661 protein-coding genes, 9 tRNA genes, 45 pseudogenes and 1 riboswitch (1 of these 716 running past the window's edge) are annotated in these 679,310 nt (G+C 74.6%); of the genes and pseudogenes, 447 read left to right on the top strand and 268 right to left on the bottom strand.

The genetic code is table 11. The features are described from left to right. The 4 genes and pseudogenes from JKP75_RS19840 to JKP75_RS18470 all read left to right on the top strand — a co-directional run. A pseudogene (locus JKP75_RS19840) lies at positions 1-668 on the top strand (hypothetical protein); the annotation flags it as partial. An 825-nt stretch (positions 669-1,493) separates the two neighbouring features. Further along, positions 1,494-1,655: a hypothetical protein gene (locus tag JKP75_RS18480; protein WP_200493355.1), complete on the top strand. Its 162-nt coding sequence runs from the start codon at positions 1,494-1,496 to the stop codon at positions 1,653-1,655. Positions 1,656-1,827: 172 nt separating this feature from the next. Beyond that, positions 1,828-2,139: a hypothetical protein gene (locus JKP75_RS18475; protein ID WP_200493354.1), complete on the top strand. Its 312-nt coding sequence runs from the start codon at positions 1,828-1,830 to the stop codon at positions 2,137-2,139. Positions 2,140-2,673: 534 nt separating this feature from the next. After that, positions 2,674-3,024 (top strand): hypothetical protein, encoded by a 351-nt coding sequence (locus JKP75_RS18470; protein WP_200493353.1) that lies wholly within the window; start codon positions 2,674-2,676, stop codon positions 3,022-3,024. A gap of 1,892 nt (positions 3,025-4,916) precedes the next feature. Here JKP75_RS18470 and JKP75_RS22070 read toward each other — a convergent pair. Together JKP75_RS22070 and JKP75_RS22065 are read right to left on the bottom strand one after the other, a co-directional pair. Then, positions 4,917-5,195 (bottom strand): hypothetical protein, encoded by a 279-nt coding sequence (locus JKP75_RS22070; RefSeq protein ID WP_242473640.1) that lies wholly within the window; start codon positions 5,193-5,195, stop codon positions 4,917-4,919. A 331-nt stretch (positions 5,196-5,526) separates the two neighbouring features. After that, a pseudogene (locus tag JKP75_RS22065) lies at positions 5,527-5,910 on the bottom strand (ATP-binding protein); the annotation flags it as partial. Between the two features lie 275 nt (positions 5,911-6,185). Between JKP75_RS22065 and JKP75_RS18460 the strand changes: the two are divergent. From JKP75_RS18460 to JKP75_RS18450, 6 genes and pseudogenes are all read left to right on the top strand, one after another. Next, positions 6,186-6,557, top strand: coding sequence for a phage holin family protein (locus JKP75_RS18460; RefSeq protein ID WP_200489875.1), 372 nt, complete (start codon positions 6,186-6,188; stop codon positions 6,555-6,557). Between the two features lie 236 nt (positions 6,558-6,793). After that, a pseudogene (locus JKP75_RS22060) lies at positions 6,794-8,080 on the top strand (NAD-glutamate dehydrogenase); the annotation flags it as partial. A 109-nt stretch (positions 8,081-8,189) separates the two neighbouring features. Next, positions 8,190-8,624, top strand: a complete 435-nt coding sequence (locus tag JKP75_RS22055) for an NAD-glutamate dehydrogenase domain-containing protein (protein WP_242473384.1) — start codon at positions 8,190-8,192, stop codon at positions 8,622-8,624. Beyond that, a pseudogene (locus JKP75_RS23170) lies at positions 8,606-9,088 on the top strand (NAD-glutamate dehydrogenase domain-containing protein); the annotation flags it as partial. The gene JKP75_RS22055 and the pseudogene JKP75_RS23170, both read left to right, overlap by 19 nt. Before the next feature lie 58 nt (positions 9,089-9,146). After that, positions 9,147-11,514 (top strand): annotated as a pseudogene (locus tag JKP75_RS22045) (NAD-glutamate dehydrogenase domain-containing protein). Between the two features lie 99 nt (positions 11,515-11,613). Further along, positions 11,614-13,317 (top strand): DEAD/DEAH box helicase, encoded by a 1,704-nt coding sequence (locus JKP75_RS18450; protein ID WP_200489876.1) that lies wholly within the window; start codon positions 11,614-11,616, stop codon positions 13,315-13,317. Here JKP75_RS18450 and JKP75_RS18445 read toward each other — a convergent pair. The 4 genes from JKP75_RS18445 to JKP75_RS18430 all read right to left on the bottom strand — a co-directional run bounded on the left by JKP75_RS18445 (position 13,314) and on the right by JKP75_RS18430 (position 18,283). Continuing rightward, complete coding sequence (locus JKP75_RS18445) at positions 13,314-15,473, bottom strand: SpoIIE family protein phosphatase (protein WP_309229984.1); 2,160 nt, start codon at positions 15,471-15,473, stop codon at positions 13,314-13,316. The genes JKP75_RS18450 and JKP75_RS18445 overlap by 4 nt on opposite strands. Positions 15,474-15,638: 165 nt before the next feature. Beyond that, the gene (yaaA, locus tag JKP75_RS18440; RefSeq protein ID WP_200489877.1) at positions 15,639-16,385 is read right to left on the bottom strand and encodes a peroxide stress protein YaaA; all 747 of its coding nucleotides are present in this window, start codon (positions 16,383-16,385) and stop codon (positions 15,639-15,641) included. Positions 16,386-16,388: 3 nt separating this feature from the next. After that, complete coding sequence (locus JKP75_RS18435) at positions 16,389-17,192, bottom strand: exodeoxyribonuclease III (protein ID WP_200489878.1); 804 nt, start codon at positions 17,190-17,192, stop codon at positions 16,389-16,391. A 68-nt stretch (positions 17,193-17,260) separates the two neighbouring features. Then, complete coding sequence (locus JKP75_RS18430; protein WP_242473380.1) at positions 17,261-18,283, bottom strand: acyl-ACP desaturase; 1,023 nt, start codon at positions 18,281-18,283, stop codon at positions 17,261-17,263. Positions 18,284-18,475: 192 nt separating this feature from the next. On the opposite strand from JKP75_RS18430, the gene JKP75_RS18425 reads away from it, so the two are divergent. After that, positions 18,476-20,002, top strand: a complete 1,527-nt coding sequence (locus tag JKP75_RS18425; protein ID WP_242473378.1) for an LCP family protein — start codon at positions 18,476-18,478, stop codon at positions 20,000-20,002. Here JKP75_RS18425 and JKP75_RS18420 read toward each other — a convergent pair whose 3' ends face one another. Both JKP75_RS18420 and JKP75_RS18415 read right to left on the bottom strand, forming a co-directional pair. Next, positions 20,003-20,392, bottom strand: coding sequence for a VOC family protein (locus tag JKP75_RS18420; protein ID WP_200489880.1), 390 nt, complete (start codon positions 20,390-20,392; stop codon positions 20,003-20,005). Continuing rightward, complete coding sequence (locus JKP75_RS18415) at positions 20,377-20,688, bottom strand: helix-turn-helix transcriptional regulator (RefSeq protein ID WP_200489881.1); 312 nt, start codon at positions 20,686-20,688, stop codon at positions 20,377-20,379. Before JKP75_RS18415 ends, JKP75_RS18420 begins: the two co-directional genes overlap by 16 nt. Positions 20,689-20,759: 71 nt before the next feature. Between JKP75_RS18415 and JKP75_RS18410 the strand changes: the two genes are divergently transcribed. Next, complete coding sequence (locus JKP75_RS18410; protein ID WP_207147069.1) at positions 20,760-21,287, top strand: N-acetyltransferase; 528 nt, start codon at positions 20,760-20,762, stop codon at positions 21,285-21,287. Between the two features lie 79 nt (positions 21,288-21,366). Further along, a complete protein-coding gene (locus JKP75_RS18405; protein WP_200489883.1) occupies positions 21,367-21,567 on the top strand; it encodes a hypothetical protein in 201 nt (66 codons plus the stop codon). Here JKP75_RS18405 and JKP75_RS18400 read toward each other — a convergent pair. The 9 genes and pseudogenes from JKP75_RS18400 to JKP75_RS18365 all read right to left on the bottom strand — a co-directional run bounded on the left by JKP75_RS18400 (position 21,564) and on the right by JKP75_RS18365 (position 31,772). Further along, complete coding sequence (locus JKP75_RS18400) at positions 21,564-21,920, bottom strand: hypothetical protein (protein WP_200493352.1); 357 nt, start codon at positions 21,918-21,920, stop codon at positions 21,564-21,566. The genes JKP75_RS18405 and JKP75_RS18400 overlap by 4 nt on opposite strands. A gap of 249 nt (positions 21,921-22,169) precedes the next feature. Further along, positions 22,170-22,520, bottom strand: a complete 351-nt coding sequence (locus tag JKP75_RS23165; protein ID WP_309229983.1) for an ATP-binding cassette domain-containing protein — start codon at positions 22,518-22,520, stop codon at positions 22,170-22,172. An 82-nt stretch (positions 22,521-22,602) separates the two neighbouring features. Then, positions 22,603-22,887, bottom strand: a pseudogene (locus JKP75_RS23515) (ATP-binding cassette domain-containing protein); the annotation flags it as partial. Next, positions 22,884-23,447, bottom strand: coding sequence for an FtsX-like permease family protein (locus JKP75_RS22035; protein ID WP_242473377.1), 564 nt, complete (start codon positions 23,445-23,447; stop codon positions 22,884-22,886). The pseudogene JKP75_RS23515 and the gene JKP75_RS22035, both read right to left, overlap by 4 nt. Before the next feature lie 748 nt (positions 23,448-24,195). Then, a complete protein-coding gene (locus tag JKP75_RS18385) occupies positions 24,196-24,657 on the bottom strand; it encodes a DUF4383 domain-containing protein (protein WP_200489887.1) in 462 nt (153 codons plus the stop codon). A 132-nt stretch (positions 24,658-24,789) separates the two neighbouring features. After that, positions 24,790-26,454 carry a carbamoyltransferase C-terminal domain-containing protein gene (locus JKP75_RS24180; protein WP_200489888.1) on the bottom strand — a complete coding sequence of 555 codons (1,665 nt, stop codon included), beginning with the start codon at positions 26,452-26,454 and terminating at the stop codon, positions 24,790-24,792. Beyond that, positions 26,451-28,079: a RecQ family ATP-dependent DNA helicase gene (locus tag JKP75_RS18375; protein ID WP_309229981.1), complete on the bottom strand. Its 1,629-nt coding sequence runs from the start codon at positions 28,077-28,079 to the stop codon at positions 26,451-26,453. Before JKP75_RS18375 ends, JKP75_RS24180 begins: the two co-directional genes overlap by 4 nt. Before the next feature lie 373 nt (positions 28,080-28,452). Next, positions 28,453-30,345: an HNH endonuclease signature motif containing protein gene (locus JKP75_RS18370; protein ID WP_200493351.1), complete on the bottom strand. Its 1,893-nt coding sequence runs from the start codon at positions 30,343-30,345 to the stop codon at positions 28,453-28,455. 146 nt (positions 30,346-30,491) lie between these two features. After that, a complete protein-coding gene (locus JKP75_RS18365) occupies positions 30,492-31,772 on the bottom strand; it encodes a DUF2786 domain-containing protein (protein WP_242473633.1) in 1,281 nt (426 codons plus the stop codon). 91 nt (positions 31,773-31,863) lie between these two features. Here JKP75_RS18365 and JKP75_RS24175 point away from each other — a divergent pair, with 91 nt between their 5' ends. The 15 genes and pseudogenes from JKP75_RS24175 (at position 31,864) to JKP75_RS18295 (ending at position 45,724) form a co-directional block, all read left to right on the top strand. Further along, positions 31,864-32,256 carry a molybdopterin-binding protein gene (locus tag JKP75_RS24175; protein ID WP_200489891.1) on the top strand — a complete coding sequence of 131 codons (393 nt, stop codon included), beginning with the start codon at positions 31,864-31,866 and terminating at the stop codon, positions 32,254-32,256. A gap of 50 nt (positions 32,257-32,306) precedes the next feature. After that, positions 32,307-32,990, top strand: a pseudogene (gene modA / locus JKP75_RS22020) (molybdate ABC transporter substrate-binding protein); the annotation flags it as partial. A 625-nt stretch (positions 32,991-33,615) separates the two neighbouring features. Next, positions 33,616-33,888, top strand: a pseudogene (locus tag JKP75_RS22015) (molybdate ABC transporter permease subunit); the annotation flags it as partial. A gap of 32 nt (positions 33,889-33,920) precedes the next feature. Next, positions 33,921-34,937, top strand: coding sequence for an ABC transporter ATP-binding protein (locus JKP75_RS18345; protein ID WP_207147489.1), 1,017 nt, complete (start codon positions 33,921-33,923; stop codon positions 34,935-34,937). Positions 34,938-34,981: 44 nt separating this feature from the next. Beyond that, positions 34,982-35,575 carry an NTP transferase domain-containing protein gene (locus tag JKP75_RS18340; protein ID WP_200489894.1) on the top strand — a complete coding sequence of 198 codons (594 nt, stop codon included), beginning with the start codon at positions 34,982-34,984 and terminating at the stop codon, positions 35,573-35,575. After that, a complete protein-coding gene (locus JKP75_RS18335) occupies positions 35,572-35,994 on the top strand; it encodes a molybdenum cofactor biosynthesis protein MoaE (protein ID WP_309229980.1) in 423 nt (140 codons plus the stop codon). Before JKP75_RS18340 ends, JKP75_RS18335 begins: the two co-directional genes overlap by 4 nt. A gap of 25 nt (positions 35,995-36,019) precedes the next feature. After that, positions 36,020-36,898: a MoxR family ATPase gene (locus tag JKP75_RS18330; protein WP_200489895.1), complete on the top strand. Its 879-nt coding sequence runs from the start codon at positions 36,020-36,022 to the stop codon at positions 36,896-36,898. Further along, positions 36,891-38,054: a VWA domain-containing protein gene (locus JKP75_RS24170; RefSeq protein WP_309229979.1), complete on the top strand. Its 1,164-nt coding sequence runs from the start codon at positions 36,891-36,893 to the stop codon at positions 38,052-38,054. Before JKP75_RS18330 ends, JKP75_RS24170 begins: the two co-directional genes overlap by 8 nt. An 11-nt stretch (positions 38,055-38,065) precedes the next feature. Next, positions 38,066-39,187 carry an XdhC/CoxI family protein gene (locus tag JKP75_RS18320; protein WP_200489896.1) on the top strand — a complete coding sequence of 374 codons (1,122 nt, stop codon included), beginning with the start codon at positions 38,066-38,068 and terminating at the stop codon, positions 39,185-39,187. Between the two features lie 120 nt (positions 39,188-39,307). Beyond that, a complete protein-coding gene (locus JKP75_RS18315) occupies positions 39,308-39,784 on the top strand; it encodes a (2Fe-2S)-binding protein (RefSeq protein WP_200489897.1) in 477 nt (158 codons plus the stop codon). Continuing rightward, on the top strand, positions 39,781-42,276 hold the full coding sequence (locus JKP75_RS18310) for a xanthine dehydrogenase family protein molybdopterin-binding subunit (protein ID WP_200489898.1): 2,496 nt from the start codon (positions 39,781-39,783) through the stop codon (positions 42,274-42,276). Before JKP75_RS18315 ends, JKP75_RS18310 begins: the two co-directional genes overlap by 4 nt. A gap of 28 nt (positions 42,277-42,304) precedes the next feature. Beyond that, complete coding sequence (locus tag JKP75_RS18305) at positions 42,305-43,309, top strand: FAD binding domain-containing protein (RefSeq protein WP_309229978.1); 1,005 nt, start codon at positions 42,305-42,307, stop codon at positions 43,307-43,309. Next, positions 43,242-43,568: an SRPBCC family protein gene (locus JKP75_RS22005; protein ID WP_309229977.1), complete on the top strand. Its 327-nt coding sequence runs from the start codon at positions 43,242-43,244 to the stop codon at positions 43,566-43,568. The genes JKP75_RS18305 and JKP75_RS22005 overlap by 68 nt, the downstream gene beginning before the upstream one ends. Next, a complete protein-coding gene (locus tag JKP75_RS22000) occupies positions 43,565-43,945 on the top strand; it encodes a hypothetical protein (RefSeq protein WP_242473375.1) in 381 nt (126 codons plus the stop codon). Before JKP75_RS22005 ends, JKP75_RS22000 begins: the two co-directional genes overlap by 4 nt. A gap of 150 nt (positions 43,946-44,095) precedes the next feature. Continuing rightward, positions 44,096-45,724, top strand: coding sequence for a GAF domain-containing SpoIIE family protein phosphatase (locus tag JKP75_RS18295; protein ID WP_200493349.1), 1,629 nt, complete (start codon positions 44,096-44,098; stop codon positions 45,722-45,724). Here the strand turns inward: JKP75_RS18295 and JKP75_RS18290 are convergent. The 4 genes from JKP75_RS18290 to moaA form a co-directional block, all read right to left on the bottom strand. Next, positions 45,721-46,233 carry a histidine kinase gene (locus JKP75_RS18290; protein ID WP_200489901.1) on the bottom strand — a complete coding sequence of 171 codons (513 nt, stop codon included), beginning with the start codon at positions 46,231-46,233 and terminating at the stop codon, positions 45,721-45,723. The genes JKP75_RS18295 and JKP75_RS18290 overlap by 4 nt on opposite strands. Before the next feature lie 65 nt (positions 46,234-46,298). Beyond that, entirely contained in the window at positions 46,299-46,502 is a 204-nt protein-coding gene (locus tag JKP75_RS18285; protein ID WP_200489902.1) for a hypothetical protein, read from the bottom strand. 98 nt (positions 46,503-46,600) lie between these two features. Next, a complete protein-coding gene (locus JKP75_RS18280; protein ID WP_200491282.1) occupies positions 46,601-46,843 on the bottom strand; it encodes a MoaD/ThiS family protein in 243 nt (80 codons plus the stop codon). Between the two features lie 2 nt (positions 46,844-46,845). Continuing rightward, the gene (gene moaA, locus JKP75_RS18275) at positions 46,846-47,901 is read right to left on the bottom strand and encodes a GTP 3',8-cyclase MoaA (protein WP_200489903.1); all 1,056 of its coding nucleotides are present in this window, start codon (positions 47,899-47,901) and stop codon (positions 46,846-46,848) included. Between the two features lie 153 nt (positions 47,902-48,054). Here moaA and JKP75_RS18270 point away from each other — a divergent pair, with 153 nt between their 5' ends. Together JKP75_RS18270 and JKP75_RS18265 are read left to right on the top strand one after the other, a co-directional pair. Beyond that, entirely contained in the window at positions 48,055-49,308 is a 1,254-nt protein-coding gene (locus JKP75_RS18270) for an MFS transporter (protein WP_200489904.1), read from the top strand. 74 nt (positions 49,309-49,382) lie between these two features. Next, a complete protein-coding gene (locus tag JKP75_RS18265; protein WP_200489905.1) occupies positions 49,383-50,213 on the top strand; it encodes an aldo/keto reductase in 831 nt (276 codons plus the stop codon). A gap of 101 nt (positions 50,214-50,314) precedes the next feature. On the opposite strand, the gene JKP75_RS18260 is transcribed toward JKP75_RS18265, so the two are convergent. Both JKP75_RS18260 and JKP75_RS18255 read right to left on the bottom strand, forming a co-directional pair. Next, the gene (locus tag JKP75_RS18260) at positions 50,315-50,455 is read right to left on the bottom strand and encodes a hypothetical protein (protein WP_200493348.1); all 141 of its coding nucleotides are present in this window, start codon (positions 50,453-50,455) and stop codon (positions 50,315-50,317) included. After that, positions 50,424-51,050 (bottom strand): hypothetical protein, encoded by a 627-nt coding sequence (locus JKP75_RS18255; protein ID WP_200493347.1) that lies wholly within the window; start codon positions 51,048-51,050, stop codon positions 50,424-50,426. Before JKP75_RS18255 ends, JKP75_RS18260 begins: the two co-directional genes overlap by 32 nt. Before the next feature lie 89 nt (positions 51,051-51,139). On the opposite strand from JKP75_RS18255, the gene JKP75_RS23150 reads away from it, so the two are divergent. Continuing rightward, positions 51,140-51,271, top strand: a complete 132-nt coding sequence (locus JKP75_RS23150) for a hypothetical protein (protein ID WP_255523327.1) — start codon at positions 51,140-51,142, stop codon at positions 51,269-51,271. Positions 51,272-51,798: 527 nt separating this feature from the next. On the opposite strand, the gene JKP75_RS18250 is transcribed toward JKP75_RS23150, so the two are convergent. Continuing rightward, entirely contained in the window at positions 51,799-52,608 is an 810-nt protein-coding gene (locus JKP75_RS18250; RefSeq protein WP_200489907.1) for a DUF3097 domain-containing protein, read from the bottom strand. Between the two features lie 347 nt (positions 52,609-52,955). Between JKP75_RS18250 and JKP75_RS18245 the strand changes: the two genes are divergently transcribed. Then, positions 52,956-53,861 (top strand): DUF2382 domain-containing protein, encoded by a 906-nt coding sequence (locus JKP75_RS18245; protein WP_200489908.1) that lies wholly within the window; start codon positions 52,956-52,958, stop codon positions 53,859-53,861. A 55-nt stretch (positions 53,862-53,916) separates the two neighbouring features. Here JKP75_RS18245 and JKP75_RS23145 read toward each other — a convergent pair whose 3' ends face one another. Next, positions 53,917-54,501 carry a hypothetical protein gene (locus JKP75_RS23145; protein WP_255523387.1) on the bottom strand — a complete coding sequence of 195 codons (585 nt, stop codon included), beginning with the start codon at positions 54,499-54,501 and terminating at the stop codon, positions 53,917-53,919. 118 nt (positions 54,502-54,619) lie between these two features. Next, positions 54,620-55,228 (bottom strand): annotated as a pseudogene (locus JKP75_RS23140) (M18 family aminopeptidase); the annotation flags it as partial. Positions 55,229-55,290: 62 nt separating this feature from the next. Between JKP75_RS23140 and JKP75_RS18235 the strand changes: the two are divergent. The 5 genes from JKP75_RS18235 (at position 55,291) to JKP75_RS18215 (ending at position 59,321) form a co-directional block, all read left to right on the top strand. Continuing rightward, the gene (locus tag JKP75_RS18235) at positions 55,291-55,890 is read left to right on the top strand and encodes an MOSC domain-containing protein (RefSeq protein WP_309229976.1); all 600 of its coding nucleotides are present in this window, start codon (positions 55,291-55,293) and stop codon (positions 55,888-55,890) included. A gap of 27 nt (positions 55,891-55,917) precedes the next feature. Further along, positions 55,918-56,262: a phosphotransferase gene (locus tag JKP75_RS23135; protein ID WP_200489910.1), complete on the top strand. Its 345-nt coding sequence runs from the start codon at positions 55,918-55,920 to the stop codon at positions 56,260-56,262. After that, on the top strand, positions 56,249-56,593 hold the full coding sequence (locus JKP75_RS23130; RefSeq protein WP_200489911.1) for a phosphotransferase: 345 nt from the start codon (positions 56,249-56,251) through the stop codon (positions 56,591-56,593). Before JKP75_RS23135 ends, JKP75_RS23130 begins: the two co-directional genes overlap by 14 nt. Positions 56,594-56,664: 71 nt before the next feature. Continuing rightward, positions 56,665-57,441 (top strand): hypothetical protein, encoded by a 777-nt coding sequence (locus JKP75_RS18220; RefSeq protein ID WP_200493346.1) that lies wholly within the window; start codon positions 56,665-56,667, stop codon positions 57,439-57,441. Further along, positions 57,438-59,321: an AAA family ATPase gene (locus JKP75_RS18215; protein WP_200489913.1), complete on the top strand. Its 1,884-nt coding sequence runs from the start codon at positions 57,438-57,440 to the stop codon at positions 59,319-59,321. Before JKP75_RS18220 ends, JKP75_RS18215 begins: the two co-directional genes overlap by 4 nt. A 22-nt stretch (positions 59,322-59,343) precedes the next feature. Here the strand turns inward: JKP75_RS18215 and JKP75_RS18210 are convergent, their stop codons facing one another. Then, positions 59,344-60,474, bottom strand: a complete 1,131-nt coding sequence (locus JKP75_RS18210) for an NDMA-dependent alcohol dehydrogenase (protein WP_200489914.1) — start codon at positions 60,472-60,474, stop codon at positions 59,344-59,346. A gap of 158 nt (positions 60,475-60,632) precedes the next feature. Here JKP75_RS18210 and JKP75_RS18205 point away from each other — a divergent pair, with 158 nt between their 5' ends. The 3 genes from JKP75_RS18205 to JKP75_RS18195 all read left to right on the top strand — a co-directional run bounded on the left by JKP75_RS18205 (position 60,633) and on the right by JKP75_RS18195 (position 62,732). Then, positions 60,633-62,066, top strand: coding sequence for a bifunctional 3-(3-hydroxy-phenyl)propionate/3-hydroxycinnamic acid hydroxylase (locus JKP75_RS18205; protein WP_200489915.1), 1,434 nt, complete (start codon positions 60,633-60,635; stop codon positions 62,064-62,066). Positions 62,067-62,212: 146 nt separating this feature from the next. Beyond that, positions 62,213-62,476 carry a hypothetical protein gene (locus JKP75_RS18200; RefSeq protein ID WP_200489916.1) on the top strand — a complete coding sequence of 88 codons (264 nt, stop codon included), beginning with the start codon at positions 62,213-62,215 and terminating at the stop codon, positions 62,474-62,476. A 58-nt stretch (positions 62,477-62,534) separates the two neighbouring features. After that, a complete protein-coding gene (locus JKP75_RS18195; protein ID WP_200489917.1) occupies positions 62,535-62,732 on the top strand; it encodes a hypothetical protein in 198 nt (65 codons plus the stop codon). A gap of 4 nt (positions 62,733-62,736) precedes the next feature. On the opposite strand, the gene JKP75_RS18190 is transcribed toward JKP75_RS18195, so the two are convergent. Then, the gene (locus JKP75_RS18190) at positions 62,737-63,198 is read right to left on the bottom strand and encodes a GNAT family N-acetyltransferase (RefSeq protein ID WP_200489918.1); all 462 of its coding nucleotides are present in this window, start codon (positions 63,196-63,198) and stop codon (positions 62,737-62,739) included. A gap of 58 nt (positions 63,199-63,256) precedes the next feature. After that, a complete protein-coding gene (locus tag JKP75_RS18185) occupies positions 63,257-63,493 on the bottom strand; it encodes a hypothetical protein (protein WP_200493345.1) in 237 nt (78 codons plus the stop codon). Positions 63,494-63,581: 88 nt separating this feature from the next. Between JKP75_RS18185 and JKP75_RS18180 the strand changes: the two genes are divergently transcribed. Continuing rightward, entirely contained in the window at positions 63,582-63,833 is a 252-nt protein-coding gene (locus tag JKP75_RS18180) for a hypothetical protein (protein ID WP_200493344.1), read from the top strand. Between the two features lie 78 nt (positions 63,834-63,911). On the opposite strand, the gene mftD is transcribed toward JKP75_RS18180, so the two are convergent. Continuing rightward, a complete protein-coding gene (gene mftD, locus JKP75_RS18175; protein ID WP_200489920.1) occupies positions 63,912-65,150 on the bottom strand; it encodes a pre-mycofactocin synthase MftD in 1,239 nt (412 codons plus the stop codon). A gap of 132 nt (positions 65,151-65,282) precedes the next feature. Beyond that, on the bottom strand, positions 65,283-65,882 hold the full coding sequence (mftR, locus tag JKP75_RS18170; protein WP_200491284.1) for a mycofactocin system transcriptional regulator: 600 nt from the start codon (positions 65,880-65,882) through the stop codon (positions 65,283-65,285). A gap of 12 nt (positions 65,883-65,894) precedes the next feature. Between mftR and mftA the strand changes: the two genes are divergently transcribed. The 5 genes and pseudogenes from mftA (at position 65,895) to JKP75_RS23120 (ending at position 69,616) form a co-directional block, all read left to right on the top strand. Next, on the top strand, positions 65,895-66,134 hold the full coding sequence (mftA, locus tag JKP75_RS21990; RefSeq protein WP_309229975.1) for a mycofactocin precursor MftA: 240 nt from the start codon (positions 65,895-65,897) through the stop codon (positions 66,132-66,134). Positions 66,135-66,162: 28 nt separating this feature from the next. Beyond that, a complete protein-coding gene (gene mftB / locus JKP75_RS18160; protein WP_200489922.1) occupies positions 66,163-66,459 on the top strand; it encodes a mycofactocin biosynthesis chaperone MftB in 297 nt (98 codons plus the stop codon). Next, entirely contained in the window at positions 66,456-67,688 is a 1,233-nt protein-coding gene (gene mftC, locus JKP75_RS18155; RefSeq protein WP_200489923.1) for a mycofactocin radical SAM maturase, read from the top strand. The genes mftB and mftC overlap by 4 nt, the downstream gene beginning before the upstream one ends. Before the next feature lie 355 nt (positions 67,689-68,043). Further along, positions 68,044-69,000, top strand: a pseudogene (locus JKP75_RS23125) (diguanylate cyclase domain-containing protein); the annotation flags it as partial. 106 nt (positions 69,001-69,106) lie between these two features. Continuing rightward, on the top strand, positions 69,107-69,616 hold the full coding sequence (locus JKP75_RS23120; protein ID WP_255523386.1) for an EAL domain-containing protein: 510 nt from the start codon (positions 69,107-69,109) through the stop codon (positions 69,614-69,616). A gap of 1 nt (position 69,617) precedes the next feature. Here JKP75_RS23120 and JKP75_RS18145 read toward each other — a convergent pair whose 3' ends face one another. Further along, positions 69,618-70,097 carry a pyridoxamine 5'-phosphate oxidase family protein gene (locus JKP75_RS18145; protein WP_200489925.1) on the bottom strand — a complete coding sequence of 160 codons (480 nt, stop codon included), beginning with the start codon at positions 70,095-70,097 and terminating at the stop codon, positions 69,618-69,620. A gap of 53 nt (positions 70,098-70,150) precedes the next feature. Then, on the bottom strand, positions 70,151-70,528 hold the full coding sequence (locus tag JKP75_RS18140; RefSeq protein WP_200489926.1) for a YchJ family protein: 378 nt from the start codon (positions 70,526-70,528) through the stop codon (positions 70,151-70,153). Positions 70,529-70,568: 40 nt separating this feature from the next. Here JKP75_RS18140 and mftE point away from each other — a divergent pair, with 40 nt between their 5' ends. Next, positions 70,569-71,264: a mycofactocin biosynthesis peptidyl-dipeptidase MftE gene (gene mftE, locus JKP75_RS18135; protein ID WP_200489927.1), complete on the top strand. Its 696-nt coding sequence runs from the start codon at positions 70,569-70,571 to the stop codon at positions 71,262-71,264. Between the two features lie 22 nt (positions 71,265-71,286). Here mftE and JKP75_RS18130 read toward each other — a convergent pair whose 3' ends face one another. Continuing rightward, the gene (locus JKP75_RS18130) at positions 71,287-72,279 is read right to left on the bottom strand and encodes an iron-siderophore ABC transporter substrate-binding protein (protein WP_200489928.1); all 993 of its coding nucleotides are present in this window, start codon (positions 72,277-72,279) and stop codon (positions 71,287-71,289) included. Between JKP75_RS18130 and mftF the strand changes: the two are divergent. The 4 genes and pseudogenes from mftF to JKP75_RS18110 form a co-directional block, all read left to right on the top strand. Next, positions 72,278-74,491, top strand: a pseudogene (gene mftF / locus JKP75_RS18125) (mycofactocin biosynthesis glycosyltransferase MftF); the annotation flags it as partial. The gene JKP75_RS18130 and the pseudogene mftF overlap by 2 nt on opposite strands. Before the next feature lie 64 nt (positions 74,492-74,555). Further along, positions 74,556-75,128: a hypothetical protein gene (locus JKP75_RS21985; protein ID WP_242473373.1), complete on the top strand. Its 573-nt coding sequence runs from the start codon at positions 74,556-74,558 to the stop codon at positions 75,126-75,128. Continuing rightward, the gene (locus JKP75_RS18115) at positions 75,129-76,376 is read left to right on the top strand and encodes an MFS transporter (RefSeq protein WP_309229973.1); all 1,248 of its coding nucleotides are present in this window, start codon (positions 75,129-75,131) and stop codon (positions 76,374-76,376) included. It begins immediately after the preceding gene. Between the two features lie 76 nt (positions 76,377-76,452). Next, on the top strand, positions 76,453-77,559 hold the full coding sequence (locus tag JKP75_RS18110) for an SRPBCC family protein (RefSeq protein ID WP_200493342.1): 1,107 nt from the start codon (positions 76,453-76,455) through the stop codon (positions 77,557-77,559). 60 nt (positions 77,560-77,619) lie between these two features. Here JKP75_RS18110 and JKP75_RS18105 read toward each other — a convergent pair whose 3' ends face one another. The 3 genes from JKP75_RS18105 to JKP75_RS18095 form a co-directional block, all read right to left on the bottom strand. After that, the gene (locus tag JKP75_RS18105) at positions 77,620-78,054 is read right to left on the bottom strand and encodes an alpha/beta family hydrolase (RefSeq protein ID WP_242473372.1); all 435 of its coding nucleotides are present in this window, start codon (positions 78,052-78,054) and stop codon (positions 77,620-77,622) included. Positions 78,055-78,237: 183 nt separating this feature from the next. Then, complete coding sequence (locus tag JKP75_RS18100; RefSeq protein WP_200493341.1) at positions 78,238-78,906, bottom strand: HAD-IA family hydrolase; 669 nt, start codon at positions 78,904-78,906, stop codon at positions 78,238-78,240. Then, on the bottom strand, positions 78,903-79,580 hold the full coding sequence (locus tag JKP75_RS18095) for a DedA family protein (RefSeq protein ID WP_200489932.1): 678 nt from the start codon (positions 79,578-79,580) through the stop codon (positions 78,903-78,905). The genes JKP75_RS18100 and JKP75_RS18095 overlap by 4 nt, the downstream gene beginning before the upstream one ends. Before the next feature lie 72 nt (positions 79,581-79,652). Between JKP75_RS18095 and JKP75_RS18090 the strand changes: the two genes are divergently transcribed. The 3 genes from JKP75_RS18090 (at position 79,653) to JKP75_RS18080 (ending at position 81,876) form a co-directional block, all read left to right on the top strand. Next, positions 79,653-80,951: an amidohydrolase family protein gene (locus JKP75_RS18090; RefSeq protein ID WP_200493340.1), complete on the top strand. Its 1,299-nt coding sequence runs from the start codon at positions 79,653-79,655 to the stop codon at positions 80,949-80,951. 92 nt (positions 80,952-81,043) lie between these two features. Continuing rightward, positions 81,044-81,394 carry a metalloregulator ArsR/SmtB family transcription factor gene (locus JKP75_RS18085; protein ID WP_309229971.1) on the top strand — a complete coding sequence of 117 codons (351 nt, stop codon included), beginning with the start codon at positions 81,044-81,046 and terminating at the stop codon, positions 81,392-81,394. Then, the gene (locus JKP75_RS18080; protein ID WP_200489933.1) at positions 81,391-81,876 is read left to right on the top strand and encodes an SRPBCC family protein; all 486 of its coding nucleotides are present in this window, start codon (positions 81,391-81,393) and stop codon (positions 81,874-81,876) included. Before JKP75_RS18085 ends, JKP75_RS18080 begins: the two co-directional genes overlap by 4 nt. A gap of 272 nt (positions 81,877-82,148) precedes the next feature. Here the strand turns inward: JKP75_RS18080 and JKP75_RS21980 are convergent. After that, positions 82,149-82,640, bottom strand: a pseudogene (locus JKP75_RS21980) (MBL fold metallo-hydrolase); the annotation flags it as partial. Here JKP75_RS21980 and JKP75_RS23115 point away from each other — a divergent pair. From JKP75_RS23115 to JKP75_RS18050, 6 genes are all read left to right on the top strand, one after another. After that, positions 82,606-82,734 (top strand): hypothetical protein, encoded by a 129-nt coding sequence (locus JKP75_RS23115; RefSeq protein ID WP_255522510.1) that lies wholly within the window; start codon positions 82,606-82,608, stop codon positions 82,732-82,734. The pseudogene JKP75_RS21980 and the gene JKP75_RS23115 sit on opposite strands and share 35 nt — an antisense overlap. Positions 82,735-82,743: 9 nt before the next feature. Further along, positions 82,744-84,252 (top strand): TldD/PmbA family protein, encoded by a 1,509-nt coding sequence (locus JKP75_RS18070; RefSeq protein ID WP_200489934.1) that lies wholly within the window; start codon positions 82,744-82,746, stop codon positions 84,250-84,252. Further along, a complete protein-coding gene (locus tag JKP75_RS18065) occupies positions 84,249-85,637 on the top strand; it encodes a metallopeptidase TldD-related protein (protein ID WP_200489935.1) in 1,389 nt (462 codons plus the stop codon). The genes JKP75_RS18070 and JKP75_RS18065 overlap by 4 nt, the downstream gene beginning before the upstream one ends. A gap of 250 nt (positions 85,638-85,887) precedes the next feature. Further along, positions 85,888-86,193, top strand: coding sequence for a hypothetical protein (locus tag JKP75_RS18060; RefSeq protein WP_200489936.1), 306 nt, complete (start codon positions 85,888-85,890; stop codon positions 86,191-86,193). A 288-nt stretch (positions 86,194-86,481) separates the two neighbouring features. After that, positions 86,482-87,510, top strand: coding sequence for a C40 family peptidase (locus tag JKP75_RS18055; RefSeq protein WP_309229970.1), 1,029 nt, complete (start codon positions 86,482-86,484; stop codon positions 87,508-87,510). 40 nt (positions 87,511-87,550) lie between these two features. After that, positions 87,551-89,020 carry an APC family permease gene (locus JKP75_RS18050; protein WP_200489938.1) on the top strand — a complete coding sequence of 490 codons (1,470 nt, stop codon included), beginning with the start codon at positions 87,551-87,553 and terminating at the stop codon, positions 89,018-89,020. 6 nt (positions 89,021-89,026) lie between these two features. Here the strand turns inward: JKP75_RS18050 and JKP75_RS24165 are convergent, their stop codons facing one another. Next, positions 89,027-89,602, bottom strand: coding sequence for a YdeI/OmpD-associated family protein (locus JKP75_RS24165; protein ID WP_309229969.1), 576 nt, complete (start codon positions 89,600-89,602; stop codon positions 89,027-89,029). Between the two features lie 101 nt (positions 89,603-89,703). On the opposite strand from JKP75_RS24165, the gene JKP75_RS18040 reads away from it, so the two are divergent. The 4 genes from JKP75_RS18040 to JKP75_RS18025 are packed head-to-tail and all read left to right on the top strand — an operon-like array spanning position 89,704 to position 93,263. After that, positions 89,704-90,444 carry a histidine phosphatase family protein gene (locus tag JKP75_RS18040; RefSeq protein ID WP_309229968.1) on the top strand — a complete coding sequence of 247 codons (741 nt, stop codon included), beginning with the start codon at positions 89,704-89,706 and terminating at the stop codon, positions 90,442-90,444. After that, a complete protein-coding gene (locus JKP75_RS18035) occupies positions 90,425-91,336 on the top strand; it encodes an NAD(P)H-hydrate dehydratase (protein ID WP_200489939.1) in 912 nt (303 codons plus the stop codon). The genes JKP75_RS18040 and JKP75_RS18035 overlap by 20 nt, the downstream gene beginning before the upstream one ends. Positions 91,337-91,373: 37 nt before the next feature. Then, positions 91,374-92,723: an NADP-specific glutamate dehydrogenase gene (gene gdhA / locus JKP75_RS18030; RefSeq protein ID WP_200489940.1), complete on the top strand. Its 1,350-nt coding sequence runs from the start codon at positions 91,374-91,376 to the stop codon at positions 92,721-92,723. A 9-nt stretch (positions 92,724-92,732) separates the two neighbouring features. Next, positions 92,733-93,263: a gamma carbonic anhydrase family protein gene (locus JKP75_RS18025; protein ID WP_200489941.1), complete on the top strand. Its 531-nt coding sequence runs from the start codon at positions 92,733-92,735 to the stop codon at positions 93,261-93,263. Between the two features lie 96 nt (positions 93,264-93,359). On the opposite strand, the gene JKP75_RS18020 is transcribed toward JKP75_RS18025, so the two are convergent. From JKP75_RS18020 to JKP75_RS17985, 8 genes are all read right to left on the bottom strand, one after another. After that, on the bottom strand, positions 93,360-94,433 hold the full coding sequence (locus JKP75_RS18020; RefSeq protein ID WP_200493339.1) for a homoserine O-acetyltransferase: 1,074 nt from the start codon (positions 94,431-94,433) through the stop codon (positions 93,360-93,362). Between the two features lie 16 nt (positions 94,434-94,449). Continuing rightward, entirely contained in the window at positions 94,450-95,742 is a 1,293-nt protein-coding gene (locus JKP75_RS18015) for a bifunctional o-acetylhomoserine/o-acetylserine sulfhydrylase (protein ID WP_200489942.1), read from the bottom strand. Between the two features lie 44 nt (positions 95,743-95,786). Continuing rightward, positions 95,787-95,905: riboswitch (SAM riboswitch) on the bottom strand. 176 nt (positions 95,906-96,081) lie between these two features. Continuing rightward, positions 96,082-96,834 (bottom strand): amino acid ABC transporter ATP-binding protein, encoded by a 753-nt coding sequence (locus JKP75_RS18010; protein ID WP_200491289.1) that lies wholly within the window; start codon positions 96,832-96,834, stop codon positions 96,082-96,084. 38 nt (positions 96,835-96,872) lie between these two features. Continuing rightward, positions 96,873-97,826 carry an amino acid ABC transporter permease gene (locus JKP75_RS18005; RefSeq protein ID WP_200489943.1) on the bottom strand — a complete coding sequence of 318 codons (954 nt, stop codon included), beginning with the start codon at positions 97,824-97,826 and terminating at the stop codon, positions 96,873-96,875. 17 nt (positions 97,827-97,843) lie between these two features. Further along, positions 97,844-98,767, bottom strand: a complete 924-nt coding sequence (locus JKP75_RS18000) for an ABC transporter substrate-binding protein (protein ID WP_200489944.1) — start codon at positions 98,765-98,767, stop codon at positions 97,844-97,846. Between the two features lie 85 nt (positions 98,768-98,852). Then, positions 98,853-99,383, bottom strand: coding sequence for a hypothetical protein (locus JKP75_RS17995; protein ID WP_200489945.1), 531 nt, complete (start codon positions 99,381-99,383; stop codon positions 98,853-98,855). Next, positions 99,380-100,279 carry a mechanosensitive ion channel family protein gene (locus JKP75_RS17990; protein ID WP_309229967.1) on the bottom strand — a complete coding sequence of 300 codons (900 nt, stop codon included), beginning with the start codon at positions 100,277-100,279 and terminating at the stop codon, positions 99,380-99,382. Before JKP75_RS17990 ends, JKP75_RS17995 begins: the two co-directional genes overlap by 4 nt. A gap of 87 nt (positions 100,280-100,366) precedes the next feature. Next, a complete protein-coding gene (locus JKP75_RS17985; RefSeq protein ID WP_200489946.1) occupies positions 100,367-101,173 on the bottom strand; it encodes a thioesterase family protein in 807 nt (268 codons plus the stop codon). A 272-nt stretch (positions 101,174-101,445) separates the two neighbouring features. Here JKP75_RS17985 and JKP75_RS17980 point away from each other — a divergent pair, with 272 nt between their 5' ends. Further along, positions 101,446-103,113 (top strand): BCCT family transporter, encoded by a 1,668-nt coding sequence (locus tag JKP75_RS17980; protein ID WP_309229966.1) that lies wholly within the window; start codon positions 101,446-101,448, stop codon positions 103,111-103,113. Between the two features lie 66 nt (positions 103,114-103,179). On the opposite strand, the gene JKP75_RS17975 is transcribed toward JKP75_RS17980, so the two are convergent. Next, positions 103,180-104,184 carry an ABC transporter substrate-binding protein gene (locus JKP75_RS17975; protein WP_200489947.1) on the bottom strand — a complete coding sequence of 335 codons (1,005 nt, stop codon included), beginning with the start codon at positions 104,182-104,184 and terminating at the stop codon, positions 103,180-103,182. A 126-nt stretch (positions 104,185-104,310) separates the two neighbouring features. After that, positions 104,311-105,786 carry an MFS transporter gene (locus tag JKP75_RS17970; protein WP_200489948.1) on the bottom strand — a complete coding sequence of 492 codons (1,476 nt, stop codon included), beginning with the start codon at positions 105,784-105,786 and terminating at the stop codon, positions 104,311-104,313. 132 nt (positions 105,787-105,918) lie between these two features. Between JKP75_RS17970 and JKP75_RS17965 the strand changes: the two genes are divergently transcribed. Next, complete coding sequence (locus JKP75_RS17965) at positions 105,919-106,482, top strand: TetR family transcriptional regulator (RefSeq protein WP_309229965.1); 564 nt, start codon at positions 105,919-105,921, stop codon at positions 106,480-106,482. A gap of 9 nt (positions 106,483-106,491) precedes the next feature. Here JKP75_RS17965 and JKP75_RS17960 read toward each other — a convergent pair whose 3' ends face one another. From JKP75_RS17960 to JKP75_RS17930, 7 genes are all read right to left on the bottom strand, one after another. Next, a complete protein-coding gene (locus JKP75_RS17960; protein WP_200489949.1) occupies positions 106,492-107,334 on the bottom strand; it encodes an ABC transporter ATP-binding protein in 843 nt (280 codons plus the stop codon). Next, entirely contained in the window at positions 107,331-108,416 is a 1,086-nt protein-coding gene (locus JKP75_RS17955; RefSeq protein ID WP_309229964.1) for an iron ABC transporter permease, read from the bottom strand. The genes JKP75_RS17960 and JKP75_RS17955 overlap by 4 nt, the downstream gene beginning before the upstream one ends. Beyond that, positions 108,413-109,471, bottom strand: a complete 1,059-nt coding sequence (locus JKP75_RS17950) for an iron ABC transporter permease (RefSeq protein ID WP_200489950.1) — start codon at positions 109,469-109,471, stop codon at positions 108,413-108,415. Before JKP75_RS17950 ends, JKP75_RS17955 begins: the two co-directional genes overlap by 4 nt. 78 nt (positions 109,472-109,549) lie before the next feature. After that, entirely contained in the window at positions 109,550-110,044 is a 495-nt protein-coding gene (locus tag JKP75_RS17945; protein WP_200489951.1) for a glutathione peroxidase, read from the bottom strand. Positions 110,045-110,080: 36 nt separating this feature from the next. Further along, on the bottom strand, positions 110,081-110,476 hold the full coding sequence (locus tag JKP75_RS17940) for a DUF2237 family protein (protein ID WP_200489952.1): 396 nt from the start codon (positions 110,474-110,476) through the stop codon (positions 110,081-110,083). A gap of 64 nt (positions 110,477-110,540) precedes the next feature. Beyond that, positions 110,541-111,041, bottom strand: a complete 501-nt coding sequence (locus tag JKP75_RS17935; protein ID WP_200489953.1) for a hypothetical protein — start codon at positions 111,039-111,041, stop codon at positions 110,541-110,543. Next, positions 111,038-111,385: a PadR family transcriptional regulator gene (locus tag JKP75_RS17930; RefSeq protein ID WP_200489954.1), complete on the bottom strand. Its 348-nt coding sequence runs from the start codon at positions 111,383-111,385 to the stop codon at positions 111,038-111,040. The genes JKP75_RS17935 and JKP75_RS17930 overlap by 4 nt, the downstream gene beginning before the upstream one ends. Positions 111,386-111,468: 83 nt before the next feature. Between JKP75_RS17930 and JKP75_RS17925 the strand changes: the two genes are divergently transcribed. After that, positions 111,469-113,430, top strand: coding sequence for an acetoacetate--CoA ligase (locus JKP75_RS17925; protein ID WP_309229963.1), 1,962 nt, complete (start codon positions 111,469-111,471; stop codon positions 113,428-113,430). 140 nt (positions 113,431-113,570) lie between these two features. After that, a pseudogene (locus JKP75_RS24790) lies at positions 113,571-113,846 on the top strand (acyl-CoA dehydrogenase family protein); the annotation flags it as partial. On the opposite strand, the gene JKP75_RS21970 reads toward JKP75_RS24790, so the two are convergent. Beyond that, positions 113,768-114,025: a hypothetical protein gene (locus JKP75_RS21970; RefSeq protein ID WP_242473370.1), complete on the bottom strand. Its 258-nt coding sequence runs from the start codon at positions 114,023-114,025 to the stop codon at positions 113,768-113,770. The pseudogene JKP75_RS24790 and the gene JKP75_RS21970 overlap by 79 nt on opposite strands. 32 nt (positions 114,026-114,057) lie before the next feature. On the opposite strand from JKP75_RS21970, the gene JKP75_RS17915 reads away from it, so the two are divergent. Further along, on the top strand, positions 114,058-114,831 hold the full coding sequence (locus JKP75_RS17915; RefSeq protein ID WP_200493338.1) for an acyl-CoA dehydrogenase family protein: 774 nt from the start codon (positions 114,058-114,060) through the stop codon (positions 114,829-114,831). A gap of 150 nt (positions 114,832-114,981) precedes the next feature. On the opposite strand, the gene JKP75_RS17910 is transcribed toward JKP75_RS17915, so the two are convergent. Both JKP75_RS17910 and JKP75_RS17905 read right to left on the bottom strand, forming a co-directional pair. Further along, complete coding sequence (locus JKP75_RS17910; RefSeq protein ID WP_200493336.1) at positions 114,982-116,718, bottom strand: alpha-glucosidase; 1,737 nt, start codon at positions 116,716-116,718, stop codon at positions 114,982-114,984. A gap of 17 nt (positions 116,719-116,735) precedes the next feature. Next, positions 116,736-117,125 carry a VOC family protein gene (locus JKP75_RS17905; protein WP_200489956.1) on the bottom strand — a complete coding sequence of 130 codons (390 nt, stop codon included), beginning with the start codon at positions 117,123-117,125 and terminating at the stop codon, positions 116,736-116,738. 137 nt (positions 117,126-117,262) lie between these two features. Between JKP75_RS17905 and JKP75_RS17900 the strand changes: the two genes are divergently transcribed. The 3 genes from JKP75_RS17900 (at position 117,263) to JKP75_RS17890 (ending at position 118,967) form a co-directional block, all read left to right on the top strand. Beyond that, on the top strand, positions 117,263-117,655 hold the full coding sequence (locus JKP75_RS17900) for a VOC family protein (protein WP_207147471.1): 393 nt from the start codon (positions 117,263-117,265) through the stop codon (positions 117,653-117,655). Positions 117,656-117,733: 78 nt separating this feature from the next. Then, a complete protein-coding gene (locus JKP75_RS17895; RefSeq protein ID WP_200489958.1) occupies positions 117,734-118,111 on the top strand; it encodes an FKBP-type peptidyl-prolyl cis-trans isomerase in 378 nt (125 codons plus the stop codon). 157 nt (positions 118,112-118,268) lie between these two features. Further along, positions 118,269-118,967, top strand: a complete 699-nt coding sequence (locus JKP75_RS17890) for a DsbA family oxidoreductase (protein ID WP_200489959.1) — start codon at positions 118,269-118,271, stop codon at positions 118,965-118,967. Positions 118,968-119,040: 73 nt separating this feature from the next. On the opposite strand, the pseudogene JKP75_RS24785 reads toward JKP75_RS17890, so the two are convergent. Both JKP75_RS24785 and JKP75_RS17880 read right to left on the bottom strand, forming a co-directional pair. Next, positions 119,041-119,941: pseudogene (locus JKP75_RS24785) on the bottom strand (NAD(P)H-dependent flavin oxidoreductase). Positions 119,942-120,068: 127 nt separating this feature from the next. Further along, positions 120,069-120,263, bottom strand: coding sequence for a hypothetical protein (locus JKP75_RS17880; RefSeq protein WP_200489960.1), 195 nt, complete (start codon positions 120,261-120,263; stop codon positions 120,069-120,071). 73 nt (positions 120,264-120,336) lie between these two features. On the opposite strand from JKP75_RS17880, the gene JKP75_RS17875 reads away from it, so the two are divergent. From JKP75_RS17875 to JKP75_RS17850, 6 genes are all read left to right on the top strand, one after another. Continuing rightward, on the top strand, positions 120,337-120,666 hold the full coding sequence (locus tag JKP75_RS17875) for a helix-turn-helix transcriptional regulator (protein ID WP_200489961.1): 330 nt from the start codon (positions 120,337-120,339) through the stop codon (positions 120,664-120,666). Continuing rightward, positions 120,663-121,163 carry an SRPBCC family protein gene (locus JKP75_RS17870; RefSeq protein ID WP_200489962.1) on the top strand — a complete coding sequence of 167 codons (501 nt, stop codon included), beginning with the start codon at positions 120,663-120,665 and terminating at the stop codon, positions 121,161-121,163. Before JKP75_RS17875 ends, JKP75_RS17870 begins: the two co-directional genes overlap by 4 nt. 198 nt (positions 121,164-121,361) lie before the next feature. Next, the gene (locus JKP75_RS17865; RefSeq protein WP_200489963.1) at positions 121,362-122,576 is read left to right on the top strand and encodes an MFS transporter; all 1,215 of its coding nucleotides are present in this window, start codon (positions 121,362-121,364) and stop codon (positions 122,574-122,576) included. Beyond that, positions 122,576-123,835: an alpha/beta fold hydrolase gene (locus tag JKP75_RS17860; protein ID WP_200493334.1), complete on the top strand. Its 1,260-nt coding sequence runs from the start codon at positions 122,576-122,578 to the stop codon at positions 123,833-123,835. The genes JKP75_RS17865 and JKP75_RS17860 overlap by 1 nt, the downstream gene beginning before the upstream one ends. Further along, positions 123,832-124,500 (top strand): acVLRF1 family peptidyl-tRNA hydrolase, encoded by a 669-nt coding sequence (locus JKP75_RS17855; protein WP_200493332.1) that lies wholly within the window; start codon positions 123,832-123,834, stop codon positions 124,498-124,500. The genes JKP75_RS17860 and JKP75_RS17855 overlap by 4 nt, the downstream gene beginning before the upstream one ends. A gap of 224 nt (positions 124,501-124,724) precedes the next feature. Beyond that, positions 124,725-124,904, top strand: coding sequence for a hypothetical protein (locus JKP75_RS17850; protein ID WP_200489965.1), 180 nt, complete (start codon positions 124,725-124,727; stop codon positions 124,902-124,904). Between the two features lie 2,266 nt (positions 124,905-127,170). Here JKP75_RS17850 and JKP75_RS17840 read toward each other — a convergent pair. Both JKP75_RS17840 and JKP75_RS17835 read right to left on the bottom strand, forming a co-directional pair. Next, positions 127,171-128,001: a YhjD/YihY/BrkB family envelope integrity protein gene (locus JKP75_RS17840; protein WP_200489967.1), complete on the bottom strand. Its 831-nt coding sequence runs from the start codon at positions 127,999-128,001 to the stop codon at positions 127,171-127,173. 28 nt (positions 128,002-128,029) lie between these two features. After that, a complete protein-coding gene (locus JKP75_RS17835) occupies positions 128,030-128,203 on the bottom strand; it encodes a hypothetical protein (RefSeq protein ID WP_200489968.1) in 174 nt (57 codons plus the stop codon). 378 nt (positions 128,204-128,581) lie between these two features. On the opposite strand from JKP75_RS17835, the gene JKP75_RS17830 reads away from it, so the two are divergent. The 3 genes from JKP75_RS17830 to JKP75_RS17820 all read left to right on the top strand — a co-directional run bounded on the left by JKP75_RS17830 (position 128,582) and on the right by JKP75_RS17820 (position 131,350). Then, entirely contained in the window at positions 128,582-129,550 is a 969-nt protein-coding gene (locus tag JKP75_RS17830) for a C40 family peptidase (protein WP_309229962.1), read from the top strand. A gap of 115 nt (positions 129,551-129,665) precedes the next feature. Then, positions 129,666-129,992 carry a DUF3817 domain-containing protein gene (locus JKP75_RS17825; RefSeq protein WP_200489970.1) on the top strand — a complete coding sequence of 109 codons (327 nt, stop codon included), beginning with the start codon at positions 129,666-129,668 and terminating at the stop codon, positions 129,990-129,992. A 35-nt stretch (positions 129,993-130,027) separates the two neighbouring features. Beyond that, on the top strand, positions 130,028-131,350 hold the full coding sequence (locus tag JKP75_RS17820) for a serine hydrolase (RefSeq protein WP_200493331.1): 1,323 nt from the start codon (positions 130,028-130,030) through the stop codon (positions 131,348-131,350). Positions 131,351-131,433: 83 nt separating this feature from the next. On the opposite strand, the gene JKP75_RS17815 is transcribed toward JKP75_RS17820, so the two are convergent. Further along, a complete protein-coding gene (locus JKP75_RS17815) occupies positions 131,434-132,081 on the bottom strand; it encodes an MSMEG_1061 family FMN-dependent PPOX-type flavoprotein (RefSeq protein ID WP_200493329.1) in 648 nt (215 codons plus the stop codon). Between the two features lie 145 nt (positions 132,082-132,226). Here JKP75_RS17815 and JKP75_RS24160 point away from each other — a divergent pair, with 145 nt between their 5' ends. From JKP75_RS24160 to JKP75_RS17780, 8 genes and pseudogenes are all read left to right on the top strand, one after another. Further along, on the top strand, positions 132,227-132,478 hold the full coding sequence (locus JKP75_RS24160; RefSeq protein ID WP_309229961.1) for a DUF3253 domain-containing protein: 252 nt from the start codon (positions 132,227-132,229) through the stop codon (positions 132,476-132,478). 185 nt (positions 132,479-132,663) lie between these two features. Beyond that, positions 132,664-133,827: a pyruvate dehydrogenase (acetyl-transferring) E1 component subunit alpha gene (gene pdhA, locus JKP75_RS17805; protein WP_309229960.1), complete on the top strand. Its 1,164-nt coding sequence runs from the start codon at positions 132,664-132,666 to the stop codon at positions 133,825-133,827. After that, positions 133,824-134,495: pseudogene (locus JKP75_RS21955) on the top strand (alpha-ketoacid dehydrogenase subunit beta); the annotation flags it as partial. The gene pdhA and the pseudogene JKP75_RS21955, both read left to right, overlap by 4 nt. Positions 134,496-134,589: 94 nt before the next feature. Then, positions 134,590-134,829: a transketolase C-terminal domain-containing protein gene (locus JKP75_RS21950; protein WP_375539257.1), complete on the top strand. Its 240-nt coding sequence runs from the start codon at positions 134,590-134,592 to the stop codon at positions 134,827-134,829. A 1-nt stretch (position 134,830) separates the two neighbouring features. Next, positions 134,831-136,243: a dihydrolipoamide acetyltransferase family protein gene (locus tag JKP75_RS17795; RefSeq protein WP_200493327.1), complete on the top strand. Its 1,413-nt coding sequence runs from the start codon at positions 134,831-134,833 to the stop codon at positions 136,241-136,243. A gap of 159 nt (positions 136,244-136,402) precedes the next feature. Continuing rightward, the gene (locus JKP75_RS17790; RefSeq protein ID WP_200489974.1) at positions 136,403-136,864 is read left to right on the top strand and encodes an SRPBCC family protein; all 462 of its coding nucleotides are present in this window, start codon (positions 136,403-136,405) and stop codon (positions 136,862-136,864) included. A 193-nt stretch (positions 136,865-137,057) separates the two neighbouring features. After that, positions 137,058-137,225 carry a hypothetical protein gene (locus JKP75_RS17785; RefSeq protein ID WP_200489975.1) on the top strand — a complete coding sequence of 56 codons (168 nt, stop codon included), beginning with the start codon at positions 137,058-137,060 and terminating at the stop codon, positions 137,223-137,225. Between the two features lie 240 nt (positions 137,226-137,465). Next, positions 137,466-139,523 carry a sensor domain-containing diguanylate cyclase gene (locus JKP75_RS17780; protein WP_200489976.1) on the top strand — a complete coding sequence of 686 codons (2,058 nt, stop codon included), beginning with the start codon at positions 137,466-137,468 and terminating at the stop codon, positions 139,521-139,523. An 8-nt stretch (positions 139,524-139,531) separates the two neighbouring features. On the opposite strand, the gene JKP75_RS17775 is transcribed toward JKP75_RS17780, so the two are convergent. The 12 genes from JKP75_RS17775 to JKP75_RS17725 all read right to left on the bottom strand — a co-directional run bounded on the left by JKP75_RS17775 (position 139,532) and on the right by JKP75_RS17725 (position 147,894). Beyond that, the gene (locus JKP75_RS17775) at positions 139,532-140,362 is read right to left on the bottom strand and encodes a tyrosine-protein phosphatase (protein WP_309229959.1); all 831 of its coding nucleotides are present in this window, start codon (positions 140,360-140,362) and stop codon (positions 139,532-139,534) included. 32 nt (positions 140,363-140,394) lie between these two features. Beyond that, positions 140,395-140,871: a hypothetical protein gene (locus JKP75_RS21945; RefSeq protein WP_242473369.1), complete on the bottom strand. Its 477-nt coding sequence runs from the start codon at positions 140,869-140,871 to the stop codon at positions 140,395-140,397. A 432-nt stretch (positions 140,872-141,303) separates the two neighbouring features. Beyond that, positions 141,304-141,465, bottom strand: coding sequence for a hypothetical protein (locus tag JKP75_RS17765; protein WP_200489978.1), 162 nt, complete (start codon positions 141,463-141,465; stop codon positions 141,304-141,306). 204 nt (positions 141,466-141,669) lie between these two features. Next, positions 141,670-143,514, bottom strand: a complete 1,845-nt coding sequence (locus JKP75_RS17760; RefSeq protein ID WP_200493325.1) for an acyl-CoA dehydrogenase — start codon at positions 143,512-143,514, stop codon at positions 141,670-141,672. Between the two features lie 156 nt (positions 143,515-143,670). Next, positions 143,671-144,039, bottom strand: a complete 369-nt coding sequence (locus tag JKP75_RS17755) for a LapA family protein (protein WP_309229958.1) — start codon at positions 144,037-144,039, stop codon at positions 143,671-143,673. Next, the gene (locus JKP75_RS17750; protein WP_200489979.1) at positions 144,036-144,206 is read right to left on the bottom strand and encodes a hypothetical protein; all 171 of its coding nucleotides are present in this window, start codon (positions 144,204-144,206) and stop codon (positions 144,036-144,038) included. Before JKP75_RS17750 ends, JKP75_RS17755 begins: the two co-directional genes overlap by 4 nt. Positions 144,207-144,244: 38 nt before the next feature. After that, positions 144,245-144,691, bottom strand: coding sequence for a hypothetical protein (locus JKP75_RS17745; RefSeq protein WP_200489980.1), 447 nt, complete (start codon positions 144,689-144,691; stop codon positions 144,245-144,247). A 49-nt stretch (positions 144,692-144,740) separates the two neighbouring features. After that, complete coding sequence (locus JKP75_RS17740; RefSeq protein ID WP_309229957.1) at positions 144,741-145,367, bottom strand: TetR/AcrR family transcriptional regulator; 627 nt, start codon at positions 145,365-145,367, stop codon at positions 144,741-144,743. Between the two features lie 163 nt (positions 145,368-145,530). Beyond that, positions 145,531-145,665: a hypothetical protein gene (locus tag JKP75_RS23095; RefSeq protein ID WP_255522513.1), complete on the bottom strand. Its 135-nt coding sequence runs from the start codon at positions 145,663-145,665 to the stop codon at positions 145,531-145,533. A 92-nt stretch (positions 145,666-145,757) separates the two neighbouring features. Beyond that, positions 145,758-146,666: a metal ABC transporter solute-binding protein, Zn/Mn family gene (locus JKP75_RS17735; RefSeq protein ID WP_200489981.1), complete on the bottom strand. Its 909-nt coding sequence runs from the start codon at positions 146,664-146,666 to the stop codon at positions 145,758-145,760. A 70-nt stretch (positions 146,667-146,736) separates the two neighbouring features. Next, positions 146,737-146,886 (bottom strand): hypothetical protein, encoded by a 150-nt coding sequence (locus JKP75_RS17730; protein ID WP_200489982.1) that lies wholly within the window; start codon positions 146,884-146,886, stop codon positions 146,737-146,739. An 84-nt stretch (positions 146,887-146,970) separates the two neighbouring features. Next, positions 146,971-147,894 carry a ribokinase gene (locus JKP75_RS17725; protein ID WP_200489983.1) on the bottom strand — a complete coding sequence of 308 codons (924 nt, stop codon included), beginning with the start codon at positions 147,892-147,894 and terminating at the stop codon, positions 146,971-146,973. A gap of 155 nt (positions 147,895-148,049) precedes the next feature. Between JKP75_RS17725 and JKP75_RS17720 the strand changes: the two genes are divergently transcribed. From JKP75_RS17720 to JKP75_RS17705, 4 genes are read left to right on the top strand one after another with little or no spacing between them, the layout of a single operon-like run. Further along, the gene (locus tag JKP75_RS17720) at positions 148,050-148,391 is read left to right on the top strand and encodes a DUF3140 domain-containing protein (protein WP_200489984.1); all 342 of its coding nucleotides are present in this window, start codon (positions 148,050-148,052) and stop codon (positions 148,389-148,391) included. Between the two features lie 10 nt (positions 148,392-148,401). Then, positions 148,402-149,193 (top strand): methyltransferase domain-containing protein, encoded by a 792-nt coding sequence (locus JKP75_RS17715; protein ID WP_200489985.1) that lies wholly within the window; start codon positions 148,402-148,404, stop codon positions 149,191-149,193. After that, positions 149,190-150,218, top strand: a complete 1,029-nt coding sequence (locus JKP75_RS24155; protein WP_200489986.1) for a type III polyketide synthase — start codon at positions 149,190-149,192, stop codon at positions 150,216-150,218. The genes JKP75_RS17715 and JKP75_RS24155 overlap by 4 nt, the downstream gene beginning before the upstream one ends. A gap of 50 nt (positions 150,219-150,268) precedes the next feature. Further along, positions 150,269-150,946, top strand: a complete 678-nt coding sequence (locus JKP75_RS17705) for a response regulator transcription factor (RefSeq protein ID WP_309229956.1) — start codon at positions 150,269-150,271, stop codon at positions 150,944-150,946. Here the strand turns inward: JKP75_RS17705 and JKP75_RS17700 are convergent. From JKP75_RS17700 to JKP75_RS17670, 7 genes are all read right to left on the bottom strand, one after another. Continuing rightward, a complete protein-coding gene (locus JKP75_RS17700) occupies positions 150,943-152,583 on the bottom strand; it encodes a GAF domain-containing protein (protein ID WP_200489987.1) in 1,641 nt (546 codons plus the stop codon). The genes JKP75_RS17705 and JKP75_RS17700 overlap by 4 nt on opposite strands. An 80-nt stretch (positions 152,584-152,663) precedes the next feature. Beyond that, complete coding sequence (locus JKP75_RS17695) at positions 152,664-153,218, bottom strand: universal stress protein (RefSeq protein WP_200489988.1); 555 nt, start codon at positions 153,216-153,218, stop codon at positions 152,664-152,666. Between the two features lie 174 nt (positions 153,219-153,392). Further along, positions 153,393-153,463: transfer RNA gene (locus tag JKP75_RS17690), tRNA-Gly, on the bottom strand. 71 nt (positions 153,464-153,534) lie between these two features. Continuing rightward, positions 153,535-154,776 (bottom strand): phosphotransferase, encoded by a 1,242-nt coding sequence (locus tag JKP75_RS17685; RefSeq protein ID WP_200489989.1) that lies wholly within the window; start codon positions 154,774-154,776, stop codon positions 153,535-153,537. Between the two features lie 29 nt (positions 154,777-154,805). After that, complete coding sequence (locus JKP75_RS23510) at positions 154,806-155,771, bottom strand: methyl-accepting chemotaxis protein (RefSeq protein ID WP_200489990.1); 966 nt, start codon at positions 155,769-155,771, stop codon at positions 154,806-154,808. Position 155,772: 1 nt separating this feature from the next. Then, positions 155,773-156,351, bottom strand: coding sequence for a PAS domain-containing protein (locus JKP75_RS17675; protein ID WP_200489991.1), 579 nt, complete (start codon positions 156,349-156,351; stop codon positions 155,773-155,775). Between the two features lie 169 nt (positions 156,352-156,520). Further along, positions 156,521-159,226 carry a S8 family serine peptidase gene (locus JKP75_RS17670; RefSeq protein WP_200489992.1) on the bottom strand — a complete coding sequence of 902 codons (2,706 nt, stop codon included), beginning with the start codon at positions 159,224-159,226 and terminating at the stop codon, positions 156,521-156,523. Positions 159,227-159,389: 163 nt separating this feature from the next. On the opposite strand from JKP75_RS17670, the gene dcd reads away from it, so the two are divergent. Beyond that, a complete protein-coding gene (gene dcd, locus JKP75_RS17665) occupies positions 159,390-159,974 on the top strand; it encodes a dCTP deaminase (protein ID WP_200489993.1) in 585 nt (194 codons plus the stop codon). Here dcd and JKP75_RS21935 read toward each other — a convergent pair. The 6 genes and pseudogenes from JKP75_RS21935 to JKP75_RS17650 all read right to left on the bottom strand — a co-directional run bounded on the left by JKP75_RS21935 (position 159,971) and on the right by JKP75_RS17650 (position 165,008). Further along, entirely contained in the window at positions 159,971-160,453 is a 483-nt protein-coding gene (locus JKP75_RS21935; protein WP_242473368.1) for a hypothetical protein, read from the bottom strand. The two genes, dcd and JKP75_RS21935, sit on opposite strands and share 4 nt — an antisense overlap. A 157-nt stretch (positions 160,454-160,610) precedes the next feature. Further along, positions 160,611-161,129 (bottom strand): annotated as a pseudogene (locus JKP75_RS21930) (MFS transporter); the annotation flags it as partial. A 143-nt stretch (positions 161,130-161,272) separates the two neighbouring features. Beyond that, positions 161,273-162,031 carry a (Fe-S)-binding protein gene (locus JKP75_RS21925; RefSeq protein ID WP_309229955.1) on the bottom strand — a complete coding sequence of 253 codons (759 nt, stop codon included), beginning with the start codon at positions 162,029-162,031 and terminating at the stop codon, positions 161,273-161,275. Between the two features lie 82 nt (positions 162,032-162,113). After that, positions 162,114-162,287, bottom strand: a pseudogene (locus JKP75_RS21920) (heterodisulfide reductase-related iron-sulfur binding cluster); the annotation flags it as partial. 92 nt (positions 162,288-162,379) lie between these two features. Then, positions 162,380-163,699, bottom strand: a complete 1,320-nt coding sequence (locus tag JKP75_RS21915) for a (Fe-S)-binding protein (protein ID WP_242473367.1) — start codon at positions 163,697-163,699, stop codon at positions 162,380-162,382. A 307-nt stretch (positions 163,700-164,006) separates the two neighbouring features. Then, positions 164,007-165,008, bottom strand: coding sequence for a type IV toxin-antitoxin system AbiEi family antitoxin domain-containing protein (locus JKP75_RS17650; protein WP_200489996.1), 1,002 nt, complete (start codon positions 165,006-165,008; stop codon positions 164,007-164,009). Positions 165,009-165,289: 281 nt separating this feature from the next. Between JKP75_RS17650 and dnaK the strand changes: the two are divergent. The 6 genes and pseudogenes from dnaK (at position 165,290) to JKP75_RS17615 (ending at position 172,329) form a co-directional block, all read left to right on the top strand. Continuing rightward, a pseudogene (dnaK, locus tag JKP75_RS24780) lies at positions 165,290-167,154 on the top strand (molecular chaperone DnaK). Beyond that, complete coding sequence (gene grpE, locus JKP75_RS17640; RefSeq protein ID WP_200489998.1) at positions 167,151-167,846, top strand: nucleotide exchange factor GrpE; 696 nt, start codon at positions 167,151-167,153, stop codon at positions 167,844-167,846. The pseudogene dnaK and the gene grpE overlap by 4 nt, the downstream one beginning before the upstream one ends. Positions 167,847-167,868: 22 nt before the next feature. Beyond that, entirely contained in the window at positions 167,869-169,083 is a 1,215-nt protein-coding gene (gene dnaJ, locus JKP75_RS17635) for a molecular chaperone DnaJ (RefSeq protein ID WP_200489999.1), read from the top strand. Positions 169,084-169,175: 92 nt separating this feature from the next. Then, positions 169,176-169,529 carry a heat shock protein transcriptional repressor HspR gene (locus JKP75_RS17630; protein ID WP_200491299.1) on the top strand — a complete coding sequence of 118 codons (354 nt, stop codon included), beginning with the start codon at positions 169,176-169,178 and terminating at the stop codon, positions 169,527-169,529. Continuing rightward, complete coding sequence (locus JKP75_RS17625; RefSeq protein ID WP_200490000.1) at positions 169,526-170,005, top strand: MarR family transcriptional regulator; 480 nt, start codon at positions 169,526-169,528, stop codon at positions 170,003-170,005. Before JKP75_RS17630 ends, JKP75_RS17625 begins: the two co-directional genes overlap by 4 nt. Positions 170,006-170,109: 104 nt before the next feature. After that, positions 170,110-172,329 (top strand): MFS transporter, encoded by a 2,220-nt coding sequence (locus JKP75_RS17615; RefSeq protein ID WP_242473366.1) that lies wholly within the window; start codon positions 170,110-170,112, stop codon positions 172,327-172,329. Here the strand turns inward: JKP75_RS17615 and JKP75_RS17610 are convergent. Next, positions 172,304-172,738: an OsmC family protein gene (locus JKP75_RS17610; RefSeq protein WP_200490002.1), complete on the bottom strand. Its 435-nt coding sequence runs from the start codon at positions 172,736-172,738 to the stop codon at positions 172,304-172,306. The two genes, JKP75_RS17615 and JKP75_RS17610, sit on opposite strands and share 26 nt — an antisense overlap. 85 nt (positions 172,739-172,823) lie before the next feature. After that, positions 172,824-173,279 carry a MarR family winged helix-turn-helix transcriptional regulator gene (locus JKP75_RS17605; protein ID WP_200490003.1) on the bottom strand — a complete coding sequence of 152 codons (456 nt, stop codon included), beginning with the start codon at positions 173,277-173,279 and terminating at the stop codon, positions 172,824-172,826. Positions 173,280-173,470: 191 nt separating this feature from the next. Between JKP75_RS17605 and clpB the strand changes: the two genes are divergently transcribed. Together clpB and JKP75_RS17595 are read left to right on the top strand one after the other, a co-directional pair. Next, entirely contained in the window at positions 173,471-176,062 is a 2,592-nt protein-coding gene (gene clpB / locus JKP75_RS17600) for an ATP-dependent chaperone ClpB (protein WP_200490004.1), read from the top strand. Between the two features lie 86 nt (positions 176,063-176,148). Continuing rightward, on the top strand, positions 176,149-176,862 hold the full coding sequence (locus tag JKP75_RS17595; protein ID WP_200493323.1) for a hypothetical protein: 714 nt from the start codon (positions 176,149-176,151) through the stop codon (positions 176,860-176,862). Here JKP75_RS17595 and JKP75_RS17590 read toward each other — a convergent pair whose 3' ends face one another. Continuing rightward, positions 176,863-177,324, bottom strand: a complete 462-nt coding sequence (locus JKP75_RS17590; protein WP_200490007.1) for a hypothetical protein — start codon at positions 177,322-177,324, stop codon at positions 176,863-176,865. Positions 177,325-177,435: 111 nt separating this feature from the next. Here JKP75_RS17590 and JKP75_RS23080 point away from each other — a divergent pair, with 111 nt between their 5' ends. Then, a complete protein-coding gene (locus tag JKP75_RS23080; protein WP_200490008.1) occupies positions 177,436-179,025 on the top strand; it encodes a molybdopterin-dependent oxidoreductase in 1,590 nt (529 codons plus the stop codon). 7 nt (positions 179,026-179,032) lie between these two features. Here JKP75_RS23080 and JKP75_RS17580 read toward each other — a convergent pair whose 3' ends face one another. Continuing rightward, the gene (locus JKP75_RS17580) at positions 179,033-179,497 is read right to left on the bottom strand and encodes a TspO/MBR family protein (RefSeq protein WP_200490009.1); all 465 of its coding nucleotides are present in this window, start codon (positions 179,495-179,497) and stop codon (positions 179,033-179,035) included. Between the two features lie 33 nt (positions 179,498-179,530). Here JKP75_RS17580 and pyrE point away from each other — a divergent pair, with 33 nt between their 5' ends. The 6 genes and pseudogenes from pyrE (at position 179,531) to JKP75_RS17550 (ending at position 185,202) form a co-directional block, all read left to right on the top strand. Continuing rightward, positions 179,531-180,085, top strand: a complete 555-nt coding sequence (pyrE, locus tag JKP75_RS17575) for an orotate phosphoribosyltransferase (RefSeq protein ID WP_200490010.1) — start codon at positions 179,531-179,533, stop codon at positions 180,083-180,085. A 198-nt stretch (positions 180,086-180,283) separates the two neighbouring features. After that, a pseudogene (locus JKP75_RS24775) lies at positions 180,284-181,706 on the top strand (FAD-binding oxidoreductase). A 12-nt stretch (positions 181,707-181,718) separates the two neighbouring features. Then, positions 181,719-183,071, top strand: coding sequence for an FAD-dependent oxidoreductase (locus JKP75_RS17565; RefSeq protein ID WP_200490012.1), 1,353 nt, complete (start codon positions 181,719-181,721; stop codon positions 183,069-183,071). A gap of 3 nt (positions 183,072-183,074) precedes the next feature. Then, positions 183,075-183,782 carry a pentapeptide repeat-containing protein gene (locus tag JKP75_RS17560; protein ID WP_309229950.1) on the top strand — a complete coding sequence of 236 codons (708 nt, stop codon included), beginning with the start codon at positions 183,075-183,077 and terminating at the stop codon, positions 183,780-183,782. Beyond that, complete coding sequence (gene fbaA, locus JKP75_RS17555) at positions 183,746-184,780, top strand: class II fructose-bisphosphate aldolase (protein ID WP_200490014.1); 1,035 nt, start codon at positions 183,746-183,748, stop codon at positions 184,778-184,780. Before JKP75_RS17560 ends, fbaA begins: the two co-directional genes overlap by 37 nt. A gap of 2 nt (positions 184,781-184,782) precedes the next feature. Beyond that, positions 184,783-185,202, top strand: a complete 420-nt coding sequence (locus JKP75_RS17550) for a DUF3151 domain-containing protein (protein WP_200493321.1) — start codon at positions 184,783-184,785, stop codon at positions 185,200-185,202. A 128-nt stretch (positions 185,203-185,330) separates the two neighbouring features. On the opposite strand, the gene JKP75_RS17545 is transcribed toward JKP75_RS17550, so the two are convergent. The 3 genes from JKP75_RS17545 to JKP75_RS17535 are packed head-to-tail and all read right to left on the bottom strand — an operon-like array spanning position 185,331 to position 187,902. Next, entirely contained in the window at positions 185,331-186,152 is an 822-nt protein-coding gene (locus JKP75_RS17545; RefSeq protein ID WP_200490015.1) for an ATP-binding cassette domain-containing protein, read from the bottom strand. After that, positions 186,149-187,258: an ABC transporter permease gene (locus JKP75_RS17540; protein ID WP_309229949.1), complete on the bottom strand. Its 1,110-nt coding sequence runs from the start codon at positions 187,256-187,258 to the stop codon at positions 186,149-186,151. The genes JKP75_RS17545 and JKP75_RS17540 overlap by 4 nt, the downstream gene beginning before the upstream one ends. A gap of 29 nt (positions 187,259-187,287) precedes the next feature. Then, complete coding sequence (locus tag JKP75_RS17535; protein ID WP_200490016.1) at positions 187,288-187,902, bottom strand: hypothetical protein; 615 nt, start codon at positions 187,900-187,902, stop codon at positions 187,288-187,290. A 91-nt stretch (positions 187,903-187,993) separates the two neighbouring features. Here JKP75_RS17535 and JKP75_RS17530 point away from each other — a divergent pair, with 91 nt between their 5' ends. The 3 genes from JKP75_RS17530 (at position 187,994) to JKP75_RS17520 (ending at position 192,331) form a co-directional block, all read left to right on the top strand. Next, positions 187,994-189,283, top strand: a complete 1,290-nt coding sequence (locus JKP75_RS17530) for an adenylosuccinate synthase (protein ID WP_200490017.1) — start codon at positions 187,994-187,996, stop codon at positions 189,281-189,283. A 148-nt stretch (positions 189,284-189,431) separates the two neighbouring features. Then, a complete protein-coding gene (locus JKP75_RS17525) occupies positions 189,432-191,000 on the top strand; it encodes a hypothetical protein (RefSeq protein ID WP_200490018.1) in 1,569 nt (522 codons plus the stop codon). A gap of 230 nt (positions 191,001-191,230) precedes the next feature. After that, positions 191,231-192,331, top strand: a complete 1,101-nt coding sequence (locus JKP75_RS17520) for a hypothetical protein (RefSeq protein WP_200493313.1) — start codon at positions 191,231-191,233, stop codon at positions 192,329-192,331. A 565-nt stretch (positions 192,332-192,896) separates the two neighbouring features. Here the strand turns inward: JKP75_RS17520 and JKP75_RS17515 are convergent. Then, entirely contained in the window at positions 192,897-193,937 is a 1,041-nt protein-coding gene (locus JKP75_RS17515; protein WP_200493312.1) for a glycerophosphodiester phosphodiesterase family protein, read from the bottom strand. A 265-nt stretch (positions 193,938-194,202) separates the two neighbouring features. Between JKP75_RS17515 and rsgA the strand changes: the two genes are divergently transcribed. The 10 genes from rsgA (at position 194,203) to JKP75_RS17465 (ending at position 204,342) form a co-directional block, all read left to right on the top strand. Then, complete coding sequence (rsgA, locus tag JKP75_RS17510; RefSeq protein ID WP_200490020.1) at positions 194,203-195,234, top strand: ribosome small subunit-dependent GTPase A; 1,032 nt, start codon at positions 194,203-194,205, stop codon at positions 195,232-195,234. A gap of 24 nt (positions 195,235-195,258) precedes the next feature. Further along, positions 195,259-196,530, top strand: a complete 1,272-nt coding sequence (purD, locus tag JKP75_RS17505; protein ID WP_200493311.1) for a phosphoribosylamine--glycine ligase — start codon at positions 195,259-195,261, stop codon at positions 196,528-196,530. 49 nt (positions 196,531-196,579) lie between these two features. Beyond that, positions 196,580-197,887 carry an adenylosuccinate lyase gene (purB, locus tag JKP75_RS17500; RefSeq protein WP_200490021.1) on the top strand — a complete coding sequence of 436 codons (1,308 nt, stop codon included), beginning with the start codon at positions 196,580-196,582 and terminating at the stop codon, positions 197,885-197,887. After that, on the top strand, positions 197,884-198,753 hold the full coding sequence (locus JKP75_RS17495) for a phosphoribosylaminoimidazolesuccinocarboxamide synthase (protein ID WP_309229948.1): 870 nt from the start codon (positions 197,884-197,886) through the stop codon (positions 198,751-198,753). Before purB ends, JKP75_RS17495 begins: the two co-directional genes overlap by 4 nt. 193 nt (positions 198,754-198,946) lie before the next feature. Next, entirely contained in the window at positions 198,947-199,774 is an 828-nt protein-coding gene (locus JKP75_RS24150) for a DUF559 domain-containing protein (protein WP_200490022.1), read from the top strand. A gap of 122 nt (positions 199,775-199,896) precedes the next feature. After that, positions 199,897-200,136 (top strand): phosphoribosylformylglycinamidine synthase subunit PurS, encoded by a 240-nt coding sequence (gene purS / locus JKP75_RS23495; protein WP_200490023.1) that lies wholly within the window; start codon positions 199,897-199,899, stop codon positions 200,134-200,136. A 13-nt stretch (positions 200,137-200,149) separates the two neighbouring features. Next, positions 200,150-200,821, top strand: a complete 672-nt coding sequence (gene purQ, locus JKP75_RS17480) for a phosphoribosylformylglycinamidine synthase subunit PurQ (protein WP_200490024.1) — start codon at positions 200,150-200,152, stop codon at positions 200,819-200,821. Between the two features lie 5 nt (positions 200,822-200,826). Beyond that, positions 200,827-203,112: a phosphoribosylformylglycinamidine synthase subunit PurL gene (purL, locus tag JKP75_RS17475; protein ID WP_309229947.1), complete on the top strand. Its 2,286-nt coding sequence runs from the start codon at positions 200,827-200,829 to the stop codon at positions 203,110-203,112. Between the two features lie 12 nt (positions 203,113-203,124). After that, positions 203,125-203,514 (top strand): sterol carrier family protein, encoded by a 390-nt coding sequence (locus JKP75_RS17470; RefSeq protein ID WP_200490026.1) that lies wholly within the window; start codon positions 203,125-203,127, stop codon positions 203,512-203,514. Between the two features lie 57 nt (positions 203,515-203,571). Beyond that, on the top strand, positions 203,572-204,342 hold the full coding sequence (locus tag JKP75_RS17465; RefSeq protein WP_200493309.1) for an acyl-CoA thioesterase domain-containing protein: 771 nt from the start codon (positions 203,572-203,574) through the stop codon (positions 204,340-204,342). A 54-nt stretch (positions 204,343-204,396) separates the two neighbouring features. Here the strand turns inward: JKP75_RS17465 and JKP75_RS17460 are convergent, their stop codons facing one another. Beyond that, positions 204,397-204,546: a hypothetical protein gene (locus JKP75_RS17460; RefSeq protein WP_200490028.1), complete on the bottom strand. Its 150-nt coding sequence runs from the start codon at positions 204,544-204,546 to the stop codon at positions 204,397-204,399. Beyond that, a complete protein-coding gene (locus JKP75_RS17455; protein ID WP_200490029.1) occupies positions 204,543-205,949 on the bottom strand; it encodes an OFA family MFS transporter in 1,407 nt (468 codons plus the stop codon). Before JKP75_RS17455 ends, JKP75_RS17460 begins: the two co-directional genes overlap by 4 nt. A gap of 194 nt (positions 205,950-206,143) precedes the next feature. Here JKP75_RS17455 and JKP75_RS17450 point away from each other — a divergent pair, with 194 nt between their 5' ends. After that, entirely contained in the window at positions 206,144-207,235 is a 1,092-nt protein-coding gene (locus JKP75_RS17450; protein WP_200493304.1) for an S-(hydroxymethyl)mycothiol dehydrogenase, read from the top strand. Next, positions 207,232-207,840, top strand: coding sequence for an MBL fold metallo-hydrolase (locus JKP75_RS17445; protein WP_200490030.1), 609 nt, complete (start codon positions 207,232-207,234; stop codon positions 207,838-207,840). The genes JKP75_RS17450 and JKP75_RS17445 overlap by 4 nt, the downstream gene beginning before the upstream one ends. Positions 207,841-207,874: 34 nt before the next feature. Here the strand turns inward: JKP75_RS17445 and JKP75_RS17440 are convergent, their stop codons facing one another. Further along, positions 207,875-208,534 carry a DUF5701 family protein gene (locus JKP75_RS17440; protein WP_309229944.1) on the bottom strand — a complete coding sequence of 220 codons (660 nt, stop codon included), beginning with the start codon at positions 208,532-208,534 and terminating at the stop codon, positions 207,875-207,877. Positions 208,535-208,638: 104 nt separating this feature from the next. Between JKP75_RS17440 and JKP75_RS24145 the strand changes: the two are divergent. Next, a pseudogene (locus JKP75_RS24145) lies at positions 208,639-209,307 on the top strand (amidophosphoribosyltransferase); the annotation flags it as partial. Here JKP75_RS24145 and JKP75_RS21885 read toward each other — a convergent pair. Beyond that, complete coding sequence (locus JKP75_RS21885; RefSeq protein WP_242473639.1) at positions 209,277-209,471, bottom strand: hypothetical protein; 195 nt, start codon at positions 209,469-209,471, stop codon at positions 209,277-209,279. The pseudogene JKP75_RS24145 and the gene JKP75_RS21885 sit on opposite strands and share 31 nt — an antisense overlap. Positions 209,472-209,566: 95 nt before the next feature. Between JKP75_RS21885 and JKP75_RS21880 the strand changes: the two genes are divergently transcribed. Continuing rightward, positions 209,567-210,238: a phosphoribosyltransferase family protein gene (locus JKP75_RS21880; RefSeq protein WP_309230020.1), complete on the top strand. Its 672-nt coding sequence runs from the start codon at positions 209,567-209,569 to the stop codon at positions 210,236-210,238. Then, the gene (gene purM, locus JKP75_RS17430; RefSeq protein ID WP_200490032.1) at positions 210,235-211,302 is read left to right on the top strand and encodes a phosphoribosylformylglycinamidine cyclo-ligase; all 1,068 of its coding nucleotides are present in this window, start codon (positions 210,235-210,237) and stop codon (positions 211,300-211,302) included. Before JKP75_RS21880 ends, purM begins: the two co-directional genes overlap by 4 nt. Before the next feature lie 149 nt (positions 211,303-211,451). Here purM and JKP75_RS17425 read toward each other — a convergent pair whose 3' ends face one another. Both JKP75_RS17425 and JKP75_RS23490 read right to left on the bottom strand, forming a co-directional pair. Beyond that, the gene (locus tag JKP75_RS17425) at positions 211,452-211,742 is read right to left on the bottom strand and encodes a DUF3073 domain-containing protein (RefSeq protein ID WP_200493384.1); all 291 of its coding nucleotides are present in this window, start codon (positions 211,740-211,742) and stop codon (positions 211,452-211,454) included. A 191-nt stretch (positions 211,743-211,933) separates the two neighbouring features. Next, the gene (locus JKP75_RS23490) at positions 211,934-212,578 is read right to left on the bottom strand and encodes a Glu/Leu/Phe/Val dehydrogenase dimerization domain-containing protein (protein WP_200493299.1); all 645 of its coding nucleotides are present in this window, start codon (positions 212,576-212,578) and stop codon (positions 211,934-211,936) included. Between the two features lie 153 nt (positions 212,579-212,731). Between JKP75_RS23490 and JKP75_RS17415 the strand changes: the two genes are divergently transcribed. From JKP75_RS17415 to JKP75_RS17380, 9 genes are all read left to right on the top strand, one after another. Continuing rightward, positions 212,732-213,718: a sugar ABC transporter substrate-binding protein gene (locus JKP75_RS17415; RefSeq protein ID WP_200490035.1), complete on the top strand. Its 987-nt coding sequence runs from the start codon at positions 212,732-212,734 to the stop codon at positions 213,716-213,718. 23 nt (positions 213,719-213,741) lie between these two features. After that, on the top strand, positions 213,742-214,800 hold the full coding sequence (locus tag JKP75_RS17410; protein WP_309229942.1) for an ABC transporter permease: 1,059 nt from the start codon (positions 213,742-213,744) through the stop codon (positions 214,798-214,800). Beyond that, a complete protein-coding gene (locus JKP75_RS17405) occupies positions 214,797-215,618 on the top strand; it encodes an ATP-binding cassette domain-containing protein (RefSeq protein WP_200493298.1) in 822 nt (273 codons plus the stop codon). Before JKP75_RS17410 ends, JKP75_RS17405 begins: the two co-directional genes overlap by 4 nt. A 110-nt stretch (positions 215,619-215,728) precedes the next feature. Next, positions 215,729-217,048, top strand: coding sequence for a peptidoglycan DD-metalloendopeptidase family protein (locus JKP75_RS17400; RefSeq protein ID WP_200490037.1), 1,320 nt, complete (start codon positions 215,729-215,731; stop codon positions 217,046-217,048). A 107-nt stretch (positions 217,049-217,155) separates the two neighbouring features. After that, positions 217,156-217,740 (top strand): MBL fold metallo-hydrolase, encoded by a 585-nt coding sequence (locus tag JKP75_RS21870; protein ID WP_309229941.1) that lies wholly within the window; start codon positions 217,156-217,158, stop codon positions 217,738-217,740. Then, positions 217,679-218,026: a hypothetical protein gene (locus JKP75_RS24140; protein WP_309229940.1), complete on the top strand. Its 348-nt coding sequence runs from the start codon at positions 217,679-217,681 to the stop codon at positions 218,024-218,026. The genes JKP75_RS21870 and JKP75_RS24140 overlap by 62 nt, the downstream gene beginning before the upstream one ends. After that, positions 218,023-219,336 carry a class I adenylate-forming enzyme family protein gene (locus tag JKP75_RS17390; protein WP_200490038.1) on the top strand — a complete coding sequence of 438 codons (1,314 nt, stop codon included), beginning with the start codon at positions 218,023-218,025 and terminating at the stop codon, positions 219,334-219,336. Before JKP75_RS24140 ends, JKP75_RS17390 begins: the two co-directional genes overlap by 4 nt. Positions 219,337-219,353: 17 nt before the next feature. Then, a complete protein-coding gene (mftG, locus tag JKP75_RS17385; protein ID WP_200490039.1) occupies positions 219,354-220,847 on the top strand; it encodes a mycofactocin system GMC family oxidoreductase MftG in 1,494 nt (497 codons plus the stop codon). A 70-nt stretch (positions 220,848-220,917) separates the two neighbouring features. Beyond that, positions 220,918-221,901 carry a phosphotriesterase gene (locus tag JKP75_RS17380; RefSeq protein ID WP_200493296.1) on the top strand — a complete coding sequence of 328 codons (984 nt, stop codon included), beginning with the start codon at positions 220,918-220,920 and terminating at the stop codon, positions 221,899-221,901. A gap of 58 nt (positions 221,902-221,959) precedes the next feature. Here JKP75_RS17380 and JKP75_RS17375 read toward each other — a convergent pair whose 3' ends face one another. After that, entirely contained in the window at positions 221,960-222,211 is a 252-nt protein-coding gene (locus tag JKP75_RS17375; RefSeq protein ID WP_309229939.1) for a hypothetical protein, read from the bottom strand. 214 nt (positions 222,212-222,425) lie between these two features. Between JKP75_RS17375 and JKP75_RS17370 the strand changes: the two genes are divergently transcribed. After that, positions 222,426-223,112: a phosphodiesterase gene (locus JKP75_RS17370; protein ID WP_200490040.1), complete on the top strand. Its 687-nt coding sequence runs from the start codon at positions 222,426-222,428 to the stop codon at positions 223,110-223,112. Positions 223,113-223,278: 166 nt separating this feature from the next. Beyond that, positions 223,279-224,307 carry a glycosyltransferase gene (locus JKP75_RS17365; protein ID WP_200491305.1) on the top strand — a complete coding sequence of 343 codons (1,029 nt, stop codon included), beginning with the start codon at positions 223,279-223,281 and terminating at the stop codon, positions 224,305-224,307. A gap of 43 nt (positions 224,308-224,350) precedes the next feature. On the opposite strand, the gene JKP75_RS17360 is transcribed toward JKP75_RS17365, so the two are convergent. The 7 genes from JKP75_RS17360 to JKP75_RS17335 all read right to left on the bottom strand — a co-directional run bounded on the left by JKP75_RS17360 (position 224,351) and on the right by JKP75_RS17335 (position 227,172). After that, positions 224,351-224,424, bottom strand: a tRNA-Phe gene (locus JKP75_RS17360). A 22-nt stretch (positions 224,425-224,446) separates the two neighbouring features. After that, positions 224,447-224,523: transfer RNA gene (locus JKP75_RS17355), tRNA-Asp, on the bottom strand. Positions 224,524-224,546: 23 nt separating this feature from the next. Further along, a tRNA-Glu gene (locus JKP75_RS17350) sits at positions 224,547-224,619 on the bottom strand. 87 nt (positions 224,620-224,706) lie between these two features. After that, positions 224,707-225,042, bottom strand: coding sequence for a hypothetical protein (locus JKP75_RS17345; RefSeq protein WP_200490041.1), 336 nt, complete (start codon positions 225,040-225,042; stop codon positions 224,707-224,709). A gap of 23 nt (positions 225,043-225,065) precedes the next feature. Continuing rightward, on the bottom strand, positions 225,066-225,824 hold the full coding sequence (locus tag JKP75_RS21860; protein WP_309230019.1) for a metallophosphoesterase: 759 nt from the start codon (positions 225,822-225,824) through the stop codon (positions 225,066-225,068). Continuing rightward, positions 225,772-226,584, bottom strand: coding sequence for a hypothetical protein (locus tag JKP75_RS24135; protein ID WP_309229938.1), 813 nt, complete (start codon positions 226,582-226,584; stop codon positions 225,772-225,774). Before JKP75_RS24135 ends, JKP75_RS21860 begins: the two co-directional genes overlap by 53 nt. A gap of 51 nt (positions 226,585-226,635) precedes the next feature. Beyond that, positions 226,636-227,172, bottom strand: coding sequence for a GtrA family protein (locus JKP75_RS17335; protein WP_200490042.1), 537 nt, complete (start codon positions 227,170-227,172; stop codon positions 226,636-226,638). Between the two features lie 182 nt (positions 227,173-227,354). On the opposite strand from JKP75_RS17335, the gene JKP75_RS17330 reads away from it, so the two are divergent. Together JKP75_RS17330 and JKP75_RS17325 are read left to right on the top strand one after the other, a co-directional pair. Then, positions 227,355-228,236: a Rieske (2Fe-2S) protein gene (locus JKP75_RS17330; protein WP_200490043.1), complete on the top strand. Its 882-nt coding sequence runs from the start codon at positions 227,355-227,357 to the stop codon at positions 228,234-228,236. 212 nt (positions 228,237-228,448) lie between these two features. Next, positions 228,449-228,589, top strand: a complete 141-nt coding sequence (locus JKP75_RS17325; RefSeq protein WP_200490044.1) for a hypothetical protein — start codon at positions 228,449-228,451, stop codon at positions 228,587-228,589. A 105-nt stretch (positions 228,590-228,694) separates the two neighbouring features. Here the strand turns inward: JKP75_RS17325 and JKP75_RS17320 are convergent, their stop codons facing one another. Next, positions 228,695-228,901, bottom strand: a complete 207-nt coding sequence (locus tag JKP75_RS17320) for a hypothetical protein (protein ID WP_200490045.1) — start codon at positions 228,899-228,901, stop codon at positions 228,695-228,697. Between the two features lie 316 nt (positions 228,902-229,217). Here JKP75_RS17320 and JKP75_RS17315 point away from each other — a divergent pair. Continuing rightward, positions 229,218-229,290 (top strand) — tRNA-Lys (locus JKP75_RS17315). 9 nt (positions 229,291-229,299) lie between these two features. On the opposite strand, the gene JKP75_RS17310 is transcribed toward JKP75_RS17315, so the two are convergent. Next, complete coding sequence (locus JKP75_RS17310) at positions 229,300-229,551, bottom strand: hypothetical protein (protein WP_200493295.1); 252 nt, start codon at positions 229,549-229,551, stop codon at positions 229,300-229,302. Between the two features lie 4 nt (positions 229,552-229,555). Beyond that, on the bottom strand, positions 229,556-229,846 hold the full coding sequence (locus JKP75_RS17305; protein WP_200493294.1) for a hypothetical protein: 291 nt from the start codon (positions 229,844-229,846) through the stop codon (positions 229,556-229,558). A gap of 220 nt (positions 229,847-230,066) precedes the next feature. On the opposite strand from JKP75_RS17305, the gene JKP75_RS17300 reads away from it, so the two are divergent. From JKP75_RS17300 to JKP75_RS17290, 3 genes are all read left to right on the top strand, one after another. After that, positions 230,067-230,267, top strand: coding sequence for a hypothetical protein (locus JKP75_RS17300; protein WP_200490047.1), 201 nt, complete (start codon positions 230,067-230,069; stop codon positions 230,265-230,267). A gap of 371 nt (positions 230,268-230,638) precedes the next feature. Next, on the top strand, positions 230,639-233,269 hold the full coding sequence (locus JKP75_RS17295) for a bifunctional diguanylate cyclase/phosphodiesterase (protein WP_200493293.1): 2,631 nt from the start codon (positions 230,639-230,641) through the stop codon (positions 233,267-233,269). Between the two features lie 296 nt (positions 233,270-233,565). Beyond that, positions 233,566-234,183: a hypothetical protein gene (locus JKP75_RS17290; RefSeq protein WP_200491436.1), complete on the top strand. Its 618-nt coding sequence runs from the start codon at positions 233,566-233,568 to the stop codon at positions 234,181-234,183. A 9-nt stretch (positions 234,184-234,192) separates the two neighbouring features. On the opposite strand, the gene JKP75_RS17285 is transcribed toward JKP75_RS17290, so the two are convergent. Genes JKP75_RS17285 through JKP75_RS17275 form a run of 3 tightly spaced genes read right to left on the bottom strand, consistent with a single transcriptional unit; the run spans position 234,193 to position 237,553 of the window. Beyond that, positions 234,193-235,272, bottom strand: a complete 1,080-nt coding sequence (locus tag JKP75_RS17285) for a YbhN family protein (RefSeq protein ID WP_200490048.1) — start codon at positions 235,270-235,272, stop codon at positions 234,193-234,195. Continuing rightward, positions 235,269-235,841, bottom strand: coding sequence for a hypothetical protein (locus tag JKP75_RS17280; protein WP_309229937.1), 573 nt, complete (start codon positions 235,839-235,841; stop codon positions 235,269-235,271). Before JKP75_RS17280 ends, JKP75_RS17285 begins: the two co-directional genes overlap by 4 nt. After that, positions 235,838-237,553, bottom strand: a complete 1,716-nt coding sequence (locus JKP75_RS17275; RefSeq protein WP_200493290.1) for a phosphatase PAP2 family protein — start codon at positions 237,551-237,553, stop codon at positions 235,838-235,840. Before JKP75_RS17275 ends, JKP75_RS17280 begins: the two co-directional genes overlap by 4 nt. 94 nt (positions 237,554-237,647) lie before the next feature. Between JKP75_RS17275 and JKP75_RS17270 the strand changes: the two genes are divergently transcribed. Next, entirely contained in the window at positions 237,648-238,553 is a 906-nt protein-coding gene (locus JKP75_RS17270; protein WP_309229936.1) for an ABC transporter substrate-binding protein, read from the top strand. A 10-nt stretch (positions 238,554-238,563) separates the two neighbouring features. Here JKP75_RS17270 and phaZ read toward each other — a convergent pair whose 3' ends face one another. The 5 genes from phaZ to JKP75_RS17245 all read right to left on the bottom strand — a co-directional run bounded on the left by phaZ (position 238,564) and on the right by JKP75_RS17245 (position 245,138). Beyond that, a complete protein-coding gene (phaZ, locus tag JKP75_RS17265) occupies positions 238,564-239,388 on the bottom strand; it encodes a poly(3-hydroxyalkanoate) depolymerase (protein ID WP_200490049.1) in 825 nt (274 codons plus the stop codon). After that, a complete protein-coding gene (locus tag JKP75_RS17260; RefSeq protein ID WP_200490050.1) occupies positions 239,372-241,075 on the bottom strand; it encodes an alpha/beta hydrolase in 1,704 nt (567 codons plus the stop codon). The genes phaZ and JKP75_RS17260 overlap by 17 nt, the downstream gene beginning before the upstream one ends. A 74-nt stretch (positions 241,076-241,149) precedes the next feature. Then, positions 241,150-242,331 (bottom strand): acyl-CoA dehydrogenase family protein, encoded by a 1,182-nt coding sequence (locus JKP75_RS17255; protein ID WP_200490051.1) that lies wholly within the window; start codon positions 242,329-242,331, stop codon positions 241,150-241,152. Between the two features lie 145 nt (positions 242,332-242,476). Next, positions 242,477-243,526 carry a YihY/virulence factor BrkB family protein gene (locus JKP75_RS17250; RefSeq protein ID WP_200490052.1) on the bottom strand — a complete coding sequence of 350 codons (1,050 nt, stop codon included), beginning with the start codon at positions 243,524-243,526 and terminating at the stop codon, positions 242,477-242,479. 106 nt (positions 243,527-243,632) lie between these two features. After that, complete coding sequence (locus JKP75_RS17245; protein WP_200490053.1) at positions 243,633-245,138, bottom strand: MFS transporter; 1,506 nt, start codon at positions 245,136-245,138, stop codon at positions 243,633-243,635. A gap of 214 nt (positions 245,139-245,352) precedes the next feature. Here JKP75_RS17245 and JKP75_RS17240 point away from each other — a divergent pair, with 214 nt between their 5' ends. After that, positions 245,353-245,502, top strand: coding sequence for a hypothetical protein (locus JKP75_RS17240; RefSeq protein WP_200491437.1), 150 nt, complete (start codon positions 245,353-245,355; stop codon positions 245,500-245,502). Between the two features lie 126 nt (positions 245,503-245,628). On the opposite strand, the gene JKP75_RS17235 is transcribed toward JKP75_RS17240, so the two are convergent. The 3 genes from JKP75_RS17235 to JKP75_RS17225 form a co-directional block, all read right to left on the bottom strand. After that, positions 245,629-247,425, bottom strand: coding sequence for an acyl-CoA dehydrogenase (locus tag JKP75_RS17235; protein WP_200490054.1), 1,797 nt, complete (start codon positions 247,423-247,425; stop codon positions 245,629-245,631). A gap of 93 nt (positions 247,426-247,518) precedes the next feature. Beyond that, positions 247,519-249,270: an MDR family MFS transporter gene (locus tag JKP75_RS17230; RefSeq protein ID WP_200490055.1), complete on the bottom strand. Its 1,752-nt coding sequence runs from the start codon at positions 249,268-249,270 to the stop codon at positions 247,519-247,521. Then, positions 249,267-249,767 carry a MarR family winged helix-turn-helix transcriptional regulator gene (locus JKP75_RS17225; protein WP_200490056.1) on the bottom strand — a complete coding sequence of 167 codons (501 nt, stop codon included), beginning with the start codon at positions 249,765-249,767 and terminating at the stop codon, positions 249,267-249,269. The genes JKP75_RS17230 and JKP75_RS17225 overlap by 4 nt, the downstream gene beginning before the upstream one ends. Positions 249,768-249,960: 193 nt before the next feature. Here JKP75_RS17225 and hrpA point away from each other — a divergent pair, with 193 nt between their 5' ends. Together hrpA and JKP75_RS17215 are read left to right on the top strand one after the other, a co-directional pair. Next, positions 249,961-253,899 (top strand): ATP-dependent RNA helicase HrpA, encoded by a 3,939-nt coding sequence (gene hrpA / locus JKP75_RS17220; protein ID WP_200490057.1) that lies wholly within the window; start codon positions 249,961-249,963, stop codon positions 253,897-253,899. A 92-nt stretch (positions 253,900-253,991) separates the two neighbouring features. Beyond that, positions 253,992-254,156, top strand: coding sequence for a hypothetical protein (locus JKP75_RS17215; protein WP_200490058.1), 165 nt, complete (start codon positions 253,992-253,994; stop codon positions 254,154-254,156). Between the two features lie 87 nt (positions 254,157-254,243). Here JKP75_RS17215 and JKP75_RS17210 read toward each other — a convergent pair whose 3' ends face one another. Further along, entirely contained in the window at positions 254,244-255,578 is a 1,335-nt protein-coding gene (locus tag JKP75_RS17210) for a sulfate adenylyltransferase subunit 1 (protein WP_242471210.1), read from the bottom strand. Between the two features lie 68 nt (positions 255,579-255,646). On the opposite strand from JKP75_RS17210, the gene JKP75_RS17205 reads away from it, so the two are divergent. Next, the gene (locus JKP75_RS17205) at positions 255,647-255,871 is read left to right on the top strand and encodes a hypothetical protein (protein WP_200490059.1); all 225 of its coding nucleotides are present in this window, start codon (positions 255,647-255,649) and stop codon (positions 255,869-255,871) included. Here the strand turns inward: JKP75_RS17205 and cysD are convergent. The 6 genes from cysD to JKP75_RS17175 all read right to left on the bottom strand — a co-directional run bounded on the left by cysD (position 255,862) and on the right by JKP75_RS17175 (position 261,540). Further along, on the bottom strand, positions 255,862-256,770 hold the full coding sequence (gene cysD, locus JKP75_RS17200) for a sulfate adenylyltransferase subunit CysD (RefSeq protein ID WP_200490060.1): 909 nt from the start codon (positions 256,768-256,770) through the stop codon (positions 255,862-255,864). The genes JKP75_RS17205 and cysD overlap by 10 nt on opposite strands. An 84-nt stretch (positions 256,771-256,854) precedes the next feature. Further along, positions 256,855-257,592 carry an inositol monophosphatase family protein gene (locus JKP75_RS17195; protein WP_309229935.1) on the bottom strand — a complete coding sequence of 246 codons (738 nt, stop codon included), beginning with the start codon at positions 257,590-257,592 and terminating at the stop codon, positions 256,855-256,857. A 2-nt stretch (positions 257,593-257,594) separates the two neighbouring features. After that, a complete protein-coding gene (locus JKP75_RS17190) occupies positions 257,595-258,305 on the bottom strand; it encodes a PaaI family thioesterase (protein WP_200490061.1) in 711 nt (236 codons plus the stop codon). A gap of 22 nt (positions 258,306-258,327) precedes the next feature. Then, a complete protein-coding gene (locus JKP75_RS17185) occupies positions 258,328-259,860 on the bottom strand; it encodes a cell wall metabolism sensor histidine kinase WalK (RefSeq protein ID WP_200490062.1) in 1,533 nt (510 codons plus the stop codon). Further along, the gene (locus JKP75_RS17180; protein ID WP_200490063.1) at positions 259,857-260,615 is read right to left on the bottom strand and encodes a response regulator transcription factor; all 759 of its coding nucleotides are present in this window, start codon (positions 260,613-260,615) and stop codon (positions 259,857-259,859) included. Before JKP75_RS17180 ends, JKP75_RS17185 begins: the two co-directional genes overlap by 4 nt. A 133-nt stretch (positions 260,616-260,748) precedes the next feature. After that, the gene (locus tag JKP75_RS17175) at positions 260,749-261,540 is read right to left on the bottom strand and encodes a siderophore-interacting protein (protein WP_200493289.1); all 792 of its coding nucleotides are present in this window, start codon (positions 261,538-261,540) and stop codon (positions 260,749-260,751) included. Positions 261,541-261,772: 232 nt separating this feature from the next. On the opposite strand from JKP75_RS17175, the gene JKP75_RS17170 reads away from it, so the two are divergent. Then, complete coding sequence (locus JKP75_RS17170) at positions 261,773-261,982, top strand: DUF2945 domain-containing protein (protein ID WP_200490064.1); 210 nt, start codon at positions 261,773-261,775, stop codon at positions 261,980-261,982. Between the two features lie 39 nt (positions 261,983-262,021). Then, entirely contained in the window at positions 262,022-262,507 is a 486-nt protein-coding gene (locus JKP75_RS24130; protein ID WP_309229933.1) for a DUF2795 domain-containing protein, read from the top strand. 16 nt (positions 262,508-262,523) lie between these two features. Here JKP75_RS24130 and JKP75_RS17160 read toward each other — a convergent pair whose 3' ends face one another. After that, the gene (locus JKP75_RS17160) at positions 262,524-264,767 is read right to left on the bottom strand and encodes an arylsulfatase (protein WP_200490065.1); all 2,244 of its coding nucleotides are present in this window, start codon (positions 264,765-264,767) and stop codon (positions 262,524-262,526) included. 93 nt (positions 264,768-264,860) lie between these two features. Then, positions 264,861-265,658, bottom strand: a complete 798-nt coding sequence (locus JKP75_RS17155) for a hypothetical protein (protein WP_200490066.1) — start codon at positions 265,656-265,658, stop codon at positions 264,861-264,863. A 182-nt stretch (positions 265,659-265,840) separates the two neighbouring features. On the opposite strand from JKP75_RS17155, the gene JKP75_RS17150 reads away from it, so the two are divergent. Continuing rightward, positions 265,841-267,667 carry a LytR C-terminal domain-containing protein gene (locus JKP75_RS17150; RefSeq protein ID WP_309229932.1) on the top strand — a complete coding sequence of 609 codons (1,827 nt, stop codon included), beginning with the start codon at positions 265,841-265,843 and terminating at the stop codon, positions 267,665-267,667. A 139-nt stretch (positions 267,668-267,806) separates the two neighbouring features. On the opposite strand, the gene pstB is transcribed toward JKP75_RS17150, so the two are convergent. The 6 genes from pstB to JKP75_RS17120 all read right to left on the bottom strand — a co-directional run bounded on the left by pstB (position 267,807) and on the right by JKP75_RS17120 (position 273,654). Beyond that, complete coding sequence (gene pstB / locus JKP75_RS17145) at positions 267,807-268,586, bottom strand: phosphate ABC transporter ATP-binding protein PstB (protein ID WP_200490068.1); 780 nt, start codon at positions 268,584-268,586, stop codon at positions 267,807-267,809. 42 nt (positions 268,587-268,628) lie between these two features. After that, positions 268,629-269,705 (bottom strand): phosphate ABC transporter permease PstA, encoded by a 1,077-nt coding sequence (gene pstA, locus JKP75_RS17140; RefSeq protein ID WP_200490069.1) that lies wholly within the window; start codon positions 269,703-269,705, stop codon positions 268,629-268,631. After that, a complete protein-coding gene (locus tag JKP75_RS21850) occupies positions 269,705-270,202 on the bottom strand; it encodes a PstC family ABC transporter permease (RefSeq protein WP_242473365.1) in 498 nt (165 codons plus the stop codon). Before JKP75_RS21850 ends, pstA begins: the two co-directional genes overlap by 1 nt. 529 nt (positions 270,203-270,731) lie before the next feature. Next, positions 270,732-271,844 (bottom strand): phosphate ABC transporter substrate-binding protein PstS, encoded by a 1,113-nt coding sequence (gene pstS, locus JKP75_RS17130; RefSeq protein ID WP_200490070.1) that lies wholly within the window; start codon positions 271,842-271,844, stop codon positions 270,732-270,734. Between the two features lie 177 nt (positions 271,845-272,021). Next, entirely contained in the window at positions 272,022-272,915 is an 894-nt protein-coding gene (mshD, locus tag JKP75_RS17125) for a mycothiol synthase (protein ID WP_200490071.1), read from the bottom strand. Positions 272,916-272,922: 7 nt separating this feature from the next. After that, a complete protein-coding gene (locus tag JKP75_RS17120) occupies positions 272,923-273,654 on the bottom strand; it encodes a response regulator transcription factor (RefSeq protein WP_200490072.1) in 732 nt (243 codons plus the stop codon). A gap of 168 nt (positions 273,655-273,822) precedes the next feature. On the opposite strand from JKP75_RS17120, the gene JKP75_RS17115 reads away from it, so the two are divergent. The 6 genes from JKP75_RS17115 (at position 273,823) to JKP75_RS17090 (ending at position 277,705) form a co-directional block, all read left to right on the top strand. After that, positions 273,823-274,749, top strand: coding sequence for a hypothetical protein (locus JKP75_RS17115; RefSeq protein ID WP_200490073.1), 927 nt, complete (start codon positions 273,823-273,825; stop codon positions 274,747-274,749). A 10-nt stretch (positions 274,750-274,759) separates the two neighbouring features. Then, positions 274,760-275,452 carry a DUF2993 domain-containing protein gene (locus tag JKP75_RS17110; RefSeq protein WP_200490074.1) on the top strand — a complete coding sequence of 231 codons (693 nt, stop codon included), beginning with the start codon at positions 274,760-274,762 and terminating at the stop codon, positions 275,450-275,452. 30 nt (positions 275,453-275,482) lie between these two features. Continuing rightward, on the top strand, positions 275,483-275,926 hold the full coding sequence (locus tag JKP75_RS17105) for a thioredoxin family protein (protein WP_200490075.1): 444 nt from the start codon (positions 275,483-275,485) through the stop codon (positions 275,924-275,926). 150 nt (positions 275,927-276,076) lie between these two features. Further along, positions 276,077-276,511: a DUF4395 domain-containing protein gene (locus JKP75_RS17100; protein WP_200490076.1), complete on the top strand. Its 435-nt coding sequence runs from the start codon at positions 276,077-276,079 to the stop codon at positions 276,509-276,511. Between the two features lie 64 nt (positions 276,512-276,575). Further along, on the top strand, positions 276,576-277,403 hold the full coding sequence (locus tag JKP75_RS17095) for a sulfurtransferase (protein ID WP_200490077.1): 828 nt from the start codon (positions 276,576-276,578) through the stop codon (positions 277,401-277,403). An 8-nt stretch (positions 277,404-277,411) separates the two neighbouring features. After that, positions 277,412-277,705, top strand: coding sequence for a DUF1416 domain-containing protein (locus tag JKP75_RS17090; RefSeq protein ID WP_200490078.1), 294 nt, complete (start codon positions 277,412-277,414; stop codon positions 277,703-277,705). A 117-nt stretch (positions 277,706-277,822) separates the two neighbouring features. Here the strand turns inward: JKP75_RS17090 and JKP75_RS17085 are convergent, their stop codons facing one another. From JKP75_RS17085 to JKP75_RS17075, 3 genes are all read right to left on the bottom strand, one after another. Next, positions 277,823-279,064 (bottom strand): SpoIIE family protein phosphatase, encoded by a 1,242-nt coding sequence (locus JKP75_RS17085; protein WP_309229931.1) that lies wholly within the window; start codon positions 279,062-279,064, stop codon positions 277,823-277,825. A gap of 97 nt (positions 279,065-279,161) precedes the next feature. Next, positions 279,162-279,887 (bottom strand): DUF4184 family protein, encoded by a 726-nt coding sequence (locus tag JKP75_RS17080; protein ID WP_200490079.1) that lies wholly within the window; start codon positions 279,885-279,887, stop codon positions 279,162-279,164. Further along, positions 279,888-280,565: a TetR/AcrR family transcriptional regulator gene (locus JKP75_RS17075; protein ID WP_200493284.1), complete on the bottom strand. Its 678-nt coding sequence runs from the start codon at positions 280,563-280,565 to the stop codon at positions 279,888-279,890. Positions 280,566-280,691: 126 nt separating this feature from the next. Here JKP75_RS17075 and JKP75_RS17070 point away from each other — a divergent pair, with 126 nt between their 5' ends. The 4 genes and pseudogenes from JKP75_RS17070 (at position 280,692) to JKP75_RS21845 (ending at position 283,997) form a co-directional block, all read left to right on the top strand. Further along, positions 280,692-281,621: an NAD-dependent epimerase/dehydratase family protein gene (locus tag JKP75_RS17070; RefSeq protein WP_200490080.1), complete on the top strand. Its 930-nt coding sequence runs from the start codon at positions 280,692-280,694 to the stop codon at positions 281,619-281,621. Positions 281,622-281,756: 135 nt separating this feature from the next. Beyond that, positions 281,757-282,293 (top strand): FABP family protein, encoded by a 537-nt coding sequence (locus JKP75_RS17065; protein WP_200493282.1) that lies wholly within the window; start codon positions 281,757-281,759, stop codon positions 282,291-282,293. After that, a pseudogene (locus JKP75_RS17060) lies at positions 282,290-283,492 on the top strand (DUF885 domain-containing protein); the annotation flags it as partial. The gene JKP75_RS17065 and the pseudogene JKP75_RS17060, both read left to right, overlap by 4 nt. 79 nt (positions 283,493-283,571) lie before the next feature. Further along, positions 283,572-283,997, top strand: coding sequence for a DUF885 family protein (locus tag JKP75_RS21845; protein ID WP_242473604.1), 426 nt, complete (start codon positions 283,572-283,574; stop codon positions 283,995-283,997). On the opposite strand, the gene JKP75_RS17055 is transcribed toward JKP75_RS21845, so the two are convergent. From JKP75_RS17055 to JKP75_RS17045, 4 genes and pseudogenes are all read right to left on the bottom strand, one after another. After that, positions 283,918-284,754, bottom strand: coding sequence for a hypothetical protein (locus JKP75_RS17055; RefSeq protein WP_200493280.1), 837 nt, complete (start codon positions 284,752-284,754; stop codon positions 283,918-283,920). The two genes, JKP75_RS21845 and JKP75_RS17055, sit on opposite strands and share 80 nt — an antisense overlap. A 317-nt stretch (positions 284,755-285,071) precedes the next feature. After that, entirely contained in the window at positions 285,072-285,992 is a 921-nt protein-coding gene (locus tag JKP75_RS17050) for a Na+/H+ antiporter NhaA (protein WP_255523383.1), read from the bottom strand. Between the two features lie 118 nt (positions 285,993-286,110). After that, a pseudogene (locus tag JKP75_RS23070) lies at positions 286,111-286,362 on the bottom strand (Na+/H+ antiporter NhaA); the annotation flags it as partial. 200 nt (positions 286,363-286,562) lie between these two features. After that, complete coding sequence (locus tag JKP75_RS17045; protein WP_200490084.1) at positions 286,563-287,411, bottom strand: aminotransferase class IV; 849 nt, start codon at positions 287,409-287,411, stop codon at positions 286,563-286,565. Between the two features lie 38 nt (positions 287,412-287,449). On the opposite strand from JKP75_RS17045, the gene JKP75_RS17040 reads away from it, so the two are divergent. The 7 genes from JKP75_RS17040 (at position 287,450) to JKP75_RS17010 (ending at position 292,357) form a co-directional block, all read left to right on the top strand. After that, positions 287,450-287,920, top strand: coding sequence for a Fur family transcriptional regulator (locus tag JKP75_RS17040; RefSeq protein WP_200490085.1), 471 nt, complete (start codon positions 287,450-287,452; stop codon positions 287,918-287,920). After that, the gene (locus JKP75_RS17035) at positions 287,917-289,038 is read left to right on the top strand and encodes a folate-binding protein YgfZ (protein WP_200490086.1); all 1,122 of its coding nucleotides are present in this window, start codon (positions 287,917-287,919) and stop codon (positions 289,036-289,038) included. The genes JKP75_RS17040 and JKP75_RS17035 overlap by 4 nt, the downstream gene beginning before the upstream one ends. A gap of 29 nt (positions 289,039-289,067) precedes the next feature. Continuing rightward, on the top strand, positions 289,068-289,625 hold the full coding sequence (locus JKP75_RS17030; RefSeq protein ID WP_200490087.1) for an aerial mycelium formation protein: 558 nt from the start codon (positions 289,068-289,070) through the stop codon (positions 289,623-289,625). Further along, a complete protein-coding gene (locus JKP75_RS17025; protein WP_200490088.1) occupies positions 289,622-290,596 on the top strand; it encodes an asparaginase in 975 nt (324 codons plus the stop codon). Before JKP75_RS17030 ends, JKP75_RS17025 begins: the two co-directional genes overlap by 4 nt. 88 nt (positions 290,597-290,684) lie before the next feature. Then, positions 290,685-291,188 carry a helix-turn-helix domain-containing protein gene (locus tag JKP75_RS17020; protein WP_200490089.1) on the top strand — a complete coding sequence of 168 codons (504 nt, stop codon included), beginning with the start codon at positions 290,685-290,687 and terminating at the stop codon, positions 291,186-291,188. Beyond that, entirely contained in the window at positions 291,185-291,994 is an 810-nt protein-coding gene (locus JKP75_RS17015; protein ID WP_200490090.1) for a hypothetical protein, read from the top strand. Before JKP75_RS17020 ends, JKP75_RS17015 begins: the two co-directional genes overlap by 4 nt. 78 nt (positions 291,995-292,072) lie before the next feature. After that, a complete protein-coding gene (locus JKP75_RS17010; RefSeq protein ID WP_200490091.1) occupies positions 292,073-292,357 on the top strand; it encodes a DUF2516 family protein in 285 nt (94 codons plus the stop codon). A 21-nt stretch (positions 292,358-292,378) separates the two neighbouring features. Here the strand turns inward: JKP75_RS17010 and JKP75_RS17005 are convergent, their stop codons facing one another. Then, positions 292,379-293,047: a fused MFS/spermidine synthase gene (locus JKP75_RS17005; RefSeq protein WP_309229930.1), complete on the bottom strand. Its 669-nt coding sequence runs from the start codon at positions 293,045-293,047 to the stop codon at positions 292,379-292,381. Between the two features lie 168 nt (positions 293,048-293,215). Further along, a complete protein-coding gene (locus JKP75_RS17000; protein ID WP_200490093.1) occupies positions 293,216-294,181 on the bottom strand; it encodes an NAD-dependent epimerase/dehydratase family protein in 966 nt (321 codons plus the stop codon). 84 nt (positions 294,182-294,265) lie between these two features. Between JKP75_RS17000 and JKP75_RS16995 the strand changes: the two genes are divergently transcribed. From JKP75_RS16995 to JKP75_RS16975, 5 genes are all read left to right on the top strand, one after another. Next, the gene (locus tag JKP75_RS16995) at positions 294,266-295,537 is read left to right on the top strand and encodes an aspartate aminotransferase family protein (protein WP_200490094.1); all 1,272 of its coding nucleotides are present in this window, start codon (positions 294,266-294,268) and stop codon (positions 295,535-295,537) included. Further along, on the top strand, positions 295,534-297,120 hold the full coding sequence (locus tag JKP75_RS16990; protein WP_200490095.1) for a gamma-glutamyltransferase family protein: 1,587 nt from the start codon (positions 295,534-295,536) through the stop codon (positions 297,118-297,120). Before JKP75_RS16995 ends, JKP75_RS16990 begins: the two co-directional genes overlap by 4 nt. A gap of 87 nt (positions 297,121-297,207) precedes the next feature. Next, positions 297,208-297,717 (top strand): SigE family RNA polymerase sigma factor, encoded by a 510-nt coding sequence (locus tag JKP75_RS16985; RefSeq protein ID WP_200490096.1) that lies wholly within the window; start codon positions 297,208-297,210, stop codon positions 297,715-297,717. Then, entirely contained in the window at positions 297,714-298,601 is an 888-nt protein-coding gene (locus tag JKP75_RS16980) for a hypothetical protein (protein ID WP_200490097.1), read from the top strand. Before JKP75_RS16985 ends, JKP75_RS16980 begins: the two co-directional genes overlap by 4 nt. Then, positions 298,601-299,320: a hypothetical protein gene (locus tag JKP75_RS16975; protein ID WP_200490098.1), complete on the top strand. Its 720-nt coding sequence runs from the start codon at positions 298,601-298,603 to the stop codon at positions 299,318-299,320. The genes JKP75_RS16980 and JKP75_RS16975 overlap by 1 nt, the downstream gene beginning before the upstream one ends. 198 nt (positions 299,321-299,518) lie before the next feature. Here the strand turns inward: JKP75_RS16975 and JKP75_RS16970 are convergent, their stop codons facing one another. Continuing rightward, complete coding sequence (locus tag JKP75_RS16970; RefSeq protein WP_200490099.1) at positions 299,519-300,382, bottom strand: class I SAM-dependent methyltransferase; 864 nt, start codon at positions 300,380-300,382, stop codon at positions 299,519-299,521. Positions 300,383-300,416: 34 nt separating this feature from the next. Here JKP75_RS16970 and JKP75_RS16965 point away from each other — a divergent pair, with 34 nt between their 5' ends. Further along, entirely contained in the window at positions 300,417-301,427 is a 1,011-nt protein-coding gene (locus JKP75_RS16965) for a UDP-N-acetylmuramate dehydrogenase (protein ID WP_200490100.1), read from the top strand. Positions 301,428-301,496: 69 nt separating this feature from the next. Here the strand turns inward: JKP75_RS16965 and JKP75_RS16960 are convergent, their stop codons facing one another. Next, entirely contained in the window at positions 301,497-302,285 is a 789-nt protein-coding gene (locus JKP75_RS16960) for an SDR family oxidoreductase (protein WP_200490101.1), read from the bottom strand. 104 nt (positions 302,286-302,389) lie between these two features. Here JKP75_RS16960 and mshA point away from each other — a divergent pair, with 104 nt between their 5' ends. The 6 genes from mshA (at position 302,390) to JKP75_RS16935 (ending at position 308,073) form a co-directional block, all read left to right on the top strand. Beyond that, the gene (gene mshA, locus JKP75_RS16955; RefSeq protein ID WP_200493279.1) at positions 302,390-303,727 is read left to right on the top strand and encodes a D-inositol-3-phosphate glycosyltransferase; all 1,338 of its coding nucleotides are present in this window, start codon (positions 302,390-302,392) and stop codon (positions 303,725-303,727) included. Further along, positions 303,724-304,230, top strand: coding sequence for a YbjN domain-containing protein (locus JKP75_RS16950; RefSeq protein ID WP_242473363.1), 507 nt, complete (start codon positions 303,724-303,726; stop codon positions 304,228-304,230). The genes mshA and JKP75_RS16950 overlap by 4 nt, the downstream gene beginning before the upstream one ends. A 75-nt stretch (positions 304,231-304,305) precedes the next feature. Then, positions 304,306-305,883: an MFS transporter gene (locus JKP75_RS16945; RefSeq protein ID WP_309229929.1), complete on the top strand. Its 1,578-nt coding sequence runs from the start codon at positions 304,306-304,308 to the stop codon at positions 305,881-305,883. 102 nt (positions 305,884-305,985) lie between these two features. Continuing rightward, a complete protein-coding gene (locus JKP75_RS16940) occupies positions 305,986-307,152 on the top strand; it encodes an aminotransferase class I/II-fold pyridoxal phosphate-dependent enzyme (protein WP_200493274.1) in 1,167 nt (388 codons plus the stop codon). Then, complete coding sequence (locus tag JKP75_RS23065) at positions 307,140-307,274, top strand: hypothetical protein (RefSeq protein ID WP_255523325.1); 135 nt, start codon at positions 307,140-307,142, stop codon at positions 307,272-307,274. Before JKP75_RS16940 ends, JKP75_RS23065 begins: the two co-directional genes overlap by 13 nt. A 46-nt stretch (positions 307,275-307,320) precedes the next feature. Then, positions 307,321-308,073, top strand: coding sequence for a phosphoglyceromutase (locus tag JKP75_RS16935; protein WP_200490103.1), 753 nt, complete (start codon positions 307,321-307,323; stop codon positions 308,071-308,073). A gap of 141 nt (positions 308,074-308,214) precedes the next feature. Here the strand turns inward: JKP75_RS16935 and phoU are convergent, their stop codons facing one another. Next, positions 308,215-308,880 carry a phosphate signaling complex protein PhoU gene (gene phoU, locus JKP75_RS16930; protein ID WP_200490104.1) on the bottom strand — a complete coding sequence of 222 codons (666 nt, stop codon included), beginning with the start codon at positions 308,878-308,880 and terminating at the stop codon, positions 308,215-308,217. 185 nt (positions 308,881-309,065) lie between these two features. Here phoU and JKP75_RS16925 point away from each other — a divergent pair, with 185 nt between their 5' ends. Together JKP75_RS16925 and JKP75_RS16920 are read left to right on the top strand one after the other, a co-directional pair. Continuing rightward, a complete protein-coding gene (locus JKP75_RS16925) occupies positions 309,066-310,301 on the top strand; it encodes a cell wall metabolism sensor histidine kinase WalK (RefSeq protein ID WP_200490105.1) in 1,236 nt (411 codons plus the stop codon). Then, a complete protein-coding gene (locus JKP75_RS16920; protein WP_200490106.1) occupies positions 310,298-310,984 on the top strand; it encodes a response regulator transcription factor in 687 nt (228 codons plus the stop codon). The genes JKP75_RS16925 and JKP75_RS16920 overlap by 4 nt, the downstream gene beginning before the upstream one ends. Before the next feature lie 19 nt (positions 310,985-311,003). Here the strand turns inward: JKP75_RS16920 and JKP75_RS16915 are convergent, their stop codons facing one another. Both JKP75_RS16915 and JKP75_RS16910 read right to left on the bottom strand, forming a co-directional pair. Next, positions 311,004-311,198, bottom strand: a complete 195-nt coding sequence (locus JKP75_RS16915; protein WP_200493272.1) for a DUF3072 domain-containing protein — start codon at positions 311,196-311,198, stop codon at positions 311,004-311,006. Between the two features lie 10 nt (positions 311,199-311,208). Further along, complete coding sequence (locus JKP75_RS16910) at positions 311,209-311,430, bottom strand: hypothetical protein (protein ID WP_200490108.1); 222 nt, start codon at positions 311,428-311,430, stop codon at positions 311,209-311,211. Positions 311,431-311,512: 82 nt separating this feature from the next. Here JKP75_RS16910 and JKP75_RS16905 point away from each other — a divergent pair, with 82 nt between their 5' ends. From JKP75_RS16905 to JKP75_RS16895, 3 genes are all read left to right on the top strand, one after another. Further along, positions 311,513-312,607, top strand: coding sequence for a helix-turn-helix domain-containing protein (locus JKP75_RS16905; RefSeq protein WP_200493271.1), 1,095 nt, complete (start codon positions 311,513-311,515; stop codon positions 312,605-312,607). Positions 312,608-313,344: 737 nt separating this feature from the next. Further along, on the top strand, positions 313,345-314,289 hold the full coding sequence (locus JKP75_RS16900; RefSeq protein ID WP_200490109.1) for a hypothetical protein: 945 nt from the start codon (positions 313,345-313,347) through the stop codon (positions 314,287-314,289). Then, positions 314,289-315,257: a hypothetical protein gene (locus JKP75_RS16895; RefSeq protein ID WP_200491314.1), complete on the top strand. Its 969-nt coding sequence runs from the start codon at positions 314,289-314,291 to the stop codon at positions 315,255-315,257. Before JKP75_RS16900 ends, JKP75_RS16895 begins: the two co-directional genes overlap by 1 nt. A gap of 31 nt (positions 315,258-315,288) precedes the next feature. Here JKP75_RS16895 and JKP75_RS16890 read toward each other — a convergent pair whose 3' ends face one another. Continuing rightward, on the bottom strand, positions 315,289-315,852 hold the full coding sequence (locus JKP75_RS16890; protein WP_242471214.1) for a type 1 glutamine amidotransferase domain-containing protein: 564 nt from the start codon (positions 315,850-315,852) through the stop codon (positions 315,289-315,291). 79 nt (positions 315,853-315,931) lie between these two features. Here JKP75_RS16890 and JKP75_RS16885 point away from each other — a divergent pair, with 79 nt between their 5' ends. The 6 genes from JKP75_RS16885 to JKP75_RS16860 all read left to right on the top strand — a co-directional run bounded on the left by JKP75_RS16885 (position 315,932) and on the right by JKP75_RS16860 (position 320,545). Further along, positions 315,932-316,678, top strand: a complete 747-nt coding sequence (locus JKP75_RS16885; protein ID WP_200490111.1) for a hypothetical protein — start codon at positions 315,932-315,934, stop codon at positions 316,676-316,678. Next, the gene (proC, locus tag JKP75_RS16880) at positions 316,675-317,493 is read left to right on the top strand and encodes a pyrroline-5-carboxylate reductase (protein WP_200490112.1); all 819 of its coding nucleotides are present in this window, start codon (positions 316,675-316,677) and stop codon (positions 317,491-317,493) included. Before JKP75_RS16885 ends, proC begins: the two co-directional genes overlap by 4 nt. Positions 317,494-317,961: 468 nt before the next feature. After that, on the top strand, positions 317,962-318,177 hold the full coding sequence (locus tag JKP75_RS24770) for a helix-turn-helix domain-containing protein (RefSeq protein ID WP_091770394.1): 216 nt from the start codon (positions 317,962-317,964) through the stop codon (positions 318,175-318,177). Positions 318,178-318,427: 250 nt separating this feature from the next. Continuing rightward, on the top strand, positions 318,428-318,526 hold the full coding sequence (locus JKP75_RS16870; protein ID WP_012854759.1) for a 30S ribosomal protein bS22: 99 nt from the start codon (positions 318,428-318,430) through the stop codon (positions 318,524-318,526). 41 nt (positions 318,527-318,567) lie between these two features. Further along, complete coding sequence (locus JKP75_RS16865; RefSeq protein ID WP_309229928.1) at positions 318,568-319,644, top strand: NAD-dependent epimerase/dehydratase family protein; 1,077 nt, start codon at positions 318,568-318,570, stop codon at positions 319,642-319,644. After that, on the top strand, positions 319,637-320,545 hold the full coding sequence (locus JKP75_RS16860; protein WP_200490115.1) for a lysophospholipid acyltransferase family protein: 909 nt from the start codon (positions 319,637-319,639) through the stop codon (positions 320,543-320,545). The genes JKP75_RS16865 and JKP75_RS16860 overlap by 8 nt, the downstream gene beginning before the upstream one ends. A 56-nt stretch (positions 320,546-320,601) precedes the next feature. On the opposite strand, the gene JKP75_RS16855 is transcribed toward JKP75_RS16860, so the two are convergent. The 4 genes from JKP75_RS16855 to JKP75_RS16840 all read right to left on the bottom strand — a co-directional run bounded on the left by JKP75_RS16855 (position 320,602) and on the right by JKP75_RS16840 (position 324,716). Continuing rightward, positions 320,602-321,513, bottom strand: a complete 912-nt coding sequence (locus JKP75_RS16855) for a DUF559 domain-containing protein (RefSeq protein WP_200493270.1) — start codon at positions 321,511-321,513, stop codon at positions 320,602-320,604. Between the two features lie 137 nt (positions 321,514-321,650). Then, on the bottom strand, positions 321,651-322,574 hold the full coding sequence (locus JKP75_RS16850; RefSeq protein ID WP_200490116.1) for an HAD family phosphatase: 924 nt from the start codon (positions 322,572-322,574) through the stop codon (positions 321,651-321,653). Positions 322,575-322,666: 92 nt separating this feature from the next. Continuing rightward, on the bottom strand, positions 322,667-323,809 hold the full coding sequence (locus tag JKP75_RS16845; RefSeq protein WP_200490117.1) for a DUF5667 domain-containing protein: 1,143 nt from the start codon (positions 323,807-323,809) through the stop codon (positions 322,667-322,669). Between the two features lie 112 nt (positions 323,810-323,921). Next, entirely contained in the window at positions 323,922-324,716 is a 795-nt protein-coding gene (locus JKP75_RS16840) for a sigma-70 family RNA polymerase sigma factor (RefSeq protein ID WP_200490118.1), read from the bottom strand. A gap of 187 nt (positions 324,717-324,903) precedes the next feature. Here JKP75_RS16840 and JKP75_RS16835 point away from each other — a divergent pair, with 187 nt between their 5' ends. The 14 genes from JKP75_RS16835 (at position 324,904) to JKP75_RS16765 (ending at position 339,599) form a co-directional block, all read left to right on the top strand. Then, complete coding sequence (locus JKP75_RS16835; protein WP_309229927.1) at positions 324,904-326,505, top strand: AMP-binding protein; 1,602 nt, start codon at positions 324,904-324,906, stop codon at positions 326,503-326,505. Next, positions 326,495-326,755 carry a glutaredoxin family protein gene (locus JKP75_RS16830; protein ID WP_200490119.1) on the top strand — a complete coding sequence of 87 codons (261 nt, stop codon included), beginning with the start codon at positions 326,495-326,497 and terminating at the stop codon, positions 326,753-326,755. The genes JKP75_RS16835 and JKP75_RS16830 overlap by 11 nt, the downstream gene beginning before the upstream one ends. A gap of 270 nt (positions 326,756-327,025) precedes the next feature. After that, positions 327,026-327,685 (top strand): redox-sensing transcriptional repressor Rex, encoded by a 660-nt coding sequence (locus JKP75_RS16825; RefSeq protein ID WP_242471216.1) that lies wholly within the window; start codon positions 327,026-327,028, stop codon positions 327,683-327,685. After that, entirely contained in the window at positions 327,682-329,046 is a 1,365-nt protein-coding gene (locus JKP75_RS16820; protein WP_200493269.1) for a glutamyl-tRNA reductase, read from the top strand. Before JKP75_RS16825 ends, JKP75_RS16820 begins: the two co-directional genes overlap by 4 nt. Further along, positions 329,043-330,044 carry a hydroxymethylbilane synthase gene (gene hemC, locus JKP75_RS16815; RefSeq protein WP_200493268.1) on the top strand — a complete coding sequence of 334 codons (1,002 nt, stop codon included), beginning with the start codon at positions 329,043-329,045 and terminating at the stop codon, positions 330,042-330,044. The genes JKP75_RS16820 and hemC overlap by 4 nt, the downstream gene beginning before the upstream one ends. Positions 330,045-330,126: 82 nt before the next feature. Further along, positions 330,127-331,671 carry a uroporphyrinogen-III synthase gene (locus JKP75_RS16810; protein ID WP_200490122.1) on the top strand — a complete coding sequence of 515 codons (1,545 nt, stop codon included), beginning with the start codon at positions 330,127-330,129 and terminating at the stop codon, positions 331,669-331,671. Next, complete coding sequence (gene hemB / locus JKP75_RS16805; protein WP_200490123.1) at positions 331,668-332,672, top strand: porphobilinogen synthase; 1,005 nt, start codon at positions 331,668-331,670, stop codon at positions 332,670-332,672. The genes JKP75_RS16810 and hemB overlap by 4 nt, the downstream gene beginning before the upstream one ends. Before the next feature lies 1 nt (position 332,673). Next, positions 332,674-333,153, top strand: coding sequence for a hypothetical protein (locus JKP75_RS16800; protein ID WP_200490124.1), 480 nt, complete (start codon positions 332,674-332,676; stop codon positions 333,151-333,153). After that, positions 333,150-334,481 (top strand): glutamate-1-semialdehyde 2,1-aminomutase, encoded by a 1,332-nt coding sequence (gene hemL / locus JKP75_RS16795; RefSeq protein WP_200490125.1) that lies wholly within the window; start codon positions 333,150-333,152, stop codon positions 334,479-334,481. The genes JKP75_RS16800 and hemL overlap by 4 nt, the downstream gene beginning before the upstream one ends. A gap of 37 nt (positions 334,482-334,518) precedes the next feature. Next, a complete protein-coding gene (locus tag JKP75_RS21840; protein ID WP_309229926.1) occupies positions 334,519-335,727 on the top strand; it encodes a histidine phosphatase family protein in 1,209 nt (402 codons plus the stop codon). A 1-nt stretch (position 335,728) separates the two neighbouring features. After that, positions 335,729-336,601, top strand: a complete 873-nt coding sequence (locus JKP75_RS16780; RefSeq protein ID WP_200493267.1) for a cytochrome c biogenesis protein CcdA — start codon at positions 335,729-335,731, stop codon at positions 336,599-336,601. Continuing rightward, entirely contained in the window at positions 336,598-338,208 is a 1,611-nt protein-coding gene (locus JKP75_RS16775) for a cytochrome c biogenesis protein ResB (protein ID WP_309229925.1), read from the top strand. Before JKP75_RS16780 ends, JKP75_RS16775 begins: the two co-directional genes overlap by 4 nt. A 207-nt stretch (positions 338,209-338,415) precedes the next feature. Continuing rightward, positions 338,416-339,162 carry a c-type cytochrome biogenesis protein CcsB gene (gene ccsB / locus JKP75_RS21835; protein WP_309229924.1) on the top strand — a complete coding sequence of 249 codons (747 nt, stop codon included), beginning with the start codon at positions 338,416-338,418 and terminating at the stop codon, positions 339,160-339,162. Between the two features lie 137 nt (positions 339,163-339,299). Beyond that, the gene (locus JKP75_RS16765; protein ID WP_200490130.1) at positions 339,300-339,599 is read left to right on the top strand and encodes a hypothetical protein; all 300 of its coding nucleotides are present in this window, start codon (positions 339,300-339,302) and stop codon (positions 339,597-339,599) included. A 42-nt stretch (positions 339,600-339,641) separates the two neighbouring features. Here JKP75_RS16765 and JKP75_RS16760 read toward each other — a convergent pair whose 3' ends face one another. Beyond that, positions 339,642-339,857, bottom strand: coding sequence for a hypothetical protein (locus JKP75_RS16760; protein ID WP_200490131.1), 216 nt, complete (start codon positions 339,855-339,857; stop codon positions 339,642-339,644). A gap of 221 nt (positions 339,858-340,078) precedes the next feature. On the opposite strand from JKP75_RS16760, the gene JKP75_RS24125 reads away from it, so the two are divergent. After that, on the top strand, positions 340,079-340,405 hold the full coding sequence (locus JKP75_RS24125) for an Lrp/AsnC family transcriptional regulator (RefSeq protein WP_309229923.1): 327 nt from the start codon (positions 340,079-340,081) through the stop codon (positions 340,403-340,405). After that, positions 340,398-340,730 carry a DUF4229 domain-containing protein gene (locus JKP75_RS16750; RefSeq protein WP_200490132.1) on the top strand — a complete coding sequence of 111 codons (333 nt, stop codon included), beginning with the start codon at positions 340,398-340,400 and terminating at the stop codon, positions 340,728-340,730. The genes JKP75_RS24125 and JKP75_RS16750 overlap by 8 nt, the downstream gene beginning before the upstream one ends. A 45-nt stretch (positions 340,731-340,775) precedes the next feature. Here JKP75_RS16750 and JKP75_RS16745 read toward each other — a convergent pair whose 3' ends face one another. Together JKP75_RS16745 and menE are read right to left on the bottom strand one after the other, a co-directional pair. Beyond that, positions 340,776-341,648 carry a 1,4-dihydroxy-2-naphthoate polyprenyltransferase gene (locus tag JKP75_RS16745; protein ID WP_200490133.1) on the bottom strand — a complete coding sequence of 291 codons (873 nt, stop codon included), beginning with the start codon at positions 341,646-341,648 and terminating at the stop codon, positions 340,776-340,778. A gap of 1 nt (position 341,649) precedes the next feature. Beyond that, a complete protein-coding gene (menE, locus tag JKP75_RS16740; RefSeq protein ID WP_200490134.1) occupies positions 341,650-342,786 on the bottom strand; it encodes an o-succinylbenzoate--CoA ligase in 1,137 nt (378 codons plus the stop codon). 146 nt (positions 342,787-342,932) lie between these two features. Here menE and JKP75_RS24765 point away from each other — a divergent pair. From JKP75_RS24765 to menD, 3 genes and pseudogenes are all read left to right on the top strand, one after another. Then, positions 342,933-343,457 (top strand): annotated as a pseudogene (locus tag JKP75_RS24765) (enolase C-terminal domain-like protein); the annotation flags it as partial. After that, the gene (locus JKP75_RS24760; RefSeq protein ID WP_375539256.1) at positions 343,357-343,899 is read left to right on the top strand and encodes an enolase C-terminal domain-like protein; all 543 of its coding nucleotides are present in this window, start codon (positions 343,357-343,359) and stop codon (positions 343,897-343,899) included. The pseudogene JKP75_RS24765 and the gene JKP75_RS24760, both read left to right, overlap by 101 nt. Further along, positions 343,896-345,560 carry a 2-succinyl-5-enolpyruvyl-6-hydroxy-3-cyclohexene-1-carboxylic-acid synthase gene (gene menD / locus JKP75_RS24755; RefSeq protein WP_200490136.1) on the top strand — a complete coding sequence of 555 codons (1,665 nt, stop codon included), beginning with the start codon at positions 343,896-343,898 and terminating at the stop codon, positions 345,558-345,560. The genes JKP75_RS24760 and menD overlap by 4 nt, the downstream gene beginning before the upstream one ends. Here the strand turns inward: menD and JKP75_RS16725 are convergent. Beyond that, on the bottom strand, positions 345,557-346,798 hold the full coding sequence (locus JKP75_RS16725; protein WP_200490137.1) for an isochorismate synthase MenF: 1,242 nt from the start codon (positions 346,796-346,798) through the stop codon (positions 345,557-345,559). The two genes, menD and JKP75_RS16725, sit on opposite strands and share 4 nt — an antisense overlap. A 35-nt stretch (positions 346,799-346,833) precedes the next feature. On the opposite strand from JKP75_RS16725, the gene JKP75_RS16720 reads away from it, so the two are divergent. Then, positions 346,834-347,556 (top strand): demethylmenaquinone methyltransferase, encoded by a 723-nt coding sequence (locus JKP75_RS16720; RefSeq protein ID WP_200493266.1) that lies wholly within the window; start codon positions 346,834-346,836, stop codon positions 347,554-347,556. Between the two features lie 9 nt (positions 347,557-347,565). Here the strand turns inward: JKP75_RS16720 and JKP75_RS16715 are convergent, their stop codons facing one another. Next, a complete protein-coding gene (locus tag JKP75_RS16715) occupies positions 347,566-348,279 on the bottom strand; it encodes a VOC family protein (RefSeq protein ID WP_200490138.1) in 714 nt (237 codons plus the stop codon). 94 nt (positions 348,280-348,373) lie between these two features. Here JKP75_RS16715 and JKP75_RS16710 point away from each other — a divergent pair, with 94 nt between their 5' ends. The 21 genes and pseudogenes from JKP75_RS16710 to JKP75_RS16615 all read left to right on the top strand — a co-directional run bounded on the left by JKP75_RS16710 (position 348,374) and on the right by JKP75_RS16615 (position 370,911). Continuing rightward, positions 348,374-348,517, top strand: coding sequence for a hypothetical protein (locus JKP75_RS16710; RefSeq protein ID WP_200490139.1), 144 nt, complete (start codon positions 348,374-348,376; stop codon positions 348,515-348,517). Between the two features lie 2 nt (positions 348,518-348,519). Then, positions 348,520-349,164: a phosphoribosyltransferase gene (locus JKP75_RS16705; protein ID WP_200490140.1), complete on the top strand. Its 645-nt coding sequence runs from the start codon at positions 348,520-348,522 to the stop codon at positions 349,162-349,164. Positions 349,165-349,236: 72 nt separating this feature from the next. Then, on the top strand, positions 349,237-350,814 hold the full coding sequence (locus JKP75_RS16700; protein ID WP_200493265.1) for an HNH endonuclease signature motif containing protein: 1,578 nt from the start codon (positions 349,237-349,239) through the stop codon (positions 350,812-350,814). 288 nt (positions 350,815-351,102) lie between these two features. After that, positions 351,103-352,371 carry a geranylgeranyl reductase family protein gene (locus JKP75_RS16695; protein ID WP_309229922.1) on the top strand — a complete coding sequence of 423 codons (1,269 nt, stop codon included), beginning with the start codon at positions 351,103-351,105 and terminating at the stop codon, positions 352,369-352,371. A gap of 99 nt (positions 352,372-352,470) precedes the next feature. Then, on the top strand, positions 352,471-352,830 hold the full coding sequence (locus JKP75_RS16690; protein WP_200491317.1) for an NADH-quinone oxidoreductase subunit A: 360 nt from the start codon (positions 352,471-352,473) through the stop codon (positions 352,828-352,830). A 22-nt stretch (positions 352,831-352,852) separates the two neighbouring features. Then, positions 352,853-353,404, top strand: a pseudogene (locus JKP75_RS21805) (NuoB/complex I 20 kDa subunit family protein); the annotation flags it as partial. Positions 353,405-353,541: 137 nt separating this feature from the next. Next, positions 353,542-354,303, top strand: coding sequence for an NADH-quinone oxidoreductase subunit C (locus JKP75_RS16680; RefSeq protein WP_242471217.1), 762 nt, complete (start codon positions 353,542-353,544; stop codon positions 354,301-354,303). Continuing rightward, positions 354,300-355,619 (top strand): NADH-quinone oxidoreductase subunit D, encoded by a 1,320-nt coding sequence (locus JKP75_RS16675; RefSeq protein ID WP_200490144.1) that lies wholly within the window; start codon positions 354,300-354,302, stop codon positions 355,617-355,619. Before JKP75_RS16680 ends, JKP75_RS16675 begins: the two co-directional genes overlap by 4 nt. Next, positions 355,619-356,548: an NADH-quinone oxidoreductase subunit NuoE gene (nuoE, locus tag JKP75_RS16670; RefSeq protein ID WP_200493263.1), complete on the top strand. Its 930-nt coding sequence runs from the start codon at positions 355,619-355,621 to the stop codon at positions 356,546-356,548. The genes JKP75_RS16675 and nuoE overlap by 1 nt, the downstream gene beginning before the upstream one ends. Position 356,549: 1 nt before the next feature. Continuing rightward, the gene (nuoF, locus tag JKP75_RS16665) at positions 356,550-357,878 is read left to right on the top strand and encodes an NADH-quinone oxidoreductase subunit NuoF (RefSeq protein WP_200490146.1); all 1,329 of its coding nucleotides are present in this window, start codon (positions 356,550-356,552) and stop codon (positions 357,876-357,878) included. Continuing rightward, the gene (locus JKP75_RS16660) at positions 357,875-360,376 is read left to right on the top strand and encodes an NADH-quinone oxidoreductase subunit G (RefSeq protein WP_200490147.1); all 2,502 of its coding nucleotides are present in this window, start codon (positions 357,875-357,877) and stop codon (positions 360,374-360,376) included. The genes nuoF and JKP75_RS16660 overlap by 4 nt, the downstream gene beginning before the upstream one ends. Continuing rightward, positions 360,376-361,845 (top strand): NADH-quinone oxidoreductase subunit NuoH, encoded by a 1,470-nt coding sequence (gene nuoH / locus JKP75_RS16655; RefSeq protein ID WP_207147062.1) that lies wholly within the window; start codon positions 360,376-360,378, stop codon positions 361,843-361,845. Before JKP75_RS16660 ends, nuoH begins: the two co-directional genes overlap by 1 nt. After that, positions 361,838-362,473, top strand: a complete 636-nt coding sequence (gene nuoI, locus JKP75_RS16650; RefSeq protein WP_255522517.1) for an NADH-quinone oxidoreductase subunit NuoI — start codon at positions 361,838-361,840, stop codon at positions 362,471-362,473. Before nuoH ends, nuoI begins: the two co-directional genes overlap by 8 nt. Continuing rightward, positions 362,470-363,237: an NADH-quinone oxidoreductase subunit J gene (locus tag JKP75_RS16645; RefSeq protein ID WP_200490149.1), complete on the top strand. Its 768-nt coding sequence runs from the start codon at positions 362,470-362,472 to the stop codon at positions 363,235-363,237. The genes nuoI and JKP75_RS16645 overlap by 4 nt, the downstream gene beginning before the upstream one ends. Next, entirely contained in the window at positions 363,234-363,533 is a 300-nt protein-coding gene (gene nuoK, locus JKP75_RS16640) for an NADH-quinone oxidoreductase subunit NuoK (RefSeq protein ID WP_200490150.1), read from the top strand. Before JKP75_RS16645 ends, nuoK begins: the two co-directional genes overlap by 4 nt. Before the next feature lie 22 nt (positions 363,534-363,555). Then, positions 363,556-364,491: pseudogene (locus JKP75_RS23060) on the top strand (proton-conducting transporter membrane subunit); the annotation flags it as partial. Positions 364,492-364,573: 82 nt separating this feature from the next. Further along, the gene (locus JKP75_RS23055; RefSeq protein WP_309230018.1) at positions 364,574-365,464 is read left to right on the top strand and encodes a proton-conducting transporter membrane subunit; all 891 of its coding nucleotides are present in this window, start codon (positions 364,574-364,576) and stop codon (positions 365,462-365,464) included. 57 nt (positions 365,465-365,521) lie between these two features. Further along, entirely contained in the window at positions 365,522-367,180 is a 1,659-nt protein-coding gene (locus JKP75_RS16630) for an NADH-quinone oxidoreductase subunit M (protein ID WP_200490152.1), read from the top strand. Beyond that, positions 367,177-368,733 carry an NADH-quinone oxidoreductase subunit NuoN gene (gene nuoN, locus JKP75_RS16625; protein WP_200490153.1) on the top strand — a complete coding sequence of 519 codons (1,557 nt, stop codon included), beginning with the start codon at positions 367,177-367,179 and terminating at the stop codon, positions 368,731-368,733. Before JKP75_RS16630 ends, nuoN begins: the two co-directional genes overlap by 4 nt. Beyond that, the gene (locus tag JKP75_RS16620; protein WP_200490154.1) at positions 368,733-369,788 is read left to right on the top strand and encodes a polyprenyl synthetase family protein; all 1,056 of its coding nucleotides are present in this window, start codon (positions 368,733-368,735) and stop codon (positions 369,786-369,788) included. The genes nuoN and JKP75_RS16620 overlap by 1 nt, the downstream gene beginning before the upstream one ends. A gap of 298 nt (positions 369,789-370,086) precedes the next feature. Further along, positions 370,087-370,911, top strand: coding sequence for a sorbosone dehydrogenase family protein (locus JKP75_RS16615; protein WP_242473358.1), 825 nt, complete (start codon positions 370,087-370,089; stop codon positions 370,909-370,911). On the opposite strand, the gene JKP75_RS16610 is transcribed toward JKP75_RS16615, so the two are convergent. Continuing rightward, the gene (locus JKP75_RS16610) at positions 370,848-371,525 is read right to left on the bottom strand and encodes a pyridoxamine 5'-phosphate oxidase family protein (protein WP_309229921.1); all 678 of its coding nucleotides are present in this window, start codon (positions 371,523-371,525) and stop codon (positions 370,848-370,850) included. The genes JKP75_RS16615 and JKP75_RS16610 overlap by 64 nt on opposite strands. Before the next feature lie 186 nt (positions 371,526-371,711). Here JKP75_RS16610 and JKP75_RS16605 point away from each other — a divergent pair, with 186 nt between their 5' ends. Then, on the top strand, positions 371,712-373,100 hold the full coding sequence (locus JKP75_RS16605; protein ID WP_200490156.1) for a PLP-dependent aminotransferase family protein: 1,389 nt from the start codon (positions 371,712-371,714) through the stop codon (positions 373,098-373,100). Between the two features lie 25 nt (positions 373,101-373,125). On the opposite strand, the gene JKP75_RS16600 is transcribed toward JKP75_RS16605, so the two are convergent. Beyond that, a complete protein-coding gene (locus tag JKP75_RS16600) occupies positions 373,126-374,226 on the bottom strand; it encodes a 2-oxoacid:ferredoxin oxidoreductase subunit beta (RefSeq protein ID WP_309229920.1) in 1,101 nt (366 codons plus the stop codon). Further along, a complete protein-coding gene (locus JKP75_RS16595; protein WP_242471218.1) occupies positions 374,223-376,220 on the bottom strand; it encodes a 2-oxoacid:acceptor oxidoreductase subunit alpha in 1,998 nt (665 codons plus the stop codon). Before JKP75_RS16595 ends, JKP75_RS16600 begins: the two co-directional genes overlap by 4 nt. A gap of 163 nt (positions 376,221-376,383) precedes the next feature. On the opposite strand from JKP75_RS16595, the gene htpX reads away from it, so the two are divergent. The 3 genes from htpX to JKP75_RS16580 all read left to right on the top strand — a co-directional run bounded on the left by htpX (position 376,384) and on the right by JKP75_RS16580 (position 378,251). After that, complete coding sequence (htpX, locus tag JKP75_RS16590; RefSeq protein ID WP_200490157.1) at positions 376,384-377,262, top strand: zinc metalloprotease HtpX; 879 nt, start codon at positions 376,384-376,386, stop codon at positions 377,260-377,262. Between the two features lie 343 nt (positions 377,263-377,605). Next, entirely contained in the window at positions 377,606-377,836 is a 231-nt protein-coding gene (locus tag JKP75_RS16585; RefSeq protein ID WP_200490158.1) for a hypothetical protein, read from the top strand. 16 nt (positions 377,837-377,852) lie between these two features. Further along, positions 377,853-378,251, top strand: a complete 399-nt coding sequence (locus JKP75_RS16580; RefSeq protein WP_200490159.1) for a type II toxin-antitoxin system VapC family toxin — start codon at positions 377,853-377,855, stop codon at positions 378,249-378,251. A gap of 322 nt (positions 378,252-378,573) precedes the next feature. On the opposite strand, the gene JKP75_RS16575 is transcribed toward JKP75_RS16580, so the two are convergent. The 4 genes from JKP75_RS16575 to JKP75_RS16560 form a co-directional block, all read right to left on the bottom strand. After that, a complete protein-coding gene (locus JKP75_RS16575; RefSeq protein ID WP_200493262.1) occupies positions 378,574-379,233 on the bottom strand; it encodes a hypothetical protein in 660 nt (219 codons plus the stop codon). Positions 379,234-379,362: 129 nt separating this feature from the next. After that, positions 379,363-379,572 carry an AlpA family transcriptional regulator gene (locus JKP75_RS16570; protein ID WP_200490162.1) on the bottom strand — a complete coding sequence of 70 codons (210 nt, stop codon included), beginning with the start codon at positions 379,570-379,572 and terminating at the stop codon, positions 379,363-379,365. 1,324 nt (positions 379,573-380,896) lie between these two features. Further along, positions 380,897-381,019 carry a hypothetical protein gene (locus JKP75_RS23050; protein WP_255522519.1) on the bottom strand — a complete coding sequence of 41 codons (123 nt, stop codon included), beginning with the start codon at positions 381,017-381,019 and terminating at the stop codon, positions 380,897-380,899. A gap of 167 nt (positions 381,020-381,186) precedes the next feature. Beyond that, positions 381,187-382,002 (bottom strand): HDOD domain-containing protein, encoded by an 816-nt coding sequence (locus tag JKP75_RS16560; protein WP_309229919.1) that lies wholly within the window; start codon positions 382,000-382,002, stop codon positions 381,187-381,189. 1,092 nt (positions 382,003-383,094) lie between these two features. On the opposite strand from JKP75_RS16560, the gene JKP75_RS16555 reads away from it, so the two are divergent. From JKP75_RS16555 to JKP75_RS24115, 8 genes and pseudogenes are all read left to right on the top strand, one after another. Further along, complete coding sequence (locus JKP75_RS16555; RefSeq protein ID WP_200490165.1) at positions 383,095-383,811, top strand: PilZ domain-containing protein; 717 nt, start codon at positions 383,095-383,097, stop codon at positions 383,809-383,811. A gap of 1,650 nt (positions 383,812-385,461) precedes the next feature. Next, positions 385,462-385,866: an ArdC family protein gene (locus tag JKP75_RS24750; RefSeq protein ID WP_375335627.1), complete on the top strand. Its 405-nt coding sequence runs from the start codon at positions 385,462-385,464 to the stop codon at positions 385,864-385,866. Next, positions 385,772-386,002, top strand: coding sequence for a hypothetical protein (locus JKP75_RS16550; protein WP_200490166.1), 231 nt, complete (start codon positions 385,772-385,774; stop codon positions 386,000-386,002). Before JKP75_RS24750 ends, JKP75_RS16550 begins: the two co-directional genes overlap by 95 nt. A gap of 483 nt (positions 386,003-386,485) precedes the next feature. Beyond that, entirely contained in the window at positions 386,486-386,809 is a 324-nt protein-coding gene (locus JKP75_RS16545) for a GAF domain-containing protein (RefSeq protein WP_200490167.1), read from the top strand. Next, positions 386,806-386,883, top strand: a pseudogene (locus JKP75_RS24745) (hypothetical protein); the annotation flags it as partial. The gene JKP75_RS16545 and the pseudogene JKP75_RS24745, both read left to right, overlap by 4 nt. Before the next feature lie 112 nt (positions 386,884-386,995). Then, positions 386,996-388,041, top strand: a pseudogene (locus JKP75_RS24740) (putative bifunctional diguanylate cyclase/phosphodiesterase). A 439-nt stretch (positions 388,042-388,480) separates the two neighbouring features. After that, the gene (gene mobF / locus JKP75_RS16520) at positions 388,481-392,140 is read left to right on the top strand and encodes a MobF family relaxase (RefSeq protein ID WP_200493260.1); all 3,660 of its coding nucleotides are present in this window, start codon (positions 388,481-388,483) and stop codon (positions 392,138-392,140) included. A 178-nt stretch (positions 392,141-392,318) separates the two neighbouring features. Continuing rightward, positions 392,319-393,437: a site-specific integrase gene (locus JKP75_RS24115; protein ID WP_200490170.1), complete on the top strand. Its 1,119-nt coding sequence runs from the start codon at positions 392,319-392,321 to the stop codon at positions 393,435-393,437. A gap of 30 nt (positions 393,438-393,467) precedes the next feature. On the opposite strand, the gene JKP75_RS16510 is transcribed toward JKP75_RS24115, so the two are convergent. Further along, the gene (locus JKP75_RS16510; protein ID WP_200490171.1) at positions 393,468-393,959 is read right to left on the bottom strand and encodes a YajQ family cyclic di-GMP-binding protein; all 492 of its coding nucleotides are present in this window, start codon (positions 393,957-393,959) and stop codon (positions 393,468-393,470) included. 85 nt (positions 393,960-394,044) lie between these two features. On the opposite strand from JKP75_RS16510, the gene JKP75_RS16505 reads away from it, so the two are divergent. Beyond that, positions 394,045-394,126 (top strand) — tRNA-Tyr (locus tag JKP75_RS16505). A gap of 58 nt (positions 394,127-394,184) precedes the next feature. On the opposite strand, the gene JKP75_RS16500 is transcribed toward JKP75_RS16505, so the two are convergent. After that, positions 394,185-394,616: a pilus assembly protein TadG-related protein gene (locus JKP75_RS16500; protein ID WP_200490172.1), complete on the bottom strand. Its 432-nt coding sequence runs from the start codon at positions 394,614-394,616 to the stop codon at positions 394,185-394,187. 152 nt (positions 394,617-394,768) lie between these two features. On the opposite strand from JKP75_RS16500, the gene JKP75_RS16495 reads away from it, so the two are divergent. From JKP75_RS16495 to JKP75_RS24110, 9 genes and pseudogenes are all read left to right on the top strand, one after another. After that, a complete protein-coding gene (locus tag JKP75_RS16495; protein ID WP_200490173.1) occupies positions 394,769-395,047 on the top strand; it encodes a hypothetical protein in 279 nt (92 codons plus the stop codon). Beyond that, positions 395,044-397,086, top strand: a complete 2,043-nt coding sequence (locus tag JKP75_RS16490) for a hypothetical protein (RefSeq protein ID WP_200490174.1) — start codon at positions 395,044-395,046, stop codon at positions 397,084-397,086. The genes JKP75_RS16495 and JKP75_RS16490 overlap by 4 nt, the downstream gene beginning before the upstream one ends. A gap of 484 nt (positions 397,087-397,570) precedes the next feature. Beyond that, positions 397,571-400,102: a bifunctional diguanylate cyclase/phosphodiesterase gene (locus tag JKP75_RS16485; RefSeq protein ID WP_200490175.1), complete on the top strand. Its 2,532-nt coding sequence runs from the start codon at positions 397,571-397,573 to the stop codon at positions 400,100-400,102. A gap of 66 nt (positions 400,103-400,168) precedes the next feature. After that, positions 400,169-400,241: transfer RNA gene (locus tag JKP75_RS16480), tRNA-Thr, on the top strand. Positions 400,242-400,302: 61 nt separating this feature from the next. Next, positions 400,303-400,376 (top strand) — tRNA-Met (locus JKP75_RS16475). Between the two features lie 104 nt (positions 400,377-400,480). Continuing rightward, positions 400,481-400,646: pseudogene (rpmG, locus tag JKP75_RS16470) on the top strand (50S ribosomal protein L33). Between the two features lie 30 nt (positions 400,647-400,676). Next, entirely contained in the window at positions 400,677-401,117 is a 441-nt protein-coding gene (locus JKP75_RS16465) for a MaoC family dehydratase N-terminal domain-containing protein (protein WP_200490177.1), read from the top strand. Beyond that, positions 401,114-401,539 (top strand): MaoC family dehydratase, encoded by a 426-nt coding sequence (locus tag JKP75_RS16460; RefSeq protein ID WP_200490178.1) that lies wholly within the window; start codon positions 401,114-401,116, stop codon positions 401,537-401,539. Before JKP75_RS16465 ends, JKP75_RS16460 begins: the two co-directional genes overlap by 4 nt. Positions 401,540-402,116: 577 nt before the next feature. Continuing rightward, positions 402,117-402,944, top strand: coding sequence for a M1 family aminopeptidase (locus JKP75_RS24110; protein ID WP_309229918.1), 828 nt, complete (start codon positions 402,117-402,119; stop codon positions 402,942-402,944). Positions 402,945-402,946: 2 nt separating this feature from the next. Here JKP75_RS24110 and JKP75_RS16450 read toward each other — a convergent pair whose 3' ends face one another. Beyond that, positions 402,947-404,200: a pyridoxal phosphate-dependent aminotransferase gene (locus JKP75_RS16450; protein ID WP_200490179.1), complete on the bottom strand. Its 1,254-nt coding sequence runs from the start codon at positions 404,198-404,200 to the stop codon at positions 402,947-402,949. A gap of 201 nt (positions 404,201-404,401) precedes the next feature. On the opposite strand from JKP75_RS16450, the gene JKP75_RS16445 reads away from it, so the two are divergent. The 20 genes from JKP75_RS16445 to JKP75_RS16350 all read left to right on the top strand — a co-directional run bounded on the left by JKP75_RS16445 (position 404,402) and on the right by JKP75_RS16350 (position 428,566). Then, positions 404,402-404,477 (top strand) — tRNA-Trp (locus tag JKP75_RS16445). 70 nt (positions 404,478-404,547) lie between these two features. Continuing rightward, complete coding sequence (gene secE, locus JKP75_RS23485; RefSeq protein WP_200490180.1) at positions 404,548-405,066, top strand: preprotein translocase subunit SecE; 519 nt, start codon at positions 404,548-404,550, stop codon at positions 405,064-405,066. Between the two features lie 43 nt (positions 405,067-405,109). Further along, positions 405,110-405,982: a transcription termination/antitermination protein NusG gene (gene nusG / locus JKP75_RS16435; RefSeq protein ID WP_200490181.1), complete on the top strand. Its 873-nt coding sequence runs from the start codon at positions 405,110-405,112 to the stop codon at positions 405,980-405,982. A gap of 57 nt (positions 405,983-406,039) precedes the next feature. Continuing rightward, positions 406,040-406,468, top strand: coding sequence for a 50S ribosomal protein L11 (gene rplK, locus JKP75_RS16430; protein ID WP_200493254.1), 429 nt, complete (start codon positions 406,040-406,042; stop codon positions 406,466-406,468). A gap of 90 nt (positions 406,469-406,558) precedes the next feature. Beyond that, positions 406,559-407,278, top strand: coding sequence for a 50S ribosomal protein L1 (gene rplA / locus JKP75_RS16425; protein WP_200490182.1), 720 nt, complete (start codon positions 406,559-406,561; stop codon positions 407,276-407,278). A 404-nt stretch (positions 407,279-407,682) separates the two neighbouring features. Next, the gene (gene rplJ / locus JKP75_RS16420; protein ID WP_200490183.1) at positions 407,683-408,297 is read left to right on the top strand and encodes a 50S ribosomal protein L10; all 615 of its coding nucleotides are present in this window, start codon (positions 407,683-407,685) and stop codon (positions 408,295-408,297) included. Between the two features lie 17 nt (positions 408,298-408,314). Beyond that, on the top strand, positions 408,315-408,707 hold the full coding sequence (gene rplL, locus JKP75_RS16415; RefSeq protein WP_200490184.1) for a 50S ribosomal protein L7/L12: 393 nt from the start codon (positions 408,315-408,317) through the stop codon (positions 408,705-408,707). A gap of 327 nt (positions 408,708-409,034) precedes the next feature. Beyond that, on the top strand, positions 409,035-410,174 hold the full coding sequence (locus JKP75_RS16410) for an ABC transporter ATP-binding protein (protein ID WP_200490185.1): 1,140 nt from the start codon (positions 409,035-409,037) through the stop codon (positions 410,172-410,174). A 104-nt stretch (positions 410,175-410,278) separates the two neighbouring features. Continuing rightward, the gene (locus JKP75_RS16405) at positions 410,279-410,986 is read left to right on the top strand and encodes an ABC transporter permease (protein WP_200491323.1); all 708 of its coding nucleotides are present in this window, start codon (positions 410,279-410,281) and stop codon (positions 410,984-410,986) included. A gap of 74 nt (positions 410,987-411,060) precedes the next feature. Then, entirely contained in the window at positions 411,061-411,855 is a 795-nt protein-coding gene (locus JKP75_RS16400; protein WP_200490186.1) for an ABC transporter permease, read from the top strand. An 8-nt stretch (positions 411,856-411,863) separates the two neighbouring features. After that, positions 411,864-413,300 carry an MCE family protein gene (locus JKP75_RS16395; protein WP_200493252.1) on the top strand — a complete coding sequence of 479 codons (1,437 nt, stop codon included), beginning with the start codon at positions 411,864-411,866 and terminating at the stop codon, positions 413,298-413,300. Further along, positions 413,297-414,361, top strand: coding sequence for an MCE family protein (locus JKP75_RS16390; RefSeq protein WP_309229917.1), 1,065 nt, complete (start codon positions 413,297-413,299; stop codon positions 414,359-414,361). The genes JKP75_RS16395 and JKP75_RS16390 overlap by 4 nt, the downstream gene beginning before the upstream one ends. Further along, on the top strand, positions 414,361-415,389 hold the full coding sequence (locus JKP75_RS16385) for an MCE family protein (protein ID WP_200490188.1): 1,029 nt from the start codon (positions 414,361-414,363) through the stop codon (positions 415,387-415,389). Before JKP75_RS16390 ends, JKP75_RS16385 begins: the two co-directional genes overlap by 1 nt. A 195-nt stretch (positions 415,390-415,584) precedes the next feature. Further along, positions 415,585-416,619, top strand: coding sequence for an MCE family protein (locus JKP75_RS16380; RefSeq protein ID WP_200493250.1), 1,035 nt, complete (start codon positions 415,585-415,587; stop codon positions 416,617-416,619). Next, entirely contained in the window at positions 416,616-417,923 is a 1,308-nt protein-coding gene (locus JKP75_RS16375) for an MCE family protein (RefSeq protein WP_200490190.1), read from the top strand. The genes JKP75_RS16380 and JKP75_RS16375 overlap by 4 nt, the downstream gene beginning before the upstream one ends. Further along, the gene (locus tag JKP75_RS16370) at positions 417,920-419,053 is read left to right on the top strand and encodes an MCE family protein (RefSeq protein ID WP_200493249.1); all 1,134 of its coding nucleotides are present in this window, start codon (positions 417,920-417,922) and stop codon (positions 419,051-419,053) included. Before JKP75_RS16375 ends, JKP75_RS16370 begins: the two co-directional genes overlap by 4 nt. 219 nt (positions 419,054-419,272) lie before the next feature. Further along, on the top strand, positions 419,273-419,908 hold the full coding sequence (locus JKP75_RS16365; RefSeq protein WP_200490192.1) for a hypothetical protein: 636 nt from the start codon (positions 419,273-419,275) through the stop codon (positions 419,906-419,908). 149 nt (positions 419,909-420,057) lie between these two features. Beyond that, a complete protein-coding gene (locus JKP75_RS16360; protein ID WP_200493248.1) occupies positions 420,058-420,720 on the top strand; it encodes a hypothetical protein in 663 nt (220 codons plus the stop codon). A gap of 456 nt (positions 420,721-421,176) precedes the next feature. After that, on the top strand, positions 421,177-424,566 hold the full coding sequence (gene rpoB / locus JKP75_RS16355; RefSeq protein ID WP_200493381.1) for a DNA-directed RNA polymerase subunit beta: 3,390 nt from the start codon (positions 421,177-421,179) through the stop codon (positions 424,564-424,566). A gap of 94 nt (positions 424,567-424,660) precedes the next feature. Next, positions 424,661-428,566 carry a DNA-directed RNA polymerase subunit beta' gene (locus JKP75_RS16350; protein ID WP_200490194.1) on the top strand — a complete coding sequence of 1,302 codons (3,906 nt, stop codon included), beginning with the start codon at positions 424,661-424,663 and terminating at the stop codon, positions 428,564-428,566. A gap of 166 nt (positions 428,567-428,732) precedes the next feature. Here JKP75_RS16350 and JKP75_RS16345 read toward each other — a convergent pair whose 3' ends face one another. The 3 genes from JKP75_RS16345 to JKP75_RS16335 all read right to left on the bottom strand — a co-directional run bounded on the left by JKP75_RS16345 (position 428,733) and on the right by JKP75_RS16335 (position 431,007). Further along, complete coding sequence (locus JKP75_RS16345; protein ID WP_200490195.1) at positions 428,733-429,779, bottom strand: LLM class F420-dependent oxidoreductase; 1,047 nt, start codon at positions 429,777-429,779, stop codon at positions 428,733-428,735. Between the two features lie 64 nt (positions 429,780-429,843). Then, positions 429,844-430,059: a hypothetical protein gene (locus tag JKP75_RS16340; RefSeq protein WP_200490196.1), complete on the bottom strand. Its 216-nt coding sequence runs from the start codon at positions 430,057-430,059 to the stop codon at positions 429,844-429,846. Positions 430,060-430,116: 57 nt separating this feature from the next. Next, positions 430,117-431,007, bottom strand: a complete 891-nt coding sequence (locus JKP75_RS16335; protein ID WP_200493247.1) for a hypothetical protein — start codon at positions 431,005-431,007, stop codon at positions 430,117-430,119. A 676-nt stretch (positions 431,008-431,683) separates the two neighbouring features. Here JKP75_RS16335 and rpsL point away from each other — a divergent pair. The 38 genes and pseudogenes from rpsL to truA all read left to right on the top strand — a co-directional run bounded on the left by rpsL (position 431,684) and on the right by truA (position 454,532). Next, positions 431,684-432,058, top strand: a complete 375-nt coding sequence (gene rpsL / locus JKP75_RS16330) for a 30S ribosomal protein S12 (RefSeq protein WP_200490198.1) — start codon at positions 431,684-431,686, stop codon at positions 432,056-432,058. Then, the gene (gene rpsG, locus JKP75_RS16325) at positions 432,058-432,528 is read left to right on the top strand and encodes a 30S ribosomal protein S7 (protein WP_200490199.1); all 471 of its coding nucleotides are present in this window, start codon (positions 432,058-432,060) and stop codon (positions 432,526-432,528) included. The genes rpsL and rpsG overlap by 1 nt, the downstream gene beginning before the upstream one ends. Positions 432,529-432,627: 99 nt before the next feature. Beyond that, complete coding sequence (fusA, locus tag JKP75_RS16320; RefSeq protein ID WP_200490200.1) at positions 432,628-434,727, top strand: elongation factor G; 2,100 nt, start codon at positions 432,628-432,630, stop codon at positions 434,725-434,727. A 92-nt stretch (positions 434,728-434,819) separates the two neighbouring features. Continuing rightward, positions 434,820-436,013 (top strand): elongation factor Tu, encoded by a 1,194-nt coding sequence (gene tuf / locus JKP75_RS16315; RefSeq protein WP_200490201.1) that lies wholly within the window; start codon positions 434,820-434,822, stop codon positions 436,011-436,013. Between the two features lie 123 nt (positions 436,014-436,136). Beyond that, positions 436,137-436,442 (top strand): 30S ribosomal protein S10, encoded by a 306-nt coding sequence (gene rpsJ, locus JKP75_RS16310; RefSeq protein WP_014377994.1) that lies wholly within the window; start codon positions 436,137-436,139, stop codon positions 436,440-436,442. A gap of 15 nt (positions 436,443-436,457) precedes the next feature. Further along, positions 436,458-437,123, top strand: a complete 666-nt coding sequence (gene rplC / locus JKP75_RS16305) for a 50S ribosomal protein L3 (RefSeq protein WP_200493246.1) — start codon at positions 436,458-436,460, stop codon at positions 437,121-437,123. Continuing rightward, a complete protein-coding gene (gene rplD / locus JKP75_RS24105) occupies positions 437,120-437,704 on the top strand; it encodes a 50S ribosomal protein L4 (RefSeq protein WP_309229916.1) in 585 nt (194 codons plus the stop codon). The genes rplC and rplD (JKP75_RS24105) overlap by 4 nt, the downstream gene beginning before the upstream one ends. Then, positions 437,586-437,897, top strand: a complete 312-nt coding sequence (gene rplD / locus JKP75_RS21765) for a 50S ribosomal protein L4 (protein ID WP_309230016.1) — start codon at positions 437,586-437,588, stop codon at positions 437,895-437,897. Before rplD (JKP75_RS24105) ends, rplD (JKP75_RS21765) begins: the two co-directional genes overlap by 119 nt. Next, positions 437,894-438,196: a 50S ribosomal protein L23 gene (rplW, locus tag JKP75_RS16295; RefSeq protein WP_091770151.1), complete on the top strand. Its 303-nt coding sequence runs from the start codon at positions 437,894-437,896 to the stop codon at positions 438,194-438,196. Before rplD (JKP75_RS21765) ends, rplW begins: the two co-directional genes overlap by 4 nt. Before the next feature lie 71 nt (positions 438,197-438,267). After that, a complete protein-coding gene (gene rplB, locus JKP75_RS16290; RefSeq protein WP_200493245.1) occupies positions 438,268-439,101 on the top strand; it encodes a 50S ribosomal protein L2 in 834 nt (277 codons plus the stop codon). A 31-nt stretch (positions 439,102-439,132) separates the two neighbouring features. Continuing rightward, complete coding sequence (gene rpsS / locus JKP75_RS16285) at positions 439,133-439,414, top strand: 30S ribosomal protein S19 (protein ID WP_029340037.1); 282 nt, start codon at positions 439,133-439,135, stop codon at positions 439,412-439,414. 20 nt (positions 439,415-439,434) lie between these two features. Then, positions 439,435-439,788: pseudogene (gene rplV, locus JKP75_RS16280) on the top strand (50S ribosomal protein L22); the annotation flags it as partial. A gap of 113 nt (positions 439,789-439,901) precedes the next feature. After that, the gene (gene rpsC / locus JKP75_RS16275; protein WP_200490204.1) at positions 439,902-440,825 is read left to right on the top strand and encodes a 30S ribosomal protein S3; all 924 of its coding nucleotides are present in this window, start codon (positions 439,902-439,904) and stop codon (positions 440,823-440,825) included. A gap of 3 nt (positions 440,826-440,828) precedes the next feature. Next, a complete protein-coding gene (gene rplP, locus JKP75_RS16270; RefSeq protein WP_104523783.1) occupies positions 440,829-441,245 on the top strand; it encodes a 50S ribosomal protein L16 in 417 nt (138 codons plus the stop codon). After that, a complete protein-coding gene (gene rpmC / locus JKP75_RS16265; RefSeq protein WP_097194642.1) occupies positions 441,245-441,478 on the top strand; it encodes a 50S ribosomal protein L29 in 234 nt (77 codons plus the stop codon). Before rplP ends, rpmC begins: the two co-directional genes overlap by 1 nt. Further along, entirely contained in the window at positions 441,475-441,768 is a 294-nt protein-coding gene (gene rpsQ, locus JKP75_RS16260; protein ID WP_200493244.1) for a 30S ribosomal protein S17, read from the top strand. The genes rpmC and rpsQ overlap by 4 nt, the downstream gene beginning before the upstream one ends. Positions 441,769-441,973: 205 nt before the next feature. Further along, positions 441,974-442,342, top strand: coding sequence for a 50S ribosomal protein L14 (rplN, locus tag JKP75_RS16255; RefSeq protein ID WP_091770139.1), 369 nt, complete (start codon positions 441,974-441,976; stop codon positions 442,340-442,342). A 35-nt stretch (positions 442,343-442,377) separates the two neighbouring features. Then, a complete protein-coding gene (gene rplX / locus JKP75_RS16250; protein ID WP_091982735.1) occupies positions 442,378-442,692 on the top strand; it encodes a 50S ribosomal protein L24 in 315 nt (104 codons plus the stop codon). 32 nt (positions 442,693-442,724) lie between these two features. Further along, complete coding sequence (rplE, locus tag JKP75_RS16245) at positions 442,725-443,279, top strand: 50S ribosomal protein L5 (RefSeq protein ID WP_242471648.1); 555 nt, start codon at positions 442,725-442,727, stop codon at positions 443,277-443,279. A 19-nt stretch (positions 443,280-443,298) separates the two neighbouring features. Then, entirely contained in the window at positions 443,299-443,484 is a 186-nt protein-coding gene (locus tag JKP75_RS16240; RefSeq protein WP_040338541.1) for a type Z 30S ribosomal protein S14, read from the top strand. A 154-nt stretch (positions 443,485-443,638) separates the two neighbouring features. Next, positions 443,639-444,049: a 30S ribosomal protein S8 gene (rpsH, locus tag JKP75_RS16235; protein WP_200490207.1), complete on the top strand. Its 411-nt coding sequence runs from the start codon at positions 443,639-443,641 to the stop codon at positions 444,047-444,049. Positions 444,050-444,063: 14 nt separating this feature from the next. After that, positions 444,064-444,603 carry a 50S ribosomal protein L6 gene (rplF, locus tag JKP75_RS16230; RefSeq protein ID WP_200490209.1) on the top strand — a complete coding sequence of 180 codons (540 nt, stop codon included), beginning with the start codon at positions 444,064-444,066 and terminating at the stop codon, positions 444,601-444,603. After that, a complete protein-coding gene (gene rplR / locus JKP75_RS16225; protein ID WP_200490211.1) occupies positions 444,603-445,010 on the top strand; it encodes a 50S ribosomal protein L18 in 408 nt (135 codons plus the stop codon). Before rplF ends, rplR begins: the two co-directional genes overlap by 1 nt. Positions 445,011-445,059: 49 nt before the next feature. Next, the gene (gene rpsE / locus JKP75_RS16220; protein WP_200490213.1) at positions 445,060-445,689 is read left to right on the top strand and encodes a 30S ribosomal protein S5; all 630 of its coding nucleotides are present in this window, start codon (positions 445,060-445,062) and stop codon (positions 445,687-445,689) included. Position 445,690: 1 nt separating this feature from the next. Next, entirely contained in the window at positions 445,691-445,870 is a 180-nt protein-coding gene (gene rpmD, locus JKP75_RS16215) for a 50S ribosomal protein L30 (protein WP_200490215.1), read from the top strand. A gap of 19 nt (positions 445,871-445,889) precedes the next feature. Then, entirely contained in the window at positions 445,890-446,327 is a 438-nt protein-coding gene (gene rplO, locus JKP75_RS16210; protein WP_375335645.1) for a 50S ribosomal protein L15, read from the top strand. 128 nt (positions 446,328-446,455) lie between these two features. Next, the gene (gene secY, locus JKP75_RS16205; protein WP_200493239.1) at positions 446,456-447,766 is read left to right on the top strand and encodes a preprotein translocase subunit SecY; all 1,311 of its coding nucleotides are present in this window, start codon (positions 446,456-446,458) and stop codon (positions 447,764-447,766) included. Further along, entirely contained in the window at positions 447,766-448,386 is a 621-nt protein-coding gene (locus JKP75_RS16200; protein WP_200490219.1) for an adenylate kinase, read from the top strand. The genes secY and JKP75_RS16200 overlap by 1 nt, the downstream gene beginning before the upstream one ends. A gap of 12 nt (positions 448,387-448,398) precedes the next feature. Further along, complete coding sequence (gene map / locus JKP75_RS16195) at positions 448,399-449,268, top strand: type I methionyl aminopeptidase (RefSeq protein WP_309229915.1); 870 nt, start codon at positions 448,399-448,401, stop codon at positions 449,266-449,268. 246 nt (positions 449,269-449,514) lie between these two features. Then, entirely contained in the window at positions 449,515-449,736 is a 222-nt protein-coding gene (gene infA, locus JKP75_RS16190; RefSeq protein ID WP_012950459.1) for a translation initiation factor IF-1, read from the top strand. A 71-nt stretch (positions 449,737-449,807) separates the two neighbouring features. After that, on the top strand, positions 449,808-449,921 hold the full coding sequence (gene rpmJ, locus JKP75_RS16185) for a 50S ribosomal protein L36 (RefSeq protein WP_012950458.1): 114 nt from the start codon (positions 449,808-449,810) through the stop codon (positions 449,919-449,921). 14 nt (positions 449,922-449,935) lie between these two features. Further along, positions 449,936-450,310 (top strand): 30S ribosomal protein S13, encoded by a 375-nt coding sequence (rpsM, locus tag JKP75_RS16180; protein ID WP_091770117.1) that lies wholly within the window; start codon positions 449,936-449,938, stop codon positions 450,308-450,310. Positions 450,311-450,426: 116 nt separating this feature from the next. Further along, positions 450,427-450,835: pseudogene (gene rpsK / locus JKP75_RS16175) on the top strand (30S ribosomal protein S11). Between the two features lie 35 nt (positions 450,836-450,870). After that, positions 450,871-451,497 carry a 30S ribosomal protein S4 gene (rpsD, locus tag JKP75_RS16170; RefSeq protein ID WP_200490224.1) on the top strand — a complete coding sequence of 209 codons (627 nt, stop codon included), beginning with the start codon at positions 450,871-450,873 and terminating at the stop codon, positions 451,495-451,497. 106 nt (positions 451,498-451,603) lie between these two features. Then, positions 451,604-452,683 (top strand): DNA-directed RNA polymerase subunit alpha, encoded by a 1,080-nt coding sequence (locus tag JKP75_RS16165; protein WP_200490225.1) that lies wholly within the window; start codon positions 451,604-451,606, stop codon positions 452,681-452,683. A 131-nt stretch (positions 452,684-452,814) separates the two neighbouring features. Then, positions 452,815-453,162 (top strand): annotated as a pseudogene (gene rplQ, locus JKP75_RS21760) (50S ribosomal protein L17); the annotation flags it as partial. A 242-nt stretch (positions 453,163-453,404) separates the two neighbouring features. After that, the gene (locus JKP75_RS16155) at positions 453,405-453,680 is read left to right on the top strand and encodes a hypothetical protein (protein WP_200490227.1); all 276 of its coding nucleotides are present in this window, start codon (positions 453,405-453,407) and stop codon (positions 453,678-453,680) included. 6 nt (positions 453,681-453,686) lie between these two features. Continuing rightward, positions 453,687-454,532 (top strand): tRNA pseudouridine(38-40) synthase TruA, encoded by an 846-nt coding sequence (truA, locus tag JKP75_RS16150; RefSeq protein WP_200491326.1) that lies wholly within the window; start codon positions 453,687-453,689, stop codon positions 454,530-454,532. A gap of 1 nt (position 454,533) precedes the next feature. On the opposite strand, the gene JKP75_RS16145 is transcribed toward truA, so the two are convergent. The 3 genes and pseudogenes from JKP75_RS16145 to JKP75_RS24735 form a co-directional block, all read right to left on the bottom strand. Then, positions 454,534-455,196, bottom strand: a complete 663-nt coding sequence (locus tag JKP75_RS16145) for an SDR family oxidoreductase (protein ID WP_200490228.1) — start codon at positions 455,194-455,196, stop codon at positions 454,534-454,536. Positions 455,197-455,205: 9 nt separating this feature from the next. Further along, positions 455,206-455,583 carry a molybdenum cofactor guanylyltransferase gene (locus JKP75_RS24100; RefSeq protein ID WP_242473353.1) on the bottom strand — a complete coding sequence of 126 codons (378 nt, stop codon included), beginning with the start codon at positions 455,581-455,583 and terminating at the stop codon, positions 455,206-455,208. A 58-nt stretch (positions 455,584-455,641) separates the two neighbouring features. Then, positions 455,642-455,770: pseudogene (locus JKP75_RS24735) on the bottom strand (NTP transferase domain-containing protein); the annotation flags it as partial. Positions 455,771-455,832: 62 nt separating this feature from the next. On the opposite strand from JKP75_RS24735, the gene fdhD reads away from it, so the two are divergent. Continuing rightward, a complete protein-coding gene (gene fdhD / locus JKP75_RS23030; RefSeq protein ID WP_200490230.1) occupies positions 455,833-456,663 on the top strand; it encodes a formate dehydrogenase accessory sulfurtransferase FdhD in 831 nt (276 codons plus the stop codon). Positions 456,664-456,818: 155 nt separating this feature from the next. Here fdhD and JKP75_RS16130 read toward each other — a convergent pair whose 3' ends face one another. The 3 genes from JKP75_RS16130 to glp are packed head-to-tail and all read right to left on the bottom strand — an operon-like array spanning position 456,819 to position 459,018. Beyond that, entirely contained in the window at positions 456,819-457,307 is a 489-nt protein-coding gene (locus JKP75_RS16130; protein WP_200490232.1) for a molybdenum cofactor biosynthesis protein B, read from the bottom strand. Beyond that, positions 457,304-457,771, bottom strand: coding sequence for a cyclic pyranopterin monophosphate synthase MoaC (moaC, locus tag JKP75_RS16125; protein ID WP_200490234.1), 468 nt, complete (start codon positions 457,769-457,771; stop codon positions 457,304-457,306). The genes JKP75_RS16130 and moaC overlap by 4 nt, the downstream gene beginning before the upstream one ends. Continuing rightward, positions 457,768-459,018 carry a gephyrin-like molybdotransferase Glp gene (glp, locus tag JKP75_RS16120; RefSeq protein ID WP_207147060.1) on the bottom strand — a complete coding sequence of 417 codons (1,251 nt, stop codon included), beginning with the start codon at positions 459,016-459,018 and terminating at the stop codon, positions 457,768-457,770. The genes moaC and glp overlap by 4 nt, the downstream gene beginning before the upstream one ends. Before the next feature lie 22 nt (positions 459,019-459,040). Between glp and JKP75_RS16115 the strand changes: the two genes are divergently transcribed. The 12 genes and pseudogenes from JKP75_RS16115 (at position 459,041) to tsaE (ending at position 469,264) form a co-directional block, all read left to right on the top strand. Further along, entirely contained in the window at positions 459,041-459,532 is a 492-nt protein-coding gene (locus JKP75_RS16115) for a carbonic anhydrase (RefSeq protein ID WP_200490238.1), read from the top strand. Positions 459,533-459,685: 153 nt separating this feature from the next. Continuing rightward, entirely contained in the window at positions 459,686-460,129 is a 444-nt protein-coding gene (gene rplM, locus JKP75_RS16110; protein ID WP_200490239.1) for a 50S ribosomal protein L13, read from the top strand. Continuing rightward, the gene (gene rpsI / locus JKP75_RS16105; RefSeq protein WP_200490241.1) at positions 460,126-460,545 is read left to right on the top strand and encodes a 30S ribosomal protein S9; all 420 of its coding nucleotides are present in this window, start codon (positions 460,126-460,128) and stop codon (positions 460,543-460,545) included. Before rplM ends, rpsI begins: the two co-directional genes overlap by 4 nt. Positions 460,546-460,556: 11 nt before the next feature. Beyond that, entirely contained in the window at positions 460,557-461,900 is a 1,344-nt protein-coding gene (gene glmM, locus JKP75_RS16100) for a phosphoglucosamine mutase (protein ID WP_200490243.1), read from the top strand. A 109-nt stretch (positions 461,901-462,009) separates the two neighbouring features. Then, the gene (glmS, locus tag JKP75_RS16095; RefSeq protein ID WP_200490245.1) at positions 462,010-463,872 is read left to right on the top strand and encodes a glutamine--fructose-6-phosphate transaminase (isomerizing); all 1,863 of its coding nucleotides are present in this window, start codon (positions 462,010-462,012) and stop codon (positions 463,870-463,872) included. 134 nt (positions 463,873-464,006) lie between these two features. Next, complete coding sequence (locus JKP75_RS16090; protein ID WP_200490247.1) at positions 464,007-464,396, top strand: holo-ACP synthase; 390 nt, start codon at positions 464,007-464,009, stop codon at positions 464,394-464,396. Positions 464,397-464,470: 74 nt separating this feature from the next. Next, positions 464,471-464,950, top strand: a pseudogene (locus tag JKP75_RS21750) (NAD(P)H-hydrate epimerase); the annotation flags it as partial. 172 nt (positions 464,951-465,122) lie between these two features. Then, entirely contained in the window at positions 465,123-465,878 is a 756-nt protein-coding gene (locus tag JKP75_RS21745; RefSeq protein ID WP_309230014.1) for an NAD(P)H-hydrate dehydratase, read from the top strand. Beyond that, positions 465,875-467,020, top strand: coding sequence for an alanine racemase (alr, locus tag JKP75_RS16080; RefSeq protein WP_200490251.1), 1,146 nt, complete (start codon positions 465,875-465,877; stop codon positions 467,018-467,020). Before JKP75_RS21745 ends, alr begins: the two co-directional genes overlap by 4 nt. Continuing rightward, positions 467,020-468,180, top strand: a complete 1,161-nt coding sequence (locus tag JKP75_RS16075; protein WP_200490253.1) for an alpha/beta fold hydrolase — start codon at positions 467,020-467,022, stop codon at positions 468,178-468,180. The genes alr and JKP75_RS16075 overlap by 1 nt, the downstream gene beginning before the upstream one ends. 2 nt (positions 468,181-468,182) lie before the next feature. Beyond that, on the top strand, positions 468,183-468,821 hold the full coding sequence (locus JKP75_RS16070) for a uracil-DNA glycosylase (RefSeq protein ID WP_200490254.1): 639 nt from the start codon (positions 468,183-468,185) through the stop codon (positions 468,819-468,821). Then, complete coding sequence (gene tsaE, locus JKP75_RS16065; protein ID WP_200490256.1) at positions 468,818-469,264, top strand: tRNA (adenosine(37)-N6)-threonylcarbamoyltransferase complex ATPase subunit type 1 TsaE; 447 nt, start codon at positions 468,818-468,820, stop codon at positions 469,262-469,264. Before JKP75_RS16070 ends, tsaE begins: the two co-directional genes overlap by 4 nt. 12 nt (positions 469,265-469,276) lie before the next feature. Here tsaE and JKP75_RS16060 read toward each other — a convergent pair whose 3' ends face one another. Together JKP75_RS16060 and JKP75_RS16055 are read right to left on the bottom strand one after the other, a co-directional pair. Continuing rightward, a complete protein-coding gene (locus JKP75_RS16060) occupies positions 469,277-471,427 on the bottom strand; it encodes an acyltransferase family protein (RefSeq protein ID WP_200490258.1) in 2,151 nt (716 codons plus the stop codon). 135 nt (positions 471,428-471,562) lie between these two features. Beyond that, the gene (locus tag JKP75_RS16055; RefSeq protein ID WP_309229914.1) at positions 471,563-471,988 is read right to left on the bottom strand and encodes a GtrA family protein; all 426 of its coding nucleotides are present in this window, start codon (positions 471,986-471,988) and stop codon (positions 471,563-471,565) included. 85 nt (positions 471,989-472,073) lie between these two features. Here JKP75_RS16055 and tsaB point away from each other — a divergent pair, with 85 nt between their 5' ends. The 3 genes from tsaB (at position 472,074) to tsaD (ending at position 474,254) form a co-directional block, all read left to right on the top strand. After that, positions 472,074-472,706, top strand: a complete 633-nt coding sequence (gene tsaB / locus JKP75_RS16050) for a tRNA (adenosine(37)-N6)-threonylcarbamoyltransferase complex dimerization subunit type 1 TsaB (RefSeq protein WP_200490259.1) — start codon at positions 472,074-472,076, stop codon at positions 472,704-472,706. Between the two features lie 14 nt (positions 472,707-472,720). Next, positions 472,721-473,152: a ribosomal protein S18-alanine N-acetyltransferase gene (gene rimI / locus JKP75_RS16045; RefSeq protein WP_200490261.1), complete on the top strand. Its 432-nt coding sequence runs from the start codon at positions 472,721-472,723 to the stop codon at positions 473,150-473,152. 67 nt (positions 473,153-473,219) lie between these two features. Beyond that, entirely contained in the window at positions 473,220-474,254 is a 1,035-nt protein-coding gene (gene tsaD / locus JKP75_RS16040) for a tRNA (adenosine(37)-N6)-threonylcarbamoyltransferase complex transferase subunit TsaD (RefSeq protein WP_200493237.1), read from the top strand. Between the two features lie 30 nt (positions 474,255-474,284). On the opposite strand, the gene JKP75_RS16035 is transcribed toward tsaD, so the two are convergent. Next, complete coding sequence (locus tag JKP75_RS16035; RefSeq protein WP_200490262.1) at positions 474,285-475,520, bottom strand: 50S ribosomal protein L11 methyltransferase; 1,236 nt, start codon at positions 475,518-475,520, stop codon at positions 474,285-474,287. Between the two features lie 199 nt (positions 475,521-475,719). Here JKP75_RS16035 and groES point away from each other — a divergent pair, with 199 nt between their 5' ends. Next, positions 475,720-476,031, top strand: a complete 312-nt coding sequence (gene groES, locus JKP75_RS16030; RefSeq protein WP_200491328.1) for a co-chaperone GroES — start codon at positions 475,720-475,722, stop codon at positions 476,029-476,031. Between the two features lie 128 nt (positions 476,032-476,159). Continuing rightward, positions 476,160-477,803, top strand: coding sequence for a chaperonin GroEL (groL, locus tag JKP75_RS16025; RefSeq protein WP_200490264.1), 1,644 nt, complete (start codon positions 476,160-476,162; stop codon positions 477,801-477,803). Positions 477,804-477,976: 173 nt separating this feature from the next. On the opposite strand, the gene JKP75_RS16020 is transcribed toward groL, so the two are convergent. Then, positions 477,977-478,276, bottom strand: coding sequence for a WhiB family transcriptional regulator (locus JKP75_RS16020; RefSeq protein WP_091981649.1), 300 nt, complete (start codon positions 478,274-478,276; stop codon positions 477,977-477,979). Positions 478,277-478,642: 366 nt separating this feature from the next. On the opposite strand from JKP75_RS16020, the gene JKP75_RS16015 reads away from it, so the two are divergent. Next, on the top strand, positions 478,643-479,356 hold the full coding sequence (locus JKP75_RS16015; RefSeq protein ID WP_200491330.1) for a response regulator transcription factor: 714 nt from the start codon (positions 478,643-478,645) through the stop codon (positions 479,354-479,356). A 164-nt stretch (positions 479,357-479,520) separates the two neighbouring features. On the opposite strand, the gene JKP75_RS16010 is transcribed toward JKP75_RS16015, so the two are convergent. Continuing rightward, positions 479,521-479,937 carry a DUF5319 family protein gene (locus tag JKP75_RS16010; protein ID WP_200493234.1) on the bottom strand — a complete coding sequence of 139 codons (417 nt, stop codon included), beginning with the start codon at positions 479,935-479,937 and terminating at the stop codon, positions 479,521-479,523. A 135-nt stretch (positions 479,938-480,072) separates the two neighbouring features. On the opposite strand from JKP75_RS16010, the gene guaB reads away from it, so the two are divergent. Genes guaB through guaA form a run of 3 tightly spaced genes read left to right on the top strand, consistent with a single transcriptional unit; the run spans position 480,073 to position 484,300 of the window. Further along, a complete protein-coding gene (gene guaB, locus JKP75_RS16005; RefSeq protein ID WP_200490266.1) occupies positions 480,073-481,587 on the top strand; it encodes an IMP dehydrogenase in 1,515 nt (504 codons plus the stop codon). A 2-nt stretch (positions 481,588-481,589) separates the two neighbouring features. Beyond that, positions 481,590-482,738, top strand: a complete 1,149-nt coding sequence (locus JKP75_RS16000; protein ID WP_200490268.1) for a GuaB3 family IMP dehydrogenase-related protein — start codon at positions 481,590-481,592, stop codon at positions 482,736-482,738. Next, entirely contained in the window at positions 482,738-484,300 is a 1,563-nt protein-coding gene (gene guaA, locus JKP75_RS15995; protein ID WP_200490270.1) for a glutamine-hydrolyzing GMP synthase, read from the top strand. The genes JKP75_RS16000 and guaA overlap by 1 nt, the downstream gene beginning before the upstream one ends. Position 484,301: 1 nt before the next feature. Here the strand turns inward: guaA and JKP75_RS15990 are convergent, their stop codons facing one another. The 3 genes from JKP75_RS15990 to JKP75_RS15980 form a co-directional block, all read right to left on the bottom strand. Next, positions 484,302-485,081 carry an META domain-containing protein gene (locus tag JKP75_RS15990; protein ID WP_200490271.1) on the bottom strand — a complete coding sequence of 260 codons (780 nt, stop codon included), beginning with the start codon at positions 485,079-485,081 and terminating at the stop codon, positions 484,302-484,304. Positions 485,082-485,180: 99 nt separating this feature from the next. Next, the gene (locus JKP75_RS15985) at positions 485,181-485,423 is read right to left on the bottom strand and encodes a hypothetical protein (protein ID WP_200490273.1); all 243 of its coding nucleotides are present in this window, start codon (positions 485,421-485,423) and stop codon (positions 485,181-485,183) included. Next, positions 485,416-486,357 carry a PspC domain-containing protein gene (locus tag JKP75_RS15980; protein WP_200493233.1) on the bottom strand — a complete coding sequence of 314 codons (942 nt, stop codon included), beginning with the start codon at positions 486,355-486,357 and terminating at the stop codon, positions 485,416-485,418. The genes JKP75_RS15985 and JKP75_RS15980 overlap by 8 nt, the downstream gene beginning before the upstream one ends. Before the next feature lie 124 nt (positions 486,358-486,481). Here JKP75_RS15980 and JKP75_RS15975 point away from each other — a divergent pair, with 124 nt between their 5' ends. From JKP75_RS15975 to JKP75_RS23475, 3 genes and pseudogenes are all read left to right on the top strand, one after another. Further along, positions 486,482-487,675, top strand: a complete 1,194-nt coding sequence (locus JKP75_RS15975; protein ID WP_200490275.1) for an ATP-binding protein — start codon at positions 486,482-486,484, stop codon at positions 487,673-487,675. Between the two features lie 29 nt (positions 487,676-487,704). Next, positions 487,705-487,953, top strand: a pseudogene (locus tag JKP75_RS23480) (response regulator transcription factor); the annotation flags it as partial. A 109-nt stretch (positions 487,954-488,062) separates the two neighbouring features. After that, positions 488,063-488,326, top strand: a complete 264-nt coding sequence (locus tag JKP75_RS23475) for a helix-turn-helix transcriptional regulator (RefSeq protein WP_309229911.1) — start codon at positions 488,063-488,065, stop codon at positions 488,324-488,326. Positions 488,327-488,519: 193 nt separating this feature from the next. Here JKP75_RS23475 and JKP75_RS15960 read toward each other — a convergent pair whose 3' ends face one another. Genes JKP75_RS15960 through sigJ form a run of 4 tightly spaced genes read right to left on the bottom strand, consistent with a single transcriptional unit; the run spans position 488,520 to position 491,223 of the window. Next, a complete protein-coding gene (locus tag JKP75_RS15960) occupies positions 488,520-489,116 on the bottom strand; it encodes a serine hydrolase (protein ID WP_200490277.1) in 597 nt (198 codons plus the stop codon). A 37-nt stretch (positions 489,117-489,153) separates the two neighbouring features. Continuing rightward, positions 489,154-489,519 carry a serine hydrolase gene (locus JKP75_RS15955; RefSeq protein ID WP_200490279.1) on the bottom strand — a complete coding sequence of 122 codons (366 nt, stop codon included), beginning with the start codon at positions 489,517-489,519 and terminating at the stop codon, positions 489,154-489,156. Between the two features lie 58 nt (positions 489,520-489,577). Then, positions 489,578-490,318 (bottom strand): PIG-L deacetylase family protein, encoded by a 741-nt coding sequence (locus JKP75_RS15950; RefSeq protein WP_200490281.1) that lies wholly within the window; start codon positions 490,316-490,318, stop codon positions 489,578-489,580. Then, positions 490,315-491,223, bottom strand: coding sequence for an RNA polymerase sigma factor SigJ (gene sigJ, locus JKP75_RS15945; RefSeq protein ID WP_309229910.1), 909 nt, complete (start codon positions 491,221-491,223; stop codon positions 490,315-490,317). The genes JKP75_RS15950 and sigJ overlap by 4 nt, the downstream gene beginning before the upstream one ends. A 46-nt stretch (positions 491,224-491,269) precedes the next feature. On the opposite strand from sigJ, the gene JKP75_RS15940 reads away from it, so the two are divergent. Then, positions 491,270-491,563, top strand: coding sequence for a hypothetical protein (locus tag JKP75_RS15940; protein WP_200490285.1), 294 nt, complete (start codon positions 491,270-491,272; stop codon positions 491,561-491,563). Between the two features lie 12 nt (positions 491,564-491,575). Here JKP75_RS15940 and JKP75_RS15935 read toward each other — a convergent pair whose 3' ends face one another. Then, entirely contained in the window at positions 491,576-491,860 is a 285-nt protein-coding gene (locus tag JKP75_RS15935; protein WP_200490287.1) for a chorismate mutase, read from the bottom strand. 217 nt (positions 491,861-492,077) lie between these two features. Between JKP75_RS15935 and JKP75_RS21735 the strand changes: the two genes are divergently transcribed. Together JKP75_RS21735 and JKP75_RS21730 are read left to right on the top strand one after the other, a co-directional pair. Further along, positions 492,078-493,814, top strand: a complete 1,737-nt coding sequence (locus JKP75_RS21735; protein ID WP_309229909.1) for a UvrD-helicase domain-containing protein — start codon at positions 492,078-492,080, stop codon at positions 493,812-493,814. After that, positions 493,705-494,376 (top strand): 3'-5' exonuclease, encoded by a 672-nt coding sequence (locus JKP75_RS21730; RefSeq protein ID WP_309230013.1) that lies wholly within the window; start codon positions 493,705-493,707, stop codon positions 494,374-494,376. Before JKP75_RS21735 ends, JKP75_RS21730 begins: the two co-directional genes overlap by 110 nt. Here JKP75_RS21730 and JKP75_RS15925 read toward each other — a convergent pair. Beyond that, positions 494,373-495,290, bottom strand: coding sequence for a M23 family metallopeptidase (locus tag JKP75_RS15925; protein WP_309229908.1), 918 nt, complete (start codon positions 495,288-495,290; stop codon positions 494,373-494,375). The two genes, JKP75_RS21730 and JKP75_RS15925, sit on opposite strands and share 4 nt — an antisense overlap. A 145-nt stretch (positions 495,291-495,435) precedes the next feature. Continuing rightward, on the bottom strand, positions 495,436-496,323 hold the full coding sequence (locus JKP75_RS15920; RefSeq protein WP_200490291.1) for an alpha/beta fold hydrolase: 888 nt from the start codon (positions 496,321-496,323) through the stop codon (positions 495,436-495,438). Between the two features lie 177 nt (positions 496,324-496,500). On the opposite strand from JKP75_RS15920, the gene JKP75_RS15915 reads away from it, so the two are divergent. After that, complete coding sequence (locus JKP75_RS15915; RefSeq protein WP_309229907.1) at positions 496,501-497,448, top strand: hypothetical protein; 948 nt, start codon at positions 496,501-496,503, stop codon at positions 497,446-497,448. Positions 497,449-497,471: 23 nt separating this feature from the next. Further along, positions 497,472-497,804, top strand: a complete 333-nt coding sequence (locus tag JKP75_RS15910) for a cobalamin-dependent protein (protein WP_200490293.1) — start codon at positions 497,472-497,474, stop codon at positions 497,802-497,804. Here the strand turns inward: JKP75_RS15910 and JKP75_RS15905 are convergent. Continuing rightward, positions 497,794-499,650 (bottom strand): CocE/NonD family hydrolase, encoded by a 1,857-nt coding sequence (locus JKP75_RS15905; protein WP_200490295.1) that lies wholly within the window; start codon positions 499,648-499,650, stop codon positions 497,794-497,796. The genes JKP75_RS15910 and JKP75_RS15905 overlap by 11 nt on opposite strands. 159 nt (positions 499,651-499,809) lie before the next feature. Here JKP75_RS15905 and JKP75_RS21725 point away from each other — a divergent pair. The 5 genes and pseudogenes from JKP75_RS21725 to JKP75_RS15885 all read left to right on the top strand — a co-directional run. Further along, positions 499,810-500,379 (top strand): annotated as a pseudogene (locus JKP75_RS21725) (ATP-grasp domain-containing protein); the annotation flags it as partial. Between the two features lie 214 nt (positions 500,380-500,593). Continuing rightward, on the top strand, positions 500,594-500,974 hold the full coding sequence (locus JKP75_RS21720) for a hypothetical protein (protein ID WP_242473577.1): 381 nt from the start codon (positions 500,594-500,596) through the stop codon (positions 500,972-500,974). 32 nt (positions 500,975-501,006) lie between these two features. After that, a complete protein-coding gene (sucD, locus tag JKP75_RS15895; RefSeq protein ID WP_200490299.1) occupies positions 501,007-501,885 on the top strand; it encodes a succinate--CoA ligase subunit alpha in 879 nt (292 codons plus the stop codon). A gap of 169 nt (positions 501,886-502,054) precedes the next feature. Then, positions 502,055-502,660: a hypothetical protein gene (locus JKP75_RS15890; protein ID WP_200490301.1), complete on the top strand. Its 606-nt coding sequence runs from the start codon at positions 502,055-502,057 to the stop codon at positions 502,658-502,660. Then, the gene (locus JKP75_RS15885; RefSeq protein ID WP_200490303.1) at positions 502,657-503,274 is read left to right on the top strand and encodes a hypothetical protein; all 618 of its coding nucleotides are present in this window, start codon (positions 502,657-502,659) and stop codon (positions 503,272-503,274) included. The genes JKP75_RS15890 and JKP75_RS15885 overlap by 4 nt, the downstream gene beginning before the upstream one ends. Before the next feature lie 307 nt (positions 503,275-503,581). Here JKP75_RS15885 and JKP75_RS15880 read toward each other — a convergent pair whose 3' ends face one another. Continuing rightward, positions 503,582-503,764, bottom strand: a complete 183-nt coding sequence (locus JKP75_RS15880) for a hypothetical protein (RefSeq protein WP_200493232.1) — start codon at positions 503,762-503,764, stop codon at positions 503,582-503,584. Positions 503,765-504,561: 797 nt separating this feature from the next. Here JKP75_RS15880 and JKP75_RS15875 point away from each other — a divergent pair. From JKP75_RS15875 to purH, 4 genes are all read left to right on the top strand, one after another. Then, positions 504,562-505,032 carry a hypothetical protein gene (locus JKP75_RS15875; RefSeq protein ID WP_200493231.1) on the top strand — a complete coding sequence of 157 codons (471 nt, stop codon included), beginning with the start codon at positions 504,562-504,564 and terminating at the stop codon, positions 505,030-505,032. Positions 505,033-505,117: 85 nt separating this feature from the next. Beyond that, positions 505,118-506,314, top strand: a complete 1,197-nt coding sequence (locus JKP75_RS15870) for a DUF6350 family protein (protein ID WP_200490309.1) — start codon at positions 505,118-505,120, stop codon at positions 506,312-506,314. Between the two features lie 19 nt (positions 506,315-506,333). Further along, positions 506,334-506,948 (top strand): phosphoribosylglycinamide formyltransferase, encoded by a 615-nt coding sequence (gene purN, locus JKP75_RS15865; RefSeq protein WP_200490311.1) that lies wholly within the window; start codon positions 506,334-506,336, stop codon positions 506,946-506,948. Beyond that, complete coding sequence (gene purH, locus JKP75_RS15860) at positions 506,945-508,495, top strand: bifunctional phosphoribosylaminoimidazolecarboxamide formyltransferase/IMP cyclohydrolase (protein ID WP_200490313.1); 1,551 nt, start codon at positions 506,945-506,947, stop codon at positions 508,493-508,495. Before purN ends, purH begins: the two co-directional genes overlap by 4 nt. A 10-nt stretch (positions 508,496-508,505) precedes the next feature. Here purH and JKP75_RS15855 read toward each other — a convergent pair whose 3' ends face one another. Further along, a complete protein-coding gene (locus JKP75_RS15855) occupies positions 508,506-509,012 on the bottom strand; it encodes a hypothetical protein (RefSeq protein WP_200490315.1) in 507 nt (168 codons plus the stop codon). Between the two features lie 95 nt (positions 509,013-509,107). On the opposite strand from JKP75_RS15855, the gene JKP75_RS15850 reads away from it, so the two are divergent. The 5 genes from JKP75_RS15850 (at position 509,108) to JKP75_RS15830 (ending at position 513,642) form a co-directional block, all read left to right on the top strand. After that, positions 509,108-509,977 (top strand): bifunctional methylenetetrahydrofolate dehydrogenase/methenyltetrahydrofolate cyclohydrolase, encoded by an 870-nt coding sequence (locus JKP75_RS15850; protein ID WP_200490317.1) that lies wholly within the window; start codon positions 509,108-509,110, stop codon positions 509,975-509,977. After that, positions 509,974-510,279 (top strand): DUF3017 domain-containing protein, encoded by a 306-nt coding sequence (locus tag JKP75_RS15845; RefSeq protein ID WP_200493230.1) that lies wholly within the window; start codon positions 509,974-509,976, stop codon positions 510,277-510,279. The genes JKP75_RS15850 and JKP75_RS15845 overlap by 4 nt, the downstream gene beginning before the upstream one ends. 57 nt (positions 510,280-510,336) lie before the next feature. Further along, positions 510,337-511,290 (top strand): malate dehydrogenase, encoded by a 954-nt coding sequence (gene mdh, locus JKP75_RS15840; protein ID WP_200490319.1) that lies wholly within the window; start codon positions 510,337-510,339, stop codon positions 511,288-511,290. Positions 511,291-511,332: 42 nt separating this feature from the next. Continuing rightward, positions 511,333-512,547: an NADP-dependent isocitrate dehydrogenase gene (locus JKP75_RS15835; RefSeq protein WP_200490321.1), complete on the top strand. Its 1,215-nt coding sequence runs from the start codon at positions 511,333-511,335 to the stop codon at positions 512,545-512,547. Between the two features lie 192 nt (positions 512,548-512,739). After that, positions 512,740-513,642, top strand: coding sequence for an endonuclease domain-containing protein (locus JKP75_RS15830; protein WP_200493229.1), 903 nt, complete (start codon positions 512,740-512,742; stop codon positions 513,640-513,642). Positions 513,643-513,699: 57 nt separating this feature from the next. On the opposite strand, the gene JKP75_RS19830 is transcribed toward JKP75_RS15830, so the two are convergent. After that, positions 513,700-514,593 carry a CAP domain-containing protein gene (locus JKP75_RS19830; protein WP_309229906.1) on the bottom strand — a complete coding sequence of 298 codons (894 nt, stop codon included), beginning with the start codon at positions 514,591-514,593 and terminating at the stop codon, positions 513,700-513,702. A 225-nt stretch (positions 514,594-514,818) separates the two neighbouring features. Here JKP75_RS19830 and JKP75_RS15820 point away from each other — a divergent pair. Further along, positions 514,819-515,988 (top strand): annotated as a pseudogene (locus tag JKP75_RS15820) (hemolysin family protein); the annotation flags it as partial. A gap of 129 nt (positions 515,989-516,117) precedes the next feature. Here the strand turns inward: JKP75_RS15820 and galE are convergent. Beyond that, positions 516,118-517,020, bottom strand: coding sequence for a UDP-glucose 4-epimerase GalE (gene galE / locus JKP75_RS15815; protein ID WP_309230012.1), 903 nt, complete (start codon positions 517,018-517,020; stop codon positions 516,118-516,120). Here galE and hisC point away from each other — a divergent pair. From hisC to JKP75_RS15800, 3 genes are read left to right on the top strand one after another with little or no spacing between them, the layout of a single operon-like run. Then, positions 516,907-518,226: a histidinol-phosphate transaminase gene (hisC, locus tag JKP75_RS15810; protein ID WP_309230011.1), complete on the top strand. Its 1,320-nt coding sequence runs from the start codon at positions 516,907-516,909 to the stop codon at positions 518,224-518,226. The genes galE and hisC overlap by 114 nt on opposite strands. 16 nt (positions 518,227-518,242) lie before the next feature. Beyond that, the gene (gene trpS, locus JKP75_RS15805; protein WP_200490327.1) at positions 518,243-519,277 is read left to right on the top strand and encodes a tryptophan--tRNA ligase; all 1,035 of its coding nucleotides are present in this window, start codon (positions 518,243-518,245) and stop codon (positions 519,275-519,277) included. Next, on the top strand, positions 519,274-519,852 hold the full coding sequence (locus JKP75_RS15800) for a 2'-5' RNA ligase family protein (protein ID WP_309229905.1): 579 nt from the start codon (positions 519,274-519,276) through the stop codon (positions 519,850-519,852). Before trpS ends, JKP75_RS15800 begins: the two co-directional genes overlap by 4 nt. Here the strand turns inward: JKP75_RS15800 and JKP75_RS15795 are convergent. Continuing rightward, complete coding sequence (locus tag JKP75_RS15795; protein ID WP_309229904.1) at positions 519,833-521,089, bottom strand: serine hydrolase; 1,257 nt, start codon at positions 521,087-521,089, stop codon at positions 519,833-519,835. The genes JKP75_RS15800 and JKP75_RS15795 overlap by 20 nt on opposite strands. A gap of 266 nt (positions 521,090-521,355) precedes the next feature. Here JKP75_RS15795 and JKP75_RS15790 point away from each other — a divergent pair, with 266 nt between their 5' ends. From JKP75_RS15790 to JKP75_RS15755, 8 genes are all read left to right on the top strand, one after another. Then, positions 521,356-522,390, top strand: coding sequence for a BMP family protein (locus JKP75_RS15790; protein WP_200490329.1), 1,035 nt, complete (start codon positions 521,356-521,358; stop codon positions 522,388-522,390). A gap of 190 nt (positions 522,391-522,580) precedes the next feature. Next, entirely contained in the window at positions 522,581-524,158 is a 1,578-nt protein-coding gene (locus JKP75_RS15785; protein ID WP_200490331.1) for an ABC transporter ATP-binding protein, read from the top strand. After that, a complete protein-coding gene (locus JKP75_RS15780) occupies positions 524,155-525,336 on the top strand; it encodes an ABC transporter permease (protein WP_200490333.1) in 1,182 nt (393 codons plus the stop codon). The genes JKP75_RS15785 and JKP75_RS15780 overlap by 4 nt, the downstream gene beginning before the upstream one ends. Beyond that, on the top strand, positions 525,333-526,613 hold the full coding sequence (locus JKP75_RS15775) for an ABC transporter permease (RefSeq protein WP_309229903.1): 1,281 nt from the start codon (positions 525,333-525,335) through the stop codon (positions 526,611-526,613). The genes JKP75_RS15780 and JKP75_RS15775 overlap by 4 nt, the downstream gene beginning before the upstream one ends. Further along, complete coding sequence (locus tag JKP75_RS15770) at positions 526,613-527,032, top strand: cytidine deaminase (protein ID WP_200490335.1); 420 nt, start codon at positions 526,613-526,615, stop codon at positions 527,030-527,032. Before JKP75_RS15775 ends, JKP75_RS15770 begins: the two co-directional genes overlap by 1 nt. Further along, positions 527,032-528,312, top strand: coding sequence for a thymidine phosphorylase (locus tag JKP75_RS15765; RefSeq protein ID WP_200490337.1), 1,281 nt, complete (start codon positions 527,032-527,034; stop codon positions 528,310-528,312). The genes JKP75_RS15770 and JKP75_RS15765 overlap by 1 nt, the downstream gene beginning before the upstream one ends. Positions 528,313-528,339: 27 nt before the next feature. Next, complete coding sequence (locus tag JKP75_RS15760) at positions 528,340-529,242, top strand: ABC transporter ATP-binding protein (RefSeq protein ID WP_200493228.1); 903 nt, start codon at positions 528,340-528,342, stop codon at positions 529,240-529,242. Beyond that, positions 529,239-530,060 (top strand): ABC transporter permease, encoded by an 822-nt coding sequence (locus JKP75_RS15755; RefSeq protein WP_200490339.1) that lies wholly within the window; start codon positions 529,239-529,241, stop codon positions 530,058-530,060. The genes JKP75_RS15760 and JKP75_RS15755 overlap by 4 nt, the downstream gene beginning before the upstream one ends. 33 nt (positions 530,061-530,093) lie before the next feature. Here the strand turns inward: JKP75_RS15755 and JKP75_RS15750 are convergent, their stop codons facing one another. Beyond that, positions 530,094-530,951, bottom strand: a complete 858-nt coding sequence (locus JKP75_RS15750) for a hypothetical protein (RefSeq protein WP_200490341.1) — start codon at positions 530,949-530,951, stop codon at positions 530,094-530,096. A gap of 129 nt (positions 530,952-531,080) precedes the next feature. Here JKP75_RS15750 and JKP75_RS15745 point away from each other — a divergent pair, with 129 nt between their 5' ends. Both JKP75_RS15745 and JKP75_RS15740 read left to right on the top strand, forming a co-directional pair. Further along, positions 531,081-532,157: an adenosine deaminase gene (locus tag JKP75_RS15745; protein ID WP_200490343.1), complete on the top strand. Its 1,077-nt coding sequence runs from the start codon at positions 531,081-531,083 to the stop codon at positions 532,155-532,157. A 240-nt stretch (positions 532,158-532,397) separates the two neighbouring features. Next, positions 532,398-533,858 carry a DEAD/DEAH box helicase gene (locus tag JKP75_RS15740; protein ID WP_200490345.1) on the top strand — a complete coding sequence of 487 codons (1,461 nt, stop codon included), beginning with the start codon at positions 532,398-532,400 and terminating at the stop codon, positions 533,856-533,858. 77 nt (positions 533,859-533,935) lie between these two features. On the opposite strand, the gene JKP75_RS15735 is transcribed toward JKP75_RS15740, so the two are convergent. From JKP75_RS15735 to JKP75_RS23020, 6 genes and pseudogenes are all read right to left on the bottom strand, one after another. Next, on the bottom strand, positions 533,936-535,330 hold the full coding sequence (locus JKP75_RS15735; RefSeq protein WP_200490347.1) for a hypothetical protein: 1,395 nt from the start codon (positions 535,328-535,330) through the stop codon (positions 533,936-533,938). Positions 535,331-535,378: 48 nt separating this feature from the next. Beyond that, positions 535,379-536,887: an MFS transporter gene (locus tag JKP75_RS15730; RefSeq protein ID WP_309229902.1), complete on the bottom strand. Its 1,509-nt coding sequence runs from the start codon at positions 536,885-536,887 to the stop codon at positions 535,379-535,381. Next, complete coding sequence (locus tag JKP75_RS15725; RefSeq protein WP_309230010.1) at positions 536,884-537,756, bottom strand: aldehyde dehydrogenase family protein; 873 nt, start codon at positions 537,754-537,756, stop codon at positions 536,884-536,886. Before JKP75_RS15725 ends, JKP75_RS15730 begins: the two co-directional genes overlap by 4 nt. Further along, positions 537,753-539,195, bottom strand: a complete 1,443-nt coding sequence (locus JKP75_RS15720; RefSeq protein ID WP_200490348.1) for an aldehyde dehydrogenase family protein — start codon at positions 539,193-539,195, stop codon at positions 537,753-537,755. Before JKP75_RS15720 ends, JKP75_RS15725 begins: the two co-directional genes overlap by 4 nt. Positions 539,196-539,198: 3 nt before the next feature. After that, on the bottom strand, positions 539,199-539,528 hold the full coding sequence (locus tag JKP75_RS23025) for a hypothetical protein (protein ID WP_255523323.1): 330 nt from the start codon (positions 539,526-539,528) through the stop codon (positions 539,199-539,201). 103 nt (positions 539,529-539,631) lie between these two features. Further along, positions 539,632-539,970 (bottom strand): annotated as a pseudogene (locus JKP75_RS23020) (deoxyribose-phosphate aldolase); the annotation flags it as partial. Between the two features lie 416 nt (positions 539,971-540,386). Between JKP75_RS23020 and JKP75_RS23015 the strand changes: the two are divergent. From JKP75_RS23015 to JKP75_RS15705, 3 genes and pseudogenes are all read left to right on the top strand, one after another. Further along, a pseudogene (locus JKP75_RS23015) lies at positions 540,387-540,476 on the top strand (uracil phosphoribosyltransferase); the annotation flags it as partial. Between the two features lie 82 nt (positions 540,477-540,558). Next, positions 540,559-540,960 (top strand): uracil phosphoribosyltransferase, encoded by a 402-nt coding sequence (gene upp / locus JKP75_RS15710; RefSeq protein WP_309230009.1) that lies wholly within the window; start codon positions 540,559-540,561, stop codon positions 540,958-540,960. 2 nt (positions 540,961-540,962) lie between these two features. Next, positions 540,963-541,853, top strand: coding sequence for a Gfo/Idh/MocA family protein (locus JKP75_RS15705; protein WP_200490352.1), 891 nt, complete (start codon positions 540,963-540,965; stop codon positions 541,851-541,853). 9 nt (positions 541,854-541,862) lie between these two features. Here the strand turns inward: JKP75_RS15705 and JKP75_RS15700 are convergent, their stop codons facing one another. From JKP75_RS15700 to JKP75_RS15675, 6 genes are all read right to left on the bottom strand, one after another. Continuing rightward, a complete protein-coding gene (locus JKP75_RS15700; RefSeq protein ID WP_200490354.1) occupies positions 541,863-542,423 on the bottom strand; it encodes a dihydrofolate reductase family protein in 561 nt (186 codons plus the stop codon). A gap of 91 nt (positions 542,424-542,514) precedes the next feature. Then, the gene (locus JKP75_RS15695; RefSeq protein WP_242473351.1) at positions 542,515-543,126 is read right to left on the bottom strand and encodes a hypothetical protein; all 612 of its coding nucleotides are present in this window, start codon (positions 543,124-543,126) and stop codon (positions 542,515-542,517) included. A gap of 296 nt (positions 543,127-543,422) precedes the next feature. Next, entirely contained in the window at positions 543,423-544,004 is a 582-nt protein-coding gene (locus JKP75_RS15690) for a DUF6318 family protein (RefSeq protein WP_200490358.1), read from the bottom strand. Between the two features lie 189 nt (positions 544,005-544,193). Further along, complete coding sequence (locus tag JKP75_RS15685; protein ID WP_200493227.1) at positions 544,194-545,825, bottom strand: phospho-sugar mutase; 1,632 nt, start codon at positions 545,823-545,825, stop codon at positions 544,194-544,196. 15 nt (positions 545,826-545,840) lie between these two features. Next, positions 545,841-546,659: an NAD(P)-dependent oxidoreductase gene (locus tag JKP75_RS15680; RefSeq protein WP_200493226.1), complete on the bottom strand. Its 819-nt coding sequence runs from the start codon at positions 546,657-546,659 to the stop codon at positions 545,841-545,843. Continuing rightward, positions 546,656-547,468, bottom strand: a complete 813-nt coding sequence (locus JKP75_RS15675) for a purine-nucleoside phosphorylase (RefSeq protein ID WP_200490360.1) — start codon at positions 547,466-547,468, stop codon at positions 546,656-546,658. Before JKP75_RS15675 ends, JKP75_RS15680 begins: the two co-directional genes overlap by 4 nt. 71 nt (positions 547,469-547,539) lie before the next feature. Between JKP75_RS15675 and JKP75_RS15670 the strand changes: the two genes are divergently transcribed. The 8 genes from JKP75_RS15670 to JKP75_RS15635 all read left to right on the top strand — a co-directional run bounded on the left by JKP75_RS15670 (position 547,540) and on the right by JKP75_RS15635 (position 558,615). Beyond that, a complete protein-coding gene (locus JKP75_RS15670; RefSeq protein ID WP_200490362.1) occupies positions 547,540-548,745 on the top strand; it encodes a glutamate--cysteine ligase in 1,206 nt (401 codons plus the stop codon). Further along, positions 548,742-550,034, top strand: a complete 1,293-nt coding sequence (locus JKP75_RS15665) for an amidohydrolase (protein ID WP_200490364.1) — start codon at positions 548,742-548,744, stop codon at positions 550,032-550,034. Before JKP75_RS15670 ends, JKP75_RS15665 begins: the two co-directional genes overlap by 4 nt. Beyond that, positions 550,031-551,962 (top strand): methylmalonyl-CoA mutase subunit beta, encoded by a 1,932-nt coding sequence (locus JKP75_RS15660; RefSeq protein WP_200490366.1) that lies wholly within the window; start codon positions 550,031-550,033, stop codon positions 551,960-551,962. The genes JKP75_RS15665 and JKP75_RS15660 overlap by 4 nt, the downstream gene beginning before the upstream one ends. Further along, a complete protein-coding gene (gene scpA, locus JKP75_RS15655) occupies positions 551,959-554,184 on the top strand; it encodes a methylmalonyl-CoA mutase (RefSeq protein WP_200493225.1) in 2,226 nt (741 codons plus the stop codon). The genes JKP75_RS15660 and scpA overlap by 4 nt, the downstream gene beginning before the upstream one ends. 23 nt (positions 554,185-554,207) lie before the next feature. Further along, positions 554,208-555,224 carry a methylmalonyl Co-A mutase-associated GTPase MeaB gene (gene meaB / locus JKP75_RS15650; protein WP_200490369.1) on the top strand — a complete coding sequence of 339 codons (1,017 nt, stop codon included), beginning with the start codon at positions 554,208-554,210 and terminating at the stop codon, positions 555,222-555,224. Between the two features lie 319 nt (positions 555,225-555,543). Next, on the top strand, positions 555,544-556,626 hold the full coding sequence (locus JKP75_RS15645; protein ID WP_200493224.1) for a glycosyltransferase family 2 protein: 1,083 nt from the start codon (positions 555,544-555,546) through the stop codon (positions 556,624-556,626). Beyond that, a complete protein-coding gene (locus JKP75_RS15640; RefSeq protein ID WP_200490371.1) occupies positions 556,623-557,702 on the top strand; it encodes a UDP-N-acetylglucosamine 2-epimerase in 1,080 nt (359 codons plus the stop codon). Before JKP75_RS15645 ends, JKP75_RS15640 begins: the two co-directional genes overlap by 4 nt. Next, entirely contained in the window at positions 557,689-558,615 is a 927-nt protein-coding gene (locus JKP75_RS15635) for a glycosyltransferase family 2 protein (protein WP_200493223.1), read from the top strand. Before JKP75_RS15640 ends, JKP75_RS15635 begins: the two co-directional genes overlap by 14 nt. 589 nt (positions 558,616-559,204) lie before the next feature. Here the strand turns inward: JKP75_RS15635 and JKP75_RS15630 are convergent. Beyond that, a complete protein-coding gene (locus JKP75_RS15630) occupies positions 559,205-559,507 on the bottom strand; it encodes a hypothetical protein (RefSeq protein ID WP_200493222.1) in 303 nt (100 codons plus the stop codon). A gap of 53 nt (positions 559,508-559,560) precedes the next feature. Here JKP75_RS15630 and JKP75_RS15625 point away from each other — a divergent pair, with 53 nt between their 5' ends. The 3 genes from JKP75_RS15625 to JKP75_RS15615 all read left to right on the top strand — a co-directional run bounded on the left by JKP75_RS15625 (position 559,561) and on the right by JKP75_RS15615 (position 564,259). Beyond that, positions 559,561-559,983 (top strand): hypothetical protein, encoded by a 423-nt coding sequence (locus JKP75_RS15625; protein WP_200493221.1) that lies wholly within the window; start codon positions 559,561-559,563, stop codon positions 559,981-559,983. Continuing rightward, positions 559,976-561,619 carry a hypothetical protein gene (locus JKP75_RS15620; RefSeq protein ID WP_200493220.1) on the top strand — a complete coding sequence of 548 codons (1,644 nt, stop codon included), beginning with the start codon at positions 559,976-559,978 and terminating at the stop codon, positions 561,617-561,619. Before JKP75_RS15625 ends, JKP75_RS15620 begins: the two co-directional genes overlap by 8 nt. Before the next feature lie 93 nt (positions 561,620-561,712). Then, entirely contained in the window at positions 561,713-564,259 is a 2,547-nt protein-coding gene (locus tag JKP75_RS15615) for an LGFP repeat-containing protein (protein ID WP_200490377.1), read from the top strand. 21 nt (positions 564,260-564,280) lie between these two features. On the opposite strand, the gene JKP75_RS21715 is transcribed toward JKP75_RS15615, so the two are convergent. From JKP75_RS21715 to JKP75_RS15595, 5 genes and pseudogenes are all read right to left on the bottom strand, one after another. Further along, the gene (locus tag JKP75_RS21715) at positions 564,281-565,522 is read right to left on the bottom strand and encodes an acyltransferase family protein (RefSeq protein ID WP_309229901.1); all 1,242 of its coding nucleotides are present in this window, start codon (positions 565,520-565,522) and stop codon (positions 564,281-564,283) included. A gap of 121 nt (positions 565,523-565,643) precedes the next feature. Further along, positions 565,644-566,438, bottom strand: a pseudogene (locus JKP75_RS24730) (acyltransferase family protein); the annotation flags it as partial. 167 nt (positions 566,439-566,605) lie between these two features. Next, on the bottom strand, positions 566,606-568,714 hold the full coding sequence (locus tag JKP75_RS15605; protein ID WP_200493219.1) for a hypothetical protein: 2,109 nt from the start codon (positions 568,712-568,714) through the stop codon (positions 566,606-566,608). Further along, positions 568,711-569,232 carry a hypothetical protein gene (locus JKP75_RS15600; protein ID WP_200490386.1) on the bottom strand — a complete coding sequence of 174 codons (522 nt, stop codon included), beginning with the start codon at positions 569,230-569,232 and terminating at the stop codon, positions 568,711-568,713. The genes JKP75_RS15605 and JKP75_RS15600 overlap by 4 nt, the downstream gene beginning before the upstream one ends. A 502-nt stretch (positions 569,233-569,734) precedes the next feature. Continuing rightward, positions 569,735-569,878: a hypothetical protein gene (locus JKP75_RS15595; protein ID WP_200493218.1), complete on the bottom strand. Its 144-nt coding sequence runs from the start codon at positions 569,876-569,878 to the stop codon at positions 569,735-569,737. A gap of 173 nt (positions 569,879-570,051) precedes the next feature. On the opposite strand from JKP75_RS15595, the gene mptB reads away from it, so the two are divergent. The 5 genes and pseudogenes from mptB (at position 570,052) to JKP75_RS15575 (ending at position 575,114) form a co-directional block, all read left to right on the top strand. Next, positions 570,052-571,011, top strand: a complete 960-nt coding sequence (gene mptB, locus JKP75_RS15590; RefSeq protein WP_200493217.1) for a polyprenol phosphomannose-dependent alpha 1,6 mannosyltransferase MptB — start codon at positions 570,052-570,054, stop codon at positions 571,009-571,011. A gap of 47 nt (positions 571,012-571,058) precedes the next feature. After that, the gene (locus JKP75_RS15585) at positions 571,059-571,811 is read left to right on the top strand and encodes a polyprenol monophosphomannose synthase (protein ID WP_200490391.1); all 753 of its coding nucleotides are present in this window, start codon (positions 571,059-571,061) and stop codon (positions 571,809-571,811) included. A gap of 67 nt (positions 571,812-571,878) precedes the next feature. Further along, positions 571,879-572,985: pseudogene (locus JKP75_RS15580) on the top strand (NAD(P)H-quinone dehydrogenase); the annotation flags it as partial. 61 nt (positions 572,986-573,046) lie between these two features. Further along, positions 573,047-573,283, top strand: coding sequence for a hypothetical protein (locus tag JKP75_RS21700; protein WP_242473565.1), 237 nt, complete (start codon positions 573,047-573,049; stop codon positions 573,281-573,283). A gap of 145 nt (positions 573,284-573,428) precedes the next feature. Next, positions 573,429-575,114, top strand: coding sequence for a reprolysin-like metallopeptidase (locus tag JKP75_RS15575; protein WP_200493216.1), 1,686 nt, complete (start codon positions 573,429-573,431; stop codon positions 575,112-575,114). A gap of 81 nt (positions 575,115-575,195) precedes the next feature. Here JKP75_RS15575 and JKP75_RS15570 read toward each other — a convergent pair whose 3' ends face one another. The 4 genes from JKP75_RS15570 to JKP75_RS15555 all read right to left on the bottom strand — a co-directional run bounded on the left by JKP75_RS15570 (position 575,196) and on the right by JKP75_RS15555 (position 579,508). After that, entirely contained in the window at positions 575,196-576,956 is a 1,761-nt protein-coding gene (locus JKP75_RS15570; protein WP_200490397.1) for a biotin carboxylase N-terminal domain-containing protein, read from the bottom strand. A 57-nt stretch (positions 576,957-577,013) separates the two neighbouring features. Then, positions 577,014-577,532 (bottom strand): Maf family protein, encoded by a 519-nt coding sequence (locus tag JKP75_RS15565; protein ID WP_309229900.1) that lies wholly within the window; start codon positions 577,530-577,532, stop codon positions 577,014-577,016. 87 nt (positions 577,533-577,619) lie between these two features. Next, positions 577,620-577,877 carry an acyl-CoA carboxylase subunit epsilon gene (locus tag JKP75_RS15560; RefSeq protein WP_200490400.1) on the bottom strand — a complete coding sequence of 86 codons (258 nt, stop codon included), beginning with the start codon at positions 577,875-577,877 and terminating at the stop codon, positions 577,620-577,622. A gap of 2 nt (positions 577,878-577,879) precedes the next feature. Continuing rightward, entirely contained in the window at positions 577,880-579,508 is a 1,629-nt protein-coding gene (locus JKP75_RS15555) for an acyl-CoA carboxylase subunit beta (RefSeq protein ID WP_309229899.1), read from the bottom strand. Between the two features lie 97 nt (positions 579,509-579,605). Here JKP75_RS15555 and JKP75_RS15550 point away from each other — a divergent pair, with 97 nt between their 5' ends. Both JKP75_RS15550 and JKP75_RS15545 read left to right on the top strand, forming a co-directional pair. Further along, positions 579,606-580,442 carry a biotin--[acetyl-CoA-carboxylase] ligase gene (locus tag JKP75_RS15550; protein WP_200490402.1) on the top strand — a complete coding sequence of 279 codons (837 nt, stop codon included), beginning with the start codon at positions 579,606-579,608 and terminating at the stop codon, positions 580,440-580,442. Positions 580,443-580,597: 155 nt separating this feature from the next. After that, positions 580,598-581,164 carry a PH domain-containing protein gene (locus tag JKP75_RS15545; protein WP_200490404.1) on the top strand — a complete coding sequence of 189 codons (567 nt, stop codon included), beginning with the start codon at positions 580,598-580,600 and terminating at the stop codon, positions 581,162-581,164. A 163-nt stretch (positions 581,165-581,327) separates the two neighbouring features. Here JKP75_RS15545 and JKP75_RS15540 read toward each other — a convergent pair whose 3' ends face one another. Then, positions 581,328-581,645: a hypothetical protein gene (locus JKP75_RS15540; protein WP_200493215.1), complete on the bottom strand. Its 318-nt coding sequence runs from the start codon at positions 581,643-581,645 to the stop codon at positions 581,328-581,330. Here JKP75_RS15540 and JKP75_RS15535 point away from each other — a divergent pair. The 5 genes from JKP75_RS15535 to JKP75_RS15520 are packed head-to-tail and all read left to right on the top strand — an operon-like array spanning position 581,611 to position 588,054. Then, positions 581,611-582,660, top strand: a complete 1,050-nt coding sequence (locus JKP75_RS15535; RefSeq protein ID WP_200493214.1) for an acyltransferase — start codon at positions 581,611-581,613, stop codon at positions 582,658-582,660. The genes JKP75_RS15540 and JKP75_RS15535 overlap by 35 nt on opposite strands. Further along, entirely contained in the window at positions 582,657-583,925 is a 1,269-nt protein-coding gene (locus tag JKP75_RS15530) for an acyltransferase (protein WP_255523376.1), read from the top strand. The genes JKP75_RS15535 and JKP75_RS15530 overlap by 4 nt, the downstream gene beginning before the upstream one ends. Positions 583,926-583,935: 10 nt before the next feature. After that, a complete protein-coding gene (locus tag JKP75_RS15525; RefSeq protein WP_242473346.1) occupies positions 583,936-584,778 on the top strand; it encodes an exonuclease subunit SbcD in 843 nt (280 codons plus the stop codon). Then, entirely contained in the window at positions 584,735-585,097 is a 363-nt protein-coding gene (locus JKP75_RS21695) for an exonuclease SbcCD subunit D C-terminal domain-containing protein (RefSeq protein WP_309229898.1), read from the top strand. The genes JKP75_RS15525 and JKP75_RS21695 overlap by 44 nt, the downstream gene beginning before the upstream one ends. Then, entirely contained in the window at positions 585,094-588,054 is a 2,961-nt protein-coding gene (locus tag JKP75_RS15520; protein WP_200493212.1) for an AAA family ATPase, read from the top strand. Before JKP75_RS21695 ends, JKP75_RS15520 begins: the two co-directional genes overlap by 4 nt. A gap of 27 nt (positions 588,055-588,081) precedes the next feature. On the opposite strand, the gene JKP75_RS15515 is transcribed toward JKP75_RS15520, so the two are convergent. Continuing rightward, entirely contained in the window at positions 588,082-588,606 is a 525-nt protein-coding gene (locus JKP75_RS15515) for a GtrA family protein (protein ID WP_200490410.1), read from the bottom strand. Between the two features lie 142 nt (positions 588,607-588,748). Here JKP75_RS15515 and JKP75_RS15510 point away from each other — a divergent pair, with 142 nt between their 5' ends. Genes JKP75_RS15510 through JKP75_RS15500 form a run of 3 tightly spaced genes read left to right on the top strand, consistent with a single transcriptional unit; the run spans position 588,749 to position 591,654 of the window. Continuing rightward, on the top strand, positions 588,749-589,960 hold the full coding sequence (locus tag JKP75_RS15510; protein ID WP_200490412.1) for a 5-(carboxyamino)imidazole ribonucleotide synthase: 1,212 nt from the start codon (positions 588,749-588,751) through the stop codon (positions 589,958-589,960). 34 nt (positions 589,961-589,994) lie between these two features. Continuing rightward, positions 589,995-590,474, top strand: a complete 480-nt coding sequence (gene purE / locus JKP75_RS15505; protein ID WP_200491339.1) for a 5-(carboxyamino)imidazole ribonucleotide mutase — start codon at positions 589,995-589,997, stop codon at positions 590,472-590,474. Positions 590,475-590,496: 22 nt separating this feature from the next. After that, a complete protein-coding gene (locus JKP75_RS15500; protein WP_200490414.1) occupies positions 590,497-591,654 on the top strand; it encodes an acyl-CoA dehydrogenase family protein in 1,158 nt (385 codons plus the stop codon). Positions 591,655-591,658: 4 nt separating this feature from the next. Here JKP75_RS15500 and JKP75_RS15495 read toward each other — a convergent pair whose 3' ends face one another. The 7 genes and pseudogenes from JKP75_RS15495 to JKP75_RS15465 form a co-directional block, all read right to left on the bottom strand. Further along, positions 591,659-592,435 carry a sulfite exporter TauE/SafE family protein gene (locus JKP75_RS15495; protein WP_309229897.1) on the bottom strand — a complete coding sequence of 259 codons (777 nt, stop codon included), beginning with the start codon at positions 592,433-592,435 and terminating at the stop codon, positions 591,659-591,661. A gap of 234 nt (positions 592,436-592,669) precedes the next feature. Then, entirely contained in the window at positions 592,670-593,524 is an 855-nt protein-coding gene (locus JKP75_RS24095; RefSeq protein WP_309229896.1) for a rhodanese-like domain-containing protein, read from the bottom strand. 109 nt (positions 593,525-593,633) lie between these two features. Then, positions 593,634-594,047 (bottom strand): annotated as a pseudogene (locus JKP75_RS24725) (MBL fold metallo-hydrolase); the annotation flags it as partial. Positions 594,048-594,120: 73 nt separating this feature from the next. Then, positions 594,121-594,387, bottom strand: coding sequence for a metal-sensitive transcriptional regulator (locus JKP75_RS23010; protein ID WP_200493375.1), 267 nt, complete (start codon positions 594,385-594,387; stop codon positions 594,121-594,123). Between the two features lie 89 nt (positions 594,388-594,476). Then, positions 594,477-596,045: an arabinosyltransferase C-terminal domain-containing protein gene (locus tag JKP75_RS15480; protein ID WP_200493211.1), complete on the bottom strand. Its 1,569-nt coding sequence runs from the start codon at positions 596,043-596,045 to the stop codon at positions 594,477-594,479. A 58-nt stretch (positions 596,046-596,103) separates the two neighbouring features. Beyond that, positions 596,104-597,606 (bottom strand): annotated as a pseudogene (locus tag JKP75_RS24720) (arabinosyltransferase domain-containing protein); the annotation flags it as partial. 74 nt (positions 597,607-597,680) lie between these two features. After that, entirely contained in the window at positions 597,681-598,481 is an 801-nt protein-coding gene (locus JKP75_RS15465) for a TIGR03089 family protein (protein ID WP_200490420.1), read from the bottom strand. Positions 598,482-598,572: 91 nt separating this feature from the next. On the opposite strand from JKP75_RS15465, the gene JKP75_RS15460 reads away from it, so the two are divergent. From JKP75_RS15460 to JKP75_RS15445, 4 genes are read left to right on the top strand one after another with little or no spacing between them, the layout of a single operon-like run. Then, positions 598,573-599,121, top strand: coding sequence for a phosphatase PAP2 family protein (locus tag JKP75_RS15460; RefSeq protein WP_200490422.1), 549 nt, complete (start codon positions 598,573-598,575; stop codon positions 599,119-599,121). Further along, positions 599,118-600,104 (top strand): decaprenyl-phosphate phosphoribosyltransferase, encoded by a 987-nt coding sequence (locus JKP75_RS15455; protein ID WP_200490424.1) that lies wholly within the window; start codon positions 599,118-599,120, stop codon positions 600,102-600,104. The genes JKP75_RS15460 and JKP75_RS15455 overlap by 4 nt, the downstream gene beginning before the upstream one ends. Beyond that, complete coding sequence (locus JKP75_RS15450) at positions 600,097-601,452, top strand: FAD-binding oxidoreductase (RefSeq protein ID WP_200490426.1); 1,356 nt, start codon at positions 600,097-600,099, stop codon at positions 601,450-601,452. Before JKP75_RS15455 ends, JKP75_RS15450 begins: the two co-directional genes overlap by 8 nt. Beyond that, positions 601,449-602,204: a decaprenylphospho-beta-D-erythro-pentofuranosid-2-ulose 2-reductase gene (locus JKP75_RS15445; RefSeq protein WP_200490428.1), complete on the top strand. Its 756-nt coding sequence runs from the start codon at positions 601,449-601,451 to the stop codon at positions 602,202-602,204. Before JKP75_RS15450 ends, JKP75_RS15445 begins: the two co-directional genes overlap by 4 nt. 16 nt (positions 602,205-602,220) lie before the next feature. Here JKP75_RS15445 and JKP75_RS15440 read toward each other — a convergent pair whose 3' ends face one another. From JKP75_RS15440 to JKP75_RS21670, 5 genes are all read right to left on the bottom strand, one after another. Continuing rightward, positions 602,221-603,741, bottom strand: a complete 1,521-nt coding sequence (locus JKP75_RS15440; protein ID WP_200490431.1) for an LCP family protein — start codon at positions 603,739-603,741, stop codon at positions 602,221-602,223. A 178-nt stretch (positions 603,742-603,919) separates the two neighbouring features. Then, on the bottom strand, positions 603,920-605,656 hold the full coding sequence (locus JKP75_RS15435) for a hypothetical protein (protein ID WP_200490433.1): 1,737 nt from the start codon (positions 605,654-605,656) through the stop codon (positions 603,920-603,922). A 29-nt stretch (positions 605,657-605,685) separates the two neighbouring features. Then, positions 605,686-607,008, bottom strand: a complete 1,323-nt coding sequence (locus JKP75_RS15430; protein ID WP_200493209.1) for a methyltransferase domain-containing protein — start codon at positions 607,006-607,008, stop codon at positions 605,686-605,688. Beyond that, positions 607,005-607,916 (bottom strand): hypothetical protein, encoded by a 912-nt coding sequence (locus JKP75_RS15425; RefSeq protein WP_200490437.1) that lies wholly within the window; start codon positions 607,914-607,916, stop codon positions 607,005-607,007. Before JKP75_RS15425 ends, JKP75_RS15430 begins: the two co-directional genes overlap by 4 nt. Then, the gene (locus JKP75_RS21670; RefSeq protein WP_200490439.1) at positions 607,913-608,932 is read right to left on the bottom strand and encodes a glycosyltransferase family 4 protein; all 1,020 of its coding nucleotides are present in this window, start codon (positions 608,930-608,932) and stop codon (positions 607,913-607,915) included. The genes JKP75_RS15425 and JKP75_RS21670 overlap by 4 nt, the downstream gene beginning before the upstream one ends. 188 nt (positions 608,933-609,120) lie before the next feature. Between JKP75_RS21670 and JKP75_RS15415 the strand changes: the two genes are divergently transcribed. The 4 genes from JKP75_RS15415 (at position 609,121) to JKP75_RS15400 (ending at position 614,048) form a co-directional block, all read left to right on the top strand. Further along, positions 609,121-610,101, top strand: coding sequence for an ABC transporter permease (locus tag JKP75_RS15415; RefSeq protein WP_200490441.1), 981 nt, complete (start codon positions 609,121-609,123; stop codon positions 610,099-610,101). A 5-nt stretch (positions 610,102-610,106) separates the two neighbouring features. Next, positions 610,107-611,354: an ABC transporter ATP-binding protein gene (locus JKP75_RS15410; protein ID WP_200493208.1), complete on the top strand. Its 1,248-nt coding sequence runs from the start codon at positions 610,107-610,109 to the stop codon at positions 611,352-611,354. 85 nt (positions 611,355-611,439) lie between these two features. Beyond that, positions 611,440-612,600, top strand: coding sequence for a glycosyltransferase family 4 protein (locus JKP75_RS24090; RefSeq protein ID WP_200493207.1), 1,161 nt, complete (start codon positions 611,440-611,442; stop codon positions 612,598-612,600). Continuing rightward, positions 612,597-614,048 carry a glycosyltransferase family 4 protein gene (locus JKP75_RS15400; protein ID WP_200490448.1) on the top strand — a complete coding sequence of 484 codons (1,452 nt, stop codon included), beginning with the start codon at positions 612,597-612,599 and terminating at the stop codon, positions 614,046-614,048. Before JKP75_RS24090 ends, JKP75_RS15400 begins: the two co-directional genes overlap by 4 nt. 75 nt (positions 614,049-614,123) lie before the next feature. On the opposite strand, the gene JKP75_RS15395 is transcribed toward JKP75_RS15400, so the two are convergent. The 3 genes from JKP75_RS15395 to JKP75_RS15385 all read right to left on the bottom strand — a co-directional run bounded on the left by JKP75_RS15395 (position 614,124) and on the right by JKP75_RS15385 (position 617,342). Beyond that, the gene (locus JKP75_RS15395; protein ID WP_200490449.1) at positions 614,124-615,113 is read right to left on the bottom strand and encodes a GDP-mannose 4,6-dehydratase; all 990 of its coding nucleotides are present in this window, start codon (positions 615,111-615,113) and stop codon (positions 614,124-614,126) included. A gap of 1 nt (position 615,114) precedes the next feature. Beyond that, positions 615,115-616,095 (bottom strand): GDP-mannose 4,6-dehydratase, encoded by a 981-nt coding sequence (locus JKP75_RS15390; protein ID WP_200490452.1) that lies wholly within the window; start codon positions 616,093-616,095, stop codon positions 615,115-615,117. A gap of 140 nt (positions 616,096-616,235) precedes the next feature. Continuing rightward, positions 616,236-617,342, bottom strand: a complete 1,107-nt coding sequence (locus tag JKP75_RS15385; protein WP_200490458.1) for a glycosyltransferase family 1 protein — start codon at positions 617,340-617,342, stop codon at positions 616,236-616,238. 31 nt (positions 617,343-617,373) lie between these two features. On the opposite strand from JKP75_RS15385, the gene JKP75_RS15380 reads away from it, so the two are divergent. Then, positions 617,374-618,477: a glycosyltransferase gene (locus JKP75_RS15380; RefSeq protein WP_200493206.1), complete on the top strand. Its 1,104-nt coding sequence runs from the start codon at positions 617,374-617,376 to the stop codon at positions 618,475-618,477. Here the strand turns inward: JKP75_RS15380 and JKP75_RS15375 are convergent. Then, positions 618,474-619,766 carry an acyltransferase gene (locus tag JKP75_RS15375; RefSeq protein WP_200490461.1) on the bottom strand — a complete coding sequence of 431 codons (1,293 nt, stop codon included), beginning with the start codon at positions 619,764-619,766 and terminating at the stop codon, positions 618,474-618,476. The genes JKP75_RS15380 and JKP75_RS15375 overlap by 4 nt on opposite strands. 142 nt (positions 619,767-619,908) lie before the next feature. On the opposite strand from JKP75_RS15375, the gene JKP75_RS15370 reads away from it, so the two are divergent. The 5 genes from JKP75_RS15370 (at position 619,909) to JKP75_RS15350 (ending at position 625,760) form a co-directional block, all read left to right on the top strand. Then, on the top strand, positions 619,909-621,063 hold the full coding sequence (locus tag JKP75_RS15370; protein WP_200490462.1) for a glycosyltransferase family 1 protein: 1,155 nt from the start codon (positions 619,909-619,911) through the stop codon (positions 621,061-621,063). Positions 621,064-621,068: 5 nt separating this feature from the next. Continuing rightward, a complete protein-coding gene (locus JKP75_RS15365; protein ID WP_200490464.1) occupies positions 621,069-622,037 on the top strand; it encodes a glycosyltransferase family 2 protein in 969 nt (322 codons plus the stop codon). A 35-nt stretch (positions 622,038-622,072) separates the two neighbouring features. Continuing rightward, the gene (locus JKP75_RS15360; RefSeq protein ID WP_200490466.1) at positions 622,073-623,173 is read left to right on the top strand and encodes a mannose-1-phosphate guanylyltransferase; all 1,101 of its coding nucleotides are present in this window, start codon (positions 622,073-622,075) and stop codon (positions 623,171-623,173) included. Between the two features lie 80 nt (positions 623,174-623,253). Next, entirely contained in the window at positions 623,254-624,831 is a 1,578-nt protein-coding gene (locus JKP75_RS15355) for a hypothetical protein (protein WP_200493205.1), read from the top strand. Continuing rightward, positions 624,828-625,760 carry a DNA-3-methyladenine glycosylase gene (locus JKP75_RS15350; RefSeq protein ID WP_200491341.1) on the top strand — a complete coding sequence of 311 codons (933 nt, stop codon included), beginning with the start codon at positions 624,828-624,830 and terminating at the stop codon, positions 625,758-625,760. The genes JKP75_RS15355 and JKP75_RS15350 overlap by 4 nt, the downstream gene beginning before the upstream one ends. A 42-nt stretch (positions 625,761-625,802) precedes the next feature. Here the strand turns inward: JKP75_RS15350 and rfbA are convergent, their stop codons facing one another. Genes rfbA through JKP75_RS23005 form a run of 4 tightly spaced genes read right to left on the bottom strand, consistent with a single transcriptional unit; the run spans position 625,803 to position 628,652 of the window. Next, positions 625,803-626,669 (bottom strand): glucose-1-phosphate thymidylyltransferase RfbA, encoded by an 867-nt coding sequence (rfbA, locus tag JKP75_RS15345; protein WP_200490468.1) that lies wholly within the window; start codon positions 626,667-626,669, stop codon positions 625,803-625,805. 28 nt (positions 626,670-626,697) lie between these two features. Beyond that, positions 626,698-627,762 carry a coenzyme F420-0:L-glutamate ligase gene (locus JKP75_RS15340; protein ID WP_200490470.1) on the bottom strand — a complete coding sequence of 355 codons (1,065 nt, stop codon included), beginning with the start codon at positions 627,760-627,762 and terminating at the stop codon, positions 626,698-626,700. Continuing rightward, complete coding sequence (gene cofD / locus JKP75_RS15335) at positions 627,755-628,528, bottom strand: 2-phospho-L-lactate transferase (RefSeq protein WP_309230008.1); 774 nt, start codon at positions 628,526-628,528, stop codon at positions 627,755-627,757. The genes JKP75_RS15340 and cofD overlap by 8 nt, the downstream gene beginning before the upstream one ends. After that, positions 628,494-628,652, bottom strand: coding sequence for a 2-phospho-L-lactate transferase CofD family protein (locus JKP75_RS23005; RefSeq protein ID WP_309229895.1), 159 nt, complete (start codon positions 628,650-628,652; stop codon positions 628,494-628,496). The genes cofD and JKP75_RS23005 overlap by 35 nt, the downstream gene beginning before the upstream one ends. Before the next feature lie 404 nt (positions 628,653-629,056). On the opposite strand from JKP75_RS23005, the gene JKP75_RS15330 reads away from it, so the two are divergent. Beyond that, entirely contained in the window at positions 629,057-629,311 is a 255-nt protein-coding gene (locus JKP75_RS15330; RefSeq protein ID WP_200493374.1) for a WhiB family transcriptional regulator, read from the top strand. An 82-nt stretch (positions 629,312-629,393) separates the two neighbouring features. Continuing rightward, the gene (locus tag JKP75_RS15325) at positions 629,394-630,233 is read left to right on the top strand and encodes a hypothetical protein (RefSeq protein ID WP_200490476.1); all 840 of its coding nucleotides are present in this window, start codon (positions 629,394-629,396) and stop codon (positions 630,231-630,233) included. Here the strand turns inward: JKP75_RS15325 and JKP75_RS15320 are convergent. Genes JKP75_RS15320 through JKP75_RS15310 form a run of 3 tightly spaced genes read right to left on the bottom strand, consistent with a single transcriptional unit; the run spans position 630,230 to position 632,426 of the window. Then, the gene (locus JKP75_RS15320) at positions 630,230-631,138 is read right to left on the bottom strand and encodes a hypothetical protein (protein ID WP_200490478.1); all 909 of its coding nucleotides are present in this window, start codon (positions 631,136-631,138) and stop codon (positions 630,230-630,232) included. The genes JKP75_RS15325 and JKP75_RS15320 overlap by 4 nt on opposite strands. 36 nt (positions 631,139-631,174) lie before the next feature. Next, on the bottom strand, positions 631,175-631,642 hold the full coding sequence (locus JKP75_RS15315) for a metallopeptidase family protein (RefSeq protein ID WP_200490479.1): 468 nt from the start codon (positions 631,640-631,642) through the stop codon (positions 631,175-631,177). 31 nt (positions 631,643-631,673) lie between these two features. Continuing rightward, complete coding sequence (locus JKP75_RS15310; protein ID WP_309229894.1) at positions 631,674-632,426, bottom strand: SDR family NAD(P)-dependent oxidoreductase; 753 nt, start codon at positions 632,424-632,426, stop codon at positions 631,674-631,676. 83 nt (positions 632,427-632,509) lie between these two features. Here JKP75_RS15310 and JKP75_RS15305 point away from each other — a divergent pair, with 83 nt between their 5' ends. The 15 genes and pseudogenes from JKP75_RS15305 (at position 632,510) to hpf (ending at position 648,289) form a co-directional block, all read left to right on the top strand. Next, entirely contained in the window at positions 632,510-632,878 is a 369-nt protein-coding gene (locus JKP75_RS15305; RefSeq protein ID WP_207147056.1) for a DUF3499 domain-containing protein, read from the top strand. A 202-nt stretch (positions 632,879-633,080) separates the two neighbouring features. Continuing rightward, positions 633,081-634,292 carry a phosphomannomutase/phosphoglucomutase gene (locus JKP75_RS15300; protein ID WP_242473340.1) on the top strand — a complete coding sequence of 404 codons (1,212 nt, stop codon included), beginning with the start codon at positions 633,081-633,083 and terminating at the stop codon, positions 634,290-634,292. Further along, the gene (locus JKP75_RS15295; RefSeq protein WP_242471229.1) at positions 634,289-634,522 is read left to right on the top strand and encodes a Trm112 family protein; all 234 of its coding nucleotides are present in this window, start codon (positions 634,289-634,291) and stop codon (positions 634,520-634,522) included. Before JKP75_RS15300 ends, JKP75_RS15295 begins: the two co-directional genes overlap by 4 nt. Further along, positions 634,519-635,658, top strand: coding sequence for an SIS domain-containing protein (locus JKP75_RS15290; RefSeq protein WP_200490483.1), 1,140 nt, complete (start codon positions 634,519-634,521; stop codon positions 635,656-635,658). The genes JKP75_RS15295 and JKP75_RS15290 overlap by 4 nt, the downstream gene beginning before the upstream one ends. 63 nt (positions 635,659-635,721) lie before the next feature. After that, positions 635,722-636,672, top strand: coding sequence for a DUF808 domain-containing protein (locus tag JKP75_RS15285; RefSeq protein ID WP_200490484.1), 951 nt, complete (start codon positions 635,722-635,724; stop codon positions 636,670-636,672). A gap of 17 nt (positions 636,673-636,689) precedes the next feature. After that, positions 636,690-638,504, top strand: coding sequence for a glycerol-3-phosphate dehydrogenase/oxidase (locus JKP75_RS15280; RefSeq protein WP_200490485.1), 1,815 nt, complete (start codon positions 636,690-636,692; stop codon positions 638,502-638,504). 27 nt (positions 638,505-638,531) lie between these two features. Then, a pseudogene (locus tag JKP75_RS21660) lies at positions 638,532-638,930 on the top strand (type I phosphomannose isomerase catalytic subunit); the annotation flags it as partial. A gap of 181 nt (positions 638,931-639,111) precedes the next feature. Beyond that, positions 639,112-639,708 (top strand): hypothetical protein, encoded by a 597-nt coding sequence (locus JKP75_RS21655; RefSeq protein ID WP_309229893.1) that lies wholly within the window; start codon positions 639,112-639,114, stop codon positions 639,706-639,708. A gap of 103 nt (positions 639,709-639,811) precedes the next feature. Continuing rightward, entirely contained in the window at positions 639,812-640,792 is a 981-nt protein-coding gene (locus tag JKP75_RS15270) for a DUF1524 domain-containing protein (RefSeq protein ID WP_309229892.1), read from the top strand. Positions 640,793-640,966: 174 nt separating this feature from the next. Then, positions 640,967-642,463 carry an adenosylhomocysteinase gene (ahcY, locus tag JKP75_RS15265; RefSeq protein ID WP_200490487.1) on the top strand — a complete coding sequence of 499 codons (1,497 nt, stop codon included), beginning with the start codon at positions 640,967-640,969 and terminating at the stop codon, positions 642,461-642,463. 82 nt (positions 642,464-642,545) lie between these two features. After that, complete coding sequence (gene mtrA, locus JKP75_RS15260) at positions 642,546-643,262, top strand: MtrAB system response regulator MtrA (RefSeq protein WP_200491345.1); 717 nt, start codon at positions 642,546-642,548, stop codon at positions 643,260-643,262. A gap of 40 nt (positions 643,263-643,302) precedes the next feature. Beyond that, complete coding sequence (mtrB, locus tag JKP75_RS15255; RefSeq protein WP_200490488.1) at positions 643,303-645,015, top strand: MtrAB system histidine kinase MtrB; 1,713 nt, start codon at positions 643,303-643,305, stop codon at positions 645,013-645,015. Then, entirely contained in the window at positions 645,012-646,748 is a 1,737-nt protein-coding gene (locus tag JKP75_RS23470) for an LpqB family beta-propeller domain-containing protein (RefSeq protein WP_200490489.1), read from the top strand. Before mtrB ends, JKP75_RS23470 begins: the two co-directional genes overlap by 4 nt. 84 nt (positions 646,749-646,832) lie before the next feature. Then, entirely contained in the window at positions 646,833-647,570 is a 738-nt protein-coding gene (locus JKP75_RS15245; RefSeq protein ID WP_200490490.1) for a ComF family protein, read from the top strand. A 41-nt stretch (positions 647,571-647,611) separates the two neighbouring features. Then, positions 647,612-648,289: a ribosome hibernation-promoting factor, HPF/YfiA family gene (hpf, locus tag JKP75_RS15240; RefSeq protein ID WP_200490491.1), complete on the top strand. Its 678-nt coding sequence runs from the start codon at positions 647,612-647,614 to the stop codon at positions 648,287-648,289. A gap of 41 nt (positions 648,290-648,330) precedes the next feature. On the opposite strand, the gene JKP75_RS15235 is transcribed toward hpf, so the two are convergent. Both JKP75_RS15235 and JKP75_RS15230 read right to left on the bottom strand, forming a co-directional pair. After that, on the bottom strand, positions 648,331-648,843 hold the full coding sequence (locus tag JKP75_RS15235; protein WP_200490492.1) for a GNAT family N-acetyltransferase: 513 nt from the start codon (positions 648,841-648,843) through the stop codon (positions 648,331-648,333). A gap of 46 nt (positions 648,844-648,889) precedes the next feature. Further along, positions 648,890-649,282: a pyridoxamine 5'-phosphate oxidase family protein gene (locus tag JKP75_RS15230; RefSeq protein WP_200490493.1), complete on the bottom strand. Its 393-nt coding sequence runs from the start codon at positions 649,280-649,282 to the stop codon at positions 648,890-648,892. 83 nt (positions 649,283-649,365) lie between these two features. Between JKP75_RS15230 and secA the strand changes: the two genes are divergently transcribed. After that, positions 649,366-652,350, top strand: a complete 2,985-nt coding sequence (gene secA, locus JKP75_RS15225; protein WP_200490494.1) for a preprotein translocase subunit SecA — start codon at positions 649,366-649,368, stop codon at positions 652,348-652,350. A gap of 77 nt (positions 652,351-652,427) precedes the next feature. Here the strand turns inward: secA and JKP75_RS15220 are convergent, their stop codons facing one another. From JKP75_RS15220 to JKP75_RS15205, 4 genes are all read right to left on the bottom strand, one after another. Then, the gene (locus tag JKP75_RS15220) at positions 652,428-653,528 is read right to left on the bottom strand and encodes an acyltransferase (protein WP_200493372.1); all 1,101 of its coding nucleotides are present in this window, start codon (positions 653,526-653,528) and stop codon (positions 652,428-652,430) included. Positions 653,529-653,645: 117 nt separating this feature from the next. Then, on the bottom strand, positions 653,646-654,938 hold the full coding sequence (locus JKP75_RS15215; RefSeq protein ID WP_200493204.1) for an acyltransferase: 1,293 nt from the start codon (positions 654,936-654,938) through the stop codon (positions 653,646-653,648). Between the two features lie 90 nt (positions 654,939-655,028). Then, a complete protein-coding gene (locus JKP75_RS15210; protein ID WP_200490497.1) occupies positions 655,029-655,589 on the bottom strand; it encodes an Rv3235 family protein in 561 nt (186 codons plus the stop codon). 80 nt (positions 655,590-655,669) lie between these two features. Continuing rightward, a complete protein-coding gene (locus tag JKP75_RS15205; RefSeq protein WP_200490498.1) occupies positions 655,670-656,365 on the bottom strand; it encodes a hypothetical protein in 696 nt (231 codons plus the stop codon). A gap of 94 nt (positions 656,366-656,459) precedes the next feature. Between JKP75_RS15205 and JKP75_RS15200 the strand changes: the two genes are divergently transcribed. Beyond that, a complete protein-coding gene (locus JKP75_RS15200) occupies positions 656,460-657,029 on the top strand; it encodes a hypothetical protein (RefSeq protein WP_200490499.1) in 570 nt (189 codons plus the stop codon). Between the two features lie 15 nt (positions 657,030-657,044). Here JKP75_RS15200 and JKP75_RS15195 read toward each other — a convergent pair whose 3' ends face one another. Further along, the gene (locus JKP75_RS15195) at positions 657,045-657,320 is read right to left on the bottom strand and encodes a helix-turn-helix domain-containing protein (RefSeq protein ID WP_242471230.1); all 276 of its coding nucleotides are present in this window, start codon (positions 657,318-657,320) and stop codon (positions 657,045-657,047) included. A 193-nt stretch (positions 657,321-657,513) separates the two neighbouring features. Here JKP75_RS15195 and JKP75_RS15190 point away from each other — a divergent pair, with 193 nt between their 5' ends. The 4 genes from JKP75_RS15190 to JKP75_RS15175 all read left to right on the top strand — a co-directional run bounded on the left by JKP75_RS15190 (position 657,514) and on the right by JKP75_RS15175 (position 661,590). Then, positions 657,514-658,257 carry an SAF domain-containing protein gene (locus tag JKP75_RS15190; protein WP_309229891.1) on the top strand — a complete coding sequence of 248 codons (744 nt, stop codon included), beginning with the start codon at positions 657,514-657,516 and terminating at the stop codon, positions 658,255-658,257. Continuing rightward, a complete protein-coding gene (locus JKP75_RS15185) occupies positions 658,257-659,552 on the top strand; it encodes a chromosome partitioning protein (RefSeq protein WP_200490501.1) in 1,296 nt (431 codons plus the stop codon). The genes JKP75_RS15190 and JKP75_RS15185 overlap by 1 nt, the downstream gene beginning before the upstream one ends. A gap of 69 nt (positions 659,553-659,621) precedes the next feature. Beyond that, complete coding sequence (locus tag JKP75_RS15180; RefSeq protein WP_200490502.1) at positions 659,622-661,001, top strand: wax ester/triacylglycerol synthase family O-acyltransferase; 1,380 nt, start codon at positions 659,622-659,624, stop codon at positions 660,999-661,001. A gap of 76 nt (positions 661,002-661,077) precedes the next feature. After that, the gene (locus JKP75_RS15175) at positions 661,078-661,590 is read left to right on the top strand and encodes a DUF6912 family protein (RefSeq protein WP_200490503.1); all 513 of its coding nucleotides are present in this window, start codon (positions 661,078-661,080) and stop codon (positions 661,588-661,590) included. Between the two features lie 74 nt (positions 661,591-661,664). On the opposite strand, the gene JKP75_RS15170 is transcribed toward JKP75_RS15175, so the two are convergent. Then, a complete protein-coding gene (locus JKP75_RS15170) occupies positions 661,665-665,855 on the bottom strand; it encodes an FtsK/SpoIIIE domain-containing protein (RefSeq protein WP_200490504.1) in 4,191 nt (1,396 codons plus the stop codon). Positions 665,856-666,010: 155 nt separating this feature from the next. Here JKP75_RS15170 and JKP75_RS15165 point away from each other — a divergent pair, with 155 nt between their 5' ends. Continuing rightward, positions 666,011-666,304, top strand: a complete 294-nt coding sequence (locus JKP75_RS15165; protein WP_200490505.1) for a WXG100 family type VII secretion target — start codon at positions 666,011-666,013, stop codon at positions 666,302-666,304. A gap of 124 nt (positions 666,305-666,428) precedes the next feature. Continuing rightward, positions 666,429-666,950: pseudogene (locus tag JKP75_RS15160) on the top strand (MaoC family dehydratase); the annotation flags it as partial. 39 nt (positions 666,951-666,989) lie between these two features. On the opposite strand, the gene JKP75_RS15155 reads toward JKP75_RS15160, so the two are convergent. Continuing rightward, positions 666,990-667,412: an NUDIX hydrolase gene (locus tag JKP75_RS15155; RefSeq protein WP_200490506.1), complete on the bottom strand. Its 423-nt coding sequence runs from the start codon at positions 667,410-667,412 to the stop codon at positions 666,990-666,992. A gap of 113 nt (positions 667,413-667,525) precedes the next feature. On the opposite strand from JKP75_RS15155, the gene JKP75_RS15150 reads away from it, so the two are divergent. The 4 genes from JKP75_RS15150 to JKP75_RS15135 all read left to right on the top strand — a co-directional run bounded on the left by JKP75_RS15150 (position 667,526) and on the right by JKP75_RS15135 (position 670,112). Next, positions 667,526-668,149 (top strand): DUF6758 family protein, encoded by a 624-nt coding sequence (locus JKP75_RS15150; RefSeq protein ID WP_200490507.1) that lies wholly within the window; start codon positions 667,526-667,528, stop codon positions 668,147-668,149. Between the two features lie 164 nt (positions 668,150-668,313). Further along, positions 668,314-668,472 (top strand): hypothetical protein, encoded by a 159-nt coding sequence (locus tag JKP75_RS15145; RefSeq protein WP_200490508.1) that lies wholly within the window; start codon positions 668,314-668,316, stop codon positions 668,470-668,472. Positions 668,473-668,530: 58 nt separating this feature from the next. Then, positions 668,531-669,157, top strand: coding sequence for a PH domain-containing protein (locus JKP75_RS15140; protein WP_200493203.1), 627 nt, complete (start codon positions 668,531-668,533; stop codon positions 669,155-669,157). Between the two features lie 49 nt (positions 669,158-669,206). Then, a complete protein-coding gene (locus tag JKP75_RS15135; protein ID WP_200493202.1) occupies positions 669,207-670,112 on the top strand; it encodes a PHP domain-containing protein in 906 nt (301 codons plus the stop codon). Here JKP75_RS15135 and JKP75_RS15130 read toward each other — a convergent pair. Genes JKP75_RS15130 through JKP75_RS15115 form a run of 5 tightly spaced genes read right to left on the bottom strand, consistent with a single transcriptional unit; the run spans position 670,076 to position 674,680 of the window. Further along, positions 670,076-670,579 carry an oxygenase MpaB family protein gene (locus JKP75_RS15130; RefSeq protein WP_375539247.1) on the bottom strand — a complete coding sequence of 168 codons (504 nt, stop codon included), beginning with the start codon at positions 670,577-670,579 and terminating at the stop codon, positions 670,076-670,078. The genes JKP75_RS15135 and JKP75_RS15130 overlap by 37 nt on opposite strands. Beyond that, positions 670,474-670,947, bottom strand: coding sequence for an oxygenase MpaB family protein (locus JKP75_RS24715; RefSeq protein ID WP_375539246.1), 474 nt, complete (start codon positions 670,945-670,947; stop codon positions 670,474-670,476). The genes JKP75_RS15130 and JKP75_RS24715 overlap by 106 nt, the downstream gene beginning before the upstream one ends. Further along, positions 670,944-671,846: an alpha/beta fold hydrolase gene (locus tag JKP75_RS15125; protein WP_200490512.1), complete on the bottom strand. Its 903-nt coding sequence runs from the start codon at positions 671,844-671,846 to the stop codon at positions 670,944-670,946. The genes JKP75_RS24715 and JKP75_RS15125 overlap by 4 nt, the downstream gene beginning before the upstream one ends. Positions 671,847-671,888: 42 nt before the next feature. After that, positions 671,889-673,019, bottom strand: a complete 1,131-nt coding sequence (locus JKP75_RS15120) for a PQQ-binding-like beta-propeller repeat protein (RefSeq protein ID WP_200490513.1) — start codon at positions 673,017-673,019, stop codon at positions 671,889-671,891. Continuing rightward, positions 673,019-674,680 carry a DEAD/DEAH box helicase gene (locus JKP75_RS15115; RefSeq protein ID WP_309229890.1) on the bottom strand — a complete coding sequence of 554 codons (1,662 nt, stop codon included), beginning with the start codon at positions 674,678-674,680 and terminating at the stop codon, positions 673,019-673,021. Before JKP75_RS15115 ends, JKP75_RS15120 begins: the two co-directional genes overlap by 1 nt. Positions 674,681-675,056: 376 nt before the next feature. Between JKP75_RS15115 and JKP75_RS15110 the strand changes: the two genes are divergently transcribed. Next, positions 675,057-675,707 carry a ferritin-like fold-containing protein gene (locus tag JKP75_RS15110; RefSeq protein WP_200493201.1) on the top strand — a complete coding sequence of 217 codons (651 nt, stop codon included), beginning with the start codon at positions 675,057-675,059 and terminating at the stop codon, positions 675,705-675,707. A 185-nt stretch (positions 675,708-675,892) separates the two neighbouring features. Here the strand turns inward: JKP75_RS15110 and JKP75_RS15105 are convergent, their stop codons facing one another. Together JKP75_RS15105 and JKP75_RS15100 are read right to left on the bottom strand one after the other, a co-directional pair. Beyond that, positions 675,893-676,135, bottom strand: coding sequence for a DUF3107 domain-containing protein (locus JKP75_RS15105; protein WP_200490515.1), 243 nt, complete (start codon positions 676,133-676,135; stop codon positions 675,893-675,895). Positions 676,136-676,229: 94 nt separating this feature from the next. Beyond that, a complete protein-coding gene (locus tag JKP75_RS15100) occupies positions 676,230-676,877 on the bottom strand; it encodes a TetR/AcrR family transcriptional regulator (protein ID WP_200490516.1) in 648 nt (215 codons plus the stop codon). Between the two features lie 71 nt (positions 676,878-676,948). Between JKP75_RS15100 and JKP75_RS15095 the strand changes: the two genes are divergently transcribed. The 3 genes and pseudogenes from JKP75_RS15095 to moeZ form a co-directional block, all read left to right on the top strand. Further along, entirely contained in the window at positions 676,949-677,980 is a 1,032-nt protein-coding gene (locus JKP75_RS15095) for an alpha/beta fold hydrolase (RefSeq protein ID WP_200490517.1), read from the top strand. A gap of 101 nt (positions 677,981-678,081) precedes the next feature. Then, on the top strand, positions 678,082-678,957 hold the full coding sequence (locus JKP75_RS15090) for a DUF3152 domain-containing protein (RefSeq protein WP_309229889.1): 876 nt from the start codon (positions 678,082-678,084) through the stop codon (positions 678,955-678,957). A 136-nt stretch (positions 678,958-679,093) separates the two neighbouring features. Beyond that, positions 679,094-679,310 (top strand): annotated as a pseudogene (gene moeZ, locus JKP75_RS24085) (adenylyltransferase/sulfurtransferase MoeZ) (it continues 930 nt past the right edge of the window).

Below are 679,310 nucleotides of genomic sequence, written 5' to 3'. Positions count from 1 at the left end.
CCGGCATGCAGGTCGAGCAAGCGCTGCACGAGGTCGTCAACGTGCTCGCCGCGCTGTTCAATACGCGCGGGCGCCGCACTCCGGGCTGCACAAGCCTACGCCCCGCTTATGAGCTGCCCGGCGACCTGGCCGGCATGCTCGCCGCCTTCAACCGGGTGGACCTGGCCATCGAGGTCCCCACCTACGGCAAGGAGCCTTCGTCATTGGGTCTGCCGCAGATGGACGCCCCAGGCTGGCGCCGGAACTCGCCCCGCCGCCCCGGGCGCATGTCCTCCCCAGGCAATGACCGTCAGCGACCGGGCGAAGGCACCACGTGCTTGGCCGGTCGACGTACCAGCCAGGCGCGACCGCCAGTCAGCGCCACCAGCTGCAGCCCCATGCCGCCCTGCATGGGTCGCGGTCCACCGTCGGCGCTGGACGATCTGGGCGCCCGGTCGCTCACGTCCAGCAACCGCCGCCGGGACGGTGATCACAAGAGACGGCCTTCGCCGAAGCCGCAGCGTCGAGGCCAGCTCGTCGAAGCCGGTATCAGCTGCCGCTGCCGGAGCAAACCGTCGTCGTCGTGCGTAAACCCGGCGCCGAGGCGGCGGAGACCGCAGCTCAGCGGGGCGCTCGCTGAGCGCAGGCGCGCCAGAGCGCCACCACGCCACGTCCAGTTGTGGCTGTAACGGCCAGGCCAGTTTATCGCCATGCCTCCTTGATCGCCCTGTGCCGGACGCCTGGCGCCCGAGGCGCCGGAAACCGCGGCGAGGGCGGTCGCGGCCGTCCGGGGGTCAGGTCCCGCTCACCGAGGATCGCGGCCCCGGCCGTCGCTCGTGAGTAAGCGGCGACTCCTGGCATAAAGGATAGATCCCGGACGAATCGGTCTTGATGGCTGGCGATCTGCTGCGCCATAGCTGCCGCGGCGCGGCCGATGTCTTCAGTCCTGGACGAGGAGTGGCGGTTCCGAGACGAACCGGCCTGGCGGCCCGGCGCTCGACCGACGAACAGGGCTGTCGCCGGCGATCGGCCGAGTTCCCCGAGGCCGTGGGAAGGCCGTTCCAGGCGCCTACCGGGAGGTGCGGGCGACCGGGGGCACCGCGCACCGAGGCGTGGTTCGGCCCGCTGGGCAGCGTAACCGCGCCACGCCCTTCGGCCGGGGCCAACATCGTCACCTACGACGACGTCGAGCAGCGCCGCACGCCGAGAGCGAGCGCCGCAGGGCCTATTCGCGAGCGAGGCGGCCGCGGTCGGCGCGCCCCGCTGCGCGAGGCGAGCGGGCCGGCCGAAGACCACAGCGCGACACCTGGTTGAGACCTGGCTGATCGACATACCGACGAGGCCGTCCAGGCGCTTGCCGAGCTCATCGTCCCGGGCAGCTGGCCGACTGCGGTCGGTCGGTTCCTGACCTCGACGGACGGCGCCGGGGATCGCCGCCGCGCGCATCGAAGGACCGAGCTGGCGCTGGCGATGAGATCGCTACAGGACTCAGTGATCGGCAACGGGCAGGCGCGATGGTCGTGCAGGCCTTGCTGCGCGACCTGAAGCTGATCGTGCTGCCCGAGCTCACCCCCGAGTTCGGTGCACGCGATGGTCCTGCTCGAGGAGGCGCGACCGCGCTGGAGCTGCTCGCCCCGGCCGCGGCTGCGGCGTTCCCCCTCGTGGCGCGCGGGTGAGGTGATCGGTGGCATCACGCTGGTCAACGGCCGCGACCGCGGCGCGCACACCCCGCCGAGCTGCGGACGGCATCGCCTGCCGCCGCGCGGCGCTCGCGCGTTGACAACGCCCGGCCCGCCGCCGCCCAGCAGCAGGTAGGTAGGCCGAACGGCTGTAGCCGATCGACCGCCTGTGCAGCCCGACGCCCTCGAGCTCTCCGTGCGCTACCGGCCGGCGACGCAGGGCATCGCGATCGGCGGCGACTGGTACGACGCGTTCCTGCAGCCCGACGGCGACACGGTGCTGGTCATCGGCGAAGCGCCGGCGGGGCGACGACGACGATCGCCGCGGCTGCACGTAGCCAGTCAAGACCCTGGTGCGCGGCATCGGCTACGACCGCCGGGACGCCCCCGCCAGGCCGGCTGCTGGCGTGGCCACGCTGAACACGATGGTCGGCTGACGTCGGCGATGGCGACGGCGTTGGTCGCCCTTCGATCGAGCTGATGTGCCTGACGACGCGATGGGTACGCCTCGCCCGCCGCGGCGACCGCCGCACCCGATCCACTCCTGCTGCTCGACGACGAATGAAGTTGACCTCCTCGGCGCCAGAATGCCGCATTACACTGGCTGGCTGGGTCCGCGCACCGACGCGACCTGCCCGCTGCCCGACGGCAGCATCGCCAAGTTAAGAAACACGATGGCTGATGGCGGCGTATGCTGCTGGACGAGGGCGAGACGCGTGCCAGGACCGCCGCCCGCTCGGCGGCCGCTGCTGCGCAACGCTGCTGGACGAGCGCGACCACCCTGGCGACGTCGCCTGCTAACGATGACGACGTCACGTCCGTCCGGGGCACCTGCTGGTCGAGCGACCAGCGGCGGAGGCCGGTCCGGCGCGCCCTGGTGGCGCTACGCCTTGGGCGCGGCGAGGCGGAGCGGTGGCGGCCATTTCGATCGCGAAGGCCGTGAGGAGCCGACCGTGGTGACTGGCGCCCAATCAGGCGGGTGTCCTCGAACGCCAGACTACCGCTCTGCTGAACGGTGAGGCGTTGGCCGATCGCTGACGAGCGGACAGGACGGCGACGGCTCAGCAGCCCTGATATACGTAGCTGGCAGCGCGCTGCCAGCGCGCTGATCATCGCCACCATCCAGCGCGATGCGCCCACACGCCAAGACAGCGGCGCGGAGCGCCCGCTGTTCTTCATGCCCGGCAGCGATAGCCCCAGCATGTTGGAGATGAAGACGGCGGCCAGCATCGACAGGCTCACCGACCCGCCACCGACGAACTTCAGACCCAACGATCGGATGCTGTCGAGCAGCGCGCCGATGGCGATCGCCGCTCAGCTGCCGGACCGCTCGGACCTGACGGCTGCTGGGCCCCGACCGCTGTAGCGGCGCGCGGCACCCGCAAGTCGGCAGAGAGGTTGCGTAGGACGACCGCCGTCAGAAGCCGATGGCGGCGGTGAGCTTCTTCGGTGGCCGCGCCAGCCTCCTCCAGACGACCAACGCACAGGAGACGATGGCCATCACGAGGACACCTTCGGCGTGGCTCCGCACGAACTAGGCGATCAGCGCGCCGAGTGACCGAGCACCGCCCAGCCTCAGTCTTCGCTTCTCTCTCCGGCCACGTCATCGACACGCATCGCGGCAGCACGAGCCGCGCCTCCGCGGGCGGTGGCCGGACCAACTCGGGGCGCCCGCCGACCGGCAGGCAGGAACCTCGCCGACCCTCGGCCCGTAGCTTCGTGTGCAGATGGCGGGACCTCCGTGGTGGAGGGGATGTCAATGACTGGTGAAGGCTCGGCCGAGGCGCAACCTGAAGCCGCAGCGAGCGGCTGACGACGCAGGTGGCCGGGGAGCCGGGCCGGATCGAGCGGGGACCGGGCGCGGCAGATCACCGCGTAGTTTTCGTTGATCCTGCGGTTGGCGGAGTCGGCAACCGATATCGACGACCCGGCACCGGGGACGCGTGGGCGGCGGTGAGCAGGAAGACCGATCCGGGAGTCCGCCGGCGGATGAGTTCTCGCCGAGGAGGCGGCGCACGCGCCGAACCCAGGCGGTATGAGTTCGGCGCGGCGGGCGTTCACCTGGCGGGACAACCTGGCCGGCCACCTTCAGGCAGCAGGCAGGCGGGGAGATCGACGATGGCGGGCCGGTGCTGGCCGATATGGCGCCAGGCTTGCCACGCATCGCCGCGGTGCTGGCGCAGGCGGTGAGGCCGCGCTACAAGCCGGGGGCGGTGGAGCGCCGCTGGCGCGGCTGCGGGTAGAGCAGAAGGAGCTGCCGGCGAGCTGGACGGCGGCAGGTAGATGAGCGATGGCGAGGCAGGTGGCTGCCGATGTAAGCGGCGCCCACCGGAATGGCATGGCCACGCGACCAGAGAAACACCGTCGAGGAGGCGGCGGCTCGCGCTACGCGGTGATCGACCAGTTGGCGGCGATGGCCAGTCACTCCATCACGCAACATCGATCCTGCTGGCGGTGATGGCGATGCTGATCCTGCGTCCGGCCGATCACAAGCCGTGGTGTCGGCGAAGCGATCCGTGACCGCCGCTTTGACGGTCTGATGGACACCGCTGCGGGCGGTGAGGTCGCGGCCCGCAATCGCCGCAGCGCTGCGCGAGAAGGCGCCATTGGCCCGCGGAGGCTGGGTTGACCACGCCGGCCGGGGGGCTGGGAAGGGTCGCTGGCCGCGTTCGCGGCTCACTGATCAGCGTGAAGGCTGGTTAGCGGCCGCGGTGACCGCTGGGACCTGCCCGGGCAGGCCAGCGCTTAGCGGCCGCCCAGAGAACCGATGCCGACGCCGACGCCGACTCACGACGATGCACGATGGCTATGGCTGCGCCGTGCTGGGGTGCCGGAGGACACCGCCGGCTGAGCCGCGGGCGGGGCGGCGGTTCGTCGCCACCTGGACCGGCGCTGCCGGATGCCGAACTGCGGGCAGCGGGTCGGCTGGGCCGACCTGGACCACGTGTCGCGCACGCCGAAGGTCGGGGCGACGTCGCGAACCTGTGCTGCGCCTGCCGCTCCCACCACCGGCTGAAGACCTTCGCCCGCGGCTGGCGTTCCGGCATGGACCCCGACGGCACGCTTAAACATGACCAGCCCTCGGGCATCACCCGCCGCCCACTGACCCGGGCCCTGCGCCCACCGAACCACCACCCTCACCACCCAACTCCCGCCGACGACCCGCCACCGTTCTGACCACGTCGTCGCTCCCGGTCATCGCAGCGCCATAATGAGGCAGAAGGCCGACTCTGCCCTACATTTCGGTCGGGGGCTTCGTCAGTACGGCGGTAGCGCGGCCGAAGGCACGGTGAACGCGATCTGGCCGCGCTCGGCGGAGCACACGAGGCCCTTCTTGATCAGCGAGTCGCGCGCGGGGGAGAGGGACGCGGGTTTGCGGCCGAGGGAGACCGCGACCTCGGACGTCGCCACCGGGGCCCCCGGGCCGCCGAGCTCGGCCATGGCGTGCATGTACTCGCGCTCGGCGGGGGTGGCCCGGTCGTAGCGGGAGCCGAAGAAGCCCACCGCGAGCTCCGCCTCGGCGACCGGCGCGGCCATGGCGACGTCGTCGGTGGTGATGGGGGAGGCGGCCGCGACGTCCCAGGTGACCTTGCCGTATGCCTGGACGAAGTAGGGGTAGCCGTCGGCGGCCTCGTAGAGGGCGTCCAGCGCGCCCGGCGAACTCGACGCCCTCGCGCTCGGCGGGGGCGATCAGGGCGCGGTCGGCAGCGTCCCGCTCAAGCCGGTCGATGCGCAGGTACCGGAACAGCCGCTCGGAGTAGCTCTTCGAGGCGCTCAGCACGGCCGGCAGGTGGGGGAGGCCCGCGCCGACGACGATCAGCGGCGCCCCCTGCTGGGAGAGCTCGTGGCAGGCGGCGCAGATGGCGGAGACGTCGTCGGGCTGCACGTCCTGCATCTCGTCGATGAACAGCGCGATCCCGCTGCCGATGTCGGCGGCGACGCCGGCCGCGTCGCTGAGCAGCTCGACCAGGTCGATCTCCATGTCGCCGGAGTCGGCCCGCCCGGTCGCGGCGGGAACGTCGATGCCGGGCTGCCAGCGGTCGCGGACTTTGGCGTCGGCCGGCGTGACCCGTTGCGCGAACGCCTTGACCAGCAGCGACTGTTCCGGCCGGGCCTCGATCTTGCCGGTGCCCCAGCCGCGCGAGATCGCCGCCGACCGCAGCTGGTTGAGCAGCACGGTCTTGCCGACGCCGCGCAGCCCGGTGAGCACCAGCGAGCGCTCGGGGCGGCCGTGCGCAATCCGCTCGAGCACCACGTCGAAGGCGGAGAGCTCGGTGTCGCGGCCGGCCAGCTCCGGGGCGCTGCCCGGCGCCGGGGGCGTAGGGGTTCCGCACGGGATCCATGTCGAGCACGGTATGCCGTCGTCTAGCGATCGCCCTAGACATCGGTAGAACGACCTAGCGCGTGTCGCGGACGCCGACCGGGAGCCGTCGAGGTCCGTCTGCGGCCGTCTAGACACGACTCTAGAGAGCCCGAGACGGGCGCAGATCCCCGTACTGGACGCCGGCGAGCGCTAGCGTCGCCGTCGTGATCAAGTTCTTCCTCAAGGTGGTCATCCTCGGCGCGGTCTTCTACGGGCTGACCTACTTCGAGGTGCTCCCCGGCCTCCACGTCGACCCGAACCCGGACGGCCCGCTCGGCGAGTACGGCACCTACCTGTGGATCGGGCTGATCTTCGGCGTCGTCAACGCGATCGTCGGGCCGGTGCTGCGGCTGCTCTCGCTGCCGTTCGTGCTGCTGACCCTGGGCCTGTTCCTGCTGGTCATCAACGCGGCGCTGCTCGGGCTCACGGCGGCGATCACCGACCGGCTCAGCATCGACGGCTTCGGGACGGCGATCATCGGCGGCCTGATCCTGGCCGTCGCCGGCTGGGCGGCCGACCAGGTCCTCGACCGCTGAGCCTCGACCGCTGAGCCCCGGCCGCTGAGCCCCGGCCGCTGACCTGCTGACCCCGTTCCGGCGCAGTAGCGTCCGGACCATGGCGAGCACCCCGGCTCCCTGACCGAGCTGGCCGCCCTGGAGGCGGCCCGCGAGCAGAAGCGGCGCCTGCTGGAGGAGGCCGCCCGGGCGGCGGTGGGCGGGCTCGGCACGGCCGCCGAGTCCCCGCGGGCTGCACCGCCGACGACGTCCCGGCGCTGCTGCGCCGCTACTACTGGAGCGAGCCCTCGGCCGAGGTCCTCGGCCGGGCACCCCGCGAGCTGGCCGCGCTGGCCCTGGGGCACGTGACGGCGGCGCGGACCCGCCCGTCCGGTGGCGTGCTGGTCGACGTCGTCCGCTCGTCCGAGGGCGTCGCCGTCCTCCGGCTGGTCACCGACGACATGCCGTTCCTGGTCGACTCGGTCACCGCCGAGGTGGTCCGGCAGGGCGTGGAGATCGCGCACGTCGTCCACCCGGTGCTCGTGGTGCGCCGCGACGTCCGCGGCCGGCTGCTGGCCTTCTGCGACAGCGCCACCCCGGAGGGCTGCGGCGCCGACGCCGTCGCCGAGTCGTGGATGGCGGTGGTGCTCGACGGGCCGCTGGACGACGAGGCGGAGGGCGACCTCGTGGCCGGCCTGCGCACGGTGCTCGACGACGTGCGCGCGGTGTTCGAGGACGGCCCGCGGCTGCGCGCCCGGCTGCTGGAGCTCGCGAGCGCCCTCGACGGTCTCCCGGCCGTCCCGGCGGCGGCCGACCCCGCGGACGCTCCCGATCCCGCCGACGACCCGGCCGAGGCGGCTGCGCTGTTGCGCTGGGCGGCCGAGGGCAACGTCGTCCTGCTCGGCGCCCGGGACGTCGACCTGGGCCCGGCGGGGGAGGAGCGCCGCCCGGCCCGGCCCGTGGCCGGCAGCGGGCTGGGCGTGCTGCGCAGCGACCCCGCCCCCGGCCGCACCGGCACCACCCCGGAGGCCGCCTCGGTGCCCGGCCGGCACCTGCTGACGGTGACCAAGGCCGACGCGCGCTCGACGGTGCACCGCCGCACCTGGCTGGACCTGATCGCGGTCACCCTGCCCGCCGGGGACAGCGGCGGTGACCGCGCCGGCGGCAGCCGGCAGCACCCCTTCGTCGGGCTGTTCACCTCCACCGCGTACTCCGCCGGCGTGCTCGACGTCCCGCTCCTGCGCCGCCGCGTCGCCGAGGTGATCGCCCGCGCCGGGGTGCCCGCGGACAGCCACACCGGCAAGGAGCTGCTGGAGGTCCTGGAGACCTACCCGCGCGACGAGCTGCTCCAGCTGGGCGCCGACGAGCTGCTGCCGGTCGCCGACGCCGTCCTCCACCTCCAGGAACGCCGGCAGACCCGGCTGTTCCTGCGGCAGGACGCCGCCGGCCGCTTCTGGTCGGCGGTCGTCTACCTGCCCCGCGACCGGTACACGACCGAGGTCCGGCTGGCGATGCAGCAGCTGCTGCTGGAGCGGCTGGGGGGCACCAGCGTCGAGTTCACCGCGCGGTCCACCGAGTCGGTGCTGGCCCGGCTGCACTTCGTCGTCCGGCTGCCGGTCGGCCGGACCGGTCACCGCCCGCCACGGCGCCGAGGGGGAGCGGCTGTTCGCGCGGGTGGCGGACGCCTTCCCCGCCGCCTACCAGGAGGACTTCCCGGCCGACCGCGCCGTCGCCGACCTCGAGGTGCTCGACGGGCTGGCCGCGGGGGAGCTGTCGCTGCGACTCTGGGTGCCGGCCGGCGCCGCCCCGGGGGAGCGCCGGCTGACGATCTACCGCGCGGGGGAGCGGCTGCTGCTCTCCGACGTGCTGCCGCTGCTCCAGCACATGGGCGTCTCCGTCGTCGACGAGCGGCCCTACGAGATCGACCGGATCGGCAGCCGGCTGTCCTGGATCTACGACTTCGGGGTCGCCGTCCCGGCGGGGAGCGCGACGGGGAGCTGCCGCTGCTGCGCTCGCTTCCCGAGCGGTTCACCGACGCCCTGGACGCCGTCTGGCGCGGCGACGCCGAGGACGACGGCCTCGGGGCGCTGGTGCTGCTGGCCGGGCTGAACTGGCGGCAGGTCGGCGTCCTGCGTGCCTACGTGCAGTGGCTGCGCCAGGCGGGGCTGCCGTTCAGCCAGGCCTACGTCGAGTCGACGCTGGCCGCCCACCCCGACGTCGTGGCGCGGCTGGTGGCGCTGTTCGAGGCCCGGTTCTCGCCGCGGGTGGCCGGGGGCCGCGAGGAGCGGCAGGCGGTGCTCGCCGACTCGCTGCGGCAGTCGATCGGCGAGGTCGCCTCGCTCGACGCCGACCGCGTGCTCTCCGCCCTGCTCGCCGCGATCACCGCCACCCAGCGGACGACGTACTACGCGATGTCCGCCCCGCCGCATCCCGTGCTGGCGCTCAAGCTGGACCCGGCGTCGGTGCCCGACCTGCCCGAACCGCGCCCGGCCCGCGAGGTGTGGGTCAGCTCGCCGCGGGTGATGGGCGTCCACCTGCGGTTCGGCGCGGTCGCCCGCGGCGGGCTGCGCTGGTCCGACCGCCGGGAGGACCTGCGCACCGAGATCCTCGGCCTGGTCAAGGCGCAGATGGGTGAAGAACACCGTCATCGTGCCGACGGGCGCCAAGGGCGGGTTCGTGGTGAAGCGCCCGCCCGCCGATCCCTCCCGCGAGGCGCAGCTCGCCGAGGGCCAGGCCTGCTACCGCATCTTCATCGGCGCGCTGCTCGCGCTCACCGACAACCTCTCCGAGGGCAGCGTCGTCCCCGCCGAGCGGGTGGTCCGGCACGACGGCGACGACACCTACCTCGTCGTCGCCGCCGACAAGGGGACGGCGACCTTCTCCGACCTGGCCAACTCGATCGCCCTCGAGCGCGGTTACTGGCTGGGCGACGCCTTCGCGTCCGGGGGCTCGGTCGGCTACGACCACAAGGCCATGGGCATCACCGCCCGCGGCGCCTGGGAGTCGGTCACGCGGCACTTCCGAGAGCTGGACCTGGACGTGCAGCGCGAGGAGTTCACCGTCGTCGGCATCGGCGACATGTCCGGCGACGTCTTCGGCAACGGGATGCTGCTCTCCGAGCACATCCGGCTGGTCGCCGCGTTCGACCACCGGCACGTGTTCGTCGACCCCACGCCGGACGCCGCGCCGTCCTACGCCGAGCGGCGGCGGCTGTTCGCGCTGCCCCGCTCGTCGTGGGCGGACTACGACGCCGGGCTGATCAGCGCCGGTGGCGGGGTGTGGCCGCGGACGGCGAAGTCGGTGCCGGTGTCGCCGGAGATGCGCGGCGCCCTCGGCCTGGCCGACGACGTGACGGCGCTCAGCCCCGAGGAGCTGATCCGCGCGGTGCTGCTGGCGCCCGTCGACCTGCTGTTCAACGGCGGCATCGGCACCTACGTGAAGGCCGCCGGCGAGAGCGCCGCCGACGTGGGCGACAAGGCCAACGACGCCGTGCGGGTCGACGGCCGGCAGCTGCGCGCACGGGTGGTGGGGGAGGGCGGCAACCTCGGGCTCACCCAGCGCGGCCGGATCGAGTACGCCCTGGCCGGTGGGCGGGTGAACACCGACGCGATCGACAACTCCGCCGGCGTCGACACCTCCGACCACGAGGTCAACATCAAGATCGCGCTGAACGCCGCGGTGGACGCGGGCGCGCTGGACGCCGAGGGCAGGGCGGCGCTGCTGCTGGAGATGACCGACGAGGTGGCCGCCGCCGTCCTCACCCACAACCACGCGCAGAACGCGGTGCTGGCGGGGGAGACGGCGACCGCGCGGCAGATGCTCGACGCGCACGAGCGGTTCCTGCGGGCCCTGGAGCGCTCCGGCCGGCTGCAGCGTGCGGTCGAGGCGCTGCCCGACGACCGGCAGCTCGCCGAGCGCCGCCGCGACGGGCACGGCCTGACCGGCCCCGAGCTGTCGGTGCTGCTCGCCTACGCCAAGCTCGACACCGGTGCGGCCGTGCTCGACTCGACCCTGCCGGACGACCCCGCGTTCGGGCACCTGCTGGCCGGCTACTTCCCCCGGCCGCTGCGCGAGCGCTTCCCCGACGCGATCGCCGGGCACCCGCTGCGCCGCGAGATCGTCGCCACCGCGCTGACCAACCGCGCCGTCGACGTCGCCGGCGTCACCGGGCTCTACCGGCTCGCGGAGGAGACCGGCGTGCCGGCGGCCACCGCCGTCCGGGCGCACGCGATCGCCCGCGCCGTGTTCGACGTCGACCGGCTGTGGGACGCCGCCCGCCCGCTGGACAACGCGGTGCCCGCCGCCGTCCAGGTGGAGCTGCGGGCCGAGGTCGGCCGGCTGGCCGAACGGGGTGCCCGCTGGCTGCTGCGGCAGCGCGACGTGACCGCCGAGCCGCCGCTGCCCCTGGGAGCCGTGACGGACCGGTTCGCAGCCCCGGTGGCCGCGGTGCGCGCGGGCCTGCCCGGCTGGCTGCTGGGCGCGGAGGCCGAGGCGCACGCCGCCCGGACCGCGCAGCTGCAGGAGGCCGGGGTGCCCGCGGAGCTGGCCGCCGATCGCCGCCGCGCCGCTGCTGCCCGCAGCCCTCGACCTCGCCGTCGTCGCCGAGCGCACCGGGGCGCCGGTCGACCTCGCGGGCCGGGTCATGGCCTGCCTGGCCGAGCGCCTGGGCCTGGTGCCGCTGCGCGAGCTGATCACCGCGCTGCCGCGCGACCGGCGCTGGCCCTCGATGGCGCGGGCCACCCTGCGCGACGACCTGGCGCTGGAGCAGGCCTCGCTCACCGAGGACGTGCTCACCCTGCGCGCCGGGGACGACGACGACCCGCGGGCGCTGGTCGCGGGGTGGGTGGAGGGCTGGGACGCCGCGCAGGAGCGCGCGGCCGCCCAGCTGGCCGACATCGCCGGCGGCGAGCGGCAGGAGCTGGCCGAGCTGCTCGTCGCGGTGCGCACCCTGCGCGGCCTGCGTCGCCGCCGCGAGGCCCGCCGGCTGCCCCGCCCGTGACGCTATCGGGGCGTCTCGGGTCGTCTAGCGGTGCAGCTAGAGATCGGTAGAAGGGGTCAGAGGGGATCCCGGGCCCCGGGCAGGGGACCATGGACGGCGATGAACACCGACGCACCGACGACCGACCCGCAGGACGACGGCTCCCAGGACGGCCCCACCTTCGCCGACCTCGGCCTGCGCCCCGAGCTGCTCCAGGCGCTCACCGCCCTCGGCTACGAGGAGCCCACGCCGATCCAGCTGGAGGCGATCCCGCTGGTCGCGGAGGGGCGCGATCTGCTGGGCCAGGCCGCCACCGGCACCGGCAAGACGGCCGCTTTCTCGCTGCCGGTGCTCCAGCGCCTCGAGGCGCACCGCGGCGGCCGCGCCCCGGTGGCGCTCGTGCTGGTGCCCACCCGTGAGCTCGCCGTCCAGGTGTCGGAGGCCTTCCACCGCTACGGCAAGGACCTCGGCGCCCGCGTGCTGCCGGTCTACGGCGGTGCGCCGATCGTCCGCCAGCTGCGCTCGCTCGAGGCGGGCGTCGACGTCGTCGTCGCCACGCCCGGACGTGCGCTGGACCTGCTCAACCGCGGCAGCCTGCGGCTGGACGAGATCGCCACCGTCGTGCTCGACGAGGCCGACGAGATGCTCGACATGGGCTTCGCCGAGGACCTCGACGCGATCCTCGACGCCACCCCGGAGCAGCGGCAGACCGTGCTCTTCTCCGCCACGATGCCGCGCCGGCTGGACGCGCTGGCCCGCCGCCACCTCCGCGACCCCGCCCGCATCACCATCGCCAAGGAGCGGGCGGCGGCCGGCGAGGCGCCGCGCGTGCGGCAGACCGCCTACGTCGTCCCCCGCGGGGCGAAGCCTGCCGCGCTCGGCCGGATCCTCGACATCGAGGCGCCGACGGCGGCGATCGTCTTCTGCCGCACCCGCGAGGAGGTCGACACCCTCACCGAGACGCTCAACGGCCGCGGCTACCGCGCCGAGCCGCTGCACGGCGGCATGAGCCAGGAGCAGCGGGACAAGGTGATGGGCCGGCTGCGCAGCGGGACGGCGGACCTGCTGGTCGCCACCGACGTCGCCGCCCGCGGCCTGGACATCGAGCAGCTCACCCACGTCGTCAACTACGACGTCCCCTCGGCGCCGGAGTCCTACGTGCACCGGATCGGCCGCGTGGGCCGGGCCGGGCGCGAGGGCGTGGCCATCACGCTGGCCGAGCCGCGCGAGCACCGGATGCTCAAGACGATCGAGAAGGTCGCCGGCGCGACCATCTCGGTGCAGACCGTCCCGACCGTCGCCGACCTGCGCGCCCGCCGGCTGGACCTCACCCGCGCCGCGCTGCGGGAGAGCCTGCTCGGCGACGAGCTGGACCGCTTCCGCGTCGTCGTCGAGACGCTGGCGGACGAGTTCGACCTCATGGAGGTGGCGCTGGCCGCGGTCAAGCTGGCGCACGAGGCCGTCGGTGGCGCCGACGACGACGAGGAGATCCCGCAGGTCGGCTTCCGGCCCGAGCGCGACAACGCCCGCGGCGCCGGTGGCAGCGGCGCCCGCGGCGAGCGGCCGGCCCGCCGCGGACCGGCCGGCCCGACGGCGAAGCTCTTCGTGGGCCTGGGCCGCGAGGCCGGCATCCGGCCCGGCGACCTGGTCGGCGCCATCACCGGCGAGTCGGGGCTGCGCGGCAAGGACATCGGCTCGATCGAGATCCACCAGCGGTTCGCCCTGGTGGAGATCCCCGAGCCCGCGGCCGACGAGGTCGTGCAGGCCCTGCGGGCCACGATGATCAAGGGCCGCAAGGCGACCGTCCGGCGCGACCGGGCCTAGGCCTCGGCGGGATCCGGGGGAACGGTCGGCGGCACGCGGTTGGGACCCGCCACGGCCGGACGGGGCCGGTCCTGCGGGTGCAGCCGCACGGCCACCAGTGCGACGTCGTCCTCGGGCCTGCCCTGCACCAGGCGCTCGATGAGCTCGTCGAGCAGCTCGCCGAGAGGACGGTCGGCCAGCTGGGCGAGCTCGTCCCGCAGCCGGAGCAGGCCCTGGTCGAGGTCGGCGTCGCGGCGCTCGACCAGCCCGTCGGTGTAGAGCAGCACGGTGGAGCCGCGGTCGAGGGCGACCACCGACTCGTGCCGATCGGTGGTGGCGTCGACGCCGAGCATGAGGTCGCCCACCCAGGGGGCCAGCTCCGCGACGCTGCCGTCGGGGTTCGCGACCAGCGGCGGCAGGTGCCCGGCGTTGGCCCACCGCATGCGGGTGATGCCGCGCTCGACCTCCTCGGGCGTCTGCTCGAAGCGGGCGACGGCGGCGGTGGCCAACGTGTCCACCTGGAGGGTCGCCATCGCGGCGTCCAGCCCGCGCAGCACCTCGACGGGGGCGGCGTCGCTGTAGGTCGCGATGCCCCGCAGCAGCGAGCGCAGCTGGCCCATGGCCGCGGCCGCCTCGGTGTCGTGCCCGACGACGTCGCCGATGACCAGCATCGTCGTCCCGCAGGGCTGCAGGAACGCGTCGTACCAGTCGCCCCCGACGCGAGCGGCCTCGGCCGCCGGCAGGTAGCGCACGGCGATCTCGGCGTGGTCGGGCTCGGGGGGCTCGGTGAGCATGCTGCGTTGCAGGCCCTCGGCCAGCTGCTGCTGCGCGCTGAACAGCCGGGCGTTGTCCAGGGCCAGGCCGGCGCGGTCGGCGACCTCCTGGGCCACGGTGACGTCGTCGGCGCTGGGGGAGTTCCCCTCGGCGTAGAAGAGCGTGAGCAGACCGACCGTGCGGCCCCGGGCCCGCAGCGGCAGCGCCACCTCGCTGCTGGGCGCCAGCAGGGTCAGCAGCTCGCGCGCGGGCCCATCGGCCAGCACCGTGAGGACGTCGCGGCCGCGGAAGGTCGCCGCCTCACCGGTGTGGAGAGCGCGGGCCACGGGAGCGGTCATCGGCATCGCAGCCAGCCGCACCTCGCGGTACCGCTCCAGCAGGGGCCGCGCCCGGGGGTCGACGTGCCAGCTGCCGACGTCGCGGGGGGCGCCGTCCTCGCCGATCACGGTCAGCAGGCAGAAGTCCGCCAGCGCCGGGACCACGAGCCGGGGGATCCGGGCGGCGGCGACCACGGTGTCCAGCGTGGACGCCAGCTCGGCGCTGACCTGGGCGAGGATGGCGAGCTGCCGGGCCGACCGCTCGGCGCGCTCCTGCGCCTGCCGGCGCTCGGTGACCTCCAGGAAGTAGACGGAGAGGCCGTCGGGCGTCGGCCAGGCCCGCACCTCGAACCAGCCGTCCAGCGGCGCCGGGTAGTAGGCGTCGAAGGCGACGGGCTCACCGCTGCTGACGGCCTTCCGGTAGCTCTCCTCGAAGACGCCGCCGACCGTCGCCGGGAAGGCCTCCCAGATGATCTGACCCAGCAGTTCGTCGCGGCTCTGCCCCAGGAGCCGCTCGGCCTGGGCGTTCACGTGGGTGAACCGCCACTCGGGGTCCAGCGAGTAGAAGCCGGCCGGCATGGCCTCGAGCAGCCGGGTCACGCGGGTGGCGACCTCGCGCTCGCCGGTGGTGTCGTAGGCGGCGCCGATGAGGTGGTCGGTGCGGCCGTCCGGACCGGGGAGGTGGCGGCCGCGGGCGTGGATCCAGCGCGTCTCGCCGTCGGGCAGCACGATCCGGTACTCGACGTCGTACTCGCCGACGGTGTCGACGGCGGCCTGCAGCGCGTCGGCGTGCCACTGCTCGTCGTCGGGGTGGACGCGGGCGGTGAAGGCTTCCAGCGACTCCGTGAAGGTCGACGGGTCGTAGCCGAACATCCGCTGCAGCTGCTCGTCCCACAGCAGCTTGCCGGTGGCCGGCGCGAAGTCGAAGGTGCCGACCTCGCCGGCCTCCTTGGCCAGCTCCCAGCGCAGCCGCTCGTTCTCGTAGCGGCGCTGCAGGGCCGCGAGCTCCGCGCGCACCTCCGCCAGGGACGACCCGGCTGCCGGACGAGCGCCGGCGGCGGTCGTCCGGTCGGGGGATGCGTCCACGAGGAGCCCTTTCGCCCGGGGCGACCCGGTCCGGTGGGGAGGGAACCCGGTGCTGGAGCCCCCGCCGTACCGCGAACGGTATGCCACGGGGTGGGGCGCGGTGAAACAGCCACCGGGGAGGCGTGTCCGGTGGCCGGGATCAGTCGGCCGGATCCGGGGGTGGCATCAGGTGGTCGGGACGACCAGCGAGAGCGCCGTCCCGCCGTCGTGTTCCACGTGCAACCCTGCGCGCCGGAGCAGCCGGCGCAGGCCGGTCACGTCGGAGAGCTCGGCCGTCGTCGTCGCGAGCAGGCGGGCCAGCCTTCCCTTGTGGGCCTTGTTGAAGTGCGAGACCACGGCCCGGGTGCCGTCGGGGCGCTCGCTCAGCACCTGGACGGCGACCGCGCCCTCGACCGGTGCCAGCGCGGCGTAGGCGCCGCTGCGCAGGTCGACGACGAGACCGGTCTCGGCGGCGAGCGCGGGGCCGAGGACCGGCCGCCACAGCGCGCGCAGGGTGGGCAGGCCGGGGAGCGCGGAGCCCGCCGAGAGCCGGTACGCCGGGATGCGGTCACCGCCCCGGACCACCCCGAACAGCGCCGAGCCGACCGCCAGCCGCGCGTTGGCGCGGGCCCGCTGCGCGCGGGTGAGCGAGCCGACGTCGAGGGCGTCGTAGAGGACGCCGGTGTACCGCGTCAGGGCCGGCAGCGTGGGGCTGGTCCACAGCGCGGCGTTGCGGGCGATCTCGTCGTCCTGCTTCGCCGAGACGCCGAGCGCGGCGCGGGACGCCGGGACGTCGTCGGCCAGCTTCACCAGCGCCTCGGCGAGCTCGGTGCGGACGCCGGTGAGCTCCGGCGCGGTCAGCGCGGCGAGGTCGAGCGGTGCGCCGTCCCCACCGGGGTGCTTGGTCTCCGACGGCGGGAGGAGGACGAGCACCGATTAGTCCCGCAGGTCGACGAGCACGGGAGCGTGGTCGCTGGCGCCCTTGCCCTTGCGCTCCTCGCGGTCGATGAGCGCGCCGGTCACCCGGCCGGCCAGCGCGGGGGAGCCCAGCACGAAGTCGATCCGCATGCCCTCGCGTCGCGGGAAGCGCAGCTGCGTGTAGTCCCAGTAGGTGTAGACGCCGGGACCCGGCGCCAGCGGGCGGACGACGTCGGCGTACCCGGCGTCGACGACGGCCTGGAAGGCGGCGCGCTCGGGCGGGGAGACGTGCGTGGAGTGGGCGAAGACCGACATGTCCCAGACGTCGTCGTCCTGCGGGGCGATGTTCCAGTCGCCGACGAGCGCGATCGGCGCCTCGGGGTCGTCCTTCACCCAGCCGCCCGCGGCGACCCGGAGCGCCTCGAGCCACTCGAGCTTGTACTGCAGGTGCGGATCGGCCAGCGTGCGGCCGTTCGGCACGTAGAGGCTCCAGATCCGGACGCCGCCGCACGTGGCGGCCAGCGCCCGTGCCTCGGGCGCGGGGTCCACGCCCTCCTTGGACGACCACGACGGCATGCCGGGGAAGCCGACCTCGACGTCCTCGAGCCCGATCCGGGACAGCACCGCGACGCCGTTCCACTGCGAGTGGCCGACGTGCGCGACCTCGTAGCCGAGCGCGCTGAACACCATCTCGGGGAACTGGTCGTCCCGGCACTTGGTCTCCTGCAGCGCCAGCACGTCGACGTCGTGCCGCTGCAGGAACGCGGCCACCCGGTCCGCTCGCGTCCGGATGGAGTTCACGTTCCAGGTCGCCATCCGCATGGGGCCATGGTGTCTGGTCGTGCCGAGTGGGGGCCCGGAGGGTCCCCGCGCAGGCGCGACGGAGGCGCTCAGCTCAGCGGGGGGACGGCTCGTGGCCGCGGTGTCGGCCGGAGGCCGACGATGTCATAGCCCCCGCTCCTCACACCTGGACGGGCACCTCGCCCTTGGCGGCCATGCGGGCGCGCATCCGCTCGCGGCTCTCCACGAACTTGTCCGCCTGGGCGTCCAGACCGGCCATGAACTCGGCGAGCTGCTCGCGGGCCTGCTCGCCCTCGGGGCCGAGGTCGCTGCGCTCGAAGACCTTCCAGGTGCGCAGGATCGGCGCGACGACCTCGTCGTGGTGCAGGCGCAGGCTCGTAGATGCCGGCCTTGGCGATGATCGTGGAGTTCTTCCGGAAGTTCGCCATGTTCGCGCCGGGCATCTCGAAGTTCATCACCTCGGTGGCGACGGCCTTCATCGTCTCGTCGGGGTCGATGTCGAACGCCGCGGTGACCAGGTTCCGGTAGAAGATCATGTGCAGGTTCTCGTCGGTGGCGATGCGGGCCAGCAGCTTGTCCGCGATCGGGTCGCCGGTGGCCTTGCCGGTGTTGCGGTGCGAGACGCGGGTCGCCAGCTCCTGGAACGAGACGTAGGCGACCGCCTCCAGCGGGCTCTTGTCGCCGGAGTCGTAGCCGGTGGTCATGTAGTCCATCCGGGCCCGCTCGAGCTCGACCGGGTCGACGCCGCGGGTGACGACGAGGTAGTCGCGCAGGGCGACGCCGTGCCGCCCCTCCTCGGCCGTCCAGCGGCCGACCCACTGGCCCCAGGCGCCGTCCCGGCCGAAGCGGGTGGCGATCTCCCGGTGGTAGCTGGGCAGGTTGTCCTCGGTCAGCAGGTTGACGAACATCGCGGCCTTGGCGGTCTGGTCCAGCCGGGACTGCTCGGGCGACCATTCCTCGCCGCCGAGGAAGGCGAAGTTGCGGCCCTCGTCCCACGGCACGTAGTCGTGCGGGTGCCACTCCTTGGCCATCCGGATGTGCCGGTCCAGGTTCTCGGCGACCACCGGCTCGAGCTCGGTCAGCACCGCTGCCTGCGGGGATGTCTGGGGCATGAGGACCTCCGGGTCGATTCGACCTACGCCGTCGTAACCTACGCGGCCGTAACCATCGGGTCACGTACCCGGGGGGTGCCCACCCCGCGGCCCGGGCACGCGCCCGGGCCTGCTCCCGGCGTGTCGCCCGGTCGGGGGTACCCGGCAGGTGATCGCCCCGATCCCGGGCCGGGGGCCCGCATCGGTGGGACCATGGCGGGGTGCACCGGGCCGGCAGCTTCCGCGCCGCCCTCGGCTGGACCGCGCTCAACGCCCTCCTGCCCGGGCACCGCCTTCCTCGCCGCCGGCCGGCGCGTGCTCGGCGGCGTCGTCCTCGGCGTGTTCCTGCTGCTCGCCGCGGGCGGGGTGTGGGTCGCGACCGGGGGGCAGCGCTCCGCGCTGCGGGCCGCCGTCGACACGTCGTCCCTGCTGTGGATCGTGGGCGGCGTCGCGCTCGGCGCGCTGCTCTGGAGCGCCGTGGTCGTCACGGGCTACCTGGCCGTGCTGCCGCGCGGCACCTCGCGGGGGCGCCGGGTCGTCGGCGGCGGGCTGGTGCTGCTGCTGGCCGCCGCGGTGCTGGCGCCGGCGGCGCTGGCCGGGCAGGTCGCCCTGACCCAGCGCGACCTGATCAGCGACGTCTTCACCGACGACGGCCGCTCCGCGACGGTCGACCAGGACGACTCCGACCCGTTCGGCGACAAGGAGCGGATCAACGTCCTGCTGCTCGGTGGGGACGGCGGCGAGGGCCGCGACGGCGTCCGCACCGACACCGTCATCGTCGCGAGCATCGACACCGACGACGGCGAGACGACGCTGTTCAGCCTGCCGCGCAACCTGGAGGACCTGCCGTTCCCGGAGAGCAGCCCGCTGGCAGACCTCTACCCCGACGGCTTCGACGCCGGCAGCGAGAGCGAGAGCCTGCTCAACGCCGTCTACCGCAACGGCCCGGCCATGCACCCCGACGTCCTGGGCCCGACGGACAACCCGGGTGCGGACTGGCTGAAGCTCGGCGTCGGCGAGGCGCTCGGCCTGGACATCGACTACTACGTGCTGATCAACCTCGACGGCTTCAGCCGGCTGGTCGACGCGCTCGGCGGGATCACCGTCGACGTCAACTACTGGGTGCCGATCGGCGGCGAGCCCACGCTGGGCACGCTGCCCGACGACTACATCGCGCCCGGCCCGAACCGGTTCATGGACGGCGCCACCGCGCTGGCGTTCGCGCGCGGCCGGTTCGGCCTCACCGACTACGACCGGATGGACCGGCAGCGCTGCACGATCGACGCGATCATCGACGCCGCCGACCCGATCACCCTGCTGCGCAAGTACCAGCAGCTGGCGCGCACCACGAAGGACGTCGTCTTCACCGACATCCCGCGCTCGGCGCTGGGCGACTTCGTGGACCTGGCGTTCCGGGTGAAGGACGCCGACATCCGCAGCGTGGTCTTCGACGACTCGGTGATCAGCCCGGCCTACCCCGACTACGACAGGATCCGCGGCACGGTCTTCCTGGCGCTCCAGGGCGGTGCGGCCGGGGATGACGCGCCCGACGGCCCCACCTCGGCGCCCACCCCGTCCTCGCCCGCGCCGTCCCCGCCGTCGTCGCCGTCCGCACCGCCGACGGCCGGCGACGACGACGCCGACGTCGTCCTCAGCGACGTCCGCGACGCCTGCGCCTACGACCGCGAGGCGGCCGAGCTGGCGCTGCTGGCCGGAGAGCCGCCGACCCGCAACGGCTAGCTAGCCCTGCATCGCCGCGATCTGGAGCAGGTTGCCGCAGGTGTCGTCGAGGACGGCGGTGGTGACCGGCCCCATCTCGGTGGGCGGCTGGGTGAAGCGGACGCCGAGCGCGGTCAGCCGGTCGAACTCGGCCTGCACGTCGGGGACGGTGAACGAGTTGTAGGGGATGCCGTCGGCGACCAGCCCCTGCTTGAAGGCCTGCGCCGCGGGGTGCTCGTCGGGCTCGAGGACCAGCTCGACGCCGTCGGGCTGCTCGGGGGAGACGACGGTGAGCCAGCGGTGGACGCCCATCGGGACGTCGTTCTTCACCACGAAGCCGAGGACGTCGGTGTAGAACCGCAGCGCCTTCTCCTGGTCGTCGACGAACACGCTGGTCAGGGTGATGCGCACGGGTCCTCCTCGGGGTCGGGGTGCTCACGGGGTGGGCGCCACCGGTCGGTGATGGCGCGCAGCGGTGCGGTGTCCAGGTCGTGGAACTTGTAGCGGCCCTCGCGCCGGGTCCGCACCAGCCCGGCGTCCTCGAGCACGGCCAGGTGCTGCGAGATCGCCTGGCGGGTGGAGGAGAGGCCGTGCCGCGTGACGAGCCGGTTGACCAGCTCGAACAGCGTCTGGCCGGAGCGCTCCTGGAGCTCGTCGAGGATGGCGCGCCGGGTGGGGTCGGCGAGCGCCCGGAATACATCGCCCACGGGCGCCACCATAGGCAAGCGTCTGCTTGCCTGACAAGCCCCCGACGCCGGGTCCGGAGCGGCGCGGGAGGATGGGGGGCGTGCCCGCCGCCGACGTCCGTGCCGTGACCACCGTGGACGACGCCCTGCGGGCCGAGCTCCTCGCCTGCTGGGTCGACGTCACCAACGCCGGGGGCGCGGTCGGGTTCGTCGCCCCGGTGACCCCGGCCGACGTCGCGCCGGTGCTCGACCGGCTGCTCGAGGGCGTCGGGTCGGGGCGGGACGTGCTGTGCGTCCTCACCGCCGGCGGGGGGACGGCGGGCTTCGCGGCGCTGGTCGGCTCGTCGTCGCCGCTGCGCCGGCACTGGGGCACCGTCCTGCGGGTGCAGGTGCACCCGTCGTTGCAGGGCCGCGGCCTGGGCCGGGCGCTCATGGAGGGCGTGCACCGCATCGCCGCCGACCGCGGGTGGGAGTTCGTCACCCTCGGCGCCCGCGGCGGCACCGGCGTCGAGGCGTTCTACAAGGGGCTCGGCTACGCCGAGGTGGGCCGGGTGCCCGGCGCGGTCCGCGTGGCGCCCGGTGACGACCGCGACGAGATCCTGCTCGCCCGGGCCCTCTGACCGATCTGCGCGGGCCGACCGATCTGCGCGGGCCGACCGACCTGCGCGCGCCGTCCGGGGCCTCTGGTAGACCGGGGGCATGACCGCCGGCACCCCTGACCGCGCCCGCCAGATCGCCTTGTTCGTCGTCGGCGTCGCCGTCGTCCTGCTGGTCTCGTCGGTCACCTGGTTCGGCAGCGACCGCGCCGGATGGGGGATCGCGCAGCTCGTCGTCGCCGTGCTGGTGGGGGCCGCCGGCGCGGTGATGTACCGGCGGGCCGGAGGCGGCCGGGCGCGCTAGCCGCTCGCGGGCGCCCGGGCGCTCGAGGCGACGAACGGCTCCAGCAGCGCGGAGGTCGTCGCCCACACCCGCTCCAGCCCGGCGCCGTCCTCGATCTGCCGGGACGCGGTGCGCACCATGGCGTCCACCTGCTCGGCCACCAGGTGCACGTCGGGCACGCCGAGGGCGGTCAGCGCCTCGACCAGGGGATCGAGCAGCTCCTCGTGCATGGCGCGCGCCCGCTCGCCGGTGACGTGCCCCGGCGCGATCGACGCCAGCGCCGCGATGACGGTGTGCTCGCCCTCGGCGACCTGGGCGAGGCTGGCGCGGGCGTAGGCGAGGACCGCGGCGGCGGGCGAGGCCGCGGCGTCCATCTCGGACCGCAGCCGGGCCAGCCAGCGCGGGGTGATGTCCTCGACCAGCGCGCCGAGCAGGTCGTCGGCCGACGTGAAGTACTCGTAGACGCTGGACCGCGCCAGCCCGGCCCCGGCGGCGACCCCCGCTGAGCGTCGGGGGCCGCCCGGTCTCGGTGATGACCGCCCGGCCGGCGTCGAGCAGGGCGCGCAGCTGCGCGGCCCGGTGCTCGGCGACGGTGGCCGCCCGGATGCGGGGCACGTGCCTCCTCAGCTGACGGCGGATACCTCCGACAGCTTCCCATCCACCATCTCGAGCACGCGGTCGCAGGCACCCAGGACGTCGTGGTCGTGGGTGACCATGACCGTGGCGACACCGTGCTCGTGCGTCTCCTCGGCGAGCAGCGCGACGATCTCGCGGCTGCGGGCACGGTCGAGGGCCGCCGTCGGCTCGTCGACCAGCAGCACCGACGGCCGGCTCACCAGCGCCCGGGCGATGCCCACGCGCTGCCGCTCGCCGCCGGAGAGCTGGTGCGGCCGGTGCCGGGCCCGGGCGCCCATGCCGACCCGGTCCAGCAGCTGCTCGGGGGTGCGCCCCGCGACCGCCGGGCGCCCGGCCACCTTCAGCGCGAAGCGCAGCTGGTCGATCGGCCGTCAGCGCCGGGATCAGGTTGCCGGACTGGAAGACGAAGCCCACCTGCTCCCGGCGGTAGCGCGCGAGGTCCCGCCGGGAGGCGGTCGTCAGGTCGGTGCCGTCGATGCGCACCTCGCCGCTGTCCGGGCTGATCAGCCCGCCGGCGACGGCGAGCAGGCTGGACTTGCCCGACCCGGAGGGGCCGACCACCGCGACGAGCTCGCCGGGCGCCGCGGAGAACGAGACGTCGTCCAGCGCGGTCACCTCCGCGTCACCGTCGCCGAGGCGCAGGGTCACGCCGGCGAGGGTCAATCCGGTGGTGGTCCGGCCGGCGGTGGTCTGGCCGACGGTCATCGCTGTCCTCCGAGGGCGGTGAGCGGGTCGATGCGGGAGATGCGGGTCGCGGCCGCGGCCGCGCCGAGGAGGCCGAGGACGACGAGGGCGAGCGCGGCACCGGTGATCGGGCCGGCCTCCAGGGCGAAGGGCATGGCGCTGCCGGAGAGCAGGGCGCCGACGCCGAGGCCGACGAGCACCCCGACACCCGTGGACACGACCAGCACGACGGCGGCCTGCGCCACGGTGTCGCGGACGAGGTAGCCCGACGTGGCGCCCATCGCCCGGATCACCGCGAGCTCGTGCCGGCGGTTGATGGTCCAGACGGTGAAGAACGCGCCGATGACCAGCGCGGAGATGACGAACAGGAACCCCTCGATCAGGCTGAGCGTCGAGGTCTCGGCCGTGTAGCCGGGGGAGCCGCCGAACGACTCCTCGAGCGTCAGGGTCCGGGTGTCGGCGGCCTCGTCGCCGGCCGCCACGTCCAGGTCGGTGCCGTCCTCGGCGGCCAGCGCCACCGCGGTCGCCTCGGTGTAGGCGCCCTCGCGGGGCTCCTCGCCGGGACGCGCGCCGGCCTGCACCTCCTGCCAGGTGCGCAGCGGGACGTACGCGACGTCGACGTGGCCGTAGGTGTGCTGCTCCCCGAGGGCGCCGACGACGGTGAGCTCGGTGCCGAGGCGGTACGAGCACGATCGTGTCGCCGATGGTCACGCCGTCGTCGACGAGCGTGCCGCTGATCACGATGCCGGTCGGGTCGTCGCCCAGGTCGGCGCCGTCGGCGGGGGTGGGGGCGAGGAAGGAGTCCGTCTCCACGCCGAAGAGAGCGAGGTCGACGGGGGTTCCCACGCCGTCCGGTGCGACCGCGCTGCCGTTGACCAGGGCGTTGCCGAACGGCGCCGCCTCGGCGACCCCGGGCTGCTCCGCCCAGACGTCGACCTGGTCGAGGGTGACGACGCTGCGAGAGAAGGCGGAGTCGGTCTTGCTGTCCGCCGCGAAGGCGAAGGCCGTGACCGGCAACCGCTGCAGGCCCGAGACGCCGTCGTTGACCAGCCCCGTGGAGAGGCCGGAGAGCAGGACGACCAGCAGGGCGATGAGCGCCACGACGGCGCCCATGAGGCTGAAACGGCCGCGGGCGAACAGCAGTTCGCGGGCGCCGAGGAACATGGGAACCCCCTGCGCCGCATCGGGGAGGCGATTTGCCGACGGCGCATCGGGAACTTTACCGACGTCGTGTCGGGAAAGACCCTTGGGGCGGGGTGTCGTGCGACACCAGCCGGAACGCAGCGGAGCCGGACCCCCGGCGGGGATCCGGCTCCGGAGCGGATCAGGTCAGACCGTGCGCCGGTTGTCGACGGCGGTCCGGACCGGGCCCAGTGCGATGACCAGACCGACCAGCGCGGTCAGGAGGTGCAGCACGTTGTCGGCGGCGTTGAGGTTGAGGAAGTCCCAGTCCTCGCCGACGGCGAACAGGCCGTAGATGAAGGCCGCCCCGTACCCGATGGCCAGCAGCCAGCCGTAGGTGCGTGCGCCGGCGAGCGTGCGGGACAGCGCCAGACCCACGGCGCCGATGAGGATGTGCACCACGTTGTGCATCGGGTTGATCATGAACCCGAGCAGGTTCTCGTCCATGTGGTGGACGTCGGCACCGTTCTCGTTGCCGAAGAAGTTGTCGAACCCGGTGATGAAGAAGCCGATGACGCCGATGAGCAGGTAGACGGCGCCGAAGGCCAGGCCCAGGATCTGCGGCCACGTCAGGCCCCGGTCGGCCCGGGGGGTGTGCGAAGCGGACATGCTGATCTCCAGGGGCAGTCGGTGTCCCGCCGCGATCGCGACGGAACCTCCCGGTACCCCAACCCGACGCGGGAACGCCGATCGCCGGTACGCGTCACCCGATCGTGACCGGTTCCCGGGTCGCCGGGCCCCTCAGCCGCCGGTGCGAGATGTCGGCTTCGGCCGGCGGACGACGAACGGGCCGATCGCCAGCAGGTCCACCGGCGCGGAGCCGAAGCACTCCAGGGCGTCCCGCGGGTCGTCGACCATCGGCCGCCCGGCGGTGTTCAGGCTGGTGTTGACGACGACGGGGATGCCGGTGCGCCGCTCGAAGGCGGAGATCATCCGGTGCACGAGCGGCTGCCGCTCCGGGTCGATGGTCTGGATCCGCGCCGTCCCGTCGACGTGGGTGACCGTGGGGATGCGCTCGCGCCACTCCTCGGCGACGTCGTGCACGAAGAGCATGTACGGCGAGGGGATCGGGCCGCGGCTGAAGATCTCCGGCGCCCGCTCCAGCAGCACCATGGGGGCGACCGGGCGGAACTGCTCGCGGCCCTTCACGTCGTTCATCCGCTCGAGGTTGGCCTCGTGCCCGGGGTGCGCGAGCAGCGAGCGGTGCCCCAGTGCGCGGGGGCCGTACTCGCTGCGGCCCTGGAACCAGGCGACGATGCCGTTGTCCGCGAGCACCTCCGCGACGGCCTCGGCGACGTCGTCCGGCCGCTCGTAGTCGATCGCCGCCGTCCGCAGCACCTGCTCGATCTGCTCGTCGCTCCAGCCCCGGCCCAGCGCCGCGCCCGGCATCGGCCGGGTGTCCTCGCCGAGCTCGCGGGCCACGTGCAGCGCGGCGCCCAGGGCGGTGCCGGCGTCGCCGGCGGCCGGCTGCACCCAGACCTGCTCGAACGGGCTCTCGGCGAGGATGCGGGTGTTGGCCACGCAGTTGAGCGCGGTGCCGCCGGCGAGGGTCAGGGTCTTCTCGCCGGTCTGCTCGTGCACCCAGCGGGCCAGGTCGACCAGCACCTCCTCGAGGCGGGTCTGCACGCTGGCGGCGAGGTCGGCGTGTGCCTCGGTCCACCGGTCGCCCGCGGCCAGGCGCGGCGCGAACTCCGAGAAGTCGATCTTCTCCGTGCGGAAGCCGCCGTCGTCGGTGGCGCGGATGAGCTCCGCGAGGTCGCCGAGGAAGCGGGGCTTGCCGTAGGAGGCCATCGCCATGACCTTGAACTCGTCGGAGCTGCGCAGGAAGCCCAGGTGGTCGGTGAGCTCCTCGTACATCAGGCCCAGGGAGTGGGGGAGCGCCTGCCCGGCGAGGACCTCCAGCTGCCCGTCCACGTAGCGCCCGGCGAGGTGGCTGTGCGCCTCGCCGCGGCCGTCGAGGACGAGGACGGCGTTGTCCCGGCTGCCCGCCCGGCCCGGAGCGGCGAGCCCGGCCGACGCCGCGTGCGCGACGTGGTGCTTGACGTAGCGGACCTTCGCGGGGTCCAGCCCGGGCAGCGCGTGCGCCAGGAAGTCCGGCGCCATCTCGGCGTACCGCTTGCGCATGGTGTCGCCGTCGTCGAACAGGCCGGTGTCCTCCGGCGTCGTCATCAGGCCGGGGTCGAAGGAGTAGGCGACCGCGTCGAGCTCCTCCGGCCGGATGCCGGCCTCCTTCAAGCACCAGGCGGCCGACAACTCGGGCAGCTCCCACGCGCTCCACGGCAGGGGGCGCTTGCCGTGCTTGCGCCGGCTGAACCGCTCCTCCTCCGCGGCGGCCACGACCTCCCCGTCGACGACGAGCGCCGCCGCGGGGTCGTGGTAGATCGCGTTGATGCCGAGGACCTTCACGCTGGGGCTCCTCTCCGCCGCCTGCGCTGATGATGGCGTCGGACGCCCTGACCCGCAGGTCGAAGCGGTACCGCCCGGTTCGCCTCAGGGGCCAGGACGCGGAGCAGCTCGTTGTCGACGACGGCGGCGAGGCCGAGGGTCTTGTAGCCGACGTCGTCGAACAGCACGGTGATCCGGTCGTCCTCGACGCGCATGACCACGCCGTTGCCCCACTCGGTGTGCTCGACCGGGGTCTCGACGGGGAACGGGGTGTCGTGGTCGTCGGGACCGGGGTGCTCCTGCGCGACGCCGGAGGAGCAGTTGTCGCAGTTGCCGCAGGGCTCGTCGAGCTGCTCGCCGAAGTAGCCGAGCAGGAACTGGCGCCGGCACTCGGTGGTCTCGGCGTAGCCGCGCATCATCTCGACGCGGCTCTGGTCGACCTTCTCGTGGTGCTCGGCGAGCTCGCGGGCGGCCGCGGCGGCCTCCCCGGGGCTGGGGGCGTCCGGCGCGGGGTGGGCCGCGCCCTCCTCGTCGATGACGACGGCCTCGACGGCTTCGAGCAGGTTGAGGTCGCGGACCAGCGGGCTGGCGGCACGGCCGGTCTCCTCGCGGAGGGTCTTGACGTCGACGCCGTCCTGCAGGCCCGCGGCGGGGGCGGCGGAGACCAGGCCGGCGACCTGCTGGAGCTCTTCCTCGGCGGGGGTGCCGGCGGCGAAGAAGCGGCGCAGGCCGAGGTCCTCCTGGCGGTAGACGAGCACGGCCAGGGCGGGGTCGCCGTCGCGGCCGGCGCGACCGATCTCCTGGTAGTAGCTGTCGACCGAGTCGGCCGGCTCGGAGTGGATGACGAAGCGGGTGCCGGGCTTGTCGATGCCCATGCCGAAGGCGGTGGTGGCGACGACGACGTCCAGCTCGTCGTCCATCCAGGCGCGCTGGGTCTCCTCGCGGTCGCCCTTGTTCAGGCCCGCGTGGTAGTGCCGGGCGCGCAGGCCGCGGTCGCGCAGCGCGTCGGCGATGGTCTCGGTGCCCTTGCGGGTGGCGCTGTAGACGATGCCGGGGCCACGGCCCTCGCCGATCTCGGCGAGCACGCGGTCCAGGACGCCCTGCTCCTTGCCGTGCGCGTCGGCGTGGTGGTCGACCTCGAGCCGGATCTCGGGGCGGTCGAAGCCCGCGACGACGACGGCGGGGTCGGTCATGCCGAGCCGCTCGACGATCTCCGCGCGGACCGGCGGGGCGGCGGTGGCGGTGAGCGCCAGGACGGTGGGGGAGCCGAGCTGCTCGACGGCGGTGCCGAGGCGCAGGTAGTCGGGGCGGAAGTCGTGGCCCCAGGCGGAGACGCAGTGCGCCTCGTCGACGACGAAGAGCGCGGGCTTGGCCGCGGCGAGCGCCTCGACGACGTCGGGCTTGGCGAGCTGCTCGGGGGCGAGGAAGAGGAAGCGGACCGTTCCGTCACCGAGGTCCGCGAGGGCCGCGCGCTGGTCGCCGACGGACATCGTGGAGTTGAGCTGCGCGGGGCGCCCGGCCTGCTCCTGGAGCTCGGTGAGCCGCTCGACCTGGTCGCGCTGCAGGGCGATGAGCGGCGAGACGACGACGACCGGTCCGTCGAGGAGCTGCCCCGTCCACCTGGTAGACGGCGGTCTTGCCGGCACCCGAGGGCAGGACGGCGAGGGTGTCCCGCCCGCCGACGACCGCCTGCATCGCCTCTTCCTGGCCGGGGCGGAAGGAGTCGTAGCCCAGCACGTCGCGGGCGAACTGCCGGATCCGCCGGGTGCGCACGGATGCCGTGGCACCTGCCGGGTTGTCTGCGCCTACCGGGTTGTCTGCACCCGCTGGGTTGCCTGCGCCTGCGGTGTCGTCGGGATCGCCGGGGAGGTCTTCGGCGGGGGTGGTCTCGGGAGAGGCGGTCGGCACCGGCTCCCCCTCCCCGTCGCCCGGGCTCGGCAAACCGTGCGGGGTCTCACCACCGGCGCGCCGCGGTCGGGCGGGGGGCGCCGTGTGGACGTTCCCGCGGGAACGTCCGGATCACCCGGCCGCCGGCCCGCGCTCGGCATCCCGTCGGCGGACCACCTCGCGGTGCCCCATCAGGACGCTGATCGCCCAGGCCATGTCGAGTCGCTCGTAGTGGGCGTCGCCGGGCATCGGGCGTGCCGGCGCGCCGTCCGGGAAGAGGATCCGGTCCAGCCCGTCCAGCCCGTCCAGCCCGTCCAGCCCGTCCAGCCCGTCCCGCCCGTTCAGCCCGTCCCGCCTGTCCGCGCCGGGGGACGCAGGGCCGGTGGCACCACGGATGCGCCAGGCGTGCCGCGGGCCGCCGGGCCCGGCGGGTGGGCGACCCGCCCGGCCGGGAGCGCCGGGGTGCGTGGGCACCGGTCGGCCGCGGCGGTGATCGGTGCGTCGGCGGCCCGCCGCGCGCCCGGCCCGCCTGCCGAGCGGTTCGCCGTAGGCATCGGTGGCAGCACCGGTCGCGGCGGGGGCACCGCCGAGGAGCTGGTCGAGGTCCGCGTCCACGGGTGTGGTCGGGGGTGCGGTGTCCGAGGGGCGGGGACCGACGGTCGTGTCGAGGGGGTGCACGCCGGCGAAGACCTCCGCCCGGTCGGGCGAGCTGCCGGCGGCGCCGTCCGCGTCCGAGCTCTGAGCACCTGCCAGGCCGCCGACGAAGGCGGCGTCGGGGCCGCCCCACACGCGCCGGCCGTCAGGGGTCAGCACGACGAGCCGTCCGTCGCGCCGGCTGACCACGAGGCCGTGGTCGTGGACCAGGCCGTGGTCGACGTCGCACAGCAGCACCATGTTGTCGATGTCGGTCCGGCCGCCGAAGATCCAGTGCCGCATGTGGTGGGCGTGCAGTCGCTCGATGCGGGTCTCGGGGCAGCCGGGGCGGGCGCAGCCGCCGTCGCGGCGGTACAGGGCGCGCCGCTGGGCCTTCGTCGCGCGGCGCTGCCGGCGTCCGACCGCGAGCGGTTCCCGGCCGCGTTCCAGCATCGTCACGACGGTCGCCTCGCAGAGCAGGCGGCGGACATCAGCGCCCGTGATGGCCGGCCCGCCCTCGACGTACGCCCGGCCGGCCGCGGCGTCGTCGGCGATGACCGCGGCGTCGACGTGCACCACCACCTCGCGCCGTGGCGGGTCGCCGGGCCGGCGGTGGCCGCGTGCGGCGCCGGCCTCGACGAGCTCGGCCAGGGCGGCGATGCGGCGGGCCGTGGTGCGCTCGCGAACGCGGCCCACCGCGGCATCCTCGGCGCAGCGCTTCTCGATCTCGCGGTCGACGGTGCCCCCGGCCGCCCGGATCGCCTCGTGGCGGGCGGTCGCCTTCGTCGCCTGGGCCCGTTCGCGCCGGGCGTCCCGCTCCGCGCGGGCCTCGATCCGGGTCATCAGGGCTGCTCCGGCCGGCCCGGGCATGCGGACCTCGAGCGTCAGGAAGCCGTCGTCGTCGTACCAGTGCTCGAAGGACTGCAGGTCCTCGGCGCCGACCCCCCGGGAGCCCGTCCCGGGGTCGCCGGCTGCGGCGGCGTCGGCGCGGCGCCACTGGCGGCAGAAGCGCTCGGTCTGCGAGGCGGTGGCGCAGAGCGCGAACTCGACCAGCGAGGCCTCGCAGTCCGGCGCCGCGATGCGGGTGAGCGCGCGGACCTTCGAGTACGACAGCCGCCCGGCCGCGAACTCCTCCTCGATCAGCGGGAGCCCGCCCAGCGCTCGCGCGACCCGGACGTGCTCGCGGGCCGCGCCGGGCCCGAGGCCGCACTGCCAGGCGAGCCAGTGGGCGCAGGACAGGATGCCGACGCCGTGCCAGCCCCCGCGGCGGTCGAACTCCGCCACCAGTCGCAGCCAGGTCGCGGTGGCCGCCGCCAGCCGCACCGCGCCGGTGGTGATCGCCGCGGCCAGCTCCGCCAGCGGCGTCTCGTCTGCCTGATCATTCGATCGCATGTTCGAACGGTAGGGGTGTGGTCCGACAGTTTCCGCTGGTCGGCGGCGGCCCGATGTCCGGCGACGAGGCGACGAGCGGTGGCCGGACGTTCCCGCGGGAACGTCCGGCCACGCAGCGGGGCTCGGTGGCGGCGCGGGCGGGCGGGTCAGCCGAGGGGCGGGCGGCGGGAGCCGACGTCGGCGCGTTCGGCCGCGGACTGCCCGGCGAGCCACCCGCCGGCGTCGACCGACGCCCGGCTGCGGCTGGTGCGCAGCTTCGGGAAGAGCTGGGCGAGCGCGGTGTCGACGGCCTCCGTGCGCGAACGGAGCACCGGCAGCAGGTCCACCTCGCGCTCCGCCGCCGCAGCGGTGGCCTCGGCGGTGGCGCGGCGACGGGCCTCCTGCAGCCGCTCGCCCACCCGGTGCGCGTAGCCGAGGAGGAACGCCCGGCGGAACGCGCGCGGCGAGGCGGAGGGCCCTCGGGTCCGCTCGGCGGCGGCCAGCCCCTGCGCGACCTGCAGCAGCAGCGAGGTGAACAGCAGCTCGACGGCGTCCAGGTCGGCCCGCGCGCCCACCACCGTCGCGATGCCCAACCCCTGGTACCAGACCATCCGCGCGTCGTTCGCCTCCGCGACCGCGCCCAGCAGCTGCACCTTCGCCCGCACGTACGGGTCGGCGACGTGCACCCGCCGGGTGCCCACCTCGCCCGCCGGCAGCTCACCCTGCAGCACCGCGGCATCCACGGCGTGCCGGGTCATGAGCTCCTGCGCCTTGGCGGTCAGCGCCTCGGCCTCCTCGGCGAAGTCGGTCGCCTCCGCCTTGGCCAGCAGCCCGCGGATGACGCGCAGGGCGCGCTCCTCGCCGGCCGCAGCGGTCGGCCCTGGCCTCGCGCCGGGAGGGGATGCCCGGCGCCGAGCGTCACCCCACCGCGACGGCGGCGGCACCAGCAGCTCGATCCGCGGCGAGCCGCGCAGCACCCCGAGCAGCTGGAGCGCGATCCGCCAGGCCTCGGCCGCCGACCGGCGCTCGGAGCGCTGCCACCCGGCCACCACGGCACCGGCCCCGTCGGCGGTCGGATCCCCGGCAGCGGCACCGCCGTCGAGGGCGCCCAGCTCGCGCAGCTGCTCCACCCAGGCCTCCGGGGCCCGCTCCGCCGCCGCAGTCCGCCGCGCGTGCGCACCGATCAGCGCCACGACCAGCGGCACCGACCCGGCCGTCGCCTTCCGGCGGGCCGCGTGCGCGACGTCGGCCGGCTGCCACCCGCGCTCCCACGTCCCGTCCAGCGCCTCGAGCAGCCCGGCCTCGACCAGGGCGGCCGTGACCGAGCCGTCGCCGTCCAGCGCGACCCCCCGCGCCGCCAGCGCGCCGGCCAGCTCGGTCGCGCTCCCGGGGTCGGCGAGCAGCGGGGCGCGGTGCCGGAGCAGGTCGGCGAGCCAGGCGTCGTCCATCACGTCGGGCATGCTGCCCGCCCGGCCGACGTCCGGCCCGGGCGGCTGTGGACGGCGGCGTCCCGTCCACAGGCACGTCTAGGGTCGGCACGTGGCCGCCACCTACCGGATCGCCGAGGCGGCCGCCCTGCTCGGCGTCAGCGACGACACGGTGCGCCGCTGGATCGACAGCGGCCGGCTCCCGGCCGCACGCGACGGCGGCCCGGCCGTGGTGGAGGGCGCCGACCTCGCCCGCGTCGCCGCCGAGATGCACGAGCCGCCGGAGCCCGGCGTCACCCGCTCCTCCTCCGCCCGCAACCGGCTGACCGGCATCGTCACCCGCGTCGTCCGCGACACCGTCATGGCGCAGGTCGAGATCCAGGCCGGCCCGTTCCGCGTCGTCTCCCTCATGTCCCGCGAGGCGGCCGACGAGCTCGGCCTCGAGGTGGGCGTCCGGGCCGTCGCGACGGTCAAGGCCACCCAGGTGAGCGTCGACGTCCCCTGAGCGGGCGGGAACCGCACGCGCGGAAGCGGTGAGCCGCTAGGGTTCCGCGCATGCGGATCGGACGCGCGGCCGGTGCCGCGCTCGCGCTGGCGGTGCTCGCCGGCTGCGCCGGCAGCGGCGGGTCGTCCACCAGGGACGACGGCGGGATCGGCGGCACGCTGACCGTCTTCGCCGCCGCCTCGCTCACCGACGTCTTCACCGACCTGGGCGACCGGCTCGAGGCGGAGCACCCGGGTCTGGCGGTCCAGTTCAACTTCGCCGGCAGCGCCCAGCTGGCCACCCAGCTCACCCAGGGCGCACCGGCCGACGTCTTCGCCAGCGCGAACGAGCCGCAGATGGCCGTCGTCACCGACGCCGGCCTGACAGACGGCGAACCGCAGGTCGTCGCGGAGAACGTGCTGGAGATCGTCGTCCCCGAGGGCAACCCGGCGGGGATCACCGGCCTGGCCGACTTCGCCCGCGCCGAGCTCGCCCTAGCCGTCTGCGCGCCCACCGTGCCGTGCGGCGCCGCGGCCACGGCGGTCTTCGACGCGGCGGGCATCACCCCGCGGCCGGACACCCTCGAGGAGGACGTGAAGGCCGCGCTCACCAAGGTGCAGCTCGGCGAGGTCGACGCCGCGCTGGTCTACGCCACCGACGTCCTCGCCGCGGGTGACGCGGTCGAGGGCCTGCCGTTCCCCGCGGCCGAGTGGGCGGTCAACGCCTACCCGGTGTGCGTGCTGCGCGACGCGCCCAACCCCGCGGCGGCGCGGGCCTTCGTCGACCTGGTCGCCTCCGACGAGGGGCAGCGCGCCGCTGGCGGCGGCCGGTTTCCGGCGACCCGGCCCGTGAGCAGGCGCGACGGCGGCGTCCCGCTGCCCCTCCTCGTCCCCGCGGCCCTCGGCACGCTCTTCCTCGTCCTGCCGCTGCTCGGCCTGCTGGTCCGGACGCCGTGGTCCGACCTCGGCACCCGGCTGACCGACCCCGCCGTCGGGCAGGCGCTGCGGCTCTCCCTGGTCAGCGCGACGCTCGCCACCGCCGTCTCGCTCGTCCTCGGCGTCCCGCTCGCCTGGGTGCTGGCCCGCTCGCGCATCCGCGGGCGCAGCGTCCTCCGGGCGCTGGTCACCGTGCCGCTCGTGCTCCCGCCGGTCGTCGGCGGCGTCGCGCTGTTCCTGGTGCTGGGCCGCAACGGCATCGTCGGCACCTGGCTCGACCAGTGGTTCGGCCTCACCATCCCGTTCACCACGACCGCGGTGGTGATCGCCGAGACGTTCGTGGCGATGCCCTTCCTCGTCATCAGCGTGGAGGGCGCGCTGCCGCGCTGCCGACGCGCGCTTCGAGGACGCCGCCGCCACCCTCGGCGCCGACCGCTGGACCACCTTCCGCCGCGTCACGCTGCCGCTCGTCGCGCCCGGGGTGGCTGCCGGCGCCGTCCTCTGCTGGGCGCGGGCCCTGGGCGAGTTCGGCGCCACGATCACCTTCGCCGGCAACTTCCCCGGGACGACGCAGACGATGCCGCTGTCGGTCTACCTGGCGCTGCAGAGCGATCCGGAGGCCGCCATCGTGCTGTCGCTGGTCCTGCTCGCCGTCTCCCTCGCCACGCTGCTCGTGCTCCGCGACCGCTGGCTGGGCCGCGCGGAGGCCGCGCCGTGACGCTCGCTGCCGAGGTGCGCGTGCGACGCGGGATGTTGCACGTGGAACTCGACGTCGCGGTCGACGACGGCGAGGTGCTCGCCGTCCTCGGCCCGAACGGGGCCGGCAAGTCCACGCTGCTGCGGGTGTTGGCCGGCCTGCTGCCCCCGGACGGCGGCCGGACCGCGGTCGACGGCGCGATCTGGGACGACGTCGCCGCCGGCACGCACCTGCCCCCGCACCGCCGGCGCCTCGGCATGGTCTTCCAGGACCACCTGCTGTTCCCGCACCTGACCGTCGCCGACAACGTCGCCTTCGGCCTGCGCACCCGCGGCGTCACCCGCTCCGAGGCACGCCGCACCGCCACCGCCTGGCTGCAGCGGGTCGGCCTGGCGGAGTTCGCCCGCTCGAGGCCCGCGCAGCTGTCCGGCGGCCAGGCGCAGCGGGTGGCGCTGGCCCGCGCGCTGGCACCGGACCCCGCGCTGCTCCTGCTCGACGAGCCGCTCTCCGCGCTGGACGCCCGCACCCGGCTCACCGTCCGCGCCGAGCTGCGCCGCCACCTGGCCGAGTTCGGCGGCAGCACCGTCCTGGTCACCCACGACCCGGTCGACGCCATGGCGCTGGCCGACCGGGTCGTCGTCGTCGAGGACGGGCGGGTGGTGCAGGCCGGCCGGCCCGCCGAGGTGGCCCGGCACCCGCGCACCGACTACGTCGCCCGGCTGGTCGGGCTCTCGCTGCTGCCGGGCACGGGGCGCGGCACCGCGGTCTTGCTGGACGGCGGCGGGGAGGTCGCCGTCGCCGAGGAGGTGACCGGGCCGGTGTTCGCCGCCGTCCGCCCGGAATCGGTCGCCCTCCACCTCGCCCGGCCCGAGGGCAGCCCGCGCAACGTCTGGCCGCTGCGGCTGGCCGGCGCCGTGCCGCACGGGACGACGGTCCGCTGCGAGCTCGAGGGCGCCGTGCCGCTGGTCGCCGACGTCACCGCGACCGCCTTCGCCGAGCTCGGCCTGACCCCGGGCGCGCAGGTCTGGGCGTCGGTCAAGGCCTCCGAGGTCGCCGTCTACGCCCGCTGAGAGGGCAGAGATGGCCATGTCTGCCCTCTGGGAGAGTGGCGGGCATGACCTGCGCCGCCGTCGTCCTCGCCGCCGGGGGCGGCCGCCGCTACGGGATGCCGAAGGCGCTGGTCGAGTACGAGGGCAGCCTGCTGGTCGAGCGGGCGGTGCGGACGGCGCGGGCGGCCTGCGACGTGGTGCTCGTCGTCCTCGGCGCGCAGGCGGTCGACGTGTGGCGGGCTGCGGACCTCGAGGGCGCCACCGTCGTCGCCAACAAGGACTGGGAGACCGGCATGGCCTCCTCGCTGCGCACCGGCCTGGACGGGCTGCGCGGCTTCCCGGGCACGGTCGACGCCGCGCTGATCACGCTGGTCGACATGCCGGGCATGACCCCGGAGGCGCTGCGGGCCGTCGCCGCGCACGCAGCCCCCGACGCGCTCGCCGTCGCCACCTACGACGGCGTCCGCGGCCACCCGGTGCTGCTCGGCCGCGAGCACTGGGCCGGCGTAGCGGAGTCCGCGACCGGCGACGAAGGCGCCCGCCGCTACCTGGGCGCGCACTCGGGTCCCGACGGCGGGGTGATCGAGGTCGACTGCACCGGCCTGGCCGATCCGGCCGACCTCGACGTGCCCCCGCCCGGGGTACCTTCGGCGCCGTGACCGCCGGGCGGATAGCGAGAGTCGTCGACGCGCCGCTGTCCGTCGCCGAGCACGAGGACGCCGTGGCCGACAAGGCCGCGGGCGCCGTCGTCAGCTTCTGCGGGGTCGTCCGCGACCACGACGGCGGCCGGTCGGTGACCGAGCTCGAGTACGTCGGCCACCCGACCGCCGGGCAGGTCATCCGCGAGATCGCCGACGAGTTCGCCGCCCGCGAGGGCCTGCACGCCGTGGCGGTCAGCCACCGCGTCGGGCTGCTGGGCATCGGCGACGTCGCGCTGGCGTGCGCGGTCAGCGCCTCGCACCGGGGCACGGCGTTCGCCGCCTGCGCCGAGCTGGTCGACGTGGTGAAGGAACGGCTGCCCATCTGGAAGCGCCAGGTCTTCACCGACGGCGAGGAGGAGTGGGTCGCCTGCCCCTGAGGGGGATCGGTGGGATGCTCGCGGCGTGACCTCCCTCACCAGTCCGGACGAGCTCGCGGCCGCGCTCGAGGGCACCGGCTACCTGCCCGACGAGGGCCTGGCGACGGCGGCCTACCTGGCGCTGGCGATGCACCGGCCGCTGTTCCTGGAGGGGGAGGCCGGCGTCGGCAAGACGGCCCTGGCCCACGCGCTGGCCGAGGTCACCGGCCGGCCCATCTACCGGCTGCAGTGCTACGAGGGGCTGGAGGCCAGCCAAGCGCTGTACGACTGGGACTTCGGCCGCCAGCTGCTGCACCTGCGCGCCGCCGAGGCCGCGCACGCCGCCGACAACCCCGACGCGCTGGAGGCCTCCCTCTACGACCGGCGGTTCCTGCTGGCCCGCCCGCTGCTGCAGGCGCTGGAGGACTCGCCGTCGGTGCTGCTCATCGACGAGATCGACCGCGCCGACGACGAGTTCGAGGCGTTCCTGCTCGAGGTGCTGTCGGACTTCACCATCTCCATCCCCGAGCTCGGCACCGTCCGGGCGACGACGCCGCCGCTCGTGGTGCTCACCTCCAATCGCACCCGCGAGGTGCACGACGCGCTCAAGCGGCGCTGCCTCTACCACTGGCTCCAGCACCCCGACTTCGACCGCGAGGTGGCGATCCTGCGTCGCCGGCTGCCCGCGGTGACCGAGCAACTGGCCCGCGAGGTGGCCCGGGCGACGGCGCGGCTGCGCACGCTGGACCTGCTCAAGCCGCCGGGCATCGCCGAGGCGATGGACTGGGCCACCGCGCTGCACACCCTCGGCGCCCGCGAGCTGGACCCCGACACCGCGGCCCGCACGCTCGGCGCGGTGCTCAAGTACCGGGAGGACACCGAGCGGGTGCAGCAGCAGGTGCGGGAGGTGCTGGCCGGTGGCTGACACGCGGGCGGTGCGGGCTGACACGCGAACTGGGACGCCGGCCGGGACGCGCACGCGGGACGTCGTCGACACCGTCCTCGGCTTCGCCCGCACCCTGCGCGCGGCCGGGGTGGCGGCCTCCCCCGACCGCGTGGAGGCGATGCTGGCCGCGGTCGGGCACCTCGACGTCCTGGACGCCGGCGACGTCTACTGGGCCGGCCGGCTGACCCTGTGCTCCGGCCCGGACGACCTGGACCGCTACGACGCCGCCTTCTCCGCGTGGTTCGGCGGCGAGCGGGCCCGGGCGCCGCGCACCGCCGCGCCCGAGGTGCGCGTCGTCTCCGCGATGGCCCCGCTCGACGTCGGCCCGGGCGGGGGCGAGGAGTCCCCGGGGAGAGACGAGCTGGCCGTGCGGGCCAGCGCCGCCGAGGTGCTGCGGCACCGGGACGTCGGCGAGCTGACCGCGGCCGAGCGGGCGCACCTGCGCCGGCTGTTCACCGTGCTGCGGCCGGCCGCGCCGATGCGGCCCTCGCGCCGCCGCCGGCCGAGCCCGGCCGGCTCCGTCCACGCCGCGCGCACCGTGCGCCGCGCGCTCCGGGACGGCGGCGAGGTGACCCGCCTGCTGCACCGGCACGCCGCGCCGCGGCCCCGCCGGGTGGTGCTGCTCATCGACGTCTCCGGCTCGATGAGCCCCTACGCCGACGCGCTGCTGCGCTTCGCGCACGTCGCGGTGCGGGCGCGGCCGGCGTCCACCGAGGTGTTCACGGTGGGCACCCGGCTGACCCGGGTCACCCGCGAGCTGCGGCTGCGCGACCCGGACCGCGCCCTGGCCGCCACCGGCTCGGCGATCCCGGACTGGTCCGGCGGGACGCGGCTCGGCGAGGTGCTCAAGGCGTTCCTGGACCGGTGGGGCCAGCGCGGCACGGCCCGCGGCGCCGTCGTGGTCGTGTGCAGCGACGGCTGGGAGCGCGGCGGCACGGATCTGCTCGGCGAGCAGATGGCGCGGCTCCAGCGCCTGGCGCACGCCGTGGTGTGGGTGAACCCGCACAAGGGCCGCCCGGGGTACGAGCCCCTCGCCGGCGGCATCCGGGCGGCGCTGCCCTCGGTCGACGCGTTCGTCGCCGGGCACAGCATGGCCGCGTTCGAGGAGCTGACGGGAGTGATCCAACGTGCCTGAGGTGGACGGCGATGCGTGACGTCCTCGACGACCTGGTGGGGTGGTGGCAGGCGGGGCAGACCGTCGGCATGGGCACCGTCGTCGCCACCTGGCGCTCGGCCCCGCGCCCGGCCGGCGCGTCGATGCTCGTCGGCCCGGACGGGACGGCGGTGGGCAGCGTCTCCGGCGGCTGCGTCGAGGGCGCGGTCTACGAGGAGGCGACCGACGTCGTCGAGACGGGGGAGGTGGCGCTGCGCCGCTACGGCGTGAGCGACGACGACGCCTTCGCGGTCGGCCTGACCTGCGGCGGCATCCTCGACGTCTTCGTCGAGCCGGTCTCCCGCGAGTCCTTCCCCGAGCTCGGTGAGATCAAGGAGTCCGTCGACCGGCACGAGCCGGTCGCCGTCGTCACCTGCGTGAAGGGCGGCGACGACCGGGTGGGCCGGCGCATGGTGCTCTGGCCCGACCGGGCGTCGGGCAGCTTCGGGCTGCAGCGCCTGGACGACGCCGTGGCCGCCGACGCCCGCGGCATGCTCGTCGCCGGCCGCACCGGGATGCTGCACTTCGGCCACGACGGCGAGCGCCGCGGCGACGACCTCGAGCTGTTCGTGAACTCCTTCGCGCCGCCGGCCAGGATGGTCGTGTTCGGCGCGATCGACTTCGCCGCCGCCGTCGCGCGGGTCGGCGCCTTCCTCGGCTACCGGGTGACGGTGTGCGACGCCCGGCCGGTGTTCGCCACCCCCAAGCGCTTCCCGGACGCCGACGAGGTGGTCGTGGAGTGGCCGCACCGCTACCTGCAGGGCGAGGTGGACGCCGGGCGGATCGACGAGCGCACCGTGCTGTGCGTGCTCACCCACGACCCGAAGTTCGACGTCCCGCTGCTGGAGGTCGCGCTGCGGCTGCCGGTCGCCTACGTCGGGGCGATGGGGTCGCGGCGCACGCACGAGGAGCGGCTCGAGCGGCTCACCGACGCCGGCCTGAGCGCGTCGGAGCTGGCCCGGCTCTCCTCGCCGATCGGGCTGGACCTCGGCGCGCGCACGCCCGAGGAGACCGCCGTCTCGATCGCGGCGGAGATCATCGCGGGCCGCTGGGGCGGCTCGGGAGAGCGGCTCACCGGGACCGCCGGCCCGATCCACCGCACCGCCGACCGCTGACCTGCGGGAGGACGCGCCGGTAGGTGTGGCCCAGATCACGTCCCTCGGGTAAGACTCGGGGCACGTGACCCGGCCGGGACCCGGCGGTCACGCCGCAGCAGCGATCCGAGCGGAGGACTCGTGACCCAGATTTCGGTACGCGTCGACGGGGCGTCCTACACGGACGAGGTCGAACCGCGCACGTTGCTCGTCCACTACCTGAGGGAGCAGCTCGGCAAGGTCGGGACCGTCGTCGGCTGCGACACCAGCAACTGCGGCGCCTGCACGGTGCACCTCGACGGCGAGGCGGTGAAGAGCTGCACGGTGCTGGCCGTCCAGGCCGACGGCAGCGAGGTCACCACCATCGAGGGGATCGCGCAGAACGGCGGGCTGCACCCGATGCAGAAGGCGTTCCACGAGCTGCACGGCCTCCAGTGCGGCTACTGCACGCCGGGCATGATCATGGCCTCGATCGACCTGGTCGGCGACAACCCCGACCCCAGCGAGCACGAGGTGCGCGAGGGCATCGAGGGCAACCTCTGCCGCTGCACCGGCTACCAGAACATCGTCCGCGCCGTGCAGCAGGGCGCGGCCGAGATGCGCGGAGCGCAGCAGTGACGGCCGTCGAGGACCGGCCGGCGACCGCCGGACCGGCGAAGGAGGTCGGGCAGGCCCGCGCGCGCAAGGAGGACGCCCGGCTGATCACCGGCCGGACGGCCTGGACCGACAACATGGTGCTGCCCGGGATGCTGCACCTCGCCGTCGTCCGCAGCCCGGTCGCGCACGCCAAGCTCCTGTCGGTCGACGTCGAGGCGGCCCGCTCGGCGCCGAACGTCGTCGCCGTGTTCACCGGCCGCGACCTGGCCGAGGAGCAGGGCTCGATCCCGTGCGCCTGGCCGGTCACCGACACGATGGTGAACCCCGGGCACCCCTCGGTCGCCGTCGACGAGGTCAACCACGTGGGCGAGGCGGTCGCGGTCATCGTGGCGCGCAGCAAGACCGCCGCCCAGGACGCCGTCGAGCTGGTCGACGTCGACTACGACCCGCTACCGGTCGTCCTTGACATGGAGCAGGCGCTGGCCGACGGCGCCGCTCTCACCCACGACCACGTCTCGACCAACGAGAGCTTCCGGTGGATCTTCGAGTCCGGCGAGGCGGGCACCGGCGGGAGCACCGACGAGGCGTTCGCGGGCGCCGAGGTCGTCGTCAGCCGGCGGTTCGTCCAGCAGCGGCTGATCCCGGCGTTCATGGAGCCGCGCTCCACCGTCGTCCAGCCGCAGGGCGACAACTTCACCATGTGGTCCTCGACCCAGGTGCCGCACATCCTGCGGATCATGCTGGCGATGACCACCGGCATCCCGGAGCACAAGCTGCGGGTCATCGCCCCGGACGTCGGCGGCGGCTTCGGCGGCAAGCTGCAGGTCACCCCGGAAGAGGTGCTCACGCTCCTGGTGGCCAAGCGGCTCGGCAAGCCGGTCAAGTGGACCGAGACCCGCAGCGAGTCGCTGATGAGCGCCCACCACGGCCGCGACCAGGTCCAGTTCATCGACATCGCTGCCGACCGCGACGGCACCGTGCGGGGCCTGAAGGTCCACCTCCTCGCCGACATGGGTGCCTACCTGCGGCTGGTCACCCCGGGCGTGCCGATCCTGGGCGCGTTCATGTTCCCGGCGATCTACAAGTTCCCGGCCTACCGGTTCGACTGCCAGGGCGTCTTCACCAACAAGACGCCCACCGACGCCTACCGCGGCGCCGGCCGGCCCGAGGCGACGTTCGCGATCGAGCGGATCATGGACGAGCTCGCCGTCGAGCTGGGCATGGACCCGCTGGAGCTGCGCCGGAAGAACTGGATCCGGGCCGAGGAGTTCCCGTTCACTACGGTCGCCGGCCTGGAGTACGACAGCGGCGACTACGAGCAGGCCACCCGGCAGGCGCTGGAGCTGCTCGGCTACGACGAGCTGCGCGAGGAGCAGCGCCGCCGCCGGGAGTCCGGCGACCCGGTCCAGCTCGGCATCGGGTTCTCCACCTTCACCGAGATGTGCGGCCTGGCGCCCTCGCGGGTGCTCGGCTCGCTCTCCTACGGTGCCGGCGGCTGGGAGCACGCCTCGATCCGCATGCTGCCCACCGGCAAGGTCGAGGTGGTCACCGGCTCCACCCCGCACGGGCAGGGGCACGAGACGGCGTGGAGCCAGCTGGTCGCCGACGAGCTGGGCGTGCCGTTCGAGGACGTCGAGGTGCTGCACGGCGACACCGCGATCTCCCCCCGCGGCATGGACACCTACGGCTCCCGGTCCCTGGTGGTCGGTGGCGCCGCGGTGGTCAACGCCGCGCAGAAGGTGGTCGCCAAGGCCCGCACCGTCGCCGCCCACCTGCTGGAGGCCAGCGAGGACGACCTCCAGTTCGAGGGCGGCACGTTCTCCGTGCGCGGCACGCCGGGCAGCGGCGTCTCCATCCAGGAGATCGCGCTGGCCACCTTCGCCGCGCACAACTTCCCCGACGGCGTGGAGCCGTCGATCGACGCCGACGCCACCTTCGACCCGGTCAACTTCTCCTTCCCGCACGGCACGCACGTCTGCGCGATGGAGGTCGACACCGAGACCGGGATGGTGACGATCCGCAAGTACGCCTGCGTGGACGACGTCGGGACGATCGTCAACCCGCTCATCGTGGAGGGGCAGATCCACGGGGGCCTGGCCCAGGGAATCGCGCAGGCGCTCTACGAGGAGGCCGTCTACGACGACGACGGCAACCTCACCACCGGCACCTTCGTCGACTACCTCGTGCCCTCGGCCGCCGACCTGCCGCACTTCGACACCGGCAACACGGTGCACGCGGCACCCGGCAACCCGATCGGCGCCAAGGGGGTGGGCGAGGCCGGCTGCATCGCCTCCACGCCCGCCGTCGTCAACGCCGCGCTCGACGCCGTCCGGCACCTCGGGGTGTCCGACATCCTCATGCCGCTCACCCCCGAACGCGTCTGGCGGGCTCTCCACCAGGGCGGGGACGGCGGGGATCGCGCTCCCGCGGGCACCAACGCCTACGGCGGCGCGCAGACCGAGACCACCGCCGGCGTCTCGACGCCGGAGTCCCGCCTGGGAGGCGACCGATGATCCGCCGAGTCGACGAAGGAGACGAGCAGTGATCCCCGCGGCCTTCGACTACGCCCGGCCCACCACGGTGGACGAGGCGCTGCAGGCGCTGGCCGCGGGGGGCGAGGACGCCAAGGTCCTCGCCGGCGGGCAGTCGCTCATCCCGGTCATGCGGCTGCGCCTCGCGGCGCCGTCCATGGTCGTGGACCTCACCCGGGTGACCGAGCTGCGCGGCGTGCGGGAGGAGGGCGGTGACGACGGGGCACTGGTGATCGGCGCGATGACCACGCACTCCGACGTCGTCTCCGACCCGCTCATCGCGCAGCACGCGCCGCTGATCGCCCAGGCGACCGAGACCGTCGCGGACCGGCAGGTCCGGCACCGCGGCACCTTCGGCGGGGCGCTGGCGCACGCCGACCCCGCCGGCGACCTGCCGGCGGTCGCGCTGGCCCTGGACGCCGAGTTCGTCCTCGCCGGGCCGGGCGGGCGGCGCACCGTGCCGGCGCGGGAGTTCTTCGTCGACTACCTGACGACGGCGCTGGCCGAGGACGAGCTGCTGGTCGAGGTGCGGGTGCCGAAGCTGGCCGGCCAGTGGGGCATGCACTACGAGAAGTTCAACCGCGTCGCCCAGGCGTGGTCGATCGTCGCCGTCGCGGCGGCGGTGCGGCGGGAGGACGGGCACATCGCCGAGGCGCGGATCGGGCTCACCAACATGGGCCCGACCCCGCTGCGGGCGACGGCGTCCGAGCAGGCGCTGGCCGGCGCGGTCGCCGGGGCCGACGCCGTGGCCGAGGCTGGCCCGGCACGCCGCCGAGGGAACCTCGCCCAGCGACGACCTCAACGCCAAGGCCGACTACCGTGCGCATCTCGCCCAGGTGCTCACCCGCCGGGCGGTCAGCGCAGCGGCCGGTCTCCAGACGTAGGGGTGTCACGTGCAACTCGAGAACTCGTTCACCGTCCCGGTTCCCGTCGACGAGGCGTGGCGGGTGCTGCTCGACATCGAGCGGATCGCCCCCTGCATGCCCGGCGCCGTCCTGGACTCGGTCACCGGTGACGACTTCACCGGCCGGGTCAAGGTGAAGCTCGGCGTCATCACGATGACCTACCAGGGCAAGGCCTCGTTCGTGGAGAAGGACGAGGCCGCGCACCGCGCCGTCATCGACGCCCGCGGCAAGGACCAGCGGGGCAACGGCACCGCGGCCGCCGTCGTCACCGCGACGCTGGCCGAGGAGGGCGACCACACGCGGGTCGACGTCCTCACCGACCTGAACATCACCGGCCGCCCCGCCCAGTTCGGCGACGGGGCGTCATGACCGACGTCGGCAACAAGCTGCTCGGCCAGTTCGCCGACAAGCTCGCCGCGCAGCTCGGCGAGGGCGACCGGGTGGAGGCGCCGGCGCCCGTGGCGGCGGTCGCGGCACCTGCGTCCGAGGCGGCCACCACCGAGCCCGCCGTCGAGGAACCGGTCGCCGAGGCGGTGCGGTCGGTCCCCTCGATCGCCCGGCCGATCGACGAGCCGGCGGCGGCGCCTGCCCCGGCACCCGCGCCGGCCGCGCGGCAGGCGGAGCCGGAGGCGATCAACCTGCTCGAGGTCGCCGGCGGGGCCGCGGCCGCCCGGTTCGCCGGGCCTGCGGCCCTGGGCCTCGCCCTGCTGCTGCTGGGTTACCTGCTCGGCCGGCGCCGCCGCTGACACCCCGGGAGGAGCGGCGGTGCGCGGAATTCGCGCTGTGGGGACTTGAGTGTGCACGACCCGGCGTGGCATAACTGAACCGCGACGGTCTCCGCCGCCGCACCTCTCCGGGCATCCGCGCGGTGATCGCGCGACCGGAGGGAGCCGGAGATGAGCCGACCCGACGGCGACCGCGTGCTCTCCTCGATGCCGGTCGGCTTCATGTCCGTCAGCGCCGACTGGGTGATCACGCACATCAACCCGGCTGCCGAGCAGTCCCTGCGGCTGGCGGCGAGCGACCTGGTCGGCCGCGACTACTGGGAGGCCTACCCGGCCAACCTGGACAACGAGTTCGGCCGCACCTACCGGGCGACGATGATCGACCGCGTGGTGCGGACCATCGAGTCCTTCTACCCGGAGCCGCTCAACCGCTGGTACGACGTCGAAGCCCAGCCGGTGGACGACGGCGGGCTGTACTTCTACTTCTCCGACGTCACCGACCGGCGGGTGGCGCAGGACCGGCTGGCGCTGCTGGACCGCGTGGGCGCCGAGCTGGCTGGCACGCTCGACATCCGGGCGGCGGCGGCCCGCATCCCGGAGCTCGTCGTCCCCGTCCTCGGGCACGGCGCCCTGGTCACGCTTCTGGACGAGGACGGCCGCCCGCGCAGCGTCGGCTCGTGGCACGTCGACCCGGCCGCGCGCGGCGCGGTCGAGCGGTACGCCGAGGTCCGGCTGGCCGACCTGCCCGCCGACGCCCCGATCCTGCGGGCCCTGCGCGGCGGCGAGACGGTGCTCCTCACCGCGGCCGAGGCCCGGGCGAGCCTGCCGGAGGGTGAGGCGCGGCCGCTGCTGGCGTCGTTCGGCATCGGGTACGGGATGACGCTGCCGCTGCGCGGGCACGCCCGCGTGGTCGGGGCGCTCACCCTCATGCTGCCCGGCACCGAGCCGCCGGAGGAGCGGCACGTCGCCACCGCCCGGCAGGTCGCCGACCGCATCGGGCTGGCGCTGGACAACGCCCGCATGTACGACCAGCAGCGGCAGCTCGCCGAGGGCCTGCAGCGCAGCCTGCTCACCGCCCCGGTGCAGCCGCCGCACGCGGAGATCGTGGTGCGGTACACCCCGGCCGCCGAGGCCGCCCGCGTCGGCGGCGACTGGTACGACGCGTTCGTCCAGCCCTCGGGGCGGTCGGTGCTGGTCATCGGCGACGTCGTCGGCCACGACACCGAGGCGGCCGCGTCGATGGGCCAGCTGCGCTCGCTGCTGCGGGGCATCGCCAGCTACAGCGACGGCTCCCCGGCCGAGGTGCTCCGCGGCCTGGACGGCGCCATGGACCAGTTGCGGGCGGACACCTACGCGACGGCCGCCGTCGCCAGCTTCGAGCCCGCCGACGGCGACGGCGCGGCACCGGGTGCGGTCCGCATGCGCTGGTCCAACGCCGGGCACCTGCCGATGCTCGTGATCCACCCCGACGGGACGCTCGCCGAGCTGGGGGAGTGGCAGGGCGACCTGATGCTCGGGGTCGACCCCGGTGCGCTCCGGCGGGACAGCGAGGTGCGGCTGGCCGAGGGGACGACGGTGCTGATGTTCACCGACGGGCTGATCGAGCGCCGGACCCGCGACCTGGACACCGTGGATGGCGCGGCTGCGCAGGATCGCCGGCGAGCTGGCCGACCGGCCCCTGGCCGAGCTCTGCGACGAGATCATCGAGCGCATGGTGGACGGCCGCGCCGAGGACGACGTCGCCCTCGTCGCGATCCGGCTGCGGGTCCGACGCGACTAGACATCACTGGACGCTGCTAGCCGACGCCGGAGCCGCCGACCGGGCGCTCGGGCAGCGGCGGCGGGTCCATCCCGGCCGCCATGAGCGTGCTGAGCATGCGGGCGGCGGCCTCGACCACCCGCAGCTCGCGCACCGCGCTGCGCGGTTTGGCGCGGAACGCCACCCCGCACAGCGTGCCGAACAGGGCGCCGTCGGCACGCACCAGCGGCACGCCCACGTAGGCCGCTACGTCGGCGATCGAGCCGGTCGTGCGGGAGGCGTACGCGGGGACGGCCGCGGTGACGGTGGCCAGCCGCGGCGCGCGTCCCTCCGTCATCTGGCGGCAGAAGCTGCGCTCCCAGGGCAGCTCCATGCCCGGTGCGGCGGCACCCTCGGGGTGGGCCAGCAGGATCACCTGGCGCTCGTCGACGACCTGGGTGACCAGCCAGACGTCCCAGCCCACGTACCCGGCGAGGAAGCGCAGCGCCCCCTCCGCGGCCGAGCACCAGTCACGCCACGGGGCGACGTCGCCGAGGTGATCCGGAACCATGTCGGCACATTCCGCCTCCGCGCCCCCGGCGTCAACCGGAGCGTGCGCCGGTCAGCGGACGCCGGTCAGCGGACGCCGGCGAGCCCGTCGTCGTCCGGGTCCTCCGGCCGGTCGGCGCGCTCGAGGGTCTCCTCCTCGGCCTGCGCCTCCATGAGGTGCGCCTCGCCGGCGACGGTGGCCGCCGCATCCCCGTGGGACTCGCCGTACACCTGCTCGGCGCGGCCCAGCAGTTCCTCGGCCTTGGCCTTGGCCTTCTCGAAGATGCTCATGCGCCCATCCTCCCGCCCGTCACCCGCTGTAGCACTGGTCGGGCTCCGCGGCCCGATCCGCTCCTCGCTCGTTCCTCGCTGCGATGCTCCCGGGCCTGTCACCCTCCGGCGAACGGGGGCAGTACGTCCACGACGGCGCCCGGTGAGAGCTCCAACGACCGGTCCCGGGTCTGCGTTCCGTCCACCAGGAACGAGCAGGCGGTGAGGACCTTGGCCATCCGGGCGCCGTGGGTGTCGACGATCTGGCCGACCAGCTGGTCCAGCGAGGCGGCCTCGCGGATCTCGGTGTCCACGCCGGAGGCCGCGCGGGCGCCGGCGAAGTAGCGCACGGTGACGGGCATCCTCACCCCCCGATCGCGGACATGGGCCGGGTCGGCTGCAGGAACGACGGGTCGTCGATGCCGTGCCCGGGCAGCTTGCCGAGGGTGGCGATCCGCCAGCGGTCGGCGATCTCCTGGTCGGTGGCCCCCTCGCGCAGCGGCGTCCGCAGGTCGGACTCCTCGCGGGCGAACAGGCAGTTGCGGATCTGGCCGTCGGCGGTGAGCCGGGTGCGGTCGCAGCTGCCGCAGAACGACCGGGTCACCGACGCGATGACGCCGACGGTGGCCGGCCCGCCGTCGACGAGCCAGCGCTCGGCGGGCGCGGAGCCGCGGGCCTCGGTGTCCGGCGTGAGCGTGTGGGCCGCGGACAGCCGCTCGAGGATGTCCTCGGCGGTGACCATCTCGCCGCGGGTCCAGGCGTGGTGGGCGTCCAGCGGCATCTGCTCGATGAACCGCAGCTGGTAGCCGTGCTCCAGGCAGAAGTCGAGCAGCGGGACGGCGTCGTCCTCGTTCATGCCGCGCAGCAGGACGGCGTTGACCTTGACCGGCGTGAGCCCGGCGCGCTGCGCGGCGGCCAGCCCGGCCAGGACGTCGTCGAACCGGTCTCGGTGGGTGAGCTGCTTGAACCGGTCGCGGTCGACGGTGTCCAGGCTGACGTTGATCCGGTCCAGCCCCGCCGCGGCCAGTGCCGGCGCGACCCGGGCCAGGCCGATCGCGTTCGTGGTCAGGCTGACCTCGGGCCGCGGCGTGAGCGCGGTCGCGCCGGCGACGATGCCGACCAGGCCCGGGCGCAGCAGCGGCTCGCCGCCGGTGAACCGGACCTCCTCGATGCCGAGGTGCTCCACGCCGATGCGCACCAGCCGGACGATCTCCTCGTCGGTGAGCACCTCGACCTTGGGCAGCCAGTCCAGGCCCTCGGGCGGCATGCAGTAGGTGCAGCGCAGGTTGCAGCGGTCGGTCAGCGACACCCGGAGGTCCGTGGCCACCCGGCCGTGCCGGTCGACCAGCCCGCCGGAGCCCGGCGCCGGGGGCGGCACGGCGCGCCGGACCACCGGGTCGGGGAGCTCGGCGCCGGTCATGGGGCGAATGTATCCCTGTGGGACGACGGATGCCGGGGCCGGAAATGCGGCGGTGCCCGGAGCCGTCCCGGAGCTAGGCTCCCGGCTGCCACCCGAGGGACCGGCGGAGCTCTGGGCCCGCACTCGCCCGTGGCCAGGAAGCGCGAGCAGCCCGTGTCACCCCGCACCGTCTTCGATCCCTACCGCCGCCTGTTCGCCGTGCCCGGCGCGCGGGCGTTCGCCCTCGCCGGCTGGGTCGCCCGGCTGCCCGCCCCGATGCTGGGGCTGGGCGCGGTCCTCCTGGTCCAGGAGGCGTCCGGCAGCTACGGCCTCGCGGGCGCCGTCTCCGGCACGCTGGCGCTGAGCTTCGCCCTGGCCGGCCCGCAGTGGGCCCGGGCCATGGACCGCCGCGGGCAGGGCGTCGTGCTGCGGGTCGCGATGGCGGCGATGCTGCTCACCGGCGTCGCCTTCGCCGTGGCGGTGCAGACCGGCGCCCCGCGGTGGAGCTGGTTCCTGCTGGCCGCGTTGACCGGCGCCTCGGCGCCCAACGTCGGCTCGATGGTGCGCGCCCGGTGGTCGGCGGCGCTGGACCCCGCGGGCCGGCAGACGGCGTTCGCCTTCGAGGCTGTCGTCGACGAGGTGGTGTTCATCGTCGGCCCGCCGCTGGTGACGCTGCTGGCCACCCTGGTCGCGCCGGAGGTCGGCTTCCTCACCGGCATCCTGCTGGGCGTGGCCGGTGGCCTGGCCCTGGCCTCGCTGCGCGCCAGCGAGCCGCCGCTGCACCCGCGCGAGACGCCGTCCTCGGGCCGGCACCGCTCCGTGCTCACCCCGGCGCTCCTGGTCGTCGCGCTCACCTACCTGGCCGTGGGGGCGGTGTTCGGCGCGATCGACGTCGTCGTCATCGGGTTCGCCGAGGCCGAGGGCGCCAAGGCGTTCTCCGGTCTGGCGCTGGCGGTGTTCGCCCTCGGCAGCCTGGTCGCGGGCCTGGTCTACGGGCTGGCCCGCCCGGCCGCGTCGCTGGCCGGACGGTTCGTGGCGACGGCGGTGGCCTTCGCCCTGGCCGCCCAGCTGCTGTGGGCCGTGGGCTCGCTGCTGCTGCTCGCCCTCTGCGGCTTCCTCGCCGGGCTGACCATCGCGCCGGTCCTGGTGTCGGGCACCTCGCTGGTCGAGTCCCGGGTGGGTCGGGGCGTGCTCACCGAGTCGCTGGCCTGGACGATCACCGGCCTCACGCTCGGCGTCACCGCGGGCTCGGCGCTGGCGGGCGCCGCCGTCGACGCGTGGGGCGCGGAGCGGGCGTTCGCCGTGCCGGCCCTCGCCGCCGCGCTCGCCGGCGTGCTCGCGCTCGTCGGGGCGCCGCTGCTGCGGGAGCGGGCGGCTGTGTCGGCCGCGACCCCGGTGGAACGGGTGAACGCCGCGACGCAGGGGTAGGCGGTGGACGGCCCGATCGCGCACGACCCGTCGCGCGGGGGCCGTTTCCCGTCGAGAGGACCTTTCCTGTGGCCGTGCCCACCATCGCTCTGAACAACGGCGTCGAGATCCCCCAGCTGGGGTTCGGCGTCTACCAGGTCCCGCCGGAGGACACCGCCGACGTCGTCGCCCAGGCGCTCGAGGTCGGCTACCGGCACATCGACACCGCGGAGATGTACGGCAACGAGAAGGGCGTCGGCGAGGCCATCGCCCGCTCCGGCATCGACCGCGGCGAGATCTTCGTGACCAGCAAGCTGAACAACGGCTTCCACCGCCGCGACGACGCGCTGCGCGCCTTCGACCGGACCCTGGCCGACCTCGGCACCGACCACCTGGACCTGTTCCTCATCCACTGGCCGCTGCCCGGCATCGACGTCGACTTCGTCGAGACCTGGAAGGCCATGGAGGAGATCTACGCCGGGGGCCGCGCCAGGGCCGTCGGCGTCTCCAACTTCCAGGCGCACCACCTGCGCCGGCTCTTCGACGAGACCGAGGTGCGGCCGGCGGTGAACCAGATCGAGGTGCACCCCTACCTCGCGCAGGACGAGCTGCGGGCCTTCGACGCCGAGCACGAGATCGTCACCGAGGCGTGGTCGCCGATCGCGCAGGGCAAGGTGCTCGACGACCCGGCCATCACCGCGATCGCCGAGCGCCTGGAGCGCACGCCGGCGCAGGTCGTGCTGCGCTGGCACGTGCAGCGCGGCGACGTCGTCTTCCCGAAGTCGGTGTCACGCACGCGCATGGAGGAGAACTTCGCGCTGTTCGACTTCGAGCTGTCGACGTCGGACATGGCGGCGCTGACCGGGCTGGACCGCGGCGAGCGCACCGGCCCCGACCCGGACACGTTCAACTACATCCCCCGCTGACCTGATCCACCCCACCCCGGCGAGATCGCCGATCTCGCACGTTCCCGGGCCTCCGGGCGTGCGAGATCGGCGATCTCGCCGGTTCGGGAGGGGAGGAGCACCTAGCCGGAGGTGGCCAGGACGGCGCCGGCCGCGTCGTAGGCCGTCACGGTGAACGGCGCCGTGCCACCCGGCGGTGGGAACACCGGCAGGTAGGTGCCCCAGACCCGCTCACCGGGGCGCGGCCCGTCGGCGGCGAGCACGGCGTCCCGCGTGCTCCCGTCGACGGCGGTCACCGTGACCCGCGTCGTCCCCGGTGGGGCCACGCCGCCCACGATCCCGGAACCGAAGCCGCTGACGGCCCAGCTCGCCCAGCGGCGGTGGCAGCACCGACCCGCCGTTGCCGCCGCCGGAGGTGAGATCGAAGGAGCAGGTGCTCCACTCGCCCCAGCTGGAGTAGGGGTTCGGTGCCAGCTGGAACACCCAGCGGGAGTTCCCCTCCACCCCGCTCGTGTAGCCGCTGTCCGACGGGCAGGGCGACTCCACCGCGGTCGGCGGGCGGCTCTGGATCTCCCCGTCCAGCGCCTCGAACTCCTCCCACGTCCCGACGCGGAGGGCCTCGACGACCTGGTCGAGGACCTGCTCCCGGTCCCCGGCCCGGTCCCTGTCCGCGCCCATGGTCACGACGACGGAGATGACCAGGCCGTCCTCCGCCCAGACCCGCCCCCGTGCGTCGGGGTCGCCCACGTTGGCGCCTTGCAGGTCGCCGGCAGAACCCGGGTTGCCACGGACCGTGGTCCCGCTGGCGTCCTCGAGCCAGAAGCCCCACAGCGCCGCGAGGCGCGGATCGGCCCGCACGGCGTTCCACGGTGACCTGGGTCCCGTCGCCCCGGAGGAACATGTGCACCCCCGCCCCGGATCCGGGCCGGTCCTGCGCGCTCCCGGCGATGAGCGGCTCCAGCCCGGCGGGCACGGCGTCCGCGGCGAGCGCGGTGGTGGCCGATGCGAAGTCCGCGCCGCGCGCGGCCGCGACGAGCTCGTCGTCGTCGATCCCCCGGCCGACGACGAACTCGGTGTAGTCGTTGCCCTCGAGCACCACCCAGGTCCGGTCGGAGTCGGGCACCACCCGACCGGGGAGGTCGCTGCCCAGGTCGACCTCCTCGCCCGGCGCCTCGTAGCCCGGGCCGGCGATGGTGGCCGACCCCGTGCTCGTCCCGACCAGCACGACCGGCCCGTCCAGGGTGTCGGCCAGCGCCGGATCGCCGTAGAGCGTCGCGCGGGCCGGCAGGTAGTCGCCTGCGGCGTCGTTGAACCAGAGGTCGTCCTCCGGTGGCCGGTAGCTGAGACCGGTGAGCAGCAGCCCCTCGGGAACGGCGTCGATGATCACCGGCGCCTCCAGCGGGAGCGCGTCGACGACCAGTTCGTCACCCCCTGCCCCCGGACGCGCGGGGCCCTCGCCCGCCACGGACCCGGGCGCGCCGGCGTCGTCACCCGTGTCCGCGCACCCGCTCACGCCCGCCACCACGAGGGCGGCCAGCACCGCCGTCCGCACCCTGATCCGCGAGGTCACGGGCGCATCGTGCCCGCGACAGGTCTCGGCGGGGTCTCAGTCGGTCGTGACGAAGTCGATCAGCTCCTCGACCCGGCCGATCAGCTGCGGCTCCAGGTCGGTCCAGGTGCGCACGCGGGCGAGGATGCGCTGCGCCCAGACGTAGCCGGTGTCGTCCTCCCAGCCCAGCCGCCGGCAGACGCCGGTCTTCCAGTCCTCGCCCTTGGGCACGGTCGGCCACGCCTCGATGCCGACGACGGACGGCTTCACGGCCTGCCAGATGTCGATGTACGGGTGGCCGACGACGAGCGCGTGGGCGCCGGTGACCTGCTCGGCGATCCGCGACTCCTTCGACCCGCGCACCAGGTGGTCGACCAGCACGCCGAGGCGCCGTCCCGACGAGGGGCGGAACTCCCGCACGATCCCCGGCAGGTCGTCGACGCCGTGCAGCGGCTCGACGACGACGCCCTCGATCCGCAGGTCGTGGCCCCAGACCTTCTCGACCAGCTCGGCGTCGTGCTTGCCCTCGACGTAGATGCGGCCCTCGCGCGCGACCCGCGCCCGCGCACCGGCGACGTAGGTGGAGCCCGAGGCGCTGCGCGCGGGCCCGGTCGCCGCCGCCTGCTTCGGCCGCACCAGCACGACCGGCCGGCCGTCGACCCAGAAGCCCGGCCCCAGCGGGTAGCCCTTCACGCGGCCGAAGCGGTCCTCGAGGTGGACGACGTCCTTCTCGCAGCGCACGACGGCGCCCACGAAGCCCGAGCTCGGGTCTTCGACGACGAGGTCCTTCTCGGCCTCGACGGTGGGCACGGGCTTCTTCTGCGTGCGCGGGTGGACGAGGTTGTCGTACGGCGAACGGGGAGGCACTCGACGACGCTAGGCAGACCCGCGCGCCGCGCCCGGGACGACGCGCCGGGCGGGTGCGCTGCCGCGCTCGGGCGGACACGCCCGACTGGGCCCCGGTTGCTCAGCGTGAACGACCGATCGAGTCGGTTGCGTCTCGCAACCGAACGATCTCGCGCGACCCCCGCGCGCCGCTCAGCAGCACGGATACCCCCGATGCCGCTGCGATCGTCACTCCGCGTCACGGGTATCCCGGTGGCGTTCCGGTACGGCTCGGGACACCGGATGGGGCGCGATCGTTTCGCCCGGCACCTCCCGGTCACCCAGACGGGTGACCGGAACACCCGCATCCTGATGGGAGCGCACCCGCGATGATCGGTACCGAGACCCTCGACCGCGTGATCGGCAAGGACGTCTACGACGAGTCCGGCCAGAAGATCGGCTCCGCCGGGGAGGTGTACCTGGACGACGAGACCGGCCGCCCCGAGTGGGTCACCGTGCGCACCGGCCTGTTCGGGACCAAGGAGTCCTTCGTCCCCATCCGCGACGCCGACCTCACCGACCAGGGCCTGCGCGTCCCGGTGAGCAAGGACCGCGTGAAGGACGCCCCGAAGATCGACACGGACGGTCACCTCTCGCCGCAGGAGGAGCAGGAGCTCTACCGCTACTACGGCATGGGCGCCGGCGGCACGGGAACCGAGACGACCGGCCGTGAGCACCTGGCCGGCACCGAGTCCACCACCGGCATGGCCATGGAGGACACCTCCGGCCGGCACATGGCCGGCACCGGCACCGTGGGCACCGACCGCGACACCAACCGGCACGGCACGGTCGGGCACGACACCTCCGGCCCGACGACCGACGACGCCATGACCCGCTCCGAGGAGCGCATGACCGTCGGCACCACCCGTGAAGAGGTGGGCCGGGCGCGGCTGCGCAAGTACGTGGTCACCGAGAACGTGACCGAGAGCGTGCCGGTCACCCGCGAGGAGGTCCGCGTCGAGCGCGAGCCGATCACCGACGCCAACGCGGGCCGGGCGATGGACGGCCCGGCGATCAGCGAGGAGGAGCACGAGGTCACGCTGCACGCCGAGCGGGCCGTCGTCGAGAAGGAGGCCGTGCCGGTCGAGCGCGTCCGCCTGGACAAGGAGACCGTCACCGAGCAGGAGCAGGTCTCGGCCGACCTCCGCAAGGAGGAGATCGAGGTCGACGGCGTCCGGGAGGGCGTCCGCGACGACGCCCGGGAGGGCTTCCGGGACGACGAGCGACGCCGCTGAGCGACCCTGACCTGCGGCGGCCGGCCGGACGATCAGCCCCGGCCGGTCGCCGTGCTCAGTCCGCGAGGCAGGCGGTGAGCGCGTCCACCATGAGCGGGACGTCGAGCGCCGAGGCGACCTCGCGGCAGGAGTGCATGGCCAGCTGGGCCATGCCGACGTCGACGGTCGCGATCCCCAGCCGGGTCGCGGTCAGCGGGCCGATCGTGCTGCCGCACGGGAGGTCGGCGCGCATGACGAAGGACTGCGACGGGACGCCGGCCTCCGCGCAGCGCTCGCGGAACCAGCCGCCGGTCGCGGCGTCCGTCGCGTAGGCCTGGTTCGCGTTGAGCTTCACGACCGGCCCACCGCCCAGCCGCGGCTGGTGGGCCGGCTCGTGGCGCTCGGCGCGGGTCGGGTGCACGCCGTGCGCCATGTCGGCCGAGACCAGCACCGAGCGGGCGATCGCCCGGTGCACCGCCTCGGCGTCGCCCGGGTCGGTGGCGGTGGCCAACCGGCGGACGACGTCCTCGAGGAAGCTGCCCCGCGCTCCTGCCATCGAGCCGCTGCCGACCTCCTCGTGGTCGTTGCACACGAGCAGCTGGGTCCGCTCGCCGGCGGGCGCCGCCAGCAGGGCGAGCAGGCCGGCGTGGCAGGAGGTCAGGTTGTCCAGGCGCGGGGCGGCGATCCAGCTGCCGTCGGCGCCGGCCCGCGCGGCGGAGCTGGGTGTCGGCGAGCACCAGGTCGTGCCCGACGACGTCGCCGGGGGTCGCTCCCGCCGCGGCGGCGACCGCCTCGAGCAGGCCGGGCTCCTCGCCGAGGTCGCCGTCCCACACCGGCACCAGGTGCCGCTGGGGGTCGAGGGTGAGGCCCTCGCGCACCGAGCGGTCCAGGTGGATGGCCAGCGACGGGAAGCGCAGCGGCGCCCCGGGCAGCCGAACCAGCTCCGTTCCCCCGCCGCGGAGGACCACCCGGCCGGCGACGGTCAGCTCGCGGTCCAGCCAGGTGTGCCACAGGCCGCCGCCGTAGGGCTCGACGCCCACCAGCCGGTACCCGGCCTGCCGGACGTCGGCGTGCGGGCGGACCTTGAACGTCGGGCTGTCGGTGTGCGCGCCGACGAGCCGCATCCCGGTGTCGCCGAGGGCGCCGCTGCCGAGCCGGAAGGCGATCAGGCTGCCGGCTCGGACGACGAAGTGCCGGCCGCCGGCGCTCACCCGCCACCGCTCGGCCTCGGCCAGCTCGGTGAAGCCGGCGGCGGTCAGCCGGCGGGCCAGCTCGGCGACCGCGTGGCCGGGGGAGGGCGAGACGTCCACGAACGCCCGCAGGTCGTCGCCCAGGGCCAGCTCGTCGCGAGCGGCGGAGTCGGGGGTGGGGGCGTCCGGCGTCGGCATGCCCGCCATCGTGCCCGACGCCGGCCGGCACGGCCCCGGCCGCCGGTGGGATGCTCCCGGTCGTGTCCCCGCCCACCGGGGCAGAGATGGCCATTTCTGCCCTTCCGCACGTCTACGACGTCGAGATCGTCGGGCTGGTGGCCTCGCCCGCGCACCGCTACGACGGCCGCCCGGGGCCGGCCCTCCCCCAGCAGGACGGCGACCGGCGGACGGAGGTCGAGGTGCGGGCCGGCCACGGCGTCGTCGGCGACCGCTACGCGGGCCGCCCGGCGCACCGCGACGCCCAGGTCACCGTGCTGGCCGCCGAGGCGGTGGACGCGCTCGCCGCGGAGCTGGGCGCGGGCCCGTTGGATCCACTGCTCGCCCGGCGCACCGTCGTCCTACGGGGCGCGGAGGTCGAGGCCCTGCGGGGGCAGGAGTTCTCGCTCGACTGCGGCGCCGGCGAGGTGCGGCTCCGCGGCGGACGTCCGGCCAACCCCTGCGCCTGGCTGGACACCGCGCTCGCGCCCGGCGCCCACCGCGGGCTGCGCGGCCGGGCCGGGATCCGCTGCGCGGCGCTCCGCGACGGCGTGCTGCGGCTGGGCCCCGCCGTCCTCCGCTCGGCCGTGCCGCTGGACCCCGCGGCGGCGGGCCGGGCGGTGCGCCCGGCGCGCCCCCGCTGAGGACGGCGCTCTGCCAGACTCCCGGCCGTGCAGCTGCTGGGCGCCGGCCGGGACGCGGACGTCTTCGCCCTCGACGGCGGCCGGGTGCTGCGTCGCTACCGCGACCCGGGGAAGACGGCCGACCGGGAGGCCGCCGTCATGGCACACGCGCGCAGTCACGGCCTCCCGGTGCCGGAGGTGTTCGACGTCGACGGCCCCGACCTGGTCATGGCGCGGGCGACCGGGCCGACGATGACCGCCGCCCTGGCGCGCCGGCCCTGGACGCTGCCGGCGCAGGCCCGCGCGCTGGCCCGGGTGCACCGGCTGGTGCACGCGGTGCCGGCGCCGGACTGGCTCGACCGGCCGGTGGGAGGGCCCGGTGGGGGAAGGTGACGCCCTGCTGCACCTGGACCTGCACCCGGACAACGTGCTGCTCACCGCCGACGGGCCGGTGGTCATCGACTGGACCAACGCCGCGCGTGGCCGGCCGGAGGTGGACGTCGCCGACGCCTGGCTGGCGATGTCCGTGGGCAGCGTGCCCGGCGGCCGCCTGCAGGCCGCCGTCGTCGGGGCCGCGCAGGGCACGTTCGCCCGGCTCTTCCGCCGCGCCGCGGGCCTGGACCTCGCCGCCGCGCTGCCGGTGGCGGCCGCCCGCCGGCTGGCCGACCGCAACCTGGGCGAGGGCGAACGCGCAGCTGTCCGGCGCCTCGCGGACCGCGGGTGAGCGCTGCGTCACTGCTTCCTGGCAGGATCCTGGGCGCCCCGGATCACCAGGTCCGCGTCTCGAGGAGTCCCATGCGCATCCGTTCGCTCACCGCCCCCGCCGTGCTGGTCACCGGCGCGCTCCTGCTCACCGCGTGCGGCGGTGACAGCCCGCTGGAGGGGAAGACCGGCTCCGAGGTGGCCGAGCTCGCCGCGGACGCGCTCGAGGAGTCCGGCGCGGTGCACATGGCCGGCACGATGACCACCGACGGCGAGGAGGGCGAGGTCGACCTCCAGCTCCAGGACGACGACGCCTCCGGCACGATCACCCTCGGCGGGGTCGAGATCGAGCTGATCAGCGTCGACGGCGACGTCTACATGAAGGCCGCGCCGGAGTTCTGGGCGTCCTTCGGCATGCCCGAGGAGGCCGCCGCGGAGTTCGACGGCAAGTGGGTGGCCGTCCCCGGCGACGCCGCCGAGGGCTTCAGCCGACTTCTCCCTGGCCGGCATCGCCGACGAGCTGCGCTCGGGGGAGGACGTCAAGGACGAGACCCGCAAGGACGAGCTGGACGGCGACGACGTCGTCATCGTCGAGCAGGAGGACGGCAGCCAGCTGACCGTCGCCGACGACGACCCGGCCTACCCTCTGCAGATGAAGGGCGGCGACGACTCCGAGGGCACGGTGACCTTCAGCGACCACGGCGAGAAGAAGGACATCTCCGCGCCCAAGGACGTCCTCGACCTCGAGAGCGTCATGGGCGGCTGACCAGCCGCTCAGCCGGACCGGCCGGGGCCCCTCGGGTCCCGGCCGGTCCCGTCGCCCCGCATCCCCGGCGGCCGTCGAGCCGCGCCCCCAGGAAGGCCCCATGACCGTCGAACGCCCGACCGAGCCCCCGGTCCCCGGCCCCGTCGTCGGGCTGCGGCGCGAGCGCGAGGTGCTCTCCGTCGCGCTCGCCACGCACCGGCACGTCGTCCTGGAGGGCCCGCCGGGCACCGGCAAGTCCACCCTGCTGCGCGCCGTGGCCGCCGAGACCGGTCAGGACGTCGTCTTCGTCGAGGGCAACGCCGAGCTCACCCCCGCCCGGCTGATCGGCCAGTACGACCCCTCCGCGGTCCTGGCCGGCGGGTACCTGCCGGAGAACTTCACCGACGGCCCGCTGCTCACCGCCATGCGCGGCGCGGGCCTGCTCTACCTCGAGGAGCTCAACCGGATCCCCGAGGAGACGCTCAACGTCCTCATCACGGTGCTCACCGAGGGCGAGATCGCCGTGCCGCGGCTGGGCACGGTGCACGCCACGTCGGGCTTCCGGCTGATCGCCGCCATGAACCCGTTCGACGCGATCGGCACCGCCCGCGTCGGGCAGGCGATCGCCGACCGCATGTGCCGCGTGGTCCTCGACTACCAGCCCGAGGAGGCCGAGCGGGCCATCGTCGCCGGCGTCACGGGCGCCGCGGAGCCGCAGATCGCGCTGGCCGTCGGCCTGGTGCGGGCCACCCGCGCGCACCGCGACCTGCGCACCGGCTCATCGGTGCGCGGCGCCATCGACCTGGTGCTGCTGCTCGACGGCCTGCTGCGGATGCGCGGCGAGCAGCTCGCCGGCGGCCGCGAGACCGCCCGCGATGCCACGCACGCCGCGCTGTCCGGCCGGATCCGGGTCACCGAGGGCGTCGAGCGGACGCCGGAGGCCGTGCTCGACGAGATCCTGGACGACGTGTGGCCGGTGGGTTCGGTGCCACCGGAGCCCGGTGGGGGCAGCCCCGGCGAGGCCCCCGATCTCGCGGGTGGTGGTCAGGGAAAAGCGCCGGGCCCGTCGGCTGAGACGGGCACCGAGCAGCCCAGCATCCCGCGGCGCGACGCCGCGTCCCGGCGCGGCCCGTCGTCCACCGGCCGCCGGGAGATGCAGCTGCGGCACCAGGCCTTCTCCGAGGTCAGCCCCGAGGTGGGCGAGCTCGACGAGGACGCCTTCGCCGGGCTGATGGGGGCCGACCCCGACGCCGCGGCCGCCCTGCTGGCCGATCTGGCCACCGCAACCGACCGCGAGCTGCGCTCGGCCGCCCGCCGGCTGGCCGCCCGGGTGTTCGTGCAGGTGGGTCGGGTGGGCACCACCCGGGCGCGCGGCACCCGGCGGCTGGTGCCGACCCGCCGTCCCGAGGGCGACCTCGACCTGGACCGCACGCTGGACCGCTGGTCGGGCATCTGGCCGCCGGCCGCCGAGGACCTGGTCACCCGCAACTGGACCGGTTCCCGGCGCGCGGTCTGCCTCGTGGTCGACCGCTCGGGCTCGATGCAGGGGCTCGGCGTGGCGATCGCCGCGGTCGCGGCCGCCGGGGTCGTGCTGGCCGCGGACGAGCGGCTGCAGACCAGCGTGCTGACCTTCGCCGACGACCTGACCGTGCTGCAGGCGCTGGGCCGGCACCGGGCCGCGGAGGACGTCGTCCTCGACCTGGTGGGGCTGCGCGGGCACGGGAAGACCGACCTCGCCGTGGCGCTGCGCGGCGCCCGGCGTCAGCTGTCCCCGGCGACGGCGGACGAGCGGGTCGTCGTCCTGCTGTCGGACTGCCTGTCGACGGCGGGGGAGCCGGCCGAGACGGCGCTGGCCGGCATCGACCGGTTGCACGTGCTCTGTCCGCTGCCCAGCGGCGAGGCGCTGGACGCCGCCCGCCTGCTGGCCGCGCGCGGGAACGGGCGGATGGAGCCGGTCCGGTCGCTGAACGACCTCGGGCCCGCCCTCACCCGCTTGCTGGGGTGAGGACGGGCCCGAGGGCTGCGACCTACAGGTTCCGGTCGGCGTCCGTGTAGACGATCATGCCGCGGATGTTCTTGCCGTCGCGCATGTCCTGGTAGCCCTGGTTGATGTCCTCGAGCTTGTACTTCGTGGTCACCAGCTCCTCGAGCTTGAGCTGCCCGGCCTGGTAGAGCGAGAGCAGCTCGGGGATGGCGTTGCGCGGGGCCATGCCACCGAAGATGGCGCCCTGCAGGTCCTTCTGCATGAGGGTGAGGTCGAACAGGCTGAGCTTGACGTCGACCTTGTCGAAGCTGCCCATGCCGGTGACGACCGCGCGCCCGCCCTTGCCGGTGATGCTCATGGCGGCGGCGACGTCCTCGCCCTGGATGTCACCGACGGTGATGATCACCTTCTCGGCCATCCGGCCCCAGGTCAGCTCGTTGATCTGGGGGGTGGCCTCCTCGATGCTCGCGTAGGTGTGGGTGGCGCCCATCTCCATGGCCCACTCGCGCTTCTGCGCGACCGGGTCGATGACGATGACGCGCTTCGCGCCGGCCGCCGCAGCGCCCTGCACGGCGTTCATGCCGACGCCGCCGGCGCCCATGACGACGACGTTCTCACCGGGGCGGACGTCGGCGACCTTGGTCGCGGAGCCCCAGCCGGTGGTGACGCCGCAGCCCACGAGGGCGGCGATCTCGAGCGGGATGTCCGGCTCGATGCGCACGACCGAGGCCTGGTTCACGGTGATGTAGGGGGAGAAGGTGCCGAGCAGGCACATCGGCGAGACACCCTGGCCCTTGGCGGTGACCCGGTGGGTGCCGTCGGAGATCGCCTTGCCGCCGAGCAGGTGGGCGCCGAGGTCGCAGAGGTTCTGCTGCCCGCGCGAACACGGCGGGCACTTGCCGCAGGCGGGGATGAAGGCGGTGACGACGTGGTCGCCCTCCTTCAGGTCGGTCACGCCGGGGCCGACCTTGACGACCCGGCCGGAGCCCTCGTGGCCGCCGAGGCTGGGGAAGCCGACCGGGGTGGCGCCGGTGACGAGGTGCTCGTCGGAGTGGCACAGGCCGGAGGCGGCCAGCTCGACCATGACCTCACCGGCGACGGGGTCAGCGACCTCGATCTCCTCGACCGACCACTTCTCGCCCACGCCCCACAGAATCGCGCCCTTGGTCTTCAACAGATGTCCCTTCGATCCGAGACCCACCAGAGGTGGCGGGTTCGCAGCACGACAGTGCTCCGGGTCACTCTTAGCACCTCGGCCCCACCCGTCAAGGTCGGGGGGCCCGTCCCCGCGCCCGGATGACGACTCACCGGGGACCCGGTGACACTGGGCGCGTGTCCGGCGAGCCCGTGGTCGTGGTCGGCGCCGGGCCCGTGGGGTTGACGGCGGCGCTGCTGCTCGCCCGCCGCGGCCTGCCGGTGCTGGTGCTCGAGCGGCACCGCACCCCCTACGCCCTGCCCCGCGCGGTGCACCTGGACGACGAGGTGTTCCGCGTGCTGCAGGACGCCGGCGTCGCCGACGACCTGGCGCCGCTGACCCGTCCGATGGCCGGGTTGCGGCTGGTCGACGCCGCGCGCGCGGTGCTGGCCGAGTTCCGCCGGCAGCCGGGTGCCGGGGCGAACGGCTGGCCGCCCGGCTCGCTGGTGCACCAGCCCGACCTGGAGGCGCTGCTGGCGGCCGCCGTCGCGCGCACGCCCGGCGTCGAGCTGCGCCGCGGCTGCGAGGTCACGGGCCTGTCCGGGGACGACGACGGCGTCACGCTGGCCGTGCGGGACCGGGACGGCGGTGCGGACCGGTCCGTCCGCGCGGCGGCGGTGCTGGGGTGCGACGGCGCCAACAGCACCGTCCGCGACCTGATCGGCGCGCGCATGCGCGACCTGGGGCCGGCCGACCGCTGGCTGGTGCTCGACGTCCGGTCGCCCGCGCCGTTGCCGCTGTGGCCGGGGGTCACCCAGGTCTGCGACCCGGCGCGTGCCGCGACGTCCATGCCGGTGACCGGCGACCGGTACCGCTGGGAGTTCCGCCTGCTGCCGGGGGAGACCGCCGCCGAGCTGGTGGAGCCCGCCCGCCTCGCCGGGCTGCTCGCGCCGGTCGACCTCGCGGCGGTGGAGGTGGTGCGGGCGGTCGAGTACACCTTCCGGGCGCAGCTGGCCGACCGCTGGCGGGCCGGGCGGGTGCTGCTGGCCGGCGACGCCGCCCACCTCACGCCGCCGTTCGTCGGGCAGGGCCTGGGGCTGGGCCTGCGGGACGTGCACCAGCTGAGCTGGAAGCTCGCCGCCGTCCTCGCCGGGGAGGCCGACGACGCGCTGCTGGACAGCCACCGGGCCGAGCGCGAGCCGCACGCCCGCGCGCTGATCCGGCTGGCGCTGCTGCTCGGCCGGCTGATGACCGGGGGCGGCCGGGGCGCGGCGGTGCTGCGGCGGGCCGTGCTCGCCGTCGTCCGCAGGATCCCGGCGGTGGCCCGGCTGGCCACCGACAGCAGGACGCCGCCGCTGCGCGGGCCGCTGGTGGACCGGCGCGGCCGGGCGGGACGACGGCTGGCGGGCTCGCTGGCGCCGCAGCCCTGGGTGGAGGTCGACGGGCGCCGGTGCCGGCTGGACGACGTCCTCGGTGTCGGGGCGGCGACGCTGACCGCGGAGCTGTGCGTGCGGCGGGCGGACGGCAGCGAGGTGCAGGTGCAGGACCCGTCGGGCACGCTGCGGCGCTGGCTGGGCGGCGCGACCGCGGCGCAGATCCGCCCTGATCGGATCGTCACCGCGGCGCGCTGAGCTGCGCCGCGCGGCAGGGGTGGCCGCGCGCCACCGCACGTACGAGGCACCATCGGGGGATGCGCGCGCGACTCGACGATCCGGAGGACCAGTCCCCCAGGGCAGTGGGGCGGCGCGTGCGTCGCGCCGCGTCGGGGAGCGGTCCGGTGCCCGACGACCCGGACGAGCGCGAGGCCGCCCTCGAGCTCGCCGAGGACCACCTCCGGGTGCTCGACCGGCAGCGCTACTGGGCGCCGGCCCTGTTCGTGCTGTGCGCCGTCCTCGCCGTGGGTGTGGCGCTCACCGGGCCCGCGTGGGTGTGGGGAACGGTCCCGGTGTGGCTGGCGGCGGCTGTCGGGCACTCCTACCTGCGCGCCCGCGTGCACCGCCGCGTCGCGCTCCTCGCTCCCGGAGCGCCCGGGCGGGACTGATCCGGACGGATTCCGCGGATGCCGGTAGCTCGTGGCGCGGCGGGGTACCGGAACCGCCATGAACATCGACAAGGACCAGATCCTGCAGCTGCTGAAGTCTCAGGGCGACGACGCCAAGGCCCAGCAGGCCGACTCCGAGCTCCCCGACCAGGTGGACACCGACAAGGACGCCGGGCTGCTCCAGAAGTTCGGCATCGACCCGATGGACCTGATCAAGAAGTTCGGCGGCGGCAAGCTCGGCGGCCTCCTGGGGTGACCCGTCAGCCGGGCTCGCCCCCGGTGGACGTCAGGAACAGCCGCGACGACGCGAAGCCCAGCCGCTCGTAGACGGGCACGGCCCGCGTGCTCGAGTGCACCGACACGTGCGCCGCCCCGAGCCGGACGGCGTGGTCCCTCGCGGCCCGCACGAGCGCCGTCCCGATGCCCTGCCCGCGCCGTGCCGGCAGGACGAACACGCTCTGGACGTCGGCCGAGAGCCGCGTCGTCGTGCCCGGCCGCGGCACCCTCGGGACGAGCGCCAGCCATGCCATCCCGGCGACCTCCGAGCCGCCGGGGCGCGCGACGAAGGCGACGTGCGAGCCGGCGTGGTCGGCCCACCAGGCACCCAGGTCGAAGGCGAAGGCCTCGACCGACTGACGTGCCTGCTCCTCGGGTGCCGCGTTCAGCCAGAGCAGGCGCGCCAGCTGCGGAACGTCCTGCGCTCCTGCACGACTCACATCCACGCGCCCAGTCTGTCCTGCCGGGTGCCCGCTGCGGGGTCCGCCGGGGCTCGCCCTCGCGTCACCCGATCCGGGCGGCGCGGTCGCCGCCGGTGCCGCCGACCTGCACGATCGCCGCATGCGCGATCGGCTCCTGAACGCCCCGGCCTGGGGGCTCGGTCTGCTCAACGGGGCGCTCTTCGGCCTGTTCTGGACCGCGTTCACCCGCTGGTCGGACGGTGACAGCTGGACCTCTGCCCTCGTCCAGGGCGCTGTCATGGGTCTGGTCTTCGGCGTCGTGATGGGCCCGCTCCAGCACCGCCAGCAGCGAGGTGTCCGGGATGTCGCCGCGCGGTCGCCCGAGGGCCTGTCGCGGCGGGTTCCGCCGGGCCGCGCTGCGCGGACCGGTGCCCGCCGAGCCGGCGGTGCGCCAGGCGGCCAGCGGTCTGATCGGCGCCCAGCTGGTCCACCTCGACCGCCAACGGCGGTGGGCCCCGGCCTTCTTCGTCCTGATGGGGGTGCTCTCGGCGTTCCTGGCGATCACCGGCAGCCCGTGGTGGTGGGCCGCCGTCCCCGCGTGGGCGCTCGCGGCCGCCGGCCACCTCTGGATGCGCGCCCACCTGCGCCGCCGGGCCGCGCTGCTGTCCGAGGTGTCCTGACACGCCGACTGCGGGGAAAGCGGCCCTCGGGACGTCGCCCGGAGGCCGCCTTCCCCGCAGTGGGGGAGGCGGGAGCGGTCAGGCGTCCCGGCGGGCGGCGGCCGGCGAGGTGCTCAGCGTCGCGTTGGCGACGGCGGAGTCGCCGAGCTGGCGCTCGAAGCCGGCCGGGATGACCAGGTCCTCGCTGCTGAGGTCGGCGACGTTCGACTTGCCCAGGCCGATCATGGCCGAGCCGAGACCGTCGCGGAGCAGGTCCAGCACGTTGCCGACGCCGGCCTCGCCGTTGGCGCCGAGGCCCCAGAGGTAGGCGCGGCCGATCATGACGGCCTTGGCGCCCAGGGCGAGGGCCTTGGCGACGTCGCCACCGCGGCGGATGCCGCCGTCGAGCAGGACCTCGACCTGGTCGCCCACGGCCGCCGCGACCGAGGGCAGCGCGCGGATCGAGGCCGGGGTCCCGTCGAGGTTGTTGCCGCCGTGGTTGGAGACCGAGATCGCCGTGACGCCGGCGTCGACGGCGCGCTTGGCGTCGTCGACCCGCATGACGCCCTTGAGCATGAACGGCTTGTCGGCGCCCCACAGCTCGCGCAGCCAGGCGACGTCCTCCCAGGTCGGCATGGGGGACTGCATCCACTGGCCGTAGGCCTCGAAGAACGTCGGCGCCGGGTCGCCGGGGGTGGCGACCATGTTCGGCACGGTGAGGTCCGGGATGCGCATGGTCTTGGCGAACTGCCAGGCCCAGCGCGGCTTGGTGATGACCTGCGGGGCGTACCGGCGCATCGCCTCGAAGTTGATCTTCTCGGGGATGAACGGGCTGCCCCAGTCGCGGCCGTAGGAGAACGACCAGTCCAGCGTGGCGATGAGCCCGGCGGCGCCGGCCTTGCGGGCGCGCTCGACCTTGGCGGCCATGACGTCCCGGTCGCCCACCCAGTAGAGCTGGAAGAAGGTCTTCGGGTTGGCCGCGATGACCTCCTCCATCGGCTTGCTCGCCATGGAGGACAGGCCCATGGCGGTGCCGCGCGACGCGGCGGCCCGGGCGACGTCGACCTCGCCGCCGGGGGTGACGGCCTGGACGCCGGTCGGGCTGATCATCACCGGCAGCGCGAGCTCCTGGCCCATGACGGTGACGGCCATGTTCTTCTCGTTCGCCAGGCCGGCGGTGTGCGGGGCGAAGCCGATCTCGGCGAAGGCGGCGAGGTTGTCCTCGGCGGTCAGGCCGCGCTCGGAGCCGGCGACCAGCGCGCCGTAGACCCCCTTGGGCAGCCGCTTCTTGGCGCGTCGCTGCGCCTCGGCCACTGATTCGAACCAGGGGTTCGCCATCGTGCACTCCTCGTTGTCGGCTCGTCGGTCCGGCGACGGCGTCACCGGTGGCACTGAGTGCCACAGTACCCCGGTGAGAGCCCCGTCACGCCCGGATCCCGCGAGCGGGCTCATCCCGGAGGGTCAGCGGGGTCAGCGGCGCAGTGCGAGGAAGCCGCCGGCCATCTCCTCCAGCGCGACCCGGAGCTGGTCCACGAGCGAGCTCGCCTCGTCGGCGAGCCAGGCCTCGAACGCCGTCGTCGCCGCGGCCCGGGTGCTGGCCGCGACCAGCCGGGGCACCAGCCGGTCGGGTGACTCCCCGGTGCGGACGGCGACGTAGCGGGCCACCGCGCGGTCGACCTCGGCGAACCGCAGCTGCGAGTGGGCCAGCAGCGCCGGCTCGGTGAGGATCAGCTGCATCCGCTCGCGCAGGAGGTGCAGCTGGGAGTCGGGGTAGGCGTTCACCTCGACGTAGGCCGCGCAGACCGAGGCGAGCACCGGCTGCCCCGGGTCGCCGGCAGCCAGCAGCGCCTCGAGGCGGGCGACGTGGCCGGCGAAGTCACCCCACACCGCGTCGGCCTTCGTCGCGAAGTAGCGGAAGAACGTGCGCCGGCTGATGCCCGCGGCGTCGGCCACCTCGTCGCTGGTGACGTTCTCGAACCCGCGCGAGGCGAACAGGTCCAGCGCGGCCCGCTCGACCCGGGCGCGGGTGGCCTCCCCCGGCGTCCCGGCGGGCACGACCTCGGGCTGCATCACGATCTGATCATGCCGTTCCGGGAGGCGGGGTGGATGCTGGGCGGGCAGTCGGGTGCCCCCCTTGATCGGTGGCACTCAGTGTCATTAGTGTGCCCCTCACCTGCCCGTTCAGCGATCCCCCGGAGGTCCCCATGCCCGAGACGACGAGCACCGACGTCGAGACCACCGCCGCCCGCCGCGGACGAGGCCCTCGTCGAGGAGTCGCTGGTGGAAGAGGTCTCCATCGACGGCATGTGCGGCGTCTACTGATCGCGTCGGCACCCCTGTGACCGCGGCGGTGTCCTCTGCCGAGGTCGCGTTCGACCCGGCCGGGCCCTGGCGGCGCGCCCGCTCGGTCGCGCTGCGGCCCGAGCCCTTCGGCGCGCTGGTCTACCACTTCGGCAACCGGAAGCTCTCCTTCCTGAAGTCGAAGACCCTGGTGTCCGTCGTCGAGGCGCTCGCCGACCACCCGAGCGCGACCGCCGCGCTCACCGCCTGCGGCGTGACCGAGGCCCAGCGCCCCGCCTACGAGAAGGCGCTGGCCGATCTCGCCCGCTCGCAGATGATCGAACCGAACCCCGAGGGGACCCCGTGACCGCCCTCCTGCCGCCCCGCCCCGCCGCGCCTCCTCGGCCGACCGGCGGTCGTCTGATCGACCAGTTCGAGTACGGCCTGGACGCCCCCATCTGCCTGACGTGGGAGCTCACCTACGCCTGCAACCTGGCGTGCGCGCACTGCCTGTCCTCCTCGGGACGGCGCGACCCGCGCGAGCTGTCGACCGCCGAGGCCGAGGCGGTCATCGACGAGCTGCAGCGGATGCAGGTCTTCTACGTCAACGTCGGCGGCGGCGAGCCGACCGTGCGGCCGGACTTCTGGCACCTGCTCGACTACGCCATCGGCCACGACGTCGGCGTCAAGTTCTCCACCAACGGCATCAAGCTCGACAAGACCCGCGCCGCCCAGCTGGCCCGCACCGACTACGTCGACGTGCAGATCTCCCTGGACGGCGCCACCGCCGAGGTGAACGACCGCGTCCGCGGCACCGGCTCCTACGCGACCGCCATCCGCGCGCTGGAGAACCTGGCCGAGGCCGGGATGAAGGACTTCAAGGTCTCCGTCGTCGTCACCCGGGAGAACGCCGGGCAGCTCGACGAGTTCAAGGCGCTGACCGACTCCTTCGGCGCGCAGCTGCGGATCACCCGGCTGCGGCCCTCGGGCCGCGGCGCCGACGTGTGGGACGACCTGCACCCGACGATGGCGCAGCAGCGCGAGCTCTACAACTGGCTGCTCGCCAACGGCGACGGCGTCCTCACCGGCGACTCGTTCTTCCACCTGTCGGCCTTCGGCGAGGCCCTGCCCGGGCTGAACCTGTGCGGCGCCGGCCGCGTGGTCTGCCTGATCGACCCGGTCGGCGACGTCTACGCCTGCCCGTTCGCCATCCACGAGAACTTCCTCGCCGGCAACGTCCGCGACGAGGGTGGCTTCCAGCGGGTCTGGCAGCAGAGCGAGCTGTTCGCCGACCTGCGCAACCCGCAGACCGGCGGCGCCTGCACCAAGTGCGCCCACTTCGACGCCTGCCGCGGCGGGTGCATGGCGGCCAAGTTCTTCACCGGCCTGCCCCTCGACGGCCCCGACCCGGAGTGCGTGCAGGGCTACGGCGAGACGGCGCTGGCCGCCCGCGACCTCGAGCTGGTCACCCCGCGCAGCCACATCGACCACTCGCACAGCGGTCCGGTGCGCGGCCAGCCCACCCTGCTCGGCATCCCGTCGATCCCCGCGAAGATCTGCGACGAGTCCCCCCTGGCCGGCCTCGACCTGCGCTGACCCCGCCCGCGCGACCACCGGCCGCTCCCACCCCGTAGGGGGAGGGGCGGCCGGTGGGCTGCGGAACCGGATCGGCCCCGCCGATCAGGACGAGGTGATCCTCGAACTCCCCGCCCGGGCCGCCCGCCTCCTCCCGTCGGGCCGCCGCCTGCCCGAGGAGGTCTGGCAGAGCCGCCACCGCGCCATCGTGCGACTGGCGATCGGCTCCGCGTTCTGCCTGGTCCTGCTGGCGTGGGTGTGGGGGTTCGGGCAGCCGGCGGCCGTCGCCGTCCTCGCCGCCGTCGCCGGACCCCTGCTGTTCGCGCTGCCCCGCTTCGGCCGGGCCACCCGCTCGGCCGCGACCACCGTCAGCCTCATGGCGGCGTGCGGCGCGCTGGTCCACCTGTGGGGCGGGGTCACCGAGGCGCACTTCTCGTTCTTCGTCATGATCGGCGTCGTCGCGCTCTACCAGGCGTGGGTGCCGTTCGGCATCGCGATCGTCGTCGTCGCCGCCCACCACGGGGTGGTCGGCACGCTCTTCCCGCACGCGGTCTTCGGGCACGGCGGCAACGCGAACCCCTGGCTGTGGGCCGGCATCCACGCCGCCTTCGTCCTCGCCGCGAGCCTGGCGCACCTCTCCTCGTGGCGGCTCAACGAGGAGCAGGTGCTCAGCGACCCGCTGACCGGCCTGGCCAACCGCACGCTGCTCGAGGAGTTCACCCACCGGCTGCTCGCCCGCGGCGGCGCCGTGAGCCTGCTGTTCATCGACGTCGACGACTTCAAGGCCGTCAACGACGGCCGCGGGCACGCCACCGGCGACGAGCTGCTGCTCGTGCTCGCCGAGCGGCTGCGCAGCTGCGTCCGCCCGGGCGACGTCGTCGCCCGCATCGGTGGTGACGAGTTCGCCGTCGTCGTGGACGGCGGCCCGGAGGTCGCCCGCGCCGTCGGCGAGCGGGCCCTGGTGGCGCTGTCGGTGCCCGTGCCGCTGGACGACGGCCTGCTCACCGTGCACTGCAGCATCGGGGTCGCCGCCTCGTCCGACGTCACCGAGCGCACGGCCGGCGCGCTGCTGCGCAACGCCGACCTCGCCATGTACCTGGCCAAGGCCCAGGGCAAGAACCGCCTGGTCGTCTACGCCGACGGGATGGCCGAGGCCGCCCGCCGCCGCGCGGACCTCGCCCAGGACCTCGCCGTCGCGGCCGGCGCCGGCCAGCTGGAGGTCCACTACCAGCCGACCATCCGCCTCCGCGACGGCCGCACCACCGGCTTCGAGGCCCTGGTGCGCTGGAACCACCCCGAGCGCGGTCTGATCCCGCCGGTCGAGTTCATCCCGCTCGCCGAGGAGACCGGCGCCATCGACGGCATCGGCGCCTGGGTGCTCCGCCAGGCCGCTACGTCAGGGCGCTGCCTGGACGGCGGAGACCGGCGACCCGGTGCGCATGGCCGTGAACCTCTCCCCCCGCCAGTTCCACGACGGCAGCGACGTGATCGCGCTGGTCGTCGCGGCGCTGGAGGAGACCGGCTTCCCCGCCGAGCAGCTGACCCTGGAGGTGACCGAGGGCGTGCTCGTCCGCGACGGCGACGCCGTGGTCGCCCAGCTCCAGGCGCTGCGGGCCCTGGGCATCCGCATCGCCATCGACGACTTCGGCACCGGCTTCTCGGGGCTGTCCTACCTGCGGCACCTGCCGGCCGACATCCTCAAGATCGACCGGAGCTTCGTCACCGACCTGCCGCGCGGCCGGTCGGCGGTCACCCTGATCACCTCGATCGTCGAGCTGGCCCGCACGCTGGGCCTGGACATCGTCGCCGAGGGCGTGGAGACCGAGGACCAGCGCCGGGCGCTGGCCGACCTGGACTGCGGCTCGGCCCAGGGCTACCTGTTCGCCCGGCCCGAGCCCGCCGACCGCGCGGGCGCAGCCCTCGCCGCCGGCGTGCCCGTCCGGAGCTGACCTAGAGGTCGACCTTCTCGTTCTCGCCGCCGTCGATCCGCTCGCCGGTCGCCTTGGCCTTGACGAAGCTGAAGGCGGTGGCCAGTCGGCCGCCGGGGCTGTCCCAGTACTCGGCGGAGTCGCCCTCGACCTTCAGCAGGACGACCGACGGGTCCTCCGGGCCCTGCGGGAACCAGGCCTCGACGGCGCCGTTCCAGAGTTCCTTCTTCTTCGCCGGGTCGTCGACGACGGTGGCGGAGCCGGTCAGCGAGACCCACGTCCCGCCGGAGCCGACGCCGACGTTGACCTGCGGGGTGGCCCGGATGTGCTGCACCGGGTGCGAGTCGCGCTCGGCGAAGAACCACAGGTCGCCGTCGAACTCCACCTCCTGCAGCGTCATCGGCCGGCTGGTCAGCTTGCCCTCGGGCGTGGTGGTGGTGAGGAAGCCGAACCGCTGACCCTGGATCAGCTCGGCGACCTTGCGGGTGTCCTCTGCGCTCATGGCAGGCACCGTGCCCAGGCTCGCGCCGGGCGACACCCCGGACGGCGGCACCGTCAGACGGCGTCCAGGTAGCGCCAGGCGCCGTCCTCGCGCACGAAGCGGCTGACCTCGTGCTGCGCGCCGCGTTCCCCGCCGGCCGACCAGTGCGCGCGGAACTCGACGGTGCCCTCGGTGGCGAGCAGCCCGCCGCCGTCGACGGCGAGCACGTCCAGGCCCAGCCAGCGGACGCCGTCGTCCAGCTCCAGCTCCGCCGGACGGGTGCGCGGGTGCCAGGTGGCGCGCAGGTACGCGGCGTCGCCGACGACGAAGGCGCTGTACCGCGAGCGCATGAGCCGCTCGGCGGTGGGCGCCGGCGTGGTGCCCGCGTGGAGGGGGCCGCAGCACTCGTCGTAGGGCAGGCCCGATCCGCAGGGGCAGCGCCGGTTCGCCATGCCGGCATTCTGCCCCGGGGGCGGTCCCTAGGCTGCCGGCGTGACTGACCTCGCCCGTGCCGTGTGGCCGCGGATCCCCTCGTCGGCACTGCTCGTCGTCCCGCTGGGCTCGGTCGAGCAGCACGGGCACCACCTGCCGCTGGCCACCGACACCTCGGTCGCGACCGCCGTCGCCCGGCAGGCGCTGCCCGGGCTGGACGGTGCGCTGCTCGCCCCCGCGGTGCCCTACGGCGCCAGCGGCGAGCACGAGGGGTTCCCCGGGACGGTGTCGATCGGCACCGAGGCGCTGACGGCGCTGCTGGTGGAGCTGGGCCGCTCGGCCTGCCGGTGGGCGCCGCGGCTGCTGGTGGTGAACGGGCACGGCGGCAATCTGGACGCGCTGCGGGCCGCGGTGCCGCTGCTGCGGTCGGAGGGCCGGGACGTCGCGTGGTTCCCCTGCGGGGTGCCGGGCGGGGACGCGCACGCCGGGCGGACCGAGACGTCGCTGATGTTGCACGTGGAACCGGACGGGGTGCGCGAGGCGGACGCGGTGGCCGGGGAGACCGCGCCGGTGGCGGAGCTGCTGCCGCGGCTGCGGGCCGGGGGCGTGCGGGCGGTGAGCCCCACGGGCGTGCTGGGCGACCCGGCGGGCGCGTCGGCGCCGGAGGGTGCGGAGCTGCTGGCCGCCATGGGCCGGCGGCTGGTCGAGGCGGTGCGCGGCTGGACCGTGGACCCCGCCGGGCGGCTCGGGGGCTGAGCCGCCCGGCGGGGGAGGACGGTCAGGCCAGGGCGTCGGCGAAGAGGGGAACCGTCTTCTCCAGGGCGTAGAGGATGCCCGGTGCCGTGCCGATGGAGAACGCGTTGGCCAGGGTCTCGTCCTCGAGGACCACGACGTGGCCGTCGCGGACCGACGGCAGCGCCTGCCACAGGGGGTTGGAGGTGAACTCCGAGGCCTCCACGTAGATCGGGAAGGCGACGGTCAGCCCGGCGTCCAGGAGCGAGACCTGCTCCTCGCTCACGGGCACGAAGAAGTTGTCCGTGGCCTGCTCCTGGATGGCCGGCTTGTTGACGAAGCCCAGCTCCTCCATGAAGTCGACGCGGGCATCGCCCTGCACGTAGGCGCCGAAACCCTCGGAGGTGAAGGCGGCGACGGCGACCTCGGTGCCCTCGAACTCCGGGTGCGCGTCGGCGGCCTCGGTGAAGGCGTCGGCCACCTCCGCGGCGAGCTCCTCGGCCTCGTCGGACTTGCCCAGGGCCTGGCCGACGATCTCGAGCTGCTGCTGCCAGGTGGTCTGGTAGGCCTCGACGCCCTTCGGCATGCCGACGGTGGGCGCGATCTGGCTCAGCAGGTCGTAGCGGTCCTGCGTGCCGTCGGACTTGGTGTCCAGGATCAGGTCGGGTTCCAGGGCCGCGATCGCCTCGAGGCTGGGCTCCAGCGTCTCGATGATCTCCGGGGCCTCGTCGTACAGGCCCTCCGACCACGGGCCGACGCCCTCGCCGCCGAAGGCCAGCCAGTCGCTGGCGCCCACCGGCTGCACGCCCAGGGCCAGCGCGGTCTCGGCGTCCCCCCAGCCGAGGGCGACGACGCGGAGGGGCTCCTCCTCGATCTCCACGTCCCCGAAGGCGGTCTCGACGGTCACCGGGAAGGCGCCGGAGGAGCTGCCCCCGCCGCTGCTGCCGGAGTCGGAGTCGTCGTCGGAACCGCAGCCGGTGACGACGAGCGCGGCGGCGGCCAGCAGGGCGGCGCCGCGGAAGAGGGGGCGGGGGGTCATGCGGGGCTCCTTCGGAGGATCAGGTAAGGCTGACCTAAACACATCGTGGTCGAGCCGTGTGCGGCGGCCGTCCTCCGGAGCCGCGCGGGCGGCGGGGGAGACTGCCCCGGTGACCGCACCGGCAGCGCTCCCCGGGGCGCCGGGCGCCCGGCTGCCCGACGGCTTCGCCGTCCGCCTCGATCCGCGGGTCACCCGCCGCGACGGCGGGGCGACGCTGCTGGGCGGATCTCCGCTCCGGCTGCTGCGGCTCGCGCCGCGGGCCCGCGCGCTGCTGGCCGGTGACCGGCTCGTCGTCCGCGACGCCTCGACCGCGGGTCTCGCCGCTCAGCTGCTCGACGCCGGGCTGGCGCACCCCGACCTCACGCCCTCGACCCAGGCAGCCGACGTGACCGTGGTGGTCCCGGTCAAGGACCGGCCGGTCGAGCTGGCCCGGCTGCTCGCCGCGCTGCGCGCGGACCCGGTCACCGCGGGCCTCCCGCTCGTCGTGGTCGACGACGGCTCGGCCGACCCGGTGCAGGCCGGGGACGCCGTCGTCGTCCGGCACGCGACCGCGCGCGGGCCCGCCGCCGCGCGCAACGCCGGGCTGCGGGCGGCGCGGACACCGCTGGTCGCCTTCCTGGACTCCGACTGCGTGCCGCGGCCGGGCTGGTTGGCGGTGCTGCTGCCGCACCTGGCCGATCCCCGGCTGGCGCTGGTAGCCCCGCGGATCGTCCCGCTGCCCGGGAGCGGCTGGCTGCACGGCTACGAGCAGGTCGAGGGCGTGCTGGACATGGGGCCGCGGCCGGCGCCGGTCCGGCCGCTGACCGGGGTGTCCTACGTGCCGAGCGCGGCGCTGCTGGCCCGGCGGGCGGCGCTCGGGGACGGCGGCTTCGACGAGGCGATGCGGGTCGCCGAGGACGTCGACCTGGTGTGGCGGCTCGCCTCGGCCGGCTGGCGGGTGCGCTACGAGCCGGCCGCCGAGGTCGCCCACCAGCACCCGGTCGGGACGGCGGAGTGGCTGCGCCGCCGCGCGTTCTACGGCACGGGCGCGGCCCTGCTGGCCGCCCGGCACGAGGGCCTGGTCTCCCCGCTCGTCGTCGCCCCCGACGTCGCCGCCGCGACGGTGCTGGCGCTCACCGGCCCGCGGGCCGGCCGGGTCGTGGCCGGCGGGCTGCTCGCCGCCCGGGCGGTGCGGCTGGCCCGCCGGCTGGCGCGGCCGGGGAGCGGCCGCCGGTCGCGCTCGCGGCGCTGCTCACCGCGCGGGCGACCGGCGTCTCGGCCCGCGCGACGGCGCGCGCCGTCACCCGCCACCACTGGCCGCTGGCGGTCGCCGCGGCCGCGGTGTCCCGGCCCGTGCGGCGCCGGCTGGTGGCCGTCGCCGTCGTCGAGGGGCTGCTCGCCTGGTGGCCGCACCGGCGGCGGATCGGACCGGTCCGTCACCTCGCCGCGCGCCGACTGGACGACCTCGCCTACGGCGCCGGGCTGTGGACCGGGGCGCTCCGCGCGCGGTCGGCCGCGGCGCTGCTGCCGACCCGGCCGCCGCGCCCGTGACACGCCGCGATCCCGCCGAACCGGAATGCCCGGCGGCCGCGCCGCCTTGCGCCCACCTGTGACCACGCTGCAGGAACGACCGGCCTCCGCGCCCACGGCGCCGGTGCCCGGCGCCGCCCGCACCGCGCTCCTGCTGGGCGCGTTCGTGGCCATCGGGCCGCTGACCATCGACATGTACCTGCCGGCCCTGCCGACGATCACCCGCGAGCTGGAGACGACGTCGGCCGCGGTGCAGCTGACCCTCACCGGCACGCTCGTCGGGCTCGCGCTCGGGCAGCTGGTGCTCGGCCCGCTGTCGGACGCCTACGGCCGGCGCCGCCCGCTGCTCGCGGGCACCGCGCTGCACGTGCTGGCGTCCCTGCTGGTGATCGTCGCCCCGAACCTGGCCGTGCTCGGCGCCCTGCGCGTGCTGCAGGGCGTGGGGACGGCGGCCGGTGCGGTGATCGCCCTCGCGATCGTGCGCGACCTCTTCGACGGCCGGGCGGCCGCGCGGATGCTCTCCCGGCTGTTCCTCGTGCTGGGCGCCGCACCGGTGCTCGCGCCCACCATCGGCGGCGAGATGCTCCGCTTCACCTCGTGGCGCGGGATCTTCGCGCTGCTGGCGGTCTACGGCGTCGTGCTGGTCGTCGTCGGCGCGCGGCTGCTGCCCGAGACCCTGCCCGCCGAGCGCCGCCGGTCCAGCGGGATCGGAGGCACGCTGAGGGGCTACCGCGAGCTGCTGCGCGACCGCCCCTACGTGGGGCTGGGTGCTCGTCGCCGGGCTGACGATGGCCGGCCTGTTCAGCTACGTCTCGGGCTCTGCCTTCGTCTACCAGGGCGAGTTCGGCCTCGACGAGCAGCAGTTCGGCCTGCTCTTCGGCGCCGGGGCCGTCTGGCTGATCGCCGCCACCCAGCTCAACCCGGTCCTGCTCGGCCGCTGGTCGCCGGCGCAGATCCTGGTCGCCGGCACCGTGGCCGGAGCGCTGGCCGGCGCCTTGCTGCTGGTCCTCGCCCTGACGAGCACCGGCGGGCTGTGGGGCGTGGCGCTGAGCCTGTGGGCGGTGCTCTTCGCCTGCGGGCTGGCGCTGCCCAACGCGCCGGCGCTGGCGCTCTCCCGGCACGGCGAGGCAGCCGGCACGGCCGCGGCCCTGCTCGGCGCCGTCCAGTTCGGCGTGGGCGCCCTGGTCTCCCCCGTCGTCGGCCTGCTCGGCAACGACGCCGCCGCCATCGGCACGGTGGTGGTGACGGCCCTGGCGCTGGCGATCGCCCTGCTGCTGCTCGTCGTCCGCCCCTGGGAGCTGCCCGTCGACTCCGACGCCGAGCCGGTCGCGGTGCACTGAGTGACCGCTCCGACCCTCTCCACCGGGCGCGTGGCCGCCGCGATCGTGGCCCTCGCGCTCGGCGGCTTCGCCATCGGCACCACCGAGTTCGTCACCATGGGGCTGCTGCCCGACGTGGCCGAGGGCGTCGGCATCGACATCCCCACGGCCGGTCACGTCGTCTCGCTCTACGCGCTGGGCGTCGTCGTCGGAGCGCCGGTGATCGCCGCGCTCGGCACCCGGCTGCCGCGGCGCGGCCTGCTCATCGGCCTGATGGTGCTGTTCGTCGCGGGCAACGTGCTGACCGCCCTCGCCCCGGGCTACGGCGCGCTGCTGGGCGCCCGCTTCCTCGCCGGGCTGCCGCACGGCGCGTACTTCGGCGTTGCCTCGCTGGTCGCCGCCTCGCTCGTGGCCCCGCGCCTGCGCGGGCGGGCGGTGAGCTCGGTGATGCTGGGCCTGGCCGTCTCCAACGTCGTCGGCGTGCCGGCGGCCACCTGGCTCGGGCAGCAGCTCGGCTGGCGCAGCGCCTACTGGGCGGTCGTCGTCATCGGCGTCCTGACGATCGTCTCCGTCGCCGCGGTGGTCCCGGCGTCGCCGCGGAACCCCGGTGCCACGGTCCGCACGGAGCTGGGCGCGCTGCGCCGTCCGCAGGTGCTGCTCACCCTGCTCGTGGGCGTCGTCGGGTTCGGCGGCATGTTCGCCGTCTACAGCTACGTCGCGCCGCTGGTCACCGAGGTGACGGGCATGTCCCGCGGCTCCATCCCGCTGGTGCTGCTGGTGTACGGGACCGGCATGGTCGTCGGGACGGCGGTCGGCGGGCGGCTGGCCGACCTGGCGCTGTTCCGGTCGCTGGTCGGCGCGAACGTCGCCATCGGCGTGGTGCTGGTGCTCGTCCCGCTGGCCGCCCGGACGCCGGTCACCGTCGTCGCGGCGATGTTCCTGATCGGCGCCGTCGCCTCGGTGCTCGTGGTCTGCCTGCAGCTGCGGCTCATGGAGGTGGCGGGCGACGCCCAGATGCTGGGCGCGGCGCTGAACCACTCGTCGCTGAACGCCGCCAACGCCCTCGGCGCGTGGCTCGGCGGGCTGGTGATCGCGGCCGGCGCCGGCTACACGGCGCCGGGGCTGGTCGGTGCCGCGCTGGCGGCGGCCGGGCTGATGGCGCTCGCCGTGTCGGCCGTCCTGCGTCGCCGCGAGCTCGCCCGTGCCCTCCCGTCCCACGCGGCGCAGGCCGCTCACGGCGCGCCGGTGCCGGAGCAGGTCGGGCGGTAGCGTCGGCAGCCGCCGGTCCGTACCCGTCCGTCCCGCCCGGGGGCCGGCGGTTCGCAGCCCCCAGGAGGGTCCCGACGTGCAACTGGAGAACTCGTTCAGCGTGCCGCTGCCCGTCGAGGAGGCGTGGCGGGTGCTGCTCGACCTCGAGCGGACCGCGCCGTGCATGCCCGGCGCCACCCTGGACTCGGTCACCGGCGACGACGTCAGCGGCTCGCTCAAGGTCAAGCTGGGGCCGATCAACCTGACCTACCAGGGCAAGGCGTCGTTCACCGAGCGGGACGCGGCGGCCCACCGGGCGGTCATCGACGCGCGCGGCAAGGACCAGCGCGGCAACGGCACGGCGACGGCGACGATCACCGCGACCCTGGTGGCCGAGGGCCCGGGGACCCGCGTGGACGTGGTCACCGACCTGACCGTCACCGGGCGCCCGGCCCAGTTCGGCCGCGGCGTGATGACCGACGTCGGGGACAAGATGCTCGCGCAGTTCGCCGAGAAGCTGGCCGCCCGGCTGGAGGCCCCCGCCGCTGCTCCCGCTGCCGAGCCCGGCCCGGTGGCCGCGGTCGCCGCGACGGCGACCGGCGCGGTCGAGGAGATCGCCGCCTCCGTGGAGCAGCTGCCCGCGGAGAGCGCGCCCGCGAAGGCTGTGAAGAAGGCCGCGGCGGCCACGAAGAAGGCAGCCCGCGAGCGCCACCGAGAAGGTCACCGAGCCCGCGACGAAGGCCGAGCCCGCCACGAAGGCGGAGCCCGCCACGAAGGCGGAGCCCGCCACGAAGGCGGAGCCCGCCAAGAAGGCGGCGGCGAAGAAGGCGGCCCCGGCGAAGAAGGCGGCCCCTGCGAAGAAGGCCGTTCCCTCCACGAAGTCGGCCCCGGCGGCCCTGGCGGCGAAGAAGGCCCCGGCCCCCCGGCCGAGCAGCCCGCCGTCCGGCCCCTCCGCGCCGCCGGCCCGGCCCGCCACCGGAGCCCCCGTCCGCAGCGTGCCGTCGGCCGGGCCGCGGCCCGTTCCCCCGGCCGCGACGGCCCCGGTCGCCCCGGTCGCGAAGCCGGAGCCCATCGACCTGCTGGAGATCTCCGGCTCCGGCCCGGTCGCCCGCTACGCGCGGGTGGCGGGCGCCGCAGCCGCGCTCGTCGCCGTCGTCCTGCTGGTCCGCCGCCGGCGCCGCCGCTCATGATCAGCGCGCGCTGAGGGCTGCCCCGAGGTGCGTCGGAGCGACCCTCAAAGCGTGGTGATCACGCACGATCCCGGTCAGGCCGGGAGCACCTCGGTCAGCCACGACATCGCCGCGGCCGCGACCAGGCCCGGGTTCTTCTTCAGCGAGTGGTCGCCGGGCACCGCGTAGACCGAGGCCAGCCCGGAGCCGGCCAGCGCGGCGGCGATGTGCTCGGGCCGGCCCATCGCGTCGGTCTCGCCCTGGACGACGACGATCGGCACCGCGACTCCGGTCAGCTCCGGGGCGCGGCTCTTCTCCGGCCTGCCCGGCGGGTGCAGCGGGAAGGCCAGCGCGAGCACGCCGGCCGCGCCCTCGGCCGCCGCCGTCCGGCAGGCCACCCGCGCTCCGGCGCTGCGGCCGCCGAGCACCAGCCGCCCGGGCAGCCGGTCGGTCAGCCGCAGCCGGTCCAGCACCGCACCCCACGCCTCGTCGAGCCGTGGCGGGGCGGGGGCGATCCGCTTGCCGGCCACCCCGCCAGGGCTGGTCCACCCGGTGCACCAGCCAGCCCGCGTCGGCCGCCTCCGCGGCGAGCGCCGCGAGATCGGGCGCCTCCGAGCTGCCGCCGGCCCCGTGGCCCAGCACCAGCGTGCCCGCGCCGCCGTCGCCGGAGCTCACCACCCGCGCGGGCCCGTGCGGGGTGTCGACCAGCTCGCTCATGCCGGCAGCGCCAGCAGCGCCTCGACCGCGCCGGCGAGGTCGGCGGCCTGCACGTGCGGCGGCTCGTAGACCGGCGGGTACACCCGCTCGCTGCGCGGGAACCACGCCCCGGTCAGCCCGGCCCGCTGCGCGCCCAGCACGTCCCAGCCGTGCGCGGCGACCAGCGCCAGCCGGTCGGGGGCGACCCGGCACCGGCCGGCGGCCCACAGGTAGACCTCGCGGGCGGGCTTCCAGGCGCGGATCGACTCGCTGCTCAACGACGCCTCGACCAGCGGCGTGACCCCGCCGCGGGCGAGCCCCGCCTCGGCCACGCCGGGGGAGCCGTGGGTCAGCGTCACCACGCGCACGCCCGCCTCGGTCAGCCGCCGCAGCGCCGGCTCCACGTCGGGGTGCGGCGAGAGCTCCCCGAAGGCCTCCAGCACCCCGGCGCGGGCGTCCGGCCCCAGCGCGGCCTCCTGCTCCAGCGCCGACGCGAACGCCTCCCGGAAGGAGCACCAGTCGCCGACCACGGTCGCGGCCGCGCCGGTCAGCAGCGTGCGCGCGAACACCGCGCCCAGCAGCGACGCGGGCTGCCCGGCCTCCACCAGGGCGGCCCGCACGGGCGCGAGGTCGAGCAGCGTCTCGTTGACGTCGAAGGCGACGACGGCGGGGCGCCGGCGGCTCATGCCGAGTCGCGCTCGTCGGCCGGCAGGTGCGAGCCCGCGGACGGCGGACGGCGCAGCCCGCCGCTGGCCTTCTTGTAGACGAACCACACCACCGCGACCACGACGGCCACGACCACCGCGTAGTCCAGGAAGTGCAGGTTGTCCCGCACGAAGTCGCCGGCCGCGACGCCCAGCCCGATGAGCACGCTGTTCCAGATCAGGCTGCCGGCGGCGGTGAAGAGCAGGAACTGGCCGATCGGCATGCGGACGACACCGGCCGGCACCGAGATGAAGCTGCGCACGATCGGCACCATGCGGCCGAAGAAGACCGCCGAGCGGCCGTGCCGCTCGAACCAGGCGAAGGTCTTGTCGACGTCCTCGGTCTCGACCAGCGGCAGCCGGTCGAGGAAGGCGTGCGAGCGGCGCGGGCCCAGGGCGCGGCCGACGTAGTAGAAGAAGATCGCGCCCAGGATCGAGCCGAGGGTGGCGAAGAGCACGACCGGGACGATGTTCATCTCGCCGTCGTTGATCAGCACGCCGGCCAGCCCGAGCACGGCCTCGCTCGGGATGGGCGGGATGACCGTCTCGGCCAGGATGGCCAGCCCCACCCCCACCGGGCCCAGCGAGTTCACCAGGTCCAGCAGGAACCCGGTGATCCCACCCTCGTCGGAGGCGGCGGCGGTGAGGAAGTCCATGACGCCCACGGTATCGGCGGCCCCGGGGCGCTGCCGCGACGCCGAGGGCCCGCGCGGCTAGCGTCGCCAGCTATGCGTCAGCGCTTCACCGCCCGGGCGGTCGTGGTCGGGGACCGCGCCGGCACCGTCGTCCCCGATGCCGTCGTCGACGTCCGGGACGGCTGGATCGAGTGGGTCGGGCCGGCCGCCGAGGCCCCCGCCCGGGGCGACGCCGAACCGGTCGAGCTCCCCGGCCTGCTCATGCCGGGCATGGTCAACACCCACTCGCACGCGCCGATGGTGCTGTTCCGCGGCCAGGGCGAGGGGCTGCCGCTGGACCGGTGGCTGCAGGAGGTGATGTGGCCGCGCGAGGCGCGGCTCACCCCCGAGGACGTCGAGGTCGCGATGACCGCGGCGTCGGCGGAGATGCTGACCAACGGGATCACGACCAGCGTCGAGATGTACTTCGAGGCGGAGCGGATCGCCGCGGCCGTCGGCGCCACGGGCGCCCGCGCGCTGGTCCTCGCGACGCTGATCCCGATGCCGGGCCTGCCGCCGGTCGAGGAGCAGCTGGCCGACGCCGTGCGGCTGAACGAGTGCGCCCCGGACGACGGCAGCGTCGAGTACGGGATCGGGCCGCACGCCGCCTACACCGTGCCGCTGCCGGTGCTGCGCGAGGCGGCCCGGCTCACCCGCGAGCACGGCATGCTCCTGCACCTGCACGTCGCCGAGACCGCCACCGAGGGCGACGACCTGCTGGCCGCGCACGGGCTGTCGGTGCCCTCCCTGCTGGCCGCGCACGACGTCCTCGGCGGCCGGGTGCTGGCCGCGCACTGCGTGCACATGGACGACGGCGACCTCGACCTGTGGCAGGAGTACGACGTCGCCGTCGCGCACTGCCCGGCGAGCAACGCCAAGCTGGCCAGCGGCGTGATCCGGCTGCGCGACATGCTCGACCGCGGTCTGCGGGTGGGCCTGGGCACCGACGGGCCGGCGTCCAACGACTCCCTCGACCTGCTCGCCGACGCCCGCCTGGCCGCGGCGATGGCCCGGCTGCGCGAGCGGTCGGCGACCGCGCTGACCGCCGCCGAGGCGCTCTGGCTGGTGACCGGCGCGGCCGCCGACGCGATCGGCCGCGCCGACCTCGGCGTGCTCGAGGCCGGCCGGCGCGCCGACCTGGTGCACGTGGACACCCGCGACCTGGTCTTCGAGCCGGTCGGCGACCCGGAGGACCTGCTGGCGCACCTGGTGTGGTCAGCCGACGGCCGGCACGTGCGCGACGTGTGGGTCGGGGGCAGCCGGGTCGTGGCCGACGGCCGCGCCACCCGCGTGGACGCCGACGCGCTGCGCGCCGACGTCGTCACCCGGGCCGCCCGTCTCGCCGCCGGCTGACGACCGGATTGTTCAACCGGACGGTTGACCACGGCGCCTCGACGGGTCTACCGTCGTCCTCAACCGAAAGGTTGAGCAAGGAGGAGGACCTGGTGGCGGATCCGCTCTCCCGGGTGTTCTCGGCCCTGGCCGACCCCACCCGGCGGGACATCGTGGCGCGGCTCGCGGTCGCCGACGCCACGGTCAACGAGCTCGCCGCGCCCTACGACGTGACCGTCCAGGCCGTCTCCAAGCACCTCAAGGTGCTGGAGGACGCCGGTCTGGTGAGCCGGAGCCGGGAGGCCCAGCGCCGCCCGGTGCACCTCGAGGCCGAGGTGTTCGACCTGATGACGAAGTGGATCGAGCGCTACCGGCGCCAGGCCGAGGAGCGCTACCGCCGTCTGGACGACGTCCTGCGCGACATGCCGGATGCCGTCCTCCCCCAGGAAGGAACCGCGTCATGACCAGCACCACGCAGCACGAGACCCAGATCGTCGTCGACCCCGACGTCCCGCTCGTCCGGATCATCCGCGAGTTCGACGCGCCGCCCGCGAAGGTGTTCCGAGCGCACGTCGACCCGGAGCTGTTCGCCCGGTGGACCGGCCCGAAGGGCATGGAGATGCGGATCGACCACCACGACTGCCGCACGGGCGGCTCCTACCGCTACGTGATGTCGCAGGACGGCGAGGAGTACGCGTTCAACGGCGCCTTCCACGAGGTGCGCGAGGACGAGCTGATCGTCCAGACGTTCGCCTTCGAGGGCATGCCGGACGACGTCGCCCTGGAGCGGCTGGTGCTCGAGGACCTCGGGAACGGGCGCTGCCGGCTCACCTCGACCTCGCTGGTCGACTCCTTCGAGGGGCGCGACGCGTTCGTGGCCAGCGGCATGGAGGTCGGCGTGAACGAGGGGTACGAGAAGCTGGACGACCTCCTGGCCGCCGGCTGACCGCGGATCAGGCCCGCAGGCTGATCGTGTCGCCGCGCTGCACGGTGCGGACCGCGCCGGGCAGCTCGCGGCGGGCGACCTCGGCGACGAAGTCCCCGAGCGGGCTCCGGAACCTGTCGTAGTCGTCGTAGTGGACCGGGACGGTGACCGGGGGCCTCAGCAGCTCGACGAGGTCGGCTACCCTGCCGGGCGTCCATGGTGACGGTCAGCCCGAGCGCCCTGGTGCCGCCCAGGTGCGGGATGAGGACGTCGAGCGGCCCGCACCGCTCCAGCACCTCGCCGAGGAACGGCCGGTAGAGGGTGTCGCCGCTGATGTAGCCGCGCCAGGAGACCGCGCCGTCGGCCCCGGCCAGCTCGAGCACGCTGCCCATGACCTGCGGCAGCACCCGCGCGAGCGGGCCGGGGCCGTGGACGCCGGGCACCGAGGTGACCCGCAGCGTCTCCTCGCCGCGGGTGAACGCGTGGGTCTGCCACGCCCGCAGGTCCGCCGTGCCGGTGAACCCGCGGTCGGCGAGGCACGTCGCGGCCTCGGGCGTGGTCACCACCGGGGTCTCCTTGGGCAGCGAGCGCGTGGCGATGCGGTCCCAGTGGTCGCCGTGCATGTGCGAGAGCAGGATCCCGTCGAGCTCCGGCAGCTGGGTGGGCTGCAGCGCGGGCTCCGTCAGCCGCTTAGCCCGCAGTCCGTAGCCGAGCCGCGCCCGCTGGCCGCGGTGCAGGAAGTTCGGATCGGTGAGCAGCGTGAACCCGCCGATCCGCAGCAGCATCGTCGCGGTGCCGCCGAAGGTCATGGTGACGTCGGCGGGCGGTGCTGCGGGCTCGGCCATGGACGACGCCCTACCCCGGCACCCGCGCTGGTAGACAGGGGCGGTGCCGCGCTCCGTCGACGAGACCTTCCTCGCCCTCCCGCTGTCCGCGCTCACCGACGCCGCGCTCACCCGCGCGGTGGACCTGGGCTGCGAGCACGCCGACATCCGGGTCGAGCGGATCCGCACGCAGACGATCAGCCTGCGCGACGCCCGCCCGGAGGCGGTGACCGACGGCGAGGACCTCGGCCTGGCCGTGCGGGTCGTGCACGAGGGCACCTGGGGGTTCGCGGCCGGCGTCGTCCTCACCGCGGCCGAGGCGGTGCGGCTGGCCGAGCAGGCCGTCGCCGTCGCCCGGGTCTCCGCGGCGATCAACACCGACCGCGTCGAGCTGGCTCCCGAGCCCGTGCACCCCGACGCCACGTACGTCTCGGACTACGAGATCGACCCGTTCGACGTCCCGGACGCCGAGAAGACCGGGCTGCTGGCCGAGTTCTCCGAGCGGCTGCTGGCCGCCGACGGCGTCGAGCACGTGCAGGCGAGCTGCATGCACGTCAAGGAGCAGAAGTACTACGCCGACACCGCCGGCACCCGCACCCGCCAGCAGCGCGTGCGCATCCACCCCGACCTCACCGCGCTCACGGTCGACCGGGCCACGGGTTCGTTCGAGAGCATGCGCACCCTCGCCCCGCCGGTCGGCCGCGGCTGGGAGTACCTCACCGGCAGCAGTTGGGACTGGGCCGGCGAGCTCGCCGAGATCCCCGAGCTGCTGCGCGAGAAGACCAAGGCGCCCTCGGTGGAAGCCGGCCGCTACGACCTGGTCATCGACCCGTCCAACCTGTGGCTGACCATCCACGAGTCGATCGGGCACGCCACCGAGCTGGACCGGGCGCTGGGCTACGAGGCGGCCTACGCCGGCACCTCGTTCGCGACCGTGGACAAGCTCGGGACGCTGCAGTACGGCTCGCCGCTGCTGCAGATCACCGGCGACCGCACCACCCCGCACGGCCTGTCCACGGTCGGCTGGGACGACGAGGGCGTCGCCGGCCAGGAGTGGGACATCGTCCGGGACGGCGTGCTCGTCGGCTACCAGGTCGACCGCAACATGGCCCGGCTGCGCGGGCTGGACCGCTCGAACGGCTGCGCCTTCGCCGACTCGCCCGGCCACGTGCCGGTGCAGCGGATGGCCAACGTCTCGCTGCGCCCCGCGCCCGACGGCCCCTCCACCGAGGAGATCATCGGCGGGGTGGAGCGCGGGATCTACGTCGTCGGCGACAAGAGCTGGTCGATCGACATGCAGCGCTACAACTTCCAGTTCACCGGTCAGCGCTTCTACCGGATCGAGGACGGCCGGCTGGCCGGCCAGCTGCGCGACGTCGCCTACCAGGCGACGACGACGGACTTCTGGGGCTCGATGTCGGTCGTCGGCGGGCCGCAGACCTACGTCCTCGGCGGCGCCTTCAACTGCGGCAAGGCCCAACCCGGGCAGGCGGCGCCGGTGAGCCACGGCTGCCCGACCGCCCGCTTCGACCAGGTGTCGGTGCTCAACACGGTCCAGGAGGCAGGACGATGAGCGCCCTCAGCGCGCAGGAGCTGGTCGAGCGGTGCCTCGCGGCGTCGACCGCCGACGGCCAGATCACCTTCGTCACCGAGCACTCCGAGGCCAACCTGCGGTGGGCCGCCAACAGCCTGACCACCAACGGGGCGATGCGCTCGCGGTCGGTCGTCGTCGTCTCGTTCGTCGACGGCGGCGCCGGGATGGCGGCCGGCTCGGTCGCCCGCACCGGGACGCCGGACGTCGCCGCGCTGGTCGCGGCCAGCGAGCGCGCGGCCCGCGACGCCGGCCCGGCCGAGGACGCCGTCCCGCTGGTCGCCGAGGCGCCGCCGGGTGCCGGCGACTGGGCGGGCGACCCCGCGGAGACCTCGATCGAGGTGTTCGCCGACTTCGCGCCGGCGCTGGGCCAGGCGTTCGGCGAGGCGCGCGACCGCGGCGAACTGCTCTTCGGCTTCGCCGAGCACTCGATGAGCACCACGTACCTGGGCAGCTCCACCGGGCTGCGGCTGCGCACCGACCAGCCCACCGGCCGGGTGGAGCTCAACGGCAAGAGCCCCGACTTCGCCCGGTCGGTGTGGTCCGGCGCGAGCACCCGCGACTTCCGCGACGTCTCGGTGGCGGCGCTGGCCGCCGACGTCGAGAAGAAGATGGGCTGGTCGCAGCGGCGCGTCGACCTGCCGGCCGGCCGCTACGAGACGTTGCTGCCGCCCTCGGCGGTCGCCGACCTGATGATCTACCTCTACTGGACGATGGAGGCCCGGGACGCCGACGAGGGGCGCAACGTCTTCGCCCGCACCGGCGGCGGCAACCGGATCGGCGACCGCCTGTCCGAGCTGCCGCTCACCCTGCGCAGCGACCCCGACTACCCCGGGCTGGAGGCCGCGCCCTTCCAGGTGGTCTCCGCGTCCTCGGGGGCGGCGTCGGTGTTCGACAACGGCCTGGCCTCGCCGGCGATCGACTGGATCACCGACGGCGTCCTCACCAACCTGGTCCGGCCGCGGGCCTGGGCGCTGAAGCAGACCGCACCCGCCACGGTCGCCGTCGACAACCTCGTGCTCGAGGACCGCTCGGCCACGGCCACCGCGGAGGAGATGGTGGCGGCCACCGAGCGCGGCCTGCTGCTGACCACGCTCTGGTACATCCGCGAGGTCGACCCGCAGACGCTGCTGCTCACCGGGCTCACCCGCGACGGCGTCTTCCTCGTCGAGAACGGCGAAGTCACCGGCGCGGTGAACAACTTCCGGTTCAACGAGTCGCCGGTCGACCTGCTCGGCCGGGCGGTCCAGGCCGGCCGGACCGAACGGACGCTCCCGCGGGAGTGGAACGACTGGTTCACCCGCACGGCCATGCCGGTGCTCCGGGTGCCGGACTTCAACATGAGCTCGGTCTCGCCCGCGAGCTGAGCGGGACCCCATCCGTCACACCTGTCACCGGGAGCCTTCGGGCCGGTGCAGATCCGCCAACCGGCCGGGCGAGACGTGGGGAGAAATGTCGGGGACGGCCCGTAGGGGTGGGATTACCGTGGGTGTCGAAAGCCGAGCCAACGAAGTGCTTTACCGCAGGGGTCACCCTGCCGAAACCTCTCGTAGCTCGTTTTCTTGTCAGGCACACGGGCCCGGCTCTGCGGAACGGGCTGTCGAGGGGAGGACTCCCATGAGCAGGAGTCACAAGCCGTCCGTCTTCCAGGTCGGCAAGGTCCGCGACGACGGGCACACCGTCGTCATCTCCGGCTGGGGTCTGGGCCTGTGCGCCTCCGCCTGCGCGTGCCACCGGCACCCGTCGGCCGGCAACCTCGCCATCGACGAGGACCAGGCCGGTGGCCGGCTGGGCCTGGTCAGCTTCGCCGAGGGCGGCTGCGACTGCTGCGAGGCGTGGACCGCCGACGAGCTGTCCGCGATCCTCCGCGACTTCCGGACCGTCGCCGGCCTCCAGCAGGTGCAGGAGCCGCTCGCCGGCTGAGCACCACCCCGTCCGACGCGGACCCCGGGGCAGAAATGGCCATTTCTGCCCCGGGGTCCGTTCGCTTCTCCGGGTCCGTTCGCTTCTCCGGGTCCGGACGGTCCGCGGGTGGCGCGGGAGGGGTCGCGGGGACGGATGAGGAGCGTGGGGCGGACGAGGCGAGCGCACCCCTTCCCGTCCAGCGCGCCGTCGGCTACGAGCGGAGACCGTCTCCCTACGGTGCGTACTGACGCGCAACGGAGAGTGCCCTTCCCCGGCACCGGCGCATCAGCTGATCGGAGGCCGACGGTGCAGTCCGCCCGCACGACCCCCCGACGCCGTCCCCGGGTCGCCCTGGCCCTCGGGGCCGCGCTCCTCGCCGCCGCCACCGGCGTGCTCGCGCCCACCCCTGCGGGTGCGGCGCCGAGCACCGCCGCCGAGGCCGGCGAGCTGATGCGCACGACCGCCCAGGAGCTCACCGCCCTCGACGAGCAGCTGCACGAGGCCGAGCTCGCCGTGGCCGCCCAGCAGCAGGCCGCCACGGCCGCCGCCGAGCAGGCCGCCGTCGCGCACGAGGCCCTCGCCGTCTTCGAGCCGCAGCTGCGCGCCATCGCCCAGAGCGGCTACACCGGCAAGACGCAGTCGCGCATGGCCGCCTTCCTCACCGGCAGCTCCGTCGACGTCGTGGTCCAGCAGATGACCACGCTCGACCTGATCGCCGCGCGCACCAACGCCGTCATCGCCCAGGCCGCCGCCGCGCAGAACGCCGCCCGGGCCGCGCAGGCCGCCGCCGACGAGGCCGCCGCCACCGCGGAGGCCGGCGCCGAGCAGCTGCGGGCCCAGAAGGCCGAGGTCGAGCGGCGCGCGGCCGCCTACCGCGCGGACTTCGACCGGCTCTCGGCTGCCGAGCAGGCTCGGGTCACCACCGCCGTCGCCGGCCGCGCGATCGAGGCCCCCGCGGCCGACGAGCTCCCCGTCGTCCCGGGCTCGGCCGCCGCCGTGGCCATCCAGACGGCGCTGGCGCAGGTCGGCGACCGCTACGCCAGCGGCGGCACCGGGCCCGACGCCTTCGACTGCTCGGGCCTCACCTCGTACGCCTACGCCGCCGCCGGCATCACGCTGCCGCACTCGAGCCGGGCGCAGTCCACCCTCGGCCGGCAGGTCTCCCGCCAGGAGCTCCAGCCCGGCGACCTCGTCTTCTACTACACGCCGATCAGCCACGTGGCGCTCTACATCGGCAACGGCATGGTGGTGCACGCCCGCACCTACGGCTCGCCGGTCGCGGTGACCAGCGTCGACCAGCGCGGCTACCGGTTCGGCGTGCGGCTCGGCGGCTGACGCACAATCGTGCGGTGACCGCCTCGACCAGCGCCCGCGGGTGACCGCCACCGCGACCGACCCCCGCGCGACGGCGACCCTCCGTCCCGACGCCGTCGGCTTCCTCGACACCCTCGTCATCGGCCTCGCGGCCACCTCGCCGGCCTACTCGCTGGCCGCCGTCCTCGGGCCGATCGTGGCCCTGGTCGGGGTGCACGCACCCGGCGTCCTGCTGATCTCGTTCCTGCCGATGCTGCTCATCGCCGGGGCGTTCGCCGCGCTCAACCGGGTCGACCCCGACTGCGGGACGACGTTCTCCTGGGTCACCCGGGCGCTGGGCCCGTGGACCGGGTGGATCGGCGGCTGGGCGATCGCGATGACCGGCGTCCTCGTGCTGGGCTCGCTGGCCGAGGTGGGCGTGCGGTTCACGCTGCTGGCCGTCGGGCTGGACGGCTGGGCGGAGTCGACGCCCGTGGTCATGGCGCTGTCCGCGCTGCTCGTCGTCGTCATGGCGGCGATCTGCGTCCGCGGCACGGAGCTCTCCGCCCGGCTGCAGAACGGGCTGATCGTGGCGCAGACGGTGGCGCTGGCCGTCTTCGCCGTCGTGGCGCTGGCACGCGGCCTGTCCGGGGACAGCCCGTTCGGCGGGCTCACCCCGCAGTGGTCGTGGCTGGACCCCTTCGGCTCCGGCGGGGCGGCGCTCACGGGCGGCCTGCTGCTCGGCGTCTTCGCCTACTGGGGCTGGGAGTCGGCGGTCAACCTCACCGAGGAGACCCGCGACCCGCTGCGCGCGCCCGGCCGGGCCGGCATCTGGTCGACCGTCGTCCTGCTGGTCACCTACCTCGGGGTGGCGACGGCGATCCTCGCCTTCGCCGGCACCGGCTGGCTGGCCGGCAAGGCCGACGAGGAGGAGGCGGTCTTCGCGCTGCTCTCCGGCCGGGTGCTGGGCGGCTGGGACTGGGTGGTGCTGCTGGCGGTGGCGACGTCGGCGATCGCCTCGACCCAGACGACGATCATCCCCGCGTCGCGCACCGGCCTGTCCATGGCGCGCCGGGCCGCGCTGCCGCGCCGCTTCGCCTCGATCTCGCCCGCGCACCGCACGCCCGACGTCTCCACCTGGTGGGTCGCCGGCGTCGGGGTGGTCTGGTACCTCGGGGTCGGCCTGATCAGCGAGAACGCGCTGTTCGACTCGATCACCGGGCTCTCGCTGCTCATCGCGCTCTACTACGCGCTCACCGGCCTGGCCTGCGCCGTCTACTTCCGCCGGCAGCTGCTGGCGAGCGTGCGGAACTTCCTGCTGCTGGGCGTCGGCCCGCTCACCGGCGCGGCGATGCTCGGCTGGCTGCTGGTGCTCTCGGTCCGCGACCTCGCCGACGCGGAGAACAGCTACACCGGGCAGGCGTGGCTGGGCGTCGGCCCGCCGCTGGTCATCGGCGTCGGCGTGATGGCGACCGGGGTGGCGCTGATGCTGTGGTGGCGCCGGCGGGACACGATCTTCTGGCGCGAGCGACGCAGCACCTTCCCGGGCTGAGCGGGCTCAGCCCGGCGGGCCCCCGGCCAGCAGCTGCACGGCGGCCGCGATCCGCTTCGCGCGGGTCGCGTCCGTCGCCGCGGTGTGCACCCGGTGCAGGACCGAGTACCGGTCCTGCCCGCTCAGCGCGTCGAACGCCGCCCGCGCGGCGGGCTCGGCGTCGAGAGCGGCGGCCAGGTCGTCGGGCACGGTGATGGTGGCCGGCCCGGAGTAGGCCCGCGCCCACCGGCCGTCGGCCTTCGCCGCCTCGACGACGGCCAGCCCCGCCGGCCGCATCCGCCCCTCGGCGGTCAGCCGCTCGACGGTCGCGACGTTCTTCGCCGACCAGATGCTCCGGGCCCGCCGCGGGGTGACCCGCTGCAGGTAGAACCGGTCGTCCAGCCGGTTGGCGCGACCGTCGATCCAGCCGAAGCAGAGCAGCACCTCGACCATCTGCTCCCAGTCCACCGACGGGATGCCGCTGCCCTTCTTCGCGATCTTCACGTACATGCCGGGCGCGGAGGCGGCGTGCTCCTCCAGCCAGGCCTCGAGCTCGGCCTTGTCGGCGAACGCGTGCACCGGGAGGTCCGTCGGCGACGTCACGCGGTCATCCTGCCCGCCGGGTCCGACGGTTTCGGGAGCCCCGCGCGCGGCTACCGGCGATCGGGTGCCCGCACGGTGCGGCGCGGAGACGGGGGTGGCGGGTGGCGAGCCGGGAACCGGGGCCGTCGGTGCTGTGGCTCGTGCGGCACGGCGAGAGCATGGGCAACGTCGCCGACGCGCACGCCCAGCGCGCGGGGGCCGGCCGGCTGGACCTCGACGTCCGCGACCCCGACGTCCCCCTCTCCGACACCGGCCGCGGCCAGGCCGAGGCGCTCGGCGGCTGGCTGGCGGCGCTGCTGGAGGACCAGCGGCCGACGGCGGTGCTCAGCTCCCCCTTCGAGCGGGCCCTGACCACCGCGCGGCTGGCGACGGCGGAGCTCGGCCTGCGGGTGCGCACCGACGAGCGGCTGCGCGAGCGCGACTTCGGCGCCTTCGACGGCATGACCGGTGCCGGCATCCGCGACCGGTTCCCCGACGAGGCGGCCCGGCGCGACCTGCTCGGCAAGTTCTACTACCGGCCGCCGGGCGGCGAGAGCTGGGCCGACGTGGCGCTGCGGATCCGCAGCCTGCTGGCCACCGAGGGGCTGCGGCACGACTGCGAGCGGCTGGTGATCGTCGCCCACCAGGCGGTGATCATGGTGTTCCGGTACGTCCTCGAGGAGCTCACCGAGGGGGAGCTGCTCGAGGTGGACCGCGAGGAGCAGGTCGCCAACGCCTCCCTCACCCGCTACGAGCGCACCGACGACGGCGGCTTCGCGCTGGTCGCCTTCAACGAGGTCGACCACCTGGTCGCCGAGGACGAGGACGTCACGGAGGAGCCCGATGCCGCCCCGCAGCCCTGACCCGACCACCGTCACGCCCGAGGTGCTGCGCGGGTGGCCGCTGCCCGAGCCGACCGGCGGCAAGAACGCCCGCGGCTCGATCCTGGTCATCGGCGGCAGCACCGAGACCCTCGGCGCGGTCCTGCTGGCCGCCGAGGCGTCGATGCGCGCCGGCGCCGGCAAGCTGCAGGTGGCCACCGTCGCCTCCATGGCGCCGCACGTGGCCACCGCGCTGCCCGAGGCGCTGGTCCGCGCGCTCCCGGAGACCGACGGCGGGGCGATCGGCCCGGAGGCGGCCGACGTCGTCCGCGACCTGGCCGAGGGCGCCGACGCCGTCCTCATCGGGCCGGGCATGGCCGACACGGAGGCGACCCAGGCCTTCGGCGAGCGGCTGCTGCCGCACCTGCGCGGCCCGCTGGCGCTCGACGCGCTCGGCCTGGCGGTGGTGACCGCCGACGACGGCTGCGTGCACCACCTCGAGGGCCGGGTCGTGCTCACCCCCAACCCGACCGAGGCGGCCTACTCGCTGCACGTCGAGGAGGAGGAGATCGACGGCGACCCGGCCGGGTCCGCGGCCGCGCTCGCCGCCCGGACGAAGGCCGTCGTGGGGCTGGGCGGGGCGACCTCCTGGATCGCCGCCCCCGACGGGCGGCTGTGGCGGGACGACAGCGGCAACGACGGGCTGGGGGTCTCCGGCTCCGGCGACGTGCGGGCCGGCATCACCGGGGGCCTGCTCGCCCGCGGCGCCACCCCCGAGCAGGCGGCGGTGTGGGCCGCCTGGCTGCACGGTCGCTGCGGGGAGCGGCTGGCGTCGTCCGTGGGCCGGCTGGGCTTCCTCGCCCGCGAGCTGCCGGGGGAGGTGCCGCGGGCCCTGGCGGAGGTCGCGCCCGGAGCCGCGGACGCCCGCGCGTAGGTTGGTCCCGTCGTCGGATCAGCGGTCGGAGGCCCCAGTGCACGTGGACGTCCCTGCGAAGGTGCAGGAGATCTACGCCGAGGTGCTCCGGCGCAACCCCGGCGAGGCGGAGTTCCACCAGGCCGTCCACGAGGTGCTCGAGTCGCTGGCCGTCGTCCTGGGGCGGCACAGCGAGTACGCCGAGATGAAGACGATCGAGCGGATCTGCGAGCCCGAGCGGCAGATCATCTTCCGCGTGCCGTGGCAGGACGACCGCGGCGAGGTGCAGATCAACCGGGGCTTCCGCGTCGAGTTCAACTCCGCGCTCGGCCCGTACAAGGGCGGCCTGCGCTTCCACCCCTCGGTGAACCTGGGCATCGTCAAGTTCCTGGGCTTCGAGCAGGTGTTCAAGAACGCGCTCACCGGCATGCCGATCGGCGGCGGCAAGGGCGGCTCCGACTTCGACCCCAAGGGCCGGTCGGACGCCGAGGTGATGCGGTTCTGCCAGTCGTTCATGACCGAGCTCTACCGGCACCTGGGCGAGTACACCGACGTGCCGGCGGGCGACATCGGCGTCGGCGCCCGCGAGATCGGCTACCTGTTCGGGCAGTACAAGCGGATCACCAACCGCTACGAGTCCGGCGTGATCACCGGCAAGGGCCTGGGCTGGGGCGGTGCGCTGGTGCGCACCGAGGCCACCGGCTACGGCGCGGCGTTCTTCGCCGACGCGATGATGCGCGCCCGCGGGGAGTCCTTCGACGGCCGCCGCGTGGTGATCAGCGGCTCGGGCAACGTCGCCGTCTACGGCATCGAGAAGGTCCACCAGCTCGGCGGCACGGTCATCGCCTGCTCGGACTCCGGCGGGTACGTCGTCGACGAGAAGGGCATCGACCTCGAGGTGCTCAAGCAGGTCAAGGAGGTCGAGCGGGCCCGCATCAGCGAGTACGCCGACCGGGTCGACAGCGCGCACTACGTCGCCCAGGGCAGCATCTGGGACGTCCCCTGCGAGGTGGCGATGCCCAGCGCCACGCAGAACGAGCTCGACGGGAAGGCCGCCCGCACGCTGGCGCGCAACGGCTGCCAGTACGTCGTGGAGGGCGCCAACATGCCCACCACCCCGGATGCGGTCTCGCTGTTCCGCGCCGCGGGCATCGGCTTCGCCCCGGGCAAGGCGGCCAACGCCGGCGGGGTGGCCACCTCCGCGCTGGAGATGCAGCAGAACGCCTCGCGGGACCGCTGGACCTTCGAGCACAGCGAGCAGCGGCTCGAGGAGATCATGCGCGGCATCCACGCGCGCTGCCACGAGACCGCCGAGGAGTACGGCGCGCCCGGCGACCTGGTGCTCGGCGCCAACGTGGCCGGCTTCCTCCAGGTGGCCGAGGCGGTGCACGCGCACGGCCTGATCTAGGTTCGCCGGGTGGAGAACTTCATCGGCGCCCTGGACTTCGGCTCGCCCGCCATCGACGACGAGGCGTTCGTCGCCCCGACGGCGGTGGTGGTGGGCGCGGTGACGATGGGCCCGCGGTCGAGCATCTGGTACGGCGCGGTCGCCCGGGCCGACGCCGAGGTCATCGAGATCGGCGCCGACTCGAACATCCAGGACGGCTGCACCCTGCACTCCGACCCCGGGTTCCCCCTCGTCGTGGGCGACCGGGTGTCGGTGGGCCACCGGGTGGTGCTGCACGGCGCCCGCATCGACGACGACGTCCTCGTGGGCATGGGCAGCGTGATCATGAACGGCGCGCACATCGGTTCGGGCTCGATCGTCGCCGCCGGCGCCGTCGTCACCCAGGGCAAGGTCTTCCCGCCGCGCTCGCTCATCGCCGGCGTCCCCGCGAAGGTCATGCGCGAGGCGACCGACGACGACCAGCTGCACATCGCCTACAACGCGAAGGCCTACAGCGAGCGGCTCGACGGCGCCCGCCGGGTGCGGCGCCTCGAGCGCTGACCCGACGCCGAGACCTGCGAACTCGTGGTCATCGGCCGCCGATCGCCACGAGTTCGCATGACTCGGCGCAGCTGCCGGCGTCGGCCGCTGGGCTGATCAGCCGGCCAGCAGCTCGCCCAGGAGGGCGCCGACGGCCTCGACCTCCACGAGGAAGCCGTCGTGCCCGTAGGGGGACGGGATCAGCCGCAGCGGGACGCCGAGGGCATCGGCCACCCGCTGCTGCAGGGCCGGCGGGTACAGCCGGTCGGTGTCGATCCCGGCGACGACGGTGCGCGCGGTGACCCGGGACAGCGCCGCCTCGACGCCGCCGCGGCCGCGGCCGACGTCCCAGGAGTTCATCGCCTCGGTGAGCACCACGTAGCTGCCGGCGTCGAACCGGCCGACCAGCTTGTCGGCGTGGTGGTCGAGGTAGGAGCCGACGGCGTAGCGGCCGTCCTCCTGCACCCGCGTGCCGAAGCGGGCGTCCAGCTCGAGCGCGCTGCGGTAGGTGAGGTGCGCGATCCGCCGGGCGATGCCCAGCCCGTCGACCGGCGGCTCGGCGGCGTCGTAGTCCCCGCCGCGCCACCGCGGATCGGTGCGCACCGCCGCCTGCTGCGTGGTCTGCGTGCCGATCTGGTCGCCGGTGGCCGCCGCCCCCGAGGCGAGGAAGAACAACCCGCCCACGCGCTCGGGCAGGGCGACGGCCCACTCCAGGGCGCGCATGCCGCCCATCGAGCCGCCGACGACGCACGTCCAGCGGCCCACGCCGAGCGCGTCGGCCAGCGCCACCTCGACCTGCACCTGGTCGGCGACGGTCACCTCGGGGAAGCGCGAGCCCCAGCGGGCGCCGTCCGGTGCGAGCGAGCCCGGTCCCGTCGTCCCCTGGCAGCCGCCGAGGACGTTGGCGCAGACGACGAACCACCGGTCGGTGTCCAGCGGGCGGCCGGGGCCGACCAGCCCCTCCCACCAGCCCCCGGTCGGGTGCCCCGGCCCGGCGGGGCCGACGACGTGGCTGTCGCCGGTGAGCGCGTGCTCGATCAGGACCGCGTTGCCGCCGTCGGGCGCGAGGGTCCCCCACGTCTCGTAGGCGACCCGCACGGCCGAGAGCTCACCGCCGCGCTCCAAGACGACGGCGGGCAGGTCGAGGAAGAGCCGGTTCCCGACCGGATCCCCCTCGACCCACCCGCCCATGCTACGTCCGGACCCGTCAGGCCGACTTCGCGGCCCGGAACCCGGCCTCGAGGTCGGCGAGGATGTCCTCGATGCCCTCCAGGCCCACGGCCAGGCGCACCAGGCCGGGGGTGACGCCCGTGGTCAGCTGCTCCTCCGGGGTCAGCTGCGAGTGGGTGGTCGACGCCGGGTGGATGACCAGCGAGCGCACGTCACCGATGTTCGCGACGTGGCTGTGCAGCTCGAGGGCCTCGACGAACTTCTGGCCCGCCTCCTTGCCGCCGTGCAGCTCGAAGGTGAGGACGGCGCCCGCGCCCTTGGGCGCGTACTTCTGCTGCGCGGCGTGCCACTGGTTGGTGGGCAGGCCCGCGTAGTTGACCCGGTCGACGGCGTCGTGCGCCTCGAGGAACTCGGCCACCTTCTGCCCGTTCGACACGTGCCGCTCCATGCGCAGCGACAGCGTCTCGATGCCCTGCACCACCAGGAAGGCGTTGAACGGGGAGATGGCCGGGCCCAGGTCGCGCAGCAGCTGCACGCGCGCCTTGAGGGCGTAGGCCGGCGCACCCAGGTCGGCGTAGACGACGCCGTGGTAAGTCGGGTCGGCCGTGGTGAACATGGGGTGCTTGCCGCCGCGCCAGTCGAAGGTGCCGCCGTCGACGATGAGGCCGGCGATCGCGGTGCCGTGGCCGCCGAGGTACTTCGTGGCCGAGTGGACGACGATGTCGGCGCCGAACTCGAACGGGCGGATCAGGTACGGGGTGGCGATCGTGTTGTCGACGATCAGCGGCACGCCGTTGCGGTGCGCGACGCCGGCCACGGCCTCGATGTCGAGGATGTCGCCCTTCGGGTTGCCGATCGTCTCGGCGTAGAAGGCGCGGGTGTTCTCCCGGACCAGGGCCTGCCAGGCCTCCGGGTCGTCGGGGTCCTCGACGAAGGAGACCGTGATGCCGAGCTTGGGCAGCGAGTGGTGCAGCAGGTTGTACGTGCCGCCGTACAGCGAGGCGGAGGCGACGACGTGGTCGCCGGCCTCGGCCAGGTTGAGGATGGCGAGGGTCTCCGCGGCCTGGCCGGAGGAGACCGCGAGCGCGGCGACGCCGCCCTCGAGCGAGGCGACGCGCTGCTCCAGCGCGTCCTGCGTCGGGTTCATGATCCGCGTGTAGATGTTGCCCATCTCGGCCAGCGCGAACAGGTCCGCGGCGTGCTGGCTGTCGCGGAACTGGTAGCTCGTGGTCGCGTAGATCGGCAGCGCGCGGGCGCCGGTCGTCGGGTCGGGGCTGGCTCCGGCGTGGATCTGCCGGGTCTCGAAGCTCCAGTTCTGCGGGTCGCTCATGTGCGCCGTCTCCTCTCGCTCAGGAGATCCCGCGGCGCACGGGAGCTCCGTCCTTGCCCCCGCGGCGGGCGCCGCGCGAGCCGGCTCTTCCCCTGGAGCACCTCAGACGGAGTAGGAGGTTGCCGGGCAGTCAGCCAGGTGCTTCGCACTGCCTCTCGTGAGCCGACGTGATCTTAGGCATCCCGTTGTCCCACGTGAAACACCGGCCCCACGCCCGCCCCGCGCCGGTGACGCCAGGATCAGGTGACCTGATCGTGCTGCGTCCTCCCTCAGCGCAGACCGTGAGGGAGGACGCCCGATGATCAGGTCACCTGATCGTCGACGGGTGGCTGCAGGGGCTCAGAGCACCTTGGAGAGGAACGAGCGGGTGCGCTCGTGCTGCGGGTCGGTGAGCACCTGCCGCGGGTCGCCGGCCTCGACGACGACGCCGTCGTCCATGAAGACCAGGCTGTCGCCGACCTCGCGGGCGAAGCCCATCTCGTGCGTGACCACGACCATCGTCATGCCGTCCTCGGCCAGGCCGCGCATGACGTCGAGGACCTCGCCGACCAGCTCGGGGTCCAGCGCCGACGTGGGCTCGTCGAACAGCATCAGCTTGGGCTGCATCGCCAGCGCGCGGGCGATCGCGACCCGCTGCTGCTGGCCGCCGGAGAGCTGGTTCGGGTAGTTGTGCACCCGGTCGCCGAGCCCGACGCGCTCCAGCAGGGCGGCGCCGCGCTCGCGGGCCTCGGCCCGGCCCACGCCCTTCACCTGCACCGGCGCCTCGGTCACGTTCTCCAGCGCGGTCTTGTGCGGGAACAGGTTGAAGCGCTGGAAGACCATGCCGATGTCGCGGCGCTGGGCGGCCACCTCGGAGTCGCGCAGCTCGTGCAGCCGGCCGCCCTTCTCGCGGTAGCCGACCAGGTGGCCGTCCACCCACAGCCGGCCGGCGTCGATCCGCTCCAGGTGGTTGATGCAGCGCAGGAACGTCGACTTGCCCGACCCGGACGGGCCGACGACGCACATGACCTCGCGCGGGGCGACCTCGAGGTCGATGCCCTTGAGCACCTCGACGTGCCCGAAGCGCTTGTGCACCTGTTCTGCGCGCACCATCGGTGGAGCTGCGGGCGACGGGCTGCTCACGGCGCTGCTCAATGCGTGCTCCCGATCTCGGTGGCCCGGCGGGCGGCCCGCTGCTGCCGCGTCTCGCGCACCCCGAAGCCGCGGCTGAACCGCTTCTCGAGGAAGTACTGGCCGATCATCAGCAGGCTGGCCAGCGCCAGGTACCAGAGGATCGAGGCCACGGCCATCGGGATGACCTGGAAGGTCCGGCTGCCGATGGCGCGCAGCTGGAAGTTGAGCTCGTTGGTCACCGGCACCGCGATGAGCAGCGAGGTGTCCTTGAGCATCGCGATCGTCTCGTTGCCCATCGGCGGGATGATCACCCGCATCGCCTGGGGGAGCACGATCCGACGCATCGTCTGGGCGCGGCTCATGCCCAGGGCGGCGGCGGCCTCGGTCTGCCCGGGGTCGACCGACTGGATGCCGGCGCGGACGATCTCGGCCGCGTAGGCGCCCTCGGAGAGCGCCAGGCCCAGCAGCCCGGCGATGAAACCCCGGAAGATGTCGTTGCCGTCCAGGCTCAGGAAGCGCCAGTCCCCCTCGAAGCCGAACAGGTCCATGATCTGCTGGTCGAAGGGGATGCCGATGTCGTACGTCGAGTACAGCGCCCCGAGGCTGGCCGAGAAGAACAGCAGGACGATGCGCGGGATGGCGCGGAAGAACCAGATGTAGACCCAGGCCGCCCCCGACACGACCGGGTTGGCCGACAGCCGCATGACCGCCAGCACGATGCCCAGCGCGATGCCGATGACCATGGCCAGCACGGTCATGATCAGCGTCGTCCGCGCGCCCCGGAGGACGGCGTCGCTGAACATGTTCTCGACCATGAAGTCCCACTGGAACACCTCGTTGGTGACCAGCATGTTGACGAACATGGCGGCGAGCACCGCGATGACGGCGGTGGCGATCCAGCGGCCGGGGTGCCGCACCGGCACCGCCCGGATGGCCTCGGGCGGTGCCGGTGTCGTGCTCGTGTCGGGCATCGGTCGGGGGAGGGGGATCAGCCGGCCGGGTTGACGGCCGGGGTGTCGATGGCGCCGGCCTCGACGCCCCACTTCTCCAGGATCTCGGCGTAGGTGCCGTCCTCGATCAGCGCGGCGAGCGCGTCGGCCAGGACCTGGGCGAACTCGGTCTGGGCCTTCGGCACGACGTAGCCGTAGGGGGCGGAGTCGTAGATGTCGCCGAGCAGCTCGAGCTTGCCGTTGGTCTGCTGGACGGCGTAGGCCATGACGGGGGAGTCGGCCAGGCTGGCGTCGACGCGACCGGAGACGAGCGCCGCGGTGGCCTCGTCCTGGCCCTCGAACTGCTGGATGTCGATCGCGTCCTTGCCGGCGGCCTCGCAGTCGGCGGAGCGGGCGGTGATGTCGTCGACCTGGACGGTGCCGCGCTGCACGGCGACGGACGCCCCGCAGGCGTCGTCGGCGTCGACGCCCTCCGGGTTGCCCTCCTGCACGGCCCACTGGGTGCCGGCGGAGAAGTAGCTGACCATCGTGGCCTCGGCCAGGCGGTCGGGGTTGATCGTGAACGAGGAGACGCCCGTCTCGTACCGGCCCGAGCCGACGCCGGCGATGATCGAGTCGAACGAGGCCGACTCGAACTCCGCCTCCAGGCCGAGCTTCTGGGCGACGGCGGAGAACAGGTCGACGTCGAAGCCGACGATCGTCTCGCCGTCCTCGTCGATGAACTCGCTCGGCGCGTAGCTGGTGTCGCTGCCGACGGTGATCGTCCCGTCCTCGCTGATCTCGGCCGGGACGCGCGAAGCCAGGTCGTCGTCGACCTCGACGGCGGGGGTGCTCTCGTCGGCCGGCGAGCCGGACGACGACGAGTCGTCGGAGTCGTCACCGCAGCCGCTGAGGATCAGCGCGGCGGTGGTGGCGGCGGCGACGGCGGTCGCGGCGCGGCGGGTCAGGGAACGAGCGGACACGGGCAGGGTCTCCTTCGGGCGGGGCAGGGGCTAGATCTTGCCCTGCGCTGCGCCTCCCCGTCGCGCGAGGTCCGTACCGCTTCGGTCACGGTCCTGGCGGGGACGTCGTCGTCGGGGTGGCCGGCTCGGTCGTCCCGCCGGTGGTCCCCGTCGGCTGCGGGGTCCCCGGAGCGGTGCTCGAGTCGCTGCCCGGCGTCGTCGTGCCGGGGCTCGAGGACGTCGGTGCGCTGCTCGTCGTCGGCGTGCCGGTGCCCTCCCCGGGCTCGTCGGTCTCCCCCGGACCGGTCGTCGGGGCCGGCTCCTCGGTGGGCTCGGGCGAGGTCGGCTCCTGCGGCACGACCGGGACCACCGGGGCCTCGACGTCGCTGCTGCCGCCGGCCGGCGCGGTGCCGGTCGTCGTCTCGTCCGGCCGCACGGTGAGGTAGAGGGCGAAGACCAGGACGAACAGCACCGACAGGACCACCGTGGAGGTCCGGGCGCGGCCGAGGTGGTCGGGGAGCGCGCCGCCGGGCTGCCACCAGCGGGCGGCCGCGGGCGGGGTCTCCCCGCCGGTGGGGGCGGTGCTGACCGTCGGCGTCGGGACCTGGTCCGGCGTGGTCTGGTCCTGCCCGCTCACGCGTCCTCCCCCTCGCGCACGAGCTGCGCGGTCGGTGCGTCCCCGGCGGCAGGCGGCGGTACCACCTGCATGCCCTGGTCGCGGAAGGCCAGCACGATCCGCACCCGCAGGTCGCGGCCGACCTCGAACTGCTTGCCCGGCAGGGTGCGCGCCACGACGCGGACGTTGACCTCGTCCAGGCCGAGGCTCTCCACGCCCATGACGGTCGGCGGGTCCAGCAGCAGCGGGCGCATCGCCGGGTCGCGGAAGGCGTCCCTGCCGACCTCGCGGAGGATCTCGTTGACCCGGTTGACGTCGGCGTCCGACGGCACGGGCACGTCGATGACCGCTCGGGCCCAGTCGCGGGACAGGTTGACGACCTTGACGATCTGGCCGTTGGGCACGGTCACGACCTCGCCGTTGGCCGAGCGCACCCGGGTCACGCGCAGGGTGACGTCCTCGACGGTGCCGGTGGCCGGGTCGCCGCCGCCGACCACCTGGATGGAGACGACGTCACCGAAGCCGTACTGGCGCTCGGTGATGATGAAGAAGCCGGCCAGGACGTCGCCGACGACGCGCTGCGCGCCGAAGCCGAGCCCCACGCCCAGCACGGTCGCGGGGGCCACGAGGCCGGTGACCGGCACGCCGAGCCGGTCGAGCACGAAGAAGACGGCGACGGCGTAGATGAGCACGACGGCGGTCCAGGTGACGACCTGGGTGAGCGAGTGCCGGTGCTTGGCCGCCTCGGAGCGGACGAGCGCGTCACCGCCGGTGGAGCGCTCGTCGATCCCCTGGGTGACCCGGCTGCCGACCCAGCCCACGAACCGGGCCAGCAGCACCGACCCGAGGACGATCAGCACCACCTCGAGCCCTCGCCCGGACAGCCAGTCCAGGACGTCCCTCAGCGCGTCGCCCACCTACAGGTCCTCCTCGTCGATCTCGTCGTCGTCCACCCTGGTGCGCCCGGGGGACGGTGGCCAGCGGTCGTGCCCGACCGGGAGCCGTCAGCGCGGCTCCACGAACAGCGACTGGGTGGAGCGGCCGACCGCCCCCTCGGCGTCGAAGAGGACCGCCGAGCACTGCGCGGCGCCGGAGTCGCCCAGCACCGTGGTCGCCGCCATGCCCAGCCACTCCCCGCGCGGCGGCCGGTGCAGGGCCACGCCCAGGTCCACGTTGGCGAAGGTGGCGCTGCTCCAGTCGAGCACCGCGGAGATGCCGCTGGCCGCGTCGGTCATGACCAGCAGGTGCTGCAGCGGGGTGATCGGTTCGCCCTCCACCAGGGTGCACTGCGGCCGCGTCCACGCGGTGGCCGGCCCCGGGGAGTTGAAGCTGCCGCGGGCGAACCGCCAGCTCAGCGCCTTGTGGTAGGCGACGTCGCTGCGGAAGAACGCGGCCTCCTCGCCGGCGGCGGCGTCCGGGCCGGCGGGTGCGGGATGCGGCACCTCCGGCGCCGAGCCCGGGACGGCGGCCGGCAGGTCGTCGCTGCGGGTGCGCATCCGCCAGGCCGACAGCCGCATGAGAGGGCGGCCGTCACCGGCGTCGAGCACCGCCTCGACGAGCTCCACCCGGCGGCCCGGCCGCACGACCGAGGTGCTGATCCGCACCGGGCCGACCGGCACCGGGCCGAAGATGTCGTAGGTCAGCCGCACCGTCTGGCCCTCGGCGATCCCGCTCGCCCGCTCCGCGGCCCGCGCGAGCAGCGCGGCCGGCGGGCCCGCGTGCTGCAGGCCGGGGTCCCACGGCCCGATGGTGAGGGCGGTGGCCTCGAACCCGTCGGCGGTGGGCTCGTACAGGGCGCCGGGCAGCTCCATGCCACCAGTCTCCCGTGCCGGTCCGGCACCGCCGGGGACCACCCGGTCGGGGGAGCCCGGGCCCCCCGCGCGACCAGTCGGTTTGCGAGCGCCGCCGCGTGCGCGAACCGTAGGGGGAAAGGTGCCCCGGCTCCCGCCGGGCAGCGCCCACGAACCGAGGAACGGAGGGGCGCCGACCGGCGCCGAACACCACAGTGACCCAGAACCCGACCACGTCCCCACCCGCTCAGGGGGCGGACGACCTGCCGGATGCCCCGAGCGGGGCCTCCGCCGTGCACCCCGCCCTGGCCCAGCCACCCGCGGTCGCCGCCGACCGCGGCGGCCGGCTGGACACCGTCGTCTTCGGGATCTCCGCCGCCCTCGCCCTGGCCTTCGTGGCCTGGGGGTTCCTGACGCCCTCGGGGCTGGGGTCGGCCAGCGGCTCCGCGCTGACCTGGGTCGAGGAGAACCTCGGCTGGCTCTTCGTCGTCCTGGCCTCGGGTTTCGTCGTCTTCGTGCTGTGGCTGGCCGCGAGCCGGTACGGCCGGATCCCGCTGGGCCGGGACGACGAGCAGCCCGAGTTCCGCACCACCTCGTGGATCGCGATGATGTTCAGCGCCGGGATGGGCATCGGGCTGATGTTCTTCGGCGTCAGCGAGCCGCTGACGCACTACGTCTCGCCCCCGCCGCGCACGGTCGACGCCGAGACGCCCGAGGCGATCTCGACCGCGATGGCCACGACGCTGTTCCACTGGACGCTGCACCCGTGGGCGATCTACGCCGTCGTGGGCCTGGCCATCGCCTACGGCACCTTCCGCCGCGGCCGCCCGCAGCTGATCAGCTCGGCGTTCGCCCCGCTGTTCGGCCGGCGCAGGACCGAGGGCCCGGCGGGCAAGCTCATCGACGTCCTGGCGATCTTCGCGACGCTGTTCGGCTCGGCGGCCTCGCTCGGCCTGGGCGCCCTGCAGATCGGCAGCGGCGCGGAGATCATCGGCTGGTTCGGGGACGTCGGCAACGGCGCGCTGGTCGCCATCATCGCCATCCTGACCTGCGCGTTCGTCGCCTCGGCGGTCTCCGGGGTGGCCAAGGGCATCCAGTGGCTGTCCAACATCAACATGGTGCTGGCCGGGGTGCTCGCGCTGTTCGTGTTCGTCGTCGGCCCGACGGTGCTGATCCTCAACCTCGTGCCCGGCGCGATCGGCGCCTACTTCTCCGACCTGGCCCAGATGGCCGGCCGCACCGAGGCCAGCGGCGGCGACCCGATGGCCGAGTGGCTGCGCGGCTGGACGGTCTTCTACTGGGCCTGGTGGATCAGCTGGACGCCGTTCGTCGGGCTGTTCATCGCGCGGATCAGCCGCGGTCGCACCATCCGCCAGTTCGTCACCGGCGTGCTGCTCGTGCCCAGCACGGTCAGCCTGGTCTGGTTCGCGATCTTCGGCGGCGCCGGCATCGCGGCCCAGCGGGACGGCGCGGACGTCGCCGGCCAGTCGACGTCCGAGGGGCAGCTGTTCGGCGTCCTCGACACCTATCCGCTGGCGACCGCCATGACGATCCTGGTCATGGTGCTGGTGGCGATCTTCTTCGTCTCCGGGGCCGACGCCGCCTCGATCGTCATGGGCTCGCTGTCGGAGCGCGGAACGCTGGAGCCCTCGCGGAAGACGGTCGTCTTCTGGGGCGTCGTCATGGGCGCCGTGGCCGCGATCATGCTGCTGGTCGGGGGGGACGAGGCCCTGACCGGGCTGCAGAACCTCACGATCATCGCGGCGCTGCCGTTCGCGCTGGTGATGGTGGGGCTGGCCGTCTCGCTGGCCAAGGACCTGCGCAGCGACCCGATGGTGCTGCGCCGGACGGCGGCGGTCGAGGCCGTCGAGCAGGCCGTCGTGCACGGCATCCGGCACCACGGCGACGACTTCGTGCTCTCCGTGAAGCCGGCCCCGGACGGCGCGGAGCGACCCTCCTGACCGCACGACCCTCCTGACCGCACGGGGCCGCCGGGATCGCACGATCCCGGCGGCCCCGTCGGTGGGTCAGGGCGTGACGTCCTGCGCGCCGGCCAGCCAGCCGGCGAGCTCGTCCATGTAGGCGGCCTGGGCGGCGTAGTCCATCCCGATGTACTTCCACGGGTGGACCTGGCCGGCCTGGGCCGCGGGCAGCAGGTTGTAGGTGGGCTGCTCGGCCATCTGCTCCGGCGGGAGCGCCCCGCGCAGCGAGTACAGGATCAGGTCGCTCGGGTACTGGGTCACGGTCTCCCAGCCGGCGGTCTGCCAGTAGTAGTCCTCGCCGCCCGGGTCGACGAACTGGACGCCGAGCTCGCCGTACATGCGCAGCGACGGCTCGTCGGGCGCCTTGGCCATGTAGAAGCCCTCGTCGGCGTAGGCGGCGACGGGCAGCACGGTGAGCCCGCCCGCGGCGGCCTCGGTCAGCGCCGCGCTCGCGGCCTCGAAGTCCGCGCGCGCCGCGGTGACCTCGTCGCTGCCCATGTCCGCGCCGAGGGCCTCGGCCAGCTCGGCGGTGCGCTCGATGACGTCCGCGGCCGAGCCGCGCCAGGCGATGGCGATGATCGGCGCGATCTCCGCGACCTGCTCCTGCTGCTCCACCGACTCGAAGCCGTACAGCGGCTGGCTCTCGTCGAGCGTGCCCTCGGAGTCGGTCGGGTAGACGGTGGTGACGATGACGTCCGGCGCCGCCGCGGCGAGCTGTTCGAGGTCGATGTCGCCGTAGCTCTCGCCGAGGATCTCGACGTCGGAGAGGTCGCGGCCCTCGAAGGCGACGTCGTCGGCCGTGGAGGTCTGGCCGAAGGTGGCGACCGGCGCGATGCCGTAGTTCCACAGCGAGGACACGACGTCGTTGAGGCCGGCGACGCGCTCGGGGGCCTCGTCGAGCTCGACGGTGTTCCCCAGGTCGTCGGTGAACGACCATCCCGCGCCGGAGGACGCGCCGTCCGCGCCCTCGTCGTCGGAGGAACAGGCGCTCAGGCCGACGACGGCGAGCGCGAGCAGGCCACCGAGCAGGCGGCGGGATGTGCGGGCCAACGGGTTCTCCTCGGGTTCGGGGATGCGTGATCATCCCTCTGCGCCGCGAAGGTTAGCCTGGCCTAAGTCGCCCGTGGGAGGGGGTCCGGTGCGGGGCGGGCCCGGGCGCCGCCCCGCACCGGCGTCTCAGGCGCGGACGGGGACGGCCCGCTGCTCCTGCCCGGCCTCCGCCGTCGCGGCCGGGATGACCAGCGCGACCAGCGCCCCGAGCAGCGCGGCGCCGGCGCAGATGCCGAACAGCGTGCGGTAGGCGCTCAGCGAGGGCAGGTCGAACCCGCCGAGCGAGATGGTCTGCGCGGCCAGCAGGGTGCCGCCGATGGCGCTGGCCAGCGAGCTGCCGACGCTGCGGGCCAGCGTGTTGAGCCCGTTGGCCGCGGCGAGCTCGTGCGACGGTGCGGCCCGCAGGATCAGGCTCGGCATGGCGGCGTAGGCGATGCCGGTTCCGGCGCCGGCGACCGTCGTCCAGATGACGATCTCGGTGAACGAGCCGGTGAACACGATCCGGCCGAGGAAGCCCAGCGCCACGACGGCGCCGCCGATCGCCAGCGTGATCTTCGGGCCGAAGCGGGCCGAGAGCATCGCCGAGACCGGGGACAGCGCCAGCATGGCCAGACCGCTGGGCAGCATGGCCAGCCCGCTGGCGAGCACCGAGGAGCCGAAGCCGTACCCGGTCGAGGGCGGCGCCTGCACGTAGGTCGCCGTCCCGATGAAGGAGGCGAACAGGGCGAAGCCGATGCACAGCGAGGCGATGTTGGTCAGCAGCAGCGAGGGCCGGGCGTTGACCACGAGGTCCACCAGCGGCGAGGCGACCCGCCGCTCGACGACGACGAAGACGGCGAGCAGGACGGCGGCGAGGACCAGCAGGCCGATCGTCCGGCCGTCGGCCCAGCCCCAGGTGGTCGCCTCGGCCAGCGGGAGCAGCAGGCTGACCAGCGCGGCGGCGAGCAGCAGGGCGCCCGGGAAATCCATCCGGCCGCGTCCGTTGCGGGCCACCTCGGTGAGCGCGAACCAGATGCCGGTGAAGCCGGCGGCGCCGCCGACGGCGCAGATCCAGAACAGCACGTGGTAGTCGGAGTGCTCGGCGACGAGCGCGGCGAGCGGCAGACCCAGGGCGCCGCCGATGCCCAGCGTGGCGCTGACCAGCGCGATGCCCGAACCGGCGCGCGCGGCCGGGAGCACCTGCCCGATCAGGCTGATGCCCAGCGGGATGGCGGCCGAGGAGAGGCCGGTGACGAGGCGGCCCACGATCATGACCTCGATCGAGTCGGCCAGCGCGCAGATCACCGAGCCGACGACGAGGGCCAGGGTGGCGACGAGCAGCATGCGGCGCTTGCCGTAGAGGTCACCGAGCCGGCCGAACACGGGCACCGCCACCGCGGCGACCAGCAGCGTCGAGGTGAGCAGCCACTCGGTGCCGGTGGTGCTGCTCTGCAGGTCGCGCTGGATGGCACCCAGCACCGGGATGAGGATCGACTGGGTCAGCGAGACCAGCACGCCGCACACGGCGACGACCGCGAGCGCGGCCACCTGCTGGGGGTGCCAGGCGTCGTCGGCCCCGGGTTCGGCGGCGGCCGCCGGGGAGGTCGTGGGGGCGTGGGACATGCAGGCTCCAAGCAGGACGGGTTTCGTGGCACAAACTGCCACGCGGCATGCTATGCCGCGAGGGCCCCGTCGTCCTGGCGGAACCTGTGGAGCTCGTCACGCGTCCAACCGGGGACGGGGAGGAGGTGGTCCGTGGACGGGCTGCGCGAGCGCAAGCGGGCGGCCAGCCGCGCCCAGACCGTCGACGCCGCGATGCGGCTGTTCGCCGAGCACGGCTTCGACAAGGTCACCGTGGCCGACATCTGCGCGGCGGCCGACATCGCGCCGCGGACCTTCTTCCGCTACTTCCCGACCAAGGACGACGTCCTGGCCGAACCCAGCCGCGTCATGGCCGACCGGGTGGCCGACGACATCGCCACCGCCCCCGACGACCTGGACCAGGCGGGGGTGCTGCACTGGGCGCTGCGGCGGCTCGGCGAGTCCGTGACCGCCGACGACGGCCGGCTGGACGCGCACCTGCGCACGCTGGCGCAGGTCGCCCGCGAGCGCGGCGCCTCACCGGTCTCCCGCCTCTCGGACCAGGAGCGGCGGCTCACCGAGCGGCTCGTGGCCCGCAGCGGCGGGGTGGCGGACTGGCGCACCCGCCTCCTGGTGGGGCGCGCCGTCACCGCGTTCCGGGTGTGGCTGGACGACGTCCGCAGCGGCGAGGGCGGCGATCCGCTGCAGCACCTCGACGAGGTGCTCGCCGCGGCGTGAGCGGCCGGCTCAGCGCAGCCGGCGCACCGGGACGACCATCGGCGTGCCGGTCACCGGGTCGGGCACGATCCGCGCCTCGAGGTCGAACACGTCGGCCAGCAGCTGCTCGGTGAGCACCTCGGCCGGCGTGCCGGAGGCGACCAGCACGCCGTCCTTCATGGCCACGAGCCGCTCGGCGTAGCGGGCGGCGAGGTTCAGGTCGTGCAGGACGACGGCGACCGTGCGGCCCCGCTCGGCGTGCAGCCGCCCGACCAGCTCGAGGACGTCGATCTGGTGGGCGAGGTCGAGGTAGGTGGTCGGCTCGTCCAGCAGCAGCAGGTCGGTGCCCTGCGCCAGCGCCATCGAGATCCAGGCGCGCTGCCGCTGCCCGCCGGAGAGCTCGTCGACCGCGCGGCCGGCCAGCTCGGCCATGTCGGTCCACTCCAGCGCCTCGGCGACGACCGCCTCGTCGTCCCGGGACCACTGCCGCACCCAGCTCTGGTGCGGGTGCCGGCCGCGGGCGACCAGGTCGGCGACGGTCAGCCCCTCCGGCGCGATCGGCGACTGCGGGAGCAGACCCAGGACCTTGGCGACCTCGCGGGTCGGCGTCCGGGCGATCGACCGGCCGTCGAGCAGCACCTGGCCGCCGGTGGGGCGCAGCAGCCGGCCCAGTGCACGCAGCAGGGTGGACTTGCCGCAGCCGTTGGGCCCGACGATCGCGGTGAACGAGCCGTCGGTGAGCTCGAGGTCCAGGTCGTGGACGACGACGGTGTCGTCGTAGGCCAGCCGCACGTGGTCGGCGGCCAGCCGCACGCGCGCCGCCTCCGGGGCGGGGGCCCCCTGCGCTGCCGGGGTCACGGTGTGCGCCGTCATAGGGTGGATCGCCGCCTTCCGCGGACCAGGAGCCAGAGCAGGTAGGGCGCGCCGATGACGGCGGTGAGGATGCCGACCGGCAGCGCCTCGGGGAGCACGGTGCGGGTGACCAGGTCCGCGCCGACGACGAGGACGGCGCCCAGCAGGCCCGACGCCAGCAGCGGCGGGCGCGAGCCGCCGGTCAGGCGCACCGCCACCTGGGGGACGACGAGCGCGACGAAGGTGATCGGGCCCGCGGCGGAGACGGCCGCCGCGGTGAGCGCGACGGCGAGCAGGACCACCGCCGTCTGGGCGATCGGGAGGCGCAGGCCCAGGCCGCGGGCGGTGTCGTCGCCGAACTGGAGGACGCTCAGCGCCCGGCCGGTCGCCAGCGCGAGCGGCAGGAGCACGGCGAGGGCCAGGGCGAGGGGCACCGCCTGGTCCCAGGTGCGCGCGTTGAGCGAGCCGGTGACCCACACGTACGCCGCGGCGGCGTCGTAGATCTGCGCGTTGGTGAGCAGCCAGTCGACCAGCGCGCTGCCGACCGACCACAGCGCGATGCCGACGAGGACCAGCCGGTACCCGTCGAGGCCCGCCCGCCAGGCCAGCACGAACAGCAGCAGCCCGGTGACCAGCCCGCCGATCAGCGCGGCGATCGGGACGCCGAAGCCGCCCAGCACGGCGCCGGCCGAGCTGGTGCCGCTGAGCACGATGGCCGCCACGGCGCCGACGGAGGCGCCGACGGTGATGCCCAGGGTGTCGGGGGAGGCCAGCGGGTTGCGGGCGAAGGTCTGGAACAGCGCGCCTGCGATGCCGAGCGCCAGCCCGACCAGCAGCCCGACGACCACCCGCGGCGCGCGCAGCTGCCGCACGATGAACTCCTGCGGGCCCTCGTCCAGGCCCAGCAGCGTGCGGACGACGTCGGTGACCCCGATCGGGAAGTCGCCGCGGCCGATGCTCACCGCCGAGACGAGCAGCAGGACGACCAGCGCCACGAGCGGGACGAGCACCTGCCGCCAGCGCAGCACGGTCGAGACCGGCCCGATCCGCACCGCCGTGCGGCCGCGCGGCCCGCTGACCGGGCGCTCCAGCGTGGCGCTCACAGGGCCATCGTCCGGCGACGGCGCACGAGCGCGATGAAGAACGGGGCGCCGACCAGCGCGAGCACGATGCCGACCTGGAGCTCGCCGGGGCGGGCCAGCACGCGGCCCAGCACGTCGGCGGCCAGCAGCAGCGCGGCGCCGGCGAGGGCAGAGCAGGGGACCAGCCAGCGGTGGTCGGGGCCGGTGAGCGCGCGGACGACGTGCGGCACGACCAGGCCGACGAAGGCGATCGGCCCGCAGGCCGCCGTCGCCGCGCCGCAGAGCAGCGTGATGGCGGCCAGGCCGACCGCCCGGGCCAGCCAGATGCGCTGGCCGAGCCCGCGGGCGACGTCCTCGCCGAGGCCGAGCAGGTTGAGCGCGGGGGCGTTGACCAGCGCCAGCACGACGCCGACGGCGATGAACGGCCCGACCTGCCAGGCGACCTCCTCGCCGCGGCCGGCCAGCGCGCCCACCTGCCAGAAGCGGAAGTTGTCCAGGGTGCGGGAATCACTGACCACGAACGCCCGGACGATCGCGTACAGCAGCGCCGAGAGGGCCGCGCCGGCCAGCGCGAGCGTCACCGGCGTCGCGCCGCCGCGGCCGGCCGAGCCGATCGCGTAGACGAGGACGGTGCCGATCAGCGCGCCGGCGAAGGCGAACCAGACGTACCCGGCGGGCGAGGCGACGCCGAACACCGCGATGGCGAGGACGACGGCCAGCGAGGCGCCGGCGGTGACGCCGAGCAGCCCCGGGTCACCGAGCGGGTTGCGGGTGTGGCCCTGCATGAGCGCGCCGGACATGCCCAGCGCGGCGCCGACCAGCAGGCCGAGCACGGTGCGCGGCACCCGCAGCTGCCGGACGATGACCGCGGCCTCGTTCGTCGGGTCGGTCTCGAACAGCGCGCGCCAGACCTCGCCCGGGGCGAGCGAGCGGGTGCCGACCGCGATGCTGGCCAGCGCCGCGGCCAGCACGAGCCCGACCAGGCCGAGCAGCACCAGCGTCCGCCGGGCGCGCTGGGTGCGCACCGAGGTGCGGGCGGCGCCGCTCCGCGCGGGAGCGTCGGCCGTGGCGGTCACACGAGCTCCCAGGGACGGACGGCGAGATCTGCAGTAAGGCTAACCTCACTGCCCCGCTGTCCGGCCGGGAGCGGCGCGTCAGCCGGGGAGGACCGACTCGATCGCGGCGCGCACCTCGGGGGCGTCCGGCGTCGTCATCGGGCGGAACCGGGCGACGACGTCGCCCGTGCCCGAGATCAGCCACTTCTCGAAGTTCCAGGCGACCTCGCCGGCCGTGCCCTCGGCGTCGGGGACGGCGGTGAGCTGCTGGAACAGCGGGTGCGCCCCCTCGCCGTTGACCTCGACCTTCTCCGTCATCGGGAAGGTGACGCCGTAGGTGCTGGAGCAGAACTCGGCGATCTCCTCGGCGGTGCCCGGCTCCTGGCCCATGAACTGGTTGCACGGCACGCCGACGACGGTGAAGCCGCGCGGCGCGAGCTCCTCGTGCAGCGCCTCCAGTGCGGCGTACTGCGGGGTCAGCCCGCACTTGCTGGCCACGTTCACGAGCAGCGCCGGCGTCCCACCGGTCAGCTCGCGCAGCGTGGTCGCCTCGCCTGCGAGGGTGGTCAGCGGCACGTCGAGGAGGTCGCTCATGACCGCCGCAGCACCGCCGGGACGGCGTTCATTCCGTCATTCCAGGGCGCTGATGTCGTCGGGGACGTCGACGGCGTGCTGCCGCAGCGCCTCGATCGGCACCACCTCGAGCGCCCGCTGGTTGGTCGCGGCCAGGACCACGCCCGCGGCGGCGCCCGCCTGGTAGGCCTGCAGCCACCGGACGGCGACGACGCACCACCGGTCGCCGGGGCGCAGGCCCGGGAAGCCGTACTCGGGGCGCGGGGTGGACAGGTCGTTGCCGAGCGAGCGCTGCATCTCCAGGAACTCGGCGGAGACGACGACGCAGACGGTGTGCGAGCCGAGGTCCTCCGGGCCGGTGCTGCAGCAGCCGTCGCGGTAGAAACCGGTGAGCGGCTCGGTGCCACACGGTTCCAGCAGGCCCCCGAGCACGTTCTTCTCGTCTGCGGGCACGGTGGCTCCTGTCTCCGGTGGCACGTCTCCGGTCAGGATGGCCGACGGGTGCCCGGCCCGCCGGTCAGGAGGCCGCGGCGATGACCACCGCCGCGAGCACCACCGGGAGCGCGAGCGAGGCGCCCATGGCCCAGGGCACCCAGCGGGGCAGCGGTGCGAGGTCCTGCCCGGTGCGGGGATCGCGCGCGGGCGACGCCGAACGGCGCAGGTGGCCGAGGGTAGGGGCGAGGACGACGACCGCGACGCCGAGCAGAGCCCAGGTGGGGAGCGGCCCGACCGGGTCGCCGCCCATCAGCCCGAGCAGGCCCGTGGCGAGCGACCACCCACCGACGAGGCTGCCGACGGCGACGAGGACGTCGGCGCGGCTCCAGCGCGTACGGGCCCGGCCGGAGACGCTCGCCGCGTACTCCTGCGGCGGTCCGAAGGCCTCGCGCGGATCCTCCCCGCTGTCGGCGACGTGGCTCTCGACCTCCGCCACGATCTCGCCGATCCGGTCGCCGGGGATGTCCCGCATGCGCAGCGCCAGGATCAGATCGCCGCGGTACGTGCCGGCGTCGGAACTCATCGGGCCTCCTCCAGGGACGGGAGCAGGGCCGTGGCCTGCTCGGTGAACAGCCGCCATGCGGCGGTGCGCCCGGCGAGCTCCGCCCGGCCTGCCTCGGTGGCCGCGAAGAACTTCCGCCCGGGCCCGGCGGCGCCTTCCCGCCAGGAGGACCGCAGCAGCCCGTCCTGCTCCATCCGGTTGAGGAGGGGATACAGCGTGCCGCCCTTGACCGGACCCAGGCCGGCCTCGCGGAGCTGCTGGGCGATGGCGTACCCGTAGGTCTCCTCCTCGGCCACGACGGCGAGGACGCACAGCGGCAATGCCGCGCGCAGCCAGTCGGAGGGCCAGGGGGTCTCGGAGGGCACGGCTAGACGGTAAGACCTACTAGTCAGCGACGCAAGCTAGTGAGCCGTGGCGGAGCGCGGCGTGGCAGTGGCAGGGTGCGGGCGTGAGCGACGTCCTGTGGCAGCCCACTCCGGAGACGATGCGGGGAACGCGGATCGCGGCGTTCGCGCGCTGGGTCGAGCAGCGCCGCGGGCTCTCCTTCGGCGACCCGGTGGACTACGACGCGCTGTGGCGCTGGTCGGTGGAGCACCTGGACCAGTTCTGGGGCGACCTCGCGCGGTGGACCGGCGTGCTCGACGTCCCGGACGCCGCCGTGCTGCCCGACCCGGGGATGCCCGGGGCGGTCTGGTTCCCGGGCACGACCGTGAACTACGCCGAGCAGGTCTTCCGGCAGAGCACGCCCGACCACCCGGCGATCATCGCGACCGCCGAGGACACCGAGCCGGCCGAGATCTCGTGGGCCGAGCTGCGCGGGCAGGTCGGCGCGTTCGCCGCGACCCTGCGCCGGCTCGGCGTCGGTCCGGGGGACCGCGTGGCCGGCTACCTGCCGAACGTCCCGGAGGCGGTGGTCGCGTTCCTCGGCGCCGCCGCCGTGGGCGCGGTGTGGTCGGCGTGCGCGCCGGACTTCGGCACCCGCGCCGTCCTGGACCGGTTCGCGCAGATCGAGCCCACCGTGCTCGTGGCCGTCGACGGCTACCGGTTCAACGGGCGGCCGTTCGACCGGCGGGAGGTCGTCGCGGAGCTGCGCGCCGCGCTGCCGAGCGTGCGGACGACGATCGCCGTCCCTCGGCTGTTCCCGTCCGAGCCGCCCGACGGAGCGCTGAGCTGGGCGGACGCCGTCGCGGACACGCAGGAGCCCCGGTTCGAGCCGACCGCCTTCGACCACCCGCTGTGGATCGTCTACTCGTCCGGCACGACCGGGTTGCCGAAGGGCATCGTGCACGGGCACGGCGGCGTCGTGCTCGAGCAGCGCAAGGCCGCCGAGCTGCACATGGACGTCGGCGTGGGCGACCGGTTCTTCTGGTACGCCTCGACCGCCTGGATCATGTGGAACATCGCGACGTCGACGCTGCTGAGCGGCTGCACGCTCGTCGTCCACGACGGCGCGCCGGCCTACCCGGGCCCCGACGCGCAGTTCGCCCTGGCCGCGCGGACCGGGATGACGTACCTGGGCACCAGCGCCGGCTACCTCTCCGCGTGCGAGAAGGCGGGGCTGCGGCCGGGCCGGGACCACGACCTCTCCGCGCTGCGCGGCGTCGGCTCGACCGGCTCGCCGCTGCCGGCCGCCGCCTTCCGCTGGGTCTACGACGCCGTGGCCGACGACGTGCTGCTCGGCTCGCTGTCGGGCGGCACCGACGTCGCGACCGGGTTCATCGGCAGCTCGCCGCTGCTGCCGGTGACCGCCGGGGAGCTGCAGCGCCCGCTGCTCGGCGTCGCCGCGGCGGCGTGGTCGGCCGACGGCGAGCCGGTGACCGGGGAGCTCGGCGAGCTGGTGATCACCGAGCCGATGCCGTCGATGCCGCTGCGGTTCTGGAACGACCCCGGCGACGCCCGCTACCGGGCCGCCTACTTCGAGCCGTGGCCCGGGGTGTGGCGGCACGGCGACTGGATGGAGGTCACCGAGCGCGGCACCTGCGTGATCACCGGGCGTTCGGACTCCACCCTCAACCGCGGCGGCGTCCGCATGGGCACCGCCGACATCTACGCCGCCGTCGAGTCGGTGCCCGAGGTGGTCGACTGCGTCGTCCTCGGGGTGGAGCAGCCCGACGGCGGCTACTGGATGCCCTTGTTCGTGCAGCTGGCGCCGGGGGTCTCCCTGGACGACGCGCTGGTTGCCCGGCTGCGCGCCGTCATCCGGGAGCAGGCCTCGCCGCGGCACGTGCCCGACGAGGTCCTCGCCGTCCCCGCGGTGCCGCACACGCGCACCGGCAAGCGCCTGGAGGTGCCGCTCAAGCGGTTGTTCCAGGGCGTCGACCCGGCCAAGGCGGTCAACGTCGGCACCGTCGACGACCCCGCCGCCGTCGAGCACTACGTCGCGCTCGCCCGGCAGCGCCGCACCCCCTGAGGGACTTTCGGTACCGAAAGTCCCTCCGGGGTCGGCGCTGGTGAGGCTGGTCACCTGCGCGGATGAGCTCGGACTGCGGCGGATAGGACCAGCCCCCAAGGTGGACCTGATCATCCGCCCGGACCGAGTGGAGACCGACGATGACGTCGAGCGAGACCGAGACCCTGCTGCCCCCGCCGCCGGCGCTGCTGCCCCCGTGGCACACGCCCGAGCGCGAGGAGCTGCAGTTGCAGGCCCGCCGGTTCGCGATGGACGAGGTGCTGCCGGTCGCGAACGAGCTCGACCCGCAGAAGGGCCTGATCCCGGCCTCGCTGCTGGGCCGGCTGGCCGAGCTGGGCTACTTCGGCATCACCGTGCCGGCCGAGCAGGGCGGCCTGGGCCTGGGCGTCTTCGAGTACTGCATGGTCAGCGAGGAGCTGGCCCGCGCCTGGATGTCGTCGGCCAGCATCCTGGCCCGCTCCCAGGGCCTGGGGACGGCGGTGCCCGACGCCGACCGGCGCGAGGAGCTCAGCCGGCGCAGCGCCCGCGGCGAGTGGATCGGCGCCATCGCGCTGTCCGAGCCCGACGCCGGGTCCGACCTCGCCGGCGTCTCCACCCGCGCCGTCCTCGAGGGCGACCGAGTGGGTGGTGACCGGCCGCAAGCGCTGGTGCGGCAACGCCGAGGCGGCCGACTTCATCCAGGTGCTGGTGCGCGAGCGGGACCCGGAGGAGGGGGAGTCCCGCTCGGCCGGGCTGATCAACCTGCTGCTGGAGAAGAAGCGCGGCGAGTTCCCGGAGGGGCTCACAGGGCACCCGATCGACAAGATCGGCTACCACGGCTTCCTGACCTGGGACCTCACCTTCGACGGCGTCCGCATCCCGAAGGACAACATCATCGACGAGGCCAAGGCGGCCCGGGAGGACAGCGGCGAGGAGGGGGAGGCGGCCAAGCAGGCTGGCTTCGCCGAGGCGCAGAAGTTCCTCAACACCGCGCGCGTGCACACCGCCGCCCGTGCCGTCGGCCTCGCCCGCGCCGCGCTGGAGGACTCGATCCTCTACCTGCAGGAGCGCGAGCAGTTCGGCCACCCGATCGGCGACTTCCAGGCGCTGCGGTTCGCCGTCGCCGAGATGGCCGCGCAGATCGAGCAGGCGCGCAGCTTCTACCGGCAGGTCGCGCACCTGATCGACCTGGGGCTGCCGGTGGCCAAGGAGGCCTCGATGGTCAAGCTCGAGGCCACCGAGATGTCGGTGCGGGTGACCAACCAGGCGATGCAGCTGCACGGCGGCAACGGCTACACCACCGAGCGGCAGGTCGAGCGGCACTGGCGCGACGCCCGGCTGACCACGATCTTCGAGGGCACCAGCGAGATCCAGAAGCGGATCATCAGCGACCGCCTGCTGCCGCGCTCGCCGCTGAGCTGAGTCGCGATTGCGCCCTGTTCCACCTCTCCGCGCGCGGTGAGACGTGGAACAGGGCGCACCGGTCGGGCTGAGCGGCGGCGACGCGACCGTTCGTGCACGAACCGTCGTCCCGGGCCACCGGAGACGACGGTTCGTGCACAAGACGCGGGGTCAGGGCAGCCGGAGCACGCGCGCCTCCCAGGGGCGCAGCACGGCGGGGTCGTCCTCGGGCAGGTTGCCGAGCACCAGCTCCGCGTCGACCACCTCGGGCAGCAGCGACGACAGCCGGTAGGTGGTCCGGCCCACGTTGCAGACGACGAGCAGCGTTCCGCCGTCCCGGGAGCGGGTGAAGGCGTACACCTCGTCGTGCTCCGGCAGCAGCAGGTGGAAGTCGCCGAGGGCCACCACCGGGTCCTCGTGCCGCAGCGCGATCAGCCGCCGGTAGTGGGCGAGCACCGACGTCGGGTCGTCCCGCTGCGCCGCCGCGTTCCACTCGACGTGGTCGGGGTTGACCGCGAGCCACGGCCGGCCGGTGGTGAAGCCGGCGTGGGGCGAGTCGTCCCACTGGACCGGGGTGCGGGCGTTGTCGCGGCTCGACGTCCGCAGCGCGGCCAGGACGTCGGCCGGGTCGTGCCCCGCGGAGACGGCGTGCACGTGGTGGTTGAGCGACTCGACGTCGGCGAACTCCTCCAGCGAGCGGAACGGGTAGTTCGCCATCCCGAGCTCCTGGCCCTGGTAGACGTACGGCGTCCCGCGGTGCAGGTGCAGCAGCGTGGCCAGGCAGGTGGCCGAGTCGCGGCGGAACTCGGGGGAGTCGTCCCCGAAGCGGGAGACCGCGCGCGGCTGGTCGTGGTTGTCCCAGTAGAGCGAGTTCCACCCCACCTCGGCCAGCCCCGTCTGCCAGCGGCCGAACGAGGCCTTGAGGTCGCGCATCCGCAGCGGGTGGACCTCCCACTTCGAGGTCCCGTGGTCCAGGCCGACGTGCTCGAACTGGAACACCATGTCCACCTCGGCGCGGGCCGGATCGGTGAACAGCCGGGCCTGCTCGACGGTGACGCCGGGCATCTCGCCGACGGTCAGCAACGCCTCCGGGCGCCCCGCGAAGACCTCGCGGTGCATCTCCTGGAGGAACTCGTGGATCCGCGGCCCGCAGATGAACGAGGCGTACCCGCTGCCCAGCGCCGAGCCGGGGATCGGCGGCCCGTCGTGCAGCGAGCCGTCCGGGGCGACGTCCTTGCTGATCATGTTGATGACGTCCATGCGGAAACCGTCGACCCCGCGGTCGAGCCACCACCGCATCATGTCGTAGACCGCGTGCCTGACCTCGGGGTTCTCCCAGTTGAGGTCGGGCTGGCGGCGGTCGAACAGGTGCAGGTAGTACTCGCCGCTGGCCTCGTCGAGGGTCCATGTCGGCCCGGAGAAGAACGACTGCCAGTTCGTCGGCTCCGCCCCCGGGTCACCCGCCGCGAATCCCGGCCGCGGCGGCCGCCACCAGTACCAGTCCCGCTTCGGTGACGTCCTCGATGCCCTGCTCTCTTCGAACCACGGGTGCGCGTCGCTGGTGTGGTTGACCACCAGGTCCATCACCAGCTTCATCCCGCGCGCGTGCAGGGCGGCGATCAGCTCGTCCAGCTGCGCCAGGCTGCCGAAGAGCGGGTCGATGTCGCGGTAGTCGCTGATGTCGTAGCCGTTGTCGGCCTGCGGCGAGGGGTAGACCGGCGAGAGCCACAGGACGTCGACGCCGAGGTCGGTCAGGTGGTCCAGCCGCTGGAGGATGCCGCCCAGGTCGCCGACGCCGTCGCCGTCGGAGTCCATGAACGAGCGCGGGTAGACCTGGTAGACGACGGCGCGGGTCCACCACGGCGCGGGCTCGGCGCCCGTCGGGAAGGGCGAGGGTGCGGAGTCCATGCGACCGTCTGCCCCGATCAGGACGCCGGGAACCCGTGGTGCACGGCCTCGACGTTGTTGCCGTCGGGATCGCGCAGGAAGACGCCGTAGTAGCCCGGGTGGTACTCGGGCCACTCCCGCGGCTCGTGCAGGATCTCCGCGCCCGCCTCCCGTGCTGCCGCATAGACGGCGTCGACGGCCTCGCGCGACGGGGCCGCCAGCGCGAGGTGCACGGGGCGGTTGTCACCCTCCGCCAGCGGCGACGTCCACAGCTGCGGCTGGCCGCCCGGGCCGGCCAGGCCGATCACCGGGCCGTGCGGGGTGTCGAAGCGCATGGCCTCCCGCACGCCGCAGGAGGCGAAGACCTGCTCGTAGAAGGCCGCTGCAGCGGCGGCGTCGGCGCACTGCAGACCCAGGTGGTCGATCATGGCCGGACGGTAGCGGCGGGGCCCGGCATCCGGCACCCCCCGGCGCCCCGCCGATGAGAACCGTCGTCGTCGGTCGTCGTACTGCTGACGGCGCGCGTGGGCGCGCCGCCCCGCGGACCGAGGAGACCCCCGTGCGCATGATCTTCGTGAACCTCCCCGTCGCCGATCTGGCCCGGGCCAAGGCCTTCTACGGTGGGCTCGGCCTCGAGTTCGACGAGCAGTTCAGCGACGAGCGGACGGCGTCGGTCGTCATCAGCGAGCAGATCGTGGTCATGCTGCTCACCCGCGACCGGTTCGCCGACTTCGTGCCGGGAGCGGTCGGCGACCCGGCCGCGGCAACGACGCAGCTCAACGGCCTGTCCGTGGACTCGCGGGAGGAGGCCGACGACATGCTCGCCCGTGCCCTGGCCTCGGGCGGCAAGCCGTTGCAGCCGGCGCAGGACCACGGGTTCATGTACGGCACCAGCTTCACCGACCCGGACGGGCACGTCTGGGAGACCATCTGGATGGATCCTTCTGCCGTGCAGTGACCGCCCGGGCGGGCCGGCGTCCCCGCTGCTTGGATGGTCGCGGCACCGGGACGGCCCCGGCGCCAGCGAGGAGGCATCGTGGCCGAGTTGACCCGTCCGGACGTCGAGCCCCCCACCGGGCCCGCCCCCGACGACCTGGTGATCGAGGACCTCGTCGTCGGTGACGGCCCCGAGGCCAAGGCCGGCGACCTGATCAGCGCCCACTACGTCGGCGTCACCCACGACGGCGGCGAGCAGTTCGACGCCTCCTGGGACCGCGGCGACCCGCTGGAGTTCCGCCTCGGCGTCGGCATGGTCATCCAGGGCTGGGACGAGGGCATGCTCGGAATGAAGGTCGGCGGCCGCCGCCGGCTGACCATCCCGGCGCACAAGGCCTACGGCGAGCGCGGCGCGGGCGGCGTCATCAAGCCCGGCGCCACCCTCGTCTTCGTCGTCGACCTCGTCGGCGTGCGCTGACCCCGCGACCCCCCCCCGGATCACAGCGCGTCCAGGAGACGTTCCCGCCTGGCGCCGAGCGGGTCCGTCGCGCCGGGTGGGACCCCCCCCGGGCCCCACCCGGCGCGCCCTCCGCCCGCGGGAAATAGTTCCGCCGTGCAACGGCGTTGGGTCGGGCATGCGCGTAGAGGTGTGGTCCGACGTCGTCTGCCCGTGGTGCTACGTCGGCAAGCGCCGGCTGGAGACCGCCCTGGAGCGGTTCCCGCACCGTGACCAGGTCGAGGTCGTGTGGCGCTCCTTCCAGCTGGACCCGACGGTCCCCGAGGGCGAGACGCACCCGACGCTGCCCGCGCTGGCCGCCAAGTACGGCGTCCCCGCGGAGCAGATGCGCGAGAACATGCGCGGTCTCGAGGAGCTCGCCGCCGCCGAGGGGCTCGAGTACCACCTGGCCGACGGCATCAGCGGCAACACGCTGCTCGCCCACGAGCTGCTGCACCTGGCCGCCGAGCACGGCAACGAGAAGCGCAACGAGCTCAAGGAGCGCCTGCTGCACGCCTACTTCGAGGAGCAGCGCTCGGTCTTCGACGTCGACTCGCTCGTGCCGCTCGCCGTGGAGGTGGGGCTGGACGAGGCCGAGGTCCGCGAGGCGCTGGCCGACCGCCGCTACCGGCACGCGGTCATCGAGGACAGCGCGACGGCGGTCGAGCTCGGCGCGCGCGGCGTCCCGTTCTTCGTCGTCGACCGGAAGTACGGCGCCGCCGGCGCCCAGCCCGCCGAGCAGCTGCTGCAGATCCTCGAGCGCGCCTGGGCCGACGCCAACCCGTTGATCACCGTCCCCGCCGCCGAGGGCTGCGAGGACGGCACCTGCGCCGTCTGACCGGCGGATGTGCGCATAACGGCCTCTCCGGCGGCGCAAGACCCCGGTTCGTGCACATCCGGCGGCTCGGGCGCTAGCCGAGCAGGCCCGGGACGGCGCGCAGGGCCGTCTCGGCGTCCGCGGTCAGCTCGCGGACGACGTCGGTCGCCGACCGCTCCGCGCGCACCATCCCCACCGCCTCGCCCGCGTAGAGCGGGGCGTGCGCGGGGTCCCCGGTGCGCCGGCCGTCGACGACGAGCTGCCGGGCGGCGTCGTCGGACACCAGCTCGGCCTCCCGCCCGTGCCAGGCGCGGGAGAAGTCGTTGACCAGCGCCCGGCCGGGCCAGCGCTCCGGCCAGGCGATGCCCTCGGCGACGTCGAAGGCGCGGGTCAGCACCGTGCCGTCGCCGTCGGCCTCCCGGATCCGCAGGCGGGCGGCCGCGCCGTTGAGCCCCTCCGTGCACGACAGCAGCGCCGTCCCGATCCACACCCCGGCCGCGCCGGCGACCAGCATCCCGGCCATCGCGCGGCCCGTCGCGATCCCGCCGGCGGCGAGGACCGGCAGGTCGGTGAGCGCGAGCACCTCCTGCAGCAGCGGCAAGGAGCGCGCGCTGCCCGGTGTGCCCACCGGCCTCCGTGCCCTGCGCGACCAGGACGTCGACACCCGCCTCCAGGGCGCGGTGCGCATCGGCGACGGTGTTCACCTGCGCGACGACGGCGATGCCCGCGTCGTGCAGCGGCGCGACGTAGGGCGCCGGGTCGCCGAAGGACATCGACACCAGTGCCGGGCGTGCGGCCAGCGTGGCGTCGAAGAGCTCCGGCCGGTCCGCGAGCGTCCAGATCATCAGCCCGACGCCGAAGGGGCCGCCCTCGGCGGCGCGGGCGCTCTCCGCCGTCACGAACTCGGCGCTGTGCCGGCCGCTGACGCCGACCATGCCGAGCCCGCCGGCCCGGGAGACGGCCGCGGCGAGGGCGCCGCCGGAGACGCCGGCCATCGGCGCACCGACGACCGGCGTCGCGAGGTCGAAGCGGCGGGTCAGCGGGGTCTGGATCACCGGCCCATCGTGCCGCAGCGCAGCGATGGCGCCCCCCGGCACCGGCGCGCGGGGGTGGACCGATCCGTCACACCGCCGGGTCGGCGTACGGGCCGCCGGCCGCCTGCTCCTCCTCGTCGGCGGCGATCTCGTCCTCGCCGGCCACGAGCGGGTCGTCCCCGGCCGAGGCGAGGTCCTCGCCCTGGCCCATCGCGCCGGGATCGGCCTGCAGCGTGCGGGGGTCGTTGAGCGGATCCGGGGTGTCGGGATCGGTGACGGTCATGCCCGGCGCATGCCCCGACGGCGGACGGTGGAACCCCTCCCCTTCGCGTAACCCATGTGTTACGCATGCACCCGTGGACGCCCTCGCCGCGCTGGCCGACCCGGTCCGCCGGGAGCTCGTGCGGCTGCTCGCCCACGGCGAGGTGCCCGCGGGGGAGCTCGCCGAGCGCTTCCCGGTCAGCCGGCCGGCGGTCAGCCGGCACCTGCGCGTGCTGCGGGAGGCCGGCCTGGTCACGGTGCGGGCCGAGGGGAAGCGGCGGCTCTACGCCCTCGACCCGCGGCCGCTGCGCGAGCTCGACGACTGGCTGGCGGCCTACCGCGACCTGTGGGCGCAGCGGCTGGACGCACTGGACACCGAGATCGCCCGCGGTCGGCGGGCACGGAGGGACGGAGGACCGGCATGAGCGCGGACCGGCGACGGGGGACCGTCACCCGCCTGGACGACGGACGGCAGCGGCTGGAGTTCCGCCGCGAGTGGCCCGATCCGATCGAGGACGTGTGGGCCGCGCTCACCGAACCCGACCGGCTGGTGCGCTGGATCGGCACCTTCGAGGGGGAGCGGGCCGTCGGCGCCACCGGCACCTTCACGATGACCCACGAGGCCGAGCCGGCCGGCGAGCCGATGCGGATCCTCGAGTGCGACCCGCCCCGCCGCCTGGTGGTCGAGTGGGTGCAGCAGGACAGCGACGCGTGGCGGGTGGACCTGGACCTCACGCGGGAGGGCGACCGCACCGTGCTGCGCTTCGTGCAGGTCTTCGGCCCCGACGCCGACGTCGTGGACTACGCCATGGGCTGGCACTGGTACCTGGACAAGTTCGGCGCCGAGGTGGAGGGCACGTCCGGGCCGGGGGACTGGGACACCTTCCTCGCCGCGACCGGCCCCGCCTACGGCCGCGCCTGACCCCTCCGGGGAGGCACGCCCCGCGCCGTCCGTGACGCGGTGTGACGTGCGCGATAGCGTGCCGGGGATCCGTCCGCCGACAACGGCGTCGGCGGCCGGATCGACCGCTCCGCGCACCGCCGCGCTCGATCGGTGACCCCGCCGGGGGTCGGTTAGCGTGGAAGAGCCGCAACCGGTTCGACGGAGGCTCTTCCCCACGTGGCGAATCCCTACCTGCAGGTGCTGCGCACGCCGCACGCCCTGCCCATGGTGCTGGCTGCCTTCCTGGGCCGCTTGCCGCTGTCGATGGTGGGGCTGGGCTGCGTGCTGCTGGTGGCTGCCGAGACCGGTTCCTACGGCCTCGGTGGCGCGGTCGCCGCGGTCGGCGCGGTGACGACGGCGGTGTCCGGCCCGTTCATCGGCCGGCTCTCCGACGCCCACGGCCAGCGCCGGGTGCTGCTGCCCGTGGTGACGGTCTTCGTCGCCTCGGGCACGCTGTTCCTGCTCGCCGTCCGGCGGGACTGGCCGCTGCTGCTCGTCTTCGCCTCCGCCGGGCTGGCCGGCGCCTGCCTGCCGCCGGTCTCCTCGATGATCCGGGTGCGCTGGACCCACCTGCTGCGCGGCAGCCACCGGCTGCCGACCGCACTGGCCATGGAGTCCGTCGTCGACGAGATGGTCTTCGTCCTCGGCCCCGTGCTGGTGGCGATCCTGTCGACGACGGGGCACGCGACCTCGGGCCTGGTCACCGCGTTCGTGCTGGCGACCGTGGGCAGCCTGCTGTTCGCGGGGCAGCGGCGCACCGAGCCGCAGCCCACGGCCCACGAGCACCGCAGCAGCTCCTCGGCGATGCGGTCCGACGGCCTCAAGGTGCTGTTCGTCGTCGCCGCCGGGGTGGGGACGGTCCTCGGCACCCTGCAGGTCTGCCTCGTCGCCTTCGCCGACGAGCTGGACGCCGAGCCGATGACCGGCGTCCTCATCGCCGGGCTCGCGGTCGGGTCGATGATCAGCGGCATCGGCTGGGGCACGGTGCACTGGCGGCTGCCGCTGCGCCACCGCCTGGCGGCCGTGCTGGTGCTGCTGACGCTGCTCAGCGCCCCGCTGGTGCTGGTCCGCGACGTGTGGCTGATGCTGCCGTTCGTGGTGCTCGCCGGGATCGCGGTCTCGCCGTCGCTCATCAGCGCCTTCACCCTCGCCGAGCTGCTCGTCCCCCGGGCGTCGGTCACCGAGGCGTTCACCTGGATCGGCACGGCGCTCGCGCTGGGCGTGGCCGTCGGCGCCTCCGTGTCCGGCAAGATCGTCGACGTGTCCGGTGCGAACGCCGCCCTGTCGGTGGCGACGCTCGCGGCGGCGGTGGCCGCCCTCGTCGTCGCACTGGGCCAGCGGGCGCTGCACGTGCCCGCCGAGCACGCCCCCACGCCCGCGCTGGCCCGCTGATGGACGAGCGGTACGAAATCGCCGGTGCGCTGGTGCGCGACCGGACGGTGCGCGCGCCCCTGCACCACGGCACCGACGACGGCGCGGCGATCGAGGTCTTCGTCCGCGAGCTGGTGCACCCGGAGAAGCGGGACGCCGACCTGCCGCTGCTGCTGTTCCTGCAGGGCGGTCCGGGCGGGAAGTCGCCCCGGCCCACCCGCGGCGGCTGGATCGCCCGGGCGCTGCGCGACTTCCGCGTGGTGCTGCTCGACCAGCGCGGCACCGGGCGCAGCACGCGGATCACCGGCGCGACCGTGCAGCGGTTCCCGGACGCGGAGACCGCCGCCGACCACCTGGCGGCCTTCCGGGCCGACGCGATCGTCGCTGACGCCGAACTCGTCCGCGCCACCCTCTACGGCGGGCGCCGGTGGACCACCCTCGGCCAGAGCTACGGCGGGTTCGTCACACTCACCTACCTCTCCACCGCCCCGCAGGCGCTGGACCGCTGCCTGGTCACCGGCGGGTTGCCGGCCCTGCAGCCCGACGCCCGCGCGCTGTACCGCCGGACCTACCCGCGCGTCGCCGCCAAGGTGGCCCGCTTCTACGCCCGCTACCCCGCCGACGTCGCGCGGGCCGGAGCGGTCGCCGACCGGCTCGCCGCCGCTCCGGTCCGGCTGCCGGACGGCGACGTGCTGTCGGTGCGCCGGCTGCAGACCGTCGGCCAGGTGCTGGGCACCCAGGCCGGCGCGGAGGAGCTGCACTGGCTGCTCGAGGAGGCGCTGGACGACGGCGCCCCGGGCGGGCTGTCCGACACCTTCCTCGACCAGGTCGCCCGCCGGACCGCGTTCTGGGACAACCCGCTCTACGCCGCCCTCCACGAGAGCATCTACGCCGGGCCGGGCGCCACCGGGTGGGCGGCGGAGGCCGAGCGGACGCCGGAGTTCGACGGCGACCGCCGTCCGCTGCCGTTCACCGGCGAGATGATCTACCCCTGGATGTTCGACGAGATCGCCGCGCTGAGGCCCTTCGCGGCCGCCGCGCACGCGCTCGCGGACCGGGCGGACCTCCCGCCCCTCTACGACCCGGCGCGGCTGGCGGCGAACGAGGTCCCGGTCGACGCCGCCGTCTACTTCGACGACATGTACGTCGACGCCGACCTCTCGCTGGAGACGGCGGCGGCCGTGGGCAACGTGCGCACCTGGGTCACCAACGAGTTCGAGCACGACGGGCTGCGCACCGGCGACGTGCTCGACCGGCTGCTCGGCCTGCGCGCGCGGTGACCCGTCCCCGGCCGGCCCCGGGTGGCGGACGGCGGCTGGGCGTCGCCCCCGAGCGGCTGGGCCGGTGGCTCGACGGCGTCGCCGAGCGGCACGGGACCTTCGCCGACGTCGTCGTCGGTGAGCACGGCATGCTCCGGCTCACCTGCGCGGACACCACGTCGGTCGCGCTCCGGGCGCCGTTCGGCTGGACGCCGGGCACGCCGGCGCTGGCGAGCTTCACCGCTGCCGCGCGCGCCGACCGCGTCGCGGCCGTGCTGCTCGTGCGGCGGGGCCGGTGGGCCGTCGGCGTCTTCGACGGCGAGCGCCTGGTGGTCTCCAAGGTCGACGCCCGCCAGGTGCAGGGCCGGACGGCGGCCGGCGGCTGGTCGCAGCAGCGGTTCGCACGCCGCCGCGGGAACCAGACCGACGCCGTCGTGGGCGCGGCCGCGGACACCGCGGCCCGGGTGCTGCTGCCGCACGCCGCCGAGGTGGCCGCGCTGTTCACCGGCGGGGACAGGGGGCTGGTCGACGAGGTGCTCGCCGATCGCCGGCTGGCCGTCCTCGCCGCGCTCCGCCGCGAGCCCGCGCTCGACGTCGGCGAGCCGACCAAGGCCGTCCTGCTGACGACGCCCGGGCTGTTCCGCGCCGTCGAGGTCACGATCGTGGAGCCCGACGACCGCTCCTGAGGGTCCGCATTTCGTGCCGGAATGGTGCGGTAATGGTCGAAGAATGGCGAAACGTGCGCTGTGCCACAGCCGAGAAGTGTCGTGGGCCACTCTCGCCCGCGTGACGTGACCAGCATCGCAGGAGAGCGTGGCATCCATTCGGGAAATCTGCCGTTAACTGGTAAAGGAACGACCAAGCGTGGCCGATGCGAATCACGACCACCGACATCCGTCAGGAGAGAGTCATGGGAACGCACACCGCTTACAAGCCCAGCACGCTCGGCAACATCCCGATGAGCTTCGCGCCGATGCTGTACGCCGACCCGTCGTACTTCCAGGCGGACCGCGCCCCTGGTGCCTCCTACCAGGGTGAGGGCGTGCGCTTCATCGCCAAGCTCGGCCGGATCCTCCGCGCGCACAGCTGAACCATTCTCCCCCGCCCCGGAATGGGGCCGGGAACGCGACGACGCGAGAACTGCTCCGAGGAGCGGGTCTCGCGTCGCTGTCGTTCCCGGGCCATTTCGGCGAGGGTGCGGGCACAACCGGTTCCGGATCGCTCGAACGACGGGCCGCGGGCCGAAAGGCCCTCGACCACCTGTGCCGCGCGGCGTAGCGTCCTCCGACCGTGTCTCCCGTCGCACGTCCCGAGACCCATCCCGCCCCCGACCCCGTCCTCGCCGCCGAGCGCGCCCACCTCGCGCGCGCCGAGGAGTGCCTCGCGCTCATGCGGGAGGCCACCACCGCCGTGACCGACGCCGGCGTCGACGCCTGGGCCTCCGAGCGCCTCGGCGCGGCCCGCGCCGAGCGGCTCCGGCTGCTGGCCGCCGACCCCGGCGTCCCGCCCTTCTTCGGCCGCACGGACGGCCAGGGCCCGGCGCCCGAGACCTTCCACATCGGCCGCCGGCACGTGCGCGACGACGCCGGCGACCCGGTCGTCATCGACTGGCGCGCGCCGATGAGCCGGCCGTTCTACCAGGCGACCCCCGCCGATCCCCAGGGCGTGGCCCGCCGACGCCGGTTCGGCTTCGCCGAGGGCGAGCTCACCGGCTACGAGGACGAGCGCCTCGACACCGGCGACGCCGGCCCCGGCGAGTTCCTCCGCGCGGAGATCGAGCGGCCGCGCAGCGGGCCCATGCGCGACATCGTCGCCACGATCCAGCCCGACCAGGACGACATCGTGCGGGCACCGCTGGCCGAGTCGATCTGCGTGCAGGGCGCCCCGGGCACCGGCAAGACCGCCGTCGGGCTGCACCGCGCGGCCTACCTGCTCTACACGCACGGCGGCCAGCTGGCCCGCACCGGCGTCCTCGTCGTCGGCCCCAACCGGGCCTTCCTCCGCTACATCGAGCAGGTGCTGCCGACCCTCGGCGAGGTGGACGTCGCCCAGTCCACCGTCGCCGACCTCACCGCCCGGGTGCCGGTGCGCGCCGTCGACGGCTCGGCGGCCGGCGTCCTCAAGGGCGACGTGCGCATGGCCGAGGTCCTGCGGCGGGCGCTCTGGGGCGAGATCCGCAAGCCGGTCGACGACGTGCTCGTGCCGCTGGCCGGCCGGCGCTACCGGGTGACCGTCGAGCGGCTCAAGCGCTACGTCGACGACCTGCGCCGCCGGGCGCGCGGCAGCGACGACCAGCAGCTGCTGCACTACGCGGCCGCCCGCGAGCGGCTGGCGATGCTCCTGGCCGGCGACGCCCGCCGGCAGAAGGAGGAGGCCGGCGGCAGCCCGACCGACGCCGAGACCCGGCGGGCCGCCCGCAGCGCCGAGGTGCGGGCCTTCTGCGACGCGGTCTGGCCGGCGCGGGACGCCGCGGGGCTGGTGGCGGCGCTGCTCGGCGACCCCGCGCTGCTCGCCCGCGCCGCGCGCGGCGTCCTCGACGAGGAGGAGCAGGCGCTGCTCGCCTGGCCCGCGCCGCCGCGGTCGGTCCGCACGGCGCCCTGGACGGCGGCCGACGCGGTGCTCGTCGACGAGGCCGCCGGCCTGCTCGAGCGGACGCCGGGCTTCGGCCACGTCGTCGTCGACGAGGCGCAGGACCTGTCCCCGATGCAGTGCCGGGCCGTCGCCCGCCGGCTCGCCGCCGGATCGCTGACCGTGCTCGGTGACCTCGCCCAGGCGACCAGCCCGTGGTCGGCGCCCGACTGGGAGCAGACGCTCAGCGGGCTGGGCCGCCCCGGCACCGTCGTCCGCCCGCTGACCCGCGGCTACCGGGTGCCGGCCGAGGTGCTCGACTACGCCAACCGGCTGCTGCCGGTCATCGCGCCGGGGCTGCCGGCGGCGACCGCCGTCCGCGGGGAGCCCGGCTCGCTGCGCGTGCACCCGGTGACCGACCTCGCCGGCCCGCTGACCGGCGTGGTGGCGGAGCTGGCCGACCAGCCCGGCTCCGTCGGCGTCGTCTGCGCCGACGACGACGTCGCGGACGTCGTCGCGCTGCTCGTCGCCGCCGGTCTGCCCGCCGCCGCGCTCGGCGACGACGGCGAACCCCCTGCCCGGCTCGCGGTCGTGCCGGCGACCCTGGCCAAGGGGCTGGAGTTCGACGCGGTCGTCGTCGCCGACCCCGCGGCCATCGTGGCCGGCCGAGCCGCGGGGGCTGCACCGGCTCTACGTCGTCCTCACCCGGGCGGTGAGCACGCTGGTCGTGCTGCACCGCGGGGACCTGCCCGCCGAGCTCGCGGACGTCGCGGGCTGAGCGGAGCCCCTCAGCCCGCGACGACGCCGGAGCGGCGGGCGAGCAGGTCGTCCAGCGAGCCGGTGAGCAGCCAGCCGGAGAGCACGACCAGGTGCAGCAGCCACAGCCAGAACCCGAGCGCGACGACACCGCCGACGACGGTGAGCCCGCCGAACGGGGCGCCGAGGTCCAGGGGCAGCGACAGGAAGAGCACGAACCCCTGGAGGAAACCCGACACGCAGGCCGCGGTGAACAGCGCGCCGCAGACCAGCGCGGGCCAGCGCACCTGCCCGCCACCGACGACCCGGAAGCCCCAGGCCAGCGGCAGGGTGAGGGCACCCAGGCAGGCGTAGAAGCCGACGGCGGTCCGGCCGACCGTCGCCCAGGCGCCGCCGTCGTCGGCGAGGTCGGCCATGGCGCCGGCGGCCAGCAGCAGCGGGTAGAGCAGGAAGGGCGTGACGAGCAGCAGCGGCAGGGCGTACAGCCGGCCGCGCCAGGCGGTCATCCCCTCCTCGCGGCGGCTGAAGCGCAGCAGCGCGCGGCGGAGCCCCTCGCCGTAGAGCGACATGGGCAGCAGTGCGAGCAACCCCTGCAGCGGGCCCAGGCCGACGCCGGCCTCGACCAGCCGCGCGACGGCGTCGGGTGCGCCGAGCTCCGGGGGCAGCAGGTCCGACAGCCGGCCGCCGAGCTCGCGGACGCGCTCGGCGGAGGTGAGCCGGGCGGTGAGCGAGAACGCCAGCACGAGCAGCGGGACGACGGCGATGCCCGCGTAGAAGGTCAGGCCCGCCGCGATCAGCGCCAGGTCGCGGCCCTGGAGCCGCCGTCGCACCCCGCTGAGCAGGGACCGGATCCAGGGGCGCACCGCTAGAGGGTGCCAGGCGGCTCCGCGGTCACCCGACGTCGTCGTTGCTGCCGGTCTCCTCGCAGCTCGCGTCGTGCGGGTTGCTCGCGTCCTGGCTGGTGGAGTCGCAGTTGGTCTCGCCGCGCTGCACGTCGGTGTTGTCGCCGCAGGCGACCAGCGATCCGGCGATGGCGAGGAGGACGAGGGGGCGGCGCAGATCCATGCCCCCGGTAGTGCGCGTCGGCGGGCCGTCCGAAACGGCTCCGGACCGGATCTGCCGCGGCGTGTCGGTCCTCACACGTTCCGCGAGGGTGGACGGGTCCGTCACGCATCCGCGCAGGCCAGCGCCCTGCCGTACCCCCGCCCCTCGGACGGCAAACCACACAGTTGTATTTCGCCCATTGTCACGGCCCGGTAACAGCTTTACGGTCTGTGTGCCCGCCGGGGCGTTCCGTCACCGCCTGGGTGCCAGCCCGCCGGACCACCGATCGATCGGAGAGCCGCCCGCTCATGGCGACCCCTCTGCTTCCCGCCCGCGGACGCACCGCCCGCCGGGCCCTCGTGGCCACTCGCCGGCGCCGCCGGGATCCTGTTCGCGACCGTGCCCGCGTCGGCTGCTCCCGCGAACCCGACGACCGCCGCCGAGGCCGCCGAACTGGTCGCCGCCCGGGGCCACGAGCTCGAGGTGCTCTCCGAGCAGTTCAACGAGGCGCGGGAGAACCTGGCCGCCCAGCAGGCCGCCGCCCAGGCCGCGCAGGCCGAGCTGGAGCGGGCCACCGCCGTCCTGACCGAGGCGCAGCGGAGCGTCCGCGGCGTCGCCCGCAGCGCCTACACCGGCTCGGGGCTCAACTCCTTCCAGGCGCTCATGGTGAGCGGCTCGGCCGACGAGTTCGTCAACCGGATGTCCACGCTGCAGATGGTCGCCGGGCACCAGAACCAGCTGCTCGACGTCGCGGCCGAGGCCAACGCCGCCGCCGCCCGGGCCCAGGCGGAGCTCCAGGCCTCCGCCGCCGAGGCGCAGCGCCAGTACGACGCGGTCTCCGGGCAGAAGACCGAGCTCGAGCGGCAGATCGGCGAGTACCGCGCGATCCACGACCGGCTCGGTGCCGAGGAGCGCCGGGCCGTGCTGGCCGCCGCGCAGGAGGCCCACCGGGCCAGCCGCAGCGAGCGCACCGAGCCGATCGCCGCCGCGTCGGCGCCGGTGGTGGCCGACGGGGCCGCCGCGCAGGTCGCCATCACCACCGCCATGGCACAGCGCGGCAAGCCCTACGTCTGGGCCGCCGGCGGGCCGGGCTCGTTCGACTGCTCCGGCCTCACCCAGTACGCGTTCAGGGCCGCCGGCATCTCCCTGCCGCACTCCAGCCGGCTCCAGGCGCAGATGGGCCAGGCCGTCGCCCGCGCCGACCTGCGCCCCGGCGACCTGGTGTTCTTCTACAGCCCGGTGAGCCACGTGGGCATCTACATCGGCAACGGCCAGATGGTGCACGCGCCCACGTCGGGCGACGTCGTCAAGGTCGCCCCGGTCGACGTCATGGGCGGCTACGCCGGCGCCCGCCGCATCTCGGCCTGATCCACCGGGCACTGCCGCGAGGATCACACCCCGGCCGGGGACGCACCGCCGCGGCCGCCCGTTGAGCCGTCGACCGACGAGCACCGCTCCCGCCGATCCCCGAGGACACCTCCCGATGAACCCCCGCACCGTCGCCACCGCGTTCCGCGTCGTCGCCGTCGCCGAGGCCTTTTCCTGGGTCGGCCTGCTGATCGGGATGTTCGTGAAGTGGGTGCTGGAGACCTCCGAGGTCGGCGTCCAGGTCTTCGGGCCGATCCACGGCGGGATCTTCGTGGCCTACGTGCTGGTCACCCTGGTGGCGGCCCGGGTCCTGCGCTGGTCGCCGGTCACCGCGCTGCTGGCGCTGGCCGCCTCCGTGCCGCCGCTGGTGACGATCTGGTTCGAGCGCTGGGCCACCCGCACCGGCGCGCTGCCGTCCGGGGACGCCGTCCGCACCAGCTGACCTGCACGGACGCCGGCGGCGCTACCGTCGCCGGCATGCCCGATCCCGTGCTGCCCGCGACCGCCCGCACCCTGCTCGCCCGCGTGGCCCGCACGCAGCGCGACGGGCGCGCCCCCAGCCTGGTCGCCGGCGTCGTCCGCGACGGTGGGCTGGCCTGGTCGGCCGGCCGCGGCGACGTGCCCGAGCCGCACGACGACGTCCAGTACCGGCTCGGCTCGATCAGCAAGACCGTCACCGCCGTCCTGGTGATGCGGCTGCGCGACGAGGGCCGGCTCGCCCTCGACGACCCGCTGGATCGGCACCTGCCCGGCACGCCGTTCGGGGAGCGCACCGTCGGGCAGCTGCTCTCGCACCTGGCCGGCGCCTCGGCGGAGAGCCCCGGCGGCTGGTGGGAGCGGGTGCCCGGCGGCTCGCTGGCGGACCTCGGACTGGCCGACGACGACGTCGTCCTCGGCGCCGCACGCCGGTTCCACTACTCCAACCTGGGGTTCGGGCTGCTGGGTGAGCTGGTCGCCCGGGCGCGGGGGACGTCCTGGGACGACGCGGTGCGGGCCGAGGTGCTGGCGCCGCTCGGGATGTCCCGGACCACGCCGCGCCCGTCCGGTGCCGCCGCCCGCGGGCAGGCCGTGCACCCGTGGGCCGACGTCGTCCTGCCGGAGCCGGAGCACCACGCGGGCGTCATGGCCGCCGCCGGCCAGCTGTGGTCGACGCTGGCCGACCTCGGCCGGTTCGCCGCCTTCCTGCTCGGCGACACCGCCGACGTCCTCGACCCGGCGACGCTCGAGGAGATGACCGAGCCCGCGGGCGTCGACTCCTCGGCGCCCGGTTGGTCGGCGTACGGGCTGGGCCTGCAGGTCCTGCGCGTGGACGGGCGGACGCTGGTCGGCCACGGCGGCTCGATGCCCGGCTTCCTGGCCGGCGTCTTCGTCGACCGGGACGAGCAGATCGGCGCGGTCTCCCTGGCCAACGCCACCGCGGGGGTGGAGCCGGTCGTCTTCGGGCTGCTGGCCGACCTGCGCGCCGCCGAGCCGCGGGTCGTCGAGCCCTGGAGCCCCGCGTCGTCGCCGGTGCCGCTGGAGGTCCTCGGCGTCTGGTTCTGGGGCGTGACGCCCGTGGCGCTGCGCGCCGTGCCCGGCGGCCTGCTGCACCTGGGCCCGCTCCCCGGCCGCGGCGGGCGGGCGAGCCGGTTCCAGCAGCGCGACGGCCGCTGGGTCGGCCTGGACGGCTACTACGCCGGCGAGACGCTGCGGATCGCCGCGGACCACCTCGACCTGGGCACGTTCATCTTCACCCGGACGCCCTACGACCCGGCCGCGCCCGTGCCCGGCGGCGTCGACGAGGCCGGCTGGACGGCCTGACCCCCCGGGCCGCGCCACGATCAGGGAACCTGATCGTGGCGCGTCCTCCCTCAGCGTGGGAGGTGAGGGAGGACGCTCGACGATCAGGTGGGCTGATCATCGCGGGTCACCGGGTCGGGTAGAGGCCCGCGGCGTAGGCGTCGGAGGAGTAGTAGCGCTCCAGCTCCTCCAGCGGCTCGTCCTTCCGCTCGAGCGCGGTGCGCGATCCGCGCCCGGGAGGGGACGGCGTCGGGCGCCCAGCTCTCCGGCTCCCACAGCTGCGAGCGCAGGAACGCCTTGCCGCAGTGGTGGAACACCTGCTCGATCTCGACGACCACCGCCAGCACCGGCCGGTGCCCCTTCACGACCATGGTGTCGAGGAGCTCCGCGTCGGTGACCAGGCGGGCGCGGCCGTTGATGCGCAGCGTGTCGGTGCGGCCGGGCAGCAGCGAGATCAGCCCGACGTGCGGGTTGGCCAGGATGTTGCGGTAGCCGTCGGCGCGGCGGTTGCCCGCGCGCTCGGGCACCGCGACGGTGCGGTCGTCCAGGACGCGCACGAACCCCGGCGGATCGCCCTTGGGGGAGACGTCGCAGCTGCCGTCCGCGCCGCTCGTGGCGATCAGGCAGAACGGGGACGCCGTCAGCCACTCCCGGTCGACGTCGGCCAGCGCCGTCCGCTCCTTGGCCAGCGCCGCGGGCACCGGCTCGCCGAGCAGGGCGCGCAGCTGCTCCTCGGTGGTGATCTCCTCCATGCCGGCATCCTGCCGCCTCCTCCGGGCGACATCGCCGATCTCGCACGTCCCGGGGGTCCGCAGCGTGCGAGATCGGCGATCTCGCCGGGGTGTGCGGCCCGCCCCTGCGCTGGCGGTGCGGCCACGAGCCGCGCACGCTCGGGGCGTGGACGACGACGCGCGGCTCGAGCAGGCGATCGGCGAGCTGCTCGACCTGCGCCGCGCGGGCGCCACGATCTGCCCCTCGGAGGCCGCCCGCCGGGTGGAGCCGGAGGCGTGGCGGGACCTCATGCCGGCGGCCCGCGCCGCGGCCGGGCGGCTGGCCGCGGCGGGCGAGGTCGAGGTGACCCAGGGCGGGCAGGTCGTCGACGTCGGCACCGCCCGCGGGCCGGTCCGCATCCGCCGCCCGGAGCGCTGATCAGGGCGGTCCGGACGGCGCGAACCATGCGAACTCGTGGTGATCGGCCGCTGATGGCCACGAGTTCGTAGGGCTCGCGCGCGGGCCGTGGCAGGATGTGTGAGCGGCGCCACACCCCGGCGCCGGCAGGCGTCCGCACGGTTCCGGTGACCCCGGCCAGGGCGGCGAACGGCGAGGAGCGAGCGGTGACCGCTGTGCGCAACGAGATCGAGGCCGAGACCGACCGGGCCGGGGACGACCCCGGCCCCCTCCCCGGGGCGGGCGCGCCGCACCTCCCGCAGCAGCCGGACCTCGTGCAGTTGCTGACGCCCGAGGGCGAACGGCTGGAGCACCCGGAGTACCCGCTGGAGGTCTCCGACGCGGAGCTGCGCGGCTTCTACCGCGACATGGTGCTGGTCCGCCGGTGGGACGCCGAGGCGACCGCGCTGCAGCGGCAGGGCGAGCTGGGCATCTGGGCCTCGCTGCTCGGCCAGGAGGCGGCCCAGCTCGGCGCCGGCCGCGCCCTGCAGGACGGCGACATGGCCTTCCCGACCTACCGCGAGCACGGCGTCGCCTGGGCCCGCGGGGTCGACCCGCTGCACGTCATGAGCCTGTTCCGCGGCGTCGACAACGGCGGCTGGCACCCCCGCGAGCGGGGCTTCGCGCTGTACACGATCGTCATCGGTGCCCAGTGCCTGCACGCCACCGGCTACGCGATGGGCGTGCAGCGCGACGGCGCGGAGTCCGCCGTCCTGGCCTTCCTCGGCGACGGCGCCACCAGCCAGGGCGAGGTCAACGAGGCGATGGTGTTCGCCGCCAGCTTCGCCGCCCCCGTCGTCTTCTTCTGCCAGAACAACCAGTACGCCATCAGCGTCCCGCTGGAGCGGCAGTCCAAGGTGCCCCTCTACCGGCGGGCCGCGGGCTTCGGCTTCCCCGGCGTCCGGGTCGACGGCAACGACGTCCTCGCGGTCCTGGCCGTCACCCGCGCGGCGCTGCGGGCCGCGCGCGAGGGCCAGGGCCCGACGTTCATCGAGGCGTTCACCTACCGGATGGGCGCGCACACCACCTCCGACGACCCCACCCGCTACCGGCTGGCCCACGAGGTGGAGGAGTGGAAGCTGCGCGACCCGATCGCCCGGCTCAAGGCCTACCTCTCCCGGAGCGGCCTGGCCGACGCCGCCTTCTTCGACGGTGTCGAGGCCGAGGCCGACGAGCTCGCCGGGCGGATCCGCCGCGGCACCGTCGAGATGCCCGATCCGCCGCCGACGGCCATGTTCGACGGCGTCCACGCCGAGATGACGCCGCCGCTGGCCGCCCAGCGCGCCGCGTTCGAGGCCTACCAGGCCTCCTTCGAGGGCGGTGCGGCATGACCGCCGAGCTGCTCGAGGCCTCCCCGACCCGGACGCTGACGATCGGCAAGGCCCTCAACGAGGGCCTGCGACGCGCGATGGAGGACGACCCGACGGTCGTGCTCATGGGCGAGGACATCGGCCGGCTCGGCGGCGTCTTCCGCATCACCGACGGCCTGCAGAAGGACTTCGGCGAGGCCCGCGTCGTCGACACCCCGCTGGCCGAGGCCGGCATCGTCGGCACCGCGGTGGGCCTGGCGATGCGCGGCTACCGGCCGGTCGTCGAGATCCAGTTCGACGGCTTCGTCTTCCCCGCCTACAACCAGATCGTCACCCAGGTCGCCAAGCTGCACGCCCGCTCCCGCGGGACGGTGCCGATGCCGATCGTTATCCGCATCCCCTTCGGCGGCGGGATCGGCGCCGTCGAGCACCACAGCGAGAGCCCCGAGGCCTACTTCGCGCACACCCCCGGGCTCAAGGTGGTCGCGGTCAGCAATCCGGTCGACGCCTACTGGGGCATCCAGCAGGCGATCGCCTGCCCCGACCCCGTGGTCTTCCTGGAGCCGAAGCGGCGCTACTGGGACAAGGCGCCGGTCGACACCGCCGCCGACCCCGAGCCGCTGTTCCGCGCGCGGGTGGTCCGCGGTGGCGACGACGTCACCGTGCTCGCCTACGGCCCGATGGTGAAGACGGCGCTGCAGGCGGCCGAGGCGGCCGCGGAGGAGGGGCGCTCGCTGGAGGCTCGTCGACCTGCGCACCCTCTCGCCGCTGGACCTCGACCCGGTGATCGCCTCGGTGCGCCGTACCGGCCGCTGCGTCGTCGTGCACGAGGCGCCGGTGACCCTCGGTCTCGGCGCGGAGATCGCCGCCCGCGTGACCGAGGCCTGCTTCCACTCCCTGGAGGCCCCGGTGCTGCGCGTCGGCGGCTACGACGTGCCCTACCCGCCGTCCAAGCTCGAGGAGGACTACCTCCCCGACCTCGACCGGGTCCTGGACGGCATCGACCGCGCGATGGAGTTCTGAGATGACGCACGCGACGCTGCGCCGGTTCGCCCTGCCCGACGTCGGCGAGGGGCTGACCGAGGCCGAGCTGCTCCAGTGGCTGGTCGCCGTCGGCGACACCGTCACCGTCAACCAGCCGCTGTGCGAGGTGGAGACGGCGAAGGCCGCGGTGGAGCTGCCCTCGCCGTACGCCGGCGTGGTCGTCGAGCTGCTGGTCGAGGCCGGCGCGACGGTCGACGTCGGCACGCCGATCATCACCGTCGACACCGGCGGCGGGACGGCGGCGGAGCCGCCAGAGGCGCCGCAGCCCGGCGGGCTGATCGGCGAGACCACCGCGAACGGCCGGACGGCGGTGCTCGTCGGCTACGGCCCGCGCAGCACCGAGGCGCGCCGCCGCCCCCGCCGGACCGCCGTTCCCGAAGCCGCCGGACCGCCGCTGCTGGCCACCGCCCCGGACGCCCGCAGCAAGCCGGTGCGCCACGGCGGGCTGGAGGTCGGCCGGCAGGCCGAAGCCGCCGCGATCCGCGAGGACGCCGCCTCCTCGGCCGCCGTCGCACCCGGCCGCCGTGGCCCGCGGCCCCTGGCCAAGCCGCCGGTGCGCAAGTACGCGAAGGACCTCGGCGTCGACCTCGCGCAGCTGACCGGCACCGGCCCGGGCGGGGTCATCACCCGCGCCGACGTCGACGCCGCCCGGACGGCTCCCGCTCCCCGGGCAGACATGGCCATTTCTGCCCCGCGGGGGGAGGAGCGGATCCCCGTCAAGGGGGTGCGCAAGCACACCGCCGCGGCGATGGTGGCCAGCGCGTTCACCGCCCCGCACGTCACCGAGTTCCTCACCGTCGACGTCACGCGGATGATGAAGCTGCGCCGGCGGCTGGCCGAGCGGCCGGAGCTGGCCGGCGTCCGGATCAGCCCCCTGCTGCTCGTGGCCAAGGCGGTGCTGCTGGCGGCGGCGCGGCACCTGCTGGTCAACAGCTCCTGGGACGAGGCGGCGCAGGAGATCGTCGTCCACGGGCAGGTGAACCTGGGCATCGCCGCGGCCACCCCGCGCGGTCTCGTCGTCCCCAACGTGAAGGACGCCGGGCGGCTCTCGCTCGCCGAGCTGGCCGGCGCGCTGGCCGAGCTCACCGATACCGCACGCGCCGGCCGAACCGCGCCGGCCGACCTCACCGGCGGCACGCTCACGATCACGAACGTGGGCGTCTTCGGCGTGGACACCGGGACGCCGATCCTCAACCCCGGCGAGGCGGCCATCCTGGCGTTCGGCGCGATCGCCGAACGGCCGTGGGTGCACAAGGGGGAGGTGCGCCCGCGGCAGGTCACGACCCTCGCGCTCTCGTTCGACCACCGGATCGTCGACGGCGAGCTGGGGTCGCGGTTCCTCGCCGACGTCGGGGCGCTGCTCGCCGACCCCGGAACCGCGCTGGCGTTCTGACGCGGCCGGCGGGCTCGGGGTCCCCGGGTCCTGGTCCCCGGGTCCTGGTCCCCGGGCCCCGGATCCCCCGGTCGGGGGGTCGACGTGGTGGGACGTGTCGGAGCCGGGTGCCCGGGGTAGGTCGTGCGCGACCGATCAGACGACACGAGGAGCGAGACCGTGGCCAGCGTGCAGGAATCCGTCGACGTCGACGTCCCGATCCGGGCCGTGTACGACCAGTGGACGCAGTTCGAGTCCTTCCCCCACTTCATGGGCGGAGTCGAGAAGATCACGCAGATCGATGACACGCACACCCACTGGGTCACCAACATCGACGGCGTGAAGCGCGAGTTCGACGCCGAGATCACCGAGCAGCACCCCGAGGAGCGGGTGGCCTGGACCAGCACCTCCGGTGAGGCCAAGCACGCCGGGGTGGTCACTTTCCACCGGCTGGACGACACCAAGACGCGGGTGATGATCCAGATCGACTGGGAGCCCGAGGGCCTGGTCGAGAAGGCCGGCGCCGCCCTGGGCTTCGACGACCGCCAGGTGAAGGCCGACGCGAAGAAGTTCAAGGAGTTCATCGAGAGCCGCGGCACCGAGACCGGTGCCTGGCGCGGAGACGTCCAGCGCCCCAGCTGACCTCTCCGCGCACGCCTCGACGGCGCCCGTCCTCCTCCCGGAGGGCGGGCGCCGTCGTCGTTCCGGGGCCGGACGTGAGCGGACTCACCCGGCGGGATGACAGATCGTCGGTGTCGCTGGTGACTGACCTACGATCCATCGGAATAATGAGGGCATCGCCCGCACTGTCATAGGTGCAGGCACACCACGACCGATGAAAGAGGCACCGACGATGAACAGCGTGACGTCTTCCTGGCGGCAGCGGCGTCAGGCGGCGCGCACCCGCCGCGCGATCGACCAGGCGCTGGCCCGCAGCAGCAGCCCGGCGATGCGTGACGAGCTCCTCACCATGGCGAGCGCCACCTCGTACACCCGCCGCTGAGGCGGCCGCGCCGCCTCGCGGCGGCGCCGCACTCCCGACCCCGGACCTCTCGCGAGGCCGGGGTCGAATGCTGTCCGGGCCGGGCCTCCCACCCGTACGGGTGGTTCCGCTCATGATGGGACCGGTGCGTGCCGAAACCTCATCCGTGATGCGCGTGCGGACGGAGAGTGCCCCGGCCCGGCCCCTCGATCGGGCCTCGGCCGCGCCTCTGACGTGGGCCGATGCGCTGAGGAGTCCGCGGTGACCGCGGCTCGGTCGTCCGTCGCCACCGCGCGCGAGACCTCCGGCGTCACGACCGCCGGCCTGCTGACATACGTCGCCGTGCACGGCGAGCCCGACGCCGTCGCCCGCCTGCTCGAGCTGGCCGGCGTCTCCGAGACCGCCGAGGAGCTCTGCGACCAGTCCCGCTGGTTCAGCTACGCCACCCGCGTGCGGCTGTTCTCGGCGGCGACCGAGGTCCTCGGTGACCCGGACGTGATGTTCCACGTGGGTCAGGCGGCGCTGCGCAGCGGCATGGCGCACTCCCTCGAGCTGGTGCTGCGGGCGCTCGGATCGCCCCGCCAGGTCTTCCGCCGCCTCCCGCGCGCCGTCGCCAAGTTCACGACCGTCTCCTCTATGGAGATCCTCGAGATCACCGCCACCTCGGCCCGGTTGGCCCTGCACCTGCACGAGGGCTACGAGCACTCCGCCCTGGACTGCGACTTCTCCCGCGGCCTGGCCACCACCGTCCCCGAGCTGTTCGGGCTGCCCACCGGGGTCATCACCGCGGCGGAGTGCCGGACCGGGGACGGGCGCACCTGCGTCTGCGAGGTCACCTGGGAGCGCCGGTCCCGGCTGCGACGGCGCGGCTCCCGCGCGGAGGTCCACCGCGAGCTCGCGGCGCTGCGCGGCCAGCTGCGCACCCTCCAGGACACCGCCACCGAGCTGGCCGGCAGCGACGACCTCGACACCGTCCTGCGGCTGATCGTCGCGCGGGCCGGCCAGGCGGTCCTGGCCCCCGCCCACCTGCTCGCCGTCGCCGCCCCCGGTGGGGGTGCGCCCCTGGTGCACAGCGCCGGGCTCCCCGACGACGAGGCGCAGGAGCTCGCCCGCCGGCTGCTGGCCGGCGAGGACCTCGGCCCGCGCGCCGTCGTCGTCGACGTCGCGTCCGCGCGGCGCCGGCACGGCCGGCTGGCGGCCGTCTACCCCTCCGGTGACGGGTCGATGGCCGACGAGCAGGCGATGCTGGCCGCGTACGCCGCGCACGCGGCCGCCGCCCTGGAACTGCTCTTCGCCCTCGACGACGCCCGGCTCGAGGCCGATCGGGCCGGTGCTCTGCTCCACCTCGCGCACGAGCTCGCCGCTGCCGACGCCGTGGACGGGATCTGCCAGGTCGTCGCCAACGCGCTGCCGCGGGTCGTCGGCTCCGAGGGCGCCTCGGTCATGCTGTGGGACCCGTCGGCGGGGCAGCTGCGGGCCCGCGCCTCGGCGAACGTGGGCAAGCCCAAGCAGGCGGCCTTCTTCGAGACGCCCCTCAGCCCGGAGGACAGCCCCGAGGTCCTGGAGCTGCTCAGCAACCGCGAGCCGCGCCTCATCCGCGGCAGCGAGAGCAGCCCCGTCCTGCGCGCCCTGCTCGCGCAGATCGGCGTCGCCGACGTCATCGCGCTCCCGCTGGTCGCCGACGGCAACTTCCTCGGCATCGCCACGGCCAGCTGGACGTCGGCGGCCGCCCCGGAGGAGCTCACCGACGACGTGCTGGTCCGGCTCCGCGGTGTCGGCGACCAGGCGGTCTCCGCCCTGCAGCGGGCGCAGCTGCTGGAGACCGTGCGCCACCAGGCCCACCACGACGCCCTGACCGGCCTGCCCAACCGGGTGCTGTTCCTGGAGCGGCTGCTCGCCGAGCTGCCGTCGGCCGGGCCGGGGGCTCAGCTGGGCGTGCTCTTCTGCGACCTCGACCGCTTCAAGCAGGTCAACGACGCCCTCGGGCACGCGGCCGGGGACGAGCTGCTCCGCCAGGTCGCCGCCCGGCTGCGGGCCGCGATCCGCCCCTGCGACACCGTCGGCCGGCTCAGCGGCGACGAGTTCGCGATCATCCTGCCCGGCCTGGACGACGAGGCCGACGCGCACGGCCTGGCCGCCCGCGTCGTGGACTGCTTCGCCGAGCCGTTCCGGCTCGAGGGCCGGGAGGTGGCGGTCGGCACCAGCGTGGGCGTCGCCGTCCACCACCCCGGTGGGGACGCCGAGGAGCTGCTGCGCCGCGCCGACGCCGCCATGTACCGGCACAAGCAGGGGCAGGGCTCAGCGCGCCCGGCCGGCTGATCCCCCGGTCAGCCGCGCAGCCGGGCCCGCAGGGCGGCCTGCTCATCGGCGCCGAACCCGTGTTGCTCCAGCCAGCCGATCGGCCCGTCGTACCGCTCGTCGAGCAGCTGCAGCACCCGGTCCATGGTCTCGCGCCGCGGCGCGTGGGTCGCCGTCTCGCGCTTCTCCGTGTCGCCGCCGTAGGTGCGCGTCGCGGCCAGCCGCTCCATGATCGCGTCGATCACCTCGCCGCTGAGGCCGTAGTCGATGGCGATCTCCTCGTGCGGCACGCCGGCCACCGCGAGGGACAGGGCCACGACGACACCCGTGCGGTCCTTGCCGGCGGCGCAGTGCACGACCGATGCGCCGGGGACGGGCGCCGCCAGGGCGCGCAGCGCCTGGACGACGGCGTCGCCGCGCTGCGACAGGTAGCCGAGGTAGCTGCGGACCGGCGGCGGCTCGGCCTGGTCGTGCTCGGCCACCTGACGCGGCAGGATCGACTCCAGCCAGCCCGACGGCAGATCCGGGACCTCGGGCTCCTCGACCGCGAAGACGTCGGTGTACCGGCCGCGCTCGGGCAGCAGCGTGAAGTGCCGGTGGGTGACCTCCGGCCGGCTCCGCAGCGGCCCGCGGCCCTCGAGCAGCACCTCGGCGCTGGTCCGGAGGTCGATGACCTCCCGCACCCCGATCTGGCCGACGAGGCGCTGCACGTCCGCGTCGGTCAGGGTCTGCAGGTTGTCGCTGCGCAGGATGCGGTGCGGCACGGTGCGACCACCGTCGTGGGTGGGCAGCCCACCCAGGTCCCGGGTGTTCGCGGTGCCTTCGAGGTGGATCCAGCGGCCGTCGGAGAGGGAGCTCACGTCCCTGACCGTACGGCGCGGCACCCGCTCCCTCAGGCGGGGGTCAGGGCGTCGCAGACGGCCAGGAGCCGCCGGCGCAGCTCCGCGCCCCGGGCGGCGAACCCGCGCTGGGCCGCGGCGTACTCCGCCTTGCCCTCCGGCGTCTCGATCCGGACGGCGGCGTAGCCGGCGTCGGCGAGGTCGTACGGGGATGCGCGCATGTCCAGCTCCCGCACGTCGGCGGCCAGCGCGAAGCAGTCGGCCAGCAGCTCACCGGGCACGGCGGGACCGAGCTTGTAGGCCCACTTGTAGAGGTCCATCGTGGCGTGCAGGCAGCCGGGCTGCTCCATCGCGGGCTGTGCCTCCCGCGTGGGCTGCAGCCGGTTCCGGCCGACCGCCTCGGGGGTGAAGAAGCGGAACGCGTCGTAGTGGCTGCAGCGGATCTGGTGCCCCTCGACGACGGCGTCCGTGCCGGCGCGGCCGAGCCGCAGCGGCAGGGCGTGCCGCCGCTCGTCGGCCCGGTAGACCATCGCCCACTCGTGCAGGCCGAAGCAGCCGGCGAAGACCGGCCGGGAGGCGGTGGCGGCCAGCAGGCCGCGGACGAACCCGACCGTCGTCCCGCGGTCGGCCAGGTAGGCGGCCGCGTCCAGGGCGACGACGCCGTCGTCGCCGGTGCGGTACCAGCGCCACGCCGCGTGCGGGGCGGAGGCCGTCGTCCGCCGGGGCGAGCGCGGCGCCGACGCCGGGGTGCCAGCGGCGCACCCGGCCCGGCGTCTCGGAGTAGTAGGTGAAGAGGAAGTCGTGCACCGGGTGGGTCTCGCCGCGCGAGCGGCGGTCGCGGTGCGGCACCGCCCAGCGGTCGATGCGCTCCTCGTGCGCCGCCGTCCGCGCCTGCCACTCCGCCGCCGGCAGCACGGTGAGGACGGCGGCGGTCACGCGGCCAGCCTAGGTCGTGCCCTCCCTCAATCCGCTTCGTTGCCCGGGCGGGCGACGCCGTCGTCGCGCTGGGCGTCGTCGTCGGTGGTGAGCGTCGCCGAGCCCTCGGGGGCGTCGCCGGGGGGCGGGGCGGTGCCATCGGTGGTGTCGGGGGAGTCGCGGTAGCCGGTGCCTTCGGGGTCGCTCATCCCCGGCCCATGCCCGCCGCTCCGAGCCTGAAACGAGCCCGGCGCCGTCCCCCAGGAGGGGAACGGCGCCGGCCGGGAACGGCTGGGAGCTGGAGTGGACCGGTCGCGGGGCCCGGAGGGTTCCCGGCCGGGACATGGGCAACGGCTCAGCTCAGACGGGGGACGGCTCCTGGCCGCGGTGTCGGCCGGAGGACGACGAGGTGCTCAGAAGCACTCCTCGTCGACCTCCATGAGGGAGTTGTCGGTGTTCTCGACGATGATCCGCTCGGAGGCCAGCCGCGGCAGCACCTGGCCGGTGAAGAAGCGGGTGGCGGCGAGCTTGCCCTCGTAGAAGAACCGGTCCTTCCCGCTGACGTCGCCGGCAAGCGCGGCCAGGGCGACCTCGGACTGGCGGACCAGCAGCCAGGCGGTGACCAGGTCGCCGACGGCGAGCAGCAGGCGGCTGCTGTTCTGGCCGACCTTGTACAGGGCCTTCATGTCCTGCTGGGCCTCGGTGAGGTGGCCGAACATGGCGGTGAGCATGCCCTGGACCTCGCCCAGGGCGGCCGCCAGCGCGGCGCGCTCCTCCTTGAGCCGGCCGTTGCCCGCCTCGTTGTCGATCGTGGCCTGGATCTGGCCGGCCAGCCAGGTCAGCGCGACCCCGCCGTCCTTGACGATCTTCCGGAAGAAGAAGTCCTGGCCCTGGATCGCCGTGGTGCCCTCGTAGAGGGTGTCGATCTTGGAGTCCCGGATGTACTGCTCGATCGGGTAGTCCTGCAGGAAGCCCGAGCCGCCCAGGGTCTGCAGCGACTCCTGGGTGAGCAGCTGCGTGGCGCGCTCGCAGCCGAAGCCCTTCACGACCGGCAGCAGCAGGTCGTTGAGGCGCGCGGCGAGCTGGGCCTCCTCGCTGTCCGCGGTGCCCTCGGCCTCGGCGGCGGTCACCTGGTCGCGGAAGCTCGCGGCGTACAGGTACAGCGCGCGCATGCCCTCGGCGTAGGACTTCTGCAGCATCAGCGAGCGGCGGACGTCGGGGTGGTGGGTGATGGTGACCCGCGGGGCGTCCTTCGACGTCGCCGTCAGGTCCGCTCCCTGGACACGGGTCTTCGCGTAGTCCAGCGCCACCTGGTAGCCGGCCGAGAGCGTGGCGATCGCCTTGGTGCCGACGAACATGCGGGCGTATTCGATGATCTTGAACATCTGGGCGATGCCGTCGTGCACCTCGCCGACCAGCCAGCCCTGCGCCGGCACCGGGCCGTCGCCGAAGGTGACCTCGCAGGTCGTGGAGACCTTGAGGCCCATCTTCTTCTCGACGTTGGTGACGTAGGCGCCGTTGCGCTCGCCGAGCTCACCGGTCTCCAGGTCCACGTGGAACTTGGGGACGACGAAGAGCGACAGGCCCTTGGTGCCGGCCTTCGCGCCCTCGGGGCGGGCCAGCACGAGGTGGATGATGTTGTCGCTGAGGTCGTGCTCGGCGGAGGTGATGAACCGCTTCACGCCGGAGATGTGCCACGAGCCGTCGGGCTGCTGCACCGCCTTGGTGCGGCCCGCGCCGACGTCGGAGCCCGCGTCGGGCTCGGTCAGCACCATCGTGGCGCCCCAGCCCTTGTCGATCATGATGCGGGCGAGCTTCTTCTGGTCCTCGGTGCCCAGGTCGTGCAGCGTCTGCGCGAAGGCCGGGCCGGAGCCGTACATGAAGACGGCGGGGTTGGCGCCGAGCACCATCTCGAAGGCGCCCCAGGTCAGGACGGCGGGCGCGCCGAAGCCGCCGAGCTCCTCGGAGAGGTCGAGGCGGAACCACTCGCCGGCGTTGAGCGCCTGGACCGACTTCTTGAACGACTCGGGCAGCGTCACCGAGTGGGTGGCCGGGTCGAACACCGGCGGGTTGCGGTCGGCGTCGGTGAAGGACGCCGCGATGGGGCCCTCGGCGAGCTTGCGGATCTCGGCCAGCACCCCGCGCGCGGTCTCGGTGTCCATCTGCGCGAAGGGTCCGGTGCCGAACCGGTCCTTGGTGTCGAGGAACTCGAAGAGGTTGAACTCGAGGTCCCGCAGGTTGGCGGTGTAGTGCGTCATGGTGCTGCTGCTCCCGTGCTCCGAGCCGGTGGACCGGGCGGTCCTACTCGCCGGTAACAACAGATGTTACCGGCCGGTAGCAGGGAGCGGGCGCGGCTGAGCGCGGGACACGCCCCGGAGGGGTGTCCCGCGCTCGGCGTGATCAGCCGCGGTCGGTCAGGTGCGGTGCCTCCGGCGGGTGCGCAGCACGAGGCTGGACAACCACCCCACGAGGGCGCCGAGCACCGCCGCGATCAGCAGCGCGAGCACCAGCGGGGCCTCGACGTCGGTGAAGACCAGGCTGATCTGCACGCTCTGGCCGTTGAAGACCACGAACAGGACCAGCACGACCGTCACGAACAGCAGCAGGCCGAGGGCCAGGGACCGGCCGATGGTCCGACCGGTCCGGCGGGTGCGGCCCGTCCCGGCCGGGGACGACGACGGCGCCGAGCCCGGGGGTGCCGTCGGAGGAGCGCCCGCCGCGTCGGGGAGGCCGACGCTCAGCGGGTCCCCGCTGGTCCCGGAGGTGGGGCCGGCGCCGGTCACCGCGCGTCCGGCTCGGTGTCCGCCGGCGGCCAGGCGGGACCGGCGATCCCGTCGGCGGGACCCCTCACGTCCCCGAGCGACTCCCGGTCCTCCCCGGGAGCCTTCTCGGCCCCCAGGGGCTGGGCCTCGCGGTCGGAGCCTGCGTCGTTCTCGTCGGGCATCGTCACCGCCCCGTCCTGCCCGCCGGGGCGGGCGGGGAAACGGATCAGCCCTCGTCGGCCAGGGACGGGCCGGCCTCGTGCCGGGGGTGGCCGGCCGTGCGCTCGCGCTGCTTCATGCGTGCCTCGAAGACGTGCCGGTCGCCGCCGGACAGCTCGTCCCGGGCGCGGGCGTCGTACGCGCGGAACGCACCCCAGTAGCCCTCGTCGAAGTCCTCGACGATCTGGAAGGTCCACCGGTCGGCGATGACGTTGCGGCCGACCAGGTCGCGGTCGAGATCCGCGGCCAGACCCGTCGCGCCGGCCTGCTCGAACAGCTCGACCGACTCCTGCAGCAGCCGGTCGGCCTTGCCGGTCAGCTGGTGGAAGGCGTAGAGGAAACCGCGGGCCTGGTCGACGGTCTCCAGGGCCTCGGAGAGCTTGCCCAGTGCCTCGACGGTGGTGTCGTCGAGGTCGGGCCGGGTGCGGTCGGGGGCGCTGGAGGAGTCCGTCACCGGACCATCGTGCGGGCCGGGAGCGGTTCCCGCGCCCGGGTGCCCCCGGTCAGGCGCGGGCGGTCGCGGCGTCGATGAGCTTCTCGGCGAGCCGGCGGCCGTGCGAGGCCGGGCCGTCGGGGCCGAGCAGGCCGCCGGACAGGTACATCCCGTCGATGATCAGGTGCAGCTGCGCGGCGAGGTCCTCGCCGTCGCCCGGCACGATCTGGTCGGTGAGCCGCTCCAGCCGGGTGTGCAGCTCGAACTTGTAGTCGGCCGCGGCGCTGCGGGCCGGGTGCTGCGGGTCGTCGTACTCGCTGCTGACGTTGGTGAACGGGCAGCCGCGGAACCCGGTGCGGGTGACGTCGCGCTCGACGGCGTCGACCACCGAGAGCAGCGCGGCCCGCGGGTCGCCCTCGAGGCGGATCAGCTCGGCGTCGATGAACCCGAGGACGGTCGCGGCCTTGCGGGTCAGGTAGGCCCCGACCAGGTCGTCCTTGCTCTTGAAGAGGCGGTAGACCGTCATCTTGCCCAGGCCGGTCTCGCGGACGAGCTCGTCCATGCCGACGCTGCGCGAGCTGCGGCTGGAGAACAGCCGCTCCGCGGTGTCGAGCACGATCGCCTGACGCTCCGCGCGGCTCCGGCGGACCGGGGTCGCGATGTCGTCGACGGCGGTGAGGTGCATGGCGGCGGTCACGTCACGGATGGTGCACCAGCCCGTGACGGAGCAGTTCGCGGCACGCCGACGATGGTCGCTCTGAGTGACGAGGGGACAACGGGTTGCGCGTGGCGCGATGGACGACTGGGACCGGTGTGATCACCGACGGTGATCAGCGACCCCTGATCCCCCCGGAACGGGCTCAGGCCCGGCGCACGCGCCGCGGGTTGGCCAGCATGCGGGAGACGGCGGCCGCCGTCGCGGTCCCGGTGGCCGGCTCGTCGGCCGTCGTCTGCGGGGTGGGGTCTGCCGGCCGGGTCTCGCGCTCGTCGTCCATGCCTGCCAGCCTGCCCCCATCCGGCTGCCCGGAACCGGCCGGGGGCCGTGAATCACCAGGTCGGAGGAGAGATCTGGGTCACGGCACCGGGCTCAGGCGTCCGGGTCCAGCGCCTCGGCCAGCGCGCCGAGCTGGCCCAGCTGCCACTCCAGGAACGGCGTGCCCTCGTCCGGCACCGCGGTGATCTCGACGACCGGCACGTCCGCGGCGTCGGCGGCGTCGCGCACCGCGTCGGGCAGGTCGCCGCCCACCTGCACGAGGACGTCCACCGACCCCTCGGCCAGCGCCGTCCCGAGGGCGGTCACGTCCTCCGCCCCGGGTGCCCCGCCGCTGCGCGCGGCCCGCGCGTAGCCCGCCGGGGTGGCGTCGGCGAGACCGAGCGCCGCGGCCATCGGCCCGAAGCCGGCGCCGGTCGCGGCGAACGTCGCGCCGTCCGCGTCCTCGCGCAGATCGGCGACCGCCTGGAGGTAGGGCTGGAGCGCCGTGGTCCAGGCGGTGTGCTGCGCGGCGAAGTACGGCGCGGCGTCGGGGGAGAGCCGGGCCAGCTCGCGCGCGACGGCCGAGGCCACCTCCGGCACGACGGCGGGGTCGTACCAGAGGAGGCCGCCCTCCCGCTCCGGCCCGCCGGCCAGCCCGCCCGCGCGCACCACGACCTGCGGGCCGGGCCGACCGTCCAGCGCGCCGGCGGCCCACGCGTCCGGGCCGCCGCCGTCGAGGACGACGAGGTCGGCCGCGCCGAAGGCGGCCCGGTCATCGGGTGCGAGCTCGGGGGTGCCGGCATCGGGGGCGATGGTGGTGACCGTCGCGCAGTCCCCAGCCACCTGCCGGACGACGTCGCTCCACGCGCCGACGGAGACGACGACGTCGAGGACCTCGCCGGGGCAGTCCGCGGCGTCGCCGGGGGTCACGGCCGCGTCGCTGCCGGGGGCGTCGTCGCCGCAGCCGGCGAGCACCAGCAGGGCGAGCGCCGTCAGCCCCGCGCGGAGGGTGCCGTGCCGCACGCATCCTCCATCGCCGTCGACCGAACCGTCCGCGAGTATGGCCGACCGGGCCGTCCGGTCGGCCGGGCGGTCAGACGTCCGGGGTGTCGGCGACCCCGTCGAGCTCCTGGCCCTCCGCCGGCTGGTCCGGGTGCGGTGTGGTGCCGGTGCCGTCGGCCTCGCGGGAGGGGGCGCCGCCGTCGGGCTGGTCGACGTCGGGGGCGCGTTCGGGCTCGGTCATCGCAGGTCCTCCTCGGAACCGGGGTGGTCGTCGACAGCCGGAGTGCCCGGGGTCCGGCGGGGGAAACCGCCCCGCCGGGAGCGGTCAGCGGACCTCGGTGGCGGCCGGCACCCGCGCGAGCACGTCCTGGACGTCGTCGTCCCCCGGCAGGGCGCCGCGCGCACCGGCGCCGGTGGTGGACAGCGCCGCGGCGGCGACGGCGTAGCGCACCGCGCCGGCCAGCTCCTCGCCGCGGGCCAATGCCTGCCCCAGGGCGCCGGTGAAGCAGTCGCCGGCCCCGGTCGTGTCGACGGGGTCGACGACCAGCGGCTCCTGGAGCAGCGCGGGACCGTCCGCGGGCACCACGAGGGCGCCGCGCGCGCCCAGCGTCACCACGACGGCACCGGCGCCGAGGCCGCGGGCCAGCGCGGCGAGCTCCGCCGGCGTCCGCTCACCCGGCTCGGTGCCGGCCAGCTGGAGCAGCTCGTGCTCGTTGGGGACCAGGACGTCGACCGCCTCGAGCAGCGCCTGCGGGAGGGCGCGCGGCGGCGCCGGGGTGAGGACGACGGTGCCGCGCGCGGAGGTGGCCGCGGCCAGCACCGTCTCCAGGGGCACCTCGAGCTGGAGCAGCAGCACGTCGGCGCGGTGCACCGGCTCGACGTCGACGTCGGCCGGCACCAGCGCGTCGTTGGCGCCGGGCGCCACGACGATGAGGTTCTCCCCGGTGCCCTCCTCGACCGGGATCGTGGCGGTGCCGGTGGGCAGCCCCGGCGTCCGGTGCACCCGGCTGACGTTGACCCGCGAGCCGGCCAGCGCCGCGAGCTGCCGGTCGCCCGCCGCGTCCTCGCCGACCCGCCCGACCATGTGCACCCCGGGCCCGAGCAGCCCCGCGGCCGCGGCCTGGTTGGCGCCCTTGCCACCCGGGGCGCGGGTGGCCGAGCGGCCGACGACGGTCTCGCCGCGGCCCGGCAGGCGGTCGACCGCGACGAGCACGTCCTCGTTGACGCTGCCGACGACGGTGACGGACACGGGGCCTCCTGGGTGGTCCGGGCTGGGGTGGTCCCGCTGGTGGTCCTGGGTCCGGCGGGCGGAGGACCAGCAGTACCAGACGGCGGTTTCCGCGCTCCCCGCCAGCGGTACCGGAGGGGCAGCGGTACCGGAGGACGACCCGAGCGGAGGACCGAATGGCGACCGAGGACCCCGACACGATCCGGCGCGAGTTCGGCGAGGCGGTGAACATGACCGCCGGTGAGCTGGAGACCTGGCTGGACAGCGACGAGTCGCGCGCCGTCGGGCAGAAGGACGGCGACGGCGAGTCCACCGGGCACGCCTCGGGCCGTCGGATCGTCGCCCTGCTGCGCACGAAGAAGGCCGATCTGACCGACGACGACCTCGCGCACATGCGGAAGGTGCACGGCTACGTGCAGCGCCACCTCGCCCAGGAACCGGCGCGGGAGGAGATCGAGGCCTCCCGGTGGCGCTACTCCCTGATGAACTGGGGGCACGATCCGCTGAAGAAGGGGTGACCCCGCCTCCGTGAGCCGCGCCCGGAACGACCCCGCCCAGTACGACGACCTCGCCGACCAGTGGTGGGAGACCTCCGGCGGGTTCGCCGCCCTCCACTGGCTGGCCGCCTCGCGGGCCGAGCACCTCGCCCCCGCCCCGCGGCCCGGGGCGGTGCTGGTCGACCTGGCCTGCGGCGGTGGGCTGATGGCGCCGCACGTCGCCCGGCTGGGCTACCGGCACGTCGGCGTGGACCTGGGGGAGCCGGGCCTGCGGCTGGCGGCCCGGCACGGGGTGCGCCCGGTGCGCGGCTCGGTGCTGGCCGTGCCGCTCGCCGACGGCTGCGCCGACGTGGTCGTGGCCGGTGAGATCCTCGAGCACGTCGAGGACGACGTCGCCGTGCTCGCCGAGTGCGCGCGGCTGCTGCGGCCCGGCGGCACGCTGGTCCTCGACGCCCTGGCCGCCACCCGGATCGGCCGGCTGCTGATGGTCACCCTCGCCGAGCGGCTGCCCGGCGGACCGCCGCGCGGCATCCACGACCCGGCGCTGTTCGTCGACCGGGACCGCCTGCTGGCGGCCGCGGACCGGCTCGGGCTGGACCTGCGGCTGGTCGGGCTCCGGCCGTCGCTGCGCGACGCGGTCGCCTGGGTGCTGGGCCGCCGGGAGCTGGTGCGGATGAAGCCGATCCGCTCCACCGCCGTCGTCTTCGCCGGGTACGGCCGCAAGCGCCCGGCGGACGGCGCGGCGCAGGACGGGCACGGGGCCCGCGCCGCACGTACCGTCGGGAGCATGCCCAGCACGCGCGCTCCCCAGGCCGAGTCGTGAGCGACGCCGTCCTCACCGGGGCCGGATCGGCCCTGCCCGCCGCGCTGGAGCAGGAGGCGGCGTGGGACGGCTTCTTCGCCGACCACTACGCCGACGTCCGCGCCGCGGAGCGGATCTTCCTGGGCGCCGGGGTGCGCCGGCGGCACGCGGTGGCCAACCCGCTGGACGAGGACCTGAGCAGCTGGGGCACCGCCGCCCGCATGCAGCGCTACGTCCAGGAGGCCATGCCGCTGGGCAAGCAGGCCGTGGCCGGTGCGCTGGACGCCGCAGGCCTGGCGCCCGGCGACGTCGGGCTGTTCGCCGTCGCCACCTGCACGGGGTACGCCACGCCCGGCCTGGACATCCGGCTGGCCGCCGACCTGGGCATGCCGCCCGGCCTCCAGCGGCTGCTGATCGGGCACATGGGCTGCTACGCGGCCATCCCGGGGCTGGCCGCGGTGGGGGACTTCGTGGCCGCGCGGTCCCGGCCCGCGGTGCTGCTCTGCTGCGAGCTGACCAGCCTGCACGTGCAGCCGGCCGAGCGGGACCTCGAGCAGGTCGTGGCGCACGCGCTGTTCTCCGACGCGGCAGCCGCCGTCGTCGTCGAGCCCGGCGCGGGACGGGGCCGCCGGCTGGCGGGCGTCGTGGCCCGCACCGACGCCTCGACCTCCGACCTCATGACCTGGGACGTCACCGACCTCGGCTTCCGGATGGGGCTGTCCCCGAAGGTGCCCGGCGTGCTGTCCCGGCACGTGGGCGACGTCGTCGACGAGCTGCTCACCGGCGCGGGCCTGCGCGTCGAGGACGTCGCCGGGTGGGCCGTGCACCCCGGTGGCCCGAAGATCATCGACGTCGTGCGCGACGAGCTGGGGCTGGCCGAGGAGCACGTGGCGGCCTCCCGCCGGGTGCTCGCCGAGCACGGGAACTGCTCGTCGGCGACGGTGCTGCTCGTGCTCCAGGAGATGGCCGACGTCGAGGGCCCGGTGGTGGCCATGGCCTTCGGTCCCGGGCTCACGCTGTACGCAGCGCTGTTGCTCCCCGCCTGATACCGCCTACTGTCTGTGCCCCGGGTCACAGACGGGTGGGGGAGGCGGTCGTGCCCGAGCAGAAGGCCAGCGTGCGCGTCTTCCTGGTCGACGACCACGAGGTCGTCCGCCGGGGTGTCGCCGAGGTGCTGGAGGACGATCCGCACCTCGTCGTCGCCGGTGAGGCGGGCTCGGTCGCGGAGGCGCTGGCCCGCGTGCCCGCCGTCCGCCCCGACGTCGTCGTCCTGGACATGCGGCTCCCGGACGGCAGCGGCGCGGACCTGTGCCGCTCGCTGCGCCAGCGCGTCCCGGGCCTGCCCTGCCTGGTCCTCACCAGCTTCTCCGAGCACGAGGCGCGCGAGGCGGCGGTGCGGGCCGGGGCGACCGGCTTCCTGCTCAAGCAGGTGCGCGGCCCCGCGCTCGTCTCCGCCGTCCACACGGTGGCCGCCGGCGGGACGCTGCTGGAGGAGATCCCGTCCTCCCGGCCGCTCCCGCGCCCGCGCCCGCCGACGGTCGCGGGGGCCGACCGGCTCCCGCTGCTCACCGACCAGGAGCGGATCGTGCTGCGGCTGATCGGCGAGGGCCTGACCAACCGGCAGATCGGCGACCGCATGGGCCTGGCCGAGAAGACCGTGAAGAACTACACCAGCCACCTGCTGGCCAAGCTCGGGCTCGAGCGGCGCACCCAGGCGGCGATCCTCGCCACCGAGCTGCGGGACGGCGCCCCCGACCAGGCGTTTCCCGACTAGGCGGTGCCCCCGGCCAGGGGCACGGTCCACCGCACCTCGCTGCCCGACGGGCCGGCGCTGGTGGTGAGCCGCCCGCCGCGCCGCTCGGCGCGGTCGGCCAGGTTGGCCAGCCCGCTGCGCACGGTGACCTCGGGCAGCCCGCGGCCGTCGTCGGCGACCTGCACGCGGACCTCGTCGGTGACCGTGACGGTCACCGTCACCCGCTGCGCTCGGGCGTGCCGCACGACGTTGGTCACCAGTTCCCGCACCGCGGCGACGACGTCGTGCACCAGCCCGGCGGGCAGGTCCTCGACCTCGCCGTGCATGCGCAGGTCCGGCCGCAGGCCGTGGCCGTCCACCACGGAGCGGACGACGTCGACCAGCCGGTGCCGCACCCCGTCGGGGGAGGCGTCCTGGTGCTGCAGCTCGAAGATCGAGGAGCGGATGCGGGAGATGGTGCCGTCGAGCTCGTCCACCCGCTCGGCGAGCCGGGCCGCCAGCTCGGGCGAGTCCGCCTCCACCGAGCGGCCGATCCGGTCCAGCGCCAGGGCGGTGGCGAAGATCCGCTGCACCACGTGGTCGTGCAGGTCGCGGGCGATGCGGTCCCGGTCGGCCTGCACCTGGAGGCGGCGCTCGCGGCGCTGGCTGCGGACCAGCTCCATAGCCACGGTGGCCTGGGCGGCGAACTCTCCTGCAAGGGTGAGCAGCTCCGGGTCGAACGGCTCGCGGTGCCGCTCGCGCATCATCGCCAGGATGCCGAGGGCGGGAGGCCCGCCGACCGGGATGAACAGCGCCGGGCCGTACTCCCCGGAGAACTCGCCCGCCACCTCGGGTACGACGGAGGTGAGCTGTGCGTCCCCGACGTCGGGGAGGGCCCGGACGGCGCCGGTGGTCCGCACCTCGCCCAGGACGCCGCCCTGGACCGGTACGCACATGCCCTCGGAGTCCGGACCCCGCCGCCCCACGGCGGCGATGACGCGCATGTCCCCCGGGGCGTTCGGCTCGGGGACCAGGACACCGATGGCGTCCGCGCCCGACAGCTCAGAGATGCGGGCCGCGCCGGTGCGCAGCACGTCGTCCGGGACGGCGCCGGCCAGCACCGTGGCGGCGAAGTCCACACCGGCCTGCGCCCACGCCCGGCGCAGCTCGGCGCGTTCCAGCAGGCAGGCGTTCTCGATGGCGAGCCCGGCCACAGCGGCCGGGGACCGGGTCATCTCGGCGTCGGCGTCGGTGAAGGGACCGCCGGAGCGCTTCTCGGCCAGGTGCAGGTTGCCGAGGACGGCGTCGCCGACGCAGACCGGGACGCCGACGAACGAGCGCATCGGCGGGTGCCCGTCCGGGAAGCCCTGGAAAGCCGGGTGATCGGCCAGGTCGTCCAGCCGGAGCGCGACCGGCTCGGCGAGCAGCAGCCCGAGCAGCCCCTCGCCACGGCGCGGCGCACCGATCCGCCGCTGCGTCTCCTCGTCCAGCCCCTCGACGACGAACCGGTCGAGCCGCTCGCCGCCCGGGCTGAGCACGCCGAGCGCGCCGTAGGTCGCGTCGACCTGCCGGACGGCCGCCCGGAGCACCTCGCGCAGGGTGGTCTCCAGGTGGCCGCCGGAGGCCGCCGCGCGGACGGCGACGGCCAGCTCCGGGGCGTCGTGCGGCGGGTCGCTCACCGGCCCACCGCCCCGTCGGGCGGGGTCACGGCCCGACTGTAGGGGGCCCGCTCGCGGCGGGTAGGGGGTGCGGCTCCCGGTCAGGCGCCACGGGCCAGCCGACGGAGCGGCTGCCTGGGGACGGCGGGGCGCAGCAGCCGTTTGCCGTCGGCGCCGACCATGACCAGGTCGGCGCCGTGCATGGCGGCGTCCAGGGCCTCGAACACCGCCCGCTCGAGGAAGGCGGTGCGGGTGCGGCCGCTGATGCCGGTCTCGGCGACGGCGCGGAGGACCTGCGCCTCCAGGTGGTCGCGGGCGGCGTCCTGGGTGCGCTTCGTCAGCCGGGCGGTGCCCTCCAGCGGATCGCCGTCCGGGCCGTCGAGGACGCTGACGGCGACGACGGTCGCCTCGCGGCGGGCGGCTTCGCGGAGCGCCCACAGCAGGGCGCGGTGGCCGGCGGCGGTGCCGTCGACCTCGACGAGGAGCCAGGGGTTCTGCCGGCGGGGGCGGAGCGGGATGAGCTGGAGGTGCTCGACCGCGGACTGGTCGATGTCCGTGCGGGTGCTGCTGCGCGGGGTGGTGCCGGCGGGAGCGGAGTCGGGGTCCTGGTCCGCGGAGCGCTGGTCGGCGACTCCCGCGGAGCGGTACTGGCTCATGCGGCGATCGTGGCGGGGCGGAGCGAGCGGCCCCAGGGACCAAGGGCCCGGCGCTCGGATTCGAGAACCGAATCGACCGTTCGGACCGTCCAGCCACGGCGAGCCTGTTCGCTGGGTGACGGCGCTCTCACATCCCGGCGCCCGACGTCCGGGGATGGAGGAGGTGGAGAGGAGAGCGGGTGACGAGAATCGAACTCGCACTGTCAGCTTGGGAAGCTGATGTTCTACCATTGAACTACACCCGCGTACCGCTCTGGCCTGGGCTTTCACCCCGCAGATCCGCCGGCGCGCAGCCGGTCGAGCGATCGGGGCGAGACTACACGCTGCGCCCCCGGCGGCGGGAACCCGGTGCCCAGCGCTCGGCCAGCGCGACCCGCTCCTCGGTCCGCACCATCCACGCGGGCTCCAGGACGCGGAACGGGCCGGTGGCCAGCCCGAGCAGCGCGGCGGCCACCCGGGCCCGCAGCTGCGCGGCCGGCCAGCGGCGCAGCGCCGCCTCCACCAGCTCGTCGCGGTACCGGGCGGCGGGGGCGGACGTGGCCTGCAGGGCGAGGGGTGCCAGGAGGGTCGCCCAGTCGTCGATCCGGTGCCCGCGCCCCGCGGTGTCGACGTCGAGCAGCCCGACCACGGCGCCGTCGTCGACCAGGAGCTGGGCCTCGTGGAAGTCGCCGTGCACCGGCACCTCGGGGTGCTCGCCCGGATCCGCGGCGTCGAGGGCGGCCGCGAGCCGGGCCAGCCGGGGCCGCAGCTGCGGGGCGACCTGGCCCAGCACGGCGGCGTGCTCGAGGACCCGCGCCAGCGGGCCGGGGCGTTGCGGGCCGGGCACGGTCGCGGGGAGGGCGTCCAGCAGGGCGTCGATGGCCTCCGGCCCGGGCAGGGCGGCGGCCTCCCCGGCGAGCAGCACCCGCAGCGGGGTCCCGGCCAGCCCGCGCAGCACGAGGGCGCCGTCCGGGGTGCGGGCGAGCACCGGCGGCACCGGGACCGCGCCGCCGAGCAGCGCATGCCGCAGCGCCAGACCGTCGGCGGCGGACGGCCGGACGACCTTGAGGAACAGCGGGCCGGCGCCGGTCTGCACCTCGAGGACGGCCCGCCGCCCGGGCCGGTAGGAGCGTGCCCGCACGCGGACCCCGCCGTCGGCGACGCCCAGCTCGGCCAGCCGGGCGGCCGCCGCGCCAGGGCGGGCCGCCCAGGCCAGCGCCGGCAGGGCGGGGTCCCACGGCCAGCGCCACGCGCCGGCCGCGGTCCGCGCGCCGTCGACCGTGCCCTCGAGGAGGGTCGCGCCGTGCGGGATCGTCCCGCCCGTCGTCGCGGCGAGCCGCTCGCGGCTGCGCCGTCCGTCGGCCCAGGTGACCTCGGCGACGTACCGGACCGTCGCCCCGCCCCCGGCCCGCACGGTCGTGCCGGTGGCCCGCAACCGGATCGGCCGGCCACCGGCCGGGGCCAGGGCGGCCGCGCACAGCGCACCGGCCGGTTCGCCCAGCAGCAGCCGCAACGCCGGTGGCCAGCTCCGCCTGCGGGCCGGGGGAGCCACGGGCTCGAGCGGGGGCGGGAGGTGCACGGCGGTCACGCTAGAGCCGCGGCCACGCCCTACCGGCGCATCTCCGCCAGGAACGCGATCGCCTCGGTGCGCAGCCGCTCGGCCATCTGCGACAGCCCCATCGGCTCGGTGCCGCCGGCCAGGGAGGAGCCGTCGACGGCAGTGGCGATCCCGTCGACCAGCCCGTTCATGTCGTCGACCGTCGTCCCGACCGTGCTCATGCCGCCGGCGACGTCCTCGCAGGCCTGCCGGATCTGCTCGACCTGCGCGGTCACCCGCTCGGTCGCCCGGCCGGTCTGGTCGGCGAGGTCCTTGACCTCGGAGGCGACGACGGCGAAGCCCTTGCCGGCCTCGCCCGCGCGGGCTGCCTCGATCGTGGCGTTCAGCGCCAGGAGCCGGGTCTGGGCGGCCACCGAGTCGATCAGCGCGATGATCTCCTTGATCTCGGCGGAGGAGCGGGTCAGCGAGGTGATCGTCGCGCCCGCGGTGCCCACCTCGGTGCGCGCTGCCGACGCCGCCTGCGTCAGGCTGGCCGCCGAGGCGCTCATCTCCGTGGCGGCGGTCGCCACCTGCTCGGACATCGCCAGCACGACGGACTCGAACTCGTCGGCCAGCGACAGCCGGGAGGTCTGCGCCTCGGTGACCCGGCCTGCGGTCTGCTGCATCGCGTCGCGCGCGGCGTTGATGTCGGTGGCGCCCTTGCGGAACGCCCCGCGCAGCCCGGTGAGCAGCAGCCGCCGGTGGAAGCGCCCCTCGGCGGCCGCGCTGAGCGCTGCGGAGGCCTCCCGGACGTAGGCGTCGGAGACGTCGAGCGCCCGGTTGACGCCGTCGCGCAGCGCGGTCAGCTCCGGGATCTCGTCGGCGCCGGGCACGGGGAGGCTGCGGGCCTCGAGGTCCCCGCGGGCGGCGGCGTCGCAGGTCGCGGTCAGCTCGCGCACGAAGGCGCGGTAGACCGCGAGCTCCTCGGCGTCGGTGCGGCGGGCGGCCTCGGTGCGGCGCGGGAAGCGGCCGGCCATCTCAGCTCTCCTCGCGGTTGATGATCGACCAGACGAAGTCCTCGTAGGAGTCCGCCTCCGCGGCGACCAGCTGCTCCAGGAGCCGGGACGACGCCTCGACGGCCGCCCGGGCGGTGGGGTGGCGCTGCTCCTCGTCCAGGAGGTGCCGGTAGAGCGGGACCACCCGGGCCACGGCCGACGGCGAGGGCCGGCGCCGGTTGGAGTGGTAACCGACGATCCGGCCGCGGTCGTCGTAGGACGGCGTGACGTGGGCGAGCACCCAGTAGTGTCCGCCGTCGGCCGCCAGGTTGTTGATGTAGGCGAACACCTCGCGGCCCGCGGCGATGTCCTCCCAGAGCAGCGCGAACACCGCGCGCGGCATCTCGGGGTGGCGGATCAGGTTGTGCGGCTGCCCGAGCACCTGGTCCAGCGGGTAGCCGCTGACGCGCAGGAAGACGTCGTTGGCGTAGGTGATGACGCCGCGCCGGTCGGTCTTGGAGACGATGAGGTCGTCCTCGGCGAAGGCGCGCTCCACCCCCGTCGGCAGCACGCGCCGCCGGGCGCCCCGTGTGCCGTCGGGCGCCGCCTGGGTGTCCAGCACGCGCTCGCCTCCTCCGTGTCCGATCCGGTTCCTCATCTCTCCATCGGCACCCCGGGGCGCGGTCGGCACCCGAGCCGGGCATGTGTCGGACGACACCGCGCCCCGTCCGCACGGGGAAGTCGGACGGGGCGCGGTGGCTCCCGGGTGCGCCCTCAGGCGCGCGCGGCGGTCAGATCGCCACGCCCGTGCAGGACGAGGCGCAGTTCGTCGACCAGATCCAGGTCAGCGCGGCGAACGTCGTCGACCGGACGAGGCGCTGACCGTGCGGGCCGGTGCGCTCGACCGGGCCGCCGGACCCGGGGCCTGTGCCGGGACCGGTCCCCGGCGTCGTGCCCGGGTTCGTGCCCGTGCCCGGGTTCGTGCCGGTGCCCGGGTCGGTGCCGCTGCCCGGGTCGGTGCCCGAGCCGGGGGAGGAGGCACTGGACCGGTAGGTCAGGGCCGCCGGCAGGACCGAGGAGCGGCCGTCGGGGGCGAAGACCGTGACGTCGTAGCTGCCGGCCACGCGGGCGGGCACCCGGAACTGGATCCGGCTGGCCGACTCGGTGACGACCGCCGCCCGCGCGCTGGCGCCGATGAGCACCTGCGAGCGGGAGGGCAGCGCGGTGCCGGTCAGCGTGACCAGCGTGCCGCCCTCGACGGACACCACGGTCGGGCTGAGCGACGTGATGCCGAACGGCCCGATCGCCGGGTAGGTCGCGCGGTCCTCGGCGGGCGGGGTGGACGGGGTGGTGCTCCCGCCCGGCGTGCTCCCGCCGCCGGTGCCCGGGGTGGTGCCGGCCCCGGGGGGCGCGGGCGAGGCAGGGGTGGTCGGTGACGCAGGGGTGGTCGGCGCCGCCGGCGTGGTCGGGGACCCGCCCGGGGTGGTTCCGGGGGTCGTCCCCGAGCCCGGGTTCGTGCCCGGGTTCGTGCCCGTGCCCGGGCCGGGGCTCGTCCCGGGGCCGGTGCCCGTGCCGGGGTTCGTGCCGGTGCCCGGCGCGGCCGGGGTCGTGGGCGTGCCCGGGGTGGTCGGCGCGGTGCCGGTGCCCGGGGTGGTCGGTGCCGGGGTCCTCCCGCCGCCGGAGCCGCCCGATCCGCCCGGGGTGGTGCCGGGCGTCGTCGTCCCGGGGTTCGTGCCCGCGCCGGGTGACGTGCCGGGGCTGCCGGGGATGCCGGGGGTGCCGCCGCCCGGGGTGGGCGCGCTCTGAACGCCGACCAGCAGCGGCGCGGCCGTCGTGCGGCCGACCGCGGCGCCGTCGCGCAGCAGCTGCACGGTCAGCACGTAGCGGCCGTCCGCGAGCTCGGCGGAGGGGGAGAGGCCGAGGCCGTCGAGGCGCGGCAGGGTGCCGAGGTCGAAGACCGCCGTGCCGGTGTCGTCGGTCGCGACGGTGGCCCCGGCGAGCGTGACCGGCTCGTCGGCCAGCGCCCAGATCTCGCCCTCGAACTCCATGCCGAGGCCGAGGGCGATCGAGTAGGCGCCGCCCGCGGCGGTGCTGCTGCTGACGCCGATCCGCGGGGTGACCGTGCCCGCCGTCGCCCGCATCGAGGTGAACGCGTACTGCACCGATTCCGTCGGCGTCCCGGTGAGCGCGGCGACCGAGAGCCGCCCGCCGGTGACCGAGCGGCCGCGGAAGGCCGGCACCGGGTCGACGTCGTCGAGCAGCGACTGCTTGATCTGCGCGCCGGTGGCCGCGGGCATCGCGGCCCGGTAGAGGGCGACCGCGCCCGCGACGATCGGTGAGGAGAACGACGTGCCGTTGGCCAGCGCGTAGCCGCCGGTGTTCGAGGTGACCAGCACCTGGGTGCCCGGGGCGAAGAGGTCCACCCCGGTCGCGCCGTAGGCGGAGAAACCGCTGACGGTGTCCGCCGCCGTCGAGGCGCCGACGCTGACGACGTTCCAGTCGGTCAGGCTCGCCGGGTACATCGGGTAGCGGTCGCGGTCGAGGGCGTCGTTGCCGGCCGCGGCCACGACGAGGACGTCGTGCGCGGCGGCGTAGGCGACCGCCGACTGCAGCGCGGTCAGCGCGGTGCCGCCGACGCTGCCGCCCCAGGAGGCGTTGATGACGTCGGCGCCGTGGTCGACGGCGTACCGGATCGCCTCCGCACCGGCGAAGACGTCGACGGTGCTGCCGCCGCCGATGACCAGCGGCATGATCGTGATCCCGGGGGCGACACCGGCCAGGCCGATGCCGTTGCCGGCCCGGGCCCCGACCGTGCCCGAGACCATCGCGCCGTGGCTGCCGTAGGAGCCGTTGTCCACGTCCGGGCTGTTCGTGTACCAGTTCCAGCCGTGGCAGTCGCCGCGCTTGCCGTTGCCGTCGGTGTCGGCCGCGCCGCAGGGCTCCGCGGGGTTCACCCACAGCGAGCCGGCGAGGTCGGGGTGGTCGGAGTCGAAGCCGGAGTCGACGACCGCCACGACGATGCCTTCGCCGCGGGTGAGCTCCCAGCCGTCGGTGACGTCGATGTCGGCGTCGGGGACCACCGGGCTCTGGTTGGCCGCGTTGCTGCCGGTGTTCTCCAGGTGCCAGCCGTAGGAGCGGAAGTACGGGTCGGTCACGTCGCCCAGCAGCGGCACCGACGTCGACGGCTCGACCGCACCGACGCCCGGGACGGCCGCCAGGTCCGCCGGGACCAGCGCCCGGGTGGCGACCAGCGCCCGCCCGTCGCTGAGCGGCTGCGCGCTGACCACCCCGTCGACCGCGGTGAGCGCGGTGAGCAGCGCGTCGTCGGCGGTGCCGCCGGCCGCGGTGACGACTAGGCGGGTCAGCCCGTCGCCGGGCCCGTGGTCCTCGACCACCGGCACCGAGGGCCCGGCCAGCGCGCTGTACGTCGCCGCGCCGCCGTAGCCGAGCGCCAGCGCCGCGACCAGCAGCAGCGCCTGGAGCGGTGTGCTCCTCATCGATCGTCCCCCGCACGCCCCGCTCCCGGACCGTCCGGGCGCAGCCACCGGCACCGAGGGGCCGGCGGCAGACGTCATCGGGCTCGCAACGGCGCGCCCCGGCCCGGCCTTGAGCGGGTTCACCCGGACGGTGGGTACCGGCGCGGTGCCTAGACTCCGCGCCATGCTTCTGAGCGACCGCGACATCACGGCCGCGATCGCCGAGGGACGCCTCGGCATCGAGCCCTACGACAAGGGCCTCGTGCAGCCCTCGAGCATCGACGTCCGGCTGGACCGGTACTTCCGCGTGTTCAACAACTCGCGGTACACCCACATCGACCCGGCGGAGCAGCAGGACGACCTGACCACGCCGGTCGAGCCCGAGGGGGACGAGCCGTTCGTGCTGCACCCGGGCGAGTTCGTGCTCGGCTCCACGCTCGAGGTGATCAGCCTCCCCGACGACCTCGCCGCGCGGCTGGAGGGCAAGTCCTCGCTGGGCCGGCTGGGGCTGCTCACCCATTCGACGGCGGGCTTCGTCGACCCCGGCTTCTCCGGCCACATCACGCTGGAGCTCTCCAACGTGGCCAACCTGCCGATCACGCTGTGGCCGGGCATGAAGATCGGCCAGCTCTGCATGTTCCGGCTGACCAGTCCGTCGGAGCACCCGTACGGCTCGGCGGTCTACGGCTCCCGCTACCAGGACCAGCGCGGCCCCACGCCGTCGCGGTCCTACCGCAACTTCACCCGCGCCGAGACCCGCCGCCCCTAACCGGCGGCGTCCGGCCGGACGACGACGGGCGGCTCGGCCCCCGCCGTCCCCACCACGTCGCCGGACCGGGAGGCGGGTGACCAGCCCGGGACGGACCGGTCCACCTCGTCGTCGACGAACACCTGCCGGGTGGAGATCCAGCCGGCGACGGCGAGCACGGCGACCGCGACCAGCACCGTCACGAACATCCCGGTGTAGCCGCCGGTGATCCCGCGCAGCACCCCGACGAGCAGCGGCCCGCTGCCGGCGATCACGTAGCCCCACGACTGGGTCACCGTGGACAGCGCCGCGACCGTCTCCGGCGTGCGGGCGCGCAGGCCGATCAGCGCCAGCACCATCGAGAAGGTGCCCATGCCGACGGCGATCAGCGTCATCCAGAGCCAGGGCGCCGTGGTCGGCGCCTTCCAGAGCCCGGTCCAGCCGACGACGTAGGCGGTCACGAACACGGCCAGCAGCGGCCGCTGCAGCCGCGGGCGCACGGTGAGGGACGGGATGACCGCGCTCAGCGGCAGCCCGACGAGGGAGTTCAGGCCGAGCAGCAGCCCGGCCGTGCCGGCGGGGAGCCCCGAGTCGGCGCAGGTACTGGGCCGACCAACCGATGACGACGTAGGCCTGCAGCGCCTGGACGCCGAAGAAGAGGGTCAGCGCCACGGCCGTGGGGCTGTGCACCAGGGAGCGCATGCGGACGGCGGAGTGGCCCGCCCGCGAGACGCCGGGCGCGGCCGGGACGCGCAGCCACACCCCCGCCGCCACGACCGCCGGCACCGCCCACACGACGAGCGCCCACCGCCAGCTGCCGGTCGCGTCGGCCACCGGCTGGGAGCCGACGGCGCCGAGGGTGGCGCCCAGGCCCATGGCGGTGCTGTACGCGCCGACGAGCGCGCCGGTGCGGGTCGGGAAGTGCCGCTTCACCAGGCTGGGCAGCAGCACGTTGCCCAGGGCGCCGCCGACCATGGCCAGCGCGGTGCCGGCGAGGAACAGCGGGAAGCCGGGGGCGGCGCTGCGCAGGGCCAGGCCCGCGGCCATCGCGACCAGGGCGCCGGCCAGCACGTGCGCGTCGCGGTAGCGCGCCGACAGCGCCGGCCCGGAGAAGCCGATCAGCGCGAAGCAGAGCACCGGCAGGGTGGTGATCACGCCGGCCAGGGAGCTGGAGATGTCCAGCCCGCGCTCGATCTCCTCGAGCACCGGGCCGACGCTGGTGATCGCCGTCCGCAGGTTGAGGGCGGTCAGGACGATCGCGACCGCGATGAGCACGCCGCCCCGCCGGGAGCTCGTCGCGGGTGGGGCAGCGGTGCGGGTCACCGGGGAATGGTCCTCCGCCCGCGGCCCCGCCGTCCGCCGGGGGTCGGCCGGGTGCCGGAACGGCGACGGCGCGCGCCCCCCTCCGCGGGGGACGCGCGCCGTCGTCGTCGGGCGGGTGCTGCTACTTCGGGTCGTGCTCCGTCGCGGCGGAGTCCAGGCCGACGACGTCGCCGGCCGCGGTGCCGACGTCGGGACCGGACGCCGCGCCCTGGACGCCCGCGGCAACCGGCTGCATCGAGCGCAGCAGGATCTGGCTGACGTCGAGGACCTCGGACGTGCTCGCCGGCCTCGCCGTTCTGCTTCTTCGACGTGAGGGCGTCGGAGAGCATCGTGATGCAGAACGGGCACGCGGTGGAGATGACGTCCGGGTCGAGCTCGAGCGCCTCCTCGGTGCGCTCCATGTTGATGCGCTTGCCGATCTTCTCCTCCATCCACATGCGCGCGCCGCCGGCGCCGCAGCAGAAGCCGCGGTCCTTGCAGCGGTGCATCTCCTGCGTGGACAGGCCCTGGACGGACTCGAGGATCTCGCGCGGAGGCGTGTAGACCTTGTTGTGCCGGCCCAGGAAGCACGGGTCGTGGTAGGTCACCTTGCGGTCGATCGGGGTGACCGGGACGAGCCGGCCCTCCTCGATCAGCTGGCCGAGCAGCTGCGTGTGGTGGATGACCTCGTACTCGCCACCGACCTGCGGGTACTCCTTGCCCAGCGAGTTGAAGCAGTGCGGGCAGGTGGCCACGATCTTGCGGGTGCCGGGCACGCGGCCCTCGAAGACGCCAGTTGAGGGTCTCGACGTTCTCCATGGCCAGCTGCTGGAAGACGAACTCGTTGCCCAGGCGGCGGGCCGGGTCACCGGAGCAGGTCTCCCCGTTGCCGAGGACGGCGAACTCGACGCCCGCGGTGTGCAGCAGCTCCGCGACGGCCTTGGTGACCTTCTTGGCGCGGTCGTCGACGGCGCCGGCGCAGCCGACCCAGAACAGGTACTCCACCTCGTGGGGCAGCGGGCCGTCGGCCATGCGCACCTCGAAGTCGAGCTCCTTGATCCAGTCCTCGCGGACGTTGCCGCCCATGCCCCACGGGTTGCCGCGCTTCTCCAGGTTGGTCAGCATCACGCCGGCCTCGGAGGGGAAGTTCGACTCGATGAGCACCTGGTAGCGGCGCATGTCGTCGATGTGGTCGATGTGCTCGATGTCCACCGGGCACTGCTCGACGCAGGCACCGCAGTTGGTGCAGCTCCACAGGACGTCGGGGTCGATGACCCCGCCCTCCTCGAGGGTGCACCGACGAGCGGGCGGTGCGCCTGCGCGTCGTTGGTGCCCTCGATGCGGGCGTAGCCGCTGGCCCAGACCTGCTCGTCGCTGGGCTTGAGGATGTCGTAGTCCGGCGCGGTCTCGCTCGCCGTCTTCTCGCCGAGGAGGTACGGGGCCTTCGCGTAGAGGTGATCGCGGAGATCCATGATCACCATCTTCGGGCTGAGCGGCTTGCCCGTGTTCCACGCCGGGCACTGGCTCTGGCACCGACCGCACTCCGTGCAGGAGGTGAAGTCGAGCATGCCCTTCCACGTGAAGTCCTCGATCTTCCCGCGGCCGAAGACGTCGTCCTCGCCCGGGTCCTCGAAGTCGATCGGCTTGCCGCCCGAGGTCATCGGCAGCAGCGGGCCGAGCGCGGGGGCGCCGTCGGCGTTGCGCTTCGCGTAGATGTTCAGGAACGCGCTGAACCGGTGCCAGGCGACACCCATGTTCAGGATCCGGCTGATGACCACCAGCCAGGTGAGGCTGACGACGATCTTCACGAAGGCGACGACGGTCAGCAGGTCCGGGCTGTCCGGCAGGACCTCGGCGACCAGGCCGGAGACCGGGTGCGACCAGCCGGGGGCGTCGGTGAGGTCGGAGGAGACCTTGAGCGCGCGGATCAGCAGGATGCAGACGCCGACGGTGGCGACGATGAACTCGACGAAGTAGCCGCGGCCCTCGTTGCTGCCGGCGAAGCGGCTCTTCCGGCCCTGCCGGCGCGGGTGGTCCTTCTGGCGCCGGTAGATCAGGTAGATGATGCCGAGGATCGTGCCGGTGCCGATGATGTCGGCGAACAGGTTCCAGATGCCCCAGTTGCCGATGATCGGCAGGTGGAACTCGGGGTTGAAGACCTCGCCGAACGCCTCGACGAGGGCCAGGAACAGCCCGTAGAAGCCGACGAAGACGAACCAGTGGGCGACGCCGATGGACGACCACTTGAGCATCCGGGTGTGGCCCAGGGACTCGACCAGCGTCGTCTTCAGGCGGGTCTTGACCGGCCCCCAGCGGGTGCCGTCCGGCTGGCCGGTGCGGATGATCCGCACCATCGCCCGGACGGCCCGGTAGGCCATCACGGACGCGACGATCAGGAACAGGACGCTGATCGTCCCCAGGACGATCTGCAGCGGGCCCGTCATGTTTTCCTCCCCCGCACGCCTGGCGGCGTCGGTTGACTCCCGTGCGCCGTTGCGCGACGGCGAAGCTGTGGTGCACGCGCCGTCATCGTCGCCGGTCGGGGACCGGCGCGCGGTACGCATGCGGGCACGGCGTGCCCGCACGCTTCGCACGATAGCTGGCGCGCACGCAGGCTACTCGTGGCCGAGAGCACTCCTGCGATCACGATCCGGCCACCGCCCTCGCGCGCCCGCGGTGGGGTGGATCGCCGCCGCTCCCGCTACCGCCTCGTCGGTGCCGGTACCGCCTCGCAGGGCGGTACTCGGCCGCTCATCGCGGTAGCCGGCGGACGCCGCGCTCGCGGACGGTCGCGGTGAAGCGCCGCTCCGCCGGCCCGGGCGTCGCCAGTAGCGCGCGCAGGCGCTGCTCCATCGCCGGCCACCCGGGCCCGACGTCGGCGTCGATGACGCGGACGACGCGGATGCCGAGCGCCCGCAGCTCGTCCTCGCGGCGCTTCTCCTCCCAGAGCACCTGTCCCGGGCTGCGGTCCCGCCACGGATCGGTGTACTTCACCCGGCCGTCGAACTCGACCGCGACGGCGGCGTCGTCGAACCACCCGTCGACGACGGCGACGAGCCGCCCGGCCACCCGGATCTCGACCTGCAGCTCCGGCGTGGGCAGCCCGGCGCCCACGATGCGCAGCCGTCCCCGGGTCTCCAGAACCGACTCCGCCCGCCCGTCGGCCAGTGAGATGGCTCGGCGGGCGGCTGGACCGCCCGGCCACGTGCGTGCCCGCTCGGCCGCCCGTGCCAGGTCGGCCGCCGTGGTCTTGCCGACCAGCAGCGCCTGGTCCATCGCGATGACGGCGTCCTCGAGCGAGGTCTCCCGTGCGTGGTCGACGAGAGCGCGCGGCGGCGTCGCGACACGGAGCGGACCGCGCGCGCCGACCTCGTCGGGGTCGAGCGGTGACCGGGTCATGTGGAAACCGCGGCCGCGCCGGTTGTGTGCGGGATCGGTGAGCCGGACGACCCCGGCGGCGGGAGTGCGCGAGGGCAGGCCGTGCAGGTGGACCGCGGAGCCGTGGCTGATCGCGGCACCGGGGCGGTCGAGGTCGAGGAGGACGGCGAGGCAGTCGAGTTCGTGCCGCCACCCCTCCTCCTCGGCGCGCCCCAGCACGGCCGGCGTGGTGTAGACACCGCGGCGGAGCCGGACCCACCGGCCGGACGTGCACATCCGCTGCACCTCGTCGGCCCCGTAGCCCGCACGACGGGCGTCCGACGCCGTGACGACACCGCTCTGCCGTTCGGCGGCTGCGCGGAGGAGCGGATGCACCGGTGGAGTGTGCGGCGCACGGGGCGGCCTCGAGGGAGGCCCTGTGGACAACCGCCCGGGTACCGCCGTGTGCCCTCGGGTACCGCCGTGCAGTGCGGTACCGAGGCGGTCCGGCGGTAGTCATCGGGCGTCAGGAGTCGTACGACGCCCCGGGAACACGTCGCGGCACCCTGCCGTTATGGTGGGCAGGAAAGTTGAGCGGACCACGCGCAAGCTGGTGAGAGCCCTCAGCTACCGGACCAGCACCACCCTCCACAGCACACGGAAGAGAGGCCATCCCCATGGCACGAGCTGTCGGTATCGACCTCGGCACCACGAACTCCGTCGTCACGGTCCTCGAGGGCGGCGAGCCCACGGTCATCGCCAACTCCGAGGGCTCGCGCACGACCCCGTCGGTCGTCGCCTTCGCCAAGAACGGCGAGGTCCTCGTCGGCCAGTCGGCCAAGAACCAGGCGGTCACGAACGTCGACCGCACGATCCGGTCCGTCAAGCGCCACATGGGCACGACGTGGACCACCGACGAGATCGACGGCAAGAAGTACACCGCGCAGGAGATCAGCGCCCGCACGCTGCAGAAGCTCAAGCGGGACGCCGAGACCTACCTGGGCGAGCCGGTGACCGACGCCGTCATCACCGTGCCGGCCTACTTCGAGGACGCGCAGCGCCAGGCCACCAAGGAGGCCGGTGAGATCGCGGGCCTCAACGTCCTGCGCATCGTCAACGAGCCGACCGCGGCCGCGCTGGCCTACGGCCTGGACAAGGGCGAGACCGAGCAGACGATCCTCGTGTTCGACCTCGGTGGTGGCACCTTCGACGTCTCGCTGCTCGAGATCGGCGACGGCGTCATCGAGGTCAAGGCGACCGCCGGTGACAACCACCTCGGTGGCGACGACTGGGACCAGAAGGTCATGGACCACCTGGTCAAGACCTTCAACGCCTCGAACGGCATCGACCTGTCCAAGGACAAGCTGGCGATGCAGCGGATCCGCGAGGCCGCGGAGAAGGCGAAGATCGAGCTCTCCGGCGCGCAGTCGACGAACATCAAACCTGCCGTACATCACCGCCGGTGCCGAGGGCCCGCTGCACCTCGACGTCACGATCACCCGCGCCGAGTTCCAGCGCATGACGCAGGACCTGCTCGACCGGGCCCGCGCGCCGTTCAACCAGGTGGTCCGCGACGCCGGCATCTCGGTCGGCCAGATCGACCACGTCGTCCTCGTCGGTGGCTCGACCCGCATGCCGGCCGTCAGCGACCTGGTCAAGGAGCTGACCGGCGGCAAGGAGCCCAACAAGGGCGTCAACCCGGACGAGGTCGTGGCCATCGGCGCCGCGCTGCAGGCCGGTGTCCTCCGCGGCGAGGTCAAGGACGTGCTGCTCCTCGACGTCACCCCGCTCTCCCTGGGCATCGAGACCAAGGGCGGGATCATGACCAAGCTGATCGAGCGCAACACCACGATCCCGACGAAGCGCTCCGAGATCTTCACGACGGCGGACGACAACCAGCCGTCGGTGCAGATCCAGGTGTTCCAGGGCGAGCGCGAGATGGCGATGTACAACAAGAAGCTCGGCATGTTCGAGCTCACCGGTCTGCCGCCGGCGCCCCGCGGCGTCCCGCAGATCGAGGTCGCCTTCGACATCGACGCCAACGGCATCGTCCACGTCACCGCGAAGGACCTGGGCACCGGCAAGGAGCAGTCGATGACCATCACCGGCGGCTCGGCCCTGCCCAAGGACGACATCGAGCGGATGATGAAGGACGCCGAGGCGCACGCCGAGGAGGACAAGAAGCGCCGCGAGGAGGCGGAGACCCGCAACCTGGCGGAGTCGCTGCAGTACCAGACCGAGAAGTTCCTGGCCGAGAACGGCGACAAGATCCCGGCCGACAAGAAGGACGAGCTCGGCGAGGCCCTCACCGACCTGCGCAGCGCGCTCGGCGGCTCGGACATCGAGGCGATCAAGACCGCGCAGGAGAAGGTCGCCCGGGTCTCCCAGGAGGTCGGCGGCGCGCTCTACGCCCAGGCGGGCGAGGCCGGCGCGGCCGGTGCACCCCGGCGCCGAGGCGGGCGAGCAGGCCGGTGCCCCGGCGGGTGACGACGACGACGTCGTCGACGCCGAGATCGTGGACGAGGACACCGACAAGCGATGACCTCCGGGGAAGAGCAGCCGCGGGTCGTCATCCGCGACAAGCGGCGCATCGACCCGATCAGCGGTGAGGTGCGGGCGCCGGCCGGCGAGCAGCCGGCCGGCGCCGGCCCCGCCACGCCGCCCGGCCCGACCGTCGCAGGGGAGCAGATGAGCGAGCACGACATGCCCGTGGAGGACCAGGCGCCGGAGCCGGTGGCCGCAGGGGGCGGGGACGACCTCGCCCAGCAGCTGGCCGAGCGCACCGAGGACCTCCAGCGGGTCACCGCCGAGTACGCCAACTACCGGCGCCGGGTGGACCGCGACCGCACCGTGGTCGTCGACCAGGCGGCCGAGCGGTTCGCCGCCGGCCTGTTCCCGATCGTCGACGACATCGAGCGGGCGCGGGACCACGGCGACCTGACCGGCGCGTTCAAGTTGGTCGCCGACCGCGTCCTGGGCCTGCTCGACGGCCTGGGCGTCGAGGCGTTCGGCGTGGCCGGCGACGCGTTCGACCCGTCGCTGCACGAGGCGGTCATGCACGACACGTCCCCCGACGTGGCGGTGCCGACGGCGACGACGGTGCTGCGGCAGGGTTTCCGCCGCGGTGAGCGCGTGCTGCGGACGGCGATGGTCGCGGTGACCGACCCGGAGAACCCGGTGCCCGCCGGCGACGGCGCGGCCCCGGCCGACCCGGACGCCGCGGCGTCCGGCTGATCGACAGGGAGGGGGGCACCCGATGAGCACACGGGACTTCATCGAGAAGGACTACTACGGCGCACTGGGCGTCTCCCAGAGCGCCGACGCGGCGGAGATCAAGAAGGCCTACCGCAAGCTGGCGCAGGAGCTGCACCCGGACAAGAACCCGGGCAACGCCGAGGCCGAGACCCGGTTCAAGGAGGTCTCCGAGGCCTACGACGTGCTCTCCGACCCGAAGCGGCGCGGCGAGTACGACGAGGCGCGGCGGCTGTTCGGCGCCGGCGGGGCCGGCGCTCGCGCCGGGTTCCCCGGCGGGGGCGGCTTCCCCGGCGGTGGGCAGACCTTCGACTTCGGCGACCTGTTCAACGGCGGCGCGGCCGGCGGCGCGGGTGCCGCCGGCGCGCGCGGCGCCGGGCTGGGCGACCTGCTCGGCGGGCTGTTCGGCGGGGCGGCGGGCGGGGCCCGGGCGCGCAGTCAGGCCGCCTCCGGCCCGGCCCGCGGTCAGGACGTCGAGACCGAGGCGACGCTCTCCTTCGAGGAGGCGGTCCTCGGCGTCACCGTGCCGCTGCGCATGCAGAGCCCGGGCAGCTGCCCGACCTGCGCGGGCAGCGGCGCGAAGCCCGGCACCAGCCCGCACACCTGCCCGGTGTGCCAGGGCGCCGGCGTGACCAGCCGCAGCCAGGGGGCGTTCGCGTTCTCCGAGCCGTGCCGCACCTGCCGCGGCACCGGCTCCGTCGTCGACGACCCCTGCCCGACCTGCTCGGGCAGCGGCATCACCAGCCAGACCCGGACGATCACCGTCCGCATCCCGTCCGGCGTCAAGGACGGCCAGCGCATCCGGCTGGCCGGCAAGGGCGCCCCGGGTCGGCGCGGGGGGCCGGCCGGTGACCTGTTCGTCGTCGTCCACGTCGCCGAGCACGCGCTGTTCGGCCGCAAGGACGCCGACCTCACGCTCACCGTGCCGATCACCTTCGCCGAGGCGGCGCTGGGGACGACGCTCACCGTGCCCACCCTCGACGGGACGGTCTCGCTCAAGGTGCCCGCCGGCACCGCCAGCGGCCGCACGCTGCGGGTGCGCGGGCGGGGCGTCCCGGGCAAGGGCCGCGCCGGCGACCTGCTGGTGACCCTCGACGTCGCGGTGCCGGTGCGCCTCACCCCGGCCCAGCGGGCGCTGATCGAGAACCTGGCCGCGGAGATGGACGAGGACCCGCGGCCGCAGATCACCGCGGCCCTCCAGGCGGGAGCCGAGCGGTGACCGGAGCCGTCGACCCCACCCAGGGGGCGGCGCGGTCCGTCGCCGAGGACGCGCCCGTGTTCGTCATCTCGGTGGCGGCCGAGCTCGCCGGCATGCACGCCCAGACGCTGCGCCAGTACGACCGACTGGGGCTGGTCAGCCCGGGGCGCACCGCGGGTGGCGGGCGGCGCTACTCGCCGCGGGACGTGGCGCTGCTCCGCGAGGTGCAGCGCCTCTCGCAGGAGGACGGCGTCAACCTCGCCGGGATCAAGCGGATCATCGAGCTGGAGTCGCAGGTCGAGGCGCTCCAGGCGCGCGTCCACGAGCTGCTCGACGAGCTCGAGCACAGCGAGCGCGGCCGGATCGCCGCCGAGGCCGCGATCTCCGCGGCCTACCGGGCCGACCTGGTGCCGCAGCGCCGGCCGAGCTCTGCCCTGGTCGTGTGGCGCCCGAGGAGCAGCCGGTGACCGAGGCCGACGCGCACGAGGCGTTCGTCGCCCTGGAGCGGGAGATCGGCCTGCTGCTGCGCCGCTCGCGGGCCATGTCCGCCCGGCTGGCCGGCCAGCTGCACCCCGACCTGGACGGCGCGGCCTTCGGCCTGCTGGCGCTGCTGCAGGACGCCGGCCCGCTGCGCGCCAGCGACCTGGTCGCCCGGCTGGGCCTGGACAAGAGCACGGTGAGCCGGCAGGTGTCCAGCCTCGTCGCCCTCGGCCTGGTCGACCGCAGCCCGGACCCCGACGACGGCCGCGCCCAGGTGCTGACGCCGTCCGCGGAGGGGGCGGCCCGGCTGGCGCTGATCCGCACCGCCCGGCGCGAGCGCTGGGAGTCCGACCTCGGCCACTGGCCGACGACCGACGTCGCCACCCTGGCCGAGCTGCTGCACCGGCTGAACCGGCTGGGCGAGGCCCGCGAGCGCGAGGACGGGGACGAGCCCACGACGTGACCGGGTGACGGCGGCCGCCGTGTGACGCGCGATTCGTTGCAGACCACAACCAACGGGTTTATGGTTGCACTCTGCACACGTCTCGACCGTCAGGAACCCCGCTCATGCCCATCAGTCCCGACACGCGGGACCGGCTGACCGCCAGCATCGCCCAGCTCATCCGCACGGGCCGGCACGTCAGCACGCGCGCCGCCGCCCAGCTCTACGGCGAGCTGCCCTCCTACGGCTGGACGCTGCTCCTGCCCCTCGAGCAGGACGGCGACCAGCGCTGCAGCGCCCTCGCCGCCCGCGCCGGCATCGACGTCTCCGTCGCCAGCCGGCAGCTCGCCGTCCTCGAGCGCTCCGGTTACGTCGAGCGCCACCCCGACCCGCGCGACGGGCGGGCCTCTCTGCTCCGCCTCACGCCGCAGGGTGCTGCGGCGCTCGCCGGCACGCGGGCCGTGCGCGCCGACTGGGCGCTGACCGCGCTCTCCGGCTGGGACGAGCGCGACGCCCGCCTGCTCACCGACCTGCTCGACCGGCTGCGGACCGACATCGAGGTCGCCCTGGCCCGTGCACCCCGGCGCCCGGCAGCCCATCGGGGCCGACCGGTGACCCGCACCCGCCCCGCCGTCCACGAACGCTCGTCCCAGCAGTCCAGGAGATCCATGACCAGCACCGTCGACCGGCCGGCCGCCCCCGCGCCCGCCGAGCAGCAGGGCCAGATGACGCACCGGCAGATCCTCTCGGCGCTGTCCGGGATGATGCTGGCGATGTTCGTGGCGTTCCTGTCCTCGACCGTCGTCTCGAACGCGCTCCCCACGATCATCACCGACCTGCGCGGCTCCCAGGGTCAGTACACCTGGGTGGTCACCGCGACCCTGCTGTCGTCGACCGCCTCGACGCCGATCTGGGGCAAGCTCTCCGACCTGTTCAGCAAGAAGCTGCTGATCCAGCTCTCGATCGTCATCTTCATCGTCGGCTCGATGGCCGCCGGGCTGTCCCAGTCGGTGGAGACCCTCATCGCCTGGCGCGTGCTCCAGGGCCTGGGCCTGGGCGGCCTGCAGGCGCTGGTGCAGATCGCGATGGCGGCGATGATCAGCCCCCGCGAGCGCGGCCGGTACTCCGGCTTCCTCGGCAGCGTCATGGCCGTGGCCACCGTGGGCGGCCCGCTGCTCGGCGGCCTGCTGGTCGACACCAGCTGGCTGGGCTGGCGCTGGTGCTTCTTCGTCGGCGTCCCCTTCGCCGCGGCGGCGCTGGTGCTGCTGCAGCGCACGCTGCACCTGCCGGTCACCAAGCGGACCGTGCACATCGACTACATGGGTGCGGCCTTCCTCACCGCCGGCGTCTCCGCGCTGCTGATCTGGGTGACCCTGGCCGGTGGGAGCTTCGCCTGGGCCTCGACGGAGTCGGCGCTGTTCGTCGGCGGCGGCGTGGTCGCGATCGTCGCCTTCCTGATCACCGAGACGCGCGCCAAGGAGCCGATCGTCCCGCTGCGGTTGTTCCGCGAGCGCACCACGACGCTGGCGATCATGGCCAGCATCGCGATCGGCATCGCGATGTTCGGGTCCTCGGTCTTCCTCGGTCAGTACCTGCAGATCTCCCGCGGCTACTCGCCGACGGCGGCCGGTCTGCTCACCGTCCCGATGGTCGGCGGCCTGCTGCTGTCCTCGACGGTGTCCGGCCTGCTGATCACCCGCACCGGCCGCTGGAAGCGCTTCCTGGTCGGCGGCTCGATCCTGGTCGTCATCGCCTTCGGCCTGCTCTCGATGGTCGACCACGAGACGGACATGGTGCTGCTGTGCAGCTTCCTGTTCGTGCTGGGCGTCGGCATCGGCGCCACGATGCAGAACCTGGTGCTCGCGGTGCAGAACACGGTGGCCGCCGCGGACCTGGGTGCCGCGAGCTCGGCCGTGGCCTTCTTCCGCAGCCTGGGCGGCACGATCGGCGTCTCGGTGCTCGGCGCCGTCCTGACCTCGCGGGTCGGGACGATCATCCGCGAGGGCCTGCCGCCCGGCGCCGCCGAGGCCGCCGGCTCGAAGGACGTCGGGCTGGCCGACCTGGCCGACGGCACCCGGGCCGATCCAGACGCTGATCCGCGTCTCCTACGGCGACGCGACGGGCCGGATCTTCCTGATCTCGGCGATCGTCGCGGTGGTCGCCGTCGGCGCCATCCTGCTCATCCGCGAGATCGCGCTCGGCACCGAGAGCGGCGAGGAGCGGCTGAAGCGGGAGCGCGCGGACATCCGGGGCTGACCGCCCCGGACGCGACGGCGGCCCGTCTCCCCGGGAGGGAGGCGGGCCGCCGTCGTCGTCGGATCAGTCCAGTGCCGCGTCGAGGGTGATTTCGGTGCCGGCGAGCGCCTTGCTCACCGGGCAGCCGACCTTCGCCGCCTGGGCCGCGGTCTGGAAGGCGTCGGCGTCGAGCCCGTCGACCTCGCCGCGGACGGTCAGCGCGATGCCGGTGATGGCCGAGGCGCCGTCCTTCTGGCCGAGGGTGACCTCGGCGGTCACCTCGAGCGCCGTCGGGGTGCCCCCGGCCTTGCCGATCTCGTTCGACAGCGCCATGGCGAAGCAGGACGAGTGCGCCGCCGCGATGAGCTCCTCGGGGCTGGTGGTGCCCCCGGCCTCGTCGGCGGCCCGCTTCGGGAACGACACCTCGTAGGTGCCGATCTTCGAGCTGGAGAGCTCGACCTGACCCGAGCCCTCCTGCAGGGTGCCGTTCCAGGCGGTGCGTGCGGTCCGAGTGGGCATGTCACTTCTCCCGTGCCGGGCGCCACCCGCTCCTGGACGGCGCGTCGCCCCGGGCCTTACCCCGGCACGCGCGCGGTCCACGCACTCAGCAGACGGCTTCTCCGCCGTTCACCCGCTCGATGAGCACCTGGAGCCGCGCCTTGAGCTCGGCGAACTCGCCGCTGTCGAAGCCGATCGCGCCGATCATCTCCCCGGAGATGGCCACGGCCTCGTCCTGCAGCGCGCGGCCGGCGTCGGTGAGCGCGATGGCGACCGAGCGCTCGTCCTCGACGCGGCGGTGGCGGGTGACCAGCCCGGCCGCGGTGAGCCGCTTGAGCAGCGGGGAGAGGGTGCCGCTGTCCAGCGCCAGGCGGGAGCCCAGCTGGCCGACGGTCTGGTGGTCCTCTTCCCAGAGCAGCATCATGACGAGGTACTGCGGATAGGTCAGCCCGATGGCCTCGAGCATCGGGCGGTACCGGGCGGTCACCGCCCGCGAGGCCGCGTAGAGCGCGAAGCAGAGCTGGTCGTCGAGCGCCACGCTCGGCGCCGGCAGGGCGGTCATGCGGCGAGTCTAGAGCGCGCCGGTCCAGAGGCCAGGGGCCTGCGCGGACGGGCCCACCGTCCGGGGCGGCGGGTGGACGCGACAGGGTTGAGTGGAACAGACTCAACTTCACGGTCGTTGCACCGGGCGATCACGAGGTCGCTGCGCCTGCGGCGGCCCGTGCACGACGACGAGAAAGGCACCGCCGCGCCATGGAGAGCAAGCTGACCACCCGTTCGCAGGAGGCCATCGCCGCCGCCCAGCGGCTCGCGGTCGCACGTGGCCAGGCCGAGCTGAAGCCGCTGCACCTGCTGGCCGCGCTGCTCGAACAGGACGACGGCATCGCCGGGCCCCTGCTCGAGGCCGTCGGGGCCGACGCCGCCGACGTCCGCGGCAAGGCTGACGCGGCCGTGCGCCGGCTGCCCAGCGTCACCGGGGCGACGGTCCCCGCGCCCGCGCCGACGCGGGAGTTCCTGCGGGTCATGAACGACGCCGGCGAGCAGGCCGGCGCCCTCGGCGACGAGTACATCTCCACCGAGCACCTGCTGGTCGGCCTGGCCGGCTCCACCGGCGAGGCGGCCGCGGTGCTCACCGCCGCCGGCGCCACCCGGGACGCGCTGCTCGCGGCGTTCCGCACCGTCCGCGGGTCGCGGAAGGTCACCACCCCGGATCCCGAGGGCACCTTCCAGGCGCTGGAGAAGTACGCCGTCGACCTCACCGCCCGCGCCCGCGAGGGCAAGATGGACCCGGTCATCGGCCGGGACACCGAGATCCGCCGCGTCGTGCAGGTGCTCTCCCGGCGCACCAAGAACAACCCGGTCCTGATCGGCGAGCCCGGTGTCGGCAAGACCGCGATCGTCGAGGGCCTGGCCCAGCGCATGGTCGCCGGCGACGTCCCCGAGAGCCTCAAGGGCAAGCGGCTCATGTCGCTCGACCTGGGCGCGATGGTGGCCGGCGCCAAGTACCGCGGCGAGTTCGAGGAGCGGCTCAAGGCCGTCCTGCAGGAGATCACCGACGCCGAGGGGCAGGTCGTCACCTTCATCGACGAGCTGCACACGCTGGTCGGCGCCGGCGCGACCGGCGAGTCGGCCATGGACGCCGGCAACATGATCAAGCCGATGCTCGCCCGCGGCGAGCTGCGGATGGTCGGCGCCACGACGCTGGACGAGTACCGCGAGCACATCGAGAAGGACGCCGCCCTCGAACGCCGCTTCCAGCAGGTGCTGGTGGGCGAGCCCAGCGTCGAGGACACCATCGGCATCCTGCGCGGGCTCAAGGAGCGCTACGAGGTGCACCACGGCGTCCGGATCACCGACGCCGCGATCGTCGCCGCCGCCACCTTGTCGGACCGGTACGTCACGGCCCGGTTCCTCCCGGACAAGGCCATCGACCTGGTCGACGAGGCCGCCAGCCGGCTGCGCATGGAGATCGACAGCCGCCCGGTGGAGGTCGACGAGGTGGAGCGCGCCGTCCGCCGCCTGGAGATCGAGGAGATGGCGCTGTCCAAGGAGGACGACGCCTCCTCCATCGAGCGGCTGGCCGCGCTGCGCGCCGACCTGGCCGACAAGCGCCAGGAGCTCGCCGAGCTGACCGCCCGCTGGCAGCAGGACAAGAGCGCCATCGGCCGCATCCAGGCCATCAAGGAGGAGCTGGAGCGGCTGCGGCTGGAGGCCGAGCGGGCCGAGCGGGACGGCGAGCTGGCCCGCGTGGCCGAGCTGCGCTACGGCCGGCTGCCGGAGCTGGAGAAGTCCCTCGCCGAGGCGGAGACCTCGGTGGAGACCGGCGACTCCATGCTCAAGGAGGAGGTCGGCCCCGACGACATCGCCGAGGTCGTGCAGGCCTGGACCGGCATCCCCGCCGGGCGGCTGCTCGAGGGCGAGACGCACAAGCTGCTGCGGATGGAGGAGGGCCTGCGCGCCCGCGTCGTCGGCCAGCCCGACGCCGTCCGCGCCGTCGCCGACGCCGTCCGCCGCGCCCGCTCCGGCGTCTCCGACCCGGACCGGCCCACGGGCTCGTTCCTGTTCCTCGGCCCCACAGGCGTCGGCAAGACCGAGCTGGCCAAGGCGCTGGCCGAGTTCCTGTTCGACGACGAGCGGGCGATGGTCCGCGTCGACATGAGCGAGTACTCGGAGAAGCACTCGGTGGCCCGGCTGGTCGGGGCACCCCCCGGCTACGTCGGCTATGAGGCCGGCGGCCAGCTCACCGAGGCGGTGCGCCGCCGTCCGTACACCGTCGTGCTGCTCGACGAGGTGGAGAAGGCGCACCCCGACGTCTTCGACGTCCTGCTCCAGGTGCTGGACGACGGCCGGCTCACCGACGGGCAGGGCCGCACCGTCGACTTCCGCAACACCCTCCTGATCCTCACCTCGAACCTGGGCTCGCAGATCATCGCGGACCAGTCGGTGCCCGAGGAGCGGCGTCGCGAGGCGGTGCAGGAGGTCGTCCGGGGGCACTTCAAGCCGGAGTTCCTCAACCGGCTCGACGACGTCGTCGTCTTCCGGGCGCTCGGCACCGAGGAGCTGGCCGGGATCGTCGACATCCAGGTCGGCGTGCTCGCCCGGCGGCTGGCCGCCCGCCGGCTCACGCTGCGGGTCACCGACGCGGCTCGGGAGTGGCTGGCGCTCAACGGCTTCGACCCGGTGTACGGCGCACGCCCGCTGCGCCGGCTGGTGCAGTCGGCCATCGGCGACCAGCTCGCCCGGGCGCTGCTGGCCGGCGAGATCCGGGACGGCGACGACGTCGTCGTCGACTGGCCGGCCGACGTCGCCGACGGCGACGCCGGGCTGAGCGTCACGCGCGGCTGAGCCGGGCGGCCCGCCGGGTCCCGTGTGGTCCGGCGGGCGCCCGCTCCGCCATGATCGGTACGCACACCGAGGCGGGGAGGCAGCGCATGACGTCCGACCAGGGCGGCCGGTACGGCGAGCCCGAGGGCGGCTCCGGCGCACCTGAGCCGGGCGGCTGGAACGCACCCCCGCCGCCACCGCAGGGCTGGAACGCGCCACCGCAGGGCTGGAACGCGCCGCCCCCGGGCTGGAACGCGCCGCCCCCGCCGCAGGGCTGGCAGCAGCCGGGGCAGCAGTGGCCCGGCTCCGGCGGCTACGTGCCCCCGCCCCCGCCGGGTACGCCCGAGCCGCCCCTGACCGTGCGCGCCGGGATCGGCGCGTTCGTCGCGACCGTCGTCCTCGGGCTGGTGGCGGCCGCGGTCATGTACGCGAACTGGGACCAGATCCTCGACGAGGCGATCGCCCGGGCCGGGGCGGGGCTCAGCGGCAGCGAGCGGGAGACCGCGCAGGACGTCGCCGAGATCGTCGTGCAGTTCAGCCTCGTCATCGGCGTCGTCTTCACCGCGGTCTACCTGCTCGTCATCTGGTTCGCCTGGCGCGGGCGCAACTGGGCGCGCGTGGTGCTCTGGGTGCTCGGCGGGCTGTCGATCCTCAGCGGCACCGCCGGGCTCGGCGGCGGGACCGGCGTCGGCTACGTCGACGGGCTCAACGTGTTCAGCTGGCTGCTCACGCTGGCCGGCGTCGTGCTGCTGGCTCTCCAGCCGAGCAACGCCTGGTACCGCTACACGGGCTGGCAGCGGCGGTACGGGCCGCGGCGCTGATCAGCCCGGCGCGCCCGCCATCCACTCGCGGGTGGTGCCGGCCAGCAGGCTGGTGACGCCCGCGACGGAGAGCACGAGCAGCAGCAGCGAGGCGATGCTCACCCCGCCGGTCGCCAGCACGCTGACCACGGTCAGCAGGGCCAGCAGCCCGGTGGCGCTCACGCCGGCCCACCGGGCCCAGCCCTGCCGGCGCGGCACGAAGACGGCGGCGACCGCCAGCACCACGCCCAGGACGGCGTACGGCACGAGCGAGAGCAGCACGAACTGCTCGGCCTCGGCGCGGGTGACGTCGTCGGCGTCCTCGACGATCCGGTCGACCGCGACGTCGAAGCCGAAGCCGAGCAGCGCCGCGTTGGCCAGCAGCAGGACGGCGAGCACCGCCATCACGCCCACGGCGACCCGGACCGACGGCGGTGTCACCGGAGCGGGCGCGGTGCCGCCGGTGGGAGTGGGCTTCGTCACCCGCCCAGCCTGGCAGACGCCGCGGGCCCGGCCGGGGAGATCCACCCGGTCGGGCGGCGGACGATGATGCGCCGCATGCATCCCGATCGGCGTCCGGCCCGAACAACGGGTGTGACGACGACGCTGCCCATCCCGGACCCCCTCGCGAGCCCGGACCGGCCCCGCGGGCGGGCGCCCCTGGCCGCGCTCGCCGGCCTGCTCGCCGCGCTCGTCGCGCTCGGCGCCGGGGAGCTGGTCGCGGGCCTCGTCGGGCCGGCGTCGTCGCCGGTGGTGGCCGTCGGCGACGCGGTCATCGCGCTGACGCCCGAGCCGGTCACGGCGTTCGCCATCGAGACGTTCGGCCGGGCCGACAAGGTGGCCCTGGTCGTCGGGACGCTGCTGCTCGTGGGTGCGTACGCGCTGCTCGTGGGCGTGCTGGGCCTGCGGGACCGGCGGCTCGGCGTCCTCGGCGTCCTGGTCCTCGGCGCGGTCGGGGCGCTGGCCGCGGTCACCCGGCCGGCCGGCGAGGCCGTGGACGCGCTGCCCTCCCTCGCCGCCGCGGTGGCCGGGGTGCTCGTGCTGCTGGCGCTGCTCGCCCCGCTGGGGCGGTCCCGCGCGGTGGTGGACGGCGACCCGGACGGCGGGGCGCTGGACCGCCGCCGGTTCGTCGTCACCGGTGCGGTCGCCGTGGGCGCCGCGGCCGTCGCCGGGGGCGGTGGCCGGCTGCTCCAGCGGCGCACCGAGGTCACCAGCCTGCGCGCCGGCGTGGAACTGCCCGTACCCGCCTCGCCGGCCCCGCCGCTGCCCGCCGGTGCCGACCTCGCCGCCGAGGTGGAGGGCCTCACCCCGCTGGTCACCCGCAACGGCGCCTTCTACCGGATCGACACCGCGCTCGTCGCCCCGCGCATCCGGCCGGCCGACTACCGGCTGGAGATGACCGGGATGTTCGACGCGCCGCGCAGCTACACCCTCGACGACCTGCTCGGCCGGCCCGACGTCATCGAGCGCGACATCACGCTCACCTGCGTCTCCAACGAGGTCGGCGGCGCGCTCGCGGGCAGCGCCCGCTGGCTCGGCGTCCCGCTGGCCGCGCTGCTGCGGGAGAACGGCATCCGCCCCGCCAGCGACCAGCTGCTGTGCCGCTCCCAGGACGGCATGACCATCGGCACCCCCACGCGCAGCGCCCTCGAGGTCGAGGACGCGATGCTGGCCTTCGGGATGAACGGCGAGCCGCTGCCCGTCGTCCACGGCTTCCCGGTGCGGATGGTCATCCCCGGCCTCTACGGCTACGTGTCGGCCTGCAAGTGGCTGACCCGCATCGAGGCGACGACGTTCGACGCCGTCGACGCCTTCTGGGTGAAGCGGGACTGGGCGGTCGAGGGGCCGATCACGATCGCCTCGCGCATCGACACCCCTGAGATGCTGCGCGAGTTCCCGGCCGGCCCCCGCGCGGTCGCCGGTGTCGCGTGGGCGCAGACCCGCGGCATCGCCCGCGTCGAGGTCCGCGTGGATGACGGGGACTGGGTGGAGGCGCGGCTCTCCCCGGCGCTGGACGCCGACGTCTGGCGGCAGTGGGTGCTGGTGCACGACTTCGCGCCCGGGCGGCACGTGGTCACGGTCCGGGCCACGAGCACCGACGGCGAGGTGCAGACCGACGAGCGCGCCGCCCCGTTCCCGGCCGGAGCGAGCGGCTGGCACTCCGTCGAGGTGCTCGCCGGCTGAGCGGCGCTCAGTTGCGGCGCGCGATGGCCGCGGTCAGCGCCGTCGCGAAGGCGGTCCACGCGGCGTAGGGCAGCAGCGCCGCGCCGGCCGCGGGGCGGACCCGGCCGGCCCGCCGCGCGAGGTCGACGGTGGAGACGGTGAGGGCGGCGCTCTCCGCCGCGGCCAGCCACGGCCGGTGCGCGCGGAAGAACACCGGCGTCCAGGCGGCGTTGAGCGCCAGGTTGACCCGGTGGGCGCGGTCGAACGACCGGCGGCTCTCGGGCCCGGCCGAGGCGCGCACCTCGCCGGCGGCCCAGCCCAGCGCCGCGTAGAGGCCGGTCCAGACGATGCCGAAGGCCTGCGGTGGCGGGTACCAGGAGGGCTTGTCCAGGCTCCGGAACCAGGCGCTGCCGGGATCGGTGGCCGCGCCGCCCACGACGGCGGCGGCGAGCGGCCCGGCCAGGGCGCCCAGGCGGGTGCGCGACGTCGACATGCACCGATCCTGGCCCTGGCTAGGGTCGAGCGCATGACGGCTGCCCCCACGATCCCCGACCGCGACCGGCTGCTCGAGCTCATCGTCGACCTCGCGGTGGTGCACGGGAAGGTGACGCTCTCCTCGGGGCGCGAGGCCGACTGGTACATCGACATGCGCCGGCTCACGCTGCACCACGAGGGCGCCCCGCTGGTGGGCCGCGTGATGCGGCAGCTGACCGGCGACCTGCGCTACGACGTCGTCGGCGGGCTGACCCTCGGCGCGGACCCGGTGGCGACGGCGATGCTGCACGCCGCGGCCGCCGGCGAGGGCTTCCTGGACGCCTGCGTCGTCCGCAAGGCGGGCAAGGCGCACGGCTTGCAGCGCCGGATCGAGGGCCCCGAGGTGGAGGGCCGCGCCGTCCTCGTCGTCGAGGACGTCTCCACCACCGGCGGCAGCCCGCTCACCGCCGCCGAGGCGCTGCAGGAGGCCGGTGCCGAGGTCATCGGCGTCGCGGTGATCGTCGACCGCGGCGCCCGCGCGGCCGTCGAGGCGGCCGGCTTCGAGTACCGCGCAGCCTTCGAGCTCTCCGACCTCGGCCTGGCCTGAGCTCCCGCGCTGGGATCAGGTGACCTGATCCCAGCGCTTCCTCCCTCACCGCGCACCACGAGGGAGGACGCCGGGAGCTGAGGGAGGACGGCCTACGGTGTGACCGTGACCACTGCCTGGCTCGCCGACCTCCAGGACGCGCTCGGTGCCGACGGCGTCCTCACCGACCCCGACGTCACCGCCGGGTACGCCCGCGACATGGCGATGATGGCGCCCGCGGGCACGCCCGCCGCCGTCGTCCTGCCGCGGACCACCGCGGACGTCGTCGCGGTGATGCAGGTCGCGACCCGGCACGGGATCCCGGTCGTGCCGCGGGGCGCCGGCTCCGGTCTGGCCGGCGCCAGCAACGCCGTCGACGGCGCGATCACGCTGGTCATGAACCGCATGGACGCCGTCCTCGAGGTGTCGCCGGAGGACCGGCTCGCGGTCGTGCAGCCCGGCGTCGTCAACAAGACGCTGCGCGACGCCGTCGCCGGGCACGGGCTGTTCTACCCACCGGACCCCTCCAGCTACGACTGGTGCACGATCGGCGGCAACCTCTCCACCAACTCCGGTGGCCTCTGCTGCGTGAAGTACGGCGTCACCACCGACTACGTCCTGGGCCTCGAGGTGGTCCTGGCCGACGGGCGGGTGCTGCGCACCGGGCGGCGCACGGTCAAGGGCGTCGCGGGCTACGACCTGGCGCGGCTGTTCGTCGGCTCGGAGGGCACGCTCGGCGTCATCACCGAGGCGACGCTGGCGCTGCGCCCGGCACCGCACCGCCCGGTCACGCTGGCCGCCTCGTTCGGGACGACGGCGCAGACCGGCCAGGTCGTCGAGCGCGTGGTGACCAGCGGGCTGGTCCCGAGCCTGCTGGAGGTCATGGACAACACCTGCATCGTCGCCGTCGACGACCTGCTCCGGGCCGAGCTGGACCGGGGCGCCCACTCGCTGCTCGTGGCGCAGTCCGACGCCGGGGGAGAGGCCGCGGACCGCCGAGATCGAGGCGCTGGCGCAGATCTGCCGCGAGGCGGGCGCTGACTTCGTGCACAGCACCGACGACCCCGCCGAGGGCGACCTGCTGCTGCAGGCCCGCCGCATGGCGCTCCCGGCCCTGGCCGCGCTGCGCAGCGGCATGCTCGTCGACGACGTCGCCGTGCCCCGCTCGCGGATCGCCAGCTTCCTCGACGGCTGCGACGCCATCGCCCGCGAGCGCGCGGTGGTCATCGGCGTCACCGGGCACGCCGGCGACGGCAACATGCACCCCTGCATCTCCTTCGACGCGGCCGACGCCGACGAGCGGGACCGCGCCTACGCCGCCTTCGACGACATCCTCGAGCTGGGCCTCTCCATGGGCGGCACGATCACGGGCGAGCACGGCGTCGGCGCGATCAAGGTCGACTGGCTGGAGCGCGAGATCGGCCCCGTCGCCCTCGACGTGCACCGCGCCATCAAGGACGCCCTCGACCCCGACGGCCTGCTCAACCCGGGCCCAAGGTCATCCGCCGCGCGGGCGTGCGCGACCTGGCCGCGGTGCAGGAGCTCACCGGCCGCTGAGCCGCTCCCGGCGGTTCGGCTGCGGGCCGGCTCCGGGGTGAGGGGAGGCGACGGGTCCGGGACGCCGGACGTCGGCGGGAGGTGACACGCTGTGGCGGTGAGCACCGATCGGCTGGTCGTCATCGGCGGGGACGCCGCGGGGATGTCGGCGGCCGCGCAGGCGCGCCGGCTGCGACCCGCGTCGGACCTGGACATCGTGGTCCTCGAGCAGGGCCCGGACGTCTCCTACTCCGCCTGCGGCATCCCCTACTGGATCGGTGGGCAGGTGCCCGACCGGGACGCGCTCATCGCCCGCACGTCGGCGCAGTTCGAGGCCGACGGCATCGCGGTGCGCACGCACGTCCGCGCCGAGGAGATCGACCTCGACGCCGGCAAGGTGCGCGCCTCCGACGGCCAGACCTACGGCTACGACAACCTGCTGGTGGCCACCGGAGGCCGACCGTCCCGCCCCCCGGTGCCCGGGCTGGACGCCGACGGCGTCTTCGGCGTGCACCGGCTGGCCGACGGCGCCGAGATCCGGGCCGCGATCGGCGCCGGCGCGAGGCGGGCCGTCGTCCTCGGCGGCGGCTACATCGGGCTGGAGATGGCCGAGGTGCTGCTGGCCCGCGGGCTGTCGGTGACCGTCGTCCTCGCCGATCCGCTGCCGATGGCGCAGCTCGACGACGACATGGGCGAGCGGATCTGCGCGGCCATGACCGCGATGGGCATCGACGTGCAGAGCAACCAGCCGGTGCGCGAGATCGAGGTCGGCCCCGACGGCCAGGCGCGCGCGGTGCGCACCGACGTCGGCAGCTACGACGCCGACCTCGTCGTCCTCGGGCTGGGCATGGGCCCGGAGGCGTCGCTCGCGCGCGAGGCGGGCCTGGCGATCGGCGTCACCGGCGGCATCGACGTCGCGCACACCCAGCGCAGCCGCTCGCACCCCGAGGTGCTCGCCGCCGGCGACTGCGCGCAGACCTTCCACCGGCTCACCGGCGAGGCGATCCACGTCGCGCTGGGCACCCACGCCAACAAGCAGGGGCGGGTCGCGGGCTCGGTGGTCGGCGGGCGGGCGGCGCGCTTCGCCGGCGTCCTCGGGACGGCGGCGACGAAGGTGGGCGACCTGGAGGTGGCCCGCACCGGCCTGTGCACCACTCAGGCGGAGGAGGCCGGCTTCGACCACCGCACCGAGACGATCGAGGCGACGACGCGGGCGGGCTACTACCCCGGCGCCGAGCCGATCGCGGTCAAGATCATCACCGAGCGCGGGTCGGGGCTGCTGCTGGGCGCGCAGATCGTCGGCGGGCCGGGCAGCGGCAAGCGGATCGACACGCTGGCCACCGCCATCTGGGCAGGGATGACCGCCGAGGAGCTGGCCGGCTCGGACCTCTCCTACGCCCCGCCGCTCTCGCCCACGTACGACCCGGTGATCGTCGCCGCCCGCGTCGCCAGCCGGATCGAGACGGGCTGAGCCGTGTCCGGAGCGCAGCCGGAGTCCGAGATCCGCGACGTGGACTGGTACGGGGAGGACCTCTCCGGCCGGGAGCACACCGCGGTGCGGTTCGCCGCGGTCGACCTGACCGAGGCCACCGGCGAGGGCGTCGTCTTCACCGACTGCGTCTTCGTCGACTGCCGGTTCACCGCCGCCACCTTCACCGACGCCGCCTTCCTGAACTGCTCGTTCACGGGGTGCTCGTTCTCCCAGGCGCGGTTCACCGCCTGCAAGGTCGTCGGCAGCCGGTTCTCGCGGTGCACCTTCGACCTGCTGGACGTCGACGGCGGGGACTGGTCGTTCGTCCTGATGCCCGGCGCCGACCTCTCCCGGGTCACGGTCGCGGGCACCCGCATGCGCGAGGCCGACCTCACCGGGGCGCGCGCCGCGGGAGCGACGCTCCGGGGGCTGGACCTCTCCGCCGCCGAGCTCTCGGGGATCGACCTGCGCGGCGCGGACCTGCGCGTGCAGCGACCTGAGCGCCCTCGACCCGCGGGACGCCGAGCTGGCCGGGGCCCGGATCGACGTCACCCAGGCGGTCGAGCTCGTCACCACCCTGGGGTTGGTCGTCGCCCCCGATCCCCCGGACTAGCCGGGTCGGCGGGATACTGGGCGCCGATCAGTGCAGATCGCCGACGACAGGAGCGCCCCGCATGCCCATCGCGACCCCCGAGGTCTACGCCGACATGATCAGTCGGGCCAAGGAGGGCGGGTTCGCCTACCCGGCGATCAACTGCACCTCCTCGGAGACGATCAACGCGGCCCTGCGCGGCTTCGCGGACGCCGGCAGCGACGGCATCATCCAGTTCTCGACCGGCGGCGCCGAGTTCGGCTCGGGCACGAAGGTAAAGGACATGGTCACCGGGGCGGTCGCCCTGGCCGAGTTCGCGCACGTCGTCGCCGAGAAGTACCCGGTCAACGTCGCGCTGCACACCGACCACTGCCCCAAGGACAAGCTGGACGGCTACGTCCGCCCGCTCATCGCGCTGTCCAAGGACCGCGTCGACGCCGGCCAGGAGCCGCTGTTCCAGTCGCACATGTGGGACGGCTCGGCCATCGAGCTCGGCGAGAACCTCGACATCGCCGAGGAGCTCATGGAGGCCTCCGCCGCGGCCAAGCTGGTCCTCGAGCTGGAGATCGGCATCGTCGGCGGCGAGGAGGACGGCGTCGTCGCCGAGATCAACGAGAAGCTCTACACCGCCGACGGCGACTTCCTGCGCACCGCGCAGAAGCTCGGCCTGGGGGAGCGCGGCGTCTACCTGCTCGCCGCCACCTTCGGCAACGTGCACGGCGTCTACAAGCCCGGCAACGTGAAGCTGCGGCCCGAGATCCTCAAGCAGGGGCAGGACGTCGTCGCCGACGAGTTCGGCCTCGGCGAAGGCGCCAAGCCGTTCAACCTGGTCTTCCACGGTGGCTCGGGCTCCGCGGAGTCCGAGATCCGCGAGGCGATCTCCTACGGCGTCGTGAAGATGAACGTCGACACCGACACCCAGTACGCCTTCACCCGCCCGGTGGCCGCGCACATGTTCAGCAAGTACGACGGCGTGCTGAAGATCGACGGCGAGGTCGGCGACAAGAAGGCCTACGACCCGCGCAGCTACCTCAAGGCCGCCGAGGCCGGCATGGCCGCGCGCGTCGTCGAGGCGTGCGAGCACCTGCTGTCGGCCGGTCAGTCGCAGGGCGCCTGATCATGACGCACTCGCACAACCTGCTCGGTGAGCCCGACCCGACGCTGCTCCCCGCCAACCCGGAGGCCGACGGCGAGCTCGCGGCCGGCACCCCGGCGGCCGAGGTGGCCGCCCACCACCCCACGGTGAGCGCGGCCTGGGCCGCGCTGGCCGAGGAGGCGCTGAACCGGACCGAGCGGCAGCTGCCCGACACCATCGAGGCCTACGCCTACGCGCGCACCGGCTACCACCGCGGGCTGGACGCGCTGCGCCGCAACGGCTGGAAGGGCTTCGGCCCGGTGCCGTGGGCGCACGAGCCCAACCGCGGGTTCCTGCGCTGCGTCACGGTGCTGGCCGCGGCCGCGGGCGCGATCGGGGAGCACGACGAGCAGGAGCGCTGCGTCCAGCTGCTGCGCGACTGCGACGCTGTGCACTTCGCGTGATCCTGCGGATCACACCGCGGCCACGTGCCGTACCCCTGCCGAGCTGAGCGAGTCCACGCCACCGGGTCGGGAGCCTCCGGCCCCGCGTCCCGGCGGCGTGCCTCCGGCGGGCTCCCGCTCGCTCAGCGCTACCGCTCGCCGAGCTCCGGGTGGAGCTCGGTGAGCGCGGCGGTCAGCACGGCCAGCTGGTCGCCGCCGGCCATGAGCGCGGTGAGCCCGTCGGCGTCGACGTCCTCCCGCGTGAGTTCGCCGGCGACCTGACCGCCGGCCAGCAGCAGGAACCGGTCGCCCAGGAGGTGGGCGTACCGGGGGTTGTTCGTGATGACGACGACGGCGAGGCCCTGCGACCGGGCGTCGAGGATCGTCTGCCCGAACAGGGTCTGACGGGCCACGGTCACCGGCGTCGTCGGTTCGTCGATCACCAGCGCGCGGGCGCCGAAGTGCACCGCCCGCGCCACCGCCAGGCTCTGCCGCTCGCCGGCCTGCAGCCGGCTGGCCGGCTGGTCGGGGTCCAGGTCGGCGATCCCGACCCGGGCCATGGCCCGGACGGTCGTCTCCCGCGCCGCGTCCAGGTCCAGCCGGCGCAGCGGCCACACCCCGCGGGTCGGCTCGGCGCCGAGGAAGAAGTTCCGCCACACCGACAGCAGCGGGGCGACGGCGAGGTCCTCCCAGACCGTCGCGATGCCCGCCCCGCGTGCCGCTCGGGGGGAGCGGAACCGGACCGCCGTCCCGTCCACGAGCAGCTCGCCCTCGTCGTGCCGGCACAGCCCGGACAGCAGCGCCACCAGCGTCGACTTGCCCGAGCCGTTCTCGCCCAGCACGCAGCTGATCTGCCCCGCGGGGAAGGTCGTGCTCACGCGGGAGAGCGCCGGCACGGCGCCGTGCCGCACGGTCACCCGGCGCAGGGCCAGCCCGCGGGCGCCGTCGTCGGCGGGGAGCTCCTCGGTCACGAGCGCGGCACCCCCTTGAGCCGGTGGCCGACCACCGCGTTGGCGACCAGGGCGACCACCAGCAGGACGCCGAGCAGGGCCTGGAACCACGGCGGGTCCCAGCCGGCCAGCGTGATCCCCTGCCGGGTGACGGCGTAGAGCAGCGCGCCGATGGAGGCGCCCAGCGCCGAGCCGTAGCCGCCGGCGAGCAGGCAGCCGCCCAGGACGGCGACCACGATGAAGTCGATGCTGCTGCCGAGCCCGGCGGTGCCGACCTGCACGCTGCCGAAGCGGACCAGGCCCAGCGTGCCGATCAGCCAGCCGGCGGTGGCGCTCAGGCAGAACAGCGCGACCGTCGTGCGGCGGACCGGTACCCCGAGCTCGCGCGCGGCCGTCCTGGCCCCACCGCTGGCGAAGACGGCGTTGCCGAACTTGGTCCGCCACAGCACCCAGGTGGCCACCGCGGTGACGCCGAGCCACCACAGCAGCGAGACGCGGAACCGGCCGTCGCCCAGCTGCGCGGTGGCGCCGAACAGGGCCTCGGCCGACGACCAGCCGGGGGCGTCCGACAGGCCGGCGATCCGGCCGGAGCCGGCGATGGCCCGCACGCCGGCCAGCGTCGTCCCCTGGAGGACGAGGAACGTCGCGAGCGTGACCAGGAAGCTCGGCAGCCCGGTGTTGACCACCAGCACCCCGTTGACGACGCCGACCAGCAGGGCCCCGGCCAGCGAGGCGAGCAGCGCCGGCCAGATGCCCCAGCCGGCGTGCTCCACGAGCAGGGCCGTGCCGGCGGCGCTGGAGATGGCGAGCACCCCCACCGACAGGTCGAACTGGCCGGCGATGAGCAGCAGCGCGACGGCGACGCCCCCGATGCCGAGCGTCGCGGCGACGTCGAGGACGCCGGCGAGACCGCGGGCGCTGAGCAGCTCGTGCGCCTGCAGCGCGAAGAGCACCAGGACCAGGCCGAGCGCGACCAGGGCCGGCAGGCTCGGCCGGGCCACCGCGCGCTCGAGCACCCAGCGGCCCCGGGCGGCCCCGGGCGCGGGCAGGCGGCCGGCCATCACCGGCGGCAGCCGGCGGGGCGGGGGGACGACGGCAGCGGAGCCTCCTCGACGAGCGTGCCGCACAGTGTCCCCCAGGGTGGTGCGCCCGCCCGTCAGGGGTGCAGCAGCCAGCGCACCCGGTCGTCGGCGAACCAGGTCCAGCGCTGCACGGCGCGGGGGTACCGGACGCCGTCGCGCACGATCCGCGCCGGGTCCGAGGCCACCTGGAGCGCCCGGCCGCTGGTCCGGCGCGTGGGGCGCAGCGGGAGGGTCATGACGGTGACGGCGAGGGTGTCCACCGCCGTCCAGTCCGGGCGCACGTCGATGCGGGTGATCTCGCCGTCGGCGACGCGGATGTCGTCGTGGTGCGCCTGCAGGCCGAACCGCCGGCTCAGCGAGCGGCGGCCGTCCCCGTCGGCCTCGATCCGCCCGTGGTGCAGCAGCACGCCGCCGTGGTCGTCGCGGACCAGGGTGAGCGCGCGCGGGCCGCCGCTGCCGATGCCGAGGTCGCGCGCGAGGCCGGCGGAGTCCTTGTCGGCGGCGGGCTCCCAGGACACCGGGACCTCCGCCGTCCGCCCGGCCTTGAGCAGCACCGCGAGGACGGCGGACAGCCCGGCGACCGGGCCGCGGACCAGCACGGAGTCCGCCTCCGCGGCGCCGGCGACCGACGCCGCGCGCGGGGCCTCCCCGGCGGCCAGACGCCGCAGATCCAGCTCGACCGAAGCCATGCGGATACCCTGCCATCCGACAGGTGGCGCGCGCCGGACGCCCGGCGACCGGCCCGCGCCCCACCCGACGCACGAAGGAGAACCTGCCCCGATGCCCGCTGTCGTGCTGATCGGCGCCCAGTGGGGCGACGAGGGCAAGGGCAAGGCCACCGACCTGCTCGGTGGGCGCGTCCCCTACGTCGTCCGCTACCAGGGCGGCAACAACGCCGGCCACACGGTGATCACCCCGGACGGCGAGAAGTACGCGCTGCACCTGATCCCGTCGGGGATCCTCACGCCGGGCTGCACGCCGGTCATCGGCAACGGGGTGGTCATCGACCCCGAGGTGCTCATCGGCGAGCTGGCCGGCCTCGAGGAGCGGGGCGTGGACACCTCGCGCCTCACCATCTCCTCGGACGCGCACCTGATCATGCCGCACCACCGGGCCCTCGACAAAGTCACCGAGCGGTTCCTGGGCAAGCGCAAGATCGGCACCACCGGCCGCGGCATCGGCCCCGCCTACGGCGACAAGGTGGCCCGCACCGGCATCCGCGTCCAGGACCTGCTGGACCTCTCGATCCTGCGGCAGAAGCTCGAGGGCACGCTGCAGGAGAAGAACCAGATCCTGGTCAAGGTCTACAACCGCAAGGCCATCGACGTCGACGAGGTCGTGGAGGAGTACGCCGGCTACGCCGAGCAGCTCAAGCACCGGATCGCCGACACCCGGCTGATGCTGGGCACGGCCCTGGACGCCGGCGAGTGGGTGCTGCTCGAGGGTTCGCAGGGCACGCTGCTCGACGTCGACCACGGCACCTATCCCTTCGTCACGTCGTCCAACCCGACGGCGGGCGGCGCGGCGGTGGGCGCGGGGATCGGCCCCACCCGGATCGACCGGGTGGTCGGCATCCTCAAGGCCTACACGACCCGCGTGGGCTCCGGCCCCTTCCCCACCGAGCTGTTCGACCAGTGGGGCGAGTACCTGCGCAAGCAGGGCGGCGAGGTCGGCGTCACGACCGGTCGCGACCGGCGCTGCGGCTGGTTCGACGCCGTCGTCGCCCGGTACGCCAGCCGGGTGAACGGCATCACCGACTACTTCCTCACCAAGCTCGACGTGCTGTCGGGCCTGGAGACGGTGCCGATCTGCGTCGCCTACGAGGTCGACGGCGTCCGGCACGACGAGATGCCGATGACGCAGACCGACTTCCACCACGCGAAGCCGGTCTACGAGGAGATGCCCGGCTGGTTCGAGGACATCCGGCACTGCCGGACCTTCGACGAGCTGCCCGCGAACGCGCAGGCCTACGTGCGGCGGCTCGAGGAGCTCTCCGGCGCGCGGATCAGCGTCATCGGCGTCGGCCCCGGCCGCGACGAGAACGTCGTGATCCACGACCTCATCGGCTGAGGCCGCGGGGTCCCGCCGCCTCGTCCGGCCCGTGCGTCCCACGAGCCCCGCGCCTCGGGTGCGTGTGCAGGTCAGGGGGCTGGTGCGGCTCTAGCGTTCGGCTCCCGCACGTGCGCACCGGGTGCACGGCGAGCCCGAGGAGCGCCCCGTGATCCGTCGCCGTCTGACCACCGTGCTGGGGGTGGCCGCGGCGGTGACCGTGGCGCTGCCGTGGGCGGCCGCGGGCGCCGCTCCGTGGGGGCTCGGCAACGGCGACCTCGAGGCCGACCCGGTCGGTGCCACCGAGATCACCGGGTGGACGGTCACGAGCGGTCTCGTCGACCTGGGCGTCACCACGCTCGGCGGCTGCGTCTCCCGGGACACCAGCTCCTACGCCGGCCTCCGGGACTGGGACGGCAGTGCGCAGCCGGTCTTCCCACGGGATCTGCCGGTCGGACCGGACGAGGAGCTGCTGCACCCGGAGACACGGCAGCCGGTCTGGATCGACGAGGCGGGGCAGCCCACGACCGCGGACGCCCCCGGTGCCCGTCAGGTGTTCCACGGCTTCGCCGGTGAGGGGCCGTCGTACCGCAACTTCTACCTCCGCGAGGACGGCGCCGTCGACTGGCGGAGTTCCTGGGGGGAGGCGGGCCGGACCTTCTGGGAGGCCGTCGAACCCTGGTACGCCGGCATCCCCGACCCGGTGCTCCGCGCCGACGACGTGCCGCCGGTCGACCAGGGCTGGTTCTACCGGGCCGACCCCGAGCTCCTCGGCTCCGTCGTGGACGGCACCGAGGACCCCGACGCCTGGTACGCGATCGACCCGCTGCCCCGGTCCCGCGCGCTGGCGCTGTCCACCTGGGCCATGACCTGGGAGCCGGGCGTGGTCGTCCACGGCCCGGCGGCGGTCAGCGACCCGTTCACCGTCGGCAGCGGCCGTTCCGTCGCCCTGGACTGGGCCGCTCCCAGCAGCACGGGCGGGTTCGGCGAGTCCAGCGTGCAGGACCACCACGTGCTGGCCTACGCCCTCGACGTGGACTCGTGCCACCAGTACGAACTGCTCGACTCCACCGGGAGCACCACGGGCTGGCGGAGCGCCGCGGCGGCGCTGCCGCCCGGCGGCACCTACCGCGTGGTGGTGGTCGCGGGCGCGTACGACCACGACTGGAGTGGCTCCGCGTCGTCGCTGCTCCTCGTCGACGACGTCCGGGTCGTGCCGACGATCACCGGTAGCGGCGTCGTCGTGGAACCGTTGTTCGGGCAGGGGGACAGGGTGGCCGGCGCGCCCGTCCGGATGGCCGGTGGCGGCCTGAAGCCGAACTCCCCGTGGATCGCCGAGCTGCACTCGACCCCGGTGACCCTGGCCACCGGCGTCACCGACTCCTCCGGCAACTTCTGGCTCCTGAGCAACCTGCCGGCGTCCGTGGAGCCGGGCAAGCACCGGATCATCCTGAGCGGCACCGCCCCCGACGGCTCGCCCGTGTCCAGCACCGCGTGGATCACCGTGACCGCCGCCGGCACCGTCGGCTACGTCTCGCTCGCCGGTGAGGAGATCGCGGCTGCACCGGCCGGCCCGACCGGGACGATTCCGCAAGACGCCGCAGCAGCCCGCGGGGCCCGGCCGGCGCTGGCCCGCACCGGTGCCGAACCCGTGGCTCTGCTGGGGCTCGCCACCGGCCTGGTGGCGACCGGTGGCCTCGCCCTCGTCGCGGCACGGCGCCGCACGGCAACCCGCTGATCCGGCCCGGGCCTCGAGGACGTCGTGGTCCACGACCTCACCGGCTGGCCCGGTTCCGGCTCCGGATGGTCCCATCGGCGGCGCGGACCACTCGGCACATCCGTCCCTCGACTCACAGAGCGCGGCGTCCTTGCAGGCCGTGCTCGTGTAGTCGCTCTACGTTCCTGCTCTCTCGTGCGCACCCCGTGCACGTCTGCAGAGGAGCGTGCGCTGTGAATCGTCGTCAGTCCATGACGGCCGTGCTGGGGGTGGCGGCGGTCGTGTCCGTCGCGCTCCCGCTGTCCGTGGCAGGTGCCGCCGGAGGCGCCATCGTCAACGGCGACTTCGAGACCGGGGCCCCCGGCGACACCGTCGTGACCGGCTGGAGCTTCGCCGACCAGGTGGTCGACCTGGGTGTCACCAGTCTCGGGGGATGCGTCTCGAAGGACACGAGCACCTACACCACCCTGCGCGGGTACGACGACGTCGAGCCGGTGCTGGGCACCGTCCCGGTCGGCGGGGACGGCGAGGTCTTCCTGCCCGGCACCAGCACCCCGGTGTGGCTCGACGAGAACGGCCTGCTGGCCGACGCCGGCGCCCCCGGCGCGCTGCAGCTCCACTACGGCCCGGTGGAGTTCTCTGAGGACGGCGACACCTGGACGTACACGGACTTCTTCGTGCTCATCGAGGGCGCGCCCGTCCTCGTCGGCGACGTCGGGTCGTCGGTGGGGGACGGGAACTTCTCGAACGGCTTCTACGACTCGGTCCACCCCCTGTACCTCTCGGTGCCGGACCCGACCGAGCGCGCCGACGACGTCCCCGGCGCGGACTTCTTCAACTATACGGAGTTCTCGTCGCAGCTGGTCGCCCCGGGGGCCGAGGAGGACGAGGACATCGAGGGGATCGCGTGGGGCATGGACGGGAGCGACCTGACCCCGACGTCCCAGGCGCTGCTGCTCTCCAGCGACATGGACGGCTCGGCCTATGGGTACGTCGCCCACGGCCCGGCCGCCGTCAGCGACCCCTTCACCACCGCGGGCGCGCGCACCGTCTCGCTCGACTGGGCGGCGGCCGCCGACGTCCGACGACTACCACGTCCTCGGCTACGTCCTGGACGTGAACACCTGCGAGCAGGTCGAGGTCCTCGACGCGACGGGCTACGAGAGCCCCTGGCAGACCGTCTCCGTGCAGCTCCCCCGCGCGGGCACCTACCGCTTCGTCTTCGTGGCCGGCACCTACGACCAGTCGTGGGGCGGGGCCGCCGGAGCCCGCCTGTACGTCGACAACATCCGCGCGACGCCGACGATCACCGGCACCGGCATCCAGGTCGAGCCGCTCTTCGGCACCGGTGACACCGTCGCGTCGGCGCCGGTCCAGCTGACCGGTGGCGGCCTGAAGCCGAACTCCCCGTGGATCGCCGAGCTGCACTCGACCCCGGTCACCCTGGCCACCGGCGTCACCGACTCCTCCGGCAACTTCTGGCTCCTGAGCAACCTGCCGGCGTCCGTGGAGCCGGGCAAGCACCGGATCATCCTGAGCGGCACCGCCCCCGACGGCTCGGCGGTGTCCAGCACCGCCTGGATCACCGTGACCGCCGCCGGCACCGTCGGCTACGTCTCGCTCGCCGGTGAGGAGATCCCGGTCGCGCCGACCGCTCCCGCCGGCGCGGCGGCCCAGCCGGTCGCGGCGACCGGCACCGGGCCGGCGCTGGCGAACACCGGCTTCGAGGCCGCCCCCTGGCTGGGCGTCGGTGCCGCGCTCGTGGCCGCCGGCGGGGCCGTCCTCCTCGGCGTCCGGAGGCGCACCGCGCAGCGCTGATCCTCGGCGCGGAACGGCGACGGCCGGGGGAGCACCCGCTCCCCCGGCCGTCGCGTCGTCCCGGTCGCCGCGATCCGGTGGTGCCTGGCGACGGCGCCGTCAGGCGACGGCGGCCTGGCGGGTGCGGACCCGGGCGCGGGTGCGCAGCGCGGTGACGGCGTGGTCGGGCGAATCGGTGATCAGGCCGTCGAGCCCGAGGTCGAGCAGCTGCCGGGCCTCCGCGAACGCATCGCCGAGGGCGCCGGGCTCGCTGCCGCGGCGCAGCTCCTCCGGCAGGAAGGCGTTCTCGGCGCGCAGGGTCCAGCAGAAGACCGACAGCGCGGCCCGGTGCGCGTCGTCGACCAGCGGGGACCGGACGCCGCCGGTGGTCCCGGCGTCGGCGAGGATCCGCTCCCGGCTCGGCGCGATGCCCTGGGCGTAGGTGGAGATCTCGCGCAGGCCGGCGCGGGTGACCATCGGGTCGAAGCCGGGGAGGTCCGCGATCAGCTGGATCAGCCGCGGGCACTGCTCGCCCAGCCGCGTGCGGAGCTCCCGCAGGAGCCGGGGGTCGAAGGTCTGCACGAGCACCGGGCCCTCGGGGTCCGCGACGCCCAGCCGGCGCAGCTCGCCGGCGGTCAGCTCGGCCAGCGAGGGCCCGTCGTCGTCGGGCCAGGTGAGCGTCTTGAGCTCCACGAGCACCTGGACGGTGCGCTCCGGCGTCGAGCGGCGGCGGGCCAGCTCGATCACCTCGGCGAGGGTGAGGATGCCGAACCGGCCGTCGAAGGCGGTGTTCAACGGGCGGAGGGCGGGCATCCGCTCGACGGCCCGCAGCGTGCGCAGCTCGGCGAGGGTGAAGTCCTCGGTGAACCAGCCGGTCACCGGCCGGCCGTGCACCTCGCGGGTGGTGCGGCGGTCGGCGAACTCGGCGTGGTCGGCGACGTCGGTCGACAGCGACAGCTCGCTCTCGTGCCGGACGACGAGGACGCCGTCGCGGCTGACCACGACGTCGGGCTCGATGAGGTCGGCACCCTGGTCGATCGCGAGCTCGTAGCCGGCGGTCGTGTGCTCGGGCCGGTACGACGGGGCGCCACGGTGCCCGATCACGGCGGGACGGGGAAGGCGGGTCACGGGCGGCATGGCCAGCGACTCGGTCGCGTGCATGGCTGCCATGCCATCGCACCGACGTGGCCGGGAGGCGAACTCCGCGCAACGTGTTGCGCACGCTCGCGCACACAGGGCGTTGACCTGCGGTTGTGCATGCGGCCAGTGACGCATCTCTCGTCGTTGCGATCCGGTTGCGACGCGAGTCGCGCGCGGCGTCGTCGTCCCACCCGCACCGCCCGGCGCAGGGATGCCACGCCGCCCCGCGTCGGGCGGCCGGAAATCCGGGTGACACGGCGCCCGGCCCGCGCCCACCCTGACCGGCGTGACCCTCCTCCCGACCCTGGGCTGGCGCGCGGAGCTCGCCGCGCAGCTGCCCGCCGGCACGGCGCCCGGCCGCGTGGCGCGCGTCGACCGGAGCCTGCTCGCCGTCCTGACCGCGGACGGCGAGCGGCGCGTGCACCCCGGCTCGGGCCTGTACGCCGACGCCGCCCTCGGCGGTCCCGCCGTGGGGGACTGGGTCGCGCTGCGCGACGACCTCGCCGTCGCGGTCCTGCCGCGCCGCAGCGCGTTCACCCGCACGGTGGCCGGCCGCACCTCCGCCGCGCAGGTGGTGGCGGCGAACCTCGACCTCGTGCTGGTCGTCGACGCGCTGGCCGGCCCGTCGCGGCTGCGCCGGGTGGAGCGCTACCTCGCGGTCGCCTGGAGCAGCGGGGCGACGCCGGTCGTCGTCCTCACCAAGGCCGACCTGAGCGACGACGTCGCGGCCGCGGTCGCGGAGGTGTCCGAGGACGCCCTCGGCGTGGACGTCCTGGCGGTGAGCGCGCTGACGGGGGAGGGGCTCGACGCCCTCGGCGCGCTGCTCGGCCCGGGCGTCACCGCGGCGATGGCCGGGCCGTCCGGCGTCGGGAAGTCCAGCCTGGCGAACGCGCTGGCCGGGCGGGAGCTGGCCGCCACGAGGGAGATCCGCGACGACGGCCGGGGCCGGCACACGACGACCGCCCGCGAGCTGCACCTCCTCCCCGGCGGGGGGCTGCTCGTCGACACCCCCGGCATGCGCGAGCTGGGGCTCTACGACGACGCCGACGGCGTGGCGGCGGCCTACGCCGACGTGGCCGAGCTGGCCGCGGAGTGCCGCTTCCGCGACTGCGCGCACCGCACCGAGCCCGGCTGCGCGGTGGCCGCGGCGATCGCCGACGGGCGGCTCGACCCGGCGCGGTTCGCGGGCTGGCGCAAGCTCCGGGCCGAGGCGCACCGCCAGCTGCTGCGGGTCGACGCGCGGGCGCGGGCCGAGGAGCGTGCCCGGGTGCGGGCGCTGCACCGCTCGATGCGCGACCAGCCGATCCGGTCGCGGTGAGGCGGCGTCGGTAGCGTTCGCCCCGTGCGCGTGCTCGTGATCGGCTCCGGTGCCCGGGAGCACGCCCTGTGCGTGGCTCTGACCTCCGACCCCGCCGTCGAGGCCCTGGCCTGCGCGCCGGGGAACGCCGGCACCCGGGCGCTGGCGGAGCCGTTCCCGCTGGACGTGCGCGACCCCGACGCGATCGCGGCGCTGGCCCGCTCCTGGAGCGCCGATCTCGTCGTCGTCGGGCCGGAGGTGCCGCTGGTGGCCGGGGCGGCCGACGCCGTCCGCGACGCCGGCATCGCCTGCTTCGGCCCGTCGGAGCAGGCCGCCCAGCTGGAGGGCAGCAAGTCCTTCGCCAAGCACGTGATGACCGCCGCGGGTGTGCCGACCGCGCAGGCCTGGCCGGTCGGTGGGCCGGCCGAGCTGGAGACGGCGCTCGACGAGGTCGCCGCGCTCACCGGCGGCGCGCCCTACGTGGTCAAGGACGACGGCCTGGCCGCCGGCAAGGGCGTGCTGGTGACACCGGACCGCGACGCCGCCGTCGCCCACGGGCGCGCCGTCCTCGACGCCGGGGGAGCGGTGCTGGTCGAGGAGTTCCTGGACGGCCCCGAGGTCTCGCTGTTCGCCGTCACCGACGGGACGACGGTGCTGCCGCTGGTGCCGGCCCAGGACTTCAAGCGGCGCGACGACGGCGACGGCGGCCCCAACACCGGCGGGATGGGCGCCTACGCACCGCTGCCCTGGGCGCCGGCCGGGCTGGTCGAGGAGGTGCTGGCCACCGTGCTGCAGCCGACCGTCGACGAGATGGCCCGCCGCGGGGAGCCGTTCAGCGGCCTGCTCTACGCCGGGCTGGCGCTGACTTCCCGCGGCGTGCGGGTGGTCGAGTTCAACGCCCGCTTCGGCGACCCGGAGACCGAGGTCGTGCTCCCGCTGCTGGCCACCCCGCTCGCCGGGCTGCTGCACGCCGCGGCCACCGGCACGCTGGCCGACCACCCGCCGCTGGAGTGGCGGCCCGGTGCCGCGGTGACCGTGGTGGTCGCGGCCTCCGGCTATCCCGAGGCGCCGCGCACCGGCGACCCGATCACCGGCGCCGACGGCGAGGGCGTGCTGCACGCCGGGACGGCGCTGGCCGACGACGGCACCGTGGTCTCGGCGGGGGGCCGGGTGCTCGCGGTGACCGCCGTGGGCGAGGACCTCGCCGCCGCGCGGCAGACCGCCTACGAGCGGGTCGCCGGCGTCCGGCTGACCGGCGCGCACTGGCGCACCGACATCGCGCTGGGCGCCGTCGAGGGGCGGATCGTCCTGCCCTGACCGGCCTGCGGGAGACTGGTCCCGTGCTGATGGCGACGAGGTGGTCCCGGTGATCGAGCGGTACACGCTCCCCGAGATGGGGGAGGTCTGGAGCGACCAGCACAAGTACGAGCTGTGGTGCCGCGTCGAGACGCTCGTCCTCGAGGCGCACGCCGCCGCCGGCCGGGTGCCCGCCGACGTCGTCGAGCCGGTGCGGAACGCGCCCCCGCCGACCCCGGAGCGGGTCGCGGAGATCGAGGAGACGACGCAGCACGACGTCATCGCCTTCCTCACCGCCTGGGCCGACAACACCGAGCCGCGCTCGGCCGCCGCCTACGTGCACCACGGCATGACGTCGTCGGACCTGCTGGACACCGCGCTGGCCGTCCAGCTCACCGACGCCACCGACGTCCTGCTGGCCAAGGCCGACCGGCTGGTCGCCGCGCTGCGCGACCACGGCCTGGCGCACCGCTCGACGATCCGCGTGGGCCGCACCCACGGCGTGCACGCCGAGCCCGTCGTCTGGGGCCACCGCGTCGCCGACCTCGCCTTCGCCGCCGCCCGCTCCCGCGACCGGCTGAAGGCGGCGCGCGAGCGCGTCGGCGTCGTCGCCATCTCCGGCGCCGTCGGCACCTACTCGCTCATCGACCCCTCCGTCGAGGTCACCGTGGCCGAGGCCCTGGGCCTGCGGCCCGCCGACGCCTCGACGCAGGTCGTGCTGCGCGACTCGATCTCGGAGTGGGTCTCGGCGCTGGCCGTGCTCGCCACCGTGTGCGAGACCGTCGCCCTGGAGGTCCGGCACGGTCAGCGCACCGAGGTGCGCGAGCTGTCGGAGGCGTTCGGGTCGGGCCAGAAGGGCTCGAGCGCGATGCCGCACAAGAAGAACCCGATCCGCTCGGAGCGCATCGCCGGGCTGGCGCGGGTCGTGCGGGCGGCGATCGTGCCGGTCATGGAGGGCATCCCGCTCTGGCACGAGCGGGACATCTCGCACTCCTCCACCGAGCGCGTGTTCCTGCCCGACGCCGCGATCACCACCGACTACCTGCTGCACCTCACCACCGGCCTGGTCGAGAACCTCGTCGTCGACGCCGACCGGATGCGGGCCAACCTGGAGTCCACCGGCGGGCTGATCTACACCTCGTCGGTGCTGCTGGAGCTGGTGGAGGGCGGGCTCTCCCGCGAGGACGCCTACGCGCTGGTGCAGACCGCGGCGATGGAGACGTGGAACAGCGGCACCCCGTTCCGCTCGACCCTGCGCGAGCGCGCGGCCGCCTCCGGTGTCGCGCTGGACGAGGCGCGGCTGGACGAGATCTGCCGCCCCGAGCGGTACGTGGCCAACCTCGGCCCGCTGTTCGACCGGCTCGCGGCGCTGTCGTGAGCCCGGGCCCGGCCGTGGACCTCCCCCTGGTCGCCCGCGGAAAGGTGCGGGAGGTCTACGACGCCGGCGACGACCGGCTGCTGCTGGTGGCGTCGGACCGCATCTCCGCCTACGACTGGGTGCTGCCGACGCCGATCCCGGACAAAGGGGTCGTGCTGACCCGGCTGTCGGTGTGGTGGTTCGAGCAGCTCGCGCCGGTGCTGGACTCCTTCGGCGCGACCCACCACCTGGTGTCGGCGACCGACGTGCCGGACGCCGTCGCCGGCCGCGCGATGCTCGTGCGCCGGCTGGAGATGCTGCCGGTCGAGTGCGTGGCCCGCGGTTACCTCTCCGGCGGAGGCACGGCCGAGTACCGGCGGACCGGCTCGATCCGCGACGTCGTCCTCCCGGCCGGGCTGGTCGAGGGCTCGCAGCTGCCCGCGCCGGTGTTCACGCCGTCCACCAAGGCGGAGATCGGCGAGCACGACGAGCCGATCGACTTCCCGCGGGTGGTCGCGCTGGTCGGGGCCGAGCGGGCCGAGGAGCTGCGCGAGCTGACCCTGGCGCTGTACCGGCGGGGCGCGGAGATCGCCCGCGACGCCGGGATCGTGCTGGCCGACACCAAGTTCGAGTTCGGGCTCTCCGGCGGGCAGCTGGTGCTGGGCGACGAGGTGCTCACCCCGGACTCGTCCCGCTTCTGGCCGGCCTCGTCGTGGGCGCCGGGATCGGTGCAGCCCTCCTACGACAAGCAGTTCGTCCGCGACTGGCTGACGTCGTCCGGCTGGGACCGCGTCTCCGAGCCGCCCGAGCTGCCCGCCGACGTCGTTGCCGCCACCCGCGAGCGCTACGTCGCCGCCTACGAACGCCTCACCGGCACCCCCTTCTGACTCCACGCCTCCCCGCTCAGTGACGCCCACATCGGCGATGTGGGGCTCAAGAACGCCGCTATGCGCCCACATCGCCGATGTGGGCGGGTGGCTGTGGACGACGCCCGGGCGGCGGCGCTGGATCGTCGATGCTGCCGGGATGCCGAAGCGAAGGCCGCGGTCGCGGATCACCGGCCCGACGACGAGGGGTGCCGTGCTCGAGGCGGGTCTCAGCGTCGAGGAGCTGAGGCACCCGCAGGTCGTGCGGCTGTCCCGGGACACCTACCTCCCGAGGGCGCTGAGCGGGCAGCTGGTCAGCCGCCTCGCTGCGGTGCTGCTGACCGCCCCGCCGGGTGCCGTCGTCAGCCACCTGTCCGCGGCGGACCTCTGGGGGTTGCAGATCCCTCTCCGCGACCGGTCGGACGAGCGCATCCACCTCTCGATACCCGGGACGTCCCGCGCGGAGAGCAGGGTGGACCGTCGCCTGTACCGGTCGGACGTGGCGGGGGACGACGTCCTCCGGCGGGCGTCGCTGCCCGTGACGTCCCCGGCCAGGACGTGGCGGGACCTGGCCGCCATCCTCGAACCGCAGGCCCTGCTCGCAGCCACCGATCAGGTGCTGAACGGCTTGGCGAGCCGCGCGGAGCTCGGTGAGCAGCTGGCTCGTCGCCCCACCGGTCGTGGGTGTGCCCGAGCGAGGGCCGTGCTGCCGCTCGGGGACGCCCGGGCCGAGTCGCCGATGGAGTCGGTCGTCCGCTGGCTGGTCCTGCACGCGGGACTGCCGGCTCCGGACGTCCAGTACGACGTCCGCGACCCAGCCCGGGCCTTCCTCGCCCGCGCCGACCTGGCATGGCCGGAGAGCCGGGTGATCGTGGAGTTCGATGGCGACGTGCACCGGGAGCGCGACGTCTTCGTGCGCGACCTGCGGCGGCAGAACCGGCTCGTCGCGGCCGGCTGGACGGTCCTCCGCTTCACGTCCGCGGACGTGCTCGGACGCCCGGACGACGTGCTCGCGGAGATCCGGCGGGCGCTGCGGGCCTGACGAGATCGGCGATCTGGCGCTCATGGAGGACCGGTGGGCCCCACATCGCCGATGTGGGCGGCAGGGGTGGGCGAGACGAGGGTCACCGGGGCGGGGGCGGCGGCCCCGGTAGGCTCGTCGGCGTGTCCCGGGTGGTCGTCGACGTCGTGCTCAAGCCGGAGATCTCCGACCCCCAGGGGCAGGCGGTCCTGGGTGCGCTGGGCCGCCTCGGCCACGACAGCGTGCGCAGCGTCCGCCAGGGCAAGCACTTCGTGCTCGAGGTCGACGGGACGCCCGACGAGGCCGAGCTGCGGCAGATCGCCGAGACGCTGCTGGCCAACCCGGTCATCGAGGACGTCGAACTGCACCTCACCACCGACTGAGAGAGACCCCGCCGTGCGCATCGGTGTCATCACCTTCCCGGGCTCCCTGGACGACGTCGACGCCGCCCGCGCGGTGCGACTGGCCGGTGGGGACCCGGTCTCCCTCTGGCACGGCGAGCACGACCTCAAGGACGTCGACGCCGTCGTCCTCCCCGGGGGCTTCTCGTACGGCGACTACCTGCGGGCCGGGGCCATCGCCGCCCGCTCGCCGCTCATGCAGGACGTCGTCGCCGCCGCGAAGGGGGGCCTGCCGGTGCTCGGCATCTGCAACGGCTTCCAGGTGCTCTGCGAGGCGGGGCTGCTGCCCGGGGCGCTGACCCGCAACAGCCACCTGCACTTCCGCAACCGCGACCAGCTGCTCCGCGTCGAGCGCGCCGACACCGCCTGGACCGGCGACTACGCCGACGGCCAGGAGATCCTCGTCCCGGTCAAGAACGGCGAGGGCCGCTACGTGGGCTCCGAGGCCGACCTGGACCGCCTCGAGGGGGAGGGCCGCGTCGTGTTCCGCTACGTCGGCGGCAACCCGAACGGCTCCAGCCGCGACATCGCGGGCGTGACCAGCGAGAACGGCCGGGTCGTGGGCCTCATGCCGCACCCGGAGCACGCGGTCGAGGACCTCACCGGCCCGAGCACCGACGGGCTCGGCTTCTTCACCAGCATCCTGAAGGCGGTCGTCGCAGCGTGACCAGCGTGGACACCGTCCAGAACGCCGCCCAGCACCCGGACGACGAGCAGCCCTGGGCCGAGCTCGGTCTCAAGGCCGACGAGTACGCCCGCATCAGGGAGATCCTCGGCCGCCGCCCGACGACGGCCGAGCTGGCGATGTACAGCGTCATGTGGAGCGAGCACTGCTCCTACAAGAGCTCCAAGGTGCACCTGCGGCAGTTCGGCGACCTCCCGAAGAGCGACGCCCTGCTCGTCGGCATCGGCGAGAACGCCGGCGTGGTCGACGTGGGCGAGGGCTACGCGGTCACCTTCAAGGTGGAGAGCCACAACCACCCCAGCTACGTCGAGCCCTACCAGGGCGCGGCGACCGGGGTCGGTGGCATCGTCCGCGACATCCTCACCATGGGCGCCCGCCCGATCGCGGTCATGGACTCGCTGCGCTTCGGCCGGGCCGACGCCCCCGACACCGCCCGGGTGCTACCCGGCGTCGTCGCCGGGGTGGGCGGCTACGGGAACTGCCTGGGCCTGCCCAACATCGGCGGCGAGCTGCTCTTCGACGAGTGCTACACCGGGAACCCCCTGGTCAACGCGCTGTGCGTCGGCGTCATGAAGCACGACGACGTGCACCTGGCCAAGGCCGAGGGCGTCGGCAACAAGGTGATCCTGTTCGGCGCCCGCACCGGGGGCGACGGCATCGGCGGGGTCAGCGTGCTCGCCAGCGAGACGTTCGACGCCGAAGGCCCGGCCAAGCGCGCGCCGGCGGTGCAGGTCGGCGACCCGTTCACCGAGAAGCTGCTCATCGAGGCCTGCCTGGAGCTGTTCGCCCAGGACCTCGTCACCGGCATCCAGGACCTCGGCGGCGCCGGCCTGTCCTGCGCCACGAGCGAACTGGCCAGCGCCGGCACCGGCGGCATGCACGTCGACCTCGAGACCGTCCCGCTGCGCGACAGCACCCTGACGCCCGCCGAGATCCTGATGAGCGAGTCGCAGGAGCGCATGTGCGCGATCGTCGAGCCGGGCAAGGTCGAGCAGTTCCTGGCCGTCTGCCGCAAGTGGGACGTCCGCGCCGCCGTCATCGGTGAGGTCACCGACGGCGACCGGCTCACCGTCGACTGGCACGGCGAGCGGATCGTCGACGTCCCGCCGCGGACCGTCGCCCACGAGGGGCCGGTCTACGAGCGCCCGATGCAGCGCCCGGCCGACCTCGACGCCCTCCGGGCCGACGACGCCGGGAAGCTCCCGCGCCCCGGCACGCCGGCCGAGATCCAGGCGCACTGGCTGGCCGTCGTCAGCAGCCCGGACGGCGCGGACAAGAGCTGGGTCACCGAGCAGTACGACCGCTACGTCCGCGGCAACACGGTGCTCGCGCAGCCCGAGGACGCCGGCGTCATCCGGATCGACGAGGACTCGCACCGCGGCATCGCCCTGTCGCTGGACGGCAACGCCCGGTTCGCCCGCCTCGACCCCTACACCGGCGCGCAGCTCAACCTCGCCGAGGCCTACCGCAACGTCGCCGCCACCGGCGCGACGCCGCTGGCGGTCACCAACTGCCTCAACTTCGGCTCGCCGGAGAACCCCGAGGTCATGTGGCAGTTCGCCGAGGCCGTGCGCGGCCTGGCCGACGGCTGCCGCGCGCTCGGCCTGCCGGTCACCGGCGGCAACGTGAGCCTCTACAACCAGACCGGCGACGTCGCGATCAACCCGACCCCGGTCATCGGCGTGCTCGGTGTGCACGAGGACGTCCGCGCCCGCATCCCCAGCGGCTGGCGCACCGCCGGCGAGACGGTCCTCCTGCTCGGCGAGACGAGGCCCGAGTTCGGCGGTTCCGCCTGGGCGGGCGTCGTCCACGGCCACCTCGGCGGGCAGCCCCCGGCGGTCGACCTCGCCGCCGAACGCGCCCTGGCCGAGCTGCTGGCCGCGCTCGGCCGCGACGGGCTGGCCGGCTCCGCGCACGACCTCGCCGACGGCGGGCTGGCGCAGGCGCTCACCGAGTCCGCGCTGCGCTACGGCGTCGGCGCCCGGCTCGCGCTGCACGGCGATGCGTTCACCGCGCTGTTCAGCGAGTCCGCGGCGCGTGTCGTCGTCACCACCACCGAGCCCGATCGGGTGCGCAACATCGCCCGCGCGGCGGGCGTCCCCGTCACCGAACTGGGGACGACGGGCGGCGGGTCGCTGGTCGTCGACGGCGTGCTCGAGCTGCCGCTGGCCGAGCTGCGCGCCGCGTGGAGCGCCACCCTGCCGGCGTTGTTCGGCGGCCCGGAGCACGGCACGGCGCTCACCGTCCCGGCGGGCACCGTCCCGACCAGCTAGGGCCGGCTGCTCATGGCTGGTGCAGCCCCGATCCCGGCCGACGAGCTGCGGGCCGCCGTCGACCCGGTGCGCGCGTGGCTGGCCGGGGAGGCGGAGCGACCGCCGCGCGCGGTCGTGGGCGCGGCGGTGAAGACCAGCGCGCGCTGGCTGGCGCAGCAGGTGCCGGGCCGCTCTGTGGAGGTGCGGGTGCCGCCGCACGTCGCCGTCCAGTGCATCGAGGGGCCGCGGCACACCCGGGGGACGCCGCCGAACGTGATCGAGACCGATGCCGCCACGTGGCTGCGGCTGGCCAGCGGGATGACGACGTGGGCCGAGGCGGTCGCCGAGGGTGCGGTGACCGCCAGCGGCAACCGCGCCGACCTCTCCGGGCTGCTGCCGCTGCGCCCCCTGAGCCGCCCCTGACGGAGCGTCGGGCATGCTCGACCCCCGGGCGGACGGGCCGCCGCGCACGGAGGTGTCATGCAGGCGTCGTTCACGCCCGACGGGGAGTTGCTGGTGCCGTCGCCGACGGCGGCCAGCCCGTGGTCGGACGAGATGCTCAACGGCCACCACATGGGCGGGCTCATCGGCTGGGGTGTCCAGCGGGACAGCCCGGACCCGGAGTTCCAGCTCTCCCGGATGACGGTGGACATGGTCCGGGCGGTGCCGATGGTGCCGCTGCGGGTGGAGACCCGGCGCGGCCGCGACGGCCGGCGGCTGCGCGCCGTCGACGTCAGCGTGCTGGCCGGTGACCTCGAGGTGCTGCGCGGGTCGGCTGTGCTGCTGCGCCGCTCCGAGCACCCCGACTCCGAGCCGTACGCACCGACCCCGTGGGACGTGCCGTCGCCGGAGCAGATCGAGGGCGGGCCGACCGGGCCGATGTCGTGGGAGATCCGCCGGATCAACCCGTGGGGTTCGGCCGGGCCCGGCCGGGTGTGGATGCGCGAGACCGCCGCGTTCGTCGAGGGGGAGGAGCTCACCCCGCTGGTGCGCGCCGCCCTGATGGCCGACTTCACCAACCCGCTGTCGAACTCCGGCCCCGACGGGCTGGCGTTCATCAACACCGACGTCACGATGTACCTGGCCCGCGACCCGCGCGGCGAGTGGATCGGGATGGAGAGCGCCGGCCACCTCGGGCACGAGGGCGTCGCGTTCGGCACGACCTGGATGTACGACCAGGACGGGCTCATCGGGCACTGCGTCGCCGGGACGCTGCCCGACCCGCGGATCCAGGCCCGCCAGCGCTCGTAGCGACGCCCCCGCCCGCGGGATGCGGGCGAGGGCGCCGGAGCCGGACGAGGGGGATCAGCCGCCGAACAGGTCGGCCGCGGTCTTGACGGTCTGGTACAGCCCGTAGGCCAGCGGGACGCCGACGAGGGTCCACGCCAGGGCGATCAGCCCGGCCGGCGTGCGGGTCGGCTGTCGCCGGTCGGGGGTCGAGGTGGCGGAGCTCATCGGACGGCGCTCGCTTCCGGGGTCGGGGTGGTCTCGGACTTCGGCTCGTGGAACTTCGCGGCCACCGGCTTGACCAGCAGGTTCGCGACGAAGCCGACCGCCAGCAGGCCGACCATGATGAACAGCGCCGGACGGTAGTCGCCGGCCACGAGCTCACCCGGCTCGCCCTCGGCCATGTCGAGCACGCCGTTGATGATCAGCGGCCCGGCGATGCCGGCGGCCGACCACGCGGTCAGCAGCCGGCCGTGGATGGCGCCGACCTGGAAGGTGCCGAACAGGTCGCGGAGGTAGGCCGGGATCGTGGCGAAGCCGCCGCCGTAGAACGAGATGATGATCGCGGCGGTGATCACGAAGATCCAGGTCGCGCTGCTGCCCAAGGTGGCCAGCACGAGGTACAGGACGATGCCGACGCCCAGGTAGATCATGTAGATCGGCTTGCGGCCGATGTAGTCCGACGTCGTCGACCAGGCGAACCGGCCGCCCATGTTGAACAGCGAGAGCAGCCCGACGAAACCGGCCGCGGCGGTCACCGTGACGGCGGAGGTCTCCCCGTCGCGGAAGAAGTCCTGGATCATCGGGCTGGCCTGCTCGAGGATGCCGATGCCGGCGGTCACGTTGCAGAACAGCACCACCCACAGCAGCCAGAACTGCGGCGTCTTGATCGCGTTGTTCGCCGAGACGCTCTCGGTGGTGACCAGCGCCTTCTGCTTCACCGTGGACGGGTCGAAGCCCGCGGGCTTCCAGCCCTCGGCCGGCACCCGCACGATCAGCGCCCCGAAGAGCATGAAGACGGCGTAGACCGCGGCGAGGGTGAGGAAGAGCAGCGCCACCGAGGTGCCGTCCGGGACCGTGCCGGCCGTGCCGTCGTAGTCGGCGTCGTAGAAGTTCATCAGCTGGCGGGACAGCGGCGAGGCGACCAGCGCGCCACCGCCGAAGCCCATGATCGCCATGCCGGTGGCCAGGCCCGGGCGGTCGGGGAACCACTTGATCAGCGTGGAGACCGGCGAGATGTAGCCGATGCCCAGGCCGATGCCGCCCAGGAAGCCGTAGCCGAAGTACAGCAGCCACAGCTGCTCGGTGTAGATGCCGAGCGCACCGACGAGGAAGCCGGACACCCAGAACACCGCGGAGGTGAACATCGCGGCCCGGGGGCCGTTGCGGTCCACCCAGGTGCCGAAGACCGCCGCGGACAGGCCGAGCATGACGATCGCGATCGAGAAGATGATCCCGATCGAGGTGAGGCTGGCGTCGAAGTGCTCGACGAGGGCGGTCTTGTAGACGCTGGTGGCGTACGCCTGGCCGATGCACAGGTGCACGGCGAGGGCGGCCGGCGGGATCAGCCACCGGTTGAAGCCCGGGCCGGCGACGATGCGCTCGCGGGCCAGGAAACTGGGAACGGCCACGGACGGGACCTCCGGGGGCGTGGGACGCGGCGCGTCCGGTCGGACGCGACCCGGCCGCGCCCTGTCGTGTGTGCCACAGCCGGGGGGAACGTACGACGGCTGCGGGAGCCCCGCCCGTTCAAGCCGCGATCGTGACGCCGGCGTGACCGCCGACCCGGCCGGTGGTGGGCGGGCCCCCGGCCTAGGCTCGGGGCATGGGTTACGAGGTGAAGGGCGTCGTCGCCCGCAGCAAGGGTGCACCGGTCACGATCGAGACGATCCTGGTCCCCGACCCGGGCCCGGGCGAGGCCGTCGTCGACATCCAGGCGTGCGGGGTCTGCCACACCGACCTGCACTATCGCGAGGGCGGCATCAACGACGACTACCCGTTCCTGCTCGGTCACGAGGCGGCCGGCACGGTCGCCGCGGTCGGCGAGGGCGTCACGAACGTGGCCGTCGGCGACTACGTCGTCCTCAATTGGCGCGCGGTCTGCGGGCAGTGCCGCGCCTGCCTCAAGGGCGAGCCGAAGTACTGCTTCGCCACCCACAACGCCGCGCAGAAGATGACGCTGGCCGACGGCACCGAGCTCTCCCCGGCACTGGGCATCGGCGCCTTCGCCGAGAAGACCCTGGTCCACTCCGGGCAGTGCACGAAGGTCGACCCGGCCGCGAAGCCGGAGGCCGCGGGCCTGCTCGGCTGCGGCGTCATGGCCGGCGTCGGTGCGGCGATCAACACCGGCGCGGTGCAGCGCGGCGAGAGCGTGGCCGTCTTCGGCTGCGGCGGCGTCGGTGACGCCGCGATCGCCGGCGCCAAGCTGGCCGGGGCGACGACGATCATCGCCGTCGACATCTCCGACACCAAGCTCGAGTGGGCGACGACGTTCGGCGCCACCCACACGGTCAACTCCAAGGAGACCGACGCGGTCGAGGCGATCAAGGCCCTCACCGGCGGGTTCGGGGTCGACGTCGCGATCGACGCGGTCGGCCACCCCGCCGTCTTCGAGCAGGCCTTCTACGCCCGCGACCTGGCCGGACGGGTCGTGATGGTCGGCGTCCCCACGCCGGACATGGAGATCACGCTCCCGGCGATCGAGATCTTCGGCCGGGGTGGGGCGATCAAGTCCTCCTGGTACGGCGACTGCCTCCCCAGCCGCGACTTCCCGATGCTGGTCGACCTCTACCTGCAGGGCCGCTTCGACCTCGACGCCTTCGTCTCGGAGACGATCGGGCTGGAGGACGTCGAGGAGGCGTTCGAGAAGATGCACAAGGGCGAGGTCCTGCGCAGCGTCGTGGTGTTCGGCAAGTGACCGCGCGGATCGAGAAGGTCGTCGTCAGCGGCGTCTTCAGCCTCGACGGCCAGGACTTCGACGTCGACAACAACGTCTGGCTGGTCGGGGACGACGCCGAGGTGCTGGTGATCGACGCCCCGCACGACGCCGCCCCGATCGTCGAGGCGATCGCGGGCCGCCGGGTCACCGCGATCGTGCTGACCCACGGGCACAACGACCACATCACCGCCGCGCCCGCGCTCCGCGAGGCCACGGGCGCGGAGATCTGGTTCAACCCGGCCGACCGGATGCTCTGGGACATGACCCACGCCGACACGGCCCCCGACCGGGAGCTGGTCGCCGGCACCCGGTTCACCGTCGCCGAGACGACGCTGACCGCCCTGCACACGCCGGGTCACTCGCCGGGCAGCACCTGCCTGCACGCTCCGGACCTGGCCACGGTGTTCACCGGCGACACGCTGTTCTGCGGCGGGCCGGGCGCCACGGGCCGCTCGTTCAGCGACCACCCGACGATCCTGGACTCCATCCGCTCGCAGCTGTTCAGCCTGCACGGCGACACGGTGGTCAGGACCGGCCACGGCGACGACACCACCATCGCCGCGGAGCTCCGCACCATCGGCTGACCTCCCCGAGGGGCAGACATAGCCATGTCTGCCCCTAGGGGAGGGGCGTCCGCGTGGCGGCGGAGGCGAAGCCGAGCCAGGTGTGCCGGTTGCCCGCCCAGCACCAGCCCACCTTCGGCGCCCCGCGGCGGGCCCGCCCGTCCCGGCCGGTGCCGCCGCTGATCCACAGCGCCGGCGTCCGGGAGTCCGGCCGCCCGCTGGGCCGCCGCATCCGGGAGCCGATCGTCATGAAGCAGTTGTTCGGCTCCAGCACGTCCGGGCACTGGAGCAGCCAGGCGATGCCCTCGCCCAGCGTGAGCGGCGTGCGCCCGGCGTCGAGGAGCACGGGCAGCGCCTCGTCGGGGCTGCGGTTGGCCAGCGCGTCCCCGCGGTCGAGCCCGGTCACGGCGTAGACCGGCCCGTCCGGGACGACGACGCCGGGGATCGGCGCGAAGGCGTCGACGTCGGTCATGTCCTCGACGACGAACCCCGGCTTGCCGTCCCGCTCGAGCAGCGGGGCCAGGGCCGAGGCCGGCGCCAGCGCGGGCGAGACGACGAGCAGCGCGCCGTCGTCGGCGGCGCGGGCGGCGTCCTGCAGCGCGGCGGCGGGCAGCCCGGCGCGCTCGTGCACGCCGAGGGCGACCAGCCGCTCGGCCTGGTGAGCGGGGGAGGGCAGGGTCCGGGCGACGGGAGAGACAGGGGCGGCGGCGGGCACGGCAGACCTCCGGACGGCGACTGCGGACTCCGGTCAACGCGCACATCCCGCGACGGGTTCCCGGCCTGCGACGCGGGCGATGAGCTGGCCGAACACGCCGGAGGGTGACTGGTTGCACTGCTCCCGGGCTGGGCATCGGCGCGCGCGCCGGTACGGTGGACCCCGTGCCTCGCGGTGATGGACGGCTCACGCACGACCTCGACCCCCACTCTCCCGGACCCCAGGACGCCTGCGGCGTCTTCGGCGTCTGGGCGCCGGGTGAAGAGGTCGCGAAGCTGACCTATTTCGGCCTGTACGCCCTCCAGCACCGCGGTCAGGAGGCGGCCGGCATCGCGGTGTCCGACGGCACGTCCGTCGTCGTCTATAAGGACCTCGGGCTGGTCAGCCAGGTCTTCGACGAGGCCACCCTGGGCAGCCTGCGCGGCCACCAGGCGGTCGGCCACACCCGGTACTCGACGACCGGCGCCTCCACCTGGGAGAACGCCCAGCCGACGTTCCGCACCACCGAGGCCGGCACCGGCCTGGCGCTGTGCCACAACGGCAACCTGGTGAACACCGCCGAGCTCGCCGTCAAGGCGGCCGACGCCGGTGTGCCCGGGGCGTTCGTCGCCACGAACGACTCCGACCTGGTCACCGCGCTCATCGCCGCCCGGCCCGACCTCTCGGTCGAGGCCGCCGCGATGGAGGTGCTGCCCCAGCTGCGCGGCGCCTTCAGCCTCACCTTCATGGACGAGGACACGCTCTACGCCGCCCGCGACCCGCAGGGCGTCCGCCCGCTGGTGCTGGGCCGGCTCGAGCGCGGCTGGGTGGTCGCCAGCGAGACCGCGGCGCTGGACATCGTGGGCGCCTCGGTGGTCCGCGAGGTCGAGCCCGGCGAGCTCATCGCGATCGACGAGAACGGGCTGCGCAGCCAGCACTTCGCGCCGGCCCAGCCCAAGGGCTGCGTCTTCGAGTACGTCTACCTGGCGCGCCCGGACACCACGATCTCCGGCCGCGGCGTGCACGCCGCCCGCGTCGAGATCAGGCCGCCGGCTGGCCAAGGAGCACCCGGTCGAGGCCGACCTGGTCATCCCCGTCCCGGAGTCGGGGACGCCGGCCGCCGTCGGCTACGCGCAGGCCTCGGGCATCCCCTACGGCCTCGGGCTGGTCAAGAACTCCTACGTCGGGCGCACCTTCATCCAGCCGTCCCAGACGATCCGGCAGCTGGGCATCCGGCTGAAGCTCAACCCGCTGCGCGACGTCATCCGCGGCAAGCGGCTGGTCGTCGTGGACGACTCGATCGTCCGCGGCAACACCCAGCGGGCGCTGGTCCGCATGCTGCGCGAGGCCGGCGCGGTCGAGGTGCACGTCCGCATCGCCTCGCCGCCGGTCAAGTGGCCGTGCTTCTACGGCATCGACTTCGCCAGCCCCGCCGAGCTGGTCGCCAACGGTTTGGACCTCGACGGCGTGCGCGCCTCGATCAACGCCGACTCGCTGGGCTACGTCTCCGAGCAGGGCCTCATCGCCGCCACCGAGCAGCCCGCGAACCGGCTGTGCACCGCCTGCTTCACCGGGAAGTACCCGATCCCGCTGGAGCAGCCCGAGGTGCTGGGCAAGCACGTGCTCGAGGGCCTGGAGAACCGCGCGCTGACCGGCTGGACGGGGCAGCAGGCCGGCAGCGCGACGGTGCCGGGCGGCGCCGAGGACGCTCTGCTGCGGCCGTGAGCTCAGCCGAGGAGTTCACCTACGCCGCGTCCGGCGTCGACATCGACGCCGGCGAGCGCGCGGTCACGCTGATGAAGTCCGCGGTCGCCCGCACGAACCGGCCCGAGGTGGTCGGCGGCCTGGGCGGCTTCGCCGGGCTGTTCGCGCTGGACACCGCGAAGTACCGCAGGCCCCTGCTGGCGTCCTCCACCGACGGCGTCGGCACGAAGATCGCCCTCGCCCGCCAGCTGGACCGGCACGACACCGTGGGCATCGACCTGGTCGCCATGGTCGTCGACGACCTGGTCGCCTGCGGCGCCGAGCCGCTGTTCCTCCAGGACTACGTGGCCTGCGGCAAGGTCGTCCCCGAGCGGATCGCCGCGATCGTCACCGGCATCGCGGCCGGCTGCACGCTGGCCGGCGCCGCGCTGGTCGGCGGGGAGACCGCCGAGCACGGCGACCTGATGGACGCCGACGAGTACGACCTCGCCGCCACCGCGGTGGGCGTGGTCGAGGCCGACGCCGTCCTCGGGCCGGAGCGGGTCCGCGCCGGTGACGCCGTCGTCGCCATGGCCTCGTCGGGCTTCCACTCCAACGGCTACTCGCTGGTCCGCCGCGTGGTGAGCGCCGCCGGGCTGGACCTGCACGCCACCCCCGCCGGGCTGGCCCGCCCGCTGGGCGAGGAGCTGCTCGAGCCGACCCGCATCTACGCCCTCGACTGCCTCGCCCTGGTCGCCGCGCACGGCGTCGAGAACGTGCACGCCTACGCGCACATCACCGGCGGCGGGCTGGCGGGCAACACCGCCCGCGTCGTGCCCGACGGCCTGGAGGCGGTGCTCGACCGGGGCACCTGGGCGCTGCCCGCCGCGGTGCGGCTGATGGAGGAGCACGGCGTCCCGCGCACCGAGTCCGAGCGCGCCTTCAACTGCGGCGTCGGCATGGTCGCCGCCGTCGCCCCCGAGATCGCCGACGACGTCGTCGCCCGGCTCACCGCAGCGGGTGTGCCGGCGTGGGTGGCCGGCAGCCTGCAGGAGCGGGCCGACGAGAGCGCCCCGGCCGCGCGCCTGGTGGGCACCTACCGCTGAGCCCCCGGGGACTTTCTGTACCGAAAGTCCGGTCAGGCGGGGGACTTTCGGTACCGAAAGTCCCCTGGACGGCGGCGCGCGCGAAGGCACCGCCTCACCCGGGGGTGAGACGGTGCCCCGTGCCGGACGGTCGGGTCAGCGTCGCCGCGTCAGCGGGTGGCTGCCCAGTCGTCGCCCGAGTCGTCGTCCGCCCAGCGGTCGGCGTACTCGTCGTCGTCCTCGTCGTCGTCGTCCGCCGCCGCGCTGGGCGCGGTGTAGGTGGACGACGAACCAGAACCGGCCAACTCCCGCTGGAGAGCGGTGAGGTCGGTGTTCGGTGAGCTGTACTTGAGCTCACGGGCCACGCGTGTCTGCTTGGCCTTCGCTCGGCGACCACCTCGACACCGCGGGCGGGCGTCCAGCCCGGGCGGTGGCGACCCCGGCTGACCCTGGGCCAACATTACGACCGGATCCGCCGGACCGTCGAACGTCGGTGACCACGAGCTCGGCGCCGTCGGCCACCAGCCGGTCGGCCGCCACGGCGGGGGAGACGCCGTCGGCGTCGGCGGTGCGGAACACCCGGGCGGCGACGTCGAAGATGCCGGCGGCCCGCGCCCGGGCTCGTCCTCGACCTGGATGACGCCGCCGGCGTTCACCAGGTAGTCAGGGGCGTAGAGGATGCCGCGGGCGACCAGGTCGTCGGCGATCCGCGGGCCAGAAGACGCCGTGGCCACGGTCGCGGCGTCCAGCGCCCCGCCCAGCGCGCACGGCGCGTAGACGTCGTGCGGCGTGCCGATGAGCGCGGCGGTGTCGGCGACCACCCGCACCGGCCAGCGACCGGACCGCCGCCGGGTCGGGCGAACCGGCGCCGTCGGCCACCAGCAGGTCGACCAGCCACGACGTCGAGGTCGGCGTTGAACGTGCCGACGTCGCAGGCGGTGAGGTACCGGCCGCCGAGGGCGAACCGGGTCGACGTCGAAACGCGACGTCCGGCGGTGAGGTACCGGCGGCCGTAGGCGCGCAGCAGCGCCTCGCTCTTGTCCGTCCGGGGATTGCCGATGATCACCGCCTTGCCGCCGCCGAGGTCCAGGCCCGCCAGGCTGTTCTTGTAGGACATGGCCCGCGACAGCCGCAGCGCGTCGGCGACGGCGTCGTCCTCGCTCGCGTACGGGTAGAAGCGGGTGCCGCCCAGCGCGGGGCCCAGCGCGGTCGAGTGGATCGCGATGACGGCCCGCAGGCCGGACTCCCGGTCGCTGCAGAAGACGACCTGCTCGTGGCCGGAGCCCAGAATGTCCACGGCGCGAGGGTAGAACCCCTGCACCCGGCCCCGGGGCGTCGCACCGGCCGGGCAGCACCGGCGGCGTACGGGCAGGCATCATGTCCCGTTGGACACCCGGCGGAGGTCAGCGCTGCGCCCCCGAGCCGCACCGTGGCACACAGGAGGACTCCCATGCCCGCACCCAGGCGACTGCTCGCGTTCGCGCTGGCCGCACCGCTGCTGCTCGCGTCGTGCACGACGGACGGCGGCGACAACGGGGGCGGCGGGTCCGCGGACGCCGGCGGCGGGGGCGGGGACGGCGACCTCACCATCACCGTGGTCACGCACGGCTCGGCCGGTGACGCCTTCTGGGACGTCGTGCAGAACGGCGCCGAGGCCGCGGGCGAGGACCTCGGCGTGGACGTCGACTACCAGAGCGACGGCGACCCGCAGCGCCAGGCGCAGCTCATCGACGCCGCCGTGAACCAGGGCGTCGACGGCATCGTGGTCTCGATGGCCAACCCGGACGCCCTCCAGGAGTCGGTCGAGGCCGCGGTCTCCGCCGGCATCCCGGTGGTCACCATCAACTCGGGCGGGGACCGCTCGGCCGAGTTCGGCGCCATCGGCCACGTCGGCCAGGACGAGACGATCGCCGGCGAGGGCGCCGGCCGCGAGCTCGCCGCCGACGGCGCGCGCAACGTGCTGTGCGTCATCCACGAGGCGGGCAACATCGGCCACGAGCAGCGCTGCGCCGGTGCGGCCACCGGCCTGGGCGCCACGGTCACCCCGCTGCAGGTGGACATCAACGACCTCACCGGCGCGCAGTCGACGATCACCTCGCAGCTGCAGAGCGACCCCACGATCGACGCGGTGCTGGCGCTGAACTCCGCCGTCGCCGCGGTGGCCGTCGAGTCGGCGCAGGACGCCGGTTCCGACGCCAGCATCGCCACCTTCGACCTCAACCAGGACGTCATCACCGGCATCCAGGACGGCTCGATCGCCTTCGCCGTCGACCAGCAGCAGTTCGAACAGGGCTACCTGCCGATCGTGATGCTCAAGCTCTACGCCGAGAACCTCAACACCGTCGGCGGCGGTCAGCCGGTGCTCACCGGTCCCGGGATCGTCGACGCCACGAACGTCGACGAGATCGCCGACCTGGCCTCGGCCGGCACGCGCTGAGCACCGCGGGAGCACCGCTCCCGGTGGGCACCGGGGACGCGGGCGAGCCGTCGACGCGGCGGGCCGACGAGCGGCTGAGCGCCGTCGGCCCGCTGCGCCGGCTGCTGGTCAAGCCCGAGCTCGGCGCGCTGGTCGGCGCTGTCGCGGTGTTCGCGTTCTTCGCCGTCCAGTCCGAGGTCTTCCGCTCGGCCCGCGGCATCGCCAACTGGCTCGACCCGGCCTCGACGCTGGGCATCATGGCGGTGGCGGTCGCCCTGCTGATGATCGGCGGGCACTTCGACCTCTCGGCCGGCGTCATGACCGGGACGACGGCGCTCACCGTCGCGATCGTCGCCGTCGAGTTCGAGCAGAACATCTGGGTGGCGATCGGCGTCTCGCTCGTCGTCGCCCTGCTGCTGGGCTTCTTCAACGGCTGGCTGGTCACCCGCACCGGCCTGCCCAGCTTCATCATCACGCTGGGCACCTTCCTCATGCTCCAGGGCCTGAACCTGGGCCTGACGAAGTTCCTCACCGGCACGGTCACCGCCAGCGGGCTCGCCGCGGCCCCCGGGTACGGGAGCGCCGAGTGGGTCTTCGCCTCGCGCATGACGATCTTCGGCGCCGAGGTCCGCGTCGCCGTGCTGTGGTGGCTGCTGTTCACCGCCCTGGCCAGCTGGGTCCTGCTGCGCACCCGCTTCGGCAACTGGGTGTTCGCCACCGGCGGCGACGAGGTCGCCGCGCGCAACGTCGGCGTCCCGGCCCGGCGCACGACGATCACGCTGTTCATGACGACGGCGACGGCGGCCTGGTTCGTCGGGACGACGCTGGCCGTGCGGCTCACCTCGGTGCAGGCCAACACCGGCACCGGCCAGGAGCTGATCTACATCGTCGCCGCGGTCATCGGCGGCTGCCTACTCACCGGCGGCTTCGGCTCGGCCATCGGCGCCTCGCTCGGGGCGCTGATCTTCGGCATGACCCAGCTGGGCATCCCGTACCTGCGCTGGAACGCCGACTGGTTCTACTTCTTCCTGGGGGCCATGTTGCTGCTCGCGGTGCTGGCCAACCGGCTGGTCCGGCGGTACGCCGAGGCGGCGCGCAGATGACCGCCCCCCTGCTGGAACTCCGCGACGTCGGCAAGGACTACGGCTCGGTCATCGCCCTGGACGGCATCAGCACCACGGTGCGCGCCGGCGAGGTCACCTGTGTGCTGGGCGACAACGGCGCCGGCAAGTCCACGCTGATCAAGATCCTGTCGGGCGTGCACCGGGCGGACCGCGGGCAGCTGCTGCTGGACGGGCAGCCGACGGCGTTCGGGTCGCCGCGCGAGGCGCTGGACGCCGGGATCGCGACGGTCTACCAGGACCTGGCGATGATCCCGCTGATGGCGATCTGGCGGAACTTCTTCCTCGGCGCCGAGCCCACCCGCGGGTGGGGCCCGTTCCGGCGGTTCGACGCCGCGCGGGCGAAGGAGACCACCCGTCGCGAGCTGGCGGCGATGGGCATCGACATCCGCGACCCCGACCAGCCGGTCGGCACGCTGTCCGGCGGCGAGCGGCAGTCGGTGGCGATCGCCCGGGCGGTGCACTTCGGGGCGCGGGTGCTGATCCTCGACGAGCCGACGTCCGCCCTCGGCGTCAAGCAGGCCGGTGTCGTGCTGCGGTACGTCGCCCAGGCGCGCGACCGCGGCGTGGGCGTCGTGCTGATCACCCACAACCCGCACCACGCCCACCCGGTGGGGGACCGCTTCCTCGTGCTCAACCGCGGGCGCAGCCTGGGCGAGTTCGCCAAGGCCGACGTGAGCCGCGAGGAGCTGACCCGGCTGATGGCCGGCGGGGCGGAGCTGGACCAGCTGGCGCACGATGCTCGAGCGCCCGTCGACCTGATCGAGTCGACATACCGACGGCTGCGGAACGGTCGCTGACCGAACTTCCCGCGGCGCGTCAGATGGTGCGCGTGTTGCCTTTGTGACTGGCGGTGACGCTGCGACTCTCCTCGGGCACGTCGCCCTTTCCCCTTCCCCGGGAGCCAGTCATGTTCCACCGCCGTCCGCCGCACCCGGCGTCCGCGCGCCTCCGCGCCACGCTGGTGGCGCTCGCGGCGGGGACGGTGCTCGTGGTCACCGCCACGCCCGCCCTCGCCGTCCCCCCGCCGCCGCCCAACCCGACCGACGGCGAGATCGGCGCCGCCAGGTCGCAGCAGGACGCCGCCGCCGCCGAGGTGGGCCGCATCGCCGGGCTGGTCGCGACCGCCGAGGCCGAGCTCGAGCGCCTCGGCGTGCAGGCCGAGGCGGCCGGCACCGCCTACGAGGCGGCGAACGAGGCCCTCCAGGTCGCGCAGGGCAAGGCCGACGAGGCAGCCGCGCAGCTGCAGGTGGCCGCCGACGCGGTCGCCGCGGCGCAGGCGCGGATCGCGGTGTTCTCCCGGGACAGCTACATGCAGGGCGCGTCGATGAGCACCTCGGCGGTGCTGCTGAGCGCCACCGGCCCCGACGAGCTGATCCAGCGGGCCGCGATGCTGGACTACGTCGGCGCCAACAAGGTCGACGTCCTCGGGGAGATGGAGGTCGCGCGCATCGCGCAGGCCGAGGCCGAGGCCGGTGCCCGGGCCGCCCGCGACGAGATGGCCGCGGCCGAGGAGTCGGCGGCGGCGGCCAAGGCGCAGGCGGACTCGCAGGTCGCCGTCCAGCGCGGCGCCTATGCCGAGATCGAGGCGCAGAAGGACGTCTACCAGGCCCAGCTCGACGCGGCGAACATCGCGCTGCTCGAGCTGCAGGGCGCCCGCAACGCCTACCAGCAGTGGCAGCAGCAGAAGGCGGCCGAGGAGGCCGCGCAGCGGGCGGCGGCCGAGCGCGCGGCGGCCGAGGCGGCCGCCGCGGCGGCCGCGGCCCGGAACGCACCCAGCCGCGGCGGCGGCGGCGCGAGCGCGGGCAGCGGTGGGTCGTCCGCCGGCCCGTACGTGAAGCCGACCTCCGGCCGGGTGTCCAGCTGCTTCGGCACCCGCTGGGGCGCGCTGCACGGTGGCGTGGACATCGCGGCCCCGATCGGCACTCCCATCTACGCGGCCCACTCCGGTGTGGTGCAGCGGGCCGGGACCGCCAGCGGCTTCGGCTACGCGGTGTGGATCCTGGGCGACGACGGCTACGTCACCGTCTACGGCCACGTGAACCAGTACTTCGTGCGCGCCGGGGACCGGGTCCGGGCCGGTGAGGAGATCGCCGAGGTGGGCAACCGGGGCGAGTCCACCGGGCCGCACCTGCACTTCGAGGTGCACCCGCGGGGCGTCATGTACGGCGGGCACGCCGACCCGGTCCCGTGGCTGCGCGCCCGCGGCATCGAGCTCGGCGGCTGCTGACCGCCGTGGGGGACGACTGCGGTCCGCCGCTCCGGGGATGGGCGGCGGGCCGCAGTGCTCCGCACGCGGCTGCACGCGGACGCGGCGGCGGGGCTAGCGTGCCTCGCGTGAACGCTCCGGTCGATCCGCGCACCAGCTGGCAGCTCCCGGCGTTCGGCGGGATGCCGATCACCGCCGACCTGGAACCCCTGGTCACCCGCGTGCTGGCGCCCAACCCGGACCGCATGACGCTCGACGGCACCAACACCTACGTGGTCGGCGCGCCGGGCAGCGGCGCGGCGGTGCTGGTCGACCCGGGCCCCGACGACCCGGCGCACCTCGCGGCGGTGGAGGCGGCGCTGGCCGCCCGCGGCGCCCGCGTCGCGGCCGTGCTGGTCACCCACCACCACGGCGACCACGCCGAGGCGGCGCTGCCCTGGGGCGCCCGGTTCGGCGCCCAGGTCATGGCCGGCAGCGGCGACGTCGCCGGCCCCGAGGGGCGGGTGCTCACCGGCGGCGACCGGCTGCGGCTCGGCCGGCACCACGGTGGACGTCGTCCCCACGCCCGGGCACTGCTCGGACCACCTGGCGTTCCGCGTCGAGTCCGGCGCCGTCCTCGTCGGCGACCACGTGCTGGGCCGCGGCACCTCGGTGGTCACGCACCCCGAGGGCGACGTCGTCGCCTACCTGGAGTCGCTGCGCACGGTGCGTGACCTCGGGCCCAGCGCCCTGTACTGCGGGCACGGCCCCGAGCTGACCGAGGACCCCGGCGCGGTTCTGGACTACTACCTGGCGCACCGGGCCTACCGCGAGGCGCAGGTGGTCGCCGCGCTGCAGGGCGGGGCGACGACCGTCGACGAGCTCGTGGCGACCATCTACGCCGAGGTGCCGCGCGAGGTGTGGTTCGCCGCGGCGCAGTCGACGCGGGCGACCCTGGACAAGCTGCGCGCCGAGGGCCGGATCGAGCAGGCCGCCGACGGCACGGTCCGCCCGGCATGACGGTGCCGGTGATCCGCAGCGCGGACAGCGAGCGGGACCAGCGGCGCGCGGCCGCGGCGCTGGCGGCGGCCGGGGTGCGCCGCGGCGACCGGCTGCTCGTCTCGGCGGCGGCCTCCCCGGCGCTGCTCGCCGTCGTCCTCGGGGCGCTGCGGACCGGCATCGTGCCCGTCGTCCTCGATCCCGGCCTGCCGGCCGCGGAGCGCGCCGTCCTGGCCGAGGACGCCGATCCGGCGCTCGACGCCGGCGACGACCCGGCCGCGCTGCTGAGCGGGACGGACGAGGCCGAGCTCGCCGACGTGCCCCTGGCCCGGCCGATGCACTACACGTCGGGCACCACCGGCCGGCGCAAGGGCGTGTGGTCCGGCGTGCTCGCCGACGACGACGCGCGGGCGCTCGCGGCCGAGGAGATCGAGCTCTGGGGCTTCGCCGCGGCCGACCGGCACCTGGTGCTCTCGCCGCTGCACCACAGCGCGCCGCTGCGGTTCGCGATCCACACGCTGCTCGCCGGCGGCGAGGTGCTGCTGCCCGGCCCGTTCGACGTCGAGCGCGCGGCCCGCACGATCACCGAGCTGCGGCCGACCACCACGTTCTGCGTGCCGACCCACCTGCAGCGCCTGCTGGCGCGCGACGACGTCGACTGGACCTCCTTCCGGCGGCTCGTGCACGCCGGCGCGCCCTGCCCCGAGCCGCTCAAGCGGGCAGTGCTCGCGGCGCTCCCCGAGGGCAGCGTGTGGGAGTTCTACGGCTCGACCGAGGCGCAGTTCACCGTCTGCTCGCCCGAGGACTGGCTGGCCCACCCCGGCAGCGTCGGGCGCGCCCGCCCCGGCCGGCGGCTGGAGACCGACGAGCGCGGCCAGCTGTGGTGCGCGGTGCCCCGCTGGGCGCGCTTCGAGTACTGGCGCGCGCCGGAGAAGACGGCGGCGGCCTGGCGCGGCGACCGGGTGACCGTCGGCGACCTCGGCCGGGTGGACGACGACGGCGTGGTGTGGCTCGACGGCCGCCGCGAGGACCTGGTCATCTCCGGCGGGGTGAACGTCTACCCCGCCGAGGTGGAGGCGGTGCTCGACGCGCACCCCGGCGTCGTGGAGAGCGCGGTCTTCGGTGTGCCGGACCCGGACTGGGGCCAGCGCGTGGTCGGCGCCTACGTCGGCGACGCCGACCCCGCCGAGCTGGCCGGCTGGGCGCGGGAGCGGCTGGCGGCCGCCAAGCGGCCCAAGGCGCTGCACCCCGTTCCCGAGCTGCCCCGCACGTCCACGGGCAAGGTGCGCCGGCTGGACCTGCCCGGCGTGCTGGGCCTCGACGGTGCCTGACCCCCGGTAGGGCAGACATGGCCATTTCCGCCCCTGGGGGCGGGCCGGACGTCGTCGTCGTCGGCGCGGGGACGGCGGGCTGCGCGCTGGCCGCCCGGCTCGCCGATGCCGGGCAGCGGGTGCTGCTGCTCGAGGCCGGCCCGGTGCCCCGCGGGCCCGACGAGTGGCCCGCGGAGGTCCGCGACCCGGCCAGCCTGGCCGCCACCGCGAGCGGCCACCCGCTCAACTGGGACCTCCCGGGCCAGGTGGTGCCCGGCCGGGCGGTGCGGGTGCCCCGCGGCCGGATCGCCGGCGGCTCCAGCGCCCTCAACGCGGCGGTGTGGCTGCGTGCCACCCCGGCCGACCTCGACGGCTGGGCCGCCGCCGGCACCCCGCTGTGGTCGCACGCGGCGGTGCTGCCCGCCTTCCGTCGCTCGGAGGCCGACGCCGACTTCGGCAGCGCGCCCGGGCACGGGGCCGACGGGCCGGTGCCGGTCCGCCGGCTGCCCGCCGGACCCGCGGCCGCAGCCTTCGCCGCGGCCGCCGCCGAGCTCGGCTTCGCGGTCGTCGCTGACAAGAACGACGGCGCCGGCACCGGCTACGGGCCGATCCCGTTCAACGTCGACGGCGGCGTCCGGGTCAACGCCGCGATGGCCTACCTCGAGCCGCGCCGCACGCATCCGTACCTCGCCGTGCGCGGGGGCGTCGACGTCCGCCGGGTCCTCGTCGAGCGGGGGCGGGCGGTGGGGGTGCTGACCGACCGCGGGCCGGTCCGGGCGGGCCAGGTCGTGCTCAGCGCGGGCGCCGTCGGCTCGGCGCACCTGCTCCTCGTGTCCGGTCTCGGCCCCGCGGCCGACCTCGCGGCCCTGGGCATCGACGTGCTGGCCGACCTGCCCGTGGGCGCCGCCTCCAGCGACCACCCGCTGGTCTACCTGCCCTACCGGACCGCCCCGGGCCTGACCGAGCCCGCGCTGCCCCTGCACGGCGTCCTGCACGCCCCGGTGCCCGGCGGGGAGGTCGAGGTGCTGCCGTGGCTGCGGCGCTTCGGCGCCGACCCGGAGCCGCTGCTCGGGATCGGGCTCCAGCACCCGGTCGCCCGGGGCCGGCTGACCCTCGATCCCCGGGATCCCGCGGGGCCGCCGCTCCTGGACTACCGCTACCTCGCCGAGGAGGCCGACCGCGGCGGCCTGCGCGAGGGGGTCCGGACCGCCGCCGCGCTGCTCCGCACCGCCGCGGTGGCGGGCACGCTCGGGCCGTCGGCGGCGGTGCCCGACGCGGTGCTGGACGACGACGCCGCCCTGGACGCCTGGATCGCCGCCGGCGTCGGCACCGCGGTGCACCTCTCGGGCACCGCGCCGATGGGTCCCGACGACGAGGCGGGCGCCGTCGTCGACGAGCACCTGCGGGTGCGCGGTGTCGCGGGGCTGCGCGTCGTCGACACCTCGGTGCTCCCGTCGGTGCCCAGCCGGGGGACGGCGGCCACCGCGGTCATGATCGGCGAGCGGGCCGCCGAGCTGCTGACCTCGGGCTGAGCCGGTGGGCGGGGCGCCGGGCCGGTGGGGCAGTGTGAGCGCCGTCACCGCTCGCCCCCAGGAGGAACCCGTGCCGCAGGTCCAGACCGTCCGAGGCCCCGTCGACACCGCCGAGCTCGGCCAGACGCTGATGCACGAGCACGTCTTCACCCTCACCGCCGACGTGCAGCAGAACTACCCCGAGGAGTGGGGCAGCGAGGAGGAGCGGGTCGCCGACGCCGTCGCGAAGCTGCAGGCGCTGCCCGCCCTCGGCGTGCGGACCATCGTCGATCCGACGGTGATCGGGCTGGGCCGCTACATCCCGCGCATCCAGCGGGTCGCCGAGCAGGTGGACGTGAACATCGTCGTGGCCACCGGTTGCTACACCTACGACGACGTGCCGTTCTTCTTCCACCACCGCGGGCCGGCCCTGAACGCGGCGGTCGGCGCCGAGGTGCCCGACCCGATGGTCGACATGTTCGTGCGTGACATCGAGGAGGGGATCGCCGGCACGGGGGTGCGCGCGGCGTTCCTCAAGTGCGCGATCGACGAGCCGGGCCTCACCCGCGGGGTCGAGCGGGTGATGCGGGCGGTCGCGAAGGCGCACCTCCGCACCGGCGCGCCGATCACGGTGCACACCCACCCGGGCACCCGCACCGGGCTGGACGTCCAGCGGGTGTTCGGCGAGGAGGGCGTGGACCCGGGGAACGTCGTGCTCGGGCACAGCGGGGACAGCACCGACGTCGACCACCTGAGCGCACTGGCCGACGCCGGCTTCGTGCTCGGCATGGACCGGTTCGGGATCAACCTGGCCACGACGTTCGAGGCGCGGGCGGACACCGTGGTGGAGATGTGCCGCCGGGGCTACGCCGAGCGGATGGTGCTCTCCCAGGACGCGTCCTGCTACATCGACTGGATCGACCCGGGTGTCCTGGCGCTGATGCCGCAGTGGCACTACACGCACATCCACGAGGAGGTGCTGCCGTACCTGCGCGAGCACGGGGTCACCGACGCGCAGATCGAGGCGATGCTGGTGACCAACCCGCGGCGCTACTTCGAGGGCGCCGCCGGCTGACCGGATCGTCCCGGCGGCGCGCTGACCGCAGCCGCCGGGACGCCGGAGTCGAGGGGGATCAGCGGGCGGCGGGCAGCTCGCTGGTCGAGGCGCCGGCCATGGGCGTCCACGCATCGGGGTGCGGCCGCCCGGCCTGGGCGACCCAGCTCTCGCCGCGGCTGGGCGCGGCGGGGCGCACGACGGTGGCCGGGCGGGCGCTGAGGCTGACGATGACCGCGAGCAGCACGAGCAGCCCCACGAGGACACCGCCGAGAACCAGGAGCGTCGAGAGCATGAACAGAAAGTAGTGGTGCGGATCGGTCCGTGTCACCGGAGAACGGCGGTCACTTTCCGCCGAAGATGAGTCCCTCGTTGCGCACTATTCGCCCCGCGACCTCGGTCGTCGTCCCGCCCGTCACACAGGTGTGCACAACGGCTGCCGGAGCACCGCCGGGCCACCGTAGCGGGTGCACCGCGGCCGGGGAACGCCGCGCTGCGTGGTCCGGCCGCGGGCGGGTAGGGAGCGCCCGGCGGGAGGAGGGGACGTGGCGGACCTGTCGCGCGGAGCGGGTCGGCTGGTGGCCGTGCCGCTCGCCGCGGTGGCGCGGTGGCGCTCCGGCAAGCCCATGCACCCGCGGGGTGCGGTGTTCGACGCCGTCCTGGAGCGGCAGGGCGGCGAGCCCCCGTGGGGCGTGCCGTTCCTCGACACCCCGGGGCGGGATGACGTCGTCGTCCGGCTCTCCCGCGGCGCCGGGCTCCCCGAGCCGTGGCCGGACCTCCTCGGTCTCGCCGTCCGCCTCGGGGGCGAGGGCGGGCCGCCGGTCGACCTGCTGCTGTCGAGCACCGGGAGCGGCCGGCTGACCCGGGTGGTGCCGGCGCTGCGCCGGGACGCCGCCGCGGCCTACTGCTCGATCATGGCCTACCGCTCGCCCGCCGGGCCCCTGCGCCTCGCGGCGCTGCCCACCACCCGCGGGGTGCCCTCCGATCCCGGACCGGTCGCCGCGGCCGTCCGCCGGGAGCCGCTGGCCTTCGTGCTCGCCGCGGCGCGGGGCCGGGAGGCCTGGCGCCCGTTCGCCCGGCTCGCCCTCGGCGAGCCGGTCCGCCCGCTGGACCCCGAGCTGCGGTTCGACGCCGTCCGCCACCCGCCGCCGGGGCTGGTGCCCGACGGCCCGCTGGCCCGCTTCCGCGCGCCGGCGTACGCCGCCGCCCAGGCCGCCCGCCAGGGGCCCTGACGGGACGGATCCGTCCGCTCACCCGATGGAGTTGGTCACGGATTGGTACCGGGGTGGCAGGGTAGGGGGAGAAGCCGCCCCGCCGGAGACCCTGGCAGGGGCCCTGCCGTCGAGCCCACCGGTCGACGCAGCGCTCGACCGCCCGAGGAGCAGATCCCCGCCCGTGATGTCCGCAGAACCCGCCCCGGGCGCGCCGCCCGGTGGCCCGTCGACCGTGCTCCGCGTCGCCAGCGTGCCGTTCCGCGACCGGTACGTCGACGCCGTGCTGCCGGACGGAGCCGTGCGCGTGGGGGAACCGGGCGAGCCGAGCCGCTGGCTGGACGAGGCCTACCTGACCGACCACGCCGGTGACGTCGACGTCCTGCACCTGCACACCGGGTACGGCCACCTCGGCGTCCGCGAGCTCGAGCACTGGGCGGAGACAGTGCAGCGGCTGGGCGTTCCGCTCGTCGTCACCGTGCACCAGCTGCGCGACGCCACCCAGGGCGTCCGCGCGCGGCACGACGCGCACCTGGCCGCGGTCCTGGGGACGGCGGAGGTGGTGCTGACGCTCACGCCGTCGGCGGCCGACGAGATCGCCGACCGCTACGGGCGGACCTCGATCGTGCTCGCGCACCCGTCGCTGGCGGTCCACGACCCTGAGCTCGGCTCGGAGCGGGGGCTGGTCGGCGTGCGGCTGGGGGCGGCGTCCACGGCCGTCCCGGACCCGGCCGCGGTGGCCCGCGCCGCCGGGTCGGGCGCGGTGTCCGGCGGTGGCCGGCTGCGGGTGCTCGTGCCGGCCGGCTCGGAGGTCGACGAGGGCGTGCGCGCGATGGCGGGGGGCGGCGAGCTGGAGCTCGTCGAGTTCGGTCCCGAGGAGCTGGCCGCCCGGTTGCAGGAGCTGCACGTGGCGGTGCTGCCGGAGCGCTGCGGCACGCACTCGCGCGACCTCGAGGTGTGCCGCGACGTCGGCACCCGCGTGGTGGCGCCGAGCTGCGGCTTCTTCGCCGACCAGTGGTCGGAGGTCGTCACCTACGCCAATGACGAGATCGACGGGCTGGACCCGGTGTCGCTGACCGCCGCGGTCTCCGCCGCGCTGACCCGGCCGATGCCGCGGCCGGCGGACCGGGCGTGGCGGGAGGAGCAGCGCGACGCCGTCCGGCGGGTGCACGCGGAGGTGTACGCCCAGGTGGCGGCGGACCGCAGCTGGGTGTGAGGTCCCGCGGCCGATGACGTGGCGGCGGGGGAAGAGAAGAGGGTGGGCAGGGGCGGGGTCGAACCGCCGACCTCTCACTTTTCAGGCGAGCGCTCGTACCAACTGAGCTACCTGCCCCTCCCGGTGCTCGCGCACCGGGTGGCGACCCTGACGGGACTCGAACCCGCGACCTCCGCCGTGACAGGGCGGCGCGCTAACCAACTGCGCTACAGGGCCTTGCGTGTACTGCTGTCGTGCGGTGCCCCCAACGGGGTTCGAACCCGTGCTACCGCCTTGAAAGGGCGGCGTCCTGGACCACTAGACGATGAGGGCTCGTTCTGCCGGGGGCAGACGAAACAATACATGCCGCATCGGGCGCTCCTGCACAGGGTCGGCGGAGGGGTGCATCCGGCGGCCCGGTCAGCCCAGGGAGGCGGTCAGCTCGACGCGGTCCTCGCCCACCGACGAGCACTCGAGGACCAGACTCCCGGCCGAGACGCTCTCGCCCTCGGCGCAGGAGACGCTGGCCGAGCCGACGCCCAGCGAGGCGCGGCCGCCCTCGGTTCCGCCGAACCGCAGCGTGGTGCCGAGGATGTTCACCTCCGCGTCGGTGCCCTCGAGGGTGACCGTGCACGAGCGCGGCGAGCACGACACGTTCTCCGAGCCGAACGTGCAGCCGGCCAGGGCGCCGAGGCCCAGGCCTCCGGCGAGCAGGCCGGCGGCCAGGCGGGCACGGGGCGTCGTCGTCGCGGGCATGGGGGAAGGGTAGGGCCGCGCGGTCATCCGGGCGGGGACGCCGGGCTGCCGTCGGAGCCACCGGGACCGACGGACCCGGCGTCGTCGGCGCCGTCGTCCGCGCCGTCGGCGGGGGTCGGCAGGGGGACGACGGTGCGCTGGATGGTCACCTCGGACTCGCCCAGCCCGCCCAGGGTGATCTCGTCGTAGGCCTGGAGCCGCCCGGTGCCCGCGGCGAAGTAGAGGACCGTGCAGGTGAGGGGCTCCGGGTACTCGCCCTGCAGCGCCCGCAGCCCCGAGCCGCCGGTGGAGCCCTGCACCATGAGCAGGCCGCCGTCGTCGAGCTCGGTGACCTTCCGGTCGTGCGTGTGGCCCGCGAGGACGAGCGGCACGAGACCCTCCAGGGGCGGGGCCTGCTTGGGGTCGTGCACGAGCGCCACGTCGGGGGCCTCGTCGAGCGAGTCGACCAGCTCGGCCAGCCGCTCGCCGGAGCGGGTCAGCACCTCGAGCGGGGCGTCGTCGTCACCGGTGCTCTTGTCGGGGGTGAACCGCGGGTCCTTTGCCCCGACGATCGAGATGCCGTCGATCTCGGTGGCGGAGTCGTCGAGGACCGTGGTGTTCGGCTGCGCGGCGATCAGTTCCGCGGTGGTGGCGGAGTCGTGGTTGCCGCGGATGAACACGTAGGGCACGCCGAGGGTGCCGACGGAGGAGATGAGCTGGTTCTCCGGCGGGCTGCCCCAGTCGGTGATGTCACCGGTGTCGAGGACGCCGTCGACCTGGAACTGGCTGACGACCTGCGCCACGAGGTCGAAGCCGGCGGGGTTGAGGTGCAGGTCGGAGACGTGCAGCAGGGCGACGGTCTCGTCGGCCGCGCCGGGCGGCGGCAGGGACGACAGCGTGCTGTACAGCGAGCCGACGTTGGCGACGAGGTCCTCGAGCGAGGCGCGGTAGGCGTCGAAGCGGGCCACGATGTCCTGCGCGTTGCCGATCAGGCTGTTCGCGTTGACCAGCAGCCCGGTGTAGGTCGGGGCGGACATCGGCCTCCGGCCGCCACGTGGTCGCGCCGACCCCGCCGATGCCCAGCAGCAGCGCGCCGGTGAGCCCGGCGGCGATCAGCGGCTCGCGGCGGCGCCGCAGCACGAGCCAGGAGACCAGGGCGGCGCCGAGCAGCGCCACGACGACGGTGATGACGAGCAGCTTCACGACCGCGCCCTGCAGGTCGGCGGTGACCCGGTCGACGACGCCGGCCAGCCGCACGGGGTCGTTCGCCAGCTCCTGCGCGCGGACCTGATCGACGCTCTGCAGCTGGACGTCCAGGCGCAGCGGGCCGTCGAAGACGTCGACGGCGAGCGAGCCCAGCGGCGGGACGGCGACCTCGGCGCCACCGGAGCCCGGGCGCACGGCCAGCGTGGCGTCGAACGGGCCGATGGGGGCCGAGATGCGGGCGAACAGCAGGACGGCGACGAGCGCGCCGACGAGGGCCAGGCCGATCCGTGCGAGCCACAGCCCGGCCCGGCGCCCGCGGCGGCGCCACGGGGAGGGAGCGGACTCGGCCTCGGTCACCCCGACCAGGCTAGTGAGGAACGGGCCCGCGCGACGGGTCGGCGGTGGAGCTCAGACCCGGTCGGGTGCGGGGGAGCGGAAGATCCAGCCCAGCGCGATGAACCGCATGAGGCCGATCAGCGCCGTCACGGTGACCACGGCGGTGATCTGCAGCCAGACGTCGCCCTCGGCGGTCGTGGTGTCGATCCAGCCGAGCGTGGCGCTGGTGGCGAGCAATCCGAGCGCGGCCACGGTGCTGGCCTCCCACTGGGCGGTGAACCAGCCCACCCGGTCCTCGGCGTGGAAGGTGAGCCGACGGTGCATCTCGTTGGCCAGCACCGTGGAGGCGACGGTGGCGATGAGGTGCGCGGCCAGGTAGCCCAGGCCCTGGAACGGGATGAACAGCAGCGCGTAGACCAGCGTCGTCGAGCCGCCGACGAGCACGAACCGGGCGAACTGGGCGAGGGTGTCGTCCTGCCGCAGCCGCTCGGCGAGCCGGACGGTCCAGGGGGCCGGCGCTGCGACCTGCTCCGGAACCTGCTGCGTGACCTGGCTCCCGGCGTCGTCGCGTCCGGGGACGCGGCGGCGCAGCAGGGACGGGCGGGTCACGGGGATCCTTCCAGGGCTCGTTCGGGCGGTGCGACCGACGATCCTCCTCGCGCCGCTCGTTGTCACAGGTCAGCATGCCGGTAACAGGTGGCAGAAGCTGCCGCATTCCCCGCGATGCACCCGGAAGAGACCGGCTCGTGACCGGGGAGTCGACGCCGATCGGTCCGGGTAGCAGCCCTCACATGAGTCTTCTGGGGTTCCTGGACCGGGTCGCCGACGTCGCGACGTTCGACAAGGCGATCGAGCCGGCCCGCCGCGCGGTGCAGGGTGCGCTCCGGCCGGCGGCGCTCAAGGACGCCCTCCACGGCACGTGGATCGGGCACCCGGTGCACCCGATCCTCGTGCAGGTGCCCGTGGGCAGCTGGATCTCCGCGGGGCTGCTCGACGCCGTCCCCCGGCTGCGGCCGGCGGCCACGGTGCTCATCGGTGCCGGGGTGGCCGCGGCGGTCCCGGCGGCGGCGTCCGGTGCGGCGGACTGGGCGGAGCAGGACACCGGCGTGCGCCGGCTGGGCGCGCTGCACGCCGTCCTCAACAGCGTCGCGCTCGGCCTCTACGTGGGGTCGCTGGCGGCGCGGCGGAGCGACCGCGGCGTCCTCGGGCGGGTGCTCTCCTACAGCGGGCTGGCGATCGCCGGCGGATCGGCGGCGATCGGCGGGCACATGTCCTACGCGCAGTCCTCGGGGGCCTCGCACGCGGCGACGGCGGTGCGCGCCCTGTCGAAGGACTGGCTGGACCTCGGTCCCCTCGACGACTTCCCCGAGGGTCGTCCGGCACTGCGCACGGGCAGCGGCGGCGCGGCGGACGTGCCCCTGGCCGTGGTGCGCCGGGGCACCACGGTCGACGTCTTCGTCGGTGCCTGCTCCCACTCGGCCGGCCCCCTGCAGGAGGGGACGGTCGAGGAGGTGGGCGGGTCGCAGTGCCTGGTCTGCCCGTGGCACGGCTCGGCCTTCGACCTGGACAACGGCGAGCCGCGACGCGGGCCGGCGGCCAACCCGCAGGAGAAGCTCGAGGTGCGCATGCAGGCCGGGCGCGTGATGGCCCGGGTGCACGGCCGCAACCGCTGAACCGGCACCGCTGAACCGGGCAGGGGCGCCGGAACGAGAGCCGGCCCGGCCGGCCCGGGGGGAACGGGTCGGCCGGGCCGGGGTCATCGGCCACCCGGGCGCAGGCACCAGGCGGGGCAGTGATGACCCTACGTAACCGGCGCCGCGCTCCGGCATCCCCTGAACGGGTGCAATAGCGGACGCCATGGTGACGGAAAGCTCACCGTCGACGGGTGAGGAGGTTCGCCGACCGCCCGGTCGGGCACGGGTCGGGGATGTTCCTCCTCTTCTCCAGCCGGCTGGGCTGCCTCGGTTCCCTGGCACTGTCCGCGCTGCTCACGCTGGTCCTGCTCGTCGCCTTCGACGTCCTGTGATGCCGGCACGTGCCCTTCCGGAACCCGGTAGGGGAGCCGGTTCGCGCTCCCGATCCGCCCCGCAGGTGCGCGAGCACGTGGCCCGCCGCTCCCGGCCGGAGAGCGTCACGGCGCCTCCTCGGCGTTCAGGTAGGCGCAGCGGAACCGTGCCTTCGACATCGCCTCGGTGAACCGGGCCTCCCAGGCGGGGTCCTGCGCCGGGAAGGTCTCCAGCACGCGCTCGTCGAGGACCGCCGGGAGTCCGTCCAGCCCCGTGTAGGTGCGCCGGACGAGGACGCGGGTCGTGCCGTCGACCTCGTCGTGGGCGGGCACCCAGCGCGCCTCGGCGACGGCGGCGGCGAGCTGGGCGCGCTGCCGGGCGGGCAGCGCGGTGGCCCCGGCGTTCTGCCGGAGGCGGTCCAGAGCGACCAGCCGACGGTCCCGAGGAGGGCGAGCACGCCGAGGACCAGCGCCAGCTCGATCAGTCCGAGGACCATGCCGCGAACGCTAGTTCCCGGTTCGCGCCGCGGCGGAACTCCGGCCACCCCGTCCGGCGACGCGGCCGATGGCAGGATGAGCTCGATCCAGGCGCACGGGGCCTCGATCGACGAGGCGCGGCGAGTCCCCCAGGACGTCGTCGCCGCGCCTCGGGCCTCTAGCTCAACTGGCAGAGCAGCGGACTTTTAATCCGCGGGTTGTGGGTTCGATCCCCACGGGGCCCACGTCTCGAACTAGCTGTCGGCTCCGATGACCGCGGTCGTCCAGCCCGGCCCCAGCGTCCAGCGGTGGCCGGCGAAGGGCGCCGTGAGCTCCTCGTCCTCGGCGACGAGGAAGCGCGCTCGCGTCCGTCCGCTGACCGGGTCCGGGTACCGGGTCTCCAGACCGGTGACGGCGTAGGCCGCGGCCACGAAGTTGCCGACCACGGCGACGAGGATCCCCGCCTCCAGGACGGGCGCGGGGTCGACGACCCAGTCGCCGCGCACACCGTTAGGCCTGCGCGGTCGGGGACCAGGCGACCGCCCAGCCCGCCCCTTCGCGCCACGTCTCCGAGGTGTACTTCGGCTCGCCGATGCGCACGACGAAGGCCGGGGGAGCTCCGGGCGCGACCTCGGGCCGCTGCTGCAGCTCCCGGACGGCATCGAGCGAGGCCATGCGTCGGCTCCCGCGTGCCGGCGAACCACCCAGCAGGCCGGTGCTGAGCAGCTTGGCCGCGGAGCCCTTCGACACGTCGAGCAGCGCAGCGGCTTCCAGGACGCTGATCTCGGTCGGCTCGGTCACGAGGTGGTGGTGCCCGGGGGTGCGGTGCGGTGGGTCATCGAGTTCTCGTGCTGGGCCGGCATCCGCCCAACGTAGGTCGTGCCGCACCGGACGTGCTGGGCCGCAGGCCGGCCAGGCGCCCGGGATCGGCGCGGGCTCCCGGGTTCACGTCGGCTGCCGGCGGCCGATGCTGGGAGAGTGGGTGCTGCCCGCACCGCGACAGGACGACCGAGGAGAACCGATGGACTTCATGCGCCGGCTGCAGTCCGAGAGCCCCATCCTGTTCCTGGTGGTGCTGTTCGTCGGCATCTTCCTCGCGTTCCAGCTGCTGATCTTCGTCGCCGAGCTCGTCCTCGGGCCGTTCGGGCTGCCGGGCTGGGCGCCGCTTGCCCTCGTGCTGGTCGGCCTCGTCGTGGTCGCCCGGCGGCAGAACCAGCGGTAGCCGCCGACCGTCGATCAGTCGCGGGGGCGGCGCGGCTCCGGCGGCAGCACGAGCTCGCGGCGGATGCGCAGCCGCCCGGGCAGCCGGGGGCCGGGGACGGTCGGGTGGACGGCGCCTGAGCGATCGGGCATGTCGGTCTCAACTCTCCTCGGTCCTGCGGTATGCCGACACCGTCCCGGACGGGTCTGACAGTTCCCACCTCCCGACCTGGGAGTTGCCTGTCCGTCGGCCCGCCGGCCCCCTCGACGGGGTGGGATCGGTGCTCAAGGGTTTCCGGACGGAGCCGATACGGAAGTGTGCGAATCCTCCGGGCGACGAAGCGGGCCCGCCGTCGTGGCGCGCCACTGCGGCGTTACCTGACGGCCCTCGTCGTGCTCCCCCTGATCGGCGTCGTCGTCCTGGCCACGGCCGCGGCGCAGGCCCGCGCCGCCGAGGCCTCCAGCGCGCGACGCGCCGAGGACGCCGTGCGGACCCTCGCCCTGCTCGACGAGGCCCGCCGCAGCGCCGAGCTGGAGCTCGTCCCCGCGCTGTCGCTCCTGGTGATCCAGAGCCCGGAGATCCTCCTCGGCCTGAGCATCCCGGAGTCGCTGCTCGAGACCCAGCGCACCGTCGCCACCGCGCAGACCGCGCAGCTCCGCCGGCAGACCGACGACGCCCTCGCCCGGATCCCGGCGGGCTCGTCGGCTGCTGCCGCGGCGCGCCGTTCGGCGGCCGACCTCGCGGCGCTGCGGGCCGATGCCGACGCCGGCGGGATGGGCGTCGAGGAGGAGTACTTCCGCTTCCTCACGGTGTCCAACGACCTCATGAACGCCCAGCGCGCCACGGCGCAGCTCGCCACGTCCGAAGGGGTGCCGGCCGCCACCACGCGCGCCATCCGCGACGTCCAGACCATCTCGAACCTGACCCAGGTGGCGAGCCGGCAGGTAGCGCTCTACCTCGGGTCGGTGTTCACCACCGGCGACAGCAGCCTGATCGGCTCGCGCACCGCCTGGCAGACGGCCTGGCTGGACTATACCGACGCGGAGCGGGAGATGGAGCTGCTCTCGCAGGAGGAGCTCCGCGACCAGTGGCAGGAGCTGCAGTCGGTGGAGGCCGTCACCCGGGTCGGGACGGTCTTCGCGGGCGGCAGCCCCCTCGGCGTCACCCCGGGGAGCGCGACCCCGCTCGAGGTCCGCGTCCAGGACATCCTGGCGCTGCTGTCGGGCACGGCGGAGCGCAGCGCCCTGCTCGCCGACCTCGTGGACTCCGCCGTCGTCGAGGCCCGGAGCCTGGTGGCCGCCGACCGCGAGCGCGCCGGCGACGCGCTGCACCTCATCGTCGTCCTCGGGGCGGTGGTGCTCGTCGGCTCCCTGGTCGGCGCGCTGGTCCTCGGCCGCAGCGTGGCCCGCGCCCTCCGGCTGCTGGCCGGGCAGGCGACCGAGATCAGCGAGGGCTCGCTGGTCGAGGTCGAGGTCGACGGCCCGCGCGAGGTGCGCACCGTCTCCGCCGCCCTCGGCTCCGCCGTCGCCGGGCTCCGCCGCATCCAGGACCAGGCGCAGGCCGTGGCCCGTGGTGACCTGGACAACGCCTTGCTCGAGCAGTCGCTCCCCGGCCCGCTCGGCGAGGTCGTGCACGCGTCCGTGCAGCAGATCGTGCACGCGGTCCGCCAGCGCGAGGAGCTGCAGTTCGCCCTCGCCCACCAGGCGACCCACGACGCGCTCACCGGGCTGCCCAACCGCGCCCAGGCCGTCACCCTCGTGACCGCCGCCCTGCACCGCGGCCGGCGCTCCGGCGAGATGACCGGCCTGCTCTTCGTCGACCTGGACGGCTTCAAGGCGGTCAACGACGGCCACGGCCACGCGGCCGGCGACGAGGTGCTGCGCGCCGTCGCCCGCCGGCTCGGCGCGGCCGTCCGCCCCGGCGACGTCGTCTGCCGCCTCGGTGGCGACGAGTTCGTCGTCCTCGTGGAGCCCGTCCGCAGCGAGCACGACCTGGTCGAGCTGGCCCACCGCCTCATCGCGGCGGTCAGCGAGAAGGTCGCGGTCGACCGCGCGCGGGTCCGGATCGGTGCCAGCGTCGGCGTCGCCGTCAGCCGGGACGGCGGCACCGACGCCGACGCGCTGTTCGCCGAGGCCGACACCGCCGCCTACCGCGCCAAGGCATCGGGCCGCGGCCGTGCCGAGGTGTTCGACGAGACCCTGCGCCTGCAGCTCAAGGCCCGTGCCGAGCTCGAGGCGGCGATCGCCTCCGCCCTCGTCGAGGGCGAGATGCAGGTGGCCTACCAGCCGGTCGTCCACGTCGCGACCGGCCGGCTCACCGGCTACGAGGCGCTCATCCGCTGGGAGCGGCCGGGCGTCGGCCCCGTCCCGCCGGACGAGTTCATCCCGGTCGCCGAGAGCTCCCGGCTCATCGGCGACGTCGACCGCTGGATGCTGCACGAGGCCACCCGCCAGCTCGCGCAGTGGCGCGCGCAGTTCCCGACCGCCTCCGGCGAGCCCGCCCCGACGGTGGCGGTCAACATCTCCGGCCGGCACCTCGCCGACCCCCGCGTGCTCACCGACGTCGCCGACGCGCTGGCCGCCTCCGGGTTGCCCGCCGAGCTGCTCACGGTCGAGGTCACCGAGACCGTGCTGGTCGACGACCCGCTCGCCTACGACCACCTCGGCGCGCTCCGCGCCATGGGCGTCCGCATCGCCATCGACGACTTCGGCACCGGCTACACCTCGATCGGCCAGCTCCGGGACATGCCGGTCGACACGCTCAAGATCGACCGCAGCTTCGTGGCGTCCACCGACCCCGCCCAGCGGGACCTCGTGGCGCTGATGATCCGCGCGGCGCACACCTTCGGGCTGACCGTCGTCGCCGAGGGCGTGGAGGAGCCCGACCAGCTGGCGCGGCTCCGGGAGCAGAACTGCGACCAGGCGCAGGGCTACCTGCTCCACCGCCCGCTGCGGGCGCCCGAGGCCGGTGCCCTGCTGCGCCGCGCCGAGACCGCCGAGACCGCCGGGACCGCCACCACCTGACCCGCGGGGACGCGCCGCCGCGGAGCCCTCCTCCCGGGGTCACCGCAGGTCATCAGGCCCGCGCCACGCTCGGACGAGCGTGTCGCTGTCGACAAGTGGCCGCTCCGGACGGCGGGTCACCGGCCGCCGCGGCGGCTCGCGCAACGATCCGGCCACACGGCTCCCCACGCGCGTCGGCGCGGCCCCCGCGGACCGGTTCCGGCACCTACCGTTCTGCCATCGCGACGCCACGGCCGGCGACGCGGTGCCCGTCCCTCTTCCCCCGGGGCGGGTCTGCCATGGATGGATGGACAACGATGAGCGTTCTGGGTGGGCTGCCGGGCAGCGGAGTCGTCGAGGACACCGGCGTCGAGGCGTGGTGGCTGGTCAGCGGACCGGACGACGCGCCGGGACGGGTGGTCGCGGGCCCCTTCCCCGAGCGCGCCGAGGCGGGCTGGTCGGCCGCGGCCCTGGCCGACGGCGCCGCCGCGCGCCCGGCCTACGGCATCCGCCGCGCCGACGGGTCGCTGCGCCGCCGCCCCTCCCCGCAGGAGTGGGCCTGGCTGGACCACCTGACCGCGCAGCTCGACCGGCTGCCCGACGACTGGCGTCCCCTGCTCACCGAGGAGGACCCGCTCACCACCCTCCTGGTCGAGGTGACCGCGGCGCTGGCCGAGGCCGGTCTGCCGCTGCACGACGCCACCGGCGCGGGCGGGACGCTCGGCGGCGCCTGCCTCACCCCGACCCCGGACCTCGACGGCGTCGTCGTCGCCTGGCGCCAGCACGACCGGATGAGCGTGGACCAGGTGCACGGCACGGCCGCGGACGCCGCTGTCCAGATGGCGATGAACCGGGCGCTGGCCGACGTCCTCGCCGCCCGCGGCCTCGAGCCCGAGGCGTGGGGCGCCGCCGTCGTCGTCCGCCGGGAGGAGTGACCGGCCGGCTCACACCGATTCCGGCACCAGCTCGGTGCGCGGCGCGCTGTTGGGTTCCCGCCGCCAGGAGCGGTTGTGCCGCCAGAACAGGTAGGTGCCCAGGCCCACGGGGATGGGCAGCACGTAGGTCAGGGCGCGGAACACCAGCACGGCGGCGGCGACCAGCGCCCGCGGCCCGCCGGCGGCGGACAGGCCGGTGATCAGCGCCAGCTCGATGACGCCCAGCCCGCCGGGGGTGAACGGGACGGCGGTCAGCAGCCGCGCGAAGGCGAACACCGCCAGCACCTCGACCGCGCTCACCTCGTCGCCGGTCACCCCCACGAAGCGCAGCGCCAGCAGCAGCACCAGGTAGAGCGACAGGTGGCTGACCAGCGTCGCCAGCGTGATCCAGTGCCAGCGGGCCCGCAGCAGCAGCGCCGTCCGGGCCCGGAACTTCGTCGTCGCCCGCTCCCAGCCGGTGACCGGGCTCCGGCCGAACGGGCGGCGCAGCGCCGAGGCGATCCGCCCGGCGGCGAGGCCGATCCGCTCGGCGCCCTCGCGGCTGCGCAGCAGCGCCCCCAGCAGGACGACGGCGACGGCCAGCCCGGCCAGGCCGAGCAGGCCGGCGGTGATCCGCCCGGCCGAGGGCGGCGAGCTCAGCGCCAGCAGCGCCAGGGCCAGCACCGGCAGGCCGAGCTTGACGAAGTTGTTCCACAGCCCCGAGACCAGCAGCGAGACCGACGTGCGGGAGCGGGAGAACCCCCACGACGTGTTCATCGCGTAGGTCAGGCCCAGCGCTATCGCCGCGCCCCCGATGACGGTGTTCGAGACCGCCGTCGTCGTCTGGGTCGAGACCAGCGACTGCCGCAGCCGCAGCCCGGGCGTGGTCGCGACCATGACGAACTGGTAGGTCGCGAGGTTCCAGGCCGCGGCCAGGCAGAGCACGGTCAGCTCCACCCAGGTCATGTCCCGCACGGACGTCCAGACGGCGGAGATGCTGGTGAACTGGGGCAGGAACCAGACGAAGACGCCGCCGACGAGGGCCAGGGAGAGCACCCCGCCCAGCACCCGGCGGCCGCTCGGGCGCGGTACCCGCCCGACGCCGGTCACGGGTCGAGCTCCAGCCGGCCGTCGGTCTGCTCGCGCACGGCCTCGCGGACGGCGTCCCGCGGGACGGCGCCCAGGCCCGAGGTGGCGAACCCGAGCGGCTCGGCGCGGTTGTCCCCGGAGAGCCGGAACAGCACGCTGATGCAGCCGCCGTCGAACGTGTAGAAGCGGGTGCCCTCGTACCGCGGCGTCACCTGGACGACGCGCTCCCAGCGCTGCATCGCCTCGCGGTCGCTGGGGATGCGGGTCGCGCCCGTGGTGTCGCAGCTCTCGTCGAGCCGGATCTCCACCGCGCGGTTGCCGTCGCGGTCCGAGTCGAGCCAGAACCGCGCCTGCTCGTCGGTCGCCTCCAGGCCGGAGACGCCCCAGCCGAGGGGGATGACCTCCAGGCACGGCACCCAGGTCGCCGTCGGCACCGACTGGGCCAGCAGGACCACGCCGTTGGCCGGGTTGCCCTCCTCGCCCTCGCGGCAGGCGACCACCTCGGAGTCCAGCACCACCGGGCGCACGCAGCCGGACAGCAGCGCCGGGGCGAGCAGCAGCCCGGCGAGCAGGGCCCGGCGGCGGGTCACAGCGGGGACCCGAGCAGACCGACGGTGACGACGGCGGCGACCCCGGCCGCGGCGACGGTGACGACGGTGAGACCGAACCGCCGCCAGGTCCACCGCTGGATGTGCACCGGGGGCAGCCGGAAGGGCAGCAGCCGCAGGAAGTCGCCGTGCAGGTCGCGGCCCTGCTGGCGCAGCATCCGGCGCAGCTGGGTGGGCATGGTCAGGCCGCGGGTGGCGGCGAAGGCCTCGGCGATCTCCTCGTCGCTGAACTGCCGCCGGGCACGGGCGTAGACCCGCTCCGCGTCGGTGCGCAGCGCCAGGACCAGCATCATGTTGGCCAGGTCGACCGCCTGCCGCCACGGGCTGGGCCGCACCTCGGCGAAGGCCGAGTCGATGAGGAACAGGTCGCCGTCGCGCACCAGCAGGTTGGCCGGCTTGATGTCGCGGTGGGCCATGCCGATGTCCCACATCCGGCGGACCGCGGCCAGCCCCTGGTCGATGACCGACTCGTCGATCTCCGCCTCGCCGGCCTCCTGCGCGCCGTTGATGAACTCGGTGACCAGCAGGTACTCGCGTTCCGGGGTGATCTCCACGATGCCCAGCGGGTGCGGCACCGGCAGCGAGGCCTCCCAGAACAGCCGCAGGATGTAGTCCTCGTACTGCACCAGCCGGCGGACGCTGTGGAACGGCTTCTCGTCCTCGAGCCGGCCGTAGAGCAGCGTGCGGCCGAGCTTGTACCAGCGGTCCGAGCGCACGTGCGTGATCGCGTAGAGCTTGCCGAAGACGTAGCTCTCCCCGGCCGGTGAGCTGGAGTGCGTCTTCACGGTGATCCGCAGCGGCGTCGAGCCGCCCGAGCCGGCCAGCCCGAACGGCGTCACGTGGGTGGCCAGCAGACCCAGCTGGTCCTGCAGCGCGCGGACGATCGCGTCGCCCCGCTCGCCGCTCACGTCCAGGTGCGCCGGGCGGCCGCGGCTGTAGCGCACCGGGTAGACCGAGTTCGGCGTGAGCAGCCGGAACGCGGCCAGGGGCGCGGCGACCCCCAGCACCGCGCCGGCCACGATCCCGGAGGGGTGGTCCTGGGCGAGGTACAGCCGGGACAGCGCGGTGAGCACCAGCAGCCCGCAGACCACCCACTTGCCGATCGTGCGCAGGCGGCCGGGCGGGACCAGCGCGTAGACGGTGCTCACTAGGAACGCCGCCAGCACGGTCACCGGCAGCGACGGCATCGAGAAGCCCGACCAGGAGCCGAGCAGCTCCACCTCGAAGGGACGCGGCCGCTGCAGCGTCGTCGCCATGACGGCGGCGACGTTGACCACGACGAGGACGACGCCGAACCAGACGAACAGGTGCCGCCAGCGGCGGAACGCCACGAGCAGGACGAGGTTGCCCAGCCACATGGCGTGCAGGGCCCGCTCGGTGGCCAGCAGCCCGGCCACCTCCGCGACGTCGGTGAGCACCGGGGTGCGCAGCTCGGCGAACGCCTGGAGCACGCGGGTGTCGGCGACGTCGAAGTAGCGGATCGTCCCGGTCAGGACGACGACCGCCCAGGCGACCACGACCGCCGCGCTGAGGCCGAGCCACCACTTGCCCGAGGCGCGCAGCTGCCGGGGCAGCGCGGGCGGCTCACCCGAGGGCCGGCGCCGGCGGCGGACGCGCGCGATGGCCGGCGGTCCCGGCCGCACGGCCGGACCCGCCGTGGCCCTCGGAGGCAGCGCCTGGGGCACGGACGCCATGCCGGGGAATGGTGCCCCCCGAGCCGCGCCGCGACCATCCCCTTTCGTCCCGCGGTCGTCCTACGGTGGTCCCACCCCGGGCGGAGGTGACGCGGTGCGGGCAGGGACGGCGGTGCTGCGGTCGCTGCTCGCCGCGCTGCTGCTGGTGGCCGCCGGCTGCGGTGGGCCGGTCGCCGAGCCCGCTGCGGACGACGGCACGGTCCGGTTCGCCTCCTACGACTTCGCCGAGAACCAGATCCTCGTCGAGGTCTACGCCGAGGCGGTCCGCCGGCAGGGGCTGCCGGTCTCCGTCACGCACGGCATCGGCACCCGCGAGGTGGTCTCACCCGCGCTGCAGCAGGGCGTCGTCGACGTCGTCGTCGACTACCTGGGGACGGCGCTGGCGTTCGCCCGGCCGGAGTTCACCGACCCGCCGGTGGGCCCCGAGGAGATGCACGCGGTGCTCGCCCGCACGATGGGCGGCCGCGGCGTCCAGGTGCTCACGCCGTCGGCGGCGGAGGACCAGAACGGCTTCGTCGTCACCCGCGCCTTCGCCGCCCAGCACGGCGTGCGGCGGCTGTCCGACCTCCTGCCGCTGGCGCCCGAGCTGGCCTTCGGCGGCCCGCCCGAGTGCCCCGACCGGCCGTTCTGCCTGCTCGGCCTGGAACGGGTCTACGGCCTGCGGTTCGGCACCGTGCTCACCATGCCGACCCGCGGGGCGACGCTGGAGGCGCTGCTGTCCGGGCAGGTCCAGGTGGGGATGCTGGAGACGACCGACGCCCGGCTCGCCGTCGCCCCGGTCACGCTGCTCGCCGACGACCGCGCGCTCCAGCCCCGGGAGAACGTCGTCCCGATGGTGCGTGCCGACGTGGCGCGGCGCTGGGGTGAGCCGCTGCGCGCGGCGCTGGAGGAGACCAGCGCGCGGCTCACCACCGACCAGCTCGTCGAGCTCAACCGGGCGGTGGAGCTGGACGGCGCCAGCCCGGCGGAGGCGGCGGCCGCCTGGTGGGACACCCACTGAGGGCCCCGCGTCAGGCGTCCAGGAACTCCTCCACCACGGGCGCGAGCTCGCCTGCCTCGGTGACCAGCGCGATGTGCCCGCCGCGGTAGACGTGCAGCCGGGCGCGCGGCAGCAGGCGGGCCATGATGCGCGCGTTGACCACCGGCACGATCGGGTCGTCGTCGCCGGCCAGCACGAGGGTCGGCTGCCGGATGAGCTGGAGGAACGGCAGGCTGCTCCAGCCGGTGCTGGCGGCCAGCTGGAAGTAGTAGCCGCGCCGCGGCCCCAGCCGGGTGGCGGCGTGCAGCGCGACGGCGGCGCGCTCCGGATCGGCCCGCATGGTGCCGCCGTAGATGTCCCCGGCGATGCGTCGGGCGTAGCCGGGGTCGCGGTGCCGGCGCGGGGTGAGCATCCGGCCGAGCACCCGCGGGTGGGCCGGCACCATGAGCGAGCCGGTCCCCGTGGCGGTGAGGACGAGCCGTCGGCACCGGCGCCGGTGCTGGGCGGCGAAGTGCTGGGCCAGGCCGCCGCCCCAGGAGAGCCCGAGGACGTCGACGGCGCCGGGGAACCCGAGCCGGGTCAGCATCCCGCCCACGACCGGGCCGAAGGTGGCCAGTGTGTACGGCACGACCGGGGGCGGCGACCCGCCGACGCCCGGCACGTCGAACCGGATCACCGTGCGCCGCGGGTCCAGCGCGTCGACGAAAGGCTGCAGCACCTCGAGGCTCGCGCCGATCCCGTTCATCAGCAGCAGCGGCGGGACGTCGTCGTCGGTGCCGGGTCGCACCGCCGTGCGCAGCGTCCGGCCGCCGACGGTGACCGACCGGACCCGCTCGCGGCTACTTGTCGAAGACATAGGTCCCGGGCGCCTCGCCGAGCACCTGCAGGCCGCCGGCCAGGTCGGTCGGCGCCGGCACCTGCTTCCCGGTCCGCTCGTCCAGCCAGGCGGTGAAGTCCGGCCACCACGAGCCCTTCTCCGTACGGGCGGAGGCCAGCCACTTCTCGGGGTCCGGCGGGGTCTCGTCGGCGACCTGGAAGGTGGACTTCGGGTTGCCCGGCGGGTTCACCAGCGAGGCGATGTGCCCGCTGGTCGAGAGGATGAACCGGCTCTCCCCGCCCAGCAGCTGGGTGCTGCGGTAGCAGGCCTGCCACGGGCACAGGTGGTCGGCGATGCCCGCCGTGACGTAGGTGTCGACGGTGACCGAGGACAGGTCGACGGGGCTGCCGAGCATCGTCGCCGTCCCCGGATCGGTGAGGGAGTTGCCCAGCGCGACGTCGATGAAGTCGCGGTGCAGCCCCGCGCTCATGCGGGTCGTGTCGGCGTTCCAGAACAGGATGTCGAAGTTCGGCGGCGGCTTGCCCTGCAGGTAGTTGTTGACCCAGTAGTTCCAGATCAGGTCGTTGGGGCGCAGCCAGGCGAACACCTCGGCCAGCTGCGCCCCGTCGAGGTAGCCCTTCTGCTGCGAGCGCTCGGTCGCCGCCCGCACCGACTCCTCGTCCATGAGCGCCGAGACCGTGCCCGCCCGCGCCCAGTCCAGCACGGTGACGGCGAAGCTGGCCGCGCTCACCCGGTCCTGCCGGCCGGTGGCCGCCAGGTGGGCCAGCACCATCGCGGTGATGATGCCGCCGGAGCAGAACGCCTGGAGGGCCACCCGCCCGTTGCCCGAGGCCTGCTCGACGGCGTCCATGGCGTCGAGCAGCGCCTGCCCGTAGGTGTCCAGGCCCCAGTCGGCGTGCCGCTCGTCCGGGTTCCGCCAGGAGATCATGAACACCTGGTGGCCGGCGGCCACGTAGTGCTCGACGATGCTCCGGCCGGGCGCGAGGTCGGCGATGTAGTACTTGTTGATCGTCGGCGGCACCATGAGCAGCGGCACCTCGCGCACGGTCTCCGTCGTCGGCCGGTAGCGGATCAGCTCGAAGACGTCGGTGCGGAAGACGACGACGCCCGGCGTCACCGCGAGGTCCTCGCCGACGGTGAACGCGTCGGGCTCCACCATGGAGGGCACCCGCGGCGGGGCGGCGAGGTCGGTGGCCATCCGCCGCAGGCCGCGGACGACGTTCTTGCCGCCGGTGTCGATCAGCGCCTTCCAGCCCAGCGGGTTGAGCACCGGCACGTTGGACGGCGCGAGGGCGTCGACCAGGTTGGTGGCGGTGAAGCGGATCCGCTCGTCGTCCTGCCAGTCCAGGTCGGCGTCCTCGATCAGCTCCCAGGTCGCCCGCGCCGTGGCCAGGTGGGTCTGCATCGCCCGGCGCAGCAGCGGGTTGCCCGACCAGGCGGGGTCGGCGAACCGCTTGTCCTTGCGCCCGGGCGCGAGCTCCGAGCGGCCGAGGGTGATCAGGCCCAGCTCGCGGGCCAGCTCGGCGCTGCGGCGGGCCACGCTGCCGGGCTGGCGGGCGAGGGCGGCGCCGAAGCGCAGCGCCGTCCCGGCGGGCGGGACGAGCCGGCGCAGCGGCCCGCGGGCGGCGTCCACCAGCACCATGTCCAGGCCCATCGCGGCATCGGCCGCCCCCTCGGGGACCTCGGACTGCGCCGTCGTCGCCATGCTCGCTCCTCTGCGCCGGGGGTGTGATCCAGTTCACTGAAGCACACCTCCCGGCGCGGGGCAGGGGACGCAGGTCAGACGATCGCGCTGGTCCCCGTGACCGCCCGTCCGACGATCAGCGTGTTCACCTCGCGGGTGCCCTCGTAGGAGTAGATCGCCTCGGCGTCGGCGGCGAACCGGCCCACGTGGTTCTCCAGCAGGATGCCGTTGCCGCCCATCAGCTCCCGGGCGTAGCCGACCGTCTCGCGCATCCGCATCGTGCAGAACGCCTTGGCCAGCGACGCCTGCTCGTCGGTCATCGTGTCGTCGTCCTGGAGCTGGGAGAGCCGGGCGCACATGGCCGCCGAGGCGGTGATGTTGCCGAGCATCCGCACCAGCAGGTCCTGCACCAGCTGGAACTCCGCGATCGGCTGGCCGAACTGCTCGCGCTCGGTGGCGTACCGCAGCGCGTGCTCGTAGGCGCCCCGCGAGCAGCCGACCGAGGACCACGCGACGCCGGCGCGGGTCATCTTCAGCACCTTGGCGGTGTCGCGGAAGCTGTTCGCCTCCTGCAGCCGGTTCTCCTCCGGCACCCGCACGTCCTCGAGGGTGATCAGCGCGTTCTGCACCACCCGCAGCGCGATCTTGTCCTCGAGGTCGACGGCGGTGAAGCCCGGCGTCCCCTTCTCGACGACGAAGCCGAGCACCTGCTCGGACTCCTCGTCCTTGGCCCAGATGATGATCAGGTCGGCGAAGCTGGCGTTGCCGATCCACTTCTTCTGGCCGTTGAGCACCCAGGTGTCGCCCTCGCGCCGGCAGGTGGTCTGCGCGCCGCGGGCGATGTCGGAGCCGGCCTCGGGCTCGGTGAGGCCGAAGGCGCCGATGAGCTCCATGCGCGCCATCGCCGGTAGCCAGCGCTCCTTCTGCTCCTCGGAGCCGCACAGGTAGATCGAGCCCATGGCCAGCCCGCCGTGCACGCCCATGAAGGTGGAGATGGAGGCGTCGCCCCGGGAGAGCTCCATCGCGACCATGCCGTCGAACAGCGACGAGCGGCCCGGGCAGCCGTAGCCGGTGTACGGGTTGCCGGCGATGCCCAGCTCGGCCAGGCCCGGGACGAGCTCGTGCGGGAACTCGCCGCGGGTCCAGTACCCGTTGATGATCGGCTCGACCTGCTCGTCCATGAAGGCCCGCACGCGGTGCAGCAGCGCCCGCTCGTCGTCGGTCAGCAGCGCCTCGAGGTCGTAGAAGTCCGAGGTCACCGGCGGGGCGTCGCTCATGGGGGTCGTGCCTCCTGCAGTCGTGGGTCGTCGCTGCCCCCTACCCAAGATCAACGTCTCGAACGCGCGAGGGCGGGGAACCGGGGCTCCGGACCGCTGCCGGGAGCCCCGATTCCCCGCCCTCGACGGGGGGTGACGACGTCCGTCAGGTCGTCTGCTTGTCCTTCGGGTTGGCGCGGGCGTCGAGCTGGATCTCCTTCTCGGCCCTCGGGACGCCCTCCTTCAGCTCCTTGGTCCGCTCGATCTCCGCGTCGAGCTCGATGCCGAACAGCAGCGACACGTTGATCAGCCAGAACCAGATCAGGAAGATCACGACGCCGGCGAGGGCGCCGTAGGTCTTGTTGTAGCTGCCGAAGTTGGCGACGTAGAACGCGAACGCGGCCGAGGCCACGATCGCGACCAGGATCGCCACGCCGGCGCCGGGGCTGACCCACTTGAAGCCGCGCAGCTTCACGTTCGGCGTCGAGTAGTAGAGGACGGCGATCATCAGCGCGAGCACGACCAGCACGACCGGCCACTTCGCGATGTTCCAGATCGTCTGCCCGGTCTCGCCGACCCCGATGGCCTCGCCGATCGCGTCGACGACGGGGCCGCTGAGCACCAGCAGCGCCAGGATGACGGCGGCGAACAGGATGCCGACGAGCGTGATGAGCAGCTGGAGCGGCTTGAGCTTCCAGACCTTGCGCCCCTCGGGCGTCTCGTAGACGACGTTCGCGGCGCGGGTGAACGCGCCGACGTAGCCCGACGCCGACCAGACGGCGGCGGCGAGACCGAACACCAGCGCGAACCCGGCGGTGCCGGAGTTGCCCGCGATCTGCTGGATGGCCGGGTCGAGGGTGTCCGCGGCGTCCGCGGGGACGACCTCGGTGAGCGCGTCGGTGAGCTGCTGCGGGTCGGTGAGCAGGCCGACGATCGAGACCAGCGCGATCAGCGCGGGGAACATCGCCAGGACGCCGTAGTAGGTGAGCGCGGCGGCCCAGTCGGTGAGGTTGTCCTCGCTGAACTCCTTGGCGGTCCGCTTGAGGGTGCCGCCGGTGGTCGGCTTCGGATCGGCGCCGACGGGGGCGTAGTCGGCCCGTGTCCCGCTGATCCTGTCGTTGTCCGGCGCGGGGTCGGCCGAGGCGGTGTTGCCCTCGAAGCGGGCCTCGCTGGTGGAGTTGCTCGTGTTGCTCGACGAGCCGGTGGGTCGGGTCATGGAGTCCTCCGGGACGGGGAAGGCGCGGAGCCCTCGATCAGGGAGGGAGGTGCCCCGGACCGTCCGGTTCCATGCCACCGGCCCGCGCGCCGTTGCCGAACGGAGATCAGCGCAGGCCGGACACCGGCGACCACTCGCCCGCCCCGGCGGTGGCCTCCTCGACCGCGGCGAGCGGGTCGGGGCGCCGCGGCCGGGCGGCGCGGCGGTCGGCCCGCAGGCCCAGCAGGGCGGCGACCAGGATCGCGACGGCGGCGCCCATGCCGATGGCGCCCACGAGGGTGAAGGCGACGTCGCGGGGGAGGCCGGTGGCGGCGTCGAGGTGGGCGGCGATGATCGTGACCGCCAGGGCGCTGCCGAGCGCCTGCCCGACCGAGCGGGCGATCGAGTTGATCGCGTTGGCCACGCCCGTCTCGTCCTCGTGCACGGCCTGCACGACGAGCGAGGGGAGGGCGGCGTAGGCGACGGTGACCGCCACCTGCGTGAGCAGGCCCGCGGCGATGACCGCCCACGACTGGCTGCGGAACCAGGTGAGCAGCACGAACCCGGCCAGCCCGACCGTCCACCCGACGACGAGCGTCGGCAGGCCGCCGAAGCGGGTCACCACGGAGCCGGCGAACGGCGCGAGCAGCACGCCGACGATCCCGCCGGGCAGCAGGTAGACCACCGTCGCCTCGAGCACCGAGGCGTCGAAGCCGTAGCCGGTGACCGCCGTCGGGCTCTGCACGTACTGGAGGACGGCGAGGAACGAGGCGAACATCGCGACGCCGGTGAGCATGCCGACGACGTTCGGCACGATCGTGCGCCGGTCGGCCAGCATGGCGGGGCGGACCAGCGGCTCGGCCAGCCGCCGCTGCAGCACCGCCCACCCGCTCAGGACGACGACCGAGCCCGCCAGGCAGCCCAGCGTGGCGGCCGATGACCAGCCCCACGCGTTGCCCTGCGAGACGAACAGCAGCAGCAGCGACAGCCCCGCGCCCAGGACGGCGGCACCCCACCAGTCGACGCCCCCGGAGGCGGTGGCGGTCCGGCGGGGCAGCAGCCGCACCGCCAGGACGAGGGCGGCCAGCGTGATGACCAGCCCGATCCAGAACGGGCGGCGGTAGTCGGTGCCGTCGCCGGCGAGCAGGCCGGTCGCGACCAGCCCGGCCACGCCGCCGACGCCGAGGGTGCTGCTCACCACGGACATCGCCGTCCCCAGCCGGCGCTCGGGCAGCTCGCGGCGCAGCACGCTGATCGACAGGGGGAACAGCCCGTACGAGGCGCCCTGCAGCACGCGGGCCAGGAGCAGCAGCGGCAGCGACTCGGTGGCGATCGCCAGCACCGTGCCCGCGGCGACCGTGACGAGGATGCCGATGATCACCGGCCGCTCGCCCCTGAGGTCGCCGAGCCGGCCCAGCACCGGCGTGAGGACGGCCGCCGCCAGCAGGTTGGCGGTCAGCACCCAGCCCGCGGCGCCCGGGGAGACGTCGAGCTGCTCGCCGATCCGGTCGAGCACGGGCACGACGAGGCTCTGCAGCAGCGACAGCACGGTGACGACCAGGGAGAGGCCGAGCACCAGGGCGACGGTGGCGGCCGAACCCGCGCGGGGGCGGGGCGGCGCGACGTCGGACACCTCCCGATCAGACCACGCACCCCAGCGCCGTCGTCCGCCCGTGGCGGGAGGCCCCGGGATGACCCTGGTCACACTCCGTCAGGTGAGGTGCACAACTCGAGGATTGGAATCGGTCGGGACGGGGGACAGAGGGCTCCGACGACGTGCCGCCGTCCCTGTCCCGACGGCGGCTGGAACTTGGGGGAGAACAACAAACATGGTGATGTGGCCGGCCGTGACGCTGATCGGTTTCCTGGTGCTGACGGCCCTGGTGATCGCGATGGGCACCCAGTCCACCGCCCGCTACGAGCGGGAGCGCGACGAGCGCACCTCCGGTGCCCGGCACGCCGCTCCCGAGCCGGTCGGCGCGGCGCGAGCCGCCTGACACCCGAACGCCCGGCGCCCCGCCCGCTCCCCCGGAGCCGGCGGGGCGTTCTGCTGCCCGGGGGGACTTTCGGTACCGAAAGTCCCGGGCCCTTCCGGACTTTCGGTACATAAAGTCCGGGTGGGGTCAGAGGACGGCGGGGTCGACGTCCAGGACGGTGCGGTCCAGCGACTCCAGCAGGTCGAATTGCGGGCCGGTCTTCGGGAGCTCCCAGCGCCAGAAGTAGCGGGCCGCGGCCCGCTTGCCGTCGTAGAAGGCGTCGGTGCCGTCGCCCGTGGCCAGTGCCTGCTCGAGCCACAGCCAGGCGACGACGACGTGCCCGGCCGCCTCGAGGTAGACGTGCGCGTTGGCCAGGGCGAGGTCCGGGTCCCCGGTGCCCCAGAGCGTCGCGGTGACCGCGCCCAGCCGGGCGACCGCGGCGTCGAGGTCCGCGGCGAAGCCCGCCCACTCGGTGCCGGCGGCGCGCGCCGTCGTCGCCGTGATCGACTCCGCGAGCAGCCGCAGCCCGGCACCGCCCTGGAGCACGACCTTGCGGCCGAGCAGGTCCAGGGCCTGGATGCCCTGCGTGCCCTCGTGGATGGGGTTGAGCCGGTTGTCCCGGTAGAACTGCTCGACCGGGTAGTCGCGGGTGTAGCCGTAGCCGCCGTGCACCTGGATGGCGAGGTCGTTGGCGACCGGGCCCCACTGCGAGGGCCACGCCTTGGCGATCGGGGTGAGCGTGTCCAGCAGCAGGTGGGCGCGGTCGCGCTCCTCGGGGCTGCCGGCGGTCTGCTCCTCGTCGACCAGGCGGGCGCAGTAGAGGCCCAGCGCCAGGCCGCCCTCGGCGTAGCTCTTGGCGGCCAGCAGCATCCGGCGGACGTCGGGGTGCTCGATGATCGGCACCATCGGCGAGGCCGGGTCCTTCGCCGCCGGGGGCCGGCCCTGGGTGCGGGTGCGGGCGTACTCGAGCGCGTGCAGGTAGCCGGTGCAGCCGAGGGCGCTCGCGCCCATCCCGACCCCGATCCGCGCCTCGTTCATCATGTGGAACATGGCGGCCAGGCCGCGGTTCTCCTCGCCCACGAGGTAGCCGACCGCGCCGGGCCGCCCGCCCGGGGTGTGCACGCCCTCGCCGAAGTTCAGCAGCGTGTTCGTCGTCCCGCGGTAGCCCATCTTGTGGTTGAGCCCGGCCAGGACGACGTCGTTGCGCTCGCCGAGCGACCCGTCGTCCCCGACCAGGAACTTGGGGACGACGAACAGCGAGATGCCCTTCACGCCGGCCGGGCCGCCCGGGACCTTGGCCAGCACCAGGTGGACGATGTTCTCGGTCAGCTCGTGGTCGCCGCCGGAGATCCACATCTTGTTGCCGGTCAGCCGGTACGTGCCGTCGTCCTGCCGCTCGGCGCGGGTGGTGATGTCGGCCAGCGAGGAGCCGGCCTGCGGCTCCGACAGGGCCATCGTGCCGAACCAGCGGCCCTCGACCATGGGCCCGACGAAGGTGTCGATCTGCTCCCGGCTGCCGTGCGCGAGCAGCAGCCGCGCGTTGGCCATCGTGAGGAACGGGTAGCCCGACGTGCCGACGTTCGCGGCCAGGAACCAGGCGAGCACGGCCTGCCCGACGGTCTGCGGCAGCTGCATGCCGCCGAACTCCTCGTCGAACGTGCCGGCCATCAGCCCGGCCTCGCCGAACACCGCCAGTGCCCGCGCGACCTCCGGCACCAGCACGACCCGGCCGTCGACGACGTGCGGCTCGTTCTCGTCGGCCAGCCGGTTGTGCGGCGCGAAGTGCTCGGTGGCGATCCGCTCCGCGAGCTCCAGGACGGCGTCGAACGTCTCGCGCGAGTGCTCGGCGAACCGCTCCCGCTTCGTCAGCCCCTCGACGTCCAGCCACTCGTGCAGCAGGAACTCGAGGTCCCGCCGGGACAGGATGAGCGACGAAGCGGCCATGAGGTCAGTGTGCGACGGAAGCGCAAGGGCGGGGTACCGGGGCTCCGCGGTGACGTCGGATGCCCGGATACCCCGCCCTCGTGGCGGCGTCGGTCAGGTGGAGGAGCTGCCCCCGGGGCGGCCGGCCGGCGGCGGGGTGGACGTCGGGGCGGCGGCGCCGACGGCCTCGACGGCCTGCTCGCCGGCGTCGTCCTCGTCCGTGGGCGCCTGCCCGGCGGACTCCCGGGCGGCCTGGAACCCGGCCTTGTCGGCCAGCTTCAGCTGCGGCAGGAACAGGAAGACGAAGAAGCCGATCGCGACCACGCCCGCGGCGATGAGGAACACCAGGTCGATGGTGTCGGTGAAGCCCTCGCGGAAGGGGTTCACCAGCAGCGGGAACTCGGCGATCCGGGTGGTGTCGGCCAGCAGGCCGTCCATCCCGCCCTGCTGGAGCTGACCCGCCTGCGCGGCGGCGTCGGGGTTCGCCCGGGCCACCTCGCCGATCCGCTCGCCGACGTCGGTGGGCAGCCGGGTGAACAGGACCGACAGGAAGGCCGCGGTGCCGATGGTGCCGCCGATCTGGCGGAAGAAGGTCACCGACGAGGTGGCCACCCCGATCTCCCGCGGGGAGACGGCGTTCTGGACGGCGAGGATGACCGGCTGGAAGTTGAAGCCCAGGCCCAGGCCCATCATCAGCATGAACGGGACCATCTGCCAGATCGAGGTGTCTGCCTCGACGACGACCGACAGCGACAGCAGCGCGACCACCATCAGCGCGACGCCGACCAGCGGGAACGCCTTGTACCGGCCGGTCTTGGAGATCGTGATCCCGGAGATGATGCCGCCGCTCATGATGCCCAGGACCAGCGGCGTCATCTGCAGGCCGGCGACGGTGGGGCTGGAGCCGTGCACGATCTGCAGGTACTGGGGGAGCAGCAGCAGCCCGCCGAACATGCCGGCGCCCATGACGACCGAGCCGATCCCGCTCACGGTGAAGGTGCGGTTGCGGAACAAGCGCAGCGGCAGCAGGGCGTCGTCCCGGTAGGCGCGCTCGGCGGCCATGAACAGCAGGAAGCCGACGGCGCCGATGGCGTAGCAGGTCAGCGCCCGGCCGGAGACCCAGCCCCAGGTGCGGCCCTGCTCGGCGATGACGAGCAGCGGCACCAGGAAGGTGATCAGCGCCAGCGCCCCGGGCCAGTCGATGCGGTGCTCGCGGCGCTGGTGCGGCAGGTGCAGCACCCGCCAGACGGTGACGAACGCGATCGCGCCCAGGGGGACGTTGACGTAGAAGATCCAGCGCCAGCCGTCCAGGCCGAGGAGGGTGCCCTGCCCGGCGAAGAAGCCGCCGATGACCGGCCCGAGCACGCTCGAGGAGCCGAAGACGGCCATGAAGTAGCCCTGGTACCGCGAGCGCTCCCGCGGCGCGACGATGCTGCCGATGATGACGAAGGCCAGCGACATCAGGCCGCCGGCGCCGATGCCCTGCACGGCCCGGAAGACGGCCAGCTGGTACATCGTGTCGGCCATGCCGCACAGCACCGAGCCGACGACGAAGATGCCGATCGCGAACAGGTAGAACGGCCGCGGCCCGTAGATGTCGGAGAGCTTCCCGTACAGCGGGGTGGCGATCGTCGAGGTGATGAGGAACGCCGTCGTCGCCCAGGCCTGCAGGTCGTAGCCCTGCAGGTCGTCGGCGATCGTGCGGATGGCGGTCGAGACGACGGTCTGGTCCAGCGCGGCCAGGAACATCGCGACCATGAGTCCGACGAGGATCGTGACGATCTGGCGGTGGCTGAACGAGCCGTCGGCGCCGGGGGCCGCGGCGGCGCGGCGGGCCTCCCGGTCGGTCGCGGAGGTGGTGCTCATCGCAGGTCTCCCGGTGCGGGGGTGATGGCGTCACCCGGCAGGGCGGCGGCGAGGTCGTCGAGGAAGCGGCCCAGGAGGGCCGAGAAGGTGGCGAGGTCGTCGGGGGCCCAGCCGGCGGTGATCCGCCGGACGACGGCGGCGCGGTCGCGCCCCAGCTGCTCGAGGGCGCTGGTGCCGGCGTCGGTGACGACCAGCTGCGTCGCCCGGCCGTCGGACTCGTCGGCCACCCGGCGCACCAGGCCCTCGTCCACGAGCGCGGCGACGTGCCGGCTGACCGTCGAGGGGTCGGCCCGCACGTGCTCGGCGAGCGCGCCCTGGCGCAGCGGGCCGAGGCGGGCCAGCGGGGTCAGCAGCACGAGGGCGGCCCGGTCGCGCGGATCGGTGGAGAGGTGCACCTTCGCCGCGGAGATCAGCCGCAGGAAACGGGGCAGCTGCTCGGAGAGCTGGTCCAGGGTGCGGTCGCGCGGCACCGCGGCGGTGTCGGCAGCGCTGGTCATGGCGGCCCTTCGGCAGGAGGGGGAACGGCGACCAGCGTACGAGCAGTTGTTGGATGCAAGCATCCAGTTGCAGGGTGCATCCACGGTGATCCTGGTGACACGACGGGTGCTGCGCCCCGGCAGTGGGATCCTGGGTTCGGGTGGCGCGAGCCGCCGGTACCCCTGACACCCCCGAGAGGAACGCGAGCGCCCGGTGAGTTCTGCCCAGGACGACCTCCGCGCGCGCCTCCCCGGCCTCACGCTCGCCGACGAGCACCGGCTGCGCCGGCGCCTCGACGGGCTGCGCACCACCCGCGACCCCGCCCGGCGCGAGGAGCAGCGCGCGCGCATCGCCGCCGACGTCGTTGCCGCGGAGGAGCGGATCGCGCGGCGCCGGGCCGCCGTCCCGGTGATCAGCTATCCCGAGGACCTGCCGGTCAGCGCGCGCCGCGAGGACATCGCCGCGGCGCTGTGGGACGCGCAGGTCGTCGTCGTCGCGGGCGAGACCGGCTCGGGCAAGACCACGCAGCTCCCCAAGATCGCCCTCGAGCTCGGCCGCGGCGTCCGGGGCCGGATCGGGCACACCCAGCCGCGCCGGATCGCCGCGCGCAGCGTCGCCGAGCGGATCGCCGAGGAGCTGGGCACACCCCTGGGCGAGGCCGTCGGCTACAAGATGCGCTTCAACGACCAGGTCTCCGACGACACCCTGGTCAAGCTCATGACCGACGGCGTGCTGCTGGCCGAGATCCAGCGCGACCGGCTGCTGCGCCAATACGACACGATCATCCTGGACGAGGCCCACGAGCGGAGCCTCAACATCGACTTCCTGCTCGGGTACCTCGCGCAGATCCTGCCGCGGCGCCCGGACCTGAAGCTGGTCATCACCTCGGCGACCATCGACGTCGAGCGGGTGGCCGCGCACTTCGAGGGCGCCCCGATCGTCGAGGTCAGCGGCCGCACCTACCCCGTCGAGGTGCGCTACCGCCCCGTCGTCGACCCGGACGACCCGGACTCCGACGACGAGCGCGACCAGGTCACCGCGATCGTCGACGCCGTCGACGAGCTCGTGGCCGAGGGGCCGGGGGACATCCTGGTGTTCCTCGCCGGCGAGCGGGAGATCCGGGACACCCAGGACGCGCTGGCCGAGCGGGCGCTGCCGTACACCGAGATCGTCCCGCTGTACTCGCGGCTGTCGGCCGCCGACCAGCACAAGGTCTTCGCCCCGCACACGGGACGGCGGATCGTGCTGGCCACCAACGTCGCCGAGACCTCGCTGACCGTGCCGGGCATCCGGTACGTCATCGACCCGGGCACCGCGCGCATCTCGCGGTACAGCCATCGGACCAAGGTGCAGCGGCTGCCGATCGAGGCGGTCAGCCAGGCCTCGGCCCGGCAGCGCTCCGGGCGCTGCGGTCGGCTGGGCCCGGGCATCGCGATCCGGCTCTACAGCGAGGACGACTTCGACGCGCGCCCGGAGTTCACCGACCCGGAGATCCTGCGCACCAACCTGGCGTCGGTGCTGCTGCAGATGGCCGCCCTCGACCTCGGCGCGGTCGAGGAGTTCCCGTTCGTCGACCCGCCGGACCGCCGCGCCGTCGCCGACGGCCTGGCCCTGCTCGAGGAGCTCGGGGCGCTCGACGAGCACGGCACGCTGACGCCGACCGGCCGTTCGCTGGCCGCGCTCCCGCTGGACCCCCGCATCGCGCGGATGGTGGTGGAGGCCGACCGGCGCGGCGTGCTGGAGGAGGTGCTGGTCATCGCGGCCGGCCTCACCATCCAGGACCCGCGCGAGCGGCCGACCGAGCACCAGCAGGCCGCCGACGAGCTGCACCGCCGCTTCGCCGACGAGAACTCCGACTTCCTGGCGCTGCTCAACCTGTGGCGCCACCTGCAGGAGCAGCAGGACCAGCTCAGCGGCAACCAGTTCCGGCGGACGGTGAAGCGCGAGTTCCTGCACTACCTGCGGATCCGCGAGTGGCAGGACCTGCACGGCCAGCTCCGCGGCACCGCCCGGCGGCTCGGGATGACCCTGGGGGAGCCGGCGGCGGAGCCGGACGAGCGCGGCATCACCGCCGCGCTGCTGGCCGGGCTGCTCTCGCACGTCGGGATGCAGGCGGAGCCGGCCAAGACCAGGGACGGCAAGCCGGGACGGCCGGGCCGCGAGTACCTGGGCACCCGGGGCACCCGCTTCGTGCTGGCACCGGGCACGCCGCTGGCGAAGAAGCCGCCGCGCTGGGTGGTCGCCGCCGAGCTGGTGGAGACCAGCCGGCTGTTCGCCCGCACCGTCGCGCGGATCGACCCCGAGACCGTGGAGAAGCTCGCCCACCACCTGGTGAAGCGGCAGTACTCCGAGCCGCGCTGGGACGCGAAGCGCGGCTCCGTCGTCGCCACCGAGCGGGTCACGCTCTACGGGCTGCCGCTCGTCGTCGGCCGGCGGGTCCAGTACGGCTCGATCGACCCGGGAGTCAGCCGCGAGCTGTTCATCCGGCACGCGCTGGTGCAGGGGGAGTGGACGACGCACCACCGGTTCTGGGCGGAGAACGCGCGCGCGATCGAGCAGGTCGCGCAGCTGGAGGAGCGGGCGCGCCGGCGGGACATCGCCGTCGACGACGAGACGCTGTTCGAGCTGTACGACGCGCGCGTCCCGGCCGACGTCGTCTCCACCCGGCACTTCGACAAGTGGTGGAAGCAGGCCCGGCACCGGACGCCGGACCTGCTCACCTTCACGCCGGCGATGCTCACCGACGCCGCGGCCGCCGGGCAGGTGGACCCGACCGACTATCCCGACGCCGTGGAGTTGTCCCAGGGGCTGACCCTGCCGCTGTCGTACGCGTTCGCGCCCGGCGCGCCGCAGGACGGCGTCACCGTCGACGTGCCGCTGGGTGTGCTGGACGCCGTGGCCCAGCGGACGTCGGGGGAGTCGCTGGCGTTCACCGTGCCGGGCGTGCGCGAGGAGCTGGTCACCGCGCTGCTGCGCACGCTGCCCAAGCAGACCCGCCGCTCGCTGGTGCCGATCCCCGACCGGGTGCGCGCGGTCCTGCCGCACATCGACCCGGGCGAGCCGCTGCTGCCGGCGCTCGAGCGGGAGCTGCGGCGCGCGGCCGGCGTCGTCGTCCCACCGGACGCGTGGCAGCCCCAGCAGGTGCCCGACCACCTGCGGGCGACCTTCCGCGTGCTCGACGACCAGCAGCGCCCGCTGGCCACCGGCAAGGACCTCGCCGCGCTCAAGGCGCGGGTCGCCCCGCAGGCGCGGGCCACGCTGGCCGCCGCCGCGGCCTCGGTCGAGCGCAGCCGGATGACCACGTGGGACGTCGGCACCTTGCCGCGGACCGTGGAGGTCCGCCGCGGCGACCACCTGGTGACCGCCCACCCGGCGCTGGTCGAGGAGGAGGGCGGGACCGTCGGCGTCCGCGTCGTCCCCACCGAGGTCGAGGCCACCCGGCTCACCTGGCGCGGGGCGCGGCGGCTGCTGGTGCTGGTCGCCGGCTCGCCCACCAAGCAGGTGGTGAAGACGCTGGGCCCGCGCACCCGGCTGGCGCTGCAGTTCAACCCGGACGGCGAGATCCCCGCGCTGGTCGACGACTGCGTGGACGCCGCCGCCGACGAGCTGATCGCCGCCGCCGGCGGGCCGCCGCGGGACGAGGCGGCGTTCGCCGCCCTGGTGGCGACGGCGAAGCGCGAGCTGCCGTCGCTGACCGCCGACGCCGTCCAGAAGGTGGAGGCGGTGCTGACCCAGGCGCGCGAGGTGGCCGTCGCCATCGGGGCCGCGCCCGGCCGGCGGGTGCCCGAGGCCGCGGTCGCCGACCTGCGCCGCCAGATGACCGGTCTGCTGCACCGCGGGTTCGTCGCCGCGGCCGGCCGTCGTCGGCTGCCCGACCTGGTCCGGTACCTGCGGGCCATGGCGTACCGGCTGGAGAAGCTGCCGGCCAACGCCGTCCGCGACCAGCTGTGGACCGCGCAGATCGAGGCGGTCACCGCCGAGTACGAGCAGCTGCGCGCCCAGGTGCCGGCCACCGGTGCGCCCGACGACCCGGTGGTGCGGGTGCGCTGGATGGTCGAGGAGCTCCGCGTCGGCCTGTTCGCCCAGGGCATCGGCACCCCGCGGCCGATCTCGGAGCAGCGGGTCTACAAGGCCATCGACGCCCTGCTCTGACCTCCACGGCGGAGTGGCACCGGCGCGCTGGTTTGCCGCCGTCCGTGATCGGGGAGGGTCCGGGGGAACACGATCCGAGAGGGAGGACGGCGATGAGCGAGTCGAACAACACTTCTGCCGCGGGTGAGGGCGTCTCCGACGAGGAGATGATCGAGACCGTCGCCGGGCAGACCGACAGCGCTTCGGAGAACGCCGACGTCGCCGGCAAGGACTGGAACGGCAAGGACGAGGCCCCGGCCCCGACCGACCAGGCCTGAGACCAGACGCACCGGGCCCGGCTCCCCCTCGGGGAGCCGGGCCCGGTCGCGTCCCGGGGCAGAAATGGCCATTTCTGCCCTGACGGGTCAGGGGGCGACGAGCATCCCCGCGCCGACGGTGGCGTTGGTGGCCTCGTCGACGAGGATGAACCGGCCGGTCGCCCGGTTACGGGCGTAGTCGTCGACGAACAGCGGCTGCGTGGTGCGCAGCGTGACCCGGCCGATGTCGTTGAGCCCCAGCTCGACGGCGTCGGTGTCGCGGTGCAGCGTGTTCACGTCGAGCCGGTAGCCGACGTCCTTGACCATGGCGCGCACCGAGCGGGTCGTGTGCTTGACCGCCAGCCGCTGGCGCGGGCGCAGCGGCTCGTCGGTCATCCAGCAGATCAGCGCGTCGAGGTCCTGGGTGGCGTGCGGGGCGTTCGCCGGCCGGCAGATGAGGTCCCCGCGGGAGACGTCGAGGTCGTCGGCCAGCCGCACGGTCACCGACATCGGCGGGAACGCCTCGTCCACCGGGCCGCGGGGGCCGTCGATGCCGGCGATCGTCGTCGTCAGGCCGCTGGGCAGCACCTGCACCTCGTCGCCGGTGCGCAGCACGCCGCTGGCGACCCGGCCGGCGTACCCCCGGTAGTCGTGGTGGGCGTCGGACTGCGGGCGGATCACGTACTGCACCGGGAAGCGGGTGTCGACCAGGTTCCGGTCGCTGGCCACGTGCACGTGCTCGAGGTGGTGCAGCAGCGACGGGCCCTCGTACCAGGGCGTGTTCGCCGAGCGGGTGACCACGTTGTCGCCCTGGAGCGCCGAGATCGGGACGACGGTCAGGTCCGGGATGTTCAGCTTCGCGGCGAAGGCGGTGAACTCGTCGCGGATCGCCTCGTAGGCGGCTTCCGACCAGTCGACGAGGTCCATCTTGTTCACGGCGACGACGAGGTGCGGCACCCGCAGCAGCGAGGCGAGGAAGGCGTGCCGCCGGCTCTGCTCGAGCATCCCCTTGCGGGCGTCGACCAGCACGATCGCGAGGTCGGCGGTCGAGGCGCCGGTGACCATGTTGCGCGTGTACTGCACGTGCCCCGGGGTGTCGGCCAGGATGAAGGTGCGCCGCGGCGTCGAGAAGTAGCGGTAGGCGACGTCGATGGTGATGCCCTGCTCGCGCTCGGCCCGCAGACCGTCGGTGAGCAGCGCCAGGTCGACGTAGTCGCCCTTGCTGGCCCGCTCGACCGCCTCGTACTGGTCCTCGAAGACGGCCTTGCTGTCGTAGAGCAGCCGGCCGATCAGCGTGCTCTTGCCGTCGTCGACCGAGCCGGCGGTGGCGATCCGCAGGATGTCCTTGCGGGCCAGGGCGATGTCGTGGGCCTGCTCCGCGGCGGCGGAGTGCAGGTCGACGGGGGGCTCCGGGTGGAGGCCGGGCTCTGCTGCGGCGGTCATCGGTCGCTCTCCTGGCGGGGGACGGCGGGGCGGCGCACCCTGGGGCGCGGGGCCCGGGAGAGGTGCGCATGTTCGTGTTCGCGGTGGCCACGCCCGCGCTGCTGGTCGTCGTCCTGGGCTACGCCGTGGGCTACGCGGCGGGCGCCTGGGTCACCGACCTGCTGGGGACGTCGTCCCCGGTGGTGGCGGAGCGGGTGGGCTGGGGCACCGGGCTGCTGCTGCTGGCCGTCGTCGTGCGCGTCGTGCTGCACCTGCGGCGCCGGCGCACGCGTCGGGAGGGCCATCAGAAGTAGCCCTCCTTCTTGCGGTCCTCCATGGCGGCGTCGCTGACCTTGTCGTCGCCGCGGGTGGCGCCGCGCTCGGTCATCCGGGTCACCGCGATCTCGGCGATGACCTCCTCGACGGTGGTCGCCACGGAGGGGACCGCCGCGGTCAGGTTGGCGTCGCCGACGGTGCGGTAGCGCACGCTCTCGCGACGGGTCTGCTCGCCGTCGCGCGGCCGGATGAACTCGTTGACCGCGTAGAGCATCCCCTGGCGCTCGACGACCTCGCGCTCCTCGGCCAGGTACAGCGGCGGGATCGCGATCTCCTCGCGGAGGATGTACTGCCAGATGTCGAGCTCGGTCCAGTTCGACAGCGGGAAGACGCGGATCGACTCGCCCAGGTGGATCCGGCCGTTGTAGAGGTCCCACAGCTCGGGGCGCTGGTTCTTCGGGTCCCACTGGCCGAACTCGTCGCGGAAGGAGAACATCCGCTCCTTCGCGCGGGCCTTGTCCTCGTCGCGCCGGGCGCCGCCGAACAGCGCGGTGAAGCCGTGCTCCTCGACCGCGTCGAGCAGCACCGGGGTCTGGATCCGGTTGCGGGAGCCGTTGGGCTCCTCCTTGACCGTGCCGGCGGCGATCGCGTCGGGCACCGAGGCCACGACCAGCTGCACGCCGAGCTCGGCGACCCGCTTGTCGCGGAACTCGAGCACCTCGGGGAAGTTCAGCCCGGTGTTCACGTGCATCACCGGGAACGGGATGCGCGCCGGCGCGAACGCCTTGCGGGCGAGCTCCAGCATCACGATCGAGTCCTTGCCGCCGGAGAACAGCAGCACGGGACGTTCGAGCTCGGCGACCACCTCGCGGATCACGTGGATGGACTCGGCCTCCAGCGTCTCGAGCTGGCTGAGCCGGTAGTCGGGCGTGGTCACGTCGCGGAACTCCGGGGGGTTTCGGGGCTGGCTCGTCACAGCACCAACCCCATCGGATCGGTGCGGATTCCCTCCCAGTGTCCGCTATCGCCCGGAGCGCACGGCAGCCAGGATGGGCCCGGCGAGCTCCGGACGGCAGACGACCAGGTCGGGCAGGGAGAGCTCGGCTGCGTTGTAGGCCAGGGGCGAGCCGTCGATCCGGCTGGTGGCCAGCCCGGCGGCGCGGGCGACGGCGACCGGCGCGGCGGAGTCCCACTGGTACATCCCGCCCGAGTGGACGTAGGCGTCGACCTCGCCGCGGACGACGGCGAGCACCTTGTAGCCGGCCGACCCCATCGGCACCAGCTCGCCGCCCAGCGCGGCCGCCACGGCGTCGGCCTCCGCCGGCGGGCGGGTGCGGCTCACCGCGATCCGGACCGGTCCGTCCGCCCGAGCCGGGAGGGCCGGCGGGGGGTCGGTGACGTGCACCTCGCCGAGCCCCGGCAGGGCGACGGCGGACGACGCGAGCTCGCCGTCGGCCCACAGCGCCACGTGCACCGCCCAGTCGGTGCGGCCGTCCTCGCCGTACTCGCGGGTGCCGTCGAGCGGGTCGACGATCCACACCCGGTCGGCGGTCAGCCGCCGCGGGTCGTCGGCGGCCTCCTCGCTCAGGACGGCGTCGCCGGGGCGCTCGGCCGCCAGCACGGCGCTGATCGCCTGCTGCGCGGCGGCGTCACCGGCGTCCCCGAGGGCCCGGCCGGACAGCGCGCCGTCGGCGCGCAGCGCCAGCAGCACGTCGGCCGCCGCGCGGGCGGCCAGGACGGCGACGGCGACGTCGTCCACGGTCAGGCCAGGCGGAGCGCGGTGGCGTCGCCGGGGCGGCGCGGCGGGGACGGCTTGCCGGAGGCATCGGTGATCGCGCCGAAGTAGGCGGCCTGCTTCTCGGGGCGCGGCATGACGAACAGCCCGCGGGCCTCGACCAGGACCTTCTCCGGCTCGGCGGCCCGCGCGATGGTGCCGGTGATGTGCGCCTTGCGCCCCTCGGAGGACTCGACGCGGGCGCGCAGCACCAGCGGCGTCTGCAGCGGCAGCGGGCCGCGGTAGTCCAGTTCCAGGTGGGCGGTCATGCCCCACAGGCCGGCGGCGCCCGCCGCGCTGCCCAGCATCTGGTCCATGAACAGCGCGCTCATGCCGCCGTGCACGAAGCTCGGCGGGCCCTCGTAGGCCAGGCCCAGGGTGGCCGCGGCGACCACGCCGTCGCCGTCCTGGCGGACCACGAGCGGGGGCGCCAGGGGGTTGGCGATGCCGGTGACCGGGTTGAAGACGCGGCGGCCCACGGACGGGTCGTCCAGGCGGGGCAGCTGGGAGACCGGGCGCGGCCGGCCGCCGATCCGGGCGGTCGCGGTGCGCACCAGCTCGGCGGCCGCGGCGACCTCCGCGGCGTCGGCGGTGGTGGTCACCGAGGTCTCGATCAGCTCGCGGAGGGCGTCGCCCAGCGCGGTCGTCGCGGTCAGCAGTTCGGCGTCGGGCGCGGCGCCGCCGTCGTTCGAAGTCACGTTCGAATGGTGACAGGCGGCCTCAGCCCGGCTGGTCGGCGGTCCCGGACAGCGGGGCCGCGGGCGGGTGCTGGGGCGGGGGCCCTCCCGGGTCCTGGGGCGGCCCGGAGCGCCGCAGCCGCACGGTGAACGCCGCGCCGCGGCCGGGTGCGGTGGCCAGCTCGATGGTGCCGCCGTGCGCCTGGACCAGGGAGGACACGATCGCCAGCCCCAGGCCGGTGCCGCCCGCCTCGGCGCCGCCGTTGCGGGTGCGGGAGGTGTCGGCCCGGTAGAACCGCTCGAAGGCGCGGGCGGCGTCGGCGTCGGCCATGCCCGGCCCCTCGTCGGCGACCCGCAGCAGCAGGACGTCGTCGCCGTCCTGCCCGACCGAGACGGTGACCCGGGTGCCCGGCGGGGTGTGGGTGAGCGCGTTGGTGACGAGGTTGCCCACGACCTGGCGCAGCCGGCCCTCGTCGCCCAGCACGACCGGGACGTCGGTGAGCGTCTCGTCCAGGTGCAGCGCGATCGGCCGGTCGGGCTGCACGGCGCGGGCGTCGTGCACGGCGTCGCCGGCGATGGCGGCGAGGTCGACCGGGGTGAGCGTCAGCGGCCGGCGCTGGTCGAGGCGGGCCAGCAGCAGCAGGTCCTCGACGAGCAGCCCCATCCGCCCGCCCTCCGCCTCGATCCGCGTCATCAGGCGGGCCACCTCCTCGTCGGAGCCGACGGCACCCTGCCGGTACAGCTCGGCGAAGCCGCGGATGGAGGTGAGCGGGGTGCGCAGCTCGTGGCTGGCGTCGGCGACGAACCGGCGCATCTTCTCCTCCGAGCCGCGGGCCTCGGCCTCGGAGGCCTGCTGCGCGCGGAAGGCGCTCTCGATGCGCGCCAGCATCCCGTTGAGCGCGGTGGCGAGCCGGCCGACCTCGGTGCGCTGGTCGCCCTCGGGCACGCGCTGGGAGAGGTCGCCGGCGGCGATGGCCTGCGCGGTGCGCTCGACCTCGGCCAGCGGGCGCAGGCTGTTGCGCACGAGCAGGTAGCCGGCCACGCCGAGCAGCGTCAGGACGACGAGCCCGACGACGGCCTCGATGCGCACGAGCCGGGTGATGGCTGCTTCGTCGTCGTCCAGGTCGGTGGCGACGAGCAGCTGGTAGCCGGCCCCGACCTCCACGGTCGCCGCCCGCCACGTCGTGCTGCGGTCGTCGGACGGCAGCGTGAACAGGCCGCGCCGGTCGCCGTCCACCGGGTCGAGGTCCGGCATCCGCCCGGGATCCTGCACCGGCCCCCACATGACGACCGGGTCCGCCTCGTCGCGGAGGCAGATGAGGACGTCGGTGGCCGGATAGGCCTGCGCTCCCTGGACGCAGGCACGCAGCACCTGCCGGTTGTGCGAGTACCGCTCGGCGGCCGAGCGCAGCTGGGTGTCGCTCTGGTCGGTCAGGTAACCGCGCAGCAACGAGGTGGACGCCAGACCGGTGGTGACCAGTCCGACGGCGAGCAGCGCCACGAGCAGCGCGACGAGGGTGACCCGCAGCGGCACCCGCGGGCCCCGGCGCGCCGTCGTCGGCGCGGGTTCGGTCATGCGCCGCGCGGCAGCCGCAACGTGTAGCCGACCCCCCGGATGGTGTGCAGCAGCCGGGGCTCGGTGGTGTCGATCTTGCGGCGCAGGTAGGAGATGTAGGACTCCACGACGTTGGCCTCGCCGTTGAAGTCGTAGTTCCAGACGTGGTCCAGGATCTGCGCCTTCGACAGCACCCGCCCGGCGTTGGCCATCAGGTAGCGGAGCAGCTTGAACTCCGTCGGCGACAGCCCGATGACCGTGCCGGCCTTGATGACCTCGTGGGTCTCCTCGTCCAGCTCGATGTCGGCGAAGGTGAGCCGCGGCGCCTCGGCCGCCTGCTGGGCGCCGGTGGTCCGCCGCAGCACCGCCCGGATGCGGGCGATGACCTCGTCGAGGCTGAACGGCTTGGTCACGTAGTCGTCCCCGCCCAGGGTCAGGCCCGAGACCTTGTCCTCCGCGGCGTCGCGGGCGGTCAGGAAGAGCACCGGCGTGCGCCGGCCGGACTCCCGCATCCTGCGGACCACGCCGAACCCGTCGAGGCCGGGCATCATCACGTCGAGCACCAGCAGGTCGGGGCGGAACGTCTCGGCGAGCGCGAGCGCCTGCTGGCCGTCGGCGGCGGTGGCGACCTCGAAGCCCGCGTACCGCAGGCTGGCCGAGAGCAGCTCACGGATGTTCGGCTCGTCGTCCACCACGAGCAGCCGGGCCTCGGGGGTCCGGTTCTGCGGGCTGCCGGTCACGGTTCCTCCGGTCGCGCGAGCGGGTGCCGTCGTCATGACCCCGAGCGTCCTGCCCGGGGCTGCCGCCGCGCTGGACGCTACCTGTGAACTGCCTGGACGCCGCGAGATCTGCACACTCGGGCCTTTCAGGCCGGGGAGAGCCCCGAGCGTGCAGATCTCGTGGAGGGGGTCAGCCGGGGGGAGCCATCGCGCGGCCGCGGCGCCAGTAGCCGATCGCGTGGTGCTGGGCCCGGCCCAGGCCCCAGCGGCCGCGCAGGTCGGCGCGGATCGCGCGGACGGCGGCCGACTCGGCGCCGACCCAGGCGAAGACGTCGTCCGTGCCCGGCCGGTCGAGGGCGGCGACGGCGTCGACCAGCAGCGTGCTCTCGCCCGGCGGCGTGCCCTTCCGGTGCAGCCAGCGCACCTCGACGCCGGGGGGAGCGGCGAGCGGCTGCTCCTCCTCGGGCCCGGCCACCTCGAGCAGCGCGACGCCCGTCGTCCCGGGGTCGGCGGCGGCGAGCAGCCGGCTGATCGCCGGAAGCGCGGTCTCGTCGCCGGCGAGCAGCACCCAGGAGGCCGGGCGCTCGGCCAGCGACGCCGCACCGGCGACGGCGAGCAGCGACCCGGGTCGCGCGGCGCCGGCCCAGGCGGCGGCCGGCCCGTCCCCGTGCAGCACGAAGTCGATCTCGAGCTCGCCGGCGGCGGAGTCCTGCCGGCGGGCGGTGTAGCTGCGCAGCGCGACGCCGTGGCTGCCCTGCGGCCAGACGATCCGGCCGTCCCGCTGGATCCGCGGCCAGCGCGGCTCGGCGTCCCCGACCCGCGGCACCAGCAGGTTCACCGTCGGCCCGGCGGCGGCGACCGCCTCCGGGCTGCCGCTCAGCAGCACCCGGCGCACCGACGGGGTGACGTCGGTGACGGCGACGACGGTGAGGACGTCGACCGGCCGCAGGCCGTCGTCCGCGGGATCGAGGGGGGAGGACACGCTCGGAGGCTAACCGCGGCGGAACGGGGCCGACCCGGCCGTCCCCGGGGGAATGGGGTCGACCGGGCCGGCGAAAACCACGCTAGGTGAGCAAACGGCTCCTGCCAGCGCCCGCACGGGTGAGTGCCCCGTCCCGAACGGGTGATCGCGTGAACCCACCGTGCCGATGTGTGCCGCCCGGCCGCGGCGGGCACCGGGAGCCCACACCGTCCACGAGCGCGAGGAGCCGGTCATGGCCGACGAGTTGGAGAAGGGTGACCACGTCACCTGGAAGAGCCACGGCGGCACCGCCGAGGGCACCGTCGAACGGAAGATCACCTCCGACACCGAGGCCTCCGGCCGGACGGTGCGGGCGAGCAAGGACGACCCGCAGTACGAGGTCAGGAGCGAGAAGAGCGGCGGCACCGCGGTGCACAAGCCCTCCGCGCTCGACAAGGACTGATCCACCCGGCACCCGCCGGAGACGAGGACAGGAGACGACGTGACCGAGACCGGGGACGACGTGACCGAGACCGGGGGCGACTTCGCCGGCGTGAGCGCGCGGAGCACCAAGCACAGCCCACGGGTCGACGAGGAGCTGGAGCACGAGATCCAGGGGATGCTCAAGGCCGAGCGGGCCACCCGGTCCGAGGAGTGGCGCGAGGCCGAGCCGGTCGCCGAGGGTGACCCCGACCTGACCGCCGACCCGACCGGCAGCCTGGTCGGCGGGACGCCGGTCGGCATGGACGCCGACGCCGTCGTCGCGCGTGCCGAGCTGGCCCGCTGGCTGGACCGCGCGGACTTCCCGAGCACCGGGCCCGAGCTCGTCGAGGCCGCCCGCGACCACCGCGCGCCCGACGCGGTCGCCGCCGAGCTGGAGCGGTTGCCGGCGGGGGAGACCTACGAGCGGATCGGCGACGTCGTCCGCGCGCTCGGGTACCCGACCGAGACCGGACCCGGGCCGGGCGGGACCGAGCCGCAGGCCTGAGCCGCCGCCGGCGTCGTCACTCGCGCGCGAGATCGGCGGCGCCGGCGCCCTCGTGGTCGACCTCCTGGTCGGTCACCAGGTCCACGGTGACGCGGACGAGGTCGCCGGTGTAGGCGAAGGGCCCCATGTGCCGGCCCGTCCCGTCGTAGTCGGCCACCGTCGTGCCGCGGTCCAGGCCGATGTCCAGGCCGGACCAGGAGATCATCAGCCAGAAGATCTGGTCGGTCTCCATCGAGCCGGCCGGTTCGCCGTCGATCAGCAGCGTCCCGGTGCCGTGCGGGAAGGTGCCCTCGCCTCGCCGCTCCATCGCGAAGCCCAGGGTGGTCGCCTCCGGCGGGATCGGCCGGTCGGAGGTGACCAGCTGGTGCGTGCCGCCGATGTTGAGGTCGTGCACCAGGTGCCCGTCCCGCACGAAGAGGGAGTAGCCCGACGTCGCGTCACCGTGCGCGATCAGCACGCCGTCGGCGGCGCCGCGGGCGCCCGACGGGTTGACGTGCGCGGTGATCCGGTAGCTGCGGCTGCGCAGGTCCGGCGCGACGTCGCTGGGCACGTGCCCCATGCCCGACCAGAAGGAGAACCGGGTGCGGGCGCCGGCGTGCCGGGCGGCGTTCTCGGCGAAGCGCTCCCCGAAGCGGTCGTCCAGCGGCAGGACCTTGTTGGCCGCGGCCTCCTCCCACCAGCGCTCCTGCAGTGCGGCGAGCCGCTCGGGCTGCTCGTCGGCCAGGTCGTGCACCTCGTTCACGTCGGTCGAGAGGTCGTAGAGCTCCCACCGGTCGTTCTCGAACGGGGTGCCGGGCCAGTGGTAGGCGACGGCCTTCCAGCCCTCGTGCCAGATGCCGCGGTGGCCGAACATCTCGAAGTACTGCGTGGTCTTCCCGGTGACGGCGTCCGGCTCGGCCAGGGTCGGCGCGAAGCTGACCCCGGTCATCCCGTCGGCCTCGATGCCGAGCAGGTCCAGGACGGTCGGCGCGAGGTCGGCCACGTGGCAGAACTGGTGCCGCAGGCTCCCGGCGTGCTCGGCGCCGACCAGCCGGTCGGGCCCGGCGACGATCAGCGCATCGCGGACGCCTCCGCCGTGGGTGTTCTGCTTGTAGCGCTTGAGCGGCGTGTTGGCCGCCATCGCCCAGCCGTGCGGGAAGTTCGAGTGGGTGTCCGGGCCGCCGATGTCGTCGAGCCGCGCCAGCTTCTGCTCGAGGGTCTCGGCGATCATGTTGAACGGGCCCATCGCGTTGACGAACCCGAGCGGGCCGCCCTCCTGGCTGGCCCCGTTGTCCGACGTGATCAGCACGAGCGTGTCCGCGAGCTGCCCGGTCGCCTCGAGCGTGTCGATCAGCCGGCCCAGGTGCTGGTCGAAGTGCGCCAGCATCGCCCCGTAGGCCCCGGCCAAACGGGCGAAGAGCCGCTGCTCGTCGGCGGTGTGCTCGTCCCACGGCCGGACGCCGTCGTTGCGCGGGGGCAGCACGGTGCCGGCCGGCACGATGCCCCGCCGGATCTGCTCGGCCAGCCGGTCGTCGCGGGTGCGGTCCCAGCCCTTGGCGAACGCTTGCGCGTAGTGGTCGATCAGCTCCCGGGGCGCCTGGTGGGGTGCGTGGCAGGCGCCGGGGGCGAGGAGGACGTGCCACGGCACGTCCGGCGTCGCCGCCTCGTGGCTGGTGACGAAGGTGATCGCGTGGTCGATCAGGTCCTCGGTCAGGTGGTAGCCGGTCTCGTAGGTGCCGGGTGCGGCGACGTGGCTGTTGTCCTGCACCAGCTCCGGTGAGTACTGGTCGGTCTCGGCGTCGAGGAAGCCGTAGAAGCGGTCGAACCCGCGGCCCAGCGGCCAGCCGTCGAACGGGCCCGTCGGCCCGGTCTCGGTCAGCGGCGTGCAGTGCCACTTCCCGACCATGTAGTTGCGGTAGCCGACGTCGCGCAGCCGCTCGGCGAGGGTGGGGATCTCCGCGGCGATCTTGCCGCGGTAGCCCGGGAAGCCGGAGTCGAAGTTCGCCAGGCAGCCCATGCCCACGTCGTGGTGGTTGCGGCCGGTCAGCAGCGCCGAGCGGGTGGTCGAGCACATGGCGGTGGTGTGGAAGCCCGTGTACCGCACGCCGGCCGCGGCGAACCGGTCGATGACCGGGGTGGCGATCTCCGAGCCGAAGCAGCCGAAGTCCCCGAAACCGACGTCGTCCAGCAGCACGATGAGCACGTTGGTGCGCGGCCCCGGCGGCCGGACCGGGTCCGGCCAGTGCGGCACGGAGTCGGCGATCGTGCGGCCGATCGTCACGGGAGCATCCCGGTGGCAGTCCTGCTGAGGGCTGGCATGGCCGGACGCTAGCAGCGGTCTCCCCGCAACGGCCCTGGTCAGCGCGTCGCGCGCTCAGGCCTCCGCGTCGCGGGCCTCCTCCTCGGCGATCTCCTCCGCGCCGCGGCGGCGGAACAGGCGCGAGCCCGGGAAGCCCTTCACGACCTGGCGCATGTCCTGCACGGTGTCGAGCAGGTCCCGCAGGTTGGGGGCGACGTCGCCCATCGACTCGACGATCGGCAGGACGTCCTCGTCCAGGTGCACGATCAGCTGCGGCAGCCGGTCGATCAGCGTCACCATCGCCTGGACCTCGTCGGGCTCCAGGCTCGCGGCCAGCCGGCGGACCGACGGCGCCAGCGCGGTCAGTGCCGGCACGTAGTCGTCCAGCATCGGCTCGACCCGGCCGACCATCCCCTCCGCCCGGCCGACCAGCGCGTCGGCGCGGTCGGAGGTGCCGCCGACGGCGTCGATCGTCCGGTCGGCCTTGTCGTTCGTGGCGCCGACGGCCTCGATGGCGGCGTCGGCTTTGGTGTTGGTGGCGCCGACGGCCTCGATGGCGGCGTCGGCTTTGGTGTTGGTGGCGCCGACGGCCTCGATGGCCCGGTCGGCCTTCGTATTGGTGCGGTCGACCGCCTCGATGGCGGCGTCGGCCTCGGCGTTCGTCCGCTCGACGCCCGCGATCAGCCCGTCGGCGCGGTCCACCACGCCGTCCACCCGGGCCAGCAGCCCGGAGACCTGGTCGAGCAGCTCCTCCACGCGACCGAGCACGGCCGCCGCGCGCGGCACCAGGGCGAGCGCGTCGGCCACCCCGTCCCGCGCGCCCGTCACGGCGGCGACGACGTCCGACGGACCGGGCAGCGACGGCAGTCTCACCTCGCGCACGCTACGCAGGTGCCCGGTCGCCCACATCCCGATCGGGCACCACCGGGTGACGCCGCGGGCGCCGGCGGCTTGCGCGCGTCGGCGGATCGGGACGCCGGACCGCCGTATCGTGGTGACCTCCCGCCCCCCGGGCGCGGGACCAGAGCAACTCCGAACAGAGGGTGTCGACACCGGTGGGGGACGAGCCGACGGCCGACGACGCGCGCAGCCGCGTCGGCGCTGACGGCTCGCGACACCGCCGCACCGGCCCCGTCGCGCCGGCCGGACCGCCGCCGGGCGTCCGCAACGGCCTGCCGCCGGTGCCCGAGGGCGCGACGGCACCTCCGCCCTCGCCGCAGGCCGGCCTGCCGCCGGTGCCGCAGGCTGGGCTCCCGCCCGTGCCCGGTGCGGCGCCGCGCCCGCCCCGCCCCCCGCTGCGCGACGCCGTGCCGGCCGCGCCGCCGGCCGCGCGCCCCGTGGTCCGGCGCAGCGGCCCGGTCCCGCCGCTGCCCGGCACCCGCCCGCCCCTGCCCGGGACGACGCCGGCCGGTCCCCGGCACCCGCGGCGCCCCGCCCCGGCCACGACCCCGGGACGGCGCCGGCTGATCCGGGCCGGGATCGCGCTGGCCGGCGTCGTCGGCGTGGTGCTGCTCTACCACCTGGGTCTCTACTTCTACGTCGACCAGAAGATCGGCCGGGTCGACGCGCTGGCCACCGACGGGCCGGAGATCCTCGCCGCGCAGCTGCAGGAGGCCTCGGACACCTACCTCGTCGTCGGCACCGGGGTGCCGGGCCAGGAGGGCCCCGCCTCGGTCGCCACGTTGCTGGCCTCGGTGTCCGGTGACGGCGAGCGCGCGGTGCTGGTCGGCATCCCGCCCACCGCGCTGGTCGACACCCCCACCTGCCGCACCGCCGACGGCGGGCTGCGCACACCCCGCACCGAGGCGTTCGCCCGGTCGCTGCTCGACGGCGGGCCCTCCTGCATGGTCCGCGCGGTCCAGCAGCTCTCCGGCGTGCAGATCGACCACTACCTCGGCGTCGACCTCGCCCGCCTGCCCGGGCTGGTCGACGCGCTCGGCGGGGTGCCGGTGTGCATCGTGCCGTCGCGGGCGACGGCGGCCGCCGCGGTGCCCCCGCCCGCCGGCGCCTCCGAGCTCACCGGCGAGACGGCCACCGGCTACCTGCGCCCGGCCGGCGACGGCTCGGACGCCACCGGGACGGCGGTCGCCGAGCGGGCCCAGCGGCTGCTGACCTCCACGCTGCGCGCCGCGATGTCCCGGTCGAACGTCCTCGACCCGGTCACCCTCACCCGGTTCCTCACCCGGGCCGCCGACGCGCTCACCGTCGACGAGCAGACCACCCTCGGCGACCTGCGCTCGCTGGCCTCCTCCCTCGGCGACGTCTCCGGCGACGCCGTGGCGCGCACCGGCCTCCCGGTCGCCCAGGTGGGCCACGTGCCGGCAGGCTCCGACGAGGCGTTCGTGCTGCTCGACGGCGCCGGCACGCGCAGCCTCTTCGACGCGGTGATCGACGGCAGCCGCGTGCCCGAGGGCTTCGTCACCGAGACCGATGCCGTCGCGCAGCCGGGGGAGGGCCCCGAGGAGCAGCCGGTGGCCGTGCCGGCCGATCCGGGCACCGCGCTCCTCAGCCCGGCCGAGGTGCAGCTCGACGTCCTCAACGGGACCGGCACGCGGGGGCTGGCGAGCACCTCCGCCGACGACCTGCGCGCCCAGGGCTTCGTCGTCGGTGAGGTGGGGAACGCCGACGGGACCGTCAGCCAGTCCGTCGTCCGTCACGGGCCGGGCATGGTCGCCCAGGCGCGCACGGTCGCTGCCGCCGTCCCGGGCTCGGTGCTGCAGGCCAGCGACGACATCGGCGAGACCGTGCAGCTGATCATCGGCCCCGGCTACGCGGGCGTCGAGCCGCTGCCCGCCCCGGTGGCGGAGCCGCAGCCGGTCCCGGACGACACCGCCGAGGCCCCGGCTGCGGCGGAGCAGCCCGCCCCCGTCAGCTGCGGCTGACCGGCGTGATCACCTCGCAGCCACGGCGCTGCGGGGGGCTGGCGGGACGACCATCGATGCGTGCTGATCGCGGGCGGCGTTCCCGCGGGAACGCCGTCAGGCACCTGGCTCGGCCACGTTCGCGCGGGAACGCGCCGGCTCAGCCGAAGCGACCGGAGATGTAGTCCTCGGTGGCCTTCTGGTCGGGGTTGCTGAAGATCTTCTCCGTCGGGTTGAACTCGATCAGCCGGCCGGGCTGCCCGACCCCGCTGAGGTTGAAGAAGCCGGTGGACTCGCTCACCCGCGCCGCCTGCTGCATGTTGTGCGTGACGATCACGATGGTGAACCGGTCCTTCAGCTCCGCCATCAGGTCCTCGATCGCCAGCGTGGAGATCGGGTCCAGCGCGGAGCACGGCTCGTCCATGAGCAGCACGTCCGGCTCGACCGCGATGGCGCGGGCGATGCACAGCCGCTGCTGCTGACCTCCCGAGAGGCTGGAGCCGGGCCGGTCGAGCCGGTCCTTGACCTCGTTCCAGAGGTTGGCGCCGCGCAGTGACTTCTCGACCAACTCGTCGGCCTCGGACTTCTTCATCCGCCGGTTGTTCAGCCGGTTGCCGGCGACGACGTTGTCGTAGATGGACATCGTCGGGAACGGGTTGGGCCGCTGGAACACCATGCCGATCTGGCGGCGCACGTCGACCGGGTCGACGTCGGCGCCGTAGAGGTCGTGGCCGTCCATGACGACCTTGCCCTCCACCCGGGCGCCGGGCAGCACCTCGTGCATCCGGTTCAGCGAGCGCAGGAAGGTGGACTTCCCGCAGCCCGACGGGCCGATCAGCGCGGTGATGCTGCGCGGCTCGATGGAGATGGTGACGCCCTCCACGGCCAGGAAGTTGCCGTAGTAGATGTTGAGGTCGGAGACCTCGATGCGCTTGGCCACGGAAGTGTCCTCTGGGTCGGTCGGTCGAAGCGTCGGAGCCGGTCAGCGACCGGTCGAGGGGGCGAAGAAGCGACTGATCAGGCGGGCGACGACGTTGAGCGCCATCACCAGGATGATCAGCACGAGGGCAGCGGTCCAGGCCCGGTCGAGGAAGGCCTGGGTGGCCGTGCCGGGCTGGGTGAGCTGGTAGTAGGCGAACACCGGCAGCGTCGCCATGCGCCCGTCGAACGGGTTGAGGTTCGTGCCGGTGATCAGGCCGACGGTCACCAGCAGCGGGGCGGTCTCGCCGACGACGCGGGCGACCGACAGGGTGATGCCCGTGCCCAGCCCGGCGATCGCGGTGGGCAGCACGACCTTGACGACCGTCCGCCACTTCGGGACGCCGAGCGCGTAGCTGGCCTCCCGCAGCTCGTTGGGGACGAGCTTGAGCACCTCCTCGCAGGACCGGACGACGACCGGGATCATCAGCACCGACAGCGCGACCGCGCCCATCACCCCCATCCGGACGTCGTTGCCGAACAGCAGCGTGAACAGCGCGAAGGCGAACAGGCCGGCCACGATCGAGGGGATGCCGGTCATGACGTCGACGAAGAAGGTGATCGACCGCTTCAGCCGCCCGGTCGCGTACTCGACCAGGTAGATCGCCGTCATCAGGCCGATCGGCACCGAGATCAGCGTCGCCAGCGCCGTGATGATCAGCGTGCCCAGGATCGCGTGGTACGCCCCGCCGCCCTCGCCGACGACCCGGAACATCGAGTTGGTGAAGAACTGGCCGTCCAGGCGCGGCAGGCCGTTGTCCAGGACGGTCCAGACCAGCGACACCAGCGGGACCATCGCCAGGCCGAACGCCGTCGTCACCAGGCAGGTGACCAGTCGGTCGGTCGCCTTGCGCGGGCCCTCGACGGCACGGGTGACGACGTAGACCGCGAGCGTGCCGAGCAGCACGCCGTAGATCACGGTGGAGACGACGCCGAAGCCGGTCAGCGCGGAGAGCCCGGCGCCGAGGGCGATGCCGGCCAGGTACAGACCGAGCGGCGCGAGGCGGGGGAGCCGACGACGGGAGCGCACGGCGGACTGCGGCGCGGGGCGCTCCGGGGCGGACTGCACGGCGGTGCTCATCAGTTGGCTCCGGAGAAGTCGGCCCGCCGGTTGACGACCCAGCGGGCGAGCATGTTGACCACCAGCGTGATCACGAACAGCACGAGGCCGCTGGCGATCAGCGTGTTGACCCCCAGGCCGGTGGCCTCCGGGAACCGCAGGGCGATGTTCGACGCGATCGTCGAGGGGTTGGAGCTGCTGATCAGGTTCAGCGTGGCGCCGGCACCACCGGAGAGCACGATCGCCACGGCCATCGTCTCGCCGAGCGCCCGGCCCAGGCCCAGCATCGCCCCGCCGATGATCCCGGACTTGCCGTAGGGGAGGACCGCCATGCGGATCATCTCCCAGCGGGTCGCGCCCAGCGCCAGCGCCGCCTCGCGGTGGAGGGCCGGCGCCTGGCTGAACACCTCGCGGGAGATGGCCGAGATGATCGGCAGGATCATCACCGCCAGCACCAGGCCGACGGTGAACATCGTGCGGCCGCTGGCCGAGGAAGAACGGCAGGAAGCCCAGGTCATCAAGGGCCGGGGCGAGGACGGCCAGGCCCCAGAAGCCGTAGACGACGCTGGGGATGGCGGCCAGCAGGTCGATGACGTAGCCCATGGCGGCCGCGAGCCGGCGCGGCGCGTAGAAGGTCACGTACAGCGCGATGGCGACGGCGAGCGGGGTCGCGATCAGCAGCGCGAGGACCGCTCCCAGCAGGGTGCCGAGCACGAGCGGGCCGACGTAGGACGCCAGGCCCTCGCCGCCGGGGATGTCCTCGGCGGGGGCGGTGAGCGCCGGGACGGCCTCGCTGATGAGGAACGCCGCGACGCCGGCGAGGACGAGCAGGATGAAGATGCCGGAGCCCTTGGCGCTCCCGGCGCGAAGATGCGGTCGCCCGGCCGGCGGACGGCGCGCTGCTGCGGCGGCGTCTCGGGCGGGGCCTTCGTGGTGGTCACCGGTGCTCCGTGGGCTCGGTCGTGGGGGTGCGGGTGCGCGGTCCGGGTGGTGCGAAGGCCCGGGACGTCGGTGCGACGTCCCGGGCCACCGCGGTGCGGGGTGCGATCAGCCGGCGGTGGTGATCGCCTCGACCGCGGTCTGCGCCTGCTCGCGGAGCGCGTCGGACAGCGGCGCGTTGCCCGCGTTGTCGGCCGCGACCTGCTGGCCGTCCTCGCTGATCACGTACTCCAGGAAGGCCGTGACGTTGTCCGCGGTCTCCTGGTCGTCGTAGGAGATGCAGCCGACGTGGTAGCTGACCAGGACGATCGGGTACTCGCCCGAGCCCTCGGTCTTCCGGTCGACCTCGATCGCGAAGTCGTACTCACCCCGGCCCTCGACCGCCGGGGAGTTCTCCACCACCGCGGCGGCGGACTCGGGCGTCGGGGCGACGAACTCCTCGCCGACCTGCACGTTGACGACGCCGAGGTCGCCGGCCCGGCTGGCGTCGGCGTAGGTAATCGCGCCGGGGGTGCTCTCGACGACGCCGACGACGCCGGAGGTGCCGTTGGCGGCCTCACCGCCGCCCAGCGGCCACTCGCCGTCGGGCTCGGAGGTCCACACGTCACCGGCGGTCTGGAACAGGTAGTCGGTGAAGTTGTCCGTCGTCCCGGAGTCGTCCCCGCGGTGCACGGGGGTGATGGCCGTGGCCGGCAGGGTCGCGTCGGGGTTGTCCGCCGCGATGGCCGGGTCGTTCCACGTGGTGATGGCGCCGGTGAAGATGCCCGCGATGGTGGCCGGCGAGAGGTCGAGCTCCTCGACGCCCTCGAGGTTGAAGATGACCGCGATCGGCGAGATGTAGTTGGGCAGCTCGAAGATCTCGCCCCCCGCGCAGCGCTCCTGCGCCGCGGCGAGCTCCTCGTCGTCCAGCGCGGCGTCGGAGCCGGCGAAGTCGGTGGCGCCGGCGATGAACTGCTCGCGCCCGCCGCCCGAGCCGACCGGGTCGTAGCTGAAGTCCACATCCGGGTACTCGCCCTGGAACCCGGCCTGCCAGGCCTCCATGGCGGCCTGCTGGCTGCTGGCGCCCGCGCCGACCAGGTCGCCGCTGAGCTCGGCGGCGTCGCTGCCGCCGCCGGTGTCCCCGGAGCCGGACTCGTTGGCGGCGCCGCACGCGCTGAGCGCGAGGGTGCCGGTGAGCGCCATCGCCAGGGTGGTGGCGCGCGCCGTGGTGCTGAGCTTCAACGAAGAACCTCTCGACATGGCCCGGACGTCTTCCGGGCAGCACTGGGACCGTCGAGGAGGACGCTAGGAAGCCGAGGTGGCCGGTGGCCCGGACCCGGGTGAACGGGAGGTGAACGGCCGCGGAGGTGTTGCCGACGGCACGTGCGACAGGTCACCACCGGGCCGTGAACGGGCCCGTCAGGCGGGGGTGCGCCGCCAGGAGACGTCGACGGCGTAGCGGGTGAAACCGCGCCGCTCGTACAGCCGCACGGCCGCGGTGTTGTCCTCCTCGACGTAGAGGAGCACCGAGCCCAGGCCCTGCCGGTGCAGGTGCGCCAGCCCGAGATCGGTGAGCGCGCCCCCGAGCCGCAGCCCCTGTGCGTCGGGGTCGACCCCGAGCACGTAGATCTCGCCGACCGGATCGGGCCCGGCGTCACCGGCCGGGTGCACCTTCGTCCAGTGCGAGCCGAGCAGCGTGCCGCCGTCGTCGGGGTCGCCGCGCCAGGCCATGAGGAAGCCGGCGGGGTCGAACCACGGCTCGGCCTCCCGCAGCTCGAGGTCGGCACGGGTCATCCGGCCCTGCTCGGGGTGCCAGTCGAAGGCGCGGGCGTTGACCCGCAGCCACGCCTCCTCGTCGACGCCGGGGCGGAAGGGCAGCACGCGGACGTCGCCGGGGAGGCGTGGCTGCGGATCGGGGTCGGTGCCGGCCAGGTCGCGGCGCATCTGCAGCAGCACGCGGGCGCGCTCGAACCCGTGGGCGCTGAGCAGCTCGGCCGAACCCGGCAGGTCGCCGTGCGCCCAGACGTCCAGCGGGCGGTCGCCGGCCAGCTCCAGCAGCTCGCCCAGCAGGGCGCGGCCGTGGCCCCGGCGCCGCAGCTCCGGGTGCACCACCAGCTCGGCGCTTCCGTCGTCGTAGCGGGCGTAGCCGGCGAGGGCGCCGTCGTCGTGCACCACCAGGTCCGACCCGCCCGGGGTGCCGTGCTGGAGCCGCAGCTCGGCCTCCTCCGACAGCGGCCGGACGCCGTCGGCCGCGGCGGCGGCACGCAGCAGCGCGAGGACGGCGTCGACGTCGACGCCTCGCCCGGAGCTCATCGGGCGGTCAGACCAGCTCGGCGTCGGACTCCGCCTGCGTCGCGCGGGCGGTGGCGTCGGCGACCTGCTGGTCGAGCTTGTAGCCGACGTTGCGGACGGTGCCGATCAGCGCCTCGTGCTCCGTGCCGAGCTTGGCGCGCAGCCGGCGGACGTGGACGTCGACGGTGCGCGTGCCCCCGAAGTAGTCGTAGCCCCAGATCTCCTGGAGCAGCTGGGCGCGGGAGAAGACCCGGCCCGGGTGCTGCGCCAGGTACTTGAGCAGCTCGAACTCCTTGTAGGTCAGGTCGAGCGGGCGGCCGCGCAGCTTGGCCGAGTAGCTGTGCTCGTCGATGACCAGCTCGCCGGCCTGGGTGACGCCCTTGTCGGCGCCGTCGGCGGGGGTCGTGGCGGCGAGCCGGCGGGCGGTCGCCCACTTCAGCCGCGCGTCGACCTCGGCCGGGCCGGCGGTGTCGAGCAGGACGTCGTCCACACCCCAGTCGGCGGAGAGCGCCACCAGGCCGCCCTCGGAGAGGACGGCGACCAGCGCGCCGGCCACGCCGGTGGAGGAGAGCAGCCCGCAGAGCGTGCGGGCCTGGATCAGGTCGTGACGCGCGTCGACGAGGACCACGTCGCCGGAGTCGCCGTCCAGCAGGCTCGACAGCTCGGGGGCGACCACGTGGACCTGGTGACCCAGGAGCCCGAGGGCGGGCAGCACCTCGGTCGTGGCCTGTCGCGCGGAGGTCATGAGGACCAGTCGCATGTCGTCTCCTCGAGGGTTCCCACGACGCGCAGCCGTGGCGGCCGTCGACGACGCTGTCGAGGTGAGGACGCAGGATAGCCGACACGGCCGGGCGCGGGCAGCGCCTGGCCGGGACGTCACCCGCGGCGGTACCCGGTCCGGGGCCGGCTGCGTGCCACCATCGACGGCGTGAGCACCGCCGCCCCGCCGTCCCGCCTGACCGCGCGGGGGCACCACCTGCCCGCGGCGGCGTTCGCGGCGGTCGCCGTCGCCCTCCTCGTGGGGCTGCCCGCGGTGCTCGGCCAGACCGGCCGCCTCGCCGCCGTCCTGGTGCTGCAGCTCGGCCTGGTGCTGTGCTGGGTGCTGGTCACCGGCATCCAGGGTTTCGCGGGCTCGCTGGCAGTGGGCGCGGGGGTCGCGGTCGCCGCCGACCTCGCCCTCGTGCTGCCCGACGACCCCGAGCTCGGCGAGCTGCTCGCGGTGATCGGCGTCGGCTTCCTGGCCGTCGTCGTCCAGCAGATGCTGCGCCGGCGCCGCAGCGACCTGGTCGCCTCGCTCGCCGGGGCGGTGCTGCTGATGGTCGCCGTCGCCGCGCTGGCCGCGCTGCTCCTGCTGGGCCGCACCGACGCCGGCTCCGAGCGGGCGCTGGTCGCACTGCTGGCCGTGGGCGCGGCGCTGGTCGTCGGCCACCTCGTCGACGCGGCGCTGCCGCGGCCGCAGCTGGCCGACGGCGTGCCGCGCGGGCTGCTGGGCCTCGTGCTCGCGGTCGCCGCGGGCACCCTGGTCGCGGTCCTCGCGGCCGGCACGGGCGAGGCGCTGGACGTCGAGCGCGCGCTGGTGCACGGCGTGGTGATCGGCGGCGTCGCGGCGCTGACCGCGCTGGTCGCCAGCTACCTCGTGGTCGAGGCGACTCCCGAGCCCATGCCCCGGGCCGCGCCCGGGCCGACCTCCGACGCCACCGACGAGGCGGACGCCGGGACCGACGGCGGGACCGACGACGAGGCCCCCGACGCCCAGGTGCAGCAGTTCTCCCCCTGGCTGCTCCCGGTCGTGCAGGTGGCCCTCCCCGTCGCCGCCTGCGCGCCGGTCGCGCTGGCGCTGCAGGCCGCGCTGTGAGCGGGCGCCGGTGAGGGCGCTGCTCGTGGGGCTGCTGCTGCTGGCCGGCATCGCGCTGGTGGCCGACCGGGTCGCGGTACGGGTCGCCGAGGGCACGGTCGCCGACGAGCTGGCCGCCCAGGAGCAGGTGACCGGCGAGCCGGAGGTCGACATCCGGGGGTTCCCGTTCCTGACCCAGGCCGCCGGCGGGCGGTACCACGACGTGCGCATCTCGCTGACCGCCGCCCAGCCCGGGCAGGCCGGCGAGGTCCCGGTCGACACCGTCCTGCGCGGGATCCGCGTCCCGCTGTCCGACGCGCTGTCCGGTGACGTGAGCGAGTTGCCGGTGGACCGCATCGACGGCCGCGCGACGCTCGCCTACGACCTGCTGGCCCAGGAGCTCGGCGGCGACGCCACGCTCAGCCCGGAGGGCGACGGCCTGCGGATCAGCCGCACCGTGGAGCTGCTGGGCTACACGCTGCCGGTCAGCGCCGCCGGCACCGTGACGCTCGAGGGTGACGAGCTCGTCGTCGACGTCGAGCGGGCGGCGGGGGCCGGCGTCGAGATCCCGTCCTTCCTCGTCGGGCGGGTGAGCGACCTGCTGGACCTGCGCTACACCCTGCCCGAGCTGCCCTTCGGCCTGCGGCTGACCGGTGTCGCGCCGGGAGCGGACGGGGTCCAGGTGCGCGTCGAGGCCGACGACGCCGTGCTGCGGGCGGAATAGCCGACCGGATCGATCGGGTTACGCCCGTCGATGAGCACGATCGGGATCGTCGTCCTCGCCGTCGCGCTGGCCGCGGCGGCGCTCGCGGCGTGGTGGCAGCGCACGCGCGACGGCGCGCTCCGGCCGGTCCGGGAGGAGGACGAGGTGGACGCGGGAACCGCGGCGTTCGAGCGGCTCGGGGTGCGCCCCGGGGACGCCGACCTCACCGTCGTCCAGTTCTCGACCGCGTTCTGCGGCCCGTGCCGGGCGACCAAGGCACGGCTGGCCCAGCTGCAGACCACCCGGCCGGGCCTGGCCGTGGTCCAGGTCGACGCCGAGAGCCACCTCGACGAGGTGCGCGCGCTCGACGTCCGGCGCACGCCGACGCTGTTCTACCTCGACCGCTCCGGGGCCCTCGTCGGGCGCAGCAGCGGCGCCCCGCGCGCCGAGGAGCTGACCGCCCTCGTGGACGCGCACGCGGGGGTGTCGCGGTGATCCGCTACCCTCGCGCCGTGGGCATCCTGCTGACCTCGCGCCGCACAGTGGACCTGTGCCGCCTGGGCAGCTGCCTCTGTCCGACCTCCTGAGGTCGGCACCCGACCGACCAGACGCGCCCTGTCCGCCGTTCTGAGGTCCTCTCCCGCAATGACTGCACCCTCCGCGCTGATCGACGTGCGCGCGCCCCGCTTCGCCGCGGCGCTCACCTCGGTCGTCCTCGCCGTCGCGCTGCTCACCGGCAGCGGCTGGCTGGTCGCCGTCCAGGCGCTGGTCTTCGCCGCCGGTGCGCTGGCCGGCCTGCGGTTCTCCCCCTACGGCCTGCTCTTCCGCACCCTCGTCGCCCCGCGGCTGGGGCCGGTGCGGGAGCGCGAGCCCGAGGCGCCGCCGCGCTTCGCCCAGCTCGTCGGCCTGCTGTTCACCGTCGTCGGCGCCGCCGGCTACCTCGCCGGCGTCCCCGTGCTCGGCGCCGTCGCCACCGGCGTCGCGCTCGTGGCGGCCCTGCTCAACGCGGCCACCGGGTTCTGCCTGGGCTGCGAGCTGTACCTCACCGCCCGGCGGGTGCTGCCCGCCCGCACCGCCTGACCGACCTGATCCAGACCATGCACGACATCCAGACCATGCACGACCGACCACAGGGAGCTACACCATGAGCCGTACCGACGTGCTCGTCTCCGTCGACTGGGCCCAGGAGAACCTGGGCACCCCCGGCATCGTCTTCGTCGAGGTCGACGAGGACACCAGCGCCTACGACGGCGGCCACCTCGAGGGCGCCGTCAAGCTGGACTGGAAGCAGGACCTGCAGGACCCGCTGCGCCGCGACTACCTCGACAAGACCGCCTTCGAGGCGCTGCTGTCCTCCCGCGGCATCGGCAACGACGACACCGTGGTGCTCTACGGCGGCAACAACAACTGGTTCGCCGCCTACGCCTACTGGTACTTCAAGATCTACGGCCACCGCGACGTCAAGCTCATGGACGGTGGCCGCAAGAAGTGGGAGCTGGACGGCCGCCCGCTGTCCAAGGACGCCGTCTCGCGCCCCGCCACGCAGTACGTGGCGAGCGAGCCCGACCTCTCCATCCGCGCGTTCCGCGACGAGGTCGTCGCCGCGATCGGCAGCAAGAACCTGGTCGACGTGCGCTCGCCCGACGAGTTCTCCGGCAAGATCCTCGCCCCCGCGCACCTGCCGCAGGAGCAGTCGCAGCGCGCCGGCCACGTGCCGACGGCGATCAACATCCCGTGGAGCAAGGCCGCGAACGAGGACGGCACCTTCAAGTCCGACGAGCAGCTGGCCGCCCTCTACGGCGAGCAGGGCTTCGACGACAGCCGCGAGACCATCGCCTACTGCCGGATCGGCGAGCGCTCGAGCCACACCTGGTTCGTGCTCAGCGAGCTGCTCGGCAAGAAGAACGTCAAGAACTACGACGGCAGCTGGGTCGAGTACGGCTCGCTCGTCGGCGTCCCGATCGAGAAGTGAGCTGACCCATGTGCGGAGCCCCGAAGCAGGGTGGTGCCCTCGCCGGCATCGACCTGAGCACGCAGACCGTCATCCAGGGCCAGGTCTGGCACGACGGCGCGCCCGTCGCCGGCGCCTACGTCCGGCTGCTGGACGGCACCGACGAGTTCACCGCCGAGGTGGTGACCAGCCCCGAGGGCGAGTTCCGGTTCTTCGCCGCCCCCGGCACCTGGAAGGTCCGCTCCCTCGCCGCCGTCGGCAAGGGTGAGCGGACCATCGACGCCGAGGTCGGCCTGAACGAGACGACGATCGTCATCGAGTAGTAGAAGGACCCCCTTCCCCCCGCCCTTCGCACGCTCAGGGCGGGGCCCTGAAGGGGGCCGCCCGCTCGGGCGGCGGTGCGCCCGTTCCGGCTCCGGCCGGGGCGGGCGCTGCCGCGTTCAGGCGAGGCCGGGCGGTAGCACCGTCGGGCCCGCCTCGGCCGGCCGCGGCCGGTCCTCGGGGTAGGCCCGCACGGCCACCACGGCGACGTCGTCCTCGCCGGCCCGGGGAACGAGCCGGTCGAGGACCGTGTCCAGCAGCTCGGGCAGCGGCGTCCGGCCCAGGTCGTGCAGTGCGTCCTGCAGGCGGGCCATGCCCTCGTCGAGGTCGGAGCCGCGCCGCTCGACCAGGCCGTCGGTGACCAGCAGCAGCGTGTGGTCGGAGTCGAGCTCGACGGTGTGGTCGTGCCGTGGGACGGACGGCTCGACGCCCAGCATCAGGTCCGGAGGCGTCTCCAGCACCCGCGAGCTGCCGTCGGGAGCGAGCAGCAGCGGCGGGACGTGCCCGGCGTTGCTCCAGCGCACCACCCGGCGTCCGGTCACCGGCACGTCGGGGTGCCGCTCGATGCGGGCGAGGATCGCCGTCGCCACGGTCGAGACCGCCAGCCCGGTCGCGGTCCGGTCCGTGCGCTGCAGCGTCGCGGCCGGGGTCTCCTCGTTGTCGTAGGCCAGCGCGCGCAGGGTGCCGCGGAGCTGGCCCATCGCGGCCGCGGCGCTGCTCCCGTGCCCCACGACGTCGCCGATCGCGAGCATCGTGGCGCCGTCGGGCTGGAGGAAGGCGTCGTACCAGTCGCCGCCGACCTGCGACTGGAGGCCGGCCGGCAGGTAGCGGACGACGACGTGCAGGTGGTCGGGCTCGGGCGGCGGGGTGAGCAGCGCCTGCTGCAGCCGGTCGGCGAGCGCCCGGGACGACGCCGCCTCGCGGGCCAGCCGGTCCAGCTCGGCGGCCTGCGCCTCGGCCGCCCGCCGCTCGCTGAGGTCGCGGAAGGACACGATGACGCCGGTGACCTCGCCGTCCTCCACCGTCGGGACGGCGATCAGCTCGACGGGCACCGGGACGCCGTCCTTGCGCCAGAACACCTCGTCGTCGGCCAGCACGGTGCGGCCGCTGCGCATGGCCTGCCAGACGGGGCACTCCTCGCGCGCGTACGCGGAGCCGTCGGGACGGGAGTGGTGCAGCAGGGCGTGCTGGTCGAGGCCGCGCTGCTCGGCGGACGGGTAGCCGGTGAGGCGCACCGCGGCGGGGTTGACGAACTCGACCCGCCCCTCGACGTCGAGGCCGTAGATGCCGTCGGCGACGTTGGCCAGCACCCATTCGTACCGGGCGAGCGCGCGTGCGAGCTCCTCCTCGGGCGATCGCACGCGCACCTCCGTCGTCCGGGCCGTGCCACAGCGGTGCCCGGCGATCGCTGGTCCGCTCGCACGCAGTCTAGGTGGCCGCCCGGCAGCTCACCCCCGGTCACCGGGTGCGGTGCCGCACCTGCCAGACGGCGGCGAGCACGGCGGCGGCGGCCAGGGCGGTGCCGCCGCCCCACGTCGCGGCGTCGTAGATCGCCTCGCCGAGATCGCCGGCCGGCACCGCGGCCACCGCGCCGACGACGACGCCGACCGTGCCCAGCAGCACCCAGGGCCACCGGCGTCCGGGCGGAGGGGTCGTCCGGGCCGGCGTCCGGCGCCACCAGCGCACTGCCCAGGCGAGCAGCACCAGCCCGCCCAGCACGCTCGTCGCGTACTGCAGCCACCGGTAGCCGGGCATCGCCCCCCACTGCTCGGCGAGCACGGGGAACGTCTCCGGACCCCAGCGCCGGGCATGGGTGAACTCGTCCCACAGCACGTGGGTGGCGGCGCCGACGGCGAGTGCGAGCAGCGTCCAGGCGCCGCGCGACGGTGACGCGAGCCGGCTGCGCAGCCCGACGGGGACGCCGGCCACCCGGGCGCGCAGCGCGGCCGGCGCGGCGCGCACCGCGGGTGCGGCCAGCAGCCCGTGCCACAGCGCCCACGCGGCCAGCCCGATGAGCACGTCCGTGGTGACGACGGCGGTCGCGGTGTGCGTCGGCCAGGGCAGCGCGAACGGCAGGTAGAAGGGCAGGTCGGGTGCCACCGTGCCCGCGACGAGCGCGGAGACGGGCAGCGGCGTGCGCAGGAACGGCAGCGCGGCCGCCGCGTGGCTGGGGGTGAACGGCACTCAGAGTCCGAGGAGCGCGGCGAGCTCGGTCATGGCGCGGTCGAAGTAGCGGTCGCCGTCCTGGACCGAGCCGACCAGGTGGCCGAACAGCTCGAAGCTGATCGTGCCGAACAGCGAGCTCCACGCGAGCAGGGCGCGCACGCGGACGGCGTCGTCGATCGACGGGTGGTCGCCACCGAGGACGGCCGCCGTCTCATCGCTCACCAGCGCGGGGTCGCGGCCGCCGGTGCCGGGGGGCAGGGCGCCGGAGAAGGCGGCGGCGCGCAGGATCCCGCCGAGTGCGATGCCGACCCGCGCCGCGGCCGGGACGGTGTCCGGCGGTGCGGAGTAGCCGGGCACGGGGGAGCCGTAGAGCAGCGCGTACTCGTGCGGGTGCGCCAGGGCCCACGCCCGCACGGCCCGGCAGACGGCCAGCCAGCGCTCCCGGGGCGGGTCGGCGGGGGCGTCGGCCGCCTCCGCGGCCTCGCCCAGGGCGTCGTAGCCCTCGAGGATCAGCCGGGTCAGCAGGTCGTCACGGCTGGGGAAGTACCGGTACACCGCGGACGACACCATCCCCACCTCCCGGGCCACCGCGCGCAGCGACAGCGCGGCCGCCCCGACCTCGGCGAGCTGGCGACGGGCAGCGGCGGTGATCTCGGCGGTCACCTCGGCGCGGACGCGCTCGCGGGCTGTGGGCACGGCTTCGATGATGCCCGGCGAGATCACCGATCGCAATGGAGAGCACTGCTCTTGACACGGGCGGCGACGGCGGTAGAGCATCGTTCGCATCAGAGAGCACCGCTCTCGTCCAGCGAGGAGATCGTCATGGGACTGCACGTCGTCGTCGGCAAGGGGCCGGTCGGCACCACCACCGCTGAGCAGCTGGTCGCCCGCGGGCACGCGGTGCGGGTGCTCTCCCGCAGCGGGGGCAGCTCGACCGACGCGGTCGAGCACCGGCAGGTCGACGCCACGGACGCCGACGCCCTGGCCGCAGCCGCGGCCGGGGCCGATGCCCTCTACAACGCCGTCAACCCGGCGTATCCGCGGTGGGCCACCGACTGGCCGCCGGTCGCCGCCGCGCTGCTGAGCGCCGCCGAGCGCACCGGCGCGGTCCTGGTGACCATGGGCAACCTGTACGGCTACGGACGGCCGTCCGGCCCGATGACGCCGGAGACGCCGCTGGACGCCACCGACGTCAAGGGTCGGGTGCGCGCCCGGATGTGGGCCGACGCCCTGGCCGCGCACGAGGCCGGCCGGGTGCGGGTGACCGAGGCCCGCGCTGCGGACTTCGTCGGTCCGCAGGTCTCCGCCGAGCACTCGCACCTGGCCCGGCAGCTGCCCGCGCTGCGGGCCGGCCGCCGCGCCTGGGTCGTCGGCGACCCCGACGCCCTCCGGAGCTGGGCCTACCTCCCCGATGTCGCGGCCACCCTCGCCACCCTGGGCACCGACGAGCGGGCCCTCGGGCGGGCCTGGCACGTGCCCAGCGCGCCGCCCCGGTCGCAGCGGCAGGCGCTCACCGACCTCGCCGCGGCCATGGGCGTCCCACCGGTCCCCGTGTCGTCGGTCCCGTGGCCGGTGCTGCGCGCGGTGGGGCTCGCCGTGCCGGTGATGCGCGAGGTCGTGGCCATCCGGCACCAGTTCGACCAGGAGTTCGTGATCGACGCGAGCGCCACCACCGCGACCTTCGGCCTCGAGCCCACCCCGTGGGACGACGTCGTGGCCGCGGTCGCCGCCGGGACGCCGGTGACCGCCTGAGCCGAGGGGCGCCGTCGTCACTACCGTGGCGGGCATGGTTTCTGCCTGGGTCCTGGCCACCCTGGCGGCGCTGGCCGCGCTGTCCTGCGGCTACGGCGCCGTGCGCCTCTCGCGTCGCCCGACGGGGGTCCGGCGGTGAGCGCGCCGACCGAGCTGCCGGTGCCCGACACCGTCGACGTCCGCAGCGGCCCGGAGGTGTCCGACCAGCTCCTGTCGGTGCTGCCGCTGCTGGGCGAGTGGCACGGAGAAGGGCAGGCCGCGGGCACCGGGGGCGATCACCGGTTCGGCCAGTGGGTCCGGTTCAGCCACGACGGCCGTGGGTTCCTCGCCTACGAGTCGCGCACCTGGCGGCTCACCGATGACGGCCGGATCGTCGGCCCCGACCTGCGGGAGACCGGCTTCTGGCGGCCCCGGGGCGAGGGTGACGACGTCGAGCTGCTGGTCGCCGGCGCGGACGGCCTCCTGGAGATCTACGTGGGCGCGGCACGGACCACGACCAGCTGGGAGCTGGCGACCGACGTCGTGGCCCGCACCCCGGACGCGCCGGAGGTGACCCGCGCGGTGCGCCTCTACGGCATCGTCGAGGGCGCGCTCATGTACGCCGTCGACCGCGCCGTGGGCGACGGACCGCTCCGTCCCACGATGTCCGCCCGGCTGGAGAGGATCCGATGACCGACGCGACGCTCCCCGCCACCCCGAGGCAGGTGGCCGACGCCTACGTCGAGGCCGCCTGCGAGCTGGACCCGATCCTCGCCACCTCGCTCGGCGTCCGCCCCGGCGACGACCGGCTGCCCGACCTCTCCCCGGAAGGGCTCGAGGCCGAGGTCGCGCTGCTCCGGGCCACCCTGACCGAGCTGGACCGCGTGCTGGCCGACGACCCGGCGCTCGCCGACGACCCGGTCGAGCGGCGCTGCGCCCGGCTGCTGCGCGAGCGGCTCGGCGCGGAGCTGGACGCGCACTGGGCCGGTGAGGGCTTCCGCTCGCTGAACATCCTGTTCTCGCCCGTGCACTCGGTGCGCCAGGTCTTCACCCTCATGCCGACGGCGACCGACGAGGACTGGGCGGTGATCGCCCGCCGGATCGCCCGCGTGCCCGAGGCCTACCGCGGTTACCGGGAGACCCTGGAGGAGGCGGTGCGCCGCGACCTGCTGGTCGCCCCGCGCCAGGTGCGCACCGTCGTCGAGCAGCTCGACGAGTGGATGGCCGGCCCGTTCTTCACCTCGTTCGTGGCCTCGGGGCCCGAGGCGCTGCAGCCGGCGCTGCTCGCGGCAGCGGCCGAGGCCGACGCCGCGGTCGCGGAGATCCGCGACCACCTGCGGGACGTGTACGGCCCGGCCACCGAGGGCGTGCCCGACGCCGTCGGCCGCGACCGGTACGCCATGGCCGTGCGCCGCTGGACCGGCTCGGACCTCGGGCCGGACCGCGGCCTCGAGGAGGCCTACGCGTGGGGCTGGGCCGAGCACAAGCGGATCCTCGCGGAGCAGCGCGTCGAGGCCGACCGCGTGCAGGCCGGCGCGACGCCGATGGAGGCCATGCGGGTGCTGGCCACCAGCGGCCCCGCCGTCGAGGGCGTGGAGGAGATCCGCGCCCGGCTGCAGGAGATGATGGACGAGGCGATCGCCGAGCTCGACGGCACGCACTTCGACCTCGCCGAGCCGCTGCGCCGGGTCGAGGCGATGATCGCGCCCCCGGGCAGCGCCGCCGCGCCGTACTACACCCGCCCCTCGCAGGACTTCTCCCGCCCGGGCCGCACCTGGCTGCCGACGCTGGGCCGCACCCGCTTCCCGCTGTGGGACCTGGTCTCGATCTGGTACCACGAGGGCGTTCCCGGCCACCACCTGCAGCTGGCGCAGTGGGCGCACGTCGCCCAGCAGCTGTCGACCTACCAGACCTCGGTGGGCTCGGTCAGCGCGAACGTCGAGGGCTGGGGCGCTCTACGCCGAGCGGTTCATGGACGAGCTGGGCTACTTCCGCGACCCGGGCACCCGGCTGGGCTTCCTCGACGCCCAGCAGCTGCGCTCGGTGCGCGTGGTGATCGACATCGGCATGCACCTGGAGCTGCCGATCCCCGACGACGCCGAGGGCGTGCTGGCCGAGCACCGCGGGCAGCCGTGGACGCCCGACCTCGCTCGGGCCTTCCTGGGCGAGAACTCCGGGGCCGCGCTGGCCTTCCTGGACAGCGAGCTGGTGCGCTACCTCGGCATCCCCGGGCAGGCGATCGGCTACAAGCTGGGGGAGCGCGCGTGGCTGGCCGGCAGGGAGAAGGCCCGGCAGGCACGCGGCGAGGCGTTCGACCTCAAGGCCTGGCACATGGCCGCGCTGTCCCAGGGCTCGCTGGGCCTCGACGACCTCGAGGCCGAGCTCGCCCAGCTCTGACCGCCGCAGTGCCCGCCGGCCCGGTCAGCGGTTCCCGGGCAGCGGGTTGAGGGGTGTCCGCCGCGAAGGCGACCGAGTCCCCGGGGTGGGCGGGGTGCACCTCGAGCCCCGGCGTCCGGAGCAGCTCGTCGATGCAGGCGGCGCTGCCCCCGACGTAGGTGCTGGTCAGGTCGATGTCGGTGACCACGCACCACGCCTGGTCGGCCGGCCACCACAGGTTGGCGCTCTGCTCGTGCGGCTCGGGGGCGAGGTTGCGGACGGCGTCCGCGACCTCGCCCCGGACGAGCACCATGTCGTGGTTGCCGCGCAGGAGGAGCCGCGGCGGCGACTCGGGATCCGGCAGGTCGAAGCCGTAGCCGTCCCAGCGCCCGAAGAAGCAGTCCCGCGGTGTCGTCGTGTGCCGGGCGAGGACGTCGGCGAGGCGGGCGGCGACCGGGACGGGCAGGTGACCCTCGGCCGGGCCGTCGTCCCACACCGCAGCCAGGAGCTCGGAGGGCTGCGCGCCCCAGCTGCCGGTGACCGTGTGCCACTGCATGAGCCGGTGGGCGCGGGTGCCGGTGTGCCCGGCGATCTCGGCCCAGCTCACCTCGACGTCGTCGTCCCCGTCGTAGCGGATCGCCGGGTGGAAGACCCGTGCGTGGGCCTCGAAGGCCGGCAGCAGGGCGGAGACGGTGCCGGGCGTGCCGAGGCGGCGCGCGACGGAGATCCACACGCCGTGCCACACATCGGTCTCGACCGGCAGGCCGCCCAGCTCCACGGTGCGCAACCTATACCGGGGAACGGACAACCCCCGGGCTGTTCCGCCGCGCTCCCCTGAGGGAGCTGCGAGCGGGCCGACTGGACAACGGTCGGCGGCCCGGGGGTCGGGTGACTGTCCGGTTCTCGCTCGCCGCCGTACGACGGACGGGCGATCTGCCGTCGTTCAGAACTGTCGTCTGAACGGGCGGCCCATCTGGACGGCGGCTAGCGGACAGCCACCTCACGAGTCCTGTAGCTCAGCAAAGTTACGGACCACCTCCTCTCTCGTGTGCGACGACGGTACGTCCGCGTCGAGAGCGTCGGCAACCGAAAAAGTCAGCTGTCGGCGAACGGCTTCGCGGGCCGCCCGGGCGGCGGTGCGCCCCGCCAGTCCGGGTCGTGGTCGGCGTCGTCGTCCACCGTCCGCCGACGCGCCGGAGGCGGGCCGATGTCCTCGGGTGCTTCGTAGACGTCGGGGATGCCGTCGGCGTCGACGTCGACCCGCTCCAGGGCGGCGATCTCCCGGTACTTGCGGTTGCGGATCCGCAGCACGACCGTGGCGATCAGGGCCGCGAGCACCGTGCCGGCCAGGATGCCGACCTTCGCGTGGTCGTAGCTCTCGCTCTCGGCGCCGTAGGCGAGCTCGGTGATCAGCAGCGAGACGGTGAAGCCCATCCCGCCCAGCAGGGCGAGCCCGATGACGTCGGTCCAGCTCAGGTTCTCGTCGAGCTGGGCGCGGGTGAACCGGGAGACCAGCCAGGTGGCGCCGGTGATGCCGATCGCCTTGCCGGCGACCAGGCCGACCACGATGCCGATCGCGATGCTGTCGCCCAGCGATTCGCCCAGGCCCGAGACGCCGCCGATCGCGACCCCCGCCGAGAAGAAGGCGAAGACCGGGACGGCGAACCCGGCCGACAGGGGGCGGAGCCGGTGCTCGAAGTGCTCGGCGAGCCCGGGTCCGGCCTCCGGGCCCCCGGCCGCCGAGCTGCGGACGACGGGCACGGTGAAGGCCAGCAGCACGCCGGCGACGGTGGCGTGCACGCCGGACTCGTGCATGAGCACCCAGGTGAGCGCCGCCAGCGGCAGCAGCAGCCACCAGGAGCGGATCCGCTTCTGGACCAGGAAGCCGAAGACGGCCAGCGGCAGCAGCGAGAGCAGCAGGGCCGGCACGTTCAGCGCGGCGGTGTAGAAGACCGCGATGACCATGATCGCCAGCAGGTCGTCGACCACGGCGAGGGTGAGCAGGAAGGTGCGCAGGGCTGTCGGCAGGTGCGTGCTGATGACCGCCAGGACGGCGAGGGCGAAGGCGATGTCGGGTGGCCGACGGGATGGCCCAGCCGCGCAGCGCGCCGTCGGGGCCGCCCAGGTTGAACAGGACGAACAGCAGGGCCGGCACGGCCATGCCGCCGACGGCCGCGGCGATCGGCAGCGCCGCCCGCCGGGGCTCGCGGAGGTCGCCGGCGACGAACTCGCGCTTGAGCTCCAGCCCGGCCACGAAGAAGAAGAGCGCCAGCAGCCCGTCGGCCGCCCAGGTGCCCAGCGTCAGGTCCAGGTGCAGCGCCGACGGTCCGACGCGGGTGTCCCGGAGCGTCTCGTAGGTCGCCGCCCAGGGGGAGTTGGCCCACACGAGGGCGATCGCGGCGCCGACGAGCAGGAGGGCGCCGCCGACGGTCTCCTTGCGCAGGACCGACGCGACGCGTTGCGCCTCGGGCCAGGAGCCCCGGTCGAAGAGGCGGGTCGAACTGGTGCTGGGCACGGGGGCGGCTCCAGGGGGAGGGGTCGGGAAGGACGTTGCCGACCAGACTTCCCGGCGCACCGCTGGCCAGGTTACCGGCCGAGCAGCGCCCGCACCCGCGCGGTGAGGCCAGCGTCGCCGCGCCGCACGCCGTCCAGCGCGTGCACCGGCGCCGCGCCCCGCACGCCCGACAGCAGCCACACGGCGTCGGCGGCCTGCAGGTCGTCGACCGTGCCGCGCGTCCGCGCCGTCGGCCACCCGTCGGCCTCGGCGCGCTCGAACAGCCGGGCCACCGTCGTCCCGGCCAGGATGCCGGTCTCCGCGGGAGGGGTGTGCAGCGTGCCGCCGGCCGCCCACGCGACCGTCGACGTCGGCCCCTCGAGCAGCAGCCCCTCCAGGGACGTGAGGACGACGTCGTCGGCGCCGAGCCGGTGCGCGTGCCGGTAGGCGGCCATGTTCACCGCGTAGGACAACGTCTTGGCCCCGCCCAGCAGCCACGGCGCCTGCGCGCGGAAGTCGGCGGGGACGCCGAGGCAGAGGCTGACGACCGAGATGCCCTCGTCGCGCTGCCGGATCGTCTCCGCCGGCACGGGGGCCAGCAGGGCCACGGCGGTGGGTGGCGCGTCCTCCCCGGGGCCGCGGGTGAGCAGCAGCCGCATGACGCCCTCGGTGCCGGCCGGCCAGCCGCGCAGCACCGCGCCGACCAGCGCGGACCACACGTGGTCGCCGGGCTGCGGGATCTCCAGCAGCACGGCGGACCGGGCCAGCCGGGCCAGGTGCGCCGGGAGGTGCGGCGTCGTGCCGTCGAGCACCGCCACCGACTCGAAGGCGCCGTCCCCGCGGACCAGGCCCTGGTCCCAGGCGGTCACCACGGGCTCGTCCGGCGGCACGGCGACGGCCGCGCCGTCCCGCCAGATCGCGACGCTGCGCTGATCGGTCACGGCACCAGCCTGCCCGACGCCGGGCATAGGGTCGCGGCATGGGTTCCGAGGGTCCGACCGGCGACGCGGCCGCGCCGCTTGCCGAGCGGCTGCGCTCCCAGGGCCTGCGGCTGACGGCGCAGCGCCAGCGGGTGCTGGCCGCCGTGGAGGCGCTGGAGCACGCCACCCCCGAGGCGATCGGCGCGCGGCTGCGCGAGGAGGCCGGGCCCGACGGCTCGGCGCCGGACAGCTCCACGGTCTACCGCAACCTGGAGCTGCTGGAGCGGCTCGGCCTGGTGTGGCACACCCACCTGGGCAAGGGCGCGCCGATCTACCACGCCTCCGAGCACCCCCACCTGCACGTCGTGTGCGCCTCCTGCGGCGGGATCGCGCAGGTCGCCCCGGACCTCCTCGACAGCGCCGCGGAACGTCTGGCGGCCGAGCTGGGTTTCACCGTGGACGTGGGGCACGTCGCGCTGTCGGGGACGTGCGCCGCGTGCCGCGAACGAGCCCGATCGGAGAACCCATGAGTTCCACCCTGCTGTCCCGCCCGGGGGCCGTCGCCGTCGAGGACCCGGCCGACGCCGCGCTCGCCGTCGCCGCCCACTACGGCGACCCGCTGCGCGAGCAGCGGCTGCTGGCCGAGGGCGCCGGGCTGGTGGACCGCAGCGACCGCGACGTGCTCGCCGTCCCCGGTGCCGACCGGCTCTCCTGGCTGCACAGCCTCACCAGTCAACACCTCGACCGGCTCGGCGACGGCACCGGCCGCGAGGCGTTGATCCTCTCGCCGCAGGGGCACGTCGAGCACCACCTCGTGCTTGCCGAGCTGGCCGGCACGACCTGGGCCGACGTCGAGCCGGGCACCGGCGCCGCACTGCACGCCTTCCTGGAGAAGATGCGCTTTCTGCTGCGCGTGGAGCCGCAGCTGCGCACGGCGCAGTGGGCGGTCCTGTCGCTGGTCGGGCCGCGGGCGCTCGACGTCCTCGCCGCCGCCGGCCTGCCGGCGCCCGCGACCGAGCACGCCGTCGAGCCGCTTGCCGGGGGTGGGTTCGCCCGCCGGATGCGCCCGGTCGGGGACGGCTCGGCCGTCGTCGTCGACCTGGTCGTGCCCCGGGCGGCCGTGGACGGCGTCGCCGACCGGCTGCTCGCCGCCGGGGCACGCCTCGCGGGGGTGCAGGCCTACGAGGCGCTGCGCGTGGAGGCCCGCCGGCCGCGGCTGGGCCTGGACAGCGACCACCGCACCATCCCCAACGAGCTCGAGTGGCTGACCAGCGCCGTCCACCTCGACAAGGGCTGCTACCGCGGGCAGGAGACCGTCGCCCGGGTGCACAACCTGGGCCGGCCGCCGCGCCGGCTGGTGCTGCTGCACCTCGACGGCGTCAGCGAGGACCTCGCCGGCCCCGGTGCCCCGGTGCTGGCCGGCGCGCGCGAGGTCGGCCGCGTGGGCACCGTGGTGCGCCACCACGAGCTCGGCGTGATCGCCCTGGCGCTGGTGAAGCAGTCCGTGGCCCCCGACGCCGCGCTGACCGTGGGCGGATCGGCGGCCGCGATCGACCCGGACGACGCCGTCGCCGAGGTGGACGACACCCGGGCGGCGGCGCGCGAGCGCATCCGGGCGGTCCGGTCTGCGACCATGCCGCGTGCGTGACGAGAAGCTGACCGGATGGAGGCCGCACCGTGAGTACGAAGACCAGTCCCGCCGGGGGCGCCGCCGTCGACGCGCTGCTGGACCCCGCGTTCCTCGAGGACGCGACCCGCCGGTCGATGGCCGAGGTCCGCACGCTGCGCCGCCAGGCCGAGCAGGAGGAGGTCAACCTCTCGTACACGCGCCGGCTGCTGCAGGGCCGCCTCGACATCGTCCGCCGCGAGCTCCAGCGGCGGGCCGAGCACGACGGCCGCTCGCTGGTCGAGCTGCTGCCCGAGATCCTGGCCGAGAAGGGCCGCGGCCCCGCGCACGGCTTGGGTCGCCACCAGACCGTGCAGCCGGCCAACCCGGACGCCTACGAGTCGTGGGTGAACGCGCTGACGCCGGGGGTCGACCTCTCCTCGATCACCCAGCTCACCGACGAGGAGCTGGAGCGGGGCGCCCGGGCGCTCGCCGAGGCCGAGGTCGGGCTCTCGGAGCGGCGGCGCGGCGTCCAGCAGGTCATGGACGCCCTCGCCGGCGAGCTCGGCCGGCGCTACCGCGACGGCGAGGCCGACGTCGCCGCCCTGCTGGCCGACGAAGGTCGATGAGCTCCTCCTCCTGGCCGGACAACCCGGTCCTGGTCGAGGTCGAGCGCTCCGGCTTCGTCGAGTCGGTGCACCGTGGCTCGCTGGTCGTCCTCGGCCCTGACGGGGACGTGCGGTTCGCGCTCGGCGCCGTCGACCGGCCGGTGCTGCCGCGCTCGTCGAACAAGCCCGTGCAGGCGACCGCGCTGCTGGCCGCCGGCTGGATGCCCCGGGACGAGGCGGAGCTGGCCATCGGCGCCGGCTCGCACAGCGGCGAGGACGCGCACCGCGAGCTCGCGGCGGCGGTCCTGGCGGGCGCGGGCCTCGGGCCGGAGCACCTCGGTTGCCCGCCGGCCCTGCCCTCGCACGAGGCGACCCGGGCGGCCTGGCTGGTCGAGGGCCGGGCCCCCGACCGGCTGGCGATGAACTGCTCGGGCAAGCACGCCGCGATGCTGGCGGCCTGCGTGGCGGCGGGCTGGCCGGTCGAGGGCTACCTGAGCCGCGAGCACCCGCTGCAGCAGGCGATCGAGGCGCGGCTGGGCGAAGCGGCCGGCGAACCGGTGACCGCCGTCGTCGTCGACGGCTGCGGTGCGCCCCAGCACGCGCTCTCGCCGGCGGGCCTGGCCCGCGGCGTCCTCTCCCTGGTGCAGGCCGACCCCGGCACGCACGCGCGGGCCGTCGCCGACGCGATGCGCGCCCAGCCGTGGTTCGTCGCGGGCACCGGCCGCGAGGACACCGACCTGATGCGCGCCGTCGCCGGCCTGCTGGTCAAGGGCGGGGCCGACGGCGTGCACGTCGCCGCGCTGCCCGGCGCCGGCGCCGTGGCCCTCAAGCTGGACGACGGCGGCGACCGCGGGCGGGGACCGGCTCTCGCCGCGGGGCTGCGCCGGCTCGGCGTGCCCGCCGAGGTGCTCGCACCGTGGGCGCGGACCCCGCTCGCCGGGGGTGAGGGGACCGTCGGCGCGGTTCGCGCCGCCCCGGCTCTGGCGGTCTGAGCGGCCCTCTCCGGGTGTGACGCGGCAGACAGCCGGGTGCTAGCAGCTCCGCTTGCAGGAGCTAGCACCCGGGGGTAGCGTCGTAGCCGTGCAGACACCGGGAGAGTTCGTCCGCGAGCAGGTGACCACGGTCCACGAGTTGGTGGACCGCGTCGCCGGCAGCGTGGCGGAGTCCGTCGCCGAGGCCACGACCGCCTCGGCGAGCAACGTCACCGCCGTCGGCTCGCAGGTGGGCAACTACATCCGCGAGCAGCGCAGTGCCGCCCAGGTGTCCCTGCGGGAGCTGGCCCGCACGGCCGGCGTCAGCAACCCCTACCTGTCCCAGGTGGAGCGGGGCCTCCGCAAGCCGTCAGCGGAGATCCTCGCGTCGATCGCCCGGGGCCTGAAGATCTCGGCCGAGTCGCTCTACGAGCAGGCCGGGATCCTCGACCGGCGGTCCGGCAACCCGGACACCGTGGCGGCGATCCGATCGGACGAGGCGCTGTCCGAGCGGCACAAGGCCGTGCTGCTGGAGCTCTACGAGACCTACGTCCGCGAGCACCGCGCCACCACCCAGACCACCTCCCCTGACAACTCGAAGGAGTCGGCATGACCCCCACCCAGACCGTGAAGCAGTACGGCGAGCTCGCCGTGGCCCAGGGCCGCACGCTGGCCGAGCAGGCCCGCACCCCGATCCTCGCCGTCGTCGGCGCCGGTGACCTGGCCGTCCAGGGCGCCCGCACCGTCCTCGACCAGTTCCGCACCCGCGCCGAGGCCCTGCCGGGCGAGGCCCAGGTCCAGGCCGACCTCGCCGTCCGCGAGGCCCGCACCCGCGCCACCGAGGCCGCCGGCACCGCCCGTGCCCGCGCCACCGAGGTCGCCGGCACCGCCCGCACCACGGCGCAGCAGCTGGCCGAGGCCGTCCGCGTCGAGACCCTGCGCAGCACCGTCACCGGCCTGGTCGAGACCGCCCGCACCCAGGCGGTCGCCACCGTCGAGACGCTCGCCGGCCGCGGCGCCGTCGTCGTCGAGGACCTGCGCCGCCAGCCCGCCTTCCGCCGCGTCGTGGCCCGCGCCGAGCGCGCCGTCGACGTCGTCGAGGACGCCCTGGAGGACGTGCTCGAGGAGACCGCCGAGGCCGTCGCCGACGCCTCGAACGAGGTGACCTCGGTCGCGCAGAAGACCGCCGCCAAGGCCACCAAGGTCGCCGCCAAGGCCGAGTCGTCGGTCGAGGCCTCCGCCGAGGCCGCCAAGAGCGAGCTCGAGGACGCCGTCGAGGCGCCCAAGGCCGCCAAGAAGCCGGCCAAGAAGAGCAGCCCCGCCACCTCGGGCACGAAGGCCGCCTCGGCCCGCGTGACCCGCGCCCGGACCGCGAAGCGGACCGACCCGGCGGCCGTGCCGGCCAAGCGCAACGGCTGACGCACCACCCCACGAACCAGGGCCCCGGAGCTGCGCGAGCGCTCCGGGGCCCTGTCGCGTCCGGGTACCCTCGCGGTCATGGCGGAGTTCGACGGGCTGCTCTTCGGCGCCCTCTACGTGGCGGCCCAGGTCCTGACCCTGTGGGCGTTCGTCGACGCGCTGATCCGGCCCGCGCCGGCCTTCGTCGCGATGGGGAAGCTGACCAAGCCCGCGTGGGCGGGGATCACCGGCCTGGCGGCCGTCTTCGTCTACCTGTTCGGGGCGATGAGCTTCCTGGGCCTGCCGGCGGTCATCGCCGCTGCGGTCTACCTGGTCGACGTGCGCCCGGCCGTGCGCGGCCTGCGCCGCGGCAACTCCTGGTGACCCGGCCCGCCTGAGCGCCGGTCAGCGCCCGAAGACGCCCGCCGGCGGCTCGGGGGAGGGCTGCGCCCCGTCGTCGGTGACCGGTGCGGCCTTCCCGGCGAACCGGTCGAGGTCCGCGCCGTCGACCACCCGCGCGGGCATCGGGTCGCGCGCGCAGGCGCGGCTCAGGTCGGCCAGCGGTAGCTCGGTGTCCGAGGCGACGGCGACCAGGTTGCCGAAGCGCCGGCCGCGCATCGTGCCGGGCTCGGCGAGCAGGCAGACGTGCGCGAAGACCTGCCGGAGGGTCGCCACCTGGCTGCGCGCGAAGCGCAGCGGCGGCCCGTCGGCCACGTTGGCCACCGCCACCCCGCCGGGGCGCAGCACCCGCGCGACCGCGGCGGCGAACTCCACGGTGGTGAAGTGCGCCGGCGTCCGCGCGCCGGCGAACACGTCGGTGACGACGACGTCGGCGGAGGCCGGCCGCAGGCTCTCCAGCGCCTCGCGGGCGTCGCCGGCGCGCACCCGCACGCGCGCGCCGCGCGGCAGGGGCAGGTGCTCGCGCACCAGGTCGGTGAGCGCCGCGTCGATCTCCACGACCCGCTGTCGGCTGCCGGGCCGGGTGACCGCCAGGTAGCGGGGCAGGGTCAGCGCGCCGCCCCCGAGGTGGACGGCGTCCAGCGGCTGCCCCTCCGGTGCCGCGAGGTCCAGCACGTGGGCCCATCCGGCGGACGTACTCGAACTCCAGGTGGGTCGGGTCCTCGAGGTCGACGTGCGACTGCGGCGTGCCCTCGACCATGAGCACCCACGAGCCGTCGCGGTCGGCGTCGGCGAGCAGCTCGGCGGTGCCGCCGAGGACGGGCGTGGGGCCGGGCGGCGTCCTCACGCCCCCGCGGCCGCCCGCAGCGCCGCCTCGCGCTCGGCCGGCAGGTCGACGGCCAGCGCCGGCACGCCGCGCTCCCGGTCCCAGGCGACGACGTCGGCTGCCGTCTGCTCGAGCGGGGTGGCGGTCAGGCCGACGCCGCGGGCGAGCGCGGCGCTGCGCCGCATGCCGATGTCGAACCGCGGATCGGCGACGGTGAGCGGCAGGGGGGCGCCGGCGAGGGCGGGGTCGACCGGCACGACCTGGACCGTCGCGCCGGTGCCGCGGGCGCAGGCCTCGACCAGCCCGGCCAGCGTGACCGGCTCGGCGGGGCCCACGGCGTTGTACGTGCCGTCGCGGTCGTCGTGCAGCAGCTGGACCACGAGGTGGGCGAGGTCGCGGCTGTCCACGACCTGCACCGGCTGGTCCGGGCGGGCGGCCAGCGGGACGATCCCGCCCTGCGCGGCCTTCCGCGCCCACCAGGTGAAGCGGTCGGTCTGGTCGTGCGGCCCGGCGACGATGCCGGGCCGGACCAGCGTCGCCCGGTCGCCGAAGCGGGCCAGCGCCTCGTCCTCGCAGGCCACCTTGAGCGGGCCGTAGCTGCGCGGGGTGACCTCCTCGGTGCCGAGCTCGGGCGCGAGCCGGGGCGCGGACTCGTCCGCGACGTCGACGGGGCTCGACCAGTCGTAGACCGAGCCGGTGGAGATGAACAGGTACCGGCCGGTGGAGCCGGCCAGCGCGCCGGCGGCCTGCGCCACGTGGCGGGGCACGTAGCCGCTCACGTCGACGACGGCGTCCCAGTCGGTGCCGGCCAGCGCCGCGTAGTCGCCGCTCGACCGGTCGCCGACGAGCCGGGCGACGTCCGGGAACAGCTCGGTGCCGGTGCGCCCGCGGCTGAACAGCGTCAGCTCGTCCCCGCGGGAGAGCGCCTCCTCGACGATCGCGCGCCCGACGAACGACGTCCCACCCAGGACCAGGATCTTCACCGGTCCGACCTTAGCCAGGGCGGCGCGGCTAGTGTCCGCGACCGGGACGGCGGGCGTGACCGCCGGCACACCTCTGGAGGCACCGTGTCCGACGCTCAGCCCGCAGCCGCCCTGCCCGCCACCGGGTCCGGTGGCGACGACGTCCTCGCGCAGCTGCGGGCGAACCGGCACGACGACGCCGACTGGCGCAGCGGCCGCATCTTCGGGCTGATCTTCCACCCGGACGACGACGGGCTGGAGGAGCTGCTCGCCGACGTGAGCCGCGAGTACCTGGCGGAGAACGCGCTCAACCCGGTGCGCTTCCCGAGCCTGGCCCGGCTGGAGCGGGAGACCGCGGACATGGTCGCCGGCCTGCTGCACGGCACCCCGGGGGCGGGCGGGCTGACCAGCGGTGGCACCGAGTCGATCTTCATGTCGGTGCTGGTGGCGCGGGAGACCGCGCGCAAGAAGGGCATCGCGGACCCGGTGCTCGTCACCGCCATCACCGCGCACCCGGCGTTCGCGAAGGCCTGCCACCTGCTCGACATGAGGCAGGTCCGGGTGCCGGTCGACGAGGGCTACCGGCTGGACGTCGTGGCGATGAAGGCGGCGATCGGGCCGGACACCGCCATGGTCGTGGCCAGCGCGCCCTGCTACCCGTACGGCGTCATCGACCCGGTCGAGGAGGTGGCGGCGCTGGCCCGGGAAGCCGGCGTGCTCTGCCACGTCGACGCCTGCCTGGGCGGGATGATGCTGCCGTTCTGGGAGCGGCTGGGCGAGCCGGTGCCCCCGTGGGACTTCCGGGTCGAGGGCGTCACGAGCATCAGCGCCGACCTGCACAAGTACGGGTACGCGTTCAAGGGCGCCAGCGTGCTGCTGCACCGGGACGTCGCCCAGTACCGGACGCAGTGGTGGTTCGACGACGGCGCCTGGGGCGGTGGCATGTACGGCTCGCCCACCACGGCCGGCACCCGCCCGGCGCCGCCGATCGCCGGGGCCTGGGCGGCGCTGAAGCACCTCGGCGAGGAGGGCTTCCTGCGCCAGGCGCGCAAGGTGCGCGACGCGACCCGCCGGCTCCAGGCCGGGATCGAGGCCATCGACGAGCTGTCGCTGACCTCCACCCCCGACCTGTGCGTCTTCCAGTTCGGCAGCGACGTGCTGGACATGCGGGTCGTGGCCGACTCCCTGGCCGAGCAGGGCTGGTTCCCGAACCGGCAGCCCGGCGGGCTGCACGTGATGGTGTCGCCGGTGCACGACCGCGTGGCCGACGAGTTCCTGGCCGCGCTGGGCACCGCCGTCGAGGTGGCCCGCAGCGGGCGCACCTCGGACGCCGGCCCGGCGACCTACGGCGCGGCCCGGCCCGGAACCGGCGCGTGACCTGGGGGACGACGACCGTCGAGGGCCCCGACGGCCTGGTGTGCAGCGTCGACCGGCTGGCCTCCGACGTCGGCGTCGCGGTCCTGCGGGCCGGCGGGAACGCGGTGGACGCCGCGATCGCCACCAGCGCCGCGCTGACGGTGACCACGCCGCACATGTGCGGGATGGGCGGCGACCTCATGGCGCTGGTCGCCGGCCCCGGCACCGGATCGGCGGAGCCGCTGGTGCTCAACGCCACCGGGCGGGCCGGCAGCGGCGCGGACCCGGACCGGCTGCGCGCCGAGGGCCACCGCAGCATGCCGGTGCTGGGCGACGTCCGCAGCGCGCCGGTGCCGGGGTGCGTGGACGGCTGGCTGGCGCTGCACGCCCGCCTCGGCCGGCTGCCGATGGCCGACGTCCTGGGGCCGGCGATCGAGCTGGCCGAGACGGGCTTCCCGGCGTCCCCGCTGCTGGCGTTCATGCTGCCGAAGCTGGCCGGCGTCACCGGCTGCGACGAGCTGGTGCTGTCCGGGGTGCGCGCCGGCGACCACCTGGAGCGGCCCGGGCCGGCCCGCGTGCTGCGGGCGATCGTCGCCGAGGGCCGGGAGGGCTTCTACGGCGGGGAGTTCGGCGAGCGGCTGCTCGAGGCGGGCGCGGGGGAGTACCGGCCCGAGGACCTCACCACCCCGCTCGCGGACTGGGTGGACGGCCTGTCGCTGGAGGTGTGGGGCCACCGCGTGTGGACCGTCCCGCCGAACTCGGCGGGCTACGTGGCGCTCGCGGGGGCGGCGATCGCCGCGCGGGTCGGGCTGCCGGCGGCCACCGAGGGCGCGGACTGGGCGCACCTCGCGGTGGAGTCGGCGCGGCTGGCCGGGTTCGACCGGGTCGCGCAGCTGTCGGAGGACGCCGACGGCGCCGCGCTGCTCGCGCCCGGCCGGCTGGACGCCCGGGCCGCTCTGCTCGACCCGGACCGGCGGCTGGCGCTCGACGACAGCTACCGCGACGGCGGCACGATCCACCTCGCGGTCGCCGACCGGGACGGGATGGCGGTGAGCCTCATCCAGTCCAACGCCAAGGAGTTCGGCTGCCACGTCGCGGTGCCCGGAGCCGGGATCCTGCTGCACAACCGCGGCATCAGCTTCAGCCTGCAGCCCGGCCACCCGGCGGAGTACCGGCCCGGCCGGCGGCCGCCGCACACGCTGGCGCCGACTGTCGTCACCCGGCCCGACGGCTCGCTGCGCGCCGTCCTCGGGACGATGGGCGGGGACTCCCAGACCCAGCTGGTGACGCAGCTGCTGGCCCGGCTGCTGAACACCGGCGCGGACCCGGCCGAGGTGATCGGTGCCCCGCGGTGGGTGCTCGGAGTCGAGGGCGGCACCGGGTTCAACATCTGGGAGCGGCCCGAGACCCACCGGGTGCGGATCGAGTCGCACGCGCCGGCGTCCTGGGCGCCGGGGCTGGCCGACCGCGGGCACGAGGTCGAGGTGGTGCGCCCCGACCCGGCCGGCTTCGGGCACGCGCACCTCATCGACTTCCCGGTCGACGGGCCTCCCCGCGGGGCCTCCGACGCCCGCGCGATCATCGGCGCCGCCGTCGCCGTCTGACTTCTTCCGTCCGGCTCTCAACCCCGGCGGGGTCTGCGGGCGTGTTCAGGGGTGGGCGGCCGCGGAGGCCGCCGGACCGGAGGTGCCGTGAGCAGCGAGGCGGAGTTCGCCGACTTCGTCGAGCAGTGGTCACCCGCGCTGCTGCGGGTGGCCTTCCTGCTCACCGGGGACCGGTGGCTGGCCGAGGACCTGCTGCAGACGTCGCTGCTGAAGACGTCGCGCCGGTGGTCGCGGCTGGCCGACCCGCAGGCCGCCTACCCGTACGTGCGCCGGGTGCTGGTGACCACGCACGCCGGCTGGCGGCGCCGTCGCCGGGTGGGCGAGGTGCTCACCGACCGGCTGCCGGAACGCGCGGCGTCCGAGGCCGGGCCGGTGGAGCCGGGCCGGGCCGTGGCGGCGCTGGCGACACTGCCCCCGCGGATGCGGGCCGTGGTCGTGCTCCGCTACCACGAGGACCTCTCCGAGGCCGCTACGGCCGCGGCGCTGGGGTGCTCGGTCGGCTCGGTGAAGAGCCAGGCCTCGCGCGGGCTGGCGCGGCTGCGGGCCCTGCTGTCCCCCTCCGACGACCTCGTGCTGCAGGGAGAGGACGTGCCGTGAACACCAGCGAGCTGAGGGAGGCGCTGCACCGCGACGCCGAGCTGGCCGGGCTGCCGCCCACCGACCTGGTGCACCGGGTCGCGGGCCTGCGGCGGCGCAGCCGGCGCCGGCGGGCCTCGGTGCTGGCCGGTGTGGTCGCGATCGCCGTGGGGGTGGCCGGCGTCGCCGTCCTCGACGGCGCGCGGGAGCAGGACCGCGGCGACGACACGGTCGCGGACGGTTCGGGGGCGGCCCAGGCGGTCGTCGACCCGGAGGCCGCTGCGCAGCAGTACCGCGAGCTGCTCGGAACCACCGGCTCCGCGGCCTCGCGTGCGATCGGCCCGGCGTCCCTGGTCGAGTTCCTGCCCACCATCACCTACGCCGTCCGCAACGGGAACACGACCACCCTGTCCGACTCGGTCGTCGTCGGGCACGTGACGGACGTCCGCCCGGGCCGCGCGTTCTACGTCCCGGAGGACGACGACACCGCGAGCACCGAGGTGCCCTTCGACGACCCCCGGGCCCAGTGGCGGACCGTGCACGCCGAGGTCGCCGTCACCGAGGTCCTGGCCGGCCAGGTCCCGCCGGATCCCCTCGTCGTCGGGCTGGCGCTGAACCCGCGGACGCCCGTCGAGGTCGTGGCCGACGGCCTGCCCGCCCTCGGCGACCTGGTCCTGTTCCTGGACGCGGACGCCGGGGTCTTCGACGACGACCCCGGCATCTGGAGCATCGCCTTCGACGGCGAGGTGCTGGCCGAGGTGGGCGACGACGGCCGGCTGTCCCTGCCGGCGGCGGAGTCGTACGTCGCGGAGCGGTGGCTGGCGGGAACGCCGACGCTCGACAGCCTGCGCGAGGCTGCGCGGCAGCCTGCCCGGACCGTGCCGTTCGAGACGCTGGAGGACTGATGCCCGCTCGTCGGCTGGTGGTGGCGGTGGTCGCCGGGCTGCTGGTCGGGGGGCTGCTCACCTGGCTGGTGGTCCGGGACCGGAGCGCGGACGTCGCGGCGGCCCTCCCGGCATGCGACGAGATGGCCGGGGTCGAGCTGGGTGCGCTCGGCGAGGACCCGGCGTGGAACGGCTGCCTGACCGGCGACGGCGCGGCCGTGCAGTCGTACCGCTATGAGTGCTCCTCGCTCCGGGAGTCGCTCGTCCCGAGGGTCGAGCGGGAACTGGCGGACGAGTCCGCCGTCGTGTTCCTGCCCGACGTCGGTCTGATGGCCGCCGAGGGGCAGCCCTGGGTCGAGGCGCGGTCGGCGCAGGCCGCATTCCTCCGGACGCCCTTCGCGATGTCCGCGCACTACCGCTGCGACGAGCTGCGCTCGCTGCCACCGGCGGACGGGATCGACGCGGTCGACTGCGCCCTCGACGACGTCCCGCTCGACCTCGTCACCACGCAGGGGTGCAGTCGTGAGGGCGAGGTGCACCCCGCCGTCGGCCGGCCCTGCTCGTATCCCGATTTCGACATGAACACGTCCTGGGAGCAGTGGTCCATCGAGGTGCCCGGGCTCGGCGGTGGTCTGGTGCTGGAGAGCGGGCCGGACGAGCAGTGGTGGATGGTGCCCGGCGAGTTCCGCGACGAACGCTGCTCGACCGCGCCCGCCGAGTGGGCCGACGCCTGGCGCTGATCCGACGTCTGCGCTTTCGCGGTGAAGCAGGGTGGGACGTTCCCGCGGGAACGCCGTCGAGACTTTCTGTACCGAAAGTCCCCGAGGTGGGGAGTCCCTCACCTTCGCCGTCGGGACTTTCTGTACCGAAAGTCCCGAGGTGGGGAGCCCCGTCACCTTCTCCGTCGGGACTTTCTGCACCGAAAGTCCCGAGCGGCGTCAGGCGGGGGCGACGGCGGACCAGCGGACGGTGACCTCGCCGTGCCGCCACCGCCGGGACGACCCGACCAGCGGCCAGCCCTGCTCGGCCAGCGCCTCGACTGCGCCCACCCAGCGCTGCCGCGGGCCGAAGGTGGACAGCCCGGCCGCGCCCGCCCAGGCGGCGTCGAAGGCGCGCAGGAACTCGTGCACCGGCTCGCCCGGGACGTTGTGGTGGATCAGCGCCTTGGGTAGGCGCTCGGCGAGGTCCGACGGGCGTTCGATGTCGGAGACCCGGACGGACAGCGTCAGGGTGAGCGGCCCGTCGGCGTCCAGGGCCACCCAGGCGGAGCGCCGTCCCCACTCGTCGCAGGTCCCCTCGACGACGAGCCCGCCCGGCGCCAGCCCCGCGCGCATGGTGTCCCAGGCCCGCGCCGCGGACTCCTCGTCGTACTGGCGCAGCACGTTGAAGGCGCGGACGACCACCGGCCGCAGCCCGGCCAGCTCGAAGCCACCGACCCGGAAGTCCACCCGCGGCGGGTCCCGGTCGTCGGCGACGGCGGTCACCCGCGCCGGGTCGATCTCCAGCCCGACGACCTCCAGCCCCGGCACCTCGGGCGCGAGGCGCTCCACGAGCTCCAACGTGGTGACGGCGGACGCGCCGTAGCCGAGATCCACCACCAGCGGCCGGGCCGAGTCGCGCAGCCGCGGCACCTGGGTGGCCAGCAGCCAGCGGTCCACGCGGCGCAGCCGGTTGGCGTTCGTCGTCCCGCGCGTGGGCAGCCCGAGCGCGCGGGCCCGCCCCGCCGCCAGCCGGGGCGCCCTGCGCTGCCGCTGCGGCGACAGCGAGGCCCGCTTCTTGTGCTCGCTGCTGCCCTCGGTCACCGGTCCGGAGGGTAGTCCGGGCTAGCGTTGCGGCGTGCAGGTTCGACGCGACGTCCGGCTGGCGGACCTCACCACCCTGGCCGTGGGCGGCCCCGTCGAGCGGTTGCTCGAGGTGGAGACCGCCGCCGAGCTGGTCGACGCCGTCCGCGACGCCGACGAGGCCGGCCGCCCGTTGCTGCTCGTCGGCGGCGGCTCGAACCTGGTCGCGCCCGACGAGGGCTGGCCCGGCGACGTCGTCGCGGTCCGCACCCGTGGCATCGCCCGGGACGGCGACCGGCTCACCGTGCAGGCCGGCGAGGACTGGGACGGGCTCGTCGCGCGCACCGTCACCGAGTCGCTCGCCGGCGTGGAGGCGCTGTCGGGCATCCCCGGCTCCACCGGCGCCACCCCCGTGCAGAACGTGGGCGCGTACGGCCAGGAGGTCGCGCAGACGATCACCGGCGTCCGCGTGTACGACCGCGCCGAGAAGTCCGAGCGCTCGCTGACCCCGGCCGAGTGCGGGTTCGCCTACCGCGACAGCCGCCTCAAGCGCGAGCCCGGCCGCTTCGTCGTCCTCGAGGTCGCCTTCGACCTGCACCCCGGCCCGCTGTCCCGCCCGGTCGGCTACGCCGAGCTGGCGCGCACGCTCGGCGTCGAGGTCGGCGAGCCCGCACCGCTGGCCGACGTCCGCGAGGCGGTCCTGCGGCTGCGCCGCGGCAAGGGCATGGTCTGGGACCCGGCCGACCCCGACTCCCGCAGCGCCGGCTCGTTCTTCACCAACCCGATCGTCCCGGCGCAGCAGGCCGTCGAGGGCTGCCCGAGCTGGCCGGCCCGCGGCGACGCGGTCAAGCTCAGCGCCGCCTGGCTGGTGCAGCACGCCGGCTTCGGCCGCGGCACCCGCGAGGGACACGTGGGGACGTCGTCCAAGCACAGCCTGGCCCTCACCACCGAGGACGGCGCCACCGCTGCCGAGCTGCTCGCCTTCGCCGACCGGATCATCGCCACGGTGCAGGAGCGCTTCGGCGTCACCCTCGAACGCGAACCGACCGCCGTCAGACCGAGTTGATCATCGTCATCTGGCTGCCCGCCACGCCGGTGGAGCCAGCCGGATGACGATGATCAACAGGGGTTCGGGTCAGTCGGTCTCGCGGTGCACCTTGTGCTGGGCGGCCTGGGCGCGGGGGCGGACGACGAGCAGGTCGACGTTCACGTGGTGCGGGCGGGTGAGCGCCCACGCGATGCAGTCGGCGACGTCGTCGGCGACCAGCGGCTCGCGCACCCCGCGGTAGACGGCGTCGGCGCGCTCGGCCGAACCCAGCCGGTTGAGCGAGAACTCCTCGGTGTGCACCATCCCGGGCGCGATCTCCATGACCCGCACCGGTTGCCCGACCAGCTCCAGCCGCAGCGCCCCGGCCAGCGCGTGCTCGCCGTGCTTGGCCGCCGTGTACGAGCTGCCGTTCTCGTAGGTGGTCAGCCCCGCGGTCGAGCCGACGAACAGCACGTCGCCGGCGCCGGAGGCGATCAGCGCCGGCAGCAGCGCCTTGGTGAGCCGCACCGTCCCGAGCACGTTCACCTCGTAGGTCCGCGCCCACGAGTCGAGGTCGGCGTCCGCGACGGGGTTGGCGTCGAACGCCCCACCGGCGTTGTTCACCAGCACGTCGACCCGGTCCAGCGCGGCGGCGAACGCCTCGACCGACGCGGGGTCGGTCACGTCCAGCGGCAGGGCCCGGCCCCCGATGGCCTCGGCCAGCTCGGTCAGCCGGTCCATCCGCCGCGCCCCGAGGACGACGTCGAACCCGTCCGCGGCCAGGCGTGCCGCCGTGGCCGCGCCGATCCCGCTGGACGCTCCGGTGACGACGGCGGTGCGCCCGGCGCCGGGCCGCTCGGAGCTACCGGACCGGGTGAGAGGTGAGGCACCTGACATGTGCTCATCCTCGCGCTGTTGCAGGATGGAAGACCAACAGGGGTCGCCGCGTTGGCCCCCGTGACGGTCCGGACCACCACAACTGCCGAGCGGGAGGAACGCACGTGCCCGCTCGCCGCCCGATCCGCTCCGGCACGCCCCGGCGGGTCGCGACCCTCTCGGTGCACACCAGCCCGCTCGACCAGCCCGGCGCCGGCGACGCGGGCGGCATGAACGTCTACATCGTCGAGGCGTCCCGTCGGCTGGCCGCCCGCGGCATCGCCGTCGACATCTTCACCCGCGCCACCTCCAGCGACCTGCCGCCGGTCGTGGAGATGTGCCCCGGCGTCACGGTGCGGCACGTCGTCGCCGGCCCGTTCGAGGGCCTGGGCAAGGAGGAGCTGCCCGCCCAGCTGTGCGCGTTCACCGCGGCCGTGCTGCGCGAGGAGGCCCAGCACGAGCCGGGCTACTACGACGTCGTCCACTCGCACTACTGGCTCTCCGGGCAGGTCGGGTACCTGGCCCGCGACCGGTGGAGCGTGCCGCTGATCCACACCGCGCACACCCTCGCCAAGGTCAAGAACGAGGCGCTCGCCGTCGGCGACCGGCCCGAGCCGCGCTCCCGCGTCATCGGCGAGGAGCAGGTCGTGGCCGAGGCCGACCGGCTGATCGCCAACACCGACGAGGAGGCCCGCCAGCTGGTGCGCCTCTACGGCGCCGACCCGGCCCGCACCCTCGTCGTCCCGCCCGGCGTCGACCTCGAGCGTTTCTCACCGGGCGACCGCGCCGCCGCCCGCCGGGCGGTGGGCATGCCGCAGGACGCCGTCGTGCTGCTGTTCGTCGGGCGCATCCAGCCGCTCAAGGCACCCGACGTGCTGCTGCACACCGCCGCCCGGCTGCTCGCCGACGACCCGGGCCTGCGCGACCGGTTGCGCGTGCACGTCGTGGGCGCGCCCAGCGGCTCCGGCCTCGACGCCCCCGAGCAGCTCAAGGAGCTCGCCGGCTCGCTCGGGATCGCCGACGTCGTCACGTTCTTCCCGCCGCAGCCGCCCGAGCGGCTCGCCCTGCACTACCGCGCCGCCGACGTCACTGTCGTCCCCAGCCACAACGAGTCCTTCGGCCTGGTCGCCCTGGAGTCGCAGGCCTGCGGCACGCCGGTGGTCGCCGCCGAGGTCGGCGGGCTGCCGACGGCGGTCCGCGACGGCGTCTCCGGCGTCCTCGTGGCCGGGCACGACCCGGCCGACTACGCGGTCGCGGTGCGCGCCGTGCTGGCCCGTCGCGAGCTGCTCGCCGCCGGCGCGCGGCGGCACGCCGGCCTCTTCTCCTGGGACCGCACCGCCGACGCCCTCGTCCAGGCCTACGCCTCGGCGGCGCGCGACATGGCCGCGGCGCCCATCCGTCCCGCGCGCGAGCGGCGGCTCGGTCCGCTGCGCGTCCTCCCCGGAGTGCAGGTGGCCAGATGAGCAGGACCACAGCGGAGCTGGACGCCGTCATCGAGCAGGTGCTCCGCGACGGCGAGCTGGTGCACGAGCACCCCGCCCCCGGCACCTGGCTGGTCGACCTCCCGGGCACCAAGAAGCTCAAGACGGTCTGCGGGCTCAGCGTCGGCGAGCACGCGCTGCGGGTGGAGGCCTTCGTCTGCCGCCAGCCCGACGAGAACCGCGAGCAGCTGTGGACCTTCCTGCTGCAGCACAACGCCCGCATGTACGGCGTCTCGTACTCCATCGACAACGTCGGTGACGTCTACCTGACCGGCCGGCTGCCGCACGCCGCGGTCACCCCCGAGGATGCTCGACCGCATCCTCGGCTCGGTGCTCAGCTACGCCGACGACCACTTCAACACGATGCTGGAGATCGGCTTCGGGACGTCGATCCGCCGCGAGTGGGACTGGCGGGTCAAGCGCGGCGAGTCGCTGCGCAACCTCGAGGCGTTCGCCGCCTTCGCCGATCCCTCCCGCCGCGCTGACGCAACCCCCTCCCGCCGCGCCGACGCAACCCCCTCCCGCCGCCCGGACACCGACGGCGGCCCGACCCGCGGGGAGTGACGACGGACCGCACCGAGGTCGAGGAGGCCCCTCCCGGCTACGCCCGCCGCTGGTGGGTGCTGGCCACCATGACGGTGTGCCTGCTCGTGGTGATCATGGGCAACACGATCCTCAACGTGGCCCTGCCGACGCTGCAGCGCGACCTCGGCGCCAGCCAGGCCGAGCTCCAGTGGGCCGTGGACGCCTACATCCTCGTGTTCGCCGGGCTGCTGTTCTCCTGGGGCGTCATCGGTGACCGCATCGGGCGCCGGCGGGTCCTGGTCATCGGGCTGTCGATCTTCGCGGTCGGCTCGGTGCTGGCCTCGCTGAGCGACAGCCCGGCCGAGCTCATCGTCTGGCGCGCGGTGATGGGCGTCGGCGGCGCCGCCGTGCAGCCCACGACCCTCGCCGTCATCACCAACGTCTTCCCCGGCCCCGAGCGGGGCCGGGCCATCGGCGTGTGGGCCGGCACCGCGGGCATCGCCGTCGCCGGAGGCCCGCTGGCCGGGGGCGCGGTGCTGGCGCACTTCTGGTGGGGCGCGGTCTTCCTCGTCGGCGTGCCGGTCGCGGTCGTCGGCATCGTCGCGGTGCTCGCCGTCGTCCCGGAGTCCAAGGACCCCTCGCCCGGCCGGCTCGACGTCCCCGGCGTGCTGCTGTCGATCGTCGCCCTGGCCGGGATCGTCTACGGCATCATCCGGGGCGGCGAGGGCGCGGGCTGGACGACGCCGGGGGTGCTCGTCCCGCTGGTCGGCGGGCTGGCGCTGCTGGTGCTGTTCATCCAGCTCCAGCGCCGCTCCACGCACCCGGCGCTGGACGTCTCGCTGTTCCGCAACCCGGCCTTCTCCGCCGCCGCCGGCGCCCTGGGGCTCAACTTCTTCGCGCTCCTCGGCGCGACCTTCTACGTCGTCTTCTACCTGCAGGGCGTGCTCGGCTACACCCCGCTGCAGGCCGGCGCGACCCTCATCCCGGTGGCCGTCGGCATGGCCGTCACGGCGCCGCGGACCTCGGGCCTCGTCGAGCGGTTCGGCGCCAAGGCGGTGTGCGCGACCGGTTTCGCGATGATCACGACGTCGTTCCTCGGCTTCCAGCTGCTGGGCGTCGACTCCTCGGTCTGGGTGCTGCTCGCGATCCTGTCGGTGCAGGGCGTCGGCATGGGCGCGGTCATGGCGCCGGCCACCGAGTCGATCATGTCGGTGGTCCCGCGCGAGAAGGCCGGCGCGGGCGCGGCGGTGAACAACTCCGTCCGCCAGGTCGGTGGCGCGCTGCGGCGTGGCGATCCTCGGCTCGCTGCTCGCCGCTTCGTACGCGGCCCACCTCGGCGACGCCACCGACGTGCTGCCGGCCGGGCTCCGGGACCAGGCCGACGAGTCGATCGTCAGCACGCTGTCGGTGATCGGGGCGGTGCAGGCCGGGGGCGACGAGGAGGCCGCCGCGGCGGCCGGGGAGCTGGTCGAGCCGGCCCGCCAGGCCTTCGTCGACGCCATGCACGTCACCGCGGTGGGGACGGCGGCGGCGGGCGCGATCGCCGTCGTCGTCGTGCTCGTCTGGCTGCCGGGACGGCGCGATCGGGTGACGGCGTCCACCCGGGACGGTGACGCGCGCGCCGATCGTTGACGCTCCGTCACCGAACGCACAGGCTGGCCGCGTCGCGCGCGGTGCACGGAGCCCGCACGGACGTACGTGGGGGAGACGCACCTGTGACCGACGGCCTCACCGCCGCCCGCCCCGAGCTGCCCGCCGCCGCGCGGGACCGGCGCGACCCGTTCGCGCCGCTGCACGAGAACGCGCTCGCCGCGCTGCTCCGCGACCCGGCCCACCCCGGGTCGGCATCGGTCGCCGTGCCCACCGGGGGCGCACCGCTGCCGGTCACCCGGTACGCCGACGGGCGGGACCGGATCAACCTGGGCACCGGCAACTACCTGGGCCTGGCCGGTGATCCGCGGCTGATCGAGTCCGCGGCCGCGGCGCTGCGCCGGTACGGCACCAGCACCTCGGGCAGCCGGGTCCTCAACGGCACCACCGGCCTGCACCTGCAGCTCGAGGAGGAGCTGGCCGACCTCTACGGCACCGAGGCGGCGGTGCTCACATCCTCCGGGGTGAACGCCAACCTCGCGCTGCTGTCCACCGTCTGCACGCCCGACGACGTGCTGCTCGTCGATGCGCACGTGCACGCCAGCCTGCACGCCGCCGCCGCGGCCAGCCGGGGCAAGGTCGTGCGCTGGCAGCACAACGACCTGGACTCGCTGGCCGCTCGCCTGGAGCGGCTGGACCCGCGCGCCGGCGCCGTCGTCGTGGTGGACGGCGTCTACTCGATGACCGGCGAGATCGCCCCGCTGCGTGGCATCACCGCGCTGTGCGCGCAGCACGGTGCCCGGCTCGTGGTCGACGAGGCGCACGGCCTCGGTGTGCTGGGCGCGGGCGGCCGCGGTGCCGGTGAGGAGCTCGGCGTCCTGACCGACGTGGACGCCGTCACCGTCGCGCTGAGCAAGTCCCTCGCCAGCGTCGGCGGGGCGATCATGACCAGCCGCGCCGCCGCCGACGGCATCCGCGCGTCCGGCATGCCCTACGTGTTCAGCGCCGCCAACGACCCGGCGTCGGTCGCGGCCGCCCTGACCGCGCTGCGGATCCTGCGCGCCGAGCCCGAGCGGGTGGTCCGGCTGCAGCAGAACTGCGCGCTGCTGCGCCGGGTGCTCGCCGACGCGGGAGCCGGGCCGATCCAGGGCCGCGGCGCGGTGGTCGCCGTCCCCACCGGGTCCGAGGAGGCCATACCGGTGCCGCCTGGCGCACCGCGTTCGACGCCGGCGTCTACACCAACGCCGTCGCCTACCCGGCCGTCCCGCGCGGCCGGGGCGTGCTGCGGCTGACCGTCATGGCGACGCACACCGAGGCGCAGCTGCGCACCGCCGGCGAGGTGGTGGCCGCCGCGGTGCACGCCGCCCGGGAGACCCACGGCGAGGGGCTGCCGGCCGCGCGGAGCGTGGCCTGATGCGGGCCCGGGCTGCGGCCGGACGGCGTTCGGGCAGGATGTGGGCGTGACTTCTACGGGAACCCTCGTGCTGCTCCGCCACGGCGAGAGCGAGTGGAACAAGGCCAACCTGTTCACCGGCTGGGTCGACGTCCCGCTGTCGGAGAAGGGGCGCGGCGAGGCCGCCCGCGGTGGCCGGCTGCTCGCCGAGCACGACCTGCTCCCCGACGTCTCGCACACGTCGCTGCTGCGGCGCGCGATCATGACCGCCGAGCTGGCGCTGCACGAGGCCGACCGGCAGTGGATCCCGGTGAAGCGCTCGTGGCGGCTCAACGAGCGGCACTACGGCGCGCTCCAGGGCAAGGACAAGGCGCAGACCCTCGCGGAGTTCGGCGAGGAGCAGTTCATGACCTGGCGCCGCTCCTACGACACCCCGCCGCCGCCGATCGAGCCCGGCAGCGAGTTCAGCCAGGACGGCGACGCCCGCTACTCGTTCCTGCCGCCGGAGGCCCGCCCGGCCACCGAGTGCCTGGCCGACGTCGTCGTCCGGATGCTGCCGTACTGGTACGACGCGATCGTGCCGGACCTGCGTGCCGGGAAGACGGTGCTGGTCGCCGCCCACGGCAACAGCCTGCGCGCGCTGGTGAAGCACCTCGACGGGCTGGGCGACGACGAGGTCGTCGGCCTCAACATCCCCACCGGCGTCCCGCTGCGCTACGACCTGGACGCCGACCTGCGCCCGGTCCAGCCCGGCGGCCAGTACCTCGACCCCGAGGCCGCCGCCGCCGCGATCGAGGCGGTCAAGAACCAGGGCAAGTAAGCGGTGACGAGGCGGCCCGGAGGGTCGCCGAGGAATCGCTTGGAGCCGCCCCGCGAGGCGCCGTGAGGAGTGGGGCCCGGAGGGTCCCCGACGAGCGAGCGGGCTGGGCTCATCGCAGGTCGGGACGGCTCCTGGCCGCGGTCAGAGCCCGGAGGGCGACAGTGGGACATGCCGCTCGCCGGTCACCAGGTAGACGACCCGGCGGGCGACGCTGACCGCGTGGTCGGCGAAGCGCTCGTAATAGCGGCCGAGCAGCGTCACGTCGATCGCCGTCTCGACGCCGTGCGGCCAGCTGTCGGCGAGCAGCTCGCGGAACAGGCCGCGGTGGATGCGGTCCATGGCGTCGTCGTCGGTCTCGAGCTCCCGGGCCTTGTCCACGTTGCGGGTGGCGATGACGGTGCCGGCCTTGGCGACCAGCATCTCCGCGACGTGCCCGGCCTCGAGGAACGCCGGGCGCACCTCCTGCGGGACGGCGTGGTCGGGGAACCGCATCCGCGCCACCTTGGCGATGTGCTCGGCGAGGTCGCCCATGCGCTCGAGGTCGCTGGCGATCCGGGTGGCGACGACGATCGTGCGCAGGTCGGTGGCGACCGGCTGCTGGCGGGCCAGCAGGGTGAAGCAACGCTGGTCGATGCTCTCGCGGGTGTCGTCGATGTGCGCGTCGCCGGCGATGACGAGGTCGGCGAGCGCGACGTCGGCGTCGAGCAGCGCGGTGGTGGCGGTGCTCATCTGCGAGCCCACCGTGTTCGCCATCTCGACGAGGCACCCGCGGATGTCGTCGAGTTCCTCGTGGTAGCTGTCGCGCACGTCGTCCTCCTGGGTGGCGCGGCACCTCGCCGCACCGGTCGGGAGCGACGTTAGGCCGGTCCCGGGGGCGTTCGGTCGCCGGCAGGTGAACGTGGGCCCACGCCCGCGTGAACACTCCCTCGCGCCGGCCGCCCGATCAGGTGTTCGGGGCGGGACGGTGCTCCGGCGCACCTAGCATCGGCATCGTGAGTCCGCTGGTCGCTCTCGTGGTGGGCCTGGCCCTGGGTGGGGCCGTGGTCCTCGTCCCCGTGCTCGTCACCCGGCGCGCCGCGGCCGGTCCGGGTCGCGATGCGCAGGCGGGGGCCCTGCCCGAGGCCGCCATGGCGCGCCGGCTGCTGGACCTCATGGACCCGGCGGTGCTGGTCGTCGACGCCGACGACGCGGTGCTGCTGGCCAACCCGGCCGCGCGGGCGCTCGGCATCGTGCGCGGCTCCCGGCTGCTGGTCCCCGAGCTGCTGGACCTGGCGCACGCCGTCCGCGGCGGTGGCGCGCGGCGCACCGACGTCCGGCTGCCGGGCAACCTGGCCGGAACCGGCCCGCGGATGATGGGCGTGCACGGCGTGCGGCTGGACAGCGGCGCCCCGCCGACGCCGGGGCCGGTGGCGCTGGTCCTGGCCGACGTCACGGAGGCCCGCCGCACCGAGGCGGTGCGCCGCGACTTCGTCGCCAACGTCGGCCACGAGCTGAAGACGCCGGTCGGCGCGCTCTCGCTGCTCGCCGAGGCGATCGAGGGCGCGGCCGACGACCCCGAGGCCGTCCAGCGCTTCGCCGCCCGGATCGCGATCGAGGCCGACCGGCTGGGCCGGCTGGTCCGCGAGCTCATCGACCTCTCCCGGCTGCAGGGCGGTGACCCGCTGCCCGACCTCGCGCCGGTGCCGGTCGACCGGGTGCTGGCCGAGGCGGTGGACCGCACCCGCACCGCGGCCCGGGCCAAGCGGCTCGACGTCGCCGTCGGTGGGCAGCCGGGCCTGGTGGTCCGCGGTGTGGAGAGCCAGCTGGTCACCGCGGTCACCAACCTGCTGGCCAACGCCGTCGCCTACAGCACGGGGGAGTCGCGCATCGCCGTGGCCGCCCGCGCCCGGTCCGGCTTCGCCGAGATCGCGGTGACCGACAGCGGCATCGGCATCCCGCGCCAGGACCGGCAGCGGGTGTTCGAGCGGTTCTACCGGGTCGACCAGTCCCGGGCGAGCGGCACCGGCGGCACCGGGCTGGGGCTGGCCATCGTCAAGCACGTCGCGAGCAACCACGGCGGCTCGGTCACCGTGTGGAGCGAGGAGGGGCTGGGCTCGACGTTCACGCTCCGCATCCCGCTCGCCGCCGCGCCCACCCCCGCCGGCGGCGAGGCCACCCTCCCCGGCGGCGACACCACCCTCCCGCGCGGCGGGACCGTCGCCGCCGACCCCGGAAAGGGGACCGCATGACCCGCGTGCTCGTCGTCGAGGACGAGGAGTCGTTCTCCGACGCGCTGTCCTACATGCTGCGCCGGGAGGGGTTCGACGCCGTCGTCGCCGCGACCGGCCCGGACGCGCTCGCCGAGTTCGACCGCGGCGGCGCCGACATCGTGCTGCTGGACCTCATGCTGCCGGGCCTGCCCGGCACCGAGGTCTGCCGCCAGCTGCGCACCCGCAGCACGGTGCCGATCATCATGCTCACGGCCAAGGACGGTGAGATCGACAAGGTCGTCGGCCTGGAGCTGGGCGCCGACGACTACGTCACCAAGCCCTACTCCGCCCGCGAGCTGGTCGCCCGCATCCGCGCCGTGCTCCGCCGCCGCGGGGAGCCCGGTGAGGTGGCCGCCGCGGACTCGGTGCTCGAGGCGGGACCGGTGCGGATGGACGTCGAGCGGCACGTCGTCACCCTCGACGGCGCACCGGTCGCCCTCCCGCTCAAGGAGTTCGACCTGCTCGAGCTGCTGCTGCGCAACGCCGGCCGGGTGCTGACCCGCGGCACGCTGATCGACCGGGTGTGGGGGGCGGACTACGTGGGCGACACCAAGACCCTCGACGTCCACGTCAAGCGCCTGCGGGCGAAGCTCGAGCCGGACCCGGCCAACCCCGAGCACCTGCTGACCGTGCGCGGCCTGGGCTACAAGTTCGAGGCCTGACCGCGCCGACCGGCGGGTCTCAGTTCTTCAGCTCGTCGATCTTCTCCGAGGCCTCGGCCTTGGTGAGGTTCTCGGTCTCGACGTCCTCGTCGGTGCTCCGGGAGAGGGTCTCCAGGTAGCTCTTCTGGGCCCCGGTGGCGGGCTCGTCGCCGGTCACCCAGGTCGACGGGTCCTTCTCGGCGGTCGGGTCGGACTGCTGCTGCGATTCGCTCATGTGTTCGACTCTAGGCCGGGGCGAGCTCCGCCGCACGGCGGACGGCGGCCTCGAGACGGGCGGCCCGGCGGGCCTCGTCGAGCCGGCGGCCGGTGCGGTGCACGTGCTCCCCGCCGCACGCGGGGCAGGTGACGGCGACGGCGATGTGGTCGGGGTGGTTGGTCACCGAACGGACGGCGTCGAGGCCGACGAACTCGCGGTTCCCGGTGACGGTGCAGGTGATCATCAACATGCGAGCAGCCTGCTGCGGACGCCCGTCCCCGACGAGTGGCAGGACTGACCGCCGCCGCAGGTCTTCTGCCATGATGCCGCGCATGCCGCTGCCCGACCGCCCTCTCGTCGTCAGCACCGTCCTCGCCGACGGGCTGATCGGCAGCTTCGGCCTCGGCGTCTGCCACGAGGTGTTCGGCTACGACCGCCGCCACCTGGGGCTGCCCCGCTTCGACTTCGCGGTGGTCGCCGAGGCGCCGGGCATCCTGCGCACCGACACCGGGCTCGGCGTCCTGGTCGAGCACGACCTGTCGCGGCTGGATCGGTCCGACATCGTGCTGATCACCGCGTGGGAGCTGTTCGACCACGTGCCGTCGGAGGCGCTGCTCGACGCGCTCCGCGCGGCGCACGCCCGCGGCGCGATGATCATCAGCCACTGCACCGGCGTCTTCGTCCTGGCCGCCGCGGGACTGCTCGAGGGGCTGCGGGTGACCACGCACTGGCGCTGGGCCGGCGAGCTGGCCGCCCGCTTCCCCGACCTCGACGTCGACCCCGGCGTGCTCTACGTGGACAACGGCACGATCCTCACCGGCGCCGGGACCGCCGCCGGGGTGGACACCCTGCTGCACCTCGTGCGCCGCGAGTGGGGCGCGGCCGCCTCGAACGCCCTGGCCCGCGAGATGGTCGTGCCCCCGCACCGGGACGGCGGGCAGGCGCAGTTCATCGACGCCCCGGTGGCCCGGTGCGAGGACGACCTGCTCGGCGTCGTCCTGGAGTGGGCGGGCGCGCACCTGGCCGAGGACCTGAGCGTGGAGATCCTGGCGCGGCGGGCGTTGATGAGCCCGCGCACGTTCGCCCGCCGGTTCAAGGCGACGACCGGGACGACGCCGCACGCCTGGTTGCTGGGGCAGCGGCTCTCGGCGGCCGAGACGCTGCTGGAGGGGACCGACGCCCCGGTCGAGGAGATCGCCCGGCTCGTGGGCTTCGGCACCGCGGCGGGGCTGCGCGAGCAGTTCGCCCGCCGCCGCGGGGTCTCGCCGCGCGCCTACCGGCAGACCTTCCGGTCAGGTGGGGCGGCGCCGGTGCAGCTCGACGGGCACGGGAGAGGCGGGGTGGGGGGCGATCAGCCCCTGGTCGAGGCGCCGCCTCGGCCAGCCGGCGTAGCTCCGCGTACGCGGGCGCGCCCAGCAGCGCGGTGAGCTCGGCGGCGTAGGTCTCGACCAGCGGCTCGGGGGAGACGTGCGCCGCGGGGGCGCCGGTGCACCACCAGTGCAGGTCCCGCCCGCCCGGACCCCAGCCGCGGCGGTCGAACTCGCCGATGGAGTCCACCAGCACGCGGGTGCCGTCCGGCCGGTCGACGTGCTCCTGCTCGCGGCGCACCGGCAGCTGCCAGCAGACGTCGGGCTTGGTGGTCAGCGGGTGCAGGCCCTCGCGCTGCGCCATCCGGTGCAGCGCGCAGCCGCCGCCGCCCGGGAAGCCTGGGCGGTTGAGGAAGACGCAGGCGCCGTCGACGACGCGGGTGCGCAGCGAGCGGACGCCGTCCTCGGCGTCGTCCGCCCCACCGGATGCCTCCGGTTCCTCGGCGGTGTCCACCTCGGTCCAGGCGCCGCGGCCCACGGGGGCCAGCTGCCAGTCCTCGTCGGCCAGGTCGGCGACGGCGGCGGTGACCCGCGCGAGGTCGTCCTCGTCGGTGAAGAACGCCCCGTGGCTGCAGCAGCCGTCGTCCGGCCGGCCCTCGACCACCCCGGCGCACCCGCGGCCGAACACGCAGGTCCAGGCGGAGGTCAGCCAGGTGAGGTCGGCGCGCACCACGTGGCCGGAATCGGCCGGGTCGGCGAACTCCACCCACTCCCGGGCGAAGTCGAGGTCCACCTCGGGGGGAGGGTCGTCCGGCACCCGTTCAGCCTAGGACGGGCATCCCCGGCAGACTGGGCGGATGCGGCTGGGTGTGCTCGACGTCGGTTCCAACACCGTCCACCTGCTCGTCGTCGACGCGCACAGCGGCGCGCACCCGACGCCGATGCACGACGACCGCTGGCCGGTGCGGCTCGCCGAGCACGTCGGCCCGGACGACGTCCTCTCGCGGGCGGGTGAGGAGGCGCTGCTCCGGTCGGTCGAGGAGGCCTGCGAGCAGGCGCAGAAGCAGGGCTGCGACGACTTCATGGCGCTGGCCACCTCGGCCATCCGCGAGGCGCGCAACGGCGAGGAGGTGCTCGACCGGATCCGCCGGGAGACCGGCGTCGAGCTGCAGGTGCTGACCGGCGAGGACGAGGCCCGGCTGACCTTCCTGGCGGTGCGCCGCTGGTTCGGCTGGAGCGCGGGGCAGCTGCTCGTGCTGGACATCGGCGGCGGCTCGCTGGAGATGGCCGTCGGCATCGACGAGCTGCCCGAGGTCGCGCTCTCCCTGCCCCTGGGCGCCGCGCGGATGACCCGGCGGTTCCTCCCCGATGCGCTGGCCGGCGACCGACCCGACCTCGCCGCGCTCGCCGCCCTCGACGCGCACGCCACCGCGCTGCTCGAGCCGGCGGTGGCGACGCTGCAGGAGGCCGGCCCGCCCGACCTCGTGGTGGCGACCAGCAAGACCTTCCGCACGCTGGCCCGGCTCAGCGGGGCCGCACCCTCGGCGGCCGGCATCCGGGCGCCGCGGGAGCTCTCGCGGACCGGGCTGGACCAGGTGCTGGGCTTCGTGTCGCGGATCGAGTCCGGCGCGCTGGCGGAGCTGCCCGGCGTGTCGGCGAACCGCGCGCACCAGGTTCCCGCGGGAGCGACTGTCGCTGCCGCCGCTCTGCGCCTCCTGGACGTACCGTTCGTCCGTATCTGCCCGTGGGCGCTGCGTGAGGGAGTCATCCTGCGCAGGCTGGACGCGTTGGAAGGGGCGTGATGGCCGGAACGGACTGGAACCCCGACACGGGGGGTCGGCCGCTCGCGGAGATCCTCCGCGAGGCGGGCATCGACACCTCCCGCGCCGCCCGCCGGCGCCGCTGGGACGAACCCGACGAGCCGCCCGTCGTCCGCCAGCGCCGTCCGGACGCCGAGCCGGCGGCGGAGCGCCCGAGCCTGGGTCGTCGGCGCAGCGACGCCGACACGACCGCGACAGGTGCTCCCGCCTCCTCCGCCCGGGCCGGCTCCGCACGCGCCGGTGCGCTCCAGCCCAGCCCGTCGCGCTCCGGGGCGGGCGCCGGCTTCCCGCCCGTCCGCCCCTCCGAGGACCGGCGCGCGGTGGCCGGCCCCTCGACCGCCGCCATCCAGGGCTTGCGCGCCGACCGCTCGCCGGCCGTTCCGCACCCGTCGGCCCCGCTGCCCGACATCCCGCTGGGCGCCCTGCGCGGCGACCGCGTCGCCGAGCGCAGCTCCGACCGGGACACGGGCCGGGTGACCGGCCGGGACACGGGCCGGGTCTCCGGCCGCGCGGTCGAGCGCGACAGCACCCGTGACGGCGCCCGCGACACCGGGCGCACCGGCGTCCGCGGGCTCCGCCCCGGCCAGCGCGCCACCGGGCGCGAGGAGCACACCTCGACCGGGCCGATCCCGGCCGTGCGCACCGGCGACGTCGACGACCTGCCCGGGGAGGCCGGCCCGCTGGCCTGGCTGCGGTTCGCCGGCGAGCTCGTCATCGCCCTCGCCGCCGGCGTCGGCGTCTTCTTCGCCGCCACGCTGCTGTGGGAGATGGCCCCCTACGTCGCGCTGCTGCTCGTGCCGATCGCGGTGACCGCCCTGGTCGCGGGCGTCGGCCTGTGGCGGCAGCGGCAGGGCGAGGAACCGGTGGGGCCGCGACTGCTGGCGCTGCTCGTGCTCGCGGGCACGTTGCTCACGATCGTCCCCGCGGCCCAGCTGCTCGCCGCGCGCTGAGCGCGCGCGGCGAGACCGCCGGCGTGCCCGCTCAGGCGGTGGCGTCGGCCTCCGCGTCGTCCTCCGCATCGTCCCCGGCGGCAGCGAACTCCTCGACGATGGCCGCGCCGAAGGCGTCCAGGTCGTCGGGGTTGCGGCTGGTGATCAGGTTGCCGTCGACGACGACCTCCTCGTCCACCCAGGTCGCGCCCGCGTTGCGCAGGTCGGTCTGCAGCGAGGGCCAGGAGGTCATCCGCCGGCCGCGGACGACATCGGCCTCCGCGAGCACCCACGGCGCGTGGCAGATCGCCGCGACCGGCTTGCCCGCGTCGAAGAACGCCTTCACGAAGGCCACCGCGTCGGCGTCGGCGCGGACGAAGTCGCCGTTGATGACCCCACCCGGGAGCACCAGGGCCGCGTAGCCGTCGGGATCGGCGTCGGCCACGGTGATGTCCACCTTCTTGGTGTCGCCCTTGTCGATGTGCTCGTAGGCGGTGATCGTGCCCGCCTCCAGCGAGACCAGCTCCGGCTGCGCACCGGCCTCCTCCAGCGCCTGCCACGGCCGGTCGAGCTCGACCTGCTCGACGCCGTCGGTCGCCAGGACCGCCACCCTCATCCCGTCCAGTTCTCCTGCCATGCAGCCGCCGCTACCCGGGGCCCCGACGTCACACACCCCCGCGCACTACGGTTCGACCGTGTCCCTGACCACGCGCCGCGCCGTGCCGCGACCGGTCGAGGCGCCGGTGCTCGGCCGCCTGCTGACCGGCCGGCTGGTCGCCGGCCCCGGGGTCGGCGACGCGCTCCGGGTGGCCACCGGCCTGGCGGCCGAGGGTCGCGCGGTCGCGCTGGAGCACCGCCCGGGTGCGGCGGACGACGTCGCCGGGGAGCTGGGCGCGCTCGTCGCCGGCGCACGGGCGGCCGCGGTCGGGGACTGCGAGGTCACCCTCCCGGTCGACCGGCTGACCGAGGTGCCGGCGCTGGCCGCCGACGCCGCCCGGGCCGGGCTCGGCGTGGCGCTCGAGGGCTCCAGCGCGCGCGTCGACGCCCTGCTCGTCGAGCTGCCCGCCGCGCGGGCCGTCGTCAGCAGCGGGGAGGCGGACGCCGTGGGGCGGTGCCGCGCGCTCGCCGGGGGGCGGGTCCGCCTGCGAGCGGGGCGGGGGGCGGCCGCACGCCGGGCCTTCGTGCGCTGCCTCGACGTCCTGATGGCCGGCGACGGCGCACCCGCCGTCGCCACGAGCGACCCCCGGTTGATCGCCGTGGCCGGGGAACGGGCGGCCTGGCACGGCCGCACCTACGACACTTGGGAGCACGTCATGCCCTGGAGGATCCGACCGGCCGAGCAGCAGCGGATCGCCGCCTCCGGCGCCGCCCTGCGGATCGCCGTGCCCTCGGGCCGCGGCGCCGTCGCCGGCCTCGCCGCCACCGCCGGGGGCCTGCGGTGAGCGCCCCCGCACGGCGCGGCCTGGCCGTCATCGGCGGCGGGCGGATGGGGGAGGCGCTGCTCGCGGGGCTGGTCCGGCGCAGCGGCCCCGCCGACGTCGTCGTCTGCGAGCGCGACGAGAACCGGGCGGCCGAGCTGGCCGGGCGCTACGGCGTCGACGTCGTCGACCTGGCCGGGGCGGCCGACCGCGCGCGGGTGCTGCTGCTCGCGGTCAAGCCGCAGGACATCGAGGTCCCGCTCGGGCTGCTGGCCGGGCACGTGGATGCCGACCACCTCGTCGTGTCGGTCGCCGCCGGTGTGACCACGGCCCGGATCGAGGCGGCGCTGGCCCCCGGTGTGCCGGTCGTGCGGGTCATGCCGAACACCCCCGCGCTGGTCGAGGAGGGCATGAGCGTGCTCTCCGCGGGCGCGCACGCGACCGACGCCCACTTGGACGAGGCGGAGGGGCTGCTGTCCGCGGTCGGCCAGGTGCGGCGGGTCCCGGAGGCGCAGCAGGACGCGGTCACCGCGCTCTCCGGCAGCGGGCCGGCCTACTTCTACTACCTGGTCGAGGCCATGGTCGACGCCGGTGTGGCCCTGGGCGTGCCGCGCGAGCTGGCGACCGACCTCGTCGTGCAGACGGCGCTGGGCGCGTCGGTGATGCTGCGCGACTCGGGCCAGGACGCGGTCGCCCTGCGCGCCGCGGTCAGCAGCCCGAACGGGACGACGGTCGCCGCGATCGAGCAGTTCGACCGGCACGACGTGCGGGCGGCCATGGCGGCGGCGGTGGCGGCGGCGCACGCCCGCTCGGTGGAGCTGGGCGCCCCGCGCGGCTGAGGCGTGCGGGTCCGGTGACCGGGCCGGGACGACGGTGACCGGTGTTCCGCCTGTCGCCTCGTCGTACTCACTCCGAGCGAGCGGCCGAGCACATTAACGTGTCGGTGTCGACAAATCGAGCACTCTGCGTCGTGTCGTCGTCACACGGTCGCGTGACGCGCCGAGCTACTTGTCGATCCGGCGACATAGGTGCACATCTGCCCAGGACGGATCGGTCCGTCTGTTCGATTCATCCATCGCTCCAGTCACGCACGCCCCTTACGCTCGGTGTCAGTTCATGCGTGTTCAGTTGCCGGTGGGGAAGCCGGCGCCACGACGTGGACCAGGTACCGGAGACGAACAATGACCATGCCCCAGCGCCACGCCGCCACCGTCGTCCGTCCGGGTGTCCCCGGTCAGCGTCCGATGGGCCGTCCGATGCAGGCCTCGGCCGTCGCCCGCCCCGTGCCCGCCGCCCACCCGGCCGCCATGCCCCTCGGTCGCCCGAGCGTCCCGGCCCCCCGCGCCGCCGTCACGTTCCTGACCGTCGCCGAGGTCGCCGCGATGATGCGCGTCTCCAAGATGACCGTGTACCGCCTCGTCCACGCCGGCGACCTCTCCGCCGTGCGCGTCGGCCGCTCCTTCCGCGTCCCGGAGCGCGCCGTGCAGGACTACCTGCGCGACGCCTACACCGACATCGCCTGAGCGATGACACTGTCGTCCTCCGGACGACGACCGCGGCCACGAGCCGTCCCCCGGGACGGCTGAGCCGCACCGTCGCGCCTGCGCGGACCCCTCCGGGGCCCACTCGGCACGACACCGCTCCGCGAGATCCCGGCCTCCCCGACAGCGCCGTCGGGGATCCGGCCGGTACGCTCGGTCGCCGGGCGACACCGGGGTACGGCCCCGGAGTCGCGAACGAGCTGATCATCTGCGACGAAGTCGGGAGCACCACGTGGGTTCTGTCATCAAGAAGCGGCGCAAGCGGATGGCCAAGAAGAAGCACCGCAAGCTGCTGAAGAAGACGCGCGTCCAGCGACGCAACAAGAAGTGAGCTGACGCTCGTGCCGCCCGCGGTCGTCCTTCGTCACCGGTGTGAGCCGGTGGCTGGGTGGAGCGCTGGCGGCCGAGCTCGCGGCCGACCCCACCATCGAGCGGGTCATCGGGGTGGACACCGTGCCACCCTCGCCGGCCGTGCTGCGGCGGCTCGGGCGCACCGAGTTCGTGCGGGCCGACATCCGCAACCCGCTGATCGGCAAGGTCATCGCGGCGGCGTCGGTCGACACCGTCGTGCACATGAACATCAGCTCGACCCCGGCCGGGAGCGGCGGGCGCACGCCGATGAAGGAACTCAACGTCATCGGCACGATGCAGCTGCTCGCCGCGTGCCAGGCCGCACCCTCGGTGCAGCGGTTCGTGCTCAAGTCGACGAGCGCCGTCTACGGCGCCTCCTCGCGCGATCCCGCCGTCTTCACCGAGAAGATGCACGCCCGCCAGGTGCCCTCGGGCGGCTTCGCCAAGGACAGCGTCGACATCGAGGGCTACGTCCGCTCCTTCGGGCGGCGCCGGCCCGACGTCGACATCGCCGTGCTCCGGTTCACCAACTTCATCGGGCCGCGGATCGACTCGCTGCTGACCGGCTTCCTGCGCATGCCCGTCGTCCCGACGGCGCTGGGCTACGACGCGCGCGTCCAGCTGCTGCACGAGGACGATGCGCTGTCGGTCCTCACCCGCGCGACCACCGGCGACTTCGTCGGCACCGTGAACGTCGGCGGCGAGGGCACGCTGCTGCTCTCCCAGGCGATCCGCCGGCTGGGCCGCGTCGAGGTGCCGATCCCGACGCCCGCGCTGGGCTCGGTGGGCCGGATCTCGCGCCGCTTCGGGTTCGTCGACTACTCGCCCGAGCAGATGCGCTTCCTCAACTTCGGCCGCGTCGTCGACACCACGGTGCTGCGCACCGACTTCGGCTTCACCCCGCGCTACTCGACGACCGAGGCGCTGGCCGACTACGCGACGACGGTGCCGCCGGTGGTCTCCCCGGGCCTGGTCGAGTCGACGTCCTCGCGGCTGCGCGCCGCGCTCGGCCGGGTGGGCGACACCGCCGCTGCGGTCGGGGAGCGGCTGCGCCCCGCTCCGCCCGCACCCGGCCTGCGGGCGGTGCAGGATGCCTGAGGCCCGGGTGATCCCGCTGCGGCCGGACGACGACGAGCCGTTCGTGCCGCCTGCCGCGTCCCCGAGCTGGGAGGACCAGCTGGCCGGCGGGCTGGACTTCCTGCGCCGCCGCGTCACCGGCGAGTACGAGACCGACGAGTTCGGCTTCGACCCGGACCTCACCGACCACGTGCTGCTGCCGATCCTGCGGCCGTTCTTCGAGAAGTGGTTCCGCGTCGACACGCTCGGCCTGGAGAACGTGCCGGACACCGGCGGGGCGCTCGTCGTCGCCAACCACTCCGGCACCATCCCCGTCGACGCGCTCATGACGACGGTCGCGTTGCACGACGAGCACCCCGCACGGCGCCGGCTGCGGCTGCTGGGCGCGGACCTGGTGTTCGAGCTGCCGTTCTTCGGCTCGCTGTCGCGCAAGCTCGGCACGACGCTGGCCTGCAACGAGGACGCCGAGCGGCTGCTGACCGAGGGCGAGCTGGTCGGCGTCTTCCCGGAGGGCTTCAAGGGGATCGGCAAGCCGTTCTCCGAGCGGTACACGCTGCAGCGGTTCGGCCGGGGCGGTTTCGTCAGTGCCGCATTGCGCACCGGGGTGCCGATCATCCCGTGCGCGATCGTGGGCGCCGAGGAGATCTACCCGATGCTCGGCAACGCCCGGGTCGCCGCCCGCCTGCTGGGGCTGCCCTACTTCCCGATCACGCCGACGTTCCCGCTGCTCGGCCCGCTGGGCGCCGTCCCGCTGCCGTCGAAGTGGCTGATCGCGTTCGGCGAGCCGATCGAGACCGCGTCCTACGGCCCCGACGCCGCCGAGGACCCGATGCTGGTGTTCAACCTGACCGACCAGGTGCGCGAGACCATCCAGCAGTCGCTGTACCGCCTGCTCATGCAGCGCAAGGGCGTCTTCGGCTGATCCCGCGGGGTCGACCTGGCGCGCAAGTGCGTCATCCCGACCGTCCGGATGGCGCATCAGTGCGCCTCGTCGGCGGCCAGCAGCCGCCTGCGGGCGGTGTGGACGGCGAGGATCTCGCGACGGCAGGCCTCGGGCGACCCCGTCAGCCGCCGGTAGCTGAAGCGCAGTGTCTGCCACCCGGCGGTCGCGACCAGTGCGTCCCGCCGGAGGTCGGCCTCCCGCTGCTGCTGCGAGCCGTGCCAGGCGGCGCCGTCCAGTTCGACCGCCAGCATGGACTCCTCGACGGCGGCGTCGAGCAGGACCGTCGTCCCGGCCACGACCAGCCGCCGCTGCTGCTCGAAGACGGGCATGCCCGGGCCGCGCAGGACGTGCAGGCACCCCCAGATCTCCAGCTCGCTGCGGCATCCGTCGGCGAGCAGGTCGACCAGGCGCCCCAGCTCGGCGCGGCCGGGCAGGCGGGGCTGCCGGGCCAGCTCGCGCCGGAGCTCCGCGGGGCGGCACAGCCGGCGGCGCACCGCCTCGATCGCGGCGGCCCGCACGACGGGGCGGTCCGGGGTCGACGCCCAGCTCGCAACGACGGCCCGGGCGGGCGGGACGACGTCGAGGCCACCGGCTCGCATGCTCTCGAGCCGCCCCGGCGCGCGGTGGACCACGACGCCGGCCGGGCCCCGGTTGCTCGAGCCGCGCGTCACGGTGAGGTGCACGGGACCGGGCGGGTGCTCGACCAGGCCCCACAGCGCCAGTGCGGTGACGTGGCTGGCGACGGCGTCCCGCCCATGCAGCGCAGCGGCGGCGCGGACCCGCCAGTCCCGCGCGGACGACGGCAGCGCGAACACCGCCGGTGCGAGCCGGACGAGCCGCCCCGCCGTCACCCAGCGCTCGAGGGTGCTGCGGCTGACCGCGTCGAGCAGCGCGTCCCGGGTGGTCCACCCGGCCGCGCCCACCAGCGCTGCTGCGTCGCAGACCACGCCGTCCAGCCTCGCGGAGGACCGGGGCCGGTGGCCGGCGCGCGCAGGATCTGTGGACGGCGGTCAACCGGGCGCGCCGATGCGTCATCCAGACGCGCCGAATGCGGCATCTGCGCGCCACGTCGGCGCGGGTGCGCTCACCAGGGGAGCTTGTTGCGCCTCCGCAGGGCGACGGCGCCGCCGACCAGGCCGCCGGAGAGCGCGGCCGCCGCGACGGTGGGGACGCCGATCTTCGCCGCCTTCCGGCCGGTGCGGAAGTCGCGGATCGTCCAGCCGCGGGTCCTGGCGACGGCACGCAGCTCGGTGTCGGGGTTGACCGCGACGGCGGTGCCCACCAGCGAGAGCATCGGCAGGTCGTTGGCCGAGTCGCTGTAGGCCGTGCAGCGGGTGAGGTCCAGGCCCTCGCGCTCGGCCAGCGCCAGCACCGCCTCGGCCTTCGCCGGCCCGTGCATCAGCTCGCCCACGAGCCGGCCGGTGTACTGCCCGTCCACGACCTCGGCGACCGTCCCGAGCGCGCCGGTCAGGCCGAGCCGGTGCGCGATGATCGAGGCCAGCTCGACCGGGGTCGCGGTGACCAGCCAGACGCGCTGGCCGTTGTCGAGGTGCTGCTGCGCGAGCGCCCGCGTGCCGGCCCAGATCCGGTCGGCCATGAGCTCGTCGTAGATCTCCTCGCTGGCCTGCACGATCTCCGAGACCGGGCGGCCCGCGACGAACGCCAGCGCGTTCTCCCGGATGGTCAGGATGTCGTCCGGGTTGCCCTCGTTGCCGCCGATGCGGAACTTGGCCTGCTGCCAGACGAAGCCGAGCATGTCGCGGGTCGTGAAGTACTTGCGGGCGGCCAGCCCACGGGCGAACCAGAAGAGCGAGGCGCCCATCATCATCGTGTTGTCGACGTCGAAGAACGCCGCCGCGGTGGGGTCCGGCTCGACGGCGGCCGGCGGCTCGACGTCCGCGGCCGCGGCGGACGCGGCACCGGCCACGTGCGCCCGGGTGTCGTCCGGGCTCGCGTCGGCGGGCACCACGAGGAGGTCCTTGCGGCTGCGGAAAGGCAGTCGCGGCACGGGCGTCCTCCCTGGATCCGACCCGCCCGGGGAGGCGGGTCTCCGATGGGGACGACCCTAGCGTTCCCGCGCCGATCGGCCGATCCGGAGCGTCAGCAGCGGCCCACGCGGAGCAGCACCGGCAGGTCCAGGCACGGCAGCGGCAGCGGCACGTCGACCAACGGCGACGGTGCGGACGTCGCCGGCGGCGGCGCGGGCAGCGGCAGCAGACCGGGCACGTCCGGGCCCGGGACCGGTGCGGTGCTCGGCACCGGCGAGGACGACGACCCCGGCGGCTGCGGGGCGGTTGTATGTGCGGGCTGCGCGCCGCCGGGGCCCGCGGGCACCGCCGGCTGCTGCGCGGGGCTCGACGGGGCCGGCGCGGTCACGACGCCGGAGCCGGCCGACGGCGCGGACGGCGACCCGCCGGTGCCCGGCTCCTTGGGGGCCGGCGTCTCGGGCAGGCACCCGTTCGGCACGGGACCGAGCCCGTCGGTCGCGGTGGGAGCCGGACCGGCCGGGCAGGCGAGGACCAGCCGGAGGCCGTCCGCCCGCGCGCTGATCTCCCCGAGCAGCGCCAGCGAGCCGTCGACGTCGTCGGCGGCGGGGGCCGGCAGCCCGGTGCGCACGGCGCCCAGCTGCGCGGACTGCTCGACGGCCCAGCCGGACAGGTCGTCCAGGGGCGCGGCGTCGGACGTGCCGAGGGCGCGCGCGGCGAGCCAGGCGGCACCCTCCCGGGTCTGCTGGTCCATCGTCGCCAGGGTGGCCTCGGCCCGCCCGGCGTCGCCGCCGAGCGCGCGGAGCTCGTCGAGCCGGGTGCGGGCGAGGTCCAGCAGCACCTGGCCGCGGGAGTCGCCGGCCAGCGCCAGCTGGGTCTGCTCGGTGCCGCGCTTGAGGCCGTAGAGGACGTCGCCGGGGCGGGCGCCGGTGGACAGCGCGACCAGCGTCGCGAGGGAGGTCACCGTCAGCGCCGCGCCGGCCAGGCCGGCGGTGGCCCGGGTGCGCCAGCGCGCGGGGGCGTCGGAGGCGCGCGCGGCCAGCAGCCGGCGGGTGAGGGAGGGCCGGGCCGGCTCGGGGGTGCGGACGGCGGCCATCGCGACCAGCCGCTGCCGGGTGGCCGCGCGGAACGCCGGGTCCGGGTCGACCTCCAGCTGCGGCGCGAGCTCCTGCAGCATCGCGACGACCCCCGCGGCCGGGTCCTCGCCCGTGCCGGCGGCGCGACGGGCCGCTGCCGCGTCGCTCTCGTGCCTGTTCACGGGGTTCCTCCGGTCGTCCGCGCGAGGGGGCCGGGGATCGGCGCACTGCCTCGCACACACCTCAACGAGGTCGGATGCGGGGAGGATACGGCGCTATACATGTGAATCGTGGTCACCGCAACCCGTCGGGCAGGAGGCCGGCCAGCCGGCGCACGGCGCGGTGCTGGAGCGCCTTGATCGCGCCGTCCTTCTTGCCCATGATCTCGGCGGTCTCCGCCACCGACAGGCCGTGGATGAACCGCAGCACGATGCACTCCTGCTGCTCGCTGCCCAGCTGCTGGACGCAGGCCAGCAGCTCGCGGTTGGTCAGATGGGCGACGACGGCGTCCTCGGGGCCGTCGGTGGCCCGGTCGGCGTCGCGCATGTCCGCCGTCGCCACCTCGAGCCGGTAGCGGCTGCTCTTCACGTGGTCGAGCACGATGTTGCGGGCGATCGTCACCAGCCAGGCGCCGACGTCGCGGCCCTGGAAGCTCAGCGAGTCGATGCGCCGCAGTGCGCGCACGAAGGTCTCGCTGGTGACGTCCTCGGCCGTCGCCCGGTCGCCGACCCGGTTGTGGACGTACCGGAAGACCAGCGTCACGTAGTGGTCGTAGAGCAACCCGAAGGCCTCGGCGTCGCCCTCCTGGGTGCGCCGCACCCAGTCCCACACGTCCGGCCCGTCGGCCGGCGGCGGTGGGGCCGCGACGTCGGCCGGCAGCTCTGCGGGTGGCTCGGCAGCGATGTCCGGCGGGGCGGTCTGCGGCGGGGCGATCTGCGGCGGTGCGATCTCCGCCGCCAGGACGGCCGGCTCGAGGGCCTCGCTGCTCGCCCGCGGATACGGCGTCGGCCGGGGGCGCGGCGAGGGCCGCGGCCGGGGCGACGGACGCCGGGCAGCGGCGGGCTGCTCGGCGTCCAGGGGCGGTTGCATGCCGGGCGGAACCTCCTCGTCGGCCCGCGGGGCATGGACCGTCTCCTCCCCGTCGGGCACGCGCGCACCGGCGCGTGAGCTGCGGGGTTCCTCTCATGGTGACAACATCGCCCCAGCCCGTCCACGTCAGCCCGCGGACGCACACCGGGATCCGCGGGCGCGCGCGGCCGGCGCGACCGGAGGAGATGTGCAGGACCTGGAGGCAGGGAGGTCGCTGGCCGCGCTCGTGCGCGCCGCGGCCCGGCGGCGCCCCGACGCGCCCGCCGTCGTCACGCGGGACGAGCGGCTGACCTGGGCGGAGCTCGATGCGGCTGTCGACGTCGCCGCCGCGGGGTTCGCCGCGCGCGATCTCGCGCCGGGCGACCGGGTCGCCGTCCAGCTGCCCAACGGGCTGCCCTGGCTGCGTGCCGTCCTGGGGGCGCTGCGCGCCGGGCTGGTCGTGGTGCCGGTCAACACCGCCTACACCGAGCCCGAGCTCGAGTACGTGCTCGCCGACTCGGGGGCCGCGCTGCTGGTCGCTCCCGGTGCGCGCGACGGGATCGGCGGGGTCCCGGTCTGCCCGGGCGCCCCCGAGGGGGAGGGGCCGCCGCCCGCGGTCGCCGACGACCCCGACGCGCTGGCCTTCCTCTGCTACACCAGCGGCACGACCGGCCGCCCGCGCGGCGCGATGCTCACCTCCGGCGCGCTGCGGGCCAACCAGGAGCAGTGCCTGGCGATGGACCCGCCGCCGGTGCGCGAGGACGACGTCGTCCTGCTGGTGCTGCCGCTGTTCCACGTCTACGGCCTCAACGCCGGCTTCGGGATGGTCGCCGCCACCGGGGCGTGCGCGGTGCTCGAGGAGACCTTCGACCCGCGCGCCACGCTCGCCGTCATGGCCGAGGAGCACGTCTCCGCGGTGCCCGGCGCGCCGCCGATGTACCAGGCGTGGCTGGCCGTGGCCGACGCCGCCGGCAGCGACACCGACCTCCGCCGCGCGTTCGCCGCCGTCCGGGTGGCCTCCTCGGGTGCGGCGCCGCTGCCGGAGGAGGTGTGGACGGCGATGCGCGAGCGGGCCGCGATCACCGTCTGGGAGGGCTACGGCCTCACCGAGGCCGCACCCGTCGTCGCCAGCACCCTGGCCACCGGCCGGCCCAAGCCCGACTGCATCGGCGGCCCCCTGCCCGGCATCGAGGTGGCGCTGCGCGACACCGCCGACACCGCCGACCCCACCGACGTCGACGCCCCGGCCGAGGACGACCAGCCGCGGGAGGGCACCGAGGAGGAGGGCCCCGACGACGGGCCGGGCGAGGGCCCCGGCGAGCTGTGGATCCGCGGCGCGAACCTGTTCTCCGGCTACTGGCCCGACGGCGCCGACGGCCCGGACGCCGACGGCTGGCTGGGCACCGGCGACCTCGCCTACCGGGACGCCGACGGCGACCTGCACCTGGTCGACCGGCGCAGCGACCTGATCCTGGTGAGCGGCTTCAACGTCTACCCCGCGGAGGTGGAGCGGGTGCTCGACGCCCACCCGGCGGTCGCGGAGAGCGCGGTGATCGGCGTCCCCGACCCGCGCACCGGCGCCGCGGTGCGCGCGGTGGTGGCGCTGGCGGCGGGGCAGACCGTGACCGTCGGGGAGCTGCGCGAGCACGCCGCCGCCTCGCTGGCCCGCTACAAGGTGCCCACGTCGGTGCAGTTCCTGGCCCACCTGCCGCACTCGCTGACCGGCAAGGTCAGCCGCGCCCGGTTGCGCGAGCTGGGGCTCACGGGCGCCGTGACCGACGACGACGAGGAGGTCGGCGGTGACGGCTGAGCCCGCCGGCCGGCTCCGGCTGCTCACCCGGGCCGGCTGCCACCTCTGCGAGGTGGCGGAGGAGACGCTCGAGCGGATCGCCGGCGAGGCGGGCGTGCGCGCGGAGGTGGTCGACGTCGACGCCGACCCCGAGCTGCAGGCCGAGTTCGGCGACCGGGTGCCGGTCGTGCTGCTCGACGGGCGCGAGCACTCCTACTTCACCGTCGACGTCCCCCGGCTGCGCCGCGACCTGGGCCTCGGGGGCGGCTGACCGGGCGGTCGGCGGCGGGGCGGGTGTGGCTGGACCGACGCCACCGACGTGGTCTCCGCCACAGCGCCACCCGTTCGGGCCGGTCAGGGCGTCGTCGCGCCGTCCGGGACTTTGTTCCGGCGTTCACAAGCGGCTACCGTGGCTGCGCGGGCACCCCGGTGCCTGCGCAGCAGAACCACCGATCCCGTCGCCGTCGTCGTCATTCTGCGTGCCCCGCCCCGCCCGGTAGCCACCGGGGTCCCGGGCGCGGCCGCTGTGGAGAGCCCGTTGATGCAGCCGCGGCCCCGGACCATCCCGGAGGCCACCGTCGCCCGCTTGGCCGTGTACCTCCGGGTGCTGACCACGCTGGCCGACGGCGGCCGGAGCACCGTCTCCTCCGGTGAGCTCGCCTCCGCCGCGGGCGTCAACCCCGCCGGGCTGCGCAAGGACCTCTCCCACCTGGGCCCCTGCGGCGTCCGGGGCGTGGGCTACGACGTCGGCGCGCTGCGCGACCGGCTGACCCGCGTCCTCGGCGTGGAGAGCGCCCGGGCCTGCGTGCTGGTCGGCATCGGCAACCTGGGCTCCGCGCTGGCCGACTACGCCGGCTTCGGCACCCGCGGGTTCGAGTTCGTCGGGCTCTTCGACGCCTCGCCGGCCCGCATCGGCCAGCGCGTCGGCGCGCTGCAGGTCCGCCCCCTCGACGAGCTCGAGGACGTGGTCGCGGCGACCGGTGCCTCCATCGGGGTCATCACGACACCGGCCGAGGTGGCCCAGCCGGTCTGCGACCGGCTCGCCGCGGCCGGGGTGAGGAGCATCTTGAACTTCGCGCCGGTGACGCTCGCGGCCCCCGCCGGGGTCGACGTCCGCAAGGTCGACCTGTCCGTGGAGCTCCAGGTGCTGGCCTTCCTCGGCCAGCAGCGGGTGCCCGCGGGAGTGGGGGAGACGGCATGAGCCTCCTCGCAGTCGGGATCAGCCACCGGACGGCGCCGGTCGCGCTGCTCGAGCAGTTCGCGATGGGCGACGACGACCGGGTCAAGGCCCTGCACGAGCTGGTCGGCGGCGACCACATCCAGGAGGCGCTGGTCCTCGCGACCTGCAACCGGGTCGAGGTCTTCGCCGAGGTCGAGCGGTTCCACGGCGGCGTCACCGACGTCAGCCGCGTGCTCGCCCGCCAGGCCGGCGCCACGGTCGAGGAGCTCTCGCCCTACGTGACGGTCCACTACGAGGACCAGGCCGTCACGCACCTGTTCACCGTCGCCGCCGGGCTGGACTCGATGGTCGTCGGCGAGACGCAGGTGCTCGGGCAGCTGCGCGCCGCCTACGCCCTGGCCCGCGAGGAGGGCACCGTCGGGCGCGCCCTGCACCCGATCGCCCAGCGCGCGCTGCGGGTCGGCAAGCGGGTGCACTCCGAGACGGGCATCGACCGGGCCGGTGCCTCGCTGGTGTCGGTGGCGCTGGACCGCGCCGAGGTGCGCATCGGCGACCTCGCCGGCCGCCGCGCGCTCGTCGTCGGGGCCGGCTCCATGGGCGCGCTGGCCGCCACCACGCTGGCCCGCCGCGGTGCCGACGTCGTCGTCGGCAGCCGCACGCGCACCTCCGCGCAGCGGCTGGCCACCACCCTCGGCGGCCGGGCGATCGAGCTCGCCGACACGGCCGACGAGCTGGTGGACGCCGACGTGCTCGTCTCCTGCACCGGCGCCTCGGGCATCGTCGTGCACACCGACACCGTCGCCACCGCCATGCAGCGGCGCGCCGGCCGGCCGCTGGCCGTCATCGACCTGGCGCTGCCCCGCGACGTCGACCCGGGCGTTGCCGCGCTCCCGGGCGTGCACGTCGTCGACCTGGCCCTGCTCCAGGGCGAGCGGGTCGCCGCCGACGACTCCGGCGAGCCGGCCCCCGGCCCGGTGGCCGCTCACGACATCTCCACCGCGCACGCGATGATCGAGGCCGAGGCCGCCCTGCTGCGCGCCGAGCAGCAGGCCGCCGCGGTCGCGCCGACGGTCTCCGCGCTGCGCAGCCAGGCCGCCGAGGTCGTCGACGCCGAGCTGCTGCGGCTGTCCACCCGGCTGCCCGACCTCGACCCGCGCTCCCGCCAGGAGATCGCCCGCACCGTCCGGCGCGTCGTGGACAAGCTGCTGCACGAGCCCACCGTGCGGGTGAAGCAGCTCTCCGCCGTCCCCGGCGGCACCGACTACGCCGGGGCGCTGCGCGCCCTGTTCGGCCTGGGCATCGACACCGACGTCGCGCGCGAGGCCGCGAGCCTGGCCGAGGCCGTCACCGTCGACCCCGAGCGCGCCGGAGGCGCCGCATGACCGCCACCAGCACCCCTGCCACGAGCACCACCGGCGCCGGGACCCCCGCCGAGGCGGGGACCGCCGTCCTGCGGCTCGGCACCCGCGCCAGCGCGCTGGCGCACACCCAGTCGCAGGGCGTGGCCGACGCGATCACCGCCGCCACCGGCCACCCGGTCGAGCTGGTGCACATCACCACCGAGGGCGACCGCTCGCAGGCGGCGATCGCGCAGCTCGGCGGCACCGGCGTCTTCGTCACCGCGCTGCGCGACGCGCTGCTCGCCGGCGACATCGACCTCGCCGTGCACAGCTACAAGGACCTGCCCACCGCGCCCGAGCCCGGCCTGAGCCTCGCCGCCGTGCCGCCGCGGGAGGACCCGCGCGACGCCCTGGTCGCCCGCGACGGGCTCACCCTCGGCGAGCTGCCTCCGGGCTCCCGGATCGGCACCGGCGCGCCCCGCCGGGTCGCCCAGCTGCGCGCCCTCGGCCTCGGGCTGGAGATCGTGCCGATCCGCGGCAACGTCGACACCCGGCTGGGCCGGGTGGCCGGCATGGGTCACGGCCCGGGCGACCTGGACGCCGTCGTCCTCGCCCGCGCCGGGCTCTCTCGGCTGGGCCGCCTCGACGTGATCACCGAGACGCTCGACCCGCTGCAGGTGCTGCCCGCGCCGGCGCAGGGCGCGCTGGCCGTCGAGTGCCGCACCAGCGACGCCCGCACCCGCGAGCTGCTCGGCCGGCTCGAGGACTCGCGCACCCGCGCCTGCGCCCTCGCCGAGCGCAGCACGCTGTCCACCCTCGAGGCCGGCTGCAGCGCCCCGGTGGCCGCCTACGCCGAGATCGCCGAGGGCGAGGACGGTCCCGAGCTGTTCCTGCGCGCCTCCGTCACCGCGCTCGACGGCAGCGACGGCGTCCGCGGCTCCCGGACCGGCGTCCTCGCCGACGCCGCGGCCCTCGGCCGCGCGCTCGCCGAGGAGCTGCTCGACCGCGGCGCGGTCGAGCTCATGGCAGCCAGCAGGTGACCGCGGGCCCGACCAGCCACACCCCCCAGAACGCCCAGAACCCAGCAACAAAGGCCCCCAGGGCCAGGATCAGGAGCACGCGATGACGCGCTTCCGCAAGACCGTCGGAAGCACCGGCCGGGTCGTCTTCGTCGGCGCCGGACCGGGCGACCCCGGCATGCTGACCGCCCGCGCCACCGCGGCGATCGCCGAGGCCGCCCAGGTCCTCGTCGACGCCGACGTGCCGACCGCCGTCCAGGACGCCGTCCAGGGGATCAACCCCGGCGCGGAGCTCGTCCCGGTCAGCGGCGAGCCCGCCGAGATCGCCAAGACCGCCGTCACGGCGGCCAAGGGCGGCGCGGTGGTCGTCCGGCTCGTCGCCGGCGACCCCTACACCGACGACGCCGCCGTCAAGGAGGTGCTGGCCGTCGGCCGCACCTCGATCGGCTTCGACGTGGTGCCCGGCGTGGCGCCGGCCACCGCCGTCCCCGCGTTCGCCGGTGTCGCCCCGGGCAGCACGGCGCTCACCGCCGACCTGCGCAGCGGCGTGGACCTGACCGCGCTGGCCGCGGCCACGGCGTCGACCAGCGGCACCCTGGTGCTGCGGGCCACCGCCGAGGAGCTCCCCGACGCGGCCGCCCGGCTCGTCGAGGGCGGCCTGTCGGGCAGCACGCCCGTCGTCGTCACCACCGGGGGCTCGTCGACGGCGCAGAAGAGCGTCGTGACGAAGCTGACCGCGGTCGCCGAGAAGGCCGCCGGGCTGGACTCCCTCAACGGCCCGGTCGTCGTCACCGTCGGCACCGCCGTCGACAAGCGCGCCCGCATGTCCTGGTGGGAGAGCCGCCCGCTGTTCGGCTGGCGCGTGCTGGTGCCCCGCACCAAGGACCAGGCCGGCGAGATGAGCGACCGGCTGCGCGCCTACGGCGCCGTCCCGGTCGAGGTGCCGACGATCGCCGTCGAGCCGCCGCGCAGCCCCGCGCAGATGGACCGCGCGGTCAAGGGCCTGGTCACCGGCCGCTACGGCTGGATCGTCTTCACCTCGGTGAACGCGGTGAAGGCCGTGCGCGAGAAGTTCGCCGAGCTCGGCCTCGACGCCCGCGCGTTCGCCGGCGTCAAGGTCGGCTGCGTCGGCGAGCAGACCGCCGACGCGGTCCGCGCCTTCGGCATCGTGCCCGAGCTGGTCCCGGTCGGCGAGCAGTCCAGCCAGGGCCTGCTGGCCGAGTTCCCGGACTACGACGACGTCCTCGACCCGATCGACCGCGTGCTCCTGCCGCACGCCGACATCGCCACCGAGGTGCTCGCCGCCGGTCTGGTGGAGCGCGGCTGGGAGGTCGACGACGTCACCGCCTACCGCACCGTGCGCGCCGCCCCGCCGGCCGCGTCGGTCCGCGAGGCGATCAAGGGCGGCGGCTTCGACGCCGTCTGCTTCACCTCGTCGAGCACCGTGCGCAACCTGGTCGGCATCGCCGGCAAGCCGCACGCCAAGACCGTCGTCGCGGTGATCGGCCCCGCCACCGCGGCCAGCGCCCAGGAGTTCGGCCTGCGCGTCGACGTGCAGCCCGAGACGGCCGCCGTCGCCCCGCTGGTCGACGCCCTGGCGGAGTACGCGCTGTCGCTGCGCGAGGCGGAGGACGGCGAGGGCAAGTGAGCGAGGCGCTGGGCGGGACGAACCCCGGCTTCGCGCGCGGGCGCCGGCTCCGGTCGACGCCCGCGCTGCGGCGCCTCACCGCGCAGACCCGGGTGGCCCCGGCCGACCTGGTGCTGCCGGTGTTCGTCAAGCAGGGCATCGCCGAGCCGGTGCCGATCGGCTCCATGCCCGGCGTCGTCCAGCACTCGATCGACTCGCTGCGCACGGCCGCGCACGAGGCGGCCGAGGCCGGCATCGGCGGGCTGATGCTCTTCGGCATCCCCGCCGAGAAGGACGCGGTCGGCTCGCAGGCCGACGCCGCCGACGGCATCGTCAACGTGGCGCTGCAGCAGCTGCGCGCCGACCTGGGCGACGAGCTGGTGCTCATGGCCGACCTCTGCCTGTGCGAGTACACCGACCACGGGCACTGCGGCGTCGTCACGCCGGCAGGGGTCGTCGACAACGACCCGACGCTGGACCGGTACGCCGCCGTCGCCATCGCCCAGGCGCAGGCCGGGGCCCACCTGGTCGCCCCCAGCGGGATGATGGACGGGCAGGTCGCCGCGATCCGCGCCGGTCTGGACAGCGCCGCGTTCACCGAGGTGCCGATCCTCGCCTACGCCGCCAAGTACGCGTCGGGCTTCTACGGGCCGTTCCGCGAGGCCGCCGAGGGCGCGCCGCAGTTCGGCGACCGCTCGACCTACCAGATGGACCCGCCGAACGCGGCCGAGGCGCTGCGCGAGGTGGCGCAGGACCTCGCCGAGGGCGCCGATGCCGTCATGGTGAAGCCGGCGCTGCCCTACCTGGACATCGTCCGCCAGGTCGCCGACGCGGTGCAGGTGCCGGTCAGCGCCTACCAGGTCAGCGGCGAGTACGCGATGCTCGAGGCGGCCGCGGCGAACGGCTGGGTGGACCGCGAGCGGGCGATCCTCGAGACGCTGGTCGCCATCCGCCGCGCGGGCGCCGGCCAGGTCCTCACCTACTGGGCGGTCGAGGCCGCGCGCTGGCTGGCCCGCGGCTGACATGAGCTACGTCGAGCCCGGGGGCTCCTGGCGGCCGTTCTGGGTGGTCGCCGGGGCCCTCGGGCTCTTCGCCGTCCTGGACCTGGTGCTGCCCGGTCCGGACGTCCCGCCCTGGCTCTGGGCGCTCACCGTGGTCACCGTGCTCGGCGCGGTGGGGGTGGGCTGCCTCTCGGCCCGCCGGGTCTGGACGGTCGCGGTCGAGGACGGCGAGCTGTCGGTCGGCCCCGAGGTCGTCCGGCTGGCCGACGTCGACGCCGCGCACCTGGCCGCCGTCGAGGGCGGGGTGGACGCCGGGGCGCCGGTGCTGGGCGGCGGCTGGACGCTGCCGCCGGGCCGGTCGGGGCTGCCGTTGCGGCTGCGCGACGGCCGCACCGTGCTGGTGCCGACCCGGGACCCGGCGGCGCTGCGCGGCGCCCTGCTGGCCGCTGTGTCCGACGCCTCCGACGGGCGCACAGGAAGAGAAGGGACACTGGGGTCGTGACCTCGCCGGACAGCTCGCCCTACCCGTACGAGGCCCCGGTCTCGGCGTCGCTCTTCGCCCGCGGCCGCGCCGTCACCCCCGGTGGCGTGAACTCGCCGGTCCGCGCCTTCCAGGCCGTCGGCGGGACCCCGCGGTTCATGGTGGAGGGCGCCGGCCCGTGGCTCACCGACGCCGACGGCCGCCGCTACGTCGACCTGGTCGCCTCGTGGGGGCCGCTGCTGCTCGGGCACGCGCACCCCGCCGTCGTCGAGGCGGTCACCGCCGCCGCCCGCCGGGGGCTGACCTTCGGGGCGCCCACCGAGGGCGAGCTGGACCTCGCCGAGGAGATCCGCGCGCGGGTCGCGCCGGTGGAGCGCGTCCGCCTGGTCAACTCGGGCACCGAGGCGGTGCTCTCGGCGGTCCGGCTGGCCCGCGGCGTCACCGGCCGCCCGCTGGTCGTGAAGTTCGCCGGCAACTACCACGGACACGTCGACTCGCTGCTGGCCTCGGCCGGCTCCGGCGTCGCCACCCTGGGCCTGCCCGACACCCCCGGCGTCACCACCGGCGCGGCCGCCGACACCGTGGTGCTGCCCTACAACGACGTCGCCGCGGTCGAGGCGGTCTTCGCCGAGCGCGGCCCGCAGATCGCCTGCGTGATCAGCGAGGCCGCGGCCGGCAACATGGGCGTCGTCCCGCCGGAGCCGGGCTTCAACGCAGCACTCCGCCGGATCACCGCCGCGCACGGCGCGCTCCTGGTCCTCGACGAGGTCATGACCGGCTTCCGCGTCTCGCGGTCGGGCTGGTACGGCCTGGACCCCGTCGACGCCGACCTGTTCACCTTCGGCAAGGTCATGGGCGGCGGGCTGCCCGCCGCGGCGTTCGGCGGCCGCGCGGACCTGATGGACCACCTCGCCCCGGCCGGGCCGGTCTACCAGGCGGGCACGCTGTCGGGGAACCCCGTCGCCGTCGCCGCCGGGCTGACCACGCTGCGGCACTGCACCGACGAGGTCTACGCGCACTGCGACGAGGTCGCCGCGGTGCTCCGCGGCGCCGCCAGCGCCGCGCTGTTCTCCGCCGGCGTGCCGCACCGGGTGCAGCAGGCCGGCAACATGTTCTCGATCTTCTTCGTGCCCGACGAGCGCCAGGTGCGGAACTACGACGACGCCCGCTCGCAGGAGGCGTTCCGCTACACCGCCTTCTTCCACGCGATGCTGGCCCGCGGGGTGTACCTGCCGCCGTCGGCGTTCGAGTCGTGGTTCGTCAACGCGCAGCTGTCCGGGGAGGCGCTGGACCGCGTGCTCGAGGCGCTGCCCGCCGCCGCCCGTGCCGCCGCCGAGGCCACCCCGTGAGGGCAGAAATGGCCATTTCTGCCCTGGAGGGGGAGGCGTGAGCGAGACGACGACGGTGCACCTGCTGCGCCACGGCGAGGTGCACAACCCGGGCAAGGTCCTCTACGGGCGGCTGCCCGGCTTCCGGCTGTCGACGACCGGTGAGGCGATGGCCGTCGCCGCCGCCGAGTGGTTCGCCGGGCACGACGTCGCGCACCTGGTCTCGAGCCCGCTCGAGCGCGCGCAGCAGACCGCGCGCCCGCTGGCCGACGCCACCGGGCTGGAGGTCGCGACCGACGACCGGCTGATCGAGGCCGGCAACGCCTTCGAGGGCATGGTCGTGGGCGGGGCCGGCGGCGTCTTCCGCGCCCCGCGCAACTGGTGGAAGCTGCGCAACCCGTTCCAGCCCTCGTGGGGCGAGCCCTACGTGGAGATCGCCGCCCGGATGCTCGCCGCGGTCGAGGCGGCGCGCGACGCCGCCCGCGGGCACGAGGCCGTCCTGGTCAGCCACCAACTGCCCATCTGGACCCTCCGGCTGCACCTCGAGAGCCGCAGCTACGTGCACGACCCGCGCCGCCGCCAGTGCGCGCTGGGCCAGCGTCACGTCGGTGACCTACGACGGCGACCGCCTCGCCGGCGTCACCTACGCCGAGCCGGCGGGCGCCACCGACCCGGATGCGGTGCCCGGCGCATGAGACGGCTCCTCCTGGCCCTGACCGCGGGCGTGCTCGCCCTCTCCGGCTGCACCACCGGCGACGACGCGGTGTCGGTGAACAACGGCGGCGAGTTCCGCTTCGTCGAGGGCACCCCGCGCGGCGAGGTGATCCCCCCGGAGGAGCGCGCGACCGCGCCCGAGTTCGCGGGCACGCTGCTGGACGGCGAGGACTTCTCCTCCACCGAGCTGGCCGGCGACGTCGCGGTGATCAACTTCTGGGGCTCGTGGTGCGCGCCCTGCCGGGTGGAGTCGCCGGAGTTCCAGGAGGTCTACGCCGACGTCCGCGACCGGGGTGTGCGGTTCCTCGGCATCAACGTGAAGGACACCGGCCAGCTGGCCCGGGCGTTCGAGCGGAACTTCGGCATCGAGTTCCCCTCGCTGGACGACCCGCGCGGCGAGGTCGCGCTGGCGTTCCGGGACTACCCGGCCAGCGCCATCCCCTCGACCATCGTGCTCGACCGGGAGGGCCAGGTCGCCGCTGTGTACACCGGTGCGGTGCGGCAGGACGACCTGCGCGCCGTGCTCGACCGACTGCTCGCCGAGGAGGGCTGACGTGGGGGAGACCTTCGCCGACCTCGTCACCGACGGCCCGCTGCTGGTCGCCGCCGTGGTCGCGGCGCTTGTGGGGCTGATCAGCTTCGCCTCGCCCTGCGTGCTGCCGCTGGTGCCCGGCTACCTGTCCTACGTCACCGGCCTGGTCGGCTCCGGTGCCCGTCCCGGTCCCGCCGGGACGACGGGTGCAGGGACGACGACGGCGGCGGCCGGCGGGACGGCCTCCGGCGGCACGGCCTCCGGCGGCACGGCGACGGCGACGGCGGTGCGCGCCGACGACCGCGCCCCCCGCGGGCGCATGGTGCTCGGCGCGGTGCTGTTCGTCCTCGGCTTCACCGCCGTCTTCGTGGCCATCACCACCGCGTTCGGCGGGCTGGGCCGGCTGCTGCTGGTGCACAACGAGGTCATCACCCAGGTCATGGGCGGGGTCACCGTCCTGGTGGGGCTGGGCTTCCTCGGCTGGCTGCCGCTCCTGCAGCGCACCAAGCGGATGACCGTGCGGCCCACCGTCGGGCTGGCCGGCGCCCCGTTGCTCGGCGTCGTCTTCGGCCTGGGCTGGACGCCGTGCCTGGGTCCGACGCTGGCCGCCGTCCAGAACCTGGCCTTCGCCGAGGCGACCGCCGGGCGCGGGGCGCTGCTCGGGCTGGCCTACTGCCTGGGCCTGGGCGTGCCGTTCGTGCTCGTGGCGCTCGGCGCCCGCTGGGCCGTCGGCGCCACCACCTTCCTGCGCGTGCACGCGCAGGCGGTCACCCGCATCGGCGGGGCGGTGCTCGTGCTGGTCGGGCTGCTCCTGCTCACGGGCGCCTGGACCGAGATGATGGAGTGGCTGCGGTCGTGGCTGGCCACGCGCGGGTTCGCGGAGACGTCGCTGTGACCACCACCGCCCCGCGGCGGGAGGCCGCCGCTCCGCCGCCGCCCGCTCGCCCCTCGCCCGGCCGCCGGATCGCCGCCCGGTTGCTGCTCTGGTGGCACCGGCTCACGGCGATGCGCACCGCCATCGTGCTGCTGTTCCTGCTCGCGCTCGCCGCGGTCCCGGGCTCGCTGCTGCCGCAGCGCTCGCTCTCGCAGACCAACGTGCGCCGGTACTTCGCCGACCACCCGGACCTCGCGCCGGTGCTGGACCGGCTGTACCTGTTCGACGTCTTCAGCTCGCCGTGGTTCGCCGCGGTCTACCTGTTGCTGTTCATCTCGCTGATCGGCTGCGTGCTGCCGCGGGCGCTCGAGCACGCGCGGGCGCTGCGCTCGGCTCCGCCGCCGGCCCCGCGGAACCTGCTGCGGCTGCCCGACTCGGGCTCGCTGGGGACGCCGCTGCCGGCCGACGCCGCGCTCGACGTCGTCGAGGAGGAGCTGCGGGTCCGGCGGTACCGCGTCGTCCGCCGGGACGGTGCGCACGGCCCCGAGCTGTCGGCCGAGAAGGGCTACCTCAAGGAGACCGGCAACCTGCTGTTCCACCTGTCCCTCATCGCGCTGCTGCTCGGCCTGGCCGGCGGCAAGCTCTGGGGCTACGAGGGCAGCATCCTGGTCACCGAGGGCGACGGGTTCTGCAACTCCTTCCAGCAGTACGACACCTACTCGTCGGGCCCGCTGGTCGACAGCGGCGACCTCTCGCCGACCTGCGTGGACCTCGAGCGCTTCGAGGCCGAGTACGAGCCGGACCTGACCGCGTCGTCGTTCACCGCCGACATCCGGTACGGCGAACCCGGGGCCGAGGGCCGGCCGACGACGATCGGCGTCAACAGCCCGCTGCGCTCGGAGGGCGACCGGCTCTACCTCACCGGGCACGGGTTCAGCCCCACGTTCAGCGTGACGCTGCCCGACGGGCAGGCGTTCACCGACATCACCGTGCCGTTCCTGCCCTCGGACCCGACGACCATGGCCAGCGAGGGCGCGCTGAAGCTCCCCGACGTGGGTGGCGGCAGCGACGGGCAGCTCGCGCTGGAGGGCTTCTTCGCGCCGACGGGCATCGTGCAGGGCGGCGTCCTCACCTCGATCGACCCGCGCCCGCTGGACCCGCAGGTCGCCGTCGTCGCCTACCAGGGCTACCTGGGCCTGGACTCCGGGCTGCCGCAGTCGGTGTACTCGCTGGACGCCAGCCAGATCGAGCGCGGCCGGCTCTCCGAGGCGGGCGCGGCCAACCTCTCGCTGGGCGACTCGATGACCCTCGAGGACGGCACGGTCATCACCTTCAGCGGCGTCAAGGAGTTCGCCGCCCTGCAGTACTCGCACGACCCCGGCCAGATCTGGGTGCTGGTGTCGGCGATCTCCCTGCTGACCGGGCTGCTCGGACTGCTGCTGCTGCGGCGGGAGCGGGCCTTCGCCCGGCCCCGCCCCCGACCCCGCGGGCGGCGGTACCGTGCTGACGCTGGCCTCGCTCACGCGGGGCAGCGGCGAGAGCGCGCCACGGTTCGCCGCCCTCACCGACGACCTGAGGGCCGCGCTCGCCGCCCGCACCGCACCGCAACCGGAGGTCTCCCCGCGTGACTCCTGACCAGTCGCTCCTCGACCTGTCGGACACCTTCTTCTCGATCAGCGTCGCCCTGTACTCCGTGGCCCTGGTCGCGTTCTGCGCCGAGCTGGCCTTCGGCCGGCGGCCGGCCGCGGCCCGCGAGCTCGTCGCCGCCGGCGGCGGGCCGGCCCCCGAGGCGCCGGCGGACGGCCCGGAGGCATCCGGCAGGGCGCAGCGCTGGGGTGCGATCGCCATCGGCCTCACCGTGCTCGGGGCGCTCACCCACGCCGCCGTCCTCGTCTGCCGCGGGTTCGCCCTCGACCGGCTGCCCTGGGGCAACATGTACGAGTTCGCGACCGCGGTCGTCCTCGTGGCGGTGCCTCGCCTACGTCGTCCTGGCGGTCCGCTCGCCGGCGCTGCGGCACATCGGCGTCTTCGTGCTCGCGCCCGTCGTCCTCGGCATGGTCGCGATCGGCCTGTTCCTCTACGTCGAGGGCGGGCCGCTGGTGGCCGCGCTGCGGTCGAGCTGGCTGGCCATCCACGTGACCGCCGCGATCGTCGGTTTCGGCATCTTCCTGGTCAGCGGGATCGCCAGCGTGCTGTACCTGGTCCGCACGAAGGCCGAGCAGAAGCCGGCCGAGGAGCGCGGCACCGGCTTCGTGGCGCGGCTGCCCGAGTCGTCCGTGCTGGACCGGCTGGCCCACCGGACCGCCGTCTTCGGTTTCCCGATCTGGACGTTCGCCGTCATCGCCGGCGCGATCTGGGCGGAGAGCGCCTGGGGCCGGTTCTGGGGCTGGGACCCGAAGGAGACCTGGTCGTTCATCGCCTGGGTCGTCTACGCCGCCTACCTGCACGCCCGCACGACCGCCGGCTGGCGGGGGCGCCCGGCCGCGTGGGTCAACGTCGTCGGCCTGGTGGTCATGGTCTTCAACCTGACCTTCGTCAACCTGGTCTCCAGCGGCCTGCACAGCTACGCCGGCGTCGAGTGATCCCTGCGCGGGGCCGCCCGCGCTGTCACCCGGAGTGAGGGACGTCCCGGCCGAGGGGCCGGGGATCCGTCACGATGTCGGACCTCCGTGCTTCGATGCAGGGATGACGTGGAGTCCGCAGTCCGGTGGAGGTCACCGTGGGTAAGCACACGGCAGGGGACGACGCGACGGTGCACCCGCTCGTGGCCGACGCCCTCGCCCGGCGCTCCGGTGCTCCCGGCACCGCGCACGGCGCGGACGCACCCGGGCGCGGCGGCAGCACCGGGTGGCCGGATCCGCCGCCGCCCGGCGGGGAGCCGGTGGGCTGGCCCGAGGATCCGGGCGGCCGTGAGGTGCCCGACGAGGGGGACGGCGGAGCGGACCGGGACGGGACGGCGCTCCGGCTCCCGCAGCGGCGCGGCTGGCGGCGGCTGTTCGGGGCGAACCCCGCGGCCTAGCTCGAGCGGCCTGGCCCGGACGGGTCTGGCTCGGGGATCAGCTCAGGCGGGGGTGCCGTCGTCCCGGCGGGCGCGGCGCTCGAGCTCGCGGAGGAACTCCGGGTCGTCGTCGGGTGCGAGCGGCCGCGTGGGCCGCTGGGGCCGGGGACGGCGGGGCGGCCGGGGCGCGCGGAGACCGCCACCGCCCGGATTGGCCGCCGCACGCATGACCAGGGCGATCACCACGACCGCCATCACGAGCACCACCAGAAGGACCACGTCCCCACCCCCTCGTCCACGACCAGCGTACGACCGCCGCGATACTCGGTGCAGACCATGAGATCGCGGGCGACCCGGTAGCGGGCCCCGCGAGGACGGAGCGACCGCCATCGACGCCGTGGACCGGCACCTGATCGAGCTGCTGCGCGCCAACGGCCGGGCCAGCTACGCCGAGCTCGCCCGACAGGTCGGGCTCTGCCTCGCCCGCGGTGCACGAGCGCGTGGGCAAGCTCGAGGCGGCCGGCGTGATCTCCGGCTACCGGGCGGTCATCGAGCCCGCCGCGGTGGGGCTGGACGTGACCGCGCTCATCGGCGTCATCGAGAGCGACTCGGTGGACGACACCGGCCTCGAGGTGGCCATGCGCGAGGTGCCGGGCATCGAGGACTGCTGGCGGGTGGCCGGCAGCGAGGGCTACGTGCTCAAGGTGCGTGTGGCGGACATCCCGGCACTGGAGGCCACCGTCAACGCGTTGAACCGGATCAGGGGTGTGGCACGCACCCGCACCACCGTGGTGCTGTCGACGAAGTGGGAGGGCCGGCATGGCTGAGAGCGCAACCGAGGGGGCGCCGGTGCCCCCGGCCGGTCCGGCGGGCGGGCCGGCGACGCCGCCGAAGGTGCTGCCCTGGCTGCTGCTGCACACCGTCGGCCGGCTCGGCATCTTCGCCCTGCTGACGCTCATCCTCTGGATGGTCGGCCTGGACTTCTTCTCCGGGATGCTCTTCGGCCTGCTGCTGTCGATGCCGATCGCCTACCTGGCGCTGCGGCCCTCGCGGGAGCGGCTCAGCGAGGCCCTGATGGCCCGCAGCGTGGCCAAGCGGGCCGAGAAGGAGCAGTTCCGGGCGCGGCTCAGCGGCGACGGCACCGAGGGCTGATCAGCCGCCCGGCGCTCAGCGGGGCCGGGCTCGGCTGCGGAGTGCTCAGCCGCTCAGTGCCAGGCCGGCGCCGAGCAGCACGCCGGTGACCAGGGTGAGCCGGCCGGTGCCGGCGAGCGCGCCGATCAGCGCCGGGCCGCGTCCTCCGGTGAGCACCGTGCGCACCGGCGGGACGCCGAGCGGCACGGCCAGCAGGGTGATCAGCACCCACGGCCGGACGACGCCCACCGCGACGACGACGGCCAGCGCCGCCACGAACAGCCCGGCGAACGCGAGCCGGGTGCCCCGCTCGCCCAGCAGCACGGCGAGCGTGCGCTTGCCGACGGCGGCGTCGCCGTGGATGTCGCGCAGGTTGTTGACCACCAGGATCGCCACGGTGAGCAGCCCGATCGGCACCGCCACGGCGTAGGCGAGCCCTGGCCGCGTGCCGGTCTGCACGTAGGTGGTGCCGACGACGGCGACCAGCCCGAAGAAGACGAAGACGAACACCTCGCCCAGCGCCCGGTAGCCGTAGGGGATCGGCCCGCCGGTGTAGGTCCAGGCGGCGAGGATGCACACCGCCCCGACGGCGACGAGCCACCAGCTCGTGAGCGCGGCCAGCGCCAGGCCGGCCACGGCCGCGACGGCGAAGGAGAGCACCGCGGCGACCAGCACGGCCCGGGGCGTGGCCGCGCCGGAGCCGACGAGCCGCATCGGCCCGACCCGGTCGGCGTCGGTGCCGCGGGTGCCGTCGGAGTAGTCGTTGGCGTAGTTGACCGCCACCTGGAGGGCGAGCGCGACGACCAGCGCCAGCAGCGCGGTCAGCGGGCGGAAGCCGTCGAGCGCGGCGGCGGCGCCGGTGCCGACGAGCACCGGCGCGAGCGCGGCGGGGAGCGTGCGGGGGCGGGCGCCGGCCAGCCACTGGGCGGGGGTGGCCAACTCAGACCTCCGGGATCAGGGCAGCGACCGCGCGGCGGTCGGGCTTGCCGGTGTGCAGCGTGGGGACGGCGGGGACGACGTGCACCTGCTTGGGGGCGGCCGGGGCGCCGAGCCGGTCGGCGACCCACCGGCGCAGCTCGGCCGGCTCGGGCGCGTCCTCCCCGGCGAGGACGACGGCGGCGACCACGCGCTGCCCCCATTCGGGGTCGGGCCGGCCCACGACGACGGCGTCGGCGATCCCGGGGTGCTCGCGCAGCGCCGCCTCGACCGCCGCCGGCGCCACGTTCACCCCGCCGGTGATGACGACGTCGTCGAGCCGGCCGAGGACGGTGAGCCGGGCGGTGCCGTCGGAGCTGGCCTCGGCCAGCTCGCCGGCGTCGCGGGTGCGGAACCAGCCGCCGGCGAACGCGGCCGCCGTCCCCTCGGGGTCGAGCCGGTAGCCCGAGGCCAGCACCGGCCCGGCGAGCTCGATGCCCTCCCCGGCGACGCGCACCTGCACGCCGTCGAGCGGGACGCCGTCGTAGACGCAGCCGCCGGCGGTCTCGGTCATGCCGTAGGTGGTGACCACCCGGACGTCGGCGGCGCGGGCGCGGGCCAGCAGCGCGGGATCCGTCGCGGCCCCGCCGACCAGGACGGCGTCGAAGGCGCGCAGCGCGTCGGGCTCGGCGTCGAGGAAGCGGACGAGCTGCGTGGGCACCAGCGCGGTGTACCGGCGGTCGCCGGCCGGCATCCGGGCGAGCGCTGCGGCCAGCCCCTCGTGCCGGTCGAGGGCGACGGGCTCGCGGCCGGCCAGCTCGCTGCGGCAGAGCACCTGCAGGCCGGCGATGGCCGACACCGGGAGGGCGAGCAGCCAGCTGCCGGGGCCGCCGAGCCGGTCGAGGGTGGCGGTCGCCGACGCGCGCACGGCGGCGGCGGACAGCAGCACGCCGCGGCCGGAGCCGGTGGAGCCGGACGTGACGACGACGAGGTCCGCGCCGTCCTCGAGCGGCTCGTCGGGGCGCAGCACCGCGCGGGCGGCGTCGACGGCGGCGGGAGGCCCGGCGGGGAGGACGGCCAGCGGCCGCTCACCGGACAGCGCCGCGCGCACCGCGGCCTGCGTCAGCTCGGCCGCGGGGACGAGGGACAGGTGCCGGGCCACGAGGAGCCAGCGTACGGCCGGGGGCCGCACCCCCCGCCACGACGCCCACATCGCCGATCTCGCCGCCACGAGCGCTCCTTGGCGCCCACATCGCCGATGTGGGCGGGAACGGTGGCCGCGGTGCCGGCCCTCCTAGGCTGTCGGCCATGATCCCGAACCCCGCGGTCGGCGGTGGACCGGCGCTGGAGGCGTGGGTCTACTCGTTCCCGATGCGCAACCGCTTCCGCGGCATCGACGTGCGCGACGGCGTGCTGCTGCGCGGGCCGGCCGGCTGGGGCGAGTTCTCGCCGTTCTGGGACTACGACGTCGCGGAGAGCCGGCGCTGGTGGGCCGCCGCGGTGGAGGCGGCCACGGTGGGCTGGCCGGCGCCGGTGCGCTCCTCGGTGCCGGTGAACGTCACCGTGCCCGCCGTCGACGCGGAGCGGGCGCACGCCATCGTCACCGCCTCGGGCTGCCGCACCGCGAAGGTGAAGATCGCCGAGCCGGGCCAGACCGAGGCCGACGACCTCGCCCGCGTCGAGGCGGTGCGCGACGCGCTCGGCCCGTCGGGCGCGGTGCGCGTGGACGCCAATGCCGCCTGGGACGTCGACACCGCCGTCGCCCGGATCCGCGCGCTGGACGCCGCCGTGGGCCTGGAGTACGTGGAGCAGCCCTGCGCGACGCTGCCCGAACTGGCCGCGCTGCGCCGCCGGATCGACGTCCGCGTCGCCGTCGACGAGGGGGTGCGCCGCTCGGACGACCCGCTCGCGGTCGACCTGCGCGAGGCCGGACGACGTCGTCGTCCTCAAGGTGCAGCCGCTGGGCGGGGTGCGGGCGGCGCTGCGCGTGGCCGAGGCGCACGGCCTGCCCTGCGTCGTCTCCTCGGCGCTGGAGAGCTCGGTGGGCATCGCGGCGGGCGTGGCGCTCGCCGCCGCCCTCCCCGAGCTGCCGTTCGCCTGCGGGCTGGCCACGATCGCGCTGTTCACCGACGACGTCAGCAGCACCCCGCTGCTCCCCGTCGACGGCGAGCTGCCGGTCGTGCGGCCCGAGCCCGACCGCCGCGAGGCGGTGGCCGCCGATCCGGAGGTGGCGCAGCGCTGGGCGGCCCGCGTGGCGGCCGTGAGCGCGGCGTGAACCCCTCGACCGCGTTCGCCCGCGTCCTGGTCGACGAGCTGCTGCGCGGCGGGGTGACCGACGCGGTGCTCGCGCCGGGCTCCCGGTCGGCGCCGGTGGCGCTCGCCCTGGCCGCGGCCGAGCGGGACGGCCGGCTGCGGCTGCACGTGCGCATCGACGAGCGGTCGGCGGCGTTCCTGGCCCTCGGCCTGGCGAAGGCGTCGGGCCGGCCGGTGCCGGTCCTCACCACCTCGGGGACGGCGGCGGCGCACCTGCACGCCGCGGTGCTGGAGGCCGACGCGGCGGGTGTCCCGCTGCTGGCGCTCACCGCCGACCGGCCGCCGGAGCTGCGTTCCACCGGCGCCAACCAGACCATCGAGCAGGCGCAGCTGTACGGCGGTGCGGTGCGCTGGGCAGTCGACGTCGGCGTGCCCGAGGTCGGGCGCGAGGCGGCGCAGAACCGCTACTGGCGGTCGGTCGTGGCCAAGGCGCTGGTCACGGCCGCGGGCGTGCTCTCCGGAGACCCGGGCCCGGTGCACCTGAACCTCGCCCTGCGCGATCCGCTCATGCCCGCCGACGAGGGCGTCGCGGAGCTGGCCGGCCCGTGGGCAGGCCGCCCCGGCGGCGCCCCGTGGACGGCCGCGGTGACGCCGGGCGCCGTGGCCGGCGCCCGCCGTCTGCCGCCCCGCACGCTGGTGATCGGTGGCGACGGCGCCGCGGACGCCGACCTCGGCCGGCCGGTCGTGGCCGAGCCCAGCAGCGCGTCCTGGGCGCGCAGCCTGCGGGGCGGCGTCTTCCTGCTGGGCGACGCGGACTGGCTGGCCGTGCATCGCCCGGACCACGTGGTGGTGCTGGGCCGGCCGACCCTCTCCAGGCCGGTGAACGCGCTGCTCGCCGACCCGGCGGTCACCGTGGAGACGGTCAGCGCCGCGCCGCGCTGGGCCGACGCGGTGCGGAGCAGCACCCGGGTGAGCCCGTCCCTGGCCGTCGCGGCGGGCAACGACGACGTGGACGACACCTGGGCGCGGGCCTGGTCCGACGCCGCCGAGCGGGCGGGCGCGGCCGTCGACGCCGCGCTCGACGCGGCACCCGAGCTGACCGCCGCCCGGCTGGCCCGCGACGTCGTCGCCGCGCTGCCGTCCGGGGCGCTGCTGGTGCTCGGCTCGTCGACGCCGGTGCGCGACGTCGACCGGCTGGCGGTGCCGCGCGCGGACCTCACCGTGCTGGCCAACCGCGGCGTCGCCGGCATCGACGGCACGATCTCCACCGCCATCGGCGCGGCCACCGTGCACGGCGGGCCGGCGTTCGCGCTCATGGGCGACCTGACGTTCCTGCACGACCTGACCGGCCTGCTCACCGGCGAGGGCGAGCCGGTCCCCGACCTCACCGTGGTCGTGCCGGACAACGACGGCGGCGGCATCTTCGCCCAGCTCGAGCCGGGGGAGGAGCGCTACGCGGAGGGCTACCGGCGGGTGTTCGGGACGCCGCACGGCCGCGACCTGGTCGCCGTGGCCGGCGCGCTGGGCTGGGCCGCGACGCGGGTCGGCACCCCCGAGGAGCTTCCCGCCGCGCTGCGGCTGGGCGGGCCGCGGGTGGTCGTCGTCCGCACCGACCAGCGGGCGGAAGCCGCGCTCGCGAAGGACCTGCGCGCCGCCGCGTCGGAGGCGCTGCGGGGGAACTAGCCCTCGAGCGCGTTCTGGAAGGCGGCGAACTTCGCTTGGGTCTCGGCCAGCTCGGCGGCCGGCTCGGACCCGGCGACGATGCCGCAGCCGGCGAACAGCCGCGCGCCGCCGTCCGGGGTGAGCTCAGCGCAGCGCAGCGCCAGGCCGAACTCGCCGTCGCCGCGGGCGTCCAGCCAGCCGACCGGGCCCGCGTACCGGCCGCGGTCCATGCCCTCGAGCTCGCGGATCAGCGCGGCGGCGTCGGGGGTGGGGGTGCCGCAGACGGCGGCCGTGGGGTGCACGGCGCCGACGAGCTCGAGCAGCCCCGCCGTCCCCCGCTGGGTGCCGACGACATCGGTGGCCAGGTGCCGCACGTTGGCCAGCGTGAGCAGCGCGGGCTCGGCGGGGGCGGTGAGCCGGTCGCAGTAGGGCTCGAGCGCGCGCACCAGCGAGTCGACGGCGAGGGCGTGCTCGGCGCGGTCCTTGGTCGAGCCGAGCAGCGCCGCGGCCAGGCGGTCGTCCTCGGCGCCGGCCCCGCGGGCCGCCGTTCCGGCGAGCACCCGCGACGACAGCTGCCGCCCGGTGCGGCGCAGCAGCAGCTCCGGGGTGGCGCCGAGCAGGCCGTCGACGGCGAAGGTCCAGCAGTCGGGGAAGCGGGCGGCCAGCCGGCGCAGCAGCCGCCGCGGGTCGAGCGCGGGCTCGGCGGAGACCAGCAGGTCGCGGGCGAGCACCACCTTCTCCAGCTCCCCGGCGTCGATGCGGGCCACGGCGGCGTCGACGGCGGCGCACCAGGTGGCCGGGTCCAGCGCGCCGTCGGCGTAGCGCAGCCGGGGCCCGGGGCCGTCCAGCGGTACCGGCACGGGCAGCTCGGCGGGCGCCGTCCCGACGGTGGTCAGCCAGCCGACGCCGTCCCGCAGGCCCACGACGACCTCGGGGACGACGAACACCGACGTCCCGGCGGCCGGGTCGAAGGCGATGCTGCCGAACAGGACCGGGCCGCTGCCGGGGACGGCGAGGTCGTCGTCGACGTCCAGCCCGGCGGTGAAGCCCTCCCACCACGCGGCGGCGTCGGCCAGCGCGGTGGGCCCGGACACCTCCAGGCGGGCGGCCTCGCCCCACCCCACGAGGCCCTCGCCGCGGCGTACCCAGGAGAGCCCGGCGCGCGCCGGGACCAGCTCCAGCAGCTCCGCGGCGTCCGTGCGCACGGTCGTGACGGTGCGCGCCGCCGCGGGGCGGGAGGTCAGGGCGGGCGCGGGCACGTCTCCAGACTAGGAGGCCTCGTAGAGTCGACGCCGTGGCAGACCGGCGAGACAACCCGCACACCGCCGGACGCAGGGCCGATCTGGACAAGCGCCCGGCCGAAGTCGCGGCCATGTTCGACGGCGTCGCGAAGCGCTACGACGTCACCAACACCGTGCTCTCCGGCGGGCTGGACGCCTCGTGGCGCCGCGCCACCCGCCAGGCCCTGGGCGCGAAGCCGGGGCAGACGGTGCTGGACGTCGCCGCGGGCACGGCGGTCTCCACGGTGGAGCTGGCCTCCGGCGGGGTGCGCGCCATCGCCTGCGACTTCTCCCAGGGGATGCTGCGCGCCGGCGCCGCGCGGCCGGTGCCCAAGGTGGCCGGTGACGCGATGGCGCTGCCGCTGGCCGACGCGAGCGTGGACGGCGTCGTCATCTCCTTCGGGCTGCGCAACGTGGCCGACCCCGACGCGGCGCTGCGCGAGTTCCGCCGGGTGACCCGCCCCGGCGGCACGCTGGTGGTCTGCGAGTTCTCCCGGCCGACCTGGGGCCCGTTCCGCACGGTCTACCTCGAGTACCTGATGAAGGCGCTGCCGCGCATCGCCCGCGCGGTCAGCAGCAACCCCGACGCCTACGTCTACCTCGCCGAGTCGATCCAGGTCTGGCCCGGCCAGGCCGAGCTCGCCGGGCGGCTGCAGGACGCCGGGTGGGAGGACGTCGCCTGGCAGAACCTGACCGGCGGCATCGTCGCGCTGCACCGGGCCCGCCGGCCCGCCTGAGCCGCCCCGTCAGGCCGGAGCCAGGAGGCAGAACTCGTTGCCGTCGGGGTCGGCCAGGAGCACCCCGCCGTCCTCGTGCCCGCCGTCCAGCCGGGTCGCGCCCAGGGCGACCAGCCGCTCGACCTCCGCGTCGCGGTCATCGGTGGCCTGCAGGTCGAGGTGCAGCCGGTTGCGCGGCGCCTTCGGGCGGACCGGGGGCCCGCCCCAGGTGATCTTCGGGCCGCCGTGCGGGGAGCGGATCGCCGTCTCCTGGTCCTGGTCCCAGACCAGCGGCCAGTCCAGGGCCGCGCTCCAAAACAGGCCCACCTCCCGCGAGCCGTCGGAGGCCACCGCGCCGAGGAATCCGCACTCGGCGAGGAAGGCGTTGCCCGCCCCGATCACGCAGAACTCGTTGCCCTCCGGATCGGCGAGCACGACGTGCCCCTCCTCCGGGCGCTGGCCGATGTCGATGTGCCGGCCGCCGAGTTCCAGCGCCAGCGCGACGGTCTGCTGCTGCTCCTCCGGCGAGCCGCTGGTCAGGTCGACGTGCATCTGGTTGGGCTGCACCTTCGGCTCCGACGTGGGGGTGAAGCGGAGGCCGAAGCCGGTGTCGTCCGAGGGCAGCAGGGCGACGCCGCCGCGGGGGTCGTCGGTCTCCGCCCAACCCAGCAGCCCGGACCAGAACCGGGCCAGGGCGGCCGGGTCGTGCGCGGCGACGGTGAGCGCGACGAGGGTGCTCGGCATCGACCCAGGTTGGGTGGTCGCGGCGGACGGAGCAACGGAGATCTGCGACCGCTGGACGGTTCTGCGGACGCGGTTCCGGGTCTAGCGTCGGTCCATGACGAGCCCGCCGACCCCGCAGCCGCCGTCGCCCACGCCGTCCCCGACCGATCCGATCCCGCCGCCGGAGCCCGCGCCCTACCCGGTGCCCGGCCCGGGCGATCCGATCGTGCCGCCGCCGACGGGGCCGCAGCCGGTCTGACCGTGACCCGGTTCGCCGACCGCCGCGACGCGGGCCGGGCGCTCGGCGCCCGCCTGGCCGGGACGGTGCCCGGGGACGTCGTGGTGCTGGGCCTGCCCCGCGGCGGCGTGGTGGTCGCCGCGGAGGTCGCCGCCGCGCTCGGCGCTCCGCTGGACGTCCTGCTGGTGCGCAAGCTCGGGCTGCCGGGGCAGCCCGAGCTCGCCATGGGTGCCCTCGCCGCCGTAGGAGACGCGGTCGAGACCGTGCGCACCGAACGGGTGCTGCGCAGCGCCGACGTCGACGAGGCCGTCTTCGCCGCGGTCCGCGCCGAGGAGCTGGCGGAGCTGCGCCGCCGGGAAGCCGCCTACCGGGGCGACGCCGCCCCCGTGGCGCTGACCGGCCGCAGCGTCGTCCTCGTGGACGACGGCCTCGCCACCGGCTCGACCATGCGCGCCGCGCTGCTGGCGCTCGCCGGGCAGCGGCCCGCGCGCACCGTCGTCGCGGTCCCGGTGGCCTCCGCGGGCGCGCTGGCCGAGGTGCGGGCGCTCGCCGACGACGTCGTGTGCCTGCTCGTGCCCTCGTCGTTCCGCGCCGTCGGCGGCGCCTACGGGACCTTCGCGCAGACCTCCGACGACGAGGTGCGGGATCTCCTCGGGGAGCGCCGCTGAACTCTCGAGAACCTCCGGCCGGCAGGCCGCTGAGCAGCGGAAACTGTCAGACCCCATCCGTAGCTTGGGTGCATGACGGTGACCGCGGAGCAGCCCCAGGGTGGGTTGATCGAGTGGTTGCTGTGGCGGGAGCCGTCGGTCGAGCGGTTGCCGGTGGCGCGGTTGACCGCCGAGCAGAAGGTCACCGAGTTGCAGCGGGTGCGGGCGCGCAAGGGGATGGACGACGCCTACGAGGCCGAGCTGCTGATGTCGCTGGCCGGCGATCGGCCGGACACCGACGATCCGCCGCCCGGGCATCCGGGTGCGCGGCGCCGCGGTGGCGGGTCACCGGTGCCGGGCACGTCGGAGTTCCTGCCCGATGAGGTGGCGCTGGTGCTCAACTGCGGCCGCCCGTACGCCGTCGGGCTGCTCGCCGACGCGTTCCAGGTGGTGGAGCGGATGCCGGCGGTGCACGCCGCGTGCGCCGCGGGGCGGTTGGACTGGTTCCGGGCTCGGGTGTTCGCCGACGTGCTGGCCGGCGCCACCGACGAGGTCGCTGCCGCGGTGGTGGCGGCGGTGCTGCCGGAGGCGGCCGGCCTGTCGTCGGGGAAGCTGCGCACCCGGCTGGTCGCCGCCGCGGTCGCCGCGGACGAGGAGTTCGCCGAACGCCGCCGGATCGAGGCCGAACGCCGCGCCGCCGTCCGGGTCCACCCGACCGGGGACGGCATGTCGGCGTTGACCACCGAGGCCCCCTCGGCGGTGGCCGCGGCGATGTGGTCGGTCATCGACCAGGCCGCCCAGCTCGCGCGCACCGCCGGGGACGACCGGCCGATCGGGGTGCTGCGCGCCGAGGCGCACGCCGCGCTGGTGCTGCGCACCGGGGATGACGGCCACCCGGCGATGACCGGGCACCTGACCATCACCGCACCGCTGTCCGCCCTGCGCCCGCCAGGATCCGCGCTCGGCATGGGCGCCGCCGACTACGCAGGAGAGGCGGGAGCGCCACACGCGTACGGGGCGGGCACCACCGGGGCGGGCACCGACCCACGACATCTGGGCCAGGGGATGCCGCAGCTCGGCAGCACCCCGATCACCACCGCACACCTGCGCGAACTGCTCGCCCAGCTCGGCGCGCTCGGCGTCCAGGCCCCGGCCGGCGGCACCCTCGCACTCGCCCTCACCGACGACGACGGCGCGCTGCTGGCCACCACCACCCCCGCCGAACTGGCCCGCCTCGCCGCCCGCGGCTGCACCACTCACGGCAGGAACGCCGACTGCGGCTGCCCCGCCCTCGGCCCACCACCCGCAGTGCCCGGCTACGCCCACACCGCCGCCCAGGAACGCTTCCTACGACTGCGTGACCGCACCTGCCGCCACCCCGGCTGCGGACAACCCGCCGGCCGCACCGACGCCGACCACGTCCTGCCCTACGACTGCGGCGGCCGCACGACCTGCCACAACCTCTGCTGCCTGTGCCGCACCCACCACCGCCTCAAGACCTTCGCCCGCGGCTGGCGCTACCGCCTGCACCCCGACGGCACCCTCACCGTCACCACCGCCACCGGCGTCACCCGCACCACCCGACCAGCCGGACTGCGACACCCCCAGCAGCAACGAGCCCTGCCCCCACCCCGACCCAGCCCCGCCGACCAGGACACCCCGCCCTTCTGAACCCGACCCCGCCCTCCCCGGCACCGACCCGGCGCACGGATGCGTCATCCAGCAGCCCGGAACGACGCATCCGCGCGCCCGGTCGCGGACGCTGCCGATCCGCCGCCGTTCTCACGCCGGTCAGGGCCCCGGCGTCCCGCAGCGGTGGGGCGCCGCGGGCCGCGACCGAACTGTGACGCATCCCTCTTCCGGGGGGAGGTGTCGTGTTCGTCACACCTGTGCCTAGAGTGGGGACCACGCCTGCTTGTGAAGCAATTCACAAAGTCGCGAGGAGAGGATGGGGTCCGCGTGCCCGGGACGACCGACCGCAGCGCCGACGTGATCGTCGTCGGCGCGGGTCCGGCCGGGTCCGCGGCGGCCTGGCAGCTCCGGCAGTCCGGTCGCGACGTCGTCGTCCTCGAGAAGGCCCGCTTCCCGCGCGAGAAGGTCTGCGGCGACGGCCTCACCCCGCGCGGCGTCAAGGTGCTGCAGGAGCTGGGCCTGGACCTCTCACCGGAGGCCGGCTGGGTCCGGCACAAGGGGCTGCGGGTGCACGGCGGTGGCGTCGTCACCGAGGTGGACTGGCCGCGGCTGAACTCCTGGCCGGACTTCTCGCTCGTCCTCCGGCGCAGCGAGCTCGACGCCCGGCTGGCCGCCCACGCGGAGGAGGCCGGTGCCCGGCTGCACACCGGGATCACCGTCACCGAGCCGCTGCTGGACGACGCCGGCCGCGTCGCGGGCGTGCACGCCACCGGCCCGGACGACGAGCCGCAGGTCTGGCGCGCTCCGCTGGTCGTCTCGGCGGAGGGCTCCTCGGGCCGGCTGGCGAAGTCGCTGGGCCTGGTCCGGCGCGAGGACCGGCCGCTCGGCGTCGCCGTCCGCCGCTACGTGCGCTCCCGCCGCACCGCCGACGACTACCTCGACATCTCCTTCGACCTGACGGCGGCCGGACCTTCCCGCGACTCGATGCCCGGCTACGGCTGGATCTTCGGCATGGGCGACGGCACCGCGAACGTCGGCTTCGGCCTGCTCGACACCCGTCGCGGCACCGGCGCCGACCACCGCGCCGTCCTGCGCACCTGGCTGGACACCTTCCCGGCCGAGGACGGCCTGGGGGAGGACGACGCCGTCACGCCCCTGCGCGGTGCCGGCCTGCCGATGGCGCTCCACCGCGGCCCGGCCTACACCCGCGGGCTGCTGCTGGCCGGGGACGCGGCGGGCACGGTCAACCCGTTCAACGGCGAGGGCATCAGCTACGCGATGGAGACCGGGCGCATGGCCGGCGCGACCGCCGACGAGGCGCTCGCCGCGCCGGAGGGGCCGGTCCGGGAACGGCTGCTCCGCGGCTACCCCGAGCGGCTGCGCGCCACCTACGGCCGGCACCACCGGCTCGGCGCGGGGTTCCTCGCGCTGCTGGCCCACCCGGGGGTCGTCCGGTTCACGACGGCGCACGGCCTGCGTCGTCCCGCGCTGGTCGGCGCCGCGCTCCGGCTCATGGGCAACCTCACCGACGGCCGGGACGGCGACGCGGTGGACCGCGCCGTCGCCGTCCTGACGCGCCTGGCGCCGGCGGTCTGACGTGGACGCGCGAACGATGACGCTCCGGGTCGACACGGCGGCAGCGCGTCCTGGATCTGCGCAGAACGTGATCGACCTCACTCTAGGGTGGCGCTGATGCTGTCGACCTACGTCCCGATCCTGGGGCTCTTCGCGCTGGCCGCGGCGTTCGCGCTGTTCTCCGTCACGGCCGCGCCCTACGTGGGGCCGCGCCGGTTCAACCGGGCGAAGTACGACGCCTACGAGTGCGGGATCGAACCGGTCGACCAGCCGCTGACCGGCGGCCGGTTCCCGGTGAAGTACTACCTGACCGCGATGTTGTTCATCATCTTCGACATCGAGATCGTCTTCCTCTACCCGTGGGCCGTGCACAACGAGGCGCTGGGCGTCTTCGGCCTGGTCGAGATGGTCGTCTTCATCGTCACGGTCTTCATCGCCTACGCCTACGTGTGGCGCCGCGGCGGATTGGAATGGGACTAGTCGTGGGACTGGCGGTTTCGTAATGGGTCTCGAGGAGAAGCTGCCCAGCGGCGTGCTGCTGACCAGCGTGGAGAAGCTCGTCAACTGGACGCGCAAGTCCTCGCTGTGGCCGGCGACGTTCGGCCTCGCGTGCTGCGCGATCGAGATGATGGCCACCGGCGCGGGGCGCTACGACCTCGCCCGGTTCGGCATGGAGGTCTTCCGCGCCTCGCCGCGGCAGGCCGACCTGATGATCGTCGCCGGGCGGGTGAGCCAGAAGATGGCGCCGGTCCTGCGGCAGATCTACGACCAGATGCCCGAGCCGCGCTGGGTGCTCGCCATGGGCGTCTGCGCCAGCTCCGGCGGCATGTTCAACAACTACGCCGTCGTCCAGGGCGTGGACCACATCGTGCCGGTGGACATGTACCTGCCCGGCTGCCCGCCGCGGCCGGAAATGCTCACCGACGCGATCCTCAAGCTGCACCACAAGATCATGAACGAGCCGCTGGGGCCCAAGCGGGCACGCGAGCTCGCCCAGGCCCGGGCGGACGGCACGGCCAAGGACCTGCACGTCGAGATGCCGTCGACCGTGCGGGTCGACAAGGCCGCGCGCCGGGCCTACGAGGCGGCGGCCGCCGAGGGGCGCACGGGGCAGTTCGCGATCGAGCAGCGCAACGGCAACGCCGTGCTGCTGCCCGACGAGCGGCCCACGGGCCAGGGGAAGGCATGGCGATGACGACTCCAGGTGGGACCGGCGGGAGCGAGCTGGTGCCCGGCGACGGCGAGGCGGGCTTCGACGACGCGACCGCGCCCTCGGGCGGCTTCCGGAAGGGCGCCTTCGGGGTCAGCGGCAGCGGTGACACCTCCGGTTTCGGCGGCCTGGTCCGCGTCGAGCCGGGCGGCGCGGTGGCGCTGCACTCCACCGAGCGCCCCTACGGCGGCTGGTTCGACGAGGTCACCGACGCGCTGATCGACGCCGTCGGCCAGGCCACCTACGACGCCGCGGTGCAGCGGGTGCTCGTCGACCGCGGCGAGATCACCTACTTCGTCGCCCGGGAGCACCTGCTGACGCTGGCGCGGGCGCTGCGCGACGACGAGGCGCTGCGGTTCGAGCTGCTCAGCGGCGTCTCCGGGGTGGACTACCTCGACAGCGGCGGCCCGGCGGCGGGCCCCGGCCGGCCCCGGCTGCACGCCGTCCTGCACCTGACCTCGATGACCTACCGGCGGCGGATCCGGCTCGAGGTGGCGGTCACCGCCGAGGACCCGCACGTCCCCTCGCTCACCGGCATCTACCCGACCGCGGACTGGCACGAGCGGGAGACGTTCGACATGTTCGGGATCGTCTTCGACGGCCACCCGGCGCTCACCCGGATCCTCATGCCCGACGACTGGGACGGGCACCCGCAGCGCAAGGACTACCCGCTCGGCGGCGTCCCGGTGGAGTACCACGGCGCCACGATCCCGCCGCCGGACACGCGGAGGGCGTATCGATGAGCACCACCTACGACCCCTACGCCGGCTCCCGGGAGACCACCGAGGGCCGCGTCTACACCGTCACCGGCGGCGACTGGGACCTCACCTTCGCCGACCAGCAGGGCGAGGACCGGCTCGTGGTCAACATGGGGCCGCAGCACCCCTCGACCCACGGCGTCCTCCGGCTGGTGCTCGACCTCGAGGGCGAGACGGTCACCAAGGCCCGGGTGGTCATCGGCTACCTGCACACCGGCATCGAGAAGAACACCGAGTACCGCAACTGGGTGCAGGGCACGACGTTCGTGACCCGGATGGACTACCTGTCCCCGCTGTTCAACGAGGCCGGCTACTGCCTCGCCGTGGAGAAGCTGCTCGGCATCGAGGCGCCCCCGCGGGCGCAGACCATCCGCGTGCTGGTCATGGAGCTCAACCGGATCGCCTCGCACCTGGTCGCGCTGGCCACCTTCGGGATGGAGATGGGCGCGCTCACCGGGATGACCAACGGCTTCCGCGAGCGGGAGATGGTCCTCGACGTCCTCGAGGAGATCACCGGCCTCCGGATGAACCACGCCTACATCCGCCCCGGCGGCCTCGCGCAGGACCTGCCGGACGGCGCGGTCGAGAGCGTCCGCGAGCTGCTGGCGATCCTGCCGAAGCGGGTCGCCGACTTCCACCGGCTGCTCACCGGCCAGCCGATCTGGCAGAACCGGCTCAAGGACGCCGGCTACCTCGACGTCACCGGCTGCGTGGCGCTCGGCGTCACCGGCCCCGTGCTGCGCGCGGCCGGCCTGCCCTGGGACCTGCGCAAGGTGGAGCCCTACCTGGGCTACGAGACCTACGACTTCGAGGTGCCGACCGCCGACACCAGCGACGCCTGGGGCCGCTACCTGGTCCGCATGGCCGAGGTGAACGAGTCGCTGAAGATCGTCGCCCAGGCGCTGGACCGGCTGGAGCCGGGGCCGGTCATGGTCGAGGACCGCAAGATCGCCTGGCCCGCGCAGCTCTCCCTCGGCGCCGACGGCATGGGCAACTCCCTGGATCACGTCCGGCACATCATGGGCCAGTCGATGGAGTCCCTGATCCACCACTTCAAGCTGGTCACCGAGGGCTTCCGGGTGCCGGCCGGCCAGGTGTACGTGCCCATCGAGTCGCCCCGCGGCGAGCTCGGCTTCCACGTCGTCAGCGACGGCGGCACCCGCCCGTGGCGCGTCCACGTGCGCGACCCCAGCTTCGTGAACCTGCAGGCCACGGCGGCGATGAGCGAGGGCGGCATGATCGCCGACGTCATCGCTGCCATCGCGTCGATCGACCCCGTCATGGGGGGAGTGGACCGCTGATGAGCGCACTACCCGGCAGTGCCGAGGGAACGGCCGTCACCGGGCTCGACTCGAGCCCGGTCGAGCCGGCGCCCCTGGACCTGCCCCCGCTGACCGAGCAGGCCCGCCTGGAGGCGCGGCAGATCATCGCCCGCTACCCGAAGGCGCGCTCGGCCCTGCTCCCGATGCTGCACTTGGTGCAGAGCTACCAGGGCTACGTCTCGCCCGAGGGCGTCGCGCTGTGCGCCGAGGAACTGGGCCTGACCAAGGCCGAGGTCGGCGCGGTCGCGACGTTCTACACGATGTACAAGCGCCGCCCGACCGGCCGGCACCTGGTCAGCGTCTGCACGAACACGCTGTGCAGCGTGCTCGGCGGGCAGCGGATCATGGACGCGCTCTCCGCGGACCTCGGCGTGCACCACGACGAGACCGCCGCCGATGGCTCGATCACCCTCGAACACGCCGAGTGCCTGGCCGCCTGCGACTACGCGCCGGTGGTCACCGTCGACTACGAGTTCTACGACCAGCAGGACGTCGACAGCGCCCGCGAGCTGGTCGCGGCGCTGCGCCGCGGGGAGAAGCCGCCGCCCACCCGCGGCGCTCCCCTGACCGACTTCAAGGGGATCTCCCGGCAGCTGGCCGGGTTCTCCCAGCACGGCGACGCCGCTGCGGCGCAGGCCGCGATCGACGCCCCGGGCGCGCTCGGGCCGACGCTCGTGGGGTTGCGGCTGGCGGAGGAGCGCGGCGAGTCGGCGCCGGAGATGCCGAGCAGCCGGTCCACCGCCGCCTCGTCGTCCCCGGACCCCGCGGCCGAGGCGGCGGGCGTCGAGTCCGCCCAGCGCGGCGCTCCCGAACCCTCCGGCCGCTCGCTGGCCGACCAGAACGACGGCACCGAGACACCTGCAGGGACCGAGCCCGGCACGACCGGCCAAGGTCCGGGGAAGGCCTGACATGCCCCTCACTCCCGTCCTCACCACCCGCTGGGGCGCCGAGAAGTCGTGGCGGCTGTCGACCTACGAGTCGATGGAGGGCTACGCCGCGCTCCGCACCGCGCTGTCCATGACCCCCGACGAGCTGGTCACCCTCGTCAAGGACTCCGGCCTGCGCGGCCGCGGCGGCGCCGGCTTCCCGACCGGCATGAAGTGGAGCTTCATCCCGCAGCCCAAGCCGGGGGAGACCCCGACCGGCCCCGCGGCGATGCCCAAGTACCTGGTGGTCAACGCCGACGAGGGCGAGCCGGGCACCTGCAAGGACCTGCCGCTGATGATGGCCGACCCGCACTCGCTGGTCGAAGGCGTGATCATCTCCGCCTACGCGATCCGGTCGGCCTTCGCCGTCATCTACGTCCGCGGCGAGGCCGTGCACGCCCACCGCCGGCTGGTCGCCGCGGTCGAGGAGGCCTACGCCGCCGGCTACCTCGGCACCGACATCCTCGGCTCGGGCTACGACCTCGAGCTCGTGGTGCACGCCGGCGCCGGCGCCTACATCTGCGGCGAGGAGACGGCGCTGCTGGACTCCCTCGAGGGCTACCGCGGCCAGCCCCGGCTCAAGCCGCCGTTCCCCGCCGTCGCCGGCCTCTACGGTGCCCCGACGGTGATCAACAACGTCGAGACGCTGGCCAGCGTGCCGTTCGTCGTCCGCGGCGGAGCCGAGTGGTTCAAGGAGTTCGGGCCGGAGAAGTCGCCCGGGCCGAAGATCTACTCGCTGTCGGGCCGCGTCGTGCTCCCCGGCCAGTACGAGGCCCCCATGGGGACGACGATGCGCGAGCTGCTGGAGATGGCCGGCGGCGTGCGACCGGGGCACCGGCTGAAGTTCTGGACGCCGGGTGGCTCGTCGACGCCGTACTTCACCGAGGAGCACCTCGACGTCCCGCTGGACTTCGACTCGGTGGCGGCGGCCGGCTCCATGCTCGGCACGACGGCGCTCATGGTCTTCGACGAGACCGACTCGATCGTCGAGGCCACCCTGCGGTTCACCGAGTTCTACGCGCACGAGAGCTGCGGCAAGTGCACGCCCTGCCGGGAGGGCACCTACTGGCTGGTGCAGATCCTCGACCGGATCGCGCACGGCCGCGGCACCGCGCAGGACCTCGACCTGCTCGTCGACACCTGCGACAACATCCTGGGCCGCTCGTTCTGCGCCCTCGGCGACGGCGCCACCAGCTGCATCGCCAGCTCGCTGAAGTACTTCAAGGACGACTACGTCGCCCTGCTGCCCCCGGAGGAGCAGGCCCGGCTGGGCCGCAGCCTCCGCCTCGAGCCCGTGGGAGCGACGGCATGACGTTGACGAACCCGACGCCCGCGCCCGCGGTCCCGCCGGGCGCCCCCGGCCCGCACACCCCGCCGGACGCCGTGCACTGCACGATCGACGGCTTCGAAGTCGCGGTGCCGAAGGACACCCTGATCATCCGCGCGGCCGAGCAGGTGGGCGTCTTCATCCCGCGGTTCTGCGACCACCCGCTGCTCGAACCGGTCGGCGCCTGCCGCCAGTGCCTGGTCGAGGTGGAGGGGCAGCGCAAGCCGGTGGCCTCCTGCACCATGCCGGTCACAGAGGGCATGGCGGTGCGCACCCAGCTCTCCAGCCCGGTGGCCGACAAGGCGCAGCAGGGCACGATGGAGCTGCTGCTGATCAACCACCCGCTGGACTGCCCGACCTGCGACAAGGGCGGCGAGTGCCCGCTGCAGAACCAGGCGATGGGTCACGGCCGCACCGAGAGCCGGTTCGTCGACGAGAAGCGGACCTACCCGAAGCCGCTGGCCATCAGCACCGAGATCCTGCTGGACCGCGAGCGCTGCGTGCTGTGCGCCCGGTGCACCCGGTTCTCCCAGCAGGTGGCCGGCGACCCGTTCATCGAGCTGTTCGAGCGCGGCGCGCTGGAGCAGGTGGCGATCTACGAGGACGAGCCGTTCGAGTCCTACTTCTCCGGCAACACCACCCAGATCTGCCCGGTCGGCGCGCTCACCAGCACCCAGTACCGGTTCCGCGCCCGCCCCTTCGACCTGCGCAGCGAGGACAGCGTCTGCGAGCACTGCGCGTCGGGCTGCGCCATGCGCACCGACCACCGGCGCGGCAAGGTCACCCGCCGGCAGGCCGGCGAGGACCCGGCGGTCAACGAGGAGTGGACCTGCGACAAGGGCCGCTACGCGTTCCGGTACGTCACCGCCAACGAGCGGCTGACCACGCCCCTGGTCCGGGGTGAGGACGGCGCCCTGCACCCGGCGTCCTGGCCGGAGGCGTGGGCGGCGGCGGCCGCGGGCCTGGCCGCCGCGCGGGACGCCGGCGGGGTCGGCGTGCTGCCCGGCGGCCGGCTGACCGTCGAGGACGCCTACGCCTACGCCAAGTTCGCCCGCGTCGCGCTGGGCACCAACGACGTCGACGCCCGGGCGCGGGCGCACTCCGCCGAGGAGCTGGCCTTCCTGGCGACGGCGGTGGCCGGCACCGGCCCCGGCAGCGGCGGGGTCACCTACGACGAGCTCGGCAACGCGCCGGTCGTCCTGCTCGCCGGCCTCGAGCCCGAGGAGGAGTCGCCGATCGTCTTCCTGCGGCTGCGCCGCGCGGTGCGCCGGGCGGGAGCGCGGGTGTTCGACCTCGCTCCCTTCCCGACCCGCGCCGCGCAGAAGCTGCAGGCCACCGTGCTCACCACGCTCCCAGGGGCGGAGGCCCGGTCGCTGCACGCGCTGGCGGAGGGCACCTGGGGCGGCCCCGCCGTCGACGCGCTCCGGACGCCCGGGGCCGTCGTCCTCGCGGGCGAGCGGCTGGCCGAGGTGCCCGGCGCGTTCACCGCCCTGCTGGAGCTGGCCCGGGCCACCGGCGCCCGGATCGCCTGGGTGCCCCGCCGGGCCGGCGAGCGCGGCGCCGTCGAGGCCGGCGCCCTGCCCGCCCTGCTGCCGGGGGGCCGGGTCGTCGCCGACGCCGCCGCCCGCGCCGAGGTGGCCGCCCACTGGGGGGTCGACGCCGCGGCCATCCCCGCGGCCCCGGGCCGGGACACCACCGGCATCCTCACCGCGGTGCGCGACCGGCAGCTGGCCGGCCTGCTCGTCGGTGGCGTGGACCCCGCCGACCTGCCCGACTGCGTGCTCGCCGAGTCCGCTCTCGCCGAGGCCCGCTTCGTCGTCAGCCTCGAGATGTTCCCGTCGGCGGTGACCGAGTGGGCCGACGTCGTCCTCCCGGTCGCGGCGTCCGCCGAGAAGGCCGGCAGCTACCTGGACTGGGAGGGCCGCGTCCGCCGCTTCGACGCCGCGCTGCCCGAGGCCGGGCGGCTCCCCGACGGCCGCGTGCTGCACGGCCTGGCCGACCTGATGGACGTCGACCTGCGGCTGCCCACCCCCGAGGCGGCCCGCGCGGAGCTCGCCGCGCTCGGCACCGCGCGCGCCCCCGAGGGCGTCGCCGGCCCGGCCGTCGAGCCGGCCGGCGCCCCGGAGCTGCGCGACGGCGAGGCGCTGCTGGCCTCCTGGCGGCAGCTGCTCGACGCCGGGACGCTGCAGCGGGACGAGCCGGAGCTCTCCGGCACCGCCCGCCGGCCGGTCGTCCGCCTCGCCCCCGAGGCCGCCGCCCGGCTGGGCGCCGCCGACGGCGAGGTGGTCACGGTGACCGGCCCGAACGGTGCCGTGCGCCTGCCGCTGGCGGTCACCCCGATGCCCGACCACGTCGTCTGGCTGCCCATGCGCTCACCCGGCAGCCACGTGCGCACCGATCTCGGCGCGGGGCCGGGCGCGGTCGTGCGGCTCAGCGCCGGTGCGGACGAGCCGGTCACCACCCCCGCCGGAGGTGCCGCGTGATGCCCCTGGCGAGCGCCGACCAGCCGACCCTCGAGGACTTCGGCAACGACGTCTGGTGGATCGTGCTGATCAAGGTGCTCGGCGTCTTCGTGGTCCTGGTCCTCATGACGCTGTTCGCGATCGTCTTCGAGCGCAAGGTCGTCGCCCGCATGCAGCAGCGGATCGGCCCCAACCGGGTCGGCCCGCGCGGCTACCTGCAGAGCCTTGCCGACGGCCTGAAGCTGGCGTTCAAGGAAGACATCATGCCGGCGCTGGCCGACAAGCCGGTCTACTTCCTGGCCCCGGTGCTGGCCACCGTCCCCGCGTTCCTGGCCTTCTCCGTCATCCCGATGGGCCCGACGGTCAGCATCTTCGGCGAGCGCACCCCGCTGCAGCTCACCGACGCCCCCATCGGCGTGCTGGTCGTCCTCGCCTGCTCGGCGATGGGCATCTACGGCATCGTGCTCGGCGGCTGGGCCTCCGGCTCGACCTACCCGCTGCTGGGCTCGCTGCGCAGCGCGGCGCAGATGGTCAGCTACGAGATCGCGATGGGCCTGTCGATCGTCGCGGTGTTCCTCTACGCCGGGTCGATGTCCACCTCGGAGATCGTCGCCGCGCAGGCCGACGGCAACGACGTCTCCTTCTTCGGGTGGGACTTCACCGGGCCGAGCTGGTTCGCCGTCCTGCTGCCGGTGTCCTTCATCGTCTACGTCGTCGCCGTGGTGGGGGAGACCAACCGCGCGCCCTTCGACCTCCCCGAGGCCGAGAGCGAGCTGGTCGGCGGCTTCCACACCGAGTACTCGTCGCTGAAGTTCGCGCTGTTCTTCCTCGCCGAGTACATCAACATGGTCACCGTCTCGGCCCTGGCCGCGACCCTGTTCCTCGGCGGGTGGCGGGCGCCCTGGCCGCTGTCGCTCTGGGACGGCGCGAACTCCGGCTGGTGGCCGCTGCTGTGGTTCTTCGGCAAGGTCGTCGCCGCGCTGTTCGTCTTCATCTGGCTGCGCGGCACGCTGCCCCGGCTGCGCTACGACCAGTTCATGCGGTTCGGCTGGAAGGTGCTGGTCCCGACCGCCCTGCTGTGGATCCTCGTCGTCGCCACGATGCGGACGGTCTCCCGCGAGACCGACCTGTCCACCGGCGCGGTCACGCTCTTCGTCGGCGTCCCGGCCGCGCTGCTGGTGCTCGCCGGCCTGCTGGTCGCCAGCCGGGCGGCCAACCGCGACACCCGGCTCATGGCGGCCGAGGCCGCCTCGGGCGGGGTGCACGCGGTCGACCCCGAGCCCGACGTGCTGCCCCCCGTCGGCGCCCGCCGCCGGCCCACCGGCGGGCCCAGCCGCGCCGAGGGCGGCTTCCCCATCCCGCCCATGGACCTCGCGGTGCCGCCCTCGCCACGCCTGCGGCGGCAGGCCGCCTCCGACGACGGCGGCGTCGCCGTCGTCGGGACCGGCCGGCGTGGCACCCCCACCGTCGAGGAGGACGGCCTTGTCTGAGCAGCGGCCCGAACGCACGCCCGCGACCCGCGGGGGCGGTGCGGTGGAGCGGTCCTCGACGGCGCACCTCGCGGCGCCGGCGGTCCGCGACAGCCTCATGCCCGCCCCGGTGCAGGGTTTCGGGGTCACCTTCGCGCAGATGTTCCGCAAGGTGACCACCGAGCAGTACCCGTTCGAGCCCAAGGTGACCAAGCCGCGCTACCACGGCCGGCACGTGCTCAACCGGCACCCGGACGGGCTGGAGAAGTGCGTCGGCTGCGAGCTGTGCGCCTGGGCCTGCCCCGCCGACGCGATCTACGTCGAGGGCGGCGACAACACCGAGGAGGCGCGCTACTCCCCGGGCGAGCGGTACGGCGCGGTGTACCAGATCAACTACCTGCGCTGCATCTTCTGCGGGCTGTGCATCGAGGCCTGCCCCACCCGCTCGCTGACCATGAGCAACGACTTCGAGCTGGCCGACGACAACCGGCAGGACCTGATCTACACCAAGGAGCAGCTCATGGCGCCGCTGCTGCCCGGCATGGAGCAGCCGCCGCACCCGATGCGGCTCGGGGACGACGAGAAGGACTACTACCTGCGGGTGCCGGGCTCGTCCGCGGCCGAGCCGGTCGCGGGGGAGACGGCGTGAACGAGGTCGTCATCGGCACCGGGGAGGCGGTCGCCTTCTGGGTCCTCGGGCCGCTCGCGCTGGCCGGCGCCCTAGGCATGGTGTTCAGCCGGAACGCCGTCCACTCCGCGCTCTGGCTGGTCAACACCATGCTGGCGCTGGGCGTGTTCTACGTGATCCAGGAGGCGCCGTTCCTGGGCGCGGTGCAGATCATCGTCTACACCGGCGCGATCATGATCCTGTTCCTGTTCGTGCTGATGATGGTCGGCCGCGACTCGTCGGACTCCGTCGTCGAGACGCTGCGCGGCCAGCGGGTGGCCGCCACGGTCCTGGGCGTCGGCTTCGCGGGCCTGGTGGGCGCCGGCCTGGCGCGCGCGACCGAGGGCATGGTGGTCACCGGTCTGAGCGGGGCCCAGCCCGAGGGCAACATCCCGGCGATCGCGGAGTCCCTGTTCACCGACTACCTGCTGGCCTTCGAGGTCACCAGCGCGCTGCTGATCACCGCCGCGCTCGGGGCGATGGTGCTGGCGCACATCGAGCGCGAGCCGGGCAGCCGGCGCACGCAGAAGGAGCTCTCCCGGGCCCGGTTCCTCACCGAGCAGCCGCAGACGCTGCCCGGCCCCGGCGTGTACGCCCGGGCCAACTCGGTGGCCGCGCCGGGGCTGCTGCCCGACGGCCGCACCGCGGCCCAGAGCCTCGCGACCGGCATCGAGCCCCAGGAGGTCGACCAGATGCCCCGCCCGACCGGTCGCCCGCAGCTGGGTCCGCCCGAGGAGACGGCATGACGCTGACCCACTACCTGGTGCTCGCGGCGATCCTGTTCACCATCGGCGCCGTCGGCGTGCTGGTCCGCCGCAACGCGATCGTCGTGTTCATGTGCATCGAGCTGATGCTCAACTCGGTGAACCTCACGCTGGTCACCTTCGCCCGGGCGACCGGCACCGTCGACGGCCAGATCATGGCCTTCTTCGTCATGGTCGTCGCCGCGGCCGAGGTCGTGGTCGGCCTCGCCATCATCATGTCGATCTACCGGACCCGGCGGTCCGCCTCGGTCGACGACGCCAACCTGCTGAAGTACTGACGGCGAGACGGGGACCCGGGGAATGACTGAGGCGCTGCCCGCCGAGGGCCTGCTCGGCTGGTCGTGGCTGCTGATCGCGCTGCCGCTGGCCGGCGCCGCCGTGCTGCTGCTGGGTGGCCGGCGCACCGACCGCTGGGGCCACCTGCTGGGGACGGCGACCGTCGCCGTCGCGTTCCTGCTGGCGGTGCTGTGCACCGTGCAGCTGGCCGACGTCGACGGGCGGTCGGTGGACGTCGACCTGTTCACCTTCATCTCCACCGGTGAGCTCGACGTCCGCGCGGGGCTGCTCTACGACCCGCTGTCCGCGGTGTTCGCCCTGCTGATCACCGGGGTCGGCTCGCTGATCCACGTCTACTCGATCGGCTACATGGCGCACGACCCCGCCCGCCGCCGGTTCTTCGCCTACCTCAACCTGTTCGTCGCCGCGATGCTGCTGCTGGTGCTGGGCAACAGCTACGTCGCGCTCTACGTCGGCTGGGAGGGCGTCGGGCTGGCGTCCTACCTGCTCATCGCCTTCTGGTACACCCGCCCGGCCGCCGCGACCGCGGCCAAGAAGGCCTTCATCATGAACCGGGTCGGCGACGTCGGGCTGGCGCTGGCGATCTTCGTGATGTTCGCCCAGCTCGGGACGACGTCCTACGCCGGCGTCTTCGGCTCCGTGGGCACGCTGGCCGGCGGCACGCTCACCGCGATCGGCCTGCTCCTGCTGCTCGGTGCGTGCGGCAAGTCCGGCCAGTTCCCGCTCCAGGCCTGGCTGCCCGACGCGATGGAGGGCCCGACCCCGGTCTCGGCGCTCATCCACGCCGCGACCATGGTCACCGCCGGGGTCTACCTGATCGCCCGCTCGGCGCCGATCTACGACGGGACGCCGACCGCCCGCACCGTCGTCCTCGCCGTCGGGGCGGTGACCCTGCTGATCGGCGCGATCGCCGGGTGCGCCTTCGACGACATCAAGAAGGTGCTGGCCTACTCGACGGTCAGCCAGATCGGCTACATGTTCCTGGCCGTCGGCCTGGGACCCGGCCGGCTACGTCGCCGGGCTGGCGCACCTGCTCACCCACGGCTTCTTCAAGGCGGGGCTGTTCCTGGGCGCGGGCTCGGTCATGCACGCGATGGACGACGGCGTGGACATGCGCCGGTTCGGCGGGCTCTGGAAGAGGCTGCCGATCACCTTCGCCACCTTCGGGCTGGGCTACCTCGCGCTGATCGGCTTCCCGTTCCTCTCCGGCTACTTCACCAAGGACGCGATCATCGAGGCCGCGCTGGACCGGGACGACGTCTGGGGCTGGGTCCTCGGCGGGGTCGCGGTCCTGGGTGCCGGGCTGACCGCGTTCTACATGACCCGGCTGATGCTCATGACCTTCTTCGGCCGGGCGCGGTGGGAGCCGGGCGTGCACCCGCACGAGTCGCCGTCGGTGATGACCGCGCCGATGGTCGTGCTGGCCCTGGGCTCCATCGGCGCCGGGTTCCTGCTGGTGGAGGCGTTCCCGCTGGCCGACTGGCTGGAGCCGGTGTTCGGCGAGGAGCACGAGGCCGCGCACGTCGTCGCCCCGCTGACCGTCGGCCTCGTGGTGACCGCGGTGATGCTGGTCGGCGTGGCGGCCGCCTGGCTGTTCGTCGGCCGACGCGAGGTGCCGGTGCCCGCGCCGGTGCGGGTCTCGCCGGTCACCCGCGCGGCCCGCAACGCCCTCTACGCCGACACGATCAACGAGTCGCTGGTCATGCGGCCCGGGCAGTGGCTCACCCGGGCGCTGGTGTGGGTGGACAACCGCGGGGTGGACGGCGCGGTCAACGGCCTGGCCGCCGGCCTGGGCGGTTCGTCGTCCCGGCTGGGCCGGACGCAGACCGGCTTCGTGCGCACCTACGCGCTCGGCATGCTCGGCGGCGCCGTGCTGGTGGCCGGCGCGCTGCTGGCGGTGACCTCGGGATGACCGCGCCCCGCCCGCTCGCGCTCCAGCCGTCCCGTAGCTCACGAGAGGTGCTCGCCGGTGAGTGATTTCCCGTTCCTCGTCGCCATGATCGCCGTCCCGGCGGTCGGTGCGGCGGTGGTCGCCGCGCTGCCGAGGGCGCGGGACGCGCTCGCCAGGCAGGTCGCGCTGGGTGTGGGCCTCCTCGTCCTGCTGCTCGCCGTGCTGGCGGCGGTCGCGTTCGACACCGGCGGCGAGCGCTTCCAGCTGACGACGTCGGTGGCCTGGATCCCCGACTTCGGCGTGGACTTCGCCCTGGGCGTCGACGGCATCGCGCTGGTGATGCTGCTGCTCATCGGCGTGCTCGTGCCGGTGGTCATCGGCGCCTCCTGGGAGGAGGGCGCCCGCGGGCCCGGCGAGGGCGCCGAGGAGCGGCCGATGCGCTACTTCTTCGCCTGGCTGCTGCTGCTCGAGGCGTGCATGGTCGGCGTCTTCGCCGCCACCGACGTCTTCCTGTTCTACGTCTTCTTCGAGGCGATGCTCGTCCCGATGTACTTCCTGATCGGCAGCTTCGGCGGGCCGCGACGGCAGTACGCCGCGGTGAAGTTCTTCCTGTACAGCCTGGTCGGCGGGCTGGTCATGCTCGCCGCCGTCATCGGGCTGTACGTGGTGAGCAGCAGCGAGCTGGGGGAGGGCACCTTCGCCTTCGACGCGCTGCGCCAGCTCGACATCGACCCCGGCGTGCAGAAGCTCCTCTTCCTGGGCTTCTTCGTGGCCTTCGCGATCAAGGCGCCGCTGGTGCCGCTGCACACCTGGCTGCCCGACTCCGCGGCCGAGGCGCCGATCGGCGGCGCGGTGCTGCTGGTCGGCGTGCTCGACAAGGTCGGCACCTTCGGGTTCCTGCGCTACTGCCTGCCGCTGTTCCCCGACGCGTCGCGGTTCTTCGCCCCGCTCGTGCTCACCCTCGCGGTGATCGGGGTGCTGTACGCGGCGCTGCTGGCGATGGGGCAGAGCGACATGAAGCGGCTGGTCGCCTACACGTCGATCTCGCACTTCGGCTTCATCGCGCTCGGCATCTTCGCGTTCACCACCGAGGCCGCGACCGGCGCGGTGCTCTACATGGTCAACCACGGGCTGGCGACCGGCCTGCTGTTCGTCGTCGTGGGCATGCTGATCGCCCGCGGCGGCTCCCGGCAGATCGGCGACTACGGCGGCGTGGCCGCGCAGGCCCCGAAGCTCGCCGGGGTGTTCCTGCTCGCCGGGCTCGCCTCGCTGGCCCTGCCGGGCACCAACAGCTTCGTCAGCGAGTTCCTCGTGCTCATCGGCGCGTTCCCCGAGCGCCCCGTGTTCACGATCCTCGCCACCGCCGGCATCGTCCTGGCCGCGCTCTACATCCTGCTGATGTACCAGCGCACCATGCACGGCCCGGCGCGCGGCGTCGTCGCGCCGCCGGCCGGCGGCGGTGGACCGGTGGACGGCGGGCTGCCGACCGCCGGGGAGGCCGAGGGTGCCGGAGAGGTGACGGACGCCGGGGAGGTGGCGGGCGCCGGGGCCACCGCGGTCCTCACCGCGCCGGCCGCGACCGCGCGGCGGTTCCCCGACCTGAGCGCGCGCGAGCTCGCCGTGGTGGCGCCCCTGGCGGTGCTGATCGTGGTCCTGGGCGTCCAGCCCCAGTTCCTGCTGGACATCATCGAGCCGGCGGTCACCGCCACCCTGAGCGACCTCGGAGCGACCCGATGATCGAGGCCCCCGACCTCTCCCTGGCGGCCCTGGCGCCGCTGCTGTTCGTCTTCGGCGCCGCCTGCGTCGGCGTGCTGGTCGAGGCGTTCGCCCCGCGCGAGGTGCGGCACCCCGTGCAGGTCGCCGTCGCCCTGGTCGGCACCGTCGGTGGCTTCGCCGCCACCCTGGTGCTCGCCGGCACGCGCGACCTGGAGGCCGGGGGCGAGGTCACCGCCGCCTGGGCGCTCGCCGTCGACGACGCCGGGCTCTTCCTCCAGGCCACCGTCGCCGGGCTCGCGACCCTCGCCGTCCTGCTCTTCGCCGAGCGCGGGCTGGACCCGGCCCGCTCGGCGTTCGTGGCCTCGGCCGCGGTGCCCGCCGGCAGCCCGCGCGACCGGGAGCTGGTCACCTCCACGCGCGTGCAGACCGAGGTCTACCCGCTCGCCCTGTTCGCCGTCGGCGGCATGATGCTCTTCGTCACCGCGAACGACCTGCTCATCATGTTCGTCGCGCTCGAGGTGCTCAGCCTGCCGTTGTACCTGATCAGCGGCCTGGCCCGCCGCCGACGGCTGCTCTCCCAGGAGGCGGCGGTCAAGTACTTCCTGCTCGGGGCGTTCGCCTCGGCGTTCTTCCTCTACGGCCTCGCGCTGGTCTACGGCGCGACCGGCACCGTCCGGCTCGGCGAGATCCGCACCGCCGTGGCCGGGGAGGGCGACGACGTGCTGGTCGTCCTCGGGCTGGCGCTGCTGATCGTGGGCCTGCTGTTCAAGGCCAGCGTCGCGCCGTTCCACAGCTGGACGCCGGACGTCTACCAGGGCGCCCCCACACCGGTCACCGCGTTCATGGCCGCCTGCACCAAGGTCGCCGCGTTCGGGGCGATCCTGCGACTGCTCTACGTCGGCTTCGGCACCGAGGAGTGGACCTGGCGGCCGCTGATCTACGGCGTGGCGATCGTGTCGATGGTGGTCGGCGCCGTCCTCGGGCTGACCCAGACCGACCTCAAGCGGATGCTCGCCTACTCCTCGATCGCGCACGCCGGGTTCCTGCTCACCGGCGTCCTCGGCCTGGGCGCCGCCGGCGACGGCTCGGGGCTGGCGGCCACGATGTTCTACCTGCTCACCTACGGGCTCACCACGCTCGGCGCCTTCGCCGTCCTCACGCTGGTGCGCGACGGCGACGGCGAGGCCGGGCACCTGTCCCAGTGGGCGGGGCTGGCCTCCCGCTCGCCGCTCACCGCCGCGGTGATGGGCCTGTTCCTCCTGGCCCTGGCCGGCATCCCGCTCACCGCCGGCTTCACCGGCAAGTTCGCGGTGTTCCGGGCGGCCATCGAGCAGGGCGCCTGGCCGCTGGTGCTGGTGGCGGTGCTGGCCAGCGCCGTCGCGGCGTTCTTCTACCTGCGGGTCATCGTGCTCATGTACTTCTCGCCCCCCGCCGCGGACGGCCCGACCGTCGGCGTCCCCGGAGTCCCGACGACGCTGGTGCTGGCCGTGACGGCCGCGGCCACCCTCGCGCTGGGCATCGTGCCCGGGGCGGTGCTCGACCTGGCCGAGGAGGCGGCTAGATTCGTCGGTTGATGACCGGAGCCCGTGCCGCAGCCGACGGCACCCCCACCGAGGTCCGGCACCGGATCTCGACGCCGGCCTCCACCATGGGGCCCTGGCTGCCCGAGGGCGAGCTCGGGAACGGCCTCGCCGCGGGGCTGGCCCGGGTCGAGCAGGCCCTGGCCGAGGCGGTCGGCAGCGAGCACCCGTTCGTGCGCGAGGCCGCGGGCCACCTCATGGCCGCGGGTGGCAAGCGGTTCCGCCCGATGCTGGCGCTGCTGGCCGCGCAGCTGGGCGATCCGCACCGCCCGGAGGTCACCTCGGCGGCGGTGGTCTGCGAGCTCACCCACCTCGCGACGCTGTACCACGACGACGTCATGGACGAGGCGTCCGTGCGCCGCGGCGCTCCCAGCGCGAACAGCCGGTGGGGCAACAGCATCGCCATCCTCACCGGCGACCTGCTCTTCGCCCGCGCGTCGGACCTGCTCGCCGACCTCGGCCCCGAGGCCGTCCGCGTCCAGGCCCGCACCTTCGAGCGGCTGGTCACCGGGCAGATCCGGGAGACCGTGGGCGCCCAGCCCGGCGATGACCCGGTCGGCCACCACCTCGAGGTGCTCGCGGACAAGACCGGCTCGCTGGTCGCCACCTCCGCCCGCTTCGGCGCCTCGTTCGCCGGCGTCGACGCCGCCCTGGTCGAGGAGCTCACCGCGTTCGGCGAGGAGGTCGGCGTCGCCTTCCAGCTGTCCGACGACCTGATCGACATCGTCGGCGTCGAGGGCGCCTCGGGGAAGTCGCCCGGCACCGACCTGCGCGAGGGCATCGCCACCCTGCCGGCGCTGTTCGCCCTCGCCGGTGACGACCCGGCCGAGGCGCGGCTGCGCGAGCTGGTCGCCGCCCCGGTCACCGACGACGCCGAGCACGCCGAGGCGCTGGAGCTGCTCCGGGCGTCCCGCTCGCTGCAGCGTGCCACCGAGGTCACCCGCGAGTACGCCGAGCGCGCCCGCGCCCGGCTCACCGCCGTCCCGGCGGGCGAGGTGCGCGACGCCCTGTCCGCGCTCTGCGACTACGTGGTGACCCGCACCAGCTGACCCCATGCTGGACGGGTGCGACGCGCCCTGCTCCCCGTGGTGGTCCTGCTGCTCGCCGCCTGCTCGGCGGCCCCCGGGCCCGGCGCGTCCCCGCCGGCACCGGAGGGGACGACGGCCCTCGCGGTGGAGGTCGTCCTCGGGGGGCTGGACCACCCGTGGGACGTCGTCCGGGCGCCCGACGGCACCCTGCTGGTCGACGAGCGGGCCGGCGGCTTCACCGCCGTGCTGCCCGACGGCACGGTCCGGGAGGTGGCCGCCGACCCTCGACGACCTGAACGCCTTCGGCGAGACCGGGTTGATGGGGCTCGCGCTCGACCCGGCCTTCACGAGCAACGCGCGGCTCTACAGCTGCCAGGGCGACCGCGACGGCGAGATCCAGGTGGTCGCGTGGACGGCGGCGCCGGACTGGTCGTCGCTCACCCGCGTCGCGGACCCGCTGGTCGGCGGGCTGCCGCTGAACACGGCCTCCGGGCGGCACGGCGGCTGCCGGCTGGAGTTCGCCCCGGACGGCGCGCTGCTCGTCGGCACCGGCGACACCGCCGCCGGCGCGGTGCCCCAGGACCCGGGGTCGCTCGGGGGCAAGGTGCTGCGCGTCGACCCCGCCACCGGCGAGGTCGAGGTGTGGACCCTCGGCCACCGCAACGTGCAGGGCCTCGCCGTGCGACGGGGGACCGGGCAGGTCTTCTCCGTCGAGCACGGCCCCGACCGCGACGACGAGGTGAACCTGCTGCGCGCGGGCGGCAACTACGGCTGGAACCCCGACGGCGACGGCTCCTACGACGAGAGCGTCCCCATGACCGATCCGGGCATCCCCGGCGCCATCCCGGCGGTCTGGTCCTCGGGCGCGCCCACGCTCGCGACCAGCGGCGCCACCTTCCTCGACGGCGCCGCGTGGGGGGACTACCACGGCGTGCTGGTCATCGGCCTGCTCAAGGCCCGGGGCGTGCTCGCCCTGCGGCTCGGGGACGACGGTGCGCTGCGGCAGCAGTTCGCCGTCCCCGAGCTGGACGGCACGCACGGCCGCATCCGGTCGCTGCGCGCCGGGGAGGACGGCGCCTTCTACGCCACCACCGACGACGGGGACGGCGACGACGAGCTGCTCCGGGTGACGCCCCGCTCCTGACGCCCGGGCTCCTGACGCCCGGACTCCTGACCCGGCGGCCGCCGATCGGCCACCCGGGCCGGGACCGGCGTCCCCGCGGGCAGCAGCGGGCACGGCTCCGGGACGCCGAGCACCGTGGTCACCGGCAGGACGCCGGCCCACACCGGGTCCGGGTCGCCGGGGGCGGGCAGGTCGCCCTCGTCGTCCCCGGGCGGGCCGGTGCGGATCTTGACGCTGGCCTCGGTGAGGTCGAGCGCCAGCACCGCGGTGGCGGCCAGCTCGCGCCGGTCGGGCAGCCGGGTGGCCGCCCACGACCCGGGTGCCAGCTGCTCGGTGAGCGCCTCGAGGGCCAGCGCCTTCTCCGCGGGGTCCTCGACCCGCCGCGCCGTCCCGTGCACCACCGCGCAGCGGTAGTTCACCGAGTGGTGGAACGCCGAGCGCGCGTAGACGACGCCGTCCAGGTGCGTGACGGTGAAGCACACCGGTGACCCGGCGGTCGCCGCGCGCAGCGTCGCCGCGCCGGTCGAGCCGTGCAGGTACAGGGTGTCGCCGCGCCGTCCGTAGCCGGTCGGCAGGACGACGGGGGCGCCGTGCAGGACGACGGCGAGGTGCCCGACCAGACCCGCGTCGAGCACGGCGTGCAGGTCGGCGCGGTCGGTGCCGGGCGCGCTGCGCGCCCCGGCGCACGGTGCTGCGGTCGGTCGGCGAGAGCGGGGGAGCGGCGGTCATGCCCCGATCCTGCGGTCGGCAGTGGTCTCCCGGAACGGCCAATCGGCTAGCGTTCCAGCAGGCCACCGCCGTGCAAACCCGAGGAGCCGACCGTGAGCGTGGTGCCGCCCGTCGTGCTGGACCGCGGCTCGCGCACCCCGCTGGCCGCGCAGCTCGCCGATGCGTTGCGCGCGGCGGCCGCCGACGGCGTCCTGCGCCCGGGGGACCGGTTGCCCTCCACCCGCGAGCTCGCCGCGGCCCTGCGGGTCAGCCGCACGGTCACCAGCGCCGCCTACGACCAGCTGCTGGCCGAGGGCTGGGCCGGCGGCCGCCGGGGGATCGGGACGTTCGTGCTCGGCGCGGCACCCTCCGCGCGGGCGCTGCCCGGGCCGAGGGCCGGCGCCGGCCCAGCCCTGCCGCAGCTGGTCGAGCTGCGGGCCGGCGCGCCGTGCCTGGAGGTGCTGGACCGCGCGGCCTGGCGGCGGGCCTGGCGGGCGGCCGGGGACCAGCCGCCCGACCTGCACCCCGAGCCCGCGGGGGACCCCGCCTTCCGCGGCGCGGTCGCCGAGCACCTGCTGCGGCACCGCGGCCTGGTGGCCGGCCCCGACGACGTCCTGGCCACCGCGGGCACCTCGGCCGCCGTGCTGGAGGTCGCCCGCCTGCTGCCACCGGGCAGCCGGGTCGCCGTGGAGGACCCGGGGTACGCGCGCGCGGTCGGCGCACTCCGCGACGCGGGGCTCGAGGTGGTGCCCGCGCCGGTCGACGACGACGGCCTGGTCGTCGAGGCGCTGCCGGCAGGTCTGGCCGCGGTCTACTGCACGCCCGCGCACCAGTTCCCCACCGGCCGGCGGATGTCCGCCGCGCGCCGGGTGGCGCTCGTCGCGCGGGCGCGGGCCGAGGGCTGGTGGGTGCTGGAGGACGACTACGACGGCGAGCTGCGCTTCGACGTCGCGCCGCTGCCGCTGCTGGGCGCCCTGGGCCCCGACGTCGTCGTCCACCTGGGCACGTCCAGCAAGATCCTCGCCCCCACCCTGGGCGTGGGCTGGCTGGTGGCGCCGGAGCCGCTGCGCGAGGCGCTGGTGGCGCGGCGGACGGCGACCGGCACCCGCCCCGCCCGCGCCGGTCAGCGGGTGCTCGCCGCGCTGGCAGGATCGGGCGACCTCGCCCGGCACCTGCGCCGGCTGCGCCGGGAGATGGCCGCCCGGCGGGAGGACGTGCGGGCCGCCGTCGCGGCCGCGGGGCACCGCGCCGAGGGCGATCCCGCGGGCGCGCACCTGCTCGTGCCGCTTGCCGACGTCGCCACCGAGCGGGCGCTGCGGGCCGCCGCCGCCGGACGCGGGCTGGAGCTCGACGGGCTCGGCCGGCACCACCTCCAGGACGTGGACGGGCGCCGGGCCGGCCTCGTCCTCGGCTACGCCGCCCCCACGCGCGCGGAGCTGGACCGCGCGCTCCCGGTGCTCACCGAGCTGCTCCGGACGCACCGCGGGCCCGCCTCCGGGTAGGAGACGGGCCCGCGGTTCCGACCACTTACTCGACGGTCCAGGTCTCGCCACCGGAGAGCAGGGCGTCGAGGTCGGCGTTGCCCTGCACCTTGGCGGTGTCGAGCTGCTCGGTCATGAGGCCGTCGTAGGTCGGCTTCTGCACCGAGCGGAAGACGCCCATCGGCGTGTAGCGGAGGTCCTGCGAGGACAGCCGCGACAGTGCGAACGCGTACGCCGGGTTCTCCCGGGTCGCGTCGTGGACCACGATGTCGGCCGCGTCCACCTGGTTGGTCTCGGCGATGCGCAGCCCGCCGAAGTCGTCCTTCACGACGCAGGCGGCGCCGTCGGGCCCGAAGACCAGCGGCTTGCCCTGCTCCAGCGGGATCGACCACTGGGTGCCCGTGGTCGGGTCCTTGAGCAGCTCGAACGCGCCGTCGTTGAAGATGTTGCAGTTCTGGTAGATCTCCACCAGCGACGTCCCCTGGTGCTCCGCCGCCTGGCGCAGCACGTCGGTGAGGCCCTTGCGGTCGGAGTCCATCGCCCGCCCGACGAAGGTGGCGTCGGCGCCCAGCGCCAGCGACACCGGGTTGAACGGGGCGTCGATGGAGCCCATGGGCGTGGACTTGGTGACCTTCCCGACCTCGGAGGTGGGGGAGTACTGGCCCTTCGTGAGGCCGTAGATCCGGTTGTTGAACAGCAGGATCGTCATGTTCACGTTGCGGCGCAGCGCGTGGATCAGGTGGTTGCCGCCGATGGACAGCGAGTCGCCGTCCCCGGTGACGACCCACACCGACAGGTCGGGGCGCGAGGCGGCCAGGCCGGTCGCGATCGCCGGGGCACGCCCGTGGATCGAGTGCATCCCGTAGGTGTTCATGTAGTACGGGAAGCGGGACGAGCACCCGATGCCCGAGACGATCACCATGTCCTCGCGCGCGATGCCGAGGCTGGGCAGGAAGCTCTGGACCGCGTTGAGGATGACGTAGTCACCGCACCCGGGGCACCAGCGCACCTCCTGGTCGGTCTTGAGGTCCTTGGCCTTGAGCTCGGTCCGCTTCTCACCGGAGAGGGCGACCGACTCGGCCACCGCCGCGGAGATCGGGTTCCCGGGCATGCCCAGGTCGTGCACGTGCGTGTCCAGCGTGGTCACAGCGTGGCTCCGTTCGCGGCGGCTCCGGCGGGAACCGCGGGGGTGCTGGTGGTGTCGATGGCGTCCTGGATGACCGCGGCCAGCTCGGCCGAGCGGAACGGCATCCCGCTCACCTGCGTGTGGCTCTGCACGTCGACCAGGTACTTCGCGCGCAGCAGGAGCGCCAGCTGCCCGAGGTTCATCTCCGGGCAGACGACCCGGTCGTACCGGGCCAGGACCTCGCCGAGGTCGGCGGGGAACGGGTTGATGTGCCGCAGGTGGATCTGCGCCACCGAGCGGCCCGAGGCCCGGATCCGCCGGCAGGCCGCACCGATCGGACCGTAGGTGGAGCCCCAGCCGATGACCGCCACGCGGGCGTCGCCGTCGGGGTCCTCGACGTCCGTCGGGCCGATCGAGGCGGCGATGCCGTCGATCTTTGCCTGGCGGGTGCGGACCATGAAGTCGTGGTTCGCGGGGTCGTAGGAGATGTTGCCGTTGCCGTCGGCCTTCTCCAGCCCGCCGATGCGGTGCTGCAGCCCGGCGGTGCCCGGCACCGCCCACGCGCGCGCCAGGGTCTCCGGGTCGCGCTGGTAGGGGTGGAACTCCGGGGTGCCGTCGGTCGAGGCGGCGTTCGGGCCGGTGGCGAAGCCGACCGCACCGGTGAGGTCCGGCAGCGTGGCGGTCTCGGGGACCGCCCACGGCTCGGCGCCGTTGGCGAGGTAGCCGTCCGACAGCAGCATCACCGGGGTGCGGTAGGTCAGCGCGATGCGGACGGCCTCGATCGCGGCGTCGAAGCAGTCGCCCGGGGAGCGCGGCGCGATCACCGGCAGCGGGGCCTCGCCGTTGCGGCCGAACATCGCCTGCAGCAGGTCCGACTGCTCGGTCTTGGTCGGCAGGCCGGTGGACGGGCCACCGCGCTGCACGTCCACGATGAGCAGCGGCAGCTCGGTCATCACCGCGAGGCCGATGGTCTCGGCCTTGAGCGCCACACCGGGGCCCGACGTCGTCGTCACGCCGAGCGCGCCGCCGAACGAGGCGCCGAGCGCCGCGCCGATGCCGGCGATCTCGTCCTCGGCCTGGAAGGTGCGGACGCCGAAGGACTTGTGCTTGGACAGCTCGTGGAGGATGTCCGAGGCCGGGGTGATCGGGTAGGCGCCGAGGAAGATCGGCAGGCCCGACCGCTGCCCGGCCGCCACGATGCCCAGCGCGAGCGCCTGGTTGCCGGAGATGTTGCGGTACCGGCCGGCGTCCATCGGAGCGGGCTTGATCTCGTACGAGACCGCGAAGGCCTCGGTGGTCTCGCCGTAGTTGTAGCCGGCGCGGAACGCCGCGATGTTGGCCGCGGCGATCTCGGGCTTGCGGCGGAACTGCCGCTCGAGGAAGCGCACGGTGCCCTCGGTGGGCCGGTGGTACATCCAGCTCAGCAGGCCGAGGGTGAACATGTTCTTGCTCCGCTCGGCCTCCTTCTTGCCGAGGCCGGAGTCGGCGAGCGCGTCGAGGGTCATCGAGGTCAGCGGGACCGGCACGGTCTGCCAGCCCTCGAGCGAGCCGTCCTCGAGCGGGTTGGTCGCGTAGCCGACCTTCGCCAGGTTGCGCGGGGTGAACTCGTCGGAGTCCAGGATCAGCAGCCCGCCGCCGGGGAGGTCGGAGAGGTTCGACTTCAGCGCCGCCGGGTTCATCGCGACGAGGACGTCGGGAGCGTCGCCCGGCGTCATGATGTCGTGGTCGGCGAAGTGCAGCTGGAACGAGGAGACGCCCGGCAGGGTCCCCGTAGGAGCCCGGATCTCGGCGGGGAAGTTCGGCAGCGTCGACAGGTCGTTGCCGAAGGACGCCGTCTCGCTGGTGAAGCGGTTGCCGGTGAGCTGCATGCCGTCACCCGAGTCACCCGCCAACCGGATCACGACGCGGTCGAGTTCGACCACGCTCTTGACCAGGCCGCCGGGGGCCGAGCTGGCGACCGGTGCGTGGACGTCGTCGAGGGGCGCGCCGTTGGTCGGCGGGGTGCTGGCAGTCATCAGTGGTGTACCTCCACCGGCCGAGGTTACGTGCGCGCGGGACCCGCGGGTACTGAGACCCGAAGCACATTCTGGTTTCACTCCAGGGAACCACCCGGGCGGGCGGCGCATTCCACCGGTCGGGGTCGGGAACGGCGGTCCCGGCAGCGCCGTTGGGGAGGGCGTGCAGCGCTGGAACAACGGACTGAAGACCGCCGTCCTGCTCGGTCTCATGGGCGGGCTCATCCTGCTCGCCGGCGCCCTCATCGGTGGCCGCGGCGGGCTGCTCATCGCCTTGGTGATCGCCCTCGGCGTGAACGGCTACGCGTACTTCAACTCGGACAAGCTGGCGCTGCGGGCGATGCGCGCCTTCCCGGTCACCGAGACGCAGGCGCCGCAGCTGTACGCGATGGTCCGCGAGCTGGCCACCGAGGCCCGCCAGCCCATGCCCCGGCTCTACGTGAGCCCTACCGACCAGCCCAACGCGTTCGCCACCGGGCGCAACCCGCGCAACGCCGCCGTGTGCGTCACCCAGGGCATCCTCGAGCTGCTCGACCGGCGCGAGCTGCGCGGCGTCCTGGCCCACGAGCTCTCGCACGTCTACAACCGCGACATCCTGATCAGCTCGGTCGCCGGCGCCATGGCCACGGTGATCACCTACCTGGCGCACATGGCGATGTTCGCGTCGCTGTTCGGCGGCCGGGGCGGCGACGACCGCGGCGGTGGCAACGCGCTCGGCGGGCTGCTGCTGGTGGTCCTCGGCCCGCTGGCCGCCGGGCTCGTGCAGATGGCGGTCAGCCGGAGCCGCGAGTTCCAGGCCGACGCGACCGGCGCGCAGCTCTCGCAGGACCCGCTGGCGCTGGCGTCGGCGCTGCGCAAGATCGAGCGCGGCGCATCGGCGCTCCCGCTGCCGCAGGACGACCGGCTGGTCACCCAGAGCCACCTGATGATCGCCAACCCGTTCCGCGGGCAGGGCATGGCGTCGATGTTCGCCTCGCACCCGCCGATGCCCGAGCGGATCGCCCGCCTGGAGCAGATGGCCCGCGACCTCGGCCGCGGCTGACCGCCCCGGCGCACGGTGTGCGCGGACCGGCAGTTCCGGCGCCCGGAACTGCCGACCCGCGCACACCGTCGCGGGCTGCGGGCCGCCCGGGTCAGCGGTAGTTGTCGTACTGATCTGCGACGGTCGGCTACCGCTGGTGATCGATGAAACTCGGGGCTGACCTGCGGCTTTATGGTCGAGTGTTGTTGATCAAGGGTGCTCGTGGTTGGCCGGTTTGCGGACTTTCTGCGGACTTTTGCGGACTGGCTGCGGACCGCGCCGGCCGGTCGAGGGCCCTGCGGCGCGCTTGGGAGCGCGCCGACGTCCCCTTGCGCGCATCAACGGGTGTAAGCATTATGTAAGCATGCCGCACGTTCTGGTTCGTGATGTCCCCGAGGGCGTTCATGCCGCTCTCCAGCGCAAGGCCGAGCGCGCTCATCAGTCGTTGCAGCAGTACCTCGCCGCCGAACTGCGCCGCCTGGCCGAGCAGCGTTCGCTCGGCGAAGTCCTCGATGAGATGGAGGCCCAGCACGGCGGTCGGGTCGGGTTGCAGGCAGCAGTGGCTGACCTGGATGACGAACGTTCGCACCGCTGACGGCTTCCGTGAGCGCATGGTGATCGTCGTCGACGCCTCCATCCTGGCCAACGCCCTTGCCGACGATCACGCCGATGGGGACGCCGCCCGCCATGAGCTTCGCGCCGCCGACCGGATCACCGCCCCAGATCTGGTCGACGTCGAGACCGTGTCGGTGCTGCGCAAACGCTGGCTGAGTCGCACGCTGACCGATCAACGCTTCGAGGCCGCCGTCGCGCATCTGCAGCAGCTGCAGTTCGAGCGCGTTCCTACGCTGCGAATGATGCGGCGCGCCTTCGAGTTGCGCGCCAACGTCAGCGCCTACGACGCCTGTTACGTGGCCCTCGCCGAGCTGTTGGACTGCGAGTTGGTCACCGCGGACGGCCGGCTGGTCGGCGCTCCTGGCCCTCGGTGCACCATCCGTCTCCTGCGCTGACCAGACTTGCCGTAGGGAGCGACGTCCGAGGATGCTCATGGAAGCGGGCCCCGGCGTGGCCGGGGCCGGCCGCGGGTTCAGTAGAGGGACCGGTCGATCCCCGATCCCTGCGCCCATGTGTGGTTCCTGCTCGGCGCAGGTGGCGACCAGCTCGGCGATGACGGGTCGAGTCCGGGGTGGCCGAGGGCGGCGGCGCGGGCACAGCAGGATCTCTTCCAGGGCGCGCAGTGGCGCCAGCGGCTCGCCGTCGAGGTCGACGACGAGCACGGTCCGCTGCCCTGGCCCGGTTTCCCCGCTCGGTCCGGGGTGGCCGGTCGCCTGCTCAGTCACGGGCGGACCACCGCTGGGTGGCCGACCGGCTGGACATGCCGGTGGCTCGGCCGATGTCAGACCACGAGGCCCCGGCCGCGACTGCGGTGCGTACGGCCTGGTCCAGCGCGCGGGCGGCGGCGGCGTGCCGGGCTGCGGTCTGCTCGACGTCTTCCAGGGCTTGCCATCCGGCGATGTGGCGGCGCCATTCGGTGATCACCCGGTGCTCGTCGGCGGTGTCCAGATCGGCCCACGGGCCCGGGACGGCGAGCCGCCGCGCCGCCGGGTCGGCCAGCTTCCATGCGGTCGCGCGGACCCAGGGGGCGCCGCGCCAGCCGCAGGTGCAGCCGGCGACCCAGCCGACCACCTCCGCGTCCGGGCGCCACTCCTCGGCCTCCTCGATCACCTCGCAGTGCACCTGGCCGCCGGCGCCGGCGGGCATGATCCCGTCACCGCCGAGAACCGTTCCGTTCTGCCAGATGCCCTCGACGGTGCAGCCCTCCCGGTAGGCCAGCCGCACCCGGTCCCCATCGCGCGGCCCCTCGTCGGGCCGGCGGGCTATCAGCACCCCGCGGGCGCTGGTGGTGCCGGCGCCTTGCGCGCCGTCGGCGAACAGCGGAACCACCCAGCCCTCGTGCGCCTGGCCGTTCACGACCGGGCCCATCCATCCCATCGCTTGCTCCTCTCGGTGCTGGGAGCCTCGCCGTCGTCCACAGCCGGGGCCGGCCGCCGGGCCTCACCGTGTGCCTGGAGTACGCACCGGTCCCGTGTCCGCTCCAGCCCCTGTGCTACGAGTGCGGGGCTATCGGCGGGGGGACTGGTCTGCCTGTGCGTCGATCCAGCTGCGCAGGTCGGCGCGGCGGTAGAGGACGCGCCGGCCGAGTCGGAAGCTGTTCGGGCCGGTGCCGAGGTGTCGCCAGTACCGGAGGGTGGCGACGGGCGCGCGGAGCACGTCCGCGGCCTCGGTGATGGTGAGCAACTCGGGCTCGCGGTCGGCGGTGGGGTCGGGCATGGCTGGCTCCCGGAGGATCGTCGGTGCTGGGCGGTGCCTTCACCACAGAAGGCGCCATTTCGGGCCCGTTGGTGACACCTCACAGCCAGCTTTCTCTGACCGTCTCCGGTTCTCCTCCTGTAGCGGCCGCCGCCGACGCGTCACCCGGCCAGCGACGAAGGCCCCTTCACCTGCCGGCCCCGCCCTTGCGAAGCAGTTCTCCCGGGATCCGTCGACAGCCGGGCGATCCGGGCGCACAAGGCTGGAGGTCCGCTGCCCGGGGGAATGGCGGTTCCTCCTGTTGTCCTCCTGTTGTCCTCCGGTCCGCCGAGGCAGGGCCGCCAGCATGGGGCCCTCCCGCGCAAGTGGTCCCTGTGGACAACGGCTTCTGTCCACCACATCCGGTCCAACGCCCTCGGGCGGGCGCTGACCTGGCCACGCTCGACCCATGGCCTTCCGCGACGCAGTCGGGGCACGGCGACACTGCGCGGTTCGTGACCAGGTTCGGGTTCGCCGCAGCCGCCCGCGACGTGTCGGGTGACCGGGGCGCGTGATGTGGCGGGCGCGCCGCCGACGTCGCAAGGCAGGGGCCGGTGGGGGAGGACAGGAGCGCCCTACGGGCCACGCTGCGCGTGGCGCCGGCTGCGCCGTCGTCACCGTCCGCCTGCGGCGGGCTGTGCCTGCTGGTCCCCCGACCCGTCCGGCAGCTCAGCGTAGGGGCCTCCCGCGCCGCCTCCTCCCGACCGGACCAAGATCCTTCCGCCCTTCGGGCGCTCCGCTACGGAAGCAGTCTTGGTCCGGTCGTCCCCCGCCGCCGCTCCCGGCCCCTGAGCAGAGCTCTGTGCCGGACGGGCCGGGGGAATGGGTGGCAGGACACCTGTTCCGCAGTTCCTCCCGTACCGGCTTCGCCAGATGGTTCGGCACGCACCCGCTCGGGCGAGACGGACGAGACAGTGATGGGGCCTCTCGCACAGGCTCCTGAGGTCACGGACGCCCACTCGGTCGCGTGCAACGGCTTCCCCGGTCAGGCCGACGGATCCCATACGAGGACAACCGTTGGGCGTCTGTCGATACTTGAGTCAGGCCCAGCCGGGGAAGCCGACCCCATCCTCACTGTCGATACTGCTCGCAGCGGTCATCGCATTGAACTCCTGGGGCTGTGGAAGGTGTCCAGAAGATCACCCGGTGGCCTCCTCTACGTGCAGGGCCCGCTGGCCACGGGGCCAACCCCGGGCTCGCCGGCGACGGACGAAAACTCCCTCCGTCTGATTCCATCTGTCGCGGCGCCCCGATCGCCAGTTTCGCCTGACCACCGTCGGCGGCAGCGAGATACACCTCGATGTCATCACCGATGAGCAGCCTCCACCGATGTAGCGGCCCCGCCGACCAGTGCCGACGACAGCACCGCGGTGCCGGCGGCCGAGCCGAGCGCCCGGTCGGCGGTGACGGAGGCGAGGGCGCCGGTCACCCGGTGCGGCTCCCGGGTGGCAGCTGCGCTGTCTCCAGCAGACCTTCCGCGGACGGCGACCGTGCGGTGCCGGCCCCCCGTCACGAGACCTCGCCCGGCAAGGACGCTCTTCCGGTGGACGGAGTCCTGCCGGTCGAAGCCACGGTCGGTCGTGCCTCAGTCTCAGCTCAGTCGCCGAGCATGAGCCGGCGCAGTCCCTCGGCTTCGTTGCGGACGTCGTAGATCATCGGGGCCAGTTCCTCGTCGCGGATCCGGCCTCGGGTCAGCGGGCCAATCGGTGCCGGCCGGTGCCCGTCCATGGTCAGCCGGGACACGATCTCGTAGCAGGCACGCAGCAGTCCCCCGGCTGTGGAACCGCGGTCATCGAGGCGCTCGAGCGGCACGACGATCGATTGCGGGAACTCCCAACGGGTCAGGGCGGCGGCGGTCAGCACGGCCGACGACATCCCGTACTGGTCGGCCTCGGCGCGGCGACGCCCGGCGAACGTGGGATTGGCCGCCAGCACCAGGGTGTAGTTGTCGCGGTCGTGGTGGTAGAGCAGCGCCGAGCCGAGCTGGGCGAGGACGCCCAGGCATAGGGCATCGGCGGGCCGCATGTCGAACAACGGCGCAAGGCGGGCGGCGGCGGCGGCAAGGCCGGTGCCCACCGTCCAGAACTCCTCGGGGAGCCGGGATTCGTCATCGAGGTCGGTCAGGGCGACAGTGGCCATCGTCCGCACGGTCGTAAAGCCGACGACGGTGACGGCCTGCTGCAGAGATGCGACCCGCCCACGCATGCCGTAGTAGGCGGAGTTCGCCAGCTTCATCACGCGGCCGGTCAACGCCACCTCGCCGGCGAGGATGCCGGCAAGGGTCTTCGCGTCGGTGTCGTCGGCGTCGGCGGCGGCGACGATCCGGGCGCAGACCGGCCGTTGCGCGGCCAGCTGGTCGATTCCGTCGAACACCAGGTCGAGGTCGAACTGCGGGGTCTGCGCAGTTGTCACCACGCGCCTCCATCGGTGCGAGCAGGGCTGGGATGAATCTCGTCTAGCGACTCAAGCTAGCGGTACCCAGATGCCTAGGGTGAAAAGCGGAACTCCAGGGGGGCTGCAGTGACGAGAGCGGCGAACGAGGTGGGACGTCGAGTCACGGGCCCCATGATCCGACTCCGAGGTGGTCAGTGCGGGGGGTGACGTGTCCGTCGGCCAGCCCGACGGACAGAAGGACGCCGCGCTGCCGCGGGGATAGCTTCGTGACGGCCGCGTGCGGCACCGAGCAGATGGCCGATGCCAGTGCGGGCCCCCCTCTGCTGCCCGACGTCACCCTGCTGGTCCTGCCGGTCAGCACCGTCGGCGTGGACCGGTTCCGACGGCGCCCCTCGGGAGTGCGTCGGACGGACGACGGCCGCTGCCACAGCCTGATCCGCCGCAGCGACCTGCCGGCCCGGGAGAAACCCGGCCGTCCGCGCGGCTACCTGCATGATCGACGCGGGGCGTGCTCGGCTTGACTCACGAAGTGGCGCTTCAGTCGGAGGAGCGAGCAGGCGGACACGCCGTCACCGACTCCATCCCGCGAACGCGGGCCTGATCGCCGGGCGATGGGGCCAGGCGACGTGCCGGCCATGGCGTCCGGCGTACCGGTCACCGCCCATGCCGCCAGTGACTGCGACCACCACACGGACGTCTATGGCGCAGTGCCATCGTCAGACCGGCCCGTCGATCACGCGGAAGCCACCTCGGCACGCCGATCCCTCCGGGCGGCGAGATTAAGCATCCAGGGACCGTCCGCGGACCCGCCCCCGCGTCGCGGCCGCCGGTGCAGGGCTGCGAACAGGCCGCTGACCGAACCGGACCCGGCGGCTACCCCATCGCGGCCCGCGCCGACCGGCCCCCGGGGATGCGCACAGGCCATGGCCGCGATCGGAGCAATGCCCGGCTAGCTAGGGCTTCCTGGGCGTCGGATCGAGCGGACTTGGGCACTCGGAACCTCGGCAGACCCCCCCATGTATGGCCCCAGCCAGACGAGGACAGCAGCACAGTGACGCGCGGAGGCTACGCTGCCCCACGTCGGCTTCTCGACCAACGGAGGCAGAGCGAGTGCTAGGCGAGCCCGGAGTCGATTTTCCGGAGGAGAAGACAGTCCTCGACGTCGTCGCGACCAGCCGCGGCGATGTTCTGGTCAGCTGGGTCGAGGAAGTCCGCGACGATGAGTTGATCGTCAGCATCCCGAAGGACCGGGCACAGCGCGGGGTCCCCATGCACAACGGGGAACGACTCGAACTCATCTGGCGGGGACCCGAGGAGCTACGGGCCCTGCCGGTCGAATTGATCGATACGCAAAGCGCAGCGGGACCATGCTTGCGACTGCGCGCTGTCGGCCCGGCTGGGCGCGGGCAGCGGCGCGCCGCCGTCCGGGCACCCCTGGTCTTGCCGATTCAGGTCAGCCGGCCGACGCATAGCCTCCGAGGGAACACCCTTGACCTGAGCGAGGGCGGTCTTCGCTGCCTCCTCCATCCCGCAAACGCAGAGGACCACACGAGCGCGGTCGACGCCCCGCCCAACGAGGGGCCCAGGGAAGATGCACGAGACGGCGCATCGGGACTACTCGAGGTGGGCCAGGTCGTCGACCTGACAATCGGTGAGGCTGACGACGAACTCCGGGGCCGCGGTGAGGTGGTTCGCCGCCACCCCCGCAACGACAAGCTCCAGGAGGTCTCGGTCCGATTCATCGGACTCCCCGTGCACCTCGAAGACGCCATTCGGCGTCGCGTCTTCGCGAACCTGAGGGAAATGCGTATGCGCGGCCTCATGTAGATCGTGGCGGGCACGTGTTCCGTACACCCCGGCGAGGCGTTGGAGCGAACGGGCCGACGCTCCGATCGCCTGCGCAGGGCCCGCAGGGCCGCACCGACCAACGTGGCATGCCCAGCAGCCAAGGCCGTGTACCGGGGGAAGGGGCTCGACGCCCCGCACGGGACCCGCACCCTGCATAGAATCGCCGGGAGCGGCCGTCAGGCCCCGGGGCGACTGCCTACCCGGCGAGGCCGCGGCCGCCGCAGCGATGTGGGCCGCTGGGCCAGCAGCATGGAGGTCTCGGTCACCGGCTTCATCGAGCGGTCCGGCAGCGGCTTCGACACCACCCGGCGGATCACTCGGACGAGTGAGGGCCCGGTCAATGCCGAGCGACATCTGGTCGAAAGTCTCCTTGGGCGCACAGTGCGTCCGGGCACCCCGAGGAGTCTGAGGGATGACGCTGCTGTCCAGCGCGGTCTGGTGTTCATGGAAGTGGACATCGTGGCCGTCGCTAGCGTCCTTGCCGTTCTTCTGGCATGCAAAATCTGTTCGCGGGCGGCACATAGGCCGCCTTTATCGGCTGACGCGCGTCGCATCCTGCTGCTAGCCAGGCGATGCAGTGCGGAAAGCCATCGCCTCGTTCGGCCATTGGGCTGATCCGCGGGCGCGACGCCGGCCAAGTTGAACAACCCTCATAGGAAAGGAAACCGCGATGTGGGTAGATGGACGAGGTACCTTCCGCACAGCGGATCACCCGGAGTTTGACGAGGTGGTCCACATGTCGCCTCGAAGCGACGCAATTCTTCGCCTCACGCCCCGCCCGTGGATCTTTGACGTGCTGGATGATGTCGAAGAGGAGGTCTTCGAGCACGTGGAAAGGGTCGGAGTCGATCCCGCGGAGGAGGCGCGATTCGTAGATCGTCTGCCGCCTCGCGTCACGCTCGGGGTGCCGGGACCAGTTGAGGGGACAGCCGATGCCTTGTCCGTTCAGCTCCGCTGGCAACCCGTCCGGTGGCGCGTCGACTACGTGTGGGCAGTGCGAGACCGCATCGCCTCATCTCGCAGGCCAGTCACCCGCGTCCAACCGCACGGGCGGGTGCTGGGGCTGACAGGAGTCCCATCTCCACACCTGACCCTCCGTCGACCAGAGCGTGAAGCAGCTCCTCGAGATTGACCCGCCTGTCCCGAGTGCTTCAGTCCCCTGGGCTGGGCGAACGCGGGCTTCAGCCGGACGAGCTCTTGGGTGACGACCAGCCGCGATGCCGACCGTGCAGGGTCCGGAAGTCCCCGTGACAGGACGGCACGTCGCGCCACGGCGACCCGGTTCCGGTTCGCCACAGGATGCCCCTCGGTCCCGGCCCCTGAGCAGAGCTCTGTGCCGGACGGGCCGGGGGAATGGGTGGCAGGACACCTGTTCCGCAGTTCCTCCCGTACCGGCTTGGGCTCCAGTTCCGGGAGGGTCCAGATGACCAGCACCAGCACCACGATCAGCAGCGCGGCCAGCGGTACGAGCAGCAGTCGGACCGGCAGGGGAAGTCGGAGTGTGCGGCCCCAGCCTAGTCCGGCGCAGCGGCAGGCGGCCGACGCCGCCCGGGCGGCGAGGATCGCCGCCCTGCACGAGCAGTCGGCGAGCGCGTCGAGCAGCTGACCGCCGATCCGTAGTGGCGGGCGATGCTCGACGCCGCCGCCAGGTTCCACACCTACAGCCTGGGCAACCAGCTGCTGATCGCGCTGCAGGCCGCGCGGCTGGGCATCAGCCCCACCCGGGTCGCCGGGTTCGGCACCTGGAAGGCGTTGGGCCGCAGCGTGGTGAAGGGGTCCACCGGGCTCGCCGTCCTGGCCCCCTGCCACCTACACGCGCAAGGACGCCGTCACCTCGTCCCTGATCAGTGCCGTCTTCGCAGGACACCCGGCCGTACCGACCGCCGGGACGGCGGGGCAGCCGTCTGGCGGGGACGCCGACCGGCCGGCCTGGGCGCGGGTGCTGCGCGGGTTCCGGGTCGCCCACGTCTTCGACGTCTCCCAGACCGAGGGCGACCCGCTGCCCGACGTCCGGCCGGAGCTGCTGACAGGTGACGCCACCGCCGCCCAGTGGGAGGCGCCGGCCACCGGAGTCGCCGCGCAGGGCTACACGCTCACCCGCGGGAGGTGCGGGCAGGCCAACGGCTTCACCGACCCGGTCGCCCCGCCGTGCGGGTCCGCCCGGACGTAGCCGATGCGTAGGCGGTCAAGACCCTCGCCCACGAGCTGGCCCACATCGAATGTGGGCACACCGCGCCGCGGTTCAAGAACCCCGTCAGGCGCGCCAGTCGCTCAAGGGCACCGGCGGCACCAGTGCGCGGTATGGACCCCACACCGTCCGTCGGCGGGGTGGATGGCGCGCCTTCGCCGACTGACTCGTACGGGTGGCCTGCGCCCCTCCGAGCTTCCGCCCCCGACATCACCCAGAAGCTCGCGTTCAACGCCTCCATGTTCGCCCTCGAGGCCGCCCTGGGCCTGATCGCCTACGAGGCGCTTCTCGGTGACACCTCCCCTGGTGACCCGAGAGGCTGGCTCGCGGCCTTCGTAGCCGTTCTGCTGACCGACCTGCTCTCGGCCGCGGCGGTCACCGCCGTGATCAGCACCATGGAGGGCCGGTTCGACCGCGAGGTGCTCCGCGAGGCGATAGGCCCCGGTGTGGTCGTGGGCTCCCGCCATGACCGGCGAGTCGGTACTGCGGCCGCGACCCACCGCCCGCGGCGGCGACCCGTCCGGCCAACGGGACGGCATGGCGACGCCACTGTGCAGCGAGGGTTCCGTGTACGCCGTCCTCCTGGTGCGCGACCGAACCTTCCAGGGGGAGACGTTCACCAACCAAGACCTGCGGCTGCTCGAGACACGGGCCGCCCACGCCGCCGTGGCCCTCGTCAAGGCTCGCCTCGTCGACCGGCTGCGCCGCCTCGCTGCGCAACGCGAGCACGAAGCTGCCACGATCCGCTCACCAGACTACCGACCGGCGCGCCTTCACAGGAGGCGGTGAGCAAGCTCATCGCGGCCGATCGCACCGGCGCTGTCCTCTTCCTCGACCTCGACGACTTCAAGGACGTCAACGACACCCTGGGCCACGGCGCGGGCGACCTGCTGCTCCAGGAAACCGGACGCCGACTGCAGGAGCTCCCGACGGCGTCGTCGCACGGCTGGGCGGTGACGAATTCGCATTGTTGCTGTGCCCGACACCGGCGTTCCCGGCGCCGTGGACGTGGGGCGGGAGGTGCTCCACGCGCTCACCCGGCCGGTGTCGATCCAGCAGGTCACGCTGCGCACCGGGGTGAGCATCGGCATCGCCCTGCTCACCGAGCACGGGGACACGACAGAGGAGATCCTCCGGCACGCCGACGTGGCCATGTACGCGGCCAAGAGCGCCGGCACCGGAGTCGAGATCTACCGCCCCGAGGACGGCGAGGCCGTGCAGCGCAAGCTGGTGCTGGCCGCCGACCTGCCCGCGGCCATCGACGAGCACCGCTTCGAGGTCTGGTATCAGCCCCAGGCGGACGCCCGGACCGGCCGCGTGACCGGCATGGAGGCGCTGTTGCGCTGGCGCCACCCGGTGTACGGCTCGGTACCGCCCCCGATGTCGTCGCGCTGGCCGAGCGCACCGGCCTCATCCGGCCGCTGACCGACGCCGTCCTCGAGACGGCCCTGCTGCAGCGTGCCGCCTGGGCCGCTGCCGGCCTGGCGCTCTCGGTGTCGGTGAACGTCACCGCCGCCGACCTGCACGACGACCAGTTGCCTGGAGTCGTGACCCGGCTCCTGCAGGCTACCGGGGTAATGAGCGACCCCGCCCGCTGCCTGACCGTCCTCGACGGTCTGGCCGCGCTCGGCGTGCGCCTGTCGGTCGACGACTTCGGGACGGGCTACTCCTCACTGGCCTACCTGGAGCGCCTCCCCGTGCACGAGGTGAAGATCGACAGGTCCTTCGTCCAGGGGCTCGACTAGGGCCTCGATGACGCCACCGTGGTCCGGGCCACCGTCGCACTGGCGCACGATCTCGGAATGGCGGTGGTGGCCGAGGGCATCGAGACGCAGCATGCCTGGGCGCGGGTCGCCGACCTCTGCTGCGAGACCGTCCAGGGGTACGGGCTGGCCCGTCCCCTTCCGGTCGACGAGACGCTGCCCTGGCTGCTCAGCTCAGCACGGGGCGTCCCTCTGAGGACGCAAAAGCCACGCCCTGATCAGCTCCACCCTCAGGCGAAGCTACCTACTTCGAGTTGAAGAAGGCTGGTCAGCTTCGGACCCCTGCCGTCCCCAGGTCTGGGGCGCTGGCGGCTGGCCGTGCTGCCCGACGCCAGGACCGGCGGACTGCGCACGTCCCTCGCCGATCACGTCGACGGCGGCCGCTGCCTGGGGGGTGACAGCCCAGTCGACGTCGGTCCTGGCTGCGCCGCAATCGGTCCTGCACAGCACAGCGCCCGTGACGGACGAAGCCATTAAGCATATTGCTCGTCAACACTTGATTCGCCATGCGACGGCCATCGACGCTTAGTAGACGTCCAAGGAGCTAGCAAAATACGGCAGACGTCCATGGAGCTATCAAAATGCGGCACGCATGCTACCTTTGGAGGTAGGTCGGGCCCCGCTTCGCGGGGCCCATCGCCGTTTCTAGGGGTGACTTGTTGGTCATTGTCGGGTGCCGTTGACAATGCATGGCGGGATGAAGATCTACGCCGGCTCGCCGGCGGCTGCCCGACAGTACGTGGAGGCCGACCGGGGTCGGGCTGATGACTACTACCTCACCGAGGGCGCCGGCGTCGCCCGTCGGTTCAGCGTCACCGGCGGTCGTGTGGCCGAGCTGGCGCCGTTAACCGGTGACGCCTACGAGACGTGGGTGGCCGGCTGTGACCCGGGCACCGGCGAGCCGCGGGGGCAGCTGCGCGGCGACGGGCATGCGGTTCGTTTCGTCGAGGTGGTGGTCAACGGTCCGAAGACGTGGTCGCTGGCGGCCGCGCTGCATCCGGACATCGCGACGGCGTATGACGCGGCCCAGGCTCGGGCGGCCGCGCAGATCATCGGCTGGCTGGGGCAGCACGCCACCACCCGGGTCGGTCCGCGCGGCGGGCAGGTGCAGGTGCCGGTCGAGGTGGCCGAGGCGGTGACGGTGGCGCACTACACGTCGCGGGCCGGGGATCCGCACCGCCATCTGCACCTGCAGATCAACGCCCGGGTGTTCGCGGCCGGGAAATGGCGCGGCCTGCACACCGTCGGTGTCCGCGATTCCCTCGCCGCGATCAACGGTATCGGGCACGCTGCGGTCGCCTGCGACCCGCAATTCCGGGCTGCGCTCGCCGCTCACGGATATGCGGTGAATGGTGATGGGGAGATACGGCAGCTGGCGGATTTCGTGGGCGCCTTCAGCGTGCGGACGGCGCAGATCGCCCGGAACATCGATGGGTACGAACGGGAATGGACCGCGGCGCATCCTGGCGAATCCCCCGGCCCGGCGTTGCGCCGCTCCTGGGACGCGCGGGCGTGGGCAGCGGGCCGCCCGGACAAGGTGCTGCCCCAGCCCGGGGAGGACCTCACGGCACGGTGGGCGGCCGAGCTGGTCGCCCTGGGCTACCGCGACCGGAATGCTCCTGTCGGCCTGACCCCCACCCCGGTCGGTGGCCTGGACCGGGAGCAGGCGGCGCAGCGGGTGCTGGCCCGGCTGGCCGCGGCCCGCTCGGCGTGGAACGCCGCCGACGTGCGCGGGGAGGTCGAGCAGCTGCTCGCCGCCGCCGGGATCGTCACCGACCCGGCGGTGCGCATCGAGCTCGCCGAGGACCTCACCGCCCGCACAATGGACCGCTGCGTGCCGCTGCTGGACCGCGGTGGGGTGCCCGAGCACATCCGGGCCTGGACCTCAGGACCGGTGCTTGCCGTCGAGGCCGACCTCACCGCCCGCCTCGCCGCCCGCGCCACCGAGCGCCCGGCCGGCGCCCCTGGCCCCGACCCGACACCGCCGGTCGACCTCGCAGCCGGTGCCGCGCGGCTGGATCCCGGACAGGCCACGGCGGTCGCCGCGCTGGCCGGCTGGCGGCGCCTGGTCGTGGTCGAGGGCGCGGCCGGCGCCGGCAAGACCACCACCCTCGCCGCCACCAAGAATGTGATCGCCGGGCAGGGGCGCAGGCTGGTGGTCGTCACCCCGACACTGAAGGCGGCCAAGGTCGTTGCCGCGGAGGTCGGCGCGGTCGCCGGCTCGGCGGCCCGGCTGGCCTTCGAGTACGGCTGGCGCTGGAATGACGACGGCGCCTGGGCCCGGCTCGGCATCGGGGATCTCTGTCCGACTACGGGAGGTGTCTACGCCGGGCCCACGAACGGGGCGCGGCTGCGGGCCGGCGACCTCCTGGTCGTGGACGAGGCGGGCATGCTGGATCAGGACACCGCCCGGGCCCTGCTGACGATCGCCGACGAGTGTCGGGTGCACCTGGCCCTGCTCGGTGACCGGCATCAGCTGCCGGCGGTCGGTCGCGGTGGCGTCCTCGACCTCGCCGCGGCCCAGGTGGACCCGGCCGAACACCTGACCCTGGTCGGGGTGCACCGCTTCGGCCGCACCGACGCCACAGGCGCCACGATCCCGGACACCGACTACGCCGAGCTGACCCTCGCGATGCGCGCCGGCACCAACCCCGGGACGGTGTTCGACGCGCTCCTGGGCCGCGGGCAGATCCGGCTGCACCCTGACGCGCAGGCGCTGCGGGATGCGCTCGCCGCCGCCGCGGCCGACGGCTACACCGCCGGGGAGCGCGTGGCCGTGGTGGTCGAGACGCGCGAGCAGGCCGCCTCCCTCAATGCCGCCGTCCGGGACCGACTGGTCACCCAGGGCCGGGTCGACGACCGACGCGCTGTGGTCACCGGGGCCGGGGAGCGGATCGGCGTCGGGGACCGGATCGCGACCCGCCGCAACGACCGCGACCTCGACGTGGCCAACCGGGACCTCTGGGTCGTCACCGCGGTCGGCCGGCGCGGCGGGCTGCTGGTCACACCCGACGGCACACCGCATGTCACCCCCGCCGGCGGTGTGTCCGGCTCTGTCACCCCCGCCGTTCCCCCGGCCGGGACGGGGGCGCGGGTGCTGCCCGCGGACTACGTCACCGCGCACGTGGAGCTGGCCTACGCGACCACCGCGCACGGCACCCAAGGCGACACGGTGACCGCCGCGCACCTGGTGGTCGGCGAGGACACCGGCGCGGCGGCGGCATACGTCGGGATGACCCGCGGTAGGGAGGCCAACACCGCCCACCTCGTCGCGGCCGACCCCGCGCAGGCGCGGGAGCAGTGGCTCGCGGTCTTCGCCCGCGACCGCGCCGACCTCGGTCCCGCGCACGCAGCCCGGCTGGCCGCCGCCGAGGCCGCCCGCTACGCCACGCCCCGACCGCTGGAGCAGGCGCTGGCCGACCTGCACTCGGCGTGGACGGCCGAGCGACGCTGCCTGGATCGGCTCGCCTCCGACCTGCCGCGCCGCGACGCGCTGCGCGAGATCGTCGCGCTCGAGTCCGCCCACGGCGACCAGCTCACCGTGCTGGAAGCCCGGTACGAGCGGACGGGAATCGACGCCCGCCACGCCACGGCGCGGGCCGACGCCAGCCGCGCGGTCGTCACCGCCGAGACCGACCGGATCCGCGACACCCTGCTCGCCAGCTGGGACACCGGGCGTGACGCCGCCCGTCACGCCGCGCAGGTCGTCCTCGACGGTCCCGGCCGGCTCCGACTGCGGCGGGCGGCGGTGAACCGGGCCGGCGAGCAGCTGGTCGACTGGGCGGACGCCTGGCGCCCCTACCTGCCGACCATCCCCACCGACCCGCAGCAGATCGCGCGCCTGGCTGACCGGGCCGACGACCGACCGCGGCTGTGGACTGCCTTCGACTCCTACGCCCGCCACCACGCCGAACACGCCCACCCGGAGCACACTCAGTTGCGCGCGGCCGCAGCCACCGCCCAGGAGACCCACCGGCACGCCGCGGCCGCGCTCGCCGACGCCCGCCGTCAGCACGAGGACCGGCTCGCCCGCTTCGGACCCCTCGCCTGGACCCCCGACCCGGCGGAGGGGTTGGCCGACACCGACCGGGCCATCACCGCCGCCCGAGCAGAACTGGCCGTCGTCCGCGGCCGCATCGCGCGACTGACGGCCGAGCCAGCTCTCCTCGCCCAGCCGGCCGAACGCCTCGTCCACGAGCGGGACACTTGGCGCGCACTCCAGCACGCAGACCCGACCCCACACCGATCGGCCCCCACTCTGCTGACCGCCCCCGAACCTGGTGTTCGCCTCCCGCGGCCCGAGGACCTTGCGGCGCTCACCCGGCGCACCCCCGCTGGTCCAGGCATAGGGCGATGAAGGCCTACCCGCGGGCGCCCTGCCAGGGACGCGGACGTCTGCGCTGTGCCCGGCAGGCGCAGCGAAAGCCGGACAGCAAGACCTTGATCAGGAGGACAGTTCTCCAGTCAGTAGCAAAGCCCACACTGCGGTGGGCGGCGAGGTCCCAAGAGCTCACCGAGATGGAAGGGGATGAACGGTGGCGTCGATCGCGAAGAGACCCGACGGGACCTTTCGGCCGCGGTACCGGGACGAGAACGGCAAGGAGCACGCCCGGCACTTCAAGAGGAAGGTCGACGCCCAGCGGTGGCTGGACGAGGTCACCGCGGCGATGGTCACCGGCGACTACGTCGACCCCGCCGCCGGGAAGATCACCTTCAAGGCTTGGTTCGCGCAGTGGTCGGCCAGGCAGGTGTGGGAGCGCGGGACGACGCTTGCCGCTCAGCAGGCGGCCAGCTCGGTGACCTTCGCCGACGTGCCGATGCGCCAGATCCGCCCGTCCCACGTGCAGCAGTGGGTCAAGGCCATGTCGCAACCTGCACGTGGCCGCAAGACCGGACTCGCGCCCAGCACCATCCGGACGCGCTACAACTACGTCCACATGGCGATGCGGGCCGCGGTCGTCGACCGCATCATCAAGACCGACCCATCGGCCGGCGTGCCCCTGCCGAGGACACGCAGGGCGTCAGCGTCGATGACCATCCCCGCTGCCGACGACGTGGGGCGCACGCTCAGCGCCGCGCCGGAGTGGTTCCAGCCGTTCATCGCGGTGTGTGCCTTCGCCGGGCTACGGCTGGGGGAGGCGGCCGGACTGCGGCTGGAGGACGTCGATTTCCTGCGCCGGACCATCTCCGTTCGCCGCCAGCTGCAGGGTGAGAACAGCGCGACGACCCAGCCGGTAGCGCCCAAGTTCGGGTCCGAGCGAGTGGTCTACGCCCCAGCCGACCTGATGGCGCTTCTGGCGAAGCACGTAGAGCGGGCAGGGGTCCAGCGAGGCGACTGGCTGTTCACGAACGCCGGGCAACCTCTGAACCGCAACTCCGCGGGGCACCAGTGGCGGCAAATCCGCAAGGTGACCGGGCTCGACGGGTACACGCTGCACGACCTGCGGCACTTCTACGCGAGCGGGCTCATCGCATCAGGCTGCGATGTGGTGACCGTGCAGCGGGCGCTCGGGCACTCCTCGGCGACGATCACGCTCGGCGTCTACTCCCACCTCTGGCCCACCGCCGAGGATCGCACGCGCGCCGCAGCGGGCGACCTCATGGCCGCCGCGCTGGGCGATTCTGCGGACTCTCTGCGGACCAAGGGACTGTGACGACCCGCTGAGCAGCGGAAACGCGGACGATCAGCGGTAGTTGTCGAACTGCAGCGCGACGTCGAGGTCGGCGCCGCGGAGCAGCTGCTGCACCGCCTGCAGGTCGTCGCGCTTCTTGCCGCTCACCCGGAGCTGGTCGCCCTGGATCTGCGCCTGCACGCCCTTGGGGCCCTCGTCGCGGATCAGCTTGGAGATCTTCTTGGCGACGTCGGACTCGATGCCCTGCTTGATCCGCGCGGAGATCTTGTAGATCTTCCCGGAGGACTGCGGCTCGTCGGCGTCGAGCACCTTGAGCGAGATGTTCCGCTTGATCAGCTTCTCCTTGAACACCTCGAGCGCGGCCGAGACCCGCTCCTCGGTGTCGGCCTGCAGCGCGACGCCCTCCTCGCCGGCCCAGGCGATCGTCGCGTTCGTGCCCCGGAAGTCGAAGCGCTGCGACAGCTCCTTGGCGGCCTGGTTCAGGGCGTTGTCGACCTCCTGCCGGTCGACCTTGCTGACCACGTCGAAGGACGCGTCGGCCATGGGAACTCCCCTCGTCGGACGGTGGCGGCCCGGGGCTCCGAGCTCCGCCACCACAGTCTTGTACTCTGCTCCGGTACCACCGCACGGCGGGTTGCCCGAGTGGCCAATGGGAGCGGACTGTAAATCCGTCGGCTTAGCCTTCGAAGGTTCGAATCCTTCACCCGCCACGCTCCGGTACGAACGGCCCCCGACATGAGTCGGGGGCCGTTCGCCGTTCCGGGTGGTTCAGCCGGAGGTGGGGGCCCGCGCGCTGGCGACGGCGGTGCGCTCCAGCTGCTGCCCGCCGAGGAACAGCCAGCCGAACGCGATGTCCACGAAGCGGGTGCACCGCACGGTCACCTCCGCGCCGTCCGCGGCCGCCGACCAAGCGTCCAGCGCCGAGCCGCCCGCCCCGAGCTGCTCGGCGACGGCCACCTGCGCGGTGGCGGAGGTCAGGGGCAGCGCGGCGCCCAGCCCGCCGGCGTAGATCGCGGCCTCGTCGGCCCGGTTGGCGGCGGCCAGCGCGGCGCCGTCGCACACCGACTGCACCTCCTGCTGCTCCAGGAAGGCGTCGGAGGCGGCGATCGCGCCGAACACCATGAGTGCTGCGACCAGCCAGCAGACCAGCACGAACGGCAGCGTGGAACCCCGCTCGGCGTCGTCCCGGTCGTGGCGCACGGCGGGCAGCGTAGGGGGCCCGCGCGGTTGTCCACGACCTGTGGACAGCACCTGTGGACGCTGTGGACGCCCGATCGGGTGACGCGCCCCGCCGCCGGTCCCCCTGTGGACGACGCCCCCGCGGATCCGGTCCGCGGCGCAACACTGCCGCGGTGACCATCGAGATGCCGGCGGAGGAGGTCCGGGCACTGGGCCGCACGCTGGGCGGGCGGGCCCGGTCGGCGGAGGAGGTCCACGGCCGGCTGGAGGGCGACGTCGACGGACCGCTGCGCACCCCGGTCGAGGAGTTCCTCGCCTGCCACGCGCTCCTGGCGACCGCGCTGGCCGGCGAGCTGGACCGGCTCGGCGCCACGGTCACCGGGATCGCCGACTCCTGGGTGCAACTGGACGCAGCGCTCGTGCCCCCGACCGACGGGAGCGGGCCCCGGTGACCGCCCTGATCCCCGACCCGGTGCCCCTCGACCCGCCGCCGGGTGACCCGCGGGCGTTCGGCGAGCTGGCGGGGCGGCTGGACCGGGCCGGAGCCCTGCTCGCGGGGCTCGGGGACCGGGTGCGGGACGACGCCGGACGCGTACCGGGATGGACCGGGCGGGACGCCGACGCGGCGACCGCCCGCGTGCTGCGGGTGGGAGACCTGGGAGGCGAGGCCGCCGCGGCGCTGGCCGAGGCGGGCCGGCGGCTCGCCCTGCACGGGGAGCTGCTGGCCGATGCCCGCGGCCGCCTCGCCCGGCTGCGCGCCGCGCAGGAGGAGGACTTCGGGGCCGCGGCCGCGCGCCTGGGTGGTGTCCAGGACGTCGGGACCGGCGCGGACGTCTCCGGCGCCCTCGAGGAGCTGCGCAGCGCGGAGGCCGCCCGCCGCCGGGTGGCGGCGGCGATCCGGGAGGAGGCCGAGCGGGACGCCGCGGCGACCGCGGCCGTGCTCGCCGGGTGCAGCGCGGTCACCGGCGGCGGCGGGCGGTGGGGCACGGCGGACGCCGGGCGGCACCTCGCCGCGGTCCTCCCCGGCTGGCACGAGCTGCTGCTGGCGCAGCGCGGCGCCGCGTTCGCGGCGGCCGTGCTGGGGGACGAGGACCCCGCCGCGCGGGAGGCGGCCGCCCGGGAACTGCTGCCCTGGGCGGGCGATCCCGCGGTGGCCGCGGCGGTGCTCGTCGGGCTCGGCGCCGGCGGGTTCCGCGACGTGCTCCGCCGGCTGGGGGAGGGGCGGCTCTCCTTCCGCAGCGCGCTGGCCCGCGTGGTGGCTGCGGCGCTGGGCGCCCCGGTTTCGCCCGCCGATGCCCGCGCGGTCGCGCAGGTGCGCGACCGCCGGCTCGTCGACCCCGGTGACCACCACACGCTGGACAGCGACCTCGTGGCCCTGGGCATGGGCGTCGTCCTGGCCGCCGGGCGCGGCGACCCCCGCTCCGGCCCGCCGCCGGCCACGGTCCGCGAGTGGGGGCGGCAGATCGTCGCGCGCGAGCGGGCCCTGGGTGGCGCGCGGATCGTCGACGTCGTCCGGCCCGAGCCGGGCGAGGCCCCGCCGGGCGACCCGCTGCAGGAGGTGCTGGCCCGCCTGGCGGCCGTCGACGACCCCGCGCCGGCGGCCGGCCTGCTCCGCAGCACCCCGGCCTGGTCCCACCTGCTCGCGCGGCCGTGGGACGACGACGGCGCCGCGCTCGTGGCGGTGGTCGGACGTGCGGTCGAGGCGCCGGGGGCGACCGCCGTCCGCGCGGGACTCCGGGCGCTGGCCACCGGCCTGGGGGACGACGGCGACCCCGGTGCCTGGACCGTCGACCCGGCGACCGCGGCCCTCCTCGCCCCCACCCTGGCGGAGGCGGTGGCCGCGCGGCCCGCGGTGCTGACCGGCCCGCTGCTCGCCGTCCCCGACTGCGGGGGTGACGACCGCACCCTGCTGCGCGGGCTGGGTTACCTGGGCACCGACCGGGCCGCCGCCGGCCTGCTGGACCGCGCGGTGGCCGACGCCGTCGCGGAGCTGGCCGCGGCACCCCGGGAGGACGGGGCGGACCCGGCGGGCGTCGTGGGCGCGGGGTACGCCGCCGTCCGCGAGTACGGCCGGCGTCTCACGCACGCCCTGGAGGGGTTCGCCGCGCAGGAGCGGGCCGGGCAGCGCGCACACGGCGGCGACCTGCTGGACGCGGTGGGCGGCCGGGTGGTGGGCCCGCTCGCCGCGCTTGCCGCTGTGGGACTGGACCTGGACGGCACCTGGGACGAGCCGCCGGACCGCGCCCGGCACATCCCGGCCGACCGGGCGGTGCGCTCGGCGGGCGGCTCCCTCGCGGCAGGCGCGGCGTACGCGCAGGTCACGCGGCTGCTCGGGACGCCGGAGCCCCCCGAGTCGCCGCCGGTGGACGTCGTCGGGCTGGCGACCGAGCTCCTCCCGGGCGCTCCGGGCCGCATCGGCCAGGTCCTCGACATCACGGTGGACCTGGTGGGCGAGCTGCTGCGCGACGAGGCGGTCCGCGAACCGCGCTGATCGGTCGCCGTCCCCCGTTTGGTTGACCAAGCGTCGATCAAAGTTCACGCAGGGTGACGACACTCAAGATCGTCACCCTGTCGTGATCGTCCACGCTTGCCTCGTAAGGGTGACGGGCAGCAATGTCCGCAGCGCGGTCCGTACCCAACGACGCTCTGCCCCCGCGCGTAAGTCCTGCCGCATTCCGCAGTCGGTCATGCCACAACAGGAGGCGTCATGAGCAACAACACGCAGCGCGGGCTCAAGTGGAGCCGGGGTCTCAAGTGGAGCCGGGGTCTGAAGTGGAGCCGGGAGGCCTGATACCTCCCCTCTCGTCCTTCCCGCAGGGCAGCCGGTCGCCGACCGGCTGCCCTGCGGCGTTTCCGGGGGGCGGGCGCGGACTGTGACCCTTTCGGGTCGCGGCGCGACCCGAAGCGGGGTGTGAGGGGCGTCTCCGTTGCTAGCCTCTGCGCGCCCATCTACCCCGGCACGGAATGCAGGTCGCATGCCAGAGCAGGACGTCCGAGCCACGCCCCGGCCGGCCTTCCGGGCGCCCTCGACCGTGGCCGTGCTCGGGGTGCTGCTGGCTGCGCCGGTGATGCTGGTCGTGCTCCTGACCCAGCCCCTCGCGGTCTCGCTGCCCGCGCTCGCGGTCGTCTTCCTCGCGATGCTCGCGGCCGAGTCCATCCACCTGCACGTCGAGTTCCGCCGCCAGGCCGTGTCCGTCTCCGCGAGCGAGCTGGCCATCGTGGTCGCCCTCGTCGAGGTCGGCGGCGCCTGGGCGGTCATCGCCAGAGCGGTGGCCGTCGCCGCCGTCCTGCTGGTGCAGCGGTTCCCCCGACCGCAGGGCATCTACACCGTCGCCGTCGCCGTGCTGGAGGTCTGCGCTGCCGTCGCCGTCCTCTCGGTGCTGCCCGTCGGCGAGCTGACCTCGCCCGGCAGCTGGATCTCCTACGTGGTGGCGATCCTCGTCGCCGACGTGCTCGGCGCGGTGCTCGTGGCCGGCGCCATCATCACCACCCAGGGACACCCGGGCCGCTCGCTGTGGGCGAGCCTGCTCATCCCCGTGTTCGTGATCGGCCCGGTGGCGGTCATCGTCGGCCTCGCCGCTCTGCTGCTCATCGGTGTGACCGGCTGGGCCTGGCTGCTGCTCGCGCCGCTGCTCGTCGTCCTCGCGCTGCTCTACCGCCAGTTCGGCGCGGTCACCCGCCGCGGGCACAGCGTCCAGCGGGTCTACGACTTCGCCCGCCGGGTCGAACAGGTCACCCCGGACGAGGCCGGCACCCGCCAGATCGTCGCCGCGGTGCAGGAGCTGCTCAACGCCGAGCGCGTGGCCCTGTGGCTGCCGCCCTACCTGGACGAGGCCCCGCAGCTGGTCGTCGCCGCCGAGGACGACGCGGTCTGGTACGACGGCCCGGGCGATCCGGACGACGTCTTCCGCCGCGCGGTGGCCGCCGCCGGCGGGCCGGTGCTGATCACCCTCGCGCACGCGGACGAGGAGCAGGCCGCGGGCCTGGCGCGCCGCGGCGTCACCGAGCTGCTGGCGGCACCCCTGGCCACCGCCGCCGGGGAGCCCGGCTACCTGGAGGTGTGCGACCGGCGCAGCACCGTCGTCTCCTTCGCCGACAGCGACCGGTCCGCGCTGGACTCGATGCTCACGCACGTCAACGCCGCGATCCGCCACCAGCAGCTGCTCACCCAGATCCGCTACGACGCCGACCACGACCGGCTGACCGGGCTGCCCAACCGGCAGCGGCTGGCCGCCGAGATCGACGCGCTGCTCGCGGCCGACCCGGCCGGCGGGCGGGCCGGGCTCATCCTCGCGGCGGTCGGCAACTACCTGGAGGTCACCGACACCCTCGGGCACGCCGCCAGCGACGAGCTGCTGCAGGTCACCGCGGGGCTGCTGCGCGAGCACGCGCCGCCGCAGGCGCTGCTGGCCCGGATGGAGAGCGAGCGGTTCGCCGTCCTCCTGCCCGGGCTGTCCCTGGCCGCTACCGAGCGCGCCGCGCGCCGGCTGCGCGAGGCGGCGGCCACCCGCGTCCGCGTGGCGGGCCTGGACCTCGAGGTCACGCTGACCATCGGCGTGGCCTCCGCCCCGGTGCACGGCACCGAGTCGGGCACGCTCATGCAGCGGGCCGACGTCGCGCTGCTGGCCGCCGCGGACTCCGGGGGCGTGGCCAGCTACCACCCGGTCCTCGACCAGCAGAGCCTGCGCCGGCTGCAGCTGGGCACCGAGATCGAGCAGGCGATGGCCGACGGCCAGATCAGCGTCGTCTTCCAGCCGATCATCGACGCGCAGACCTCCGACATCGTGTCGGTGGAGACCCTCGTCCGCTGGGCCCACCCGCGGTACGGCGCGATCTCACCCGACGACTTCATCCACCTCGCCGAGCAGATCGGCCGGATCGGCGCGGTCACCGACCACGTGCTCGACCTCGCGCTGGCCCGCTGCCGCCGCTGGCTCGACCAGGACATCGCGCTCTCGGTCGCGGTCAACCTCTCGGTGCACTGCCTCACCGAGCCAGACCTGGTCGCCCGCGTGCGCGGCGCGCTCCAGCGCCACGGCGTCCCGGGCGAGCTGCTCACCCTGGAGCTGACCGAGGGCAGCGTCGTCGACGACTCGGTGCGCGACAGCACCGTGCTGGCCGACCTGCACGACCTCGGGCTGCGGCTGTCGATGGACGACTTCGGCACCGGCTACTCGTCGCTGTCCCAGCTCCGGCAGCTGCCGATCGACGAGGTCAAGATCGACAAGTCCTTCGTGCTCGGGATGTCCACGAGCCAGGGCGAGTCGTTCATCGCCCGGTCGATCATCGAGCTGGCCCACAACCTGGGCCTGCGCGTGGTCGCCGAGGGCGTCGAGGACGACATGACCCGCAACCTGCTGACCGAGATGGGCTGCGACAAGCTCCAGGGCTTCCTGGTCAGCCGGCCGCTGCCCGACGACCGATTGGAGAACTGGCTGCTGGCCCGCACCGGGGTGCGGACGGCGGCCCCGGGAGCCGCTCACCGGCGGCTGTTCGTCCGCGGCTGACGCGCCGGGACCCCCCCTCGCGAACCCCCCGTGCGGGCGCGGTACAGTTCTCCTGCTCCCGAGCACGCCCCTTTAGCTCAGTCGGCAGAGCGTCTCCATGGTAAGGAGAAGGTCTACGGTTCGATTCCGTAAAGGGGCTCTGGAACAACGAGTAAGCTGACCGACCGGTCCAGTCGCGAGACCGGGCCGCAGGTCGTCCCGGCGGTGTAGCTCAGCCTGGTAGAGCAAGCGGCTCATAATCGCTGTGTCACCGGTTCAAGTCCGGTCACCGCTACTCCCGACGGACCCCGCACCCCGGGGTCCGTCGTCGTGTCGGCCCCGCCGGCACGGCAACGGGATCCGCACCCGGATCCCGCCCCACAAGGCTAGGAGCACTCCATGGCAGCCACCGACATCCGCCCGAAGATCACCCTGGCCTGCCAGGACTGCAAGAACCGCAACTACATCACCCCGCAAGAACCGGCGGAACGACCCCGACCGGCTCGAGCTGATGAAGTACTGCCCGCGCGAGCGCAAGCACACGCTGCACCGCGAGACGCGCTGACGGTCCGAGGCTGAGCGAGAGGGCGGGAGCATGGCGCTGGACCGGGAACTGGTCGGGCGCAGCTACCCGCCCTCTGCCGTCTACGAGGTCGGCCGCGCGAAGATCGCCGAGTTCGCCACCGCGATCGGTGATCCCTCCCCGGTCCACCGCGACCCGGAGGCCGCCCGCGCCGCCGGCCACCCCGACGTCATCGCGCCGCCCACCTTCGCGATCGCGGTGAGCCTCGAGGCCGCGATGGTCGTCCTCGACGACCCCGACGTCGCGATCGACTACGGCCGGGTGGTCCACGGCGAGCAGCGCTTCGCCCACCACCGGCCCATCCGCGCCGGCGACCGGCTGGTCGCGACGACGACGATCGACGCCGCCCGCACCGTGGCGGGCAACGACCTGCTCACCGCCCGCGTGGACCTCGCCACCGAGGACGGCGAGCCCGTCTGCACCGCCACCTCGATGCTGGTGGCGCGCGCGTGACCGCCGTCCGGTTCGCCGACGTCGCGGTCGGCACCGAGCTCCCGGAGCAGCGGTACCGGATCACCCGGGCCGACCTGGTGCGCTACGCCGGCGCCTCCGGCGACTTCAACCCGATCCACTGGAACGAGCGGGTGGCCACCGAGGTCGGGCTGCCCGGCGTCATCGCCCACGGCATGTTCACGATGGCCCTCGCCGGCCGCGCGGTCACCGACTGGGCCGGCGATCCCGCCGCGCTCGTCGAGTACCAGGTGCGGTTCGGCCGGCCGGTCGTCGTCCCGGACGACGACGAGGGCGCCGAGCTGACCGTCCGCGGCACCGTCGCGGCGCTGCTGGAGGACGGCCGAGTGCGGGTGGACCTCGCCGTCGGCAGCGCGGGGGAGAAGGTGCTCTCCCTGGCGCGCGCCGTCGTCCGCCTGGCATGACCGGGGCGCGGCGGGCCCGCCGTCCTCGCTGCCACCGCCCTGCTGCTCAGCGGCTGCACCTCCTTCGTCAGCACGCTCACCCCCGACCCGGCCGCCCGGCCCGAGGCGGCCGCGGAGCCCTGCGCCGACCGGGCCCGGCCCGATCCCGACCGGCCGCGGACCTCGCTGGACTTCCGGCTGGCCGACGACCTGCGGACGGTCACCGGCACCGAGACCGTCCGCTTCACCCCGGACCGCACGGTCACCGAGCTGGTGTTCCGGCTCGTGCCCAACGCCCCGGAGCTCGCGGCGGCCGGCTCCCGGCTCGTCGTGGACGCCGTGCGGGGCGACGACGTCGCCGGTGCCGGCTACGAGGCGCTCGCCGCGGCCGAGCCCGGGGGTGCGTACGTGGTGACCCTCGACGGGCCGCTGGCGCCGGGGGAGAGCACCGAGGTGGCGCTGGACTTCACCCTCACCCTCGGTTCGGGCGGCTTCGACCGGGTGGGCGCGACCGACGGCGTCTCCTGGTGGGCCAGGCGGCTTCCCGCTGCTCGCGTGGGAGCCGGGCACCGGCTGGGCCCGCGACCCGTTCGTGGCCGTGTCCGGCGAGACGACCACCAGCCCCGCCGCGGACACCACCGTGCGCGTGTCCGCGCCCGCCGGGCTCACCGTCCTCATGACCGGCGACCAGTCCGAGCCCGGCCCCGCGGACGCCGACGGGCGACGGACGTGGACCTCCCGCGAGCCGGTGGCCCGCGACGTCAGCGTCGCGGCCGGGCAGTTCACCACCGCCGAGCGGACCACCCCCGACGGCGTCCGGGTGACCACCGGGGCCCTCGCCGGGGCCGAGCCCGCCGCCGACGAGCTGGCCGACGCGACCGTGGCCGCCATCGACGACCTGACGGCGTTCCTCGGCCCGTTCCCCTACGGAACGCTGACCGTGCCCCAGCTGCCCGACTACGGCGGCGGGATCGAGTACCCGAGCTCGATCCTGCAGGCCTCGCCGAGCGAGGAGGTGCTCGTGCACGAGGTCGCGCACATGTGGTTCTACGGGATGGTCGGCAACTCCCAGTTCCGCGACCCGTGGCTGGACGAGGCCTTCGCGACGTGGGCGGAGGCCGTGGTGCACCCGACCTCCGCCGAGGGCCTGGACCGGGCCCTCGGCGTCGTGGGTGACGTCGGCGCTGCCATGGACGACTTCCGCACCTGGCAGCAGTACGCCGCCCGCGTGTACGGCAAGGGCGGGGCCGCGCTGCTGGCGGCGCGCGAGGCCGTCGGTGAGGACGCGTTCGACGCCGCGATCCGCTGCTACGTCGACGCCGCGGCGTGGACCGTCGCCACCCCCGACGTCGTCGCCGCCGCGCTCGCCGACCTCCCCGGGGCGCTCGAGGTGCTCGAGGAGGCCGGCGCGCTGGACGCCGGGTAGGGCTAGTCGGCGCTGGTCAGCAGCCGCTGCATCCGCGTGACGCCCTCGACGAGGTCCTCGTCGCCCAGCGCGTACGACATCCGCAGGTAGCCCGGGGTGCCGAAGGCCTCGCCCGGGACGACGGCCACCTCGGCCTGCTCCAGGATCAGCTCGGCCAGCTCCACGCTGGAGGCGGCGGTGCGGCCGCCGATCGAGCGCCCGAGGAGCCCCTTCACCGAGGGGTAGACGTAGAACGCGCCCTGCGGCTCGGGGCAGGCGACGCCGGGGATCTCCCGGAGCATCGACACGATCAGCTTGCGGCGGCGGTCGAAGGCCTCCCGCATCGTCGCCACGGCCGAGAGGTCACCGGTGAGCGCGGCGACCGCCGCGGCCTGCGAGACGTTCGCGACGTTCGAGGTGGCGTGCGACTGCAGGTTGGTGGCGGCCTTGACCACGTCGGCGGGGCCGAGGATCCAGCCCACCCGCCAGCCGGTCATCGCGTAGGTCTTGGCGACGCCGTTGACGACGACGCAGCGGTCGGCCAGCTCGGGGACGACGACGGGCAGGGAGGGCGCGGTCGCGCCGCCGTAGGTGAGGTGCTCGTAGATCTCGTCGGTGAGCACCCACAGCCCGGCCTCCAGCGCCCAGCGGCCGATCTCCTCGACCTGCTCGACGGGGTAGACCGCGCCGGTCGGGTTCGAGGGGAAGCAGAACAGCAGCACCTTCGTGCGCGGGGTGCGCGCCGCCTCCAGCTGCGCGGCCGAGACGAGGTAGCCGCTCTGCTCGTCGGCCACGACCGGCACCGGCACGCCGCCGGCCAGCCGGATCGCCTCGGGGTAGGTGGTCCAGTAGGGCGCGGGCAGCAGCACCTCGTCGCCCGGGTCGAGCATCGTGGCCAGCGCCTCGTAGACCGCCTGCTTGCCGCCGTTGGTGACCAGGACCTGGGCGGGGGTCACCTGGAAGCCGGAGTCGCGCGCGGTCTTGGCGACGATCGCGTCCTTGAGCGCGGGCAGCCCGCCGGCGGGGGTGTAGCGGTGCATCGCCGGCTGGCGCGCCGCCGCGACGGCGGCCTCGACGATGTAGTCCGGCGTCGGGAAGTCCGGCTCCCCGGCGCCGAAGCCGATCACCGGCTTGCCCGCGGCCTTGAGCGCCTTGGCCTTCGCGTCGACGGCGAGGGTCGCCGATTCGGCGATCCCGGCGATGCGGCGGGAGATGCGCCGCTCGGCGGGCGGCAGCGCGGAGGACGGGATGGGCGAGTCCGGAGACACGGCGGTCATGCCCCTATCGTGTCAAAGGTCGGGGCGTCGCGAGCGGGCCGCCCGCGCTGGTCGCGGGGACGGTGGCCTCGGCTCTCCGCGGTCCCGTACACTGGCGTCCCTGGGGCTATCGACCCCGCCACCGGCGTGCCCCGGAACCTCCTGAGGTCGTGGGCTGCCGTGGCGTGGTGGACGGTTCCGGAGGGCCCGGACGGGGTTCCTAGGGGTGTAGCTCAATTGGCAGAGCAGCGGTCTCCAAAACCGCAGGCTGCAGGTTCAAGTCCTGTCACCCCTGCCAGCAGCACGATCGATGCACGGCCGACCGCCCCCGCCGGGGACGGCACCCACCACGAGGCGAGCGAGGCGCAGTGAGCGAGAAGCCGGAACGCGAGGACGACGCCGCCGTCCCCGACGCCGAGCTGACCGACGAGCAGCTCGACCGCGAGGCTCCGGGCGTCGACGACGCCACCGAGCTCGAGGCGGCCGAGGACGCGATCGCCGCCGAGGCCTCCGTCGAGGAGGACAAGGTCGTCGCCCCGGCCCGCCGCCGCGGTGGGCGGATCACGGCCGGTGGGGACGACGACGAGCCGGTCGCCGCCGGGTCGCGCCGCGCCGCCCGGTCCGCCGACCGGCCGGCCCGCGAGGGCGGGGGCACCCGGTCGCGCGCCGAGGCCGAGCGGGCCCGCGCCCAGGAGATCCGGCAGAAGCGCTCCATCGGGCGCTTCCTGCGCGAGGTCGTCGCCGAGCTGCGCAAGGTCATCTGGCCGGGCCGCCGCGAACTCATCACCTACACGACCGTGGTCATCGTCTTCGTGGCGTTCATGGTCGCGCTGGTGGCCGGGATGGACCTGCTCTTCTCCCGGGGCGTGATCGCCGTCTTCGGCTGATCCCCGCCCACCCAGCACGCCATCCGACAAGGAAGAGACTTCTGTGACCGAGCCCCGCGAGCCCAACGAGCACGACACCGCGGTCGAAGGCACCGACCTGGACGACGCCCGCTTCGAGCAGCGCGGCAGCGCCGACGTCGAGACCGGCGTCGGTGAGACCGGTGCGGCCGAGGGCTCCAGCGACACCGCCGACCTCGAGCTCGACGTCGAGGACGCCGGGACCGGGGAGGCCCCCGAGGCCGACGCCGCCGACGCCGCCGACGAGGCCGCGCAGGCCGAGGAGCCCGTCGCCGCGGAGCCGGAGGACGAGGACCCGGCCGAGGCCATGAAGAAGGCGCTGCGGATCGCGCCCGGCGACTGGTACGTCGTGCACAGCTACGCCGGGTACGAGAACAAGGTGAAGACCAACCTCGAGGCGCGCATCCAGTCCCTCGACGTGGAGGACTTCATCTACCAGATCGAGGTGCCCACCGAGGAGGTCACCGAGATCAAGAACGGCAAGCGCGCGCAGGTCAACCGCAAGGTGCTGCCGGGCTACCTGCTGGTCCGCATGGAGCTCAACGACGAGTCGTGGGGCGCGGTCCGCAACACCCCCGGCGTCACCGGCTTCGTGGGCGCGACCTCCAAGCCCTCGCCGCTGACCCTCGACGAGGTCGTCAAGATCCTGGTCCCGGCCACCGCCCCGCAGGCTGCGCGCACCGCCGGCGGCGAAGCCGCCCCGGCCGCCGCCGCGCCGGCCGCCCTGGTGGACTTCGAGGTCGGCGAGTCCGTCACCGTCATGGACGGGCCGTTCGCGACCCTGCCCGCCACGATCAACGAGATCAACGCCGAGCAGCAGAAGCTGCAGGTGCTGGTCTCCATCTTCGGCCGCGAGACGCCCGTCGAGCTGTCGTTCAACCAGGTCAGCAAGATCTGACGTCGTTCGACTGATGTCGCACGGCGCCAGCTGATCCACCACCGATAGAAGGAAGTCATGCCCCCCAGGAAGCGGTTGACCGCGGTCATCAAGCTCCAGATCAACGCCGGTGCGGCGACCCCCGCGCCGCCCGTGGGTCCGGCGCTGGGCCAGCACGGTGTCAACATCATGGAGTTCTGCAAGGCCTACAACGCCGCGACCGAGTCGCAGCGGGGCAACGTGATCCCGGTCGAGATCTCGGTCTTCGAGGACCGGTCGTTCACGTTCGTCACCAAGACCCCGCCGGCCGCGCGCATGCTGCTCAAGGCCGCCGGTGTCGAGAAGGGGTCGGGCGAGCCGCACAAGACCAAGGTCGCCACGGTCACCCGCGACCAGGTCCGCGAGATCGCCACCACCAAGATGGCCGACCTCAACGCCAACGACCTGGACCAGGCCGAGCGGATCATCGCCGGCACCGCGCGGTCGATGGGCATCACGGTCGTCTGACCCAGCACCACCCCCTAGCACCTGTGGGAGGGCCACGCCTGGCCCGGCAACCACACCATCCCCGGCTCCGTCCGGGGGAGAGGAACCACCATGGCGAAGCACGGCAAGAAGTTCCGGGCCGCGGCCGAGAAGGTCGACCGGGACACCCTGTACTCCCCGCTCCAGGCCGCTGCGCTGGCCAAGGAGACGTCGACGACGTCCTACGACGCCACCGTCGAGGTCGCTCTGCGCCTGGGCGTCGACCCGCGCAAGGCCGACCAGATGGTCCGCGGCACGGTCAACCTGCCCCACGGCACCGGCAAGACCGCCCGCGTCATCGTCTTCGCGACCGGTGACAAGGCCGCCGAGGCCGAGGCCGCCGGCGCCGACGTCGTCGGGTCCGACGACCTGATCGAGCGCATCCAGGGCGGCTTCCTGGACTTCGACGCGGCGATCGCCACCCCGGACCAGATGGCCAAGGTCGGCCGGATCGCGCGCATCCTCGGCCCCCGCGGCCTGATGCCGAACCCGAAGACCGGCACCGTGACCCCCGACGTCACCAAGGCCGTCAACGACATCAAGGGCGGGAAGATCAACTTCCGCGTCGACAAGCAGGCCAACCTGCACCTGGTGATCGGCAAGACGTCCTTCGACCAGGAGAAGCTGGTCGAGAACTACGCGGCCGCCCTCGACGAGGTCCTGCGCGCCAAGCCGTCCTCGGCCAAGGGTCGCTACGTCAAGAAGGTCACCATCTCGACGACGATGGGCCCCGGCATCCCGGTGGACCCGAACCGCACCCGCAACATGCTGGTGGACGAGCCCACCAACTGATCGACCGCACCTCCCGGAGGCCCCGCAGCGCTCGTCGCTGCGGGGCCTCTCGCACGTCCGGGGCCCACATCGGCGATGTGGGCCCCACCCGGCCCGCTTCCCGCCGAGATCGGCGGTGTGGGGCAGTCCTCGGGGGCAGCCGCCGCCTCCCGTGCGGCGTCGCGTACTCTTGGCCGCGTTCCCCCCAAGACCGTTGGTCGTCGCACGTCCGCGTGCGATCGAAGGTCCCGGAGTTCCGGGCGACCCGCGCAGGAGGACGGTTCGATCGGCGGTGCCGCTGCACGTCAGCGCGTCCCGCCCCTCGCCCCGTGCGCCTGCGCCGGGGCGTTCCTCGTCTCCGGGGCCACCCGATCGCCCGCGTTCGCGCGATGGCCGGTGGTCGCCCGACAGACGAGAGGAGGCCCATGCCCACGCAGGCGAAGGCCGCGGTGATCGACGAGATCACCGAGCGGTTCCAGAACTCGAGTGCGGCGGTGCTCACCGAGTACCGCGGGCTGACCGTGGCGCAGCTGACCCAGCTGCGCCGTTCCCTCGGTGCGGGCAGCACGTACGCCGTCGTCAAGAACACCCTGACGAAGCGGGCGGCGGACTCGGTCGGTTTCTCCGACCTCGGCCCGCTGCTCAACGGCCCGACCGCGATCGCCTTCATCGAGGGCGACCCGGTCGAGGGCGCCAAGGCGATCCGCGACTTCGCGAAGGCCAACCCGCTGCTCGTCGTCAAGGGCGGCGTGGTCGACGGCCGCACGGTCGACGCCTCCGAGGTCACGCGCCTCGCCGACGTCGAGCCCCGTGAGGTCCTGCTGGCCAAGCTGGCCGGCGCGATGAAGGGCAACCTGACCAAGGCTGCCGGGCTGTTCCAGGCCCCGCTGTCGCAGGTCGCCCGCCTCGCCGCCGCGCTGCAGGAGAAGAAGGCCGCCGACGCCCCGGCTGCCGAGGCTCCTGCCGCTGACGACGCACCTGCTGCTGACACCACCCCCGAGACCGACGCTGCCGCCGCCGACGCGGCCAGCGACGACTGACCCAGAAGGAGATCGACATGGCCAAGCTTTCCAGCACCGAGCTGCTCGACGCGTTCAAGGAGATGACCCTCCTCGAGCTGTCCGACTTCGTGAAGCAGTTCGAGGAGACGTTCGACGTCACCGCTGCTGCCCCCGTGGCTGTCGCGGCCGCCCCGGCCGCCGGTGGCGGCGGTGGCGGTGCCGAGGCCGCTGCCGAGCAGGACGAGTTCGACGTCATCCTCGAGTCGGCCGGCGACAAGAAGATCCAGGTCATCAAGGAGGTGCGCGGCCTCACCTCCCTGGGCCTCAAGGAGGCCAAGGACCTGGTCGACAACGCGCCCAAGCCCGTCCTGGAGAAGGTCGCCAAGGACGCCGCGGACAAGGCCAAGGCTGCCCTCGAGGGCGCCGGCGCCACCGTCACCGTCAAGTGACCCCCCACCCGGCGGTCCTGATCGCCGGGTAGCACGACCGCACCACCGCACCGCCGGCACGGGCCGTCCTCCTCCGGGAGGGCGGCCCGTGCTGCGTTCCCGGGGGTGCCGGGCCCGCCGTCCCCCGGACGGCGGAAACCCGAGATCCGGGTCACGGAAATCCCGTGACGCACGTAACCTCCCCGTGGCTGGGTCGTTACTGACCAGTAGTGATGCGGTCCGGCCCCGTCGACGTGCGATCGGGGTCGGGAAGCCGCAGACTGCCCGGGCTCGTCGATGCGACGCAGCGGGGGACCGGCAGGTCGAGCGGGAGCGGAAGGCGGAAGCGTGGGCGTCGCAGTCGAGGTCGACGGGCTGACCAAGTCCTTCGGGAGCCAGAACATCTGGAGCGACGTCACCCTGACCCTGCCGCCCGGTGAGATCTCGGTCCTGCTCGGCCCCTCGGGCACCGGCAAGTCGGTCTTCCTGAAGTCGCTGGTCGGGCTGCTCAAGCCCGAGCGCGGGTCGATCGTCATCAACGACACCGACATCGTGCGCACGAGCGAGCACCGGCTCTACGAGATCCGGAAGCTGTTCGGCGTGCTGTTCCAGGACGGCGCGCTGTTCGGCTCGATGAACCTCTTCGACAACATCGCCTTCCCGTTGCGCGAGCACACGCGCAAGAGCGAGTCTGAGGTCCGGCGGATCGTCCTCGAGAAGATGGACATGGTCGGCCTGCAGGGCGCCGAGGGGAAGCTGCCCGGGGAGATCTCCGGCGGCATGCGCAAGCGGGCGGGGCTCGCCCGCGCGCTGGTGCTGGACCCCGAGATCATCCTGTTCGACGAGCCCGACTCGGGGCTGGACCCGGTCCGCGTGGCCTACCTCAACCAGCTCATCGTCGACCTCAACGCGCAGATCGACGCCACCTTCCTCATCGTCACGCACGACATCGGCACCGCCCGCACCGTGCCGGACAACCTCGGCCTGCTGTTCCGCCGCAACCTGGTGATGTTCGGCCCCCGCGAGCAGCTGCTCACCTCGCAGGAGCCCGTCGTCCGCCAGTTCCTCAACGGCCGGCGCGAGGGGCCGATCGGCATGAGCGAGGAGAAGGACGTCGCCCAGGTCGAGGCCGAGATGGCCGCCCTGGAGGCCCGCGGCGGGGACTCGCACAACGGCATCGGCCCGAAGGGCGCGTCCGGCGGCGAGGCGGTCCCGCCGCAGCTGGAGCCCAGCGAGGGGTTGCCCGAGCGGCAGGGGGCCCGCCGCCGCCAGGAGCGGGTGGCGCGGATGCTGCACGAGTTCGATGAGACGACGGCGGCCGCCATCCGCCGCTCGCTGCCCGAGGACCTCCTCGCGCGCGCCGATGCGGGGGCCTACGCGCCCACCACCGGCACCAACGGCCGGCACTGGGCCGCGGACGCCGACAGCGGCGCGACGGCCACCACCGCGACCGCGGTCCTGCCGCGCCGCCGGGAGGGCGACGGGTGAGCGCCTCCGAGACGCCGAAGGCGCCGGGGCTGCTCGACGGGAAGTACTCGCCCACCCGGCCGCTCGCGGCCAGCGGCCAGCTGTTCGCGTTCGCCCTGGACGTCATGCGGGCGCTGCCCAAGCGGCCCTTCCAGATCCGCGAGTTCATCCAGCAGACGTGGTTCGTCGCGAGCGTGACGATCATGCCCACCGCGCTGGTGGCCATCCCGTTCGGTGCGGTCATCGCGCTGCAGCTGGGCTCCCTCACCCGGCAGCTGGGGGCCGAGTCCTTCACCGGCTCGGCCGCGGTGCTCGCGGTGCTGCGCGAGGCGAGCCCGATCGTGACCGCGCTGCTGATCGCCGGTGCGGGCGGTTCGGCGATCTGCGCCGACCTGGGCGCCCGCAAGATCCGCGACGAGATCGACGCGATGGAAGTGCTGGGCATCAGCCCGATCCAGCGGCTGGTCGTGCCGCGGGTGCTCGCCTCGATGGTGGTGGCGGTGCTGCTCAACGGCCTGGTCAGCGTGGTCGGCGTCGCCGGGGGCTACTTCTTCAACGTCATCCTCCAGGGCGGGACGCCGGGGGCCTACCTGGCCTCGTTCAGCGCGCTGGCGCAGGTCGAGGACTTCTGGTCGGGCGAGCTGAAAGCGCTGGTCTTCGGCCTGATCGCCGGGATCGTGGCGTCCTACAAGGGGTTGCGGGCCGGAGGTGGGCCCAAGGGCGTCGGCGACGCGGTGAACCAGTCCGTCGTCATCACCTTCCTGCTGCTGTTCGCGGTCAACTTCGTCATGACGGCGCTGTACTTCCAGCTCGTCCCGCCGAAGGGTTCGTGATGGCGCTGCTCTCGCCGGTCGACCGGCTGCGCGTGCGCGCCCGGCGCCTCGGGCGCACGGTCTACGGCCGACCCATGGGGGCGCTGGAGGACCTCGGCGACCAGCTCGGCTTCTACGGCCGGGCGCTGGCGTGGACGCCGCGCACGCTGCGCCGGTACAAGAAGGAGGTCATGCGGCTGCTGGCCGAGGTCACCTTCGGCAGCGGCGCGCTCGCGGTGATCGGCGGCACCGTCGGCGTCATCGCGGTGCTGTCCTTCTTCACCGGCACCGAGGTGGGGCTGCAGGGCTACGCGGCCCTGGACCAGCTCGGCACCTCGGCGTTCACCGGCTTCCTCTCCGCCTACTTCAACACCCGGGAGATCGCGCCCCTGGTCGCGGGCCTGGCGTTGTCGGCCACGGTCGGTTGCGGGTTCACCGCGCAGATCGGCGCCATGCGGATCAACGAGGAGATCGACGCCCTCGAGGTCATGGGCGTGCCCTCGCTGCCGTTCCTCGTCACCACGCGCATCGTGGCCGGCTTCGTCGCCGTCATGCCGCTCTACGTGCTGGGCCTGCTGAGCAGCTACTTCGCGACCCGGTTGATCACCACCCAGGCCTACGGGCAGTCGGCGGGCACCTACGACCACTACTTCAACCTGTTCCTGCCCCCGCAGGACGTCTTCTGGTCCTTCCTCAAGGTGCTCGTCTTCGCCGTCGTGATCATCCTGAGCCACTGCTACTACGGCTACCGCGCCAGCGGTGGCCCGGCCGGCGTCGGCCTGGCCGTGGGCCAGGCGGTGCGCTTCTCCATCGTCGCGGTGATGGTCATCGACCTGTTCCTGTCCCTCGCCATCTGGGGCTCGACGACGACCGTCCGGATCGCGGGGTGAGCGGTGCGATGAGGACGAAGATCCGCCTGCGCATCCAGGGGTTGGCGTTCCTGCTGACCCTCGCGCTGCTGCTCGGCCTCGCCGTCGCGCAGTACAACAAGGTGTTCTCCGACGTCGCCCGCGTCACCCTGGAGACCGACACCATCGGCAACCAGCTGCGGGAAGCGTCCGACGTCAAGGTGCGCGGCGTCATCGTGGGCGACGTCCGCGCGGTCGACGCGACCGCGGACGGCGCCACCATCGAGCTGGCCATCGCGCCGGAGTACCTCGACCAGATCCCGGCCGACGTGACCGCGCGGCTGCTGCCCAAGACGCTGTTCGGCGAGCGGTTCGTCGCCCTGGAGATCCCGGAGAGCCCGTCGGCGGAGACGCTGGCCGACGGCGCGGTGATCGGCCAGGACCGCAGCGAGAACGCCATCGAGCTGCAGCGCGTGGTCGACGACCTGCTGCCCCTGCTCCAGGCGGTGGAGCCGGAGAAGCTCTCCTACACCCTCGGCGCGGTGGCCGAGGCGGTGCGCGGCCGGGGCGACCGGCTGGGCGCCAACCTCGCCGCCGTCGGCCGCTACACCGGCGAGCTGAACACCGTGCTGCCCGACCTGCAGGCCGACATCTCCGGGCTGGCCGACTTCGCCGACACCTACGAGTCCGCGGCCGACGACCTGCTCGGCGTGCTGGACGACCTGGCGGTCACCAGCCGGACGCTGGTCGACCAGCAGGAGCAGCTGCGCCGCACGTTCACCGTCGCCGACCGGGCCGGCACGGTCACCGCGGGCTTCCTGGAGACCAACGAGCGGAACCTCATCTCGCTGGCCGAGAGCTCGCTGCCGGTGCTGGGCACCTTCGCCGAGTACTCGCCGGTCTACCCGTGCCTGCTCAACGGCCTGGCCCGCTCGGTGCCGCTGTACAGCGAGGTGCTCGGTGGCGACGGCGACCCGTACCTGGATCTGAACCTCACCGTGACGCTGCCGCCGCGCAACCCCTACCTGCCCGGCGACCAGCCGGCGTACCTGGACCAGTCGGGTCCTGACTGCCGGGGCCTGTCGGACATCGACGGGCTGATCGCCGCGGCCGCGCAGGGCGAGTTCTACTGCCCGAACCCGCCGGTCGACGGCGTGCAGTCGCGGGACAACCCGGTCACCGGCAACCCGGTCTGCCTGGGCGGCAGCGGCCCGGACGACATCCCGGCGGGCGCCGGCGGAACCCAACCCCCAGGCCGGGACGTCGCTGCCCAGCGGCCTGGCCGGATCCACCGCGGAGCTCGATTTCGTGCGCAACATCCTCGCCTACCAGACCGGCAGCGACCCGTCGGCGGTCTCCGACCTCGGGGCGTCGCAGATGGCGCCGCTGCTGAGAGGGACCCGGGTGGCACTCCGATGAGTGAGCATCGCAGCGAGGGACGAGCGAGGAGCGGAGCGATCGGCCGCGGAGCGGGGTGGGCACCGTGAGGGGGCTGCTCGCACCGCTGGTCAAGCTGGTCGCCTTCGCGCTGGTGACCATGATGGCCAGCTACGTGCTGATCACGACGATCACCAACGCCGGGTACGGGGAGCAGGTCGCCTACCGGGCCGAGTTCACCGACGTCGCCGGGCTGGTCGAGGGCGACGAGGTGCGCATCGCCGGCGTGCGGGTGGGCCAGGTGAAGGGCATCGGCCTGGTCGAGGGCGCCGGCGACCGCCCGCTGGCCGAGGTCGAGCTCGAGGTGGACGCCGACGTCCCGCTGCCGGCGACGGTCGAGGCCGCGATCCGCTACCGCAACCTGGTCGGCCAGCGCTACGTCGCGCTCGCCGAGGGGGAGGGGGCCGCGGGCCGCACCCTCGAGCAGGGCGGGCTGATCCCGGTGGCGCAGACCCGGCCGGCGCTGGACCTGACCACGCTGTTCGGCGGGTTCCAGCCGCTGCTGCAGGCGCTCTCCCCGGCGGACATGAACCGGCTCTCCTACGAGGTCATCCAGGTCTTCCAGGGCGAGGGCGGCACGGTCGAGGGGCTGCTGGCGCACGTCGCCTCGCTGAGCACCTCGCTGGCGGACAAGGACGCCGTCATCGGCGACGTCATCGACAACCTGACCACCGTCATGGGGTCGGTCGCCGCGCGCGACCAGGAGCTGTCGGACCTGATCGTGAGCCTGCAGCAGTTCGTCACCGGCCTGGCCGGCGACCGCGAGGTCATCTTCGACTCGCTGCAGACCATCGACCAGCTCGCCACCGCGACCACCGGCCTGCTGGAGGAGGCCCGGGCGCCGCTGGCCGCCGACATCCGCGCGCTCGACGACCTGGCCGGCAACCTCGCCGACACCGGCGACGTCCTCGAGGGCTTCCTCGAGCTCGCGCCGACCAAGATCGACCTGATCACCCGGACGGCGATCAACGGCAGCTGGTTCAACTTCTTCGTCTGCGGGGCCGGCGGCTTCATCCGCGTGCCGGTGACCAACCCGCTGACCGGCGAGCTGTCCGGGGTCAACGTCCCGGCGGACGGTCTGGGCAACGGCGAGCGGGGGTGCGGCGGCTGATGGCCCGCACCTCCAAGCCCTTCCGCGACCGCAACCCGGTCACCATCGGCGCGATCAGCCTGACGGTGATCGCCGCGCTGGTCTTCCTCGCCTTCAACACGCAGTCGCTGCCGCTCATCGGTGGCGGCACCGTCTACCGCGCCCAGTTCAGCGAGGCCGCGGGGTTGCGGCCCGACGACCCGGTGCGGGTGGCCGGCGTCAAGGTCGGCAACGTCGAGAAGATGTCGCTCGAGGACGGCGCGGTGGTGGTCGAGTTCCGGGTGACCGACGCGTTCGTCGGCGACCGCTCCGAGGCGGCCATCAAGATCGAGACGGTGCTGGGCGCCAAGTACGTGGCGCTGGTCCCGCGCGGATCGAGCGAGCTGGACCCCGACGAGCCGATCCCGCTGGAGCGCACCGCCTCGCCCTACGACGTCGTCGAGGCCTTCGCCGACCTGTCGACCACGGTCGAGGACCTGGACACCACCCAGCTGGCGAGCTCCTTCGAGGTGCTGGCCGAGACCTTCGCCGAGACGCCGGAGGAGGTGCGCAGTTCGATCGAGGGCCTGGCCCGGCTGTCGGACACCATCGCCTCGCGCGACGCCCAGCTCGAGCAGCTGCTCACCGCGACCCGCACGGTCACCGACGTCCTGGCCGACCGGAACGGCGAGTTCACCCAGCTGATCCTGGACTCGAACACGCTGCTCACCGAGGTGCAGGAGCGCCGGGCGCTGATCGACTCGATCCTCACCAGCACCCAGGAGCTGTCCCTGCAGCTGCAGGGCCTGGTGGCCGACAACCGCGAGGCGCTCACCCCGGCGCTGCAGCAGCTGGCCACGGTGACCGACATCCTCGCCCGCAACCGGGACAACATCTCGCAGACGGTGGACCGGCTGGCGCCCTTCGTCCGCGTCTTCACCAACACCCTCGGCAACGGACGGTGGTTCGACAGCTTCGTGGACAACCTCATCCCCGGCGTCGTCGGCAGCGCGATCTGCGGCGGCCCCGGTGTCGTCGGGCTCCCGCTGACCTGCGCGGAGGGCAACTGATGAGCGGCTCCCTGCAGCGCGCGGTGGCCGCGGCCGCCGCCCTCGTCCTGGTGGCCGCGCTCGGCTGGACCGTCCTGCGCCCGGCAGGGCAGTACCGGGTCACGGCCTGGTTCGACCAGACCGTGGGGCTCTACGCCGGCTCCGACGTCCGCATCCTCGGCATGCGACGTCGGCGAGATCACCGAGGTCCTGCCGATGGGCGACCGGGTGCGCGTGACGATGCTGATCGACGACGACTACGACATCCCCGCCGACGCCGCGGCCGTCGTCCTGGCGCCGTCGCTGGTGTCCGACCGGTACGTGCAGTTCGCGCCGGTCTACGCCGGCGGGCCCACCATGGAGGACGGCGCCGAGGTGCCGATGGACCGGACGGCGACCCCGGTGGAGCTGGACCGGGTGTACGGCGCGCTCGACGAGCTGTCGGTCGCGCTCGGCCCGACCGGCGCGAACGCCGACGGCGCGCTCTCCGACCTCGTGGACGTGGGCGCGGCCAACCTCGACGGCAACGGCGAGGCGCTCAACCGCACGCTCACCGGCTTCTCGCAGGCCGTGGAGACGCTCGCGCGGAACCGGGACGGGCTGTTCGACTCGATCGAGAACCTGCAGACCTTCACCGGCGCCCTGGCCGCGATCGACGCGAGCGTCGGCCAGTTCAACACCAACATGGCCGCGGTCGCGGACCTGCTCGAGCAGGAGCGGGCCGACCTCGCCCGCGCCGTCGAGCTGCTGTCGGCGGCCCTGGGCGACGTCGCCGGGTTCGTCCGGACGAACACCGACCTGCTGAGCACCAACGTCGACCGGCTGGCCGACGTCACGCTGGCGCTGGTGCAGCAGCGCTCCGCGCTGGCCGAGGTGCTCGACGTCGCGCCGGCGGCGCTCGGGAACCTCGCGCACGCCTACAACCCGGACTTCGGGACGCTGGACACCCGGGACAACTCCCTCGGCGGGACCGCTCCCGAGGTCATCGTCTGCCAGCTGCTGTCGGCGACCGGCCGGCTCCAGCTCGATCTCGACGTGCTGCCGGCCATCGGCCTCCAGCTGCCCTTCGTCGAGCAGGTGTGCAGCCGGCTGCTCTCCGGCGACGCGGACGCCGACGGCGCCTACGACGACCTGAACGGCAACGGCGTGCCCGACCTGCAGGAGCTGCTCACCGCGCTGTTCGGTGGCGCCACGGCGCCGGCCGGCGGCCCGCTGATCGGCTTCCCCGCGCTCCCCGGGGCGCAGCGGTGACCCGCCGGACGACGCGGGTGGCCGCGGCCGCCGCCGGGGTGCTGCTGCTGGCCGGCTGCGGCGGGTTCCGCGGGGCCTACTCCCTCGACCTCCCCGGCGGGGCGGACCTCGGCGAGGAGCCCTACCAGGTGACCGTGCAGTTCCTCGACGTCCTGGACCTGGTGCCGCAGTCCGGCGTCCGGGTCGCCGACGTGCCCGTGGGCCGGGTCGACGAGATCGAGCTGAACGAGGACTGGACCGCCGAGGTGACCCTCTCGGTCAACGGCGACGTCGAGCTGCCGGAGAACGCGGTCGCGATGATCCAGCAGAGCTCGCTGCTCGGCGAGAAGTACGTCGAGCTGGCCGCGCCCGGCATCGAGCAGCCGCGGGGACGGCTCGGGGACGGCGACCTCATCCCGCTGGAGCGGACCAACCGCAACGTCGAGGTCGAGGAGCTGCTCGGCGCGCTGTCGCTGGTGCTCAACGGTGGCGGGCTCACCCAGCTCACGACGATCACCCGCGAGGTCGGCGAGGCGCTGGAGGGCCGCGAGGACGCCATCCGCGACACCCTCGACCAGCTCGACGTCCTCATCGGCGGGCTGGACGAGCAGAAGACCGAGATCAACCGCGCGCTGGACAGCGCGAACGCGCTCGCGGCCACGCTGGCCGAGCGCACCGGCACGATCGAGACCGCGCTCGACACCATCGGCCCGGGCCTCGACGTCATCAACGAGCAGCGGGGCCTGCTGGTCTCGATGCTGGAGAGCCTGTCCAGGCTCGGCGACGTCGGCACCCGGATCATCGACCAGGCCGCGGCGCACACCGTCGAGGACCTGCGGCTGCTCCAGCCGATCCTCACCCAGCTGGCCGCCGCCGGGCCCGACCTGGCCGGCTCGCTGGACCTGCTGCTCACCTACCCCTTCCCGGCCAGCGCGGTGGTCGGCGACGGCAGCGGCGGGGACGTCCCGCTGAACTACCGGCCCGACCAGCGGACCGGCGGCTACGGCCTGTTCGCCAACATGACCGCGACGCTGGACCTCGACCTCACCCAGGTGCTCTGCCGGTACGTCGTCGACCCGCTGACCGGCGCGCTCGAGACGCTCTCGCCCGAGCAGCTGCTCGGCACCGCCTGCGGCCAGCCGGGCACCCCGCCGGGGAACCAGAACCAGGGCGTGGCCACCGGCGGGACCGGGGGCACGGGCGGCACCGCGCCGGCCCAGGCGCCGCTGAGCATCCTGCCCGGGGAGATCGTCGGTCAGCTGCCGACGGCCGAGGCGCTGGGCGGCCTCCTCGGCTTCCCCCTGTTCACCGGAGGCCAGCCGTGATCACGCGGACCACCAGGCTGCAGCTGCTCGCCTTCCTGACCGTGGCCGTCCTCGGCATGGCCTACCTGGGCTGGAACCACGTCGGGCTGGACCGCGCCGTCCTGGGCAGCGGCTACGACGTGGCCGCGGACTTCGAGGACTCCGGCGGCATCTTCGTCAACGCCGAGGTCACCTACCGCGGCGTCGCGGTCGGGCGGGTGAGCGACATGGAGCTCGTCGACGACGGCGTCCGCGTCGTCCTCACCATCGACCCCGACGCCGAGCCGATCCCCGCGGACGCCACCGCCACCGTCGCCAACCGCAGCGCGGTGGGGGAGCAGTACGTCAACCTCGAGCCCGCCGGCCCCGACGGCCCGTTCCTGGAGGACGGGTCGGTCATCCCGGTGGAGCGGACCTCCATCCCGGTCCCGGTGGAGGAGCTGCTGCTGAACGTGGACCGGCTGGTCGGCTCCATCGACCAGGAGAACCTCCGCATCGTCGTCGACGAGCTGGGCCGGGCGTTCGCCGGCGCGGGCGACGACCTCGGGCGGTTGATCGACAACGGCGACCTGCTGCTCGCCCGCGCCGAGGAGTCCCTGCCCGCGACCATGGCGCTGATCACCGAGGGGCGGACCGTCCTCGACACGCAGGTGGCCAGCCGCTCGGCGATCGAGCAGTGGGCCGGTGACCTGCGGCTGGTCGCGGACACCGTGGTCGAGAGCGACGAGGACATCCGCTCGCTGCTGGCCAACGCGCCGGAGGGCGCCGGCGCGCTGCAGGAGCTGGTGGAGCGGGCCGGCCCCGGCCTGGGCTCCCTGGTCCGCAACGTCGACATCCTCAACGGGGTGGTGACCCCGCGGCTGGACGGCGTCGAGCAGCTCCTGGTCACCTACCCCGACGTCGTCTCCGGCGGGTTCAGCGTGGTCCGCAACGACGGCGGCGTGATGCGCGCGCACTTCGGCTTCGTGCTCAACGTCGGCGATCCCGCCTCCTGCACCACCGGCTACCTCTCCACGGGTGCGGCCCGCAGCCCGGGCGCGGTGGCCGGCCTGGACACCGGCGAGGTCTCCTGCGGGGTCGTGAACGGCGTCGACCCGGACCCCTCCGACGGCGTCGACGAGACCGGTTCGAGCATCCGCGGCGAGCAGTAACATCGGCCGATCGGGTGGTGTCGCCGGGTCCGGCCCCCAGACCGGCCTCGCGGGGCTGCCCCCGCTCGGTACCGTGATCGGCGGCCTGGTGGACGGGGTCACCGGCCTGCTCGACGAGGTGCTCACCGGCCTCCTCGGCGGTGCGGTCCCGTTCGCACGCACCACCGGCTGACCCGGCACGGCGCCGGTGCACGAGCGAGACGACGAGGAGGGCCAGGGTTGACCAGCGACGCGCCCACGCGCGCACGGGAGGACGACGACGCGCTGCCGTCGCCGGCCGCCGGCCCGGACGAGCGCCCCGCCGGCGACCCCAGCGGCGACCCCACCGGCGACCCCGCCGGCCGGGACGACGACGCGACGACGGGCGGTCGGGGCCGGATCGGCGTGCCGCTCGTGCCGGTGCTCGGCGTGCTGCTGGTCCTCCTGCTCGCCGCCGGCGCGTGGCTGTGGACCAGCCGCCCCGAGCCCTCCTCGGTCACGACGGCGGACTACGTCGAGGTGCTGCAGGCGGCCCGCTCCGGCGTCGTCGACCTGACGTCCTTCGACCACCTCACCCTCGACGACGACATCGCCCAGATCCGCCGCGTCGCCACCGGTGACCTGCTGGAGGAGTCGGTCGCGCAGCTCGAGCAGCAGCGCGACCGGTTCACCGAGGTGCAGGCGGTGGTGAACACGGAGGTGATCGGCGCCGGCGTCACCCGGGCCGACGACACGACCGGCACCGTGCTGCTGGTCATCCAGTCGACCCAGCAGAGCGCGGCCGACCCCCGGCCGTCGATCGTGAAGTACCGGATCAAGGTGGAGCTGCAGAAGGTGGACGACCGGTGGCTGCTGTCCGGGATCTCGGGGCTGTGACGGCATGACCGGCACCCCGGAGGACCGTCCCCGTCCCGCGCCGCGCACGCGCCCGTCGCCCGCGCCCCGCGCTGCACCCGCAGCCCGGCCCAGCCCCCGGCCGCGGGTGGCCGGCGCCCGGCGCGAGCGGGAGGAGGCGGCCGGCCGCGGTGGCCGCCGCCGCGGCGACCACCACCACCGACCCCGCGGTCGGCGAGCCGGTCACCGCCGAGCTGGCCGCCGCCACCGGCCGGCGCAGCGGCGCCCGCCGGCGCGCGGCGCAGGCCCGCACCGGGCGGCGGGGCTTCCCCGCGCTGGCCGCCGTCCTCACCGCGCTGTGCGTGCTCGCCGCCGCCGGTGTCGGCTACCTGGTCTGGGAGCGGATGCACCCGCGCTCGGTCGACGACGGCATCTTCGCCGCCGCGCGCAGCTCGGTCGAGGACCTGTACGCCTACGACTACCAGGACTCCGAAGGCAGCCTGGACCGCAAGCTCGCCGTCCTCACCGGGGACCTCCGCGAGCAGTACGAGCAGGAGCTCTCGCAGGGCGGCATCCTCGACACCTACGAGCAGGTGTCGGCGACGACCAGCTACGAGGTGCTCGACATCGGGTTGCAACAGGTCAACGACGCCCAGGACACCGCGACGGTGGTCGTGTTCGGCCGGTACGTCGCCCAGTCGGTGACCAGCGGGAACGGGCAGGCCCCGGAGGGCTCGGAGTGCGAGGTCACGCCCGAGGGCGCCCAGTCCTGCGTGCAGACCATCCGGCTCGGCATGGTGCAGGTCGCCGGCGACTGGAAGATCAGCGAGCTCACCCAGCTGACGACCAGCTGACGCCGGTCCCCGGCGTGGCGGTCGGAGCGCTCCGCCGCGCCTGGCATCATGGGTGCACCGCCCGGAGCGCGGACCGTGTCGAGCCCGATGTGGCACCGGTCGCACCGGTACCCCTGGCGTGGACATCACGCAACAGCAGGGGTAGGGTCTCCTGTTGCGCTGCCCTCTGACTGCCTGCCCGTTGAGACGGGTCACGACGGGTGCCCGGGAACCCTCCGGGTGAACCCCTCGCCGACCCTCGATCCGGGTGTACGCGGCCGTCGCGGACAGCCTCGCCATTACCGACGACGACCCAGGACGACCAGCACCCCCGCCCGCACGTCGTGAGGTCCCTTGGAAGGACGCATCTTGGCAGGCTCTCGCCCCACCAGCATCAACCCCAGCACCACCGAGTCCGGCACCACCAGCACCGCCCCGCAGGACGGCCCCCGCACCGGCGAGGCCGACCAGCAGAAGATCCCCGGCGCCCCGCTGCGCGTCTCCTTCGCCAAGATCTCCGAGCCGCTCGCGGTCCCGGACCTGCTGGCCCTGCAGACCGCCTCGTTCGACTGGCTCATCGGCAGCCCCGAGTGGCGCGCGACGCTCTCCCCCGAGGAGCAGGAGTCCGCCGTCGGCGGCCTCGCCGAGATCCTCGAGGAGATCTCCCCGATCGAGGACTTCAGCGGCTCGATGTCGCTGTCCTTCTCCAACCCGCGCTTCGAGGACGTCAAGGCGTCCCTCGAGGAGTGCAAGGACAAGGACATGACCTACGCGGCGCCGCTGTTCGTCACCGCCGAGTTCATGAACAACACCACCGGCGAGATCAAGAGCCAGACGGTGTTCATGGGCGACTTCCCGATCATGACGAACAAGGGCACGTTCGTCATCAACGGCACCGAGCGCGTCGTCGTCTCCCAGCTCGTCCGCAGCCCCGGCGTCTACTTCGACAAGTCGCTGGACAAGACCTCGGACAAGGACGTCTTCAGCGCCAAGGTCATCCCGAGCCGCGGTGCGTGGCTGGAGTTCGACGTCGACAAGCGCGACACCGTCGGCGTCCGCATCGACCGCAAGCGCCGTCAGCCGGTCACCGTGCTGCTCAAGGCGCTCGGCTGGGGCGAGGACCGCATCCGCGAGCACTTCCAGTGGTCGCCCACCGTGCTGGCCACGCTCGAGAAGGACCACATCGCCGGGCAGGACGAGGCCCTCCTCGACATCTACCGCAAGCTGCGTCCGGGCGAGCCGCCGACGCGCGAGTCGGCCCAGGCGCTGCTGGAGAACCTGTTCTTCAACCCGAAGCGCTACGACCTGGCCAAGGTCGGCCGGTACAAGGTCAACAAGAAGCTGGGCGTCTCGGTGCCGCAGGGCACCAGCACGCTGACCGAGGACGACATCGTCGCCACCATCGAGTACGTCGTGCGCCTCCACGCCGGCGAGCCCGACCACGGCGTCGACGACATCGACCACTTCGGCAACCGCCGCCTGCGCACCGTCGGCGAGCTGATCCAGAACCAGATCCGGGTCGGCCTCTCCCGCATGGAGCGCGTGGTCCGCGAGCGCATGACCACCCAGGACGTCGAGGCGATCACGCCGCAGACCCTGATCAACATCCGGCCGGTCGTCGCCTCCATCAAGGAGTTCTTCGGCACCAGCCAGCTGTCGCAGTTCATGGACCAGACCAACCCGCTCGCGGGTCTGACCCACAAGCGCCGCCTGTCGGCGCTGGGCCCGGGCGGTCTGTCGCGTGAGCGCGCCGGCATGGAGGTCCGCGACGTCCACCCGAGCCACTACGGCCGGATGTGCCCGATCGAGACGCCGGAAGGCCCGAACATCGGCCTGATCGGCTCGCTGTCCTCGTTTGGCCGGGTCAACGCCTTCGGCTTCATCGAGACGCCGTACCGCAAGGTCGAGAACGGCACCGTCACGGAGCAGATCGACTACCTGACCGCCGACGAGGAGGACCGCTTCGTCGTCGCGCAGGCCAACTCCGTGCTCGACGGCAACCGGCTCACCGAGGACCGCGTCCTGGTCCGCACCAAGGGTGGCGAGGTCGACTACGTCGCCCCCGAGAACGTCGACTACATGGACGTCTCGCCGCGGCAGATGACCTCGGTCGCCACCGCGATGATCCCGTTCCTCGAGCACGACGACGCCAACCGCGCGCTCATGGGCGCCAACATGCAGCGCCAGGCGGTGCCGCTGCTCCGCAGCGAGGCCCCGCTGGTCGGCACCGGCATGGAGCTGCGGGCTGCCGTCGACGCCGGCGACGTCGTCGTCGCGGAGAAGGCCGGCGTGGTCGAGGACTCGACCGCCGACTACGTCACCGTCATGGCCGACGACGGCACCCGGCAGACCTACCGCCTGCTGAAGTTCCGCCGCTCGAACCAGGGCACCTCGATCAACCAGACCCCCGTCGTGGACGAGGGCCAGCGCGTCGAGGTCGGCCAGGTCATCGCCGACGGCCCCTGCACCGACCAGGGCGAGATGGCGCTGGGCAAGAACCTGCTCGTCGCCTTCATGCCGTGGGAGGGCCACAACTACGAGGACGCGATCATCCTGTCGCAGCGCCTCGTGCAGGACGACGTCCTGTCCTCGATCCACATCGAGGAGTTCGAGGTCGACGCCCGCGACACCAAGCTCGGTGCCGAGGAGATCACCCGGGACATCCCGAACGTCTCCGAGGAGGTCCTCGCCGACCTCGACGAGCGCGGCATCATCCGCATCGGCGCCGAGGTCGTCCCCGGCGACATCCTCGTCGGCAAGGTCACGCCCAAGGGCGAGACCGAGCTGACCCCCGAGGAGCGGCTGCTGCGCGCGATCTTCGGCGAGAAGGCCCGCGAGGTCCGCGACACGTCGCTCAAGGTCAAGCACGGTGAGTCCGGCAAGGTCATCGGCGTCCGGGTGTTCTCGCGCGAGGACGGCGACGAGCTGCCCGCCGGCGTCAACGAGCTGATCCGGGTCTACGTCGCCCAGATGCGCAAGATCTCCGACGGCGACAAGCTCGCCGGACGCCACGGCAACAAGGGCGTCATCTCGAAGATCCTGCCGCAGGAGGACATGCCGTTCCTCGAGGACGGCACCCCGGTCGACATCGTCCTGAACCCGCTCGGCGTCCCCGGCCGGATGAACGTCGGCCAGGTCCTGGAGATGCACCTCGGGTGGATCGCCAAGCAGGGCTGGAACGTCGAGGGCACCCCGGAGTGGGCGGCCAACCTGCCCGAGCCGGCCCGCTCGGCCGCGCCGGGCACCCGCACCGCGACCCCGGTGTTCGACGGCGCCAAGGAGGACGAGCTCATCGGCCTCCTCGGCTCGACGACGCCGAACCGCGACGGCAACCGGATGGTCAAGGAGACCGGCAAGGCCCGGCTGTTCGACGGTCGTTCCGGGGAGCCCTTCCCGGAGCCGATCGCCGTGGGCTACGTCTACATCCTGAAGCTGCTGCACCTGGTGGACGACAAGATCCACGCCCGGTCGACCGGCCCGTACTCGATGATCACGCAGCAGCCGCTGGGTGGTAAGGCGCAGTTCGGTGGTCAGCGCTTCGGCGAGATGGAGTGCTGGGCGATGCAGGCCTACGGCGCCGCGTACGCGCTGCAGGAGCTGCTCACGATCAAGTCCGACGACATCCTGGGCCGCGTGAAGGTCTACGAGGCCATCGTCAAGGGCGAGAACATCCCCGAGCCGGGCATCCCCGAGTCCTTCAAGGTGTTGCTCAAGGAGCTCCAGTCGCTCTGCCTGAACGTGGAGGTCCTCTCCAGCGACGGCAACGCGATCGAGCTGCGCGACACCGACGACGAGGTCTTCCGGGCCGCCGAGGAGCTGGGCATCGACCTCTCCCGCCGCGAGCCGAGCTCCGTCGAAGACGTCTGATCGGCAGTCGGCCGGCCCTGACTGACCCAGGGCCGGCCGGCCACCACCTCCAAGTCATAGAAGCGAAGCACTAGCCCCTGAAAGGGGTCACACCTTGCTCGACGTCAACTTCTTCGACGAGCTCCGCATCGGGCTGGCCACCGGCGACGACATCCGCCAGTGGAGCCACGGTGAGGTAAAGAAGCCCGAGACCATCAACTACCGCACCCTCCGCCCGGAGAAGGACGGTCTCTTCTGCGAGAAGATCTTCGGTCCCACCCGGGACTGGGAGTGCTACTGCGGCAAGTACAAGCGCGTGCGCTTCAAGGGCATCATCTGCGAGCGCTGCGGCGTCGAGGTGACCCGCGCCAAGGTGCGCCGTGAGCGGATGGGCCACATCGAGCTGGCCGCCCCGGTCACCCACATCTGGTTCTTCAAGGGCGTGCCCTCGCGCCTGGGCTACCTGCTCGACCTGGCGCCCAAGGACCTCGAGAAGATCATCTACTTCGCGGCCTATATGATCACCTCGGTCGACGACGAGGCGCGGCACCGCGATCTCCCGACCATCGAGGCCGAGATCAGCGCCGAGAAGTCGAACCTGGAGGGCCAGCGCGACGCCAACGTCGAGGCCCGCCAGCAGAAGCTCGAGGCCGACCTGGCCGAGCTCGAGGCGGAGGGCGCCAAGTCCGACGTCCGCCGCAAGGTGCGCGAGGGCGGCGAGCGCGAGATGCGCCAGCTGCGCGACCGCTCCCAGCGGGAGATCGACCGCCTCGACGAGGTGATGGACACCTTCCGCAAGCTCGAGGTCAAGCAGCTCATCGCCGACGAGGGCCTCTACCGCGAGCTGCGCGACCGCTTCGGTGAGTACTTCGAGGGCGGCATGGGCGCCGCGGCGCTGCAGAAGCTGCTCGCCGGCTTCGACCTCGACGCCGAGGCCGCCTCGCTGCGCGAGACCATCCGCAGCGGCAAGGGCCAGCGCAAGCTGCGCGCGCTCAAGCGGCTCAAGGTCGTCGCGGCGTTCCAGCAGACCCGCAACTCGCCCATGGGCATGGTGCTGGACTGCGTCCCGGTCATCCCGCCGGACCTGCGCCCGATGGTGCAGCTCGACGGTGGCCGCTTCGCCACCAGCGACATGAACGACCTGTACCGCCGGGTGATCAACCGGAACAACCGGCTCAAGCGCCTGCTGGACCTCGGTGCCCCCGAGATCATCGTGAACAACGAGAAGCGGATGCTCCAGGAGTCCGTGGACGCGCTGTTCGACAACGGCCGTCGCGGCCGTCCGGTCACCGGCCCGGGCAACCGTCCGCTGAAGTCCCTGAGCGACCTGCTCAAGGGCAAGCAGGGCCGGTTCCGCCAGAACCTGCTCGGCAAGCGCGTCGACTACTCCGGCCGTTCGGTCATCGTCGTCGGCCCGCAGCTGAAGCTGCACCAGTGCGGCCTGCCCAAGCAGATGGCCCTGGAGCTCTTCAAGCCCTTCGTCATGAAGCGGCTGGTCGACCTCAACCACGCCCAGAACATCAAGTCCGCCAAGCGGATGGTCGAGCGTGCGCGCCCGGTCGTGTGGGACGTGCTGGAAGAGGTCATCACCGAGCACCCGGTGCTGCTCAACCGCGCACCCACGCTGCACCGCCTGGGCATCCAGGCCTTCGAGCCGCAGCTGGTCGAGGGCAAGGCCATCCAGATCCACCCGCTCGTCTGCACCGCGTTCAACGCGGACTTCGACGGTGACCAGATGGCCGTGCACCTGCCGCTGTCGGCCGAGGCGCAGGCCGAGGCCCGCATCCTCATGCTGTCCAGCAACAACATCCTGAGCCCGGCCGACGGTCGTCCGATCACCGCGCCGACCCAGGACATGGTGCTGGGCCTGTACCACGTCACCACCGTGGTGCCGAGCCGGCACGAGGCCGACGGCGGCCAGCCGGCGGCGTACTCGTCCGCGTCCGAGGCCCTCATGGCCTACGACAAGGGCGCGCTGGGCCTGCAGGAGCGCGCGCTGATCCGCCTCGACGAGGTGTTCGGCGTGGACAACGGCAAGGTCAACGAGGCCTGGGTGCAGCCCGAGGACTGGACGCCCGGCGCCCCCGCCGTCGTCGAGACCAGCCTGGGCCGCGTGCTGTTCAACGAGGCCCTGCCCGAGGACTACCGCTTTGTCAACTACCAGGTGCCGAAGAAGGAGCTCGGGGCGATCGTCAACGACCTCGCCGAGCGCTACCCCAAGGTGCAGGTGGCGGCGACGCTGGACGCCCTCAAGTCGGCCGGTTTCCGCTGGGCGACCCGCTCGGGCGTCACGATCGCCATCGACGACGTCGTGACCCCGCCGGCCAAGCGCGAGATCATGGACCGGCACGAGGCCGAGGCCGCCAAGATCGAGAAGCAGTACGAGCGCGGTGTCATCACTGACTCCGAGCGCCGTGGCGAGCTGATCGAGATCTGGACCCGCGCGCGGGCCGAGGTCTCCCAGGCGATGGTGGACAACTTCCCCACCACGAACCCGGTCTGGGTCATGGTCAACTCGGGCGCCCGAGGCAACATGATGCAGATCAGCCAGATCGCCGGTATGCGTGGTCTGGTCGCCAACCCGAAGGGCGAGATCATCCCGCGGCCGATCAAGGCCAACTTCCGGGAGGGTCTGTCCGTGCTGGAGTACTTCATCTCCACGCACGGCGCCCGCAAGGGCCTCGCGGACACCGCCCTGCGGACCGCCGACTCCGGGTACCTCACCCGTCGTCTGGTGGACGTCTCGCAGGACGTCATCATCCGCGAGGAGGACTGCGGCACCGAGCGCGGCGTCCTCATGCCGATCGGCACCGTGGTCGACGGCGTCGTCACCCGTGACGCGCACGTCGAGACCAGCGTCTACGCCCGCGCCCTGGCCGCCGACGTGGTGGCCGAGGACGGGACGGTCATCGCCCCGGCGAACGCCGACCTCGGTGACGTGCTCATCCAGACGCTGATCGACGCCGGTGTGGCCGAGGTCAAGGTGCGCTGCGTGCTCACCTGCGAGTCGCTGCTCGGCACCTGCGCGACCTGCTACGGCCGCTCGCTGGCCTCGGGCAAGCTCGTGGACGTCGGCGAGGCCGTCGGCATCATCGCCGCACAGTCCATCGGCGAGCCCGGCACGCAGCTGACGATGCGCACCTTCCACACCGGTGGTGTGGCCGGTGCCGACATCACGCACGGTCTGCCGCGTGTGGTCGAGCTCTTCGAGGCCCGTGTCCCCAAGGGCAAGGCGCCGATCGCGGAGCTCGCCGGCACCGTCCGGATCGAGGACAGCGAGCAGTTCCGCAAGCTGACCATCACCCCGGACGACGGCTCGGACGAGGTCGTCTACGAGAAGCTGTCGCGTCGCTCGCGGCTGCGGGTCGAGGACGGCTCGCACGTCGAGGTGGGCGAGCAGCTCACCGAGGGCGCCGTCGACCCGCACGAGGTGCTGCGGATCATGGGCCCGCGCGAGGTGCAGCTGCACCTGGTCCGCGAGGTCCAGGAGGTCTACCGCTCGCAGGGCGTGTCGATCCACGACAAGCACATCGAGGTGATCATCCGCCAGATGCTGAAGCGGGTGACCATCATCGACTCGGGCGCCACGGAGTTCCTGCCGGGTGCGCTGGTCGAGCGGACGCTGTTCGAGACCGAGAACCGCCGCGTCGTCGCCGAGGGCGGCGAGCCGGCCTCGGCCCGTCCGGTCCTCATGGGCATCACGAAGGCCTCGCTCGCGACCGAGTCGTGGCTGTCGGCCGCCTCCTTCCAGGAGACGACCAAGGTCCTCACCGACGCCGCGATCCAGGGCAAGAGCGACAGCCTGCTCGGGCTCAAGGAGAACGTGATCATCGGAAAGCTGATCCCGGCGGGTACGGGCATCAGCCGCTACCGGAACATCACGGTCGAGCCGACCGAGGAGGCGCGCGCCGCCGTCTACACCATGGCCGGCTACGACGACGGGCAGTACTACAGCCCGGACGTCTTCGGTCAGGGCACCGGCGAGGCCGTGCGTCTCGAGGAGTACGACTGGCGCCAGTGACGCCAGGTAGGCAGTGACGACAGGGCCCCCGGATCCGACCTCGGATCCGGGGGCCCTGTCGTCTGCCCGCGCTGGGATCAGGTGACCTGATCGTGGCGCGTCCTCCCTCGTGGTGGGCGGTGAGGGAGGACGCGCTACGAGGAGGGAGGACCGCCTGGGTGGTGGCTCAGCCGCTGATCTTCTTCATGGTCTCGACCGTCTTCAGCCGGCCGGCCGGGCTGCCGTCGAGGGGCTGCAGCATGAGCGTGGTGACGCCGGCCTCGGCGAACGCGGCGACCCGCTCCGCGACGTAGGACTCCGGGCCGATGAGGGACGTCGCCCGCACCAGCTCGTCGGGCACCTTGGCGGCGGCCTCGTCCTTCTTGCCGGTGAGGTACAGGTCCTGGATCTCCTTGGCCTCGGCCTCGAAGCCGTAGCGGACGGCGAGGTCGTTGTAGAAGTTCTTGCCCCGGGCGCCCATGCCACCGATGTAGAGGGCCAGGCCCGGGCGCACGCGGTCGAGCAGCTGCGCCTCGTCCAGGTCGTCGCCGATCGCGACCGGCACGCCGGTGACCACCTGCAGGTCGCCCAGCTCGGGGGCGCGCTTGGCCTTGCCGGCAGCCAGCGCGTCGCCCCAGACGGCCTGTGCGCGCTCGGGCATGAAGAAGATCGGCTCCCACGCCTCGGCGATCTCGGCGGCGAGCTCGACGTTCTTCGGACCGAGGGCGGCCAGCATCACCGGGATGCGCTCGCGCACGGGGGTGTTGATCAGCTTCAGCGGCTTGCCCAGCCCGGTGCCCTGGCCCTCCGCGAGCGGGATGTCGTACTTCTTGCCGTGGTGCTCGACGCGCTCGCGGCGCCACACCTTGCGGCAGATCTCGACGACCTCGCGGGTGCGCTGCAGGGGAGCGTCGTAGGGGACGCCGTGCCAGCCCTCGATGACCTGCGGGCCGGAGGCGCCCAGGCCCAGGGTGAAGCGCCCGTCGGAGACGAAGTCCAGGCCCGCCGCGGTCATCGCGGTGAGGGCCGGGGTGCGGCTGTACAGCGGGAAGATCGCGCTGAGCAGCTCGACGCGCTCGGTCACGGCGGCGAGGTAGCCGAGCTGGCTCACCGCGTCGAACGTGTAGACCTCGGCGACCGCGGCGACGTCGAGCCCGGCGGACTCCAGGTCGCGGATCTCGGCTGCTGTCTGCTTGAACCCACCGCTGTAACTGGCTTGGGTGCCGATGCGCACGTGCCCTCCTCAGGTGTCCGGGCCCGCGGCGGTGCGGCGCCCCTGGGGGCACGCTATCGGCCCGCTACAACGGCCGGACCACTCCGATGACCTGGGTCACCACCCGCACGCCGTCGACCTGGCCGGGAACCCGGGGGCCGGCGTCGGGATCGACGAGGTCCACGGTCACCACGTAGCCGTCGGGCCGCCGCGTCAGCCCGACCGCGGCGACGCCGGGGTCGTCGGCGAGGCGCGCGGTGAGGACGCGCTTCGCGGCGCGTGCGGTGGCGCGGTCGGTCATGCGCCCCATGGTGCCCCCACGCGGCGCGCCAGGACACCCGCGTGCCCCGCCGTCGGATCAGTCGTGCACCCACTCGGCGCCGAGGACCCGGAGCACGGTGGCGAGCGGGTTGGCGAAGGTGACCCCGGAGCCGCCCGGGCCGCCGGTCGTGCTCCCGGCGAACAGCAGCGCGAGCGGTGCGCGGTCCCGGCTGCGCCAGATCACCGAGCCGCTGTCGCCCCCGGCGCTGAAGGCCCCGGCCGCGCCCTGGATCTCCAGCTGGTCGTCGAAGCGGTGGACCACGCCGTCGTACTGCACCGCCACGGCGTCCACCTCCACCGCGGTCACCACACCGCGGGTGTGCCCCGTGGTCCGGCCGACCTTCTCCACCTGCTCGTCCGGTTCGACGTCCAGGCTGTCGGGCACGAGGGCGCCAAGCGCCCCGCCGGGGAGCTCGCCCGGCCGCGCCGCCACCCCGGCGTCCAGGAGGGCGACGGCGGCGTCGACAAGAATGGCCCGGCCGGCCACGAGCGGCTCCGCGGCCGCGAGCGAGCCGACCCGGTCGCCCGGGCCGCCGCCGTCGGACGGGCCGGGCTGCAGCACGGCGTCCCCGGGGGAGCCGGCACCGCTCGCCGCCAGCACGTGGTTGTTCGAGAGGACGGCCAGCCCGCCCGGGGTGCGCACGAAGCCGCCCAGGGTGCCGGCGGTGACCGCGGCGTGCGCCACGGAGAGGCCGGGCCGGAGCGGGCGCACGCGCTGCCGCAGCTCACCGGGTGCGGGGGAGGGCAGCGCGCGCACCGGACCGATCACCCGCACGTCCACCTCGGCCCCGGCAGTCCGGCCGAGGTCCGGCAGGAGGGCGCGGTCGCTGTCCCGCTGCAGCCGGACCGCCACCCGTCCGCCGGCGGCACCGGCAGGGGTGAGCCCGACCGCCACCCACGGCCAGGGGGCACCGGTGCGTTCCTCCACCGCGGCCGCCGAGGCCGACGGCAGCTGCGCGAGGATGCGGGCCTTGAAGCTCGCGGGCGGAGTCGGCGTGCACGGGAACCCTCCGGGGTCGGGTGAGCGGGACGCACGGGACGCTAGGGGTGAGGTCCGACGAACCCGGGCGTTCCGCGGACCCGGCGCAGCGGGTCCGGCCCCGTCGGCACCGCGCAGCCGGTAGCGTGCCGATCGCCCCGTGGGAGCCGCCGCGATCGCCGCTGCGCCCCCCGGGGAAGAGGACGGGGCGACGTGCCGTTGCCCCGGATGCCACCCGCTCCGGTGGGTGGTGGTCGGCCATCGGCCGTGCATGTGAGGGACCCGGCTTTGACCGGTCCTCCGGGCGCGGGTATCGTGGTCAGCCGTGCCCAGGGTGCCCTGGGCCAGCTCCCGTTCGCGGTGCGCCTGGGCGACGTACGTTGGTCGCCTGGACCGCCTCCCGGCCCCCGGCCGGAGGGTGGCGGCGCCGAGTCGCGAGGGGCTACCGAGTTCGGTCCGACCGCGGACCGGTCCCGGATCGGGCGACACGCCCGACCGCGGGGGTCGGACAGCGGCCGGCGGCCGGGAACGGGTGGGTCACCGCAGGGCGGCCCGGCACCCAGCACGACAGCACGCACCACACTTCAGAGCACGACCCAGCGCAGGTAGGAGATCCAGGCCACCCATGCCCACGATCAACCAGCTGGTCCGCAAGGGCCGCGAGGACAAGGTCACCAAGACCAGCACTCCGGCGCTGAAGGGTTCGCCCCAGCGCCGCGGAGTCTGCACGCGCGTCTACACGACGACGCCGAAGAAGCCGAACTCGGCGCTGCGCAAGGTGGCCCGCGTGCGGCTCACCAGCGGGGTCGAGGTCACCGCCTACATCCCGGGCGTCGGCCACAACCTGCAGGAGCACTCGATGGTGCTCGTGCGCGGCGGCCGAGTGAAGGACCTGCCGGGCGTGCGCTACAAGATCATCCGCGGCTCGCTGGACACGCAGGCCGTCCGTGGCCGCAAGCAGGCCCGCAGCCGCTACGGCGCCAAGAAGGAGAAGAGCTAATGCCTCGCAAGGGCCCCGCGCCGAAGCGACCGCTGGTCATCGACCCGGTCTACCAGTCGCAGCTGGTCACCCAGCTGGTCAACAAGGTGCTCGTCGACGGCAAGCGCTCGATCGCCGAGGCGATCGTCTACGGCGCCCTCGAGGGTGCCCGCGCCAAGAACGACACCGACCCGGTCGTCACGCTCAAGCGCGCGCTGGACAACGTAAAGCCGAGCCTCGAGGTCCGCAGCCGCCGTGTCGGTGGCGCGACCTACCAGGTGCCGGTCGAGGTGCGCGCCTCGCGCAGCACCACCCTCGGTCTCCGCTGGCTGATCCAGTACAGCCGGGCCCGTCGCGAGAAGACGATGACCGAGCGCCTGATGAACGAGATCCTCGACGCCAGCAACGGCCTCGGCGCCGCTGTGAAGCGCCGCGAGGACACGCACAAGATGGCCGAGGCGAACAAGGCCTTCGCGCACTACCGCTGGTAACCACCGCACCAGCGCCCGCCGTCGGCGGGACTCCCGGGACGCGCTCACGAGGTCGTCGCCCCGGCACCCGCACACGGACCTGAACCACGAGGAGAAGAAATGGCCAGCAACGAGGCCCAGCTCCGCAAGACCCGCAACATCGGGATCATGGCGCACATCGACGCCGGCAAGACCACCACCACCGAGCGCATCCTCTTCTACACCGGTATCACGTACAAGATCGGTGAGGTCCACGACGGCGCGGCCACGATGGACTGGATGGAGCAGGAGCAGGAGCGCGGCATCACCATCACGTCCGCCGCGACGAAGTGCTCCTGGAACGGCCACGACATCAACATCATCGACACCCCCGGGCACGTCGACTTCACCGTCGAGGTGGAGCGCTCGCTCCGCGTGCTCGACGGTGCGGTCGCGGTCTACGACGGTGTCGCCGGCGTCGAGCCGCAGACCGAGCAGGTGTGGCGGCAGGCCGAGAAGTACGGCGTCCCGCGCATGTGCTTCGTCAACAAGCTCGACCGCACCGGCGCGGACTTCTTCCGCTGCGTCGACATGATGGTCGACCGCCTCGGCGCCAACCCGCTGGTGCTCCAGCTGCCGATCGGTGCCGAGTCGGACTTCATCGGCGTCGTCGACCTGGTCGAGATGCGCGCGCTCACCTGGCGCGGTGAGACCAAGATGGGCGAGGACTACGCCGTCGAGGAGATCCCCGCCGAGCTCGCCGACCAGGCCGCCGAGTACCGCGAGAAGCTGCTCGAGAACATCGCCGACTTCGACGACTCGCTGATGGAGGACTACCTCGGCGGCGAGGAGATCGCGGTCGACCGCCTCAAGGCGGCCATCCGCAAGGCCACCATCGGCGGCCAGGTCAACCCGGTCCTCACCGGCACCGCGTTCAAGAACAAGGGCGTGCAGCCCCTGCTCGACGCGGTGGTCGACTACCTGCCCAGCCCGCTGGACATCGAGGCGATCGTCGGCACCGCGCTGGACGGCGAGACCGAGGTCCTGCGCCACGCCGACGAGGACGAGCCGTTCTCCGCGCTGGCGTTCAAGATCCAGACCGACCAGCACCTGGGCAAGCTGACCTACGTCCGCGTGTACTCGGGCCGGCTCGACGCGGGGACCGCGGTGCTCAACAGCACCAAGGACCGCAAGGAGCGGATCGGCAAGATCTACCAGATGCACGCGAACAAGCGCGAGGAGCGCGAGGGCGTGGGCGCCGGCCAGATCGTGGCGGTCAACGGCCTCAAGCAGACGACGACGGGTGACACCCTCTGCGACCCGCAGAAGCCGGTCATCCTGGAGTCGATGAGCTTCCCCGCTCCGGTCATCTCGGTCGCCATCGAGCCGAAGACCAAGAGCGACCAGGAGAAGCTGGGCACGGCCATCCAGAAGCTGGCCGAGGAGGACCCGACCTTCCAGGTCAAGCTGGACGAGGAGACCGGTCAGACGGTCATCTCCGGCATGGGCGAGCTCCACCTGGAGATCCTCGTCGACCGCATGCGCCGCGAGTTCAACGTCGAGGCCAACGTCGGCAAGCCGCAGGTCGCCTACCGCGAGACGATCCGCAAGGGCGTCGAGCGCTACGACTACACGCACAAGAAGCAGACCGGTGGTTCCGGCCAGTTCGCGAAGGTGCAGATCGCCCTCGAGCCGCTCGAGATGAGCGCCGACTCGGCGACCTACGAGTTCGAGAACAAGGTCACCGGTGGTCGCATCCCGAAGGAGTACATCCCCTCGGTCGACCAGGGCATGCAGGACGCCATGCAGTACGGCGTGCTGGCCGGCTACCCGATGGTGGGCGTCAAGGCGCTGCTGCTGGATGGCCAGTACCACGAGGTCGACTCCTCGGAGATGGCCTTCAAGATCGCCGGTTCGATCGCCTTCAAGGAGGCGGCGCGCAAGGCCAGCCCGGCCCTGCTGGAGCCGCTGATGGCGGTCGAGGTGACCACGCCCGAGGACAACATGGGTGACGTCATCGGCGACCTCAACTCCCGCCGCGGCACCATCCAGGCGATGGAGGAGCGCTCCGGCGCCCGCGTCGTCCGGGCCCTGGTCCCGCTGTCGGAGATGTTCGGCTACGTGGGCGACCTGCGCAGCCGCACCCAGGGACGGGCGAGCTACTCGATGGTCTTCGACTCGTACGCCGAGGTCCCGGCCAACGTCGCCAAGGAGATCATCGCCAAGGCGACCGGCGAGTAACGGAATGCGGGCCGGCCGGCCCGCGCTCCCCCCAGCAACAGCCCCACCCCCAGAGCACGCACCACCTGCGTAACCACGAGGAGAGGAACCCAGTGGCCAAGGCCAAGTTCGAGCGGACCAAGCCGCACGTCAACATCGGCACCATCGGGCACATCGACCACGGGAAGACGACGCTCACCGCGGCGATCACCAAGGTCCTGCACGACAAGTACCCGGACCTCAACGAGGCGTCCGCCTTCGACCAGATCGACAAGGCGCCCGAGGAGAAGGCCCGCGGCATCACGATCTCGATCGCGCACGTCGAGTACCAGACGGAGAACCGTCACTACGCGCACGTCGACTGCCCCGGTCACGCCGACTACATCAAGAACATGATCACCGGCGCTGCCCAGATGGACGGCGCGATCCTGGTGGTCGCGGCGACCGACGGCCCGATGCCGCAGACCAAGGAGCACGTCCTCCTCGCCCGCCAGGTCGGCGTCCCCTACATCGTGGTGGCCCTGAACAAGGCCGACATGGTGGACGACGAGGAGATCCTGGAGCTCGTCGAGCTCGAGGTCCGCGAGCTCCTCAGCGAGTACGAGTTCCCGGGCGACGACGTCCCCGTGGTCCGCGTCTCGGCGCTGAAGGCCCTCGAGGGCGACGCCGAGTGGGGCGACAAGCTCATGGAGCTGATGAACGCCGTCGACACCGCGATCCCGGAGCCGGAGCGCGACATCGACAAGCCGTTCCTCATGCCCGTCGAGGACGTCTTCACCATCACCGGTCGTGGCACGGTCGTCACCGGCCGCGTCGAGCGTGGCATCGTCAAGGTCTCCGAGGAGATCGAGATCGTCGGCATCCGCGAGAACTCGACCAAGACCACGGTCACCGGCGTCGAGATGTTCCGCAAGCTGCTCGACCAGGGCCAGGCCGGTGACAACGTCGGTCTGCTCCTCCGCGGCATCAAGCGCGAGGACGTGGAGCGTGGCCAGGTCGTCGTGAAGCCCGGCTCGATCACCCCGCACACCAACTTCGAGGGCTCGGTCTACATCCTCTCGAAGGACGAGGGTGGCCGTCACACGCCGTTCTTCAACAACTACCGTCCCCAGTTCTACTTCCGGACGACGGACGTCACCGGTGTGGTCACCCTGCCCTCGGGCACGGAGATGGTCATGCCCGGCGACAACACCGAGATGACGGTGGAGCTCATCCAGCCCATCGCCATGGAGGAGGGCCTCAAGTTCGCCATCCGTGAGGGTGGTCGGACCGTGGGCGCCGGCCGGGTCACCAAGATCCTCAAGTAACACCCCCGGTGCGCGGCGGCCGGCAACCGGCCGCCGCGCACCACCCCGGGTCGCTTCGACCCAGCTCGGGTCAGCAGACCCACTCGAACTTTCACAACCGATCGGCAGGAGCAGAAGACAGCGATGGCGGGACAGAAGATCCGCATCCGGCTGAAGGCCTACGACCACGAGGCGATCGATGCCTCGGCGCGACGCATCGTGGAGACGGTCACCAAGACCGGAGCGCGAGTGGTCGGCCCGGTGCCGCTGCCGACGGAGAAGAACGTGTACGCGGTGATCCGTTCGCCGCACAAGTACAAGGACTCGTTCGAGCACTTCGAGATGCGCACGCACAAGCGGCTCATCGACATCCTCGACCCGACGCCGAAGACGGTGGACGCGCTCATGCGCATCGACCTGCCGGCCTCGGTCGACGTCAACATCCAGTAAGGGCAGTCAGCAGACATGGCGAGCACATTTCGTGGTCTCCTCGGCGAGAAGCTGGGGATGACCCAGGTCTTCGACGAGAACAACCGCCTCGTGCCGGTGACCGTCGTCAAGGCGGGCCCCTGTGTGGTGACCCAGGTCCGCACCCCCGAGGTGGACGGCTACTCGGCCCTCCAGCTCGGGTTCGGCGAGATCGACCCGCGCAAGGTGAACCGTCCCGAGGGCGGGCACTTCACCAAGGCGGGCGTGACGCCGCGGCGGCACCTGGTGGAACTCCGCACGGCGGACGCCGGTGAGTACACGGTCGGCCAGGAGCTGACCACCGAGGTCTTCGACGGCGTGGCCAAGGTCGACGTCATCGGCACCAGCAAGGGCAAGGGCACCGCCGGTGTCATGAAGCGTCACGGCTTCAAGGGACTGGGCGCCGGGCACGGCGTGCAGCGCAAGCACCGGTCGCCGGGCTCCATCGGTGGCGCGTCGACCCCCGGTCGCGTGTTCAAGGGCCTGAAGATGGCCGGCCGCATGGGCCACGTGAAGACGACGACGCTGTCGCTGGTCGTGCACAAGGTGGACGCCGAGCGCGGTCTGCTGCTGATCAAGGGCGCCATCCCCGGCCCGAAGGGCGGGCTCGTGCTCGTTCGTTCGGCCGTCAAGGGCGGTCCCGTGGGGAGTGACACCAAGTGAGCCAGTCCATCGAGACGCGCACCGACCGCCAGGTCGACGTCCGCACGCCGGCCGGCGAGACCTCGGGCAGCGTCACGCTGCCCGGCGCCCTCTTCGACGCCGACGCCAACGTCTCCCTGATGCACCAGGTCGTCGTGGCGCAGCTCGCCGCGGCCCGCCAGGGCACCCACTCGACCAAGACCCGCGCCCAGGTCAGCGGCACCGGCGCCAAGCCGTACCGCCAGAAGGGCACCGGTCGGGCCCGTCAGGGTTCGCTGCGCGCGCCGCAGTTCTCCGGTGGTGGCATCGCCCACGGCCCCGTGCCGCGCGACTACACCAAGAAGACGCCCAAGAAGATGAAGGCCGCCGCTCTCCGCGGTGCCCTCTCCGACCGGGCGCGCGAGGGCCGGGTCCACGTCGTGTCGGCGTTCGTCGACGGCGACGCCCCGAATGACCAAGGCCGCCATGGCGACGCTCAACGCGATCACCTCGGCCAAGAAGGTCCTCGTCGTGCTCGACCACGACGACGTCCTCAACTGGGTGAGCCTGCGCAACCTGCCGCAGGTGCACCTCATCGAGGCCGGCCAGCTGAACACCTATGACGTGCTCGTCGCCGACGAGGTGGTCTTCACCGAGACCGCCCTGGCCGAGTACGTCGCCGGGCCCACCAAGGGGAAGCGCTCCGGCGCCGACCTGCCCGACCTCGCCACCCGCGAGATCCCCGGTGGCGTCCCGTCCATCGCCCCCGCCGCCGGCGCGGGCACCGTCGAAGAGACCACCGAGGAGAAGGCATGAGCGTCCGCGACCCCCGGGACGTCCTGCTCTCCCCGGTCATCTCCGAGAAGAGCTACGGGCTGCTCGACAGCAACCAGTACACGTTCATCGTGCTGCCCGAGGCCAACAAGACGCAGATCAAGATCGCGGTCGAGCAGATCTTCAACGTGAAGGTCCTGGGCGTGAACACGATCAACCGTCAGGGCAAGCGCAAGCGCAGCCGTGGCACGCAGATGGGGAAGCGCAAGGACACCAAGCGCGCCATCGTCTCCGTCGCTCCCGGTGACCGCATCGAGATCTTCGGGGGACCGGGCGCCTGAGGTAGGCGACCCGCCCACCCCACCACCCCGGCCCTCACGGACCAGAGATAGAGACAGGGACTGAGTCAGCAATGGCTATCCGTAAGTACAAGCCGACGACGCCGGGCCGCCGCGGCTCCAGCGTCGCCGACTTCGCCGAGGTCACCCGCGACCATCCCGAGAAGTCGCTGGTCCGGCCGCTGCACGGCCGCGGTGGACGCAACGTCCACGGCAAGGTCACCGCGCGCCACCAGGGTGGTGGGCACAAGCGCGCCTACCGGCTGATCGACTTCCGCCGGGCGGACAAGGACGGCGTGCCCGCCAAGGTCGCGCACATCGAGTACGACCCGAACCGCACGTCTCGCATCGCGCTGCTGCACTTCGCGGACGGCGAGAAGCGCTACATCATCGCGCCGGCGAAGCTCAAGCAGGGCGACACGGTCGAGTGCGGCCCCGCGGCCGACATCAAGCCGGGCAACAACCTGCCGCTGCGGAACATCCCGGTCGGCACGGTGGTTCACGCCATCGAGCTCCGCCCCGGTGGCGGCGCGAAGATCGCCCGGTCGGCGGGTACCAGCGTCCAGCTGGTCGCCCGTGAGGGCCGGTTCGCCCAGCTGCGCATGCCGTCGGGCGAGATCCGCAACGTCGACGTGCGCTGCCGCGCCACCGTCGGCGAGGTGGGCAACGCCGAGCAGTCGAACATCAACTGGGGCAAGGCCGGCCGCATGCGGTGGAAGGGCAAGCGCCCGACCGTCCGCGGTGTCGCCATGAACCCGGTGGACCACCCGCACGGTGGTGGTGAGGGCAAGACCTCCGGTGGTCGTCACCCGGTGAACCCCAAGGGCAAGCCGGAGGGCCGCACGCGCAAGCGCAAGGCCAGTGACGCCCTGATCGTGCGCCGCCGGCGCGCCAACAAGAAGCGCTGAGCCCGGGTAACCGGCGGTAAAGGAGAGCCGAATGCCTCGCAGTCTGAAGAAGGGCCCGTTCGTCGACGACCACCTCCTCAAGAAGGTGGACGCGCAGAACGAGAAGGGCACCAAGAACGTGATCCGTACCTGGTCACGCCGCTCGACGATCATCCCCGACATGCTGGGTCACACCCTCGCGGTGCACGACGGCCGCAAGCACGTCCCGGTGTTCGTGACCGAGGCGATGGTCGGGCACAAGCTCGGCGAGTTCGCCCCCACGCGCACGTTCCGTGGGCACATCAAGGACGACCGCCGCTCGCGGCGGGGCTGACCAGGTAGAGAGAGATTCAGATGACTTCCCAGTTGGGACAGGAGGCGCCGGTCGCCCGGGCTACGGCCCGGTTCGTCCGCGTGACCCCCATGAAGGCCCGGCGGGTGGTGGACATGGTCCGCTACCTGCCCACCGACGAGGCGCTGGCGCTGCTGCGCTACGCCCCGCAGAGCGCCAGTGAGACGGTGGCCAAGGTGGTCGCCAGCGCCGTGGCCAACGCGGAGCACAACCTGCAGCTCGACCCGGCCGCGCTGGTCGTCAGCGCCGCCTACGTCGACGAGGGCCCGACGCTCAAGCGGATCCGTCCGCGTGCGCAGGGCCGGGCGTTCCGCATCAACAAGCGGACCAGCCACATCACCATCGAGGTGAGCGAGGTCGCGACCAGCGCCGAGCTGGCCCAGAAGTCGCGCAAGGCCCGCCGGGAGACCGGCATGGTCGGCCCGGCGACCCAGCAGTCCGGCAGCAACACGAGGGGAGGGACCCGCTAGTGGGTCAGAAGGTCAACCCGCACGGGTTCCGACTCGGGATCACCACCGACTACAAGTCCCGGTGGTACGCGGACAAGCTGTACAAGGACTACGTCAAGGAAGACGTCGCGATCCGCAAGCTCATGTCCAAGGGCATGGAGCGGGCCGGCATCTCCAAGGTGGAGATCGAGCGCACCCGTGACCGGGTCCGCGTCGACATCCACACCGCCCGCCCGGGCATCGTCATCGGCCGCCGCGGCGCCGAGGCCGACCGCATCCGCGGCGAGCTCGAGAAGCTCACCGGCAAGCAGGTGCAGCTGAACATCCTCGAGGTCAAGAACCCCGAGTCGGACGCGCAGCTGGTCGCCCAGGGCGTCGCCGAGCAGCTCTCCAGCCGGGTCAGCTTCCGCCGCGCCATGCGCAAGGCGATGCAGTCGGCGCAGCGCAGCCCGCAGGTCAAGGGCATCCGCGTGCAGTGCTCGGGTCGCCTCGGCGGCACCGAGATGAGCCGCTCGGAGTTCTACCGCGAGGGTCGCGTCCCGCTGCACACGCTGCGCGCGAACATCGACTACGGCATCTACGAGGCCCGCACCACCTTCGGCCGCATCGGCGTCAAGGTGTGGATCTACAAGGGTGACGTCAGCGGCTCGCGTGCCGAGCGCGAGGCCCTCGAGGCCCTCGCCGCCCGTCAGGGCCAGCGCCGCGAGCGCCCCCAGCGCCCGCGCCGCTCGGGTTCCTCGGGCACCACCGCCGGTGGCACCGAGGCCGGCCGCGCCGCGGTGGAGTCCTCGACCGGGCCCGCCCCCGAGACCACCGAGAGCACCGTCGCCGTCACCTCCGGGGACGTCGCTCCGGAGACGACCGTCGCCGAGGTCGCCGGCCCGGAGGCCACCGCTGCCGCCGAGACCACCGCGGCCCAGGCGACCGAGAACACGGAGAGCTGAGCCATGCTCATCCCACGGCGCGTCAAGCACCGCAAGCAGCACCACCCGAGCCGTTCCGGCCGGGCCAAGGGCGGCACCGAGATCAACTTCGGTGAGTTCGCGATCCAGGCTCTCGAGCCGGCCTACGTGACCAACCGCCAGATCGAGTCCGCGCGTATCGCGATGACCCGGCACATCAAGCGTGGCGGAAAGGTGTGGATCTCGATCTACCCGGACCGTCCGCTGACCAAGAAGCCCGCCGAGACCCGCATGGGTTCCGGTAAGGGTTCGCCCGAGTGGTGGGTGGCCAACGTCAAGCCCGGCCGCGTCCTGTTCGAGCTGTCCGGTGTCGCCGAGCCCGTGGCCCGCGAGGCCATGCGGCGCGCGATCCACAAGCTGCCGATGAAGTGCCGCTTCATCACGCGAGAAGGAGAAGTGTGATGGCCGCCGGTCTGACCGCTCCCGAGCTGCGCGAGCTCTCCGCCGACGAGCTCGCCTCGCGGCTGCGTGAGTCGAAGGAAGAACTGTTCAACCTGCGGTTCCAGGTGGCCACCGGCCAGCTGGACAACAACCGGCGACTGCAGACCGTCCGCCGCGACATCGCCCGGATCTACACGATCATGCGCGAGCGCGAGCTGGGTCTCTCGGTCGCCCCGAACGAGGGTGTGGCATGAGCGAGACCCAGGGAGCGTCGGGCCCCGGCCTGGCCGGCCGCGGCTACCGCAAGGTCCGTGAGGGCCTGGTGGTCAGAGACGACAAGATGGAGAAGACCATCGTCGTCGAGGTGGAGGACCGCGTGAAGCACGCCCTCTACGGCAAGGTCATCCGCCGCACGAACAAGCTCAAGGTCCACGACGAGCAGGGCCTCGCCGGCATCGGCGACCGCGTGCAGATCATGGAGACCCGGCCGCTGTCGGCCACCAAGCGGTGGCGCGTCGTCCAGGTCATCGAGAAGGCCAAGTAAGAGGCGGCCCCCCGGGGCCGCAGCGGGTAGGAGTACCCTGGACCATCGGCGCGCATCTCACCGCTCTGCGGCTCGCGCGCCGCATCCCGGTACCCGTGGTTCGGACGCACCGGTGGCTCGCGCCGCCGGTGCGTCCGCACGCGGTATCGGACAGCCGGTTCACCGTCTCGGCCCGGCTGTCACCACAAGTGTTTGGGAGTAGCACGTGATCCAGCAGGAGTCGCGACTGCGCGTCGCCGACAACACCGGTGCGAAGGAGATCCTCTGCATCCGGGTGCTCGGCGGCTCGGGGCGACGCTACGCGGGCATCGGCGACATCATCGTCGCCACCGTGAAGGACGCGCTGCCGGGTGCCGGTGTGAAGAAGGGTGACGTCGTCAAGGCCGTCATCGTCCGCACCGTGAAGGAGCGCCGTCGTCCGGACGGTTCCTACATCCGGTTCGACGAGAACGCCGCGGTCATCATCCGCGACAGCGGCGACCCGCGCGGAACCCGCATCTTCGGGCCCGTGGGCCGGGAGCTGCGCGACAAGCGCTTCATGCGGATCATCTCGCTCGCCCCGGAGGTGCTGTGATCATGGCTGCCATCAACAACGGCAAGACGCCGTCGATGAAGGTGAAGAAGGGCGACACCGTCCTGGTCCTCGCGGGCCGGGACAAGGGTGCCAAGGGCCGCGTCATCGCCGCCTACCCCAAGCTCCAGAAGGTCCTGGTCGAGGGCGTGGGGCGGGTCAAGAAGCACACCCGCATCAGCTCCAACCAGCGCGGCGCCCAGCAGGGCGGGATCGTCACGCAGGAGGCTCCCATCCACGTGAGCAACGTGATGGTGATCGACTCCGAGGACAAGCCGACCCGGGTCGGTTACCGCAAGGACGAGGAAGGCCGCAACATCCGGGTCTCGCGGCGCACCGGTAAGGACCTCTGAACATGAGCGCACCCAGCCGCGAGCTGCCCCGCATGCTCGCCAACTACCGCGAGAACATCGCCCCGACGCTCCAGAGCGAGTTCGGCTACGACAACGTCATGCAGATCCCGCGCCTGACGAAGATCGTCGTCAACATGGGCGTCGGCGAGGCCACCCGCGACGCCAAGCTGATGGACGGCGCGGTCCGCGACCTCACCGCCATCACCGGCCAGAAGCCGGCCGTCGTCCGGGCCCGCAAGTCCATCGCCCAGTTCAAGCTGCGCGAGGGCATGCCGATCGGCGCGAAGGTCACCCTCCGCGGCGACCGCATGTGGGAGTTCCTCGACCGCCTGCTCTCGCTCGCCCTGCCCCGCATCCGTGACTTCCGCGGCCTGAACGCCAAGCAGTTCGACGGCCACGGCAACTACACGTTCGGGCTGAACGAGCAGTCCATGTTCCGCGAGATCGACGTCGACAAGATCGACCGCCCGCGCGGCATGGACATCACGCTCGTCACCACCGCCACGACCGACGAGGAGGGCCGCGAGCTGCTCCGCCAGCTCGGCTTCCCCTTCGCCGGCCAGCCCGTCGTCACGACCGTCCGCTGAGTCGGGCAGGAGAGAAGCAATGGCCAAGAAGGCGCTGATCAACAAGGCGGCCCGCAAGCCCAAGTTCGCGGTCCGTGGCTACACCCGCTGCCAGCGGTGCGGTCGTCCGCACGCGGTCTTCCGCAAGTTCGGCCTCTGCCGGATCTGCCTGCGGGAGATGGCGCACGCCGGGGAGCTCCCGGGCGTGAAGAAGTCCAGCTGGTGACCTGCTCCACCCCCGCCCGCCGCTAGCCGGCAGGCCGCACCACCGGCCCACCCGGGCCAGACAACCCAGGCACCACCGATCGCCGAAAGGCCCACGCGCCAAGTCATCGCGACCCGGCGCATGAGGAACCGCGGCGAGAGAGGCACCACACGTCATGACCATGACCGACCCGATCGCGGACATGCTGACGCGTCTGCGGAACGCCAACCAGGCGTACCACGACAGCGCGGCCATGCCGTCGTCGAAGCTGAAGACGCACATCGCGGAGATCCTCCAGCAGGAGGGCTACATCGCCGGCTGGCGCGTCGACGACGTCGAGAAGGACGGCAGCACCTTCAAGCAGCTCGTCGTCGACCTGAAGTACGGCCCGAACCGCGAGCGCAGCATCGCCGGTGTCCGTCGCGTCTCGAAGCCGGGGCTCCGCGTCTACGCGAAGTCGACCGCGCTGCCCAAGGTGCTCGGCGGCCTGGGCGTGGCGATCATCTCCACGTCCACCGGGCTGCTCACCGACAAGCAGGCGAACAAGAAGGGCGTGGGTGGGGAAGTCCTCGCCTACGTCTGGTAAGGGAGCGAGCGAAGATGTCACGGATCGGACGACTCCCGATCGCCGTGCCCGGTGGCGTGGACGTCGCCATCGACGGTCAGACGGTCAGCGTGAAGGGGCCCAAGGGCGAACTCCGCCACACGGTCGCCGCGCCGATCACCGTCGAGCGCGACGAGGACGGCACGCTGCGGGTGCAGCGCCCCAACGACGAGCGGCAGAACCGCGCCCTGCACGGGCTCTCGCGGACGCTCATCGCCAACATGATCACCGGCGTCACCGAGGGCTACACGAAGACCCTCGAGATCGTCGGCGTCGGCTACCGCGTCCAGGCGCGCGGCTCGGACCTCGAGTTCGCCCTGGGCTTCAGCCACCCGGTGCCGGTCAAGGCACCGGACGGCATCACCTTCGCCGTCGAGACCCCGACCCGCCTGCGGGTCAGCGGTATCGACAAGCAGCTCGTCGGTGAGGTCGCAGCCAAGATCCGCAAGATCCGCAAGCCCGACCCGTACAAGGGCAAGGGCGTGCGGTACCAGGGCGAGGTCGTCAAGCGCAAGGTCGGGAAGACGGGTAAGTGATGGCTCAGGCAGAGAAGGCCGCTCGGGTCCACAAGCCCGTCGGAACCGACGTCAGCACGGCGCGCCGCGTCTCGCGGCTGCGTCGCCACAACCGGCTGCGCAAGCGCGTCTCCGGCACCGCCGAGCGTCCGCGCCTGGTGGTCAAGCGCAGCTCGCGCCACATCCACGTGCAGGTGGTCGACGACACCGTCGGCCGCACGCTGGTCAGCGCCTCCACGATGGACGCCGGCCTGCGCGGTGCCGAGGGCGACAAGTCCGCCCTGGCCCGTCAGGTGGGCGCCCTGGTGGCGGAGCGGGCGAAGACCGCGGGCATCACGGCGGTCGTCTTCGACCGCGGTGGCAACCGGTACGCCGGGCGGATCGCCGCCCTGGCCGAGGGTGCCCGCGAGGGTGGGCTGGACTTCTGATGACCACCCACACCAGCAGCACGAGCGAGCAGATCGAGAGGGACGTCTGATGCCAGGACCACAGCGACGCGGCGGCGGCGCCGGCGGTGCCGGCGGTGCCGGTGGCAACGACCGCCGTGACCGTCGTGACGGCGGCCGGGGCCCCGGTGGCGCGCCCGCCGAGAAGAGCAACTACATCGAGCGCGTGGTCGCCATCAACCGCGTGTCCAAGGTCGTCAAGGGTGGTCGGCGCTTCAGCTTCACCGCCCTGGTGATCGTGGGCGACGGTGACGGCACCGTGGGCGTCGGCTACGGCAAGGCCAAGGAGGTGCCCGCGGCGATCGCCAAGGGCGTCGAGGAGGCCAAGAAGCACTTCTACAAGGTGCCTCGCATCGCCAGCACCATCCCGCACCCCGTGCAGGGTGAGGCGGCGGCCGGCGTCGTGCTGCTCAAGCCGGCCAGCCCCGGTACCGGTGTCATCGCCGGTGGTCCGGTGCGCGCCGTCCTCGAGTGCGCCGGCATCCACGACGTGCTCTCCAAGAGCCTCGGGTCCTCGAACCCGATCAACATCGTGCACGCCACGATGCAGGCGCTGAAGGACCTCGTCCGTCCCGAGGAGATCGCGGCCCGCCGCGGTCTGCCGCTGGAGGACGTCGCCCCGGCGGCCATGCTCCGTGCCCGTGCGGGCCAGGGAGTCTGAGATGGCGCAGCTGAAGGTCACCCAGATCAAGTCGTCGATCGGTACCAAGCCGAACCAGCGCCAGACGCTGCGTTCGCTGGGGCTCAAGCGGATCCACGACTCGGTCGTCCAGGAGGACCGTCCCGAGATCCGCGGGATGGTCGCGACGGTGCCGCACCTGGTCACCGTCGAAGAGGTCTGAGGAAAGACTCGCTATGACTCTGAAGGTCCACCACCTGCGTCCGGCCCCGGGCGCCCACACCGCCAAGACCCGCGTGGGTCGCGGTGAGGGCTCCAAGGGCAAGACGGCCGGTCGCGGCACCAAGGGCACCGGGGCGCGCGGCAACACCTCCGCCCGGTTCGAGGGTGGGCAGACCCCGCTGCACATGCGGCTGCCCAAGCTCTCGGGCTTCAAGTCCCCGAACAAGGTCGTCTTCCAGGTCGTCAACCTCGACCGGATCGCGGCGCTGTTCCCGCAGGGTGGCCCGGTCACCCCGGAGACCCTCGCCGAGGTGGGTGCGGTCCGCCGCAACCAGCCGGTGAAGGTCCTCGGCACCGGCGAGCTCGGCGGTGTCAAGGTCGACGTCCAGGCCCACGCCTTCTCCTCGGCCGCGGCCGAGAAGATCGGCGCGGCCGGGGGCAGCACCACCCGCATCTGACCGGTCCCCGGCACCCGCCGCGAGTGCGCTCGCGGCGGGTCCTGCCGGGTGCCACCATTCGGCCCGCCCCTGCACCAGTGCGGGGCGGGCCGATTGCTAACCTCGACCGACCGAGAAGGGGAGGGCACGTGCTGCAGGCGTTCGCCGCGGCGTTCCGGACGCCAGACCTCCGGCGCAAGCTGCTGTTCTCCCTGGCGATCATCGCCGTGTACCGGCTGGGCGCCCAGGTCCCCGGTCCCGGGGTGTCGGTGGAGGCGATCAACAATTGCCTCGAGATCGCCCAGAACGGGTCGCAGCGGGACATCTACTCGCTGGTCAACCTCTTCTCCGGTGGCGCACTGCTGCGCCTGTCGGTGTTCGCGCTCGGCATCATGCCGTACATCACCGCGAGCATCATCGTCCAGCTGCTGGTCGTGGTCATCCCGCGCTTCGAGCAGCTGAAGAAGGAAGGGCAGTCGGGTCAGGCCAAGCTGACCCAGTACACCCGCTACCTGACGATCGCCCTGGCGGTCCTGCAGAGCACCGGGATCATCGCGCTGGCCCGCAGCGGCCAGCTGTTCCCCGGGTGCTCCGAGCCGATCATCCCGTCCGACTCGGTCTGGACGACGGTCGTGCTCGTCATCGCGCTCACCGCCGGCACCGCGCTGATCATGTGGCTCGGCGAGCTGCTGACCGAGAAGGGGATCGGCAACGGCATGTCCGTGCTGATCTTCACCTCGATCGCCGCCCGCATCCCGGCCGAGGGCGGCTCGATCCTGCAGACCCGCGGCGGGCTGGTCTTCACCGTCGTCTGCGCCTTCGCCGTCCTGATCATCGGCGCGGTCGTCTACGTCGAGCAGGCGCAGCGGCGCATCCCGGTGCAGTACGCCAAGCGGATGGTCGGCCGGCGCATGTACGGCGGCACCTCGACCTACCTGCCGCTCAAGGTGAACCAGGCCGGCGTCATCCCGGTCATCTTCGCCTCGTCCCTGCTCTACCTGCCGCAGCTCATCAGCCAGCTCCAGGGTGACGAGACGGGCTCGGTCCGGCGGTTCTTCGAGAACTACATCATCGACCAGAGCAGCCCGGTGCACGTCGCGCTGTACTTCGCGCTGATCGTCTTCTTCACGTACTTCTACGTGTCGATCACGTTCAACCCGGAGGAGCGGGCCGACGACATGAAGCGCTACGGCGGCTTCATCCCCGGCATCCGGCCCGGCCGCCCGACGGCGGAGTACCTGCAGTACGTGCTGTCGCGGATCACGCTGCCGGGCGCGCTCTACCTCGGGATCGTGGCCGTGCTGCCGAACTTCTTCCTGGCCGTGACGCAGGAAGGGCAGAACCAGAACTTCCCGTTCGGCGGGACCGCAGTGCTGATCATGGTCGGAGTGGGGTTGGAGACGGTGAAGCAGATCGAGACGCAACTGAACCAGCGCAGCTACGAAGGGTTCCTGAAGTAGTGCGCGTCGTCCTGCTGGGGCCGCCCGGAGCGGGCAAGGGCACCCAGGCCGAGTTCATCGCCGCGCGCCTCGCCGTCCCGGCGATCTCCACCGGTGACATCTTCCGCGCGAACGTCAGCGGGCAGACCGAGCTGGGGCAGAAGGCCAAGGTCTACATGGACGCCGGTGACCTCGTCCCCGACGAGATCACCGTGGCCATGGTCAAGGACCGCCTCGCCCAGCCCGACGCCGTCAACGGGTTCCTGCTCGACGGCTTCCCGCGCACGATCGCGCAGGCCGAGCAGCTGGCCGCCTCGCTGGCCGAGCTCGGTCACGGGCTGGACCGCGTGCTCGAACTGGTCGTCGAGGAGGAGGAGCTGGTCCGCCGGCTCTCCGGCCGGCGGATGCTCGTCGACGGCGAGATGGTGCAGCGCGACGACGACAAGCCCGAGACGGTCCGGCACCGCCTGGAGGTCTACCGGGAACAGACCGCGCCGCTGTCGGGGTTCTACGACGACGAGGGCCTGCTGTCCCGCATCGACGCGATCGGTGCCGTGGACGAGGTCACGGCGCGGGCGCTGCGGGCGCTCGGCGTCGACCCCGAGGGCACCGCCCCCGGCGCGGCCGCGGCCGGCGCCTGAGGCGGGCCGGCAGTGCACGGCGACCGCCGCGAGGCACTGCTGGCCCGGGTGCCGCTGCTGGCGAAGTGGAGTGGACGGATGATCCAGATCAAGACCGCGCAGGAGATCGAGCTCATGCGCGCCTCCGGGCTCGTGACGGCCGGTGCGCTGGCGGCGGTCAAGGCCGCCGTCCGGCCGGGTGTCACCACCGGTGAGCTCGACGCGGTCGCCGAGGACCACATCCGCTCGAAGGGTGCCGTCCCGAACTTCCTGGGCTACCACGGGTTCACCGGCACCATCTGCGCGTCGATCAACGACGAGGTCGTGCACGGGATCCCGAACCCGGACCGGCAGCTCGCCGAGGGCGACAACATCTCCATCGACTGCGGCGCGATCCTGGCCGGCTGGCACAGCGACTCCGCCGTCACGGTGACGGTGGGGGAGGCCTCCCCCGAGGACGCCGCGCTCATCGAGGTGACCGAGCGATCGATGTGGGCGGGGCTGGCCCGGGCGATCGCCGGCGGGCGGCTGACCGACATCAGCGCCGCCGTCGAGGAGTCGATCCGCGCGCACGAGCACCCCTACGGGATCGTCGACCACTACGGCGGGCACGGCATCGGCACCGAGATGCACCAGGACCCGCACGTGCTCAACTACGGCCGCGCGGGCCGCGGCCCCAAGCTCGTCCCCGGGCTCGCGCTGGCGATCGAGCCCATGGTGACCACCGGCGACCCCGCGACGGTCGAGCTCGACGACGGCTGGACCGTCGTCACCAAGGACGGCTCGCGGGCCGCGCACTTCGAGCACACCGTGGCGATCACCCCCGAGGGCCCGTGGGTGCTGACGGCCGAGGACGGCGGCGTCGCCGGTCTCGCGCCCTTCGGGGTCACGCCCCGGTCCTGATCCGTCCGGGGGGCTGTCGCGCAGCCCTCATGGGGGCCGGTTGGGAAGCGGCCGGTCGTCAGGTACGATTCCCTGTGGCGCTAGCGCCGTTCTTTCGTCGTGCTGTGGCCGCGTGACGGGGAGCGCCCTCGCGAGAGCGCCAGCACCACCTGTTCTGCAACATCACCGAGTCCGTCGTCCCGGGTGTCCCCGTGGGCGGGCGGCGCGGGATACCAGTACCACCGAGTCAAGGAGTGCGTGTAGGGCATGGCGAAGAAGGACGGGGCCATCGAGGTCGAGGGTCGCGTCGTCGAGCCGCTGCCCAACGCGATGTTCCGGGTCGAACTGCAGAACGGGCACCGGGTGCTCGCCCACATCAGCGGCAAGATGCGTCAGCACTACATCCGCATCCTGCCCGAGGACCGCGTGGTCGTGGAGCTCTCGCCCTACGACCTGACGCGCGGTCGCATCGTCTACCGCTACAAGTAACCGCTCGGTCAGCGACTGCCCTCCGGCAGAGACGCGGCCGGCACACGATCGAGGAATGAGGGGCGGCACCGGTGAAGGTCCAGCCGTCGGTGAAGAAGATCTGCGACAAGTGCAAGGTGATCCGCCGGCACGGCCGGGTCATGGTCATCTGCGACAACGCCCGGCACAAGCAGCGCCAGGGCTGAGGGAGTACCAGAACATGGCACGACTGGCAGGCGTCGACCTCCCCCGCGAGAAGCGGCTGGAGGTCGCGCTGACCTACATCTACGGCATCGGCAAGACCCACGCCAAGGAGACCCTGGCCGCGACGGGCGTCAGCCCCGACCTGCGCGTCAAGGACCTCGGCGACGAGGACCTGCTGAAGCTCCGCGACTACATCGACGAGCACTTCCGCGTCGAGGGTGACCTCCGCCGCGAGGTGGCCGCCGACATCCGCCGCAAGGTGGAGATCGGTTGCTACCAGGGGCTGCGTCACCGTCGTGGGCTCCCCGTCCACGGTCAGCGCACCAAGACCAACGCGCGCTCGAGCAAGGGCCCGCGCAAGACCATCGCGGGCAAGAAGAAGGCCCGCTGACCCACAGCACGTCGACGTGCGGTCGCAGCGACCCGTGAGGGCGGGAGCGATGGCGCGACACGTGTGCTGCCGCGAGGCAGCAACCCCAGGCCACAACTGAAGGAAACCGGAGAGACATGCCTCCCAGGGCTCGCACCGCGGCTGGTGCCAAGAAGGTCCGCCGCAAGGAGAAGAAGAACGTCGCCCACGGCGCCGCGCACATCAAGAGCACGTTCAACAACACGATCGTGTCGATCACCGACCCTGAACGGCAACGTGATCAGCTGGGCCTCCGCCGGCCACGTCGGCTTCAAGGGCTCGCGCAAGTCCACGCCGTTCGCGGCGCAGATGGCTGCCGAGAACGCCGCGCGCAAGGCGCAGGAGCACGGCATGCGCAAGGTCGACGTCTTCGTGAAGGGCCCTGGCTCCGGTCGCGAGACGGCCATCCGCTCCCTGCAGGCCACGGGCCTCGAGGTCGGGCAGATCCAGGACGTGACGCCGCAGCCGCACAACGGCTGCCGCCCCAAGAAGCGCCGCCGGGTCTGACCGGTCACTGACGAGACGATCTAGGAGTATTTGACGTGGCCCGTTACACCGGAGCCGACTGCCGCCTCTGCAGGCGCGAGAAGATGAAGCTGTTCCTCAAGGGCAGCAAGTGCGAGTCCGCGAAGTGCCCGATCGAGATCCGGCCCTACCCGCCGGGCGAGCACGGCCGCGGCCGCACCAAGGACAGCGAGTACCTCCTCCAGCTCCGCGAGAAGCAGAAGGCCCGCCGCATCTACGGCGTGCTCGAGAAGCAGTTCCGCGGTTACTACGAAGAGGCCAACCGCAAGAGCGGCAAGACCGGCGAGGTGCTCCTCCAGATCCTGGAGTCGCGCCTGGACAACGTGGTCTACCGGGCCGGCTTCGCCGAGTCCCGCGACATGGCCCGCCAGCTGGTCCGCCACGGCCACATCCGGGTGAACGGCCGCAAGGTCGACATCCCGTCGTACCGCGTGACCGAGAACGACATCATCGAGGTGGCCGAGAAGTCGCGCACGATGCTGCCGTTCGAGGTGGCCCAGGCCCGCGCCGGCGAGCGCCCCGTGCCCCCGTGGCTCGAGGTCATCAGCAGCCAGCTGCGCGTCCTCGTGCACGCGATCCCGGCCCGCCAGGTGATCGACACCCCGGTCCAGGAGCAGCTGATCGTGGAGCTCTACTCCAAGTAAGAGCCCCTGCAGGACGGCGGGGCGGGCGGACCGATGTCCGCCCCGCCGGCACCACCCCCCCTCACGGCGTCATATGGCGGTCGCCGGAGGACCTCAAGGAGACACCATGCTCATCGCACAGCGCCCCACCCTCACCGAGGAGACCATCTCGGAGCAGCGCTCGCGGTTCGTCATCGAGCCGCTCGAGCCGGGCTTCGGCTACACCCTCGGCAACTCGCTCCGCCGCACCCTCCTGTCGTCGATCCCCGGCGCTGCTGTCACCAGCATCCGGATCGAGGGCACCCTGCACGAGTTCACCACCGTGCCGGGCGTCAAGGAGGACGTCACCGAGCTCATCCTGAACCTCAAGGGCCTGGTCGTCAGCTCCGACTCCGACGAGCCGGTGACCATGTACCTGCGCAAGCAGGGCCCCGGTGCGGTGACCGCCGCGGACATCGCTCCGCCGGCCGGCGTCGAGGTGCACAACCCCGACCTGCACATCGCCACCCTCAACGGCAAGGGCCGCCTCGAGGTCGAGCTCGTCGTCGAGCGCGGCCGCGGCTACGTGCCCGCCCCGCAGAACAAGCAGCCCGGCCAGGAGATCGGTCGGATCCCGGTCGACTCGATCTACTCGCCGGTCCTCAAGGTCACCTACGCCGTCGAGGCGACCCGCGTGGAGCAGCGCACCGACTTCGACCGCCTCGTGGTCGACGTCGAGACCAAGCCCTCCATCGCCCCCCGCGACGCCATCGCGTCCGCCGGGTCGACCCTGGTGGAGCTGTTCGGCCTGCTGCGCGAGCTGAACATCGACGCCGAGGGCATCGAGGTCGGGCCGAGCCCGGCCGAGGCCGCCGACATCGCGAACTTCTCGATGCCGATCGAGGACATGGACCTCACCGTCCGGTCCTACAACTGCCTCAAGCGCGAGGGCGTGCACACCGTCGGTGAGCTCGTCACCCGCTCCGAGGCCGACCTGCTCGACATCCGCAACTTCGGCGCGAAGTCGATCGACGAGGTCAAGATGAAGCTCGCGGCGATGGGTCTGGCCCTCAAGGACAGCCCGCCCGGGTTCATCCCCACCTCGATCGAGAGCTACGACGAGGGCTACGAGACCGACGCCTACCAGGGCACCGGCGAGTTCGTCCCTGGCTACGAGCAGCAGGGCCAGTACGACGAGGGCTCCTACCAGGAGACCGAGCAGCTCTGATCCGCACCGGGCGGCGGGGGAGACCCCGCCGTCCGGCCGGGCCCCCGGTCCGGCACGCTGACCAGCAACGACAGCACCACCACGGAACGCAGCCGCCCTCGCACCGGCCGGCAGCCTGAGGAAGGACCGACATGCCCACCCCCACCAAGGGTCCCCGTCTCGGCGGATCCCCCGCGCACCAGCGGCTGATGCTGGCCAACATGGCCACGTCGCTGTTCGAGCACGGGCGGATCACCACCACCGAGGCCAAGGCCAAGCGGCTGCGTCCCCTGGCCGAGAAGCTGGTGACCTTCGCCAAGCGGGGCGACCTGCACGCTCGCCGCCAGGTGATGACGACGATCCGCGACAAGGACGTCGTGCACACCCTCTTCGCCGAGATCGGTCCGCGCTTCGCGAACCGGCCGGGTGGCTACACCCGCATCACCAAGGTCGGCCCGCGGAAGGGCGACAACGCCCCGATGGCCGTCATCGAGCTCGTCGAGGCGCTCACCGTGGCCCAGCAGGCCGTCGGCGAGGCCGAGCGCGCCCGCGGCACCCAGTTCGCCACCGGTGCCGGCTCCGCTGCCGCCGCCGGCGAGGTCACCGCTGACGCGGTCGACGCCGCCGACGAGTCCGCGGACTCGGCCGACAGCGCCGACAGCGCGGACTCGGCCGACAGCGCGGACAGCGCCGACTCGGCGGACAGCCCCGACGAGGCCGAGGTCTCCGCGGACGGCGCCAAGTGACCAGCTCCGAGGGCGTGAACGGCGGCACCTCCGGGTCCGACGAGGCCCAGGAGATCGTCTCCGACGTCTACCTCCCGGACGGCGAGCGCCAGGACGACGGCGACGTCGACCGCGAGCCGACCGCTGAGAACGGCGTGGTCGTCGAGGGCGACAACGTCTCCCCGGAGCTCGCCGACGCGGCGGCCGCCGAGGTCAACGCTGCGGAGCAGGGCGACGCGGCCACCGCGAGCCTGCACGCTCCCGGCGGCGAGTCGGCTCCCGACCCGCGCTGACGCACGCTGGACACCGAACACCCGGACGAGCCCGCCACCGACCACGGTGGCGGGCTCGTCCGTCTCCGTCTGGCCATCGGCTACGACGGGACGGCCCTGCACGGCTGGGCCCGCCAGCCCGCCCAGCGCACCGTGCAGGGCGACCTGGAGGAGGCGCTGTCGACGGTGCTGCGCACGCCGGTCGCGCTGACCGTGGCCGGGCGCACGGACGCCGGCGTGCACGCCACCGGTCAGGTGGCGCACTGCGACGTCCCGCGGGCGCTGTGGGAGCAGCAGCGCGAGCGGCTGGTCCGCCGGCTGCGCGGCGTGCTGCCTCCCGACATCGCCGTGCGCGCGGTGACCGAGGCGCACCCGGACTTCGACGCCCGCTTCGCCGCCCTGGGGCGGCACTACGTCTACCGGCTGACCGACGCCGACGGGGGCCCGTCGCCGCTCCGGCGGGCCGACACGGTGGCCTGGCCGCGCACCCTCGACACCGACGCCATGGTGGCGGCCGCGGCGCTGCTGCTGGGCGAGCACGACTTCGCCGCCTACTGCCGCCGGCGCGAGGGCGCGACGACGATCCGCACGCTGCTGGCCCTCGACGTCGCCCGGGACGGCGAGCTGATCACCATCGCGGCCTCGGCCGACGCGTTCTGCCACTCGATGGTGCGCAGCCTGGTCGGGGCGCTGACCACGGTCGGCGAGGGCCGGCGCGCCCCGGACTGGCCGGCCGGCCTGCTCGCCCGCGAGGAGCGGGCCAGCGAGGTGCCGGTGGCGCCGGCGGGCGGGCTGACGCTGGTCCGCGTCGACTACCCGCCCGACGACATGCTCGCCGACCGCGCCCTGCTGACCCGCGCCCGCCGCGCCTGACTCAGGCCAGGGCGGCGACGGCCTCCTCGACCGGGGTGTCGCCGCCCACGAGCTCGACGACCGCGCCGTCGCGCCCGGCGTCGAGCAGCGCGGCCATCACCGCGGCGACGTCGTCCCGGGGGACGCTGCCGTAGCCCACGCCGTGCCCGAGGGTGACCCGGCGGGTGCCGGGGTCGTCGGTGAGGCCGCCGGGGCGCAGGACGGTCGTGGCCAGGGCCTCGCGCGGCAGGACGGCCTCCTCGGCACGAAGCTTGGCCTGGAGGTAGACCCCCATGACCGGGTCGACGCCCTCCGGGGCGCCCTCGCGCGCCCGCTCGACCCCCATGGAGGAGAGCAGGAGGTAGCGGCGCACCCCGGCCCGCTCGGCGGCGTCGGCGAGGAGCACGGCGGCGCCGTGGTCGACGGTGTGCTTGCGCGCCTCGCCGCTGCCCGGGCCCGCGCCGGCGGCGAAGACGACCGCGTCGGCGTCGCGGGCGACCGTGGCGAGCTCGTCGACCGACGCGGACTCGAGGTCGAGGACCGCCGGCTGCACGCCGTCGGCCTCCAGGTCGGCGGCGTGGTCGGGGTTGCGGATGACGCCCACGACGGTGTCGCCGCGGGCGGAGAGGAGACGGCCGAGGCGGCGGGCGACCTGCCCGTGGGCCCCGGCGATGAGGATGCGCATGCCCGGCCCCTACCCGTGGCGTTCGGCGGCTACCTGCCGGGCCCGGGCCAGATCGGCGGGTGTGTCGCAGTCCACCCACGGGGGCGGGGACCCCGGCGGCACGACCGGGCGCAGCCGGTCCACCCGCAGGGGCGCGAGCAGCCGGCGCAGCGAGGTCGGGTCGGCGGGCCCGTCCAGCGCCGCTCGGAGGGCACCGGTGCGCCACACGCCGAGCAGGTACTGGTCGCGACCGCCGTCGTCGACGACGAGCACGCCGTCGCCGACGAGGGCCCGGCGCAGCTCGGTGACGAGCCCGCCGTCGAGGAACGGCAGGTCCCCGGCCAGCAGCGCGACGACGTCGGTGCCGACCGCCGGCAGGGCCCGCGCGCAGCGCCGCGACCGGCCCACCGCCGGGCGGTTCCTCGCGCACGACGACGACGTCGTCCGGCACCGGCTGGGGCGGGCCGACGACCACCCGCCGCTCCGCGTCGGCGACCGCCCCGAGGACGGTGCCCAGCAGCGTGCGGCCGCCCACCTCCAGCTGCGGCTTCGCCAGCCCTCCGAGCCGGGCCGCGCGGCCGCCGGCGAGGACCACGGCGGAGTAGGGCGGCGGCTGGTCCACGGCGACACCGTAGAGGCGTGGGTACCGTCGCTGCCGTGGGACGAGTCACCAGCCGGACGCCGGTGCTGCGCATCCGCGGCGCGCAGCGCACCACCCGACCGGACACCGTGGCCGCGGAGGAGCCGCTGGAGATCCGCCTGGCGGGCACCCCGCTGGCGGTGACCATGCGCACCCCCGGCGACGACTTCGACCTGGTGCACGGCTTCCTGGCCACCGAGGGCGTCATCGGCGGTCCGGACGACGTCGCCGGGCTGCGGTACTGCGACTCGGTGGACGCCGACGGCCGCAACACCTACAACGTGGTGGACGTCGACCTGGCGCCCGGCGTCCCGGTCCCGGACACCGGCCTGGAGCGGAACTTCTACACGTCCAGCTCGTGCGGGGTGTGCGGCAAGGCGAGCATCGACGCGATCCGCACGAAGACCGCGTTCGACGTCGCCGCGGACGAGGTGCGGCTCCCGCTGGCGACCCTGCTGGCGCTGCCGGACCGGCTGCGCGCCGAGCAGGAGGTCTTCGACAAGACCGGCGGGCTGCACGCAGCGGGGCTGTTCACCGCCGACGGCGGGCTGGTGGCGCTGCGGGAGGACGTGGGCCGGCACAACGCGGTGGACAAGGTGATCGGCGACGGCGTCCGCCAGGGCCGGCTGCCGCTGGCCGGGCACGCGCTGATGGTGAGCGGGCGGGCCAGCTTCGAGCTCACCCAGAAGGCGGCGATGGCCGGCATCCCGGTGCTCGCGGCGGTCTCGGCGCCGTCGTCCCTGGCCGTGGAGCTGGCCCGCGAGGTCGGCATCACCCTGGTCGGCTTCCTCCGCGGCGACGGCTGCAACGTCTACACCCGCACCGAGCGGATCGAGCTGCCCGACTGAGCGACGGGACCACCCCACCCGCACGACGAGAGCCGCCTGCGACGGCGACGCCGGTGGACGGGGCCGGAGGCTCCTCCGCCGGTGACGCGGACGCGCTCAGCGCAGGCCGGGGACGGCTCTTGGCCGCGGTCGGAGCGCGGAGCGCGACAGTGTGCTCAGTGATCGCCGCCGCGGAGCTGGCTGACCACGTGGGGGAGCAGCGGGCCGAGGACGGCGAGGCCGTCCTTCACGCCGCCGGTGGAGCCGGGCAGGTTGACGATCAACGTCCGGCCGGCGACGCCGGCCAGGCCGCGGGAGAGCACCGCCGTGGGGACGCCGTTCTCCGCGCCGTACCGCCGGACCGCCTCGGCGATGCCGGGCGCCTCGCGCTCGAGCACGCGGCGGGTGGCCTCCGGGGTGACGTCGGTGGGGGAGAGCCCGGTGCCGCCGGTGGTGAGCACGACCTCGATCCCGGCGTCGACGGCGGCGCGGAGCACGTCCTCGAGCTGATCGGCGTCGTCGGGCCGCACCTTGGGGCCCTCCACCTGGAAGCCCAGCTCGGCCAGGCCCGCGGCGAGGGCCTGCCCGCTGCGGTCCTCGTAGACGCCGGCCGCGGCGCGGTTGGAGGCGGTCACCACGAGCGCGCGGGCGCCCGCGGGCATCATCGGGTCCACTCCCCGCTCTTGCCGCCGGACTTGCGCAGCAGCCGCACGTCGGTGATCGACGCCCGCGGGTCGACCGCCTTGACCATGTCGATCATGGTCAGCCCGGCGACGGTGACGGCGGTGAGCGCCTCCATCTCGACGCCGGTGCGGTCGGCGGTGCGGGCGGTCGCGGTGATCTCGACGGCGTCGTCGGTGACCTCGAGGTCGACGGTGACGCCGTGCAGCGCGATCGGGTGGCACAGCGGCACGAGGTCCGGCGTCCGCTTGGCGCCGGCGATCCCGGCGATCCGCGCGACCGCGACCGCGTCCCCCTTGGGCACGCCGGTGCCGCGGAGCAGGGCGACGACCCCGGGGCCGACCAGCACCCGGCCGGCGGCGGTCGCCTCGCGGGCGGTCACCGCCTTGGCGCTGACGTCGACCATGCGGGCGGCGCCGGTCTCGTCGACGTGGGTCAACCGGTTCATCGGAGAGCTCCTTCGATCAGCACGACGTCGACCTCGGCGCCGGCGGCGAGTTCGGTGACGTCCTCGGGGACGACGACCAGGCAGTTGGCCCGCGCCAGGTGCGCGACCAGGTGCGAGCCGGGGCCGCCGACCTGCGAGACCTCGCCCCCCTCGACGTACCCGCGCAGGAACTGCCGGCGGCCGGCCGGCGAGCGCAGCGGACCGGTCAGCCGCGCGGGCGCGCGCAGCCGGTCGGGGGAGGTGTGCCCGAGCGCGCGGCGCAGCGCGGGGCGGACGAACACCTCGAAGGAGACGAACGCGCTCACCGGGTTGCCGGGCAGCGTGACCACGGGGACGCCGTCGACGGTGCCGGCGCCCTGCGGGCCCCCGGGCTGCATGGCGACCTTGCCGAACTCGACGGTGCCGAGCGCGCGGAAGGCGTCCTTGACCACCTCGTAGGCGCCGGCGCTGACCCCGCCGCTGGTGACCAGCAGGTCCGCCGTCGCGAGCTCCGCGCGGACGGTGGCCAGGAACTGCTCGACGTCGTCGGGCACGAAGTGCAGCCGGCGGGGCAGGCCGCCGGCCTCCTCGACCGCCGCGGCGAGCAGCAGCGAGTTGGACTCGTAGATCTGGCCGGGGGCCAGCGGCTCGCCGGGGGCGACGAGCTCGCTGCCGGTGGAGAGGACGAGCACCCGCGGCTGCCGGCGCACCGGCAGCTCCGTGACGCCGACGGCGGCAGCCAGCCCCAGCTGCGCGGCGCCGAGGGCGGACCCGGCTGCGAGCGCTACGTCACCGGCGGCGATGTCCTCACCGGCCCGGCGCAGGTGCGTGCCGGCGGCGGGGGAGTCGCGGATCTCCACGACGTCGGTGCCGGCGTCGGTCAGCTCCACCGGCACGACGACGTCGGCCCCCGGGGGGAGCGGCGCGCCGGTCATGATCCGGTGCACCGTGCCCGGCGCCAGGGGGACGACGTCGGTGCGCCCGGCCGGGATGTCCTCGGCGACCGGCAGCCGGACCGCCTGCCGGGCGGCGCCGCCCACCTCGGCCCACCGGGCGGCGTAGCCGTCCATCGCGGAGTTGTCGAAGCCCGGGAGCGCGACCGCCGCGACGACGTCGCGGGCCAGCACCCGCCCGTGCGCCGCCGTCAGCGGCACGGTCTCCTCGGGCAGCAGGGGGAGCAGCGCGGTGACCGCCGCCTGGTGTTCCTCGACCGTCCGCACCGGCCCATCCTCGCCGATGCGGCGCCCGGCGGCCGCCGTTAGGGTCATGATCACCAGACGAGGAGGACGCGTGGCCGAGATCGACCAGATGCTCGAGGCGAACAAGCAGTGGGCCGAGAGGTTCCCGGGCAGCAAGCCGGTGCGCCCGGGCCGCAAGGTGGCCGTGGTCGCGTGCATGGACTCGCGCATCCCGCTGTTCGGCGTCCTGGGGCTCGACGTCGGTGACGCGCACGTCATCCGCAACGCCGGCGGGGTCATCACCGAGGACGTCATCCGGTCGCTGACGATCAGCCAGCACGCGCTGGGCACCCGCGAGATCGTGCTGGTGCACCACACCGAGTGCGGCCTGCAGTCCACCGACGACATCTCCTTCGCCGACGCGGTCGAGAAGGCCACGGGCCGGCGCCCGCCGTGGGCCGCGCGCGCCTTCACCGACGTCGACCAGGACGTCCGGGAGTCGATCCGGCTCATCCAGGAGAGCCCCTACCTGCTCTCCCGCGAGGTGCGCGGCACCGTCTACGACGTGACCACCGGGCTGCTGCGCGAGATCACCCCGGCCTGAGCTCCGCCCGCGACGGGAGGACGGGTCGGCGCGGCTGGTATCGTGATCGGCTGGCGCGCGCCAGCCGGCTGGTGCCCGCGCGTCGCAACGTCTCCCGTGCTCGGTGAGGCGATCCCACCAGCCTTCCCGACAACGACGGAGGACACGAGCGCCGTGCGCACGTACACCCCCAAGCCCGGCGAGATCGACCGGGCCTGGCTCGTCATCGACGCCACCGATGTGGTGCTCGGCCGACTGGCCAGCCAGACCGCGCAGATCCTGCGCGGCAAGCACAAGCCGCAGTACGCCCCGCACGTCGACGTCGGCGACTTCGTCGTCATCATCAACGCCGGGAAGGTCGCCCTCACGGGCAGCAAGCGGGACGACAAGCGGGCCTACCGCCACTCGGGCCACCCGGGCGGCCTCACGACGATCCACGTCGGCGACCAGCTGAAGACGCACCCCGACCGCGTCATCGAGCGCGCCGTCAAGGGCATGCTCCCGCACAACAGCCTGGGCCGTCAGATGCTCAAGAAGCTCAAGGTCTACGCGGGCCCCGAGCACCCCCACGCTGCGCAGCAGCCCCAGAACTACGAGATCAAGCAGGTGGCCCAGTGACCAGCGCTCTGACCGTGACCGACGCCGACGGGCGTCCGATCCAGACCGTCGGTCGCCGCAAGGAGGCCATCGTCCGCGTGCGCCTCGTGCCCGGCACCGGCCAGTTCAAGCTCAACGGCCGCACCATCGAGGACTACTTCCCGAACAAGGTGCACCAGCAGCTCATCCGTGAGCCGTTCGTGATCCTCGAGAAGGCCGAGCAGTACGACGTCATCGGCCTGCTGCACGGCGGCGGTGTCTCCGGTCAGGCCGGCGCGCTGCGCCTCGCGATCGCCCGCGCGCTGATCGAGGTCGAGCCGGACGACCGTCCCGCCCTCAAGAAGGCCGGCTTCCTGACTCGTGACCCCCGCGTCACCGAGCGCAAGAAGTACGGGCTCAAGAAGGCCCGCAAGGCGCCCCAGTACTCCAAGCGCTGACCGGTACGTCCGTGGGTCGCCTGTTCGGGACCGACGGCGTCCGGGGTCGTGCCAACGCCGACCTCACGCCGGAGCTGGCGCTGTCGGTGGCCCGTGCCGCCGCAGGCGTGCTCGCCGACCGCGACGGGACCTCGCGTCCCGTCGCGGTCGTCGGCCGTGACCCCCGGGCCAGCGGGGAGATGCTGGAGGCCGCCGTCGTGGCGGGCCTCACCAGCGCGGGGGCCGAGGTGCTCCTCGCCGGCGTCGTCCCGACGCCGGCCCTCGCGCACCTGACCGGGTCCACCGGCGCCGATCTCGGCGTCATGATCTCGGCCAGCCACAACCCGATGCCCGACAACGGCATCAAGCTGTTCAGCCGGGGCGGGCACAAGCTGCCCGACGCCGTCGAGGTGGCCATCGAGCGGGCCGTCGCCGCCGGGGGCGTCACCGACCCGCGGCCCAGCGGCGCCGCCATCGGGCGGGTCCGCGCCCTCCCGACCGCCGCCGACGAGTACGTCACGCACCTGCTGTCGACCGTCGACCGGCCGCTCACCGGTCTCACCGTCGTCGTCGACGGGGCGCACGGCGCCGCCGCGGCGATCGCCCCCGAGGTCTACCGGCGCGCCGGGGCCACGGTGCACGCCATCGGCTGCGAGCCCGACGGCTGGAACATCAACGACGGCATCGGCTCGACCCACCTGGAGCCGCTGATCGAGCGGGTCCGGGCCGTGGGCGCCGACCTCGGCCTCGCCCACGACGGCGACGCCGACCGCTGCCTGGCCGTCACCGCCGATGGCGACGTCGTCGACGGCGACGCGATCCTCGCGGTGTGCGCGCTGGCGCTGCACGAGCGCGGCGCGCTCGCCGGCGACACCGTCGTCGCCACCGTGATGAGCAACCTCGGGTTCCACCACGCGATGCGCGACGCCGGCATCGCGGTGCAGACCACCGCCGTCGGCGACCGCTACGTCCTCGAGGCGCTGCGCGAGCGCGGCCTGAGCCTGGGCGGCGAGCAGAGCGGGCACCTGGTCTTCCTCGACCACGCGACCACCGGCGACGGCGTGCTCACCGGGCTGGCGCTGATGTCCCGCATGGTCGCCACCGGTACCTCGCTGGCCGCCCTCGCCGGGGTGGTCCAGAAGCTGCCGCAGGTGCTGATCAACGTGCCGGTGCGCGACCGGATCGCGGTCGCCGAGAGCGACGCGGTCGCCGAGGCGGTCAACGCGGTGGAGGCCGAGCTCGGCGACGCCGGCCGCGTCCTGCTCCGCCCGTCGGGCACCGAGCAGCTCGTGCGCGTCATGGTCGAGGCCCCGACGCAGGAGCAGGCCGACCGGGTGGCGCGCAGCCTCGCCGACGTCGTCGCCGCCGTCGACTGACCCCCTGCCGCTGTGACGGCTGGGGCCGCCGGGGGCCCCTGGGGCGCCCCGGTGCGTCGGATCCGCGATGTGGACGGATCGGTCCGCCACTGCCGGTACCTTGGGTCAAATGTGCGGAATCGTTGGATACGTCGGCCCCCGAGACGCCACCGAGGTGGTCCTGGAGGGCTTGCGGCGGTTGGAGTACCGCGGCTACGACTCGGCGGGGATCGCCGTCGTCGCCGACGGTGAGCTGAGCTCGGCGAAGAAGGCCGGCAAGCTCGCCAACCTGGAGAAGGTGCTGGCCGAGACGCCGCTGCCGGCGGCGACCGTGGGCATCGGGCACACCCGGTGGGCCACCCACGGCGGCCCGACCGACCGCAACGCGCACCCGCACCTGTCCGCCGACGGCTCGGTGGCCGTGGTCCACAACGGGATCATCGAGAACTTCGCCGTCCTGCGCGCCGAGCTCGAGGCCGAGGGCCTGGAGCTGCTGTCCGAGACCGACACCGAGGTCGCCGCGCACCTGCTCGCCCGCGCCTACGCCGCGACGCCGGAGGGCGAGGGCCGCCTGGCCGAGGCCATGCGCGCCGTGTGCCGCCGCCTGGAGGGCGCCTTCACCCTCGTCGGCAGCGCGGTGAGCGAGCCCGACACCCTCGTCGCGGCCCGCCGCAGCAGCCCGCTGGTCGTCGGCGTCGGGGACGGTGAGTTCTTCCTCGGCTCCGACGTCGCCGCCTTCATCGGGCACACCCGCGACGCCCTCGAGCTCGGCCAGGACCAGGTCGTCGAGATCGACCGCACCCGCGGGGTGACGGTCACCGACTTCGCCGGCGGAGCCGTCGAGCCCACCGCCTACACCGTCGACTGGGACGCCGCGGCCGCCGAGAAGGGCGGCTACGACTGGTTCATGCTCAAGGAGATCGCCGAGCAGCCGCAGGCCATCGCCGACACCCTGCTGGGCCGGCTCGGGGAGAACGGCGAGCTGGTGCTCGACGAGGTCCGGCTCTCGGACCAGGAGCTGCGCGACATCGACAAGATCTTCGTGGTGTCCTGCGGCACCTCGTACCACGCGGGCCTGATCGCCAAGTACGCGATCGAGCACTGGACGCGCATCCCGGTCGAGGTCGAGGTGGCCAGCGAGTTCCGCTACCGCGACCCGGTCCTGGACCGCTCGACGCTGGTCGTCGTCATCAGCCAGTCCGGCGAGACGATGGACACACTCATGGCGCTGCGGCACGCCAAGGAGCAGAAGGCGCGCGTGCTCGCGATCTGCAACGCCAACGGGTCCACCATCCCGCGCGAGTCCGACGCCGTGCTCTACACCCACGCCGGCCCGGAGATTGCGGTCGCCTCGACCAAGGCGTTCCTCAGCCAGATCGTGGCCTGCTACCTGGTGGGGCTCTTCCTCGCCCAGGTGCGCGGCATGAAGTTCGAGGACGAGATCGCCGCCATCGTCGACGACCTGCGCAAGCTGCCGGACGCCGTCGCCTCGGTGCTGGAGAGCATGGAGGAGGTCCGCGCCCTGGGCCGCTCGCTCGCCGACGCCGGCACGGTGCTGTTCCTCGGCCGGCACGTCGGGTTCCCCGTCGCGCTGGAGGGGGCGCTGAAGCTCAAGGAGCTGGCCTACATCCACGCCGAGGGGTTCGCCGCCGGTGAGCTCAAGCACGGGCCGATCGCCGTCATCGACCAGGGGACGCCGGTCGTCGTCATCGTGCCCTCGCCGCGCAGCCGCGAGTCGGTGCACGGCAAGGTCGTGTCCAACATCCAGGAGGTCCGCGCCCGCGGCGCCCGCACGATCGTGATCGCGGAGGAGGGCGACGAGGACGTCGTCCCCTACGCCGACCACCTGATCCGCGTGCCCCGGACGCCGACGCTGCTGGCCCCGGTGGTCACGACGGTGCCGCTGCAGGTGCTGGCCTGCGAGATCGCCGACACCCGCGGCTACGACGTCGACCAGCCGCGCAACCTGGCCAAGTCCGTCACCGTCGAGTGACCGGTCTCCCGCGCTGGGATCAGGTGACCTGATCCCAGCGCGTCCTCCCTCGTGGTGTGCGCCGAGGGAGGACGCCCGGCGGTGAGGGAGGACGGCGTCGCGCGCCCTCCGCGGGGGCGCGGCAGACTGGGCCGGTGATCATCGGGGTCGGGATCGACGTCGTGCCGGTCGAGCGGTTCGCGGCGTCGCTGCAGCGCACGCCGGGCCTGCGGGACCGGCTGTTCACCGCGGCCGAGCAGCGCACCCCGTCGGGGGCGCCGCGCACCGGCGAGTCGCTGGCCGCGCGGTTCGCCGCGAAAGAGGCGGTGGCCAAGGCCCTCGGCGCCCCGGGCGACCTGCATTGGCACGACGCCGAGATCACCGTCGGCGACCACGGCCGGCCGCACCTGGAGGTGCGCGGCAGCGTCGCCGGGCGGGCCGCGCAGCTCGGGGTGAGCAGCTGGCACGTCTCGCTCAGCCACGACGGCGGGATCGCCTCGGCGGTCGTCGTCGCGGAGGGCGTCCTGCGTGAGGAGGCCCGGTGATCGGGCTGTTCACCGCCGACGAGGTGCGCGCGGCCGAGGAGCCGCTGCTGGCATCCACCCCGCCGGGCGCGCTCATGCAGCGCGCCGCCACCGGCCTGGCCACGGTCTGCGTGCGGCTGGCGGGCAGCACCTACGGCCGCCGCGTCGTCCTGCTCGTGGGCAGCGGCAACAACGGGGGGGACGCGCTGTTCGCCGGGGCGCAGCTGGCCGGCCGCGGCGCCCGCGTCACCGCCGTCCTGCTCGACCGCGACCGCGCGCACCCCGGCGGCCTGGCCGCGCTGCGCCGCGCCGGTGGGCGGGCCGTTCCGGTGGGGGAGCCGGGCATCGAGGAGCTCGTCGCCCGGGCCGACCTGGTGCTCGACGGCATCCTGGGCATCGGCGGGCGGGGCGGGCTGCGCAACGAGGCGGCAGCGCTCGCGCGGGTGGCCGCGGAGGGCGCGGGCATCACGGTCGCGGTCGACGTCCCCAGCGGGATCGACGCCTCCACCGGCGCGGTCGACGGTGCGGCGTTCGCCGCGATGCACACGGTCACCTTCGGCGCGGTCAAGCGCGGCCTGGCCGTGGGGGAGGGCCGCGGGCACGCCGGCCGGATCCACCTGGTCGACATCGGCCTAGGCCCCCACCTGCCGGCACCGACGGTCGCCCAGCTCACCGACCGCCGACGTCGCGGCCCGGCTGGAACCGCCGTCGGCCGGCGACGACAAGTACTCGCAGGGCGTCGTCGGCGTGGTCGCCGGCTCGGCCACCTACCCGGGCGCCGGGGTGCTGTGCACCGGCGCCGCGCTGCGCACCCGTCCCGGGCTGGTCCGCTACGCGGGCACCGCCGCCGAGGGCGTGCGCGCCGCCTGGCCGGAGGCGATCGTCACCGCCGGCCGGCCGTCGGACGCCGGACGGGTGCAGGCCTGGGTCGTCGGCCCCGGCATGGGCACCGACGACGCCGCGCGCGAGGTGCTGGCCGAGGTCCTCGCCACCGACGTCCCCGTGCTCGTCGACGCCGATGCGCTCACCCTGCTGGCCCGCGAGCCGGGCCTGGTGCGCGGCCGCGGCGCGCCGACCGTGCTCACGCCGCACGACCGCGAGTTCGAGCGCTTCGGCGCGCCGGTCGGCCCCGACCGGGTGGGCGCCGCCCGCCGGCTCGCCGCCGACCTGGGCGCCGTCGTCCTGCTCAAGGGCGACGCCACCGTCGTCGCCGAGCCCGGCGGGAGGGCGTTCGTCAACGGCACCGGGACGGCGGAGCTGGCCACCGCCGGCACCGGCGACGTCCTGAGCGGGATCGCCGGCGCGCTGCTGGCCACCTCCGCGACGACGGGCCTGCCGGCGGTCGAGGCGGCCGCGGCCGCGGCGCACCTGCACGGCCGCACCGGCCAGCTCGCCGCGCAGCGGGGCCCGCTGCTGGCCGGCGATCTCGTCCGGCGGCTGCCGGAGGCCGTCGGCCGCGTCCGCGGGCTCGCGCCGGCCACCCTGGAACAATCGGGGGCGTGACGACACAACCGGGAGCCGGCCGCGCCGAGGTGGTGGTCGACCTCGACGCGATCGCCGCGAACACGGCGGTGCTGCGCGAGCGGGTCGGCCGCCCGCTCATGGCCGTGGTCAAGGCCGACGGCTACGGGCACGGCCTGGTGCCGGCCGCCCGGGCGGTGCTCGCCGGTGGCGCCGACGCGCTGGGCGTCGCCGTCGTCCCCGAGGCGCTGGCCCTGCGCGCGGCCGGGGTGACCGCGCCGGTCCTCGCCTGGCTCAACGGCCCAGGCACCGACGTCGCAGCCGCGCTGCGGGGCGACGTCGAGCTCTCCGTGAGCGCCGGCTGGGGGCTCGACGAGGTCGTCGCCGCCGCGCGCGCCGAGGGCCGGACCGCCCGAGTGCACCTCGCCATCGACACCGGGCTCTCCCGCGAGGGCGCCACCCCGGCGGACTGGCCCGCGCTGGTCGCCGCCGCGGTGCGCGCCCAGGCCGACGGCGACGTCACCGTCGCGGGGCTGTGGAGCCACATGGCCTACGCCGACGCCCCCACGCACCCGACGATCGGCGCCCAGGTGCGGGTCTTCGAGGAGGCCACCACCCTCGCGCGCGACGCCGGCCTGACCGACGCCCGGCGGCACCTGGCCAACTCGGCGGCGACGATCGCGCTGCCCGGCACCTGGTTCGACGTGGTGCGCCCCGGCATCGCGCTCTACGGGCTGGACCCGCTCGGCGGCGACCCGCGCGCGCACGGCCTGCGCCCCGCCATGACGGTGCGCGCGCAGGTCGCGCACACCAAGCGGGTGCCCGCCGGCGCCGGCGTCTCGTACGGGCACACGTACACCACCGAGCGGGAGACGACGCTGGCGCTCGTGCCGGTCGGCTACGCCGACGGCATCCCGCGCGCCGTCGGCAACCGGGCACCGGTGCTGGCCGCCGGCGCGCAGCGGCGGATCGCCGGCCGGGTGTGCATGGACCAGTTCGTGCTCGACGTGGGGGACGACGTCATCGCGCCCGGGGACGACGTCGTGCTGTGGGGCCCGGGCGACGACGGCGAGCCGACGGCGCAGCAGTGGGCCGACGCCGCCGACTCCATCCACTACGAGCTGGTCACCCGGGTCGGGGGCCGCTTCCCCCGCCGCTACGTCGGCACGGCCGGCGCGGTCTGATGGCCCGCCCGCCCCAGCTGCCGCACCCCTCCGCGCACACCGTCGGCGTCGTCGGCGCGGTCGTCGGCCTGGCCGCCGCCGGCACCGCGGCCGGGGTCGCCCTCACCCGCATCGCCCGGCGCCGGCTGGACATCGGCCGCCCGCGGGCGGCCGACCTGGCCGGGGTGCCCGACGCGGAGCTGCTGGCCAGCGACCCGCTCGGGCCGGAGGCCCGGGCTGCGGACCGCACCGCCGTGGTGCGGGCGGACGACGGCGTGCCGCTCGCCGTCGAGGAGGTGGGGCCGGCCGACGCGCCGCTGACCGTCGTCTTCGTCCACGGCTACACGCTCTCGATGGGCTCGTGGGCCTTCCAGCGGCGGTCGCTGGGCGCGCAGCTGGCCACCGCGAACGGTCACCGGCCGACCGCCCGGCTGGTCTTCTACGACCAGCGCGGGCACGGCGCCTCCGGCCGCGGGCCCGGCGAGCACTCCACCATCGAGCAGCTGGCCCGCGACCTGGCCGCCGTGCTCGAGGCGCGGGTGCCGCGCGGCCCGGTCGTCCTGGTCGGCCACTCGATGGGCGGCATGACCCTCATGGGGCTGGCCGCGCTGCGGCCCGAGCTGTTCGGCACGCGGGTCGTCGGCGCCGCGCTGCTGTCGACCTCCAGCGGCAACCTGGCCGACCTCGACTTCGGCCTGCCCGAGTTCCTCACCCGGGTGCGGGCCGCGGTGCTGCCGGTCGCCGCCTGGACGATGCGCCGCCGCCCCGCGTTCGCCGAGGGCACCCGCCGGCTGGCCGCGGACCTGGTGTCGATCGCCACCCGGTCGCTGTCGTTCGCCTCGGCCGACGTCGACCCGGCGCTGGTGCAGTACGTGGACGCGATGATCGCCGGCACCCCGGTCGACGTGATCGCGGAGTTCTACCCGTCGCTGGCCGGCCTGGACGAGACCGGCTCGCTGGAGCCGATGCGCCGGATCCCGACCCTGGTGCTCACCGGTGACGCGGACCGGATGATCCCCAAGGAGCACAGCGAGCTCATCGTGGAGAGGTTGCAGGACGCGGAGTTCGTCGTCGTCCCCGACGCCGGGCACATGGTGCTGCTGGAGAAGCCGGACGTCGTCGACGCGGCGCTCACCGACCTGCTGCGCCGGGTCGCCGCCGCGCAGCAGGCGGAGCGCTGAGCATGGCCGCACCCCGATCGCCGCGGCCCGACGCGCCCGCGGAGGAGGTGGCCCGCACCGCCGCGGCCGCTCCGGACTGGACCGCGCTGGCCACCGCCGCCCGCGGCTGCGTCGCCTGCCCCGAGCTGGCCGCCACCCGGCAGCACGTCGTCGTCGGTGACGTGCCCGCCGGAGGCCGCCCCCGGCTGGTGCTGGTCGGCGAGGCGCCCGGGGCGACCGAGGACGAGACCGGCCGGCCGTTCGTCGGCAGGTCGGGGCAGCTGCTCGACCAGCTGCTCGACGAGGCCGGCCTGAGCCGGGCCGAGGCCGCGGTGCTCAACATCGTGAAGTGCCGCCCGCCGGGCAACCGGACGCCGAAGGCCCCCGAGGTGGCGCGCTGCAGCGGCTGGCTGCGCCGCCAGCTCGAGCTGCTCGACGCCCCCGTCGTCGTGGCGCTGGGGCTGTCGTCGGCGAAGTGGTTCCTCGGCCCGCGCACCGTGCTGGGCGCCGCCCGCGGCCGCCCGCACGACGTCGACGGCCGCGCCGTCTGGGCGACCTACCACCCCTCGGCGGCCATCCGCTTCGGGCCGAACGGCGCCCCGCGCGCCGGGCTGCTCGCCGATCTGACCGCCGTCGCCGCATCGCTGGGAGGAGCCGCGTGAAGGCCGAGCACCTGCTGCCCACCGTCGAGGACACCGAGCGGCTCGGCGCCGAGCTGGCGGCCATCGCCGTCCCCGGTGACCTGGTGGTCCTGGTCGGGCCGCTGGGCGCCGGGAAGACCGCGCTCACCCGCGGCCTCGGCCGGGGGCTGGGGGTGACCGAGCCGGTCACCTCGCCGACGTTCGTCATCGCCCGCGTGCACACCGGCGGGCGGCTCCCGCTGGTGCACGTCGACGCCTACCGGCTCGGCGGCCCGGCCGACGTCGACGACCTGGACCTCGACGTCACCGTCGCCGACTCGCTGACCGTGGTCGAGTGGGGGCAGGGCCTGGTCGAGCAGCTGACCGACGAGCACCTCGAGGTGCGGCTCGAGCGCCGGGACGACGACGTCCGCACCGCGCTGCTGGTGCCGCACGGCCCCGGCTGGGCGCAGCGGATCGGCTGACGCCCGCGCACGTCACCCGCCGAGGACCGCCTGCCGCAGCTGCGGCGCCAGCGAGCGCGAGTACTGCGCGGTGAGGTGCAGCTGGTCGACGTAGACCGGGGTGCTGCCGACGACGGCCGGACAGCGGCCGTCGGCGCAGAACCACTCCTCGGTCGCGACCCAGGTGGCGCCGACCGCCGCCGCGGCGTCGCGCTCGACGCCGGAGGCGAAGGGATAGGCGCCCGGCAGCGGAGCGACGCAGTCGGCGGGGGAGCTGAACGCGGTGGCGCACTCCTCCAGCGCCACCGAGGTGGGCGGCGAGGCGAGGACGACGACGCGGGCGCCGGTGGCGAGCACCCGGCCCATGACCTGCTCGCCGCCCGAGCGCCAGGTGGCCGCCACGTCGGCGGCGCGGTCGACCAGCGGGGCGGCGTAGTTGTTGCTCATGATCACCACGTCCGGCGGATCGGCGGCGATCCGGTCCAGCGCCCACGTGCGGTGGGTGTCGCAGGAGCTGAGGACCGGCTCGGAGTAGCCGCGGACCGTCGCGGTGATGTTCGGGCACTCGTGCCAGGTCAGCAGCTGGATCGACCACTCGGCGGCGGGCAGCGCCTGCCGCAGGCCGGGCACCCAGCTCGCCGCGATCGAGTCGCCGAGGACCACCGCGCGGTGCGGGGCCGCCGGATCGCCGTAGACGCAGCGGTCCACGTTGCCGGCGTCGACGTCGAGGCAGTCGTCGAGCTGCCACTCGGGGGCCTTGGCGCGGGGGAGGTCGTCCAGGGACGGGGTGAGCGGGCCCCACTCGTCGACGTCGAGCGAGGCCCGGATCTGCGCGGGGAGCTGTGCCAGGGCGGCGTCGGCGACGTCCGGGGTCGGGGCGGACGCCGCCGTGACGGCGTGCACCGGCTGCGGGCGGTGGTCGGGGAGCAGCGCGATGCAGGCCCAGCCGGTCAGCGCGCCGAGCGCGGCCAGGGCCGCGGCGCCCCGGGCCCGGCGGGCGAGCGCCGCGCGGCGGGGCAGCGCACGGGCCCGCGCCGGGTGCGGCCGGAGCAGCGGCCGCTCGATCCCGAGGTACGAGGCGACCGCCAGCAGCACCGAGGCGAGGAGCGCCGCCGCGCAGAAGGTGCGGGTCCCGGTGCCGATCGCCGCCCCCAGCAGGACGACGACCGGCCAGTGCCAGAGGTAGAGCGAGTAGGAGATGTCGCCGACGAAGCGCATCGGCCGGAGGGCCAGCAGGCGGGCGCCGGGCCCGCCGGGCGCGTCGCCGAACGCCACCAGCAGGGCGGCGCCGAGGACCGGCACCGCGGCGGCGTGGCCGGGGAACACCGTCTCGGCGGAGAAGGTGACCGCGGCGGCGCCGATCGCGGCGAGGCCGGCCCAGGCCGCGACGGCGCGCAGCGCGGCCGGGACCCGGGGCAGCGCGGGCGCCGCGACCGCGACCAGCGCGCCCGCACCGAGCTCCCAGGCGCGGGTGAACGTGGAGAAGTAGGCGGTCATCGGCGAGGCGGCGGTCGCGGCGACCGACCAGGCGAACGACGCGGCGCAGACCGCGAGCATGGCGCCGCCGAGCGCCAGCCGCCGGGCGCGGCCGGCCACCAGTGCGCTCACGACCAGGACCAGCACCGGCCAGCCGACGTAGAACTGCTCCTCCACCGACAGCGACCAGAAGTGCTGGAGCGGGGAGTGCGCGGTGCCGGCGTCGAAGTAGTCGGTGCCCTTCTGCGCGGCGTGCACGTTCGCCGCGAAGCCCAGCGACCACAGCGCGTCGAGGACGGTCTGCTGCGCGCGCTGGCCCAGGAAGAGCACCTGGGCGACCACGCTGGTGACGGCCAGGACGACGACAGCGGCGGGCAGGATGCGGCGGGCCCGGCGGACGTAGAAGTCGCGGAAGGAGATCCGGCCGGTGCGCTCCCGCTCGCGGATCAGCAGCCCGGTGATGAGGAACCCGGAGATGACGAAGAAGACGTCCACCCCGATGTAGCCGCCGGCCGGCCGGCCGGTGACGTGGTGCAGGACGACGAGGCCGACGGCGACCGCCCGCAGGCCCTGGATGTCGGGGCGGAAGTGCCCGGCCGTCGCCGGGGCCGGCCGCCCGGGCCGCGCCGGGCGCCGGGCCGGGTGCGGAGCGGGCCGGTCGAGGGTCCGGCGTTCCCCGGCCGGCCGCTCCGGAGCGAGGACGCTCACGCGGTGGCGGGACGGGTGCGCGCGCCGCTGACGGCGTCCGGCATCGGGGAGTTCCATTCGCGGGGTGGGACGGTTCCGTTTCACCCGCAGCGTATGCGACTCCGCGTGACTCTGGGGATACCCAGCGTGTGCGGGTCAGTGCCGGAAGACGACCAGCCGCAGCATCACGAAGTTCCACGCGGTGCCCAGCCCCTGCGAGATCGCCCAGGCCAGCGTGATCTTCCACGAGGAGTCGGGCAGCAGGACCAGCGCGAGCGCGTTCACGCCGAGGATGAGGAAGAACGTCGTCCCGTAGAGCAGCGCGAAGCCGCCGGCCCGCCGCGCGCCGCCCTCCACCTGGAACGCCCACCGCCGGTTGAGCGCGTACGCCGTCGTCGTCCCGGCGGTGAAGCTGACCGCCCGTGCGAGCCACGTGGACAGGCCGAGGTGCAGGCCGAGGGAGTAGACCGAGAGGTCGACGACGGCGCTGAAGCCGCCGACGAGCACGAACCGCACGAGCTGGCCGAGCAGCCCGGGGCGCGCCGGTGCCGCCTCGTCCTGGATGGACTCGTCCTGGGGCACGGCCACGTCCTCCCGGTGCGTCCGGCGCGGTCACCGGTCCCGCGCATTCTGACCCACCGGCCGGCGCGCACTACCCTGGCCTCTCGTGCTCGTCCTCGCGCTCGACACCGCCACGCCGACCCTCGTCGCCGGCGTCGCCCGGTGGTCGCCCGACGGCGTCGAGGTGCTGGCCGAGCGGGCCGTGCCGTCGGGCACCAAGCACGCCGAGCTGCTCACCCCCGCCATCCAGGACGCGCTGGCCGACGCCGGGCTGGCGCTCGCCGACGTCGAGGCCGTCGTCACCGGCCTGGGGCCGGGCCCGTTCACCGGGCTGCGGGTCGGCGTCGTCACCGCCGCGGCGCTCGCCGACGCCCGCGGGCTGCCGGTCGTCGGCGTCTGCTCGCTGGACGCCGTCGGCTCCGGCGCGCGCACGGTCGTCACCGACGCCCGCCGCAAGGAGGTCTACTGGGCCGCCTACGACGCCGCCGGTGCGCGCGTGGAGGGGCCCGACGTCGTCCGTCCCGAGCAGCTCGGCCGGCCGGGGCCCTTCGCCGGCGACCCGGCGTTCGCCGAGCGGCTCGGTGCCGCGGTGGAGCCCGCGCAGGTGACGACGGCGGGGCTGCTGCGCGCCGCGGCTCCCCAGCTGGCCGATCCGTCGTCCGCCGGGCCGCTGCTGCCGATGTACCTGCGCCGGCCCGATGCCGTGCCGCCGACGACGATCAAGCCCGTGACACAGTGACCACGCTGCGGCCCATGCGCCTGGCCGACCTGCCCGCGGTCATGGAGCTCGAGGAGGAGCTCTTCGCCCCCGACACCTGGACGGCGGCGATGTACCGCGAGGAGCTCGCGCTGACCGACACCCGCTCCTACCTCGTGGCCGAGGACGCCGGCGCCGTCGTCGGCTATGCCGGGCTGATCGCCTACGACGACGAGGCGCACGTCGCCACGATCGGCGTGACCGGCGCCCGCCAGGGCGAGGGCATCGGCGCGCAGCTGCTCGACGCGCTGCTCGCCGAGGCCGACCGGCGCAGCCCGGTGGTGCTGCTCGAGGTGCGCGCCGACAACGAGCACGCCCAGGAGCTCTACCGCCGCCGCGGGTTCGCCGAGATCGGCCGGCGGCGCGGCTACTACCAGCCGAGCGGGACCGACGCCGTCGTGATGAAGAGGGAGCGGACAGGGGCGTGAGCATCGCAGCGAGGAACGAGCGAGGAGCGGAGCGTCCCGCGGGAGCGACGATGGTGGAGCCGAAGCCATGAGCGAACCGCTGGTGCTGGGGTTCGAGACCTCCTGCGACGAGACCGGGGTCGGGATCGTCCGCGGGCACACCCTGCTGGCCGACGCCCTGGCCACCTCGATGGCGGAGCACGAGCGCTTCGGCGGGGTGGTGCCCGAGATCGCGTCGCGGGCGCACCTGGAGGCGATGGTGCCGACGGTGCACCGCGCGCTGGCCGACGCCGGCATCGCCGCCTCCGACATCGACGCGGTCGCCGTCACCAGCGGCCCGGGGCTGACCGGCGCGCTGCTGGTCGGCGTCGCCGCCGCGAAGGCCTACGCGCTGGCGCTGGACAAGCCGCTGTACGGCGTCAACCACCTGGCCGCGCACGTCGCCGTCGACGAGCTGCAGCACGGGCCGCTGGCCGAGCCGTCGATCGCGATGCTGGTCAGCGGCGGGCACAGCTCGCTGCTGCTGGTGCCCGACCTCGCCCAGGACGTGCAGCCGCTGGGCCGCACCATCGACGACGCCGCGGGGGAGGCCTTCGACAAGGTGGCCCGGGTGCTCGGCCTGCCGTTCCCCGGCGGCCCGCCGATCGACAAGGCCGCGCGCGAGGGCGACCCGTCGGCGATCGCGTTCCCGCGCGGGCTCACCGGCCGGGGCGACGCGCCCTACGACTTCTCGTTCTCCGGGCTCAAGACCGCCGTCGCCCGGTGGGTGGAGGCGCGGCAGCGCGCGGGCGAGCCGGTGCCGCTGGCCGACGTCGCGGCGTCGTTCCAGGAGGCGGTCGCCGACGTGCTCACCGCCAAGGCCGTGCGGGCGTGCCGCGACCACGGCGTCGACCACCTGGTGCTCGGCGGGGGAGTCGCGGCCAACTCGCGGCTGCGCGCGCTGGCCGAGGAGCGCTGCGAGAAGGCCGGCATCGTGCTCCGGGTGCCCAGCCCGAAGCTGTGCACCGACAACGGCGCGATGGTCGCCGCGCTCGGCTCTCGGCTGGTCGCCGCCGGCGTCGCGCCGTCGGCCCCCGACCTCGGTGCCGACAGCGCCCTGCCGATCACGACCGTCAGCCGCTGACCCCACGGGCAGAAATGGCCATGTCCGCCCTCAGGCGGTGACGTCGCAGACGAGCACCGTCGGAGCGCCGGCCACGCGGGTGACGACGACGGTCGCCGTGCCGCGGGCGTCGGTGCGCAGCTGCCGGGCGAGCTGCTCGGGCTCGATGGGGGAGCCGCGCTTCTTGACCACCACCCGGCCCACGCCGCGGGCGCGCAGCAGGGCCCGCAGCTTCTTGAGGTTGAACGGCAGCACCTCGTCGACCCGGTAGGAGCTCACCCAGGGGGAGTCCGCGGGGCCGTCGGAGGAGAGGTAGGCGATCGTCCCGTCGACCAGCGTCGCACCGAGGTCGGCCGCGACCAGGGACATCAGCCCGGAGCGGATGAGCGCCGGGTCCGGCTCGTGCAGCCAGCCGCGGACCGGGCCGGTGGCGGCGTGCCCGGGATCGGCGTCGGCGGTCAGCTCGTGCACGACGCCGTTGCGGACCAGCGCGGCCCGCCGCCACGTCGTCGCCACCGCCGGGCCCCAGAGCAGCGCCTCGACGATCGAGCCGCCGACCGAGACCCACTCCGCCTCGACGCCGGCGGGGACGCGGTCGTGGTCCAGGCCGGGGGCCACCTTCACCACCGACGTCGGCACCTTCTCCAGCAGCGCGGCGACCGTCGACCACGGGGGCGACCAGCGGTCGGGGTCCAGCCGACGGTGCCCGCCGGCCCGCCGGGCGGGATCCAGGACGGCGGCGCCGCAGCCGGCCACCTCGCCGCCGCGCGCGGCCGCGACCAGCTCAACGGCGTCCCCGGCGACCACCCAGACGTCGTCGGCGACCCCGAGCGCCTCGACGTTGAGCGCGGTCAGCTCGCGGGCGACCGGGTCGACGTCGACGGCGAGCACGCGGGCACCGGCGCGGGCGAGCGCGATCGTGTCGGTGCCGGACGCGCAGCCCAGGTCGGCCACCGAGTCGGCGCCACCGGCGAGCAGCCGGGCCGCGCGCCGGGCGGCCAGCTCGGGGCGGCCGGCCTGCTCGAGGGTGTCGGAGGTGAACAGCAGCCGGTCGGCGTCGGACCCGAACGTCGTCCGCGCCTTGAGCCGCTGCCGGGCGATGCCCCAGGCCGGCCCGGCCAGGTCCGCCCCGACCTCGGCGCGCAGCCGGGTCAGCCCGGCGACCGGGTCCGCGCCGGCATCGAGGAGCGCGGCGGCGCGGGTGAGCGCCGCGGCGCCCTCCGGCGTCGCCAGGGCGCGCAGCTGGCGCACCGTCTCGGCGGCCTGCGCGTCGCTGTCGGGGTCCACCGGCACAGCCTGGCGCACGTACCGTTCCGTCCCGCCGTCACCCACCCCGGGGACCGGGTTGAGTGGCTGGCACTCTCGTAGGTAGAGTGCCAATCGACACGGGCTGGCGCCCGACCCCCGCGACGGCGGGTGCCCGGATCCCGTGCCACAGCATCAGCACCACAGCCACCTGCCGTCCTACAACGAAGGGGGCGTCACCATCGTGACGACCGCTACCAAGGTCAGCATCAAGCCGCTGGAGGACCGTGTGGTGGTCCAGGCCAACGAGGCCGAGACCACCACCGCTTCCGGTCTGGTCATCCCTGACACCGCCAAGGAGAAGCCCCAGGAGGGCACCGTCGTCGCCGTGGGCCCCGGCCGCATCGACGACAACGGCAACCGCGTCCCGCTCGACGTGAACGTCGGCGACGTGGTCATCTACTCGAAGTACGGCGGCACCGAGGTCAAGTACTCGGGCCAGGACTACCTCGTGCTCTCGGCGCGCGACCTGCTCGCCGTCGTGGAGAAGTGACCTCCTAGTCACCGGCTCCACCAGCACTCCTCGACCGCCCCGGGCGACCCGAACTCGGGTCCCGGGGCGGTCGTCTTTCCGGGCTCTCCGCACCCGCCCGCCCCGCCCCCTGATCGAGAGGCTCCTTCATGGCCAAGATCATCAAGTTCAACGAGGACGCCCGCCGCTCGCTCGAGCGCGGCGTCGACAAGCTCGCCGACGCCGTCCGGGTGACCATCGGCCCCCGCGGCCGCAACGTCGTCATCGACAAGAAGTTCGGCGCGCCGACCATCACCAACGACGGCGTGACGATCGCCCGCGAGGTCGACCTCGAGGACCCGTACGAGAACCTCGGCGCGCAGCTCGCCAAGGCCGTCGCCACCAAGACCAACGACGTCGCCGGTGACGGCACCACCACCGCGACCGTGCTGGCCCAGGCCCTGGTCCACGAGGGCATGCGCAACGTCGCCGCCGGCGCCAACCCGATGGCCCTGGGCCGCGGCATGCGCGCCGCCCTCGACGCGGTGCACGCCGCGCTCGACGCCGCCGCGACCCCGGTCGAGGACCGCGCCGCCATCTCCGGCGTCGCCACCATCTCCGCGCAGGACGCCACCGTCGGCGAGCTCATCGGCGAGGCCATGGAGCGGGTCGGCAAGGACGGCGTCATCACCGTCGAGGAGAGCAACACCCTCGACACCGACCTCGACGTCACCGAGGGCGTGCAGTTCGACAAGGGCTACCTCTCGCCCTACTTCGTCACCGACCAGGAGGCCATGGAGGCCGTCCTGGACGACGCCCTCGTGCTGCTGGTCAGCGGCAAGGTCGGCGCCCTGGCCACCCTGCTCCCGCTGCTGGAGAAGGTGCTCGGCTCCGGCGCCCGGCCGCTGCTCATCGTGGCCGAGGACGTCGAGGGCGAGGCGCTGTCCACGCTGGTCGTCAACTCGATCCGCAAGACCATCAAGGTCGTCGCGGTCAAGTCGCCCTACTTCGGCGACCGCCGCACCGCCTTCATGACCGACCTCGCCGTCGTCACCGGCGGTCAGGTCGTCAGCGAGGACGTCGGCCTGTCCCTGGAGTCGGTCGGCCTCGAGGTGCTCGGCACCGCGCGCCGGGTGACCGTCACCAAGGACACCACCACGATCGTCGACGGCGGCGGCACCGCCGACACCATCGCCGACCGGGTCGCCCAGATCCGCCGCGAGATCGAGGCCACCGACTCCGACTGGGACCGCGAGAAGCTCTCCGAGCGGCTCGCCAAGCTGGCCGGCGGCATCGGCGTGATCCGCGTCGGCGCGGCCACCGAGGTGGAGCTCAAGGAGCGCAAGCACCGCATCGAGGACGCCATCGCGGCCACCCGCGCGGCGGTCGAGGAGGGGGTCATCCCCGGCGGCGGCTCGGCGCTGGTGCACGCGGCCGAGGCGATCGACGCCCTCGACCTCTCCGGGGACGAGCTCACCGGTGCCCGCGCCGTGCGCGCGGCCCTGGAGGCGCCCGCGGTGCAGATCGCGGAGAACGCCGGCTTCGAGGGCCGCGTCGTCGTCAGCAAGGTCCGCGAGGCCGGCAAGGGGCAGGGCTTCAACGCCGCCACCGGCGAGTACGGGGACCTGGCCGCGCAGGGCGTCATCGACCCGGTCAAGGTCACCAAGGCCGCCCTGGAGAACGCCGTCTCGATCGCGGCGATGATCCTCACCACCGACTCCGCCGTCGTCGAGGCGCCGGAGGAGGAGGACGAGCACGCCGGTGGGAACCACACCCACGGCCACTCGCACGGCGGGCACGGCCACAGCCACTGATCACCCGCGCTGGGATCAGGTGACCTGATCCCAGCGCGTCCTCCCTCACCGCACACCGTGAGGGAGGACGCGCGGCGGTGAGGGAGGACGCCCCCACCGCGCCGCCCCCAGCACGCGAGAGGGCCCGGTCCAGGAATCCTGGACCGGGCCCTCTCGGCGTTCGTGCGGGGCGCTCAGACCCCGGCAGCGACGGCGGCCGGCTCGGCGGCGATCAGCCGGGCCCGCTCCTCCTCGCTCATGCCACCCCAGACCCCGTAGGGCTCGCGCACCGACAGCGCGTGCTTGAGGCAGGCGTCGATCACGGGGCAGCGCCCGCAGACGGCCTTGGCCGCGGCCTGACGGCGGGCCCGGGCGGGCCCGCGCTCACCGTCGGGGTGGAAGAAGAGGGACGTGTTCTCGCCACGGCAGGAACCGTGGAGCTGCCAGTCCCAGACCTCGGCTACGGGAGTCGGGAGTCTGCGGATGTCGGCCATGTCTCCTCCAGGCGTCGATCGAGCCGGAGGGACTGTCCGGCTGCAAGGGGCCCGGTGCCCGAGGCCCTGCATGGTCAAACACGCGGTGATCGCAACTTTTCGCGCCGACCACCCGATCGTGCCCCTCACCCCCGGGGGTGAGGGGTGCTGTTGCCCGCCACGGAACGTGCTCATCGTGGAACAGAGTCGTGCCGGATCCGGGAGGGGGAGAAGCCCGGACGAAGCCGGCTCCCGCGAGGGCGCGGGGCTCCCCACCACCCGGGGAGCCCCCGCCCGAGCGACACCCGGTCGGGGTCAGCCCCGGCCGGTACGGACCCGGCACCGACCGCCGGGCTGAGCGAGGAGCACCGCGTGATCGACGACAGGATGCGTGCGACCGGCAACCCGGGCGCGACCGTGTGGGTGTACGACGAGCGCCGGCGGGTCCGGGACGACGTCGCCTCCCGCCTGGTCGCCCTGTCCTTCGTCGGCCGGGTCGAGGTGGTGGGCGACCCCGCCTCGCTGCTGTCCCGGCTGGACACCCGCACCCCCGACGTCCTCATCGTCGGCACCCAGCGCGCTGTCGACACCGGCCTCACCGCCGCCACCCAGGCGCTGCGCGCCCACCCGGGCCTGCCGGTCCTGGTGCTCGGTGCGCCCGACGACGCCGAGAGCGTGCGCGCCGCCGTCGCGTTCGGCGCGCGCGGCTACCTGCGCTGGGACGCGAGCCCCATCGAGATGGGTCTGGGGATCTCCCGCGTGGGCCTGCGCCCCGAGGGCGCCCGCATCCCGCAGCAGGCGTCGAGCCAGCAGCTGGTCGGCGCCTCCTCGTGGAGCGGCGCCGCCCCGCTGGCCGGCTCCGCGCCGACGACGGTCCGCTCGACGGTCCGCGACGCCGCGCCCGCCGCGGCGCTGTCGATGCGCGAGATGCAGGTGCTGACCGGCATGAGCCAGGGCAAGAGCAACGCCCAGATCGGCCGCGAGCTCTACCTGTCCGAGGACACCATCAAGACCCACGCCCGCCGGCTGTTCCGCAAGCTCGGCGCCAAGGACCGTGCCGAAGCCGTCGCGATCGGCTTCCGCCGCGGAGTCATGAGCTAGCACGATCAACGCGCGCTGAGGGCCCTTTCCCGTGACGGGAGGGGGCCCTCAGCGCGTGCTGATCATGGTTGCAGCGGCGTCGTCGGCCCTCTGACCCAACTGCGGGGAAACTGGCCTCCACGCGGGCGCCCGGGGGCCGACTTCCCCGCAGTCGGGGTGGGAGCTCAGTCGTGCGTGTGCCGGCCCTCGCCGTGGCGGCCGGTGGGCTCGTCCCGCTCGGCGGCCGCGGCGACGCCGTCGGCGTACCCGCTGGCGTAGTCCCAGCTGACGTAGTCGTCGGGGTCGGGGTCGAACGGCGGCTCGTGCCGGCCGGTCTGCCCCTCGTCGAGGAGCTGGCGCAGGTTGGCCTGCATGAGCGCCCAGTCGACGTGGTGCTCCTCGTCGCAGTCCGGGCAGTCGACGACGATGCCCTTGACGCCGGTGGGCTCCAGCAGCGTGCGGAACACCTCGAGCTCGGCGAGGTCGTCCAGGACGCCGGCGCGCTCCTCGATGGTCAGTGGCGGCGGACCCTGGGAGCCCGGACCGAAGTCCGGGTCGTGGGCCCCGAAGTCGAGGCCGGAGCCGTCGTCGAACGCAGACACGTGACAACGGTAACCGCCTGGCATGCGGAGCACCGCTCGCACGGCACCCCGCCTACGATCGGAGCTGGACTTCCTGCGCCCGGACGGGGTGCCGGCCGGAGTCCGTTCCCGGATGGTGGAGGGGTGGCGGCCCACGTGCAGCCCGATTTCGTGCCCGAGCTGCCGGCGAAGTTCGCCCCGCTCGGCCTGACCTACGACGACGTCCTGCTGGTGCCCGGCGCCTCCGACGTCGTCCCCGCCGAGGTGGACACCAGCAGCCGGGTGACCCGGCGCATCCGCCTCGCCGTCCCGCTGCTGTCCAGCGCCATGGACACGGTCACCGAGTCGCGGATGGCCATCGCCATGGCCCGCGTCGGCGGCATGGGCGTGCTGCACCGCAACCTCGCCGCGGAGGACCAGGCCGGCCAGGTCGACCTGGTGAAGCGCTCCGAGGCCGGGATGGTCACCAACCCGGTCACCTGCTCGCCGGACAACACCCTCGCCGAGGTCGACGCGCTGTCCGCGCGCTACCGCATCTCCGGCGCCCCGGTCGTCGACGCCGAGGGCGTGCTGGTCGGCATCGTCACCAACCGCGACATGCGGTTCGAGACCGACTACAGCCGCCTCGTGCGCGACGTCATGACGCCGATGCCGCTGGTCACCGCGCCGGTGGGCGTCGACGCCGACACCGCGCTGCGCCTGCTGTCCAAGCACAAGGTGGAGAAGCTGCCGCTGGTCGACGAGGGCGGCCGGCTGCGCGGGCTCATCACCGTCAAGGACTTCGTCAAGCGCGACCAGTACCCGCTGGCCACCAAGGACCCCAACGGCCGGCTCGTCGTGGGCGCGGCGCTCGGCGTCGGCGAGGACGCCTACAAGCGCGCCGGGCTGCTGGTCGAGGCCGGGGTCGACGTGCTCGTCGTCGACACCGCGCACGGCCACCAGCGCGCCGTCCTCGAGATGGTCGCCCGGGTGAAGAAGGACTTCGGTGGCGACGACGGCGTCGAGGTCGTGGGCGGCAACATCGCCACCCGTGCCGGCGCGCAGGCGCTCATCGACGCCGGTGCCGACGCGGTCAAGGTCGGCGTCGGGCCGGGCTCGATCTGCACCACGCGTGTGGTCGCCGGCGTCGGCGTCCCGCAGGTCAGCGCCATCTACGAGGCGTGGCTGGCGGCCGGCCCGGCCGGCGTGCCGGTCATCGCCGACGGCGGCCTGCAGTACTCGGGCGACATCGCCAAGGCGCTGGTCGCCGGCGCGGACACCGTGATGATCGGCGGCCTGTTCGCCGGCGTCGAGGAGGCCCCCGGCGAGCTGGTCTTCATGAACGGCAAGCAGTACAAGACCTACCGCGGCATGGGCTCGCTGGGCGCCATGCAGAAGCGCGGCAACCAGTCGTTCAGCCGCGACCGGTACTTCGCCGACGACGTCCTCTCCGACGACAAGCTCGTCCCCGAGGGCATCGAGGGCCAGGTGCCCTACCGGGGCGCGCTCTCCGGCGTGGCCCACCAGCTCGTCGGCGGCCTGCAGGCCTCCATGGGCTACGCGGGCGCCGCCACCATCACCGATCTCAAGGAGCGCGGACAGCTGACCCGCATCACGTCCGCCGGGCTGGTCGAGAGCCACCCGCACGATATTCACATGACCGTCGAGGCCCCGAACTACCGGGGGCGCTGACCATGAGCGCACGCGACACCGTCGAGATCGGCCTCAACCGCTTCGCCCGCCGCGCCTACGACCTCGACGAGGTGTCGATCGTCCCCTCGCGGCGGACCCGGGACGTCGACGACGTCTCCACCGCCTGGCAGATCGACGCCTTCCGGTTCGACATCCCGCTGGTCACCAGCCCGTCGGACGCCGTCGTCAGCCCGGCCACGGCGGTCGCCGTGGGCGAGGCCGGTGGCCTCGGCGTGCTCAACGCCGAGGGGCTGTGGGCCCGCTACGAGGACCCGCTGCCGGTCTACCGGAAGCTGCGCGAGGCCGCCGACGGCGGTGCGCCGCCGGTGTCGCTGCTGCAGCAGGTCTACGCCGAGCCGGTGCGGCCCGAGCTGGTCGCCGACCGGATCCGCGAGATGCGCGACGCCGGCGTCACCACCGCCGTCCGCGTCTCCCCGCAGCACACCGAGCAGCTGGCGCCGACGGTGCTCGCCGCCGGCGTCGACCTGCTGGTCATCCAGGGCACGATCGTCTCGGCCGAGCACGTCACCAGCCAGGGGGACGCGCTCAACCTCAAGGAGTTCATCGCCGACCTCGACGTCCCGGTGATCGTCGGCGGGGCCGCGAACTACACGACGGCGCTGCACCTCATGCGCACCGGCGCGGCCGGCGTCATCGTCGGCGTGGGCGCCGACAGCTTCTCCACCACCGACGCCGTCATGGGCATCCGCGTGCCGCTGGCCAGCGCGATCGCCGACGCCGCGGCGGCCCGCCGTGACTACCTCGACGAGACCGGCGGCCGGTACGTGCACGTCATCGCCAACGGCCGGATCGAGACCAGCGGCGACATCGCCCGCGCGCTGGCCTGCGGTGCCGACGCCGTCCAGCTCGGCGAGCCGCTGCGCGCGGCCGCGGAGGCCCCCGGCGGCGGCATCTGGTGGGACTCGGTGGCGGCGCACCCGCGGCTGCCCCGCGGCACGACCTCGGCCCCGGTCGAGCCGGTGGGGTCGCTGCACGACGTGCTGCTCGGGGCGGCAGAGTCCGCCGACGGCCGCACCAACCTGTTCGGGGCGCTGGCCCGCACCATGGCCAAGACCGGCTACCGCGACCTCAAGGAGTTCCAGCGGGTCGACCTGGTCATCGGCGGCCGGGCCGGGGGCGACGAGGACTGATGGACTTCCCGACCGTCCTCGTCGTCGACTTCGGCGCCCAGTACGCCCAGCTCATCGCCCGGCGCATCCGCGAGGCCGGGGTCTACTCCGAGATCGTCTCGTGCGAGGTCCCGGCCGAGGAGATCGTCGCCCGCAAGCCGGCCGCGATCATCCTGTCCGGCGGGCCGTCGAGCGTGTACGCGCCCGAGGCCCCGCAGGTGGACCCCGCGCTGTTCGAGGCCGGCGTCCCGGCGTTCGGCATCTGCTACGGCTTCCAGGCCATGGCGGCCTCGCTGGGCGGCACCGTCGCGCGCACCGGCGACCGGGAGTACGGCGGCACGCCGCTGACGGTCACCACCGAGGCCCGGCTGTTCGGCGACCTGCCGATCCAGCAGGACGTCTGGATGAGCCACGGGGACGCCGTCAGCGCGGCACCCCCCGGGTTCACCGTCACCGCCACCTCCACGGGTGCGCCCGTGGCCGCGTTCGAGGACGTCGACCGCAAGCTCGCCGGCGTCCAGTTCCACCCCGAGGTGCGGCACACCGCGCACGGGCAGACCGTGCTCGAGCACTTCCTCTTCGACATCGCGGGCCTCGAGCCGACCTGGACGATGGCCAACGTCGTCGAGGAGCAGGTCGAGCGGATCCGCGCGCAGGTCGGCGAGGGCCGGGCGCTGTGCGCGCTGTCCGGCGGCGTGGACTCCGCCGTCGCCGCGGCGCTCGTGCAGCGCGCCATCGGCGACCGGCTCACCTGCGTCTACGTCGACCACGGGCTCATGCGCGAGGGCGAGACCGAGCAGATCGAGCGCGACTTCGTCGCCGTCACCGGCGTCGACCTGCGCGTCGTCGACGCCCGCGAGCAGTTCCTCTCCGCCCTCGCCGGGGTCTCCGACCCCGAGGAGAAGCGGAAGATCATCGGCCGCGAGTTCATCCGGGTCTTCGAGCAGGCCGCCCTCGACGTCGTCGGCGACGCGAAGGAGCACGGGGGATCCGTCGACTTCCTCGTGCAGGGCACGCTCTACCCGGACGTCGTGGAGTCCGGCGGCGGCTCCGGGACGGCGAACATCAAGAGCCACCACAACGTGGGCGGGCTTCCCGAGGACCTGCAGTTCACCCTGGTCGAGCCGCTGCGGACGCTGTTCAAGGACGAGGTCCGCGAGGTCGGCGTGCAGCTCGGCCTGCCCGAGGCGATGGTGTGGCGCCAGCCCTTCCCGGGCCCGGGACTCGGCATCCGGATCGTCGGCGAGGTGACCCAGGAGCGGCTGGACGTCCTGCGCAAGGCCGACGCGATCGTCCGCGCCGAGCTGACCGCGGCGAAGCTGGACCGCGAGATCTGGCAGTGCCCCGTGGTGCTGCTGGCCGACGTCCGCTCGGTGGGCGTGCAGGGCGACGGGCGCACCTACGGGCACCCGATCGTGCTGCGGCCGGTGTCCAGCGAGGACGCCATGACCGCGGACTGGACCCGGCTGCCCTACGACGTGCTGGCGAAGATCTCCACGCGGATCACCAACGAGGTCGCAGAGGTCAACCGGGTCACCCTCGACGTCACCAGCAAGCCGCCGGGCACCATCGAGTGGGAGTGAGTCACCCCGCCCGGTAGACCAGCTGGCGGCCTTCCGGCGCGGTGAGGGTCAGCCGGTCGCCCTCGATCACCACGGTCGCGCCCCCGGTGAGGACGGCGAGGACCTGCTCGTCCTGGCTCTGCGCCGCGGGATCGCACTGGCCGAGGGTCGAGGCACCCGGCTCGACGGTCACGCGGTCGCCGTCGCGGCGCCAGCTCCCGGTGGTCCCGTTGCACCCCGTGGTGAACGCGGCCGTGCCGTCCGCCCTCAGCTCGAGGGTCGGCTCGCCCTGGACCGAGGACGCCGTCTCGCCGTCGACCAGCGTCTCCAGCACCCAGCGGGTGCCCTCCAGCGGGCTGTCGGGGACGGCGGGGACGGGCGTGAACCGCAGCTCGATGCCCGCGCCGGTGAGCAGCAGGTCGCCGGCGTCCCGCACCGCGGTGTCGACGCCGGCGAGCGCCTCCAGGTAGGCGCTCTCGGCGGCCATCACGTCCGGCTCGCAGCCCATCAGGGTGCTGCCGATGTCGCCGAACGAGAAGGACGACCCGTCCAGCTCGTAGGAGGCCATGTAGCGGTTGCAGAACGCCGTCCCGCTGGCCCGCCCGTCCGACAGGGTCAGGGTGGCGGTGACTCCGGGTGGGGAGGGCAGGTCCGCGCCGATGGACGACCCGGACGCCAGCTGCCACTCCCCGGTGACCTCGGGGGCGTCGGAGTCGTCGGCTCCGGTGCCCGCGCCGCCGTCGTCCGAACCGCAGGCGGTGAGGGCCAGCACTCCGACGAGGAACAGCACGATGCGGCGCATGCCTGGTCGACGCCCGGCGCCGACACCGGGTTCCCGGGACGCCGGAGGGCCCGGGAGCTGATCGCTCCCGGGCCCCCTCCCCGCGCACCGGCGGGTCCGTCAGCGGCGGCGGCGCATCCGGCGCAGCTCGCTCACCATCAGCGCGATCCCGGCGAGGATCACGACGATCCACGCCAGCACGCCGTCGAACAGCTCCTGCGGCAGGTCCGCGGGGGACATGAGCAGGACGGCCAAGGCGATGAACACCAGCCCGGGGATCAGGGCGCCGAGGTCGGGACGGCGGCGTGCGGGCGTGCCGCCGTCCTCCGTCTCCAGCGGGGTCACGGTCTGCCACTCAGCCACGGGTCACCTCCACGTCCCCGACGCCGGCGTCGACGTCCAGGATGATCTCCAACTCGCCGTCGCCGACCCACGAACCGGAGCCGGTGCCGTCGAACGTGCCGTCGGTGAGCCCGTCGCGGCCGAAGAGGGACACCTCGCCCATCCCGGAGTCGACGGTCACCCGCACGTCGGCGTCCCGGGGCAGGACGATGTCCACGTCCCCGAGCCCGTGCTCCACGGTGGTGCGGATCGGCCGGTCGAGGTCGCTGACGTCGACCCCGGACAGGTCGACGGTCATGTCGCCGACGCCGCCGTCGTAGACCGTCCGGACCTCGGCCGCGGTGTCCGGCACGAACCGGCGGTCACCGAAGCCGCCCCCGGCCTTGTCCCACGGCACCGACTCCGCGGCGATCAGGGCCAGTGAGAGGACGGCGCCGAGCGCGATGAGCGCCCCGCGGGCGGTGCGGCCGCCGGTGAACGCAGCGACCACCAGGCCGGCGCCGACGACGATCAGCCCGCCGCCGAGGAACACGGTGGCGTCGGGGTCCCAGTCGGTGAACCGGGCGATCAGCGCGAGCGCGCCGACCACGATCAGCACGCCGGCGAGCGTCAGACCCGGCACGGGGGAGCGGGGCCCCGCGGGACGGCGGGGAGCCGGCTCGCCGCCGGGGTACCCGGCCTGCCCCGCGCCGGCCGGCATGAGCAGCCACAGCAGCAGGTAGACCAGGACGCCGGTGCCGCCGGCCAGGGCGAGGGCGACGAAGCCGACCCGCCACAGCAGCGCGTCGATGCCGCTGTACTCGGCCAGCCCGCCGCCGACGCCACCGATGACCTTGTCACTGCGGCTGCGGCGCAGCTGCGGGCGGACGGCCGGGCCGGGCGGCGGCGGAGGGGGCTGCCAGGCCGGCGGCTCGAGCGGCGGCGCCGGCGGCGGAGGAGGGGATGCCGAAGTCATGGCACCGAGCCTGCCGACCGCGGCGGCCCCTGACCATCAGGGAAGGCCCCCACCCGACCCTGGTTCCTCTCCGGGGGTGATCACCGGTACCGGCCGCGCCCGGCGCGGTGCGACGATCGACGGCGTGACCACCACCCTGTCCGCGCCGGCCCGGCGCCCGCCGCTGGTGCGCCCGCGGTCGGGGCGGGCCATCGCGGGCGTCGCGGCGGGTACCGCCGCGCACCTGCGGCAGGACCCGCTGGTGGTGCGCGTGGCCTTCGCCATCCTCGCGACGACGGGGATCGGGATCGTCGCCTACGGGCTGCTGTGGCTGACCATGCCCGTGGCCGCGCCGGGCGACGAGTCCGCCGAGGCCCCGCCGCTGCCGGGCTGGCGGCCCGCGGGGGCCAAGCAGTGGATCGCCACCGTCGTCCTCGGGCTGGTCGCGGCCAGCCTGCTCGGCCAGCTGACCCGCTGGTCGAGCTCCGACGTCGTCCTCCCGCTGGTGCTGGTCGGGGCGGGGCTCGCGGTGATCTGGCGGCAGCTGGACACCGACCGCACCCTCGCCGTGGCCGGCACCCGCTGGACGCTGGCCGGCGGCGTGGTCCTGGCCGGCGCGGGGCTGGTCTTCCTCCTGGCGACGACGGGGCAGCTGGCCAACGCCCGCAACGGCTTCGCGGCCACCCTCGTGCTGCTCACCGGCCTGCTGCTGGCCACGGCCCCGCTGTGGCGGCGGCTGCTGGACTCCCGGGACGAGGAGCGCGCCGCCCGCATCCGCTCCGAGGAGCGGGCCGCCGTGGCCGCGCACCTGCACGACTCGGTGCTGCAGACCCTCGCGCTCATCCAGCGGCACGCCGAGGACCAGCAGGCGGTGAGCCGGCTGGCCCGCAGCCAGGAGCGCGAGCTGCGCGCGTGGCTGTACGACCCGAAGGTGGTCCGCGAGGGCGGCACCTGGGCCGGGCTGGTGGCCGGCATGGTGGCCGAGGTCGAGGCCGACCACGCGCTGGTCGTGGACCACGTCGTCGTCGGCGACGCCCCGGTGGACGACGCGCTGGCCGCGCTCGGCGCGGCCACCCGCGAGGCGCTGGTCAACGTGGCCAAGCACTCCGGGGTGACCACCGCCGACCTGTACACCGAGGTGACCCCGACGCGGGTCTCGGTGTTCGTGCGCGACCGCGGTGCCGGCTTCGACGCCGACGCCGTCCCGGCGGACCGGCGCGGGCTGCGCGACTCGGTGACCGGCCGCATCACACGCCTGGGCGGGACGGCGCAGATCCGCTCCGCCCCCGGAGAGGGGACCGAAGTGGAACTGGACCTGCCCCGGGTGGCGGCCGCGTGACCCGCGTCTTCGTGGTCGACGACCACGCGATGGTGCGGGCCGGCGTGCGCGCGGAGCTCGGCGACTCGGTGGACGTCGTCGGCGAGGCGCCCGACGTGCCGACCGCCGTCGACGGCATCCGGGCCACCCGCCCCGACGTCGTCCTGCTCGACGTGCACCTGCCCGGTGGGGGCGGGCGCACCGTGCTCGAGACGCTGCGCGCGGAGCTGCCCGAGGTGAAGTACCTGGCGCTGTCGGTCTCCGACGCCGCCGAGGACGTCATCGCCGTCATCCGCGCCGGCGCGCGCGGCTACGTCACCAAGACGATCTCCGGGGCCGACCTGCTCGACGCCGTCCGGCGGGTCGCCGACGGGGACGTCGTCTTCAGCCCGCGGGCTGGCCGGGTTCGTGCTGGACGCGTTCTCCGCCGCCGGCCCCGCACCGGCCGCCCCCGCCGAGGAGGCGACCGATCCGGGCCTGGACCTGCTCAGCGCCCGCGAGCGCGAGGTCATGCAGCTGCTGGCCCGCGGCTACACCTACCGCGAGATCGGCTCCCGGCTGTTCATCTCGGTGAAGACCGTGGAGTCGCACGCCTCCAACGTGCTGCGCAAGCTGCAGCTCTCCAACCGCAACGAGCTCACGAGGTGGGCAGCGACGAACCGGTTGCTCTGACATCGTCGTCCTCCGGACGACACCGCGGCCAGGAGCCGTTCCGACCTAAGGCGCTACCGCACCGCACCCCCGGCTACCGCGGTCGAGCGCGGTACCGGGGTCGGTGACGCGGTACCGGCGGCCCCGGCAACCGTCCTCCCTCACCGCAGAGCGTCCTCCCTCACGGTGTGCGGTGAGGGAGGACGCTCGCGGATCAGGTCACCTGATCCCAGCGGGGGGAGAAGGCGGCCGAGCGGAAGGCGTCGAAGACCGGTGGCGGCTGGGGCGAGGCCCACGTCTGGTTGGTGAGCAGCACCGCCGTCACGCCGGTCGCCGGGTCGGTCCACCACGAGCTGCCCAGCCCGCCGTCCCAGCCGTAGGAGCCGGCGTGCCGGCCGCCCGGCTCGTCGGTGATGCGGACGCCGATGCCCAGGCGCCACCCACCGCCCTCGTCGTCCACAGGGCCGGCCTGCTCGGTCGTCATCGCGCCGACGGCGTCCTCGCTCAGCACCCGGCTGCCCTCCGGCGCGCGGCCACCGGACCGCAGCATCCCGGCGAAGGCGGCGATGTCCTCGACGGTGGAGACCAGCCCGTCGCCGCCGTCGGGGAACGCCGGCGGCCGCGCCCACTGGCCGTCCGCGGCGTCGTAGAGCTCGCGCTCCCCGTCCGGGCCGGGCGGGAACCAGTGCGGGCCGAGCCGGTCGCGGGCCGACGCCGGCACCCCGAAGCCGGTGCTGCGCATGCCCAGCGGGTCCAGCACCCGGGCGGCAGCCCGGCGGCCTCCAGCGCGGCCATCCCGGGCGACGGCCACGGGACGGTGAAGTCGAAGCCCAGGCCGAGCCGGAAGGTCAGCACGTCCCGCACGGTGATCGGCCGGGCGGCGGGCACCGTGCCGGCGGCGGCGTCCGCCGGGTCGGCGAGGACCTGCCGGTCGGCGAGCTCGGGGAGCAGCGCGCGTCGACGGGGTCGTCGAGCCGGAGGATCCCGTCGTCCACCAGCGACATTGCCGCCGCCGCGACCACCGGCTTGGTGATCGAGGCGATCCGGAAGACGGTGTCCGGTGCCACCGGGTCGCCGCCGCCCGGCGTGTGCACCCCCGCGGCGCCGCAGGCGACCAGGGCGCCGTCCCGGTCCACCCACCACGCGGCGCCCGGGACCTGCCCGTCGGCCACCGCGCCGGTCACCGCCGCCGCGATCCGCTCCGCCTGCTCCATGCCGCCTCCTCGTCGTCCCCGTGAGGGCAGACCCGACGGCGGCCCGGAACTGATCGGCTCAGCCGGTGAACACCACGTGGAAGGCCTCGGCCATGCGGCCCTCGGGCAGCCCGAAGCGCTGCGCGGTCTGGCGCATCCAGCCGCCGACGAACTCCTCGACCCAGCCCTCGGGCTGGTGGCTCACCTGGGTGACGTGCGACTTCAGCGCGGCGAACTTGCGGTCGACGACGTCGGTCACGTCGACGGCGTGGTCGGCCCGCGGGCTGGCGCCGAGCCACACCTCCGGCACCGTCCACGCCTCGAGGCCCTCGTCGTCGAGGAGCTCGGGGAAGGCGAAGGGGTTGCGGGCGTCGGGGTAGACCGCGCGCAGCGTCGACTCGCCGACGGTCATGTGGTCGGGGTGGCTGGCGCCGACCCGCTCCCAGAACCGCTCCGGGGAGCTGGTGAGCACCCGCTGCGGGCGCACCTGCCGGATCACCCGGCTGATGTCGCGGCGCAGGTCGAGGGTCAGCTCCAACCGGCCGTCGGGGTAGCCGAGGAACCGGACGTCCTCGACCCCCACCTCCATGGCCGCGGCGCGCTGCTCCTCGCGGCGGAGCGGGCCCATCCGGTCGCGCGGCGTCTCGTCGAACCCGCCGGCGTCGCCGTCGGTGACGATGCAGTAGGTGACCTCGGTGCCGGCCGCCGTCCAGGTGGCCACCGTGCCGGCGGAGCCGAAGTCGACGTCGTCGGGGTGGGCGAGGACGCAGAGCACCCGCTCGACGTGCTCGGCCGGGCGCTGGGGCTGGGGGGCGGTCACCCGCGCGAGCCTACGGAGAGACCGGCGAGCTTGTCGGGGTTGCGGACGACGAGCACCTGCGTGATGCGGCCGTCCACCACGACCAGGGACATGGTCATCTCCGGCTGGTCACCGCTCCACACGAGGACGGCGGGGGAGCCGTTGAGGTCGGCGATCTCGATCCGCAGGTCGGGCAGCGCGAGGCCCTGCGCGGCGATGCCGACGGCGAAGCGGGCCACCTTGTCCGCGCCGGTGATCGGCCGCAGCGCCGCCTTCGCCTTGCCGCCGCCGTCGCTGATCAGCACAGCGTCGGGGGCCAGCGCGCTCACCAGGGCGCCGAGGTCGCCGCCCGCGCAGGCGGCGAGGAAGCGCTCGGTCACCTCGCGCTGCGCGTCGCGGTCGGCGTCGAACCGGGGACGGCGGGCCTGCACGTGCTCGCGGGCCCGGTGGGCCATCTGCCGGACGGCGGGCTCGGTGCGGCCCAGCGCGGTCGCCACCTCGGCGAGCGGCAGGCCGAACACCTCGCGCAGCACGAACACCGCCCGCTCGGCCGGCGAGAGCGTCTCCAGCACGACCAGCAGCGCCATCGAGACCTGCTCGCCCAGCTCGACCGCGTCCGTCGGGTCGGCTCCGGGAGGTGCCGCGGCGACCGTCGCGCGGCCGGTCAGCAGCGGCTCGGGGAGCCAGGGGCCGACGTAGCTCTCCCGCCGGGCCCGCGCGGAGTCCAGCCGGTCCAGCGCCAGGCGGGTGGTCACGCGGACCAGGTAGGCGCGGGCGTCGTCGACGTCGTCCCGGTCGGCCGCCGACCAGCGCAGCCAGGCGTCCTGCACCACGTCCTCGGCGTCCGCGACGCCGCCGAGCATCGAGTAGGCCACCGAGAACAGCAGGCCGCGGGCGCGGTCGAACTCGCCGAGGAGGTCGGTCACCGGTTCTCCACGGGGAGCATCATCGGGCATCGGGCAGACTCGCTCCGTGCCGACCTTCACCATCTACGCCGTGCTGCGGGCGACCACCGCGGTGGACGACGCCACCGTCGAGTCCGTCACCGCGGCGCTGCGGCCGGACGACGCGGAGCTGCGGGTGTGGCGCGAGCCGGACCGCGCTGCGCTGCGCGCCTCCACCGAGTGCGACGCCGCCGACCTGGAGGCCGCGCTGGAGCAGGCGCACGCGCTCGGCGCGGAGCTGGGCGCGCGGTGCCCGGGCGACGTGCTGGAGACCGCGGCGCTCAGCGACGACGACTCGCTGGTCTGGCGCGCCTGGCTCTGATCCCGCGGGAGCTCAGAGCCGGCCGCGGCCCTGCCGGAGCAGCAGCATGCCGAGCGCCGCGCCGTCGGTGCCCAGGGCGTCCTGGAAGCGGGCCAGCACCTGCTGCTCGCGGGCCAGGTTCAGCCGGGTGCCGCCGGAGGCCAAGCGGTTGACGCCGATCTCGCGGGAGATCGCCAGCCGTCGCTGCACGAGCTCGATGATCGCGGCGTCGCAGGCGTCGATCTGCTCGCGCAGCTCGCCGATCCGGTCGAGCTCGGAGCCGGTCACGGCGACGGGGGAGGTGGTGGAGGTGTTCATCGGTCGTCCTTCGGGGAGCGGGTCGGCCCGGGCCCTGGAACGAGAAACGCCCCGGAGCCTGTGGGCCCGGGGCGTCTGGTGCGGCTGTGCTCAGCCAGCGGTGACGGCGACCGGAACCCGGTGGCCGTAGAAAAACTGGGTCGTCGTGGCGAGCACGTTGGGGAGTCTGCCACAACCGCCCGGAAGCGTCACCCGTCCGGCTTACAGTGATGTCGTCATGAGCAGCGTCCAGCAGGCCCTCCCCGGTACAGCCGCACTCCAGCGCTCCGCCCCCGGCTCCCTGGGACGGGAGCTCGACCGCATGCTCGCCGGGCTCAACGGCCCGCAGCGGCAGGCCGTCGTCCACGAGGGCGGTCCGCTGCTCATCGTCGCCGGTGCCGGGTCGGGCAAGACCCGCGTGCTGGCGCACCGCATCGCCTACCTGCTCGGCGCCCGGCACGCCTCGCCCGGGGAGATCCTGGCGATCACCTTCACCAACAAGGCCGCCGGCGAGATGAAGGAGCGGGTGGCCCAGCTCGTCGGGCCGCGCGCCCGCGCGATGTGGGTGTCGACGTTCCACTCGATGTGCGTGCGCATCCTGCGGGCCGAGGCGGCGAAGCTGGGCCTGAAGTCCACGTTCACGATCTACGACCAGGGCGACTCCGTCCGGCTCATGACGATGGTCGGCCGCGATCTCGAGCTCGACGCGAAGCGCTACCCCGGCCGCAGCCTCGCCGCGCAGGTGTCGAACCTGAAGAACGAGCTGATCGACGAGGAGAGCTTCGCGCCGGTCACGCCGCCGGAGAAGGTGCTCGCGCAGGCCTACACGCTGTACCAGCAGCGCCTCCGCCAGGCGCACGCCATGGACTTCGACGACCTGATCATGAACACGGTGCACCTGCTGCAGGCGTTCCCCGACGTCGCCGAGCACTACCGCCGCCGGTTCCGCCACGTGCTGGTCGACGAGTACCAGGACACCAACCACGCCCAGTACATGCTGGTCCGCGAGCTCGTCGGCACCGGTGAGGGCCCGGTCCCGATGGCCGAGCTGTGCGTCGTCGGCGACGCCGACCAGTCGATCTACGCCTTCCGCGGCGCGACGATCCGCAACATCGACGAGTTCGAGCGCGACTACCCGCAGGCCACCACGATCCTGCTGGAGCAGAACTACCGCTCCACGCAACGCATCCTCAAGGCCGCGAACACCGTCATCGCCAGGAACACCGGCCGCCGGCCCAAGAACCTGTGGACCGACTCCGGCGACGGCGAGCTGATCGAGGGCTACGTCGCCGACAACGAGCACGACGAGGCCGCCTGGGTCGCCGAGCAGATCGACGCGCTGGTCGACGCCGGCGAGGCCCAGCCGAAGGACATCGCCGTTTTCTACCGGACCAACAACGCCTCCCGCGTGTTCGAGGAGGTGTTCATCCGCGTCGGCATGCCCTACAAGGTCGTCGGGGGGGTGCGCTTCTACGAGCGCAAGGAGGTCCGCGACGCGCTGGCCTACCTCAAGGTGGTCGCCAACCCGACCGACATCGTCAGCCTGCGCCGGGTCATCAACACCCCCAAGCGCGGCATCGGCGAGCGGGCCGAGGCGTGCGTCGAGAACTTCGCCGACCGGGAGCGGATCCCCTTCGCCGGGGCGCTGCGCCGGTGCTCGGAGATCGGGGAGCTGGCCACCCGCTCGCTCAAGGCCATCCAGGAGTTCGCTCGCCCTGCTGGAGGAGTTCGAGCAGCTGGTCGAGACCGGCTCGGGCCCGGCCGCGCTGCTGGAGAGCATCCTGGACCGCACCGGCTACCTCGCCGAGCTGCAGGCCAGCACCGACCCGCAGGACGAGGGCCGGGTCGACAACCTCAACGAGCTCATCTCGGTGGCCGCCGAGTTCGAGGCGGCCAACCCCGAGGGCACGGTCACCGACTTCCTCGAGCAGGTGTCCCTGGTGGCCGACGCGGACCAGATCCCGGTCACCGGTGATGACGCCGGCGTGGTCACGATGATGACGCTGCACACCGCCAAGGGCCTGGAGTTCCCGGTCGTCTTCCTGACCGGCCTGGAGGACGGCGTCTTCCCGCACCTGCGCGCCCTCGGCGACCCCCGCGAGCTGGAGGAGGAGCGCCGGCTGGCATATGTCGGCATCACCCGCGCCCAGCAGCGGCTGTTCATCTCGCGCGCCACCGTGCGCACGAGCTGGGGGCAGCCGGCCTACAACCCGCCGTCCCGGTTCCTGGACGAGATCCCCGCCGACACCATCCACTGGGAGCGCCTGGACCCGGTCCCGGCGCCGTCGACCGGTTACTCGTCCGCGCAGACCCGGGTGGCGGCCACCGGCCTGTCCACCGGGGGGCTGCGCGGCGGTCTGGGCAACCGGGCGGTCATCTCCGTGGACGTCGGCGACCGGGTGAGCCACGACGCCTTCGGGCTGGGCACCGTGGTCGAGGTGACCGGTGCCGGCGACAAGGCGCAGGCCACCGTCGACTTCGGCTCGGGCGGCACCAAGCGCCTGGTCCTGCGCTACGCCCCGCTGGTGAAGCTCTAGACCGTCACGCCTCTGTCCGCGAGCCAGACGCGGGGGTCGGTCGGCTTGCCGGTCATGCCGCCGCGGTGGATCTCGTAGTGCAGGTGGGGGCCGGTGGACTGGCCCTCGTTGCCGACCTTCGCGATGACGTCGCCGGCGTGCACGATGTCGCCGGCCGAGACGTTGTAGTAGCGCATGTGCCCGTAGATGTGCACGTTGCCGTCGGCGTCCTGGATGTAGACGGCGTTGCCGTAGCCCGACGCGCGCCCGGCCTTGACGACGACGCCGTCGGAGGCCGCGTAGATCGGGGTGCCGAGCGGCGCGGCCAGGTCCAGGCCCCAGTGCATGGCGCCCCAGCGCTTGCAGAAGCAGGTGGTGAGCCGGCCGGCGACGGGGAGGACGGTCGTGGGCTGGCGGGCGGCGCGGGAGGCGGCCAGCTCGCCGAGGCGGGCCTGGGCCTCGGCCTCGGTGATGCCGCGGCGGACGCCGGCGTCCTCGAGCCCGCCGCTGAAGCTGTGGTCCGGCGCGGTCCCGAGCCCCAGGTCGGAGGCGGTGACCGTGACCTCCTCGGGGCCGCTGCCCAGCACCGACGGGGCGCCGGCGACCAGGGCGCCGACGACGAGGGCGGCGAACCAGATCGGTGCGCGGCGGCCGGGCGGGGAGGGGAGCCGGCGGAGCGCGGCGAGCCGGGGGGGGCGGCGGCGACCAGCGGTCGCCCCGGCGGGCTCGGTGGTGGCCTCGACGGTGACCTCGGGGGCCTCCGTGGTGGTGGCCTCGGCGTCGTCGGCCGCGGCGGCGCGGACCAGCGCCGTGGTGGCGCCGCGCGGAACGGGGATCACCGGCGTCCGGCGGCCGTCGAGCAGCTCGATCCGGCCGGTGGCGCCGTCCTCGGGGCGGCTGCGCTGGAGGAGTGGGGGTGCACTGGGACCGGTCACGGTGCACCTTTCCGATCGCGGGAGCGCGCCGGTGGGTTCCCGGCGCCGTGACCGAACCGTAACGACGAGTGAGGGTGCGGAGGCGTATTGACGCACCGTGTCGCGGCGTGTGCCGCAGGTAACGGAACGAGACCGGCAGGGCCGCTCAGGCGGCGGCGTGCACCGGTTCGTGACCTGCGACGGGGGAGCCGGCCAGCGTGAGCGCGACCTCATCGAGGACGCCGCGGTTGATCGGCAGCGACATGTGCCCCACGCCCCGGACGAGCAGGTTGCGGGCCCCGAGGTCGGGGTGGTCGCAGCGGCCGGCCGACGTCGGCAGGACCAGCTGGTCGAGGTCGCTGTAGACCGCGGTGATCCGCGTGTCGCAGCGCTCGACCGGCTCGGCGAGCTCCTGGAGCACCGGGGAGCCCGGCCGCAGCTGGCGGACCAGCGGCGTGGGGAGCGCGTGCGCGAGCAGCGACCCGCCGTGCGGCGTCCCGAGGGTGACCAGGGAGTCGACCCGGCGGTCGCCGCCCTGCCGCTGCACGTGGTATCGGGCGATGAGCCCGCCGAGGCTGTGCCCGACCACGTGCACGCGGTCGTGCCCGGTCTGCGCGCAGATCCGCTCGATGTGCGCGCCGAGGTCCGCGGCCCCCCGCGCGACGTCGCGCAGCAACGGACTGTAGTTCCAGGAGCAGACCGAGGAGAAGCCGCGACGGCGCAGGCTGCGGCGCATCACGGCGAAGATGGACCGGTTGTCGACCAGCCCGTGCACGAGCAGGACCGGCGTGCGCGCGGCCAGCGGATCGGCGGCGAACAGCGCCCGCACGGCCGGTGACTGACCGGGCCGGGAGCCCGGATCGGTCTGCAGCTGCTCGGTCCGGGCGCCCATCGGGTACATCAGCGCGTGCGCCCCGACCCAGGCCAGTTCGGTGAGGCCGCCGGTCAGCGCGGCGGGGCTGCAGAGGCTGCGCAGGGCGCTCCGTGGTGCGCCCTCCGGAGCGGCTGTCGTGTGCGACGCTGGTCCGGAGTCCGGAACGCTCGTCGGTCGCATGGCCCTCGTCTCCCCTGTGGTCCGCCGGTGGTGCCGGGGGTCGGCCGTCCCGGAGCGGTGCACCCTGAGTGCTCCGTTCACCCGACGGTAATACGCCTGTGTGGCGCCCGTCACACGTACACCGCCGGAACGACGACCGATCGACGCCGGTTCGTGACCTGGAACGGAGGGAGACCCGTGCCTGCCCCCGAGATCCGCACCGGCGCCTCCCGCGAGGGCCTGGTCGTCGGTGCCGTGCCGCCGGCCGTCCGCGTCGCCGGGGTGCTCCTGCTGCTCGCCGCCCTGGCCGGCGTCGTCTCGGCGTTCCCCACCTACCTCGAGGTGGACGGCCGGGACCTCGTGCTCGGCGGGAGCGCTCCCGGCGTCCTGGTCGCCCTGCTCGGCCCGCTGGTCTCGGCGGCGGTCGGCGTCTCGCTGGTGCGCTCCGCCGTCCCGAAGTTCGGGCTGGCGTACGCGGCGGTGGCCGGCGCCCTCGCGCTGGGGCAGCTGCTCATCGAGCTCTACCGCGGCCGCGGCTCCACCGCCCGGCCCGGCGTGGAGGTGCTCGCGGGGGAGCGCGTGCTGACCAGCGACATCCACGTGGGTCCCGGCTGGGTGGCGGGCCTCGCCGCGCTCGCGCTGACCGTGCTGGCCGGTGCCGTGGCCGTCGCCGTCTGGGGGCGCACGGTGATGGAGGACGGCGGCGCGCTGGACGCCGTCCGCGGTCCGCTGGCCGGCGCCTCGGTGCTGCTCGGCGTCGGCGCCGTCCTCTCCCTCACGCTGCCCGCCGCCGACGTGCCCGACGACCTGGTCACCGATCCGGCCACCGGGCTGCAGGTCGTGGTGACCCGCGAGGGCCCGCAGGCGCTGCTCGAGCGGCCGGGCCTGGCGCTGCTGGGCGGCCTGCTGCTCGCCGGCGCCCTGGTGCTGTGCTCGGTGACCGCCCCTTCGCTGCGCCCGCGGCTGGCCGCGGTGGGCGGGCTGCTGGCGATCGCGGTCACTGTGCTCACCCTCGGGCTCGGCGGGGTCCGCGACGCCGTCGTCTCCGACGACCTGCGCTGGACCGTTCCCGGTGCGGCGTTGCTGGTGGCCGGCGTGGGCTTCGGCGTGCTGACAGCCCTGGCCTGGCGGCTCCGCCGCCCCTGACCCGCTCTCCTAGGCTGCCCGCCGTGGAGGAGCGCATCCGGGTGGTCGTCGCCGGGCCCGGCGACGCCGACGAGGACCGGACGGCCCAGGTCCTGGCCCGCGCGCTGCGGGACGCCGGGGTGGAGGTCGTCTACACCGACCGGCCGCAGGCGGCCGACCAGCTGGCCGCGACCGTCGTGCAGGAGGACGCCGACGCCGTCGCCGTCGTGCCGGCCGGGGACGACGAGGCCCCGGTCCGCCGCGTGCGGGAGCTGCTGGCGGACCGGGGGATCGACGACGTGCTCGTGGTGGCCGGTGCGGACCTCGGCGCTCCGGCCGGGGCCGCGGACGCGCTGCGCGCCCGCCTCAGGGGCTGACCACCGGCAGCGTCAGCTGCTGCACCCGCCCGGGCCCGGTCTGCAGCGTGACCGGCTGCGGCAGCGTGGCGCCCCGGTAGGCGAGGTCGCCGCCGGCGAGCACGACCGCGAGCCGGTGGCCCGGCGCGAAGCGGTGCACGATCGCCGGCAGCTCGATGGTGACCGGCGTCGTCACGTCCGTGATCCGGGCGGGGGAGATGAGCCGGTGCGGCAGCTCCACCGCACCGTCGGGGCCGACGTCGTAGACCTTCGCGAAGACGGTCAGCCTGGCGCCGGGGCCCAGGTGCTGGGTGGCCGCGACGGCCGGGGCGTCCAGCTGCACGGTGAGCCGGGGCGAGCCGACGACGTCCAGCGGCTGCGTCAGCGGCGGCGTCGAGAAGCGGATCGCCGTCCCGGGCGGGTCGGTGACCGGTCCGGTCTGGTCGAGGAACGCGGTCTCCGTGTAGTTCGGGCCGAACGGCAGGACGCTGCTGAAGCCGTTGAGCCCCGGCACCACCCGCGACGGGTCCTCGACCAGCGAGCCGCCGAGCAGCCCGCCGCCGGAGAGGTGCAGCGTCCGCTCGGTGCCGACCGGGTAGGACGGCGCCGACGCGTACGCCTGCTCGATGTCGCCGGTCTCCGCCATGACCCAGTCGCGGTAGTAGTCGAACACCGGCTCGGGCGCCGGGCCGCGGCCGCGCACGTAGTGGTCGAACCAGGCCAGCACCTGGCGGCCCTGGTAGGAGGTCCCCGGGTTCCGCTCGTCCAGCTCGCCGGGCAGCGGGTCCAGGCCGCTGTGCCCCCACGAGTGCCAGACCAGCGACACCGGGGTGCCCTGCGCCTTGAGCGCGGAGTAGGTGGCCACCGACTCCTGCAGGTTGAACAGGGTGTCGGCCTGGCCCTGCGCGATCAGGGTCGGCGTGCGGACGTCGTCGACGTAGCTCGCCACCGAGTTCGACCGCAGGAAGTCCACCGAGCCGGCGCCCGCGTAGCCGGTGGCGGCGACCTCGGCGAGCGCGGTGCAGACGGGGGCGTCGAAGTGGAGGCAGTTGCCGCTCGCGAGGTTGCGCACCTGGGCGGGGTCGCCGAGGGCCGGCAGGTCCTGCAGGCCGCTGACCAGGCCGAGCGCGGTGAACAGCAGCGACCACTGGTACTTGAAGACGCCGGTGTCCGGCGAGCTCACCGAGCCGCTGCGCGCGGTGCCACCGGGGAACCCGCTGTTGTCCGGGTTGAGCGAGTAGGAGAGGTCGTTCCAGGTGATCATCGGGACGATCGCGTCGAGCCGGTCGGTGCCGGCCGCGTGCTCGACCGCGGCGGCGGCGAACTGGATCTGGCCGCCGTAGGAGCCGCCGACCATGCCCACGGCGGGGTCGTGCGCCACCCGCGTGCGGCGGTCCTGCCGGATCACCTGGTCGACCACCACCCGCTCGCCGGTCGCGTCGTCCACCGCGACGACCGAGGGGTCCCCGCCCAGGAAGCGGATCAGCTGGCTCGCCGCCACGCCGTCGTGCTCGCGGTCGTCGAGGGTGATGGGGCACAGGTCGCCGTCGACGAAGCCGAGACCGGTGTAGGACAGCGTCACGTAGCCCTGCTCGCCGAAGCCCTGGGCGAAGTCGGCCTGGTCGTCCTTGGTGCCGCCGAAGCCGTTGGTCGCCAGCAGGGCGGGCCCCGGGCGGCGGGCGGTGACCCCGTCGGGCACGTACAGGTCGGCGTCGATCTGGCAGGTGCGGCCCTCCGGCCCCAGGCCCGTCGCGGTGATCGTCAGGTCGCGCGGGACGATCTCGGCGGCGGCTGCCGGTGGGGCCAGCACGACCGTCCCCCCGACGGTCAGCAGAGCGGTGAGCAGGACGGTCGTGGCGCGGCGCACAAGGGCTCCTCGTCGGTCGGCGATCGGGCGGACGTGCGTCGGGCCGGCTCGATCGCTGCCGCGATGGGGTGAGGAACCCTGTGATGCGTCCCACGCCGGACCCATCTCCTCAACGCCCGGGGCGGCATTCCGGTTACGGGCGGGCTACGGTCCCTGTTCGTGGATCTTTTCGAGTACCAGGCCCGTGACCTGTTGGCCTCGCACGGCGTCCCCGTGCTCCCCGGCGGCGTCGCCGAGACGCCCGAGGAGGCGGAGGCGATCGCCCGCGAGATCGGGCAGACCGTCGTCGTCAAGGCGCAGGTGAAGGTGGGCGGCCGCGGCAAGGCCGGCGGCGTCAAGCTCGCCGACAACCCCGAGGACGCCAAGGCGCGCGCCCAGGACATCCTCGGGCTGGACATCAAGGGCCACATCACCCACCGCGTGATGGTGGCCCAGGCCAGCGACATCGCCGAGGAGTACTACTTCTCGTACCTGCTGGACCGCTCCAACCGCACCTTCCTGGCCATGGCCTCGAAGGAGGGCGGCATGGAGATCGAGCAGCTCGCCGTCGAGCGCCCCGAGGCCCTCGCCCGCATCCCCGTCGACGCCAGCGTCGGCGTGGACGCCGCCAAGGCGGCCGAGATCGTGGACGCCGCCGGGTTCGCCCCCGAGGTGCGCGACCAGGTCATCGCCATCGCCGTGCAGCTGTGGGACGCCTTCTCGAAGGAGGACGCGACCCTGGTCGAGGTCAACCCGCTGGCCAAGGCGCCCGACGGCACGGTCCTCGCGCTCGACGCCAAGATCACCCTCGACGAGAACGCCGGCTTCCGCCAGGAGGCGCACGCCGCGCTCGAGGACAAGGCCGCCGCCGACCCGCTCGAGGCCGCCGCCAAGGAGAAGGACCTCAACTACGTCAAGGCTCGAGGGCGAGGTCGGGATCATCGGCAACGGTGCCGGCCTGGTCATGAGCACCCTGGACGTCGTCGCCTACGCCGGCGAGGAGTTCGGCGGGGTCCGCCCGGCCAACTTCCTCGACATCGGCGGTGGCGCCTCCGCCGAGGTCATGGCCAACGGCCTGTCGATCATCCTCGGCGACCCGGCCGTGAAGAGCGTCTTCGTCAACGTCTTCGGTGGCATCACCGCCTGCGACGCCGTCGCCAACGGCATCGTCGCCGCCCTGCAGCAGCTCGGCGACCAGGCCACCAAGCCGCTGGTCGTCCGTCTCGACGGCAACAACGTCGAGGAGGGCCGGCGGATCCTCGCCGAGGCCAACCACCCGCTGGTCACCGTCGTGGACACGATGGACGGCGCCGCCCGCCGGGCCGCCGAGCTCGCCGCCGCCTGACCTCCCCGACTCCCGACAGGACACCAGACAAGATGTCGATCTTCCTCAACGAGAACAGCAAGGTCATCGTCCAGGGCATGACCGGCTCGGAGGGCATGAAGCACACCAGCCGCATGCTCGCCTCCGGCACCGCCATCGTCGGTGGCGTGAACCCGCGCAAGGCCGGCACCAACGTCGACTTCGACGGCACCAGCGTGCCGGTGTTCGGCTCGGTCGCCGACGCCATGAAGGAGACCGGCGCCGACGTCAGCGTCATCTTCGTGCCGCCGCCGTTCGCCAAGGCCGCCGCGATCGAGGCCGTCGACGCCCAGATCGGCCTCGCCGTGGTCATCACCGAGGGCATCCCGGTGCACGACTCCACCTACGTATGGGCGCACGCCCAGGGTGGCGCCACGCGCATCATCGGCCCGAACTGCCCCGGCCTGATCAGCCCCGGGCGCAGCAACGCCGGCATCATCCCGGCCAACATCACCAAGCAGGGCAAGATCGGGCTGGTCTCCAAGTCCGGCACGCTGACCTACCAGATGATGTACGAGCTGCGTGACCTCGGCTTCTCCACCGCCGTCGGCATCGGTGGCGACCCGGTCATCGGCACCACGCACATCGACTGCCTGGAGGCCTTCGAGGCCGACCCGGAGACCGAGGCGATCGTCATGATCGGCGAGATCGGTGGCGACGCCGAGGAGCGGGCCGCGGACTTCATCAAGGCCAACGTCTCCAAGCCCGTCGTCGGCTACGTCGCCGGCTTCACCGCGCCCGAGGGCAAGACCATGGGCCACGCCGGCGCCATCGTCTCGGGCTCGGCCGGTACCGCGCAGGCGAAGAAGGAGGCCCTCGAGGCCGCCGGCGTGCGCGTGGGCAAGACCCCGTCGGAGACCGCCCAGCTGATGCGCGAGATCATCGCCGGCTGACGCCTCCCAGCACGACCGCACGCGGGCCCGGCCCCCCGAGAGGGGTGCCGGGCCCGCGTCGTTCCCGGCGCGCCGGAGGTGCGGTGCGGCCCCGCTGCAGGTAGGAAGGCGCGGCGCCGACCGGCGCGTCCTGCGAGTGAGGGAGAACAGTGCGGTTCGGAGCAACCAGATGACGGCGTCCGCGCCGGCGACCCGCCCCGGCGGCGTGCCCGTGCTGCGGCCCGTCGGCGTCCGCCAGGTGTCCGCCGGGCTCGCGACCGGGGCGGCCGTCACCGCGGTCCTGTCCCTCGGCGTCGGCCTGACCAGCACGTGGGACCCCACCGGCGAGACGGGGTACCCGGACGTCGTCACCCGCGTCGCCGGCGGCGAGTCCGTGCCGGGCTGGGACGACGGCACCTGGAGCTGGGTCTCCCTCGACTGGACCCTCCCGGGGATGCTGGCCGTGCTGCTGCTCACCGCCGCCGCGGTCGCCGCCCTCCTCGGAGCCCGCGACGACGAGCCCGGGGCGTGGTCGTCGGTGGCGCAGCTGACCGCGCTGGCCGGCGCCGGCCTCCTGGCGGGGATCGCCGGGGTGCAGGCCGTGGTCGGGCGGGGCGACATCGCCCAGGCCGAGGGCCAGGATCTCTCCGCCCAGTGGGGGCCGGCGACGGGGCTCGTGGTCGCGGGTGTGCTCCTCGCCCTCGCCGCCGCGGCGACCGCCCGGCGCGGTCGCGCGCGCGTCCTCGCCGTCGTCGACCTGCCCGCACGCGAGCAGTGGGCGGGAGCTCCCCGATGAGCGGCTCCGGCACGTGGCAGCCCCCGGCGCCCGGCGGCACCGCCTCCGTCGCCTGGGCGGTCGGCGCCCCGGGTGGGGCACCCGCGGTGCCCCGGCGGACCGTCGACGGGGGCGCGGTGCTCCGGCTCGTCGGCGCGGGACTGCTGCTCCTGGCGGCCGGGCTGACCGCGGTCGCGCCCTTCACCGACCTGTTCTCGGTCTCCTACGACGGCGAGGCCACCTCGTCGGCGACGGGATGGGAGGACGACGCCGCGGCACCCGGCGAGACGGTCCTGTTCGGCATCCCGCTCGTGGTCGCCGCCGCGCTGCTGCTCGGTGCGGCCGGCCTCGCCGCTGCCGCCCACCGGCTGGCCGGCCTGCGCCGGACGGCCGTCGCCGGCGCGGTCCTCGCGGTGGGGGTGTTCGCCGCGGTGACCTGGCTGGTCATCGGCTACTCGCGCGATCTCGTGGCGACGGTGACCGGCATCGGCGACGGCAGCCTGGCCGACGCCGAGACGGGCTCCGGCGTCCTGCTCGCCACGCTCGCGCTCCTGACGGGGCTGGGCGGCCTGGCCGCGCTGCTCGTCGGCGCCGCACTCGACCGCACGTCCTCGGCCGCGGAGGGCCTCCGATGACCGCGCCGTCCCACCCCGGCACCCCGCTCCCGCCGGCGACCGTCGTCGCCGCGGCGGCGCTGACCGTGCCCGCCATGGTCGCCCTCGTCGTCGCGACCGAGGTCGCCGACCTCGGGGACCTCGTCGCGCCGCTGGAGTGGCGCGCGGCGGACGAGCGCATCGTCGTCCTGACGGCGGCGCTCGCCACCGGCGCCGGCCTGGTCGGCGGGGCGGTCGCCGCGGTGCTCCGGCGCGGCGGGGGCCTGCTCCGCGGCTCCGCCGCCGCCCTGGCGGTGCTCGCCCTGGTCGTCCTGGGTGTCGAGCTGGCTCAGGACGCCGACGGCACCCGGACGGTGACCAGCGCGCTCGTGGCGCTGCTGGGCGCGGCGATCGCGGTGCTCGCCGGGCTGGCGCCGTCCCGCTCCTGGTACGAGTCGGGGGAGCGGGCCGCCGCCGAGCAGGCGATCGCCCGGGCGCTCGCGCCCGGTGCGGCCGGGCGCCCCCGGTCCATCGCCGCCCGCGGCATCGGCTGGGCGCTCGCCGCGGGCGCACTCGGCGCCGCGGTGGTCGGCGCGGCCGGGCTGGCCGTGGGGCAGCTGGCCCCGCCGCTGGCCGGGGAGGTGCAGGACTGGTCGGAGTTCCGGGATGCGGCGTCGTCCGGCTCGGTCCCCTCCGGTGCGGCCGACGAGATCCCGGTCGACCGCTCGGACCGCGACTGGGACCCGTGGCTCGACGAGCTCGCCCAGGCCTGCGCCGAGGGAAGCTTCGTCGACTGCGACGACCTGTACTGGGAGTTCCGAGTACGGCTCGGACTACGAGTACTACGGCAGCACCTGCGGTGGGTACAGCGCCGTCCAGCAGCGGGGCGACTGCTCGCTCGAGTTCGACTGACCTGCCGTGATCGACCGACCGCCGAGGAGTGGCCCGCCATGACCAGTCCGCCTCCGCCACCGCCCCCGGGACAGCAGCCGCCCTACGGCCAGCAACCTCCGCCGTACGGCCAGCAACCTCCCCAGGGTCAGCAGCCGCCCCCGTACGGGCAGCAGCCGCCCCAGGGCCAGCAGCCGCCGCCGTGGGGACAGCAGCCTCCCCCGTACGGGCAGCAGCCCCCGCCGTGGGGACAGCAGCCGCGGCACCCGCAGCACCCGCAGCAGCCCGGCCCGCAGTGGGGGCCGCCGCCGCAGCAGCCGTGGGGCACGCCTCCGCAGGACCCCTACGGCCGGCCGCCCTACGGCGCGCCGGGCCGGTCGTCCTCCGCGGACTTCTCGAAGGTCGCGCTCCTCGAGTGGTTCGTCCGCCGGCTGCGCCGTGCTGTTCACGCTGTTCATGCTGCTGCCCTGGTACGGCTTCGAGGGCGAGGGGCTGGACGGCTTCGACACGACGACCAACGGGTTCAGCGACGCGGTCGGCGGCCGCGGGCTGTTCACCTTCGAGATCGGCTACGCGACCGGCCCGGCCGTCCTCGCCTGGCTGCTCCTCCTCGCCGCCGCCGTCTGGGTGCTGCTCCCGGCGTTCACGACCGTGCGGGTGCCCGTGCCGCACCGCGTCGTGACGGTGGGGCTCACCGGGCTGGCGCTGCTGCTGTTCCTCATCACCTGGATCGACGCGCTCGCCCTCGCCGACGGGCCGGGCGACGAGGTCGGGTTCAGCGTCGTCGCCTTCCTCGCGCTGCTCACGGCCGTGGCCGCCGTCGTCCTCGCGGTGCTCGCGCTCCTGCGGCCGCAGCGCGGGCACACCCCGCCGACGCCGCAGCCAGGGGTGCCCGACCGCGGAGCGTGAGCGGACGCGCCCGGGTGGCGGCTTTTCGGCGCCCCCCGGGCGCGTGCGCCGACCACCTGCGGCGCGGGCTTGCGAGAGTGGTGCCGTGGTCCCGCTGCTCGCACGTCTGCCCCGCCGGGGCCCGGACGGCGGCCGGACGACCGGTCCGCTTCCGACGACGGCGCTGGCGCTCGCCGGGGCCGCCGCGGCCTCGGTCGTCGGGCTCGGCGTGCTCTGGCTGGCCGTCGGCGTCGTCGACACCCTCGACCCCACCGGCGGTCAGGGGGCCGGTGGGTCGCTGGTGCTCGCCGGCCTGCTGTGGCTGCTCGCCCAGGGGGCCGGCATCACGGTGGCATCCGGCCCGATCGTGCTCGCCCCGCTGCTGCTCACCCTCGGCATCGCCTGGTGCCTGTCGGCCGCCGGGCGCGTGGTCGTGCGGCTCGGCGACCTGACCGGGCCGCGCGAGACGGCCGCCGCCGTCGGCGTCCTCGCGGCCGCGCACGTCGTCCTCACCGCCGTGCTGGCGCTGCTGCTGGACGGCCCCGGCGCCGAGGTCGGCCTGCTCCGCGCGCTCCTCGGCAGCGCGCTGCTCGCGGTCGCAGCGGCCGGCTGGGGAGCCGCGCGCGAGTCGGGCGCGGTGGACACCGCGCTGGACCAGCTGCCCGGGCAGACCCGGCCGCTGCTGCGCGGCGTCCTCGCCGGGGTGCTGACCGCGCTCGCGCTGTGCCTCGCCGTCGTCGCGATCGCCGTGGCCGCCGACGCCGACGGGTACGCCGCCGTCTCCGGCGGGATCGGCGGCGCGGGCGCCGGCGCGCTCGGCCTGCTGGGGCTGTGCGTGCTGCTGCTGCCCAACGCCGCCGCCGCCGTCCTCGGCCTGGCCGCCGGGCCGGGGTTCGCCGTCGGCAGCGGCACGGTCGTCTCGGTGCACGGCGTGACGCTGGGCGCGGTGCCCGCGCTGCCGCTGCTCGCGGCGCTGCCCGACACCCAGGCGGTGCCCCTGCTGGCGTTCGCGTCGCAGGCGGTGCCCGTGCTGGCCGGCCTCGTGGCGGGCCGCACCCTCGCCCGCCGCCTGCTGCCCGGCGACGGCGGCGCCGTGGTGGCGGGCCTGGCCGGCGTGCTCGCCGGGGTGCTGACCGGGGTGGCCTGCGGCCTGCTCGTCTGGACGGCGGGTGGCTCGCTGGGCGACGGCGCCCTGGCCGACGTCGGCGCACCGCCGATCGCGACCGGCGTGGCGATCGCGGCGCAGGCCGGGATCGCGGCGGCGGTCGCGGCCGCGTTCAGCCGCTGGCGCCTCGCCTCCTGACGGCGGATAGGGTCGCGGCGTGGGCGGCCCCGGGCGATCGACGGCGCGGGCACGGGTCGTCGTCCTCCTGTCGGGCACCGGCTCGCTCTGCGCGGCGCTCCTGGACGCGACCGACGACCCGGCCTACCCGGTGGACGTCGTCGCCGTCGGGGCCGACCGCCCGGCCGCGGGCCTCGAGCACGCCACCCGGCGCGGCATCCCGACGTTCGTCTGCGCGCTGCGCGACCACGCCGACCGCGCCGCCTGGGACCGTGCGCTGGCGGCCGAGGTCGCCGGTTTCGCCCCCGACCTCGTCGTCTCCGCCGGGTTCATGAAGATCGTCGGCCCGGCGGTGCTGGACGCCTTCGGCGGGCGGCTGATCAACACCCACCCCGCGCTGCTGCCGGCCTTCCCCGGCGCGCACGCCGTGCGCGACGCCCTGGCCGCCGGGGCGACGGTGACCGGCTCGACGGTGCACCTCGTCGACGCCGGCGTGGACACCGGCCCGGTGCTCGCCCAGCGCGAGGTGCCGGTGCTGCCCGACGACGACGAACCCCGCCTGCACGAACGCATCAAGGCCGTGGAGCGCGAGCTCCTGGTGGAGACGGTGGCCCGACTGGTGGCCGCCGAACGAGAGGACGAGAGCTCCCGATGAGCGACCGCAGCCCGATCCGTCGCGCCCTGCTCGGCGTCTACGACAAGACCGGCATCGAGGAGCTGGCCCGCGGGCTGGCCGGTGCCGGGGTGGAGCTGGTCAGCACCGGCGCCACCGCCCGCCGCATCGCCGACGCCGGCATCCCGGTGACCCCCGTCGAGCAGGTGACCGGGTTCCCCGAGTGCCTCGACGGGCGGGTGAAGACGCTGCACCCCGCCGTGCACGCCGGGATCCTGGCCGACCGCCGCAGGCCCGAGCACGTCGCCCAGCTGGACGAGCTGGGCATCGCCGCCTTCGACCTCGTCGTGGTGAACCTCTACCCGTTCACCGAGACGGTCGCCTCGGGCGCCTCGTCCGACGAGTGCGTCGAGCAGATCGACATCGGCGGCCCGGCGATGGTGCGCGCCGCGGCCAAGAACCACCCGTCGGTCGCCGTCGTCGTCGACCCGGCGCGCTACGGCGACGTGCTGGCCGCCGTCGGCGAGGGCGGCTTCACCCTCGCCGAGCGGCAGGGGCTGGCGGCGGCGGCCTTCCGGCACACGGCCTCCTACGACATCGCGGTCGCCTCGTGGATGAGCAGCGTGCTCGCGCCCGACGGGACGTCGGACTTCCCGGAGTGGGTCGGGGCGAGCTGGGAGCGGGCCGAGGTCCTCCGGTACGGGGAGAACCCGCACCAGGGCGCCGCGCTGTACCGCGGCAGCACGCCCGGGCTGGCGCACGCCGAGCAGCTGCACGGCAAGGCGATGTCCTACAACAACTACGTCGACACCGACGCCGCCTGGCGGGCCGCGCACGACCACGCCGACCCCTGCGTGGCGATCATCAAGCACGCCAACCCGTGCGGGATCGCCGTCGGCCCGGACATCGCGGCCGCCCACCGCAAGGCGCACGCCTGCGACCCGCTGTCGGCGTTCGGCGGCGTCATCGCGGCGAACCGGGAGATCGACCTGACGACGGCCGAGCAGGTCGCCGAGGTGTTCACCGAGGTCGTCGTCGCGCCGTCGTTCACCGACGACGCCGTCCGCGTGCTGACCGGCAAGAAGAACATCCGGCTGCTGCGCCTGCCGCACCTGCCGGGTGCGGCCGCCGAGCTGCGGCCGATCAGCGGCGGGCTGCTGCTGCAGGCCACCGACCGCATCGACGCCACCGGCGACGACCCGACCACCTGGACGCTGGCGGCCGGCGAGCCGCTGGACGCCGCCGGCCTCGACGACCTCGTCTTCGCCTGGCGGGCGGTGCGCGCGGTGAAGAGCAACGCGATCCTGCTCGCCCACGACCGGGCGACCGTCGGCGTCGGCATGGGCCAGGTCAACCGGGTGGACTCCGCCCGGCTGGCCGTCGCGCGGGCGGGGGAGCGGGCGGCCGGCTCGGTCGCGGCGTCCGACGCGTTCTTCCCCTTCGCCGACGGGCTGCAGGTGCTGCTCGACGCCGGTGTCCGCGCCGTCGTCCAGCCCGGTGGGTCCGTGCGCGACGAGGAGGTCGTCGCCGCGGCGGCCGCCGCGGGCGTGCCGCTCTACCTGACCGGCACGCGGCACTTCGCGCACTGAGGCGCTGCGGTCAGTAGTACCTGCGGCCGGTGAGCAGGGCCTTGAGGCTGCCGAGCACCCCGAGGACGGCGACGGCGATCGCGCACCAGAAGCCCGGGCCGAAGGTGCCCAGCCGCCAGTCGGCGTCCTGCAGCGGCACGACGACCGCCCACACCACCAGGCCGCTGACCAGCAGCCCGAGCAGCCCGAGGAGGCGGTGCGAGCGGGCCGGCAGCCACATCAGGACGCCGAGCACGAGCAGCACCCCGCCGCCGAGCACCACCGCCATCGGCTGCCACAGCCCGGTGTCGACGAGCGAGTCCAGGTCGTCGAACCCGTCGCGCACCAGGTCCAGGCCGGTGCCGTCGAGGTCGTCGACCCAGTCGAGCACCAGGCTGAGCGCGGCGGCGAGGCCGGCGAGGATGAGCAGCAGTCCGCCGAGGCTGTCCGGCCCGCGGACGGCGACCGGCTCCGCCGACCAGACGGGGGCCGTCGTGCCGGGGCTCGCTCCGACGGGGCTCTGGTCGCGTTCGGTCACGTCGCACCTCCGGCCGCGCGGGTCCGGGGGGACCCGCTGCGTCGGAGCCTAGGACCGCGGCCCCGGTCCCGGCAGCTCTCGGGCACACTGTCCCCGTGCCCGCGACGATCCTGGACGGCAAGGCGACGGCAGCGGCGATCCGCTCCGAACTGACCGGGCGGGTGGCGGCGCTGACCGCGGCCGGCCACCGGCCGGGGCTCGGCACCCTGCTGGTCGGTGACGACCCGGGCAGCCGCTGGTACGTCAACGCCAAGCACTCCGACTGCGCGCAGGTCGGCATCGCCAGCATCCAGCGCGAGCTGCCCGCCACCGCGACGCTCGCCGACGTGCTCGCCGTCGTCGAGGAGCTCAACGCCGACCCGGCCTGCACCGGCTACATCGTGCAGCTGCCCCTTCCCGCCGGCATCGACGAGAGCGTCGTGCTCGAGGCGATGGACCCGGCCAAGGACGCCGACGGGCTGCACCCGGTGAACCTGGGCCGGCTGGTGCTCAACGTCCCCGGGCCGCTGCCCTGCACGCCGGTCGGCATCGTCGAGCTGCTGCGCCGCTACGAGGTGCCGATCGCCGGCGCCGAGGTCGTCGTCGTCGGCCGGGGGATCACCGTCGGGCGGCCGCTGGGCCTGCTGCTCACCCGCCGCACCGAGAACGCCACCGTGACGCTGTGCCACACCGGCACCCGCGACCTCGCCGCGCACCTGCGCACGGCCGACGTCGTCGTGGCCGCCGCCGGCGTGCCCGGCCTGATCACCGCCGACCTGGTCAAGCCGGGCGCCGCCGTCCTCGACGTGGGCGTCAGCCGGGTCGACGGCAAGATCGCCGGCGACGTCGCGAAGGACGTCGTCGACGTGGCCGGGTTCGTGGCCCCCAACCCCGGCGGCGTGGGCCCGATGACCCGGGCGATGCTGCTGCAGAACGTCGTCCTGGCCGCCGAGCAGGCAGCCGCCGCCGAGGCCCTCACCGCGTGACCGGGGATCGGCCGCCGCTCTACGTCCGACGGCCGTTCGTCGCCGGGCTGGTCCGCCAGCTCCCGCTGCTGGCGGTGCTCGCCGCCGTGGTGGTCGGGCTGCTGCTGGTGACCGTCGAGCACTGGCGGACCGGGCTGGTCGTCATGGGCCTGGCGCTCGTCGCGGCCGCGGTGCTGCGGCTGCTGCTGCCCGAGCGCCGGGTCGGCTTCCTCGCCGTCCGGAGCCGGCCGGTGGACGTCGTGCTGCTCACGGCGGCCGGTCTGGCGCTCAGCGTCATCGCCGTCGCCATTCCCGCACCGTGAGACGTCGCAGCGCCCCCGCTGGCGCGCGACGGCCTCCGCGGCGCTAGGTTGGCGCGCATGGCAGACAAGCCTCGGAACGGCAAGGTCACCGTGGTGGGCGCCGGCTTCTACGGCTCCACGACCGCTCTCCGTCTCGCCGAGTACGACATCTTCGAGACCGTCGTGCTCACCGACATCGTCGAGGGCAAGCCCGAGGGCCTGGCCCTCGACATGAACCAGTCGCGGCCCATCGAGGGCTTCGAGACCGAGGTCGTCGGCATCGGGGGCGGGTCCTACGAGGGCACCGAGGGCTCCGACGTCGTCGTCATCACCGCGGGCATCCCGCGCAAGCCCGGCATGAGCCGGATGGACCTCATCGAGACCAACGCGAAGATCGTCCGCGAGGTGGCGGAGAAGGTGGCCGCCGGCTCGCCGGACGCCGTCCTCATCGTGGTCTCCAACCCGCTGGACGAGATGACCGCGCTGGCGCAGCTGGCCAGCGGGTTCCCGAAGCAGCGGGTGATGGGGCAGGCGGGCATGCTCGACACCGCCCGCTTCACCAACTTCGTGGCCGAGGAGACCGGTGTCCCCGTCTCCTCGGTGCGCACGCTGACCCTGGGCTCGCACGGCGACACGATGGTGCCCGTGCCGTCGCGCTGCACCGTCGACGGCAAGCCGCTCACCGAGGTGCTCGCGGCCGACCGCATCGAGCACCTGGTCGACCGCACCCGCAACGGCGGCGCCGAGGTGGTGGCCCTGCTCAAGACCGGGTCGGCGTACTTCGCGCCGTCGGCCGCCGCGGCCCGCATGGCCCGCGCGGTCATGGAGGACTCCGGCACCGTGATGCCGGTGTGCGCGTGGGTCGACGGCGAGTACGGGATCAGCGGCGTGTACCTGGGCGTCGAGGCCGAGATCGGCCGAGGAGGAGTGCGGAAGGTCGTCGAGGGCGACCTGTCCGAGAGCGAGCTGGCCGGGCTGCGCGACGCAGCCGAGGCCGTGCGCGCCAAGCAGGCTGACATAGCCGACCTCTGAGCGAACGCTCGGAGCAGCAAGCAGAGAGAAGGAACGCGCACAGTGGCGAAGATCAAGGTCGAGGGCACCGTCGTCGAGCTCGACGGCGACGAGATGACCCGGATCATCTGGCAGTTCATCAAGGACCAGCTGATCCTCCCGTACCTCGACGTGAACCTGGAGTACTACGACCTGGGCATCGAGTCGCGCGACGCGACCGACGACCAGATCACCATCGACTCGGCCAACGCCATCAAGAAGCACGGCGTCGGCGTCAAGTGCGCGACGATCACCCCGGACGAGGCGCGCGTCGAGGAGTTCGGCCTCAAGAAGATGTGGCGGTCCCCGAACGGGACGATCCGCAACATCCTGGGCGGCGTCATCTTCCGCGAGCCGATCATCATGCAGAACGTGCCGCGCCTGGTGCCGGGCTGGACCAAGCCGATCATCGTCGGCCGCCACGCCTTCGGTGACCAGTACCGCGCCACCGACTTCAAGTTCCCCTCGGCGGGCACCCTGACGGTGACCTTCACGCCGACCGACGGCTCCGAGCCGATCGAGCACGAGGTCTTCCAGGCCCCGGGCGCCGGCGTCTCGCTGTCGATGTACAACCTGGACGACTCGATCCGCGACTTCGCGCGCGCCTCGATGAACTACGGCCTGGACCGCGGCTACCCGGTCTACCTGTCCACGAAGAACACGATCCTCAAGGCCTACGACGGCCGGTTCAAGGACATCTTCGAGGAGGTCTTCGAGGCCGAGTTCAAGGAGAAGTTCGCGACCGCGGGCATCACCTACGAGCACCGGCTCATCGACGACATGGTCGCCGCCTCGCTCAAGTGGGAGGGCGGCTACGTCTGGGCCTGCAAGAACTACGACGGTGACGTGCAGTCCGACACCGTGGCCCAGGGCTTCGGCTCGCTCGGCCTCATGACCTCGGTGCTCGCGACCCCGGACGGCCGCACGGTCGAGGCCGAGGCCGCCCACGGCACGGTCACCCGGCACTACCGCCAGCACCAGCAGGGCAAGGAGACGTCGACCAACCCGATCGCGTCGATCTTCGCCTGGACCCGGGGCCTCGCGCACCGCGGCAAGCTGGACGGCACCCCCGAGGTCACCCGCTTCGCCGAGACCCTCGAGCGGGTCTGCATCGACACCGTCGAGAGCGGCCAGATGACCAAGGACCTCGCGCTGCTGATCTCGAACGACAGCCCGTGGCTCACCACCCAGGACTTCCTGGGCGCCATCGACACCAACCTCAAGAAGGCCATGGCCTGAGGTAGGCGCTGACACCGGCGGCCCCCGCACCCGACCCGGGTGCGGGGGCCGCCGTGCGTCCGGGGGCGGGTGTCCGTCCGCGAGGGCGGGGTTCCGGGGCTCAGGACGGCGCCGCAGGGGCCGAGTTCCCCGCCCTCGCTGGCCTGTGGACGACGGTCACGTGGGTGGGCCGCCACGCGACAGGCTCTGCGGGTGCCCCGACCCAGTAAGCCGGCCGCTCTCGAGGGATGCGTGTTCCGGGCGCGCGACGTCGTCCGCGACGGGCTGCTCACCCCGGATGCGCTGCGCAGTTCCGCCTGGCGACGGCTGTTCCGCGGGATCTACGCCGACGCGGACCTCCCGCACTCGTTCGGGATCCGCATCCGCGGCGCCCGGCTGCTCGCGCCGCCGTCGGCGTTGTTCAGCGGCCGGAGCGCGGCCTACCTGCTCGGCGCCCCCTCGCTCGTGGACGCGGATCCGCCCGTGGAGGTGTGCACGCCGCCGGACGCGCGTTTCGGCCCGGTCCACGGGCTCCGCATCCGGAAGGTGTCGATTCCGGCTGAGCAGGTGCGGGTGCGGTACGGCTTCCGGTGCACCGACGGTGTGCGGACGGCGCTGGACATCGCCCGGGCCGAGGCGCTGCTGGACGCGGTCCCGGCGCTCGACGTGCTGACGGCGCGGGGGGTCGTGAGCCGGCAGGCGCTCGCTCGCGCGGGGACGGCGGTCGCCGGCGGGCGTGGCGCGCGCTCCGCCAGGCTCGCGATCTCGCTGGCCGATCCGCGGGCCGAGTCGCCGCCCGAGTCACGGGTGCGCGTGCTGCTCGCACTGGCCGGCCTGCCTGCGACCCCCCAGTACGAGGTGCGCGACCGCTCCGGCCGTTTCCTCGCCCGGGTGGACCTGGCCTACCCGGAGCTCCGGTTGGCCATCGAGTACGACGGCGCGTGGCACGGCGAGCCGGGGCAGTTCGCCCGGGACCGCCGTCGCCTGAACGGGCTGGTCGCCGCGGGGTGGCTGGTGCTGCACGTGACGGCCGCGGACCTGCACCGCCCTGACGAGCTGGTCGCCCGGGTGCGCGCACTGCGTGCCACGCGCGAGGGCGGTGTTCCAGGGCTCTGAGTGCGTGCTCAGGCCCCGGGAACCCCGCCCTCGCGGCGGGTATCGGGCGCGGGCGGGTCAGGCGAAGAGCTGGGTCCACCAGGGGCCGCCGCCGCCGTCGGCGATGCCGACACCGAGGCGGGTCAGGCTGCAGTCGACGATGTTGGCGCGGTGGCCGGGGCTGGCGAGCCACGCGGTCATGACGGCGGCGGGGTCGGCCTGGCCGCGGGCGATGTTCTCGGCCCGCGCGGAGAGGCCGGCCGCCTGGGCGCGGTCGAAGGGGCTCCGCCCGTCCAGGTCCACGTGGTCGAAGTAGCCGCGGTCGCGCATGTCGGCGCTGTGCGCGGCCGCGACCGAGGCGAGCCCGGCGTCGGCAACCAGCGGCCGGCAGCCGGCGGACGCGCGGGCCTCGTTCACCAGCGCCAGCACCTGGCCCGCGCGGTCGGAACCGGCCGGAGCCGGGGGAGCGGCCGCCGGGGCCGGCGCCGGAGCGGGGGACGGCGGCACCGGCTCCTCCGCCACCGTCGACCGGGGCGCGGGCACCGCGGTGGACGACGGCGCGGCGGGCGGTGCGGCCTCGGTCGGCGCCCCGGTCGGTGCCCCGGTCGCGGCGGGCGGAACCGGGGCGGCGGAGGCCGGGGCCGCGGTCCGGTCCGACCGGCTGGAGCGCTCCAGGCGCACGCCGTCCGGGCCCATCCGCAGCCGCGCCGACGCGCTGGCGAAGTCGGCCGAGGTGCGCCGGCCGTCGATCCCCATGACCACCGGCGAGGCGGCGTCGGAACCGGCGGGCGCGCCGGGCCCGGACACCACCGGGGCCGCGAGCACGAAGCCGGTCACGAGCGCGACGACGACGACGCCGAGACCGAGCCGGCGGCGGCCGATCCGCAGGGTGCCGGCGGCGCGGGCGACGACGCGCGAGACCCCCGCGAGGAGGCGGGCGTACGCGGGCGTGCTGGTGGGACGGTGGCGCACGGGGCTCCCCGGTTGATCACGATTCGTTATCAAGTGGAGACTAACCGTAAGCGCCGGGAGGCCGACAGTTCACGAGACGCAGGTCACCTCCGGCGTGTCCGGTCACCCGCAGCCCGGTCCCCGCCCGCGCGAGCGCCGTCCGCAGGGCACCATGGGCGCGCACGCCCCGCATCCCAATGACCGAGGAGCAAGCCGCCGGTGAGCGACGTCTGGCTCAGCATCGTCATGGTCGTCGTCTTCATCCTGATCGGCGGCGTGTTCGCCGGCGCCGAGATCGCGCTGGTCTCGCTGCGCGAGTCGCAGGTGCGCGCGATGGCCGAGTCCGGCCGTCGCGGGCAGGCGGTGCAGAAGCTGCTCAGCGACCCCAACCGGTTCCTCGCCGCGGTCCAGGTGGGCGTCACCTTCGCCGGGTTCTTCTCCGCGGCGTTCGGCGCCAGCACGCTGTCCGAGCCGTTCGCGGACTGGCTCGAGGGACGGGGTGTCTCCTCGGGGCTCTCCGGCACCCTCGCCCTGGTCCTGGTCACCGTCGCGATCAGCTACGTCTCGCTGGTCGCCGGCGAGCTGACGCCCAAGCGGCTCGCGCTGCAGCGCGCCGAGGGGTTCGCGCTGCTCGTCGCCGCGCCGCTCAACTTCATCGCGAAGCTGTCCCGCCCGATCATCTGGCTGCTCTCGAAGTCGACGAACGCGCTGGTCCGGCTCTCCGGCGGCAACCCCGAGCAGGCGGGCGAGTCGATCAGCCAGGAGGAGCTGCGCGACCTCGTCGCCGCGCACGAGTCCCTGAGCAGCGACGAGCGCCGGCTCATCGACGAGGTCTTCCGCGCCGGCGAGCGCGAGGTGCGCGAGGTGATGACGCCCCGCACCGAGGTCACCTTCCTCGACGGGTCGATGACCGCCAGCCGCGCGGCGAAGCTCGTCGTCGACAGCAACTACTCGCGCTACCCCGTGGCCGGCCGCGACCAGGACGACGTCGTCGGCTTCGTGCACGTGCGCGACCTGTTCCTGCCCACCCACCCGGCCGGCCGGGCCGCGACCGTCGCCGACCTCGCCCGCGAGGTCAAGCGGCTGCCCGGCACCGCCGGGGTGCTCACCGCGCTCAGCGAGATGCGGCGGGAGAACCACCACCTGGCCATCGTCGTCGACGAGTACGGCGGCACCGACGGGATCGTGACCCTCGAGGACCTCATCGAGGAGGTCATCGGCGAGATCTACGACGAGTACGACGCCGAGGTCGAGCCCGAGGCGCGGCAGTCGCCGGACGCCCCGCGCGAGGTCGACGGCCTGCTCAACCTCGACGACTTCACCGAGGCCACCGGCCTGGAGCTGCCGGACGGCCCCTACGAGACCGTCGCCGGGTACGTGCTCGCCGGGCTCGGCCGGCTGCCGGAGGTCGGCGACACCATCGAGGTCGAGGGCCGCGCGGTCACCGTCGTCGAGCTCGACGGACGGCGGATCGACCCGGCTCCGCGTCGACCCGCCGCCGCCCGCCCCCGAGGGCGACGACGACGGCGAGCGCGAGCCGGGGGACTAGCGGGCGACCTCCCAGGCGTCGCGCACGATGCCGACCAGGTCGGTGTGCCGCGGCGCCCAGCCGAGGTCCGCGCGGATGCGGTCGCTGGCGGCGACCAGCTGGGCCGGGTCGCCGGACCGGCGCGGTCCGTCGGTGGTCGGGACGGCGTGCCCGGTCACCTCGCGGGCGGCGTCGACGACCTCCTGCACGGAGAAGCCGGTGCCGTTGCCCAGGTTGTAGACGCGGTGCTCGCCGGCCGACGGCGCGGGCAGCGCCAGCAGGTGCGCGTCGGCGAGGTCCCCGACGTGCACGTAGTCGCGGATGCAGGTGCCGTCGGGCGTCGGGTAGTCGCGGCCGAAGACGGTGAGCGACTCCCGCTGCCCGGCCGCGACCTGCAGGGCCAGCGGGATCAGGTGGGTCTCGGTGGCGTGCCGCTCGCCCAGGCCGTACGCGGCGCCGGCGACGTTGAAGTAGCGCAGGCTGACCGCCGCGAAGCCGTGCGCGACGGCGTAGGAGGTCAGCATGTGGTCCACGGCGAGCTTCGAGGCGCCGTAGGTGTTGGTGGGCCGGGTCGGCGCGTCCTCCCGGATGGGGACGGCCTCGGGCTCGCCGTAGGTCGCCGCGGTGGAGGAGAAGACGATCCGCCGGCAGTCGGCGGCCCGCATCGCCTCGAGCAGCGCCAGGGAGCCCCCGACGTTGGTCGACCAGTAGTCCTCCGGCCGCTGCTGGGAGACCCCGACCAGCGACCGGGCGGCGAAGTGCAGCACCGCCTCGGGGCGGACGTCGGCGAGGACCGGCGCCGAGTCGTGCAGCGACACCCGCACCAGGGCCGCGCCCTCGGGGACGGCGTCGGCGTGGCCCGTGGAGAGGTCGTCGAGCACCGTGACCTCGTGGCCGTCGGAGAGGAGGGCAGCGGTCACTACGCTGCCGATGTAGCCGGCTCCACCCGGCGACCAGGACGCGCATGCCGCCACCTTAGGGCGGCAGAGGAGGTCGAGCCCGTGGTCAGCGCACGCCCCGCGGTCCAGGCGCTGCCGGCGTACCGCCCGGGACGCAACCCGGCCGACCTCGCCCGCGAGATCGGCGTCGAGCGGGCGGTCAAGCTGGCCAGCAACGAGGTGGCGTTCCCGCCGCTGCCGGCGGTGGTCCGGGCGATCGCCGACGCGACGGGGGAGACCAACCGCTACCCGGACAACGGCGCGGTCGTGCTCACCGCGGCGCTGGCCGAGCGCTACGGCGTCGACCCCGCGCAGATCGCCACGGGCTGCGGCGCGGTGACGCTGTGCCAGGAGCTCGCCCAGGCCTACACCGAGCCCGGCACGAGCATCGCGTTCGCCTGGCGGTCGTTCGAGATGTACCCGCTGCTGGCGCAGGTCGCCGGCGCCCGGGCGATCCAGGTGCCCCTCGTCCCGGGCCGCGAGGGCGGCCCGGCCGACACCCACGACCTGGACGGCCTGCTGGCCGCGATCGACGACACCACCCGCCTGGTCTTCGTCTGCAACCCGAACAACCCGACCGGGACGGCGGTGCGCCGCGCCGAGCTCGAGCGGTTCCTCGACGCGGTGCCCGCGACGACGCTGGTCGTGCTGGACGAGGCCTACCGCGAGTTCGTCGACGACCCCGACGTCCCCGACGGCATCGAGCTCATGCGCGGCCGGCCCAACGTCGCGGTCCTGCGCACCTTCTCGAAAGCGTGGGGCCTGGCCGGGCTGCGGGTCGGCTACCTGATCGCCGAGGACCCCGCGGTCGCGGACGCGGTGCGCCGGACGCACGTCCCCTTCAGCGTCTCGATGCTGGCCCAGGCCGCCGCGGTCGCCGCCCTGGCCAGCGAGGACGAGGTGCGCGACCGCTGCGCGGCCGTCGTCGCCGAGCGGGCGCGGCTCACCGCGGCGCTGCGCGAGCGCGGCTTCGACGTCGCCGACAGCCAGGCCAACTTCGTCTGGCTGCCGCTGGGGGAGCGGACGGCGGAGCTGGCCGGCGCCCTCGAGGCGCGGGCGGTCATCACCCGGCCGTTCGCCGGCGAGGGGGTCCGGATCAGCATCGGCGCGCCGGACGAGAACGACGCGCTGCTCGCCGCGCTGGACGCCGCGGCCGGGGAGCGGGCCGACGGCGCTCCGGCCCGCTGAGGTCCGGGCTGGTTTGATGGCTACCGTGCCGCCGCAGTCGAACACCCCGCCCCGCGTGCTCTCCGGTATCCAGCCGACCGCGGGTTCCTTCCACCTCGGCAACCACCTGGGTGCGCTGCGGCAGTGGGTCGCCCTGCAGGAGACGACCGAGGCGTTCTACTGCGTCGTCGACCTGCACGCGATCACGATGGACTGGGACCCCGAGGAGCTGCGGCGGAACTCGCTGACCTCCGCCGCGCAGCTCCTGGCGCTCGGCGTGGACCCGGAGCGCAGCACGCTGTTCGTGCAGAGCCACGTGCCCGAGCACCTGCAGCTGTCGTGGGTGCTGGAGTGCATCGCGCGGTTCGGCGAGGCCAGCCGGATGACGCAGTTCAAGGACAAGAGCCAGCGCGAGGGCGCCGACGGCTCGTCGGTCGGGCTGTTCACCTACCCGGTGCTCATGGCCGCCGACATCCTCGTCTACCAGGCCGACCAGGTTCCGGTGGGTGACGACCAGCGCCAGCACCTCGAGCTGACCCGCGACGTCGCCACCCGCTTCAACAACCGCTTCGGGCAGACCTTCACCGTGCCCACGGGCTTCATCCCGGAGGCCGGCGCGCGGGTCATGGACCTGCAGACGCCGGAGAAGAAGATGAGCAAGAGCCTGCCCCCGGCCGGCTGCGTCTTCCTGCTCGACGACCCGAAGGTGACGGCGAAGAAGATCCGTTCCGCGGTCACCGACACCGGCCGCGAGGTCGTCGCCGACGCGCAGAACAAGCCGGGGGTGACGAATCTGCTCACCATCCACAGCGCGCTGTCCGGGCGCACGGTCCCCGAGCTCGAGGAGCACTTCGCCGGCCGCGGCTACGGCGACCTCAAGAAGGAGCTCGCCGAGGTCGTCACCGACTTCCTGGCCCCGGTCCGGCAGCGGACGTCGGAGCTGCTCGACGACCGCGCCGAGCTCGAGCGCATCCTGGCCGCCGGCGCCGAGCGCGCCCGCGAGGTCGCAAGCCGCACCGTGGCCGAGGTGTACGAGCGGGTCGGCTTCCTGGCTCCCGGCGGCCGCGCGTGACCGAGGGGACCGCGGCCGGAGAAGCCCCGGCCGGAGAAGCCCCGGCCGGCGGGACGGCGATGATCGGCGTCGTCGTCCTGGTGCCCGAGCCGTGGGCGCAGCTGCTGGTCGACTGGCGGGCCAAGGTGGGCGACCCCCAGGCCTCCCTCGTGCCGCCGCACGTGACCCTGCTGCCGCCCACCGAGGTACCGGTCGCCGACCGGGAGGCCGTCGCCGAGCACCTGGCCGGCGTCGCCCGCAACCACCCCGCCTTCCCCATGCACCTGTCCGGCACCGGCACGTTCAGCCCGGTCTCCGAGGTGGTGTTCGTGACCGTCGCCCGCGGCATCGGCAACTGCGAGCTGCTGGCCACCGACGTCCGCCAGGGCCCCCTCGCCCGGCCGCTGGCCTACCCGTACCACCCGCACGTGACCGTGGCCCACGACGTCCCGGCGGACATGCTGGAGCTGGCCTACAGCGCGCTGGCCGACCTCTCCGCCGAGTTCCAGGTGGAGCACTTCACCGAGTTCGAGCAGACGCCGGACGGCGCGTGGGCGATCGCCCGCGAGTACCCGCTCACCGGTCCGCCCCGCTGACCTCCTCGCGGCGCACCGCGCGCCGCCGGCCCACGACGGTGAGGCCGACGACGGCCAGGGCGGCGACCGCGAGCCCCGCCCCGACCAGCGGCGAGGGGCCGTCGTCGCCGGGGGGCGCGTCGTCGGTCGGCGCCCTGCCGGCCGCCGCCGCGGTGGGTCGGGCGGACCGCGGCGCCGGCCGGCTCGCCTCGGTCGCCTCCGCGGGGAGCTCGCCCGGCCGCACCAGCCGGCCCACGCCCGCGCTGCCGGCGGGGACGGTGAAGCCCCAGTCGAGCAGCAGCGCGGCCTGGTCGGCGGCGCGCAGCGGCTGGTTCTCGGTGTCGAGGACGCTGACCACCAGCCGGCGGCCGTCGCGCTCGGCGGCGGTCACGAAGGCGTGCCGGGCGGCGTCGGTGAAGCCGGTCTTGCCGCCGAGCGAGCCGGGGTAGCCGGCCAGCGGGTTCTGGTTCTGGATCTGGAAGCCCGCCGCGCGGCCGGGGACCTCCGGCACCTGGGCGACCGGGGTGGTGAGCACCGCGGCGGTGACCGGGTCCTCGACCAGGGCGCGGAAGACCAGCGCCAGGTCGTAGGGCGAGGACGACTGGCCGGCGACGTCGAGCCCCGAGGGGCTGCCGACGACGGTGTCGAACGCACCGAGCTGCCCCGCGGTCTCGGTCATCGCGGCGACGGTGGCCGCCGTCCCGCCGGCGGCGCGGGCCAGCGCGTTCGCGGCGTCGTTGCCCGACTGCAGGACCAGCGCCTGGAAGAGGAAGCCCACCGGGTACTGGCCCCCGGCGACCAGGCCGACCCGGCTGCCCTCGACCTGCTCGTCCTCCGGGGTGCCGGCGACGACCACCGCCGGGTCCAGCCGGTGGGCGAGGGCGAGGAGCGTCAGCGTCTTGAGCGTGCTGGCCGGGTAGTAGCGGCCGTGCGGGTCGCGGGCGGCGAGCACGGCGCCGGAGCCGGCGTCGGCCACCAGCCAGCCCGAGGCGGTCAGGGGACCGGGCAGGGGCGGGGCGTCCGCGGCGACGACCTGCCCGCGGGTGTCCAGCCGCTCGCCGCCGACGGTGCTGCCGTCGGGCGCGCTGCCCTGCGGGGGCGGCCCGGTGCGCGGCGCCGTGGGCGTGGGTGCCCCCGGGTCCCCGGTGGGCCGCGCCCCGTCCGCGGACGCCGCCGCGGGCAGCAGCAGCAGGCCCGCCGCCGCACCCGCCAGCAGGAGCGCCGCGAGCGGCCTGCGCGCCCCGCCCCGTCGTCCCACGGGCCGCACGGTAGCCGCGCCCGGACCGCCGCTGCGTGACCCACGACACCGATCCGGGCGCCACGCCCGGCCCTTCGCAACGATCGCGTATCGGTCCTCCCCGCGGCCGGTGGAGGTCCACGGACCCGCGGTTAGCGTTCTGCGTCGTGCTCTGACGCGCTGCGCCCCGGCGCCCGCGGCGGAGCACGCGGAAGAACCCACCGGGACCCGCCGCCCTCCGGGCCGGCAGTCCCCCCAGAGAGGAGATCGTCTTGCGCCGAGCGCGGATGACCAAGGCTGCGGCACTGCTGCTGGCCGGCGGCCTGGCCCTGTCGGCCTGCGCCAGCGACGAGGACAACGGCGACAGCGGCAGCAACGGCGGTGGCGACGGCGAGCTCAAGATCGGTGTCGCGTACGACACCGGCGGCCGCGGCGACAAGTCCTTCAACGACTCGGCGATCGCCGGCGTCGAGGCGGCCGTCGACGAGCTCGGCGGCGAGATCGAGGAGCTGTCGCCCAACGACGACGGCTCGAACCGCGAGGAGCTGCTGACCCAGCTCGCCGACGCCGGCTACAACCCGGTGATCGCGGTCGGCTTCGCCTACGGCGACATCATCGCCGACGTGGCGGCCGACTACCCGGACACGCAGTTCGCGATCGTCGACACCTCGGTCGAGGACCTGGGCGTGGACAACCTCACCGGTCTGGTCTTCGCCGAGGAGCAGGGCTCCTTCCTGGCCGGCGTCGCCGCCGCGTCGAAGAGCGTGACCGGCCACATCGGCTTCGTCGGTGGCTCGCAGAGCCCGCTGATCGAGAAGTTCGAGGCCGGCTACGTCGCCGGTGCGCAGGCGGTCAAGCCCGACATCATCGTCGACGTCACCTACCTCTCGCCGGCCGGCGACCCCTCCGGCTTCGGTGACCCCGAGGGCGGCAAGGTCGCGGCGCAGGGCATGTACCAGGGTGGCGCGGACATCGTGTTCCACGCCGCCGGCGGTTCGGGCGAGGGCGTCTTCGAGGCGGCCGTCGAGGCCGGTCAGCGCGCCATCGGCGTCGACTCCGACCAGTACCTGAGCGCGTCCCCCGACCAGCAGGCCGTGATCATGACGTCCATGCTCAAGCGGGTCGACCTGGCGGTGGAGGACTACATCACCGCCTTCGCCGACGACAGCCTGGAGGCCGGCACCGACGTCCTCAACGACCTCTCCACCGAGGGCGTGGGCCTGTCCGACTCCGGCGGCTACATCGATGACATCCAGGACGTCATCGAGGACTTCCGCCAGCAGATCATCGACGGCGACATCGAGGTTCCGACCGCCCCGTGATCCAGGCGCGGGCCCGCGCGAGCGGGCCCGCGCTCATGGGCGGACCCACGGCGGGCCCGGGCGCACACGCCCGGGCCCGCCGTTGCCGTGAGGGCTGCCGGACCGGCCGGCCCCGGCGTGCGGGATCATCCGCAGAGCAGCAGCCGTGCACCGCCCACCCGGCGGTGCACCGGAACAGAGAGGCCCACCCATGGCCGAGCAACCAGCCGGCGCGCCCGCGCCCGCCGCGGGCACCGGGGACACCCCGTACGCGGTCGAGCTGCGCGGCATCACCAAGCGCTTCCCCGGCGTGGTCGCCAACCGCGACATCGAGCTCCGGGTCCGCCGCGGTGAGGTGCACGCGATCGTGGGCGAGAACGGCGCCGGCAAGTCGACGCTGATGAAGACTCTCTACGGCATGCACCGGCCCGACGAGGGCACCATCGCCCTGCACGGCCGCGAGGTGCACCTCAAGAGCCCCGCCGACGCGATCGCGGCCGGCATCGGCATGGTCCACCAGCACTTCATGCTGGCCGACAACTTCACCGTCCTGGAGAACGTCGTCCTGGGCAGCGAGCCGACCAAGGGGCTCGGGCTGGACCGCGCCGAGGCCCGCCGGCGCATCCGGGAGATCTCGCAGCGGTACGCGCTCAACCTCGACCCCGACGTGCTGGTCGAGGAGCTCGGCGTCGGCGACCGGCAGCGCGTCGAGATCGCCAAGGTGCTCTACCGCGGGGCGACGACGCTGATCCTCGACGAGCCCACCGCCGTCCTCGTGCCGCAGGAGGTCGACGAGCTGTTCGGCAACCTCGCCGAGCTCAAGCGCGAGGGCCTCACCGTCATCTTCATCTCGCACAAGCTCGACGAGGTGCGCAAGGTCGCCGACTCGATCACCGTGATCCGGCGCGGCACCACCGTCGGCACCGCCGACCCCAGGACGACGACGGCGCGCCAGCTGGCCGAGCTCATGGTCGGCTCGGAGCTGCCCTCGCCGCAGACCCGCACCTCGACGGTGCGCGACACCCCGGTGCTGGAGGTGCGCGGGCTGACCGTGCGCTCGCACGGGGCGCGTCCGGCCGTCGACGACGTCACGCTGACCGTCCGCGAGGGCGAGGTCGTCGGCATCGCCGGCGTCGAGGGCAACGGGCAGGCCGAGCTCGTCGAGGCGGTCATGGGGCTGCGGCCGCTGGCCGAGGGCGTCGTCGTCCTCGGCGGCGAGGAGATCACCGCCTGGAGCACCCGCGCCCGCCGCGAGGCCGGGATCGGGTTCGTGCCCGAGGACCGGCACCGGCAGGGCATGCTGCTCGACGCGCCCCTGTGGGAGAACCGCATCCTGGGCCACCAGACCCGGCCGCCGGCGGTCAAGGGCCTGTTCATCGACCGCAAGGCCGCCCGCGCGGACACCGAGCGGATCATGCAGGAGTACGACGTCCGCGCCCCCGGGCCGGACACGCTGGCCGTGGCGCTGTCCGGCGGCAACCAGCAGAAGCTCATCGTCGGGCGGGAGATGAGCGCGCGACCGCGGCTGCTCATCGCCTCGCACCCGACCCGGGGGGTCGACGTCGGTGCGCAGTCGGCGATCTGGGAGCTGCTCAAGGACGCCCGCGCCGAAGGGATGGGGATCCTGTTGATCTCGGCCGACCTGGACGAGCTGATCGGCCTGTCCGACACGCTGCAGGTCATGCTGCGCGGCCGGCTGGTCGCGCAGCTGGACCCGGCGTCGCTCACCCCTGAGGAGCTCGGCGGGCACATGACCGGCGCCCACGACGGCTCGGTCGGTGCCGCATGACCGCCCTGCGCCGCCTCGGGAACGCGCTGCTGGCCCCGGCCATCGCGATCGTCTTCGCCGTCGTCATCACCGCGCTGGTCATCCTGCTGATCGGGGAGAACCCCTCGACCGCGCTGCAGGTGCTCGTCGACTTCGGCGACACCCCGGCCCAGCAGACCCAGGCCATCGTGGTGATCCTCAACCGGGCCATCCCGCTGTTCCTGGCCGGGCTGGCCGTGTCGGTCGCCTTCCGCATGGGGCTGTTCAACATCGGCGTCGAGGGCCAGTACCGGATGGCGACCGTGCTGGCCGCCGGCGCCGGCGCGGCCGTCTCGCTGCCGGCCCCGCTGCACGTCGTCTTCATCATCGTCGTGGCGATGCTGGTCGGGGCGCTGTGGGCCGGGATCGTCGCCGTCCTCAAGGTCACCCGCGGGGTCAGCGAGGTCATCAGCTCGATCATGCTGAACTTCATCGCGCTGGGCACCGCCTCGTGGCTGCTCACCGGGCCGCTCCGGGGCAGCCCCGAGGGCGCGGCGATCATCACCACGGAGGACCTGCCGGCGTCCGGCCAGATCCCGGGCCTCAACCGCGTCTTCGACTGGATCGGGCTGGCCCAGCCGCGGGGTGAGCTCTACGGCTTCCTCGTCGTGGCGCTGCTCGCCGGCATCGTGATCGCGGTGCTGCTCAAGCGCACCCGGTTCGGCTTCGACCTGCGGGCCACCGGGCTCTCGCCGTCGGCGGCCACCGCCAGCGGTGTCGACGCCCGCCGCATGGTCATCAAGGCGATGCTCATCTCCGGCGCCGTCGCCGGGCTGATCGGGCTGCCCGACCTGATGGGCAAGACCCACCACTTCGGCACCGAGTTCACCGCCGGACTGGGCTTCCTCGGCATCGCGGTGGCCCTGCTGGGCCGCAACTCGCCGATCGGCATCGCGCTCGCCGCGCTGCTGTTCGCCTTCCTCGACCGGGCCGCGGTGCCGCTGCAGTTCGCCGACATCCCGGCCTCGGTGGTCACGATCATCCAGGGCACGATCGTGCTCGCCGTCGTCATCGCCAACGAGATCGCCCGCCAGCTGACCCGCCGGCGGGCGGAGGGCGGAGCCGGGCAGGCGAGCCCGGCCGCCCCCGAGGACCCACCCGCCGGACCCGCCGGCCAGCCGGGCAGCCGCATCGACACGCGTCAGGAGGCGGGGGCGTGAGCGCCGTGACCACCGCACCGACCGCGGCGCCCAGCCGCGGGCCGATCACCGAGCTGCTCCTGGGCGGGGGCACCGCCCGCCGGGTCACCTGGGTGTTCGTCGGCATCATGCTGCTGCTGTCGATCGTCCGGGTCGTCTCCGGCGAGCAGGCGCTCACCTCGTCCTCGACCTTCGCCACCGCGCTGCTGCTGGCCGTGCCCATCGGGCTGGCGGCGCTGGGCGGGCTGTTCTCCGAGCGCGCGGGCGTGGTCAACATCGGCCTCGAGGGCATGATGATCCTCGGCACCTGGGGCGCCGGCTGGGCCGGCTACCAGTGGGGCTGGGCCGGCGCGCTCGTCGGCGGGATCGTGCTCGGCGCCGCGGGCGGCCTGGTCCACGCGGTCGCCACCGTCACCTTCGGCGTCGACCACGTCGTGTCCGGCGTCGCGATCAACATCCTGGCCGCCGGCATCGTGCGGTTCCTCTCCGAGCTGCTCTACATCGACAACCCGGCCGGTGGCGGTGTCACGCAGTCGCCGGCGATGTCCAGCCGGCCGCCGACGTTCTCGCTCCCCGTGCTCTCCGACGGCCCCGACCTGCTGGGGGACGTCGCCGGCTCCGGGTGGTTCCTCGTCTCCGACGTCGCCGGGCTGCTCCGGGGGTTCACCAGCGGTCTCGGCATCCTCACGCTGGTCGCGATCCTGCTGGTCCCGGTCAGCTACCTCGTGCTGTGGCGGACGGCGTTCGGTCTGCGGCTGCGGGCGTGCGGGGAGAACCCGGCCGCGGCCGACACGCTCGGCGTGCCGGTGTACCGGATGAAGTACATCGCGGTGATCATCTCCGGCGGGCTGGCCGGCCTGGGTGGGGCGGCGCTGGTGTTCGTCGCCAACAGCTTCAAGGAGGGCCAGACCGGCGGGCGCGGGTTCATCGGCCTGGCGGCGCTGATCTTCGGCAACTGGCGGCCCGGCGGCCTCGCGGCCGGCGCGGGGCTGTTCGGCTTCGCCGACGGCCTCCAGCTGCGCAGCCGCACCGCCGTCGTCGCGCTGCTGCTCCTCCTGGCCCTGCTCCTGCTGGCGGTCGCGGTCTTCCAGACCGTGCGCGGCAAGTACCTGCAGGCCGTCCTCGCGGGGGTGTTCGCCGGGCTGAGCCTGGTCGGCTTCCTCACCATCGACGAGCTGCCCAGCGGCATCGTCTCGTTCACGCCGCACCTGATCACCCTGCTGGTGCTGTCGCTGGCCTCCCAGCGGTTGCGGATGCCGAAGGCCGACGGGCTGGTCTACCGGCGAGGGGAGCACTAGTGGCCGCGCAGGTGGACTGGGACGCCCTCCGGGCGGCCGCGCGCGAGGCGATGACCCGGGCGTACGCCCCGTACTCGAGGTTCCCGGTCGGCGTCGCCGGCCTGGTGGACGACGGGCGGCTGGTCACCGGCTGCAACGTCGAGAACGCCTCGTACGGGCTGAGTCTGTGCGCCGAGTGCGGCATGGTCAGCGACCTGGCGCGCTCGGGCGGCGGCCGGCTGGTCGCGGTGGCCTGCGTCGGCGGGGACGGCCGGCCGCTGATGCCGTGCGGCCGGTGCCGGCAGCTGCTGTGGGAGTTCGGCGGCGCGGACATGCTCATCGAGACCGTGTCGCTCGGCATCGTGCCGATGCGCGAGGTGCTGCCGGACGCCTTCGGCCCCGACGACCTGGTCGCCGCGGCGGAGCGGGGGCAGGGCTGATGGGCGCGCACGACGCGATCGACGTCATCCGGGCCAAGCGGGACGGCGTCGAGCTCTCCGCCGACCAGATCCGCTGGGTGATCGACGCCTACACGCGGCGCCAGGTGCCCGACGAGCAGATGAGCGCGCTGCTCATGGCGGTGTTCTTCCGCGGCATGACGCCGGGGGAGCTGTCGGTCTGGACGCAGGCGATGATCGACTCCGGGCGGCGCTTGGACCTCTCCTCGCTCGGCCGGCCGACCGCCGACAAGCACTCCACCGGTGGCGTGGGCGACAAGATCACCCTGCCGCTGGCCCCGCTCGTCGCCGCCTGCGGCGTCGCGGTGCCGCAGCTGTCCGGGCGCGGGCTCGGGCACACCGGCGGCACGCTGGACAAGCTGGAGGCGATCCCGGGCTGGCGGGCCGACGTCGACGAGCGGGCCTACCTGGCCCAGCTGCGCGACGTCGGCGCGGTGGTCTGCGCGGCCGGCGACGACCTCGCCCCGGCCGACAAGCTGCTCTACGCGCTGCGCGACGTCACGGGCACGGTCGAGTCGATCCCGCTCATCGCCAGCTCGATCATGAGCAAGAAGATCGCCGAGGGCGCCGACGCGCTGGTGCTCGACGTGAAGACCGGCTCCGGCGCCTTCATGAAGGACCCCGACGCCTCGCGCGAGCTGGCCCGCACGATGGTCGGCCTGGGGGAGGCCGCGGGGGTGCGCACCGTCGCCCTGGTGACGGCGATGGACCGCCCCCTGGGCCGCGCGGCCGGCAACGCCGTCGAGGTCGCCGAGTCCGTCGAGGTGCTCGCCGGGGGCGGCCCGGCCGACGTCGTCGAGCTCACCCTGGCGCTGGCCCGCGAGATGCTGGCCGGCGCCGGACGGGGCGACGTCGACCCCGCGGAGGCGCTGGCCGACGGCCGGGCCATGGACGCGTGGCGGGCGATGATCGCCGCGCAGGGTGGCGACCCCGACGCGCCCCTGCCGCAGCCGGCCGAGCGGCACGTGGTGACCGCACCGGCCTCGGGCACGCTGACCCGGCTGGACGCCTTCTCCCTCGGGGTGGCGGCCTGGCGGCTCGGCGCGGGCCGGGCGCGCAAGGAGGACAGCGTCTCGGCGTCGGCGGGCATCACCTGGGCCGCCGGCGTGGGGGAGCAGGTGACCGCCGGTCAGCCGCTGCTCGAGTTGCACACCGACGACGCCGCCCGCATCCCGCGCGCCCTGGAGGCGCTCGAGGGGGCGATCGGCGTCGACACCGACGACGTCCCGCTGCCGCTGGTGATCGACCGCATAACGGCGTGAGGCGGAAGGGGAGGACACTGTTCTCCCGTGACGAGTTCTGCACCGGTGGCCGCCGTGGCCGACCGCCCGCGACCGGGTGACCCGCTGGACCCGGACGCCGCGATCTCCATCCGCGGGCTGGTCAGGCGGTACGGCGACTTCACCGCCGTGGACGGCCTCGACCTCGACATCCGGCGCGGGGAGATCTTCGCGCTGCTCGGCCCCAACGGCGCCGGCAAGACGACGACGGTCGAGATCTGCGAGGGCTACCGCGCGCGCGACGCCGGCGAGGTCCGGGTGCTGGGGGAGGACCCCGCCGACGGCGCCCGGGCGTGGAAGGCGCAGCTCGGGATCGTGCTGCAGTCCGGCTCGGGCGACAGCCAGCTGACCGTCCGCGAGCTGCTCCGCGCGCAGGCCTCGTACTACGCCGACCCGCGGGACGTCGACGAGGTCATCGCACTCGTCGGCCTCACCGAGAAGGCCGGCGTCCGCGGTCGCTCGCTCTCCGGGGGCCAGCGCCGCCGGCTGGACGTCGCCCTCGGGATCGTGGGCCGCCCGACGTTGCTGTTCCTCGACGAGCCCACCACCGGCTTCGACCCCGAGGCCCGCCGGCAGTTCTGGTCGCTGATCCGGTCGCTCCGGGACCTCGGCACCACGATGCTGCTCACCACGCACTACCTGGACGAGGCCGAGGCGCTGGCCGACCGCGTCGGCGTCATCGCCCGCGGCCGGCTGGTCGAGGTCGCCGTCCCCAGTGCCCTGGGCGGCCGGGAGAGCGCACCGGCCACGGTCAGCTGGACCGAGGACGGCACCCGCCGCACCGAGGCGACCCCGACCCCCACCGCCTTCGTGGCCGACCTGGCCGCCCGCTTCCCCGGCGAGGTGCCCGACCTCGCCGTGTCCCGCCCCACGCTCGAGGACGTGTACCTGCAGATGATCGGCGACCGATGACGGCGACCGCTCCGGAGCGCACGTCGACGGCCCTGCCGTCGCTGCCCGCCGTCTACCGCTCGCGCATCTCGGTGGAGCTCAGGGAGTTCTTCCGCCAGCGCGAGTCGGTGGTGTTCACCCTGCTGCTGCCGGTGCTGCTGCTCGTCGTCTTCGGCGCGGTGCTCGACTACGACCTCGGTTCGGGCGTGAACTTCACGCAGTACTTCATGGCCGGGATCATCGCCGCCGGCATCCTGGGCGCCAGCTTCCAGAACATGGCGATCAGCATCGCGACCGAGCGCTCGGACGGGACGCTCAAGCACCTGGCCGGGACGCCGATGCCGCGCAGCGCCTTCTTCATCGGGAAGATCGCGCAGGTGCTGGCGGTGACGCTGGCCAGCATCGTCGTCCTGCTGCTGGTCGGCGTCGTGTTCTACGGCATCGACCTGCCCACGGGCAGCGACTGGCTCACCTTCGCCTGGGTGACCGTCCTGGGCGCGGCGGCCTGCACGCTGCTGGGCATCGCCATGTCGAGCGTGGCGAAGAACGGGCGCTCGGCCTCGGCCACGGTGACGCCCTTCGCGCTGCTGCTGCAGTTCATCTCCGGCGTCTTCTTCCAGTTCAGCGAGATCCCCTCCTGGATGCAGACCTTCGCGGCGCTGTTCCCGCTCAAGTGGATGGCGCAGGGCTTCCGGTCGGTCTTCCTGCCCGACGCGCTGGCGGCCGACGAGCCGGCCGGCTCGTGGGAGCTGGGCCGGGTCGCGCTGGTGCTGGGCATCTGGTGCGTCCTGGGCCTGCTGCTGTGCATTCGCACCTTCCGCTGGCAGGACCGGGGCTGATCCGGCTCGGTCACGCCGCTCAGCCGCGGCCGCTCAGCCGCGGCCGCTCAGCCGGTAGTACTTGTGCGGGTCGAGGCGCCGCAGGACCTGCGCGGCACCGGGCACCATCCACAGCCGGGCCGGGACGCGGCGCAGGGGGATGCCGGACATCTCCTTGTACCGGCACAGCCCCTCGTCCTCGCGCGCGTGCAACCCGTCGACCACCTCGCGCACCGCCGGGTTCCGCCGGCAGGCCCAGAAGAACTCGTAGGTCAGGCCTGTGCTGATGCCGGTGTCCAGTGCCCAGGAGGCGACGACCATGTCCCGGGCGTAGGCGGTCCCGTCGACCGCGTGCCCCGAGGTGTACCCGGCCAGCCGTCCGTCCACGAGACCGGCGATGACGATGCCGTGGGCCGGGTCCCCGAGCCGGCTCACCTGCGCCTCGTACCCGCGGCGGGACGGCAGCCGGCCGGCGCCGCTGCGCGCGTGGGCCGAGCGGAGCACCTCGTACCCCTCCCGCAGGAGCAGTTCGGCCCCGGTCAGCTCGACGAAGCGCACGTGCTCGCGGGCCTTGCGCAGGCTGCGGCGGCGGCTCTTCGACAGCCGGGGCTCCTCGAACGCGTCGAGGTCGGTCACCAGGTGGACGGGCACGGCCGCGTCGGCGTGCCGGGCGTCGTCGTCGGCGAGGCAGGCCTGGTAGCCCCAGGCGGTCGGGGCCGGACGCGTGGCCTGTGCGTCGGACAGCCGGGCCAGCAGGTGCACCGGCCGGTAGAAGCCGGGCAGCGTCGGCGTCCACAGCCGGCCGCGGTGCTCCACCACCGGCGCTCCCGAGCGCGCCAGGGAGGCGGCCATCTCCGCCTCGGTGACGACGGGCATCCGGGCCACCGCGACGTCCCGCGCCTGCGCCAGCACCGCCCTGCCCCCTCCGTCGCCGTCGTGCCCCCTCCCGGCACCTTCGCACCGGTCGGCCGCCTTCGGGGAGGTCTGTCACCCGGACGGGCGCGGGCGGGCCGCCCGGGAGGGCCTGGGTAGCGTCGACCCGTGCCCGCACCGCTGAACGCCGACGCCCTCCGCCGCGCCCCCAAGGTCCTGCTGCACGACCACCTCGACGGCGGGCTCCGGCCGCAGACGGTGCTGGAGCTGGCCGACGCCCACGGCTACCGCGCCCTGCCCGCCTCGGACGCCGCCGAGCTGGCCGTCTGGTTCCGGAAGGCGGCGGACTCCGGCTCGCTCGTCCGGTACCTGGAGACCTTCGCGCACACCGTCGGCGTGATGCAGACCGCCGACGCGATCCACCGGGTCGCCCGCGAGTGCGCTCTCGACCTGGCCGCCGACGGCGTGGTGCTGGCCGAGGTGCGCTTCGCCCCGGAGCTGGCGACGGCGGGCGGGCTGCCGATCGAGGCCGTCGTCGAGGCGATGGTCGACGGCCTCGCCGCCGGCAGCGCCGAGGCGACCGCCGCCGGCACGCCGATCCGCGTCGGGGCGCTGCTGTGCGCCATGCGGCAGGAGGACCGCTGGGAGGAGGTCGCCGGGCTGGTCGTGCGCTACCGCGACGCCGGCGTGGTCGGCTTCGACCTGGCCGGGCCCGAGATCGGCTTCCCGCCGGACCGCATCCCGGCCGCGATCGCGCTGCTGGACCGGGCCGGCGCGCACCGCACCATCCACGCGGGTGAGGCCGCCGGCGTCGACAGCATCCGGGCCGCGCTCGACGGCGCCCGGGCCGAGCGGCTCGGTCACGGCATCCGGATCGCCGACGAGGTGGCCGACGACGGCGCGCTGGGCCCGGTCGCGCAGCGGGTGCTCGACGCGCAGGTGCCGCTGGAGGTCGCGCCGTCGTCCAACGTGCAGACCGGCGCCTACCCGTCGCTGGCCGCGCACCCGGTCGACCGGCTGCACCGGCTGGGCTTCGCCGTCACCGTGAACACCGACAACCGGCTGATGAGCGGGGTCTCGGCGAGCAGCGAGCTGACCGCCGTCGCGGAGGCCTTCGGCTGGGGCTGGGACGACGTCGCGACCGTCACCGAGCGTGCGCTGGCGGCGGCCTTCCTCGAGGAGTCCGAGCGCGCGCGCCTGCTCACCGACGTCGTCCGGCCCGGGTACGCCGCCCTGCGGGGCTGACGGAGGGTGACCGTCCCCACCCCCTTCCGGGGAATGGGGGAGGCCGGTGCGCTGCTAACCTGGGCGTACCGGCACATCGGCCGGTCATCCTCCCGGACGGAACGTCTGGGCACGAGCGCATCCGTGCAGATCGCACGTCCGACGGACGTCGAGCGATCGCCAGCGAGGACACCGGCTCCGCGCCGCAGCCTCCTCTCTCCCACGGGACGCGCTCCGAGCTGTATCGGAGCCCCACCCCGCATGACTGTGGTCAACCCTGTCTCGTTCGAGTCGAACGACGCCGACACCACCATCGAGAACACCCCCGCCGAGACCCCCGCGGAGCCCCAGGGCCCGACCTTCGGCCAGCTGGGCCTGCCCCAGCTGCTGGTCACCGCGCTCGAGCGGCGCGGCATCCACCGCCCGTTCGCCATCCAGACCTCCGCCCTGCCCGACGCCCTCGCCGGTCGCGACGTGCTCGGCAAGGCCGCGACCGGCTCGGGCAAGACGCTGGCCTTCGGCCTGCCGCTGCTCGCCCGCATCGGCGCCGAGGTCAAGCAGGGCCGTCGCGCCCCGCGCGGCCTGGTCCTCGTGCCGACCCGCGAGCTCGCCCAGCAGGTGCACGACAACCTGGCGCCCCTCGGCCAGGCCACCGGTGTGCAGCTGGCGACCGTCTACGGCGGCGCCCCGATGTACCGCCAGATCCAGCAGCTGCGCCGCGGTGTGGACGTCATCATCGCCACCCCCGGCCGCCTGCAGGACCTGATCAGCCAGGGCGAGGCCACCCTCGCCGAGGTCGTCGTCACCGTCCTCGACGAGGCCGACTTCATGGCCGACCTGGGCTTCCTCCCGGTCGTCAAGGAGCTGCTCGACCAGACCGCCCGCGACGCCCAGCGCCTGCTGTTCTCGGCGACGCTGGACGGCGAGGTCGACGCGCTGGTCCGCCGCTACCTCAAGGACCCGGCCCGGCACGAGGTCAAGCGCGCCGGCGACGACGCCCCGCCGGCCGAGCACCTGGCCTTCACGCTGGCCTTCCGCGACAAGCTGCAGGTCGCCACGGAGCTCGCCTCCCGACCGGGCCGGACGATCATCTTCGCCCGCACCCAGCTGGGCGTGGACCGGCTCGCCGACAACCTGAAGGCCGCCGGCATCAAGGCCGAGGCGATCCACGGCGGGCTGCCCCAGGCCGCGCGCCGCCGGGCGCTGGAGGAGTTCACCGACGCCCGCTCGCCGGTCCTCGTCGCCACCGACGTCGCCGCCCGCGGCATCCACGTCGACGACGTCTCGCTGGTCCTGCACTACGACCCGCCGACGGACGCCAAGACCTACCTGCACCGCTCGGGCCGCACCGCCCGCGCCGGCGCCGCCGGTGTCGTCGTCTCGCTGCTCCTGCCCGACCAGGTCGGCCAGGCCAAGCGCCGGTTCCGCACCGCCAAGGTCGACCCGCCGCTGGACCGCACCCGGCCCGGCGACAAGCCGATCCTGGACCTGGTCGCCGCCGGCATCCCGGTGGAGCCCAAGGAGCGCACGCAGCGCGACATGCGCCGCGGTGGCGGTGGCCCCGGTGGTCGTCCGCGTCGCGACGGCGAGCGCCCCAGCGGCTCCCGCGGCGGCCCGCGTCGTTCCTACGGCGACCGTCCCCGGCCCGCCGGTGACCGGCCCGCGGGCGAGCGCTCGTACGGCAGCGGGCGGCCCGGCCGGCCCTCGCGCCACGGCGCGTAAGCAGCACTGGACGACGAAGCGGCCGGTCCCGGGTTCTCCCGGGGCCGGCCGCTTCGCTGTGCGCTCGGTCCGTGCGCTCAGTCGCGGAAGACGAGCCGTCCGCTGACCAGCGCCACGATCTCGTCCCAGGCGGGGCGGACGGCGGCGGCGTCGGGCTGGCGCAGCGCGGCGTCGGGCTCCCGCTCGCCCCGGGCCACGGCCTGGCCCAGCGCCTCGGTGGGGGAGAGCAGCTCTTCGACCCGCGGCAGCCGGCCGTACTCGGCGAGGTCGCGGGCGCCCTCGACCGGCTGCGCCAGGGCCGCGAGGCCGATCAGCCCGGCGGCGCCGTCGGCGACCTCGCCCAGGACGTCGGCGAGCCCGACCAGGTCGTAGCGGTCCTGCTCCGCGGGCAGCGGCGGGACGTCGGTTGCGACGACCTCCGGCCAGGAGGCGATCTCGCTGAGGTCGTGCTGCTCGGTCCCGGCGCAGAAGCGGGCCAGGTCGGCGGGGGTGTCGAAGAGGAAGACCTCGCCGTCGCGGCCCAGGAAGCGGGCGACGTCGTCGACGTAGCAGCGCAGGGTCAGCCCGGCGCCGTCGGGGACGACGACCTCCACGGGCAGGATGCCGACGCCCTCCCAGAACCGCGCCGCCGCGGCGACCGCGGCGGGGTCGTGGACCAGCCGCCCGCCACCGCCGGCGATGGTGCGCACGCCCGCCGCGGTGCCGGCGGCGCGCACGTCGACGGGCTCGATGTCGTCGTCCTCGTCGTCGCTGTCGTCCTCGTCGACGAGGACCGGGGCCGACTCGGAGGCCGAGGGGTAGTCGCCGGGGGACACGGTGCCCGCGCCGGTCCAGTCCAGGTGCTCGCCGAGCTCCTCGACGACGTCCTCCCACAGGTCGTCCAGGGCGCCGCCGACGCCGGCCCAGGCGTCCTCGCCGGAGCGACCCGCGAACGCCTCGACGCCCAGGCCGAGGGAGCCGATCTCGGGCTTGGCGACCAGCTCGGCGACCGCCTCGAACTCGGTCTCGTCGTCGGCCAGGTCGTCGTCGTCCTCGTCCCCGGCGTCGAGGCACTCGGCCAGGCGGCTGACGATGTCGACCGTGGCGGCCAGCTCCTCGACCGCCCAGCGGTCGGGCTCCTCGGCGGCGATGTCGTAGACGCCGTCGAGGTCGTAGCGGTGGTCGTCGTCCGGGGTGAGATCGGCGGCGCCGAGCCCGGCGACCACCGGCCAGACCGGGTGGTCGGCCAGGTCGTGGTCGGTGCTGCTGCGGCAGAACGCGGCGAGCGCGGCCGGCGAGGGGAAGAGGTGGACGACGGCGGTGGGCACCGGGTTCTCCGGGTCGTCGTCGTTGATGTCGGCGCGCACCTCGACGGTGGTGCCGAGGAACGCCTGCCACTCCTCGCCGTCCTCCTCCCACGGAGGAGCCCACAGCGTGTAGCCCGTGCGGTCGTCGAGGGTCAGTGCGATGGGAACGATGCTGGGCCTGGCCACGGGGAGACTCTGCCAGATGCGCGCGCCCGCGTTCGCCCGGCTTTGGGCTCAGGCCTCCGCGCGCGGGGCGCGCCAGACGACCGCCACGAGGACGGCCGCGGCGAGCGCGACGCACGCCCCGATGCCGGCGGTGAGATCGACGCCGGCGCTGAACGCCTCCCGGGCGCCGGCCTCCAGCGCGGCGGCCGTCTCCGCGGGCAACCGGCCGGCGACGTCGACCGCGCCGCCGAGGGTGTCGGCGGCAGCCCGGTCGGGGGCGTCCAGCCCGGCGGGCAGCACCAGCCGGGTGGTGTAGACCGCGCCGAGGACGCTGCCCAGGACGGCGACGCCGAGCCCGGTGCCCAGCTCGTAGGCCGTCTCGCTGATGGCGCTGGCCTGCCCGGCGCGCTCGGCGGGGGCGGCGGTGAGGATCGCGTCGTTGGTGAGCGTCTCGGCGAGGCCGGCGCCCGCCGCGACCAGCGTGAAGGCGAGGACCAGGAGCGCGGCCGGCGACCCGCTGCCCAGCCGGGTCGCGACGACGTACCCGGCGGCGCCCAGCAGCAGCCCGGTGACGACCAGCCCGCGCACGGGGAACCGCCGCGCCAGGGGGACGGCGGCCAGCCCGGCGAGGACCGAGGCGACCAGGCCGGGGACGAGCAGGAGGCCGGCCTCCATCGGGCTGCGGCCGAGCACCAGCTGGAGGTACTGCGAGGCGAGCAGCAGCAGGCCGGACATCGCAGCGATGGTGAGCAGGTTGGCGCCGATGGCCGCGGTGACCACCCGCGAGCGGAACAGCCGCAGGTCCAGCAGCGGGTCGGGGCGGATCAGCTGGCGCCGCACGAATGCGGTGCCGGCGACCAGACCCAGCGCCGTCGCCGCGGCCGGGAGGGGGCCGGCGTCACCGGCGGCAACGGCCTTCACGGCCCAGACCAGCGGCAGCACGGTCGCCAGCGACAGCACCACGCTGACGACGTCGGCGCGGCCGGGTGCGGGGTCGCGGGACTCGGGCAGCACCCGGGCGGCACCGAGCAGGACGAGCAGCACGGGGACGTTGACGAGGAAGACCGAGCCCCACCAGAAGCGTTCGAGCAGCGCGCCGCCGACGACCGGTCCGAGCGCCGCCCCGCCGGCGAACCCGGAGGCCCAGATCGCGACCGCCAGCCGGCGCTGCTGCTGGTCGAGGAACAGGTTGCGCAGCAGGGCCAGGGTGGAGGGCATGAGCGCCGCCCCGAACACGCCCTGGAGGGCGCGGGCGGCGATCAGCCAGTGCACGCCCGGGGCGTAGGCGGCCAGCACCGAGGCGGCGCCGAAACCGACCGCGCCGACCAGGAGCAGCCGGCGGCGGCCGAACCGGTCACCGAGGCTGCCGGCGGTGACCAGCAGCCCCGCGAGCAGCAGCGGGTAGATGTCGACCGCCCACAGCAGCTCGGTGCCCGTCGGGGCGAGCGCCCGGGTGATCGAGGGGACGGCGAAGGTGAGGACCGTGCCGTCGACCGAGATGAGCAGCACCGGGAGCATGAGCACGGCCAGGCCGAGCCACTCCCGCCGCCCCGCGAGGGGCGGGGCCGTGGTGGTCACAGGCCGATCGGGTGCCACACCGTCTTGGTCTCCAGGAACGGCGTCATCCGGGCCAGCCCGGGGTCGGCGGTCCAGTCCGGCTCGGCCGTCGGCGCGCGGAGGACCCGCTTGATGGTGCCGGCGGCCTCCCGCTCGAACTCCATGGCGCGGTGCGCGGGGGCGCCGGTGAGGTCGACGGCGTCGACGTCGGCGTGCTCGGCCAGCCAGGTGCCCAGCTCCGCGGCGTCGCCGGTGAGCAGGTTGACGACCCCGCCGGGGACGTCGCTGGTGGCCAGCACCTCGGCGAGGGTGACCGCGGGCAGCGGCCGCTCCTTGGAGGTGACGACGACGGCGGTGTTGCCGGTCGCGAGCACCGGGGCGAGCACGCTGACCAGGCCGAGCAGGCTCGACTGCTGCGGGGCGAGGACGGCCACGACGCCGGTCGGCTCGGGCGTCGAGAAGTCGAAGTACGGGCCGGCGACCGGGTTGGCCCCGCCGAGGACGGCGGCCAGCTTGTCGGTCCAGCCGGCGTACCAGACCCAGCGGTCGATGGCGGCGTCCACGGCGGCGCGGGCCTTGGAGGCGCTGAGCCCCTCGCCGGCGGCGACCTCCTCGCAGAACTGGGCGTGCCGGCCCTCCATCACCTCGGCCACGCGGTAGAGCACCTGGCCGCGGTTGTAGGCGGTGGCACCGGACCACTTCGCGAAGGCGCCGCGGGCGGCGACGACGGCGTCCCGGGCGTCCTTGCGGCTGGCCCAGGCGGCGTTGGCGAGGAAGTGACCCTTGGCGTCGGTGACCTCGTAGGTGCGGCCGGACTCCGACCGCGGGAAGGCCCCGCCGACGTACAGCTTGTAGGTCTTGCGGACGGCGAGCCGGTCGTTCCCGATCACTGGTCGGCACCCTTCAGGTACGCGGCCAGACCGTGCCGGCCGCCCTCGCGGCCGTAGCCGGACTGCTTGTAGCCGCCGAAGGGCGACGTCGGGTCGAACTTGTTGAACGTGTTGGCCCAGACCACCCCGGCGCGGAGTTGGTCGGCGATCTTCAGGATCCGCGAGCCCTTCTCGGACCAGATGCCGGCCGAGAGCCCGTAGGTGGAGTTGTTGGCCTTGGCGACCGCCTCGTCCGGCGTCCGGAAGGTCAGGACGCTGAGCACCGGGCCGAAGACCTCGTCGCGGGCGATGCGGTGCGCGGGGGAGACCTCGGTGAAGACCGTGGGTGGGAACCAGAAGCCGCGGCCGGGCAGGTCGCCGGCGGGCTGCCAGCGCTGCGCGCCCTCGGCCTCGCCGATGTCGGAGAGCTCCCGGATGCGGGCCAGCTGCTCGGCGCTGTTGATCGCACCGATGTCGGTGTTCTTGTCCAGCGGGTCGCCGACGCGCAGCGTGCCGATCCGGCGCTGCAGGGCGGCGATGACCTCGTCGTGGATCGACTCCTGCACCAGCAGCCGGCTGCCCGCGCAGCAGACGTGGCCCTGGTTGAAGAAGATGCCCTGCACGATGCCCTCGACGGCCTGGTCGATCGGGGCGTCGTCGAACACGATGTTCGCCGCCTTGCCGCCGAGCTCCAGCGTCAGCTTCTTGCGGGTCCCGGCGACGGCGCGGGCGATCTGCCGGCCGACGTCCGTGGAGCCGGTGAACGCGACCTTGTCGACGTCGGCGTGCTCCACCACCGCGCGGCCGGTGTCGCCGGCGCCGGTGACGATGTTGACCACGCCGGCCGGGAGGTCGGCCTGCCGGCAGACCTCGGCGAACAGCAGCGCGGTCAGCGGGGTGGTCTCGGCCGGCTTGAGGACGACGGTGTTGCCGGCGGCCAGGGCGGGGGCGACCTTCCAGGCCAGCATCATCAGCGGGAAGTTCCACGGGATGACCTGGCCGGCGACGCCGAGCGGCCGCGGCTGGGTGCCCAGGCCGACGTGCTCGAGCTTGTCCGCCCAGCCGGCGTAGTAGAAGAAGTGCGCGGCGGCCAGCGGCACGTCGACGTCGCGGGACTCCCGGATCGGCTTGCCGTTGTCCAGGGACTCGAGGACGGCGAACTCGCGGGCGCGCTCCTGCAGGAGCCGGGCGATGCGGAACAGGTACTTGCCGCGGTCGGCCGGGCGCATGGGGCCCCAGGTCCGCTCGAAGGCGCGGCGGGCGGCGCGCACGGCGCGGTCGACGTCGGCCGCGCTGCCGGAGGCGACCTTGGTGAGGACCTCCTCGGTGGCCGGGTTGATCGAGTCGAAGGGCTCGCCGGTGCCGTCGACGAACTCGCCGTCGACGAACAGGCCGTAGGAGGGCGCGATGTCCACGATGGACCGCGACTCGGGCGCGGGGGCGTACTCGAAGACGCTCATGGGTCAGTCCACCGTGACGTAGTCGGGGCCGGAGTAGTGGCCGGTGCGCAGCTTCTGGCGCTGGAGCAGGAGGTCGTTGAGCAGGCTGGAGGCGCCGAAGCGGAACTGGTCGGGGTGCAGCCAGTCCGGGCCGGCCGTCTCGTTGATCAGCACGAGGTGCTTGATCGCGTCCTTCGTCGTCCGGATGCCGCCGGCGGGCTTGAAGCCGATCTGCCGGCCGGTGGCGATGCGGAAGTCGCGGACCGCCTCGAGCATCACCAGGCCGACCGGGAGGGTCGCGGCGGGGCTGACCTTGCCGGTGGAGGTCTTGATGAAGTCGCCGCCCGCGAGCATCGCGATCCAGGCTGGCGCGGCGGACGTTGTCGAGGGTGACCAGCTCGCCGGTCTCGAGGATGACCTTGAGGTGCGCGTCCCCGCAGGCCTCCTTGACCGCCACGATCTCCTCGTAGACGTCGAGGTAGCGGCCGGCGAGGAAGGCGCCGCGGTCGATGACCATGTCGATCTCGTCGGCGCCGTTCTCGACGGCGTCGCGGACGTCGGCGAGCTTGACCGCGCGGCTGGCCCGGCCGCTCGGGAAGGCGGTGGCGACGGCGGCGACGTGCACGCCGCTGTCCCCGAGCGCCTCGCGCGCGACGCCGGCGAGGTCGCCGTAGACGCAGACGGCGGCGACCCGCGGGCAGGTCGGGTCGCTCGGGTCGGGGCGCATCGCCTTGGCGGCGAGGCTGCGCACCTTGCCGGGGGTGTCGGCGCCCTCGAGCGTGGTCAGGTCGACCATCGAGATCGCGGTGTCGATCGCCCACGCCTTCGACGTCGTCTTGATCGAGCGGGTGCCCAGCTGCGCGACGCGGGCCTCGGCGCCGACCTGGTCGACCCCGGGGAGGCCGTGCAGGAAGGCGCGGAACGCCGAGTCGGAGCGGGTCACGTCGTCGTACGGCGGCAGCGGCGCGTGCACCGCGGGGGTCGCCCCGGGCAGCGCGTCGGGGTCGAGCACGTGGGTCATGCCGGCCATTCTCCCTTGTCCGCGCTCGCCGTCCGCTCCCCGCTCACCCCGAGGGAGTGCGTGACGTGCCCGCGCGCGGCGTGAGCGGTCGGTTCGGGCGGGCCTGCTCCCCGGAGGGGGCGGCCGCTACCGTTCCTCCCGTGCAGCTCACCGTCGTCGACCACCCGCTGGCCCGAGCCCGGCTGAGCCGGATGCGCGACGAGCGCACCGACAACGCCGCCTTCCGCGCCGCCCTCCGCGAGCTGACCCAGATGCTGGTCTACGAGGCCACCCGTGAGCTCGACATCGCGGAGGAGACGATCCGCACGCCGGTGGTGGAGACCACCGGGTACCGGCTCGCGGCGGCCGCCGCTGATCGTGCCGGTGCTGCGCGCCGGCCTCGGCATGGCCGACACCGCGCACGGCATGCTGCCCGAGTCGCAGATGGGCTTCGTCGGCCTGGCCCGCAACGAGGAGACGTTCCAGCCCGAGGCGTACATGGCCTCGCTGCCCGAGTCGCTGGTCGACCGGCACGTGTTCGTGCTCGACCCGATGCTCGCCACCGGCGGCTCGCTGGTGCACTGCTGCGGTCTGCTCACCGCCCGCGGCGCCACCCAGATCACCGTGCTGTGCGCGCTCGCCGCGCCGGAGGGTGTCCGGCGCCTGGAGGAGAGCGGCCTGCCGCTGCGGGTCTTCACCGCGAGCATCGACGAGGGCCTCAACGAGAACGCCTACATCGTCCCGGGCCTCGGCGACGCCGGCGACCGCCAGTTCGGCGCGGTCTGAGGATGCGCGTCGGGCTGCTCGGCACCGGCCCCTGGGCACGCGCCGTGCACGCCCCGGCGCTCGCGGCGCACCCGTCGGCCGAGCTGGCCGGCGTCTGGGGACGCGACCTGGCGAAGGCCGAGGCGCTGGGCGCGGAGTTCGAGGTGCCGGGCGTGGCCGACGTCGACGAGCTGCTCGGGCAGGTGGACGCCGTCGCCATCGCGCTCCCGCCCGACGTCCAGGCGCCGCTGGCCGAGCGCGCCGCCGCGGCCGGCAAGCACCTGCTGCTGGAGAAGCCGGTCGCGCTCTCGGCGGCCGCGGCCGACCGGGTCGCCGACGCGGTGCACGCCGCCGGGGTGGCCTCGGTCGTCTTCTTCACCCTGCGCTTCCAGGACGCGACGGCCACCTGGCTGACCCAGGCCGGCCGCACCCGGCTGGCCGGCGGGGCCGGCTCCTGGCTGGCGTCGGTCGCCGGCACGCCGTTCGCCGCCTCGCCCTGGCGGCAGGAGCACGGCGCGCTGTGGGACGTCGGGCCGCACGCGCTCTCGGTGCTCGTGCCCGCGCTCGGGCCGGTCGTCTCGGTGCAGGCCGGCGCGGGCCTGCTCGACACCGTGCACCTGGTGCTCGCGCACGAGTCCGGCGCCGCGTCGACGGTCACGCTGTCCCTGACGGTGGCGTCGATGTCCGGCGGTGTCGAGTTCTTCGTGCACGGCGACGCCGGCCGGCTGGTGCTGCTGCCCGAGGCCGGCTCGGCGGTCGAGGCGTTCGCGGTCGCCGTGGACGAGCTGCAGGCCGCGGCGCTCACCGGTGGGGCGCACCCCTGCGACGTCGCGTTCGGCCGGGACGTCGTCGTCGTCCTGGAGACGGCGGCCCGGGCGCTGGCCTCCGGACGGCGGGAGACCGTGCCCCGCTGAGCCCCGCGGTCAGCGCTCCACCTCGTACCGCAGCATGACGACGCCGTTGCCGAACGGCCTGGTCTCGACCAGGCGCAGGTCGGCCGGCGGACCCTCCTCGAACAGCCGACGGCCGTGCCCGACCAGCACGGGGTTGACGAAGATCCGGTACTCGTCGATCAGGTCGTGCCGCCGGAACGACTCCGTCAGCACCGGCCCGCCGACCACCATGTCGCCGCCGGGCTGCGCCTGCAGGGCCCGCACCTCCTCGGGGACGACGTCCCGCACGACGGTGGCGTTGGGTCCCGGGGTGTCCAGGGTCCGCGAGTAGACGACCTTCGGCGTGCTCCGCCAGATCTCGGCGAAGCGGGCGACCGGCTCCGGGACGTCGGGCCCCTCGTCGGCGTTCGGCCAGTAGTCCTCCATCAGCTGGTAGGTGACCCGGCCCTCGAGGAAGGCGCCGCTGCCGGCCAGCAGGTCGTTGAAGTAGGAGTGCAGCTCCTCGTCGACGCGGTGCCAGCTGATGTCGGCGTCCGGGCCCTCGAAGTAGCCGTCCAGGGAGATCCCCAGGTGCATCACGATCCGGCGCATGGCTCTCCTCGGGCAGGCAGTGGTGGCTGGCGTCGCCGTCATGACCGGAGGTGCCGGCCGGACTCATCGGTGCGGCCGGCGGAGCGCCCGCTCAGTCGTACGGGTTGGTCAGGACGGGGCGAGCCTGCAGCACGGTGAACGTGACCGGGAGGCCTTCGGTCGTGGTGGTTCCCGGGACGGGCAGCTCGAGGCCCCCGTCGACGCTGAACGACGCCGACCAGGTGGTCGTGAGGGAGGCGGTCCAGCTGCCGCCGGCGTAGTCGTGGCTGATCGTGTGCCGCGGGTAGGGCGCGCCGGGCGTCGTGCTGGTGAGGTCGGTGCCGTCGCCGGTGTGCCAGGTGAACGACGAGGCGGTGGCGGCGATGTCGACGGTGAAGCCGCGGATGTCGAGCGTGAAGGTCTGGGTCGTGGGGCCGTCGGTGTAGAAGACGACCGGCAGGCCGACCAGGGCGTTCCCCGGCGGTTGCTGGCGCGTGGGCAGCTGGGGGAGGGGGAGCGTCTGGAAGTAGCGGAACACCTCGCCCGGCGACGGCGGTGGGTTGAGCGCGGTGATGTCGACGCAGCCGCGTGCGCCCTGGATCCACGGGCCCAGCGGCGTGCCGACGGGGGCGCCATTCGTCGGGAGGCCGTCGACGGTGGTGGTGGCGCCGTCGGGCCCGGTGATCGCCAGGCGTCGCTGCTCGATGACCAGGTCCCGGATCACCCGGTCGGGCGGGGCAAGGCATTCACCGTCATCGGTCCGGTTGCAGAAGCCGGTCTCCCGGTCGTTCACGACGCACGGATCGGACAATTGATACGTGTATGGATGTTCGGCTGGTGCAGTATTCGAAGCAATCCAGTTGTTGCCAGGTGATTGCTCCAGATAGGCAGCCGTGAGCGCCCCAGGAGCCGTCTCGACGTCCGGGCAGAAGCGATCCCCGCATGGAGCGGCGGCCGCTGGAGCGGTGGCGAAGAGGGGTGCGACTACGAGAAACGGGAGGAGAACCCAACGCATACTCGTCATCCGACGGTGAAATCGGTGATTAGCCAGGAGTCATGGGCTTCGTGCCATCGCAAGCCGACCCCGCCTGGCAAAGCGGTGTAAGCCTCGGAACTACCGTCCGCCACAGGATTGCCGACCGAATCGACAACTGCAAGCGCGTCCTGGTCGAAGGCGATAGTGATTGAGGCTGTCGACTCCTGGATGAGAGGCGGATCGAATCTCGTGATCGTGATTTCGCCATCGCGATAGGCGTTTCCAGCGGCCGCGGCCTCTTCTGTGTTGTCCGCAATGCGGTCGCAGTCCCGGCAGCCGTCGCTGAACTCGCGCAGGGGCTGAGCGTCCATGACCGTCGAGGTCCGGTTGATCAGCTCGATGTAGTACCGCACGAAGGCCTCGGCGCCCGCGGCGTCAGGAGTGCGGGCCTCGGCAGGCATCGGCAGGTCCGCCGGGCCGAGGGGCGGCAGTTCCTCCTCCGCCGGAGCAGCGCTGCTGGGCGAGGGCAGGGTCTGCGCGGCCTCCTGCTCCTCCGAGCAGCCGGCGAGCACCGCCACCCCGGCGACGAGGCAGCCCGCCAGGCGCACCGTCCAGCGTCGCGTCACGCGTGACCCCTCCGTCGATCGACCGTCGCCGGAGACTATGCAGACCAGCAACGGACGGGCAGCCCTCCCTGTGGACAACCCACCCGCGCGGTCCCAGGTTCATGCCAGCGTGTGACCCCCACCGGGGACGAGGGAGCACGCATGAGCGTCCGGGACGGCAGATGGATCCCTCGCATGAGACGACCGGGGTCAGGCCTGCAGCCCGAGCGCCGCCGACATCTCCGCGCGCAGTTGGTCCAGCTCGTCCTCGCCGCGGCCGCGCGCCGCGATCAGCCCGGCGTCCTGGTGCACCGGCACCACGGTCTCCAGGTAGGCCTTGAGCTTCGGCTCGGTCCCGCTGGGCCGCACGATCACCCGCACGCCGTCGCCGAGCAGCCGCACCGCGTCCACCGGCGTCGGCTCCAGCGCCAGGTCCGCGAACGTCACCGGCCGCCCGAGCAGGGTGGCCGGCGGCCGCGCCCGCACCCGCGCCATGGCGTCCGAGATCAGCGTCAGGTCGTCGACCCGCACCGACAGCTGCCCGGTCGCGAACAGCCCGTGCTCCACGGCCAGCTCGTCCAGCCGGTCCAGCAGCGTCCTCCCCGACTCCTTCAGCTCCGCGGCGAGCAGCGCCACCGCCAGAGCCGCCGAGATGCCGTCCTTGTCCCGCGCCACCGACGGCGAGACCGAGTAGCCGAGAGCCTCCTCGTAGCCGTAGACCAGCGGCGCGGCGTCCGAGCCGGCCCGCATGATCCACTTGAAGCCGGTCGGCGTCTCCTCCGACGGCACCCCGTGCGCGCCCGCCACGACGTGCATGAGCGAGCCGCTGACCAGCGAGGACGCGTACGTCCCGCGCACACCGCGGCGCAGCAGCCAGTCGGCCAGCAGCGCGCCGACCTCGTCGCCGGTGAGCTGCCGGCCGCCGCACACCACGGCGCACCGGTCGGCGTCCGGGTCCTCCGCGATGGCGACGTCGGCGCCGGTCCGCTCGGCCAGGGCCTTCAGCAGGTCGGTCGCGCCCGGCTCCTCCGGGTTCGGGAAGGCGACGGTGCGGAACGTGGGGTCGGGCTCGTCCTGCTCCGGCACGCTCACCGGCTCGGCCAGGCCCGCGGCGGCGAACACCGCCCGCGTCGTCTCCGCACCCACGCCGTGCATCGCCGTGTAGGCCACCCGCAGCCCGCCCCGGGACGGCACCCGCTCGGGCGCCAGCGCGGCGACCACCGCGGCCACGTAGTCGGCGGCGACGTCGTCGCCGAGGGTGAGCCACTCGTCCGACAGCGGCACCTCGCGGGCCGGGCCGACGGCGGCGATCGCGGCCTCGATCTCCCGGTCGGCCGGCGGCACCAGCTGCGCGCCGTCGCCCAGGTAGACCTTGTAGCCGTTGTCGTCCGGCGGGTTGTGGCTGGCGGTCACCATGATCCCGGCGACGCAGCCCAGGTGGCGGACGGCGAACGACAGCACCGGCGTCGGCAGCGCCCGCGGCAGCACCTGCACCGCGAAACCGGCCGCGGCCAGCACCGAGGCCGAGATGCGGGCGAACTCGTCGGACCGCCGCCGGGCGTCGAAGCCGATGACGATCCCGCCGCCCGCGGAGCCGGACCCGGCCAGCCAGGCGCCCAGCCCTGCGGCGGCGCGGGTCACCACCGCGGCGTTCATCCCCGCCGGCCCGGCGCGCAGCGGCCCGCGCAGCCCCGCCGTCCCGAAGGTCAGCGGGCCGGCGAACCGGTCGCCCAGCTCGGCGACGTCGCCGGACCCCACGAGCGCGAGGATCTCGGCCCGGTCGCCCTCGTGCGGATCGGCGTCGGCCCAGGCGCGGGCGGTGGCGAGCAGGTCGTCGGTCATGCGGGGGAGTCCCGTTCAGGCGTCGAAGCGGTCGGAGTCGAACTCGGCGGTGGCGTACTCGCCGCCCACGCGGGCGTGCACCGGGTCGGACAGGTCGGGCTCGCCGTGCGCGGCGATCAGCGCCTCGGCGTACACCTCCGCGTCGTCGGCCGGCTCGTACCCCAGCGCGCGGGCGGCGGTGAGGTCCCACCAGGCGCGGGTGTTGGCCGACACGCCCCAGACGACGCGGAAGCCCGGCGAGGGCGTCCGGAGGGCGGCGTCGACCAGCCGCACCGTGTCGCCGGGGGAGAGCCACGTGGACAGGTGCCGCGTCGTGGTCGGCTCGGGGAACGCGCTGCCGATGCGCAGGACGACGACGTCGAGGCCGTAGCGGTCGGCGTAGAGCGAGCCGAGCGCCTCCATCGCCACCTTCGAGACGCCGTAGTAGGTGTCCGGCCGCGGCGGGGCGTCCACCTCGCGCAGCAGCCCGCCGTCCGGTCGCGGGGTGTAGCCGGTGGCGTGGTTCGAGCCGGCCAGCACCACCCGCTGGACACCGGCCCGCCGCGCGGCCTCGAGCGCACAGTAGGTGCCCTCGATGTTGGTGTGCGCGATCGCCGGCCAGGTCGACTCGGTGGCGATCCCCGCGAGGTGCACGAGGGCGCCGGCGCCGCGGGCGGCCTCGGTCACGGCGGCCAGGTCGGTGGTGTCGGCGACGAGGTGCTCCTCACCCGGCCGCGGCTCCTCGACCGGGACGACGTCCAGGCTGCGCACCGCCCAGCCGCGCTCGGGGAGCCCGCCGCGGAGGACGGTGCCGATCAGCCCGGCCGCGCCGGTCACCAGGACCGGCCCGGTCACGACGGCAGCTGCCCGATGAAGCGCACCAGGAACTCGCCGAGCCGGCCCGCGGCCTCGCGGCCGGCGGCGATGACCTCGTCGCCGTCGAGCTTCTCGCCGGTGATCCCGGCGGCGGCGTTGGTGACCAGGGAGAGGCCGAAGACCTCCAGGCCCTCGGCGCGCGCCGCGATCGCCTCCAGCGCCGTCGACATGCCCACGAGGTCGGCGCCCATCGTGCGCAGCATCCGGATCTCGGCGGGGGTCTCGTAGTGCGGGCCGGGCAGCGCCGCGTACACGCCCTCGGCCAGCTGCGGGTCCAGCTCGCGGGCCAGGGCGCGCAGCCGCGCGGAGTACAGGTCGGTGAGGTCGACGAAGTTGCCGCCCACCAGCGGGGAGCGGGCGGTCAGGTTCAGGTGGTCGGCGATGACCACGGCCTGGCCGACCCGGTGCTCGGGGGCCAGCCCGCCGGCGGCGTTGGTCAGCAGCACCGTCTTCACGCCCGCGGCGGCCGCGGTGCGCACCCCGTGCACGACCGGCTCGACGCCGCGGCCCTCGTACAGGTGGGTGCGGCCGAGGAAGAGCAGCACCTTGCGCTCACCCACCCGCACCGAGCGGATCTCCCCGCCGTGGCCCATCGCGGTCGGGGCCTGGAAACCGGGCAGCTCACCGATGGCCACGCTGTACTCGGCCGGCCCGAAGGCGTCGGCCGCGGGCGCCCAGCCCGAGCCCATCACGACCGCGACGTCGTGCTGCCCACCGAGGGCGGTCGTGAGGTCGTCGGCGGCGAGGGCGGCGACGGAGTGCGCGTCGGTTCCGGGGTGCTGGTCCACGGAGGGACGCTAACGGGTGACGGTGCTCGGTCGCCGGGTGGGCAGCGCCGGACCTCCCTAGACTCCGGCCCGTGGAGATCCCCTTCCGGTCGTCCGAGCGGGCCAGCCTGGGCGTGGAGTGGGAGCTGCAGCTGGTCGACCTCGAGACGCGCGAACTGGTCCCCGGCGCGGTCGAGATCCTCGAGCAGCTGCGCCCCGACGGCGCCGAGGAGCACCCCAAGGCCAAGCACGAGCTGCTGCAGTCGACGATCGAGATCATCACCGGCGTCTGCACCACCGTCTCCGAGGCGAAGGCCGACCTCGCCGGCACCCTCGCGGAGGTCGCCGCCGCCGCCGAGCAACGCGGCCTGGGGCTGCTGTGCGCGGGCACGCACCCCTTCACCGACTGGCAGAGCCAGCTCGTCTCGCCCAAGGAGCGCTACCTCGAGCTGGTCGAGCGGATGCAGTGGATGGCCCGCCGGATGCAGATCTTCGGCGTCCACGTGCACGTCGGCATCCGGGCGCCGGAGAAGGCCATCCCGATCGTCAACGCGCTGTGCCAGTACATCCCGCACTTCCTCGCGCTGTCCTCGTCCTCCCCGTTCTGGGTCGGCTGCGACACCGGCCTGGCGTCCTCCCGCACCAAGATCTTCGAGGGCATGCCGACGGCGGGGCTGCCCTACCAGCTGGCGGACTGGGCCGAGTTCGAGGAGTACATGGAGACGCTCATCTCCACGCGGTCGATCGAGAGCGTCCGCGAGGTGTGGTGGGACGTCCGGCCGCACCCCGACTTCGGCACCGTCGAGCTGCGCATCTGCGACGGCCTGCCCACCCTCGACGAGATCGGGGCGGTCGCCGCGCTCGCCCAGTGCCTGGTCGAGCAGTTCGACACCCAGCTCGACCGCGGCTACACGCTGCCCACGCCCGCTTCCTGGGTGCTGCGCGAGAACAAGTGGCGGGCCTCCCGGTACGGCCTGGACGCCGACATCGTCGTCGACGACAAGGGCACGGTGCGGCCGGTGCGGCAGGCCATCGTCGACCTGGTCGAGGAGCTGCGCCCCACCGCCAGGCGGCTGGGCTGCGAGGCCGAGCTCGCCGACGTGCTGCGCGTGCTCGACGTCGGCGCCTCCTACCAGCGCCAGCGGGCCGTCGCGGCCGGGAGCGACGGCGACCTGCGGCCGGTGGTCGACAGCCTGCTCGCCGAGATGCGGGACGGGCTGCCCGCGACCGGGCCGGTCGGCCGGCCCACCGAGCCGGCCCCGGGCCCGGGCGACTGCGCCGGGGGGCACGCGGCGTGACCCCCGTCGTCGAGGGCCTCGGCGCGGCGGTGGACGACTGGGTGGAGACCCACGCGCCGCAGCTGGTCGCCGTGCGCCGCCACCTGCACGCCCACCCCGAGCTGGCCTACGCCGAGGTGGAGACGACGTCGTTCCTGGAGCAGCGGCTGCGCGCGGCCGGGCTCTCGCCGGTGCGGCTGCCCACCGGCACCGGGCTGGTCGTCGAGGTGGGGGAGGGCCCCGGCCCGACGGTCGTGCTGCGCGGGGACATCGACGCGCTGCCGCTGCCCGACCTCAAGGACGTCCCGTACGCCTCCACCCGCGAGGGCGTGTGCCACGCCTGCGGCCACGACGTGCACACCACCGTCGTCCTCGGGGTGGCGCTGGCGCTGCAGGCGGTCGGTGGGCTGCCCGGCCGGGTGCGCTGCGTCTTCCAGCCGGCCGAGGAGACGGTGCCCGGCGGCGCCACGCAGGTGGTCGCCTCGGGCGTGCTCGACGGCGCCTCCCGTGCGTTCGCGCTGCACTGCGACCCGTCGGTGCCCGCGGGCTCGGTCGGGCTGCGCACCGGCGCGATCACCGCGGCCTGCGACCGCATCGACGTCACCCTCACCGGCCCCGGCGGGCACACCGCCCGGCCGCACCTGACCGTCGACCTGGTCGACGCGCTCGGCCGGCTGATCACCGAGCTGCCCGGGCTGCTCTCCCGCCAGGTCGACCCGCGCGCGGGGATGTCGCTGGTGTGGGGCTCGGTCGACGCCGGCGTCGCGGCCAACGCCATCCCTCAGCGGGGCACGCTGCGCGGCACCGTCCGCGTGCTGGACCGGGACGCCTGGCAGGGCGCGGAGGAGATCATCCGCGCGCTCGTGGCCCGGGTCGCGGCCGCCACCGGGGCCGAGGTCGAGGTCGACTACGTGCGCGGCGTCCCGCCGGTGGTGAACGACCCCCGCTCGGTGGCGCTGCTGCGCTCGGCCGCCCTCGAGGCGGTGGGCGCCGACGGCGTCGTGCTCTCCCCGCAGAGCATGGGCGGCGAGGACTTCGGCTGGTTCGCCGACGTCCTGCCGATCGCGCTGGCGCGGCTGGGCACGCACGGCGGCGGAGCCGAGCTGGACCTGCACCGCGGCACCTTCGACGTCGACGAGCGGGCCATCGGCGTGGGCGTGCGGCTGCTCGCCCGCGCCGCGTTGCACGCCCTCGCCGCCGACGCCGCCGCACCCGCCGGGAGCGGTCCGCCGCCACCCGCCCGCACGGGGCGCCGCGGCCCCGGAGACACTGCTGCGCGACGAGTCGACGAGGAGTCCCCCCGAGCATGAGTTCCACCGACGAGCACAGCAGCGACGCGACGCCGGCGCGGGCCGACGCGCAGGTCCCCAGCGAGCACGAGGTCCCGCAGGACCTCGGGCTGGCCGCCGAGTTCCCCGGCGTCACCCGCGACCAGTGGCGTGACCTGGTCGCCGGCGTGCTGCGCAAGGCGGGCCGGGAGGAGCTCCCCGAGCCGGTGGAGGAGGCGCTGCGCCGCCCCGTCGCCCCGGGCGTGACCGTCGCCCCGCTGTACACCGCCGAGGACGCGGCCGACCTGCCGACCGCGGCCGGCGTCCCCGGCCTGCCGCCCTTCGTCCGCGGCTCGCGCGCCGGGGCCTCCGGCGCCGCCGGCGGTGCCGACGGCGACGTGCCCGGCGGCTGGGACGTCCGCCAGCGGCACGCGCACCCCGACGTCGCGGTCACCAAGGAGGCGATCGCCGCCGACCTGGAGAACGGCGTCACCTCGCTGTGGCTCGTCGTCGGCGAGGGCGCCGTGCCCGCCGACCGGCTCGGCGAGGTGCTCGCCGACGTCTACCTCGACCTGGCCCCGGTCAGCGTCTCCGGCGGGACGGTCGCGGCCGAGGCGTTCCTCGACCTGATCGAGGCCCGCAGCGACACCGACGCCCCCATCGCGCCCGGCGGCTCGCTCGGCCTGGACCCGCTCGGCGACTCCGCCGCCTCCGGCCGGCCGCAGGACCTCGGCGGCCTGGCCGCGCTGGCCCGCCGCGCCGCCGCCCACCCCGACCTGCGCAGCGTCGTCGTCGACGGCACGGTCTTCGCCGACGCCGGCGCCTCGGTCGTGGAGGAGCTGGGCTGCTCGCTGGCCGCGGGCGTCGCGTACCTGCGGGCCCTCACGGACGGCGGGCTCTCCGTCGACGAGGCGTTCGGCCAGCTGGAGTTCCGCTACAGCGCCGGCGCCGAGCAGTTCACGACCATCGCCGCGCTGCGCGCCGCGCGCCGGCTGTGGGACCGCGTCGGCGAGGTCAGCGGCGCCTCGCCGGAGGTGCGCGGCCAGCGGCAGCACGCCGTCACCTCCTCGGTGATGACGACCAGGCGCGACCCCTGGGTGAACATGCTGCGGACGACGGTGGCCTGCTTCGCCGCCGGCGTCGGTGGCGCCGACGCCGTCACCGTGCAGCCCTTCGACGCAGCTCTCGGCCTGCCCGACTCCTTCGCCCGGCGGATCGCCCGCAACACCCAGAGCCTGCTCGTGGAGGAGGGCCACCTGGCCCGCGTCCTCGACCCGGCCGGCGGCTCCTGGTACGTCGAGTCGCTGACCGACGAGCTGGCCCGCGCCGCCTGGGAGTGGTTCACCGAGATCGAGCGGGCCGGCGGCCTGGCCGCCGCACTCGACTCCGGCCTGGTCCGCGACCGCATCGCCACCGCGTGGGACGCCCGCTCGAAGCGGCTGGCCACCCGCGCCGAGGCGATCACCGGCGTCAGCGAGTTCCCCAACCTCGCCGAGAAGCTGCCCGAGCGGCAGCCCGCGGCCGAGCTGCACCCCGGTGGGGGGCTGCCCCGCGTGCGCGCCGCCCAGGAGTACGAGGCGCTGCGCGACGCCGCCGACGCGGCGCCCGAGCGGCCGACCGTCTACCTGGCCACCATCGGTCCGATCGCCCGGCACACCGCCCGGGCGAGCTTCGCCGGCAACCTGTTCCAGGCCGGTGGCCTGGCGACGCCCGCCGGCGACCTCGCCGAGGGCCTGCGCGAGGCCGGGACGACCGTCGCCTGCATCTGCGGGACGGACAAGGACTACGCCGAGCAGGCGGCCGGGCTGGCCGCCGCGCTGAAGGAGGCCGGCGCCACGCAGGTGTGGCTGGCCGGCAAGCCCGACCTCGCCGTCGACGGGGTCGACGGGTACGTGTACGCCGGATGCGACGCCCTGGACGTGCTCCGCACCGTCCACGCGCAGCTGGGCCTCGAAGGAGTGCAGTCATGACCGGTATCCCCGACTTCGGCGACGTCGAGCTCGGCCGCCCCACCGCCTCGGCCTCCACCGAGGAGTGGGCGCAGGCGTTCGAGAAGACCACCGGCCGCAGCGTGGCCGACGCGGCCTGGGAGACCCCCGAGGGCATCTCCGTCCCGCCGCTGTTCACGCCCGCCGACCTGGAGGGTCTGGACTTCCTCGAGACCCTCCCGGGCCTGCCGCCGTTCCTCCGCGGCCCCTACCCGACGATGTACACGACCCAGCCGTGGACCGTCCGGCAGTACGCCGGGTTCTCCACCGCCGCGGAGTCCAACGCCTTCTACCGGCGCAACCTGGCCGCCGGCCAGAAGGGCCTGAGCGTCGCGTTCGACCTGCCCACGCACCGCGGCTACGACTCCGACCACCCGCGCGTGGTCGGCGACGTCGGCATGGCGGGCGTGGCGATCGACTCGATCCTGGACATGCGGCAGCTGTTCGACGGCATCCCGCTGGACAAGATGAGCGTCTCGATGACGATGAACGGCGCGGTCCTGCCGGTGCTGGCGCTCTACATCGTCGCGGCCGAGGAGCAGGGCGTGACGCCCGCGCAGCTCACGGGGACGATCCAGAACGACATCCTCAAAGAGTTCATGGTGCGGAACACCTACATCTACCCGCCCAAGCCCTCGATGCAGATCATCAGCGACATCTTCAGCTTCACCTCGCAGGAGATGCCCCGCTACAACTCCATCTCGATCTCCGGCTACCACATCCAGGAGGCCGGGGCGACCGCCGACCTGGAGCTGGCGTACACGCTGGCCGACGGCGTGGAGTACCTGAAGGCGGGCAAGGACGCCGGCATCGACGTCGACGCCTTCGCGCCGCGGCTGTCGTTCTTCTGGGCCATCGGCATGAACTTCTTCATGGAGGTCGCCAAGCTCCGGGCCGGGCGGCTGCTGTGGGCCCGCCTGGTCAAGGAGGCCGGCGCGCAGAACCCCAAGTCGCTGGCGCTGCGCACCCACTCGCAGACCTCGGGCTGGTCGCTGACCGCGCAGGACGTCTACAACAACGTCGTCCGCACCTGCCTGGAGGCCATGGCCGCCACCCAGGGGCACACCCAGTCGCTGCACACCAACGCCCTCGACGAGGCGCTGGCGCTGCCGACCGACTTCTCCGCCCGCATCGCCCGCAACACCCAGCTGCTGCTGCAGCAGGAGTCGGGCACCACCCGGGTCATCGACCCGTGGGGCGGCTCGGCCTACGTCGAGAAGCTGACCTACGACCTGGCCCGCCGCGCCTGGGCGCACATCCAGGAGGTCACCGAGGCCGGCGGTATGGCGCAGGCCATCGACGAGGGCATCCCGAAGCTGCGGATCGAGGAGGCGGCGGCCCGCACCCAGGCCCGCATCGACTCCGGCCGCCAGCCGGTCATCGGCGTCAACAAGTACCGGGTGGACGCCGACGAGACCATCGAGGTGCTCAAGGTCGACAACGCCGACGTCCTGGCCCAGCAGAAGGCCAAGCTCGAGCAGCTGCGCGCCGACCGTGACGCCGGGGCGGTCGAGGACGCGCTGCGTCGCCTCACCGGGGCCGCGCGCGCCGCCGCCGAGGGGCGGCGGGGGAGCGGCCTGGACGAGAACCTGCTCAAGCTCGCCGTCGACGCCGCCCGCGCGAAGGCCACCGTCGGCGAGATCTCCGACGCGCTGGAGGAGGTCTACGGGCGGCACGCCGGCCAGGTCCGCACGATCTCCGGTGTCTACCGCGACGAGGCGATGGCCGGGCGCACGGCGGGAGAGGACAGCCCCATGGAGGAGACCCGCCGGATGGCCGAGGCCTTCGAGGAGGCCGAGGGCCGGCGCCCCCGCATCCTGGTCGCCAAGATGGGCCAGGACGGGCACGACCGCGGCCAGAAGGTCATCGCGACCGCCTTCGCCGACCTCGGCTTCGACGTCGACGTGGGCCCGCTGTTCCAGACCCCCGACGAGGTGGCCCGCCAGGCGGTGGAGGCCGACGTGCACGTCGTCGGCGTCTCGTCGCTGGCGGCCGGCCACCTCACGCTCGTGCCCGCGCTGAAGACCGCGCTGGCCGAGCTGGGTGCCGACGACGTGCTGATCGTCGTCGGCGGCGTCATCCCGCCCGACGACGTGCCGACGCTGCACGAGATGGGAGCCGCGGCGGTCTTCCCGCCCGGCACCGTCATCGCCGAGGCGGCCCAGGAGCTGCTCCGCACCCTGTCCGGCCGCCTGGGGCACTGATGCGCCCGGAGGGAGGGGCAGAAATGGCCATTTCTGCCCCTCGGGGCCCGGCGGTCGACGTCCCCGCGCTGGTCGAGGGCGTGCTGGCGGGCGACCGCCGGACGATGGCGCGCGCCATCACGCTGGTCGAGTCGCGGCGCGCAGACCACCGGGAACGGGCGCAGGAGCTGCTGGTCGAGCTGCTGCCGCACGCCGGGGGAGCGCGCCGCGTCGGCATCAGCGGCGTCCCCGGCGTCGGGAAGTCGACGTTCATCGACCAGCTCGGGGTGACGCTGACCGCGGCCGGCTCGAAGGTCGCGGTGCTCGCCGTCGACCCGTCCTCGGCGCGGTCGGGCGGCTCGATCCTCGGCGACAAGACGCGGATGGTCCGGCTGTCGGTGGACCCGCACGCCTTCATCCGGCCCTCCCCGACCTCGGGCACGCTCGGCGGGGTCGCCCAGGCGACGCGGGAGTCGATGGTCGTCGTCGAGGCCGCCGGCTACGACGTCGTGCTCGTGGAGACCGTCGGCGTCGGGCAGTCGGAGATCACCGTCGCCGAGATGGTCGACTCCTTCCTCTTCCTCACCCTGGCGCGCACCGGCGACCAGCTGCAGGGCATCAAGCGCGGCATCCTCGAGATCGCCGACGTCATCGCCGTCAACAAGGCCGACGGGGACGGCTTACCGGGTGCGCGGAAGGCCGCGCGCGAGCTCGCCCAGGCGATCCGGATGCTGCGCGGCCACGGCGAGACGTGGGACGTGCCGGTGCTCACCTGCGCCGGCCTCACCGGGGACGGCCTGGACGAGGTCTGGGCCAAGCTGGTCGAGCACCAGGACCGGATGAAGGCCTCCGGGGAGTTCGACGAGCGCCGGCGCAGCCAGCAGGTCCGCTGGACCTGGCAGCTGGTGCGGGACGGGCTGGACCACGCGCTCCGGGCGCACCCCGACGTCCGCGCGGTGGCGCCGACCCTGGAGAAGGCGGTGCTCGCCGAGGAGCTCACCCCGGCCCTGGCGGCGCGCCAGATCCTGGAGACCTTCCTGGGGCAGCGCCCCGCCGGCTGACCGCCGCAGGAAGGCGTCCGGAACAGCCGAGTCCCGTGTCGACACTTCGGCACATTTCGCCCAGCACCCGGCTGGTGACACGCAGTTGTGAGAGTGACCGTTCCGTCTCGCCGCTGGTACTTTCTGCTTACAGAAAGTAGCGCTGAGTAACGCCTTTTCCTGCGCAGCACCGGAACTCCCGGTCCGTCGCCACACGGGTCACACGCCCGCGTGTCCGGCGGACGAGTCAGTCCGGTCCAGCGATGATCACGGCGGGCGACGGTGCGGCTACGCGAACGACACCAGCTGCCGGTACTGCGGCTGGGCGAGGGGGGGACATGTGGAGCAGAGCGAGCGCGAGCGCCCCGACCTCACCGTGGTGATCCCGTCCTACAACTCGGCGGAGTGGCTGCCCTCCACCCTGGAGGCCTGCGCCCGGGCGCTCGCCGCCACCTCGTGGACCGCCGAGGTCCTCGTCGTGGACGACGGCTCGACCGACGGCACCGCGGAGCTCATCACCTCGCTCGCCACCACCTACCCCGCGGCCCTGCGCGTCCTGCGCCAGGAGAACAAGGGCCGGTTCCTCGCCCGCTGGGCCGGCCTGCAGGAGGCCCGCGCCGAGCAGGTGCTCCTCCTCGACAGCCGCGTCCTGCTCGGCCCGGGCAGCCTCGCCCACGTCGAGGCGGTCACCGCCGCGAACCCGCGCACGACCGTCTGGAACGGCCACTGCGTCACCGACCCCGACGCGCCGCTGGTCGGCCACTTCTGGGAGGTGCTCACCCACGTCTTCTGGGGCGGCTACCTGGGCGCGCCGGAGCCGGTCGAGTTCGGCCTGGAGACGTTCAACCAGCACCCCAAGGGGACCGGCGTCTTCATCGCCCCGCGCGCGCTGCTCGTCGAGGCCTGCCGCGTCGCCTGGCCGACCGGCGACGCCGCCCTGGCCAGCGACGACACCAAGCTGATCCGCCACATCGCCGCCGAGGTCCCGATCCGCCTGGACCCCGGTTTCGTGGCCGTCTACCGCCCGCGTGGCAACGTGCGCGACTTCGTCCGGCACAGCTTCGGCCGCGGCACGTTCCTCGTGGACAGCTACGCCGGCACCTCGGCGGGCTGGAACGCCGCCCTCGTCGGCCTGGCCGCCGCCCCCGTCATCGGGCTGGCGGTGCTCGCGGCCCTGGTCGGCGCCCAGGCGTGGACGGTCCTCGGCGGGCTCGCCGTCGCCGCGGTCCTCGCGCTCGCCGCGCCCGCCGCCCTGGCCGCCCGCAAGCGCTGCCCCGCGAAGGGGCTGCGCGCCTACCTCACCTACGCGCCGGTGTTCGCCGTCCCGTACTGGGCCGGGCTGCTGCGCGGGCTGGCCGTGCACGGCCACCTGCTGCGCTCGACCACCCGCAACCTGCCCGTCCGCACCGAGGTCGCCGCGTGATCGTCTTCGTCTACGGCACCACCGCCGAGGCCATCAAGCTGGCCCCGGTCGCGCGCCGGCTGGCCGCCCAGGGCGTCGGCTACGAGCAGTGGCTGACCCTCCAGCAGTCCGACACCGTGCTGCGCGCGCTGCCGGGCCTGGGCCTGCCGGCGCCCGAGCACGTGCTCGCCAACGGCCGCGGCGGCAAGCCGCTCGCCGGCCCGGCCGACGTGCTCGTCTGGCTCGCCCAGATCGCCGCCTGGGTGGTGCGCCACGGCTGGTCCGCCCGGCGGCGGCTGCGCAGCGGGGGACGGCGCAGCGTGCTGGTCGTCCACGGCGACACGATGACCAGCGTCGTCGGCGCGCTGCTCGCCAAGCTGCTGGGCGCGGACTGCGCGCACGTCGAGGCCGGGCTGCGGTCGGGCAACTGGCGGCACCCGTTCCCCGAGGAGCTGGACCGGCGCATCGTCGGCCGGCTCGCCGACGTCCACTACGCGCCGTCCGACGCCGCGACCGCGGTGCTCGCCGGCCGCCGCGGGGTCGTCCCCACCGGCGCCAACACCGTCGTCGACGCCGTCCTGGACCGTGCCCCGTCGGCCCGCCCGTCGGACACCGACCCCTACGGCCTGGTGCTGCTGCACCGCTTCGAGTTCCTCACCGCCTCCGGGCTCGCGGACCGGACGCTGGCCGCGCTGCGGGAGCACGCGCCGCACCGCATGGTCCTGGTCGCCGACGACCAGGCGCGCCACGTCCTCGGCAGCCGGCTCGACGCGCTGCCGACCGAGCTGTTCACCGTGCTCGACAAGGTCCCGCACGCGGAGTTCACCGACCTGCTCGCCGGCGCCTCGTTCGCCGTCACCGACAGCGGCGGCGTCCAGGAGGAGGCCGCGCTGCTCGGCGTCCCGACGCTGGTGCACCGCAAGGAGACCGAGCGGCAGGACGGCCTCGGCGAGAACGCCGTGCTCTCCGGCTGGGACATCGACGCCCTCCAGCACTTCCTGCAGCACTCCGCCGAGCGGCGCCGCCCGCCCCAGACCCTGCGCACCTCACCGTCGGACATCGTCGTGAAGGACCTGATGACCCGTGATTACCACTGAGCTCACGGCGGTCTCCGTCGTCGTCCCCGCCTACCAGGAAGCCGCCAGCATCGCCGCCGCGGTGACCCGCCTGGCCGAGGTGCTCGACGCCACCGGCCGGACCTACGAGATCCTCGTGGTCTCCGACGGCAGCACCGACGGCACGGCCGAGCAGGCCCGCGGCCTGGGCCTCCCGCAGGTCACCGTCCTGGAGTACTTCCCGAACCAGGGCAAAGGCCACGCGATCCGGCACGGCTTCGCGCACGCCGCCCACCCGCTGGTCGCCTTCCTGGACGGCGACCTGGACCTGCACCCCTCGGTGCTCCCGGGCTTCCTGGACCGGCTGGACGCCGATGTCGCCGACGTCGTCGTCGGGTCCAAGGTGCACCCGGAGTCGGCGGTCACCTACCCGCTGGTCCGGCGGGTGGCCAGCCGCACGTTCCGCGGGCTCACCCGGCTGGCGCTGGGCGTGGACCTCGGCGACACCCAGACCGGCATCAAGGCGATGCGCCGGTCGGTCGCCGCACCGGTCATGGCCGAGCTCCGGGTCACCGGGTTCGCCTTCGACCTGGAGATGATGTGCCGGCTCGTCGAGGGCGGCGCCCGCGTCGAGGAGGCGCCGGTGGTGCTGGACTACGAGTTCACCAGCCGGATCGGTGCCGGGTCGATGTGGGAGGCGCTGCGCGACCTGCTCACCGTCGCGGCGCACAGCCGGGCCCGCCGCCTGGCCGCGGCCCGGACGGCGCGGACCGCGGCCCGGACCGCCACCCGGGCGCCCGCTCCCGCGCTCTCCGTCGTCACGCCGCTCGCGCCGGTCGAGGACGCCGCGCCGGCCGCCCCCGCCGCGCAGATCGCCGCCGTGCTGCCCCTCCCGGTGCCCCGCGGCCGCTCCGAGCACGACGACGACCTGCTGCCGCAGGCGGCCAACCGGTGACCACCGTGCACCCGGAGGTCGCTCCGCAGCGGCCGGCCCCCGTGACCCTCGACGCCGTCCGGGCCGAGCTCGCCGCCCCGGCCGCGACCGAGGTCCTCGCGCACGAGGCGCCCGTCTCGGCCCGCCAGATGTCGCTGGGCTACCTCCGCCGGCACGCGTGGCCGCTGATCTCGGTCGGCGGGCTCGCCGCCCTCGGGATCGCCTCCACCTCCGGCTTCCACGTCGTCACCGGCCGCGGCCTCGGCCCGGCCGGCTTCGGCCTGCTCGCCGCGTTCCTCGCGATCGTCAACATCGCCAGCATCGGCGCCTCGGCGCTGCAGAACTCCGTCGCGGTGGTCACCGCCGCCGCGCTCACCTCGCCCCCGGCGGACCGCCCGCGCCGCGGGATCGACGGCGCGACCGTCGAGGCGCTCGTGCTCGGTGGCGGGTTCGCCGCCGCGGTGGCGCTGGCCTCGCCGCTGCTCGCCGACGCCCTGGACACCAGCCGGCTCGCGGTGAACCTCGCCGCGCTGACCATCGTCCCGAGCTTCCTGTTCAGCGTCGCCCTCGGTCGCCTGCAGGGCGCCGGCAAGGCCCGGCTCGTCTCCGGCTACTCCACCGCCTCCCAGGTGCTGCGGCTGCTGCTCGCCGTCGCCGCCCTGGCCGCGGGCCTCGGCGCGGTCTCGGTCGTGGTCGCGGTGCTCGTCGCGATCGTCGCCGTCGCGGTGCTCGCCGGCTGGCAGACCCGGGACCTGCTGATCACCGGGCACAGCGCCTTCTCGCGCAAGAGCACCGTGCTGATGCTCCTGACGCTCTCGTTCGCCTGGCTGACCAACATCGACGTCGTGCTCGTCCGCATCCACAGCGTCGACGACGCCTCGGGGGCCTTCGCCGCCGCCGCGGTGCTCGCCAAGATGGGCCTGCTGGTGCCCACCGTGCTGTCGCGTCTACCTGCTGCCGCGGTTCGTGTTCCGCGGGGCGGACGCCGGGGCGGTGCGCTTCGGGGTCAACATCGTGCTGGCCACGGTGCTCGCCAGCGGCCTCGCGCTGGCCGGGGTGGTCGCGCTGATCGGCGACACCCTCGTGGCGATCCTCTTCGGCGCCGGCTCGGGCTACGCCCCCGCGGCCGCGCTGCTGCCCTGGATGACCGTGGCCTACCTGCCGTGGGCCCTGGCCCAGGGGCTGCTGATCAGCCACACGGCCCGGGCGTCCTCCCGCGCCGTGGTCGCCCTGTTCGTGGCCGGCGTGCTGCAGTGGGTCGCCGCGTCGATGCTGCTGCCGGACCTGCGCGCCATGATCGTGGCCATCGGGATCATCGGTGCGCTGACCGCCGGCGCGCTGTTCGTCCTCGACCGCCTCGACGTCGCCCGGGAGGCCCGGCATGGCTGAGCACCCCGGCGCCACCGCCGTCCTGGACCCGGTCCACGCCACCGACGAGCAGCCGTCCGCGGCCGTCGTCGACGAGCCGGGTGCCCGCGGGCGCGGCCGGCTCCGCAACGCGGGCTGGGCGCTGTCCGGCGCCGCCGTCCTCGGTGTCGGGTACGTCCCGGCCGCCCGGGTCCCGATCATCGCCGACGACTTCCAGGCGCTCCAGGAGACCTACGCGATCACCGACGGCAGCCTCTGGGAGGCGCTGACCTTCGGGTTCTCGGCGGGCCAGCAGGCCGGCCACTCGAACCCGGTCGGTCAGACCCTCGGCGCGCTGTACCACTTCCTGGCCTACCGGCTGAGCGCCTCCGCCGGCGTCTCGCCGCAGTACTACGACGTGCTGGCCACCCTCGCGATGATCGCCCTCGGCGTGGCCGGCGCCGCGTCGGTGCTGGTCTGGGGGCTCCGCCGGTCGCCGGCGCTGCGCGTGCAGTTCTGGCCCACGTTCGCCCTGCTGTCGGCCGTCACGGCGGCCACGCTGCAGCTGCACGTGCCGTGGTCCGACGACCCCGTCGTCTCCTACGGCCCCGCGGGCTGGGGCTCGACGGCGATCGGCATGTGGACGCTCGCCTGGGCGCTGCGCGCCATCGCCCCGGGCAACCGCGACAAGCGGTCGATCGTGATCTGTTCGGCGCTCGGCGTCATGGCGGTCTGGTACTACGAGATGCTCGTCGGGGCCATCGCGGCGGTCGCCGTCGCCGTGGTGCTCACCGCGCTCACCGCCGTCGACCGCGCGCAGATCCGGCGCCGCTGCCTCGTGCTGATGGGAACCGCCGTGGCGCTGCCCGCGGTCATGTTCGTGGGCGGCCGGGTGCTGCTGGCCGTGCCGTCGGACGAGTCCGGTTACGGCGGGACGACGCTGGCGCTCGGCCGGGCCGGGGCTTCCGCCTGGGTCGACGGGATGCTCGGCGCCCTCCCCGGGGGCGGCTGGGCCTACCTCAGCGAGTCCGCCGGCGCGCCCGCCCTCGACGGGGGAGCGGTCGCCGTGGCCGCCGCTCTGGTGCTGTTGGTCAGCGTCATCGGGTACGCCTGGGTCCGCCGCAGCGGGACCGACAGCTGGGCGCACGTCGCCCCGGAGGCCGAGCGGCTGCCCGCGTGGCGCAGCCCCTGGATCGTGCCGGCCGCCGCCCTCGTCACGTTCTGGGCGGTCGCCACCGCGACCCACGCGATGACCGTCAAGTACAGCGAGAAGATGGCCCGGCCCGGCCAGGTGTACCTCTCCTACGCGGTCGGCGTGATCGCCGTCGCGGCGCTGATCGTGCTGGTGCTCGTGGCGCTGCGCCGGGGGCGCGGGGCCCGGTTGCTGGCCGTCGTGCTGCCGCTGGCCGGTGCCTTCGTCCTGGGCCAGGTCGCGCTCAACATGACCCTGGCCGAGATCACGCAGGGCAACTACCCGGTCAACGCCCGGATGGTGTCCCAGTCCGCCGACGGCGACGTGCCCGAGGACGTGCGCTGCGGGACGCTGTTCGACTGGATGACCAAGCAGGGCTGGCCCGAGTACTACCTCGTGGCGGTCCGTTTCGACGGCGTCCAGGAGAACTACGAGCGCCTGTACGGCGAGCCGTTCTGCGCGGAGCTGGACGAGCGGACGGACTGAGCCGACAGGGTGACCCGGGTCGCCCGCTCTCAAGTCGGGGCGTCCCGGGGCCGATGCAGAGGGGGATCTTCCCCGTCTGCCTGGAGTCCACCCGTGCTGCTCACCTCCCGGTCCCCCCGTCTCCGGGGCGTCGTCCTCGCGGCCGTCGCCGTGCCCGTGCTGGCGCTGGCGGCCCCGGCGGCCCCGGCGCGGGGTGACGACTCCCCGGTGCCGACGCCGGCGGAGGCCCCGGTCGTGGACGCCGGCGGCACCGTCGTCGGCGAACTGGTGCAGGCCTGGCCCGAGCACGCCGACCCCGTCGGGGGCGCCGAGCACGGCCCGCTGAGCTGGGTCCGGACCGACGAGGGCGACAGCGTCCGGGTCCTCACCGAGGACGTCGAGGACCTCCCGCTGGGCGCCACCGTCGAGGTGACCCTCGGCGACCAGGTGCCCGACGAGGCGGCCGCGGGTCTCGGGCTCGCCCCCGCGCACGAGCTGCTCGAGGCCGAGGTCGTGGCCCCGGAGGCACCGCCCGCGACGGCGCCCGCGCTGGCCCCCTTCACCAACGAGGTGACCGTCGTGCTGGTCCGCCCGCCGGGCACCACGGCCGACGGGATGACCGCGCAGCGCCTGGTCGACGCGCTCAACGGGCCGGTGGCCGACTTCTGGGAGAGCGAGACCGACGGCGCCGTCCGGCTGCACGGTGCGGCGGCGACGCCGGACTGGCTGACGACGACGGCCGGCTGTGACAACCCGTTCGCGCTGTGGGCCGAGGTCGCGGCGCACCCGCTCGTCCGGTTCGCCGAGGCCGCCGGCCGGCACCTGCTGGTCTACGTCCCCGGCTACCCCGCGCAGCAGCCCGGCTGCGCCTACGGCCTCGCCGAGGTCGGCCGCGCCCTGTCCGACGGCGGCAACCTGCTCGTGCGCGGCTCGGAGACCTCGATCATGGCGCACGAGCTCGGCCACAACTTCGGCCTCGGGCACTCGTCGGCCCACCAGTGCGACGGCGCCACCGACGCCGGCACCTGCCGGACCAAGGCCTACTACGACCTGTACGACGTCATGGGTGCGTCGTGGGAGCGGATCGGGTCGCTGAACGTCGTCCAGGCGGCGCTGCTCGGCGTGCTGCCGACGGCCGCGCGGGTGGACCTCACCGCCGGGGGCGCCGGGGCCACGGTCACGCTCTCTCCGGTGTCGGGCCGCAGCGGCACGCGGGCCGTGCGGCTCACCGACGCCCGCGGCGCGCAGCACTGGCTCGAGCTGCGGACGGCGAGCGGCATGGACGGCTGGCTGGGCACGACGGCGAACCGCCCCGGCCTGGAGGCCGGCGTGCTGCTGCGGCGGACGGGCACCGGGTCCGACACCTCGCTGCTGCTCGACGGCACCCCGTCCCCGGCGGCCGGGTGGGACACCGACACCCGGCAGGCCCTGCCGCCGGGGTCGGCCGTGACCGTGGCCGGCGGCGACTTCGTCGTCACCGTGCAGAGCCGGACCGCGACCTCCGCCGTCGTCGGCATCCGGACCCGCGCGGACGGGCAGACCCCCATCGCGCTCGTCGCGCAGGCGTCCTCCGCCGCGCTCGGCCCGGCACTGGCGCCGGAGGCCTGCGGTCTCGCCGGTGGCGGGTGCTACCAGGTGTTCCGCTACGGCAGCGTCTTCTGGTCGCCGGCTACCGGCGCGCACGTCGTCCAGGGCTCGGTCGCCGCGCGCTGGGTGCAGGGCGGCGCGGAGAACGGCGCCCTCGGCTACCCCACGGGCGGCCCGTCGTGCGGGCTGCCGGGCGGCGGCTGCGCGCAGTCCTTCCAGGGCGGCGACGTCTACTGGTCCCCGGCCTCGGGTGCCCGCGTGGTCAGCGGGGCGGTGGCCGCGATGTGGACCGCCCACGGCCGCGAGCGGGGCGGTCTGGGCTACCCGGCCGCCGAGCTCGCCTGCGGCCTGGTCGCGGGCGGCTGCTTCCAGGTGTTCCAGTACGGCGTCGTGTACGACTCGCCCGCCGCCGGCACCGCCGTGGCCAAGGGCGGCATCGGCTACACGTGGATGGGCCGGGGCGCGGAGAACGGCGCCTTCGGCTACCCGGTGGGCTCCGAGGAGTGCGGCCTGCCGGCCGGCGGTTGCGCGCAGAACTTCCAGCACGGCCGGATCACCTGGTCGCCGGCCTCCGGCGTCCACCTGCTGACCGGCGCCGTCCGCGACCGGTACGGCCTGCTGGGCGAGGAGCGGGGGCACATGGGCTACCCGGCGACCGACACCGCCTGCGGGCTGGTCGGCGGCGGCTGCTTCCAGGTGTTCGACCACGGCTGGATCTACTGGTCGCCGGCCACCGGGGCGCGCGCCATCAAGGGCGGCATCGCCTACACCTGGCTGGTGCGCGGCGCGGAGAACGGCGCGCTGGGCTACCCGGTGGGCGACGAGGAGTGCGGGCTGCGTGCGGGCGGGTGCCTCACCCACTTCGCGGGCGGTTCGATCTACTGGGCGCCGGCCACCGGTGTGGGCATCGTCGGCGGTGCCCTGCGCGACGCGTGGGTGGCCGCCGGAGCCGAGGCGGGGTCGCTGGGCTACCCGCTGGGGTCGGACTACGCGGTCAGCGGCGGGCGCGCGCAGCGCTTCGAGGGCGGCACGCTGATCTGGCGCGCGGGCACCGGGGTGGTCGACCGGGCCTGAGCCGGGCGCGGCCGAGGGGCGTCAGCCCAGCAGGGCGGCCAGCTCGTCGGAGACCATCGAGCCGAGGGTGCGGGCGTAGGTGGCCGTCAGGTGGTTGCCGTCCCGGTAGACGACGACGCCGCCGATCACGGCGGGGCAGCTGTCGGCGGGGCAGATCCACTGCGTCAGGTCCAGCAGCTCGACGCCGGGCGTGCCGGTGGCGGCGGTGACCTCGGGGCCGTCGGCCCAGAGGATCTCGTCGCGGTCCATCGCGCAGCTGCTGAGGCGGTCCTGGTTCTCCGCGACGCACTCGGGCACCAGGACGTCCGGGCGCGGGGTGTCGCGCAGCGACACCACCGGGATGCCGGCCGCCACGAACGGCGCCCACGCCTCGCGGTAGCCCTCGGCCAGCAGCGGCTTGCTCTCCTCGAGCGAGGGGACCGGGCGGTCGGGGAGGGAGGCGGCGTAGCGGCTGCCCGCGACCAGCAGCGCGTCCGGCGGATCGGCCAGCAGGGCGGCGGTCACGTTGTCGTTGTGCGCGTCGCACGCGGTGTTCGGGGCCCCGTCCAGGTCGACGGTCAGCGCGTTGAACGGGCAGGAGCCCCGGGTGTAGACGTCGACCCGCCAGCCGCGCTCGACCGCCGCCGCCTCGACGGCCGGCAGGTACTGCTCGGCGTGCGAGTCGCCGACGAGGGCGATCGTGGTGCCGGCGGCGAGGTTGCCGAACGAGCAGGGGTTCGCCGCGACCGAGCTCAGGTCGACGACGCACTCGTGCCCGTCGAGCACGGGCACGTCGCCGAACGCCACCGCCGGGTCGGGGACGAGCACGGGAAACGAGTCCTGCGGGGTGCCGTTGGCTGGATCCCAGCGCAGCGCGTTGGCTCCCGGGGTCACCGAGGCGTCGAAGTTGACGACGACGGGGGTCTCCGCGGCGGCAGCGAGCTGGTGGTTCTTCAGCGCCAGGCCGGCCAGCAGGGCGACCAGCGTGCAGACCGCGCCCAGGAGCAGGGCCGGACCGCTGGAGCGGCGCAGGGCGGGGGAGGAGAGCACCGGGCGCTCCACCAGCCGCAGGCTCAGCCAGGCCGGGACGACCGACGCCGCGACCAGCAGCAGCCCCCAGCGGAGCCGGAGGTCGCCGTCGGCGGTCTGGGCGGTGGCGATGATCAGCACCGGCCAGTGCCAGAGGTAGAGGGAGTAGGAGAGGCTGCCGACCCAGGTCATCGGGCGGGTGCGCAGCAGCGGGTTCTGCCGGCGGGCGTCCCCGGACAGGGCCGACCACAGCACGGCGACGGCGCCGAGGGTCGGGCAGGAGCGCCGCCGAGCCCGGGAAGACCGTCGAGGCGTCGTAGGTGACCGCGGCCCAGACGATCGCGGCCAGCCCGGCCCAGCCCACGGCCCGGCTCAGCCGGGCGCTCGCCGGGGCGACGACGGGGACGACGGCGAGCGCCGCGCCGAGCGCCAGCTCCCACATGCGGGTCGTCGTCACGAAGTAGGCCCTGCCCGGGTCGGCGGCCGAGAGGGAGATCGACCACGCGAGCGAGGGCACCCCGATGAGCAGCAGCGGCACGGCGAGGTGCAGGCGGGAGATCCCGGTGGGCGCGTCGCTCCGGCGCCGGCTCCGGGCGAGGCGGACCAGGCCCACGACGGCGAGGATCGCCAGCGGCCAGACGACGTAGAACTGCTCCTCCACCGCCAGCGACCAGAAGTGCTGCAGCGGCGACGCGGCCTGGTCTCGCGCGGAGTAGTCCACCGCGCGGTCGGCGAGGTCCCAGTTGACCAGGTAGATCGAGCTCTGGACGAGGTCCTGCGCCACCTGCGCCCAGCGCATCTGGGGCAGGAGGAGGACGGTGAGGGCCGCGGTCCCGGCCAGGGCCACGGCCGCCGCCGGGAGGATCCGGCGCGCGCGGCGGGCGTAGAAGCCGGCCAGCGAGATGGTGCCGCGGCGCTCCAGCTCGGTGACCAGGCCCTGGGTGATGAGGAAGCCCGAGAGGACGAAGAAGACGTCGACGCCGACGAAGCCGCCGGACAGCCAGGGCAGGCCCGCGTGGTACAGGACGACGAGGCCGACGGCGACCGCGCGCAGGCCCTGGATGTCGGCGCGGAAGGTGTGCCCGCTGCCCGCCGGGGACGGGCGGGGTGGAACTGCCGGGAGACCGGGGATCCGCGTCGGGCCGCGCTCGTCCAGGGTCTGTGCAGTCATCGGCTTCCTCAGCAGCGGTGCGGGCGCCACTCACCGTGCGTGATCGGGAGTGTGCGTCGAGTGTGACACGACGACGCCGCTCCCCGGCGGCACCGCGACCGCGCGTCGGACCGCTCCGTCACATCCGCACCAGCCGCCCGCCGGGGCGGCCGGTGCGGATGCCCGGATCAGCCGAAGGTGACCGCCCCTGTGCCGCTGGTCCAGGTCGCCGTCCCGCGCTCGAAGCGCTGCGTGGCCCCGCCCGGCACGCCCTGCGGCTTGCCGGTGGGGTAGCCCCACCAGCCGTTCTCGGCGCCCTGGTAGATCCAGGCGTCGCGGATGGGCCCGTCGACGGGGAAGGCGCCGAACGCCGGGGCGTAGTACACCGAGCCGTGCTCGAACAGCTGGAAGCAGCCGTTCTCGCGCAGCCCGCAGTACTCGTCGGACGTCGGGTAGCCCATCGAGCCGTTCTCCGCGCCCAGCAGCATCCAGGTGTGGCCGAGGCCGCCCTTGGCGATGAACGTGCCGGCGGGGGACTCGTACACCGTCCCGTACTGGAACACCTGATAGCAGCCGCCGCGGACCAGGGCGCAGGACTTCTCCATGGTCGGGTAGCCCAGCACCCCGCGCTCGCGGCCCACCGAGTCGTGCTTGGCGCGGGTGAGGCCCTGCACCGTGTACGCGTTGGTGGCGCCGGACCAGTAGACGCTGCCCCGCTGGAAGTCCTGGGAGCAGCCGCCGCCGACCAGGCCGCACACCTCGTCGCCGACCGGGTAGCCGAGGGGGCCGTTCTCGGCGCCCTTGCCCATCCAGGTGTAGCCGATGCCGCCCTTGGCGACGTGCGTGCCGGCGTCGGGGGCGGTGTAGATCGTGCCGAACTGGAAGATCTGGTAGCAGCCGCCGGCGACCAGGCCGCAGGCGCGGTCCATCGTCGGGTACCCGAGCGCGCCGTTCTCGCGACCGATCGCGCCCCACTTGGTGGCGATGTCCCCCGAGACGGTGTGCGCGCCGGTCGCGGCGGTCCAGTAGACGAGCCCGCGCTGGAAGGGCTGGAAGCAGCCGGCGTCCTTGATCCCGCAGAACGGGTCACCGGTCGGGTAGCCGAGCGCGCCGTTCTCGGCGCCGGTCGACACCCACTTGGCGCCGACGAGGCCGTACACGGCGTAGGCGCCGGTCGCGGCGGTCCAGTACACCGTCCCGCGCTCGAAGACCTGGTAGCAGCCGCTGCCGGCCAGCCCGCAGTTCGCGTCGGAGAGGGGGTAGCCCAGCGTGCCGTACTCCCGGCCCAGCCCGGTGTACCTGTCGAGGATCGCGCCGGTGACCGCCCAGGCACCCGTGCTCGGGGTCCAGTAGATGAGGCCCTTGGAGAACACCTGGAAGCAGCCGTTGTTCGCCAGCCCGCAGAGGTAGGGGGACTGGACGCTGCCCAGCGCGCCCCCGTTGCCGCCCAGGCTCTGGTACTTGGCGTAGAGCGCCGAGCCCTCGGCCGACTGCGTCGAGCCGAACCAGTCGGTGAAGTAGTTCCAGAAGTTCCGGTTGCCGTACGAGGAGCAGCTGTCGCCGGTGCCGTAGCCGGCGTTGAGCGCGGCCTGGTTGGGGCGGTACGGGGTGTAGATGTAGAGGCCCGCGGTCGCCTGGTTGGCGATGTAGACCGTCGAGGTGCCGCACCCGGAGTTGGGGTGCCACTGGATGATGTTGTTGCGGCCGGCCTTGTACTGGTAGCTGGCCGGCGAGGACGCGTAGCGCTGGTACTGCCAGGCCGAGCGGTACAGCTGGTTCTGCAGCCCGGCGTAGGTCGGGTCGCACCCGCCGTTGGCGGTGTCGGGGCAGGCGTAGCCCGCGGCGCGCTCGTACTTCTTGGCGGTGGGGTTGGTGGCGGTGACCAGCCCCATCTCCTTCTGGAGGAGGACCAGCAGCACCCGCGGGTTGACCCGGCACGTGGCCGCCACGCGGGCGATGACCTGGGCGGCGGTCTCGTCGTAGGCGCCGCGGTAGCCGCCGCACAGGGCGTCGGCCGCGCGGTCGGTGGTGTTCATCCGGTAGTTCTTGAGGCACGGCGAGCCGTCGGTGCCGACGGTGCAGCCGGCGCCGCGCAGGTTCAGGAAGTCCTGGATCGCGCCGGCGTCCATCGCCAGCCCGTCGAAGAAGACCGCGTCGCTGATGATGTTGCCCGGGTCGAAGTACCGCGTGTCCGCGGCCTGGGCGGGTGCGGCCGGGCTGCTCGTGAGGACCGGCGCGACCAGCGCCGCCCCGACCAGCCCGAGGACGACGAGCAGGCGGGTGACCGCACCCCTCACGGGACCTGCACCTCGACCGGCTCGGTGCTGCCGGCCGAGCGCTCCGACTCGTAGGCGAGCACGGCGTCCCAGGTGCCGGGCGCCAGCTGGTCGCCGGGCACGACCAGCTCGCCGCAGGCGGTGCTGGTGACGTTGGGCGTGGCCTCCCGCGACGCGGTCGCGCTCGCGCCGCCCTGGGTCAGGGTGAGCGTGCAGGTGCCGCCCTCCTCGACGAGGAAGGGCACGAAGCCGCCGACCTCGACGACGCTGCTGTCGGGGTTCCAGCCGTAGTAGGTGATCTGGACGGTGGCGTCCGCGCGTGCGCCGCCGGTCGGTGCCGGGACGGTGCTGGGCGCGGGGTCGGTGGCGACCTCGGTCGGATCGGGGGCCGACGGGTCCAGGGGGGTGCCGTAGGTGCCGGGAGGGGCTGTCGACAGCGGCGATCCGCTGGAGGCCTCGTCGGTCGAGGAGGAGCAGCCGGCCAGGAGCGCGAGGGAGGCGCAGGCGGCGAGGGTGCCGGCGCGTCGGCTGGAGAGCATGAGCGGTTCCTTGTCAGATCGTGACGCCGACCTGTGCGTACGCGGCGCCGGAGTCAGGTGGCGACACCACGCGCGACCACGGTCAGCATCTAGGTTCTCACGCAGTGTTAAGGGGATCAGGAGCGACACGCTCGGCGTCCGGTGCTCCGCCCCGCTTCGGCTGACCGGGAACCGGGGCGGCGCGCTACCCTCGGCCGTCCTGCCATCGCCGTGGCGGGCCGACGACGTGTCGCGACCAGCCGGTCCACGGGAGCAGTCAGGAGATGGCCGTCAGCACGAGCGTGGCCGGGTCCACCGCAGCCGGGGCCGCGCCGACGGCCACCGACCCCGGTCCGCCCCGCGCCGGCGGCGCGACCATCGCCCTCCTTGTGCTCAGCGGCCTGCTCGGGCTGGTCGGCACCACCTACCTCGCGGTGGCCGGGCACGGTCTGGGCCTGCACCTCGACGAGCCCGACCTCTGGTTCTTCGACGACCACTCGGAGCTGACGCCCGACGCGCTGGGCTACGACACCGCGCGGGCGTGGAGCTCCGCCGCGCTCGGGGTCTGGGCCGCCGCCTGGCTGCTCGCCGGGCTCGCGGTGCGCCGCGGCGTCCGCGCCCGGTGGCTGCTGCTGGTCGGGCTGGTCTGGTCGGTCCCGCTGGTCATCGGGCCGCCGCTGTTCACCGCGGACCCGTGGTTCTACGGCGCCATCGGCAACGCGGTGCAGCTCGGCGTCGACCCGTTCGAGGACGGGCCGGGCGTCCTCGGCGACATCGCGGCGGTGCGCGGCGCCGAGGAGTTCTGGCGGTTCAGCCCCACCCCGTACAGCCCCGCCCTTCGTGCTGCTGCTCAGCGGCCTGTCGCGGCTGCTCGACCAGGGCGAGCTCGCGATGCTGGTGGCGCTCCGGGTGCTCTGCGTCGCCGCCTGGGCCGTGTGCGCCGTCGTCGTGGCCCGCATCGCGCGGCACCTGGGCGGCAGCCCGTCGGTCGCGGTGTGGCTGGGCGCGGTCAACCCGCTGGTCCTGCTGCACCTGGTGTCGGGCAACCACAACGACGCGCTCATGCTCGGCCTGCTGCTCCCGGGCCTGCTGCTCGCGCTGCTCGACCGCCCGCTGCTCGGGATCGTGCTCTGCGTGGGTGCGGCCGGCATCAAGGCCACGGCGCTGGTCGTCGTCCTGGTGATCGGGGTGGACTGGGCGCAGCGCCAGGAGGGCTGGCCGGCCCGGCTGCGGGCGCTGGTGCTGGCCGGCGGCCTGGGCGCCGGCCTGTTCGCGCTGTCGGTGCAGCTGTCCGGCTACGGCTGGTCGTTCCTGGGCAACCTCGACACCCCCGGCAAGGCGCTGGAGGCGCTCACGCCCACGACGGCGCTGGCCTTCGCCCTCGACGTGGACGACCCGCCGATCGACGGCGCGCGGCAGGCCGGGATCGTCGTCGCCGTCGTGCTGGGACTGCTCTTCCTGACCCGGCTGCGGAGCTGGGGGCTGGTCCGCGTGACCTCCTGGATCGCGCTGACCGTCGTCCTCACCGGCTCGGTCGTGTGGCCCTGGTACCTGATCTGGCCGACGATGCTCTTCGCCGCCGCCGGGGTCCTCGCCGAGCGCCTCGTGGTGGTGCTGTGGTCGGTGGCCCTGCTGTTCACCGTGCTGCCGGGCGGGCACCCCGTGTTCGCCCTCTACGAGCGGCCGGGACCGGAACAGCTGGTGCTCGTCGTCCTGGGGGTGGCCGTCGTCGCCGGGCTGGTGCACGTCGGGGTGAGCCGGCGACGACGACGGCGACAACCCGCAGGGGTGCCCACGTGACGTCCACCCCGGCCCCGCCCGAGAACCCGCGAGAGAAGAGGAACAGCGTGCGCGTCCTGGTCGTGACGCCGACGTACAACGAGGCGGACAACGTCCGCCGGCACGTCGAGGCGGTCCTGGCCCGCCCCGTGGCGCCCGACGTCCTGATCGTGGACGACGGCTCACCGGACGGGACGGGGGACCTCGTGCGCGCGCTCGCCGCGGAGCACCCCGGCCGGGTCGAGCTGCTCGAGCGCTCCGGCAAGCTCGGCCTGGGCACCGCCTACGTCGCCGGCTTCACGCACGCGCTCGCTGCCGGGCGGTGGGACGTCATCGTGCAGATGGACGTCGACGGGTCGCACGACCCGCAGGCCATCGACGCGCTGATCGCCGCGATCGAGGACGCCGACCTGGTGATCGGCTCCCGCTACGTGCCCGGCGGCGCGGTGGCGAACTGGCCCTGGAGCCGCCGCACCGTGTCCTGGGTCGGCAACCTGTACGCCCGCACCGTGCTCCGCGCCGGCATCCGCGACCTCACCGGCGGGTTCAAGGCCTGGCGCACCGACCTGCTGACCCGGCTGGACGTCGACTCGTTCGAGGCCAACGGCTACGGCTACCAGATCGAGACGACCCACCGCGCGCTGCAGGCCGGCGCCCGGGTGGTCGAGGTGCCGATCACCTTCCGCGACCGCGAGCTCGGCGAGTCCAAGATGAACACCGGCATCGCCGTCGAGGCGGTCTCCGCGGTCTGGCGCATCCGTCGCGAGCCCGCGCCCTCCGCCCGGCCGGCCGGGCCGGACACCGGCGCCGGGCGGCGCTGACGCCGGACCGCGGCCGGGCGGGGACAATGGCTCCGACGCCCGAACCCTCCCCGACGAAGAAGGACCCATGACCCGCATCGTCATCATCGGCGGCGGACCGGCCGGCTACGAGGCCGCGCTGGTCGCCGCGCAGCTCGGTGCCGAGGTCACCGTCATCGAGCGCGACGGCATCGGGGGCGCCAGCGTCCTCACCGACTGCGTCCCCTCGAAGGCGCTCATCGCCGCCGCCGGCGCGATGACCTCGGTGCACGACTCCTCCGCCCTCGGCGTGCACGGCGCCGAGCTGGCCGCGGTCGGCCTGGACCTCGCCGCGGTCAACCAGCGGGTCAAGGGGCTGGCGCTGGCCCAGTCCGGCGACATCCACGCCCGCCTGGCCGGCGAGGGCGTGCGCATCGTGACCGGGCGCGGGCGGCTCGCCGACGAGGTCCGCGGCCTGGCCGCGCACCGCGTGGAGGTGCTGGGCGAGGACGGCGCGGTCACCGAGCGGCTCGAGGGCGACGTCGTCCTGATCGCGACCGGTGCCGACCCGCGGGTGCTGCCCGGCGCCGAGCCCGACCACGAGCGGATCCTCGACTGGCGCGACGTCTACGAGCTCACCGAGATGCCCGAGCACCTCGTCGTCGTCGGCTCCGGGGTCACCGGCGCCGAGTTCGCCTCCGGCTACCTGGAGGCCGGCGTGCCGGTCACCCTGGTCTCCTCCCGCGACCGGGTGCTGCCCGGTGAGGACTCCGACGCCGCCGAGGTGCTCGAGGAGGTCTTCCAGTCCCGCGGCGGCAAGCTGGAGCGCGGGCGGGCCGCCGGCGTGCGGCGGACCGAGAAGGGCGTCGTCGTCGAGCTCACCGACGGGCGCGCCGTCGAGGGCTCGCACGCGCTGATGACCGTCGGCACGGTGCCCAACACCGGTGGACTGAACCTGGAGCTCTGCGGCGTCGGGCTCACCGAGTCCGGCCACGTCGTCGTCGACCGCGTCTCGCGCACCTCGGTGCCCGGCATCTACGCCGCCGGCGACGTCACCGGCGTCTTCCAGCTCGCCTCGGTCGCGGCGATGCAGGGCCGGATCGCCATGTGGCACGCGCTCGGTGAGGCGGTCAGCCCGATCAAGCTCAAGACGGTCGCGGCCAACGTCTTCACCCACCCCGAGATCGCCACCGTGGGCGTGCAGGAGAAGAGCCTGCCGGAGTGGACCGAGGTCGACGTCGTCCGGCTGCCCCTGGCCACCAACGCCCGCGCCAAAGATGAGCGACCTGCGCGACGGCTTCGTCAAGCTGTTCGCCCGCCGCTCGACCGGGGTGGTCCTCGGCGGCGTGGTGGTGGCGCCGGGTGCCTCCGAGCTGATCCTGCCGATCGCGCTGGCGGTGACCAAGGGGCTGACCGTCGCCGACCTCGCCCAGACGTTCGCGATCTACCCCTCCCTCTCGGGATCGATCACCGAGGCCGGGCGCCGGCTGATGGGCGCCGACCACCTCGCCTGAACCACCTCGCCCGGACCACCTCGCCCGGACCGGGGGAGCGGTGCCCGGGAGGGCGTGGGGGCCGCTGTGACGGCTGGGGCGCGGATTCGGCTGGATTCGGCCGGATCGGTGCCGACGCGCGCGCAGCCCGCCGATGCAGGGAGGGATGTCTCCCGCCCGTGCCCGTTCCGCCGCCCTGCTGCGCGCCCTGCTCGTCGCGGGCGTCGCGGCCGGGGCGATCGCCGGCCCCGCCGCCGGGGTCGCCTCCGCCGGTGAGCCGGAGGGCACCGCCGTCGTCGGCCGGCTGCTCCAGGCGTGGGCGGAGGACGACCCGGCCGGGCAGCACGGGGCACACGCGGCGACCGCCCCGCTGAGCTGGGTCGAGACCGCCGACGGCGCCGTCCGCGTGCCGACCGAGGACCTGGGCGGGGTGCCCGCGGGAGCCACCGTCGAGCTCACCGTCGGCGGCGACGTGCAGGACGAGGGCGCCGTCGAGCACGGCCTGGAACCGGCCGCGGAGGTCCTGAGCACCGACTCGGTCACGCCCGCCCCGGCCCCGGTGGCGGTGCGCGGCCCGGTGACCAACGCGGTGACCGTCGTCCTCGTCGCGCCGGCGGGCACCCGCCCCGACGCGGACGTGACACCGCAGGACGTCGCTGCTGCCGTCGACGGGCCCGTCGCCGCGTTCTGGTCGGAGCAGACCGGGGGAGCGGTGCGCTTCGGCGTCGCCGCGGCGCACGACTGGATCAGCACCACCGCCGGGTGCGCCGACCCCACCGCCCTGTGGGACGAGGCCGCCGCCGCCGTGGGCTTCCGGCCCGGACCCGGCCGGCACCTGATGCTCCAGCTGAGCAGCCAGACGGCCGCGCAGCCCGGCTGCTCCTACGCCCTCGCCGAGGTCGGCGCCGGCCCGGCGTCGGGCGGCCGGCTCTACGTCCGGGAGGTGCTGCCCTCGGTCATGGCCCACGAGCTGGGCCACAACCTCGGCCTGAGCCACTCCTCGGCGCTGCAGTGCGACGGCACCGTCGAGGCGGGCACCTGCCGCACCGCCGCCTACCGCGACCTCTACGACGTCATGGGCGTCTCCTGGAGCGAGCTGGGCTCGCTGAGCGCCCCACAGGCCGCGCTGCTCGGCGCGCTCCCGGCCGGCGCCACCCGGGAGCTGGGTGTCCTCGACGCGCCCGCGGAGATCGAGCTCGCGCCGGTGGCCGGCCGCACCGGTACGCAGGCGCTCCGCCTCGTGGCCGCCGACGGCACCGCCTACTGGCTCGAGTACCGGACGGCGACCGGCCGGGACGCCTGGCTCGGCCGCCCCGACCGGAACCGCTACCGGCTGGAGACCGGCGTGCTCGTGCGCCGCGCAGCCGCGTTCCCCGACACGGCGGTGCTCCTCGACGGGACGCCGTCCCCGTCCGGGGGGTGGGACGCCGACCTGCGCAGCGCGCTGCCCGTCGGCGTGCCGGTCGAGCTCGCCGGAGGTGGGTTCACCGTCACCGTCCGGTCGCTCGACGACGGCACCGCGGCGCTCTCCGTGGTGCCGGTGGCCCCGCCGGCGGCGCCCGCCGCGGCGGCAGCGCCCCGCGACCCCGGCACCGGCCGGCTGCTGCCGGGCGCCCCGGCCGGCCGCGCGGCGGCCGCGCCCGCCGCGCAGGCGGAGACCCCCGTGGCGGCCGCGGCCCCGGCCCAGCCGCAGGTGCCCGGGCCCGCTCCGTTCGTCCCCGCCGCGGCCACGCTGGAGCCGGCCGCGGGCGGGTCGGGCCTGGGCATGGTGCTCGTCGCGGTCTCCGGGGCAGGGCTGGCCGGCGCGACGCTGCTGGTCGTGCGCCGGGCTCGCCGGCTGCGCACCCGCTGATCCCGGCAGCACCCGGCACCCCGAACGGCAGGAGGCCGGATCCGCGAGCGCGGATCCGGCCTCCTGGGCGTCGTGTTCGGACTACTCGGCGTCGTCGGCGATCGTGCAGATGACCGCGCCGCTGGTGACCGAGGCGCCGACCTCGGCCGACAGGCCGCTGATCGTGCCGGCCTTGTGGGCGGTGATCGGCTGCTCCATCTTCATCGCCTCGAGGACGACGACCAGGTCGCCGGCGGCGACGGTCGCGCCGTCCTCGACGGCGACCTTCACGATCGTGCCCTGCATCGGCGAGGTGAGGGAGTCACCCGAGGCGGCCGACCCGCCGTGGCCGCCGCCGCGCTTGCGCGGCTTGGCCGGAGCGCCCGCGGGGGCCCCGCCACCGGCGGCCAGGCCGGCGGGCAGCGACACCTCGAGCCGGCGGCCGCCGACCTCGACGACGACGGTCTGGCGCGCCGCCGGCTCGTCGGCCTCGGACGGCGCGGCGGAGTACGCCGGCACCTGGTTGTCCCACTCGGTCTCGATCCACCGCGTGTGCACGGTGAACGGCTCGGAGGTGAACGCCTCGTCGCGGACGACGGCGCGGTGGAAGGGGATGACCGTGGGCATGCCCTCGACCACGAGCTCGTCCAGCGCGCGGCGGGCCCGCTGCAGCGCTTCCTCGCGGGTGGCGCCGGTGACGATCAGCTTGGCCAGCATCGAGTCGAACGCGCCGGCCACCTCGCCGCCGGTCTCGACGCCGGAGTCCCAGCGCACGCCGGGGCCCTGCGGGATCTCCAGCCGGTCCACCGGGCCGGGGGCGGGCATGAAGTTGCGGCCGGCGTCCTCGGCGTTGATCCGGAACTCGATGCTGTGCCCGCGCGGGGTCGGGTCCTCGGTGATCTCCAGCGGCAGGCCCTGGGCGATGCGGAACTGCTGGCGGACGAGGTCGATGCCGCTGGTCTCCTCCGAGACCGGGTGCTCGACCTGCAGGCGGGTGTTGACCTCGAGGAAGGAGATGGAGCCGTCGGTGCCGACGAGGTACTCGACGGTGCCGGCGCCGTGGTAGCCGGCCTCCTTGCAGATGGCCTTGGCCGACTCGTGGATCCGGGCGCGCTGCTCGTCGGTGAGGAACGGCGCGGGCGCCTCCTCGACCAGCTTCTGGTTGCGGCGCTGCAGCGAGCAGTCGCGGGTGCCGACGACGATCACGTTGCCGTGGGTGTCGGCCAGCACCTGGGCCTCGACGTGCCGGGGCTTGTCCAGGAACTTCTCCACGAAGCACTCGCCGCGGCCGAAGGCCGAGACGGCCTCGCGGACGGCGGAGTCGAACAGCTCGGCGATCTCGCTCTTCTCGCGGACCACCTTGAGCCCGCGGCCACCGCCACCGAACGCCGCCTTGATGGCGATCGGGAGGCCGTGCTCCTCGGCGAAGGCGATGACCTCGTCGGCGCCGCCGACCGGGTCCTTGGTGCCCGGCACCAGCGGGGCGCCGGCCTTGGTGGCGATGTGCCGGGCGGCGACCTTGTCACCCAGGTCGATGATCGCCTGCGGCGACGGCCCGATCCAGGTCAGCCCGGCGTCGATGACGGCCTGGGCGAAGTCGGCGTTCTCCGAGAGGAACCCGTAGCCGGGGTGGATCGCGTCGGCGCCGGACTGCTTCGCGGCGTCGATGATCTTGTCGATGACCAGGTAGGAGTCCCCGGGCGTCGTGCCGCCCAGGGCGAACGCCTCGTCGGCGACGCGCACGTGCAGCGCGTCGCGGTCCGGCTCGGCGTAGACGGCCACGCTGGTGAGACCGGCGTCCTTGCACGCACGCGCCACTCGCACCGCGATCTCACCGCGGTTGGCGATCAGGACCTTCTGCACCGGGCTCTCCTTCGTCTGTGGACCGGTCGGACTGTAGTCAGGGGGTGGAACGGGGGTTCAGCGACGCCAGAGGTCGGTGATGGCCAGGCCGCGCTTGGCCAGCTGGGTGCGCAGCACGGTGAGCGAGAGACCGACGACGGCTGCCGGGTCGCCCTCCACACGCCGGACGAACGGTGCCCCGAGACCGTCGAGGGTGAACGCGCCGGCCACCGCGAGCGGCTCGCCGGTGGCCAGGTAGGCCTCGATCTCGGACGACGTCGGCTCGGCGAAGTAGACGGCGGTCGAGGCGACGGCGATGTCCCGGCTGGCGACCCCGCCGTCCCGGACGTCGAACAGCGCCTGACCGGTGTGCAGCACGCCGGAGCGGCCGGACATCCGGCGCCACCGGTCCCGCGCGTCGGCGGCGTCGGCCGGCTTGCCCAGCGGCTTGCCGCCGAACTCGAGCAGCGAGTCCGCGCCGATGACCAGCGCGTCGGTCTCCCGCTTCGCGACCGCGGCGGCCTTGGCCGCCGCGAGCAGGGCGACCTGCTCGGCCACCCGCGGCGCGGAGTAGCTGGACTCGTCGACGTCGCTCACCACGACCTCGGGGCGCGAGGCCCGCCTGCCGCAGCAGCGACAGCCGCGCCGGGGACGCCGAGGCCAGGACGAGCCTGCGGTCGACGCTCATGCCGGGCTCCCGGCCGCGCGCCAGCCGCCGGGACCGAGCGCCTCCGGGCGGCGGTGGGAGCGCCCGTAGGCCGCCCAGCCGCCGATCGGCGTCGGGCGCTTCCGGGACCGGCGCTGGGAGAGCGCGGCCACGACGACGGTCAGCGCGGCGAGCTCCTCGGCCGAGGGCTCGCCCTTCACGACGGTCAGCAGCGGCGCTCCGCTGTCGGGAGCTGCTTCGTGGCCGCGGTGCGGCCCGGAGGGGCGCGATGTCATGGTCACAGGGGGATGTTGCCGTGCTTCTTGGCCGGCAGGGTCTGGCGCTTGTTGGCGAGGACGCGCAGCGCCTTGGTCACCTGCACGCGGGTGTGCGACGGCGGGATGACCGCGTCGACGTACCCGCGGTCGGCGGCGATGTAGGGGTTGGCGAGGGTGTCCTCGTACTCGGCGATCAGCTCCGCGCGCGTGGTGTCGGGGTCCTCGGCGGCGGCCAGCTCCTTGCGGTACAGGATGCCGACCGCGCCCTGCGCGCCGACGACGGCGATCTGCGCCGTCGGCCAGGCCAGGTTGACGTCGGCGCCCAGGTGCTTGGAGCCCATGACGTCGTAGGCGCCGCCGTAGGCCTTGCGGGTGATGACGGTGACCTTGGGGACGGTGGCCTCGGCGTAGGCGTAGATGAGCTTGGCGCCGCGGCGGATGATGCCCTCCCACTCCTGCGACGTGCCGGGCAGGAAGCCCGGGACGTCGACGAAGGTGAGCACCGGGATGTTGAAGGCGTCGCAGGTCCGCACGAAGCGGGCGGCCTTCTCGCTGGCGTCGATGTCCAGCGTGCCGGCGAACTGGGTCGGCTGGTTGGCGACGACGCCGACCGGGCGGCCCTCGACGCGGCCGAAGCCGATCAGCAGGTTGGGCGCGAACAGCGGCTGCACCTCGAGGAACTCGCCGTCGTCGAGGACGTGCTCGATGACGGCGTGCATGTCGTAGGGGGTGTTCGCCGAGTCCGGGATGAACGTGTCGAGCTCGAGGTCCTCGTCGGTCAGCGCCTCGGGCAGGACGGTCTCGACCGGGGCGACCTCCAGGGCCGGCAGCGGGTCGAGGTTGTTGCTCGGCAGGTAGGACAGCAGCGCCTTGACGTAGTCCAGCGCGTCGGCCTCGTCCTCGGCCAGGTAGTGCGCGACACCGGACTTGGTGTTGTGCGTGCGGGCGCCGCCGAGCTCCTCGAGCGTGACCTCCTCGCCGGTCACGGTCTTCACCACGTCGGGCCCGGTGATGAACATCTGGCTGGTCTTGTCGACCATGACGATGAAGTCGGTGAGCGCCGGGGAGTAGACGTGCCCACCGGCGGCCGGGCCCATGATCAGCGAGATCTGCGGGATGACGCCGGAGGCGTGCACGTTGCGCTGGAAGATCTCGCCGTAGAGGCCGAGGGAGACCACGCCCTCCTGGATGCGCGCGCCGCCGCCCTCGTTGATGCCGATGACCGGGCAGCCGTTCTTGATCGCGAAGTCCTGGACCTTGACGATCTTCTCGCCGTAGACCTCGCCGAGCGCGCCGCCGAAGACGGTCACGTCCTGGCTGAAGATCGCCACGGGGCGGCCGTCGACCGTGCCGTAGCCGGTCACGACGCCGTCGCCGAACGGGCGCTTGGCGTCCATGCCGAAGTTCGTGGAGCGGTGGCGCGCGAACTCGTCGAACTCGGTGAACGAGCCCGGGTCCAGCAGCGCCTCGATGCGCTCGCGGGCGGTCATCTTGCCCGCCGCGTGCTGCTTCTCGACCGCGCGCTCGGAGCCCGCGTGCTGGGCCTCCTGGACGCGGCGCTCGAAGTCGGCCAGCTTCCCGGCGGTGGTGTGGATGTCGATGTCGTCGGGGACCTGTTCCCCGGCGTTCTCGAGTTCAGCCGCGCTCACGTTTCCTCCTCGCTGGCGCACCTCGGCCGCGGTGGTGGGGCCGCCGTGCTCATCCCTGGCCGGGCGCGCCCGGTCACGGGTTACGTAGCGTAGGGGAGTGCCCGGCGACTCCTCACCTCGATGGTCGGATCTCGGCCGTCCGCCCCTCGACGCCGCCGCTCTCCAGGCGGCCCTGACCCGCGGCAGCCGCCTGTGGACGGCGCTCGAGGTCGTGCCCGAGGCGGGCTCGACCAACGCCGACCTCGTGGCCGCCGCCGGTCAGGACGCCCCCGAGGGCACCGTGCTGCTCGCCGAGCACCAGGTCGCCGGCCGCGGCCGGCTCGACCGCGTCTGGACCTCCCCGCCGCGCGCCGGGCTCACCGTCTCGGTGCTGCTGCGCCCCGACGTCCCCGCGGCGCGCAAGGGCTGGCTGCCGCTGCTCACCGGCGTCGCGCTGGCCGAGGCGGTGGGGGAGTCGACCGGCGTGCTGGCCTCGGTCAAGTGGCCCAACGACGTGCTCGCCCGCGACGGGCGGAAGCTCGCCGGCATCCTCGCCGAGACGGCGCCGTCGGCCACCCTCCCGGCGGCGGTCGTCGTCGGCACCGGGCTGAACGTCTCCACCACCGCAGCCGAGCTGCCCGACACCGGCACCTCGTTGGCCGTCATCACCGGCGGCACGGTCGACCGCGCGCCGGTGCTGCTGGCCTTCCTGCGGGCGCTGGAGGCGCGCTACCTGCGCTGGATCGAGCACCTGGGCGACCCGATCGCCTCCGGGCTCGCGACGGACTACCTGCGCTGGTCCTCCACCGTCGGCACCGCGGTGCAGGTGCACCTGCCCGACGGGTCGCTGCTGGACGGCGTCGCCGAGGGCGTCGACTGGGACGGCCGGCTCGTCGTCCGGACGCCGACCGGCACGGTGGAGCTGGCCAGCGGCGACGTCCGACACGTGCGATGACATCGCGGTCCTCCGGACCGCACCGCGGCCACGTGCCGTCCCCCCGCTGAGCTGAGCCCTCCGTCGCTCGATCGCGGGACCCTCCGGGCCCCACTCCTCACGACACCGCACCGCGGTTCCGGTGACGGCGGCCCGGGCTGCGCCATCCTGGCGGCATGCCCTACCCGGACAAGCTGCTCGCCGAGGACGAGGACGTCGTCCGCCACCTGCACCCGCACTGGCTGACCGTCTTCTGGCCCGTGGTGCGCCTCCTGCTGATCGTCGGCGCCGCCTCCTTCGGTGCCGCCCTGGTCCCCGACGGCCGGCAGCAGGGCGTCTACCGGATGGTGATCGTGGCGGTCGCCGTCGTGCTGCTCGTCCTCACCGTCGCCGTCCCGCTCGCCCGGTGGCGGACGACGCACTACGTCGTCACCACCCACCGGCTGCTGTTCCGCGAGGGGATCCTGGCCCGCCGCGGCCGCGACCTGGGGCTGGGGCGGATCACCGACGTCTCCTACACGCAGACGCTCTGGGAGCGGCTGATCAACTCCGGCACGCTCACCGTGGAGACCGCGGGGGACGGCGGGGCGACCGTGCTGCGGCAGATCCCGGACAGCGAGGGCACCCAGCAGCTGCTCAACCACATGATCGAGGAGGACGCCGACCGGCGGGCGCGGGAGAGCGCCCGCTACGCCGGCGAGCACTCCATCGGCCGGGGGGACACCGCGCCGCAGCACTTCTGACCGCAGCACTGTCGACCGCTCGGCGCCCTGCCGGTGGCGGGTGGTGCGCCTGGGACGGCGTTGTCGAGCCTTGCCCAGAATGCGGAACGACTTGTCATCTTTTCGGCTCAACCCTGCGTGATCGCGCCGTTACTTTCGTTCCATGCCGCAGGACAGCCGAACCTCAGCCGACCTGCCGTCGATGCCGCGCGGGGAGATCCGCGCGCTGACCGGCCTGCGCCTCGTCGCCGCGATGGTCGTGGTGATCGGGCACTTCAAGCCGATCCTCATGCCCTACCTGGACCAGGTGCCGCTGGTGGGACCGGTCCTGGACGCCGGGTGGCTCGGGGTCGAGGTGTTCTTCGTCCTCAGCGGCTACGTGATCGCCCGCAGCTACGTCGTGCGAGGTCGGTGGCCGGTTCACGATCGGCAAGGCCGCGACCTTCGTCTTCAACCGCTTCGCCCGCGTGTGGCCGGTCTGGGCGCTGGTCACCACGCTCATGGCCGGCTGGATCCTCGCCGTCCGCTGGAAGGGCCTCTACGCCGACGTCTGGGTCTCGCACCCCGTGGTCAGCCCGGGGCAGTACCTCGAGCAGCTGTCGATGACCCAGATGTGGGGCGCCACCTCGATCGTCGGGCCGAGCTACGTCATGCCGGGCTGGTCGATCAGCGCGGAGTGGGCGGCCTACCTGGCCTTCCCCCTGCTCGCCGTCCTGCTGCTCCCGCTGCGCCGGCTGCCCGCCGGCGTGCTGCTGGGCCTGGCCACGCTGCTCATGACGCCCATGGCCGTCACCGCCTTCGTCGAGGGCCCCCTCGACCCCGAGGTGCCCTGGCTGTACCGCCTGGCGTGCAGCTTCGTCGCCGGCATGCTGGTCGCCATCGGCACCCTGGGGCTGCGCCGCACCCCGCGGGTCGAGCAGCTCGCGTTCGCCGTCAGCGTCGCCTGCACGGTCGCCTTCGTGGTGTTCTGCTTCTGGGCCTCCTGGCGCCGCGCCGGCGACCCGGCGCACGACTACGCGGGCATCTCCGTCGTCCTGTTCCCGGCGCTGGTCGGCGCGTTCGCGCTCACCGACCGCGGACCGGCCGCCTGGCTCTCCCGCGACCTGGTCGTCTACGGCGGGCGCATCTCCTACTGCCTCTACCTCGTGCACTACCCGGTCTTCGACGTCCTGCTCACCTACGTCTGGCAGGGGCAGGACCCCACGACGCGGGTGGTCGGCCCGGGGCTGGCGCTGCTCGCGCCGTTCGCCGTCGTCCTGTCGGTGCTGCTGGCCATGGCGCTGCACCACGGCGTCGAGGTGCCCGCCCGCTCCCTGCTGCTGCGGGGCCGCGCCCGCGCCGTGGCCCGGCTGGTCCGGCGTCGACCGGCGGTCGAGGTGCCGTCCGGCACGGAGGTCATCCCGGTGCCCCGGGGTGCCGCCGTGCACGGCGCGGCGGCCGGCGGCCCGCGGACCCGCGCCCTGCCCGCCGTGCCCTTCCGGCCGAGCGCGCGGGAGACCGTCGGGCCCCGGTCCTGACCGGCCGGCACGCGGCCGGCACCGCGCCGCAGAGCCCGCGCGCGGAGATCCGGGCGCTCACCGGACTCCGGGCGGTCGCCGCCACCTGGGTCGTGCTGTTCCACTTCACGAACCAGCTCGCGCCCTACCTGTCCGCCGTCCCGTTCGCCGGGCAGGTCGCCGCTGCCGGCTGGACGGGGGTGGAGCTGTTTTTCGTCCTCAGCGGCTTCGTGATCACGCGGGCCTACGCCGAGGAGCTCGGGCGCCCGCGGCTGCGCTCGCTGGTCCGGTTCGTCGGCGGCAGGTTCGCCCGCGTGTGGCCCGCGTGGGCCGCCGTCACGCTGGCCATGGCCGGGTGGCTGTGGGCCATCCGGGAGGCGGGCTGGGCCGCGGACCTGGTCAACCCGCACCCCGCCGTCGACGCGCCGGCCCTGCTCGGCCAGCTGGCCATGACGCACATGTGGGGCCGCGACGAGCTGGCCGGCGCGAGCTACGTGCTGCCGGGGTGGTCGATCAGCGTGGAGTGGGCGGCCTACCTCGCCTTCCCGCTGCTGGCCCTGCTGCTCCGGCCGCTGCGGCGGCTGCCGGCGTCGGTCCTGCTGGTCCTGTCGGTGCTCGCCGTGTCGCCGCTCGTGGTGATCGCCGCCGTGGAGGGCCCCTACAACTCGCAGCTGCCGTGGGAGTTGCGCATTGCCTGCGCCTTCACCGCCGGCGCGCTCGCCGCGCTCGCGGTGGGCCGGGCCCGCCGTGCCGCGTGGGAGCCGTTCGCCGCCGGCGCCGTCCGGGTCATCCCGCTGCTCGTGCTGCTCGGCATCCTCTGGGCCGGCTGGCGCCGCACGATGCCGGGCGCGGGCGGTGACCACGTCGGCGTGGTCGTCGTGCTCTTCCCGGTCCTGGTGGCCGCCCTGGCGCTGACCGAGCGCGGCCTCGCGCAGGCGCTGTCCGGCCGCGCCCTGGTGTTCGGGGGTCGCATCTCCTACGCGGTCTACCTCGTCCACTTCGTCGTGCTCGACGTGCTGCTGACGGTCCTGTGGCAGGACCCGGCCAAGCACAACGTGCTGGGCCCCGGCCTGGCCCTGGCGGCGCCGTTCCTCGTCCTCGGCTGCTTCGGCCTGGCCGCCGGCCTGCACCGGTACGTCGAGGAGCCCGGCCGGCGCCTCGTCGTCCGGGGCCTGGACCGGCTGCTCCCGGTCGAGACCGTTGCCGACGACCGCACGGGCCGGCTGGACCTGCGCACGCTGCCGCCGCTCCCGGCGGCGCGGGCAACTGTCGGACCCACCACCTAACGTCGCCGGCATGCGACTGCTGCACACCTCCGACTGGCACATCGGCCGGACGCTGCACGGCACCGATCTGCTCGCCGAGCAGGAGGCCGTGCTCGGCGGGCTGGCCGAGGTGGTCGTCGCGGAGTCGGTGGACGTCGTGGTCGTCGCCGGGGACGTCTACGACCGCGCGGTCCCCTCGGCGGACGCGACGGCGGTGCTCGACCGGGTGGTCGGGCGGCTGCTGACGGCGGGTGCGCAGGTCGTGCTGACGCCGGGCAACCACGACTCCGCCCGCCGGCTGGGCACCTTCTCCGGGCTGCTCGCCGTCGCGGGGCTGCACGTCCGGGCGGTCACCCCGGCGCTCGACGAGCCGGTGCTGCTGTCCGACGAGCACGGCGAGGTGGCCGTCTACGGCATCCCGTACCTGGAGCCCGAGGTGGCCCGGCACGAGCTGGGTCTGGCCGGCCGGGGCGAGGCCGCCGTGCGGGGGCACGAGGGCGTGCTGAGCGCCGCGATGGAGCGCATCCGCGCCGATCTCTTCCTCCGCCCGGGCGCCCGGTCGGTGGTGCTGGCGCACGCCTTCGTCGGCGGTGGGCTGCCCAGCGAGAGCGAGCGGGACATCTGCGTCGGCGGCGTGGACCTTGGTGCCGGCGGGCGTCTTCGACGGCGTGGACTACGTCGCGCTGGGGCACCTGCACCGGCCGCAGACGCTCACCCCGCGGCTGCGCTACAGCGGCTCGCCGCTGGCCTACTCCTTCGGCGAGGCGGGGCAGCAGAAGCAGGCCTGGCTGGTCGAGCTCGACGCGGCCGGCCTGGCCGACGTCCGGCCCGTGCCGCTGCCGACGCCCCGGCAGCTCTCGATCCTCACCGGTGAGCTCGCCGAGCTGCTGGCCGCGCCCGAGCACGCGGCCGCGGAGGAGCACTTCGTCTCCGCGCGGCTGACCGACACCGTCCGCCCGGGGGACCCGATGCGGCAGCTGCGCGAGCGCTTCCCGCACTGCGTGCACCTGGAGTGGACCGGTGCCGGCGCGGGGGCCGACGGGCGGAGCTACCAGGAGCGGCTGCGCGGCCGCAGCGACCTCGAGGTCGCCGAGGAGTTCGTCGACCACGTCCGCGGCGCCGGCCCGAGCGACGCCGAGCGCGAGCTGCTGGGCCGCGCGCTCGCGGCAGCGGCCCGCGAGGACGCCGCATGAGGGTCCACCAGCTCGCGCTGACCGCGTTCGGGCCGTTCGCCACCCGGGTCGACGTCGACCTCGACGAGGTGGGCCGCGACGGGCTGTTCCTGCTGTGGGGGCCGACGGGCGCGGGCAAGACCACCCTGCTCGACGCGGTCGTCTTCGCTCTCTACGGCACCGTCCCCGGTGCACGCGGCGAGGAGAAGCGGCTGCGCAGCGACCACGCCGCCGACGACGTCCGCACCGAGGTCGAGCTCGAGCTGACGCTGGGCGGGGAGCGGCTGCGGGTCACCCGCCGCCCGGAGCAGCAGCGGCCCAAGCGCCGCGGCGAGGGGTTCACGACCGAGCAGGCCCGGCTGACCCTCCAGCGGTGGGTCGGCGACGCCTGGGAGCCGGTGAGCACCCGCATCGACGAGGGCTCGGAGTACCTGCGCACCCGGCTCGGCCTCTCCGCCGAGCAGTTCTGCCAGGTCGTGCTGCTGCCGCAGGGCGACTTCGCGCGGTTCCTGCGCGCCGAGCCCGAGGACCGCGGCCGGCTGCTGCGCACGCTGTTCGACGTCGGCCGGTTCGCCCGGGTCGAGGACTGGCTGGCCGGGGAGCGGACGGCCGCCCGCGAGGCGCTGGACCGCATCCGCGCCCGCACCGGCACGCTGGTGTCGCTGGTGGCCTCCGCGGCCGACGTCACCGTCCCCGAGCAGTTCGCCCCGGAACTCGTCGGCGCGACGGCCGGGTCACCCGTCACCGCCTGGGTGCGCCGCATCCGGGCCGAGGCGGCCGAGGAGGCCACCCGCGCCCAGGCCTCGGCCGACGCCGCGGGGGAGCGGGCACGCGACCGGGAGGCCGAGCTCGTCGCGGCGCGGGCCCTCGCCGACTGCCACGCCCGCCGCGACCGGGCGCTCGCCGAGCGGGCCCGCCTCGACGCGGCGGCGGCGGAGCTCGAGCCGGTGCGGGCGGTGCTGGACGCCGGGCGCCGGGCCGAGCCGGTGCGCGACGCGCTGGAGGCCGCCGGCCGCGCCGCGCTGGAAGCCGAGCGGGCCGCGGGCGCGCTCGCGGCCGCGCGCACCGCGTGGACGGCCGTGGCCGACGGGCGCGAGGCCGACGCCGGGCTGGCCCGGTCCCTCCGCGACGAGGCGGCCGCGCTGCGCGCGCTGCTGCCCGAGGTCACCCGCGCCACCCGCCTGGAGCGCGACGTCTCCGCGGGGGAGCGCACCCTCGCCGCCCTGGCCGACCGCTGCGCCGCGGGCGAGCGGGCCCTCGCCGGTTGGCCGGGCCGCGTGCAGGAGCACCAGGCCGCCGTCGACACCGCCGCCGAGGCGGCCGCCCGGCTGCCCGGGCTGCGCGCCGCCGTCGACGCCCGCCGGACCGCCCTGGAGGCCGCCCGCGACGCCGGGGCGCTCGAGACGGCGCTGACCGGCCGGCGCGCCGCCGCCGACTCCGCCCGCGAGGCCTGGCTGGACGCCCGCGAGCGCTGGAACGACCTGCGCACCCAGCGCCTCGACGGCATGGCCGCCGAGCTCGCCGCCGGGCTGTCCGACGGCTCGTCGTGCCCGGTCTGCGGCTCGGTCGAGCACCCCTCGCCCGCGGAGGCCGGCGGCCCGGTCGTCACGCGGGCCGAGGAGGACGCCGCCCGCGGCGCCGCCGAGCAGGCGGAGGTCGCCTGGACCGCGGCGCGGGACACCTGCGCGGAGACCGAGCGCGAACTGGCCACCCGGCGGGCGCAGGCCGGCACCGAGCCGGTGCCCGACCAGGAGGCCGACCTCGCGGCGCTCGGGGCCGAGCAGCGCGCCGCGCAGCTGCTCGCCGACGGGCTGGACACCGCCCGCGCCGAGCTCGAGCGCGCGCGGGCCCAGCAGGACGCCGCGGCGGCGGCACTCGCCGCCGACCGCGAGGAGCTCAGCCGGCAGGAGGCGACGCTCGCGGCGGCCCGGTCCGCGCTCGCCGACGTCACCGCCCAGCTGGCCGAGGCCTGCGGGGACGACGCCGACCTGCCCGCCCGCATCGCCCGGCTCACCGGCGAGGCCGAGCGCTGCGAGGCCGAGGTCGAGGCGGCCGCCGCCGACGAGCGGGCCCGGCAGGCCGAGCAGGCCGCGCTGGCGGTCGCCGTGTCCCGCGTGGCCGCCGCCGGCTTCACCGGCCTCGACGCGGCCGCCCGGGCGCTGCTGCCGGCCGGCCGGGCCGAGGAGCTCGGCCGCCGGGTCGAGGAGCACGACCGGGCGCTCGCCGTCGTCACCGGCGTCCTCGCCGAACCGCAGCTCGCCGACCTGGGGGAGCGCCCCGACCTCGAGGCGCTCACCGGCGGCTGCCGGGAGGCGACTGCGGCGCGGGAGGCCGCCGTCGCCACGCTGGAGCACGCCCGCCGCCGGGTGGCCCGGCTCGACGAGCTGTCCGGCGAGCTCACCGCGGCCGAGGTCGAGCTCGACGAGCAGCGCGCCGTGACCGAGCAGGTGACGGCCCTGGCCGACCTGGCGACCGGCCGCGGCGCGAACCGGCTGAAGATGCGGCTGCAGTCCTTCGTGCTGGCCGCGCGCCTCGAGCAGGTGTCCGAGGTGGCCAGCCGCCGGCTGCAGGACATGTCCGGCGGGCGGTACACGTTCCTGCACAGCGACGCCCAGGGCCGGCACGGTGCCCGCGGCGGCCTCGGCCTCGAGGTGCTCGACGAGTACACCGGCACCCGCCGGCCCACGAAGACGCTGTCCGGCGGGGAGAGCTTCATGGCCTCGCTCGCCCTCGCGCTGGGGCTGGCCGACGTCGTCACCGCCGAGAGCGGCGGCGTGCAGATCGACAGCCTGTTCGTCGACGAGGGCTTCGGCACGCTCGACCCGATGGCGCTCGACGCGGTGATGGACGTGCTCGACGAGCTGCGCCGCGGCGGCCGCACGGTCGGCGTCATCAGCCACGTCGAGGAGCTGCGCACCCGGATCACCAGCCGGCTCGAGGTGGTCCCGGGGCGGAACGGATCCCGGCTCGCGAGCTGAGCCGCCTGGGGAGGGGGGCGGTGCGGCTCAGGCGGCGCCGCGGGTCCCCGTCGGCAGCGCCGGGTCGGCCGGTGGGGTGGGGTCCCCGGTGCCGGCCGGGTCCACGGCGGCGAACGCGGGGAAGACCCAGCGGCGGTAGGCCAGGTAGCGCACCACGCTGTTCAGCCCGATCGAGCCGATGTTGGCGATCTGGATGATCAGCAGGCGCTCCTGGTCCAGCGGGTAGCGCACGAACCAGATGATCGCCGCGCCCAGCACCAGAGTGCCCAGGTTGATGAGGGTGAAGAGGGTGAACGAGCGGCGGATCGTCGTCTTGTCGCGGTGCGCGAACGCCCAGTTGCGGTGCCCCAGGAACGCCACCGTCATCGACACCAGCGTGGCCAGCGTCTTGGAGGTGACGGCGCCGACGTCGAGGTAGCCGTAGAGCAGCTGGAACAGGCCGACGTCGACGACGAACGCGAATCCGCCGACGACCCCGAAGGCGCCGAGCTCCTTCAGCCGCCGGCGCAGGCGGCTGCCGGACGGCTCCGGAGAGGGGGAGGAGGAGCGCACTCGGAGGATTCTAGGCCGAGCGCTCCCGATTTCCGGTCCGCGCCAGTTCCACGTCCCCGCTTCGTGCCGCAGCGCGCGCCGGGGCGGTGCCTGCCGCCGGCGCGTCCGGTGGGTGCCGGCGGCCCGCTAGGCTCGTCGCGCCATGCCAGGTACCGCGCCCCTCTCCGCCGTCACCGGTCTCCCCGTGGTCGCCATGGTCGGCGGGGGGCAGCTGGCGCGCATGACGCACCAGGCCGCCGTCGCGCTCGGCCAGTCGCTGCGGGTGCTCAGCGCCGGCCCCGAGGAGTCCGCCGCGCTGGTCGCCGCGGACGTGCGGATCGGCGCCCACGACGACCTGGACGCGCTCCGCGACCTGGCCGACGGCGCCACCGTGCTCACCTTCGACCACGAGCACGTGCCCACCGAGCACCTGCACGCGCTGGAGCAGGCCGGCCACCGCATCGCCCCCGGCCCCGCGGCGCTCGTCCACGCGCAGGACAAGCTGGTCCTGCGCGAGGCGCTGGCCGCGGCGGGGGAGCCGCAGCCCGCGTGGGCGCGCGTCGCGAGCGTGGCCGACGTCGAGGCGTTCGCCGCCGGCACCGGCTGGCCGGTGGTGCTCAAGACCCCGCGCGGCGGCTACGACGGCAAGGGCGTCTTCGTGGTCGCGGACGCCGCCGCGGCCGCCGGGCTGCTCGAGCGGCACGGCACGCTGCTGGCCGAGCAGCGGGTGCCCATGGTGCGCGAGCTGTCGGCGCAGGTGGCCCGCTCGCCGTTCGGCCAGGTCGCCGTGTGGCCGGTGGTCGAGACCGTGCAGCGCGACGGCGTCTGCGCCGAGGTGCTCGCGCCCGCCCCGGGCCTCTCCGAGGAGCGCGCGCTCGCCGCCCAGGAGCTGGCCGTGCGCATCGCCGACCGGCTGGGCGTCGTCGGCATGCTCGCCGTCGAGCTGTTCGAGACCGAGGACGGCGTCCTGGTCAACGAGCTGGCGATGCGGCCGCACAACTCCGGCCACTGGACGATCGAGGGCGCCCGCACCAGCCAGTTCGAGCAGCACCTGCGGGCGGTGCTCGACTACCCGCTGGGCTCCACGGCGATGACCGCGCCGGTGGTCGTGATGGCGAACGTGCTCGGCGGGGCCGCCGCCGCGCCGGGGTGGGCAGGCCCACCCCTCGACGAGCGCATCCACCACCTCATGGCGCACTGGCCGGACGTGAAGCTGCACTGGTACGGCAAGTCCCAGCGGCCCGGCCGCAAGCTCGGCCACCTCACCGCGCTCGGCGACGACGTCGAGGAGGTCCGCGCCCGCGCGGTCGCGGCGGCCCGCTACCTGGCCGACGGCGTCGTCGACCCCGCCTTCGCCTTCGCAGAGGAGCACTGACGTGGACAGCGACGAACCCGTGGTCGGCATCGTCATGGGCAGTGACTCCGACTGGCCGACGATGCAGCCGGCCGCGGAGGCGCTCGACGAGTTCGACGTCCCGTACGAGGCGCACGTGCTCTCGGCGCACCGCACCCCGCGCCGCATGCTCGACTACGCGGAGGCCGCGGCCGGGCGGGGCCTCAAGGTGGTCATCGCCGGTGCCGGCGGTGCCGCGCACCTGCCCGGGATGATCGCCGCCGCCACCCCGCTGCCGGTCATCGGCGTGCCCCGGCCGCTGGACCGGCTCGACGGCCTGGACAGCCTGCTGTCCATCGTGCAGATGCCCGCCGGCGTCCCGGTCGCGACGGTCAGCATCGGCGGTGGCCGCAACGCGGGCCTGCTCGCCGTGCGCATCCTGGCCGCCGGCGACCCCGAGCTGCTCGCCGCGGTGACCCGCTTCCAGGCCGAGCTGGCCGAGTCCGTCGTCGCCCGTGACCTCACCCTGCAGGAGCGGCTCGCTTCCGAGCGGTAGGAGCGCGTCCTACGATCTACTCGTGGGTAACAACGCCGCCGGGCTGTACGCGCTGACCGAGGAGCACGAGGCGATCCGGGAGGCGGTGCGCGACATCGCCGAGCGCGAGATCGCGCCGTACGCGGCCGAGGTCGACGCCGAGTCCCGCTACCCGGTCGAGGCGCAGCGCGCGCTGACCGCGGCCGGTTTCCACGCCACTCACATCCCCGAGGAGTACGGCGGCGAGGGCGCCGACGCCATCGCGACCTGCATCGTGATCGAGGAGGTCGCGCGGGTCGACGTCAGCGCCTCGCTCATCCCCGCGGTGAACAAGCTCGGCTCGATGCCGATCATCCTGTCGGGGTCCGAGGACGTGAAGCGGGCGGTGCTGCCGTCCATCGCGTCGGGCGAGGCGATGATCAGCTACGGCCTCTCCGAGCGGGAGGCCGGCTCCGACGCCGCCGCCATGAGCACTCGCGCCCGCCTCGAGGGCGACTCCTGGGTGCTCGACGGCACCAAGGCCTGGATCACCAACTCGGGCGTCTCCGAGTGGTACACGGTCATGGCGGTCACCGAGCCCGGGAAGGGCGCCAACGGCATCTCCGCGTTCGCCGTCCACCGCGACGACCCGGGCTTCGCCGTCGGGCCCAAGGAACGGAAGATGGGCATCAAGGGCTCGCCCACCTGCGAGCTCTACTTCACCGGCTGCACCATCCCGGCCGACCGGATCATCGGGGCGCCCGGCACCGGCTTCAAGACCGCGCTGCGCACCCTGGACTTCACCCGCCCGACGATCGGCGCCCAGGCCGTCGGCGTCGCGCAAGGTGCGCTGGACGCGTCGGTGGCCTACGTCAAGGAGCGCAAGCAGTTCGGCCGCTCGGTCGGCGACTTCCAGGGCGTGCAGTTCATGCTCGCCGACATGGACATGAAGATCCAGGCCGCCCGCCACCTGGTCTACGTCGCGGCCGCCGCCGGGGAGCAGGGGCGCCCCGACGTGACCCGCGTGTCCGCCGCGGCCAAGGCTTTCGCGTCCGACACCGCCATGCAGGTGACCACCGACGCCGTCCAGCTCTTCGGCGGCGCCGGCTACACCCAGGACTTCCCGGTCGAGCGGATGATGCGCGACGCCAAGATCACCCAGATCTACGAGGGCACCAACCAGGTCCAGCGCATGGTGATCGCCCGCAGCCTCCTGAAGTAGCCGCTCAGCCGAGCAGGTCGACGAGGAGCCCGCCGGCGAGCACGGCTGCCACGACCAGCACCAGCCGGGCGAACCAGCGGCGGAGCCGGTCGGTGTCCACCCCGGTGCCGAGTCGTGCGGCGACGACGGCGGCGACGACGGCTGCGGCGGTGAAGGCGAGGGTGACCGGCACGTCGAGCGTCGCCTCGCCGGCGTGCGCCGCGAACCCGGCGGCGGAGTTGACCGCCACGACGACCAGGGACGTGCCGATGGCGGTCGGCATCGGCAGGCCGAGGGCCAGGACCAGCACGGGGATGATGAGGAACCCGCCGCCGACGCCGAGCAGGCCGGTGAGGAAGCCGACGACGAGACCGCCGGCGAGCGTCCGCGGCAGGCAGCGGCGCCAGTTCACCCGGCCGCCCTCGACCGCGCAGGCGGTCCCGGTGGCCGGCTTCTCCTGCAGCATCCGGACCCCGGCGCCGACCATCAGGACGGCGAACAGGGCGAGGGTCAGCTCGTCGGGCAGCACCCGGTTGACCGCGGCCCCGGCGAAGGCGGTGGCCGCGCCGGCCGCGCCGAACAGCAGCCCGATCCGCCAGCTGATCTGCCCCTCTCGCAGCCGGGGCAGGAGCGCGACCACCGCGGTGGTGCCGACGACGACCAGCGAGGTGGCGACGGCCTGCTGCAGGTCCTGGCCCGCGAGGTAGACGAGCGCCGGCACGGCGAGGATCGAGCCACCACCGCCGAGCAGCCCGACGAGAGCGCCGATGACCAGGCCGAGGAGGGCCGGGACGGCGATCACCGGGCGGCTCCGGCGGGGGCGGGGGCGGGCATCAGCGGCGGCTGACGAGCCTGCTCAGCCAGCTCCCGGACCGCTCGGGGCGGGGGTGCCCCGGGCACCGCTGTGCGCTGGGGACGCGGGCCATGACCTGCTCGACGTGCTGGCCGCAGCCGGCCCAGGTGGTCCTGCCGCAGGTCGTGCAGGGAACTGCTCGGCACATGGTGGTTCTCCTCGTGGTGGGGGATGGGGAGCCGGTCAGCGGGCGGAGGCGTCGTGCAGCCCGACGGCGGCCGCGCCGGTGCCGGGGTCGTCGTAGCCGCCGTCGACCAGCACGGGCCGGCGGCCGGTGCGGGCGAGCAGGGAGGCGGCGATCGAGGCGCGGTAGCCCGAGCCGCAGTAGACCCACACGTCCCCGTCGGGGACCTCGTCGATCCGGCCGGGCAGGTCGTGGATCGGGATGTGCCGCGAGCCGCGGACCCCACCGCCTGCGCGCTCGTCGGTGCGGCGGGCGTCGAGCACGACCAGGTCGGGGTCGGCGGCCATCGCCGCAGCCAGCCCGGCGAAGTCGCTCACCGGGTAGGAGACCGGCTCCCGGCCGGCGGCCAGGGCCTCGGGGCTGCCGATCGCCGCGCCGGCGAGCCGGTCGATGCCGATGCGGACCAGCTCGCGGCGGGCGTCGGCGACCTGCTCCGCGGTCTCCCCGATCAGCGTGATCGGCGCGCCCCACGGAACGAGCCAGCCGACGTAGGTGACGAAGGTGGCGATCGCCAGCTCGAAGTTCAGCGCCCCGGGCAGGTGGCGGTGCGCGAACGCGGTACGGCTGCGCAGGTCGATCACCCACTCGCCGGCGGCCAGCCGCTCGGCCAGCTCGGCGGGGTCGACCGGCCGTGGCATCGAGAGGTCCACCGGCGCCGGGCCCGCGGCGTTGGCCGGACCCATGTGCGCGTACCAGGCCGGGATCGCGGTGAGCCCGGCGATCAGCTCGTCGACGAAGGTCTGCTCGTCCTGGGTGAGCGCCGGGTTCACCCGGGCCTGCTCGCCGACGGTCGAGGAGTCGCCGCTGGTCGGGGTGGCGGCGCAGAACGAGCCGAACCCGTGGCTGGGGAACACCGGGGTGCCGGCGGGCAGCTCCGTCGGCCAGCCGGCGCACCGAGTGGTACTGCGCGTGCGTGAGTTCGTCGGTGTGCTCGGGTCCGACCAGGTCGGTGCGTCCGGTCGAGCCGTACAGCATGGAGCCGCCGGTGAAGACGGCCTGCACGGCGCCGTCGGCGTCGGCGAGCGCGTAGCTGACGTGGTGGTGGGTGTGCCCCGGCGTGTGCAGCACCCGCAGTCGCATCGGGCCGGCCTCGAGCACGTCGCCGTCGGCGGCCGGCACGCGCTCGTACGCCACGTCGTCCCCGGCGGGGACGACGTACCGCGCGCCGACCGTCCGGGCGAGCTCGAGGCCGCCGGTCAGGTAGTCGTTGTGCAGGTGGGTCTCCAGGACCAGCGCGATGCGCACGCCGCGCTTCCCGGCCGACGCCAGCACGCGGTCGATGTCGCGCTGGGGGTCGATCACGACGCCGACCCCACCGTCGCTGACCAGGTAGCTGCGGTCGCCGAGGCCGGTGGTCTCGATGATGTCGATCTGCATGACGGCTCCTTGTACGGTACGGGGCAGGGGTATCTGCGAGGCAAATGAAAGCGTCAGACGCTCGGGCGGCCCGTCAGGCGAGGGAGAGGAACAGGCGCTCGAGCTCGCGCAGGTCGACCTCGCGGCTCTCGCCGTCCTCGTTGGTCGAGCAGTGGCGCATCCCGGTGGAGACGACGGCGAAGCCGGCCTTGCTCAGCGCCTTGGAGGCGGCGGCCAGCTGGGTGACGACGGCCGAGCAGTCCCGGCCGTCCTCGATCATGCGGACGATGCCGCCGATCTGGCCCTCGATGCGCTTGAGCCGCTTGACGACGTCGGCGAGTTCGCCCTGGGGGATGTCCACATCTCCATCATGGATACCCCCCGGGGTATGTGCAACCGTCACCCGCGGTGAGCCGTCGCACAGCTGCTCCGCGGACGGCGGACCCGCCCTCAGTCCTCCGGGGACGGGCCGGGGCCGGCCTCGGGCCACCAGCCCCAGCCGGCGATCGTGCGGCTGCCGTCCACGACGCGGAAGGCGTCGGTGGGCAGGTCGTAGTCGAGCTCGACCAGCGCGCCCCACGTGACGTCCGCGGAGGTGTCGGGGAGGAAGCCGCGGTACCGGGTGATCCCGGCGACCTCGTCCACCGTGCCGTAGGCCCCGCCCTTGTTGTCGACGATGAGCAGGCCCGGGTCGTCGGAGAATGTGTCCCCGAGGACCAGCAGGTCGATCGCCTCCACCATCCCGTCGGCCACCCGGGGCGGCTCCACGCAGGGCATGTTGAAGCCGATCGGCCAGTCCAGCGCCACCGACTTCCCCTCGAACAGCTCGGTCAGAGGCTGCCCCACCACCCGGTAGGGCTCCGCCACGGCCAGCCAGCCCCCTGCGGTCAGGTTCTGGTCGGTCAGCCGGTAGCGCACCAGCGCGGCCCCCTCGGGGAACTCCCGCGAGGCGCCGACCAGCCGGCGGGTCCAGCTGCCCTCCCCGACGCTGGTGTCCTCGGAGTCCTCGTCGTCCTCGTCGCCGAGTTCGATGTCGAGCCCCTGCAGGACGCGTCCCTCCGCGTCCCCGTACTCGGCGACCGCGGTCGTGCCGTCGTCCGGTCGCCCGGCCAGGCCCATCCCCAGCACCTCCCGCTGGGTCAGCTCGCGGATGTCGAACCAGGGCGTGACCACCTCCGTGGTCCGGTCGACCGCGTCGTCGTCGCGGGTGGTCCACCGCTCGGCGCCCTGCGGGACCACGAGCCGGTCGCCGGAGCCGTTGGCCGGGGAGGCGTCGTCGTCGGCCGGGGGTGAGGCCTGCCCGCCCACGTCGGCCACCGGCAGCCGTCCCGTCCCGGTCAGGGCCACGGCGTCGTCGGCCAGACCGCATCCCGGGTCCCCGATCAGCGCCGAGGTGGTGTCCCCGGCCATCGACCAGGTGTTGCGCAGCAGGATGTTGGCCGCCGCGCCGCTCGCCGTGAGCACCATGACCGACGCGGCCAGCGCCGCCACCGCGATGCTGATCGGCGCCTCGGGCCAGGGCCTGCCGGAGACCTCGCCGGGCGAGGCGGCGCGGCGCCGGTACCACCAGAGGGCTCCGACGACGGCGAGGGCGCCGAGCAGCCACGCCGCCGGGTTCCCCAGCACTGCCGGGAGGTCCCGGACGACCCGGTAGCCCGAGTACTCCACCGGGTGGTTGCCCGCGTGGAAGGCGAGCGCGACGGTCAGCGCGAGACCGACGGTGAGCGCCAGGGACGCCCAGCGGTCGGGTCGGCGGCGCACGAGCACCGCGACGGCCACGGTGAGCAGCAGCGCCCCCGGGGCCGCCAGCGCACCGAAGTGGTGGGTCCACTTGGTGGGGGAGAGGAAGAAGGTCAGGTTGGCCGCGACGTAGGCCAGCGCCGGCACCGCCCACGTGACGCGCCTCGTCGAGTGGCGGGTGACCCGCGTGAGAACCGCCGTGACACCGACCAGCAGGGCGAGGGTCAGCAGGACCACCAGCTGGCGGGTGAACGTCCGCTGGGCCAGTTCCGGGCCCATTGGTCAGGTAGTAGTAGCGCAGCACCTCCTTGTACCAGGGCTGCACCGGCCCGACCTCGCGGTGCACCCGGAGGGCGGTGGTCGCGGTGGCCAGGGTCGCGTCGGAGAAGACGATCGTCGAGGCCGCGCTCGCCGAGGCCACCAGCAGGGCCAGCGTCGCCCACAGCCCCAGCGCCGAACGGCGCAACAGCGGCCACAGGCGGGGGAGCAGCACGACGAGGGTGGCCGCGCACGCCAGCCCCGAGGCGGTGATGGTCACCGCGGTGCCGGCGATCAGCGCGGCCACGCCGAGCAGCCACACCCGCTCCCGGCGGATCGCCTGCAGCGCCAGCGCCAGCGTGCCCGCCCAGGCGAGGGTGATGAGGAACTCGGGCCGGGCGCCGATGTTCCAGGGCAGCCACCAGGCGAGCAGGGCCAGGCCCGCCACGACGCGCAGCGCGGGGTGCGGCCGGTCGACCAGCAGCGGCACGAGCTGGCGGCTGAGCAGCCACCACACCGCGAGGCCCGCCGCCAGGGAGGGCAGCCGCAGCACCAGCGGCTGGGTGGAGAGCTCCGTCAGCGGCGCCAGCAGGGTCTGGTGCAGGACGAAGGGGATCTCGGGGACGTTGAAGAAACGGAACTGGTTGCCGACGTAACCCGCGGAGTCCAGCGTGCGCGCCTCGGCGCTGTAGTAGTAGTCGTCGGTGTTGATGAACCCGATGAGGGTCCACACGACCAGGGTGACGACGACGCCGGCGTCGGCCAGCAGCCCCCACAGCCGGCCGCTCCGGTCGGCCGGCGGCCCGACCAGCGGGGGCAGCGGCTCGCGGTGCCGGCGGGACGGCGCGGGGCCGGCCCGCCAGAGCAGCCACAGGCAGCCGAGCAGCGCGGCGACGTGCCCGACGACGAGCGCCGTCTTCAGCGTCGTGGGCGAGGTCTGGAACCGGGCGTCCGGGTGCGCGGTGACCGAGGGCGACGCGCCGTCGGCGGCGGTGAGGTCGGTGGTGAACGCGGTGATCTCGGGGACGCCGAGGCCCGGCCGCTCGCCGAGCAGCTCCGGCTCGGCGCCGGGCTGCTCGAGGGTCACGGTGGTGCCGGACTGGAGGGCCGCGATGACGAACGTGCAGTCAGCGGAGTCCGGGACGTCGCCGCTCCACAGCTCCTCGCCCGAGGAGATGATCCGCATGTTCGTGCCGGTGACCGACGCGCGCAGCCCGCGCGCGGTGCCCCGCTCGGAGTCGCGCAGCGTCGTCGCGAGCAGCACGCCCCGCGCCGCACCCGGCTCCTGGCGCTCGGCCAGGGCGGTGACGGCCGCGCAGGGGATCTCGGCCCGCACGTCGATCGGCCGGTAGGGCATGAACAGGGCGACGGTCGACTGCGGATCCGCGGGGTCCAGCGGCCACTGCACCTCGGGGGTGTCCACCCGCACCGGTGCCAGGGGCAGCGCCACCGCGAGCACGAGGGCGAGGGCGGCGAGCGCCCAGGCGAGCACCCGGCGGGGGTCCCGGCGGCCGCCCGCGGCCGCGCCGGCGTCCGGATCGGTCGGGGTAGCGGGGTCCGTCGTCGCGGGGGAGGCGCTCATGCGCCGCGGGCGGGGGGCCGGGCCGCGGGGGACGTCACGCGGGGGAGTGTAGGGATTCCTCCTCGGAGTCCCGGTCAGCCCGGGCGACCGAGCTGCCGGACTCCGTCGACCCGCAACCCGAGGGTTGCGGTGACCCGTTCGGTCGCCGCCCGCGCCGCGAGCCGGTCGGGGTCGGCGTTGCGGCAGAGGACCAGCGAGGCCCCCGCGGCGAGGGGCGCGAGCAGCCAGGCGACCGGCCCGGCCTCCTCCGCGGTGCGGTCGTCGACCAGCACGCGGTCGCCCTCCCCGAGCCCGAGCCGGCCGGCCAGCTCCCCGGCGGCCGCGGTCAGGCTGCCGAGGGTCAGCGCGGCCTCGCCGACGAGCAGCCCCGGGTCGTCGGGGTCGGGCTGCTGGTGCGGGAAGAAGACGTCGCCGTGCACCCGGACCTCGGCCGCGAAGTCGCGGGCGGGGCCGGTGTAGCCGGTCATGCCCAGCCCGAGCGGGTGCAGGGACAGCCCCCACAGCTCGGTCGCCGCCTCGCCCAGCGCCTCCTGCACGGCGGGGAGGCGGTCCTGCGCGGCGAGCACCACGTCGGCGCCGACCGCCCGGCCCTCGTCCTCGAGCGCCGTGTCGAGCACCGCAGCGCCGCAGCTCCAGGTGGCCAGCAGCACCGCGGCGGTCTGCCAGTGCACCGGCAACGCCAGCGCGACGGTGCCGCCGGGGCCGACGTCGCATTCGTCCTGCAGCAGGTTGGCCGTCTTGGCCACCCAGTTGGCCAGCGTCGCGGCGGAGAGCTCCACCCGCTCGTCGGTCGCGTCGTCGTAGGCGGTCAGCAGCGGCGTGGCCGGGGAGCGGCGCAGCGCGGCGGCGAGCAGGTCGGCCGGGGAGGTGGGCACGGCACCAGGGTGTCAGGCGCGGTGGGGACCGGGCGGTCCGCCCCGGCGTCGCCCCGCGAGGGGGGTGCGGCCCGTCTAGAGTCGGGAGCCGATGACCGCACCGAGCGCTGCCCTGACCCGGATGGACCACGCGGTGCTCCGCTCGACCCGCCGCGCGCTGGGCGGGACGCCCGCGGTGCCGGTGGCCCGCGGGCTCTCGCACTTCGGCGAGCACGCCCTGGGCTGGCTGGCGCTCGGCGCCGCCGGCTGGGCCTCCGGCCGCCGCCAGGACGAGTGGGCCGCCGGCGTCGTGGGCGTCGTCGCCGCGCACGCGGCCGGCGTCGTCGTCAAGCGCGTGGTGCGCCGGGTGCGCCCCTCCCTCGAGGACGTGCCGGCCCTGGTCGGGACGCCGAGCCGGCTGTCCTTCCCCAGCGCGCACAGCTGCTCCACCGCCGCGGCCGCCGTGGGCTTCGGGCCGGTGGTGGGCCGTCCTCCGATGGTGGCGGTGACCGCCGTCATGCTGGTCTCGCGGGTGCTGCTGGGCGTTCACTACCCGACGGACGTGGTCTCGGGCGCGGCGCTCGGGGCCGGTGTGGCCACGGTCGTGCGGCGCCGCATGCTCCGCCACCCCGTGCAGAGAGACGCAGGCAGGCAGTCATGACCGTGCACCCCCAGTCGAGCACCGCTCCGCCCGCCGAGGAGCCGCCGGCCCCGGCGGCCGGGGGCTCCGCGCACCCGGCGCCGCTCGCCCCGCGCCTGCCGGGCTTCCGCGGCACCTTCGCGTGGGGGCTGGTCCGGGCGCTGCGCCCCCGCCAGTGGGTCAAGAACGTGCTCGTGCTGGCCGCGCCCCTGGCCGCCGGTGAGATCTTCAACGCCGAGGTGATGCGGCCGACCGCTGTCGCCTTCCTGCTCTTCTGCCTCTCGGCCTCCGCCGTCTACCTGGTCAACGACACGATCGACGTCGAGGAGGACCGGCGGCACCCGCGCAAGCGGTTCCGGCCGATCGCCGCCGGCATCGTGCCGCGCTGGCTGGCGCTGGCGATGGCCGCCGTGCTGCTCGTCGTCGCGCTGACCGCCGCCGCGCTGCTGACCCGCCCCGAGCTGGCCTTCGTCCTGGGCAGCTACGTGGTCATCCAGCTCGCCTACTGCGTGTTCCTCAAGAACCAGCCGGTGATCGACCTCGCCGTCGTCGCCTCGGGGTTCCTGCTGCGCGGCATCGCCGGCGGTGTCGCGGCCGGCCTGCTGCTCTCGCAGTGGTTCCTGCTGGTGGCCGCCTTCGGCTCGCTGTTCATGGTGGCCGGCAAGCGGTACTCCGAGCTCGTCCTGGTCGGCGACGCCGCCGCGACGCGCAAGACGCTCAAGGAGTACTCGCCCAGCTACCTGCGCTTCGTCTGGAGCCTGTCCGCCGGCGTGGCCGTCACCGCCTACAGCCTGTGGGCCTTCGAGATGGGGGAGACCCAGGACGGCGTCCCGTGGTCGACGATCTCGATCGCCCCGTTCGTGATGGCGATCCTGCGGTACGCCGTGGACGTCGACCGGGGTGCCGCCGGCGCGCCCGAGGAGATCGTCCTGCGCGACCGCGTCCTGCTCTTCCTCGGTGTGCTGTGGGTCGTGACCATGGCGTTGGGAGTCTTCGATGTCTGAGACGACGCTGCTCAACGGGTGGGGGCGCACCGCGCCCACGCCCGCCGTCCTCACCCCGGTGCACGGCGACGCCGAGGTGCGCGCCGTCCTGGCCCGGGCCGCCGCCGGCGGCCGGGGCGTGGTGCCGCGCGGCCTGGGGCGCAGCTACGGCGACGCGGCGCAGAACGCCGGCGGGCACGTGCTCGACATGACCACGGCCGACCAGGTGCTCGCCTTCGACCCGGAGACCGGGCTGGTCGACGTCGAGGCCGGCATCTCGCTCGACGAGCTGATGAACCGCTTCGTGCCCGAGGGCTTCTTCGTCCCGGTCACACCCGGGACGCGGTTGGTGACCGTCGGCGGCGCGATCGGCGCCGACATCCACGGCAAGAACCACCACGTCGCGGGCAGCTTCGCCCAGCACGTCCGCTGGCTGGACCTGCTCACCGCCGACGGCCAGGTGCACCGGGTGAGCCCCGAGCAGGACCCGGACCTGTTCTGGGCCACCGCCGGCGGCATGGGCCTGACCGGGGTCATCCTGCGCGCGCAGGTGCAGATGAAGAAGATCGAGTCCTCGCGCTGCCTGGTCGACACCGACCGCACGCCCGACCTCGATTCGCTCATGACGCTGCTGAGCGAGACCGACCACCTCTACGAGTACTCGGTGGCCTGGATCGACACCCTGGCCAAGGGCAAGCGGATGGGCCGCTCGGTGGTGACCCGCGGCCGGTTCGCCACGCTCGACGAGCTGCCCGCCAAGCACCGCGCCGACCCGCTGAAGTACCACGGCTCGATCAAGGTGAAGGTCCCCGACGTCTTCCCGCCCGGGCTGCTCAACCTCGCGACCGTCGCCGCCTTCAACGAGGTCTGGTACCGGAAGGCCCCGAAGCGCAAGCGCGACCAGCTGCAGAGCATCCCGACCTTCTTCCACCCGCTCGACGCGGTCGGGGGCTGGAACCGCATCTACGGCCCGCGGGGCTTCGTGCAGTACCAGGTCACCGTCCCGTTCGGGCAGGAGGAGGCCATGCGGGAGATCCTCGACCGGCTCAGCGCCTTCGGGACGGCGTCGTTCCTCGCGGTGCTCAAGCGCTTCGGCCCGGGCAACCCCGGCATGCTCTCCTACCCGTCGCCGGGCTGGACCCTGGCGCTGGACATCCCCGTCATGAAGGGGCTGGCCGGGCTGCTGGACTCCCTCGACGAGGTCGTCGTCGCCGCCGAGGGGCGGACCTACCTGGCCAAGGACTCCCGGGTGCGCCCGGAGACGTTCGCGACGATGTACCCGCGGCTCGAGGACTTCCGCGCTGTCCGCCGCCGGGTCGACCCCGACGGCGTCTTCACGTCCGACCTGGCCAGGAGGCTCTCCCTGTGATCGACGCCCTGGGTTCGCCCGGCTCGCTGCTGCTCGTCGGTGGCACGTCCGACATCGCCGTCGCCACCGCGAAGCGGTACCTGCAGGAGCGGCCGCTGCGCGTCGTCGTCGCGGCCCGGGACACCCCGCGCCGGGCCGCGGTGGCCGACGAGCTGCGCACCGCGGGCGCCGAGGTGGAGGTCGTCGACTTCGACGCCGACGACGAGGCCGCGCCCGAGCGCGTGGTGGCGGCCGCGGCCGCGGGCGGCGACATCGACGTCGCCGTCATCGCCTTCGGCCAGCTCGGCGACCAGGAGCAGCTCGCCGGCGACCCCGCCGCTGCGGCCGCGCTGGGCCGGGTGAACTACGTGGCACCGGTCGTCGTCGGCACCGTGCTCGCCAACCGGATGCGCACCCAGGGGCACGGGGCGATCGTGGCGCTGTCCTCGGTCGCGGGGGAGCGGGCCCGCCGGTCCAACTACGTGTACGGCTCGACCAAGGCCGGCGTCGACGCCTTCTTCTCCGGCCTGGCCGACTCCCTCGTCGGCACCGGCGTCTCCGTGCTGGTCGTCCGGCCGGGCTTCGTCCGGTCCAAGATGACCGAGGGGCTGCCCGACGCGCCGCTGTCCACGACCCCGGAGGCGGTCGCCGAGGCGATCGTCACCGGCGTCCGGAAGGGCCGGCACACCGTCTGGATTCCCGGCGCGATGCGCGTGGTCATGAGCGGGCTGCGGCACACCCCGCGCGCGGTCTTCCGGCGGCTGCCCTTCTAGCCGGGCGGCGGCTGCCTCAGTTGATGCAGCCGGTGTCCGCGGCGGTGCGCTGGTCCTCGGGCGCGGCGGCCTCGGTCGGCTCCGGCGCGGTCACCGGCACGCCGACGCCGTTGAAGTCCGAGCCCAGGACCAGGTGGACGGTCCCGCGGCTGGGCTCGTCGGAGGCGACGAGGACCGCGCCCGGGACGGCCGCGGCCAGCGTGGCGGCGAGCTGCTCGTCGCCGGCGGCGTAGCGGATCTCGGTGGCCTCGTAGTCGCGGCTGTCCGCGTTGCCGGTGGTGGTGACGGGGAAGCCCTGCTCCTCCAGCTCGGTCTTGGTGGAGGCGGCCAGGCCCGAGGTGCCCGAACCGTTGTAGACGGCGACGGAGACCTCCGAGGCCGGGACGGGATCGGGCGCGTCGGCGGGCGGCGGCGGGGTGGTGCCCGGCGCCGGCTCCGGCTCGGCGGAGAGGTCGGCGAAGAACGCGCGCAGCGCCTTCTGGTCGGCCAGCCGGACGATCGAGCCCGCCTCGGGGTCGCGGTCGGTGCCGACGTTGGGCACCGTCTGGAACTGGATGCTGTCCGGCGTCACCGACTGCATCTGGGCGGCCAGATCGAGCAGCTTGAGGTCCTCGTCGACGGTGAGCGAGTCGGCGGCGGCCTCGACCAGCCGGCGCTGCTTGCCGAGGTCGAGCAGCACGTTGTCCGACAGCATCTTGCGGATCATCCCGGCCATGAAGGTCTGCTGGCGGACGATCCGGTCCAGGTCGCCGCGGGGCAGGTCGTAGCGCTGCCGGACGAAGGAGAGCGCCTGCTCGCCCTGGATCGTCTGCACACCCGCGGGCAGGTCGACGCCGGAGTTGGCCTCCTTGACCGGGGCGCAGAGGTTCACCTCGACGCCGCCGACGACCTCGGAGAGCTTGAAGAAGCCGAGCAGGTCGACCTCCGCGTAGTGGTCGATCGACAGCCCGGTGACCCCGCTGATCGTCTGGATCAGCAGCTGGGCCCCGGCCGCCTGGCGCTCGGCGTCCGACGCGTCGTCGCCGGCCTCCTGGTAGTAGCCGTAGGCGTAGGCGGAGTTCAGCTTGTGCTTGCCGTAGCCGGGGATCTCGACGAACGAGTCGCGCGGGAAGGAGACGAAGGACGCCTTCGACCCGTCGGCCGGCACGTGCACCAGGATCATCGTGTCGGTGTTGACGCCGTCGTTGGCCTCGGTGTTGAGCTGGGCCAGCTCCTCCTCGCTGGCGCTGGCCCGGCTGTCGCTGCCGACGAGCAGCAGGTTCATCGCGTCGCCGTTGCCCTCGTTGCCGGTGTCCGGGATGGCGTCGGTGCGGTTCATGCTCGCGTCGGCGACCTGACCGAGGTACCAGCCCCAGCCGCTGCCGGCGAGCAGCGCCGCCGAGACCACCGCGGTGGCGACCCGGCCCGCGACGACCGCGCGCCGGCGCCCGGCACCGCCGCGCCCGGCCCGGGCGTCCGCCCGGCGCTCGCGCCGCGACGGCGCGCCCGCGCGCGGGTCGAGCCGGGCGGGGAGGGGGCGGTCGCCGTTGTCCGTCATGCACGTCCTCACGTCGGGCGGGCCGGCTCGGGTGGAGCTGTCCGGGAGCCGAGGTCCCGCGGCGCAGGCCTCCCAGGGTAGGTCCGGGAACGGCCCGAACCGGGGAGTGACGCCGATGTGACCTCCGCCGCCGCGGACCCACGAGACCGCTCCGTTCCCGGACGCCCCACCCGTCCCGCTACCCGCGGACGCGCAGCAGGACCGACGTCGGCCCCTCCTCCGTCTCCACGGAGCCGAGGTCGGTGGTGCCCGCGTTCCCGAGGGTCTGCTCGTGCTCGCGCGACCCGGTGGCCGCGAACACCAGGGCCACGTCCTCGTCGCCGGGGCCGACCCGGTCGGCACCGAAGAGCTCCACCGAGCGCCGGTCGACCGTGACGTCGACGCCCTCGGCGACCAGCCCGTTGACGACGCCGGCCGCGACCGGCCACACCTCCGGCGTGGCGATCTCCACGTGCACCGCGCGGGTGCCGGTGCCTTCCAGCGCGTCGTCGACCAGGGCCGTGGCCCCGACGACGCCGTAGGCCGACGGCAGCCCCACGGCCGCCCGCCCGAGCGACACCCCGGCCACCACCGACCCGGCCACCACGACGACGGCGACGGGCACCAGGACGGAGGTGCGCGCCAGGTCGAGCCGGCGGCCCGCGCCGCCTTCACCGCGGGCGGCGAACCGGTCGTGCAGCAGGTGCATCGCGCCGACCGCCGTCGCCACGGGCAGCGCCGCGACCCAGAGGACGAGGTACCAGTAGAGGACGCCGGTGACGGTGACGGCGGCGAGGAAGGCCGCCGCCAGGGCGGCGCAGAGGACCGCGCCCCACCACGTGCCGGCGGGCGAGCCCCAGCGCCGGCCCAGCACCACCAGGGCGACCGCGGCCAGCACCTGGACGGCCAGGACGAGTGCCACGGACAGCGGGAGGCTGCTGACGTCCATCTCCCACGGTCCGGGGTCCCGGTCGTAGGGCGTCATCGAGAGCATGCGGCCCACGGCGATCAGGGCCTGCGCGGGCGATGGCCGGCCGCCGGGCTCCTCGTGGTTGACGAAGAAGCTGACCAGCCGGACGAGGTTCCCCTCGCGGAGCGGCGAGGTCAGCTGCTCGAGGACCGGGGGGACCCACACCGCCACCAGGAGCGCGCCCAGGCCGACGGTCCAGCGGGTGGACCGGACCCGGGACGAGGCATCGGCATCGGCATCGGCATCGGCATCGACGTCGGTCGCGGGTGCCGTCGTCCGCCGGGCGCGGCGGGCGAGGACGAACGAGGCGCCGGCGGTGAGGACCACGAGCCCGACCAGCGGCGCGGTCCCGACGTGCGTCTGGGCGAGGAAGCTGCCGCTGAGCAGCATCGCCAGCAGGGCGGGCCAGGTGCCGGTGTGCACCCGGGCGGCGAGCACGAGGAAGAGCAGCGTCCCGAGCAGCAGCGCGTAGGGGCTCCACACGTCGACGAACATCTCGGCCGGCATGCGCAGCACGAAGGCCAGTACGGCGCCCGCGGTCGCGAGGGTGAGCAGCGGCCGCCCCAGGCGGTGGACGGCGAGCACGACGGCGAGCGCCAGCAGCCCGTTGACCAGCACGCCGGCGGCCATCAGCGCGACGTCGTCCCCGCCGAACAGCCGCATCGGCGGCGCCAGCAGGTAGAACCACAGCGGGCCGGGGTGCGACCAGCCGTAGCGCGAGTAGGGCCCGAGCTCCCGCTCGAGGGTGCTCGCCTCGTGCACCGACAGGCCGGTCAGCGCCTGGTCGCCGTCGAAGCGGAACGCGTCGTCGACGCCGCCCAGCACCCGGAGGACGCCGATGCCGAAGGCGGCGACGACGGCCAGCGCCGCCACCAGGACCGCCCACCGCGCGGACCGCCCCCCGCGAGGGGGCGGTCCGGCGGTGCGGGCCGGTGCGGCGGCTGCCGTCGAGCGCTCGGGAGCCACGGGTCCGTCCTCGGCGCTGCGGTGCGCGGTCAGTTCGACGGGGCCGGCGGCGTCCGGGCGATCACCGCGTAGTCCTGGGGGCCGAAGAGCACCTCGTTGAGCACGCCGAAGCCCTTGTTCACCGACCCGGCGAGCTCGCGGGCCCACTCCGGGGCGTCCTCGCCCAGCTCGGTCATCGGCAGGTGGTAGTCCTCCGCCGGGCTGTAGAAGCGCAGCCGGACGTCCCGGAAGCCGGCCTTCTCGCAGAGGAAGGCCAGCAGGCTCGGGTGCAGCGGGCGGACGTGCGTCGGGTCCAGCAGGTAGGAGTTGCCCAGGACGATGAGCGAGGCGGGGTTGGGCGTCTCGCTGATGAAGACCGAGTCGGGGCCGAGCTTCACCACCGCGAGCTCCAGCAGCTCGATCATGTCGTCGAGCTCGAGGTGCTCGAGGACGTGGGTGGTGATGATCGCGCCCAGCGAGCCGTCCGGGACCGAGCGCAGCCAGTCGCCGGCCAGCTCCTCGTGCACGGTGATGCCGCGGGCGCGCGCCTCGGCGGCCATCCCCGGGTCGGGCTCGATCCCGATGACCTCGATCCCGCGTTCGGCGAGCATCCCCAGCAGCTCGCCGCGGCCGCAGCCGACGTCCACGACGGGCTGGTGGTCCGAGAGCAGCTCGGCGTAGCGGTCGACCAGGGTGTGCAGGATGGCGTCCGGGTCGCCCCGGAACCGCCGCTCGAAGCCCACGTAGTCGAACAGCGTCGAGGAGAGAACGGGGGCGTCGCCGTCGGCCGGCCGGGGGCGCGGCGGCAGGTCCGCGGCGGCGGTGCCCGGCGACGACGGCGGGGGAGAGGTGGTGCCGGCGGTCCGCAGCCGGCGCTCCAGCGCGTACACCGACTCGCGCAGCTCGGCGTAGCGGGCGCCCGCGCCGGCCAGCCCGGTGCCGGGCGCGAACGCCATGCCGAGCTCGTCGAGGGTGCTCTGGACGTGCCGCAGCTCGCCCTTGAGCAGCTCCAGGTTCACGTGCGCGCTGTGCACGGTGTCGTCGCGCTCGCGGATGCGCTGCGGATCCAGCCCGCCGCGGTCGGCGACCTCCCGCACCTGGGCCAGCGCCGGATCCCCGTCGAGGACGTCGACGACCATCCGGTGCACCCGCTGCCCCACCCGGGCCTCGGCGCGGCGGACCACGGGAGCCAGCCCGCGCCGGGCCAGCCCGGCCGCGGCGCGTCGACCGCGGCCGGCCACGCGGGTCGCGACCTGCCCCCACCGGCGCGGCTCCGGGGACGGCTCCGGGGGAGCCGCCGGCTGCTCGGCCGGGACGCCGGCGCCGCGCAGCCGCTCGACGGCCTCGGCACTGGTCGGGTCGGGGGTGCTCACGGGTGCTCCTCTCGGTCCGGTCGCCAGCCGGAGGTGACGGCGCCCGGCAGCCCGGCGGTCGCCGCCCGGGCGCGCCGGCGGACGAGGCTGTGCGGCGGGGTGCCCAGCTCGTCCATGGCCGCGGTCAAGCCTGACACGGTGCTGTGGGCCGGCGGGCGGACGCCGAGGCGGCGGCACAGCTCCGCGGCCACCGCGGCCGGGCGCCGGCAGCAGGCGGCCTGCCAACCGCGGCGGGCGAGGCCGGCGGCCCGGAGCTCGTCGTCGGCGAGCCCGGCCGCGAGCCGGGTCCGGACGGCGGGGTCGTCGTCGACCAGCACGTCCTCGCCCGGGGTGAGACCGAGCAGGCGGGCGCTCGCGGCGTCGGTGACGGCGGGGGCGGCCCAGGCCAGGGCGGTCCACAGGTCCTCGCCGGTGGCGACGACGGCGGAGGCCAGTGCGGCCAGCGTGGGCCAGGTGTCGCGCGCCGCGACGGCCGGTTGCTCCCCGGGGACGCCCCAGGAGACGCCGTCGGACCGGGACTCGCCGACCAGCCGCGCGGGCAGCTCGCGCACCCGGCGTAGGCCGGCGCGGGTGAACGGCAGGACCGGCCGGGCGTGCTCGGGCCAGGCGCGCAGGGACACCTGCAGGTCGTCGGGCCGGCCGTGCCCTGCGTCGGCGAGGACCGGGACGCCGGCTCCGGCCGCCGGTGCGGCGTCCTCGCCGGCCATCCACCAGACCGCGTACGGCGCCACCGGCCGCCGGGGGCGGACGTCGCTGCAGTAGAGGTGCGCCACCACGCCCTCGGGCAGCGCCTCGCGCTCGGACGCCGCCACCGGCTGCACGCCCGGCGGGAGCGCGGAGAGCACCGCGTTGAGGCCGTCGGGCACGTCCCGGCCGATGTGCACGGCCAGGCGGACGGGGGCGGTCACGGTGCCGTGAGCCGGGCCACGACGTCGGCCCAGGACAGGCCGGCGACGCGCTCCCGGCCCGCCGCCCCGAGCCGCTGGGCGAGCCCGGGGTCCTCGGCCAGCCGCCGGACGGCGGCGGCGAGGCCGTCGGGGGTGCCGTCGCAGACCAGCCCGGTGACGCCGTCCTCGACCCAGTCGAGCACCGCGCCGGAGTCGGCCGCGCAGATGACCGGCTTGCCGGCGTAGAACGCCTGGAGCGTGGTGTAGCCGTAGTCCTCGTCCTCGGGCACGTAGACGACGGCGAGCGCCCCGGCGTAGAGCTCCACCAGCTCGTCGTCGGCCACGAAGCCGGGCAGCTCGACCCGGCCGGACAGCCCGGCGCCGGCGACCTGCCCGCGCAGCTGCTCGAGCAGCTCGCCGCGGCCGGCCATGACCGCGCGGGTCGGCGCGGCCACCCGGGTCATCGCCTCGACCAGCAGCTGCGGGCGCTTGTTGGCCTCCTGGCGCTGCACCGAGAGCACGTAGTCGCCGAACCCGCCCGGGTGCAGGACGTCGTGCAGCGGCGGAGGGTGGGCCAGCGGCGTGCTGTCCAGGCCGTTGAAGCGGGCCAGCCGCCGGCTGACGACGCCGGAGTTGCTGAAGACCTTCTGCGCCTCGGACAGCGCGGCGATGTCCCACTCGGTCATCAGCCGCTGCTCCTCGAGGCTGACGTCGTCCCAGTCGAAGTCCGACCAGGAGGCGCCGGCCTCGAACCCGTCGTAGGCGCCGCGGTGCTGGTGCAGCAGCCAGACGACCTTGTTCGGGTGCTGCACGAAGTAGGACGGGAAGTTGGTGGCGATGACGAGGTCGGCGTCGATCGGGACCATGCGCCAGGCCAGCGGGGAGTCGAAGAGCCGGCCCTTCTCCCAGGCCACCGGCAGGCGCACGAGGTCGACGCGGTGCCCGGCCGCCTCGAGGGCCGCGACCAGGTTCTCCTGGTGCTGCTCGGCGCCTCCGCGGACGAAGGGCTTCTGCGCCCCGCACACGACGATGTCCACGTGACCGCCCTCCGCACCCGGGGGCGTCCCCCGCTTCTCGTCCCGACGGGGAACCCTAACCGGTGCCGGCTGTGGCCCGCGGGACGAGCGGGGACGGTGGGCGGGCTGTTCCGTGGTGCATCCCTCACCTCGCCGCGGTCGGCCTCGGGAAGGCGAACCGAGAGGGACCGGTACGTACGATCGCTGCCATGCCAGGACAGCTTCGGGGTGCCACCCCGCCCGCGGGAACGCGGACCGTGGGGCCCGCCGCCGGTGCCGGCGAGGTGCCCCTCGAGGACCAGCCGATGGAGCGGGTGAACCAGCCGGTCTCCTTCTGGCGGGGGTTCGGCCCGACCGTCCGGGACGTCTGGGCCTACCGGGAGCTGCTCGGCCAGCTGATCCGCAAAGAGCTGAAGGTCAAGTACAAGGACAGCGTCCTGGGCTTCCTGTGGACCCTGCTGCGCCCCCTGCTGTACCTGCTGGTCTACGCGGTGGCGATCGGCGTCTTCCTCGGCTCGGGGCGGGTCATCCCCGACTTCGGCATCTACCTGTTCACCGGGCTGCTGGCCTGGACGCTGTTCACCGACATCATCGGCGGCTGCACCGGCTCGATCGTCGGCAACGCGGGCCTGGTGAAGAAGGTGTACTTCCCGCGCGAGCTCTTCCCGCTGGCGGTCGTGGGTGCGGCGCTGGTCAACGTGCTGCTGCAGGCGGTCATCCTCGTCCTCGCCTACGTCGCGACCTGGAACTTCCCGTCCGTGGGGGACCTCGGGCTGGTCCCGCTCGCGCTCCTGGCCCTGGTGCTCTTCTCCGTCGGCCTGGGCCTGCTGCTCGCCGCCAGCAACGTCTTCCTCCGCGACGTCACGCACCTGGTCGAGGTCGGCCTGCTGCTGTGGTTCTGGATGACGCCGATCGTCTACGACTGGACCAAGGTCCGGACCACGCTCACCGTCGACAACGACCTCGCGTGGCTGTTCCAGGTCTACCTGGCCAACCCGATGGCCAACGTCGTGCTGGCCTTCCAGCGGGCGCTGTGGCCCGGTGGGCAGACCGAGGCCGGAGCGGCCTTCTACTACGACGGCAACCTGTACCTGCGTCTCGGTGTGATAATCGCCTTCGGCGCCGTCTTCGTCTGGTTCGCCCAGCGGGTCTTCGCCCGCTCCCAGGGCAACTTCGCCCAGGAGCTCTGACCCCCATGACCGACGTCATCCGCGTCAGCGGCGTCTCCAAGCAGTTCGCGCTGCGCAAGGACAAGTCGCTCAAGGAGCGCCTCGTCAACGCGCGGCGGTCCCGCGAGAACGCCGAGGAGTTCTGGGCGCTGCGCGACATCGACGTGACCTTCGCCTCGGGCAGCACCACCGGCCTGATCGGGCACAACGGCTCCGGCAAGAGCACCCTGCTCAAGATCATCGGCGGGATCCTCACGCCGACCACGGGCTACGTCGAGCGGCGGGGCCGGCTGGCGGCGCTGCTCGAGCTCGGCGCCGGGTTCCACGGCGACCTCACCGGCCGCGAGAACGTCTACCTCAACGCCGCGATCCTCGGGCTCACCCGCAAGCAGACCGACGCCTACTTCGACGAGATCGTCGACTTCTCCGGGATCGAGAGCTTCATCGACACCCAGGTGAAGTTCTACTCCAGCGGCATGTACGTGCGGCTGGCCTTCGCCGTGGCCGTGCACGTGGACCCGGAGATCCTGCTGGTCGACGAGGTGCTCTCGGTCGGTGACGAGCCCTTCCAGCGCAAGTGCCTGGACCGCATCCGGCGCTTCCAGCGCGAGGGCCGCACGATCGTCTTCGTCAGCCACAGCCTGGACCAGGTGCGCCAGCTGTGCGACCGCGCCGTCCTGCTCGACCACGGCCGGCAGGTCGTCGACGGGACGCCCACCGAGGCGGTCCGCGCCTTCCGCGACCTGAACCAGGCCGCGGAGGAGGCGGAGGAGGAGAAGAACGTCGACCTCGCCGCCCAGGGCACCCGCCGGGTGACGATCTCCGAGGTCTCGGTCGCCGACTCCGACGGCCGGCCGGTGCGCACGCTGCCCTCCGGCGCGGGGCTGCAGGTGCGCTTCCGCGTCGACCCGGGCAGCCGGCTGGACGACTGGATCGTCGGCGTCGCGGTCGAGGACAGCGGCGGCCAGGTGGTCTGGGGCGCCAACAGCGACATGCAGGGCTTCACCCTGCCCGAGCTGAGCGGCGGCCCCGAGGAGGTCACCGTGGAGTTCCCGGAGGTGCCGCTGTCCGAGGGCGTCTACCAGGTGAGCGTCGCCGTGGCCTCGACGGGGAACCGCACCGTCTACCACCGGGTCAACCGGGTGGCGACGTTCCGCGTGGTCACCGACGCCTACGAGGACGGTGCGGTGCACCTGGCCCCGGGGTACCGGGTCGCCGACCGGGCCGTGCCGCGGGGCGGCGTGCCGCTGGACAGCGTGGCCGGTGAGCGCTGACGTGCCGGCCGCAGCAGAGCACCGATCGAAGGGGGACGACATGAGCTCGACGGGGGCTCCGGACCGCCGGGGACGGATCGGCCTCGTGCCCGCCCGGTTCGGCGAGGGGATGGTCGGCGGCGCCGAGATCGTGCTCGCCGAGATGGGCAGGCGGCTGCGTGACCGCGGCTGGGACGTCGAGGTCCTGACCACCTGCGCGCTGGACCACTTCGGCTGGGAGAACGTCCTGCCGGCGGGGGAGTCGGTCGAGCAGGGGCTGGCGGTCCGCCGGTTCCCCGCCGTCTTCGACGACGACGCCGAGCGCGGCTGGCTCAACCACGCCGTCGCCACCGGTCAGCCGCTCGGGCTGGTCGAGCAGCAGCGGTGGATGAACGCCAACATGCGCTCGCCGGAGATGTACCACCACCTGCTCGACCACGGCGACGAGTACCGGGCGCTGGTCTTCGCGCCCTACATGTTCTGGCCCGCCTACGCCGGCAGCCAGCTGCTGCCGGACAAGAGCGTGCTGCTGGCCTGCCTGCACGACGAGCCGGCCGCCTACCTCGACCTCTTCGCGCCGGTCCTGTCCGGCATCGCCGGGCTGCTGTTCATGACCGAGCCCGAGCACGAGCTGGCCCACCGGGTGTCGCCGAAGCTGGCGCCGCACTCCGTCGTCGGCTGCGGGGTGGAGATCCCGGAGAGCTACGACGCCGCGGGGTTCAAGGAGCGGTACGGGCTGCCCGACCGCTTCGTGCTCTACGCGGGCCGGCGCGAGGGCGCCAAGGGCTGGGAGGACATGCTCGCCGCGTTCGGCCGCGCGGTCGAGGGCGGCCTGCCGCTGTCGCTGGTCACGTTCGGCTCGGGCGAGGTCCACCCGCCGGCGTCGCTGGAGGGCAAGGTGTTCGACCTGGGCTTCCTGCCCGACGCGGAGCGGGACAACGCCTTCGCCGCGGCCGAGGTCTACATCCAGTCCAGCCGGTACGAGGCGTTCTCGCGCACGGTCATGGAGGCCTGGCTGGCCGGCACCCCGGTCATCGCCAACGGCGGCAGCGACGTCGTGCGCTGGCACTGCGAGCGCTCCGGAGCCGGGCTGGTCTACGACGACGAGGCCGAGTTCGTCGAGTGCCTGCGCCTGGTGGCCGAGGCGCCGGAGCTGGCCCGCCGGCTGGCGAAGGGCGGGCGCGACTACGTGCTCGAGCACTACACCTGGGAGCAGATGCTCGACGGCGTCGAGAAGGGACTCGTGGAATGGACGACGGCGCCGTGACGGCACCGCGCGAGCGGGTGCTGATGATCTCCCCGTACCCCCCGGTGCGGGACGGCATCGCCTCCTACGCCCTGCAGACGGTGCGCGCGCTGCGCCGCGAGGGCCTCGACGTCGAGGTGCTCTCGCCCGGCCCGAGCGCCGCCCACCACCACCTGGACCTGCGCGGCCCGCGCGGTGCCCTGGCGCTGGCCAAGCGGATCCGGGACTACGACCGGGTGATTGTCCAGTTCCACCCCGACTTCTTCTACACCGAGCCGGGCCGGGCGAAGGCCCGCATGGTCGAGAGCGCCGCGCTGATGGTGCCCTTCGCCCTCGCCCGCCGGCTCGAGGTCGTGGTGCACGAGATCGACGGCCGGTTCGGCGACCCCCGCCGTCCCGACGGCCAGGTGGCCCGCCGGCTGTGGCACCTGCCGGAGTCGATCAAGGTGCACACCGCCTCCGAGCGGGACGCCTTCATCGCCGACTTCGGCGTGGACCCCGCCAAGGTCGAGCTGATCGCGCACGGGGCGGACTTCCGCCCGCACACGCACCTGGATCGGGCGGCCGCCCGCGCCTCCCTGGACATCGAGCCCGATGCCTTCGTCTTCCTGGCGATCGGCTTCGTCCAGCCGTCCAAGGGCTTCGACCGGGCGGTCGAGGCCTTCGACGGGCTCGCGGTCGCCGGCGCCCGGCTCGACGTCGTCGGCTCGGTCCGGACCGACGAGCCGGACATGGTCCGGTACGCCAGCGACCTCGTCGAGCTCGCCGAGGGCGTGGACGGCGCCACGGTGCACCTGGGCTACGTGAGCGACGAGCTCTTCGACCGCTGGATCGTCGCCGCCGACGTCGTGGTGCTGCCCTACCGGGCCATCTGGTCGTCGGGGGTCATGGAGCGGGCCGCCCTGTTCGACCGGCCGGTCATCGCCACCCGGGTCGGCGGACTGGCCGAGCAGGCGGCGGCCCGGGCGGACGTCCGGCTCGTGGACGACGACGCCGAGCTGCGCGCCGCGATGATCGAGCGCCTCCCGCTGGAGCACGTCCCCGCCACCGCCAGCTGGACCGAGGAGGTGCTGCCCGAGGGCGGCGACCTGCGCACCGGGCTGCAGGAGCGGGTGCGGGAGCGGGCCTCGACCCGGCCCTCGCTCACCCGGTCCGGCGCGGCCGGCACCCGCGCCGGGTCCGCCTCCTCGGCCGCCGAGGTCGCCCAGCGCTCGGCGCCGCTGCGCCGGCTGCCCTACCTCGGCCCGCCGGACACCAACCACGGCCGCCGGTCGGTGCGGCTGGTGAAGCGGGTCCTGCGCAAGGCGACGGCGTTCCAGGTCGACCCGCTGCTGGCCCGGGTCAACGAGCTCCAGGCCGCCACGATCCGGGCCCTCGAGGCCGAGGCCCGCGCGGCCCAGGTCCGTGAGGTCGAGACCCGTGGGGTCGAGGCCCGTGACGGCCGTGGCGCGGAGGCCGCCGGCAGCTGACCCGTCCGGCGCGGCGCTCCGGCCCTCCTCCGCGGAGGCGGGCCGGAGCGCCGTGTCAGTTCCGGGCCCGCAGCGTCAGGCCGGCTGGTCCGCTGCCGGCTCCGCGACGTCCGCGGCGACCATGGCGGCGACCATCCCGGCGAAGTCGACCGTCGGCGCCCAGCCCAGCCGCGTCCGCAGCCGGGTCGAGTCGCCGACCAGCACCTCGGCGTCGGCCGGGCGGACCAGCGCCGCGTCGGAGACGACGTAGGGCCGCCAGTCGGCGATGCCGACCTGGGCGAACGCGGTCTCCACGAGGTCGAACAGGCTGTGCGACTCGCCGGTGGCCACGACGTAGTCGTCGGGGGTCTCCGCGTCCGCCGCGAGCACCATCGCCCGCGTGTAGTCCGGCGCCCAGCCCCAGTCGCGGTGCACCGCCAGGTTGCCCAGCGTCAGCCGGTCCGCCCGGCCCGCGGCGATGGCCGCGACCCCGGCGGTGATCTTCCGGGTGACGAAGCGGTGCGGGCGGCGCGGCGACTCGTGGTTGAACAGCACCAGCGAGCTGGCGTGCAGCCCGCGCTGCCGGTACATCCCCACGGCCTGGTGGGCGAACGCCTTGGCCGCGCCGTAGGGGTTCACGGCGGAGACCGGGCACGCCTCGTCGATCGGCGTCCGGCCCGAGCCGGCGAAGACCTCGGCGCTGGAGGCCTGCACGAACCGGGTCGGCGCCGCGCCGCGCTCGGTGCGCTGGAACAGGTGCTCCAGCAGGCCGAGGACGGGGCGGGCGTTGACCTCCAGGGCGCCGACCGGGTCCTCCCAGGACGCGGCGACGCTGGACATGCCGGCCAGGTTGAACAGCCGGTCGGGTGAGACCTCGTCGACCAGCGCGGTCAGCGCGGGGAGGTCGCGGAGGTCGGCCTCGTGGACGACGAGGGAGTCCCCGAGGGCGCGCAGGTGCTCCGGCACCCCCGCGGGGTCGTGCGCGGGGGAGACGACGCCGTGGACGACGTGGCCGGCCGCGACGAGCTGCTCCGCGAGGTAGCCGCCGTCCTGACCGGCCAGGCCGGTGACCAGAGCGGTGGCCACGTCAGCCGGCCAGGCTGCGCTGCTCGTCGAGGTCCGAGTCGACCATCATCGTGATGAGCTGCTCGAAGCCCACCTTCGGCTCCCAGCCGAGGGCGGCCCGGGCCTTGGAGGCGTCGCCGATGAGCAGGTCGACCTCGGCCGGCCGCATGAAGGCGGGGTTCTGCACCACGTAGGAGGACCAGTCGTCGATGCCGACGTGCCGGAAGGCGACGTCCAGCAGCTCCCGGATGGAGTGGGTCTCGCCGGTGGAGATGACGTAGTCGTCGGCCTGCTCCTGCTGCAGCATCAGCCACATCGCCTCGACGTAGTCGCCGGCGAACCCCCAGTCGCGGCGGGCGTCCAGGTTGCCCAGCTCGATGTTCTGCTGCAGCCCCAGGGAGATGCGGGCGACCGCCCGGGTGACCTTGCGGGTGACGAACTCCGGCCCGCGGCGCGGCGACTCGTGGTTGAACAGGATGCCGGAGGAGGCGTGCATCCCGTAGGACTCGCGGTAGTTGATGGTCATGTAGTGGCCGAAGACCTTGGCCACGCCGTAGGGCGACCGCGGCCAGAGCAGCGTCTCCTCGGACTGCGGGACCTGCTGCACCTTGCCGAACATCTCCGAGCTGGACGCCTGGTAGAAGCGCACCTTGGCGGGGTCGTCGCCGCAGTACAGCCGGGTGGCCTCGAGCATGTTGAGCACGCCCTTGCCGGTGACGTCCGACGTCAGGTGGGCGTTCTCCCACGAGTACGCGACGAAGGAGATCGCGCCGAGGTTGTAGATCTCGTCCGGCTGCGCCGCGTGCACGGCGCGCAGCAGGCTGGAGAGGTCGGTCAGGTCGCCGAACAGCAGCTTGAGCCCCGGGATCCGCTGCACCAGCTCGACCTTGGGGTTGTTCTGGCCCCGGACCAGGCCGTAGACGGTGTAGCCCTTGCCGAGCAGGAGCTCGGCGAGGTAGAGGCCGTCCTGCCCGGTGACACCGGTGATCAAGGCCGTTGGCATGCGTCGCCCCTCGTTGCGTGATGCTGCGTTGGTGGTCCGGCGGGTGCGCGGTCCAGCGGTGCCCTGCCGGGACGCCCGGCGTTCCGACGCACCCGGGGAGATTAGCCCAGCCGGGCGTGGTCCCGAGTGGCGACGGCCGGTCAGCCGGCCGAGCGGGCGAGCGCGTAGGCGGCCCGGGTGCGGTCGGCGCAGGTCGCCCAGCTGAACGTGGCCGCGTGCTCCCGGCGGGCCGCCGCGACCTCGCCGGGCTCCTCGAGCGGGAGCGCGGCCAGCGCCTCGGCCAGGGCGTCGACGTCGCCGACGGGCACGTACCGCCCGTGCCCGCCCAGCACCTCGCGCATGACCGGGAGGTCGCTCACCACCACCGGCCGGCCGCAGGCCAGGGCCTCCAGCGGCGGCAGCCCGAAGCCCTCGTACCGCGACGGGAACGCCAGGCCCCGGCTGCCGGCCACCACCCGGCGCAGCTCCTCGTCGTCGAGGAAGCCGGTCAGGTGCACCGTGCCGGCGGGCAGCCGGCTGAGGTCCAGCGCCGCGCCCCACCCCTCCGGGCCCACCAGCACGAGGTGGGGGGCGGTCGGGTCGGCGCGCAGCACCTGGTCGAAGGCGTCGACCAGCGTCTGCAGCCCCTTGCGCGGTTCGAGCGTGCCGACGGCGACGACGTAGTCGGCGGGCAGGCCCCGGGCGGCCAGCCAGGCGGCATCCGGGCGCTCCGTGCCGAGCCAGGTCGGCGAGACCCCGAGGGGGGTGGCCAGGACGCGGGCCGGGTCGGTGCCGTACTCGGCGACGACCTCGTCGGCGACCGCCCGGCTGGGCGTCACGACGACGGCGGCGCGGTCGATGCTGCGCGGCACCAGGTCGCGGTAGGCCAGCGAGGCGGCGTCGACGGCGTCCCGGGTGCGGAGGAAGGACAGGTCGTGCACGGTCACCACGCCGGTGGCCCGGCCCACCGGCGGCAGCACGAAGTTGGTGGCGTGGAAGAGGTCGACCCGACCCGTGGACCAGGAGACCGGCGGGACCTCGGCGTGCCGCCACAGCTCGCGCAGCACGCGGGCCGGCATCCGCCGCGCCCGCACCTCCACCGACGGCGGGAGCAGCTCGCGCAGCCGATCGGTGCCGCGGAACGTGAACGCGGTCGCCACGACCTCGTCGCCCGGCGCCGCGGCCAGGGCGCGCACCAGCTCCCCGGTGTACCGGCCGACGCCGGTGCGGGGGCCGAGCAGCGGGGTGGCGTCCAGTCCGATTCGCACCGCGGCATCGTCGCGCACCTAGGGTCGGGGCGTGCGGGTCGGAGTGGTCGTGGAGCAGCTGCTGGCCCCCGTGCCCGGCGGGACGGGGCGGTACGCCGCCGAGGTCGCCGAGGCGCTGGCGGCCACGGCCGCCCCGGAGGACGACGTCGCCGGCTGGACGGCCTGGCACCGGGATCCCGCCGCGGCGGCCGTCCCGGGGGTGCGCGGCCCGCGCCGGCTGCCGCTGCCGCGCCGCCCCCTGGTCGCCGCGTGGGAGCGCACCGCGCTGCCGCGCCCGCGGGGCATCGACCTGCTGCACGCCCCGACCCTGCTCGCGCCGCTGGGTGGTGGGCCGCCGGTCGTGGTGACGGTGCACGACGCGGTGCCGTGGACGCACCCGGAGACGCTCACCCCGCGCGGCGCGCACTGGCACCGCCGGATGGGCGAGCGGGCGGCGCGGTCGGCGGCCGCGGTCGTCGTCCCCACCGAGGCGGTCGCCCGGGCGTTGCGCGGGCACCTCGACCTGCGATGCCCCGTCGTCGTGGTGGGGGAGGGCGTCTCCGGCCGCCTGGCGCCGCCGCCGGACGCCGCCGAGCGGCTCGCCGCCCTCGGGGTTGCGTCCGGCGGGTACCTGATGACGACGGCGACGCTCGAACCGCGCAAGGGGCTCGACGTCCTGGTCGCCGCCCTGTGCGAGCCCGGCGCCCCCGACCTCCCGCTGCTCGTCGCCGGCCAGCCGGGCTGGGGCGGGGTCGACCTCGCCGGGATGGCGGCCGCGGCCGGCCTACCGGCCGGCCGGGTGCGCGCGCTGGGCCGGATCCCCGACGCGGACCTGGCCGCGCTGCTGCGCGGGGCCGCGGCGGTGGTCGTCCCGAGCCGGGCGGAGGGCTTCGGGCTGCCGGCGCTGGAGGGCATGGCCGCCGGCGTCCCGGTGGTGACCTCCGACGACCCGGCGCTGGTCGAGGTCGGCGGCGGGGCGACCGCGGTGGCCCCGGTCGGCGACGCCGCCGCGCTGGCCGCCGCGCTGGCCCGGGTGGTGGGGGAGGAGGAGCTGCGCCGCGACCTCGTGCGGCGGGGCCTCGCCCGCGCCGCGGAGTTCTCCTGGACCGCGGCCGCGACCCGGCTGTGGGAGCTGTACCGGGAGCTGGGCAGCTAGCCGCGCGCGGCCAGGCGCTCGCGCCGGGCAGCGACGACGCGGCGGCCCAGCGCGATGCCGGGCCGCTCGACGAAGCGGTACGTCAGGGCCGACGCGACCAGGGTGATCGCGAGCAGCGCCGCGAAGTTCGCCCACGGGCCACCCGGCACCGGCGGGAGCACCAGCAGCAGCACGAGCGCGTGCAGCAGGTAGACCGAGTAGCTGATCGTCCCGAGGTAGACCAGGGGGCGCGGCCAGCGGTACCGGCGCAGCAGCAGCGCCGCGCCGAAGACGGCGTAGGCGCCCAGGAAGGTGGCGGTCTGGGTGAGCCAGCTGGGTGTCTCGCCGCTGATCGGCTCCAGGTAGCCGACGTGCCAGGTGTACTGGCACAGCACGATCACCAGCACGCCGAGGCCGTAGACCCCGGCAGCGGTCCGGCCGCTCAGCTGGCCGACGGTCCACCGGTAGAGCACCGTGCCGACGAACATCGAGCCCAGCAGGAGCAGCGAGAAGTACATCTCGTGCGGGCGGTTGGCCAGGGCCACGACCACGACCGCGCCCATGCCCAGGAGTGCGATCTGCCGGGCCAGGCCCGGGACCCGCGCGGCGGCGACCAGGAGCAGCAGCGCGCCGGCGACCGGGAAGGTCCACCAGTGGTCGGGCTGCCGCTGGACCATGAAGACCGTCGTCGTGCCGCCGAGGGCGAGGGCGGAGACCAGCAGCACCACGGCCGTCGTCGCCGAGGCGCGGTGCAGGCCGAGCAGGAAGAGCACCGACACCAGCAGGTAGAAGACCAGCTCGTAGCCCAGCGTCCAGGAAGCGCCGATGACCAGCGGGCGGGTGGTGAAGACCTGTAGCATCGTGGTGTTCAGCAGCGAGTCCTCGACGACCCGGTAGCCCTCGGGCGCGCCGATCCGGTCGGACAGGGCCCACGCCCCCAGGGCCACCGCGACCACGGCGAGGTAGAGCGGCCACAGCCGGAAGAACCGGCCGATCCAGAACTCCACGAGGTCGTTCCGGCGCTCCAAGGAGGCCGGGATGATGAAGCCGCTGCACAGGAAGAAGACCAGGACGCCGAACTCGCCCAGCCGGAACCAGTGGTGCGACCAGCCCAGCAGCCCGACCCACTGCGTCTCGCCCAGGTGCTGCACCGCCACGACCAGCGCCGCGATGCCGCGCAGCGCGTCGAGGAACTCCAGCCGGCCCTGCCGCGTGGTCGCCGCGTCGCGCGGTGCCGCCGCGGTGGGGGCGGGGGCGGCGGCGTCCTCGAGGGCCGTCGTCGCGGCACCGTCACCGGTGGGCTGGGGCATGCGGGAGTTCCTTCGACTGGGCGCGGCCGCGGCAGCTCGCACGGGGTGGGGGCCGGAGGCCGGGCGCATCCATCGTGGCACAGCGGCCGCCGCGCTCCCGGTGGCGCGGGCGGGCCGGGCGCCCGCCGCTAGGCTCCGGTGCATGCCGCGCGTCCTCGTCGACGCCACCGCGGTGCCCGCCGACCGGGGCGGCGTCGGCCGGTACGTCGACCAGCTGCTGCCCGCGCTCGCCGAGCTGGGCGCCGACCTCGCCGTCGTCTGCCAGGTCCGCGACGAGCCGTTCTACCGGGAGCTGGTGCCCGGGGCGCGGGTGGTGACCGCCCCCGAGGGCGTCGCGCGCCGGCCCGCCCGGCTGGCCTGGGAGCAGGCCGGCCTGCCGCGGGTGGCCCGGCAGGTGGGCGCCGAGGTGCTGCACTGCCCGCACTACACGATGCCGCTGGCCGCGCGGCTGCCCGTGGTGACCACGCTGCACGACGCCACCTTCTTCACCCACCCCGAGGTGCACCAGCGGGTCAAGCGGGTCTTCTTCCGCGCGTGGACGGAGGTCTCGCTGCGCCGGGCGGCCCGCTGCGTCGTGCCCTCGCGGGCGACGCTCGACGAGCTGGCCCGGGTGGCCCGCGGCGTGCACGGCCAGGTCGAGGTCGCCCACCACGGCGTGGACGCCGCCCGTTTCCACGTGCCCTCGGCCGAGGAGGTGGCCGCGGCGCGGCAGCACCTCGGGCTGCGCGCCGGCCGGTACGTCGGCTTCCTCGGCACGATCGAGCCGCGCAAGAACGTGCCCGCCCTGATCGAGGGCTGGCAGCGCGCCGTCGCCGATCTGCCCGACCCGCCCGCGCTGGTGCTGGCCGGTGGCCGCGGCTGGGACGAGCGGGTGGACGACGTGCTCGCCCGCGTGCCCGACCACCTGGAGGTGCTGCGCCCGGGCTATCTGCCGCTGGAGCTGCTCGCCGGGTTCCTGGGCGGCGCGGAGGTGCTGGCCTACCCGAGCCTGGCCGAGGGGTTCGGGCTGCCGGTGCTCGAGGCGATGGCCTGCGGAGCGCCGGTGCTCACCACCCGCTCGCTGGCCCTGCCGGAGGTCGGCGGCGACGCCGTGGCCTACACCGGGTACGACGCCGCTGCGATCGGCGACCGGCTCGGCGCGCTCCTGGCCGACCCGGACGAGCGCGCCCGGCTCTCGGCCGCGGCGGTCGCGCGGGCCGCCGGATTCACCTGGCGGGCCTGCGCGGAGCAGCACCTGAACGCCTACGCGGCGGCCGCGGCACCCCGCCGGGGACGGCGCGGCCCCGACGTAGGGTGACCTCCGTGGACAGCGCTCCGGTCGACAGCGCCCGGGTCGACGCGCCGCTGCGGGTGGTCGTGGTGACCTACTCCCCGGGCGAGACGCTCGAGGGGTTCCTCGACTCCCTCGCGCTGGCCACCGGCCGCCCCTACGAGGTGGTCCTTGCCGACAACGGCTCGACCGACGGCGTCCCCGAGCGGGCCGCGCGGCAGCGGCCCGAGGTCACCCTGCTGCGCACCGGCGGCAACATCGGCTACGGCGCGGCCGCCAACGCCGCGCTGGCCGGCGCCACGACCGGCTACGCGGTCGTCGCCAACCCCGACGTCCGCTTCGAGCCCGGCGCCGTCGACGAGCTGGTCGAGGCCGCGGCCCGCTGGCCGCGGGCGGCCACCCTGGGCCCGGCCATCCGCACCCCCGAGGGGGCCATCTACCCCTCGGCCCGGGACCTGCCGTCGCTCTCGACCGGCATCGGGCACGCGCTGCTGGGCTGGGTGTGGCCGGCGAACCCGTGGACGGCGCGCTACCGGCGCGAGCGGGACGAGATCGCCGAGCGCCCGGCCGGCTGGCTGTCGGGCAGCTGCCTGCTGGTCGACCTCGCCGCCTACGCCTCGGTCGGCGGCTTCGACCCCGGTTACTTCATGTACTTCGAGGACGTCGACCTCGCCCGCCGCCTCGGGCAGCGCGGCTGGCTGCACGTCTACGTGCCCACGGCGGTCGTCACCCACGAGGGCGGGCACGCCACGCGGCGCTCGGCCCGGCGCATGCAGCGGGTGCACCACACCAGCGCGCTGCGGTACCTCTCCGCCGACTTCCCGCGGCGCCGGCACGCCCCGCTGCGCGGCGCCCTGCGGGCCGGCCTCGGCGCCCGGATGCTGCTCTCCTACGCGAGCCGGCGGGTCGACGAGGGCGCGCAGCCGCAGCAGACCGTGGACCAGCTCCCGCACGACCACCCGGACGCCCCGGGCTCCCACCCCACCACCGGCCACCCCTGAGCCGGCCGGACGACCGACCGACGAGAGGGACCACGATGCGACACGCCGTGATCATGGCGGGCGGCTCCGGCACGCGGCTGTGGCCGCTGTCCCGCGCCCAGCGCCCCAAGCAGCTGCTCGACGTCGTCGCCGACGCGGACGGTGGCGCGCACAGCCTGCTGGAGGAGGCGTTCACCCGCCTCGAGGCGGTGCTGCCGGCCGAGCAGATCTGGGTGTGCACCGCCGCCCGCTACGCCGACATGGTGCGGGCGGCCCTGCCGCGGCTGCGCCCGGACCGGCTGGTGCTCGAGCCGGTGGCCCGCGACACCGCCAACGCCGTCGGCCTCGCCGCCGCGCTGGTGGCCGACATCGACCCGGACGCCGAGCTCGCCGTCGTCAGCGCCGACCACGTGATCCGCCCGGTCGAGCGCTTCGCTGCCGCGCTCACCACCGCCTACGACCTGCTCGCCGTCCGCCCCCGGGCGCTGGTGACCCTCGGCGTGACGCCGACGTCCCCGGCGACCGGGTTCGGCTACGTGCAGAAGGGCGCACCGACGGAGGTCGCCGGTGCGGCGGAGGCGGCGTCGTTCCGCGAGAAGCCCGACCGCGAGACGGCCGAGGCCTACCTGGCGTCGGGGGAGTACGTCTGGAACTCCGGCATGTTCGTGTGGCGGGCGCAGACGGTGCTCGACGCGCTCGCCGACCACCTGCCGGAGTCGGCGACGGGGCTGGCGCGCATCGTGGCCGCGCCCGCCGGCCCGGAGCGCGACGCCGTCCTGGCCGAGGTGTTCCCGACCCTGCCGAAGATCAGCGTCGACTACGCCGTCCTGGAGCCGGCGGCCGCCGAGCCGGGCCGCGTCGCCGTCGTCGACCTGGACGTCGAGTGGCTGGACATCGGCTCGTGGCCGGCCCTCGCGCACACCCTCGAGACCGACGAGGCCGGCAACGCCGGCCGCGGGCTGCGGGTGCTGCTCGACAGCTCCGGCAACGTCGTCCTCTCCGACGACCCCGACCACCTCGTCGCGCTGATCGGCGTGCGCGACAGCGTCGTGGTGCACACCGCCGACGTGACGATGGTCTGCCCGGTGGGCGACGCGGAGCGGGTCAAGCAGCTGCTGGCCGAGGTCGAGGCGGGGCACGGCAGCCGCTTCAGCTGACCGGCGGACGGGCGGCGCGCTGTGACGCTTCTCGCGCGCGTACCCCGCACCCGGCGCCGGGATCGCGGAAGATGGACGTCGTGCGTCTTCCCCGCGGCCCCCGGCCGGTTGCCGACCCGCCGGACGGGCGGGCGCCGGACGTCCCGTCCCGGCGCGTCCGCGCCCTGGGCGCCGGGGTCGTGCTCGCCGTCACGACGGCGGTCGTGCTGGCCCAGCTGTTCGTCAGCGGGACGGTCGGCCTGGCCGACAACGGCGACGCCGACCGGCTGGTGTGCCGGCTCGGGCTCGGCATCGGCCCGGACTCCTCGCAGCAGGGGTTCGAGGGCGACTACCTGCCGGGCAACAGCTGCCCGGGGGAGAACTGGCGGTACGCCACCTCGTGGCGCCCGGTCCTGCAGCTGACCTACTGGGCCTCCCGGCTGGTGACCGGGGACGACGGCTTCGACATGGCCGTCCTGGCCGTCGTCGGTGCGGTGCTCCTCGGCCTCGGGGCGGCGGCGCTGTTCCTCGCCCTGCCCGGCGGGCTCGGCGCGCGCTGGCCGCTGGTCGCGCTGGTGGTCGTCGCGGTCAGCGACATCGGCTTCGTCACCTACCTGAACTCCGGCTACACCGACCAGGCCGGCTTCATCGGGCTGCTCTGGGTGTGCGCCGCCGGCGTGGGCGTGGTCGTGAACCGGACCTGGCCGTGGCTGCTGCTGCTGGTCGCGGCGGTCGCGTTCACCGGGGCCGCCAAGACCGCCCTGGTCACCGTCGTCCCGGCGGTCGGGCTGGCCCTGCTGCTCAGCCGGCGCTACCGGGAGCGCCCGGCGCAGCCGGTCCGCGGCGGCCTCCGCCGTCCCGTGGTCTCCCTGCTGGTGCTCCTCGGCGTCGCCGGGCTGCTGCTGGCGCTGACCGCCCGGGGCCAGGGGGAGGGGCTGAGCAACGGCAACAAGTACAACCTGCTCTTCCACACGCTCCTGGTGGAGTCCGACGACCCGCGCGCGGACCTCGAGGAGATGGGGCTGCCGCCCGAGCTGGCCCGCTACGCCGGCACGAACGCCTGGGAGACCGACACCCCCTGGGGCGATCCGCTCATCGAGGACAACGCCTGGACGGTGTTCTCCTGGAAGACCTACCTCGGCTTCTTCGCCGCCCACCCCGACCGGTTCCTCGAGCTGGTCCCGCAGGCTTTCGACGCCGTGACCGAGGCGCGGGTCGACTACCTGGCCAACCTGCCCGGCGAGGTGGACGGCGACCCGGAGCTTGCGCAGCGACCGAGCCCGGTCTTCTGGCTGCTGGGCCTGCTGCCCACGGGCTGGCCGGTGCCGGCGATCGCGTTCGTCTGGCTGGGCGGGGCGGTGGCCGGGGTCCGCTGGGCTCGCTCGCGGGAGGCGGGGCGGGCCGTCCGCGGCGTGCTGGCGCTGCTGCTGACCGGCTACGCGGTGAGCCAGGCGCTGATCGCGCTCAGCGACGGGTACTACGAGCTGGCGAAGCACACGGTGCACGCCGCGTTCGCGACGGGCCTGCTGCTCGCGGTGCTGCTGGAGGCGGGCGGGCGCGCGGCGCTGTCCGCCGCCCGGCGCCGCCGCGCGGGCCGGGACGACGTCGAGCGGGCCGGGGCCGGTCCGGACGGCACGGAGCAGGACGCGGTGGCGACCCCGGCCGGTGGTCCCCGGTGAGCGGTGCCGCGCTGGTGACCGCGCCGTACGAGGCGACCTGGGAGCCGGACTGGCCGCTGGACCTCCGCCGGGCCGTCGCCGCGCACCACCGCGGCGTCGCCGACCCCGCGATGCGGATCACGCCCGAGGGCATCTGGCGGACCACCAGCACGCCGGAGGGCCCGGCCACCGTGCGCATCCGGTACGCCGCCGGCCGGGTCGCGGTGCAGGCGTGGGGGCCGGGTGCGGAGTGCGCCGGTGCCGCCGTGCCGCGTTCCCTCGGCGCCGAGGACCCGGTCGCCACGTTCGACCCGGGCGGTCACGCGCTCGTCGCCGACCTGCACCGCCGCACGCCGTGGCTGCGGCTGGGCGGCACCGGCCGGACGTGGGACGCGCTGGTGCCCGCCGTCCTCGAGCAGAAGGTCACCACCGTCGAGGCGAACCGCGTCTGGCGGGAGCTGCTGCGGCTGGCCGGGGAGCCCGCGCCCGGGCCGGCGCCGGAGGGGATGCGCGTGCTCCCGTCGGCGCGGCGGGTCCTGGAGATCACCGACTGGCAGTGGCACGCCTGCGGGCTCGACGGCGCGCGCCGCCGGGCGCTGCGCGCGGTGGCGACGGTGGCCGACCGGCTGGAGCCGGCCGAGGGCTGCGACTCGCCCACCCTGCAGCGGCGGCTGCGCTCGGTGCCCGGCATCGGCGTCTGGACGGCGGCCGAGGTGGTGCAGCGGACCCTGGGCTGCCCCGACACCGTCAGCGTCGGCGACTACCACCTGAAGAACCAGATCGGCTTCGCCCTGACCGGCGCCCGGGTCACCGACGACGAGGGCATGCTCGCGCTGCTGGAGCCGTGGCGGGGGCACCGCCAGCGGGTGGTGCGCCTGCTGCTGGCCGGCGGACCCCGCCGTCCCCGGCGCGGCCCGCGCTTCGCCCCGACCGACTACCGCCGGATGTGACCCCGGGGGCAGAAATGGCCATTTCTGCCCCCGGGGCGGAGGTCAGCGGTCGGCGAGCAGGTTCAGCAGGTAGTCGCCGTAGCCGCTCTTGCCCAGCGGCTCGGCGGCCCGCCGCAGGCCGTCGTCGTCCAGCCAGCCGTTGCGCCAGGCGACCTCCTCGATGCAGCCGATCTTCAGCCCCTGCCGCTCCTCGACCACCGAGACGAACTCGGTGGCCTGGCGCAGCGAGGCGAAGGTGCCGGTGTCCAGCCAGGCGGTGCCGCGGTCCAGCGCGGTGACCGTGAGCCGGCCCTCGCGCAGGTAGTGCTCGTTCACCGCGGTGATCTCCAGCTCGCCGCGCGCGCTGGGGGTGATGCCGCGGGCCACCTCGACGACGTCGCTAGCGTAGAAGTACAGCCCCGGGACGGCGTAGGAGCTGCGCGGGCGTTCCGGCTTCTCCTCGATCGACAGCACCCGGCCGTCGGGGTCGAACTCGACGACGCCGTACTCCCGGGGGTTGGCGACGTGGTAGGCGAAGACGTGCCCTCCGGCGGGCTCGGGCAGCCGCGCCAGGGCGGTGCCCAGGCCCGCGCCGTAGAAGATGTTGTCGCCCAGCACGAGTGCGGCCGCCTCGCCGCCCAGGAACTCGGCGCCGATGAGGAAGGCCTGGGCCAGCCCCTCGGGGCGGGGCTGCACGGCGTACTCGATCCGCATGCCCAGCCGGCTGCCGTCGCCGAGCAGGTGGCGGAAGGCCTCCTGGTCGCCGGGGGTGGTGATGATCAGCACCTCGCGGACGCCGGCCATCATCAGCGTCGAGAGCGGGTAGTAGATCATCGGCTTGTCGTAGACCGGCATGAGCTGCTTGCTCACCGCCTGCGTGATGGGGAAGAGCCGACTCCCCGTGCCACCGGCCAGGATGATCCCGCGCATGGGTCGGCACGCTAGCCGAGACCGCAGCTCAGGCGGGGTCCGAACCCACCCACAGCCTCCCGACGAGTGAGGTCCCACCGGCGGTCGCCGCGGGTTCCCAGCGGGTCCGCCAGCCCTCGGCGTGCAGCTGCACGATGACCGCGCCGAGCTGCGCGCCCAGGTTGAGCGCCGTCGTCGTGGTGACCGCGTCGCTCAGGTGGACGTCGACGACGCCGTCGCCCTCGCCGCCGTGCCGCAGCACCACCGGGAACTCCGGCAGGGCGGCGCCGGCGGTGCGGAAGGCGGCCGCGACCGCCTCGAGCTCGCCGGCCCGGGGCAGCAGGTCACCGGCCGGGGAGCGGGAGCCCACCACGTCGCGGGAGCCGTAGGGGAAGAGGTCGTCGGCGGGCAGCCGGACCAGCGGCCGGGTGCCCTCGTCCTCCGCCGGCCGGTCGAAGGGGAGGCCGCGGACGACCGCGACGGGCACGCCGTCGAGCTTGCCCTTGACCAGGTCGGCGGCCGAGGCGAGCTCGTCGACGACGGCGATGCGGGTGGTCTCCAGCCGGTTGCCGTGCGCGTCGACCGCGCCGCGGTGGTCGACCAGCGCGGTGATCCCGGCCGAGCCGAGGGCGACGTCGGTGAGCCCCTCCCGCCAGGTGCGGCCGAAGGTGTCGCTCACCACCACGGCGACGTCGACGCCGAGCAGCTCGGCGAGGCGGGCGCGCAACGCGCGGGCGGAGGCGTCGGAGTCCTCGGGGAGCAGGACCAGCGAGCCCTGGTCGACGTTGGAGGCGTCGATCCCGGCGGCGGCGACCACCCAGCCGTGCGGGGTCTGCACGATCTTCAGCGGTCCGCGGCGGGCGACCACGCGCACGGTCTGCCCGTCGATGGCGGCCTGCCGGACGGCCTCGCGGTCGGCGTCCGGCGGGACGGGGACCAGCGCGCCCTCGACCTTGGAGACCACCTTAGAGGTGACGACGACGACGTCGCCGTCGGCCAGCCACGGGGCGCGCTCGGCGATCGCCGCGGCGAGGTCGTCCCCGGGGGCGAACTCCGGCAGCCCGGCGACGGGCAGCACGGTGACGCCCGCCGGCACGGCGCCGGGCTCAGACACCGGCGGCGTCGAGGGCGGCGCGGGCCAGCGCCGCCGTCGCGTCGGGGTCCGACATCAGCAGCGGCACCTGCCGGACGTCGACGCCGGGGACGTCGGCCGGGTCGCCGGGGGCGACCAGCCAGGCGTCGAGCAGGCCGCCGTCGCCACGGGCGCCGTAGTGCCGGCCGACGCCTTCCGCGCTGACCTCGATGCCCAGCACCGGCAGGCACCGGTCGGCCATGCCGCGCACGACCGCGCCGCCCACGATCGGGGAGACGCCCGCGATCCGCGCCGGGGTGGCCAGCAGCGCCTCGCGCAGGCCGGGCACGCCGAGGACGGTGCCGATCGACACCACGGGGTTCGACGGCGCCAGCAGCACGGCGTCGGCGGCGGCGAACGCCTCGGCGACGCCGGGGGCAGGGCGGGCGGCGTCCACGCCGACCTGCACGAACGCCGATGCCTCGAGCTCCGCCCGGTGCCGCACCCACCACTCCTGGAAGTGGATGGCGCGCGGCCGGCCGGTCTCGGGGTCGGTCACGACGACGTGGGTCTCGACCCGCTGGTCGCTCATCGGCAGCACCGTGACCCCGGGCTGCCAGCGGTCGGCGAGCGCGGCGGTCACCGCGGAGAGCGGGTAGCCGGCGTCGAGCATGCGGGTGCGGATGAGGTGGGTGGCGAGGTCGCGGTCGCCGAGGCCGAACCAGTCGGGGTCGGCGCCGTAGGCGGCGAGCTCCTCCTTGACCGTCCAGCTCTCACCGACCCGGCCCCAGCCGCGTTCCTCGTCGATGCCCCCGCCGAGAGGTGTAGACGACGGTGTCGAGATCCGGGCAGATGCGCAGCCCGTGCATCGTCACGTCGTCCCCGGTGTTGACCACCGCGGTGATCTCCGCCTCCGGTACCGCGGCCCGCACCCCCCTCAGGAATCGAGCCCCTCCGGTCCCACCTGCCAGCACCACGATCTGCACGAAAGACATCGTGCCCGATAGGCAGTTGTGCACTGTTCCACGGGCGTGTCGGAGGAGCAGACGAGATGTGACGAACGGGGTGTGACGGGTGGGGCCCGTGTGGCGTGTCGCTTACACCGTGCAAAGTTGACGGCTGGGCAACGACACGCGTGTAATTCCGGCGATGTCATCGAGTGCTGAGCGGATCGGGAGCCTCCCGGAAGCCGCGCACCGGGACGAGAGCGAGAGGGGACGCATCGTCATGGCCGAGGTGTCGTGGTTGAGCGATTACGTCAGCGGAGGTGACCGGGTGACCGACCGATTCGGGTCGGCTGCCGGTCAGGGCCTCGGCGCCCCCCGCCGGCTCCGGGATCAGCGGCCTGCTGGGCATCGGCCTGGAGTCCGAGGGCCAGTCCTGGCAGGAGCGCGCCCTGTGCGCCGAGACGGACCCGGAGGCGTTCTTCCCGGAGAAGGGCGGCTCCACCCGCGAGGCGAAGAAGATCTGCACCGGCTGCGAGGTCAAGGCCGAGTGCCTCGAGTACGCGCTGTCCAACGACGAGCGCTTCGGCATCTGGGGCGGGCTCTCCGAGCGCGAGCGCCGTCGCCTGCGCCGCCGGGCCGTCTGACCCGCAGCACCCACGCCCCGGGATCGGGGCGCACCGCACAGCCGCCGACGGCCCCCGTCGGCGGCTGTGGTGCTATTCGGGCATGGGTACCCGGGTCGCCTCCGGCCGCGACGCCGTGGCCGGTGAGCTCCGCGCCGCCGCGCCCCTCGCCCGCCGGCTCCGCGCGCCGGGCACCGCCCGGGCGCCCTGGCTGACCGCCGTCCTCAACGTGCAGGCCGCGCAGCGGCGCGCCGGGCGACCGGTGGCCGTCGTCGTCGACGGCAGCGGCCGGACCACGGCCGCCGCGGCCTTCCTGACCCTGCGCCGCCGGGGCCCCGTCACCGCGGTGACCCTGCTGGGCGACGGCCTCCCCGTGCCGCCCGGCGGCCCGACGGCCCGGCTGCTGGCCGCCGACGAGGACGCCGCGGCCGGGCTGGCCGACGGCATCGCCGACCTGCTCGGCCGGCTGCGCGGCCCGTGGTCGCTGCACCTGGCCGGCCTGCCGCTGGGGGATCCGACCGCCCGCCGGCTGGCCGCCCGCTGGCCCGCGGCCCGGATGGCCACCGCGCGCACCACCCGGCTGGTCGACGCCCTGGACGACGACGGCGCACCGGTCCGGCGAAGCAGCGACCCCCGGGAGATCGACCGGCTGCTGCCGGCGCTGCTGGCGCAGGAACCCGATCACCGGCACCGGGCGTTCCTGCGCGCCGCGGCGCGGCTGCACGCCGCCGCCGGCCGGCTGGAGGTCGCGGTCACCGACGGCGGCCCGGGTGGGCTGCTCACCCTGGTCGAGGACGCCGACCGCCGGCCGTGGTGGGCGCCGGCGGGGACGCCGGGGGTGCGGACCGAGCGCGGGGCGCCCTCGGCCGGGCTCTCCCTCCCGCTGCGCAGCCGGCTCCCGGCGCCGGACGTGGCCCGCCGCCTGGGGAGCCGGCGGCCCTAGCGGGCGGCGACCACCTGGTCGGCCCACCGCAGCCGCGCCTCCGCGGCGGGCCGGTCGCCGCCGCGGGCCACCAGGGTGATCTCGACGTCGTAGCTGCGGCCGGTCGGCTGGGGCGCCGAACCCGGCGGGCGCAACCAGGTGGCGAACCGTCCCGCGACGGTGAGCACGTCGCCGTCCTCGTCGACGCGCAGCTCGGGCGTCGCCAGCTCCGCGTACTCGGTGCGCGCGGTCCGGCATGCCGGGTCCCCGGCCGTCGCCGGCGCGACGGCGGCCAGGCAGTTGGCCGCCGGCAGCTGCAGCCGCGCGACGGTGCGCCCGCCGTCGGAGGTCAGCTCCAGCTCGGGGAAGGCGGCGGTGATGCCGACCGCGTGCTCCTCCAGGACGATCCCGTCGAAGGCGAACCGCGCGGTGTCGGCAGCCGGGGGAGCCGGGGGGCCCGGTTCCGGGGTGGGGTCCGGGGTCGGGGTGGGCGCGGCGGTCGGCGCCGCCGTGGGGGCGGCGACCGGCTCGGGCGACCGGGACCCCGCGGCCAGCGCCGCCGCGACGCCCACGAGCAGCAGCGCGACGACGGCGAGCACCGCGAGCGCGGTGCCGGGCGACGAGGCGGGTGCGGGCGCCGGCGGTGCGGGCTCGGGGATCTCGGCGGGCGCGGCGGGGGCGAGTACGGCCCACCCCTCCGGGACGTCGTCCGCCGCGCCGGGGGTGCCGGGGGGACGCGCCAGGAACTCGGCGAGGTCGTCGCGCGGCGGGACGTCGTCCGGCCCGGGAACCGGGGGCGCCGGGGGAGCCGCCGTCGGGCGGCCGCGCAGCCGGGCGGTGGTCGCCGCGACCGCGACCAGCAGCAGGATCCCGAGCACCGCGCCGAGCGCCATCCAGGGCCCGGCGGCCGCCGCGGGAACGTCCATCGCGCCCAGCATCCCAGGACGCCGGGACCGGCCTGCTCAGCCGGTGGGGTCGATCTCCTCCGGATCGCGGCCCAGGAGCACCGCGACCTGGTCGACGACGACGTCGCGCACGAGGTCCGCGAGGTCGTCCCGGTCGGCGGCGCGCAGCTCCAGCGGGCGCCGGTAGACGACGATCCGGGGCGGGACCTCCCGGCCGTCCTCGCGGTGCGCGGGCAGCACGCGGGCCAGGGGCACGCTGGCGTCGTCGAGCACGTCGGCGTCCAGCACCACGTCATCGGGGCTGGTGTGCTCCACCCAGGGCACGTCCTCGACGGCGAACTCCACGCCGGCCAGCTCCCGCTCCCAGCGGCGCTCGAGGTCCTCGACCGCGTCGAGGACGAGGTCGTCGAACTGCTCGGCCCGGCTGCGGGACAGCGGCACCTCCGCCGGCACGAGGCGGCCGCGCAGGCCGCGGCCGTGGCGGTCACGGCGGGAGCGGGCGGGGCGGCGGGAGGGACCGGTCATGACGGGCCGAAGCCTACGGCGAGGGACGCCCTCACCGGGGGAGTCGCCGCCAGACGGCCCGGGGGAGCAGCCGCATGAGGGCGAAGACCGGGCGCAGCACCCCCGGCACCCAGACCTCCCCGCGGCGGCCGGCCAGGCCGGCGACGACGGCGTCGGCCACCTGGTCGGGGGTGCTGGAGAACGGCGCGGGGGACATGCCCTCGGTCATCCGGCCGACGACGAAGCCGGGCCGGACCAGCAGCAGCCGCACCCCGGAGCCGGCGAGGGCGTCGGCCAGCCCGCTGGCGAACCCGTCGAGCCCGGCCTTGGCCGAGCCGTACACGTAGTTGGCGCGGCGCACCCGCACCCCGGCGACCGAGGAGAAGACGACCAGCGTGCCGCGCCCGGCCGCCCTCAGCCGCTGGGCCAGCAGGGTGAGCACGTGCACCTGCGCGGTGAGGTCGGTGTGCAGGACGGCGACCGCCGCGGCCGGGTCGCGCTCGGCGAGCGCCTGGTCGCCGAGCACGCCGAACGCCACGACGACCGTCCCCGGCACGCCGAAGCGCCGCTCCACCTCGTCGAGGACGGCCGCGTGACCGGCGAGGTCGTCGGCGTCGAACTCCACCCGGCCCACCGTCGTGGCGCCCGCGCGGCGCAGCTGCGCCTCCTGCTCGTCGAGGTCGGCGGACCGGCGTGCGGCCAGCACGACCGTGCCGAGACCGCGCGCGGCGAGCCGCTCCGCGACGGCCGTGCCGATCTCGCTGCGCCCGCCGAGGACGAGGACCGGTCCTGGTTCGATGCCCACGGGGTCATCGTGCAGGATGGGGCGCCCTCCCCGATTTCCCGGTGCGCCTTGCTGCGGTCGACCCGCAGGCGGGTTTACGGTGCATGCGTGAGGAACCGGTGGTGAGGCAGTCACGTCGCTGCTCGCGCAGCGGCTGCGCGCAACCGGCAGCGGCGACTCTGACCTACGTGTACGCGGAGTCGACGGCCGTTGTCGGGCCGTTGGCGACCTTCTCGGAGCCGCACAGCTACGACCTCTGCGAGTTCCACGCCGAGCGGCTGACCGTGCCCCGCGGGTGGGAGGTCGTCCGGCACGAGATCGACCTGGACGACGTCGGCCCGACCGGCGACGACCTGCTCGCCCTGGCCGACGCCGTCCGCGAGGCGGCCCGGCCCGAGCCGCCGCGCGACCCGCTGGACGACGGCCGCGGCACGCGGCGCGGGCACCTGCGCGTCCTCCCCGACCTGCCCTGACGGGTGGTCGTACGAGCGGCCGGTCGCACCCGCCGATAGGGTCTCGGCGTGGCTGACCTCTCCTCGATCATCAAGGCCTACGACGTCCGCGGTGTGGTCCCCGACCAGTGGGACGAGGCCGTGGCCCGGTCGATCGGCGCCGCCTTCGCCGAGTTCGTGCAACGGTGACAGCGGGGCGACCTCGGTGGTCACCGCCCACGACATGCGCGAGTCGTCGGTGCCGCTGTCGCGCGCCTTCGCCGAGGGCGTGATCAGCCGCGGGCTGGACGTCGTCGAGGCCGGCCTGGGCTCCACCGACATGCTGTACTTCGCCGCCGGCTCGCTGGACATCCCGGGCGCGATGTTCACCGCCAGCCACAACCCCGCGAAGTACAACGGCATCAAGATGTGCCGCGCCGGGGCCGCGCCGATCGGCCAGGACTCCGGCCTGGCCCAGATCCGCGCCTCCGCCGAGGCCGACGCCTACGACCGCGACCCCGGCCGGGTCGGCTCGGTGACCCAGCGCGACGTCATCCACGAGTACGCCGCGCACCTGCGGACCCTCGTCGACCTCTCGGGCATCCGGCCGCTGAAGGTCGTCGTCGACGCCGGCAACGGCATGGGCGGGCACACGGTGCCGGTCGTCCTGGCCGACCTCCCGCTGGAGGTCGTGCCCATGTACTTCGAGCTGGACGGCTCCTTCCCCAACCACGAGGCCAACCCGCTGGACCCGGCCAACCTGGTCGACCTGCAGGCCGCGGTGCGCGAGCACGGCGCCGACATCGGCCTGGCCTTCGACGGCGACGCCGACCGCGTGTTCGTCATCGACGAGCGCGGCGAGCCGGTCAGCCCGTCGGCGGTCACCGCCCTGGTCGCGGTCCGCGAGCTGGCCAAGGGCCACGGGACGACGATCATCCACAACCTGATCACCTCGAAGGCGGTTCCCGAGATCGTGCGCGAGCACGGCGGCGAGCCGGTGCGCACCCGCGTCGGGCACTCCTTCATCAAGGCCGAGATGGCCCGCACCGACGCCGTCTTCGGCGGCGAGCACTCGGCGCACTACTACTTCCGCGACTTCTGGCGGGCCGACACCGGCATGCTGGCCGCGATGCACGTGCTGGCCGCGCTCGGGGAGCAGTCCGGCACGCTGTCGGAGCTCACCGCGGCCTACTCGCGCTACGCCGCCTCGGGCGAGATCAACTCGACCGTCGACGACGCCGCGGCGCGGACGGCCGACGTCCGCGCGGCCTTCGCCGACCAGCCGGGGACGACGGTCGACGAGCTGGACGGGCTGACCGTCGAGCTGGCGGACGGCGCGTGGTTCAACCTGCGCGCCAGCAACACCGAGCCGCTGCTGCGGCTCAACGTGGAGGCGCCCGACGAGGCGCGGATGATCGAACTTCGGGACCAGGTGCTGGGGATGGTGCGGGCATGACGAGCAACACGACGACCGGTGGGCCGCTGAGGCTGGACCCCGAGCTGCTGGCCATCCTGGCCTGCCCGGACACCCACCACAGCCCGCTGACCGTGGACGAGGCGGCCGGCGAGCTGCTGTGCACGACGTGCGACCGGGCCTTCCCGGTGCGGGACGGCATCCCGGTGCTGCTGCTCGACGAGGCGCGTCGCCGGGGTGGCGGGGCGGACGGAGGACAGAGCAACGCATGATCCCGCCCGAGTTCGCCGAGGAGGTCCTCGACGACCTCGGGGTCCTGCGGGCCCGTGACCCGGCCGGGCTGCTGCCGGCCGTGGCCGGCGCGGGCGCGCAGGTACGGGAGACCGCCCGGCTGACCCGGGAGGCCGGCCTGGACCGGGTCACCGAGGGCGGCCGCCCGCGGGGTCTGGTGGTGGTCGCGCGCCGCGAGGGCGCCGTGGCCGCCTCGGTGCTACGCGCCCTGCTCGGCCCGGGCAGCCCGGTGACCGTGGACGTCGTGCCCGGGCCGGCGCTGCCGCTGTGGACCGGTCCCAGCGACGTGGTGGTGGTCGCGACCCGCACGGGGGCCGGCAGCTACGCCGTGGCGCCCGCGTACGAGGCCGCCCGCCGCGGCGTCTCGCTGCTGGGCATCGGCGCGGAGGACGCGCCGCTGCGCGCGGCCTGCTCCACCGCCCGCGCGCCGTACGTGCCGCTGCCGACGACCCGGGTCCGGCACACCACGCTGTGGTCGCTGCTCACGCCGGTGCTGCTGCTCGCCTCCGACCTCGGGTTGCTGCCCGGCGACGTCGCCGACCCGGACGCCATCGCCGCGGCGCTCGACGCGACCGCCGAGGAGTGCGGCCCGGCGAGGGACACCGTCGTCAACCCGGCCAAGACGCTGGCGCTCGAGCTGCTCGACGCGCTGCCGGTCATCGCCGCCGAGGGGCCGCTCGCGGGCGCGGCCGCGACCCGCATCGCCGACCAGCTGGCCACGCTCGCCGGCCTGCCCGCGACCGGCTTCCGGCTGCCGGACCAGCGGGTCGCGGCGTGCGCGGTCCTCGGTGGTCCGCTGGCGCCCGACGACGCCGACGACTTCTTCCGCGACCGCGCCGAGGACGCCGGCCGGCGGCTGCGGCTGCTCACCATCCGGGACGCCGCCGCGGGTGGCCACGACGGCGCCGGCGAGCGGGACCCGCGCTCGGCGGTCGAGGCGATGGACGAGGTGCTCGGCACCGCCGCGGCCCGGAACGTCCCGGTCAGCGCGCTGGCCGAGCACGGCGACCCGGCCGAGGGGCGGCTGGCTCGCCTGGCCCGCCAGCTCGCCGTCGCCGACTTCACCGCCGTCTACCTGGCGCTGGCGCTGGACACCCAGCGCGGGCGCCGGCCGTGACGGGTTCGGCGACCGCACCATCATGGGTAGGGCGCTCGTGCTGACCGACCGAAAGGACTCCCCGTGGCGGGTGGACTCGTAGCCCTGCTCGACGACGTGGCGGTGCTGGCCAAGGCCGCCGCCGCCTCGCTGGACGACATCGGCGCTGCTGCCGGCAGGGCCAGCATGAAGGCCGCCGGCGTCGTCGTCGACGACACCGCGGTGACGCCGCAGTACGTGCACGGGCTGAACGCCGAGCGCGAGCTGCCGATCATCCGGCGCATCGCGCTGGGCTCGTTGCGGAACAAGCTGCTGATCATCCTCCCGGCGATCCTGCTGCTCAGTGAGTTCCTGGACTTCCTGCTGACCCCGATCCTCATGGTCGGCGGCGCCTACCTCTGCTACGAGGGGGCGGAGAAGATCTGGCACCGGCTCAGCGGGCACGCCGAGGAGCACGCGACGGTCGAGGAGGCGCTCCCCGACGAGAAGACGATCGTCAGCGGGGCCGTGCGCACCGACTTCATCCTGTCCGCCGAGATCATGGTCATCTCGCTCAACGAGGTGGCCGGCGAGGGCTTCGTGTCCCGCGCGATCATCCTGGCCGTCGTCGCGGTGGGCATCACCGTGCTGGTCTACGGCGTCGTCGGCGTCATCGTGAAGATGGACGACGTCGGGCTCAACCTGGCCCAGCGCAGCAGCGCGGGGGTCGCCGCCCTCGGCCGCGGGCTGGTCAAGGCCATGCCGAAGCTGCTCAGCGTGCTCACCGTCGTCGGCACCGCCGCGATGCTGTGGGTCGGCGGGCACATCCTCCTGGTGGGCACCGACGAGCTGGGCCTGCACCTCTTCTACGACGTCGTCCACCACCTCGAGGAGGCCGCGCACGACGCGACCGGGGCGCTCGGCGGCGTCGTCGGCTGGTGCGTCAACACGCTCGGCAGCGCGCTGCTGGGCCTGGTCGTGGGCGCGGTGATCGTGGCCGTGATGACCCTCGTGGTCCACCGGAAGAAGGCCGGGAGCGGCGCGGCCGCGCACTGAGCGGGGACAGTAGGGCCATGCACACGGGGACGACCGACCGCACGCTGCTCTCGCCGGCCCGCCGACGCGCGGACCGGGACCGCCTCGCGACCGAGGTCGTCGACGTGCTGGTCATCGGCGGGGGCGTCACCGGCGCCGGCGCCGCGCTGGACGCGGCCAGTCGCGGGCTGACCGTCGGGCTGCTGGAGGCGCGCGACTTCGCGGCCGGCACCTCCAGCCGGTCGAGCAAGCTCATCCACGGCGGGCTGCGCTACCTCGAGCAGCTCGCGTTCCCGCTGGTCCACGAGGCGCTCCACGAGCGCGCCCGGCTGGTGCAGACGATCGCGCCGCACCTGGTCCGCCCGCTGCCGTTCCTGCTGCCGCTCACCGCCCCGGTGTGGCAGCGCGCCTACTTCGGCGCGGGCGTCGCGCTGTACGACGTCCTCGGCGCCGCCTTCACCTCGCACCGGCCGATCCCGCACCACCGGCACCTCTCCCGGACCGCCACCCTCGAGGCGTTCCCCGGGCTGCGCCGCGACGCGGTGCACGGCGCGATCCGCTACTGGGACGCCCAGGTCGACGACGCCCGGCACACGCTGGCCGTCGTCCGCACCGCCGCGGGCTACGGGGCGCGGGTGCTCTCCAGCGCCCGGGTCACCGGCCTGCTGCGGAACGGCAGCACCGTCGTCGGCGTGCGGGTCGCCGACCTCACCGACGGCTCGACGTTCACCGTGCGCGCCCGCAGCGTCGTCGCGGCGACCGGCGTCTGGAGCGACGACGTCGGCCGGATGCTCGGCGACGACGCCCCGAGCCTGAAGGTGCGGGCGTCCAAGGGCGTGCACCTGGTGGTGCCGCGGTCGGCCATCGACGGCGGCGCGCTCGCCACGGCGGGCGGGACGCCGGACGGCCTGATCCTGCGCACGCCGACCAGCGTGCTGTTCGTCATCCCGTGGGGCGAGGAGTGGATCGTCGGCACCACCGACACCCCGTGGAAGCTCGACCGCGACCACCCCGCGGCCAGCAGCGCCGACATCGCCTACCTGCTCGACCAGGTCAACCGGGTGCTGACCCGACCGGTGACGACCGACCAGATCCTCGGCGTCTACGCCGGGCTCCGGCCGCTGCTGGCGGGGGAGTCCGACGACACCAGCCGGCTGTCCCGGGAGCACGCCGTCGTGACGCCGGTGCCCGGTCTGGTGCTCGTGGCCGGCGGCAAGTACACGACCTACCGGGTGATGGCCGAGGACGCCGTCGACGCGGCGGTCGCCGGGCTGCCCGGGGTGCCGCCCTCGCGCACCGCGCACCTGCCCCTGGTCGGGGCGCACCGCTGGGCGCAGGTGCGCGGCACCGCCGCGGCCCTCGCCGCGCGGTCCGGGCTGCCGGAGGCGGCGGTGGAGCGGCTCCTGCACCGGCACGGTGACCGCACCGCCGACGTGCTGGCGCTCGCCGCCGCGGACCCCGACCTCGCCGCGCCGCTGCCCGGGGCGCCGGACTACCTGGCCGCGGAGGTCGTGCACGCGGTCACCGCCGAGGGCGCCCTGCACCTGGACGACGTGCTCACCCGGCGCACCCGGATCTCCATCGAGACCGGGCACCGGGGGGTGGAGACCGCGCCCCGGGTCGCCGCCCTCATGGCCCGGGAGCTGGGCTGGGACGCCGAGCGCACCGACCGCGAGGTCGAGCACTACGCCGCCCGGGTGGACGCCGAGCGCGAGTCGCAGCGGATGCCCGACGACCGGACGGCCGACGCCGCGCGGCTCGGCGCGCCCGACGTGCGCGCCGGGGTGGCCGGCGGGAGCCCGGAGGGGCGGCTGGTGCAGGAGGGCCGGGCGGCATCGGCGGGCGGCTCCTGAGCGGAGCCGGGAAGTTAGCCTGACCCCATGTGGCAGCTTCAGAACGCGGTGCGTCACTACCCGTGGGGCTCGCGCACGGTCATCCCGGAACTCCTGGGGCTGCCCTCGCCGGCCGACCGGCCGCACGCCGAGCTGTGGATGGGCGCGCACCCCGACGAGCCCAGCGTGCGCTCCGACGGCGTCCCGCTGGACAAGGCGATCGCCGAGGAGCCCGAGCTGCTGCTGGGCCCCGAGGTCGTCAACCGGTTCGGTGCCCGGCTGCCGTTCCTGATGAAGGTGCTCGCCGCCGACCAGCCGCTCTCGCTGCAGGCGCACCCGACCAACGAGCAGGCCGCGGCCGGGTTCGCCGCCGAGGAGGCCGCGGGCGTGCCGCGCGACTCCCCGACGCGCACGTTCAAGGACCGGTCGCACAAGCCGGAGATCCTGCTGGCGCTGACGCCGTTCGAGGCCCTCTGCGGGTTCCGGCCGGTCGAGGAGTCGTTGCACTGCCTGGCCAAGCTGCAGGTGCCCGAGCTCAAGCCGACCATCGCGGCAGCTGGCCCGCGGTGGCCTGCGGGCCGCGATCCCGCAGCTGATCGCGCTCTCCCCGGAGAACCGCGGCGCGCTCGTGGACGCGGTCGCCGAGGCCGCGGCGGGCTTCGTCGCGGCGCACGACCCCGAGTTCATCAACACCTACCGGTGGGCGGCCTCGCTCGCCGAGACCTACCCGGGCGACCCGGGCGTGGTCATCTCGCTGATGTGCAACCACCTCAAGCTGGAGCCCGGCGAGGCGGTGTTCATGCCCGCGGGCAACCTGCACGCCTACCTCTCCGGGGCCGGCGTCGAGGTCATGGCCAGCTCGGACAACGTGCTGCGCGGCGGGCTGACCGGCAAGCACGTCGACCTCGCGGCGCTGATCGAGGTGCTCGACTTCACCGACGGCCGGGTGCCGGTGCTGCACCCGGTCCTCGGGCCCGGTGGGCTGCGCTACCCCGTGCCGGTGGAGGACTTCGACCTCACCCGCTGCCAGCTCGGCGACCAGGCCGGCACGCTCACCACCCGTGGCCCGCAGCTGCTGCTGTGCACCGAGGGCACCGCGGTGCTGTCCTCGGCCGAGGAGTCGCTGACCCTGGGCAAGGGCGAGTCCGCGTTCGTGCCGGCGGGCACGCCGGTGAGCGCCCACGGCCCCGCGGTGCTCTACCGGGCGACCACGAACGTCCCCTGACGGTGTGACGCGGGCGGTGCCGCGACCTGCGTGTCGCGGCACCCGGCGGGAGCGCGCCCGGCCTACGTTCCGGGGCGCTGCCGTCTGATACCGGGGGAACTCCGTGACCGAACGCCCGCCCGGCCGTCCCGGGCGCCTCGCGCGGGCGGTGCTCGGGCCGCTGGTGGCGGCCGGCCTGCTCGGCGGGTGCGCCGTGCAGGCGACCGCCGCCGACGAGGTGGCCCTCACCACCGCTCCCTCCGTCGCGCCCGACGCCCCGCCGGTCGAGCCCGCGCCGGCCCCCTCGCCCGACGGCGCCGCACCGGCGACGGCGCTGGCCGCGCTGGAGGCGCTCGAGGTCAAGGGGCGGGCGCCGCGGACCGGCTACGACCGCGACCTGTTCGGCGACGGCTGGGTGGACACCGACCGCAACGGCTGCGACACCCGCAACGACGTCCTGGCCCGCGACCTGACCGGCGAGACGTTCAAGCCCGGCACCCGCGACTGCGTCGTCCTCACCGGCTCGCTGGCCGATCCGTACTCGGGCCGCACCATCGGGTTCCAGCGCGGGCAGGGGACCAGCGAGGCGGTGCAGATCGACCACGTCGTGGCGCTGTCCGACGCCTGGCAGAAGGGCGCCCAGCAGTGGGACGCCGGCACCCGCGCCCGGTTCGCCAACGACCCGCTCAACCTGCTGGCCGTCGACGGGCCGCTGAACATGCAGAAGAGCGACGGCGACGCCGCCACCTGGCTGCCGCCGCGGACGGCGTTCCGCTGCACCTACGTCGCCCGGCAGGTCGCGGTGAAGCTGAGCTACGGCGTCTGGGTCACCCAGGCGGAGAAGGACGCCATGGCCCGGGTGCTGGGCTCCTGCCCGGACGAGCCGCTGCCCGGGGGAGTGGTGGCCGCGCAGCCGCAGCCGGCCACCGCGCCGGAGCAGCCGCCGGTCGTCGTCGGCCCCATGGGGGTCGAGCCGGGACCCGCGCCGACCTACGCGAACTGCGCGGAGGTGAAGGCCGCCGGCGCCGCGCCGATCCGCGCCGGCGACCCCGGGTTCTCGCCCCGGTTCGACGGCGACGGCGACGGGGTCGGCTGCGAGTCCTGACCCCGGCGGGTGGTCGAGGGGGGACGGGGTTGCGCCCGGCGCCTATCCTGGACGACGGCACGAGCCCCGCCGAAGCCTCGGCATGCTCGCTCTCCCCCCGTCACGGGGGGATCGAAGCGATCCTGCATCCGACTGCACCGCCCGGCTCCGCGCCGGGCACACCCTGGAGCTTTCATGACCGCCAGCACTGGCACCCGTCCGCTGACCACCCCCACCGGCGAGGCCGACTACAAGGTCGCCGACCTCTCCCTCGCGGGCTTCGGCCGCAAGGAGATCCAGCTCGCCGAGCACGAGATGCCCGGCCTCATGGCGCTGCGCGAGGAGTACGGCGACGCCCAGCCCCTCGCCGGCGCGCGCATCGCCGGCTCGCTGCACATGACCGTGCAGACCGCCGTCCTCATCGAGACCCTGACCGCGCTGGGCGCCGACGTCCGCTGGGTCAGCTGCAACATCTTCTCCACCCAGGACCACGCCGCCGCGGCGATCGTCGTCGGCGAGGGCACCCCCGAGGAGCCCGCCGGCGTCCCGGTCTTCGCCTGGAAGGGCGAGACCCTCCCCGAGTACTGGTGGTGCACCCAGCGCCTGTTCGAGTTCCGCGACGAGAGCGGCGACGTCGTCGGCCCGAACATGCTGCTCGACGACGGCGGCGACGCCACCCTGCTGGTGCACCTCGGCACCCGCTTCGAGGCCGACGGCGTCGTCCCCGACACCACCGACGCGGACTCCGAGGAGTACGCGGTCATCCTCGAGACCCTCCGCGGCACGCTCGCCGAGGACCAGGGCTACTGGACCCGCATCGGCCAGGGCATCAAGGGCGTCACCGAGGAGACCACCACCGGCGTCATGCGGCTCTACGAGCTCGCCCGCGACGGCCGCCTGCTCTTCCCGGCGATCAACGTCAACGACTCGGTCACCAAGAGCAAGTTCGACAACCTCTACGGCTGCCGGCACTCGCTCATCGACGGCCTCAACCGCGCCACCGACGTCATGATCGGCGGCAAGGTGGCCGTGGTCTGCGGCTACGGCGACGTCGGCAAGGGCTGCGCGGAGTCGCTCCGCGGCCAGGGCGCCCGCGTGATCATCACCGAGATCGACCCGATCAACGCCCTGCAGGCCGCCATGCACGGCTACGAGGTGACCACGCTGGACGAGGTGATCGGCAAGGCCGACATCATCATCACCACGACCGGCAACAAGGACATCATCTCGGCCGAGCAGCTGGCCTCGACCAAGCACCAGGCGATCATCGGCAACATCGGCCACTTCGACAACGAGATCGACATGGCCGGCCTGGCGAAGACCCCCGGCGTGGTCCGCACGACCATCAAGCCGCAGGTCGACGAGTGGCGGTTCGAGGACGGCCACACGATCATCGTGCTCTCCGAGGGCCGGCTGCTGAACCTCGGCAACGCCACCGGGCACCCGAGCTTCGTCATGAGCGCCTCGTTCTCCAACCAGACGCTGGCGCAGATCGAGCTGTGGAGCAACCGGGCGGCCTACGAGGGCAAGGAGCCCACGGTCACCGTGCTGCCGAAGAAGCTCGACGAGCACGTGGCGCGGCTGCACCTGGACGCCCTCGGCGTGAAGCTGACGGTGCTGACCAAGGTGCAGGCCGACTACATCGGCGTCCCCGTCGAGGGCCCGTACAAGAGCGACCACTACCGCTACTGAGCCCGGTAGACCGCAGGGAGCACCCCATCCGCCCCACCCGGGCGGGTGGGGTGCACCCATGTTCGGGGCAGGTCAGCGCAGAATGGGCCCCGTGCCACCCACCGCTCCGCAGAACGGGCCCAGCCGCGGCCGTGTCCTCGTCGTCGACGACGACGCCGCCCTCGCCGAGATGCTCGGGATCGTGCTGCGCCGGGAGGGGTACGAACCGGCCTTCGTCTCCGACGGCAACCGCGCCCTCGGGGTCTTCCAGCAGACCCGCCCGGACCTCGTCCTCCTGGACCTGATGCTGCCCGGCCGCAACGGCCTGCAGATCTGCCAGGACATCCGGACGCAGTCGACCGTGCCGATCGTGATGCTCACGGCCAAGGGCGACACGATCGACGTCGTCCAGGGGCTGGAGGCCGGCGCCGACGACTACGTCACCAAGCCGTTCAAGCCCGTCGAGCTCGTCGCCCGCGTGCGCGCGCAGCTGCGCCGCGGCGAGACCGGGCAGGCCGAGAGCCTGTCCATCGGCGACGTGCAGATCGACGTCCCCGCCCACCAGGTCACCCGCGACGGCGTGCCGGTCGCGCTCACCCCGCTGGAGTTCGACCTGCTGGTGGCGCTGGCCCGCAAGCCGCGGCAGGTGTTCACCCGCGAGCTGCTGCTCGAGCAGGTGTGGGGCTACCGGCACGCTGCGGACACCCGGCTGGTGAACGTCCACGTGCAGCGGCTGCGCGCGAAGATCGAGAAGGACCCGGAGCGCCCCGAGGTCGTCCTGACGGTGCGGGGGGTCGGCTACAAGGCCGGCCCGCCGTGAGCCGCGCGGGCAGGGGCGCGCCGTGCCCGACAATGGGGTCGTGACCGCCACCTCCACCCCTCCGGCGGAGACCGGCACGACGGCACCCCGCCCCCCGGGCCCGCGCCGGAGCGAGCTGGCGCGGCTCCGCCGGGGCCTGCGCCGGCGGGCCGGTGCCGGCCGCCGCCGGATCCGGTCGGTCACCCGGCGCGCGGTGCGCCGCGCGGTGCACGCCTGGCGCTCGTCGCTGCAGGTGCGGATCGGCGCCATCACCATGGCGGTGGCCGGCACGGTGGTGATCATCGTGAGCCTGGTGCTGTTCAGCCAGATCCGCGACCAGCTGCTCTCGGTCAAGCGGCAGGCGGCCATCGACCAGGCGCAGGCCGGCGTCATCTACGCGCAGAACGAGGTGGCCGGCATCGCCACCGGCGACGCCTCGAGCGTGCGCGCCACCCTCGCCCGCACCGGCAACGCGCTGCTCCAGCGCGGCGGCGCGGCCGGCGACTTCGACGTCGTCATGGTCTACCGCAGCGGCGGCCGGGAGGTGCCCGGCCCGAGTCGCGCGCTGATCTACCAGGCGCTGCCCGCCGACCTGCGGGCCGACGTCGACGCCGGCAACCAGTCCTACCGCTACGACGAGATCCCCGACGACGCCGGCGAGCCGCGGGCGTCGCTGGTCATCGGCGCGCCGGTGCAGGGCGACACCGGGGGCACCGAGCAGATCGAGCTCTACTACGTCTTCCCGCTGAGCCAGGAGGCGGAGAGCCTCGCGCTGATCCGCAGCACCGTGGTGATCAGCGGGTTCGCCCTGACGATGTTCGTCGTCGGCATCGGGGTGCTGGTCACCCGGCTGGTGGTCGACCCGGTGCGCCGGGCGGCCGGGACGGCGCAGCGGCTGGCCGAGGGCCAGCTCGAGGAGCGGATGGCGGTGCGCGGCGAGGACGACCTCGCCCGGCTGGCCACCAGCTTCAACGCCATGGCCGACAGCCTCCAGCGGCAGATCACCCAGCTGGAGGGGCTCTCCCAGCTGCAGCAGCGGTTCACGTCCGACGTCTCGCACGAGCTGCGCACCCCGCTGACCACCGTGCAGATGGCCGCCGAGGTGCTGCACGAGGCGCGCGGCGACTTCCCGGCGCACGTGGCCCGCTCCGCCGAGCTGCTGCGCGCCGAGCTGGACCGGTTCGAGCGGCTGCTCACCGACCTGCTGGAGATCAGCCGCTACGACGCCGGCGCGGCGACCCTGGAGGCGGAGTCGACCGACCTGGGCGCGATCGTGGCCCGGGTCGCCGCCGGCATGTACTCGCTGGCCGAGCGGCACGGCTGCGAGCTGACCGTCGACCGGCCCGACGACGACGTGATCGCGGAGGTCGACGCGCGGCGGGTCGAGCGCATCCTGCGCAACCTCGTCGGCAACGCGATCGAGCACGGGGCGGGCAGGCCGGTGGAGATCACCCTGGCGGCCAACCGGAGCGCGGCGGCGGTGACCGTCCGCGACCACGGCGTCGGCCTGAGCTCGGCCGACGCCCAGCACGTGTTCGACCGGTTCTGGCGCGCGGACCCCTCCCGCGTGCGCAGCGTCGGCGGCAGCGGCCTGGGCCTGTCGATCAGCCTCGAGGACGCCCGGCTGCACGGGGGCTGGCTGCAGGTCTGGGGCCAGCCCGGGGCCGGGGCCCAGTTCCGGCTCACCCTGCCGCTGACCGCCGGCGGGGAGCTGACCAGCTCGCCGCTGCCGCTGCGCCCGCTGGTGGTCCGCCGCGCGGGAGGTGCGTCGTGAGCCGGCGGGCGGTGCTGCCGGCGCTGGCCGCTGCGGTGCTGCTGGCGCTGACCGCGTGCTCCATCGTCCCGACCAGCTCGCCGACGGTGCAGATCACCCAGGCGCCGGAGCGGCCGGTCCAGGACGTCGAGCCCCCGCCGCTGCCCCCGGCGGCCGGGGCGACACCCGAGGAGATCGTGCGGGGCTTCATCGACGCCGCCGCCAGCAGCGTGCGCGGGCGCCCCGTGGCCGCGGAGTACCTGACCGCCGAGGCGGCGAGCACGTGGTCCGACGCCACCGGCATCACGATCATCGGGCAGGGCTACGCGACCGTGGCCAGCGAGGCCGGCTCGGTCGACGTGACCGCGACCCAGGTGGGCACCGTGGACCCGCGCGGCTCGTTCACCGTCGCCCGGAACGAGCCGTTCACCTTCGACTTCCCGCTGGCCGAGGTCGACGGCGAGTGGCGGATCACCGACACCCCCGACGTCCTGGTGATGCTCGAGCCGGACTTCGAGCGGCTGTACGACCCGGTGGCCGCCTACTTCCTCGACCCCACCCTGCAGCAGCTCGTGCCCGACCCCCGCTACCTGATCCGCGGCGAGGCCCAGCCCACGGCGCTGGTGGAGCGGCTCATCGAGGGGCCCTCGCCGACGCTGGCCCCCGGCGTCCGCAACCCCCTGTCCGGGGTCCGGCTGGCCCGCACGGTCACCGTCGAGGGGCAGACCGCGACGGTCGACCTCGCCGACCTCGTGGTCGGACCGGGCACCCCGCTGCGCGAGCTGTGCGCCCAGCTGGTCTGGTCGCTGGCCCAGCTCGAGGACCTGCGGATCCGCTCGGTGGAGATCACCGTCGACGGCGAACCGCTGGACCTCGAGGACGTGCCGCGGGAGCAGACCACCGACGACTGGGCCGCCTTCGACCCCGACGCCACCTCGCTGGAGACGGTCGGCCACTACCTCGACCTCACCGGCGCGCTGCGCACCGCCGACACCGGGGAGCCGGCCCCCGGCCCGGCCGGGGCCCCGGGGTACGGGCTCGCCTCGGCCGCCGTCTCCGCCGACGCCCGGGACGGCAGCCTGAGCTCCCTGGTCGGCGTGCGGCAGGAGTTCGACGGCGCGGTGCTGCTGACCGGGCGCTACGGCGGTGATCTGGCGCCGCTGCTCCGCGGGGCCACCTTCAGCGCGCCGACCGTGGCCGCCACCCGCCCCGAGGTGTGGGTGGTCCGCGACGGCGCCGAGATCGTCCGCGTGCCGGCGGGCGTGCCGCAGGCCGCGCCGCAGGCGGTGAACGCGCCCACGCTCGCGGGCCTCGGCCGGGCGCAGGTGCTCGAGCTCTCGCCGGACGGCACCCGCGTCGCGGTGGTCATCGCCGGTGCGCTGGGGCCGCGGCTGCACGTGGGCACGGTCGTGCGCTCCGACGAGGCCGGGGTGGCCGTCCGCGACCTGCTGCCGGTCGCGCCGACGCTGTCCGCGGTCCTCGACGTGGCCTGGCGCTCGGCGGGCCAGCTGTGGGTGCTGGCCGGCGACCCGGGGGAGGAGCAGCCGTACTCGCTCGGCGTCGACGGCTGGGGCCTGACCACGGTGCGGACCTCGGGGCTGCCCGCGCCGCCCACGTCGCTCGGCGCGACGCCCGGCCGCCCGCCGCTGGTCGCCGCCGGCGGCACGCTCTGGCAGTGGCTCAACGGCACGTGGGGCACGCTGGTCCGCGGCCAGGAGCCGCTGAGCGGATCGGCGCCGTTCTACCCGCTGTAGGTCGCCGGCCGCCGGGCCGGGACGGCCGTCCACAGATCGGCTGCCGGGGTTCCGGGCCGCGCCCCGGGCGGTCAGGCTGCCCGCGTGGGCGGTTCCGCGTGGTCCGCGCTGGCCGACCTGGTGCTGCCGCGCACCTGCGCCGGCTGCGGGCTGCCCGGTGCTGCGCTCTGCCCCGGGTGCGGTGCGCTGCTGGCCCGCCCGCACCTGGCCACCCCGCGGCGCTTCCCCGAGGGCTTCCCGCCGACGGTGGCCGCCGGCGCCTACGCCGGTCCGGTGCGCCCGGCGGTGCTCGCGTTCAAGGAGCGCGGCCGGGCGGAGCTGGCCCGCCCCCTGGGGACGGCGCTCGCGCTGGCGGTCGCCGCCGTCGTCTCCGCGCTGCCCGGCCCGCCGGGGGAGGTGCTGCTCGTGCCGGTGCCCAGCTCGTCGGCCGCGCTGCGCTCCCGGGGGCGGGACCACGTCCGCGAGCTCACCGGTCGCGCCGTCCGCGAGCTGCGCGCCGCGGGGCTGCCCGCGGCGCAGCGCCGCCTGCTGCACCGCCGCGGACGGGTCCGCGACTCCGCCGGGCTGTCGGCGGCTCAGCGGCGGGCCAACCTGGCCGGGACGTTCGTCCTCGCCCCGGGGGCGGCCGCGGGAACGGGGCCGCTCGTCCTCGTCGACGACGTCGTGACCAGCGGCGCGACGCTCACCGAGGCGGGCGCGGTGCTCGCCGGGCTGGCCGGTCCGGGCGCACTGCCGGTGCTCGCCGCGGTCGTCGCCGCGACCCCGCGGGAGCGTCCGCGGGGGACCCGCGGCCGACTGTCGGGACCGGGTCCGAGGGACTAGCGTCGACGTGACCGAACGCCGGATTCTCACCGGGAGGTCTCATGGAGATCGTCGTCCGTGGTCGCAATGTCGAAGTTCCCGAGCACTACCGCCAGCTGGTCGAGGACAAGGTCGGGACCACCGACCGGTTCGACCGGAAGCTGAAGATCCTCCGGATCGACGTGGAGCTGTTCCACGAGAAGAACCCCCGCCAGGCGGCCAGCGCCCAGCGGGTGGAGATCACCCTGCGGGGCAAGGGCCCCGTCGTACGCGCCGAGGCCAACGGCCCGGACTTCTACGCCGCGCTCGACCTCGCGGTGACCAAGCTGGACAACCGGTTGCGCCGCGCGGCCGACCGGCGCCGCGTCCACCACGGCCGGCGGACCCCGGCCAGCGTCCGCATGGCCGACAGCGGTGCGCTCGGCGCCGTCGTCGACGTGACCCCCACCGAGCTCGACCAGGCCGACGGTCCGCTCGTGACCGAGCTGGACGAGCACCTGCCCGGCCGCATCGTCCGGGAGAAGATCCACCCGGCGACGCCGATGCACGTCGACCAGGCCCTCCACGAGATGGAGCTGGTCGGCCACGACTTCTTCCTCTTCCAGTGCGCCGACACCGGGCAGCCGACGGTGGTCTACCGCCGGCACGCCTACGACTACGGCCTGATCCGGCTGGCACCGGTGTCGCAGGACGGCGTCGGGTCGGCCCCCGTCGCCACCCCGGCCGGCGCACCCGCCTGACCCCGGGAGGAGGGCGCCCGCCGCGGGCGCCCTCCTCCCGCTCAGTCGTCGGGCAGGCGCGAGAACAACGCGGCATCGCCTTGCGTGCCGTCCCGATAGGGCAGGCCGGCGCGGATGACCCCCTCACGGACGAACCCCGCGCGCAGCGCTACCGCCTGGGACGCGGTGTTCCGCACGTCGGCAGCCAGGTGCACACGAACGGCGTCGTGGCGAAACGCCCAGTCGGCCAGCGCCCGCGCCGCCTCGGCGGCGTACCCCTGCCCGCGGGCCCAGGGCGCGACCCAGTAGCCGACGCCCGGGCCGAGCATGCCCCTCGTGAAGTGCAGTCCCGCGGAGCCGACGAACCGACCGTCGGCCTCCACGGCCGTGAGCAGTCCGCGGCCTTCTGCGCGTCCCGACACCGTGGTCTCGGTGACGAACGCCAGCGCATCGGCCTCCGTGTACGGCACCGGCACGGTCGTCCAGCGCTGGATGTCGGCATCCTGGCAGGCGCGGTGCACCGCCCCCACGTCGTCGGCCCGGTAGGGCCGCAGCACGAGCCGCTCGCTGCGCACGACCTCCGTGGGGAGGTCGATCAGGGACAGGTCCACGGACGCAGTGTCAGGCGTTGCCGAGCACCCGGTCCACCGAGATCTCGATGACCACGCGGGCCGGGTTCTCCCGGGGGGTGCGGTACCGCCGCGCGTAGCGCTCGACGGCGTCGGCGACGGACGCCGCGTCGTCCTTCACCACGGCGGTCCCCTCCAGCGTCAGCCACCGGGCGCCGTCGACCTGGCAGACGGCGACGCGGGGCTGACCGGCGCGCACGTGCCGGGCCTTCGCCGACGTGCCCGAGGTGATGATGCGGGCGGTGGCGGTGGCCGGGTCGTAGGTGACCCCGACCGGGACCACGTGCGGGCTGCCGTCGGCGCGCAGCGTGGTCAGCGTCGCCAGGTGCCGCTCGGTGAGGAACTCGAGGGTGGTCGGGGCGAGGTCTGCGGGGTTCCTGGACACCCGCGGGAGGCTAGAGCAACCGGCCGGGCGGTTCGGAAACGCGCTGGGGCTGCGTTCCCAGGTCGCACGCCTACGCTGGGGTCGTGGTGTTCCAGAAGATCCTCCGCGCCGGCGAGGGCAAGCAGGTCCGACGACTCTCCAAGATCGCCGACGCGGTCGAATCCCTGGCCGACGACTGCGTCGAGCTCAGCGACGCGGAACTCCGGGCGAAGACCGACGAGTTCAAGGAGCGGTACGCCGACGGGGAGTCCCTCGACCAGCTGCTGCCGGAGGCGTTCGCCGTCGTCCGCGAGGCGGCGACCCGCACGCTGGGGCAGCGGCACTTCCGCGTGCAGCTCATGGGTGGTGCGGCGCTGCACCTGGGGAACATCGCCGAGATGAAGACCGGTGAGGGCAAGACCCTCACCGGCGTGCTGGCGGCCTACCTCAACGCCCTGACCGGCGACGGCGTGCACATCGTCACCGTCAACGACTACCTGGCCGCCCGTGACGCGGAGTCCATGGGCCGGGTGCACCGCTTCCTCGGGCTGAACGTCGGCACGATCCTCTCCGGGCAGCCCCCGGCGACCCGGCGCGAGCAGTACGGCTGCGACATCACCTACGGCACGAACAACGAGTTCGGCTTCGACTACCTGCGCGACAACATGGCCTGGAGCAAGGCCGACCTGGTGCAGCGCGGCCACCACTTCGCGATCGTCGACGAGGTCGACTCGATCCTCATCGACGAGGCGCGCACCCCGCTGATCATCAGCGGCCCGGCCGAGACCAGCGCCAAGTGGTACGGCGAGTTCGCCCGCATCGTCCCGATGATGAAGCGCGACGTGCACTACGAGGTCGAGGAGTCCAAGCGGACCGTCGCCGTCACCGAGGAGGGCGTCGAGTTCGTCGAGGACCAGCTCGGCATCGACAACCTGTACGAGGCGGTCAACACCCCGCTGATCGGCTACCTGAACAACGCCCTCAAGGCCAAGGAGCTGTTCAAGAAGGACCAGCAGTACATCGTCACCAACGGCGAGGTGCTGATCGTCGACGAGTTCACCGGTCGGGTGCTCTCCGGGCGCCGCTACAACGAGGGCATGCACCAGGCCATCGAGGCCAAGGAGAAGGTGAAGATCAAGGACGAGAACCAGACGCTCGCCACGATCACCCTCCAGAACTACTTCCGGCTCTACGAGAAGCTCTCCGGGATGACCGGCACGGCCCAGACCGAGGCCGCCGAGCTGCACCAGACCTACAAGCTGGGCGTCGTCCCCATCCCGACGAACCGGCCGATGATCCGCGAGGACCGCTCGGACGTCATCTACAAGACCGAGACGGCCAAGTTCGACGCCGTCGTCGACGACATCGCCGAGCGGCACGCGAAGGGCCAGCCGGTCCTGGTCGGCACCGCGAGCGTCGAGAAGTCCGAGGTGCTGGCGAAGTTCCTGCTGCGCCGAGGCATCCCGCACGAGGTCCTCAACGCCAAGAACCACGCCCGTGAGGCCGCGATCATCGCGATGGCCGGCCGGGCCGGGTCGGTCACCGTCGCCACCAACATGGCCGGGCGGGGCACCGACATCCAGCTCGGCGGGAACGCCGAGTTCATCGCCGACGAGGCGCTGCGGGCCCGCGGGCTCTCCCCGGCGGAGACGCCGGAGGAGTACGAGGCCGCCTGGGACGACGCCCTCGCGTCGGCCAAGGCGCAGGTCAAGGCGGAGCACGAGCAGGTCGTCGAGGCCGGTGGCCTCTACGTGCTGGGCACCGAGCGGCACGAGTCGCGCCGCATCGACAACCAGCTGCGCGGTCGCTCGGGCCGGCAGGGAGACCCGGGGGAGTCGCGGTTCTACCTCTCCCTGGGCGACGACCTGATGCGCCGGTTCAACGGGCCGATGCTCGAGTCGATGATGACCACGCTGCGGGTGCCCGACGACCAGCCGATCGAGTCCAAGATGGTCAGCCGGGCGATCAAGTCCGCGCAGACCCAGGTCGAGCAGCAGAACTTCGAGGTCCGCAAGGACGTCCTCAAGTACGACGAGGTGCTCAACCGCCAGCGCACCGTCATCTACGACGAGCGGCGCAGGGTGCTCGAGGGCGCCGACCTGCACGAGCAGCTGCGCTCGATGGTCGACGACGTCGTCGCCGCCTACGTCGACGGCGCGACCGAGACCGGCTACGCCGAGGACTGGGACCTCGACCAGCTGTGGACCGGCCTCAAGGCCCTCTACCCGGTGGGCGTGACCGTCGACGACGTCGTCGCCCGGCTGGGCGGCGGCGAGCAGGCCGAGATCTCCGCCGAGGACCTCAAGACCGAGCTGCTCGAGGACGTGCACCGCGCCTACGAGGCGCGCGAGTCCGCGCTCGGCTCGCAGGTGATGCGCGAGCTGGAGCGGCGGGTGCTGCTCAGCGTCCTGGACCGCAAGTGGCGCGAGCACCTCTACGAGATGGACTACCTGCGGGCCGGCATCCACCTGCGCGCGATGGCCAACCGCGACCCGGTCGTGGAGTACCAGCGGGAGGGCTACGACATGTTCAACGCGATGCTCGACGGCATCAAGGAGGAGTCGGTCGGCTTCCTGTTCAACCTCGAGGTCAAGACCAAGGAGGAGCAGGAGGCGGAGGCCAAGGCCAAGCAGGACGAGGCCGAGGCCAAGGCGCTCGCCGCGGCCCAGGAGGGGACGGCGCGGGTGCTGGCGCGCCAGGCCGCCGAGGCGAAGATCGCCGCCGCGGCGGCCGCCGAGGCCGCGCACGCGGCGCACACCCACGGCGCGGCCGCGCCGACCGCGCGCCGGTCGGGCACCGCGCGGAAGGCGGAGCCGGCGGCGCCCGCGGCCGCTGCCGCGCCGACCGCGCCCTCCCCGTCGGGCACCGGGCCGGAGCTCTCGGTCAAGGGCCTCGACGAGGTGCGCCGGGTGCCGGAGAACCTCACCTACTCCGCGCCGAGCCTGGACGCCTCCGCCAAGGACAGCGGCCGGGCCAAGGCCGCGAAGACCGCGACGGTCAGCGGCACCAAGGAGACCCCGCGCAACGCGCCCTGCCCGTGCGGCTCGGGCAAGAAGTACAAGCAGTGCCACGGAGCGGCCGGCAGCTGACCGGCCGACAGGGAGGCGCCGGCCAGGCGGTACCGCCGGCCGGCGCCTCCCGTCACTTCGTCGGCTCGACCGCCAGGTCACCGGGGGCCGGGTGCACGGCCGGTTCCGCCCGGGGCGTCCGGCCGTGGTCGGGGACCAGCGAACGGAACCGGCGCACCGGCCGCTCGACGGCGACGTAGAGGCAGGCCCGCGATCGCGACGCTCGCCCCCCAGACGATGACGAAGACGGGGATCGGCGGCCCGGTCAGGACCGGGATCTCCAGCCAGGCGTAGAAGCCGGCGAGCAGCGGCATGTGCACGAGGAAGACCCCGTAGGAGACCTCGCCGAGACGGCGAGCCGTCGCCCCGGACAACGCCCGGCGCACGAGACCGCCGTGCTCCTGCCCGAGCACCAGCGGCAGCACGACCAGCACCGCGATGCCCATGTAGAGGACGTTGCGGGTGACCGACTCGACCGGCGTCGGCTGCGCGAACGTGTACGGCCCGGACAGCGGCGTGCAGGCGACCCAGTACAGGACGGCCGCCGCGGCCCAGCACACCACCAGGTGCCGGCCCAGGGCGCGGACCACACGGACCGGCGCCCAGCCGCGATCGGCGACGGAGAGCAGCGCCAGGGCCATGCCGCCGGCGAACCACCCGGCGAACGACGGCAGCCACAGGTGCATCGGGTGGTAGCCCCACGGGTGGAGCCGGACCAGGTACAGGAAGAGCGGCCCGGCCACGGCCAGCCCGCCCAGGGCCAGCAGGGCGGGCCACGGTCGGGCGGCCCGACCGCGGGACAGCCGGCCCAGCCCCGCGGCCAGCACCGGGAGGACGGCGTAGAAGGCGACCTCCGTGCAGAGGCTCCACATCTGGTCCAGCCCGCCGATCGGGCCCTCGTCGCCGTAGACCTGGACCAGGGCGAGGTGCTGCAGCAGCTTTCCCGCGTTGGTGCCCTCGTTGACCGGGAGGAACAGCACCGCCCCGATGACGGTCAGCCAGTAGGTCGGGAGAATGCGCAGGGCGCGCCGCCACAGGTAGGCGCGCGTGTCGGGCGCCGCGTCGCCCCGGACGGCGGCCAGCGGGAACGGCCGGAAGAGCAGGAAGCCGGACAGCACGAAGAACACCGGGACGCCGACCTCGAGGTGGGCCAGCGCGCTCGCGCCGATGCCGGTGTCCGACGAGCTGGTGCCGGTGATGAAGGCGAACGTGGCTGACCACGATGGCGGTGGCGGCGAGGATGCGCAGACCGTCGAGAGCGGGGAAGGCGCGCTCCTGGGCCGCGGCCGGGCCGCCGTCGAGCAGGGCGGAGGCGGTCACGGCGTCGTCCCCCCGGTCGCGTGCTGCGGAACCGCGACCGCAGGGACGGTCGCGAGGGTCGCGGCGGCGGGTGCCTGGTGCCGCCCGGGCGCTGGAGCGGCGGCGCGGGACCGGTCGGGGACCAGCGTCCGGAAGCGGCGCAGCGGGCGCTCGACGGCGGCGTACATGCCGGCCGCGATCGTGACGCTGGCGCCGAGGACGAGCACGGTGACGGGGATGAAGCCGCCGTTGAGGGCCGGGAGCGCGAGCCAGGAGTACAGGCCGGTGAGCAGCGGCACGTGCACGAGGAACACCCCGTAGGAGATCTCGCCGAGGCGGTGCGCGGTCGTGCCGGACAGGGCGCGGCGCACCGGCCCGCCCCGTTCCTGGCCCAGCACCAGCGGCAGCACGAGGAGGACGGCGACCCCCATGTGCAGCAGGTTGCGGATGACCAGCTCGGCCGGCCCCGCCGGGTCGAAGTAGTTGTGCGGCCCGGCGACCGGCGTGCACGCGACCGCGTAGAAGGCCGCCGCGCCGAGCCAGCACACGCCCAGGTGGCCGCCCAGCGCCCGCGCCGCCCGGACCGGGGCCCAGTCGGGGTCGGCGACCGTGAGCAGCGCGAGGGCCATCCCGCCGGCGAACCAGCCGAAGAGCGACGGCAGCCAGATGTTGGTCGGGTACAGCTCCCACGGGTTCCTCATGGCGACGTACAGGAACACCGAACCGGCGACGGTGAGCCCGAGGAGGGCGAGCAGTGCGGGCCAGGGCCGGTCCGGCCGGCCGCGCGAGAGCCACACCAGCCCGGCCGCCAGCAGCGGCAGGACGGCGTAGAACGCGACCTCCGTGGAGAGGCTCCACACGTGGTCCAGGCCATGGGCGGTCGTGAAGCCGTTGTCGTCGTAGATCTGCGTCAGCGTCAGGTAGCGCAGCAGGACGTCGGCGCCGGTGGCCGTGTTGTCCGGGAGGAAGAGCACGGCAGCGGCCACCGTGACCCAGTACGCCGGGAGGATCCGGAGCGCCCGCCGCCACAGGTAGGCACCGGCGCCGGGTGCCGGGACCCCGCGGGCGGCCGCCGACGGGAAGGGCCGGAACAGCAGGAAGCCGGAGAGGACGAAGAACACCGCGACGCCGACGCCGAGGTGCGAGAGCATGCTCGCCCCGTACCCGTCCTCGACGCTGGCGCCGGTGCGGGACGCGGTGTGGCTGACGACGACGGCGACCGCGGCGATGATCCGCATCCCGTCCAGCGCCGGGAACGCACGTTCCTGTGCTGCCGCCGGCCCCCCGTCGAGCACGGCAGATGCCGTCATGAGTCCTCCGTCCGCCCGTGGCGGGGGACGGTAACCACGGCGATAGCGCTGGTCAATCGGCTGGAACGCGGCAGATCCGCAGCCCTCCGGCTAACCGATCTGCAGCGCGGTGCACCGCCACCGGCCGTCGATGCCCTCGAGCCGGGCCGCCACGGCGTGCGCCCGGCCGCCCCGGTGGGCGACCGCGCTGACCTCGGCCACGCCGTCGACCGGCTCGCAGACGTGCACCGGGCCGACCAGCAGCGGCGCGGTTCCTCCCGAGCACCAGCGGGGCCGCCGGCCGCGGGCGAGCGCGGTGAAGACCCCCGGCGAGGTCAGCGACTGGAGCTGCCCGACCGGCCGCCGCCCGGCGAGCACCTCGAGCGCGAGCGTCACCACCCGGCGGCCCGCCTCGCCGGCCGCGGGGAGGTCCGCGCGCTGCGACCACGTGGGGCCGAACTCGTCGTCCCGCGGCACGGGACCGGCCGGGCGCGGCCGCGGACCGGGGCGGTGCGGCGGCCGGGGGACGGCGACGCCGGGCACCACGAGGCGGACCGGCACGCGCGGGTCCTGCAGCGGGGGCTGCGGCGTCGGGACGCGGACCAGGCGCAGCCGGGCGGGCGCGGTCGCGGGCGTCGGGCGGGTGGGGGCGGGGTGGACGGGGACGGTCATGCGGGCTCCCGTGGTCGAGGTCGGTCGAGGTGGGTCGGGGTCGGTGGTCGTGCTGCGGTGCTCGTGGGGCCGCGGGGCTCTCACGGCGGCGGGCGGAGCACCTGACCGGGCAGCAGGAGGTCGGGGTCGGGTCCGATGACGTCGGCGTTCGCCGTCCACCAGGCGCGGGTGGCCGCGGCGACCTCGGCACCGGTGGGCGCCCGGCCGAGCTCGGCGCCGAGCCGGCCGGCGGCGATGTCCCACAGGCAGTCGCCGCGGACGACGACGTGGCTCCCGGCGAGCTGCGGCGCCACGGGCCAGTCGGGCAGCGCTGCGACCGGGCCGCCCACCTCGGCACCCGTCGCGGGAGCGGGCGCGGGCCAGTCCGGCACGGTGGGCGCCGGGCCGGCCGCGGCCGCCGGTGCGGGGACGAGCAGGAGGGCGGTGCCGGCCAGCGGGCCGGTCAGGCCGAGCCCGACGCCGAGCGCGAGCGCCGCGCTGCGCCGGGCGCCGGCCGGGAGGACCACGCGCACCAGCACGTGCGCCGCCTGGCCGAGCGCGCCGGGCAGCGCCGAGACGGCGGTGAGCAGCAGGCCGAGCGCGCCCCACGCCCAGGCGCCCCAGGCGAGGAGCCCGGCGGCGGCCAGCAGCAGCTCCTCCGCGCCCGCGGTGTCCGCCGTGTGCTGCGCCTCGAGCACAGCGGCGGCCATCGCCGCGAACGAGGGGGTGAGCGCCGCCAGCGCGGCTGCGATCCCCGCCATGGCCGCGGTCGTGCCGGCCAGCCGTGCCCAGGTCATGGCGTCTCCTCCGTCGGTGAAGCGCAACTAAAGCAACCAAATGCACGCAAACGCAACCGAACCTGTGGATCTAGGCTTCGGGCCGGAGGTGGTCATGCGCTGGCAGCAGCTCTTCGCCGATCTGGAGGCGCGGTTCACGGCCGAGCAGGAGGCGGTCGAGCGCGCCGAGACGTCGTCGCGGGTGCGGCACGAGGTGGGTGCGCTGCGCTGGGCCGACCGGGTGGCCGGCGCGGTCGGCTCGCCCGTGGTCCTGCTCTGCGCGGGCGCCGGGCCGGTCGCGGGCACGCTCGCGGAGACGGGCAGCGACTGGCTGCTGCTCGTCGACGACGCCGGGCGCGAGTGCGTGGTGGCGGCGTCCGCCGTGCGCGCGGTGAGCGGGCTGGGCCGGCGCACGGCACCGGCCGGGGACGCCGGGCCGGTGCGGGCGCGGCTGGACCTGCGGCGCGCGCTCCGGGGCCTGGCCCGCGACCGGGCGGCGGTGCAGGTCGTCCTCGACGAGGGGACGGCGCTGTCCGGCACGATCGACCGGGTCGGCGCCGACTACGTGGAACTGGCCGAGCACCCGGTCGACGTGCACCGGCGGGCGGAGGCCGTGCAGGGGGTGCGCACCGTCGTCCTCGACGCGGTGGTGCTGGTCAGGACGGTGCTGCCGGGCGCGGGCTGAGCCGCGGTCGGCGGGTCAGGCGGGGGGAGCGGCTCCGCCGTTGTCAGCGCTCACCTCGGCGGGCTGCTCGCTCCCGGCCGTCTCGGGCGGGGGGACCGTGCCGGCGCGGGCCTCGGCGTACTTCTGCTGGATGAACCGCTCGAGCTCGTCGACCTCGATGCGCCACTGGCCGCGGCCGCCGATCTGGATGGCGATGAGCTCCTTGCGGCGCACGAGGGCGTACGCCTGCGACCACGAGACGTTGAGGATCTCGGCGACGTCGTCCAACGTCAGGAAGCGGGGCGTGGGCATGGGGTCCTCTCCATCCGGTGCGGCCAGTCTGTCAGCCGCACCGGTGACCGGGAGCAGCCGTCCACACCCGAACGTGTGGATGACGGCAGCGGGCGACCGCCTCCGTGCCGCACTATCGGCACCCGTCCGCCAGCAGAGCGCGCCGACGGCACCGGCGCGCCGGAGGTCGGCGCGCAGGAGAGGGAGCCGTGCAGTGACCGCCGTCCGTCCCGCTCCGCCACCGTCGACGTCGTCCGCGGGTGCGCCGGCCACCGGTCCGGCGCCGCGCCGCGTCCGCCCGCCGCGCTGGCTGGACCTGCGGCTGCTGCTCGGCGTCCTGCTCGTGCTCGGCTCGGTCCTGCTGGGTGCCCGGGTGGTCGGTGCCGCCGACGCGACGGTGCCGGTGTGGGCGGCGGCCGCGGACCTGGCGGCGGGCACGGAGCTCGACGCGGACGACCTGATCGCCGTCGACGTGCGCCTGGACGGTGCGGCGGACGCCTACCTCTCCACCTCGACCCGGCCGGCGGGACGCACGCTGGCGCGCGCGGTCCGGGCGGGGGAGCTGGTGCCCGGCTCGGTGCTGGAGGAGGCGGCCGGGCTCGTGCAGGTGGCCCTGCCCGTGCAGGCCGGCTACGTGCCGCCGGGCCTGCGGCGCGGCGGCCTGGTCGACGTGTACGCGGTCGCCGACCCCGCCGTGGGCGCGACCGCCGCGACGGGCGGGACCGTCACCCCCGTGGTGCTGCGGGCGCCGGTGCAGGCGCTGTCCGGCCGGACCGACGGCGTCCTGTCGACCCCTACGACGACGGTCCAGGTCGTGGTGGCGGTGGCCGAGGACGAGGCGGCCGCGGTGCTCGCCGCGATCGGCGGCCGGCCGCTGGTGGTCGTGGTCCACGACTCGGTGGAGCGCGACGCGGACGCCCTCGGCCGCGCGCCGGCCGCGACGGGGCCGACCGGCTGATGGCCGTCCAGGTGTTCACCGCGGTCACCGGGGCCGCGTGGGAGTCCGCGCTCGTCGGCGCCCTGGACCGGTCCGACCACGGGGTGACCGTGGTGCGGCGGTGCGTGGACGTCTCGGAGCTGCTCGCCGCCGCCGCGACCGGGACCGGCCAGGCCGCGCTGCTGTCGGCGGAGCTGCGCCGCCTGGACGGTGACGCGGTGGCCCGGTTGGGCGCCGCGGGGGTCGCGGTCGTCGGCCTGGTCGAGCCGGGGGACGACCGGGCGGCCGAGCGGCTGCGCCAGCTCGGGGTGGCGCACGTGCTCCCCGCGGACGCCGAGCCGGAGGACATCGCCCGCGCGCTGCGGGAGGCCGTGGCCGGCGCGCCGCCGGCGCCGCGGGACGTGGCCGACCCGCTGGCGGCGCTGCCCGAGCTGGGCGTGCTCCCGGAGGGTGGCGCGCGACCCGACGGCCGGGGCCGGCTGGTCGCGGTGTGGGGCCCCACGGGCGCCCCCGGTCGGACGACGGTCGCGGTCGGGCTGGCCGACGAGGCCGCGCGGCTGGGCGTGCCGACCCTGCTGGTCGACGCCGACGTCCACGGGGGCGTGGTCGCGCAGGTGCTCGGGCTGCTCGACGACTCCCCGGGACTGGCCGGTGCCGCGCGGCTGGCCGGGGCGGGCACGCTGGACCGGGCGGCGCTGCTGCGGCTGGCGTGGGCGGTGCACCCCCGGCTGCACGTGCTCACCGGCCTGGCGCGGGCCGACCGGTGGCCGGAGCTGCGCCCGCGGGCGGTGGGCACGGTGCTGGAGGAGGCCCGCACCCTGGCGGAGCTGACCGTCGTGGACTGCGCGTTCAACCTCGAGGACGACGAGGAGCTCTCGTTCGACACCGCGGCCCCGCGGCGCAACGGGGCGACGCTCGCCGTCCTGGAGGCGGCCGACACCGTGCTGTGCGTCAGCGGTGCCGACCCGGTCGCACTGCAGCGCAGCATCCGGGCGCTGGACGAGCTGCGCGAGGCGCTCCCCGACGTGCAGCCGGTGCTCGTGGTGAACCAGGTCCGTCGCGGCCCGGTGCCGGGGGACCCGCGGGCGGAGATCGCCGCCGCCCTGCAGCGGTTCGCCGGCCGCGAGGTGGCGTTCTTCCTCCCCGCCGACCGCCGCGCCACCGACGCGGCGCTGGCCGCCGGCCGGACGCTGGCGGAGGTGGCGCCCGCGTCGGCGCTGCGGGGCGAGCTGCGCGCCCTGGCGGCCGTGCTGGCCGGGGTGCCCGCTCCCGCGTCGTCCCGCCGCGGGCTGCGCGGCGTCCGGCGGGCGGGGTGAACGCTGGAGTGTCGGGGCACCGGTCGCCCGACGTAGCGTGAGCCCTCGTTCCCGAGCCCGAGGAGTGCCATGGTCGAGCGGCTGAGCCCGCTGGAGGCCTCGTTCCTCTACCTGGAGGAGCCGGCCACCCCCATGCACGTGGGCGGGGTGCTGGTGCTCGAGGCGCCGCCCGGTGGGCTGGACGCGCTGGCGGCGCTGGTCGAGGCGCGCCTGGCCCTCGTCCCGCGCTACCGGCAGCGGGTCGCCGAGGTGCCCGGGCACCTGGCCGACCCGGTGTGGGTCGACGACCGGGACTTCGACCTGGCCTACCACCTGCGGCGGTCCGGGCTCCCGCGGCCGGGCACGGAGGCGCAGCTGCTCGACCTCGTCTCACGGCTGGCGTCCCGGCCGCTGGACCGCAGCCGCCCGCTCTGGGAGGCGTACCTCATCGAGGGCCTCAGCGGCGGTCGCGTGGCGGTCATGACCAAGACCCACCCGGCCCTCGTCGACGGCCTGAGCGCGATCGACATCGGGCAGGTGCTGCTCGACGTCGACCCGGAGGCCGTCGCTCCCGAGCCGGTCGACTGGCAGCCCGGGCGCGCACCCGGTGGCGCCGAGCTGGTCCTGCAGGCGCTCGACGAGTACGTGCGCCGGCCCTCGACGGCGGTCGGTGTGGCGCGCGCCGCGGCCTCCGACCTCCGGTCCACGGCGGTGCGCGTCGGCGGTGTGGCCGGCGGGCTGCTGCGGGCCGTGCGTTCGGCGGTGCTCCCGGCGCCGCACAGCCCGTTGAACGCGCCCGTCGGGCGGCAGCGGCGGGTCGCTGTCGCGCGGGCGGAGCTCGAGGACCTGAAGCGGGTGCGCAAGGCGCACGGCGGGACGGTCAACGACGTCCTCCTGGCGGTGCTGACCGGCGCCCTGCGGGAGTGGCTGCTCTCCCGGGGCGAGCCGGTGGTGGGGGGCACGTCGGTGCGCGCGCTGGTCCCGGTCTCGCTGCAGGACGACGAACCGGGGTCGGGCAACCGGGTCACCTCGCACCTGGTGGACCTGCCGGTGGGGGAGCCCAACCCGCGGGTCCGGCTGGCGCACCTCGGCTACGCCATGCGGGGCATCGGCGGGCCGGGGCGGTCGGTGACGGCGGAGAGCCTCATCGCGCTCACCGGGTTCGCGCCGCCCACCCTCCACGCGCTGGGTGCGCGGGCCGCGCGCGGCCTCTCCCGCCGGCTGTTCAACCTGGTCATCACCAACGTGCCCGGACCGCAGGTGCCGCTGTACGCCGCCGGCGGCCGGATGCTCGAGGTGTTCCCGGTCGTGCCGCTGGCCCGCGGGCAGGGCCTGTCGATCGGGATGACCAGCTACAACGGCACCGTGTTCTTCGGCTTCAACGCCGATCGCGACAGCGTCGGCGACGTGGACGTCCTCGCCGACCTGGTCGAGCAGCAGGTCGCGGAGCTCGTCGAGGCGGCCGGCTGAGGGACGCCTCCGGGGTCGGGGTCGCGGCGGCCGGGCATACCGTCGTGCTCCCCATCGACGACAGGAGGCAACCGGCGTGCGCGTGTACCTGCCGGCCACCACCACCGTGCTCCGGACGCTGGTGGACGAGGGCCTGCTCGCCGGCCCGCACACGGCGTTCGCGGTCACCCCGCAGCTGCGGGACTTCTACGAGCGCAGCGACCCCGACGCCGACCAGGAGGAGCTCGAGTACGCGGCGCTGCTGACCGCGGCCCGCGCGAGCCTCCGGCTGCTCGACGTCGACCCGACCGCCCCTCGGCGCCGGGTGGTGCTGGCCGCGGACGTGCCGGACGGCCAGGTGACCCCCATGGACGACCCGCACGTGGAGCGCGGCGCGGTCCGGATCACCGCCGACGTCCGGATGCGGGACGTCGCCAGCGCGCACATCGACGGCAGCGAGGCCGAGGACGACGTCCGGGCCGCCGTGAACGTCGTCCTCGAGGCCGACCTCGGCAGCGAGGACGCGCAGTTCGTCGTCGACCAGGCCGAGGGGCACGAGCTCGCCTGGTACGCCAGCCAGGAGCTGGGGCCGGCGCTCGAGCTGCTCTGAGCCGCTCACCGGACCACCCCGGGCGGTGGCGGGTCCTCGCGCACCCCGGCCACCCGCACCCCGGCCACCCGCACCTAGGCCACCCGCACCCGGGCCACCTGCACCCGGGCCACCTGCACCCGCTCGGCAACACCGTCGCGGACCAGCCACCCGCTGCCGGGTCGCGCCGGTAGCGGGAGCCGGGGCAACCGGATGCCGAGCAGCTCGGCGTCCGCCGGACCCGCCCCCAGCAGCAGGCCGGTCCGCGCACGGCGGAGGGCGGCCACCGGGCCCTGGTAGTGGCTGCTCAGCTGCGCCGCGCTCCCGGCCGCGAGGACCACCACCCCGCTGCGGGCGCCCGTCGGCGGCACGGTGGTGAGCCCGGCGCACTCCGGCCCCGCGCCGAGGTCGTCGGCCACGAGGACGCCGGGCCGGCCGTCGAGCGCGTCCACCCACGCGCGCAGGGCGCCCGGATCCGCCGGGTCGAGCGCCGTGCCGGGCAGTCCCTCCGGCCCGCCGGGGCCGGCCGGTGCCCACCACCCGACCTCGGCGCCGCCGGCCGCGAGCCGGTGGGCCAGCGCGTGCAGCGCGGCGGTGCGGCCCGTCCCCGGTCCGCCCACCACGAGCAGGCCACCGCTGCGGCCGAGATCGACCCCGAGCACCTCACCGCCGTCCCCACCCGGCCCGACGGGCACTCGCCACCTGCCGGCGCCTCGAGCCGCAGCATGCGCGGCCGGGCCGACGGGCAGCACGGGGTCGGCCGGCAGCTCGACGACCCGGACCGGCGCCGTCGCGCTCCCGGGAGCCGGCTCGGCCCGCGGGTCCGGAGTGCGGGGGAGCGCCAGCTGGCACTCCTCGGCGTCCTCACCGCACAGCGCCCGGCCCGGTGGCCGGTGCGCGGGCACCGACCGGGCGGGGACGCCGGCGACGGCGTAGTCGGCTCGGTCGGGCAGGGGGAGCACCAGCCGCATCCGCGCGGCTGACGCCAGCCGCCCGCCCGGCACGGCCCGGTCACCGGTCAGCACGCAGGTCAGCCCCACCGCGGCGCCGTCCCGCACGAGCCGCAGCAGGGCGTCCGAGCCGCGCCCGGGGTCGGCGTCGTCCAGCAGCGCGCCGACGGCCTCCAGCCCGTCGACCAGCAGGAGGACCAGTGGAGCGGTGGGGTCCCCGGGCGCGGCGCGACGGGCGTCCACCTCGCGGTTCAGCCGGTCCACCAGCCGGACCGCGCGCAGGATGTCGGTGCTCCCGACGGCCGTGCCGGTGTGCGGCAGCGTCGCGGCCTCGGCGCCGAGGCCACCACCCCCGGCGTCCAGCACGTGCACGTGCAGCTCACCCGGGCCCAGGCGGGCGGTCGCGGACCGCAGCACCGAGCGCAGGAAGGTGGTGCGCCCGCTGCGCGGGCCGCCCACCGCCAGCACGCCGCCACCGACGGTGAGGTCGAGCTCGAGCGGCAGGCGGGCCTGCTGGTCGGGCCGGTCGACCAGCCCGATCCGCAGCCGGGCGGGTTGCTCGCCGTCACCGGCGCCCGCCGGGGCCGCCCGGTCGAGCTCCTCGGCGGCGAGCCGGTCGGGCAGGGGTGGCTGCCACGGCCGGTGCGGGCCGGGCCCGGCCCGCAGCGCGGCCGCTCGCGAGAGGGCGTCGACCAGCCGGACCAGGTCGGTGTCGCCGCCGCCGGCAGCGGGCCGCGAGGGTGCGCCGTGCAGCGGCCAGGACCAGCGGCGCACCTCCGGAGCGGGGGGCGCGCTCCGGTCCGGCACGGCCACCCGGGCGACCTGGAGCAGGCGCGGTGGTGCGTTGCCGGTGCGGAGGACCGCGCGGCCGGGCAGGTCGACCGGCAGGTGCGCGGCGGCCGGCGTGCCGACGACGTCGCGGGAGTCGGCCTCGTCGGTGGTGCGCAGGCAGATCCGCAGCGTGCAGTTGGCCCGGATCTCGGGGGAGACCACCCCGCCCGGCCGCTGGGTGGCGAGCACCAGGTGGATGCCGAGGGAGCGGCCGCGCTGCGCGATGCCGACCAGGCCCGGGACGAATCCGGGCAGCTCCTCGACGAGGGTGGCGAACTCGTCGACCACGATGACCAGCCGGGCGAGCTCGACGGAGGCGGGCAGCGCGGCGAGGTCCGGTACGCCGTGCGCGGCGAGCAGCGCCTCGCGCCGGGACAGCTCCGCCGCCAGCGACCGGAGCGCGCGGGCGGTGGTCGAGCCGTCCAGGTCGGTGAGCAGCCCGACGGTGTGCGGCAGCCGGGCCGCCTCGGCGAACGCCGCACCACCCTTGTAGTCCACGAGCAGGAACGAGCAGCGCTCCGGCGGGTGGTTGAGCGCCAGGCCGGCGATGAGGGACTGCAGCAGCTCGGACTTGCCCGAGCCGGTGGTGCCGGCGACGAGGGCGTGCGGTCCGTCCCGGCACAGGTCGATCGACGCGGGGCCGTCGGAGGTGTTGCCCAGGTCGGTGCGCAGGGTGTCCCGGGCCTGCGGCCACCGGCCCACCGCCGCGCCGTCCGGAGCCGGCCGCACGGCCCACCCCGGCAGGTCGAGCAACCGGACCTCGGTGGGCAGCGCGGAGCCGCTCCCGGCGGGCTCCAGGTCGGCCAGCCCCCGGGCGAGCCGGGCCGCGACCTCGACCGAGATGCGGTCGACCAGCACGGCCGGGCGGTCGGCGGAGCCGTCGCGGGCGAGCACGCCGGAGCTCGCGGTCTCACCGGAGAGGGTGAGCGCGGCGTCCGCGGCCACGGGCAGCTCCCCGGGCCGCTCGGCGGTCGTGAGGACGAGGAGGCCCGCTGCGCGGGCCGCGCGCAGCAGTTCGGCGGTCCGCCCGTCGATCCGCCGGTCCACGACGACGACCAGGTGGCCCGCGCCCGGGGCGGCCGGCTCGGCGGCGAGGCCGGCCGCCCAGGCGCGGAGCGGCGCGTCGCCGTCCCCGTCCGCCGCCCCGGACCCGGGGACGACGTGCACGGCGGCCGTCGGCAGGTGCGGCAGCCACCGCGCCCAGCTCCAGTCGGCGAGCCGGTCGGCGTCGGTCAGGAGCTGCAGGCGCAGCGCGTCCGGCGGGTGCAGGGCGACCAGGGAGCAGAGCACCGCCCGCAGCGCGCCGAGTGCCTCCGCGCGCGGGCCGAGGACCGCCAGGCCGCCCGTGGCCGACAGGTCGACCGGCACGGGCAGGGTGTCGGCGACGGCACGTTCGCGGTGGCCGTCCTGCTCGACGCGCGTCACCTGCACCGGACCGGGGCCCGTGCCGACGCGGACCACCAACGGGCCCCCGCCGGCGGGCCGTCGGCTCCACAGCAGGTCGGTGCGGCGGCGCACCGCGGCGGCGATCGTCGCGGGGTCGGGGTGCTCCTGCTCGGCGGCACGCACGTCGTCGGCCACGGCGTCCGCGACCCGGCGGTGGGCCTCGGCGAGGTCGGCGCGGTGCGCGGCGCGGTCCCGCCGGCCGGTACGCCGGCCGGACCAGCGCTCGGAGGCCCAGGTCCCGAGCGCGACCAGCGGGCTCAGCAGGGCGAAGAACAGGAAGGTCGGCGTGCGCAGGAACCACGCCAGCAGCACGCCACCGACGGCGGGCAGCAGGACCGCCACCCAGGCCAGGCGGCGCGGCGGGGTCTCGGCGGGTGGGCGGGGCAGCACCACCTCCCGCTCCTCGCGGACGGGGCGCAGCCGGTGCGGCGGGCGCAGCCGCGTGCGCCCGCCGCCGGCCGGCTCCACCACCGCGGGGGAGTCGGCGGCGGTGCAGATCGCGAGCGTGGAGGCCCCGAGCCTCAGCCGTGCCGCGGGCGGCCAGCGGGTGAACCGGTCGTCGAGCCGGGATGCGTCCAGCACGCTGCCGTTGGTCGAGCCGAGGTCGCGCACCTCGACCTCCCCGTCGCCGACCCGGACCTCCACGTGGTGCCGCGAGATGTCGGGATCGGCGACGCGGACGTCGCACCCGGCGTCGCGCCCCACGACGTGGACTCCGCGCCCGAGGGCCTGTGCCCGGCCGGCGTCCGGACCGCCGAGCACCCGCAGTTCCAGGGGTGCGGTGGTGGAGGCCGGCGGGGGGACCGGGCCGGCCACCGAGAGGACGGCGCCGTGGCGCAGCAGCGGCGAGCTCAGCGGCAGGCACGCCTCCAGAGGCGCGGCCCCAGCCCAGAGCCCCGCGACCGGCACACCGAGGACCCGGCGGAGGAGCGGCAGCACGTCGGCCACGCACGCGTCGTCGCCGGCCCCGACCTCGACGTCGACCGCGCCCTCCGCGCCGCGGACCGTCCAGCACCGCGGGGTGCGGAGGGGCGGCGGGCCGGCCGGGAGGGTGCTCACCGGCGCATCGTGCCGGGCGGGAACCTCCTGGTGGGGCGCTCCGGCCGGAGCTGTGGACAACCCGGGGCCTGTGGACGGACGAGCGCCCGGGAGGGCCGGGTCGACCTACCGTTCGCAGCGATCGGGACGGACCCGGGACGGAGGAGGAGATCTGCGTGAAGGTCGACATCGGGACGCTGCAGGCGATGGCCGGTCAGTGCCGGGCCGAGGCCGCGGAGAGCACGGCCCGCCAGGCCACCCTGTCGGGCAGCATCAACTCGTCGGTGCTGGACGGCTGGACCGACAGCCAGGCAGCGGTGCAGTTCACCCAGCTGTACGAGCAGTGGCGCCGCTCGGCGCAGAGCCTGAGCGACGCCCTCAACGGCATGGGCGGTCTGCTCAGCAGCGTGGCCGGCTCCTACCAGCAGCACGAGGCGGACATGGCCGCGCGGATCGGTGCGCTGCTCTGAGCCGGGCCGCGGGAGCCGGACGGGTCCCCGGCCGGCTGCCGCCGCCGTCCCCCGTCCGGGGCTCGCGGCGCGCCCGCCGGGAGGCCGTCCGTAGGATCACGACCCGTCCACGCGCGCGTCGAGTCGGGAGCGGTCCATGCAGTTCGGTCGGTACTACGAGGAGTTCGAGGTCGGGGCGGTCTACAAGCACTGGCCCGGGAAGACCGTCACCGAGTACGACGACCACCTCTTCTGCCTCATCACGATGAACCACCACCCGCTGCACATGGACGTGAACTACGCGGAGAACACCACCGACTTCGGCAAGAACGTCGTCGTCGGCAACTACATCTACTCGCTGCTGCTCGGCATGAGCGTCGCCGACGTCTCGGGCAAGGCCATCGCCAACCTCGAGGTCGAGTCGCTGCGGCACGTCGCCCCGACGTTCCACGGCGACACCATCTACGGCGAGACGACCGTCCTCGACAAGACCGAGTCGAAGTCGAAGGACGACCGCGGCGTCGTCTACGTCGAGACCATCGGCTACAAGCAGGACGGCACGATCGTCTGCATCTTCCGCCGCAAGGTCATGGTGCCCAAGCGCTCCTACGGGGAGTCCCGCGGCGGCGAGCAGCCCGGCCGTCCGGAGCCCAAGCCCCGCGGCTGACCTCGCGGTCGACCACGCGGGTGCGCCGCCGGCCGCCGGTCAGGGACCGCCGGCCGGCAGCGCACCCCACGCACGCAGCGTCTCCAGCAGGCGCGGCGTGCACGGCAGCCGGTCCCGGGTGGCGGCGTCGGCGAACAGCACGTCCGCCGCGTCGTCCCCGGCCACTGGCTCGGCCGGCGTCCCGACCAGGGTGCACACGAAGTCGGTGACGTCGTAGACGACGCCGTCGCCCGGGATCGAGAGCCGGCCCACGACGGCGCCGGGTCGGACGGCCAGCCCGGTCTCCTCGCGGACCTCGCGCACCACGGCCTCGGTGAGCGACTCACCCGGCTCCACCCGGCCGCCGGGGACCGACCACATCCCCTCCGAGGGCGCGTGGCCCCGCCGGATCAGCAGCAGCCGGCCCGCCTCGTCCAGCACCACGGCACCCACGCACGGCACCACCGGCAGCTCAGCCGTCATGACCGGCACGCTACGGGCGGCCCGGCCGCGCCGCGGTGCCCACCGTCCCGCGCCACCCGTGCCCGCGCCGGCGCGCTTGACGATTCCGGCCGGTCACAGGACGGTTATGCGCGATGAGCGTCTCGCCGGTCTGCCCCCGCTGCGGCGAGCCGTTGCAGGTCCGCGCCGGCTCGAGCGCCCAGGCCTGGTGCCACCTGCACGGCGCCGTCACACCGCTGCACCACACCGTGCTGGTCGCGCACGACGCGATCGCCGCGGTCACCGCCGACGCCCGGGTACCGGCGTGGGTGCCCGACCCGATGCCCGTCGGCTGGTCGGTCACCGGCCTGGCCTGGGGTGGTGAACCCGGGGCACGCGCCATCGTCGTCGACACCGCCGGGCCGGCACCGCTGGGCGGCTCCGCCGAGCTGGTGCTGGTCGCCGAGGAGCCGGGCACCGGCGTGGGCTGCGGCTACGCCGGGCTGCCCGGCCTCGACCCCGGCGACGTCATCTCCGGCCCCTCGTCGGTCGCCGTCCAGGCAGCCGGCCAGCGGGCACCCCTGTGGGCCGTCCCGACCACCGACGACCGCGCCGCCTTCGTCGGCGAGGCGTTCGGCGTCTGGCTCTGGGTGGTCACCTGGCCGATGAACGCCGCCTGGCTGCTCGCCGAGGAACCACGGCTCCTGGACCTGCGGGAACGCATCTACCCCGACCTCCCGCTGGGCCCGCCCAGCGAGCACCTGCTGCCGGGCACCTGACCCGGACCGGTCCGCCTCGGTTCATGATCGGCGCGTCGCGGCCGGTGCCCCTGAGGTCTGTGTTACCCATGGGACGAACGCGTCCGCCGCATCTCCGGCGGGTCTTCCCACGCAGACCGGTGCTCCCTCCGGCCTGCCCGTTCGAGCCCCCTCGGGAGGTGGCGGTGAACCTGAAGAAGGTCCTCACCTGGCTCCTGGTCGCCTTCGTGGTCTGGTACGTCATCCAGAACCCGGAAGGGTCCGCGGAGATGGTCCGCAACGCCGGCACGGCGCTCGGGGACGCCGCGACGTCCCTCTCCGAGTTCGTCGGCTCGCTCACCTGAGCCGGCCGTGACTGCGAGGCACCCGTGACCCCGAGGCACCCGTGACCGCGAGGCACCCGTGACCGAGTCGCCGGTCCTCCCGACCCGAGCGGGCAAGGACGCCGACAAGTACCTGCTCCCCGGCGAGAACGTCGTCCTGGCCACCCGGCGCCACTGGGCCGTGCTCGTCGAGCCCACGGTGCGCTTCCTGCCGGTGTTCGTCCTCGGCTGCTGGCTGTTCCTGCTCGACCCGGACAACGCGGTGACCAGCGTGGCCGGGCTCGTCGTGCTGCTCGGTGCCCTCGGCTACTACGCGCTGCGCGTCGGCGAGTGGTGGATGCGGCACTTCATCGTCACCCGGCGGCGGGTGCTGCTGACCTCGGGCGTCATCGTCCGCACCGTCACGCTCCTGCCGCTGCGCCGGATCACCGACCTGACCTGGGAGGAGACCTTCTTCGGGCAGATCCTCGGGTACGGCAGCTTCCGGTTCGAGTCCGCCGGGCAGGACCAGGCGCTGCGGCACATCACCTTCATGCCGGACGCCAAGCACGTCTACCGGGAGGTGAGCGGCCTGCTGTTCAGCGCCGACTGGGGCGGGGCGGCGGCCGGCGACGACGAGGGCAACCCGGACGGCGAGCGGCCGCCGGTCGCGCCCGCCCGGCGGCACGACACCGAGCCCATCCCGCCGCTGACGCCCCCGGAGTGAGGGCGCTCCGCCGCGTGCCCCGGCCGCCGGTACGGCAGGGTGGTGCGTGATGCGCATCGACCTGCACACCCACTCCTCGGTCTCCGACGGCACCGAGACCCCGGCGCAGCTGGTGCGCACCGCGGCGGCCGCGGGGCTCGACGTCGTCGCGCTCACCGACCACGACACGACCGGCGGCTGGGCGGCTGCCGCCGAGGCCCGCCCGGCCGGGCTCACCGTCGTCCCCGGCATGGAGCTGTCCTGCCGCTGGTTCGGCCCGGACCAGCCGCCGACCAGCGTCCACCTGCTGGCCTACCTCTTCGACCCGGACGCACCCGCGCTCTCCGCGGAGCGGGCGCGGCTGCGCGACGAACGGCTCGGCCGGGGCGAGCGGATCGTCGAGGCGCTGGCCGCCGACGGCCACCCGGTGGTGTGGGCCGAGATCGTCGAGGCCTCCGCCGGTGGCGTGGTCGGCCGCCCGCACATCGCCCGCGCCCTCGTGCGCGCCGGCGTCGTGGAGTCCGTCGACGCCGCCTTCGCCTCGCTGCTGAGCCACCGCAGCCCCTACTACGTGAGCAAGGCCGACACCGACGTCCTGCAGGGCATCGCGCTGGTGCGGGCGGCCGGGGGAGTGCCGGTGTTCGCGCACGGCCTGGCCACCAAGCGCGGCCGGGTCGTCGGCGACGACGCGATCGCCGCCATGGCCGCGGCCGGCCTGCTGGGGCTGGAGGTCGACCACCCCGACCACAGCGAGGAGGAGCGGCGGCACCTGCGCGGCCTGGCCGCCGAGCTCGGCCTGCTCGTCACCGGGTCCAGCGACTACCACGGCACCAACAAGACGACGCCGATCGCCGCCTGCACCACCGACCCGGAGCAGTTCGAGGCGCTGCTGGCCGCCGCGGACCGGCAGTGCGCCGTTCCGCGACTGACCGGCAGCGTTCAGGCGCTGAGCCGCTGGGCTCCGACCCGCTCGTAACCCGCCCACACGATCGGTGAGCGCTGCGCCCGCTGCGGCAGCAGCAGGAGCCCCTGCCGGAAGGCGCGGAGCGCGGGGGTCGCCGCGGCGTCGGTGAGCCCGAGGCCGGGCAGCGAGTACATCCGCCGCGCCCACACGGGCAGCAGCGCGACGGCCAGCGAGGCCAGCCCGCCCCACGCCGGCTGCGCCGGGGTCAGGTAGCGCACCCACGTCTTCATGGGCGGGAGCACGACCAGCCGGTAGGCGTCCCGGGCGGCGGGGGTGACCGCCAGCTGCGGCCGCACCCGCTCGAAGTAGGCGGCCAGCTCGGCGACCGAGGCGGGCACCTCGGCGGGGTCCGCGCCGACCAGTTCGGCGGCGGTCACCTGCTCGGCGACGTACCGGTCGGCGTCGTCGTCGGTGAGCGCCAGCCCGGCGCGCCGGGTGCGACCGACAGCAGCGAGTCGACCTCGCAGCAGTGCACCCACAGCAGCAGGTCCGGGTCGTCGACCCGGTAGGTGCGGCCGGTGGTCGCCTCGGTCCCGCCCAGCTGGCGGTGGATGCCGCGCACCCGCGCCACCGCGCGGACCGCCTCGGTGCGGGTGCCGAAGGTGAGCGTGTCGACGTAGGTGGCGGTGCGGATCAGCCGCGGCCACGGCTCCTCGGTGAAGCCCACGGAGTTGCCGGCCACGCCGTCCATGGCCACCGGGTGCAGCGCCTGCAGCAGCAGCGCGCGCAGCCCGCCCACCGAGAACGATGGGTCGGCGTGCACCCGCCACGTGACGCTGCCCGGGCCGAAGAAGCCCAGCCGGTCCTCCTCGGCGGTCCAGTCCGACCGCGACGGCAGGCGGTTCACGCCCGGGCCGGCACGCTCGACCAGAAGTCGCACAGCACGGCGACGGTGCGCGGCGGGTTCTCCACCGCGGGGGAGTGGATCGAGTCCTCGATGACCTCGTACCGGGCGCCGAGCCGCTGCGCCATGTCGGCCTGCACGTGCGGCATCCACGCGTCGTCGGCCTCGCCGTGGGCCACCAGCACCGGCAGTCCGGTCGCCTTCAGCTCCGCGACCCGGTCGGGCTCGGCGAGCATCGCGTCGGCCATGCCGCGCAGCCCGGCAGCGGAGTTGCGCAGGAACCGGCGGGCGTAGAACTCGCGGGTCGGCGCCGGCACCGCCTGGGCCTTGGGGTCGGTCATCGCCAGCTGCTCCATGGTCTCGTGCACCAGCTGCACGCCGCCGGCCTCCAGCAGCGGGCCCAGGTGGTCGAGCAGCTCGGCCCGCCCGCCGGTGAGCTGCGCCGGACCCGAGCCGAGGAGGGTGAAGGAGCGGAACAGCCCCGGCTCGGCGAGCACCGCGCCGCGCGTGACCAGCCCGCCGAAGCTGTGGCCGAGCAGGTGCACCGGGCCGCCGGCGTCCAGGGCCAGCTCGCGGGCCACGCCGATCACGTCGTCGGCGAGTTCGGCCACCGAGTAGCGGGCCGGGTCGTCGGGGCCGGGCGACTCGAACTGGCCGCGCTGGTCGATCGCGACGACGCGGTAGCCGGAGTCGGCCAGCGGCGCGAGCAGCGGCGCGAAGTCCTCCTTGCTCCCCGTGTAGCCGGCGACCATCAGGACCGTGCCCTCGGCGCCCGGTCCGGTGTCCAGCGCGGCGAGCGGGCCGGCACCGCCGGTGAAGCTGCGGGCTGCGGCGCCGTGGTCGGCCAGCTGGCGCAGGTCGGTGGGGGCGACGGAGGGGGCGGACTCGGGACCGGGGGCCATGCCCCCAGTGAACCGCGCCGGGGCGGTCCCCGTCACGGGGGGTTACCGGTAGGCGCGCACCTCGTCGTCCAGCCGGAGGACGACGACGGGGCCGACGACGCCGACCGTCCCGCCGGGGGGCACGTCGTCGGCGACCCAGCGGGCCACCTCCTCGCCGGACAGCGCGTTCCGCACCACGAACCCCCCCGCGGTCGGCAGCACCACCTCGGGCACCCCGGCCGCGGTCGGGGTGGGCAGCCCCTCGGCCGGCGCGGTCCAGCGCGGGAGGCCACCCGCCGGGTCGAACGCCGACACGGTGCCGCCGGCGCGCACGAGCACGAGACCCGCGGCCGACGTCTGCGCGGCGTCGTCGCCGGCGACCGGCACGGTGGCCCGCTGCCTGCCGTCCTCCTGGGCGAACAGCCGCACCTCGCCGTCCACGCGCACGCCGAGCAGCCCGTCGGCGCCGAGCAGCGCGACGTCGGCGTCCTCGGCCGCCGGCACGTCGACGGTCCAGTGCTCGCTGCCCGCGAAGCCGTCGTAGAGGCGCAGCTGGACGGCGTCGCCGCCGGCGCAGCGCTGCAGCACGGCGACCCCCGCGCTGCCGGCCGCGGCGGAGAGCCACTCGCAGCCCCCGGGCGCGCCGGCCCGCCAGCGGACGTTGTTGCCCACCGGGTCGAACGTGAGGACGCCGGTGGGGCTGGCGGCCAGCACGATCTGCGCCGTCGAGGTCAGGACGGCGTCACCGCGCAGGTCGAGGTTGCGCGTCCAGGACCGCACCCCCGTGCCGGCGTCCAGCCCGACCGCCTCGTCGCAGCGCTGCTCGGTGCGGAACACCGCGACCGCGACGCCGTCGGTGACGGTGAGCCCGCACAGCCGGGCGTTGTCCCGGGTGTAGTGCCAGGCCTCCTCGCCGGTCAGCGGGTCCAGCGCCCGCACCCCGGTCGGGGTGCCGACGACGACCCGCGCCGCCTCGACGACGTCGGCGGGCAGCGGCGCGCTCTCGACCGACCAGGCGGGGGAGACGGCGCCGGCCGGCGCCCCCGAGGGGACGTCGGCCGGTGCCGCGGTGGTGCTCTCGGTGGCCGCCGCGTCCGAGCCGCGCCACAGCAGGGCGGCGACGACGACGAGGGCCAGGGTGGCCGCGAGCCACACCCACACGCGCAGGGGCGGGCGGGCCGGCGACCACCGCATCAGGCGTCGGTTGCGGGTGCTGCGTCGCTGCGGCCCGCGCCGCCACGACGGCGACGACGACGGCGCGGCTTCGCGGCCCCGCCCTCGGCGCCCTCACCCTGCGGCGCGGCGTCGCCCGACGCGGCCGGGGCCTGCGCCGGTGCGGCGCCCTCGCCCTCGGCGCCCGAGCCGCTCCCGCCGCGGGTGCGTCGGCGCGGCCGGCTCTTGCCGCCGCCGGAACCCTCGCCGCCGGCGGGCCGGTCGGAGTCCGGACGACCCCGGCCGCCGCGGTCGTGGCCGCCGCGGTCGCCGCCGGTGGGGCGGTTGCGCTTGCCGGTCTCGCCGAGGTCCTCGAGCACCTCGGCGTCCAGACCCTCGCGGGTCCGCTGCGAGCGGGGGAGCCGGCCCTTGGCGCCCTCGGGCACGTCGAGGTCGGAGTAGACCCACGGCGAGGTCGAGTAGGTCTCCGGCGGGTCGTCGAAGCCGAGGTCGAGCGCCTTGTTGATCAGCTGCCACCGCGGGATGTCGTCCCAGTCGACCAGCGTGACCGCGACACCGGTCGAGCCGGCCCGGCCGGTGCGGCCGATGCGGTGCACGTAGGTCTTCTCGTCCTCGGGGCACTGGTAGTTCACGACGTGGCTGACACCGGTGACGTCGATGCCGCGGGCGGCGACGTCGGTGGCGACCAGCACGTCGACCTTGCCGCTGCGGAAGGCGCGCAGCGCCTGCTCGCGGGCGCCCTGGCCGAGGTCGCCGTGCACGGCGGCCGCGGCGAACCCGCGGTCGACGAGCTCGTCGGCGACCTTCTGCGCGGTGCGCTTGGTGCGGCAGAAGACCATGACCAGGCCGCGGTCGCGGGACTGCAGCACGCGGGCGAGCAGCTCGGGCTTGTCCAGGTTGTGCGCCCGGTAGATGAACTGCGTGGTCTGCGGGACCGTCGAACCCTCGTCGTTGCCGTGGGCGCGGATGTGCGTCGGCTGCGTCATGAACGAGCGCGACAGGGTGACGATCGGGCCGGGCATGGTGGCCGAGAACAGCATCGTCTGCCGCTTCTCCGGGACCATCGCGAGGATCCGCTCGATGTCGGGCAGGAAGCCCAGGTCGAGCATCTCGTCGGCCTCGTCGAGGACGAGCATCCGGACCTTGCCCAGGATCAGGTCGCCGCGCTGGGCGAGGTCCAGCAGCCGGCCCGGAGTGCCGACGACGACCTCGACGCCCTTCTGCAGCGACTCGATCTGCGGCTCGAACGCGCGACCGCCGTAGATGGCCTCGACGCGGATGCCGCGCTTGGCGCCCGCCGTCGACAGATCGCGCGCCACCTGCACGCACAGCTCGCGGGTGGGGACGACGACCAGCGCCTGGGGCACGCCGTCGCCGCCCTCGGCCGGCGGGGTGACCCGCTGCAGCATCGGGACGCCGAAGCCGAGGGTCTTGCCGGTGCCGGTGCGCGCCTGGCCGATGAGGTCGTTGCCGGTGAGCGCCAGCGGGAGGGTGAGCTCCTGGATGGCGAAGGTGCGGGTGATCCCGGCCTCGGCCAGGGCCGCGACGATGTCGGGGTGCACGTCGAAGTCGCTGAACAGCGGGCTGTCGCTGGCGACGGGGGCGCCGCCCAGCTCCTCGACCTGCGTCTCGAGCTCCTCGGGAGCCGGCGCGCCGGACTCGGCGTGCTCGAGGGCGGCCACGTCGGCCGCGGGGGTGGTGTCGTTCTCGGTGGAGGTCAGCGGTCTCGCCTCTGGTCTGCTGGGGGGAGAGGTCCTCGCCGCTCGCAGCGTCGGACCGGTCCCGGGGTCGGTTGTCGCGGGATGGGTTCCAGCGCCGACGCGGCCAGCATGACCGGGCGTCCCTGCGGGACCTGCCCGGGAGACGGCCCCTGGGGGCGTCGTCCGACGGTCGTCAGCGCACGTGTGCACGGTGGCCCGTGCGGTCCACCAGGGCCCATGGTAGCGCGGGGACCGGTTAGCCTCTGCGCGCCGCACGCACGATGTGGCCCGCCCCACTCCTCCGGGGCCGGCCGCACCGCGCGCCCGCTCCCCGCCCCCTAGCCCCCAGGAGACCCGTGTGAGCCAGCCCGGACCCGGCGCCGTCGTCGACCTGCTGGGGGTGCTCGCCTATGCGGAGCTGACCGCCTTCGACCGGCTCGCCGAGGACGCCCGGCTGGCGCCCACCCTCGACGGGCGCGCCGCGCTGGCCCGCATGGCGGCCGCGGAGATCGCCCACCACGTGCGGCTCACCGAGCGGCTCGTGGAGCTCGGCGCCGACCCGGCCGCCGCGATGGCGCCGTTCGCCTCGGCCCTGGACACCTTCCACGAGAGCACCCAGCCCAGCACCTGGCTGGAGGGCCTGGTCAAGGCCTACGTCGGCGACGGGCTGGCCGCCGACTTCTACCGCGAGATCGCGGCCTTCCTGCCCGAGGCCGACCGGCTGCTCGTGCTGGAGGTGCTCGACGACACCGGGCACGCCGACTTCGCCGTCCGCGAGGTGCGCGCGGCCATCGCCGCCGACCGGCGGCTGGCCGGCCGGCTGGCGCTCTGGGGACGGCGGCTCGTCGGCGAGGCGATCAGCCGGTCGCAGGCGGTCATCGCCGAGCACGACGGACTGGCCGACCTGATCATCACCGGCACCGGCGACCTGGCCGGCGTCGCCCGGCTCATCGAGCGGATCACCAGCGCCCACACCGAACGCATGACGTCCCTCGGCCTCAACCCATGAAGAAGGGCGCTCCCGCGATGACATGGTCGGCCTCCGGCCGACACCGCGGCCACGAGCCGTCCTCCGGCTGAGCTGAGCGCGTCCGTCGCGCCTGCGCGGGACCCTCCGGGCCCCACTCGGCACGACCACGCAGAAGGGGGCGGCTCCGCCGCGGCGGAGGCGCCCCCTTCTGATCGGGCAGGCTCTTAGGCCGTGCTGCCCGCGATGAATCCGACCCGCCGCTGGTCGGCCTGCGCGATCTCGACGTAGGCGATGCGGTCGACCGGGACGACGACGCGCCGACCCCGCTCGTCGACGAGCGTCAGCAGGCCGTCCTTGGTGGTGCCGGACATGGCTGCCGACACCTCCGCAGCGATCTCGTCAGGGGTCTTGGGGCTGTCGATGACCAGCTCCCGGGGGGAGTGCTGGACGCCGATCTTGACTTCCACGTGGGCGATGCCTCCTCGGTTCGCGCGACTGGGGTCAACGCTAGTCCAGGGGGCGGGCAGCGGGCGGCCGGAGCCGGTGCGCCGACAGCGAACGTCAGACGAGCGGGAGGCCGCCGTCGACGCGCGGGAAACCGGAGATGCCGCGCCACGCCAGCGCCGACATGAGGGCCACGGCCTCGTCGCGCGACACCGTGCCCTTGCGCGGCAGCCACCAGCGGGCGCTGGCCTCGGCGGCCCCGGTCAGCCCGGAGGCGAGCAGCAGCGCGCGCTCGGCGTCGGCCCCGGTGTCGGCGGCGATGACCTCGGCGATCGCCTCGACGCAGGCGCCGGTCCCGCGGTCGACGATCGCCCGCACGTCGGCGTCGTTGCGCAGGTCGGACTCGAACACCAGGCGGAAGGCCTCGCCCTCGGCGTCGATGAAGTCGAAGTAGGCGCCGACGGCGGCGTCCACCCGGGCCCGGTTGTCGTCGGTGCGGCCCATGGCCTCGGCGACGCGGTCCGCGAGCTCGGAGACCTGCTCCTCCAGCAGTGCCAGGTAGAGGTCCCGCTTGCCCGGGAAGTGCTGGTAGAGCACCGGCTTGCTCACGCCCGCGCGGTCGGCGATGTCGTCCATCGCGGCGGCGTGGAAGCCCTGGGCGACGAACACGTCCTGCGCCGCCCGCAGCAGCTGGATCCGCCGGGCGCCGCGCGGGAGGCGCGCGGTGCGCCGGTTGGCGGCGGGAGCGGGGCGTGGGGGCTGCATGGCACCGGGATGCTACCGGCGGCCCGCGTCCCCCCACCGCGGGCGGCCGCGGCGGGATTACCGTCGGTGCGATGCCCGAGATGACCAGGCCCGACGCCGGCGACGTGCCGTCCACCGGGGACGCGCCCGACTCCGCCACCGCCCTCCCCGCGCTGGGCACCCTGCTGCCCCCGTGGCCCGGGGAGCAGCTGTCCCTGGACGGCGGCGAGGTGTTCGTCCGGTGCACCCCGTGGACCGGACCGGTCGACGGGAACCGGGACGGCGCCCCGCGCGAGCGCGCCGTGTACGTGCACGGGCTGGGCGGGGCCTCGACCAACTGGACCGACCTGGCCGCGCTGCTCGCCGTCCGGGTCGACGGCTGGGCGGTCGACCTGCCGGGGTTCGGGCACTCGAACCCGCCGTCGCGGGGCCGCTACTCCATCCGCGGCCACGTGCGCACCGTCGTCGAGCTCCTCGAGCACGTGCGGCGGCAGTCCGGGGAGGCGCAGGGGCGCCCGGTGCACCTGCTGGGCAACTCCCTCGGCGGCCTGGTCAGCCTGCTCGTCGCCGCGCGGCGGCCCGACCTCGTGGGCTCGCTGACGCTGATCTCGCCGGCGATGCCGGTGTACCGGGTGCCGCCGGCGTTCAGCAAGGCGCTGCTGCTCCTGCTGCTGCCCGGTGCCGTCTCGCTGGCCGAGCGCCGGCTGGCCGGGATCACCCCGGAGCAGAACGTGCGGGCGATGATCCGCATGTGCTTCGGCCGGCCGGACCGGGTGCCGAGGGAGCGGGTCGAGCAGGCCGTGGAGGAGATGCGCGTCCGGGCCGAGCAGCCGTGGGCCGATCGCGCGCTGGCCGGGAACATGCGGGGCCTGATCACCTCCTACCTGCGGATCGGGCGCGCCAACGCCTGGCGGCAGGCCCGGTCCCTGCGGATGCCCGTCCTGGTGGTCTGGGGCGACCGCGACCGGCTGGTCGATCCGGCGCTCGCCCCGCGGCTCGCGGCCGCCGTCCCCGGCGCCCACCTGCGGGTGCTCGAGGGCGTCGGCCACGTGGCGATGCTCGAGGCCCCCGAACCCACCGCCCGCGCCGTCCTGGGCATGCTCGAGGCCCTGCCGGCCGGCTGACCCGGCCCGTCGCGGACCGGTGTTCCCGGCTGCGGCCGACACGCCACCGAGCGTGAGACCCTGGCCCGGGACGTCGGGTCGAGCAGCCGGGGAGGTCAGCAGTGACGGGACGCCGCAGCGCCGGCCCTCTGGTCGCCGCGCCGGACCCGGTACGGGCCCGCCGCACCACCCGGCACGAGGGGCCGCTGCGCGGCTTCGCCCGCCGGTACGGCTGGCGCGCCTACGCCATCCCGTTCCTGACGCTGGCCACCCTGATCGCCCTGGTGGACCTGGCCCTCGGCGCCCCGGAGAGCGCCGGTACGGCCCCCACGAGCAGCACCAGCACCCCGCCGGCGGCGTCGGCACCGTCGCCGGACCCGGTGCCCGTCCCGGACGGGCCCGCGGAGGGCGATGCCGAACCGAGCGAGCTCCCGCCGCCCGCCACCGACGCCGCCCCCTACGTCGAGCAGGGCGCCGGTTCCGTGTCGGTCGTCGACGGCACCTCCGAGGTGTACGGCTCCGGGCCGCTGAAGCGCTTCGTCGTCGAGGTGGAGGACGGCATCGAGGTGGACCCGACCGGCTTCGCCGCGGCGGTCGAGGCGACGCTGGGTGATCCGCGGTCGTGGGGCGGCGGCGGCTGGATGTCCTTCCAGCGGGTCGGCGCGGCCGAGGCCGCGGCGGCGCAGTACGAGTTCAAGGTGACGCTGGTCAGCCCCGGCAGCATGGAGACCTACTGCCCGGGCGTCGGCACCGGCGGTTACACCTCCTGCCGGTACGGCGAGCGCGCCGTGATCAACCTGGCCCGCTGGGCCACCGCCGTCCCCGACTACGAGGGCGACATCGCGACCTACCGGCTCTACGTGGTCAACCACGAGGTCGGGCACGCCCTGGGCAACGGCCACCAGCCCTGCCCGGGCGCCGGCGCGGTCGCCCCGGTCATGCAGCAGCAGACCCTCGGGCTCGGGGGCTGCACCAAGAACGCCTGGCCCTACCCCTAGTCCCTGCACCGGGCCCTGGCCGAGGCCGCGGGCGGCGGGAAGGAACTCGGCTGGCACGCTGTTGCTGCACGTGTTCGACGGGTCCCCTCGCGGGCCGCTGTCCACCGAACGAGGAGCAACCGTGTCCCTGCCACCGCTGGTGGAGCCCGCCGCCGACCTGTCGATCGACGAGGTCCGCCGCTACAGCCGCCACCTGATCATCCCCGACGTGGGCATGGACGGGCAGAAGCGCCTGAAGAACGCCAAGGTGCTCGCCGTGGGCGCCGGCGGTCTCGGTTCGCCGGTGCTCATGTACCTGGCCGCGGCCGGCGTCGGCACGCTCGGCATCGTCGAGTTCGACACCGTCGACGAGT

Source organism: Blastococcus sp. TML/M2B (assembly GCF_016612865.1).
Taxonomy (GTDB): domain Bacteria; phylum Actinomycetota; class Actinomycetes; order Mycobacteriales; family Geodermatophilaceae; genus Blastococcus.
The sequence above is the reverse complement of the archived record's forward strand: the minus strand, read 5'-3'. Positions and strand labels throughout refer to the sequence as shown.

What these genes read in the sequence shown, in the direction of transcription:
- sucD (WP_200490299.1), top strand. Translation starts at nt 501,007, where the DNA reads ATGTCGATCTTCCTCAACGAGAACAGCAAGGTCATCGTCCAGGGCATG.
- rplB (WP_200493245.1), top strand. Translation starts at nt 438,268, where the DNA reads ATGGCTATCCGTAAGTACAAGCCGACGACGCCGGGCCGCCGCGGCTCC.
- JKP75_RS18005 (WP_200489943.1), bottom strand. Translation starts at nt 97,826, where the DNA reads ATGCCCGACACGAGCACGACACCGGCACCGCCCGAGGCCATCCGGGCG.
- JKP75_RS15780 (WP_200490333.1), top strand. Translation starts at nt 524,155, where the DNA reads ATGACCGCCCTGCGCCGCCTCGGGAACGCGCTGCTGGCCCCGGCCATC.
- JKP75_RS15575 (WP_200493216.1), top strand. Translation starts at nt 573,429, where the DNA reads ATGTCTCCCGCCCGTGCCCGTTCCGCCGCCCTGCTGCGCGCCCTGCTC.
- mftR (WP_200491284.1), bottom strand. Translation starts at nt 65,882, where the DNA reads ATGCAGCCCGAGGTCGTGCCCGCCGGGACGCCGGGGGAGGCCACCCGC.
- JKP75_RS15880 (WP_200493232.1), bottom strand. Translation starts at nt 503,764, where the DNA reads ATGGACCGGGGGCGCCCGGCCGCACCGGGCGCGAGCGCCCGGGCGATC.
- JKP75_RS17960 (WP_200489949.1), bottom strand. Translation starts at nt 107,334, where the DNA reads ATGACGGCGCACACCGTGACCCCGGCAGCGCAGGGGGCCCCCGCCCCG.
- JKP75_RS17630 (WP_200491299.1), top strand. Translation starts at nt 169,176, where the DNA reads ATGCACGCCCAGACGCTGCGCCAGTACGACCGACTGGGGCTGGTCAGC.
- JKP75_RS17460 (WP_200490028.1), bottom strand. Translation starts at nt 204,546, where the DNA reads ATGAGCTCCGCCACCTCGACCCCCGACCGGCGACAGCCGACCCGCACG.
- JKP75_RS17230 (WP_200490055.1), bottom strand. Translation starts at nt 249,270, where the DNA reads ATGAGCACCACCTCCGCGACCGACCGGGAGGCCCGCCGCGCCGCCGCG.
- JKP75_RS15320 (WP_200490478.1), bottom strand. Translation starts at nt 631,138, where the DNA reads ATGGACGTTCCCGCGGCGGCCGCCGGGCCCTGGATGGCGCTCGGCGCG.
- rpsJ (WP_014377994.1), top strand. Translation starts at nt 436,137, where the DNA reads ATGGCGGGACAGAAGATCCGCATCCGGCTGAAGGCCTACGACCACGAG.
- JKP75_RS17860 (WP_200493334.1), top strand. Translation starts at nt 122,576, where the DNA reads ATGGACGAGCGGTACGAAATCGCCGGTGCGCTGGTGCGCGACCGGACG.
- purE (WP_200491339.1), top strand. Translation starts at nt 589,995, where the DNA reads ATGGGCAGTGACTCCGACTGGCCGACGATGCAGCCGGCCGCGGAGGCG.
- JKP75_RS15935 (WP_200490287.1), bottom strand. Translation starts at nt 491,860, where the DNA reads ATGAACACCTCCACCACCTCCCCCGTCGCCGTGACCGGCTCCGAGCTC.
- JKP75_RS17870 (WP_200489962.1), top strand. Translation starts at nt 120,663, where the DNA reads ATGAGCGCGGACCGGCGACGGGGGACCGTCACCCGCCTGGACGACGGA.
- JKP75_RS16130 (WP_200490232.1), bottom strand. Translation starts at nt 457,307, where the DNA reads ATGATGCCCGCGGGCGCCCGCGCGCTCGTGGTGACCGCCTCCAACCGC.
- JKP75_RS16800 (WP_200490124.1), top strand. Translation starts at nt 332,674, where the DNA reads ATGAGCTACGTCGAGCCCGGGGGCTCCTGGCGGCCGTTCTGGGTGGTC.
- JKP75_RS23510 (WP_200489990.1), bottom strand. Translation starts at nt 155,771, where the DNA reads ATGGCCGGCCGCTTCCCGCGCCGCACCGAGGCCGCCCGCCGCACCGAC.
- JKP75_RS21915 (WP_242473367.1), bottom strand. Translation starts at nt 163,699, where the DNA reads ATGACGGGCCCGCTGCAGATCGTCCTGGGGACGATCAGCGTCCTGTTC.
- JKP75_RS17010 (WP_200490091.1), top strand. Translation starts at nt 292,073, where the DNA reads ATGGCGGAGTTCGACGGGCTGCTCTTCGGCGCCCTCTACGTGGCGGCC.
- JKP75_RS16895 (WP_200491314.1), top strand. Translation starts at nt 314,289, where the DNA reads ATGGCCGGAACGGACTGGAACCCCGACACGGGGGGTCGGCCGCTCGCG.
- JKP75_RS16615 (WP_242473358.1), top strand. Translation starts at nt 370,087, where the DNA reads ATGGGGCTCGCGCTCGACCCGGCCTTCACGAGCAACGCGCGGCTCTAC.
- JKP75_RS15215 (WP_200493204.1), bottom strand. Translation starts at nt 654,938, where the DNA reads ATGACGGCATCTGCCGTGCTCGACGGGGGGCCGGCGGCAGCACAGGAA.
- JKP75_RS22000 (WP_242473375.1), top strand. Translation starts at nt 43,565, where the DNA reads ATGACCGACGTCGGCAACAAGCTGCTCGGCCAGTTCGCCGACAAGCTC.
- JKP75_RS16485 (WP_200490175.1), top strand. Translation starts at nt 397,571, where the DNA reads ATGCCAGAGCAGGACGTCCGAGCCACGCCCCGGCCGGCCTTCCGGGCG.
- JKP75_RS18320 (WP_200489896.1), top strand. Translation starts at nt 38,066, where the DNA reads ATGCGTGACGTCCTCGACGACCTGGTGGGGTGGTGGCAGGCGGGGCAG.
- JKP75_RS17250 (WP_200490052.1), bottom strand. Translation starts at nt 243,526, where the DNA reads ATGACCCGACCCACCGGCTCGTCGAGCAACACGAGCAACTCCACCAGC.
- dcd (WP_200489993.1), top strand. Translation starts at nt 159,390, where the DNA reads ATGCTTCTGAGCGACCGCGACATCACGGCCGCGATCGCCGAGGGACGC.
- glp (WP_207147060.1), bottom strand. Translation starts at nt 459,018, where the DNA reads ATGACCCTAACGGCGGCCGCCGGGCGCCGCATCGGCGAGGATGGGCCG.
- JKP75_RS17210 (WP_242471210.1), bottom strand. Translation starts at nt 255,578, where the DNA reads ATGACCGCCGCAGCAGAGCCCGGCCTCCACCCGGAGCCCCCCGTCGAC.
- JKP75_RS17290 (WP_200491436.1), top strand. Translation starts at nt 233,566, where the DNA reads ATGAGCGTTCTGGGTGGGCTGCCGGGCAGCGGAGTCGTCGAGGACACC.
- JKP75_RS16660 (WP_200490147.1), top strand. Translation starts at nt 357,875, where the DNA reads ATGACGTTGACGAACCCGACGCCCGCGCCCGCGGTCCCGCCGGGCGCC.
- JKP75_RS17605 (WP_200490003.1), bottom strand. Translation starts at nt 173,279, where the DNA reads ATGACCGCCCTGCCGGCGCCGAGCGTGGCGCTCGACGACCAGCTCTGC.
- JKP75_RS18080 (WP_200489933.1), top strand. Translation starts at nt 81,391, where the DNA reads ATGACCAGCACCACGCAGCACGAGACCCAGATCGTCGTCGACCCCGAC.
- JKP75_RS18065 (WP_200489935.1), top strand. Translation starts at nt 84,249, where the DNA reads ATGAGCGCCCTCAGCGCGCAGGAGCTGGTCGAGCGGTGCCTCGCGGCG.
- trpS (WP_200490327.1), top strand. Translation starts at nt 518,243, where the DNA reads ATGGCTACCGTGCCGCCGCAGTCGAACACCCCGCCCCGCGTGCTCTCC.
- mftG (WP_200490039.1), top strand. Translation starts at nt 219,354, where the DNA reads ATGGCCATTTCCGCCCCTGGGGGCGGGCCGGACGTCGTCGTCGTCGGC.
- JKP75_RS18370 (WP_200493351.1), bottom strand. Translation starts at nt 30,345, where the DNA reads ATGCGATCGAATGATCAGGCAGACGAGACGCCGCTGGCGGAGCTGGCC.
- JKP75_RS15785 (WP_200490331.1), top strand. Translation starts at nt 522,581, where the DNA reads ATGGCCGAGCAACCAGCCGGCGCGCCCGCGCCCGCCGCGGGCACCGGG.
- JKP75_RS17985 (WP_200489946.1), bottom strand. Translation starts at nt 101,173, where the DNA reads ATGGAGCTGCCCGGCGCCCTGTACGAGCCCACCGCCGACGGGTTCGAG.
- JKP75_RS23095 (WP_255522513.1), bottom strand. Translation starts at nt 145,665, where the DNA reads ATGGACGACGAGCGCGAGACCCGGCCGGCAGACCCCACCCCGCAGACG.
- JKP75_RS18245 (WP_200489908.1), top strand. Translation starts at nt 52,956, where the DNA reads ATGATCGGTACCGAGACCCTCGACCGCGTGATCGGCAAGGACGTCTAC.
- JKP75_RS18405 (WP_200489883.1), top strand. Translation starts at nt 21,367, where the DNA reads ATGACCGCCGGCACCCCTGACCGCGCCCGCCAGATCGCCTTGTTCGTC.
- JKP75_RS17235 (WP_200490054.1), bottom strand. Translation starts at nt 247,425, where the DNA reads ATGGCCGCTTCGTCGCTCATCCTGTCCCGGCGGGACCTCGAGTTCCTG.
- JKP75_RS15480 (WP_200493211.1), bottom strand. Translation starts at nt 596,045, where the DNA reads ATGGGCCCGGAACTGGCCCAGCGGACGTTCACCCGCCAGCTGGTGGTC.
- JKP75_RS17900 (WP_207147471.1), top strand. Translation starts at nt 117,263, where the DNA reads ATGATCTTCGTGAACCTCCCCGTCGCCGATCTGGCCCGGGCCAAGGCC.
- nuoN (WP_200490153.1), top strand. Translation starts at nt 367,177, where the DNA reads ATGATCGAGGCCCCCGACCTCTCCCTGGCGGCCCTGGCGCCGCTGCTG.
- JKP75_RS15155 (WP_200490506.1), bottom strand. Translation starts at nt 667,412, where the DNA reads ATGACGGCTGAGCTGCCGGTGGTGCCGTGCGTGGGTGCCGTGGTGCTG.
- JKP75_RS17035 (WP_200490086.1), top strand. Translation starts at nt 287,917, where the DNA reads ATGAGTTCCACCCTGCTGTCCCGCCCGGGGGCCGTCGCCGTCGAGGAC.
- JKP75_RS17890 (WP_200489959.1), top strand. Translation starts at nt 118,269, where the DNA reads ATGCGCGTAGAGGTGTGGTCCGACGTCGTCTGCCCGTGGTGCTACGTC.
- JKP75_RS17730 (WP_200489982.1), bottom strand. Translation starts at nt 146,886, where the DNA reads ATGACCGAGCCCGAACGCGCCCCCGACGTCGACCAGCCCGACGGCGGC.
- JKP75_RS16820 (WP_200493269.1), top strand. Translation starts at nt 327,682, where the DNA reads ATGAGCCTCCTCGCAGTCGGGATCAGCCACCGGACGGCGCCGGTCGCG.
- JKP75_RS17015 (WP_200490090.1), top strand. Translation starts at nt 291,185, where the DNA reads ATGACCCCCACCCAGACCGTGAAGCAGTACGGCGAGCTCGCCGTGGCC.
- JKP75_RS16910 (WP_200490108.1), bottom strand. Translation starts at nt 311,430, where the DNA reads ATGTTGATGATCACCTGCACCGTCACCGGGAACCGCGAGTTCGTCGGC.
- JKP75_RS17415 (WP_200490035.1), top strand. Translation starts at nt 212,732, where the DNA reads ATGCCCGCACCCAGGCGACTGCTCGCGTTCGCGCTGGCCGCACCGCTG.
- JKP75_RS17330 (WP_200490043.1), top strand. Translation starts at nt 227,355, where the DNA reads ATGAGTCTTCTGGGGTTCCTGGACCGGGTCGCCGACGTCGCGACGTTC.
- mftA (WP_309229975.1), top strand. Translation starts at nt 65,895, where the DNA reads ATGCCGTTCCGGGAGGCGGGGTGGATGCTGGGCGGGCAGTCGGGTGCC.
- JKP75_RS17260 (WP_200490050.1), bottom strand. Translation starts at nt 241,075, where the DNA reads ATGGCGACGACGGCGCAGTCCGAGGTCCCCGAGGGGGCGGCCGATGCC.
- JKP75_RS16950 (WP_242473363.1), top strand. Translation starts at nt 303,724, where the DNA reads ATGAGCAGGACCACAGCGGAGCTGGACGCCGTCATCGAGCAGGTGCTC.
- JKP75_RS21850 (WP_242473365.1), bottom strand. Translation starts at nt 270,202, where the DNA reads ATGACCTGGGCTTCCTGCCGTTCTTCCTCGGCCAGCGGCCGCACGATG.
- JKP75_RS24770 (WP_091770394.1), top strand. Translation starts at nt 317,962, where the DNA reads ATGCCCCTCGGTCGCCCGAGCGTCCCGGCCCCCCGCGCCGCCGTCACG.
- JKP75_RS16920 (WP_200490106.1), top strand. Translation starts at nt 310,298, where the DNA reads ATGACCCGCGTGCTCGTCGTCGAGGACGAGGAGTCGTTCTCCGACGCG.
- JKP75_RS17795 (WP_200493327.1), top strand. Translation starts at nt 134,831, where the DNA reads ATGACGCACGCGACGCTGCGCCGGTTCGCCCTGCCCGACGTCGGCGAG.
- JKP75_RS17610 (WP_200490002.1), bottom strand. Translation starts at nt 172,738, where the DNA reads ATGCCCACTCGGACCGCACGCACCGCCTGGAACGGCACCCTGCAGGAG.
- JKP75_RS17205 (WP_200490059.1), top strand. Translation starts at nt 255,647, where the DNA reads ATGTTCGTGTTCGCGGTGGCCACGCCCGCGCTGCTGGTCGTCGTCCTG.
- JKP75_RS15765 (WP_200490337.1), top strand. Translation starts at nt 527,032, where the DNA reads ATGGGCGCGCACGACGCGATCGACGTCATCCGGGCCAAGCGGGACGGC.
- JKP75_RS17850 (WP_200489965.1), top strand. Translation starts at nt 124,725, where the DNA reads ATGGGAACGCACACCGCTTACAAGCCCAGCACGCTCGGCAACATCCCG.
- JKP75_RS16975 (WP_200490098.1), top strand. Translation starts at nt 298,601, where the DNA reads ATGCCCGCTCGTCGGCTGGTGGTGGCGGTGGTCGCCGGGCTGCTGGTC.
- JKP75_RS15120 (WP_200490513.1), bottom strand. Translation starts at nt 673,019, where the DNA reads ATGCGGTGGTCGCCGGCCCGCCCGCCCCTGCGCGTGTGGGTGTGGCTC.
- JKP75_RS15545 (WP_200490404.1), top strand. Translation starts at nt 580,598, where the DNA reads ATGCCCTACCCGGACAAGCTGCTCGCCGAGGACGAGGACGTCGTCCGC.
- JKP75_RS18010 (WP_200491289.1), bottom strand. Translation starts at nt 96,834, where the DNA reads ATGGTGCGCGCAGAACAGGTGCACAAGCGCTTCGGGCACGTCGAGGTG.
- rplF (WP_200490209.1), top strand. Translation starts at nt 444,064, where the DNA reads ATGTCACGGATCGGACGACTCCCGATCGCCGTGCCCGGTGGCGTGGAC.
- JKP75_RS15685 (WP_200493227.1), bottom strand. Translation starts at nt 545,825, where the DNA reads ATGACCGACGACCTGCTCGCCACCGCCCGCGCCTGGGCCGACGCCGAT.
- JKP75_RS16020 (WP_091981649.1), bottom strand. Translation starts at nt 478,276, where the DNA reads ATGGCCGACATCCGCAGACTCCCGACTCCCGTAGCCGAGGTCTGGGAC.
- JKP75_RS18280 (WP_200491282.1), bottom strand. Translation starts at nt 46,843, where the DNA reads ATGCCCGTCACCGTGCGCTACTTCGCCGGCGCCCGCGCGGCCTCCGGC.
- JKP75_RS16680 (WP_242471217.1), top strand. Translation starts at nt 353,542, where the DNA reads ATGACGACTCCAGGTGGGACCGGCGGGAGCGAGCTGGTGCCCGGCGAC.
- JKP75_RS18425 (WP_242473378.1), top strand. Translation starts at nt 18,476, where the DNA reads ATGGCGGGGTGCACCGGGCCGGCAGCTTCCGCGCCGCCCTCGGCTGGA.
- JKP75_RS17040 (WP_200490085.1), top strand. Translation starts at nt 287,450, where the DNA reads ATGGGTTCCGAGGGTCCGACCGGCGACGCGGCCGCGCCGCTTGCCGAG.
- JKP75_RS16905 (WP_200493271.1), top strand. Translation starts at nt 311,513, where the DNA reads ATGCCGCTGCCCGACCGCCCTCTCGTCGTCAGCACCGTCCTCGCCGAC.
- JKP75_RS15375 (WP_200490461.1), bottom strand. Translation starts at nt 619,766, where the DNA reads ATGCCCCAGCCCACCGGTGACGGTGCCGCGACGACGGCCCTCGAGGAC.
- JKP75_RS17215 (WP_200490058.1), top strand. Translation starts at nt 253,992, where the DNA reads ATGAGCGAGTCGAACAACACTTCTGCCGCGGGTGAGGGCGTCTCCGAC.
- meaB (WP_200490369.1), top strand. Translation starts at nt 554,208, where the DNA reads ATGGCCATTTCTGCCCCTCGGGGCCCGGCGGTCGACGTCCCCGCGCTG.
- JKP75_RS15100 (WP_200490516.1), bottom strand. Translation starts at nt 676,877, where the DNA reads ATGCAGCCCCCACGCCCCGCTCCCGCCGCCAACCGGCGCACCGCGCGC.
- JKP75_RS15595 (WP_200493218.1), bottom strand. Translation starts at nt 569,878, where the DNA reads ATGACCAGCGGGACCGACCAGACCAGCCCGACCAGCAGCAGCCACCGG.
- hpf (WP_200490491.1), top strand. Translation starts at nt 647,612, where the DNA reads ATGGAGATCGTCGTCCGTGGTCGCAATGTCGAAGTTCCCGAGCACTAC.
- clpB (WP_200490004.1), top strand. Translation starts at nt 173,471, where the DNA reads ATGGAGAGCAAGCTGACCACCCGTTCGCAGGAGGCCATCGCCGCCGCC.
- JKP75_RS17090 (WP_200490078.1), top strand. Translation starts at nt 277,412, where the DNA reads ATGTGCGGAGCCCCGAAGCAGGGTGGTGCCCTCGCCGGCATCGACCTG.
- JKP75_RS17760 (WP_200493325.1), bottom strand. Translation starts at nt 143,514, where the DNA reads ATGACGCACTACACCGCCAACCTGCGGGACCTCGAGTTCAACCTCTTC.
- mobF (WP_200493260.1), top strand. Translation starts at nt 388,481, where the DNA reads ATGAAGATCTACGCCGGCTCGCCGGCGGCTGCCCGACAGTACGTGGAG.
- JKP75_RS16545 (WP_200490167.1), top strand. Translation starts at nt 386,486, where the DNA reads ATGACCGGCGAGTCGGTACTGCGGCCGCGACCCACCGCCCGCGGCGGC.
- rplR (WP_200490211.1), top strand. Translation starts at nt 444,603, where the DNA reads ATGGCTCAGGCAGAGAAGGCCGCTCGGGTCCACAAGCCCGTCGGAACC.
- JKP75_RS16340 (WP_200490196.1), bottom strand. Translation starts at nt 430,059, where the DNA reads ATGACCGACCGCGCCACCGCACGCGCCGCGAAGCGCGTCCTCACCGCG.
- fusA (WP_200490200.1), top strand. Translation starts at nt 432,628, where the DNA reads ATGGCCAGCAACGAGGCCCAGCTCCGCAAGACCCGCAACATCGGGATC.
- JKP75_RS23150 (WP_255523327.1), top strand. Translation starts at nt 51,140, where the DNA reads ATGAGCGGCTCCAGCCCGGCGGGCACGGCGTCCGCGGCGAGCGCGGTG.
- JKP75_RS22070 (WP_242473640.1), bottom strand. Translation starts at nt 5,195, where the DNA reads ATGGCCGCGCCGGTCGCCGAGGCGGAGCTCGCGGTGGGCTTCTTCGGC.
- rplC (WP_200493246.1), top strand. Translation starts at nt 436,458, where the DNA reads ATGGCGAGCACATTTCGTGGTCTCCTCGGCGAGAAGCTGGGGATGACC.
- JKP75_RS17465 (WP_200493309.1), top strand. Translation starts at nt 203,572, where the DNA reads ATGCAGGCGTCGTTCACGCCCGACGGGGAGTTGCTGGTGCCGTCGCCG.
- JKP75_RS15520 (WP_200493212.1), top strand. Translation starts at nt 585,094, where the DNA reads ATGAGGGTCCACCAGCTCGCGCTGACCGCGTTCGGGCCGTTCGCCACC.
- rpsQ (WP_200493244.1), top strand. Translation starts at nt 441,475, where the DNA reads ATGAGCGAGACCCAGGGAGCGTCGGGCCCCGGCCTGGCCGGCCGCGGC.
- JKP75_RS15125 (WP_200490512.1), bottom strand. Translation starts at nt 671,846, where the DNA reads ATGGCCCCCGGTCCCGAGTCCGCCCCCTCCGTCGCCCCCACCGACCTG.
- JKP75_RS15180 (WP_200490502.1), top strand. Translation starts at nt 659,622, where the DNA reads ATGGTCGAGCGGCTGAGCCCGCTGGAGGCCTCGTTCCTCTACCTGGAG.
- JKP75_RS17100 (WP_200490076.1), top strand. Translation starts at nt 276,077, where the DNA reads ATGACTGCACCCTCCGCGCTGATCGACGTGCGCGCGCCCCGCTTCGCC.
- JKP75_RS18285 (WP_200489902.1), bottom strand. Translation starts at nt 46,502, where the DNA reads ATGAGCATCTTCGAGAAGGCCAAGGCCAAGGCCGAGGAACTGCTGGGC.
- JKP75_RS17720 (WP_200489984.1), top strand. Translation starts at nt 148,050, where the DNA reads ATGGCGACCGAGGACCCCGACACGATCCGGCGCGAGTTCGGCGAGGCG.
- rimI (WP_200490261.1), top strand. Translation starts at nt 472,721, where the DNA reads ATGCGCCTGGCCGACCTGCCCGCGGTCATGGAGCTCGAGGAGGAGCTC.
- JKP75_RS17595 (WP_200493323.1), top strand. Translation starts at nt 176,149, where the DNA reads ATGACGTCCGACCAGGGCGGCCGGTACGGCGAGCCCGAGGGCGGCTCC.
- JKP75_RS17470 (WP_200490026.1), top strand. Translation starts at nt 203,125, where the DNA reads ATGGCTGGTGCAGCCCCGATCCCGGCCGACGAGCTGCGGGCCGCCGTC.
- JKP75_RS18215 (WP_200489913.1), top strand. Translation starts at nt 57,438, where the DNA reads ATGACCGTCGAACGCCCGACCGAGCCCCCGGTCCCCGGCCCCGTCGTC.
- phaZ (WP_200490049.1), bottom strand. Translation starts at nt 239,388, where the DNA reads ATGTCTTCGACAAGTAGCCGCGAGCGGGTCCGGTCGGTCACCGTCGGC.
- JKP75_RS17535 (WP_200490016.1), bottom strand. Translation starts at nt 187,902, where the DNA reads ATGGCTTCGGTCGAGCTGGATCTGCGGCGTCTGGCCGCCGGGGAGGCC.
- JKP75_RS17520 (WP_200493313.1), top strand. Translation starts at nt 191,231, where the DNA reads ATGACGGCCGTGCTGGGGGTGGCGGCGGTCGTGTCCGTCGCGCTCCCG.
- JKP75_RS16075 (WP_200490253.1), top strand. Translation starts at nt 467,020, where the DNA reads ATGGCCCGCCCGCCCCAGCTGCCGCACCCCTCCGCGCACACCGTCGGC.
- fbaA (WP_200490014.1), top strand. Translation starts at nt 183,746, where the DNA reads ATGCCCATCGCGACCCCCGAGGTCTACGCCGACATGATCAGTCGGGCC.
- mdh (WP_200490319.1), top strand. Translation starts at nt 510,337, where the DNA reads ATGGCAGACAAGCCTCGGAACGGCAAGGTCACCGTGGTGGGCGCCGGC.
- JKP75_RS17835 (WP_200489968.1), bottom strand. Translation starts at nt 128,203, where the DNA reads ATGGATCTGCGCCGCCCCCTCGTCCTCCTCGCCATCGCCGGATCGCTG.
- JKP75_RS17275 (WP_200493290.1), bottom strand. Translation starts at nt 237,553, where the DNA reads ATGGCGTCCGTGCCCCAGGCGCTGCCTCCGAGGGCCACGGCGGGTCCG.
- nuoK (WP_200490150.1), top strand. Translation starts at nt 363,234, where the DNA reads ATGACGCTGACCCACTACCTGGTGCTCGCGGCGATCCTGTTCACCATC.
- JKP75_RS17170 (WP_200490064.1), top strand. Translation starts at nt 261,773, where the DNA reads ATGGCCGACGAGTTGGAGAAGGGTGACCACGTCACCTGGAAGAGCCAC.
- mftD (WP_200489920.1), bottom strand. Translation starts at nt 65,150, where the DNA reads ATGGCGAACCCCTGGTTCGAATCAGTGGCCGAGGCGCAGCGACGCGCC.
- JKP75_RS15300 (WP_242473340.1), top strand. Translation starts at nt 633,081, where the DNA reads ATGCGCGAGTCGTCGGTGCCGCTGTCGCGCGCCTTCGCCGAGGGCGTG.
- JKP75_RS15210 (WP_200490497.1), bottom strand. Translation starts at nt 655,589, where the DNA reads ATGACCGTCCCCGTCCACCCCGCCCCCACCCGCCCGACGCCCGCGACC.
- JKP75_RS16860 (WP_200490115.1), top strand. Translation starts at nt 319,637, where the DNA reads ATGCCTGAGGCCCGGGTGATCCCGCTGCGGCCGGACGACGACGAGCCG.
- JKP75_RS15740 (WP_200490345.1), top strand. Translation starts at nt 532,398, where the DNA reads ATGACTGTGGTCAACCCTGTCTCGTTCGAGTCGAACGACGCCGACACC.
- JKP75_RS15315 (WP_200490479.1), bottom strand. Translation starts at nt 631,642, where the DNA reads ATGACCGGTCCCTCCCGCCGCCCCGCCCGCTCCCGCCGTGACCGCCAC.
- nuoH (WP_207147062.1), top strand. Translation starts at nt 360,376, where the DNA reads ATGCCCCTGGCGAGCGCCGACCAGCCGACCCTCGAGGACTTCGGCAAC.
- JKP75_RS15200 (WP_200490499.1), top strand. Translation starts at nt 656,460, where the DNA reads ATGCGCTGGCAGCAGCTCTTCGCCGATCTGGAGGCGCGGTTCACGGCC.
- JKP75_RS21945 (WP_242473369.1), bottom strand. Translation starts at nt 140,871, where the DNA reads ATGGTCTACCGGGCCGACGAGCGGCGGCACGCCCTGCCGCTGCGGCTC.
- rpsL (WP_200490198.1), top strand. Translation starts at nt 431,684, where the DNA reads ATGCCCACGATCAACCAGCTGGTCCGCAAGGGCCGCGAGGACAAGGTC.
- JKP75_RS15525 (WP_242473346.1), top strand. Translation starts at nt 583,936, where the DNA reads ATGCGACTGCTGCACACCTCCGACTGGCACATCGGCCGGACGCTGCAC.
- rpsH (WP_200490207.1), top strand. Translation starts at nt 443,639, where the DNA reads ATGACCATGACCGACCCGATCGCGGACATGCTGACGCGTCTGCGGAAC.
- JKP75_RS16145 (WP_200490228.1), bottom strand. Translation starts at nt 455,196, where the DNA reads ATGCGCATCCTCATCGCCGGGGCCCACGGGCAGGTCGCCCGCCGCCTC.
- JKP75_RS15450 (WP_200490426.1), top strand. Translation starts at nt 600,097, where the DNA reads ATGTCTGAGACGACGCTGCTCAACGGGTGGGGGCGCACCGCGCCCACG.
- JKP75_RS16675 (WP_200490144.1), top strand. Translation starts at nt 354,300, where the DNA reads ATGAGCACCACCTACGACCCCTACGCCGGCTCCCGGGAGACCACCGAG.
- JKP75_RS15540 (WP_200493215.1), bottom strand. Translation starts at nt 581,645, where the DNA reads ATGAGCGTGGTGACCAGCGCCCAGACCGGCCACACGCGGGCGAAGCGG.
- JKP75_RS17695 (WP_200489988.1), bottom strand. Translation starts at nt 153,218, where the DNA reads ATGAGCCAGTACCGCTCCGCGGGAGTCGCCGACCAGCGCTCCGCGGAC.
- JKP75_RS17225 (WP_200490056.1), bottom strand. Translation starts at nt 249,767, where the DNA reads ATGACCAGCGCTGCCGACACCGCCGCGGTGCCGCGCGACCGCACCCTG.
- JKP75_RS15410 (WP_200493208.1), top strand. Translation starts at nt 610,107, where the DNA reads ATGACCGACGTCATCCGCGTCAGCGGCGTCTCCAAGCAGTTCGCGCTG.
- JKP75_RS17580 (WP_200490009.1), bottom strand. Translation starts at nt 179,497, where the DNA reads ATGTCGACGTCGCGCACCCGCCTGGGCGCCCTGGCCGGGCCGCTCGCC.
- JKP75_RS15955 (WP_200490279.1), bottom strand. Translation starts at nt 489,519, where the DNA reads ATGGAGCAGGCGGAGCGGATCGCGGCGGCGGTGACCGGCGCGGTGGCC.
- rpsS (WP_029340037.1), top strand. Translation starts at nt 439,133, where the DNA reads ATGCCTCGCAGTCTGAAGAAGGGCCCGTTCGTCGACGACCACCTCCTC.
- JKP75_RS16395 (WP_200493252.1), top strand. Translation starts at nt 411,864, where the DNA reads ATGAGGACGAAGATCCGCCTGCGCATCCAGGGGTTGGCGTTCCTGCTG.
- JKP75_RS18035 (WP_200489939.1), top strand. Translation starts at nt 90,425, where the DNA reads ATGCCGCCCCGCAGCCCTGACCCGACCACCGTCACGCCCGAGGTGCTG.
- mtrA (WP_200491345.1), top strand. Translation starts at nt 642,546, where the DNA reads ATGGGCCCCGTGCCACCCACCGCTCCGCAGAACGGGCCCAGCCGCGGC.
- JKP75_RS17255 (WP_200490051.1), bottom strand. Translation starts at nt 242,331, where the DNA reads ATGAGCGACGCCCCGCCGGTGACCTCGGACTTCTACGACCTCGAGGCG.
- JKP75_RS17815 (WP_200493329.1), bottom strand. Translation starts at nt 132,081, where the DNA reads ATGGAGGAGATCACCACCGAGGAGCAGCTGCGCGCCCTGCTCGGCGAG.
- rplP (WP_104523783.1), top strand. Translation starts at nt 440,829, where the DNA reads ATGCTCATCCCACGGCGCGTCAAGCACCGCAAGCAGCACCACCCGAGC.
- JKP75_RS17405 (WP_200493298.1), top strand. Translation starts at nt 214,797, where the DNA reads ATGACCGCCCCCCTGCTGGAACTCCGCGACGTCGGCAAGGACTACGGC.
- JKP75_RS18290 (WP_200489901.1), bottom strand. Translation starts at nt 46,233, where the DNA reads ATGGTTCCGGATCACCTCGGCGACGTCGCCCCGTGGCGTGACTGGTGC.
- JKP75_RS15325 (WP_200490476.1), top strand. Translation starts at nt 629,394, where the DNA reads ATGGGTACCCGGGTCGCCTCCGGCCGCGACGCCGTGGCCGGTGAGCTC.
- JKP75_RS24750 (WP_375335627.1), top strand. Translation starts at nt 385,462, where the DNA reads ATGCTCGACGCCGCCGCCAGGTTCCACACCTACAGCCTGGGCAACCAG.
- moaC (WP_200490234.1), bottom strand. Translation starts at nt 457,771, where the DNA reads ATGAACCGGTTGACCCACGTCGACGAGACCGGCGCCGCCCGCATGGTC.
- JKP75_RS16580 (WP_200490159.1), top strand. Translation starts at nt 377,853, where the DNA reads ATGGTGATCGTCGTCGACGCCTCCATCCTGGCCAACGCCCTTGCCGAC.
- guaA (WP_200490270.1), top strand. Translation starts at nt 482,738, where the DNA reads ATGGACTTCCCGACCGTCCTCGTCGTCGACTTCGGCGCCCAGTACGCC.
- JKP75_RS18340 (WP_200489894.1), top strand. Translation starts at nt 34,982, where the DNA reads ATGACCTGCGCCGCCGTCGTCCTCGCCGCCGGGGGCGGCCGCCGCTAC.
- JKP75_RS17365 (WP_200491305.1), top strand. Translation starts at nt 223,279, where the DNA reads ATGTCCGCAGAACCCGCCCCGGGCGCGCCGCCCGGTGGCCCGTCGACC.
- JKP75_RS16385 (WP_200490188.1), top strand. Translation starts at nt 414,361, where the DNA reads ATGGCCCGCACCTCCAAGCCCTTCCGCGACCGCAACCCGGTCACCATC.
- rplW (WP_091770151.1), top strand. Translation starts at nt 437,894, where the DNA reads ATGAGCGTCCGCGACCCCCGGGACGTCCTGCTCTCCCCGGTCATCTCC.
- JKP75_RS15790 (WP_200490329.1), top strand. Translation starts at nt 521,356, where the DNA reads ATGACCAAGGCTGCGGCACTGCTGCTGGCCGGCGGCCTGGCCCTGTCG.
- JKP75_RS16825 (WP_242471216.1), top strand. Translation starts at nt 327,026, where the DNA reads ATGCAGCCGCGGCCCCGGACCATCCCGGAGGCCACCGTCGCCCGCTTG.
- JKP75_RS24760 (WP_375539256.1), top strand. Translation starts at nt 343,357, where the DNA reads ATGCCGCCTGGGACGTCGACACCGCCGTCGCCCGGATCCGCGCGCTGG.
- JKP75_RS15295 (WP_242471229.1), top strand. Translation starts at nt 634,289, where the DNA reads ATGACGAGCAACACGACGACCGGTGGGCCGCTGAGGCTGGACCCCGAG.
- ahcY (WP_200490487.1), top strand. Translation starts at nt 640,967, where the DNA reads ATGACCGCCAGCACTGGCACCCGTCCGCTGACCACCCCCACCGGCGAG.
- JKP75_RS15280 (WP_200490485.1), top strand. Translation starts at nt 636,690, where the DNA reads ATGCACACGGGGACGACCGACCGCACGCTGCTCTCGCCGGCCCGCCGA.
- JKP75_RS21720 (WP_242473577.1), top strand. Translation starts at nt 500,594, where the DNA reads ATGAGCACCCTGGACGTCGTCGCCTACGCCGGCGAGGAGTTCGGCGGG.
- JKP75_RS17765 (WP_200489978.1), bottom strand. Translation starts at nt 141,465, where the DNA reads ATGAGCGACCCCGAAGGCACCGGCTACCGCGACTCCCCCGACACCACC.
- JKP75_RS16900 (WP_200490109.1), top strand. Translation starts at nt 313,345, where the DNA reads ATGCGGCTGGGTGTGCTCGACGTCGGTTCCAACACCGTCCACCTGCTC.
- JKP75_RS16450 (WP_200490179.1), bottom strand. Translation starts at nt 404,200, where the DNA reads ATGACCGCCGTGTCTCCGGACTCGCCCATCCCGTCCTCCGCGCTGCCG.
- JKP75_RS16240 (WP_040338541.1), top strand. Translation starts at nt 443,299, where the DNA reads ATGGCCAAGAAGGCGCTGATCAACAAGGCGGCCCGCAAGCCCAAGTTC.
- JKP75_RS16380 (WP_200493250.1), top strand. Translation starts at nt 415,585, where the DNA reads ATGGGCGACCGGGTGCGCGTGACGATGCTGATCGACGACGACTACGAC.
- JKP75_RS18400 (WP_200493352.1), bottom strand. Translation starts at nt 21,920, where the DNA reads ATGGACGCCGCGGCCTCGCCCGCCGCCGCGGTCCTCGCCTACGCCCGC.
- mshD (WP_200490071.1), bottom strand. Translation starts at nt 272,915, where the DNA reads ATGAGCTCCGGGCGAGGCGTCGACGTCGACGCCGTCCTCGCGCTGCTG.
- JKP75_RS15660 (WP_200490366.1), top strand. Translation starts at nt 550,031, where the DNA reads ATGAGTTCCACCGACGAGCACAGCAGCGACGCGACGCCGGCGCGGGCC.
- JKP75_RS21845 (WP_242473604.1), top strand. Translation starts at nt 283,572, where the DNA reads ATGGACGAGCTGGGCTACTTCCGCGACCCGGGCACCCGGCTGGGCTTC.
- rplJ (WP_200490183.1), top strand. Translation starts at nt 407,683, where the DNA reads ATGCCCACGCAGGCGAAGGCCGCGGTGATCGACGAGATCACCGAGCGG.
- infA (WP_012950459.1), top strand. Translation starts at nt 449,515, where the DNA reads ATGGCGAAGAAGGACGGGGCCATCGAGGTCGAGGGTCGCGTCGTCGAG.
- JKP75_RS15705 (WP_200490352.1), top strand. Translation starts at nt 540,963, where the DNA reads ATGCGCGTCGGGCTGCTCGGCACCGGCCCCTGGGCACGCGCCGTGCAC.
- JKP75_RS17070 (WP_200490080.1), top strand. Translation starts at nt 280,692, where the DNA reads ATGGGACTGCACGTCGTCGTCGGCAAGGGGCCGGTCGGCACCACCACC.
- JKP75_RS17105 (WP_200490075.1), top strand. Translation starts at nt 275,483, where the DNA reads ATGAGCACGATCGGGATCGTCGTCCTCGCCGTCGCGCTGGCCGCGGCG.
- JKP75_RS15390 (WP_200490452.1), bottom strand. Translation starts at nt 616,095, where the DNA reads ATGCCAACGGCCTTGATCACCGGTGTCACCGGGCAGGACGGCCTCTAC.
- JKP75_RS18410 (WP_207147069.1), top strand. Translation starts at nt 20,760, where the DNA reads ATGGGGGGCGTGCCCGCCGCCGACGTCCGTGCCGTGACCACCGTGGAC.
- rfbA (WP_200490468.1), bottom strand. Translation starts at nt 626,669, where the DNA reads ATGCGCGGGATCATCCTGGCCGGTGGCACGGGGAGTCGGCTCTTCCCC.
- JKP75_RS18435 (WP_200489878.1), bottom strand. Translation starts at nt 17,192, where the DNA reads ATGCGGATGGCGACCTGGAACGTGAACTCCATCCGGACGCGAGCGGAC.
- JKP75_RS18195 (WP_200489917.1), top strand. Translation starts at nt 62,535, where the DNA reads ATGAACATCGACAAGGACCAGATCCTGCAGCTGCTGAAGTCTCAGGGC.
- JKP75_RS18345 (WP_207147489.1), top strand. Translation starts at nt 33,921, where the DNA reads ATGTTGCACGTGGAACTCGACGTCGCGGTCGACGACGGCGAGGTGCTC.
- JKP75_RS16620 (WP_200490154.1), top strand. Translation starts at nt 368,733, where the DNA reads ATGACCGGAGCCCGTGCCGCAGCCGACGGCACCCCCACCGAGGTCCGG.
- pyrE (WP_200490010.1), top strand. Translation starts at nt 179,531, where the DNA reads ATGACGGCTGCCCCCACGATCCCCGACCGCGACCGGCTGCTCGAGCTC.
- JKP75_RS15370 (WP_200490462.1), top strand. Translation starts at nt 619,909, where the DNA reads ATGCCGCGCGTCCTCGTCGACGCCACCGCGGTGCCCGCCGACCGGGGC.
- JKP75_RS16915 (WP_200493272.1), bottom strand. Translation starts at nt 311,198, where the DNA reads ATGAGCGAATCGCAGCAGCAGTCCGACCCGACCGCCGAGAAGGACCCG.
- JKP75_RS17025 (WP_200490088.1), top strand. Translation starts at nt 289,622, where the DNA reads ATGAGCTCCTCCTCCTGGCCGGACAACCCGGTCCTGGTCGAGGTCGAG.
- rplK (WP_200493254.1), top strand. Translation starts at nt 406,040, where the DNA reads ATGCCCCCCAGGAAGCGGTTGACCGCGGTCATCAAGCTCCAGATCAAC.
- JKP75_RS16000 (WP_200490268.1), top strand. Translation starts at nt 481,590, where the DNA reads ATGAGCGCACGCGACACCGTCGAGATCGGCCTCAACCGCTTCGCCCGC.
- JKP75_RS18095 (WP_200489932.1), bottom strand. Translation starts at nt 79,580, where the DNA reads ATGGACTTCCTCACCGCCGCCGCCTCCGACGAGGGTGGGATCACCGGG.
- JKP75_RS18020 (WP_200493339.1), bottom strand. Translation starts at nt 94,433, where the DNA reads ATGGGCGGGTGGGTCGAGGGGGATCCGGTCGGGAACCGGCTCTTCCTC.
- purH (WP_200490313.1), top strand. Translation starts at nt 506,945, where the DNA reads ATGAGCGACCGCAGCCCGATCCGTCGCGCCCTGCTCGGCGTCTACGAC.
- JKP75_RS16715 (WP_200490138.1), bottom strand. Translation starts at nt 348,279, where the DNA reads ATGCCGAGCACCCTCGTCGCGCTCACCGTCGCCGCGCACGACCCGGCC.
- JKP75_RS15980 (WP_200493233.1), bottom strand. Translation starts at nt 486,357, where the DNA reads ATGACTTCGGCATCCCCTCCTCCGCCGCCGGCGCCGCCGCTCGAGCCG.
- JKP75_RS15460 (WP_200490422.1), top strand. Translation starts at nt 598,573, where the DNA reads ATGACCGCACCGAGCGCTGCCCTGACCCGGATGGACCACGCGGTGCTC.
- JKP75_RS15185 (WP_200490501.1), top strand. Translation starts at nt 658,257, where the DNA reads ATGGCCGTCCAGGTGTTCACCGCGGTCACCGGGGCCGCGTGGGAGTCC.
- JKP75_RS18015 (WP_200489942.1), bottom strand. Translation starts at nt 95,742, where the DNA reads ATGAGCGACCCGCAGAACTGGAGCTTCGAGACCCGGCAGATCCACGCC.
- JKP75_RS16710 (WP_200490139.1), top strand. Translation starts at nt 348,374, where the DNA reads ATGACGAGCCCGCCGACCCCGCAGCCGCCGTCGCCCACGCCGTCCCCG.
- JKP75_RS17970 (WP_200489948.1), bottom strand. Translation starts at nt 105,786, where the DNA reads ATGTCCCACGCCCCCACGACCTCCCCGGCGGCCGCCGCCGAACCCGGG.
- JKP75_RS18450 (WP_200489876.1), top strand. Translation starts at nt 11,614, where the DNA reads ATGAACACCGACGCACCGACGACCGACCCGCAGGACGACGGCTCCCAG.
- JKP75_RS17390 (WP_200490038.1), top strand. Translation starts at nt 218,023, where the DNA reads ATGACGGTGCCGGTGATCCGCAGCGCGGACAGCGAGCGGGACCAGCGG.
- JKP75_RS16595 (WP_242471218.1), bottom strand. Translation starts at nt 376,220, where the DNA reads ATGACTGCCAGCACCCCGCCGACCAACGGCGCGCCCCTCGACGACGTC.
- nuoF (WP_200490146.1), top strand. Translation starts at nt 356,550, where the DNA reads ATGCCCCTCACTCCCGTCCTCACCACCCGCTGGGGCGCCGAGAAGTCG.
- JKP75_RS15360 (WP_200490466.1), top strand. Translation starts at nt 622,073, where the DNA reads ATGCGACACGCCGTGATCATGGCGGGCGGCTCCGGCACGCGGCTGTGG.
- JKP75_RS15920 (WP_200490291.1), bottom strand. Translation starts at nt 496,323, where the DNA reads ATGCGACCGACGAGCGTTCCGGACTCCGGACCAGCGTCGCACACGACA.
- moaA (WP_200489903.1), bottom strand. Translation starts at nt 47,901, where the DNA reads ATGACCGGCGCCGAGCTCCCCGACCCGGTGGTCCGGCGCGCCGTGCCG.
- JKP75_RS18130 (WP_200489928.1), bottom strand. Translation starts at nt 72,279, where the DNA reads ATGACCCCCCGCCCCCTCTTCCGCGGCGCCGCCCTGCTGGCCGCCGCC.
- JKP75_RS17185 (WP_200490062.1), bottom strand. Translation starts at nt 259,860, where the DNA reads ATGACCGAACCCGCGCCGACGACGGCGCGCCGGGGCCCGCGGGTGCCG.
- JKP75_RS15510 (WP_200490412.1), top strand. Translation starts at nt 588,749, where the DNA reads ATGCCAGGTACCGCGCCCCTCTCCGCCGTCACCGGTCTCCCCGTGGTC.
- JKP75_RS15195 (WP_242471230.1), bottom strand. Translation starts at nt 657,320, where the DNA reads ATGCCCACGCCCCGCTTCCTGACGTTGGACGACGTCGCCGAGATCCTC.
- JKP75_RS17825 (WP_200489970.1), top strand. Translation starts at nt 129,666, where the DNA reads ATGAACCCCCGCACCGTCGCCACCGCGTTCCGCGTCGTCGCCGTCGCC.
- JKP75_RS18430 (WP_242473380.1), bottom strand. Translation starts at nt 18,283, where the DNA reads ATGCCCCAGACATCCCCGCAGGCAGCGGTGCTGACCGAGCTCGAGCCG.
- JKP75_RS15600 (WP_200490386.1), bottom strand. Translation starts at nt 569,232, where the DNA reads ATGCTCTCCAGCCGACGCGCCGGCACCCTCGCCGCCTGCGCCTCCCTC.
- rpmC (WP_097194642.1), top strand. Translation starts at nt 441,245, where the DNA reads ATGGCCGCCGGTCTGACCGCTCCCGAGCTGCGCGAGCTCTCCGCCGAC.
- JKP75_RS17425 (WP_200493384.1), bottom strand. Translation starts at nt 211,742, where the DNA reads ATGTTGGCCCAGGGTCAGCCGGGGTCGCCACCGCCCGGGCTGGACGCC.
- JKP75_RS18220 (WP_200493346.1), top strand. Translation starts at nt 56,665, where the DNA reads ATGCGCATCCGTTCGCTCACCGCCCCCGCCGTGCTGGTCACCGGCGCG.
- hemC (WP_200493268.1), top strand. Translation starts at nt 329,043, where the DNA reads ATGACCGCCACCAGCACCCCTGCCACGAGCACCACCGGCGCCGGGACC.
- JKP75_RS16840 (WP_200490118.1), bottom strand. Translation starts at nt 324,716, where the DNA reads ATGCAACCGCCCCTGGACGCCGAGCAGCCCGCCGCTGCCCGGCGTCCG.
- JKP75_RS17450 (WP_200493304.1), top strand. Translation starts at nt 206,144, where the DNA reads ATGGGTTACGAGGTGAAGGGCGTCGTCGCCCGCAGCAAGGGTGCACCG.
- JKP75_RS18365 (WP_242473633.1), bottom strand. Translation starts at nt 31,772, where the DNA reads ATGGACGACGCCTGGCTCGCCGACCTGCTCCGGCACCGCGCCCCGCTG.
- JKP75_RS16465 (WP_200490177.1), top strand. Translation starts at nt 400,677, where the DNA reads ATGGCGCTGGACCGGGAACTGGTCGGGCGCAGCTACCCGCCCTCTGCC.
- scpA (WP_200493225.1), top strand. Translation starts at nt 551,959, where the DNA reads ATGACCGGTATCCCCGACTTCGGCGACGTCGAGCTCGGCCGCCCCACC.
- rplX (WP_091982735.1), top strand. Translation starts at nt 442,378, where the DNA reads ATGAAGGTGAAGAAGGGCGACACCGTCCTGGTCCTCGCGGGCCGGGAC.
- JKP75_RS17880 (WP_200489960.1), bottom strand. Translation starts at nt 120,263, where the DNA reads ATGACCGTCACCGATCCCGACACCCCGGATCCGCTCAACGACCCCCGC.
- JKP75_RS17095 (WP_200490077.1), top strand. Translation starts at nt 276,576, where the DNA reads ATGAGCCGTACCGACGTGCTCGTCTCCGTCGACTGGGCCCAGGAGAAC.
- JKP75_RS15205 (WP_200490498.1), bottom strand. Translation starts at nt 656,365, where the DNA reads ATGACCTGGGCACGGCTGGCCGGCACGACCGCGGCCATGGCGGGGATC.
- groL (WP_200490264.1), top strand. Translation starts at nt 476,160, where the DNA reads ATGGCCAAGATCATCAAGTTCAACGAGGACGCCCGCCGCTCGCTCGAG.
- rpsM (WP_091770117.1), top strand. Translation starts at nt 449,936, where the DNA reads ATGGCACGACTGGCAGGCGTCGACCTCCCCCGCGAGAAGCGGCTGGAG.
- JKP75_RS15620 (WP_200493220.1), top strand. Translation starts at nt 559,976, where the DNA reads ATGGCTGAGCACCCCGGCGCCACCGCCGTCCTGGACCCGGTCCACGCC.
- JKP75_RS17345 (WP_200490041.1), bottom strand. Translation starts at nt 225,042, where the DNA reads ATGCCCGCGACGACGACGCCCCGTGCCCGCCTGGCCGCCGGCCTGCTC.
- dnaJ (WP_200489999.1), top strand. Translation starts at nt 167,869, where the DNA reads ATGAGCACACGGGACTTCATCGAGAAGGACTACTACGGCGCACTGGGC.
- rpmD (WP_200490215.1), top strand. Translation starts at nt 445,691, where the DNA reads ATGGCGCAGCTGAAGGTCACCCAGATCAAGTCGTCGATCGGTACCAAG.
- JKP75_RS21700 (WP_242473565.1), top strand. Translation starts at nt 573,047, where the DNA reads ATGAGCGACCTGCGCGACGGCTTCGTCAAGCTGTTCGCCCGCCGCTCG.
- JKP75_RS16890 (WP_242471214.1), bottom strand. Translation starts at nt 315,852, where the DNA reads ATGAGGGTGGCGGTCCTGGCGACCGACGGCGTCGAGCAGGTCGAGCTC.
- JKP75_RS16400 (WP_200490186.1), top strand. Translation starts at nt 411,061, where the DNA reads ATGGGGGCGCTGGAGGACCTCGGCGACCAGCTCGGCTTCTACGGCCGG.
- JKP75_RS15890 (WP_200490301.1), top strand. Translation starts at nt 502,055, where the DNA reads ATGACGGCGTCCGCGCCGGCGACCCGCCCCGGCGGCGTGCCCGTGCTG.
- JKP75_RS17820 (WP_200493331.1), top strand. Translation starts at nt 130,028, where the DNA reads ATGCCCGATCCCGTGCTGCCCGCGACCGCCCGCACCCTGCTCGCCCGC.
- JKP75_RS15700 (WP_200490354.1), bottom strand. Translation starts at nt 542,423, where the DNA reads ATGCGCCGGATCGTGATGCACCTGGGGATCTCCCTGGACGGCTACTTC.
- JKP75_RS23120 (WP_255523386.1), top strand. Translation starts at nt 69,107, where the DNA reads ATGGCCGTGAACCTCTCCCCCCGCCAGTTCCACGACGGCAGCGACGTG.
- JKP75_RS17530 (WP_200490017.1), top strand. Translation starts at nt 187,994, where the DNA reads ATGCCCGCTGTCGTGCTGATCGGCGCCCAGTGGGGCGACGAGGGCAAG.
- JKP75_RS21735 (WP_309229909.1), top strand. Translation starts at nt 492,078, where the DNA reads ATGAGCAGCGTCCAGCAGGCCCTCCCCGGTACAGCCGCACTCCAGCGC.
- JKP75_RS18145 (WP_200489925.1), bottom strand. Translation starts at nt 70,097, where the DNA reads ATGAGCGCAGAGGACACCCGCAAGGTCGCCGAGCTGATCCAGGGTCAG.
- JKP75_RS15885 (WP_200490303.1), top strand. Translation starts at nt 502,657, where the DNA reads ATGAGCGGCTCCGGCACGTGGCAGCCCCCGGCGCCCGGCGGCACCGCC.
- JKP75_RS16960 (WP_200490101.1), bottom strand. Translation starts at nt 302,285, where the DNA reads ATGTCAGGTGCCTCACCTCTCACCCGGTCCGGTAGCTCCGAGCGGCCC.
- JKP75_RS16575 (WP_200493262.1), bottom strand. Translation starts at nt 379,233, where the DNA reads ATGGGATGGATGGGCCCGGTCGTGAACGGCCAGGCGCACGAGGGCTGG.
- JKP75_RS17615 (WP_242473366.1), top strand. Translation starts at nt 170,110, where the DNA reads ATGCCCATCAGTCCCGACACGCGGGACCGGCTGACCGCCAGCATCGCC.
- glmS (WP_200490245.1), top strand. Translation starts at nt 462,010, where the DNA reads ATGTGCGGAATCGTTGGATACGTCGGCCCCCGAGACGCCACCGAGGTG.
- JKP75_RS23025 (WP_255523323.1), bottom strand. Translation starts at nt 539,528, where the DNA reads ATGCTCGCGGGCGGCGACTTCATCAAGACCTCCACCGGCAAGGTCAGC.
- JKP75_RS17515 (WP_200493312.1), bottom strand. Translation starts at nt 193,937, where the DNA reads ATGCACGCGACCGAGTCGCTGGCCATGCCGCCCGTGACCCGCCTTCCC.
- JKP75_RS16700 (WP_200493265.1), top strand. Translation starts at nt 349,237, where the DNA reads ATGACGGTGACCGCGGAGCAGCCCCAGGGTGGGTTGATCGAGTGGTTG.
- JKP75_RS16585 (WP_200490158.1), top strand. Translation starts at nt 377,606, where the DNA reads ATGCCGCACGTTCTGGTTCGTGATGTCCCCGAGGGCGTTCATGCCGCT.
- JKP75_RS17180 (WP_200490063.1), bottom strand. Translation starts at nt 260,615, where the DNA reads ATGACGACGGCACCCGCTCGCGCGACCGGAGGAACCGTGACCGGCAGC.
- JKP75_RS15720 (WP_200490348.1), bottom strand. Translation starts at nt 539,195, where the DNA reads ATGAGCGTCTTCGAGTACGCCCCCGCGCCCGAGTCGCGGTCCATCGTG.
- JKP75_RS15305 (WP_207147056.1), top strand. Translation starts at nt 632,510, where the DNA reads ATGCGTGAGGAACCGGTGGTGAGGCAGTCACGTCGCTGCTCGCGCAGC.
- JKP75_RS16070 (WP_200490254.1), top strand. Translation starts at nt 468,183, where the DNA reads ATGGCCGCACCCCGATCGCCGCGGCCCGACGCGCCCGCGGAGGAGGTG.
- rpsG (WP_200490199.1), top strand. Translation starts at nt 432,058, where the DNA reads ATGCCTCGCAAGGGCCCCGCGCCGAAGCGACCGCTGGTCATCGACCCG.
- JKP75_RS18140 (WP_200489926.1), bottom strand. Translation starts at nt 70,528, where the DNA reads ATGGCGAACCGGCGCTGCCCCTGCGGATCGGGCCTGCCCTACGACGAG.
- rplL (WP_200490184.1), top strand. Translation starts at nt 408,315, where the DNA reads ATGGCCAAGCTTTCCAGCACCGAGCTGCTCGACGCGTTCAAGGAGATG.
- nuoE (WP_200493263.1), top strand. Translation starts at nt 355,619, where the DNA reads ATGAGCGCACTACCCGGCAGTGCCGAGGGAACGGCCGTCACCGGGCTC.
- JKP75_RS15095 (WP_200490517.1), top strand. Translation starts at nt 676,949, where the DNA reads ATGCCCGAGATGACCAGGCCCGACGCCGGCGACGTGCCGTCCACCGGG.
- JKP75_RS15150 (WP_200490507.1), top strand. Translation starts at nt 667,526, where the DNA reads ATGAGCGTCTCGCCGGTCTGCCCCCGCTGCGGCGAGCCGTTGCAGGTC.
- JKP75_RS15440 (WP_200490431.1), bottom strand. Translation starts at nt 603,741, where the DNA reads ATGACGGACAACGGCGACCGCCCCCTCCCCGCCCGGCTCGACCCGCGC.
- grpE (WP_200489998.1), top strand. Translation starts at nt 167,151, where the DNA reads ATGACCTCCGGGGAAGAGCAGCCGCGGGTCGTCATCCGCGACAAGCGG.
- JKP75_RS17910 (WP_200493336.1), bottom strand. Translation starts at nt 116,718, where the DNA reads ATGGACTCCGCACCCTCGCCCTTCCCGACGGGCGCCGAGCCCGCGCCG.
- rplA (WP_200490182.1), top strand. Translation starts at nt 406,559, where the DNA reads ATGGCGAAGCACGGCAAGAAGTTCCGGGCCGCGGCCGAGAAGGTCGAC.
- JKP75_RS16015 (WP_200491330.1), top strand. Translation starts at nt 478,643, where the DNA reads ATGCGTGCGACCGGCAACCCGGGCGCGACCGTGTGGGTGTACGACGAG.
- JKP75_RS17120 (WP_200490072.1), bottom strand. Translation starts at nt 273,654, where the DNA reads ATGCGACTGGTCCTCATGACCTCCGCGCGACAGGCCACGACCGAGGTG.
- JKP75_RS15135 (WP_200493202.1), top strand. Translation starts at nt 669,207, where the DNA reads ATGCGCATCGACCTGCACACCCACTCCTCGGTCTCCGACGGCACCGAG.
- JKP75_RS15415 (WP_200490441.1), top strand. Translation starts at nt 609,121, where the DNA reads ATGCCAGGACAGCTTCGGGGTGCCACCCCGCCCGCGGGAACGCGGACC.
- JKP75_RS15290 (WP_200490483.1), top strand. Translation starts at nt 634,519, where the DNA reads ATGATCCCGCCCGAGTTCGCCGAGGAGGTCCTCGACGACCTCGGGGTC.
- rplE (WP_242471648.1), top strand. Translation starts at nt 442,725, where the DNA reads ATGCTCGCCAACTACCGCGAGAACATCGCCCCGACGCTCCAGAGCGAG.
- JKP75_RS18090 (WP_200493340.1), top strand. Translation starts at nt 79,653, where the DNA reads ATGCGTCAGCGCTTCACCGCCCGGGCGGTCGTGGTCGGGGACCGCGCC.
- rpsE (WP_200490213.1), top strand. Translation starts at nt 445,060, where the DNA reads ATGCCAGGACCACAGCGACGCGGCGGCGGCGCCGGCGGTGCCGGCGGT.
- JKP75_RS18060 (WP_200489936.1), top strand. Translation starts at nt 85,888, where the DNA reads ATGAGCAGGAGTCACAAGCCGTCCGTCTTCCAGGTCGGCAAGGTCCGC.
- JKP75_RS15990 (WP_200490271.1), bottom strand. Translation starts at nt 485,081, where the DNA reads ATGCGCCGCATCGTGCTGTTCCTCGTCGGAGTGCTGGCCCTCACCGCC.
- pstA (WP_200490069.1), bottom strand. Translation starts at nt 269,705, where the DNA reads ATGAGCACCGCCGTGCAGTCCGCCCCGGAGCGCCCCGCGCCGCAGTCC.
- JKP75_RS17400 (WP_200490037.1), top strand. Translation starts at nt 215,729, where the DNA reads ATGTTCCACCGCCGTCCGCCGCACCCGGCGTCCGCGCGCCTCCGCGCC.
- JKP75_RS18480 (WP_200493355.1), top strand. Translation starts at nt 1,494, where the DNA reads ATGGTCGTGCAGGCCTTGCTGCGCGACCTGAAGCTGATCGTGCTGCCC.
- JKP75_RS17935 (WP_200489953.1), bottom strand. Translation starts at nt 111,041, where the DNA reads ATGAGTTCCGACGCCGGCACGTACCGCGGCGATCTGATCCTGGCGCTG.
- JKP75_RS16165 (WP_200490225.1), top strand. Translation starts at nt 451,604, where the DNA reads ATGCTCATCGCACAGCGCCCCACCCTCACCGAGGAGACCATCTCGGAG.
- JKP75_RS18100 (WP_200493341.1), bottom strand. Translation starts at nt 78,906, where the DNA reads ATGAGCCGCCGGCGCCCCGCCGTCGTCGCCTTCGACGTCAACGAGACG.
- JKP75_RS16510 (WP_200490171.1), bottom strand. Translation starts at nt 393,959, where the DNA reads ATGGCCGACGCGTCCTTCGACGTGGTCAGCAAGGTCGACCGGCAGGAG.
- JKP75_RS16750 (WP_200490132.1), top strand. Translation starts at nt 340,398, where the DNA reads ATGGCTGAGAGCGCAACCGAGGGGGCGCCGGTGCCCCCGGCCGGTCCG.
- JKP75_RS17785 (WP_200489975.1), top strand. Translation starts at nt 137,058, where the DNA reads ATGAAAGAGGCACCGACGATGAACAGCGTGACGTCTTCCTGGCGGCAG.
- JKP75_RS17670 (WP_200489992.1), bottom strand. Translation starts at nt 159,226, where the DNA reads ATGAGGAGCACACCGCTCCAGGCGCTGCTGCTGGTCGCGGCGCTGGCG.
- JKP75_RS15560 (WP_200490400.1), bottom strand. Translation starts at nt 577,877, where the DNA reads ATGACATCGCGCCCCTCCGGGCCGCACCGCGGCCACGAAGCAGCTCCC.
- tsaD (WP_200493237.1), top strand. Translation starts at nt 473,220, where the DNA reads ATGAGCGAACCGCTGGTGCTGGGGTTCGAGACCTCCTGCGACGAGACC.
- JKP75_RS15755 (WP_200490339.1), top strand. Translation starts at nt 529,239, where the DNA reads ATGACGGCGACCGCTCCGGAGCGCACGTCGACGGCCCTGCCGTCGCTG.
- JKP75_RS17300 (WP_200490047.1), top strand. Translation starts at nt 230,067, where the DNA reads ATGGACTTCATGCGCCGGCTGCAGTCCGAGAGCCCCATCCTGTTCCTG.
- JKP75_RS15455 (WP_200490424.1), top strand. Translation starts at nt 599,118, where the DNA reads ATGACCGTGCACCCCCAGTCGAGCACCGCTCCGCCCGCCGAGGAGCCG.
- JKP75_RS17945 (WP_200489951.1), bottom strand. Translation starts at nt 110,044, where the DNA reads ATGAGCGACCTCCTCGACGTGCCGCTGACCACCCTCGCAGGCGAGGCG.
- JKP75_RS18295 (WP_200493349.1), top strand. Translation starts at nt 44,096, where the DNA reads ATGAGCCGACCCGACGGCGACCGCGTGCTCTCCTCGATGCCGGTCGGC.
- JKP75_RS17550 (WP_200493321.1), top strand. Translation starts at nt 184,783, where the DNA reads ATGACGCACTCGCACAACCTGCTCGGTGAGCCCGACCCGACGCTGCTC.
- JKP75_RS16570 (WP_200490162.1), bottom strand. Translation starts at nt 379,572, where the DNA reads ATGCCCGACCCCACCGCCGACCGCGAGCCCGAGTTGCTCACCATCACC.
- JKP75_RS16810 (WP_200490122.1), top strand. Translation starts at nt 330,127, where the DNA reads ATGACGCGCTTCCGCAAGACCGTCGGAAGCACCGGCCGGGTCGTCTTC.
- JKP75_RS18385 (WP_200489887.1), bottom strand. Translation starts at nt 24,657, where the DNA reads ATGTCCGCTTCGCACACCCCCCGGGCCGACCGGGGCCTGACGTGGCCG.
- JKP75_RS16405 (WP_200491323.1), top strand. Translation starts at nt 410,279, where the DNA reads ATGCGGGCGCTGCCCAAGCGGCCCTTCCAGATCCGCGAGTTCATCCAG.
- JKP75_RS17905 (WP_200489956.1), bottom strand. Translation starts at nt 117,125, where the DNA reads ATGATCGACCACCTGGGTCTGCAGTGCGCCGACGCCGCCGCTGCAGCG.